Annotated in this window: 879 protein-coding genes, 6 tRNA genes, 3 pseudogenes and 1 riboswitch (1 of these 889 cut by a window edge); of the genes and pseudogenes, 495 read left to right on the top strand and 393 right to left on the bottom strand. The window is 64.5% G+C overall.

Features of this window, described 5'->3' with window-relative positions:
- Together QA645_RS26380 and QA645_RS26375 are read left to right on the top strand one after the other, a co-directional pair.
- Positions 1-705, top strand: the 3' end of a protein-coding gene (locus QA645_RS26380; protein WP_283053341.1) for an aldehyde dehydrogenase family protein. The gene continues 780 nt to the left of window position 1, outside the view; the window shows 705 of its 1,485 coding nt (coding positions 781-1,485); its start codon lies off the left edge, out of view; it ends in the stop codon at positions 703-705.
- A gap of 191 nt (positions 706-896) precedes the next feature.
- Entirely contained in the window at positions 897-1,160 is a 264-nt protein-coding gene (locus QA645_RS26375; protein ID WP_254130684.1) for a hypothetical protein, read from the top strand.
- A 1-nt stretch (position 1,161) separates the two neighbouring features.
- Here QA645_RS26375 and QA645_RS26370 read toward each other — a convergent pair whose 3' ends face one another.
- The 3 genes from QA645_RS26370 to QA645_RS26360 form a co-directional block, all read right to left on the bottom strand.
- Complete coding sequence (locus QA645_RS26370) at positions 1,162-1,542, bottom strand: DUF779 domain-containing protein (RefSeq protein ID WP_283044455.1); 381 nt, start codon at positions 1,540-1,542, stop codon at positions 1,162-1,164.
- A 69-nt stretch (positions 1,543-1,611) separates the two neighbouring features.
- Positions 1,612-3,132, bottom strand: a complete 1,521-nt coding sequence (adh, locus tag QA645_RS26365; RefSeq protein WP_254193148.1) for an aldehyde dehydrogenase — start codon at positions 3,130-3,132, stop codon at positions 1,612-1,614.
- Positions 3,133-3,420: 288 nt separating this feature from the next.
- Positions 3,421-4,425 (bottom strand): hypothetical protein, encoded by a 1,005-nt coding sequence (locus QA645_RS26360; RefSeq protein ID WP_283044454.1) that lies wholly within the window; start codon positions 4,423-4,425, stop codon positions 3,421-3,423.
- 180 nt (positions 4,426-4,605) lie between these two features.
- On the opposite strand from QA645_RS26360, the gene QA645_RS26355 reads away from it, so the two are divergent.
- The 4 genes from QA645_RS26355 (at position 4,606) to QA645_RS26340 (ending at position 8,187) form a co-directional block, all read left to right on the top strand.
- Positions 4,606-4,839 carry a hypothetical protein gene (locus tag QA645_RS26355; RefSeq protein WP_254193150.1) on the top strand — a complete coding sequence of 78 codons (234 nt, stop codon included), beginning with the start codon at positions 4,606-4,608 and terminating at the stop codon, positions 4,837-4,839.
- 76 nt (positions 4,840-4,915) lie between these two features.
- Positions 4,916-5,569 (top strand): M24 family metallopeptidase, encoded by a 654-nt coding sequence (locus tag QA645_RS26350; protein ID WP_254193151.1) that lies wholly within the window; start codon positions 4,916-4,918, stop codon positions 5,567-5,569.
- Between the two features lie 40 nt (positions 5,570-5,609).
- Positions 5,610-6,416, top strand: a complete 807-nt coding sequence (locus tag QA645_RS26345) for a substrate-binding domain-containing protein (RefSeq protein WP_283044453.1) — start codon at positions 5,610-5,612, stop codon at positions 6,414-6,416.
- Between the two features lie 13 nt (positions 6,417-6,429).
- Complete coding sequence (locus tag QA645_RS26340) at positions 6,430-8,187, top strand: cytochrome c biogenesis protein DipZ (RefSeq protein ID WP_283044452.1); 1,758 nt, start codon at positions 6,430-6,432, stop codon at positions 8,185-8,187.
- Here QA645_RS26340 and QA645_RS26335 read toward each other — a convergent pair.
- From QA645_RS26335 to QA645_RS26325, 3 genes are all read right to left on the bottom strand, one after another.
- Complete coding sequence (locus QA645_RS26335) at positions 8,174-8,962, bottom strand: hypothetical protein (protein ID WP_254130693.1); 789 nt, start codon at positions 8,960-8,962, stop codon at positions 8,174-8,176. The genes QA645_RS26340 and QA645_RS26335 overlap by 14 nt on opposite strands.
- Positions 8,963-8,981: 19 nt before the next feature.
- Positions 8,982-9,320 carry a hypothetical protein gene (locus QA645_RS26330; protein ID WP_283053339.1) on the bottom strand — a complete coding sequence of 113 codons (339 nt, stop codon included), beginning with the start codon at positions 9,318-9,320 and terminating at the stop codon, positions 8,982-8,984.
- 118 nt (positions 9,321-9,438) lie between these two features.
- Positions 9,439-10,188 (bottom strand): hypothetical protein, encoded by a 750-nt coding sequence (locus QA645_RS26325; RefSeq protein WP_283053338.1) that lies wholly within the window; start codon positions 10,186-10,188, stop codon positions 9,439-9,441.
- Between the two features lie 227 nt (positions 10,189-10,415).
- Here QA645_RS26325 and QA645_RS26320 point away from each other — a divergent pair, with 227 nt between their 5' ends.
- Positions 10,416-11,078, top strand: coding sequence for a response regulator transcription factor (locus tag QA645_RS26320; protein ID WP_254130694.1), 663 nt, complete (start codon positions 10,416-10,418; stop codon positions 11,076-11,078).
- On the top strand, positions 11,075-12,385 hold the full coding sequence (locus tag QA645_RS26315; protein ID WP_283044451.1) for an ATP-binding protein: 1,311 nt from the start codon (positions 11,075-11,077) through the stop codon (positions 12,383-12,385). The genes QA645_RS26320 and QA645_RS26315 overlap by 4 nt, the downstream gene beginning before the upstream one ends.
- 3 nt (positions 12,386-12,388) lie before the next feature.
- On the opposite strand, the gene QA645_RS26310 is transcribed toward QA645_RS26315, so the two are convergent.
- The gene (locus QA645_RS26310; RefSeq protein ID WP_283044450.1) at positions 12,389-13,285 is read right to left on the bottom strand and encodes an alpha/beta fold hydrolase; all 897 of its coding nucleotides are present in this window, start codon (positions 13,283-13,285) and stop codon (positions 12,389-12,391) included.
- 182 nt (positions 13,286-13,467) lie between these two features.
- Between QA645_RS26310 and QA645_RS26305 the strand changes: the two genes are divergently transcribed.
- The 3 genes from QA645_RS26305 to QA645_RS26295 are packed head-to-tail and all read left to right on the top strand — an operon-like array spanning position 13,468 to position 16,987.
- Entirely contained in the window at positions 13,468-14,856 is a 1,389-nt protein-coding gene (locus tag QA645_RS26305; protein ID WP_254130697.1) for a 3-deoxy-7-phosphoheptulonate synthase class II, read from the top strand.
- A 4-nt stretch (positions 14,857-14,860) separates the two neighbouring features.
- Entirely contained in the window at positions 14,861-15,214 is a 354-nt protein-coding gene (locus tag QA645_RS26300) for a diacylglycerol kinase (RefSeq protein ID WP_254130698.1), read from the top strand.
- A 15-nt stretch (positions 15,215-15,229) separates the two neighbouring features.
- Positions 15,230-16,987: an NAD+ synthase gene (locus tag QA645_RS26295; RefSeq protein WP_254130699.1), complete on the top strand. Its 1,758-nt coding sequence runs from the start codon at positions 15,230-15,232 to the stop codon at positions 16,985-16,987.
- Between the two features lie 271 nt (positions 16,988-17,258).
- Here QA645_RS26295 and QA645_RS26290 read toward each other — a convergent pair whose 3' ends face one another.
- Positions 17,259-18,449 (bottom strand): DUF2865 domain-containing protein, encoded by a 1,191-nt coding sequence (locus QA645_RS26290; protein WP_283044449.1) that lies wholly within the window; start codon positions 18,447-18,449, stop codon positions 17,259-17,261.
- Positions 18,450-18,591: 142 nt separating this feature from the next.
- The gene (locus tag QA645_RS26285; protein WP_254130701.1) at positions 18,592-18,897 is read right to left on the bottom strand and encodes a hypothetical protein; all 306 of its coding nucleotides are present in this window, start codon (positions 18,895-18,897) and stop codon (positions 18,592-18,594) included.
- 292 nt (positions 18,898-19,189) lie between these two features.
- Between QA645_RS26285 and cysS the strand changes: the two genes are divergently transcribed.
- From cysS to QA645_RS26265, 4 genes are all read left to right on the top strand, one after another.
- Entirely contained in the window at positions 19,190-20,587 is a 1,398-nt protein-coding gene (gene cysS / locus QA645_RS26280) for a cysteine--tRNA ligase (protein ID WP_283044448.1), read from the top strand.
- Positions 20,587-21,078 (top strand): GNAT family N-acetyltransferase, encoded by a 492-nt coding sequence (locus QA645_RS26275; RefSeq protein WP_254130703.1) that lies wholly within the window; start codon positions 20,587-20,589, stop codon positions 21,076-21,078. The genes cysS and QA645_RS26275 overlap by 1 nt, the downstream gene beginning before the upstream one ends.
- Positions 21,075-22,673, top strand: coding sequence for a citramalate synthase (gene cimA, locus QA645_RS26270; RefSeq protein WP_254130704.1), 1,599 nt, complete (start codon positions 21,075-21,077; stop codon positions 22,671-22,673). Before QA645_RS26275 ends, cimA begins: the two co-directional genes overlap by 4 nt.
- Positions 22,674-22,814: 141 nt before the next feature.
- Positions 22,815-23,192 carry a VOC family protein gene (locus QA645_RS26265; protein WP_283044447.1) on the top strand — a complete coding sequence of 126 codons (378 nt, stop codon included), beginning with the start codon at positions 22,815-22,817 and terminating at the stop codon, positions 23,190-23,192.
- A 4-nt stretch (positions 23,193-23,196) separates the two neighbouring features.
- Here the strand turns inward: QA645_RS26265 and QA645_RS26260 are convergent, their stop codons facing one another.
- Positions 23,197-23,802: a TIGR00730 family Rossman fold protein gene (locus QA645_RS26260; protein WP_254130706.1), complete on the bottom strand. Its 606-nt coding sequence runs from the start codon at positions 23,800-23,802 to the stop codon at positions 23,197-23,199.
- 199 nt (positions 23,803-24,001) lie between these two features.
- On the opposite strand from QA645_RS26260, the gene QA645_RS26255 reads away from it, so the two are divergent.
- The 13 genes from QA645_RS26255 to folB all read left to right on the top strand — a co-directional run bounded on the left by QA645_RS26255 (position 24,002) and on the right by folB (position 38,860).
- Positions 24,002-25,954 (top strand): ABC transporter ATP-binding protein/permease, encoded by a 1,953-nt coding sequence (locus tag QA645_RS26255; RefSeq protein ID WP_283044446.1) that lies wholly within the window; start codon positions 24,002-24,004, stop codon positions 25,952-25,954.
- Positions 25,955-26,038: 84 nt separating this feature from the next.
- Entirely contained in the window at positions 26,039-26,737 is a 699-nt protein-coding gene (locus tag QA645_RS26250) for a phosphatidylserine decarboxylase (protein WP_254130708.1), read from the top strand.
- Between the two features lie 87 nt (positions 26,738-26,824).
- Positions 26,825-27,706, top strand: coding sequence for a CDP-diacylglycerol--serine O-phosphatidyltransferase (pssA, locus tag QA645_RS26245; RefSeq protein WP_254130709.1), 882 nt, complete (start codon positions 26,825-26,827; stop codon positions 27,704-27,706).
- A gap of 122 nt (positions 27,707-27,828) precedes the next feature.
- Positions 27,829-28,548, top strand: a complete 720-nt coding sequence (locus QA645_RS26240) for an RraA family protein (protein WP_254193161.1) — start codon at positions 27,829-27,831, stop codon at positions 28,546-28,548.
- Between the two features lie 15 nt (positions 28,549-28,563).
- Complete coding sequence (locus QA645_RS26235; RefSeq protein WP_283044445.1) at positions 28,564-29,418, top strand: SDR family NAD(P)-dependent oxidoreductase; 855 nt, start codon at positions 28,564-28,566, stop codon at positions 29,416-29,418.
- Positions 29,419-29,600: 182 nt separating this feature from the next.
- Positions 29,601-30,374 (top strand): MotA/TolQ/ExbB proton channel family protein, encoded by a 774-nt coding sequence (locus tag QA645_RS26230; RefSeq protein ID WP_254130711.1) that lies wholly within the window; start codon positions 29,601-29,603, stop codon positions 30,372-30,374.
- Positions 30,375-30,401: 27 nt separating this feature from the next.
- Positions 30,402-31,229: a flagellar motor protein MotB gene (locus QA645_RS26225; RefSeq protein ID WP_148771358.1), complete on the top strand. Its 828-nt coding sequence runs from the start codon at positions 30,402-30,404 to the stop codon at positions 31,227-31,229.
- Positions 31,230-31,402: 173 nt separating this feature from the next.
- The gene (locus QA645_RS26220; protein ID WP_283044444.1) at positions 31,403-33,301 is read left to right on the top strand and encodes a potassium transporter Kup; all 1,899 of its coding nucleotides are present in this window, start codon (positions 31,403-31,405) and stop codon (positions 33,299-33,301) included.
- 154 nt (positions 33,302-33,455) lie between these two features.
- Complete coding sequence (locus QA645_RS26215) at positions 33,456-35,384, top strand: potassium transporter Kup (RefSeq protein ID WP_283044443.1); 1,929 nt, start codon at positions 33,456-33,458, stop codon at positions 35,382-35,384.
- 158 nt (positions 35,385-35,542) lie between these two features.
- Positions 35,543-35,869, top strand: coding sequence for a rhodanese-like domain-containing protein (locus QA645_RS26210; RefSeq protein ID WP_283044442.1), 327 nt, complete (start codon positions 35,543-35,545; stop codon positions 35,867-35,869).
- 7 nt (positions 35,870-35,876) lie between these two features.
- Positions 35,877-37,058 (top strand): aminotransferase, encoded by a 1,182-nt coding sequence (locus tag QA645_RS26205; protein WP_283044441.1) that lies wholly within the window; start codon positions 35,877-35,879, stop codon positions 37,056-37,058.
- 69 nt (positions 37,059-37,127) lie between these two features.
- Positions 37,128-38,177: a polyamine ABC transporter substrate-binding protein gene (locus tag QA645_RS26200; RefSeq protein ID WP_283053336.1), complete on the top strand. Its 1,050-nt coding sequence runs from the start codon at positions 37,128-37,130 to the stop codon at positions 38,175-38,177.
- Positions 38,178-38,361: 184 nt separating this feature from the next.
- A riboswitch (ZMP/ZTP riboswitch) is annotated at positions 38,362-38,441 on the top strand.
- A gap of 38 nt (positions 38,442-38,479) precedes the next feature.
- The gene (gene folB / locus QA645_RS26195) at positions 38,480-38,860 is read left to right on the top strand and encodes a dihydroneopterin aldolase (protein ID WP_254193168.1); all 381 of its coding nucleotides are present in this window, start codon (positions 38,480-38,482) and stop codon (positions 38,858-38,860) included.
- 4 nt (positions 38,861-38,864) lie between these two features.
- On the opposite strand, the gene QA645_RS26190 is transcribed toward folB, so the two are convergent.
- Both QA645_RS26190 and QA645_RS26185 read right to left on the bottom strand, forming a co-directional pair.
- A complete protein-coding gene (locus QA645_RS26190) occupies positions 38,865-42,203 on the bottom strand; it encodes an autotransporter domain-containing protein (protein WP_283044440.1) in 3,339 nt (1,112 codons plus the stop codon).
- 31 nt (positions 42,204-42,234) lie between these two features.
- Positions 42,235-46,962, bottom strand: a complete 4,728-nt coding sequence (locus QA645_RS26185) for an autotransporter domain-containing protein (RefSeq protein WP_283044439.1) — start codon at positions 46,960-46,962, stop codon at positions 42,235-42,237.
- A 183-nt stretch (positions 46,963-47,145) separates the two neighbouring features.
- Here QA645_RS26185 and QA645_RS26180 point away from each other — a divergent pair, with 183 nt between their 5' ends.
- On the top strand, positions 47,146-48,879 hold the full coding sequence (locus tag QA645_RS26180; protein WP_283044438.1) for a winged helix-turn-helix domain-containing protein: 1,734 nt from the start codon (positions 47,146-47,148) through the stop codon (positions 48,877-48,879).
- A 202-nt stretch (positions 48,880-49,081) separates the two neighbouring features.
- Positions 49,082-50,869: a phosphatase PAP2 family protein gene (locus QA645_RS26175; protein WP_283044437.1), complete on the top strand. Its 1,788-nt coding sequence runs from the start codon at positions 49,082-49,084 to the stop codon at positions 50,867-50,869.
- A gap of 214 nt (positions 50,870-51,083) precedes the next feature.
- On the opposite strand, the gene QA645_RS26170 is transcribed toward QA645_RS26175, so the two are convergent.
- From QA645_RS26170 to QA645_RS26145, 6 genes are all read right to left on the bottom strand, one after another.
- Entirely contained in the window at positions 51,084-52,016 is a 933-nt protein-coding gene (locus QA645_RS26170) for a lipid A biosynthesis lauroyl acyltransferase (RefSeq protein WP_254130722.1), read from the bottom strand.
- A gap of 8 nt (positions 52,017-52,024) precedes the next feature.
- Positions 52,025-53,302 carry a beta-ketoacyl-ACP synthase gene (locus QA645_RS26165; RefSeq protein ID WP_254130723.1) on the bottom strand — a complete coding sequence of 426 codons (1,278 nt, stop codon included), beginning with the start codon at positions 53,300-53,302 and terminating at the stop codon, positions 52,025-52,027.
- Positions 53,303-53,323: 21 nt separating this feature from the next.
- Positions 53,324-54,529: a beta-ketoacyl-ACP synthase gene (locus QA645_RS26160; RefSeq protein ID WP_283044436.1), complete on the bottom strand. Its 1,206-nt coding sequence runs from the start codon at positions 54,527-54,529 to the stop codon at positions 53,324-53,326.
- On the bottom strand, positions 54,526-54,996 hold the full coding sequence (locus QA645_RS26155) for a 3-hydroxyacyl-ACP dehydratase FabZ family protein (RefSeq protein ID WP_254130725.1): 471 nt from the start codon (positions 54,994-54,996) through the stop codon (positions 54,526-54,528). The genes QA645_RS26160 and QA645_RS26155 overlap by 4 nt, the downstream gene beginning before the upstream one ends.
- Before the next feature lie 10 nt (positions 54,997-55,006).
- Entirely contained in the window at positions 55,007-55,294 is a 288-nt protein-coding gene (locus tag QA645_RS26150) for an acyl carrier protein (RefSeq protein ID WP_007592476.1), read from the bottom strand.
- Positions 55,295-55,525: 231 nt separating this feature from the next.
- A complete protein-coding gene (locus tag QA645_RS26145) occupies positions 55,526-55,873 on the bottom strand; it encodes a hypothetical protein (protein WP_283044435.1) in 348 nt (115 codons plus the stop codon).
- Positions 55,874-56,201: 328 nt separating this feature from the next.
- Between QA645_RS26145 and QA645_RS26140 the strand changes: the two genes are divergently transcribed.
- Complete coding sequence (locus tag QA645_RS26140) at positions 56,202-56,828, top strand: ParB-like protein (protein ID WP_254130727.1); 627 nt, start codon at positions 56,202-56,204, stop codon at positions 56,826-56,828.
- 16 nt (positions 56,829-56,844) lie between these two features.
- Here QA645_RS26140 and QA645_RS26135 read toward each other — a convergent pair whose 3' ends face one another.
- Complete coding sequence (locus QA645_RS26135) at positions 56,845-57,000, bottom strand: hypothetical protein (RefSeq protein WP_254130728.1); 156 nt, start codon at positions 56,998-57,000, stop codon at positions 56,845-56,847.
- Positions 57,001-57,268: 268 nt separating this feature from the next.
- Between QA645_RS26135 and QA645_RS26130 the strand changes: the two genes are divergently transcribed.
- Positions 57,269-57,412, top strand: coding sequence for a hypothetical protein (locus QA645_RS26130; protein WP_254130729.1), 144 nt, complete (start codon positions 57,269-57,271; stop codon positions 57,410-57,412).
- Positions 57,413-57,446: 34 nt separating this feature from the next.
- On the opposite strand, the gene QA645_RS26125 is transcribed toward QA645_RS26130, so the two are convergent.
- Entirely contained in the window at positions 57,447-57,650 is a 204-nt protein-coding gene (locus QA645_RS26125; protein WP_283044434.1) for a hypothetical protein, read from the bottom strand.
- Positions 57,651-57,763: 113 nt separating this feature from the next.
- Here QA645_RS26125 and QA645_RS26120 point away from each other — a divergent pair, with 113 nt between their 5' ends.
- Entirely contained in the window at positions 57,764-58,528 is a 765-nt protein-coding gene (locus QA645_RS26120; RefSeq protein WP_254193175.1) for a Crp/Fnr family transcriptional regulator, read from the top strand.
- A 7-nt stretch (positions 58,529-58,535) separates the two neighbouring features.
- Entirely contained in the window at positions 58,536-58,769 is a 234-nt protein-coding gene (locus QA645_RS26115; RefSeq protein ID WP_254130732.1) for a hypothetical protein, read from the top strand.
- Between the two features lie 7 nt (positions 58,770-58,776).
- Here the strand turns inward: QA645_RS26115 and QA645_RS26110 are convergent, their stop codons facing one another.
- The 4 genes from QA645_RS26110 to QA645_RS26095 form a co-directional block, all read right to left on the bottom strand.
- The gene (locus tag QA645_RS26110; protein WP_254135375.1) at positions 58,777-59,439 is read right to left on the bottom strand and encodes a flavin reductase family protein; all 663 of its coding nucleotides are present in this window, start codon (positions 59,437-59,439) and stop codon (positions 58,777-58,779) included.
- Positions 59,440-59,547: 108 nt separating this feature from the next.
- Positions 59,548-60,027 (bottom strand): MgtC/SapB family protein, encoded by a 480-nt coding sequence (locus tag QA645_RS26105; protein WP_283044433.1) that lies wholly within the window; start codon positions 60,025-60,027, stop codon positions 59,548-59,550.
- Positions 60,024-60,602, bottom strand: coding sequence for a peroxidase-related enzyme (locus QA645_RS26100; RefSeq protein WP_254130734.1), 579 nt, complete (start codon positions 60,600-60,602; stop codon positions 60,024-60,026). The genes QA645_RS26105 and QA645_RS26100 overlap by 4 nt, the downstream gene beginning before the upstream one ends.
- Before the next feature lie 227 nt (positions 60,603-60,829).
- On the bottom strand, positions 60,830-62,566 hold the full coding sequence (locus tag QA645_RS26095) for a DUF87 domain-containing protein (protein ID WP_254130735.1): 1,737 nt from the start codon (positions 62,564-62,566) through the stop codon (positions 60,830-60,832).
- Between the two features lie 437 nt (positions 62,567-63,003).
- Here QA645_RS26095 and QA645_RS26090 point away from each other — a divergent pair, with 437 nt between their 5' ends.
- Entirely contained in the window at positions 63,004-63,972 is a 969-nt protein-coding gene (locus QA645_RS26090) for a catechol 2,3-dioxygenase (RefSeq protein WP_254130736.1), read from the top strand.
- 205 nt (positions 63,973-64,177) lie between these two features.
- Here the strand turns inward: QA645_RS26090 and QA645_RS26085 are convergent, their stop codons facing one another.
- Positions 64,178-67,693, bottom strand: a complete 3,516-nt coding sequence (locus QA645_RS26085) for a molybdopterin cofactor-binding domain-containing protein (RefSeq protein WP_283044432.1) — start codon at positions 67,691-67,693, stop codon at positions 64,178-64,180.
- Positions 67,693-68,175 (bottom strand): (2Fe-2S)-binding protein, encoded by a 483-nt coding sequence (locus QA645_RS26080; protein WP_254193179.1) that lies wholly within the window; start codon positions 68,173-68,175, stop codon positions 67,693-67,695. The genes QA645_RS26085 and QA645_RS26080 overlap by 1 nt, the downstream gene beginning before the upstream one ends.
- Before the next feature lie 260 nt (positions 68,176-68,435).
- Here QA645_RS26080 and QA645_RS26075 point away from each other — a divergent pair, with 260 nt between their 5' ends.
- From QA645_RS26075 to QA645_RS26040, 8 genes are all read left to right on the top strand, one after another.
- Positions 68,436-69,893 carry a 6-hydroxynicotinate reductase gene (locus tag QA645_RS26075; RefSeq protein WP_283053333.1) on the top strand — a complete coding sequence of 486 codons (1,458 nt, stop codon included), beginning with the start codon at positions 68,436-68,438 and terminating at the stop codon, positions 69,891-69,893.
- On the top strand, positions 69,890-70,786 hold the full coding sequence (locus tag QA645_RS26070; RefSeq protein ID WP_283044431.1) for a UPF0280 family protein: 897 nt from the start codon (positions 69,890-69,892) through the stop codon (positions 70,784-70,786). Before QA645_RS26075 ends, QA645_RS26070 begins: the two co-directional genes overlap by 4 nt.
- 15 nt (positions 70,787-70,801) lie before the next feature.
- Positions 70,802-71,386: an amino acid synthesis family protein gene (locus tag QA645_RS26065; protein ID WP_283044430.1), complete on the top strand. Its 585-nt coding sequence runs from the start codon at positions 70,802-70,804 to the stop codon at positions 71,384-71,386.
- A gap of 78 nt (positions 71,387-71,464) precedes the next feature.
- A complete protein-coding gene (locus QA645_RS26060) occupies positions 71,465-72,667 on the top strand; it encodes an ABC transporter substrate-binding protein (protein ID WP_254130741.1) in 1,203 nt (400 codons plus the stop codon).
- A 172-nt stretch (positions 72,668-72,839) separates the two neighbouring features.
- Positions 72,840-74,729 (top strand): ABC transporter permease, encoded by a 1,890-nt coding sequence (locus QA645_RS26055; RefSeq protein WP_254130742.1) that lies wholly within the window; start codon positions 72,840-72,842, stop codon positions 74,727-74,729.
- Positions 74,726-75,517, top strand: a complete 792-nt coding sequence (locus tag QA645_RS26050) for an ABC transporter ATP-binding protein (RefSeq protein ID WP_254130743.1) — start codon at positions 74,726-74,728, stop codon at positions 75,515-75,517. The genes QA645_RS26055 and QA645_RS26050 overlap by 4 nt, the downstream gene beginning before the upstream one ends.
- Entirely contained in the window at positions 75,514-76,218 is a 705-nt protein-coding gene (locus QA645_RS26045; protein WP_128952391.1) for an ABC transporter ATP-binding protein, read from the top strand. The genes QA645_RS26050 and QA645_RS26045 overlap by 4 nt, the downstream gene beginning before the upstream one ends.
- A gap of 24 nt (positions 76,219-76,242) precedes the next feature.
- Positions 76,243-76,698: a MarR family transcriptional regulator gene (locus QA645_RS26040; RefSeq protein ID WP_128952390.1), complete on the top strand. Its 456-nt coding sequence runs from the start codon at positions 76,243-76,245 to the stop codon at positions 76,696-76,698.
- 112 nt (positions 76,699-76,810) lie between these two features.
- On the opposite strand, the gene QA645_RS26035 is transcribed toward QA645_RS26040, so the two are convergent.
- A complete protein-coding gene (locus QA645_RS26035) occupies positions 76,811-78,007 on the bottom strand; it encodes an amidohydrolase family protein (protein ID WP_283044429.1) in 1,197 nt (398 codons plus the stop codon).
- Positions 78,008-78,164: 157 nt separating this feature from the next.
- Here QA645_RS26035 and QA645_RS26030 point away from each other — a divergent pair, with 157 nt between their 5' ends.
- The 3 genes from QA645_RS26030 (at position 78,165) to QA645_RS26020 (ending at position 80,780) form a co-directional block, all read left to right on the top strand.
- Positions 78,165-78,938 (top strand): ferredoxin--NADP reductase, encoded by a 774-nt coding sequence (locus QA645_RS26030; RefSeq protein WP_283044428.1) that lies wholly within the window; start codon positions 78,165-78,167, stop codon positions 78,936-78,938.
- 106 nt (positions 78,939-79,044) lie between these two features.
- Positions 79,045-79,371, top strand: a complete 327-nt coding sequence (locus QA645_RS26025; protein WP_254130747.1) for a hypothetical protein — start codon at positions 79,045-79,047, stop codon at positions 79,369-79,371.
- A gap of 92 nt (positions 79,372-79,463) precedes the next feature.
- Complete coding sequence (locus tag QA645_RS26020; RefSeq protein WP_283044427.1) at positions 79,464-80,780, top strand: cytochrome P450; 1,317 nt, start codon at positions 79,464-79,466, stop codon at positions 80,778-80,780.
- Here the strand turns inward: QA645_RS26020 and QA645_RS26015 are convergent.
- Both QA645_RS26015 and QA645_RS26010 read right to left on the bottom strand, forming a co-directional pair.
- Positions 80,681-81,931: a DUF763 domain-containing protein gene (locus QA645_RS26015; protein WP_283044426.1), complete on the bottom strand. Its 1,251-nt coding sequence runs from the start codon at positions 81,929-81,931 to the stop codon at positions 80,681-80,683. The genes QA645_RS26020 and QA645_RS26015 overlap by 100 nt on opposite strands.
- A gap of 36 nt (positions 81,932-81,967) precedes the next feature.
- Entirely contained in the window at positions 81,968-82,477 is a 510-nt protein-coding gene (locus QA645_RS26010) for a MarR family transcriptional regulator (RefSeq protein ID WP_254130750.1), read from the bottom strand.
- A 154-nt stretch (positions 82,478-82,631) separates the two neighbouring features.
- Here QA645_RS26010 and QA645_RS26005 point away from each other — a divergent pair, with 154 nt between their 5' ends.
- The gene (locus QA645_RS26005; RefSeq protein ID WP_283044425.1) at positions 82,632-82,856 is read left to right on the top strand and encodes a hypothetical protein; all 225 of its coding nucleotides are present in this window, start codon (positions 82,632-82,634) and stop codon (positions 82,854-82,856) included.
- 139 nt (positions 82,857-82,995) lie between these two features.
- A complete protein-coding gene (locus QA645_RS26000) occupies positions 82,996-83,295 on the top strand; it encodes a DUF2218 domain-containing protein (protein ID WP_283044424.1) in 300 nt (99 codons plus the stop codon).
- A 3-nt stretch (positions 83,296-83,298) separates the two neighbouring features.
- Here QA645_RS26000 and QA645_RS25995 read toward each other — a convergent pair whose 3' ends face one another.
- Together QA645_RS25995 and QA645_RS25990 are read right to left on the bottom strand one after the other, a co-directional pair.
- On the bottom strand, positions 83,299-84,099 hold the full coding sequence (locus QA645_RS25995) for an ABC transporter substrate-binding protein (RefSeq protein ID WP_283044423.1): 801 nt from the start codon (positions 84,097-84,099) through the stop codon (positions 83,299-83,301).
- Positions 84,100-84,109: 10 nt separating this feature from the next.
- Positions 84,110-85,090 (bottom strand): tripartite tricarboxylate transporter substrate binding protein, encoded by a 981-nt coding sequence (locus QA645_RS25990; protein ID WP_283044422.1) that lies wholly within the window; start codon positions 85,088-85,090, stop codon positions 84,110-84,112.
- 118 nt (positions 85,091-85,208) lie between these two features.
- On the opposite strand from QA645_RS25990, the gene QA645_RS25985 reads away from it, so the two are divergent.
- The 8 genes from QA645_RS25985 to QA645_RS25950 all read left to right on the top strand — a co-directional run bounded on the left by QA645_RS25985 (position 85,209) and on the right by QA645_RS25950 (position 92,410).
- A complete protein-coding gene (locus QA645_RS25985) occupies positions 85,209-85,919 on the top strand; it encodes a TetR family transcriptional regulator (RefSeq protein ID WP_254130755.1) in 711 nt (236 codons plus the stop codon).
- Between the two features lie 74 nt (positions 85,920-85,993).
- A complete protein-coding gene (locus tag QA645_RS25980) occupies positions 85,994-86,965 on the top strand; it encodes an amidohydrolase family protein (RefSeq protein ID WP_283044421.1) in 972 nt (323 codons plus the stop codon).
- A complete protein-coding gene (locus QA645_RS25975) occupies positions 86,965-87,849 on the top strand; it encodes an amidohydrolase family protein (protein ID WP_254193189.1) in 885 nt (294 codons plus the stop codon). Before QA645_RS25980 ends, QA645_RS25975 begins: the two co-directional genes overlap by 1 nt.
- Positions 87,846-89,147 (top strand): C4-dicarboxylate transporter DctA, encoded by a 1,302-nt coding sequence (gene dctA, locus QA645_RS25970; RefSeq protein WP_283044420.1) that lies wholly within the window; start codon positions 87,846-87,848, stop codon positions 89,145-89,147. Before QA645_RS25975 ends, dctA begins: the two co-directional genes overlap by 4 nt.
- A gap of 66 nt (positions 89,148-89,213) precedes the next feature.
- Positions 89,214-89,927 (top strand): PIG-L deacetylase family protein, encoded by a 714-nt coding sequence (locus QA645_RS25965; RefSeq protein WP_011086622.1) that lies wholly within the window; start codon positions 89,214-89,216, stop codon positions 89,925-89,927.
- Entirely contained in the window at positions 89,924-90,607 is a 684-nt protein-coding gene (locus QA645_RS25960) for a 4-carboxy-4-hydroxy-2-oxoadipate aldolase/oxaloacetate decarboxylase (RefSeq protein ID WP_283044419.1), read from the top strand. The genes QA645_RS25965 and QA645_RS25960 overlap by 4 nt, the downstream gene beginning before the upstream one ends.
- Positions 90,608-90,626: 19 nt before the next feature.
- Positions 90,627-91,496 (top strand): ABC transporter substrate-binding protein, encoded by an 870-nt coding sequence (locus tag QA645_RS25955; RefSeq protein WP_283044418.1) that lies wholly within the window; start codon positions 90,627-90,629, stop codon positions 91,494-91,496.
- A complete protein-coding gene (locus tag QA645_RS25950; RefSeq protein ID WP_283053331.1) occupies positions 91,493-92,410 on the top strand; it encodes a DUF1932 domain-containing protein in 918 nt (305 codons plus the stop codon). The genes QA645_RS25955 and QA645_RS25950 overlap by 4 nt, the downstream gene beginning before the upstream one ends.
- 42 nt (positions 92,411-92,452) lie before the next feature.
- On the opposite strand, the gene QA645_RS25945 is transcribed toward QA645_RS25950, so the two are convergent.
- The 3 genes from QA645_RS25945 to QA645_RS25935 all read right to left on the bottom strand — a co-directional run bounded on the left by QA645_RS25945 (position 92,453) and on the right by QA645_RS25935 (position 95,387).
- Positions 92,453-92,743, bottom strand: a complete 291-nt coding sequence (locus tag QA645_RS25945) for a hypothetical protein (RefSeq protein WP_254130761.1) — start codon at positions 92,741-92,743, stop codon at positions 92,453-92,455.
- Between the two features lie 157 nt (positions 92,744-92,900).
- Positions 92,901-94,106 carry an amidohydrolase family protein gene (locus tag QA645_RS25940; protein ID WP_283044417.1) on the bottom strand — a complete coding sequence of 402 codons (1,206 nt, stop codon included), beginning with the start codon at positions 94,104-94,106 and terminating at the stop codon, positions 92,901-92,903.
- Between the two features lie 39 nt (positions 94,107-94,145).
- Positions 94,146-95,387, bottom strand: coding sequence for an amidohydrolase family protein (locus QA645_RS25935; RefSeq protein WP_283044416.1), 1,242 nt, complete (start codon positions 95,385-95,387; stop codon positions 94,146-94,148).
- Between the two features lie 204 nt (positions 95,388-95,591).
- Between QA645_RS25935 and QA645_RS25930 the strand changes: the two genes are divergently transcribed.
- Positions 95,592-96,500, top strand: coding sequence for an amino acid ABC transporter substrate-binding protein (locus tag QA645_RS25930; protein ID WP_283044415.1), 909 nt, complete (start codon positions 95,592-95,594; stop codon positions 96,498-96,500).
- 10 nt (positions 96,501-96,510) lie between these two features.
- On the opposite strand, the gene QA645_RS25925 is transcribed toward QA645_RS25930, so the two are convergent.
- Entirely contained in the window at positions 96,511-97,737 is a 1,227-nt protein-coding gene (locus tag QA645_RS25925) for an MFS transporter (RefSeq protein WP_283044414.1), read from the bottom strand.
- 92 nt (positions 97,738-97,829) lie between these two features.
- Here QA645_RS25925 and QA645_RS25920 point away from each other — a divergent pair, with 92 nt between their 5' ends.
- Genes QA645_RS25920 through QA645_RS25905 form a run of 4 tightly spaced genes read left to right on the top strand, consistent with a single transcriptional unit; the run spans position 97,830 to position 101,420 of the window.
- Positions 97,830-98,300: a MarR family transcriptional regulator gene (locus QA645_RS25920; RefSeq protein ID WP_254135378.1), complete on the top strand. Its 471-nt coding sequence runs from the start codon at positions 97,830-97,832 to the stop codon at positions 98,298-98,300.
- A gap of 2 nt (positions 98,301-98,302) precedes the next feature.
- A complete protein-coding gene (locus tag QA645_RS25915; RefSeq protein ID WP_283044413.1) occupies positions 98,303-100,354 on the top strand; it encodes an FUSC family protein in 2,052 nt (683 codons plus the stop codon).
- Complete coding sequence (locus QA645_RS25910; protein ID WP_212027832.1) at positions 100,351-100,557, top strand: DUF1656 domain-containing protein; 207 nt, start codon at positions 100,351-100,353, stop codon at positions 100,555-100,557. The genes QA645_RS25915 and QA645_RS25910 overlap by 4 nt, the downstream gene beginning before the upstream one ends.
- Positions 100,554-101,420: an HlyD family secretion protein gene (locus QA645_RS25905; RefSeq protein WP_283044412.1), complete on the top strand. Its 867-nt coding sequence runs from the start codon at positions 100,554-100,556 to the stop codon at positions 101,418-101,420. Before QA645_RS25910 ends, QA645_RS25905 begins: the two co-directional genes overlap by 4 nt.
- Positions 101,421-102,062: 642 nt before the next feature.
- On the opposite strand, the gene QA645_RS25900 is transcribed toward QA645_RS25905, so the two are convergent.
- From QA645_RS25900 to QA645_RS25890, 3 genes are all read right to left on the bottom strand, one after another.
- Positions 102,063-103,274: an acyl-CoA dehydrogenase family protein gene (locus QA645_RS25900; protein ID WP_283044411.1), complete on the bottom strand. Its 1,212-nt coding sequence runs from the start codon at positions 103,272-103,274 to the stop codon at positions 102,063-102,065.
- A 23-nt stretch (positions 103,275-103,297) separates the two neighbouring features.
- The gene (locus tag QA645_RS25895) at positions 103,298-104,416 is read right to left on the bottom strand and encodes a glycoside hydrolase family 172 protein (protein ID WP_254193201.1); all 1,119 of its coding nucleotides are present in this window, start codon (positions 104,414-104,416) and stop codon (positions 103,298-103,300) included.
- 93 nt (positions 104,417-104,509) lie between these two features.
- A complete protein-coding gene (locus QA645_RS25890; protein WP_283044410.1) occupies positions 104,510-106,135 on the bottom strand; it encodes a long-chain fatty acid--CoA ligase in 1,626 nt (541 codons plus the stop codon).
- A gap of 195 nt (positions 106,136-106,330) precedes the next feature.
- Between QA645_RS25890 and QA645_RS25885 the strand changes: the two genes are divergently transcribed.
- The 14 genes from QA645_RS25885 to QA645_RS25820 all read left to right on the top strand — a co-directional run bounded on the left by QA645_RS25885 (position 106,331) and on the right by QA645_RS25820 (position 121,281).
- Complete coding sequence (locus tag QA645_RS25885) at positions 106,331-108,190, top strand: NAD(P)/FAD-dependent oxidoreductase (protein WP_283044409.1); 1,860 nt, start codon at positions 106,331-106,333, stop codon at positions 108,188-108,190.
- On the top strand, positions 108,187-108,990 hold the full coding sequence (locus QA645_RS25880; protein WP_283044408.1) for a shikimate dehydrogenase: 804 nt from the start codon (positions 108,187-108,189) through the stop codon (positions 108,988-108,990). Before QA645_RS25885 ends, QA645_RS25880 begins: the two co-directional genes overlap by 4 nt.
- Before the next feature lie 131 nt (positions 108,991-109,121).
- Entirely contained in the window at positions 109,122-109,940 is an 819-nt protein-coding gene (locus tag QA645_RS25875) for a lytic murein transglycosylase (RefSeq protein ID WP_283044407.1), read from the top strand.
- A gap of 112 nt (positions 109,941-110,052) precedes the next feature.
- Positions 110,053-110,274, top strand: coding sequence for a hypothetical protein (locus QA645_RS25870; protein ID WP_092230347.1), 222 nt, complete (start codon positions 110,053-110,055; stop codon positions 110,272-110,274).
- 12 nt (positions 110,275-110,286) lie between these two features.
- A complete protein-coding gene (locus QA645_RS25865; protein ID WP_254130773.1) occupies positions 110,287-110,709 on the top strand; it encodes a hypothetical protein in 423 nt (140 codons plus the stop codon).
- 310 nt (positions 110,710-111,019) lie between these two features.
- The gene (locus QA645_RS25860; RefSeq protein ID WP_254130774.1) at positions 111,020-111,466 is read left to right on the top strand and encodes a MaoC family dehydratase; all 447 of its coding nucleotides are present in this window, start codon (positions 111,020-111,022) and stop codon (positions 111,464-111,466) included.
- An 84-nt stretch (positions 111,467-111,550) separates the two neighbouring features.
- Positions 111,551-112,048 (top strand): hypothetical protein, encoded by a 498-nt coding sequence (locus QA645_RS25855; RefSeq protein ID WP_283044406.1) that lies wholly within the window; start codon positions 111,551-111,553, stop codon positions 112,046-112,048.
- Positions 112,049-112,300: 252 nt separating this feature from the next.
- Positions 112,301-113,455, top strand: a complete 1,155-nt coding sequence (locus tag QA645_RS25850) for a LuxR C-terminal-related transcriptional regulator (protein WP_283044405.1) — start codon at positions 112,301-112,303, stop codon at positions 113,453-113,455.
- A 226-nt stretch (positions 113,456-113,681) separates the two neighbouring features.
- Positions 113,682-114,659 (top strand): AraC family transcriptional regulator, encoded by a 978-nt coding sequence (locus tag QA645_RS25845; RefSeq protein ID WP_254130777.1) that lies wholly within the window; start codon positions 113,682-113,684, stop codon positions 114,657-114,659.
- A gap of 61 nt (positions 114,660-114,720) precedes the next feature.
- Complete coding sequence (locus QA645_RS25840; protein WP_254130778.1) at positions 114,721-115,275, top strand: DUF3455 domain-containing protein; 555 nt, start codon at positions 114,721-114,723, stop codon at positions 115,273-115,275.
- Between the two features lie 2 nt (positions 115,276-115,277).
- On the top strand, positions 115,278-115,526 hold the full coding sequence (locus tag QA645_RS25835) for a hypothetical protein (protein WP_283044404.1): 249 nt from the start codon (positions 115,278-115,280) through the stop codon (positions 115,524-115,526).
- Between the two features lie 222 nt (positions 115,527-115,748).
- Entirely contained in the window at positions 115,749-118,787 is a 3,039-nt protein-coding gene (locus tag QA645_RS25830; RefSeq protein WP_283044403.1) for an autotransporter domain-containing protein, read from the top strand.
- Positions 118,788-118,934: 147 nt separating this feature from the next.
- The gene (locus tag QA645_RS25825; RefSeq protein WP_283044402.1) at positions 118,935-120,053 is read left to right on the top strand and encodes a helix-turn-helix transcriptional regulator; all 1,119 of its coding nucleotides are present in this window, start codon (positions 118,935-118,937) and stop codon (positions 120,051-120,053) included.
- A 106-nt stretch (positions 120,054-120,159) separates the two neighbouring features.
- The gene (locus QA645_RS25820; RefSeq protein WP_283044401.1) at positions 120,160-121,281 is read left to right on the top strand and encodes a helix-turn-helix transcriptional regulator; all 1,122 of its coding nucleotides are present in this window, start codon (positions 120,160-120,162) and stop codon (positions 121,279-121,281) included.
- 199 nt (positions 121,282-121,480) lie between these two features.
- Here QA645_RS25820 and QA645_RS25815 read toward each other — a convergent pair whose 3' ends face one another.
- Positions 121,481-121,639 (bottom strand): hypothetical protein, encoded by a 159-nt coding sequence (locus QA645_RS25815; RefSeq protein ID WP_254130783.1) that lies wholly within the window; start codon positions 121,637-121,639, stop codon positions 121,481-121,483.
- 16 nt (positions 121,640-121,655) lie between these two features.
- Here QA645_RS25815 and QA645_RS25810 point away from each other — a divergent pair, with 16 nt between their 5' ends.
- Entirely contained in the window at positions 121,656-121,931 is a 276-nt protein-coding gene (locus QA645_RS25810; RefSeq protein WP_283044400.1) for a hypothetical protein, read from the top strand.
- Positions 121,932-121,945: 14 nt separating this feature from the next.
- The gene (locus tag QA645_RS25805) at positions 121,946-122,674 is read left to right on the top strand and encodes a sulfite exporter TauE/SafE family protein (RefSeq protein ID WP_254130785.1); all 729 of its coding nucleotides are present in this window, start codon (positions 121,946-121,948) and stop codon (positions 122,672-122,674) included.
- Here the strand turns inward: QA645_RS25805 and QA645_RS25800 are convergent.
- Positions 122,671-125,874: an efflux RND transporter permease subunit gene (locus tag QA645_RS25800; protein ID WP_283044399.1), complete on the bottom strand. Its 3,204-nt coding sequence runs from the start codon at positions 125,872-125,874 to the stop codon at positions 122,671-122,673. The two genes, QA645_RS25805 and QA645_RS25800, sit on opposite strands and share 4 nt — an antisense overlap.
- 133 nt (positions 125,875-126,007) lie before the next feature.
- Positions 126,008-127,249, bottom strand: coding sequence for an efflux RND transporter periplasmic adaptor subunit (locus QA645_RS25795; RefSeq protein WP_283044398.1), 1,242 nt, complete (start codon positions 127,247-127,249; stop codon positions 126,008-126,010).
- Between the two features lie 200 nt (positions 127,250-127,449).
- On the opposite strand from QA645_RS25795, the gene QA645_RS25790 reads away from it, so the two are divergent.
- Positions 127,450-128,058, top strand: a complete 609-nt coding sequence (locus QA645_RS25790; protein WP_283044397.1) for a TetR/AcrR family transcriptional regulator — start codon at positions 127,450-127,452, stop codon at positions 128,056-128,058.
- Between the two features lie 15 nt (positions 128,059-128,073).
- Here the strand turns inward: QA645_RS25790 and QA645_RS25785 are convergent, their stop codons facing one another.
- From QA645_RS25785 to QA645_RS25770, 4 genes are all read right to left on the bottom strand, one after another.
- Positions 128,074-129,558, bottom strand: a complete 1,485-nt coding sequence (locus tag QA645_RS25785; protein ID WP_283044396.1) for an amidase — start codon at positions 129,556-129,558, stop codon at positions 128,074-128,076.
- Positions 129,559-129,746: 188 nt separating this feature from the next.
- Positions 129,747-131,114: an MFS transporter gene (locus QA645_RS25780; protein ID WP_283044395.1), complete on the bottom strand. Its 1,368-nt coding sequence runs from the start codon at positions 131,112-131,114 to the stop codon at positions 129,747-129,749.
- A 75-nt stretch (positions 131,115-131,189) separates the two neighbouring features.
- Positions 131,190-132,719: an aldehyde dehydrogenase gene (locus QA645_RS25775; RefSeq protein WP_283044394.1), complete on the bottom strand. Its 1,530-nt coding sequence runs from the start codon at positions 132,717-132,719 to the stop codon at positions 131,190-131,192.
- Complete coding sequence (locus tag QA645_RS25770; protein ID WP_254130792.1) at positions 132,716-133,366, bottom strand: GntR family transcriptional regulator; 651 nt, start codon at positions 133,364-133,366, stop codon at positions 132,716-132,718. Before QA645_RS25770 ends, QA645_RS25775 begins: the two co-directional genes overlap by 4 nt.
- 153 nt (positions 133,367-133,519) lie before the next feature.
- Here QA645_RS25770 and QA645_RS25765 point away from each other — a divergent pair, with 153 nt between their 5' ends.
- The 3 genes from QA645_RS25765 (at position 133,520) to QA645_RS25755 (ending at position 135,576) form a co-directional block, all read left to right on the top strand.
- Positions 133,520-134,293: an alpha/beta fold hydrolase gene (locus QA645_RS25765; protein ID WP_283044393.1), complete on the top strand. Its 774-nt coding sequence runs from the start codon at positions 133,520-133,522 to the stop codon at positions 134,291-134,293.
- 55 nt (positions 134,294-134,348) lie between these two features.
- A complete protein-coding gene (gene rnz, locus QA645_RS25760; RefSeq protein ID WP_283044392.1) occupies positions 134,349-135,254 on the top strand; it encodes a ribonuclease Z in 906 nt (301 codons plus the stop codon).
- Positions 135,255-135,372: 118 nt separating this feature from the next.
- Positions 135,373-135,576, top strand: a complete 204-nt coding sequence (locus QA645_RS25755) for a hypothetical protein (RefSeq protein ID WP_254130795.1) — start codon at positions 135,373-135,375, stop codon at positions 135,574-135,576.
- Between the two features lie 36 nt (positions 135,577-135,612).
- Here the strand turns inward: QA645_RS25755 and QA645_RS25750 are convergent, their stop codons facing one another.
- Positions 135,613-136,476, bottom strand: a complete 864-nt coding sequence (locus QA645_RS25750; protein ID WP_283044391.1) for an IclR family transcriptional regulator — start codon at positions 136,474-136,476, stop codon at positions 135,613-135,615.
- A 124-nt stretch (positions 136,477-136,600) separates the two neighbouring features.
- Between QA645_RS25750 and QA645_RS25745 the strand changes: the two genes are divergently transcribed.
- The 8 genes from QA645_RS25745 (at position 136,601) to QA645_RS25710 (ending at position 144,061) form a co-directional block, all read left to right on the top strand.
- On the top strand, positions 136,601-137,536 hold the full coding sequence (locus tag QA645_RS25745; RefSeq protein ID WP_254130797.1) for a dihydrodipicolinate synthase family protein: 936 nt from the start codon (positions 136,601-136,603) through the stop codon (positions 137,534-137,536).
- A 27-nt stretch (positions 137,537-137,563) separates the two neighbouring features.
- On the top strand, positions 137,564-139,003 hold the full coding sequence (locus tag QA645_RS25740; protein ID WP_283044390.1) for an FAD-binding oxidoreductase: 1,440 nt from the start codon (positions 137,564-137,566) through the stop codon (positions 139,001-139,003).
- Positions 139,004-139,005: 2 nt separating this feature from the next.
- Complete coding sequence (locus QA645_RS25735; protein WP_283053328.1) at positions 139,006-140,106, top strand: four-carbon acid sugar kinase family protein; 1,101 nt, start codon at positions 139,006-139,008, stop codon at positions 140,104-140,106.
- Positions 140,103-141,140 carry a 4-hydroxythreonine-4-phosphate dehydrogenase PdxA gene (pdxA, locus tag QA645_RS25730; protein WP_283044389.1) on the top strand — a complete coding sequence of 346 codons (1,038 nt, stop codon included), beginning with the start codon at positions 140,103-140,105 and terminating at the stop codon, positions 141,138-141,140. The genes QA645_RS25735 and pdxA (QA645_RS25730) overlap by 4 nt, the downstream gene beginning before the upstream one ends.
- A 13-nt stretch (positions 141,141-141,153) precedes the next feature.
- A complete protein-coding gene (locus tag QA645_RS25725) occupies positions 141,154-142,284 on the top strand; it encodes an iron-containing alcohol dehydrogenase (protein WP_283044388.1) in 1,131 nt (376 codons plus the stop codon).
- A 59-nt stretch (positions 142,285-142,343) separates the two neighbouring features.
- Positions 142,344-143,315: a tripartite tricarboxylate transporter substrate binding protein gene (locus QA645_RS25720; protein WP_283044387.1), complete on the top strand. Its 972-nt coding sequence runs from the start codon at positions 142,344-142,346 to the stop codon at positions 143,313-143,315.
- 144 nt (positions 143,316-143,459) lie between these two features.
- Positions 143,460-143,533: transfer RNA gene (locus QA645_RS25715), tRNA-Gln, on the top strand.
- A gap of 153 nt (positions 143,534-143,686) precedes the next feature.
- Entirely contained in the window at positions 143,687-144,061 is a 375-nt protein-coding gene (locus QA645_RS25710) for a DUF1428 family protein (protein ID WP_283044386.1), read from the top strand.
- A gap of 12 nt (positions 144,062-144,073) precedes the next feature.
- Here QA645_RS25710 and QA645_RS25705 read toward each other — a convergent pair whose 3' ends face one another.
- Together QA645_RS25705 and iolG are read right to left on the bottom strand one after the other, a co-directional pair.
- On the bottom strand, positions 144,074-144,856 hold the full coding sequence (locus QA645_RS25705; RefSeq protein ID WP_254193227.1) for an inositol monophosphatase family protein: 783 nt from the start codon (positions 144,854-144,856) through the stop codon (positions 144,074-144,076).
- 2 nt (positions 144,857-144,858) lie between these two features.
- Complete coding sequence (gene iolG, locus QA645_RS25700; protein WP_283044385.1) at positions 144,859-145,851, bottom strand: inositol 2-dehydrogenase; 993 nt, start codon at positions 145,849-145,851, stop codon at positions 144,859-144,861.
- A 255-nt stretch (positions 145,852-146,106) separates the two neighbouring features.
- On the opposite strand from iolG, the gene iolD reads away from it, so the two are divergent.
- From iolD to QA645_RS25665, 7 genes are all read left to right on the top strand, one after another.
- Entirely contained in the window at positions 146,107-147,948 is a 1,842-nt protein-coding gene (gene iolD, locus QA645_RS25695) for a 3D-(3,5/4)-trihydroxycyclohexane-1,2-dione acylhydrolase (decyclizing) (protein ID WP_283044384.1), read from the top strand.
- A gap of 15 nt (positions 147,949-147,963) precedes the next feature.
- Complete coding sequence (gene iolE, locus QA645_RS25690; RefSeq protein WP_283044383.1) at positions 147,964-148,863, top strand: myo-inosose-2 dehydratase; 900 nt, start codon at positions 147,964-147,966, stop codon at positions 148,861-148,863.
- A 240-nt stretch (positions 148,864-149,103) separates the two neighbouring features.
- Positions 149,104-150,357: an ABC transporter substrate-binding protein gene (locus tag QA645_RS25685; protein WP_283044382.1), complete on the top strand. Its 1,254-nt coding sequence runs from the start codon at positions 149,104-149,106 to the stop codon at positions 150,355-150,357.
- A gap of 66 nt (positions 150,358-150,423) precedes the next feature.
- Positions 150,424-151,287 (top strand): branched-chain amino acid ABC transporter permease, encoded by an 864-nt coding sequence (locus QA645_RS25680; protein WP_283044381.1) that lies wholly within the window; start codon positions 150,424-150,426, stop codon positions 151,285-151,287.
- Positions 151,287-152,258: a branched-chain amino acid ABC transporter permease gene (locus QA645_RS25675; protein WP_283044380.1), complete on the top strand. Its 972-nt coding sequence runs from the start codon at positions 151,287-151,289 to the stop codon at positions 152,256-152,258. Before QA645_RS25680 ends, QA645_RS25675 begins: the two co-directional genes overlap by 1 nt.
- Entirely contained in the window at positions 152,248-153,015 is a 768-nt protein-coding gene (locus tag QA645_RS25670; RefSeq protein WP_283044379.1) for an ABC transporter ATP-binding protein, read from the top strand. Before QA645_RS25675 ends, QA645_RS25670 begins: the two co-directional genes overlap by 11 nt.
- Positions 153,012-153,731: an ABC transporter ATP-binding protein gene (locus tag QA645_RS25665; protein WP_283044378.1), complete on the top strand. Its 720-nt coding sequence runs from the start codon at positions 153,012-153,014 to the stop codon at positions 153,729-153,731. Before QA645_RS25670 ends, QA645_RS25665 begins: the two co-directional genes overlap by 4 nt.
- Here QA645_RS25665 and QA645_RS25660 read toward each other — a convergent pair.
- Positions 153,713-154,399 carry a TetR/AcrR family transcriptional regulator gene (locus tag QA645_RS25660; protein ID WP_283044377.1) on the bottom strand — a complete coding sequence of 229 codons (687 nt, stop codon included), beginning with the start codon at positions 154,397-154,399 and terminating at the stop codon, positions 153,713-153,715. The two genes, QA645_RS25665 and QA645_RS25660, sit on opposite strands and share 19 nt — an antisense overlap.
- 89 nt (positions 154,400-154,488) lie before the next feature.
- On the opposite strand from QA645_RS25660, the gene QA645_RS25655 reads away from it, so the two are divergent.
- Positions 154,489-156,777 (top strand): arylsulfatase, encoded by a 2,289-nt coding sequence (locus tag QA645_RS25655; protein WP_283044376.1) that lies wholly within the window; start codon positions 154,489-154,491, stop codon positions 156,775-156,777.
- Positions 156,778-156,799: 22 nt separating this feature from the next.
- On the opposite strand, the gene QA645_RS25650 is transcribed toward QA645_RS25655, so the two are convergent.
- From QA645_RS25650 to QA645_RS25635, 4 genes are all read right to left on the bottom strand, one after another.
- The gene (locus QA645_RS25650; RefSeq protein WP_283044375.1) at positions 156,800-157,105 is read right to left on the bottom strand and encodes a hypothetical protein; all 306 of its coding nucleotides are present in this window, start codon (positions 157,103-157,105) and stop codon (positions 156,800-156,802) included.
- Between the two features lie 100 nt (positions 157,106-157,205).
- Positions 157,206-157,784 (bottom strand): invasion associated locus B family protein, encoded by a 579-nt coding sequence (locus tag QA645_RS25645; protein WP_283044374.1) that lies wholly within the window; start codon positions 157,782-157,784, stop codon positions 157,206-157,208.
- 64 nt (positions 157,785-157,848) lie between these two features.
- Complete coding sequence (locus QA645_RS25640) at positions 157,849-160,986, bottom strand: efflux RND transporter permease subunit (protein ID WP_254130816.1); 3,138 nt, start codon at positions 160,984-160,986, stop codon at positions 157,849-157,851.
- A complete protein-coding gene (locus QA645_RS25635; RefSeq protein ID WP_283044373.1) occupies positions 160,983-162,158 on the bottom strand; it encodes an efflux RND transporter periplasmic adaptor subunit in 1,176 nt (391 codons plus the stop codon). The genes QA645_RS25640 and QA645_RS25635 overlap by 4 nt, the downstream gene beginning before the upstream one ends.
- A 400-nt stretch (positions 162,159-162,558) precedes the next feature.
- Between QA645_RS25635 and QA645_RS25630 the strand changes: the two genes are divergently transcribed.
- The 7 genes from QA645_RS25630 (at position 162,559) to QA645_RS25600 (ending at position 171,276) form a co-directional block, all read left to right on the top strand.
- Positions 162,559-162,798, top strand: coding sequence for a hypothetical protein (locus QA645_RS25630; protein WP_283044372.1), 240 nt, complete (start codon positions 162,559-162,561; stop codon positions 162,796-162,798).
- Between the two features lie 233 nt (positions 162,799-163,031).
- A complete protein-coding gene (locus QA645_RS25625; protein WP_283044371.1) occupies positions 163,032-165,440 on the top strand; it encodes a TonB-dependent receptor in 2,409 nt (802 codons plus the stop codon).
- Between the two features lie 305 nt (positions 165,441-165,745).
- Complete coding sequence (locus QA645_RS25620) at positions 165,746-168,298, top strand: TonB-dependent receptor (RefSeq protein WP_283044370.1); 2,553 nt, start codon at positions 165,746-165,748, stop codon at positions 168,296-168,298.
- Between the two features lie 20 nt (positions 168,299-168,318).
- The gene (locus QA645_RS25615) at positions 168,319-169,008 is read left to right on the top strand and encodes a Fe2+-dependent dioxygenase (protein ID WP_254130820.1); all 690 of its coding nucleotides are present in this window, start codon (positions 168,319-168,321) and stop codon (positions 169,006-169,008) included.
- A complete protein-coding gene (gene exbB / locus QA645_RS25610) occupies positions 169,005-170,009 on the top strand; it encodes a tonB-system energizer ExbB (protein ID WP_283044369.1) in 1,005 nt (334 codons plus the stop codon). The genes QA645_RS25615 and exbB overlap by 4 nt, the downstream gene beginning before the upstream one ends.
- Positions 170,010-170,012: 3 nt before the next feature.
- A complete protein-coding gene (gene exbD / locus QA645_RS25605; RefSeq protein WP_254130822.1) occupies positions 170,013-170,474 on the top strand; it encodes a TonB system transport protein ExbD in 462 nt (153 codons plus the stop codon).
- 10 nt (positions 170,475-170,484) lie between these two features.
- Positions 170,485-171,276 carry a TonB family protein gene (locus QA645_RS25600; RefSeq protein WP_254130823.1) on the top strand — a complete coding sequence of 264 codons (792 nt, stop codon included), beginning with the start codon at positions 170,485-170,487 and terminating at the stop codon, positions 171,274-171,276.
- Between the two features lie 4 nt (positions 171,277-171,280).
- Here QA645_RS25600 and QA645_RS25595 read toward each other — a convergent pair whose 3' ends face one another.
- The 3 genes from QA645_RS25595 to QA645_RS25585 form a co-directional block, all read right to left on the bottom strand.
- A complete protein-coding gene (locus QA645_RS25595) occupies positions 171,281-171,703 on the bottom strand; it encodes a hypothetical protein (RefSeq protein ID WP_283053326.1) in 423 nt (140 codons plus the stop codon).
- A gap of 109 nt (positions 171,704-171,812) precedes the next feature.
- Positions 171,813-172,493 (bottom strand): site-2 protease family protein, encoded by a 681-nt coding sequence (locus tag QA645_RS25590; protein WP_254130824.1) that lies wholly within the window; start codon positions 172,491-172,493, stop codon positions 171,813-171,815.
- Between the two features lie 74 nt (positions 172,494-172,567).
- Positions 172,568-173,434, bottom strand: coding sequence for a LysR family transcriptional regulator (locus QA645_RS25585; RefSeq protein ID WP_283044368.1), 867 nt, complete (start codon positions 173,432-173,434; stop codon positions 172,568-172,570).
- Positions 173,435-173,525: 91 nt separating this feature from the next.
- Here QA645_RS25585 and QA645_RS25580 point away from each other — a divergent pair, with 91 nt between their 5' ends.
- The gene (locus QA645_RS25580) at positions 173,526-174,437 is read left to right on the top strand and encodes a DMT family transporter (protein WP_283044367.1); all 912 of its coding nucleotides are present in this window, start codon (positions 173,526-173,528) and stop codon (positions 174,435-174,437) included.
- A gap of 2 nt (positions 174,438-174,439) precedes the next feature.
- On the opposite strand, the gene QA645_RS25575 is transcribed toward QA645_RS25580, so the two are convergent.
- The 6 genes from QA645_RS25575 to QA645_RS25550 form a co-directional block, all read right to left on the bottom strand.
- Positions 174,440-174,832, bottom strand: a complete 393-nt coding sequence (locus tag QA645_RS25575; RefSeq protein ID WP_254130827.1) for a GFA family protein — start codon at positions 174,830-174,832, stop codon at positions 174,440-174,442.
- On the bottom strand, positions 174,829-175,986 hold the full coding sequence (locus tag QA645_RS25570) for a serine hydrolase domain-containing protein (protein ID WP_283044366.1): 1,158 nt from the start codon (positions 175,984-175,986) through the stop codon (positions 174,829-174,831). Before QA645_RS25570 ends, QA645_RS25575 begins: the two co-directional genes overlap by 4 nt.
- 31 nt (positions 175,987-176,017) lie before the next feature.
- Positions 176,018-176,764: an SDR family NAD(P)-dependent oxidoreductase gene (locus tag QA645_RS25565; RefSeq protein ID WP_283044365.1), complete on the bottom strand. Its 747-nt coding sequence runs from the start codon at positions 176,762-176,764 to the stop codon at positions 176,018-176,020.
- 21 nt (positions 176,765-176,785) lie between these two features.
- The gene (locus QA645_RS25560; RefSeq protein ID WP_254193248.1) at positions 176,786-177,517 is read right to left on the bottom strand and encodes an SDR family oxidoreductase; all 732 of its coding nucleotides are present in this window, start codon (positions 177,515-177,517) and stop codon (positions 176,786-176,788) included.
- Between the two features lie 137 nt (positions 177,518-177,654).
- Positions 177,655-179,484 carry an IlvD/Edd family dehydratase gene (locus QA645_RS25555; RefSeq protein ID WP_254130831.1) on the bottom strand — a complete coding sequence of 610 codons (1,830 nt, stop codon included), beginning with the start codon at positions 179,482-179,484 and terminating at the stop codon, positions 177,655-177,657.
- Between the two features lie 127 nt (positions 179,485-179,611).
- Positions 179,612-180,709, bottom strand: a complete 1,098-nt coding sequence (locus QA645_RS25550; RefSeq protein WP_254130832.1) for a LacI family DNA-binding transcriptional regulator — start codon at positions 180,707-180,709, stop codon at positions 179,612-179,614.
- A 206-nt stretch (positions 180,710-180,915) separates the two neighbouring features.
- On the opposite strand from QA645_RS25550, the gene ugpC reads away from it, so the two are divergent.
- From ugpC to QA645_RS25490, 12 genes are all read left to right on the top strand, one after another.
- A complete protein-coding gene (gene ugpC / locus QA645_RS25545; RefSeq protein WP_254130833.1) occupies positions 180,916-181,977 on the top strand; it encodes a sn-glycerol-3-phosphate ABC transporter ATP-binding protein UgpC in 1,062 nt (353 codons plus the stop codon).
- A 57-nt stretch (positions 181,978-182,034) separates the two neighbouring features.
- The gene (locus QA645_RS25540; protein WP_254130834.1) at positions 182,035-183,348 is read left to right on the top strand and encodes an ABC transporter substrate-binding protein; all 1,314 of its coding nucleotides are present in this window, start codon (positions 182,035-182,037) and stop codon (positions 183,346-183,348) included.
- A 67-nt stretch (positions 183,349-183,415) separates the two neighbouring features.
- Positions 183,416-184,363: a sugar ABC transporter permease gene (locus QA645_RS25535; protein WP_283044364.1), complete on the top strand. Its 948-nt coding sequence runs from the start codon at positions 183,416-183,418 to the stop codon at positions 184,361-184,363.
- 2 nt (positions 184,364-184,365) lie between these two features.
- A complete protein-coding gene (locus QA645_RS25530) occupies positions 184,366-185,241 on the top strand; it encodes a carbohydrate ABC transporter permease (RefSeq protein ID WP_254130836.1) in 876 nt (291 codons plus the stop codon).
- 73 nt (positions 185,242-185,314) lie between these two features.
- Complete coding sequence (gene denD, locus QA645_RS25525) at positions 185,315-186,301, top strand: D-erythronate dehydrogenase (protein ID WP_254130837.1); 987 nt, start codon at positions 185,315-185,317, stop codon at positions 186,299-186,301.
- Positions 186,302-186,331: 30 nt separating this feature from the next.
- The gene (locus tag QA645_RS25520) at positions 186,332-187,312 is read left to right on the top strand and encodes a sugar kinase (protein WP_254193250.1); all 981 of its coding nucleotides are present in this window, start codon (positions 186,332-186,334) and stop codon (positions 187,310-187,312) included.
- A gap of 18 nt (positions 187,313-187,330) precedes the next feature.
- The gene (gene eda, locus QA645_RS25515) at positions 187,331-187,981 is read left to right on the top strand and encodes a bifunctional 4-hydroxy-2-oxoglutarate aldolase/2-dehydro-3-deoxy-phosphogluconate aldolase (protein ID WP_254130839.1); all 651 of its coding nucleotides are present in this window, start codon (positions 187,331-187,333) and stop codon (positions 187,979-187,981) included.
- A gap of 77 nt (positions 187,982-188,058) precedes the next feature.
- A complete protein-coding gene (locus QA645_RS25510; RefSeq protein WP_283044363.1) occupies positions 188,059-189,228 on the top strand; it encodes an acetyl-CoA acetyltransferase in 1,170 nt (389 codons plus the stop codon).
- A 125-nt stretch (positions 189,229-189,353) separates the two neighbouring features.
- Positions 189,354-189,560 carry a hypothetical protein gene (locus tag QA645_RS25505; RefSeq protein ID WP_254130841.1) on the top strand — a complete coding sequence of 69 codons (207 nt, stop codon included), beginning with the start codon at positions 189,354-189,356 and terminating at the stop codon, positions 189,558-189,560.
- 181 nt (positions 189,561-189,741) lie between these two features.
- The gene (locus QA645_RS25500) at positions 189,742-190,941 is read left to right on the top strand and encodes a CoA transferase (protein WP_283044362.1); all 1,200 of its coding nucleotides are present in this window, start codon (positions 189,742-189,744) and stop codon (positions 190,939-190,941) included.
- Between the two features lie 9 nt (positions 190,942-190,950).
- Complete coding sequence (locus QA645_RS25495; protein ID WP_283044361.1) at positions 190,951-192,087, top strand: thiolase family protein; 1,137 nt, start codon at positions 190,951-190,953, stop codon at positions 192,085-192,087.
- Positions 192,084-192,443: an OB-fold domain-containing protein gene (locus tag QA645_RS25490; RefSeq protein WP_283044360.1), complete on the top strand. Its 360-nt coding sequence runs from the start codon at positions 192,084-192,086 to the stop codon at positions 192,441-192,443. Before QA645_RS25495 ends, QA645_RS25490 begins: the two co-directional genes overlap by 4 nt.
- A 470-nt stretch (positions 192,444-192,913) precedes the next feature.
- On the opposite strand, the gene QA645_RS25485 is transcribed toward QA645_RS25490, so the two are convergent.
- Positions 192,914-193,672: a FadR/GntR family transcriptional regulator gene (locus tag QA645_RS25485; RefSeq protein ID WP_283044359.1), complete on the bottom strand. Its 759-nt coding sequence runs from the start codon at positions 193,670-193,672 to the stop codon at positions 192,914-192,916.
- A gap of 128 nt (positions 193,673-193,800) precedes the next feature.
- Here QA645_RS25485 and QA645_RS25480 point away from each other — a divergent pair, with 128 nt between their 5' ends.
- The 5 genes from QA645_RS25480 to QA645_RS25460 all read left to right on the top strand — a co-directional run bounded on the left by QA645_RS25480 (position 193,801) and on the right by QA645_RS25460 (position 199,987).
- Positions 193,801-195,192, top strand: a complete 1,392-nt coding sequence (locus QA645_RS25480; protein ID WP_283044358.1) for an aspartate aminotransferase family protein — start codon at positions 193,801-193,803, stop codon at positions 195,190-195,192.
- A 19-nt stretch (positions 195,193-195,211) separates the two neighbouring features.
- On the top strand, positions 195,212-196,816 hold the full coding sequence (locus tag QA645_RS25475; protein ID WP_283044356.1) for an ABC transporter substrate-binding protein: 1,605 nt from the start codon (positions 195,212-195,214) through the stop codon (positions 196,814-196,816).
- A gap of 13 nt (positions 196,817-196,829) precedes the next feature.
- Positions 196,830-199,058: a N,N-dimethylformamidase beta subunit family domain-containing protein gene (locus QA645_RS25470; protein ID WP_283044355.1), complete on the top strand. Its 2,229-nt coding sequence runs from the start codon at positions 196,830-196,832 to the stop codon at positions 199,056-199,058.
- 70 nt (positions 199,059-199,128) lie between these two features.
- Positions 199,129-199,656, top strand: coding sequence for a carboxymuconolactone decarboxylase family protein (locus tag QA645_RS25465; protein ID WP_283044354.1), 528 nt, complete (start codon positions 199,129-199,131; stop codon positions 199,654-199,656).
- 28 nt (positions 199,657-199,684) lie between these two features.
- On the top strand, positions 199,685-199,987 hold the full coding sequence (locus tag QA645_RS25460) for a nucleoside triphosphate pyrophosphohydrolase family protein (RefSeq protein ID WP_254130850.1): 303 nt from the start codon (positions 199,685-199,687) through the stop codon (positions 199,985-199,987).
- Between the two features lie 8 nt (positions 199,988-199,995).
- Here the strand turns inward: QA645_RS25460 and glsA are convergent, their stop codons facing one another.
- Positions 199,996-201,843 (bottom strand): glutaminase A, encoded by a 1,848-nt coding sequence (gene glsA / locus QA645_RS25455; RefSeq protein ID WP_283044353.1) that lies wholly within the window; start codon positions 201,841-201,843, stop codon positions 199,996-199,998.
- 149 nt (positions 201,844-201,992) lie between these two features.
- Positions 201,993-202,214: an acetyl-CoA carboxylase biotin carboxyl carrier protein subunit gene (locus QA645_RS25450; RefSeq protein WP_254135382.1), complete on the bottom strand. Its 222-nt coding sequence runs from the start codon at positions 202,212-202,214 to the stop codon at positions 201,993-201,995.
- A 94-nt stretch (positions 202,215-202,308) separates the two neighbouring features.
- Here QA645_RS25450 and QA645_RS25445 point away from each other — a divergent pair, with 94 nt between their 5' ends.
- The 3 genes from QA645_RS25445 to QA645_RS25435 all read left to right on the top strand — a co-directional run bounded on the left by QA645_RS25445 (position 202,309) and on the right by QA645_RS25435 (position 205,556).
- Positions 202,309-203,283: a helix-turn-helix domain-containing protein gene (locus QA645_RS25445; protein ID WP_283044352.1), complete on the top strand. Its 975-nt coding sequence runs from the start codon at positions 202,309-202,311 to the stop codon at positions 203,281-203,283.
- Positions 203,213-204,772, top strand: a complete 1,560-nt coding sequence (locus tag QA645_RS25440) for a carboxyl transferase domain-containing protein (RefSeq protein ID WP_254130853.1) — start codon at positions 203,213-203,215, stop codon at positions 204,770-204,772. The genes QA645_RS25445 and QA645_RS25440 overlap by 71 nt, the downstream gene beginning before the upstream one ends.
- Positions 204,773-205,016: 244 nt before the next feature.
- Positions 205,017-205,556, top strand: a complete 540-nt coding sequence (locus QA645_RS25435; RefSeq protein WP_283044351.1) for a hypothetical protein — start codon at positions 205,017-205,019, stop codon at positions 205,554-205,556.
- A gap of 27 nt (positions 205,557-205,583) precedes the next feature.
- On the opposite strand, the gene QA645_RS25430 is transcribed toward QA645_RS25435, so the two are convergent.
- Positions 205,584-207,059, bottom strand: a complete 1,476-nt coding sequence (locus QA645_RS25430; RefSeq protein ID WP_283044350.1) for an FAD-binding oxidoreductase — start codon at positions 207,057-207,059, stop codon at positions 205,584-205,586.
- A gap of 199 nt (positions 207,060-207,258) precedes the next feature.
- Here QA645_RS25430 and QA645_RS25425 point away from each other — a divergent pair, with 199 nt between their 5' ends.
- From QA645_RS25425 to QA645_RS25415, 3 genes are all read left to right on the top strand, one after another.
- Positions 207,259-207,753: a hypothetical protein gene (locus tag QA645_RS25425; RefSeq protein WP_254193263.1), complete on the top strand. Its 495-nt coding sequence runs from the start codon at positions 207,259-207,261 to the stop codon at positions 207,751-207,753.
- 191 nt (positions 207,754-207,944) lie between these two features.
- Entirely contained in the window at positions 207,945-208,268 is a 324-nt protein-coding gene (locus QA645_RS25420; protein WP_254130857.1) for an EF-hand domain-containing protein, read from the top strand.
- Between the two features lie 34 nt (positions 208,269-208,302).
- Positions 208,303-209,544, top strand: a complete 1,242-nt coding sequence (locus QA645_RS25415) for an alpha/beta fold hydrolase (protein WP_283044349.1) — start codon at positions 208,303-208,305, stop codon at positions 209,542-209,544.
- 70 nt (positions 209,545-209,614) lie between these two features.
- Here the strand turns inward: QA645_RS25415 and QA645_RS25410 are convergent, their stop codons facing one another.
- Both QA645_RS25410 and QA645_RS25405 read right to left on the bottom strand, forming a co-directional pair.
- On the bottom strand, positions 209,615-210,988 hold the full coding sequence (locus QA645_RS25410) for an aldehyde dehydrogenase family protein (RefSeq protein WP_283044347.1): 1,374 nt from the start codon (positions 210,986-210,988) through the stop codon (positions 209,615-209,617).
- A 324-nt stretch (positions 210,989-211,312) separates the two neighbouring features.
- Positions 211,313-212,455, bottom strand: coding sequence for a patatin-like phospholipase family protein (locus QA645_RS25405; protein ID WP_283053324.1), 1,143 nt, complete (start codon positions 212,453-212,455; stop codon positions 211,313-211,315).
- A gap of 238 nt (positions 212,456-212,693) precedes the next feature.
- On the opposite strand from QA645_RS25405, the gene QA645_RS25400 reads away from it, so the two are divergent.
- The 3 genes from QA645_RS25400 to QA645_RS25390 all read left to right on the top strand — a co-directional run bounded on the left by QA645_RS25400 (position 212,694) and on the right by QA645_RS25390 (position 216,026).
- The gene (locus tag QA645_RS25400; protein WP_254130861.1) at positions 212,694-213,470 is read left to right on the top strand and encodes an acetoacetate decarboxylase; all 777 of its coding nucleotides are present in this window, start codon (positions 212,694-212,696) and stop codon (positions 213,468-213,470) included.
- A 110-nt stretch (positions 213,471-213,580) separates the two neighbouring features.
- The gene (locus tag QA645_RS25395) at positions 213,581-214,600 is read left to right on the top strand and encodes a transporter (protein ID WP_254193267.1); all 1,020 of its coding nucleotides are present in this window, start codon (positions 213,581-213,583) and stop codon (positions 214,598-214,600) included.
- Between the two features lie 31 nt (positions 214,601-214,631).
- Positions 214,632-216,026: a carbohydrate porin gene (locus QA645_RS25390; protein ID WP_283053322.1), complete on the top strand. Its 1,395-nt coding sequence runs from the start codon at positions 214,632-214,634 to the stop codon at positions 216,024-216,026.
- Here QA645_RS25390 and QA645_RS25385 read toward each other — a convergent pair.
- The 3 genes from QA645_RS25385 to QA645_RS25375 form a co-directional block, all read right to left on the bottom strand.
- A complete protein-coding gene (locus tag QA645_RS25385) occupies positions 216,023-217,318 on the bottom strand; it encodes an MFS transporter (protein ID WP_254130863.1) in 1,296 nt (431 codons plus the stop codon). The two genes, QA645_RS25390 and QA645_RS25385, sit on opposite strands and share 4 nt — an antisense overlap.
- A 114-nt stretch (positions 217,319-217,432) precedes the next feature.
- Complete coding sequence (locus tag QA645_RS25380) at positions 217,433-218,629, bottom strand: acetyl-CoA C-acyltransferase (RefSeq protein ID WP_283044345.1); 1,197 nt, start codon at positions 218,627-218,629, stop codon at positions 217,433-217,435.
- A gap of 248 nt (positions 218,630-218,877) precedes the next feature.
- Complete coding sequence (locus tag QA645_RS25375; protein ID WP_283044344.1) at positions 218,878-219,648, bottom strand: enoyl-CoA hydratase; 771 nt, start codon at positions 219,646-219,648, stop codon at positions 218,878-218,880.
- A 153-nt stretch (positions 219,649-219,801) separates the two neighbouring features.
- Here QA645_RS25375 and QA645_RS25370 point away from each other — a divergent pair, with 153 nt between their 5' ends.
- Both QA645_RS25370 and QA645_RS25365 read left to right on the top strand, forming a co-directional pair.
- Positions 219,802-220,341, top strand: a complete 540-nt coding sequence (locus tag QA645_RS25370) for a PaaI family thioesterase (protein WP_283044343.1) — start codon at positions 219,802-219,804, stop codon at positions 220,339-220,341.
- A 59-nt stretch (positions 220,342-220,400) separates the two neighbouring features.
- Positions 220,401-221,021, top strand: coding sequence for a TetR/AcrR family transcriptional regulator (locus QA645_RS25365; protein WP_283044342.1), 621 nt, complete (start codon positions 220,401-220,403; stop codon positions 221,019-221,021).
- 112 nt (positions 221,022-221,133) lie between these two features.
- On the opposite strand, the gene QA645_RS25360 is transcribed toward QA645_RS25365, so the two are convergent.
- A complete protein-coding gene (locus QA645_RS25360; protein ID WP_283044341.1) occupies positions 221,134-222,042 on the bottom strand; it encodes a LysR family transcriptional regulator in 909 nt (302 codons plus the stop codon).
- Positions 222,043-222,143: 101 nt separating this feature from the next.
- Here QA645_RS25360 and QA645_RS25355 point away from each other — a divergent pair, with 101 nt between their 5' ends.
- From QA645_RS25355 to QA645_RS25320, 8 genes are all read left to right on the top strand, one after another.
- Positions 222,144-223,640: a CoA-acylating methylmalonate-semialdehyde dehydrogenase gene (locus QA645_RS25355; protein ID WP_254130869.1), complete on the top strand. Its 1,497-nt coding sequence runs from the start codon at positions 222,144-222,146 to the stop codon at positions 223,638-223,640.
- Between the two features lie 21 nt (positions 223,641-223,661).
- On the top strand, positions 223,662-224,807 hold the full coding sequence (locus QA645_RS25350; protein ID WP_283044340.1) for an isobutyryl-CoA dehydrogenase: 1,146 nt from the start codon (positions 223,662-223,664) through the stop codon (positions 224,805-224,807).
- Positions 224,804-225,871: an enoyl-CoA hydratase/isomerase family protein gene (locus tag QA645_RS25345; protein WP_283044339.1), complete on the top strand. Its 1,068-nt coding sequence runs from the start codon at positions 224,804-224,806 to the stop codon at positions 225,869-225,871. The genes QA645_RS25350 and QA645_RS25345 overlap by 4 nt, the downstream gene beginning before the upstream one ends.
- A gap of 26 nt (positions 225,872-225,897) precedes the next feature.
- Positions 225,898-226,788, top strand: coding sequence for a 3-hydroxyisobutyrate dehydrogenase (gene mmsB, locus QA645_RS25340; protein WP_283044338.1), 891 nt, complete (start codon positions 225,898-225,900; stop codon positions 226,786-226,788).
- Positions 226,788-228,503, top strand: coding sequence for an AMP-binding protein (locus QA645_RS25335; protein WP_283044337.1), 1,716 nt, complete (start codon positions 226,788-226,790; stop codon positions 228,501-228,503). The genes mmsB and QA645_RS25335 overlap by 1 nt, the downstream gene beginning before the upstream one ends.
- Positions 228,504-228,509: 6 nt before the next feature.
- On the top strand, positions 228,510-228,989 hold the full coding sequence (locus QA645_RS25330) for a MaoC family dehydratase (protein WP_254193278.1): 480 nt from the start codon (positions 228,510-228,512) through the stop codon (positions 228,987-228,989).
- A gap of 226 nt (positions 228,990-229,215) precedes the next feature.
- The gene (locus QA645_RS25325) at positions 229,216-230,133 is read left to right on the top strand and encodes an SDR family NAD(P)-dependent oxidoreductase (protein ID WP_283044336.1); all 918 of its coding nucleotides are present in this window, start codon (positions 229,216-229,218) and stop codon (positions 230,131-230,133) included.
- Positions 230,134-230,279: 146 nt separating this feature from the next.
- On the top strand, positions 230,280-231,512 hold the full coding sequence (locus tag QA645_RS25320; protein ID WP_283044335.1) for a TIGR03862 family flavoprotein: 1,233 nt from the start codon (positions 230,280-230,282) through the stop codon (positions 231,510-231,512).
- Here QA645_RS25320 and QA645_RS25315 read toward each other — a convergent pair whose 3' ends face one another.
- The gene (locus tag QA645_RS25315) at positions 231,513-232,730 is read right to left on the bottom strand and encodes an MFS transporter (RefSeq protein WP_283044334.1); all 1,218 of its coding nucleotides are present in this window, start codon (positions 232,728-232,730) and stop codon (positions 231,513-231,515) included.
- Between the two features lie 92 nt (positions 232,731-232,822).
- Here QA645_RS25315 and QA645_RS25310 point away from each other — a divergent pair, with 92 nt between their 5' ends.
- Positions 232,823-233,725: a LysR family transcriptional regulator gene (locus QA645_RS25310; protein ID WP_254193282.1), complete on the top strand. Its 903-nt coding sequence runs from the start codon at positions 232,823-232,825 to the stop codon at positions 233,723-233,725.
- Here the strand turns inward: QA645_RS25310 and QA645_RS25305 are convergent.
- The 3 genes from QA645_RS25305 to QA645_RS25295 all read right to left on the bottom strand — a co-directional run bounded on the left by QA645_RS25305 (position 233,722) and on the right by QA645_RS25295 (position 237,223).
- The gene (locus QA645_RS25305) at positions 233,722-234,801 is read right to left on the bottom strand and encodes a D-TA family PLP-dependent enzyme (RefSeq protein WP_283044333.1); all 1,080 of its coding nucleotides are present in this window, start codon (positions 234,799-234,801) and stop codon (positions 233,722-233,724) included. The two genes, QA645_RS25310 and QA645_RS25305, sit on opposite strands and share 4 nt — an antisense overlap.
- A gap of 116 nt (positions 234,802-234,917) precedes the next feature.
- A complete protein-coding gene (locus QA645_RS25300) occupies positions 234,918-236,729 on the bottom strand; it encodes an ATP-binding cassette domain-containing protein (protein WP_283044332.1) in 1,812 nt (603 codons plus the stop codon).
- Between the two features lie 2 nt (positions 236,730-236,731).
- Entirely contained in the window at positions 236,732-237,223 is a 492-nt protein-coding gene (locus QA645_RS25295) for a YaiI/YqxD family protein (RefSeq protein ID WP_283044331.1), read from the bottom strand.
- Between the two features lie 107 nt (positions 237,224-237,330).
- On the opposite strand from QA645_RS25295, the gene QA645_RS25290 reads away from it, so the two are divergent.
- On the top strand, positions 237,331-238,131 hold the full coding sequence (locus QA645_RS25290; protein WP_254193285.1) for a hypothetical protein: 801 nt from the start codon (positions 237,331-237,333) through the stop codon (positions 238,129-238,131).
- A gap of 168 nt (positions 238,132-238,299) precedes the next feature.
- Here QA645_RS25290 and QA645_RS25285 read toward each other — a convergent pair whose 3' ends face one another.
- The gene (locus QA645_RS25285) at positions 238,300-240,669 is read right to left on the bottom strand and encodes a xanthine dehydrogenase family protein molybdopterin-binding subunit (protein ID WP_283044330.1); all 2,370 of its coding nucleotides are present in this window, start codon (positions 240,667-240,669) and stop codon (positions 238,300-238,302) included.
- Between the two features lie 211 nt (positions 240,670-240,880).
- Between QA645_RS25285 and QA645_RS25280 the strand changes: the two genes are divergently transcribed.
- Positions 240,881-241,951 carry a Ppx/GppA phosphatase family protein gene (locus QA645_RS25280; protein WP_254193287.1) on the top strand — a complete coding sequence of 357 codons (1,071 nt, stop codon included), beginning with the start codon at positions 240,881-240,883 and terminating at the stop codon, positions 241,949-241,951.
- Between the two features lies 1 nt (position 241,952).
- Positions 241,953-242,639 (top strand): RlmE family RNA methyltransferase, encoded by a 687-nt coding sequence (locus QA645_RS25275; protein ID WP_283044329.1) that lies wholly within the window; start codon positions 241,953-241,955, stop codon positions 242,637-242,639.
- Between the two features lie 107 nt (positions 242,640-242,746).
- Here QA645_RS25275 and QA645_RS25270 read toward each other — a convergent pair whose 3' ends face one another.
- Positions 242,747-244,237, bottom strand: coding sequence for an MFS transporter (locus tag QA645_RS25270; RefSeq protein WP_254130886.1), 1,491 nt, complete (start codon positions 244,235-244,237; stop codon positions 242,747-242,749).
- A 378-nt stretch (positions 244,238-244,615) separates the two neighbouring features.
- On the opposite strand from QA645_RS25270, the gene guaB reads away from it, so the two are divergent.
- Positions 244,616-246,106, top strand: coding sequence for an IMP dehydrogenase (gene guaB / locus QA645_RS25265; RefSeq protein ID WP_283044328.1), 1,491 nt, complete (start codon positions 244,616-244,618; stop codon positions 246,104-246,106).
- A gap of 139 nt (positions 246,107-246,245) precedes the next feature.
- Here guaB and QA645_RS25260 read toward each other — a convergent pair whose 3' ends face one another.
- On the bottom strand, positions 246,246-246,710 hold the full coding sequence (locus tag QA645_RS25260) for a hypothetical protein (protein ID WP_283044327.1): 465 nt from the start codon (positions 246,708-246,710) through the stop codon (positions 246,246-246,248).
- Positions 246,711-247,118: 408 nt separating this feature from the next.
- Here QA645_RS25260 and QA645_RS25255 point away from each other — a divergent pair, with 408 nt between their 5' ends.
- On the top strand, positions 247,119-248,141 hold the full coding sequence (locus QA645_RS25255) for an NADP-dependent oxidoreductase (RefSeq protein ID WP_283044326.1): 1,023 nt from the start codon (positions 247,119-247,121) through the stop codon (positions 248,139-248,141).
- Between the two features lie 195 nt (positions 248,142-248,336).
- Positions 248,337-248,645 (top strand): hypothetical protein, encoded by a 309-nt coding sequence (locus QA645_RS25250; protein WP_283044325.1) that lies wholly within the window; start codon positions 248,337-248,339, stop codon positions 248,643-248,645.
- A 1-nt stretch (position 248,646) separates the two neighbouring features.
- Here QA645_RS25250 and QA645_RS25245 read toward each other — a convergent pair whose 3' ends face one another.
- The 10 genes from QA645_RS25245 to QA645_RS25200 all read right to left on the bottom strand — a co-directional run bounded on the left by QA645_RS25245 (position 248,647) and on the right by QA645_RS25200 (position 257,076).
- Complete coding sequence (locus QA645_RS25245; RefSeq protein ID WP_283044324.1) at positions 248,647-249,711, bottom strand: LacI family DNA-binding transcriptional regulator; 1,065 nt, start codon at positions 249,709-249,711, stop codon at positions 248,647-248,649.
- A 40-nt stretch (positions 249,712-249,751) separates the two neighbouring features.
- Positions 249,752-250,777, bottom strand: coding sequence for a succinylglutamate desuccinylase/aspartoacylase family protein (locus QA645_RS25240; RefSeq protein WP_283044323.1), 1,026 nt, complete (start codon positions 250,775-250,777; stop codon positions 249,752-249,754).
- Between the two features lie 58 nt (positions 250,778-250,835).
- Complete coding sequence (locus tag QA645_RS25235; protein WP_254130893.1) at positions 250,836-251,180, bottom strand: RidA family protein; 345 nt, start codon at positions 251,178-251,180, stop codon at positions 250,836-250,838.
- A 56-nt stretch (positions 251,181-251,236) separates the two neighbouring features.
- Positions 251,237-252,034, bottom strand: coding sequence for a transporter substrate-binding domain-containing protein (locus QA645_RS25230; protein WP_254130894.1), 798 nt, complete (start codon positions 252,032-252,034; stop codon positions 251,237-251,239).
- 31 nt (positions 252,035-252,065) lie between these two features.
- Complete coding sequence (locus tag QA645_RS25225) at positions 252,066-252,794, bottom strand: amino acid ABC transporter ATP-binding protein (protein WP_283044322.1); 729 nt, start codon at positions 252,792-252,794, stop codon at positions 252,066-252,068.
- Positions 252,781-253,431: an amino acid ABC transporter permease gene (locus QA645_RS25220; RefSeq protein WP_254130896.1), complete on the bottom strand. Its 651-nt coding sequence runs from the start codon at positions 253,429-253,431 to the stop codon at positions 252,781-252,783. The genes QA645_RS25225 and QA645_RS25220 overlap by 14 nt, the downstream gene beginning before the upstream one ends.
- A gap of 10 nt (positions 253,432-253,441) precedes the next feature.
- Positions 253,442-254,101: an amino acid ABC transporter permease gene (locus QA645_RS25215; RefSeq protein WP_254130897.1), complete on the bottom strand. Its 660-nt coding sequence runs from the start codon at positions 254,099-254,101 to the stop codon at positions 253,442-253,444.
- A gap of 7 nt (positions 254,102-254,108) precedes the next feature.
- Complete coding sequence (locus QA645_RS25210; RefSeq protein ID WP_283044321.1) at positions 254,109-255,404, bottom strand: amino acid deaminase; 1,296 nt, start codon at positions 255,402-255,404, stop codon at positions 254,109-254,111.
- A gap of 143 nt (positions 255,405-255,547) precedes the next feature.
- Complete coding sequence (locus QA645_RS25205) at positions 255,548-256,390, bottom strand: metallophosphoesterase (RefSeq protein WP_283044320.1); 843 nt, start codon at positions 256,388-256,390, stop codon at positions 255,548-255,550.
- A gap of 68 nt (positions 256,391-256,458) precedes the next feature.
- Complete coding sequence (locus QA645_RS25200) at positions 256,459-257,076, bottom strand: acriflavin resistance protein (protein WP_283044319.1); 618 nt, start codon at positions 257,074-257,076, stop codon at positions 256,459-256,461.
- Between the two features lie 165 nt (positions 257,077-257,241).
- Between QA645_RS25200 and QA645_RS25195 the strand changes: the two genes are divergently transcribed.
- Together QA645_RS25195 and QA645_RS25190 are read left to right on the top strand one after the other, a co-directional pair.
- A complete protein-coding gene (locus tag QA645_RS25195; RefSeq protein WP_254130901.1) occupies positions 257,242-257,664 on the top strand; it encodes an MAPEG family protein in 423 nt (140 codons plus the stop codon).
- Between the two features lie 115 nt (positions 257,665-257,779).
- The gene (locus QA645_RS25190) at positions 257,780-259,081 is read left to right on the top strand and encodes an RsmB/NOP family class I SAM-dependent RNA methyltransferase (RefSeq protein ID WP_283044318.1); all 1,302 of its coding nucleotides are present in this window, start codon (positions 257,780-257,782) and stop codon (positions 259,079-259,081) included.
- Positions 259,082-259,296: 215 nt separating this feature from the next.
- On the opposite strand, the gene QA645_RS25185 is transcribed toward QA645_RS25190, so the two are convergent.
- The 3 genes from QA645_RS25185 to QA645_RS25175 form a co-directional block, all read right to left on the bottom strand.
- The gene (locus QA645_RS25185; RefSeq protein ID WP_027532363.1) at positions 259,297-259,506 is read right to left on the bottom strand and encodes a cold-shock protein; all 210 of its coding nucleotides are present in this window, start codon (positions 259,504-259,506) and stop codon (positions 259,297-259,299) included.
- Between the two features lie 253 nt (positions 259,507-259,759).
- Complete coding sequence (locus QA645_RS25180; RefSeq protein WP_254193299.1) at positions 259,760-260,092, bottom strand: DHCW motif cupin fold protein; 333 nt, start codon at positions 260,090-260,092, stop codon at positions 259,760-259,762.
- A 167-nt stretch (positions 260,093-260,259) separates the two neighbouring features.
- Complete coding sequence (locus QA645_RS25175; protein WP_283044317.1) at positions 260,260-260,631, bottom strand: nuclear transport factor 2 family protein; 372 nt, start codon at positions 260,629-260,631, stop codon at positions 260,260-260,262.
- Positions 260,632-260,781: 150 nt separating this feature from the next.
- Here QA645_RS25175 and guaA point away from each other — a divergent pair, with 150 nt between their 5' ends.
- From guaA to QA645_RS25155, 4 genes are all read left to right on the top strand, one after another.
- Entirely contained in the window at positions 260,782-262,380 is a 1,599-nt protein-coding gene (gene guaA, locus QA645_RS25170) for a glutamine-hydrolyzing GMP synthase (protein ID WP_283053320.1), read from the top strand.
- A 52-nt stretch (positions 262,381-262,432) separates the two neighbouring features.
- The gene (locus QA645_RS25165; RefSeq protein ID WP_283044316.1) at positions 262,433-263,332 is read left to right on the top strand and encodes an HNH endonuclease; all 900 of its coding nucleotides are present in this window, start codon (positions 262,433-262,435) and stop codon (positions 263,330-263,332) included.
- 115 nt (positions 263,333-263,447) lie between these two features.
- The gene (locus QA645_RS25160) at positions 263,448-264,692 is read left to right on the top strand and encodes a serine hydrolase (RefSeq protein WP_283044315.1); all 1,245 of its coding nucleotides are present in this window, start codon (positions 263,448-263,450) and stop codon (positions 264,690-264,692) included.
- Positions 264,693-264,861: 169 nt separating this feature from the next.
- The gene (locus QA645_RS25155) at positions 264,862-265,743 is read left to right on the top strand and encodes a GyrI-like domain-containing protein (RefSeq protein WP_283044314.1); all 882 of its coding nucleotides are present in this window, start codon (positions 264,862-264,864) and stop codon (positions 265,741-265,743) included.
- Positions 265,744-265,859: 116 nt separating this feature from the next.
- On the opposite strand, the gene QA645_RS25150 is transcribed toward QA645_RS25155, so the two are convergent.
- Positions 265,860-266,369 carry a peptide deformylase gene (locus QA645_RS25150; RefSeq protein WP_283044313.1) on the bottom strand — a complete coding sequence of 170 codons (510 nt, stop codon included), beginning with the start codon at positions 266,367-266,369 and terminating at the stop codon, positions 265,860-265,862.
- Between the two features lie 77 nt (positions 266,370-266,446).
- Between QA645_RS25150 and QA645_RS25145 the strand changes: the two genes are divergently transcribed.
- Together QA645_RS25145 and QA645_RS25140 are read left to right on the top strand one after the other, a co-directional pair.
- Positions 266,447-267,031, top strand: a complete 585-nt coding sequence (locus QA645_RS25145) for a TetR/AcrR family transcriptional regulator (RefSeq protein WP_283044312.1) — start codon at positions 266,447-266,449, stop codon at positions 267,029-267,031.
- A gap of 97 nt (positions 267,032-267,128) precedes the next feature.
- Complete coding sequence (locus tag QA645_RS25140) at positions 267,129-267,719, top strand: DUF308 domain-containing protein (protein WP_283044311.1); 591 nt, start codon at positions 267,129-267,131, stop codon at positions 267,717-267,719.
- A gap of 25 nt (positions 267,720-267,744) precedes the next feature.
- Here the strand turns inward: QA645_RS25140 and QA645_RS25135 are convergent, their stop codons facing one another.
- Entirely contained in the window at positions 267,745-268,221 is a 477-nt protein-coding gene (locus QA645_RS25135) for an Lrp/AsnC family transcriptional regulator (protein ID WP_283044310.1), read from the bottom strand.
- Positions 268,222-268,331: 110 nt separating this feature from the next.
- Here QA645_RS25135 and QA645_RS25130 point away from each other — a divergent pair, with 110 nt between their 5' ends.
- Both QA645_RS25130 and QA645_RS25125 read left to right on the top strand, forming a co-directional pair.
- Positions 268,332-268,865, top strand: coding sequence for an alpha/beta fold hydrolase (locus QA645_RS25130; RefSeq protein ID WP_283053319.1), 534 nt, complete (start codon positions 268,332-268,334; stop codon positions 268,863-268,865).
- A 19-nt stretch (positions 268,866-268,884) separates the two neighbouring features.
- Positions 268,885-269,370 carry an SRPBCC domain-containing protein gene (locus tag QA645_RS25125; RefSeq protein WP_283044309.1) on the top strand — a complete coding sequence of 162 codons (486 nt, stop codon included), beginning with the start codon at positions 268,885-268,887 and terminating at the stop codon, positions 269,368-269,370.
- Between the two features lie 72 nt (positions 269,371-269,442).
- Here QA645_RS25125 and QA645_RS25120 read toward each other — a convergent pair whose 3' ends face one another.
- Positions 269,443-269,904, bottom strand: coding sequence for a cupin domain-containing protein (locus QA645_RS25120; protein ID WP_283044308.1), 462 nt, complete (start codon positions 269,902-269,904; stop codon positions 269,443-269,445).
- A 184-nt stretch (positions 269,905-270,088) separates the two neighbouring features.
- On the opposite strand from QA645_RS25120, the gene QA645_RS25115 reads away from it, so the two are divergent.
- Positions 270,089-271,315 carry an MFS transporter gene (locus tag QA645_RS25115; protein WP_283044307.1) on the top strand — a complete coding sequence of 409 codons (1,227 nt, stop codon included), beginning with the start codon at positions 270,089-270,091 and terminating at the stop codon, positions 271,313-271,315.
- 18 nt (positions 271,316-271,333) lie between these two features.
- Here QA645_RS25115 and QA645_RS25110 read toward each other — a convergent pair whose 3' ends face one another.
- From QA645_RS25110 to QA645_RS25095, 4 genes are all read right to left on the bottom strand, one after another.
- A complete protein-coding gene (locus QA645_RS25110; protein ID WP_283044306.1) occupies positions 271,334-271,720 on the bottom strand; it encodes an ester cyclase in 387 nt (128 codons plus the stop codon).
- A 56-nt stretch (positions 271,721-271,776) separates the two neighbouring features.
- Complete coding sequence (locus QA645_RS25105; protein WP_283044305.1) at positions 271,777-272,649, bottom strand: bifunctional helix-turn-helix transcriptional regulator/GNAT family N-acetyltransferase; 873 nt, start codon at positions 272,647-272,649, stop codon at positions 271,777-271,779.
- Between the two features lie 41 nt (positions 272,650-272,690).
- Positions 272,691-273,107 (bottom strand): cupin domain-containing protein, encoded by a 417-nt coding sequence (locus QA645_RS25100; RefSeq protein ID WP_254130920.1) that lies wholly within the window; start codon positions 273,105-273,107, stop codon positions 272,691-272,693.
- 70 nt (positions 273,108-273,177) lie between these two features.
- Positions 273,178-273,579, bottom strand: coding sequence for an Ohr family peroxiredoxin (locus QA645_RS25095; RefSeq protein WP_283044304.1), 402 nt, complete (start codon positions 273,577-273,579; stop codon positions 273,178-273,180).
- Between the two features lie 143 nt (positions 273,580-273,722).
- On the opposite strand from QA645_RS25095, the gene QA645_RS25090 reads away from it, so the two are divergent.
- Positions 273,723-274,193, top strand: a complete 471-nt coding sequence (locus QA645_RS25090) for a MarR family transcriptional regulator (RefSeq protein ID WP_283044303.1) — start codon at positions 273,723-273,725, stop codon at positions 274,191-274,193.
- A gap of 84 nt (positions 274,194-274,277) precedes the next feature.
- Here the strand turns inward: QA645_RS25090 and QA645_RS25085 are convergent, their stop codons facing one another.
- Entirely contained in the window at positions 274,278-274,430 is a 153-nt protein-coding gene (locus tag QA645_RS25085; RefSeq protein ID WP_254193306.1) for a hypothetical protein, read from the bottom strand.
- A 204-nt stretch (positions 274,431-274,634) separates the two neighbouring features.
- On the opposite strand from QA645_RS25085, the gene QA645_RS25080 reads away from it, so the two are divergent.
- Positions 274,635-275,528, top strand: a complete 894-nt coding sequence (locus QA645_RS25080; protein WP_283044302.1) for a LysR family transcriptional regulator — start codon at positions 274,635-274,637, stop codon at positions 275,526-275,528.
- Here QA645_RS25080 and QA645_RS25075 read toward each other — a convergent pair.
- Positions 275,525-275,869, bottom strand: a complete 345-nt coding sequence (locus QA645_RS25075) for an MmcQ/YjbR family DNA-binding protein (RefSeq protein WP_283053317.1) — start codon at positions 275,867-275,869, stop codon at positions 275,525-275,527. The two genes, QA645_RS25080 and QA645_RS25075, sit on opposite strands and share 4 nt — an antisense overlap.
- 69 nt (positions 275,870-275,938) lie before the next feature.
- Here QA645_RS25075 and QA645_RS25070 point away from each other — a divergent pair, with 69 nt between their 5' ends.
- The 7 genes from QA645_RS25070 (at position 275,939) to QA645_RS25040 (ending at position 282,782) form a co-directional block, all read left to right on the top strand.
- Positions 275,939-276,490 carry a carboxymuconolactone decarboxylase family protein gene (locus QA645_RS25070; RefSeq protein ID WP_283044301.1) on the top strand — a complete coding sequence of 184 codons (552 nt, stop codon included), beginning with the start codon at positions 275,939-275,941 and terminating at the stop codon, positions 276,488-276,490.
- A gap of 110 nt (positions 276,491-276,600) precedes the next feature.
- Positions 276,601-277,227 (top strand): PadR family transcriptional regulator, encoded by a 627-nt coding sequence (locus tag QA645_RS25065; RefSeq protein WP_283044300.1) that lies wholly within the window; start codon positions 276,601-276,603, stop codon positions 277,225-277,227.
- Positions 277,228-277,242: 15 nt separating this feature from the next.
- A complete protein-coding gene (locus tag QA645_RS25060) occupies positions 277,243-277,887 on the top strand; it encodes a class I SAM-dependent methyltransferase (protein ID WP_283044299.1) in 645 nt (214 codons plus the stop codon).
- 235 nt (positions 277,888-278,122) lie between these two features.
- Positions 278,123-279,778 carry an acetolactate synthase large subunit gene (locus QA645_RS25055; protein WP_254130928.1) on the top strand — a complete coding sequence of 552 codons (1,656 nt, stop codon included), beginning with the start codon at positions 278,123-278,125 and terminating at the stop codon, positions 279,776-279,778.
- Between the two features lie 108 nt (positions 279,779-279,886).
- Positions 279,887-281,713, top strand: a complete 1,827-nt coding sequence (locus QA645_RS25050; protein WP_283044298.1) for a chloride channel protein — start codon at positions 279,887-279,889, stop codon at positions 281,711-281,713.
- Positions 281,714-281,737: 24 nt separating this feature from the next.
- Positions 281,738-282,085 (top strand): Lin0512 family protein, encoded by a 348-nt coding sequence (locus QA645_RS25045; RefSeq protein WP_254130930.1) that lies wholly within the window; start codon positions 281,738-281,740, stop codon positions 282,083-282,085.
- A 4-nt stretch (positions 282,086-282,089) separates the two neighbouring features.
- Positions 282,090-282,782 (top strand): GNAT family N-acetyltransferase, encoded by a 693-nt coding sequence (locus QA645_RS25040; RefSeq protein WP_254130931.1) that lies wholly within the window; start codon positions 282,090-282,092, stop codon positions 282,780-282,782.
- Positions 282,783-282,813: 31 nt separating this feature from the next.
- Here the strand turns inward: QA645_RS25040 and QA645_RS25035 are convergent, their stop codons facing one another.
- Positions 282,814-283,383: a hypothetical protein gene (locus QA645_RS25035; protein ID WP_254130932.1), complete on the bottom strand. Its 570-nt coding sequence runs from the start codon at positions 283,381-283,383 to the stop codon at positions 282,814-282,816.
- A 246-nt stretch (positions 283,384-283,629) separates the two neighbouring features.
- On the opposite strand from QA645_RS25035, the gene QA645_RS25030 reads away from it, so the two are divergent.
- From QA645_RS25030 to QA645_RS25000, 7 genes are all read left to right on the top strand, one after another.
- Entirely contained in the window at positions 283,630-284,814 is a 1,185-nt protein-coding gene (locus QA645_RS25030) for a serine hydrolase domain-containing protein (protein ID WP_283044297.1), read from the top strand.
- A gap of 96 nt (positions 284,815-284,910) precedes the next feature.
- Positions 284,911-285,120: a DUF2892 domain-containing protein gene (locus QA645_RS25025; RefSeq protein WP_283044296.1), complete on the top strand. Its 210-nt coding sequence runs from the start codon at positions 284,911-284,913 to the stop codon at positions 285,118-285,120.
- Positions 285,117-285,638: a sigma-70 family RNA polymerase sigma factor gene (locus QA645_RS25020; protein ID WP_283053316.1), complete on the top strand. Its 522-nt coding sequence runs from the start codon at positions 285,117-285,119 to the stop codon at positions 285,636-285,638. The genes QA645_RS25025 and QA645_RS25020 overlap by 4 nt, the downstream gene beginning before the upstream one ends.
- A gap of 3 nt (positions 285,639-285,641) precedes the next feature.
- Positions 285,642-285,983: a carboxymuconolactone decarboxylase family protein gene (locus tag QA645_RS25015; RefSeq protein ID WP_283044295.1), complete on the top strand. Its 342-nt coding sequence runs from the start codon at positions 285,642-285,644 to the stop codon at positions 285,981-285,983.
- Positions 285,984-286,014: 31 nt separating this feature from the next.
- A complete protein-coding gene (locus QA645_RS25010) occupies positions 286,015-286,680 on the top strand; it encodes a DUF429 domain-containing protein (protein WP_283044294.1) in 666 nt (221 codons plus the stop codon).
- A gap of 117 nt (positions 286,681-286,797) precedes the next feature.
- Positions 286,798-286,941, top strand: a complete 144-nt coding sequence (locus QA645_RS25005; RefSeq protein ID WP_254130938.1) for a hypothetical protein — start codon at positions 286,798-286,800, stop codon at positions 286,939-286,941.
- Between the two features lie 81 nt (positions 286,942-287,022).
- Complete coding sequence (locus tag QA645_RS25000; RefSeq protein WP_283044293.1) at positions 287,023-287,727, top strand: glutathione S-transferase N-terminal domain-containing protein; 705 nt, start codon at positions 287,023-287,025, stop codon at positions 287,725-287,727.
- A 2-nt stretch (positions 287,728-287,729) separates the two neighbouring features.
- On the opposite strand, the gene QA645_RS24995 is transcribed toward QA645_RS25000, so the two are convergent.
- The 3 genes from QA645_RS24995 to QA645_RS24985 all read right to left on the bottom strand — a co-directional run bounded on the left by QA645_RS24995 (position 287,730) and on the right by QA645_RS24985 (position 289,710).
- Complete coding sequence (locus tag QA645_RS24995) at positions 287,730-288,512, bottom strand: sulfite exporter TauE/SafE family protein (RefSeq protein ID WP_283044292.1); 783 nt, start codon at positions 288,510-288,512, stop codon at positions 287,730-287,732.
- Between the two features lie 3 nt (positions 288,513-288,515).
- Positions 288,516-289,148, bottom strand: coding sequence for a TetR/AcrR family transcriptional regulator (locus QA645_RS24990; protein WP_254130941.1), 633 nt, complete (start codon positions 289,146-289,148; stop codon positions 288,516-288,518).
- Positions 289,149-289,338: 190 nt separating this feature from the next.
- A complete protein-coding gene (locus QA645_RS24985) occupies positions 289,339-289,710 on the bottom strand; it encodes a tRNA-binding protein (protein WP_128961888.1) in 372 nt (123 codons plus the stop codon).
- A gap of 107 nt (positions 289,711-289,817) precedes the next feature.
- On the opposite strand from QA645_RS24985, the gene QA645_RS24980 reads away from it, so the two are divergent.
- Entirely contained in the window at positions 289,818-290,183 is a 366-nt protein-coding gene (locus QA645_RS24980) for an ArsC family reductase (RefSeq protein WP_254130942.1), read from the top strand.
- On the opposite strand, the gene QA645_RS24975 is transcribed toward QA645_RS24980, so the two are convergent.
- Entirely contained in the window at positions 290,180-290,830 is a 651-nt protein-coding gene (locus QA645_RS24975; protein ID WP_283044290.1) for a PAS domain-containing protein, read from the bottom strand. The two genes, QA645_RS24980 and QA645_RS24975, sit on opposite strands and share 4 nt — an antisense overlap.
- 340 nt (positions 290,831-291,170) lie before the next feature.
- Here QA645_RS24975 and QA645_RS24970 point away from each other — a divergent pair, with 340 nt between their 5' ends.
- The 7 genes from QA645_RS24970 to QA645_RS24940 all read left to right on the top strand — a co-directional run bounded on the left by QA645_RS24970 (position 291,171) and on the right by QA645_RS24940 (position 297,663).
- On the top strand, positions 291,171-291,926 hold the full coding sequence (locus tag QA645_RS24970) for an ABC transporter ATP-binding protein (protein ID WP_254130944.1): 756 nt from the start codon (positions 291,171-291,173) through the stop codon (positions 291,924-291,926).
- Positions 291,919-292,665 (top strand): ABC transporter ATP-binding protein, encoded by a 747-nt coding sequence (locus QA645_RS24965; RefSeq protein ID WP_254130945.1) that lies wholly within the window; start codon positions 291,919-291,921, stop codon positions 292,663-292,665. Before QA645_RS24970 ends, QA645_RS24965 begins: the two co-directional genes overlap by 8 nt.
- A gap of 48 nt (positions 292,666-292,713) precedes the next feature.
- Positions 292,714-293,934, top strand: coding sequence for an ABC transporter substrate-binding protein (locus tag QA645_RS24960; RefSeq protein ID WP_283044289.1), 1,221 nt, complete (start codon positions 292,714-292,716; stop codon positions 293,932-293,934).
- Positions 293,935-294,005: 71 nt separating this feature from the next.
- Positions 294,006-294,869 carry a branched-chain amino acid ABC transporter permease gene (locus tag QA645_RS24955; RefSeq protein WP_283044288.1) on the top strand — a complete coding sequence of 288 codons (864 nt, stop codon included), beginning with the start codon at positions 294,006-294,008 and terminating at the stop codon, positions 294,867-294,869.
- 1 nt (position 294,870) lies between these two features.
- Entirely contained in the window at positions 294,871-295,839 is a 969-nt protein-coding gene (locus tag QA645_RS24950) for a branched-chain amino acid ABC transporter permease (protein WP_283044287.1), read from the top strand.
- Between the two features lie 156 nt (positions 295,840-295,995).
- Entirely contained in the window at positions 295,996-296,640 is a 645-nt protein-coding gene (locus tag QA645_RS24945; protein WP_234680631.1) for a DUF47 domain-containing protein, read from the top strand.
- Positions 296,641-296,655: 15 nt separating this feature from the next.
- Complete coding sequence (locus tag QA645_RS24940; RefSeq protein ID WP_283044286.1) at positions 296,656-297,663, top strand: inorganic phosphate transporter; 1,008 nt, start codon at positions 296,656-296,658, stop codon at positions 297,661-297,663.
- On the opposite strand, the gene sugE is transcribed toward QA645_RS24940, so the two are convergent.
- Complete coding sequence (sugE, locus tag QA645_RS24935; protein ID WP_283044285.1) at positions 297,656-297,970, bottom strand: quaternary ammonium compound efflux SMR transporter SugE; 315 nt, start codon at positions 297,968-297,970, stop codon at positions 297,656-297,658. The genes QA645_RS24940 and sugE overlap by 8 nt on opposite strands.
- Positions 297,971-298,128: 158 nt before the next feature.
- Between sugE and QA645_RS24930 the strand changes: the two genes are divergently transcribed.
- The 8 genes from QA645_RS24930 (at position 298,129) to QA645_RS24895 (ending at position 306,862) form a co-directional block, all read left to right on the top strand.
- The gene (locus tag QA645_RS24930) at positions 298,129-299,748 is read left to right on the top strand and encodes a peptide chain release factor 3 (RefSeq protein WP_254130950.1); all 1,620 of its coding nucleotides are present in this window, start codon (positions 298,129-298,131) and stop codon (positions 299,746-299,748) included.
- 102 nt (positions 299,749-299,850) lie between these two features.
- Positions 299,851-300,429 (top strand): hypothetical protein, encoded by a 579-nt coding sequence (locus QA645_RS24925; protein ID WP_283044284.1) that lies wholly within the window; start codon positions 299,851-299,853, stop codon positions 300,427-300,429.
- Positions 300,430-300,500: 71 nt separating this feature from the next.
- Positions 300,501-301,085 carry an NnrU family protein gene (locus tag QA645_RS24920; RefSeq protein WP_254193324.1) on the top strand — a complete coding sequence of 195 codons (585 nt, stop codon included), beginning with the start codon at positions 300,501-300,503 and terminating at the stop codon, positions 301,083-301,085.
- Between the two features lie 73 nt (positions 301,086-301,158).
- Entirely contained in the window at positions 301,159-302,754 is a 1,596-nt protein-coding gene (locus tag QA645_RS24915) for a class I adenylate-forming enzyme family protein (RefSeq protein WP_283044283.1), read from the top strand.
- A gap of 172 nt (positions 302,755-302,926) precedes the next feature.
- Positions 302,927-303,580 (top strand): tetratricopeptide repeat protein, encoded by a 654-nt coding sequence (locus QA645_RS24910; RefSeq protein ID WP_254193326.1) that lies wholly within the window; start codon positions 302,927-302,929, stop codon positions 303,578-303,580.
- Between the two features lie 35 nt (positions 303,581-303,615).
- A complete protein-coding gene (locus QA645_RS24905) occupies positions 303,616-304,176 on the top strand; it encodes a hypothetical protein (protein ID WP_254130955.1) in 561 nt (186 codons plus the stop codon).
- A gap of 50 nt (positions 304,177-304,226) precedes the next feature.
- On the top strand, positions 304,227-305,609 hold the full coding sequence (gene der, locus QA645_RS24900) for a ribosome biogenesis GTPase Der (RefSeq protein WP_254130956.1): 1,383 nt from the start codon (positions 304,227-304,229) through the stop codon (positions 305,607-305,609).
- On the top strand, positions 305,606-306,862 hold the full coding sequence (locus tag QA645_RS24895) for a TCR/Tet family MFS transporter (protein WP_283044282.1): 1,257 nt from the start codon (positions 305,606-305,608) through the stop codon (positions 306,860-306,862). Before der ends, QA645_RS24895 begins: the two co-directional genes overlap by 4 nt.
- Positions 306,863-307,062: 200 nt before the next feature.
- Here the strand turns inward: QA645_RS24895 and QA645_RS24890 are convergent, their stop codons facing one another.
- From QA645_RS24890 to radA, 7 genes are all read right to left on the bottom strand, one after another.
- On the bottom strand, positions 307,063-308,289 hold the full coding sequence (locus QA645_RS24890) for an ABC transporter substrate-binding protein (RefSeq protein WP_283044281.1): 1,227 nt from the start codon (positions 308,287-308,289) through the stop codon (positions 307,063-307,065).
- Positions 308,290-308,455: 166 nt separating this feature from the next.
- Positions 308,456-309,601 carry a hypothetical protein gene (locus tag QA645_RS24885; protein ID WP_283044280.1) on the bottom strand — a complete coding sequence of 382 codons (1,146 nt, stop codon included), beginning with the start codon at positions 309,599-309,601 and terminating at the stop codon, positions 308,456-308,458.
- Positions 309,602-309,679: 78 nt separating this feature from the next.
- Positions 309,680-310,423, bottom strand: coding sequence for an SDR family NAD(P)-dependent oxidoreductase (locus QA645_RS24880; RefSeq protein WP_283044279.1), 744 nt, complete (start codon positions 310,421-310,423; stop codon positions 309,680-309,682).
- Positions 310,424-310,492: 69 nt separating this feature from the next.
- Positions 310,493-310,846, bottom strand: a complete 354-nt coding sequence (locus QA645_RS24875; protein WP_254193332.1) for an immunity 8 family protein — start codon at positions 310,844-310,846, stop codon at positions 310,493-310,495.
- A gap of 10 nt (positions 310,847-310,856) precedes the next feature.
- A complete protein-coding gene (purF, locus tag QA645_RS24870) occupies positions 310,857-312,368 on the bottom strand; it encodes an amidophosphoribosyltransferase (RefSeq protein WP_254130962.1) in 1,512 nt (503 codons plus the stop codon).
- 28 nt (positions 312,369-312,396) lie between these two features.
- Positions 312,397-313,026, bottom strand: coding sequence for a CvpA family protein (locus tag QA645_RS24865; RefSeq protein WP_234680617.1), 630 nt, complete (start codon positions 313,024-313,026; stop codon positions 312,397-312,399).
- Between the two features lie 168 nt (positions 313,027-313,194).
- Positions 313,195-314,643, bottom strand: a complete 1,449-nt coding sequence (gene radA, locus QA645_RS24860; RefSeq protein WP_254193333.1) for a DNA repair protein RadA — start codon at positions 314,641-314,643, stop codon at positions 313,195-313,197.
- A 237-nt stretch (positions 314,644-314,880) separates the two neighbouring features.
- Here radA and QA645_RS24855 point away from each other — a divergent pair, with 237 nt between their 5' ends.
- Positions 314,881-316,002, top strand: coding sequence for an ABC transporter substrate-binding protein (locus QA645_RS24855; protein WP_283053315.1), 1,122 nt, complete (start codon positions 314,881-314,883; stop codon positions 316,000-316,002).
- A gap of 17 nt (positions 316,003-316,019) precedes the next feature.
- On the top strand, positions 316,020-318,056 hold the full coding sequence (locus tag QA645_RS24850; RefSeq protein ID WP_283044278.1) for an EAL domain-containing protein: 2,037 nt from the start codon (positions 316,020-316,022) through the stop codon (positions 318,054-318,056).
- 9 nt (positions 318,057-318,065) lie between these two features.
- Here the strand turns inward: QA645_RS24850 and QA645_RS24845 are convergent, their stop codons facing one another.
- The gene (locus tag QA645_RS24845; RefSeq protein WP_283044277.1) at positions 318,066-318,791 is read right to left on the bottom strand and encodes a sulfite exporter TauE/SafE family protein; all 726 of its coding nucleotides are present in this window, start codon (positions 318,789-318,791) and stop codon (positions 318,066-318,068) included.
- Positions 318,792-318,975: 184 nt separating this feature from the next.
- On the opposite strand from QA645_RS24845, the gene QA645_RS24840 reads away from it, so the two are divergent.
- From QA645_RS24840 to QA645_RS24825, 4 genes are all read left to right on the top strand, one after another.
- On the top strand, positions 318,976-319,284 hold the full coding sequence (locus QA645_RS24840) for a hypothetical protein (RefSeq protein ID WP_283044276.1): 309 nt from the start codon (positions 318,976-318,978) through the stop codon (positions 319,282-319,284).
- Positions 319,285-319,355: 71 nt separating this feature from the next.
- A complete protein-coding gene (locus QA645_RS24835; RefSeq protein ID WP_283044275.1) occupies positions 319,356-320,012 on the top strand; it encodes a hypothetical protein in 657 nt (218 codons plus the stop codon).
- Between the two features lie 84 nt (positions 320,013-320,096).
- Entirely contained in the window at positions 320,097-320,465 is a 369-nt protein-coding gene (locus QA645_RS24830) for a GFA family protein (RefSeq protein ID WP_254193337.1), read from the top strand.
- Positions 320,466-320,562: 97 nt separating this feature from the next.
- Positions 320,563-321,378 (top strand): DUF4886 domain-containing protein, encoded by an 816-nt coding sequence (locus QA645_RS24825; protein WP_283044274.1) that lies wholly within the window; start codon positions 320,563-320,565, stop codon positions 321,376-321,378.
- 114 nt (positions 321,379-321,492) lie between these two features.
- Here the strand turns inward: QA645_RS24825 and QA645_RS24820 are convergent, their stop codons facing one another.
- Positions 321,493-322,263 carry an exodeoxyribonuclease III gene (locus tag QA645_RS24820; RefSeq protein ID WP_283044273.1) on the bottom strand — a complete coding sequence of 257 codons (771 nt, stop codon included), beginning with the start codon at positions 322,261-322,263 and terminating at the stop codon, positions 321,493-321,495.
- Positions 322,264-322,304: 41 nt separating this feature from the next.
- On the opposite strand from QA645_RS24820, the gene QA645_RS24815 reads away from it, so the two are divergent.
- Entirely contained in the window at positions 322,305-322,523 is a 219-nt protein-coding gene (locus tag QA645_RS24815) for a cysteine rich repeat-containing protein (protein ID WP_254130970.1), read from the top strand.
- Positions 322,524-322,531: 8 nt separating this feature from the next.
- Here the strand turns inward: QA645_RS24815 and alr are convergent, their stop codons facing one another.
- From alr to QA645_RS24800, 3 genes and pseudogenes are all read right to left on the bottom strand, one after another.
- Complete coding sequence (gene alr / locus QA645_RS24810) at positions 322,532-323,815, bottom strand: alanine racemase (RefSeq protein ID WP_254135388.1); 1,284 nt, start codon at positions 323,813-323,815, stop codon at positions 322,532-322,534.
- 46 nt (positions 323,816-323,861) lie between these two features.
- Positions 323,862-325,373: a replicative DNA helicase gene (locus QA645_RS24805; protein ID WP_254130971.1), complete on the bottom strand. Its 1,512-nt coding sequence runs from the start codon at positions 325,371-325,373 to the stop codon at positions 323,862-323,864.
- A gap of 762 nt (positions 325,374-326,135) precedes the next feature.
- Positions 326,136-326,402, bottom strand: a pseudogene (locus QA645_RS24800) (class I SAM-dependent methyltransferase); the annotation flags it as partial.
- Between the two features lie 416 nt (positions 326,403-326,818).
- On the opposite strand from QA645_RS24800, the gene QA645_RS24795 reads away from it, so the two are divergent.
- The 3 genes from QA645_RS24795 (at position 326,819) to QA645_RS24785 (ending at position 329,033) form a co-directional block, all read left to right on the top strand.
- Positions 326,819-327,853: a hypothetical protein gene (locus QA645_RS24795; protein ID WP_254130972.1), complete on the top strand. Its 1,035-nt coding sequence runs from the start codon at positions 326,819-326,821 to the stop codon at positions 327,851-327,853.
- A 104-nt stretch (positions 327,854-327,957) separates the two neighbouring features.
- Positions 327,958-328,569 carry a TetR/AcrR family transcriptional regulator gene (locus tag QA645_RS24790; RefSeq protein WP_254130973.1) on the top strand — a complete coding sequence of 204 codons (612 nt, stop codon included), beginning with the start codon at positions 327,958-327,960 and terminating at the stop codon, positions 328,567-328,569.
- Positions 328,566-329,033, top strand: a complete 468-nt coding sequence (locus QA645_RS24785) for a PaaI family thioesterase (RefSeq protein WP_283044272.1) — start codon at positions 328,566-328,568, stop codon at positions 329,031-329,033. The genes QA645_RS24790 and QA645_RS24785 overlap by 4 nt, the downstream gene beginning before the upstream one ends.
- A 50-nt stretch (positions 329,034-329,083) precedes the next feature.
- On the opposite strand, the gene rplI is transcribed toward QA645_RS24785, so the two are convergent.
- The 4 genes from rplI to rpsF all read right to left on the bottom strand — a co-directional run bounded on the left by rplI (position 329,084) and on the right by rpsF (position 331,582).
- A complete protein-coding gene (gene rplI, locus QA645_RS24780; protein WP_254130975.1) occupies positions 329,084-329,689 on the bottom strand; it encodes a 50S ribosomal protein L9 in 606 nt (201 codons plus the stop codon).
- A 47-nt stretch (positions 329,690-329,736) separates the two neighbouring features.
- The gene (locus QA645_RS24775) at positions 329,737-330,705 is read right to left on the bottom strand and encodes a DUF2232 domain-containing protein (RefSeq protein WP_254130976.1); all 969 of its coding nucleotides are present in this window, start codon (positions 330,703-330,705) and stop codon (positions 329,737-329,739) included.
- Between the two features lie 128 nt (positions 330,706-330,833).
- Positions 330,834-331,073, bottom strand: a complete 240-nt coding sequence (rpsR, locus tag QA645_RS24770) for a 30S ribosomal protein S18 (protein WP_007592020.1) — start codon at positions 331,071-331,073, stop codon at positions 330,834-330,836.
- Between the two features lie 5 nt (positions 331,074-331,078).
- Positions 331,079-331,582: a 30S ribosomal protein S6 gene (rpsF, locus tag QA645_RS24765; protein ID WP_254130977.1), complete on the bottom strand. Its 504-nt coding sequence runs from the start codon at positions 331,580-331,582 to the stop codon at positions 331,079-331,081.
- A gap of 345 nt (positions 331,583-331,927) precedes the next feature.
- Between rpsF and QA645_RS24760 the strand changes: the two genes are divergently transcribed.
- The 9 genes from QA645_RS24760 (at position 331,928) to gmk (ending at position 340,619) form a co-directional block, all read left to right on the top strand.
- The gene (locus tag QA645_RS24760; protein ID WP_283044271.1) at positions 331,928-332,644 is read left to right on the top strand and encodes a TetR/AcrR family transcriptional regulator C-terminal domain-containing protein; all 717 of its coding nucleotides are present in this window, start codon (positions 331,928-331,930) and stop codon (positions 332,642-332,644) included.
- A gap of 3 nt (positions 332,645-332,647) precedes the next feature.
- On the top strand, positions 332,648-333,673 hold the full coding sequence (locus QA645_RS24755; RefSeq protein ID WP_283044270.1) for a fatty acid desaturase family protein: 1,026 nt from the start codon (positions 332,648-332,650) through the stop codon (positions 333,671-333,673).
- 173 nt (positions 333,674-333,846) lie between these two features.
- Positions 333,847-334,806 carry an ACP S-malonyltransferase gene (gene fabD, locus QA645_RS24750; RefSeq protein ID WP_283044269.1) on the top strand — a complete coding sequence of 320 codons (960 nt, stop codon included), beginning with the start codon at positions 333,847-333,849 and terminating at the stop codon, positions 334,804-334,806.
- Positions 334,807-334,873: 67 nt separating this feature from the next.
- Positions 334,874-335,611, top strand: a complete 738-nt coding sequence (gene fabG / locus QA645_RS24745; protein ID WP_254130981.1) for a 3-oxoacyl-[acyl-carrier-protein] reductase — start codon at positions 334,874-334,876, stop codon at positions 335,609-335,611.
- A 310-nt stretch (positions 335,612-335,921) separates the two neighbouring features.
- Positions 335,922-336,161, top strand: a complete 240-nt coding sequence (locus QA645_RS24740) for an acyl carrier protein (RefSeq protein ID WP_008130699.1) — start codon at positions 335,922-335,924, stop codon at positions 336,159-336,161.
- A gap of 107 nt (positions 336,162-336,268) precedes the next feature.
- Positions 336,269-337,534 (top strand): beta-ketoacyl-ACP synthase II, encoded by a 1,266-nt coding sequence (gene fabF / locus QA645_RS24735; protein ID WP_254130982.1) that lies wholly within the window; start codon positions 336,269-336,271, stop codon positions 337,532-337,534.
- Positions 337,535-337,659: 125 nt separating this feature from the next.
- Complete coding sequence (mltG, locus tag QA645_RS24730) at positions 337,660-338,934, top strand: endolytic transglycosylase MltG (protein WP_254130983.1); 1,275 nt, start codon at positions 337,660-337,662, stop codon at positions 338,932-338,934.
- Positions 338,935-339,068: 134 nt separating this feature from the next.
- Positions 339,069-339,956 carry a YicC/YloC family endoribonuclease gene (locus tag QA645_RS24725; RefSeq protein ID WP_254196233.1) on the top strand — a complete coding sequence of 296 codons (888 nt, stop codon included), beginning with the start codon at positions 339,069-339,071 and terminating at the stop codon, positions 339,954-339,956.
- A gap of 3 nt (positions 339,957-339,959) precedes the next feature.
- Positions 339,960-340,619: a guanylate kinase gene (gene gmk, locus QA645_RS24720; protein WP_254130984.1), complete on the top strand. Its 660-nt coding sequence runs from the start codon at positions 339,960-339,962 to the stop codon at positions 340,617-340,619.
- Here gmk and QA645_RS24715 read toward each other — a convergent pair.
- From QA645_RS24715 to lptF, 18 genes are all read right to left on the bottom strand, one after another.
- A complete protein-coding gene (locus QA645_RS24715) occupies positions 340,552-341,829 on the bottom strand; it encodes a hypothetical protein (RefSeq protein ID WP_283044268.1) in 1,278 nt (425 codons plus the stop codon). The genes gmk and QA645_RS24715 overlap by 68 nt on opposite strands.
- A 152-nt stretch (positions 341,830-341,981) precedes the next feature.
- Positions 341,982-342,497: a hypothetical protein gene (locus QA645_RS24710; RefSeq protein WP_283044267.1), complete on the bottom strand. Its 516-nt coding sequence runs from the start codon at positions 342,495-342,497 to the stop codon at positions 341,982-341,984.
- Between the two features lie 39 nt (positions 342,498-342,536).
- Positions 342,537-343,883, bottom strand: a complete 1,347-nt coding sequence (locus QA645_RS24705) for a caspase family protein (protein WP_283044266.1) — start codon at positions 343,881-343,883, stop codon at positions 342,537-342,539.
- Between the two features lie 283 nt (positions 343,884-344,166).
- A complete protein-coding gene (locus QA645_RS24700) occupies positions 344,167-346,695 on the bottom strand; it encodes an arylsulfatase (protein WP_283044265.1) in 2,529 nt (842 codons plus the stop codon).
- Positions 346,696-346,991: 296 nt separating this feature from the next.
- On the bottom strand, positions 346,992-347,225 hold the full coding sequence (locus QA645_RS24695; protein WP_283044264.1) for a hypothetical protein: 234 nt from the start codon (positions 347,223-347,225) through the stop codon (positions 346,992-346,994).
- A 34-nt stretch (positions 347,226-347,259) separates the two neighbouring features.
- Positions 347,260-347,436, bottom strand: coding sequence for a hypothetical protein (locus QA645_RS24690; RefSeq protein WP_283044263.1), 177 nt, complete (start codon positions 347,434-347,436; stop codon positions 347,260-347,262).
- A 118-nt stretch (positions 347,437-347,554) separates the two neighbouring features.
- Positions 347,555-347,971, bottom strand: coding sequence for a phosphonate metabolism protein PhnM (locus tag QA645_RS24685; protein ID WP_283044262.1), 417 nt, complete (start codon positions 347,969-347,971; stop codon positions 347,555-347,557).
- A 195-nt stretch (positions 347,972-348,166) separates the two neighbouring features.
- A complete protein-coding gene (locus QA645_RS24680) occupies positions 348,167-348,382 on the bottom strand; it encodes a tRNA 5-methylaminomethyl-2-thiouridine synthase (RefSeq protein ID WP_283044261.1) in 216 nt (71 codons plus the stop codon).
- 57 nt (positions 348,383-348,439) lie between these two features.
- Positions 348,440-349,144, bottom strand: coding sequence for a Crp/Fnr family transcriptional regulator (locus tag QA645_RS24675; RefSeq protein ID WP_283044260.1), 705 nt, complete (start codon positions 349,142-349,144; stop codon positions 348,440-348,442).
- Between the two features lie 280 nt (positions 349,145-349,424).
- The gene (locus tag QA645_RS24670) at positions 349,425-349,652 is read right to left on the bottom strand and encodes a hypothetical protein (protein ID WP_254135390.1); all 228 of its coding nucleotides are present in this window, start codon (positions 349,650-349,652) and stop codon (positions 349,425-349,427) included.
- Positions 349,653-349,727: 75 nt separating this feature from the next.
- Positions 349,728-349,889 (bottom strand): Flp family type IVb pilin, encoded by a 162-nt coding sequence (locus QA645_RS24665; protein WP_045000328.1) that lies wholly within the window; start codon positions 349,887-349,889, stop codon positions 349,728-349,730.
- A 149-nt stretch (positions 349,890-350,038) separates the two neighbouring features.
- On the bottom strand, positions 350,039-351,097 hold the full coding sequence (locus QA645_RS24660; RefSeq protein WP_254193352.1) for an alcohol dehydrogenase: 1,059 nt from the start codon (positions 351,095-351,097) through the stop codon (positions 350,039-350,041).
- Positions 351,098-351,122: 25 nt separating this feature from the next.
- Positions 351,123-351,977, bottom strand: coding sequence for a 16S rRNA (adenine(1518)-N(6)/adenine(1519)-N(6))-dimethyltransferase RsmA (rsmA, locus tag QA645_RS24655; RefSeq protein ID WP_283044259.1), 855 nt, complete (start codon positions 351,975-351,977; stop codon positions 351,123-351,125).
- Positions 351,977-352,987, bottom strand: a complete 1,011-nt coding sequence (gene pdxA / locus QA645_RS24650; protein WP_283044258.1) for a 4-hydroxythreonine-4-phosphate dehydrogenase PdxA — start codon at positions 352,985-352,987, stop codon at positions 351,977-351,979. Before pdxA (QA645_RS24650) ends, rsmA begins: the two co-directional genes overlap by 1 nt.
- Positions 352,987-353,931 carry a SurA N-terminal domain-containing protein gene (locus tag QA645_RS24645; RefSeq protein WP_283044257.1) on the bottom strand — a complete coding sequence of 315 codons (945 nt, stop codon included), beginning with the start codon at positions 353,929-353,931 and terminating at the stop codon, positions 352,987-352,989. The genes pdxA (QA645_RS24650) and QA645_RS24645 overlap by 1 nt, the downstream gene beginning before the upstream one ends.
- Positions 353,932-354,000: 69 nt before the next feature.
- The gene (locus tag QA645_RS24640) at positions 354,001-356,487 is read right to left on the bottom strand and encodes an LPS-assembly protein LptD (protein WP_254130998.1); all 2,487 of its coding nucleotides are present in this window, start codon (positions 356,485-356,487) and stop codon (positions 354,001-354,003) included.
- A complete protein-coding gene (gene lptG, locus QA645_RS24635) occupies positions 356,487-357,584 on the bottom strand; it encodes an LPS export ABC transporter permease LptG (RefSeq protein ID WP_254130999.1) in 1,098 nt (365 codons plus the stop codon). Before lptG ends, QA645_RS24640 begins: the two co-directional genes overlap by 1 nt.
- Positions 357,581-358,750 (bottom strand): LPS export ABC transporter permease LptF, encoded by a 1,170-nt coding sequence (gene lptF / locus QA645_RS24630; protein WP_254131000.1) that lies wholly within the window; start codon positions 358,748-358,750, stop codon positions 357,581-357,583. The genes lptG and lptF overlap by 4 nt, the downstream gene beginning before the upstream one ends.
- A 341-nt stretch (positions 358,751-359,091) precedes the next feature.
- Between lptF and QA645_RS24625 the strand changes: the two genes are divergently transcribed.
- The 3 genes from QA645_RS24625 (at position 359,092) to QA645_RS24615 (ending at position 361,717) form a co-directional block, all read left to right on the top strand.
- A complete protein-coding gene (locus tag QA645_RS24625; RefSeq protein ID WP_283044256.1) occupies positions 359,092-360,591 on the top strand; it encodes a leucyl aminopeptidase in 1,500 nt (499 codons plus the stop codon).
- Between the two features lie 6 nt (positions 360,592-360,597).
- Positions 360,598-361,050 carry a DNA polymerase III subunit chi gene (locus QA645_RS24620; RefSeq protein ID WP_283044255.1) on the top strand — a complete coding sequence of 151 codons (453 nt, stop codon included), beginning with the start codon at positions 360,598-360,600 and terminating at the stop codon, positions 361,048-361,050.
- 166 nt (positions 361,051-361,216) lie between these two features.
- On the top strand, positions 361,217-361,717 hold the full coding sequence (locus QA645_RS24615) for a hypothetical protein (protein WP_254131003.1): 501 nt from the start codon (positions 361,217-361,219) through the stop codon (positions 361,715-361,717).
- A 74-nt stretch (positions 361,718-361,791) separates the two neighbouring features.
- Here QA645_RS24615 and QA645_RS24610 read toward each other — a convergent pair whose 3' ends face one another.
- Entirely contained in the window at positions 361,792-362,580 is a 789-nt protein-coding gene (locus QA645_RS24610; protein ID WP_283044254.1) for a class I SAM-dependent methyltransferase, read from the bottom strand.
- Between the two features lie 207 nt (positions 362,581-362,787).
- Here QA645_RS24610 and QA645_RS24605 point away from each other — a divergent pair, with 207 nt between their 5' ends.
- The 6 genes from QA645_RS24605 to QA645_RS24580 all read left to right on the top strand — a co-directional run bounded on the left by QA645_RS24605 (position 362,788) and on the right by QA645_RS24580 (position 371,230).
- A complete protein-coding gene (locus tag QA645_RS24605; protein ID WP_283044253.1) occupies positions 362,788-362,913 on the top strand; it encodes a hypothetical protein in 126 nt (41 codons plus the stop codon).
- Between the two features lie 147 nt (positions 362,914-363,060).
- Positions 363,061-364,224, top strand: a complete 1,164-nt coding sequence (locus QA645_RS24600) for a YncE family protein (protein WP_283044252.1) — start codon at positions 363,061-363,063, stop codon at positions 364,222-364,224.
- 77 nt (positions 364,225-364,301) lie between these two features.
- A complete protein-coding gene (locus QA645_RS24595) occupies positions 364,302-364,547 on the top strand; it encodes a hypothetical protein (protein ID WP_283044251.1) in 246 nt (81 codons plus the stop codon).
- 240 nt (positions 364,548-364,787) lie between these two features.
- A complete protein-coding gene (locus tag QA645_RS24590) occupies positions 364,788-367,637 on the top strand; it encodes a calcium-binding protein (RefSeq protein WP_283044250.1) in 2,850 nt (949 codons plus the stop codon).
- Between the two features lie 22 nt (positions 367,638-367,659).
- Positions 367,660-369,792, top strand: coding sequence for a type I secretion system permease/ATPase (locus QA645_RS24585; RefSeq protein WP_283044249.1), 2,133 nt, complete (start codon positions 367,660-367,662; stop codon positions 369,790-369,792).
- Entirely contained in the window at positions 369,779-371,230 is a 1,452-nt protein-coding gene (locus QA645_RS24580; RefSeq protein WP_283044248.1) for an HlyD family type I secretion periplasmic adaptor subunit, read from the top strand. Before QA645_RS24585 ends, QA645_RS24580 begins: the two co-directional genes overlap by 14 nt.
- A gap of 8 nt (positions 371,231-371,238) precedes the next feature.
- On the opposite strand, the gene QA645_RS24575 is transcribed toward QA645_RS24580, so the two are convergent.
- From QA645_RS24575 to QA645_RS24560, 4 genes are all read right to left on the bottom strand, one after another.
- The gene (locus QA645_RS24575) at positions 371,239-373,383 is read right to left on the bottom strand and encodes an adenylate/guanylate cyclase domain-containing protein (RefSeq protein ID WP_283044247.1); all 2,145 of its coding nucleotides are present in this window, start codon (positions 373,381-373,383) and stop codon (positions 371,239-371,241) included.
- Between the two features lie 24 nt (positions 373,384-373,407).
- Entirely contained in the window at positions 373,408-373,797 is a 390-nt protein-coding gene (locus QA645_RS24570) for a cyclic nucleotide-binding domain-containing protein (protein ID WP_283044246.1), read from the bottom strand.
- A 192-nt stretch (positions 373,798-373,989) separates the two neighbouring features.
- A complete protein-coding gene (locus QA645_RS24565; RefSeq protein WP_283044245.1) occupies positions 373,990-375,852 on the bottom strand; it encodes an ABC-F family ATP-binding cassette domain-containing protein in 1,863 nt (620 codons plus the stop codon).
- A 436-nt stretch (positions 375,853-376,288) separates the two neighbouring features.
- On the bottom strand, positions 376,289-376,549 hold the full coding sequence (locus QA645_RS24560; RefSeq protein ID WP_148752965.1) for a sulfur globule protein precursor: 261 nt from the start codon (positions 376,547-376,549) through the stop codon (positions 376,289-376,291).
- Positions 376,550-376,870: 321 nt separating this feature from the next.
- On the opposite strand from QA645_RS24560, the gene ndk reads away from it, so the two are divergent.
- Positions 376,871-377,293, top strand: a complete 423-nt coding sequence (gene ndk / locus QA645_RS24555) for a nucleoside-diphosphate kinase (protein ID WP_027535388.1) — start codon at positions 376,871-376,873, stop codon at positions 377,291-377,293.
- 44 nt (positions 377,294-377,337) lie between these two features.
- Positions 377,338-378,198, top strand: coding sequence for a TerC family protein (locus tag QA645_RS24550; RefSeq protein WP_283044244.1), 861 nt, complete (start codon positions 377,338-377,340; stop codon positions 378,196-378,198).
- 3 nt (positions 378,199-378,201) lie between these two features.
- Here the strand turns inward: QA645_RS24550 and ppx are convergent, their stop codons facing one another.
- The 4 genes from ppx to QA645_RS24530 all read right to left on the bottom strand — a co-directional run bounded on the left by ppx (position 378,202) and on the right by QA645_RS24530 (position 383,383).
- Positions 378,202-379,704, bottom strand: coding sequence for an exopolyphosphatase (ppx, locus tag QA645_RS24545; RefSeq protein WP_254131020.1), 1,503 nt, complete (start codon positions 379,702-379,704; stop codon positions 378,202-378,204).
- Between the two features lie 15 nt (positions 379,705-379,719).
- Positions 379,720-381,921: an RNA degradosome polyphosphate kinase gene (locus QA645_RS24540; protein WP_283053311.1), complete on the bottom strand. Its 2,202-nt coding sequence runs from the start codon at positions 381,919-381,921 to the stop codon at positions 379,720-379,722.
- Positions 381,922-382,066: 145 nt separating this feature from the next.
- Complete coding sequence (locus QA645_RS24535) at positions 382,067-382,744, bottom strand: DnaA/Hda family protein (protein ID WP_283044243.1); 678 nt, start codon at positions 382,742-382,744, stop codon at positions 382,067-382,069.
- A gap of 96 nt (positions 382,745-382,840) precedes the next feature.
- Entirely contained in the window at positions 382,841-383,383 is a 543-nt protein-coding gene (locus QA645_RS24530) for a CDP-alcohol phosphatidyltransferase family protein (protein WP_254131022.1), read from the bottom strand.
- A 156-nt stretch (positions 383,384-383,539) separates the two neighbouring features.
- On the opposite strand from QA645_RS24530, the gene purM reads away from it, so the two are divergent.
- Positions 383,540-384,613 (top strand): phosphoribosylformylglycinamidine cyclo-ligase, encoded by a 1,074-nt coding sequence (gene purM / locus QA645_RS24525; protein ID WP_283044242.1) that lies wholly within the window; start codon positions 383,540-383,542, stop codon positions 384,611-384,613.
- Positions 384,613-385,266 carry a phosphoribosylglycinamide formyltransferase gene (purN, locus tag QA645_RS24520; protein WP_283044241.1) on the top strand — a complete coding sequence of 218 codons (654 nt, stop codon included), beginning with the start codon at positions 384,613-384,615 and terminating at the stop codon, positions 385,264-385,266. The genes purM and purN overlap by 1 nt, the downstream gene beginning before the upstream one ends.
- Positions 385,267-385,357: 91 nt before the next feature.
- Here purN and QA645_RS24515 read toward each other — a convergent pair whose 3' ends face one another.
- The gene (locus tag QA645_RS24515; protein WP_008129967.1) at positions 385,358-385,564 is read right to left on the bottom strand and encodes a cold-shock protein; all 207 of its coding nucleotides are present in this window, start codon (positions 385,562-385,564) and stop codon (positions 385,358-385,360) included.
- Between the two features lie 373 nt (positions 385,565-385,937).
- Here QA645_RS24515 and QA645_RS24510 point away from each other — a divergent pair, with 373 nt between their 5' ends.
- Entirely contained in the window at positions 385,938-387,095 is a 1,158-nt protein-coding gene (locus QA645_RS24510) for an autotransporter outer membrane beta-barrel domain-containing protein (RefSeq protein ID WP_283044240.1), read from the top strand.
- Between the two features lie 22 nt (positions 387,096-387,117).
- On the opposite strand, the gene QA645_RS24505 is transcribed toward QA645_RS24510, so the two are convergent.
- The gene (locus QA645_RS24505) at positions 387,118-388,158 is read right to left on the bottom strand and encodes a LysR family transcriptional regulator (protein WP_254131026.1); all 1,041 of its coding nucleotides are present in this window, start codon (positions 388,156-388,158) and stop codon (positions 387,118-387,120) included.
- Between the two features lie 71 nt (positions 388,159-388,229).
- Between QA645_RS24505 and QA645_RS24500 the strand changes: the two genes are divergently transcribed.
- The 5 genes from QA645_RS24500 to QA645_RS24480 all read left to right on the top strand — a co-directional run bounded on the left by QA645_RS24500 (position 388,230) and on the right by QA645_RS24480 (position 391,786).
- Positions 388,230-388,847 carry a hypothetical protein gene (locus QA645_RS24500; protein ID WP_254131027.1) on the top strand — a complete coding sequence of 206 codons (618 nt, stop codon included), beginning with the start codon at positions 388,230-388,232 and terminating at the stop codon, positions 388,845-388,847.
- Positions 388,834-389,454 (top strand): GNAT family N-acetyltransferase, encoded by a 621-nt coding sequence (locus QA645_RS24495; RefSeq protein WP_254131028.1) that lies wholly within the window; start codon positions 388,834-388,836, stop codon positions 389,452-389,454. Before QA645_RS24500 ends, QA645_RS24495 begins: the two co-directional genes overlap by 14 nt.
- 25 nt (positions 389,455-389,479) lie before the next feature.
- Positions 389,480-390,043: an isochorismatase family protein gene (locus tag QA645_RS24490; RefSeq protein WP_283044239.1), complete on the top strand. Its 564-nt coding sequence runs from the start codon at positions 389,480-389,482 to the stop codon at positions 390,041-390,043.
- Positions 390,044-390,077: 34 nt separating this feature from the next.
- Entirely contained in the window at positions 390,078-390,245 is a 168-nt protein-coding gene (locus tag QA645_RS24485) for a hypothetical protein (RefSeq protein ID WP_283044238.1), read from the top strand.
- Between the two features lie 158 nt (positions 390,246-390,403).
- Positions 390,404-391,786, top strand: coding sequence for an aspartate aminotransferase family protein (locus tag QA645_RS24480; protein ID WP_254193376.1), 1,383 nt, complete (start codon positions 390,404-390,406; stop codon positions 391,784-391,786).
- 154 nt (positions 391,787-391,940) lie between these two features.
- Here QA645_RS24480 and rnd read toward each other — a convergent pair whose 3' ends face one another.
- Positions 391,941-393,089 carry a ribonuclease D gene (gene rnd / locus QA645_RS24475; RefSeq protein WP_254193377.1) on the bottom strand — a complete coding sequence of 383 codons (1,149 nt, stop codon included), beginning with the start codon at positions 393,087-393,089 and terminating at the stop codon, positions 391,941-391,943.
- A gap of 354 nt (positions 393,090-393,443) precedes the next feature.
- Complete coding sequence (locus tag QA645_RS24470) at positions 393,444-394,343, bottom strand: LysR family transcriptional regulator (protein ID WP_283044237.1); 900 nt, start codon at positions 394,341-394,343, stop codon at positions 393,444-393,446.
- 104 nt (positions 394,344-394,447) lie between these two features.
- Here QA645_RS24470 and QA645_RS24465 point away from each other — a divergent pair, with 104 nt between their 5' ends.
- Positions 394,448-395,437 carry a zinc-dependent alcohol dehydrogenase family protein gene (locus QA645_RS24465; RefSeq protein WP_283044236.1) on the top strand — a complete coding sequence of 330 codons (990 nt, stop codon included), beginning with the start codon at positions 394,448-394,450 and terminating at the stop codon, positions 395,435-395,437.
- 78 nt (positions 395,438-395,515) lie between these two features.
- Here the strand turns inward: QA645_RS24465 and QA645_RS24460 are convergent, their stop codons facing one another.
- From QA645_RS24460 to QA645_RS24440, 5 genes are all read right to left on the bottom strand, one after another.
- The gene (locus QA645_RS24460) at positions 395,516-396,850 is read right to left on the bottom strand and encodes an ABC transporter substrate-binding protein (RefSeq protein WP_283044235.1); all 1,335 of its coding nucleotides are present in this window, start codon (positions 396,848-396,850) and stop codon (positions 395,516-395,518) included.
- 11 nt (positions 396,851-396,861) lie between these two features.
- Positions 396,862-397,731, bottom strand: coding sequence for a carbohydrate ABC transporter permease (locus QA645_RS24455; RefSeq protein ID WP_283044234.1), 870 nt, complete (start codon positions 397,729-397,731; stop codon positions 396,862-396,864).
- A complete protein-coding gene (locus QA645_RS24450; protein WP_283044233.1) occupies positions 397,728-398,678 on the bottom strand; it encodes a sugar ABC transporter permease in 951 nt (316 codons plus the stop codon). The genes QA645_RS24455 and QA645_RS24450 overlap by 4 nt, the downstream gene beginning before the upstream one ends.
- Before the next feature lies 1 nt (position 398,679).
- The gene (locus QA645_RS24445; RefSeq protein WP_283044232.1) at positions 398,680-399,531 is read right to left on the bottom strand and encodes a phosphodiesterase; all 852 of its coding nucleotides are present in this window, start codon (positions 399,529-399,531) and stop codon (positions 398,680-398,682) included.
- A gap of 202 nt (positions 399,532-399,733) precedes the next feature.
- Positions 399,734-401,206, bottom strand: a complete 1,473-nt coding sequence (locus QA645_RS24440) for a protein adenylyltransferase SelO (protein ID WP_283044231.1) — start codon at positions 401,204-401,206, stop codon at positions 399,734-399,736.
- Between the two features lie 197 nt (positions 401,207-401,403).
- Between QA645_RS24440 and aspS the strand changes: the two genes are divergently transcribed.
- Positions 401,404-403,239: an aspartate--tRNA ligase gene (gene aspS / locus QA645_RS24435; RefSeq protein ID WP_283044230.1), complete on the top strand. Its 1,836-nt coding sequence runs from the start codon at positions 401,404-401,406 to the stop codon at positions 403,237-403,239.
- A 166-nt stretch (positions 403,240-403,405) separates the two neighbouring features.
- Here aspS and QA645_RS24430 read toward each other — a convergent pair whose 3' ends face one another.
- Positions 403,406-405,382, bottom strand: a complete 1,977-nt coding sequence (locus tag QA645_RS24430) for a hypothetical protein (protein ID WP_283044229.1) — start codon at positions 405,380-405,382, stop codon at positions 403,406-403,408.
- Between the two features lie 252 nt (positions 405,383-405,634).
- Here QA645_RS24430 and QA645_RS24425 point away from each other — a divergent pair, with 252 nt between their 5' ends.
- Both QA645_RS24425 and QA645_RS24420 read left to right on the top strand, forming a co-directional pair.
- Positions 405,635-407,944 (top strand): NADP-dependent malic enzyme, encoded by a 2,310-nt coding sequence (locus tag QA645_RS24425; RefSeq protein WP_254131042.1) that lies wholly within the window; start codon positions 405,635-405,637, stop codon positions 407,942-407,944.
- Between the two features lie 303 nt (positions 407,945-408,247).
- Positions 408,248-408,700: a DoxX family membrane protein gene (locus QA645_RS24420; protein ID WP_283044228.1), complete on the top strand. Its 453-nt coding sequence runs from the start codon at positions 408,248-408,250 to the stop codon at positions 408,698-408,700.
- Between the two features lie 253 nt (positions 408,701-408,953).
- Here the strand turns inward: QA645_RS24420 and QA645_RS24415 are convergent, their stop codons facing one another.
- Positions 408,954-410,012 carry a hypothetical protein gene (locus tag QA645_RS24415; protein ID WP_283044227.1) on the bottom strand — a complete coding sequence of 353 codons (1,059 nt, stop codon included), beginning with the start codon at positions 410,010-410,012 and terminating at the stop codon, positions 408,954-408,956.
- A gap of 21 nt (positions 410,013-410,033) precedes the next feature.
- Here QA645_RS24415 and QA645_RS24410 point away from each other — a divergent pair, with 21 nt between their 5' ends.
- The gene (locus QA645_RS24410) at positions 410,034-410,945 is read left to right on the top strand and encodes a glycosyltransferase family 9 protein (RefSeq protein WP_283044226.1); all 912 of its coding nucleotides are present in this window, start codon (positions 410,034-410,036) and stop codon (positions 410,943-410,945) included.
- Between the two features lie 85 nt (positions 410,946-411,030).
- Here QA645_RS24410 and QA645_RS24405 read toward each other — a convergent pair whose 3' ends face one another.
- The 4 genes from QA645_RS24405 to QA645_RS24390 form a co-directional block, all read right to left on the bottom strand.
- A complete protein-coding gene (locus QA645_RS24405; RefSeq protein ID WP_283044225.1) occupies positions 411,031-411,594 on the bottom strand; it encodes a dihydrofolate reductase in 564 nt (187 codons plus the stop codon).
- A gap of 7 nt (positions 411,595-411,601) precedes the next feature.
- Positions 411,602-412,618, bottom strand: a complete 1,017-nt coding sequence (locus tag QA645_RS24400; RefSeq protein ID WP_283044224.1) for a polysaccharide deacetylase family protein — start codon at positions 412,616-412,618, stop codon at positions 411,602-411,604.
- 179 nt (positions 412,619-412,797) lie between these two features.
- Positions 412,798-413,367, bottom strand: a complete 570-nt coding sequence (locus QA645_RS24395) for a glutathione peroxidase (protein WP_283044223.1) — start codon at positions 413,365-413,367, stop codon at positions 412,798-412,800.
- Between the two features lie 149 nt (positions 413,368-413,516).
- Positions 413,517-415,229 (bottom strand): L,D-transpeptidase family protein, encoded by a 1,713-nt coding sequence (locus QA645_RS24390; protein WP_283044222.1) that lies wholly within the window; start codon positions 415,227-415,229, stop codon positions 413,517-413,519.
- Between the two features lie 208 nt (positions 415,230-415,437).
- Between QA645_RS24390 and QA645_RS24385 the strand changes: the two genes are divergently transcribed.
- Complete coding sequence (locus QA645_RS24385) at positions 415,438-415,986, top strand: CreA family protein (RefSeq protein ID WP_254131051.1); 549 nt, start codon at positions 415,438-415,440, stop codon at positions 415,984-415,986.
- A gap of 30 nt (positions 415,987-416,016) precedes the next feature.
- Here the strand turns inward: QA645_RS24385 and QA645_RS24380 are convergent, their stop codons facing one another.
- Positions 416,017-416,208 (bottom strand): hypothetical protein, encoded by a 192-nt coding sequence (locus QA645_RS24380; RefSeq protein ID WP_283044221.1) that lies wholly within the window; start codon positions 416,206-416,208, stop codon positions 416,017-416,019.
- Positions 416,209-416,440: 232 nt separating this feature from the next.
- Here QA645_RS24380 and QA645_RS24375 point away from each other — a divergent pair, with 232 nt between their 5' ends.
- Positions 416,441-416,776, top strand: a complete 336-nt coding sequence (locus tag QA645_RS24375; RefSeq protein ID WP_254131053.1) for a hypothetical protein — start codon at positions 416,441-416,443, stop codon at positions 416,774-416,776.
- Positions 416,777-416,810: 34 nt separating this feature from the next.
- Positions 416,811-417,176: a hypothetical protein gene (locus QA645_RS24370; protein ID WP_283044220.1), complete on the top strand. Its 366-nt coding sequence runs from the start codon at positions 416,811-416,813 to the stop codon at positions 417,174-417,176.
- Positions 417,177-417,178: 2 nt separating this feature from the next.
- Here QA645_RS24370 and QA645_RS24365 read toward each other — a convergent pair whose 3' ends face one another.
- Positions 417,179-417,424, bottom strand: a complete 246-nt coding sequence (locus QA645_RS24365) for a DUF6719 family protein (protein WP_283044219.1) — start codon at positions 417,422-417,424, stop codon at positions 417,179-417,181.
- 67 nt (positions 417,425-417,491) lie between these two features.
- Positions 417,492-418,961, bottom strand: a complete 1,470-nt coding sequence (locus tag QA645_RS24360) for a PLP-dependent aminotransferase family protein (RefSeq protein ID WP_283044218.1) — start codon at positions 418,959-418,961, stop codon at positions 417,492-417,494.
- A 76-nt stretch (positions 418,962-419,037) separates the two neighbouring features.
- Between QA645_RS24360 and QA645_RS24355 the strand changes: the two genes are divergently transcribed.
- From QA645_RS24355 to kynU, 5 genes are all read left to right on the top strand, one after another.
- Positions 419,038-419,763: a pyridoxamine 5'-phosphate oxidase family protein gene (locus QA645_RS24355; protein WP_283044217.1), complete on the top strand. Its 726-nt coding sequence runs from the start codon at positions 419,038-419,040 to the stop codon at positions 419,761-419,763.
- Between the two features lie 52 nt (positions 419,764-419,815).
- Positions 419,816-421,093 (top strand): ArgE/DapE family deacylase, encoded by a 1,278-nt coding sequence (locus QA645_RS24350; protein WP_283044216.1) that lies wholly within the window; start codon positions 419,816-419,818, stop codon positions 421,091-421,093.
- Positions 421,094-421,344: 251 nt separating this feature from the next.
- The gene (locus QA645_RS24345; RefSeq protein WP_254193399.1) at positions 421,345-422,154 is read left to right on the top strand and encodes an alpha/beta hydrolase; all 810 of its coding nucleotides are present in this window, start codon (positions 421,345-421,347) and stop codon (positions 422,152-422,154) included.
- Positions 422,155-422,188: 34 nt separating this feature from the next.
- Positions 422,189-423,028, top strand: coding sequence for a tryptophan 2,3-dioxygenase (gene kynA / locus QA645_RS24340; RefSeq protein ID WP_254131060.1), 840 nt, complete (start codon positions 422,189-422,191; stop codon positions 423,026-423,028).
- 8 nt (positions 423,029-423,036) lie between these two features.
- On the top strand, positions 423,037-424,239 hold the full coding sequence (gene kynU, locus QA645_RS24335) for a kynureninase (RefSeq protein WP_283044214.1): 1,203 nt from the start codon (positions 423,037-423,039) through the stop codon (positions 424,237-424,239).
- Positions 424,240-424,241: 2 nt separating this feature from the next.
- Here kynU and QA645_RS24330 read toward each other — a convergent pair whose 3' ends face one another.
- Entirely contained in the window at positions 424,242-425,021 is a 780-nt protein-coding gene (locus QA645_RS24330) for a cobalamin-binding protein (protein ID WP_283044213.1), read from the bottom strand.
- Between the two features lie 119 nt (positions 425,022-425,140).
- Here QA645_RS24330 and QA645_RS24325 point away from each other — a divergent pair, with 119 nt between their 5' ends.
- Entirely contained in the window at positions 425,141-425,539 is a 399-nt protein-coding gene (locus tag QA645_RS24325; RefSeq protein ID WP_254131063.1) for a PaaI family thioesterase, read from the top strand.
- A gap of 152 nt (positions 425,540-425,691) precedes the next feature.
- Positions 425,692-426,297, top strand: coding sequence for a GNAT family N-acetyltransferase (locus QA645_RS24320; protein ID WP_254193403.1), 606 nt, complete (start codon positions 425,692-425,694; stop codon positions 426,295-426,297).
- Positions 426,298-426,385: 88 nt separating this feature from the next.
- Here the strand turns inward: QA645_RS24320 and QA645_RS24315 are convergent, their stop codons facing one another.
- From QA645_RS24315 to QA645_RS24305, 3 genes are all read right to left on the bottom strand, one after another.
- Positions 426,386-426,691, bottom strand: a complete 306-nt coding sequence (locus QA645_RS24315; RefSeq protein WP_148779049.1) for a hypothetical protein — start codon at positions 426,689-426,691, stop codon at positions 426,386-426,388.
- An 85-nt stretch (positions 426,692-426,776) separates the two neighbouring features.
- Entirely contained in the window at positions 426,777-427,076 is a 300-nt protein-coding gene (locus QA645_RS24310) for a putative quinol monooxygenase (RefSeq protein WP_283044212.1), read from the bottom strand.
- Between the two features lie 23 nt (positions 427,077-427,099).
- Entirely contained in the window at positions 427,100-427,786 is a 687-nt protein-coding gene (locus tag QA645_RS24305) for a DUF2161 family putative PD-(D/E)XK-type phosphodiesterase (RefSeq protein WP_283044211.1), read from the bottom strand.
- Positions 427,787-427,912: 126 nt separating this feature from the next.
- On the opposite strand from QA645_RS24305, the gene QA645_RS24300 reads away from it, so the two are divergent.
- Complete coding sequence (locus QA645_RS24300) at positions 427,913-428,260, top strand: GrlR family regulatory protein (RefSeq protein ID WP_254131067.1); 348 nt, start codon at positions 427,913-427,915, stop codon at positions 428,258-428,260.
- Here QA645_RS24300 and QA645_RS24295 read toward each other — a convergent pair whose 3' ends face one another.
- Complete coding sequence (locus QA645_RS24295) at positions 428,261-428,941, bottom strand: SDR family oxidoreductase (protein WP_283044210.1); 681 nt, start codon at positions 428,939-428,941, stop codon at positions 428,261-428,263.
- Positions 428,942-428,994: 53 nt separating this feature from the next.
- On the opposite strand from QA645_RS24295, the gene QA645_RS24290 reads away from it, so the two are divergent.
- Entirely contained in the window at positions 428,995-429,783 is a 789-nt protein-coding gene (locus QA645_RS24290) for an SGNH/GDSL hydrolase family protein (protein ID WP_283044209.1), read from the top strand.
- Between the two features lie 15 nt (positions 429,784-429,798).
- Here QA645_RS24290 and QA645_RS24285 read toward each other — a convergent pair whose 3' ends face one another.
- Entirely contained in the window at positions 429,799-430,542 is a 744-nt protein-coding gene (locus tag QA645_RS24285) for a tyrosine-protein phosphatase (protein WP_254131070.1), read from the bottom strand.
- A gap of 48 nt (positions 430,543-430,590) precedes the next feature.
- Between QA645_RS24285 and QA645_RS24280 the strand changes: the two genes are divergently transcribed.
- Positions 430,591-430,902, top strand: coding sequence for an MliC family protein (locus tag QA645_RS24280; RefSeq protein WP_283044208.1), 312 nt, complete (start codon positions 430,591-430,593; stop codon positions 430,900-430,902).
- A gap of 110 nt (positions 430,903-431,012) precedes the next feature.
- Here the strand turns inward: QA645_RS24280 and QA645_RS24275 are convergent, their stop codons facing one another.
- The gene (locus QA645_RS24275) at positions 431,013-431,216 is read right to left on the bottom strand and encodes a DUF2735 domain-containing protein (protein ID WP_254131072.1); all 204 of its coding nucleotides are present in this window, start codon (positions 431,214-431,216) and stop codon (positions 431,013-431,015) included.
- A gap of 534 nt (positions 431,217-431,750) precedes the next feature.
- Here QA645_RS24275 and QA645_RS24270 point away from each other — a divergent pair.
- The 4 genes from QA645_RS24270 (at position 431,751) to QA645_RS24255 (ending at position 435,262) form a co-directional block, all read left to right on the top strand.
- On the top strand, positions 431,751-432,785 hold the full coding sequence (locus QA645_RS24270) for a glutamine synthetase beta-grasp domain-containing protein (RefSeq protein WP_008129886.1): 1,035 nt from the start codon (positions 431,751-431,753) through the stop codon (positions 432,783-432,785).
- Positions 432,786-433,003: 218 nt separating this feature from the next.
- Complete coding sequence (locus tag QA645_RS24265; protein WP_283044207.1) at positions 433,004-433,705, top strand: GrlR family regulatory protein; 702 nt, start codon at positions 433,004-433,006, stop codon at positions 433,703-433,705.
- Positions 433,706-433,724: 19 nt separating this feature from the next.
- Positions 433,725-434,408, top strand: coding sequence for a substrate-binding domain-containing protein (locus QA645_RS24260; protein WP_283044206.1), 684 nt, complete (start codon positions 433,725-433,727; stop codon positions 434,406-434,408).
- A gap of 32 nt (positions 434,409-434,440) precedes the next feature.
- Complete coding sequence (locus QA645_RS24255; RefSeq protein ID WP_283044205.1) at positions 434,441-435,262, top strand: tetratricopeptide repeat protein; 822 nt, start codon at positions 434,441-434,443, stop codon at positions 435,260-435,262.
- Between the two features lie 43 nt (positions 435,263-435,305).
- Here QA645_RS24255 and QA645_RS24250 read toward each other — a convergent pair whose 3' ends face one another.
- Positions 435,306-435,764, bottom strand: a complete 459-nt coding sequence (locus tag QA645_RS24250; protein WP_283044204.1) for a hypothetical protein — start codon at positions 435,762-435,764, stop codon at positions 435,306-435,308.
- A gap of 276 nt (positions 435,765-436,040) precedes the next feature.
- Here QA645_RS24250 and QA645_RS24245 point away from each other — a divergent pair, with 276 nt between their 5' ends.
- Positions 436,041-436,748 carry a hypothetical protein gene (locus QA645_RS24245; protein ID WP_283053308.1) on the top strand — a complete coding sequence of 236 codons (708 nt, stop codon included), beginning with the start codon at positions 436,041-436,043 and terminating at the stop codon, positions 436,746-436,748.
- A gap of 947 nt (positions 436,749-437,695) precedes the next feature.
- On the opposite strand, the gene QA645_RS24240 is transcribed toward QA645_RS24245, so the two are convergent.
- On the bottom strand, positions 437,696-438,220 hold the full coding sequence (locus QA645_RS24240; RefSeq protein ID WP_283044203.1) for an HD domain-containing protein: 525 nt from the start codon (positions 438,218-438,220) through the stop codon (positions 437,696-437,698).
- Positions 438,221-438,699: 479 nt separating this feature from the next.
- On the opposite strand from QA645_RS24240, the gene QA645_RS24235 reads away from it, so the two are divergent.
- Positions 438,700-439,539 (top strand): cyclic nucleotide-binding domain-containing protein, encoded by an 840-nt coding sequence (locus QA645_RS24235; RefSeq protein ID WP_283044202.1) that lies wholly within the window; start codon positions 438,700-438,702, stop codon positions 439,537-439,539.
- Positions 439,540-439,750: 211 nt separating this feature from the next.
- On the opposite strand, the gene QA645_RS24230 is transcribed toward QA645_RS24235, so the two are convergent.
- The gene (locus QA645_RS24230; RefSeq protein WP_283044201.1) at positions 439,751-441,325 is read right to left on the bottom strand and encodes a winged helix-turn-helix domain-containing tetratricopeptide repeat protein; all 1,575 of its coding nucleotides are present in this window, start codon (positions 441,323-441,325) and stop codon (positions 439,751-439,753) included.
- 158 nt (positions 441,326-441,483) lie between these two features.
- Between QA645_RS24230 and QA645_RS43365 the strand changes: the two genes are divergently transcribed.
- The gene (locus QA645_RS43365; RefSeq protein ID WP_349253136.1) at positions 441,484-441,723 is read left to right on the top strand and encodes a DUF1127 domain-containing protein; all 240 of its coding nucleotides are present in this window, start codon (positions 441,484-441,486) and stop codon (positions 441,721-441,723) included.
- Between the two features lie 335 nt (positions 441,724-442,058).
- Here QA645_RS43365 and QA645_RS24225 read toward each other — a convergent pair whose 3' ends face one another.
- On the bottom strand, positions 442,059-443,324 hold the full coding sequence (locus QA645_RS24225; RefSeq protein ID WP_283044200.1) for a lipoprotein-releasing ABC transporter permease subunit: 1,266 nt from the start codon (positions 443,322-443,324) through the stop codon (positions 442,059-442,061).
- 518 nt (positions 443,325-443,842) lie between these two features.
- Here QA645_RS24225 and QA645_RS24220 point away from each other — a divergent pair.
- Positions 443,843-444,016, top strand: coding sequence for a hypothetical protein (locus QA645_RS24220; RefSeq protein WP_283044199.1), 174 nt, complete (start codon positions 443,843-443,845; stop codon positions 444,014-444,016).
- A gap of 276 nt (positions 444,017-444,292) precedes the next feature.
- Here the strand turns inward: QA645_RS24220 and QA645_RS24215 are convergent, their stop codons facing one another.
- The 5 genes from QA645_RS24215 to QA645_RS24195 all read right to left on the bottom strand — a co-directional run bounded on the left by QA645_RS24215 (position 444,293) and on the right by QA645_RS24195 (position 450,115).
- Positions 444,293-444,793: a GrpB family protein gene (locus QA645_RS24215; RefSeq protein ID WP_283044198.1), complete on the bottom strand. Its 501-nt coding sequence runs from the start codon at positions 444,791-444,793 to the stop codon at positions 444,293-444,295.
- Between the two features lie 125 nt (positions 444,794-444,918).
- Entirely contained in the window at positions 444,919-445,533 is a 615-nt protein-coding gene (locus QA645_RS24210) for an Isoquinoline 1-oxidoreductase subunit (RefSeq protein WP_283044197.1), read from the bottom strand.
- 11 nt (positions 445,534-445,544) lie between these two features.
- A complete protein-coding gene (locus tag QA645_RS24205; protein WP_254131082.1) occupies positions 445,545-446,069 on the bottom strand; it encodes a (2Fe-2S)-binding protein in 525 nt (174 codons plus the stop codon).
- Positions 446,066-448,837: a molybdopterin cofactor-binding domain-containing protein gene (locus tag QA645_RS24200; protein WP_283044196.1), complete on the bottom strand. Its 2,772-nt coding sequence runs from the start codon at positions 448,835-448,837 to the stop codon at positions 446,066-446,068. The genes QA645_RS24205 and QA645_RS24200 overlap by 4 nt, the downstream gene beginning before the upstream one ends.
- A 189-nt stretch (positions 448,838-449,026) precedes the next feature.
- The gene (locus QA645_RS24195; RefSeq protein ID WP_283044195.1) at positions 449,027-450,115 is read right to left on the bottom strand and encodes a hypothetical protein; all 1,089 of its coding nucleotides are present in this window, start codon (positions 450,113-450,115) and stop codon (positions 449,027-449,029) included.
- Between the two features lie 191 nt (positions 450,116-450,306).
- On the opposite strand from QA645_RS24195, the gene QA645_RS24190 reads away from it, so the two are divergent.
- Positions 450,307-451,929: an ABC-F family ATP-binding cassette domain-containing protein gene (locus tag QA645_RS24190; protein ID WP_254193419.1), complete on the top strand. Its 1,623-nt coding sequence runs from the start codon at positions 450,307-450,309 to the stop codon at positions 451,927-451,929.
- 45 nt (positions 451,930-451,974) lie between these two features.
- Here QA645_RS24190 and QA645_RS24185 read toward each other — a convergent pair whose 3' ends face one another.
- A complete protein-coding gene (locus QA645_RS24185; RefSeq protein WP_283044193.1) occupies positions 451,975-454,188 on the bottom strand; it encodes an alkaline phosphatase family protein in 2,214 nt (737 codons plus the stop codon).
- Between the two features lie 254 nt (positions 454,189-454,442).
- On the opposite strand from QA645_RS24185, the gene QA645_RS24180 reads away from it, so the two are divergent.
- A complete protein-coding gene (locus tag QA645_RS24180; protein ID WP_283044191.1) occupies positions 454,443-455,318 on the top strand; it encodes an MBL fold metallo-hydrolase in 876 nt (291 codons plus the stop codon).
- Between the two features lie 95 nt (positions 455,319-455,413).
- Here QA645_RS24180 and QA645_RS24175 read toward each other — a convergent pair whose 3' ends face one another.
- From QA645_RS24175 to QA645_RS24160, 4 genes are all read right to left on the bottom strand, one after another.
- On the bottom strand, positions 455,414-456,505 hold the full coding sequence (locus QA645_RS24175; RefSeq protein WP_283044190.1) for a type II asparaginase: 1,092 nt from the start codon (positions 456,503-456,505) through the stop codon (positions 455,414-455,416).
- A gap of 247 nt (positions 456,506-456,752) precedes the next feature.
- Entirely contained in the window at positions 456,753-457,001 is a 249-nt protein-coding gene (locus QA645_RS24170) for a hypothetical protein (protein ID WP_148777798.1), read from the bottom strand.
- Between the two features lie 95 nt (positions 457,002-457,096).
- Positions 457,097-457,981: a dienelactone hydrolase family protein gene (locus QA645_RS24165; protein WP_283044188.1), complete on the bottom strand. Its 885-nt coding sequence runs from the start codon at positions 457,979-457,981 to the stop codon at positions 457,097-457,099.
- 26 nt (positions 457,982-458,007) lie between these two features.
- Positions 458,008-458,970: an alpha/beta hydrolase gene (locus tag QA645_RS24160; protein WP_283044187.1), complete on the bottom strand. Its 963-nt coding sequence runs from the start codon at positions 458,968-458,970 to the stop codon at positions 458,008-458,010.
- Positions 458,971-459,095: 125 nt separating this feature from the next.
- On the opposite strand from QA645_RS24160, the pseudogene QA645_RS24155 reads away from it, so the two are divergent.
- Positions 459,096-459,774, top strand: a pseudogene (locus tag QA645_RS24155) (nitroreductase).
- 134 nt (positions 459,775-459,908) lie between these two features.
- Entirely contained in the window at positions 459,909-460,112 is a 204-nt protein-coding gene (locus tag QA645_RS24150; protein ID WP_254131091.1) for a hypothetical protein, read from the top strand.
- Between the two features lie 55 nt (positions 460,113-460,167).
- On the opposite strand, the gene QA645_RS24145 is transcribed toward QA645_RS24150, so the two are convergent.
- From QA645_RS24145 to QA645_RS24135, 3 genes are all read right to left on the bottom strand, one after another.
- Positions 460,168-461,289 (bottom strand): HD domain-containing phosphohydrolase, encoded by a 1,122-nt coding sequence (locus QA645_RS24145; protein WP_283053307.1) that lies wholly within the window; start codon positions 461,287-461,289, stop codon positions 460,168-460,170.
- A 66-nt stretch (positions 461,290-461,355) separates the two neighbouring features.
- Positions 461,356-461,676 carry a PilZ domain-containing protein gene (locus tag QA645_RS24140; RefSeq protein ID WP_254131092.1) on the bottom strand — a complete coding sequence of 107 codons (321 nt, stop codon included), beginning with the start codon at positions 461,674-461,676 and terminating at the stop codon, positions 461,356-461,358.
- On the bottom strand, positions 461,673-462,791 hold the full coding sequence (locus QA645_RS24135; RefSeq protein WP_254193424.1) for a DUF2336 domain-containing protein: 1,119 nt from the start codon (positions 462,789-462,791) through the stop codon (positions 461,673-461,675). Before QA645_RS24135 ends, QA645_RS24140 begins: the two co-directional genes overlap by 4 nt.
- Before the next feature lie 300 nt (positions 462,792-463,091).
- On the opposite strand from QA645_RS24135, the gene QA645_RS24130 reads away from it, so the two are divergent.
- On the top strand, positions 463,092-464,039 hold the full coding sequence (locus QA645_RS24130; RefSeq protein WP_254131094.1) for an AraC family transcriptional regulator: 948 nt from the start codon (positions 463,092-463,094) through the stop codon (positions 464,037-464,039).
- A 42-nt stretch (positions 464,040-464,081) separates the two neighbouring features.
- Positions 464,082-464,672, top strand: a complete 591-nt coding sequence (locus QA645_RS24125; protein WP_283044186.1) for an NAD(P)H-dependent oxidoreductase — start codon at positions 464,082-464,084, stop codon at positions 464,670-464,672.
- Positions 464,673-464,685: 13 nt separating this feature from the next.
- Here QA645_RS24125 and QA645_RS24120 read toward each other — a convergent pair whose 3' ends face one another.
- The 3 genes from QA645_RS24120 to QA645_RS24110 all read right to left on the bottom strand — a co-directional run bounded on the left by QA645_RS24120 (position 464,686) and on the right by QA645_RS24110 (position 468,295).
- Positions 464,686-466,767, bottom strand: coding sequence for a HAMP domain-containing methyl-accepting chemotaxis protein (locus tag QA645_RS24120; RefSeq protein ID WP_283044185.1), 2,082 nt, complete (start codon positions 466,765-466,767; stop codon positions 464,686-464,688).
- Between the two features lie 118 nt (positions 466,768-466,885).
- Entirely contained in the window at positions 466,886-467,671 is a 786-nt protein-coding gene (locus QA645_RS24115; protein WP_283044184.1) for a fumarylacetoacetate hydrolase family protein, read from the bottom strand.
- A gap of 15 nt (positions 467,672-467,686) precedes the next feature.
- Complete coding sequence (locus tag QA645_RS24110) at positions 467,687-468,295, bottom strand: helix-turn-helix domain-containing protein (RefSeq protein WP_283044183.1); 609 nt, start codon at positions 468,293-468,295, stop codon at positions 467,687-467,689.
- A gap of 110 nt (positions 468,296-468,405) precedes the next feature.
- Here QA645_RS24110 and QA645_RS24105 point away from each other — a divergent pair, with 110 nt between their 5' ends.
- On the top strand, positions 468,406-469,191 hold the full coding sequence (locus QA645_RS24105; RefSeq protein ID WP_283044182.1) for a crotonase/enoyl-CoA hydratase family protein: 786 nt from the start codon (positions 468,406-468,408) through the stop codon (positions 469,189-469,191).
- Positions 469,192-469,201: 10 nt separating this feature from the next.
- On the opposite strand, the gene QA645_RS24100 is transcribed toward QA645_RS24105, so the two are convergent.
- Entirely contained in the window at positions 469,202-469,639 is a 438-nt protein-coding gene (locus QA645_RS24100) for a DUF1810 domain-containing protein (RefSeq protein ID WP_254131100.1), read from the bottom strand.
- A gap of 189 nt (positions 469,640-469,828) precedes the next feature.
- On the opposite strand from QA645_RS24100, the gene QA645_RS24095 reads away from it, so the two are divergent.
- The 3 genes from QA645_RS24095 to QA645_RS24085 all read left to right on the top strand — a co-directional run bounded on the left by QA645_RS24095 (position 469,829) and on the right by QA645_RS24085 (position 471,691).
- Positions 469,829-470,785 (top strand): DUF2778 domain-containing protein, encoded by a 957-nt coding sequence (locus QA645_RS24095; protein ID WP_254196239.1) that lies wholly within the window; start codon positions 469,829-469,831, stop codon positions 470,783-470,785.
- A gap of 64 nt (positions 470,786-470,849) precedes the next feature.
- Positions 470,850-471,107 carry a hypothetical protein gene (locus tag QA645_RS24090; protein ID WP_254131101.1) on the top strand — a complete coding sequence of 86 codons (258 nt, stop codon included), beginning with the start codon at positions 470,850-470,852 and terminating at the stop codon, positions 471,105-471,107.
- 80 nt (positions 471,108-471,187) lie between these two features.
- Positions 471,188-471,691, top strand: a complete 504-nt coding sequence (locus tag QA645_RS24085) for an SMI1/KNR4 family protein (protein WP_283044181.1) — start codon at positions 471,188-471,190, stop codon at positions 471,689-471,691.
- A gap of 172 nt (positions 471,692-471,863) precedes the next feature.
- Here QA645_RS24085 and QA645_RS24080 read toward each other — a convergent pair whose 3' ends face one another.
- Positions 471,864-473,720, bottom strand: coding sequence for a tannase/feruloyl esterase family alpha/beta hydrolase (locus QA645_RS24080; protein ID WP_283044180.1), 1,857 nt, complete (start codon positions 473,718-473,720; stop codon positions 471,864-471,866).
- 235 nt (positions 473,721-473,955) lie between these two features.
- Here QA645_RS24080 and QA645_RS24075 point away from each other — a divergent pair, with 235 nt between their 5' ends.
- The 3 genes from QA645_RS24075 to QA645_RS24065 all read left to right on the top strand — a co-directional run bounded on the left by QA645_RS24075 (position 473,956) and on the right by QA645_RS24065 (position 477,583).
- Positions 473,956-474,738 carry a MarR family transcriptional regulator gene (locus tag QA645_RS24075; RefSeq protein WP_283044178.1) on the top strand — a complete coding sequence of 261 codons (783 nt, stop codon included), beginning with the start codon at positions 473,956-473,958 and terminating at the stop codon, positions 474,736-474,738.
- 150 nt (positions 474,739-474,888) lie between these two features.
- A complete protein-coding gene (locus tag QA645_RS24070; protein ID WP_283044177.1) occupies positions 474,889-475,977 on the top strand; it encodes a substrate-binding domain-containing protein in 1,089 nt (362 codons plus the stop codon).
- A gap of 277 nt (positions 475,978-476,254) precedes the next feature.
- The gene (locus QA645_RS24065) at positions 476,255-477,583 is read left to right on the top strand and encodes an adhesin (protein ID WP_283044176.1); all 1,329 of its coding nucleotides are present in this window, start codon (positions 476,255-476,257) and stop codon (positions 477,581-477,583) included.
- Positions 477,584-477,592: 9 nt separating this feature from the next.
- Here the strand turns inward: QA645_RS24065 and QA645_RS24060 are convergent, their stop codons facing one another.
- The 6 genes from QA645_RS24060 to QA645_RS24035 all read right to left on the bottom strand — a co-directional run bounded on the left by QA645_RS24060 (position 477,593) and on the right by QA645_RS24035 (position 482,817).
- Positions 477,593-478,366 carry an ABC transporter ATP-binding protein gene (locus QA645_RS24060; RefSeq protein ID WP_283044175.1) on the bottom strand — a complete coding sequence of 258 codons (774 nt, stop codon included), beginning with the start codon at positions 478,364-478,366 and terminating at the stop codon, positions 477,593-477,595.
- Positions 478,363-479,418 (bottom strand): dihydrodipicolinate synthase family protein, encoded by a 1,056-nt coding sequence (locus tag QA645_RS24055; RefSeq protein ID WP_283044174.1) that lies wholly within the window; start codon positions 479,416-479,418, stop codon positions 478,363-478,365. Before QA645_RS24055 ends, QA645_RS24060 begins: the two co-directional genes overlap by 4 nt.
- A gap of 6 nt (positions 479,419-479,424) precedes the next feature.
- Positions 479,425-480,246, bottom strand: coding sequence for a GNAT family N-acetyltransferase (locus tag QA645_RS24050; RefSeq protein WP_283044173.1), 822 nt, complete (start codon positions 480,244-480,246; stop codon positions 479,425-479,427).
- Positions 480,233-481,270 carry an NAD(P)-dependent oxidoreductase gene (locus QA645_RS24045; protein ID WP_283044172.1) on the bottom strand — a complete coding sequence of 346 codons (1,038 nt, stop codon included), beginning with the start codon at positions 481,268-481,270 and terminating at the stop codon, positions 480,233-480,235. Before QA645_RS24045 ends, QA645_RS24050 begins: the two co-directional genes overlap by 14 nt.
- 43 nt (positions 481,271-481,313) lie before the next feature.
- A complete protein-coding gene (locus QA645_RS24040; RefSeq protein WP_254193441.1) occupies positions 481,314-482,087 on the bottom strand; it encodes an ABC transporter permease in 774 nt (257 codons plus the stop codon).
- An 82-nt stretch (positions 482,088-482,169) separates the two neighbouring features.
- Positions 482,170-482,817 carry a TetR/AcrR family transcriptional regulator gene (locus QA645_RS24035; protein ID WP_254131112.1) on the bottom strand — a complete coding sequence of 216 codons (648 nt, stop codon included), beginning with the start codon at positions 482,815-482,817 and terminating at the stop codon, positions 482,170-482,172.
- A gap of 100 nt (positions 482,818-482,917) precedes the next feature.
- Here QA645_RS24035 and QA645_RS24030 point away from each other — a divergent pair, with 100 nt between their 5' ends.
- Positions 482,918-483,922, top strand: coding sequence for an ABC transporter substrate-binding protein (locus tag QA645_RS24030; RefSeq protein WP_283044171.1), 1,005 nt, complete (start codon positions 482,918-482,920; stop codon positions 483,920-483,922).
- A gap of 2 nt (positions 483,923-483,924) precedes the next feature.
- Here the strand turns inward: QA645_RS24030 and QA645_RS24025 are convergent, their stop codons facing one another.
- Positions 483,925-485,409 (bottom strand): lytic transglycosylase F, encoded by a 1,485-nt coding sequence (locus QA645_RS24025; protein WP_283044170.1) that lies wholly within the window; start codon positions 485,407-485,409, stop codon positions 483,925-483,927.
- A gap of 282 nt (positions 485,410-485,691) precedes the next feature.
- On the opposite strand from QA645_RS24025, the gene minC reads away from it, so the two are divergent.
- From minC to QA645_RS24000, 5 genes are all read left to right on the top strand, one after another.
- Positions 485,692-486,390 carry a septum site-determining protein MinC gene (gene minC, locus QA645_RS24020; RefSeq protein ID WP_283044169.1) on the top strand — a complete coding sequence of 233 codons (699 nt, stop codon included), beginning with the start codon at positions 485,692-485,694 and terminating at the stop codon, positions 486,388-486,390.
- Positions 486,391-486,411: 21 nt separating this feature from the next.
- Complete coding sequence (gene minD, locus QA645_RS24015) at positions 486,412-487,227, top strand: septum site-determining protein MinD (RefSeq protein WP_254131116.1); 816 nt, start codon at positions 486,412-486,414, stop codon at positions 487,225-487,227.
- Complete coding sequence (minE, locus tag QA645_RS24010; protein ID WP_254131117.1) at positions 487,224-487,505, top strand: cell division topological specificity factor MinE; 282 nt, start codon at positions 487,224-487,226, stop codon at positions 487,503-487,505. Before minD ends, minE begins: the two co-directional genes overlap by 4 nt.
- 204 nt (positions 487,506-487,709) lie before the next feature.
- Positions 487,710-488,750, top strand: a complete 1,041-nt coding sequence (locus QA645_RS24005) for a linear amide C-N hydrolase (protein ID WP_283053305.1) — start codon at positions 487,710-487,712, stop codon at positions 488,748-488,750.
- A gap of 99 nt (positions 488,751-488,849) precedes the next feature.
- The gene (locus QA645_RS24000) at positions 488,850-489,035 is read left to right on the top strand and encodes a hypothetical protein (RefSeq protein ID WP_283044168.1); all 186 of its coding nucleotides are present in this window, start codon (positions 488,850-488,852) and stop codon (positions 489,033-489,035) included.
- A 19-nt stretch (positions 489,036-489,054) separates the two neighbouring features.
- On the opposite strand, the gene QA645_RS23995 is transcribed toward QA645_RS24000, so the two are convergent.
- From QA645_RS23995 to QA645_RS23985, 3 genes are all read right to left on the bottom strand, one after another.
- Entirely contained in the window at positions 489,055-491,166 is a 2,112-nt protein-coding gene (locus tag QA645_RS23995; protein WP_283044164.1) for a PAS domain-containing protein, read from the bottom strand.
- A gap of 130 nt (positions 491,167-491,296) precedes the next feature.
- The gene (locus QA645_RS23990; RefSeq protein ID WP_283044163.1) at positions 491,297-491,545 is read right to left on the bottom strand and encodes a hypothetical protein; all 249 of its coding nucleotides are present in this window, start codon (positions 491,543-491,545) and stop codon (positions 491,297-491,299) included.
- 107 nt (positions 491,546-491,652) lie between these two features.
- Complete coding sequence (locus QA645_RS23985) at positions 491,653-492,045, bottom strand: hypothetical protein (RefSeq protein ID WP_254131121.1); 393 nt, start codon at positions 492,043-492,045, stop codon at positions 491,653-491,655.
- A gap of 129 nt (positions 492,046-492,174) precedes the next feature.
- Between QA645_RS23985 and QA645_RS23980 the strand changes: the two genes are divergently transcribed.
- Entirely contained in the window at positions 492,175-492,960 is a 786-nt protein-coding gene (locus QA645_RS23980; protein ID WP_283044161.1) for an SDR family oxidoreductase, read from the top strand.
- Here QA645_RS23980 and QA645_RS23975 read toward each other — a convergent pair whose 3' ends face one another.
- Both QA645_RS23975 and QA645_RS23970 read right to left on the bottom strand, forming a co-directional pair.
- Entirely contained in the window at positions 492,961-493,191 is a 231-nt protein-coding gene (locus QA645_RS23975) for a hypothetical protein (protein WP_254131123.1), read from the bottom strand.
- 369 nt (positions 493,192-493,560) lie between these two features.
- The gene (locus tag QA645_RS23970) at positions 493,561-494,574 is read right to left on the bottom strand and encodes a hypothetical protein (protein WP_283044160.1); all 1,014 of its coding nucleotides are present in this window, start codon (positions 494,572-494,574) and stop codon (positions 493,561-493,563) included.
- Positions 494,575-494,913: 339 nt separating this feature from the next.
- Between QA645_RS23970 and QA645_RS23965 the strand changes: the two genes are divergently transcribed.
- Positions 494,914-495,510, top strand: a complete 597-nt coding sequence (locus QA645_RS23965; RefSeq protein ID WP_254135397.1) for a L,D-transpeptidase — start codon at positions 494,914-494,916, stop codon at positions 495,508-495,510.
- Positions 495,511-495,667: 157 nt separating this feature from the next.
- The gene (locus QA645_RS23960; protein WP_254131125.1) at positions 495,668-495,889 is read left to right on the top strand and encodes a hypothetical protein; all 222 of its coding nucleotides are present in this window, start codon (positions 495,668-495,670) and stop codon (positions 495,887-495,889) included.
- On the opposite strand, the gene QA645_RS23955 is transcribed toward QA645_RS23960, so the two are convergent.
- Entirely contained in the window at positions 495,886-496,326 is a 441-nt protein-coding gene (locus QA645_RS23955) for a hypothetical protein (protein WP_254193447.1), read from the bottom strand. The genes QA645_RS23960 and QA645_RS23955 overlap by 4 nt on opposite strands.
- A 121-nt stretch (positions 496,327-496,447) precedes the next feature.
- Positions 496,448-496,912, bottom strand: a complete 465-nt coding sequence (locus QA645_RS23950) for a MarR family winged helix-turn-helix transcriptional regulator (protein WP_283044159.1) — start codon at positions 496,910-496,912, stop codon at positions 496,448-496,450.
- A 109-nt stretch (positions 496,913-497,021) separates the two neighbouring features.
- Here QA645_RS23950 and QA645_RS23945 point away from each other — a divergent pair, with 109 nt between their 5' ends.
- The 5 genes from QA645_RS23945 to QA645_RS23925 all read left to right on the top strand — a co-directional run bounded on the left by QA645_RS23945 (position 497,022) and on the right by QA645_RS23925 (position 501,412).
- Positions 497,022-498,944 carry an FAD-binding monooxygenase gene (locus QA645_RS23945; protein ID WP_283044157.1) on the top strand — a complete coding sequence of 641 codons (1,923 nt, stop codon included), beginning with the start codon at positions 497,022-497,024 and terminating at the stop codon, positions 498,942-498,944.
- A gap of 140 nt (positions 498,945-499,084) precedes the next feature.
- Positions 499,085-500,056 (top strand): SH3 domain-containing protein, encoded by a 972-nt coding sequence (locus QA645_RS23940; RefSeq protein WP_283044156.1) that lies wholly within the window; start codon positions 499,085-499,087, stop codon positions 500,054-500,056.
- A 220-nt stretch (positions 500,057-500,276) separates the two neighbouring features.
- Positions 500,277-500,504 (top strand): hypothetical protein, encoded by a 228-nt coding sequence (locus QA645_RS23935; RefSeq protein WP_283044155.1) that lies wholly within the window; start codon positions 500,277-500,279, stop codon positions 500,502-500,504.
- A 335-nt stretch (positions 500,505-500,839) separates the two neighbouring features.
- Positions 500,840-501,007 (top strand): hypothetical protein, encoded by a 168-nt coding sequence (locus tag QA645_RS23930; RefSeq protein WP_245305985.1) that lies wholly within the window; start codon positions 500,840-500,842, stop codon positions 501,005-501,007.
- An 87-nt stretch (positions 501,008-501,094) separates the two neighbouring features.
- On the top strand, positions 501,095-501,412 hold the full coding sequence (locus QA645_RS23925; RefSeq protein WP_254131131.1) for a hypothetical protein: 318 nt from the start codon (positions 501,095-501,097) through the stop codon (positions 501,410-501,412).
- Between the two features lie 9 nt (positions 501,413-501,421).
- Here the strand turns inward: QA645_RS23925 and QA645_RS23920 are convergent, their stop codons facing one another.
- The 3 genes from QA645_RS23920 to QA645_RS23910 form a co-directional block, all read right to left on the bottom strand.
- Entirely contained in the window at positions 501,422-501,991 is a 570-nt protein-coding gene (locus QA645_RS23920; RefSeq protein ID WP_254193452.1) for a TetR family transcriptional regulator, read from the bottom strand.
- A complete protein-coding gene (locus QA645_RS23915; RefSeq protein WP_254131133.1) occupies positions 501,991-502,335 on the bottom strand; it encodes a multidrug efflux SMR transporter in 345 nt (114 codons plus the stop codon). Before QA645_RS23915 ends, QA645_RS23920 begins: the two co-directional genes overlap by 1 nt.
- A 201-nt stretch (positions 502,336-502,536) precedes the next feature.
- Positions 502,537-503,202, bottom strand: coding sequence for an O-methyltransferase (locus QA645_RS23910; RefSeq protein WP_283044154.1), 666 nt, complete (start codon positions 503,200-503,202; stop codon positions 502,537-502,539).
- Between the two features lie 98 nt (positions 503,203-503,300).
- On the opposite strand from QA645_RS23910, the gene QA645_RS23905 reads away from it, so the two are divergent.
- From QA645_RS23905 to pdxY, 3 genes are all read left to right on the top strand, one after another.
- Positions 503,301-503,945: a TetR family transcriptional regulator gene (locus tag QA645_RS23905; RefSeq protein ID WP_283044153.1), complete on the top strand. Its 645-nt coding sequence runs from the start codon at positions 503,301-503,303 to the stop codon at positions 503,943-503,945.
- 91 nt (positions 503,946-504,036) lie between these two features.
- Positions 504,037-504,678, top strand: coding sequence for an FMN-binding negative transcriptional regulator (locus tag QA645_RS23900; protein WP_283044152.1), 642 nt, complete (start codon positions 504,037-504,039; stop codon positions 504,676-504,678).
- 48 nt (positions 504,679-504,726) lie between these two features.
- Entirely contained in the window at positions 504,727-505,539 is an 813-nt protein-coding gene (gene pdxY, locus QA645_RS23895; protein WP_283044151.1) for a pyridoxal kinase, read from the top strand.
- An 8-nt stretch (positions 505,540-505,547) separates the two neighbouring features.
- Here the strand turns inward: pdxY and QA645_RS23890 are convergent, their stop codons facing one another.
- Positions 505,548-506,969, bottom strand: coding sequence for a hypothetical protein (locus QA645_RS23890; protein ID WP_283044150.1), 1,422 nt, complete (start codon positions 506,967-506,969; stop codon positions 505,548-505,550).
- Positions 506,970-507,058: 89 nt separating this feature from the next.
- Here QA645_RS23890 and QA645_RS23885 point away from each other — a divergent pair, with 89 nt between their 5' ends.
- The 3 genes from QA645_RS23885 (at position 507,059) to QA645_RS23875 (ending at position 507,902) form a co-directional block, all read left to right on the top strand.
- A complete protein-coding gene (locus QA645_RS23885) occupies positions 507,059-507,301 on the top strand; it encodes a hypothetical protein (RefSeq protein ID WP_283053664.1) in 243 nt (80 codons plus the stop codon).
- The gene (locus QA645_RS23880; RefSeq protein ID WP_254135398.1) at positions 507,282-507,446 is read left to right on the top strand and encodes a Flp family type IVb pilin; all 165 of its coding nucleotides are present in this window, start codon (positions 507,282-507,284) and stop codon (positions 507,444-507,446) included. The genes QA645_RS23885 and QA645_RS23880 overlap by 20 nt, the downstream gene beginning before the upstream one ends.
- A gap of 207 nt (positions 507,447-507,653) precedes the next feature.
- Complete coding sequence (locus QA645_RS23875) at positions 507,654-507,902, top strand: hypothetical protein (protein WP_254131139.1); 249 nt, start codon at positions 507,654-507,656, stop codon at positions 507,900-507,902.
- Between the two features lie 60 nt (positions 507,903-507,962).
- Here QA645_RS23875 and QA645_RS23870 read toward each other — a convergent pair whose 3' ends face one another.
- Positions 507,963-508,127: a hypothetical protein gene (locus tag QA645_RS23870; protein WP_283044149.1), complete on the bottom strand. Its 165-nt coding sequence runs from the start codon at positions 508,125-508,127 to the stop codon at positions 507,963-507,965.
- A gap of 101 nt (positions 508,128-508,228) precedes the next feature.
- On the opposite strand from QA645_RS23870, the gene QA645_RS23865 reads away from it, so the two are divergent.
- A complete protein-coding gene (locus QA645_RS23865) occupies positions 508,229-508,375 on the top strand; it encodes a hypothetical protein (protein ID WP_187437598.1) in 147 nt (48 codons plus the stop codon).
- A 4-nt stretch (positions 508,376-508,379) separates the two neighbouring features.
- Here QA645_RS23865 and QA645_RS23860 read toward each other — a convergent pair whose 3' ends face one another.
- A complete protein-coding gene (locus tag QA645_RS23860; RefSeq protein ID WP_283044148.1) occupies positions 508,380-508,961 on the bottom strand; it encodes an Ada metal-binding domain-containing protein in 582 nt (193 codons plus the stop codon).
- A gap of 113 nt (positions 508,962-509,074) precedes the next feature.
- On the opposite strand from QA645_RS23860, the gene QA645_RS23855 reads away from it, so the two are divergent.
- Together QA645_RS23855 and QA645_RS23850 are read left to right on the top strand one after the other, a co-directional pair.
- Complete coding sequence (locus QA645_RS23855) at positions 509,075-509,494, top strand: nuclear transport factor 2 family protein (protein ID WP_283044147.1); 420 nt, start codon at positions 509,075-509,077, stop codon at positions 509,492-509,494.
- A 73-nt stretch (positions 509,495-509,567) separates the two neighbouring features.
- Positions 509,568-510,488, top strand: coding sequence for a DMT family transporter (locus QA645_RS23850; RefSeq protein ID WP_254131142.1), 921 nt, complete (start codon positions 509,568-509,570; stop codon positions 510,486-510,488).
- Between the two features lie 12 nt (positions 510,489-510,500).
- On the opposite strand, the gene QA645_RS23845 is transcribed toward QA645_RS23850, so the two are convergent.
- From QA645_RS23845 to QA645_RS23825, 5 genes are all read right to left on the bottom strand, one after another.
- Positions 510,501-511,349: a porin family protein gene (locus tag QA645_RS23845; protein ID WP_283044146.1), complete on the bottom strand. Its 849-nt coding sequence runs from the start codon at positions 511,347-511,349 to the stop codon at positions 510,501-510,503.
- A 177-nt stretch (positions 511,350-511,526) separates the two neighbouring features.
- On the bottom strand, positions 511,527-511,814 hold the full coding sequence (locus QA645_RS23840; RefSeq protein ID WP_254193462.1) for a hypothetical protein: 288 nt from the start codon (positions 511,812-511,814) through the stop codon (positions 511,527-511,529).
- A gap of 97 nt (positions 511,815-511,911) precedes the next feature.
- Positions 511,912-512,154: a hypothetical protein gene (locus QA645_RS23835; protein ID WP_254131145.1), complete on the bottom strand. Its 243-nt coding sequence runs from the start codon at positions 512,152-512,154 to the stop codon at positions 511,912-511,914.
- Between the two features lie 133 nt (positions 512,155-512,287).
- On the bottom strand, positions 512,288-512,638 hold the full coding sequence (locus tag QA645_RS23830; RefSeq protein ID WP_283044145.1) for a zinc ribbon domain-containing protein YjdM: 351 nt from the start codon (positions 512,636-512,638) through the stop codon (positions 512,288-512,290).
- 199 nt (positions 512,639-512,837) lie between these two features.
- Positions 512,838-513,674, bottom strand: coding sequence for a PhzF family phenazine biosynthesis protein (locus QA645_RS23825; RefSeq protein ID WP_283044144.1), 837 nt, complete (start codon positions 513,672-513,674; stop codon positions 512,838-512,840).
- Between the two features lie 215 nt (positions 513,675-513,889).
- Between QA645_RS23825 and QA645_RS23820 the strand changes: the two genes are divergently transcribed.
- From QA645_RS23820 to QA645_RS23795, 6 genes are all read left to right on the top strand, one after another.
- Entirely contained in the window at positions 513,890-514,696 is an 807-nt protein-coding gene (locus QA645_RS23820) for an FkbM family methyltransferase (protein WP_254193466.1), read from the top strand.
- 305 nt (positions 514,697-515,001) lie between these two features.
- A complete protein-coding gene (locus QA645_RS23815; protein ID WP_254131151.1) occupies positions 515,002-515,283 on the top strand; it encodes a hypothetical protein in 282 nt (93 codons plus the stop codon).
- Between the two features lie 262 nt (positions 515,284-515,545).
- Positions 515,546-516,544, top strand: coding sequence for an acyl-CoA desaturase (locus QA645_RS23810; RefSeq protein WP_283044143.1), 999 nt, complete (start codon positions 515,546-515,548; stop codon positions 516,542-516,544).
- A 237-nt stretch (positions 516,545-516,781) separates the two neighbouring features.
- On the top strand, positions 516,782-517,291 hold the full coding sequence (locus QA645_RS23805; protein ID WP_283044142.1) for a GDSL-type esterase/lipase family protein: 510 nt from the start codon (positions 516,782-516,784) through the stop codon (positions 517,289-517,291).
- A gap of 175 nt (positions 517,292-517,466) precedes the next feature.
- Positions 517,467-517,895 (top strand): MerR family transcriptional regulator, encoded by a 429-nt coding sequence (locus QA645_RS23800; protein ID WP_254193470.1) that lies wholly within the window; start codon positions 517,467-517,469, stop codon positions 517,893-517,895.
- Positions 517,831-518,241: a carboxymuconolactone decarboxylase family protein gene (locus tag QA645_RS23795; RefSeq protein ID WP_254193471.1), complete on the top strand. Its 411-nt coding sequence runs from the start codon at positions 517,831-517,833 to the stop codon at positions 518,239-518,241. The genes QA645_RS23800 and QA645_RS23795 overlap by 65 nt, the downstream gene beginning before the upstream one ends.
- 170 nt (positions 518,242-518,411) lie before the next feature.
- Here QA645_RS23795 and QA645_RS23790 read toward each other — a convergent pair whose 3' ends face one another.
- The 3 genes from QA645_RS23790 to QA645_RS23780 all read right to left on the bottom strand — a co-directional run bounded on the left by QA645_RS23790 (position 518,412) and on the right by QA645_RS23780 (position 521,012).
- Positions 518,412-519,206 carry a transglycosylase SLT domain-containing protein gene (locus QA645_RS23790; protein ID WP_283044141.1) on the bottom strand — a complete coding sequence of 265 codons (795 nt, stop codon included), beginning with the start codon at positions 519,204-519,206 and terminating at the stop codon, positions 518,412-518,414.
- 47 nt (positions 519,207-519,253) lie between these two features.
- Positions 519,254-520,015, bottom strand: a complete 762-nt coding sequence (locus QA645_RS23785) for a hypothetical protein (protein ID WP_283044140.1) — start codon at positions 520,013-520,015, stop codon at positions 519,254-519,256.
- A 481-nt stretch (positions 520,016-520,496) separates the two neighbouring features.
- Positions 520,497-521,012: a ParB N-terminal domain-containing protein gene (locus QA645_RS23780; RefSeq protein WP_283044139.1), complete on the bottom strand. Its 516-nt coding sequence runs from the start codon at positions 521,010-521,012 to the stop codon at positions 520,497-520,499.
- 356 nt (positions 521,013-521,368) lie between these two features.
- On the opposite strand from QA645_RS23780, the gene QA645_RS23775 reads away from it, so the two are divergent.
- Complete coding sequence (locus QA645_RS23775; RefSeq protein ID WP_254135399.1) at positions 521,369-521,875, top strand: hypothetical protein; 507 nt, start codon at positions 521,369-521,371, stop codon at positions 521,873-521,875.
- Between the two features lie 858 nt (positions 521,876-522,733).
- Here QA645_RS23775 and QA645_RS23770 read toward each other — a convergent pair.
- On the bottom strand, positions 522,734-526,501 hold the full coding sequence (locus QA645_RS23770) for a vitamin B12-dependent ribonucleotide reductase (RefSeq protein WP_283044138.1): 3,768 nt from the start codon (positions 526,499-526,501) through the stop codon (positions 522,734-522,736).
- Positions 526,502-527,266: 765 nt separating this feature from the next.
- On the opposite strand from QA645_RS23770, the gene QA645_RS23765 reads away from it, so the two are divergent.
- The 4 genes from QA645_RS23765 to QA645_RS23750 all read left to right on the top strand — a co-directional run bounded on the left by QA645_RS23765 (position 527,267) and on the right by QA645_RS23750 (position 530,858).
- Entirely contained in the window at positions 527,267-528,163 is an 897-nt protein-coding gene (locus QA645_RS23765; protein ID WP_283044137.1) for a DMT family transporter, read from the top strand.
- 93 nt (positions 528,164-528,256) lie between these two features.
- Positions 528,257-529,003 (top strand): response regulator transcription factor, encoded by a 747-nt coding sequence (locus tag QA645_RS23760; protein ID WP_283053302.1) that lies wholly within the window; start codon positions 528,257-528,259, stop codon positions 529,001-529,003.
- Between the two features lie 301 nt (positions 529,004-529,304).
- Positions 529,305-530,375, top strand: coding sequence for a hypothetical protein (locus QA645_RS23755; RefSeq protein WP_283044136.1), 1,071 nt, complete (start codon positions 529,305-529,307; stop codon positions 530,373-530,375).
- A gap of 84 nt (positions 530,376-530,459) precedes the next feature.
- Complete coding sequence (locus QA645_RS23750; protein WP_283044135.1) at positions 530,460-530,858, top strand: hypothetical protein; 399 nt, start codon at positions 530,460-530,462, stop codon at positions 530,856-530,858.
- 98 nt (positions 530,859-530,956) lie between these two features.
- Here QA645_RS23750 and QA645_RS23745 read toward each other — a convergent pair whose 3' ends face one another.
- Entirely contained in the window at positions 530,957-532,756 is a 1,800-nt protein-coding gene (locus QA645_RS23745) for an adenylate/guanylate cyclase domain-containing protein (protein ID WP_283044134.1), read from the bottom strand.
- A gap of 8 nt (positions 532,757-532,764) precedes the next feature.
- Positions 532,765-533,736 carry an ABC transporter substrate-binding protein gene (locus QA645_RS23740; RefSeq protein WP_283044133.1) on the bottom strand — a complete coding sequence of 324 codons (972 nt, stop codon included), beginning with the start codon at positions 533,734-533,736 and terminating at the stop codon, positions 532,765-532,767.
- A gap of 439 nt (positions 533,737-534,175) precedes the next feature.
- On the opposite strand from QA645_RS23740, the pseudogene QA645_RS23735 reads away from it, so the two are divergent.
- A pseudogene (locus QA645_RS23735) lies at positions 534,176-534,378 on the top strand (EamA family transporter); the annotation flags it as partial.
- A gap of 461 nt (positions 534,379-534,839) precedes the next feature.
- Here QA645_RS23735 and QA645_RS23730 read toward each other — a convergent pair.
- From QA645_RS23730 to QA645_RS23720, 3 genes are all read right to left on the bottom strand, one after another.
- Positions 534,840-537,098 carry a CHASE3 domain-containing protein gene (locus tag QA645_RS23730; protein ID WP_283044132.1) on the bottom strand — a complete coding sequence of 753 codons (2,259 nt, stop codon included), beginning with the start codon at positions 537,096-537,098 and terminating at the stop codon, positions 534,840-534,842.
- The gene (locus QA645_RS23725; RefSeq protein WP_027530880.1) at positions 537,095-537,508 is read right to left on the bottom strand and encodes a response regulator; all 414 of its coding nucleotides are present in this window, start codon (positions 537,506-537,508) and stop codon (positions 537,095-537,097) included. The genes QA645_RS23730 and QA645_RS23725 overlap by 4 nt, the downstream gene beginning before the upstream one ends.
- A gap of 583 nt (positions 537,509-538,091) precedes the next feature.
- Positions 538,092-538,697 carry a BA14K family protein gene (locus QA645_RS23720; protein ID WP_283044131.1) on the bottom strand — a complete coding sequence of 202 codons (606 nt, stop codon included), beginning with the start codon at positions 538,695-538,697 and terminating at the stop codon, positions 538,092-538,094.
- A 248-nt stretch (positions 538,698-538,945) separates the two neighbouring features.
- On the opposite strand from QA645_RS23720, the gene QA645_RS23715 reads away from it, so the two are divergent.
- Positions 538,946-539,353, top strand: a complete 408-nt coding sequence (locus QA645_RS23715) for an NADH:ubiquinone oxidoreductase subunit NDUFA12 (RefSeq protein WP_254131167.1) — start codon at positions 538,946-538,948, stop codon at positions 539,351-539,353.
- Positions 539,354-539,771: 418 nt separating this feature from the next.
- Here the strand turns inward: QA645_RS23715 and QA645_RS23710 are convergent, their stop codons facing one another.
- On the bottom strand, positions 539,772-540,458 hold the full coding sequence (locus QA645_RS23710; RefSeq protein ID WP_283044130.1) for a DJ-1/PfpI family protein: 687 nt from the start codon (positions 540,456-540,458) through the stop codon (positions 539,772-539,774).
- 91 nt (positions 540,459-540,549) lie between these two features.
- Between QA645_RS23710 and QA645_RS23705 the strand changes: the two genes are divergently transcribed.
- The gene (locus QA645_RS23705; protein WP_283044129.1) at positions 540,550-541,488 is read left to right on the top strand and encodes a GlxA family transcriptional regulator; all 939 of its coding nucleotides are present in this window, start codon (positions 540,550-540,552) and stop codon (positions 541,486-541,488) included.
- 35 nt (positions 541,489-541,523) lie between these two features.
- Entirely contained in the window at positions 541,524-542,318 is a 795-nt protein-coding gene (locus QA645_RS23700; RefSeq protein ID WP_283044128.1) for a methyltransferase domain-containing protein, read from the top strand.
- A 7-nt stretch (positions 542,319-542,325) separates the two neighbouring features.
- On the opposite strand, the gene QA645_RS23695 is transcribed toward QA645_RS23700, so the two are convergent.
- Positions 542,326-543,327: a Na+-dependent transporter gene (locus QA645_RS23695; RefSeq protein WP_283044127.1), complete on the bottom strand. Its 1,002-nt coding sequence runs from the start codon at positions 543,325-543,327 to the stop codon at positions 542,326-542,328.
- A gap of 16 nt (positions 543,328-543,343) precedes the next feature.
- The gene (locus tag QA645_RS23690) at positions 543,344-544,291 is read right to left on the bottom strand and encodes an alpha/beta hydrolase (RefSeq protein WP_283044126.1); all 948 of its coding nucleotides are present in this window, start codon (positions 544,289-544,291) and stop codon (positions 543,344-543,346) included.
- Between the two features lie 207 nt (positions 544,292-544,498).
- On the opposite strand from QA645_RS23690, the gene QA645_RS23685 reads away from it, so the two are divergent.
- Positions 544,499-545,557: a DUF2155 domain-containing protein gene (locus QA645_RS23685; RefSeq protein WP_283044125.1), complete on the top strand. Its 1,059-nt coding sequence runs from the start codon at positions 544,499-544,501 to the stop codon at positions 545,555-545,557.
- Positions 545,558-545,564: 7 nt separating this feature from the next.
- Here the strand turns inward: QA645_RS23685 and aat are convergent, their stop codons facing one another.
- The 10 genes from aat to QA645_RS23635 all read right to left on the bottom strand — a co-directional run bounded on the left by aat (position 545,565) and on the right by QA645_RS23635 (position 555,415).
- Positions 545,565-546,245, bottom strand: coding sequence for a leucyl/phenylalanyl-tRNA--protein transferase (gene aat, locus QA645_RS23680; protein ID WP_254193515.1), 681 nt, complete (start codon positions 546,243-546,245; stop codon positions 545,565-545,567).
- 62 nt (positions 546,246-546,307) lie between these two features.
- Positions 546,308-547,414, bottom strand: a complete 1,107-nt coding sequence (locus QA645_RS23675; protein ID WP_283044124.1) for a histidine kinase dimerization/phosphoacceptor domain -containing protein — start codon at positions 547,412-547,414, stop codon at positions 546,308-546,310.
- Positions 547,411-547,851 (bottom strand): response regulator, encoded by a 441-nt coding sequence (locus QA645_RS23670; RefSeq protein WP_254131176.1) that lies wholly within the window; start codon positions 547,849-547,851, stop codon positions 547,411-547,413. Before QA645_RS23670 ends, QA645_RS23675 begins: the two co-directional genes overlap by 4 nt.
- Positions 547,848-549,365, bottom strand: a complete 1,518-nt coding sequence (locus QA645_RS23665) for a CHASE3 domain-containing protein (RefSeq protein WP_254131177.1) — start codon at positions 549,363-549,365, stop codon at positions 547,848-547,850. The genes QA645_RS23670 and QA645_RS23665 overlap by 4 nt, the downstream gene beginning before the upstream one ends.
- 106 nt (positions 549,366-549,471) lie before the next feature.
- Complete coding sequence (accC, locus tag QA645_RS23660) at positions 549,472-550,830, bottom strand: acetyl-CoA carboxylase biotin carboxylase subunit (protein WP_254193516.1); 1,359 nt, start codon at positions 550,828-550,830, stop codon at positions 549,472-549,474.
- 31 nt (positions 550,831-550,861) lie between these two features.
- A complete protein-coding gene (accB, locus tag QA645_RS23655; protein WP_283044123.1) occupies positions 550,862-551,353 on the bottom strand; it encodes an acetyl-CoA carboxylase biotin carboxyl carrier protein in 492 nt (163 codons plus the stop codon).
- Positions 551,354-551,390: 37 nt separating this feature from the next.
- Complete coding sequence (aroQ, locus tag QA645_RS23650) at positions 551,391-551,858, bottom strand: type II 3-dehydroquinate dehydratase (protein ID WP_212427781.1); 468 nt, start codon at positions 551,856-551,858, stop codon at positions 551,391-551,393.
- Positions 551,859-552,115: 257 nt separating this feature from the next.
- Entirely contained in the window at positions 552,116-552,925 is an 810-nt protein-coding gene (locus QA645_RS23645) for a DUF1236 domain-containing protein (RefSeq protein ID WP_254131180.1), read from the bottom strand.
- Positions 552,926-553,146: 221 nt separating this feature from the next.
- Positions 553,147-553,914 carry a DsbA family protein gene (locus tag QA645_RS23640; RefSeq protein WP_254131181.1) on the bottom strand — a complete coding sequence of 256 codons (768 nt, stop codon included), beginning with the start codon at positions 553,912-553,914 and terminating at the stop codon, positions 553,147-553,149.
- 97 nt (positions 553,915-554,011) lie between these two features.
- Complete coding sequence (locus tag QA645_RS23635; RefSeq protein WP_254131182.1) at positions 554,012-555,415, bottom strand: M48 family metalloprotease; 1,404 nt, start codon at positions 555,413-555,415, stop codon at positions 554,012-554,014.
- Between the two features lie 229 nt (positions 555,416-555,644).
- Here QA645_RS23635 and QA645_RS23630 point away from each other — a divergent pair, with 229 nt between their 5' ends.
- The 3 genes from QA645_RS23630 (at position 555,645) to QA645_RS23620 (ending at position 558,898) form a co-directional block, all read left to right on the top strand.
- Complete coding sequence (locus QA645_RS23630; RefSeq protein WP_283044122.1) at positions 555,645-556,832, top strand: aminotransferase class I/II-fold pyridoxal phosphate-dependent enzyme; 1,188 nt, start codon at positions 555,645-555,647, stop codon at positions 556,830-556,832.
- Positions 556,833-556,919: 87 nt separating this feature from the next.
- Positions 556,920-557,477: a biotin transporter BioY gene (locus QA645_RS23625; RefSeq protein ID WP_283053301.1), complete on the top strand. Its 558-nt coding sequence runs from the start codon at positions 556,920-556,922 to the stop codon at positions 557,475-557,477.
- Between the two features lie 86 nt (positions 557,478-557,563).
- Complete coding sequence (locus tag QA645_RS23620) at positions 557,564-558,898, top strand: dicarboxylate/amino acid:cation symporter (RefSeq protein WP_254131184.1); 1,335 nt, start codon at positions 557,564-557,566, stop codon at positions 558,896-558,898.
- 31 nt (positions 558,899-558,929) lie between these two features.
- Here QA645_RS23620 and QA645_RS23615 read toward each other — a convergent pair whose 3' ends face one another.
- Positions 558,930-559,808 (bottom strand): SDR family oxidoreductase, encoded by an 879-nt coding sequence (locus QA645_RS23615; protein WP_283044121.1) that lies wholly within the window; start codon positions 559,806-559,808, stop codon positions 558,930-558,932.
- 92 nt (positions 559,809-559,900) lie between these two features.
- Here QA645_RS23615 and QA645_RS23610 point away from each other — a divergent pair, with 92 nt between their 5' ends.
- On the top strand, positions 559,901-560,734 hold the full coding sequence (locus QA645_RS23610; protein ID WP_254193520.1) for a helix-turn-helix transcriptional regulator: 834 nt from the start codon (positions 559,901-559,903) through the stop codon (positions 560,732-560,734).
- Positions 560,735-560,793: 59 nt separating this feature from the next.
- A complete protein-coding gene (locus tag QA645_RS23605; protein ID WP_283044120.1) occupies positions 560,794-562,878 on the top strand; it encodes a tetratricopeptide repeat protein in 2,085 nt (694 codons plus the stop codon).
- On the opposite strand, the gene QA645_RS23600 is transcribed toward QA645_RS23605, so the two are convergent.
- The 3 genes from QA645_RS23600 to QA645_RS23590 form a co-directional block, all read right to left on the bottom strand.
- Positions 562,875-564,107, bottom strand: a complete 1,233-nt coding sequence (locus tag QA645_RS23600; RefSeq protein WP_254131187.1) for an FAD-dependent oxidoreductase — start codon at positions 564,105-564,107, stop codon at positions 562,875-562,877. The genes QA645_RS23605 and QA645_RS23600 overlap by 4 nt on opposite strands.
- 16 nt (positions 564,108-564,123) lie before the next feature.
- Positions 564,124-565,338 carry an MFS transporter gene (locus QA645_RS23595; protein ID WP_283044119.1) on the bottom strand — a complete coding sequence of 405 codons (1,215 nt, stop codon included), beginning with the start codon at positions 565,336-565,338 and terminating at the stop codon, positions 564,124-564,126.
- A gap of 62 nt (positions 565,339-565,400) precedes the next feature.
- Positions 565,401-566,897 (bottom strand): amidase family protein, encoded by a 1,497-nt coding sequence (locus QA645_RS23590; protein ID WP_283044118.1) that lies wholly within the window; start codon positions 566,895-566,897, stop codon positions 565,401-565,403.
- A 209-nt stretch (positions 566,898-567,106) separates the two neighbouring features.
- On the opposite strand from QA645_RS23590, the gene QA645_RS23585 reads away from it, so the two are divergent.
- Positions 567,107-567,787 (top strand): XRE family transcriptional regulator, encoded by a 681-nt coding sequence (locus QA645_RS23585; RefSeq protein WP_283044117.1) that lies wholly within the window; start codon positions 567,107-567,109, stop codon positions 567,785-567,787.
- Positions 567,788-567,857: 70 nt separating this feature from the next.
- On the opposite strand, the gene QA645_RS23580 is transcribed toward QA645_RS23585, so the two are convergent.
- Positions 567,858-570,224 carry a ribonuclease E/G gene (locus QA645_RS23580; protein WP_283044116.1) on the bottom strand — a complete coding sequence of 789 codons (2,367 nt, stop codon included), beginning with the start codon at positions 570,222-570,224 and terminating at the stop codon, positions 567,858-567,860.
- On the opposite strand from QA645_RS23580, the gene QA645_RS23575 reads away from it, so the two are divergent.
- From QA645_RS23575 to QA645_RS23545, 7 genes are all read left to right on the top strand, one after another.
- On the top strand, positions 570,168-571,043 hold the full coding sequence (locus QA645_RS23575; RefSeq protein ID WP_283044115.1) for a hypothetical protein: 876 nt from the start codon (positions 570,168-570,170) through the stop codon (positions 571,041-571,043). The genes QA645_RS23580 and QA645_RS23575 overlap by 57 nt on opposite strands.
- 615 nt (positions 571,044-571,658) lie before the next feature.
- Positions 571,659-572,948, top strand: a complete 1,290-nt coding sequence (locus tag QA645_RS23570) for an N-acetylmuramoyl-L-alanine amidase (RefSeq protein WP_283044114.1) — start codon at positions 571,659-571,661, stop codon at positions 572,946-572,948.
- Positions 572,949-573,180: 232 nt separating this feature from the next.
- A complete protein-coding gene (locus tag QA645_RS23565) occupies positions 573,181-575,688 on the top strand; it encodes a penicillin-binding protein 1A (RefSeq protein ID WP_254131193.1) in 2,508 nt (835 codons plus the stop codon).
- Between the two features lie 109 nt (positions 575,689-575,797).
- Positions 575,798-576,929 (top strand): peptide chain release factor 2 gene (prfB, locus tag QA645_RS23560; protein WP_283044113.1). Its coding sequence is split into 2 segments (ribosomal slippage): positions 575,798-575,866 and positions 575,868-576,929, totalling 1,131 coding nucleotides; the frame shifts between segments, so codons are not numbered across the junction.
- A 2-nt stretch (positions 576,930-576,931) separates the two neighbouring features.
- Complete coding sequence (locus QA645_RS23555) at positions 576,932-577,813, top strand: NAD(P)-dependent oxidoreductase (protein WP_283044112.1); 882 nt, start codon at positions 576,932-576,934, stop codon at positions 577,811-577,813.
- 14 nt (positions 577,814-577,827) lie between these two features.
- Positions 577,828-578,691 carry a DMT family transporter gene (locus QA645_RS23550; protein ID WP_283044111.1) on the top strand — a complete coding sequence of 288 codons (864 nt, stop codon included), beginning with the start codon at positions 577,828-577,830 and terminating at the stop codon, positions 578,689-578,691.
- 71 nt (positions 578,692-578,762) lie between these two features.
- Positions 578,763-579,674, top strand: coding sequence for a DMT family transporter (locus QA645_RS23545; protein ID WP_283044110.1), 912 nt, complete (start codon positions 578,763-578,765; stop codon positions 579,672-579,674).
- A 43-nt stretch (positions 579,675-579,717) separates the two neighbouring features.
- Here the strand turns inward: QA645_RS23545 and QA645_RS23540 are convergent, their stop codons facing one another.
- Positions 579,718-580,074, bottom strand: a complete 357-nt coding sequence (locus QA645_RS23540; RefSeq protein ID WP_283044109.1) for a helix-turn-helix domain-containing protein — start codon at positions 580,072-580,074, stop codon at positions 579,718-579,720.
- Positions 580,075-580,188: 114 nt separating this feature from the next.
- Here QA645_RS23540 and QA645_RS23535 point away from each other — a divergent pair, with 114 nt between their 5' ends.
- Positions 580,189-581,172 (top strand): NADPH:quinone reductase, encoded by a 984-nt coding sequence (locus tag QA645_RS23535; protein ID WP_283044108.1) that lies wholly within the window; start codon positions 580,189-580,191, stop codon positions 581,170-581,172.
- Between the two features lie 218 nt (positions 581,173-581,390).
- The gene (locus tag QA645_RS23530; RefSeq protein ID WP_283044107.1) at positions 581,391-582,626 is read left to right on the top strand and encodes an ABC transporter substrate-binding protein; all 1,236 of its coding nucleotides are present in this window, start codon (positions 581,391-581,393) and stop codon (positions 582,624-582,626) included.
- A 71-nt stretch (positions 582,627-582,697) separates the two neighbouring features.
- On the opposite strand, the gene QA645_RS23525 is transcribed toward QA645_RS23530, so the two are convergent.
- The 5 genes from QA645_RS23525 to QA645_RS23505 are packed head-to-tail and all read right to left on the bottom strand — an operon-like array spanning position 582,698 to position 588,204.
- Positions 582,698-583,981 (bottom strand): O-antigen ligase family protein, encoded by a 1,284-nt coding sequence (locus QA645_RS23525; RefSeq protein WP_283044106.1) that lies wholly within the window; start codon positions 583,979-583,981, stop codon positions 582,698-582,700.
- Entirely contained in the window at positions 583,978-585,363 is a 1,386-nt protein-coding gene (locus QA645_RS23520; protein WP_283044105.1) for a glycosyltransferase family 1 protein, read from the bottom strand. Before QA645_RS23520 ends, QA645_RS23525 begins: the two co-directional genes overlap by 4 nt.
- Positions 585,360-586,100, bottom strand: coding sequence for an ABC transporter ATP-binding protein (locus QA645_RS23515; protein WP_283044104.1), 741 nt, complete (start codon positions 586,098-586,100; stop codon positions 585,360-585,362). Before QA645_RS23515 ends, QA645_RS23520 begins: the two co-directional genes overlap by 4 nt.
- Positions 586,101-586,103: 3 nt before the next feature.
- Positions 586,104-588,032, bottom strand: coding sequence for a glycosyltransferase (locus QA645_RS23510; RefSeq protein WP_283044103.1), 1,929 nt, complete (start codon positions 588,030-588,032; stop codon positions 586,104-586,106).
- A gap of 7 nt (positions 588,033-588,039) precedes the next feature.
- Positions 588,040-588,204, bottom strand: coding sequence for a hypothetical protein (locus QA645_RS23505; RefSeq protein ID WP_254131203.1), 165 nt, complete (start codon positions 588,202-588,204; stop codon positions 588,040-588,042).
- 126 nt (positions 588,205-588,330) lie between these two features.
- Between QA645_RS23505 and QA645_RS23500 the strand changes: the two genes are divergently transcribed.
- Complete coding sequence (locus tag QA645_RS23500) at positions 588,331-589,230, top strand: DUF6502 family protein (protein WP_283044102.1); 900 nt, start codon at positions 588,331-588,333, stop codon at positions 589,228-589,230.
- The gene (locus tag QA645_RS23495) at positions 589,230-590,420 is read left to right on the top strand and encodes a DUF5666 domain-containing protein (protein ID WP_283044101.1); all 1,191 of its coding nucleotides are present in this window, start codon (positions 589,230-589,232) and stop codon (positions 590,418-590,420) included. The genes QA645_RS23500 and QA645_RS23495 overlap by 1 nt, the downstream gene beginning before the upstream one ends.
- A gap of 11 nt (positions 590,421-590,431) precedes the next feature.
- Here the strand turns inward: QA645_RS23495 and QA645_RS23490 are convergent, their stop codons facing one another.
- The 6 genes from QA645_RS23490 to QA645_RS23465 all read right to left on the bottom strand — a co-directional run bounded on the left by QA645_RS23490 (position 590,432) and on the right by QA645_RS23465 (position 595,346).
- A complete protein-coding gene (locus tag QA645_RS23490) occupies positions 590,432-591,154 on the bottom strand; it encodes an amino acid ABC transporter ATP-binding protein (RefSeq protein ID WP_283044100.1) in 723 nt (240 codons plus the stop codon).
- An 8-nt stretch (positions 591,155-591,162) separates the two neighbouring features.
- Positions 591,163-591,867: an amino acid ABC transporter permease gene (locus tag QA645_RS23485; RefSeq protein ID WP_254131207.1), complete on the bottom strand. Its 705-nt coding sequence runs from the start codon at positions 591,865-591,867 to the stop codon at positions 591,163-591,165.
- Positions 591,867-592,565: an amino acid ABC transporter permease gene (locus tag QA645_RS23480; protein WP_148748853.1), complete on the bottom strand. Its 699-nt coding sequence runs from the start codon at positions 592,563-592,565 to the stop codon at positions 591,867-591,869. Before QA645_RS23480 ends, QA645_RS23485 begins: the two co-directional genes overlap by 1 nt.
- 49 nt (positions 592,566-592,614) lie before the next feature.
- On the bottom strand, positions 592,615-593,196 hold the full coding sequence (locus QA645_RS23475; protein WP_349253135.1) for a transporter substrate-binding domain-containing protein: 582 nt from the start codon (positions 593,194-593,196) through the stop codon (positions 592,615-592,617).
- Positions 593,197-593,457: 261 nt separating this feature from the next.
- Positions 593,458-594,675 carry an aspartate transaminase gene (locus QA645_RS23470; RefSeq protein WP_283044099.1) on the bottom strand — a complete coding sequence of 406 codons (1,218 nt, stop codon included), beginning with the start codon at positions 594,673-594,675 and terminating at the stop codon, positions 593,458-593,460.
- On the bottom strand, positions 594,672-595,346 hold the full coding sequence (locus QA645_RS23465) for an RraA family protein (RefSeq protein WP_283044098.1): 675 nt from the start codon (positions 595,344-595,346) through the stop codon (positions 594,672-594,674). Before QA645_RS23465 ends, QA645_RS23470 begins: the two co-directional genes overlap by 4 nt.
- 129 nt (positions 595,347-595,475) lie before the next feature.
- Between QA645_RS23465 and QA645_RS23460 the strand changes: the two genes are divergently transcribed.
- Positions 595,476-596,414 carry a LysR family transcriptional regulator gene (locus tag QA645_RS23460; protein WP_283044097.1) on the top strand — a complete coding sequence of 313 codons (939 nt, stop codon included), beginning with the start codon at positions 595,476-595,478 and terminating at the stop codon, positions 596,412-596,414.
- Here QA645_RS23460 and QA645_RS23455 read toward each other — a convergent pair.
- Entirely contained in the window at positions 596,401-597,765 is a 1,365-nt protein-coding gene (locus QA645_RS23455; protein ID WP_254131213.1) for a peptidoglycan DD-metalloendopeptidase family protein, read from the bottom strand. The genes QA645_RS23460 and QA645_RS23455 overlap by 14 nt on opposite strands.
- Before the next feature lie 111 nt (positions 597,766-597,876).
- Entirely contained in the window at positions 597,877-598,596 is a 720-nt protein-coding gene (locus QA645_RS23450) for a peroxiredoxin (RefSeq protein WP_283044096.1), read from the bottom strand.
- 204 nt (positions 598,597-598,800) lie between these two features.
- Between QA645_RS23450 and QA645_RS23445 the strand changes: the two genes are divergently transcribed.
- Entirely contained in the window at positions 598,801-602,607 is a 3,807-nt protein-coding gene (locus QA645_RS23445; RefSeq protein WP_283044095.1) for a DUF3971 domain-containing protein, read from the top strand.
- A 104-nt stretch (positions 602,608-602,711) separates the two neighbouring features.
- Here the strand turns inward: QA645_RS23445 and QA645_RS23440 are convergent, their stop codons facing one another.
- From QA645_RS23440 to tyrS, 4 genes are all read right to left on the bottom strand, one after another.
- Positions 602,712-604,406 (bottom strand): methyl-accepting chemotaxis protein, encoded by a 1,695-nt coding sequence (locus QA645_RS23440; RefSeq protein WP_283044094.1) that lies wholly within the window; start codon positions 604,404-604,406, stop codon positions 602,712-602,714.
- Positions 604,407-604,763: 357 nt separating this feature from the next.
- Positions 604,764-605,201: a DoxX family protein gene (locus QA645_RS23435; RefSeq protein ID WP_283044093.1), complete on the bottom strand. Its 438-nt coding sequence runs from the start codon at positions 605,199-605,201 to the stop codon at positions 604,764-604,766.
- A 220-nt stretch (positions 605,202-605,421) separates the two neighbouring features.
- Positions 605,422-606,666: an MFS transporter gene (locus QA645_RS23430; protein WP_283044092.1), complete on the bottom strand. Its 1,245-nt coding sequence runs from the start codon at positions 606,664-606,666 to the stop codon at positions 605,422-605,424.
- A gap of 55 nt (positions 606,667-606,721) precedes the next feature.
- Positions 606,722-607,975 carry a tyrosine--tRNA ligase gene (gene tyrS / locus QA645_RS23425; protein ID WP_283044091.1) on the bottom strand — a complete coding sequence of 418 codons (1,254 nt, stop codon included), beginning with the start codon at positions 607,973-607,975 and terminating at the stop codon, positions 606,722-606,724.
- A gap of 167 nt (positions 607,976-608,142) precedes the next feature.
- Between tyrS and QA645_RS23420 the strand changes: the two genes are divergently transcribed.
- The 3 genes from QA645_RS23420 to QA645_RS23410 all read left to right on the top strand — a co-directional run bounded on the left by QA645_RS23420 (position 608,143) and on the right by QA645_RS23410 (position 610,367).
- A complete protein-coding gene (locus QA645_RS23420) occupies positions 608,143-609,246 on the top strand; it encodes an anhydro-N-acetylmuramic acid kinase (RefSeq protein ID WP_283044090.1) in 1,104 nt (367 codons plus the stop codon).
- 109 nt (positions 609,247-609,355) lie between these two features.
- Positions 609,356-610,033: a glutathione S-transferase family protein gene (locus tag QA645_RS23415; protein WP_283044089.1), complete on the top strand. Its 678-nt coding sequence runs from the start codon at positions 609,356-609,358 to the stop codon at positions 610,031-610,033.
- Between the two features lie 10 nt (positions 610,034-610,043).
- Positions 610,044-610,367: a multidrug efflux SMR transporter gene (locus QA645_RS23410; protein ID WP_283044088.1), complete on the top strand. Its 324-nt coding sequence runs from the start codon at positions 610,044-610,046 to the stop codon at positions 610,365-610,367.
- On the opposite strand, the gene QA645_RS23405 is transcribed toward QA645_RS23410, so the two are convergent.
- The 3 genes from QA645_RS23405 to QA645_RS23395 form a co-directional block, all read right to left on the bottom strand.
- Positions 610,364-610,876 carry a DUF1697 domain-containing protein gene (locus QA645_RS23405; protein WP_283044087.1) on the bottom strand — a complete coding sequence of 171 codons (513 nt, stop codon included), beginning with the start codon at positions 610,874-610,876 and terminating at the stop codon, positions 610,364-610,366. The genes QA645_RS23410 and QA645_RS23405 overlap by 4 nt on opposite strands.
- Positions 610,877-610,883: 7 nt before the next feature.
- Positions 610,884-611,531: an alpha/beta hydrolase gene (locus QA645_RS23400; RefSeq protein ID WP_014495555.1), complete on the bottom strand. Its 648-nt coding sequence runs from the start codon at positions 611,529-611,531 to the stop codon at positions 610,884-610,886.
- 354 nt (positions 611,532-611,885) lie between these two features.
- On the bottom strand, positions 611,886-612,839 hold the full coding sequence (locus QA645_RS23395; protein WP_283044086.1) for a LytTR family DNA-binding domain-containing protein: 954 nt from the start codon (positions 612,837-612,839) through the stop codon (positions 611,886-611,888).
- A 44-nt stretch (positions 612,840-612,883) separates the two neighbouring features.
- Here QA645_RS23395 and QA645_RS23390 point away from each other — a divergent pair, with 44 nt between their 5' ends.
- From QA645_RS23390 to QA645_RS23350, 9 genes are all read left to right on the top strand, one after another.
- Positions 612,884-614,092 carry an acyltransferase gene (locus QA645_RS23390; RefSeq protein ID WP_283044085.1) on the top strand — a complete coding sequence of 403 codons (1,209 nt, stop codon included), beginning with the start codon at positions 612,884-612,886 and terminating at the stop codon, positions 614,090-614,092.
- Positions 614,093-614,143: 51 nt separating this feature from the next.
- Complete coding sequence (locus QA645_RS23385) at positions 614,144-615,283, top strand: cysteine desulfurase family protein (RefSeq protein ID WP_254131226.1); 1,140 nt, start codon at positions 614,144-614,146, stop codon at positions 615,281-615,283.
- A 113-nt stretch (positions 615,284-615,396) separates the two neighbouring features.
- Positions 615,397-616,893 carry a Fe-S cluster assembly protein SufB gene (sufB, locus tag QA645_RS23380; protein WP_254131227.1) on the top strand — a complete coding sequence of 499 codons (1,497 nt, stop codon included), beginning with the start codon at positions 615,397-615,399 and terminating at the stop codon, positions 616,891-616,893.
- Between the two features lie 131 nt (positions 616,894-617,024).
- The gene (sufC, locus tag QA645_RS23375) at positions 617,025-617,777 is read left to right on the top strand and encodes a Fe-S cluster assembly ATPase SufC (RefSeq protein ID WP_254131228.1); all 753 of its coding nucleotides are present in this window, start codon (positions 617,025-617,027) and stop codon (positions 617,775-617,777) included.
- An 11-nt stretch (positions 617,778-617,788) separates the two neighbouring features.
- Positions 617,789-619,093, top strand: coding sequence for a Fe-S cluster assembly protein SufD (gene sufD / locus QA645_RS23370; protein WP_283044084.1), 1,305 nt, complete (start codon positions 617,789-617,791; stop codon positions 619,091-619,093).
- Positions 619,090-620,337 carry a cysteine desulfurase gene (locus QA645_RS23365; protein ID WP_283044083.1) on the top strand — a complete coding sequence of 416 codons (1,248 nt, stop codon included), beginning with the start codon at positions 619,090-619,092 and terminating at the stop codon, positions 620,335-620,337. Before sufD ends, QA645_RS23365 begins: the two co-directional genes overlap by 4 nt.
- Positions 620,334-620,705, top strand: a complete 372-nt coding sequence (locus tag QA645_RS23360) for an SUF system Fe-S cluster assembly protein (RefSeq protein ID WP_148748806.1) — start codon at positions 620,334-620,336, stop codon at positions 620,703-620,705. The genes QA645_RS23365 and QA645_RS23360 overlap by 4 nt, the downstream gene beginning before the upstream one ends.
- Before the next feature lie 49 nt (positions 620,706-620,754).
- Positions 620,755-621,165 (top strand): iron-sulfur cluster assembly accessory protein, encoded by a 411-nt coding sequence (locus tag QA645_RS23355; protein WP_254131231.1) that lies wholly within the window; start codon positions 620,755-620,757, stop codon positions 621,163-621,165.
- Between the two features lie 200 nt (positions 621,166-621,365).
- On the top strand, positions 621,366-621,797 hold the full coding sequence (locus QA645_RS23350) for a TfoX/Sxy family protein (RefSeq protein WP_283044082.1): 432 nt from the start codon (positions 621,366-621,368) through the stop codon (positions 621,795-621,797).
- 102 nt (positions 621,798-621,899) lie between these two features.
- Here the strand turns inward: QA645_RS23350 and fabA are convergent, their stop codons facing one another.
- The 4 genes from fabA to QA645_RS23330 form a co-directional block, all read right to left on the bottom strand.
- Positions 621,900-622,430, bottom strand: a complete 531-nt coding sequence (gene fabA / locus QA645_RS23345; protein WP_283044081.1) for a bifunctional 3-hydroxydecanoyl-ACP dehydratase/trans-2-decenoyl-ACP isomerase — start codon at positions 622,428-622,430, stop codon at positions 621,900-621,902.
- 96 nt (positions 622,431-622,526) lie between these two features.
- Positions 622,527-623,594, bottom strand: a complete 1,068-nt coding sequence (locus QA645_RS23340) for a GGDEF domain-containing protein (RefSeq protein WP_283044080.1) — start codon at positions 623,592-623,594, stop codon at positions 622,527-622,529.
- 128 nt (positions 623,595-623,722) lie between these two features.
- On the bottom strand, positions 623,723-625,267 hold the full coding sequence (locus tag QA645_RS23335) for a DEAD/DEAH box helicase (protein WP_283044079.1): 1,545 nt from the start codon (positions 625,265-625,267) through the stop codon (positions 623,723-623,725).
- A 282-nt stretch (positions 625,268-625,549) separates the two neighbouring features.
- Entirely contained in the window at positions 625,550-626,512 is a 963-nt protein-coding gene (locus QA645_RS23330; protein ID WP_283044078.1) for a helix-turn-helix transcriptional regulator, read from the bottom strand.
- Between the two features lie 192 nt (positions 626,513-626,704).
- Between QA645_RS23330 and QA645_RS23325 the strand changes: the two genes are divergently transcribed.
- The 4 genes from QA645_RS23325 to QA645_RS23310 all read left to right on the top strand — a co-directional run bounded on the left by QA645_RS23325 (position 626,705) and on the right by QA645_RS23310 (position 631,661).
- The gene (locus tag QA645_RS23325) at positions 626,705-628,219 is read left to right on the top strand and encodes a caspase family protein (protein ID WP_283044077.1); all 1,515 of its coding nucleotides are present in this window, start codon (positions 626,705-626,707) and stop codon (positions 628,217-628,219) included.
- A gap of 79 nt (positions 628,220-628,298) precedes the next feature.
- Complete coding sequence (locus QA645_RS23320) at positions 628,299-629,552, top strand: FAD-dependent oxidoreductase (protein ID WP_283044076.1); 1,254 nt, start codon at positions 628,299-628,301, stop codon at positions 629,550-629,552.
- 179 nt (positions 629,553-629,731) lie between these two features.
- Positions 629,732-630,502, top strand: a complete 771-nt coding sequence (locus QA645_RS23315) for an outer membrane beta-barrel protein (protein ID WP_254131239.1) — start codon at positions 629,732-629,734, stop codon at positions 630,500-630,502.
- A gap of 343 nt (positions 630,503-630,845) precedes the next feature.
- On the top strand, positions 630,846-631,661 hold the full coding sequence (locus tag QA645_RS23310) for an outer membrane beta-barrel protein (protein ID WP_283044075.1): 816 nt from the start codon (positions 630,846-630,848) through the stop codon (positions 631,659-631,661).
- A 72-nt stretch (positions 631,662-631,733) separates the two neighbouring features.
- Here QA645_RS23310 and QA645_RS23305 read toward each other — a convergent pair whose 3' ends face one another.
- Both QA645_RS23305 and QA645_RS23300 read right to left on the bottom strand, forming a co-directional pair.
- Positions 631,734-632,504, bottom strand: a complete 771-nt coding sequence (locus QA645_RS23305; protein WP_254131241.1) for a glucose 1-dehydrogenase — start codon at positions 632,502-632,504, stop codon at positions 631,734-631,736.
- Positions 632,505-632,525: 21 nt separating this feature from the next.
- Entirely contained in the window at positions 632,526-632,711 is a 186-nt protein-coding gene (locus QA645_RS23300) for a hypothetical protein (RefSeq protein ID WP_007609848.1), read from the bottom strand.
- 139 nt (positions 632,712-632,850) lie between these two features.
- Between QA645_RS23300 and QA645_RS23295 the strand changes: the two genes are divergently transcribed.
- Entirely contained in the window at positions 632,851-633,489 is a 639-nt protein-coding gene (locus tag QA645_RS23295; RefSeq protein WP_283044074.1) for a hypothetical protein, read from the top strand.
- A gap of 76 nt (positions 633,490-633,565) precedes the next feature.
- Here QA645_RS23295 and QA645_RS23290 read toward each other — a convergent pair whose 3' ends face one another.
- Both QA645_RS23290 and parE read right to left on the bottom strand, forming a co-directional pair.
- Entirely contained in the window at positions 633,566-634,351 is a 786-nt protein-coding gene (locus QA645_RS23290; protein WP_254131243.1) for a porin family protein, read from the bottom strand.
- Between the two features lie 428 nt (positions 634,352-634,779).
- The gene (gene parE / locus QA645_RS23285) at positions 634,780-636,828 is read right to left on the bottom strand and encodes a DNA topoisomerase IV subunit B (RefSeq protein WP_254131244.1); all 2,049 of its coding nucleotides are present in this window, start codon (positions 636,826-636,828) and stop codon (positions 634,780-634,782) included.
- Positions 636,829-637,102: 274 nt separating this feature from the next.
- Here parE and QA645_RS23280 point away from each other — a divergent pair, with 274 nt between their 5' ends.
- The 4 genes from QA645_RS23280 (at position 637,103) to argC (QA645_RS23265) (ending at position 640,627) form a co-directional block, all read left to right on the top strand.
- A complete protein-coding gene (locus tag QA645_RS23280) occupies positions 637,103-637,633 on the top strand; it encodes a DedA family protein (RefSeq protein ID WP_254193559.1) in 531 nt (176 codons plus the stop codon).
- A 225-nt stretch (positions 637,634-637,858) separates the two neighbouring features.
- Entirely contained in the window at positions 637,859-638,542 is a 684-nt protein-coding gene (locus QA645_RS23275) for an FMN-binding negative transcriptional regulator (protein ID WP_283044073.1), read from the top strand.
- A complete protein-coding gene (argC, locus tag QA645_RS23270) occupies positions 638,542-639,591 on the top strand; it encodes an N-acetyl-gamma-glutamyl-phosphate reductase (protein ID WP_283044072.1) in 1,050 nt (349 codons plus the stop codon). Before QA645_RS23275 ends, argC (QA645_RS23270) begins: the two co-directional genes overlap by 1 nt.
- Positions 639,592-639,637: 46 nt before the next feature.
- A complete protein-coding gene (argC, locus tag QA645_RS23265; protein WP_283044071.1) occupies positions 639,638-640,627 on the top strand; it encodes an N-acetyl-gamma-glutamyl-phosphate reductase in 990 nt (329 codons plus the stop codon).
- A 65-nt stretch (positions 640,628-640,692) separates the two neighbouring features.
- Here argC (QA645_RS23265) and QA645_RS23260 read toward each other — a convergent pair whose 3' ends face one another.
- The 3 genes from QA645_RS23260 to phaC form a co-directional block, all read right to left on the bottom strand.
- Positions 640,693-641,460 carry an outer membrane beta-barrel protein gene (locus tag QA645_RS23260; RefSeq protein ID WP_283044070.1) on the bottom strand — a complete coding sequence of 256 codons (768 nt, stop codon included), beginning with the start codon at positions 641,458-641,460 and terminating at the stop codon, positions 640,693-640,695.
- A gap of 199 nt (positions 641,461-641,659) precedes the next feature.
- On the bottom strand, positions 641,660-642,058 hold the full coding sequence (locus QA645_RS23255) for an MAPEG family protein (protein ID WP_254131250.1): 399 nt from the start codon (positions 642,056-642,058) through the stop codon (positions 641,660-641,662).
- A gap of 57 nt (positions 642,059-642,115) precedes the next feature.
- On the bottom strand, positions 642,116-643,936 hold the full coding sequence (gene phaC, locus QA645_RS23250; RefSeq protein ID WP_283044069.1) for a class I poly(R)-hydroxyalkanoic acid synthase: 1,821 nt from the start codon (positions 643,934-643,936) through the stop codon (positions 642,116-642,118).
- A gap of 253 nt (positions 643,937-644,189) precedes the next feature.
- Here phaC and QA645_RS23245 point away from each other — a divergent pair, with 253 nt between their 5' ends.
- From QA645_RS23245 to QA645_RS23220, 6 genes are all read left to right on the top strand, one after another.
- Positions 644,190-644,465, top strand: coding sequence for a hypothetical protein (locus QA645_RS23245; protein WP_254131252.1), 276 nt, complete (start codon positions 644,190-644,192; stop codon positions 644,463-644,465).
- Positions 644,466-644,713: 248 nt separating this feature from the next.
- Positions 644,714-645,934: an LL-diaminopimelate aminotransferase gene (locus QA645_RS23240; RefSeq protein ID WP_254131253.1), complete on the top strand. Its 1,221-nt coding sequence runs from the start codon at positions 644,714-644,716 to the stop codon at positions 645,932-645,934.
- A gap of 39 nt (positions 645,935-645,973) precedes the next feature.
- A complete protein-coding gene (locus tag QA645_RS23235) occupies positions 645,974-647,290 on the top strand; it encodes a homoserine dehydrogenase (RefSeq protein WP_283044068.1) in 1,317 nt (438 codons plus the stop codon).
- 80 nt (positions 647,291-647,370) lie between these two features.
- On the top strand, positions 647,371-648,372 hold the full coding sequence (glpX, locus tag QA645_RS23230) for a class II fructose-bisphosphatase (RefSeq protein ID WP_283044067.1): 1,002 nt from the start codon (positions 647,371-647,373) through the stop codon (positions 648,370-648,372).
- 88 nt (positions 648,373-648,460) lie between these two features.
- Complete coding sequence (locus QA645_RS23225) at positions 648,461-649,180, top strand: haloacid dehalogenase type II (protein ID WP_254131256.1); 720 nt, start codon at positions 648,461-648,463, stop codon at positions 649,178-649,180.
- A 197-nt stretch (positions 649,181-649,377) separates the two neighbouring features.
- A complete protein-coding gene (locus QA645_RS23220; RefSeq protein ID WP_283044066.1) occupies positions 649,378-651,114 on the top strand; it encodes a hypothetical protein in 1,737 nt (578 codons plus the stop codon).
- Positions 651,115-651,142: 28 nt separating this feature from the next.
- Here QA645_RS23220 and QA645_RS23215 read toward each other — a convergent pair whose 3' ends face one another.
- Positions 651,143-651,808: a GntR family transcriptional regulator gene (locus tag QA645_RS23215; RefSeq protein ID WP_283044065.1), complete on the bottom strand. Its 666-nt coding sequence runs from the start codon at positions 651,806-651,808 to the stop codon at positions 651,143-651,145.
- Positions 651,809-651,924: 116 nt separating this feature from the next.
- Here QA645_RS23215 and QA645_RS23210 point away from each other — a divergent pair, with 116 nt between their 5' ends.
- From QA645_RS23210 to QA645_RS23185, 6 genes are all read left to right on the top strand, one after another.
- Entirely contained in the window at positions 651,925-652,719 is a 795-nt protein-coding gene (locus QA645_RS23210; protein ID WP_283044064.1) for an enoyl-CoA hydratase/isomerase family protein, read from the top strand.
- 9 nt (positions 652,720-652,728) lie between these two features.
- Positions 652,729-653,988: a CoA transferase gene (locus QA645_RS23205; RefSeq protein WP_283044063.1), complete on the top strand. Its 1,260-nt coding sequence runs from the start codon at positions 652,729-652,731 to the stop codon at positions 653,986-653,988.
- Positions 653,989-654,043: 55 nt separating this feature from the next.
- A complete protein-coding gene (locus QA645_RS23200) occupies positions 654,044-655,036 on the top strand; it encodes a tripartite tricarboxylate transporter substrate-binding protein (protein ID WP_254193573.1) in 993 nt (330 codons plus the stop codon).
- 259 nt (positions 655,037-655,295) lie between these two features.
- Positions 655,296-655,778, top strand: coding sequence for a tripartite tricarboxylate transporter TctB family protein (locus tag QA645_RS23195; RefSeq protein ID WP_283044062.1), 483 nt, complete (start codon positions 655,296-655,298; stop codon positions 655,776-655,778).
- A gap of 10 nt (positions 655,779-655,788) precedes the next feature.
- On the top strand, positions 655,789-657,327 hold the full coding sequence (locus tag QA645_RS23190) for a tripartite tricarboxylate transporter permease (protein WP_283044061.1): 1,539 nt from the start codon (positions 655,789-655,791) through the stop codon (positions 657,325-657,327).
- Positions 657,324-658,334 (top strand): 4-hydroxythreonine-4-phosphate dehydrogenase PdxA, encoded by a 1,011-nt coding sequence (locus tag QA645_RS23185; protein WP_254131264.1) that lies wholly within the window; start codon positions 657,324-657,326, stop codon positions 658,332-658,334. Before QA645_RS23190 ends, QA645_RS23185 begins: the two co-directional genes overlap by 4 nt.
- Before the next feature lie 27 nt (positions 658,335-658,361).
- On the opposite strand, the gene QA645_RS23180 is transcribed toward QA645_RS23185, so the two are convergent.
- Both QA645_RS23180 and cax read right to left on the bottom strand, forming a co-directional pair.
- Positions 658,362-658,892 (bottom strand): hypothetical protein, encoded by a 531-nt coding sequence (locus tag QA645_RS23180; RefSeq protein ID WP_256561542.1) that lies wholly within the window; start codon positions 658,890-658,892, stop codon positions 658,362-658,364.
- Between the two features lie 153 nt (positions 658,893-659,045).
- The gene (gene cax / locus QA645_RS23175; protein WP_283044060.1) at positions 659,046-660,149 is read right to left on the bottom strand and encodes a calcium/proton exchanger; all 1,104 of its coding nucleotides are present in this window, start codon (positions 660,147-660,149) and stop codon (positions 659,046-659,048) included.
- A 155-nt stretch (positions 660,150-660,304) separates the two neighbouring features.
- On the opposite strand from cax, the gene QA645_RS23170 reads away from it, so the two are divergent.
- Positions 660,305-661,312 carry a L,D-transpeptidase family protein gene (locus QA645_RS23170; protein WP_283044059.1) on the top strand — a complete coding sequence of 336 codons (1,008 nt, stop codon included), beginning with the start codon at positions 660,305-660,307 and terminating at the stop codon, positions 661,310-661,312.
- 16 nt (positions 661,313-661,328) lie between these two features.
- On the opposite strand, the gene QA645_RS23165 is transcribed toward QA645_RS23170, so the two are convergent.
- The 19 genes from QA645_RS23165 to QA645_RS23075 form a co-directional block, all read right to left on the bottom strand.
- Positions 661,329-662,072: an SDR family oxidoreductase gene (locus QA645_RS23165; RefSeq protein ID WP_283044058.1), complete on the bottom strand. Its 744-nt coding sequence runs from the start codon at positions 662,070-662,072 to the stop codon at positions 661,329-661,331.
- A 195-nt stretch (positions 662,073-662,267) separates the two neighbouring features.
- Complete coding sequence (locus QA645_RS23160; protein WP_283044057.1) at positions 662,268-663,272, bottom strand: ABC transporter substrate-binding protein; 1,005 nt, start codon at positions 663,270-663,272, stop codon at positions 662,268-662,270.
- Positions 663,269-665,374 carry an adenylate/guanylate cyclase domain-containing protein gene (locus tag QA645_RS23155; protein ID WP_283044055.1) on the bottom strand — a complete coding sequence of 702 codons (2,106 nt, stop codon included), beginning with the start codon at positions 665,372-665,374 and terminating at the stop codon, positions 663,269-663,271. The genes QA645_RS23160 and QA645_RS23155 overlap by 4 nt, the downstream gene beginning before the upstream one ends.
- A gap of 21 nt (positions 665,375-665,395) precedes the next feature.
- Positions 665,396-666,412, bottom strand: a complete 1,017-nt coding sequence (locus QA645_RS23150) for a transporter (RefSeq protein ID WP_283044054.1) — start codon at positions 666,410-666,412, stop codon at positions 665,396-665,398.
- 77 nt (positions 666,413-666,489) lie between these two features.
- A complete protein-coding gene (locus QA645_RS23145; protein ID WP_283044053.1) occupies positions 666,490-667,917 on the bottom strand; it encodes a DUF1254 domain-containing protein in 1,428 nt (475 codons plus the stop codon).
- Positions 667,918-667,933: 16 nt separating this feature from the next.
- Entirely contained in the window at positions 667,934-668,956 is a 1,023-nt protein-coding gene (locus tag QA645_RS23140) for a DUF1254 domain-containing protein (protein WP_283044052.1), read from the bottom strand.
- A gap of 13 nt (positions 668,957-668,969) precedes the next feature.
- Positions 668,970-669,911: an efflux RND transporter periplasmic adaptor subunit gene (locus tag QA645_RS23135; protein WP_283044051.1), complete on the bottom strand. Its 942-nt coding sequence runs from the start codon at positions 669,909-669,911 to the stop codon at positions 668,970-668,972.
- Positions 669,911-670,150, bottom strand: a complete 240-nt coding sequence (locus tag QA645_RS23130; protein WP_254131274.1) for a DUF3302 domain-containing protein — start codon at positions 670,148-670,150, stop codon at positions 669,911-669,913. Before QA645_RS23130 ends, QA645_RS23135 begins: the two co-directional genes overlap by 1 nt.
- A 33-nt stretch (positions 670,151-670,183) precedes the next feature.
- Positions 670,184-670,693, bottom strand: a complete 510-nt coding sequence (locus tag QA645_RS23125) for a hypothetical protein (RefSeq protein ID WP_283044050.1) — start codon at positions 670,691-670,693, stop codon at positions 670,184-670,186.
- Between the two features lie 58 nt (positions 670,694-670,751).
- On the bottom strand, positions 670,752-671,765 hold the full coding sequence (locus QA645_RS23120) for an HAD family hydrolase (RefSeq protein ID WP_283044049.1): 1,014 nt from the start codon (positions 671,763-671,765) through the stop codon (positions 670,752-670,754).
- A 29-nt stretch (positions 671,766-671,794) separates the two neighbouring features.
- Complete coding sequence (locus tag QA645_RS23115) at positions 671,795-673,480, bottom strand: arylsulfatase (protein WP_283044048.1); 1,686 nt, start codon at positions 673,478-673,480, stop codon at positions 671,795-671,797.
- A gap of 86 nt (positions 673,481-673,566) precedes the next feature.
- The gene (locus tag QA645_RS23110) at positions 673,567-674,967 is read right to left on the bottom strand and encodes a BatD family protein (protein ID WP_283044047.1); all 1,401 of its coding nucleotides are present in this window, start codon (positions 674,965-674,967) and stop codon (positions 673,567-673,569) included.
- Positions 674,964-676,487, bottom strand: coding sequence for a VWA domain-containing protein (locus QA645_RS23105; protein ID WP_283044046.1), 1,524 nt, complete (start codon positions 676,485-676,487; stop codon positions 674,964-674,966). Before QA645_RS23105 ends, QA645_RS23110 begins: the two co-directional genes overlap by 4 nt.
- The gene (locus tag QA645_RS23100; protein WP_283044045.1) at positions 676,480-677,478 is read right to left on the bottom strand and encodes a VWA domain-containing protein; all 999 of its coding nucleotides are present in this window, start codon (positions 677,476-677,478) and stop codon (positions 676,480-676,482) included. Before QA645_RS23100 ends, QA645_RS23105 begins: the two co-directional genes overlap by 8 nt.
- Positions 677,471-677,962, bottom strand: a complete 492-nt coding sequence (locus QA645_RS23095; RefSeq protein WP_283044044.1) for a DUF4381 domain-containing protein — start codon at positions 677,960-677,962, stop codon at positions 677,471-677,473. Before QA645_RS23095 ends, QA645_RS23100 begins: the two co-directional genes overlap by 8 nt.
- Entirely contained in the window at positions 677,955-678,956 is a 1,002-nt protein-coding gene (locus QA645_RS23090; protein ID WP_283044043.1) for a DUF58 domain-containing protein, read from the bottom strand. The genes QA645_RS23095 and QA645_RS23090 overlap by 8 nt, the downstream gene beginning before the upstream one ends.
- Before the next feature lie 7 nt (positions 678,957-678,963).
- Positions 678,964-679,989 (bottom strand): AAA family ATPase, encoded by a 1,026-nt coding sequence (locus QA645_RS23085; protein ID WP_283044042.1) that lies wholly within the window; start codon positions 679,987-679,989, stop codon positions 678,964-678,966.
- A gap of 57 nt (positions 679,990-680,046) precedes the next feature.
- The gene (locus QA645_RS23080) at positions 680,047-681,681 is read right to left on the bottom strand and encodes an arylsulfatase (RefSeq protein ID WP_283044041.1); all 1,635 of its coding nucleotides are present in this window, start codon (positions 681,679-681,681) and stop codon (positions 680,047-680,049) included.
- A gap of 10 nt (positions 681,682-681,691) precedes the next feature.
- A complete protein-coding gene (locus QA645_RS23075) occupies positions 681,692-682,705 on the bottom strand; it encodes a formylglycine-generating enzyme family protein (protein WP_283044040.1) in 1,014 nt (337 codons plus the stop codon).
- A gap of 494 nt (positions 682,706-683,199) precedes the next feature.
- Here QA645_RS23075 and QA645_RS23070 point away from each other — a divergent pair, with 494 nt between their 5' ends.
- On the top strand, positions 683,200-684,186 hold the full coding sequence (locus QA645_RS23070) for a helix-turn-helix domain-containing protein (protein WP_283044039.1): 987 nt from the start codon (positions 683,200-683,202) through the stop codon (positions 684,184-684,186).
- A gap of 11 nt (positions 684,187-684,197) precedes the next feature.
- Here the strand turns inward: QA645_RS23070 and QA645_RS23065 are convergent, their stop codons facing one another.
- Together QA645_RS23065 and QA645_RS23060 are read right to left on the bottom strand one after the other, a co-directional pair.
- A complete protein-coding gene (locus QA645_RS23065) occupies positions 684,198-684,680 on the bottom strand; it encodes a VOC family protein (RefSeq protein WP_283044038.1) in 483 nt (160 codons plus the stop codon).
- Positions 684,681-684,870: 190 nt separating this feature from the next.
- Positions 684,871-685,947 (bottom strand): methyl-accepting chemotaxis protein, encoded by a 1,077-nt coding sequence (locus tag QA645_RS23060; RefSeq protein WP_254131288.1) that lies wholly within the window; start codon positions 685,945-685,947, stop codon positions 684,871-684,873.
- A 285-nt stretch (positions 685,948-686,232) separates the two neighbouring features.
- Here QA645_RS23060 and recJ point away from each other — a divergent pair, with 285 nt between their 5' ends.
- From recJ to QA645_RS23045, 3 genes are all read left to right on the top strand, one after another.
- A complete protein-coding gene (gene recJ / locus QA645_RS23055) occupies positions 686,233-688,074 on the top strand; it encodes a single-stranded-DNA-specific exonuclease RecJ (RefSeq protein ID WP_283044037.1) in 1,842 nt (613 codons plus the stop codon).
- Positions 688,075-688,164: 90 nt separating this feature from the next.
- Positions 688,165-688,974 (top strand): glucose 1-dehydrogenase, encoded by an 810-nt coding sequence (locus QA645_RS23050; protein ID WP_283044036.1) that lies wholly within the window; start codon positions 688,165-688,167, stop codon positions 688,972-688,974.
- Between the two features lie 96 nt (positions 688,975-689,070).
- A complete protein-coding gene (locus tag QA645_RS23045) occupies positions 689,071-689,862 on the top strand; it encodes an aldolase (RefSeq protein ID WP_283044035.1) in 792 nt (263 codons plus the stop codon).
- A gap of 6 nt (positions 689,863-689,868) precedes the next feature.
- Here the strand turns inward: QA645_RS23045 and QA645_RS23040 are convergent, their stop codons facing one another.
- Positions 689,869-691,095: a lytic murein transglycosylase gene (locus QA645_RS23040; protein WP_283044034.1), complete on the bottom strand. Its 1,227-nt coding sequence runs from the start codon at positions 691,093-691,095 to the stop codon at positions 689,869-689,871.
- 136 nt (positions 691,096-691,231) lie between these two features.
- Between QA645_RS23040 and QA645_RS23035 the strand changes: the two genes are divergently transcribed.
- The 3 genes from QA645_RS23035 to QA645_RS23025 all read left to right on the top strand — a co-directional run bounded on the left by QA645_RS23035 (position 691,232) and on the right by QA645_RS23025 (position 692,050).
- Entirely contained in the window at positions 691,232-691,492 is a 261-nt protein-coding gene (locus tag QA645_RS23035; protein ID WP_283044033.1) for a hypothetical protein, read from the top strand.
- A 57-nt stretch (positions 691,493-691,549) separates the two neighbouring features.
- Positions 691,550-691,801: a hypothetical protein gene (locus QA645_RS23030; protein ID WP_283044032.1), complete on the top strand. Its 252-nt coding sequence runs from the start codon at positions 691,550-691,552 to the stop codon at positions 691,799-691,801.
- Positions 691,802-691,876: 75 nt separating this feature from the next.
- Positions 691,877-692,050: a hypothetical protein gene (locus tag QA645_RS23025; protein WP_254131294.1), complete on the top strand. Its 174-nt coding sequence runs from the start codon at positions 691,877-691,879 to the stop codon at positions 692,048-692,050.
- On the opposite strand, the gene QA645_RS23020 is transcribed toward QA645_RS23025, so the two are convergent.
- Complete coding sequence (locus tag QA645_RS23020; protein ID WP_283044031.1) at positions 692,047-692,568, bottom strand: MarR family transcriptional regulator; 522 nt, start codon at positions 692,566-692,568, stop codon at positions 692,047-692,049. The genes QA645_RS23025 and QA645_RS23020 overlap by 4 nt on opposite strands.
- A 57-nt stretch (positions 692,569-692,625) precedes the next feature.
- On the opposite strand from QA645_RS23020, the gene QA645_RS23015 reads away from it, so the two are divergent.
- Positions 692,626-693,105, top strand: coding sequence for a carboxymuconolactone decarboxylase family protein (locus QA645_RS23015; protein WP_283044030.1), 480 nt, complete (start codon positions 692,626-692,628; stop codon positions 693,103-693,105).
- Positions 693,106-693,126: 21 nt separating this feature from the next.
- Positions 693,127-693,630 (top strand): cupin domain-containing protein, encoded by a 504-nt coding sequence (locus tag QA645_RS23010; protein WP_283044029.1) that lies wholly within the window; start codon positions 693,127-693,129, stop codon positions 693,628-693,630.
- Between the two features lie 48 nt (positions 693,631-693,678).
- Here the strand turns inward: QA645_RS23010 and QA645_RS23005 are convergent, their stop codons facing one another.
- From QA645_RS23005 to efp, 3 genes are all read right to left on the bottom strand, one after another.
- Positions 693,679-694,587, bottom strand: coding sequence for an amino acid ABC transporter substrate-binding protein (locus QA645_RS23005; protein ID WP_254131297.1), 909 nt, complete (start codon positions 694,585-694,587; stop codon positions 693,679-693,681).
- A 168-nt stretch (positions 694,588-694,755) separates the two neighbouring features.
- Positions 694,756-696,369, bottom strand: coding sequence for a M23 family peptidase (locus tag QA645_RS23000; protein ID WP_283044028.1), 1,614 nt, complete (start codon positions 696,367-696,369; stop codon positions 694,756-694,758).
- A gap of 23 nt (positions 696,370-696,392) precedes the next feature.
- Positions 696,393-696,959: an elongation factor P gene (efp, locus tag QA645_RS22995; RefSeq protein WP_234682817.1), complete on the bottom strand. Its 567-nt coding sequence runs from the start codon at positions 696,957-696,959 to the stop codon at positions 696,393-696,395.
- A 162-nt stretch (positions 696,960-697,121) separates the two neighbouring features.
- Here efp and epmA point away from each other — a divergent pair, with 162 nt between their 5' ends.
- From epmA to QA645_RS22980, 3 genes are read left to right on the top strand one after another with little or no spacing between them, the layout of a single operon-like run.
- On the top strand, positions 697,122-698,186 hold the full coding sequence (epmA, locus tag QA645_RS22990) for an EF-P lysine aminoacylase EpmA (protein ID WP_283044027.1): 1,065 nt from the start codon (positions 697,122-697,124) through the stop codon (positions 698,184-698,186).
- Positions 698,183-699,277, top strand: coding sequence for a lysine-2,3-aminomutase-like protein (locus QA645_RS22985; protein ID WP_283044026.1), 1,095 nt, complete (start codon positions 698,183-698,185; stop codon positions 699,275-699,277). Before epmA ends, QA645_RS22985 begins: the two co-directional genes overlap by 4 nt.
- A 40-nt stretch (positions 699,278-699,317) precedes the next feature.
- Positions 699,318-699,572, top strand: a complete 255-nt coding sequence (locus QA645_RS22980) for a hypothetical protein (protein ID WP_254131301.1) — start codon at positions 699,318-699,320, stop codon at positions 699,570-699,572.
- Positions 699,573-699,635: 63 nt separating this feature from the next.
- Here the strand turns inward: QA645_RS22980 and QA645_RS22975 are convergent, their stop codons facing one another.
- The 7 genes from QA645_RS22975 to QA645_RS22945 form a co-directional block, all read right to left on the bottom strand.
- Entirely contained in the window at positions 699,636-700,721 is a 1,086-nt protein-coding gene (locus QA645_RS22975) for a 3-deoxy-7-phosphoheptulonate synthase (protein WP_283044025.1), read from the bottom strand.
- Between the two features lie 234 nt (positions 700,722-700,955).
- Entirely contained in the window at positions 700,956-701,534 is a 579-nt protein-coding gene (locus QA645_RS22970) for an HdeD family acid-resistance protein (protein ID WP_283044024.1), read from the bottom strand.
- A 69-nt stretch (positions 701,535-701,603) separates the two neighbouring features.
- On the bottom strand, positions 701,604-702,644 hold the full coding sequence (locus tag QA645_RS22965; protein ID WP_254131303.1) for a PrsW family glutamic-type intramembrane protease: 1,041 nt from the start codon (positions 702,642-702,644) through the stop codon (positions 701,604-701,606).
- A 620-nt stretch (positions 702,645-703,264) separates the two neighbouring features.
- Positions 703,265-703,522, bottom strand: coding sequence for a hypothetical protein (locus tag QA645_RS22960; RefSeq protein WP_283044023.1), 258 nt, complete (start codon positions 703,520-703,522; stop codon positions 703,265-703,267).
- A 114-nt stretch (positions 703,523-703,636) separates the two neighbouring features.
- Entirely contained in the window at positions 703,637-704,263 is a 627-nt protein-coding gene (locus tag QA645_RS22955; RefSeq protein WP_254131305.1) for a PilZ domain-containing protein, read from the bottom strand.
- 254 nt (positions 704,264-704,517) lie between these two features.
- Positions 704,518-704,724, bottom strand: coding sequence for a hypothetical protein (locus QA645_RS22950; RefSeq protein ID WP_148778603.1), 207 nt, complete (start codon positions 704,722-704,724; stop codon positions 704,518-704,520).
- Positions 704,725-704,847: 123 nt separating this feature from the next.
- A complete protein-coding gene (locus tag QA645_RS22945) occupies positions 704,848-705,444 on the bottom strand; it encodes a hypothetical protein (protein ID WP_283044022.1) in 597 nt (198 codons plus the stop codon).
- Positions 705,445-705,716: 272 nt separating this feature from the next.
- On the opposite strand from QA645_RS22945, the gene QA645_RS22940 reads away from it, so the two are divergent.
- The 3 genes from QA645_RS22940 (at position 705,717) to QA645_RS22930 (ending at position 710,176) form a co-directional block, all read left to right on the top strand.
- A complete protein-coding gene (locus tag QA645_RS22940; RefSeq protein ID WP_283044021.1) occupies positions 705,717-706,793 on the top strand; it encodes an acyltransferase in 1,077 nt (358 codons plus the stop codon).
- A 261-nt stretch (positions 706,794-707,054) separates the two neighbouring features.
- Positions 707,055-708,506: a glycosyltransferase gene (locus tag QA645_RS22935; protein WP_254193612.1), complete on the top strand. Its 1,452-nt coding sequence runs from the start codon at positions 707,055-707,057 to the stop codon at positions 708,504-708,506.
- A 62-nt stretch (positions 708,507-708,568) separates the two neighbouring features.
- Positions 708,569-710,176, top strand: a complete 1,608-nt coding sequence (locus QA645_RS22930) for a hypothetical protein (protein WP_283044020.1) — start codon at positions 708,569-708,571, stop codon at positions 710,174-710,176.
- An 18-nt stretch (positions 710,177-710,194) separates the two neighbouring features.
- Here QA645_RS22930 and QA645_RS22925 read toward each other — a convergent pair.
- Positions 710,195-710,269 (bottom strand) — tRNA-Glu (locus tag QA645_RS22925).
- Positions 710,270-710,498: 229 nt separating this feature from the next.
- Between QA645_RS22925 and QA645_RS22920 the strand changes: the two genes are divergently transcribed.
- From QA645_RS22920 to QA645_RS22910, 3 genes are read left to right on the top strand one after another with little or no spacing between them, the layout of a single operon-like run.
- Positions 710,499-710,753, top strand: a complete 255-nt coding sequence (locus tag QA645_RS22920) for a PilZ domain-containing protein (RefSeq protein ID WP_283044019.1) — start codon at positions 710,499-710,501, stop codon at positions 710,751-710,753.
- A gap of 46 nt (positions 710,754-710,799) precedes the next feature.
- The gene (locus tag QA645_RS22915) at positions 710,800-711,042 is read left to right on the top strand and encodes a porin (protein ID WP_283044018.1); all 243 of its coding nucleotides are present in this window, start codon (positions 710,800-710,802) and stop codon (positions 711,040-711,042) included.
- A 7-nt stretch (positions 711,043-711,049) separates the two neighbouring features.
- Positions 711,050-711,217 (top strand): hypothetical protein, encoded by a 168-nt coding sequence (locus QA645_RS22910; RefSeq protein WP_254193615.1) that lies wholly within the window; start codon positions 711,050-711,052, stop codon positions 711,215-711,217.
- A 130-nt stretch (positions 711,218-711,347) separates the two neighbouring features.
- On the opposite strand, the gene QA645_RS22905 is transcribed toward QA645_RS22910, so the two are convergent.
- Complete coding sequence (locus tag QA645_RS22905) at positions 711,348-711,986, bottom strand: glutathione S-transferase (protein WP_283044017.1); 639 nt, start codon at positions 711,984-711,986, stop codon at positions 711,348-711,350.
- A 324-nt stretch (positions 711,987-712,310) separates the two neighbouring features.
- Positions 712,311-712,763 carry a VOC family protein gene (locus QA645_RS22900; RefSeq protein ID WP_254131314.1) on the bottom strand — a complete coding sequence of 151 codons (453 nt, stop codon included), beginning with the start codon at positions 712,761-712,763 and terminating at the stop codon, positions 712,311-712,313.
- A gap of 183 nt (positions 712,764-712,946) precedes the next feature.
- Between QA645_RS22900 and QA645_RS22895 the strand changes: the two genes are divergently transcribed.
- Together QA645_RS22895 and QA645_RS22890 are read left to right on the top strand one after the other, a co-directional pair.
- On the top strand, positions 712,947-713,384 hold the full coding sequence (locus QA645_RS22895) for a hypothetical protein (RefSeq protein WP_283044016.1): 438 nt from the start codon (positions 712,947-712,949) through the stop codon (positions 713,382-713,384).
- Between the two features lie 558 nt (positions 713,385-713,942).
- Positions 713,943-714,524: a hypothetical protein gene (locus QA645_RS22890; protein WP_283044015.1), complete on the top strand. Its 582-nt coding sequence runs from the start codon at positions 713,943-713,945 to the stop codon at positions 714,522-714,524.
- A gap of 190 nt (positions 714,525-714,714) precedes the next feature.
- On the opposite strand, the gene QA645_RS22885 is transcribed toward QA645_RS22890, so the two are convergent.
- The gene (locus tag QA645_RS22885) at positions 714,715-715,440 is read right to left on the bottom strand and encodes a hypothetical protein (protein WP_283044014.1); all 726 of its coding nucleotides are present in this window, start codon (positions 715,438-715,440) and stop codon (positions 714,715-714,717) included.
- 30 nt (positions 715,441-715,470) lie between these two features.
- On the bottom strand, positions 715,471-716,412 hold the full coding sequence (locus QA645_RS22880; protein WP_283044013.1) for an ATP-binding protein: 942 nt from the start codon (positions 716,410-716,412) through the stop codon (positions 715,471-715,473).
- Between the two features lie 582 nt (positions 716,413-716,994).
- Between QA645_RS22880 and QA645_RS22875 the strand changes: the two genes are divergently transcribed.
- The 3 genes from QA645_RS22875 to QA645_RS22865 all read left to right on the top strand — a co-directional run bounded on the left by QA645_RS22875 (position 716,995) and on the right by QA645_RS22865 (position 719,247).
- On the top strand, positions 716,995-717,645 hold the full coding sequence (locus QA645_RS22875; protein WP_283044012.1) for an alpha/beta hydrolase: 651 nt from the start codon (positions 716,995-716,997) through the stop codon (positions 717,643-717,645).
- A gap of 110 nt (positions 717,646-717,755) precedes the next feature.
- Positions 717,756-718,448, top strand: a complete 693-nt coding sequence (locus QA645_RS22870; protein WP_283044011.1) for a hypothetical protein — start codon at positions 717,756-717,758, stop codon at positions 718,446-718,448.
- A gap of 163 nt (positions 718,449-718,611) precedes the next feature.
- Entirely contained in the window at positions 718,612-719,247 is a 636-nt protein-coding gene (locus QA645_RS22865) for a LysE family translocator (RefSeq protein ID WP_283044010.1), read from the top strand.
- A 16-nt stretch (positions 719,248-719,263) separates the two neighbouring features.
- Here the strand turns inward: QA645_RS22865 and QA645_RS22860 are convergent, their stop codons facing one another.
- Entirely contained in the window at positions 719,264-720,895 is a 1,632-nt protein-coding gene (locus QA645_RS22860) for a tannase/feruloyl esterase family alpha/beta hydrolase (RefSeq protein ID WP_283044009.1), read from the bottom strand.
- Between the two features lie 373 nt (positions 720,896-721,268).
- On the bottom strand, positions 721,269-722,564 hold the full coding sequence (locus QA645_RS22855; RefSeq protein ID WP_283044008.1) for a hypothetical protein: 1,296 nt from the start codon (positions 722,562-722,564) through the stop codon (positions 721,269-721,271).
- 259 nt (positions 722,565-722,823) lie between these two features.
- Here QA645_RS22855 and QA645_RS22850 point away from each other — a divergent pair, with 259 nt between their 5' ends.
- Positions 722,824-723,759: an alpha/beta hydrolase gene (locus tag QA645_RS22850; protein WP_283044007.1), complete on the top strand. Its 936-nt coding sequence runs from the start codon at positions 722,824-722,826 to the stop codon at positions 723,757-723,759.
- A gap of 52 nt (positions 723,760-723,811) precedes the next feature.
- Here QA645_RS22850 and QA645_RS22845 read toward each other — a convergent pair whose 3' ends face one another.
- The gene (locus QA645_RS22845) at positions 723,812-724,279 is read right to left on the bottom strand and encodes a cupin domain-containing protein (protein WP_283044006.1); all 468 of its coding nucleotides are present in this window, start codon (positions 724,277-724,279) and stop codon (positions 723,812-723,814) included.
- 213 nt (positions 724,280-724,492) lie between these two features.
- Between QA645_RS22845 and QA645_RS22840 the strand changes: the two genes are divergently transcribed.
- Both QA645_RS22840 and QA645_RS22835 read left to right on the top strand, forming a co-directional pair.
- Positions 724,493-724,699, top strand: coding sequence for a hypothetical protein (locus QA645_RS22840; RefSeq protein ID WP_283044005.1), 207 nt, complete (start codon positions 724,493-724,495; stop codon positions 724,697-724,699).
- A gap of 6 nt (positions 724,700-724,705) precedes the next feature.
- Entirely contained in the window at positions 724,706-724,870 is a 165-nt protein-coding gene (locus tag QA645_RS22835) for a hypothetical protein (protein WP_283044004.1), read from the top strand.
- 89 nt (positions 724,871-724,959) lie between these two features.
- Here QA645_RS22835 and QA645_RS22830 read toward each other — a convergent pair whose 3' ends face one another.
- On the bottom strand, positions 724,960-725,133 hold the full coding sequence (locus QA645_RS22830; protein WP_283044002.1) for a hypothetical protein: 174 nt from the start codon (positions 725,131-725,133) through the stop codon (positions 724,960-724,962).
- 170 nt (positions 725,134-725,303) lie between these two features.
- Here QA645_RS22830 and QA645_RS22825 point away from each other — a divergent pair, with 170 nt between their 5' ends.
- Both QA645_RS22825 and QA645_RS22820 read left to right on the top strand, forming a co-directional pair.
- Positions 725,304-725,438, top strand: a complete 135-nt coding sequence (locus QA645_RS22825; protein ID WP_256561560.1) for a hypothetical protein — start codon at positions 725,304-725,306, stop codon at positions 725,436-725,438.
- Complete coding sequence (locus QA645_RS22820) at positions 725,438-725,563, top strand: hypothetical protein (protein WP_256568290.1); 126 nt, start codon at positions 725,438-725,440, stop codon at positions 725,561-725,563. The genes QA645_RS22825 and QA645_RS22820 overlap by 1 nt, the downstream gene beginning before the upstream one ends.
- Positions 725,564-725,674: 111 nt before the next feature.
- On the opposite strand, the gene QA645_RS22815 is transcribed toward QA645_RS22820, so the two are convergent.
- Both QA645_RS22815 and QA645_RS22810 read right to left on the bottom strand, forming a co-directional pair.
- Positions 725,675-725,983 (bottom strand): hypothetical protein, encoded by a 309-nt coding sequence (locus QA645_RS22815; RefSeq protein ID WP_283044001.1) that lies wholly within the window; start codon positions 725,981-725,983, stop codon positions 725,675-725,677.
- 156 nt (positions 725,984-726,139) lie between these two features.
- On the bottom strand, positions 726,140-727,672 hold the full coding sequence (locus QA645_RS22810; RefSeq protein ID WP_283044000.1) for a carboxylesterase family protein: 1,533 nt from the start codon (positions 727,670-727,672) through the stop codon (positions 726,140-726,142).
- Between the two features lie 107 nt (positions 727,673-727,779).
- Here QA645_RS22810 and QA645_RS22805 point away from each other — a divergent pair, with 107 nt between their 5' ends.
- The 5 genes from QA645_RS22805 (at position 727,780) to QA645_RS22785 (ending at position 730,769) form a co-directional block, all read left to right on the top strand.
- Positions 727,780-728,586, top strand: coding sequence for a helix-turn-helix transcriptional regulator (locus tag QA645_RS22805; protein ID WP_283043999.1), 807 nt, complete (start codon positions 727,780-727,782; stop codon positions 728,584-728,586).
- A gap of 287 nt (positions 728,587-728,873) precedes the next feature.
- Positions 728,874-729,170: an HU family DNA-binding protein gene (locus QA645_RS22800; RefSeq protein WP_027531020.1), complete on the top strand. Its 297-nt coding sequence runs from the start codon at positions 728,874-728,876 to the stop codon at positions 729,168-729,170.
- A 519-nt stretch (positions 729,171-729,689) separates the two neighbouring features.
- A complete protein-coding gene (locus tag QA645_RS22795) occupies positions 729,690-729,842 on the top strand; it encodes a hypothetical protein (protein WP_254131333.1) in 153 nt (50 codons plus the stop codon).
- Positions 729,843-730,070: 228 nt separating this feature from the next.
- A complete protein-coding gene (locus QA645_RS22790; protein WP_283043998.1) occupies positions 730,071-730,421 on the top strand; it encodes a GrlR family regulatory protein in 351 nt (116 codons plus the stop codon).
- Positions 730,422-730,571: 150 nt separating this feature from the next.
- Positions 730,572-730,769 carry a hypothetical protein gene (locus QA645_RS22785; protein ID WP_283053299.1) on the top strand — a complete coding sequence of 66 codons (198 nt, stop codon included), beginning with the start codon at positions 730,572-730,574 and terminating at the stop codon, positions 730,767-730,769.
- 32 nt (positions 730,770-730,801) lie between these two features.
- On the opposite strand, the gene QA645_RS22780 is transcribed toward QA645_RS22785, so the two are convergent.
- A complete protein-coding gene (locus QA645_RS22780) occupies positions 730,802-730,927 on the bottom strand; it encodes a hypothetical protein (RefSeq protein WP_283043997.1) in 126 nt (41 codons plus the stop codon).
- Positions 730,928-731,018: 91 nt separating this feature from the next.
- Complete coding sequence (locus QA645_RS22775) at positions 731,019-731,249, bottom strand: hypothetical protein (RefSeq protein WP_254131336.1); 231 nt, start codon at positions 731,247-731,249, stop codon at positions 731,019-731,021.
- 282 nt (positions 731,250-731,531) lie between these two features.
- On the opposite strand from QA645_RS22775, the gene QA645_RS22770 reads away from it, so the two are divergent.
- Positions 731,532-731,807 (top strand): hypothetical protein, encoded by a 276-nt coding sequence (locus QA645_RS22770; protein WP_254131337.1) that lies wholly within the window; start codon positions 731,532-731,534, stop codon positions 731,805-731,807.
- A gap of 81 nt (positions 731,808-731,888) precedes the next feature.
- On the opposite strand, the gene QA645_RS22765 is transcribed toward QA645_RS22770, so the two are convergent.
- Positions 731,889-732,053: a hypothetical protein gene (locus QA645_RS22765; protein ID WP_164933808.1), complete on the bottom strand. Its 165-nt coding sequence runs from the start codon at positions 732,051-732,053 to the stop codon at positions 731,889-731,891.
- 265 nt (positions 732,054-732,318) lie between these two features.
- Between QA645_RS22765 and QA645_RS22760 the strand changes: the two genes are divergently transcribed.
- The 7 genes from QA645_RS22760 (at position 732,319) to QA645_RS22730 (ending at position 736,670) form a co-directional block, all read left to right on the top strand.
- Positions 732,319-733,080 carry an NAD-dependent protein deacetylase gene (locus QA645_RS22760; RefSeq protein WP_283043996.1) on the top strand — a complete coding sequence of 254 codons (762 nt, stop codon included), beginning with the start codon at positions 732,319-732,321 and terminating at the stop codon, positions 733,078-733,080.
- 208 nt (positions 733,081-733,288) lie between these two features.
- A complete protein-coding gene (locus tag QA645_RS22755) occupies positions 733,289-733,921 on the top strand; it encodes a cold-shock protein (RefSeq protein WP_283043995.1) in 633 nt (210 codons plus the stop codon).
- Positions 733,922-734,050: 129 nt separating this feature from the next.
- A complete protein-coding gene (locus QA645_RS22750; protein ID WP_254131340.1) occupies positions 734,051-734,536 on the top strand; it encodes a DUF192 domain-containing protein in 486 nt (161 codons plus the stop codon).
- Between the two features lie 129 nt (positions 734,537-734,665).
- Positions 734,666-734,742 (top strand) — tRNA-Pro (locus tag QA645_RS22745).
- An 87-nt stretch (positions 734,743-734,829) separates the two neighbouring features.
- Positions 734,830-735,186, top strand: coding sequence for a hypothetical protein (locus QA645_RS22740; RefSeq protein ID WP_283043994.1), 357 nt, complete (start codon positions 734,830-734,832; stop codon positions 735,184-735,186).
- Between the two features lie 111 nt (positions 735,187-735,297).
- Complete coding sequence (locus QA645_RS22735) at positions 735,298-735,588, top strand: hypothetical protein (RefSeq protein ID WP_254193636.1); 291 nt, start codon at positions 735,298-735,300, stop codon at positions 735,586-735,588.
- A 353-nt stretch (positions 735,589-735,941) separates the two neighbouring features.
- Positions 735,942-736,670, top strand: coding sequence for an outer membrane beta-barrel protein (locus QA645_RS22730; protein WP_254131344.1), 729 nt, complete (start codon positions 735,942-735,944; stop codon positions 736,668-736,670).
- 48 nt (positions 736,671-736,718) lie between these two features.
- Here the strand turns inward: QA645_RS22730 and QA645_RS22725 are convergent, their stop codons facing one another.
- Both QA645_RS22725 and QA645_RS22720 read right to left on the bottom strand, forming a co-directional pair.
- Complete coding sequence (locus QA645_RS22725; protein ID WP_283043993.1) at positions 736,719-736,940, bottom strand: RNA-binding protein; 222 nt, start codon at positions 736,938-736,940, stop codon at positions 736,719-736,721.
- A 47-nt stretch (positions 736,941-736,987) separates the two neighbouring features.
- A complete protein-coding gene (locus QA645_RS22720; RefSeq protein WP_283043992.1) occupies positions 736,988-737,494 on the bottom strand; it encodes a hypothetical protein in 507 nt (168 codons plus the stop codon).
- Between QA645_RS22720 and QA645_RS22715 the strand changes: the two genes are divergently transcribed.
- Both QA645_RS22715 and QA645_RS22710 read left to right on the top strand, forming a co-directional pair.
- On the top strand, positions 737,475-737,639 hold the full coding sequence (locus QA645_RS22715) for a hypothetical protein (protein ID WP_254131347.1): 165 nt from the start codon (positions 737,475-737,477) through the stop codon (positions 737,637-737,639). The two genes, QA645_RS22720 and QA645_RS22715, sit on opposite strands and share 20 nt — an antisense overlap.
- A 728-nt stretch (positions 737,640-738,367) precedes the next feature.
- Positions 738,368-738,562: a hypothetical protein gene (locus QA645_RS22710; RefSeq protein ID WP_283043991.1), complete on the top strand. Its 195-nt coding sequence runs from the start codon at positions 738,368-738,370 to the stop codon at positions 738,560-738,562.
- 49 nt (positions 738,563-738,611) lie between these two features.
- Here the strand turns inward: QA645_RS22710 and QA645_RS22705 are convergent, their stop codons facing one another.
- Positions 738,612-739,790 carry an OpgC domain-containing protein gene (locus tag QA645_RS22705; RefSeq protein ID WP_283043990.1) on the bottom strand — a complete coding sequence of 393 codons (1,179 nt, stop codon included), beginning with the start codon at positions 739,788-739,790 and terminating at the stop codon, positions 738,612-738,614.
- Between the two features lie 269 nt (positions 739,791-740,059).
- Here QA645_RS22705 and QA645_RS22700 point away from each other — a divergent pair, with 269 nt between their 5' ends.
- The gene (locus QA645_RS22700; RefSeq protein ID WP_057754809.1) at positions 740,060-740,365 is read left to right on the top strand and encodes an ETC complex I subunit; all 306 of its coding nucleotides are present in this window, start codon (positions 740,060-740,062) and stop codon (positions 740,363-740,365) included.
- A 107-nt stretch (positions 740,366-740,472) separates the two neighbouring features.
- Positions 740,473-740,967, top strand: coding sequence for an Lrp/AsnC family transcriptional regulator (locus QA645_RS22695; RefSeq protein WP_283043989.1), 495 nt, complete (start codon positions 740,473-740,475; stop codon positions 740,965-740,967).
- 10 nt (positions 740,968-740,977) lie between these two features.
- Here QA645_RS22695 and QA645_RS22690 read toward each other — a convergent pair whose 3' ends face one another.
- Positions 740,978-742,015 carry an AraC family transcriptional regulator gene (locus tag QA645_RS22690; protein ID WP_283043988.1) on the bottom strand — a complete coding sequence of 346 codons (1,038 nt, stop codon included), beginning with the start codon at positions 742,013-742,015 and terminating at the stop codon, positions 740,978-740,980.
- Positions 742,016-742,130: 115 nt separating this feature from the next.
- Between QA645_RS22690 and QA645_RS22685 the strand changes: the two genes are divergently transcribed.
- The 4 genes from QA645_RS22685 to QA645_RS22670 are packed head-to-tail and all read left to right on the top strand — an operon-like array spanning position 742,131 to position 747,866.
- On the top strand, positions 742,131-743,303 hold the full coding sequence (locus tag QA645_RS22685) for an isovaleryl-CoA dehydrogenase (protein WP_349253134.1): 1,173 nt from the start codon (positions 742,131-742,133) through the stop codon (positions 743,301-743,303).
- A 37-nt stretch (positions 743,304-743,340) separates the two neighbouring features.
- Complete coding sequence (locus tag QA645_RS22680) at positions 743,341-744,945, top strand: carboxyl transferase domain-containing protein (RefSeq protein WP_283043987.1); 1,605 nt, start codon at positions 743,341-743,343, stop codon at positions 744,943-744,945.
- Positions 744,946-744,949: 4 nt separating this feature from the next.
- On the top strand, positions 744,950-746,953 hold the full coding sequence (locus QA645_RS22675; RefSeq protein ID WP_283043986.1) for an acetyl/propionyl/methylcrotonyl-CoA carboxylase subunit alpha: 2,004 nt from the start codon (positions 744,950-744,952) through the stop codon (positions 746,951-746,953).
- Position 746,954: 1 nt separating this feature from the next.
- On the top strand, positions 746,955-747,866 hold the full coding sequence (locus QA645_RS22670; protein ID WP_283043985.1) for a hydroxymethylglutaryl-CoA lyase: 912 nt from the start codon (positions 746,955-746,957) through the stop codon (positions 747,864-747,866).
- Positions 747,867-747,976: 110 nt separating this feature from the next.
- Here QA645_RS22670 and QA645_RS22665 read toward each other — a convergent pair whose 3' ends face one another.
- Genes QA645_RS22665 through dctP form a run of 3 tightly spaced genes read right to left on the bottom strand, consistent with a single transcriptional unit; the run spans position 747,977 to position 750,905 of the window.
- Positions 747,977-749,335, bottom strand: coding sequence for a TRAP transporter large permease (locus QA645_RS22665; protein ID WP_254131356.1), 1,359 nt, complete (start codon positions 749,333-749,335; stop codon positions 747,977-747,979).
- The gene (locus QA645_RS22660; protein WP_254131357.1) at positions 749,332-749,886 is read right to left on the bottom strand and encodes a TRAP transporter small permease; all 555 of its coding nucleotides are present in this window, start codon (positions 749,884-749,886) and stop codon (positions 749,332-749,334) included. Before QA645_RS22660 ends, QA645_RS22665 begins: the two co-directional genes overlap by 4 nt.
- Entirely contained in the window at positions 749,883-750,905 is a 1,023-nt protein-coding gene (gene dctP / locus QA645_RS22655; RefSeq protein ID WP_254131358.1) for a TRAP transporter substrate-binding protein DctP, read from the bottom strand. Before dctP ends, QA645_RS22660 begins: the two co-directional genes overlap by 4 nt.
- A 332-nt stretch (positions 750,906-751,237) precedes the next feature.
- Here dctP and QA645_RS22650 point away from each other — a divergent pair, with 332 nt between their 5' ends.
- Positions 751,238-751,480 carry a pentapeptide MXKDX repeat protein gene (locus QA645_RS22650; RefSeq protein WP_254193646.1) on the top strand — a complete coding sequence of 81 codons (243 nt, stop codon included), beginning with the start codon at positions 751,238-751,240 and terminating at the stop codon, positions 751,478-751,480.
- A 167-nt stretch (positions 751,481-751,647) separates the two neighbouring features.
- On the opposite strand, the gene QA645_RS22645 is transcribed toward QA645_RS22650, so the two are convergent.
- Positions 751,648-751,995 carry a DUF6481 family protein gene (locus QA645_RS22645; protein WP_254131360.1) on the bottom strand — a complete coding sequence of 116 codons (348 nt, stop codon included), beginning with the start codon at positions 751,993-751,995 and terminating at the stop codon, positions 751,648-751,650.
- A gap of 261 nt (positions 751,996-752,256) precedes the next feature.
- Here QA645_RS22645 and QA645_RS22640 point away from each other — a divergent pair, with 261 nt between their 5' ends.
- The 3 genes from QA645_RS22640 to QA645_RS22630 all read left to right on the top strand — a co-directional run bounded on the left by QA645_RS22640 (position 752,257) and on the right by QA645_RS22630 (position 753,804).
- Positions 752,257-752,499: a hypothetical protein gene (locus QA645_RS22640; RefSeq protein WP_283043984.1), complete on the top strand. Its 243-nt coding sequence runs from the start codon at positions 752,257-752,259 to the stop codon at positions 752,497-752,499.
- A 76-nt stretch (positions 752,500-752,575) separates the two neighbouring features.
- Positions 752,576-752,800, top strand: coding sequence for a hypothetical protein (locus QA645_RS22635; protein WP_283043983.1), 225 nt, complete (start codon positions 752,576-752,578; stop codon positions 752,798-752,800).
- Between the two features lie 185 nt (positions 752,801-752,985).
- Positions 752,986-753,804, top strand: coding sequence for a hypothetical protein (locus tag QA645_RS22630; RefSeq protein ID WP_283043982.1), 819 nt, complete (start codon positions 752,986-752,988; stop codon positions 753,802-753,804).
- Positions 753,805-753,935: 131 nt separating this feature from the next.
- Here the strand turns inward: QA645_RS22630 and QA645_RS22625 are convergent, their stop codons facing one another.
- From QA645_RS22625 to QA645_RS22610, 4 genes are all read right to left on the bottom strand, one after another.
- Positions 753,936-754,097, bottom strand: a complete 162-nt coding sequence (locus tag QA645_RS22625) for a hypothetical protein (RefSeq protein ID WP_283043981.1) — start codon at positions 754,095-754,097, stop codon at positions 753,936-753,938.
- Positions 754,098-754,215: 118 nt separating this feature from the next.
- Positions 754,216-754,788 carry a hypothetical protein gene (locus tag QA645_RS22620; RefSeq protein WP_283043980.1) on the bottom strand — a complete coding sequence of 191 codons (573 nt, stop codon included), beginning with the start codon at positions 754,786-754,788 and terminating at the stop codon, positions 754,216-754,218.
- Between the two features lie 309 nt (positions 754,789-755,097).
- A complete protein-coding gene (locus tag QA645_RS22615) occupies positions 755,098-755,331 on the bottom strand; it encodes a hypothetical protein (RefSeq protein ID WP_254131365.1) in 234 nt (77 codons plus the stop codon).
- A 172-nt stretch (positions 755,332-755,503) separates the two neighbouring features.
- Positions 755,504-755,580, bottom strand: a tRNA-Arg gene (locus tag QA645_RS22610).
- Positions 755,581-755,982: 402 nt separating this feature from the next.
- Here QA645_RS22610 and QA645_RS22605 point away from each other — a divergent pair.
- From QA645_RS22605 to QA645_RS22570, 8 genes are all read left to right on the top strand, one after another.
- The gene (locus QA645_RS22605) at positions 755,983-761,187 is read left to right on the top strand and encodes an alpha-2-macroglobulin (RefSeq protein ID WP_283043979.1); all 5,205 of its coding nucleotides are present in this window, start codon (positions 755,983-755,985) and stop codon (positions 761,185-761,187) included.
- Between the two features lie 8 nt (positions 761,188-761,195).
- On the top strand, positions 761,196-763,328 hold the full coding sequence (pbpC, locus tag QA645_RS22600) for a penicillin-binding protein 1C (protein ID WP_283043978.1): 2,133 nt from the start codon (positions 761,196-761,198) through the stop codon (positions 763,326-763,328).
- 50 nt (positions 763,329-763,378) lie between these two features.
- Positions 763,379-765,121: a glycosyltransferase family 39 protein gene (locus tag QA645_RS22595; protein ID WP_254193652.1), complete on the top strand. Its 1,743-nt coding sequence runs from the start codon at positions 763,379-763,381 to the stop codon at positions 765,119-765,121.
- A gap of 1 nt (position 765,122) precedes the next feature.
- Complete coding sequence (locus QA645_RS22590; protein WP_283043977.1) at positions 765,123-765,968, top strand: phosphatase PAP2 family protein; 846 nt, start codon at positions 765,123-765,125, stop codon at positions 765,966-765,968.
- Positions 765,969-766,034: 66 nt separating this feature from the next.
- A complete protein-coding gene (locus tag QA645_RS22585) occupies positions 766,035-766,769 on the top strand; it encodes a glycosyltransferase family 2 protein (RefSeq protein WP_283043976.1) in 735 nt (244 codons plus the stop codon).
- Positions 766,766-767,104: a lipid-A-disaccharide synthase N-terminal domain-containing protein gene (locus tag QA645_RS22580; protein WP_254193654.1), complete on the top strand. Its 339-nt coding sequence runs from the start codon at positions 766,766-766,768 to the stop codon at positions 767,102-767,104. The genes QA645_RS22585 and QA645_RS22580 overlap by 4 nt, the downstream gene beginning before the upstream one ends.
- Before the next feature lie 173 nt (positions 767,105-767,277).
- Entirely contained in the window at positions 767,278-767,814 is a 537-nt protein-coding gene (locus tag QA645_RS22575; RefSeq protein ID WP_283043975.1) for a TetR/AcrR family transcriptional regulator, read from the top strand.
- 70 nt (positions 767,815-767,884) lie between these two features.
- Positions 767,885-768,742 (top strand): EamA family transporter, encoded by an 858-nt coding sequence (locus QA645_RS22570; protein WP_283043974.1) that lies wholly within the window; start codon positions 767,885-767,887, stop codon positions 768,740-768,742.
- Here QA645_RS22570 and QA645_RS22565 read toward each other — a convergent pair.
- Positions 768,739-770,433, bottom strand: coding sequence for a Na/Pi cotransporter family protein (locus QA645_RS22565; protein ID WP_283043973.1), 1,695 nt, complete (start codon positions 770,431-770,433; stop codon positions 768,739-768,741). The genes QA645_RS22570 and QA645_RS22565 overlap by 4 nt on opposite strands.
- 160 nt (positions 770,434-770,593) lie before the next feature.
- Complete coding sequence (gene metC / locus QA645_RS22560; protein ID WP_254131375.1) at positions 770,594-771,778, bottom strand: cystathionine beta-lyase; 1,185 nt, start codon at positions 771,776-771,778, stop codon at positions 770,594-770,596.
- 387 nt (positions 771,779-772,165) lie between these two features.
- Here metC and QA645_RS22555 point away from each other — a divergent pair, with 387 nt between their 5' ends.
- The 5 genes from QA645_RS22555 to QA645_RS22535 all read left to right on the top strand — a co-directional run bounded on the left by QA645_RS22555 (position 772,166) and on the right by QA645_RS22535 (position 777,297).
- A complete protein-coding gene (locus QA645_RS22555) occupies positions 772,166-773,182 on the top strand; it encodes an amino acid ABC transporter substrate-binding protein (RefSeq protein ID WP_254131376.1) in 1,017 nt (338 codons plus the stop codon).
- 27 nt (positions 773,183-773,209) lie between these two features.
- Positions 773,210-774,415 (top strand): ABC transporter permease subunit, encoded by a 1,206-nt coding sequence (locus QA645_RS22550; protein WP_283043972.1) that lies wholly within the window; start codon positions 773,210-773,212, stop codon positions 774,413-774,415.
- Positions 774,412-775,932, top strand: a complete 1,521-nt coding sequence (locus tag QA645_RS22545; protein WP_283043971.1) for an amino acid ABC transporter permease — start codon at positions 774,412-774,414, stop codon at positions 775,930-775,932. The genes QA645_RS22550 and QA645_RS22545 overlap by 4 nt, the downstream gene beginning before the upstream one ends.
- Positions 775,933-775,943: 11 nt before the next feature.
- On the top strand, positions 775,944-776,684 hold the full coding sequence (locus QA645_RS22540; protein WP_254131379.1) for an amino acid ABC transporter ATP-binding protein: 741 nt from the start codon (positions 775,944-775,946) through the stop codon (positions 776,682-776,684).
- A gap of 184 nt (positions 776,685-776,868) precedes the next feature.
- Positions 776,869-777,297: a hypothetical protein gene (locus tag QA645_RS22535; RefSeq protein WP_283043970.1), complete on the top strand. Its 429-nt coding sequence runs from the start codon at positions 776,869-776,871 to the stop codon at positions 777,295-777,297.
- 26 nt (positions 777,298-777,323) lie between these two features.
- Here QA645_RS22535 and QA645_RS22530 read toward each other — a convergent pair whose 3' ends face one another.
- The 4 genes from QA645_RS22530 to QA645_RS22515 all read right to left on the bottom strand — a co-directional run bounded on the left by QA645_RS22530 (position 777,324) and on the right by QA645_RS22515 (position 781,935).
- Entirely contained in the window at positions 777,324-778,358 is a 1,035-nt protein-coding gene (locus QA645_RS22530; protein WP_283043969.1) for a cysteine synthase A, read from the bottom strand.
- A 97-nt stretch (positions 778,359-778,455) separates the two neighbouring features.
- Positions 778,456-779,685 carry a cyclopropane-fatty-acyl-phospholipid synthase family protein gene (locus QA645_RS22525; protein ID WP_283043968.1) on the bottom strand — a complete coding sequence of 410 codons (1,230 nt, stop codon included), beginning with the start codon at positions 779,683-779,685 and terminating at the stop codon, positions 778,456-778,458.
- A gap of 95 nt (positions 779,686-779,780) precedes the next feature.
- Positions 779,781-780,617, bottom strand: a complete 837-nt coding sequence (locus QA645_RS22520) for a DUF1365 domain-containing protein (RefSeq protein ID WP_283043967.1) — start codon at positions 780,615-780,617, stop codon at positions 779,781-779,783.
- A 4-nt stretch (positions 780,618-780,621) separates the two neighbouring features.
- A complete protein-coding gene (locus QA645_RS22515; RefSeq protein ID WP_283043966.1) occupies positions 780,622-781,935 on the bottom strand; it encodes an FAD-dependent oxidoreductase in 1,314 nt (437 codons plus the stop codon).
- A gap of 397 nt (positions 781,936-782,332) precedes the next feature.
- Between QA645_RS22515 and QA645_RS22510 the strand changes: the two genes are divergently transcribed.
- The 9 genes from QA645_RS22510 to QA645_RS22470 all read left to right on the top strand — a co-directional run bounded on the left by QA645_RS22510 (position 782,333) and on the right by QA645_RS22470 (position 794,409).
- Positions 782,333-783,808 (top strand): efflux transporter outer membrane subunit, encoded by a 1,476-nt coding sequence (locus QA645_RS22510; protein WP_254131385.1) that lies wholly within the window; start codon positions 782,333-782,335, stop codon positions 783,806-783,808.
- Positions 783,798-785,234 (top strand): efflux RND transporter periplasmic adaptor subunit, encoded by a 1,437-nt coding sequence (locus QA645_RS22505; protein WP_283043965.1) that lies wholly within the window; start codon positions 783,798-783,800, stop codon positions 785,232-785,234. The genes QA645_RS22510 and QA645_RS22505 overlap by 11 nt, the downstream gene beginning before the upstream one ends.
- A gap of 36 nt (positions 785,235-785,270) precedes the next feature.
- Positions 785,271-788,423: an efflux RND transporter permease subunit gene (locus QA645_RS22500; protein WP_283043964.1), complete on the top strand. Its 3,153-nt coding sequence runs from the start codon at positions 785,271-785,273 to the stop codon at positions 788,421-788,423.
- Complete coding sequence (locus tag QA645_RS22495; RefSeq protein ID WP_283043963.1) at positions 788,423-791,530, top strand: efflux RND transporter permease subunit; 3,108 nt, start codon at positions 788,423-788,425, stop codon at positions 791,528-791,530. The genes QA645_RS22500 and QA645_RS22495 overlap by 1 nt, the downstream gene beginning before the upstream one ends.
- 36 nt (positions 791,531-791,566) lie before the next feature.
- Positions 791,567-792,307, top strand: coding sequence for a tRNA-uridine aminocarboxypropyltransferase (locus QA645_RS22490; protein WP_283043962.1), 741 nt, complete (start codon positions 791,567-791,569; stop codon positions 792,305-792,307).
- A 157-nt stretch (positions 792,308-792,464) separates the two neighbouring features.
- Positions 792,465-793,181, top strand: coding sequence for an ABC transporter permease (locus tag QA645_RS22485; protein ID WP_283043961.1), 717 nt, complete (start codon positions 792,465-792,467; stop codon positions 793,179-793,181).
- An 8-nt stretch (positions 793,182-793,189) separates the two neighbouring features.
- Positions 793,190-793,942: an ABC transporter ATP-binding protein gene (locus tag QA645_RS22480; protein ID WP_283043960.1), complete on the top strand. Its 753-nt coding sequence runs from the start codon at positions 793,190-793,192 to the stop codon at positions 793,940-793,942.
- 56 nt (positions 793,943-793,998) lie between these two features.
- A tRNA-Cys gene (locus tag QA645_RS22475) sits at positions 793,999-794,072 on the top strand.
- Between the two features lie 190 nt (positions 794,073-794,262).
- On the top strand, positions 794,263-794,409 hold the full coding sequence (locus tag QA645_RS22470; protein WP_283043959.1) for a hypothetical protein: 147 nt from the start codon (positions 794,263-794,265) through the stop codon (positions 794,407-794,409).
- A 45-nt stretch (positions 794,410-794,454) separates the two neighbouring features.
- Here QA645_RS22470 and QA645_RS22465 read toward each other — a convergent pair whose 3' ends face one another.
- A complete protein-coding gene (locus QA645_RS22465; RefSeq protein ID WP_254131393.1) occupies positions 794,455-794,649 on the bottom strand; it encodes a hypothetical protein in 195 nt (64 codons plus the stop codon).
- A gap of 270 nt (positions 794,650-794,919) precedes the next feature.
- Here QA645_RS22465 and QA645_RS22460 point away from each other — a divergent pair, with 270 nt between their 5' ends.
- Positions 794,920-795,183 (top strand): hypothetical protein, encoded by a 264-nt coding sequence (locus QA645_RS22460; protein ID WP_283043958.1) that lies wholly within the window; start codon positions 794,920-794,922, stop codon positions 795,181-795,183.
- A gap of 238 nt (positions 795,184-795,421) precedes the next feature.
- Here QA645_RS22460 and QA645_RS22455 read toward each other — a convergent pair whose 3' ends face one another.
- Positions 795,422-796,564: a transporter substrate-binding domain-containing protein gene (locus tag QA645_RS22455; RefSeq protein WP_283043957.1), complete on the bottom strand. Its 1,143-nt coding sequence runs from the start codon at positions 796,562-796,564 to the stop codon at positions 795,422-795,424.
- A 449-nt stretch (positions 796,565-797,013) separates the two neighbouring features.
- On the opposite strand from QA645_RS22455, the gene QA645_RS22450 reads away from it, so the two are divergent.
- From QA645_RS22450 to QA645_RS22405, 10 genes are all read left to right on the top strand, one after another.
- Complete coding sequence (locus tag QA645_RS22450; RefSeq protein ID WP_283043956.1) at positions 797,014-798,177, top strand: PspA/IM30 family protein; 1,164 nt, start codon at positions 797,014-797,016, stop codon at positions 798,175-798,177.
- A 10-nt stretch (positions 798,178-798,187) separates the two neighbouring features.
- Complete coding sequence (locus QA645_RS22445; RefSeq protein ID WP_283043955.1) at positions 798,188-798,856, top strand: OB-fold-containig protein; 669 nt, start codon at positions 798,188-798,190, stop codon at positions 798,854-798,856.
- A gap of 11 nt (positions 798,857-798,867) precedes the next feature.
- Positions 798,868-800,574, top strand: a complete 1,707-nt coding sequence (locus QA645_RS22440) for a flotillin domain-containing protein (RefSeq protein WP_283043954.1) — start codon at positions 798,868-798,870, stop codon at positions 800,572-800,574.
- Positions 800,575-800,787: 213 nt separating this feature from the next.
- Positions 800,788-801,159, top strand: coding sequence for a hypothetical protein (locus tag QA645_RS22435; RefSeq protein WP_254193674.1), 372 nt, complete (start codon positions 800,788-800,790; stop codon positions 801,157-801,159).
- Positions 801,160-801,294: 135 nt separating this feature from the next.
- Positions 801,295-801,369, top strand: a tRNA-Asn gene (locus tag QA645_RS22430).
- Between the two features lie 213 nt (positions 801,370-801,582).
- A complete protein-coding gene (locus QA645_RS22425; protein ID WP_254131400.1) occupies positions 801,583-801,762 on the top strand; it encodes a hypothetical protein in 180 nt (59 codons plus the stop codon).
- Between the two features lie 136 nt (positions 801,763-801,898).
- A complete protein-coding gene (locus QA645_RS22420; RefSeq protein ID WP_254193676.1) occupies positions 801,899-802,561 on the top strand; it encodes a protein-L-isoaspartate O-methyltransferase in 663 nt (220 codons plus the stop codon).
- A 205-nt stretch (positions 802,562-802,766) separates the two neighbouring features.
- The gene (locus tag QA645_RS22415; RefSeq protein ID WP_283043953.1) at positions 802,767-804,152 is read left to right on the top strand and encodes a TolC family outer membrane protein; all 1,386 of its coding nucleotides are present in this window, start codon (positions 802,767-802,769) and stop codon (positions 804,150-804,152) included.
- 302 nt (positions 804,153-804,454) lie between these two features.
- Positions 804,455-805,237 (top strand): DUF2497 domain-containing protein, encoded by a 783-nt coding sequence (locus QA645_RS22410; RefSeq protein WP_254131402.1) that lies wholly within the window; start codon positions 804,455-804,457, stop codon positions 805,235-805,237.
- A gap of 128 nt (positions 805,238-805,365) precedes the next feature.
- Positions 805,366-808,242 carry a valine--tRNA ligase gene (locus QA645_RS22405; protein WP_283043952.1) on the top strand — a complete coding sequence of 959 codons (2,877 nt, stop codon included), beginning with the start codon at positions 805,366-805,368 and terminating at the stop codon, positions 808,240-808,242.
- Here QA645_RS22405 and QA645_RS22400 read toward each other — a convergent pair.
- Entirely contained in the window at positions 808,239-808,847 is a 609-nt protein-coding gene (locus QA645_RS22400) for a DNA-3-methyladenine glycosylase (protein WP_254131404.1), read from the bottom strand. The genes QA645_RS22405 and QA645_RS22400 overlap by 4 nt on opposite strands.
- Before the next feature lie 130 nt (positions 808,848-808,977).
- Between QA645_RS22400 and lipA the strand changes: the two genes are divergently transcribed.
- Together lipA and QA645_RS22390 are read left to right on the top strand one after the other, a co-directional pair.
- Positions 808,978-809,934 carry a lipoyl synthase gene (lipA, locus tag QA645_RS22395; protein WP_283043951.1) on the top strand — a complete coding sequence of 319 codons (957 nt, stop codon included), beginning with the start codon at positions 808,978-808,980 and terminating at the stop codon, positions 809,932-809,934.
- Between the two features lie 6 nt (positions 809,935-809,940).
- Positions 809,941-810,411, top strand: a complete 471-nt coding sequence (locus tag QA645_RS22390; protein ID WP_254131406.1) for a type II toxin-antitoxin system RatA family toxin — start codon at positions 809,941-809,943, stop codon at positions 810,409-810,411.
- Here the strand turns inward: QA645_RS22390 and QA645_RS22385 are convergent, their stop codons facing one another.
- The 6 genes from QA645_RS22385 to QA645_RS22360 are packed head-to-tail and all read right to left on the bottom strand — an operon-like array spanning position 810,412 to position 815,538.
- Complete coding sequence (locus tag QA645_RS22385) at positions 810,412-811,227, bottom strand: c-type cytochrome (protein ID WP_283043950.1); 816 nt, start codon at positions 811,225-811,227, stop codon at positions 810,412-810,414.
- Positions 811,227-812,849, bottom strand: coding sequence for a b(o/a)3-type cytochrome-c oxidase subunit 1 (locus tag QA645_RS22380; RefSeq protein ID WP_283043949.1), 1,623 nt, complete (start codon positions 812,847-812,849; stop codon positions 811,227-811,229). The genes QA645_RS22385 and QA645_RS22380 overlap by 1 nt, the downstream gene beginning before the upstream one ends.
- Positions 812,836-813,399 (bottom strand): cytochrome C oxidase subunit II, encoded by a 564-nt coding sequence (locus tag QA645_RS22375; protein WP_283043948.1) that lies wholly within the window; start codon positions 813,397-813,399, stop codon positions 812,836-812,838. Before QA645_RS22375 ends, QA645_RS22380 begins: the two co-directional genes overlap by 14 nt.
- Positions 813,396-813,572 carry a hypothetical protein gene (locus QA645_RS22370; RefSeq protein ID WP_188103317.1) on the bottom strand — a complete coding sequence of 59 codons (177 nt, stop codon included), beginning with the start codon at positions 813,570-813,572 and terminating at the stop codon, positions 813,396-813,398. The genes QA645_RS22375 and QA645_RS22370 overlap by 4 nt, the downstream gene beginning before the upstream one ends.
- Positions 813,573-813,580: 8 nt before the next feature.
- Positions 813,581-814,819, bottom strand: coding sequence for a cytochrome c (locus QA645_RS22365; RefSeq protein WP_283043947.1), 1,239 nt, complete (start codon positions 814,817-814,819; stop codon positions 813,581-813,583).
- Between the two features lie 11 nt (positions 814,820-814,830).
- Complete coding sequence (locus QA645_RS22360; protein WP_283043946.1) at positions 814,831-815,538, bottom strand: c-type cytochrome; 708 nt, start codon at positions 815,536-815,538, stop codon at positions 814,831-814,833.
- A 700-nt stretch (positions 815,539-816,238) separates the two neighbouring features.
- Here QA645_RS22360 and QA645_RS22355 point away from each other — a divergent pair.
- Positions 816,239-816,433 carry a hypothetical protein gene (locus QA645_RS22355; RefSeq protein ID WP_254131411.1) on the top strand — a complete coding sequence of 65 codons (195 nt, stop codon included), beginning with the start codon at positions 816,239-816,241 and terminating at the stop codon, positions 816,431-816,433.
- A gap of 206 nt (positions 816,434-816,639) precedes the next feature.
- On the opposite strand, the gene QA645_RS22350 is transcribed toward QA645_RS22355, so the two are convergent.
- The 3 genes from QA645_RS22350 to QA645_RS22340 all read right to left on the bottom strand — a co-directional run bounded on the left by QA645_RS22350 (position 816,640) and on the right by QA645_RS22340 (position 818,761).
- Positions 816,640-817,251: a CinA family protein gene (locus QA645_RS22350; RefSeq protein WP_254193684.1), complete on the bottom strand. Its 612-nt coding sequence runs from the start codon at positions 817,249-817,251 to the stop codon at positions 816,640-816,642.
- A gap of 3 nt (positions 817,252-817,254) precedes the next feature.
- The gene (locus QA645_RS22345; protein WP_283043945.1) at positions 817,255-818,451 is read right to left on the bottom strand and encodes a bifunctional 2-C-methyl-D-erythritol 4-phosphate cytidylyltransferase/2-C-methyl-D-erythritol 2,4-cyclodiphosphate synthase; all 1,197 of its coding nucleotides are present in this window, start codon (positions 818,449-818,451) and stop codon (positions 817,255-817,257) included.
- A gap of 61 nt (positions 818,452-818,512) precedes the next feature.
- Positions 818,513-818,761 (bottom strand): hypothetical protein, encoded by a 249-nt coding sequence (locus QA645_RS22340; protein ID WP_283053663.1) that lies wholly within the window; start codon positions 818,759-818,761, stop codon positions 818,513-818,515.
- On the opposite strand from QA645_RS22340, the gene dusB reads away from it, so the two are divergent.
- The 3 genes from dusB to ntrC are packed head-to-tail and all read left to right on the top strand — an operon-like array spanning position 818,733 to position 822,358.
- Positions 818,733-819,734: a tRNA dihydrouridine synthase DusB gene (dusB, locus tag QA645_RS22335; RefSeq protein WP_283043944.1), complete on the top strand. Its 1,002-nt coding sequence runs from the start codon at positions 818,733-818,735 to the stop codon at positions 819,732-819,734. The genes QA645_RS22340 and dusB overlap by 29 nt on opposite strands.
- Positions 819,731-820,906, top strand: coding sequence for a nitrogen regulation protein NR(II) (locus tag QA645_RS22330; protein WP_254131415.1), 1,176 nt, complete (start codon positions 819,731-819,733; stop codon positions 820,904-820,906). Before dusB ends, QA645_RS22330 begins: the two co-directional genes overlap by 4 nt.
- A gap of 9 nt (positions 820,907-820,915) precedes the next feature.
- Positions 820,916-822,358, top strand: coding sequence for a nitrogen regulation protein NR(I) (gene ntrC, locus QA645_RS22325; protein WP_254131416.1), 1,443 nt, complete (start codon positions 820,916-820,918; stop codon positions 822,356-822,358).
- Between the two features lie 182 nt (positions 822,359-822,540).
- Here the strand turns inward: ntrC and QA645_RS22320 are convergent, their stop codons facing one another.
- On the bottom strand, positions 822,541-822,687 hold the full coding sequence (locus QA645_RS22320; RefSeq protein WP_254131417.1) for a hypothetical protein: 147 nt from the start codon (positions 822,685-822,687) through the stop codon (positions 822,541-822,543).
- Positions 822,688-822,866: 179 nt separating this feature from the next.
- Here QA645_RS22320 and QA645_RS22315 point away from each other — a divergent pair, with 179 nt between their 5' ends.
- The 4 genes from QA645_RS22315 to hflX all read left to right on the top strand — a co-directional run bounded on the left by QA645_RS22315 (position 822,867) and on the right by hflX (position 828,581).
- Positions 822,867-825,311 (top strand): ATP-binding protein, encoded by a 2,445-nt coding sequence (locus tag QA645_RS22315; protein ID WP_283043943.1) that lies wholly within the window; start codon positions 822,867-822,869, stop codon positions 825,309-825,311.
- A gap of 17 nt (positions 825,312-825,328) precedes the next feature.
- Positions 825,329-826,699, top strand: coding sequence for a sigma-54 dependent transcriptional regulator (locus QA645_RS22310; RefSeq protein WP_194475938.1), 1,371 nt, complete (start codon positions 825,329-825,331; stop codon positions 826,697-826,699).
- 236 nt (positions 826,700-826,935) lie between these two features.
- Positions 826,936-827,184, top strand: coding sequence for an RNA chaperone Hfq (gene hfq, locus QA645_RS22305; RefSeq protein ID WP_007591126.1), 249 nt, complete (start codon positions 826,936-826,938; stop codon positions 827,182-827,184).
- Positions 827,185-827,195: 11 nt separating this feature from the next.
- Entirely contained in the window at positions 827,196-828,581 is a 1,386-nt protein-coding gene (hflX, locus tag QA645_RS22300; protein ID WP_283043942.1) for a GTPase HflX, read from the top strand.
- 154 nt (positions 828,582-828,735) lie between these two features.
- Here hflX and QA645_RS22295 read toward each other — a convergent pair whose 3' ends face one another.
- From QA645_RS22295 to QA645_RS22280, 4 genes are all read right to left on the bottom strand, one after another.
- Complete coding sequence (locus QA645_RS22295) at positions 828,736-829,194, bottom strand: GNAT family N-acetyltransferase (RefSeq protein ID WP_283043941.1); 459 nt, start codon at positions 829,192-829,194, stop codon at positions 828,736-828,738.
- Positions 829,195-829,305: 111 nt separating this feature from the next.
- A complete protein-coding gene (locus QA645_RS22290; protein WP_283043940.1) occupies positions 829,306-830,334 on the bottom strand; it encodes a DUF2278 family protein in 1,029 nt (342 codons plus the stop codon).
- Between the two features lie 242 nt (positions 830,335-830,576).
- A complete protein-coding gene (mazG, locus tag QA645_RS22285) occupies positions 830,577-831,407 on the bottom strand; it encodes a nucleoside triphosphate pyrophosphohydrolase (RefSeq protein WP_283043939.1) in 831 nt (276 codons plus the stop codon).
- 101 nt (positions 831,408-831,508) lie between these two features.
- On the bottom strand, positions 831,509-832,036 hold the full coding sequence (locus QA645_RS22280; RefSeq protein WP_283043938.1) for a hypothetical protein: 528 nt from the start codon (positions 832,034-832,036) through the stop codon (positions 831,509-831,511).
- Positions 832,037-832,167: 131 nt separating this feature from the next.
- Between QA645_RS22280 and queC the strand changes: the two genes are divergently transcribed.
- Positions 832,168-832,881, top strand: coding sequence for a 7-cyano-7-deazaguanine synthase QueC (gene queC / locus QA645_RS22275; protein WP_283043937.1), 714 nt, complete (start codon positions 832,168-832,170; stop codon positions 832,879-832,881).
- Between the two features lie 173 nt (positions 832,882-833,054).
- Here queC and QA645_RS22270 read toward each other — a convergent pair whose 3' ends face one another.
- From QA645_RS22270 to nthA, 3 genes are read right to left on the bottom strand one after another with little or no spacing between them, the layout of a single operon-like run.
- A complete protein-coding gene (locus QA645_RS22270; protein WP_283043936.1) occupies positions 833,055-833,432 on the bottom strand; it encodes a nitrile hydratase accessory protein in 378 nt (125 codons plus the stop codon).
- A complete protein-coding gene (gene nthB / locus QA645_RS22265; RefSeq protein ID WP_283043935.1) occupies positions 833,432-834,091 on the bottom strand; it encodes a nitrile hydratase subunit beta in 660 nt (219 codons plus the stop codon). Before nthB ends, QA645_RS22270 begins: the two co-directional genes overlap by 1 nt.
- Complete coding sequence (nthA, locus tag QA645_RS22260) at positions 834,088-834,723, bottom strand: nitrile hydratase subunit alpha (RefSeq protein ID WP_283053294.1); 636 nt, start codon at positions 834,721-834,723, stop codon at positions 834,088-834,090. Before nthA ends, nthB begins: the two co-directional genes overlap by 4 nt.
- A gap of 121 nt (positions 834,724-834,844) precedes the next feature.
- Here nthA and QA645_RS22255 point away from each other — a divergent pair, with 121 nt between their 5' ends.
- The 6 genes from QA645_RS22255 (at position 834,845) to QA645_RS22230 (ending at position 841,375) form a co-directional block, all read left to right on the top strand.
- Positions 834,845-835,651, top strand: coding sequence for an enoyl-CoA hydratase/isomerase family protein (locus QA645_RS22255; protein ID WP_283043934.1), 807 nt, complete (start codon positions 834,845-834,847; stop codon positions 835,649-835,651).
- Positions 835,652-835,775: 124 nt separating this feature from the next.
- On the top strand, positions 835,776-837,014 hold the full coding sequence (locus QA645_RS22250) for a sensor domain-containing diguanylate cyclase (RefSeq protein ID WP_283043933.1): 1,239 nt from the start codon (positions 835,776-835,778) through the stop codon (positions 837,012-837,014).
- A 105-nt stretch (positions 837,015-837,119) separates the two neighbouring features.
- The gene (locus QA645_RS22245; RefSeq protein ID WP_283043932.1) at positions 837,120-838,562 is read left to right on the top strand and encodes a DASS family sodium-coupled anion symporter; all 1,443 of its coding nucleotides are present in this window, start codon (positions 837,120-837,122) and stop codon (positions 838,560-838,562) included.
- A 233-nt stretch (positions 838,563-838,795) separates the two neighbouring features.
- A complete protein-coding gene (locus tag QA645_RS22240; RefSeq protein ID WP_283043931.1) occupies positions 838,796-839,917 on the top strand; it encodes a methionine ABC transporter ATP-binding protein in 1,122 nt (373 codons plus the stop codon).
- Positions 839,907-840,572, top strand: a complete 666-nt coding sequence (locus QA645_RS22235) for a methionine ABC transporter permease (protein WP_283043930.1) — start codon at positions 839,907-839,909, stop codon at positions 840,570-840,572. Before QA645_RS22240 ends, QA645_RS22235 begins: the two co-directional genes overlap by 11 nt.
- Before the next feature lie 29 nt (positions 840,573-840,601).
- The gene (locus tag QA645_RS22230) at positions 840,602-841,375 is read left to right on the top strand and encodes a MetQ/NlpA family ABC transporter substrate-binding protein (protein ID WP_283043929.1); all 774 of its coding nucleotides are present in this window, start codon (positions 840,602-840,604) and stop codon (positions 841,373-841,375) included.
- A 15-nt stretch (positions 841,376-841,390) separates the two neighbouring features.
- On the opposite strand, the gene QA645_RS22225 is transcribed toward QA645_RS22230, so the two are convergent.
- A complete protein-coding gene (locus QA645_RS22225; RefSeq protein WP_283043928.1) occupies positions 841,391-842,374 on the bottom strand; it encodes a helix-turn-helix domain-containing protein in 984 nt (327 codons plus the stop codon).
- Positions 842,375-842,559: 185 nt separating this feature from the next.
- Between QA645_RS22225 and QA645_RS22220 the strand changes: the two genes are divergently transcribed.
- The 3 genes from QA645_RS22220 to QA645_RS22210 all read left to right on the top strand — a co-directional run bounded on the left by QA645_RS22220 (position 842,560) and on the right by QA645_RS22210 (position 847,166).
- Complete coding sequence (locus QA645_RS22220; RefSeq protein WP_283043927.1) at positions 842,560-843,756, top strand: serine hydrolase; 1,197 nt, start codon at positions 842,560-842,562, stop codon at positions 843,754-843,756.
- A gap of 15 nt (positions 843,757-843,771) precedes the next feature.
- On the top strand, positions 843,772-845,766 hold the full coding sequence (locus tag QA645_RS22215) for a primary-amine oxidase (RefSeq protein ID WP_283043926.1): 1,995 nt from the start codon (positions 843,772-843,774) through the stop codon (positions 845,764-845,766).
- Positions 845,767-845,843: 77 nt separating this feature from the next.
- Complete coding sequence (locus QA645_RS22210) at positions 845,844-847,166, top strand: alpha/beta fold hydrolase (protein WP_283043925.1); 1,323 nt, start codon at positions 845,844-845,846, stop codon at positions 847,164-847,166.
- Positions 847,167-847,233: 67 nt separating this feature from the next.
- On the opposite strand, the gene QA645_RS22205 is transcribed toward QA645_RS22210, so the two are convergent.
- Both QA645_RS22205 and QA645_RS22200 read right to left on the bottom strand, forming a co-directional pair.
- The gene (locus tag QA645_RS22205) at positions 847,234-847,626 is read right to left on the bottom strand and encodes a cupin domain-containing protein (protein ID WP_283043924.1); all 393 of its coding nucleotides are present in this window, start codon (positions 847,624-847,626) and stop codon (positions 847,234-847,236) included.
- Between the two features lie 107 nt (positions 847,627-847,733).
- Positions 847,734-848,273 (bottom strand): helix-turn-helix domain-containing protein, encoded by a 540-nt coding sequence (locus QA645_RS22200; RefSeq protein ID WP_283043923.1) that lies wholly within the window; start codon positions 848,271-848,273, stop codon positions 847,734-847,736.
- A gap of 200 nt (positions 848,274-848,473) precedes the next feature.
- On the opposite strand from QA645_RS22200, the gene QA645_RS22195 reads away from it, so the two are divergent.
- Positions 848,474-849,289: a hypothetical protein gene (locus tag QA645_RS22195; protein WP_283043922.1), complete on the top strand. Its 816-nt coding sequence runs from the start codon at positions 848,474-848,476 to the stop codon at positions 849,287-849,289.
- On the opposite strand, the gene QA645_RS22190 is transcribed toward QA645_RS22195, so the two are convergent.
- The 3 genes from QA645_RS22190 to QA645_RS22180 are packed head-to-tail and all read right to left on the bottom strand — an operon-like array spanning position 849,286 to position 852,034.
- A complete protein-coding gene (locus QA645_RS22190) occupies positions 849,286-850,155 on the bottom strand; it encodes an SMP-30/gluconolactonase/LRE family protein (protein ID WP_283043921.1) in 870 nt (289 codons plus the stop codon). The two genes, QA645_RS22195 and QA645_RS22190, sit on opposite strands and share 4 nt — an antisense overlap.
- Complete coding sequence (locus QA645_RS22185) at positions 850,152-851,324, bottom strand: Xaa-Pro peptidase family protein (protein ID WP_283043920.1); 1,173 nt, start codon at positions 851,322-851,324, stop codon at positions 850,152-850,154. The genes QA645_RS22190 and QA645_RS22185 overlap by 4 nt, the downstream gene beginning before the upstream one ends.
- A 50-nt stretch (positions 851,325-851,374) precedes the next feature.
- Positions 851,375-852,034: an FCD domain-containing protein gene (locus QA645_RS22180; protein ID WP_283043919.1), complete on the bottom strand. Its 660-nt coding sequence runs from the start codon at positions 852,032-852,034 to the stop codon at positions 851,375-851,377.
- 228 nt (positions 852,035-852,262) lie between these two features.
- Between QA645_RS22180 and QA645_RS22175 the strand changes: the two genes are divergently transcribed.
- From QA645_RS22175 to QA645_RS22140, 8 genes are all read left to right on the top strand, one after another.
- Positions 852,263-853,282, top strand: a complete 1,020-nt coding sequence (locus QA645_RS22175; protein ID WP_283043918.1) for a TRAP transporter substrate-binding protein — start codon at positions 852,263-852,265, stop codon at positions 853,280-853,282.
- A 76-nt stretch (positions 853,283-853,358) separates the two neighbouring features.
- Complete coding sequence (locus tag QA645_RS22170; protein WP_283043917.1) at positions 853,359-853,868, top strand: TRAP transporter small permease; 510 nt, start codon at positions 853,359-853,361, stop codon at positions 853,866-853,868.
- Position 853,869: 1 nt separating this feature from the next.
- Positions 853,870-855,150: a TRAP transporter large permease subunit gene (locus QA645_RS22165; RefSeq protein WP_254131468.1), complete on the top strand. Its 1,281-nt coding sequence runs from the start codon at positions 853,870-853,872 to the stop codon at positions 855,148-855,150.
- Between the two features lie 32 nt (positions 855,151-855,182).
- Positions 855,183-855,677, top strand: coding sequence for a type II 3-dehydroquinate dehydratase (locus QA645_RS22160; RefSeq protein WP_283043916.1), 495 nt, complete (start codon positions 855,183-855,185; stop codon positions 855,675-855,677).
- A 15-nt stretch (positions 855,678-855,692) separates the two neighbouring features.
- Positions 855,693-856,349, top strand: a complete 657-nt coding sequence (locus QA645_RS22155; RefSeq protein ID WP_283043915.1) for a hypothetical protein — start codon at positions 855,693-855,695, stop codon at positions 856,347-856,349.
- On the top strand, positions 856,349-857,167 hold the full coding sequence (locus QA645_RS22150; RefSeq protein WP_283043914.1) for a sugar phosphate isomerase/epimerase: 819 nt from the start codon (positions 856,349-856,351) through the stop codon (positions 857,165-857,167). The genes QA645_RS22155 and QA645_RS22150 overlap by 1 nt, the downstream gene beginning before the upstream one ends.
- A gap of 16 nt (positions 857,168-857,183) precedes the next feature.
- Positions 857,184-858,914, top strand: a complete 1,731-nt coding sequence (locus tag QA645_RS22145) for an FAD-dependent oxidoreductase (RefSeq protein ID WP_283043913.1) — start codon at positions 857,184-857,186, stop codon at positions 858,912-858,914.
- A 148-nt stretch (positions 858,915-859,062) separates the two neighbouring features.
- On the top strand, positions 859,063-860,721 hold the full coding sequence (locus QA645_RS22140; RefSeq protein ID WP_283043912.1) for a carboxylesterase family protein: 1,659 nt from the start codon (positions 859,063-859,065) through the stop codon (positions 860,719-860,721).
- Here the strand turns inward: QA645_RS22140 and QA645_RS22135 are convergent.
- Positions 860,711-861,745: a LysR family transcriptional regulator gene (locus tag QA645_RS22135; protein ID WP_283043911.1), complete on the bottom strand. Its 1,035-nt coding sequence runs from the start codon at positions 861,743-861,745 to the stop codon at positions 860,711-860,713. The genes QA645_RS22140 and QA645_RS22135 overlap by 11 nt on opposite strands.
- 219 nt (positions 861,746-861,964) lie before the next feature.
- Here QA645_RS22135 and QA645_RS22130 point away from each other — a divergent pair, with 219 nt between their 5' ends.
- The 8 genes from QA645_RS22130 to QA645_RS22095 all read left to right on the top strand — a co-directional run bounded on the left by QA645_RS22130 (position 861,965) and on the right by QA645_RS22095 (position 872,922).
- Positions 861,965-863,173 carry an ABC transporter substrate-binding protein gene (locus tag QA645_RS22130; RefSeq protein ID WP_283043910.1) on the top strand — a complete coding sequence of 403 codons (1,209 nt, stop codon included), beginning with the start codon at positions 861,965-861,967 and terminating at the stop codon, positions 863,171-863,173.
- On the top strand, positions 863,149-863,934 hold the full coding sequence (locus QA645_RS22125; protein ID WP_283053080.1) for a nitroreductase: 786 nt from the start codon (positions 863,149-863,151) through the stop codon (positions 863,932-863,934). The genes QA645_RS22130 and QA645_RS22125 overlap by 25 nt, the downstream gene beginning before the upstream one ends.
- Complete coding sequence (locus QA645_RS22120) at positions 863,913-864,458, top strand: DUF4863 family protein (protein WP_283053078.1); 546 nt, start codon at positions 863,913-863,915, stop codon at positions 864,456-864,458. The genes QA645_RS22125 and QA645_RS22120 overlap by 22 nt, the downstream gene beginning before the upstream one ends.
- A gap of 518 nt (positions 864,459-864,976) precedes the next feature.
- Complete coding sequence (locus QA645_RS22115) at positions 864,977-866,008, top strand: TRAP transporter substrate-binding protein (RefSeq protein ID WP_283053075.1); 1,032 nt, start codon at positions 864,977-864,979, stop codon at positions 866,006-866,008.
- Positions 866,009-866,033: 25 nt separating this feature from the next.
- Positions 866,034-867,917 (top strand): TRAP transporter large permease subunit, encoded by a 1,884-nt coding sequence (locus QA645_RS22110; protein WP_283053073.1) that lies wholly within the window; start codon positions 866,034-866,036, stop codon positions 867,915-867,917.
- Between the two features lie 26 nt (positions 867,918-867,943).
- On the top strand, positions 867,944-869,593 hold the full coding sequence (locus QA645_RS22105; protein WP_283053071.1) for an acyl-CoA synthetase: 1,650 nt from the start codon (positions 867,944-867,946) through the stop codon (positions 869,591-869,593).
- Between the two features lie 159 nt (positions 869,594-869,752).
- The gene (locus QA645_RS22100) at positions 869,753-871,210 is read left to right on the top strand and encodes an autotransporter domain-containing protein (RefSeq protein WP_283053069.1); all 1,458 of its coding nucleotides are present in this window, start codon (positions 869,753-869,755) and stop codon (positions 871,208-871,210) included.
- 278 nt (positions 871,211-871,488) lie between these two features.
- A complete protein-coding gene (locus tag QA645_RS22095) occupies positions 871,489-872,922 on the top strand; it encodes an autotransporter outer membrane beta-barrel domain-containing protein (protein WP_283053067.1) in 1,434 nt (477 codons plus the stop codon).
- A gap of 2 nt (positions 872,923-872,924) precedes the next feature.
- Here the strand turns inward: QA645_RS22095 and QA645_RS22090 are convergent, their stop codons facing one another.
- The 6 genes from QA645_RS22090 to QA645_RS22065 form a co-directional block, all read right to left on the bottom strand.
- Positions 872,925-873,722, bottom strand: a complete 798-nt coding sequence (locus QA645_RS22090; protein ID WP_283053066.1) for an MBL fold metallo-hydrolase — start codon at positions 873,720-873,722, stop codon at positions 872,925-872,927.
- Positions 873,723-873,736: 14 nt separating this feature from the next.
- Complete coding sequence (locus QA645_RS22085) at positions 873,737-874,513, bottom strand: TatD family hydrolase (RefSeq protein WP_283053064.1); 777 nt, start codon at positions 874,511-874,513, stop codon at positions 873,737-873,739.
- A gap of 12 nt (positions 874,514-874,525) precedes the next feature.
- Entirely contained in the window at positions 874,526-876,517 is a 1,992-nt protein-coding gene (metG, locus tag QA645_RS22080; RefSeq protein ID WP_283053062.1) for a methionine--tRNA ligase, read from the bottom strand.
- Positions 876,518-876,624: 107 nt separating this feature from the next.
- Positions 876,625-877,671 carry a DNA polymerase III subunit delta' gene (locus QA645_RS22075; RefSeq protein WP_283053060.1) on the bottom strand — a complete coding sequence of 349 codons (1,047 nt, stop codon included), beginning with the start codon at positions 877,669-877,671 and terminating at the stop codon, positions 876,625-876,627.
- Complete coding sequence (gene tmk / locus QA645_RS22070) at positions 877,668-878,354, bottom strand: dTMP kinase (RefSeq protein WP_283053058.1); 687 nt, start codon at positions 878,352-878,354, stop codon at positions 877,668-877,670. Before tmk ends, QA645_RS22075 begins: the two co-directional genes overlap by 4 nt.
- 2 nt (positions 878,355-878,356) lie before the next feature.
- Positions 878,357-879,619, bottom strand: a complete 1,263-nt coding sequence (locus tag QA645_RS22065; protein WP_254131487.1) for a D-alanyl-D-alanine carboxypeptidase family protein — start codon at positions 879,617-879,619, stop codon at positions 878,357-878,359.
- Positions 879,620-879,771: 152 nt separating this feature from the next.
- Between QA645_RS22065 and QA645_RS22060 the strand changes: the two genes are divergently transcribed.
- Complete coding sequence (locus QA645_RS22060) at positions 879,772-880,728, top strand: alpha/beta hydrolase (protein ID WP_283053056.1); 957 nt, start codon at positions 879,772-879,774, stop codon at positions 880,726-880,728.
- A 10-nt stretch (positions 880,729-880,738) separates the two neighbouring features.
- Here QA645_RS22060 and QA645_RS22055 read toward each other — a convergent pair whose 3' ends face one another.
- Positions 880,739-881,665 (bottom strand): septal ring lytic transglycosylase RlpA family protein, encoded by a 927-nt coding sequence (locus QA645_RS22055; protein ID WP_283053055.1) that lies wholly within the window; start codon positions 881,663-881,665, stop codon positions 880,739-880,741.
- Between the two features lie 814 nt (positions 881,666-882,479).
- Here QA645_RS22055 and QA645_RS22050 point away from each other — a divergent pair.
- Complete coding sequence (locus tag QA645_RS22050) at positions 882,480-882,608, top strand: hypothetical protein (protein ID WP_256561590.1); 129 nt, start codon at positions 882,480-882,482, stop codon at positions 882,606-882,608.
- Between the two features lie 16 nt (positions 882,609-882,624).
- On the opposite strand, the gene QA645_RS22045 is transcribed toward QA645_RS22050, so the two are convergent.
- Positions 882,625-882,912, bottom strand: coding sequence for a hypothetical protein (locus tag QA645_RS22045; RefSeq protein ID WP_283053054.1), 288 nt, complete (start codon positions 882,910-882,912; stop codon positions 882,625-882,627).
- A 109-nt stretch (positions 882,913-883,021) separates the two neighbouring features.
- On the opposite strand from QA645_RS22045, the gene QA645_RS22040 reads away from it, so the two are divergent.
- The gene (locus QA645_RS22040) at positions 883,022-883,600 is read left to right on the top strand and encodes a TIGR00645 family protein (protein ID WP_254131491.1); all 579 of its coding nucleotides are present in this window, start codon (positions 883,022-883,024) and stop codon (positions 883,598-883,600) included.
- Between the two features lie 5 nt (positions 883,601-883,605).
- Here QA645_RS22040 and QA645_RS22035 read toward each other — a convergent pair whose 3' ends face one another.
- Entirely contained in the window at positions 883,606-883,938 is a 333-nt protein-coding gene (locus QA645_RS22035; RefSeq protein WP_283053052.1) for a DUF1476 domain-containing protein, read from the bottom strand.
- Positions 883,939-884,191: 253 nt separating this feature from the next.
- Positions 884,192-884,383, bottom strand: coding sequence for a hypothetical protein (locus QA645_RS22030; protein ID WP_254135408.1), 192 nt, complete (start codon positions 884,381-884,383; stop codon positions 884,192-884,194).
- A 394-nt stretch (positions 884,384-884,777) separates the two neighbouring features.
- Between QA645_RS22030 and QA645_RS22025 the strand changes: the two genes are divergently transcribed.
- The gene (locus tag QA645_RS22025) at positions 884,778-885,026 is read left to right on the top strand and encodes a DUF3551 domain-containing protein (protein ID WP_254131493.1); all 249 of its coding nucleotides are present in this window, start codon (positions 884,778-884,780) and stop codon (positions 885,024-885,026) included.
- Between the two features lie 881 nt (positions 885,027-885,907).
- Positions 885,908-886,108: a hypothetical protein gene (locus tag QA645_RS22020; RefSeq protein ID WP_283053050.1), complete on the top strand. Its 201-nt coding sequence runs from the start codon at positions 885,908-885,910 to the stop codon at positions 886,106-886,108.
- 449 nt (positions 886,109-886,557) lie between these two features.
- Here the strand turns inward: QA645_RS22020 and QA645_RS22015 are convergent, their stop codons facing one another.
- The 3 genes from QA645_RS22015 to QA645_RS22005 are packed head-to-tail and all read right to left on the bottom strand — an operon-like array spanning position 886,558 to position 890,315.
- Positions 886,558-886,908, bottom strand: a complete 351-nt coding sequence (locus QA645_RS22015) for a phasin (RefSeq protein ID WP_254131494.1) — start codon at positions 886,906-886,908, stop codon at positions 886,558-886,560.
- A 27-nt stretch (positions 886,909-886,935) separates the two neighbouring features.
- Complete coding sequence (locus QA645_RS22010) at positions 886,936-887,799, bottom strand: alpha/beta hydrolase (RefSeq protein WP_283053048.1); 864 nt, start codon at positions 887,797-887,799, stop codon at positions 886,936-886,938.
- Positions 887,800-887,807: 8 nt separating this feature from the next.
- A complete protein-coding gene (locus QA645_RS22005) occupies positions 887,808-890,315 on the bottom strand; it encodes an alpha/beta hydrolase (protein WP_283053046.1) in 2,508 nt (835 codons plus the stop codon).
- Between the two features lie 128 nt (positions 890,316-890,443).
- Here QA645_RS22005 and QA645_RS22000 point away from each other — a divergent pair, with 128 nt between their 5' ends.
- From QA645_RS22000 to QA645_RS21980, 5 genes are all read left to right on the top strand, one after another.
- Complete coding sequence (locus QA645_RS22000; RefSeq protein ID WP_283053044.1) at positions 890,444-891,370, top strand: alpha/beta hydrolase; 927 nt, start codon at positions 890,444-890,446, stop codon at positions 891,368-891,370.
- A complete protein-coding gene (locus QA645_RS21995; protein WP_283053042.1) occupies positions 891,367-891,960 on the top strand; it encodes a hypothetical protein in 594 nt (197 codons plus the stop codon). Before QA645_RS22000 ends, QA645_RS21995 begins: the two co-directional genes overlap by 4 nt.
- Positions 891,961-892,047: 87 nt before the next feature.
- Complete coding sequence (locus tag QA645_RS21990) at positions 892,048-892,695, top strand: CoA transferase subunit A (protein ID WP_283053040.1); 648 nt, start codon at positions 892,048-892,050, stop codon at positions 892,693-892,695.
- Between the two features lie 4 nt (positions 892,696-892,699).
- Positions 892,700-893,350 (top strand): 3-oxoacid CoA-transferase subunit B, encoded by a 651-nt coding sequence (locus QA645_RS21985; protein WP_283053038.1) that lies wholly within the window; start codon positions 892,700-892,702, stop codon positions 893,348-893,350.
- A 13-nt stretch (positions 893,351-893,363) separates the two neighbouring features.
- Complete coding sequence (locus tag QA645_RS21980) at positions 893,364-893,822, top strand: MaoC family dehydratase (protein WP_283053036.1); 459 nt, start codon at positions 893,364-893,366, stop codon at positions 893,820-893,822.
- A 12-nt stretch (positions 893,823-893,834) separates the two neighbouring features.
- Here QA645_RS21980 and fabI read toward each other — a convergent pair whose 3' ends face one another.
- From fabI to QA645_RS21960, 4 genes are read right to left on the bottom strand one after another with little or no spacing between them, the layout of a single operon-like run.
- Complete coding sequence (gene fabI, locus QA645_RS21975; RefSeq protein ID WP_283053034.1) at positions 893,835-894,623, bottom strand: enoyl-ACP reductase FabI; 789 nt, start codon at positions 894,621-894,623, stop codon at positions 893,835-893,837.
- The gene (locus QA645_RS21970) at positions 894,620-895,834 is read right to left on the bottom strand and encodes an acetate kinase (RefSeq protein WP_283053033.1); all 1,215 of its coding nucleotides are present in this window, start codon (positions 895,832-895,834) and stop codon (positions 894,620-894,622) included. Before QA645_RS21970 ends, fabI begins: the two co-directional genes overlap by 4 nt.
- A gap of 5 nt (positions 895,835-895,839) precedes the next feature.
- Complete coding sequence (locus QA645_RS21965) at positions 895,840-896,802, bottom strand: phosphate acetyltransferase (protein WP_283053032.1); 963 nt, start codon at positions 896,800-896,802, stop codon at positions 895,840-895,842.
- Positions 896,803-896,831: 29 nt separating this feature from the next.
- A complete protein-coding gene (locus QA645_RS21960) occupies positions 896,832-899,054 on the bottom strand; it encodes a DUF3141 domain-containing protein (RefSeq protein ID WP_283053030.1) in 2,223 nt (740 codons plus the stop codon).
- A gap of 81 nt (positions 899,055-899,135) precedes the next feature.
- Between QA645_RS21960 and QA645_RS21955 the strand changes: the two genes are divergently transcribed.
- Together QA645_RS21955 and QA645_RS21950 are read left to right on the top strand one after the other, a co-directional pair.
- Entirely contained in the window at positions 899,136-899,735 is a 600-nt protein-coding gene (locus QA645_RS21955) for a GNAT family N-acetyltransferase (protein WP_349253187.1), read from the top strand.
- Between the two features lie 185 nt (positions 899,736-899,920).
- Positions 899,921-900,268, top strand: a complete 348-nt coding sequence (locus QA645_RS21950) for a hypothetical protein (protein ID WP_283053029.1) — start codon at positions 899,921-899,923, stop codon at positions 900,266-900,268.
- Positions 900,269-900,950 lie beyond the last annotated feature (682 nt).

Below are 900,950 nucleotides of genomic sequence, written 5' to 3'. Positions count from 1 at the left end.
CGCGTCTCGCTCGAGCTCGGCGGCAAGTCGGCCAACGTGATTTTCGACGATGCCGATCTCGAAGCGGCGTCGAAGGCTGCGGCCTCCGGCATCTTCTTCAATGCCGGCCAGGTCTGCTCGGCCGGCTCCCGCGTGCTGGTGCAGGAGAAGGCGTATGACGAAGTCGTCGAACGCCTCGCCGCGCGTGCGAAGTCGATCAAAATGGGCGACCCGCTCGACCGCAAGACGGCGCTCGGGCCGGTCATCTCCGAGAAGCAGATGAAGTCGATCCTCGACTATGTCGATATCGGCCAGAGGGAAGGCGCGAGGCTCGTCACCGGCGGTGAGAAGGTCGGCGAGCGCGGCTATTTCATCAGCCCCGCGGTGTTCGCCGATGTCGCGCACGAGATGCGGATCTCGCAAGAGGAAATCTTCGGCCCCGTCGTCAGCGTCATCAAGTTCAAGGACGAGGCTGATGCTTTACGGATCGCTAACGGCACGGCCTACAGCCTCGCCGCGGGCGTCTGGAGCCGCGATGTCGGCAAGCTGCAGCGTTTTGCCAAGCGGGCACGCGCCGGCACGGTCTGGATGAATACCTATGGCTACACCGACGTGCGCTTGCCCTGGGGCGGCGAGCGCGACTCCGGCCTCGGCCGCGAGCACGGCACCGCAGCGCTCGACAATTTCACCGAGCCCAAGGCCGTCTGGATGAATTTGGCCGTCTGATACCTCCCGAGCGGCCAATCCTGGAGCCCGCCTGATCCCCCCGATCAGGCGGGCTCTCTTTTTTGGAGATCGATAAAATTGTCTGCAACCCGATCACGGGCGGCAAACCCTGCGGACAAGAAGGCCGTGGTCTTAAACCTCGGCTTTGGAACCGGCATGCATCCTCACCGCAAAAGGTTGGGGCATTTCGCATGTCAATTTTCAAGGAGATCGTCGCGGCGATTGCGGGAGTCTACGCACTCCTGTTCGTCTGCGACGCATTGTTCGGCGTCGGCGAGACGCGCTTCGACGATTCCTATTACAGCGCCAGCTTCTACGCGCCGAAGCCGAAGGAGTTCCGCTTCGCCAGCGATACGCCGCCGGCGACCCGCGTCAGCGAAGCCTTCGCGCAGTTCTCGGCGGCCGAGGCCAAGCCGAACAAGCGCTACTCGTCGCTGACGACAATCATTCGATAGTTCACGCCGCCCGCGCCGGTGGCCCAGCGGCTGCCAACTCCGCCACTTCCTCGTCAGTGAAGACGCGGCTGCGGGTGAGAAACCGCACGCCCTCCGGCGCCTCGGCCGAAAAGCCGGAGCCGCGGCCGGGCACGACGTCGATGATGAGCTGGGTGTGCTGCCAATATTCGAACTGGGCGGCACCGATATAGAACTCGCAATCGGCGATCTTGCCGAGCAGCACGTCCTGGGGGCCGACGCGGAAATCCCCGACAGGATAGCACATCGGGGCCGAGCCGTCGCAGCAGCCGCCGGACTGGTGAAACATCAATGCGCCGTGCTGGGTCTTGAGGCGCGCGACGATCTCGGCCGCCTTCGGCGTGATCTCGACCCGATTGACCATGGTGCGAATCCTATCGACGAAAAAGTGGCTCAGGTGCGATGAACCGCACCTGAGCCAGGCGGCGAACAATCAGAAGAAGCCGAGGGCCTTGGTCGAGTAGCTGACCAGGACGTTCTTGGTCTGCTGGTAGTGGTCCAGCATCATCTTGTGGGTCTCACGCCCGATGCCTGACTGCTTGTAACCGCCGAACGCCGCATGCGCGGGGTAGGCGTGGTAGCAATTGGTCCAGACGCGGCCGGCCTGGATGGCGCGGCCGAACCGATAGGCGCGGTTGCCATTGCGGGTCCATACGCCGGCGCCGAGGCCATAGAGTGTGTCGTTGGCGATCGCGAGCGCGTCCTCCTCGTTCTTGAACTTCGTGACCGACACGACCGGTCCGAAGATCTCCTCCTGGAAGATGCGCATCTTGTTGTTGCCCTCGAAAATCGTGGGCTCGACGTAATAGCCTTCGGCGAGCTCACCCTCCATTTTGGCCCGCTTGCCGCCGGTCAATACTTTTGCGCCTTCCTGCTTGCCAATATCGAGATAGGACAGGATCTTCTCGAGCTGGTCGTTCGAGGCTTGCGCGCCGATCATGGTCGAAGCGTCGAGCGGGTGGCCCTGCTTGATCTTCTTGGTCCGCGCGACCGCCTTCTCCATGAACTTGTCGTAGATCGATTCCTGCACCAGCACGCGGCTCGGACAGGTGCAGACCTCGCCCTGGTTGAGGGCGAACATCGCAAAGCCCTCCAGCGCCTTGTCGAGGAAATCGTCGTCGGTCTCGGCGACGTCGGCGAAGAAGATGTTCGGCGACTTGCCGCCGAGCTCCAGCGTCACCGGAATCAGATTGTCGGACGCGTATTGCATGATCATGCGGCCCGTCGTGGTCTCGCCGGTGAAGGCGATCTTGGCGATCCGCTTGTTCTGCGCCAGCGGCTTGCCGGCCTCGATGCCGAACCCGTTGACGACGTTGATGACGCCGGGCGGCAGGATGTCCGCGATCAGCTCCATCACGGCGAGGATGCCGAGCGGGGTCTGTTCGGCGGGCTTCAGCACCACGCAATTGCCGGCGGCAAGGGCAGGGGCGAGCTTCCAGGTCGCCATCAGGATCGGGAAGTTCCAGGGAATGATCTGGCCGACGACGCCGAGCGGCTCGTGATAGTGATAGGCGACGGTGTCGTGGTCGATCTCGGAGATGCCGCCTTCCTGCGCGCGCACGACGCTGGCGAAATAGCGCCAGTGGTCGACGACCAGCGGCATGTCGGCATGGGTGGTCTCGCGGATCGGCTTGCCGTTGTCGAACGTCTCGATCAGCGCCAGCAGGTCGAGATTTGACTCCAGCTTGTCGGCGATCTTGTTCAGGATGCGCGAACGCTCCTGCACCGAGGTCTTGCCCCAGGATTCCTTCGCCTTGTGCGCGGCGTCGAGTGCCAGCTCGATGTCGGCGGCGGTGGAGCGGGGCACCGAGCAGAGCTTCTTGCCGGTGATCGGGCTCGGATTGTCAAAGTACTTGCCTTCCACCGGAGCGACCCATTTGCCGCCGATGAAATTGTCGTAGCGTTCGCGGATGAGGAGCGTTTTCGAAACCTGGTCGAGCGCTTGCTGGAACATGGCATTTCCTCCGTGGATTGATCGGCGTCTTTGCGCCTTGGATCTTGCGGTCTCGCGCGTCGTCGAACAGGCGCTCCGATTGCGGCGGAGCACGCAGCGCAAAACAAGCCAATCCGGAGCGTTCGCCGCTCCGGCAACGAGGGGAGATGTCAGATCATCCCGGCGAAACCACGCGAAGTCTGCGCCGGACCGAATGGTTCGTCAACGCTATATCCGATCAAATATGGCGTGCTGTCGCGCGGTATGAACGCGCAGCGCGATTTGCTGCGCTGCGCGTTCGGTAATGCGCTACTTCGGCAATGCGATCGGCTTGAGCGTGAACGGGCCGGGATCCTTGCTCTTGTTCTCGCCGATGACGTAGGACAGCTTGCCCTCCGCGACCCATCCGGTGTCACCGACCTGGGTGACCGAAACCGGCTCGGCGAGGCCGTCCTTGATCACCTCCACCTGTGCCGCGTCGCCGCTCACCGTGATCTTGTCGAGCCGGCCGGCGCCCTCGATCAGCAGGAAGCCATTGCCGAATGCGCGCAGCGCATCGGCATGGTCGAGCGTGCTTGATGGCTTCAGCTCGGTGATGGCGCCGGCCTTGCCGTCCTTGACCGCGATCCGGAACAATTTTCCAGGGATGAAGGTCGTCACATAGAGATTGCCGTCGGAACCGACGGCAATGCCGTCGAGGCCGACGCCGTCCTTGGCCGGCGCCAGCGCCGGATCCGTTGCCCAGACCTCGAGCGCAGTCGCGCCGGACTTGAGGCTATAGACGTAAGGCGCGAAGGAGTCGCTGATGTAGGCCGTTCCGTCGCTGCCGATCGCGATGTCGTTGCAGAAGGATTTGTTGTCCTTGAGCGCGAAGCTGCCCTTGGGCGCGCCGGTACGCAGGTCGAACGTCTTGAGGAACGCGCCTTTGCCGCTGCCGGGACTCGGAACGCCCATGCCGGAGAGGTCGTTCGAGCAGACGTAAAGTGTGCCGCTCTTCTCGTCGGCAAGCACTCCGAGGGTGGAGCGGCTGCCGCTGGCGCCGGGCGAGATGAAGGCGTCGACCTTGCCGGTCGGGGTCACCCGCGTCACGCCGCCATGATTGAAGCTGCCGACATAGAGCGCGCCGTCGCTGGTCGATGACACGCTTTCCGGAAAGCTCTTTTCGGGCAGGGTGACTGCCGCGCTTTGTGCCTGGGCAAGGCCTGCGCGGAATACGCTGGATGCGAGGATAGCGACGGCCGCACCGAGCGTGCGACCGGTCGTGAGCGTTTCTCCCTGCCTGCGCGAACGCAAGGCATTGTCGTATTTTTTCATGATTGCGATTCCTGACGAATAAGAAGGGACTATTCTTCAGAGGCGAGCTTTGTCGGCCGTTTTGTCGCGTGCAGCTGGCGGATCCTTTTGCTCCTCCCCGGTCCGCCTTGCCGCAATCGATATATACCAGTAAATATAGCGAGACGAAGGCCGAAGACCGGAAGAGCAGAGGATCCCACGATGTCTCGTCACGTTGTGCCGATGGGCGAAGACAGCCGCAGCGTCGATGCGCCCCGCAGGTGCTTGAGTTGTAACGGGATCATCGCAGGCCTCGCGGATCAGGATCTCGGGATTGGCCTCGACATCAAGCTCGGTCTGGTCTCGGACGAATGCGCGTTGATCTGCAACGCGTGCACCGCAAAATTGATCGAGGCAGGGCCTCCGGCCGGAAGGCCCGTCACGCGGCGGAGGTAAGCTCGTGGTCGAAGCGGCTCGATAGAACAAAGGACAAAGCGTGAAGCAAGGACAGGCAACGCCTTCGGAGCGGCGCATGGCGCTGGTCGAGGCGGAGAAACGCGCGGAGACGCTCTTTGACGAGATCGAAGGGCGCAACCTGATCCGGCCGGGCCGGACCGAACGCGAGATCGAGCAGGAGATTTATCAAATCGCCCTGGACCGGTTCGGCGTCGAGAAGCATTGGCACAAGCGCATCGTGAGGGCCGGAGAGAACACCTTGACCCTGGCCGCGGACAATCCGCCGGTCCGGGAGATCGAGGCCGACGACATCGTCTATGTCGACCTGGGCCCGGTGTTCGAGGATTGGGAAGCGGACCTCGGACGTACGTATGTGTTGGGCAATCATCCCGGCGGGCCGCTGGTCGCCGCGCTCCCGGTCGTGTTCGACCGGATCCAGGCCCACTATCACGCCTCCCCGGATATGACGGGCGAGGGTCTCTACGCGTTTGCGCAGAAGGCGGCCGAGGAGGCGGGATGGCGGTTTGGCGGTGTCATCGCCGGCCATCTCGTCAGTGAGTTCGCGCATGCGCACATCCCCGGCGACAAGAACCTCAATCGTATCATGCCCGGAAATGATAAGCGGATGCGCGATCCCGATGAGCTCGGTAGGGAGCGGCACTGGATTCTGGAGGTCCATCTGGTCGAGCCGAACGGCTCCTATGGTGGATTTTACGAGCGGCTGCTCTAGAACGGTGGCGCGCCGGTCAGTCCAAGAAGAAGGTCAATCCATGCGAGCCTCACGCTCCGTCGTCTCTGCGTTCCTCGTCGCGATCAGTGTCTCCTCGGCCAGCGCCGAGCCAGCTCGCGTTTATGCGGCCGGCAGCCTGGTTGCTCCCTTGAAGCAGACGATCAAGGCGGCCGGCCTCGACGCCTCGCAAATCGCCGATCCCGTCTTCGGCCCCTCGGGCGGCCTGCGCGAGCGGATCGAGAAGGGCGAGGCCGCGGATCTTTTTCTGTCGGCCGATACGGCGCATCCGCGCACGCTGGCAGCCGAGCGGCCTCAGGCATTGATTATCCCGTTCGCGCGCAACAATCTCTGCCTGTTCGGCCGCGAGGCGGTGGGGCTGACTGAGGCCAATGCACTCGAGACGATGCTGGACCCCAAGATGCGTCTGGCAACCTCGACGCCGCTCGTCGATCCCGGTGGCGACTATGCTTTTGCGGTGTTCAAGCGGGCGGAGACAGTCCGCGCCGGGGCTGAGGCTGTGCTCAGCCAGAAGGCCCTGAAGCTGATCGGAGGCCCGGGCGCCATGAAGCCGCTCGAGGGGCACTCACCGGCCGCCAGCATCTTCCTTGCCGATAAGGCCGATCTCCTGCTGGTCTATTGCAGCGGTCAGCAGCAGACCTTGCGCGAGGTTCCCGGCTTGAAGGTGTCGCGGCTGCCGCCGGAGATCGATGTTGTCGCGACCTATGGACTGGTGCTGCTCACGGACAATCCGGCCGCTGCGCGGCTTGCGCTGTTCCTGCTGTCGGACAAGGGGCAGGGCATTATTGCCGAAAACGGTCTTGTGAAGATCGCTCCTTCCGAGCGGTGATAAGAGCAGACTCATGATCCTCTATCTGCTGGCCTATCTCGGTGGCGTCCTGACCATCGTGAGCCCCTGCATCCTCCCGGTCATCCCCTTCGTGCTGGCGCGCGCCGATCGTCCGTTCCTGCGGAACGGCCTGCCGATGCTGATCGGCATGTCGCTCGCGTTTGCCGTCGTCGCGACGTTGGCGTCGGTCGCGGGAGGCTGGGTCGTCTCCGCCAACCAATATGGACGTGGCGCCGCGCTGGTCCTGCTCGCCTTGTTCGGTCTGACGCTGGTGTTTCCGGAGCTGGCCGACCGCCTGATGCGGCCGCTGGTGGCCATTGGTGCGCGGATGTCGCAATCGGCGAGTGAGCCGGGCGAGGACAGCCTTGTCGCGCCGTTCGTGCTCGGAATTGCCACCGGCTTTCTCTGGGCGCCCTGTGCGGGTCCGGTGCTCGGCCTGATCCTGACCGGCGCCGCGCTTCAGGGCGCCAACGCCGGAACCGCGCTGCTGCTCCTGGTCTATGCGGCGGGCGCCGCAACCTCGCTGGCGCTGGCTTTGCTGGTCGGCGGCCGCGTCTTCGCCGCGATGAAGCGCTCGATCGGCGCCGGCGAATGGATCAGGCGGGGCGTCGGCGTGGCCGTGCTCGCGGCTGTTATTGCCATCTCGCTCGGCCTCGACACCGGCTTCCTCACCAACCTCTCGGTCGGCAGCACGACGTCGCTGGAGCAGGCGCTGCTCGACAGACTGCATCCGAACACGAAGACCGCGATGACTGATACGTCGATGCAGGCGAAGCCGGGCGGCGAGAACGCGTCGGATATGCTCATGGTCGAGGATCTCGATCCCAAGCTCGCCGGTGCGCAGGAGTGGCTGAACTCGCCGCCGCTGACCTTCGAGGCGCTGAAAGGCAAGGTCGTCCTCGTCGACTTCTGGACCTATTCCTGCATCAACTGCCTGCGCTCGATCCCCTATGTCCGCGCCTGGGCGGAGAAATATCGCGACCGCGGCCTCGTGGTGATCGGCGTGCACGCGCCCGAATTCGCCTTCGAGCGCAATGTCGCCAACGTCAAGAATGCGGTGTCGACGTTGAAGATCAGCTATCCCGTCGCGATCGACAATGACTACAAGATCTGGCGCTCGTTCGAGAACCAGTACTGGCCGGCGCATTACTTCATCGATGCCAACGGCAAAGTCCGTCACCATCATTATGGTGAAGGCGAATACGCGGAGTCCGAGCGCGTCATCCAGACGCTGCTTGCTGAGGCCGGGAACAAGAACGTCCCGTCCGACATCGTCGCGGTCAAGGCATCGGGCGCGGAGGCGGCGGTCTCCGACGGCGCCGAAGTCAAATCGCCCGAGACCTATGTCGGCTATGATCGCAGCGAGAATTTCGTCTCACCCGGCGGTGTGGCGAAGGACGAGAGCCACGTCTATGCTGCGGGCGAGCCGCAGCTCAACGACTGGTCGCTGACCGGCAATTGGACGGTCGGCCCGGAGCGCGCGCAGCTGAACGCGCCTGATGGCGGCATCGTCTATCGCTTCCATGCCCGCGACCTGCACCTGGTGCTCGGTCCCGCCACCGAAGGCGCCAGCATCCGCTTCCGCATCACCATCGATGGCAAGCCACCCGGCGCCGCGCATGGCATAGACGCGGATGCCGAGGGCAATGGCATGGTGACGACGCAGCGGCTCTATCAGCTCGTCCGGGCGCCGGACACGGTCGCCGACCACACCTTCGAGATCCGCTTCCTCGATCCTGGCGTCCAGGCCTACGCGTTTACGTTCGGCTGAGCGAGTGGTCGCCGGGATGCTGTCCCGCGCGTTGCGGAATCAGCAGCAGACAAACCACCATGAACACTGCGATCACGGCCGAGGCCAGTGGCCGGCTCAGGGCAAGTCCGCCGTGATCGAGCGGCTTGTCGAGGAAGTCGCCGACGGTCGCGCCCAGCGGTCGCGTCAGGATGAACGCGGCCCAGAACAGCGTGACGCGTGAGACGCGAGTCCAGAAGTAAAGTGCTGCGATGACGGCCAGGCCGCTCGCGAAGATCAGTGCGCCGCCGCGATAGCCCATGTCGCCGGTGTCGGCGATCCAGTCGCCGAGCGCGGTGCCGAGCGTCTGCGAGAAGGTGATGGCGCCCCAATAGAAGGCCTCGACCCGTGGTGTGCTGACGCTGTTGACCGAGATCGTTCCTTCGGTGCGATACCAGAGGCCGAGCACCAGCACAAGGCAGGCGAGAAGGAGCGTAGAGCCGCCGGTGTATCCAATGCCAAGTGAACGGTCGGCGAAATCGGCCATCGTGGTGCCGAAGGTGGTCGAGGCCACGATGGTCGCCCAATACAGCGCCGGATTGAATTTGCGCGCACGGATTTGTGCGGCGACCAGGACGATCATCGCCGCCAGGAACAGGCCTGTGCCGGCGAGGTAGCCCCAGTTCAGCGTCATCGTGACGGTGTCGCCGCCAGTCTCGCCCAGCGTCGTGGCGGCGATCTTGATGATCCAGAAGCCGAGCGTGACCTCGGGGACCTTGCTTTCGCTGAGGAGGCTGCTCTTTGCGTAATCTTGCATGGTGTTCCTCGTTGTCGCCTCACGCCTTGGCGACGCTATCCATGATCGCGAGCAGATCGGTGATCGCCTGCTTGCATTTTGCGGCATCCGGCGTGCTTGCGCGCAGCGCCTCGAGTGCGCGATCGATCGCCTTGTCGACCGTGTGCCAGTCGGCCGCCGCGCGCGGCTTCAATCCGGCCTCGGCCTCGTCCCATCTGGTCTCGAGGTCCTTGATCCTTGTCTTGGCACCGGGCAGGTCGCCCTTGTCGACCAGGGCGGCGACATCGACGACGATGCTGCGGAATGGGGTGAGGTCGCCGAGCTTTGCGGTCGCGGCTTCCGCGAGCGGGACGAAGGTGAAGTGCTGGCTCGCATTCATGTTTGGTTCGCCGGAGAAGGTCGTCACGAGGCAAACGGCAAGCACGGGGATGAGTTTCATCGGTCTCTCCTGGTGTAGCTCCTGCGTCGTGCAGGAGCGTTCAAATGCTGTGATTGGGTTACTGCGCCGGGCCGGCGCGGCGCGCGCCTTCGCCCTCGAACGTCACCCAGGCAACGAGGCCGACGATCACGGTGAGGAAGACGATGCTGGTCTGGATCGTGCCGAGGCCCATGCCGCCATACTCGTGCGACTGCGACAGAAGATCGCCGAGCGATGCGCCGAGCGGACGGGTGAGGATGTAGGCGAGCCAGAACGTGAGGACGGGATTGCCGCCGATAGCGTAAGCCAATGCGACCGCGACGATCAGCGCGCCGAAGGCGACGACGCCGAGCTGGAAACCAAGGCCGAGTGCTTCGGTCGCGAGATCGCCGGCGGCAGTGCCGAGTGCGAAGGTGAAGAGGATCGCAAGCCAGTAGAATAATTCGCGCCGTGTCGAGACGATGCTGTGGATCGACAGCGTACGCTCGATGCCGTACCAGACCGCGAATGTTGCGGCGAGCGCGGCGGCGAACGCGGCGGTGCTGACATAGAGGCTGATCTCGAGCTTGTCGGTCAGGAGGTCGGTGAGCTGGGTGCCGACGATGCTGACGAGGACGACGGTGAGCCAGTAGATCCACGGCACGTAGGCGCGGCGATTGAGTTGCGCGAGGAGTGCGGCAGTCAGCAGGCCCGTCATGCAGATCGCGGTCACGCTCGCGCCGAGGCCGACATGCACCGCAAGATAGTCGGCGCCGGTCTCGCCGACCGTGGTCGAGAGGATCTTGATGATCCAGAAGATCGCGGTGACCTCCGGAACCTTGTTCAGCATCTGCCTTGCGCCAAAGCCTGAATATTGCGACACGCCCAAATCTCCCGAAGCCGAAGCGATGCCCGACCGTCGCGCAGGCGACTTAGGCCCGGCTTAGGGGCGGGAATTTTCCGAGCAGGGTGATCTTCGCCGCAATTTGGGCCCGCTGGAGCGTCCTAACTCTGCCCTAAGTCGGAATGGGCATGATTTTGACGGCCGGATGGCCTGGCGATTTTGAGGATCGAATCTTGCGGGTTTTGCTGATCGAGGACGACAGGATGGTCGGAGCTGCCGTCGAACAGGCGCTGAGAGACGCCGCCTACGCCGTCGACTGGGTCAGGGATGGCGAGACCGCGTTGCTCGCCGCGGCAAGCGAGTCCTACGAGGTGCTGCTGCTCGATCTCGGTCTGCCGAATGCCGATGGTCGCGATATCTTGCGGCGACTGCGTGCGGATGGCCGCAAGCTTCCCGTCATCATCGTGACGGCGCGCGATGCACTCGACGACCGGATCGAGGGGCTCGATCTCGGCGCGGACGATTACCTGGTCAAGCCGTTCGAGATCCGCGAGTTGCTGGCGCGGATGCGCGCGGTGACGCGCCGCGAAGGCAGTGGCGCGCCTGCAGTGCTTGGCAACGGCAAGCTCAGTCTCGATCCCGCGACCCGCGAGGCTTCGCTGTACGGCCAGACGTCCGTTCTGACCGCGCGCGAGTTCGCTCTGCTCCAGGCCTTGTTGGCGCGGCCCGGTACGATCCTGTCGCGGAGCGAGCTCGAGCGGCAGCTCTACGGCTGGAACGAGGAAGTCGAAAGCAATGCGGTCGAATTTCTGATCCACACCATCCGCAAGAAGCTCGGGACGGAGGCGATCCGTAACGTGCGCGGCATGGGATGGATGGTGGATCGCGCGCCATGATCAAGTCGCTGCGCGGCCGGCTGTTCATCAGCTTGACGGCGATTGTCCTGCTGACCGGTCTGGTCGGCGGCGTATTTGCACACCGGTGGGCATTCGACGAGGCCATCGAGACGCAGGACTCCGTCCTGATCCAGATCGCGGGTCTGGTTCAAGGCGGCGGTCTCACGGGAACCCAGGACCTCCATGGGGTCGATAAGGACTCCGAAGTCTGGTTGATGGAATTGGGCAAGACGCCGCAAGGCACGCAAGAGGAGCGGCAGTTGTGGCGGCTTCAGGACGGGATGCGCGACGCGACGCGAAAGGGAAAGCCGGTCCGCGTGGTGCTGCGGACGCGGTCCGACGGCAGCCGCTTTGCGGTGGCGCAGAGCACGGGCGTTCGTGATGAGATCGCGGGCGACATGGCGTTCCGTACCGTACTGCCGATTGCGGCGCTCATCCCCTGCCTGATGCTGATGATCGCCTTCGTCATCGCGCGATCGTTGCGCCCGATGGTGCGTCTGGCAGGCGATCTCGATGCCAGGCCCGCGGATGACATGACGGCGCTCCCGCTTCACGACCTCCCGAGCGAACTCAACCCGTTCGTATCCTCGATCAACGGCTTGCTGCGCCGCGTGCACGACATGATGGAGCAGCAGCGCAGGTTCATCGCCGATGCTGCGCATGAGCTGCGGACACCGCTGACGGCACTGAGCCTGCAAGCCGAGAATCTCGATCAGGTCGAACTGCCGCCTGTGGCGCGCGAACGGCTTGCGGCGCTCCGGCAGGGCATGCGCCGCAGCAAGCATCTCCTGGAGCAATTGCTGGCGCTGGCACGGCACGATGCAACGCCTTCCGATCGCGCCCAAAGCGAGGTCGTGGAACTCGATCGCGCGGCGAGAGGGGTGATTGCCGATCTGTTGCGGGACGCGATCAGCCGTGGCGTCGATCTCGGCTTCGCACGAGCCGAGCCTGTACCGGTGCGGGGCGAGCCCGTCATGCTCACCGCCATGATCCGAAATCTCATCGACAACGCGCTCCGGTTCGCGCCGGAAGGTGGCAGGATCGATGTGGCGATCTACCAGGACGGTGCGACGGGTGTGCTTCAAATCGAGGACACCGGGCCCGGCGTTTCAGCCGACGAGATCGATCGGATCTTCGAGCCGTTTTTCCGGGGGCATCGTCCGGAGGGCGAGGGCGCGGGCCTGGGCCTCGCGATCGTGAAGCGGATCGTCGATCGGCTCGGTGGGTCGATTGAAGCCGTGAACATGACGGAGGCCGGGCGAACCGGATTGCGTGTCGTCGTCAAATTGCCGGCGGCAACCGTCTGACGCTCACTCGCCCTGGATCCATTCCGCCACGCCGCGCCACAGCGTGTCGCGGTGCTCGGGGCGGAAGAAACCGAAATGGCCGATCGCCTTGGCGCCGACGTCGGACGGCTTCACCGTCAGCACCTCCGGCTTGATCGCGCTGAAGCCGGACGTGAGCAGCTCGACCGCCGGCCGCGTTGCCCAGGGATCGTCGGAGAAGCAGAGCGCGCGCAGCTCGCCCTTGAACTTTGTAAAATTCTCCAGCGCCGGCAGCTTGGAATCGAACAGATAGCGCGGGCTTGAGACCCAATCGGCCCATTGCAGGAAGACGCCCTTGGGCAAATCCTCGCCGATGCCGACCCAGCCCGGCGCATAGCCGAGCGCGTGGACCAGCGGCACGCCGACGCAATTCATGAAGGCGAAGACGCGGTATTTCTCCGGCGACGTCATCAGCCGCCAGGTCGCGGCCTGCGAGGCCACGAACGCCGCGCGCGAAATCTCGCTGTTGTTGTCGATCAGCCCGAGCGCCTGGCCGCCGAAGGAGTGACCGACATAGGCAAGCGGCAGGCCATGATAGCGCTCGCGCATCCAGCGTACCGCGGCGGTGACGTCCTGCGCGGCCCAGTCGGACATCGAGGCCTTGAAGCCGACCAGCGATTTCGGCTGGTTGTAGCCGACCATCGCCGGCTGCCGGGAGTCGCCGATGCCGCGATAGTCGTAAGTGAGTACCGCGCAGCCGCGATGGGCGAGATAGGAGGCAAAGCTGCGATAGATCTTTCGCGGGACGGCGGTCGCCGAGTTGATCAGGACGGCATGGCGCTTGGCGCCACGCGGCAGGAACAGGGTGCCGGTCAGCGCATACCCGTCGGTCGCCGGGAAGCTGATCTCGTCGATGAAAACGTCGTCCAGTGGCGCGTCCATGGGTGGAAGCTGTCTTGCCGGTTTCCTCTGCCACCCCCAGCAAATGCGAATTCAGCTTTTCCCGCAAGGGTTTGCGTCACAAAATGGATTTACAACTGGCGGTGTCGCTTTAGCCTGTGTATAAGGCGGCCCTCGCAACCCACAGATCAGGTTGCACTTTTTTGCTTCACGGAGAGATTGCGATGTCCGAGCGGTGGACGCCCGAGTCCTGGCGCAGCAAGCCGGTGCTACAGGTGCCCGATTATCCCGACGCCAAGGCCCTGGCCGACGTCGAGGCGCAGCTTGCAACCTTTCCGCCGCTGGTGTTTGCCGGCGAGGCGCGCAATCTGAAGAAGGCGCTGGCCCGTGTCGCGGCCGGCGACGCCTTCCTGTTGCAGGGCGGCGATTGTGCCGAGAGCTTTGCCGAGCACGGCGCCAACAACATCCGCGATTTCTTCCGCGTGCTGCTGCAGATGGCGGTGGTGCTGACCTATGCCGGCGCGGTGCCGGTGGTGAAGGTCGGCCGCATCGCCGGCCAGTTTGCAAAGCCGCGCTCGTCGCCGACCGAGAAGCTCAACGGCGTCGAGCTGCCGAGCTATCGCGGCGACATCGTCAACGACATCGCCTTCACCAAGGAAGCGCGCGTGCCGGATCCGCAGCGCCAGCTGATGGCCTATCGCCAGTCTGCCGCGACGCTGAACCTGCTCCGCGCGTTTGCGACCGGCGGCTTCGCCAATCTCGGCAGCGTGCATCAGTGGATGCTCGGCTTCCTCAAGGATAGTCCGCAGTCCCGTCGCTACAAGGAATTGGCCGACCGCATCTCGGACGCGCTCAACTTCATGCGCGCCTGCGGCCTCGATCTCGAGAGCCATCCGGAGCTGCGCGCCACCGATTTCTACACCAGCCATGAAGCGCTGCTGCTCGGCTACGAGCAGGCGATGACCCGCGTCGATTCCACGACCGGCGACTGGTACGCGACCTCGGGCCACATGATCTGGATCGGCGACCGCACCCGCCAGCTCGATCACGGCCATGTCGAATATTTCCGCGGCATCAAGAACCCGATCGGCCTGAAGTGCGGTCCGTCGCTGAAGCCGGACGAGCTGTTGAAGCTGATCGACGTGCTCAACCCCGACAACGAGCCGGGCCGGCTGACGCTGATCAACCGCTTCGGCTCCGACAAGGTCGCCGACCATCTGCCGGGCCTGATCCGCGCCGTGAAGCGCGAGGGCAAGGTGGTGGTCTGGTCGTGCGATCCCATGCACGGCAACACCATTACCTCGACCACGGGCTACAAGACGCGGCCGTTCGATCGCGTGCTGTCGGAAGTGAAGTCGTTCTTCACCATCCACGCCGCGGAAGGGACGCATGCCGGCGGCGTGCATCTGGAGATGACCGGCCAGGACGTCACCGAATGTATCGGCGGCGCCCGCGCCATCACGGACGAGGATCTCAACGACCGCTACCACACGGTCTGCGATCCCCGCCTCAATGCCGAGCAATCCATCGACATGGCCTTCCTGGTCGCCGAACTGCTGAAGCAGGAACGCGCCGGCAAGGTCAGGCCGATGCCGGCCGCGGCGGGGCTCTAAGACCTTGCTGCGGATCTGGAAGGCCACGATCAATTCCCGCAACGGTCTGGCCTTTGCGTTCCGCTCGGAACAGGCCGTCCGCGAGGAGATTTTTGCGCTGATCCTGTCGCTGCCGGTGGCGTGGTTCGTCGCCGCCAGCGCGACGCGCGCGGTCGAGCTGGTTTGCTCGGTCGCCTTCGTGCTGGTGGTCGAGTTGCTCAACACCGCGATCGAGAAGCTCGCCGACCGCCTGACCATGGATCACGACAAGCAGATCGGGCGGGTCAAGGACATGGGCTCGGCCGCGGTTGGCGTTGCGCTGCTGATGGCCGGCGCGTTCTGGATCATCGCGATCATCGAACGTCTGGGGTTCCTCTAGCTGGACGAGGCGGCCATGACCGAACGTCTCAACGCATTCGCGGTCACGCTCGCCCAGCTCAATCCGACCATGGGCGATATCGAGGGCAATGCCGCGAAGGTTCGCTCGGCACGCGCGCGAGCCATCGCCGATGGCGCCGATCTCGTACTGTTCCCGGAATTGTTCATCGCCGGCTATCCGCCGGAAGATCTGGTGCAGAAGCCCGCGTTCCAGGCCGCCTGCCGCTCGGCTATTGAAGCGCTCGCACGCGAGACCGCCGACGGCGGCCCGGCATTGCTGGTTGGCACGCCCTGGGTCGAGGATGGCAGGCTCTACAATGCCTGTGCGCTGCTCGACGGCGGCCGCATCGCCGGCTTGCGCTTCAAATGCAATCTGCCGAACTACGGCGTGTTCGACGAGAAGCGGTTGTTTGCGCGCGGGCCGGCGGCAGGCCCCGTCACCGTGCGCGGCGTGCGGATCGGCGTGCCGATCTGCGAGGACATCTGGCTGGAAGAGTCCGAGGACTACGAGAACGTGGTCGAGACACTGGCCGAGACCGGCGCCGAGATCATTCTGGTGCCGAACGGCTCGCCCTATGCCCGCGACAAGAACGATGTGCGTCTGTCGGTGGCGGTCGCGCGGGTCACCGAGAGCGGCTTGCCGCTGGTCTATCTCAACCAGGTCTGCGGTCAGGACGAACTCGTGTTCGACGGCGCGTCGTTCGCGCTCAACGGCGATCTTTCGCTCGCCGCGCAACTGCCGGCGTTCGAGGAGAACGTCACGACGTTGCGCTTCATCAGAAACGGCGGCGATTGGCGTTGCACGGGTCCGATCGTGGAGCAGCCCGAGGGCGACAAGGCCGACTATGCGGCCTGCGTCCTCGGCTTGCGCGACTACGTCAGCAAGAACGGTTTTCCCGGCGTGCTGCTCGGCATCTCCGGCGGCATCGATTCCGCACTCTGCGCGGCGATCGCGGTCGATGCGCTCGGCGCCGACCAGGTACACGGCGTGATGCTGCCTTATCGCTACACGGCGGCACACTCGATCGCCGACGCGGGCGAGCTCGCCGGCCATCTCGGCATCCGCTACGAGGTGTTGCCGATCGCGGAAGCGGTGGGTGGGTTCGAGACCATCCTGTCCGGCATCTTCAAGAACCTGCCGCCCGATATCACCGAGGAAAACCTCCAGGCCCGCACCCGCGGCACGCTGTTGATGGCGATCTCCAACAAGACCGGGCTGATGGTGGTGACGACAGGCAACAAGTCGGAAATGTCGGTCGGCTACGCCACGCTCTATGGCGACATGAACGGCGGCTTCAACCCGATCAAGGATATCTACAAGACGCAGGTGTTCCGGCTGGCGACCCTGCGCAATGCATGGAAGCCCGACGGCGCGCTGGGACCCGCGGGCGAGGTGATCCCGCCCGATATCATCACGCGCCCGCCGACGGCGGAGCTGCGTGAGAACCAGACCGATCAGGACTCACTGCCGGCCTACGAGGTGCTCGATGCGATCCTCGAGCGTCTGGTCGAACGCGAGGAGCCGCTCGACCAGATCATCGCCGCGGGCTTCGACCGCGAGACGGTGACCCGCATCGACCATCTCCTCAACGTCGCCGAATACAAGCGCCGCCAGGCCGCGCCCGGCGTGAAGGTGACGCGGAAGAATTTCGGCCGCGACCGCCGCTATCCCATCACCAACCGCTTCCGCGACCGGGGCGAGACATTGCCCGCGCCCGACGAGACCCTGGTCTCGCGCGGCAGCAAGGCATCGATCGACGCGTTCGAGGGGTAGGGTAGGCTGACCTTTGCGGTACCTCTCGTACCGCGGGCGAGATGGGCGCCATTGCGCCCTCGCCCCTTGCGGGAGAGGGCAGCACGGTCGTCGAAACGAATTCAGTCGGGTGAGGGGTTCTATCCGCGTACTCTTATGTACACATGCGAGCGCGGATAGAACCCCTCATCCGGCGCCATAGCCGATGCGTAGCATCGGCGTTCTCAAGAACGGCGGCCGAAGGCCGCCTTTGCCACCTTCTCCCGCAAGGGGAGAAGGGAAGTAAGAAACCTTACTTCTGCTGCTGCGGCAGGAAGCTGGGTCCGACCGAGCGGATCGGCTTGTTCTCCGACGCGGCGGTGGTGCTCGTCTCCGCAGGCGGCGTCGCGGCCGGAGCCGTCGCCGTTGTCGGCGCAGGAGCTGCGCCCTTCTTGGCGTTCGCCGGCGCGCCCTTGGTGAGCTGCCGCTGCTGCATCTTCTTGGCGCTCTCCTCGGTGACGATGATGTCGCCCTGCTGCTCGACGGCCGCCTTGTCATCGGCCGATTTCAGCGCGTCGGCCCAGGTCTGGCCCGCCGCTTTGCAAGAGCAGGACGGGTTGAACTCGCTGCGGAATTTGAAGGCGGTCGGCAGCGCCGTGTAGGGCTGGCCGCTGATGGACACCGCCGAGCTCATGTCCTCGCCGGGATTGCGGTGGGCATAGAGCACGGCTTCGGCCGCCGGGCACAGCGCCTTGCAGGTCTTCTCGTCGTCGGGGAAGCGCGCCGGCACGGTCGCAAACGAGATCGGGAAATAGGCACCGTCGCACGTGCGCACGCACACGGTGCGATAGGTGCCGGACTGCGGGCCGCCGAGATCGGCGGGTGGCGCGCCCGGCGGATTGTTGGGGTTGTTGCCGCCGTTGAACAGATTGCTCAGGAAGTTGCCGCCCTGCGACTGCGCGGCGTTGGCGTATTGCGGGCCGCAATTGTTCTGGGCAAGCGCAATCAGCACCGAGCGGCGCTGGCTGTCGCGTTCGGGGCTGCCGCCGCCGGGACCGCCACCGCGCAGGCGTTCGAGATTGCCGGTGATCTGGTCCAGATTGGCGCGCATCTGCTGGATCTGGGTGTTGACCGGGCCGCATTGCGCCGACTGGCCGTTGAACAGCGAGAAGAAGCCGGAGGAATCGCAGCCCATGCGCTTGGCTTGCATGGTGACACGATCGAGCTCGGCTTGCTGGCGGGTCTGGGAATCCTGGTAGCGGCGGATCTGGTCGTCGCGCGCAGGATCGCTGCTGCCGCCGCGGTCGAGCGCGGCGAGCTGTCCTTCCAGCCGCACGCACATCGGGTTCGGTCCGAGACCGCCTTGGGCGGGCGGAGGCGGCGGTGCGCCGGGCGGGCCGGCCTGAGCAAAGGCGTTAGTGGCGAGCACGACGCTGAGAAGCACGGTGCAGGCAAGCAGGGAGCGGGGACGGGACAGAGACAAAAATTCAGGCATATCCGCCATTCTAGCGATGTCATGGCCCCAAGTGACTTCCAATGTGATTTGGGGGGCCGAAGCGCGCCCTCCAATAGCCGCTTCCTGCGGCATCGTCACGTCGTTTCAGGGGCCGCAAACGGGTCCTAAAGTCCGCCAGTTCCGAGCGAATTCAGCGCTGGCAGGTGATTGCGACATATTCGTCGCAATGGCCATGGGAGCAGTTTGCGCCGGATTTGGGGACAGACCCGGTAATTTCATCGGGATCGACCCGGCGGTAGGCCGATGCCTGCGCAAAGTCCCGTGACTGACAATAGGTGCGGGCGACCTGCGCACCGCATTTCTCGCCCTTGGCCAGGCATTGGTCGACGCCGTAGCCGTCGGCCTGGTTGGCGATGATGAAGACGCGGGTCTCGGCGAAGGCGCTGGATGCCGCAAGGATGGAGGCGCAGGAAATGAGCGCGAGCAGGGACCGCATGAAAACACCTTGGGGCAAAAGGAGGAGCTGCCGGTTCCAGAATGGGCTCAAATGGTTAAGGATCATGAACCATCAGGGCGGGCGGCCGCGCATTGCGGAGATAAACCGGCATTTTCGCGGCTCTCTTGACGAAAGGGCGCCTCATAGCCCATATGTCGCCGCATGAACGGTCTCCTCGCCATCTGCATTATTTGCCGCGAGATTACGAGCTAGCGATTCGCTGGCTGGAGCCGTCTTTTCTCAACCACATTGAGAGCACTGGACGCCCGGCCAACAGCCGACGGGTGTCCATATGGAATTGCGTCTTTACGATACGCTGAGCCGGGAAAAGCGCACCTTCGTGCCGCTCGATGCGAAGAACGTCCGCATGTATGTCTGCGGACCGACCGTCTATGACTTCGCCCATATCGGCAATGCGCGGCCGGTGATCGTGTTCGACGTGCTGTTTCGGCTGCTCCGCCATCTCTACGGCGAGGCGCATGTCAAATACGTCCGCAACATCACCGACGTCGACGACAAGATCAACGACCGCGCCGCGCGGGATTTTCCGGGGCTGCCGCTGAACGAGGCGATCCGCAAGGTCACCGAACAGACCGGCAAGCAGTTTCACGCTGACGTCGACGCGCTCGGCGCGCTGCGGCCGAGCGTCGAGCCGCGCGCGACCGAGCACATCGGCGAGATGCGCGAGATCATCGAACGGCTGATCAAGGGCGGGTTCGCCTACGCCGCCGAGGACCACGTATTGTTCTCGCCGCAGGCGATGAACGCGGCCAACTCCACGCTGCCGCGCTATGGCGCGCTGTCGAAGCGGTCGCTCGACGAAATGATCGCCGGCGCGCGCGTCGACGTCGCGCCCTACAAAAAGGATTCGACCGACTTCGTGCTGTGGAAGCCGTCGAAGCCTGGCGAGCCGTCCTGGCCGTCGCCGGCCGGGATCAAGGCCGAGGGACGCCCGGGCTGGCACATCGAGTGCTCGGCCATGGCCTGGAAGCATCTCGGCGAACAGTTCGACATCCATGGCGGCGGTATCGATCTCGTGTTTCCGCATCACGAGAACGAGGTCGCCCAGACCTGCTGCGCCTTCCACCAGCAGCGCATGGCGAACTACTGGATGCACAACGGCTTCCTGCAGGTCGAGAGCGAGAAGATGTCGAAGAGCCTCGGCAACTTCATCACCATCCACGAGCTGCTCGCGGACTGGCCGGGTGAGGTGCTGCGCCTCAACATGCTGAAGACGCATTACACGTCGCCGATCGACTGGACCATGAAGTCGCTGGAGGAGAGCGCCAAGACGCTCAACGACTGGTATCGCTTTGCGGCCGATGTCGCGCCGTCAAAGCCGGCGGCGTCCGTGGTCGAAGCCCTGCTCGACGACCTCAACACGCCGCAGGCGATCGCGGCGCTGCATGGTCTGCGCAATTCGTCCGATGCGGCCGGTCTTTCGGCGTCGCTGCGTCTGCTCGGCTTCCTGTCCGAGAGCGTCGCGCAGTGGGAAGGCCGCAAGCAGCAGGCGAGCGGCGTCGACGCCGGCGAGATCGATCGCCTGATTGCGGAGCGTACGGCAGCGCGTGCGCGCAAGGACTTCAAGGAATCCGATCGTATCCGTGATGAGCTCGCAGCCAAGGGCGTCGTGATCAAGGATGGCAAGGATGCCGACGGCAAGCCGGTGACGACCTGGGAGCTCGCGTGATGGCACAAGCGCATCCCAAGCCCGGCTTGCGGCCGTTTTTGCCAGCCGACGTGCCGATGCTGGCCGCGATCTACGTCGCCAGCATCCAGGAGCTGACCGGCGACGACTACAGCGAGGCGCAGCAGGAAGCCTGGATGGAGGCGGCCGAAACCGAGGAGTTCGGCAAGCGGCTCACCTCCGACCTGACGCTGATCGCCACGCTGGACGGCTCGCCCGTCGGCTTCGCCTCGCTGCGCGGCGCCGATCACATCCGCATGCTCTACGTGCATCCGGCGGTCAGCCGGCAGGGCATCGCGACCATGCTGATCGATGCACTGGAAAAGCTCGCCGGCGGCCGTGGCGCTGCAGCCCTCACGGTCGACGCCAGCGACACCGCGCAGAATTTCTTCGCCAAGCGCGGCTACACGGCCCAGCAGCGCAACAGCGTCACCATCAATGACGAATGGCTCGCCAACACCACCATGAAGAAGACGCTCGGAGCGCAACAATGAGCAAGGAGCGCCTTTATCTGTTCGACACCACGCTGCGCGACGGCGCGCAGACCAACGGTGTCGATTTCACGCTGACCGACAAGCAGGTCATCGCGGCGATGCTCGACGAGCTCGGCATCGACTATGTCGAGGGCGGCTATCCCGGCGCCAATCCGCTCGACACCGAATTCTTTGGCGCTAAGCCGAAGCTGAACCACGCGCGTTTCACCGCCTTCGGCATGACCCGGCGGGCAGGGCGCTCGGTCTCCAACGATCCCGGCGTCGCCGGGCTTCTGGAAGCGAAGGCCGACGCGATCTGCTTCGTCGCAAAGTCCTCCGCCTATCAGGTGCGCGTCGCACTGGAGACGACGAAAGAGGAGAACCTCGCCTCGATCCGCGACAGCGTCGCGGCCGCAAAGGCAGCCGGCCGCGAGGTCATGCTCGACTGCGAGCATTTCTTCGACGGCTACAAGGAAGATGCGAGCTTTGCGCTCGCCTGTGCCAAGGCCGCCTATGAGGCCGGCGCACGCTGGGTGGTGTTGTGCGACACCAATGGCGGCACCATGCCCAACGAGGTCGAGGCCATCGTCACCGAGGTCACGAAGCACATCCCCGGCGATCACGTCGGCATCCACGCTCATAACGACACCGAGCAGGCGGTGGCGAATTCGCTCGCCGCGGTTCGCGCCGGGGCGCGGCAGATCCAGGGTACGCTAAACGGCCTCGGCGAGCGCTGCGGCAACGCCAATTTGTGTTCGCTGATCCCGACGCTGAAATTGAAGAAGGAGTTTTCGGACGCCTTCGAGATCAGCGTCACGCCGGAGAAGCTGGCGACACTGGTCAAGGTCTCGCGCACGCTCGACGACATGCTCAACCGCGTGCCGAACCGGCACGCGGCTTACGTCGGAGAGAGCGCTTTCGTCACCAAGACAGGCATTCACGCCTCCGCGGTGATGAAGGATCCGCAGACCTATGAGCACGTCTTGCCGGAGACCGTCGGCAATCACCGCAAGGTGCTGGTCTCGGACCAGGCCGGCCGCTCCAACGTCATCGCCGAGCTCGACCGCGCCGGCATCGCCTATGAGAAGAGCGATCCGAAGCTGACCCGGCTGGTCGAGGAATTGAAGGAGCGGGAGGCGCAGGGCTACGCTTATGAATCGGCCAACGCCTCGTTCGATCTCCTGGCGCGCCGCACGCTCGGCAAGGTGCCGCATTATTTCGAGGTCGAGCAGTTCGACGTCAATGTCGAGCAGCGCTACAACGCCCTTGGCGAGCGCGTCACCGTCGCGTTGGCCGTGGTGAAGGTCGACGTCGCCGGCGAGCATCTGATCTCGGCAGCCGAGGGTAACGGCCCGGTCAACGCGCTCGACGTCGCGCTGCGCAAGGACCTCGGCAAGTATCAGAAGTACATCGAGGGCCTGACGCTGATCGACTACCGCGTCCGTATCCTCAACGGCGGCACCGGCGCGGTCACGCGCGTCCTGATCGAGAGCGAGGACGAGAACGGCGATCGCTGGACCACGGTCGGCGTGTCCCCGAACATCATCGATGCCTCGTTCCAGGCGCTGATGGATTCGGTGATCTACAAGCTCGTGAAGTCGGGCGCGCCGGCGTAGGATCCACGAGGACTGTCATACCCCGCGAAAGCGGGGTATCCAGTACGCCGTGGCTTCTCGGTCGCTCTCGGGCGTCTCGGAATACTGGATCGCACGGTCGAGCCGGGCGATGACAGTGGAGGGTGAGGAGGGAGTAGGGCGATGATCGACCACATCTCCGTCGGCGTCAGCGAGCTCGAACGCTCCGCAAAGTTCTACGAGGCCACGCTCGCCACCCTCGGGCTCACGCGCCTCGTCACGCGGCCGCGGACGGTCGGCTTCGGCAAGTCCTATCCGGAGTTCTGGATCAATCTGCGCGAGGCGATGCCGCATGTAGCTCCGGAGAGCGGCGTGCATATCTGCCTGCGGGCGAAGACAACGGCCGAGGTCGATGCTTTTCACGCCGCCGCGCTTGCGACCGGCGGCGCCTCGGACGGCGCACCGGGTATTCGCCCGCACGACCGCGTTCGCTATTACGCAGCCTTCGTCACCGATCCCGATGGCAACCGGATCGAAGCGGTGACGTTTCCGAGCGAATAGGGCGTTACAGCTTGCGCGCCACGTCGGGTGCGAGCTGCTTTTCCGTCTCGGCGATCTGGGCCACGGCGGATTTCAGCTTCGGCAAGATGTCCTCGACGCGATCGGCCTTGAGGATATCGACCGAAAGGCCGGCGCGGATGAACTCGGTCTGGCGCATATGCGACAGCAGCGAGAACAGCGGCTCCCAGAAATTGTCGATGTTGGCGAGCAGCACCGGCTTGGCGTGACGGCCAAGCTGCTTCCAGGTCAATTGCTCGACCAGCTCCTCCAGCGTGCCGACGCCGCCCGGCAGCGCCACGAAGGCATCGGAGCGCTCGAACATCAGCCGCTTGCGCTCGTGCATGTCGGGGGTGACGATCATTTCCTGCACGCGGGTCAGCGCGTTCTCGCGCTTCCGCAGGAACTCGGGAATGATGCCGGTGACGGTGCCGCCGTGATCGAGCACGGAGGTCGCGACCGAGCCCATCAGGCCGAGCGAGCCGCCGCCATAGACGAGGCGGATGTTGTTCTCGGCGAGCGCCTTGCCGAACGCCTTGGCGCCTTCGGTGAAGTGGGGATTGGTTCCGGGACCGGAGCCGCAATAGACACAGACGGTTTTGATCGTGCTCATTGGTACCATGATGCATTGCAGCGAAGGGGCGTCAAGTCCAATCGGTGATTCGGGACACCCGGAAATCTACCGGTAAATGGCGACAAACAATCGAGGATTCGCCATCTGGCGGGGTGCGCTGGCCCCCGGAAGCTTCTATATGACGAGCGAAAACAGTTAATCGCAACGCGCCCGCATCCGGCGGCCTCCAGGTTTCTTGATGAGCCCACCTCTGCCAGACGTCCCCGATGTACCCGAGCCTGCCGGCGGACCGCTGGAGCGGGCCACCCTGATGGGCACGCTGGCGCATCTGTGGCCCTATATCTGGCCGGGCGACCGTTACGACCTGAAGATGCGCGTAGTCTGGTCGATGGTGCTGCTGCTCGCCGCCAAGCTGATCACGCTGACGGTGCCGTTCAGCTTCAAATGGGCAACCGACGCGCTCACCGGCGCCAACACCGCACCGGTGCAGGCTGCCAACTGGCATCTCTGGGTGGTCGCGTCGCCGCTGCTCCTGACCGCGAGCTACGGCGTCATGCGCATCGTGATGGCAGTGCTGACGCAATGGCGCGACGGCATCTTCGCGCGCGTTGCCATGCACGCGGTGCGCAAGCTCGCGACCATCACCTTCGTCCACATGCACGAGCTGTCGCTGCGCTTTCATCTCGAGCGCAAGACCGGCGGCCTGACGCGCGTGCTCGAGCGCGGCCGCGAGGGCATCGAGGTCATCGTGCGCATGGTGATCCTGCAGCTGATCCCGACCATCGTCGAGGTCACGCTCTTGATGGCCGTGCTGCTCTGGCAGTTCGACTGGCGCTACGTGGCCGCGACGCTGATCACCGTCACGGTCTACATGTACTATACCTACATCGCGACCGAGTGGCGGATCGGCATCCGCCGCAAGATGAACGATTCCGACACCGAGGCGAACACCAAGGCGATCGACTCGCTGCTCAACTACGAGACGGTCAAATATTTCAGCGCCGAGGCCCGCGAAGCGCAGCGCTACGACAAGTCGGTCGCGCGCTACGAGGAAGCGAGCATCCACACCTACACCTCACTCGCGGTGCTCAACACCGGGCAGGCCGTGATCTTCACGCTGGGCCTGACCGCAACCATGCTGATGTGCGCGATCGGCGTACGCAACGGCACCAACACGGTCGGCGATTTCGTGCTGGTCAACGCAATGATGATCCAGCTCTACCAGCCCCTGAATTTCATGGGCATGGTCTATCGCGAGATCAAGCAGGCGATCATCGACATCGAGAAGATGTTCGGCGTGATCGGCCGCGAGGCCGAGATCAAGGATGAACCCGGCGCGCAGCCGCTGACCGTCTCCGCCGGTACCGTGCGTTTCGAGGACGTCCGCTTTGCCTATGAGCCGACGCGGCCGATCCTGAAAGGCATCAGCTTCGAGGTGCCGGCCGGCAAGACGGTGGCGATCGTCGGCCCGTCAGGTGCCGGCAAGTCGACCATCTCGCGGCTGCTGTTCCGCCTCTACGACGTCTCCGGCGGCAAGATCCTGATCGATGGCCAGGACATCCGCGAGGTCACGCAGGCGAGCTTGCGCGCCTCGATCGGCATGGTGCCGCAGGACACGGTGCTGTTCAACGACACCATCCGCTACAACATCCGCTACGGCCGCTGGGACGCCAGCGACGAGGAGGTCGAGGAGGCGGCGCGGCTGGCGCAGATCGACCATTTCATCCGCCTGGCACCGATGGGCTACGAGACCCAGGTCGGCGAGCGCGGCCTGAAACTGTCCGGCGGCGAAAAGCAGCGCGTCGCAATCGCGCGCACGGTGCTGAAGGCGCCGCCGATCCTGGTTCTGGACGAGGCGACCTCGGCGCTCGACACCCATACCGAGCACGAGATCCAGGGCGCGCTCGACCGCGTGGCGAAGAACCGCACCTCGCTGGTGATCGCCCATCGGCTTTCGACCATTGTCAATGCCGACGAGATCATCGTGCTGGACCAGGGCCGCATCGCCGAGCGCGGCACCCATGCCAGCCTGCTCGCACAGGGCGGTCTTTACGCCAGCATGTGGAACAGGCAGCGCGAGGCCGAGGCCGCACGCGAGAAACTGGCCCGGATGGCCGACAGCAGCGAGGCGCCCAACCGGGAGCCGCCGCCGGTCGAGGACGCCCTGACGGCGCAAGCGGCCGCTGAGTGAGCTTGTCTCCGGTCCCAACTCTGGCCTAAACAGGCCCACCGCGCGAGACGACCCGCGCCATCAACCCCTGAGCGGCAGATAGCGATGTCCATTCTCGATTCGATCCAGCGTCAGATCCCGCCGATCCACAAGGAGGGCTATCCCTTCATCGGCGGCTTTGCGCTGGCAAGCCTCGTCCTGTTCTGGCTGTGGTCGCCGCTGGGGTGGATCGGCACCATCATCACCGTGTGGTGCGCGCTGTTCTTCCGTGATCCCGTGCGCGTGACGCCGGTGCGCGACGGGCTCGTGGTGTCGCCCGCCGACGGCCGCGTCTCGATGATCACCATGGCGCTGCCACCGGCCGAGCTCGGGCTCGGCGACCGGCCGCTGCCGCGCATTTCGGTGTTCATGAGCGTGTTCAACTGCCATGTGAACCGCGCGCCCGTAGCGGGCAGGGTGGATCGCATCGCCTATCGGCCCGGCCTGTTCATCAATGCCGAGCTCGACAAGGCGAGCGAGGACAATGAGCGTAATTCGCTTGTCATCTCGACGCCGCAGGGCCGCATTGGCGTGATCCAGATCGCGGGCCTGGTCGCAAAGCGCATCGTCTGCTTCGTCAAGGAAGGGCAGGCGATCGGCGCTGGTGAGCGGTTCGGCCTGATCCGGTTCGGCTCGCGGCTCGACGTCTACCTGCCGGTCGGCACCAAGGCGCTGGTCTCGGAAGGGCAGACCGCGATCGCCGGCGAGACCATCCTGGCCGATCTGACCGGTGACGACCCCGGTCGCGCCTATCGCGCCAATTAACCATCGGGCCGCTGTCGGGGGCCTTCCGCCGCAATGGCGGAAGGGAGCACGGCTTGCTATATCTCGCCTGCAGGTGAGGACGCGCCAATGACGCCCTACGACTACAGAGATCCCGATGTTCGTCGCCGGCGGTTCCGCCCGATCCCGGTGCGGATGCTGGTGCCCAACGTCATCACGTTGCTGGCGATCTGCGCCGGCCTGACCTCGATCCGGCTCTCGATCGAGGGGCGGATATCGCTCGCCGTCTACGCCATCGTGTTCGCGGCCGCGCTCGACGGCATCGACGGCCGTGTCGCGCGCCTGATCAAGGGCCAGTCGAAGTTCGGCGCCGAGCTGGACAGCCTCGCCGATTTCGTCAATTTCGGTGTCGCGCCCGGCCTGATGCTGTACTTCTGGCAGCTGCACGAGCTCGGCAATGCCGGCTGGATCGCCGCCATGGTGTTTGCGATCTCCGGCGGCCTGCGGCTCGCGCGCTTCAACGCCACCATGGACGATCCGAACAAGCCGGCTTTCGCCGCCAATTTCTTCACCGGCGTGCCCGCGCCGGCCGGCGCGATCACGGTGCTGCTGCCGATCTACGTGGCCTTCCTCGAGCTTGGCCGCGCGCCCGCGGCATTGACCGCCGCCTATACGCTGCTGATCGCCTTCCTGATGGTCTCGCGACTGCCGGTGTTCTCCGGCAAGACCAAGCGGATGCGCGTGCCGCCTGAGCTCGTGCTGCCGGCATTCGTCGCGGTGATCGTCTTCATCGCGATCTTGATTGCCTATCCCTGGCACGTGCTCACGGCGGGCACGGTGCTCTATCTGCTCGGCCTGCCGCTCGGCTACAAATCCTACCGCGATCAGGCCCGCGCGACGGAAGCCGTGGCGCCTGCGGGCGGCGAGGTCTCGTCGCCGCCGTCGGCGCCGACAATGGCCAGCCTGTCCGAACCGCCGCATGACGACGACCGGCCCGGACGGCTGCACTGAGCGAACGCACGCGGATATCTGCCATGAGAGCCCCTGAGTTGGGTTGAGGCCCGATCTCGGCTATATCGCCCTGTGCCGGCGGCACCGCGCCAACAGCGGCCGCCAATCTGGGAGATAACGCCGTGACGAATTCTGCGACCGGGCCGCTGCCTGCTTCCGTCCTCGAAGCGCTGGGCCGCTATGACACGCCGACGATCTGCAACGCCATGGAGATCGTGGCGCCCGAGCGCCGCTTGATCGGCTATACCACCAAGCAGCTGGTCTGCCCGTTCCCGGATTTGCCGCCGATCGTCGGCTACGCCCGCACCGTCGCGATCCGCTCGGTGTTGAAATCGTCGCTGCCGGCCGAAGAACAGTCGAAGCGCCGTATCGAATATTACGAATATGTCGGCACCGGCCACGGTCCGCGCATCTCGGTGATCCAGGACATCGACGGTCCCGACGTCGGCTACGGTGCGTTCTGGGGCGAGGTGCAGAGCAACGTGCACAAGGCGCTCGGTTGCCTCGGCGTCATCACCGACGGCTCGATCCGCGACATCCCGCAATGGGCCCCGGGCTTCCAGGCGCTGGCCGGCTCGATCGGCCCGTCGCATGCATGGGTGCATGCCGAGAGCTTTGGCGGCGAGGTACGCGTCGCCGGCATGACCGTGAAGTCGGACGATCTTATCCACGCCGACCAGCATGGTGCCATCGTGATCCCGTTCGACATCGCCGCGAAGCTCCCCGAGGCCGCCGAGCTCTGCGGCCGCCGCGAGACGCCGATCCTCGAGATCGCGCGCAGCCCGGACTTCTCGCTGGAGAAGCTCAAGGCCGCGCTGAAGCGCTCGGCGGAGATCCACTAATCTCGGGCTAGCACCATGGACATGCGCGGCAAGACGGTTCTGATCACGGGCTCGACCGATGGTGTCGGGCGCTATGTCGCGAACCGCCTTGCCGCCGAGGGTGCGCATGTTCTGATCCATGGCCGCGACGCGGTGCGGGCAAAAGCGCTGATCGACGAGATCGTGAGGGCCGGCCATACGGCGCCGACTTTCTATCAGGCAGATCTGTCGTCGATGGCTGGCACGCGCGAGCTCGCCGCGGCCGTGACGCGGGATCATCAACGCCTCGATGTTTTCGTCAGCAATGCCGGCATCGGCTCGCAGAGCGACGGGCCGCAGCGCCAGGAGAGCCGCGACGGTCATGAGCTGCGCTTTGCCGTGAACTATCTCTCGGGCTTTCTGCTGGTCCATCTGCTGCTGCCGTTGCTGAAGGCCGCCGCGCCGTCGCGCATCGTCAATGTCGCCTCGCTCGGCCAGAATCCGATCGACTTCGACGACGTCATGATCACGAAAGGCTACAGCGGCTCGCGCGCCTATGCGCAGAGCAAGCTGTCGCAGATCATGTTCACGATCGATCTCGCGGCCGAGCTCAGGGATGCCGGCATCACCGCGAATTCGTTGCATCCGGCGACCTACATGAACACGACGATGGTGCGAGCCGGCGGCATCACGCCGATGTCGACGGTGGAGCAGGGTGGTGCTGCGATCCTGCATCTCGTCCAGGGCGACGATGTCGCGGGCAAGAGCGGCCTGTTCTTCAACGGCATGAGCGAGGCGCGCGCCAATCCGCAGGCCTATGATGCCGATGCGCGCAAGCGCCTGCGCGCGCTCAGCCGGGAGCTGACGGGACTGTCACCTGACCCGCCTCATTTATGGTTAGCAAAGCGTTGAGATTGATGTCGCGGAACGGCAAAGCCGCCGTTTGTTCAGCGCGTCGCGCCGCTCCGTCGCATCGGCTGAACTTAACCTTTACGCGGCTTTAAGGGCGGCGCTCTAGGGTTTTCGATGCGGTTCGGGGTTGGACCGCGCCACCGGCCAGGATGGCCGTTGTTGCGTTCGCTTTGGAGTCTCCCATGGATATCATGACGGGCGCCGGTCTTGTGGCCGGTTTGGTCGTTATCGCCACGATGGTGTTTCTGGGCGGCGACCTCGGCATGTTCATGAGCGACCATGCTGCGATCATCATCTTCGGCGGCTCGGCCGCAGCGACCATGATCCGCTTTCCGCTCTCGGCGCTGGCGCACGGCTTGCCGCTCGGCATGAAGTTCGCGTTCACGATGAGCCGGCTGTCGGCGCACGACCTGGTCGACGAGCTTGCCCGCATCGCCGAGATCGCCCGCAAGCAGGGTCCGGTCGGCCTGGAAAAGGTCGAGACCGACGAGCCCTTCCTCGCCAAAGGCATCCGCTACGTCGCCGACGGCTACGACCTCGATTTCATCAGGGACAATCTGGAACGCGACCGCGACAATTTCCTTTTGCACCTCAACGAAGGCAGCAAGATCTACCGCGCCGTCGGCGATTGCGCCCCCGCGTTCGGCATGATCGGAACGCTGATCGGTATGGTGCAGATGTTCTCGAACATGTCGGATCCCTCGAAGCTCGGCCCGTTCATGGCGACCGCTCTGCTCGCAACTCTCTACGGTGCGTTGGTCGCGAACCTGCTCTGCCTGCCGATCGCCGACAAGCTGCACGGCAAGCTGATCGACGAGGAAACCAATCGCACGCTGATCATCGACGGCATCCTCATGATCCGCGACTCCAAGAGCCCGACTTTGGTGCGCGAAATGCTGCTGGCCTATCTGCCCGAGAAGCACCGCCACGCCGAAGGCGAGCCGGTTCCGGCGTAACGCCGCCGGACGCCGGGGATCTGACCGATGGCAAAGAAAAAGCGCGAGGAAGCACACGGCGGCCATGGCTGGTTCGTGACGTTCGCGGACCTGATGGCCTTGCTGCTGGCGTTCTTCGTGATGCTGGTCGCGTTCTCCACACAGGACGCCAATAAGCTGAAGATCGTCGCAGGCTCCATGCGCGAGGCCTTCGGCGTCCAGAGCGAAGCGCGCTACGCCGGTATCATCGAATCCGACGGCCTGCCGACCCGCGCGCGGCTGAAGAACGTCGACCACATCCAGCCCGAGGAGTCCTCCAACACGCCGACGCCGGACCAGGAGGATCGCGACAAGACGTCCGGCGCCAAGATCAAGGTCGACCGCAACTTCGCGCTCGCCGCCGCCTCGCTGCGCCAGGCGTTGCAGGACATGCCCGAACTGACCGAGATGTCCAAGCACATCATGTTCGAGGAGACCAAGCAGGGCCTCAATCTCGAGATCGTCGACCAGGACGGCCGCTCGATGTTCGCGGACGGCTCCAAGGTGCCCTACGACCGCACCCGCCGCCTGATCGAGAAGCTCGCGATCCCGCTGAAGGCAACCCCGCTGCGCGTCTCCATCGCCGGCCACACCGCGGCCGGCTTCGTCCCGACCCGCAGCGATTACGGCGCCTTCGACCTCTCGGCCGACCGCGCCAATGCCGTGCGCCAGATCCTCGAGCGCGAGGGCTTGCCGCCGTCCCATATCTTCGCCGTCTCCGGCAAGGCGGACACGCAGCCGCTATTCCCGGATGATCCGTCGCTCGCCGCGAACCGCCGCGTCACCATCACCCTGATGCGTGAAGATCCGCCGCTGCCGCCGAACTTGAAGCCCTAAATTCCTTGCGCTACCATTTTACCTGAGGCTATTCGTCGCGAAGGCGACGAACGTGGCCGCGCCGTCACAGCATCTCGCGCAGCGCCTGCTATGGTGGTGGGCCGATTGACAGGCGCGCCGGAAGCGTCAAAAGGCGCCGGATCAATTCCAGGGACGAAGCGTTTTCCACCTTCATGACGGCGAGCATCACATCGACTGAGACCCAGGATGGGCCGGTCACCTCCGGTTTTTGGTCCCTCACGCTCGGGAGCATCGGTGTCGTTTTCGGCGACATCGGCACCTCGCCGCTTTACGCGTTCCACGAGGCGGTCAGGGGCGCGGCCCATGGCGAGCCGGTGACGCGGATCATGGTGCTCGGCGTGCTCTCGCTGATCCTGTGGGCGCTGCTGATCGTCGTCACCGCCAAATACGTGCTGCTGCTGCTGCGCGCCGACAACAACGGCGAGGGCGGCACGCTCTCGCTGATGGCGCTCGGCCAGCGCGCGTTGGGGCGGCGGAGCTGGTTTCTGCTCGCGCTCGGTGTGGTCGGCGCGTCGATGTTCATCGGCGATTCCATGATCACGCCGGCGATCTCGGTGCTGTCGGCGGTCGACGGCCTCAAGCTCGCGACGCCGGCATTCGAGCATTATGTCGTGCCGCTGACGGTGCTGATCCTGGTGCTGCTGTTCGCGGTCCAGAGCAAGGGGACCGCGCTGGTGGCCTCGGCCTTCGGGCCGGTGATGGTGGTCTGGTTCACGGTTCTGGCGGTGCTGGGCGTCATTCACATCGCCGACGATCCGTCGGTGCTGGCCGCGATCAATCCCTACTATGCGTTCCAATTCCTGCTCTCGCACGGCACGATCGGCCTGGTGACGCTCGGCGCGGTCTTCCTCGCCGTGACCGGTGGCGAGGCGCTGTATGCCGACCTCGGCCATTTCGGCCGTAAGCCGATCCAGTCGGCCTGGATGTTCTTCGTGCTGCCGGCGCTGCTGATCAATTATTTCGGGCAGGGGGCGCTGGTGCTGTCCGATCCAAGCGCGATCGAGCACTCCTTCTATCGCATGGTGCCCGAGCACTTCGTGCTGCCGCTGGTCGGTCTTGCAACGGCCGCGACCGTCATTGCCAGCCAGGCGGTGATCACCGGCGCCTATTCGCTGGTCTATCAGGCGGTGCAGCTCGGCCTCTTGCCGCGCTTCGAGGTGCGCTACACCTCCGAGACTCATGCGGGCCAGATTTATCTGCCGCGCGTCAACCGGCTGCTGCTGATCGGCGTGATGCTGCTGGTGCTGTTGTTCCACACGCCCAGCAATCTGGCCTCGGCCTACGGCATTGCGGTCTCCACCACCATGGTCGCCGACGGCATCATGGGCTTCGTGGTGATCTGGAAATTGTGGAACTGGAAGGCTGCGACCGCGGCGGTCGTGATCCTGCCCTTCGTCATGGTCGACATGACCTTCTTCAGTGCCAATTTGCTGAAGCTGCTCGAAGGCGCCTGGGTGCCGCTGCTGTTCGGCGCGGCGATGGCGGGGACGATCTGGACCTGGAGGCGGGGCTCGGGGATCCTGATCCAGAAGACGCGCCGGATCGAGGTGCCGCTCGACGATCTGATCCGCAGCCTGGAGAAGCGGCCGCCGCACATCGTCAAGGGCACGGCGGTGTTCTTGACCAGCGATCCCGCCTTCGTGCCGACCGCCCTGTTGCACAATCTCAAGCACAACAAGGTGCTGCACGAGCACAACGTGATCCTGACCATCGAGACCGCGCACACGCCGCGGGTCGATCTCTCCGAGCGCTTCAAGATGGAGAAGATCAGCGAGAAGTTCTCCAAGGTCCGCTTGCGCTTTGGCTACATGGAGCAGCCGAACGTGCCCAAGGCGCTCGCGATCGCGCGCAAGCAGGGCTGGCAGTTCGACATCATGTCGACGTCGTTCTTCGTGTCGCGGCGCTCGCTGAAGGCGTCGGCGCAGTCGGGCATGCCGCTCTGGCAAGACCACCTGTTCATCGCGCTCAGCCGCTCGGCCAATGACGCCACCGACTATTTCCAGATTCCGACGGGGCGGGTGGTTGAAGTCGGAACCCAAGTCACCATCTGAAACCTCCATCGGGACGCAATTGACGGACCTATGCGGATTTTGCATGCCAAGGGCCCAGAATCGGGCTAGGCTATGCCGGCAGCGCAGGACTATAAGCCGCGCGCTCTCTTCCGCCGTTGTGCAGTGAAGCATTTTGAGGCCACTAGGCTCTCCCATGACAAGTGACGTAGCAGTTCCCGCCCCGGAAACGGCGGCGGCCAATGGGCATGGCGATGCCCACACCACCGCCGGCTTCGGCGCGCTGACGCTCGGCAGTATCGGCGTGGTCTATGGCGACATCGGCACCAGCCCGCTCTACGCGTTCCGCGAGGCGGTGATGGCGGCCTCAGGCGCGGAAGGCGCGCCGACGCCGGCGGCCGTTCTCGGCGTGGTGTCGCTGATCCTGTGGGCGCTGATCGTCGTGGTGACGCTCAAATACGTCGTGATCCTGCTCCGCGCCGACAACAACGGCGAGGGCGGCACGCTGGCCCTGATGGCGCTGGCCCAGCGCGCGGTCGGCACCGGCGGGGCGACCATCGTCTTGCTCGGCATCATCTCCGGCGCCCTGTTCTACGGCGACGCCGTGATCACGCCGGCGGTCTCGGTGCTGTCGGCCCTGGAAGGCATGAAGGACGTCACGCTGCGGTTCGAGCCCTATATCGTTCCGCTGACGGTGGTGATCCTGGTGTTCCTGTTTGCCGTGCAGTCGCGCGGCACCGCCCGCGTTGCGGCGTTCTTCGGACCCGTGATGTGCGTCTGGTTTGCGGTGATTGCGATCGCCGCGATCCATCCGATCATCGCGCAGCCGCAGGTGCTGCTGGCGCTGAACCCGTTCTACGCCGTGTCCTTCATGTTCCATCACGGCATCATCGGCTTCGTGACGCTGGGTGCCGTGTTCCTGGCCGTGACCGGCGCCGAGGCGCTCTATGCCGACCTCGGCCATTTCGGCAAGCGGCCGATCCAGACCGCTTGGCTGTTCATCGTGCTGCCGTCGCTGGCGCTGAACTATCTGGGGCAGGGCGCTCTCGTGCTCGGCGACCCCGGAGCGATCGAGAGCCCGTTCTTCCAGCTGTTCCCGCAAGGCATCTTCCGCGGCTGCATGGTCGTGCTGGCCACGGCCGCCACCGTGATCGCGAGCCAGGCCGTCATCACCGGCGCCTATTCGCTGACGCGCCAGGCGATCCAACTCGGGCTGCTGCCCCGATTCGAAATTCGCCATACCTCTGAAGCCCATTCCGGCCAGATCTTCATCCCGCGCATCAACCAGCTGCTGCTGGTCGCGGTGATCATGATGGTGCTGCTGTTCCGCTCGTCCAGCGCGCTCGCCTCGGCCTACGGCATCTCTGTGACCGGCACGATGGTCGTCACCGGGATGATGGGCTTTGTCGTGATCTGGAAGGCCTGGAAGTGGTCGCCGCTGTGGGCCGCCGCGCTGATCGCGCCGTTCCTGTTCCTCGACCTGACCTTCCTCGCCGCCAATTTGCTCAAGGTGTTCGAGGGCGGTTGGGTGCCGCTGGCGCTCGGCTCGCTCATGATCATCATGATGTACACATGGCGGCGCGGCAGCCGGCTGCTGTTCGAGAAGTCGCGCAAGCTGGAATTCCCGCTGGCCGACCTCGTGGCGATGCTGGAGAAGCGACCGCCGCAGCGGGTGCCCGGCACGGCCGTGTTCCTGACCAGCGATCCCCTGAGCGCGCCGACGGCGCTGATGCATAGTCTGAAACACTACAAAGTGCTTCACGAGAAGAATGTCATTCTCACCATCGAGACCGCGCAGACCCCGCGGATCGATCCGGCCGAGCGGGTGAAGCTGGAGCAGATCTCACCGACCTTCTCCAAGGTGACGCTGAAGTTCGGCTTCATGGAATCGCCCAACGTGCCGAAGGCGCTGGCGATCGCCCGCAAGCTCGGCTGGCAGTTCGACATCATGTCGACCTCGTTCTTCCTGTCGCGGAGGGCGCTCAAGCCCGCCGCCCATTCGGGCATGCCGCGCTGGCAGGATAGGCTGTTCATCTCGCTCAGCCGCTCCGCCAACGACGCCACCGACTATTTCCAGATCCCCTCTGGCCGCGTGGTCGAGGTCGGTACGCAGGTGACGATCTAGCCCCGGATTCAAAGCGCACTTCAAGTCGCTGCGATTTAGCTTTAACTTGCGCAAGGCAGCTCAAGCCTTTGTAGCGCTTGATTTTCGCATGCCGAGAGGCGAGGTTGCCGCCGGCCGGGATCGCCCCGGCGGGCGGCGCTGCGACGTTGGAGGATGATGTGGCAAATCAAGTACAGGATCTGACCCCCGAGGAAGTGTCCAAGGGTGTCGCGGAGGGCCGCTATCTGCTCGTCGACGTCCGTGAGCCGAACGAGGTCGAGGCCGAGGCCTACCCTTACGGCGTGGTCGTGCCGCTCTCGACCTTCGATCCCAAGGCGATCCCGGATCCGCAAGGCAAGGAGGTCGTGTTCGCCTGCCGTTCGGGCAAGCGCTCGGTGACCGCCTCGCTCGCGGCGCAAGAGGCGGGCCTGCCTTACAACAAGCATCTGGCCGGCGGCATGCTCGGCTGGAAGGCGGCGGGTCTTCCCAGCAAGGTCGGTGGCTAGCCCGGCGATGACGACCAAGAGCTCCTCGCTGAACAAGGTCTTCGCCGACCTTCCCGTCACCATCTTCGAGGCGATGTCGCAGGCCGCGCGCGACAACAACGCCATCAATCTCGGCCAGGGCTTCCCTGACGATCCCGGCCCCGAGGACATCCGCCGCGCCGCCGCCGACGCCTCGCTCAACGGCTACAACCAGTATCCGTCGATGATGGGCATCCCGGAGCTGCGCCAGGCGATCGCGACCCATTACGGCCACTGGCACGGCCTCAAGCTCGATCCGATGAGCGAGGTGATGGTGACCTCCGGCGGCACCGAGGCGCTGACCTCGGCGATCCTGTCGGTGGTGCAGCCCGGCGACGAGGTGGTCTGCTTCCAGCCGGTCTATGATTCCTACCTGCCGATCATCCGCCAGGCCGGCGGCATTCCGCGGCTCGTACGTCTTGAGCCTCCGCATTGGCGGCTGAATGAGGACATGCTGAAAAGCGTCTTCAATTCAAAGACCAAGGCGGTGCTGTTCAACAATCCTCTGAATCCGTCCGCGGTGGTCTATCCGCGCGAGGACCTTGAGCTGCTGGCGCGCTACTGCCAGGAGTTCGACGTCATCGCGATCTGCGACGAGGTCTGGGAGCACGTCACCTTCGACGAGCACAAGCACATCCCGCTGATCACCATCCCCGGCATGCGCGACCGCACCATCAAGGTCGGTTCGGCCGGCAAGATCTTCTCGCTGACCGGTTGGAAGATCGGCTTCGTCTGCGCCGCGCCGCCGCTGTTGCGCGTCGCGGCCAAGGTGCACCAGTTCCTGACCTTCACCACCGCGCCGAACCTGCAGGCCGCCGTTGCCTACGGCCTCGGCAAGCCGGACGAGTACTTCCTGTCGATGCGGAAGGATCTGACCCGGAGCAGGGACCGCCTGACCAAGGGGCTGGAGAGCCTCGGCTTCCCCGTGCTGAAGTCGCAGGGCACCTACTTCCTCACCGTCGACCTGTCGCCGCTCGGGCTCAACGAGAGCGATGCCGAGTTCTGCTGGCGCATCGTCAAGGACTACAAGGTCGCGGCGATCCCAGTCTCGGCGTTCTACGAGCAGGACCCGGTGACCTCGGTGGTGCGCTTCTGCTTCGCCAAGAAGGACCAGACGCTCGACACCGCGCTGGAGCGGCTGTCGGACGCGATCCGCGGACGCAAGAGGTAGACCGAGATGATGAACGTCAGCCGCTCCAGCCTTTGCCTTGGTTTTGCAATCGCCGCAGCGCTGACGTTGATGTCGCCTCCCGCAGGGGCCGAGGAGCGCGTCGTCAACTTCTACAACTGGTCGAACTACATGGCGCCCGACGTCCTCGAGGCCTTCACCAAGGAGACCGGCATCAAGGTGGTCTACGACACCTTCGACGCCAACGAGACGCTGGAGACGCGCCTGATGGCCGGCAAGTCCGGCTATGACGTCGTGGTGCCCACGGCGTACTTCCTGCAGCGCCAGATCAAGGCGAACATCTTCCAGAAGCTCGACAAGTCGAAGCTGCCGAACCTTAGCCATGCCTGGCCGATGGTGACCAAGAATCTTTCGACCTACGATCCCGGCAACGACTTTGCCGCGAACTACATGTGGGGCACGACGGGCATCGGCTACAACGTCGCCAAGCTGAAGCAGATCCTCGGACCCGACGCGAAGATCGACAGCTGGGACATCGTCTTCAAGCCGGAGAACCTGGCAAAATTCAAAGACTGCGGCGTGCACATGCTCGACTCCGCCGACGACATCTTTCCGGCGGCGCTGAACTATCTCGGGCTCGATCCGAACTCGACCAAGCAGGCCGACCTCGAAAAGGCCGCCGATGTCGTCGCAAAGGTCCGACCGTTCGTACGAAAATTTCACTCCTCCGAATATCTGAGCGCGCTCGCGACCGGCGAGATCTGCTTCGTGGTCGGCTGGTCCGGCGACATCATGCAGGCCCGCGCGCGCGCGGCGGAAGCCAAAAGCGGCGTCGAGATCGGCTACGCGATCCCGAAGGAGGGCGCGCAGATGTTCTTCGACAATCTCGCGATCCCCGCGGATGCCAAGAACGTCAAGGAAGCCTACGAGCTGATCAACTATCTCTACCGCCCCGACGTCGCCGCCAAGAACTCGGACTTCCTGTCCTACGCCAACGGCAACCTCGCCAGCCAGAAGCTGGTCGATCCGAAGATCCTGGGTGACAAGAACATCTATCCGGACGACGCCACGCTCGCAAAACTGTTCGTCATCACCGCCCGCGATCCCGCCACCCAGCGGATCATCAACCGGCTCTGGACCAAGGTGAAGACCGGGCGCTAGTCGTTGCGGCGACCGCTCCGCAACGCGATTCCGCAAAACAACCCCATGCACAGTAGAACCGCGGCGTGCGAGTTGCCGGTCATTTGACACGTCGGGCAAAACAGGAGCAGAACAATATCCTGCCGCCTGCCGAGCCCAGCACGATGATGTTCATTGTCGGGATTGCGGAAAGCTGATATCGCTGACGGCCTCGCGTGACTGGCGACATCGGATGGAGCACCATCGGGAAGCGCGGGGTATCTGCCGCTCGCCTGGGCGATTGGGGGACAAACCCGATCAAAATGCTTCATCTGGAGCTGCCCATGCTGACGTCGATCAAAATCACCGGACTTCAGACTTACGGCTATCACGGTCTGTTCGAGGAAGAGCGAAAGCTCGGACAAAAATTCAGTTTTGATATTTTTGCCGATCTGCAGGAGGTCCGGACCCACCTTAGCGACGATCTGGATTCGTCGGTGCGGTATGACGCCGTCGTCGACGAGGCCGTGCAGATTGCAGGGTCCGGCAAATTCCAGACCCTCGAAGCGCTCGGCGAGACGATCGCTGCAGGACTGCTGCGACGCTTCGACATGATGGACAGTGTGACGGTCGCCGTTGCGAAATCGTCGCCGCCGATTGCTCATGCGATCAACCAGGTCGGCGTCCAGGTCAGTCTTCGCCGCGCCGAGCTCGCCGGCGCCTGACGCTCTACCACGCGTAACGCACCACGCCCTTGCCGGCGTACGACCGCGTCACGCTGGAGAATTCGCCTTCGAAGCTTGTCGACGCCGACCAGCCGTTGAGCCATTTCATCTCCGCAGAGGCGGTGGTGAGGGCGGAATCTGCGGCCAGTCGTGCACCGCCGACGACGAAGCTCGCGCCGGGCAACGTCTGGAACGTCGCGGCGACGCTGCGATCGGGATTGAAATCGTGCGCCCAGGCAGCGCGGCCGCGCAGCGTGAGGATGCCGTCCGGCAGGGCAAAGGATTTGTCGGTGCGCAAGCCAAGCTCACTGCGCGTGTCGGTCACGCTCTTGGCCGCGTAGGCGAGGGCGAACGTGTTGTTTCCGGAGACGACGGATTCTGCATACGCGGGCAGGTCGAACCTCGTGACCTGGCCGGCGGCATAGGGCGTGAGGCCAACGCCACTGGTCCAGGGGGCGATGAAGCGATAACCGCCCTCGATGCGGCCGCTCCACGCATTGGCGTTGAACTCGGCGCGCAGGCGATCGATGCCAGCGGCCGTCACGGTGCGATCGGTGGTGACGTCCTGCCAGCCATAGGCCAGCACGGCGGTGATGTAGGCCGCGCCCACATTGTGGCGCAGGAAGGCGCCGGCCTGGAACAGATCCGAGCGGCCCCCGCCGAGCCCGCTCACGTTGAAGCTGGTGCCGCCGCCAGCGAGCGCGAAGCCGGCGATGGTGTTCGGCGAGAAGCGATAGTCGGCGCCGACAGCGGTGCCGTAGAGGCTGCTCGTTGTGCTGTTCGAGCCCAGCACGGCATTGCCGCTGGTGCTCTGCGAGCCGCCAAAGGCCGCAGCCCAGACGTTCCAGCGCTGATCGAAGGCAGGCTCCCCGGGAGCCTTGCGCGGCATGCTGGCCAAGGCATCACGCGCATCGCCGCTGCGCGCTGCGTCTGCGAGCGAGGCGCTTTCCTCGGCGAACGGCACCGCGCTGGCGCCGCCGGTGCCGCCATCGCGCCCGGCTGTGTACGGATCGGTCAGCAATCCCATGAACTGGCTCATGGCGCCGAACGTGGTCTGCTGCGATCCCGTCGCGCCCTGGCCCGAGAGTTGGGTCAGGCTGCCTGTGGAGCGCGCGACAAAGGCGGCGTTGATGCCGCCATTGGCGTCGAAGAAGTTTTGCAGCGTGGTCGCGATCGTCTTCTGGTTGGTGTTGAGGTCGGTCCGGATGCCATAGTCGAGCGCGAAATTCAGATAGGCATGGGTGGCATCATAGCTGAGGCTCGCAGCCCAACCGGCCGGTACGCCTGTTGCCGCGAGGCTGGTGAATGTCCCGGTTCGGCCGCCGCTCGCCGATACGATGGTATATTGCTTTTGAACCGTGCTGCCGGGCGCCACACTCACACCGACGCCGCCGTTGAGCGATGCCGTGCCGGAGACGTTGACCGACGTCGCCGCGTTCGTGTTGACCGTCACGAGATACAACGCGCCCGACTGGAAGGCGAGATTGCCCGCGACTGTCAACCGTGAGCCCGGCGTGCCGTTGCCGGCGACCAGGATGCCGCCGCTGGCGATCAACGTATTGCCGACGGTGCCTGTGCCGGAGAGTGCACCGCCGGCGTTCACCGTGGTCTGGCTCGAGGATGCGATCGAGCCGTCGACCTGGAGCATGCCACCGTTCACGACGGTGGTGCCGGTATAGGTGTTGGCGCCGGACAGCGTCAGCGTGCCGCTGCCAGTCTTCTCCAGATTGGCCGGACCCGCCGCGCCGCAGCCGCACGATGGGTCGGGATTGAGATTGGCGATCACGCCGCTGACCGTCGTCGAGAGGCTGTTGCTGCCGACCACTAGCGTGTTGCCGCCCCCGATGTAGTAGAAGCCGGAGCCGGCGATCGAGCCGGCCGTGATCCGGCCGTCGCCGTTCGTGCCGCTGCTCTGGCTGAAGTCGACATAGCCGGTGCCGTCGGCGATGAATTGCGCGTTGCCGCCGGTTGCATTGTTGTAGAAGCTTGTCGAGCCGCCGGAAGTGTTGGTGATGACGGCGTTGCCTGCAGTCGAAGAGAACTGAAACCAGGTCGTGCCATAATCACTGTTCGTGATCGTCGCTCCGGCCGCCGACGACTGATCATTAAACACGGTGTTGCCACTGAAGGTGTTGATGATGGTGGCAGTCCCGGCATTGGTCGCCGCGTTAAACGCGGTGTATCCATGGATGTTGTTGATCTTGGCGTTGCCGGCGCTGCTGGTATCGGTGCCCCCGAACGTGCCGAAGGTCACGCTGCCAGTATAATTATCGTTGGTCGCGTTGCTGAAATAGTTGTTGATCGTGGCGTTCCCGGCGCTGCTCGCGTTAAGGAAGGAGACACCACCCTTGTTGGTGATGGTCATCGTGCCCGCGGTCGTCGTGCCGGAGAACTCCGTGTCGCCGTTATTGGCCAGAGCCGTGATCGCCGAGGTATCGGCGTTGCGGATATAGAAGTAGGCGTTGTTGGTGACCTGGCCGGTGATGGACGCGGTGTGGGTGGCATCGCCAAGCACCAGGTTCCCGAGGCTGATTGTGGTGCCACCTGTGTAGGTGTTGGCACCGAGGAACACCACTTGGCTGAAATTGAACGAAGTATCCGCGATTATCAGCTTGCCGGCGCCGGTGCCGTCGGTGATGTTGCCGGAGATCGTCAACGTCTTGCCTTTGGCGTCGAGGAGGCTGCCGCTGGTGGACTGATCGATTTTGAAATTGTTGGCGAAGGTCACGTCGCTTGTGCCGCTGGTCTGGATCCAGACGTTTTGCAAGGTGACCGTACCGGTGCCGAACGCGCTGCCGTTGGCCACCACCACCTTGCCGCTGGCAAAGTTGATGACGCCGACTATTGTGGTGCCGCCGGAATAGGTGTTGGTGCCGGACAGGATCACGTTCCCGTTGGTGGTCTTGAGCAGCAGGCTGCCCGATTGTCCTGCCGCGTCGGCGATGTTGCCGGAATAGGTGAGGGTGTATCCGTTGGAATCGATCGTGGCGCCGGTCGCGTTGATCTGCGTGGCATTGGCGATGGTGTAGTTGCCGCCGGCCTGCAGCGTGCCGCCGTCGAAGGTCAGCGTGCCCGTGCCGATCGCCGACGAGGTGATTGCGCCAGGCGTACCCACCGTATCGACGCCGATTTGCAGCACGCTGCTGCCGCCGGCGACCCCGCAGGTGGTGCCACAGATTATAGTGCCGCCGGTGTAGGTATTGGCGCCGGACAGCACCAGCGTGCCGCCGCCATTGAGCACGATATCGCCGGCGCCGCTGATCGGCCCGGACATCGTGTTGGTGTTGCCGGCCGGAACGGTGATGCTTTGAGCGAGGGCCGGCGTGGCCAGCAATGCAGCCATCAATACGATCGCGGCGAAGCCGATGTGCCGTCTACCACTCATAACGCACCATGCCCTTGCCGGTGTAGGTCTGCGTGCTCTGCGAGAACTCGCCCTCGACCATGCCTGCGAGCGACAGGCCATTGCGCCATTTCATCTCGGCGCGACCGCCGACCAATGCGGAGTCCGCAGCCGGCTGCGCGCCGCTGACCGTGAAGGCGGCGCCGGGCAGCGTCTGGAAGACGGCGCTGACGAGGCGGTTGGTGTTGGTGTCGTGCGCCCAGGCGAGCCGGCCGCGCAGCGTGAGCACGCCGTCGTTGACCAGGATACGCTGGTCGGTGCGGGCGCCGAGTTCGGTGCGGACATTGGTGGTGTCCTGCGAGGTGTAGGACAGTGCGAACTGGTTGCTGCCGACGAGCGCGGTCTCGCCGTAGCCGGGGAGATGGAAGGTTGTCGCCTGCACCGCCGCGTAGGGCGTGACGCCAAAGCTGGAGGCGGGGATCGGTGCGAAGCGCCTGCCGGTTTCGAGGCGGCCTGAGAAGGTGCTCGCCTTGAAGTTCGCGGTGAGCTTGTCCGTGCCTGACACCGTCACGGTGCGATCGGTGGTGACGTCCTGCCAGCCATAGGCGAAGGCCGCGGAAATGTAGGCCGGGCCGAAACTGTGGCGGGCATAGAGGCCGGCCTGGAACAGATCGGCGCGGCCGCTGCCGAGGTTGTCGGACAGCGAAAAATTGTAGCCGGCGCCGCCGAGCGCGAGGCCGAGCAGCGTGTTTGGAGAGACGCGATAATCGGCGCCGACCACGGTGCCGTAGATGCGGCTGGTGGTGGTGCTCGACCCTGATGCCGCGTTGCCGTTCAGCGTGCTGGCGCCGCCATAGCCGGAGGCCCACACGCCCCAGCGGCGGTCGATGACATCTGCGCTCGCCTCGCGCGGCGTCACCGCGGCATAGGCCTCGCGCACCCTGGCGTCGCGCGGGCTGGTGGCGGCGTAGCCCAGCGTCCCGCCGTCACCGGCCGCGCCGCGCTCGCCGTCGGTGCCGCCGCCAAGCGGATCGAGCATGTTGACGAACTGCTGCGCCGCGCTGAACGCGCCCTGCGTGCTGGCCGCGCCGGGCTGGCCGGAGACCTGGCCGAGCGCGTGGTTGAGCTGCGGGTTGCCCATGTTGAGCAGCGCGTCGAAGCCGGCCGGCGGCGTTGCGCCGCCCTCGACCGCCTTGTTGATGGCGCCAGCGACGCTGCTCTGGTTGGCGCCCGTGCCCGCCGGCAGCACGATCGTGCCGGGATCGAGCACGAGATAGACGTTGTTGGCGTCGTAAGTCAGGTGCGGGTTGCGCGCGCCGGGGGAGAAGCTGCTGCTGGTGATCCCGGCGAACTGCGTGCCGCCGAACCCGCCGGTCGCGTTCAGGATGGTGTAGGTCTGCGCGCGGAAGCTGCCGGCCAAGGCGATCGCCTGCACGATGGCGCCCGTGAGTGTCGCCGTCCCCGTGACATTGGTGCGATCGGCGGCTGTCGGCGAGGCCTCTATTTGGTAGAAGCTGCCCGCCGTGAACGTCAGATTGCCGCTCACCGTCAGCGTGCCGATGGAGTTGCCGGGCGCAAGCGCGCCGCCGCTTGCAATCATGGTGTTGCCGACGATGCCGGTGCCGCCGAGCGCGCCGCCGCTGTTCACGGTGACGCCGCTCGACGCCGTGATATCGCCGTTCACCGCCAGCGTGCCGCCATCGATCGTTGTCGCGCCGGTGTAGGTGTTGACGCCCGACAGGGTCTGCCGCCCCGTACCGACCTTCACCAGTGAGGCGCCGGTGCCGCCGCCCGATCCGCCGTCAGCGAGCACGCCGGTGACATTGGCCGACAGATTGTCGCTGCCAATCGTCAACTGCTTGCCGCCAAGCTCGAACGTACCGCTTCCGGCGAGCGAGCCGGCGGTGAGCTTGTTGTCGCCATTGGGGCCGGTGCTCATCGAGAGGTCGAAAACGGCGCTGGATGTGGCGTTGGAGAGCTGCGCGTTGCCGGGCGTCGAATTGCCGTCGAACAGCACATTGCCGCTGTTGGTGATGACGGCGTTGCCGGCCGTGGCATTGCCGCTGAACACCAGCGTGCCTGCGGAAACCGTGGCGCCGGAAAAAGTTTCCGCGCCGGTCAGGGTCAGCGTGCCGGCGCCGGACTTGGTCAGCCTGCCGCCGCTGAGATCCTGGCTGAGCACGAAATTGTTGGTTGCGTCCGCAATGTCGAATGTGCCGCCGCCGGCGCCCAGATTGATGCTGCGTGCGGTGGTGTTGAATGTCGTGCCTGATATTTGGAGGGTGCCGCCGTTGAAGGTCAGGCCGCCCGCGAGGTCGCCGAGATTGGCGTCCGAGGCGACGCTGACCGTTCCGCCGGCAAAGGTGGTGCCACCGGTATAGGTGTTGGCGCCCGTTAGCGTCAGCGTGCCGGTGCCGATCTTCACCAGCGAGCCGCCGACGCCGCCGAAGTTGCCACCGTCCACGATCACGCCGCTGACGGTGGTCGACAGATTGTTTCCGCCGACTGTCAGCGCATTGGCGCCGAGGTAGAAGGTGCCGTTGCCGGCGATCGAGCCGGCGCTGAGCTTGTTGTCGCCGTTCGGGCCGGAGCTGCCGGAAAAATCGAACACGGCGTTCGGGTCGTTGTTGATGAGCTGCGCATTGCCCGCGGTCGCGTTGCCCGCGAAATAAGTGTTTCCGACGGAACCGAAGAGCCCGTTGCCGTTGTTGGTGATGACGGCATTGCCGGCCGTGCTGGTGCCATCGAAGGATAGATTATAGGCGTTGTTGATGGTCGCGCTGCTCGCCGTGCTGGCGCCATAAAAAAACATCGCGAAATTATTGGTGATGGTTGCGCTTGCTGCGGTACTCGAGGCGCTGAAGGTCAACACGCCGTTGTTGGCAATGGCTGCGTTTCCCGCCGTGCTGGTTTGGTTGAAATCGATTGAGTTGGTGTTGGTGATGCCAGCATGACCGGCCGTGCTCGAACCGTAGAAGTAGAACTGCCCGCCGTTGTTGATCGTCGCGCTGCCAGCGGTGCTGGTGTCGTAGAATAACGCGCTGTTGGTGCTTGCAAGGGTGATGGTGGCGCTGCCGGCCGTGCTGGTGCCGTGGAAACTCAACGAGCCGGCATAGCCGTTGAGGCTGATGGTGGCGCTGCCAGCCGTGCTCGAATTGTAGAAGCCGATGATGGTGCGGTCGCCGCCGGTGATGCTGGCGTTTCCGGCCGTGCTCGAGTCGTAGAAGCCGATCTGGCCATAGGTGTTGTTGGTGATGGCGGCACTGCCCGCCGTGCTCGTGCCGTAGAATATCAAGCTGCCGCTGTTGGTGATGGTGGCGCTGCCGGCCGTGCCGGTGTCGCGGAAAGTCGTAAGGCCGTTGTTGGTGATGCCAGCGCTGCCCGCCGTGCTCGAGTTGTTGAAGGCCAGGATGTTGTTGTTGGTGATGCTGGCACTGTCAGCCGTGCTGCGGTCGTAGAAGTTGACGGTGCCGGTGTTCGCGATGCTGGCCGAGCCAGCGCTGTTTGCGTTTTGGAAGATCGTGGTTCCGTCGTTGGAGATGCCAGTGATGCCGCTGGTGTCTGCGTTGACGACGCTAAACCTGCCGCTGGCGCCAACGTTGACGGTCCCCACAATGGCGCCGACGCCGCTGGCACTGCCGAGCTGTAACGTGCCGCCATTGATCGTGGTGCCGCCGGTATAGGTGTTCGCTCCCGACAGCGTCAGCGTGCCGGTGCCGGTCTTCACCAGTGAACCGCCGGTCGCGCCCGCCGCGGAGCAGGTCGGGCTCGTGCCGCAGTCGCTGATCACGCCGCTCACTTCGGTGCTCTGATTGTTGCCGCCGACAGTGAGCTCGCGTGCGCCCAGAAAGAAATTGCCCGCGCCCGCAATCGAGCCGGCGCTGAGCTTGCCGTCCCCGGCAGGGCCCGTGGATGCGGAAAAATCGACGGTGCCGGCAGTGTTGATGATGGCAGCGTTGCCGGCCGTGCTGGTGCCGGAGAAACTCAGATGGCTGTTCGTATTGTTGATGATGGTCGCGTCACCAGCCGTGCTGGCGCCGGAAAAATTCATGCCACCGTTGTTGGTGATGGTCGCGCTGCCCGCTGTACTGCTGTCCTTGAAGGACAGGTGCATGTTGTTGGTGATGGTGGCGCTGCCCGCCGAGCTCGTGTTGTTGAAGAACAGCCACCCTCCATCATCGCCATTGTAATTGACGGTGATGTGGGCGTTGCCAGCCGTGCTGGCGTCGTAGAAATTCACGCTGCCGTAGGTCGTGATGGTCGAGGTGCCCGCCGTGCTGGTGTTATAGAAATTCACCGCGCTGGTGGCATTGTCGTTGTTGATGGTGGCGCCGCCGGCCGAGCTGGCGTTGAGGAAATTAATGCTTCCGTCGATGGCGTTGATGGTGGCGCTGCCGCCATTGATGACGATGCCGGCGCCGTTGAAATTCAGGATCTGGCCGTTGGCGAAGCTGTAGTTTCCCGCCCCGGCGTTGAACGTCCAGCCGCCGACGTCCGTCGTGTTGGCTCCGTCATTGGATGGAATCGAGAGGCCGGTGGTGCTCGACGCGCCGAAGAAGGCGGTGCCCGATGGCACCGTGCCGGAGCTCCAGTTGGTGCCGCGGTCATATTTGCTGGTGCCGGGCGAGGCGAGCCAGGTCGCATCCTGCGCGCGGGCAGGGGTGGCCGGCAGCGTCCACGCCAAGGCCAGCGCCGACGATGTCAGCAGCGCGGCCCGCAGGCGGCGGGTCGCTTTGAAACAATCTTTCCCCGTCCTCACCACGTCCCCCGGCACTCGCGAGTCCTCGACGGGATTCATCGCACTGGGGTGGGAGTGGTGTCCTGATAAGGGGTTGGCTCATTTCTGAAGCTTTCTGATATTTATGTTTCAGGGAGACTTTTCGGGCTTTTTCGACACAGTTGCCCTATATGAGCCGGCCAGAGAGAGGCTTGGGGGGATCAGTTGCTTCGTTTCGCCGGCTTCGAGCTGGATCAGCAGCGCGCGGAGCTGTGCTCAGCCGATGGCGTTGCAATCAAGCTCCGGCCCAAGACCTTCGAGATGCTGCGGTTGTTCGCGACCAGCGGCGGCCGGGTGCTGAGCAAGCAGGAGCTGATGGAGGCGGTCTGGCCGAACGTGCATGTCGGCGAGGACAGCCTGTTCCAGTGCATTCGCGAGCTTCGCACCGCGCTCGGCGACGAGCGGCGGCAGCTGATCAAGCTCGCCTCCGGCGGCGGCTACCTGCTGGCGGCGGAGGTCGTGGAGGTGCCGGATGGTACGCCACAGTCCGAGCTGCCCCGGCTGGCTCCGACGGGCGGGGTTGAGCCTGAGCCGCCGGCCGAGATGGTCGCGGCGCCTGTGCGGCCGCAGCGCGCCAATTTCGGCTTGAGCCGGCAGGCCATCGTCGCTGTGGTGGCCGGGCTCTGTGCGATCGTCATGGGGCTTGCGGTGGCGGCGCCCGTGCTGAAGCCGGACCTGCTGTTCGGACGAACGCCGCCGCGCATCGTCGTGATGCCGATCGTTGATGCCAGCAACGATTCCCGCGGCGCGGTGATGGCCGCCGAGGTCACCGGCCGCCTGACGGACGGTTTTGCCAAAATCCAGAACATCAGCGTGGTGGCGCCGCGATCGGCGGCGGTGCCGGGCGGTGAAAGCGTCGCCGCGCCAGCCACATCATCCGATTACGAACTGCGCGGCGAGTTGCAGCTCGCCGATCAATCCTGGACGCTGCGGGCGCGCATCATCAAGGCTGCGACCGGCGAGGTTCAATCGGCGGTCGCGGTGTCGGTCAACGCCGAGGCGATGGACGCACAGCTTGCTCAGACGCGGCTCGCCGCAGGCGTCGGCCATGTGCTCGCGCGCCGGCTGAATGAAATTCTGGAGCCGAGTGCGTCATCGGCGCGCCGCACATCGTCGGCGGGCGGCGACAAGGTGGCCGTCGAGCAGGCGCTCGCCTCGATCAACCAGACCACGCGCGAGCGTTTTGGCGCGGCACAAACGATGCTGCAGAAGGCGCTCACCGACGATCCCGACAATGTCGATCTCGCCGTGGCGCTGGCGTCGCTGCAGATGCGCGGCATCCAGATGGTCTGGTTCGGCCCGGAGGAGGCGGTTGCGGTCGAGGCGACGGCCAATGCCACGCTCGAGCGCGCCTTGCGATTGAAGCCGAATTCCATTCCCGTGCTCGAGGCCTCCTGCCGCTTCCTCAGCGCCACCAATCATTTCGTCGAAAGTCTCGTCACCTGCGCCAAGGCGTTGAGCTTCGATCCGTGGAACGGGTCTGCGCTCTATCTGATCGGCCTCGGGCAGGTCTATCTCGGCCGCTTCGACGATGCGCTCGCGATGTTCCAGCAGGCCGATCGTTACGACACGCCGCCGGCCTCGCGCTGGACCTGGCTGCTCGGTGCAGGCATGGCGTATGTCTTGATGGGGCGCGACGAGGACGCGCTGCCGTGGCTGCAGCGCTCGATCGCGATCACGCCGGGGACCGGCCGCTCGCACTTCCTGCTCGCCGCCGCCTATCAGCGAACGGGCCGGTTCGAGGAGGCGAGGGCGGCGATTGCGGAAGGACTGAAATTGCGGCCCGGCACGACGCGGCTCAGCGTCTGGCCGCCGATGAAGAATGCAAGTCCGATCTGTATCGCAGCCTGGGAGCGCGTCGTGCAGGCCGAGGTCGACGCAGGATTGCCGGACCAGTAGGGGCGCGACGCCCGTGCCTCCTCATGTCAGGGCCCCGCGATTTCGACGTCATGCGAATAATCATATGATATAATTGTTATCGTCCTGTAATGATCGATAAATACGTCAGGCGCGGGGATGGCATCAGATCGTCGAGCACGTCCTCACCCGTGTGCAGAAGCGCCGGGTGGATTCAGCACGCCAGGATCTGGAGCCTGCTCAGATGACGTCCTCGCCATCCTCAACCTTCTGGAAATACGCGGCCCTCAGCGCTGCCCTGTTGCCGGCCGCCGCGCGCGCTGATTCCATTCCGTCGACGCCGCCGGTGAATTTCACCAACAGCTCCACCGCGTCGGTCGGATCGACGATCGTCAACCTGCTGGATTCCTACGCCCGTCTCATGCTCACCGATCCCAAGCTGCGCAACGGTGTGGGTGTGATGGAGCAGAACTATCAGACCGTCATCAGGATGACGCAGGAGCGGACGCCGGCGCAGACGCTGGCCGCGGTTCACGACGACCGGACGTCGCAGCCCTACAGCGTACTCAACGGCCTCGGCCCGCTGACCTCGTACTTCATGACGGGCATTGGCTCGTCCACGACGGCGACGCCGCCCGCGAGCCTGACGCCGACCTCGTATCAGCTGACCACGCTGCAGGACTATGATGCCAGCGCACACGGCATCAATTATCTCAACAGCGCGACCATCGGCTTTGCGACCTTCGGCGACGGCAGCGCGACGCCGCTGGCCGATGCCGCAAACTTCCTCAACAACACCATCCGCGCCAACGCCTCGACCGAACCGCCGAAGCGCACGTTCGAGCGTTACATGGGCTCCACGACACCGGTCGTGAATCCCGCGTCCATCACCGCCGGTGTGATCAGCCCGCTCGACTCGCGTTACGGCAACTACAATGCCGTGAGCAACAAGGCAGGCCTGACGGATGCGGACACGGCGCAGTTCGTCGTTCCCACTTATTTCAGCAGCTTTGCCGTCCCGGTGGCCTATTACAACACCGTCAACTGGGTGCGTGGCTTCACCGCGACGCCGGCGCTCGTGGCCGCTCATGGTGGCACTTCGATCACGGTCCCCAATGTCGGAAGCTACGACGCCGCGGGCAATTTCACGCCGACGCAGTTCATGGCGGGCGACTACGTCCCGGGCATCGGCACGGCGCCCCGTCCGTTCCGGCTCTCCACCAAGGTCAACGTCCCGACGCTGCTCTGGCAGATCGCGAACGGCACCAACCCCTATGGCGACGGCGCCTTCGTCAGCGGCCACACCAACCTTGCCTACAACCAGGCGCTCGGGCTGGCCTTCCTGGTGCCGCAGCAATATGAGAGCCTCCTGGTCCGCGCTTCCGACCTCGGCAACAATCGCATCTTCGCAGGCATGCATTCGCCGCTCGATGTGATCGGCGGCCGCATCGAGGCGACCGCGATCGTCGCGACCAACATCTACGCCGCGCTCTATGGCCCGTATGGCAACCGGCTGGACTGGACCAATTCCGCCAACGCATCCGCCTATGCGATCTATCTGGCCCATACCAAGACCCAGAAATATCTGGCGCAGTCGTGCGGGACGAGCACGGTGGAAGATTGCCTCAAGCGGATCGGTGGTGGTCACGACGGCGATCACGACCATCACGACGGCGGCGACCGTCATGACGGGCGGGATCGCGACCGCGACGACCGCAACGGGCCCGACTGCAATCTCGATCCCGATGATGCGAGGGGCTACACCTATCGCATGACCTACGGGCTCGCTTTGGCGACGTCGATGAAGTTGCCGGAGGTCGTCCCCGTGCAGGCGCAGGTGCTGCTGCTGACCCGCTTCCCCTATGCCACCGATCAGCAGCGGACCGAGATCCTGCGGGCCACGGCGCTGCCGGCCGGCTTCGCACTGCTCGACGGCAACACCTGGGACGGCTGGGGCCGGCTCAACCTCTACGCCGCGGTCAAGGGCCAGGACTCGTTCTTCCGCGCCGTCCGCGCTGCAACGACGCGTTGAGATCCGAAGTCTGGGGCTCGGGATCGTGAGCGGTCCCGAGCTTCGTGGCATTGGGAAAGCCGGACCCTCACCCTGAGGAGCGCGCTGTTGCGCGCGTCTCGAAGGGCGAGGCCACCGGCCGGGCCTGCATCCTTCGAGGCGCCGCTACGCGGCTCCTCAGGATGAGGAACTTGCAGTCTGGATTACTTCGCTTCGCTCGCAATGACGGAGTAAGTCAGCGCCACCGCCGATGCAGCCAGAGCCATTGCTCGGGATGCTCGCGCACCCAGCCTTCCACCACATTGGTGATCGCCTGGGTCGTGCCCTGGATGTCGATCTTGCCGTCGGCGTCGCGCACCGGCGGAATCTCTTCCGTCAGTTCGGCGCGGAAGCGAAAGCCGGGCAGGCGGATGATGCGCACGCCGTGAATCGGGCACTCGACCTGGCGCAACAGGCGCGCCAGCATCGGGTTGGCGCGGGTCTTGCGGCCGAAGAAGGTGACCTCGACGCCTCCGGTGAGATACTGGTCGATCAGCATGGCGACGTGCTTGCCATCCTGCAGCGCCTGCGCGAGCCGCAGCGGCGCATCGCGCCCCGCCGGGATCAGCGTGCCCATGTTGACCTGGCGCATCTCCTGGATGATGCGGTCGGCGGAGGCGATGTTCGGCCGGCGGTAGAGGATCGCGGCATCGAGCCCATGCGCGGGGGCGGCGAGCGCGGGCAATTCCCAGTTGGCCAGATGCGAGGCGAAGATCAGCGCCGGCTTGCCGTCGTCCCTGATCTGGTCGTACAGCTCGATGGTGCGCGGCAGCAGCTCGATCCGGCTGTTTTCCGGATGGGCGCGATCGTAGTCCCAGACATGATCGATATGGGCGAACTCGGCGCCGACGCGGCCGAGATTGTCCCACACGCCCATCAGGATCTGCTCGATCTCCTCCGGCGACTTCTCCGGAAACGCCGCGGTGAGATTGGCGCGGCCGATGCGGTGTTCGCGCAGGCGCGGGCCGATCTTCTGAGTGACGCGCGCGAAAAAGTCCGAGGTCTTGACCGGATCGAAATAACGCGTGGTCTTGAGCATGCCGACGGTGGCGGCGCCGATGAGGCTGCCACCGATCGATTTGGCTGCATTCCGCGCGCGAATCTTCGTGCTGAGGGAAAGCAGCGCCATGCGTCCGGTCAGGCCGGTTCGCGGGTCAGGATCAGCGAGGCGTTCTGGCCGCCGAAGCCGAACGAGTTCGACATCACCGCAGTGACGCGGGCGTCGCGCGCCTTGTTGCCGACGACGTCGAACAGGATCGTGGGATCCGGATTGTCGTAGTTGATGGTCGGCGGAATGCGCTGATGCTCGAGCGTGAGCAGCGAGAAGATCGCCTCGACCGCGCCCGCGGCCGAGATGGTGTGGCCGACCATCGACTTGTTGGAGGTGACCGGGATCTTCTGCAGGAGATCGCCGAACACGGCCGATGTCGTGTTGTACTCCATCTTGTCGTTTTCAGGCGTCGCGGTGCCGTGCGCGTTGATGTGGTCGATCTGGTCCGGCGTCATGCCGGCATCGGCCAGCGTCTTGTTCATGCAGCCGATGATCGGCTTGCCGTCGGGCGACGAGCGGGTGCGATGAAAGGAATCGGTGAGCTCGCCGCAGCCGGCGATCACGCCGAGGATCTTTGCGCCACGCGCGGTCGCCGCTTCGTAGCTCTCCAGCACCAGGGCGCCAGCGCCTTCGGCCATGACAAAGCCGTCGCGGTTCTTGGAGAAGGGACGGGAGGCCGCCTGCGGCGGATCGTTCTGCGTCGACAGCGCCGACAGCAGCGAGAAGCGCACCAGCGCTTCCGGATTCACGGTGCCGTCGGTGGCGACGCACAGCGCGGCATCGGTCTCGCCGCGACGGATCGCTTCGACACCGAGCTGGATCGAGGTGGCTCCGGACGCGCACGCCGTCGACAGCGAGATCGGCGAACCCTTGGTGCCGAAGGTCTCGGCGAGGTGGGCTGCGACCGAGCCGAACATGAAGCGGTGATGATAGGCGTTGTACTTGCCGCCGCCGGAGATGCGCAGCAGATCGTCATAGTTGAAGTCGGGCGCGCCGACGGCGCGGCCGAGCTCGCGGCGCTGCGGCCATTCGACTTCGACCGGTGCGACCGCGAGGAAGAGCGGACCCGGGAAATCGCCCTTGGCGCCGATGCCGGCCTGCTCAAGGGCTTCCTGGGTGACGAGCTCAGCCATCCGCTCGGACAGGCCGGTGGAGGAGAACGGATCGACGCTGACGAAGTCGACCGTGCCGGCCATCGTGGTCTTCAGGCCGTCGATCGGAAAGCGCGTGATGGTGCGGATGCCGGATTCGCCGGCGACGAGCTTCGACCAATTGTCGGCCTTGCCGGCGCCGAGCGAGGTCGTGATGCCCATGCCGGTAACGACGACAACGGGACGCCCGAGTTTGTCGCGTGGTGCAGTCATGTCGATCGTCCCCCGATAGAGCTAGTCAATCGCCTCGACCAGCGCCATGCCTTCGCCGCGCCAGTGTCCGGCTCCCACCACAACGATCTGGGTGGGCGCACCCTGCATTTCAACCTCGGTCCCGGTCGAATCGTTCGGCGGGAACAGCGCGCCGCGCGAGATCGAGAGCGCCGCGAGCGCAATGCCGAGCGGGAATTGCGTTTCCATGGTGTGGCCGAACATCGTGCCGGTCGCGCGCACCGGGAAATCGCCGTGCTTCTTCAGGAAGCCGCGCTCCTCCGACGTCGCCGGCTCCGCGCCGGTCGCGCCCGAGATGATCGCGCCCTTGCCATCGCGCTTGGGCAGCTTGTCCCAAAGCTTCTCCAGCGTCGCTTCCATGTCGCCGGATTGCTTGCGGCGGGCGAGATCCGTCACCACGCTCGACAGTTTTGCGTACGGTTTGGCGCCGCGCGCTTCCGCGTGTGGCTTCGATTCCAGCACCAGGAAGGCGCCGGCCGAGCCGAGCGCGAAGCCGGCGTGGTCCTTGCGTGCCCACACCGGAGCGAACTTGTCCTTCAGATTGAAGTCACCGAATTCGTAGAGGACCATGAGGTCCTTGCGCTCGCCATTATGCGAGCCGCCGACCAGCGCGATGTCGCTCTCGCCCGAGGCGATGCGCGACAGCGCGATGCGGGCGGCATCGGCGCCCGCAACCTCTTCGCCCATGAAGGTGCGCGAGGTGCCGCCGAGACCGTTGACGATGGCAATGTTGCCGGCGAGCAGATTGGAGAGCTGCGCCAGGAACAGCGTCGGGCGGAGATCGCTCATCAGCCGCTCGTTGAGGAAGCCCGGCGCATTGGCGCCCTTGGCCTCGGCGGTGAGCACGCCGGTGTCGACGTTGAGGTCGCGCTCGCCGCCGCCGGCGGCGACCACCATGTCGATTTTCGACAGGATGTCCTTGTTGCCCTTGATGCCGGCCGAGTCGAGCGCCAGGCCCGCGGCGTAGACGCCGATGCGCTGCCAGGCTTCCATCTGGCGCTGGTCGCCCTTCTTGGGGATCTGGCTGTCGAAGGTAACAGGCAGCAGCGGGTGCACGATGAAGGGCGCAAAGCCCTTTTCGTCGACATTGATGCGCTTCTCGGACAGCGCGGCCCAGTTGGCGTCGAGACCTTCGCCGAGCGAGGTGGCAAGACCAATGCCGGTGATCCAGACTTCCGTCTGGCCGGGCTTCGAAGCGGTGTCAGTCATGGCGAGACGGCCTGTTGCGGAAAGCCGACGCGGGCTGCGACCGCGTCCATGTATCCGCGCATATCCGCATTGGGGAACGGAATCAGCGTGAAGGTGAGGGTCGAATTCGCACGCAGCTTGCCGCCGACCCTGATCTTGGCCTCGGTCATCGCATAGCCCGAGCCCTCATGGGCCACGCTCGCCTCGAGGGTCATCAGGTCGCCCGGAAACACCGAACCGCGCACCTTGGCTTCCTTCACCGCGGCGAGAATCGGCATGCGCTCGAACTTGAGCACGCCAAGCAGCAGAAAGCCCGAGGCCTGCGCCATCGATTCGATCAGCAGCACGCCGGGCATCAAGGGATAGCCCGGGAAGTGCCCCTCGAAGACAGTGCTCTCCTGGGGAACCTGGGCCTCGACGACGATCGTCTTCTCGTCGACCTTGAGGTCGACGATGCGATCGATCATGTGGAAGTATTCGAGTTGCATGACCGCCCGATTAGGCGCTCGCGCCCTTGGCGGCAACCAGTTCGTCGATGCGCGCGCACAGGTTCTTCAGCACGAAATACTGCTCGGTGGTCGCCTTGCCGTCGTTGACTTCCTGGGTCCACTTTTCCAGCGGCAGCTTGATGCCGAACTGCTTGTCGATCGCGAACGCGATGTCCAGGAAATCGAGGCTGTCGATACCGAGGTCGTCGATGGCATGGCTATCCGGCGTGATCGTGTCGCGCGGGATGTCGCAGGTTTCAGCGATGATCGTAGCGACCTGATCGAATGTGGAAGACATCACTAAGCCTTTGATATATTGCTGGTATTTGTCAGATATCCCAGAGTGGCACGGTGGGTGGGCGTCGCGCCCCGAATGACGCCCTCTAACCCCCCTCTGGACGGGTCGGAAGCCCGTATATCGGAGCGCCGCCCTGAGTTCAATGGAGCCGGACAGGGGTGGGGACAGGCCTGGGGATGCCGGTCCGGAGCCGTTTCCGCCGGGGACGGTGCTTCGGGGGCCGGGCCGGGCCTAGATGTGCGGGGTCGTGATCTTGACGCAGTCCCGGCGGCCCATCATCACGCAATCCTGGGTCCGGCGGAGGTCGGCGATGCTGACGGCGAGCCAGATCCCGATCGCGGTCAGCGCGATGGTGAAGGCGAGCGCGGCGATGTTGGCGAGCATGCGATGGCGGAAGTCATCCGGCTGCTCGCGCGGCTGCTCGTAGCGGGACAGGTCCAGCGGTTCGGGGGCCGCATGCACGTGCAGCGGCTGGACCACGCCACTGCCGCGGCGGACCACCGGGGAAGGCGTCGTGCGCGGCCTGAACTGGAGCACCCTGTGCTCATCGTCCGAGGTTATGGGCCGCTGGGATTTCATGGGGCGGGGATTACTCCGAAGCAGCGATTTTTAGATAGCATAGGCGACACAGGGGTTGCAGAAAATCTTCTCACCGCGCACGTGCATTGCGCATTCGCATTATCATCGTCTGAGCATTTTTCGCCCGCCGTCTTCCGCGCCGCGAACGAGCGTCGGAGCGGCTTGTCATCCCGGTGTCAGGGCCGCGGGTTGCGCTGCAACAATCGCTTGGACAATGGCGCCTGGCGCTGCGAACGCATGTTGCCGCCGCAGGGCCCATGGCATAATCGGGAACCCTGACCCGCCTTCGCAACCACAAGCTTTGGCAACCAACTGAGAGGCCTCGATCATGACCCCCAACGCACGCGAGCCGAGAGTGCACCCGGTGCCGATCCTGTCGCTTCGACCAACGCAGATGACGGTCGGCATGCGCGAGGTCAAGGAGAAGCGCAAGCGCTGGCGCGAGCACGACAAGAAGAAGCAGTCCGATCTGCTCGGCACCCACATGATCCCTGTCGTCTACGGACCTGACGGACGTTACTACGTGATCGACCATCACCATCTCGGCCGCGCGCTGCACGACGAGGGCATCAAGCAGGTGCTGGTGACGGTTGTCGGCGATCTCCGCATGGTCGAGCGCGAGGCGTTCTGGGGCGTGATGGACAACAAGCGCTGGGTCTATCCTTACGACAGCAAGGGCGAGCGTCGCCCCTTCCGCGATCTGCCGAAATCGGTCGTCGACCTCAAGGACGATCCGTTCCGCAGCCTTGCCGGCGAGCTCCGCCGCATGGGCGGCTTCGCCAAGGACACCACGCCGTTCTCCGAATTTCTGTGGGCCGATTTCCTGCGCCGCAAGCTGACGCGCAAGGCGGTCGATGCCAATTTCGACAAGGCGCTCGAGAAAGCTCTGGCCGCGGCCAAGAGCAAGGACGCAGTCTATCTGCCCGGCTGGTGCGGCCCGGCATCGGACGATTGAGGCGCGCCCGCTTGCATCAGTCGCGCTGGAAGATCTTGGCGCCGGGGTAGACACGCCGGGCGTAAGTGACGACCAGCGCGCGGTCCTGGGTTTCCAGGAAGGGCGTGCGGATCCGACTCGATCCGACGATGAGGTGCCACAGACCATTGAGCCTTTCGATGACGATTTTCATCTGACTATTCCTCGAACACTCTGCAATCGAGCAAATGCTGCTCGTCGCGGCCGTCTTGCGATTCATGATCGTGATCGCGGGCGTGAAATTCCCCGCTCGTGCTGGCCGCAAAACGACAGCGATACTTATGAGTTGGTTACGACTTGCGGTCCGGTAAGCCGAATCCGATCACAGCCGCTTGAGCGAAATCATTTTCCGCGCCGACGAAACCGTCCTGAAACAGAGCCATCCCACCAATAGGGGTATCGAGCTCACACAGGAGGCGAACATGCGCCGTATGGTTTTCGCAATTGCCTTGCTCGCGGTGGCTTCGGTCGGAATCTCGGCTTCGTTTGCCGCAGTCCACCAGGCCAGGACACTGACCTTCGCGGAGCGCTTCGCGCCGGCGCTTCCGCTGATGGACAAGCACTAGCATTGGCGTGCTTTGCGGCCTCGGGCCGCGCCGATTATTTCGGAGCCTCCGGAGCGGGTGAGGATAACGCGCGCTCCATCTCGGAGGCGGCTTCGCCGTCGCGGACCTTCTGCAACATCGCGTGACGCTCTGCGCCGGGCGGCAGTTTCTTTGCCGCGGCACGCGCGTCCTGTGTGAACTTGTCCAGGCGTTCCTGAAGGGACAGGGCGGGACGCGTTCGGTTGCGCTTTTTGGTCATGGTTTGCCCTTTCGAGCGCCAAGCCAACCATGTGCAGCCAATTCGCGTCCTTAACTTTTGTTGGAACCGGGCTGGTGGATTGCGGGTTTTTATCCCGACGGCGCTGCGGCGCCATGAGTTCCATCTCCACGACCGGAGCAAACGACGTGCCCAGCGACGCGATCCGCGCGGCGCTCATCAAGCGCCTGCGCATCTCGTCCGCGATCGCGGACGAGGACATCAGCGAGATCGAAGCCCTTCCGATTTCGGTGCGGCAGTACCCCGCCGAAACGGCGGTGGTGCGCGACGGCGAGCGCGCGACCGACTGCTGCCTGATCGCCGACGGATTCTGCGCGCGTTCCAAGACGATCGCAAACGGCAAGCGGCAGATCCTTTCGCTCCACATCCCCGGCGAGATTCCGGACCTGATGAGCCTGTTCCTGCACGTGATGGACCATGATTTGTCGACGCTGACGCCGGCGACGCTCGGCTTCATCAGCCACGAGACGCTGCAAAAGCTGCATCGCCGCAGGCCTGTCGTCGCCGAGCTGTTCTGGCGCGACACGCTGATCGATGCCGCGATGTTTCGCGAATGGATCGTCAATGTCGGCCAGCGTCCTGCGCCGGCGCGGCTCGCCCATGTCATGATCGAATTGCGCGAGCGCCTGAGGATCATCGGGCGCGTCGACGGGGCGAGTTTCGAGATGCCGCTGACCCAGGAGCAGATCGGCGAAGCGCTCGGGATTACCGCAGTTCACGCCAACCGCGTCATCAAGCAATTGCGCCAGGAAGGGATCGTCGAGTTCCATCGGGGCCACGCCACCGTGCTCGACGAACGGAAATTTTTGGAACTCGCCGATTTCGACGACCGTTATTTGCACCAGTCGCCAACCCTTTGAGGCGCCGATGCCCCGATTTCATTTCGACATCCACGAGAACGGCCGCTTCATTCGCGATGAGACTGGGCAGGACTTCGCCAACGCGGAAGGCGCGCGCAAGGAGGCGGTGCTCACCGGCGTGTCCATAGCTCGCGACGCGTTCGTTGCCGGCACGGCCCATCATGTCGTCGTGGATGTCCGGGAAAGCCAGCACGACCCGTGTCTCAAGGTGTCGATCACGCTCGAGGTCGAGGAGGCCTGAAGCAGTGCTACGCCTGCCGCTGGCTCCAGTAGTCGTCCAGCGTCGGCGTCTCCATGTCGAAACGATCGCGAATGGTCGCGCAGGTGCTGCCGCCGAGCCTGGCGATGGCATCGAGCCTGGCAGGGTCGATGTGCAGGCGTTCGGCGTCGACGACGTCTGAATGGTAATGCGCGAACAGAATCTCGCCCATGATGATCTGACGCGATTTGCCGAGTTCGAGCGTGATGTGGCGGCGGCATTCGAACGCGGCCGGCGCTTCCTTGATCCAGGGCGACGCCACGGTCTTGCCCGGCATGGCGGTTAGCCCAGCGGCCTTCAACTCGTCATGCTCCGGCGCGAACGGCACGGCGCAGACATGCATCGCCTCGGCAATCGCGTGCGAGACGATGTTGACGGTGAAGACCTCGGTCAGGCGGATGTTGAGACCGGTGTCCTTGAACCGCATGTCCGGATGGTTCTCGACGCCGAGCGCGAGGATCGGCGGATCGGCCGACAGGCAATTGAAGAAGCTGAATGGCGCTGCGTTGATCTTCCCTGCGGGATCAACCGTCGTCACCAGCGCGATCGGCCGCGGTACGACGGTGCCGATCAGCAGCTTGTACTTGTCGCGCGCCGATAGCTCGCGGAAGTCGAACGTGACGTCGTCGGGAGTGTGAGCACTGCTGTCCATCATGTCTCTCAGGTCGGAACGGTCGTCGAGCCAGCGACCACCGAATTCTTCGGGGCAATTATCAGCGCTTCTGACCAAGATGCGAGCGGAAGATTTGAGCAAGGGGCGCTACGTTTGCCTGTGATCCCCGTGCGACTCGTCCTTGCCGCCGAGCATTCGGTGCACCCAGTGCTCGATCCGGCGGCCGATCGTGAGCACAGCGAAGGCCAGCGCCAACGCGACCACAACGATCCTCCACTGTCCGGCGCCGCAGACGACGCCGAGGCATGCGGCAAGGAAGGTGCAGGCGGCACTGGTCAGACCGCGGACGCGAAATCGATCGCTCTCGTGGACGATCACGCCGGCGCCGAGGAAGCCAATGCCGATGAGGATGCCCTGGATGACTCGGCTCGTCGCATCGGCAACTCTGCTGGGCTCGGCGAGCTGCAACGCGAGCAGGACTATGGTCGCGGTGGAGAGGCCGACGATGCCGAGCGTCTTCAACCCGATCGGATTGCCATGCAGATCGCGGTTGAGCCCGATCGCGCTGCCGGCAAGCGTCGCGACACCGAGGCGCAGCAGGATTTCCGTCCAGTCGAGCTCCGTCATGTCTTGGGCAGTCGTCCCATCAGGTAGAATTCGTCATTCGGCCGCATGCCGGTGAAATTCGCCAGACGATTCGACAGCGCGAAGAAGGCCGCGATCGCCGCGATGTCCCAGATATCGTCGTCGCTGAAGCCGTGCGGGGCGAGGCTTGCGAAATCCTCCTCGGATATCCGTTGCGCGTCGGCCGAGATCTTCATCGCGAAATCGAGCATCGCCTTTTGCCGCGGCGTGATGTCGGCCTTGCGGTAATTGATCGCGACCTGGTCGGCGATCAGCGGATTCTTGGCGCGGATGCGCAGGATCGCGCCATGGGCGATCACGCAATATTGGCACTGGTTGGCCGCCGAAGTCGCCACCACGATCATCTCGCGCTCGGCCTTGGTGAGGCCGCTGTCCTTCTCCATCAGCGCGTCGTGATAGGCGAAGAAGGCGCGGAACTCATCGGGCCGGTAGGCCAGCGTCAGAAACACGTTGGGTACGAAGCCGCTCTTCTCCTGCACGGCGAGGAGACGGGTGCGGATGTCGTCAGGGAGCGTGTCGAGAGCGGGTGCGGGGAAGCGTTGCGCGGGCTTTGTCATGGGCATGGTTCCGGCTTGGGGCCGGCAACCATAGTCGATGCGGGAGGCCGCCTCAATGTGTCGCGACGTTTCGCGGGGCGCGTGCCACAAACTCGGTGTCATCGCCCGATTTAATCGGGCGATCCAGTAATCCGAGACGGTGCGTGATACGGAAGGGCCGCGGCGTACTGGATGCCCCGGTCAAGCCGGGGCATGACAGCGGCATTCGCGGAAGCGATGTCTACGCCTTACCTGAGCGGTTTCTTCAGCAGCGAGAAGCGGTCCGGATCGAGGCCCATCGAGGGCTGCAGCATCGGTGTCTCGGCCGGCGCCAGCGTCTTGGCCGTCGGCGCCTGGAACACCGGGTCGTTCGGGACGTCGCGCTGCGAGGTCGCGCCGCGCCAGCGCTCGAGCACCGCGCCGACGAAATGCATGTCGTGACCCGACGTGATCGACGGCACGCTCGCGATGGTGGCTTCGCCGCGCGGCAGTTGGTGCGGCGGCACCTCCTTGAAGCGCAACCGCGTCGGCAGTGCGACGCCTTCGCCGAACGCCAGCACCTCGCGGGTGCCGAGCGAGGGCACGAAGGACAGCAGGTTCGCGGCCGCGTCCGACACCGCGGCGCGCAGCAGTGCCTGGTCGCGGTCGTTGGCAAGACGCATCGTGAACAGCGTGTTGCACTGGGAGATGATGGTGGCGTCGAGCTCGGCGGGACGCTGCGTGATCAGGCCGAGATAGACGCCGTATTTACGGCCTTCCTTGGCAATGCGCGAGACGGCCTTGCGGGTCGGACCGAAGCCGATATTGCGGTCGGCGGAAGCGTAACGGTGCGCTTCCTCGCAGACGAACAGCATCGGCGAGACGCCGTCGCTCCACAGGCCGAAATCGAACGCCATGCGGCAAAGCACCGAGACGACGGAATCGATGACCTCCGCCGGGAATCCGGCGAGCTGCATCACCGTCATCGGCTTGCCGTTGGCAGGCAGGCGGAACAGATGGCTGATCACCTCGGCCATGGTGTCGCCGCCGACATTGGCGTTGTCGAACATGAAGGCGTAGCGCGGATCGTTCTTCACGGCTTCGATGCGCGAGATCAGCTTGTGATAGATGATGCGCGAAGAGCGGTTCTCCAGCTTGCCCATGCGCTCGTCGATCAGCGAGATCAGATCGACCAGACGATACGGCACCGGCGTGTCGACGGTGAAGCCGATCTGCTTGGGATCGACGCGCTTCAGGCCGAGCCGATCGGTGTTCTGGTATTGCGTGTAGATGCCCTTGGCCATCGGGATGACTTCGGCGAGGACGTCGAGCTCCTCCGGCACGCCGGCGCGGCCGCCGAACAGCACGTCGACGATTTCCTCGAAATTGAACAGCCAGAACGGCAGCTTCAGGTTTCGCGGGTTGAGCACCAGCGCGCGGTCGCCAAAGCAGCGGCCATATTCGTTGTGCACGTCGAGCAGGAAGATGCGCAGGTTGGGCCGCGCTTTCAGGATCTCGTTGAGCAGCAGCGACACGCCGGTCGATTTACCGACGCCGGTCGACCCCAGCACCGCAAAGTGCTTGGAGAGCATTTCCTCGATATCGACATAGGCGACGACGGAACGGTCCTGCTGGAGGAAGCCGACATTGATCTGGTCCGAGCCGGTCGGCGCGTAGATGGTGCGCAGCTCCTGGCTGGTGATCAGGTCGACCGCATCGCCGATGGTGGGATAGTTGGTGACGCCGCGCTGGAATTTGGCCTTGTCGGCGGCATTGAGGATCTCGCCGAGCAGGTCGACCGAGGCGATGGCGATGTAGTCGGGGCTCGACAAGTTCTCGCAGGACACCTCGGTGATCATGGCGACGATGACCGAGCTGGCGCAGCGGATGCTGACGAAGCGGCCGACGGTGGCCCGAACCTCCGAGACCGGCATCTGGCTTGCCGCCAGAAGCCCGACCCGGGCGAGCGATCCGCGTACCGAAATGACGCGTCCAAAGGAAGTCACGATGGATGAACCTGGAAAGTCCGAGGAGTTTGCCCCTGACTATGCGAGGTGGGGCTGCACAAACGGTTAAACGGCAGGCGCGGCAGCTTCGTTAAATGTGCCGAAATTCGGCAGGCTGGATTGTACCCAATGCATACTTGGGCACGGAATCGGCCGGAAAATGCTGCTTTGTTGGGCTCTTGCGACCAAATTCGATTAAGGAAGATTTTACCATTCGGGCAGTCCGTCGGCCGTTCGGGGGACCGCCGTTCATCGATGGGAACGAGGTCCAAGCCGCAGGGGCCATGCGTTGATTTGTTGACGGGACCTAATCATTTGTACATTAGTACAAATGAGCCCGTGGCCGAGTGCCGTCCGGGCGCACCCATCAAGATTGCGCCCTGCGCCCGATTGCGCGATGCCCGTGAACCGGATCGCCACGCTTCTGGAGGAAGCCCATGCAGCCCGAACCGATCCTCGATCTCGCCCATCTCGGCCACATGGAACTGCTGACGCCGAAGCCCGACGAGAGCCTGAAATTCTTCGTCGATGTCATGGGCATGACTGTCAGCGGGCAGAAGGGCGAGTCCGTCTACCTGCGCGGCTGGGACGATTACGAGCGCTATTCGCTCAAGCTGACGGCGTCGAAGACCTCGGGCATGGAGCACATGGCGTTGCGCGCGCGCAGCCAGCAGGCGCTGGAGCGCCGTGTCGCCGCGTTGAAGGGCTCGGGCTTCGACATCGGCTGGATCGACGGCGACATGGGGCAGGGGCCGACCTTCCGCTGCCGCGACCCCGATGGCCACATCGTCGAGCTCTATTACGAGACCGAATGGTATCAGGCACCGCCGGAGCTGAAGCCTGCGCTCAAGAACCAGGCACAGCGTTTTCCCGCGCGCGGCGTCAATGTTCGCCGTCTCGACCACCTCAACTGCCTCGCCGTCGACATCAAGGCCAACCGCGAATTCTTCGAGAATTATCTCGGTTGCCGCCTCACCGAGCAGATCGTGCTCAATGACGGCCGCGAAGCTGCGATGTGGCTGACGATGTCGAACAAGAGCTACGACTTCGCCTATTCGCTCGACCATTCCGGCACGCGAGGCCGTTTCCACCACGTCACCTACGCGCTCGACAGCCGCGAGGAGATTCTCCGCGCTGCAGACATCTTCCTGGAGAACGGGGTGCACATCGAGACCGGCCCGCACAAGCACGCGATCCAGCAGACCTTCTTCCTCTATGTCTACGAGCCCGGCGGCAACCGCGTCGAAGTCGCCAATGCCGGCGCCCGCCTCATCCTCGCGCCGGACTGGAAGCCGATCGTGTGGACGGAAGAAGAGCGCAAGAAGGGCCAGGCCTGGGGGTTGAAGACCATCGAATCCTTCCACACCCACGGCACGCCGCCGGTGGACGCGAAGAAGCACGGGTGAGCTAAAGCATGTGCGCCAGGCGGGCTCTGAGCAAGCGCCTCGTCCTTCGAGATGGCTGCTTCGCAGCCTCCTCAGGATGAGGCTAACGGGCAGCTTTGTCTTGTAGAACTGCCGCTACGCACTCCGCCCCTCATCCTGAGGGCCCGCCGCAGGCGGGCGTCTCGAAGGATGGCCACGGGCGAGCTTCCAGCCACCGCCTTCTGCTTTAATGCGCCGACGCCCGCACGCGTGCGATCGTCTCGCGGACGCCGGTCCAGGCCGGCTTGTCCGGCGCAAACTGCCCGCGCAGGAAGCCGACGAGCGCCTCGACCTGCGCGTCGCTCATGCTGTTCTTGAACGCGGGCATGTAGCCGAGATCGCTGGAGGCGGGCTCGGCGATGCCATGCAGGATCACCTGCACGAGATTGTCCGGCGTCGTGCCGTGCAGATTGCTGTTGAGCGCGAGCGAGGGACGGCTGCCGAACAGCGGCAGGCCGCCGACCTCGTGGCAGACCGCGCAGGCGCCCTGATAGAGCCGCGCGCCGGTCGAGGACGCGACGGTGACTTGCGTTGTGCTCTCCAGCTTCGCCGCAAGCGCGGGCGCGTCCGCCGCGATGTCGTTGAACGAGCCGAGATAGACCGCCATCGCGCGGATGTCGGGATCGGGCAGCGCTTTGAGATCCCTGACGATCGGCGCCATCGGGCCGGCAGCGACGCCGTGATAACGCGAATGTCCCGTGCGCAAATAGGCGAACAGCTCGTCCTCGCTCCAGGGGATTGGTGCCTGCGATAGCGATGTCAGCGGCGGCGCCTCCCAGCCCTCGGCAAAGCCGCCGGCGAGATAGGCCCGGCGCTGCTCGGCGCCAAGCGCATTGCGCGGCGAATGGCAGGCGCTGCAATGGCCGAGGCTCTCGACCAGATAGGCGCCGCGATTCCAGGCCTCCGACTTGGCGGGGTCGGGCTTGAACGCCTTGGTCTGGTGGAACAGCGCATTCCAGCCCGCGAGCAGCGGACGAAGGTTGAACGGGAAGGTGAGCGTGTTCGCAGGGGCCGTTGCGCGCACCGAGGGCTGCGCCATCAGATAGGCGTAGAGCGCCTGCATGTCGGCATCATCAGTCTTCGAAAAGTGCGTGTACGGGAAGGCGGGATAGAGTTGCCGTCCGTCGCGATGCAGCCCCTCGCGCATCGCGCGCTCGAAGGCGTGATAGGACCAGTCGCCGATGCCGGTCTCGACGTCGGGCGTGATGTTGGTGCTGTAGATGGTGCCGAACGGCGTCGGAAGCGCGCGGCCGCCGGCGTTGAGCACGCCGCCGAGGCTGGTGTGGCATTCCGCGCAATTGCCGAGCGCTGCGAGCTGCTGACCGCGGGCGATCGTCGCGGCGGAATAGACCGATGCATCGGGCCGCGCGATCGGCGCGATGGCCCGCCCTGGCAGCAGCGCCGTGCCGATGCCGATTGCGGCGGTGCAGACGGCCGCGATCGTCGCGAAAATTCCGGCGCGCTTGGCGAAGGGATTCTCCCGGATGCGCGACGGTTTTGGCGCCGTGGTGGGCGCGGGCAGGGCCTGAGGTGTGGGCGACGCCTCACCGTGCAACCCCTTCAGGATGCGCTCCGGCGTGAACGGCGGCTCGCGAAAGCGCACGCCGGTTGCATCGAAGATCGCGTTCGCGATCGCCGCCGCGCTCGGCACCGAGGCCGACTCGCCGACGCCGAGCGGTGGCTGGTCCTGTCGCGGCAGCATCAGCACGTCGATCTTCGGCACGTCGGGGAAGGGGATGATCGGATAGGCGCCCCATTCGCGCGCCGCCACTGCGCCGCGCTCGAACGAGACCTCCTCCATCAGCGCGCGGCTGGTGGACTGGATGACGTTGCCGTGGATCTGGTGGCGCACGCCGTCCGGATTGATCATCAGGCCGGAATCCTGTCCCGCGACGACGCGGGTGACGCTGACGTCGCCGGTGGACTTGTTCACCGCGACGTCGGCGACCCAGGCCGACCACGCCGCGCCATAGCCGGGAAACTTGCTGTGGACATAGAGCGCATAGGCAAAGCCGCGGCCGTGGACGATATCGCCGTCCTTCTCCTCGCGCACCGGACGCGGCGTCCAGCCGGCGCGTTCGGCCACCGCGTTGACGAGATCGACCGCGCGCTGGTCCTTCAGGTAACGCAGCCGATACTCGATGGGATCGACGCCGGCCTCGGTCGCGGCCTCGTCGATATAGGATTCATGCGCAAAGGTGTTCGGCAGCGCCGAGACACCGCGGAACCATGACGCGCGCACGATCGGCGCCATGTCGTGGGCGACGACGCGCATGTGGTCGTAGTCGTAAGGCGGGATCGCGGTGCGATCGCCCATCTGGAGCACGGTGGGCTCGGATGGAATTCGTCCCGTCAGCAGCAGCGCGAGCGTCGGTGCCGCGTTCGAGGGATAGCGCGTGGCGAGATCGTAACCGGCGATGCCGCCTTGAGCGTCGAGGCCGCCATTGACGTCGATGAGCTGTGCGGTGCCCTTCGGCTCCCAGGCGTGCTCCTGCTCGCGCGTCAGCTGCACGCGCACGGGGCGGCCGACGGCACGCGACAGCAGCAGTGCGTCGGCGGTGACGTCGTCCGCGCAGTTGCGGCCATAGCAGCCGGCGGCCTCGAGCCGGATCACCTCGACCTCGCTCTCGGGACGTTCGATCAGCAGCGCGAGATCGGCGCGCAGCACGTGCGGGTTCTGCGTGCCGGACCAGACCCGGACATTGCCGTCCTGGAAGTCGGCGACCGCGCAGGACGGACCGATCGAGGCGTGCATCTGATACGGCCAGACGTAAGTGCGCGGCATCGGCTTGGCAGCGCCGGCGATCGCCGCATCGACGTCGCCCTTGTCGATCAGCGTGCGCGGCGTCGACGGATGGGCGCGCAGCGCGGTCTCGACATCGGCGAGATCGGCGAGCTCAGGCGTCGGCTTCCAGCTCACCGCGAGCCGCTCGGCCGCGCGAATCGCGTTCTCCTCGCGCTCGGCGACGACGCCGACGAAATCGCCGATCCGCACGACGGCGACGAGACCGGGGATATCGCGCACCGAGGACTCGTCGACCGCGATCAGGCTGGTGCCGACGAAGGGGCCGGCATCGACGCCGGAATAGGGCGGCCGCACCACGCGGCCGTGCAGCATGCCTGGCAGGCGAATGTCGTGCACGAAGGTCAGCTCACCCGTCGCCTTGGCAGGAAGGTCGACGCGCGGCATCGATCGGCCGACGATGGCGTAATCGGCGACCGCCTTGACGGTGACATCATCGGCAAGCTCGAGGCGAACGGTTTCGCCGCCGATCAGTTCGCCGTAGCTGACGCTGCGATTATGGCCGCGGACGAGGCCGTCCTCGATCGTCAGCTCTTCGACCGGCAGCTCCAGCCGTTCGGCCGCGCGCGCGATCAAGAAGTGCCGCGCTTGTGCCGCGGCCTTGCGCAAGGGAACGGCCGTGATCTGGATGGTCTCGCTCGCAATCGTCGCGCCCTGGTTCGGCACCACAGCCGTGTCGCCGAGAACCACGACGACGCGCGCAAAGGACACGTCGAGCTCTTCGGCGACGATCTGCCCGAGCGCGGTGCGGATGCCGGTGCCGAGATCGACATGGCCATTATAGGCCGTGACCGATCCATCGGCGGTAATGCGGACGAAGGTTTCTGATGTGACCTCGTCCACCGTGCGGACGACGACGAGCGAGCCGCGCTCAGCTCCGTTCGGATGCGGGGAGGACATCAATCACGGGCCTCGGCGAGCTGGCCCGATGCGCGCATCACGGCGCGCAGGATTTCGACATGGGTGCCGCAGCGGCAGAGATTGTAGCGCAGCGCGGCGAGCGCTTCCTGCTCGGTCGGCTGCGGGTTGATCGCAAGCAGCGCCTTGGTGGTCATGATCATGCCGTTGAGGCAGTAGCCGCATTGCGCGGCCTGCTCGGCGATGAAGGCCTGCTGCACGACATCAGGCTTGTCGCGCGTGCCGAGTCCTTCGAGCGTCACGATGTCGCGTCCGGCGCAGCCGCTGATCGGAATCACGCAAGAGCGCGCGGCTGTGCCGTCGATCAGGACAGTACAGGTGCCGCATTCACCCAGGCCGCAACCGTATTTCGGGCCGTTGAGTCCGAGATCATTGCGCAGCACATAGAGCAGCGGCGTCTGGCGCTCCGCCGCGACGTCGTGGATCCTGCCGTTCACGGTGAGGCGGATCGGTGCCTGCGTCATCCTCGTTCCCAAACCCTGCGATCGCAAAAATTCCAGATCGCTTGAAATCTACGTCGCGACGATACCGTTTGTACACAAACGTGCAAGCGGCCATGCCGCAGTGCAGCGCAAGTGCCCGCTTTGTGGACAAAGCCGAGAGGCAAATGAGGTTTTATTCGGCAGGCGCGGCTTTTCGCGCGCGGCGCCGCTTGACAGCTATCAGGACCGCGCGCAACATCGTTCGTATACGAATGATAACCGCAATGTCTGCTGGCTTCGACATGGTGATGGAAACAACGAGCGCTGCCGTCGACAAGATCCGCTGCGATGCCTGTCCGGTGATGTGCTACATCAAGCCGGGCGCGGCGGGCGCCTGCGACCGCTATGCCAACCACGACGGCAAGCTTGTCCGCGTCGATCCGCACATCATTCTCGAACGCACGGTGTCGCAGGGCGGCAAGCTGGTGCCGTTCAGCCGCACCGAAGACTGGGACGGCAAGCTCGTCCATGAGCCCTCGACCTTCGTGACCGCGATCGGCGCGGGCACGACCTATCCGGATTACAAGCCGGCGCCCTTCATCGTCTCGTCCGAGGTCGACGGCGTCGACATGGTGACCGTCGTCACCGAGGGCATCTTCTCCTATTGCGGCATCAAGGTGAAGATCGACACCGACCGCTATCTCGGCCCGGAGACCGCGACCGTGCGGGCGCAGGGCGAGGCGGTCGGCCATGTCACCACCAGCGAATACGGCTCGCAGATGTTGTCGCTCGGCGGCGTCCATCATCTGACCGGCGGCTCCAAGAAGGAGGGCCGCGTCACCTGCGACACGTTGATGGATCTCGCCAATTGCAAGGCGGTGGAGCTCACCATCGACGGCGGCGCCAGCGTGGTGGTGCAGGCCGGCCAGCCGCCGATCGTCAACGGCGTCAAAGAAGAGCGCATGCGCGTCGGCTGCGGCTCGGCGACCATTGGCATGTTCGCCAAGCAATGGCACGGCAAGGTCGACGAAGTCGTGGTGGTCGACGACCATATCACCGGCGTGCTCAGCGAGCATCAGGCCGGCAAGCTGCTCGACATCGCCGACACCGGCATCAAGATGAAGGGGCGGCGCTCGACGCCCGGCCGCTATTTCCAGGTCGCCGATCCCGGCACGGGCTGGGGCGGCACCAACATCTCCGATCCGCTGGCGATCCTCGGGCCGTTCGACGTCAAGGAGGCCAAGCCCGGCCTCTCGATGCTGATGGTGTCCACGACCGGCGAGCACTCCTCCTACTATGTGCTCGACGAAGCCTTGAAGCCGGTCGAGACGGAGATGCCCGCCGACCTGAAATTCTCGGTCGAGCGCATTCAGGAAAATTGCGAGCCGGCGCTGTGCACGGTGCTGTTCATGGCCGGTGCCGGCGGTTCGTTGCGCGCCGGCGTCACCGACAATCCGGTGCGGTTGACGCGCTCGGTGAAGGACGCGCTGACGCGCGTCACCAGCGGCGGCGCCCCGGTCTATGTCTGGCCTGGCGGCGGCATCACCTACATGGTCGACGTGACCCAGATGCCTGCAGGCGCATTCGGTTATGTGCCGACGCCGGCGCTGGTTGCGCCGATCGAATTCACGATGAAATTGACCGACTATGCCGCGCTCGGCGGCCATATGGATTACGTGAAGCCACTGTCGGAGGTGAGGGACGGCGATGATGTCCGTCAGTTGCCCTGGCAGAACCCGATTCCGGGACGGCGGGCATGACACGGCTCCCGCAAATCGCATTGCTGTCTGATGGCCGGCGGCTGCATTTGCAGGATGGACCGATTGATCTGATCGTCGAGGCGAAGGGGCGCGAGCACGAGGTGCGCGCGGCTTACGAGGCTGCAGTGCGCCGCTTCACCGGTCTGCTCGACGAGCTCTGCGTGGAACTGCCGGAGCTACGGACGGCTGCCGAGAGGCGGACGTCGCTGAAGGGCGTGGTCGCGCGTCGCATGCACGCCGCTGTCGCGCCTTATGCCGCCGATGGCTTCATCACGCCGATGGCCGCGGTGGCGGGCAGCGTGGCCGAAGAGATTCTCGGCGCGATGCTGGACGCTGCGTCGCTCGACCGGGTCTATGTCAACAATGGCGGCGACATCGCCCTGCATCTCGGTCAGGGCGAGCATTTTTCGGTGGGGCTGATGGATCGGCCGGACCGCGACGGCGTGATGCGCGCCATGAGGGTCGATGCGGATGACCCGGTGCGCGGTATCGCGACCAGTGGACGCCACGGCCGCAGCTTCTCACTCGGCATCGCCGATGCCGTGACCGTGCTGGCGGCGACGGCCTCGCAGGCCGATGCAGCCGCGACTGTGATCGCCAACGCCGTCGATCTGCCCGGGCATCCCGCCATCATCCGCCAACCCGCAAACGAGCTTCAGCCCGACAGCGATCTCGGTGCGCGTCTCGTCACCCGCGATGTCGGTGAATTGTCGCAAGAAGAGATCGCCAAGGCGCTGGAATCTGGCGCGGAATGTGCACGGCAATTATTCGATCGCGGACTGATCGAGGGGGCCGTGCTGCGGCTTTGTGGTGATATGCTTGTCATCGGAACCAAGGATATAGAAGAGCAACGACCGCGCCCGCTTGTGCTGGAGAACGCGGTCTGTGCCTGAACAGGGAAGCGAAACATGAGCGCGATCATCCGCAAGATCGTCACCGTCGTCGAAGAGACGCAGATGGAGATGGGCCGCCAGGTCTCGCCGCCGACCCGGCGCGCGGCCGCGATCGCCGTGATCGAAAATCCCTTTGCCGGAAAATATGTCGAGGACCTTTCGCCGCTGATCGCGATCGGCGAGGAGCTTGGTGATCTCCTGGCGAAGCGCGCGGTCGCCGCACTCGGCATCGATGGTGCGAAGGCGCAGAGCTACGGCAAGGCCGCCGCCGTCGGCGAGAACGGCGAGCTGGAACATGCGGCCGCCATTCTCCACCCCAAGATGGGCGCACCGGTGCGCAAGATCCTGACCAAGGGGGCGGCGCTGATTCCGTCGTCGAAGAAGCGCAGCGGCCCCGGCACGACGCTGGACATTCCGCTCGGCCACAAGGACGCGGCCTTCGTGCGCAGTCATTTCGACGGCATGGAGGTGCAGATCAACGATGCGCCACGCGCCAACGAGATCATGGTCGCCGTCGCCGTCACCGACAGTGGCCGTCCGCTGCCGCGCGTCGGCGGGCTGACGGTCGCGGAGATCAAGGGCGAAGACGGTTTGAAATAAGGGACGGTTCGGAGGGGCGGGCACAGCTTCTCCCGCACGATCGTGGTCGAGAGATAAAGTTCAAAACTGGAGGTTGGGATGCGAGCAAGAAATTATTTTGTCGGCGCGGCCTTTGCGCTTCTGGCTGCCGGCATGGGTCATTCTGCCATGGCAGAGGACATCAAGATCGGCGAGATCAACAGCTACTCGCTGCTGCCGTCCTTCACCGAGCCCTACCGCAAGGGCTGGCAGCTCGCCGTCGAAGAGATCAACGCGGCCGGCGGCATCAACGGCAAGAAGCTCGTCGTCGTCTCCAAGGACGACGGCGGCAAGCCGGCGGATGCGCAGACCGCGGCCAATGAGCTCGTCTCCAGCGAAGGCGTCGCGATGCTGACGGGCACGTTCCTGTCCAACATCGGTCTCGCCGTCTCTGACTTCGCCAACCAGAAGAAGGTCTTCTTCCTCGCGGCCGAGCCGCTGACGGACGCCGTGACCTGGGCGAAGGGCAACAAGTACACCTTCCGCCTGCGTCCTTCCAACTACATGCAAGCCGCGATGCTGGTGGAAGCCGCCAGCAAGCTGCCCGCAAAGCGCTGGGCGACCATCGCGCCGAACTATGAATACGGCCAGTCGGCCGTCGCGGTGTTCAAGAAGTTGATGTCGGAGAAGCGCCCTGACATCCAGTGGGTCGACGAACAGTGGCCGCCGCAGGGCAAGATCGACGCGGGTCCGGTGGTGCAGGCCGTGGCGCAGGCCAATCCGGAAGCCATCCTCAACGTCACCTTCGGTCCCGATCTCGTCAAGCTCGTGCGCGAGGGTAACACCCGCGGTCTGTTCAAGGGACGCGAGGTCGTATCGTTCCTGACCGGCGAGCCGGAATATCTCGATCCGCTCAAGGACGAGACGCCGGATGGCTGGATCGTCACCGGCTATCCCTGGTACTCGATCAAGACGCCCGAGCACGACGCGTTCCTGAAGGCTTACCAGGCCAAGTACAACGACTATCCGCGTCTCGGCTCGATCGTCGGCTACCAGACCATCAAGGCGGCTGCCGCCATCCTGGCCAAGGCCGGCTCGACCGACACCGACAAGATGATCGCAGCCGCTGAAGGCCTGTCGATGCCGTCGCCGTTCGGCGAGATCACCTTCCGCAAGATCGACCACCAGTCGACGCTGGGCGCCTTCGTCGGCAAGACCGCGCAGAAGGACGGCAAGGGCGTGATGGTCGACTTCTCCTACAAGAAGGGCTCGGACTATCTTCCGAGCGATGCCGAAGTCGAGAAGCTGCGGCCGAAGGATTGATGCGTCTTCACTTCTCCCTCTCCCCGCCCTTCGCGGGGAGAGGGTAGGGGTGAGGGGCTCTCTCCACGCTCCGCGATGGTGGAGAGAGCCCCTCACCCGGATCGCAAGGGCGATCCGACCTCTCCCCGCAAGAGCGGGGAGAGGTGAAATTCAGACCTAACCCGGACCGCCGATGGCCTTTTACGTCGTACAGTTTCTGACCGGTCTCGCCAGCGCAGCGTCGCTGTTTCTGGTGGCCTCGGGCCTGTCGATCATCTTTGGCGTGACGCGGATCGTGAATTTCGCGCATGGCGCCTTCTACATGATCGGCGCCTACATCGCCTTCACGCTGACCGAGCGCTTCTCCGGTGCGTTCGGTTTCTGGGGCGGGGTGGTGTTGGCGGCGCTCGCGGTGGCGCTGATCGGCGTTCTCGTCGAAATGGTGCTGCTGCGGCGGATCTATCATGCCCCCGAACTGTTCCAGCTGCTCGGCACATTCGGCCTGACCCTGATGGTCGAAGATCTCGTGGTGCTGATCTGGGGTCCCGACGATCTCGTCGGCCGCCGTGCGCCCGGCTTCAAGGGTGCAGTCGATTTCTTCGGCCAGAACATCCCGAGCTACGATCTGTTCCTGATCGCGCTCGGGCCTGTCGTGCTCGGCATTCTCTGGCTGCTGTTCCAGCGCACGCGCTGGGGCGTGCTGGTGCGCGCCGCGACGCAGGACCGTGACATGGTCGCGGCGCTCGGCGTCAACCAGAAATGGCTGTTCACGAGCGTGTTCGCCGTCGGCGTCTTCCTGGCGGCGCTCGGCGGCGCACTCCAGATCCCGCGCGATGCCGTGCATCACGCCATGGATTTGCGCATCATCGTCGAGGTCTTCGTCGTGGTCGTCATCGGCGGCCTCGGCAGCATCGTCGGCGCGTTCGTCGCGGCCGTGCTGGTCTCCGAGCTGAACGCCTTCGGCATCCTCATCTTCCCGAAAATCTCCATCATCCTGGTCTTTCTGGTGATGGCCGTGGTGCTGATCGTCCGTCCCTGGGGCCTGTTCGGCAAGCCGGAGGCGGCCGCGCGCAAGACGCCGGGTCTCACCGTCAATCCCTGGCGGCCGCTGACATCGAACGAGCGGCTCGCCTCGCTGGCAGCACTGGTCGTCGCGGCCATGCTGCCGCTGTTCGCCGGCAATTATGCGCTGACCGTCGGCTCGGAGATCGCGATCTTCGTGATCTTCGCCGTCAGCCTGCACTTCCTGATGTCGGTCGGCGGCCTCGCGTCCTTTGGCCACGCGGCCTATTTCGGCCTCGGCGCCTATGGCGTCGCCTTCCTCGCCAAGATGGCGGGGCTGCCAATGATCGTCTGCCTCTTGCTTGGACCGCTGCTTGGTTGCATGGGGGCTGCCGTGTTCGGCTTCTTCGCCGTGCAGCTCTCCGGCGTCTATTTTGCGATGCTGACGCTGGCCTTCGCGCAGATCGTGTGGTCGATCGCGTTCCAGTGGGTCAGCGTGACCGGCGGTGACAACGGCATTCTCGGTGTCTGGCCTGCGAGCTGGGCGGCGAGCCCGTCGCATTTCTACTGGCTCGCGCTCGGCGTCGCCGCGCTCGTGACCGTTGCGCTGCGGATCGCGGTGTTTTCGCCATTCGGCTATGCGCTCCGCGCCACGCGTGACTCGCTGCTGCGCAGCGAGGCGGTCGGCATCAACGCCAAGCGAATCCAATGGACGGCGTTCGTCATCGCGGGCACCACCGCCGGCATCGGCGGCGCACTGTTCGCCTATCTCAAGGGCAGTGTCTTCCCCGACAATCTCGGCATCTCGCTCTCGGTCGATGCGCTGGTCATGGTGCTGCTCGGCGGCGTCGAGACGGTGTCGGGCGGGGTGATCGGCGCCATCGTCTACAAGGCGCTCAACATCTGGCTGGTGAGCCAGACCGATCTGTCAAAGCTCGTGCTCGGCGGCTTCATCGTGCTGATCGTGGTCGTCTTCCCCAAGGGCATCGTCGGCATGCTGGAGATGCTGGCGCAGCGCCGCAGGAAGTCATCGCCGCCGGGATCGTCCCTGTTGGCCAAGCCGATCGAGTCCGCCGAATGAGCGTCGCACCCCCACTTCTCGCGGTCGAAGGCCTGACCAAATCCTACGGCGGCATCCACGCCGTGCGCGGCGTCTCGTTCTCGCTGCGCGCCGGCGAGATTCTGGCGCTGATCGGCCCGAACGGTGCGGGCAAGAGCACGTGCTTCGACATGCTCAACGGCCAGAACCGGCCCGATACCGGCCATGTCCGCCTGCTGGGTGAAGAGACGACCGGCAAGAAGCCGCGCGAGATCTGGCGGCTCGGCGTTGGACGCACCTTCCAGATCACGGCGACTTTCGCCACCATGACCGTGCGCGAGAACGTCCAGGTCGCGCTGATCTCGCACGGCAAGCAGCTGTTCAATCTCTGGGGTTCGGCGCCGAATGTCGACCGCGGCGAGGCCGGCCGCCTGCTCGAGCTGGTCGGCATGGGCGGCTATGCCGATCGTCCCTGCGGCGAGCTTGCCTATGGCGACCTCAAGCGGCTCGAGCTCGCGGTGGCGCTTGCCAACGATCCAAAACTGCTCCTGATGGACGAGCCGACCGCCGGCATGGCGCCGCGCGAGCGTGTCGAGCTGATGCGGCTCACCGCGCAGATCGCGCGGGAAAAGTCGATCGGCGTGCTCTTCACCGAGCACGACATGGACGTGGTGTTCGAGCATGCCGACCGCATCATCGTGCTGAATCGGGGGACGCTGATTGCCGAAGGCTCGCCGGCCGAGGTGCGCGGCAATCCGCAGGTGCAGGCGATCTATCTCGGCGAGGGTCTGCTTTACGAGGGCGGCCATCGCGAAGGGGCCTCGGCATGAAGCTCACGGTGCAAGACCTCAACAGTCATTACGGCCCCGCGCATATCCTGTTCGACATCGGTTTCGAGGTCGGCGAGGGCGAGGTGGTGGCGCTGCTCGGGCGCAATGGCGCCGGCAAGTCGACGACCTTTCGTTCGATCGTCGGGCTCGTCGCGCAGCGAACCGGCCGGATCATGTTCGAAGGCAAGGATGTCTCGGCGAAGCCGACGCACGAGATCGTGCGTGAGGGGCTCGGCTATGTGCCGGAGGAGCGCCGCATCTTCACCGATCTGACGGTGGAGGAGAACCTCGAGGTCGGCCGCCAGCCCAAGCGACCGAATGCACCTCACTGGGATCGCGAAAAACTCTTCACGCTGTTTCCGAACCTCGGCGAGATGAAGAATCGCCCGGGCGGCCGCATGAGCGGCGGCGAGCAGCAGATGTTGACCATTGCGCGCACGCTGATGGGCAATCCGTCGCTGGTGCTGCTGGACGAGCCCTCGGAAGGCCTGTCGCCAAAAATCGTGGAGCAGATGGTCGATGCCATCCTGACCATGAAGAAGGAAGGCGTCAGCATCGTCGTCTCCGAGCAGAATTTGCACTTTGCGCGGTTGATCTCCGATCGCGCCTATATCATCGAGCGCGGCCGCATCTGCTTTGGCGGGACCATGGCCGAGCTCGACGCGCGTCCGGATATCCGCGACGCGCATCTGTCGTTGTAAGGGCAAGGGAAGGGCAGCGCAGGGATGGCGAGGAGCGTCACGGCGAAGAAGAGCGTCAAGCAGGGCAAGCCGCCTTACGTGCTCGACGAACAGGTCGGCTTCATCCTGCGCCAGGTCTGGCAGCGCCACAGCTCGATCTTCTCGCGCGACATCGGCACCAATCTGACGCCGACGCAGTGGGCCGCGCTGTCGAAGCTCGCCGAGACCGGGCCGTGCTCGCAGAACCAGCTCGGGCGGCTGACCGCGATGGACGTTGCCACCATCAAGGGCGTGATCGATCGCCTGACCGCGCGTGGCCTGACCGAGACCAGCCAGGATCCCGAGGACGGGCGGCGCCTGTTGGTGAGCCTGACGCGCGCCGGTCAGCAGCTTGCGGAAAAGCTCGCGCCGAACGCGATTGCGATCACCCGCGAGACGCTGGCCCCGCTCGATGCGAAAGAGCGCGAGCTGCTGATGGCGCTGCTGAACAAGCTGCGGTGACGGTCTCGTAGGGTGGGCAAAGGCGCAAAGCGCCGTGCCCACCATCTTTTACTTGCAAGTGCAGTGGTGGGCACGCTTCGCTTTGCCCACCCTACGGCACTGTTTTCCGTGTCTACTTCGCCACCACTTCCGGCACTCTCCCAGCTGGCGGTGTATTGCGGCTGCGCTGCGTGCGCACGATGCCATCGATGATGGTCATGCCGATGCCGGGGAGGTCGCCGAGCTGGACGCTCTCCAGGATGTTCTTGCCGGGCGAGTGCTGCGCCTTGTCCATGATGACGAAATCGGCGGAGCGGCCGACCTCGATCAGGCCGCAATCGAGCTGCCGCATCCGCGCGGTGTTGCCGGTGGCGAGGCAGAACGCGATCTCGGCCGGCAGATCGCCGAGCGAGGACAGCATCGAGACCATGCGCAGGATGCCGAGCGGCTGCACGCCGGAGCCGGCGGGCGCGTCGGTGCCGAGGATGACGCGATGCAGGTCGCCCATCTCGCGCGCGATGCGCAGCGTGAACAGCGCCGAGCGCTCATTGCCGTTGTGCACGAGCTCGAGGCCGCGCTTGCAGCCCTCGCAGATGCAGCGGATCTGGTCGTCGGGCAGCGCCGTGTGGCCGCCGTTGATATGGCCGACCACGTCGGTGTCGGCCTCCAGCACCACGTCCTTGTCGATCAGGCCGGAGCCGGGGATCGAGGGGCCGCCGGTGTGGATGGTGCTCTGGATGCCGTATTTGCGCGCCCAGCCAACCATTTTTCGCGCTGTGGGGCCGTCCTTGACGCCGCCGAGGCCGACTTCGCCGAGCAGCTTGACGCCGGCCGCGGCCAGCTCCTTGAAATCCTCCTCGACCATCTCGCATTCGATCACGGGTGCGCCGGCGTGAACCTTCACGCCGCCGGGCCGCAGATTCCAGAATGCGCGCTGGGCGAAGATCGCCATGGCCTTCAGCCCGACGACGTCGCGCGGCCGGCCGGGCATGTGCACCTCGCCGGCGGAAATCATCGTGGTGACGCCGCCGTGGAGGTTGCTGTCGATCCAGCCGATCTGGTTCTGGCGCGGCGTCCAGTCGCCCGCGACGGGGTGGACGTGGCTGTCGATCAGGCCCGGCGCGACGGTGGTGCCATTGGCCTCGACAATGGTGGTGGCGTCGTCGGTGTTGAGGTCCTTGAAGCGGCCGATTGCGGTGATCTTGCCGTTCTCGGCGACGATGGTGTCACCATTCAGGATCGGCTTTTCCATCGCGCCGGACAGGATCAGGCCGATATTGCGGATCACGAGCTTCGAGGGTCCGGTGGCCTGGGGTGCGTCATGCGCCATGGAAGGGGCTCCTTATTCCTAACTGCAACGCTTTCGATCTTGGGCAGCCTTGACCGCGGGATCAAGCAGGATTATTCATTAGTATACGAATGATCGTGTACAAACGACGCATAGCTGCCGGCCTCGGAACCGCAATTGACGCGACAGGGAAGCTGAGATGAGCAATTTCAATCAGGAAAGCGTTTTGAGCGTCCACCACTGGACCGACACGCTGTTCTCCTTCAAGACCACCCGCAGCCCGACCTTCCGTTTTCGCAACGGCGAGTTCACCATGATCGGGCTCAAGGTCGGCGAGAAGCCGTTGCTGCGGGCCTACAGCGTCGCCAGCGCCAATTACGAGGACACGCTCGAATTCTTCTCGATCAAGGTGCCGGACGGCCCGCTGACCTCGCGGCTCCAGCACCTGAAGCAAGGCGACGAGATCATCGTCAGCCGCAAGGCCACCGGCACGCTGGTCATCGACAATCTGGAAGCGGGCCGCAACCTCTACCTCATCGGCACCGGCACCGGCCTCGCGCCGTTCCTGAGCGTGATCAAGGACCCCGAGACCTATGAGCGGTTCGAGAAGGTCGTGCTGCTGCACGGCTGCCGGCATGTGAAGGAACTCGCCTATGGCGAGATGATCACCGAACATCTGCCGAAGGACGAGATGCTCGGCGAGTACATCCAGAACCAGCTGATCTACTACCCGACCGTGACCCGCGATCCCTTCCGCAACCGCGGCCGCATCACCGACCTCATCACCTCCGGCAAGCTGTTCGACGATATCGGCCTGCCGGCGATCGAGGCGGCCCATGACCGTGTCATGATCTGCGGCAGCCCGGCGCTGGTGGCGGACACCCGCGTGCTGCTCGGCGAGCGCGGTTTCATCGAGGGCAACCATGGCGAGCCCGCACAGTTCGTGGTCGAAAAGGCCTTTGCCGAGCGCTAAGCCGGGACTACCCGCACAATAACACCGTATTTTCGCCGCGGCGGGGGCGTTGCCCCGCCGATTCGGCGCTTGATACACTGTGGGAACGAATCAGCGGAGTTCCCACATGGTTGCGGACAGCGACAGCAACATCGCCTGGCACCGGGTTCAGTTGAAGAAGAACCGCGCCGAGTTGAAGGCGCTCGAGACCGCGCGCTTCACGATGGGCGAGATCGCGTCCTCGAAGCGCGACGGCCAGACCCAGAAGGCGATCGGAGATCTCAAGCGCAAGATCGCGCAGTCCGAGCGCGCGATTGCCGATCACGACAAGCGTACGCGCCGTCCGCTCGGCACCGACATGCAAAGCCTGAGCAATGGCAGCTGGAGCCATTGGGACGCCTACACCAACCAGCAGCAGCGCAAGGCCGGCCCGCGCACACCGGGGCGGGGCTAGATCCGCTGCGCAGGCAGGGCCGGTTCCAGCCCTTGCGCCTGCGGCGTCGCTCACCATCTGGTTGAGGCGCCACCAACCACTCCGGTGATCCCATGGCACCGCGCCTCGATTTCGCCAGCGAGGCTTTCTTTCGCGACCCGCCCAAGGCCATCGCGGCCTTGCGGGCGGCCGGCCCTGTCGTCGCGACGCGCTTTCCCCTTGTCGGCGACGTCTGGATCACCACCACCCACGATGCGACCGCAGAGGTGCTGAAGGACAGCACGATCTTCACGCTGCGCAAGGAAGACGGCGAAGTCGCCGGCCTGCGCTGGTGGATGCCGGGGCTGGTCAGGACCATCGCCAACAACATGCTGACGATGGACGAGCCGGATCACACCAGGCTGCGGAGCATTGTCGACGAAGCCTTTCGCCGCCGCGCCATCGTTGCGATGGAGCCGCGCATCCGTGCCATCGCCGATGGTCTGGCCGATGAGCTGTTTGCGAAGGGCAGTCCGGCCGATCTCGTTCAGGGCTACGCGCGCATCCTGCCGCTTTCGGTGATCTCGGAGCTGCTCGGCCTGCCCATGACCGATCGCCCGCGCTTCATCGCCTGGGCCAATGCGATGTCGTCACTGACGAACGTCGTCAGCTTCTTTCGCCTGCTGCTCGCGTTCCGCAAGATGCGCTTCTATCTCGAACAGCAGTTGCAGATCGCGCGCGAGCGGGGCGGCGAGGGCCTGATCGCCGAGCTGGTCCAGGTCGAGCGCGAAGGCGGCGAGATCACGCCGGACGAAATGGTCTCCATGGTGTTCCTGTTGCTCGCGGCGGGCTCGGAGACCACCACGCATCTCATCAGCGGATCGGTTTACGAGCTGCTCAGGAATCCGGATCTGCGCGACTGGCTGGAGGAGGATTGGAGCCGTGCCGGGCTGGCGGTGGAAGAATTCTTGCGTTTCGTCTCGCCGGTGCAGTTCTCGAAGCCGCGCTATCTGCGGCGGGATGTCGAGCTCGGCGGCGTGCGCCTGAAGAAAGGCGACCGCGTCATGGTGATGCTCGCCGCCGCCAACATGGACCCGGCGGTGCATGACCAGCCGGAGCGGCTCGATCTCGCGCGAAAGCCCAACCGGCACATCTCCTTCGGCACCGGAATCCATTTCTGCCTCGGCCATCAACTGGCGCGGATCGAAGGCGCGTGCGCGCTCCAGGCATTGTTCACGCGCTGGCCACGGCTTGGGCTGGCCGTCGATCCGTCACAGATCCATTGGCGCAAGCGGCCGGGGCTCCGCGCAATCGCAAAGCTGCCCGTTGTGGCCGACGGCGGTGAGCGGCGTCAGCCCGTCGATTTCCGTGATGCGAGCAGATCGCGCTCCCAGCCGAACACCGAGCGGCCGTCGAGATCGGGCGAGGCGGCGCGTTCGCCCTCGATGTAGGCCTCAACCGACGGCCCGGTTGCCGTCCGCTCCAGCCGTCGCGCCTGGTCGTCGAGGCGCCTGATCGCCTGCATCTCCTCGTCGCGTCCGAGCTTGGCGCCCTGGATCGCGCCCTTCAGCACGCGGATGGTCTCGTCATAGACCTTGATCGGGACGGGGTAGGGATGCCGGTCCTTGCCGCCATGGGCGAGCGAAAAGCGCGCCGGATCCTTGAAGCGATAGGGGGCGCCGTGCACGACTTCGGCGACCATCGCCAGCGACCGCACCGTGCGCGCGCCGACGCCCGGCGTCAGCAGCAGCTCGGGGAAGTCGACCGGGCCGCGCTCGGCGGCGGCTGCCAGCGTGCCATGCAGGCGGCGCGCGAACACGTCCTTCGGCCGGACGTCATGATGGGCGGGCATGATCAGATGCGGCAGCATCGCTTGCGCCGGTTCGGGCGCAGTGCCGGTGAGCCGCTCGAATTCGGTGAGGATGCGATCGGGGCCGAGATCGCTGAGCAGGTCGAGCTGCGCATTGCGCGAGACATCGGCGCGATGGTCGGTGAGATTGACGATCTCGCCTTGCTGCGGGCCGTCGATCGCGCTGTGGGGCGCGTCGACAAAACTCTTCAGCGCCTCGGAGTGCCAGTGATAGCGGCGCGCCTGCCGCTTGTCGCCGTTCATGCCCTGCTGCACCACCGTCCACTTGCCGTCGGCGGTGACGAAGAAGCCGTGGAGATAGAGATCAAAGCCGTCCTGCACGGCGGCGCTATCGACCTTCGCCACCAGGCGGCTGGCGCGGGTGAGGCTGACGCCGTCGAAGCCGACGCGGTCGCCGAGCTGCAACAGCTCATCCGGCGTCTTGCGCGAATGCTGGCCGCGGCCGCCGCAGACATAGATGCCCAGTTCGTCCTGGAGCGGGCCGAGCCCGCGCTTCAGCGCGCCGATCACGGAGGTCGTGATACCGGAGGAGTGCCAGTCCATCCCCATCACGGCGCCGAACGACTGGAACCAGAAGGGATGCGAGAGCCGCTGCATGAATGCATCGCGGCCGTAGTGATGCACGATCGCCTGCGTCACGATCGCTCCCAGCGAGGCCATACGGCTCGCCAGCCATGGCGGAACCCGCCCGGTGTGGAGAGGAAGATCGGCGCTGCCGGTTCGTCTGGTCATGGCTATCACTGATAGCCGAATTCGAAACCGCGCGCACTAGTCGCGCGCAGGCTCCAGCGTCGTCAGCAGCTTGTGCAGCAATCGCGTTGCGCGTTCGACGTCGGCTTCGGAAAGCCCGCCGAGAACCATTCTCTCGCCCGTTTGCAGAACCTCCGCCATGACGCGCTCGGCGAGCGTTCGCCCCTTGGCGGTCAGTCGCACCGGTTTGCTGCGCTTGTCCGCGGCGTCCTCCGCGCGGGTGATGAGGCCGCGCTGCTGCAGGGCGTTGAGCACCTTGGTCAGTCCGCCCGATGAGATCAGGATCGCCGGATAGAGCTCGGTCGGGATCATCTCATGGGGCGGAGCGGCGCCGCGCAGCGTGATCAGCACCTCGAACTCCATGAACGACAGATCATGCGCGGCGATCTGCTCGGCCACGCCGTCGCGCATCAGGCTGTTCAGGCGATAGACCCGCACCAACATCTCGCCGACCGGCGTGACGGATTCCGGCCAATGCTTCTTCTTGAGGGCGAGGAGCTTGTCCGCGGGATAGCGCGGTTCGGTCATGGGCCCGTGTCCTTACGTAAAGTTCATCCGTGGATGTCTTGCTAGAAAGATATTTGCGGAATATGTCTTTCTAGGAAGATAATTGGTCGAGAACGAGCCGCCGTGCTGGACGCCAGCGCGCGAGCGGGAGAGCTGTTGCCAAATGGAGACTGCGATGATGACGCGATACCTGATACTGGCCCTGACGACGGCGGCGATCGTCACGTCGCCGGCTGCCTGGGCCGCGAGCGGCCGGACCAAGACGGGCGTTGCTGCCCGGACCGCGACCAAGCAAGCCTCGGCACGGCAGGCCTTCGGCGCCGTGCCGGCGAGCACCGCGGCGAATTCCGCAGACGGGGCGGCCGTCGCTCGTCCGCCGGCCCAGCCGGGCGCCTGGTAGATTTTCCTGAGCGGATGGTGACATCGTCCGAGCGCCTCACGGCATCGTTAGCGGCAAATAGCTTGCTGGCAAGATACCTGCGGCCTACATCGCGATGCAAGATGCGCGTCGGACACCATTCGCCTGAAAGGGCATACCCATGAATCATTCCGTGGCTGAGATCACCACCGAGCGGGCGAGCATCTATCTGCAGCAGCTCTGCAAGCATTTCGCTCACAAGCTTGCGGTCGAGTTCACGCCGGAGCAGGGCACGATCCCGTTTTCGATGGGGACGTGCCGGCTGCAAGCTGCGGGCGACAAGCTCACGCTGAAGGCGGAGGCCGAGAACGCGGACCTCCTCGTCCAGGTCGAAGGCGTTGTCGAGCGGCATCTCGTCCGCTTCGCCTTCCGCGATCCGCCGGAAATCGCCTGGCGGACTGCGGAGAAGGCGGCGAATTGAGGTCTATTCGCGCGTCGCCCTGGTTGCGCCGCGCAAGCCCGCCTGCTGTTGAATCGCGTCGAGTGCGCCCGACGACTGCTCGTCTGCCACAAAGCGGTTGAGCAGGGGAAGGGCGGCCTCGCGTCCCTTGGGGACTGCGATGGCCATGTGCTCCGCACCCCAATTGCCGTCCAGGATTTTCGCGCCCGGCATCTGGTCGGACATTTCGAACAGCGTCGGCTTGTTGGTGGCGTAGAGATCGATCTCGCCGCGGCCGAACATGGCGATGGCGACCTTGACACTTTCGGCGGGAACGATGGTTGCGTTCCTGAACTTCGTCGGCAGGGTGCGCTCGGAGGTCGAGCCCTTGGTGACGCCGATCTTCACGCCCGGCTTGTCGATATCCTCGACCTTGCCGATCGGCGAATTCGCGGGAACGAGAAAGCCGAGCTCGATCGCCAGTACGGGCTGGCTGAAGCTGACCTCATTGGCGCGGGCCGGGGTGGCGTTGGTCACGGTGAAGTCGACCTGGCCGTCGTGGATCGCGGTGACGATATCGGCGACGCGCTGAAACCTGACGTAGTCGATTGAGACGCCGAGCCGCTTCGCCAGCTCGCCGCCGAGGTCGTAGGCGAGGCCGTGCGGCTTGCCGGCCGCGTCTGTCACCATCGAGGTCGGGCTGCCCGGATAGATGCCGACGCGCAAGGTGCCGCTCGGCGCCAGCAGTTTTGCTTCCCCGTCGGCGCGCGCGGGCGTGCCCACCAGGCTGACCAGTGCGAAGGCGAGCAGGGTGCCGTGCGTGATACGCTCAAATGTGGTCCTCATGTGCAGGACCTCACTGCGCGCGGATGTCGGCAGCCTTCAGCACCGGCTCCCATTTGGTCGCCTCGGCGTGCATGTAGGCATCGAAATCCTTGGCGGAGGAGCCGACGGGGGCTGCGCCGATCTTGCCGAGCGTAGAGAGCACGTTCGGATCCCTTAGCGCCGCCTTCAGATCGGTCTCGAGTTTTGCCACGATCTCCGGCGGCATTCTTGCGGGTCCAAGCACGCCCCACCAGACCGAGACGTCGTAGCCGGGCACGCCGGACTCGGCGACGGTCGGAACGTCCGGCAGTGCCTTGGAGCGCTCGGCGGAAGTCACTGCAAGTGCGCGCACCGGACCGCCTTCGAGCTGGCCGATGGCTTCCGCGAGCGGATTGATGCTGAGCGGGATCTCGCCCGCGATGACAGCGGTCAGCGCCGGCGCGCCGCCCTTATAGGGGATTGCGACGATCTTGGTCCCAGACATGTATTTCAGAAGTTCGCCGGCGAGATGCGCCGAGGTGCCGTTGCCGGACATGCCGTAGGACAGCTTGTCCGGATCCTTCTTTGCCGCGGCCAGGAGATCGCCGAGCGTCTTGTAGGGGCTGTCCTTGGCCACCACGATCGCAAGCGGCGAGGAGGCGACTTCGCTGATCGCAGTAAAGTCCTTGAACGTGTCGTAGGGCACGCTCGGATAGATGAACTGGTTCAGCGGATGGCCGCTGGCGACAAGGATCAACGTATAACCGTCGGGCGCGGCCTGCGTCAGCGCTTGCGAGGCGACGATGCCGCCCGCGCCGGGGCGGTTGTCGACCACGGGCTGCTGGCCCCAGGTCTTTGCGAGTGCCTGGCCGAGCGTGCGGGCCAGCACGTCGACCGCGCCGCCGGCGGCATAGGGCACGAGGATGTGGACCGGCTTGCTCGGATAATTATCGGCGGCCTGCGCGACGCCGCTCGCGAGCAGCAGACCGGCGCCGAGCATCAAAGCGCCGATCTTCGTGTTCAAACCCAGCATACTTCAGCACTCCCTAGGGGCATTCGCGTCCGTGCGGTGGATCTTCCGAGCCGCTGCCGGACGTTGCCCGTGGTTTTTGTTGACGAGACCTGATCTTTTGTACGATAGTACAAATCACATGGTACGCAAGCCCACCAGCAAGGAAACGGCCCGCAAGCCGAACATGCGCGAGGCGATCCTCGCCGCGGCCGAGGAGCTGTTCGCCACCAACGGCTTCAACGCCGTCTCGGTGCGCGACATCGCACAGGCCGCGGGGGCCAATCCCGGCAGCGTGACCTACCACTTCAAGACCAAGGACGGTCTGCTGCTGGAGATCTACCGGCGCCATTGCGGGCCGATGAACCTCCGCCGCTCGGAGCTGCTCGCCGCCGCCAAGCGAGTGCGCGATCTGCAGGACCGGCTCGAAGCGGTGGTGCGGGCCTATGTGGTGCCGGCCTTCACCTCCGGCAGCGATCTCGCCGGCGGCGGGGCGCGTTTCACGCGGCTGCGCGCCGTGATGTCGGCCGAGGGCAACGAGGTCGCGCGAAAAATCATCGCGCAGACGTTTGACGATACCAGCCACGCCTTCATCGACGCGATCCACGACAGCCTGCCGCACATTCCGCGCACCGACATCGTCTGGCGCAGTCACTTCCTGCTCGGCGCACTTTATTATTCGCTGGTGACGCCGGATCGTGTCTCGCGCCTGTCGCGCGGCGAGGCCGACGGCAGCGATCCCGCCAATGCCATCGAGCAATTGGTGCAGGCCACCGTTGCGGCGTTTCAGGCGCCGGCCCTGGATCAGGCCGCGCCGGCGCGGCGTCGGACTGTTGCAAGCAGCAAGACTTGAAAGAAATCGCCCGAGGGGAGGCGCGTAACGGCGCTTCCGCTCGCAAGCGGACATGTGATGGGGTGTTTTGGGAAATGAACAGGCGGGAGTGCTTGCATCTCTTGACCGGGCTGGCCGGTGCCGCGCTCGCGGGCGAAGCACGTGCGCAAGGCGCGGAGCCCAAAGCTGAACCCAAGGCGATGCCGACGATCACGCCGCCGGATCCAAATCCCAAGACACCCTCGTTCAAGCTGCCGCCGAAATCCTGCGACAGCCACACCCACATCTTCGGGCCGGCGTCCCGTTATCCCTTCTCTTCGAGCCGCCCCTACAACACCGCCGATGCCCCGCTGGAGACGTTCCGCAGTGTGCACGAGGCAATCGGCGTCGAGCGCTGTGTGATCGTGAATGCCACGGTGCACGGCACCGACAATCGCGTTGTCACCGATGCGATCGCCCAGAGCGAAGGTGCCTACAAGGGCATCGCCAACGTCAGCGACGAGATCAGCGAGAAGGAGCTGGCGGCGCTCGACAAGGGCGGCATCTGCGGCTGCCGCTTCGCCTTTCTCAAGCGCCTCGGCGGCGTCGGCGACATGAACAAGTTCCAGCGCATCGTGCATCGCGTCGCCGAGCTCGGCTGGCACATCGACGTCTATTTCGAGCCCGGTACGATCGCCGAATTCGCGCCGATCCTGACCGCGCTGCCGGCGCCTTACGTGATCGATCACATGGGCACGGTGCAGGCCGCGAAGGGGCTCGACGATCCCGGTTTCACGGCGCTGCTCGATCTCCAGAAGAAGGACGCGAAGTGCTGGGTCAAGATCACCGGCCTCGAACGTGCTTCTGCCGCCGGCAAGCCCTTCCACGACGCCGTGCCGTTCGCGAAGGCGCTGATCGACAACGCGCCCGACCGCGTCATCTGGGGCACCGACTGGCCGCATCCCAACGTCAAGATCATGCCCAATGACGGCGAGATCGTCGATTTGATTCCTCTCTTCGCGCCGGACAAGGCGATCCAGCAGAAGCTGCTGGTCGACAATCCCGCACGCCTGTTCAAGTTCAGCTGATGAATATGATGTACACGCCGACCATTCCACCGCCCGATCCGAACACCCGCACGCCGAAGTTCAAGCTGCCAAAGCTGTCCTGCGACGCGCATTGTCATATCTTCGGTCCCGGTGCGAAATATCCCTATTCGCCTGACCGCTCCTACACGCCGCCGGATGCGCCGCTTGAAGACTTCAAGGCGCTGCACGCCAAGCTTGGCGTGGAGCGCGCGGTCATCGTCAATGCCAGCGTGCACGGCGTCGACAACACGGTCGCGCTCGACGCCATTGCGCAGAGCAACGGTGCCTATCGTGCAGTCGCCAATATCGACGATACGATCACGGAGCAGGGGCTTCGCGTGCTGCACGAGGGCGGCTTCCGCGGCTGCCGCTTCAATTTCGTCCGGCATCTCGGCGGCGTCCCCGACAAGCGCGTGTTCAACCGCATCATCGCCATGGTCGCGCCGCTCGGCTGGCACATCGACCTGCATTTCGATGCGATCGACCTGCCCGAATATGCCGACATGCTGACAAGGCTGCCGCTAAGCTACACCATCGACCATATGGGACGGGTCAAGGCCTCCGACGGGCTCGACCAGCTGCCGTTCAGGATCCTGATCGAGCTGATGCAGCGTGACGAAAAATGCTGGGTCAAGATCTGTGGCTCGGAGCGGGTCTCGACCGCCGGCCCGCCCTTCACCGATGCAGTGCCTTTCGCGCGAAAGATCGTCGAGACCGCGCCCGGTCGCATCATTTGGGGCACCGACTGGCCGCATCCCAACGTCAAGGTGATGCCGAATGATGGCGATCTCGTCGACTTGATCCCGCTGTTCGCGCCGGAGCCGGAACTCCAGCAGAAGATTTTGGTCGATAATCCCGCGCGTCTGTTTGGATTCGACGAATGACCGCGATGGCGATCGACAAGCCGCGCGGGCGCGCCTGGTGGAAGGAGCTCTGGATCCAGGTGCTCATCGCCATGGCGGCCGGCATCGCGCTTGGCATCGTCAATCCGGAAGCCGGCGCGAAGATGCAGCCGCTCGGGGACGCCTTCATCAAGGCGATCCGGATGCTGATCGCGCCGATCATCTTCTGCACCGTCGTTCATGGCATCGCCCATATGGCCGACATGGCGCGGGTGGGCCGCGTCGCCGTCAAGGCCATCATCTATTTCGAAATCATGACCACGATCGCGCTGATCATCGGTCTCATCGCGGTCAATGTGCTCAAGCCCGGCGCCGGCATGAACATCGATCCCGCCGGCATCAATGCGAGCACGGTCGAGCCTTACGTCAAGCAGACCGCCGTGATCGGCTTCGTGCCGTTCCTGATGAACATCGTGCCCGCGACTTTCATCGGCGCCTTTGCCGAGGGCAATATCCTCCAGGTGCTGTTCATTTCGGTGCTCTGCGGCTTTGCGCTGGTGCAACTCGGCGAACGCGCCGCGCCGCTGGTTCACTTGATCGACATCGCCGCCAAGATGGTGTTCGCCGTGGTCGGCTTCGTGATGTGGGCGGCGCCGATCGGCGCGTTTGGCGCGATCGCCTTTACTGTCGGCAAATTCGGCGTGGGATCGCTGGCTTCGCTCGGCAAGCTGTTGGGTGGGTTCTACCTTACTTACGTTATTTTCATCATCGTGGCGCTCGGTCCCGTCGCGCGGCTCTGCGGTTTCTCGCTGCTCAAGCTGATCCGCTACATCTGGGAGGAGCTGCTGATCTGCATCGCGACCACCTCGTCCGAGACGGTGCTGCCGCGGATGCTGACCAAGCTGGAGAAAGCGGGCTGCGAGAGGAGCGTGGTCGGGCTCGTGATCCCGACCGGCTATTCCTTCAATCTCGACGGCACTTGTCTCTACCTTGCCGCCGCTTCGGTGTTCCTGGCGCAGGCGACCAACACGCCGTTCGGGCTCGCCGAGCAGATCGAGCTGCTGCTGATCCTGCTCGTGACCTCCAAGGGCGCGGCGGGCATCGCGGGCGCGGCCTTCGTCGTGCTGGCGGCGACGCTGTCGGCGACAGGCTCCATTCCCGTGACCAGCGTCGCGCTGGTGCTCGGCATCCATCGCCTGATGTCGCAGGGGCTGACGCCGACCAATCTGATCGGGAACGCGGTCGCGACCATCGCGATTGCCAAATGGGAAGGTGCGCTCGACGGCGAGCGCTTGAAGCGTGTGCTCGACGGCGAGGAACCCGCGGCTGCCGCGGCCTGATGAAATTGCTGCCGGCATGACGCCGGCAGCCTATGATGTTGACGAACGAAAGAGGGGAGTTCTCCCATGAAAACAGGTCTCGTGGTTACCGCCCATCCCGGCGATTTCGTCTGGCGCGCCGGTGGCGCCATCGCGCTGCATGCGAAGAAGGGCTATCGCATGAAGATCGTCTGCATGTCTTTCGGCGAGCGCGGTGAGAGCCAGTTCGCATGGAAGGAGAAGGGCGCGACGCTGGAATCGGTCAAGGCCGGCCGCAAGGACGAGGCGGAGCGGGCGGCGAAGCTGCTGGGCGCCGAAATCGAGTTCTTCGACTGCGGCGACTATCCGCTGAAGCTGACCGAGGCGCATTTCGACCGCATGGTCGACATCTACCGCGAGCTCAATCCGAGCTTCGTGCTGACCCACGCGCTGGAAGATCCCTACAATTTCGACCATCCGAACGCGGCGCATTTCGCACAGGAGACCCGCGTCGTCGCGCAGGCCATGGGGCACAAGCCCGGTGCGCAGTACAAATATTCCGCGCCGCCGGTGTTCCTGTTCGAGCCGCACCAGCCCGAGCAGTGCAACTACAAGCCGGACCTGCTGCTCAAGATCGACGAAGTCTGGAAGGAGAAGTACGAGGCGTTCCAGATCCTCGCCGCGCAAAAGCACCTCTGGGGCTATTACGAGCGCGTCGCGCTCAATCGCGGTATCCAGGGCAGCCGTAACACCGGCGTGCCCATGACTTATGGCGAGGCCTACCAGCGCCTGTTCCCGACGGTTGCGGAGGAGCTGGCATGAAGCCCGTCGTCGTTCGCAACATCAAGCGTGCCGATCCCGCCGGCATGGCGGAGTACGGCGTCTCGACCGTGCACGAGGCTTATGGCCGCGTCGGCCTGATGAAGCCTTATCTGCGGCCCGTCTGGGCGGGCGCGTCGATCGCAGGGCCCGCCGTCACCGTACTGGCGCAGCCAGGCGACAACTGGATGATCCATGTCGCGGTCGAACAGTGCAAGACGGGCGATATCCTCGTCGTCGGCTGCACCACCGACAATACCGATGGCATGTTCGGCGAGCTGCTGGCGACCTCGTTGCAGGCGCGGGGCGTGCAGGGGCTGATCATCGATGCCGGCTGCCGCGACGTCAAAGCGCTGCACGAGATGAATTTTCCGGTGTGGTCGCGCGCAGTCTCAGCCAAGGGCACGGTCAAGGCCACGCTCGGCTCGGTCAACGTCCCCGTCGTCTGCGCCGGCGTCAATGTCGATCCCGGCGACATCATCGTCGCGGATGACGACGGCGTCGTCGTGGTACCGAAGCGATATGCCGCCGAGGTCGCGGAGAAGGCGAAGAAACGCAACGCCGACGAGGGCGGCAAGCGCAAGCGCCTCGGCTCGGGCGAACTCGGCCTCGACATGTACAGCATGCGCGAGGCGCTGGCGAAGGCGGGGCTGGTCTACGTCGACAACCCCGAAGACGTCTGAAGCGAAGGGAAACCTGCGGATGGATCGTCTCAAGCTGAAGGCCGTGCTCGGCAGTCACCCTCACGTCAAGGCGGTCAAGAGCGGCGAACTCCGCTCCGACCTGTTTGACCTCGACTTCATCGAGTACACACCGACCAACGCGGCGTTCAAGTCGATGGTGCGCGAGCAGGCGTTTGACGTCTGCGAGATGGCGATCGTCACCTATCTGATGGCGAAGGCGCACGGCAAGCCGCTGGTGCTGCTGCCGGCGACCATGATGGGCCGTTTCCAGCATACCCATGCGCTGTACAATCCCGCGAAGGGGACGCTCGGACCGTCCGATCTCGAGGGCAAGCGCGTCGGCATCCGCTCGTTCACGACGACGACCGGTGCCTGGATCAGGGGCATCCTCGCCAACGACTATGGCGTCAATCTCGACAAGATCCGCTGGGTGACGTTCGAGGATCCGCACGTCGCCGAATATGTCGACACCACCGAGCGCGCGCCAAAGGACAAGAAGGTCCTGCAGATGCTGCTCGACGGCGAGGTCGACGCCGTTCTCGGCGAGACCTCCGATAATCCCAAGCTGAAGTCGCTCTTCCCCGATCCCGCCGCAGAGGCCGCGACATGGTATGCGCGTCGCGGCGTGGTGCCGGTCAATCATCTCGTGGTCGTGACCGAGAGCCTCGCGAAATCGCGCCCCGATGTGGTCACAGGCGTCTATGATCTGCTCAAGCGGAACAAGGAACAGATGGGGCCTGCGGCGACGCCGGACTTCGTGCCGTTCGGGATCGAGGCGAACCGAAAATCGCTGGAGCTGATCGTCGACTACGCATTCCAGCAGGCGCTGATCCCGCGCCGCTATGCAGTCGAAGAGCTGTTCGACCCGACGACACGAGGACTGATCTGATGGCAGATCCGAAGCGGTGGCAGATCGGGCTGGTTGGCTACGGCGAGGTCGGCCGGATCCTGGCCGAGGATCTGCGCCAGCAGGACATCAGGGTCGCTGCTTACGACATCAAGCTTGGCGGCGAGCAGGGCGCTACGCTGAAGGAGCACGCGGCAAAATGCGGTGTGACGCTCGCGGCATCCCACGCCGAGCTCACGGCGAAGTCCGATTTCATCATCTCGGCCGTCACCGCGAGCCAGGCTGTCCCGGTCGCAAAGGCTTGCGCGGCGGCGATCAACCAGGGCACCTGGTTTCTCGACTTCAACTCGGCCTCGCCGGGCGCCAAGCAGCGCGCGGCGGCGTTGATCGATGGCGCGGCCGGGCGCTACGTCGAGGGCGCCGTGATGACCTCGGTGCCGCCTTATCGGATCAAGGTGCCGCTGCTGCTCGGCGGTCCCGGCGCGAAGGAGCTCGAGCCGTTGCTGAACGCGATTGGTTTCGCAGCGAAGGTTGCGAGCGACAAGCTCGGTGTGTCCTCGGCCGTGAAGATGTGCCGCAGCATCATGATCAAGGGCCTCGAGGCCATGGTCATCGAAAGCTTCACCACCGCGCGCGCCTATGGTGTCGAGGATGCGGTGCTGGCGTCGCTCACGGAAACCTTTCCCGCGATCAATTGGGAGAAGCAGGGCGCCTATTTCTTCCAGCGCGTGATCGAGCACGGCCGCCGGCGCGCCGAAGAGGTACGCGAGGTCGCGGAGACCGTGCGCGAGGCGGGGCTGACGCCGTGGTCGGCGCAGGGGACGGCCGAGCGTCAGGCCTGGGTCGCCGATCTCGCCGACGAGGGCCTGTTCGGAGTGAAGGGAACGAAGGAATTTGCGCGGAGCGCGGATTGGCGCACCGAGGCGGATCGAATTCTGGCGAAGATCAAACGTTAGAGCCGAGTACGGCGCTCAGCTCAGAACTTTGCCGCCATCGCGCTAGCCAGAGATCTCGTCGCGAGCGGCCTCGATCAAGTCGATCAGGCTCGTAGCTTCGCGGACGACGTCCTTGGGGCGCTCGGTCCTGAACTCGGTCAGGATCATGCGAATGCACTTGTCGGCGGTGTCGAGCGTCCACAGCGCGCGGGCCATGTCGTTCTGCGAATGGATGGCCGAGATGTCGAGACCCGACAGGACTTCACCGATGCCATTGAGCCGCTTGACCGCGGTTTCGGCGGGCGTATTGGCCCGAATAGACTGATAATCAATGCTGCTGAATGCGCTGAACATATCCATAACTTCCCCAGAGAACGCAGACGGTCAGTGCGCACGTCCCAGTATGGTTAGTGCCGCCTTTCCCGCAATGCGTTGGGCTACGGTCCGGGATTCTACCGGGTTCGGATTCGGCGGAAACCGGCGGTAAAATCGGATCGGAAAGGTACGATGATCAGCGATTTTTCGCGACAACCACACCGTTAGACGCCACGAGCATACCTGCCTTGTAAACAGCGCGGCCCTGCGGCACTGCGACGACAGCCTCCGGAACGTGTTCCGCATTCAGCGTCACGAAGTCCGCCTTGGCGCCGACGCGCAGGCCGTAGCCCTCGAGCCGCAACGCCTTGGCACCGGCCGCGGTGACGACATCGAAAGCGACGCGCAATTCCTCGTCGATGTTGAAGCCCGAGCGATAGCCGAGCGTGGTCGCCCGGCGCAGCATGTCGCCGTCGCCATAGGGCCACCAGGAATCGCGGATGTTGTCGTTGCCGCTGAACACGGTGATGCCGGCGTTGCGCAGCGCCAGGATCGGCGGGAAGGCGCGGGCGCCCGGTGCATTCGTCATGATCGCGACGCCGGAACGGGCGAGGATGTCGGCGACGGTCTTGAGCTGATCTGCGGAGATATCGCCGAGCCCATAGGCGTGGCTGATGGCGACATGCCCCGCCATGCCGAGCGCACGCGTGCGCTCGGCGATCTGCTCGATCTCGAAGGCGCCGAGCGTGCCCATGTCGTGCAGGTGAATGTCGACGTCCACGCCGTGCTTGCTGGCGACGCCGAACACCACGTCGAGATGCTTCTCGACATCGCGATCGAAACTCGCGGGATCGAGCCCGCCCACGAGGTTCGCGCCGAGGCCGATGGCTTCGTCCAGCAGTTGCGGTGTGCCCGGGCTCGCCAGGATGCCGCTTTGAGGGAACGCGACGAGCTGGATATCGATCAGGTCGCGATATTCCTCGCGCACGCGCAAGATCGTCTCCAGCGACTTCAGGCCGACCGAGCCGTCGACCATGACGTGGCTGCGCATCTGCGTTGAGCCATGGGCGATGCAAAGATCGAGCTGGTTGCGCGCCCGCACGTCCATCGGCGCGGCCGCCGCCATGTTCTGGGCCTGGAAGGCGACGCGTTCGTGCACGTTGAAGCCATTGGTGCATGGCTTGTGCGGGCGCCAGGCGTCGCCATAGAAGCTGGTGTCGAGATGTATGTGGCCTTCGACGAAGCCGGGAACGACGAGGGCGTTGCCGAGATCGATCGTCTCGCCATCGCCCGTGGGCGCGTCAGGAGGCATGATCGCGGCGATGCGCCCGTCCTTGACCGCGATGTGATGGCGAGCCCCGCCGTCGAAGCGGGCGTTCAGAAAGATCTTGTCGAAGGCCATCCGGTTGCTCCGTTGGTCGATTGGAGTTGTACGAGCGGTTCAGTTTGTCGGATTAAACAGTGTCGCTCGCTTCCGCTCAAAGGTCTGCCGCCCGTTCTTGAACCCCATCAGGATATCCGGCAGCTCGGCGATGGCGAAGCGGCTGTCCTGCGTGTCGAGCACGACGAGATCGGCGGGCTTGCCCACCGCGATCCCGTAATCCCCGAGGTTCATCAGCCGCGCCGGCAGTTCAGTGACGAGATCGAGGCAGGTGTCGAAGTCGCCGACGGCGGCGTGGGCGACATTGGCGTAAAAGTTCGCCATCCGCAGCAGTGATGCATCGCCGAACGGCGTGAAGGGATTGAGCACGTTGTTGGTCGCGACCGAGCAGACGATACCGTCGCCGGCGAGCTTGTGCGCGAGCGTCAGCCCGCGCGGCGCGTTGTGGGTGGCATCGCGTCCCATCAAATAGAGATCGGTCGCGGGCAGCACGGTGACGGCAACACCGGCCTTTGCCAGTTGCGCGATGGCCGCCTTCAGCCGTTCCGGCGGCAAGGCCGAGAGTTTCGTGGCATGCCCGATCGCAACGCGACCACCATAGTTGCGCTGTTCGGTCTGTCGGCAGACCTCATCGAGATGCGACCATGAGGGATCGAGATCGAAGTCGAGATGGAGATCGACGTCGAGGTCGAATTGCTGGGCGAGGTCGAAGATGCGTGCGAGATGCGCGTTCGGATCGGTGTCCGGATAGGGGCAGCCGCCGATCGCATCGGCACCCTCGCGCAAGGCCTGAACCAGCAGCTCTTCAGCTCCGGGATCGTTGGTCAGGCCTTCCTGCGGGAAGACGCAAAGCGACAGATCGATCGCCCAGGCATAGTCGCGCTTGAGCCTCTTGATCGCTTCGAAGCTGCGCAGACCGACGCGCGGGTCGATCTCGACATGGGTACGCATCCGCGTCGTGCCGTGGACGATGGCGCGCTCGAGCACCTTTGCGCCGCGTGCATAGACATCGTCGACGCCGAAATCCCGCTTCATCGCCGAAACGGCACGGATGGCATCATTGAGCGTGCCGTGGATGTGCCCGCAGCGTTCGAGCAGGCAGGCCTTGTCGAGATGGATGTGGGTGTCGACGAAGCCGGGCAGGGCCAGCCGCCCCCCGACATCGACCTCGACCGCCTCGCAGGCCAACCTGGGTTCGATTGCGGCAATACGTCCGCTCTTCACGCCGATATCGACGGGCGCAGGGGATGATCGCAACAGGGCGTTGCGGAAGATCATGTCGAAGGCGGTCTGCACGGTCATGGCGAGGAATCTGGCTGGAGAACCTATGGTAGTCGGTGAGGTCGCGCGTCTGCAGCAATGTAGCGGAGACCAAGGGCCAGCCGCCATATCGAAAGCTGTGATAGCTGATAGACGCAGGCTGGTCTGGCGGCAGGCCTGCGCCTGGGCTATCAACTTCTCGATTGCGCCCGGCATGGAGGCGCAACCCGCTTTCAGGAGCCCCCGATGCGTCTACCCGCCGTTCTCTTGGCTTTCACTTGTCTTGCCGGTGCAGCGTCCGCCGAAGATCTGTCGGGCACGCTCCAGAAGATCAAGGAGACCAAGAAGATCACGCTGGGCTATCAGGAAGCCTCCGTGCCCTTCAGCTATCTCGATGGCAACCAGAAGCCGGTGGGCTTCGCCATGGATATCTGCCTCAAGATCGTCGACGCCGTGAAGAAGCAGCTTGGCATGCCCGACATTGCCGTCGACACTGTCGCCGTGACGTCGTCGAACCGCATCCCGTTGATGGTGAACGGGACGCTCGACCTGCACTGCTCGGCGACCACCAACAATGCCGACCGCCAGAAGCAGGTCGCCTTCACCAACACGCATTTCCTCAGCGCGACGCGCTTTGCGGCCAAGAAGGCCGCCAAGATCAACACCATCGACGATCTCAAGGGCAAAGCCGTGACCGCGGTCGCAGGCTCGGTCAATCTGAACCAGCTCGCCAAGGTCAATACCGAACGCAATCTCGGCATTAGAATCATGCCGGCCGTGGATCAGGCCGAGGCGTTCCTGCTGCTCGAGACCGACCGCGCGCAGGCCTACGCGCTCGACGACGTCCAGCTCGCCGTCGCCATTGCGCGCTCGAAGGAGCCGGCCCTGTTCATGATCAGCGAAGAGACGTTTGCGAAAGCTGAGCCCTTCGGGATCATGCTGCGGCGGGAGGACGCCCCGTTCAAAGCGCTGGCCGATCGCGCCACCGCCGAGCTCTATGCAAGCCCCGAGATCGAGGTGCTCTACAGGAAGTGGCTGGAATCCCCGACGCCGCCGAACGGCATCAACTACAACGTTCCGATGTCGACCGCCTTGCGCAATGCCTTCAAGAACCCGAGCTCGAGCGCCGATTCAGACGTGTATCTCGTGAAGTGAGGCGAGGGCGCTAGCGCGTTCGCGGCGTGTCGAGCAGCTGGCCGGCGAGCGCCGCACCGACCACCGCGATCGCGGCCATCGCAAGCGCCCACGAGACGAACAACCGGTGACCAATCAGCGCGCCGCTCAGAAGCGGGGCGCTGATATTTGCACCCGACATCAGCGACTGGTTGAGGCCCATGATCATGCCTTGCCGGTTGATCGCGGTCGACCGCGACAATTCCGCCGTCAGCGTGCTGCGGGCGAACATGGTGCCGACGATGATCAGCGTCAGATAGAGTGCGAGCAGGCTGATGTTGCTGCCGGCGGCGAGGCCGGCAAATCCGAGGCCCATGCAGGCGAACGCCGCCATCACGATGCTGCGGTCGGAGGCGACGAGGTTCGCCCGCGTGATCAGCAGGCCCTGGACCACCATGTTGATGAAGCCGGCATAGGCGAACATCCAGCCGAGCTCGCGTGCGCCGAAGGGATGGCCGTCCCAGGAGAACCGCGCCGACAGGAACAGGCCGATCTGCGACAGGAACATCGAGTTGACGAAGAAGAACACGATCAACAGGCCGAGCAGGCGCCAGGCGTAGCGCATGCCGAACAGGCTGCGGGTCAGCGTCGGCTCGGGCACGCGATGCTGGTAGAGCGGTTCGGACGCCGGATGGTCGGGCGGAAGCAGGGCGATCGTTGCGAGAATGCTGATGAGCGAGAGCGCCGCCGCAGCCCACACCGGTGCAGTCTGGCCGTAATGGACGAGGAAGCTCGAAAGCGCAGGTCCCAGCAGCAGCCCGGTTCCAATCGCGCCGCTGGTCATGCCGAGCGCCTGCTTGCGCGTCGCCGGTGCGCTGTGCTCGGCAGCATAGGCATGCGCGACCGAGATGTTGCCTGATGTCAGGCCATCGATGATGCGCGCCAGGAACACCAGCGTCAGGTTGCCGGCCAGCGCGAGCAGGACAAATCCGATCAGGGTCCCGATCTGGCTGACGACGAGAACCTTCCGCCGTCCGTAGCGGTCCGAGAGAATGCCGACCACGGGACCGGCGATCAGCTGGCAAACGGCATAGACCGAGATCAGTGCGCCGATCAGGAACGGCGTGGCGCCGAGCCGCTGCGAATAGAACGGCAGCAGCGGCAGGATGATGCCCATCCCCGTGGCATCCACGGCCACGACGACGAAGGTCGGGACCAGCGACAGCGCGCTCTCGCCCGCGATCGCCTGCCGTGCCTCTGCCGTGGAACCCGGGCCCATATCGCGTTGTCCTCGTTCGCGTTTGCGTGATCGATCCCGATACACAGGATTATATAGTTGCAGGCTAATAGTTCGTGTCCTATCTAATTTGCATGGCACCCTCGCAAGGCTATATCCACGGCGAAATCGGCCGGCTCATCACGCGCCTTGCCCGCATCTGGCGGCGCGAATCGGATCAGGCGCTGTCCGATCACGGCCTGTCCTATGCGACGGCGATCCCGCTGCTGGTGCTGTCGCGGCAGGGCGAGACCGTCCGTCAGGGCGTCCTGGCCGACGAGCTCGGCATCGAGGGGCCGTCGCTGGTGCGGCTGATCGATCTGCTCCAGGCCGAGGGCCTGGTGGAGCGCCGCGAGGACCCGACCGACCGGCGTGCCAAAACGCTCCATCTGACGAAAGCGGGCGAGGCCAAGGTCGAGGAGACCAACCGGATCTTGCGGCGCGTACGGGCGAGCCTGCTGAAAGATATCCCGCCGGAGGAACTTGCGATAACCTTCGAGACGCTCCAGCGCATCGAGCGGCGGGCCAGCCTGCTTGAGGCAAAGGCGCTTCCAGAGGCGAAATAGTCATGCGCGCGGAAGAGCCGTTCCTGGTCCGCCATGCGGACCTCATTTTTGCATTGAAGACGTTTGCCGCGTCGATGCTGGCGCTGGTCATTGCGCTCGCGATGGACCTGCCGCGGCCGTATTGGGCGATGGCCACCGTCTACATCACCTCGCAGCCGCTTGCCGGCGCGACCAGCTCGAAGGCCTTCTTCCGCGTGATGGGTACGCTGGTCGGCGCGACCATGACGGTTGCGCTGGTGCCGAACCTCATCAACGCGCCCGAGCTGTTGTGCCTCGCCATCGCGCTATGGGTCGGGCTCTGCCTGTATCTCTCGCTGCTCGACGGCACGCCGCGCAGCTACGTCTTCATGCTGGCCGGATACACCGTCGCGCTGATCGGCTTTCCCTCGGTGTCCGAGCCCGGTGCAATCTTCGACACTGCGGTGGCAAGGCTCGAGGAAATCTCGCTGGGTATCATCTGCGCCAGCCTGGTCTCGACCATCGTGTTTCCCCGCAGCGTCGCGCCCGCGGTCGCCGCACGTGTCGATACCTGGCTCCTGGATGCACGTCGCCTCAGTCAGGTCGTCCTGCTGCGCGAGGGCACCAACGAAACCCGCCGCGGCAAGCGTCTCAAGCTTGCGACCGATATCGTCGAGATCGACACGCTCTCCACCCATCTCGCCTATGACCGGCTGACCGATCGCAACGCGGTGACCGGCCTCGGCGAAATCCGGCTGCGCATGCTGATGCTGCTGCCCGTGATCGCCTCGCTGGAGGATCGGCTGGCGGCGCTCGGGGAGGAGGCCCTGCGCCGGCAACCCGAACTGAAGCGATTGCTGGAGGATCTGGCGCAATGGATCGTCAGCGACGTCGGCGCACGGCAGCCGGCCGAGGGGAGTCGCGCCATGATCGCCGAGCGGCAGGCCGTGCTCGATGACAGCGCGTCCTGGGAGCGGATCATCATCACGAGCCTGCTGTCGCGACTGCGCGAGCTCGTCGATCTCTCGCGCGACTGCCGCGAGCTGAGCAAGGCGATCGCCGAGAATCGCAACGTCTCGACGCTCGATCTGGCCTTCCATTCCGAAGCCGGCGCCGCGCCGGTACGTCACCGGGATCGTGGCCTAGCGCTATGGTCCGCGGCCGGCGCGGCCGTGGCGATCCTGATCTGCTGCGCGTTCTGGATCGGCACGGGCTGGCCCGACGGCGCCTCGGCACCGATGATGGCGGCGGTGGCCTGTTCGTTCTTCGCAGCCCAGGACGAGCCGGCGCGCTTCATCCGCAGCTTCGGCCTGTGGTCTCTGGTCGCCATCGTGGTGGTTGCGATCTATCTGTTCGCGCTGGTGCCTGCGATCTCCCATATCGAGGTTCTGGTCGTCGCGCTGGCGCCGACCTTCCTGCTCTATGGTTTCCTGATCGCGCGGCCGGCAACGGCGGGCACCGGCATGGCGCTCGCGGCCAACACCGCAACGCTGCTTGCGCTGCAATCGACCTACATCGCGGATTTCGCCTCCTACGCCAATTCCGCCGTCGCCTTCTTCGTCGGCGTCCTCATCGCCGAGATCGTGACGCGGATCGCGCGCGGGGTGGGCGCAGAGTGGATCGCCAATCGTCTGGTGCTGTCGAGCTGGATCACGATCGCGGTCGCCGCCGAGCGGCGCGGAAAACGCGACCGCGCGGAGTTCGCGGGTCTCATGCTGCACCGGCTCGGGCTGCTGGTGCAGCGCATCGCCTTCCTGTCGGAGAGCGATCGGCGCGACGCCGACAGCCTCGTGCAACTCCGCATCGGCATCAACATCATCGATTTGCGCCGTGCGCGCTATGGGCTTGCGGTATCGACCATCTCGGTGATCGACGACATGCTCGATCAGCTTGCCATCGCCTGCCGCAGCTATGCGGGCGGAGGAATGCCGCGCGAACTCCTGGCCAGCGTCGACCGGGCGCTGGCCCAGGCGGTGAAGGATCCCAATGACAGCGCGCGGGAAGATGCGCTGATCGGCCTCGTCGGCATCCGCCGTGGCCTGTTCCCGGACGCGCCGGCCTATCGGCCGCGCGCAGATGCGAGTGTGGCGGCATGAGATACGTGATCGACATCTATGGCGTGCTCGTGCCGGCGCTCCTGCTCTGGATCATCGTCGCCTATGTGCTGAGTGCGATTCTGCGCCGGCTGATGCAGCGCTTCGACCTCTACCGGCTGGTCTGGCACCGCGCACTATTCGATTTCGCGATTTTCGTCTGCCTTCTCGGCGGCGTCGTCTATCTCTCGGAGTATCTCTCATGAAGGGGAATTTTGCCTGGATCGGCCGGCTTGCGGTCACGGTCATCGTGGTCGTCGTGGCGCTCGGCGTGGGTCGCGAGCTCTGGGTCTATTACATGGAGTCGCCGTGGACGCGTGACGGCCGTGTGCGCGCCGACGTCGTGCAGGTCGCGCCTGACGTCTCCGGCTTCGTCACCGACGTGCTTGTCAAGGACAACCAGAAGGTCCATCGCGGCGACGTGCTGTTCAAGATTGATCGCGACCGGTTCGCGTTGGCGCTGCGGCAGGCAGACGCGTCGGTGGCCGGTCATCAGGCGACGCTCGATCAGGCCAATGCCGATCTGAAGCGCTACAGCACGCTGACGACCGATGCCGTCTCGCAGCAGAAGCAGGAGCAGGTGCTGGCGACCCAGCTCCAGGCCAAGGCGGCCTTCGATGCGGCGGTTGCCGACCGCGCGGTCGCCCAGCTCAATCTCGATCGCAGCGAGGTCCGGGCGTCCGTGAACGGCGTGATCACCAACATGGATCTGCGGCCCGGCGCTTACGTCACCGCCGGGAAGGGCGTGATGGCGCTGGTCGACAGCGACACGCTGCACGTGGAAGGCTATTTCGAGGAGACGAAGCTCGCGCGCATCCGCGTGGGCGACAAGGTGCAGGTTCGCCTGATGGGCGAGAAGGGCACGCTCTCAGGTCATGTCGAGAGCATCGCCGCCGGCATCGAGGATCGCGACCGCGCCGAGGGCGCAAGCCTGCTCGCCAACGTCAACCCGACCTTCAGCTGGGTGCGGCTCGCCCAGCGCGTGCCGGTGCGCATCGCGCTGGATTCGGTGCCTGATGGGATGTCGCTGGTCGCCGGACGTTCGGCCACCGTGGAGGTATTGGACTAACGCAGCGAGCAGATGATCACGCTTGGCTTGGGGAAAACCGGCAACAAGCGTTTCAATGCCTGATCGTAAGGCTGATCCTGACGCGCGTGTGTGAGTCGGGGATCTGTATGGGCGTTTGGTTTTTAGTCCTAGCAGCCTGCGTCGTCGGCGCGTTGCTCGTTCTGGCGTTCTGCCGATAGTGCCGACAGCGGATGCATTTGTTGCTGCGAAGCATCAGCGAGCCGCGGAATGGCGGTTCCAGATCGATGGTTTTTGACTGTGCATGGATGAGCGCGTTCACTTCCGGGATTGGAGGCGGACGTGAGCTGGTTGTTTGTGTTTTTCATTGCCGCGAGTGCAGTCGTTCTGATCGCCCATGCGATTGACGCGATGCGTTCTTGAATTTGCCTGTGTCTCGGTGTCGTCGGTAGCTCGGTAAGCGCCGAAAAGAGCCGAGGGGGCGAGCGTCACTTTGAGGAACCTGGCCCTGCGGGCCAAGTTTGTCACAGCAGGAGGAATACGATCATGCTTGCGTTCTATCTGCCGATCATCATTTTCGGAGCGATGCTCGAAGCGATTTCGGGCCGGAAAGTATCGCCGCCAAGCGACGACTAGTCGCCGATCCTGTTGCACGGACTCCAGTGCTGACGCGGCAACATCCGGCTAGATATTCGAATACTTCTTCAGCTCGAACCGCGCGATCTGGTTCCGGTGCACCTCGTCCGGCCCATCCGCGAGGCGCAGCAGGCGCGCGGTGGCGTAGGCCTGGGCCAAGCCAAAATCGTTCGAGGTGCCGCCGCCGCCGTGAGCCTGGATCGCCCAGTCGATGATCTGGCAGGCCATGTTGGGCACGGCGACCTTGATCATCGCGATCTCGGCCTTCGCGACCTTGTTGCCGACGGTGTCCATCGCGTAAGCCGCGTTCAGCGTCAGCAGCCGGGCCTGCTCGATCATGATGCGGGCTTCGGCAATGCGCTCCTGGGTTACCGTCTGCTCCGAGACCGGCTTGCCGAAGGCGACGCGGCTGCGCACGCGCCGGCACATCTTTTCCAGCGTGCGTTCGGCAAGTCCGATCAGCCGCATGCAATGATGGATGCGGCCGGGTCCGAGGCGGCCCTGCGCGATCTCGAAACCGCGGCCTTCGCCGAGCAGCATGTTCTCCTTGGGGACCCGCACATTGGTGAAGATCACCTCCGAGGCGCGGTCGGGTACGCCGTAGAAGCCGAACACGGGCAGGGGCCGCTTGACCTCGACGCCGGGCGTGTCCATCGGCACCAGGATCATCGATTGCTGCTTGTGGCGATCGGCATTGTCAGGATCGGTCTTGCCCATGAAGATGCAGATCTTGCAGCGCGGGTCGGTCGCGTTGGTCGTGTACCATTTGCGCCCGTTGATGACGTAATGGTCGCCGTCGCGCACGATCGAGCTCTCGATGTTGGTCGCGTCGGATGAGGCGACCGCAGGCTCGGTCATGGCGAAGCAGGAGCGGATTTCGCCTGCGAGCAATGGCTTCAGCCAGCGCTCCTTGTCCTTCTCCGTACCGTAGCGCTCCAGCACTTCCATGTTGCCGGTGTCCGGCGCCGAGCAGTTGAACACCTCCGGCGCCAGATGCGAGCGGCCCATGACCTCGCATAGCGGGGCGTATTCGAGATTGGTGAGGCCCGCGCCGCGGCTCGACTCCGGCAGGAACAGGTTCCAGAGGCCCTCGGCGCGCGCGAGCGGCTTCAGCTCCTCGACGATTGGATAGACCTTCCACGGCCCAAGCTCTTCCGCCTCGCGATAAAATCGCTCCTCGTTCGGGTAGATGTGCCGGTCCATGAAACTCTCGAGCTTGCGCTTGAGCTCGACGACTTTTGGCGACATCGGGTAGAGCATGCTGGACCTCCTCAGGCGTCGGGCTAGTCGATCTCGAGATATTCCGGGTCGGCGAGTTTCGGGAACGGCGCGGCCGGCAGCGTCTGGTACCAGAACGCCACGGAGGCGATGTCGTCCTGCAGCGGGAGGTATTTCGCCTCCTTGAGGCCCGTTCGCCAGCCCAGCGCCTGGATGGTGACGCGAAGGTCGCTCTGGAAGCGGATGGGATCGGGGATGTGCCAGCGATACATGCCAAAGCGCTGCTGCGATTTGTAGACGCCGTCGGGACGGATCACCTGCGGCAGGCCGGCATAGGGCGTGGTGAATTCCTGGTAGCGCGACTGCTGCACGGCGCCGCGACCGGAATGAGCCACATAGGGATCGAAATTATACGCACCGCAGAAATAATCCTCGGTGCCGGTGCCGCAAATGGTCGGGAATTCACCGTCGCCGTCGATGAAGAACTTGATCTCGCCTTCGCCCCACCAGCCGTTGTTGTTGACGCCCCAGGCCATGTAGGTGCCGATATACTGGCCGCGCCCGCTGACGCCGTCGAGGATGGTGTAGACCTCCTTGTAGGGCAGCGGATTGGTGCGGCGGAATTGCGCGTGGAAATAGGCGCAGTCCTCGGGCACTTCGGTCAGCGTGTAGTTGATCTGGTAGTAGACGGTCAGCGCTTCCTCGCTGCGGTTCTCCATCGTGAACCGTGCGCGCTTCCGGAAGGGCATTTCCCAATAGCAGTTGAAGGCGCGGCCTGGATTGACGCAGACGGCGAGCGACGTCACCTGCGCAAACTCCTCCCATCCGCAGGCGAAGAAGTCGCCGGCCGGGCATTCGACGCTCGGATGCTCCTGGCCGTCCCAGTAGACCCGCAGGATCGAATGGCGCAGCCGTCCGCGTGCCAGTGTCATCCAGATCTGCTGGATGGCGCCCTGGCCCTCGATATCGGCAAGTGTGAACGTCGCGCCGGGCTCGATCACGACAAAGGGCGAAACCTTCCAACCCTGCCCAAGGTCTCGGGCCTGAGGCGCCGCGGGCCCGTCGACGGACATGCCGCCCTTGCCCTTTTCGCCGGTGAAATTCTCGGGGCTGATCGAACGCGTCTGCGCGTTCGACAGGCGGGACAGATTGCCGAGATGCAGGCCCAATCCGGAAAACGCCATGATGTCCTCAATCAGGGGTTAGCGATGCCTCGGATATATCGCCGGCGAATCTACCAAAAGATGAAGATGATCGCGCAATGAGAGGGGCCAAACCTATCCGACGCGGTACGCCTTGAATTTCTCGCGCAGCGCAGATTTGAGCACCTTGCCGGTGCCGGTCATCGGGAATTCGTCGAGGAATTCGACCGCATCCGGCATCCACCAGCTCGCGATCCTGGGACGCATATGGTCGAGCAGGGTCTTGCCGTCGACGGTCGCGCCCTTCTTGCGGACGACCAGAAGCAGGGGGCGCTCCTGCCATTTCTCGTGCGCGATGGCGACCACGGCGGCCTGCAGCACATCGGGATGGGACAGGGCGATGTCCTCGAGCTGGATCGAGGAGATCCATTCGCCGCCGGACTTGATCACGTCCTTGGAGCGGTCGGTCAGCGTGACGTGGCCCTGCGGATCGATCACGGCCATGTCGCCGGTGATCAGCCAGCCGTCGCGATCGAGGCCTTCCTCCAGCTTCATGTAGCCGGAGGCGACCCAGGGGCCGCGGGCGCGCAGATGGCCGACCGTCTTGCCGTCGCGCGGCAGCTCAACACCGCCATCATCGACGATACGCAAGGCGGTGCCGAAGCAGGCGCGGCCAGAGACCTGGCGTCGATCGAATTTCTCGGTGTCGCTGAGATGCTCCGACCCAGGCCGCAAGCCCGGCATCGAACAACCCAGGGCCTCAGTCATGCCCCACGCCTGGATATAGTCGACGGCGTAGTCACGTTTGAGCTTCTCGACCATCGCGCGCGGTGGTGCCGAGCCCGACGACAGCGTTGCACGTAGCGTCGAAAACCTGTTGCCGGTGCGGCCGAGCCAGTCGAGCAGGATCAGCCAGAAACTCGGCACGCCCGCGGACAGCGTCACTTTCTCGCCTTCGAGCAGCTCGTAGAGTTTTTCGGGCTCGTAATTGCGGCCGGGCAACACCAGCTTCGAACCGGTATAGGGCGCCGTGAACGGCATGTTCCAGCCATTGCCGTGAAACAGCGGCGCCATCGGCATCATCACCTCGCGCACGCCTTCGACATGCCCGGTGAGGAAGTCGAAGCTGCAACACGTCATGGTCTGCAGGATCGCGGCGCGGTGCGAATAGATCACGCCCTTGGGATTGCCCGTCGTGCCCGAGGTGTAGCAGATGGTGGAGGCGGATTTCTCGTCGAACAGCGGCCAGGCGAAACCTGTATCGCTCTCCTTGTCGAGAAGCTCCTCGTAGCAATGCACGTTCGCAAGCTTCGTCTCGGGCATGCGCTCGCGCGACGACATGACCACGTAGGCTTCGATCGCCGTCAGCTGCGGCGCGATCGCCTCGACAATCGGCAGCGTGGCGCGATCGACGAAGAGGATGCGATCTTCGGCGTGATTGATGATGTAGACGAGCTGTTCGGGAAACAGCCGCGGATTGACGGTGTGCAGCACGTAGCCCATGCCGGGCGCGGCGTAGAACATCTCGAAATGGCGATGGGTATTCCAGGCCAGCGTCCCGACGCGATCGCCTTGCTTCATGCCGAGCCGCTTGAGCGCCAGCGCCATGCGCTTGATGCGCGGATGGGCGTCTGCATAGGTATAGCGATGGATATCGCCCTCGATTTCGCGCGCGACGATCTCGGCCTCGCCGTGATAGTCGGCGGCATACTGGATCAGGCCACTGATCAGCAGCGGCATGTCCATCATCAATCCCTGCATTGTCCCCTCCGGATCGCCAGTGACGTTCTGAAATGACGTCGTTGCGTGGCATAGGCTTGTGATTTGCACGGAAGGTTAGCGGAACGTCCCGCGGCGTTCACGCAAAAAGCGAGGGATGAGATTGCATGCGTCACTTTTTCGGGGCTAACGTGCGATGAGCTGTCGGCGAAGCTGCGTTCGCCGTGGAGGAAATCGATGTCAGCGGAAAGACACAAGACCGGTACAGCCGGCGAATCTACGGTCGACATTGCCGCACTCCGCGCGCGCTATCGCGATGAGCGCGACCTGCGTCTGCGCAGCGAAGGCAAGGCACAATATGTCGAGGTGACCGGCGATTTCGGTCGCTACCTCGACGATCCCTGGGCCGATCCCGGATTTGCGCGCGAGCCCGTCAGCGAAGAGACTGAGGTCGTCATCGTGGGCGGCGGCTTCGGCGGCTTGCTGTGTGGTGCGCGTCTGCGTGCGGCTGGCATCACTGATTTCCGCATCGTGGAAAAGGCGGCCGATTTCGGCGGCACCTGGTACTGGAATCGCTATCCGGGTGCGGCCTGCGATACCGAGAGCTACATCTATCTGCCGCTGCTGGAAGAGACCGGCTACATGCCGGTACGCAAATATGCGCGCGCGCCGGAGATCTACGAACACTCCCGTCGCATCGGCCGTCACTTCGGCTTCTACGAGCGCGCGCTGTTCCAGACGGTCATCTCGCGAATGGAATGGAAGGAGGGCGAGGCACGCTGGCTGGTCGAGACGGATCGCGGCGATCGCATCCACGCACGCTTCGTCATCCTTGCCGGCGGTCCGCTCAGCCGGCCGAAGCTGCCCGGCATTCCCGGCATCGAAAGCTTCAAGGGCCACAGCTTTCACACCAGCCGCTGGGACTATTCCTACACCGGCGGCACCGCGGAGGGCGGTCTCGATGGTCTCGCCGGCAAGCGCGTCGGCATCATCGGCACCGGCGCCACCGCCGTGCAGTGCGTGCCGCATCTCGGCCGCTCGGCAAAGGAGCTTTTCGTGTTCCAGCGCACGCCATCGGCGATCGGCGTGCGCGACGACCGGCCGACGGATCAATCCTGGGCTGAAGGGCTGAAACCCGGCTGGCAGCGCGAGCGGATGGACAATTTCACCGCCGTGATTTCGGGCGAGCCGTTCGAGCAGGATCTGGTGCAGGACGGCTGGACCGGCCTGCTCGGCGAGATCTTGCTGGCGCCGCGTCGTCAGCCACAACCGGTGACCTCGATGGAGGAGGCGCTGAAGGTGATCGAGCAGGCCGACTATCGCAAGATGGAGGAGATCCGGGCCCGCGTCGACGCCGTGGTCAAGGACGAGGCAGCCGCGGCGGCGCTAAAACCCTGGTACAAGGCGTTCTGCAAGCGGCCGTGTTTTCACGACGAATATCTCGACACGTTCAATCGCGCCAACGTGCATCTCGTCGACACCGGGGGCAGGGGCGTCGATCGCATCACCGAGAATGCGGTCGTCGTCGACGGCAAGGCCTACGAGCTCGACTGCCTGATCTATGCCAGCGGTTTCGAGGTCGGCACCGACTATGCGCGGCGCATGGGCTTCGAGGTCTATGGCCGCGACGGCGTCAGCCTGTCCGAGCGCTGGCGCGATGGCGTCAAGACGATGCACGGCTTCTACAGCCGAGGCTTTCCGAACTGCTTCCTGATCGTGACGGTGCAGGCCGGCCAGAGCGCCAATTTTCCGCACATCATCGACGAGCAATCGCAGCACATCGCCTATGTCATCGATCAGGCGCGCAAGCGCGGTGCGAGGACGCTGGAGCCGACGCTCGCCGCCGAGAATGCCTGGGTCGACGAAGTGGTGAAGGCCGCGGTCGGCCGCCAGACCTACCTCGCCGAATGCACGCCGGGCTATTACAACAATGAAGGGGTGTTCGATCCGATCGCGGCGCGCAACAGCCAGTATTGGCGCGGGCCGATGGCCTTCCTCCGGCTGCTCGCCAAATGGCGGAAGGAAGGCAGCCTGGACGGATTGGAATTGATCTATGGAGCGGACGCGAAGACCGACGGCACCCAGGTCCCGGCATGATCCCGGCGCCATCAGGTGCGACGCGGCTTTACGTCATCGTCGGCGATCCCATCGCCCAGGTGCGTTCACCTGCGGGAGTCTCGGCCGAGTTCGCGGCGCGCGGCCATGACGGGATTCTCGTTCCTGTTCAGGTTGCGACCGCCGATCTGCCGGAGCTTCTCTCGGTGGCGGGCCGATTGATGAACCTCGACGGCATCGTCGTGACCATTCCGCACAAATTCGCCTGCTACCAGGCCTGCGCCAGTACGACGGAACGTGCGCACTTCCTGCGCACCGTCAATTTGATGCGCCGGCGTGCCGACGGTTCATGGCACGGCGACATGGTGGACGGTCTCGGCTTCGTCGGCGCCGCGCGGGCGAAGGGGATCGATCCCCGCGGCATGCGGGCGCTGCTGGTCGGCGCGGGTGGTGCCGGCTCGGCTATCGCGCTCGCCTTGGTCGAGGCCGGCGTCAGCGAGCTCGCGATTCACGACAGCGCGGCCGAGCGCCGTGACGCGCTGGTCGGACGGCTCAACGGGCTCGGCAAAGCGCCCGTGCGGGCAGGCACTGTCGATCCCGCAGGTTTCGACTTCGTCGCCAATGCCACACCCGCCGGGATGAAGCAGGGCGACCCGCTGCCGGTCGATGTCACGCGGCTGGCGCCGTCGGCCTATTGCGGCTGCGTGATCACCAAGCCCGAAATCTCACCCTTCATTGCAGCGGCACGGGCGCTCGGCTGCGTGACCGCGACCGGCACCGACATGTACCGGCAGCACCAAGGCATCATGGTGGATTTCCTGCTCGGGATCGATGGCGATTGATAAGCCTTTGATTCATGTCAAGCGCATTGCTTGCATTGATTGCATCGGTCGGGGCTTGAGCGGGCGCGGCTGGCGTAGGATCATGCCCGCGCGCGAGCCGGTCGCGTAAAGTCGAAGGAAGGGACCACGGAATGATCAAGGGCAGGGCCGTTGCGACGGCGACGATTGGCGCGGCCGCGCTGCTGTTGTCCCTGGCCTCCGCGGCCCATGCCGCGCAATGCGGCAACGGACCCGGCGGCTTCGAGGCCTGGAAGCGGGAGTTCAGCGCGGAGGCGCAGGGCAAGGGCATCGGCCAGACCGCGATCTCGGCGCTGATGCAGACCAATTACGCCAGCGCGACCATCGGCGCCGATCGCAGCCAGCACAGTTTTTCACTGTCCCTCGACCAGTTTCTGGCCAAGCGCGGTGCCACCACGATCGTCGCGCGCGGCCGGTCGCTGAAGCAGTCGCAGGCGGCGATGTTCGCCTCGATCGAGCAGCGCTACGGCGTGCCACCGGGGCCGTTGATCGCGATCTGGGGCATGGAGACCGGTTTCGGCAGCCAGCGCGGCAACCAGAACATGCTCTCGTCGATCGCGACGCTCGCCTATGACTGTCGCCGTCCCGAATTCTTCACAGAACAGCTCTATGCTGCGCTGAAGCTGATCGATCGCGGCGTGCTGTCGGGATCCACCCGCGGCTCCATGCATGGCGAGGTCGGCCAGACCCAGTTCATGCCCAAGAACATCCTGGCCTACGGCACCGGCAATCTCGAGGTCGCCGCCAACGCGCTGAGCTCGACCGCGAACTTCCTCAAGGCCAATGGCTGGCGTGCGGGAGCCGGCTACCAGCCGGGTGAGCCGAATTTTGCCGCCATCCAGGCCTGGAACGCGGCAGGCGTCTATCAGAAGGCCATCGCACTGATGGGACGCCAGATCGACGGGGGAGGCGGGGCGGCAGCAGCGCGTTGAGGGTACTCCGCAAGGCGTGACCTGCTTAAGAGAGAAAGTTGTTGCTTTCAGGAACCGACGGCATGAGGTTTGCTTAGATCAAGTTCAGGGCTGGGCATGAGGAGAACTCAACATGGCTACCCAGATCGTGATGGACCAGACCGGCGATACACGCCACGAGTTTGATCCTGAAAATGCCGAAGCGTTGGCGCGGGCCGAACAACGCTTTCGGGAGCTGACGGGTGCGGGCTTTACCGCCGCGTACCGGACCGGGCCCGGCGAAGTCACGCGTATCAAATCGTTCGACCCGACCGCGCAGGAAACGCTGTTCTATCCCCGCCTGGTCGGCGGTTGATCTGAACGGCCGATGATCGCGGTCTTCAGGCTTCGCGCGCCCGCGCGAGCGCGTTTGCACGCGCTCCGCGAGCTCTACCGGCGCTTCTTCGGCGAGAATACGCCCGAGGCGCGCGGGCGGCGGCTGCTGGCCGAATGGCTGTCTGAAGAGCAGCGCGCACAGTTCGAGCAGCACCGGCATTTCGATGTCATCGGTTGCGACAGCGGCAAGCGCTATCGCATCCACTACGGCACCGCCGCCAACGTCCACGAGGTCGACAATGCCGGAAATGCGACGATGGGGTGGTGCTTCGTCCCGTCAGGCTTCCTGGTGCCGGGCGACGTGATGCTGGCGCAGAAGATCGCGCTCGAGACGGACGAGAAAGGCGCGCTGGCGCTGGCGAACCGGTTTCCGCCGACAACGCATTCAGAGCATTTTTACCGGCGGCCGTTCTAGCTTTCAAAACCGGCGCGACGCCCTAGTAGTGCGAGGTGCGGTAGGCATCCAACGCATGTGCAGCGAACACGCCGATTGCGCAGAGGGCAAGCAAGGCTGAGATCAGCTCGATCATGACGCACGTCCCTGTATGATTTTGATAACCAGTAAAGCGGCCATCTGTTTCAGGCGTGTTTCGTCGATTTGGGAAAGGGGTTTCGCGGGGAACCCGGGGCTGGCCTGCGAGCGGTCAAACCGCTACATGCGACACGCGTCTATTCCCCCCGGTCGCGTACATCGCGCGCGGTCGCCAATACTTCGAGGCAAAATCATGGCACAGGTCGCCTGGTTCGACGATCTCACCGTCGGCATGCGTTTCAAATCCCCCGAGGTCGAGGTCACCGAGGCCGACATCAAGCGGTTTGCCGCCGAGTTCGATCCGCAGCCGATGCACCTGGACCACGAGGCCGCCAAGCAGACCCTGTTCAACGGCCTGGCTGCGTCGGGATGGCACACTGCGGCGATCGCCATGAACCTCGCGATCCAGACCCGTCCGTTCGGCCCGCATCCGCTGATCGGCGCCGGCGTCGACGGACTGCGCTGGACCATCCCGGTGCGGCCGAATGACCGCCTGCATCTGGTCGGCGAGGTCATGAGCCTGACGCCGTCGAAGTCGAAGCCGCAGGGCATCGCGCTGGTCAAATGGACCATGTTCAACCAGAACGGCGAGGAGGTTTACACCTTCACACCGATCGCGATCGTGCCGCGGCGCGCCTAGCGCGGCCGGATCGAGCCGGTTGAAACTCTTGCGGCTTGCGGAGAGAGATGGTCAGCTTGAGCAGGGGAATTGCTGGAGGCTGACATGAAACGATCTCTTCTTGCCGCCGCAGTGCTGGCCGGCGCCTTGAGCGCCGGGCCTGCCGCCGCGCAACAGTCCAAGGTCGGCGACTGGACCATCGAGAAGCGCACCCAGGACACCCATTGCAACGCGAGCCGCGGCTACAAGGACAAGGACGACGAGAACCGCGATTACGTCATCGTCATCACCTATTCCGACAAGGCCATCGTGATCGTAATGATCTATGACGGCTGGGAGTGGGACAAGGTTGGCGAGATCCTGAAGGCCGACGTCGGCACCGACGACGCCGACATCATGTCGAAGGCGAAGTGGGAGGTCATGGACAGGACCACCGTGCGCGGCATCTTCGAGTATGATCAATCGATCATGGATCGCCTGTCGAAAGCCAAGCGCCTCACGCTCGATTTCGAGGACGATGACGACGACAGCATCGAGATGCAGATTCCGCGCGCCGGCGAGGCGCTCGCCGCGCTGAAATTCTGCGAGGAGAACCGGAAATAAAGTGCCGCGCGCCCTGGGCGCGGCTGATTGAGCAAGCGGTGAGCGGGCACGTGATGCCCGGCACACAGCCCGCCGGCTGTTCGCATTTATCCTAGTCTTTGGCGAAAACGTCCAAGCCGCACCCTGCGGTTGACGTTACGCAAGGACGATGTTCGAGATTCCAGCATTTTTTTCTGACGTTTTCTCGTCGTCGACCACGGCGATCGGCCGGTCCGTCTTCATCGTCAGCCTCCAGACCGCATTGCTCCGCCGATGACGATCCTCGAGGCCAGCAGTTTCTCCTCGCTCGTCGGCGAGATCTACGATGCGGCGGTCGATCCTGCACAGCGAAGCGCCGCCCTGGAACAGGTTGCCGGCTTTGTCGGCGGCTCGGCCGTGACCATTCTGTCGCGGGACGCCGCCAGGCTCTCGATCGAAATCCACCAGCACTATGGAACTGAGTCCCGCTTCCGCGAACTCTATCGGGACCGCTATGTCGAGCTCGATCCCTTGCTCGATCGCCATCTCGAACTGCCCGTCGAACGGACCATCGGCGTGGCCGACGTCATGCCCTATTCGGACTTCGTGGCCACGAGCTTCTATCGCGAGTGGGTGGAACCGCAGGGCGCCGTCGACCTCGCGACCGTCACGCTGGAGCGATCGCATGCGCGCACCACGATCCTGCAGGTCATGCGCGGCCGGTCACGCGGAACCGTCGATGACGCCATGCGCGAGCGCATGCGGCTGCTCGCGCCGCACATCCAGCGCTCGCGCGTCATGGGTCGGCAGATCAGGGCGCGCTCCCACACCGTGGCCGACCTCGCGGAGGTCCTCGACGCCTTGAGCACGGCGATCTGCCTGTTCGATGCGGACGGGCGTGTCGTTCATGCCAACGCGTCGTGTCGGCAAATGCTCGCCGACGGAAATCTGCTCGCGATCGTCGGCGATCGCATCGTCGCGCGTAACACCCAGGCCGACAAAATATTCCGCGGTCTCTTTGATGCCGTCGCCGGTGGCGGAACCGGGTCTGCCGATCGCCGCAGGATCGAGCTGATGACGTCGGCCGACGGTCAGCACTATCTGGCCTACGCGTTTTCGCTGACGCCCCAGCGTAGCCTGCATCGCGATGCTGCAGCCACGGTGCTGTTCCTGCAAAAAGCCTCGATGGTGCCCCAGCTTGCAACGGATGCGATCGCTGCAGTATTCCGGCTGACACCGTCTGAAATGCGCGTGCTGATGGCCATCGTCGAGCTGGGCGGAGTTCCCGACATCGCGGCAAAGCTCGGAATTGCCGAGACGACGGTGAAGACGCATCTCGGCCGCCTGTTCGAGAAGACCGGCGCCGGCAGGCAGGCCGACCTCGTGAAGATCGCGGCGGGCTTCGCTGCTCCATTCGTGCAGCCGATCGGCCCGGACGACACCGTGTGATCCAATTCACATCGCGGCCTGCGAAATTGCGCGATCTCAATCCAATGTGAAGACCAGGCGACACTCGTCCTCCGAACGTATGACGCTTGTCATCTGACATTTTCGTATAGCCATTTTCTGACATGCGAGAGGCAATGCGCGCCATCACAACAATGCGCGGCACCGGATACGAGTGCAGGAAACAACAGCGCGTGGCCGAGCCTGCTCGTCGATTGGAGGGATTGCAGTGAGCAGCAATAATGATGTTTCCGTTCTCAAGGTCTCCTCGAGCGACATTCCAGAAAGCGAACGCGTCACCACGCTGCGCGATTTCTACTGCCGCGGCACAGCGAAGGCAGAGCTCGAAATTCGCGATGGCGAACCGATCATCGCAAATCTCACGGCGCATTCACTGCCCGACGCGCACTTGCTCCTCGGTACGCTGTTTGGTGCCAAGCTCGTTCGTTCCCGGCAGCTCGTCGTCGACGACGGCGACGACAGTCTTGCGTTCGTGTTCAATCGCTCGGGAACCATCGGGGTCACGGGGCGGGGACGGGATCTGCTGCTCGGTCCCGGAGACGCGGTGCTGGCCAGCGCCGAGGACGCCACGACTTTCGAACGATTCGTGGAAGGAGACTGCTTCTCGCTGCGGGTACCGCGGCGGGTGCTCGCGCCGATCATCATGGACGTCGATGACGCTGTGATGCGCGTTATCAGGGACCGGCAGGCGGAGATCAGGGTGCTGGTCGACTACGCCGCCTCGCTGGTGCGGGAGCACGCATTGGCGACGCCTGCATTGCGCGAGCTCGGCGCCGGGCATTTGCACGATCTGCTGGCGCTCGTACTCGGTCCAACCGACGACATCAGGGAAAGCGCCGGCCGGCGCGGCGCGAAGGCCGCCCGCCTGCGCAAGGCCAAATTCCTGATCGTCAACAATTGCTGGCGGCAGGACATCTCGGTCGCGGGCGTCGCGCAGGAGCTCGGCGTCACGCCGCGCTACCTGCAGCGCCTGTTCGAGGCCGACGGCAGGACGTTTTCCTCGTTCCTGATCGAGCAACGCCTGAAACGTGCCCATCGCATGTTGCGGGAACCGGAATTCGCGGAGCGTCCGGTCTCCTCGATCGCATACGACGTCGGCTTCGGCGATCTCTCCTACTTCAACCGATCTTTCCGGCGGGCCTACGGGGCCACGCCGAGCGATGTCAGGAGCGGCGCGGCGGAGTGATCGTATCCGCGGGGCATTTGAGCGGCCCGCCGAGTTTTAGGCCGGGCCGGGAATTTTTCACATGATCCTTGATCGTGAAATCATGGCTATCGCGCGATTATTGAAACGTAGTGCCGTTGTCGCGAGCGTGCTCTGTGGAGCGTCGGCTTTGGCGGGGACGCCGGACGAGATCAGGGTTCCCGGAGAGATTCCGGGCACGGTCCTTCATGCCGAGGGCGCGCAGATTTACGAGTGCCGGCGCGATCCCACAAATCAGCTGGTCTGGCAGGTGCGGGAGCCGACCGCGACGCTGATCGATCGCGGCAAGTCGGTCGGGCGCCACTCGGCCGCGCAGCATTGGGACACCGTCGATGCCAGCACACTGATGTGGGAGCACAAGGACGGCAGCTTTGTGATGGCGAAGATTGTCGCCCAGGCGGCAGGCCGCAGCGCCGACGATCTGCCGTGGCTCAAATTCGGAGTGATCACACAGAGCGGTGACGGCCTGTTTTTCGGCGCCAGCCACGTGCAGCGCATCAACACGCAAGGTGGCGTGCTCCGGGGCACGTGCCAGCAGGCGGGGACCTATCGCAGCGTGCCGTATTCCGCCGATTACGTGTTCTGGCGCGTGGAGTAGAGATGCGCCGCTTCTTCTTCGACCTTCTGGTCGGCAATGTCGTCAAGATCGATCCGGGTGGCATGGTGTTCGAGCATGCGAGAGCGACCTTCGCGGTCGCCGACGAGATGGCAAATCACCTCTTCGTCTGGCGCGATGATCTGCGCGATCGCGATGCCTGGATCCGCGTCAGGGACGATGGCGGCCGCGAGATCTATCGCGCCGCGGTCTGGGCCGAGAATGCCGAGAAGGCAGGCTGGGACCAGGCGTGAGCCTGTGGGCAGTGTCACAAGTCTGCATCAGTGCTTGCGAAAGAGCGTCAGTTCGCTCTGAGCCGAACCTCGGTCGCGTCCGTCCAAGTCGGATGTTGACTGTCCTCCTACCTTAGCGATCAGCGATTCACGTTCGCTGCGCCGGCCTCCTTCGAAGGGAGGAGGCTGGTTGCAATAGGTCTGCACGCCCATTGGGCGGAAGGCCTCGCTTGGGGAATGAAGATGAAACGAAGGCTTCTCGCAACCGTCAACCGCCGCCTGCTGCGGGTCCCGGCATCAGCACTTCTGCTGGCGCCGTGGATCATGACCGGGCGCGCCGAAGCTGCGTGCACGCCGCCGTCGCCGGTCAACAACACGACTATTACCTGTTCCGGCACGACGACCAACGCCAACGGTACGATCGGCTATGGATCGGCCACCGACACCGGCAACACCATCAACGTGACGTCCGGCTCGTTCCTGAACGGCACGACCTCCGGCATCACGCTCAACCAGGGCTCGATCAACAATGCTGGCGCCATCCTGGGCGGGACCGCAGCGTCGAATGGCGCCACCGGAATTGCTGCCTTGGGCGACCTCGATCTGAAGAACACCGGAGATCGCGTTCAGGCATTCGGGACCAACGCTGTTGGGGTCAATAGCCTCGGTACGGTGAATGTGAAAACTGAGAATTCAGGAAGCATCTACGCGATCGCCGCAGGCGGCATCGCGATCCAGGCAAACGTCGTCAACCTGTCCACCAGTCAAAATGGCCAGGTTCAGGGCGACCGGTTTGGAATCACCGCAACGACGGCTACGACGGTCGACAACAATGGTACGATCTCCGCAGGGGCAATCAACGGCATCGCGATCAATACATCCGGTACCGCTGTCGTCAACAACACCAACGGCATCACCGGAGCTATCGCAATTCGCGCGGAAACAGTGACTCTCGGTAACACCGGCACCATCCGAGCCGGTGCGGCCGGCATCTCCTTCACGAGCATGGCGACGATCACCAACAATAGCGCCGGCGAGATCGAAGCGGACGGCGTCGCAATATCTGGCCCAGGCACTGCGACAGTCGTCAACTCCGGCGAGATTTCTGGGCTCTTGGGCGGAAGCCAGGCCATCGCGGCGAATATCGTTGTTGTGTCCTCGAACACCGGCCGTATAGAGGCCGGAGCGCAGGGCGTTCTTGCCAACACTGCAACCGTCAGGAACGACAGCGCCGGAATCATACAGGCAGACGACGTCAATGGGGCCGCGATCAATGCGATCGTCGCGACCGTCTCCAATGCGGGACAGATCCTCGCATTGAGCGCGGGCGGCGTCGGTATTTTGGCCGGAACAGTGAATGTGACTGACAACACCGGCACGATCACGGGTGAGGCCAACGCGATCCGATCGCCGTCGGGTTCGGTCACCGTCAACAACAACGGCGGCAAGATTCAGTCCACGAATATCAATTCCATCGCGGTGTTTGCAGGAGCGGACGCAACCGTCAGCAATAGCGGCACGATCAAGGGGGGCTCGAACGGTGGAAAGGCGATCCGCGCTACTAACAATGCGACGGTCGAGAATCTGTCGGGAGGACTCATCTCCGGAGGGCAATTCGGCATCAGCGCGCACAACATCGTGCTGAGCAATGCCGGTGTGGTCGAAGGATCGGGCGGTAACGCCGTCGACGCCACCACGGCGGATGTCCGAAATTCAGGCATTCTGCGGACGTCGACCTTTTACGCCATTTCGGCGACGAGCACTCTGACCGTTGTCAATTCGGGGGCGATCACTGGAGGATCGGCTGGTATCAGCGCTGGCGGGCAGGCGGATATCGCCAATTCGGGGCTCATCACCGGAAGGTCAGGGATCGTCGCCTCGAGCACGCTCAGCCTGACGAACATGGCCGGTGGCAGCATCGCGGGCACAGACCAGGCTGTGCTCGCGCGTGACGCCGCCACGATCGTCAACGCCGGCACGATAACCGCAACGTCCGGCGTGGCGATCCGGCTGTCGAACGCGGCCGATACGCTGACGCTGCTGCCGGGTTCGAAGATCAACGGTGTGGTCGATTTCGGCTTCGGCAATGACGTCGTCAACGTCAACCTCGCGCCGAGCAGCAAAGTGTCGTCCTTGGCGAGCGTCGAGTTGCCGACCTTCAACCGCTTTGCCGGCACCATCAACATCATCACGTCAGGCGGCGGCTTCAATGGCCCCTCGGTCGTCTCCGGCACGACGCTCGCAACCCTCGATCCAACCGCGCTGGCGCAGACCGACCGTACGCTGATGGATTTTACAGGCGGCGTGTCCTCGCTGGTGCAGGGCCGCATCAATGGCGGCACCGCGCCGGCAGGCAGCAACATGATGGCAATGGCCTACTCGCCCGAAACCGCGCAGGCGGGACCCTTCACCAAGGCGCCGAAGAGTCTGTGGACCGATCCGGCGCCGATCACGGTGTGGGCCAACAGCTTTGGTGGCCAGCGCATCCAGGACGAGACCGCCGCAACGCTGCGCGCGACCTCGACGGCCTGGGGTGGCGCTATCGGCATCGATCGCAAAGTGCAGCCGAACTGGCTGGTCGGCGCGTTCCTCGGCGGCGGGCAAGGCGGCCTCTCGGTCGATCTCAACTCGCAGTCGGTGGACACCAACTATGTGTTCGCGGGCGCCTACAGCCGCTTCGAATGGGCCGCGCAATTCTTCGATTTCACCATCCAGGGCGGCAATGCCGACAACAAATCGCGGCGGCTGGTGCTCAACAATGCCGTGGCCAACGGCATGGAGACGGCAACCGCCAGCTATCGCGGCTGGTACATCAGCCCCGAGCTCGCCTATGGCTACAAGCTCGGTATCGGCAATGGCTACCTTCTGACGCCGACGGCGCGGCTGCGCTACGTCGCCGGCCGGTTCGACGGCTATAGCGAGGCCGGCTCTGCGCAAGGGCTATCGGTCGGCAGCCGCACGCTCCAGGATATCGAAGAACGCGGAGAGGTCGATCTCTCCCGGGTGACGCGCTTCGACAGCGGCGAGCTCAAGGCCAACATCCACGGCGGCGTGATCGCGCTCCAGCGCGTGGGCGACACCGGCATCAACACGGTGCTGCTCGGCCAAAATCTGTCCTTCGTGACGCCGGGCAGAAGCAGCACCGTCGGCGCGGTGGCAGGCTTCGGCCTCGACTATCGCACCACGACCAACGTCTCCGTGTTCGGCGCGGTCGAGGGCATGGTGATGTCCGACCAGAGCCGCACTGGAACCGCAAGAGGGGGCCTCCGCGTCGCGTTCTGAGCCGGCATCAGCCCTGGCGGCCTGAACGCGATGCCCGCCGGCCGGGCTCCATCCGCCCGGCCGGCACCATCCTCCGATCGGAGGATGAGGGGGTGCCCCGATCGTGATATTGTGCCCGGCATTGTTCATCCAAAGCCATTCAACGCCATGCCGAGAGCTCGGAAGCTGCCCGATCTGGTCGAGTCCATCTACGATGCCGGTCTCGACCCCTCGCTCTGGAACGACGTCGTCGTGGGTATCCGCGATTTCGTCGGTGGCCAGGCCTGTGGGCTGTTTTCGAAGGATTCGATCAGCAAGTTCGGTGTCACGCACTATTATTGCGGAGCCGATCCGCACTACATCCAGCTGTATTCCGAGACCCACTCCAAGTTCGATCCGCTGGCGATCCTGCCGCCACACGGCCAGATCGTCAGCATCCCCGATCTCGTTAATTTCGACGAATATCGCCGCGGGCGTTTCTATCAGGAATGGATGCAGCCGCAGGGCTCTCACGATGCCGCCAATGTCGTGCTCGAGAGATCGAACGCGCACTGCCCGGTGATGATGACGGTGCTCTCGGGCCGGCGCATGGTCGACGCCGGAATGAAGCACCGGATGTCGCTGATCGTGCCGCATGCCAGCCGCGCGCTGCTCGTCAACCGGGCGATCAGCTCGAAGCTGACGCTGGCCACGGCGCTCGCGGATGTCCTGGACAATCTCTCATCCGGTATTTTCCTGCTCGATTCCTGCTGCCATCTGGTGCACGCCAATGCGAGCGGCTACGCGCTGCTCGAAGCCGGCGACGCGGTCCGCATCGTTGCCGGCCAGCTCGTGACTGGCGGCACCGAGGCCAATCAGACGTTGCGGGACGCTTTTGCGGCCCGCGGCGATGCCGCCTCGCTTCTCGCAGGAGGGCATGCGATTCCGTTGCTTTCGCCGAAGGGCGAGCGCTACGTCGCGCATATCCTGCCGTTGTCCTCGGTGCTGCGGAACGGCAGCGAGCGCTCGTCCGATGCCGTCGGCGCGGTGCTGCTGCGCAAGGTCACGCTTGGCGGGCACGCCTACGGCGAGCTGATCGCGCGGACCTTCGATCTGACGCCGGCGGAACTGCGCGTGTTCCTGTCGATTGTCGAGGTCGGCGGCGTTCCGGAGACGTCCATCGCGCTCGGTATAGCCGAGACGACGGTGAAGACGCATCTGCATCGCGTGTTCGCCAAGACAGGCGTCGCGCGTCAGGCGGATCTCGTCAAGCTCGCGGCCGGATTCTCCAATCCACTTGTCAACTAGCCGGTTATTTGGCGCGAAACCGTTGAACCTATCGGTGTCTCGGCCGACTCCATAGAAAAGCCGCAGGGCATCAACGTCTCAAATCCGCGCTGGACTATTGGCTTCAATGCAGCTGACCGCAGAACATTCCGAGTTGATCGAGAGCATCTATGACGCCGGACTCAATCCTGAGTTGTGGTCCGATGTCGTCGTCATGCTCAACGGATTTTTCGGCAGCCGGGCCTGCGGCCTGATTTCAAAGGACAAGGTCAGCAAATCCGGATCGACGCATTATTATTGCGGAGTCGATCCGCACTTCATCCAGCTCTATGCCGACGAATACGCGCAGCATGACCCGCTCGCCAGGCTGCCGCGCTATGGCGACGTACGCAACATCCCCGACCTCGTGAATTTCGACGAATATCGGCGCGGGCGCTTTTATCAGGAATGGTTGCGCCCCCAAGGCTGTGCCGACGTCGCGAATGTGGTGCTGGAACAGGCGAGTTCGCCGTGTCCGATGCTGATGACGGTGATCCCGGGCAGGGAGATGCTGGACGCGAAGATGCGTGCGCGCATGCAGCTCATTGTTCCACATGCCAGCCGCGCCTTGATGATCAACCGCGCGGTCGAGCGGAAGCAGCAGAAGGCCATCGCGCTTGCCGATGTCGTGGATCAATTGAGTGCCGGCGTGATCCTGCTCGATGCCGCCTGCAACATCGTCTACAGCAATCCAGCGGCCGCCGCGATCCTGGACGAGGACGACGTCTTGCGGTCGGTCAATGGCCGCCTGCTGGCGAGATCGCCCGACGCGAACGCGGCGCTGCGCAACGTCTTTCGTGACGAGGCGGAGGTCGCCGCAGCTGCGGCGGCGGACCGCAATATTCTGCTGACATCGAGCGACGGATCGCATCATGTCGCCCATGTGGTCGCGCTGCCCTCGCTTCTGCGCGAGGGGAATGTGGGGCGTGCCGGTGGTGCCATCGGCGCCCTGTTCGTCTGGAAGGCGAAGCTCGATGCGCGCTCCTGCACCGGGCTGCTCGACCGTACGTTCGAGCTGACGCCTGCGGAGCTCAGGGTTCTGCAGTCCATCGTCGACGTCGGCGGCGTGCCGGAGACGGCCGAAGCGCTCGGTATAGCCGAGACGACGGTGAAGACGCATCTGCATCGCGTGTTCGCCAAGACCGGTACGAGCCGCCAGGCCGACCTCGTCAAGCTCGCGGCAGGTTTTGCCAACCCCCTGGTGCACTGACGCATCGTCAGCGCTGAACAAAGCATCAGCACCGCGCCCGCAATTTCATCATCAGATTGTTATCGCGCGTCATTCGTTTGGGTGACGCGATTTGCTGCGTTCTCTCCTACGAGAGCACACACGCGTTCTTGTTCGTCGCGTGCGATTCGTGTGTGAAGCAACTCACAGTGGTTCAGGGTGAATTCCATCAATCTCGCTTTCAGGTTGAGAGGAGATCGTCATGCGAACAACGGCACGGAGCCTTGTCGGGAAGTTCCACGACGCCGTCGATCGCATGGTCGCAGCGCTGCATCAGCAGCGTGCCATCGAAGCCCGGCGCGTATTGCAGCGCTACCGCCACCTGCTGGAAACGCAGCACGAAACATTGCCTTTGAATGACGCCGATTTTGTCTGCAGCAAAGAGGAATTTTCAGAAAATGCCGATCAATCTGATGCGCGCGAGCGCGGAGTCAGCCACGCCAGTCTCGCGCGCGCGTAACGGCAACATCGTTGCAGTGGCACTCACCGCCGCGCTCATCGTCCTTCAACTGGCAGGGCTCATCATGCTGGAACGATCGCATGCGCATGCGATGCAGGTGTCGTTTCCGCGCGAGCCTGCAAGCTGCGGAGAAAGCGCCGCCGCACCGGTCTCGCAGATCCCCTATGATTGAGTGGAGGGCAGACCGTGCCTGACATTACGACACTGCTGCTCCTCAGCACCGCCGTATTCGCCGGAGCGTTCGTCTCAGGGCTCTCGGGATTCGCATTCTCGGCCGTGGCGGGCGCGATCCTGTTGCGGGTCTTCCAGCCGCTGGAGGCCGTGCCGCTGATGATGGCCTGCAGCATCGGCGTGCAGGCGACCAATCTGTGGGCGCTCCGGCGCAGCATCCGCTGGGAGGGGAGCCTGTTCCTGATCATCGGTGGGCTGATCGGCGTTCCCATTGCGGTATCGCTGTTGCAGTCGACCGACACGCATCTGCTTCGGCGCGGCTTTGGTGTGGTCGTTGCGCTCTATGCCGCCTACATGCTGCTGCGGCCGACGCTGGTGACGGCCGGTGAGGCGGTCGGCCGGCACTGGGTTGCGTTGATCGGCTTCGGAGGAGGGCTCGTCGGCGGGCTCACCGCGATGCCCGGCGCGATCCCGACGATCTGGTGCGACATGCGTGGTATGCCCAAGAGCGAGCAGCGCGGCCTGGTGCAGCCGTTCATCGCCGCGATGCAGGTCTTTGCGATCATCCTGCTGGTCGGGCATCAGGATCTGTCGTCAAAGGTCTTCGTCGACCTCGCGGTCAGCCTGCCGGCGCTGTTCGCGGGATCCGCGCTCGGTGTGATTGCCTTTCACCGGGTGAACGAGACGGTCTTTCGCAAGACCGTGCTCGTTCTGTTGCTGATATCGGGGATTTCCCTGATCTAGTGGCCAGGGACTTCTTGGTTAAGGCCCTGAACCGGAGCCGCGCTGATGTCGCTGCCGTGATGCACCAGCGGCTTCATGCCGGTGACGGTCCGCAGCAGCACATAAAACACGGGCGTCAGGAACAGGCCGAACACGGTGACGCCGATCATGCCGGAGAACACGGCAACGCCCATGGCGCGTCGCATCTCCGAGCCGGCGCCGGTCGAGAGCACCAGCGGCAGCACACCCATGATGAAGGCCATCGACGTCATCAGGATCGGACGCAACCGCAGCCGGCTCGCCTCGATCGCGGCCCGGATCGGCGTGCGACCTGCGAATTCGAGCTCGCGCGCGAATTCGACGATCAGGATCGCGTTCTTGGCTGAGAGACCCACGAGAACGATAAGTCCGATCTGGGTGAATACGTTGTTGTCGCCCTTCGAGAGCCAGACGCCGAACATCGCGGCCAGCAGACCCATTGGCACGATCATGATGATCGAGAGCGGCAGGGTCAGGCTCTCGTAGAGCGCCGCCAGCACCAGGAACACCAGCAGGATCGCCAGCGGGAACACCCAGAGCCCGGAATTGCCGGCGATGAACTCCTGATAAGTCAGGTCGGTCCATTCGAAGGCAAAACCCGGCGGCAGCGTCTCCGCCGCGATCCGCGTCGCAGCCTCCTGCGCCTGGCCGGAGGAGAAGCCGGGGGCAGCAGCCGCGTTGATGTCGGACGACAGGAAGCCGTTGTAGCGGATCGCGCGCTCAGGGCCCGCGCTCTGGCGGATCGTGAGCAGCGCCGATAGCGGCACCATGTCGCCCGAGGATGAGCGCACCTTCAGCTGCCTGATGTCGTCGGCGCGTGCGCGGAACGGCGCATCGGCTTGGACATAGACGGAGTAGGTACGGCCAAATTTGTTGAAGTCGTTGACGTAGTAGGACCCGAGGTAAATCTGCAGCGTGTTGAACACCTCGGTCACGGGGACGCCGAGCTGCAGCGCCTTGGTGCGGTCGATGTCGGCGAACAACTGGGGCACGTTGACCTGGAAGCTCGAGAACACGCCGGCGATCTCCGGCGCTTTCTGCATCGCCGCCATGAACGCCTTGGTCGCCTCGTTCAGCGCCTCATAACCGAGACCGGCGCGATCCTCGATCTGGAGCTTGAAGCCACCGATGGTGCCGAGGCCGTTGACCGGCGGCGGCGGGAACATGGCGATGAAGGCTTCCTGGATGCCGGAGTATTTCTTGTTCAGATCGGCGGCGATGGCATTGCCGCTCAGTGCCGGGCCCTTGCGCTCGTCGAACGGTTTCAGCGTCGAGAACACGATGCCGGCGTTGGACGAATTGGTGAAACCGGAGATCGACAGGCCCGGGAAGGCCACAGAACTCTCGACACCGGGCTGGGTCAGCGCGATGTCGCTCATCTTGCGGATCACCTCTTCGGTGCGGTCGAGCGTTGCTCCGTCGGGCAGCCGCGAGAAGCCGACCAGATATTGCTTGTCCTGGCCCGGCACAAAGCCGCTCGGCACCTGCTGGAACAGGAAGGCGGTCAGACCGACCAGGACCACATAGAGCCCCATCACCGCAGCCTTGCCGGAGATCACCTTGGTGACGGTGCCGCTGTAGCTCTCGGAGGAGTAGGTGAAGGCGCGGTTGAAGCGGCGGAAGAACCAGCCGAGGCCCTTTTCCATGATGATCGTCAGGCGGTCCTTGGGCTCGTTACGACCTTTGAGCAGCAGGGCCGACAGGGCAGGCGACAGCGTCAATGAGTTGACGGCCGAGATCACCGTCGAGATCGCGATCGTCAGCGCGAACTGCTTGTAGAACTGCCCGGTGAGGCCGGAAATGAAGGCCAGCGGCACGAACACCGCGATCAGCACCATCGCGATGGCGATGATCGGCCCGGACACCTCGCGCATCGCCTGATAGGTGGCGTCGCGCGGCGACAGCCCGCCCTCGATGTTGCGCTCGACATTCTCGACCACGACGATGGCGTCGTCGACGACGATGCCGATGGCGAGCACGAGGCCGAACAGGCTGAGCGCGTTGATGGAGAAGCCGAACACATGCATCACGGCAAACGTGCCGACGATCGAGACCGGCACGGCGAGCAGCGGGATGATCGAGGCGCGCCAGGTCTGCAGGAACAGGATCACGACCAGCACCACCAGCGCGATCGCCTCGAGCAGCGTGTGGATCACGGCCTCGATCGACGAGCGCACGAACTGGGTGGGATCGTAGACGATCTGGTAGGACACGCCCTCCGGCATGTTCTTCTTGATCTCGGCCATGGTGGCGCGGACGTGGTCGGAAATCTCCAGCGCGTTGGAGCCGGGCGCCTGGAAGATCGGGATCGCAACCGCCTGCTTGTTGTCGAGCAGCGAGCGCAGGCCGTATTCGGATGCGCCGAGCTCGACCCGCGCGACGTCGCGCAAGCGAACGACTTCGCCGCGGGTGCCGGTCTTGACCACGATGTCGCCGAACTGCTCTTCGTTGGCCAGACGTCCCTCGGCGTTGACCGATAGCTGCAGGTCGATGCCCTTGACGTTGGGAGAGGAGCCGACCACGCCGGCGGCCGCCTCGACGTTCTGCGCCTGGATCGCCTTGACGATGTCGCTGGCGGTCAGCCCATGCTCGGCCGCCTTCTGCGGATCGACCCAGACCCGCATCGAATAGTCGCCGGCACCGTAAAGCTGGACGTCACCGACGCCGTCGATCCTCGCCAGGCGGTCCTTGACGTTGAGCACCGCATAGTTGCGCAGATACGTCATGTCGTAGCGGTTGTTCGGCGACAACAGATGCACGACCATGGTGAGGTCTGGCGACGACTTCTTGGTGATGATGCCGAGCTGGCGCACCACCGCGGGCAGGCGCGGCTCGGCCTGTTGCACGCGGTTCTGCACCAGCTGTGTTGCCTTGTCGGGATCGGTGCCGAGGCGGAACGTCACCGTCAGCGTCATCGCGCCGTCGGTGGTCGCCTGGCTCGACATGTACAGCATGCCTTCGACGCCGTTGATCTGCTCCTCGATGGGCGTGGCCACCGTTTCCGCGATCACCTTGGGATTGGCGCCGGGATAGGTCGCGCGCACCAAGACGGAGGGCGGCACCACATCCGGATATTCGGAGATCGGCATCGCGAACAGCGAGATCAGGCCCGCGAGGAAAATCAGCACCGACAGTACGCCGGCGAAAATCGGACGATCAATGAAGAACTTCGAGAGATTCATGGCTTTGCCCCTGCAAGAGAGACAGCTCTCCCGTATTCCGGGACGCGGGCTGTGCCGCGCTCCCGGAATTGGGATGCGATGTCTTGGTCGTTAAGTCGTCATCATTCCGGGCGCGTGGCCCGGAACGAGGTAACTAGCGTTGCACCACGTCCTGGTTGCTGTGGTTAGAGGCCTGCTGGCCGCGCGCACCCATCGCCGCGACCTCGGTCTTGAGGAGAGCGCCCGGCCGTACGCGCTGCAGGCCGTTGACGACGATGCGATCGCCGGTTTTGAGGCCCGCTGTCACGATGCGCAGTCCGTCGACCGAGCCGCCAAGCGTGATCGGCCGGTAGACCGCACGACTGTCATCGCCGACCGCCATCACGAACTTCTTGTCCTGGTCGGTACCGATCGCACGCTCGTCGATCATCACCAGCGACTGCTGTTTCGGCTGCCCCATCCGTACGCGGGCGAACTGGCCGGGAATGAGACGCCCGTCCTCGTTCTGGAATACCGCACGGACACGGATCGTGCCGCTCTGGCCGTTGACCTGGTTGTCGATGAGCTGGATATGGCCTTTGGCCGAGAGGCCGCCGGAGGTCGCCATCTCGACCGGGATCTGGTCGAGATTGCCGCGCTTGCCGGTGCTATCTGCGATCGAGTTCAGTGCGCGCAGCACGACCTCTTCATCCGCATCGAAGGAGGCATAGATCGGATTGACCGAGACCAGCGAGGTCAGCACCGGGGAGGCGGTGCCGGCGGCGACGAGATTTCCGACGGTGATCTCGAACTTGCCGACGCGGCCGTCCACGGGCGCGCGCACCTCGGTGTAGTCGAGATTGAGCTTTGCGGTCTGGAGCGTCGCTTCGGCCGCCTTCACGTTGGCGATGGCCTCGCGATTGGCGTTGTCGCGCTGGTCGTAGTCACGCCGCGTGACGACGGCATTGCCAACCAGCTGTGCGCCGCGCTCGAGTTCGCTCTGGGTGAACACCACGCGGGCCTTCGCGGCCTCGAGCTGTGCGTTGGCCTTATCGACCTCGGCCTCGTAAGGCGCGGGGTCGATCTTGAACAGGACGTCACCGGCCTTCACCAGCGCGCCCTCGGTAAAGTTGGTCGACAGGATCGCGCCGGCCACGCGCGGTCGAAGTTCGACCCGATTGATGGCCTCTAATCGGCCGGAGAAATCGTCCCACAGCACGGTCTGCTTTGGTTCGATCATCGCGACCGTCACGGAGACGGCCTGCTCAGCGGCGGCCACCGTTGCGGTCGCTTGCGCGGCACGGAAATAGTGGCCGGTCGCGATCGAACCGGCTACCGCGAGGGCGCCCACGATCGCGACACCGCCGAGAAGACGGCGGACACGGCCAGGGCGAGAGGCGTTTTGGGAGGGGGGCATTTGCGCGCTCCAGAAATGTAGTGTTCACTACAGATGTGGAGCTGGATATCGCAGCGCAAGATACTTATGTACCGTTCGCTAAGAAAATTGTAGCCGCTTACCGCAAGAATGTGAAGTCGGCAGAAATATAAAGGTAGAACAAATAGATAGGATTTGACGTTAAGCCTCCGGCGGAACGTTAATTCCAAGGAGACAGGCAGATGGGCATGGGACGCCCCCGCGAATTCGACGCTGAAGTGGCGTTGGATCAGGCGATGGAAGTGTTTTGGCGCCATGGCTATGAGGGCGCCACGATTGCCCAACTGACGGAGGCAATGGGTATCAACCCGCCGAGCCTCTACGCGTGCTTTGGTAATAAGGAAGGCCTGCTGAAGGCCGCGCTGGACCGCTACACCAAATTGCGGGGCGCCTGGATGGACGAGGTGGTCGCCGCACCGACCGCCCGCGATGTCGCCGAGCGGATGCTGATGGGCATCGCCGAAAAGCAGACCGATCCCGCCAATCCGCCCGGCTGCCTGCTCGTGCAAGGTGGCATCGCCACCGGCTCCGGCTCCGAAAACGTCCCCTTCGAGCTCGCCGCGCGCCGCGCTCAGAACGAGGACCAACTGCGCGATCGTTTTGTGCGCGCCAAGGCGGAAGGCGATCTCAAGCCGACGTCCGATCCCGCCGCGCTTGCGCGCTATGTGTCGGCCGTATCGGTCGGCATGGGCGTGATGGCGTCTTCGGGCTCCGACCGTGAAGCACTGCGGCAAGTCGCGACCGTCGCGGTGCAGGCGGTCGAGGCGCAGTCAGCCGACAGAGGCTCATAACACCGTCGATCTCGGCTAGCTCACAGCCAGCGCCGGCGGCGGCACGAAGCCGCCGAACTCACGTTCGATCAGCCCCGCCAGCGCGATGGTCGTGCGGTCCTCAAGGTAAGGCCCGATGATCTGGACGCCGACCGGCAGGCCCGAAGCCGTGCGCTCGATCGGAACGGCGGTTGCAGGCAGTCCGCAAGTGGAAGCGGGGTCGGCCCAGATGAAGCACGCATCAGAGTAGTCATAGAGCTTGCCATCGATATCCAGCTGCCGCGCGTCGAACGGCTCCGAATGGTCGTGCGGAAAGGCCGGCACGGCGGCGGCGGGGTAGATCACCGCGTCGAACTCGCGGAACAGCTCATGCCACTTTTGTTGCAGTTGCAGGCGCGCCACATCGGCCGCCAGCCACTCACGATGGATCATGCCCCAGCCGCGTGCGCGCTCGGCCTGCAGGCTGCGGTCGTCGGGCGCAAGTGCTGCGGCCAATCCTTGCGCTTCTGCGAGGGCGGCCGGCGTGAGGCGCGGACTTCTCGCTGCGTTCAACAGCTTCATGTAGAGCCGTGCGGAATCCGCGAGGTCAGGCAGCGCCGCGCTGGCGCGCGCGACCCGCGCGCCCGACTTGCCGAGCCGGTCCGCCAACCGTCCAATCGTTGAACGTACGGCGTCTCCCGTCGGCATCAACGGATGCGTGTCAATCACGAGGATTCTGAAATCCTTGAGCTGGTCATGCCGCGGAGCAGGCAGCGCGAGGCGATAGCCGACGCCATCGCGCATTTCATCGGGGCCGGCGATCACGTCGAGCGACAACGAGAGGTCCGAGGCCGTGCGCGCCATCGGCCCGACGACCGCCAGATCGCCCTGGCCCGGGACGGGCGTGGCCGGCGGTAAACTATATCCGCGCAGCGGCACCAGGCCGAGGCTCGGCTTGTGTCCGAACACACCGCAGAAATGCGCCGGCACCCGGATCGAGCCGCCGATGTCCGAGCCGATCGAGAGCGGACCGAAGCCCGCGGCCAGTGCTGCGCCGCATCCGCCCGAGGAGCCGCCGGGGGACCGGCCGAGGTCCCACGGGTTGTGCGTCGCCCCGTAGATCTCGTTGTAGCTCTGGAAATCCCGCAAACCGATCGGGATGTTGGTCTTGCCGATGATGATGGCGCCGGCCGCTTTCAAGCGCGCGACCAGAAGAGCATCTTCGGCCGGTTGAAAATCCCTGAAATGCGGAAAGCCCCATGTCGTCGGCAGTCCGGCGACGTTGAACGGCTCCTTCAACGTCACGGGGATGCCGAGCAGCGGCTTCCGCTCGCCGCGGCCAAGCGCAGCATCGGCGGCGCGCGCGGCGTCTCTGGCGCGATCGAAATCCCGAACGATGATCGCGTTGATCGGCCCGTCCAGCGCCTCGATGCGCGCAATCGTATGTTCGAGCAGTTCCGACGCGGAGATCTTGCGCGCGTGCAGGGCGCCGAGGAGTGCGCCGATCGAGCCGTAGTTCAAGTCAGCGGCATCTGCGGTCATCACGAACTCCCTTGCATCTTATCGTGTCGGCGAGCCGATCCGGGTATCAAGCATGCAATGCCGCAAGAGAGATGAGGAGGCGATGTAACGGGAACCAGATCTGCCCGCCGATCGGGGCAGGAGACGTTCGAATCTGAAATTTTGCGTGGATGGCCGGGACAAGCCCGGCCATGACGCCGTGGAGTGAGTCAGGAGGCTTCCTTGAGCACCGGCGCAGCGGAGTCCTCGGCCTTCAGCTCCTCGAGACTGCGATGCCGCGGCTCGATGCCGAGCCCCCAGACCGTGATGATCTGGACCACCAGGAGGCCGATCATCAGCACCATCACCCCGGCAACGCCACGCGTCTCGAACAGCGAGACGACGAGGAACGGCGTGACGATCGTGGCGCCGCGTCCCAGCGTGTTGACAATGCCCGACGCGCGCAGGCGGACCTCGGTCGGAAACAGTTCGGGGATGTAGATGCCGAACAGAAGCGCGACCAGGACGTAGATCGGCACCGTCAGCGCGAAGCCCACGGCCGGCAGCAGGATCGGATCCGAGATCATGGGGTAGAGGATGCCGAGCGCCACCGTGATCAGCGATGCGCCGATGATGGTCGGCTTGCGGCCCCAGCGGTCCGCGGTCAACGCGCCGATCGCCGAGCCGATCGGGGCGCCGAGCGCCATCAGCAGCGAATAACCGAACGACGTCGCGATCGAGAGGCCCTGCTTGACGAAGAACACGGGCAGCCAGGTCACGAAACCGTAGAGCAGGGTGTTGATCGTGATCAGGCAGACCGAGCCGACGATCATCCGAGACAGCAAGGGCGCGGTGAACAGCGTGCCGAGATCGGCCGCGACCGGAGCGGATGTGATGGGCGCGGGAGCAGGCAAGGGCTGGCCCTGCGCCGCTTCCTTCTCGATCGCCTGCATCAGCGCTTCCGCTTCCGCCGTGCGCCCGACAGCTTCGAGCCAGCGCGGCGATTCCGGCAGCGACTTGCGCATGTACCAGACGACGAGCGCGCCGATGCCGCCGAGCACGAACATCGAGCGCCAGCCGTATTGCGGCACCAGCACGGAGGCGACCAGCAGTGCCACTGGCAATCCGGTGACGACGCATACAGTGGTGAAGCCGAGCCATTTGCCGCGGGTGCGGGCAGGCACGAACTCCGTCATCGTCGAATAGCCGACGACGTTCTCCGCCCCCAAGCCGACGCCCATCACGAAGCGGCAGGCAATCAGGAAGGCCATGTTCGGCGAGAACGCGGCGGCCAATGAGGCAACGCCGAAAAGCAGCAAATTGAATTGATAGGTAAAGCGGCGTCCGTAGCGATCGCCGAGAAAGCCGGTGCCGAACGACCCCAGCATCATGCCGACGAAGGTCGCGGAGATGAAGGCCGCGTTCTGGGAGAGTGTCGAAAAGCCTGATTTCAGCGTTACGCTGAGCACGGTGCCGGCGATGTAGATGTCGAAACCGTCGAAGAACATGCCGATGCCGATCAGCAGCATGATGCGGCGGTGGAATGGCCCGATCGGCAGCCGGTCGAGACGGCTGCCTGCGTTCACCGATGTCGACATATACGCTCTCCCTTGACTGTCATTCTGGTTGATGCGGCCCGCCTTCTTTGGGCGGTCAGCCGCTTCTGGTCTCTGCTAGTTCAATCGTTTCTGGTTGGCCGTGTCGCGATACCAGTCGAACGGCTGCTCATGCGTCGCGACCATCACGCTCTTGGTGTTGAAATGGTCGTCAAAGCTCTCGGTGCCGCATTCGCGGCCGATGCCGGAATCGTCGACGCCGCCCCAGGGCGAGGCCGGATCGAGCCGGTGGTGATCGTTGACCCAGACGATGCCGGCCTTGACCGACGCGGCGACGCGGTGCGCGCGGGCGACATCCCGGGTGCGGATCGCCGCGGCGAGACCGAATGGGGAGTCGTTCGCGAGCCGCAACGCGTCGGCCTCGTCCTTGAACGGCGTTACCGACGTGAACGGACCGAACACTTCCTCCTGGAAGATGCGCATGTCGGAGGTGACGTCGGCGAACACCGTCGGCTCGACGAAATAGCCGTTGTCATGGCCCGGCACCTTTGCGGCAACACCGCCGGTGACGAGACGTGCGCCGTCGGCGTGGCCATAGTCCGCATAGGCGAGAACGCGATCGCGCTGCCGCGCCGAAATCACGGGGCCGAGCTGCGTGCTGGCATCGAAGGGATCGCCGATACGGATCGTGCGGGTCTTGGCCTGCAGCTTCTCGACGAACTCATCGTAGATCGAGGCCTGAACGATATGGCGCGAGGCGCAGACGCAGGTCTGGCCGGCGCCGATGAAGGCGCCGAATGCGGCATAGTTGACGGCGCGATCGACGTCGAAATCGTCGAACACCATCACCGGCGTCTTGCCGCCGAGCTCCATGGTCTGATGCGCGAACACCTTCGCCGCCGCGCTGCCGGCGATGCGGCCGGCCTCGGTCCCGCCGGTGAGCACCAGCTTGTTGATGTCGCCATGTTCGGCCAGCATCTTGCCGGCGCTCTGGCCCAGCCCAAGCACGATGTTGAAGACGCCGGGCGGCAGGCCCGCTTCGGTGAAGATCTGCGCCAGCTTCAACGTCGTCAGGGGCGTGTATTCGGACGGCTTGACCACGGTGACGCATCCGGTCGCCAGCACCACGGCGAGCGACTTGCACAGGATCATCAGCGGGTGATTGAACGGCGTGCAATTCGCGACGACGCCGATCGGCGTGCGGAGCGTATAGTTCAGGTATGCGCCTTCGACCGGGATCACGGAGTCGCGGCGGGACAACGCAAGGCCGGCGAAATAACGGAAGAAGTCGGGTAGGCGGGAGAGCTGCGTGCGGGTCTCGTTGATCGGGCGGCCGTTGTTGAGGGTCTCGAGCCGGTACAGGCTGTCGAGATTGGCCTCGAACGCATCGGCGAGCTTGTTGACCAGCCTGGCCCGCGCGCGCGTGTCCATGCTGCCCCAGGCCTTGCCTTCGAACGCGGCGCGCGCGCGCTTCATGGCGCGGTCGATGTCCTCGGCGGTGGAGTTGGGAATGCGGGCGATCACGTCGCCGGTTGCGGGGTTGCGAACATCGAGCATCGCGCCGTTGCCGGCTTCGACTTCACGTCCATCAATGAAATTGCCGTGGATTTCGACGTCGATCGACGCGGGTTTCGACGGAACGTTCATGATGACCTCTCCTCGACGATGACGGCGTTACGCTTGAGCGCCGGCAGGACGCGTTTTTCGGTGGCCCCGATGTGGGCCTTGATGATGCGGGCCGCGGTTCGCGTTTCGCGGCTCTGCATGGCGTCGATCAGGGCGACGTGCTCGGCGACAAGCTTCGTCGGGTCGTGGCCCTTCAGGTTGGAAATGCTGACGCGGACCAGCCGATCGGCCTGACCGATCAGATCGCACAGCGCGGTTGCCATGCGGCGATTGCCGGACGCATGCGCCAGCGCGGTGTGGAAGCCGCGATTGTAGGCGATGAAGTCTTCGTGGTTGCCGGCGAAGCGGCGGAATTCGTCGAGCGATTTCAGCACGCTGTCGGGGGCGCTCTCGATCGCCTCGGCAACACAGGCCGGCTCCAGCGCAAGACGGAAGCGCAAGAGATCGCGGGCGTCCGACAGCGAGATCGGCGTGACCCGATAGCCCTGGCGCGGCTGCACGGTGACGAGGTGCTCGCGCTGCAGCCGCAGAAGCGCGTCCCGCACAGGCTGGCGGCTCACCTCGTAGCGTTCGGCCAGGTCCTGTTCGCGCATTTCATCGCCTGGAGCAAGGCGACAAGCTAAAATATCAGCTCGCAGAAGATCATAGATATTTTCGCGCAAAAGCATGGAATCTGGATTCTCCTTGGCCATAATCTCTCAGTCCTGATATTTCACGTCAAGGTCTAAATGCTTGAAATCCCGCCGAATTGATTTATCAATCGGACCGATGAGGCGCGCGGTCACGCGTGTTCCGAGCGACGCAGCCGAGGAAAGACCGACATGGACAGGCTTTTTGCCAACGGGACCGTCAACGTCGCGCAATCGGGCGAGGGGCCGCCGCTGTTTCTCTTTCACTCGTTGTTGTCGGATCGCGCGAGCTTCGACGCGATTGTGCCTGAGCTCGCGCCGTCGTTCCGGACCATCGTGCCGGAGCTCCCGGGGTTCGGCCGGTCACGCGCCGTGGAAGGCGGTCTTGCTGCGGTCGCCGACCGGATGGCCGAGGCCGTGCGGGATGCTGCGGGCGGCGCGCCGGCGATCGTGCTCGGCAATGGTTATGGCGGGTTCGTCGCCTTGCAGATGGCGATCCGGCATCCCGAGATCGCGAGCAGGCTCATCCTCGCCGACAGCGGTGCGGCGTTCTCCGAGCCCGGCCGCGAGGCGTTTCGCAACATGGCGAGGGTGTCGCGGGAGAAGGGACTGGAGGCCATCACCGACGTCGCGATGCGGCGCCTGTTTGCGCCCGAGTTTCAGGAGCAGCAGCCCGACCTGATGAAGGACCGTCGTGCAGCTTTTCTGCGAACGGATCCCGATGTGTTTCGCGCGGCCTGCGATGCCCTGGCGAGCCTCGATCTCCGCGCCGAGCTTGCCGGCGTGAAAGTTCCGGTTCTTGTGATGGTCGGCGAGCATGACGAGGCAACGCCTCCGCCGATGTCGCATGAGTTGGCCGCGGGACTTCCGCGCGCCGAACTCAAGATCCTCGCGGGTTGCGCCCACGTACCGCAGCTGCAATCGCCGCGACAGTTTCTCGACGCCATGAAGGAATTTCTGCTCTGAGCTCGCAGGCCGTATAAGGGTGGATCGGCCCAGCGACTTCGCACCAGAGTAGGCAATGTTCGCCCTGACATTTCTCGGGACTTCGGCAAGCGTGCCTTCCGCGGAGCGCAACCATCCGGCGCTTCTGCTCGAGGCCGCGGGCAATCGCATCCTGATCGATTGCGGCGAAGGCACGCAGCGCCAGCTGCTGCGAAGCGGCGCGGGCTTTCGACGGCTCGATCGCATTCTGCTGACACACGGCCACCTCGATCATGTGCTCGGCATCCCCGGCCTGTTCTCGACATTGGGGCTGCGGCAGACCTCCGATGTCATGACCATCCATGGCGGGCCGGGCACGCTCGATCTCGTCATCCGCATGCTTGCAGGGCTGTGGGGTGAGGGGCGGGCGCCGATCTCCGTGCAGTTCGCGCCGCTGTCGGAAGGCCCCGTCGTCGACGCCGGCGACTTCAACATCGGCTGCTTTCCGGTCCGTCATCGCAACACTGACAGTTTCGGCTTCGTTTTTGAAAGCCCTGCGCGGCGTCATCTCTTGTCAGATCGCCTCTTGGCGCTCGGTGTGCCCGATGGTCCCGTGCGCGGCGAGCTTGCCGCAGGTCGCCCGGTCACGATTGAAGGAGGCCGGACGATCCATCCGGAGGATGTTCTGGGTCCGCCGGGTGGGGCCAGGAAGCTGGTCGTGATCGGCGACACCGAGACCACCGAGGGGCTTTCGACACATGCCGCGGAGGCGGACCTGCTGGTGATCGAGGCGACGTTCCTGGATCGGGATGCACCGACGGCGCGAGATTACGGCCATCTCACCGCAGCGGAGGCGGCTCGGTTCGCGGCCACGAATAACGTCCGGCAGCTCGTGCTGACCCATCTGTCGGGCCGCTATGAAGACGGAGAGATCCTGGCCGAGGCGGCAAAGATCTTCCCGAACGTCCGGATCGCTGCAGATTTCGATCGTATCGCTGTTTAGGCGGTGCGTTGCACGGCCATTAATCTTACCTGTCAAGGTTGACGCGACTTCATCCCCGCAGCCGCGCGCCAGAGCGGTATTTTCGCGAGATCAGAAATCAGTTTGTATTGAGAGTATCATGTCTCGTTCCGTTGAATTGATCGTTGAGGGCTATGTGCGGCTGAACGATCGCCATGCGCTGGAGGATATTTTGGCGCATCGCCAGGATCTGCTGCGTCAGCTGGTAGCTGTGACTGGCGTCGACCCGCAGCACTCCATCGCGCAGGTGAACGAGGAAATCACCATCATCGAAGCCGGACTTGCCACGCTCGTCCCGGAATAGCCATCTTCAGAGACCGCGCTTCGGCCGACAGCGCACTCAGCTCAACAGGCCCGACTTGATCGCGAGGCCCTGCACCTTGCCCGTCAGCAGCGTCAGCTTCGGCAGCGCCTGGTCGCGAAAGGTCGGCATGTCCATGCGCATCGCATCCACGGTGACGCTCAATCCCGCGATCACAAAACCCTGGGCGTCGAGGATCGGCGTCGCCAGCGTGCGCAGGCCATAGGCGTTCTCGCCGTCGGAGACGGCATGGCCTTTCTTCTTCACCTGGTCCAGCCGTGCGAGCAGGGCATCGAGATCGGTCAGCGTTCGCTCCGACAGCTTGACGCGGGGGCGTGACTCCAGCCGCGCGATCTGCTCGTCGCGCTGAAGATGCGCCAGCATGGCATGGCCGAGCGCGGCGCTGTAGGCGGGGATGCGCGAGCCGGGCCGGCGATCCATCTTGTAGCGGTCGAGGCCCGCACTGGCGCGCGCAAGATAAATCACGTCGCCGCCGTCGAGGATGCCAAGCGAGGCCGCATCGCCGACCTCGGGCACGAGATCGTGCAGCAGCGGCTCGACGAGGGCACGCAACGATCCGTGCGACAGCACGGTGTAGCCGAGGTCGAGACAGGCGACGCCGAGACGGAACCGGCGGCTCTGCGGCACGGCCTGGAGATAGCCGAGTTCGATCAGGGTCTGGATCAGCCGAAATGCCGTGCCGCGATCGAGATCGGCGCGTGCGGCAACCTCACTCAGCGTCAGTTCGAAGGCCTCGCTGGTGAAACTCTTGAGCACGGCAAAGGCCTTGCCGACCGAGGCAACGTAGTTCTTGGGATTTTTATCCTTGGGATTCTGATCCCTGGGGTTTTTCGGTGTAGCTTCCGGTGCGCGCTTCGCCGGCTTCTTTTCGACCTTGGCCATACCTGTATGCCCTGCCATGACAGCCACAGCCCTTGACGCGGCGGCAGCCTGATCTTACCAACAGGTCAGATTATAACAAATGTTCGCATTCCGAACAACATCGATCTGACGATCGGAGGAAGCTTTGTCGACATCATCGCTGCACCCCCAGCCCTTGCACCCACATGGCGTGTTCTCCGCCGCGTTGACGCCGCTCGATGCCGAGCTCGCGCCCGATCACGCGCGCTTCATCGCGCATTGCCGTTACCTGCTGGACGAAGGCTGCGATGCCATCGCGATGCTTGGCACCACGGGGGAGGCGAACTCCTTCTCGGTCTCCGAGCGCACCGCGCTGCTGGAGGCCGTGATCGCCGGCGGCATCAAGCCGAACCAGCTGCTGCCGGGAACCGGGGTTGCCGCGTTCACCGAGACCATCGCGCTGACGCGCCATGCGCTGTCGGTTGGAGTCGATACCGTGGTGATGCTGCCGCCGTTCTACTACAAGAACGTCAGCGATGACGGCGTCTATGCCGCCTACAACGAGATCATCCAGCGCATCGGCGATAAGCGCCTCAGGATCGTGCTCTATCACATCCCGCAGATGTCGATGCAGCCGATCTCGCACGCGCTGATCGAGCGGCTGCGCACGGCCTATCCGTCGACCATCGTCGGCATCAAGGATTCCTCGGGCGACTTCGCCAACATGACCGCGATGGTTGAGCGGTTCCCCGGCTTTTCGGTGCTGACCGGCGCCGACCCGTTGCTGCTGCCGCTGCTGCGCAAGGGTGGCGCAGGCTGCATTACGGCGACCTCGAACCTCATCGCGCGCGATCTCGCCTATGTCTTCAAGCATTTCCGGGACAGCGACGACGACGCCAAGCTGGCGGCTGCGCAGGCGCGCATCGTGAAGGCGCGCGAGCTGGTCTCGCGCTTCGCGCAGATGCCGTCCCTGAAGGCCCTGATGGCCGAGCGCACCGGTCACGCCGGCTGGCAGCGCCTGCGGCCGCCGCTGGAGACCTTGCCGGCAGCTCAAGTGAAAGAGCTGCTCGCGAATGCCGCGGCATTCGCGACGGCCGCCTGAGGCGGACGCGGACGGCGAGGCGATCCGATGTCCGACTCTTTCCAGGACGCGCTGACCGGGCTCGCCGCCATCGTCGGCGACAAGCACGTCATTGCGTCCGGGTCTGACCAGGAGCCCTATGTGGTGGACTGGCGCGGGCGTTATCGCGGCCGCGCGGTTGCGGTGGTGAAGCCCGGGTCGACCGCCGAGGTCGCGTCCGTGGTCAGATATTGCGCCGAGAAGCAGCTCGCGATCGTGCCGCAAGGCGGCAACACCGGGATGTGCGGGGCTGCGACGCCGGATGATGCTGCCGGCAACGTCGTGATCCGGCTGGATCGCATGCGCACCGTGCGCGATGTCAGCCCGCTCGCCAACACCATCACGGTGGAGGCCGGCTGCATCCTCGCCGAGGTGCAGAGTGCGGCCCGCGACGTCGATCGCTATTTTCCCTTGAGCCTGGGTGCCGAGGGCTCCTGCCAGATCGGCGGCAACATCTCGACCAATGCCGGCGGCACCGCCGTGCTGCGCTACGGGCCGACGCGCGATCTCGTGCTCGGCCTGGAGGTCGTGCTGCCCGACGGGCGCGTCTTCAACGGCCTGCGAGCGCTGCGCAAGGACAACACCGGCTATGCGCTCAAGCAGCTCTTCATCGGCGCGGAAGGCACGCTCGGCATCGTCACCGCGGCCGTGCTGAAACTGTTCGCGCCGCCGCGCAGCTCGGCGCTGGCGCTGTTGAAACTGCAAGGCGTCGAGCAGGCGCTCGAGATCATGGCGCGCCTGCGCGGGGCCGTCGGCGACCGGCTCGGCAGCCTCGAGATCATGTCGCGGTCCCAGATCGAGGCGATCGCCGCGACCGTACCGCACGTCACCATTCCCTTCGCGCTGGCGACACCATGGTATCTGATCGTCGAGCTGACTGACACGCTCGCGGGCGTCGACCTCAACGAGCCTCTTGCGGCGGTGCTTGCCGATGCGATGGAAGCAGGGCTCGCGGAAGACGCGATCCTGGCCTCGAACCTCGCGCAGGCGAAGGCGATCTGGGCCGTCAGGCACAGCGTGTCGGAAGGCAACAAGCGCAGCGGCTATGTGGTGTCGCACGACAGCGTGGTTCCGCTGGAGCGCCAGGCGGCCTTCGTCGCCAATGTCGAGGCCCGGATCAAGGCGGCCGTGCCGCATGCGAACGTCGTGATGCATGGCCATATCGGCGACGGCAACATCCACGTCATCGCGCTGATCGACCGTGCGCGTTGCCAGGATCCGGCCGCGACCGCGGCGCTGGTGGCTGAGATCAACGAGATCGTCGATGACGAGACTGCGGCGCAGGGCGGGGCCATCAGCGCCGAGCACGGCATCGGCATCACCAATCGCGGCCGGCTTGCTCGCGTCGCCGATCCCCTGGACATCGAGCTGATGCGCGGCATCAAGCAATTGCTCGATCCGCAGGGCTTGATGAATCCCGGCAAGATCTTTGGCGCGGGAGCGGCATGACGATGACCAGCGTCCGCCTGCTTGCCGACGATTTGACCGGCGCGCTCGACACCGCGGCGGAGTTCGTTGGCCTGTGCGGACCGTTCGATGTCATCTGGAAGGATACGGCGTCGGGTTCCCCGAGCCTCGCCATCGACAGCGGCACGAGGGAACGTTCGAAAGCCGAAAGCGTCGCGATCGTCGGCCGGCTGGCACCGCTGCTTCAGGGCAGCACGATCGCCTACAAGAAAGTGGACAGCCTGCTGCGTGGCGCATGGGCAGCCGAGCTCGGTGCCTGCCTCGGCACCGGCCACTGGACGTCCTGCGTGGTGGCGCCTGCCTTCGACTATCAGGGACGCCGCACCGTCGGTGCCCAGCAATATGCGCGCACCGTGGATGGCGACTGGCATCGCGTCGGCGACAATCTACTGGATCAGCTGAGACAGGATGGCATCGCGGCGCAGCGCGGCAACGCCGACACGCTGGCGCAAGGCGGCGTTCAGGTCTTCGACGCCGAGAGCGACGTCGATCTCGATCGCGTCGTCGAGATGGCGCGGCGAATGCCCGGGCCGGTGCTGTGGTGCGGAAGTGGCGGGCTGGCCGGTGCCCTCGCGCGTGGCCAACGCGCAGATGCACTTTCGAAATTGAAGCGCCCGGTGCTGGGCCTGTTCGGCTCGGACCAGGCCGCCACCGCCTCCCAGCTGGATGCATGTGGCGACGCCACTGTTGCGCTTGGCGAAGGTGAGGGCAGTGCTATCGTTCAACGCAAGCTGGCCGATGCCGGCGTGGCGCTGGTGAAATTCTCGCTGGCCGAAGGACTGTCGCGCGCCGACGCCGCGCAACGGATCGCGCGCGAGCTGACGGCGTTGATCACGGCGCTCGATCCGCCGGGAACCCTGATCGTTGCTGGCGGAGAGACGCTGAAGGCCGTATGCCTTGCCCTCGGCGCGCACGCGCTGCAGGTGACAGGGCGGATCGTGCCGGGCTTGCCGCGCTCGACGCTGCAAGGCGGCCGCTGGGCCGGCGTCGATGTCGTCTCGAAATCCGGAGCCTTTGGCGCGCGCGATCTCTGGCGCGATCTGCTCCGGGACAATCATTTGCTCAATCAGGGGAGTCCGACATGACCTCTCGTCATCTTGCCATCACCATGGGCGATCCCGCCGGGATCGGACCGGAGATTATCGTCAAGGCCTGTGTGGGATTGAAGGAGCGGATCGCGCGCGGCGATCTGCGCCTGCTGATCATCGGCAGCGGCGCGGCGCTGGACGGTGCGAAGGCCGCGCTCGGCAGCGACGTTGCGATCCCGCAAGTGACCGCGGATGATCGTGACTGGCCGAACCTCTGCTATTTGCAGGCCGACGCCGAGGGCGACCCGATCAAGCCAGGCGTGCTCAGCGCCGATGGCGGCCGCTTTGCCTATAAGGCGATCGAGCAGGGCGTGCGCCTGACCCAGGCAGGCCGAACCGGAGCCATCGTAACCGCGCCGCTGAACAAGGAAGCCCTCAACAAGGCCGGCTATCATTTCCCCGGCCATACCGAGATGCTGGCGCATCTCACCGGCGTGCGCGGCTCGGTGATGCTGCTCGCTCACGGCAACATGCGTGTCAGCCACGTCTCGACCCATGTCGCGCTGGAAGACGTGCCAAAACGTCTGACGCCGGAGCGGCTGCGCATGGTGATTGATCTCACCAACGATGCACTGCTGCGGCTCGGCATTGCCAAGCCCAAGATCGCGATCGCCGCGCTCAATCCGCATGCCGGCGAGGGTGGCCTGTTCGGCCGTCAGGATATCGACGTCTCGGCGCCGACGATCGCGAAGGCGGTCGCCGACGGTCTCGACGTCGTCGGTCCCGTGCCCGGCGACACCATCTTCGTCAAGCTGCGCGCCGGCCAGTACGATGCGGCGGTCGCGATGTATCACGATCAGGGGCACATTCCGGTCAAGCTGCTCGGCTTCCAGGTCGATCCCGCGACGGGCCGCTGGCAGGAACTCTCCGGCGTCAACATCACGCTGGGTCTGCCGATCATCCGCACCTCCGTCGACCACGGCACCGCCTTCGACATCGCCGGCAAGGGTATCGCGAACGAGCACAGCCTGATCGAGGCCATCGATTATGCCGAGCGGCTGTCCGCAGGCAGCACCGCATCCAAGTCCTGAGATCGAGCCCACGATGACCAACGCCTTCACGCCCATCGAAATCCTTCGCCCCACCATCCTGGAGTTTGGCAACGGCACCATCACCGCTGCAGCGCGCTTCGCCGAGCGCATCGGTGCCAGGCGGCCGCTGGTGATCTCCGATCCCTTCAACGCGCGCCGCGTCGACACGCTGGCGCTGCCGGGCGCCGTCAAAGTGTTCGGCGAGGTCAAGCCGGAGCCGGACCTGCCCAATCTCGAGAAGGCGGTCGCGATGGCGAAAGAAGCCAAGCCCGATCTCGTCGTCGGCTTCGGCGGCGGCAGCGCGATGGATCTCGCCAAGCTGGTCGCGGTGATGTGCACGTCTGAGGTGCCCTTTGCCGACATCGTCGGGCCGGAGAAGGTCGCCGGCCGCAGCGTCGCGCTGATGCAGATCCCGACCACGTCCGGTACCGGCAGCGAGGCCGGCACCCGCGCGCTGGTCACCGATCCCGTCAGCCAGAACAAGCAGGCGGTGCAGAGCCGTTTCATGCTGGCCGATATCGCCATCGTCGATCCCGATCTGACGATGACCGTGCCGAAGGAGATCACGGCTGCCACCGGCGTCGATGCGCTGGCGCATTGCGTGGAGGCCTATACCAGCCGCAAGGCGCACCCGACGATCGACCTCTATGCGCTCGAAGGCGCGCGGCTGGTCGGGCGTTATCTCAAGCGCGCGGTGGCCGATGGCGGCGATCGCGAGGCCCGTGCCGGTCTGTCGCTGGCTTCGCTCTATGGCGGCTATTGCCTGGGGCCGGTGAACACCACTGCCGGCCACGCCGTGGCCTATCCGCTCGGCACGCGTCATCACATCGCGCACGGTCTCGCCTGCGCGATGATCTTCCCGCACACGCTGGCGTTCAACATGCCGGCGGTGGAGGCGAAGACGGTCGCGGTGCTCGGAGCGCTCGGTCTGCCGGAGCAGAACGATCCGAGGCTCGCATTCGATGCGACCTACGCCTTCTGCAAGAACCTCGGTGTGGAGATGCGGCTGTCGGCGCTCGGTGTGCCAAAGGACGATCTCGGCTTGATGGCCGACGAGGCGCACGCCATTCGCCGCCTGCTCGACAACAATCCGCGCGATTTGGGACGGGATGCGATCCTCAACATGTACGAGGTCGCGTTCTAGCCATCTCCGCCGTGCGCGGCGCTCAATCAATAACATTCAAAAAAGTAGAGGAAACTTCGATGAGATCGATGTGGCTTGGTCTTGCCTCGGCAATCCTGCTGGCGATGTCGCCGGCGAGTGCGCAGGATGGTTATCCGTCCAAGCAGGTGACGGTGATCGTGCCGTTCGCCGCCGGCGGCACCGCGGACATCTTTGCGCGCATGGTGTCGAACCATCTGCAGATGAAGCTCGGCAAGCCGTTCGTGGTCGAGAATGTCGGCGGCGCCGGCTCGATCCTCGGCGTGACGCGGCTGGCGAAGTCGGCCCCCGATGGCATCACGATCGGTCTTGCCAGCACCTCGGCGCTCGCGATCAATCCGTCGCTGTACGGGCCGAAGCTCAGCTACCAGCCGGACAGGGATCTCGCGCCGGTCGCCCAGATCAGCGTCGTGCCCAACGTGCTCGTCGTCAATCCCAACAAGATCAAGGCGCGGACCGTGCCCGAGCTGATCGCCTATCTGAAGGCGAACCCGGACAAGGTCTCGTTCGGCTCGGCCGGCGTCGGCACCTCGCAGCATCTCGCAGGCGAATTGTTTCAGCAGATGACCGGCACCAAGATGGTGCACGTGCCCTACAAGGGCTCGAGCCAGATGCTGACGGACCTGTTGAGCGGCCAGATCGATCTCGCCTTCGACAACGTGCCGCTGCTGCTGCCGCAGGTGAAGACCGGCCAGCTCGCGATGCTGGCAACCGCAACGCCGAAGCGCGCCGCCTTCGATCCGGAGGTGCCCGCCGTGGCCGAATTCCTCCCCGGCTTCGAGGCGGTCGCCTGGCACGGCTTCTTCGTTCCGGCCAGCACGCCGAAGCCGATCATCGAAAAGCTCTCGGCCGAGATCCGCGCCTACATGCAGCAGCCTGAGACGGTGCAGAAGATGGCCGAGCTCGGCGCCACCGCAGTCGCCGTCGATTCCGAGCCGTTCGCCGCTTACATCGCCTCCGAGACCGAGCGGTGGAAGAAGGTGATCGAGGCCGCGAATATCAAGATGGAGTAGGGGGCGATCCATCCACCGCAGCGCTTGCCAGTCCGGGGACGAGCAGGTAGAAGGCTGCACGCCTGAGCCGTGATTTGCGCAGACCGCGCTTCCGGCCACAGTCGGACAGATCAGTAAGATATTGAATTTGTTCGACTATTCCGTTGGGGAATGGTGTAACGGTAGCACAACAGACTCTGACTCTGTTTGTCTTGGTTCGAATCCAGGTTCCCCAGCCATTCAAGGCGCCTCCCACAGGCCTGAATTGCCTCTGACCCGGCCGTCTGCCGTGCCTGGCTCGCGACGGTTTGCCTCATCCGGCCGTTGCCGTCGCCAGTCGGATCGGCGTCCGTCCGATCGTCCTCGGGACATACAACCCAAGGAGATCCGAGATGCCCTATGTCGATGGTTTCGTGCTGGCGGTGCGCAAGGACAAGATCGAGGCCTACACGGCGCTGGCCCGCACGGCTTGCGAGGTGTGGATGGAGCACGGCGCGCTCGACTATGTCGAATGCATCGGCGATGACGTGCCTTATGGCGAGCTCACATCCTTTCCGCGCGCGGTGATGGCGACGGAGGATGAGGTCGTGGTGTTCTCGTGGATCGTCTACCGCGATCGCGCGAGCCGCGATGCCGTCAACGCCAAGGTGATGGCCGATCCGCGGCTGAAGGGCTCCGACATGCCGTTCGACGGCAAGCGCATGATCTATGGCGGCTTCACGACGCTGCTGCGGGCATGTGATGAGCGGGATTCAGCGACGCAATAGACTTTGCGCCGGCTAGGAAATCCCCGTGATGTCGCTGAGCTGCGACGCCAACGCCGGCGTACAGCCCAGGATCGGATTGCCCTTGCTGATGCCGTCTCCGGCGAAGAAGTCGTTGACCCAGCCACCGGCCTCGCCGACGATCACAATGCCGGCGGCGACGTCCCAGGCGTTGATGTGCAGCTCGGCATAGGCGTCGGTGCGCCCGTTCGCGACATGACAGAGACCCAGCGTGCCTGAACTCCCGCGCTTGATCGAGCAGCCGGCGGAATAACCGCGGCCGATCATGTCGAGATAGCGCTGCGAGGGTATGCGGGCGGACCAACCCAGTTCGACATAAGCGCGGCGGATGTCATCGGCGCCTGAGACGGCGATCGGCTGCCCGTTGAGCGTCGCACCCTGGCCACGTTGCGCGACATAGAGCTCGTCCAGCGCCGGTGCCGCGACGATGCCGATCGTCGGCTCGCGGTTCAGCAGGAAGCCCATGGAGATGCACCAGTTGCGGTCGCCGCGCGCAAAGTTCGAGGTGCCGTCGATCGGATCGAGGATCCAGACCGCATCGCTGGCCTCGCCGCCGCCTTCCTCGCCGATCACGGTGTCGCCAGGGAAAAGCTCTCTGAGCCGTGCGCGCAAAAAATCCTCGACGGCGCCGTCGGCGACGGTGAGCCAATCCTGCGCCCCCTTCATCGTGACGCCGAGGCTTTCCTTGCGGCCGAAATAGTCGAGCGCCATGCGTCCCGCCTCGGCGACGAGGCCCTGCGCCGCGTAGCGCCGCAGCATGAGCTCGGCGGGGGTCATGGTCAGACGGCCTCGATGGCGACAGGGCGACCAGTCCGGGCCGATTCGGTCGCTGCGTCAGCCAGCATCTGGGCGCGCAGTCCGTCGAGACCGGTCGGAGAGGGCGCTGCCTTGCCGGCGCAAGCTTCGATGAAGGCCGCGAGTTCGACGCGATACGCGGCGGCATAGCGTTCGAGGAAGAAGTTCTGCACCGGATCGGCGCGGAAGCCTGCGCCGGTGGCGATCTCGACGGTTGTCTCGTGGATGTTGCCGGCCCTCAGCATTCCCTTCGAGCCATGCACCTCCACGCGCTGGTCGTAGCCGTAAGTGGCGCGGCGCGAATTCGAGATCTGCGCGATGCGTCCGCTCGCCGTCTTCATCAGCACCGCGGCGGTATCGACGTCGCCGGCCTCACCGATGGCCTTGTCCACCAGCGCCGAGCCGAGCGCGAAGACCTCGACCGGCTCCTCCGCCAGCAGGAAGCGCGCCATGTCGAAATCATGGATCATCATGTCGCGGAAGAGACCGCCCGAGCGTTTCACATACTCGACCGGCGGCGGTCCGGGATCGCGCGAAATGATGTTGACGATCTCGATCTCTCCGGCCTCGCCCTGGCGCAGCCGTTTCTCCAAAGCCGCGAAGTTCGGATCGAAGCGGCGATTGAAGCCGATCATCAGCGGCTTGCCTGTCTTCTCGACCGTGGCGAGACAGCGGCGAATGCGTCCCGAATCGAGGTCGACCGGCTTCTCGCAGAACACAGCCTTGCCGGCCGAGACGGCGGCCTCGATGAGGTCGGCATGCGTGTCGGTCGGCGTGCAGATCAGGATAGCGTCGATGCCGGAATCGCTCAGGATCGCGTCGGTGTCGGCCGCTTTCGCGCCTGCAGCCTGCGCCAGCGAGGACGCGGCCTCGCGCGAGGCGTCGGCCACCGCGACGAGCTTTGCATCGCCGCGCGCGGCGACATTAAGGCCGTGAATGCGCCCGATCCTGCCGGCGCCAAGAAGTCCAAACCGCATTGTCATCATCATGTCCGTCTAAGACGGAAGCGCTCCCTCAGGTGGCATATTTTGTTTGTCTTGCTTGACTATTGGATTAAGCATTCCATTCTCTGCGCCGCCTAGTCAAGGTCGGAGCGTGCGCTTCTCGATGTCGTCAACCGCGTCACGGCATCGTGTCAGATCGGACGACGACGAAGGCGCGGTCGGCGCGATGATGGAACAATTTCCGCCAGCTTGCCCAAGCCGGGTGGCGCGGTTGAGTGGGAGCGAGTAATGGCGACGATCGGGCTGACCATGGCGCAGGCGCTCGTCGCCGCGATGGCTGCGCAGCGAACGGTGATCGACGGGCAGGATCAGCCGCTCTTCGCCGGCGTCTGGGCGATCTTCGGGCATGGCAATGTCGCTGGCCTCGGCGAGGCGCTGTATGCCGCGCGCGACCGTCTGCCGACCTTGCGTGCGCACAACGAGCAGGCGATGGCGCATGCCGCGATCGCGTTCGCCAAGGCGTCACGCCGCCGGCGCATGATGGCGGTCACGAGCTCGATCGGGCCAGGCGCGACCAACATGGTGACGGCCGCAGCGGTCGCTCACGTCAATCGCCTGCCGGTGCTGCTGCTGCCGGGCGATGTCTTCGCCGGCCGTCGCCCCGATCCCGTGCTGCAGCAGATCGAGGATTTTGGTGACGGGACTGTCTCCGCCAATGACTGCTTCCGGCCGGTCTCGCGCTATTTCGACCGCATCACCCGGCCCGAGCAGATCATGCCCGCCTTCGAGCGTGCGATGCAGGTCCTGACGGATCCTGCCGAATGTGGGCCCGTGACGCTCGCGCTCTGCCAGGACGTGCAGACGGAAGCCTTCGACTATCCCGACTGGTTCTTCGCCGAACGCGTCTGGCATCCCCGCCGGGCGCGGGCCGACGAGACGCAAATGGCGCAGGCCGCAGCGCTGCTCAAAGCCGCGAAACGCCCGCTCGTCGTCGCCGGCGGTGGCGTTCTCTACAGCGAGGCGGAAGGCGAACTCGCAGCCTTCTGCACAGCGCACGGCATCCCGGTGGCGGAAACGCAGGCCGGCAAGAGCGCGCTGCCTCACGACCATCCGCTCAATCTCGGCGCGATCGGCGTGACCGGCACGGGCGCGGCCAACGATGCGGCGCGGCAGGCCGATCTCGTCCTTGCGATCGGCACGCGCTTGCAGGATTTCACCACAGGCTCGCGCTCGCTCTTCGCCGATCCGGCCTGCCGGATTGTCGGTCTCAATACGCAGCCCTTTGATGCCGGCAAACACCGTGCGCAGCCACTCGTCGCCGATGCCAAGGTCGGCCTGGCGGAGCTTGGCGCCGCACTTCAGGGCTGGGCGGCGCCTGCCGGTTGGACCGGCCAGGCCAAAAGCGGCCGCACGGCTTGGCTCGAAACGGCAGCGCGCTACCTAGCTGCCGGCAACGAAGCCTTGCCGAGCGATGCGCAGGTCATCGGTGCCGTTCAGCGTCGGAGCCGGCCCAGCGATGTCGTGCTTTGCGCGGCCGGTGGCTTGCCTGGCGAGCTGCACAAGCTCTGGCAGGCGAGCGCGCCCGGCGGCTACCACATGGAATACGGCTATTCCTGCATGGGCTACGAGATCGCCGGCGGTCTTGGCGTCAAGCTCGCCGATCCCGCGCGCGACGTCATCGTGATGGTCGGCGACGGCTCTTATCTGATGATGAACTCCGAGATCGCGACGTCGGTGATGCTCGGTGTCAAGCTCATCATCGTCGTGCTCGACAACCGCGGCTTCGGCTGCATCAACCGGCTCCAGAACGCGACCGGCGGTGCCCCCTTCAACAACCTCCTGCGCGACGCCCGTCACGAGACGCTGCCCGCGATCGATTTCGCAGCCCACGCCGCCGCGATGGGGGCGAACGCGCGCAAGGTCGCGAGCATTGGTGAGTTGGAAGCGGCCTTCGACGAGGCGCGCCGCCATGATCGGACCAGCATCATCGTGATCGATACCGACCCGATGCCCTCGACCGATGCCGGCGGCCATTGGTGGGACGTGGCGGTGCCGGAGGTTTCGGGACGCACCGAGGTCGAAGCCGCAAGGCGCAACTATGTCGAGGCGCTCGTGCGCCGCAAATACTGATCAAGCGAGGACGACATGCCTATCCGTATCGGCGCCAACCCCATCGGCTGGTCGAACGACGATCTGCAGGAGATCGGCGGCGAGACGTCGCTCGAGACCTGCCTCGCCGAAGCGCGCGAGGCGGGCTTCGAGGGCATGGAGCTGGGCCACAAATTTCCGCGCGAGCCGGGAGCGCTAAAGGCCGCGCTCGCGCCGTTCGGCATGGCCTGCATATCCGGCTGGTATTCGGCCGAACTTTTGCGGCGCGATGCCGATGAGGAGATGCGGCACCTGCGTCCGCACCTCGATCTGCTGAAGGCGATGGGATCGACCGTGTTGGTCTTCGCCGAGACCTCGAATGCGATCCATGGCGATCGCAGCAAGCCGCTATCGCAGCGTCCGGTCATGAAGGCGGGCGACTGGGCGGAGTTCGGCCGCCGCATGACGGATGTCGCGGAGCGTACGCTCGCCGAGGGCGTCAGGCTGGTCTACCATCATCACATCGGCACCATCGTGGAAAGCGCCGATGATATCGACGCCTTCATGGCGGCGACTGGTGATGCTGCTCATCTCCTGCTCGACACCGGTCACGCCACGTGGGGCGGCGCCGACCCGGCCGCGCTGGCCCGGCGCTATCGCGCCCGCATCAGCCATGTCCACGCCAAGGACGTGCGCCGGGCGGTGATGGAGCAGGCGCGCCGCGAGGATTGGAGTTTTCTCGATGCGGTGCTGGGGCGGGGCGGCGATCTCGGCGTCTACACAGTCCCCGGCGACGGCATGATCGATTATCCCTCGGTCTTCCGCGAGCTGCTAGGCTATTCCGGTTGGGTTGTCGTTGAGGCGGAGCAGGATCCGCAGAAGGCGCACCCGCTGACCTATGCCAGGAAGGGGATCGCCCATCTGAAGACGAGCTTGAAGGAGGCCGGGCTCACCTAGGTAGCAGGCGCGCCGCAGCAGTTGTTTCGCGTGCAATAGACGACGCCAGATAGAGCGCGCGCCTTCCGGGCCCGCGTCATCGGTGCTTCCTTGTGCAACATCGTCGCAATCCGTTTCACCTTGCCGGTACTCCGCTGGCATGCCATCCTCTCGCCGCCAGGAATAATCAAACGGAAGCGGGCGCCCGCCACAGCTTCCAAAAAACCTTGGTTGGGGAAACCCTTTGGGAGGTCTGATTTCATGACATTGAAGCACGTCACGGGGCTGCTTTGCGCGGCCGCGATGTCCCTTGTGCTCGCGGCCGGCGTGCGCGCCGAGGACAAGGTGGTCAAGATCGGCGTCATCATGCCGATGTCCGGCGGCACCGCCTCGATCGGCGCGCATGCCAAGGCGGCCATCGAAGTCGCCATGGACATCATCAACAACGCACATCCCGAGCTCGGCAATCTGCCGCTGGCCAAGAACGCCGGCCTTGCCGGCCTCGGCGGCGCCAAGATCGAGGCGGTCTTCGCCGACAACCAGGGCAACCCGGCGACGGGACAGAACCAGGCGCTGCGCCTGATCACGGAAGACAAGGTCGCGGCCGTGTTCGGCTCGTATCAGTCCGGCGTGACGCTGACATCGAGCGCCATCGCCGAGAAATACGGCGTTCCCTTCCTCAATTCGGAATCGGTAGCCGCCAATCTCACCGAGCGCGGCTTCAAATGGTTTTTCCGGACTACGCCGATCGCGACGGATTTCGCCAAGATCTACGTTGATTTCCTCGCCGACCTGAAGGCGACCGGCGCCAAGACCGACGCGATCGCGCTGGTCCACGACAACACCGAATACGGCACCTCGGTCGCCAATACGATCAGCGCCGCCTTCAAGGAGAAGGGGCAGCCGGTCGCGCTCGACGTCGCCTATCCCGTCAATGCCACCGACGTACAGGGCCAGGTGCTCCAGCTCAAGGACAAGAAGCCCGACGTGATCATCATGATCAGCTACACGTCGGATGCGATCCTGTTCGCCAAGACCATGCAGTCGCTCGACTACAAGCCGGCGATCCTGCTCGCCGACGACGCCGGCTATTCCGACCCGTCCTTCATCAAGGCGGTCGGCAAGATCTCGCAGGGCGTCTTCAACCGCTCGTCCTGGGTCGTTGGGCCGCAGGGCTCGGCGTCGGCCGTCATCGCTGACATGTACAAGAAGAAGAGCGGCGAGGAGATGGACGACACGGTCGCTCGCCAGATGCAGGGCTTCTTCGTGCTCGCCGACGCCATCGACCGCGCCGGCTCGACCGATCCGGCAAAGGTCCAGGCTGCGTTGAAGGCGACGGAGCTGAAGGCCGATCAGCTCATGATCGGCTACAAGGGCGTGAAGTTCGACGACAAGGGCCAGAACATCCTGGCGTCCGGCGCCATCATCCAGCTTCAGGACGGCGAGAACTACGTCTCCGTGTGGCCTAAAGCCAATGCCGAGAAGCCGCCGGTGCTGCCGTACAAGGGCTGGTGAAATTGCTGAAGGCGGGGCCGAAAGCCCCGCCTGTCCCAAACTGATTTGATCAGAGCAACGCGGCTCATGTCCTTTGTCCTCGTGCAGGTGATTGTCGGCGGGCTGCTGCTCGGCGCCGTCTACGCCCTGTTTTCGTCAGGCCTCACGCTGGTATGGGGCATGATGAACATCGTCAATTTCGCGCATGGCGATTTCGTCATGCTCGGCATGTATGTCGCCTATGTCGTCTACACCCTGATGGGCGGCGGACCGATCCTGGGTGCGCCGCTCGCAACGCTGGTGCTCGCAACCGTCGGCGTCGTCGTCTACTTCGCCCTGATCCGCGACATCATGAAGGGGCCGATGCTGGCGCAGATCCTCGGCACCTTCGGCCTCGCGCTGCTGCTGCGCTATTCCGTGTTCTGGTGGTTCGGCGCCAACTTCCTGTCGATGCCGCCGAACATCGTCGGTGGTACCTATGCGTTTGCGGGTCTGCGCATCGAGGCCTCGCGGCTGCTGGCCGGTGTGGTCGCGCTGCTGGTGACGCTCGGTCTGCATCTGCTGCTGACCCGCACCTCGCTCGGCTCGAAGATGCTGGCGGTGGCGGAGGACCAGACCGCGGCGCAGCTGATGGGGATCAGGCCCGACACCATGCAGGCGATCGCCTGGGCGATCGCGGCCGGTGCCACCGGCCTTGCCGGCGCGCTGATCGCGAACTTCTTCTACATCGTACCGACAGTCGGCGAGACGCTCAGCATCGTTGCCTTCGTCACGGTCTCGCTTGGCGGCTTCGGCAGCGTGCCCGGCGCGCTGGTTGCGGGCCTGTTGATCGGCGTGATCGAGTCACTGTCGGGCTATCTGATCGGCGCGGTGTACAAGGACATTGTCGTCTATGTCCTGTTCCTGTTCTTCCTCTGGTTCCGGCCACAGGGCCTGATGGGGAAGATGTGATGCGGCGCCTGATCTGGCTCTCGGTCGTCGTCGCGGCTGCGATCAGCTATCCGCTGCTGTTGTCCTCGCCGTTCCAGCAGCGCCTTGGCGCGCTGGTGCTGCTCTACGCGATCGCGGCGTCGGCCTGGAATATCGTCGGCGGCTATGCCGGCCAGGTCTCGGTCGGCCATGTCGTGTTCTTCGGCTGCGGGGCCTATGCCGCGATGGGGTCCTACGCCAAGTTCGGATTGTCGCCGTTGCTTGGAATTCCGGGCGGCATTGTCATTGCGGTCGCGCTTGCCGCGATCGTCGGCGTGCCGACGCTACGGCTGTCGGGCCATTACTTCAGCATGGCGACAATCGCCGTCGCCGAGACCATGCGGTTGATCGTCACCAACACCGATTGGCTGGGAGCGGCGGTCGGCCTCTCGGGCCCGACCGTGCCGCGCAACATCTTCGATCTCTCGTTCCTGTCGTCGCTGCCGTACTACTATCTCTTCCTCGTCATCCTCGCGATCACGCTGTTCATCACCTGGTGGATGACCAACAGCCGGATGGGATTTTACCTGCGTGCGATCAAGGATTCCGAACGCGCCGCGCGCTCGCTCGGTGCACCCGCCAGCCGCACCAAGCTTTACGCCTACATGCTGAGTGCGGCATTCACCAGCGTCGCCGGCGCGCTCTATGCGATGATGTTCGGCTTTGTCGATCCCGAGTCAGGCCTCGGCATCCTGATCTCGGTGAAAATCCTGATCATGGCAGCACTCGGCGGGGCAGGGCTGCTGTTCGGGCCATTGGTGGGCGCGGCGATCCTGGTGCCGCTGGAGGAGATTTCCAATAGCTGGCTTGGCGGCAAGGGGGCGGGCCTCACCTTCGTGGTCTATGGCGCGATCATCGTGCTGATCGCGCGCTTCCAGCCCGGTGGCCTGCTCAGCCTGTTCACGCGGCGCAGGAAGCCAACATCCGACACGGGAGCAAGCCATGCTCCTTGAAGCACGCGGAATCACCAAAGCGTTCGGCAGCTTCAAGGCGGTGGACGACGCCTCCGTCACCTTGGAGCAGGGCGACATTCTCGGCCTGATCGGCCCGAACGGCGCAGGCAAGTCCACCTTCTTCAATTGCCTGACCGGCGATCTCAAGACCACTTCCGGCCGCGTCCTGTTCGAGGGGCGCGATATCACCGACGCCACGCCGGAGTTGCGTGCCGGGCTCGGGCTTGCCCGCACCTTCCAGGTGCCGCAGACCTTTGAAGGCATGACGGTGCTGGAAAACGTCATGATCGGTGCATTCCTGCGCACCGCGCAGCGCAAGGAAGCCGAGACCAAGGCGCGTGCCGTGCTGGAGCGCGTGGGCATGAGCCGGCTTGCGGATGCACCGGCGCGCTCGCTCGGCACGCCGGGCCGCAAGCGGCTGGAGATCGCCCGCGCTCTTGCGACCGAGCCAAAGGTGTTGCTGCTCGATGAGGCCATGGCCGGCCTCAACGCCCATGAGGTGAAGCTTGCGATCGATCTCGTCCGCGACATCCATCGGTCCGGCATCACGCTCGTCATCGTCGAGCACATCATGGAAGTGATCATGTCGCTCGCGAGCCGGGTGATGGTGTTTCACCAGGGCAAGGAGATTGCCCGCGGCTCGCCGCGCGAGGTCACCTCGAACCCGGCCGTGATCGAGGCCTATCTCGGCAAACGCGCGGCGAAGGCGGCCGCCGGCCACACGCCGGTCGAGCTGTTGGGCGGGCCGGACCTATGAGCGGACCGTTGCTCAGGATCGAGCACCTCGAGGTGCGCTATGGCGACCTCATCGGCGTCTCCGACGTCTCTCTGGAGGTGCCTGAGGGCAGCGTCGTCGCGCTACTCGGCTCCAATGGCGGCGGCAAGACCACGACACTGAACGCGATCGCCGGCCTCATCCCCGTGCATTCCGGCACGATCAGCTTTCGCGGCGAGGACATCGCCGGCGAGAGGGCCTTCGCGATCGTGCGCAAGGGGCTGGCGCTGTCGCCGGAGGGCTGGCGGCTGTTCGTGCAGCAGAGCGTCGAGAACAACCTCATGCTCGGCGCGACTCCGCTGCACGACAGATCGCGCCAGGCCGAACTGCTTGAACGCGTCTACGAGATCTTCCCGCGGCTGAAGGAACGCCGCAACCAGCGTGCCGGCACCATGTCCGGCGGCGAGCGGCAGATGCTGGCGGTCGGCCGGGCGCTGATGAGCGACCCGAAGCTGTTGATGCTGGACGAGCCATCGCTTGGCCTTGCGCCGGCGGTGGTCGAGTCCATGTACGAAACGTTTGGTCGCCTGCATCGCGAAGGCCTGACCATCCTGCTCGCCGAGCAATCGATCGAGCTCGCACTGGAAGTCTCCGACTTCGCCACCGTCCTCCAGGTCGGCAAGAGCGTGCTGTCCGGTACCGCCGCGGCATTGGCCGAGGACCCGCAGGTGCAGAAGGCTTATTTGGGCGTGGACTGATCGATCTCTGCCTGCAGCAGCAGCAACAGGCAGCCTGCAAGCCGCGTCTCGATCTCTTTTGACCGAAGCGACAGCGGTCCGGGATCGTTGAGGATCGCGTTCACCAGCGTGCCCAGCACCACCTGGAAGCCGAACGCGATGGCGCGGGTCTTGGCGGCCGCGCGGCCCTTGCCCATGGCCGGCAGCAGGAGAGGGGTGGCACGCGCGGTGGTGGCCTTGGCCAGTGCCTTGAATGGCGTCCATTTGTCCGGACGAGTGTCGTCATGCTGCAGCGCTGCACGCAGCACGCCCTCGTGGTGGCGCATCCAGCCGATGATGCCGCTGACGACGATATGGCAGAGCTTGTCGAGATTGGTCTCGGGCGACGGCCGCCTGATTTCGCCGAGCCGCTGCTCGCCGTCGCGTGCGGCGAGCGCCATCAGCGCGTTGAAATAGGCCTCCTTGCTCTCGAAGCGGCTGTAGAAGGCGCCGACCGTGGCGTCGACTTCAGTGCAGAGCGCCTCGATCGAGAGCTCGGCCAGGCTTCGCGTCCGCAGCATATCGGCGCCGGCCCGCAGCAGCGCCAGCGTCGTCTCGCGGCTGCGTCTCTGGCGTGACGGGGCGACGCCCGGCAGGTCGAAATCGCGGGAGCCAGGCGCCTCGGAAAATGGTCGCGTTCGTGCTTGCATCCGCCCCAGATCATAATCATAATTCTGATTATAATTTAGATTGAGACGAGCTGCGGGTCAACCGCGATGGCCGGGACAGGGAGCAACAGATGAGCGCAGGCAGTGGCGCGCCGTTTCGCGGCACCGTCGGCAAGACGGTTGCGGAGTCGAAACCCTGGTGGCCGGAGGCCGTGAAGCCGCCCGCGGGCGCGCCGAACATTCTCGTCGTGCTGTTCGACGATGTCGGCTTCTCCGACTTCGGCTGCTACGGCTCGAGCATCAAGACGCCGACCATCGATCGGCTCGCTGCGGAGGGGCTGCGCTACTCGGGCTTCCACACCACCGCGATGTGCTCGACGACGCGCGCCGCGCTGCTCACCGGGCGCAATCATCATTCGGTCGGCGTCGGGTGCCTCGCCAATTTCGACTCCGGTTATCCCGGCTATCGCGGCAAGATCGCGCGCGAGGCGGGGACGCTTGCCGAAATGCTGCGCGTGCACGGCTATCGCAATTACATGGTCGGAAAATGGCACGTCACGCCGCTGACCGAGAGCGGGGCGACCGGCCCATTCGACGGCTGGCCGCTGGGGCGCGGCTTCGACCGCTTCTACGGCTTTCTCGACGCCGAGACCGACCAATATGCGCCCGAGCTCGTCTCCGACAACACGCACATCGATCCTCCCGGCACCTACGCCGACGGCTATCATCTGACCGAGGACCTGATCGACCAGGCGATCCGCTTCATCGGCGATCACCATGCCGACCGGCCCGATATCCCCTGGCTGACCTGGGTCGCACTCGGCGCCTGTCATGCGCCGCATCAGGCGCCGGCCGACATCATCCGCAGCTACGATCCCGAATTCGTTCACGGCTGGGATGTCGAGCGCGAGCGGCGGCTGGCGCGCCAGAAGGCGATGGGACTGGTGCCGCAGGAGACGCGGATGCCTGATCGCAATGACGGCGTGAAGGCCTGGGAGGATCACTCCATCGACGAGCGTCGTGTGTTCACGCGGCTACAGGCGGCCTTCGCCGGCATGCTTGACCATTCCGACCGGCATCTCGCGCGCCTTGTTTCGTTCCTGGAGACGGCTGACATTCGCGACAACACGGTCATCATCGTGATGTCCGACAACGGCGCGAGCCAGGAGGGCGGCCCGCTCGGTTTCGTCAACGCGATGGGGCCGTTCAATTTCAAGCCGGAGCCGATTCCCGAGAAGCTCGCCCGCATCGACGAGATCGGCGGACTCGACACCCACAGCAATTTCCCGCATGGCTGGGCCATGGCCTCCAACACGCCGCTGCGCCGCTACAAGCAGAACACCCATGGCGGCGGCATCCGCGATCCCTTCGTCATCAACTGGCCGAAACGGATTGCAGCCAGAGGCGAGCTGCGGCACCAGTTCGTGCACGCCTGCGACCTGACGCCGACGCTGCTCGAGTTGATCGGGATCGGCGCGCCATCCGAGATCGCCGGCTGCCCGCAGATGCCGCTCGAAGGCGAGAGCTTTGCGCGCTCGATCACGGATGCGTCCGCGCCTTCAAAAAGCTCGCCGCAATATTTCGAGATGTTCGGCCATCGCGGGCTCTGGCAAGGCGGCTGGAAGGCGGTCGCCTACCATCCGCCCGGCACGCCGTTCGAGAAAGACAAATGGGAGCTGTTCCATCTCGACCGCGATTTCTCCGAGACCGACGATCTTGCGACGAAAGAGCCTGAGCGGCTGGCGCAGATGATCGCGACATGGTGGGGCGAGGCCGAGAAGCATAATGTGCTGCCGCTCGACGACCGTTTCGGGCCGCGCTTTGCCGAGAACGCCGCGCGCTTCCACGGCGCGCGCCACCACTTCGTCTTCCACCACGGCATGGGCCACGTGCCGACCGACGTCGCGCCCGATGTGCGCAGCCGCAGCTACACGATCGAGGCGCATGTCGAGATCGGCGACGTGGGCTCTGATGGCGTGCTGATCTCGCATGGCGATGCGACGTCGGGCTACAGCCTTTATGTCAAGGACGGCCATCTCGTGCACGACCTCAACATCGGCGGCAGCCATCAGATCGTGCGCTCCGACCGCCAGGTTCGCTCCGGTGCGCGTCGGCTGGGCGTTCATGTCGAGCGTCTCGTCCGCACGGAGCCGCCCGCCAAGGGCTCGCGCACCGGTGTCACCGACTACACGCTGTTGATCGATGGCGAGAAGGCCGGCTCGCTGCAGACCCAGCTCGGATTCCATACGCTGATCTCGTGGTCGGGCCTCGACATCGGCCGCGACCGCGGCAGCCCGGTGTCGCACTACGAGGCGCCGTTCGAGTTTGAGGGAAAGCTGCTGCGCGTCACCGTCACCATGCACAACGACCAGACGCTCGACGGCGAGGCCGTCGGCAATGCGCAGATGGCGCGGCAGTAAGCGCGACGCCGCAGACGGGTCGCTACGGCTTGGTTGGGGGCGGCTGCAGCGGTCCAATCGCGAAAGGGGCGTCCATGTTGCGTTCGCGCGTCGTGCGAATGCGCTTCACATCGGAGGTGGACGACGATTTGCCGGCATTGGGCGTCTGCGAGAAATTGCCGTCGGTCTGGTCGTTGCGTGGCCGCACCCTCGCATCATGGACGGTCGGCTCGGCCGTTGGCGTCGGCGGCGACTGCAATTGGGCCTGTGCGCATGTGGCGGCGCCGATCACCCCAATGATGGTGATCAAGAGAGCAAGCCGATCGAGGCCCGACTTTTCTCGCGTCATGCTCCACCGCCGTTGCCGGGACATCCGGCTGCGGCACCAGCGTAATCCAGCACGGGCGGCTCGGGAAGCCGCCCGGTGCAAGCCACCGACGTCGGCGGACCTACTTGATCTTGTCGTAAGCGGCCGCAAAGTCGTTCAGCGGCATCGGGATCGCGATCGTTTCCTTCGCCATGTTCTGGAAGGAGACCTTCAATTGCTTGCCCGACTTCAGGCTCGCAAGCAGGTCGGGCGCGATCGGCGTCGAGGCGTAGCAGCCGCGGTTCTCGCAGGTCTGGATCTGGAGATCGACCGTCTTGCCCTCGTCGACCTGAAGCTTGGCGCCGATCGGCAGGTTGAGGCCGAGCGGCAGCTGGAGCAGGGCGACCGGCGTGCGGGTATCGGGCGCGATGCGGATGTTGATCAGGACGATGGTCTGGCCGGTCTTGGTCAGGACCGCGTTCTGCTCGATCGCGCATTCGAGCGGCGCGTCGCGGCTCGCGCTGGTGCAGCGTGCGATCCAGCCGGGCTGCGCCGGAGCGCCTTCAGCGGCCTGCGGCTGGGTCGGTGCGGGCGAGGGCGCCGCCTGCGCGGCCGGGGTTGGGGACGCTGCGTTCTTCTTGGCGCCCTGCTGGGCATACGCGGCACCCGTGGACAACAGGGCAGCGGCGGCGAGAGCGACAAGTCTGGATTGCATGGGCATGGCGAGACCGCGTTGGCGTGAACCGAGGGCCTCGCTGTAGCGTCGCGGAAGCCGCGGCGCAAGCTTACTCGGCGGCTTCCTTGACGGTGCCGTGCCCGGTCGCCTCGTGCCCGTCGTCCTCGGCCGAGTGGCTCTTGAACAGGTTCGAGAACTTGTCGAGATAGAGATAGACGACCGGGGTGGTGAACAGCGTCAGCGCCTGGCTGACGATCAGGCCGCCGACCATGGCGTAGCCGAGCGGCTGGCGGATCTCGGCGCCGGTGCCGTGGCCGAGCATCAGCGGCACGCCGCCGAGCAGCGCTGCCATCGTGGTCATCATGATCGGGCGGAAGCGCAGCAGCGCGGCCTGGCGGATCGATTGCTCCGGCGTCTTGCCGTCGCGTTCGGCGGCGATGGCGAAGTCGACCATCATGATGCCGTTCTTCTTCACGATGCCGATCAGCAGGATGACGCCGATCAAGGCAATGAGGCTGAACTCGAAGCCGGCCGCCATCAGGATCGCGAGCGCACCGACGCCGGCCGAGGGCAGGGTCGACAGAATCGTGATCGGGTGGATGTAGCTCTCGTAGAGGATGCCGAGGATCAGATAGACCACGACCAGCGCCGCGAGGATCAGGAGCGGAACGGTGCCGAGCGATTGCTGGAACGCCTGCGCCGTGCCCTGGAAGCTCGAATTCAGCGTTGCCGGCGCGCCCATGTCGGCCATCGCCTTCTGGACGGCTTCGGTAGCCTGGCCGAGCGCAACGCCCTGCGCGAGGTTGAAGCTGATCGTGATCGCCGGGAACTGGCCCTGATGGCTGATCGAGAGCGACCGGACCGGATCGGTGGTCCAGGTCGCAAAGGTCGACAGCGGCACCTGGTCGCCGGTCAGCGGCGATTTCAGATAGAGCTTGTTCAGCGAATCCAGATTGCCCTGCATCTCCGGCAGGATTTCCAGGATCACGTGATAGCTGTTGAGCTGCGTGAAGTACTGCGCGACCTGGCGCTGGCCGAACGCATCATACAGCGTGTCGTCGATCAGCTGCGGCTGGATGCCGTAGCGCGAGGCGGTGTCGCGGTTGATCTTGAGCTGGACCGTGGTGCCCTGGGTCTGCTGGTCGGTCGCGACGTCGCGCAACTCCGGCAGCGTCTGCATCTTGGCGAGAATCTTCGGCGCCCACGAATTGAGCTCGCCGAGATCGGCGTCCTGCAGGGTGAACTCGAACTGCGTACGTGTCGGACGGCCACCGAGGCGGACATCCTGGGCGGCCTGCATATAAAGGCGGGCGCCGGACACCTTCTCGAGCTTGGGACGCAGCCGCGCGATGATCTGTTGCGCGGATGCGTCGCGCTCGTTGCGCGGCTTCAGCGTGATGAACATGTTGCCGTTATTGCCGGCGCGGCCGCTGCCGCCGATGTTCATTGCCACCGATGCGATATCGTGATCCTCCATCACGATCTTGCCGAGCTCGACCTGACGGCGCTGCATTTCGGCGAAGGAGATGTCCTGGGAGGCTTCCGAGGTCGCGGTGATCAGGCCGACGTCCTGTTGCGGGAAGAAGCCCTTCGGGATCAGGATGAAGAGATAGACCGACAGACCGAGCGTGGCGAAGAAGATGACGAGCGTGGTGCGCCGCCAGGCCATGGCGTGGTCGAGCACGTATTCATACCCGCGCAGCAGAGCGTCGAACGCGTTCTCGCTCCACTGGTAGAACTTGCCGTGGGTGACCTCGCTGTGGGAACGCAGGAAGCGCGAGGCCATCATCGGGGTCAGGGTCAGCGACACGAACATCGAGACGAAGATCGTCATCGCCAGCACGACCGCGAACTCGCGGAACAGGCGTCCGATGATGCCGCCCATCAGCAGCAGCGGGATCAGCACCGCGACCAGCGAGATCGAGATCGACACGATGGTGAAGCCGATTTCCTTGGAACCCCTGAAGGCGGCGGCGAGCGGCTTCTCGCCTTCCTCGATGTAGCGCGTGATGTTCTCGAGCATCACGATGGCGTCGTCGACGACGAAGCCGACCGCGATGGTGAGGGCCATCAGCGACAGATTGTCGAGCGAATAGCCGAACACCCACATCAGCGCACAGGCGCCTAACAGCGCCAGTGGAACCGTGATGGTCGGAATCACCGTGGCCCAGAAGCTGCGCAGGAAGACGAAGATGACCATGACCACAAGCGCAATGGTCAGGAGCAGCGTGAACTGCACGTCCTCGACCGCGGCGCGGATGGTGGTGGTGCGGTCGCTGATGACCTCGATCTTGACCGCGGGCGGGATCGCCGCGACGAGGCGGGGCAGGGTCGCCTTGATCCGGTCGACGGTCTCGATGACGTTGGCGCCCGGCTGCTTGAACACGACCAGGAACACGCCGCGTTTGCCGTTGGCCCAGGCCGCCTGCTTGGCGTCTTCAGGACCGGTCACCGCCTGACCGATGTCCTTGATTCGCAGGGGACCGCCGTTGCGATAGGCGATAATGACGTCGTTCCAGTCCTTGGACTGCAACAATTGGTCGTTGGCGTAGATCGTGTAGGCGCGCTTCTCACCGTCGATATTGCCCTTGGGGCTGTCGACAGTGGTGATGCCGATTGCGCTACGCACATCCTCGAGCGACAGGCCCTTGGCCACGAGTTTCGCCGGATCGATCTGGACGCGAACCGAAGGCTTCTGCTGGCCGCCGATGAACACCTGCGCCACGCCGGAGATCTGGCTGATCTGCTGGGCGAGCTGGGCGTCAATCGAATCGCTGACGGTGGTCAGCGGCAGCGTGTCCGACGTCGCCGACAGCAGCAGGATCGGCGAGTCCGCCGGGTTCACCTTGCGGTAGGTCGGCGGCGAGGGCAGGTTCTTCGGCAACTGGCCGCTGGCGGCGTTGATGGCGCCCTGCACGTCGTTGGCGGCGCCGTCGATGCTGCGGTTGAGGTCGAACTGGATGGTGATCGACGCCGTGCCCAGATAGCTCGTCGAGGTCATCTGCGCGATGCCGGGAATCTGGGCGAACTGGCGCTCCAGCGGCTGCGCGACCGACGAGGCCATCGTCTCCGGGCTGCCGCCCGGCAGATTGGCCGTGATCTGGATGGTCGGAAAGTCCACCTGCGGCAGCGGTGCGACCGGCAGCAGCGGATAGGCGACGAGACCGACAAAAAGAATGCCGGCCATCAGCAACGATGTGCCGATGGGATAACGGATGAAAGGTGCCGAAATCCCGCCTTCGGTCATTCCTGCTGAACCTTGCTTTTCTGAACCGGATCCGAACTCGCCACGGCCGTCGAAACGAGGCTGCCGGGCTGCACCTTATACTGACCGCCGGTGATGACTTGCTGACCGGGGCTCAAACCTTCCTCGACGACCGAACTTCCGTCGATGGAGTAGTTCACCTTGATCTTGCGTGCCTCGGCCTTGTTGTCCTGGCCGACGGTATAAGCGTAGAGGCCGTTGGTCGAATGCAGCACCGCGTCATCGGGGACGATGGTCGCATCCTTCAGGGTCCGCACCAACAGGCGTGTCGACACCGATTGCCCCGGCCACAGCGTGTGTTCCTTGTTGTCGAACACCGCCTTGAGCCGAATAGTCCCGCTGGTCGTATCAACCTGGTTGTTGATGACGGCGAGCTTGCCCTCGGCCAGCGTCTTCTTGCCGTCGGTGGTGAACGCGATCACCTTGAGCTCGCCGGACTTCTGGCCCTCGCTGATATAAGGCAGCTGGTCTTCCGGCGCGGTGAAGATCACCGTGATCGGCTCAACCTGGGCGATGGTGACGACGCCGGTCTGGCTCGAGGCGTTGACGATGTTGCCGAGGTCGACCTGGCGCAGGCCGGCGACGCCGGTGATCGGCGACTTGACCTGGGTGTAGTCGAGCTGGGTCTGGGCGTTGGCGATCGCGGCTTCGTCGGCGGCGATCTGGGCGGTGAGCTGGGCAACGGTGGAGCGTTGCGTATCGGTCTGTTGCCGCGTCGCGAATTCACCGAGCTTGGTGTAGCGCTGCAGATCGAGATTGGCGTTGGCGAGATTGGCCTCGTCCTGCGATTTTTTGGCCTTGGCCTGATCGAGGGCGGCCTGGAACGGGCGCGGATCGATCTCGACCAGGAGATCGCCTTGGTTGACCATTTGACCTTCGGTGAAGGCGATCTTGTCGATCTGGCCGTCCACCCGGGTCCGGACTTGTACGGTGTTGAAGCCCTGCACCGTGCCGAGGCCGGTCAGGTAGACCGGGAAGTCCGCCTTCTGGACCGGCGCAACGCTGACGGGGACGGCGGGCGCGCGCGGCGGGCCCTTCTGCGCGGTCTGGGCTTTCCCGGCCTCAGCCGCCGAGTAACGCTGCCAGCCGTAATAGCCGCCACCGGCCACAGCTGCGATGATGACAATCCACAGGATCGGCCGTGACTTTTTCATATCTATTTGTATCGGCTTGTATGCCCAAAGGAACGACTTCAGCGCCAGCAACAAGTTCCCGGCGCTGTTGTATAATACACGCCAAGTTCCAGTGTAAACAGCACTATCGGATGGGAATCCTAAACAATTGGAAAGCTTTGCACCCCGTAGGCAACCGGGTGGCGAAGCGGTGTGCAGTGCTGCATTTTCCCGATGCGAACCGACAAAGTGCAAAAGTTGGGCAGTGCTCGCGGACCGCGTGAGCGGCCAACCATGCGCGCGTGGCGTTGCGCGCGGCTGGCCGCATCGTCGATGTTTCGGATTGATCGCAGTTAGGATGGTTCTAAACCGGCGGCATGCCGTTGCGGTTGTCAGGAAAATCAGTGTCGTTCATATCGGCCCGCCACAACGGGAGCACATGATGGACGAGCTGAACGGCAAGCTGATCGCGTGTCAGATCTTGATCACGGGGTTGATCGCGCGCGTCGCCAACGAGCAGCGTGATCCCTTGCGCTTCCTCACCGACTTTCGCGACGAGATCAAAGCCGTCGTCAACGGCATCAACATCGCCGGCATGGACAACACCGATCGTGTGCGCGCGACCGCGCAGCGCACCATCGACGAATTGTTCTCGTTGATGAAGCCGCCGAGCAGTGACTGACGGCTGCGCAAAATGATGCGCGACGACAAGTGCTGCTGTTTCCGATTGCTTCAATATGTCGCGCGACATTTCATCGTTTCGGATTCGAAATTTTAGAATCGATTTGAACTAGAGCGATTCAAGTGGTCGCGCGCGTCTCCTCGCATTGACCTGATTTTTCGCGATCGATAGCACCGCCTCATCGTTCGTCGCGCATGTCGCGGATCGACGAATATAAATTGGGGTGCGTTGGAATGGGGCTGGCGGTGGCTCCGCGATCGTTGCGTGCGATCGCGGCAAGGAATTCGTTTGAACTCGATGGCAATTCCGGCAAGGCGGTGTCCGCCGTCGCCGGCCTGATTGCAGTGGCGTCGGTCTCGGGCGGCGCACAGGCGCAGCAGTCGAGCCTGCCGCCGGTGAATGTCGATGCGCCGGTCGAGCGTTCGCGTCCGGCAGCCTCCAAGCCGACGCCGGAGCAGGTCCGTGCACGCAACGCGCTTCGCCGCGCCGCGCAGCGCCAGCAGGCGCAGCAGCAGGCCGCCGCCGCGGCACCGGCCCCGGCCGGTGCAGTGGATCGCAATCCCTATGCCGATCCGGCTGCGCCCTACAAGGTCGACCACGTCCAGGCCTCCGGCAAGTTTCCCGAGCCGATGCTGAACACGCCGAAGACGATCACGGTGCTCAGCAAGGAAGTGCTCGAGGACAAGAACGCGACGACGCTGAAGGAGATCGGTCGCTCGACCGCCGGCGTGACGCTGGGGTCGGGCGAGGGCGGCAACGCCTTCGGCGACCGCTTCTTCATCCGCGGCTTCGACGCGCGCAACGACGTCTTCATCGACGGCATCCGCGATCCCGCCGTGTCGATCCGCGAGAACTTCTTCACCGAGCAGATCGAGATCCTGCGCGGACCGGCATCGTCCTATGCCGGCCGCGGCACCGCCGGCGGCGCCATCAATATCGTCACCAAGCAGGCCGGCGACGTCAACTTCAAGCGGATGGATACCGAGTTCGGCACCGACCGGACCAAGCGGGTCACGCTCGACGTCAACCAGGTCGTCGATCCGACCTTCTCGGTGCGCACCGGCGGCCTGTTCCAGGACGCCAATGTCGCCGGCCGCAACTACGTGACCGACGATCGCTGGGGCACGTTCCTGTCGACCAAGTATACCCCGACCAACGACATCAAGATCACGACGAACTACGTCCACACCGATCTCAGCGGTCTGCCCGATTTCGGCGTGCCTTATTACAAGCAGGGCAACGTGCCGGTGACGTCGGCCGGCATTCCGCGCGGGACCTGGTACGGCTTCCTCAACCGCGACTTCCAGACCGCGCGGCAGGATTTCGGCACCGGGACGGCGGAGTACAAGGTCAACGAAGCCATCACGCTGACCAGCAAGGTGCGCGGCGAGCATTCGCTGCTGAACTATATCGGCACGCTGCCGCAGAACCCGGTGACGACCAACATCAATCCGCTGCTCTGGACCACGACGGCGAGCGCGCAGAGCCGCTACCAGACGGTGGACGTGTGGGCCAACCAGAACGAGGCCACGTTCAAGCTCGACACCGGCGGGATCAAGCACACCGCGGTGTTCGGCGTCGAATACACCAACGAGAACATCTCGATCGATCGTTACTCGGGTCTTGCATCGGAGCTGGCCGGCTCCGGCTTCACGAGCAACGGGGCTCTCTCGGGGATCAATCTCTACAACCCTCAGTCCGCTTACGTCGGTGGCTTCGGCACACCGACGCTGACGGGCAATCCGACGCGCTATGGCGTCAACACCAGCAGTGTCTATGTCATGGACACCGCGAACTGGCAGGACACCGTCATCGTCAATGGCGGCATCCGCTACGACGGCTACAACATGAGCTCGTCGACCAATGCGGCCTATCTGAAAATGAACTCCGATCTGGTCAACTATAACGTCGGCCTGGTCTACAAGCCGATGTCGATCGGCAGCATCTATGCGGCCTACGCGACCTCGGCCAATCCGTTCGGCTCGGAGCTCGACGCGACCGGCACCGATTACGGTGGCGTTCCCGCCAACACGACCGTTCTGCTCGGGCCCGAACGCAACAAGGCGGCGGAGGTCGGCACCAAGTGGGAACTCGCCGATCGTCACCTGCTGGTCTCTGCGGCGCTGTTCCAGACCACGAAGGACAATGCGCGCGAGACCAACGCTGCGGGCCTCCTCACCTCGGGCGCGGCCTACAAGATCCAGGGCATCGACATCGAGGCCGAGGGCAAGATCACCGATCGATGGAGCATCTTCGGCGGCCTGGTGCTGATGCAGTCCAAGGTCACGCAGAGCAACATCGCCTCCAACCTCGGCCTGCAGCTTGCCAACGTCGCCCACCAGTCGTTCAGCATGCTGACCAAGTACAAGTTCGACGGCGATTGGGAAGTCGGCGGGCAGGCGGTGTATCGCTCCAAGGTCTATGGCGGCACGTTCGCGGCCAACACCGGCAACGAGCTGCCGAGCTACTGGCGCTTCGATGCGTTCGTCGAGAAGAAGATCGACAAGAACTGGACCATGAAGTTCTACGCCCAGAACCTCACCAACAAGCTCTACTACGACACGCTCTATCGCAGCGCCGTGCCGTTCGTCGCGGTCGCGCCGGGGCGGGCGTTCTACATCGTCACGACGGCCAAGTTCTGATGACGTTCTGATTGCGCCGTTCCAAAAACGGGATGCCTGCCACGGCAGGCGTCCCTGCGCTCCTGCAATCGACCACGATGCGCGCCATCCGCAACTTGGTACCAGTTTAGAACGCTTACAAACTTCAGTTTAGAACGGTTCAAACTGAAATGCGCAGACAAGTTTAGAATCGCTATGAAGTGGCTGGTTTGTTGCCCAGTGTTGCTGTGATCGCGTTGACCCCCCTGAACACGCTCGGTAGCACCAATGCGTCGCGTTGTCGCAACGCGACTATTGGAAGCAGAAGAAGCACAGTGGGGCGTGTGATGGGCGTTACAAGAACACCGCGGTCGTTGCGTTCGGTCGCGGTTCGGAAATCATTGGGCAGCAATCTCGATGGCGCGACCGGCAAGACCGTGTCTGCCGTCGCGAGCCTGATTGCGGCCGCGTCCGTCTCGACCGGCGCGCAGGCGCAACAGACCAATCTGCCTCCCGTGAACGTCGATGCGCCCAAGGAACGTCCGCGCTCCACCGCTGCAAAGCCGACACCCGACCAGGTCCGTGCCCGCAACGCGCTGCGTCGCGCCGCGCAGCGCCAGCAGGCGGCAACAGGCCCGGTCGTCGATGCGAACGGTCCGGCACCCGATCGCAATCCGTATGCAGACCCCGCTGCACCCTACAAGGTCGACCACGTCCAGGCGGGCGGCAAGTTTCCCGAGAAGCTGGTCGATACGCCGAAGTCGATCACCGTGCTCAGCAAGGAAGTGCTCGAGGACAAGAACGCCACGACGCTGAAGCAGGCGATTTTGAGCACCGCTGGCGTGACCCTGGGCACGGGCGAGGGCGGCAACGCCTTCGGCGACCGCTTCTTTATTCGCGGTTTCGACGCCCGCAACGACATCTTCATCGACGGCGTGCGCGATTCTGGCGTCAGCGTCCGTGAGAACTTCTTCACCGAGCAGGTCGAGATCTTGCGCGGCCCCGGCTCGACCTTTGCGGGCCGCGGTGTTGCCGGTGGTGCGATCAACATCGTCACCAAGCAGGCGGTGACGGAGAAGAGCTTCTACAACATGGACACCACGTTTGGCACCGACAGGACCAAGCGTGTTGTGCTCGACGTCAACCAGGTGGTCGATCCAACCTTTGCCATCCGTGCAGGTGGGTTGTTCCAGGATGCCGGTGTGGCTGGCCGCGACTACGTCACGGACAACCGTGATGGTGCCTTCGTCGCTACGACTTGGAAGCCGACCGACGCGATCAAGATTACGACCGACTACATTCATACCGAACTGACTGGCCGTCCGGATTTCGGCGTGCCGTATTACCGGCCCAGCGCGACGTCGACTGCCGGCGGTCCGTTCCCGGACTTCGGTGCGAACCGCAGAAACTGGTATGGCGAGATCAACCGCGACTTCTACCGGACCGGTCAGGACATCGGCACGATCAACGCGGAAGTGCAGATCACCCCCGATCTGATGGTCAGCAACAAGTTCCGCGCTTCCAGCTCGAGCCAAAACTACATCGGAACTCTGCCGGAATCGCCCGTGATCGGCACGCCCTTGTCGGCCTCCACGGTGACGTCCAACCCGCAGAGTCGTATTCAGGTTACCGACGTGCTCGCCAATCAGACGGAGGCGACTTACAAATTCCAGGATGGAGTCGGCTTCAAGCATACCGCGCTGGCGGGTATCGAAGTCGATCGTGAGAGATCATCGATCGACAAATATCTTGGACTCACCACCGAGACGGTCGGCACTCCCTTAAGCGCATCCGGATCGCCGACAAACACGAACGTGTTCTTTCCCCAAAACACGTTCTTGTCGTTCCCGACCCCGTCGGTCGCGGGCCTGCCGACCAAGATCGGCATCGACACCGTTAGCGGCTATGTCATGGATAGCGCGAACTATCGCGATCTCCTGATCCTCAATGGCGGCTTCCGCTACGACAATTACAGCATCAATACGTCGGGATACACAGCGGTCTCCGGCGTCAACAAGTTCGGCACGCAGTCCGCCGAATTCCTGATTCCAAACTTCAACCTGGGTCTTACACTTAAGCCGCTTCCGAACGGCAGCGTCTATGTAGCGTATGCGACCTCGGCAAACCCAGTTGGCGCGGAATTCGACGGAACCAGCACCGCCTATGGCGGTCTCTCACCGTTCCTCAACGGCAGCACGAACCAGATTTTCGGGCCGGAGAAGAACAAGGCGATCGAACTCGGAACGAAGTGGGAGCTGTTCGACCGTCATCTTTTGCTGACGGCAGCGCTGTTTCAGACCACCAAGGAAAATGCCCGCGAGGCGCAGAACATCACCGCGGCGACGGCAACCGCGACCTGTCCCTACCCGGTGACCGTCCCGGCCACGACCGGCACGGTGTCTTGTATCACGGCAGGCGCAGCTTACCGCATTCGCGGCATCGATCTCGGTGTCGGCGGCAAGCTCACCGACAGATGGAGCGTATTCGGCGGCCTCGTCCTGATGCAGTCGGAGATTACGAAGTCGCTGGCGCCGTCGCCCAACATCGCGCTTTATCCGACCAACGTCGGACTCAAGCTTGCCAACGTTGCGCACCAATCCTTCAGCTTGTTGACCAAATATCAGCTCACCGATGTCTGGGAACTCGGGGGGCAAGCAGTGTACCGCTCGGAGATCTACGGCGGCACGTTGCTCGCTGCAAACCAGGGCACGTCGATCCCGAGCTACTGGCGCTTCGACGCGTTCGCCGAAGCGAAGATCAACAAGAACTGGCAGGTCAAACTGTTCGTCAACAACATCTTCGACAAGCGCTACTACGACGCGTTGTACCAGAGCGCCGCGCCCTTCGTGCTGGAAGCACCGGGACGCGCGGCCTATGTGGTCCTTTCGGCGCGCTACTGATGGAGAGATAACGAGGTGCCATGCTGACATGCATAGACGGCGTCCTGAGCAAGGAAGATGTGGCGGATTTCCGCCGCATCATGGACGCCAGCGAATGGGAAGACGGCCGTTCCACCGCGGGCGCGCAGTCAGCAATGGTCAAGCGCAACGAGCAGTTGCCGCCGGATAGCGAGGTCGCGCGCAAGCTCGGCCATCGCATCATCTCGGCGTTGACGGCGAACCCGCGATTTCTGGCAGCCGCGATCCCGCTCCAGATCTTCCCGCCGCTGTTCAACCGCTATGCGGCGGACAGCGGCCATCATTTCGGCCTGCATGTCGACAACGCCATCCGCGGCGACCGGCTGACCGGCCTTCGCATCCGCACGGATCTGTCGGTCACGCTGTTCCTGAGCGAGCCCGAGGATTACGACGGTGGCGAACTTGTGATCGAGGACACCTACGGCTCGCACGAAGTCAAGTTGCCAGCCGGGGACTGCGTGCTCTATCCCTCGACCAGCCTGCATCTGGTCACGCCGGTGACCAGGGGGGCGCGGGTTGCGTCTTTCTTCTGGCTCCAGAGCATGATACGGGACGATCAAGCTCGCAGCATGATCTTTGATCTCGACACCGCCATTCAGGCGCTGGTGGCACGGCTCGGGCGTGACGATCCCGAAACGGTCAAATTGACGGGTATCTATCACAACCTCATTCGCTACTGGGCCGAAGTATGAAGATCACATCTTTCCAAGCAAGCTTCGCTGCAGCCGTGCTGCTGACGGCCACCTGGCTCGCAGCTCCTGTTTCTGCCCAGACACAAACCCAGCCGGCCGCGCCGGCACGGCCCGTTGCGGCGCCGGCACCCGTGGCGGCCCAGCCGGCTCCGGCTGCTCCCGCAGTTGCGGCACAGCCGAATGTTGCGGCGCCCGCGCCGTCGACGGCCGCCCCCGCGGTGGCTGCGCCCGCGGCCGCCGCGCCCAGCGCGACCGAGGCTACCATCGCCCCCGCATCCGAGGCGGCGCCGAAGGCCGGTATCGCGCCGGCCATGAAGGAATTGTCGCCCTGGGTGATGTTCATGTCGGCGGACATCATCGTGAAGGCGGTGATGATCGGGCTTGCCTTCGCCTCGCTCGTGACCTGGACCGTCTTCATCGCGAAGTCGATCGAGCTGTCGGTCGCGTCCGCCAAGCTCCGTTCGGCACTGAAGAAGATCGCCGAGGTGCGCTCGCTCGCGGAAGCCCAGATGGCGCTCGGCACCAAGCAGGGCATCCTGCCGTCCTTCCTGGCGGCAGCGCTGCGCGAGGCGCGGATGTCGGCGGGCCTCTCCAGCGACACCGGCATCAAGGAGCGCGCGGCCTCGAGCTTCGCCGAGATCGTGCGCGCCGAACAGCGCCGCATTCGCATCGGCATGGGCTTCCTCGCCACCATCGGCTCGACGTCGCCCTTCGTCGGCCTGTTCGGTACCGTCTGGGGCATCATGAACAGCTTCATCGGCATCTCGAAGTCGCAGACGACGAACCTCGCTGTCGTCGCTCCCGGTATCGCCGAGGCACTGCTCGCGACCGCCATCGGCCTCGTCGCGGCGATCCCGGCCGTCATCATCTACAATCACTTCTCGCGCGTGACGAAGGGCTATCTCGAGCTCGTCAGCCGCGCCTCGGGAGCGGCGGCGCGGCTGTTGTCGCGTGATCTCGATCGCAGCCACGGCAGCGCACATTCGCGCGCGGCGGAGTAGGCCATGGCTGTCTCGCTCACCGACAACGATGACGACGACGACTTCTCGGAAACGCATGACATCAACGTCACGCCGTTCATCGACGTCATCCTGGTGCTGCTGATCATCTTCATGGTCGCGGCTCCCTTGTCGACGGTCGATCTGCCGATCGACCTGCCGACCTCGAGCGCGACGCCGCAGAAGAAGCCGGACAAGCCGACCTATGTCAGCATCAAGCCCGATCTGACGCTCGCGATCGGCGAAAACGCGGTCAAGCGGACCGACCTTGTCAGCTCGCTCGACGCCATCGCCGACATGAGCAAGGACAAATACGTGTTCCTGCGCGCCGACAAGGCCGTGCCCTACGGCGAGTTGATGGGCGTCATGGAAATCCTGCGGTCCGGCGGCTATTCTCGGATCAAGCTGGTGGCGCTCGAAGCACCTCCTGCGGCGGCTGGGCCGGCGCAGGGGGCGGTCCAACCCTGACGGCAGCGCGATGTCCGACCCTGTAATCGACGCAAAACCATCCCGGCGGCTCTGGATTCTGGCCGCGATCGCCGCGATTGGCCTGCATCTCGGCGGGGCTGCGCTGGCGCTCGCCAACCTTCGTGCCGACGACGGCGACGATGGCCTCGGCGCCAACGGCGCGGAATACGCCGTCGAGATGACCTCGCCGAAGCTTCCCGAGACGGATCTGCCTCCCGGCCCGGATAGCGAAGCCTCGCAGTACCAGCCGCAGCAGATGCAGCAGCAGGCCGAGGTTCACGAGACCGATCTGCCGAAGGAAATACCTCAGGAGGCCGAAGACCCGGACCGCCTCGTCACCGAGAACGACTCCAAGAAGCCGGTCGAGGACACCACGAAAGTGGCCAAGGTCGAAACCCAGGCCGTCGAGGAGATGCCGAACGCCCAGGAATCGGCGAGGCAGGCGCTGAACGAAGACGCGCGCGAGGACGAGAAGGCGGCTGCCCCCAACCAGGGCATCGGCAAGGACCTTCGCAAGCTGACGGCCGAGTGGGGCAAGCGGATCAGCGCCTATTTCGAGCTGCACAAGCGCTATCCCAAGGACAAGAGCAAGACGACGACGGTCAAGCTCAGCCTGGTCCTGAACCGACGCGGCAATGTCGTGTCAGTCGACGTGGCCGAGTCCTCCGGCGATCCCGCCTTCGACAGCGAGGCCATCTCCATGGTGCGCCGTTCGGATCCCGTGCCGGTCCCGCCGGCCGACCTGACCGACGATCAGTTCGCCTTCAGCCTGCCGGTGAATTTCAAGAAGCCGTCAAAGTAGACCGTCAGCGCCAGAAGAACTTGATCGAGACGTAGACCACGACCAGGCAGGCGAAGATCAGCGCCACCGGGAGGGGGCGCTTCTCGGTTCCACCGAACATCGCCGATCCGAACATGGCGGCCTTCTTCGGCTTGGGGGCCGGGCGCCGGAAGGCGGTAACATTGTCCGCCACCGGCTCAGCCGCCCGGGTACGCACATCGGGCGGGTTCCCGGCGCCGCCCATCTCCAGATAGTAGGATTTGTAGACCTCGGCGATGGTGGCTTCGGCGGCCTCGCCCTCGCTCATCCGCTCCAGCAGCTTCTTATAGCCGTCGAGGAAGCCCTGTGCGTCCGCAGGCAGCGCCGACAACCCATTCAGCTTGGCCATCATCTTCCAGGTGGCGAAATCGGCGCGGGCACGGGTGTCGGCGCGTCGCGCGATCAGCATATCGGCAGCTTTGACCAAGTTGGCCTCTAGCCCTTCGGCTTTGTCTTCAAGTGCAGGATCTTCAAGTCCGGGATCTTCAAGTGCATGGTCTTGAAGGGAGTGTCTTCAACTACGCATTGCCGGTAGCGAAGAGAACAGCTTGAATCACATAACCGGTCAACGTTCGCAGTATTGCTGAAATAACATCAAGATTTAGACCGAACTGGGAACCCGCAAGCGGCAGCAGGATCAGAAGCGCGATCAGGATCATCATGCCGTACGGCTCGAGCCGTGACAGGGGCAGGGCAAGCGGCCGCGGCAACAGCCCGACCGCGACCCGTCCGCCGTCCAGCGGCGGGATCGGCATCATGTTGAAGACCGCCAGCACGGCGTTGATCAGCAGCGCATTCTTGAGGTTGTCGAAGATCCATTGCGCCGAACTGGCGGGCGCCAGGGGCAGGGCGTGCAGGGCGAGGCCCGCGACCAGCGCCAGCAGGATGTTGGTGACGGGGCCGGCCAGGGCGACCCAGACCATGTCCAGCTTCGGATTGTTGAGGTTGCGAAAGTTCACCGGCACCGGCTTGGCGTAGCCGAACAGGAACGGCGAATGCGCAAACAACAGCATCGCCGGCAGGATCAGCGTGCCGAACGGGTCGATATGGCGCAGCGGATTGAAGCTGACGCGGCCGAGCTGCCAGGCGGTGTTGTCGCCGAGGCGGTGCGCGACGAAGCCGTGCGCCGCCTCGTGGAAAGTGATGGCAAGCACCAGCGGCAGCACCCACACCGAGAGGTCATAGAGGGAAATGTTCAATTTGCATCTCGTCCGGTTTTGCTCGTCGCCTTGCAGACGACCTGGCCAGACCGGCGGTGCAGCAACGCTTCGGCTCAAGATAGGATGGCCGGTTCCGAAATGCCACGCTGCAAATGATCGGCAAGCCGGGCCGCCGGGCGCGGCAGGTTGCGCGCGCGGTGGAAGCGGATGTCGGCCGCGGGAAGCGGCGGCAGGCCGTCGCGTGCGCCGAGAGCGCGGAGCCGAGGCGGCAGGATGCCGGCCTTCACCACGGTAATCGCAAGGCCCTCCGCCGCGATCGATTCCACCGCCGCCAGCGTCCGGCTGACGAAGGCGAGCCGCCACCGCCGGCCGGCGCGATCGAGCGCGTCTGCGGCCCATTGGCGAAACAGGCAACCGGGCGGGTACAGCGCGACGGGCAGAGTGTCCTCCGCCGTGGCGCGGCAGGTGGCGGCCGCCGCCCAGACGGCCTGCTCGCGCCGCAACAACTCGCCGTCGCCACGCCCTTGCGGATGCATGGCGATGACGAGGTCATAGGCTTCGCCGAGCCGGGCCGGCATCGTCGCGGTCAGCCCGGTCTCGATCTCGACCCGCACCGCCGGATGCTCCCTGGCGAAGCCCGCCAGCAGGGGCGGAATGACGATCGTGCCATAATCGTCCATCACGCCGAGGCGGATGACGGCTTCCGGCTTGCGTGCGCGTAACGCGCCGATTGCTTCGGCATGGAGCGCAAGGATGCGCTGCGCATAGGCCCGCAACTCGTCGCCCGCGGCGGTCGGCACGATTCCGGCCCGATTGCGCTGAAACAGCTTTGCGCCGAGCCGCTCCTCGAGGCGCCTGACCTGCACGCTCACCGCCGACTGGGTGCGGTTGAGCTGATCGGCCGCGCGCGTGAACGAGCGATGCTCGGCGACGGCGAGAAAAGCCCTCAGCAGATCGGGATCGAGATCGGGCACGGTCATGACCAAAATTTATCCCAGCATGACGGAAATTCCATTCCCAGTTTGGGCACGGCCCGTATGCTCTTCGTCAAGGCGTTCGACGGGAGGGATGGTGGGCGAGATTCTTGGCGTTCTGGCTGCGGTGCTATCGAGTGCGCTCGGCGGCACCTCGATCGGTGCGACGCGCTATCTCGTTGGCAGCATCGATCCGCTGGCGATCGGCTCGTTCCGGTTCGGGATCGGCTTTCTCCTGCTGCTGCCGCTGACATGGCTGCGTGGCGATCGCTGGCCGTCGCGGGGCGACTGGGTTGTTGCTGTCGGGCTCGGTATCCTCTTCTTCGCGCTGTTTCCGATCCTGTTCAACGCATCGCTGATCTTCACGACAGCCGCGCGCGGCGCGCTCGCACTGTCGACATTGCCGCTGTTGACGCTCGTGATCGGCGCCGCGCTCGGCAGCGAGGCGCTGAGCTGGCGCAAATCGATCGGCATCGTGGTGGCAACATCAGGCGTTGCCGTCGCGCTGCTCACGGACCTCGGTTCGGCGCCGTCGGGCGCCTGGCGCGGCGATCTCCTGATGATGGCGGCTGCGCTGTGCATGGCGCTGTACGGCATCTGGTCGAGGCCGTTGATCCGGCGCTCCAGCCCGATCGCCTTCACCACCATGAGCATGGCAGCGGGCGCCGTCTGCCTTGTCCTGCTCTCGTGTTTCCGCGGCAGTTTTGCGCCCGTCGCAAATTTCGGCACGCCGCAATGGCTCGCCGCGCTTTACCTCGGCGCCTTCGGCGCGGCGCTGACCTTCTATCTCTGGGCCTTCGCGCTGGAGCGGACGACGCCAACGCGCGTGGCGATCTCGGTGACGGTCAATCCGATCACGGCGTCACTGGTTGGCGCCTTCCTGCTGAACGAGCCGCTGCGCTGGAATCTCGCCGCCGGCATCGTCGCGGTGTTTGCGGGAATCTGGCTGGCCACGACGACAGGACGGCGCGTTGAGACCGCCAGCTTGCCTGCTTCAAGCCGGCCCTGACCTTACGCCGGGATCGTCCTCTCATATTGTTTCAGGCCATCGTCGAGCTTCAGCCAGGCGAGCTTTTCCGAGACCCAGATGTGCTCGGTCGGTGCGAAGGCATTGCGGTCGTCGAAGGTCGCGAGCGCCACGCCGGCCAGTGTGCCGTTGCGCCGCCAGGAGAACAGCCGGGTGCCGCAGTTCTTGCAGAACACGCGCTCGATGGCCTCGGACGATGCGTAACGGCCGGTGTCGCCTTCAACGGTCAGCGCTTTCTGGTCGAACTGGGCGCGGACGAAATAAGGCGAGCCCATCGCTTTCTGGCACATGCGGCAATGGCAGATGCGCACATTCAACGGCTCGCCCTCCGCCTTGAACCGCACCGCGCCGCACAGGCATCCACCTTCTCTAATCATGCCACCCGCCATTCGCTGACTTGCCGCGCCATGTTCCAGTTGAGCTCATCGAGTTCGTCATCCATCTTGGTGTTCGGCCGGCTGACGTTGGTGAAGGCGGCCCAGCAGAAGCCGCCATGGGTTCTGACCGCAATCGTGCTGGTGCCGGGCAGGCTGCCATTGTGCCACCAATTGCCTGAACTGTTGATGCAGAATCCCTTGGCATAGTCCGGGCTGTAGCTCGGTGCCGTGGTCATGACCTGGATGGTGCGCGGCCGCAGGATGTTCGCCGGCCGGGCATAACCGTCGACATGCATCAGGAACTGCACGAGGTCAGTCGGCGTCGCGATCCAGCCGCCATGGGAATCCATGCGGCGGACGTTCATCTCGTAGGGACTTTCGACCTTGCAGTAATAGGCGACTTCGCCGGCCTGGCGCTGGTCGCTTGTGTTGCCGGCGATGGTCATATCGGTGACGCCGCAACGGTTGAGCACCTCGGTGCGGACATGTTCGGCATAGCGCTGGCCGGTGAGCTTCTCGATCACGCGGCCCAGCACGCAATAGCCGAAATTCGAGTAGGCGTAGTGCTGGCCCGGCGGACGGTCGAGCGGCCGATTGGCCAGCGTCCAGGTGATCAGCTGCGCGTGGTCCATGTGCGGATGCGTGAACATGGGATCGCGGTTGTCGTTGGTCCAGCCGCCGCCGGTATGTGTCAGGAGATGCTCGAGCGTGATCTGGTCGATGCCGGGCGAGTAGGGCGGCGCGCCGTAATCGGTGCCGAGCAGCGCGCCGGGGCCGAACACGCGGTCGGTGAGCTTGACGCGGTTCTCCTCGATCAGCCGAAACAGCGTGACCGAGGTGATCATCTTGCTGACGCTGGCGATGCGAAACAGATGTTGCGGCGTCGTTGCTTCATTCTGCTCGCGATCGGCGACGCCGAAGGCGGCCTGGTGGACGATCGCACCCGCATAGCCGATCGCAAAAGAGAGCCCCGGCACGTCGAACTTGCCCATGAAGCTCTGCGCCAGCCGGCCCATTGCCGTGCGTTCGGCCGGCGAGGGCGGGCGGATGCTCGGCGGGTTGGGCGCGAGCTGCGCCAGCGCGCGTTGCGACAGCAGCGGCAGCGCGCCCGCGCCGGCTGCGAACTTCACAAAATCCCGACGCCCAAGCTGCATGGTCCGCCTCCCTGGACGGACCATCACGCTCTCAATAGGTCGCCCGTCCCCCGGAAATATCAAAGACCGCGCCAGTGGAGAAGGCACAATCTTCGGATGCAAGCCACGCGGCCATCGCGGCGAGCTCTTCCACCAGGACGAAGCGGGCTTTGGGAATTTTCGACAGCATGAAATCGATATGCTGCTGCGTCATCTGGTCGAAGATCGCGGTCTTCGCCGCCGCCGGCGTCACGGCATTCACGAGAATGTCATGGGCGGCGAGCTCCTTGCCGAGTGACTTCGTCAGCGCGATCAGGCCGGCCTTCGACGCCGAATAGTGCGAGGCGTTTGGATTGCCTTCCTTGCCGGCGATCGAGGCGATGTTCACGATCCGCCCGTATTTCTGCTTGAGCATCACGGGCACGATCGCCTTGCAGACGATGAAGGGGCCGTCGAGGTTGATGCGCAGCACCTTGCGCCATTCCTCGAGATCGGTCTCCCACACCGGCTTGTTGACGCCGGCGATGCCGGCATTGTTGACGAGGATGTCGATCTTGCCGAAGGCGGCAAGCGTGGCATCGCGCGCCTGCTCGACGCCTGCGGTGTCGGTGACGTCGACCTTGACCGCGCGGACGCTGTCGCCGATTTCCTTCGCCGTCTTCTCGGCCAGCGCGGCATCGAAATCCCAGATAGCGACCTTGGCACCGGAGGCGACGAAGCGCTCGGTGATCGCGCGGCCAAAACCCTGCGCGCCGCCCGTGACGACGGCGACGCGGCCGTTGAGATCAATCTTGTTCATGAGATGTGATCCCTGCGGGCGTCAGAGCATGTAGCCGCCGTCGACGACGAGGTCGACGCCGGTGGTGAACGCGCTCTCGTCGCTGCCGAGATAGATCGCCATGTTGGCGATTTCGTCGGCGGTGCCGAGCCGGCCCATCTTCTGGCGGGAAATGAACATCTCCTTGCCCTGCGGCCCCTGGGCTGCGGCGCGGTCGAGCATCGAGGGGGTCTCGACCGTGCCGGGGCAGATCGAGTTGCAGCGGATGCCCTTGGTGATGAAGTCGAGCGCGACTGCGCGGGTCAGCAGCGACACGGCGGCCTTCGAGGAGCTGTAGACGTAGCGGTTCGCCGGCGGCCGCAGCGCCGCGCAGGACGAGATGTTGACGATGCTGCCGCCGCCGCCCGCGAGCATGTCGGGCAGGAACGCCCTGATGGTCCGGTGCATCGACTTGACGTTGAGGTCGAACGAGAAATCGAAATCCTCCTCCGAGCACTCCAGGATGGTGCCGTGATGCACGAAGCCGGCGGCGTTGAGCAGGATGTCGATCTTGCCGATGCGCTTGGCGAAGGCGTTGACGTCGGCGGTGTTGCGGACGTCGAGCTTTGCGACCTCGGCGATGCCTTCCTTGGTCAGGCCCGCGATGCCGGCCTCGTTGATGTCGGTGGCGATGACGGTTGCGCCTTCACGCGCGAATGCGAGGGCGCATGCGCGCCCGATGCCTGCCGCTGCAGCCGTGATGACGGCGCGCTTACCCTTGAGGCGGTCTGCCATGTTCTTGTTCTCCTCACCTTGAAAATTTGACTGTTCGTTTCTCGTCATTGCGAGCGAAGCGAAGCAATCCAGAATCTTGCCGCGGAGGCAGTCTGGATTGCTTCGTCGCTACGCTCCTCGCAATGACGGTGTCGCTGTTAGTGATTATCCCGCGGCACGCCAAACGCGGCGGCGACGTTCTGGTAGCGCGTGGCGAGCTCCATGCAGGCGCCGGTCGATTGCTGGCCGACGGTGTTGCGATAGATCTCCTGCCAAGGCGTCTGGTTCGCCGGGTGCTTGAAGCCGCCGCTGGCCTTCAATTCGGCGTGGCGCTTCTTCAACTCGTCGTCCGAGATCAGGATGTTGGCGCTGCCCTTGTTGAGGTCGATGCGCACCTTGTCGCCGGTCTTGAGGATCGCAAGGCCGCCATTGGCGGCGGCTTCCGGCGAGGCGTTCAGGATCGACGGCGAGCCCGACGTGCCGGACTGGCGACCGTCGCCGATGCAGGGCAGGGACAGGATCCCGCGTTTGATCAGGGCGGCCGGCGGCTGCATGTTCACGACCTCCGCGCCGCCGGGATAGCCGATCGGGCCGGTGCCGCGGATGAACAGCACGCAGTGCTCGTCGATGTCGAGCGAGGCGTCATCGATCCGCTCGTGATAGTCCTCCGGACCCTCGAACACGATCGCGCGGCCCTCGAAGGCATTCAGATCCTTCGGGTTGACGAGATAGCGGTCGCGGAATTCCTTGGAGATCACGGAGGTCTTCATGATCGCGGAATCGAACAGATTGCCCTTCAGCACCAGGAAGCCGGCGTCCTTCACCAGCGGCTTGTCATAAGCCCAGATCACGTCGTTGTCGGGCTTCGGCGCATCCTTGCAGTTCTCGCCGATGCCGCGGCCGTTCACCGTGACTGCGTCCTCATGGATGCGCTTGTGCTTCATCAATTCGCGCACGACGGCCGGCACGCCACCGGCGCGGTGGAATTCCTCGCCGAGATAGAAGCCGGCCGGCTGCATGTTGACCAGCAGCGGCACGTCATGGCCGAATTTCTGCCAGTCATCGATCGACAGCTCCACGCCGATATGCCGGGCGAGCGCATTGATGTGGATCGGTGCGTTGGTCGAGCCGCCGATCGCCGAATTGATCACGATGCAGTTCTCGAACGCCTTGCGGGTCAGGATGTCCGAGGGCTTGAGGTCTTCCCAGACCATCTCGACGGCGCGCTTGCCCGTCTCGTAGGCGATCTGGCCGCGTTCGCGGTAGGGGGCCGGAATCGCCGAGCAACCCGGCAGCGAGAAGCCGAGCGCTTCGGCAAGGCCGTTCATGGTCGAGGCCGTGCCCATGGTGTTGCAATGGCCGACCGAAGGCGCCGAGGACGCCACGATCTCCATGAACTCTTCGTAGTCGATCTCGCCTGCGGCGAGCCGCTCGCGCGACTTCCAGACGATGGTGCCGGAGCCGGTGCGCTCACCGGCATGCCAGCCGTTGAGCATCGGGCCGCCCGACAGCACGATCGCGGGCAGGTTCACGGTCGCCGCCGCCATCATCAAGGCGGGCGTGGTCTTGTCGCAGCCGGTGGTCAGCACCACGCCGTCGAGCGGATAGCCGTAGAGGATCTCGACCAGGCCGAGATAGGCGAGGTTGCGGTCGAGCGCCGCGGTCGGGCGCTTGCCGGTCTCCTGGATCGGGTGGGTCGGGAATTCCATCGCAATGCCGCCGGCCTCGCGGATGCCTTCGCGGACGCGATGCGCGAGCTCGATATGATGGCGGTTGCAGGGGGAGAGGTCGTTGCCGGTCTGGGCGATGCCGATGATCGGCTTGCCGGACTGCAACTCGGCGCGGGTGAGGCCGTAGTTCAGATAGCGCTCCATGTAGAGCGCGGTCATGCCCGGATTATGCGGGTTGTTGAACCAGTCCTGCGAGCGAAGGTGGCGGCGGGTGCCGTTACCGGCGGGCGCATGCCCATTGGTTGGCTTTTTTGTCATTGGATTCTCCTTCAATGCAAACGCACGGGCCGGCGTCCGGGATGCCGATCGGTGCGATGCCCGGCAGCGCGAGCATGTCGTGACGGCCCGCCTGCTGGCGAACGTTTCCTGATGGCAGCGATACTACTCATGGGTCGTTGGTAACGCTATCATTTTGTACGGCTGGCGCCCATTCCGGCGTGTGCGGGCCGGCCGCGAGCCGCTGCGTCTGCGAACTCTGCCGCTCGATCACGGTAAAGCCGAGATCGAGCACGGGCTCCTCGGGACGCTTGCCTTCGATCGCCTCGATCAGCATCGCGGCAGCAGCGCTGCCCATTTCGTAGCGGTTGGTCCGGACGCTCGTCAGCGTCGGCACCGAGGAGGCCATGAATTCGAGGTCGTTGAAGCCGACGATCGCGATCTGATCGGGGACTGCGATGTCCCGTCGGCGGCATTCGAACAGCACGCCGAGCGCGAGGTCGTCATTGGCGCAGAACACCGAGTCGATGCCGGGCTCGCGCGCGAGAAGATCGGCGAACAGCGCGCCGCCGAGCGTGACCGAGGTCGGCGTCGCCGTCGTCACGATCAGTCTTTGGTCGAACAGGCCGGCGTCCTTCATGGCCGCGACATAGCCGTCGAGCCGGCGCTGCACCCGCGGGTCCATGCGCGCGCCGACGAAGCCGATCCTGCGGTGGCCCTGCGCGAACAAATGTGCAATTGCCGCGCGCGCTGCATCATAATGGGAAAAGCCGATCATCATGTCGACCGGGTTGGGCCCGATCTCCATGATCTGAACGATCGGGCAGTCGGCCGCCTCCAGCATCGCGCGCGATTCCGTGGTCTGGTCGATGCCTGTGACGATCAGTCCCGCCGGCTTCTGCGCCAGAAACAGGCGCAACAGCTTCTCCTCCTGGAGGATGCTGTAACGCGTGTTGGACAGCTGGATCGAGTAACGGCTGCTTTCGGAGGCGTCATAGATGCCGCGCAGCACGTCGGAGAACACGTTGTTGGTCAGTGACGGAATCAAGACACCGATCACCTCGGTGCGCTGCGAGGCCAGCGCGCGTGCCGCAAGGTTGGGCACATAGCCGAGCTCCCGGGCCGCGCTTTCGACCCGCGTCCGCTTGGCGACCGACAGCGCCTCGGGATTGCGGAAGAAGCGGGAGGCGGTAATGGGGCTGACGCCGGCGAGCTCGGCGACTTCCGCCAACCGAATCTTGCCCGACTTGGTGCGCTTTCGTCCCATTTGTTGCTCTTAACACAGCCACTCCCGCAAACAAAGGATCGTTGACAGCGCTACCAGCAACGACTAACCAAAGACAAATTGCCAAAGCCGCACAAACTGCCGACAATGTCGCCTGTTAAGAGGGGCTTCGGGTCGGCGAAGTTCAGAAAAAACAAGACGGTGGCGGCGCCACAGTTGCGTCGTCTAAGTCGGAGGAGGGAGCCTAGATGTCGTCTGTGCAAATCCGCGACGTGCGGAAATCGTTCGGCAATTTTGAAGTCCTGCACGGCGTCTCGATTCCGATCGAGGACGGCCAGTTCGTCGTCCTGGTTGGCCCTTCCGGCTGCGGCAAGTCGACGCTTCTGCGCATGCTCGCAGGCCTCGAGAACATCACCTCCGGCACGATCTCGATCGGCGACCGCGTCGTCAACAATGTCCAGCCGAAGGAGCGGGACATTGCGATGGTGTTCCAGAACTACGCGCTCTACCCGCACATGACGGTCGGCGAAAACATGGGCTTCTCGCTGAAGCTGCGTAACGCCGGCTCCGACGAGATCAACAAGCGCGTCAAGCGCGCTGCCGAAATCCTCGCACTGACGCCGTTGCTCGAGCGCTATCCGCGCCAGCTCTCCGGCGGCCAGCGCCAGCGCGTCGCCATGGGCCGCGCCATCGTGCGCGATCCCCAGGTGTTCCTGTTTGACGAGCCCTTGTCGAACCTCGACGCCAAGCTGCGCGTCGCCATGCGCACCGAGATCAAGGAGCTGCACCAGCGGCTCAAGACCACGACCGTCTACGTCACCCACGACCAGATCGAGGCCATGACCATGGCCGACAAGATCGTCGTGATGCATGACGGCATCGTCGAGCAGATGGGCACGCCGCTCGAGCTCTACGACAAGCCGGAAAACCAGTTCGTCGCCGGTTTCATCGGCTCGCCCGCGATGAACTTCCTGAAGGGGCATGTCCGCGTCAACGGCGTTGCGACCTTCGAGGGACCGAACGGCGTCAGGCTGCCGCTCAAGAGCGCGCCGGCGGGCTCCGATGGCAAGCCTGTGGTCTATGGCGTCCGTCCCGAGCATTTCACCATCGCCGATGACGGTGCCGACGCCGAGATCGTCGTGGTCGAGCCGACCGGTTCGGAGACGCAGGTATTTGCGAAGGTCGGTGGCGAGCAGGTCGTCGCGGTTTTCCGCGAGCGTCACCAGTTCAACCCGGGCGACAAGGTCAAGCTGAAGCCCGATCCGGCGCTGGTGCATCTGTTCGACGAGGCGACCGGCAAGCGCATGTAGCGGCGTTTCGTGACGTAAGACGACTAAATACAAAATATAAAATTCAGGGAGAGAACGATGAGCCATTTCGACAGGCGTAGTGTGCTTAAAGCCAGCCTGGGCGGCGCAGCTTTGCTCGCTGGCCCAGGGATCGTCCCGGTGCGTGCTGCGGAGTGGACCAACACGCCGGAGCCGAACGCCTCCATTCGCGTGCTGCGCTGGAAGCAGTTCATCCAGGCCGAGTTCGACAAGTTCGCCGAGCAGACCAAGAAGTTCTCCGAAAAGACCGGCATCAAGGTCAAGCTCGAGGCCGAGAGCTGGGAAGACATCCGCCCGAAGGCCGCGGTCGCCGCCAATGTCGGCGCCGGTCCGGATCTCATCGTCGGCACGCTCGACGATCCCTTCAAATTCCCCGAGAAGCTGATCGACGTGACCGACGTCGCCGACTATCTCGGCAAGCAATATGGCGGCTGGTATCCGGTGGCCGAGCGCTACGGCAAGAAGGGCAACAACTGGATCGCCATCCCGCAGGGCGCGACCGGCGGGTGCCTCAACTACCGCATCAGCCACGTGAAGGCCGCGGGCTTCGAGGAATTCCCCAAGGACACCGACGGCTTCCTCAAGCTGTGCCAGGCGCTGAAGAAGAACAACACGCCGGCCGGCTTCGCGCTCGGCCACGCCACGGGCGACGCCAACGGCTGGTGCCAGTGGGCGCTGTGGGCGTTCGGCGGCAAGGTCGTCAACGACAAGAACGAGGTCGTGATCGACTCGCCGGAGACGATCGCCGCGATCGAATACGTCAAGCAGCTCTATGCGACGTTCATTCCGGGCGTGCTGTCGTGGAACGACTCGAACAACAACAAGGCGTTCCTGAACGGCGAGCTCAGCCTCACCCTGAACGGCATCTCGATCTGGACCGTCGGCAAGAACTCGACCGATCCGAAGCAGCAGGAGATCGCCAAGGATATGAACCACGCGCCGATGCCGATCGGCCCCGTGGGCGTGTCGACCGAGCAGCAGAACGTCCTGGTCTACTACGGCTACAAGCACTCGAAGTATCCGAAGGCGGTCAAGGAGTTCATCAAGTTCATGATGGACAAGGAGAACTACGACGCGTGGGAGGTGGCCTCCAACGGCTACGTCTCGCCGCCGCTCCCGGCCTATAACGACAACCCGGTCTGGACCTCCGATCCCAAGATCACGCCGTATCGCGACTGCCTGAAGCGCTGCCGCGACAACGGCTATGCCGGCGATCTCGGCTACGCCTCGGCTGCCGTCATGGGCGACTTCGTGGTGGTGGACATGTTCGCGGAAGCCGCATCCGGCTCGGCCACGCCGCAGGAAGCAGCCAAGCGCGCTGCCGAGCGTGCCAAGCGCTACTACCAGGTCTGATCAGCCACAGGCGGCGGCGTCCGGTTTGCTGGGCGCCGCCGTTGTCGTTCTTTGAGGGGAGTCCGACATGGCCGTTATCGCCGAGCCCGCCGCTGCGGAGGTCAAGCGCAGCAGCTTGTGGAGCAGGGCGTTCGAAAGCCGGCATTTTCTCGGCGCCATGTTCATGGTGCCGGCGATCGCGATCCTGATCCTGTTTCTGGCTTATCCGCTCGCGCTCGGATTCTGGCTCGGCATGACCGACACCAAGATCGGCGGCGTCGGTCGTTACATCGGCTTCCAGAACTTCGTCTCGCTGTCCAAGGACAGCGTGTTCTGGCTGTCGGTGTTCAACACCATTTTCTACACGGTGTTCGCGAGCATCGTGAAATTCGCGGTCGGACTTTACCTGGCCCTGCTGCTCAACGAGCGGCTGCCGTTCAAGTCGATGGTCCGCGCCATCGTGCTGTTGCCCTTCGTGGTGCCGACCGTGCTGTCGGCGATCGCGTTCTGGTGGATCTATGACAGCCAGTTCTCGATCATCTCCTGGCTGCTGATCAAGGCGGGCCTGTTGACCCACTACATCGACTTCCTCGGCGATCCCTGGAATGCGCGCTGGTCGGTGGTGCTCGCCAACATCTGGCGCGGCGTCCCCTTCGTGGCCATCACGCTGCTGGCGGGATTGCAGACGATCTCGCCGTCGCTTTACGAGGCCGCCAATCTCGATGGCGCTACCAACCTGCAGCGCTTCCGCCACATCACGCTGCCGATGCTGTCGCCGATCATCGCGGTGGTGATGACGTTCTCGGTGCTGATGACGTTCACCGACTTCCAGCTGATCTACACCATCACGCGCGGCGGCCCGATCAACGCGACCCATCTGATGGCGACGCTGTCGTTCCAGCGCGCCATCACCGGCGGCAATCTCGGCGAGGGCGCGGCGATCTCGAACGCGATGATCCCGTTCCTGGTCGCGGCAATCCTGTTGAGCTTCTTCGGGCTTCAGCGCTCCCGCTGGCAGCAGGGCGGGAGGGACTGACCATGACCACCGTGGACGACCAAAGCGTCGGAATGGACTATCTGGAAAGTTTTCCGCGGAAGTTCCTCCGCGTCTACCTTCCGCTCGGCCTCATCATCGTCTTCCTGCTGTTCCCGTTCTACTGGATGGCGGTGACGACGTTCAAGCCGGACGCGGAGATGTACGACTATGAGAAGTACAATCCGTTCCTGATTGCGCATCCGACGCTCGAGCACATCAAGAAGCTGTTCTTCGACACGGACTATCCGTTGTGGATGTGGAACACCGTCATCGTCTCGGTGTCCTCGACCTTCATCTCGTTGTTCGCCAGCGTCTGCGCGGCCTATGCGATCGAGCGCCTCCGCTACAAGGGCTCGCGCTATGTCGGCCTTGCGATCTTCCTCGGCTATCTCGTCCCGCCCTCGATCCTGTTCATTCCGCTGGCGGCGATCGTGTTCCAGCTCGGCCTGTTTGACGGCAATCTGGCGCTGATCCTGACCTATCCGACCTTCCTGATCCCGTTCTGCACCTGGCTGCTGATGGGCTATTTCCGCACCATCCCGTACGAGCTCGAGGAATGCGCGCTGATCGACGGGGCGACCCGGCTGCAGATCCTGACCAAGATCACGCTGCCGCTGTCGCTGCCGGGGGTGATCTCGGCGGGCATCTTCGCCTTCACGTTGTCCTGGAACGAGTTCATCTACGCGCTGACCTTCATCTCCTCGTCGGAAAACAAGACGATTCCGGTCGGCGCCATCACCGAGCTCGTGAATGGCGACGTCTACCATTGGGGCGCCCTGATGGCGGCGGCCCTGACCGGCTCGGTCCCCGTAGTTATCCTTTATTCCTTCTTCGTAGAGTACTATGTGTCGGCGATGACCGGCGCCGTGAAGGAATGATCGCGGGGCCTGCCTGGGAACGCGTCTGTAGATCAAGGGCGGCGCGTTCCGGCCAATAAGAAGGAGTAGGCTCTTGCACATTCTGGTTCTGGGTGCTGCCGGCATGGTCGGCCGCAAATTGTGTGAACGTCTCTTGCGCGACGGCCGGCTCGGCAAGAGCGACATCACCAAGCTGACCATGCACGACGTGGTCGAGCCCAAGAAGCCGGAGAAGGCCGGTTTCCCCGTCGAGACCGTCTCGGGCGATTTCGCCGTGCCAGGCGCCGCGGAGAAGCTGATCGCCGGCCGCCCCGACGTGATCTTCCATCTCGCCGCGATCGTCTCGGGCGAGGCCGAGCTCGATTTCGACAAGGGCTACCGCATCAATCTCGACGGCACGCGGATGCTGCTTGACGCTGTCAGGCTCGTCGGTGGCGGCTACAAGCCCCGCGTCGTGTTCACGTCCTCGATCGCGGTGTTCGGCGCGCCGTTCCCGGATGCGATCGGCGACGAGTTCTTCCACACGCCGCTGCTCAGCTACGGCACCCAGAAGGCGATCGGCGAGCTGCTGCTGGCAGATTATTCGCGCCGCGGCTTCCTCGACGGCATCGGCATTCGCCTGCCGACCATCTGCATCCGTCCCGGCCTGCCCAACAAAGCGGCATCGGGCTTCTTCTCCAACATCCTGCGCGAACCGCTCGCCGGCAAGGAAGCGGTTCTCCCGGTCTCCGAGGACGTCCGCCACTGGCACGCCACGCCGCGCTCGGCCGTCGGCTTCCTGCTTCATGCCGGCACCATGGACCTCGCCAAGGTCGGTCCGCGTCGCAACCTGACAATGCCGGGCTTCTCGGCCACGGTCGGCGAGCAGATCGCCGCGCTCAGGCGGGTCGCGGGCGACAAGGTCGCCGCGCGCATCAAGCATGAGCTCGATCCGTTCATCGTCGGCATCGTCGGCGGCTGGCCGCGCAATTTCGAGGCGAAGCGGGCGCGCGAGCTCGGCTTCACCACCGAAGAGAAGTCCTTCGACGATATCATCCGCATCCACATCGACGACGAACTCGGCGGCAATTTCGTCGCCTGATCGTTGGAGATGAACAGCGTGGACATGACGATGGCGAGCGTTGCTTGCATCGGTGAATGCATGGTCGAGCTCCGGCAGGCCCAAGGTGGACAGTCCACCGGCCAGTCTGCCGGGCAGGGCGGTGGCCTGTTCTCGCGCGGCTTCGGCGGCGACACCCTCAACACGGCGGTCTATCTGGCGCGGCTCGAGATCAAGGTCGACTATCTCACCGCGCTCGGCGACGACGGCATGAGCGAGGAGATGATCACGGCCTGGAATGCCGAGGGCGTCGGCACGCGGCGCGTGGTGCGGCTGCCGGGCAAGCTGCCCGGCCTCTACATGATCCAGCTCGATGCCAACGGCGAGCGCCAGTTCTTTCACTGGCGCGACAGTGCGGCGGCGCGGCAGCTGATGAGCCTGCCGGAGACCGACGAACTGCTCAACTCGCTGATGAGCTACGACATCGTCTATCTCTCGGCGATCACGCTCTCGATCTACGACGCCGCCGGACGCGACCGCCTGTTCGCGGCGATCAAGCGCGCCCGGCTGCTCGGCACCCGCTTCGTGTTCGACACGAATTTTCGCGCACGCGGCTGGCCCGACCGCGACGTCGCGCGCGAGGTGTTTGCCGCGGCGTTTGCCGCCGCCGACATCGTGCTGACCTCGACCGAGGATCTGCTCGCGCTCTATCCCGGCGAAAGCCGTGAACAGCTGATGGCGCGTATCCCGACGCCCGAGCTGGTGTTCCGCCTGGCCGAGCCCGTCAGCATGCTGCGCTTTCCCGGGGCGACCTATGAGGTCCACGCCGAACCAATGACCAAGCCGGTCGTTGACACCACGGCGGCCGGGGACAGCTTTGCCGCGGCCTATATCGCGGCCCGGCTCGGCGGTTCCGATCCGGTCGAGGCCGCCCAGGCCGGCCATCGCCTCGCCAGCCTCGTGATCTGCTATCCCGGCGCCATCATTCCGGGCTATGCCATGCCGCCGAAGAAGCGGCACCGGCCGGCGACCACGCGTCAAGCGACCAAGTAAAACGAAAAGATCCCAGAGATGCCCACGACCGCCCAACAGAACCACCTCGTCGCGCTGTTCAAGGCCGCGACCGTCATTCCCGTCCTGACCATCGACCGCATTCAGGATGCCGTGCCGTTGGCGCAAGCCCTCGTGGCCGGCGGCGTTCGCACGCTGGAGGTGACCCTGCGCACCCCCATCGCGATCGAGGCGGCGCGGGCGATCATGTCCGAAGTCCCCGACGCGGTCGTCGGCATCGGCACCATTCTCAATCCGGCCGACTTCACCCGTGTGGAGAAGATCGGCGTCGCCTTTGGCATCAGCCCGGGCCTGACCCCCGATCTCCTCAAGGCCGCCGCGCACAGCTCCTTGCCGTTTGCGCCCGGCATCGCCACGGCGTCCGAGCTGATGATGGCGCTGTCGCATGGATTCGACGTCGCAAAATTCTTTCCGGCGGAGCAGGCCGGCGGCATCAAGGGGCTGCGCTCGCTCGGTGGGCCGTTCCCGAACGTTCGGTTCTGCCCGACCGGCGGGGTCGGTGAGGCCAACGCGGCGACGTGGCTCGCCGAGCCCAATGTCGTTGCGGTCGGCGGTTCCTGGCTGTGCCCGACAGCCGAGATCAAGGCCGGGAACTGGGCCGGCATAACTGCCATCTGCCAGCGCACCCTCCAGGCCCTTAAACCTGCGTGAAGTCTTGCCATCCCTGGGCTAAGACTTAGGTCAGGATAAGACTTGGGTCAGCAAGAGACCGCCAGGGAGAAAAGACCATGACCGCCAGCATCGTCGGATGGGCGCATACGCCGTTCGGCAAGTTCGACACCGAAACCGTCGAAAGCCTCGTCACCCGCGTCGCCAACGAGGCGATGGCCGATGCCGGCATTTCGGCCTCCGATGTCGACGAGATCGTGCTCGGCCATTTCAACGCCGGCTTCTCGGCGCAGGATTTTACCGCCTCACTGGTGCTTCAGGCCGACCCGAAGCTGCGTTTCAAGCCGGCGACCCGCGTCGAGAACGCCTGCGCCACTGGCTCTGCCGCAGTGCACCAGGGCCTGCGCGCGATTGCCGCGGGCGTGGCCAAGATCGTGCTGGTTGTCGGCGTCGAGCAGATGACCCGCACCCCGGGTCCGGAGATCGGCAAGAACCTGCTCAAGGCGTCCTATCTGCCCGAGGACGGCGACACCGTCGGCGGCTTCGCCGGCGTGTTCGGCAAGATCGCCAGCTCCTATTTCCAGAAATACGGCGACCAGTCCGATGCGCTGGCGCTGATCGCGGCCAAGAACCACAAGAACGGCGTCGCCAATCCCTTCGCCCAGATGCGCAAGGACTTTGGCTTCGACTTCTGCCGCGCCGAGAGCGAGAAGAATCCGTATGTCGCCGGCCCCCTGAAGCGCACCGACTGCTCGCTGGTCTCCGACGGCGCGGCCGCGCTGGTGCTGGCCGATGCCGAGACTGCCAAGGGCATGGGCAAGTCGATCGGCTTCCGCGCCACCGCGCACGCCCAGGACTTCTTGCCGATGTCCAAGCGCGACATCCTCCAGTTCGAAGGCTGCACGGTCGCCTGGCAGCGGGCGCTGGAGCAGGCCGGCGTGACGCTCAACGATCTCTCCTTCGTCGAGACCCATGACTGCTTCACCGTCGCCGAGCTGATCGAGTACGAAGCAATGGGCCTGACGCCGAAGGGGCAGGGCGCCCGCGCCATCAAGGAAGGCTGGACCCTCAAGGACGGCAAGCTGCCGGTCAATCCGTCCGGTGGCCTCAAGGCCAAGGGCCATCCGATCGGCGCCACCGGCGTCTCCATGCACGTGATGACCGCGATGCAGCTCGCAGGCCAGGCGCCCGAGGGCATGCAGCTCAAGAACGCAAAACTCGGCGGCATCTTCAACATGGGCGGCGCCGCCGTCGCCAACTACGTCTCGGTCCTCGAACCTCTGAAGTAGCCAGTCCCGTAGGGTGGGCAATGGCGCGCAAGCCCCTTGCCCACCATTTCCTTGCGTTAGATCATGGTGGGCACGTTGCGCTTTGCCCACCCTACGGCTCCTGATTGATTTGAGAGAAAGCTATCATGAGCAATGCCTACGAAGATTCACTCTCTATTGAAGCCCTCAACGATCGCATCGCGATCCTCGAAGACAATATCCGCCAGCTGATCGAGCAGGCTGCGGCCGCCTCGGGCGAGCAGAACGAGTCGCGCATCGCCGACCGTATCAACCAGCAGAACGACGAGCTCGATCGCCTCATGAAAATCCGCGAATCCCGCCAGAAGAAATAGGGGTCGCACCGCGCATGCGGCCATACCCCGGCCGCCCTTGCGCGCGCTGCATCACTGCCTTTAGCTGGACCGAAATCGCGGGGCCGCGCCTGTAGCGTTTTCGAGCGAAGTGGATGCCGGTTCGCATAAAGAAAACGCGTCAAAACAGGAATCCATAGCCTGCGCAATCGGGAGCGAACGAATGGGGCCGCTGAAGGGCATCAAGGTCGTCGACATGACCACCGTGCTGATGGGGCCTTATGCGACCCAGATGCTCGGCGATTACGGTGCCGACGTGATCAAGGTGGAATCGCTCGACGGCGACGTCACCCGCCTGATCGGCCCGATGCGGCATACCGGCATGGGCCCGGTGTTTCTCAACACCAACCGCAGCAAGCGATCGATCTGCCTCGACCTGAAGAAGCCTGCGGGACGCGAGGCCGTGCTGCGGCTGCTGAAGGATGCCGACGTTCTCGTCTACAACGTCCGCCCGCAGGCGATGGCGCGGCTTCAGCTTGGTTATGATGTCGTCTCCGCGATCAACCCGCGCCTCGTCTATGCCGGCGTGTTCGGCTTCGGTCAGGACGGGCCCTATGCCGCAAAACCCGCCTATGACGATCTGATCCAGGGCGCCACCGCGCTCCCCGCCCTGATGGCGCAGACCGGCGACGGCGTGCCGCGCTACGTGCCGAACGCGCTGGTCGACCGCATCGTCGGCCTCACCGCCGTCGGCGCGATCTGCGCCAGCCTCGTGCATCGCGACCGCACCGGCCGCGGCCAGCGCGTCGACATCCCGATGTTCGAGACCATGGCCGGCTTCGTCATGGGCGATCACATGGGCGGGCTCACTTACGAGCCGCCGCTCGACAAGGGCGGCTATGCCCGCCACCTCTCGCGCGACCGCAGGCCCTACAAGACCTCCGACGGCTATCTCAGCGTCATCGTCTACAACGACAAGCAGTGGGAGAACTTCTTCAAGGCGACGGGGCGCGACGACCTGCGCGCCGATCCCAAATTCGCAACCTTCGCCGGCCGTGCCGCCAATATCGACGTCGTCTATGCCGAGCTCGCGCGCATCTTCGAGACGCGCACCACGGCCGAGTGGATCGAGCTGCTGACCAGGGCCGACGTGCCCGTGATGCCGATGCACGACCTCGCGTCGATCCTGCACGACCAGCATCTGGAGGCGACGGGCTTCTTCCCGGTCGTCAACCATCCGACCGAAGGCCCGATCCGCAGCATGAAGGTCACGGCCACCTGGTCGGAGACCGAGGCCGAGCCTGTCAGGCTCGCCCCACGCCTCAACGAGCATGGTGCGGAGATCCTGCGCGAGATCGGTTACTCCGCCGACGACATCGCCGCCATGGTTCGCGATGGCGTCACGCGCTCGGTGCCGGAGTAGGAGGGCATCATGAGCTTCATCACCGGCGTCGGCCTCACGCCCTACGGCAAGCACGAAGGTTCGTCCTCGCTCGACCTGATGAGCAAGGCTGCTTCAGCCGCGCTCGACGATGCCGGGCTGAAGCGGGCGGAGATCGATGGCATCCTCTGCGGTTACTCAACGGTGTCGCCGCACATCATGCTGGCGACGGTGTTCGCTGAACATTTTGGTATCCGGCCGTCCTATGCGCACGCCGTGCAGGTCGGCGGCGCCACCGGACTTGCGATGACGATGCTCGCCCATCATCTCGTTGACGCCGGCGTCTGCCGCAACGTGCTCGTCGTCGCCGGCGAGAACCGCCTGACCGGGCAGAGCCGTGATGCCTCGATCCAGGCGCTGGCGCAGGTCGGTCATCCCGACTACGAGGTGCCGCTGGGCCCGACCATTCCCGCCTATTACGGTCTGGTCGCCACCCGCTATATGCACGAATACGGCGTCACCGAACAGGACCTCGCCGAATTCGCCGTGCTGATGCGCGCGCATGCCTGCGCGCATCCCGGCGCTCAATTCCACGATCCCATCACGGTCGCCGACGTCATGGCCTCGAAGCCGGTGGCGATGCCGCTCAAGCTGCTCGACTGCTGCCCGGTGTCTGACGGCGGCGCAGCCTTCGTCATCAGCCGCGAGCGGACCGGCGAGGCGGGCGTGCGCATCCGCGGTTGCGCCCAGGCGCATACCCATCAGCACGTCACCGCTGCGCCCGGCTTGAGCGAGCTCGGCGCCGAAATCTCCATCGCGCGCGCCAGGGAGGCCACCGGCCTTGCGATCTCCGACGTGCGTTACGCCGCGATCTACGACAGTTTTACCATCACGCTCGCGATGCTGCTGGAAGACCTCGGCCTGGCCGGCCGCGGCGAGGCGGCGGCACGCGTGCGCTCAGGCCATTTTGGCCGTGACGGCGCGATGCCGCTCAACACCCATGGCGGCCTCCTGAGTTACGGCCATTGCGGTGTCGGCGGCGCCATGGCGCATCTGGTCGAGGCGCATCTGCAGATGACGGGACGGGCGGCGAATCGCCAGGTTCGCGATGCCTCGATTGCGCTGCTGCACGGCGACGGCGGCGTGCTGTCGTCCCATGTCAGCATGTTTCTGGAGCAGGTGCGATGAGCGAGCGAATCGCGGACTGGACCAAGGGCGAAGAGGCCATCACCTTTCAGACCTGCAGCGCATGCGGCCATGTGCAATATTTCCACCGCGCCTTTTGCGCGGCCTGCGGTGCGTCAGACCTGCACGAAGCGCGTGCCGGCGGCAAGGGCAGGGTCTACGCGACCTCGCTGGTCTGCCGCGCCGCGACGCCCGAGACGCGGGCGCACGTGCCCTACAACATCCTGCTGGTCGATTGCGCCGAGGGATTTCGCATGATGGCCCATGGCGAGAATGATCTTGCCATTGGCGACGAGGTGATCGCCGGCTTCAAGCCGTTTGCGGGTAAGCTCGTGCCGTTCTTTGCGAAGAAGGCGTAGTGGGCTTCGTCATTCGGGGGCGGTCCAAGGGACCGAGCCTGGAACGGGTATTCTGGGCCTGGCCTGTGCGAGGGCCACCCCGGAATGACGAAAACTGGAAAACGCGAACGCAACGCCCGTCAAAAGCTAACTCAACGCCCGTAGAATAATATGCTGGCGATGACGAGCATCGCCATCACCGCCAGCATATGCGCGAGCGCTTCCGAGGCCGCCCCCTTGGTGGCTTCCTTCATGCAGTTTTCTCCCTAGACTTGGGCGTGACTCATCGTTGCGCTACTCGCGCACCCGACGGCCAATTATTTTACTCGGAACACCCCACTTCGAGTACTCACCGCAATCAAGTCCCCACGCGGCGAATATCGACTGTGCCAAGGTCGATCAGCAATGCGGCGGCATTTTGACTCGATGATGTTGCTCCTGCGGTCTCGCTGCGCAGAGTTTGAGGAACCTTTCCTCGACCGCGACAAGTCTCATCGAATTTTCTTGGAAGAGTTCCCGGACGATTTCGGTGTGGCCATCGATTTGGCCTTCGAAGCCACCATCAGCGCATCCCTGATATTGTTGAGGTGACGTGTCATCGCCTGGCTCGCCTTGCGAGCGCTCCTCGCTTGAACGGCTTCGAAGATGGCTTCGTGATCCCTGAGCCACATGGGACGATAATCCTCCATCTGCATGTGGTTGTGAATCTCCTGCCAGATGCCGGACTCGGTTTGCGCACGCCACAAGGAGTCGCTGATCGACACCAGTGCTCCGTTTCCCGTCGCCTCGGCCAGCACCATGTGGAAGCGGTGGTCCGACGTGTCGGCCTCGCGTCCCTGCGCGTGTTCCCAGCGCATCATGGCGAGTGCTTCGGCAAGCTGCACGAAGGTGGCCTCCGAGGCGCGCTGCGCCGCGATCGCCGCGATCTGCGGCTCGATGAGCTGACGCGCTTCCAGATTCTCGAACGGCCCAAAGCCTTCGAGCACATGCACATCAGGCGCCTCCTGACGACTGATGACATAGACGCCGCTATTGCTGCGGACCTTCAGCATCCCGGCCATCGCCAGCGACAGGATGGCCTCGCGCACCGTCGGGCGCGACACGCCAAAAGTCTTCGCGAGATCGCGCTCGGCCGGCAGGCGCTGGCCGATGCGGTAACTCGTCTGGATCATTGCAGCAATGCGCCGCGCGACGATCTCGAAGCTGCGTTCAGGTTTGGTTGGAGGGTCGTGCAACATCTTCGTGCTCATCAGCTGTTTTTTTGAGTTTGACAAGCTGCCGCGCGAAAGCCAAGCTGGTCAGACCAATTTGGCCTGACCAATTTGGGTCGAACCGACGCCGGATCTGCATCACCGGCGGGAAGACGGAGCAACCGCGCGTGTCCGACCGAAGACTGAATTCAGCCGAGGCGCGCGACATCGCGTTCCATCTGCACTCGCAGACCAATCCTCTGCATCATGCAGAAATCGGACCGCTGATCATGACGCGCGGCGAGGGCGTCCATGTCTATGACGCAAGCGGCAAGCGTTATCTGGAAGCGATGGCCGGGCTCTGGTGCACCTCGCTCGGCTTTTCCGAGGCGCGGCTGAAGGCGGCCGCAGCCGCGGCCTACGACAAGTTTGGATTCTATCACAGCTTCAATCACAAGACGCCCGACAACACGATCGACCTCGCCGAGAAGCTGGTCGAGATCTCGCCGATCCCGGATGCGCAGGCCTATTTCGCCACGTCGGGCTCGGAAGCCACCGAGACGATGGTGAAGCTCGCCTGGGTCTATCACGCGGTCCATGGCAAGCCGGGGAAGCGCAAGATCATCGCTCGCGACCGCGGGTTCCATGGTTCGACGATCGTCGCGGCCTCGATGTGCGGTCTGCCCCGCATGCACCGCGAATTCGGCCTCCCGCTCGACGGCTTCCTGCATACACATTGCCCGGATGCCTATCGCGGCACGAGGCCTGGCGAGAGCGAGGCGGCGTTCGTCGCTCGCCTTGCGGCCGATCTCGAAGCGCTGATCATGGCCGAGGGACCCGATACGATCGCTGGCTTCATCGCCGAGCCGATCAACGCCGGCGGCGGCATCGTCGTGCCGCCGAGAGGATATTTCGCTGCGATCGAGGCGGTGCTGCGCCGTCACGACATCCTGGTGCTCGGCGACGAGGTGGTCTGCGGCTTCGGCCGCACCGGTAACTGGTTCGGCTGTGAGACGGTCGGCATGAAGCCGGACATGGTGGCGCTCGCCAAAGGCATCACCTCGTCCTACTTCCCGATGTCAGCCGTGCTGCTCGGACGTCCGATCCGGGATGCGCTTGCCGAAATGAACAAGGGGGGCGAGCTGTTCGGCCACGGCTTCACCAATTCCGGACATCCGGTCGGCGCGGCCATCGCGCTCGAGACGCTGAAGATCTATCACGAGATGGACGTCGTGCCGCATGTCCGCCGCATGGGCGGCAGGCTCCGTGCCGGGCTGGAGCAGATCGCGCGGGATTCGCGCATCGTCGGCCAGGTTCGCGGCGAAGGCTTGATGATCGGGGTCGAGCTGGTCGCTGATCCCGCGATGCGGCGGGCGTTCGATCCGGCGTTGAAGGTCGGCGCGATGTTCGATGCGCTTGCGATCGAGAATGGCCTGATCATCCGCGCAATGGGCGATACGATCGGGTTCTGTCCGCCGCTCATCATCGACGAAGCCGGGGTCGACGAAGCGCTCGACCTGTTCGCGCGGACCTTGTCCGGCGCCGAAGCCAAGCTTGCCGAGAACCGTCCATCTTCGTAATCCGTTGAGGAGACAAAACATGCGTCGTCGAGACCTGCTCCGATCCACACTGGGCGCCGGTCTCGGCGTCGCCCTGGGTTCGACCCTTCCGATGCCGCGGCTGGCCCGCGCGCAGGGCTCGCGCGTGCTGCGCTTCGTGCCGCAGGCCGATGCGGCCATTCTCGATCCGATGATCACCACCGGCCTGGTCAACCGGAATCATGGCTTCCTGATCTGGGATACCCTCTACGGCGTCGACGAGAAATTCCAGGTTCAGCCGCAGATGGTCGCCGGCCACACCGTCGAGAACGACGGCAAGCTCTGGACGATGACCTTGCGCGACGGCTTGAAATTCCACGACGGCGAGCCGGTGCGCGGGCGCGACGTGGTGGCGAGCCTGAAGCGCTGGGCCTCGCGCGATGCGTTCGGCAATTCGCTCTTCAATCTGGTCGATGAGGTCTCTGCGCCTGATGACAAGACCGTGCGCTGGCGGCTCAAGTCGCCGTTTCCGCTGCTGCCGGAGGCGCTCGGCAAGGTCGGTGCCATCATTGCCTTCATCATGCCGGAGCGTCTGGCGCAGACCGACAGCGTCACGCCGGTCAAGGAGCTGATCGGCTCCGGTCCGTTCAAATTCCAGGCCGATCAGCACGTGCCCGGCGCGCGTCTCGTTTACTCGCGTTTCGACGGCTATGTGCCGCGTCCCGAGGGGACGCCGAGCCTCCTTGCAGGTCCGAAGGTCGCTTATTTCGACCGGGTCGAGTGGCAGGTCATCCCGGATCCCGCGACGGCCGCGGCCGCGCTTCAGCAGGGCGAGATCGACTGGTGGGATCAGCCCATCGTCGACTTGTTGCCGAAGCTGAAGGCGAACAAGGCGCTGAATGTCGAACTGCTCGATCCCATCGGCAATGTCGGCGTGCTGCGCTTCAACCATACGCAGCCGCCCTTCGACAACCCGGCCATCCGCCGCGCCGTGCTCTCCGCCATCAGCCAGAAGGAGTTCATGTCCGCGGTTGCGGGAGACGATACCAGCCTCTGGCGCGACAAGGTCGGCTTCTTCGCGCCCGGTGGCGCCATGGCAAACGATGCCGGCATGGACGCGCTGAATGGTCCGCGGGACATCGCCGCCGCCGCCAAGGCGATCAAGGATGCCGGCTACAAGGGTGAGAAAGTCCTGTTGATGGCGCCGGGCGATTTCCCCGTCATCGGACAGATGAGCGAGGTCGCCGCCGATCTGTTCCGCAAGCTCGGCTTCAATCTCGATTACGCCATGATGGACTGGGGCTCGATGCTGCGCCGCATGGGCAACCGCGAGACGCCGGACAAGGGCGGATACAGCGCCTTCTGCACCTATTCCGCCGGCGTCACGCAACTGAATCCGTCGGCCCACAACTTCATCCGCGGCAGCGGTGACAAGGCGACCTTCGGCTGGGCCAGGAGCGAGAAGCTGGAGCAACTCCGGGATTCCTGGTTCGCAGCGCCCGATGCCGCCGCGCAGGCCAAGATCGGCATCGAGATGCAGAAGCAGTGCTTTGTCGATGTTCCCTATGTGCCGCTTGGTGTCTTCTATCAGCCGACCGCGTACAAGAAGAGCCTCACCGGCATGCTCAAGGGCCTGCCGTTGTTCTGGAACGTGCGCGGCGCCTGAAGAAGGATTTTCGATGCTTCCGATCACCGGCTATGCGGACCGCTGGAGCGTGCGCCCCGGCGACGACATCAAGTTCATGATCGCGGTCAAAGGCGGCGGGCGCTATTTGGCGCGGATCGCACAAATCATCTGCGGCGACCCGAACCCCAGGGGGCCCGGCTATCGCGAGATTCCGGTGAAGTGGGATCTCGAAGGCCAGCACGACGGGATCGAGCAGACCATCGCCAAGGGCTCATGGGTCGATGTATCCGCGCTGACTTTGCCGGCAGGTCCGGTCGCCTTCGCTGCGACCGTCTGGCCGACCTTGCTCGCCGCGGGCAAGCAGGCCGTGCTGAATTTTGCGGGCGCCGGCGGCTCGCTGACGCTCGGCGTCGGTGAAAGGGGGGCTTTCGCCCGGCATGTGACCGGTGAGGGCACCGTCGAGGTCGAGACCGATATCGCGCTCACCGAGCGTGCCTGGCACGATATCGCCTGCCTGTTCGATCCCGCGACCGGATCGCTGGCGATCGCGCAGGCGCCACGCCAGATCAGGCTCGACCACGACGAGCGCGCGACGAAAACGCTGAGCGCGCCAAAGGCCGCGTTGGCCGGCACGGGCGCGGCGGCAATCGCCGCGGAGCGCGGAAGCCGGAGCGCAGTCCATCACTTCAATGGCAAGATCGAGCGGCCGCGCATCACCGACGGCAGCACCGGTCTTGACGGCGTCATCGCCGCGCAAGCCTCCGGCGCGGCGCCCCCGGCCATCGCCGAATGGGATTTTTCGATCGGCATTCCGACCGACACGGCGACAGATATCGGCGCAGCCAAGGCGCACGGCACCTGCGTCAATTTGCCGACGCGCGCGATGACGGGCTCGCGCTGGACTGGCGGAGTGACGCATCGCTGGACGGAAGAGCCAAAACTCTGGGGCGCGATCCATTTCCACGATGATGATATCGGCGATTCCGGCTGGCAGCCGTCGCTGAGCTTCACCGTGCCGGAGGACTGGACGAGCGGCGTCTATGCGCTGCACCTCGAAAAGGACGGCGCGCGCGACAACATCGTCTTCTATGTCCGCGCCAAAATACCGGGATCGCAGGCCAAGGTGGCGTTCCTCGCGCCGACCTTCAGTTACACCGTCTACAGCCAGTATCAGAAGAAGGGCAGGCAGGCTCTGATCACGGAGCGCTCGCTGGCCTGGGGCGCGCTGGCACAGGCGCCGGATGGTCATCCGGAATACGGCGTCTCGCCCTACAATTTCCATTCGGACGGCAGCGGCGTGGTGATGTCGACCATGCGCCGGCCGCTGATCGACAAGCGCGTCAACCAGATCCACCTGGTCGATCCCAGCGATGACGGTTCCGGCCTCTACTGGATCGCCGCCGACAGCGCCATCACCGATCTCTTGACCTGCAAGGGCATCGACTTCGAAGTCATCACCGATCACGACGTCCATGCCGAAGGCGTCGATCTGCTGTCGAAATATTCGGTCGTCCTGACCGGGCAGCATCCGGAATATCATACGCACGAGACGCTCGATGCGCTCGGTGGCTATGTCGGCAATGGCGGCCGCTTCATGTATCTCGGCGGCAACGGCTTCTACTGGAAAGTGGTGCCGCACGCGACAGGCACCTGGGCTTTCGAGCTGCGGCGCGCCGAGGGCGGCATCCGACTCTGGGAAACGCTGCCCGGCGAGAGCTATCATGCGTTCGATGGGTCCTATGGTGGCCTCTGGCGGCGGCTTGGCCGGCCGCCGCAGGCGCTGGTCGGCGTCGGCTTCAGCACGCAAGGGGAATACAAGGGTTTCCCCTACACCTTCCTCGACGGCATTCTCGATCCCCGCGTCGCGTTCATGCGCGAGGGGATCGAGGATCTGGCGAGCCCCGGTGCCAGGCTTGGCGAGCGCGGCTTCATGGGCGGAGGCGCGGCCGGTCACGAGCTTGACCGCGCGGACACGCGCCTCGGCACGCCGCATCATGCGATCATTATCGGCCGCGCTGTGCTTGATGATCCGACCTATCAGCCCGTCAACGAAGAGCGCTACGACCATACCTGGCCGGCGTCGCGCGAGGACATCATTCGCTCCGACCTGACCTTTTTCGAAACGCCGAATGGCGGCGCGGTCTTTTCGGTCGGCTCGATGAATTTCATCGGCGCATTGCCGGTCGACGGCTACGCCAACGTGGCGGCCCTGCTGGTGACCAACATCGTCAGGCGCTTTGCCGATCCGACGGCATTTCCGGAGCCGAAGTCCTCCGCATGATGTTGCTCTTGCGTCGGGGCAAGAATAGTCTTGGGTCGTCCAAAAAACGATAACAAGACCCAAGGTGATCATGGCCCGCATCGACTACAGCGACCCGTCCAAGGCGTCCGACCGCACCCGCGAAATCCTCGACAAGAACCGCAATGCCAACATCTTCCGCATGATGTCGCATTCGCCGAGCTATTTTGAACAGTATTGCCGCCTCGGCGGCGCGATCCGCCACAAGGGCGAGCTCGATCCCATTGTGCGCGAGCTCGCGATCACGCGCACCGGCATTCTGTGCGAGGCGCCCTACGAGATCGTCGCGCACAAGCGCATCGGCAAGAACGTCGGCGTCACCGACGCGCAGAACGAGGCGTTGGAGAACTGGCAGGCTGCGACCTGTTTCGACGAGACGCAGCGCGCCGCGCTCGCCTTCACCGACGAGATCGTGAAGCTGAAGAAGCCGACGGATGCGACCTTCAAGGTGATTGCCGCAAAGCTGACGCCGGCAGCGCTCGTCGAGCTGCAGCTCTCGGTCGGCTTCTACATCATGACGTCGAAGTTCCTGGAGACGTTCGAGATCGATCTCCAGCCCGTCACCGAGGTGGTGGGCTGATCCACAGCGAGGCTTGCGAGGGATGGTCATGACGATCGATGAATATGCGGCCTGGGCTGCGACCGTTGCGAAAGTCGATGAGCATCCCTCGAACGAACGGCTGTCCTATCTCGGGCTCGGCCTCGCCGGTGAATCCGGCGAGGTCGCCGAGCACATCAAGAAGCTGCTGCGCGACGACTGGCTCGACAAGGCGGGGCTGATCGAAGAGCTCGGCGATGTCATCTACTACTGGGCCTGCCTGTGCGCCGCGACCGGCCAGCAGCCGTCCGAATTGCTGAAGGCCAGCGCGGCCAAGATCAAGCGACGTATCAGCGAGGCGGCAAGCCGATAGGCGATCGCTTACGTCGACGTCAGAATATCGACCTTGGTGTTGGCGACGATCAGGCGATCGGCCAGGAGCTGCGCCAGGTTACGCATGATGCGCTCGGAGGCGCGCGGGTGCTGCCGGCGAAAACGCTCGAAATCCCTGAGCGACACTTCGAAGGCGGTCGCCGCCATGTCCGCGAACACGTCGGCGGAGCGGGCGGTCTCGATCAGTGCCATCTCGCCGAAGGCCATGCCGGCGGTCAGCGTCGCAAGCCTGACGCCATCGGGCAGGGTGACATGCACGGCGCCGCTGCGCAGGAAGAACAGGGCGTCGGCAGGATCGCCTGCGGTGATGATCTTTGCACCGGAGTGATAGGTCTTGATCGTGCAGATCGAGGCGAGGTCCGTCAGCTCCTCGGCGCTGAGGCCGTCGAGCAGCGGCTGTTCGGACAGCTCGGTGGTCTCGTGGAAATCGATCGAACCGCCATAGCGGTAGACGATCTGGTCTTCGGCCCATTCGATCGCGGTATCGAGCAGGTAGAAATCGCGAACGTTCTTCAGCTCCGCGGTCCATTCCCGCAAGCTGTCCCATTCCTTGGAGGCGCGACGGACGCCGGAAATCACCACGGTGACGTTCAGCGCGGCGAGCTGCTCGAAGGCTTCGGCCACAAGGCGCGCGCCGGCCCGCGTGGTGGAGGTGACGCGGTGAAGATCGAAGATCACGAACTGCGGCCGCGGTCGATCGGCCAGCCGGCGCGAGACATAATCGACCGCCGAGAGCGACAGCGTGCCGACCAGCTCGATGACCCGCACGGCCTCTTCATGCGCGGCGAGGATGTCGCGCTCCTGCTGGCGGCGGACGCGGCGTGACGGGCTCTTGCCGATATCGTAGTCCGCGATGACGGCGTTGCGGGCGTCATCGCTGCGGTTGAGCATGTGCAAATCGTAGTGCGAGGACAGCGCCTCGCAGACCTTGATGCCGCGCACGCTGTTGCCGTGCTTGTCGAGCCTTGGCGAGTAGCTGCCAAGGCCGAGGCGGGCGGGGAGCGCGGCCAGGATGCCGCCGCCGACGCCGCTCTTGGCGGGGATGCCGATCCGGTAGATCCACTCGCCGGCGTAATCGTACATGCCTGACGAGGTCATCACCGACAACGTCCGCGAGATCGCGTACGGCGTCAGCACTTGATCGCCGGTGACCGGATTGACGCCGCGATTGGCGAGCGTCGCCGCCATGATCGCGATGTCGCGCGCGGTGACCAGCACCGCGCATTGGCGGAAATAGACGTCGAGCACGCCGGCGACGTTGTCCGAGATCACCGCATTGGTCTTGAGCAGATAGCCGATGGCGCGGTTGCGGTCGCCGGTCTGACTTTCGGACGTGTAGACCGCCTCATCAACTGCGAGGTCGCGCCCCGCAAAGCGGCTGAGGGCGAGCCGGATCTGCTCGAAAGCATCAGCGCCCTTGCTCGCATGGATCAGTCCGGTGCAGGCGATCGCGCCGGCATTGACCATCGGGTTGAACGGATGATTCTCCGCATTGAGCCGGATCGAGTTGAAGGGATCGCCCGAGGGCTCGACGCCGATCGCGCTTTCGACCTTGCCCGCACCCAGAAGATCCAGCGCCAGCGCGAACACGAACGGCTTTGACATCGACTGGATGGTGAAGGGCACCCTGGAGTCGCCCACTTCGTAGACATGGCCGTCGAGCGTGGCGAGGCTGATGCCGAAATAGGCAGGGTCGGCCTTGCTCAGCTCGGGAATATAATCCGCAACTGCGCCAGAGGTCTCCGCGGAGAACTCATTCAGGCATGTGTCGAGAAACCGCAGCAGCGGCGGCTTCGAGCGGGTCCAGGCGGCGGCGGGCGGCGGTTGCGCTATCATCGCCACCCTTGTGCAACGCAATCCTGACATGCGCAACCCGTTCGGCTTGCCAAGGCTTCACCGTAACGCCCGAACGCAAGACGCCGCGCACGATCGTCATATGATCTGTTTCAGATTGTCGCGGATGAGAAGCCGCCGGCGGCGCGTGCTCAGCTCGCGACGATAGCGATCGCTTGGCCTTCGGCGACAAGGTCATCGATCTTCACGAGCAGTGATTTGAGCGTGCCGGCCGCAGGCGAGGACACCGGGATCTCCATCTTCATGGCCTCGACGATCACAACGTCTTCGCCATCCGCGACGGTTCCTCCAACTTGCACGGGCGTTGCGCAGATACGTCCCGCAACTTCAGTGACGATCTTTATTTCTGGCATGCCATCGCCTTTTTGTTGTCGTCGCAAAATGCCTGAGGTAGCGTCTTTCACAAGTGGAATTTAATTCCGCAGAGCGGAACAAACGGTAGGGATCATGGGACGACGTTCGGAGCGGTTGAGTAGGCAAGGTGCACTCGCTGGCGATGCCGGTGAAGGTGATGTCATCCAGGTGGTGTCGCGCGCGTTCGACGTGTTGCGATGCTTCGAGGGCCACGATAGCAGGCTCGGCAATCTCGAGATTTCAAATCGCTGCGGCCTGCCGCGTTCCACCGTGTCGCGGCTCACGCACACGCTGACGCGCATGGGGCAGTTGGTTTACCTGCCGCGCGATCAGAAATATCGCATCGGGCCGAGCGCGGTGGCGATGAGCGCCTCGATGATGAAGGGCGCGCAGCTGCGCAGCATGATTCGCCAGCGGCTGCAGGAAGTCGCCGACCAATTGCCGGGCACCGTCGGCTTCGTCGTGCCCGATCGCTTCCATCTCGTTTATCTCCAGTTCGCGCGCTCGGCCTCTGCACTCGGTCTGCACGAGGGCACCGGCAGCCGCATCTCGATGGCCTCGACCGCTGCGGGTGCGGCCTACACCGCGGCCTTGTCGCCGGAAGTCGGCGATGCCTACATCGCCGAAATGGAGCGCGAAGCGCCCGAGGCGGCGAAGATCCTCAGGCCCCGCATCGAGGCCAACCGGCAGTCGCTGCGCGAGCGCGGCTATGTCACGGCCTGCGGCCTGTGGAGCCCGCACATCAATGGCCTGGCGGTGCCGATCTGGTCGCCGCAGTACCAGACCTTCGTGGTCGTCACGATCGGCCTTCTCTCGGCGATGTATGACGAGCAGCGTCTCCACGCCGAAGTCGCGCCGGTGATGGTCGCGCTCGGCCGTTCGCTCGGCAGCCTGATGGAGGGCGCGGAAGGCGACGCCTTCAACAACCGCATCTCGCGCAAACCGGTCGCAATGGCCGTGCACAACAATAACAAGCCGATCAATTCGGAGGGAGTGAATGAACTGGAAGCCGGAACTCGACGAGCTCGCCCGGCGCGAAGCCTTCGCGCGGGAGATGGGCGGCGTTGACAAGGTCAAGCGACAGCATGACCAGGGCCGGCTGACTGTTCGGGAACGCATCGACAAACTGATCGACAAGGGCAGCTTCCACGAGATCGGTGCCGTTTCCGGCATCGGTGAGTACGATCCCAAAGGCGAGCTGAAGACCGTGACGCCGGCGAACTGCGTGTTCGGCCGCGCGCGCGTCGACGGCCGCACCGTGGTTGTCGTCGGCGACGATTTCACGGTGCGCGGCGGCTCGGCGGATGCGTCGATCTCGGCAAAGCCCTTGATGGCGGAGGAGATGGCGCACGACCTCCGTCTGCCGATCGTGCGCATCATCGAGGGCTCCGGCGGCGGCGGCTCGGTCAAGACCATCGAGACCAAGGGTGCGGCGAACCTGCCGGGTGGCATCGGCGGCACGCGCTGGTATCGCTTCACGACGGAGAATTTGTCGCGCGTTCCGGTGGTCGCGCTGGGCCTCGGCTCGGTTGCGGGGCTCGGCGCTGCGCGTCTGGCCGCCAGCCATTATTCCATCATGACGCGGAAGTCCGCGATGTTCGTCGCCGGTCCGCCGGTGGTGAAGGCGCTTGGGCAGAACCTCTCGAAGGAAGAACTCGGCGGCGCGGATATCCAGACCCGCGCCGGCGCGGTCGATCATGCCGTCGACACCGAGGAGGAGGCCTTTGCCTGCGCGCGCCGCTTCCTCTCTTACCTGCCGTCATCGGTCTACGAGCTGCCGCCGACCTTGCCCTGCATCGATAATCCGGAGCGCAGCGAAGAGGCGCTGATGAATGCGGTGCCGCGCAACCGCAAGCAGGTCTACAAGATGCGGCCGATCATCGAGCAGGTCGTCGACAAGGGCTCGTTCTTCGAGGTCGCCTCCAATTTCGGCAAGCCGATCATCGTGGGCCTTGCGCGGCTCGAGGGCAGGGCGGTGATGCTGCTCGCCAGCGACAGCTTTCACTATGGCGGCTCCTGGACGGCGGATGCCTGCCAGAAGGTGGTGCGCTGGGTCGACTTCGCCGAGACCTTCCATCTGCCGATCGTCTATCTCATGGATTGCCCCGGCTTCATGATCGGTCTCGACGCCGAGAAGGCGGCGACCATCCGCCACGGCGTGCGCGCCATGGCCGCGGTTAACCAGACCACCGTGCCCTGGTGCACCGTGATCCTGCGCAACGCCTTCGGCGTCGCCGGTGTCGTGCATCAGCCGGCCGACCGCTTCTCGATCCGTTACGCCTGGCCGTCGGCCTATTGGGGCTCGCTGCCGCTCGAAGGCGGCATCGAGGCCGCCTACCGCGCCGACATCGACGCGGCCGAGGACAAGGAAGCCAAGCTCAACGAGATCCAGGAACGGCTCAACAAGCTGCGCTCGCCGTTCCGCTCGGCCGAAAAATTCTGGGTCGAGGAGATCATCGATCCGCGCAAGACCCGCTCGCTGTTGTGCGAGTTCGCGCGGCTGGCCGAGCCGTTGCGAAAAGCAGGGCCGCCGGAGAACATGACGATCCGGCCCTAACGTCCCGCCGTCATTGCCAGCGTCCTGTCCGCGCAAGCTCGGAGAGCGAAGGCGGAAGCGCCGCAATTGATCCTCTCACCGCGGACACGTCTGGATTGCGTCGCCGCAATCGGGGCGAGCGGGAACACATCCGAGGCGGCGGCGCCCAAATCCGGCCATCTTTCGCCGCGCTTCAGGCCCATTTCGGTCAAACCGATATCTGTAGCTCGTCGCCGGGGCAGGGCCCTCCAACCGGAGTCCTGCAATGATGAAGTTAGTAATTTCTGCGTGTTTTTTAATTGCAGTTAGTTCAGTTGCTTCGGAAGCGCGGCCCTCGCGCAATCTTCAAGCGCCCGGGTGCAACATCACCATGCCCTGCGACTTCTCGTATCCGCAGGCGCGACGCGAGCGGGCTCCCCGCCAGGCATTGCAAGCCTATCGGGCAACCCAAATGACGGTGACTGACGCGGGAAGCCGCGCCACGACAATCAGCGTGTCCGGTGGCGATCGCGTCATTGGCGGTCGTCCGGCCGGTTGTCCTTCGTCCTTCTGCGGCTGTGGCGCGGCGCTGCACGTGTTCGGCCGTATCGTGCCGGAATTGAACCTCGCGGCCAATTGGCTGCGTTTCCCGCGGACGGCGCCGGCGCCGGGAATGGTTGCGGCGCGCCGCGGGCACGTCTTCGTTCTGGAGCAGCACATCAGCGGCGACATGTGGATGGCCTATGACGCCAATTCGGGCGGTCACGCCACGCGCATGCATGCACGTTCATTGCGGGGCTACACCATCGTCAACCCGCGCGCTTGAGACGACGGGGAGGGTGCTCGGACGTCATCACACCCGCAGCACCTTCCCCGGATTCATGATGTTCTGCGGGTCGAGCGCGCGCTTGATGGTGCGCATGATGTCGAGCTCGGTCTTCGAGCGGTAATGGCTGAGCTCGTCGAGCTTCTCGATGCCGATGCCATGCTCCGCCGAGATCGAGCCGCCCATCGAGGTGATGATATCGTTGACGGCCCGCGTGATCGCGGCGGTGTATTGGTTCAGCGTCTGCTGATCCATGCCCTTCGGCCCCATGAACGAGAAGTGCAGATTGCCGTCGCCGATATGCCCCAGAGGATAGGGACGAATGCTCGGGAGAATGTCGAGCACGGCCTTGAGCCCCTTGTCGATGAACTCCGGAATTTTTGAGATCGCCACCGACATGTCGTAGCTGATCCCCGGTCCCTCGGCGCGGGAGGCCTCGGCCATGGCCTCACGGATGCGCCACATGTTGCGCGACTGGCTGACGGTCTGCGCGATCACCGCGTCGATCACGCGACCGGCCTCGAGCTGGTCGGCGAGAAACTGCTCGAGCTTCTCCGACATGCCGGTGGCCCCGTCCTGCCGGGGGCGCGAGGACGACCATTCGAGCAGCAGGTACCATTGTGTGTCCGCCTTGAGCGGGTCCTGGACGCCGGGAATGTGGCGCATCACGAGGTCGACGGCCGCGCGGCTCAAGAGCTCGCAGGACCCGACATTGTCCTCGGAGGCCGCATGCGCTTCGGAGAGGATCTCCAGCGCCGCGCGCGGATCGCGGACCGCCAGCCACGCCGTGGCGACGTCCTTCGGCGCCGGCCATAGCTTGAGGACGGCCTTGGTGATGATGCCGAGCGTGCCCTCGGCGCCCATGAAGAGGTGCTTGAGGTCGTAGCCGGTGTTGTCCTTCTTCAGCGCACGCAGTCCGTTCCAGACGTCGCCGTTGGGCAGGACGACCTCGAGACCGAACACGAGGTTGCGCGCGTTGCCGTAGCGCAGCACCTGCACGCCGCCGGCGTTGGTCGAGAGATTGCCGCCGATCATGCAGGAGCCCTCGGCGCCAAGGCTCAGCGGCAGAAACCTGTCGTGCCTGGCCGCGGTCTCCTGCAGCGTCTGCAAGACGCAGCCGGCCTCCACCGTCATCGCATAGCCGACGGGATCGACGTCCAGCACGCGGTTCATCCGGCCGAGCGACAGCACGATGCCGGTATGGGCGGGCCAGGGCGTGGCGGCGCCCATCAGCCCGGTGTTGCCGCCCTGTGGCACGATCGCGACGCCGTGGTCGTGGCATAGCCGGACCACTTTCGAGACCTCCTCGGTGCTGCCGGGACGTATGACGGCCCCGGCGCCGCCCACCAGCAGCCCCCGCCAGTCCGTGACGAACGGCTGCTTGGCGTGCTCGTCCTCGATAAATCCCTTATCGCCCACGATCGCGCGCAGGGCGTCGCGTAGCTCTGCGGTCACAGGTGCGGTCGGAATGGCGGGTACGGGTGACGGGAAGGCAGTCGGCATTTTGTTTCCCCTGGCGCATCTTGGTGTGCACTGCGCGCGCGAAGCGCTTTAAGGGCAGTGTCCACGTTTGGGCCGCGAAGTCTAACGGCAATATCGGTCACACCGGGACAATCTTGGCAACATCTCCAAACATGTTCGCCAACATCTTGCGGCTGTCTCGTCCTAGGAGGGGCCCCGACCCCGCAAGCAGGATTGGCAGATGCGATTGAAACCTTCGGCGACACGTCTTGGCGCAGGCGTGGCCTGCCTGATGCTCGCAAGCATCACATCGGTGCACGCAGAGCCGGTGTTCGACAGCCTGGGCGGCACATGGTCGGGCACCGGTTCGATGAAGCCATCGGACGGCCCGCGTGAGAAGGTGCGCTGCAAGGTGGCGTACGACATCACCAGGCCCGGACGTTCCGTGAGCCTCGACCTGCGCTGCGCGAGCGATGCGTACAAGATGGTCCTGTCCGCGAACATCGATCAGAACGGAACCGAGCTGTCCGGAAACTGGTTCGAGCACGAGTATCGGCAGGGCGGCAAGGTCACCGGCACCAACAAGGACGGCTTGATCGAGGCGCGCATCGAAGGAAACACCGTGGCTGCGCTGGTGACGATCCAGACCAAGGCCAATCATCAGTCGTTCCTGATGGAGGCGCCGGGGTCCTGGATGTCGGAAGTCGCGATCGAATTGAACAAGGACGTGAAGTGACGGTGCGCGCATCACGGGCCGTCAGGCATTTGCTCACCGCGATATTCTTTCTCGCTTCCATCGGTCAACCTCGCGCACAAATGCCCCCGGGAGGCGGGACGCCGCCGCGCGCGGATCCTCTTCCTGACGGGCCGCCGATCTGGGACTACGACCACGACGGCACCTACACCTGCGATGAATGGAAGCGATACATGGACCAGCTGTTCCGGCTGGCCGACAAGAACCGCGACGGCTTTCTGAGCGCGTCGGAATTCCCCGTCATCCGACGCGCCGAGCGGAGCTTCGCCCAGGCGGAGCTCGGCTATTTCGACGACAATGGCGACGGCAAGGTGAGCCGCTCCGAGCTCGTGGACAAGCCAAGCCGCTTCATCGGCCAATACGACGCGAACGCGGACTGCAAGGTCACGGCTGCCGAACTGAAAGGCGGCTCATCGCCGCCGTCTGACGGCGGCGGACGGCGCGGGCGCGGCGGTGGCGGGCCGGGCGGGGCGGGAGGCCTGGGGCCGAAGTTCTAGCGCATCGATTTGCGGCCGTTGACGACGGGCGCAAGTGAACATTGATCTGGATCAAGCGGAATTCCGCGCAGCCCATTTTGGTACAGGTTGCGCCTGCTGGCCACGTCGATGGTTGAGACCGACGAGAGGAACGTGCAAAACTGTTCCTGATCGTGGAAGGGGACGCCGGGAGGAGGGCGGGATGTATCTGCGGCGCCGTACAGTTGCGTCTTTGCATGTCGCTGCTGTCGCGTTGACGGTTCTGGCCTCCGCCTCCTGCACGTTGCGCCCCCTGCAAGGCGTGCTGATCCCGAGTAGCGAGGCCGTTGAAGCAACCTCCCGAGTCCCGATCCTGATCGGAACAACGCGCACGCGATCCGGCAGCGATCCCGGCGAGATGTTCAGCCGCGAGCAGTCCGGCGAGATGGCGTTCGCAGAAGTGACCGTGTCGATTCCGCCGGACGGATCGCGCACGGTGGGTGAAATCCAGTGGCCGCTCTCGCCCCCCGGCGATCCGCGCAAGGAGTTCGTCACGGCATCGGCGGGCTATCTGGATCGCGCCGGATTCAACGCTGCCATGACCAACGCGGTAAAGGCCAGGCATCTCAACAAGGCGATGGTCTTCGTTCACGGCTTCAACAACCGTTTTGACGACGCGGTGTACCGCTACGCCCAGTTCGTTCATGACGGCCGGATTCCCGTCATTCCCATCCTGTTTTCGTGGCCATCGCAGGGCGCCGGAAACCTCGGCTCCTACGAATACGACCGCAAGGTCGCGGGACAATCGGGTGCGGCGCTGGCAGCACTGGTCGACAGCGTGAACGCCAATCCGGCGATCAAGGAGATCACGTTCGTCTGCCACTCCATGGGCTGCCTGGTGACGCTCGCTGCGCTGCGGAACAGGGCACAGCACGGTGGACCGCCCTCGAAGCTGAAGAATGTCGCGCTTGTCGCGCCCGACATCGGCTTTGACGAGTTCATCAGCCAGATCAGTGCGGCGGGACCGCGGCGTCCCCGCATCGGGCTGTTCCTGTCTCAGGATGATGTCGCTCTGAAAATATCGAGGTCCCTTGCCGGAGGCACAGCCCGTCTCGGCGAATTCAATCCGCAGGACGAGCCGTACAGAAGCGCGCTTGCGCAGCAGAAGATCGCGGTGTTCGACCTGACGCACCTGGGCGGCGATGACGCGCACTCCAGAGCCTTCGAGGACGTGACCTCCGTCATGGGAATGATCAGGCAGAGGCTCGCCCAGGGCCAGCAGCTCGGCGAGGACGCGTCGCGAATGGCCTCGCGCTAGAGTTAGGTTTTTCCTGTTAGGTCGCTGCGCGAGCAGGTGCTGGCCTGCGCGTCTGACTGCGGGTTCACGTTCACTTGAACACGATCATCTTCTCCGCGGTCATCTCGTGCATCGTATAAGGGATGCCTCCAACGCCGTGGCCCGATACGCGACGACCCGCGAAGGGCATCCAGTCGGTGCGGAAGGCCGTGTGATCGTTGATCATCACTGCCGCCGCATCGAGGCGCTCCGCCGCATCGAGGGCCGTGGCGAGATCGCGCGTGAAGATCGCGGACTGGAACGAGACCGGAAGTGAATTGGCTTCTGCGATCGCATCGTCGATGCGATCGAACGGATAGACGCAGGTCACCGGCCCGAAGACTTCCAGGGTGGAGACTTTTGCGTCGCGCGGTGGCGAGACGAGAATCGATGGCTTGAGGGTCGTCTCGCTCAGCCGTCCGCCGCCGATCTGGCGCGTTCCGCGAGAGGTGGCCTCTGCGATCCAACCTTCGACACGCTCGACCTCCCGCGGTGTGATCAGCGGTCCGACCTCGGTCTCGGGACGCGTCGGATCTCCCACCTTCAGGGCCTCGACCCTTGCGGCCATCCTGTCGATGAATTCCCTCTGAAGCGATGAGTGCACATAGATCCGCTGGACCGATACGCAGACCTGGCCGGCGTGGTAATATCCGCCCTTGACGACCGGCTCGATGATCTTCTCGAGATCGGCGCTGCGGTCGATGATCAGGGGAGCGACGCCGCCGTGCTCCAGCGCGCAGCGCGCACCGGGTGTGATGACCGATCGCAGGTGCCAGCCGACACGCGCCGATCCGATAAAGCTAAGGAAGGCGACGCGCGGGTCGGTTGCAAATTTTTCCGGAAGGCTTTGATCTTCCGGGAGGAACGTCTGGACCCAGCCTTCGGGCATGCCGGCCTTGTGAACAAGCTTCACCAGTTCCACGCAGCACAGCGGCGTCGTGCCCGCAGGCTTCACGATCACCGGGCAACCGGTCGCAATCGCCGGCGCGACCTGGTGAACGATCAGGTTGAGGGGATGATTGAAGGCGGAGATTGCCGCGACGATGCCGATCGGCTCCTTGATGGTCCAGGCCCGGCGGCCGTCGCTTGCGGGCGTCAGGCCCATGGGGATCTCGACCCCGGCGCGGGTTCGCAGAAAATCCGCCGCAGAGCGGATGCCGTCGATCGCCCGGTCGGTCTCGATCAATGCGTCCGTGAGCGGCTTTCCGCCCTCCCGTGCGATCAGGATGCCGAAATCCTGCCGCTTCTCGGCAACGAGATCGGCGAGCTTGTGGAGGATGGCGATCCGCTGATGGGTTTTCAGCCAGGCCTTTCGGTCCGCGAGCAGCTTTCGCGCGGTCTCGAACTTCGCGTCCAATGCGGCAGCGTCGTCACTGGCGAGCTCGGTGATCTCTTTTCGGTCGAAGGCCTGTACGACTTGAATCATGATTGTCTCCCGCGCATCGACGAGGTCATTGCGAAGCTGGCGGCACATTGGATCGTGACTGTCTGCACCGCGCGGATTGACCTTGCCGTCTGACGCTCTCAACGCTCAATGTACGGCGCCGGGCGCAAGCTCGCCACGTCGCGCGTTGGCGCAGAGCGGATCAGTCGTGCGATTTTGCAATGATGGCATTGTGCAGGTGTTTTGCCCGACGTGTCAAACGACGAGTCAAACCGCGTGCCAGGGCGCTAGTGGTCGCGAATCTAAATTCTTGGACGATCTCTACTGTGCATGGGGTTGTTTTCGACGTTTTGTCGAGAGCGCCCGTCAGGCGCTCTCCGTCTCCCGGTGCACGTCGTGCACGACGAGCCCCATGCCTTCGTCGGGCATCTTGATCCAGTCGCGGCGCTTCAGCGTGCGCTTGGTGTCCTCGTAGCCGCTTGTCCAGTGCTCGCGCATCGAGGTGCCCGAGAATTCGTGGTCCTTGGCATCGCCCTCGTAGGCTTTCTGCTGGTAGATCAGGTGCAGGATCGCGATCTCCGGCATCCGGCGCAGGCTCGATTTCAGCTGGCGGTCCTCGTCGGAGAGCTGCTCGTCCGGGATCTTCGCCAAGGCCTTGTAGAGCAGCACCTTGAGATTATGCGTGCGCCGATAGACGTCGGTGTTATGGCGGGTGCGCGAGGAATACATGATGTCCTTGTGGCGGGCCATCACGTCCTGGATCGAGCGCGGCAGCACACCGCGCGCGCTGAACAGGTCGACCTGGAACACCAGCGAATTGATCGCGTCCTCCTGGTCGAGCAGGTGCTGCAGCGGCGTGTTGGAGACGATGCCGCCGTCCCAGAAATGATCGGTGCCGATCCGCACCATCGGCAGCGCCGGGGGCAGGGCGCCGGAGGCCATGATGTGCTCCGGCTCGATCTCGTCATGGGCGTTGTCGAAATAGATGAAGTTGCCGGAGAGCACGTTCACCGCGCCGACTGCGAAGCGGATCTTCTTTTCGTTGATGAGGTCGAAATCGACGAGCTCGAGCAAGGTCGCCTTCAACGCGGCCGTGTCGTAGTAGCTGGTCGCGGTCTTGGCGCCGACCGGGCTGAACCAGGGATTGACCTGGTGCGGCGTGAAGAAGCCGGGCTGGCCCATCGCCGATGTCATCCAGGAGCTGTAGAGGTTGCGCCACTGGCGGAAGATGTCGCCGTCCGGCGTGTAGTGCCAGATCTTGCGGTTGGTGATGCGCTCCCAGAAGATGCGCAGCGCTTCGAGCCGCTTCTCCGGTTTGTTGCCGGCGATGATGGACGAGTTGATCGCGCCGATCGAGACGCCGGTGACCCAGTCGGGCTCGATGCCGGCCTCGTGCAGCGCCTGGTAGACGCCGGCCTGGTAGGCGCCGAGCGCGCCGCCGCCCTGCAGGACCAGCGCGACGCGATCGCAGCGTTCGGGCCGCCAGCCCCGCGCGGGCGGCTGATGGATGTGTCGGTTGCGACGTGCGAGCGTCCATGGCGATACCTCCAGCCTTCGCCGGACGATTGCGGCCGGTGGTGACGGCGTGATGACAAAGCAGGCCGATGCCGCCTTTGCATGCAGGTCAACCGCGACGGGAATGGCCGGAGGTCGTGTCCCTGACGGAAATCGGTCACATCGCAGTCAATGACGGCAGCTAGCAATCTGCGTGAAGTCGGAACTTACCGGATCACCAGAGGAGACAGCGATGCGCAGGGAAGACGTGCTGAGGCTTCCGTCCATGCCGGCCGCCGGGCCGAGCTATCCGGCCGGCCCGTACCGCTTCGTCAACCGCGAATTCCTGGTGATCACCTACGAGACCGACCCGGACCTGATCCGTGCCGGCCTGCCTGAGCCGCTGGAGCCGATCGACCAGCCGATCGTACACTACGAATGGATCAAGATGCCGGACTCCTCCGGCTTCGGCAGCTACACCGAATCCGGCCTCGTGATCCCGGCGCGGCTGCACGGCGAGGAGGTCAACTTCGTCTCGCAGATGTATCTCGACGATGATCCGCCGATTGCGGCGGGCCGCGAGATCTGGGGCTTCCCGAAGAAGTACGCCCACCCGAAACTCGAGATCGTCAAGGATACACTGACGGGCACGCTTGAATATGCCGGCCAGCTCGTCGCCATGGGCACGATGGGCTACAAGCACGAGAGCATGGCCGGCAACGGCGATCTCACCCGCGCCACGCTGTCGAAGACGCAAATCAATTTGAAGATGATCCCCGGCGTCGACGGCCATCTCGAGGTCTGCCAGCTCGTCGCGATCAACCTGATCGACATCGTGCCGAAGGGGTCCTGGATGGGTCCCGGCCGGCTGCATCTGGTGCCGCACGTCAACGCGCCGGTTGCGGATTTCCCGGTCCGCCGCTGCATCGGCGCGCATCACTACATCGCCGACCTGACACTGCCGTTCGGCCGCGTCGTGCACGATTACATCAAGGAAGCCCAGGCCGCGACGGGGCTCGCCGCGGAATAGGGCGGCGCGCCATCATCAAACTGTAACACTGGCGTAATTGACTGCACGGAGGACCCGGAGGAGGCCAATAACGGCCCCCCGGGATTGGGCTGCAATGATGTGGGGTCAGCATGGCCGAGCCGGCAATGCTTGTCAGCGCGACATCGGATGTCGCGCCTGTCATTCCTGGACTGGTATGGGCGTTTCGTTTGCATGGCGACGGCAGCGCCGAGGCGCTGCCGATCGACCAGCCGATCGAGTTCAGCCATGATGGCCGGCTCTGGCTGCATTTCAATTTGACAGATGGTCGCGTGCGGCCGTGGATCGCAGCATCACAGCTGCCGCCGCTGGCGCGCGATCTCTTGCTGTCGAGCGACACGTTCCAGCAGCTTCACGTCATCGACCATTGCGTCTACGGCGTGTTCTCCGATCTGGTTCGCGACATCGATGCTGCAACGGAAGAGACCGCGTTCCTGCGCTTCGCCATGACCGAGCATCTCCTGGTCTCCGGCCGTCACCAGGCGCTTTGCTCGGCGGATGCGACGCGCCGCGTGCTCGAAGGCGGCTACCGCGTCGACAACGTCGCCCATCTCCTGGAAAAGATCGTCGACGAGGTCGCCGACACGCTCGATCGGATGGCCGACAAGCTCGGCCAGGAAATCGACGGCATCGAGGAACGCATCCTCGCCGATGAAGCCAAGCCGGAGATGCGCCGCACGCTCGGGCGCTTGCGCCGGACCTGCGTGCGGCTGCATCGTCAGCTCACCGGCCTGCGCGTACTGTTCCACCGGCTCGACCAGAAGAACACCGATCATCTGTCGCCGGGGCTTCGTATTCAGGCCGGCAAGCTCGCCCAGCGGCTCGACGGGCTCGACCACGACATCGTCGAGCTGCGCGAGCGCAGCCGCCTGCTCGAGGAGGAGCTGCGCTTCAAGAACGAGGAGGAGAGCAATCGCCACCTCCACACGCTCTCGATCGTGACGACGCTGCTGCTGCCGCCGACGCTGATCACCGGCATCTTCGGCATGAACACCAAGGGCCTGCCGCTCACCGACGTGGACGAGGGTTTTCTCTGGGCGGCGGCGCTGATGGTGAGCTCGATCGGCCTTGCCTATCTGTTCATGCGTCGCACGGGCATTTTCAAGAAGTAGCGCGGGCCAGACGGTGTCGGCCGTGAATGCGATTGCCCCAACATTGGCGTTGCGACGCTCGCTCGTGATCGCCGTGGTGCTGTTCGCGAGCACCAGCGCATTCGCCGGCGCCAAGGACGAGAGCGCCGCCGACTGGCTGTTCCCGAAATGGTTCAACGAATGGCATGACGGGCTCGCCAACAAGGGACTGAATTTCGGCGCGACCTATATTGCCGACAATATCGGCAATGTCTCGGGCGGGGTCTCGCGCGGCGCCATCCATTTCGGCCGGCTCGATCTGTCGGTCGATGCCGATCTCGACAAGCTCGTCGGCTGGACCGGCGGACGCTTCTACGCCAACGGCTACATCATCTACGGTCGCGGGCTCAGCCGGAACTACATCCAAAATCTCGCCACCATCAGCGAGATCGAGGCGCTGCCAGATCAGCGGCTCTACAACGCCTATTTCGAGCAGAGCTTCTTCAACGACCGCCTCAATATCAGGGCCGGCCAGCAGGCGGCCGACGTCGAGTTCTTCGACAGCCAGACCGACGACCTCTTCATCAACGGCACCTTCGGCTGGCCCGCCATCAAGGCGACCAATTTGCCGGCCGGCGGCCCGGCGCCGCCGATCGCGGTGCCTGGTATTCGGCTCAAGGCTCAGGTCGCGGACAACGTCACCGTCTTCGGCGCAGTGTTCAACGGCAATCCGGCCGCCCCCGGCGACGGTGATCCGCAGACGCGTGACAATCACGGCCTCGCACTTCGTGTCAATGATCCGCCGTGGGTCATCGGGCAGGTCCATTTCGACTATCACGTCGACATCGGCGGAAGCACGCTTGCCGGCAACGTCACGCCCGGCGGCTGGTATCATTTCGGCGACTTCGACAGCCAGCGCTTCACCGCCGACGGCTTCTCGCTCGCAGACCCGACTGGATCCGGTATTCCCGCGAAGCTTCGCGGCAATTACGGAATCTACGCGGTCGTCGAGCAGGCGCTTTGGCGGCCGCCGGGGACGGAAATCGAAAAGACCGTGTCGGCGTCGATACCGGGCGTTACCGCGTTCGGCCGCATCGCCTACAGCCCGCCGGATCGCAATTTGATCGATCTCTATGTTGACGGCGGCGTCGGCTTTGTCGGCTTTACGCCCGGTCGTCCGCTCGATCGGTTCGGGATCGGGCTTGCCTACATGCGGATCTCGGGGGCGGCCCGGAGCCTCGATGTCGACACGCAGATCTTCAGCGGGATCCAGAGCCCGGTGCGCAGCAGCGAGGGCCTGCTTGAAATTATCTATGAGGCGCACATCAAGCCGGGCTGGCTGATCGCGCCTTACTTCCAATATGTGCGCAGGCCGTCCGGCGGCATTCCGAACCCGAACGATCCGACCGGCGTGTCGCGGATCGGTGACGCCGCCGTGTTCGGCGTCACCACCACGCTCCGGTACTAGGCCATCGCCGGTTTTGCTTGCGGTTTTGGCTGTCGCGACAGTGCCAGCACGATCAGCGAGGCGAACACGCAGAGTGCGCCGGCCACGAAGAAGGCGGGCAGGTAGCTCTGCAGCAGCGTCCGCGACAGGCCCGCACCGAAGGCGGCGGTGCCGGCGCCGAGCTGGTGGCCGGCGAAGATCCAGCCGAACACCAGATTGGCGCGTTCGGGTCCGAATTTCTGCGCGGTCAGCCGCACCGTCGGCGGCACTGTGGCAATCCAGTCGAGACCGTAGAACATCGCGAAGATCGACAGGCCGTAGAAGGAGAAATCGCTGAACGGCAGGAAGATCAGCGAGAGCCCGCGCAGACCGTAGTACCAGAACAGCAGGTAGCGATTGTCATAGCGGTCCGACAGCCAGCCCGACATGATGGTGCCGAAAAAGTCGAAGATGCCCATCGCTGCCAGCAGGCTCGCCGCCTGCACCTGCGGGATGCCGAAGTCGAGGCACATCGGAATCAGATGCACCTGCACGAGGCCGTTGGTCGAGGCGCCGCAGACGAAGAAGGTCGCAAACAAGATCCAGAACGCGCTCGACTTCGAGGCGTCGCGCAGCGTGCCGAGCGCCACGCCCGTGATCGAGCCGTGGTTCACCGGTGGCGCGGGCAGGGGCTCGGTGCCTTCGTCGCCGAACGGACGCAGGCCCAGATCGCTCGGCCGGTCGCGCATGATGAGCAGGACCGCCGCTGCGGAAACGCCGAGCATGATACAGACGAAGCCGAGCGCCAGGCGCCAGCCGTAACGCTCGGTCATGCTTGCCAGCAGCGGCAGGAACACGAGTTGGCCGGTGGCGACGCTCGCGGTCATGATGCCGACAACGAGGCCACGCCGCGCCGCGAACCAGCGCGTCGCGATGGTGGCGCCGAGCACCAGTGCGGTCATGCCGGTGCCGATGCCGATCACCACGCCCCACAGCGCCACGAGCTGCCAGACCTGCGTCATGCCGAGCGAGGCCACCAGCGCCGAGACGACGATGAGCTGCGCGGTCAGCGTGACATTGCGCAGACCGTAGCGGTTGAGGAGGGCGGCTGCGAACGGTGCCATCAATCCAAACAGGATGAAGCGGATTGAAAGCGCAGATGAGATCTCCGCCGTGCTCCAGCCGAACTCCTTCTGCAAGGGAACGATGAACACGCCGGGCGCGCCGACCGTGCCGGCGCTGATCAGAGCGGCGAAGAAGGTCACGCCGACCATCACCCAACCGTAGTGGATGTTGCGACGGCCGAGCGCGGCCGAAAGCCAGTTCGAGATCATTGCCCCTCAATCCAGGTTGGCGGGCTCCGGGACGCCCGCGTCATTGTTGCAGTCTGGCACGGAAACGGGAAGTCTGAAATGACAGACTTCCCTCAATTCAGGACGTCGCGGCAGCTAGTGCGCGAGACGCTCCACCGCGATTGCAGTGGCTTCGCCGCCGCCGATACAGAGTGCCGCGACGCCGCGCTTGAGGTTGTTGGCCTCGAGCGCATGCAACAGCGTCACGATCAGTCGGGCGCCGGTGGCACCGATGGGATGACCGAGTGCGCAGGCGCCGCCATTGATGTTCAGCTTCTCGCGGGGAATGCCGAGATCGCGCTGCGCCGCCATCGCGACGACAGCGAAGGCTTCGTTGATCTCGAACAGGTCGACGTCACCGGCGCTCCAGCCGACCTTGTCGAGCAGCTTGCGGATCGCCGGGATCGGCGCCGTGGTGAACCATTGCGGCTCCTGGCTATGCGTGGCATGGCCCTTGATCTCGGCGAGTGCAGGCAGCCCGTTACGATCGGCAAGCGAGCGCTTGGTCAGGACCAGCGCGGCGGCGCCGTCGGCGTTTGCGGAGGAGGCTGCGGGCGTGATCGTGCCATTGGCGCGGAACGCCGGCTTCAGTCCGGGAATTTTAGCGGGATCCACCTTCAGCGGATGCTCGTCATTGGCGACGATGCGCGGCCCGGCCTTCTCGGTCAGTGTGATCGGCGCGATCTCCGCCTTGAACGCGCCGCCCTCGACCGCCTTGCGCGCGCGGCTCAGCGTTTCCATCGCGTAGGCGTCCTGGTCCTTGCGGGTGAACTGGTAGGCTTCGGCCGTGGCTTCGCCGAAATCGCCCATGGAGCGGCCGGTCTCGTACGCGTCCTCCAGACCGTCCATCATCATGTGGTCGATGATGCGGTCGTGGCCGGCGCGATAGCCGCCGCGTGCTTTGGCCAGCAGATACGGCGCGTTGCTCATGCTCTCCATGCCACCGGAGACGACGATCTCGGCCGAACCGGCGCGGATGATGTCGTGCGCCAGCATGGTTGCCTTCATGCCGGAGCCGCAGACCTTGTTGACGGTGGTCGCGCCGGTGGCATCGGGCAGGCCGGCGCCACGTGCCGCCTGGCGCGCGGGCGCCTGCCCCTGGCCGGCCGGCAGCACGCAGCCCATGAAGACTTCGTCGACCTTCTCGGGCGCGAGCTTGGCGCGTTCCAGCGCCGCATTGATCACGTGCGATCCGAGCTTATGCGCTGCGAGCGGCGACAATTCGCCCATGAAGCGGCCGAGCGGGGTGCGGGCGGCGGAGACGATGACGACGGGATCGGCTGCTTCGGCCATGACAAGACTCCCTGGCGATGACAAGTGATATTATGGCCATCATATGATGCGGCGCAAAAAATGCAACCGCGCCCGGCATGAGAAATTGTCGTGGTTCGAATGAGATTCCCTCAAGTCGTCCCGGCGGAGGCCGGGACCCATACTCCGCAGCGAGTGTTGATGAGGCGAGATGGTAACTCGGAGTCTTCGTCAAATTGAATTCGGTGGTTATGGGTCCCGGCCTTCGCCGGGACGACACCGATGACAGGTCACCGCTTCCGGTTCACGAACGCCTGCATCAGCCGCGTCGGCTCGTCGGTCAGGAATGACTCGCCGAAGACTTTGACGCTGAGGTTCACCGACTCCGTCAGCGGCAGTTCCTCCCACTGTCGCAGCAATGCCTTCTGCGATCGCAGCGCTTCGGGGCCGCATTCGAGCAGCGCGTGCACGAGGTGCTCGATCTCGGCATCCAGTCCGCCGGCCGGCGCGATCTTGTCGATCAGGCCCCAGGCCAGCGCCGTCGGCGCGTCGATGTTTTCCGCGGTCATCACCAGCCAGCGCGCGCGGGCCCAGCCGATCAGGCGCGGCAGCAGGGCAGCGTGGATGACCGAGGGTATGCCGACGCGAACCTCGGGCATGCCGAAATGCGCATCATGTGTGGCGATACGGAAGTCGCAGGCGGCAGCCACTTCGAGCCCGCCACCGAGGCACCAGCCGGGCATGCGTGCGATCACGGGGGCAGGGAATTGGCGTACGGCTTCGCAGAGGTCACGCAGGCGGCTGATGAACGCCTCGGCCGATTTCTGGTCGAGCTTCGCCATCTCCTTGATGTCGGCGCCCCCGATCATGCTCTTTTCGCTTTGGCCGCGCAGCACCAGGATTCGAATGCCGCGATCAGTGGCGAGTTGTTGCAGGCCTTCGCGCACCGCATCGGTCACGGGCGAGCCCAGAATGTTGAGCGATCCGGCATTGCAGATCGCGACATGGACGACGCCGCGCGCATCGCGCGTCACGCCGCAGTGATTGTTGAGCATTTCCATCGTGGCATCTCGAAGGTTTCGTGGACAGGCGCGAGGCGCACCGGTCGGAATTACTTCCGGGCCGAAATGCCTCCCTTGTCAAGCGGCGGGGACGGAGTTGCCAGCGGGAAGTCCGCAGCATAGTATGATGATGATCATACAAAGAGGCCTCCCATGACCGATTCCGCTCAACTCGACCTTTTTTCGCCGGCGCAGCGCCGCGAGCGCGTGGTGGACTGGCAGGTGCCTGCGCCCGTTGCAAAGGTGGCGATGGGCTTGTCTGGCATCGACGCCATGCTGGGCATCCGTGATGGCCGACTGCCCCCGCCGCCGTTCGCGAAGCTGATCGGCTTCGTCATGGCCGTGGTCGAGCCGGGCCGGATCGTGATGGAACTGGAGCCGCGCGAGGATCTCGAAAATACCATCGGCCTCCTGCATGGGGCGACCGCCGCGGCGCTCCTCGACACCGCCATGGGCTGCGCGATTTCGACGCGGCTGGAGGCAGGGCAGGGGTCGGTTACCCTCGACCTGAAGATGACCTTCCTGCGTCCGCTCTCGGTCCGTTCGGGACTGATCTCGGCCGAAGGCAAGATCATCAAGCTGGGGCGCCAGACCAGCTACACCGAAGGCTTTGTGCGCGACGGCAAGGGCGCCCTCGCAGTCCATGCAACTGCAACCTTTTCCATGATCGGCAACAATTTTACCGGGAATTAATGCGCCGCTGGACCGATATCCGTGTTATGAGATGACTTCCGACATCCAATGAGAGCCGCATGCGCTATTCTCGGGAACACAAGCAGGAAACCCACGACCGCATCGTGAAGAAGGCCTCGGTGCGACTGCGCGAAAAGGGGGCCCACGGCATCGGTGTTGCCGACCTCATGAAAGAGGCGGGCCTGACCCATGGCGGGTTCTACGCCCATTTCGATTCCCGCGAGGCGCTGGTGATCGAGGCGTTCGCCTACGCCATGGACCGCTCGATGGAGCACTGGCGCAAGCAGTCCGATCAGGTCGCGCCCGAGAAGCAGCTCGCCCAGATCGTCGAGACCTATCTCTCCGCACTTCACCGCGATAATCCCGGCCACGGCTGCTCGATCCCCGCGCTCGGCGCCGAGATCGCCCGCGAGAGCCCGAAGACGCGAAAAGCCTTTTCCGGCAAGCTCGACGAGATGGTCGAGATGATGACCGATTTCATCCCCAATTTGCCGCGCAAGGCCGCGCGCAAACAGGCGATCGCCACGCTGGCCACGATGGCCGGCACCATGCTGCTGGCGCGCATTGCGGGCTCCAGTGAGCTGTCGGATGAGGTGTTGAAGGCGGGTAAGGACAGCGCGCTGGAGGGCGCGCGCCGTGAGCCTGCGAAGTCTGCACCGGCGAGGAAGAAGCAGAACTAGGCGAGATACCGTAGGGTGGGCAAAGCGGAGCGTGCCCACCATCTGTCGCCGCTCGAGAAAGATCGTGGGCACGGCGCTGGCGCGCTTTTGCCCACCCTATGAGAGCGGTGTTTTATCGCCCCGCAAACAGCGCCCGCTCGCGCTCCACGATCTCGCCGATGTAATCCGCCACCGCCCGGATCCGCGCGAGATCCTTGCTGTCGGCGTGCATCAGCATCCAGAACGTCCGCGTGATCGAGATCTCTTCCGGCAGCACCGCGACAAGCTGCGGATAGTCGCTCGCCATGAAATGCGGCAGCACCGCTATGCCGAAGCCTGACAGCGTCGCATTGAGTTGCGCGATCAGATTGGCGCTGCGGAAGCGCGCGGAGATGCGCGGGGATACCTGCGGCAGATAGTCGAGCTCCGGCGTGAACAGGAGCTCCTCGATGTAGCCGACGAAACGATGCTGCGGCAGCACCTCGCGCGAGGCGATCTTCGGGAAGCGATCGAGATAGGTGGGGGCGGCATAGAGCCCGAGGCGATAATCCAGCAGCTTGCGGCCGACGATGCGGCCTTCCTTCGGCATGGTCAGGCTGATTGCGATATCAGCCTCGCGCTTGGAGAGACTGAACAGTCGCGCGGTGGCTACAAGTTGCAGATCGAGGTCAGGATAGCGGTCGGCAAAAGGCGCGAGCCGCGGTGCCAGGAAAGCGGTGCCGAACCCGTCGGGCGCACCGATCCGCACCGTGCCGGTCAGCCGCGCCACCGAGCCGCCAACCTGCTCCTGGTTGGCGACGATGGTCGATTCCATCGCCTCGGCGCTATCGGCGACGCGCTGGCCAGCCTCGGTGAGGAGATAGCCGGTCTTGCGGCGGTCAAATAGCTTGGCCGAGAGGTGCTTTTCCAACCGGTCGACGCGGCGGATCACCGTGGCGTGGTCCACGCCAAGCTGTTTTGCCGCAGCCGACACCGAGCCGCCCCGCACGATGGCCAGCACGAAGCGAAAGTCGTCCCAATCGATGTGACCTTGATCCAGCATTTTCGCACATCTATGGTGCATTATCTCAGACTTGAATCCTATAAAATGCAGGTCGATAGGATTTGTCAAAGCGATCAGACCGGGACCAAGGAGTTCATTCCATGCGCGCAGTCGGACATTTCATCGGTGGCAAGGAGGTCAAGGGCACCTCGGGCCGCACGGCTGACGTTTTCGAGCCGATGACGGGCGACGTCCAGGCCAAGGTCGCGCTGGCGTCAAAGGCTGAAGTCCGCGCCGCCGTGGAAAATGCCCGCGCAGCACAGCCGGAATGGGCCGCGACCAACCCGCAGCGCCGCGCGCGCGTCATGACGAAATTCGTCGAGCTGGTGCAGCGCGACTACGACAAGCTCGCCGAGTTGCTCGCGCGCGAGCACGGCAAGACCGTGCCCGACGCCAAGGGTGACATCCAGCGCGGCCTCGAAGTCGCCGAGTTCGCCTGCGGCATCCCTCATCTGATGAAGGGCGAGTACACCGAAGGCGCCGGTCCCGGCATCGACATCTATTCGCTGCGCCAGCCGCTAGGCGTCGTCGCCGGCATCACGCCGTTCAATTTTCCGGCGATGATCCCGATGTGGAAATTCGCGCCCGCGATCGCCTGCGGCAACGCATTCATCCTCAAGCCGTCCGAGCGTGATCCCGGCGTGCCGATGAAGCTTGCCGAGCTGATGATCGAGGCGGGCCTGCCGGCCGGCATCCTCAACGTCGTCAACGGCGACAAGGAAGCGGTCGACGCCATCCTCGACGATCCCGATATCAAGGCCGTGGGCTTCGTCGGCTCGACGCCGATCGCGCAGTACATCTATGAGCGCGCCGCCCAGACCGGCAAGCGCTGCCAATGCTTCGGCGGTGCCAAGAACCACGCCATCATCATGCCGGACGCCGACATGGATCAGGCGGTCGACGCGCTGATCGGCGCCGGCTACGGCTCGGCCGGCGAGCGCTGCATGGCGGTTTCGGTCGCCGTGCCCGTCGGCAAGACCACCGCGGACCGCCTCATGGAAAAGCTGATCCCGCGCGTCGAGTCGCTCAAGATCGGCACCTCGATCGATCCCTCCGCCGACTACGGTCCGCTGGTGACGCGCGAGGCGGTCGAGAAGGTCAAGGGCTACATCGATATCGGCCTCAAGGAGGGCGCGACGCTCGCCGTCGACGGCCGCGGCTTCAAGATGCAGGGCTACGAGAAGGGCTTTTATCTTGGTGGTTCGCTGTTCGACAACGTCACCAAGGACATGCGGATCTACAAGGAAGAGATCTTTGGCCCCGTGCTCTCGGTCGTGCGCGCGCACGACTACAAGGAAGCGCTGGCGCTGCCGTCCGACCATGACTACGGCAACGGCGTTGCCATTTTCACCCGCGACGGCGACGCTGCCCGCGACTTCGCAGCCAAGGTCAACGTCGGCATGGTCGGCATCAACGTGCCGATCCCGGTGCCGATCGCCTATTACACCTTCGGCGGCTGGAAGAAGTCCGGCTTCGGCGATCTCAACCAGCACGGCCCGGACTCGATCCGCTTCTACACCAAGACCAAGACGGTGACTTCGCGCTGGCCATCCGGCGTCAAGGAAGGTGCGGAGTTCTCGATCCCGACGATGAAGTAACTCAAGCAGCGCGAGCTCGACATGCAGTTCGCCCTGAATGAGGATCAAGTCGCGGTTCGCGATATGGCGTTGGCGTTTGCGGCGGAGAAGATCGCGCCGCACGCGCTGCGCTGGGACGAGGAGAAGCATTTCCCCGTCGACGTGATGCGCGAAGCCGCCACGCTCGGCATGGGCGGCATCTACATCCGCGAGGATGTGGGTGGCTCTGCCATGACGCGCTTCGACGCGGCGCTGATTTTTGAGGCGCTGGCGACGGGCTGTCCGACGACCTCGGCCTTCATCTCCATCCACAACATGGCGTCCTGGATGATCGATGCGTTCGGCAGCGACACCCAGCGCCACACATGGTTGCCGAAGCTGTGCACCATGGAGCTGATCGCGAGCTATTGCCTGACCGAGCCGGGCGCCGGCTCCGATGCAGCAGCGCTCCGCACCCGCGCGGTGCGCGAGGGCGATCACTATGTTCTCAACGGCCAGAAGCAGTTCATCTCCGGTGCCGGCGGCACCGATCTCCTGGTTGCAATGGTCCGCACTGGCGGCGACGGCCCCGGCGGCATCTCGACCCTCGTCATCGACGGCAAGACGCCGGGCGTGTCCTTCGGCGCCAATGAGCGCAAGATGGGCTGGAACGCGCAGCCGACCCGCGCGGTGATGTTCGAGAACGCCCGCGTGCCGGTCGCTAATCGCTTGAGCGAGGAGGGCGTCGGCTTCAAGATCGCGATGGCGGGCCTCGACGGCGGCCGCCTCAACATCACGGCGTGTTCTCTCGGCGGTGCCCAAACGGCGCTCGACAAGGCGCGGGCCTACATGAAGGAGCGCAAGGCGTTCGGAAAGCGGCTCGACGAATTCCAGGCCCTGCAATTCAAGCTCGCTGACATGGCGATCGAGCTCGAGGCCGCACGCACATTCCTGTGGCGTGCTGCGGCGGCGCTCGACCGCAAAGATCCCGACGCCACCATGCTGTGCGCGATGGCAAAGCGCTTCGGCACCGATGTCGGTTTCGAGGTCGCCAACCACGCGCTGCAGCTTCACGGCGGCTACGGCTACCTCAGCGAATACGGCATCGAGAAAATCGTGCGCGATCTGCGCGTGCACCAGATCCTCGAAGGCACCAACGAAATCATGCGGCTGATCGTGGCGCGCAAATTGATCGAGGGCGCGCGATGAGTTCGGTGGAAGAGGGCGATCTGATCGTTCGCCGCGAGGGCGCGGCGGGCGTAATCCGGCTCAATCGCCCGAAGGCGATCAACGCCATGACGCTGGAGATGTCCGAGGGCATCGACGCGGCGCTGGATCGCTTCGAGACCGATCCTGAAGTCGCATTGATCATTCTGGAAGGCTCTGGCGAACGCGGCCTCTGCGCCGGCGGCGACGTCCGCGGCCTCTGGGAGAGCTCGCGCGAGGGCGGCGACCTCGGCGCGCGGTTCTGGCGCCAGGAATACGTCATGAATGCGCGGATCGCGAAGTACCCAAAACCCTATGTCGCGTTCATGGACGGCCTCGTGATGGGCGGCGGCGTCGGGCTTTCGGGCCACGCCAGCCATCGTGTCGTCACTGATCGCACCAGGCTCGCGATGCCCGAGGTCGGGCTGGGCTTCTTCCCCGATGTCGGCGGCACCTGGCTGTTGTCGCGCTCGCCTGGCGAGATCGGCACTTATTTCGGCCTCACCGGCCAGACCATGAACGGTCCCGACGCGATCCACGCCAAGTTTGCGGATGCCGTGGTACCGGCGGCCAAATGGCCGGCGCTGCGCGAGGCGCTGACCAAGGTTCGCGCCGGCGTCACAGCGGCAGACGTCACCAAGCTCATCAACGGCTTTGCGACTGGTGAAACCGCTGGGCCGGTTGCGGCAAAGGAGCCGGTTATCGATGCCTTGTTCGGCTTCGACCGCATGGAAGACATCTTTGCGGCCCTGAAGCGCGACGGCTCCGAGTTCGCACTGGCGACGCTGAAGACGCTCAACGAGAAGTCGCCGCGCGGCATGGTGGTGACGCTGAAACTGCTGCGGCTGGCGCGCACCGCGTCGAGCCTGGAAGAGTGTCTGGTGCGCGAATATCGCGCCGCGCTGGAGGTGTTCCGCAGCGACGACTTTCGCGAAGGCGTGCGCGCGGCCGTGATCGACAAGGACCGCAATCCGACCTGGTCGCCGCCGCGGATCGAGGATGTGACGCCGCAGATGCTGGCACCGTATCTCGCCGAGATCGGCGTCGACGAGCTGAATTTCAACTGACAACGCTACAAGCGGAGGAAACGACAATGGCCACGATCGCATTCATCGGTCTCGGCAACATGGGCGGCCCGATGGCCGCCAATCTGGTCAAGGCCGGCCACAAGGTGGTGGCGTTCGATCTCGTCGAAGCCTCCCGCAATCAGGCCAAGGCCGATGGAGCCGGGATCGCCGACAGTGCGTCGGGCGCAGTGAAGGGCGCTGACATCGTCGTCACCATGCTCCCCGCAGGCAAGCACGTGCTCGGCGTCTGGAACGAGGTGGTGCCCGCCATGGCCAAGGGCGCGCTGATCATCGACTCGTCCACCATCGACGTCGAAAGCGCGCGCCAGGCGCATGCGCTTGCCGCCAAGCACGGCGTGCTCTCGGTCGACGCACCGGTCTCCGGCGGCACCGGCGGCGCCAAGGGCGCAACGCTCACTTTCATGTGCGGCGGCGAGGAGGGCGCCTTCGCGGCGGCAAAGCCCGTGCTGGAGAAGATGGGCAAGAAGATCGTGCATTGCGGCGGCGCCGGCGCGGGCCAAGCCGCAAAGATCTGCAACAACATGATCCTCGGCATTTCCATGATCGCGGTGAGCGAAGCCTTTGCGCTCGGAGAAAAGCTCGGGCTTTCACACCAGGCGCTGTTCGACGTCGCCTCGACCTCGTCGGGCCAGTGCTGGTCGCTCACGACCTATTGCCCGGTTCCGGGTCCGGTTCCGACCTCGCCGGCCAACAACGACTACAAGCCCGGTTTCGCCTCGGCGCTGATGGTGAAGGACCTGACCCTGGCGCAGGACGCCGCGAAGGCTGCAGGCGCCGCGACGCCGCTCGGCCAGCATGCGCAGGAGATTTACCAGGCCTTCGACAAGGCGGGGCAGGGCGGGGTGGATTTTTCCGGAATTATCAAGCACGTTAGGGGGCTAGCCGGGAAAACTTAATGACGACATTTCAGGACGCGCGCGCGTTTCTTCTTGCTCATCGCACTGATTACGAGACAGCGGTCAGAGATTTCCGCTGGCCCGATCCGGTTCCCTTCAACTGGGCACTCGACTGGTTCGATGAGCTGGCGAAAGATGCGGAAGCCAAGGACAGGCCTGCGCTCTGGATTGTCGATGCTGCACAGGACAAGCAGACAAAGCTGTCCTTCGCAGCGCTCTCACAGCGCTCGAACCAGGTCGCCAACTTCCTCCGCGCGCAGGGCCTGAAGCGCGGTGATCACCTCCTGCTGCTGCTCGGCAACGTGGTTCCGCTGTGGGAGACGATGCTAGCGGCGATCAAGCTCGGCGTCGTTGTGATTCCCGCGACCACGCTGCTCACGGCCGAGGAGCTGCGCGACCGGCTCGATCGCGGCAAGGCGAAGGCGGTGGTGGCCGCCGAAGATCAGGTCGCGAAATTCGCAAGCCTCGGTGCGGAGAACATCGTGCGCATCGTGGTCGGCGCCGCTTCCGAAGGCTGGCTTGCCTATGACGAGACGGCGAAAGCTTCTGAGGGTCTTGCGCCGGACGGCCCGACCCGCGCCGACGACCCGATGCTGCTCTATTTCACCTCAGGCACGACGGCAAAACCAAAGCTCGTGCTGCACAGCCAGCGCAGCTATCCGGTCGGCCATCTCTCGACCATGTACTGGATCGGGCTGAAGCCCGGCGATATCCATCTCAATATTTCATCGCCCGGTTGGGCCAAGCACGCCTGGAGCTGCTTCTTCGCGCCGTGGAACGCGGGCGCGACCGTGTTCGTCGTCAACCAGCCGCGCTTCGATGCCAAGGGTCTGCTTGCCACCATCGGCCGCTGCGGCGTCACCACGCTGTGCGCGCCGCCGACCGTCTGGCGGCTGTTCATTCAGGAGAATCTTTCGGCCTTCAAGGTCGCCTTGCGCGAAGTCTGCGGCGCGGGCGAGCCGCTCAATCCCGAAGTGATCGATCAGGTACAGGCCGCCTGGGGTCTCACCATCCGCGACGGCTACGGCCAGACCGAGACCACGGCGCTTGCCGGCAACTCGCCGGGGCAAAGGATCAAGGTCGGCTCGATGGGCCGGCCGCTGCCGGGCTATCGTGTGCAGGTCAGCGACGCCGACGGCCATCCGGCCAAGGAAGGCGAGGTGGCACTGCTGCTCGGCGCCGACCGTCCGGCGGGTCTGATGCAAGGCTATCAGGGCGACGACGGCAAGCTCTCGGGCGCCGAAGGCGCGCTCTATCGCAGCGGCGACGTCGTTTTCGCCGACGAGGACGGCTATCTCACCTTCGTCGGTCGCTCCGACGACGTGTTCAAATCATCGGACTATCGCATCAGCCCGTTCGAGCTGGAGAGCGTGCTGCTCGAGCATGAACTCGTTGCGGAAGCCGCGGTGGTGCCGAGCCCGGATCCGATCCGGCTCGCGATCCCCAAGGCCTTCGTGCTGCTGACCTCGGGCGCGGAGCGGACGCCGGAGACGGCGCTCTCGATTTTCAAGCACCTGCACACGCGGCTTGCGCCGTTCAAGCGTATCCGTCGCCTCGAAATCGTCACCGAACTGCCGAAGACGATCTCTGGCAAAATCCGCCGCGTGCAGCTACGACGGCTCGAACGCGACGATGATCGCAACGATCCGCTGCGCGGCCGGGAATTCCGCGAGGAGGATTTTCCGGAGCTGCCGAAAACAAGAAGTGAGACCTGAAGCGACATGAACGAAATCTGGAAGAAGCCGCCGATCACGCTGGAGGCCTATCAGGCCATGGTCGGTAAGGAGATCGGCGTATCGTCCTGGCACCTGATCGACCAGCCCCGCATCGACACCTACGCCGACGTCACCGAGGATCACCAGTTCATCCATGTCGACCCCGAGAGGGCTAAGGCGGAGACGGCGTTCGGCACCACCATCGCACACGGCTTCCTGACGATGTCCATGCTGTCGGTGATGTCCTACGAAGTGATGCCGGCGATTGCGGGCACCACGATGGGCGTCAATTACGGCTTCGACAAGCTGCGCTTCATCTCGCCGGTGCGCTCGGACAAGCGCGTCCGCGGCCGCTTCGTGCTGGCGGAAGCCAAGCTGCGCAAGCCCAATGAGTTGCAGTCGCGCACCAACGTGACGGTCGAGATCGAAGGTGAGGACAAGCCCGCGCTGGTCGCGGAGTGGCTCGGCCTGATCTATTTCGCCTGAGCCGAGCCGCCATGGCCGGGCTTGACCCGGCCATGCATCGCTGCTCAAAAGCTGACCAGAGCGCGATCTCACCCTCTCCCCTTGTGGGAGAGGGTGCCTCGCGAAGCGAGGCGGGTGAGGGGTTTCTCTCCGCGAACTCGCTAGCTGACACAACCCCTCATCCGGCGCTGCGCGCCACCTTCTCCCGCAAGGAGAGAAGGGAAGAAAGAATAGGGAATCTTATCTCATGGCAATCAGGTTCGACGGACGCGTCGCTATCGTCACCGGCGCGGGCAATGGTCTCGGCAAGGCGCATGCGCTGGGCCTGGCCAGCCGCGGCGCGAAAGTCGTGGTCAACGATTTCGGCGGCGCGCGCGACGGCACCGGCGCCTCGCTCTCGCCGGCGGAAGCCGTCGTCGAGGAGATTCGCAAAGCTGGCGGCACCGCGATGGCCGACGGCGCCGACGTCTCCAATTTCGAGCAGGTCACCGCCATGGTCGAGCGCGCCACCAAGGAGTGGGGCAGCGTCGACATCATGTGCGCCAATGCCGGCATCCTGCGCGACAAGTCGTTCGGCAAGATGGAAGCCGCCGATTTCCAGAAGGTGCTCGACGTGCACCTCGTCGGCACCTTCTACTGCTGCAAGGCGGTCTGGGCCGGTATGCGCGATCGAAATTACGGTCGCATCGTGCTGACCACCTCGTCCTCCGGCCTCTACGGCAATTTCGGCCAGGCCAATTACGGCGCCGCGAAGTCGGGCATGGTCGGGCTGATGAACGTGCTCGCGGAAGAAGGCCGCAAGACCAACATCCGCGTCAACATCATCTCGCCGACCGCGGCGACCCGCATGACCGAAGAGCTGCTGCCGCCGCAGGCGCTGCAACTGATGAAGCCGAACGCGATCACGCCTGCGGTCGAGTACATGCTGAGCGAGGACGCGCCGACCCGCACCATCATGGGTGCCGGCGCCGGCTCCTTCGCGGTGATCAAGATTGTGGAGAGCGAAGGCATCAACCTTCCGGAGTCCGAATGGACCCCCGACGCCGTCGCCGCCCATTTCGCTGAGATCAGCGACATGTCGAAGGCCAAGGCGTTGACCGGCGCGTTCGAGCAGACGCAGAAGTATGTGGCGCAGGCCGCGGCACGGGCGGGCATCAAGCTCTAATTCTCTGTCATTCCGGGGCGCCCGAAGGGCGCGCCCGGAATGCATCGTGCCACTGACTCTGCCGCCCAATGGATTCCGGGCTCGCGCTGCGCGCGCCCCGGAATGACAGTGTTTGTGGGGCGATAATCTGGCCTTAAACTCCCGTCATGACCTCACCCGACACCCACATCGCTGTCATCGGCGCCGGTCCCGCTGGGCTGATGGCGGCGGAGGTGCTGGCGCAGGGCGGCGCCCGCGTCACGGTCTATGACGCCATGCCGTCGGCGGGCCGCAAATTTCTGATGGCCGGCCGCGGCGGCCTCAATCTCACCCACAGCGAGCCGCTCACGGATTTCCTCCCCCGCTACCGCGAGGCGATGCCGCACTTGCGCGCCGCGGTTGAAGCGTTTCCGCCCGATGCGCTGCGCGATTGGAGCGCAGCTCTGGGGCAACTGACCTTCGTCGGCAGCAGCGGCCGGGTGTTTCCAAAGACGTTCAAGGCCTCGCCCTTGCTGCGCGCCTGGCTGCGTCGGCTCGATGCGGCCGGCGTGCAATTTGCGTTTCGCCATCGCTGGACCGGGTGGGACGAGCAGGGTCGGGTCCAATTCCACGCACTCAACGGTCCGCTTGCCATCGCCCCGAGCGCAACCGTGCTCGCACTCGGTGGCGCGAGCTGGCCGAGGCTCGGCTCGGATGGCGCCTGGGCCGGATATCTCGCCGCGAAGGGCGTTGCCATCTCCAGGCTCAGGCCGGCCAATTCCGGCTTCACGGTTGCATGGTCCGATGTGTTTCGGGATCGATTCGAGGGCCAGCCTCTGAAGGGCGTGGCGCTGACGGTCGGCGCGCACACGGTTCGGGGCGAAGCCATGATCACGCGCAGCGGCATCGAGGGCGGCGCGATCTACGCGCTGTCGGCGGAGCTGCGCGAGGCGGTGTTGGGGATCGGGCAGGCGACGCTGACGATCGCCTTGCGGCCCGATCTCGACAAGGCGGCACTGACCACGCGCCTGTCGGGCACGCGCGGCAAGCAATCGCTGGCGAACTTTCTCCGCAAGGCGGCGCAAGTGTCGCCGGTCGGTATCGGCCTGATGCAGGAAGCGGCCATAGCGGCCGGCCGGCCGCTGGCGGCGTTGTCGCCGGCGGAGCTTGCGCATCTGGTGAACGCAATCCCGGTTCAGCTCACCGGCGTGGCGCCGATCGAGCGCGCGATCTCCACCGCGGGCGGGATCGCCTTCGACGAGCTCGACGGCCACTTCATGCTGCGTAAACTCCCGGGCGTATTCGCTGCCGGCGAGATGCTGGACTGGGAAGCGCCGACCGGCGGTTATCTGCTGCAGGCCTCGTTCGCGACCGGCGCTGCCGCGGGCAGCGGCGTGTTGCGATGGCTTGCGTCATCCTGATCACGACGTGCCGGTTCGGGTCAAAAGATCGGTGAGAAGGCCGAGCACGCCAAAGCTCGCCGCGACCACACAGACCGCGCTCCAGCCGCCAAAACTCCAGGCCAGCGAGGCCGCGGCGGAGCCGACCCCACCGCCGACAAAGAACAGCGCAACGAACAGGCCGTTGATGCGGCCGCGCGCCTCCGGCCGCAACAGATTGACGGCGCGGCGGCCCAGCGTCTGGTCGGCGGTGATACCGACATCGAGCAGGATGGTGCCGAGGCTCAACACCAGGAGAGCCGCGATACGGGACTCGATCGCGCCCGCCCAGGCGCAGAGCGCGAGCGAGCCGATGATGCACAGATGTGCGGCGAAGAACAGCGGGCGTGCCCAGCCCTTGTCGCCCCAGCGACCGGCGAGCGGTGTCGCCGCGGCGCCCGCGACGCCGATCAGTGCGAAAGCGGCAATGCCCTTGGCATCGAGCGTGAACGGGACCTCCGGCAGGCGCAGCGCGACCGCGGACCAGAACGCGGTGAAAGACGCCATGACCAGGGACGCGGTCCAGGCCCGCACCCGCAGCACGGGTTCTTCCCGCAACAGTTTCGGGAACGAGCGGAGCAGATCGCCGTAGCCGACGCGGGCCGCCGGTTGCAGCATCGGCAGATAGCGGCCGAGCGCACCGGCGAGCAGCGCCATCAGGATGGCCGAGGCGAGGTAATAGGCACGCCAGCTCCAGAGATCTGCGATCAGGCTCGCGGCAGGCCGCGACAACAGGATACCGATCATCAGCCCGCTCATGACTTCGCCAATGGCCTGACCGCGGCGCTCGGGCGCGACCATCGAGGCCACGAGCGGAACCATCATCTGGATCGCCGCGCAGGATGCGCCGAGGACGAAGGTTGCGAGCAGCAGCAGCACTGGCGTCGGCGCGAGTGCAGTTGCCAGCGCCGCGAGGATGGCGCAGCCGAGCGTGCGCAGGATCAGGCGGCGGTTCTCGACGAGATCGACCAGTGGCACCAGCAGCAGCAGGCCGAGCGCATAGCCGAGCAGGGTGAGCGTGCTGACGAGGCCGGCCTGCCAGGCGGTCATGGCCAGCGACCGGCCGATCAGTCCAACGAGAATCTGCGGCGCGAACAAATTGGTGACGACGACGCCGGTGGTGATGGCGCCGAGCCAGATCAGCGATCGCTCGGCGAGTTTCTTCGGGGATACGAGCTTGGTGGTTTCGGAGATGGTCATGGGACCTCGCGGGCTGAATGCGGGTCCCCTTTAAGCGGGACGATCAGTATGCTACAATTGAATTAAGTCTATAAAGAATATGCGAGTTGCTTATGAATACCCATGACCTCGTCGCGTTCGTTGCTGTGGTCGAGACCGGATCAATCGTTGCCGCCTCGACGCGCCTCAACCTCACTCAGCCTGGCGTGACCCGGCGCATCCAGAATCTCGAGGAGATGCTGGGCGCGCAGTTGTTGGACCGCCTGTCGAAACCGTTGAAGCCCACGGCCGCAGGCCACGAGGCCTATGAGCAGGGTCGGCGCCTGCTCAGGATGCTGGATGATCTCAAGGCCGGCGTCGCCAAGGACGGCGTGGTGCGCGGCGAGTTTCGGCTCGGCCTCACGCCGTTTCTCTCGGAGGCCGGACTCAGCGGGCCGCTCGATGCGGTGCGTGCCGAGTTTCCGGCGCTGAGCGTGCGCGTCGTCTCCGGCTGGTCGCCCAATCAGGTCGAGCGGGTCAGCCGCAACGAACTGGATGCGGCCGCGATCTGCCTGCCCGACGGGGCCGCGCCGCCCGCCGATCTCGTCGCCGACGATCTCGGTTCGCAGCCGGTCGTGTTCGTCGTTGCGCGCGAGATGAAGATCCCGCGCACCGTCGACCTCGAGCGCCTGTCGCAGCTCTCATGGGTGATCAACCAGGACGGCTGCGGATTTCGCGACACGCTCAAGCGTCGCTTCGATGCCGAGCATCTGCCGTTCACCGTCGCCGTGGAAGCGCTCGACAGCGAGCTTCGGCTCTCGCTGGTGTCACGTGGCCTTGGCGTCGGGCTGGTGACGCCGCTTGCGCTGAAGCGCAGCGCGTTTCGCGACAAGCTCAAGCCGGTCGCCGCGCGCGACTTCAATCCCGCGGTGCGCGCATGGCTCGTGCATCGTCCACCGGCGGGGCGGTTGACCCGCCCGATCAATCTGTTCCGCGAGGGGCTCGACCGAGAGCTTCAGGCTCTCATTCGCGCCTAGCGCAGCTTCCCGCGTGCCGCCACCGGCAGCGTGCCGATGATCTCGTCGCCGCGGACCATCACCACCTCGTCCATCATGTTGACGACGACGCAAACATGATTGGGCACGATGCGGACGACGTCGCCGACGTTCGGGCGGGTGTTGCTGCGGGAGAGGTCGAGGAAGCCGTGCTCCTCGGCGAATTTTGCGATCTTGGCTTCGGGGTGCTCCAGGATCAGACCGTGGCCGTCGAGGCCGCCGGTATCGGTCGTGAGCGTCTTCGAGCCGGCGTCGAGAATGCCGCGCTCGGGTGCGGCGCGGCTCACCACCGTCGAATAGATGTGCAGGGCGCAATCGTCCCAGGTGGCGGAGCCGGCGGCGACCTGCATGCGGTCGTTGTAGATGTAGGTACCGAAGCGATGCTCGGTGCCGCCCTTCAGCTTGCCGATGTTGACGAGATTTGGCGTGCCGCCGGTCGAGACGATCTTGGCATCGAGCCCGTGCGCCCGCACGCCGGCCAGCGCCTCGTCGAAGAATTTCTGTGCATCGCCCCAGCCGGTCTCGGTCGGGTAGAGCATGAAGCCGGCAAACTGCAGTCCCTTGGACGCGGCGATCTCGCGTGCGAGTGCAATCGCCTCCGCCGGCGTCTCGACACCCGCGCGCTTGCGGCCGGTATCGCATTCGACCACGACCGAAAGCGGACGGCCCGAGGCCGCGGCTGCCTTCGGCAGGCCCGCAACGACGGTCGAATTGTCGGCGGCGACCGTCATGTTGGTCTTGGCATTCAGCGCGCCGAGCCGCGCCATCTTTTCTTCGCCCAGAAGATTGTAGCTGATCAGGATGTCGTCGATGCCGGCATTGGCCATGATCTCGGCCTCGCCGATCTTCTGGCAGGTGATACCCTTGGCGCCGGCCGCGACCTGCATCTTCGCAATGGTCGGATTCTTGTGCGTCTTGATGTGCGGGCGGTTGGCGACGCCGGCGTCGTCGCAGGCTTTCTGGATCCGCGCGATGTTGCGCTCGACCTTGTCCATGTCGATGACCGCACAGGGCGTGCCATATTCGCGGGCGATTTTGGCGGCGAGGGGAGTGGTCATGTGATCTCTCTATTTCCGGCCCTGTGGGATGGGTAGAGCGAAGCGAAACCCATCAGAACCAATTCGCGTTAGGCGATGGGTTTCGCTGCGCTCTCCCCATCCTACGATATCCATGATCAGGCTTGCTCGATTTCTTCACGCAACATTTCGAGCTCCAGCCAGCGCTCTTCAGCGCTTGACAATTCGTCGTGCGCCTTGGCGATCGCGGCGGAGGTGTCGTCGAATTTCTTGCGATCCTTGGCATAGAGATTGGGATCGTCGAGCACACGCTGCAGCTTGGCAATATCGGCGTGCAACGTTTCCATCTTCTTCGGCAGCGTTTCCAGCGCGTGTTTTTCGTTGAAGCTCAGCTTCCGCTTCGACGTGGAGGCGGGAGCGGCAGTGCGCTCCTCTTTCCTCTCCGCAGGCGCCGACGTCTTCGCGGTGTCGCGCTTCAAATCCGCGCCGCGCTGCGCCAGCATGTCGCTATAGCCGCCGGCATATTCGATCCACTTGCCGTTGCCCTCGGGCGCGATCACGGAGGTGACGACGCGGTCGAGGAAGTCGCGGTCATGGCTGATCAGGATGACCGTGCCCTCGTAGTCGCCGAGCATGTCTTCGAGCACGTCGAGCGTCTCGAGGTCGAGATCGTTGGTCGGCTCGTCCAGCACCAGCAGGTTCGATGGTTTTGCCAGCGCGCGCGCCAGCATCAGCCGGCCGCGCTCGCCGCCTGACAACACCTCAACGGGCGTGCCGCGCTGCTCCTGCGCGAACAGGAAGTCCTTCATATAGCCGACGACGTGCTTGGGCTTGCCGCCGACCATGATCTGGTCGCCGCGACCACCGGTCAGCGCCTCGGCCAGCGTCGATTTCGGATCGAGGCTTTCGCGATGCTGATCAAGTGTGGCGGTCTCGAGGTTGGCGCCGAGCCTCACGATGCCGGTGTCAGGCTCGCCGCCGCCGGTCAGCAGATTGACCAGCGTGGTCTTGCCGGCGCCGTTCGGGCCGATGATGCCGAGCCGGTCGCCGCGCTGGATGCGGGTCGAGAAATTGTCGACGATCACGCGGTCGCCAAAGGCCTTGCTGATGCCCTTGGCCTCGATCACCAGCTTGCCGGATTGCTCCGCCTCGGCTGCGGCGAGACTGGCGGTGCCGGCCGTGCCGCGATAATTGCGACGCTGGTCGCGCAGTGTGTGCAGATTGGCGAGCCGCTTGACGTTGCGCTTGCGGCGGCCGGAAACGCCGTGCCGCAGCCAGTGCTCCTCGTCGACGATCTTGCGGTCGAGCTTGTGCTGGTCGCGCTCTTCTTCCGCCAGCACCTCGTCACGCCAGGTCTCGAACGAAGCGAAGCCGCGGTCGATCTGCTTGATCTTGCCGCGGTCGAGCCAGGCCGTCGAGCGGGAGAGATTGGTCAGGAAGCGGCGGTCGTGGCTGATGATGACGAGCGCGCTGCGGCGACCGTCGAGCTCCTTTTCCAGCCATTCGATGGTGGAGAGATCGAGATGGTTGGTCGGCTCGTCCAGCAGCAGGATATCCGGCGAGGGCGCCAGCACACGCGCCAGCGCCGCGCGGCGGGCCTCGCCGCCGGAGACGTTGGCCGGGTTCTCGTCGCCGGTCAGCCCGAGCTGCTCGACCAGATAGCGCGCCTGGTATGGATCGTCGCCGGGCGCGAGCCCGGCCTCGACATAGGCCAGCAGGGTCCTGTGCTCACCGAAGTCAGGCTCCTGCGGCAAATAGCGAACCGTTGCGCCGGGCTGCACGAATCGTGTGCCGCCGTCGGGCTCGACGATACCGGCCGCGATCTTCAGCAGTGTCGACTTGCCGGAGCCGTTGCGGCCGATCAGGCAGACACGTTCGGATGGCGCGACATTGAGCTCGACGCCCGACAGCAGCGGCGTGCCGCCAAAGGTCAGCTTGATGTCTTTGAGTTGGATCAGCGGCGGCGCCATGACTAACCTTGGCTCGTGGCGGCTTGGTCGGCACGACGGCGCTGGATCCGGCGCAGCGTTTGGTCGAGCGCCGAGAGGAAGGCGGAGCGGTCGCGCGGGGAGAACGAGCGCGGGCCGCCGGTGACTTCGCCGGCCGAGCGCAGATCCGTCATGAGATTGCGCACCGCCAGCGTCATGCCGATCGACTCCTCCGTGAACGGCTTGCCGTTCGGCGCGATCACGTCGGCGCCCGCCTTGACGCAGCGGCTCGCCAGCGGAATGTCGGAGGTGATGACGACGTCGCCGGGCCTGGCGCGCTCTGCGATCCAGTCGTCGGCCGCGTCCATCCCGGCGCCCGCGGCGATGCGCTCGATGAGGGGATCGTGCGGCACGCGAATAAAATTGCCGGCGACCACGCTCACGGGCACGCCGTGGCGAAGCGCCACGCGGTAGATTTCGTCTTTCACCGGGCAGGCGTCGGCGTCGACATAGATGCGGGTGGGGGTGTCGGTCATTCGCCGCGTGGTACCTCATTCGGGCCCCAAAGGCGAGGGGATTGACCCCGGTTCCTCAGGCCGTACGATCGGCCCTGAAAGAACAAAAATAGAGGGGAAAGCCCGCCATGCCGAACCGGCTCGAAACCTACCGCGTCGCGGCTTACAACACCGCCAAACAGTCCGAAAACAAGATGCACGACGACACGGTGGCGCGCCGCTTCGGCTTTTCCGGTGGCCTCGTCCCGGGCGTCGACGTCTTCGCCTACATGATGCACGTGCCGGTGGCGCGCTGGGGCCGCGATTTCCTCGCGCGCGGGTTGGTCGAGGCGCGCTTCATCAAGCCGGTCTATGATGGTGAGACCGCCGATGTCGACGCGACCGAGCACAACGGCCTGCTCACGATCGAGGTGTTCAGCCGTACCGAGCTTTGCGCCACCGGTACGGCGTCGCTACCTGCGGCCCCTCCCGCGGTGTCATTGAGCGACTACGTCGAGGTACCCGCGGTGGCCGAGCGCCGGCCGGTCAGCCCTGATATCTTCGAGGTCGGCAAATGGCTCGGCACAACGCCGCGCCGTTGGGCCGGGCAGGACGCGACGGATTACCTCGCCGATGTCAGGGAGGCCGATCCGATTTTCGCGCGCGAGGGGCTCGGTCACCCCGGCCTGATCCAGCGCGTCATGAACCGCGTGCTGGTGGACAATACGATCCTCGGCCCCTGGATCCATGTCGGCAGCCGCATGCAGCTCTTGTCGCCCGCGCGCACCGGCGACGAGATCGTCGCGCGGGCGAAGGTCACGGCGAATTACGAGAAGAAGGGCCACCGCTTCGTCGAGTTCGACGCGCTTGTCGTCGCCAACGGCACAACGCCGCTGGCGCACTGCCAGCACACCGCGATCTACCAGCCGCGGGAGCAGGCGGCGGCGTAGCGGGGAAAGAAGCGAGCCTGCTGCTCCAAAATCGCTGTCATGCCCCGGCTTGACCGGGGCATCCAGTACGCCGCGGCCCCTCGGCTCAAGCCGCGCCGTCTCTGGAATACTGGATCGCCCGGTCAAGCCGGGCGATGACAGCATTTGTTGTGAGGCGGAAGGGCAGCCTTACGCCGCGCCCTTCGCGTCCTGGATCGCGCGCCACACCCGCTCCGGCGTCAGCGGCATGTCGATGTGCTTGATGCCGTAGTCCGACAGCGCATCGACCACCGCGTTCACCACCGTCGACAGGCTGCCGGCACAGCCGGCTTCGCCGCAGCCCTTGGTACCGAGGGGATTGCTCTTGGCCGGCACCGGGTGATCGCCGACTTCCATGAACGGCACGTCCTCCGCGCGGGGCAGCGCGTAGTCCATCAGCGAGCCTGTGATTGGCTGGCCGCTCTCGTCGTAGCGGACGTGTTCCATCAGCGCCTGACCGATGCCCTGGACGACGCCGCCGTGGAGCTGGCCCGCGACCAGCATCGGGTTGATCACGGTGCCGAAGTCGTTCACGGCGCTGTAGCGCACGATCTGCACCACGCCCGTATCCGGATCGACCTCGACCTCGGCGACATGGCAGCCGTTCGGGAAAGCCGAGGCGACCGGATCGCTGGTGTGATCGACGTCGAGACTGTCAGGCACGCCATCCGGCACCTTGCCGTCATGCAGCTTCTTGGCAAGCTCCATGATGTCGATGCTGCGGTCGGTGCCGGCGATGGTGAAGGCGCCGTCGGCGAATTCGATGTCGGCTTCCGAGGCCTCCAGCATGTGCGCGGCGGCGCGCTTGCCCTTTTCGATGACGAGCCTTGCCGCGCCGACGATGGCCTGGCCGCTCGCCGTAATCGAGCGCGAGCCGCCGGTGCCGTTGCCGGTATGGACGATGTCGCTGTCGCCCTGCACGAGCTTCACGCTCTCGAAGGGCACACCGAGCTGCGCGCTCAGCACCTGCGCGAACGGCGTCGCGTGGCCCTGGCCGTAATCGAGCGTGCCGGTGATGAGCTGCACCGAGCCATCGGGATCGAACACGATCTTGCCGAGCTCGGGGCTCGGCGGCGCGGTGACCTCGAGATAGGAGCCGACGGCGATGCCGCGCAGCTTGCCGGCCTTTTTGCTCTCCTTCTTGCGCTTGGCGAAATTCTCGTGGTCGGAGATTTCGAGCGCCTTGGTGAACACGGCCTGGAAGTCGCCGCTGTCATAGGTGACGCCCGAGGAGGCGGAGAACGGCATCTGGTTCGGCTTGATGAAGTTGCGCTTGCGCATCGTCAGCCGGTTGATGCCCATCTCGTCGGCGGCGCGGTCGATCAGCCGCTCCATGTAGTAGTTGGCTTCGGGACGGCCGGCGCCGCGATAGGCGCCCATCAGCGTGGTGTTGGTCAGCACCGTCTTGATGTCGATGCCCATCAGCGGCGTGCGGTAGACGCTGGAAAAGTTCTTGCCGGTGTTCAGCGAGAGCGGACCGGGCGCAACGCCGGTGATGTAGGCGCCGAGATTGCCGTAGCCGGAGAGCTTTGCCGCGAGGAAGTGACCCTCGGCATCAAGCGCGAGCTCGGCATGGATGCGCTGCGCGCGGCCGTGGCTGTCGGAGAGGAAGCTGGTGGAGCGCTCGTCGAGCCACTTCACCGGACGTCCGAGCGCCTTCGCCGCGTACAGGATGCACATGTATTCGGGATAGTTGACGTTCTTCATGCCGAATGAGCCGCCGACATTGGCGGTGAGGATGCGCACCTTCTCGTTCGGCACCTTCAGGTTCTTGGCGAGGTTGGCGCGGTTGCCCGCGACGCCCTGCGTCGGCATCTGGATGGTGTAGCGCTCGGTCGCCTTGTCGTAGGAGGCAAGACCGACGCGCGGCTCCATCGAGACCACGGCAACGCGGGTGTTCTCGATATCGACCTTGGTCACATGGGCGGCGCTGGCGAACGCGGCGTTCACCTTCTCCATGTCGCCATAATGATAGTCGAGCGCGACGTTGTTCGGGATGTGGTCGTAAAGCTGCGGCGCGCCGGGCTTGGTGGCTTCCTCCGGATCGGTCACGGCCGGCAGCGGCTCGATATCGAGCTCGACGGCTTCAGCCGCGTCGCGCGCCTGCGCCAACGTCTCGGCCACCACGAAGGCGACGGGGTCGCCGACGAAGCGGACCTTGTCGGTTGCCAGCGGCTGTCGGTTGGTCTGGAGCAGGGGCGAGCCGTCGCGGTTCTTCAGCGGCAGGCCGCAGGTGAAGGGACCGTAGCCGGCCGCGTCGAGGTCCTTGCCGGTCCATACGCCCAGTACGCCCGGCATTGCCCTGGCGGCCTCGGTGCCGATGCCGCGGAGGATGCCGTGGGCATGGGTCGAGCGGACGACCACGCAATGGGCCTGGCCGGGCAGGTTGAAATCGTCGGTGTAGCGGCCCTTGCCGCGCACCAGCGTGTCGTCTTCCTTGCGGCGGACCGGCTGACCAACGCCGTATTTTTGCAGTGCAATAGCGTTTTCGAGCGTCGAGGATTTCGTGTGTTCTTGCATGGAAATGACCTGAAAAGCCGGCAATTGCGCGTTTTGTGGGCGCCTGGGGGGACCGGACCCCATTGAAATAACCCGCCACCGCGTTCACGACAACGCACGAATGGGCATGGTCCCATGTGATGCGTTGTTGCGCATACCCGCCGCGCTGCTAATGTTTCAGGCGAAAAATCAATTCCAGACCGGCCCGACCGGCCGCGGAAAGACAGTTTGTATGAATGACCACACGCGGCTCCGCGACGGCCATGGGCCGCACGGTGAGCTCGAGGGGTCGATGGCGGCGGTGGCGTTGGCCCCCGAACCGGCCGTCCCCGCGCAAGCGGGAACCGGCGTCTACGCGGCGCTGGACCTCGGCACCAACAATTGCAGGCTTCTGATCGCCTGTCCGACCCACGACGGCTTTCGCGTGGTCGATTCCTTCTCGCGCATCATTCGGCTCGGCGAGGGCGTCTCGGCGACCGGCTCGATCAGCGAGGCCGCGATCGATCGCGCCATCGCCGCGCTCAGCATCTGCCGGGACAAGATCAACCTGCGCAAGGCCAAGCGGCTGCGGCTGATCGCCACCGAAGCCTGCCGCGCGGCCTCGAACGCGGAGGGTTTCCGCAGCCGCGTCGCGGCCGAGACAGGCATCGAGCTCGAGGTCATCGACCGCGAGACCGAAGCCTCGCTCGCCATGCTCGGCTGCTCGCCACTGGTCGATCCGAAGGGACGCGGCGCCATCCTGTTCGACATCGGCGGCGGCTCGACCGAGCTGGTGCGGATCGAGCGCGACCCCGCCAATCCGGAGCCGCGCATCAAGGCCTGGATGTCGATCCCGTTGGGAGTCGTGACGCTGGCCGAGCAGTTCGGCGGCCGCGACGTGACGCCGGAGATTTATGCTGCGATGGAGCAGGAGGTCGCAAACCATGTCGCGCCGTTCGCGGAACAACATGGCCGCGATCTCGCCGACATGCATCTGCTCGGCACCTCAGGCACCGTGACCACGCTCGCCGGCATCCATCTCAATCTCGCGCGTTACGACCGCCGCCGCATCGACAGCATCTGGATGAATGATACCGACATCACCGCGACCATCAACAAGCTGCTCGGCATGAGCTACGAGGATCGCGCCAACAACAATTGCATCAGCGTCGAGCGCGCCGATCTCGTGCTGGCCGGCTGCGCCATCCTCGATGCGATCCGCCGTGCTTTCCCGCTGCCGCGCCTGCGCGTCGCCGACCGTGGCCTGCGCGAGGGCATGCTGGTCGAGATGATGCGCGAGGACGGCGCGCTCAGGAGCTGGTGAGATGGCGAAAGACACCACCGGCCGCTTGCACGTCCAGGTCAAGACCGGCGGCAAGCGCAAATTGTCGTCAAAGCTCTGGCTGGAGCGGCAGCTCAACGATCCCTATGTCGCCAAGGCCAAGGCGGCGGGCTATCGCTCGCGCGCCGCGTTCAAGCTGCTCGAGATCGACGACAAGTTTCGCCTGTTGAAGCCCGGCATGGCCGTGGTCGATCTCGGCGCGGCGCCCGGCGGCTGGAGCCAGATCGCGGCCAAGCGCGTCGGCTCGGTCGACGGCAAGGGCAAGGTCGTCGCGATCGACCTCCTGGAGATGCCGGAGATCCCCGGTGTCGACTTCGCGCAGCTCGATTTCATGGACAACGACGCACCCAACAAGCTGACCACGATGCTGGGTGGCGGCGCCGATATCGTGATGTCCGACATGGCCGCCAACACCACAGGCCACCGCAAGACCGACCAGCTCCGCATCGTCGGCCTGGTCGAGACGGCGGCGGCGTTTGCCTGCGACGTGCTCAAGCCCGGCGGCACGTTCCTGGCCAAGACGTTCCAGAGCGGCGCCGACGCCGATCTGCTCGCCCAGCTCAAGCGCGACTTTGCGACGGTACGTCACGTGAAGCCCGCCGCGAGCCGTCAGGATTCCTCGGAGCGCTACGTGCTCGCGACGGGGTTTCGGGGTGGGGCGACTGTGTAGCGACAGGCTCCGTCATTGCGAGGAGCCCCTGCGACGAAGCAATCCAGACTGCTTCCGCGGAACGATTCTGGATTGCTTCGCTTCACTCGCAATGACGAGTAGAGGGACTACCCCAGCCGCTGATCCCGCATGTCCTGCGTGTCTTCCGTGGCGACCTTGACGGCGGCGGTTGCCGCGCTCTTGGCTGCGCCCTTGCGGCTTGCGATCTCCACCGCCTTGCGGCCGGAGATCTCGTGGCCGGCATCGGCGGGCATCTGCCAGAAGAACCAGCTCGAGACCGCCGAGGTCAGCCCCACCACGATGAAGGCCGGCGCGAACACGGTGGCGTTGAGCTCGCTGACATGGCTGAGCCACATCGTGGTCTCGACCGAGGCGGCGCCGACCGCGACGCCGGCGGAGACCGCGAGCTGCTGGTTGACGCTGACCAGCGTCGTGGCGCGGCTCATCTGCGCGCTCTCGACGTCGGCATAGGCGACCGTGTTGATCGCGGTGAACTCGAGCGAACGGAAGAAGCCGCCGACCACCAGGATCACCAGGATGATCAGCAGCGGCGTCGTCACCGTGAACAACGCGCAGACGCCGAGGAAGAATGCGCTGATGATGGCGTTCACCGTCATCAGGTTGCGGAAACCGAAGGTGCGGATGATCCGCGCGGCCAGCGTCTTCATGCCCATCGCACCGAGCGAGGAGCCGAAGGTGACGAGGCCGGAATGGAATGGCGACAGCCCGAAGCCGATCTGCATCAACAGCGGCAGCAGGAAGGGCAGGGCGCCGATGCCGAGCCGGAACAGGAAACCGCCGAGCACGGCCGCGCGCAGCGTCGGCAGGTTCAGCAGCGAAAAGTCCAGCACCGGCGATCCCGTCCGCCGGGCATGGATGACGTAGAGCGTCATCGAGATCGCGCCGCCCGCGACCAGGGCCGCCACGATGCTCCAGGGCAGCAGGTTGAGGCCGGCCACCGACAGGCCGAACGCGATGCCGGCAAGCCCGATGCCCGCCAGGACCATGCCGTAGAGATCGAACGGCTCGCGATTCTCGCTCTTGATGGGATCGATGAACTTCAGCGCCATGAAGATGCCGAGCAACCCGATCGGAATGTTGATCAGGAAGATCCAGTGCCACGAGGCGTAGGTGGTGATGAAGCCGCCGAGCGGCGGGCCGATCACCGGACCTATCAAGGCAGGGACCGTCACCCAGGCCATCGCGTTGACCAGCGCGCTCTTGTCGACAGAGCGCAGCAGCACGAGACGCCCGACCGGCGTCATCATCGCGCCGCCCATGCCCTGGAGGATGCGCGCGAACACGAAGTCGGTGACCGAGGTCGAGAGCGCGCAGCCGACCGAGCCGACCATGAACACGCCGACCGCGATCGCGAACACCAGACGCGCGCCGAATCTGTCGGCGGTCCAGCCGCTCGCCGGGATGAACACCGCGAGCGACAGGAGGTAGGACGTGATCGCGAGCTTCAGCGTCAGCGGACTGGAGCCGATATCGGCCGCGATCGCAGGCAGCGAGGTGGCGATCACCGTGGAGTCCATGTTCTCCATGAAGAGCGCAGTGGCCACGATCAGCGGGATGATGCGTTGCTTGTCGACCATGACGGATTGTTAATGAAAATCAGAAGAATGGGTGGACTTGCGGCTTATCACCGCCGCGCGGCCGGGACCATTGCGGATCAACGCATAGCACCTAAATCCTGCGCTCCTTCCTCCGTCATTCCGGGGCTCGCGCCTTCGTCGTGCCCCCCGGGAATGACGGAGGGTGGGCCGCGGCCGGGCTATCCCCGCCGAATTTACGTAAAAAGCCTGTGCATGGCTGGCCAGCGGTCCGATTTACTTTGATTCGTCGCGCGGCCGTGCTATCGACCCGCGTCAACCCCACCGATGGGCTCCGATTCTCCGGCGATGCCGCAAGGCACGCCGAGGGCGGCGCTCATCCATACTTATTTGCGGCACGGCTGCGGAAGGAGTTGGCACATGGCCACGGTACAACAAGGCATTCGCGAAGCCTTTACGTTCGACGACGTGCTGTTGAAGCCGGGCCTGTCGGACGTCATGCCAGGCGAAGTCGACATCCGCTCCCGCGTCACCCGCGCCATTCCGCTCAACATCCCGATCATGGCCTCCGCCATGGACACCGTCACGGAGGCCCGCATGGCGATCGCCATGGCGCAGGCCGGCGGCCTCGGCGTCATCCACCGCAATTTCGATCCCGAAGGGCAGGCCGCCCAGGTGCGGCAGGTCAAGCGCTACGAGTCGGGCATGGTGGTGAACCCGCTCACCATCAGCCCCGAGGCCACGCTCGACGAAGCGCTCAAGCTGATGAGCGATCACGGCATCTCCGGCATTCCCGTCGTGACCGGTGCCGGCAAGTCGACGCCGGGCAAGCTGGTCGGCATCCTCACCAACCGCGACGTGCGCTTTGCCACCGACCGCCGGCAAAAAGTCTCCGAGCTGATGACGCATGAGAAGCTCGTCACGGTGCGCGAGAACGTCAGCCAGGACGAGGCGCGCCGGATGCTGCACCAGCATCGCATCGAGAAGCTGCTCGTGGTCGATGAGCAATATCGCTGCGTCGGCCTGATCACCGTGAAGGACATGGAGAAGGCGGTCGCCCATCCGCTCGCCTGCAAGGACGCGCAGGGGCGCCTGCGCGTTGCCGCGGCCACCACCGTCGGTGACACCGGCTTCGAGCGCACCGAGCGGCTGATCGATGCCGGTGTCGACCTCGTCGTCGTCGACACCGCGCACGGCCACTCCCGCCACGTGTTGCACGCCGTCAATCGCATCAAGCGTCTCTCCAACTCCGTGCAGGTCGTCGCCGGCAACGTCGCGACCGCAGAGGGGACGCAGGCGCTGATCGATGCGGGCGCGGATTGCATCAAGGTCGGCATCGGCCCGGGCTCGATCTGCACCACGCGCATCGTCGCCGGCGTCGGCGTGCCGCAGCTCACCGCGATCATGGATGCGGTGGAGGCTGCCAAAAAGTCGGACATCCCCGTCATCGCCGACGGCGGCATCAAGTTCTCCGGCGATCTCGCCAAGGCGCTCGCCGCTGGTGCCGACATCGCGATGGTCGGCTCGCTGCTCGCCGGCACCGACGAGACCCCCGGCGAAGTCTTCCTGTGGCAGGGCCGTTCCTACAAGGCCTATCGCGGCATGGGCTCGGTCGGCGCGATGGCGCGCGGCTCGGCGGATCGCTACTTCCAGCAGGATATCAAGGATGCGCTCAAGCTCGTGCCTGAGGGCATCGAGGGCCAGGTGCCCTACAAGGGCCCGGTCGGCAACGTCATGCACCAGCTCGCCGGTGGCCTCCGTGCCGCAATGGGCTATGTCGGCGCAAAGGACATGAAGGAGCTGCACGAGAAAGCGAACTTCGTCCGCATCACCGGCGCGGGCCTGCGCGAAAGCCACGTCCACGACGTGACGATTACCCGCGAAGCCCCGAACTATCCGGGTGGCGGTTAGTCGTCGCTCTCCGTTTTGTCCTTCTTTATGGCCGGGCTTGTCCCGGCCATCTACGTTTTGCCTTGTGTCCTGGCATCGTGGATGCCGGGGTCAAGCCCGGGCATGACGGCGGAGAATGCAGCGCCCCACCGACGCGAGGTCATGTGCCGATCGGCGTCAGTGTCGAGGCAGGCGAAGCGGAGCCATCGAGCTCCGGGGCAGCCGGTCGTTTGCGGTCGATGAACGACCAGATCAGCATGATCAGCCACTCCAGGAATGCTAACCAAAAGTAGTCGTCAGAGCCGGGCCAATTGAGGACGGACATGTCCGCCAGAAAGCAGAGCGCAGACACCAGGACGCTGAGGAAATTTACCATGAATATGTAGTGGACGCGGCGATGATTGATGAACAGTGCGATCCATGTCGGCAGGAAGATGAGCACCCAGGCGGCAAGTCCGCCGGCCGCCAAAAGAAAGTCAGGGGACGCGCCTACGAGCCACGCAATGAGCGTGGAGCCGACGGTGAGGAGTAACGGTAAGCTAGCCGGGACGAATGTGAGTTGCCACGCCGTGCTTTTCGGGGCTGCGAGTCCCATTCGCCCGAGGTGCTGCCTCAACAACGTCATTCCCATTCCAACCGTCATTTTGCTTGCTGCATCGCAGCCGCTTCCCGCCAATGACGCACGGCAGAGGCGGGGCGATCGTAGTGATGCAGATTAGACTGGTGGGCTCATCACGGCCTTAATCCGGCGCCTAAAATTCTAGGGAAGAATGACTGCTTCCTCGATTGCGCGATCGAGAAAGGGGGGCCGTTAGTTCTCCCGTGCGTCCCCAAATCACGTTGTCATGCCCCGGCTTGACCGGGGCATCCAGTACGCCGCGGCTTATCGACTCCCTCACTGCTGTCATGGAGTACTGGATCGCCCGATCAAGTCGGGCGATGACAGCGGGCGTGTGGCTCCACCGCTTTTGTATTGACGCGCCGCGCGGCCTCCGCTTCCGTCCACGCCGAAAGAAATATGGAGGAAGCCATCATGTCCCAAGCAAAACGCATTGTTCTCGCCGCGCGCCCCGTCGGCGAACCCAAATCGTCCGATTTTCGCCTGGAGGAATTCGCAGTGCCGACGCCGGGTGCGGGCGAGGTGCTGCTGCGCACGGTCTGGCTGTCGCTCGATCCCTATATGCGCGGCCGCATGAGCGAGGGGCCGTCCTATGCTGCGCCGGTGCCGGTCGGTGGCGTGATGGAGGGCGAGGCGGTCAGCGAGGTCGCTGCCTCCAACAATCCTGATTTCGCAAAAGGCGACATCGTGCGCATCCGCTCGGGCTGGCAGACGCACGCGATCTCGAACGGCAAAGGTCTCATCAAGGTCGATCCCAAGCTCGGTCCGATCTCGACCTCGATCGGTGTGCTCGGCATGCCCGGCATGACCGCCTATACGGGTCTGCTCGACATCGGCAAGCCGCAACAAGGCGAGACCGTCGTCGTCGCCGGCGCTTCCGGCGCCGTCGGCTCGGCCGTGGGTCAGATCGCGAAGATCAAGGGCGCACGCGCGGTCGGTATTGCCGGCGGCAAGGACAAGTGCGACTACGTGGTGAAGGAGCTCGGTTTCGATGCCTGCATCGATCACCGCGATCCTGATCTCGCCGCGAAGCTGAAGGACGCCTGCCCGAAGGGGATCGACGTCTATTTCGAGAATGTCGGCGGCGCGGTGTTCGAGGCGGTCTTCCCGCTGCTCAATCAATTCGCGCGCGTGCCGGTATGCGGCCTGATCGCCCATTACAATGATACGGAGTCGAAGCCGCCGAAATGGGCCGGCGCGATGATGCGCGCGACGCTGACCAAGCGGCTCACCTTCCGCGGCTTCATCGTCTCCGACTTCGCCTCGCGCCACGGCGACTTCCTGCGCGACATGTCCGGCTGGGTCCGCGACGGCAAGGTGAAGTACAAGGAGTTCGTCACCGAGGGTCTGGAGAGCGCCCCAGGCGCCTTCATCGGGCTGCTGAAGGGCGCCAATTTCGGCAAGCAGCTGGTCCGGGTCGGGCCGGATAAGGCCTAGCTCGAGGGGCCTGGAGCGCCTCCTGTCGGCCTGGAGCGTCTCATAGTTGCACCGGTGTCACACCCCCTGACACCGGTGGTTAACAAAGCGTTACCGATTGGCAACACTTGCCCGCAAAAACCCGCTTGTGTGACCGAGGGTTCATTGACGCCCGGGCGAAGGCATTGAATCATCGCGCATATTTAGGGTGTTGCGATGTTAGAGATCGGTATTTTCTGCGTAATCCTTTTGGCCGCCGGCTATTGGGCGACCATGTTCGTCATGGGCCGTCGCGACGACGTGATCCATGGCAAGTTCGTGCACAGCGAAGACGAGGGCGCGTTCACGCAACCCGCGATGCCGGCGCCGCCACCATTCCCGAAGCGTCCGGTCAAGGCGGCGCAGCCCGCTCATGTCCAGCCTGCCAAGGCTCAGCCCGAGATGGCTGAGGCGAGGCAGGTGAGCAGTGCCGCGCTGGAATCCCTGCTCGCTGCGATCCAACAGGACCTCAAGAGCGTCGCCTGAATCAGACGCTGCCGCGCTCGACCAGGAACAGGTCGACGGCGAGCCGCTGCGCAGCGAGCGGCGTGCCGGACAGGCGCGCCAGAAGCAGTTCTCCCGCAATACGCCCGACCGCCGCGGCATCGAACGAGATCGTCGTGAGGCCGGGCGTGATCTGGTCGGCAACGTCGTTGTCGCCGAAGCCGAGCACGGCGAGATCGCGTGGCACCGACAGGCCGCGGCCGCGAGCCTCGATCAGTGCGCCGGTCGCCAGCAGGTCATTGGCGCAGAACACGGCATCGATGCGGTCGCCGCGGTCGAGCAGGGTGGTGAAGGCAGCGCGGCCGTCGACGAGGCCCGTGATCTCGCCGACGCCGATCTCGTGGACGATCTCGAGCCCAAGCCCGGCTGCGGCCGCGCGAAATCCATCGCGGCGAAGCGCACCGCGGCCGATGGTGCGACCGATGAAGGCGACGCGGCGATGTCCGGCATCAGCCAGGCGACGCGCTGCCATCGCGCCGGCATCCGCATTCGGCAGGCCGACCAGCATGTCGATGGGATCGCGCGGATAGGCCCAGGTCTCGATCACGGGAATGCCGAGCTCGGCAAGCGCTGTGCGATTCTCCTCGAGCTCGATCACGCCCGTGAACATCACCGCCGCAGGCCGGATGCCGCGCAGCGACTGGATCATCGCGACCTCCTTGGCATAGGAGTAGGAGGTCTGGCCGACCAGCACCTCAAAGCCCTCCGGCTCGAGCGTGGCGGCGAGGCTGCGGACCGCGAGGCCGAACTGCTGGCTCAGAATGTTCGAGACAAAGGCCACGACCACGTTCGATCGGCCTGAGCGCAGCGCGCGCGCATGCGGGTTGGAGGCGTAGCCGGTCGCCTCGATCACTTCGAGGATGCGCTCGCGGGTGTCGCGATTGACCTTTTCGGGATGGCGCAGCACCCGCGACACCGTGATCGGCGACACGCCGGCGCGCTCCGCCACCTCCTCGATGCGCGGCGGCCGTCCGGTCGCATTGCTGCGGCCGGGCGGCGCCGGAATGCGCACCACATCGTCATAGGTCGGCTTTGCCGGATCGGTCATCGATTCCCGAAGTTAGTCGAAGTCGGTGGCTCTCCAAAGCTCAGCGCGCCACCTCGTCGCGCGACAGCGCGCGGCCGACCTGGACCAGGCAGTCGCCGCTCTGGCTGTCGGTGTGCAGGCGCTGCGAGATCACGATGCCGTCGGCAGGGAAGCGCAGCACCTCTTCCGCCAGCTCCGGTCGCTCGAAATCATGATACCAGCCGGCGATGTCACCTGCCTTGACCCGTGCGCCGACCGTGACCGCCGGCTCGAACCAGCCGCGGCGTGTCGCGAACACCGCCTGCGCGTGGCTTTGCAGCGCCAGCAATTCGGTGGCGCGTTCGACCGGCGCGTGAGGCCCCAATATCGGCGCCTGAACCAGGCCGAGCGCCAGCAGCAGGCGATCGACGGCGCGCGCAGTCAGCGCCATCGTCTGCGGCGTGACGGTGCCGCCGCCGCCGAATTCACCCGACAGCCCGATCGCACCCGCGCGCGCGGCGGCGGCCATCGAGGTCGGTGCGGCCGCGCCGTTCTCGGCGACGAAGGCGAAGGGCATGCCGAGCCCTTCCATCAGTCGCAGCGCGTGGGCGAACATCTCGGGCGGTCCCTGCCGCTCGATCAGCGCGCAAGGCACATGCGCCATCGAGGTGCCGCCGGAATGGATGTCGAAGACGACGTCATGGCGGGGAAACAACTCGTGCTCGAGGAAGTGGGCGAGCCGGAACGTCGGCGTGCCCGCGGCATCGCCCGGGAAGGCGCGGTTGAGATTGCCCTCGTCGAGCGGCGAGCGCCGTCGCGCCGCCATCACCGCAGGCCAATTGGCAAACGGAAGAATGGTGATCTCGCCCTTGATGGCTTTCGCATCGACCCGGCGATACAGCCGTGTCAGCGTGATCTCGCCCTCGTACTCGTCGCCGTGATTGCCGGCCATCAGCAGCAGCTTTGGCCCGGCGCCGTTCTTGATCCGGAAGATCGGGATCTTGAGCTGATAGTAGGGAGAGCGATCGATCGAGAAGGGAATGCCGAGATGGCCGGACCATTTCTGGTCCTTCTCGAAATCGATCTCGTGGAATAGTCCGGTATGCATGGGAGGCCTCGGGGCCGCGTCGTCGCCGACGACGGCCGAAGGTTGAGAGAAGTGCTGTTTAGAGCAGGGCGACCGCGGTCATCTCGACGCGCAGATCGGGATCGGCGAGGCGGGCCTCGACGCAGGCGCGCGCCGGAGGATTGGCCGGATCGATCCAGGAATCGTAGACCGAGTTCATGGAGTCGAAGTCGATGATGTGCGGCAGAAAGACGTTGACCGCGATCAGCCTGGAGCGGTCGGTGCCGGCTTCCTTCAGCAGCGCGTCGATCTTGGCGAGCACCTGCTGGGTCTGCGACACGATGCCTGCCTTGCGGTCATCCGCGACTTGACCTGCGATGTGCACCATGCCGCCGGCGGCGACAGCCTGGCTCATGCGCGAGCCGACGACATAACGTTTGATCATTTCGAATTCTCCTCGTGAAAGCGGCCCCCGCGCACACCGCGGGAGCCGTTGCGTTCTTACAGCGTCGGCAGCGTCTGTTCTTCCTTGAACCACTTCAGTTGCAGCGCGCCGAGCTTGCCGCTGAGCTTGTTGGTGAAGATGTCGGTGTTGATCCAGTTGAGCAGGTTCTGCTCGCCCTGACGGACGCCGACATGGGCTGGCGACTGACGGATCAGGAATTTCAGCTCGACCTCCTTGGTCGGGTTCTGCTCCTGCACCTTGATCGCGATGGCGCTGTTCTCGGCGAAGGTATCGGCTTGTCCCGCGAGGAACGCGGCGAGCGCGGCCGGCGTGTCCTCGAAGCGCACCAGCTTGACCTTGGGCGCGTTGTCGGTGAGCCAGACGTCGAGCGTCGTGCCCTTGGCGACCGCGACGGTGCGCCCCTCCAGATTGTCGGGCTTCTTGCCGGTGGCGGCCGGAATCGACTTGGCACCATAGACGCCGAGATTCACCACCGCATAGGGCTGCGAGAACATCACCTGCTGGGCGCGCTCGGGCGTGGCGCCGAGGCCCGCGATCAGGATGTCGATCTTGTCCGAGAGCAGGCTCGGGATGCGTGCCGCGCCCGTCACCGGGACCAGCTCGAGCTTCACGCCCATGTCGGCGGCAATCAGCCGCGCGAGGTCGGCGTCGAGGCCCGCGATCTCGCCCTTATCGTCCTTGAAGCCCCAGGGGGCGGCATCGGTGAGGATGCCGACGCGGAGCTTGCCGGAGCCGAGTACGTCCTGGAGCTTGTCGGCTTGCGCTAGGGTCGGTACCGCGAGAACGGCGAGAGCCGTGGCTGCGATCGCAAAGAGGGACTTCAGTGGTCTCATGACGGTCTCCTGGTGGCGGATGGGTTGATGTTCATTTCGACGAGGCGATGAAGCTTGCGAGCTCTGATGTCTCGGGGTTGGCGAACAGTTTTGCCGGCGGTCCCTGTTCCCAGACGCGGCCCTGGTGCATGAAGACGATGCGGTTGGCGACGTTGCGGGCAAAGCCCATCTCATGCGTGACCAGGATCATGGTCATGCCTTGCCTGGCCATCGCCTCCATCACCTTCAAGACTTCACCGACAAGCTCGGGGTCGAGCGCGGAGGTCACCTCGTCGAACAACATGAGGTGAGGGGCCATGGCGAGGCAGCGTGCGATCGCGACGCGCTGCTGCTGGCCGCCGGAGAGCTGCTCGGGCCAGGCGTCGATCTTGTCGGCGAGGCCGACGCGGGTCAGCACGTCCTGCGCCAGCGCACGTGCTTTCGCTTTGTCGGTGCGGCCGGTGAGCAGTGGGGCGAGCGTGATGTTGCGCTCGACCTTCAGATGCGGAAACAGGTTGAAGGCCTGGAACACAATGCCGACGCGCTGACGAAACTTCTTCAGGTCGGGCATTTTGGCGTGGACCCTCTCGCCCTCGACGCGGATCTCGCCGGAATCGACGCTCTCCAGCGCGTTGATGCAGCGGAGCAGCGTCGACTTGCCCGAGCCAGAGCGGCCGATGATCGTGACGATCTCGCCTTCCTCGACTTCGAGCGAGACGCCCTTGAGCACCTCGACCTTGCCGAATGTCTTGTGCACGTCGCGGATTTCAACGAGAGCCATCGAGGCGGGCCTCCAAGGAGCGGGACCAGAGCGTGAGCGGCAGGCACAGCGCAAAGTAGATCGCGGCGACGAGCGCGTAGGTGAGCAGCGGCTGGAACGTCGCCGCGCTCACCACTTGTCCGGCGCGGGCAAGCTCGACGAAGCCGACGATCGAGGCGAGCGAGGTGCCCTTGATCAGCTGCACCAGGAAGCCGACGGTCGGCGGCAGCGACAGCCGCAGCGCCTGCGGCGCGATGATGTGGCGGAACTGCTGCCAGGCGGAGAGGCCGAGGCAGGCACCGGCCTCCCATTGCGCCTGCTTCACCGCCTCGAGGCCGCCGCGCCAGATCTCGCCGAGGAAGGCGGCGGTGTAGAGCGTGTAGGCGACGGTGACCGCGACGATCGCGGGCACCTGGATGCCGAGGAAAACCGGCATGCCGAAATAGAAGAAGAACAACAGCCCGAGCAGCGGCACGCTCTGGATCACCTGGATCAGCGCCGCCATCGTCCAGCGCAGGCCGTTGAAGCGGCTGATGCGCCCGAGCGCGAGGCCGAGCGCCAACGGCGCACCGAACGTGAGCGCGAGTGCGACCAGCGCGACGGTCCAGCGCAGGGCCGAAAACAGCGAGACGAAATCGATGAGGGTGAAGGATCGCATCGCTTCGTCCCTACCTTCGCCGCGGCCAGCGGAAGGCGGCCGCCGCGATGATGGCGAACAGCGCCTTGAACGCCATCGCCATCGCGAAATAGACCACGCAGATCACCGCGTAGACCTCGAAGCTGCGATAGGTGCGGCTCTCGATGAAGCCGGCGACATGAAACAGCTCGTCGGCGGCGACCTGCGAGGCGAGCGAGGTGCCGAGCAGCAGCAGGACGAACTGGCTGGTCACGGCCGGATAGGCGTTGCGCAGGGCCGGCGGCAACACGATGTGGCGGAACACCTGCCAGCCGGACAGCCCGAGGCATTGCCCCGCTTCGACCTGGCTTCGCGGAATGGAGTCGAGCCCCGAGCGGATGATCTCGACAGAATAGGCACCGAAATAGAGCGAGAGGGCGACCGCGGCGGATTCGAAGGCCGGGAGCTTCAGGCCGAAGGTCGGCAGCACGAAAAAGATGATGAAGATCTGGATCAGCGACGGCGTGTTGCGGAATAGCTCGATGTAACCGCGCACCAGCCAGCGCAGCGCTGCGATGCGACCCTTCAGTGCAACCGCGCCGGCAATGCCGATCAGGAGCCCGGCGACCGCCGCGATCGTCGTCAGCTCGAGCGTGACGATGGCCCCGTCGATGAGCTGGTTCTGATAGCGCCAGAGCGGGAGGAAGTTCATGAGCCGCTCAACCGAACTGGGTGGGAAGTGCGCGCGTCACGGTGCCGGCGGCATCGACGCCAAAAATCACGCGCCAGCGATCGAGGCAGGTGCAGGGATGCGAGATGCCGAAGGCGATGACGTCTCCGACGTCGAGCGGGCAACCGGGCGCGATGGACAGGAACGCATGCTGGTCGTTGAGGCGCGTGACTGACACGCTTGCGACAAGTCCTTTCTGTTCGACGCCGTCGCGAAAGATGTGCAACGGCTGCGGCAGTCCCTGATCGAACGAGGCGTCGCGCATGCCGAAGCCGGCAATCGCAAGCCCGGCTTCGGGGCGCGACAGGACCTCGGCCCAGAGCGTCAGCGCGGGACGAAAGCTTTCCGCCGCGGAGTGGTGCGTGCCGTCGATGACGAGACCGCCACGCCGGTCGAGCTCTGCGAAGGCGCGGGCATAGATGCCGTGATCGGCGAAGAACAACGCACCGGAGCGCAGGACGACGGTCGCATGGCCATCAGCCTGCGCGGCTGGTGCGAGCGCGCGGGCCACGACATCGAAATAGGCGGACCCGCCGGCGCTGAGGAGCAGCGGCAGGCGCGGGGCGGCGGCGCGGACCATGGCGAACGCCGCGATGGTGCGCTCCATCAGCGCTGCAATCGCCTGCATGGTCTCGTCGGCATCGAGTGTCGCGACCGCGCCTTCGTAAGCAGCAACGCCGCCGAGCACGAGGCGATCGGTGGCGAGCACCGCGGCAATCGTTGCCTCGACCGCGATGCGATCGCGCGCGCCGGCGCGGCCTGCGCCGAGCTCGATCAGCACCGAGAGCTCGTGCCGGTCAGCGACGCGCGCCGCCTCGGCCAGCGCTGCGACTGCGGCCGGTGAATCGGCGAAAGCGTGAAGCTCGACATCGGGATAGGCGCTCAGCAGCGCGCCGAGCCGCCGGCCGGCCGCGAGCCCGCCGATTTCGTTGGCCAGCAGCAGCCGCCGCTCGCCATGACCAAGCAGCACGGCGGCCTGCTGGATATTGGCAACGGTCGTGCCCCAGGCGCCGGCCTCGCGCAGCGAGCGTGCGAGTTCCGGCGACATCGGCGTCTTGGCGTGGGGCGCAACGGCAACGCCGGCGCTCCGGCACCAACGCAGGAAGAGGTCGCGATTGGCGGCGAAGGCGGTCTCATCGAGCGTGAGGGCGGGCAGTGCGAGGTCGCCCCGTGCCGGCAGCCAGCCTTGGCTGCCAACGTCCTCGGCAGCGAGGCCATCGACCACGGGAATGCCCCGCGTTGTCGTGGACAGGCGCTGGTTATCCCACCGGGACAAAAGCTGCATCGTTACTCCCTCGCGCGGCTCTTGACCGCTGAAGGGAACGATATGTGTTGGTGACAACGTTGTCATTAGGCAAAATCAAGCATCCCAAGGCCAAATTTGAAGCAGAGAGGTAATTAGGTAGAGCTGGGTGCCCGCGCGTTGAGCTAGTGCTCGCCGCCCATCTGGGCGAACAGCTCTTCGATATCGACATCGACCTGGCCGGCGGCGCGGACGTGGCGGACTTCGAAGCTATCAGGGGCGAAGCGGTACTCGACGAGGCCGGTCTCCTTGATTGCGATCCGGTCCTGCCGGGCGTCGTTGATCTTGAAGCCCGCCGACGGGGCCCAGACGTGGCGCGTGTGGCGGAACGTGAAGTCGCGACGCTGGTGCACGTGACCGCTGGCGATCAGACGGAGATCAACATGCGCAAACATCTCGATCAGCCGCGCGCGCGCCGGCTGCGGTACGTAGCGGATCGAGGTCTCAGGAGTTTCCGGGTCGTCGGGCAGGTTGAGAAACAGCGGCTTGTGGATGAACAGCGCGACCGGTTTGCCGTTCACGCGCGAAATGTCTGAAGCGAGCCAGTCGAACTGCTCGGCCTCGAACGCGAGCCCTGAATTCATCGCGAGCGAGTTGAGACCGATGAAGCGCCAGCCCGCGGCCTCGAACGACCAATGATCCTCGCCGATGATGTCGCGGAACTGCTGGCGGTGTGCTTCCGCGACCGGCGGCTTGGGCGCAGGCCCGATCGCGGTGGGGTTGTCGCCGATGTCGTGATTGCCCGGAACATAGCGGCAGTCGACGGGCAGCGCGTCGTGCAGGCCCTTTGCAAACTGCATATCGTCGCGGCTTGTCGGACCGTCGAAGGACACATCGCCGGTGTTGATGACGAGATCAGGCCTGCCAGCGGTGATGTGCTCGCTGACGCGATGGAAGTTCGCGATCAGGCCGGGAAAGCGCCGGCCGAGATGGGTGTCGGAAATCTGGGTGAGGCGAAATTCGGACATGGGCGAAGTATCGCCGGCGCAAACGTCGGAACGATGACGCGCGCGCAAAACCTGCGATCGAACAAAGTTTAAAGCACGCGATAGCGGATCGTGTAGTCGTCCTGCGGCGCGACGGCGCCTGCAAGCGGCGAGGCGATGCGGTCGGCGAGATGCCAGGGGCCGAACTGCTCGGTGCGATGCGGCTCGGCGGGCAGGCGCAGGCGGAATTCGAACGTGCCCTTGCCGGGCAGGTTCACCACCAGCATCCGGTCGGCGGTGCGATGGTTGAGCGCGACCGCGCCGCGCAGCAACGCGCGTCCGTCGGTGAGATCGCTGACGCCGTTGACCAGAGCGAGGGTCTGGTTGCGGTCGGTGTGCAATTCGATCTGGGTGTCGGCGGTGACCGCCGCGAGCGTTTCGCGCGGCATGCGGATCTCGAACTCGACCGCGGGCTTGGACGGGTTGAGGCCGAGATAGGCGAGCGCGGCGTGGCGCATGTCGTAGGCGGCAAAGGCGAGCAGGGCGAGGGCGGCGAGCACGGCCAGGCCGTGCCTGACGACGTCGCGCCAGGTCCGGTATCCCAGCCGGAAATACACGGTCATTGCCAGCGCGACCGCGAGTGCTGCCGCGATGCCGGCCAGCGCCGACATCCAGATGCCGAGCTGGCCGTCGGCGGATTCGGTCCAAAGGCTGGGCAGGGTGTTCATGCTGCTCTCTTGGCGCTCTCTCGCCGGGCTCCAGGGGGCCAAAATCGCTTGAATGACCGGCAGTTGGTCGCAGATGCGGGAACGCCGGTTCAACTGGTTGATTGTCAGCGCCAGAAGTCGCGGCTAATGACGGGCTGCGGCACGCCGCCTCACGGGAAAGTTCCGATGTCTGTTCAAATGGTCCTGCTGCCGGTCTTCGTGCAGGTCGGCCTCACCTTCGCGCTCCTGCTCGGCATGGTGTTCGGGCGCCGGAATGCGCTGGTCTCGGGCGAGACCAAGATCCGCGACATTGCGCTCGGCGAGCCGAACTGGCCGAAGGGCGCCACCCAGGTCGCCAATTGCTACCGCAACCAGTTCGAACTGCCGGTGCTGTTCTATGCGCTGATCGCGCTGGCGCTGCCGCTCCGCCACGCCGATCTCTTCATCGTGCTGATGTCCTGGGTGTTCGTGGTGACGCGCTTTGCCCATGCCGGCGTGTTCGTGACCTCGAACGATCTCGGCCGGCGCTCGTCGGTCTGGCTCGCCGGCGTGCTGGTGCTGCTGGCGATGTGGATCTACTTCGCACTCAAAATTCTGTTGCTGATCTGACCCGCGCATGATCCGGAAAAGTGGCCACCGGTTTTCCGACAAGATCATGCGCAATAACAAACCCTTAGAGCGCGATCTTAAAATCGCGCCGTCGGACCTGATCTGAAAGCTTCAAATGACGCCCGCAGCCCGGCTGTCCGCAGCCATCGAACTGATCGACACCATCGAACGCGACCGCGTGCCCGCAGCGAAAGCGCTGAAGGAGTGGGGCACCGCGCACCGCTTTGCCGGCTCCGGCGACCGCGCTGCCATTGCCGGCCTGGTCTGGGACGTGCTGCGCCGGTTTTCCTCCAGCGCGTTCCTGATGGGCTCCGATTCGGCCCGCGCGCGGCTGATCGGCATGCTCCGCCTCGAGCGGAACATGGACACCGCCACCATGGCTGCCTTGTTCGACGGCAGCCGGTTTGCACCCGAGCCGCTGACGGCGGCCGAGGAGGCCGCACTTGCCTCGCGGTCCCTGAAAGATGCGCCCACCGCGATCGCCGGCGACTACCCCGAATGGCTGGATTCCCATCTCGCCAAGGTGTTCGGCGAGGACCGCGCGGCGGAGGCCGTGGCGATGGCGAGCCGGGCGCCGCTCGACCTGCGCGTCAACACGCTAAAATCCAATCGCGACAAGGTGCTGAAGGCGCTTGCTCATCTTCATGCGAAACCGACGCAATGGTCGCCAAATGGCCTGCGCATCGCGCTTTCGGCCGATGCGCGCAATCCCGGCATCCAGGCGGAAGAGGACTTCATCAAGGGCGGCGTTGAAGTGCAGGATGAAGGATCGCAGCTTGCGGCCCTTCTCACCGCGGCAAAACCGGGCGAGCAGGTGATCGATCTCTGCGCCGGCGCCGGCGGCAAGACGCTGGCGCTGGCGGCGATGATGCAGGGCAAGGGCCGGCTGATCGCGACCGACAGCGACAAGCGTCAGCTCGCACCGATCCACGAGCGGCTGTCGCGCGCCGGCGTCCACAATGCCGATGTCCGCACGCCCAAGGGCGAGGCCGATCCGCTCGCCGATATCCGCGCGACCGCCGACCTCGTCGTCATCGACGCGCCGTGTACGGGAACCGGAACCTGGCGTCGCAATCCCGATGCCAAATGGCGCATGCGCCCGGGCGCGCTGGAGATTCGCTTGAAGGACCAGGCCGAGGTGCTGGAGCGCGCCGTGCCGCTGGTGAAGGCCGGCGGCCGCATCGCCTACATCACCTGCTCGGTCTTGCCTGAGGAAAACGGCGAGCAGGTGAGGGCCTTCGTCGCGAAGCATCCGGAATTCGCGGTGGTGCCGCCGGAGCAGACCGCGAGCGTGCTCTGGGACAAGGCCGAGGCATTTGGGCAAGCCGCGCTGCAGTCGGACGAGGGCTGGCTGATGACGCCAAGGCGGACCGGGACGGACGGGTTCTTCGTGTCCGTTCTGAAAAAGGGCGGCTGATCTTGCTCGCCCGTCATTCCGGGGCGCCCGAAGGGCGAGCCCGGAATCCATCGGGCGGCTGATTCCGCGGATCAATGGATTCCGGGCTCTCGCTTCGCGAGCCCCGGAATGACAGCGCAAACAAAAACCCCGCGAACCGGAAGCCCGGTCGCGGGGTCTCTGAACTCAACGATCTGCCGGTACGTCCGTGGTCAGATCGCGAATGTCGCGGTCAACTAGCCGGCGCGGAGGTTGTCGGCCGAGGACTTGCCGCTGCGGCGGTCCGCAACGATGTCGAAGGAGACCTTCTGGCCCTCATTGAGGGTGCTCAGACCAGCGCGCTCGACGGCGCTGATGTGAACGAAGACGTCCTTTGCGCCGTCATCCGGCTGGATGAAGCCGAAGCCCTTTTGGTTGTTGAACCACTTCACGGTGCCCATTGCCATAGTCATTTCCTTTCAATTGACGATGCACTCAGGGGGACAAATGCACATTACTGCGCCCATCATCCCGGTTGGTCGATTTTGGAGAAATACCTGAAACGTGCTCGCCCATTGAAATGAGACGGAGCGGCCCAGTCGTTCGGCCAAGGATCGATGTTCACAATCTAGCGATTTTTTGGGGCAACTTCAAGGCGGCACGCGCCCACAGCGAGCGCCGCGCAGTTTGCTATTTTGCGCTGCACACCGAGCGGTTCCGTCAGTCCACGATGAAGAGAGTAGCTCCCGTCGCCGTCGATGAGCGATGCGCGGCGTCGCCGAAATCCGAGACCTGGTAGCTCATGCCCGGCGTCAGCTTGAACTTGCGCCCGTCGCGCAGCTCGCTGTCGAGTTCGCCCGCGAGCACGTACAGCACGTGGCCGCGGTCGCACCAATGATCGGCGAGATAGCCCGGCGAATACTCCACCATCCGCACCCGGAGATCGCCGATGTTGAGCGTGCGCCATAGCGCGTGCCCGGTCTCCCCGGGATGCGTGGTGGCCTCGACCTTGCTCCAGTCGGTGACGGTGAAGGGTGAGGTGGGGAGCTTCATGGTGGGGTCCTTGTGTAGCGGTGATCGTGCCTCACACGCGCTGTCATCGCCCGACTTGATCGGGCGATCCAGTATTCCAGAGGCCGCGATGTGATGCGGAGATGCTGCGGCGTACTGGATGCCCCGGTCAAGCCGGGGCATGACAGTTGTGGACGATGCGACAGCCCTCAATGCGGCAAATGATTAGCCGATCCCTGCACGATCAGCCCCGCATCATTCACCCGCAGATATTCGCAGATCCGCTTGCCCCGCTCGTTCTCGTAAAACACCACCACGCTATCCGGGCTCACGAACACGTCGATCAGCGAAAAGTGCAGCTCCGGCAGCAGCCCGAGCGCCTTGCTCCAATACGCCCGCAAGGCATCCTTGCCGCGCACGGTGCCACTGGCGTCAAATCCCATCACCGGGATCCGGTCCGAGGTCATCACGGCGGCGTCGTCGTAAAGCGTGAGCACGCGCTCGAGATCGCGGGCATTCCAGGCCTCGACCCAGGTCCGGCCGAGCGCGGCAAGCGTTGATGGCGGATGGTGCTGTGACATGGGCGGTCTCCCTGATCGGCCCGTCTGTGATGTGGAGGCACATATAGGTCAATAATACTTACCTATTTTGATTTGTCCATGCCCAAAGAAGAATGTGGGCGCGCGGCCCGCGCGGTTGCGGGCAGGGGCGTGGTCGCGTATCTGCTGGCCATGACAGCAGCACAGAACGACCGCTCCGCGTCGACGCCCTCCGTGGCCTCGGCGCACGACAAGATTCTCATCGTCGACTTCGGCAGCCAGGTGACGCAGCTGATTGCGCGTCGCGTGCGCGAGGACGGCGTTTATTGCGAGATCGTCCCGTTCAACAAGGCCGAAGAAGCCTTCAAGGAGATGAAGCCGAAAGCGGTGATTCTCTCCGGGGGCCCGGAGTCGGTGCATGAGGCAGGCTCCCCCCGCGCCCCGCAGCTGATCTTCGCCTCCGGCGTGCCCGTGATGGGCATCTGCTACGGCCAAATGACCATGGCGGCCCAGCTCGGCGGCGAGGTCGAGGGCGGCCATCACCGTGAATTCGGCCGCGCCGATGTCGAGGTCAAGGCCGACAGCCAGCTGTTCGAGGACGTCTGGTCGTCGGGCAGCAAGAACCAGGTCTGGATGAGCCATGGCGATCGCATCACCAAGATGCCGCCCGGCTTCAGCGTTGCCGGCACCTCGCCGAACGCGCCCTTCGCGATCATCCAGGACGAGAAGCGCAAGTACTATGGCCTGATGTTCCACCCCGAAGTGGTGCACACGCCCGACGGCGCAAAGCTGATCCGTAACTTCGTGCGCAAGATCGCCGGCCTCACCGGCGACTGGACCATGCGCGCCTTCCGCGAGGAAGAGATCGCAAAGATCCGCGCCCAGGTCGGCAAGGGCAAGGTGATCTGCGGCCTCTCCGGCGGCGTCGATTCAGCCGTCGCGGCCGTGCTGATTCATGAAGCCATTGGCGACCAGCTCATCTGCGTGTTCGTCGATCACGGCATGCTGCGCCTTGATGAGGCCAAGACTGTCGTCGACCTGTTCCGCCACCACTACAACATCCCGCTCGTGCACGTGGATGCCTCAAAACAGTTTTTGGGCGAGCTCGAAGGCGTCACCGATCCCGAGAAGAAGCGCAAGACCATCGGCCGGCTCTTCATCGAGGTGTTCGAGCAGGAAGCCAAGAGGCTCGGCGGCGCCGACTTCCTGGCGCAGGGCACGCTCTACCCCGACGTGATCGAGAGCGTCTCCTTCACCGGCGGCCCCTCGGTGACGATCAAGTCGCACCACAATGTCGGCGGTCTGCCCGAGCGCATGAACATGAAGCTCGTCGAGCCCTTGCGCGAGTTGTTCAAGGACGAGGTGCGCAAGCTCGGCTACGAGCTCGGCCTGCCCGAGATCTTCGTCGGCCGTCACCCGTTCCCGGGCCCGGGCCTCGCCATCCGCTGCCCCGGCGACATCACGAAGGACAAGCTCGACATCCTGCGCAAGGCCGATGCCGTCTACATCGACCAGATCCGCAAGCACGGCCTCTACGACGACATCTGGCAGGCTTTTGCGGTGCTGCTCCCGGTGAAGACGGTGGGCGTCATGGGCGACGGCCGCACCTACGACTACGTTGTGGGCCTCCGCGCCGTGACCTCAACCGACGGCATGACCGCGGACTTCTACCAGTTCGACATGAAGTTCCTGGGCGAGACCGCAACGCGCATCATCAACGAGGTGAAGGGCGTGAATAGGGTGGTGTATGACGTGACGAGCAAGCCGCCTGGGACGATTGAGTGGGAGTAGGGGTGTGCCGAATCGATCCCTAATGCTCAACACAGGCGGCTTCGCCTAGATCATGGGATTTGGGGTATTCATCCATCGATCAGATTCGATCTACGATGACAGCCCCGCTGAACGATACCAGTTTCCCAGTCAGTACTTGCGTCGTGTTGAAGCCTGCATCGGCGACTGGATCATCTATTATGAACCGAGCAAGGTCACCGAGACGCGCGGCTATTTTGCGATTGCTCGGGTTCAGCAAGTTATTCCCGACCCCGGGACTGCGGGCATGTATCTCGCTCTGATTGAGGCCGGAAGTTATCTCGATTTTGCCAATACGGTTTCTTTCAACGGGCCGAATGGTCCCGTTGAGCGCGGTGTCTTGAATGAGCACGGACGAATTTCGGGACGTGCTCAGTCGGCGGTCCGTCCGATCTCGCCTGACGATTTCAATAGAATTTGCGAACTCGGTCTTGCTGAGAATGCTCCGCTGCTGCCGCGGCGTGACGACGATATCCGACCGCTCGATCTCAATGAGACGCAGGCGCCGTTCCAATTCGAACAGGAGCGCGACCGCGTCAACTTAACTGTGTCGAGAGTTCTGCGCGATCGAGTTTTTCGCCGCATCGTGCTTCGCGCTTACGATGAGCGCTGCGCAGTTACCGGTTTGAAGCTCATCAATGGAATGGGGCGCGCGGAAGTCGCCGCTGCTCATATAAGACCTGTTGAAGCCAACGGGCCGGATGTCATCAGCAATGGCATCGCTCTTTCAGGTACAGCGCACTGGATGTTTGATCGCGGCCTCATCAGTCTCGCTGACGATCTGGAGATTCTGATCTCGCGCCATACCAACGATGTCGACGGGGTGCGATCGATGATCAACAAGACAGGCCGTGCTAGTGCGCCCCAGCGCCTATCGGATCGCCCGCACCCGCATTTTCTAAAGTGGCACCGCGAAAATTGCTTCAAGCAATAGGTGAAAGATTATCAGCACTGCGCTTCTTCCGCCGGTCCTCCCGTCGCAAACGTTGGATGTGCGCTGGTCGCGCACATGATACGAATTGGGGCTGCCATCTCTGGAGTCCGTGTTGATGTCCGTCCCGTCCACCAATCCCCCCGCAGAATCCGACCCCGAACCCCTCGGCTACATGCGCGGCTTCCCGCCGTCTCCCGACCGCCTCATCACCTTCCAGGACGGCTCCTTCCGCAATTTCCCCGAGCTGCGCTGGGCCTGGAGCAACATCCGCCAGCTGGTGCCGACGGTGAATGTCTGGCGCGGCGCGGGGCCTGCCTCCGTGCTGCCGTGTGCGGAGCAGGACATCGGTGCGGTCGCCTCGACCACGATGGACGGACGTCCCATGACCTTCGCGAAGATGCTGGAGGAGACGTATGCCGACGGCATCGCGGTGCTGCATCGGGGCAAGCTGATCTATGAGCGCTATTTCGGCGCGCTGAAGCCGCACAAGCCGCATATCGCGATGTCCGTGACGAAGTCGTTCACCGGCACGCTCGCCGGCATCTTGATCGCCGAGGGCAAGATCGATCCGCAGGCGCCTGTTACGGACTACGTGCCGGAGCTGAAGGCGAGCGCATTTGGTGATGCGCGCGTGCACGAGGCCATGGATATGACCACCGGGCTCGAATACACCGAAGTCTACACCGACAAGAATTCGCACGTCTGGGGCCTGCGGCGCGCCAACGGCATGGCGCCGATCCCGCCGGACTATGACGGCGCCACCAACATTTTCGATTTCCTCATTGCGCAGACGAAGCAGGGCGAGCACGGCAAGGCGTTTGCCTACAAGACCGTCAATTCCGACGTGCTGGCCTGGATCATCAGGCGCGCCAGCGGCATGACGCTGTCCGATCTGCTCTCCGAGCGGATCTGGCAGCCGATGGGTGCAGAGGAAGATGCGCATTATCACGTCGACCGCATCGGCACCGAGAGCGGCGGCGGCGGCCTCTCCACCACGCTGCGCGATCTCGCGCGCTTCGGCGAGACCATCCGGAACCATGGCGGCTTCAACGGCCGCCAGATCGTGCCGTCACAAGTCGTCGAGGACATCGCGCGCGGCGGCGATCCCGAAAAATTCAAGCCGGCCGGCTACACCACGTTGCCCGGCGCGTCCTACCGCAATCAATGGTGGGTCACGCACAACGCGCACGGCGCCTACATGGCGCGCGGCGTTCACGGTCAGGGCATCTACATCGATCCTAAGGCCGAGATGGTGATCGCGCGCTACGCCTCGCATCCCGTCGCGGGCAATGCGGCGAATGATCCCGTGACGCTGCCGGCGTATATGGCGCTGGCGAAGGAATTGATGGCGGGCGGGTAGGGGCTTGTAGGATGGGTAGAGCGAAGCGAAACCCATCATCGCTCACCCACATTAATCCGATGGGTTTCGCTGCGCTCTACCCATCCTACACGTTTCTGCCGAACCGCAAGATCGGTCGAGCACGTCACGTCGATCTTCGCCTAACTCAAGCCGCCACGGAGGAGGGACGATGACGGCGGCATTGCGAAATTATCAGGCCCGGATGCGGCGTGTGCTCGATCATATCGACCGGCACCTCGACACGGATCTGGACCTGGATACGTTGAGCGACGTCGCAGCCTTCTCGAAATTTCACTTCCACCGGCAGTTTTCGGCGACCTTCGGGTTGTCGGTGCATCGCTATGTCCAACTGGCCAGGCTGAAGCGCGCGTCGCATCAGCTGGCCTATGTCGACGGCCTCGATGTCACCGACATCGCGATGGATGCCGGCTACGACGCGCCTGACGCCTTCGCCCGCGCCTTTCGGCAACGGTTCGGGCAATCGCCGTCGTCGTTCCGGAAATCGCCGGACTGGGAGCCGTGGCTTGCGGCCTTCGGGCCTCTCGACAACGCGAGGAGCAAGCTCATGCAGAAGAATTTTACCACTGATGACGTGACGATCCGCGATGTGCACCCCACGCGGGTCGCGATCTTGGAGCATCGGGGAAGTCCTGAGACGCTTGGTGACACGATCCGGCGGTTCATCGCGTGGCGCAAGGCCGCCGGCCTGCACCCCAGGACCAGTCCGACCTTCAATGTCTGGAACTCCGAGGGGCGTCCGGTGCAGCAGGACGAATATAGCATCGACCTCTGCGTCGGGACCGACCAGCCGATCGAGCCGAATGGCGAAGAGATCAAGGCCGGCGAGATCCCCGGCGGACGCTGCGCGGTGCTGCGCGTCGTCGGCTTCACCGACAATCTGGAGCCCGCCGCGCCCTATCTCTATCGCGACTGGCTTCCGGCCAGCGGCGAGGAAGCGCGCGACTTCCCGATCTACTGCCAGCGGCTCAGCCTGTTCCCGGAGGTGCCGGAGCATGAGGCCATCGCGGACGTTTTCCTGCCACTGAAGTAATGCGCTCTGTAGGGCGGATTAGCCCGCGGCTGCGCGAAGCGCAGTCCGCTGGCGTAATCCGCCATCTCTCGTCACGTCGCGCTGATGGATGGCGGATTACGCCTCGCTAATCCGCCCTACGGGATCGGCGAAGTCCGCGCCATCTTCTCGAACTTCTTCACCAGCCGCTCGCGTTTGAGCCGCGACAGCCGCTGGATCCAGAACATCCCGTCGAGCTGGTCGATCTCGTGCTGATGGCAGACGGCGCGCAAGGCCTCGGACTCCTCGCTTTGCGCGTTGCCGTCGAGATCCCAGTAGCCGATCCGCACCCGGGCGTGGCGCTGCACCTCGTTATTGACGCCGGGCATCGAGACGCTGCCTTCCTTGTGCAGGATCATCTCGGGCGAGGCCCATTCGATCACGGGATTGACGTAGGTCTGCGGGCCCGCCTTGGCGTCGAGCTCGAGCACGACAACGCGCAAGGGCACGCCGATATGCGGCGCCGTGATGCCGATGCCGGGCGCGGCGCGCATCGTCTCCAGCAGATCGGCTGCGAGCTCGCGCAAGCCATCGTCGAAGGCGGTGACGGGCCGCGCGGGCATGGCGAGGCGGCGGTCGGGGTAGCGAACGATCGGACGAATAGTCATTTGAGGCTCCTACCACTCACGGGGGAGTGAAGCACCCGGTGCTTGACGCCCTACCAACTGGTAGGTAGTCATGGGTCATGACCAATGTTTCCTCGACCGCCGCCGACATCCTGGCTTGCGCCCGCACGTTGATCATCGCGGGCGGCTACAACGGCTTCAGCTATGCCGACGTCGCCGACATCGTCGGCATCCGCAAGCCGAGCATCCACCACCATTTCGCCAGCAAGGTCGATCTGGTCCGCACCCTGGTGTCGCGCTATCGCGAGGAGGCCGAAGCAGGGCTGGCGGCGCTCGAGCGCAATGTTCCGGACCCGCGCGAGCAGCTCAAAGGCTACGTGGCGTATTGGGAAGCGTGCATCGGCGATGCAACGGCGCCCTTCTGCGTCTGCGCGCTGCTCGCCAGCGAACTCCCGATCCTGCCGGAGGAGGTGGCGCTCGAAGTCCGCTCGCATTTCCGTTCGCTGGCGTCCTGGCTGACGTCGGTGATGGAGCGCGGCAAGCGGAAGGGGCAGCTGAAACTCTCCGGCGCGGCCCGGGTCGAGGCTGAAGGGTTCATGGCGACCATTCATGGCGCGATGCTATCGGCACGTGCCTATGGCGATCCCAGGATGTTCGGTGTGATCACCGCGCCGCTGCTGGAGCGGCTCTCCACGAAGCACTGAGGACATCGACGAGACGACAGCGGCGCCCGCAGGTATCGGGGCGGAGCGTCTTGCTGCGTAAAATAACTACCAACTAGTAGGTAAAGGAATGAAAGCAATGGCTCATCTTCAAACGGATCTCGTTCGTGACGATCGCGAGCAATGGCTCAAGCAATATTACTTCCTCCGCGCGGCCTTCTCCGTTGCCTGGGTCGTTGCCGCGATTGCCGTCGCATCGTCGTCTCCGGCGATCGCCGGCGCGTTGCTCGTGCTCTATCCGGCGTGGGACGCCGCGGCCAATTTCGTGGACGCTCTGCGCAGCGGCGGGCTCGCGCAAAATCGTACGCAGGCGCTGAACGTTGCGGTCAGCCTCGCGACATCAGTCGCGGTCATCGTGGCCCTGCAAACGAGCATGAACGGGGTGCTCGGCGTCTTCGGCGCCTGGGCGATCCTGTCCGGCTTGCTCCAGCTGGGGACCGCGGTCCGGCGCTGGAAAAGTTTTGGCGCGCAATGGGCGATGGTGCTCAGCGGCGGTCAGTCGGCGCTCGCCGGCGGCTTCTTCATCTTTCAGGCGACGACGCCGATGTCCCCGTCGATCGCAAACGTCGCGGGCTATGCCGGCGTCGGTGCGCTCTACTTCCTGGTCTCGGCCGTATGGCTCACCGTGAGCGACTGGCGGCGGCGCGCAAGGCGGATGCAGCAGGGGTGATGCGATCGGACTGTCAAATCCTGCGCTAGCTCCTTTGGATCAGCTCACGCCCGATACGCTTCGGCGGTTCGCTCCGCAGCACGATCGCCGTCGTGACCGAACCATATCGGGCAATCGCATCGACGATACTCTCGAGCTCCGCCGGCGAGGGCACCATCACCTTGAGGTGAAAGCAATCCTCTCCGGTCAACCTCAGGACCTCGATGATCTCAGGCATCTCCGCAAACTGCTTCAGGCAGGCCTTGATGTGCTCGTGCGTCGTCCGCAGCCGGATGATGGCCATCATGTGGAGGCCGACCGCGGCCGGATCGATGACGGCGCGATAGGCCTTGATGATCCCGCGCTCCTCCAGCCGCTTCAGCCGTTCCGAGGTGGCCGGCTGGGACAGGCCGACCTTTCTGCCCAATTCCGAGACGCTGATGCGGCCATCGTCCTGCAGCGTTTCGATGATCGCGATATCGGTCGGATCGAGAACGGGATGAAACTCTTGGCTTCGCGTCATGACCTCTAATCTATCGGAATTGTGCGTCGCTTTCCGATGAATGCCAATTCCGTCTGCGGTTGTAAATCGCCATGCTCCACGCCAGCGTGATGAAAGACGAGAGGTCAGGCGTGACGGAATTCATTCATTTGCCGGGCATTGGCAACTCCGGCGAAGCCCATTGGCAAAGCCGTTGGGAGCTGGCTGATCCTGCGATCCGCCGTTTCGCTCCGGCCAGTTGGGAGCAACCTGATCTGGTCGACTGGATCGCGGCCCTGGATCGGGCCGTCGGCGCGGCGACAACGCCGCCGGTGCTCGTGGCTCACAGCCTGGCCTGCCTACTCGTTGCGCATTGGCAAAAACAGATGTCCGCGCCGGTGAAGGGAGCGCTTCTGGTTGCCGTTCCCGATCCGCGGTCTCCGGCGTTTCCTGTCGAGGCCGCCGCGTTCGCATCCGTACCGGAAGAACGTCTTCGTTTTCCCTCGTTGATCGTGGCCAGCAGCAACGACCCTTACGCGTCGCTGCGGTATGTGGAAGCAAGAGCAGGGCAGTGGGGCAGCGATCTCGTCAACATCGGCGCGAGGGGCCACATCAATGGCGGGAGCAATCTCGGCGACTGGCCGGAAGGGCGTCAGATACTCATGGAATTTGATGCGCGGATCTAGATGAGGGGCAGGTCAATCTGTGTCGTTTCATACGGTGCTTCAGTCGATCAGCATTGCAGCCGAACCGCGGGATGTGTGGGCGGCCCTGACCGGTCGCGATGCCGGGGACCAATGGCGCAATGCCCACTTTAGGACCGGTTGGCAGACCGGCGACCTGATCGAGATCGAGGCGATCATCGGACCGAGACGTTATCGGGACAAAGGGCAGGTCGTTCAGGTCCAGCCGCACGCGCTGCTGCAATACACCTATTGGTCCAGCGTGTCCGGTCTGCCGGATCGTGCGGAATGCTATTCGACCGTCACCATGACGCTCGAGTCCAAGCAGGGTGACGAGGGCGCGGAGACGATCTTGACGGTGGAACAGAGCGTGCCACCATCACCGGTGCGGAAGGGCCCGGGCTGGGAAATCGGCGAGGAGTCCGGGGCGAAGCATGTCGCTTTCTATTGGCGAGCGACCCTTCCGGTCCTCAAGCGCGTCGTGGAGGAAGCGCGGGGGGCGCCGTGATCCGATGCTGCTGGATCGAATGGATCGCCGGGTGGTTCGCTTTCGAAAAGGCACTTCCTGTAAGCTCTCGGCTTACCTGTCCGGATAGGGCGTGCCGTCCTTGTGCACGAACCGTCCATCGGAATTGGCGCTCATCATGTCGATGTCGGAGCAGGTCGTGAGGTCCTCGGGCGCGCGTGAGCCCACCTCGAGATAGACGGCAATCGCGTCCGACCGGTTGATCATGTGATGGCCGTTGCCGCTGTCTTTCGGGAAGGCCGCGCAGTCGCCGGCGCGCAGCACCGTTTCGCATTCGTCTTCGACGAGGGTCACTTCGCCTTCGAGCACATAGACGAATTCGTCCTCATGCGAATGCCAATGCCGCTGGCTCGACCAGTTGCCAGGCGGCAGTCGCATCAGATTGACGCCGAAATCGGAAAGGCCCCCGGCATTGCCGAGCCGCTTGCGGATGCGCTCCGCACAAGGGGCGTCGAAGGGCGCGGGATAACCGGAGCCCTTGCGGGCCGGAACGGTGGCGACGTCGATTTTCGGCATGCATGACTTCCTGACATCTGCTGCCAGCACATAGGCAGCGTGCGCGGGGCGCACCAGAGGCATCCGCCGCGGAACCATGCGCTGTCGGCAGTCGTGATAGCTTGCGAAATAAAGTAGGGTCGCCCTGTCTGCTTTCCCCATTTCCATTCGTCTTCCACCCAGACAGACCTGACGGGAGACAAAAATGACTTCTTCCTCTTATCGCTGGGTGATCGTCGCCGCCGGCGGCCTGCTTGGCTGCGTCGCGATCGGCGGCATGTTTTCGCTGCCGGTGTTCCTGCAGCCGATCGCCAAGGACACCGGCTGGTCGGTGACCGGCATCTCCAGCGCGATGACGATCGGTTTTCTGGCGATGGCCTTCACGAGCATGGCCTGGGGCTCGTTGACGGATAAGTTTGGTCCGCTGCCGGTGGTGCTGACGGGATCGGTCGTGTTGGCGCTGAGCCTGTTCGCCGCGAGCCACGCGACCTCACTGATCGTGTTCCAGTTCGTGTTCGGCCTTTTGGTCGGCGCTTCCTGCGCCGCGATCTTCGCGCCGATGATGGCGACCGTCACCGGCTGGTTCGACACCCATCGCGGCCTTGCGGTCTCGCTGGTGTCGGCCGGCATGGGCGTGGCGCCGATGACGATGGCGCCGCTCGCGGCTTGGCTCGTGTCGCATCACGACTGGCGCACCGCGATGCAGATCGTGTCGCTGGTGGTCGCCGTCATCATGATCCCGGTCGCGCTTTTGGTCCGCCGTCCGCCGGCGCTTGCGCATCCGCCGGTCGGCGCAGCGGGGCCGGGTGGCCCGCAATCCGAGATGACGGTGGGCGAAGCGCTGCGCTCGCCGCAATTCCTGATCCTGATCGCGACCAATTTCTTCTGCTGCGCCACGCATTCCGGTCCGATCATTCACACCGTCAGCTATGCCGTCAGTTGCGGCATCCCGCTGATCTCGGCGGTGACGATCTACAGTGTCGAGGGACTGGCGGGTCTCGGCGGCCGTATCGCATTCGGCCTGATGGGCGATCGCCTGGGCGCCAAGCGCGTGCTGGTCGGCGGCCTGCTCGCGCAAGCTTTCGGCGCGCTTGCCTATGTCTTCGCCCATCAGCTCACGACCTTCTACATGGTGGCGACGGTGTTCGGCTTCATCTATGCCGGCACCATGCCGCTCTATGCGGTGATCATCCGCGAGAACTTTCCGCTCAAGATGATGGGTACCGTGATCGGCGGCACCGCGATGGCGGGTAGTCTCGGCATGGCAACGGGCCCGCTCGCCGGCGGCATGATCTACGACGCGTTTTCCAGCTACGCCTGGCTCTATATCGGCTCCTGGGCGATGGGTCTCGGCGCGTTCCTGATGGCGATGACGTTCCGGCCCTTTCCGAAGCCGCAAAGCGAGCCCGCGCCGGCACCAGTGGCGGCCTGAGCGGATCGAGGCGCAGCCTCAGAGCTGCGCCTCGATTGCTGCCTTGTCGACGAGCGACCACACCTGCCGGATCCTTCCGTCGTCGAATTCGTAGAACACGTTTTCGCAGAAGGAGACGCGCTTGCCGTTGACGGCCAGTCCGAGGAAGTTTCCGACCGGTTTGCAATCGAATTTCAATCGGCTGGCAATGCGCGGCGGTTCGGAGATCAGAAGCTTGATGTTGAAATGCAGATCCGGGATCTCGCGAAAATCCCGCTCCAGCATGGCACGATAACCCGCGAGCCCGAGGGGCCACGCATTGTGGGTGACCTCGTCATGTACAAATTGCCCGAGTGCAGGCCAATCCTGCCGGTTCAGGCAGGCGATGTAGTCGCGATAGATGTCGGCGAGTTCGGCTGGCGTCATGGCGATGCTCCTGCGGCTCCGGGCCTAACGCGGGAGCAGGGGAATCGGCGTGCCGCTCACAAGGGTTTTTCGAAGAACAGATCCGGATACGGGTCGTCGTTGAAGCGCGGGATTTCGCGCCAGCCGGTGGTGCGGTAGAGCTGGCCGGCCTCGGAGAGCGCGCTGTTGGTGTCGAGCCGCAGCAGCGCGATGCCGAGCGTGCGCGCGGCATCCTCGGCGGCATCCATCAGGCGCTTGCCGAGGCCCAATCCGCGCGCGGCGGGTGCGACCCACAGCCGCTTGATCTCGGCATAGCCATGATCGGTTCCCTTCAACCCGACGCAGCCGATCGGTAACGTATCCGACATGGCGACGATGAAGCTGCCGCGGGGCCGGCGCATGTCCTTGGCATCGGGGTCGCGCGACAGCGAGACGTCAAATCCCTGTTTGAAGCGGCGCCCGAGCTCGGCATAATATTCCCTGAGGCAATAGCGCGCCTCGTCGCTGCGCGGATCCATCTCGGCAAGCGCGATACGGTCGCGCGTCAGCGCAGACGCAATCAGATCCATCGCCGCGAGCAGTGCTTCGCGCTGCCCATTGCGGGCGAGAAAGCCTTCGGCCTGCGTGTTGGACAGCGCTTCATAGGCTGCGAATTCGCGCTTGCCGGCGCGGGTCAGGCTGGCCACGCGGCGCCGCGCATCGTCCTCGTGCGGATGTGTTTCGATCAGGCCTTCATCTTCCAGGCTGCGCAACAGCCGGCTCATCAGCCCGGAATCGAGGCCGAGATAGTCGCGGGCCTCGCCGACGTCGGAGCGTCCCTGTCCGATCGCATTGAGCACGCGCGCCGCGCCCAGCGGCCGGCCGCGCCCGAGGAATGAATTGTCGAGCGCGCCGACGGCGGAAGTCACGGCACGGTTGAAGCGGCGGACGCGGGAGACGGGATCGAGCATTATCTGACTTTAGTCAGATATCGTGCCCTGGTCAATCGTGTTCACTTCGCGATCGTCAGCAGGGGCTTGTCCTTTTCGACGATATAGGTCGCAAGCTCGCTCGCGGACACGTCGCCGGCGTTCTTCGCGGCATGAATCGTTCCGGCAGGGATGAAGAGGACATCGCCGGTCTTCAACGTCACCGGCGGTTTACCGTCGAGGTCGTATTCGATGGAGCCGGCCAGCACATAGATGATCTCTTCGCCCGGATGGCTGTGCCGGCCAAACGCGACGCCCGGGGCGAGATCGACACGCACCTGGACGGCCTCGCGGCCGGGCGCGCTGAGATCGTGACGCTGGAGGTCGGTGCGGGTAACGCCGGCCGGCTGGGCCGCCGCGGCAGGCAGCGTGACGAGGTTGGTCGCGAGTACGGCTGCACTCGCAAGCACGCGCACGGTTCGCAGGAAAGAGTTGGTCATGGTCGGCTCCCGGATTGATGATCCGCGCCGCGCGCCCGGCCGTTCTTCGGCCGGGCCGCGTCGGGGTGTGTCAGACGAGGGTGGTGGTCACTTCGATGTTGCCGTGGACGGCCTTGGAGTAAGGGCAGATGCCGTGCGCGGCCTCGATCAACTCCTGCGCAACTGCGCGATCGACGCCGGGGACGCGGACGTCGAGACGTGCGCGCAGGAAGAAGGCGCCGTTGGCGTTATTCAGATCGATCGCGGTGTCGACCGAGGGCTCTTCCGGCAGCTTGACCTTACGCTGGGCGGCGGCGAGGCCGATGGCGCCGAGATAGCAGGCCGACCATGCGGCGGCGAACAGGTTCTCCGCAGCCGGGTGCGGCTGCGGCAGCTTGATGTCGAGTTGGCCGTCCTGCGAGCGCGCAGCGCCCTGATGGCCTGCGGTGACGTGGGTCTTGCCGGTGAAGAGAACCTTTGCAGCGGTGGTCATGGCGATCGTCCTTTCCATTTTGATCGTGTCCGATCCAATCGGGTACGATGCGAAATAAACCTCGCGCGTCCGCCGGTCAAGCTCTTCCGATTTAATCGGATACGATTTATATGGATTGCGGATCACGAATTGCGGAGGTTCCAATGGCCCGTTCCCCCAAAACCGCCGACAAAGGCCGAAAACTCTCGAATTTCCTGTGCTTTGCCGTCTATTCGGCCAATCTGGCCTTCGGCCGTGCCTACAAGCCGCTGCTGGACAAGGTCGGCCTGACCTACACCCAGTACATCGCCATGGTGGCGCTATCGGACGAGGATGAGCTGACGGTCAGCGCGCTCGGCGAAAAACTGTTTCTGGAATCCAACACGCTGACGCCGATCCTGAAAAAGCTGGAGCAGGTGGGCTTCATCAAGCGCCACCGCGATCCCGCGGATGAGCGGCAAGTGCGGGTCAGCCTGACCCCGGCCGGAAGGAAGCTGATCGAGCAGGATCTCGGCGAATCCGTGGTCGATGCGACGGGCCTCGGCGACGAATTTCCGGTGGTGCAGAAGACCGTAAGCCGGCTGCGCGACAATCTGCTGCGCAACACGCAGGCGGGCAGCGCGAATAAGCGTTGATCGAAACCGCGACCCGGATCTGATGTCAAAGTCGGAGGCGATGTTCGCCTCCGACGCAAGTATCAAGGACGAGCGCGCCGCATTCTAGATGCAGGTCACCTGCGGAATCATCCACGTCGCAACGGTCTGCCAGAGGCCGTCGTCGCGGCGCCGTTGATAAGAGACGAAGTCGGTATCGTCGTCGTGTACGAATTCGTAGCGATGGTTTTTCGTGGATGCGGTGTTGGGCTTGGCCATGGAAATCTCCATCAGAAAGAACCTTTCATCTTAGCTAGGTGCGGTGCAGTAGCGCGCCAATAGGAGGACGATCGTCATATCATCACGTTGCGGAGAGTGGCGGCGCTTCGCGCGGGCCGCCTGTGCCGGGATCGGCCGATCGCTCCGCGTGCGATCATCCCGCGGCTCTTGCCATCACCTGGCGGCTATGTTGAACAATCGGCCATGGACCGCTTCGAGACCATGCGCCTGTTCGTCCGCCTCGTGGAAAGGCGAAGTTTCACCGCTGCTGCGGCCGATCTCGGCCTGCCGCGCTCCACCGCAAGCGAAGTCCTGCGCGGCCTCGAGGCGCATCTCGGCGTGCGCCTGCTCGAACGCACCACGCGACATGTCACGCCGACGCTCGACGGCGAGGAGTATTATCGCCGCTGCGTCGCGATCCTGGCGGAGGTCGAGGAGGCGGAGAGCGCGATGCGCGACGCCCAGCCGCGCGGCCTGTTGCGGTTCGATGCGCATCCGCTGCTGACGCGTACCTTCATTCTGCCGAACCTGCCTGAATTCTTGACGCGCCATCCGTTGATCGAGCTGCAGATCGGGCAGGGCGATCGTCTCGTCGACCTCGTGCGCGAGGGCGTCGACTGCGTCATCCGGTCCGGCCAGCCCGAAGACAGCGGCATGATCCAGCGCCGTCTCGGCTCGATCGCGGAGGTGACGGTGGCGAGCCCCGCCTATCTCGCCGCGCACGGCACGCCCGCGTCGCCGGATGCGCTCGACGGCCACCAGATGGTCGGCTTCATCTCGTCGCGAACCGGCGACGTGCTGCCGCTCGAGTTTTCCGTGGGCGGTGCCCTGCGCGAGATCGTGCTGCCGAGCCGGATCAGGGTGAACAATTCCGACACGATGGCGGATCTGGCTCGGCTCGGCTTCGGGCTGGCGCAGGCGCCGCGCTATCGTTTCGAAGATGATCTCGCCCGCGGCGCGCTGGTCGAAGTGCTGCCGAACCATCCACCATCACCGACGCCGCTGTCGGCGCTCTATCCGCAGAACCGCCAGCTCACGCTGCGCCTGCGCGTCTTCCTCGACTGGGTGGGACGCATTTTTGGCGAGGCCAAGCTCTAGTCCAGCCCCAGCGCCTTCCGCGATTTGCGTGTGAGCCTTGCCACGATCAGGGCGTGGGCCTGCGCGAGATAGGCCGTCAGTTCCGCATCCGCCAACGCGTTGTTGCTCACCAACTGCACCCATTTGGCCCGTGCCAGATAGGGCGCCGGCCGCGCGACACCGTGCTCGATCAGCATCGCATAGGCCATATCAGCGGTCTTGAACATGTAGCTTGCGGTAAAGCCGCCGCTCAGCGCGAACATCTTGCCGCCGACCTTGAACACGGAGGTGCCTTCCCACTGCACCACTTTGGTAGCAGCGGGCAGGCGCAGGCAACGGGCCTCGAAGGTCTTGGGAGTCATGCGATTGCAATAGCGGACATCGGCGCACCTTTGTGGCAGCATGCATGTTCCAACCGAGGATGGAATGCCATGTCGCGTGTTTCGATCAAGACCAGGGACGATCTGCCGGAAGCACTGCGCCCCCTGTGGGACAAGATGACGACCTATGGTGCGTTCGAGAACCAGGCCGGTGTGATGGCGCATCGCGCGCCGATCTTCAAGCACATGTGGTCGCTGCTGGTCGATCTCGCCAGCGAAGGCATGATCTCGAAGCGCCATCTCGAGCTGGCGCTGGTCACGGTGTCGCTGCTCAACAAGTGCGATTACTGCGTTTCCCACCACGCGCCAAAACTCGCGGTGCAGGGTGTGTCGGAGGAGGGGGCCGCGCGCCTCATCGACTACAAGGATCACCCCGAGCTCGATGAACGCGACAAGCTGGTCGTCGAATACGCCATCGCCGTCACCAACAACTGGAACAGGACGCGCGACGAGATCTTTGGCCGCCTGCGCATGCACTTCTCGGAAGCGCAGATCGTCGAACTGACCTGGCGCATCACGCTGTGCGGCGCCTTCAATCGCTTCAACGACATTCTCCAGCTCGAGGTCGAGCAGGGCGTTCCCCATAGCGAGGCTGCCGAGTAGCGGCCGGCGGTTGCGGCTTTCCGGCCAGCGATTGGTCACAGATCTGTGATTTGCGTCTCGACTATCGCAAACTATATCGTAAGATATGTTTTGAGAAGGAGACGTAAGATATGTTTGGCAAACACCGAGACCACAGAGACTTTCACTTCGGGCACTTCGCTCATTTCGCCGTGGGCCGGCACGGCGGGCGGCATCGCTTCGGCCGCGGCGGGCATGGCTTTTTCGGGCGCGGCGGCGACGAGTTTCCGGGCGCACGGCGGCTGTCCTCGCAGGACCTTCAGCTCGTGATCCTGGCGCTGCTCGCCGAAAAGCCCGCGCATGGCTACGAGCTGATCAAGATCATCGAGGAGCGTTCGGAGGGGTTTTATACGCCGAGCCCCGGCGTGATCTATCCGGCGCTGATCTATCTCGAGGAGGTCGGCCACACCAGCGTCGCCCAGGATGGCGGCAGAAAACTCTACAGCATCACGCCGCAGGGTGAGGCCTATCTCGCCGAGCAGCGTGGGACCGCTGATGCGATCCTCCAGGCGCTGTCACGGATCGGGCGCCGCATGGACGAGGTGCGCGAGGCCTTTGCCGGCGTCAGCGATCTCGATGCCGATGCCTCCGACGAGCTGCATCGGGCCCGCCACAACCTCAAGCGCGCGCTGCGTTCCAGGCACGGCAGCGACTCCGCCGAGGCGCGTCGCATCGCCGGCATCCTGGAGCGTGCAGCCGCGGAAATTCTCGGCAAGTGACGAGGAAAGCGGGACATGACTGATCAACCGCACAGCCCGATCCGGGATCCGCGCGTCAACGCCGTGATCGCGCGCCTGCAGGGCGCGCGGCAGCGGCCCTCCGGCGGCGGACCGCGCAGCTCTTTCAACAGCCGCGATCCCCACGCCTATGCCGAGCAGGGCTTTTCGATCCATCCCGAGCAAGGCGAGCTGATCTACCTGCTGTGCCGCGGCCTGCGCGCCACACGCGTGGCGGAGTTCGCGACCTCGGTCGGCATGTCGACGCTCTATTTCGCCGCCGCCTTGCGCGACAATGGCGGCGGGAAGGTGATCGGCTCGGAGATCGTGCCGGCCAAGGTCGAGGCCGCCAGGCGTAACCTCGCTGAGGCGGGGTTGGCCGACTATGCCGAGATCCGCGAAGGCGACGCCCGCACGACGCTGCGCGATCTCGGAGGCCCCGTCGATTTCGTCCTGATCGACGGATGGCCGGGCGAGGGTGGTCCCTCGCTCGCCCGTGAAGTGATCGAGATCGTTGCGCCGCAGCTGCTCGTCGGCGGCTATGTCATGAACGACAATGCCGAACCCGATTATCTCGCCTTCATCCGCGATCCCAAAAACGGCTTCGTGTCGATGACGCTGCCGCTCAAGGGCGGCACGGAGCTAAGCCTGAAGGTGAAGTGAGGTCCTCCGCCCACAATACCTTCCGTTGGTGTGCCATCGTTGAACGATGGTCTCGTGCCACGGGCGCAGCAACGCCAAGAGGCGTTGCTGCGCCATGAGAGCGATGGATACGAAGAAAATTCGTGCGCCCTGGCAAGCCAGCTGCATTGTGAGTTGTGCCTGAACGCCACGCCGTTACGATGCGTGCCGAGTTCCTGCGGTGTGCAGGAGCGGACATCGTCACTGGAGAGGCGACATGAGCGAGCAGGAACGCAAAGTCAAAGGATCGGACCTGTTCGTCGCGGCGCTCGAGAACGAAGGCGTCGACCGAATTTTTGGTGTGCCCGGCGAGGAAAACCTCGACCTCGTCGAATCGCTGCGCACCTCGAAGATCGAGCTGGTCCTGACCCGCCATGAGCAAGCGGCCGCCTTCATGGCAGCGACCCACGGCCGGTTGACCGGCAAGCCCGGCGTCTGCCTCTCCACGCTTGGCCCGGGCGCGCTCAACCTGTCGACCGGTGCCGCCTATGCGCATCTCGGCGGGATGCCGATGATCCTCATCACCGGGCAGAAGCCGATCATGAGCAGCCGGCAGGCACGCTTCCAGATCGTGGACGTGGTTGCGACCATGAAGCCGCTGACGAAACTGTCGCGGCAGATCGTCAGCGCCTCCTCGATCCCGACCGTGGTCCGCGATGCCTTCCGGGTGGCGATGGAGGAGCGGCCGGGTCCGGTGCATCTGGAATTGCCCGAGGACATCGCGGGTGATGAGGTGGCTGCTACCCCGGTGATTCCGATTCATCCGATCGAAATCCCCGTTGCGCACCGCGCTGCGCTCGACCGTGCCGCCGAGATGATCCTGGCCGCCAAGCGCCCGCTGGTGATGATGGGCGCTGCGACCAGCCGGCCGCACTCGACCCACGGCATCGCCAGCTTCGTGCGGCGGACCGGCATTCCCTTCTTCACGACGCAGATGGGGAAGGGCACCGTGCCCGGCGGCACCAATCTCTACATGGGCACCGCGGCGCTGTCAGAGCGCGACTATGTCCATGATGCGATCGACGCCGCCGACCTGATCGTGGCGATCGGCCATGATCCGATCGAGAAGCCGCCCTTCATCATGGGGCCGTCGGGCCCGAAGGTCATTCACGTCAGCTACACGTCGGCGAGCGTCGAGCTGGTCTATTTTCCCGACGCCGAGGTCATTGGCGACGTCGGCCCGAGCCTGGAGCTCCTGGCCGACCGGCTCGAGGGCAAGCTGCCCCAGGCAGCGGCGCTGCTGCCGTTGCGCGAGGAGATCCTCAACCACATCGCCGACCGCGCCACCGAGACGCGCTGGCCGCCGACGCCGCAGCGCATCGTGCACGACATCCGCCAGGTCATCCCCGAGAACGGCATCGTCGCGCTCGACAACGGCATGTACAAGATCTGGTTCGCGCGCAACTACCGAACCCGCGTCGCCAACACGCTGCTGCTCGACAACGCGCTGGCGACGATGGGGGCCGGCCTGCCGTCGGCGATGATGGCCGCGATGCTTTATCCCGATCGCCGCGTGCTCGCGGTCGCCGGCGACGGCGGCTTCATGATGAACAGCCAGGAGATGGAAACCGCCGTCCGCCTCAAGCTCAATCTGGTCGTGCTGGTGCTGGAGGACAACGCCTACGGCATGATCCGCTGGAAACAGGCCGTCGACCATTTCGCCGATTACGGCATGACCTTCGGCAATCCCGACTTTGCGCTTTACGCCAAGGCCTATGGCGCCAAGGGCCACCGCATCGCCAGTATCGACAGCTTCGGTCCGACGCTCGATGCCGCCTTCAAGGAGGGCGGCGTGCATTTGGTCGTGATTCCGATCGATTATTCGGAGAACGTGCGGGTGCTGGTCGACGAGCTGCGCGCGCGGCAGAAATAGGAGAAAATTCTCGAAAGTTGCCGGGAGGATCATACCAGCCATTCCTTGATATATATCGTTCTACGATATATTGGCAGGCGCGAAGCATCCTCCCGACAAGAGACATCCATGCGCCAGACCCCCGACATGACCGGCGGCCTCCCGCGGCCTCGCGGCAAGCCCGGAGATTTTACCGCCGACCGCCGCGTGCTGGTCCTGATCGGCATGGCGCTGCTGGTCGGCAGCATCAGTGCCGGGGCCGCCTGGGTGCTGCTGAAGCTGATCGCGCTGGTGACCAATCTGGTCTGGTTCGGCCATGTCAGCGCCGAGAATGTCTCGCTGGCCAATGCCCATCCGGGGATCTGGATGGTGCTGGCGCCGGCGCTGGGCGGTCTCGTGATCGGGTTGATGGCGCGGTTCGGCTCGGAGAAGATCCGCGGCCACGGTATTCCCGAGGCGATCGAGGCGATCCTGATCGGTGGCAGCCGCATGCAGCCGAAGGTCGCGATACTGAAGCCGTTGTCCTCCGCGGTGTCGATCGGCAGCGGCGGTCCGTTCGGCGCCGAGGGACCGATCATCATGACGGGCGGCGCGATCGGATCGATCTTCGCCCAGTGCTTTCATCTAACCGCCGCCGAGCGCAAGACGCTGCTGGTCGCGGGCGCGGCCGCCGGCATGACGGCGATCTTCGGCACGCCGATCGCGGCGGTGCTGCTCGCGGTCGAGCTGCTGCTGTTCGAATGGAAGCCGCGCAGCTTCCTGCCTGTGGTGACGGGGGCGGTGATCTCGGCGGCGTGGCGCCCGCTGCTGTTCGGGACCGGACCGCTGTTTCCGTTCGCGGAGCGGCCGGATCTGCCCTGGTGGGGCCTCGTGGCTGCGATCGGCGTCGGCATCGTCGCCGGCCTGCAATCCGGGCTGATGACGCGGCTGCTCTACGCGATCGAAGACCTGTTCGACCATCTGCCGGTGCACTGGATGTGGTGGCCGATGCTCGGCGGCCTCGTCGTCGGCCTTGGCGGGCTGATTGATCCCCGCGCGCTCGGCGTCGGCTACGACGTCATTGCCGATCTGTTGTCCGGTCACATGGTGCGCGACGAGGCGATCCGGCTGCTGCTGGTGAAGTCCGCGATCTGGGTGATCGCGCTCAGCTCGGGTACCTCGGGCGGCGTGCTGGCGCCGCTGCTGATCCTCGGCGGCACGGCCGGCTGGTTGGAGGGACTGGTGCTGCCCGGTGGCGCATCATTCTGGGCGCTGGTCGGCATGGCCGCGATGATGGGCGGTACGATGCGCTCGCCGCTCACCGGCGTGATGTTCGCGATCGAGCTGACCGGCAATATCGACATGCTGCTGCCGCTACTGGCGGCGACCGGCGCGGCGCACGCCGTCACCGTGCTGTTGCTCAAGCGCTCGATCCTGACCGAGAAGATCGCGCGCCGCGGCCAGCACATCACGCGCGAATACGCGATCGATCCGTTCGAGCTGATGCGCACGGCCGATGTCATGGTCACCAAGGTCGACACGCTGCCGGTCGACATGTCCATCGATGCGGCGGTTGCTTTCTTCACCTCGGATCAGCGCCGTCACAAATCCTATCCCGTCGTCGCCGCCGATGGACGGCTGAACGGCATGGTGACCCGCGCCGACGTGCTGCGCTGGCGCACCGAGGGTGATCATCAGGCGGCGACGCTCGACGACGTCGTGTCGGATACTTCGGTCGTGGTGGCGCATCCCGACGACGTGCTGGGGCGGGTCGCCGATCTCATGGTCGCCTCCGACCTCGGGCGCCTGCCGGTGGTCGATCGCGCCAGCCATCGCGTGGTCGGCCTGGTCGCTCGCAAGGATTTGCTGAGAATTCGCGCGGTCGTGAACGCGCAGGAGGAGGACCGCAACGCATATTTCCTGCGCGAAAAGGCGCTTGTGCCGGAGGCGCGGATCGCGGAAGGTCAGCCCCTCTGAACTCCAGCACCGGCAGGAATGAACATGACTCGCGTTCGCTGTATCACCGAGATGGGCATGGGCGTCGACGTTCACGGCAGGGACGCCACCAAGGCAGCGAAGCGGGCGGTGTCGGATGCGATCCGGCACTCGAGCCTCGGCTTCTTCCGGATGATCGACAAGACCGCGAACGACATGTTCGTCGACGTCACCATCGGCGTGCCCAATCCCGAGGCCGTCGACAAGGAGGCGGTCGCGAAGGAGCTTCCCTACGGCACCGTGACCGTCACCGCGGTCAAGGGCGGGCTGGAGATTCCCTCGGCCACGGAAGTGGCCAATGATCCCATCCTGATCGCCAACGCCGCCGTCATCGTCAGCTTCGACAAGGACTAGGCCGGTGTCCGACAGCGATGTGCGGCTCCTGGACCGTCCGATCTGGAGCGCACTGACGACGAGCCATCGGCATCTGGCCGAAGGCGGGCCGCGCGCGCTGCGCTATCCCCTGGACATGACGCCGTTCGCCGACATGGTCGACATGTCGGCGGCAAGCTTTGCCGCGCTCGGTGATCTCATGTCCGGCTCACAAGTTGCCGCGCTGTTCACGCCTGATACGGTCGATGTTCCCGCGGGCTTCAAGGTCGTGTTGGCCGAAACCGGCGAGCAGATGATCGGCTCGCCCGCGGATAGCCCGTTGCGCGATGCCGAGATCGTCACGCTTGGTGCGGCCGACGTTCCCGCGATGATGGCGCTGACGGCGCTGACCAAGCCCGGGCCGTTTGCATTGCGAACGCATGAGCTCGGTACGTTCCTCGGCATTCGCGTCGACGGCGAGCTGGTCGCGATGACGGGCGAGCGGATGAAGCCGGGGAAGTTCGTCGAGATGACCGCGGTCTGCGTTCATCCCGACTATCGCGGGCGCGGCTATGCGCAGGCGCTGCTCGCCGCGGTCGCGCGCCAGATCGAGGCGCGCGGCGAGATTCCGTTCCTGCACGTATTCTCCCACAACACGTCCGCCATCGCGCTCTATCAGCGCCAGGGCATGCACATCCGCCGTCGTCTGCACGTCACGGCGTTCATGAAGCAGGAATGACGGCCCGGCGGCCTGCGCCGGGCCGCGCATCCTAGGTCGTGTAGTCGACGAGCAGCGCGCTCGATGCGTTGGAGGACGCCGAGTTGCCGTTGGAGCCATAGGATGTCGACTGGCTGGTTGCGTTCTGGAGCAGCGAGATCAACTCCTTCATCAGCTCTGCGGTGGTGGCCGAAGACGAGCTGGACGAGGAATCGGACGACGAGGTCGAGTCGGTGCTGCCAGTGCTGCTCGTGCTCGACGAATCGCTGCTGCCATCGGGCGGTGGCGGCGGTCCGCCGGCGCCATTGGCACTGCCGGAGAAGGTGTTGGCGAACACGTTCTTCAGCTCACTGGCCTGGTCGCTGGTCAGCTTGCCGCTCGACACCTCGTTCTGGATGAGGTCGTCGATCTTGGACTGCATCTCGTCGGCCGAGGGCGGCGACGAGGAGCTGGCGCTGGATGCGCTGCTCTTCATCGCCGAGTCGATATCGTCGAGCGCGGACGACAGCGCGGATTCATCGCTCGACGAGATGGTGCCCGCCGAGACTTCCTTGGTGAGCTCGCTCTTAAGGCGGTCGAGTGGGGAGTAGGAATTGGTGGTCGTTGCGGAGATCGAGGTCATTGCCGGTCATCCTTGATGAAATTGAAGATACGCTGAACATGGGTGTGAGGCTAAAGGTCGCGCGCTTAATGAGATCTTGCCGTAGGGATTGCTGGCGTTTTCGTTGTGTTGCTCGCGCCGAGGCGAACATGCGGTGAAACAAAAATGCGGGTGTTGACGGCGCCGGCCGCGCCTTGCGCGAACAGGCTTCCCCGCAGCCGATTCGTTGCTATATCCATCGCCATCATCTCGGGAAGGGACCGGCTCATGGATGCCAGAACGACAGATTTTTCCGCCGCGCGGACAGCGATGCAGCGCTACGTCGATCAGGAGATCGTCCCCGGCGTGTCCTGGGCAGTGCTACGCGGGCGCGAGGTGGTCGATCAGCAATGCGTCGGCTTTGCCGATCGCGAGGCGAAGACGGCGCTCCGGCCGGACCATATCTTTCGCGCGTTCTCCAACACCAAGATCTTCGTCACCTCCGCGATCATGCTGCTGCTCGAAGAGGGCCGCATCGGGCTCGATGATCCAATCGAGAAATTCCTGCCGCAGCTTGGCAATCGCAAGGTGCTGAAGCAGGGGGCTTCGAGCCTCGCCGATGTCGAGCCGGCGAAGACCCCGATCACGATCCGGCACCTCCTGACCCACACCTCGGGCCTCAGCTACGGCATCTTCGATCCCGGCACCGTGCTGTTCAAAGGCTACAACGATGCGCGCGTGCTCAATCCGTTGACGCCTCTGACCGACATGATCGACAAGCTTGCCGATCTTCCGCTGTCCTACCATCCCGGTACCAGCTGGGAATATTCGGTGGCGACCGACGTGCTCGGTCGCGTCGTCGAGGTCGTCTCGGGAAAACCTCTCGACGCCTTCTTCAAGGCACGCATCTTCGATCCGCTCGGCATGACCGATACCGGCTTCTCGGTGCCCGAAGCGCAGCAGGGCAGACTGGTCGCGCACTACACCGGCGCGGACGTGCTCGATCCGACCAGGCCGGGCCTCACCCGCGCCGACGATCTGCCTTACCCGCAGGCCTATCGACGGCCGTTCCCGCGGCTGTCGGGCGGTGGTGGGCTGGTCTCGACGCTGCCGGACATGCTCGCGCTGGTGCGTGCGCTGGTGCCCGGACCGGAGGCGCTGCTGAAGCCTGAGACGCTGCGGCAGATGATGACCAACCAGTTGCCGGCGGGCCAGACCATCCGCTTTGCCAATCTTGGGCCGATGCCGGGCAAGGGCTTTGGCCTCGGCGGCGCCGTGACCTTCGCGCCGACGCAATTCGATCCTCCGAATTCCACGGGCGAATTCCAGTGGGGCGGGCTTGCCGGCACCCATTGGTGGATCTGCCCTGAGGCCAACACCGCCGGCGTCCTGATGGCGCAGCGCCACATGGGCTTCTGGAATCCGTTCTTCTTCGAGTTCAAGCGCCTGGCCTACCAAGCGGTCGGAGGCTGACCGCAAAAAAAATTGCAGGCAGCCGCGAATCCTTTTGCGCGATCGCGCCCTCTTCACGGTCGAGGCATTCCGTCTCGGCTCGTGTTGGAGGATGTGATGGCATTTTACAGGAGGAATATCGGCGGCCTGCACCAGGCGGTGCGGGTGGTCGCCGGAATCGCCGTAGCGATCGCGGCATTGGTTCATCTCACCGGTGCGCCGGCATGGCTGGTCGCGCTCGGCGGCGCCGGCTTCGCGCTGACCGGCCTCGTCGGCTATTGCCCGATGTGCGCGATGGCCGGCATCGGCAGGGGAGGCGTGTCGTGAGTGCTGCGGCGATCTCTTCAAACCTGTTCGAGGCGGCCCGGCTCGGCGATCCCCAGGCGATCGCGGTTCTGCTCGAGACGGCACAGCCGGATATCCGCCGTTACGCACGCGCGACCTGCCGCAATTCGGCGGACGCCGAGGACGCGGCGCAGGAAGCGTTGTGGATCCTGAGCCGGCATGTCGGCGCGATCCGTTCACTGCTCGCATTTTCGGCGTGGCTGTTCAGCGTGGTCCGGCGCGAATGCCTGCGCCTCGCGCGCAAGGCGGGTTTGGCCCGGTCGATCGACGAGAGCCAGGCGGAGGCCGCGCTGCTGTCGCGCCCAGAGGCCGATCTGCGGCTCGACGTGGCCGCGGCCTTCGAGGCGCTGCCGCTGCATTACCGCGATGTCGCGCTGATGCGCGATGTCAAGGAAATGACCATCGATGAAATCGCCGAGGCGCTCGGCGCAACGCGACAGACCGTGAAAGCGCGCCTGCATCGCGCCCGCGCCCTGATGCGCGAATATCTGACGAGGTGAGCCATGACCGATTATCAAACCCCTGACGATCTGAAGTCGATCCCGGCCTTCGTCGCGCTGGCGCCAATCGAGGCCAATGCGTTCCTCGCGTTCAACCACGCGGTCGAGCGCCACGACGGATTGATCCCGCCGAAATATCGCGAGCTGATCTCGCTCGCCGTCGCGCTCACCACGCAATGTGCCTATTGCCTCGATGTGCATACGGCGCAGGCCGCGAAAGCCGGTGCCTCGCGCGAAGAGGTGGCGGAAGCTGCGCTGATCGCAGCCGCCGTGCGCGCCGGCGGCACGCTCGGCCATGCGCTGCTGGCACAACGGCTGTTCGAGGGGCATCGGGGCGCTGGATGAGCGAGTATTGGTGGAAGGCGGGACCGGACGCGTGAACAACTATCTCGGTCTCGACGGATTTCGTTTCGGCTGGGTCGCCGCGTGGATCGATGATCGCGGCGATCACGGTTTCGATTATTCGCCGGGCCTTTCGCGCCTACTCTCGATGCCGCATGCGCGTACGATGATCGATATGCCGATCGGGTTGAAGCCGACCGGCTATCGAACATGCGATCTGCGTGCACGCGAAATGGTGGGCCCGGCGGTGTTTCTCGGGGCCCGCCGCGATCTCTGGTTATTTTCCGACATGGCGTCGGCCAATCGGCATTATTGGGAGCACGAAGGCAAGGGCAGGGGTGTCTCGGCGCAGCTCTGGAACATCAGGGACAAGATCAGGGACGTCGACGCGATCATGACGCCGTCGCGGCAAGCGACAATCGGCGAAGCGCATCCGGAGTTGATTTTCTGGAATCTCTCAGGGCGTATCCGGCTTGCGAGGAAGACATCGGCGCAAGGCCGCGAGCAACGCATCGCGCTGCTGGCGCAGCGCGGCTTCACGCGCTTGCCGAAATGGCTGACGCAGCGGCACGGCACCGGCATTGGCCGCGACGATCTCATCGATGCCTGCGCCTGCGCGGTCGCGGCGCGGGACAGCAGGCAGCGCGTCGGCGGGGATGAGATCGATCCGCGCGGGCTGCGCATGGAGATCAATTACTGAGGGCGTCGGGCTGCAGGCCGAACTCGGGAAAAACAGGCAAATTATTTGAACCATGGAGGAACTGGCGATGGCCGGCGCGCGTTCCCCGTGCGAACCGAATTGAGAGAAGCTCGTGCGATGAATGATGCCAGCCAGTTCGCGACAGCGATGCTCGCGCTCGTTTTCACCGGAGCATTGCTCGTCACCGGGCAACTCTTCATCGAGCAGCGCGCCCAGCGCGAAGCGCTCTACGCCACCAATCATTTGCTGCGGCCGTTGTAGTTTGACTGAATGACCCGGCCTTGCGCCGTTCGATGGCTCGCCTAGATTAAGCGCCATCTCACGCATGAAGCCGGGGTTCCGATGTCCGATTTGTCCGCATTTCCGATCACCAAGCGCTGGCCTGCCAAGCATCCGGAGTTGCTCCAGCTCTATTCGCTGCCGACGCCGAACGGCGTCAAGGTTTCGATCATGCTGGAGGAGATCGGGCTGCCTTACGAGGTTCATCTCGTCGACTTCGGCAAGGACGACCAGAAGACGGCGGAATTCCTCTCGCTCAATCCCAACGGCAAGATCCCGGCGATCCTCGATCCCAACGGTCCCGGCGGCAGGCCGCTGCCGCTGTTCGAGTCCGGTGCGATTCTGCAATATCTCGCGGAGAAGACCGGCAAGCTGCTGCCGCAGGACGCCGCCCGGCGCTACCAGGCGATCCAGTGGGTGCACTTCCAGATGGGCGGCATCGGGCCGATGTTCGGCCAGGTCGGCTTCTTCAACAAATTCGCCGGCAAGGATTTTGAGGACAAGCGCCCGCTGGAGCGTTACGTGGGCGAGTCCAAGCGCCTGCTCGGCGTGATGGAGACGCATCTCGCCGGACGGCAATGGTTCATGGATGACGACTACACCATCGCCGACATCTCCATGCTTGGCTGGGTACGCAACCTCATCGGCTTTTACGGTGCCGGCGATCTCGTCGCATTCAGCCAATTCAAGTCGGTCGCGGCCTGGCTTGAGCGCGGGCTAGCCCGTCCGGCCGTTGAGCGCGGATTGAATATTCCGAAGCGGCCTTGAAGCTAGCCCAGCGCCTTGTAGGTCATGTAGAGCGCCATCAGCACGACGAGGGCGATCATCGTCTGGCGCAGCACCGCCTTGCTGGCGCCGTTCGCCGCCCGTGCGCCGAGATCGGTGCCGACCCAGAGGCCGGCGATAATGCCGATGATGGCCGGCCAGCCGACCATCAGTCCCTTGCTCCAGTAGATCCAGGCGGCCGGAATGTTGGTCGGGATCACCGAGAAGATGAGGCTGATGAGTTGGGCCTGATGCTGCGGCACGCGCAGGCCCGCGGCGAGGCCGACCGTGATCGCAAGTCCGCCGCCGATGCCCATGAAACCGGAGGAGAAGCCGGCAAGCACGCCGATGAGCAGCAGGGGGAGCCAGGGCAGGTGGTCCTGATCAGTGGTGGGGCTGCTACCGTCCTTGCGGTCACGACGCAGGATCAGAAGCGCGATGAGAGCGACCAGGTAGGCGACGTAGGTCCATTGCAGCACCGCGTCGGAGACGGCGGCCGCGGCGTAGCCGCCGCCCGCGCCGCCGATCAGAAATCCGACGCCGATCCAGACAATCCACAGTAACGGGCTGTGATTGCCGCTTTGCCAGTAACGACGTACGCCGGCGAGACCTGTCGGCGGGACCTGCGTGATCAGCGAGGTTCCTTGGGCGACGTGCTGCTCGGCGCCGAGCAGCAGCACCGTGAAGATGACGAGGCCGCCGCCCGGGCTCGTGCCCATGAAGCCCGAGGTCAGTCCGCCGATGAGACCGACGCCGGCACCGGCGAGGAGGTCGTGGATTGCCGACATCGTTCACGTCCTCGTTCGTCGCTTGATGTCGGGCTTGGCCGTACGAAAGCCATCGATCACGCCGGTCACAGTCGCCATGCAGGCGGCGACGTCAAAATCCTCGCCCCAGCATTTTTGCAGCACAAAGCCCTGGAAGATCGCCACCAGCACGCGCGAGATCGCATCGGCGCCGAGATCGTGCTTGATCAGGCCGTCGTGCTGGCCGCGTTCGACCAGCGCCACGATCAGCGCGCGCGGCATGTCGATGCCTTCGACAACGCTGGTGCGGACGCGGCGGTTGCGCAGCGCCTCGGCCCAGCCATGGATGCCGACGCGGCGCCGCGCTTCGCCGGCGGGATCGGTCAGCCATTGCGCGTAGACGCGCACCAGCGCGTGCAATCCTTCGATCGGATCGCCCGAGCCTTGCGCGACCGAGTTGAGGACGGCCTCGCGGCGATGCCGGTCGTCGGCCAGCGCCTCGATCAGATCGTCCTTGCTCTGGAAGTAGAGATAGACCGCGCCGTGGCTCAGGCCGGACCGCTTGACGATATCGGCCATGCCGGTCTGGTGAAATCCGTCTTCGGAGAAGCAGGCGAGCGCGGCTTCGAGGATCTGCTGGCGCCGGTCTTCACGCTTCTTGTCGCTGATCTTGGGCATCCGTCCCGTCCGTAAATAACTGACCGAGCGATCGTTTTAGGAGGCAGCCAGAAATGGCTCCCACGAAGCTTACCTTAATAAAAAACGATCAGTCAGTCATTTTTAATGGCAAGGCGGTTTCCGGTCAAGTCCGGGCGATTGAGCCGAAGAAACCGGACGAGATCTGAGAGAGTCCGCGAAGGCGATTCCGCTAGAACAGTCGCCCGCCGTTCGGCACCGGCTTGCTCGGCTGCATCAGCACGACCTTGCCGTCGGCATCGGGGAAGCCGAGCGTCAGCACCTCCGAGACGACAGGCCCGATCTGGCGCGGCGGGAAATTGACGACGGCCGCGACCTGCTGTCCGACCAACGTCTCGAGCGGATGGTTCTCGGTGATCTGCGCCGAGCTCTTGCGCACGCCGATGGCCGGGCCGAAGTCGATCCAAAGCCGCCAGGCCGGCTTGCGCGCCTCGGGAAACGGCTTTGCGTCGACGATGGTGCCGACGCGGATATCGACCGCGAGGAATGTGTTGAAGTCGATGGTCGGCGAGGCGGATGCCGCGGGATCGTGGGTCACGTGCATGATGTGTCCGTTCGGAAGAGGTCGAAAGCGTCTTTGGCAATATTGTCGCGCGAACCGGAGTTTCGTACAACGCCACAGCACGTCACGACGCATGCGCGAGGATCGTCTTGCCCAACATCATCTACGGCATCAAGAACTGCGACACCATGAAGAAGGCGCGCGCCTGGCTTGACGGTCACGGCGTCGCCTACGAGTTCCACGACTACAAGGCCGCCGGCGTCGAGAAGGACAAGCTCAAGCAATGGAGCGACAAGGTCGGCTGGGAGACGTTGCTCAATCGCGCCGGCACCACCTTCAAGAAGTTGCCGGACGCCGACAAGGAAGGTCTGACCGAGAAGAAGGCCCTGGCCTTGATGCTAGCGCAACCATCGATGATCAAGCGGCCGGTGCTCGACATCGGCGGCAAGCTGCTGGTCGGCTTCAAGCCTGATATCTACGACAAGGAAGTCGGCGCCAAATCGCGCAAAAGCTAATTCAGCTCGATGATTTCGGCGGTGATATCAGGACCGCCGGGCTGATCGGCGAATTCGACGACGTCAGCGGCGGCGATGCGTCCGGGGGCGCGGTGAAACAGTTCGCGGTCGATCACCGTGCGCAGTTTCGGCCGCGGCAGCGCGTCATTTCCGCGCAGCAGATTCTTGATCTCGAAGCCGCCGTCCTCGCAGAAGGTCTTGAGCGAAGCGATGACGTGACTGACCTTGTCGTCGGTCAGGAAGGGCAGCAACAGCCGTTCATAGGCGACGACGCGGCCGTAGATGTCGTCGACCTCGGCAACGCTGTAGACCGGAAGGCCGCGGGCGACGCATTCGTGGTAGACCGGCATGACGAAGGGCGCGAGCCGCGGCCCGACATAATCCTCCAGCAGGATTCCCTTGCCGGTATGGCCATAAGCGCGCGAAATCCGTGTGCCCTCGCTCTGAATGGTCAGGCGAGGCGTCGCCGGCGAATTGTCCACCGTGTAGTAGATGAGATCGGACAGCTCTTCCTCGAGTCGCGCGGGCTGATACTCCCAGATCGCCGGCGCAGCCTGCTGGCGCGCATAAAGTCGCAGCCACGTGTTGAGCAGGTCACGCTGCTTGATCGATTTGACGACGGAGGGAGCGGCGCTGGCGAAATCCAAAACAATATTCCCGGCGAATGAAACCCGCACATGATCGCCACGGTGGGGAAATTTTTGATGAAGGCTGGCGCGCGGGACCAAAGACCGTTAACGACGGCTTGATGACCGGTGTCTTGCGAACCGGAAGGCCGGCAGGCGCAACATCACAAAACCTCCAACTAAGGGAGCATAAGACTCCCGGCCGGAGGCCTGACCTGCTCAGCTTTCCGCCTTGCCTAACCCCCGTCACCTCCGGCATATTCCGCGCCCGGAGGCGGCGTTCCGGGAAGGCTCCAAGGCCTCCGGAAAGCCGAAGTAACAAGGACAGCCACGCGTATTGCGCGGGCAGGGGGAAATCTGTTTGGCCGATGAGTTCATTCTCGAAACGGAAGGCTTGACCAAGGAGTTCGCGGGCTTCTTCGCCGTCCGCGACGTTGCGCTCAAGGTCCGCCGTGGGAGTATTCACGCGTTGATCGGCCCGAACGGCGCCGGCAAGACGACGTGCTTCAATCTTCTGACCAAGTTCCTCAAACCGTCTGCCGGAAAAATCCTGTACAAGGGACAGGACATCACCGCGATGGCACCCGCCGATGTTGCGCGCCTGGGGCTGGTGCGTTCGTTCCAGATCTCGGCGGTGTTTCCGCACCTGACCGCGCTGGAAAACGTCCGTGTTGCGCTCCAGCGTCAGCACGGCAGCTCGTTTGATTTCTGGCGTTCGAAATCGGTGCTCAACCGTTTCAACAACCGCGCGCTGGAATTGTTGAACGATGTCGGCCTCAGCGAATTTGCCAATACGCCGGCGGTCGAGATGCCCTACGGGCGCAAGCGCGCGCTCGAGATCGCGACCACGCTGGCGCTCGATCCGGAGATGATGCTGCTGGACGAGCCGATGGCCGGCATGGGCCACGAGGACATCGACAAGATCGCAGCGCTGATCAAGCGTATCTCGGCGAAGTACACCATCCTGATGGTCGAGCACAATTTGAGCGTCGTGGCCAATCTCTCCGACATCATCACCGTGCTGACGCGCGGGCAGGTGCTCGCCCAGGGCAATTACGCCGATCTCACCAAGGACGAGCGCGTCAAGGAAGCCTATCTGGGAGCTGGTCATGCCTGAGACTGCAATGGCCGAAGCTCCGGCGAAGGCCGCAACCGGCGGTAACATCCTCCAGGTCCGGAACTTGGAGGCCTGGTACGGCGAATCCCACATCCTGCACGGGATCAATTTCGACGTGAACGCGGGCGAGGTCGTCACGCTGCTGGGGCGCAACGGCGCCGGCAAGACCACCACGCTGAAGTCGATCATGGGCATCATCGGCAAGCGTGCCGGCTCGATCAAATTCAACAACCAGGACATCATCCGCGCGACCTCCGACAAGATCGCGCGGATGGGCATCGCGTTCTGCCCGGAAGAGCGGGGGATTTTCTCCAGTCTCGACGTGCGGGAGAATTTATTGCTGCCGCCGGTGGTGCGCCCGGGCGGACTGCCGCTCGAACAGATCTTCGATCTGTTTCCGAACCTGAAGGAGCGGCTCAACAGCCAGGGTACCAAGCTGTCCGGCGGCGAGCAGCAGATGCTCGCAATCGCGCGCATCCTGCGCACCGGCGCCAGCTTCCTGATGCTCGACGAGCCGACCGAAGGTCTTGCGCCTGTCATCATTCAGCAGATCGGTCACACCATTGCGCGGCTGAAGAAGGAAGGTTTCACGATCCTTCTGGTCGAGCAGAACTTCCGGTTCGCATCCACCGTTGCCGACCGCTATTACGTCGTCGAGCACGGCAAGATCATTGACGGATTTTCCAATGCGGAGCTTGCCGCCAACATGGACAAGCTCCACACCTATCTCGGCGTCTAGTCCGGCCAGAGGTCGGACGGTCACGAGAAGATTCACGAGGGAAGTAGCATGAAAAAGTCGATTGCATCGTTGTTGCTCGGCACGGCGTTGGCCGTTACCACCGCTGGCGCGGCTTTCGCGCAGGACAAGACGGTCAAGATCGGCGCGCTGTCCGATCAGTCCGGTCTCTATGCGGACCTCGGTGGGCCCGGCTCGACGCTCGCAGCCCAGATGGCGGTGGAAGATTCCGGCCTCGCCGCGAAGGGCTGGAAGATCGACATCATCTCGGGCGATCACCAGAACAAGCCGGATATCGGCACCGCCATCGCAAGGCAGTGGTTCGACGTCGACAAGGTCGACATCATCGTCGACGTGCCGAATTCCGGCGTGGCGCTCGCGGTCAACAACGTCGTGAAGGAAAAGAACGGCGTCTACATCAATTCGGGCGCGGCGACCTCCGATCTCACCAACGCGCAGTGCTCGCCCAACACCGTGCACTGGACCTACGACACCTACATGCTGGCCCACACCACGGGCCAGGCCCTGGTGAAGGCCGGCGGCGACACCTGGTTCTTCCTGACCGCGGACTACGCCTTCGGTGCGGCGCTTGAGCGCGACACCACCGCCGTCATCACCGCCAACGGCGGCAAGGTCGTCGGCGGCGTCAAGCATCCGCTCAACACGCCGGACTTCTCGTCCTTCCTGCTGCAGGCGCAGGCCTCCAAGGCCAAGATCATCGGCCTTGCCAATGCCGGCGGCGACACCACCAATACGATCAAGCAGGCGGCCGAGTTCGGCATCGTCAAGGGCGGTCAGAAGCTCGCGGCGCTGCTCTTGTTCCTCACCGACGTCAAGGCGATCGGCCTGGAGACCGCGCAGGGCCTGAACTTCACCGAGACCTTCTACTGGGACATGAACGACCAGACCCGGGCTTTCTCCAAGCGGTTCTCGGAGAAAATGAAGAACGGCGCGATGCCGACCATGGTGCAGGCGGGTGTCTATGCGGGCGTGCGCCACTATCTCAAGGCGCTGGACGGGCTCGGCGGCAATCCTCATGACGGTGTCAAGGTCGTCGAGAAGATGAAGTCGATGCCGACGGAAGACGATCTGTTCGGCAAGGGTGAGATCCAGCCCAACGGCCGCACCATCCACAACGCCTATCTGTTCGAGGTGAAGAAGCCCTCCGAGTCCAAGGGACCGTGGGACTTCTACAAGCTCGTCGGCACGGTGCCGGGCGATCAGGCCTTCACGCCGCTCTCCGAGAGCAAGTGCGCGCTGCTTAAGAAGTGAGACCAACAGCCCGCCGGCGATGACCGGCGGGCGCTACTTTGGGAACGCCGAAGGGACTGGGTGCTGGATCGATGCAGGCTCTCTACGCACAGCTACTGGTGGGACTGATCAACGGCTCGTTCTACGCGCTGCTCAGTCTCGGGCTCGCCGTCATCTTCGGCATGCTCAACATCATCAATTTCGCCCATGGTGCGCTCTACATGATGGGCGCCTTCGTCGCCTATTTCCTGCTGAACCTCGGCGGCATCAGCTACTGGTGGGCGCTGCTGCTGGCGCCGATCATCGTCGGCATCTTCGGCATGATTCTGGAACGGACCATGCTGAAATTCCTGACCGGGCTCGACCATCTCTATGGTCTGCTGCTGACCTTCGGCATCGCGCTGATCGTGCAGGGCGTGTTCCAGAATTTTTTCGGGTCCTCCGGCCTGCCTTATGCCATTCCGGATCAGCTCAAGGGCGGCATGAATCTCGGCTTCATGTTCCTGCCGATCTATCGCGGCTGGGTGGTCATCTTCTCGCTGGTGGTGTGTCTTGCGACCTGGTTCCTGATCGAGAAGACGCGGCTCGGCGCTTATCTGCGCGCGGCCACTGAAAACCCGACGCTCGTGCGCGCCTTCGGAATCAACGTGCCGCGCATGATCACGCTGACTTACGGATTGGGCGTCGGCCTGGCCGCGCTCGCCGGCGTGCTCTCGGCGCCGATCAACCAGGTGCGGCCGCTGATGGGCGCCGACCTGATCATCGTGGTCTTTGCGGTGGTGGTGATCGGCGGCATGGGATCGATCATGGGCTCCATCATCACCGGCTTCGCGCTCGGTGTGATCGAGGGCCTGACCAAATATTTCTACCCCGAGGCCTCCAACACCGTCGTGTTCGTGCTGATGGTGCTGGTGCTCTTGGTGAAGCCAACGGGATTGACGGGAAGGGCAGCCTGATATGACAGCCTTGACGGACGACACGCTGCCGGTAGCTCCGCGGGCGATGCGCGACGAGATGATCGTCTTCGTGGTGATGGCGCTGCTGCTGGCCTCGGTGCCTTTCAGCGGCATCTATCCGTTCTTCGTGATGCAGGCGCTGTGCTTTGCGCTGCTTGCCTGCGCCTTCAATCTCTTGATCGGCTATGGCGGTCTGTTGTCGTTTGGCCATGCGATGTTCATGGGCACCGCGGGCTATTGCAGCGCGCACGCGCTGAAAGTATGGGCGCTGCCGCCTGAACTCGGCATCCTCGTCGGCATAGCCGCCGCGTTCGGGCTGTCGCTCATCACCGGCTACATCTCGATCCGCCGCCAGGGCATCTATTTCTCGATGATCACGCTGGCGCTGTCGCAGCTTCTGTACTTCATCTATCTGCAGGCGCCGTTCACCCATGGCGAGGACGGCATCCAGGGCATTCCGCAGGGGCGGATGTTCGGTGTGCTCGACCTGTCGAAGCCGACCGTGCTCTATTACGTCGTGCTGGTTGGCTTCCTTGCGGGCTTCCTGCTGATCTATCGCATCATCAACTCGCCGTTCGGCGAGGTCCTGAAGTCGATCCGCGAGAACGAGCCGCGCGCCATCTCGCTCGGCTACAGGACCGATCAGTACAAGTTCCTGGCGTTTGTCCTGTCGGGGACGCTGGCGGGCTTTGCCGGCGCGCTGAAAGTGTTCGTGGCGCAGAATGCCTCGCTCACCGACGTGCACTGGTCGATGTCGGGCGAAGTCGTGCTGATGACGCTGGTTGGCGGTCTCGGTACCGTCTTCGGTCCCGTGGTCGGCGCCTTCGCGATCATCGCCATGCAGCAATATCTGGCCGGCTTCGGCCAGTGGGTGACGGTGATCCAGGGCTCGATCTTCGTGATCTGCGTGCTCACCTTCCGCCGTGGTGTCGTCGGCGAATTTGCCCATTACTTCCGGCGGTCGCTCTAAATCACTGATATCGCACCAATTCCGTTGGTGCGTAAATCCGGTGGATGATCCGGCTCCGCGGGCGTGAGATGACACGCGCGCGGAACGAAAATGGTCTATGACAGTTTTGTGACGATCCGTTCGGGTCGGGCCATGTCCAGCCGGTAGACTATTCCCATGATGCGATGGTTTCGTGCTTTCCTGCCCAAGGAAGAACGCTTCTTCGACCTGTTCGACCGTCATGCCCAGACCGTGATCCAGGGCGCGATCGCGCTTCAGGGCGTGCTGAACGGCGGCGAGGAGACGCCGGTCTACTGTCAGCGTGTCAACCAGTTCGAGAACGATGCCGACAACATCACCCGTGAGGTGCTGACGGCGGTGCGCCGCACGTTCATCACGCCGTTCGATCGCGGCGACATCAAGAACCTCATTACCTCGATGGACGATGCCATCGACCAGATGCAGCAGACTGCCAAAGCCGTGATGCTGTTCGAGGTCCGCACTTTCGAGCCGCCCATGCGCGAGATCGGCGCGCTCCTGATCGAGTGCGCTAATCTGGTCGGACGTGCGCTGCCGCTGATGCAGTCGATCGGGCCCAACGTCGCGATGCTGACCGCGATCACTGAAGAGCTGACCAAGCTCGAAGGCCGCGTCGACGACCTCCATGACATCGGGCTGAAGGAGCTGTTCCTCAAGCACCGCGACGGCAGTGCGATGGACTTCATCGTCGGCGTCGAAATCTACGACCACCTCGAAAAGGTGGCCGATCGCTTCGACGACGTCGCGAACGAGATCAACAGCATCGTCATCGAGCAAGTTTAGGGCAGGGGCCGCGCCGTGGATGCTGCGTTGGGTCTTCCCGTCCTGGTCGGATTGATTGCCGTCGCGCTGCTGTTCGATTTCCTGAACGGCCTGCACGATGCCGCCAATTCGATCGCGACCATCGTTTCGACCCGCGTTCTGCGGCCGCAATTCGCGGTGTTCTGGGCTGCGTTCTTCAATTTCGTCGCCTTCATGGTGTTCGGCCTGCATGTCGCGCAGACCATCGGCACCGGTATCATCGACCCCGCAATTGTCGATGCCCAGGTGATCTTTGCAGCGCTTGTCGGCGCCATCGTCTGGAATCTCGTGACCTGGGCGCTCGGCATCCCGTCTTCCTCGTCGCATGCGCTGATCGGCGGGCTCGTCGGCGGCGGCATGGCCAAGGCCGGAATTTCGGCGGCGGTCTGGAGCGGGCTGACCAAGGCGGTCCTGGCGATCGTGCTGTCGCCGCTGGTCGGCTTCCTGCTCGCGATGATGCTGGTTGCGGTCGTATCCTGGCTCTCGGTGCGCTCGACGCCGTTCGCGGTCGACCGCGCCTTCCGCATCCTGCAATTCGCCTCCGCCTCGCTCTATTCGCTCGGGCACGGCGGCAATGATGCGCAGAAGACGATGGGCATCATTGCCGTGCTGCTCTATTCGCAGGGCCATCTCGGCGGCGAATTCACGGTGCCGTTCTGGGTGGTGCTCTCCTGCCAGTCGGCGATGGCGCTGGGCACGTTGATGGGCGGCTGGCGTATCGTCCGCACCATGGGGCTGCGCATCACCAAGCTGACGCCGATGCAGGGTTTTTGCGCCGAGACCGGCGGGGCGGCGACCCTGTTCATAGCCACCTTCCTCGGCGTTCCCGTCTCGACCACTCACACCATCACCGGCGCCATTGTCGGCGTCGGCGCCGCGCGGCGCGTCTCGGCCGTACGCTGGAACGTGGCAAGCTCGATCGTCTATGCCTGGGTGATCACGATCCCGGCCTCGGCCATCGTCGCAGCACTCTCCTGGTGGGCGGTCCAGTTCTTCCTCAGGTAACGAATTTAAGCCCCGCGATGCCGGCGACGATCAGGGCAATGCTGGCGAGCCGGAAGGCCGTGGCGGGCTCGCCGAACAGGATGATGCCGAGCGTCGCGGTGCCGACTGCACCGATCCCGGTCCAGACCGCATAGGCGGTTCCGACCGGCAGCGACTTGAGCGCCAAACCGAGCAGGATCACGCTGCCGGCCATGGCCGCGAGCGTGATGATGGACGGAACCAGCCTGGTAAAGCCCTCGGTATATTTCAGGCCAATCGCCCAGGTGATCTCGAGAAGACCGGCGACGAACAGGATGCTCCAGGCCATGACGACCCTCCATTCAAGGCAGGGTCGTCCCCGCAGGCTGCTATGCTGATGAGCAGGAAGGTCGTCCTCCCGGAAGCCGATATGGGGCTGGCCGAAGGGCTCCGCAATCACCAAATGAGGCTTGATTGGGCCCATTTTCCCTGCCAAACGCTCCCGCCATGTCCGACATCGCCACCACAGCCGAATCGCCGGCCCGTTCCCCGCTTGCCGCAGAAGTGTCGCGGCGGCGTACGTTTGCGATCATTTCGCACCCGGACGCCGGCAAGACCACGCTGACCGAGAAGCTGCTGCTGTTCGGCGGCGCCATCAATCTGGCCGGGCAGGTCAAGGCCAAGGGCGAACGGCGCAACACCCGCTCGGACTGGATGAAGATCGAGCGCGAGCGCGGCATCTCGGTCGTGACTTCGGTCATGACCTTCGAGTTTGAAGGCCTGGTCTTCAACCTCCTGGACACGCCGGGCCACGAAGACTTTTCGGAAGACACCTATCGTACGCTCACGGCGGTCGATTCCGCCGTCATGGTGATCGACGCGGCCAAGGGCATCGAGGCGCGGACGCGCAAGCTGTTCGAGGTCTGTCGTCTGCGCGACATCCCGATCATCACCTTCATCAATAAAATGGATCGCGAGAGCCGCGACGTTTTCGAGCTGCTCGACGAGATCGAAAAGACACTGGCGCTCGACACCACGCCGATGACCTGGCCGGTCGGCCGCGGCCGCGACTTCCTCGGCACCTACGACGTCGTCAATGGCGGCGTACGCCTGCTCGAGGGTGGCGGCGCCAAGACGGGCGCTGCGCAGCAGATCGAGATCGCCGAGCTCGCCAAGCTCAATGCGAATCTCGACGTCTCCGGGGTGAAGGACGAGCTCGAGCTCGTGACCGAGGCCTCAAAGCCGTTCGAGCTCGACGCGTTTCGCGAGGGCCATCTGACGCCGGTTTATTTCGGCAGCGCGCTGCGCAATTTCGGCGTCGGCGATCTCCTGGAAGGCCTCGGCAAGTTCGCGCCCGAACCGCGTGCGCAGGACAGCGACCAGCGCAAGGTCGAAGCCACCGACCCGCGCATGAGCGCCTTCGTGTTCAAGATCCAGGCCAACATGGATCCGAACCACCGCGACCGCATCGCGTTTGCGCGGCTGTGCTCAGGCAAGCTCAGCCGCGGCATGAAGGCGAAGCTGGTGCGCACCGGCAAGAGCATGCCGCTGTCGAGCCCGCAATTCTTCTTTGCCCAGGACCGTTCGGTCGCGGACGAGGCCTTTGCAGGCGACGTCGTCGGCATTCCCAATCACGGCACGCTGCGCATCGGCGACACGCTGACCGAGGGCGAGGATTTCAACTTCGTTGGTGTGCCGAGCTTCGCGCCCGAAATCGTTCGCCGGGTGCGTCTCACCGACGCGATGAAGGCGAAGAAGCTGAAGGAAGCGCTTCAGCAGATGTCGGAAGAGGGCGTCGTGCAGGTGTTCCGTCCGCGCGACGGCGCACCGGCGCTGGTCGGCGTGGTCGGCGCGCTGCAGCTCGACGTGCTCAAGGCACGGCTCGAGGCGGAATACTCGCTGCCGGTCGAGTTCGAGGTCAGCGAGTTCCAGCTCGCGCGCTGGGTCTCCTCGGAGGACCGCAAGAAGCTCGACACCTTCATTGCTTCCAACACCTCCAGCATCGCCGACGACGTCGATGGCGATCCCGTGTATCTGGCACGGAACGAGTTCTATCTCGGCTACACCAGGGAACGCGCCGAGGGGATCGAGTTCACCAACGTCAAGGACGTCAAGAAGAAGGGGTAGGGCGCACCCCGGCGGCTTAAGCGCGAGCATGTGAACGCGCGCGGGCTTGACGCTTGCTGCGGCGGTGCCACGTTGGTCTACATGATATCGCGAGCGCGCATCATGTGGCGTGGCATCCTCGTCTTTCTCCTTCTGGCGATCTCAACCGTCGCGGCCGACGCGCAGCGCCGGCAGATCAATCCGATCCCGTTTGCGCACGAGCCGTGCAGTGTGCTCGACGGCCGTCCCTGCACGCCGTCCTATTGCAGCCCGCTCGATCACGGGCCCTGCATTCCCGAGATGGACTATCCCTACGGGCAGAACCTCCAGCTCACGATCGAGAGCGTCCCGTCAGAGGCTGATCGGGCCAAGTACCAGAGGCCGGATCACGATCTCGATACGATCGGCGACCTCTTTGCCGAGCTGCGCACCTGCTGGTCGCCGCCATCGGACAATGCCCGCGCGGGCATGCAGATGGCGGTGCGTTTCAGCTTTAACAAGACCGGGGGGCTGATCGGCCCGCCGCGCCTGACATATGCGACCGCAGGCGTTCCGGCGGACACAAGGACGGCCTATCTCAACGCGATCAATTCATCGCTGAACGCCTGCCTGCCGTTGAACTTCACCAGCGGCCTCGGCGGTGCCCTGGCCGGGCGTCCGATCGCGATCCGCTATGTCGATAATCGAGAGACTGGCAAGTAGCGCATCAGTTGCGACCGGCGGCCGATCGGTGATACGCCATGGCCGGGGGCGCTGGTTGAGGGGAGGATGTCGTGGGTCTGCTGGTCATGATCCTGGGGCTGGTGCTGTTTTTCGCCGCCCATGTTTTCACAACGAAACGAGAGGCACGCGCGCAGGCGATCGCGCGGCTGGGTGAGGGGACCTACAAGATCCTCTATTCGGTCGTCTCGCTCGCGGGGCTGGCGCTGATCGTCTGGGGCTTTGGCCATTATCGCGCGACCGGCTGGATCGATGTTTGGTATCCGCCGAAGGCGATGAAGCACATCACGGTCGCGCTGATGCTGCCTGCCGTCATCCTGGTGGTCGCGTCATATTTGCGGGGCCGCATCTACGCGACGCTGAAGCATCCGATGCTCGCCGGCATCAAGCTGTGGGCGGCGGCCCATCTGCTCGCCAATGGCGATCTCGGCTCCATCATCCTGTTCGGCTCGTTTCTGGGGTGGGGGGTCTATGATCGTATTTCGCTCAAGCATCGCAAGGATGCCGGTGGCCCGCCGATTCCAGTGGGCGGCGTCACCAACGATCTGATCGCTGTTGCGGTCGGTATCGTCGCCTATCTGGCGCTGGCGTTTGCGTTCCACCCTGTTGTGATCGGCGTTCCCGTCATGGGCGGCTAGCCGATCGGCGCAAGACATCATCTCCGTACTCATGTGCGGAAGGTGACAAAAGCAACAAGACGAGGACCCTCCGATGGACTGGTCGCAATCTCAGATTCCGCCGATGCGGTTCGAGGCGCGCTTTGGCGATCGGGTGGTCCCGGCCTTCACCGACCGGCCGGCTAGTCTCTGGGCGATGATCGCGGAGGCTGCCGCGCGCAACGGCGATGGCGAAGCGCTGGTCTGCGGTGACGTTCGCCTCAGCTGGCGACAGGCGGTGGAGCAGGCCGCGCGGATTGCATCGGGCTTTCGCAAGCTCGGCCTGCAGCGCGGCGACCGCGTCGCGATCCTGCTCGGCAACCGCATCGAATTTCCGCTGCTGCTGTTTGCCGCAGCGCATGAGGGGCTGGTCACCGTGCTGCTCAGCACGCGCCAGCAGAAGCCGGAGATTGCCTATGTTCTCACCGATTGCGGCGCCAAAATCCTGATCCACGAAGCCGGTCTCGCCGCGCGGTTGCCGGACGCACAGGATGTGCCTGATGTCGTTCATCGCGTCGCCGTCGACAATGATCCGCAATTGTCGCGCTTCGCGGTGCTCGCCGACAACGCACAGGCCATAGCACCGGTCGAAGTGAACGAGGAGGATACCGCGATGATCCTCTACACCTCGGGCACCACGGGCAAGCCGAAGGGCGCGATGCTCGCCCATTGCAACATCGTGCATTCCTCGATGGTGTTCGTGTCCTGCCTGCAATTGACGAAGGTCGACCGCTCGATCGCAGCCGTCCCGCTCGGCCATGTCACGGGCGTCGTCGCCAATATCACGACGATGATCTGCTGCGGCGGCGCGCTGATCATCATGCCGGAGTTCAAGGCTACCGATTATCTCAAGCTCGCGGCGCGCGAGCGCGTCACCTACACGGTGATGGTGCCGGCGATGTACAATCTCTGCCTGCTCCAGCCGGATTTCGACAGCTATGATCTCTCGAGCTGGCGCATCGGTGGTTTCGGCGGCGCGCCGATGCCGGTTGCGACGATCGAGAAGCTCAAGGCGACGATTCCGGGCCTGAAGCTCGCGAACTGCTACGGCGCGACCGAGACCACGTCGCCGTCCACCATCATGCCGGGCGAGCTGACGGAGAGCCATATCGACAGCGTCGGCCTGCCGTGTCCCGGCGCGCGGATCATCGCGATGGGGACCGAGGGACGCGAGCTGCCGCCCGGCGAGATCGGCGAGCTCTGGATCCAGAGCGCCTCCGTCATCAAGGGCTACTGGAACAACCCGAAGGCGACAGCGGAAAGTTTCACTGCCGGCTTTTGGCATTCGGGCGATCTCGGCTCGGTCGACGCCGAAGGGTTCGTCCGTGTCTTCGACCGGCAGAAGGACATGATCAATCGCGGCGGCCTCAAGATCTATTCGGCCGAGGTCGAATCCGTGCTCGCCGGCCACCCGGGCGTGGTCGAGAGTGCGATCATCGCCAGGCCATGCCCGGTGCTGGGCGAACGCGTCCACGCGGTCGTGGTCACCCGCGTCCAGGTCGGCACCGACGACTTGAAGGCCTGGTGCGCCGAGCGCCTGTCCGACTACAAGGTGCCGGAGACCATGACGGTCACCGCGGAGCCTCTGCCGCGCAACGCCAACGGCAAGGTGGTGAAACGCCAGCTGCGGGAGCTGCTGGTCGGGGCCTGAATGGAGGCGGGTGGGGTACCGGGATATCCCGGATCGCGTGTTAACGCCTTGATCGGCCTTGCTTTGCCTTGCCACCGCCATATCGATAGAGTATCGCCGCCGCCACGTGGGGACGGGCTTTAGACGCGCACGATCTGGCGCGCGCTCCCGGCCGGGCATGGGATTAGCATAAGTGTCTGAATTATTTGACGAAGTCGACGAGGAAGTACGTCGCGAGCAGCTCAAAAAGCTGTGGGACAAATATTCGCTCTACTTCATCGCCCTGATGGTGCTGGTCGTGGCGGCCGTGGGCGGCTGGCGCGGCTACCAGTATCTCGAGGCCAAGAAGGCCGCCGAGGCCGGCGCGACCTTCGAGAAGGCCGTGGAGCTATCGGAGCAGGGCAAGCACGCGGAGGCCGAGACGGCCTTTGCCGATCTCGCTGCCAAGGCTCCGTCCGGCTACCGCACCCTGGCGCGGCTCCGCGCCGCAGCCGAGGCCTCGGCCCGCGATCCCAAGGCTGCCGCCAAGATGTATGACGACATCGCCGCCGACAGCGGCGTCGGCAGCGAATGGCGGGATCTTGCCAAGATTCGCGCGGCCGGCCTGCTGGTGGACAGCGCGAGCTACGCCGACATCCAGCAGCGGCTGGAAACCTCTGCCGAGCCCAAATCGACCTTCCGCCACAGCGCCCGCGAATTGCTGGCGCTGTCGGCCTGGCGCAACAATGACATGACCGCGGCACGCAAATGGGTCGACGCGATCGCCGAGGACGGCGAATCGCCGCCGGGCCTGCGCTCGCGCGCCGAGGCGCTTCAGGCCTTGCTGCCGCCCGTCGCCAAGAGCTGAGCCGACGGTCCCGAGAGCCCAGACGAGATTCTGATATGCGCCGCACGCCACGTTTGATCGCAGCCGCCGTTCTGATCGCCTTCACGGGCGTCCTGGGCGGTTGCTCCAGCTTCGATCCGAGCGATCTCCTCGACTTCCTCGACACCAAGAAGAAGCTGCCGGGCGAGCGCAAGCCGGTGTTCCCCGAGGGCGTGCCAGGTCTGGAGCAGGGCGTGCCGAAGGACATGTACAAGGGCGCGCAGCAACAGCAGGATCCGAACGCGCCTGCCGTCGCGGCGTTGCCGGCCGAGCCGCCGCCGGCTGAGACCGCCAAATCGTCGAAATCCGCCAAGGGTAAGAAGACCAAGCAGCCGGCCGCGACTGCAGCCGCACCGGCTGAAGCGCCGGCCGGTGAGGTCGACGGCGAGGCTCAGCCCGAGGCAGCACCGGCGCCGGCCGCTCCGCCCCCCAAGCAGAAGATCGTCCGCAAGCGCACCACCGCGCCGCCGCCGGATCAATCCGCACAGCAGCCGGCGCAATCGGCGCAGACCACCCAGCAACAGCAGACGCAGGGAGCCTTCCCGGCGCCGATGCCCAGCGGCAGTTTCTCGCGCTGATATTTTCCACCGATTTGACAGGCGCTATCTCGACGGCGCACGAATGACTGATGTCCTTTACGATCGCCATCATCGGCCGGCCCAATGTCGGCAAGTCGACGCTGTTCAACCGCCTGGTGGGACAGAAGCTCGCGCTTGTCGATGATTTGCCAGGCGTCACCCGCGACCGCCGCGAGGGCGAGGCCAGGCTCGGCGATCTCGAATTCACCATCATCGACACCGCAGGCCTCGACGAAGGCGCCAAGGGCTCGCTGACGGCGAGGATGCAGGAGCAGACCGAGGCGGCGATCGCCCAGGCCGATGCACTGTTCTTCGTGATCGATGCCCGCATCGGCCTCACGCCGACAGATCGCGCCTTCGCCGATTTCGCCCGCAAGGCCAACAAGCCGGTGCTGCTGGTCGCCAACAAGAGCGAGGGCAAGCACGGCGATGCCGGCGCGATGGAGTCCTTTGCGCTTGGTCTCGGCGATCCCATCCAGATCTCGGCCGAACACGGCGAGGGCATGGGCGAGCTTTACGACGAACTCGCCAAGCTGATGCCGGAGCCCGTCGACGAGGATGAGGCCGAGGACGACGAGCCGCTGACCGAGGAAGAGGCCGCGACGCGCCCGATCCGGGTTGCCATCGTCGGTCGTCCCAATGCCGGCAAGTCGACGCTGATCAACCATCTGCTCGGCGAGGAGCGCCTGCTGACGAGCCCGGAGGCCGGCACCACGCGCGATTCCATCGCGGTCGAGATCAACTGGAAGGGCCGCGATTTTCGCGTGTTCGACACCGCGGGCCTTCGCCGGCGCTCGCGCATCGAGGAGAAGCTGGAGAAGCTCTCGGTGGCCGATGCGCTGCGCGCCGTGCGCTTCGCCGAAGTCGTCGTGATGATGATGGACTCGCAGAACCGCTTCGAGGAGCAGGATCTGCGCATCACCGATCTGATCGAGCGCGAGGGCCGCGCGGTCGTGCTCGCCGTCAACAAATGGGACCTGATGGAGACCAAGGGCGGCGGCGCGATTTCGGGTCTGCGCCGCGACGCCGATCATTGGCTGCCGCAGCTCAAGGGCGTGCCGATCGTCGCCGTCTCCGGCCTGATGGGCGAGGGCATCGATCGCCTGATGCAGGCGATCCAGGACGCCTACGCGCTCTGGAACAGGCGCGTGCCGACCTCGGCGCTCAATCGCTGGTTCGAGCAGGCGATCCAGGCCAATCCGCCGCCCGCGGTGTCCGGCCGCCGGCTGAAGCTGAACTACATCACCCAGACCAAGGCGCGCCCGCCGAGCTTCGTGCTGTTCTGCTCGCGCGCGGACGCCGTGCCGCAGTCTTACCTGCGCTACCTCGTCAACTCGATGCGTGAGGCCTTCGATCTGCCGGGCACGCCGGTGCGCATCACCCTGCGCGAGAAGGCCAATCCCTTCGCGCACAAGCGCAAGCGGCCGTCGTGAGCGGCGAAGCCGGCGAGGCGATAGCGCAAGGCGCTGCGCCGGTCCGGCGCGGGGCGGTCGCCTTCATCTTCGTCACCATCCTGCTCGACATGCTCGCGCTCGGCGTGATCATGCCGATCCTGCCCAAGCTGATCGAGAGTTTTGTCGGCAACGACACCGCGCATGCAGCCCGCATCTTCGGCCTGTTCGGCACGGCCTGGGCGCTGATGCAGTTCGTATTCTCTCCGCTGCTCGGCGCGCTGTCGGACCGCTTCGGGCGCCGGCCGGTGGTGCTGCTGTCGAATTTCGGGCTCGCCGCCGACTACGTGCTGATGGCGCTCGCGCCGTCGCTGACCTGGCTGTTCGTCGGCCGCGTGATCTCCGGCATCACCTCGGCCAGCATCTCGACCGCCTTCGCCTATATCGCCGACATCACGCCGGCGGAGCGGCGCGCGGCGGTGTTCGGTAAGATCGGTGCTGCGTTCGGTGCAGGATTCATCCTGGGGCCGGCAGTAGGCGGCCTGCTCGGTGATATCGATCCACGATTGCCGTTCTGGGCGGCGGCAGGCTTGAGCTTTGCCAATGCGCTCTATGGCCTGCTGATCCTGCCGGAATCGCTGGCGCCGGAGAAGCGCGCCTCGTTCCGCTGGAGGAGCGCCAATCCGGTCGGCGCGTTGCACCTCTTGAGTTCAAGCGCCGGGCTGGCGGCGCTGTCGGTCGTCAATTTCATCGCCCAGGTGGCGCATGTCGTGCTGCCATCGACCTTCGTGCTCTATGCGACCTATCGCTACGGGTGGGATTCAAAGACCGTCGGACTGACACTGGCGATGGTGGGCGTCTGCGCCATGGTGGTGCAGGGGCTCGCCATCGGTCCCATCGTGCGCCTGCTCGGCGAACGCAACGCGATGTTGATGGGCCTGTGCTGTGGCGCGATCGGCTTCGTGATCCTGGGTGCGGCTCCGACCGGACCGCTCTCCTGGCTTGGCATTCCCGTGCTGTCCCTCTGGGGTATCTCCGGCGCTGCGATGCAGTCGCTGATGACGCGGCTGGTCGCGCCGGATCAGCAGGGCCAGTTGCAGGGCGCGACCTCGAGCGTGCAGAGCGTGGCGCAGCTCGTCGGTCCCTTCCTGTTCACGCTGACGTTTTCGTATTTCATCGGCGGCAGCGCGCCGTTGCATCTGCCCGGCGCACCGTTCCTGCTCGCAGCCACGTTGATGGTGATTTGCGTAGCCATCGCGGTGCGGACGCTGGCAGCAACGAAGACGGTCTCGTAGGGAGGGCAAAGGCGCGTCAGCGCCGTGGCCACCGCCTGTTCATGATTTCCAGAAGCCGTGGGCACGCTTCCGCCTTCGCTCTTCGAGCTACGGCGGACAAGTCGCTTTGCCCACCCTGCGGCAGCGAATCCTGGTCTGAAACGAAAATGCCCGGGACGAGCCCGGGCACGACGTCGTAAAGCATTGCGACAGCTACGCGGTTACTTCTTCACCAGCGGACACTCGCTGTCCTTGAGCGGCTTGGCCGCGTCTTCCGCCGAGATGGTCGAGACCAGCTTGTAATAGTCCCACGGGCCCTTCGACTCCTCGGGCTTCTTCACCTCGAACAGGTAGGCCGGGATGATGCGGCGGCCGTCCTCGCGGAGCGGACCCTTGCCGAACAGCGGATCGTCGGTCGGGATTTCCTTCATCTTGGCGACGACCTTGGCGCCGTCATGTGGATTGCCGCCGAGCGCCTCGAGCGCCTTGAGGTAGTGTATCACGCCGGCATAGTTGCCGGCCTGGGTCATCGACGGCATCGCCTTGTTGGCGGTCTTTTCCTGGAAGCGCTTTGACCAGGTGCGCGTGGCATCGTTGAGGTCCCAGTAGAAGGACTCGGTGAAGGTCAGGCCGTGCGCGGTCTTCAGGCCGAGCGAGTGGACGTCGTTGATGAAGAGCAGCAGCGCTGCGAGCTTCTGGCCGCCCTCGACGATGCCGAATTCGGCCGCCTGCTTGATCGAGTTTGTGGTGTCGCCGCCGGCGTTGGCAAGCCCGACGATCTTCGCCTTCGAGTTCTGCGCCTGCAGCAGGAAGGACGAGAAGTCGGAGGTGTTGAGCGGATGCTTGACGCCGCCGAGCACCTTGCCGCCGTTCGCGGTCACGACCGCGCTGGTGTCGCGCTCGAGCGCGGCGCCGAAGGCGTAGTCGGCGGTCAGGAAGAACCAGGTATCGCCGCCGGCCTTGGTCAGCGCCTTGCCGGTGCCGGTGGCAAGCATGTAGGTGTCGTAGGTATAGGAGATGGTGTTGGCGTTGCAGGCCTTGCCGGTCAGGTCGGCGCTGGCGCCGCCATTGTTGAGCAGGACGACGTTCTTTTCCTTGGCGACGTTGCTGACCGCCAGCGCCACGCCGGAGTTCGGCGTGTCGGTGATCATGTCGACCTTCTGGGTGTCGATCCACTGCCGCGCGATGTTGACGCCGACGTCAGGCTTGTTCTGGTGGTCGCCGCTGACGACCTCGATTTTCCAACCCTTCGCGGCGAGGCCGGAATCCTCGACCGCCATCTTCACCGCCACGACGGAGCCGGGACCGCCGATATCGGCGTAGAGGCTGGACATGTCGTTGAGCACGCCGATCGTGACGGTCTTGTCCTGGGCGTAGGTTGATGATGAAAATCCGAAGGCGGCGCAGGCCAGAAGGACCGCGGTGCGGCGCGCGAACGTCGTCGTCATAAAAGGTTTCCTCCATTGTCAAATATTCGGACAGCCCTCTTGCGGAGCCTTGTTCCGGCAAATTCCGTAGCCTGTCCCAGGGACGGCGGCAATGCGCCTAAAGCCGGATGACACTGCGTCGTAGCGTCATCCGCCGGTTAACTTTTGGGCAAAATGCGTTGAGGCGCTATTCCAGCGCGTCCGAAATCAGCTTGAATTTCTGGATGCGCTTGCCCTCGACCTCGCCGGTATAAACGTTCCCCTTGGCGTCGACGGCCATGGCGTGGAGCAGTTCGAACTGACCGGCGTTGCGGCCGCTGTGGCCGAAGGTGCCGACCACGCTGCCGTCGTCACGCTGGATGACGCGGATCTCGTTGTTGGTGCCGTCGGCATTCAACAGGTAGGTCTGCTTTGGATCGGGCCACAGCGCCAGATCGAACACTGCGCCGTCACCACGGCTATCCTTCTCGTAGACCCACTCCTTCACGAAGGTGCCGTCCTTCTTGAAGACCTCGATACGGTTCTGGCTGCGGTCGCAGACATAGACGAGGCCGTCATTGGCGATCTTGATGCAGTGGACGGGATTGCCGAACTGCTCCTGTGCCGTGGCGCTCGGATCGTAAGGCGGTTGCTTGTCGTCGTTCGGGGCCTTGCCGTGGCCACCCCAATGCCGCTTGTAGGCGAGCGTGGTGGCGTCGAACACGATGACGCGGCGATTGCCGTAGCCGTCGGCGATGTAGAGTTCGTTGGCCTCCTTGTCGATCGCGATCTCCGCCGGACGACCGAGCTGCGTCGTGTCGTTGCTGTTGGTGCGCGGCGCGATCTTGCCGATCTGGCCGAGATATTTGCCGTCGAGCGTGAACTTCAGGATCGCGCTGTCATTGTCGGCATTGCCGCCGATCCAGACGAAGCCACGCTCGTCGACCTCGATGCCGTGCTCGCGGCCGACCCATTCATAGCCGTCGCCGGGCCCGCCCCAGGACCGCAGCAGATTGCCGTCGACGTCGAATTCCAGCACGGGCGGTGCGGGCACGCAGCATTTTGCCCGCGGCGGATTGAGGGTCGCGGCCTTCTCGCCGTCGATCAGCGAGCGCGGACGGTGGATCACCCAGATGTGCCCCTGCCAGTCCACCGTGATCCCGCCGATCTGGCCGATGATCCAGTTGTTCGGAAGCTGCTTCGGCCAGGACGCATCGACCGCGAAGGTCGGGACGTCGCCGGCCGCGGCGACGTTCGGAAGCGCGATGGCGATGGCTGCAATCAGGATGGAGACGGCGTGAGAGACGCGTGCGAGCGCACGGTTGAAGCCTGCGCGATCATGCCATGACGCCATGGCGACCTCCCTTTTTTGGCTTGCGGCTTGCTGCCGCTTGAGCGCGCGCAGTCAATCGCGGGGAGGTGCTTGAGTCAATCAGGCCGGCGCGCGGAAGCCCATCAGGTTGCGGGTCTTGTAGTCGTAGAACTTGCCGGTCTCGGTCCAGTCGGGCGCGCACATCGGGACGATGAACTCGGCGACCTGCTCGGGCGTGTCCAGCGTCGCCGGGTCTTCGCCCGGCATCAGGGTTGCGCGCATGCGGGTGCGGATCGGGCCCGGATTGAACAGGTTGACGCGCAGGGGCGTGTTCGCAGTCTCCTGCGCCCAGGCACGCGCCAGCGTCTCCAGCGCGGCCTTGGAGGCAGCGTAGGGGCTGACATAGGCGGTGGCCTTGTTGGCGGCGCCAGACGTGATGAACACGGCGCGGCCGGCGTCGGATTGTTTGAGCAGCGGCTCCATGCAGCGGATCAGCTGGAAGTTCGCGGAGACGTTGACGGCCATGACGTCGTTGAACGTCTTGAGCTCGATATGGCCGACCGGCGAGGAGGGGCCGAGCACGCCGGCATTGCCGACGAGGATGTCGAGCTTGCCATAGCGCTCGTGCAGGCCTGCCCCAAGCCGCGCGATACCGTCGAAATCGGTGAGGTTCAGCGGCACCAGCGTAGCGCCACTGCCGCCTACTTTGCGGATCTCGTCGTCGAGCTCCTCGAGCCCGCCCTGCGTGCGCGCGGTGGCAACAATGTGCGCGCCGGCCTTGGAAAGCGCGAGTGCCGTGGCAAAGCCGATGCCGCGCGAGGCGCCGGTGACGAGAGCGATGCGGTTAGCGAGGGGCTTGGTCATGGCGGGGTTTTACAGGCGTGGATGGCTGGGACAAGCCCGGCCGAGACAAAATCCGACCGCCTACCAGGCTCAAGGTTCGTAGTTTTCGAATTCCCAGGAGCCAAGGAGGCCAACCTTTTCGGCAACCTCTTTCCAACTGTTGCCCATGCACCTCTGGCAATAGCCACGCACATATTGTTCGAGCGCTGGGTAGTCGTATTCCTTGACGAAGAGGAAGTGTCTTCCCGGGACATGAGCGTCCTTCATGTTCTCCGCGAACCATTCCGGTGTGCAAAGAGTGAATCCGAAGGATTCTTCGCCCGGCCCGCCAGCCGGACCGACCATTGCAGAAATGTAGATTCCGAATGGCCCTTCAGGCCAAAATGCTTCCAGCGACGGCGTGTCGCTGCAAGATAGCCGCCTGAGGTTGGCTACAACGACCACGCCGGCATCGTCAGCTCGCCTCCGCCAGCAGCGACAGCTGCCGCGGTTGCGGCTCGGTCTGGGTCTGGTCGGTGAGGTGGGTCGGATAGACGCCTGTGAAGCAGTGATCCGCAAACTTCGGATTGGCGGGGTCGCGGCCGGGTTCGCCCATCGCGCGGTACATGCCGTCGATCGACAGGAAGGCGAGCGAGTCGGCGCCGATGAGCTCGCGCATCTCCTCGAGCGAATGCGTCGCGGCCAAGAGGCCGCCGCGGTCCGGCAGATCGATGCCGTAATAATCGGGATAGAGGATCGGCGGCGAGGCGAGGCGGAAGTGCACTTCCTTGGCGCCGGCATCGCGCATCATGCGCACGATCTTCTTCGACGTGGTGCCGCGCACCAGGGAGTCGTCGATCAGGATGATGCGCTTGCCTTCGATCGCGGCACGGTTGGCCGAGTGCTTCATGCGCACGCCGGATTCGCGGATCGCCTGCGTCGGCTGGATGAAGGTGCGGCCGACATAATGGTTGCGGATGATGCCGAGCTCGAACGGCACGCCCGAATGCTGGCTGTAGCCGACCGCGGCGGGCACGCCGGAATCCGGCACCGGCACCACGACGTCGACAGGCACATGGCTCTCGCGCGCGAGCTGAGCGCCGAAGGCCTTGCGCACCTCGTAGACCGAGCGCCCGTGGACGATGGAATCCGGACGCGAGAAATAGATGTATTCGAAGATGCAGGGGCGCGGCGCCATCGGCGGGAACGGCTTGTGGATGTCCTGGCCGTGCTCGTCGAACACGATGACTTCGCCGGGCTCGATGTCGCGGACGAAGCGCGCGCCGATGATGTCGAGCGCGCAGGTCTCCGACGTCAGGATCGGGCAGCCGTCGAGTTCGCCGAGCACCAGCGGGCGGATGCCGCGGGGATCGCGCGCGCCGACCAGCTTCTTGTTGGTGAGCGAGACCAGCGCATAGGCGCCTTCGATCTCGCGCAGCGCGTCGATATAGCGCTCGATGAAGCGGCTGCGCCGGGAGCGCGCCACCAGGTGCAGGATCACCTCGGTGTCGGAGGTCGACTGCATCATCGCGCCGTTCTTGACGAGCTCGCGGCGCAGCGTCAGGCCGTTGGAGAGGTTGCCGTTGTGGGCGACCGCGAGGCCGCCGGCATTGAGCTCGGCGAACAGCGGTTGCACGTTGCGCAGGATGGTGGCGCCGGTCGTGGCGTAGCGCACGTGGCCGACCGCCATGGTGCCGGGCAGGCGGTCGATCACCTCGCGGCGGGAGAAGGTGTCGCCGACGAGGCCGAGGCGGCGTTCACTGTGGAAGCGGCTGCCGTCGTAGGAGACGATGCCGGCGGCTTCCTGGCCGCGGTGTTGAAGTGCGTGGAGGCCGAGCGCCGTGATGGCGGCAGCTTCAGGATGTCCGTAGATGCCGAAGACGCCGCATTCCTCGCGGACCGTATCTCCGTCCAGGTCGTCCTGAAGCTCTAGCGCGGCGGAGCCGGGATCGAGTTCAGTGTGGGCGTCCTGGTCAGGGTGTCGCATCTCGTCCGCGCCTCTCTTTAGGGCTCAATCAACGCGCCGCAGGTTTCTCGATCAGCTTCTTGAGGCTGTCACGAGCAGGTTTACTGTAACCGTCTCCAGTGCCCGAAGGCTGCTGTTCGGTATCAGCTTGATCATCATCTGGTTTGTTTTTCTTGAATCTCTTCAAGATGGTGTTCTCGGGGTCATCCGGCAAGAGGGACATCAGCCAATCCCCGGTTCCCTGGAGCACCACACGGGATTTTGCCCCCGAGACCCAGTCCGGGCGCTGCTTGTCCGGCACCAGCCAGGTGAAGAACAGGAAGGCCACCACGACGATCAAGAGCCCGCGAGCGAGCCCGAACAGGAACCCGAGGGTGCGGTCCAGCGCGCCAATGCGCGAATCCAGGATCATGTCGGAGATCCGGACCGTGATCACGGAGACCACGACCAGGGTACCGACGAACACACCGGCGACCACGACCACGCTGGCGACGGTGTCGTTGTTGAAATAGGTCTTGGCGGTCGGCAGCAGCTTGGAGAACGAGTACAGCGTCACGATCGCCGCCGTGCCCCAGGCTGCGATCGACAGGATTTCGCGCATGAAGCCGCGGACCATCGCAAGCAGGCCCGAGATCAGCATCACACCGAGCAGGATCAGGTCGAGGAGTGTAACTGGCATCGGCTGGTCTGGTCCGCTCGTACTCTCAAAGGGTGCTCAGCGAATCGGTGTTTGGCCGCCGCCCTAACTGAAGGCCAGACGACGTTCCCGGCAAGGCCGTAACCACGCAATCCCATGCTGCTTTTGTGACGGCTGTATAGCGGCGGGGACGCTTGACGTCACCTCCGGCTACCCCTCTCCACGGCGGAATCTTGCCGGTGTGGCATTTTTCTCCGCAGGCGGGTTCTGATCGCCGCGGCGGGAGCCCTTGGCGGCGATTTCAGCGACCAGCGTGGTGAGGCTGTTGACCGCGTTCAGGGTCAGCCCGGCATCACCGCCGGCCTCACCGCCGCGGGCCGATTCGGGCAGCACGGCGCGCTTGAAGCCGAGCTTGACCGCTTCCTTGAGCCGGGCCGGGGTCTGCGCCACCGGGCGGATGACGCCGGAGAGCGAAATCTCGCCGAAATAGACCGCATCGGTGGGTAACTGCGCATTAACCAGGGAGGACACCAGCGCGGCCGCAGCCGCCATATCGGCCGCCGGCTCGTGGATGCGCAGGCCACCCGCGACGTTCAGATAGACGTCGTGGCCCGACAGCTTGACCCCGCAATGGGCTTCCAGCACCGCCAGCACCATCGAGAGCCGGCTCTGGTCCCAGCCGACCACGGCGCGGCGCGGGGTGCCGAGCGAGGTCGGCGCCACCAATGCCTGCAATTCGACCAGAACGGGCCGCGTGCCCTCGATGCCCGCGAAGACTGCGGTGCCGGGGGTGCCGAGGTCACGCTCGGACAGGAACAGCTCGGAAGGGTTGGTGACCTCGCGCAGGCCGAGGCCGGTCATCTCGAACACGCCGATCTCGTCGGTCGGACCGAAGCGGTTCTTGACGGCGCGCAGGATGCGGAATTGCTGCGAGCCTTCACCCTCGAACGACATCACGGCATCGACCATGTGCTCGACCACGCGAGGGCCCGCGATCTGGCCGTCCTTGGTGACGTGGCCGACCAGGATGATGGCCGCACCGGTCTTCTTGGCGAACCGAATGAGGGCCTGCGCCGAGGCGCGCACCTGGGTGACCGTGCCGGGCGCGGATTCCACCGTGTCGGTCCACATCGTCTGGATCGAGTCGATCACGATCAGCCGCGGGACGGCGCCCTCCGACAATGTCGAGACGATGTCCTCGACCGAGGTCTCGGCCGCGAGCTGCACGGGTGCATCCGACAACCCGAGCCGTTCGGCGCGCAGCCGCACCTGGGCGATGGCTTCTTCGCCGGAGATGTAGACGATGCGGTGGCCGGCGCGCGCCATCAGGCTGGTCGCCTGCGTCAGCAGCGTCGATTTGCCGATGCCGGGATCGCCGCCGACCAGCAGCACCGAGCCGCGCACGAAGCCGCCGCCGGTGACGCGGTCGAGCTCGGTCAGCCCCGAGGACAGGCGCGGCGCGTCAGGGCTTTTGCCCGCGAGGCTCTCCAGCGCAAACGTGCGGCCCTTGCGCTTGGAGCGGATCGAGACCGGGACGCTGCCGGTCGCGTCCTCCTCGGCCAGCGTATTCCATTCGCCGCAGGACTCGCACTTGCCCTGCCAGCGGTTATAGGCCGCGCCGCAGTTCTGGCAGACGAAGGAAAGCGTGTTCTTGGCCATGGGATGGTGAGTCGGAGGTTTCAGATTTGCTGATAGCACGGAACGGCGGGCTGCGCGGGCGCCCGTGAGCGCTCCAATTAGCCCAATTCCGTGCAGCCGATACACCCTTTGTTAGCTCTACGCCGCCGCGCCGCGCCGGACTTTGCCAAATGTTAGCGGACGCGGGTCCAGCTTCGGAACAAGACGGGGTGGCTAAAAAGAATGACGGCAGTCCTACGGATATTGCTCGCTGTGAGCATGGCCCTTGGCGTTCTCGCGCCAGCCGGCCACGCTGTTGCGGCTGATGCAAAACCCCTCAACATCGTTTTCGTGAGCCCGGGCAAGATCGGTGAGGTCTACTGGGACATGGTCGCGCAGACCATGCAGGCCGCCGGCCGCAAGCTCGACGCCAATGTCGAGGTGCTGAGCAGCGAGCGCAATTATCGCACCATGCAGGAGCTCGGCCTCGGCGTGGTCGCGCGTGCCGACAAGCCCGACTTCCTCATTCTCTCGAACGAGGAATCCGCCGCCGTTCCGATCCTGGAGGCGGCCGAGGCCGCGGGCGTGAAAACGCTGCTGCTGTCGAATACGCTGATCGGCGAGGATGCGGTGCGTTTCGGAGCGCCGCGCAGCAAGCTCAAGACCTGGCTCGGCGACATCACGACCGATCTGGCGACCGCGGGCGCGCGCATGGCGAATGCGTTGATCGACGCAGCGCGTCACGAAAAATGGCAAAGCCCCGATGGCAAAATCCATCTTCTCGGGATCGGCGGTGACGAGATCACGCCGGCCTCGATTGCCCGCAATGCCGGTCTCCAGCTCGCAGTCGCGGCTGCGCCCGACGTCGTCGTGGACCGGATGCTGTTTGCCAATTGGACCCAGTCGGAAGCGGAACAGGTCGCGGCCAACTATCTGAGCTGGGCTTCGCGCAAGGGCATCCGTCCCGCAGGAATCTGGGCCGGCAACGATCCGATGGCCCTTGGTGCGCTCAAGGCGGCTGCCGCCGCGGGACTTGAGCCCGGCCAGAATATCCAGGTCGTCGGCCTGAACTGGTCGGAGGACGCGCTGCGCGAAATCAAGGCCGGTCGTCTGCTGCTGACCGATGGCGGCCATTTCCTGCTCGGCGGCTGGTCGATCGTGCTGCTGCGCGACTATGCCGATGGTTGCGACTTCGCAGCCAGCTCGCCGCACATCGAGGTCAAGACGTCGGCGATCACGCGCGACAATCTCGCCTCCGTGGCCGCACTGATCAAGACCCGGGCCTTCGACCGGATCGACTTCGCGCGGTTCAAGGCAAGGCCGGGACGTTGCGGCCAATACGATTTCTCGCTGGATGCGCTGATTTCGTCGCTGTCGCCCCCAAGCGCCGCCGGTGAATGATGCAGGACGCTGACGGCATGAACGCTCCGACCAGGCCGGCTGCATCGCGCTCCGTCGTCCGCGCGATGATCTGGGCCACCGTGCCGGTGCTGCTGTTGGTGCAGCTGCTGGCGTCGGCCGGCGTCGAGGTCTCGAGCTTCTGGTCGCAGATCCGGCAGCTCGATGCCCGCATTGCCCGCGTCGCCGAGAGCCGCGCCGAGCTGATCGCCGAGCCGCTCTGGAAGATGCGCTACGACCAGGTCACCGGCGTGCTCAACGAGATCATGCACGACGAGACCATCGCGGCTGCCGCCGTCTACGACGACACCGGCGTCGTGATCGCCCGCGTGGTGGCGCGGCCCGCGGTCCAGGCGCTCACCGAGGTCTCGCGTCCGATTGCCTACCGCAACGGCAACATCGCCGTTCAGGCCGGCCGCATCGTGATCGCCTATTCCTATGCGACGCTCTATGTGGACACCGGCAGCAGGCTGGGACTGCTTCTCGTCGTCGGCCTCCTCGGAACGCTTGCGACCGTGATCGCGATGCGGATCTCTGCCAACATCTTCATCGGCAAGCCGCTGGCCGCGATGATGTCGGCGATCCAGCGCAGCAAGCAGGACGGTCGCGCCTATCCGGCCGACGTCAAATCGTCGAACGAATTCGGCCAGCTCGCGAGCGCCTTCAACGCGATGCAGCACACGACGTCGGGCGCGCTCGACCGGCTCGGCCACATGGCCGCGCACGATCCGCTCACGGGCCTGCCCAACCGCCGCTCACTGTCCGAGCGCCTCGTGACCTTGAGCAGGGATGCCGGCTCGCCGGACGCACTGATTGCCTTCTCCTTCATCGATCTCGACGATTTCAAGGGCATCAACGACACCTTCGGTCACGACGCCGGCGACAAGTTCCTGGTTCATATCTCCGAACGGCTTCGTGATACGGTCGAACCGGAAGATTGGGTCGCGCGGCTCGGCGGCGACGAGTTCGTGGTCATTCGTCCGGAAGTCAGCAATGAAGCGGCCGCGCAGGCCTTCGCGCGGCAAGTGCTGGACGCCATTTCTGAACCGATCCTGCTGCATGACAAGCAGGTCGTGCCGCGTGCCAGCATCGGCCTTGCCGTGCGCCGTGCCGGCGACCCTGAATTGTCCCACTTGCCGGCGCTCGCCGACATCGCGCTCTACCACGCCAAGAGCAAGGCGCCCGGCACCGTCGCGGTGCTCGACGAAGCGCTCCAGCGCGACTATCGCCGCCGCAGGGATCTCGAGCTTGCGATCCCCACAGGCTTTGCCGAGCAGCAATTCGAGGTCTGGTATCAAAGCCAGGTCGATCTGGTGACCCAGGAGGTCATCGGCCTGGAGGCGCTCATTCGCTGGCGTCATCCCGAGCATGGCGTGATCGGTCCCGGTGAATTCCTGCCGCTGATCGAGCGCAGCGGCAACAATGCGCGGTTGACACGCTACGTGCTGACCGACGCCTGCCGCGCGCTGCAACGCCTGGCAGCTGCAGCCAGGCCGCAGATCCGGATTGCGATCAATCTGCCCCCATCCGAATTGGCCGACCATTCGCTCGCCGCCGAACTGCGCGAGACGTGCGAGCGGCTCGGCGTCGCGGCGTCATCACTCGAGCTCGAGATCACCGAGGGATCGCTGATCAACAACATCGCCAGCGCATCCGAGACGCTGCGCCGGCTGCGGCGCCTCGGCGCCACCATTGCGCTCGACGATTTCGGCACGGGCTATAGCTCGCTCGCCCATCTGCGTCGGTTTCCGCTCGACAAGGTCAAGATCGACAAGGCATTCATCCGCGAAATCCCCGAGAGTGCCGAGGACAAGGCGATCGTCGGCGTGATTGCCTCACTCGCGGAGACGCTGGGGCTCACCTTGGTCGCGGAAGGCATCGAACGGGCCGAGCAGGCGCAGGCGATGCGCGAGATGGGCGTGAGGCTCGGCCAGGGTTTTCTGTACCACAAGCCGCAGCCGCTCGATGCCGTGCTGGGGGGCCTTGCGGAAACCGGCGGCGGCGAGGATCGTCTGTTCGCAGACAGTCCGCCAATCGCGCCGGAATTCGCCGCCTGAGCGGTACGGCTAGGGCTGCGTCGCATTCCACAGCATCGAGAGCCCGGCTGCGATCATGATCGCATCCATCACCATGCGGAACATCTCGGGTTTCAGGTGCATGACGAAGCGCTTGGCGACGAAAGCGCCGGCCATCAGCGAGGAGCCTGCGATCAGGCCCTTGATGAAGACGTCCTGTGTCAGCGCTCCGAAGCGTTCGAACGTCACGGATTTGGCGAAGTAGAGCCCAAGCGAGGCGGCGGCTTCGGTGGCGAGAAAGGCGCCTTTGGACAAGCCATAGAACAGGAACAGCGGCACGCTGAGCGGTCCGGTCGAGACCACGATGCCGGTGAGATAACCGATGACGGCGCCGCCGATCGCCAGATGCCAGAGATTGGCCTTGAGGTCGTGTCGCGCCAGCCAGTGCCGCACCGGCACCATTGCGATGAGGAAGATGCCGATGGCAAGATCGACGGCGTGCGAGGGCAGGGCGAGCAGCGTCCGCGCGCCCAGCGCCGCGGCCGGAATGCCGGTGACGGAATAGGCCAGGCAGGCCCGCCAGTCGACTTCTCGCCACCACGCCAGAATGCGCGAAAAGTTTGCCATGACGGAAGCCACCGCCATGATCGGCACGGCCTCCTTCGGCCCGTAGGCATAGACCAGCACGGGCATCAGCATGATCGACGAGCCCGTGCCGACGATGCCGGAAATGGTGCCTGCGATCAGGCCGACGCTGAGGACGAAGAGAAAAGCCAAGGGCGTGCTCCGGGAATCGACAGAGTTTAGCCGGAGGAAGGGGAGCGCGCGAATGGGGTTACCGGCCCGGCCGTAGTTAACCGCCGGTGTCGCGCCCGCCGCCAATCCGACCGGTTCCCGGGCCTGATCCTTAGAATTTGAAGCGTATTGATCGGAGCGTCGCTCAAAGAATTTGAGGTCCGTGATGCCTGACCACCATTCCTTCTCCGCGCTCGACCGCCATGCGGTGCTCGGCGGATCCGACAACGGCTTTCCCTGGTACGCGGGTGCGATGCTTGCGGTCGAGGCGAACGAAGTGGTGCGGCTCCGCTGCGAGAAGCTCAGCCATGGCGATGAGGCTGCCGGGCAGGAAGCCGTGCTGATGGTCAGCGAGAAGGTCGCGGCCGCCTTCGAAGCGTTCGCGTGCCTGCTCGCGGGCGCAACGCCTGCGGCGGTGGTTCAGCGCTATCGCGAGCATGTGGCCGCCAACGCCAAGCGCCTGTCTGCGAATTGAGACGTCGCGCGGCATCCGCGTGACCGCTCATCGGTCGCCATGAACCCGCCGCGCGGTGGGGGCGACAGACGGTGGATGATGCCGCGCCAGCTCCTGTAGCAATTCCAAGTTCGTTCGCCGACAGACGCGTGCGCCTGGCACCCAAACTGTCGGAGACCAATGTGAGTGACATCAAGCGGCGAGATTGGGCAGCCCGGACCATTGCATTGCTGGCGGTGGTCGTTGTCCTTGTGGGAGCCCTGCTGCTGTTCAATGCGCCGAACCGCGAACGCCGGACCGCGATCACGACGAGTTGCAGTCAATTCGAGGCCGATGCCCACAAACTGTTCGGCAAAGGTGATACTGCCGTCCTGAGCGCGTCGTTCGCGGCCGGCGACAACGTGCATCTGGCGATCGATTTCAAGGGCGTCGGTTATGTCTGGGAACTGACCGGCGTGTTGGCGACTGCCAGAAAGGATGTGACCGGCTCCGGCTCGTTCACCACGGTCACCAAGTCCAAATCGACGTCCGCCGCGGCCAATTCCGGCACATCGACCATTTCGCATGGCGAGATCAATGGCTTTGCCACCTTGGATGTGGCGAGCGACATCATTGCGGCCGGGGAAGGCGGGATCGTGATCGCCAACACCAACAGCTTGCCGCCGTTCGCGCTGCCGAGGGTCGCGAGCGCAAGCTGCGAGGCCTCGAAAGGGCCGGTCCAACTCTCGGTTCATGCGACGACAAAGTGAGACAGGCCAGTTCTCCCGCTGCTGACAGCATGTTGGCAGCAGGGGCGGCCTATGACCATCTCCTGACAAAACGGGGAGCGGATCATGCCGGTCGAGGCAAGCTGTCATTGCGGTGAGACGGTGTTCGAGGTGACAGAGGCGCCTTCGAGCGTGACGCGTTGCACCTGCTCGCTCTGCGCCAAGCGCGGCGCACTGTGGGCCTATTACACGCCGGCGCAGTTTCGCCTGCTGTCGCCCGCCGACAACGTCGCGACCTATCTCTGGGGCAGCCGCACCGTCAAACATCACTATTGCGCGAATTGCGGCTGTGGCACCTATTCGGAGTCGCCGGACTGGTCGAATGGCAAGCCCGATTTCGACAATCCCAAGGTCGCGGTGAATGCGCGCTTGTTCGACGATTTCGACCTGGAGGCCGTGCCGGTCAACATGATCGACGGCAAAAATCTATGGTGAGTAGGCGGCCTCCCGCATATCTGCCCGCACGCCCATCCTCTTGAGGCTCTTTTGAAAAGCTGATTTGGTTCCGGCCCAATAAAAAGGGGAGGAAGCCATGATGCGTCTTTTTGCGCGAGTGATGCTCGCAATGTGTCTGGCCGTTGCAGCCGGCTTCAATGCGCAAGCGCAAACCAAACCGAAGGTCACGACGCTCGGACCCGACTTTCCGAAGGCCGCATTGTTCGTCGGCAACAGCTTTTTCTACTACAACAACGGCATGCCCGGGCATCTCTCCTTCATGGAGCGGGCCGCGGATGAGGCCAACAAGGCGGCCTATCGCAACACCATGGCCACCATCGGCGGCTCCGGGCTCGACTGGCACGACATGGACAATCTGCTGCGTCCGGGCGGTCTCGGCGCCTATTCCTTCGACGACCAGAACGTCGTCGTCTTTAACAAGCCCGGCAAGCAGTTCGATGCCGTCGTGATGATGGATTGCAGCCAGTGCCCGATCCATCCGCAGCTGAAGGACGCCTTCACCACCTTCGCCAAGAAGGACAGCGAGATCGTTCGCGCTCACGACATGCGGCCGGTGCTGTTCATGTCCTGGGCCTATCTCGACAAGCCGGAAATGACCGAAGCGCTGGCCGAGGCCTATACGATCGCCGGCAATGCCAATGATGCGCTCGTGATTCCCGCAGGGCTCGCTTTTGCGCGCGTCCGCAAGCTGCAGCCGGAGCTCAATCTCTATGCGCCGGACAAGCGTCACCCGAGCCCCGCCGGCACCTATCTCGCGGCCTGTGTCACGCTGGCTGCGTTGATCGGCCGCTCGCCCATCGGCAATTCCTACACGATGGGGATCGATCCGGAGACGGTGCAACTGCTGCAGAAGGCGGCATGGGACACGGTGCAGGAGTATTACGGACGGTGATCTGGCACGGTCTCGTAGGGTGGGCAAAGGCGCACTTGCGCCGTGCCCACCATCTGCTTCCGTAGACGAATTTCGTGGGCACGCTTCGCTTTGCCCACCCTACGGGGCCATCGCTTACTTCAACACCACCCACGTCGGAGCATGATCGCTCGCACCATCCTCGCCGCGAACCGTCTTGTCGACGCCGGCCTTCGCCAGGCGCGAGACGAGGGCAGGGCTGAGCAGCAGATGGTCGAGCCGTAAGCCCGCATCGCGCGGCCAGCGGTTTCGCTTGTAGTCCCAGAAGGTGTAGATGCGTTTGTCTCCGTGCAGCTCGCGGATCGCATCGCACCAGCCTTGCTCGACCAGCGAGGCGAACGCCGCACGGCTTTTCGGCTGGATCAGCGCATCCTTGTCCCATGAGCGCGTCGGATAGATGTCGATCTCATCAGGCGCGACGTTGAAGTCGCCGGCGAGCACCACGGGCAGATCCTGCTTGAGGAAGGTTTTGGCGTGGCGCTTCAGCCGCGCGAACCAGTCGAGCTTGTAGTCGAATTTCGGCCCGGGCTGCGGATTGCCGTTCGGCAAGTAGATGCTGGTGACGATGACGCCGCGCACGGCAGCCTCGATGTAGCGCGCTTCGTGGTCGTCGGGCCGCCCCGGCAGCCGGTCGCGCGTGAGCACCGGTTCGGCGTTGCGGGCGAGGATGGCGACGCCGTTCCAGGTCTTCTGTCCGCGCCAGACTGCGCCGTAGCCGGCCTTTTCGATCGCGGCCGCCGGAAATTCGCCATCACTTGCCTTCAACTCTTGGAGTGCAACGACATCCGGCTTCACCGCGCGCATCCATGCGAGCAGGTTGGGCAGGCGGCGGTTGATGTTGTTGATGTTGAATGTCGCAATCTTCATGTAGAGCTGATCGCCTCGTACGTCCCGACACCGGAGATACAATGACCAAGTTGAGCTTTGCCGCTATTGCATTCGTCGTCGCGTTTTCCGGAGCCGCTTCGGCACAATCGGCCGATCCGCGCGGCGCCTGCAAGGCGGATTACGACAAATTCTGCGCCGGCATCGCGCCCGGTGGTGGCAAGATCGTCGCCTGCCTCAACGCCAAGCGCGACCAGCTCAGCGCGACCTGCAAGGCGGCGCTGGATAGCCGGAAGAAGTAAGAGGCGTCCTAGCTCGGCAGCGGCGGCGGAGCCGCTGGCTGCTCGAGTGGCGGCGGGGCGGGCGGCTGTTCCGTCGCCAGCGCAGGCTCCGGCTCCGGTTTTGCGAGCGGCTCCACGACATCGCCGCCCTTGTAGACTCGGGCGTAGCGGTGGCCGAGGCTGGTCAGCACCTCGTAACCGATCGTGCCGAAATGGTGGGCGAGCTCGTCGACGGTGATGCCCTCGCCGAGCAGCGTCACCATGTGGCCGCGCCGCGCCGCGTTCGGCGGCAGATCGGTGATGTCGATCGCGATCAGGTCCATCGAGACGCGGCCCGCCACCGGGCAGCGCTTGCCGGCAACGATCACCTCGGCGCCGCGGGTGCCGTCATTGGAGCTTGCAGCGCGGAAATAGCCGTCGGCGTAACCGACCGCGATGATCGCGAGCTTGGTCGGCCGACGCGCGGACCAGGTGCCACCGTAACCGACGGTCTCGCCGCGCTCGATGTTGCGGATCTGCACGATGCGCGCCTTGAGATCGACCACGGGCTGCATCGGATTGTCGGCCTCCGGGGTCGGATTGACGCCGTAGAGCGCTGCGCCCGGCCGGACCAGGTCGAACTGGAAGGGCGCGCCGAGAAAGATGCCCGAGGAGTTGGAGAGCGCCGCCGGCACGCCGGAGAATTCGCTGGCGATGCCGCGGAAGGCAGCGAGCTGCTTGGCGTTGACGGGGCTGTTGAGCTGCTCGGCCGAGACCAGATGGCTCATCACCAGCGTGATGCCGTGATCGCCGGCATTGATCCGGGGAATGATGGCCTGCGCTTCCGCGAGCGTCAGCCCGAGCCGGTTCATGCCGGTGTCGATGTGCACAGCGGCGCCCCCGGACCAGCCGGTGCGGCGGCAGAACACGTCCCATTCGGCGAGCTCGTTGAGGTCGCCGATCACGGGACGGCAGTTGATCTTGGCGTAGTGCTCGCCGGTGTTCTGGAAATAGCCGCCGAGCACGTAGATGGCCGCGTCCGGCACCGCCGCGCGGGCGGTGCGTGCCTCCTCGATGGTGGCGACGAAGAAGGTCTTGCAGCCGGCCTTGTTCAGCGCCTGCGCGACCTGCGCGGTGCCGCAGCCGTAAGCGTCGGCCTTGATCACCGCCGAGCACTCGGCCGGCACGGCGGTCTTCTCGAGCTTGCGCCAGTTGGCGATGATGGCGTCGAGATCGACGGTGAGCACGCCGCCGAAGGCAGCGAGCGCGGCAGCCTGATTGGCCTCCGCGGAGAGAAGGCCGGATTGCTGGATCATGTTCGGGTCGGACGCCATTGTCATGACGCCGTTTTACGCAAGAGGCTGGTCCGGTTCAAGGAACTCAGTAATCGTTGCTGCTGCGAGCCGGCAGTTGACTGTCCGGCGCGAGGTCGCCGAACCGCGTGACGGAAGCTTCGAACGCCAGATCGACGGTTCCTGTCGGGCCGTGGCGCTGCTTGCCGATGATGACTTCGGCCTTTCCGTGCGCCAGACTCATGTCAAGCTGCCACTTCTCGTGTTCAGGCGTGCCCGGGCGCGGCTCCTTCATGGCGAGGTAATATTCCTCGCGATAGACGAACAGCACGACGTCGGCGTCCTGCTCGATTGATCCGGATTCACGCAAGTCGGAGAGCTGCGGTCGCTTGTCGTCGCGGGATTCCACCTGACGCGAGAGCTGCGACAGCGCGATGACGGGGACGTTGAGCTCCTTCGCCAGTGCCTTCAGGCTCGTCGTGATCTCCGTGATTTCCTGCACGCGGCTGTCGCTGGCGCGCTTGCCCGAGCCGGAGAGCAGCTGGATGTAGTCGATCACGAGCAGGTCGAGGCCCTTCTGTCGCTTCAGCCGGCGTGCGCGCGCCATCAGCTGCGCGATCGACAAGCCGCCCGTCGCGTCGACATAGAAGGGCAGCGACTGCAGCTCGATCGAGACCTCCCGGATCTTGTCAAAATCGGCTTCCGAGATGCCGCCGCGGCGGATGTGGGAAGAGGGAATGCCGGTGCGCTCGGCCACGATACGCGTGGCGAGCTGGTCGGACGACATTTCGCAGGAGAAGAAGCCGATCACGCCGCCATTGGCAGCCTTCATGGTGCCGTCGGCCTGAAGCTCGCCGACATAGGCCTTGGCGACGTTGTAGGCGATGTTGGTCGCCAGCGACGTCTTGCCCATGCCCGGGCGTCCGGCCACGATGATGAGGTCGGAGTGCTGCAGGCCGCCCATCTTGGTGTCGAGGTCGCGCATGCCGGTCGAGATGCCGGACAGCTTTCCGTCGCGCTGGAATGCCTTTGCCGCGAGGTCGACCGCGATCGCCAACGCCTGCGAGAATTTCTGGAAGCCGCCGTCGTAACGGCCGGACTCGGCGAGCTCGTAGAGGCGGCGCTCGGCGTCCTCGATCTGCGCGCGCGGTGCGAAATCGACCGGCGCGTCATAGGCGACATTGACCATGTCTTCGCCGATGCCGATGAGGTCGCGACGCAGTGCAAGATCGTAGATCGTGCGCCCATAGTCCTGGGCGTTGATGATGGTGGTCGCCTCGGCCGCGAGCCGCGCCAGATATTGGCCGATGGTCATGCCGCCGACGTCGGTGTCGGCGGGCAGGAACGTCTTCAGCGTCACGGGCGTGGCGATCTTGCCCATCCGGATCAGGCTGCCGGCGGTCTCGAAGATGGTCTGGTGCAGCGGCTCGAAATAGTGCTTCGGCTCCAGGAAGTCGGAGACCCGATAGAAGGCGTCGTTGTTGACCAGAATCGCGCCCAGAAGGCTCTGTTCCGCCTCGATATTATGTGGCGCGCTCCGATAAGCGGGAGTTCCGGGCTCGGGCGCGAGTTTGAGGACGTTCGAATCAGTCAGGGCCATGGTCGAGCGATAGCAATTTTCTTGGGCGGATGCGGGGCCGGGATAAAGCGCCGACGCAGCCCGAAGCGGAAGCAAAAGCTCGTCGCTATCAACCGATCATTAAAAATGGTGGATGATTAGCAGTCGCAGCAAGCGCCGCGCTTGACGGATTTTCGCGGAACTCGCCCGGCGCTGGACGTGGCCGCGGCCGCATCACGGAAAAATCCGGATGCCGTGAACCTTATGGATTGAGGCGCAGACGTATCGAAGAGCGCGCGAAATGACGCACGCTGGCCGCTTTCGGCGCGGGTTTCAGACCAGCAGGAGGTAGACCAGCGCAACCAGGGCCGCGCCGACGCCGGTGGCGATCAGGGCGTAATCGGTGCGGAGGTCGTCCTGCACGTCGAATGAGGTTTGGGTCTCTTTGCTCATGGCGACGATCTAGGCCAGGACCAAACAGACTTATGTGAAGCAGATCACATCTCTCCGGATTCTTTCGGGGTACCTCGGGAACAGGACTGGCGGGTAGGGGATTGTCTCCCATAACCTGCCAATAGGGAGACGAGGCAAGCCATGCGGCCAGAACGGCAGCTACAGGTTTGGCGAAGCGAGGCTGGTAGTCGGCTTTGGCTGTCCGGGCTGATCGCGGCCATGGAGCACGCCGCGCGGCCCGAGCAGCGGCGACTGCCTGTCGCGCCCGAAACCCTCGCGGAATTGCGCGCCCAGCTAGCGTTACCGACTTCTTGCCGGATTCCTCCGATTTCGACCCTGTGTCATTAGAATTCATTCACCAGCAAGCTTCAGCTTGGACCTGGCGCCTCCTTCGCGGGCGCGCAGCTGGGCTTCCTCATGCGCGATATCGTCGCGCGTGATCGGGACCACGCCCTGACGCTTGGTGAGCTGAAGCTGGAAGTACATCATGCCCTGCTTCCGGAACGTCATCTCGCAGGCGGCGAGGTAAAACTCCCACATCAGCGCGAAGCGCTCGTCATAGAGCTGCACGGCCTCCTCGCGCCGGGCCGTGAAACCTTCCCGCCAGGCCTTCAGCGTGCCACCAGGGCTTTGCCCAGTGCGGCAACAGGTCGGCTTGATTGAGCAGGATCGCGAGAGCATCAGCTATGTTGCCGCGCTCGACGACAAACTCGCCGCTCATAGAGGCCTCGCCAAGAACCTGCGTAACAAGCGGTCCATGGGGCACCAACCTTTCGAGCGAACCCGAAAAGATGCGACGACCCGGCCGTCACACCGATGCTTGGACGACACGTTGGTTCCAATGCGTTCGCATGGACGTCCAGGCAGCCTATTCCCGCCCGGCTATTGCGTTGTGTTCAAACCCGATATTCGAAAATCGCGTGTTCACATGCTTGTTGAGTGCGCTTCCATTCGCAGCGCAATCGGCTAAAAGGTGACCCGCCGCCGCGCCGAATGCCGGCCGTATCTGTCGGATTTCAATGGAGATGATGGGAATGTCGAGCCGAGCGCTCAGCCTCGCCACGGTGCTGTTTCTGATCGGCTTCGGCGCCTCCGATGCCGTTCTGGCGCAGGCGACGAACCTCGAGGCCGGCAAGGCCCCATCCCAGCTTTTCGCGCAGACCTGCAACGCCTGCCATAAGAGCCCGCGAGGGCTGTTGAAGACGGTCGCGCCGGGCTCGCTGCCGGGCTTCCTGCGGCAGCACTACACCACCAGCCCCGACATGGCGGGCGTGCTCGCCTCCTACCTCATCTCCAATGGTGCCACCGATACTCGCTATCAGGCCAAGGACGGGAAGGACGGCAAGGAGAAGAAGGACGGCGCCAAGGAGAAGGACGCCAATACGGCTCCGGGGCAATCGCCTGAGCACCAGGGCCGACGCCAGCGCTCGCAGGAGGCCGCGAGGCCCGAGGGCGAGGGTGCCGCTGGGCCGGCGCCTGAAGGCCGCCAGAAGCGCGCGGCGCGGCCGAGCGAAGAGGGCGCCAAGGAAGGTGTCAAGGAAGGCGCAAAGCCCGAGGCCGCCACCGAACAGCCGCCCGAAGGCCGCAAGGGCAAGCGGATGAGCAAGCGCGGCAAGCCGGAAACGGAAGACGCAGCCGCGCCGAAGGTTGAGCCCAAGGTCGATTCCAAGACTGAGCCCAAAGCCGAACCCAAGGCCGAACCCAAGAGCGAGAGCGCCAAGGTCGATTCTGGTCGGGACGAGTCCAAGCCCGACAGCGGCAAGCCGGCCGAGAAGCCTGCAGAGGCCAAGCCGGAAAGCGCCAAGGTCGAGCCGAGCAGCAGCGAGACGCCGGCTCTGCGCCCCGATCCGGTGCCGCAGGTCACACCGGCCCCGCCGGCGGCTGCCAAGCCGGCTGAACCGGCCGCGCCCAAGCCGGCGGAAGCGGCCGTCTCCAAACCGGCCGAGCCCGCGCCCAGCGCCGAACCGGCCGCCAAGCCGTCAGAGCCGGCACCGTCTGCGCCCGCCGCGGCCGCGTCGCCCGCGCCCGCCGAGTCCTCCGGTCCGCCGGCGCCGCCGATCTCGCGCTAAGCCGACAATCCCGCCGAGCTACGAAGGCCGCGCCCAGCGCGGCCTTCGCGTCGTCTTGACCATCATTAGAGTTACGCTCTAGAGTAATACTCTAGGAGGCGGCGATGTCATCCGGCGTTCGCGACGATCTATTGGCTGCGGGGCTCGCGGTGTTCGACCGGTCGGGCTTCGAGGGCGCAACGGTGGCCGCGATCCGCGCCAAGGCCCGTGCCTCCAATGGCAGCTTCTTTCATGTGTTCGGCTCCAAGAAGGAGCTTGCCGGTGCGCTGTTCCTGGACGTGCTGCGGCACTATCACGCCGCGATGCTCGCCGCGCTCGATCAGGCGCTCGAAGCGGAGCAGGGCATCGATCGCCTGATCCGCGCCCATCTCGACTGGGTCGTGCTGAGCCGCCGCGAGGCGCGCTATCTTTTCGAGATCTCGCGCAGCGAATGGGGCGAGGACATCCGCGACGCCCAGCGCGCGCAGAATGCACGGCTCGCCGAAGGCATCGAGCGCTGGCGCGCGCCGCTGGTCGCAAGCGGCGAGCTTCTGCCGATGACATCCGTGATGTTCGTCAGTCAGCTGATCGGCCCCGCGCAGATCTTCTGCCGGGCCTTTCTCTCCGGGCGCGATCGCGCCGATCCGCGCGGCGAGGCCGACACGCTGATCGCCTGCGCCATCCGCGCGCTGGTGCCGCCCGGGCGCGTCAACACCAAGCAAGGAGTGGCGACATGAGCAACGAAGCCGATCCCGAGTTCGTGGCCGTAGCCGAGCGCATCCACGCCAATGTCGGCCGGCAGGGCTTCATGAACCTCGTCGGTGCCGAGCTGTCGGACTTGTCGCGGGGCAATTGCACGATTGCGGTCGAGCGTCGGCCGGAGCTGTTGCAGCAGCACGGCTTCTTCCACGGCGGTGTCACGGCCTTCCTGGTCGACAATGCCACGACCATTGCGGCGGCGACCTCGCGCGGACAGTCGGCGCTGACGGCGGAATACAAGCTCAATCTGTTGTCGCCCGCGGTCGGCGACAAGTTGATCTGCCGTGCAAGGGTGATCAAGCCGGGCCGTCAGGTCTCCGTGGTCGCGGCCGACGTGTTCTGCGTCAGCGACGGTGTCGAGAAGCACACGGCAACGGCACTCGCCTCGATCGCGATGCTGAACGAGGACGTCGCGTCCAAAACGAAAAGCCCGGCTGCCTGAGGCAGCCGGGCTTCGTAGCCCTGCTTCGTAGCCTTGCGCGAGCGCGAGGCTTACTTCTCGGTCTCTTCCGCAGCCGGGGCCGGCTCGGCGTCGTCGTGCTGGGCTTCCGGATCGAAGAACTCGCCGGCGGCGGCAATCGCCTCGGCGGCCGCGTCGCGGTCCTCGTTGCGGGTGGAGATGTCCTCGCCGCGGTTGATGCGCTCGGCCTCATCCTGGCTGCGCGCGACGGTGACGGTGACCTCGACCTCGACCTCGGGATGAACCGCGACGGTGATCGAGTGCTTGCCGATGGTCTTGATCGGTGCGTCGAGCTGCACCTGGGGACGCTCGAGGGCAACGCCGTCGGCCTCGAACGCCGTAACGACGTCACGCACCGTGACCGAGCCGAACAGCTGGCCGGCTTCGGACGCCTGACGGATCACGATGATGTTCTTGCCCTGGATCTTCTCGGCGACCTTGGACGCCTCGCCCTTCGAGGCAAGGTTGCGGGCTTCGAGGTCGGCCTTCATGCCGTCGTACTTGGCGCGGTTGTCGGCGGTGGCGCGCAGCGCCTTGCCGCGCTTGAGCAGGAAATTGCGGGCATAGCCGTCGCGAACCTTCACGACTTCGCCCATCTGGCCAAGCTTGCTCACGCGTTCCAGCAAAATGACTTCCATATTCGTTCTCCTTTGAGGTGCTCTGGTTTTCAGTTTTCGGGTTGGACTTAAGTTGTCGGCAATGGCGGCGGTTGCCGGTTGCGCAGGAAGCGCTCGCGGAAGCCGAACACGGCGTCCGCGAGCCCAAGGGCGGTCAGCAGGATGAGGCTCACGCTGAACATGAAAACGATGGCGTAGGCGGTGGCGAGCCAAATTCCGCGATTGGCGAGGTCGCGCGTGATGGTGTGCAGAACGGCAAAGCCGACCAGCGCATAGGCCATCATCAGGACGGTCGTGACGACGACGGCGAGAATGCCGGTCATTCCGCCGGAGAAGCTGAACGCGAGCGCGACACAGAGGGCCACCAGCGTCATTGGCGGCAAGCTCGTGCTGCTGAGGTCCGGCCACGGCCGATGCAGCCGACCTGAAACAGCCGCGACCTTGGCGGCAAGCCAGAGGTTCAAAGTCAGCGTCGCCATCTGCGACGCCGCGACCAGAACCGGAATGACCGCGACCATCAGGCCGACGCGCGGATCGCTCTCCGTAACGGTCGTCTCGCTCACCATTGAAAGAATCTTGGCGAAGCCGCGGCGCATCGCATCGCTGATGGCCGAGGCATCGCTTCCCAGCGAATACAGCGATCCCGCGGTCAGCAGCGTCGCCAGCGCCGCAATCCAGAGCAGGATGCGCCCAAGCGGGTACCATTCGACCTGGGGCGAAGCCGCATCCTGGCCCGCGATGCCGCCGGCGATCGGCCTGCCCAGCATGGCGAGATGGCCAAGCCACCAGGCCGGCAGCGCGAATGCGAGACCGTAACCGAGGGCGAGGGGCGGGCTGAGCGCGCCGGCAATGACGAGCGTCGCGATGAGGCCGCCGAGGGCGCCGCACAGCGGCCCCCAGGCGATTGCGGCGAGCATGAGCGGCAGCGGAGCGAGATAAACCAGGACGAGCGAGATCAGCGCGCCCGACACGATCGAGGCGAACATCAGGGCCGACGCAGCGCCGGCGATCAGGGCTATCAGTCCAAATACCATCATCAGCTGTCCCGCTCCCTTCGAGCGGTTAGAGGCGCTTTGCCCCAACCATCGGCGACCGGACGACCCGGAAGCCTTATGAGTTCAAAAAGTCGCGACCGGCGGCGTGATCGCCGCCGGTCGAATTCGTCTTAGCGAATGACGTAGGGCAGCAGGCCCAGGAACCGCGCGCGCTTGATGGCGCGGGCGAGCTCACGCTGCTTCTTCGCGGACACGGCGGTGATGCGGCTCGGCACGATCTTGCCGCGCTCGGAGACGTAACGCATCAGCAGCTTGGAGTCCTTGTAGTCGATCTTCGGAGCATTGGCGCCCGTGAACGGGCAGCTCTTGCGGCGACGGAAAAACGGACGGCGTGCACCAGCTTCAGCCATTGGTCTTACTCCCCATCCGTCGTGGTTTCAGCTTCGTCGCGCGGACGGCGCGGGCCGCGATCACCGCGGAAGCCACCACCGTCACGATCGCCGCCACGGAAACCGCCTTCACGGTCGCCACGGAAACCGCCGCCGCCTTCACGGTCGCGGAAGCCGCCGCCACGGTCGTCACGCTCGCGATCGCGGTCAGCCTTGCGCATCATCGCGGACGGGCCTTCCTCGAGCTCTTCGACGCGGACGCTGAGATAGCGGATCACGTCTTCGCTGATGCGCTCCTGGCGCTCGATCTCGGCGATCGCCGCGGAGGGCGCGTCGATGTTGAGCAGCACGAAGTGCGCCTTGCGGTTCTTGTTCATGCGGTAGGTGAGGGAGCGAACGCCCCAATTCTCGGTCTTGGTGACCTTGCCGCCGAGACCCTCGACGATACCGGTCATCTGCGCAGTCAGCTCTTCGACCTGCTGCGTGCTCGCGTCTTGGCGCGCGAGAAAAACATGCTCATAGAGAGCCATAGTCGTCCTTTCCTCGTGTTAGCGCATTGCCCGGCGTCAAGCCCTTAAGAGACCTTCGGAAAGGACTCTGGGATTAAGCTCAGAAGGCGGAAACACGGGACGACGGGCCGACTGGCCCTGCCACACCAAAATCACGAATGATTTGCTGAGACCGTCCGTTCAGCTCCCGGCCGGGGTCTGCGGATGCGCGCCTTATACGGATTTTGGCCGGCTTGGCAAGGTTGGCGACCGCATTTTCGGCCCGGAGCGTCCCGGTGCGGAGTGTTAGGGACCGGTCTTCTTATACCACATCAGCCTTGATTTCTTTGTTTGTATGTCATACAAATAAATCAGGGAGAGGATCCGATGGTGGAAAAGTCGGCCCAGGAGCCGTTCGGAGAGCCATTTGAGGCGGCTGGCGACCCCAAGCATGCGGCGCGGGCGACGCGCTCGGCCGGGCGCAAGATGCGGTCGCTGCTGCTGGACGCCGCAAGCCCGTTGTTCCGGGAGCGGGGGCTGTCGGGCACCGCAATCACCGATATCGCGGCAGCGGCGGACGCGTTCCCGAGCCAGATCACCTATTACTTCCGCACCAAGGAGGCGCTGTTCGTCGAATGCGCCTGCCGCGATCTCCTGTATCTGGCGCGCGCGACCGAACAGGCGGCCCTGAAGGCACGCACGCCCGGGGAGTACACCTACGCGCTGGCCGAGACCGTGACGGCGAGCGATTCGATCGCCTTCTTCGCGGAAGCGTTGACCCTGACGCGGCGGCGCCAGGACCTGGCGCCTTTGGTCGAGCGCACCATCGAACGCCTGCACAGCGAAGGCGCACGCGCTTACGCGGGGCAGGTGGCGCGTCATGGCTGGCGCTCGCTGCGCGCGCCCGACGAAAGCTCGCGGCGGTTCTGGGCGGTCGCGATCGGCGTCATTCTCGAAGGCTACGCCATGGGCCGCTCGCCCGAGGCACTCTGCGAAGAGATGCTGCGCGTGCTCGGCGAGCAGGCCAAATCCAGCGCTGACACCGCGCGCCTGCGTCTCGTCGACGAGCGCGGCGCATCAAGCAATTCGAACGAGGAGGGGTAGGTCATGACGGCGCTTCGCATGCGTGCCCGCGATTTCCTGACCGACGATCAACTGGCCGACGTGCGCCGGCGCGTGACCTGGAAGGGCGTCGCGATGATCGCGCATGCCTGGGCGCTGATCATTGGCGCAATCGCCCTGGTCGCCTGGTGGCCCAATCCGATCACCTACGTTCTCGCCGTCGCCATCATCGGTTCGCGTCAGCTCGGGCTCGCAATCCTGATGCATGACGGCGCGCATGGCTGCCTGTCCGCGGACGAGAAGACCAATCTCGCGCTGAGCCAGTGGTTTTGCGCCTATCCGCTCTTTGCCGAGACACGCAGTTATCGGCGCTATCACCTGCAGCATCATGCACGCACCCAGCAGGAGGATGATCCCGATCTGGTGCTGTCGGCGCCGTTTCCGATCACCAGGCTGAGCTATCGCCGCAAGTTCATTCGCGACATCACCGGGCAGACCGGCTACCAGCAGCGCAAGGCGCAATTGCTCAACGCGCTCGGTCCGAAGGACTGGCCGTGGCGGCAGCGCGCCGGGCATTTCTGGGAGAAGCTCGGCCCGCAATGCCTCGTCAATGCCGCGATGTTCGCAAGCCTCGCTGCGGCCGGCGTGTGGTGGGCCTATCCGCTGCTCTGGCTGGTGCCGCTACTGACCTGGATGATGGTCATCACGCGCATCCGCAACATCGCCGAGCACGCCGTCGTGCCCGACAGCAGCGATCCCTTGCGCAACACTCGCACCACGCATGCCAATGTCCTCGAGCGCCTGTTCATCGCGCCGTATTACGTGAACTACCACCTCGAGCATCACCTGCTGTTCTACGTGCCCTGCTACAATCTGCCGAAGGTGCATCGCCTGCTCAGCGAGAGCCGGCATGCCGAGCGGATGGAGGTGCAGCCGGGCTACGCAGCCGTGCTGCGGCTCGCCACGGCGAAGCCGAACCGGGATGACCGGCCGGGCCAACTGGTTAGCAATGCGCGCCGTGCGCAAGCCGGCGCCGAGGTCGGTGCGGACCAGAAGGCCGGCGGATTTTGACAGGCCGAATCCCCAGTCCAATGCAGGCCGAAGCTCCTATCTTGGCTTGACATTCCAGCCCCGGACAGTGTCTACGGCCCCTTTCGGAGCATGGTCGGGAACCAAGGCTCGGGCCGGACGTCATCGGCTGCGGGTTCTCGAACCACACGGCTCGAGCGATCCAGGGAGCGCCGATGACGGCAGCATTCACATTTCCGGGGCAGGGTTCCCAGGCAGTTGGTATGGGCAAGGCTTTGGCCGATGCCTTTCCGGCGGCGCGTGCCGTGTTCGACGAGGTCGATGCCGCGCTTGGAGAGAAGCTGACGGCCACGATCTGGGATGGCCCGGCCGAAACCCTTCAGCTCACAGAGAACGCCCAGCCGGCCCTGATGGCTGTGTCTGTGGCCACTCTGCGGGTGCTGGAGGCTGAAGCCGGGTTTTCCGTGGGGCGGGATGCGGCGTTCGTTGCCGGTCACTCGCTCGGCGAATATTCGGCGCTGGCGGCGGCCGGCAGCCTGACGATCTCGGACACAGCACGGCTGCTTCGCACCCGCGGTCTCGCAATGCAAAAAGCTGTGCCGGTCGGCGCCGGCGCGATGGCCGCGCTGCTCGGTCTCGACTACGACGCGGCCATGGAGGTCGCCAGGGAGGCGGCCCAGGGGCAGGTCTGTCAGGCGGCCAATGACAATGGTGGCGGCCAGGTGGTCGTCTCCGGCGACAAGGCCGCGGTCGACCGCGCCGTCGAGATCGCCAAGACCAAGGGCGCCAAGCGCGCCATGTTGCTGCCGGTGTCCGCACCGTTCCATTGCAAGCTCATGCAGCCCGCCGCCGACGCGATGGCTGAGGCGTTGTCCAAGGTCACGATCAAGGCGCCGGCTGCGCCGCTGGTGTCGAACGTGCTGGCAAGCGCCATCACCGATCCCGACGAGATCCGCCGCCGCCTGGTCGAGCAGGTTACCGGCACGGTGCGCTGGCGCGAGTCGGTTGCCTATATGGCAGGGCAGGGCGTCACCCGTTTCTTCGAGATCGGCGCGGGCAAGGTGCTGACGGGACTCGTCAAGCGCATCGCCGATGGCGCCGTCGGCGTTGCCGTGGGTGGTCCGAACGACATTGCCGCCGCCAAGGATGCATTGGCCGCTGCGAAGCAGGCTTGAGTTTACGCACGATCTTTCCGGAAAACCGCTGCACACTTTTCCGGATCGTGCTTTGGAGGATTTTTCGATGTTCGATCTGACTGGCAAGAAGGCGCTCGTCACCGGCGCGACCGGCGGCATCGGCGGCGCGATCGCGCAGGCGCTGCATGCGCAGGGCGCCACCGTTGCGATCTCGGGAACGCGCAAGGACGTGCTGGATGAGCTGGCCGGCAAGCTCGGCGAGCGCACCCATGTGCTGCCCTGCAATCTCTCCAAGGCCGACGAGGTCGAGGCGCTGGTGCCGGCTGCGGAAGCTGCGATGGGCCAGGTCGACATTCTCGTCGCCAACGCCGGCATCACGCGTGACAATCTGTTCGTTCAGCTTCGCGACGAGGATTGGGAGGAGGTCATCAACATCAATTTGACTTCGACCTTCCGCCTGGCGCGTGCCGCCACCAAATTGATGATGCGCAAGCGCTTCGGCCGCATCATCGCCATTACCTCGGTGGTCGGCGTCACCGGCAATCCCGGGCAGGGCAACTACACCGCGTCGAAGGCCGGCCTGATCGGCATGATCAAGACGCTGGGCGCCGAATACGCCAAGCGCGGCGTGACCGCGAATTGCATCGCACCCGGCTTCATCAAGACGCCGATGACGGATGCGCTCAACGACAAGCAGCGCGAGACGATTCTGACCAAGGTTCCGGCCAACCGCCTGGGGACGCCCGAGGACATTGCGGCGGCCGCGGTCTACCTGAGTTCGAACGAAGCGGCCTACGTCACCGGCCAGACCATCCACGTCAACGGCGGCATGGCCATGATCTGAGACGTCGTTCCGCACTGCCCACATGGGTGGGGCAGGATGCGGCAAACGGCCGTTTTCGGAGCGAATTGAGGCGTGTAGTCAAGGCAGTTGAAGTATGATAACCGGACCTTCAACGGATGGGCAAAGAACGCCATTGCAGGTTTTTGAAACCCTGTATATTGGCGATGCGGAGCCTTGGCCGTCATTCGCCGGGCCTCTACCGGTTAAGGTGGGGCCAAATCAAAGTTCGTAAGCGAAGGCAGTCAACGACCACGACGGCTCGTATCGTCCCGGGGGGTCGGGTCTACAGGGAACAACACGAGGTTATGCAATGAGTGACATTGGCGAGCGGGTTAAGAAGATCGTGGTCGAACACCTTGGTGTTGAACCCGAGAAGGTTGTCGACGCAGCGAGCTTCATCGATGACCTCGGCGCCGACAGTCTGGACACCGTCGAACTGGTGATGGCGTTCGAAGAAGAATTCGGGTGCGAGATTCCGGATGACGCCGCGGAGACGATTCTCACCGTCGGCGACGCCACGAAGTTTCTCGAGAAGAACGCGAAGAGCTAAGGCTCTTCATTTCGCGGGGACAACATTGAAACCGGACGGGCCGCTTTGCAGCGGTCAGCCGGTTTCTTGTTATTGGCCGTGAATCTTTCGATGCGGAGTTTTCGGATATGAGGCGGGTTGTCGTCACTGGTCTCGGCATGGTGTCGCCACTCGGTTGCGGCGTCGAGCCGACCTGGAAACGCATCCTCAACGGCGAAAGCGGTGCGCGCAGGATCGAGAGCTTCGATGTCTCCGATCTGCAGACCAAATACGCCTGCACGGTCGTGCGCGGCGACGGCAGCAACGACACCTTCAATCCCGACAAGTGGATGGAGCCGAAGGATCAGCGCAAGGTCGACGACTTCATCATCTTCGGCATGGCCGCGGCCGGCCAGGCGCTCGACGATGCGAACTGGCATCCCGAGACCGAAGAGGACAAGTGCGCGACCGGCACCATGATCGGCTCGGGCATCGGCGGCCTCAACGGCATCGCCGACACCGCGATCCTGCTGAAGGAGCGCGGGCCGCGCCGGGTGTCGCCGTTCTTCATTCCGGGCCGCCTGATCAATCTCGCATCCGGCTACGTTTCGATCGCGCATGGCCTGAAGGGACCGAACCATTCGGTGGTCACGGCCTGCTCGACCGGTGCCCATGCCGTTGGCGACGCCGCCCGCCTGATCGCGCTCGGCGATGCCGACGTGATGGTCGCCGGTGGCGCGGAGTCGCCGATCAGCCGCATCGGTATTGCCGGCTTCAACGCCGCACGCGCGCTGTCGACCGGCTTCAACGACACGCCCGAGAAGGCCTCGCGCCCCTACGACAAGGATCGCGACGGTTTCGTCATGGGCGAGGGCGCCGGCGTCCTCGTCCTGGAGGAGCTCGAGCACGCCCAGCGCCGCGGCGCCAGGATCTACGCCGAGGTGATCGGCTACGGTCTGTCGGGTGATGCCTATCACATTACGTCGCCGTCGCCCGATGGCGATGGCGGCTTCCGCAGCATGTCGGCAGCGCTCAAGCGCGCCGGCCTCACGGCATCCGATCTCGACTACATCAACGCCCACGGCACCTCGACGCCGCTCGGCGACGAGATCGAGCTCGGCGCGGTGGAGCGCCTGCTCGGCAATGCCGCCTCCAAGGTTGCGATGTCCTCGACCAAATCGTCGACCGGCCATCTGCTCGGCGCGGCCGGCGCGATCGAGGCGATCTTCGCGATCCTTGCGATTCGCGATAACATCGTCCCGCCGACCATCAACCTGGACCATCCGTCGGTGGAGACCGCAATCGATCTCGTGCCGCACAAGGCGAAGCAGCGCGAGGTGAATGTCGCGTTGTCGAATTCTTTTGGTTTCGGCGGTACCAATGCCTCGGTCATCGTCCGGCGCCTGACCCATTAGTTTGTGTTTGCGACGAATCCACCGTTTTGCCGTATTCGGCGATAGTCATGTCTGTGGGCGTGTGCATTTGGCTCGGCAAGCGATTGTCAGGCTGCGATTGAACCGGCAGGATTCAGGTTGCTTCGATGAGTGAAAGGCCGCCCATTTCGCCCCGGAGTCCGCGGGCAGCGCTCGAGCCCGAGCAGGTCCCGCCGCCGCCGAGGCGTTCGGAGCGGGCCCGCAATCCCTTTGTCGTGGTCGGCAACGCCATCATCACCCTGTTGCTGATCGCCATGCTCGGCGCGGGCGGCGCCTATTATTACGGCCGGCAGGTGCTCGAGGCGCCGGGGCCGCTGAAGGAAGACAAGATCGTCAACATCCCGCAGCGTGCGGGCAAGCGCGACATCGCCGAGACCCTAAACAAGGAAAGCGTGACCGACGTCAATCCGTGGGTGTTCATCGCGGCGGTGGCTGCGCTGAAGGCGAGCTCGGACCTGAAGCCGGGTGAATATTCGTTCCAGAAGAACGCATCCCTGCGCGACGTCATCGCCACCATCGTCGAGGGCAAGGTGGTGCAGCATTCCGTCACGATTCCGGAAGGCCTGACCTCCGAGCAGATCGTGGCACGGCTGTCCGACAACGACATCTTCACCGGCAGCGTGCGCGAATTGCCGCGTGAAGGCACGCTGCTGCCCGAGACCTACAAGTTCCCGCGCGGGACCCCGCGCGACCAGGTGATCCAGCGCATGCAGCAGGCGCACAAGCGCGTGCTCGCGGAGATCTGGGAGCGCCGCAGCCAGGACCTTCCGGTCAAGACGCCGGAGCAGCTCGAGACACTCGCCTCGATCGTCGAGAAGGAGACCGGCAAGCCGGACGAGCGCAGCCGGGTCGCGGCCGTGTTCGTCAATCGGCTGAAGCAGAAGATCAAGCTGCAGTCCGATCCGACCATCATCTACGGCCTCGTCGGTGGCAAGGGCACCCTGGGGCGCCCGATCAAGCGCAGCGAGATCACGCAGCCTTCGCCCTACAACACCTATGTGATCGAGGGCCTGCCGCCGGGCCCGATCGCCAACCCCGGCCGCGCCTCGCTGGAGGCGGCCGCCAACCCGGCCCGCACCCGCGATCTCTTCTTCGTCGCGGACGGCAGCGGCGGGCACGCCTTTACCGAGACCTACGACGCGCACCAGAAGAACGTCGCCAAGCTGCGCGCGATGGAGAAGCAGATCCAGAACGACACGGTCGAGCCTGCCGAGGACGCACCTGCGCCGGCCGCCGCGGCGCCTGCGGCTGCCGATACGGCGCCGACCGCGACCACGCCCAAGCCGACCCAGCAGAAGAAGCCGCCGGCGCGGCCCGCCACCACTCCCGCGCCTGCGCGGCAGGGCGCCGTGCAGCCGTCGCCGCCGGTCATCCAGCGCTAGGGCTGGTCCAGCCTCGGTCGTTGCGCAGACCTGCCTACGGGACTTTGCGGATTCCACTTTCCCGCAAAATAGTCTTAAGATTCGCGTGGCCTGATGGCCTCGCGAATCCCATGTTTGTCGGAGAATTTGACCTGATGGCGCTGTCGTCCATGACCGGCTTTGCCCGAAGCCACGGCGCAAGCGGGCCGTATACGTTCGAATGGGAATTGAAGTCGGTCAACGCCAAGGGCTTTGACTTGCGGGTGCGGCTGCCGCAGGGGTTCGACGAGCTCGAGGCCCACGCCAAGAAGCGCGCCGGCGAGCTGCTCTCGCGCGGCACCGTCTACGCCAACCTCAACGTCAAGCGCGCCAATGCCGCCGCCACCGTCCGCGTCAATGAGGACGTGCTCAACGCCGTGCTGAAGGCGGCCTCCGTCATCGCCGGCAAGGTCGACGCGGTCGCGCCTAGCGTCGACGGCTTGCTCGCCATCAAGGGCGTCGTCGAGGTCGCCGAGCCCGAGGGCGACGAGGAGGAGGACAAGGCCGCACGCGCTGCCGCGGCCGACGCCTTCGACAAGGCGCTCGACGAACTCGTCGCGATGCGCAAGCGCGAGGGCACCTCGCTCGGCCAGATCCTGACCCAGCGGGTCGATGAGGTCGAGCAGCTGGCGAAGAGGGCGGAAGCCGCACCGGGGCGCAAGCCCGAGGCGATCAAGGCGAAGCTCGCCGAGCAGATCGCCGCGCTGCTGGACACGTCCGACCGTTTCGATTCCGACCGCCTGATGCAGGAGGCCATCCTGATCGCGACCAAGGCCGACATCCGCGAGGAGCTCGACCGCATCGCCTCCCACATCGCACAGGCGCGCGAGCTGATCGGCAAGGGTGGTCCGATCGGGCGCAAGCTCGATTTCCTGGCGCAGGAGTTTCACCGCGAGGTCAACACCTGCTGCTCGAAGTCGAACGACATCGAGCTGACCAATACCGGGCTCGCCATGAAGAACGTGGTCGAGCAATTTCGCGAGCAGGTCCAGAATCTGGAGTGATCGATGACGACGGGCGGTCACGGAACTGACGGTGTCGAGCGGCGCGGGCTGATGTTCGTGCTGTCCTCGCCATCGGGCGCGGGCAAGACGACGCTGTCGCGTCTGCTGATCGACCGCATGCCCGGTCTGCGCATGTCGGTGTCGGCGACGACGCGGTCGATGCGGCCCGGCGAGGTCGACGGCCGCGACTATCTGTTCGTCGACAAGCCCAGGTTCGACGCCATGGTGAAGGGCGATGAGCTGCTGGAATGGGCCACCGTGTTCGACAACAGCTACGGCACGCCGCGCGCGCCCGTCGAGGCCGCGCTGTCGGCGGGGCAGGACGTGCTGTTCGACATCGACTGGCAGGGCACGCAGCAGTTGCGCGAGAAAGCACGCGCGGACGTCGTCAGCGTCTTCATCCTGCCGCCGTCAGCCGGCGATCTCGAGAAGCGGCTGCATTCGCGCGCGCAGGATTCGGACGAGGTGATCCGCAAGCGGATGAGCCGCGCCAGCCACGAGATGAGCCACTGGGCCGAGTACGATTACATCGTCATCAACCACAATGTTGATGACGCCTTCGCCGAGGTGCAGTCGATCCTGAAGGCCGAGCGCCTCAAGCGCGAGCGGCGGACTGGCCTCGTGAGCTTCGTGCGAGGGCTGCAAGGTCAGCTTCAAGGCTAGCAGGGAAGGCTTCAGGGCGAGGCTGCGTCAGCCGCGGCCCTTCGGTCGCCAGCCGCTCCAGCATCGCCGTGATGATATCGATGTCGGCGGCGCTGGCCGCTTCACGCGCATGTTCGTCATGCGCGTCCGCGTTCTGCTCTGCCGGCTCTTCGCGGTGGGCGGCGAGCTGCGGCGCCGGAGGCTCGATCTCGAACTCGCCGTCGAAATAGTCGATCCCGGTCTCGTCAGGCTTTGTCTCGTCAGGCTCTGCTGTCGCAACCTCAACGGAACGGCCCTGCGCAGCGATCCGGCCGATGGCGCTTGAGAATGCAGCGATCTGCGGGGCTTCCGCACGCATGGCGTCGAAGTCCACCGGGAGCGGCCGTACGACGCGCGGCGCCGGCTCGGCATGCCAGGGCGCACGGCTGTCGGCATCATCCTGCCGATGATCCCAGTTCACGCGGCGATCGGCCGCCCGGGCGCGCGCGCGTCGACCGGCGAAGCGATAAATCACGCTGGCGAGGAGGCCGGCGAGCATCAGCGCGCCGCCGATGACGAGCAGCAGCATCTGCACCGATCCGGTCGGCTTGTCGGCGGGGGCCTCTGCCGCGGCGAGCGTTACCGGGGAGGCGGCTGGCTTCGCACTCGGCTGTACGGGCGCTGCTGCAGGTGCGGCAGTGGTTGCAGCTGATGGCTGCGGTGCGGGCGAAGCGGGGGCGGCGTCGGGCCAACGCGTGGCGACGGAGGGCAGCGCCGCATTGGCATCACTGGCGCCGGGAGCCTGCGGCGTTGCCGCTGACGCGGGCGCGCTCGCGGCGGGGCTGGTCTGCTGTGCAATGTATTCAGCACGCGCATTTTGTACCGATGACGGCGCGGCTGGAGCTGCACTCGGCGTGTCGGTCGTCGCCTGCGCGCTCTGTATGGGCTTGGCACCTTCCTTGGCACCGTCCTTGGTGCCTTCGGCACGCAGATACCAGCATTGCCGCTTGGTTCCGCGCTCGACGCGATAGAACCAGTGCTGGCCCTGCGGCGCGACACCCTTTGGCGAGGCGACGCAATCGCTTGCGGCATTCGCCGTGCTTGCGCTCGCGGCATTCGCCGGGCTTGCGGCGCTGGGTGTGCTTGCGACGCTGGATGTGCTTGGCGCGTTCTGTGAAACGGCAGCCAGCGGCGCGCCGGCAATGATGCTGCCGATTAGCGCGGACATGAACTTTGCGGTGCGGTTGCCCATCCTGGTCTCCCGTTTACGCATGACGCAACTCGTTACCTTTCCTTTCTCAACAAAGAGTTAGGTGGCAATGAGCCGCAAATCCGGAGAGGATGTGGCTTGAATCGGGCCTGCGCGGTGTTCGTTCCGCCGCGAATTCAGGCTTTTTGCCGGCGCTATTGCTTGCTCGCGGTCCAGGTTCCCGAGCAGCCGTCGGAGCGGCGGAAAGTGCCGGAACCGCTGCGTCCCGACAGGTGGCCAGCGCCGGTATAGGTGATGCCGCCTTCACCTTGTCCGAACGTGTGCACCGATCCATTCGCGCTGACGGTTCCGCTGACGCCTTGGCCGATCACGCGGCCCGAGGTCACGACGGTCGCGCCGCTGGACGTGCCGCCACAGCCGACACTGGTGACAGCCCAGGCACCGTCGAAGCTGCCACCACCACCGCTGCTACCTCCGCCGCTGCGCCGAGACGACGAGCGTTGTTCGTCAGCGGCCGGCTTGCTTCGGCGTTCCGAGGGCGCGGGTTCGGCGGAACGGCCTGAAGAGCTATCCTGGCGCGAGCCGGACAGCGATTTTTCGTCGTTGCCGATCGAGCCGCCGGCGCTGCCGGATTGCGCAAATGCTGACGGAGCGGCGAGGGCGAGGAGAAATGTGGCGAGGGCAAAATGGCGGCGCGCGGTGTTCGACATGAGCCAGAAATCCATCGTCATGAAAAATCGGCGGTAAAATCAACGACCGGAGCCGTCGGCACAAACGCTTCCAATAATACGGCAAGCTTTGCCAGCCTTGCCGCATTCGTCAAGCGCGGCATCCTTCGCGCGCTGCACGCTGTCGCGCTGGACCAGCGACCACGACTTGTCCGAGATCGCGAAAGCGCCGCAGCTTTTGCCGTAGAAGGAGAGCTCGATCGGGCACTTCGCGCCGGCGCAATTGCCGCGCGCATCCGCCACCGCCGCGCGCCGTGAGGCATGGTTCCAGGAGATGCCCCATTTGTTGCCGTCAGGGCCGTAGACGATCGAACCCCATGGCTTGAGATCCTCCATCTTGCGCATCCGCAGCAGCAGGCCTTCGGTCGGCTCGCCCGTCGGCGGCATCGAAATCCGCTGCTGCAGCTTTGTGATGGCGCGCGTGAGCCCGTCGGGCGTGTCGGGATCGAAATTGAGCTCGTAGAGCCGTTCGTTCAATTCGCTGAGCAGCGCGGCGTCGCGCAACGGCACACGGTCGGGATCGGCGCGCAGCCGGTCCGCAGGCAGCGGATCGGGCTGCATCGCCGCGACCTGCGGCGGCGCTGTTTGCGTCGGGGGGACGAAGTAGAAGGTGCCGTCGATCGGCGAGGACGACACCCAGGGCTGCTGCGCGCCCGAGGTGGCGCGCTTCACGGCCAGCCCCACCTGGTTGAAGGTCTGGAACACGTCGAGGCCGGCGGTGCGGACCGTCGCGGCCAGCGCCTTGGTGTAGGGACTGTGGCCGTCGCTGCCATCCTGCGCGACATTGCCGGGCTGCGTCGCGTAGGAGATCAACGTGCCTTCAGGCGCGCGCATTTGCGCAAGACCGCCGTCCGAGGATCGAAGGCCGCGCGAGCCAAAGGGGTTGTTGCGGCAGGCATCGAGGATGACGAGATTGAGCCGCGTGCCGGAGCCCTGCATCTGCCGCAGCACCAGATTGACGTCGGTCATCTGGAAATCGACGTCGGCCTCGCGCGTCGGATTGGCGCCGACCGGCACGAGATAATTCGAGCCCGCGACCTGCACGCCGTGGCCGGCATAATAGAACAGCGCGACATCGGCGCCCTGGACCTGCCGGCCAAAGCTTTGCACGGCGATGTCCATCGCGCCCTTGTCGAGATCGAGCTGGGCGCGGCCGCCGACGAGGGTAAAGCCGAGCGTGCCGAGCGTCTCCGCCATCAGGCTCGCGTCCTTGGACGGATTGTCGAGCGGCGTAATGTTCTTGTAGGCGGAGTTGCCGACCACCAGCGCGATACGCTTCTCGGCCGATGCCGGTCGGAGCGCGACGGCGAGCGTCACCGCGACGAGTGCTGCGAGCACCAGGACGCGACTGAAATTCCGCGCGTGCATCAAAAAACCCCCAAAGCAATGGCGTCAATCTACCAGCCGGACGCGCCAGCGAAAAGCGGTGTGACATTCTGTGCAGGGACGTATGGCATGCAGCAGGGAAGGCCCGGGCGCCGGCGGCACCCGGCATCCGCACACCAATTCGGTAAAGTGGAATATTTGCGAGCGGTGGTTGGCGGCGAACCTTTGCCCGGACTTGCGCTGATACGACGAAGCAATCCAGACCGCCGCGGCGGAAAGATTCTGGATTGCTTCGCAACGCTCGCTATGACGGAAAGAGCCGCTCTTAATCCCGCGACATCGCCCGGGAGGCTTCCTTCTCCAAGTCATGATAGACTTCGGGACTGACGTCGACCCCGACGCCGAGGATGGTGCCGCCCTTGAACGTGCCCGGCGATTTGTACTCCTGGCTGACGGCATCGCCGCTGTCGTAGCCGACGCAAAGGCCGTCGCCGGCAAGGGTGAATTTCCCCGATTGTGTGCGCATGTCGCCTTGGGCGACGGACTGCCCGTTGACGTAGAGCGTCGTCTTGCCGACGGATTCACCCTTCGGGCCCGCCTTGTCGCGGACGAACTCCATGCCAAGCGTGTACTTGCCCGGCTTGAGCTCGCCGGAGACGAAGCGTTGCTCCGGCTTGATGCCGAGGAAATTGTACACGTAGTTCAGTTTGCGATCCTTGATGAATAGGCTGTGCCCGCCGAAGCGGGAGCCGTGCGCAAAGATCACCCCTGTTGCATCGGGATCGCTGATCTCGACGTCGGCGACGATCTTGTAGGAGCGGCCGCGTACATTGACGGCAACGCCTTCCGGGACCGGCGAGGTGCCGGGATAATAGACGTAACGCGTGCGGGGCTTTTCCTCGCTTGGCCGTTCGATGCCGAGCAACTCGGCCGGAGTCCGGTCGTCGAGTGGCAGCACGAAATTCTTGTCCGCCTCTTCGAACCAGGCCTTGATGAGGCTTTTCAGCTTGTCGGGATACTGCTTGGCGACGTTGACCGATTCCGATCGATCGACGTCGACATGATAGAGCTCCCAATCGTCCTGGTCGAAATGCCCCTTGCCGGTGAGGGGCGCGTGCAGGGCCGCGGCCTTCCAGCCGTCCTCCCAGATGCCGCGGGTGCCGAGCATGGCGTAATATTGCCGCTTCTTCTGCGTGGGAGCGTCCTTGGCGTCGAAGCTGTAGCGCATCGAAACCCCCGACATCGGATATTGCTCGACGCCGCGGAACACTTTCGGCATGTCGAGCCCGCAGACATCGAGAATGGTCGGAACGATATCGGTCGAGTGGTGATATTGGTCGCGGATCTCGCCCTTGGCCTTGATCCCCTTCGGCCAGGAGATCACGAGCGGGCAGCAGGTGCCGCCGGCATATTCGGAATAGCGCTTGAACATCTGGAACGGGGTCGAGAACGCCGTCGCCCATCCGGTCGGGTAGTGGTTGTAGGTCTCGACGCTGCCGAGCACATCGAGATATCTCATATTCTCGGCCATCTCGTCCGGATAGTTGTTGAAGAACTTGTTCTCGTTGACCGAGCCGTTCGGGCTGCCTTCACCGGATGCGCCGTTATCGGCGCAGTAGAACACCAGCGTATTGTCGAGTTGACCGCTCTTCTGGAGATAGTCGATCAGCCGCCCGATCTGCACGTCGGTGTATTCCGAGAAACCGGCATAGACCTCGGCCATGCGCGCGAACAGTTTCTTCTCGTCGGCGCTGAGCGAACTCCACGGGCGCACCGCGTCGAGCTGGTTCGCGACGTTCTGCGGCAGCGGATTGATCTGCGTGAGCTTGGTGTCCTTCGGCAGCAATCCTTTCGCGATCATGCGCGGCAACACCCAGTCGCGATAGGCTTCATAGCCGTCGTCGAACTTGCCCTTGTACTTGTCGACATACTCCTTGGGGGCATGATGCGGGGCGTGGTTGGCGCCAGGACAAAGCCACATGAACCACGGCTTCGACGGATTGCTGGCCTTCTGGTCGCGGATCATCTGGAGCGCGTTCTCGACCAGATCGCGGGAGAGGTGATAACCCTCTTCGGGTGAATAAGGTGCGTCGACGAATTTGTTGTCCTCGGTCAGATCGGGGAACCACTGGTTGGTCTCACCACCGAGAAAGCCATAGTAGCGATCGAACCCTTTCTGCAGCGGCCATTGCGAACGGGTCGCGCCGGCGGCGATGTCCTGCTCCGGCACGTTGTGATTCTTGCCGAGCCAGAACGTGCTCCAGCCGGCGCCCTGGAGCACCTGGCCGATGGTGGCGCATTCGTCCGGGATCCGTCCGCTCCAGCCCGGGAAACCCTGGGCGGCTTCCGTGATGCACGAATTGCCGTTGAGATGGTGGTTGCGGCCGGTCAGGAATGTCGAGCGGGTCGGCGAGCACAGCGCGGTGGTGTGCCATTGCGAATACATCAGGCCATTGTCGGCAAGCTTCTGCAGCGTCGGCATGTTGATGCCGCCGCCGAACGGAGACCATGCCGCCAGGCCGGTGTCGTCGTAGAGGATCACCAGAATGTTCGGCGAACCTTCGGGCGCGCGTGCCGGCGTGAAGGGACCCCAGTCCGGTGTCGAATCGCGCGAGTCCAGCTTGATGACGCCATTGAAGCCCTTCTTCGTCAGCGCGCCGGGCGTTGTGGATGGCGTGGCCGTCGCTCCCTGCGCCGAGGCCGGAGCGGTTGTCCCGGGCGCTGCGGACAATGCAGCGATGGCTCCGATCGCCGTCGATCCGAGCAGGACACTCCGCCGGTTGATGGCGGACGTTTCGTTCGTGGTCTTCTGATCGGGGGAGGAATTGATGTTTTTGGGAGCGCCGTTACTCATGGTGGTCTCCGTGTTGCTGAACGACCCCGGATGCGCCCGCTTGCACGCAAGCTGATCGCGAAGGTCAAGCCATGCAGGCGCGTGTTTGCGTCAACGCGATTGGTTGCGATGACGTCAAACTGACGAAGAGCAGCACCTTGCGAAAACTCGTGACCCGCAATCTGTCGCGAGAGGCTAGTCGCTGGAGCGAGGGGAGATTAGCTCAAGGCTGCGGGGATAACATGTGCACTTTGTGCCAATGGCGGCAGCTGTGAAAGCAAGCACCTCTGGCCTTGAGATGAGCTCGAGGCGGGAGCCTATTTCCACGCCCGCGCCAACATCAGCGCGAGACATCCCAGCGCTGCGCTGATGAGACACACCATCGCGTAGGATTGCGCGAACAGACCGGACTCGATGAAGACGCGGCACGCCAAGGCGAGGCAAATGGCTGCGAGCAACAGGCAGGCGGAGCCCACCGCGATCGACAGATATCGTATCGCGGTCGCGACCGGCCTTGCGGATGATCTTGCGGGTGATGCGGGATCGTTCATGGCGAATAACAGCAACGCCTCCGGCGCGGCAGCATCAGTTGCGTGCGCAGCAATCGACCACCGTGCGCCAGATGCGCTGGATCTCGACTGACCTCTGGAGTTCGAGCACGTGGTTCTCGCTCGCGTGGCGGGATGTCGGGACGGGGTGAAGTTCGCGCGGTGCGATCCAACGCTCCGAGATCGGATCGTACCATTTGCCGAGATTGACCAAGCTCGTGTCTCCTGTCGTCGCTTCTCCCCCTGTGGTTTCCTGTTCGCCAACGCGCTGGACGCGCCGCGTGTTCCAAAATCCGGGTCTGAAGTGATAGGGAACGGAGCCGCGAGGAGCGTCAGTGCTTCGAACTGTCTTGCTCGGGAGAAGACGATCCGCCGGTCGAACTCTGGCCTTCTCGCGCCCGGAGCTCTTTCGGGGTCGTCTCGAGGGATCGCTCGTCGCTCGCCGGTTCGGCGTACTGCCGCTGTTTGCGGTATTTGCCGATCATCCGCTTGATGTCGTCGACGGCCTCCAGCAGAGGCGGCGTCAGCGAGAACAGCGCACCCATCGCAACGGCGATGATGGTGTGCCGCAGCGAGACCTTTTCGTCCTCGTCGTAGGCGTAGGCATTTTGGCCGATCGGGACGGGCGCGAGCCCGCTCGACGCGCGAGGCTCACTCGATTTCCGTGGCTTGCGCGGCGGGACCATGATCACGACGAACAGGACGTTGATCAGGATCCAGATGCCCAGAATGATAAGAAAGGTCCGCATTCCACTCAAAACCAAAGGTGATGCAATGTGCTGCCGGCTTATGCGGGTATTGAACGGCTGTTCGCATCCTAATGCAAGTTGTGCTTTGGTGTGACGCAAGTTTCGGGGTGTAGCCGGCTATCGAAATTCGGCAAGTCGGGCCGGGTCCACCCCCGGAACCGGGGCGGCGGCGGACGTTAACTTTCTGCCGACGCGTTAACGAAACCGCCGGGTCACCATCGCCAGCACGAACACCGGGTCGGTGCCGTCGAACACGCTGAGCGTCCAGCTGTCGCCGGGACGCAGCGCGTGCTCGACGTCGCGGGAGAGGCGGACGGCTTCGCGCCAGGCGGCCTCGTCGTCGGTGAGCGCCTCGCCTGTGGTGTCGATGTGAGGTTGCTGGCCTTCGAAATGGAAAAAGTACCGCGGCATGTCCCGGCAATGCGGGCCAGTCGAATATGTTCCGACGCGCGCGGATCGGCCGCTCCGTCAGGAGTGACCCAGCACTTCGCGGAAATGCTTCTTCACCGTGACGTTGCAGGCGCAGGCGCTCGCCTGCAGCGCCGGTCCGTCGAGGATCAGGATGGCGCCGCGGCGCGTTGCGAGGATGCGCCTTGCCTTGAGCATCTGGATGACGCGGCTGGCATAGCTGCGCGAGACCCCGAGCATACCGGCGAGCTGCTCGTGGGTGAGGGGAATCTCGTCGCCGCCGAGGTGCTCCTGCGCCGCGAGGATCCATTTCGCCGCGCGCTGCTCGATCGAATGCGCGGCGTTGCAGGCCGCGGTCTGCAGCAGCTGCGCAAGCTGGCAGGCGGCGTAGCGCGCGAACAGATCGTGCAGGCTCGCCGATCTCTGCTGCGCCTGTTCGAACGCGCGCAGCGGCAGGCGGAGCACCGAGCCGCCCACCTTCACGACGATGCGGGCATAGGCCAGCGACGGGCCGCGTCCGGCGGGGAGACCGACCGCACCCTCGCGGCCGACCAGCAGGCTTTCGACCTCGCGGTCGTCCTCGACCGGCACCGCGAACGACACGAACGTGGGGCCGCACGGGAAGTGGACGGCGCCGATGCTGTCGCCGGCATGATGCAGGATGTGGCTCGAAGGCAGCTCGACCGATTGCAAATGAGGAGCAAGCAGCTCGAAATCGTGGGTGCTGAGCTTCTGGAGGAGCTCGTTATTGGGCCGGCCGGTCACACTGTTTCTCTTGCCTGCCGGGAATCGGCACCGGGGAGAACCCTACGTTTCCCGGCAGAAACCGACGGTTCCAAAGTGCACACAAGGGGTTACGGGAAATCGAAAAAGTGGCGCCGAACGCGGAAGAGCGTCCTGCGTTGCACAGGCGCCACGCCTCGAACTTTGTTCTTGGCCGGAGAACTACGGAATTTCGAAATGGAGCCGGCGCTCTGTTCAGGAGTGAACACAAGGTGCCGCCGCCGGGCCGGCGGGGGCCAAGGGCCAAGGGCATCACGTGCCGTCAGCCGAGGCGGGCCGCGCGCGCAGCCGACAGGCGGTTCTGATGCCTGTATGTGTCGATCGCCCTGTTGGCGAGCATCAGCGGCCGGCGCTCGCCGGTTTTCAGCTGCGCTTCAATCGCATCGAGAATGATGTTGGCGGAATTGTCGGGCGGGCCGAGTTCGCCGCTCTTCTCGAGGAAGCTCCAGGCGATGAAGAATGCGCTCTCGACGGTGCAGCGGATGGTCATGCGCTGCCAACGCAGTGCAGCCGCAGCCGTTCCGAGCGTCGGGCTTCGTACCAAGGCCTATTCTAAAGGTGCGCGCTACTTCAGCGACGAGCTGATCGAACCGAACTTCAGCTTCAGCGTCGAGCCGAGATTGTTGACCACCGCGATGATGGCCAGCGCGATGCCGGCGGCAATCAGACCGTACTCGATCGCAGTCGCGCCGGATTCGTCGGCCAGGAAACGGCGAATGGTCTGCATGCTCACACCAGAATTCCGAAATGGGATGGTGAGGATTATAGTCGTCAGCGTGCAGGTTCCCCTATTTGGAACCGGGCCTTTCGTGAATTCCGGGTTAATCGCGCAAACGAAAGCGGCGGCGAGACGCCTGTCCCGCCGCCGATCGAAACTCAGTTCTTCAGCACGATGCGGCCGACCACGTGGCCTGCGCGCAGCTCGTCGATCCATTTCTGGACATCGCCCATCGGCTCTTCGCGCATCGGCGTCTGCTTGATCTTGCCGGCGCGGGCGAGCGCCATCAGCTCATGCGCCTCTGCGAGCGTACCGACCATGAAACCTTCGACGGTGAGGCGTTTGTAGACCCATTGCACCATCGGCAGCGTGAACTGGCCGCCCATCAGGCCGGACACCACGACCTTGCCGCCGCGCGCGGCAACCGCGACCGCGAACGCCATCGACTTCTCGTTGCCGGCGAAATCGACGACCTCGTCGAAACCGCCGTCGGTCTCCTTCAGGATGCGCTTGATCACGTCGGGCTCGGACGGATCGTAGGCATTGGCTGCGCCGTTCTTCAGCGCGGTCTCGCGCGCGGCCGGCGAGAGATCGGCGACCGTGATCGGCTGCTTGAACATCGCTTGCGCGAACGACAGGCCCATCATGCCGACGCCGCCGAGACCGATCAGCAGCAGATTACGCTGACGCGGACGGTCGACCAGGCGCTTGAGCGCGCCGTATGCGGTGACGCCGGAGCACATCAGGGTGGCGGCCTGGTTGACGGGCAGGGGATCGTAGTCGAGCAGATATTTTGCGTCGGGCACCAGCACGTGGGTGGCGAACCCGCCGTCGATGGAGACGCCGAGGAAGCGCTGCTTGGCGCAGAGGTTCTCGTCGCCGTTCTTGCAGTCGCGGCACTGGCCGCAGCCGATCCAGGGAAACACCGCCTTCTTGGCTCCGACGAGACCCGCCGGCACGTCGGGGCCGACTTCGTCGACGACGCCGGCGATCTCGTGGCCGAGCGTGAAGGGCAGCGTCATGCCGCGCGTGGTGTCGAGCTTCTTGCCGCCGCCGAGATCGGCATAGCCGTCCTGGATGTGCAGATCGGAATGGCAGAGGCCGCAGCGTTCGATGCGCACCAGCACTTCGGCGCCTTGCGGCTTGGGCGTATCGACGATGGTCTCGCACAGGGGCGCATCGAACTTGACCAGCGACTGCCGACGCATCAACGCCATTTTCTTTCCTCCGGAATTTCCATTCTCACGTTTCGGCTCGTATATCGGCCAATTCACGCGCCATGGCAACAAAGCCGGAGATGGGAATGGTCTCGGCACGCCGCGTCGCATCGACGCCGGCGGCTGCCGCAAGTCGCGCGGGATCGACACCGAGCGATTTCAGGCTTTGGCGCAGCATTTTCCGGCGCTGGCCGAACGCCGCGGCCGCGACCTGTTCGAGCATCTTGCGATCGCAGGGCAGAGGCTCCGCGCGCGGCACCAGGCGCACGACGGAGGACGTGACCTTCGGCGGCGGCACGAAGGCGGACGGCGAAATGTCGAACAGGATTTTGGTCTCGCAGCGCCAGTTGGCGAGCACGCCGAGGCGGCCATACGCCTCCTCGTCCTCGCGCGCGACGATGCGCTCGCCGACCTCGCGCTGAAACATCAGCACCATCATGTCGAACCAGGGCGGCCAGGGCTCGGTGGTGAGCCAGTTGATCAGGAGCTGGGTCGCGATGTTGTAGGGCAGATTGGCGACGATCTTCGCGCGCTCGCCTGCCAGCAGCGGGCGCGGATCAAACGTCATGGCATCGCCATGCACGATCTCGAGCCGGCCGGGATAGCGCGCGGAAATATCGTTCAGCGCCGGGATCGCGCGCTCGTCGTGCTCGATCGCGATGACGCGTCTGGCGCCGAGCGCGAGCAACGCACGTGTCAGTCCGCCCGGGCCCGGGCCGATCTCGACGATGGTGCTGTCGTCCAGCGGCGCTGCTGCGCGCGCGATGCGCGCGGTGAGATTGAGGTCGAGCAGAAAGTTCTGGCCCAGCGACTTGCGGGCGGACAGCGCGTGCTGGCGAATGACCTCGCGAAGCGGCGGGAGGTCGTCGATCGCGCTCATCAGCTGTTTGCAGCCGCCATGCGGCTGGCAAGCTTGAGCGCGGCGACCAGGCTGGCCGGATTGGCCTTGCCGGTGCCGGCGATGTCGAAGGCGGTGCCGTGATCGGGCGAGGTGCGGATGAAGGGCAGGCCAAGCGTGACATTGACGGCGTCGTCGAACGCCACCGTCTTGATCGGGATCAGCGCCTGGTCGTGATACATGCAGACCGCGCAGTCATAGGTGTTGCGCGCGGCCTCGTGGAACATGGTGTCGGCGGGGAGCGGTCCCCTGGCGTCGACGCCGTCATTGCGCAGGAGCTTGAGCGCCGGCGCAATCACGGTCTGCTCTTCATGGCCGAGCGAGCCGTCCTCGCCGGCATGCGGATTGAGGCCGGAGACCGCGATGCGGGGACGGGCGATGCCGAAGCGGGATTTCAGCTCGGTCGCAACGATGCGCACGGTCGAGACGATGAGATCGCTGGTGAGCTGGGCGAGCGCGTCCCGCACGGACACGTGGATCGTTACCGGCACCACGGCGAGCCGCGGCGACCACAGCATCATCACCGGCTGCGGCACGCGGCCATCGAGGCTCGCGAGCTCCGCAAGGAATTCGGTGTGGCCGGGATGACGGAAGCCTGCGCGGTAAAGCACGCTCTTGGCGATCGGGTTGGTGACGACGGCGCTGGCGTGGCCGGCGCGGACGTCGTCGACCGCCTGGCGGATCGAGGCAAGCGCTGCCGGTGCGCTCGATGCGTCGGGCTTGCCGGGCGCAGCGGTCGCTCGCTCGCCGGTCGCGGCCACGGGCAGGGCGTCCGCAAAGGCAGTCTCGGCTTCGCCCGGCTTCACCGCGGCGATCCTGATATCGGCGCCGAGTGCCTTGGCGCGCTGCGCGATCAGCGCCTCGTCGCCAAGCAAATAGAAGGCGGGAAGGTCGAGCTCGCGGCGCCTGAGCCAGGCCGCGATGGTGATGTCGGGGCCGATGCCGGCGGGCTCTCCGAGCGTCAGTGCAAGGGGCTTTGCGGGAGCGGCCATCAGCGGTTGCGATATTCGATCATCGCCGCCTTGCGGAGCTCGTCGAGATAGGCCCTCTGGGTCTTCTCGTACTTCTCCGTATACATCTTCTCGCGGATCTCGCGCTTCTTCGGCGTATCGATCGTGGTCGGCTTGCGCGCGCAAAGCACGACCATCTCGATGCCGGCCTTGGTCACTTCAGGGGCCGTGAGGTGACCGATCGCGGTGTCGTCGAGAACCTTGCGCAGTGCCTCCGGCAGGTCAGCCGTGGTCTTGGTGACGGTGTCGCGGATGGTGGCGTTCGGCGTCGAACGGAACAGGGAATTGGCTTCCTCGCAGCTTCCGACACGCGAGCGATACTGCTCGGCTTCCTTCATCCGCGTCTCCTGGAAAGCGGCGGACGAGCCGCGCGGCACGATTAGCACGATCGGCTGCATCTTGTATTCGGTGCCCTCGATCTGCAGCTTCTCGTCGCCGCCTTCGCGCACCTTGTCGGCGACGTCCTTCTCGCCGACGATCAGCTTCTCCTTGAAGCGGCCGCGCACGAGGCTGGTCCAGACCATCTCGGCCTTCATGCGGTTCTTGAGCGCTTCGGGGCGCACGCCCTTGGTCTCGAGCGATTTGCTGAGCTGATCGATCGAGATGCGCATGCGCTGCGCCATGCCCTCGTAGGATCCGTTGACGTCGGATGCGGTGGGGTCGACGCCGTATTTCTTGCCTTCCTTCAGCTTGATCTTGTCGTCGATCAACGTGTTGATGATGTCCTGCCGGTTTTGCGGCTTCTGCGTCGTCAGCGTCTCGAGCTTGGAGCGCTGCTCGATGTCGAAATCGGTGATGGGATCGCCGTTGACCATGACGACGATGTTCTGCGCATGCGCAGGTGCGCCGGCGAGAACCAGTACGGAGGCCAGCACAGCGCCCAGCACGAAGAGGGGGAGACGGAAGACAGGCAATCGGGTGGTCATATTTGTCGCTCGCATGTCAGCCGCAATGATCCCGCGAGAGGGAACAAGCGGCCGGCAACTCAAACGGGTTCACTGGTAGCCGGCGGACGAGCTGGACCCGGTCGAGGTCGCCAGCGTGCGCAGGCCGATCTGGAACATGAACGCGTGGCTCAGCACGGGCGGCGTGGTGCCCGCGGAATAGCTATACGAAGTTACATAGTTCGCCGCCAGCACGAAGCAATCGTCGACATAGCCGGCGCCGAGCACATATTGGTTGATCTTGTTGGCCTCGAGGTCCCAGCGCGCCGAGCCCGTCACCACCCAATTGGTCGCGACCTTGATCGAGCCGGTCGTCAGGATGCCCTCGCGGCGGGTCAGGTAGCCGAGTTCCGGCTGCGGCGCGTAATTGCCGTACATCACGCTGACCGACCAGCGGTTGAAGTTGGCGCGGCCCTCCGCCTCGAAGCGCTGGATGTTCCAGGTCTGCTCGTCCATGCGGGAGCGGACGCTGAACGTATAGGTGCTGTTCGGCGAGTAGGCGGCGCTCGCCACGTAATCCGAACGCGGCTTGTCGAGGCCGGAATTGATGCCGGTGTTGATGGAGTCCTGCACCGCGAAGGAGTTCATGCCGAACAGCTGGTAGGACTGGCCGAACAGCACCTTGACGGCGCCGCCCTTGTCGAACTGCGTGGTCGCCTGCACGCCGACATTGGCGCGGCCGCCGCCTTCGACGCGGTCGTAGCCGGAGAACTTGTCGACGCTGAACAGGTTCGAGGCGTCGAACACCATGCTCTGCGCATCCTCGTTCGGGAGCTTGCCGGCATAGGTCTCGTTCGGGCGGATGATGATCTGCGCGATCGGCTCGATGGTGGTCGAGCCCCAGGGCTGAACGTTGATGAAGGGATAGCGATATTCGAGGCCGACGGTCGGCATCAGGCGGAACGCCTGGGTGTTGCCGACGGGCAGGTAGTTCGACACGCCCGGCTGGTTGGAGACGTCGGAATTGATCGCGTCGGCGCGCAGGATCGCGAACGGCGTCCAGATCTCGCCGAACGGATCGGTGAAGGACTTGCGCCACTGCGCCTCCGCCGTCAGGCGGGTGTAGGTGCCGGGGAAGCCGCGCAGCAGGCACTGCGACGGTGTGCGCGCGAGCGGATCGGCCGAGGTCGTCGTGCACAGGCCGTTGGTGTTGGCCGTCGTCGTGATCGGATCGAACGCCGCGTCGTTACGCGTCAGATTGACGAAGTTGGTCTTGTAGGAGACCTCGCCGCCGAAGATCGGATAGTTGAGCACGTTCGAGTAGTCGATCACGGGATAGACGACCGGGACCTGCTGCTGGTTACCCGAGAAGCTCGTCCAGTACATCGTGCGCGCGTCGAAGAAGCTGCGGTTGCCGACGCCGGTCAGATAGAGCTGCGACAGCGCATCCGTCGGCAGGTTCAGGAACGAACCGAGCGGATCGCGATAGGCCGACAGGCGGTAGTCCGACATGAAATAGTAGTCGGAGAGCAGGACGCCGTCCCAGCCCCAGACCCATTTGTCGTTCAGCGCGAACTGGCCCTTGGTCTCGATGCCGCCGCGGAACTGACGATCGCCCGGCTGGCCGGCGAAATTGCCGGGGTTGAGCTGGTCGATGCCGTAGACGCGAACCTGGTAGGCACCGTCCAGCAGGCGCTGGCGGAACTCGGCCTGGAACAGCACGCCCTGCTTGGAGGTGATGCGCGGGCTGAAGGTCGCATCCATGTCGGGCGCGATCGCCCAGTAGAACGGGACTTCGACGCCGTAGCCGAACGCCGTGTAGGAGGTGAAGCCCGGCATCAGGAAGCCGGTCTTGCGCTTCACGGTCGGATCGGGCGTCGAGAAATAGGGCATGTAGGCGAGCGGCACGCCGAAGAATTCGAGCTGCGCCGTCTCGAAATACAGCATCTTCTCCTGCTGGTCGTGGATGATGCGGGCACCCTTGACCTGCCAGAGCGGGGGCTTCTTCGGATCGTCCTTACACGGCGCGCAGGCCGTGTAGACGCCGTTCTCGAACACCGTGTAGTTGCCGCTGGAGCGGTCGGCGCGGGTCGCGGCCATGCGGGTCTGGTCGGCGGTGTCCACGCGCAGCGAATCGACGAAACCGTCGCGGTAGTCGTCGGAGAGATCCAGGATCTCGGCATAGGTGATCTTGCCGTCGGCATCCGTCATGCGGATGTTGCCTTCGGCATGGAGCCGCTTGGTCTTCTGGTCGTAGATGACCCGGTCGGCCTCGACGCTGGTGCCGTTGTAGAACAGCTGGACGTTGCCGACCGCCGAGACGCGCGAATTGTTGTAGTCGTAATCGACCTCGGTCGCCTGCACGAGCATCTGCCCGTCATTGGCGGCCTTCGGCGGCTTCGGACGCGGCGGCAGCGGATTGTAGGTGTAGCTCTGGGCGGCAGCCGGCGTCACGGCGGCAAGATCGATCATGCCGGCGAACGATGCGGTCGCGATCAGGGCGAGGACGAGCCTGCGGACAGCCAAGCCGTATCCGTTCGCGCGCACGGGGGTGCGCAACGTCGAATCAGACACGAGTCCTCTGCGGACGGCAGTCACTAACCGTCCTCCTGGTACAACAAGGCCAAAAAGCCGGTGAGGCCGCCCACCACTACGGGCAACCACGCCGCAGCGATCGGATGCATCAACTCAGCCTTGCTCAAGTCTTCAGTCACTTTCGACAAAACGTAGAGCAGAAAGCCTGCGCCCACGCCACTCAAAACCATCTTCTGTACGCCGCCCATCCGGAAGAAGCGCAGCGACACTGAAGCCGCGAGCATCACCATGGCGGCGAGCAAAAACGGCTGTGCCAGCAGCTTGTGATACTGGAGTCGATATCCGGCTGTCGCGAACCCCGAGCTCTCCGATGAGCGGATGTAGCTCGGTAGTTGCCAAAAGGACACAGTCTCGGGTGTGGAAAAGCTGTTTCGGACCTGCGCTTCGGTCAACGTCGTCGGAATCTCGAGGCTGGCCTGGTCGACCGGCGGGGCGTCGAGCGAGAAGCGGCGCACGCCCTTGAACAGCCAGTGGCCGGCCTCGAGCGTCGCCTCGCGCGCCTCGACCCGCTCCTTGAAGTGCTGCTCTGTGTCAAACCGGAACAGTGTGAGCCCGGTCAGCCGGACGCCCTGCTGTTCGCTGCGCGCGGCGTTGATGATGGTCTGGCCGTCGCTGGTCACCTGGTTGAGCCAGAAGCCCGAGGCGTCCTGAATGCCGCCGCCGGGCGCCGAGCCGAACAGCTCTGCTTCCATGCGCTTGGACAGCTCGCGCAGGTTCGCCGACATCGGATTGTAGGCGACGGTGGCGATCACGCCGATCAGAAGCGCGCTGCCGAGCGCGGGCGAGATGAACTGCCAGGCCGAGATGCCGGCGGCGCGCGCCACCACGAGCTCGAGCCGGCGGGAGAGGGCGAGATAGCAGGTCATGGCGCCGATCAGCATGCAGAACGGTGTCAGCTTCTCCAGCAATTGCGGCACCCGGAAAAGCGACGTCTCGGCCACCATGATCGCCGACGCCGACGCAAGCCCCGAGGTCTTGCGCACCATCTCGATGTAGTCGACCAGCACCAGCAGCAGGAAGATGCTCGCGAACACGCCGAGTGCGGCGACCACGAAGCGGCCGGCAAAATAGCGCCCGAGCGTGTTGGTGAGCATGCTCATGCGGCGGCCGGCCGTCCGAACAGCCGCGCGATCCGCGCGTTCGATTTGTTGATGGCTTCCATCAGGCCGGGCGGCGGCTCGACCACGATGCCGCCGATGACCATCCACAGCCCGACGGCGATCGCCCCGAGCACCATCACGTACTGGGCCAGCACCGGGCCCGACGATTTCACGGCCATGACCGAGCAGGCGAAGCCGGCCATGCGCAGGCCGAACACGGCGAGGATCGAGGAGCCGATCGAGAAGTTGCGGCTCTGGCGGGTGGTACGCGGCGCCCCCAGGAAGGCGAAGGTCAAGACGGCGAAGGCGAACGGATAGATCGGCGCGAGCAGGCTGTCATGCAGCGCCGAGCGGAACTGTCCGGGGATTTGCTTGTAGACCGGGTCGTCCTCGGACGGCGAGAACAGCTCCCACAGATAGCGCTCGCGGATGCCGAGGGTGACGTCGTGGCCCTGGTTGCCGAACTTCGACATGTCGAAGCCGTAGCGGCCGAAAGCCACCAGCGCAGGATCGCGCTTGCCCGCCTCGAAACGCTGCAGATTGCCGTCCTTGAGCACCAGGAACGATCCGTTCTCGTTCTTCACGACCTCGCCGTGCTCGGCCACGATCGAGACGCGCTCATTGGGATCGCGGCGGTCGTCGATGAAGATGCCGGCGAGGATGCCGCCGGGCAGCCGCTCGCGAATCCGGATCGTAAGGTTCTTGTCGAGCTGGGCGAAGCGACCGGGCTGCAGGATGTTGGTGAGCACGTCGGCGGTGATCTCGGCATCCCACTGCTTGATCCGCCGCATGCCGTCGGGCGCGAGATAGGCGGCGATGAAGGCGACCAGCAGCGCCACCACGCAGGTGGCGTAGAAGAACGGATAGAACAGCCGGAACGGCGAGAAGCCGGCGGCATTCATCACGATGATCTCGGAATCGGTGGCGAGCTTGTTCAGCGTGTGCGAGATCGCGATCATCAGCGCGATCGGCGAGATGATCAGCACCAGCGCCGGGATCACGAGGCTGGTGATGCCGAGGAAGGTCATGATGGTCTGACCCTGGCTCGTCATCAGGTCGATGCCGCGCAACGCCTGCGTAATCCAGATCACGCCGGTGAGGCTGACCAGGACGAGCGCAAACGACGCCAGCGTCGTGCGGAAAATATACCTGTCGATTGACCCCATGCGCTACCGCACGAATCCCACCAAAGCCCCAACGCGCGCGCCGGAATTCCTTCTGTCCAACCAATCCCCGCGAGGGGATCCCCAAGGTCGGACAGCCAGCTCTTCCGGAGCCTCACTTTCTCACTACCATCCCTTTGATCCGTCAACAAAATGGCTGACCCATGGCACCCTCAATATATGGTTAATATTTCCCTCATTGTGGCGTCCCGGCCACGGGCGGTGCTTGGCAGCGACCGCGCTTCTCGCCCATAGTGGGGCGAGACGAGTGAATCGCCGTTCAGGTCTGGCCTTCCGTTGGACCCGCTGATCGGCAAAAGTCCCATTCTTTCGAGGAGTTACCCATGTCCGATGCCATCAAGGTCGGCTTCGTCCCGTTGACCAGTGCCGCCCGGGGCATCCTGATCGTGTTCTGTGACGATGACCTGAAGGTCGGCCCGGCAACGGCCAAGGCGCTCGGCGGGGCTGCCGAGATCGTGAAGCGGGCGGCGGCTGCCGCCTCATTCAAGGGCAAAACCGGCTCCGCCCTGGACATCCTGGCGCCCGAGGGTCTGAAGGTTGAGCGCCTGATCGTGATCGGGACCGGCAAGACATCGAGCCTCAAGGGCAACGACTTCCTCAAATTCGGCGGCATCGCCGCCGGCAAGCTCAAGGCGGGAACGACCGCCATGACCATCATGGCGGAACTGGCAACCGGCGCCATGACCGGCGAGCAGGCGGTCGCGATCGCGTCGGGCCTGCGGCTGCGCGCCTACAAGTTCGACCGCTACAAGACCAAAAAGAAGGACGGCGAGGAGGGCGCGCTCCGCGCTGACGTCTCGCTGGCGGTCGGCGATGCCGCCGCGGCGAAGAAGGCCTTTGCCTCGGCCGGTGCGGTCGTCGACGGCGTCATCATCGCGCGCGATCTGGTCAACGAGCCGCCGAACGTGCTCTTCCCCGAGGAGTTCGCGCGCCGTGCCGGTCAGCTGCGCAAGCTCGGCGTCAAGATCGAGGTGCTCGACGTCAAGGCGATGCAGAAGCTCGGCATGGGCGCGCTGCTCGGCGTCGGCCAGGGCTCGGCGCGTCCGAGCCGCACCGTGATCATGCGCTGGGACGGCGGCAAGAAGGGCGAGGCGCCGGTCGCCTTCGTCGGCAAGGGCGTCTGCTTCGACACCGGCGGCATCTCGATCAAGCCGGCCGGCAGCATGGAGGACATGAAGGGCGATATGGGTGGGGCGGCCTGCGTCGTCGGCCTGATGCATGCGCTCGCGGCGCGCAAAGCCAAGGTCAACGTGGTCGGCGCCATCGGCCTCGTCGAGAACATGCCCGACGGCAACGCGCAGCGGCCGGGCGACATCGTGACCTCGATGTCGGGCCAGACCATCGAGATCATCAACACCGACGCGGAGGGCCGTCTCGTGCTGGCCGACGTGCTCTGGTACGTGGCCAAGAAGGCCAAGCCGAAATTCATGGTGGACCTGGCGACCCTGACCGGCGCGATCGTGGTCGCGCTCGGCACCGATCATGCCGGCATGTTCTCCAACAATGACGAGCTCGCCGAGCGCTTGCTCGCCGCGGGCATCGAGAGCGGCGAGAAGGTCTGGCGCCTGCCGCTCGGCCCCGAATACGACAAGCTGATCGATTCCCAGTTCGCCGACATGAAGAACACCGGCGGCCGTCACGGCGGCTCGATCACCGCGGCGCAGTTCCTGCAGCGCTTCGTCGACGGCACGCCCTGGGCGCATCTCGACATCGCCGGCACCGCAATGGGCGCGCCCAAGACCGACATCAACCAGAGCTGGGGGTCGGGCTACGGCGTCCGGTTGCTCGATCGCCTGGTGGCGGATCATTACGAGCGCAAATAACGCGAGATGACTGAAGTCCTGTTCTACCATCTGCAAAACATGACGGTTGAGAACGTGTTGCCGCCGCTTCTCGAGAAATCGCTCGAGCGCGGCTGGCGCGTCGTGGTGCAGTCGACCTCGCCGGAGCGCGCCGATGCGCTCGACGCGCATCTGTGGACCTATCGCGACGATTCCTTCCTGCCGCACGCGACATGGCGGGTGAACGATGTGGCCGAGCAGCCGATCGTGCTGGCGATCGAGGCGGATAACCCGAACGGCGCCAATGTCCGGTTCCTCGTGGATAATGCCGCGCTGCCCCAGGACGCGCAGGCCTATGAGCGCATGGTGCTGCTGTTCAACGGCGACGATCCGGACGCGCTCGCCGCGGCCCGCAGCACCTGGACGGATTGCAAGACGCGCGGATTTGAGGTCACCTATTGGCAGGCGGACGAACGGGGCCGGTGGCAGCGTCGGAATTAGCGACCCCGCGCAATTAATGATAATTTGGACTTTCTCGGGCAGACTGGCTTTGGCCACCTTCGTGCCGCAAAGTGATGTTGGTACAATCGCTTAGGGCCGCTCCTTGACGTGGGGAATTTAGTTTATCGTGCGACATCAAAAGCTTCCAAAGTCGCTCATAGTTGCGTTGGCCGCTGTCGCGCCGCTGATGGCGGGCTGCTCGGGCGCAACCGACATGCTGGCGTCCGCCAAGGACGCCGAGTGGTTCAACAAGCCGAGCCGCCTGTTCATCAAGAACATCTCGATCGAATCGCCGCCCCTGACCCCCGACAAGCCGGTTGGCGCCGAAGACCTCGTCAGCGCCGATGGCGGATGCCCCGGCATGACACCGCCGCCCGGACCTGCCGACGCCAATGCGTCGACGACGGCGCCTGCGCCGATGGGCGGCACGGTCGCGCTCGGCCACACCGAATGCGACGTGGTGCGCGGTATCGGCGCGCCCTCGACCGTCAATCTCTCCAGCGATGCGGCTGGTCGTCGCGTCGCGACGGTGACCTGGACCACGGGTCCGCGCGCCGGCATCTACACCTTCACGTCCGGACGCCTCTCCGCGATCGAGGGCTCGCCCGAACCGCAGGTCGTCCCGAAGGCGACCAAGCCGAAGGCGAAGAAGAAGGCGGCGACGTAATACGTCGTCGGTCTTTCGCACTGAAGTCGGCTGCGGCTGGCACCGCGATCAGCCGCGCATGGTCGTCCAGATGATCAAGCTGCCTTCCGTCCCTTGATCGCGGTGGCGAAGGCATGAACGGTGATCTCACGGGTCGCGCTCGCCGGTAGTCGCGCCTGCAATCGGCGTTGCAGTTCCGCTCTCTCTGTCTCCGACAGCCTTCCCAATACGCCGGCCGGGCTGCTGACGACCATCGATAGCCAGTAGTCATCGAAATTCGCAAACGTTCGTTCGACGACCAATTCGCGGGTTTCGACATCGCGCAGACCGAGCTCTGCCCAAAGCGCCTTCAGCGCTTCGAAACGTGATATGTCTGCACTCGGCGGGCGCATCGCCGGCTTGCCAAGTCCGTCCATTTCTTCCCACAGGGGCTGGGTGGGTGAGCCGCCGCGCACGATGTCCCAGGTGTAGGACGCGACCATCCCGCCGGGCTTGGTGACGCGGACCATTTCCGAGGCGCCCTTGCGGGCGTCGGGCACGAAGAACAGCGCCAGCGCCATCACCGCGACGTCGAAACGGTCGCGGACGTAGGGAAGCGCCATCGCATCGCCAATCGAAAACTCGACCAGCTTTGCCGATATCTTTTGGCGCGCAGTCGTGATTTGTCCGTCGGAGGGATCGATCGCGCAAACGGATGAGGGAGCAGACTTCGCAAGAAGGAGCTCAGTGAACGCGCCGTTGCCCGCACCGACATCCACCCAGGCCAGCCCGGAGCGTGGCGCCAGCCAGTCGAGGAACAGAGTCCCGGCCGATCGGCTCCACGGCGCCATGAAGCGCTCGTAAGCTGCGCCGTCGGTGAATTTGATCGGTTCGGGTGACGACATCTCGGCCTCCCCAAAAAAATAACTTGTTTGAAATTGCATTCGGCCGAAGAGGCCGCTCTATGCACCGTAGCATGGAGCCGAACCACGCGCGATGCGCCGCCGCAAACTCTGCTAGCCCGGATATGTCCGATGGAAATGCATCCGGCATCTATCAAACGTTACGCTTGAACAGTTACACTCCCTGCATTCAAGGGGCGAGGTTGGGGCATGCGGCGGCGCGAATTCATTGCAGCATTGCGCTACGAGCTCGTCGTCAATTTGAAGACGGCCAAGGCGCTTGGCGTTGAGATGCCGCCGGTGCTGCTCGCGCGCGCCGATCGCGTGATCGAATAGTCGGCTGCCTGATCGCACGGCCCACGCGGCTCGATGAATCGTCCCATTCGCGCGCGACGGCGCGGTTCTGGTTGCACGCCATGGAGGCCGCGAGGTAGGGTAGAAGAGGAGCTCGATCAAAACGAGCCGATGGGGAGAAAATGCATCATGGACTTACGCAATGTAATTTGCGCGACGTGCGTGGTTTGCTTTGCCGCAACTGGCTCGGCGATCGCCGGAACCAATGACATGCTGATCGGCCTTGACAGCAAGGTCACCTTTGGTGCCGACGGCCAAGTGAACGTCGCGCCGGCAACCGACGCTGTGCTGGTTGTCGACATTTCTGACCCGGCCAAACCCAGGATTCGCGCCAACCTGCCACTGACCAATTCGCTTTTGGGGCCACCGACCAATCTGCAGATCACGCCGGACGGCAAGCTCGGCCTTGTCGCGAATTCCGTGACTAACGTTCAGGACGGCAACGCCTGGAAAGCAGTCCCGGATAACAAATTGTACGTGATCGACCTCACCGCGGAGCCGCCGAAGTTGATCGATACGGTCACCGTCGGGCGACAGCCGTCCGGCCTGTCGATCTCGAAAAAGGGCGACCTCGCACTGATTGCCAATCGTGATGGCAAGAGTGTTTCTGTTGTCTCTATCCAGGGTTCGACGGTCAAGGCGATTGCCGAAGTGCCTGTAGAGCAGCAGGCCGCGGCGGTTGCTATCACACCGGACGGCAAGCGCGCCTTCGTTTGCCTGAATCTTGTGAACAAGATCGGTGTGCTGTCCATCGATGGCGACAAGGTCACCTACGACAAGTCGCTGGACATTCCGTCGGCAATCAACCCCTACAACATCGACATCACGCCGGATGGCAAATACGCCATCGCCTCAAATACCGGTGCAGGGAAGAACAACGTCGACGCAGAGGTGATCATCGAAGCGACAGGTCCGCATCCTCACGTGGTCGACGTCATGAGCCCCGGCATTGGACCAGAAGGCTTTGCCATCGCGCCAGATGGAAAGACAGCGGCGGCGCCGCTGCTGCTCGGCACCTCCGCCAAGGATAGCGACTGGTTCAAGACCAAGACCGGCGAGTTGGCTCTGATGTCGATCGGGGAGGGAGGCAAGCTGACGGTCATCTCTCGCGCGCCGCTTGGTGGCCTGCCGGAGGGCGTCGTCTATGGTCCGAGCAGCGATTATCTCTATGTGGGCAATTACATTGACCAGGATTTGCAGGTGTTCGCGCTCGCCGGAGGCAAGCTGACCGAAGTTGCGCCAAAGCTGAAATTGCCGGGGCAACCGGCCTCGATGCGCGGGCCTGTGCGGTAGTAGGGCGTTCTCCGGAATCGTCCGCGGACGCTAGCTCTTCTTGTCGAACTGTGCGGTCGCAGGACAGCGGCCCGCTCTTGATTCCCGAACTCTTCACCAACGGGCATCGCGATCACATCGTCGCCCAGTGCGCCCGCTTTCACGTGCCCGCCTTGAATTCGGTGCTGGGCGCCGTCGATGGCGGGGCGCTGATGTCCTACACATTCGTCTGGGATGAATTGGTCAGCGCATCCGTCGACTATATTGATCGCATTCTGAAAGGCGCTTCGCCGCACGATCTGCCGATCCAGGCGCCGCGCCGCTACGAACTGGTCATTATTTGAAGACGGCCAAGGCGCTTGGTTTCGATGTGCCGCCCGTGCTGCTCGCGCGCGCCGATGGAAAATCGCGCGGTTGTGAAACGTGATCGAGCCCCTCGCAATGTGCGAGCCGTCACATCCGCCGCAAATCTGGAGGAAATCTCCAGAATAATCACGCGCGTCTCAAGCAACGCTCCAAGATTGTCTTGATGGCGGCTGCTACGGATCGAGAGGAGGGGCTAGATCGATCGAAGGAATATTTGGATGTCTATTACCTCGGTTTTTTCCCCGGTTACGGGGCAGCTCACGATTTTCGGCGACAGCGCCAATAACGGCCTCGTGATAGGCCGCGACACGTCCGGCCACATCCTGATCAATAACGGGCACGTGAAGACGGTCGGTGGCGATCCCACCGTGGCCAACACCAACGCGATCGATGTCTTCGGTCAGGGTGGTGACGACACGATCACCGTCGACGAAAGCCACGGTGCGATGCCGGCGGTGAACATTTTCGGCGGCGACGGCAATGACAGGATCACCGGCGGCTCGGGAAACGATCTGCTGTTCGGGCAGGCCGGCAATGATGTGATCAAGGGCGGCGGCGGCAACGATCTGCTGTTCGGTGGCGCGGGCAACGACACGCTCGACGGCGGCAGCGGCAACAACCAGCTGTTCGGCGAGGCCGGCGACGACCTCATGATCTGGAATCCCGGCGGCGGCAGCAACGTCTTCGAAGGCGGCGACGGCAACGACACGGCGCAGATCAACGGAAGCAATGCGTCCGAGACATTCACGATCACCGCGAACGGCACCCGCGTGCGGTTCGACGGGACGGGCACCTCGCCATTTTCGCTCGATATCGGCACGACCGAGAATCTCGTGCTGCACGCCGGCGGCGGCGACGACGTCATCACGGCCGGAAACGGGCTCGCCAGCCTGATCTCGCTGACACTCGATGGCGGCGCCGGCAACGACACCATCACCGGCGGTGACGGCAACGATCTCCTGATCGGCGGTTCCGGCAATGACATCGTCAACGGCGGCCGCGGCAACGACGTCGCCCAACTCGGGAGCGGTGACGACACCTTCATCTGGAATCCCGGCGACGGCAGCGACGCCGTGGAAGGCGGGTCGGGCAACGACAAGCTCGTGTTCAACGGCGCCAACATCGCCGAGAACATCAACATCACGGCCAATGGCAGCAGGGTGCGCTTCACCCGCGATGTCGCCAACATCACGATGGACCTCAACAGCATCGAAGAGATCGAGTTCGATGCGCGCGGCGGCGCCGACAACGTCACCGTTGGCGATCTCACCGGGACCGGCGTGAAGCAGGTGCTGGTCGATCTCGGAGCCGTTCCCGGCGGCACGCAAGGCGACGGCGCGGCTGACACCGTGACCGTCAACGGCACCAACGGCAATCAGCACATCCAGGTCACGGCCGCCGGCACCACGGTCACGGTGACGGGCCTGCCGGAGATCGTGACCATCGCCAATGCGGAGGCTCCCAACGACCGGCTGGTGATCCAGGCGCTCGGCGGCAACGACGTCATCGATGCGTCGATGCTTGCTGCGGTGATCGGCCTGACCATTGACGGCGGTGCGGGGAACGACACCATCACCGGCAGCCAGGGCAACGACACGCTGATCGGCGGCGACGGCAACGACAAGGTCACCGGCGGCCGCGGCAACGATTTGGCTCTGCTCGGTGCGGGCGACGACATCTTCACGTGGAATCCCGGTGACGGCAGCGACGTCGTCGAAGGCGGCACGGGAACGGATACGCTGGTCTTCAACGGCTCCAACGTGGCCGAGAACATGTCGATCTCGGCGAATGGAAGCCGCGCGCTGCTCACCCGCGATGTCGGCAATGTCGTCATGGATATCAACGGCGTCGAGCACGTGCAGATCGCTGCTGCCGGCGGTGCCGACAACATCACGGTCAACGATCTCGCCGGCACCGACGTCACCCAGGTCGCGATCGACCTCAGCGCCAGCCCCGGCAGCCAGAGCGGCGACGGCGCGGCGGACCGCGTGACGGTGAACGGCAGCGCCGGCGACGACACCATCAAGGTCGTCGCCTCGGGCGGCTCGATCGACGTCAACGGCCTGGCCGCGCAGGTCACGATCGCGCATGCCGACGCGGGCGACGTGCTCGCCGTCAACGGCGGAGGTGGCAACGACGTCATCGACGCCTCCGCGATCAAGGCCGGACAGCTCCTCAGCCTCAACATCAACGGCGGCGACGGCAACGACACTATCACCGGCAGCGCCGGCAATGACGTCGTGAACGGCGGCCGCGGCAACGACGTCGCCAATCTCGGCGCCGGTGACGACACCTTCGTCTGGAATCCCGGCGACGGCAGCGACACCGTCGAAGGCGGCAAGGGCACCGATACGCTGTTGTTCAACGGCGCCAATGTCAGCGAGAACATCAACATCTCGGCCAATGGCGGCAGGGTGCTGTTCACCCGCGATGTCGCCAACATCGCGATGGACGTGAACAACATCGAGCATATCGACTTCAATGCGCTGGGCGGCGCCGACAACATCACGGTCAATGATCTCTCCGGCACCGGCGTGAACCAGGTCAATCTCGACCTCGGCGCCAATGACGGCGCCGCCGATACCGTGACCATCAACGGAACCAGTGGCGCCGACGTCATCACGGTGACCGAGCACGACGGCATCATCACGGTGTCCGGGCTTGGCCAGGACATCAACATCACCGATGCCGGTGCGGGCGACAGGCTCGTCATCAACGGCCTCGACGGCGACGATGTCATCACCGCCACCGGCCTGCACGGCGGCATCCAGCTCGTCGCCAATGGCGGCAACGGCGATGACGTCCTGATCGGCGGCTCCGGAAACGATACGCTGACCGGTGGCGCGGGTGACGATGTGCTGATCGGCGGTCCCGGCCAGGACGTCCTCGATGGCGGCACCGGCAACAACGTCCTGATCCAGGACGGCGGGGCGATGGCGGCCGCGATGCTGCTCAACCAGGCCATGGCGGCGAGCTTCGTTCCCGCAGGCGACGGCCATGGCGTGATGCCGCTGGCCGATCCGCACACCGCGCAGACCCAGACGCTGGCTCCGCCACAGCACGCCTGACGCTCCGGCCTGGAGAACGCCCATGACGACGCACGCGGTCTTGACCGATACGGGGCTGGACGCGCTCCTGACCTTGCTTCACCTGCAAGGCGTGGCGGCCGACCGCGATCAGCTCTGGCACCGGCAAGGTACGGCCCATTTTGGCGCAGCGGACATCATCCGCTGCGCCAAATCCCTCGGTTTGAAAGCGCGAACCCATCGAACGCAGTGGAGCCGCCTGCCGGACACTCCGCTCCCGGCGATCGCGATGTTGCGTGACGGCAGCTTCATGGTCATCGCAAAAGTCTCCGCCGACAAGCTGCTGGTGCAGTCGCCGGCGACGCAGCGGCCCGTGTTCATGGAGCGCGACGAGTTTGCTGTGATCTGGGACGGCGGATTGATCCTGATGACCCGGCGCGCCGGGTTATCCGACCTCGGACGCCGCTTCGACATCACCTGGTTCGTCGGCGCCATCGGCAAATACCGGCGGCTGCTGGGGGAGGTGGTGGCGGCCTCGTTCTTCCTCCAGCTGTTTGCGCTGGTGTCGCCGCTGTTCTTCCAGGTCGTGATCGACAAGGTGCTGGTGCACCGTTCGCTGTCGACGCTCGACGTGCTCGTCGTCGGGCTCGTGGTCGTCTCGCTGTTCGACACCATGCTCGGAATCCTGCGCAACTACCTGTTCTCGCACACGACCAACCGCATCGACGTCGAGCTGGGCGCGCGCCTGTTCAATCATCTGTTGGCGTTGCCGATGGCCTGGTTTCAGGCAAGGCGCGTCGGCGATTCCGTGGCGCGGGTCCGCGAGCTCGAGAACATCCGGAATTTCATCACCTCATCGTCGCTGACGCTGCTCATCGACCTGGTCTTCACCTCGGTGTTCCTGGCGGTGATGTTCGCCTATTCGCCGCTGATGACCTGCATCGTGCTCGGATCGTTCCCGTTCTACATCGCGATCTCGGCGGTCGCGACGCCGCTGTTTCGCCGCCGGCTGGAGGAGAAATTCCGCCGCGGCGCCGAGAACCAGGCGTTTCTGGTCGAGAGCGTCTCTGGCATCGAGACGCTGAAGGCGATGGCGGTCGAGCCGCAGATGCAGCGCCGCTGGGAAGAGCAGCTCGCCGGCTACGTCTCGGCGAGCTTTGGTGTCACCAGCCTCGGCAACACCGCAAGCCAGCTCGTGCAGTTCGTCAGCAAGGTCGTCACCGCCGCCATCCTCTATGTCGGCGCGCGGCTGGTGATCGGCGACGCCCTGACTGTCGGCGAGCTCGTGGCCTTCAACATCTTCGCGGGCCGCGTCTCGGCGCCGGTGTTGCGGCTGGCGCAGGTCTGGCAGGATTTCCATCAGGCGCGGCTCTCGATCGCCCGGCTCGGCGACATCCTCAACAGCGCCGCGGAGCCGGCTTACTCCGCGGGCCGCGCCGGGCTGCCGTCGCTTAGGGGCAACATTCGGTTCGAGCACGTCGCGTTTCGCTACCGGCTCGACGGGCCGGAAATCCTGCACGATGTCTCCTTCGATATTCCGGCCGGGCAGACCGTCGGCATCGTCGGCTCGTCGGGGTCCGGCAAGAGCACCTTCGCAAAGCTGGTGCAGCGGCTGTATTTGCCGCAGGGCGGCCGCGTCCTGATCGACGGCATGGACCTGGTGATGACCGACCCGGCCTGGCTGCGGCGACAGATCGGCGTGGTGCTGCAGGAGAACATGCTGTTCAACCGCTCGGTGCGCGACAACATCGCGCTCGCCGATCCGACTTTGCCGATGGACCGGATCATCGAGGCGGCAAGGCTCGCCGGCGCGCATGATTTCATTCTGGAACTGCCCGAAGGCTACGACACGGTGGTCGGCGAGCGCGGCTCGACACTCTCGGGCGGCCAGCGTCAGCGCATCGCGATCGCCCGCGCGCTGGTGACCAATCCGCGCATCCTGATCTTCGACGAAGCCACCAGCGCGCTGGACTACGAAAGCGAGCGGATCATCCACGACAACATGAAAGACATCGCGAAGGGCCGCACCGTCCTGATCATCGCGCATCGTCTCTCCACCGTCCGCGGCGCCGATCGCATCTTCACGCTGGAGCGCGGCCGTCTGGTCGAGGACGGCACGCATGATGCCTTGATCAGGAGTGGCGGCCGCTATGCCAACCTGCACCGGCTTCAGGGAGGACTCCATGAGGTCGGCTAGCACCGCACCGGCCCGAAAGCCGGAGCAGACTGTCGTTCCGTTCCGGACTACGAAGAACCGGAGCGCCGCGGAAACCGCGTTCCTGCCGGCGGCGCTGGAGATCACGGAAACCCCGCCGTCGCCGATCGGCCGCGCCATCGCGTTTGCGCTGATGGCCCTGGTTTGCGTGGTGCTGGCTTGGTCGGCCTGGGGCACGATCGACATCGTGGCGTCCGCCACCGGCAAGGTGGTGTCGAGCGGCCGCAGCAAGGTGGTGCAGCCGTTCGAGACCGGCGTGGTGCGCGCCATCCATGTGCAGGACGGGCAGGCGGTCAAATCCGGCGACGTGCTGATCGAGCTCGATCCGACCGTGAATGCCGCGGAGCGCGACCATCTGCACGACGACCTCATGGCCGAACGGCTCAACAGCGCGCGCCTGCGCGCGGCGCTGGCTGCCGGCGAAGATGGCCCCGCCAATCTGGTCCCGCCCGCGGATGCCGATCCCTTGCTGGTCGCGACGCAGCAGCAACTTCTCGCCAACCAGGTCGGCGAGCACCGCGCCAAGCTCGCGGCGCTTGCCGGCCAGGAGGCGCAGAAGAACGCCGAGCAGCAGACGATCGCGGCGACGATCCACAAGCTCGGTGCCTTGCTCCCGGTGACCGAGCAGCGCGTCGATATCCGCAGGACGCTGATGGAGAAGGAGATCGGCTCGAAGCTGACCTATTACGAGACGCTCCAGCTCCAGATCGAGCAGCAGGAGGAGCTCGGGGTCCAGCGCAGCCATCTGAAGGAAGCCGAGTCCGCCGTCGCCGCGATCAGGGAGACCCGCATCCAGGCGGTGGCCGAGTATCGCAAGAGCCTGTCCGACGAGCTCGCCAAGAGCGAGCAGAAAGCCAATGGCCTTGCGCGCGACCTGATCAAGGCGCAGCAGCGCACCCAGCTTCAGCGACTGACGTCACCGGTCGACGGCGTCGTGCAGCAGCTTGCTGTCCACACCGTCGGCGGTGTGGTCACGCCGGCGCAGTCGCTGCTCGTGATCGTGCCGTCGGACACCCGGCTCGAGATCGAGGCGATGATCTCCAACCGTGACATCGGCTTCGTCGAGCCCGGGCAGGGCGCCGCGATCAAGATCGACACCTTCAACTTCACCCGCTACGGCCTGCTGCAAGGCCGCGTCGAGAGCGTCTCGCAGGACGCCATCATTCGCGACCGTCCGCCGGAGCGTGGCGACCGCGCGCCGGGCGCGCAGCACGACAGCAGCGAGCCCAGCGGGCAGGAGCTCAGCTACAGTGCAACCATCGCGCTCGACCGCACGCAAATGCAGGTGGACGATCGCCTCGTCAGCCTGACCCCGGGCATGGCGGTCACGGTCGAGATCAGGACCGGCTCGCGCACCATTCTGAGCTACCTGTTGTCGCCGCTGCAGCGCTACCGGCACGACATCATGCGGGAGCGCTAGGGTCTGCCTCACTTCCTGGTAAATCGGATCGTTCCATCCCAATCGTCCGGTGGTGGTTCGAGCAGGAAGCCGACCACGCGGTCGAGGTAGATTCCGGCCAGCATATCGTCCGGACGGGCGCGGGCAAACGCCTCCAGGGCCTCGAACGCACGCATCCAATCCCGGCTGGCGTAAGCCTCGTAAACGCGGTGCCAATCGCGAACGATGTCCGTCATGTCAGTCGTTGCCCGGCAATCCTCCGGGCCCTCGAGGGCGCCAAGAAGTTCGAAGAGGTCGAGTGACGTCTTCGCGCCCTTCGGCTGGATCCTGTCGACGCGACGAAACAGAAACGCGTCCGAGCATAGGTCCGCGATCTCTGCGCTCGCCAGGATTTCGGTGCCGTAATATTTGTTGAGGCCTTCGATCCGGGAGGCGACATTCACGGTATCGCCGATGGCGGTGTAGTCGATCCGGTCGGTCGAGCCGACATTGCCCAGGATCGCTTCACCGCCATGGAGCCCGAAACGGGTGTGCCACGGCGCAAGGCCGTCTGCCTTCCAGCGTTCGCCGAGGCGGTGGGCCGCCGCCCGGCACTTGAGCGCCGTGCGACAGGCCACGTGCTCATGGTGGGCAACCGGCAGCGGCGCATTCCAGAAGGAGAAGATGGCGTCGCCAATGAACTTGTCGACGGTCCCTTGCTCGCTGACGACCACTGAGGCGAGTTCCTCGAAATATGTCGACAGGTTCACCATCAGATCCTTGGCGGGCGTGACACCGGCCATCGACGTGAAATCCTGGACATCCGTGAACATGATGCTGACGTTGCGGGTCTCGCCGCCGACCGCGACAACGGTCTCGCTTTGCAGGATGTCCCTCACGAGCGCCTTCGGGACGAACTTCGTCACTTCGCGGAGCGTGCTCTTCATCCCGGACATCGACCTGATCAGCACATCGAGTTCCCGGACACGCGAGCCGAAGCCGATCGGATCGTCCAGCTTGAATGCCCGGATCAGATCCGCCTCGCCGGCGAGCTTCATGACGGGCCGCGAAATCGAGTGCGCGAGATAGGCGATCGCCGGCAGCGACAGCAGGAAGATCAGAAGGGCAGGCGGGATGCTGCGCGCCGCGGCGTCGGCCAACGTGCCCATGAAATCCGAAAGCGGCGCCGCATAGAGCACGAAGAATACGCCGCCGTCCCTTGCGACCTGGCGAACGACCGTTGCGAGAAAGTCCGCGCCCGCGGCATGAAAGCGGACCAGGGGAAACGGACCGTTCCGCTCGAATAGTCGTACTGCTTCCTGAATGACGGGATCGGAAAGTTCGCCGACGGTGGCGACCTGCATCGCGTCGCCGCCATTGACGCCGGATGGCTTGAACATCTGGCTAGGATCGGAGTGGGCCAGAAGCCGATTCTGCTCGTCGAAGGCCACAAAGCGATGGCTGTCATTGAGGCGGACGGACCGCACATAGGCCATCAATCGGTCGATGGTGATGTCGACGCCGACGGCGCCGCCCTCGAAGGCCTTGGCGAGAGTCATTCCGGCTTGCGATGTGGTGGCGAAGATGTAGGGCACGTTCCGGACGGTATTCTGCGGCTGCGCCCTCGCATCGCGATACCATGGGCGAAGGCGCGGATCATAATCGGCGGCAATGTTGCGCGTGCCGACCTGACGCCGGCCGGCATCGAGAAACCGCCAGGTCTCGGTGCGCAGGCCGGCTTCATCGTGGCTGATCTCCTGTATCGCGAACCGGGTCGTCGGAGGTGCGCTCAAGGCCGTGACAAAGGAGCTTTCCGCCTCCGAGATGGACAGGACCTGAAAGTAGTCGCCATTTTCATAGCCGACATAGGCCGAGGAAATCTGGGGACTGAGCGCCAGGCTCGTCAGGATCAGCGGCTCGATTGAAGCTTTCAGCCCCGCGATCTGCCGGACCGCGGGCGCGTCGCTGAGCTGGGCCGCGATCAGGAACGCGGGAGCGAAGAAGCCCAGCCGCCGTTCGTTGATCCGATCGATTGTCGTCTTGAAGCTGTCCGAGGCTGCCCTGATCGCTGCTCTGCGGGTCTCGAGGTAGTTGGTGACCGTGAGCGCGGTTCCGAGCAGGAGCGCTGCGAGCACGAAAAGCGTGAGCACGGTCACGAATATCGGGATGCGTGGCGTACGATCTGCTGCATGCATGGCTGCGGACCCTCACGAGCCGCGTTATGTGGACAGGTCGATGATGCGCTTGGACAGATAGTCCACCCAATATCGAAGGAAGGGGTCGGCCTCATCGAGCTTCTGCTTGAGCCTGCTCTCGCTGACCGCCAGCAGGTCGCAACCATTTCTGGTATAGGCCGATGCGGCGCGTTGCGCGCCCGCCATCAAGGCGTGCACGCCAAACATCTGGCCGGGCTGGAGCTCGGTGACGAGGCGCTGCTGGTCGGTTCCGAACCGGAGATAGATCGTGACGTCGCCCCGAAGCAGGATGTAGGCGATCGTTCCGATTTCACCCTCGACGAAGATCGTCGCGCCCGCAGGACAGGTTCTTCGGCCGAGACCCTCCCGGATCGAAACAATCGGGGCATCCGTGCTTCCAGGTTCGATGATCATCGCGGACCAGGTATTTCTGTCAGGCTCTGACCTGACGTTGGCAGGCGGATGCGGCTTTCGTCGATCTGGGGAGGCTATCGTTTACCGATGGCGCTGAGATGTGCAGTTTGTGCCATAGTCGCGTGATCGGAAGGGGGCGCCGCCGGCAAAGGACCGGCTACTGTGCATGGGGTTGTTTTCAAGATTTCAAGTCTAGCCCGCCGCCTCGCCGAACTGCGCGCTTGCCTCGAGCCATTGCTCTTCCGCGCGCGCGAGCGCATCGGCCGCATTGGCGCGGGCCTTTGAGAGCTGCGCGGCCTGCTTGGGGTCGCGCGTGAAGATGTCTGGCAGCGCGAGCGCCGTATCGATCTTGGTGATGATCTCGGTGACCCGCGCGATCTCGCTCTCGGCCTCCGCGATGCGCTTCTTCAGCGAGCCGCGATTGTCCGATTTCGGGCGCTGCGGCTTCTCGCTGGGCGCGCTGCGCTCGCGCGGGGCAGGCTCGGCGTTGCGCGAGGACAGCACCAGGCGGCGATACTCGTCGAGGTCGCCGTCGTAATTGGTCACGGTGCGGTCGGCGACGATCCAGAGCTGGTCGGCGCAGGCCTCGATCAGATAGCGGTCGTGCGAGACCATGATGATCGCGCCGGGAAACTCGTTGATGGCTTCGGCGAGCGCAGCGCGGCTGTCGATGTCGAGATGGTTGGTCGGCTCGTCCAGGATGATCATGTTGGGGCCGTAGAACGTCGCGAGCCCCAGCAGCAGCCGCGCCTTCTCGCCGCCCGACAGTTTGCCGGCCTTGGTGTCGGCCGCCTTGCCGGAGAAGCCGATCGCGCCGGCGCGGGCGCGCACCTTCGCCTCGGGCGCGTCGCCCATCAGCTTGCGGACGTGATCGTAGGCGGAAGCGTCCTCGTTCAGCTCGTCGAGCTGATGCTGCGCGAAATAGGCGATCGAGAGCTTGTCGGCGCGCGTCACCTTGCCGGAGAAGGGGGCGAGACGCGCGGCGAGCAGCTTGACGAGCGTCGACTTGCCGTTGCCGTTGGCGCCGAGCAGCGCAATGCGGTCGTCGTTGTCGATGCGCAGCGTCACGCGGCTCAGCACCGGCGTGGCCGGATCGTAGCCGACCGAGGCGTTGTCGACGGCGATGATCGGCGGCGACAGGATTTTCTCCGGCGCCGGGAAGGTGATCTCGCGCACGTCCTCCGTCACCAGGGCCGTGATCGGCTTCAGCCGCTCCAGCATTTTGACGCGGGATTGGGCCTGGCGCGCTTTCGAGGCCTTGGCCTTGAAGCGATCGACGAAGGCCTGCAGGCGGGCACGCTCGGCCTCCTGGCGCTTGACCGCCTTGGCATCGAGCAACTCGCGCGCGGCGCGCTGCTCCTCGAAGGAGGAGTAGGTGCCCTTGTAGAGCGTGAGCTTGCCGCGCTCCAGATGCAGGATCTGGTCGACCGAGCTCTCCAGCAGGTCGCGGTCATGGCTGATCACGATCACCGTGCGCGGATAATGCGCGAGGTGATCCTCGAGCCACAGCGTGCCTTCGAGGTCGAGATAGTTGGTGGGCTCGTCGAGCAGCAGCAGGTCCGGGGCCGCGAACAGGGTCGCCGCCAGCGCCACGCGCATGCGCCAGCCGCCGGAGAATTCGGCGCAGGGACGCAGCTGGTCGGCGGCGGAAAAGCCGAGGCCGGACAGGATCGCAGCGGCGCGGCTCGGGGCCGAATGCGCGTCGATGTCGACGAGCCGGGTCTGGATCTCGGCGATCCGGTGCGGGTCGGTGGCGCTCTCGGCTTCGTGAAGCAGCGCGTCGCGCTCGAGGTCGGCCTTGAGCACGACCGAGATCAGGCTTTCGGGGCCGTTTGGCGCTTCCTGGGCCAGGCTGCCGACCCGCCAACGCGGCGGCAGGGTCACCGAGCCGTGCTCGGCGGCCAGCTCGCCGCGGATCACCTTGAAAAGCGTCGATTTGCCGGTGCCGTTGCGCCCGACCATGCCGACGCGCGAGCCGGGCGTGATCTGCACGGAGCTACTGTCGATCAGAAGGCGTCCGGCGAGGCGGATGGAGAGATCGGTGATGGAGAGCATGCGGCCTTGTCACCGCAGGCGGGATCAAACGCAACCCGATTTTTTCGTCAATGCGACTCGCGTTCGCGCTTCCTCAACTCGTCCATCAGCTGCTCGAGATGTGTCGGGAGCCGGGGGTCGGGACGAAGGCTTTGCTGAAGCCGCTCGCCTACGGCATCGCAAATCGAGCGGCTGGTGCGCCGATCGATCTGTTCGCTCTCATTGGCAAAAAGGCCCGCCATCTCGGGGTTCCGTGTGTTCGAAGTAACGACACGGTATCAAGTCATTGGCCCCCAAAATGGTTTCGCCGGTTGTTGGGGACGTCAGCCATTCTAGTAAAAATTGTATGAATTCGCCGTATCTGCCCAAAGACAAGGCCCCGGCGGGGGGAACGCCGGGGCCTCTCTTGGAAGGTACCGCAGGGGGGGAACGGCACCTCAGGAAGGTTCTGTCGGGCTCAGTAGCAGCGGTTGATCAGCCGCCAGCGGGGCCCCCAGGGGGTCGGGACCAGCCGGCGCACGTAGCAGCCGCCATAACCGTAGGAGACGGGGGCAGCGTAGAAGCGCGGTCCGCCCCAGCCCCAGCCGCCGTGATGCCAGCCGCCACCGCCGTGCCAGCCCCAGCCGCCGCCATGCCAGTGAGCGGAGGCGGAGGTGGGAGCCAGCGCGGCACCCAGCGCGACCGCGGCGACTGCAGCGAGCGAAAGTTTCCTCAACATGATGATCTCCTCAAAACTGCCGGCGCGGGGCTATCGCGTCGATGGAAAGGCCGCCGAAACGATCCGCCTCGGGAGGAGGCTTTGGTTTCGATGGACCTGACATTAGGCCAGCGAGGCTGAACCAAACCCTCATGGGGCCTTCAGATTGGGTTCATCTGCGTGAAATCGTTGTAATCCATGTTGGAATTCGGCTCAGCCTCTCGGCCTGGCCCTGCGGCGAAGCGCCCGTGGGCTGTTCCGGCGGTCGCTTGCCGGATCGCGAAGGCGCCGATATAAGCCCCGCAACTCCAAACCACCCTTTTTCTCTTCAAGGACAAGATCATGGCCATCGAACGCACTTTCTCGATCATCAAGCCCGACGCGACCGCGCGTAACCTGACCGGCGCCGTGAACGCCGTGATCGAGAAGGCGGGCCTGCGGATCGTCGCGCAGAAGCGCATCCGCATGACCAAGGAACAGGCCGAGACGTTCTACGCCGTCCACAAGGCCCGCCCGTTCTTCGGCGAGCTGGTCGAGTTCATGACCTCGGGCCCGGTCGTGGTCCAGGTGCTGGAAGCCGAGGGTGCGATCGCCAAGTACCGCGACGCCATGGGCGCGACCGACCCGTCCAAGGCGGCCGACGGCACCATCCGCAAGCTCTACGCAAAGTCGATCGGCGAGAACTCCGCCCACGGCTCGGACGCCCCGGAGACCGCCGCGATCGAGATCGCGCAGTTCTTCTCGGGCAACGAGATCGTCGGCTGAGCTTTCAGCCGATAAGTTAAGTCGACGGGGCGAAAGGACTTATTGTGAACTGGCTCTGGCAGATCTTCGATCCCGCCACGATCGGGGCATTCTTCACCCAGTTCCGCAATGAGATGGCCGAACCGACCTTCTGGATTGCGGTCGGCAAGATCATCTGGATCAACATCCTTTTGTCCGGCGACAACGCGCTGGTGATCGCGCTTGCCTGCCGCGGCCTGAAGCCGCGGCACCGGCTCTGGGGCATGGTGCTCGGTGCGGGTGCTGCGGTGCTGCTGCGGATCATCTTCACCGGCATCGTCGCCAGCCTGATGGAACTGCCGTACCTCAAGCTGGTCGGCGGCCTCGCACTGATCGTGATCGCGGCAAAGCTGCTGGTGCCGGAAAACGAGGACGAGGACGGCGTCGAGTCGGCCTCGCATCTGTGGCAGGCGGTGCAGATCGTCGTCGTCGCCGACATCGTCATGAGCCTCGACAATGTCATCGCGGTCGCGGCCGCCGCCAATGGCAGCGTGCCGCTTTTGGTGCTCGGCCTTGCCATCAGCGTGCCCCTGATCGTCGCGGGCGCGGCGCTGATCATGGCATTGCTGTCGAAGCTGCCGATCCTGGTCTGGGCCGGTGCGGCGCTGCTCGGCTGGATCGCGGGCGAGGTGATCGCCACCGATCCGGGCATCGCGCCGAAGCTGCATTCGCTGTCCGAGGGTCCGTTCGGCGCCTCGCTGGACCAGATGCTCGGCACTCTGCACATCCCGCCGCAATTCGCCCATGGCGGCGGTGGCGCCGAATATCTCTGCGCCTTGCTCGGCGTTGTCGTCGTGCTGCTGGTCGGCGCGATCTGGCGCCGGCGCCGGCTGAGCCATGCCGCGCTCGAAGCCTCCGAGCACCACGCCAAGGCGTCGGCGGAGTAGTTTCTAACGCCGGACGATCGACCCCGAACGTCCGATCAGCCGGGCGAGCTGCTTGAAGCGGCTGCCGACGCGGTCGGCGACGAGGTCGCCGAGCCTGTGCTCGAACACCAGCATCAGATTGCGCGCTTGGCTGCGGAAATGCGTGGCGGGCAGGACGCCCGGGCGCGCTGCTGAGATCAGATGCGCGACACGGAACGCTGCCCCAAGGAGCCGGGCGCGTTCGAGCTGCGCCGGTGTCAGCAATTCCTGCATGGTCAGCGGCGGCTGGTTCTCTTCGCTGAGGCCCGCATAGCGATAGAACACCGACAGGCCGACAAAGGCGCGCTCGCGGTGATCAATCGCGCCGAAATTGGCGTTGACCACGAGGCTCAACGTCTGCTCGCCCCGATGGTCGGGATGGACGCGCCAGCCGATGTCGGACAGAAGGCAGGCTGTGTGGCGCAGGCGGCGGTCTTCCTCGGTCTCGCGCAGCTTCACCACGCGTGCGAGGCGATCGGTCCAGGCAATCAGCTCGCGGGCGTGCTTGGCCGAGCGTGACAAGAGCTGGTTCAGCTCTTCGGCGGCACAGATCAGGCCGTCCTTGTTGCGCTCGGAGTCCGGCAGCTTCTCGTGCAGCAGGCCCTCGCGCACGCCGAAGGTCGAGAACACGATGGTCTTCGGCTTCGCGACCCGGATGATGTGCTCGAGCACCAGCGCAGCGTAGGTGAGGAGAGGGCGCCGCGCATCCGCGACGACCTCGATGTCGGCCAGCATGTTGGTGGCTGCAAGCCGCCGGAGGCGACGTGAGAAATCGAGCGCCTCAGCGGCGGGAATCGAATAGCCGTGCATCACCTGGAGCGGATAGCCGCTCTGGATGATGTGGATGCGCGCGAGCGCACGCCAGGTGCCGCCGACGGCATAGAAGGTGCGGCCACGACCCGCGGCGAGCTGCGGAACTTCGTCGATCGCCTCGCGCACGATGCGGTCGGCGCGCTTGAGCGATTTGTGGGCGAGGTCCTGCAGCGCGAGGCCGCCGAGCGGCAGTGTCACGCCGCTGCGTACGCTGTTCCCGCGTACGTCGATCAGTTCGAGCGAGCCGCCGCCGAGATCGCCGACGATGCCGTCGGGACGATGGATGCCCGAGATTACGCCGAGCGCCGACAGTTTTGCTTCGCGCGGTCCCGACAGGATCTCGATTTTAACGGCGCAGATGCGCTCGGCTTTCGCGATGAAGTCGGGGCCGTTGGAAGCGTCGCGGCAGGCCGCGGTCGCGATCGCGAACACGCGGCCGACCTGCATCACGCGGCACAACGCCCGAAAACGTTTCAGCGAGGTCAGCGCCTTGTCGACGGCATCCGGCGCGAGCAGACCCGTGCTCTGCACCTCACGCCCGAGGCCGCACAGCGTCTTCTCGTTGAAGATCGGAATCAGGCTGCGTGTCAGTCCCTCGTAGACGACGAGACGAACCGAGTTGGAGCCGATGTCGATGACCGCGACGCTAGCGCCACGCTTGCGCGGCCGTTTCACGGCAAAGATCTCCGGTCAGGACTGATGGCGTTCGTTTCGGCGCGTGAGACGGCGCGGCGAGGATTCCTTGAGCGACTTTCCACGGCCAGACAGACTCGGATTTGTCATGAAGTAGTTGTGCACGTTGAAGGGCTCCTCGCCCTTCGCGGCCTTCATACGCGTTGAGGACCCGTCCGGCAACAATTGCCAGCTCTGCTCATTGTCCTTCAGATTCGCGACCATGATCTGTTCGAGAACCTGCTGATGCACCGTGGGATTTTGCAGCGGACACAGCACCTCGACGCGGCGGTCGAGGTTGCGCGGCATCATATCGGCCGACGAGATATACACAGCCGCTTTCGCGCTCGGCAGGCCCTGGCCCATGCCGAAGCAGTAGATTCGACCATGTTCCAGGAACCGTCCGATGATCGACTTGACGCGGATGTTCTCCGAAAGGCCGGGAATGCCGGGCCGCAGGCAGCAGATCCCGCGCACCACGAGCTCGACCTGCACGCCGGCCTGTGAGGCCTCATAGAGCGCGTCGATGATATCGGGGTCGACCAGCGCATTCATCTTCATCCAGACCGCGCCGGGCTTGCCGTGACGTGCGTGCTCGGTCTCGCCCTGGATGTGCTCGATGATGCGCTTGCGCAGCGTCAGCGGCGACACCGCCATCTTCTCCAGATCGCTCGGCGCAGCGTAGCCCGTGATGAAGTTGAACACGCGCGCGGCGTCGCGGCCGATGGTCGGTTCCGACGTGAAGTAGGAGAGGTCCGTATAAATACGCGCGGTGACCGGGTGATAATTGCCGGTGCCGGTATGGACGTAAGTGGTGAGGCTGCCGCCCTCGCGGCGCACCACCATGGAAAGCTTTGCGTGCGTCTTCAATTCGAGGAAGCCGTAGACCACCTGCACGCCGGCGCGTTCCAGGTCGCGCGCCCAGCGGATGTTGGCCTCTTCGTCGAAGCGCGCCTTCAATTCGATCAGCGCGGTGACGGATTTGCCGGCCTCGGCCGCTTCGGCCAGCGCGCGCACGATCGGAGAGTTGTTGGAGGTGCGGTAGAGCGTCTGCTTGATCGCGACGACGTCGGGATCGCGCGCGGCCTGTTGCAGGAACTGCACCACCACGTCGAAGGATTCGTAGGGGTGATGGACCACGAGGTCCTTCTGCCGGATCGCGGCAAAGATGTCGCCGCCATGCTCACGCACGCGCTCGGGATGGCGCGGCACGTAAGGGGTGAATTCGAGGTCGGGCCGGTCGAGCCTTGTCAGTTGCGAAAGCTCGTTCATGGCGAGCACGCCGTCGACCAGGAACACCTCGTCGTCGGCCGCCGAGAGCGCGTGCTGCACGAAGCTGCGCAACTGCTCCGGCATCTTGGCGTCGATCTCGAGCCTGATCACCGATCCGCGGCGGCGGCGCTTCAGCGCGGTCTCGAACAGGCGGACGAGGTCTTCGGCCTCTTCCTCGATTTCGAGCTCGGAGTCGCGGATGATGCGGAAGGCGCCCTGGCCGTGGAGATTGTAGCCGGGGAACAGGCGATTGATGAAAAGGCCGGTCACCTGCTCCAGCGAGATCAGGCGTACGACCTTGCTCTCCTTGCCGTCGCCCGGCAGACGGATGAAGCGGTCGATCTTGCCGGGCATGCGGATCAGCGCGTTCATCTGCTTGCCGTCGATGGCGCGCGTGAGCTGCAGCGCGATGGTGAAGCCGAGGCTCGGGATGAACGGGAAGGGGTGGGCTGGGTCGATCGCCAGCGGCGTCAGCAGCGGGAACACGTTGTTGAGGAAATAGTCCTCGAGCCAGGTCCGCTCCGCCTTGCTGACGTCCTTGCCATCGACCAGCACGATGCCGACGCCGGCGAGCGTGCCGCGCAAATCGGCCCAGATCGCCTGCTGGTCGGAGGCGAGCTGCGAGACGGTTCGGTTGATCAGCGCAAGCTGCTCGGACGGCGTCAGGCCGTCGGGGGCGCGCTCGGCGATGCCCTCGCGCACCTGCGCCTTGATGCCGGCGACGCGGACCATGAAGAACTCGTCGAGGTTATTTGCGGAAATCGACAGGAATCGTACCCGCTCCAGCACGGGATGGCTGGCGTTGACCGATTCTTCCAGGACACGGCGGTTGAAATGCAGCCAGGAGAGTTCGCGGTTGATGAATCGCTCAGGGCTCGAGGCGATCGCCGGCAGGCCCTCGGCTTCCGTAGGTTTCTCTTTTATTTCAACAGTTTGCGCGGAATCCATGAGAAGTCGGTCCATCCAGTTCGCCCCAATTTGCGACTTATGCGCAAAACCGGCCGGAGCATGTGTTAGTGCGATGACGTTTCGATGACATTGATGTTCCGCGGCCGCGCCGCGTCAAGCGGGCCAAGGGGACAGGGGCTGGCCGTCAGGCGTCCCGGAGCAGCTCGGCGGCGAGCGCCCGGGTGACGGGGCGGCCGAGCCGCAGCGCCTCGCCGTCCAGCAATTCCACGGCGCGCCGGGCGGCGGCCGACGACCGCTCCAGCCGGGTCGCGAGGTAGCTCACCACGCTTTCGTCGACAGAGAGCTGACGGTCGGCGCAGAACTTGACGATCAGGCCGCGGAACAGCTGGTCGTCCGGCGGCGCCAGCGAAATCACCGGAATCGTCCGCAGCCGGGAGCGGAGGTCGCGGAGCTCGACCTCGATCGCCGCCGGCACCTCACGGCCGGTGAAGAGCACATAGGCGCCGTCCTCGCGAGCGAGGTTCATCAGATGGAAGAGGGCGCGTTCGTCGAGATCGCCGGCCTTGAGATCCTCGACCACCAGCGCGCCGGTCGCGAGCGCGCCGGGGACGCTGGCCGCGGTCAGCGCATTGGCCGTGGTCGAGCGCGCGCCGGCCTCCTCGGCCCAGATCGCGGCGAGGTGGCTCTTGCCCGAGCCTTCGGGGCCGGCGAGCCACATGATCCGGTTCGGCCATTCCGGCCAGCCGTCGATCAGCGCGAGACCGGCGGCGTTGGCAGGGCCCTCGAGAAAATTGTCCCGGCTGAGGCTCTCCGCATGGGGAAGCGAAAACGCCAATTGTCGGGGATGAACGCGGCCTGCCACGCTTGCTTTGCTCCGTGCCGGCGCGCCGGCTTTGTCTGAAGAGATTCGACCTATTCGATCGGGTTTTGGCCTTTTGCAGGGCGGCCGCGTCCCGGCTCATTTGGCCTCGATCGTGCTCATGTGCCGCAACCACTCGACGAGATAGAGCGACACGGAGGACAGCGTGAACACCGTAACGAAGCCCATCAGGACTATATCATACGGTGCCGGCCTGAAGCCGAAGGCGAGCGAGGCCAGCACCAGCGCCGCATAGGCCACCTGGGCCGCGGTGTTGAGCTTGGAGACCATCGACGGCTTCATCTCGACCGGCTTGTCGAACAGCCAGGACACGATCACGGCGGTGACGATCATGATGTCGCGCGACACCACCAGGATCACGATCCAGCGCGGAATGTCGCCCCAGATGCCGAGCGCGAGGTAGATCGACACCAGCAGCGCCTTGTCGGCCAGCGGGTCGAGCAGGGCGCCGAGCTCGCTGGTCATGTTGAAGCGCTTGGCCAGGAAGCCGTCCACGGCATCGCTGATGCCGGCGACCAGGAAGACGGCGAATGCCACCTCCATTTGGCTCGACACGATGGCCCAGACGATGATCGGGACCAGCATGATGCGGCCCAGGGTAATGATGTTCGGAATACTCACGCGGCGCTTCCCGGCACCCGGTCTGACCTCGAATCCGGCCTCCAAAGAGGCTGAACCGGTTGATATCTCTACATAGTATAGGGCGGGGCGCCACGCTTGCCATTGCGCGTCCCCGGAATTCGACGTAACCAGCCGCAAACCCACTGGAAATCGGGCATGACCGACCGCAAAAACGGCCTCACATACGCCGATTCAGGCGTCGATATCGACGCGGGCAACCGCCTGGTCGACCTGATCAAGCCGATGGTGCGCGCCACCGCACGGCCCGGCGCCGACGCCGAGATCGGCGGATTCGGCGGCCTGTTCGACCTCAAGGCGGCCGGTTTCAAGGATCCTGTCCTGGTCGCGGCCACCGACGGTGTCGGCACCAAGGTCAAGATCGCGATCGAGACCGGCCTGCATGGCGGGATCGGCATCGACCTCGTCGCCATGAGCGTCAACGACCTCGTGGTGCAGGGCGCCGAGCCGCTGTTCTTCCTGGACTATTTCGCCTGCGGCAAGCTCGACCCCGAGGCCACCGCCTCGATCGTCGCTGGCGTCGCCGAGGGCTGCCGCGAATCCGGCTGCGCTCTGATCGGCGGCGAGACCGCCGAAATGCCCGGGCTCTACAAGGACGGTGACTATGACCTCGGCGGCTTTGCCGTCGGCGCTGCCGAGCGGGGCACGCTGCTGCCGCGCAAGGACATTGCCGCGGGCGACGCCGTGATCGGTCTCGCTTCGTCGGGCGTGCACTCCAACGGCTTCTCGCTGGTACGCAAGATCGTGGAACAGTCCGGCCTCGGCTTCGAGGCGCAGGCGCCGTTCGCGCCGGTCATGACGCTCGGCGGCGCGCTGCTGACGCCGACGCGGCTCTACGTCAAATCCTGCCTGCGCGCGATCCGCGAGACTGGCGCGGTGAAGGGCCTCGCCCACATCACCGGTGGCGGCTTCACCGACAACATTCCGCGCGTGCTGCCCGCACATCTTGGCGTCGGCATCGATCTGGCGCGCCTGCCGGTGCTGCCGGTGTTCAAATGGCTGGCGGCGCAAGCCGGCATCGCCGAGCTCGAAATGCTCAGGACCTTCAACTGCGGCATCGGCATGATCGCGATCGTCGAGCCCGACAAGGTCGACGAGGTCGTGCGGGTCTTCACCGACGCGGGCGAGACCGTGGCGCAGCTCGGCACCGTGATCCCGGCCGAGGGCGAGCATCGCGTCGTCTATAACGGCCATCTCGATCTGGCGCTGTGATGAAGCGCCGCGTCGCCATCCTGATTTCCGGCCGCGGTTCCAACATGTCCGCGCTGATCAAGGCCGCTTCTGCTGCGGATTTCCCGGCGGAGATATCGCTCGTCATCTCGAACAAGGCCGGTGCGCTCGGGCTCGAACGGGCCAAGGCGGCCGGCGTGAAAACGCTGGTGATCGAGAGCAAGCCGTTCGGCAAGGACCGCGCCGGCTTCGAGGCGTTGCTGCAGGCCGCCCTCGACCAGCACGGGATCGAGCTGATTTGCCTCGGCGGCTTCATGCGCCTGTTCACCGCCGAATTCGCCAGAACCTGGTACGGACGGATGCTCAACATCCATCCCTCGCTGTTGCCGTCCTTCCCCGGCCTCGACCCGCATGGCCAGGCCTTGCGCGCCGGCGTCAAACTGTCCGGGGCGACGGTGCATTTCGTCATCCCCGAGACCGATGCGGGGCCGATCGTGATGCAGGGCGCGGTGCCCGTGAGCGATCACGACACGGCGGAGACGCTGTCGGAGCGCATCCTCGAAATCGAGCATCGCATCTATCCGGCTGCGCTGAGCCTGCTCGCGACCGGCAAGGTCAAGATCGAGGGCGATGTCTGCAGGACCGCGGGCAGTTCAGCGTCGGAGAATTTTCTGGTTGCGCCGGTGGCGCACTGAATCGCGGTCGCGTTTTCGACGTCCCCAAACAAAATCCCCCGGCAGAGCCGGGGGCATCGTCATGATCTCTCGCGCATCGCTTTGAGAGAAATCAGGAGACCTTGAGGTTCTCCGCGGACGACTTGCCGCGGTTCTCCACGAGGTCGTATTCAACCACCTGATTCTCATTCAGGGTCGAGAGTCCGGCGCGCTCGACGGCCGAGATGTGGACAAACACGTCCTTATCGCTGCCGTTCGGCTTGATGAACCCATAACCCTTGGTCGGGTTGAACCATTTGACGGTGCCCTTTTGTGGCATCGTTAGTCTCCTCCGCTAGATACTAAAAAGACGCGGCCGCTTTTCGCGTGCCACGTCACAAACGGGCTTCCGGAAGTCTGTTCGAGTCTCATTGTCGCGAAACGCACAGCCGAGCGGCCAATTCCGATTGTGTGCAGTATTCCAACACGAAATTCGCGCGCTAGCAAGTCGCGCGCGAATTTCAAGACCACACCGGAGATGTCCCGCTGCAATTTGCGACCTGTGGCGCCGGAACCACAATCGTGGGCAATCGCCCCTGCGATAGCGTGCCAACCGGTTGACCCCTCGTGGCAGTTCGGCACAAATCGCCGCACCCGCTCACGGTTCGTATTGTATTTTTGCGGGCCGCCACTTTGCTTTGGGATTCTTCGTCATGCGCTGCGCCTCGCAGCTTACCGGGACACGGCAGATGATTGGGCTGGACCGCGTCCGCCGGATCGTGACGGCAATCGCTATGGCGTTCGCGCTCGTCGTGATGCTGTCGGCTGTGACGCCCGTGCTGGCGCAAAGTCCGACGCCCACGCCGACCCCCACGCCCACGGCATCACCGACCCCGGTGCCGGTCCCGACCGCGACCAATTACGACCAGTCGGCCGGCAACAGTGCGCTCAATCTCGGCTCGAACTTCCTGGAGCGGCTCGGCAACCAGGCCTCCGGCGGCGTCAATCGCGCCTTCCGCACCAACCCCGGCGGCGGCGGAGCCTCGGCGAGCACGGAGGATCCGCGTTACCGCACCTGGTACGAGGGCTACGGCATTTCGCTTCGGACCGATCCGCAGGGCGATTTCGTCGGCGACAAGCGTAAGACGTTCGGCGGCGTCGCCGGTTTCGGTGCGCGGGTCGCACCGGGCGTCAATCTCGGCTTCTCCGTCGACCAGAGTCATACCGATATCGACGTGCCGCTGGCGCTGCAGTCGGCGACGCTCGACCTGACCCAGATCGGCTTCAACGGCTCTGTCGACAAGGGACCGTGGACCTGGGCCTTTGCGTTGGTGCACGGTTTCGGCAAGGTCCACTCCAACCGGGACACCGGCTTCGGCTTCGCCACGGCGGGCTATCGCGCCGCGGTCGACGGGGCACTGACCGAGATCAGCTATTACTGGACCAAGGACCAGATGCGCGTCGTTCCCAAGGGCGCGCTCGAATATGTGCGGGCCACCGGCGCGGCGTTCCAGGAGGCGGGCGGACTCGATCCGCTCAACGTCGGCTCGAGCGCGCTGGCGCGTGCGCGCGTCATGATCGGCGCCGAGATCGGGCGCTACTTCATCTTCGACCAGAAGATCCTGGACCTCTCGGCCTACGGCAAGTTCGTCGACAATTTCTACCAGGATCTGGGCTCGGTCCAGGTCAGCCTCGGTACCCAGAACATCGTCGTCCCCGGCATCGGCGAAAGCCGATACGGCATGGACGCCGGCGCCTCCGCGTCACTCAGCCTGACCAACACCGCGCGGCTCTACGTCAATTACGACGGCAAGTTCCGCAACGAGCTGACATCGCATCAGGGCACGGTCGGCTTCGAATATCGGTGGTGACGCGCAAAACGACGATCTGCGCTTACTTCGGCGTCGCGGCAACGTATCCGGACAATCCAAAGCCTTCGCGCGCGGCCGTCATCATCGGCACCAGCGCGTTCGGATGGATGAATTCGTCGCGGAAGCAGGGGTGGGTCTTGGGATCGAAGATCTTCTTCAGCCAGTCGACCACGATCTTGTGCCGCTCGGAGGCGCGGAACTCCTTGTGATAGGTCAGCCAGAGGTCGGCATGGTGGCTGACGCCGAGGTCGACGGCGACGAGCGGCGCACCGAGCGCGATCGACACCGTCGGCAGGAAGCCGATGCCGGCGCCGCGCTCGACCGCGTAGAGCGCGCCGACCGACGAGTTGGTCTTGATCCCGACGATTCCTTCCAGCGATTTCAACCCGAGCACGCGGGCATAGGCGCCGTCGTCGACCTGCGGCGCGCTCTGCTTGATGATGCGGTGGCTCGACAATTCGGCCAGCGTCGCCGGCACGCCGTAGAGGTCGGCATAGTCCCGCGAGACGAAGGGATAGATGTGCAGCCGGCCGAGCTTGGCGACGATCAGGTCGGGATTGGTTGGCGGCTCGAGCTGGATCGCGATGTCCGACTCCAGCCGCGCGACGTCGGCTTGTTCCATCGCACAACGCAGGTCGACGGTGATCTTGCGGTAGGTCTTCTGGAAATCGATCAGTCGCGGCAGGATCCAGAAATTGCCGGGGCCTTCCGTCACTGCGACGCGCACCGTGCCGGAGGTGTCGTTCGAGGACCGCGAGGCGCGGCGGAAGACGTTGAAGGCGTGACGCTCCATATGCGCGACGTCGGCGATCATCGAGGTGCCTTCGTCGCTGAGCGTGAGCCCGCTCTGGTCGCGCAGGAAGAGCTTGCAGCCGATGCTCTCTTCGAGCCGGTCGATGCGGCGCATCAATGTGGTGGAGGTCAGCCCGAGCTCTTCGGCTGCATTCCGGAAACTTTTAAATTTCGCGCAAGCTAAAAAGAGTTTCAAATCGTCCCAGGACGCATTTAGCGCTTCTTCATGGTGCTGCATCAATGCAGCGCCCCGGTGCAATTGTTGCTGCATACTCCTGATCTCCAGCCGCTAAGCTTCCCCCCATAGCGGCGTACAAAACCCCTGAACGATAGAGGGACGACATGAGTATGGAAAGGGGCTCGTTTGCCGCAAGGCATGATTTCGATGCCTTGCCGCTGAGCCCCGAGGTGGATGTCCGGTGCGCGCAATTCGGAGAAATCGCAGCGCTTTCGGAAATGGCGCACCGCCTGGTGCCCGGCGTGCAGATCGGGACGATGGAGCTTGAGACATATTTCGCCTGGGATCCCGAGAGCATCCTGACCTTCAGTCGGAACGGCCATCTGCTCGGCGGCATGGCCTTCCTGTTCCTCAATGACCGCGGGCATGATGCCTTGCTGCTCGACGATATCTGTCTGACCGCGCCCGAGACGCACTACCTCGCTTCCGCGAAAGAGGATGTTTCGGCGATCTACATCTGGGCGATCGCGGCCACCGGCCGCGGCATCGCCGGTCTCGGCAAGGCCTCGGCGCATCTTCGGCAGATAAGGTTTCGCGGCGCGGACTGCTATGCGCAGCCGTCAACCGTGGCCGGACGTGAAATCATGAAGGCTACGGGCTTTACGCCCATTTCGAGCTTCCAGCGCGACCTCTGGTGTTACGAGCGGCCCTGGCATCGGCAGCCGATGCTCATGCCGGGCGCGGTCATCCAATCAAGGAGTTTTTCAGATGCACGGCACTAGGATTCCCCTCGCCAAGCCTGACTCCCGCGCGATCACAGTTCGCCTTGCGCGCGATCCGAGCGACCTCATGCTGGTCACGGCCATTCGCTCCGCGGTCTATCTCGCCGAGCAGGATTGTCCGTTCGATGAGGAGTTCGACGGCAACGACATGGTTGCCGCTCATTTCATCGGCTACATCGGCAACGAGCCGGCGGGTTGTTTGCGGGTGCGCTTCTTCGGCGACTTCGCCAAGGTCGAGCGGCTTGCGGTGCGTCACCAATATCGGCGCTCGCGCATCTCGTTCAAGCTGGTGCAGGCCAGCGTCGACTATGTGAAGCGCAAGGGGTTCCGCAAGATCTACGGTCAGGCACAGGATCGGCTGGTCGATTTCTGGGCTCATTTCGGCGCCAAGCCGCTGGGCCACAATCGCAAGATCACCTTCTCGGATTTCTCCTACACGGAAATGCTGCTGGAGATCGAGCCGGGGCCGGACGCCATCACGCTGGACAGCGATCCCTACGTCATCATCCGCCCGGAGGGCGACTGGGACCGGCCGGGCGTGCTCGACGCATCGGCGGGGCGGGCAGTGACGTCGCCGCTGCGGGACCTCGCGCTCGCCGACCGCTGAAACTGGTGCAGCTCTGCGCAAAACCATGCCGGTCTCCGTCCACGACGATCCGTTGATCCTGGTTTGCGCGGATCTCCAGGTCGAATATCTGACCCCCGGGCGCCGCCACGTCATTCTCGACGGCGACGCCACAACGTTGCGCTGCCTGGAACTGCTGACGCTGTGGCGCAGCAACCTCTGGCCGGTGATGCATTTGAAGCGCATCGCGCAGGCGGCCTGGTTCAATCCGTCATCCAGACTGACCGATTGGATCGCGGAAACGAGGCCGCGTCCGGGCGAGATGACGTTCGAGCACCCCTTGCCGTCGGCCTACAGCTCGTCGCGTTTCGCCGATTACATGTCGAGCATCCGCAATGTCGGCTGCGTGGTAACGGGCTTTTCCCTCGACGAAACCATCCTGGCCACCGCCGTCGAGGGATTTCACCGCAGCCACCGCTACCAAGTGGTCGTCGATGCCGTCGCCTGCCGGCACCCGGGAACAACCGAGGCGGCCGCCTACAAGCAGTCGGTGGTGAATGTCATCGCCAACTTTGCTACACTCCAGTCCAGCGCCGAACTGATCAGAACCAGCGGCGCCGTCGCAGTCTGAGAGAGACGCGATCGGCGGATGGATGGGTGGGACATTGTCTCGGGAGGACGAACTCAAGGAGCTGGCGAGCGATCTGTCGCGTGCCGTCGAGGCGGCGCGCCGGATCGGCCTGTCCACGACCGTTTATCTGCTCTCGATGGCGCTGGTCGAGGTGAAGGAAGCCGCAGCCGACCAAGAGGGACATGACGACAGCGCGACCTGAGCGCTGTCTCGAGTGCGGCTTTGTGCATCGCTGCTGAGCGCTTGCTGCCGACGAATTGGCGTTGCAAGTTTTGCGTCGTCGCAATAGCCAAGTAATCTCACAATCGAGCGATGGCGTTGGCCGCAGCGGCGACGTCATGACTTAAGGGATCCCTGCAAATGTCCATCCTGCCCAATTCGCAAGAAGCCCGCGATGTGGCCTACCAGCTCCACGCCTACACCAACGCGCGGGCCCATCAGCAGGCAGGCCCGCTGGTGATCGAGCGCGGCGAGGGGCCGTACGTGTTCGATGCGTCGGGCAAGCGCTATTTCGAGGCGATGGCGGGCCTCTGGAGCGTCGGGCTCGGCTTCAACGAGAAGCGCCTGGTCGAGGCCGCGCACAAGCAGATGCAGGCGCTGCCGTTCTATCACACCTTCTCGGCCAAATCGCACGGGCCCTCGATCGACCTCGCCGAGAAGCTGGTCGCGCTCGCGCCGGTGCCGATGAGCAAGGTGTTCTTCACCAATTCCGGCTCGGAGGCGAACGACACCGTTCTCAAGCTGATCGCCTATCGTTCGAACGCGCTCGGCCAGCCCCAGCGCAAGAAGATCATCAGCCGCATGCGCGCCTATCACGGCGTCACCATTGCGTCGGCGAGCCTCACGGGCCTGCCCAACAACCACCGTTCGTTCGACCTGCCGCTGCCGAACATCCTGCATACGGGCTCGCCGCATTTCTACAAGGACGGCGCGCCCGGCGAGAGCGAGGAAGCCTTTGCGACGCGCCGGGCCGAGGAGCTCGACGCGCTGATCCAGAAGGAGGGACCCGACACGATCGCGGCCTTCTTCGGCGAGCCGGTGATGGGGGCGGGCGGCGTCGTCGTGCCGCCGGCGACCTATTGGGACAAGATCCAGGCGGTGCTGAAGAAGTACGACATCCTGCTGATCGCCGACGAAGTGATCTGCGGCTTCGGCCGCACCGGCAAGATGTTCGGCTGCGAGACCTACGGCATCAAGCCCGACGCGATGGTGGTTTCCAAGCAGATCACCTCCAGCTACTTCCCGCTGTCGGCGATCATCATGAACGACCGCATGTTCGAGCCGATCGCAGATGAGAGCAACAAGATCGGCGTGCTCGGCCACGGTTTCACCGCCGGCGGCCATCCGGTCGGCTCGGCGATCGCGCTGGAAAACCTCAAGATCATCGAGGAGCGCGGCCTGGTCGCGCACGCCGCCGAGCTCGGCGGTTACATGCAGGCCAAGCTGCGCGAGCTCACCAGCCATCCGCTGGTCGGCGAGGTCCGCGGCGTCGGCATGATCGCAGCGCTCGAGCTCGTGCTCGACAAGGGCCGCAAGACCGCAGCCGCGACGCCCGGCGCCGTCGGCGGCATGGCGAGCCGCATGCTCCAGGAGCGCGGCGTGATCTCGCGCAACATGCTCGACGCCATTGCCATCTGCCCGCCGCTGATCGTCACCAAGGCCCAGATCGACGAGCTGATCGCGGCGATCACTGGCGTGCTGGATGACATGAAGCCGGAAGTGGCCAAGCTGCCGCAGGCGTAGGGCTCGTCAGTCAGCCTGTCCCCGTCACCCTGAGGTGCTCGCCTCTTCGGCGAGCCTCGAAGGGCGACGGCCCGACTGGCCGCAGCGGGGCGTGCATCCTTCGAGGCTCGCCATGCTGCGCATGGCGCGCACCTCAGGATGACGGTTTAACCGCCTAAGCCCGCTGAACCCCGATCACGCGACCCTTCTCGATCGCAAGCGCCAGCTCGCCGCGCTTCAGCTTCAGCGCGTTGTCGCCGAACAGCTCGCGGCGCCAGCCGCGGAGCGCCGGCACGTCGGCCTCGTCGTCGGCTGCGATCTCCTCGAGATCGTCGACGGTCGCGATCACCTTGCTCGCGACCGCATGACGCTCCGCGGTCATGCGCAGCAGCACCTTCAACAGCTCGACGGTCGCCGCGCCATTATTGTTGTTGCGCGGCTTCTCCAGCTTCGGCAGCGTCGAGAAATCCCGCGCCAGCCCGCGCTCGACCGCGGCGACGATGTCCGCGCCCCATTTGGACTTCTCAAAGCCCTTCGGCACCGAGCGCAGATGGGCGAGCTTCTCCAGCGTGTTCGGCGCGTGGGTGGCGATGTCGCTGATGGCCTCGTCACGCAGCACGCGGCCGCGCGGCACGTCGCGGCTCTGGGCTTCCTGCTCGCGCCAGGCGGCGACCTCCATCAGCACGGCTAGGTCCTTCGGCTTGCGAACCCGCGTCTTCAGCCGTTCCCAGGCGCGCTCGGGGTGGAAGTCGTAGGTCTTGGGTGAGGTCAGGATCTCCATCTCGATGGAGACCCATTCGCTGCGGCGGCGCTTCTTCAGATCGGCGTCCAGTGCTGCGAACACATCGCGCAGATGCGTGACGTCGGAGACCGCGTAATGCATCTGCTCCTTGGTCAGCGGCCGGCGCGACCAGTCGGTGAAGCGGTGGGTCTTGTCCGGCCGGTGGCCGGTGACCTTCTCGACCAGGGCGTCATAGGCGATGCTGTCGCCATAGCCGAGCACCATGGCCGCGACCTGGGTGTCGAACACCGGATGCGGGATGATGTTGGCCTGGTGCCAGATGATCTCGATGTCCTGGCGCGCGGCGTGGAACACCTTCAGCACGCTCTCGTTGGCCATCAGCTCGAAGAACGGCTTGAGGTCGATGCCCTCGGCCAGGGTGTCGATGACGATCGCTTCCTCGGCGCTGGCCATCTGCACCACGCACAACAGCGGGTAGTAGGTGGTTTCGCGCAGGAACTCGGTATCGACGGTAATGACGGGGTGCTTGGCCAGCCGGCTGCAGGCAGCCGCGAGGTCAGCGGTGGTGGTAATCAAATCCATGAACGGCCCATGACACTTGCCATCAGCCGTTCTGCCGAAAGCGCTGTGATGTCAAGGGGCTCTAAGCGAATTCGAGCCTTGCATTCGGACCGAAAGCGCTCTTTTCCGTCAAAATTCCTACTCGTAGCGGATCCGGTGCGAGGATTTGCGGGCGCAGGGCAGCGCCACCACGATCAGGCACATGCCAACCAGCGCCAATCCCAGGAACTCGAAAACCAGCAGATCCACGGCGGAAATCTCCAGAAACACCGTTAGATTTGTCGGCGGTGCGTTGACGCCCTGTTAATTCAAATGGTTACCGGCGGCGGGGCGGGCCGGATGGTGGACGGGGGTTAATGGGGGCGGGCCCGTGGGTCACGTCATGAGCTTCGGCAGGGCTGCAGCCAGGATATCCACGGCGGCCCGGATCTTCGGCGGCATGCGGGGCGAGCGCGGCCACAGCGCGTGGCAGTCGTAGAGGAATTCGTCCTGTCCGTTGAAGAGGCCGATCAGCGTGCCGGTGTCGAGGCGCTCGCGGACCAGCCAGGAGGGCAGCCAGGCCAGGCCCATGCCCTGCGCGGCGGCGTCGGCGATGGCCTCGAGATCATCGAGACGCAGCCGGCCGGCCGGCATGATCTCGCGTGGCGGCTGGCCTGCTTGCGGAAATAGCCACGGCCGGACGCGTCCGGAGCGGCGATAGATGATCGCCTGATGTGCCGCGAGATCGTCGATCTTCTTCGGCTTGCCGTTGGCGCGCAAATACGACCTCGCGCCGCACACCACCATGCGCTGGCTTGCGATGCGCCGTGTGATCAGGCCGGACTGGTCGTCGAGATCGCCGGTCCGGATCGCGAGGTCATAACCGGCCTCGATGATGTCGGCGATCGGATCCCCGAACGAGAGGTCGAGCTCGAGCTGCGGATATTTTCGCGCGAGCTTCATCAGCAAGGGGGCGATGCAGTGCCGTCCCAGCAGGGCAGGCATGGTCACGCGCAGTTTTCCGCGCGGCTCCGATTGTTCGTCGGCGACGACGGCGTCGGCGGCCTCGGCCTCGATGAGGACGGCACGACAGCGCTCGTAATAGGCTTGCCCTGCGTCAGTCAGGCTCTGGCGGCGCGTGGTGCGGTTGAGGAGGCGGACGCTCAGGCGCTCTTCAAGGAAGCGCACATGCTTGCCGACCATCGGCCCGGACATCTCGAAGGCGTCGGCCGCGGCCGCGAACGAGCCGAGATCGACGGCCTTGACGAATACGGCCATGCTGGTCAGGCGATCCATGATTGAAAACTCCGGGTTTCGACTGTTCGCTTGTTTCTGCGATTTATCCGCTTCAGCGGGCGCGGCATAGCTCCATTCAGTTCAATTGTTTCGGAGTGAATCCAATGGTCCGCGTCGTTCGTTTCCACCGGCATGGCGGCCCCGAGGTGCTGCGCATCGAGTCCGTCGACGTCGCGCCGCCGGCACGGGGCGAGGTGCAGATCCGGGTCAAGGCGCTTGGCCTCAACCGCGCGGAAGCCCTGTTGCGGCGGGGGACCTATATCGAGCCTGCGACGTTCCCGTCCGGCCTTGGGCTGGAGGCGGCAGGCCTCGTCGAGGCTGTCGGCGAGGATGTTTCCGGCTTCGCGCCGGGCGATGCCGTCAGCATCGTGCCGCCGCTGTCGATGGTGCGATGGCCGGCGTATGCCGAGCTCGCGACGTTTCCAGCGCAACTCGTCGTGACGAATCCGCCAGGGCTGAGCTTCGAGACGGCGGCGGCGGTGTGGATGCAATATCTCACGGCTTACGGCGCGCTGGTCGATATCGCAGGCCTCGGGCGAGGGGACGTCGTCGCCATCACGGCGGCATCGAGCAGCGTTGGGCTCGCGGCCGTCCAGATCGCCAACCGGGTCGGTGCCGTTCCGGTCGCCCTGACGCGGACCTCAACCAAGCGGCAGGCCTTGCGCGACGCCGGCGCTGCCCACGTTATTGCGTCGGACGAAGAGGACATCGGCGCTCGGCTGGAGGACATCGCCGGACCAAACGGCGTCCGTGTGGTGCTCGATGCGGTCGGCGGGCGCGCGTTCGAGCCGCTGACCGCGGCGATGTCGCCGGGCGGCATTTTGATCGAATACGGCGGGTTGAGCCCGGAGCCGACGCCGTTCCCGCTCTTCAACGTGCTGACCAAGAGCCTGGTCCTGCGCGGCTACCTCGTGCATGAGATCACCCGCGATTCCGCGCGGCTTGCGCAGGCCAAGGCTTTCATCCTCGATGGGCTGGCGGACGGCACGTTGAATCCGATCATCGCCCGAACGTTCCCGCTCGAGGACATCGTCGCGGCGCATCGTTTCCTGGAGTCGAACGAGCAATTCGGCAAGATCGTCGTGACGATCTGAACAAGAGCACACCCGGGGAAACGAATTCGGCGCCCCGCATGACGGAGCGCCGATGTTCGTTTATCGTTGCAGGAGGCCTTACGGCAGCTTCAGCGACGTCTCGGCATTGTACGGCTTCAGCGTCTCGTCCGCGGCCTTCTGGGCGGCGACGAGCGCCTCCTTCGGCTGCTTCTTGCCGTTGAGGACCAGCATCACCTCGTCCTCGAGGTTCTTGCGCACCGGCACGGTCTTGTAGGTCGCAAACCAGGGCTTTGCGACGTCGAGCTGCTCGACGGCGGTCTTGGCGTCCGGGTTTTTGTTCAGGAACTCGACCATGTCAGGCGTCTTGTAGGCGGCCATGTTGGGGGCGAAATAGCCCGTCGCACGGCTCCACCAGGCGCTCTTCTCGGGCGAGGTCATCCACTTGATCAGCGTCCAGGCGGCCTTCTGCTTGTCGGCTTCGACGCCGGCCGGAATGATCAGCGAAGCGCCGCCGATCGGCACGGCGTTGCGCACGTTGCGCGGGATGAAGGCGACCTTGTAGTTGAACTTGGCGTTCTCGCGCACATAGGTCAGCGAGCCCGTCGACAGCATCATCATCGCGGCGTTGCCGGAGATGAAGGAGGTGCTGACGGCAGGGCCGGGCGTCGCGCCGGGCGGGTGGACCTTGTGCTTGCTGACGAGGTCGTTCCACCAGGTCAGTGCGCCGAGCATCGAGGGCGTATCGTAGTAGACCTCGCCGCCGAACTCCTCGTTGTAGTAGCGCCCGCCATTGGTCATGGTGAGCGTTTCCATCATCCAGCCGCAATAGTCGTAGGCGCAGGGGATCGCGATGCCCCATTGGGTCACCTTGTCGCCCTCGCGCTTGGTGAGCTTCTTGGCCCAGTCGGTGAGCTCGGCCCAGGTCTGCGGCGGCTTGCTCGGATCGAGGCCGGCTTCCTTCGCCTTGTCGGCATTGATGTAGAGCAGCGGCGTCGAATTGTGGAAGGGCACGCCGTAGACCGAGCGATCGATCACCGCATTGCCTTGCAGCGCCGGGAAGAATTGGCCCAGGAACTTGTCCTTGGTGCTGCCGTCGGCGGCGATCAGGCTGTCGAGATTGGTGAGTTCGTTCTCGATCTGCATGTCGAGCAGGAAGTTCGCCGACATGATCACGGCGGCCGGCGGCTTGCCGGCCTTGATCGAGGCGCGCGTCTTGATCAGCGTGTCGTCATAGGAGCCGGTGTAGACCGCGGTCGCCTTGACCTCGGGATGGGTCTCGTTGAACTCCTTGATCAGCGTGCCCATGTCGCGGGCGAGCTTGCCGTCGACGGGAACGGGGAAGAACAGATCGATCTCGGTCGGACCTTCACCGGCCAGCGCCGGGACGGCGAGGGCGCCTGCCATAGAGCCTGCCATGGCAAGGCCGAGCATGAGCCTGCGGGAGAACAGCATCGACAAATCTCCTATTTGATGCCTGAGGTGACGAAAGAGCTGATGAAACGCTTCTGGAAGATCAGGAAGGTGATGAGCAGCGGCGCGATCACCATCAGTGTGCCCGCGGCGATGGTGCCCCAGGCCTGCGTGCCTTCCGCGGTCGCGGTGAAGACGGAGAGGCCAACCGTGAGCGGCCGCTTGTCCGGCGAATTGATCACCATCAGCGGCCACAGGAAGTCGTTCCAGTGGCTGGTGACGGAGATGATCGCGAACGCCGAGAAGCTCGGGATCGACAGCGGGATGTAGATGTGACGGATGCGCTGGATCAGGCTGGCGCCGTCGATCAGGGCTGCGTCTTCCAGTTCGGTCGGAATCGCCTCGAACGCCTGGCGCATCAGGAAGGTGCCGAAGGCCGAGGCGAAGAACGGCATCATCACGCCCGCGAGCGTGTCGTAGAGGCCGAGCTGGGCGACGAGCCGCAAATTCGGCACGATCAGCAGCACCGGCACCAGCATCAGCTGCATCAGGAACAGGTAGAAGATCACCGTCTTGCCGGCGAAGTCGAGCCGCGCGAACGCGAAGCCCGCGAGCGTGATGGTGACGAACTGCACCAGCAGGATGCCGGTGCAGATGATCGTGGTGTTGAGGAAGTAGCGCGGGAAGTCGCCGATCTCCCAGGCATCCTTGATGTTGTCGAGCGTCGGCTTCAGGCTCGGCATCAGCTCGGCCATCAGGTTGATGCCGTCGGAGGCCGGACGCAGCGTCGCCACGCCCATCCAGAGGAACGGGATCAGCCAGGCGAGCGCGAGCAGGATCGTCAGCAGGAAGCCGAGTTTTGGCGTGATCTCGTTCCGCGTCGCGAGCGGGGCGTCCTTGTAGAGCTTGTCGATCAGCTTCATGCGCCGCCCTCGCGGTTCGCCATGGTGCGGAACGACAGCGCGGTGAGGACCATGAGGGCGGCAAGGGTCAGCAGCGTTGCCGCTGAAGCCATGCCGATGTCGTAGTGCTCGACCGCCTGCTGGTAGATGTAGAACAGCACGAGGTTGGTGGCGTTCGACGGTCCGCCCTTGGTCATGACGAAGACATGGTCGACCTGCGTCACCGCGTTGAGTGTGGCGATCACGGTGACGAACAGGAAGGTCGGCTTGAGCTCCGGCAGGATGATGTGGCGCAGCCTATGATACGGACCTGCGCCGTCGAGATACGCGGCTTCCATGACGTCTTCGGGCACGGCCTGGAGGCCGGCGAGGAAGAACAGCATGTAATAGCCGGCGTTCTTCCAGATCGTGATGATCATGATCGCATAAAGCGCGATGTCGGGATCGCCGAGCCAGTTCGGCAGCACCGGCAGCAGCCGTCCGATGTAGTAGTCGAGCAGGCCGACATTGGGCAGGAAGATGAAGAGAAACAGCGCCGAGGCCGCGACCATCGGGATCAGCACCGGCAGGAACAGCGCAGCCCGCAGCGCGCTGGTGACGGCGTTGGTGCGCGCCAGCGCCAGCGCGAACAGCAGCGCCAGCCCGATGCTCGGGACCGCGGTGCCGACGGCGTAGATGAGGTTGTTGACGACGGCGCCGGTGAAGGCGGGGTCCGCCAGCACCGCGGCGATGTTGTCGAGGCCGACGAAGCGCAGCGGCGCCTTCGGCGTGGCGCGCTGATAGAGCGCATCGATCAGCACGCGCCCCATCGCGCCGTAGGTGAACAGCGCGAGGAAGATCAGCGAGGGCAGCAGCAGCAGATAGGCCGGCAGCGAGGCTTTGAGGCGTGCTGAAAACCGCGTCGCGATATGCAGGCGCGGCGGCGCCGCAGCCGCGACCGGAAGAGCCGCGGGCTCAGCGAGGCTCATGTCACCGCGCCGGGAAATTGAGCGCATAGTCGCGGCCGTCCATTCCCGCAGGGGGCTCGAAGGGAAAGCGCAGACTGGTGTCGAGGAAGTCGTGGCTGTGCACGACGAGGTTTTGGTCGTCGATCAGCACGACGCCGTAGGCCGGTGGCTCGTGGCTCGCCAGATGGTCGGTGACGTTGGCGTCGAGCTCGAACCAGACCTGGTGGTTGGTGCCGCGCAGCGTCGAGAACGGGATCTTGCCGTAGCTGCCGAAGATCGGACGGTGCACATGGCCGAAGAAGAGGTGGCGGATCCGCGCGCGATAGGGCGAGATCACCTCGGCGAATTCGGCGCTCTGCTTCAGCGCGATCTCGTCCATCGCGTGCACGCCGACCGGGAAGGGCGGATGATGCATGAACACGACAAACTGCTGATCGGCGGGTGCTGCGCCCAGCGTCTTCGCCAGCCAATCGAAGCGCCTGGCGCACATCTCGCCGGCGTGGCTAGTCTCGTCCAGCGTATCCAGGAACACGAACAGCCCGTGCTCGGTGGTGCGCGTGCCCTGCACGAAACCGTTGGGGTCGCGCGGCGCGGCCTTCAGGGTGTCGAGGCAGGTGACGCGCTTGTCGTGATTGCCGACCATGGCGATGTACGGCATTTTCAGCGCCGCCATCGCATCGGCGAAATTGGCGTAGGATTCAGCCTCGCCCCAATGGGTGAGGTCGCCGGTCACGACCGCGAAGGCGGCGTCCGACTGGTGCGCGTTGATGTCGGCGATCGCCGCATCCAGCCGCGCGCGCGGGTCGAGGCCATAGAGCTTCAGCCCGGGGTTCGCGAGATGCGTGTCGGTGATGTGGATGAACTTGAAGGGCATGGCGCTTGTCAGGATCGTTGGAGGATGGGCGCCTCCGGCAAGACGGCCCTGACAGGCCGTTAGAGCGCGTGTGTTTCAGTTTGATGACAGCGGTTCCCGAGGTCGGGACGCGTCCACAGCATGAGCACGCGCGCGATGGATCAGCTGAAAGCGCAATCCACCGTTGAGCCAATTAGAGGTAGCGGCGCGCCGGCGGCCGTCGTCACGTCCCGCAGAACGTCTGCAGCACCCGCTGGTCCGGTAGCGGCGGATCGGCGTAGGCGGCAAATTCCGGCTGATCCTGATACGGCTTCGCCAGCACCTTCACCAGCTCCTCGAACGGCGCGTAATCGTCGTCATTCACTGCAGCCTGGATCACGGCCTCGACGCGATGGTTGCGCGGGATGAAGATTGGATTGACGGCGTGCATGGCGGCTTGCCGCTCGGCCGCGGTCTGCGGCTCCAGCGCGATGCGGGCGCGCCAGCGTCCGGCCCACTCGTCGAAGGCCGCGGGCTCCATGAACTGCGCGCGGACGTCGGTGCCGTCATCGCCGGCGGCGTCGCCGAGCTTGCGGAACGTCAGCGTGAAGTCGGCCTGGTTCTTGGCCATGGCGTCGAGCAGGTCCTGGATCAGCGCCTCGTCGCCGTCGTGCTCCCTAAACAGGCCGACCTTCTTGCGCAGGCCGGCCTGATAGGCGGCGCTGAACGTCTCCGAGAAGGCGCCGAGAATGTCCTGGGCTTCCGCGACCGCCTTCTCCTGGTCGTCGGAGAACAGCGGCAGCAGGCATTCGGCGAGCCGCGTCAGATTCCACAAGCCGATGCGCGGCTGGTTGGCATAGGCGTAGCGGCCCATCTCGTCGATCGACGAAAACACCTGCGCAGGATTGTAGGCGTCCATGAAGGCGCACGGGCCATAATCGATGGTCTCGCCGGAGATGGAGGAGTTGTCGGTGTTCATCACGCCGTGGATGAAGCCGACCAGCAGCCAGCGCGCGATGAGTTCGGCCTGGCGCGCCACGACGCCGGCGAGCAGGGCGTGATAGGGCCGCTCGGCTTGGAACAGATCCGGATAGTGCCTGACAATGACATGGTCGGCGAGCCGGCGGATCGCATCGGTGTCGCGGCGGACGGCGAAGAACTGGAAGGTGCCGACCCGGATGTGGCTCGAGGCCACGCGCGTCAGCACCGCGCCGGGCAGCACGGTCTCGCGGATCACGGGCTCGCCGGTGATGACGGCCGCCAGCGAACGCGTGGTCGGAATACCGAGCGCGTACATGGCCTCGCTGACGATGTATTCGCGCAGCACTGGTCCGAGCGCGGCGCGGCCATCGCCGCGGCGGGAAAACGGGGTGGGGCCCGAGCCCTTGAGTTGGATGTCGCGGCGGATGCCGTCCTTGTCGATGACCTCGCCGAGCAGGATCGCGCGGCCGTCGCCGAGCTGGGGCACGAAATGCCCGAACTGATGGCCGGCATAGGCCATGGCGATGGGGTCGGCCCCAGGGGGAACCGTCTTTCCGGCCAGGATTTCGGCGCCCTCGGGCGTCTCCAGCAGATCAGGATCGAGCCCGAGCTGGACCGCCAGGGGCCGGTTCAGCTTGATCAGCCGGGGCGCAGCCACGGGGGTCGGCGCGACGCGGGCAAAGAAGCTGTCCGGCAGCGCCGAATAGGAGTTCTGGAAGGGGAAATGGACTGTCATGGCCTCAAGATAGGCCTCGAACGCCGATCGGCAAAGGCTCGGGCCTGGATTGGCCAAAAATGGCCGCCTCCAGCCCCAAAACAGCCCGTTCCTTTGGTTGCCGCCCCCGGCCTCGTCGGGTAAACCCTGCCGCAACCTCGGACCGGTCGTTTCAGGCCGTCCGATTCGTATCCTCCGACATTGATTTTGGGACGACCATGCATCGCTACCGGTCACATACATGCGGCGCGCTCCGCGAGAGCAACATCGGCGAGACCATTCGCCTCTCGGGCTGGGTCCATCGCGTGCGCGACCATGGCGGCGTGCTGTTCATCGATTTGCGCGACCATTACGGACTGACCCAGTGCGTGGTCGACCCGGACTCGCCGGCGTTTGCGCAGGCCGAAAAGCTGCGCTCGGAATTCGTGGTCAAGATGGACGGCAAGGTCCGCCGCCGCCCCGAAGGCACCGACAATGACGACCTGCCGACCGGCAATGTCGAGGTCTATGTCAGCGAGATCGAGGTGCTCGGACCTGCCGGCGACCTGCCGCTGCCGGTGTTCGGCGATCAGGAATATCCCGAAGACATCCGCCTCAAGTACCGCTTCCTCGACCTGCGCCGCGAGAAGCTGCACCAGAACATCATGACGCGCGTCGAGATCATCAAGTCGATGCGCCGGCGCATGGAGGGGCAGGGCTTCTTCGAGTTCAATACGCCGATCCTGACCGCGTCCTCGCCGGAAGGCGCGCGCGACTTCCTGGTGCCGTCACGCATCCATCCCGGCAAGTTCTACGCGCTGCCGCAGGCGCCGCAGCAGTACAAGCAGCTGCTGATGATGTCGGGCTTCGATCGCTACTTCCAGATCGCGCCCTGCTTCCGCGACGAGGACCCGCGCGCCGATCGTCTGCCGGGCGAGTTCTACCAGCTCGACGTCGAGATGAGTTTTGTGACTCAGGAAGACGTGTTCGCGGCGATGGAGCCCGTCATCACCGGCGTGTTCGAGGAGTTCGCCAAGGGCAAGCCGGTCACCAAGGGCTGGCGGCGGATTCCGTTCGCCGAGGCGCTGCGCAAATATGGCAGCGACAAGCCGGACCTGCGCAACCCCATCGAGATGCAGGACGTCTCCGAGCATTTCCGCGGCTCCGGCTTCAAGGTGTTCGCGCGCATGCTCGAAGATCCGAAGAACCAGGTCTGGGCGATCCCGGCCCCGGGCGGCGGCAGCCGCGCCTTCTGCGATCGCATGAACTCCTGGGCGCAGGGCGAGGGCCAGCCCGGCCTCGGTTACATCATGTGGAGCTTACCGGACACGCTGATTCAAGTCGGAGCTGACGGCACTAATAAGCAGCTCCCCGTCGAGCAGGGATATCCTATTGGCCGTGGGCCGATCGCCAATAATGTCGGACCTCAGATCGCTGCTGCGCTCCGCGACCAACTTGGCTTGAAGGAAGGCGATGCCGCCTTCTTCGTCGCGGGCGATCCCGACAAGTTCTGGAAGTTTTCAGGTCTCGCCCGCAACAAGGTCGGCGAGGAATTGAACCTCACCGACAAGGAGCGGTTCGAGCTCGCCTGGATCGTCGACTTCCCGATGTACGAGTATAACGAGGACGACAAGAAGGTCGACTTCTCGCACAACCCGTTCTCGATGCCGCAGGGTGGTCTCGATGCGTTGAAGGGCCAGGACCCGCTGACCATCAAGGCGTTCCAGTACGACATCACCTGCAACGGCTACGAGATCGCCTCGGGCGGCATCCGCAACCACGTGCCGGAAGCGATGGTGAAGGCGTTCGAGATCGCAGGTTACGGCGAGCAGGAAGTGGTCGACCGCTTCGGCGGCATGTACCGCGCCTTCCAGTACGGCGCGCCGCCGCATGGCGGCATGGCCGCCGGCGTCGACCGTATCGTGATGCTGCTCTGTGGCACCAACAATCTGCGCGAGATCTCGCTGTTCCCGATGAACCAGCAGGCCATGGACCTCCTGATGGGCGCACCGTCGGACGCCACCACCAAGCAGCTCCGCGAGCTGCATGTGAAGGTGAACCTGCCGCAGAAGTGAGGCGGAGCTAGTTTCGGTCTCGTGCCCCGGACGCAGAGCAGCGCTACTTCAGCGGTGCGCTGCAGAGCCGGGGCCCACGTCTCCGCTAGTATGAAGCTTTCTGGGTCCCGGCTCTGCGCAGCGTCACTGCGTGCCGCAGCGCGTCCGGGACACGAGACCACTCGCCCTACAATCCCGTCGACGCCTCGATCCTGAATTGCGCCAGCGCGCTCTGCGGGTCGGTCTGCAAGAGCTGCATCAATTGCATCAGCGGCGCCTTGGCGCGCGGGGTGAGCTTGATGGACAACGTCTGGCCCGGCGTCTCGACGAAGCTTGCGATGGCGTCCACGGCCGCGCTCGCGTCCGGATTGGCGGAAACAACTTGCTCGCGGTTGGCCTTGATGCTCTCGACGAGCGCTTGACGCGCGGCGTCGCGGCTGACGTTCTGCATGCGCGCAAACTGCGTCACGACGAGATCGACGCCGCCATTGTCGCGCAGCGAGAGCTCGAGCGCGCCAGCCTCGATCCGGGCCGCCTGACCCATGAGCTGGGCGGGATCGGTCGAAAACACGTCGCGCGGCACGTTTCCGAGCGCGACGCGCAATTGCGCTTTTGCGATCCCTCCGATGTCGAGCGTCGCCGGCGTGACGGCGAAGCTGCTGGACGGCTCTGTCCACGCCGCGCCGAGATCGAGGTCGATCGCGAGCTTGTCGATTCCGGCGGCAATCAACGGAAGCTGCTTTGGCTCGGATGGATCGGTGGGTGTTACGAATTTGGCCACCACATGCGCCTTGCTCGGAATCGCGCCAACCAGCTGACCCCAGTCAAGGCTCAGCGTGTCGATCGTGACCAGCTTCTTGGTGGTCTTGAACGGCGCAGTCACGCCCTTGATCTCAGCGCCGGCGAGCACACGGAACACGTCGAGAAACTGGTCGGGCGTGGGCTTCCGCGCAATATTGGAAAACTGCGCCGTCCACCGCATGAGGTTGGCCATGCTGAAGGACTTCAGCGCAAAGCGCTCCATCCTGACCTGGCCCTGCGGCGAGGGCGCATCGAGGCCCTCTAGTGCAATCTCATCGTTTGCGTATCTGATCGCGTTGAGGTTCGCCGTTCCTTGCGGCATGCCGACCGACACTTTGCCGACGTCGATACCGGCGACACGCACGCCCTCGAACATCACGGCGAACGCCTCCAGCGCCCGCCGTGTCTCTGTCGGGCTCGGAGGCGTCGAATGGTCCCTCATAAATGCCTGGAGTTCGACCCGCTGGATTTTAGAGGGTTGCAGGGCGATGTCATTGATGCTGATCCTGTCGATCTGCGCGCGTATCCCTTGCGCGGATGTGATCGTATAGGGCCCCGCCGAGATCTGCCTGTAGATCCGATAATAGCTGTCATCATCGACCCTCTTGGGGTCCAGGGCGGCGGCCAATGCCGTTGCATCGAAATCGTCGGTGGTCGTGTTCAAGAGCTCGAGGGTAAGCTTATCGGGTTTGCCCGGCTGTTGCAGGTCCACGACGTGAACGGTGCGGTCAACCTTGGCGGCATCGACTTTCCCGCGGTTGATATTCAGCATCGTCACGCCGGAATAGGTGACCTCGGTGCCGCCGCTGCCCGGCCTGCCTGTTTCGGGGTTGACAGTGACGGCGATGGTCGGTGCCGCGATCGAAGATGCGGTGACGTTGACGAGCTGATCCAGAACAAATCGGTACAGATCGATCAACGAGTCCGACGCCGGCGAACCCTGAATACGAACCGCACTGGAAAAGTCGCGTGCCGTAAGCTGCGGGACCTTGTAGATAGCGTTCAGCTTCCTCTCGCCCATGACGCTGCTGTATCTGATCTCAGTGTCCGACAGCTCGATGCTGTCGGCCGCGGCCTTGCTGTCGTCGATCTGCCTGATGCCAACCGCCTTGATGCCCGCGATCTTGACGGTGGCCGGCGGTTGCGCGGTGTGCTCGACCGCGATGTCCTCGACGGTCAGCGTACGGGTCACGAGATCGAAGGCGACCTTGCCATGGCTCGCCTTGTTGCCGCCGGCCCGGATCAGCTCGAAGGCCGCCTCGATTTCGGCGGTGGCGCGATGTTTGGCGTAGAGGTTGAAGCCGAACCATCCGCCGGCGGCGAGCACCGCGATTGCGACCAGGCCGATCAGGATCCGCTTCATTCCCAGCTCCAGTTGCTCGTTGTGCGCTGCGCAACCTGCCATATTCGGGAAACGTCGCGAGGTCTAGGGAAAGCTAGCGCTGTCAAATATTTGAGCGTGTGATCTGCTAATGGGATTGCAATCGGATGTTGCCACCGAGGCGTCGGCCGTGCTTCATCGCGGTTTCCACGAGCCGGAAATTCCGTGTGCACTGCGGCGAACCGGCCGAGGTTGATGAATGATTGAGACCGGATAACGCGAGGCAGAGACCGCATGTCGTCCTATTCTGATGATCTCCACCAGGCGGCGCTGGCCTATCACCGTCTGCCGCGCCCCGGAAAGCTCGAGATCCAGGCGAGCAAGCCGCTCGCCAACCAGCGCGACCTGGCGCTTGCCTATTCTCCGGGCGTTGCGGCGGCCTGCACCGAGATCGCCAAGAACCCGGCGGAAGCCGCGACCCTGACGACCCGCGCCAATCTGGTCGCCGTGGTCTCCAACGGCACCGCCGTGCTCGGCCTTGGCAACATCGGCCCGCTGGCGTCCAAGCCGGTGATGGAAGGCAAGGCCGTCCTGTTCAAGAAATTCGCCGGCATCGACGTGTTCGACATCGAGATCGCGGCCGACACCATCGAGCGCGTGGTCGAGACCGTGGCGGCGCTCGAGCCGACCTTCGGCGGCATCAATCTGGAAGACATCCGCGGGCCGGAATGTTTCGAGATCGAGGCGCAGCTGAAGGAGCGCATGAAGATCCCGGTCTTCCATGACGACCAGCACGGCACCGCGATCATCGTCGCCGCCGCCATCACCAACGGCCTGCGCCTGAACGGCAAGAAGCTCTCGGAGGTCAAGATCGTGGCGTCGGGGGCAGGGGCGGCGGCCATCGCCACGCTCAACCTGCTGGTCTCGATGGGCGCGCAGCGCAAGAACATCTGGGTCTGCGATATCGACGGCCTCGTGCACGAGGGCCGCAACACCACGATGGATCGCTGGAAGGCGGTCTATGCACAGAAGACCGACAAGCGCACGCTGGGTGATGTCATCGGCGGCGCCGACATCTTCATCGGGCTATCGGCTCCGGGCGTGCTCAAGCCCGAGATGGCCAAGGCGATGGGCGAGAAGCCGCTGATCATGGCGCTCGCCAACCCGACGCCGGAGATCATGCCGGAGGAGGCGCGCAAGGTGCGCCCCGACGCGATGATCTGCACCGGCCGCTCCGACTACCCGAACCAGGTCAACAACGTCCTCTGCTTCCCCTTCATCTTCCGCGGCGCGCTCGATGTCGGTGCCAGCGCCATCAACGAGGAGATGAAGCACGCCGCCGTGGAGGCCATCGCGCAGCTCGCGCGTGAGGCGCCGTCGGATGCGGTGGCGCAGGGTTTTGACACCGGCGAGACGCAGGGCTTTGGTCCGGGCTCGCTGATCCCGAGCCCGTTTGATCCGCGGCTGATCCTGCGCATTGCGCCGGCCGTGGCGAAGGCGGCGATGGAATCGGGCGTCGCAACGCGGCCGATCACCAATTTCGACGAATACACCGCGCTGCTCGAGCGCTTCGCCTTCCGCTCCGGCCTCGTCATGAAGCCGATGTTCGCCAAGGCCAAGACCCAGCCGGTGCGCTTGATCTACGCCGAAGGCGAGGACGAGCGCGTGCTGCGTGCCACCCAGGTGGTGCTGGAAGAGAAGCTGGCGCGGCCGATCCTGGTCGGTCGTCCCTCGGTGGTGGAAGCCCGCATCAAGCGTTTCGGCCTCCAGATCCGCGCCGGCAAGGATTTTGACCTCGTCAATCCCGAGGACGATCCGCGCTACCGCTCCTACGTGCAGTCCTATGTCGAGGTCGCCGGCCGCCGCGGCGTGACGCCGGATGCCGCGCGCACGGTGGTGCGCACCAACAACACCGTGATCGCGGCGTTGGCGGTGACGCGCGGGGAGGCGGATGCCATGCTCTGCGGCGTCGAGGGCCGCTATATGAGCCATCTGCGGCATGTCCGCGAGATCATCGGTTTCGTGCCGGGGGTCAGCGACTATGCCGCGCTGGCGCTGCTGATCACCAGCAAGGGGGCCTTCTTCATCGCCGACACCCAGGTGCGGCCCAATCCGAGCGCCGAAGAGCTCGCCGAGATCGCCTCGCTCGCCGCCGTCCACGTCCAGCGCTTCAACATCAAGCCGAAGATCGCGTTCGTCTCGCACTCCGATTTCGGCAGCTACGACACCGACTCGTCGCGCAAGATGCGCCGCGCCACGCAGTTGCTGAAGGAAAAGCATCCGGAGATCGAGGCCGACGGCGAGATGCAGGGCGACACCGCGCTGTCGGCTGCAGCGCGAAAAATGGTGCTGCCGCACTCCAAGCTGGAGGGCGAGGCCAACATCCTGATCATGCCGACGCTGGACACCGCCAACGTGGCCTATCAGATGATCAAGTCGCTGGCGGATGCGCTGCCCGTCGGCCCGATCCTGATCGGCCCGGCGCGTCCCGCCCACATCCTCACGCCCTCGGTGACCGCGCGCGGCATCCTCAACATGACGGCGGTCGCCGTGGTCGAAGCGCAGGAGCGCGCGGCCCGGCAGCAGCCGACGTTGTTCACGTAAGGGGCGCGATCTTTCCCTCTCCCCTTGCGGGAGAGGGTGGCTCGCCGCGCAGCGGCGAGACGGGTGAGGGATATCTATCCGCGTGTCATCTCTCACGATTGAACTCGGGGATGGATACCCCTCATCCGGCGCTTCGCGCCACCTTCTCCCGCAAGGGGAGAAGGGGCACCGATCGTGCGGCCAGATTTGAATTGCTCGCAGTTTTCCATTTCCCCGTTTGTAAACCGGCCCACGACTCTCCATAATCGCGCGGTCCTTGCGTCCAAGTTCCGATTTCAAAAAGCCTGAGCCAAGAGGCCGACCATGCCAGCGTTCGTGACTTTCGGGCGAATCCTGTTCGCCGTGCTGTTCATCTACACGGGCGCGACCAAGCTCTTTGCCATCCAGGCCACCGCCGATTTCATCGCCACCAAGGTCGTGGTGCCTGACGTGATCGCGCCCTATGCCAAGCAGGTCGAGACGGCGACCGCGATGACCACCCCGCAGCTTCTGGCGATCGCGCTCGGCGGGCTCGAGATCATCGCAGGCCTGATGATCGCGCTGAACTTCGGCGCGCGCTTCTTTGCGATGCTGATGATCATCTACATGGTGGTGTCGACCGTCCTGTTCTACGATTTCTGGAATCAGGCGGCGCCGGACAACGCCAAGATGCTGGTCGACGCGCTGAAGAATCTCTCGATCATCGGCGCGCTCTTCATGATCATGGGCTATGGCCGCGCCACGCGCTCGGCCGAGACGGCCTACGGAGACGTGTAGGTCCGGTAATCTTGTAATCTCGTAGGGTGGGCAAAGGCGCGAAGCGCCGTGCCCACCATCATGACGTGGTGGGCACGCTCCGCTTTGCCCACCCTACGGCCGCGGTTTTTGGAGCGGCTAACCCACCCGACGGCAAGGCGTGGCGATGACGTCGTGTGGCTTCCAGCTTCACGCAAGGTCGTTGCCGCAAAATGATTGGGAACGAGTCATCGCGTCGATGATAGGGCCCATCGTAATGTATGCCGAAGCGTCGTCAGTTGCTGTCTCGCTCGAGGCCGGTCTCGCGCACCATCGCGCAGGGCGCTTGCCGCAGGCAGAGGCGGTTTATCGGCAGATCCTGGCATCCGCGCCGGATCACGCGGACGTAATTTTCCTCCTCGGCGTTGCTTCGCTCCAGACAGGTCACCCCGAGAGGGCGCTCGATCTCTTCAGTCGTGCCGTCAAGCTGCAGCCTCGCAACAGCGCCTATCACAGCAACATGGCTGTTGCTCTGCGCGCGCTCGGACGCAAGGGCGAGGCCGTCGCGAGCTACCGGGAAGCGCTGCTGCATCAGCCCGGCAATCTGGACACGCACATTCAGCTTGGCCTCCTGCTGGGTGAATGCGGGGATCTCGCAAGCGAGGAGGCGCAGTACCGGCTCGTGTTGCGACATCCCGTTGGCCTCGACCTCGCCGCGGTTCGTACTCAGGTCGATGCCCGTTTCCATCTCGCCAATCTGCTGGTGAGACGGAAGCAATTCGATGATGCGATCAGCGAGTTTCGGCAGGTGCTGCGGCAAAGGCCGGATTTTGCGGAGGCCCATTGCAATCTCGGGGCTGTGCTGTTCGATCTTGCCGCCTTCGAGGAATGCGAGCGTTGCTATCGCGAGGCGCTGCGCCTCAATCCGGCATTCGCGGAGGCCCATAACAATCTTGGTGGTCTTCTCCTCAAATTGAGGCGCCTCGACGAGGCCGAGCTCAATCTTCGCGAAGCCTGCAAGCTCCGGCCGAATTTCGCCGAGGCCTTGAACAATCGCGGTGACTTGCTGCGTCTGCGGGGGCGGCTGGAAGAGGCGGAAGCATGCTGCAGGGAAGCTGTGCGTCTGAAGCCGGACTATGCTCCGGCGCAATTGACCCTGGGCAACGCGCTTCGTGAGGCCGGTCGTTTCCGCGAAGCGGAGCCTTGCTACCGGACCGCGCTCGATCGCAATCCGAACTGGCCGGAGGCGCTCAACAATCTCGGCACGCTCCTTTACGATCTCGGGCGGACCGATGAAGCCATTCAGAGCTTGCGTGCGGCTGTGGCGCAAAGGCCGGACTATGCCGACGCCCATTTCAACCTCGGGATCACGCTGTTGTTGGCCGGCCAGTTCGACGAAGGCTGGCGGGAATATGAATGGCGATGGAAGCAGGAGACGAAGAAGCCGCATCTGCGCGGTTTCAGCCAGCCGCTCTGGGATGGAGGCGATATCGGTGATCGGGTCCTGCTGCTGCATGCGGAGCAGGGCCTGGGCGACACGCTCCAGTTCTGTCGCTTCGTGCCGGCCATTGCTGCGGGGCGGCGGGTCGTTCTCGAGGTTCAGCGGCCACTGATGACGCTCCTGACCGGGCTGTCGGGAATCGAGCGCATCGTCGCGAATGGCGATCCGCTGCCGCCATTCGATCTGCATTGTCCGCTGTTGAGCCTGCCGCGGGTCCTTGGCACCACGCTCGACACCATCCCGCGCGAGGCACCCTATCTCCGCGCCGAGCCGCAGCGCGTGGCGGCCTGGCGCGAGCGGGTCGGGCAGCTCGATGGGCTGCGGGTCGGCCTGGTCTGGGCCGGCAATCAGACCATGAGCGGCGACCGCCGACGCTCCGTTCCGCTCGAACGATTTTCGGAGCTTGCGGATCTGCCGGGGGTGAGTTTCGTCTCTCTGCAAAAGGGGCCAGGGGCCAGCCAGTCGCCGCCGCCGGGTCTGTCCATGCACGACTGGACGGACGATCTGCATGACTTCGGCGAGACCGCGGCGCTGATCGAGGCACTGGATCTGGTCATCGCTGTCGATACGGGCGTGGCGCATCTGGCCGGCGCGCTTGGTCGCCCGGTCTGGCTGCTCAATCGCTTCGATCGGTGCTGGCGGTGGCAACTCGACCGCGACGACAGCCCTTGGTATCCGAGCCTGCGGCAATTCCGGCAAAGTCAGCCCGGCGATTGGACCAGCGTCCTCCGGAACGTGCGCGCTGAGCTCGAGGCTTGCAGCCTGGCCAGGCCCGTTCGGCCGTGAGGGTTATGCGCGGCTAGCCCGTCCATTGGATGAAGGTATCAAAATACCGGATACCTGTACTGTGCATGGGGTTGTTTCGCGCGTTTTAGACGGAGCTTCGCGCCGGCCGCCATGGCGTGACCGTCACATCATGGGCGGCGTCGAGCAGATAAGGCGTGCCCGGCTTCATCCCATGCGACGACAGCACCTCATGCGGCGTCCGCTTGGGGACGTCGACGAAGCAACCTTCGCCGCCGGGCAACCGCACATGCGGGGCTTCCGACAGCCAGAACGTGTCGTAGCGCTCCATGAACATCTCGAACACGTCGGGGCCGCCGATGACCGCGATCCGTCCCGAGGCGACATCGGCGAACGCGCAAGCCTCCTCGAAGCTCGCATGATCCGGATTCCACAGCGTCGCGTTCGGCATCTCCGGATCGACGGTGAGGGCCTTGATCTTGCGGGTGGTGATCAGCCGCTTGCGCTGGGGCGAGTTCGGCTGCCCCTCATGTGAGTTGCGGCCGTGCACGATCAGCGCCGCGCCATCGAGCGCCTGCTCGAAGAACAGCTTGTCGCCTGCGAACTTCAGGCTGTCGGGCATGACGCCGCTGGCGTCGGCAAGCATGCCGTCCGCCGAGACGATGACGTAGCCTTCGAAATGGAACGACAAGCGACGTCTATTCGGAAACGGTCGTCACCACGGAATTGACCGGGCGCGTGCTCACCGTCGGCAGCTTGACGTCCTTCATCAGGTCCTGGTCGTATTCGGGGAGCGAGGCGACCGGCGCCTTGGCACGCATTGCCACTACCTTGTAGCCGCCGGCCTTGAGGCGGTTCAGCAACTCGGGCAGGGCTTCCGCCGTGTGCTTCTGGAAGTCGTGCATCAGGATGATGCCCTTGCCCTTCTTCTCGAGCCCCTTCATCACGGTCTCGATCACCTTCTCAGGCTTGGAGGCCTTGAAGTCGAAGGAGTCGATGTCGCAGGAGAAGATCGCGACGTTGCGGTTGCCGAGATAGGTGACCATCTCCGGCGGGTGTTGCAGCGCCGGGAAGCGGAAGAACGCCGCGGGCGAAATGCCGCCGAGCGCCCATTTCACGGCGCTGATGCCCTTCTCGATCTCTTCCTTGCGCTGCGCCTCGGTCAGCTTCTTGTTGTTGAGGTTGGCGTGCGACCAGGTGTGGGTGCCGACGGTGTGGCCGGCCGCATAGACCTGCTTCAGGATCTCAGGCTCGTAGGTGGCGTGCTTGCCGATCGAGAAGAAGATGCCGGTGGTGCACTGCTCGGCGAGCGCCTTCAGCACGGCGGGCGTGTTGTGCGGCCAGGGACCGTCGTCGAAGGTCAGGACGACCTCCTTGTCGCGCAGGAAGTCGAGCTCCTTGAAATGCTCGAAGCCGAAGCCGGGACCGCCTGTGGTGTCGATCTCCACGGTGCGGGCGACGCCCAGCGCATTCGGATTGTTGCAGGCCGCGCGCGCCGGCTGCGGCGCCTGTTGCGGCGGGGGCGGGAAGGCGGCGGTTTGCGGCGCGGGCGCTGCGGCAGGGGCTGCAGCGGGTGCCGGAGCAGCGGCCGGTGCTGCCGCGGGGGCGGCCTGAGTCGCGGCTGCGGGTTTCGCGGCCGGGGTCTGCGACCATGCCGCGCCTGTCAGCGCAACAGACATCGCGCTTGCCAAAATCAGTCCTGCCGCCACACGCATGGTGTTGTCCTCGAGATTGATCCCGTTGTTCCGCCGTGGCTTTTCGCCTCCGGCAAAACCCATCCTGCCCCTGATCATCCTAGCCTAGATGGTGCCCCGTCGCCATGGCAACGGCTGTTTGGCGCTTCGCCCCAATTGTGCCCAGACCAGTTCGAGAGGCCTGTTTGAGCGGGGATGACTCAACTGTCAGCCAGGGTTCTGGCGATCGCCGTCTTGATGCGCGTGTCGGCGGGCTCGACAGCCGACGGAAACACCTCGGCGATGTAGCCGTCGCGGCCGATCAGGTACTTGTGGAAGTTCCACTTCGGGACCTCCTTCGGCCGTGCCTCGGCCGCCCATCTGTAGAACGGATGCGCCTTCGCCCCGACCACGATGGCCTTGGCGGTGATGGGGAAGGTAACGCCGTATTGGTGGTGCGCGGTCTCCGAGATCTCGCTGGTGCCGCCGGGCTCCTGGCCGCCGAAATCGTTGGAGGGCACGCCGATCACGGTGAGCCCGCGCTCGCGAAACTCGCTCCAGAGCTCCTGCAGCCCGGCATATTGCGGGGTGTAGCCGCACAGCGAAGCGGTGTTCACCACCAGCACAGGCTTGCCGGTGAAGGCGGCGAGGCGAATGTCGTCGCCGGACAACGCGGGGAACGAGAATGCGTAAGCGGAGATACGGCTCATGCCGCCATCGGCCTGCACGCGCGTAGCCGATGTGGCTGCTGCGAGAAGCGCTGTGGTGAGAACGGCTCTGCGGTTCAACATGGCGGCGTCCCCCGGATGTGATCCGGCGCGCAGTCTACTCCGGCGAGACGGCGGGCCTGCTCAACACCGCGTTATCTGATGCGGTGTCCGGCTCTTATTTTGACGCGTTTTCTTTACGCGAACCGGCATCCGCTTCGCTTGAAAACGCTCTAGTACAGGCGGACGATGAAGTCGGTACCTTCGCCGGTCTCGCCCTGATTGATGCCCTGGTCGGAGACGATCACCGAGCCGCCGGTGGTGAGCATCTCGTTGATCTTCGCCATGGTGTCGGCGGGGATCGTGATGCGATCCAGTGCCTCGGCCGGGCTGTCCGGCGTGATCACCGGCTTTGCGGCGACGGGGATCACGGCGGCGCCACGCTGGCGGCGCGTAACGTGTCCATCGTCCTCGCGCGAAGCGGCGCGGACGGCGACGGGCAGCGACACCACGGACCAATGCAGCGCGTTGGAATCGGTCTTGTCGACGTCGGCGGTGAAGACATGCGTGCCGAGCGGGCGGTCGCTTGCCGCAATCGTCACGGGCACGTCGAACAGCGGCGCAAAGTTCTGCCGCACGTAGAGCTTGGAATCCTTGCGGCTGATGAACACCGCGATCTGGCCGGTCCGCTTCGGCAGGTCCGGCTTCACGGACGGCGCGGGATCGGCGACGCGGGTCTGATCTTTCTTTGCGTCCGGCGAGGCGGCTTGCGCCGGCGCCGTTGCGGTCACCGCCGCGTCGGGCTTCTTCTCGGTCGCTGCAGCGTCAGCCTTGCCCGGCTCGGGCTTGGTCGGCTCGGATTTGGTCGGTTCGGACTTTGCCGTTTCGGCAGGCGCAGTTTCCGCCTTCGGCGCGTCGGACTTCGCAGCCTCGACGGAGTCAGCCGGCTTCTCGTCCGATGTCGTCTTGGGAGCTTCTGCAGGCTTTGCGTCGGTGCTCGCCGCGTCGGGCTGCCTGGCCGGCTCGGAGGCCTCGGTGGACTTGGCGTCCGTCGTTGTCTCGGTCTTGGCGGCTTCCTCGCGGACCGGTGCATTGCCGGTGGTCACATCCGACATCACGGTATGGCCGACGCTGGAGCGCAGCTCGAGCACGCTGTCGGCGCTCGCGGTCTTCGTCTCAGGAGACTTCGTCCCGGCGGGCTTGGCGTCCGTGACCTTGGTCTCGGGCGCGCCCTTGTCCGCCTTGTCGCCGACGCTCGTTGTCGGTTCGAGGCTTGCGGCCGGCTGCGGCGGGACGCGCAGCGAGGCGAGCATCGGATGCGAGAAGTTCTGCGGCGTCATCTGGCCGGGCGCGACGATCACGCGCGCGCCCATCTTGGTCCAGTTCCACATCTTCACCGCGAACGCCATCGGCATGCGGATGCAGCCGTGCGAGGCCGGATAGCCCGGCAGCACGCCGGCATGCATGGCGACACCGGACCAGGTGATCCGCTGCATGTACGGCATCGGCGCGCCGCTATAGATGTTGGAGTGGTGGAATTTGTGCTTCTGGATGACGCTGAACACGCCCATCGGCGTCGAGTGGCCCTTCATGCCGGTCGACACCGGCGACTCCGCGAACACGCCCTTGGAGTCGTAAATCGTCACCTTCTGCCGGTCGATCGAGACGACGATCACGAGCGGACCCTGCGGCTTCGCGCCGGCCTCCTTCTCGGCGAGGGTTTCTTTCTTGCCCGCTCCCGCGCCGCGCTTCTGCGGCTTCTGTCGCGGTCCCTCGGTATGTCGCTCTGGCTGGGAGTAGTAGGACGTGCCCGAATAGTCCGGTGTGTAATAGAACGCGGCTTCTGCCTGGCTGGTCGTACCGATCGCCCCCGCGGCCGTCAGAATGGCAAACTGCCACAGCCGCACCGGCGCGGCAGCAAAACGGGACCCGTTCACGCTAGTCATTCCTCGAATCCATAATCCAAATCAGACATTAGTCTCGCAGAGGGGATATGCGTTCACCAGTACAGCAGTTCTGCCCTCGGCTACTTTTGTTCTGGACGTAGCAAAAAAGCCTCACAGAGCGGTAAACGACGGCCGCGGCCGGCTGCCATCATCTTCCTGAACGATCACCCCATACCTACATTGCCGGGACTTGTTACCGGAGAACTTCATGTCATCTCGTTTCCTCGGTCTTTCAGGCATCCGCTTGAAAGGCCTCGCTTTATTGCTTCTGGCTATGGCCGTGCCGGCAGCGTCCGCGCAAGCTGCCGACGAGCCGGATCTAATCTTCCGCCGCTCCACCGTGTTCAAATGGATGAGCCCGAATGACAAGCTCGCGACCTATGGCCTCGACGACCCCGAGGTCGAGGGTGTGGCCTGCCATTTCACAGTACCGGAAAAGGGCGGTTTCAAGGGCTGGCTCGGTCTTGCCGAGGAGGTTTCCGACGTCTCGCTCGCCTGCCGCCAGATCGGCCCGATCAAGTTCAAGGACAAGATGGAGCAGGGCGACGACATGTTCCGCAAGCGACGCTCGCTCTTCTTCAAGAAGATGCAGATCGTCCGTGGCTGCGACGCCAAGCGCAACGTCCTGGTCTACATGGTCTATTCGGACAAGCTGATCGAGGGATCGCCGAAGAACTCGACCTCGACGGTGCCGATCATGCCGTGGGGGCCGGCCGACGCGAACGTCCAGAAGTGCGGCGACTTCTTCACTCAGTGACGACTTGTTCACTCAGTGACGCGTTAGCGTTCACTCAATGATGTGATCGCGGCTCGCGCGCGGTTTCGCAAGGTGCGAGCCGCTCAGCCGTACGAACGCCTGTGGCGCGGCCTCGTAGCCGCGGCCCGATTGCAGGGCCATCGCTCCCGGCGAAGCGTTGCGTTGAGCGCGGTCGGTCCGTTCGGCCGCGTCGCGCGCCGTTGCGCGATCTTGCGCCATCATGATGGCAATTCCTTACATGCGCCCGGTTGACGGGCTTTCAGTTTTCGAAGGCTTCGGCCGCGCCCGGCGAACTGCGGGTTCATCGGTGGGACCGGCCTTCGTTTCGGTTCCTTTCAGCAGAGAACCGTAAAATGCATGTGAAGCGCTGACGTCGCGGATGTGACCACGTCACTTCAACCGACGTGGGTGGCGGCTCCCAGGCAGGTTCAAACCGTCGCGCGCTCCATCTGAAATGATTGATGTTTTTCGAGAATTGTTTCGTCCGTGCGCGGGCGACGAAACAATTCTCACCTGGAACGAAACCATTTTGGGCTTTGGGCGCATCACGGAAGAAACCGCGGATGGTTATCAGCGTCACAACGACGACGGCACACCGCCGGCCACGCGATTCGGGGACAGATCCATGCGCGCGCTCAGCTTCATCCTTGCTTTCGGCTTCGTGCTCGCCGGTTCCTCGTTCGCCGGTGCGCCGGACGGTAATCTGCCTGGTATCGGTACCTTCCAATACAGCGGCTCGCCGGTGACGACCACGGCGCCGCAGCCGATCGTTCTGGCCGCGCGTTTCTGATCAGCAACAAGAAAATAAACCGGCAAAAGCCATCATGCACCTTCGTCTCTGCGCTGCAGCAGTCCTCTCCCTACTGGCGGTCAGTTCCGTCCAGGCGCAGGTGCGCGCGCCGAACCGGTTGCCGGATCCGCGCACCGAATTCGTGCGGCAATGTGCCCCGCGCATGCTCGGACGCTGGGAGCATCCGGAAGAGGTTTGCGGCTGCCTGCACGACCATGCCGCGGCTGTCGTCGAAGATCGCGACCTGCGCGAGGCGCTGCTGCGCGGCATCAGCGAGACCGGTGTTCCCACGATCGAGACCGATTGGGTGCCGGCAGCCAAGCAAAGCGAAATCGGCGCGACCTTCACCAAGATCGCCAAGCCGACCCTGCAGTGCATGTTCGACCCGGCGAAGTCGTAGGGCTACTTCGATTTCGGACCGTACCGCGCCACGCAGGAACTGGTTCGCACGACGCCCTTGTCGCTCATCTTCGAACCGCGCACTTCCTTGACCTGTCCAGCCGGGCAGGTTCCGTCATCCACCATCACGCGCTGACCCAGCTTGAGATCCACGATGTCCTGCTCGCGGCCGACCGTGGCTGCGTGCGCCGTCGTCGCGAGCGCGGCTGAGATCAGGAGCGAAAGGCGGACTGGGTAGCGGAGTGACATGATCAGTGGTTCCGGCGTCGATGCCGCAATCTAGGGAGCGGCACACGATTCTCATAGTGAACCTTTGTCACGCGCGCCGGCCGACCTTGCCTTTGTTGCGCAAGGCGGCCCGCGCTTCCCGCGCGAGCCGCTCGGCAGAGGCGACGAGGTGTGGAACCGCGTGTCCCGAAAATCCGAGCACGAAACCGGGTAGCGGACGCGCCCGCGCGTAGGTGTCGGCGAGCAGCCAGCCCTCGGCGCCGGCCGCCTGCTTCGCTTCGGCCGCGACGGCTGGTGGGATCGACAGACCGAACTGCGCCACGAGGTGCAGGCCCTGCGACGGCACCGGGACCGACAGCGCGCCGTCCGATGCGGCCTCGAGCGTTTCGGCCAGTGCATCGCGGGCCTCGCGATAGAGTTTTCGTACACGCTTCAAGTTTGCGGCAAACGCGCCAGAATTGAGCATGTCGGCGACCGCGCCCTCCATCAGCGTTCCCGGAAAACGGTCGAGCGCGGCGCGTGCGGCGGTGACGTCGCCGATCAGGCGTTCGGGCAGCGCGCAATAGCCGATGCGCAGACCTGGAAACAGCGTCTTGGCGAACGTGCCCATGTAGATCACGCGCTGGAGGTGATCGATGCCGGCGAGCGACATCAGCGGCGCGCCGTCATAGCGAAACTCGCTGTCGTAATCGTCCTCGAACACGAACGCGCCGGCCTGCTTCGCCCAGTCGAGCAGCTCGAGCCGCCGCGGCATCGACATCTGCACGCCCAGCGGAAACTGATGCGACGGCGTCACATAGGCCGCGCGCGCGGCCGGGGCGGCGGCGCGGCCCCTGGCGACTTGCAGGCCGTGGGCGTCGACGGGAATGGGCACGGTGCGATAGCCGCATTGTGCGATGGTCCTGCGTGCGATGGGATAGCCGGGGTCCTCGCACCAGACCTGATCGTTTGTCTTCAGGATCGCGCCGAGAACGATGCGTAGCGTATGCAGCGTGCCCGATGTGAGCATGATCTGGTCGGGGTCGCAGCGTAGCCCCCGCGCCGAGAGCAGATGGTCCGCGATCGCGACGCGCAGCTCGCGGCTGCCACGCGGATCGCCGTAATGCAGGTGTTCGCTACCAAAGGCGCGCATGCGCCGGCCGACGAAGGCGCGAAAGCGTTGTACCGCGCGCTCGTCGATATGGGTGCAGCCGAGCGAGAGCGCGCCTTGCTTCGGCGCCTCCACGATCACCTTCGGCTTCTTCGATATTGCGGCGCGCGCCGGGATGCGCGCAGCGACGAACGTGCCGGAGCCGACGGTGGCTTGCGCAAACCCGTCGGCGATCAGGCGTTCGTAAGCCGCGACGACCGCATTGCGCCGAAATCCGGTCTGCGTGGCCAGCGTGCGCGACGGCGGTAGCGGCTCGCCGGGTTTGACGAGGCCCGAGACGATCATCTCGCACAGCGCCTGGTACAGCCGATGCGCCGAGGAGGCGCCGGCGGTGATGTGCGTCCCGGTGAGATCGAGCGGCAGCTCCGCTTTGGCCGGGGCGATAGAATTGGTCGGAATTTTTTGCATGGAATTGGCACTATCGCAGACCAAATGCGCCGCTACAACTAGCCTGGAATTCTTCCAGTTCTGATGAGGAGCGGCCGTGAGCCAGACCGAGAGCCAAAATTCCTATCCGACGTCAGCGCGCAACCAGGTGAAGCGCCGGCACGATCGCGGCTTCTACGATCACGAGACGGTTCACCGCATCCTGGATTCGTCGATGATGTGCCACGTCTCCTATGTCATCGACGGCCAGCCCTACTGCACGCCGACCTTCTTCTGGCGCGAGGGGACCAAGCTCTATTGGCACGGCTCGAGCGCGAGCCGCATGCTGCGCAACCAGACCAGGGGCGAGCGGGTGTGCCTGACGGTCGCCCATCTCGACAGCCTCGTGCTGGCGCGCTGCGGCTTCAATCACTCCGCCGATTACCGCGCGGTGATGGCGTTCGGCACAGCCTATCTTGTCACCGACGCGCAGGAGAAGGAGCGCGCCGTGGTCGCGATGGTCGACCGCTTCTTTCCGGATCGCACCGCGAGCCTGCGTGCCAGCAACACCCAGGAGATCAAGGCGACCTCCTTCATCGCGATGGAGATCGAGGAAGCCTCGGCAAAGGTCCGCGCCAAGGGTGTCGCGGACGACGACGAGGACTACGAATTGCCGATCTATGCCGAGCGCATTCCGGTTCGCACCGTTCTCGGCGCGCCGGAACCATGCCCGCGGCTGCTCGACGGCGTGAGCCGGCCGGCGACGCTGAACGGCTATTCCGAAGGCCGGCCGCTCGAAGATGCATTGCGGGATGCTTATTTTGTGGAGTACCCGAACGGCTGAAATCGGCTAGCTTGCGCGCACCCTTGACCAACTGGATGCCCGGAGTTGCCTGATGAATGCCGAGACGCAGCAGAGGATTCTTGACGCCGTCGATGCCGGCTTCGAAGCCCAGCTTGCGACCACCCGAGATTTCGTCGCGATCCCTTCGACCCGCGGGGCGGAGGGGCCGTGCCAGGACATGATCGGCGACCTCCTGCGTGCGCGCGGTTACGAGGTCGACGATTGGCACATCAATGTCGACGACCTCAAGGATCTGCGTGGCTTCGGCCCGATCGAGCATGATTTCTCCAAGGCGCGCACGGTGGTCGGCACCTATCGCCCGACGACCGAGGCCGGCAAATCGCTGATCCTCCAGGGGCACTGCGACGTCGTGCCCGCGGGGCCGCTGGAATTGTGGGACACACCGCCGTTCTCGCCCGTCATCAAGGACGGCAAAATGTTCGGTCGCGGCGCCTGCGACATGAAGTCGGGGACCATCGGCGCGCTCTATGCGCTGGATGCGATCAAGGCGGCCGGCCTCAAGCCGACCGCGCGGATTCACTTTCAGTCGGTGATCGAGGAGGAGAGCACCGGCGTCGGCGCACTGTCGACGCTTCAGCGCGGCTACCGGGCCGATGCCTGCTTCATCCCCGAGCCCACCGCCGGCAGAATGGTGCGTTCTCAGGTCGGCGTGATCTGGTTTCGCCTGCGGGTAAAGGGCCATCCGACCCATGTCGCCTTTGCCGGCTCCGGATCGAATGCGATCATGGCGGCTTATCACCTCGTCCACGCGCTGCAGAAGCTCGAGATCGAGTGGAACGAGCGCGCCAAGGCCGACCGCCACTTCAAGACGCTCAACCATCCCATCAACTTCAATCCCGGCATCATCAAGGGTGGTGACTGGGCCTCCAGCGTGCCGGCCTGGTGCGACGTCGATTGCCGCATCGCGATCCTGCCGGGCTGGTCGGTGGCCGATCACCAGAAGGAGATCATGGCCTGCGTTGCCGCCGCCTCGCGCAACCATCGCTTCCTCGCCAACAATCCGCCGGAGGTCGAATGGTCGGGCTTCCTGTCGGAAGGCTATGAGCTGACCGATTCCGCCGCGCCGGAAGCTGCATTCGGCAAGGCCTTCAACAAGGTCTATGGCGGCGCGGTCGAGGATCTCGTCTTCACCGCGCTCACCGACACGCGTTTCTATGGACTCAATTACGGCATCCCCAGCCTGTGCTTTGGCGCCAGCGGCGGCGAGATGCACGGCTTCAACGAATATGTCGATCTGGACTCGCTGAAGAAGACCACCAGGGCGATGGCGCTGTTCATCGCGGAATGGTGCGGAGTGGAGAAGGCCTAGCGAGAGCCTCAGTCACAGCTCTCGTAGGGTGGGCAAAGGCGCGTCAGCGCCGTGCCAACGCGTCGTCTCGGACATGACCAAGATCGTGGGCACGCTTCGCTTTGCCCACCCTACGGTGTCTCGGCCGGAGTAGCATCTGCCCGAAACAATGGCTCATCCAAATCCTTTAAGCTTAAAATAAAGACTAGGATGCCGCCCTCAGCGGTGGCAGACTGTCCGCAGGTTCGCTGGACGAGTCCCCGGGAGTCACAATGCGCGATTGGGATGATGCTTACGCCAATTCGGCCCATATCCCGGGCTCGGACAAGATGCCGGCGCAATGGGCGGAGCGGGCGGCGGCCTACCGCACCGGGCTGAAGGCCTTTCGTCCCGACATCGCCTACGGCTCAGGCGAACGCCAACGTTTTGACCTGATCCTGCCCGAGGGCGACAGCAAGGGCCTCGTCGTGTTCGTGCACGGCGGCTACTGGATGCGGTTCGACAAGTCGACCTGGACGGATCTGGCCGAAGGCGCGCGGCACCACGGCTGGACGGTCGCGCTACCGAGCTACACGCTGACGCCGGCAGCGCGCATCTCCGACATCACCGCGGAGATATCAGCCGCGATCGCGAAAGCGGCGTCGCTGGTCGCAGGGCCGATCCGGCTCGCCGGCCATTCCGCCGGCGGCCATCTCGTCACGCGCATGCTCTGCGACGACAGCCGGCTCGAGCCGGCCGTCTATAACCGCATTGCGGGCACGCTCTCGATCAGCGGCCTGCACGATCTGCGTCCGCTGCTCAAGACGAAGATGAACGAGACGCTGCGCATGACCATGGACGAGGCGACGCTCGAAAGCGCGGCGCTGCACCTGCCGCGCGGGCATTCGCCTGTCACCGCCTGGGTCGGCGGCAGCGAGCGCCCGGAATTCATTCGCCAGTCCGATCTGCTGGCCAATGTCTGGACCGGCTTCGACGTACCGACCCACCTCGTCGTCGATCCCGGGCTCAACCATTTTACCGTGATCGATGCGCTCAAGGATCCATCGTCGCCGATCACCGCGCGCCTGATCGGCCTCGACTGACGGAGGCAGGGATGATCGATCGAAAGGGCCTGTCATGACGTCCAGCGATTACGATCCCGCAAAAGAAGGCGCCGAGACGGATTTCGCCCGGCGCATGTCCTATGGCGATTATCTGTCGCTGGACGCGATCCTCGGCGCGCAGCATCCGCTGTCGGAAGCGCACGACGAGATGCTGTTCATCATCCAGCATCAGACCACGGAGCTCTGGATGCGCCTTGCCATCCATGAACTCAGTGCAGCGCGTCGCGCCATTGCCAAGGACGAGGTCGCTCCCGCCATGAAGATGCTGGCGCGGATGTCGCGTATCTTCGAGCAGCTCAACAACGCCTGGGACGTGCTGCGCACGATGACGCCCAGCGAATATACGCGCTTTCGGTCCCAGCTCGGCCAGTCCTCGGGCTTCCAGTCGCGCCAGTACCGGCTGATCGAATTCTTGCTCGGCAACCGCAACCACGCCATGCTGAAGCCGCACGCGCACGATGCTGAAACGACCAGGCTCCTCGAAGCCGAGCTCGCGACGCCGAGCCTCTATGACGAGGTGCTGCGGCTGGCGGACCGCAACGGGCTCAAGATGCCTGCGACTGTCTTGGCGCGCGACGTCCGCGAAACCCACAGCTTCAGCGAGGGCGTGCTGCAGGCGTGGCGTATCGTCTACGAGGCGCCGGAGACGCATTGGATGCTCTACGAACTCGCCGAGAAGCTGGTCGATTTCGAGGATTATTTCCGGCGCTGGCGCTTTAACCACGTCACGACGGTCGAGCGCGTCATCGGCTTCAAGCGCGGCACCGGCGGCACCGGTGGCGTCAGCTACCTTAAGCGCATGCTGGAGGTCGAGCTGTTTCCCGAGCTCTGGCGCGTCCGCACGATTCTGTAGAAATCCCCATGACCAAATATCGCGTCTATCACGACACCAAAGCGCTTTTCCATCTGCCCGACGGGGTGATCTATCTCGATGGCAATTCGCTCGGCGCATTGCCATTGGGCGTTGCCGAGCGCGTCAGCCGCGTGATCACGACCGAGTGGGGCAACGAGCTGATCCGCGCCTGGAACACCGCCGGCTGGTATGCCCAGCCGCGCCATGTCGGCGACCGCATCGCGCGGCTGATCGGCGCGGAGGCGGGGTCGGTGATGGTCGGTGACACGCTGTCGCTCAAGGTCTATCAGGCGCTCGCCGCCGCGCTCGACATGAACGCGTCGCGCAAGGTTGTCTTGTCGGACACCGGCAATTTCCCGACCGATCTCTACATGGCCGAGGGGCTGATCGCGACGCTCGGGCGCGGCCATCAATTGCGCCTGGTGGCGCCCGAGGAGGTCGAGGCTGCGCTGTCGGAAGAGATCGCGGTGCTTTACATCACCGAGGTCGACTACCGCACCGGTCGCCGCCACGACATGGCCGGGCTGACGGCAAAAGCGCAGGCGCTCGGCATTGTCACGGTCTGGGATCTCGCCCATTCGGCCGGCGCGCTCCCGGTCGATCTTGCCGGTTGCGGCGTCGATTTTGCGGCCGGCTGCACCTACAAATATATCAATGCCGGCCCGGGCGCGCCGGCGTTCCTTTACGTCGCGCCGCGCCATGCCGACGGCGCGCGCGCCGCGCTGTCGGGGTGGATGGGACACGCAAAGCCCTTCGCGTTCGAGCTCGGTTATGCGGCCGCCGGCGGCGTCGAGCGCATGCGCGTGGGTACACCGCCGGTGCTGGCGATGGCGGCGCTGGAGGCTTCGCTCGACATCTGGGATCGGGTTGATATCGCGGATGTCCGCGCGCGTTCGCTGGCGCTCGGCGATCTCCTGATTGCCGAAGTCGAACGCCGCTGTCCGTCTCTGAAGCTCGTGACCCCGCGCGCGCACGAGCGCCGTGGCTCGCAAGTCTCATTCGCCTTCGAGGGCGGCTACGCCGCGATGCAGGCCGTGATCGCCCGCGGCCTCATCGGTGATTTCCGCGCGCCTGACATCATGCGGTTCGGCATCACGCCGCTCTACATTGGTGAGAGCGAGATCATCCGCGCGGCCGAGATCATCGAAGAGGTGATTGTAGGCGAGGTGTGGCGGCGGCCGGAGTACCAGGTCGTCAATGCGGTGACGTGATATCAGCCCCACAGCGCCGTCACGATCGCATCCAGCCCATCCGTCAACGCTGCCGGCCCTGGCTGCAGGATGATTGGTGACTTGATCTCGACAATGCGATCGTCCCGGACAGCCGGAATCTCGCTCCAGGCGTCACGTTGCTTGATGCGGGCAGGCACGACCTTCTTGCCGCACCAGGACGCGAGGATCACGTCGGGCGCGGCCTGGCGCACTGCAGTCGCTGAGACGATGCGATCCTTCGCCGCCTGGCAGGCGCGCAGCTCCGGAAACACATCCTTGCCGCCAGCGATCTCGATCAGTTCGGAGACCCATCCGATTCCGGAAATCAGTGGATCGTCCCATTCCTCAAAATAGACTTTTGGCCGCGACGAGGGGCGGGGCGTTGCGGCGATCGCCGCGAGGCGGCGATCAAAACCTTGGGCGAGTTCGTCGGCGCGCGCCGCGGCACCCACCAATGCGCCAAGCGTCCGGATCATCGCCAGGATTCCGGCGACGTCGCGCTGATTGAAGACATGGACGTCGATGCCGGCACGGACGAGGTCGGCGACGATGTCGGCCTGGAGATCGGAGAAGGCCAGAACGAGCTCGGGTTCCAGCGCCAGCACCTTGGGCATGTCCGCAGAGACGAATGCGGAGACCCGCGGCTTCTCGCGTCGGACCTGCGGTGGGCGGACGGCATAGCCGGAGACGCCAACGATGCGGTCCTGCTCGCCGAGCAGATAGAGCGTTTCCACCGTCTCTTCGGTCAGGCAGACGATGCGGCGGGGCGGGAAGTGGCGCATGGGAGGAGCATATGCCCGAATGGCAGGTCCGATGTCACGGCAACCATGACCTCCGACGTCATTGCTTTGCCCCGCGAAGCCATTCACGCTGAGACAACAACGAATTGGGAGGAGATCTGATGACGCCGCTCGAGAAACTTAAAGCGATGAAGATGCCGTTCGCCGAGCTCAAGGGCGTCGAGTTCGTCGAGGCCGAGAAGGATCGCGTGGTGGCGCGAATGACGGTGCGGCCCGATCTCTGCACGCTGCATCACACCGTCCATGGCGGCGCGGTGATGGCGTTCGCCGATTCCGTCGGCGCGGCGGCGACCGTGATCAACCTGCCGGAGGACGCCAAGGGCACGACCACGCTGGAGAGCAAGACCAACTTCATCGGCGGTGCCAAGGAGGGAACCACCGTTATCGCCACCGCCACCCCGGTCCACCGGGGCCGACGGACCCAGGTCTGGACCACCCGGCTGGAGACCGAGGACGGCAAGCTGGTCGCCATCGTGACCCAGACACAGCTCGTCCTGTAAGACTACGGGGCTTTGATTTTGTTAACGAATTAGTCGCTTCCGCTGCCTCAAACTTGAGCAGGTTCCCGTCTTGAAAAGCTTGTTGCGACGCACAATATTGGAGGCCTAGGGATTCGAACGCCTCCTCGAGGGACACCAAGAGGAGTTTTGACGTGGTACTTGAAGACACCGTCCGCACCGCCCCGGGCTATGTGCGGACCCTGATCCAGCAGGAAGAATTGCCGCTGTTGCGCGATCACCTGCTGAGGCTTGATGCCGCAAGCCGGCATGACCGTTTCAACGGGTTTCTCGACGACAGCTTCATCGAGCGTTACGCCGCCCGCTGCGCCGAAGATGGCACCGTGATCGTCGCCTATATCGTCGATGGCGTGGTCCGTGGTGCAGCCGAGCTGCATCCGCCGGAGGGCGATTCGTTGCCCGAAGTCGCCTTCAGCGTGGAAGCCTCCGCTCGCCGCCAGAACGTCGGCACCGTGTTGTTCAGCCGCCTGATCGCGGAAGCGCGCTGGAAGGGCTACAAGAGCCTGCGCATCACCACCGGCGCGGAGAATCACGCCATGCGGGCGCTCGCCAAGAAATTCGGCGCGCATCTGCAGTTTCGCCACGGTGAATCCACCGGCACGATCGATCTTGGCAAGACGCCCGAGGCCGAGCTCGCTGATCTCGCAGCGGCGCCGTTCAAGGCCGGTCGCGCGATTCTCAACTTCAATTCGACCTGCTGGAAGCTGATCTCCAGCATGTACGGTAATCGCGCCGCCTGAGATCGAAAGGCCTGGAATTAAAGGTCTGAATCAAAAAGCGGACCGGCAAGGCCGGCCCGCTTTTCGATTGAAGCAAGGGAATGAGTGCTCAGGTGCCGGTGCGCTTGTCGTTGCCGAAGCGGCGGACGACGCGGCGTTCGACCACGACGGAGCGCTGCGCACCTTGTTCGCCGGCGATCACGCGGGTCGCGGTGATACGGCTGTTGGTGCGGGCCTGCTTCTTCACCTCGGCCTGAACGACGTCCAGCGGCATCCCCATCAGCGAGGCAGCGATCTCTGCCTGCTGCTCCTGATCGTCGGTGATGCCGACGGCGGCGAAGATCGCCTCGTCCAGGGTGGGCGGATCGTGGCGCACGCGCCGCGTGCCATATTTGGTATTCCAGTCTGCGCTCATAACGGCCTCGTTTTGATGCCGGGATACCTAGTGCGACCCATGTTGCATTGCAATATGAATTTGGTGTGGCATCTCAGCTATGCACTCAAAGCTTTTCGAGCTTGCTGGCGTCGTAAAGTTCGAGCGTCGTCGCCCAGGTGGCGAGTGAGCGCAGGGCCCGTACGAAATCGCCGGACGCAGGTACCGCAAAATGGGCCGCAAGCGCGGCCCGGTCAGCCCATTGCTCGAAGAACACCAGCCTGAGCGGGTTCTCGCAGTCGACATGCACCGCATGTGAGATGCAGCCGGGCTCCAGGCGCGAACGATGGACGTGTTCGAGGCTGAGGCGGCGCGCCTCCTCGAACGCCTCGGGCCGGACCGTCACACTGCCAGTCACCACGATCATGCCGTTCTCCACAGTGATGGCCGCTAGGGCAGGGATGCTTCGCGCGCGATGGTCTTGACCGGTGTCTGCGGCCAGCGCTTCAGCGCGGTGTGGCCGGCCTCGGTCAGCCGATAGATCCCGCGCTCGGCGCGTTCGAACCAGCCATAGACGTTGTGCAGGAGAATTTTGCCGGCATCGGGACAGCGTTCGCGCAATTCGCGCACGGCCCGCGGGCCTGCGGCGAGCTGCGATGCGCAGGCCAGCGCCTGTTGCCGGTAGGCCGTCATGATTGGCGCGCGCGTGCTGCCGCCGAGCACGGGATCGCCTTGGCGGCGCTGATGTTCGGCTACGAGCCGGGAGCGCGTCTTTGGTTCGCGGCGCGGGGCGGCTGTCGGCGGCTTCACCAGCACCTCGACCTGGCCATTGTCGGTCACCCCGAGCATACCGAAGCCGAGGCGCCGACATAGATTGCGATAGCGCGCGTCGCTCTCGCGACCCTTGCCGCGGATCGACATCTTTGCGGCGATCCAGACCTCGTCACCCGCCGGCGCGCGATCGACCGCCTGCAGGATAAGCTCGAGATTGAAGGCGAGCTTGAGCTCGCCGATCACCACCACCGGCGGATCGCCGGCGCTCAGCCCCACGAGATCGCAACCGCCGATCTCGCCCTTCACGGAGAAGCCGAGCTCTTCGAGGAAGCGTTTCACGGGGAGATAGAGCTCGGTTTCCAAGGCGAGTTTCCGATCGGAGAATCAGTTGCGGCCAGTTTAGCCCGGATCCAACTCGGGCTGCCGGCCATTTGCCCGGACGCTGTCAAGCCAGCTATACCCCTGCGCGGGGAACAGGCGGGCGCGACGATGACGATCAGGAACGGGCTCTATCATATCCGGATCGAGATGCTGGATGGCGTCCAGGGCGGCAATCAGGGTGTCATGGTGCTGCGTGACGGCACCATGCGTGGCGGCGATTCCTTTTTCTTTGCCTATGGCAGCTACACGTCCGCCGATGGCAGATGGAAGGGCGAGCTGACCAACGAGGAGCATTCGCCTTCGTTCGATGAGCGCCCGGTGTGGGGCCGCAGGGTCGTGACCATCGGCTTCAGTGGCACCTATACCGATGAGACCGCCTACGGCGAAGGCATGGCGCTCGCCGGCAAGCAGAGCATCCGTTTCAAGGGCAATCTGCGCCTGCTTGTGCCGGATTGATCAGACCCGTCCGCTCACCGGAATGAGCGCGCCGGTGACGCCGCTCGCGGCGTCGCTCACGAGGAACAGGATCACCTCGGCAAGCTCCTGCGGTGTCACCCATTTGGCGAAGTCGGCTTTCGGCATGTCGGCGCGGTTGGTCTTGGTGTCGATGATCGACGGCAGCACCGCGTTCACGGTGACCTTGCCCTTCCATTCGTTGGCGAGCGCTTCGGTGAGGCGGTGCACGCCGGCCTTCGACGCCGCGTAGGGACCCATGCCCGAGCCCGCCTGCAGCGCGCCCATGGCGCCGATATTGACGATGCGGCCTGCCTTCGAGGTGGCCAAATGCGGCAACGCCGCGTGCGAGGCGTTGAGCGCCGTCAGCACGTTCAGCGCATGCATGCGGTGCCAGGTCTTGATGTCGCCGTCACCCACGGTTTCAAAGGCAAAGCCGCCGGCGATGTTGACCAAGGCGTCCAGTCCGCCGAAGTGCTTCGCGGCAGCGTCCACCGCCGTCTTCGCCTGCGCCGCGTCGGAGAGGTCGACGCCGCCGATCTCGATGCGCTCGGTCGTCGCAGACATTTGAGAGGGCGCATGGTCGATGCCGGCGATCCGCGCGCCGCGTGATTGCGCGATGTCGGCGACCACCTTGCCAAGCGCGCCGAGCGCGCCGGTCACGACAATGATTTTTCCCTGCACGATACTCTCCGTCGTCTCGCTTCGCGCCGACTATTGCGTGAGGGGAATTGGACTTGCAATGGCGGCGGCATCAAGGCTGGGCTATAAATGCAACTTTAGGCGGCGACGGAGGGCGTTTCATGTCTGATGACTTGCCGACTCTCGATAATCCTCCAGAGATCGTTGAATTGAAGCGTCCGCTGGAGAATTTCCGGGCGGCGTTGGGTCGACGAGGCCCCGTGCGCGTGGTGGCGATGGGGTCGTCCTCGACTGCGGGACTTCGCAATGTCGTTCCCTATCCCGCGCGGCTCGAGCTGTATTTGAGAAAACACTACAAGGATGACGATCCCCATCCGAACATCCGGATCGACGTGTTCAACCGCGGCCAGGGTGGCCAGGAAGCGACATTGGAAGTGCCTCGGTTCGACGACGATATCTTCGCTGACAATCCATCTCTGGTGCTCTGGCAGGTCGGGACCAACGCGGTCTTTCGCCAGAAGGAGTTCAATTTCGACGAAGTGGTCGCGAGCATCACCAGGGGATTGGCCCTCCTGCGCAATCACCCGACCATGGATGTCATCCTGATCGACCCGCAATATGTGACGGCCATGCTGTACGACGACAACGCCGATCTCGCGGAGAAGATGGTTTCGGCGATCCGAACCGCAGCGGAGGACGCCGAGGTCAACCTGTTCCAGCGTTGGGCGCTCATGCGCCACTGGCACGTCTACAACAAGGTCTCGTTCGAGCAGCTGCTCGATCCGGAGGATGACCTGAAGCTGCATCAGAGCAATTGGAGTACCATGCAGGTATCGCTCGCGCTGACCAATTCCATCATCAAGGCCGCAACTCCGACAGCGTGAGGCGCTTGTCGTCGGTCACGGCTGAAGGTAGCGCTCCTTCAGCGCGGTCCGCTCCGCTGCCCCGAGCTTGATTCCGTCGCGCAGGTAAGTTTCGACATCGCCGTACTCGCCGCTGACGGCATCGAAGGCGGCGTCGAGATAGGAAGCGTTGACCGAGCCGATCGCGTCGAGGACGTCGGCGGGCAGATCGGAGACGCTCGACACGTCGCGCTTGTAGTGGCGATTGGTCAGCAGGTAATCCTCTGCAATGATCGCCTCGGGCACGCCGAGCGCATGCAGGATCAGTGCGCTGGCAAAGCCGGTGCGATCCTTGCCGGCGGTACAGTGGATCACGAGCGGAGCGCGGTCCTGCAGGAGATGGCCGAACAGCATGCGGAAGCTGTGCGTGTTGTGGCGGACATAGTTGCGATAGGACTCGCGCATCAGCTCGAGCGCGACGGGCGCAGTCAGCGTGCCCCTGGCGAGCTCGGTGCGCAGTGAGGCCACGACCGTCGGCTCGATCGGAAGCGAATGCACAGTGATCTCGTTGACGACGCAGACGCCGGCCGCACGCTCCTCGACGCCGCGGAAGTCGAACGCGCTTCTGACGCCGAGTGCGCGGACGATCGCGATGTCTTCAGCGGTGAGCTGGCCGAGATGATTGGAGCGGAAAATGTGGCGCCAGCGCGTGGTACGGCCGTCGCTGGTGGCGTAACCGCCGAGGTCGCGAAAATTGCTGGCGCCGTGCAAGGCGAGGTGACGGGCAGGGGAGTCTGACATCGGAGCTGCTTTTGTTATGTTGCCGACGGACCATTACAGGGGGCGATCATGGGCCGACACAAGGCCATTCTTTTGGGGATCAGCATGCTGACGGCCGCAATTTCCGGGGCGCGGCAGGCCGACGCGCAGACATTCCGGAACTACCGCTGCGCCGATGGTACGCAGTTCATTGTTGCGTTTTATGACGGCGACAAGCGCGCATTCCTCCAGATCGACGGCGAACCGGCGACGCTTGCCAAGCGGTTGGCTCTTTCGGGGGTGCGCTATTCGGGAGCGGGCATCACGTTGAGGATTGGCAAGACCGGGGCGACCACGGTCAAGCATCTGAAGCGGCCGGCGACGGCCTGCGCGGTGATCTGACGCTAATCAGGTCTGGAATCAAAAAGGGTCGAAACCTCGTTGTTTCGACCCTTTTCAAACTTCCGCTGCGCGCTTGGAGGAGCGCGTCGGTCTCAAACCAGATGCTGGCATTAGCGTTCCCATTTGGGCTTTGCTTCGTCGACCGCGTCCTGGTGGTACCAGCTGTCGCTGCAGATCGAGACGTTCGCGGGAAGCGAAGCGTGATCGGCGGGAAAGCGGGTCTCGCCATAGCGGCGTCCGGCGAGAGCCGCGCGGCCCCCAGCGGGGAATTGATAGATCTTCGCAGATCCCTGACTCAGTCCATTGTTCATCATGCGATTGCTCCTGGGTCGAAGCGCCTTGGCCTCCATGGTGCGCCCGACTCGTTCGATTGTGGTTACTGGAATCCCCATATCGGCCCGGCACTCCGAAATGCAAAGTGCTGAAAAGGAAATCAGTTTCCGCTCAATTTGTAGGCAGGTGATGGTCTGCACCCCCTAAGGCACCGTGTCGATGACTAACGCCTAGGCCATTCCAAAGGTTGCTGGGCAGGGGGTGGGGGCTTTACGAAAGTTGCCGGACGTTGATGCGCGTTTCATCGGCAACCTTCAGCTGGGGCCTGCCTGCTCCAGAATCAGGCGTTTTCCGCGGGATTTTTGCAGTGCAGCTTCACGCGAAGGTGCGCGCCTATGCCGCACGCTGCTGTGGACGGTTTGCCGCCGCCGGGCCGGTTCCGGTCGCGGTGGAAAACCTCCCGCGCTGCGGCCTTTTGGCACGCAAAATGCTTATAAGGCACCGGCCGATGATGGCCGGGTACAAACGTGCGGGGCTCTCAACCCCACCTTTCGCATCATCTACAGAGAGGCTCAATGACCAAGTATAAGCTCGAGTACATCTGGCTCGACGGATATACGCCGACTCCGAACTTGCGCGGCAAAACTCAGATCAAGGAATTCGCGTCGTTCCCGACGCTCGAGCAGCTTCCGCTCTGGGGCTTCGATGGCTCCTCCACCCAGCAGGCCGAAGGCCACAGCTCGGATTGCGTGCTGAAGCCGGTCGCGGTGTTCCCGGACGGCGCCCGCACCAACGGCGTGCTGGTGATGTGCGAAGTCATGATGCCCGATGGCAAGACCCCGCACGCCTCCAACAAGCGCGCCACCATCCTCGACGACGCCGGCGCCTGGTTCGGCTTCGAGCAGGAATACTTCTTCTACAAGGACGGCCGTCCGCTCGGCTTCCCGGCCTCCGGTTATCCGGCGCCGCAGGGCCCGTACTACACCGGCGTCGGCTTCTCCAACGTCGGCGACGTCGCCCGCAAGATCGTCGAAGAGCATCTCGACCTCTGCCTGGCTGCCGGCATCAACCATGAAGGCATCAACGCGGAAGTCGCGAAGGGCCAGTGGGAATTCCAGATCTTCGGCAAGGGCTCCAAGAAGGCCGCTGACGAAATGTGGATGGCCCGCTACCTGATGCTGCGCCTGACCGAAAAGTACGGCATCGACATCGAGTTCCACTGCAAGCCGCTCGGCGACACCGACTGGAACGGCTCCGGCATGCACGCCAACTTCTCGACCGAGTACATGCGTACGGTCGGCGGCAAGGAGTACTTCGAGGCGCTGATGGCCGCGTTCGACAAGAACCTGATGGACCACATCGCCGTCTACGGCCCGGACAACGACAAGCGTCTGACCGGCAAGCACGAGACCGCGCCGTGGAACAAGTTCAGCTACGGCGTGGCCGATCGTGGCGCGTCGATCCGCGTTCCGCACTCCTTCGTCAACAACGGTTACAAGGGCTATCTGGAAGACCGTCGTCCGAACTCGCAAGGCGACCCATACCAGATCGCTTCGCAGATCCTGAAGACGATCGCGTCCGTCCCGGCTGACAAGAAGGCCGCGGCTTAAGCATCCTCCAGGCCCGGGCTGGGGGGCTGGCCCGGGTTGGCTTTCAAATCCGCCGGAGCTCAAAAGGCTCCGGCGGATTTTTGCATTTCGATGACAGTGCTTGCCGATGACAGCGCTCGTTGTGGGTCTGGCGGCCATGCCGGCCTTGAGCCTGTCCATCGCAGCCCAAACCGGGCTAGAGTGGGCGCAGGATGCGCGCGGGGCCGGGGACACGGCTGGTGTTTGAAGGCTTCTATAAGGTGCGATTTCAGCTCGGCGACAGGGTCGGCCGGAGCGTGATGCATGCCGGCAACGGCAAGATGCTCGGTGGCAATTCGGCGTTCGCCCATATCGGCACCTACGAGAAGACCGCAGGTGGCGTCGACATCGTCATCAAGACCGTCCGCCACAACCCCGATCCGAACTACCGCGCCATGGCCGGCACCGACGATGCGACGCTGATCGCGAAGGGTTTTGCCGACGGCGATCTCTACCGCTTCAAGGGCGAGCTGAAGGAGCTGCCCGGCGTGCCCTTTCAGTCGCTGATGACGCCGATCACGGAGGACGAGGTGCCGATCGCCGGCGGCGTCGGCGAGGCCGGGATCGCCGATGGCCTCTACTCGATCCATCTGCGCATGCTCGACGGTGTCGACGGCGGACTGACCGGTGTGATGCTGCTCAACCGGGGCCGCATCCTCGGCGGCGATGCCTCGTTCTATTACCTCGGCAGCTACACTGCCGCGAACGGCCGCTGGAAGGGCCAGATCCTCAACCAGGAGCACACGCCCGCCAAGGACGATCCGATCTTCGGCGGCCACGAGGTCGGCATCGGCTTCTCCGGCAGCTATGACGGCGACGAGGCGGTGCTGGAAGCAACCGCGCTGGCCGGCAAGCGCAGCTTGCGCCTGACCGCGGCGCTGAAGCTGATGCATCGCGCCTGATCGCACCAGGAAAGTGCCCATGGAAAAAATTCGCATGCTCTCGACGCTCGGCCTGATGGGCGCGATGCGCAGCCTGTCCTCCGCCTTCGAGGCGGCGAGCGGCATTCACGTCGATGCCGACTTCGCGCCGACGCTGGCGCTGCTCAAGCGCTTGCGTGCCGGCGAGGCCGCCGACCTCGTGATCCTCACGCGCGAAGGGCTCGACGAAATGATCGGCGAGGGCCGGGTGATCGCGGACAGCGCAGCCGACCTCGCGCGCTCCTATGTCGGTCTCGCCGTGCGGACCGGCGCGCCGCATCCCGGCATCGCCGATGAAGCCGCGCTGCGCAAGACGCTGCTCGCGGCCCGGTCGGTCGCCTATTCACGGCTCGGCGCAAGCGGCGTCTACTTCGCCCAGCTGATCGTGCGGATGGGCATCGCCGCCGAGATCAACGCCAAGGCCACCATCGTCGAACAGGGCTTTACCGCGGAGCGGCTCGTCAGCGGCGAGGCGGATCTGGCCGTGCAGCAGATCAGCGAGCTGAAGCAGGTCGAGGGCATCGAGGTGATCGGCCCGGTCCCGCATGATTTGCAGACGCCGGCGGTGTTTTCCGCAGGCCGCATGGTGGATGCGAAGCAGGCCGAAGGCGCCGAGGCGTTGCTGCGCTATCTGGCATCGCCGCAGGTCGTGCCCGTCTTGCGCCAATCAGGACTCGAGCCTTGAAATCGCCGGGGCGTCAACGCAACGTGATGGCCATGCGGATCCATCTCTTTGCCGTCCTCGTCGCGCTCGTCGTGCCTGTCGCTGCCCATGCGCAATCGGCCGACCTCGTCCTGTGCGATCGCGTCGCCGCCGATCCAAGCGATCCCGACAAGCCGGCTGACGTCAAGGGCGTGTCTGAGATCGCGGCCTCCGACGTCGCAACCGCGATCAAATTCTGCAAGCAGGCGGCATCCTCGTCGCGCCGCGCGATGTTCGCGCTCGGCCGTGCCTATGCCGCCAACCGGCAGACGGCCGAGGCGATCGCGGCCTGGCGCAAGGCGGCCGACAAGGGCTCGAGCGCTGCGATGGTCGAGCTCGGCGTCGCCTACGGCACCGGCTCCGGCGTGGCCAGGGACGAGCCACAGGCGCGAAAGCTGTTCGAGAAGGCGGCGCAGGCCGGCAATCCCCGCGGCGTCTCCAATCTCGCGGCGCTCGGCAACGCCGGCGGTGGCGTGCCCGCCGATCCGGCGCAGGCACGCACGCTGCTCGGCAAGGCCGCCGAGACCAATGCGGAGGCGCAGTACCAGCTCGGCCTGATGCTTGCCAACGGCAATGGCGGCGAGAAGGACGACGTTGCGGCACGCGCGCTGTTCGAGAAGGCGGCCGCGCAAAACCATCCCGGCGCGCTGGAGCGGATGGGGGCCTTCGCCGAGGGCGGCCGCGGCGGTCCGAAGGACAAGGATGCCGCAAAGGCCTATTACGAGCGCGCGGCCGCGCTCGGCGACGAGGACGCCAAGAAGGCGCTGGAGCGGCTGCGCTGCCCTTACGCGATCAAGGACAAGCAAGGCAAGCTCGTCACCACGCTGTGCTTCTAGAGTCTTGCTTGACGCGTTTTCCTTCGCTCGAAAACGCTTTGGCTCACTTCATGTAGTAGGCGAGATTGTTGCGGGCGTCGCGATAGGTTGTCTCGAGGAAGCCGGGATATTGCGCAGCCGCCTGTGCCACCGCGCGCACGACGCAAGCCCAGAAATCGCCGTCCCACTTGAAATGCGCTTCGGCCGCGCCCTCGAACTTGACGGCGGTGATGATGGCCTGCCGGATCGCATCGTCGCCGGCATGCGGATGGGCGCGCTTGAGATAACCGAACATCGGCCCCTCATGGGCGCGGTCGCGATCGTGGCGATATTTCGCACCGATCTGCTCCGGTGAAAGCGTGCGATTGATGCGCACCTCTTCGGCGGTCGGGCGCCCCTTGATCGAATTCAATCGGTAGCGCCAGCGCCAGAGTTCGAATGCGGCATCGAGCAGCGGCTGCTTCGCAGCGCTGGCGATGAAGGCTGCGATCTGCTCGTCGGCTGAGGGTTCAATCGGGTCCATGCCGCTTGGTCGCGCGCAGGCACTTGCGGGTTCGAAAGGCGAAAACAACCCCATGCACAGTAGCCAGGGGGCTGACGAAACACCCGAATAGCCGAACCAAACGGTCGGATGCGGATTTTACGAAATTTGCTTGCTCCGTCGGGCAAAACAGGCGCATGATGGCATCATGGCACGACCGGCTCCGCGCGCAGCCTGCGCGGAAAAGCCGGATGGCTTCGGTGCGGCGACGGTGCTAGGTAGCCCGCGATTCCTTTTATTTTTTGCGGGTTCATGACTTTGCTCGACGGGCTCTACAAGGTTGAATACGGCATCCACGAGGCCTTCGGGCGCAGCATCATGTGCCTGCACGACGGCAAGATGTTAGGGGGCAATTCCGCCTTCGCGCATCTCGGCACCTATTCCGAGCGGGACGGCGAGATCGTTGCCGAGGTGATCACCGAGCGCCACAACGAGGACCCCCATTACAAGCCGCTGATGGGCGCCGACGTCGCAACGATCGGCGCGCGCGGCAAGCAGGTCGGCAACCAGATCCGCCTGGAGGGCAGCGCGGACACCATGCCGGGCGGTCATTTCTGGGCCAACCTGACCCGCCTCGATGAGGACGAGGCGCTGCCGCCCCGCGGCACGATCGGGCAGGGCGGCATCGCCAACGGCCTCTACGGAATGAGCCTGCGCGCGCTCGACGGCGTCGATGCCGGGCTCTCCGGCGTGATGCTGCTGATCGACGGCCGCATCCTCGGCGGCGATGCGTTCTTCTACTATCTCGGCGCCTATTCGTCGGCGGACGGCCGCTGGAAGGGCGAGATGCTCAACCAGGAGCACACGCCGGCGAAGGGCGACAATCCCGTGTTCGGCGGCTACGAGGTCGGGATCGGTTTTTCGGGCACCTGCACGCAAGACAGCGGCGAGCTCGAAGGCATCGCGCTCGCCGGCAAGCGCAGTCTGCGGCTGGCGGCATCGCTCAGGCTGATGCGGCGGGCGTAGGGCGTCTCATCGGCTGTCGCGTCTGCTCTGCTAGAGCAAGGCGACGTTCGAGCCGTGCGTTTGGATGTTGGCCTTGGGCCGGACGCCGACCCCGCAACGGTGCGGGCGACGTTCTGTAGCCCCATGTCGATGGCGCAGATCGTCCTGCACCCTCCGAAATTGCCGGTATCTGTATGCTGTGATACAACTCTTAGCTGTGGGGACGGCATTTCCGTCCCGAATTTGGGAGGTACCCTATGCGACCGTCATTTGGCTTCGCCGTGCCGTCCGTCATCGTTACCTTGTCGGCTGTCTTGCTGTGCAGCAGCACGGCAATGTCACAACCCACACCAAGCTCCTCGCTTCCCACCGTCTCGGTCGAAGCGCCGAAGGCAAGAACGACTGTTGTGCCGAGGCAAGGGCGAACGACCGTGACTTCCCACCACCACCGGGCGACCGGTTCATCGACCGCTCAAGGGCCGGTATTCGGGCCGAATACGGTCTTGGGGAAGATCGCCAGGCTGGAGCGATCTGCCAGCAGCTGTAACGGTGGCTGCGAAACCAGTTACAGGGTCGGCAACGCTCCCTGGGTTGGATGTAGCATGGCTGCCGGAGGCGGGACGGGCGGAGCGATTGACGGTAGCAATTTCTCGTCAACGTGCACGGACACGCTCAGCTACAACACTTACGCGCAGTGCGTAGAGACCAAGGCTCTTCTTGGCGCGCAACCCAGAGAATCCCGGTGGATTTGCACCAGCCTGCTGGCCGGAGGCAAGTTGCCCGGCGAAAAGCGCGTCGCCGAAAGCCGCCACTAATCCACGCCGCCCACTGGATGGCTCGAAACCTTCGAGCCATCCTCGTTGTCCGCGTCGAGTCACTTGCGGACTTCGCCAGAGTAAGTGCCGAAGGTCGGCTCTGGGCCCAACAGCAGACCTTGGAAGTTCTGCAATTGGAGTTTCCACCGAACCCTATTGCTCCGGTGCAAGGGCAACGATTTCGAGTAAGCGGTCAAAACTAATGCGGTGCTTTTCAGAGTGTCTCTCCAAGATGTCGCTCAAATAAGAGCGATCCCCAAGCTGGCGGCGCAGGGCCTCGTAAGGCTTTGAGCGATCCGTACTACAGAGCGTGCTCCGCCCCAATCTCTCGTCAATGATAGCAATAGCATCCGCCGCTTTCAGCATGTCGGCGAGCGTAGTGTCCGCCTGAATGCCAGCGCGATGATCGTGCGAAGCGATGGCATTCTGTGCCTCAGCAGGAAGGCTGTCGCCGAGCCAGCGGACTGTTAACAGACCGTGCTGGCTCCAATTCCCCGATGTATGAAAGTAATCCAGATCATGGCACAGGCCAACGACCTCCCAAAAGTCAGCTGAGGCGGAAAAGCTCGGCGCAAGCATGCGCAGAATGTGGGCCACAAAGCGCGAGTGATCAGCTCTTGGCGTGTCGCCCAAGTGCTGCTTGATCAAAAGTTCTGCGTCTAGAACTGTCAGCATCATGTATGGGGTGGCACCGAGGCACTTTTCCAATCTAGTTGCGCCATGGCTCTCAGCATCCGTCAAGAGGCTGGTAGGTCCGCCTTGGGTCAAAGGCCGCCCTCGTTGGCCAGCATGAACTTGGTCGGGTCACCTGTCGGAAGCGGACACGCTCGCGCTCTGGGCTGACGTCAGCGGCGGGCCCAAAATCTGACCTTGTCCTTTCATGCCCTTGTTCCGATCTACTTCAGCTAGCAGACATCGCGGCGCTCTGAGCCCAGTTCAGCCAGGGGAGGAGCGAGCTTATGTATCGCGGGTTGAGGGCAGCCGGAGCCGTGCACGGTCGGAGCGTTGACACGCTACTGGCCACGCGCCTGTGATCGCCGAAAACAATCGCGCCGGGTAATATGGAACGTGGATCAATACCGGTCGTGCTTGTCCGACTTAGACCGTCGGTATTCGCGAACTCCGACCCAACCGACTGTTTGCATAGGGGTGATCCGATGAATTCCAATGCAGATCTTTCGACAATTCTGGACCGCATTCTTGATACAGCGGCGGACAATCTCAGGCTCGCAAAGATTCTCGTTCAAATGGGACTTGATCCCAACAACCTTACCTACGACGCGCTGTTTGATCGGCTGATTGAAATTGTGTTGACCAATATCACGCTCGCCAACATGTTCGCCTTGGTTGGCGCCATCTTCTTTGTCGCTACTTTGCTCATGCAAAGAATGGTCCCGCTGCGGGTCGCGAATATGGTCGGCTGCACATTCTTCGCAATTTCTTGCGTGCTTTCTGGGAGCGTCGCCAGCTTGCTGCTCTATCTGCTGCTGTTGCCAGTCAATGCCGTTCGCCTCCGTCAACTGCTCAAGCTCGTCAAGAAGGCGCGTAACGCGACGCAGGGTGACAGGTCGATGGAATGGCTGAAGCCATTCATGACCGAACGTAGATATCGCCGAGGCGACATACTTTTCAGGAAGGGGGATGCCGCTACGGAAATGTTTCTGACCGTCACCGGGAAGTTTCTCGCCAAAGAAATCGGCGTCGAGCTTCCGCCAGGGCGTCTCATGGGAGAGCTTGGCTTTCTCATGCCCAATAACCGACGAACCGCGACGGTCGAGTGCATGGAAAACGGCGAAGTCCTGGCCATAACTTATGAAAGGCTGCTTGAAATCTATTTCCAGAATGATCAGCAATTCGGCTATTATATCCTCGTCCTGACCAGCCGGCGCCTCCTGGAAAACAACCACCGCCTTCAGGAAAACATCTCGCGGCTGGAAGCAGCTCTCGGACAAGAGAACGCGGCGCGACAGACGGCAGGCGCGCGTGGAACGGCTTGAATGGCATTGACTGCTGTACCATTGGTGGCATGACTGTCGCCGCGCAGCGCGACTCTCGCGACGCAACGATGTCCGCTTCGGATCACAAGCCGCCGACGACCACTAGACGCGGCGACTGCCGCTCTAGGCCCCGAAGCGGACGTTCGCGCGTACTTACCCTCGCGCCTCATCGGTGTGCGAGCAGGGGGCTCAAGTGACCGGGCGCACGCGTTCATGGGGGGAGGCCTGCGATGTGGCAAGCCCGATTGATCCGTTCGAGGTGTTCCGGGATGTAAAATTGGGCGAGCTTGGGAATGAGTGTGGAGATGCGCAGCGCCGGCCTCGCTTCGACTAGGCGTGCACTGATCATCCGGGCTTCCTCGACACGTCCGGACATTGCGTGGCATGCCGCTAGAATAAATTGTGCGTTTAGATAGTTAGGCCGGTGCAACACAGCCGACTTGGCCCATGATGTCCCGTCTTCGTATCGATCTGCCAAGAAATGCGCGAACGCTATTCCGGTCTGCATCAAAAAAATAAACGGATCCATGGGGCTTAAGCGCCCCCCGGCATGGAACTGCTTAAGTGCCGCCTCTACGTTGCCGCGGCGAATGTGGTCCCAGCCGATCGTATACTGTGCGAGAGCCAGGCTTGGGTTAAGTTCATGCGCTCGGAAGACGAGGGCAACGCCTTCGTCGATCTCATATAGTACGGCGGCAATTGCCTGCCCAACCCTTACGAGTACGGTTGGATCGTCCTTATCGAGTTCAATCGCGCGCCTTGCAAACAGTCGGGTATCATTTCGTTCCTGATCCGCATCAACCGTCCAGCCGAAGACCTTGCGTTGCAGGTAGCAATAAGCACCAAGCGCGTGTGCTACCGCCAATCCGGGATCGATCTTGACTGCAAGCCGGGTCAGTCTGAGGGCTTCAATGTTTTGCTCGCGGGTGAATTGATAGAAGCTCGAGAGTGAACGAAGATAGTAGTCGTAGGCCTGAAGATTTTCGGTTGGCTTGCGCTTTGCGCGTTCTATCTCGGCACGCTCCAAGTGCGGAAAGAGTGCGCTAATCACGCTGCTCGTCACTTGGTCCTGCAGATCGAAGATGTCATTGAGTTGGCTGTCGAAACGGTCTGCCCAAAGATGGGCACCCGTCGTGGCCTCGATCAGCTGCCCGATAATGCGAACTCGGTCGTTGGATTTGCGCACACTGCCTTCGAGTACATATCGAACTCCTAGCTCGCGTCCGACCTGCCTGACGTCGACAGTCTTGCCCTTGTAGGTAAAAGTGGATTGTCGCGCGATGACGAACAGCGATTTGGATCGTGAGAGGCCGGTAATGATGTCCTCGACCATGCCTTCGGCGAAATACTCCTGCTCTGGATCGGAACTCAGGTTAATAAACGGGAGAACGGCTAGCGACGGTATGTCGGGAAGCGTGAGGGCACCCTTGGCCGTTTCTCCTTGGATTTCGGTTACTACCCCTGTGGAAGCGTTGTGAGCTTCTTGCACAGTGCCGATAAAGCGATAGCCTTTCCTCGGCAGCGTCTTGATCAACCGCTGCTTCTCCCCGGAATCGCCAATCGCGGAGCGAGCGGCATTCAGCCGGGTCGTCAGCGCGGCATCCGACACGCATCGCCCCTTCCAAATGGCTGCGATAAGATCGTCCTTGCAGACGACGCGCTCGCGGTTGCGGATGAGGTAGTCAAGCAGGTCAAAGGCTTGTGGCGTCAGGGCGACGACTTTTGTATCGCGGTATAGCTCGCGGCGGCCGGAATCCAGTTCGTAGTCTTCGAAGAGATAGCGCACGACGCGAAATCCCTTAAGCCGTCCCCGGTTAGGCCCGGCAACATTTGGAGGACGGAGAATAAGCTGCCCGTAAGGAAAATGTAAGCGACAGATTAAGCGTGCCGGGTCGGATCCTGGCAACTTGCCTGGGTGGAAACAAGGCACCCGAGGATGCTGCAATGAACACGTTTTACCAGACAGCGGGCTTGGTCCAGACGACAGCACAGCAAGGCAATGTCAGCGCTCTCAAGAATTGTTGGGACGCTTTTCAAGAGTGGCGGAAATGGGAGCGGCTGCGGCACGATCTTTATAATCTAAGTGATCGAGAGCTTATGGATATCGGGATCTCGTATGGCGAGATCGACTACGTTGCCTCGAATCGAAATACTGACCCGCGAGGAATACGTTCCGGATCATAAGCCGTTGATGCTGCGATTTTCACGTGGCCTCTAGGAAGCCGACGCATGGTGACTCGCCGCCACGCCCCATCACGGCGCCGGGCACGCCGCTCCCGTCTTCACCCAGCTCGTAGGATGGGTTGAGCCCTTGCGAAACCCATCGCCAACCTGACGCCTCTCGCCATGGCGAAGACCGCCTTCAGGCTGATCGCCCGCCCAGTCCATCGGATCGTGACCAAGTTCGGCGCGACGGTGAAACGAAGAGTATGCTTGACCGGGGTGGTACGCGGTCATGACGGAATGCCATCACAAGACGATAGCGATGGGTTTCGCAAGGGCTCAACCCATCCTACGAACTATCCTCCCTGTCGCAGCGCCTCGACGGGGTCGAGCCGCGCAGCGCGCCACGATGGGTAGAGCGTCGCGAGAAACGACAGGGTCAGTGCCATGGTCACGACTGCTGCGGTCTCGACGAGATCGATTTCTGCCGGCAGCTTGGACAGAAAATAAAGCTTCGGCGGAAATAGGTCGGTGCGCGTCAGCCAAGACATGATCTGTCGGATCTGTTCGATATTGGCGCAGACGAGGAGTCCGACGGCGAAGCCGACCAGCGTTCCCGCCACCCCGATCGAAGCGCCTGTTATCATGAAGGTCCGCATGATCGCGCCTTGCGAGGCGCCCATGGTCCTGAGGATGGCGATGTCGCTGCCCTTGTCTTTCACCAGCATGATCAGGCCGGACACGATGTTCAGTGCGGCCACCAGAACGATCAGGCTCAGGATCAGAAACATCACGTTGCGCTCGACCTCGAGCGCGCCAAAGAAGGTTGCATTGCGCTGCCGCCAGTCGACCAGGAAGACCGGTCGACCAGCCGCTTCCGCGACCGTCTTGCGAAACAGGTCGATCCGATCGGGATTGGCCGTAAACACCTCGATCGCGGTGACATCCTGATTGCGATTGAAGAAAGCCTGCGCTTCGGTGATCGGCATGAAGATGACACCTGCGTCGTATTCGGACATCCCAACCTCGAATATCGCCGCCACTTGATATTTCTTGACGCGCGGCATCATGCCCATCGGGGTGACTGCGCCGCGCTGTGCAACGATCGTGATGCCGTCACCGACATGGGCGGAGAGTTGATCGGCAAGGCCCTGACCGATGGCGACGCCCTGGCCCTCGTCAAAATGCTCAAGCGACCCATGCTTGATGCCGCCGGCGATCGAGGGCAGCTCGTTGAGGTCAGCCGCCCGAATGCCGCGCACCAGGACGCCGGAGGCGTTGGACGACGATGCCAGCGCAGGGCCGTCGACGACCGGGACCGCCAACCGGACACCCTGCGCCTGGCCGATGCGCTCGGCGACATCCTTCCAGTCCGTCAACGGCGTTTCGAGCGGCTGCACCACAAGATGCCCGTTGAACCCGAGGATCTTGCCGAGAAGTTCTGTGCGAAAGCCGTTCATCACCGCCATGACGATGATCAGGGTGGCGACCCCGAGCATGATGCCGAGAAACGAAAACCCGGCGATGACGGAGACAAACCCTTCCTTGCGGCGGGCGCGCAGATAGCGTGCCGAGAGCATCCACTCGAATGGTGCAAAGGGGCCGGCTTGCGGGGAATCCATCAACGTCTCGTCCGTCATCCGCTCTGACGGTCATTCTCTCCCGTTGTGATTGGATTTGCTAGAGTGGCGTGTTGCTTCATGGCGGCTGTATCCTCCGGGGCATGCACGTCGGACAGCGGCGATGCTGGGGGCGTCGCTGACAGAGGAGCGCAGCTTGCGGCCGCCCGCCTCGCTCAAGCTGATGGCATCTGCTCACAAAGTCGTCGCGTCCGCTTTGTCGTCAAAAGACGACATTAAAGCCTAGCGTCTGGATGTCGGCCTTGGCCCAATAACAGACTTCGACATGTGATGTTCTTGTTCGGCGATAGCATTTGCCGGGGCCCCAAGCTCAAAGCGTAGGTTAAGAGCTGAGAGGCTGTAAAGGATCACGCAGAACGCTTTGCGTGATGAAGCAACCTTCACGAGAACTTGAGACGATATCTACCTTAAGGGTAATGCCGCTATATTGAACGAGACTGCACGCCCGAGTACCGCTGATGTGCCAGCGACTAATTCAACCATCAGGAGAGGATTTCAGAATGCCCGAATCCACCTTGTTGCGTGTCAAGACCACAGCTGGAAGCACCGACAAAACTTACGATATTGGCAATCTGCCAACTGTGGTTGCGATTGTCGGCATCATCGTTTCGTTAGGTAACTTAGCTGTCGCCCTGGATACCCATTTCCATTGGTTTAAATGGGCGGTGCTCTAAGTAGCCTAGAGACGACTAAGGGCCGAAAGCGGGCAACAAAATTGGTCGATCAAAGGAACCCCTCATCGGGTAACGCGGGGTTTCAACGGGGATGCCTTGCCCCGTGTCGGCTTTGGGTCAGAAACACGTCGGTGTGGCCGCGGGAGCGCGATGTCCGGTCTGGCCCCGATTACGGTCGTGCCGAACGTCACATCCATCTTCGTCCGCGGGCCAACAGGCGACATGGTGTTGGTGCGCTTCGCGGCTCCGAAATTCATACGGAGACGCCAAACTCACTCAATCGAGGCCAGTCAGAATTTTGCTGATGAACGGCTCTTTCGCGGCGAGATACTCTTGGATGCCTCCCGCATTTGCCAGTTCCAGTTCAAGCTTTAGTTCTTGGTATCTCATTCGATCCGCTGGGTGTCGTCGCAGGTGCTCTCGAAATCGCAACATTCTGTCGATTTGCGCGTGACCTTCCCGGCAGATATGCAGCTTGTGAGTTCGGACACCGGCGACATCGCGTTTGAAGAAATGATGGCCCCGAGAAAGATCGCCTCCGCGTCGATAGCCCAACTCTTCAAACGATCGGGTCCAATCTTCGACCGCTCCGTCGAGAGTGATCACCGCAAGTATGTCGATTTCGCCTTTCGCGGCTAGTTCGGGCACGGCGGTGCTTCCAACGTGATGGATTTCCACCAGAGTTGGCCCGAAGATAGGTCGCAGGCGCGCTTCCTCGTTCGCATATTCCAGCGGCCACCTTGGATCATAAGGCCGTATCGGGCTAGTGAGCGGCATGCGCGAAATCCTAGCCGAGATGCAGCCCGGCGAAAAGAACCGCCGCTGGCATTAGTCCTCGGTGCCGGCCAAGAGGGGCTTCCGCCTTAACCCGGAAGCCGACGTTCAAGAACGCCCACGCCCGATCACGGCGCCGGGCACGCCGCTCCCGTCTTCACCCAGGCCTCCACCAATGCGCCGGCCTGCTCCTGTGTGCCCGGTGCAGGCGCGCGGCCGAAGCCGGGCTTCCAGGCCCAGCCGACGAGGGTGTCCTTGCCGATGTGGTCGATCAGCGCTTCCACTTTGCGGCCGCCGTTGCGCAAGGGGTCTCTGATCTGCTCGCAGATCTCGCCGACCGTCTTGCCTTCCCAGGCCATCTCGCGCGGGGCGAGGTGCCATTCGGGATGGCCGGGAATGCGGCCGGGCTCGAAATTGGCCTTCTGGTGGCAGGTGTGACAGCGCATCGCCTCGAGGCCGTGCCCGTCGGCGCCGCGCGTCACCGGCGGCTGATGGAGGCGGGGATTGTCGCCCTGGCGCGGGCTGTCGCCGGCCGGATGGCAGTTGGTGCAGCGTGGATGCGTCAGCACCTTGCCGAGCTCGGTGAAGATCGCGGCCGAGCGTTTTTCTGTGTCTGCGATGTTCGCAAAGCTTTCGGGCGAGGCGAGGCCGTGGCTCGCCGTATCGGACGCGGCGTAGCCGGCGCACAGGCTGCTCGTCAGCGCCGCCATCGCGGCCATGATCTTGATGCGCGTGGTGATCATCCCTTGCGCACTCATTTGGTGGCGACGAGATAGCGACTGGAATCGGCGAGGATCACGTCGCGCACCGCCTCGTGATATTTGATGTAGCCGGTGCAACGGCAGAGATGCCCGTCGAGCGCATCCGCAATGGTCTGCTCCAGTGCCTCGCGGGCGACAGGCGCGCGCGACAGGCGTTCGAGCAGCACCTGGCCCTCATTGAGGAAGCCGGCGGTGCAATAGCCGCACTGGAAGGCGAAGTGATCGATGAAAGCCTGCTGCAGGGCCGAGAGCTGGCCGTCCCTGGCGTGACCTTCCACGGTGCGGATCGACTTGCCGTCGAAATTCACCGCCGGCGCGACGCAGGTCGGGCTGGTGTAGCTCGTGCCATCCGGCTCGTCGACGATGATGGCGCAGCTCAGGCATTGCGCGGCGCCGCAGCCGAACTTGGTGCCGGTCATGCCGAGCATCTCGCGCAGAAAATCGTTCATCGAGAGATCGTCGCGGACATCCATCGGGCCATGTTTCTGGCCATTGATGGTGAGGCTGAGGGTCGTCACGCGAGCACTCCCTTCAGGAGGTTTGCAGTCACCGGCAGCGCGCGGAAACGGTGGCCGGTGGCGTCGTGGATGGCGTTGATCAGCGCCGGCACGATCGGGATCATCACGACTTCGGCCATGCCTTTCGGCGCTTCGTCCGGGGTGAGCGGCTTCAGCATCTCGATCTCGAGGTCGCGCAAGGGCAGGTCGGAGCCGCGCGCGACGAGGTAGCGGCCGAGATTCCACTCGCCGTTGCCGGGGCCGCCTTCGAACGGCGGCAGCGTTTCCAACAGCGCGTAGCCGACACCCATGGCGAAGCCGCCATGCGACTGGCCCATCACCACCTCAGGCACCAGCGCCGTGCCGCATTCGAACACGCTATAGGCCTTGGCGATGCGAAGCGCGCCGGAGGCACGTTCGATCTCGACGCGGACGAGCGTGCCGCACATCGAGGTGTAGGCGGTGCCGATGCGGTTGTTGTCGGTCGGCGGAAATTTGACGCTGATGCGGTTGATCCGTTCGAATTTGTCATTGCCGCGGCGGATCGCGAGCGCGTCGATCTCGGCGCGGTATTGCTCGCCGAACAGGGGGAAGCGCGCCCGCGACCAGGCCCAGCGCGAAAAACTATGCGCGACCGCGCCGGTGACGAAGCCGCGCGCATGTGCGGTCGCGGCAAGCGCCGGCAGCGCCAGCGGTTCGAGGCCGGGCATGGTGAGCTGGCCGTTCTGCCAGCTCGCATTGGCCCATTGTTTGGCGCGCGGATCGGTCCTGGGAATGCGCCACAGCTCCAGCGCCGCGGGCCACAGGCCGAAGCGGAAGATCACGCGGGCAGCTTCCGCCGAGGAGTGCGTGCCGACATGGGCGCCGATCGAGGCCGATGTCGCCGAGGAGATCGAGGGCACCCAGCGCGGATTGCGTTCCGCCGCATCCTGGGTCTTCTGGTCCATCGTGTAGGGATCGCCCGAAGTGACGAGGCCGAGCACGTCGTAGCTGTCGACGCGGGCGACCGAGACCTCGTCGGCGATGGCGCCGAGATGGACGGCGACCCGGTTCGCCAGCGCCGTGCCGATGCCGTTGCCCATCTCGACATGGTCGCAGAAGATCGCGATCTTGCCGTCGGCGCCGAGCTCGACGCGGCCGAGCGAGCAGTCCGCGCCGGAGCCATAATCCTTGGTGACGCAGGCCACACCCGTGCCGACCAGCCGATCGCCCGAGGTTTGCCTGAGCTCGGCGCGCTGCTGCCAGATCGAGTGCTTCTCGAGCTTGTCGAGAATCTCGGGCGTGCGTACCGAGACGATGTAGGGATTGCCGGTCATGGTCCGGCCGTTCTGCTTCAGTGCATTGCGGCGGCGGAATTCGATCGGGTCGAGCTTGAGCTCGCTTGCCGCTTCGTCGATCAGCGCTTCGAGCGCGGTCATGGTCTGCAGCGTGCCGTAGCCGCGCATCGAGCCGGCGGTGACGCCGCGCGAATGCAGCGCGATCGTGGTGACGTCGACCTTGGGGATGTCGTAGATGCCGATCGCGCCGGTCGCGGCGACCACCGCGACGTTGGCGGAGAAATTCTGAAGGCCGCCGCCGTCGAGCACGTGATCGGCGGCGAAGGCCTTGATCAGGCCGGTCGGACGGTCGATGCCGATCCGCGAGCGCATCTTGATCGGGTGGCGTTTGATGCCGCCCTGGAATTGCTGGTAGCGATCATGCGCGAGCCGCACTGGCTTGCCCGGGAAGCAGATCGCGGCGAGCGCGACGTACAGGATGAACGGCGTATGGTCGCGGCCGCCAAAGCCGCCGCCGACATGGGCGAACTGCGCGTTGATATGCGAGGGCTTGTAAGGCGCGCGCGCTTTGCCGAGCAGATGCGCCAGCGACTCCGCGGCCTCATAAGGCGACTGCACGCCGAGCACCAGCTCGAGATTGCCGCCTTTGCCGGCGTACCAGGCGAGCCCGCACTCCGGCTCCAGGAACATCGGGTCGACCGACTGCGTCTCGAACTCGCGGTCGAGCACGAGGAGAGAGGCGTTGTCCGCGGCGAGCTCGCTGCGGATCTGGTCGCCGAGCCTGGCCGCCTTGACGTAGCCGGCCGGCATGTCCTTGGCGAGCGGCGACCACACCGGCAGTGCGGCGTTCTGCACCTTCTTGGGCGAGACCCAGCCGGCCTGGATCGGCGAATAGACGTCGGGCTTGTCGGGCGAGGGGCCGGCGACGCGGGTGAAACGATAGGAGCCGTAATCGGGCGCGATCACCGGGCCGGTTTCCTCGCCGAACTTGACGAAGGTGCCGTCACGCAGCACGAGGCGCGCCTGATCGTAGGCGTCGAACTTCTCGAAGATCAGCAGCGCGACCGGCTGGCCGAGATAAAGCGGCGTCTTGCCGAGCGGGCAGAACAGATCGCCGGCATAGAATTCCGGCACCTCTGTGCCGATGCGGTCGAGATCGCTGGCGGTGACGACGACGGACGGCTTCAGCGGTCCCGACAGGCGGGCGAGGTCCATGCCGGTATAAACATGGGTGGCGTCATTGGCGCGCACCAGAATCGCGTGCGAGGTGGTCTGCGGCCAGCCGGGCATATCGTTGGCGCGGAAATCAGAGGCGTAGAGCTTTGCGCCGGTGACTTTGGCGACGCCGTCGACGCGGCCTGCGCCTTTTGTTGCTGGATTGAAATGTCCGCGGCCAGGCAGCGTCTCGTGTGACGCAAAGGGCGCGTTCGCCGCCGTCGCAAGGTGCGACAGGCTGACCGAGATGCCGCCTGCCGATAACCACTTCACGAACTCGCGTCGCGAAGGCCGCATGATCTCATCCTTGTACAAGGTCTTTCGGGGCTCACGATGCTGACGGCATCGCGACCACAGCTACGCGCCAACGCTGGCGTGAGGCTGTCATGATTCGCCCATGGGCGAATAGAACAGGGCGGCCGTTTACGAGAGGTGAAGGCGGCTGCGGCGAACGCAGCCGCCTCTCATCCGGCGCAACATCAAGCCCTATTTGAGGTCGGCGATGGTCGCGGGCCCGGGGCCGGGCGTGACCAGGGTCGGCCATTGCTTGGAGCCGAACGGGACCAGCGGCGGCAGGAACGGCGTCATGCCGCGCTTTGCTGTTTCGGTGATGATCGCGGCGCGCGCGTCGCCTCCCATCAGCTCGTAGTCCATCAGATGATAGTTGCCGAAGAACAGTGCGCCGACCGAGCGATCGGCGATGATCCGCGTCAGCGATTCCAGCATGTCCGCCGGCGTCGTGGTGAACGAGACCGTCTCGATCAGCAGCAGGCGCGTGTTGATGGCGTCGGGGCCGAAGAACTGGGCGAGCACGCTGAAGATCACGTTGTTCTGCCGCGCGACGTAGATGGTGTTGCTGGCGGCATAGGTCTTCTCCCAGTCGGGGCCGAGCTGCGCCTTCCAGTCGGCCAGCACGCCCATCCAGTGCGCGACCTGGGTCTGGGCCGCCCATGCGACGTTCCTGGCGAGGAACGGGGCCTGCTGCTTGCCGAAAGCCTCCAGCCTGGCGAACGGAATGACGCCGCTCGCAAGGCACTCGTCCATGAAGGCGATGTTGTTCTTCAGGATGGTGCGGTTGTTGTCGCGCCAGTCGGCCTGCATCGGCGTGGCGTCGAGGCTGTCCAGCGCCGACTGCATCCGGCTGCGGAAGGCCAGCATCGCGCCGCGCCAGGATTTGTTGTCGGGATTGTCGACATAGGGGCCGACCACCTCGGCCAGCGCCATGGTGCTGTGGCCGACCGATTTCAGCAGCTGATAGACGATCGGCACCTGCGGTGCGTCGAGCGGCGGCTGGCCCGGCCTATAGAGGATCAGCCGTCCGCCGGCGCCGGAGAACAGGCCGAGGATGACAGGGTGCTTGTCGAGGATGTTCTTCTGGAACACCTTGGCAGCATCGCCATAGAGCTCGAACATCGCCGTGTTCAGCGCAAGCACGTCCCTGGTGGCGACGTCGCCCGGCGCGGCGTTGGTCTTGCCGGAGATCGGCGCCATGTAGTCGGGCAGGGTCTGGGCGGTTGCGGCGCTGCCGCCGAGCATCAGTACGGCGGCCATGGCCAGGCCAAAGCGAGTTCTCATCGGTCGTCCCCCGGGTCACATCTCAGCTCTACGGACGCCCGTCGGAATCGCTGGGCGTCGCCACCCGCGCTTTTGGCCGAAAATTGCTAAGGATTTGTCAGGAGGGAACAAAACCCGGGCCCGGCCGGGCTTCCTTTGGCGGCCCGCATGGCCTATTACGCCGCAACGCAATAATTCCCCCAAAAGACCTCATGATCCGCCTCGACAACGTCAGCAAGCAAGCCGGCCACCAGATCCTGTTCATCGAAGCCTCCGCCGCCCTTAATAAGGGCGAGAAGATCGGCCTCGTCGGCCCGAACGGGGCCGGAAAGACCACCCTGTTCCGGATGATCGCCGGCGAAGAGTTGCCCGACGAAGGGCAGGTCTCGACCGATCGCGGCATCACCATCGGCTATTTCAATCAGGACGTCGGCGAGATGTCCGGTCGCAGCGCCGTGGCCGAGGTGATGAATGGCGCCGGTCCCGTCAGCGAGGTCGCAGCCGAGCTGCGCCAGCTCGAAGCCGACATGGCCGACCCCGACAAGGCCGACCAGATGGACGAGATCATCGCCCGCTATGGCGAGGTGCAGCACGCCTTCGAGGAGCTCGACGGCTACGCGCTCGACGGCCGTGCGCGCGAAGCGCTGTCCGGCCTCGGCTTCAGCCAGGAGATGATGGACGGCGACGTCGGAAAACTCTCCGGCGGCTGGAAGATGCGCGTGGCGCTGGCCCGCATTCTGCTGATGCGTCCCGACGTCATGCTGCTCGACGAGCCGAGCAACCACCTTGATTTGGAAAGCCTGATCTGGCTGGAAAAATTTCTGCACGATTACGAAGGCACGCTGCTGATGACCTCGCATGACCGCGAGTTCATCAACCGCGTGATCTCGAAAGTGGTCGAGATCGATTCCGGCTCGCTGACGACCTATACCGGCAATTACGAGTTCTACGAGCAGCAGCGTGCGCTGAACGAGAAGCAGCAGCAGGCGCAGTTCGAGCGCCAGCAGGCGATGCTCGCCAAGGAGATCAAGTTCATCGAGCGCTTCAAGGCGCGCGCCTCGCACGCCGCCCAGGTCCAGAGCCGGGTCAAGAAGCTCGACAAGATCGAGCGGGTCGAGCCGCCGCGCCGCCGCCAGTCGATTGCGTTCGACTTCCTGCCGGCGCCGCGATCGGGCGAGGACGTCGTTGCGCTCAAGGGTGTCCACAAGGGCTATGGCAGCAAGCGCATCTATGACGGGCTGGATTTCATGATCCGGCGCAGGGAGCGCTGGTGCGTGATGGGCGTCAACGGCGCCGGCAAGTCGACGCTGCTCAAGCTGATTGCCGGCGCAAGCGAGCCGGACCAGGGTACGGTGGCGGTCGGCGGCAGCGTCAAGATGGGCTATTTCGCCCAGCACGCGATGGATCTGCTCGACGGCGAGCGCACCGTGTTCCAGTCGCTGGAAGACCAGTTTCCGACTGCGGGGCAGGGGTCCTTGCGCGCGCTCGCCGGCTGCTTCGGCTTCTCCGGCGACGACGTCGAGAAGCGTTGCCGCGTGCTGTCAGGCGGCGAGAAGGCGCGGCTGGTGATGGCGAAGATGCTGTTCGACCCGCCGAATTTTTTGGTGCTGGACGAGCCGACCAACCATCTCGATCTCGCCACCAAGGAAATGCTGATCACGGCGCTGGCCGATTTCGAAGGCACCATGCTGTTCGTCTCGCATGACCGCCACTTCCTGGCGACCTTGTCGAACCGCGTGCTGGAGCTGACGCCGGAAGGCATCCACCAGTACGGTGGCGGCTACACGGAATACGTCGCGCGGACCGGGCAGGAAGCGCCGGGGCTGCGGAGCTAGCCGGGATGGGCGCCGATCGGCGCCCATCCGTGTCGCTCTCAATCGCTACCGCAAGATCTCGTTCAGCACTTCGCCATCGACACCGTGCGGCCTGACGCCCAGGATCTGCATGATGGTCGGGGCGACGTCGAGATTGTGCATGCGGCGGATCGTGGTGTTGTCGCGGATGCCGGGGCCGGAGGCGATGAAGGTCGCGCTCATCACCGGCAGCTTGGGATCGTGGCCGTGGGCCCCGTAGAAATTGGGCATCGACAGCGCGGTGGTGGCCGCGCTGAATGCGGCATCGCCGAGGCGGGCGACGCCGGGGTTCTGGATGCCGTCGAAATTGTAGCCCGGCGCCATCAGCGCGAACACATCGCCAAAGTCCTGGCCGATGGTCTTGCTGGTGCACTGCCCGAGCCCGGCCTCGCATTGCGCGGGACGGGTCTCGACCACGGTGAAGATCTTCCCGTTGTCGAGCGAGCCGTTGAATTTCGGGTTGGGGTCGACCGCGTTCTGCACGGCCGCGGTGATCTGCGCCAGCAGCGCCTGGTAGGTGGCGGGATCGACGGTGCCGCCTTGCTCGCGCTGTTGCAGGTTGATGTAGATGTTGGCTGCGGGACCTGAGGTGCGGATCGCTACCTTGGAGGTGTCGATGCTGGCGTTCTTCAGGATGTTGGTCATGCTGACCGAGGTGTGGAACGGCGCAAAACCGTGGTCGGACACGACGATGACGTTGCTGTCGGGGCCGGCCGCATCGGCGATCCGCTTCACCGCCTTGTCGGCGGTCTGATAGGCGAAGCGGATATAGGAGGCGTAGCGCGCGACCTTGGCCGGATCCTGGTTGGCGCCGATCGAGTTCGGGTCCTTCGGGTTGGTACCCTGACGGGGATCGGTGAGCAGGAACTGGTGCTCGGAGCCGTCGGGCTGCTCGATATAGACCATCACGAGGTCGGCGTCGGGATGGTTCTGGATCGCGCGCTCGCCGATCTCGGCCTGGTAGCGCACGAAGGTTTTCACCATGTCCTCGAACATCGCCTCGATCTCGACATCGGGGAAGTTGGTGAAGCCCGGGCTCAGCCGCTCCGGAATGCGGAAATCGGCCTGCGGGCGCCAGAACCCGATGCTGTTGTTGATGTCGTCGACATCGGCCAGCACCGGCGCGTTGCGCGGAATGTAGTTGGCGCCGTAGCGGGCAAAGCGCACCACCGAGAGATCAGGCGCGAGCTGCGAGACGAAGTACGCAGCGCCAACCTTCGCCCCGCTGCCGTCGAAAAAGAAAGGCGCGTTCTCGCCGCCGAACTTGACATAGGCAGGTCCAGTCGCCGGCGGCGCGAACGGTCCTGCCGTGATGCCGCGCGTGGCGTCGAAGAACACCAGCGTGTCGTAGTTCGCGACGTTGTCGTTGGTGGTGTCGAGTGCGGCAACGCGGATCGCGTATTTGAGGTCGAGCGTCGCCGCGCTGGTGCAGGTTGCGGTCGAGGCCGACGCGCAGGAGAAGCTCTCGATCGGATTTGTCGTCGCCAGCACCGGGCTGAACGAGAAGCGGCCGGCCGCCTGCAGCGCCGTGGCCACCGCCGCATCAGGGGTGAAGTCGGTCCGGGCCAGCGAAAAGCCCTGGGCGCCGAGCCCGCCGAAGGCGCCGAACGGCACGGTGTAGTCGGTGACGCGGATCGGCTGGGCCGGTTGCACCACGGTGCCGTTGATCGAGATGTCGGCGCCGTCGCCCCCCGGCCAGGTCGCGGTGACGACTTTCTTGCCCTGTTGGCGCAACTGCACCCACAGCGGCGAGGCCGTCGGCCGTGACGTGGGGCCGAGCGGGCTCTCGCGATAGCCGCCGATCGGCGCGGCGAAACCGCTGAGGCTCGAGGTGGCTGGCCCGACGATCGCCTGGAAGGTGTTGGAGGGGATGTCGTTGTGAACGGCGGTCGAGCCGGTCGCGATCTCGATATGCGAGACCGCGGTGAGCGAGGGCGAGGCCGTGATGTTCTGCACGGCAATCGCGCCATGGCGGCTCAGTCGCGCCAGCCCGCCGTCGCGCGGCAGCACGCCTTCCGCGATGAATTGCTGAATGAAATCGGGCTTGGCCCCGTCGAGCGAGATCAGCACCACCGGCGGCGAGCGATGCCCGTGGTGCCTGCCGTGATCGTGGTCACGCGAATTGTCGGAACCGCGGTCGCGGCCGTTATCCTCGTCGGCATGGGCAGGCATCACAGTGCCGGCCAGCGATGCCGCGAGCGAGAGCGACGAAATCAGCGAGAAAACTTTCTTCTTGTCCACGTGCAGCCCCGTGTTTTGCTTCGCGCAATCTGTGCGCGTTTCACCTGGAATGACACGTGGAGTATCGAGTGCGGCCGACGACGCGCGTGTGACGCTTGAGCGACGCATGCGCGTCGGCGCGAGGATGTTGTCGCAAGAGTCCAACCCAACCTCAGTCGCGCGCGCGAGGGGAACTCGGCAACGCAGGCCTGCGCTTAGGCGCCTTGAACGCTGCGAACCCGTTCGTTACGCTTGAGAAAAATCAGGAGAGGCGCGTGAAGCAGTTGAGGATCGGCGACATCACCATCGATGCGGTGATCGAGCGGGAAGGGCCGTGGCGGCGGCCGCAAGATTTTTTCCCGGCTTATGACGACGGCGTGTTCAAGCACCATCTGCCGACGATGGAGCCGGAGGTGTTCGACCCCGCGCGCGGCATGATGGTCATCACCTATCAGACCTTCGTCGTGCGCACGCCACGCTACACCATCCTGGTCGACACCTGCACCGGCGAGGACAAGGGCCATCCGCCGCCGTTCGACTTTCCCGGCAAGGAGCGCTGGCGCAACGAATTGTTCGCGCTCGGCATTGGCTTCGAGCAGATCGACTACGTCTTCTGCACGCATCTGCACATCGATCACACCGGCTGGAACACCACCTTGCGCGACGGTCGCTGGGTGCCGACATTCCCGAACGCGAAATACGTCTTCCACAAGGGCGAGTACGCGGCCTGGGAGGCCGAGAATGCCAAAGGCAACAACCCTCCCGGCACGGTGTTTCGTGACAATTGTCTGCCAATCGTCGAGGCGGGGCAGGCGCTGCTGGTCGACGACGATTATGCGCTCGACGACACCGTGACGCTGACCCCGACGCCCGGGCATTCGCCCTGCCATTGCTGCGTGAATATCTTGTCGAAGGGCCAGCGCGCGGTGGTCGCCGGCGACCTCATGCATCACCAGATCCAGTGCCGCGAGCCGGACTGGTCGGCGAAACCCGATTGGGATGCAAAGCAGTCGGCGGTGTCGCGACGGAAATTTTTCGCCTCGGTCGCGGACACCGATACGCTGATCCTGCCGATCCACTTTCCGGCGCCGACGGTCGGCCTGATCAAGCCGCTCGGCGCCGCGTTCGACTACCGCTTCAAGCGGGAGTAGGGCCGTTTCTCCCCGTCATGTCCAGGACAAGCCCGGCCATGACGAAGTCGTGGAGCGTCCGTAAGTCGCGCTACGGCGACCGCGCTTCGGATGCTCTAATACGCGTAGAACATCCGCTGGATTTCCTTGGTGTCGGTCGTCTTGGTCAGCGCCAGCATCAGCAAGATGCGCGCCTTTTGCGGATTGAGCGTATCCGAGACGACGAAGTCGTGTTCGTCGTCCTTGGCCTCGCCATTACGCGCGACGATGCCGTTGCCGACGCGGCTGCTGCGAACGATCACGACACCCTTCTTGCGCGCCTCGTCGAGAGCCGGCTCGACCGCGGGCCGGGCGAGGCTGCCGTCGCCCACGCCGGCATGCACGATCCCCTTGGCCCCGGCGGCGACGAATGCGTCGACCGCGACCCGGTTCATGTTGGCATAACCGTAGACGATATCGACCTGCGGCAGCGTATCGAGGTTGGACACGTCAAATTCGGAATCGGCCGTATGCCGGCGCGTCGATTGACGATAGAAGTACGGCCTGTTTCCCTGCATGTAGCCGAGAAAGCCGAGCTCAGGCGTGCGGAAAGTGTCGGCCGTGGAGGTGTTGTTCTTGGTGACCTCGCGCGCCGCATTGATCTGATCGTTGAGAGCAACCAGCACGCCCTTGCCGACCGCCTCCTCACTGCCTGCGAGGATCACCGCATTGAACAGGTTGATCGGTCCGTCCGCGCTGATCGCGGTCGACGGCCGCATCGCGCCGACGATGACGACGGGCTTCTTGCTCTTGACCACGAGATCCAGGAAATAGCTGGTCTCCTCGATCGTATCGGTGCCGTGCGTGATGACGATCCCGTCGACGTCGTCCTGCGCGAGCAGCGTGTTGACGCGCTTGGCAAGCTTCAGCCAGTAGTCATTGTTCATGTTCTCGCTGGCGATCTGGAAAACCTGCTCGCCCTTGACGTTGGCCACCGTCTTCAGTTCGGGTACCGCGTTCAGCAGGGTCTCGATGCCCACCGTGGCCGCGGTGTAACCGACCACGGTCGTACTGCTTGCCCCGGTGCCGGCGATGGTGCCGCCGGTTGCCAGAACCATGACGTTGGGCAGACCGACGCCCCTCGCGTTCGCGACGTCAAAGTTGATGAGCAGCGCGAACAGCAAGCTCACTGTCGCCATGATCGGATGATGCACTCGAAGTTGCCACATCTTGACGTCCCTTTCCTGGAAAGCCTGGTCGATGCGCCCCATTTCGCTCAGCACGCCATGATCCGTCAGCCGACGGCGTCTGTCTAGGGTTGTAATGTCGAGGGATGATTTGATTGCGGTGCGCGGCTCGCGCGGGGAGGCGGCTTGTCGTCATGCCCGGGCAGAAGCGCGAAGACGCGCTTCTGCCCGGCCATGACGGAGTTCGTTTGCTGACTGCCCGCTAAAGCGGCAGCGAATTCGTAGCGCCTTACGCGCCCATCTCGCACTTCTTCATGAAGCTGTTCTTGGCGGCGCCGGCGAGCGCCTTGCCGTCGGAGCCGACGGCCTTGGGCGTGCAGGCGTCTTCCTTGCACTTCTTCATGAACGAGGTCTTGGCCGCTCCGGCGAGCGCCTTGCCGTCCTTGCCGACCGCCTTGCTCTCGCAGGTGTCGTCGGCAAGGGCCGAGCCTGCTGCAAAGGTGGCAACGATCGCAGCCAGGAAAATTCGCTTCATCATGGGTGTCTCCCTAAACCAAAAAGATGGCGCTGCGAATTGGAGCGCGGAATCGTGGCGCAATCAAGCAGGATCGCGGTGCGGTATCGGTCCTCGCTTCATTTTTTCCAGCGGTCGAGGATGCCGGCGGCCCTGACGAGGGCATCGTTCATGGCCGCCTGATTGCCCAGCGCGGATTGCCGCCGCGACGACGGCTCGTCGAAATCATGCGTGGCGCCGGGATAGAGGGTGACGTCGACGGGGCTGCCCGCCTGCCGTGAGCGCTCGGCGACGCGCTGGCAGATCGCGGGCGAGACCTCCTCGTCGTCGGCGCCCAGGAACATCGCGATCGGCGCCGTGGTCGAGATGGTCGATGCGAGCAGGGCGGTCTGTCCGCAGCCCGGATAAAACACCAGTGCGCCGCGATAGCCCGGCGGATTGCCCTGCTGGCTTGCTTGCCGGATCATCACGTTCAGCGCGGTGCTGCCGCCATTGGACCAGCCTTGCAGATAGATCCGGCCGGCGAGGACGTCGCTGCGGCCGCGCAGATAAGCGAGCGCGCCTTCGGCGTCGAGCGGGCGCACGTCGGTTTCGTTGACGTCGGCGCGGTCGGGGTCGCCATGGGTGAAGCGGCCAAAGCCATAGGCCTTGCCGCGCGGGCCAAAACTGTCCGGCAGCAAAGCGAGGTAGCCGCGCGCCGACCAATATTCACCCCACATCGCATGACGCTTCGACAAGGTGTTCGCATTGCAGGGTGAGGTGGTGCCGGCGCCAACGAAGGTGCAATCTTCATTGTCATTGCTGGAGTACGGTCCGCCGCGCCCGTGCAGCATGACGATGGCGGGCCAGGGGCCGGGCGTGCCCGGCTGGAACAGATAGGCGGTGAGCGCCGTGCGGTCGTCGGCGCTGCGGAAATAGACGGTCTGGGGCGCGGCCGCGACGGCGTGTATCGACAGCAGCAGGGCTGCGATCAGGCTGACGATACGGACCAGATGAGGTCGCAATTCGAATCCGCCGGGCCGCAACGCGATCAGACCCCGCGCGCGAGCAAGGCCTTGAAGTCGGCGCGTGCACGCTGTGCTTCGGCACGGGCGACATCGGAGGCGTCCCCGAGCCCGAAATAGCCATGGATCAGGCCGGCGCCCTCGTGATGCTTCACCCGTACGCCGGCCGTCTCCAGCGCCCGCGCATAGGCTGTGCCTTCGTCGCGGAGCGGGTCGTACCAGGCGGTGGTCACGATCGCGGGGGCGAGGCCTGCGAGCGAGGCGGCACGCAGCGGCGAGACCCGCCAGTCGGCGGCGTGACCGGCATCGGCGAGATAATGGCCGGCGAACCACTCCATGACGGCACGCGAGAGGAAGTAGCCATCTGCATTTTCGGCGCGCGACGGAAAGCGCGCGTTCTCGCGCGCGTCGGCATAGGAGCCCACGACATCGGTGACGGGATAGACCAGGAGCTGCGCGGCGAGCTTGATGCCGGAATCGCGGCAGGCGATCGCAGTGGCGGCCGCCAGATTGCCACCGGCACTGTCACCGGCAACGCCAAGACGCCTGGCATCCCCACCAAATTCCGCAACGCGGTTGAACACGTCGCTCGCAGCATTGAAGGCGTCGTCGAAGGCGCCGGGAAAGCGTGTCTCCGGCGGGCGACGATAGTCGACGGAGACCACGACCGCGCCGGTCTCGATCGCAAGATTGCGCGCCTGTCGGTCGTGGGTCTCGAGGTCACCCGCAACCCAGCCGCCGCCGTGGAAGAACACAACGGTGGGCGCGGGCGCACTGCCGACGCGATAAACGCGTGCATCGAGCGGGCCGGCGCCGCCCTTCACCTTGATATCCTGCACGGCGTCGACGGGCGGCGGCGGGACGGCGGCACGTGAGGCAGCCAGTGCACGCAAGGAATCGCGGGCGCTCTGTGGCGTCATCGTCGTGGGATCGCGCAGCGGCAGCAGCGGAATGATCTGGGCGATGACGGGATCGAGCGGCGCGGCCATGGTAGGGTCCTTACAGGGTTTTTGGTCTTGCTTGCGGGGTATCATAGATTTCGCGCGCCGCATCGGCAACCGGAGACGTGTTGCAGATGTCATGCAGATGAATGAACGGGCAGGGAGGTCCTGAGGTGGAATTCGAAACGCTGGTCCAGTCGCGCCGCAGCGTGCGCGGCTTCAAGCAGCGGCAGGTATCCCGCGCCGTGGTCGAAGCGATCATCGAGAGCGCCAAGCGCGCACCGTCGTCGATGAACACCCAGCCCTGGCATGTTCACGTGCTGACCGGCGCGCCGCTAGAAGAAAGTGCGCCGCCGCAACATGGAGGAGATGATCGGGGGCGCAAAGGTCAAGCGCGACATCATCAGCCATGGCGAGTATCAGGGCATCCATCGTAGCCGCCAGGTCGACATCGCCAAGAAGCTGTTCGGCGCGATGGGGATTGCGCGCGACGACAAACCGATGCGGCAGGATTGGGTGCTGCGCGGCTTCCGCCAGTTCGACGCGCCGGTCTCGCTGGTGCTCACCTATGACCGCGTGCTCGATCCCGGCGCCGTCTGTCATTTCGATCTCGGCGCACTCTGTTACGGCATCGTGCTGGCAGCCTGGGACCGCGGGCTCGGCTCTGTCATCAACGGGCAGGGCATCATGCGCTCCGACATCGTGCGCGAAGTCGCAAAGATCCCGGAAGACGAAGTCATCATGACCTGCGTTGCGATGGGCTATCCCGACGACAACTTTGCCGCGAATGCCGTTCGTTCGGATCGCGAGGGTAATGACGAGTTCGTCCGCTACGTCGGTTTCGCCGACTGACATCGAGAGGTCGGAGGCGATTATTCCGTCACGAAATTTTTCGTGCGGACTCGTTACGGCCTCTTGCAATCTCTTCCGTGCAGGAGGAACAATACGCGGACTCAAAGGTTTGTTGCTGGCGCGAGGGAATTGACATGCGGCGGCTGGCTAGCCTGGTTCGATGGTTCTTCGGCCCGCGGGTGCGTGGTCCGATCGATGATGATCCCAGCCTTCCCTTCACTCCTGAAGAGTTCAGCAGGCTGGTTCGCAGTGGCCGGCGCGAGGATATGAAGCTGCTTGCCGAAGGGTTGGCCTCTCGTTCAATTCCGCGCCGCATCAAATACCGCGCTACGCATTAAAGCGCGTTGAGATCGGGATGAATCGCCGTCGTCCTTCAGGTTGTTGGGCGCGCGCTCAGCGTGAGAGTGCGACCTCCTTGAAGGATGTGACCAGCGCCTTTTCCAGCTTTCCGGTCATGCCGCAGAGAATTTGATAGGCCTCGTTGCGCGGCATCGTCGGCTTGTAGTGCCGGTGCTCGATCAGCGCGGCGAAGATGTCCGAGATCGTGAGAATACGCACGATATCGTTGATGCTCTCGCCGGCTAGCGCATCCGGATAGCCGCTGCCATCGAGATATTCATGGTGATGCCGGACGGCATCGAGAATTTCCGGCGTGATCTGCTCGTGATCCTTCAGGAACTCGTAACCCGCCGTCGGGTGGGTTTCGATCATGGTGCGTTCCTCGGGATCGAGGCGGCCGGGTTTGTCGAGGATCGCAAGCGGGATCTGCGCCTTGCCGATGTCGTGGAACATGGCGGCCGTGTACATGCGCTCCAGATCCATTCGTCCGACGCCGAGACTGAGTCCGAAGTCGATGGCAACGCCGGTCACGAGCAAGCAGTGCTGATAGGTTCCCTCATGGTGGCGCCGTACCGTCGTGAGCCATTCCGTCAGGCCATGCTCGGTGATGCGGTCGGCAATCTGGCGTCCGGCTTCCTTGGTGCCGTTGACGTCAAGGGGCTGGCCAAGTGTCACGGCCGTGAACATCGATGCGATGGCGGTGGCAGCTGTCTCGACGGCGTTGTCCGGCCGGGGCGAACCGCCCGATGAGTCCGCGGCCGGCTCGACCGGATCGGCCAGTGCCGCCAGCAGCTTGGTCTTGTTGAGCGGACCGGGAAGCACGAGCGTCGCGCCGAGCGCATAGGCTTGCGAGATGCAGACATGCGAGGAGTGCTCGACGAGGAAGATGCGCTTGGCGGCCTTTGCCAGCCTGGCGGACCGTTTCTTGATCGCCGCGATATTGTCGACGTCGCGCAACTCCGCGCGGATGACGATGGCGAACGGCGCCTGAGACAGCTTGGCTTCCGCGTCGAGCCGTTCGCCCGCAACGGCGAATTGCTGTTCGAGAGCCGAACAGATGCCTGACAATTTGTCGGAGGAATCCGCCAGCACATGCACGAAGGGGCGTGCCGATTGCGCCGTTCGGATGCCGCCGTCGCCTTTGATGGGGCTGGTGATGGGTCGCGCGTTCTGCACGGGTGACATGGACTTTACTGAGGTACTGGAATTGAACGAGCGTGATGATCTCTTGAACCGGTTGGCCTACTTGGCCGGTGCGACGTCCGCCTTCGCACTCGTCAGCTTTTTCTTTGTATCGCCATTGATGAAGTGAACGCCGGCCATTGTGCCATCGATCCAGACCAGCTCGCAGCGCCGATACGCCAGCCCCGTCGACGACAGCACCAAGAAAAATTCCTTGGCTTGCAGTACGTCGAGTGTGCCCTCGACCTCGATCTTGGCGCCGGTGTTCGATACATCGAGCAGGACGCAACTGCGCCGCCAGGTGCCGTCCGAACCCATCAAATTGACGGGTTGCCGGTGGTCCATTTTCACACGAGAGTCCTTGCGGCCATCGAACTTCATCGGCTAACCCCCATTTTTGCGCCGCGATGTCCCGGATCGCCTGTGTTGGCGCTTGCTGCGATTTCCCCCCAGCGCACCGTCCATTGGCTGGTCGACAAGAGAAGCGTTTCGAACATCAGCTGCGCGCGTTCGCGCTGGGCAAAGGAGAGCCGGGGGCCGTTGCGATTGCTCAAGATCGCGAGCGTGGTCGCCCAGTTCAGGCGCGACGCCCGGCAGGCCATCACCAGGCCCTCGCAATCGTCATCGCTCATGACATGTTCGACGATCTCGATCGGCGCGCCCGACAGCACCGACAGGGCGGTGAAGAGATTGGCGGTCTCGCCGCGGATCGCGAAGCGATTCACGGTGGAATCGTTGAGCTTGCCGACGCGGCTTAACGCAACGATCTCGGGTCTGGCGCTTGCATAGTCGGCGGAGGAGGGCGGCTTTGGCGGGGCCGCGACGACTGCCTGCACGGGAGCGACGGCGGAGGCATTGGGCTTGGCGGGGGCTGCCCGGACGGGCGCCGGTTTGGCGGGTGCGGTCGAGAGCAGCTTCCGCACGATCAGGTCGGGGGTACCCGGCCGCAGCACCAGCGCTTTCGCAATCTCGCCGTCCTGGTCGGCCCCGGCGAGGGTGGCGTAAGCTGCCTCGGAGAATTTTGTTCCAGGGTTCTTAATCAGCGCATGAAAGAGATGCGCGCCGCGCTTGATCAGTGCCTCGGTCACATCAGGCTCGATGCAGTCACGCGCCGCGATGGCGCGTTGGTGCCGCTCGCCGCATGAGGCGGCGATCGCCGCCAGATCGGCCGTGGCAAGTGCCTGCGATCTCTGCAGCACGGGACATGCGACGTCCGCGTTGTCGTGGGAGGCAAGGCGCCGCAATGTCCGTGGCGGTGCGACCTTGAGGTCGGCAAGCGTCGTGGTGAGCTCAATCAGCACGCCGACCTCGACCCGTTCCGTCAGGCGCAGCAGAACGCCATCGACCACGCCGCAGAGCAGTTCCTGAGATCGGTCGCGGCTGCCAGTGAGCAACTGCAAAATGCCGGAAAGGATGCGAGCGCAACGGTCAAGCGGACACGTTGCGACAGCCGCTTCCAATTCGACCAAAATATCAGCAGGCGAATTTGCCATCATGGCAGGGGCCTGTACTCAAATAAACTTCGACGAACTAACGCCCCTCATTCCGCCAGAGATGCGTTAATTTGAAATTTAGCCCTCGCCCTCCCGGGGTATCTGCGCACCGCCTACTGCGCTGGAAACGCTATCGAAATTTGGCAGGAGGCGAACGCTCCGCTTGTCCTTTGCGCCGGACACTCGCCAACTGAGCGAGAGGGGCTCGGATGAGTCCTTCGCGCGAATGGGGGTTCACAGGAGGAATTCAGATCGGCGTATTGCCGGACACGCGCCGTTTCCTGGTGCGGTTTTTTATTTGTCATGAACAACAGTGATGCTGCGCCAGCGCTGGCGCCAAAGATATTTCGCTTCTCCGACGTCGACGAGTTTCGCAGTTCGATCCGCGGCCTGGATTACGAGTTCACGCCGTTCGTGCGAAGCATTGCGGCCGAGCAGATCATTCTGCAATTGCCCGGCTGCGACGTGAACATGACGCGGTCATTTCCGCGCGTCGTGGACGCGCAGCTCGTTGCCGATTGCACGGCGGTGGGCTTCGCGATGGACGAGCTCGAAATCCCGATCCGCTTCAACGGCGCGCAGCGCGACCGCGCCGTCATCGTCATCGGCAGCAGCGGGGCGGCCTACAACACGATCGAGGAAGTGCAGCGGCAGATCGCCTCGGTCGTGTTCCGGCCCGAGGTGAAGGATCGCGGCTGGCCCGTGACGAACTCCAGCTTCAAGATATTCGAGACCAGTCCGTCGGCGCTGAACTGGCTGCGGAAGGTGGTCGGGGAAGTGCTGGCGGCTGCGGCCGAGCCGATCGATCCAGCCGAGGTGCCGTTGAAGGCGGCGGCAATGAAGGAATCCCTGCTCGCTGCGGTCGATGCCGCGTTCGCCGACATCGTGCAGGCGCGCTGGACCCAGCGGCCGAATGACGAGCGGCAGTTCAAGCTGTTCCAGGACATCCGCGCGCTGTTGTCAGACGACCTCTCGCAGCCGATCTACAGCGAGGAGGTCGCGCGCAAGCTCGATCTCTCCGTCCGAACCTTGCACGATGTCGTGCGCCGCTATCGCGGCATGAGCCTGCATCGCTATCTGCGCCTGCGCCGCCTGTGGCTGGTGCGCCAGCGGCTGCTTGCCGGTGCCGACAGCGTCAAGGCCGTCGCGCTCGCGTTCGGCTTCTGGCACCTCAGCGATTTCTCCCGCAGTTATCGCGATCAGTTCGGCGAGACGCCGTCGGAAACGTTGGAGCGCGGCCGCAGGCGATAAGGGGTTGGGACCGGAGTCCGGTTTCGTGTTAGCCTGCCGGCCATGAGCAATCGCATCCTCGTCCTCTACGGTTCCTACCGGGCCGACCGCATGGGCATCCGCCTGGCGAATTTCGTCATCGATCGCCTGCGCAAGCGTGGCGAAGACGTCGAGTTCATCGACGCCAAGGCGATCGGCCTGCCGATGCTCGACCGCATGTACAAGGAGCACCCAAAGGGTACGGCGCCCGAGGCGCTGGAGAAGCTCGCCGGCCAGATCCGCGGCGCCGACGGTTTCGTCTTCGTCACCGGCGAATATAATTGGGGCATTCAGCCCGGCCTGAAGAATCTCACCGACCATTTCCTCGAAGAGTGGTTCTGGCGGCCGGCCGCGATCGTGAGCTATTCCGCCGGCAGGCTGTCCGGCGCGCGTGCTTCGACCGCGTGGCACGGCACGCTGTCGGAAATGGGCATGGTGGTGATCTCGAGCACCATCGGCGTCGGTCCGATCGCCCAGACACTGTCGGCCGAGAGCGAGCCGATCGGCGACGGCGGCAAGGCGCTGGAACGCTCGTTCCCGCGCTTCGCCGACGATCTCTTGTGGTGGATCGAAGCGGCCAAGGCCCAGCGCGCGCGCAAGGCGCCGCCGTATTGAACTGCGCGCGTCTCTAAGCCGCCCTGACTTCGCCGAGGAAGCGGTCGAACTGGCCGGCGAGATCGCGCGACTGCGTCGAGAGCTGTTCGGCGGCGCCAAGCACTTCCTGGGCGGCTGCACCGGTGTCGTCGGCGGCGCGCTGCACGCCCGTGATGTTGGTGTTGACCTCCTGAGTGCCGCGGGCGGCTTCCTGGACGCTGCGGGAGATCTCCCTGGTCGCCGACCCCTGTTGCTCGATCGCGGCCGCAATCGCGGTGCCGATCTGGTCGATCTCGGCGATGACGTCGGCGACGTTGCGGATCGCAGTGACGGTCTCGTCGCTGGCGGACTGGATCGCATTGATCTGTTCGGAGATCTCGGTGGTGGCCTTGGCGGTCTGGCCGGCCAGCGATTTCACCTCGGATGCCACGACGGCAAAGCCGCGGCCGGCGTCGCCGGCGCGGGCGGCCTCGATGGTGGCGTTGAGCGCCAGCAAATTGGTCTGTTCGGCGATGCTCTGGATTAGCGTGACGACGTCGCCGATCTTCTGCGCGCCCTCGGCGAGAGCGCGTGCGGTGTCGCCGGTACGGCGGGCGTTGTCGACGGCGCGGGCCGCGATCTCGGTCGATTGCGCGACCTGACGGCCGATCTCGGCGATCGAGGAGGTCAGCTCTTCCGTGGCGCTTGCGACCGTCTGCACGTTGGTCGAGGTCTGCTCGGAGGCGGCGGCCACGACCGCGGCCTGGCTGTTGGTCTGGGCGGCCGTCGAGGTCATCGACTGCGCCGTGGTCTCCATGGTGGAGGAGGCCTGCGACAGGCCGCCGACGAGCTCGGTGACCTTGGCCTCGAAGGCGCGGGTCAGCTCGTCGAGCGCCTGGGCGCGGCGCATCTTGCCGTCGTTCTCGGCCTGCTTCTCGGCCGCGAGCCGGTCGGCTCGGATCATGTTGTCCTTGAACACCTGGACGGCCGCGGCCATCGCCCCGATCTCGTCGGAGCGCTCGGCGCCGGGGATCTCCTGCGCGACCTCGCCGTCGGCGAGCCGCGACATCCGGGTCGTCAAGCTGACGATCGGCGCGCAGACGCGGCGGCGGACCATCACGATGAGGCCGGCGCTGGCGATCAGCACGGCGAGGAGACCGACGAGCGCGATCGTGAAGCTGGTGCGCGCGGCGGCGGAGGCGCCGGAGAGGATCTGCTCGGCGTTGTCGTAGAAGGCGTCGCGGACGCCGATGATCGAGCCGAGGCCTTTCTGGGAAGCCACGTAGAAGGTCTCGACATCGTGCTCGTACTTGCCGCTGAGCGCGCCGTCCTTGACGAGCTTCATCTCGCGGCCGAATTCCTCGACATAGCTCGCATTCATCGTCTCGAGCGCCGCGGCGACGTTGGATGGCGTTGCCGGATTGCCGCGCAGTTCCATCAGCGACATCACGATCTGGTCGTTGCGGCCCTGCATGCGGGCCATATCGGCTTTCTCGGAATCGTTGGCGACCTTCTTGGCGCCGACAAGGTTCTTGTGCACGCTGGAATTGAGGCCGCCGATGTCGCGCAGCGTCATGGCGATGTTGGCGTAGTTGGACTGGCGATAGGCATCGCCGTTGAGGATCGCCATGCGGCGGACCTGCTCGTTGAGCAGCGCGGTCACGCCCGCGTTGAGCACGGCATTGTCGGCGACGATCTTCTTGGCGGCGTCCTTGCGTACATCCGCCGGTCCTGCGATCGCCTTGTCGATGGCGTCGCGCAGTGCGGTGAATTTCGAATTGATGCCGTCGATGTTGCTGCCGATCGCGTTGCCGTCGTCGAAGGAGCCGGGCAGCTCCTTGCGCAGCGCGTTCATCTTGTCGCGCGCGCCGTCGGTCTGCTTGCGCAGCTTGTCATGCTCGGTGAGCTGCGCGGGGTCGACGGTCGCCGGTCCGTACATGATGTTGGTGGCGAAGCCGCGCTCGGGATTGAGATAGCGCGGGATGTCGCTGACGGCGCGGACGATCGCGAGCCGGCCCTGCGCCTCGGCGATCCTGTCCATCGTCTGGTATTTCGTGACCGCGACGTAGACGGCGAGGCCGCCGCCGACGGTCGAGAGCGAGACGATGGCGGTGGTCAGCAGCGTACCGATTTTCATGATTCGTCCGGCAATTGCGCAGGTGGAGAAAAAAATTCTGCGCGAACGATAGGGGCGCCGTCTTAATCGCCGGTTTACGCTGCCGCCCGGCATGCTTCACCTGCATGCGTCCATTCGGCTAGGTGTAGGCTGCACTCACGGTTCCGAACGGACCGAAATCGGCGACATAGGTCTCGCCCGCCTTCGGTCGCAGCATGCCCGTCAGCGTGCCGGTGCTGATCGTCTGCCCGGCCTTGAGACCGATGCCGGTCCGCGACAGTTCGTTGGCGAGCCAGGTCAGTGGCACCAGCGGATGGTCGATTGCCTCCGCTGCGCTGCCGCGGCGCCTCTCGACGCCGTTGCAAGTGAGCACGACCTCCTGGGCCGCGACGTCGCGGCTGCGCCAGTCGGCGATGGGGTCGCCAAGCACGATCGTTCCCGAGCCCGCGCCGTCAGCCAGGATCGCCGGCATCGGCGGAAACGCCGCGTCGTGGACGAACCGGCACTCGGCGAGTTCGATGCCCGGATGCAGGGACGCAACGGCATCGCCGACCTCGTCGATCGCATATGGCTGCGCGCGGGGCGGCAGATCGGCGCCGAGGCGCACCTGGTACTCCACTTCCGGAATCGGGCTGCATTGCCGGGCGTGCTCGACGCGCGCGGGCGAGGCCTTGATCAGCGGCGCGAACACGCGCCCATAGATCGGCGAGGAGGTGCGAAGCTGGCGTTGCAGCCCGGGCTTCATGCCGGCGATCTTCCAGCCGACGACGTCCCAGCCCAATTCCTCTTCGACCATGCGCGCAATGCGATACGCGGTGTCGGCATCCGGCGGCACAAGCCGCTCATCGAGGCCGCTTCGCTGCCGGGCGTTGCGACGCAAATCGGCGAGGTGGCGGGCGAGCTCGCGTTGCCGGGACACATCCATCGGTGCCTATCCAATCTATCTGGTGGTGCGGGCGAGGGCGGCGGACAGGACTGTCTCCAGCTCCTCCTGAACCTGATCGAGCGCGTCCGCGCTGCGGCTTGCGCGGCACAGCGCAACGGTGCCCTCGATCGAGGCGACGACGAGCGTTGCGAGCCGTTCCGCGCGGTCCGCGGCCAGCCCTTCGCGCAGCAAGGCCGCGTGCATGATCCGCCGCCAATCGGCGAACACGCCGTCGGCGAGGTCGAGCAGTTGCTGCTGCGCCGTCTCGTCGTCCTTGTCGGAGGCTTCGCCGACATAGCGGTCGACGGCGACGGCGAGCACCGGACAGCCGGCCTCGAAGCCGGTCGCTTCCAGCCGGCGACGCCAGGATGCGGCGAAAGCCCTCAAGCCGCCGATCACGCCGCGTTCGCTCATGGCCTTCTCCAGGGGAATCGACACTGCCTTGCCGGCGAAGGTCACGGCTTCGGTGATCAACTGCCGCTTTCCCTCCGGAAAATGATGGCTGATCGAGCCGCGCGGCGTCGCCGTGTAGTGGACGACGTCGCGCATGCTGGTGGCATTGACGCCGCGGCGGCTCATCAGGTCGGCCGCGCCGGCGATCATTTTGTCGCGTGTGGTGGTCATGCCGCGAATATGACAGTTGACATAGTCGAGGGCAAGCTCAAATATGACGTGCGTCATATTCGAGGGGTGCGGGCAGAGAAGCCGCGCCGGCAGCATCAGGGAGACCCGCCATGACATCCGAAGGTCAGATCCGCACCGAGGTGCACGACCACGTCTTCAAGATCATCATCGACAATGTCGCGAAGAAGAACGCGTTCACGCCGGCGATGATGGAGCAACTGTCCGATGCGCTCACCGAACTGCACGACAACGAGGCCTATCGTGTCGGCGTGATCTGCGCCGAGGGCAGGGATTTCACCGCAGGTCTCGACATGCCGAAATTCTTCGGTCCGACCGCGGAGAAGCGCAACATGAACATGAAGGAGGGCAATGTTGATCCGTTCGGTCTTGCCAAGCGCTGTCGCAAACCCGTTGTCACCGCCGTGCAGGGCATCGTCTTCACCATCGGCATCGAGCTGATGCTCGCCGGCGATATCGTGGTCGCGGCTTCTGATGCGCGCTTCTGCCAGATGGAGGCCAAGCGCGGAATTGCGCCCTTGGGTGGCGCGCATTTCCGCTTTCTCTCGCGCGCCGGCTGGGGCGATGCGATGTATCATCTGTTCCTGTGCGACGAGTTTTCCGCCGAGCGCGCTCAGGCGATCGGGCTGGTCCAGGAGGTCGTGGCCCCCGGCGAACAGGTCGCGCGGGCGATGGCACTTGCCGCCATCATCGCGCGCAACGCGCCGCTCGGCATCCAGGTGACCAAGGAGGCGGCGGCGAAATATATCGAAGGCGGCGAGGCGGCTGCGATCGCCTACATCCCGAAAATCCGCGATCGCGTGCTGTCCAGCGCCGACGCGAAGGAGGGCATCCAGTCCTTCATCGAGCGCCGCGCAGCCGTCTTCCAGGGGCGCTGATCTCGGACGCTTACTGTTGCCGGTCGCGTTTCGACAGGATCTCCAGCGTTGCATCGTCGCGCTCGCCGCCGAAATATTTGGCGAGCGCCTCGTCGAAAACGGGCTCTTCGGAGATCGCATCGAACAGCGTCATCGACGAGCGGAATTTGGCATCGTCAGGTGCGCCGAGGATCGCGTTGATGGTCCGCCCGTCGACGGCAAGCACGAGGCGGGTGCATTCGATCAGGCGCGGGCCGAGCACGGGGTGGGCGAGGTAGGCCGCTGCCTCGGCGCGCGAGCCGATGGCGTAGCGCTGCGACATGGCGCTGAAGCCGAGGCCGGCGACCTGCGGGAAGACGAACCACATCCAGTGAGTCCGCTTCCGGCCTTGGCCCAGCTCCCCCAGAACGTCGCGAAAAACCGGGTCCTGGGCCCTGAGGAAGCGCTCTAGATCGAAAGGATCGGTCATTGGATACCTTACGGGGTCCTGACGGCCGCGATTATGCCTAACTTTTGGCTCCCAATGTGGTAGCTGGTATAGAGTCTCCGGGTGGGGGTTGGGTCCCCCGGGGGTCGATTTGGGGATCTAATGGTTTCCGACCGCGCAAGCGCCGAGAGGCTGTTGCCGCGCCGCCGAATTGGGCGAGCCGAGGCAATACTGCTGTCTATGGCTGCCGTCGCGCTGGCGCTCGGCGCCGCCGCGTGGGTCGCGGATATCGGCGATTCGACCCCGCTGGTCACCGCCGCGCTGCCGCCGGCCAATTCTCCTTCGTTCGACGATCGTTTCGCCTCGCTGTCCGGCAATCCGCCCGCCCGTGAGCTCGGCCTGCGGACGATGGAGCGCTCCGCCCTGAGTGCGGTCCAGCTCAAGCTGCGCGATGCCAAGGCGATGCTCGCCCAGAAGCTCCAGGGCGATGACTGGCGTTCGACCCTGGCCGACAACGACCAGCAGCCTGCTGCCGAAGAGACGACAAAGCCCTCGCAGCGCGCCGACGCCGTTCCCATGCCGCGTTCGCGGCCGGTCCAGGCGGACTTCTCCGCGCAGATCGCCTCGAGCCAGTCCTATGCCGACACCAATCCCAGGGTCGACAACCGCAACTTCTTCGAAAAGTTCACCGACAAGATCAAGCTGGCTTCTCTGACGCCTGACAGCGGCCTGTTCGCCAAGGCGCCGGATCTGGCGGCGCTCGGCTACGATTCACGGACGGCGGTCTATGACATCTCGGCCAAGGCGCTCTATTTGCCGAGCGGCGTCGCGCTTGAGGCCCATTCGGGCATGGGCGCGCTGATGGATGACCCCCAGCATGTCGACCAGCGCATGGTCGGCGCGACCCCACCTGCGACCTACGATCTGAAGCCCCGCGAAAAACTGTTCCACGGCGTCCGCGCGTTGCGCTTGACGCCGACCGACGGCACCAGCGCACTCGGCCGCGTCGGCCTGCTCACCCACACCTACATGCTCGGACCGCGTGGTGATTCCAACGGCTGTGTCTCGATCAAGGACTACGATCGCTTCATGAAGGCCTATGACAATGGCGAGTTCAACCGCCTGGTCGTGGTGCCGCGCCTGGGCAGCCCGGCAACTGTCGCGCAGCGCGCCAGCACCGATTCCTGACATTCGTCAGACGGTGGGGCTGCCGTTTTCCCTTCGTTAAGCCGTTGTCGTCCAGAAGCAGCCCATGAGTGATCCAGCAAGCTCCGAGACCCCGCTGCGCACGACGTTCAAGATCAAGCTGAACGGTGACACGCTGGCGATCGCGACCGTCGGCCAGGCCTATCAATTCCTCACCAACTTCAAATCGGTCGAGTGGATGGAATTCCGCTCGCTGCACGACGATGCCGTCCAGGCGCTGGAGGGGGCCGCCGAAAATGCCATCCTCGTGGTGCAGGCGACCAACGCGGTGCGCGCGCTGTTCGTGAGCGCGAAGCTGCTCTAAGCGAACATTCTTCTCCTCGAACCGGCTTCTCCGCTGCTGCGACGAAGCCATGGCGCGCGCACGCGCCGAGGAGAGAATGCATGGACATCGCTAAATTCATCGCGGGCGTCGATAGCGCCGCAGGTGAGCCGCCGACCGAAGCCGCGCTCGCATCGTTCGAGACGGTGCTGGGGTGTCGCCTGCCGGATGACTATCGCCAGTTCCTGCTGGCCTGCGCCGGCGGTTATTTCCAGGGCTCGGCCGAGTTCAACTGGCCGCAAGGGCATTGGGCCGGCGCGATCCAGGAGGTGCTGGGATTGCGGAGCGATGAATGCTCGCTGGCGCGGACGCGTGAGACGCCGCAATGGCCGACCGTCGATGAACTCCTGTGGATCATGAGCGATCACGGCGGCAATCCGATCTGCATGACGATCGACCAGGCGCATTTCGGCAAGATCTGGTTCATCGATCACGAGGTCGCCGAATATGAGAAGCCGTGGACGCTCGCCGAGGCGATGTCCGACAATTGGGGCTACGTCCTGCCGCTTGCGCCGACATTCGGCGACTTCATCGCGGGCGTGTACGAGGAGGCCAAGGCCGCGTGAGGTCTGGTCGTGTCCCGGACGCGCCGCAGCGTGCAACGCTGCTGCGCAGAGCCGGGACCCAGAAATCACAGGGCCAGCGGAAGCGTGGGCCCCGGCTCTGCAGCGCACCGCTGAACTGGACGATGTTCGCATCGCCAGGGAAGCGCTGCGCTGCGTCCGGGGCACCAGAACGTCAGTGCCCGTCGCCGCCGTGGCCGTCGTCATCGTCGTGGAAGTCGTGGTCGCCGCCTCGGCCGAAGCCGGGATCGACGCACGCAAAGCTTGTCGCATCGCTGGTCAGGCCGCTGCCCTTGTACGCGGGAATCCTGGGATAGACGCAGAGCGGCCGCGTGCCTCCGGTCGGAAAGTTCTGGGCAATGCGCGGATCGAACACGCCGCCGGTCGGGTAGGGCGAGGTGGTGTTGGTATTGGCCGCGATGATCCGTTCCGGCGCGATGCCGTTCTCGACCCAGTCCGTGATCGCCTTGAGCTCGTTGGTGGCGAAGCTGGTGGTCGCCGCGCCGCCGCCGCAATGGGCCATGTTGGGCACCATGAACAGCCGCGCGAAATCAGTCGCGTGATTGTCCATGCGCTGGTTCATCTTGCGATACCAGCGGGCGATCGCGGCGCCGGAGAAGATGCCGTCATTGACCGAGGACGAGATGATCAGCTTGCCGCCGCGCGACCTGAACGGACGCAAATCGGTTGCGACCGCCGCCATGAAGTCCATCGAACTCTCAGGATAGGCCGCGGTCTTCGTGAAGATCTTCGGCGCATCCGTGTCGAAGTTGAATTTGAACACGAAGGCTTCCTGGCCGGTCGGTCCGTTGACGGGCGTGACGACGGGCGGCGTCTGGAAGATCATCGGGATCGCGCCGGCACCGAGCGTCAGATTGATCGCGGTGTTGACGCCAGGCACCGGAGCAGTGACGACATTCCAGAATTGCCAGCCCGCGCCCGGCGCGGTCGGCGGCGTCCAGATGCCGGCATCCCAGAACCAGTTCGAATAGAGCCGCTCGCCCTTTGAATTGACCGGTCCGGTGTAGATCTTCTTCAGCGCATCGACCTGCGCGCTGGTCAGGCAAGTGCCGCCGTGCGGCGTGCTGCCGTGCGAGCCGGTGCCGCAGGTGTAGCTCGCGAGTGCCGGATACACCTTCTTCGCCGTACATGCGTGGTAATTGTCGATGATGCCGTCAACGAGGCCGTCGAGTGCGTCGCAGGCGCTCAGGATCGCAGCCGATGCCACCTGAAGGTCCTGCTGCGGGAACGTGTCGGGAATATAGGGCTGGCCGTTGACGTCCTTGCTGGTCGACAGCGTGCCGAGCACCTGCTCGTTCCAGGCTTCGGCGAGGCCCGCCTGCGGCAGGTTGAAGCCCGGGTTTTGCGAGATCACGCCGTCGAACAGCCAGGGCGATCGTTGCGAGGCGACCATCGCGTCGCGGCCGCCGTTCGAGCAGCCCATGATGTAGGAATAGACGGTCTCGAGGCCGTAGAAATAGGAGATGATCTGCTTGGCGGTGGTCGCGGTCTTCTCGATGCCGTTATAGCCGTAGTCGCGGCGTGCCTGCGCATCGATCGCGAAATGCGCGGAGCCGCCGGCATTGGCGTCGTCGTCCTGATGGCCGCCGACCACGTTGGTCGCGCTGTCCTCGTGGCCGCCGTCGTCGGCCGCCACCGCCCAGCCCTGGCCGAGCTCGACGCCGGCCGCACCTTGCGGGTCGGCATTGAGGCTGCCGTCGGTGCCGCCGCCGCCCATCATCTCGAAGCGGCCATGCCAGGTGTTGGGCAGATTGAGCGCAAAGCCGATGCCGTAGGTGAAATGATCGGGGTCTTGCGTGGAGACGCGCTTGTTGATGATGCCGACCACGTTGCAATAGCCGGATTTCTGCGTCGCGCTCAGGATCTGCGTGTTCGGCAGAGTGAGCCCGGTGAGGGCGGTGCAGGACGAGCGCGGGGCCACGCCGCTCGGCGGCAGCCCGTGTGCCGTTGCCTGCGGGCCGAGCGACGCCCACGTGGCGACGATCGTCGAGGCGAGGAAAAATCGTTTCATGTCATGCCCTCCCATTTTCAACGTTGATGATTGAACGAATGCACGCGACGCATCGCGAACCGGCGAGGTGTCGGGTGGTCGGAGACGTTTTCTGAATCGTTGTGGGGAGAGATGCGCGTCCGCCGGCGATGCGCCGCGACGCAGTTTCATTCACGCGCAAAACCGCTCCGCCGCGATGCGCCATGGCATGCGGATCGGTGCCCACCCCTGATGACGGCACGGACGTTCGCTCCCCTTGAACCCGCTCGCGGTGCGGCAGGCTTTCACGATCCTTAGGCGAGCCATGTTGCCGTGTCAACATGACGCATTGCGCGATATTGCTGTGCAACCTGTCGTAGAAGCTGTACGCGCCGCCGCGATAGTCCGCGCGGCTTCTCGATCCGACCGCGTTGCGTTAGACTCGCTGTCCGAATCCTCGAGATGCAGCCGGATGCGCTTGCACCGGCTTTGCGAAAGATGCACGTCGATGCAGCCAGGCAAGGCACGGATCAGGAAGCGGATCGCGCGACCACAGCGGGCGGCGCGCGTGACAAAGCCGTCGCGACCGGCGCCGCGCGTCGTATCCGGCACGAAAACGGCCAAAGCGAAACCGCTTGCCCTCGGCGACCTCTCGCAACTGCTCGGCTATTCCATTCGCCGGGCGCAGCTCTGGATCTTCAAGGAATTCAGCCGTCAGTTGGCGGCCTTCGAGATCAGTCCCGCCCAATTTTCCGTGCTCTGCGTGATCGACGCCAATCCCGGCGTCAACCAGCTGGCGGTCGCGCAGCTTCTGTCGATCGAGCGGGCCGGGCTCGGCAGGCTGGTGGATCATCTGGAGGGCCGGGGCCTGGTCCGGCGCACGGCGTCGGCGATCAACCGCCGTTATTACGTGCTCTATTTGACCGAGGCCGGCACGGCGCTGCTGGGCCGGCTGAGGCCCGCGGCGGCCGAAAGCGACAAGGCGCTCGCGGCCAAGATCGGCCCGCGCGCCTACAAGGAATTGCGACAGGCTCTGTCGGTCTTTGTCGGGGACGCCTGACCGCGGCGGCACGCCGCGGCAGCGCTGATTGGGCAGGGCGCCCCTCCTTTATCATGGCTTGAACTGGGTGGCGGGAACGGGCAAACGGTCCGCGACGACCGTGGCTTACGCCACCCAATTCAAGCCTGACTGAGAGGGAGAGACCCCGACATGAAACGCCGTACATTTCTCACGGGCGGCGCGGTCGCCGGCGCGACGACGCTGGTTGCGGCCCCTGCGATCGCGCAAAGCGCGCCCGAGATCAAATGGCGCCTGACCTCGAGCTTCCCGAAGTCGCTCGACACCATCTACGGCACGGCGCAGACCTTCGCGAAATACGTCGCTGAAGCCACCGACAACAAATTCCAGATCCAGACCTTTGCCGCCGGCGAGCTCGTCCCCGGTCTGCAGGCGCTCGATGCCGTCAGCGTCAACACCGTCGAGATGGCGCAGACGCCGCTCTACTTCTACATCGGCAAGGAGCCGGCGCTGGCCTACGCCACCGGCGCGCCGTTCGGCATGAACCATCGCCACCAGGAGTCCTGGTGGTACTTTGGCGGCGGCGCCGAGCTGACCAACGAGGCGCTGAAGCCGTTCAAGACGCACGCCATTCTCTGCGGCAATTCCGGCACCCAGATGGGCGGCTGGTTTCGCAAGGAGATCAAGACCGTCGACGATCTCAAGGGCCTGAAATTCCGCATCGCCGGCATGGGTGGCCACGTGCTGGCGCGGCTCGGTGTCGTGCCGCAGCAGCTCGCGGGCGGCGACATCTATGCGGCGCTGGAGAAGGGCTCGCTCGACGCGGTCGAATTCGTCGGTCCCTATGACGACGAGAAGCTCGGCTTCCAGAAGGTCGCCAAGTACTACTATTTCCCCGGCTGGTGGGAAGGCGGCGCCATGCTGCACATGATCGTCAATGACGAGAAGTGGGCGAGCCTGCCGAAGCAGTATCAGGCCATCGTCAACCAGGCCGCGTCCGCGGCCGGCGCCTGGATGCTCGAGAAGTACGACAGCGTGAACCCGGCGGCGTTGAAGCGGCTGATCGCGAACGGCGCGGAGCTGAAGGCGTTCCCGCAGCCGGTGATGGAAGCCAGCTACAACGCGACCCAGGAGCATCTGAACGAGCTCGCCGCCAAGAGCGACCTGTTCAAGCGCACCAAGGAAAGCCACGACGCGTATCAGAAGGAACTGCTGTTCTACACGCAGATCGCGGAGAACTATTACGACAACTATCTGCTCAGCAAGATGCGCAAGGGCTGAGCCGAACCGGTTGGGCGCGGTGTTCATGCCGCGCCCCGCTCTGGAATGCGATGCATTGCTGCAACATCCTGCCGGAAAACGATAGGCAGGGACGCCGCCCGGCGTTTCTCAACCTTACGGTTGATGTGCGAATTTCGCCATTCCTCCAGACCTTGCGCAACAGGGAATGGAGTCGAAAATGGCCTCACGGAACAGCATTTTAGGGACCGCTAGGCGCCCGATCGTCTTTTGTTTGGCGATCCTTCTCGCGACCACATTCCTTCACACCGGATCCGCAATGGCTGCCGACTACGCGGCCGGCGGCGGCGTCAACAACGCGCCATCCGGCTTCGCCACGGCGGTCGGGCCGAGCGCGACGACACAGGGGATATTCGCCGCTGCCTATGGCTACTCGGCTAGTGCAAGCGGCAACACCGCGGTTGCCATCGGCGGCTTGTCCAACGCGACCGGCGATAACGCGACCGCGATCGGTATCGGCACCACGGCAACCGGACTATCGGCCAGCGCCTTTGGTGACAATTCCACCGCAACCGGCACAGGCGCCACGGCTGCCGGTACACACGCCTCCGCCATCGGCGCCGATTCCGCTGCGTTCGGTGGCTCCGCCATCGCGAGTGGTGCAACCGCCACGGCGACGGGCGCCCATAGCTCCGCGTTCGGGGCGGCGGCAACCGCAACCGGCGAGGGCAGCAGCGCCCTCGGCGACAGCGCCACCGCAACCGGCGCCGGCAGCCTCGCCAATGGCACCTTTGCGACCGCGACGGGCCAGAACAGCATCGCCACGGGCGAACGCGCAACGGCGACCGGCGCCAACAGCAAGGCCAATGGTGGCGCGGCCACGGCCTATGGAGAAAGCAGTAACGCGCTCGGCACCCGTGCCGTCGCCATCGGCGACAGCAGCAACGCGACCGGCACTTTCGCAGTCGCGCTCGGCGCCAACGCCGGCGCCACCGGCAACGCGGCGACCGCGGTCGGCACCTTCGCCTCTGCCACCGGTGAGGGCACGGTCTCGCTCGGCACGTCGGCCAACGCCAATGGAGCCGGCGCCACCGCGCTCGGCGCGTCGGCCATCGCGAACACCGGCGGCACGTCGCTCGGCAGCAACGCGCAGGCAAATGGCGTCAACGCGATGGCGCTCGGGATGAACGCCGTGGCACAGGCAGCCAATTCCGTCGCGATCGGCGCCGGCTCGGTCGCAACCGCCGCCAACACCGTGTCGTTCGGTACGGCCGGCAACGAGCGGCGCCTGACCAATGTCGCCGCCGGCATCAATCCGACCGATGCCGTCAACATGAGCCAACTCTCCGGCATCACCTCCGGATTTCAGTCGCAGATCGGCTCGCTCCAGGCGCAGATCGGCAATAATCTGACCGAAGCGCGGCGCGGTATCGCTGCCGCTGTTGCGGCCGCCAGCGCGCCGATGCCGTCCGCACCGGGCAAGACCATCTGGCAGGTCCGCGGCTCCACGTTTCACGGCGAGGGCGGCTTCGGTGTTGGTTTCGCCCATCGCCTCAACACCGCCATGCCGTTCACCGTCGTGGGTGGCTATGGCAATGGCGGCGGCACCGAGCACACGGCCTATCTCGGCGTCGGCGGAGAATTTTGAGCGTTCGTCTCAGGAGGAGCCCAGCCCGAGTTTCGCGTAGATCCGCCGCGCATAGGCGCCGAACGCATCAGTCGTCTTGAGCGGAAGATCGCGCGGGAAGGGCAGGTCGATCGGGAAGTAGTCGGCCATCTTGGCGGGACCCGCAGTCAGCACGGCGCAGTGGGAGGACAAGAACACGGCCTCCTGGATGGAGTGTGTGACGAAGATGATGGTCTTGCCGCTCTCCCGCCAGATCCGCAGCATCTCGAGATTCATCTGCTCGCGTGTCAGCGCGTCCAGCGCGCCGAACGGCTCGTCCATCAGGATCAGCTTCGGATCGTGGATGAAGGCGCGCGCGATCGCGGTGCGTTGCTGCATGCCGCCGGAGAGCTCTCGCGGATATTTCTGTTCATAGCCGGCAAGGCCGACGAGGTTGAGCAGGTCGCGCGCCCGCTCGCGCGCGGCCTTGATCGGCAGTCCGACGATCTCGGCCGGTAACAGCACATTGTCGAGGATGGTGCGCCATTTCAGCAGCAGAGCCTGCTGGAACACCATGCCGATGTCCCGGGTCGGATCGAACGGGCTCTCGGCATTGCCGATCGTCACCGTGCCGCCGTCGGCACCGTGCAGGCCGGCCAGGATCTTCATCACCGTGGTCTTGCCGCAGCCGGACGGACCGACCAGCGAAACCAGCTCACCTTCCTGCACGTCCATGGTCACGTCGGACACCGCGAGGAACTCGGTGCCGCCGCTGCGATAGACCTTTCGGACGCCTTGCAGGCTGATGAAGGGTTTTGAGCTCATGCCAGCCAATTGCTCAGATTGTCGGCCACAAAGGCATCGTCGCTCAGATCAGCGTGCTCGCGTGTGACGCGATCGATCTCGTCCTTCTGGCCGGAGCTCAGACCCTCGTTCGGATCGAGGCACCACAGGCCCTGCATCAGGCCCTGGCGCCGCAGCACCTCGTGACAGCCGGCGATGCAGCCGTGAAAATTGTTGGCGACGTCGAAGAAGGCGCTGTTGCAATCGGTGACGCGGGCATCGAGTGCGAGCAGGTCGGCCGGCACGCTGTCCTTGTGCCGCGCCTGCTTGCAGCGTTCGAACTGCTGTATTGCGCTCGCCGTCCAGACCGACCAGTGGCCCAGCAGGCCACCCTTGAAATAAGTGCGCGTGGTGACGCCCTTGTCGCGCAAGTCGAACGGCAGCATCAGGTCGAGCAGGATGTGATCGTCGTTACCCGTGTAGAGCGCGACGCGATCGAGCGCACCGGCGGCCGCGACGCCGCGCAGCACGTCGAGCGTGCGGTAGCGGTTGAACGGTGCGATCTTGATCGCGATCACGTTGTCGATCGAGGCAAAGCGCTGCCAGAACCGGCTCGACAGGATGACGCCGCCGACCGCCGGCTGAAGGTAGAAGCCGACGAGCGGGATCTCGGAAGCAACGGCGGTGCAGTGCGCGATGATCTCGTCCTCGGAGGCGCTCTTCATCGCGGCGAGGCTGAGCAGGCCCGCGTGATAGCCGATGCCGCGCGCGGTGCGGGCTTCGGTGACGGCCTGTGCGGTCGGGCCGGCGAGGCCCGCGACCATGGCCAGCGGACGCTTGGTCCAGGTCGCGGCGGTCTCTGCGGCGAGCTCGAGCACGGGGCGGTAGAGGCCGACGTCGCGGATCGCGAATTGGGTGGTGTGCACGCCGACGGCAAGGCCGCCGGAGCCGGCGTCGATGTAGTAGCGCGTCAAGGCGCGCTGATGTTTCTTGTCGAGCTGGCGCTCGGCGGTGAGCGCGAGCGGATGCGCCGGGAGCACGGTACCCTCGGCAATGAGCTTGCGGACGTCGGCGTTGATCTGGCTGTGGTGCATGATGTCCTATCCGAATTCGGGGCCGGCGACGGCGAATGGCATTTCTTCGCTCGCGGTGGTGGCGGGGCCGAACCGCATGCGCTGGAACGGGCGCTCGATGGTCCAGCCCGATGCGGTCAATCCTTCGAGGAACGCAGCCTGCGGCGCGACCGCGTCGAGCAGGAGTGGGCCGGTCTCGGAGCGTACGATCGCATGAACCAGCGCCAGCGCTGCCGCGGCATTGTCGGCGAATAACGGGCCGATGTGGCGGGCGGTCCGGCCGTCGCGCACCAGTGCGATGGCTCCGTTGGCCGAGACGATGCGCGAGCCGGAGCGCTGCGCGAAGGCTGACAGCAGCGCAGTGCGATCGAGCCCGGTGGCCCGCCGGTCGCGCGCGCGAAGCGCATCGATGCTCGCGGATGACAAGTGTGGCGCTGCGGCCCGCGCGGGTGTCGCGAGCTTCATCCGCCGCAATTGCAGCGTCGGCGTGAAGCCGAGCGGCCCGTAGACCGCAACCCCGTCTGGCGTGGCATCAAGCCAGCTGGTCAGGCCGTTCTTGCGCGCGGTTTCCAGGCAGGCATCGACGAGGCGCGTGGCGAGGCCGCGGCGGCGATGGCTTGCCGTCACCAGCACCATGCTGATCCAGGCGTTGTTGCCGGAATAGGGCAGCAGCGCGGCGGTCGCGACCAGCAGTATGCCGGTGCGGATGCCGAACACGACGCCGTCGCGCAGGAAAATGCGCCAGTCCTCCTCCGTCTGGTTCCAGTGCGCTTCCGTCGAGAGCACGAGCCCGGCCATGGCATCATCCAGGCCGAGCTTGATGACGGGAGGCCCGTCAGTAGCGGCCATCGCGCACCTCGTATTTGGTTGGCTTGCCGAGGCTCGGCATGGCGCGGGAGACCCAGTCGGCGGTCCAGGCGATCAGCTGCTCGGTGTCGACGACCGGCAGGCCGAGCAGCTCCACGGCTTTCGACGTGTCAGTCAGCCACGCCGTCGGTTCTTCCTTGCCTGTCAGCACCGGCGCGCGGCCGAAGCGGGCGCCGAATTTCTGTGCGAGATCGCGCACCGCCAGAATCTCGTGGCCGCTGACATTGATCGGCGTGGTCGGCGCCGTGCAATGCGCCAGGCACCGCAGCGCCTGCGCGGATGCATCGCCCTGCCAGATGAAATTGACGTGGCCGAGGCTGACGTCGATCGATGTGCCCGTCAGCACTTTTGTCGCGATGTCGTGCAGCACGCCGTAGCGCATGTCGATCGCGTAATTGAGCCGGAACAGCCGGCCCGGTGTTGCGAATTTGTGCGAAAAATACTCGAACATGCGCTCGCGACCGACGCAGGACTGGGCGTATTCGCCGGGCGGGTTCGGCGCCATGTCCTCGGTCGAGCCTTTGCCGTCGACGCCGACGAACGGATAGACGCAGCCGGTCGAGAACGCCACGATCCGCGACGACGGGAAGGCCTGCGCCACCAGCGCCGGCACATGCGCGTTCATCGCCCAGGTCAGCGACAGATCGCCCTCGGCGCCGAACTTGCGGCCGGCCATGAAGATGATGTTGGGCGCCTTCGGCAGCGCCTCGATCGCGGCGTCATCGAGCAGGTCGCAATTGATGGTCTCGACGCCGCGCGCCTGCAGCCAGTCCTTGACACTGGCGTCGCTGAAGCGGGCGACGCCGATGACGCGGCGGTCGGGGGCGGCGGCTTTCGCTAGCCCCGCCAGCGTCGGCCCCATCTTGCCGGCAACGCCGAGGATCATGATGTCGCCTTCGACCCTTTTGAGATCGTCGATCAACGCCTGCGTCGGACGGCAGAGGAGATCGTCGAGGGCCGCGATATCAGGGATCGTCTTCGGCAGCGTCTGGCGGGTGAGGAGCATATCGATTGGTCCTTCAAGTTTGCCGTTTTCAGGTTTGCCGTTTTCAAGTTTGTCTTGCATCGCCCACGACGAACATGCGTTCGAGCACGAGCACCAGGCCGTAGAGGGCGACGCCGAGCAGTGTCAGCAGCACGACGGCCATCACCATCGCGGGCGTGTCGAGCGACGACTGCACCTGGATCATGAGGTAGCCGAGCCCGCGCTCGGAGGCGATGAACTCGCCGACGATCGCACCGGCGACCGCGAGGATGGCGCCGACCTTCATGCCGGAGAACACATATGGCAGCGAGCCCGGCAACTGGATCTTGCGAAACAGCGTCCAGCGCGAGCCGCGCAGCGATTTGACGAGATCGAGCAGGTCCGGCTCGACCTCGCGCAGGCCGCGCGCGGTGGTGAGCAGAATCGGGAAGAAGCAGATGCTGAAGGCGATCAGGATGTTCGGCAGGATGCCGTAGGAGAACCAGACGATGAAGAGCGGACCGAGCGCGACCTTCGGGATCATGTTCAGCGTGACGAACAGCGGCAGCAGCGCGAGGCTGAGCAGCGGCGCCCAGCTGAAGATCACCGCAAGCGCGACGCCGACGAAAGCGCCGAGCGCGAAGCCGCCGAGGATCTCGACCGCCGTCACCAGCGTGTTGGCGCCCCAGGCATAGCTGGCAGTTCCCAGCGTCTGCACGGTTGCGAGCGGCGAGGGCAGGATGAATTTCGGCACGTGGAAGGCATCGACCGCGACCTGCCAGAGCACGAGCACGGCCAGATGCACGATCAGGACGATCGCAACGCTGCGCGCTGGACTGCTGGCTCCGCCACCTGCCACCGTCTGCTCCCTGTCGCCTCGGCCTCACTGCCGCAACGCCGAGCTTAACCGTCCCGGCGCCAAGTTTCAACCAGTTGGTTGATTACGGCCGGAGCGACTGCAGCACGAGATCGGCGACATGCCGGCGGCGGGCGCGGCGGGCGGTGCGGCTCGACAGGTCCTTGCCGAAGATCGCCGACAGCGTCGGCGTGTTGGAGAAGAAGAAATAGCTCAAGCCGGCGATGGAGATGTAGAGCTGGACCGGGTCGATCCCCTTGCGGAACAATCCGGCGCGCACGCCTTCGTGCAGGATGTGGGAGACGCTCTTCACCAGCGGCGAATGCATCGCCTCCAGCCGCGTCGAGCCGCGGACGTGGCGGGCGCCGCCGCGGTTCTCGTCGTTCAGAAGCACGATGAAATCGGGGTTTTCCGCCAAATGATCGAACGAGGCCTCGATCAGCCGGCGGATCGCCTTGTCCGGCGGCAGGCCCTCGAGATTGAGCTTGCGCTCCTGCTCGCGGATGTCCTCGTAGACCCATTCCAGCACGGCGAGGTAGAGCGCGTCCTTGTCGCCGAAATAGTGGTAGACCAGCTGCTTGTTGACGCCGGCGCGCTCCGCGATCTCGTCGACGCGGGCGCCCGCAAAACCGTGCCGGGCGAACTCCAGGCGCGCCGCGGTGAGCAGCTTCTTGCGGGTGGCGACGGGGTCGCGGCGCTGCGGCACGGTGTCGCCTGATCGTTTTGCGGGCATTTCCAACCAAACAGTTGACAAGTTGAGGGCGGGCTTGTTGCATTGGTAGCCTCACACGGGGAGAGCGACAAGCCGGGTCGCGGCAACGGGGAGACAGACGATGAAACGTTTGCAGGCGGCTTTTGTGGCTCTGGCGCTGGGGTTGCCGGCAATGCCGGCGAGCGCGGGCGAGGCGGTCAACCTGATCCTGAACTGGACGCCGACCGCCGACCATTCGCCGTTCTATTACGCCAAGGCGCAGGGCTGGTACGAGAAGGCCGGCATCAACCTGACCATCGAGGTCGGCAAGGGCTCCGGCGTATCCGCCGCCAAGGTCGGCTCCGGCGGCTCGCCGTTCGGCATCGCCGATCTCGCCACCATGCTGGTCGCCAAGAGCAAGGGCGCCGACGACGTCGCGCTGATGAGCATCTACGCCAACACCGGCCAGACGTTCTACTGGCTGAAGAGCTACGGCGTGAACGGCGTAAAGGATTTCGCCGGCCACAAGATCGGCAATCCGCCCGGCGACGCCTCGCGCGTGATGTGGCCGGCCTTCGCCAAGGCCGCAGGCCTCGCGCCCGACTCCGTCAGCTTCGTCAATATCGGGCCGACCGCGAAGATCGCCGCGCTGAAGAGCCACACCGTCGACATCATCAGCGATTTCTACAACGAGCACGATCTGAAGGTGATCGAGTTCGGGCAGGACCTCGGCTACGTCAACTGGAAGGACATCGGCCTCAACCCCTACGGCAATTCGCTGATCGTCAACGGCGCCTATCTCCAGAAGAATCCGAAGCTGGTCGAGGCGTTCGTGCGCATCTCGCAAAACGCCTTTGCGGCCTGCGTCGCCGACGTCGCGCCGTGCCTGAAGGCGCTGCTCGACCAGGTCTCCGGTCTCGACAAGGAGAACCAGGAGCGCCAGTGGGAGCGCATCAAATATCTGATGACCGACGAGTTCACGACCACCAAGGGTCTCGGCTGGATCGACGGCGAGCGGATGAAGAAGGATTACGAGCTGGTCCAAACGTATCTGGGCATGGAAAAGCCGTTCGACGTGACGACGGCGTTCTCGACCGGGATGCTGGATCCCGCGATCAAGATGGATGCGAGCAAGGTGAAGAAGTAGGGCTACGGCTTGGCCACGGCGTCGGTCTTCGCGGCCTTCTCGTTCGCTTTGATCTGGGCCGCGTAGACGACGTAGTATTTGTAGATATTGCCGATATAGCCGACCGTCTCCTGCCCGACGATCGCCGCCGCTCCGTTCTCGACGTTGCCGAACCAGCGGTTTCGGTCGAGGCCATGCTTACTGGCAAAATCGCGAAATTTCTTCAGATTGCCGGGGCCCGCGTTGTAGGCCGCGAGCGCCATCAACACCTGTTCGCGGGCCTCGACGGCGGGCTCGGCGATATAGGTGTCGGCAAGGAAGCGGAGATATTTTGCGCCAGCGTGGATGTTGTCCTCCGCACGTGAGGTGACATCGTTGATGGCAATCTGCTTCTCGTGCGCCGTGCTCGGCTTGATCTGCATGATGCCGACCGCGCCGGAGCTGTTTCGCATCTTCTGGTCGAAGCCAGACTCCTGGTAGCCTTGTGCGGCGAGCAGCATCGGATCGATAGCGTATCGACCGCCATACTCCGTGAATGCCGCGACCAGCGCCTGGAGCTTTCCGGCGTCGGCAATCGCATTCTTGATGGCCTTGGCGTTGGTCACGTAACGCGCTTTGAGGTTGTTGCCGAACTCCGTTCCGAGCCGGTGGCCGGCGACGAACTCGTTGAGCTCCTTGGTCAGGAGCGGGCTGTCCTTTCGTATGGCCCAGGCCAGCTCTCCGCCGTCGTTGATCGTGATGTCCTCCCGGACCTTGAGTCCCCTAAGCAGTCCCGACCAGGCAACCGCCTTGTGACGATCGACGACCACCCACGGCAGCAGGCCGCCACCCACCATTTCAAGCAAATCCTCGTCCTGAAGATTTTCGTCGGCGGCATCGAGCTTGATCGGCGCTTTTCCCGACTGCTTGCGCTGTTCGTTGATCGCCTTCAGATGCGTGAAATAGCTGCTGGAGAGCCTCGTTGCCACGCCGGTTGCGGCGAGATCGTCGAGCCCTGCGATGGCTGGTGCCGCGGGTCCCGTCACAAGGACTTCCTTGACGTTCGTCGCCCAAGGCGCTGCGAAATCGACGATGCTGGCGCGCTCCGCAGTGATGGTGAGATTGCCGGCGGCGATGTCACCCTTGCCCGCTCGTAGTTCGTCGAACAATCGATCGCGCGGCGTTGGTATGAAGACCACGTTGATGTGATAGGGCTTCTTCCCGTAGCGCTTGTTCAGCCAGGTCTCGAACTCCTGACCAAGCTCGGCTTCGAAGCCGAAGGCTTCGCCCTTGTCGAGAAAGAACGACGTCCTGCTGAAGGGCACCAGGATGCGGACGAGCTTGCGGTCCTTCATCCCGTCGAAATCGCCGGTCCAGACGGGGACCGCGGGAAGTCCGATGATCCTTGCCGGTTGGTCGGCAAGAGCCGGGGTGATGTGCGCGCCAATCAGGGCCGCGGCGAGAAGCGACAGCAATGGACGAATGACCCGTGCTCGCCGGGCTTCGCCCGGCCGATGCATCGTCGGCATGATGTTCTCTCCACGACAGCCGAATGTTGCGAGCCGCGGGGCGACGCGCTTGGCGAGAAGAGCTCGCGGGGAGAGTAGGTCGATGCCGGCGAACCAGCTATGCAGTTTGTGCCAATAGAGCGCGAACGGCGTGCGACACGATTGCCAGCAGAGGCGGGCCAGGGGCGAGGCCCATCGCTAGCCAAATCCGCCCACGTACCCCTTCCAAGGAGAAATTAACCGGCCGTTAACCATATCGGCGGCATCGTTAACCATTCAATAACTGGGAACGAGTCGGCCGCCATGGAGGCTGAAGCAAAAATCCAACGCCAAATGGTGCGCCTGCGCGGGCGCTCCTACGTGGCCTTCGTGTTCGTGCCGACGGTTCCGATCCAGGACTGGCTCCAGGAGATCGACACCACCATCGCGCGTTCGCCGGGCTTCTTCGCCGGTCGGCCCGTGGTGGTCGATCTGTCCTCGGTCGATCTCAGCCAGTCCGGCATCGGTCATCTCCTCACCAGCCTGCAGGACCGCAACATCCGCGTGCTCGGTATCGAGGGTGTGGAGGAGGCGCGGCTGACGCCGTCCATGCCGCCGCTGCTCTCGGGCGGGCGAAGCTGCGTGATCGAACCCAGCGCGCCCAAGAAGCCGGAGGCGAAGGTCGAGACCAAGCCGACCTCGCTGCTGCTCGAGGCCCCGGTGCGCTCCGGCCAGACCGTGATCTTTCCCGAGGGCGACGTCACCATTCTGGGCTCGGTCGGCTCGGGCGCCGAAGTCGTCGCCGGCGGTTCCATCCACATCTACGGCGCGCTCCGCGGCCGCGCCATGGCGGGCGTGAACGGTCACACCAGCGCGCGCATCTATTGCCAGAAGATCGAGGCTGAACTGCTTGCAATCGATGGATTTTACCAGACCGCCGACGATATCGACGCCGACTTGCGCGGCAAGCCGGCGCAGGCCTGGCTGCAGGGGAATACCATGCGAATTACAGCACTGAACTGACCAGCAAAGGAGACATTTCAGATGAGTAAGGTACTGGTCGTGACATCAGGCAAGGGCGGCGTCGGCAAGACGACCACGACCGCCGCGCTAGGGGCTGCGCTCGCGCAACGCGGCGACAAGGTCGTCGTCGTCGATTTCGACGTCGGCCTACGCAACCTCGACCTCGTGATGGGCGCCGAACGCCGCGTGGTGTTCGACCTCATCAACGTGGTGCAGGGCGTGGCCAAGCTGCCGCAGGCGCTGATCAAGGACAAGCGGCTGGAGAACCTCTGGCTGCTGCCGGCCTCGCAAACCCGCGACAAGGACGCGCTGACGGAAGAGGGCGTGGGCAAGGTCATCGCCGACCTGCGCAGCCGTTTCGACTGGGTGATCTGCGACAGCCCGGCCGGCATCGAGCGCGGCGCCTCCATGGCGATGCGCTTCGCCGACGAGGCCGTGATCGTCACCAATCCGGAAGTTTCCTCGGTGCGCGATTCCGACCGCATCATCGGCATGCTCGATTCCAAGACCGTGCGGGCCGAGAAGGGCGAGCGCGTCGAGAAGCACATCCTCATCACCCGCTACGATCCTTCGCGCGCGGCGCGCGGCGAGATGCTCACCATCGACGACATCCTGGAGATCCTCGCAACGCCTCTGCTCGGCATCATCCCCGAGAGCCAGGACGTGCTGAAGGCCTCCAACGTCGGCACGCCGGTGACGCTGTCGAACGCCCACGGCGCACCCGCACGGGCCTATATCGACGCGGCGCGGCGGCTGTGCGGCGACACTGTCGCCATGCATGTGCCGACCGAGCGCAAGGGCTTCATGGATCGTCTGCTGCGACGGAGGGCTGCATGAGCATGGGTCTGCTTCGGCTTCTCCGCGGCAACAAGGCGTCCGCACCCGTCGCTCGCGAACGGTTGCAGATCCTGCTTGCCCATGAACGCGGACTGCGTGGCCAGCCCGATCTGCTCGGCGTGCTGCGCGAGGAAATTCTCGCCGTCGTGTCCAAGCACGTGACGCTGGATCCGACCAAGGTCATCGTGCGGCTCGAGCGCGGCGACGAGGTCTCGACCCTCGAAGTCGACATCGAGGTGCCCAACGATATCGAGCGTAAGAAAGTGGCTGTCGCGTAGGGGACGCGACCGCAGACTTTGGGGTGGGTGAGAAGGCGGTCCGCCGGGCACGGCGGGCCGCCTTTGTCTTGCGTGCATGCCGGGAACCACGGTTTCGCCCGATTCCGTCTCGACGCTGGATTGTCATTGCAGGGCGTTGCGCGTCCTGCTGGTTCAGGAAGGGAATGCGCCATGCCGTCGGGACAGCCGATCCATCAACGCATCATGGCCGTGGCGCTCGCCGCAGCGATCGCGGCCGCGCCATCGGTCTCGCTGGCCTGCACGCGTTTCGTCTATCACGGCGCAAGCAATCAGGTGATCACGGCGCGCTCCATGGACTGGAAGAGCGATGTTGCCACCAATCTCTGGATCTTTCCGCGCGGCATGGCCCGAACCGGCGAAGTGGGGTCCAACTCGCTCAAATGGACCTCGAAATACGGCAGCGTGATCGCCTCGGGCTACGACATCTCGACCACCGATGGGCTCAACGAGGCCGGCCTGATGGCCAACGTGCTGTGGCTGGTGGAGTCGGAATACCCCAAGTTCGACCAGAGCAAGCCGGGCCTCACCATCGCGGCATGGGCGCAATATGTGCTCGACAATTTCGCCACCGTGCAAGAGGCGGTCGACGTGCTCGCGAAGGAGCCGTTCACGATCGTCACCGACAACGTGCCGGGCGAGAAGCGGCTCGCGACGCTGCACCTGTCGATCTCGGATGCGACCGGCGACAGCGCCATCGTCGAATATATCGCCGGCAAGCAAGTCATCCATCACGGCCGGCAATACCAGGTGATGACGAATTCGCCGACCTTCGACGAGCAACTCGCGCTCAACGCCTATTGGAAGCAGATCGGCGGCACGGTGTTCTTGCCCGGCACCAACCGCGCTTCCGACCGGTTCGCGCGCGCCTCGTTCTACGTCAACGCGATCCCGAAGGACGAGAATCCCGACCGCGCGCTCGCCAGCGTCTTCAGCGTGATCCGCAATACCTCCGTGCCTTTCGGCATCAACACGCCGGACGAACCGAACATCTCGTCGACGCGCTGGCGCACTGTCGCCGACCACCAGCGAAAACTCTATTTCTTCGAGTCGGTGCTGACGCCGAACACGTTCTGGGTCGATCTCAAGAAGGTCGATTTCTCGCCGCAGACCGGAAAGGTGAAGAAGCTCGATCTCGGCCCGGACCAGGATCACACATTTGCGGGCGATGCGACCGCCAGCTTCCGCGAGGCCGAGCCGTTCAAGTTCCTGGGCCTGCCGATGTGATCGGTAGCGTGCGGAACGGGACCCACGCCTTCATCGTTGTCAGAGGCCCGCTGGACGCGCGCGAGCGATGCGCCGCGGGCCAAACCGGGAGAAGCGCCCATGATGTCCGAGGTCCAGGTTCACACCGTCGCCCGGCAGATGCTGGAACGGCATGGTTTCGCTGCGATTGCGAAGGCTGCCGAACAGGCGCAGGCCTGCGAGGGCCGTGGCGAGGCCGACGAAGCCAAGGAATGGCGCCACATCGCCGATGCCATGAAGATCATGCGCGGTCCGGCCGTTAGTTGATGCGCCGGAACCGGATTCGTCAGCTTGGTCCGGTTCCGTCCTTGATTATATCGAGCACGCGGCCCGCCAGCGCCTCGACCACGAACGGCTTGGTCAGCACCTGCATGCCGGGCGTGAGCTGGCCGTTGCCGATGATCGCGTTCTCCGCATAGCCGGTGATGAACAGAACCTTCAACGCCGGCTTGGTCGCGCGCCCGGCATCCGCGAGCTGGCGACCGTTCATGCCGCCGGGCAGGCCGACATCGGTGATGAGCAGGTCGATGGTCGCATCTGATTGCAGAATCTTCAGTCCGGTTGGGCCGTCATGCGCTTCGATGACATCAAAGCCGATCTCTTCCAGCGCGTCCGTGAGCAGCATGCGGATCGAGGGTTCGTCGTCGACGATCAGGATGGTGTGGCTTGCCTGCGGGCGTACCGGGCTCTTGGTGGCGAGTGCTGACGGCTTGTCTGCCTCGTGGCCGTAATGGCGCGGCAGATAGAGGCACATCGTGGTGCCTTGTCCGACCTCGGAATAGATGCGGACCTGTCCGCCGGACTGCCGCACGAAACCATAGACCATGGAGAGACCGAGGCCTGTACCTTGGCCCATGGGCTTCGTGGTGAAGAACGGATCGAAGGCGCGCTCGATCACATCGGCGGCCATGCCCGTGCCGGTGTCGGTGACACAAAGCGAGACGTATTGCCCGGGTTCGAGATCGCGTTCGCCCGCGCCATGTTCATCGAGCCAGCGATTGGCGGTCTCGATGGTGATGCGGCCGCCCTCCGGCATCGCGTCACGCGCATTGATGCAGAGGTTGAGCAGCGCATTTTCGAGCTGCGAGGCATCGATCAGCGTCGCCCACAATCCGCCTGCGGTGACGACCTCCAGCGCGATTTCGGGACCGACGGTGCGGCGGATCAATTCCTCCATGCCCATCACCAGCCGGTTGAGGTCGGTGGGCCTCGGATCGAGCGTCTGCCGTCGCGAGAAGGCCAGCAAACGGTGGGTGAGGGCGGCTGCGCGCCGGGCCGCGCCTTGCGCCGCGGTCACATAGCGGTCGATCTCCTTGACGCGGCCCTGGCCGAGCCGCGTCTGCAACAGCTCCAGCGAGCCGGTGATGCCGGTGAGCAGATTGTTGAAGTCGTGCGCAATGCCGCCGGTGAGCTGGCCGACCGCTTCCATCTTCTGTGACTGGCGCAGCGCCTCCTCGGCATCGCGAAGCCGTTCCTGCTCCTTCAGGCGCTCGGTGACGTCGTAGGAATATTGGTAGGCGCCGAGCAGCTTGCCGTTGCCGTCGCGCAGGCAATTGAACCGCATCTCGTAGAAGCGTCGTGCGCGGCCGGGCTCGCCGAACTCGGCGATCTCGACGAAGGTCTCGCCGGCCAGCGCTCGCGACCAGACCGCGCGGACGACGTCGAGATGCTCCGGCTGGTCCTTAAGCACTTCAAGCATGTTGTCACCGACCTTGGGCAACACGCCGAAGATGCGGTGGAATTCGCGCGCGGATGCGCCGTTGATGGCGAGCCAGCGGAAATCGGGATCTACGACCTGGACGTAGGCGTCGGTGCCCTCGACGAGGTCGGCAAACACTTTGCGTTCGGCCAGCGCCGCGACCACGCGCGCCTCCAACGTCTCGTTGAGCTGCTGCAGATCCCGCTCGGCGCGCTTGCGCGGCGTGATGTCCTGGAACAGCACCGCAACCTGCTTGCGGCTGGCCGGCTCGACCCGGAAGGCGGCGAGCTCGAGGTGGCGCCCTGTGGCGACCAGCTCGCGCTCGAAGCGGATCGGTACACCGGTACGCAGGACACCGCCATAGAGCTCCACCCAGCCGCCGGCTTCGGCCGGGACCATCTCGCGGACCTTCTGGCCGACCACGTTCGGAATGCCCGCATGCTGGGTGTAGGCGGGATTGGCCTCGACATGGATGTAATCGCTGAGCGGGCCGTGTGGACCGTCGAAGAACTCGATGATGCAAAAGCCTTCGTCGATCGAGTTGAACAGCGTCCGGTAGCGCTCCTCGCTTTCAGCGAGCGCAGACTCCGCCCTTTTTCGCTCGCCGACAACGGCGATGCCCTGGGCCTTGAGGCGTGCGTTTTCCTCCTCAAGCGCCTTCAGGCGGCGTTGCAGGTCCTCAAACTCGATCGAATCCACAAGCGCTCGCGGGGTTGGCGTTTCCAGCGGCTGATCCTCAGCCCTGCCCACGGCACCTTAGCTGGACTATGCACCGCGGCAAGCCGACAACCCGGTCAAGGCCGCCCGGTTCCCGCTCTGTCGGGTTGGTCTAGCGTTCGTCTTGCTCGGCACCTTGCGTTGCCGGCTTGTGCTGAGTCTGCGGCTGCGCCCGCTCGCCGGTCTCCTTGCAGGGGAGCTGCTCCCAGGATCCGTCCGCCGCCTGCTGATAGGCGCTGCACGATGACGAGGTCGCCTTATCCTCGCCCTTCCGGGAATCGGAATTCTTCGCCAGCGCGGGCGCTGTCAGCACGGCGCTCGCCGCGAGCAGGCCGGCGAAGACGAGATGAGTGATCCGCATGGGGTTCTCCAGTTTGAAGACGCCTCGCATGCTGGCCAGGAATGTGACGATTATGGGCCGCGACGAGGGTTCCGTCGCGGCGTGCTTAACGGTGCGGGAAAAGCCGGTTAACCGCCCTTGTTTCGGATCAAGCCGGCAAGGTTGGTCTTCTGCTTTTCGCACCAGCTGGTCATGCCGAGCCGGCGCTGGTCGAGGTCCGTCGTCTGGGTTGCGACCGCGACCTCCGCCATGATGTCGTCGGACTGCTTCTCGCCCATCTTGCCGCCGGTGTGCATCCAGGCAATGGCCTTGCGCACCTGCTCGGTGGTGCCATCGGGAAGCTGCATCTGCTGCGCCTTCTGCACCAGATCCTGATAGGCGACGTCCGTGTTCGGGCATTCGACCTTGGCGGCGAAGGCCTGCAAGACCATCGTCACATAGTTCGAGCGCGTATGGTCGTCAGCTGCCTGGGCGGGCGCGGCGAGCAGCAACAGGCCTGCCATCAGGAACGGGTAGCGCATCCTTGGATCCTCCTCGTTTTTTGGGGAGGCTAGCGTCCGGCGGGCCGCTTCGCAATGGTCGCCGGGGCTGATTGTCGCCTGTTTGTGGGGCACGCTAGATTGGGCCCGACCTTGCCCCCGGAGAGCGACATGAGCCTGTTCAGCACACCGTTCGATCCCGCACGCGACAGGGCACTCGTCACCGGTGCGGGCAACGGTATCGGCCGCGCGATCGCGCAGGGCTTGGTCGGCGAGGGCGTGCGGACGCTCTTTGCCGATGTCAGCGCGGAGCGGGTCAAGGCCGCCATTGACGCGAGCGGGTCGCCTGATCTGGCGCGGCCCTGGGTCGGCGATCTCGCCCGGCTCGAGGCGTGCGACGAATTGCTTGCGGCCGCCGATGCGGCGCTTGGCGAGGTCACGCATTTCGTGCACAGCGCCTCGCCGCCGCGGCGCGAGGCCGATCATGCGCTCGCGGTCGATCGCCGGACCTGGCAGGAGATGCACGCCGTCAATCTCGATGCCGGCTTTCATCTGGCGCGCGAAATCGCAAAACGGCTGATCGCGGCGAAACGGCCCGGCTCGTTCCTGTTTCTCACCTCGCTGCACGCCGGCACGCCGCGCAACCTGCCGCACTACTCGACGGCAAAGGCGGGGATGGCGATGCTGGTGAAGGAGCTCGCAAAGACCTTCGGTCGTCACCACATCCGCGTCAACGCGCTGGTGCCGGGTGCGATCGCGGCCGGAGGGTTCGTTGCGGATGCTTCGCTGGCGCGACACATTCCGCTCGGGCGTCTCGGCGAGGCCGACGACCTCGTGCCGATGGCACTGACCGTGCTCTCGAACAAGCTATCAGGCTACGTCACCGGCGCGGCCTTCGTCGTCGACGGCGGCTTGTCGCTGACGAACTGGTTCGAAGCGCCGGTGCTGGACGACTAGCTAGCGACGCCAGGCCGGCACGGGATCGAGCGGCGTGCGATAGACCTCGTTGTGATCGCGATCGGTGACGCGCACCGAGCAACCTTTCCGCTGCAGCTCCGGCTTCACCTGCGACAGCTCGGTGGCGAGCTGAACGGCGCGATCGGAGGCAACCTCGATGTCTTCGAGGATGATTCCACCCTGGTTCTTGAACTCTTCACCAACCACGAGATCGAAGGAATAGTACGGCATCCGAATTCCCCGGTGTGACGATCCAAATTTCCAAAAGAAGCCTTCAAACGGACGGCTTCGAAACATGAGAGATCGTACCACTGAGTCGATATTTATCCGATGATCGGATCGCGCAATCTCTGCGCTTATGGCGCAGAAATGATGTGCAAGGCTCCAGCGCTTTAAGATTTTATTAAATATGTCGGCGTGATCATAAGGCATGGAATTGCAGCAGAACCGGGCTCCGGGAACCGGCAGCTGCAAGAGAAGGCCGGCGGCATAGATCCCGACGGCCTTTTCTCTTTCTGCGCGTTGGCGCATCACCGTAGTTGCACGGACTCACATCATCGCATCGAGTCAGCCAGCCTGCGTTGGTCGTTTGATGCGGCGCTAGTGCACCGGCATCGGCGGACGCACGACAGGTCCGTCATCATCGGCAACGGCTTGCGTCGTCGCGACCGGTGCTGCCACCGGCGGCGGGACCGCGGCAGCCTGTGACGGCGGCGGCGGGGGCGCGATCGGCGGCGGCGAATAAGCCGGCGCGTAGCTATGCGACACGATCGGCTTCGGCTTGCGAACCGGCGGCATCGGCGCCGAAGGGCGCGGCTGCAGCGCAGACACGCGCGCACGCGGATCGATCGGCGGTTTTGTCTCGGCGACCGGCTTTGGCGCCGATGACTTCGCCATCTCGCGGACCATCTGCTCCTGACTTGTTTTCAACTCGGCGATGTTGGCCTTGAGCTGCTCGATCTGCTGCGCCATCGCGGCGATGTCGCGCGTCATGGACTCCACTGTTTGCGAGGCATCGGCCTGTGTCGGGGCGGGCGCGGCGGCGGCGGCGACAACCGGTGCTGCGGGCGTCGCCGCAGGTTGGTCGGTGGCGGTGGCCTGATCCTGTGCGGCGGGCGGCGCGGCCTGCGCGGTTGCGACCGGCGCTGTCTTCGACGTCGAAGGCAGCAGCGACTGCAAGACCGGTGTCCATTCGGCAAGCATCTGCTTCGCAGTGTCGCCGTGCTTCTCCCAGCCGATGGTCGCGGCGGCGCTGCCGCCGGCCAACAGGGATGTGAGGAACGCGCCGCGCAACCACCTGCCGGCGGTCGATCGCTTCGGCCGGCCCCGACTATCGCTGGCCGTGACGCGCACGGCGGTGTCGACCGACGGCGTTGCCGCTTGCGGCTCCAGGACCGGGATGAATTTCGGCTCCGGATGAATTTTGGGCTCCGGCGCGAATTTTGGCTCCGGACGGGCGGTGAACTCGGGTGCCAGCGTGGGCGCTTCGCCGGTCACGCGCGAAGCCCGCACCACGTCATGTGAAATCTGGACGGCATCGTGCGGATCGTTGTTGCTGACCGTGTCCTTCACGATCTCGTCGACGATCTGCCGGCTGTTCAACGTTGCGAGCATCGCAGCTCCTTTGACCCCTTGGTCGTCCGCATTCGCGCGAGCCGATCTGTTGCGTGAGCTCAACCAAATCCTGGGGTTGGCCTGATGTCGCACGAGTCCAGCCGGGTTTGACCAAAGCAAGGCAAGGCGATGGAGACATCGCGACGGTCTTCTGTCGTTTGTGGTGATGGAACCAGCCGTGCCGAACACGGGCACGTGTTCCGCATTGCCTTGTTTTCAGCACGATTTGGGCAGCATTCTTACTGCGCTGGGGGCGCTGCTATCCGCTATCGGGGGCCGGCGGTGCCAAAATCTCTATTCGCTTTATTCGTTCTCGCCCTGCTGCCGCTCGGTGGCTGCATGCAGACGACGCTCTCGCCATCGACGGATGCGAGCATGACGCCGCGCGACCGTCAGTTGCTGGCGCACACGCCTTACGCCCAGGCGAACGTGCCTGAGCAATATCTCCGCCACATCGTGGATTATCCGCGCAAGGAGCAGCCGGGCACGATCCTGGTCGATACCGATGCGCGCTATCTCTATTACGTACTGCCCGACGGCAAGGCGATCCGCTACGGCGTCGCGGTCGGCGAAGAGGCGATGGCCTTCTCGGGCGTCGCGCGTGTCGGTCGTCTGGCGGAATGGCCAGACTGGGTGCCGACGGCAGAGATCCAGGCGCGACTCGGGCCGTATCCGTCGCGCGTGGCCGGTGGTCCCGCCAATCCGCTGGGCGCGCGGGGCATCTATCTCTACACCGGCAACAAGGACACGCTCTACCGCATCCACGGCACCAACCAGCCGGAGTATATCGGGCAGGCGATCTCGTCGGGCTGCATCCGGATGCGCAATGAGGACGTAATCGATCTGTTCGATCGGGTGAAGCTCAACGCAACCGTCGTGGTGCTACCGCCTGGACAAAGTGCGCAGATGAATGCAGGACCGAACTGGCGCGGGTGAGACAGCTGATCTGACCTGTCACGTCAGCCGCATCACCGAAGCTTGAAGGTCGGGACAGCGTCGAGCGACGACCAGGCGGTTGCAAAGGTGAACTGCTTCACAGGCGCCAGGCGCCGGTTGCGCTATGTCTCAATGGCTCGTTGCCATTGGAGGCATCATGCAAAAATTTCTTGATCAATTGAATGAGGGCGACCGTCGCATTGTCCGCAACTGGCGCTTGGTTGCCGTTGGCTTCTACGGATCAATCTTCGCCGGACTGGTCGCGTACTCGGTGCTGCACTGGAATCCGGAGGTGAACTACGCCTCGGCCGATTCCGCGGCCCATGCGAAGCTTGTGGGCACTTCAGGCACTGATGGACGTGCGCCGTTCGCGCCTTAATCCTCGGGCCGGGCGACGCGCCATTGCAACGTCGTGGCGGTGCCATTGGCTTCGCCCGGCGCCTTGTCGGCCACCGACGTGTAGAGCGGACGGTAGCGGAACGCCCACATCTTGCTGCCGTCATTGCGGGTGATCGGCGTGAAGTCGCCGGTCGCCTGCGCATTCGCGGGAGCAGCCAGCGGAATCCAGGCCTCCGCGCATTTGCCGTTACAGCTCGATGTCTTGCCGCTGGTGTCGCGCTCATAGAAGTAGAGCGTCATGCCCTTGAGGTCGACGAGCTTGGGGCCCTGCTTGGTCAGAACGTAGCGCGCAGGTGCGGGCACCGCCTCGACTTTCGGCGCGGCCGGGGCTTCGCCGCCGCCGCCGCCATGCCCATTCGCGAACGCATGCCCGGTGGACAGCGCGATGACCGTGGCGGCAATGACGACCCTGAACATCCGAAGCTCCAAACCGGCAAAGTTAATCGCGCGTTAAGCGCAGAATTGATGCCGACCGTAACAGCCGAAGGTTAGCTCCAGGTTTCGCGAGTCTGCGACAAATACGTACAAAACTACGGGGTCATGCTTGCGCATCACGCAGCGGAGCACGGCTGAGCTCATTGCCGGCGGCGATGGCCTTGCGTAGCAGCCGCATCAAGTCCTCGCCTTCCTTGGCGCTGAGGCCGCGCAGCATGATCTGTTGCGCAGATTCGACCGCGGGCGTGATCTTGCGCAGCGTGCGGCGGCCCTCGTCGGTGATCTCGAGCTCGCGGGCGCGGCGGTCGCGGCTGCTGGCGCGCCGCTCAGTGAGGCCTTTCTGCACGAGGCGATCGACCACGCCGGTGATGGTGGTGCGGTCATAGGCGATCAGTCCCGCGAGCGTGACCTGGTCGAGCCCCGGATTGGCCTTGATGGTCGCAAGCGCCGCGTATTGCACCGGGGTGAGGTCGAAGCCGGCTTCGCCGACCTCGGCGAGAAACACGGCGACCGCGATCTGCTGGAACCGGCGCGCCAGATGGCCGGGCATGTCGTTGTTGTCTTTCACCGAATTCTCCGTGCGGGCAGGGACAGGGACGGTGGATGATTATTGACAAGTATACTGATAGTCAGCATACTGAGCAATATCCAACAAGACGTCAACGGGAGAGGTGCTCATGCAATTCCATCTCAATGGATTCCAGCCGGGCGACCCCGAGATCGCCGATCCCGTCGAGCGCATCCAGGCCTCGGGCGCTGTCGGCGCCGTGCCTGATGAAGTCGATGTCCTCATCGTCGGCTGTGGCCCAGCGGGCCTGACGCTCGCGGCCCAGCTCGCACAATTCCCTGATATCAAGACCTGCATCGTCGAGCAGAAGCCGGGCCGGCTCGCGGTCGGCCAGGCCGACGGCATCGCCTGCCGCACCCTGGAGATGTTCCACGCCTACGGTTTCAGCGAGCGCGTGCTGAAGGAGGCCTATTGGGTCAACGAGACGACGTTCTGGAAGCCGGACGGGCAGGTGCCCGAGAAGATCGTCCGCAGCGGCCGGGTGCAGGACGTCGAGGACGGGCTGTCGGAATTCCCGCACGTGATCCTCAACCAGGCACGCATCCATGACGGTTTCCTCGACGTCATGCGAAAGTCGCCGGCCAAGCTCGAGCCCCATTACGGAAGGCGTCTGCTCGACCTCCAGGTCGATCCAGCCGCCGGGCCGGCCGACCATGCCGTGACGGTGCGCCTCGAACGCGTCGATGCCGCGAACGAGGGCAAGGTCGAGACGATCAAGGCGCGCTACGTTGTCGGTTGCGACGGCGCGCGCAGCACGGTGCGCAAGTCGATCGGCCGCGAGCTGCATGGCGATTCCGCCAACCATGCCTGGGGCGTGATGGACGTGCTGGCGGTGACCGATTTTCCCGACATCCGTTTCAAGGTGCTGATCCAGTCGTCGAAGGACGGCAGTCTTCTCATCATTCCGCGCGAGGGCGGCTACATGGTCCGCCTCTATGTCGAGCTGGCAAAGCTCGACATCGGCGAGCGCGTTGCCAACCGCAACATCACGGCCGAAGACGTGATTGCCAAAGCGCAGCGGATCCTGAAGCCGCATACGCTCGAGGTGAAGGAGATCGCCTGGTGGTCGGTCTACGAGATCGGCCAGCGCCTGACCGACAAGTTCGACGACGTGCCGGAAACCGAGATCGACACGCGGCTGCCGCGCATCTTCATCGCCGGCGATGCCTGTCATACCCACAGCCCGAAGGCCGGGCAGGGCATGAACGTCTCGATGCAGGACGCGTTCAACCTCGGCTGGAAGCTCGCCGCCGTGCTGCGGAAGCAGAGTGCGCCGAGCCTGCTTCATTCCTATTCGGCCGAGCGGCAGGCGGTCGCGAAGGAGCTGATCGATTTCGATCGTGAATGGTCCGGGATTCTCGCCTCCGCAGCGAAAGCCGGCGGTGGCGATGCGGCGAAGACGCAGGACTATTTCGTCAGGCACGGCCGCTACACCGCGGGCACGGCGACGCACTACACGCCGTCACTGCTCACCGGCGCACGCTCGCATCAGCATCTCGCGCGAGGCCTCGTCATCGGCAAACGCTTCCATTCGGCGCCGGTCATACGGCTTGGCGACGCCAAGCCCGTGCATCTCGGCCACGCGGCGCAGGCGGATGGTCGTTTCCGGATCTATGCGTTCTCCGGCGCCGAAGATCCGGCTGCGCCAGGCTCCGCCATTCGCGCGCTGTGCAGTTTCCTCACGGAAGCCAGGGAATCGCCGCTCAAGCGGTACACGCCGGCCGGTGCCGACATCGATGCCGTGATCGATCTGCGCGCGGTGTTTCAGCAGGATCATCGCGCACTCGCGATCGAGGCGATGCCGACGCTGCTGCTGCCGCGGAAAGGGCGCTACGGCTTGCTCGACTACGAAAAGATGTTTTGTCCGGACCTCAAGAGCGGACACGACGTGTTCGACATGCGCGGCATCGATCGGAAGGCCGGCTGCATGGTCGTGGTGCGGCCCGATCAATACGTCGCGCAGGTGCTGCCGCTCAATGATTTTGCGGCGCTCGCGGCGTATTTCGATGGCTTCATGTTGCAGGTGAACTGACACGTGCTGCGCCGATGAATGGCGGATGAATATTGAACCGCGGGCGCAGCGCGCCTCTCAATCTTTTGGCTGATACGGCGTCGGCGCACGGAACGCTTCATTCCGCTCGCGCGTTCCGCCTCTCAGAGGAGGACTTCGCCATGAGACTGAGAACCGCTTTAGTTGCTGCATTGCTGCTCGCGCCGACGGCCGCATTGGCCGCGCCGGGAATCGTCACCGTCTCGACCGGTCTGCGCGCCGGCCCGGGTGCGGGCTTTCCGCTTGTCGATCGCGTCCCCGAGGGCGCCCGCGTCAACATCCACGGTTGCCTGCGCGGCAATGCCTGGTGCGATGTGAGCTTCTCCGACGACCGCGGCTGGGTGTCGTCGCAATATCTCGAATATCTCTACCGCAATCACTACGTCTATCTGCCCGACTATGCCGACGAGGTTGACGTGCCCGTCGTCCCGTTCGTGCTGAGCTCGTACTGGTCGAGCTACTACGAGGGCCGCCCCTGGTATCGCCGCCACGCCTACTGGAATAACTACTGGACGTCGCATGAGCGCTTTGCGACGCGGATGGCGATCGATCCGCACGCCGCTCGGATCGGACGCGCCGCGACGCGTGACGCTGCGGTTGCGCTCGGCCGCGACGCGCATGGCAAGGGCAATGTTGCGGTCTCCGGCCGCGATGCCGCGACGGCGCGGCATGATGCGACGATCGCCAAGCGCGAGGCTGCAATCGGCGTCGATCGGAATCGCGCCGAACGGAGCCAGCGTTTCGTCAACGAGCGGACTGCGGTGCAAGGCCGCAATCCCCGTGATGCGCAGGCGCGGATGATGCACGAACAGGCGGCAAGCCGCGCTGCGATACGCGCGCAGCCGATGGCGCGTGCACATGAAGCGCCGCGTGTGTCGGCCGCACCGGCGCCCCGGCCCGCGATGCCGCACGTCGCTCAGCCGAATATCAGCCATGGCGCGCCGATGAACGCCCACGCGCAGATGCCGGCACCGCGTGCGGCTGCACCTGCGCCTGCGATGCCGCATCCCGGTGGCGGCGGCGGTGGCGCGCCGCGCGTCAACGCCGCGCCGCATGGCGGCGGGCCCGGTGGTGGTCCGCAGAAGCACCAGTGACATTGAAAAGAAAAGCCCGGCCTTCGCGCCGGGCTTTTTGCTTGGGTTGTTCGGGTTCCGTGCGCGTACAATTTAAGAAAGTTCTTCGCGGGCAGATTTCATCGATCGTAATATGTGTACTCAAAGGTGTAAGCATCCACTCGGGGCAGCGGGGCACGGGAGGATGTAGATGAGACAGAGCCAGGCGGACTCGCGCCGCCAAAATGTCGCGAAACGGTCGATGACCAAGGAGGCGAGGCAATTGGCCAGCTTGATTGCGGGCTTGCGCAAATCTCTCGATGGCATCCACAAGGAGCGGACGAGCACAAAGCTCTCCGGCGCCGAGATGGGGCTGCTCGACGAGCGCCGCAACAATCTGTTGCTCACCATAGCTGCCCTGGACGACCGTTTATCGGCTGTGCAGGGCCTGATCGATCTCGGCCGTCCACACGTGATCCGCGTTCACTGAGCGGATCGGCTCGGCATTATCGGTTCCGTCGCGGCGGCGATGGGCCGGCGCCGGCTGGCGGCTCTGCACCGCATAGGGGTTGTACAGCACTCGGCCGTCGCGGATCCAGGTCTGCGCGGTTGCGCGGCACGGCCGCGAACAAGCCCCCGGCAAGCAGAATCTCATTGATGATGCGGCGTATGGACCTCCGTCGCGCTGCTGGAACCGGTGCCGGCGCACAATGCTGCCGCGGACGGCACCAAATTGCCACGCTCCCGGCGAATTGCCGCCAAAGCCCGCTGCCACGACGGAACGGGTGCAGGGCAACCGCAAGGGGACAAGCATTGGCCTATAAAATGGTCGCAGAACGCGACAATGAGAAGTACAGTTTTGCCCGTGAAAGCCGGTTGCTCATCGTGGCGAAGGCGAAGGTTTGGGCGAGCGAAGGGTGGCGGGTCGTCATCACCGATCAGGACGGCAAGGCCTACGCGCCGCCGGAGTTCGATCAGTTGCTGGCGGCGTGATCGCAAGGCGCGGGCTAGGGGACGACATTGAGATCGCACATTCGACCGGGGCGCGAAGTCATTGCGCCTCTGGTGATTCTTGGGACCGTGGCCGCAGCTGCGATCGCGCTGACGGCGCCGTTTGCCTTCGCGCAAAATCTCGACGCCGGCAAATCGGCTGAAAAGCTGTTCGCCGACGGTTGCACGGCCTGCCACCGCAGTCCGCGGGGGCTGGCGAAAGGGCGCTACACCCTGACGCTGTCCTGGTTCCTGCAGGACCATTATTCGGCCGGTCCCGACTCGGCCAAGGCGCTCGCAGCCTATCTGGTGTCGGTCGACACGCCGCCTCCCGTTGCTCCGGCGAAGCCTGGCGCAAAGTCACCCCGATCCAAGCCGCATCCGCCCAAGCCGGCGCAGAGCCAGTAGTCGGCTGGGCTAGACGCGCCGATAGGTCTGCGCGATCAGGCGGTCGTGCACGGCGCGCAGATCGGCGTTCATGCGGGTCTGTCCCGTCGTGACAAAGGACAGCCAGGCGCCGTCTGCGGCCAGACGTACGATCTGCAGCTCAGGCGTCGCATCGGTGGCGCGGTGGCGTTTGAGGCGCGCCTTCATCCAGTCGTTCCAGAGCTTGCGCAGTGAGGGGTCGGTGACGACCACCATGCTCAACGCCGCCCAGGGCGTGGCGAAGCCGAACGCCTTGCCGGTGAACACCGCATTGACATAGGCGCGCGTAAAACTGCCGCGCGGCTTGGGATCCGCTTCGATGGCGGCGTCGATCTCGGCATCAACGCGGGCGAGCAGATCGGCGAACAGGCCCTCGATCAGCGCCTGCTTGCTTCCGAAATGGTGGAACAGCCCGCCTTTGGTGACGCCGGCCGCCGCTGCCACCGCTTGCACCGTGACACCGGAGACGCCGTGGTCCATGGCGATCGCTGCGGCGTGGTCCAGCAGGGCGCGCCGCACCTGCTCGGGCTGCTTGGCGCGGGTATAGGCGCTCGCCGGCATCAATGCGCTGTCGTCTGCGAGAACAGGTTGATCACCACGACCCCCGAGACGATCAGTCCGATGCCGACGAAGGCTGCGGCGTCCAGCATCTGGCGGAACAGCACGAAGGAGACGGTGGCAGTCAGGATGATGCCGATCCCGCCCCAGATCGCATAGGCGATGCTCAGGGGGATGACGCGGATCGCGACCGACAGCGCGTAGAACGAGGCCACGTAGAACAGCACCATCGCCAGCGTCGGCCAGGGCCGCGTGAACTGCGCGGACTGCTGCAGGAAGGCGGACGCCGTCACCTCGAACACGATGGCGAGGGCAAGCGCGGCATAGGAGGTGAAAGCGGACGTCATGACGATCTCGGGCCTGGCGCGCGAAAGATACCGCGCGGTAGGTATGTTTAGCACGCGTAATCTGGCTTTTGTCGGGAGCGGATATCACGTGTGAGTGACGAGCCTGCGACAGGGAGCGATGAGCCCGGGGCTACGACGGGAAGCCGCCGCGCGACAAATCGCGCAGCGGCTTCAAACCGTCGTGAGCCGTTCGATGCGGCGCTAGTTGACCCGCACGGTGAGTTCGACGTGCCCGGCGAAGGGCGTGGATATGTAGCCGCTGCCCGGATTGCGGACGCGCGCGAGATAGTCCGGGCTGAAATCGGCGTTGTCGGCGACGATGATCGCGCCGGGCTTCAGACGATCTTCGACCAGATCGAGGATCTCCGGGTAGAGCGCCTTGGCGCCATCGAGCAGCACGAGATCAATCTGATCGGGCAAATCCTTGCCGAGCGTCTTCAGCGCATCGCCTTCGCGGATTTCGACGAGATCGATCAGCCCGCCGTCTCTGAGATTTTCCCGCGCCCGCGCTACCTTGGACGGCTCGAATTCGCTGGTAATGAGCCTTCCCCCGCCATTGTCGCGCAACCCTGCGGCCAGATGCAGGGTCGATATACCGAACGAGGTGCCGAACTCGACGATCATCTTCGCGCGCGAGCTGCGCGCCAGCATGTAGAGCAGGCTGCCCGTCTCGCGCGAGACGGCGAGCGGCGCGTCCCTCAGGCGTGCGTAGAGGTCGCGGTAATCGGTCTTGCTCTGCATCATCCGCGCGCGGTCGGCGTCGGTCACGTCGGCGAAGGCGGCTCGTGTCGCGCCGCGTGCGGCTTCGTCCTGGTCGAATAGGCGATCCAGCAGCGGCGCAAGCGAGGTGATGGTCGGGGTGGTCATTCGGTGTCTCCAGAGTTCGCGGCAAGGCGTGGGCTTGCGTGCGGATTGAAATACGACTAATTCGTCGCATTTCCTATTCGCATTCCCCCGGGTGGACCGTGGCCGATCGTCGAAGTCGTTCAGTTTCCTCACGAAAACAGCCGCAGCAGACCCGCTCCAACGAGCTGGTCGCGGCCATCCTCGATGCCGCTGTTCAGGTTCTGGCGAAGGAAGGGGCGCAGCGTTTCACCACTGCGCGGGTGGCTGATAGGGCCGGGGTGAGCGTCGGATCGCTCTACCAATATTTTCCGAACAAGGCGGCGATCCTGTTCCGCCTGCAGAGCGACGAGTGGCGAAGCACGAGCGAGCTCCTGCGCGGCATTTTGGCGGACCAGACGAAGCCACCCTTCGTGCGTCTGCGCGCGCTGGTGCACGCCTTCATACGTTCCGAATGCGAGGAGGCGGCGATCCGCGGCGCGCTGAGTGATGCCGCGCCGCTCTATCGCGATGCGCCCGAGGCCGAGGCGGCGCGCGCGGCCGGCGAGGGCATCGTCGCAGTCTTCATGCGCGAGGCGCTGCCACAGGCCTCGGAGGCGACGCGCGAGCTTGCCGGGGAGCTGATCAAGACGACGCTGGCGGAAGTCGGCAAGCGGTTCTCGGAAGCGCCGCGCAGCGAGGCCGAGATCGCGCGCCACGCCGACGGTCTGGCCGACATGTTCTGCGCCTACCTCGATCAGCTTGCAGGCCGCGGAAGTCATTCCTGACATCTGCGTTTTGCGGCCCAATATCGTTTCGGATTTCGTGGGATCATGGGTTAGCTTTCCATCGCCCGTCGTCCAGCCCGAGTGCCGCGCCATGCATGTCCTTCGGCCCCAGTTCCGCATCGAGCAGCAGCGCGCTCTGGAATTTGCGTCAAGGCGCGGCTTCGGCGTGATCGTGGCGGCGGATGCGAACGGCCCGCGCGCCTCGCACGTGCCGTTCGTGCTGGTCGAGCGCGATGGGCGCGCGATCGTGCAGATCCATTTCACGGCAAAAAACCCGCTGGTCGAGCTGGCCGACGGCGTCAGGCGCTTCCTGCTGATCGTCGCCGGCGACGATGCCTACATCTCCAACGATTGGTACGCCTCGCCCGACAATGTCTCGACCTGGCTTTACGAGGCGGTGCATCTGTCGGGTGTGATGCATCTGCGCGGGCACGATGAGAACCGTGGTCATGGCGATGCGCTGCTGGCGGTTGCCGAGGCGCGGCTGCCGAAACAGCCCTGGGACCTCCAGCAGATGGATCCGGGCAAGCGCGAGAGCATGCTGGCTGCGATCCGCGTCGTCGATCTCGTGGTCGATCAGATCGAAGGGCAGGCCAAGCTCAACCAGCATAAAAGCGACGCGGACCATGTCGCGGTCGCCGATCATTTGGGGCGGTCGGAGGAGACCGGGCACCGGAGGCTGGCGCGGAAGATGCAAGCGCTACGGCCGGGGCTCGGGTACGAATTTTCGTGATCCGCGCGACGCTTGCCACATCGCGCTTTTGACCCTACGGACCTCTGCATGCTCGTCATCTCGATTCAAAGCCAGGTGGTCCACGGCCATGTCGGCAACAGCGCGGCGGTCCACGCGATGCAGGCGGAGGGCGTCAACGTCGCTGCGGTGCCGACGACGCTGCTGTCGAACCATCCGCGCTATCCGACCGTGCGAGGGCGGGTACTCGACGCCGAGCTGGTCGCCGATCTGTTGCGAGGTGTCGAGGAGCGGGACCTTGTCGACGAGGCGGCCGTGCTCGTCACCGGCTATCTCGGCTCGCCCGACAACGCCGTCGTCGTCGCCGATTTCGTCGAGCGAGCGCTGTCGCGCAATTCGAAGCTCGTCTATCTCTGCGATCCCGTGATCGGCGACGACGGCCGTGTGTATGTCGCCGACGGCATTTTGGACGTGGTGCGGCATCGCTTGTTGCCGGCCGCACATTTGATCACGCCGAACCAGTTCGAGCTCGAGCTGCTCTCCGGCGCCAAGATCGCAGACACGGATAGCCTGCGTGCTGCAGCGGCTGCCCTGGCGGGACAACGCCGGATCGACGTCGTTGCCACCGGCTGCACGCTCGCCGACACGCCCAAGGGGCAGGTCGAGACGATCCTGTGTGCTGATGGACAATTGTCGCGCTTTGCGACGCCGCGCCTCCCGATCCGCCCCTATGGCACCGGCGATCTCCTCACCGGCCTGATCGCGGCGCACCTGGCCAAGGGGACGCCAATCGAGGCGGCAGTGCGGCTTGCGGTCGAGACCATCTTCGCTGTGCTCGTTCGCACCGAGCAGGCAGGATCGGCCGAGATGCGTCTCGTCCCGTTGCCGGCCTCAGAGAACTGAGCGACCGCTCACGTCGTTCGCTTCGCGGCGGACTGTGCCGACTTCTGCGATCTTGCCGAGCTCTTCTGCTCCCGCGCGGCCTGGGACTTCGGCGGCCTCGCGCTGGCCACCGCGCGCGCTTTCTTCGATCGGGTGTTGGCGGCTTCCTTGCGGTCGGTCGAACCGCCGCGCTTCGAGATATATTCCTGACCGTCGATCGGGCCGACATGCGGCGGATCGCGACCGAGATAGGGCCGGCCGATGCCGAGCGCCTTGCCGTTGGCATCCACCCACTTCCACAACACTTCGGTCGAGACCCAGCGCTGCGCGCGGTTGTTGCCCGCGGTCGAGACGATGTCGGCCGCCATGCCGTGACCGTAGCCGCCGCGAAGACTGCCGCCGTGATAGGAGCGGTTGGAGGCTGCCTTCAGGCCGCTTGCAATCTCCTGACGATAATCGTCACGGAACGCGCTGGTGATCCCCGGCGAGAGGCCGGCGGCTTCGGCCGCGAGCAGCATGCGAAACAGCTTCTGCTTGAAGCTCTTGTCCATGCCGCCGATGACGTAATCCATCAGCGCCATCTTGGCGCGGTCGGCCGCCTTCGGATCCTTCCAGGCAAAATCCTCGTCGACGAGTTTCGTGAAGCTGCGCATCACCGTGACCATCTTGCCCCTGCGCTTGATGGTGACGGCGCGGCGGTCCTCGACCTTGATCGAGTCTTCCTTTGGCGTGCGCTGATAAAGCGCCCAGAGATAGCGGTCGATGCAGGCATCCATCGCGAAGCATTCATCGAGCACGGCCACCGTATCGGCCGGCGGCGACGACTTGCTTTCGGTGACGGGCCCGCTCGCGATCGCCGCGGGCGACAGCGTTTCCTGCGGCACGACATCACCGGGATCGGCGGATGCAAGCTTGATGTTGGGCGCGGGCGCGGGCTCAACTTCAGCCTTGTCCGCAGCCTTGGTCTCTTCAGCCTTGGCCTTGGCCTCAACTTCAGCCTTGGTATCAACTTCAGCTTTGGCCTCGCCGGCGACGGGAGCGGCTTCGCTGATGACAGCGGCAGCCTCGCTGGCGGCGGCCGCGGGCTCAGGTGCGACCTGAGGCGCGGGCGAAGCCGCAGGCACGATGTCGGTCGGATCGGCCGAGGCGAGCTGGACGGCGGGGGCGGGCGTCTCGGGCGGAGTTGCTTCGACCAGCGCCACGCTGGGTGTAGCAGCCGCGGCGGCGGCGATGTCGGCGGTCAGCGCGATGCCATCATCGATCGTCGCCGCGCGCGGGATGTCGGCAAGTTCGATACGGGTGAGATCTTTGGCGCGGGAGACGGCGGCTGCATTGGCGCCGCTGTTCTCGATCAAAGCAGGGGCATAGGCGGAGAGGGACAGCGCCAGCCAGCCGACCATCACGGCCGAGGGGCACGAGACCGCCACAAGAAGAGACCGCCGATCATTCATGATCCCTGCCTCCAAGGTTCGTGAGCGAACCAGATTGCACAGCCAAGCACGCGGCGCGTCAATTGTTCGAGGGACGATGTGGCGGTGCAATGGCGCAAAACCCCTGGAAAGGGCTTTTCGCGCGAGTGTTGCCCGATTGCAACTTTGGTTCCCGCGCGGTTCCAGCAGCTTTACAGTGGGAGGAACAGGCAAAATCGGCCCCGAATGCCGATCAAATTGAATTATCCAGATTTACTCAATCTTGGATTGTGATGCTGCATTGCTCGCGTGCCGGCAACGTCCGGCAGATCTGGGAAGGATATGCTTGTGAAATTGAAATGCTTGTTGGCTGAATTCGTGGCCGATGAATCAGGTGCCACAGCGATCGAATACGGCCTGATTGCAGCGGGCATTGCGCTCGCGATCATTGAAGTCATTTATGCGCTCGGCACCAATCTCGTCGCAAAATTGCAAGCATTGGCGACTGCCTTGAAATAAGGCGTTGTCGCCTCCCTTTTGCGGGCTAAGCGAAGCAATCCAGTATTACTTCCGTATAAGCCCTCGCAGCGAGGCGATTCGCCCAAGGCGTCCGGCGCGTTAAACATATCGCCATGCGCGACGCGCGATATTGCGTTGCAGCAATGCATGTCGCAATGCAGCAAATCAGCCTTACATGTGCTCCGAACTTCTCTTTGGAGCATCACCATGAACAAGAAGACTTTGTCGATCGCAGCCGCTGTCCTCGCTCTTGCGGGCACGACTGCCACCTTCGCCGCCGAGCTGCCGGCCTATGAGGCCAACGGCATTCCGGCCTCGCCCGTGCAGGTTCGCGTGCTCGGCGCCGCCCATGTCGAGCAGCAGGTGACGGCGCCCGCCACCAGCGTGACGGCGCTTCAGGCCGCGGTGCTGACGCCGCGCAAGCTGAAGACTGCGACCGTGGGTTCCGCCCGGTAAGACCGACATTGCACCCGGCCGAGAGGCTGGTGACAGAACCTTCACGACGTCATGGCCGGGCTAGTCCCGGCCATTTTTTTGTTCGCGGCTGTAATGCATGTCGTCGCGATGAAGTGATTGCTCACCGTAGGCGCGTTCCATCTCATGCAGTGCGTTGATGCGCTGACTGAGAATCTTTCGGCAGAAAAATTCCTCGCAACGCGCGACTTGTGTACCGGCGTTCAAAACGAGTGTGATCTCCTTAATACTTGTTTTGCAGATCGCGGCGCTTGATGCGGACGCCGCATATTGGCGGCCAAGAATCGTTTTTCATAATGGAGTCCGTCATGCCTGTTGCGCAGAAAGCCGTTGTTGTCGCCAATTCGCCGCGCGAATTCATCGTCCGGCACGTCGCGATGTTCGCAGCCGCCGCGCTGTTCGTGTTCGTGCTGAGCCTGACTTATGGCCTCGATCTCAGCCCCGGCTTCTTCTGAGCGATCACACTCTCCGTACTGCGCGCAAGCTTGATGGCGAACGGCCATAGAGCTCGGCGAAGGCGGCGTTGAAGCGCCGCAGGCTGCCGAAGCCGGACTGAAACGCGATGTCCGTCATGGTGTGCTCGCCCGCATCGAGCAGGCGCTTGGCGCGCTGGACGCGAAGCGTCTTGGCAAGCTGCTGTGGCGTCGCGCCGACGTGGCGCTCGAACAGCCGCGCCAGATGACGCGATGAGATGCCGAGCCGCGTCGCAAGCGTCACCACCGAGGCCGCGTCGAGCGCACCTTCGTCGATGAGCTTCATGGCGCGCGCGACCGTCGAACGCGTGCCGTTCCAGGCCGGACAGAACGGCGCGGTCTCGGGACGGCAACGCAGGCAGGGCCGAAAGCCGGCAGCCTCCGCCGCCGCTGCGGTCGGGTAGTAGGCCACGTTGCGCGTCAACGGATGCTTGGCGGGGCAGACCGGCCGGCAATAGATCCCCGTTGTCTTCACCGCCGTGAAGAACCGGCCGTCATAGCGGGGATCGCGGCGCAGCCGCGCGGCGTTGCAGGTCTCGAAGCTCAGCATCGATGGATGATAGCGCATGCCGGCGCTGACGAAAGTGCCGCGGGATGACCGAGTCCGATTGTGGCGAGCCGCGGACCTTCTCGCGGCCTAGAAGGCGCATCCTCACATCAACGCAAGCGAGGGAGCGCGCCGTGACCAGCCCGAAGGACATCGTGATCGCCGCCTGGAAAACCTTTTCGTCGCGCGACATCGAGCGCATCGCGGCGCTGTTCACGGAGGATGCCGAGTGGATCGCGCCAAAGGGCAACGCCACGGCCGTCGCGCTCGACCACACCGACCACATGGTCGGCGCCGAGCAGATCGCGCGCTTCATCGCGCAGGAGATGCACAAGATGTTCTCCGGGATCGATATCGCCTTTCGCGGCGTCTATGCCGACGGTGACACCGTCATCGTGGAGGAACGGATGCGTGCGACGCTCGCCGGTGGCAAGGCTTACGAGAACGACTACTGCTTCGTGTTCACGGTGGCCGGCAATCGCATCCGCGAGGTCAGGGAATACATGGATACGCGCAAGGGATGGCGCATGGTCTTCGGCGAGGAGGCACGATGATTGGATCACCGCGTGCCAGCCCTGCAGCCGCGTGGGTTGAGCCGATCGGCGCACTGACATAAGGCTTGGGCCCATGGATCAGCGAACGAGCGGCGCTGACGCTCTCACTCAAACGAACGATGCGACGCAAGCGCTAATCGGCGTCGTCTGCGGGCTGTCGGCTGCGCTGTTCTGGGCGCTCGGCTTTGCCGGCACGCGGCACGGGCTGAAGGTCGGCTTCACGCCGGTCGATCTCCTGGTGCATCGCTACGTCTGGTCGGGCATCGCCTTCCTGCCGCTGGTGCTGCGCGCCGGCGTCTCCGATCTCTGCGGCATCGGCTGGGCGAGGGGGCTTGCGCTGATGGTGCTCGGCGGCCCCGTGATGTCGCTGATCTCCTACACCGGGTTCCTGTTCGTGCCGCTCGGCCATGGCAGCGTGATCCAGCCGTCCTGCGCGACGCTCGGTGGCCTGTTGCTGGCTGCGCTGTTCCTGAAGGAGCGGATCTCCGCCTCGCGATTGGCCGGTGCGATCGTGATCGTCGGCGGGCTCGGCGTGATCGGCGCGGAATCGATCGGCCATATCGGCATCGACGGCGTGCAGGGCGATCTGATCTTCGTGCTGACCGGCCTGATGTTCGCCGGCTTCGGCGCGCTGCTGCGCCACTGGCGCGTTTCGGCGGTGTCGGCCGCGCTCGTCATCAACGTGCTGTCGCTGCTGCTGCTGCCGATCTACATCGCGACCGTCGGTCTCGCCCACGTCGCCGCGATCGGCATCACCGAGAATGCGATCCAGGCGCTGGCGCAGGGCGTGCTCGCCGGTCCTGCCGCGCTCTATCTGTTTGCGGTCTCGGTGCAGCGCCTCGGTGTCGCGCGCGCGGCGGTGTTTCCGGCCTGTGTGCCGGCGCTGACGCTGCTCACCGGATGGCTGCTGCTCGGCGAGCCGCCGACGGCGCTGCAGGCCGCCGGGCTCGTCACGGTGCTGTGCGGGTTCTATCTGGCGCAGCGACAGAGCTGAGGCGCGGCCAGCTCAGTATTTGGCGACGAGCGGCGTGCTGCCGAACTTGTAGTTGAGCGTCAGACGTGCCGTGTCGACGACAAAGCGCTGGCCTTGCGTGATCGTCGTCGTGGGCGCGAGGCCCGTCGTATCGACGGCCGTGACCGACGAGCGCCCGAGATCGACATGAAGGTACTCGAGCCCGACGTTCCAGTTTCCGAAGGCTTTCGAGACGCCCGCACCGGCGCTCCAGCCCACGCGGGTCTCGGCAGCGCTCCCGACGAAATTGATGCCGGCGCAAGCAACGCCGCCCGGGGTACACGCAAATCCAATGCTGCTTTCCGTCCGGCCGTAGGCAAGGCCGCCGGTGCCGTAGAACAGCCAATCATTGGCGGCGTAGCCGACCTTTCCGCGCAAGGTGCCGAACCAGTTGATCTTGGCCGACAGGCTTTCGTCGGCGTTCGCGGCCGTGGTCACCGCCGAAGTCGTCACCAGGCGACTGGCGCGAAAATCCGCGGCTTGAATGTCCGTGACGGCGCCGACCACCCATTGGCCGAACTGCTTGTCGTAACCGAACTGAAGCCCGCCAAACACGCCATTCGGGTTGAGGTTCGGGAATTGATTTCCGCTGACGAAGCCCGGAAAGCCGGTGGTCAGAAACGTCGTGATGTTTCCTGCGTTGCCGGGATTGACGAGGCTGAGACGGGGATCAGTATTTTCACCCCAGCCATAACCGACATTGCCGCCAACATAGAATCCGGTCCAGTCGTAGACCGCAGCGATCGGCGGAGCCTTGACATAGGGCCGGGCAGCCAGATCGGCCGCCTGGGCGCCGGTCAGTCCAATGATTGTCAGGCCCGCCGCGAGCGTCAGTCTTTTCATGAGGCAATTCCAACTTCCGGATCAAAACACCTGCGAAAATACCTCAAGTTGTCTCGGCCGAATGTAGTGAATTTGACACACCGGCAAGCAAACGGCATTCGCCGGCGCGGCTGCAGGGCTCGCGCCGGTGCTTGCGAATTCCATCTCGCGTCACGGGAGAGATAGAGGGCGCCGCGACTAGCCGCTCTTCGCCGGCGGGCTGCAGGTGACGGTGCAGCTGTTGAAATCGCAGACCAGCAGTTGGGATTTCGCCGGGCATGCCTTCAGGCTGCGGATCGGCTTGGGCTCGCCGCCGGGGACGACCATTTCGAGCGTGGTGCAGTTGCCATAGCGGGAGCAGGCGCCGCTCGGGAAGACGATGTCGGTGCAGCGACAGGTCTGTGCCGCGTTCGCCGGTGCGCTGCCGACGAACGCGATCGGGGCCACGACGAGCGACGCGGCCAGGATGAACTGACGGAAATGCATGACGACCTCCCTATGGTTGTAAAGTATGCGGCAAGTTACCACAGGGGAGGTGCGGCGCTTGTGAAGCGCCTCACAAGGCCGCGCGTGCGAAGCTACTCTAATCGCCGACCTGGACCAGCCGCGATCCCTTGACCGGGGATTTCGGCAGCTTGCCGGGCTTCTTCTTTGCTTTTTTGACGGTCGCCTTCGCCAGCGCCGGTGACTTCTCGAGCCGGTGCAGGATGTGCTTGATCAGCCCCTCGCGATCGGACTTCTTGTCCAGGGCGTAGTGCTTGATCGTGATCTCGAGCCGATCCTTTTTCGGATGATAGTCGTGGTCGAGTGACGGCTTCTTCGACATGGACGGAACCCCCTCATGATGCAGCCGGGCTGCGTGCCCTTGCGTGTCATCCTAGCTGCATCGGGTGGGTTCGCCTATCGCGGTGTGCGTTCAGCGCGCAGGGGTATGACGCGTTGCCGAGCGGTGGGGCGGGTTAGGCCTTCCTTACGAACTCCGACTTCAGGTTCATGGCGCCGATGCCGTCGATCTTGCAGGCGATGTTGTGGCCGTCGGTGGCGTCCTGGAGACGGATGTTGCGGACCTTGGTGCCGCCCTTGACGACCGAGGACGAGCCCTTGACCTTGAGGTCCTTCATCACGATGACGCTGTCGCCATCGCTGAGCGCATTGCCATGGGCGTCGCGCACGCCGCCTTCATCAGGTGCAGCCGCTTCCGCACCCGCCGCGGCGCTCCATTCATGACCGCACTCCGGGCAGATCCAGAGATCGCGATCCTGATAGGCGTGCTCCGACTGGCAGGTGGGACAATGTGTGGAATCATTCATGCTGGTCTCGATCCTGGAAGGGAAACGCCTCGGCGGTCTTGATGCAGATCAATTTTAACGAAAACAACCCCATGCACAGTAGAAATGCTCGCGGGTTTTGAATTTCGGCGAATCGGAATAACATTTGACCCGTCGGGCAAAACAGGTGCATCATGGCAGGGTGGGCAGCTGCGATGGTTGAGGGCTGCACCCCGACGCACTACCCCTCCATGAACCGCGCCGTGCCCGACACCCGGATCGAGCTGCCCTTGGCCGCGCCGATCTCCGCGCGGATCAGCGAGCGCGCGCCCATGTCTTCGCCCTGGACGATGTCGATGGCGCCGCCGTGCGGCCAGCCGATGTCGCGCAGATAACCTGCGAACGCTGCGGCGGCCGCACCCGTCGCGGGATCCTCGACCACGCCGCCGGCGGCAAAGGCATTGCGAACATGAAACAGCCGCGGCGTTTCCACCGTCACCAGGGCGATGGTGACCAGGCCCGCTTGCTCCATCAGCGCGCGGCCCCGTTCGAACTCATAATTCATGCGCGCGAGCGCCTCGCGCGATCGCAACGCCAGCAGGGCATGATCGGCGCCGCCGTGAATTTTCGCAGGGCTCAGTTTCTGGTCGAGATCGCCGCTGGCGTAACCGAACAGATCCAGCAACGCATCCCGCAGCGACGCATCGAGCGGCGTGCTGCGTGTCGGCGGCGACTGCAGCGCGGCTGCGATGGTGGTGCCGTCGCGCTGCCCCGAGACGGAAATGTCGGCATCGTTCAGATGCAGCCCAAAGCTGCGATCGCCGTAGCGATGCGCAAGCGCCGCACCGAGCGCGATGGTGGCGTGGCCGCAGAACGGCACCTCCATCGCCGGCGAAAAGTAGCGCACGCGCCATGCCTCGCCCTCGGGTGCGGCAAAGGCCGTCTCCGAAAAGCCGACCTCGGCTGCGATTGCCTGCATCGCCGCTGCATCCGGCAACACCTCGCCGATCCAGACACCGGCGGGATTGCCGCCAGTGTTGCCGTCGGAGAAGGCCGCGATACGGAGAACTTTGGTCATGAGGTGATCCTGTTGGCCGCAAGGCACCGGTGCGAGCGCCTGGCTCGCTGCGTAGGATGGGTAGAGCGACGCGAAACCCATCAAATAGCTGTTGTGGGATGATGGGTTTCGCAAGGGCTCTACCCATCCTACGTATCTGGATCCATGGAATTAGATAAGCTTCGCGTAAGCTGGCGTTGGGATAGAGGCGTCTATTCTGAGGGGGAGATTCTGCAATGCCGATCGCGGGGCAAAAGCTGGCCTTTGTCATGGCTTCGACCAGCCATGGGACGATGATCGTCAATCGATTCGACTATCGCATGGTCGCCCCTGACCGCGGCTACGGTGTCGGGTTTCAGCTCCTCGAGGGCGCCGCCTTCGATCCCGGCGAAGTCAAGGTCGCGCTCGAGTTGCTGGCCTTGCGGCGCAAGCACCACGGCGACGGCGTGATCGCGATCGACTGCGGCGCCAATATCGGCGTGCACACGATCGAATGGGCGTCCGCAATGACGGGCTGGGGCTCGGTGATCGCGATCGAGGCGCAGGAGCGGATCTACTATGCGCTCGCCGGCAACATCGCCATCAACAATTGCTTCAATGCGCTGGCCGTGCACGCGGCCGTATCGTCCGAAGCCGGTACGCTGCAAATCCCGAATCCGGACTATTTTACGCCGTCCAGCTTCGGCAGCCTGGAATTGCAGCAGCGTCCGAACAATGAGTTCATCGGCCAGCAGATCAATTATACCGACAACACCGTTCTGGTCCGGAAGATGACGCTGGACGAGCTCAATCTGCCGCGCGTCGATTTCATCAAGATCGATATCGAGGGCATGGAGATGGAGGCGCTGAGCGGCGCCCGGGAGACCATCAACAAATATCACCCGGTGCTGCTGATCGAGAAGATCAAGACGGACATCCCGCAACTCGAGCGATGGCTCGCCGACAACGGCTACAAGCCGTTCGGGCTCGGCATCAACATTCTCGCAGTCCATCAGGGCGATGCGAGCCTGAAGGATATCAACGCGCCGCAACGGGCGGGGTAGGCGGAGCGCGGCTTCACGGAAGCGAATGTCTCGTAGGGTGGGCAAAGCGAAAGCGTGCCCACGGACTTTTTGTGACGGAGAGAGGTGGTGGGCATGGCGCAAGTGCGCCTTTGCCCACCCTACGGCTTCGTGGCCGCGTAGGATGGGTAGAGCGTCAGCGAAACCCATCAAGTGTCGTCGTGGAATGATGGGTTTCGCTGACGCTCTACCCATCCTACGGGCTGCGCCGCTACCAAGTCGTGATCGAAATTCGCTTGCCTTGCTTTGCGTCCTTTTGCACTCTTGCCGGGCAAGGAGACCAACGCATGAAGATCAAGACTGTCGCGTGTGCGCTCGGAACGGCCGTAGTGCTGTGCAGCCTCGGGATGTCAGGTGCCGAGGCCAAGACGCGGAAGGCCGTCGTCGTTCGCGCACCGCAAGAGAGGCTCATCGTCACGGCGCCCGTGCTGCGGCCAACGCCGTGGGATTACAATGTCGTTCCGCGCTATCGTTATCGGCCCGAAGACGACCGCGTCGATCCCTATGGCCCGCCGATCGTGCCGTCATATGTTCGTTACGAGGGATGGCGCTGGCCGTATTGGTGGTAGTGCGCAGCAATTCTTGGCTTTCGTAGGGTGGGCAAAGCGGAGCGTGCCCACCTGTTCTATCCGCATCAATGAGATCGTGGGGACGGCGCTTTGCGCCTTTGCCCACCCTACGGCATCGACGCTGACGCGCCATCCCGGCCACACCTGCTAACCACGTCCGATTCGGGTTCCGGCTCCGCGCTCCCCCGGCCTTGCCTGACATTCCCCCCGTCTATACCTTGCGTTGCGAAAGCGACGATTTTCTAGGAATGGATCGGCTGGAATGACCGTTATTGAGCGCGTGGCATCGGAGCAATCCGCGGCCCCGAAAATGCCGCCCGGCGTGCTGGTCGATGGCCCGGTGGTCGACGCGAAATTTCGCGATTCCTACATCTCGTTCGCCCTGATGATCGGAGGCTCGATCGGCGCGCTGATCTGGGCCTTCACGTATGGGATCGGCCGGGTGGAGATTTCGGTCTTCGCCGGCATGTTCATGCTGACCACGATGGGTATCGGTTTCATGCACCGCTACTTCGTGCATCGAAGTTATCGGGCGGGTCCGGTGATGCGGGCGATCCTCGCTGCGATCGCCACGATGGCGGTGCAGGGCTCGATCCTCAAATGGGTGAGCAACCACCGGCGGCACCACCTTCACTCCGACAAGCCCGGCGACGTCCACAGCCCCTATTATGACGGCGACGGTTATCGCATCGCCTCCTTCGCCAAGGGGATGGGGCACGCGCAAGGCAATTGGGTGTGGGACCGCGCCACCACCGATGCCGAATACTATGCCCGGGATATTCTGGCCGACCCGATCGCGATGTTCTTCACGCGGACGCGCTGGTACTGGTACGCGCTGTCGGCGCTGATCATTCCCGGCGGCATCGGCTATGCCTTCGGCGGCGTGCACACGATGATCGGCTGCGTGCTGTTCTCCGGCCTGTTCCGCAGCTACCTCATGACCATGGCGACGTCGCTGGTCAACTCGGTCTGCCATAGCGATGGCCGCTGGGGCTATCGCCGCTATGAGCTCAACGACGGCACCACCAACGAGCTGGTGACGACGATCCTCACCTTCGGCGAAGGTCTGCACAACAACCATCATCGCTTTCCGCGCGATGCCTATCTCTCGCACGCCTGGTACGAGATCGACATCAACGGCCTGATCATTTTGGGACTCGGGAAGCTCGGTCTGGTGCACGACATCTTTATGGCCGGAAGCCGGCAGCGAGCCGCAGACGGCGGGAAGGGGTCCGTGCCGGATACGGAGGCGACGGTCTGATCGGCACCCGTAGAAGCCGTAGGATGGGCAGAGCGAAGCAAAACCCATCAACAGCCGTCGCGGAATGATGGGTTTCGCAAGACCTCTACCCATCCTACGGGCTACGCTCTCCAAGGCCGGATATCCGGAAGGAGAGTTGCCAAACGCGCGCGGACTGGCGAACATGGGTTGCTGATCTCGTCGGGGCATTCATTCGGCCCCGATCGACGCTATTTTGAAAAATCATTGGAGGGCGCCATGAATCGTTCGAGTTTGCGAATGTTCTTCCTTGCCGTTGCGGCCATCGTCGTTGCCACCGTCAATCCTGCGTCCGCGCAGATCGTGGCGCTCGGCCACAGCGCGGTCCACGGCAACGTCTCCGAATCCGAGATGTGGCCGGCCGTGCTGGAAGGCTTGCTGCGCGCCAAGGGATCTCAGGTTCATGTCGTCAATGCCGGCGTGTGGGGCGAGACCACCGATCAGACGCTTGCCCGTACGCCGAGCGCCGTTCCGGCAGGGACCAAGCTCGTCATCCTCTGCGACAACCCGGCCAATGACGTCAGGCACAATATGAGCCCGGTCAAAGCCATGGAGAACATCGCGGCCATCAAGAGCCAGTTGAAGGCCCGCGGCATCCGCGTCGTCGACGTCTGGGGAACCTACATGTCGGTCTGGCGGCAGCCGGGCAGCGTCGGTCCCGACGGCCGTCATCTCAGCGTCGAGGGCAACAGGAAGATGGCGGCGGCTGTGGTCGGCGTGGCGAGGTAGCCGACAGCAAAAGCGAAACCCATCAAGCGCCGCCGTGATTGATGGGTTTCGCACGTGCTCTACCCATCCTGCGACACTGGTTCTGGTGCCTCGCCGACCGGCGCATTTTCCCTATTGACTTAGAGTGCGCTCTAACCGGTAGCTTCCCGTGCGTCGTGACGAAAGAAGGGCGTTCATGAAGATTGGTGGACTGGCAAAACGTTCGGGACTGTCGACCCACACCATCCGATACTATGAGCGGATCGGGTTGCTTCCCCACGCTGAGCGGGACCAATCGGGCCAACGCGAGTACGACGCATCGATCCTGACCTGGATAGAATTTCTCGGCCGTCTCAAGACAACCGGAATGCCTATTCGGGACATGCTGCATTATGCAGCCTTGCGGGAGCGTGGCGTCGGCACGGAAGCGGAACGCTGCGCCTTGCTCGAACAGCATCGCGAAAAAGTTCGCGCCCAAGTGGCCGATCTGCAGGCCTGCCTTTTCGTCCTCGACACCAAAATCGCCGGATACACCGGCGAGGACAAGAGGATGAGAGAATATGAAGCATCAATCCCCGAGCGTCGGCGAAAGCCGGCTGGAACGCGGCAAGCGGGCGCTCGCTGACATCGACGGCGAAGCTGGCCACAACGTCATTGCTGCGCTGGCGGATATCGCTCCCGATTTCGCAAACTATATTTTCGAGTTTCCGTTTGGCGACATTTATTGCCGCCCCGGCCTCGACCTGCGCGCCCGCGAAGTCGCAACCATCGCAGCGCTGACGGCGATGGGTACCGCGACACCTCAACTGAAAGTCCATATCGCGGCGGGGCTGAATGTCGGGCTGACCAAGGACGAAATCACCGAGGTCATCATGCAGATGGCTGTCTATGCGGGCTTTCCTGCAGCGCTCAACGGCCTGTTCGCCGCCAAGGAGGTCTTTGCTGCTCGGCGTCCGGGCCAGAACGGGTAACAGGACGATGGTGGTAGGCGTGGCGAGGTAGGCGGGCGTGCAGGGTGGATAAGCACAGCGCACCTTTGTATCCGCGGAGGCTGTCCGTAGGATGGGTAGAGCGAAAGCGAAACCCATCAAGTGCCGTCGTGGAATGATGGGTTTCGCAAGAGCTCTACCCATCCTACGCGTCAATTGTCGTCATCCGCCGCAAGCCGCTGAAACTGCCGCTTCATTGTGTTGACCCGCGAGACATAGCTTGCAACGAGATGATCGCCGCAGCGCTCAGTGGCGATCATCTGAAAGTGGCGGCGCGCATAGGCGGTGGCGGGACCTCCGCCGCAAAGATGGATGAAGGCGGCGAGGTCCTGTTTTTGCTGCGCCGTGGCCTTCACATCGCCGGCGCGGGCGAGGACGTCAGCCACCTGGCGATCCAGATACACCGAGGCGAGCTCGATCGCGTGGCTCGGGATCGCGCGGGTGTAGAGGAAGGTCGAACCGCAGCCGTTGTCAGTCACCACATTGCCGCGCACACAGAACCGCGCGGCGTCGCTCAGTGCCGGATCGGTCATCTGGTAGAGGCCGACGGCGGAGGAGGCGGGCCGGTAGATCGCGAGCGGATTGATGCTCCATCGCCAGCGCCAATAGGTGCGCGCCACCGGATTGCCCGAACTCTCGACCTGCGCGAGGGCCGCCAGCAATTCGGGCGTGATCGTCGCGGTGGAGTAGGTGCGAAACAGCGCGCCGTATTGGCGCCAGTTTTCGGCCGGCTCCTTGTCGAGGGAATTGCCGATGAGGACGAACAGCTCTGTCGGCTTGCGGATGACGTGATAGGTGAGGTTCAGGAGCGCTGCGGCCGCAAGCAGGATCGCTGCCGTGCAGGCGATCCGAACCATTCGCGGCGCTCGCGCGAACGTCTTTCGCACCCACCGGGTACCCCGCCGGACGCTAAGGCGAGGGAGGAGGCGCTTGCTCTTGCTTGGCATGGGTCGTGTGTAGCATAGCACCAGGGCTGATGGCCGTGAACGCGAGCTCACCAATCCGCATCGCCGTAAGGATCCATCATATAGGGCGGGGGCATCCAGTGTCCTCGCGGCGAAGGCCTGGGCCGCCGGGGCGGTGCGGCCGCTTGCACGTGCGGCCGTGCGGGCGCAGCCGTGTCGTTGCTCACCACGCTCCGCACGACGGGTTTCGCGGATGCAGATGCGGGAGCAGACGCGGGTGCAGCCGGCAGTTGCGTCTGCAGCGCCTGGACCTGCGCGGCGAGGCGCGCATTGTCGGCTGCATCCTTCTCCTGCGCCGCCTTGAGCTGCTGAATGGTGTCGGCCTGCTCGCGCAGCGTCTGCTCGCTGCGGCTTTTCAGTTGCTCGAGCTTTCCGTTGATGCTCGCAAGCTCGCTGGTGATGGTCTTGAGCGATTGCGCAAGATCGGAAGATGATGTGTCGGGTGCCTGGGCGCCGGTTCTTGGCGCGTCCGTTTTTGGCGCGTCGGCTTTTGCAGCGTCAGGTCTTGAAGCGTCAGGTCTTGAAGCGTCAGCTTTTGGAGCGATTTCCGGTTCCTTGCCGGGCGGCGGCGCCGGCACGGGCGTTGGCCCATCCGCGGCAGCCAGTTGCACGGCCGGCGGTTGCGCCGGACTTTCGACCGCGGACGCGCGTGGCGGTTGACCGGCAGCGGGCGGCGCCCATCGCGCCATGATCGACTTGCTGAACGATTTGGCCTCATCGCGATATTGCGAAGCGAAGGCGGCACCGAGAAGGCCGATCGCGAGCACGAGGATAACCAAAGCACGCAGCATGGGCCGATCTCCCCTCAGGCCTTGATGGCGAACCGTGCTAGCTCGTGCCGGCACGATGTCCCTGCGAGGCTTGTCCTCGGGAGGCTTGTTCTCGGGAGTCTTGGCCTCGAGAGGTTTGGCCGCCTTCGTACCGCCGCTTGCCTGCGAGGCCCGCGAGCTTTCGCCGCCGCGTTCCATTCCGGAAACCAGCCGGTCCAGCCGCGCGAGGTCTTCCTCTGCGCTCTTGATCTGGTCAAGGGCTCGCGCCAACCCGCCATCGGCGCGCCCCTCGCTCGGCTTGGGGGCCTCAGGCTTTTGGGGATCGGGTTTGGGGTCGTCCGCTTCAGGCACCGATGCACGCTCCATCCAGTCGGGCGCTAATGGCAGTGCGGCAGTCCGATCTTAGGGAAGGATAGGCCTCACCGTCGTCCAACACAACGCGCGTGCGAAGGAGAAATTGTGGCGGGCTCGGTGCACTGTCACCGCAATTCGGAGCCCGCAATCAATAGCGGCCGCCGCTGCCCTTTTGCTGCGTGATCCAGGCCGACAATGATTTCGGTGGCGCTTTCGCAGTCCGGCCCGGTGATGCCTTCGGATTGTCGCGGGCGCCTTGCGTCGAACGGGTGCGCGGCGCTTCCGTTGCGTTGACACGCTTCGCGGCAGCCGTCGATGCCTCTGCGGCTTCCCTCTCGAGGCGCAACTGTTTCAATCGCGCCATCTTGAGGCGCTCCGCCTCGACTTCGGGTCCGTCGGACAGCAGGGCCTTGTGTTGAGCAAGCTCGGCCGGGACCAGGACACCGAGAATGGTTGTCTCGCCGAGCGCCTTGCAGGCTTCGAGCCGATGCAGTCCCTCGACCAGAACGAGGCGGTCTCCGTCGAGCCGAACGGAAATGGGGGCCTGTTGTCCGATGTCCAGAATGCTTTCCGCGATCTCCGCGACGCTCTCGAGCCTGATCGCTTTCTTCTGCTTCGTGGGAACGAAGATCTTCTCGATCGGGAAGCTTTCCGGTTTGGGCATAACTCGACTCCGCTTCTACCGGGCCCGTCGGAACCCATGCCGGTAAGGTTGGGAGTTTAGCTCGTAGGATGGGTAGAGCGAAGCGAAACCCATCAATGTCCGTCGTGGAATGATGGGTTTCGCAAGTGCTCTACCCATCCTACGGGCTGTCATCGCAATTCCCATCATCTTCGCGAACCGCAAATACGGGTGGTTGAACGCTTGTGACACCCATCATCCCCGCGTGCCGCGTTGGCAGGCGGAGAAAAATGGCAAAGTTGAGACTGTCAACGATAGATTGGGTTAGCAATGCCACTTATCCACGTCATACACTGAGTGCCGTTTGGGGTGCGGGGTGCGTATTGGGAGGGTCAATCATGGCAAGTGTCGGACAATTGCGCAGGCACGAAGGAGTGAACCTGGTTCAACTCGAGGCGGACATTTCATCGATCCGCCACGGAAGCTCGATCGCTTCAGTTGCTCTGCCTGATTACGTCGAGCACACCGAGGGCGTCACGCGCGTCGGCGCGCTCAGTGCAGAGGCGGTCATTCGCGACTATGAATCCGCTGCAAGAGAGATCGAGGCCATGGGCACCGAGTTGATCGACGCCGCGCAAAAATGCGAGGTGCTGACGGCCCAGGTCCATGATGCGATTGCCTTCATGCGCGAAACGGCCGCGGGCTATCGTGCAGAGGGACGCAAGATATTCAAGCGCATCGAAGAATGCGCGCTCTTCACGGAGGACGTCCGCAAGACATGTGAAGAGGTCAAACGCAGAATGACGGAAATCTCGGTCGGCGAGTCCCCCAATGAGGAGATTGCGGCGCCAGTGCGCGAGCTGAGCGGAATCGCGGCCAACGTGTCGATGTCCGAGATGCCGTGATGCGGGAGCGGTAGTAGCTCGTAGGATGGATAGAGCGAAGCGAAACCCATCAATGTTCGTCGTGGAATGATGGGTTTCGCAAGTGCTCTACCCATCCTACGGGCTGGCCGACTGTGCGAATGTCTGGCCGCCGCAGCGGTTGGGCCAAATCGCACAGCGCCCAAAAAAAGTCGTACCGCAATTGTGAATTGGTCCACAGACGGCGGCCGTCCTGTCTGTTTATCTGCGGCCAAACGGCCCCTCGTGCGCACGCTTGGTATTGCGCACTTGGCGCCTCCGCATTCCGCAACGACTGGGTCATCGCTATGGGCGTTTTTCATCGCACGGCCATGCTTTGCAACTGGATCATCGAGTCCACCATGAGCGGGTGTACCGAGAGATTTCGCGTGCGCTGAACAAGGCGTGCAGGAGTTGTCTTGAGGCCCCGCCGGTGAGGACGGGGCCTTTCTTATGTTCGCAATCTGCCCACTCCAGCCCGGCGGAGCCTTCGCAAGAAGGACGCAGGGTCATGTGGGAGTATTTTGGACCCGATTTCGCTTTCGACGTGGTCAAAGGGGTGGTCGCTGGGATCGCCTCATTGGCAGTTCAGGTCATCGCCCCGCGGACCTTTCGTGCCGCGACACAGTTTCGCGCGCGCTGGGTTGCGAGAAGGGCGGCGAGGCAAGCTGCACGACAAGCGCGTCGAAATGCGGTGGCGAACGATGAGCGGTGAACAGCGAACGGCCCGGGTGGAGCGTGAGCGACATCCGGGCTACAGGGCGTTCCCGCCGCCGTGCGCAAATAAAGAAGGGCGGCCTCTCGGCCGCCCTTCTTCCGGGATAAGCCCGGGTCTAACGATCGTCGTGAAGAGCTACCCCCTCACGAACACCCCGTCGTGCTGCCGCAAGTATCGCACTTCATGCAGGTGCCGTTCCGCACCAGCGTGAAGTTGCCGCACTCTGAGCACATCTCGCCTTCGTAGCCCTTGGCCTTGGCTTCCGCGCGGCGCTCGGCCTTGCTGGGGGCGGCCGTCGTGGCCGCGCTGCCGGCCTTGCTCCACTGCAGGGCCTCGAGCTTCTCCGTGGGGGAGAGGTCGTGGCTGACTTCCTGCTTCAGCGCGACCGCGCCTTCCAGGACATCGCCGACCCGTGCGCTCGCGCCGTGTCCGGCAAGAGCGGTGACCTTGCTGCCGCCGGCGGGCGCGTTGTCGCTGCCGGAGGCGACCGCGGCCGAGCCGCCGCGCATCACCACGAGATTGTCGGTGCGGGAGCGGGTGAGGCCGCGCGACACCAGCTTGGTGGCGTGATGGGTCTCGTCCGGCTCCTTGCCTTCCTCCACGCCCTTGCCGAGCGCGTCGAAATTCGACTCGGTCGGATCGACATGGGCGAGATCGAAGCGCGACATGTAGCTCACCGCGAGCTCGCGGAAGACGTAGTCGAGGATCGAGGTCGCGTACTTGATGCTGTCGTTGCCCTGCACGGGGCCCGCCGGCTCGAAGCGGGTGAAGGTGAAGGCGTCGACATATTCGTCGAGCGGCACGCCGTATTGCAGACCGAGCGACACGGCGATGGCGAAGTTGTTGATGAAGGAGCGGAGCGCCGCGCCTTCCTTATGCATGTCGATGAAGATCTCGCCGAGACGGCCGTCGTCATATTCGCCGGTGCGGAGATAGACCTTGTGGCCGCCGACGACCGCCTTCTGGGTGTAGCCCTTGCGGCGATCCGGCATCTTCTCGCGCTCGCGCATCACGATGATGCGCTCGACCAGCTTCTCGACGATCTTTTCCGAGACCTGGGTGGCACGTGCCGCCATCGGCTTCTCGTAGAGCGTCTCGACCGCATCGTCCTCGTCCTCATCATCGCTGATGAGCTGCGAGTTGAGCGGCTGGCTGAGCTTGGAGCCGTCGCGATAGAGCGCGTTGGCCTTCAGCGCGAGCTTCCACGACAGCATGTAGGCGGACTTGCAGTCCTCCACCGTGGCGTCGTTCGGCATGTTGATGGTCTTGGAGATCGCACCCGAGATGAAGGGCTGCGCCGCCGCCATCATGCGGATGTGGCTCTCGACCGACAGATAGCGCTTGCCGATCTTGCCGCAGGGATTGGCGCAGTCGAACACGGCGTAGTGCTCGGCCTTCAGGTGCGGCGCACCTTCCACCGTCATCGCGCCGCAGATGTGGACGTTGGCGGCCTCGATCTCGCGCTTGGTGAAGCCCACGGCCTGGAGCAGGTCGAAGCCCGGAGCCGCGATGGCTTCAGCGCCGATGCCGAGCTGGTCGCGGATGAAATCCTCGCCAAAGGTCCACTTGTTGAAGGCGAACTTGATGTCGAAGGCGGTCGGAAGCGCCTTTTCGACCTTGGCGATGGCTTCGTCCGTGAAGCCCTTGGCCTTCAGCGTCGAGGCGTTGATGCCGGGCGCGTTGGACAGCGAGCCATGGCCGACGGCGTAGGCCTCGATCTCCGCGATCTCGCTCTCGCGATAGCCGAGCGCGCGCAGCGCTGCGGGGACCGCGCGGTTGATGATCTTGAAGTAGCCGCCGCCGGCGAGCTTCTTGAACTTCACCAGGGCGAAGTCGGGCTCGATGCCGGTGGTGTCGCAATCCATCACCAGGCCGATCGTGCCGGTCGGCGCGATCACCGTGGTCTGGGCGTTGCGATAGCCGTGCTTCTCGCCGAGCTCGAGCGCCGCATCCCAGGCCGCCCTCGCGTGCGCGATGATGTCCTGTTGCGGGCACGAGGCGTGGTCGAGCGGCACCGGGTTGACGGAGAGGGCCTCGTAGCCGGAGGCCTCGCCATGCGCGGCGCGGCGGTGGTTGCGGATGACGCGCAGCATGTGCGCGGCGTTCTTCTTGTAACCGGGGAAGGTGCCGAGCTCGGCCGCGATTTCGGCCGAGGTCTTGTAGGTGATGCCGGTCATCACAGCGGTCAGCGCGCCGCAGAGCGCGCGGCCTTCCTTGGAGTCGTAAGAGAGGCCCATGGTCATCAGCAGGCCGCCGATGTTGGCATAGCCGAGGCCGAGCGTGCGGAACTCGTAGGAGAGTTCGGCGATCGCGCGCGACGGGAACTGCGCCATCATCACGGAGATTTCGAGCACGATGGTCCAGAGCTGGCAGAGATGCTCGTAGCCCTTGACGTCGAACTGCTTGGTCTCGGTGTTGTAGAAGGTGAGCAGGTTGGCGGACGCCAGGTTGCAGGCGGTGTCGTCCAGGAACATGTATTCCGAGCACGGGTTCGACGCGCGGATGTCGCCGGACGCCTTGCAGGTGTGCCAGTCGTTCATGGTGGTGTTGAAGTGCAGGCCCGGGTCGGCCGACGCCCAGGCGGCGTAGCCGATCTTCTCCCAGAGGTCGCGCGCCTTCAGCGTCTTCGTCACCTTCTTGGAGGTGCGGGCGTTCAGGTTCCAGTCGCCATCGGTTTCGACAGCGCGCAGGAAGTCGTCCTTCAGCGAGACCGAGTTGTTGGAGTTCTGGCCGGACACCGTGAGGTAGGCTTCCGAATCCCAGTCGGTGTCGTAGACGTCGAACTGGATGTCCTTGTAGCCCTGTTTTGCAAATTGGATGACGCGCTTGATGTAGTTATCGGGAACAAGCGAGCGACGAGCCAGCTTGATTTCCCGGCGGAGCGCTGGGTTCTTCTCGGGGTCGAAGCAATCGTCGCCCGAGCCTTCGCAGTTCACGCAGGCCTTCAGCACCAGCTTGAGGTGCTTCTGGTTGATCTTGGAGCCGGTGACGAGAGCGGCAACCTTCTGCTCCTCCTTCACCTTCCAGTCGATATAGGTCTCGATATCGGGGTGATCGACGTCGACGACGACCATCTTGGCGGCGCGACGCGTGGTGCCGCCCGACTTGATCGCGCCGGCAGCGCGGTCGCCGATCTTGAGGAAGCTCATCAGGCCGGACGAGCGGCCGCCACCCGACAGCTTCTCGCCTTCGCCGCGCAGGCGCGAGAAGTTGGAGCCGGTGCCGGAGCCGTATTTGAACAGGCGGGCTTCGCGGACCCAGAGGTCCATGATGCCGCCTTCGTTGACGAGGTCGTCACCGACGCCCTGGATAAAGCAGGCATGCGGCTGCGGATGCTCGTAGGCCGACTTGGACTTGGTCAGCTTGCCGGTGAAGGGGTCGACGTAATAGTGGCCCTGGCCGGGGCCGTCGATGCCATAGGCCCAATGCAGGCCGGTGTTGAACCATTGCGGCGAGTTCGGCGCGACCATCTGCATGGCGAGCATGTAGCGGAGCTCGTCGTAGAACGTCTGGGCGTCTTCGTCCGACGTGAAGTAGCCGCCCTTCCAGCCCCAATAGGTCCAGCAGCCGGCGAGACGATCGAACACCTGCTTGGACGAGAGCTCGCTGACATAGCGCTCCTTCTCGGGCAGAGCGGCAAGGGCCTCGGTGTCGGGCACGGAGCGCCACAGGAAGGAGGGGACGGACTCTTCCTCGACCTTCTTCAGGCGCGCGGCGACGCCGGCCTTGCGGAAATATTTTTGGGCGAGCACGTCGGAGGCGACCTGCGACCATTCGGTCGGGACCTCGACGCCGTCCATTTTGAACACGACCGAGCCGTCGGGATTCCTGATCTCCGACGTGGTCAGGCGGAATTCGATTCCCGCATAAGGTGACTGTCCCGAAGTGGTGTGGCGCCGCTCAATCCGCATGGTCTTGCCCCGTCCTTATCTTTGACCGGATCCGCCTCTCGTTGAAGGCGTCCGGGTCGCTATTTCGTTTCGCGTTTCCACCCAGGCCAGATCGGCCCTTGGGCACCGCAGTTCAGCCGGTGGATCCGGCCCAGTTTCTCCCGGGGATGTCGGGTGCATGCACCTCTCATCCGCCGGCATGTCCAGACACATCCGCCCCCAAGGGGATGAGCCCGACATGCGTTCAAACGCCCCACATCGTCACAACGTCTACTGATGCCTTCCGAGCCTGTTGCCGGCCCGTTCTGGCGCCCGAAAAGTCCGCTTATCGCGGGCAGACAAGCCCTTTCCCGCTGCCTTTGGCTGGCTGGCGGAGTGGCGATTTGCGAGACCCTTTGGGGGAGTGCCGGCGGGACGCAAACTCACTCGCGCCGAACGGACCGAAAGCTAGGACTCTCCGTTGCGCCCGTCAAGAACTAGTGCGAGTTCCTGAATCAAATACTAAATATGGTGGATTGCGGGGGATAACAGGGGGCAAGCCCTCACCTGTTGTTGAGCCAAGTATCAGTGAGTCCTCAGGGATTCCCAACCGAAAAAATTTGCATCCCGTGACGATACGGACCCTTCATCCCGCTGTTCACAGGGCAGGTATATTTTTGGGCAACGGGATTGCGTCAGCGGGACTCACGTAGTGGTACGGAAGGAGAGGGCAGGCATGCCCGCCGAGGCGGTGGTCGCGCCTGCGAATCCGCGCCAAGCTGACCTCGATTTTGCCGGACTGCCCACATGCTTGATTCGACTCGCCGGGATGCGCGACCGCGCATCGCCCCGGCCGGCCTGATGTTCCTCGCGATCACCTCGATCGGCTGGGGCTTCAACTGGCCGGTGACAAAGTTCCTGCTTGGCGAACTGCCGCCGCTCACCTTGCGCGGCGTCACCGGCGTGCTCGGCGCGGTGCTGCTGGCCGCGCTCGCCCTGGTTCGCGGCGACAGCCTGAAAGTCGCGCCCCAGATCTGGCCGCGGCTGGTCACCGCCGCCACCCTCAACGTCACCGGCTGGATGGTGCTGATGGGGCTGGCGCTGCTGTGGCTGCCGGCGAGCGAGGCGGCGCTGATCGCCTACACCATGCCGGTCTGGGCCTCGCTGATTGCCTGGCCCGTGCTGGGAGAGCGGCCGACCTTGCTGCGCACGCTCGGGCTGGTGATGGCCTTTGCCGGCCTCGCCTCGATCATGGGCGGCAACGGCATCGCCGCCAGCGCCGAGAAGGCGCCCGGCATCATCATGGCGCTGTGCGGCGCGATCGGCTTTGCCGTCGGCACGGTCTTCTCCAAGAAGTACCCGATCCACCTGCCGCCGATCACGGCCGCGGCCTGGCAGATCGGGATCGGCTGCCTGCCGATCTCGATCGTCGGCCTCCTGATCGAGACCACGCATCTGGACAAGGTGACACCAATCGGCTGGCTGCTGCTGGTCTATTCGACCGTGGTGCAGTTCTGCATCGCCTATGTGAGCTGGTTCGCAGCATTGGCACGGTTGCCGGCCTCGGTCGCGGCGATCGGGACGATGGCCGTGCCGGTCATCGGCGTGGTGGCGTCCGCGCTGGCGCTGCACGAGCCGCTCGGGGCAGGGCAGATCGCCGGGCTGATCTTTACGCTCGCCGCGGTGGTGCTGGCGACGCGGTAAGTGGTCTGCGAGGCCGCGAGCGCTGCAAATGGGCGCAATAAAAACCGACCGGTCGACTTGTTTTTAAAGCCGCAGTCTGATATTGGCCGGGCGATGGAAGCTACCACCGCGTCCGATTGCACCGACTGTTCGGTGCCGGCCAGGATCCTCCTCGTCGAGGACGACCGGGACATCGCGCGCATGCTGGCCGAGCTGCTCACCGAGGCGAACCTCGTTGCCTCCGTCGTCGGATCTGGCGCGGAGATGGATCACGTCCTGCGGCGCGGCGACTTCGATCTGATCGTCCTGGACGGGATGTTGCCGGGGGAAGACGGCTTCAGCATCTGCCGCCGGCTGCGCTCGACCGGAACGGTTCCAATCATGATGCTGACGGCACTCAGCGACGATGTCGATCGCATCGTCGGCCTGGAGCTCGGTGCCGATGACTACGTCACCAAGCCGTTCAGCTCGCGCGAGTTTCTGGCGCGCATCAGGAGTCTCCTGCGCCGGGCCTCCTACGCCAACCGCGTTGCCCGGCAGCCTGCCAGCATGACCTTCGCAGGCTGGAGGGTCGATCCGGTGCAGCGCAAGCTTCACGATCCCGACAGTGTCGAGATGCCCATGACCACGGCGGAGTTCGACATCCTGCTTGCCTTCTGCGCCAATCCGGGTCGGGTGCTGAAGCGCGAAGAACTCCTTTCGCTGACGCACGCCGGTTTGGCGGGGCCATTCCTGCGCAGCATCGACGTTCACGTCAGCCGCGTTCGTCAGAAGATCGAGCCGAACGTGCGAGAGCCGACGCTGATCAAGACCATTCGCCTCGGCGGCTATCTCTTCACGCCGACCGTTACAGCCGCCTGAGGTTGGAGCGGCTGTTTACGCCGCGGGAAGGTCGCAGGGCGGGGCGCTAATATCTCTACACATACCGCCACGGCGCGGACAAATTTCGACAGAAAAGACGCCGCAGCTTCGACCCCAAATGCTGCCGTTACGTTCAGCTCAGCGCGTCAGTCGAGGCGAGATTATGCACAATACGGAGTCAGTCATCCCAGAGGTCGCGCCGGGCCGGCGCTGGTGGCTTCCCATCTTCAGGGCGCTCGGGCACCTCCTTGGCTCAGGACGCGCCCGCTACCAGCGTCCGGTCGATGGGAGCGGCGTCATCGTGTCGAATGACGACGAGTTTCGCGATCCCAGTCGTGTGCATGCGCTTCTCGCGTCCATTGAATCCAAGCCTGGATCTGAGCCGCGCGAGCTGCTCGCTGCTCCCGCGGTCATGTCGGAAGTGACCGTGCCGGAAGTTGTCTTGCCGGATGCGTCTCGCACGCCGCCGGACGCCGAACTCGACATGCCTGTGGTGCAGGAGAACGCGAGCCGTTCGCTCGTTCGACCGGCCGCAGCCGGGCCGCGTGCGCGCGTGCCGGCCTTCAGGTACGTTCCGCGCAGGCTCGCCTTTGAGATGCCGAGGTTTCGCAGGTCTCGTTTTCGTTTCCTGGACGCATTGCTCCTGCTTGCGATCGTCGGCGGTTTGTCCATGTCGCGCGGAGAGCCGGCGGCATCCAGCCCCGATGTGGCAGCGGTCAGTCAGGACATTCGCCGTGATCCAGCCGATGGAGCCGAAGCAGATTCCACCGCGCAGCCGCGTGCGGCAGCCATATCCGCGGAACGCAATGAGCCGGTCGACGAAGCCACGTCCCCGCCCAGCACGCGTGCGGCCGAACCCGAGACTGGTGTCTCGGAAGCGCGCGATATCCTGACGACGACGACGGAGCCGAAGGCCGAGAAGGCATCTGCGGAGCCGGCACGTGAGAGCTCGAACCGCGACATCGATACCAACCGGGCGCCGGCGAAGGTCGCGGGCATCCCGGCTGAACAGAAAAAGGAAGCTAAGGCCAAGGTCGAATCCGCCGGGCGCCAGAGGTTGGTGCGCCTCGCTTCCACGGCGCCGGCCGAGAAGCCCAAATTGCTCGGCCAGCTACGGGGCGACGTCGACTATCGGAATTGGAGATCGAGTGCGGCTGACGTGACCCCTTCCTGGGGCGGACCCCCGCCGGTGATCTACGGCCCGGCGCCAGCTCCGAATGTTGCCGTCGCCGAGCCGGCCAACGCGACCAAGCGACAGGATAGGCTGTCTTATGCCAGGCCCGGGGTTCTGGAGCGCGTGATGGATGCACCTGGAGCGGTGCTGAGCGGAGGCCGGCAGGCCCTGTCCAACATCCTCGATGCGGTTTGGTGACCAGAATTATTGCCGAGCCGGGTGATCTGCCTCAGACGCCCGGCTCGCGATCGCGCCAGTCGCCCATTTCAACTCGACAGAGCCATGTTGTTGCGTAGCTACTCTCGACCTGCGACCGGCAACTGCACCTTGGTACGGGGGCAGGCCGGTCGTCTGCCGGCCGCGCTTGGCATGCGCGGTGTCATGCGGTTTGTTGTGCTGCCGGTCGTCATCGGATTGGGGCTTGGAGGTTGCGCGACGACCCCGGGTGGCGCCGCTGGCCTACGCAATCCGCTCGATGCACAGGCCTCCCTCGCCGAGGGCGGAAAAGCGACCGACAAGAGCGGTTATCTTGCAGTCCACGATTTGCCGCCGGCGCGCAAGGCGCCGCTCATGGACGTCGCCGAGCAGCAACGCATCAAGGCCGCACTGATCGCCGCTCGCGGGCGTCAGACAGTCGCGCCAACCAAGGCCTCCTCAGCGGACGCCAACGCATCACGATAGCAAATGACCTCGATCAGCGACGCGTCAGCCCGCCGCCATCCCGCCGACGTTCAACGCCTTCCGGATCATTTCGCGCTAGCCGTCCGGACGCCGGGGTATCAGTGGTCCTGAGGCTCTTTCTCTCGCCGGCGTTGTCCCGAGCCCGGCGGCTTCAACGGCAGGTCGGCAGGTGCGACGGCAAAGACTTCGAGGGCCTGGTCGTAGCCTTTGATGTGTCGCTGTCCGAGCGATGCCAACGGAACGCTATCCCTTACCCTTTCAGCGATCGTGGGATCAGCCAGGATCTGCGCGTCCTTCGCGAGATTGCAGAGCCGCGACGCCAAATTCACCACGGCTCCCATCGCCGTGTAGTCCAGCCGACCGTTATAACCAACCGTTCCTACCGTTGCCGGTCCCATCGCAACGCCCACGCCAAAGCCGATCGCGTGGCCGGCGTCGCACCATTTGCCGGCAAGGGACTGCACCGTCGTTTGCAGGTCGATCGCGAGTCGGACCGCTTGGGTTGCCGGCTGTTCGCATGCGACCGGGGCATTGACGAGGAGCATGACTCCGTCCCCATCAAAGCCGATGAGCGTTGCCTCGTGACGAGTCGTCACGGCACCAACGGCCTCGTAGTACTCGCGCATGACGGCCATGATGACATCAGGTTCATTGCGCGTGGAGAACGCCGTGAAGCCGCGCAAGTCGCCAAAAATGACGGCGACTTCACGTCGCTGTCCTTCGAGCAGTTCGTGAGAATGCTCGACCAATTCGGCGACCTGCGATGGCAGGAACTGCTTCAGCCGTTCGATCCGCGCAGATTTCTGTTGCGAGATCGCCAGTTCAGAAGCCATTTCATTGAAGCGCAGCGCCAGTTGCTGCAACTCGTCACCGCTGAAGATCCTGATGCGATGCTCGAATTGTCCGGTTCTGATCCGCTCCACGCCCTCTTCCAGTTGCTTGATCGGGCCGGACATTCTGTGCGCGCGCCAATAGGCGAGCGCCAGCGCGACAAGAACACCAAAGGCAATCAGAATTGACGAGCGCCACAACGCCGCGTGAATTGATGCAAAAGCTTCCGAGACCGGCTGCATCGCGATCACCGTCCATCCCACATCGGCGGCTAGAACGGACAGCGCCACCACCGGCTTGCCTTGGTCCCCGGTTATCACCGCGGCTCCGCTCGACGCGCCAACGAGATGCTTGATCCGGCCGAAACTGCCCGAGCTGGCGCGGCCGCGCAGAACCAGACTGATGTCGGGATGGGCGATCAGATGACCGGAGTCATCGACAACAATGGCGTAGCCGGTCTCGCCAATTCGAATGGCGGCGATGACATCCCAGATCAGCTTCAGATTGACTTCGGCGATCACGACCCCCGCAGCCGGCAGGCTCCCGGCAACCGCGATCCTCATATAGGGCTCTGAATCCCGCTGGTACTGAACCGGTCCGTACCAGACCTTGTTGGCGCGTGCGCCGAGAGCAGCGGGATCAGCGGACATATCAATGCCGCGCCCGGTCCTGTTCAGATGCAGCCTGGAAACAAAAATCCGTTCAGTGCCGGCCTCATCCAGAAGCGAAACCGAAACGATTGCAGGCACCTGCTGGAGAAGGCGCAAGGCGTCGATCTTATGTTGCGCATCGTCCCCGGCAGACCAGGGAAGCTGCACCATCCAACCCAGTTGATCCCGTATGCCGTCGGTGAACGCCTCGATCCTGTCGGACGCCGCGCGAGCATCGGCGTGCAGCACCGCGCTGATCTGGCGGCGCTGGTCTCGGTAACCGAACGACGCCTCGACGGCCGCGCCCAGTATCAAAGGCACGACGGCAGCGACAAACAACGTCGCGAAATACTTGCAGAACAGCGAGCGACGCGGGGGCATCGTACACGAAGAGGACTGCGCAGCACCGTCGGTCATCAATGCTCTCAGGAGATCACCTTGCTGGCCCGAAACAGGATCGACGACACGTCCAGGTCGATGCCCAGAAGCCTGGCTGTCTTCAGATTGACTGCCAGTTCGAACTTCTCGGGGCGCATCACCGGAAGATCTGACGGATTTTCACCGCGCAGGATGCGATCGGCATACGTGGCAAGCCGAAAGTAGGTCGTGCGCTGGTTTGCGCCGTAACTCAGGAGACCTCCAGCGTCACAATATTCAGACCAGCCAAACATCGAAGGCAGCCGGCGCGCGATTGCAAGCTCCGCAATCTTCGCACGATGCACCAGCGTCACAACATCGGGAAACACGAGGAGAGCATCCGCGTCCACGTTTCCGGCAGCGGTCAACCCATTCTCGATTTCGCGAGCGCCACAGAACGGAACGTAGGCTGCCTCGATGCCGAGATTCCGGCACGACTCCAAAGTCGCACGCCATTCCAGTGGCTCTCCCGGATGATCCGTGTTCGAGAAGACCGCCAGTTTTCGCAGCTTTGGATAAATGTCCTTGAGCAGCTCAATGCGCTTTCCTGCCAGCTCGAGCGACAGGAATGTGCTGCCGGTGAAATTGGTGCCGGGGTGAGCAAGGCTCTTCACCACACCCAAAGCGACGGGGTCACCGCTCAACGCAAACAGCACGGGCACGTCGGTGACCCCAGTCATGACGCGTGTCGCCGGACCGCTCGAGACCACTAGGTCGATATCCTTCCGCTGCAAATCGGAGACGATCTTGCGCAGTGCCTGCGGATTTCCAGGGGCATAGTGCGTCTCGAAGGTTACGGTCTTGCCCTCGACGTATCCCAGCGCGCGCATTCCATCGCGAAAGCCGTCCAGGAAGGGATCCGGTTCGGACTCGGTCGAGACCCAGAAGATGCGATGCAGCTTGGCTCCGTCCTGCGCCCGTGCGATCGCGGGCCAGACCAGTCCTCCACCAATCAACGAGATGAACTCGCGTCTTTTCATCCGAGCACCTGTGGAAAGCTGCGCCGTCAGTTCCGGCCGCAGACCAGGATCCTAGCTGTGTGCATCTGGTGACTGCGATCGGTATCGCGCTCCGCAAGCGGACTGTCGCGACGCCGGCTCCAACATTTGTCGCCGGGAGCATGCTCGGAGATGGGGGTGGTGAGACGATTTGTCCTTGAGATGCGCTTGATTTTTGCTTGAGACCGGCCCGATCGGAATCAAAACGGCCTTACTCGTTGCATTGCGCGGTTTCGGAACACCTCCGGCGCGGATCCGGGCGAGCCACGGCGGCTCAACAAGACAAGCGGAACTCGCATCCTGCGCTAGTGCGCGCGGTCCCACATTTGCGTAACTGCTGCGCGCCTCCGGGCAGTCCACGCGCTAGCCGGCCGCCATCCCCCCGCCGTTCAACGCCTTCCGGATCATTTCGGCGAGCTGGCAGTTTTGTATCGCCTACGTCAGCTTGTTCGCAGCGCTCGCCCGCCCGCCCGCCTGCCTGCCTCGGTCGCCGCGATCAGGACGATCGCGGTGTCAGTGATTGGCGTGGTCGCGTCGGAACTCGCGCTGCACGAGCCGCTCGGGGCAGGGCAGATCGCCGGGCTGATCTTTACGCTCGCCGCGGTGCTATTGGCGACGCGCTGATCGCTATTCAGCGTCAGCGAACGCAGCTAGAAGCGCAGGCCCAACTTCTGCAACCGTCGGAGCACTCGATCGCTCCCGTTCCGGGAGAGCAACGAAGCCATTCCTTGAACCAAGGTTTCTGGTGGGAATGTAAACAACACGGTTGGTCCCAAATTTAACGGCAACTTCCTTTGCGGATCGCACAAATGAACTCCAAGATCCCACCCCGGCGGCGCTTAGAATAGGCTCAAACAAATTGCCCCATTCCGCTCGTGAAGGGTGTGGAATCCCCTCGCGCGAATACTGCAACGCGTCCAGTAGTGCCTTGCCTGCGCCCACGACATCGCTCGCCTCCAGATTGAAGACCGGTGTGCAGGTCATGCCCACTCCGTCCGTGGTCTCCGAGACAGGGCAGATGATGATCTTGTTTCGCCTGAGATAAGCAGCAGCTCTCTTCAAGCAATCCTCCCGTTGGCGACGCGCTAGCTCGCCGCCATCCCGCCACCACTCAATGCCTTCCTGATCATCTCGGCGAGCTGGTTTCTCCGGTACGGCTTGGTCAGCAGCATCACGCCGTCGTCGAGCTTGCCGTGGTGGACGATAGCGTTGTCGGTGTAGCCGGAGGTGTAGAGCACTTTGACGCCCGGGCGTCGTTTCGCCACTTCGTCGGCGAGCTCGCGGCCGCTCATGCCGCCGGGGATGACGACGTCGGTGAAGAGCAGATCGAAGGCCTGGCCGGCCTCGATCAGTTGCAGCGCGGCGCGGCTGTCGCCGGCGGCCACCGTCCTGTAGCCGAGGCTCTGCAGCTGCGCAGTAACGAAGTTGCGCACCAGCACGTCGTCCTCGACCACAAAGATGGTCTCGGCGCCGCCTTCGGCCTGCGGGGCGATTGCTGCGGCCGCTTCCGTCGTGCCTTCGCCGGGCGGCAGATAGAGCTTGATCGTGGTGCCGTGACCTTGCTCGCTGTAGATCTTGATGTGGCCGCCGGACTGCTTGACGAAGCCGTAGACCATGGAGAGCCCGAGGCCCGATCCCTTGCCGACCTCCTTGGTGGTGAAGAACGGCTCGAACGCCATGTCCTGCACGCTCTGCGGCATGCCCGTGCCGGTATCGCTGACGGCGAGCATGACGTAGGGGCCGGGCCGCACGTCGGCGTTGGCCTGCGCGTAAGCCTCGTCCAGCACGACGCGGTGGGTCTCGAGCAGGAGCTTGCCGCCGTTCGGCATGGCGTCGCGGGCGTTGATCGCCATGTTGAGCACGGCATTGGTCAGGCGCGACGGATCGATGTGCGAGGTCATCGGTCCCTGTTCCAGCACGGTCTCGATCTGGATCTGCTCGCCGAGGGTGGGACGCAGCAGCTTTGCGATGTCGGTGATGGCGGCGTTGATCTCGACGTCGCGCGGCTGCAACGGCTGTTTTCGCGCGAAGGCCAGCAGATGCTGGATCAGCTCGGCGCAGCGCTCGGCGGCGTCGTCGATCAGGCGCGCGGTGCGCTGCAGCTCGGGCTGCTCCTTCAGGCTCGCCACCAGCGTCTCGGTATTGCCCGAGATCACGGTCAGCATGTTGTTGAAGTCGTGCGCGACGCCGCCGGTCAGCTTGCCGATCGAGTCGAGCTTTTGCGACTGGTGTAGCTGCCGCTCGGTTTCGCGCGAGGAGGTCGCATCGTGATAGACCAGCACGGCGCCGGAGATGTTGCCCTGTCCGTCCCGCATCGGCCGGCCGCTGACCATCAGATGGCGCGCGTTGTTGCCGCTGTGCGGGCGGACGATCATCTCCAGATTTTCGAACGCGTCGCCGCGCAGCACGCGCACGGACGGCAGTCCGTCGGACTCGAGCGGCGTGACGCCGTCGCCGTGGAACACATCGGATAGCGCGCGCAGATTGCGCAGGTTCGTGCCGGTGCGGTGCAGCAGTATGTGCTCCGCGGCCGGATTGGACAAAAGGACGTTGCCCTCGGTGTCGATCACCAGCACGGCCTCGGCCATGCTGCGGAACGTGCTCTGCAGCACGTTGACCGACAGGCGCAGCTCGTCATGGGCGGTGACGAGGTGCTCGGTGCGCTCCGCCACGGCGGCCTCGAGTTGCTGATTGGCCGCGGTGGTTTCCAGCAGTGAGCTCTGGAGCTGCACGGTGGTACGCCGGCTCTCGCGCAAGAGGATGGTGACGAGCAGCAGGATCACCAGCGCGCCAATGACGTCGATGCCGAGCAGCACGATGCCGGTCCGGCGCGAGGCCGCTTCGCGAGTGGCGCGTAGCTTCTCTTCGCTCGCGGCCAGCCGATCCAGATTTCCCGTGAGCGTCTCCATCAGGCCGCGTCCTTCGCCGCGGTCTCTCAGCGCGTTGGAGCCCTCAATGTCGCCATTGGTGCGCAGCCGAAGCGACTCGGCTGCGACCTCGATGCGCCGAAGGATGAGTGGCTCCGTAGCCTCCATCAGCGCCACCTGGTCGGCATTGTCGCGGATCGCGAGCTTGAGGTCGCCGAGCGCCGGTGCGATCTGGCCGCGGGCAGCCTGGAATTCGTCGATGAAGCCTGCCGTGCGGTAGATCTCATAGCCGCGTAGCGCGCTTTCCGCGCGGCGAACCAGCAGGTGCACGTCGGAGATCTTCTTCAGCACCTCGGCGGTGTGATTGACCCACGCAGCGTCCGACCGCGACTTGACGTCGAGCCCGATCGAGGCGGCGGTGATGAGCAGGAGGATGGCAAGTCCAGCACCGAGAATGACGCGCTGCGAAGGGATCAAGGTGCTTCTTTCTGGTCCTTCGGCGGCGCGCTCTCGCCAAGGCATTCCCGGATGGTCGTCAACAGCGTCTCGGGCGTGAACGGCTTGCGCAGGCAGCGCGATGCGCCGAGTTCGAGCGCCATGCGGAGGAAGTCCGGGGAGGGCGAGGCGGATGAGGCGAAGGCGTAGCCCGACATGGCGATCAACGGAATCGCCGGCGCACGCTCGTGAAAGATGCGGATCGATTCGAAGCCGCGCATATGCGGCATGAAGATATCAACCAGCATCACATCAAACGTCTGCGCTTCCAGCGCAGCAAGCCCCGTTTCGCCGCCGTCGGTGAGCGTGACGTCGAAGCCCTGGCGCAGGAGGAGGACCTCGATGGTCGCGCCGACCATCGGATCGTCATCGACCACGAGAATACGCGGCATGACCCTTCCTAGTAGATCGAAGTCCCCACAGTGATTGGTGATATAGGCGAATCGTGCGCTGGGTCAATTTTGGATTGGACCTACATAGGTATGCACGTCGCAATGCATAGCGCCTCTGCGGGTTCCGGGTGGCAGGCGAATTTCGTCGGATTTCAATGACAGGTTGAGGCAAATCCGCACGATCCGCGAAAGCTGCTCCGTCATTGAACCGTTCTGGAGACGTGTGGCGCATATGTCACCCGACGGGATGATGACGCGTGTGGGCAGGTCGAATTACTGCAGAACCATGATCTGCGGAGGTTCTGCGATGACCCGGCTCGGGCTTGATGGACTGCGTTCGCGACAAGACGTGCAAGATCTGAGCGCGGATGATCGCAGGACGTATCGGCGATGGGCGCGCTGCTCATGCGCGGGCTACGCAATCGTTCTCATCGTCCTGTTCGCCGGCTTCTGGTTTCACGACCGCAGCGTGATGGTCGCTCAATCCGTGTCAGAGACCGGAAATACGCCGAGGGGCGGCCAACACAAATGAGAGCGGCGCCGTTGGTCGGCGCCGCTCAGGGATGATGATCTTCAGGCCGCGTTACGGGCAGGGATGACGCAGGCCGTCATAGCCGAGATAGGTGCCGGACGCCGGGTCGTAGGACCGGTAGCGCTGGGCACAATAGGCCGACGAATCGCCGCCGCTGTCGGGCACCACGGCCACCGTCGCACCGTCGTCATAGTAGCTGTTGTCGTAATAGCCATCGCCGTAATACGGGCCGTCGCCGTAATAGGCGTAGGACGAGCCCAGCGCGCCGATCGCCGCACCGGCTGCGACTCCCGGCCAGAAGCCGCCGTGACGACGCCAGCCGCCACCGTGCCAGTTGCCGCCGCCGCCGTTCCATTGGCCTCCGGTCGCTGCGAAGTTGCGGCCGCCACCACCGCTAAAGGCGGGGCCCGCACTGGGGCGCACAGCCGCACCGGCCGCGAAATTGCCGCCGCCGCCACCGATCCGGGGGCCGCCACCGGCAAAGCCGCCGCCGCCCATGCGGGCGCCGCCGCCGCCACCGCCGAAATGAGCACCGCCGCCACCACCGCCGACATGTCCGCCACCGTGGCCGCCGGGGCCCTGGGCGAAGCTCGGGGTCGCCATCGGAAGAACCAGTGCCAGCGCCGCGGCCGCACTCAAAACTCTCAGACTGTTCATGTTCAAAACTCCTTTCCCGGAAGCAAATCCCTTGAACGGGCTACGGTTCCTGGGATCACGCCGGTTTGCGCATGAGCGGCAGGTTTTCACGGCGCCGCTGTACCCGGCATGAATGGATCGCGACCGATTTGCGGCAGGCAGGGCCGCCCCGTGTCACCGCGTTTGGGCTGGGCACGGCCGCACCGGGCGAACTGGACATTTGGCCGTCCGGATGGCATCAGGACCCCACGAAGCAGGGCCCTTGCCGCATGAAACAATTCTTCCTGAAGCTCTTCACCTGGTGGAACGGCCAGACCTTTGGCACCCAACTCTGGACCTCGCGGTTCGGGGAGCTGGTCGGTGAGGACGAGCAGGGCAACCGCTACTATCGGACGGCCGGTGGCAAGATCGACCCGACGCTCGGCTTCGAGCGGCGCTGGGTGATCTACAACGGCTATGCCGAAGCCAGCCGGATCCCGACGGGTTGGCATGGCTGGATGCATCACGTCGTCGACGTGCCGCCGACCGAAGAGAACTACCAGCCGCGCGAATGGCAGAAGCCGCACCAGCCGAATCCGACGGGGACGGCCAAGGCCTACCGTCCGTCCGGCTCGACGCTCGCCGGCGGCAAGCGCCCCAAGGCGACCGGCGACTACCAGCCCTGGACGCCTGGCTAGTCCCAGGCGCTCTCCATCATCGGTTTGGATGCACGCGCATCCGCATCACGCCGCTGTGGACAACGGGATCAGCGGGGATGCCAGCTGCGTGGCCGTTGCGCCTGCGCCAGCGATGCGGCTCAATGAACCCATCTTACGGAGATGGGAGACCATCGCGTTCGGTTCGGGCAACAGTTCGCGACTGTCCCGAGATGCAGCGGCCGCCGAGGAAGGACTCGATCGGGAGATAGGCCCCCGGTCTGGTAGTTCCGAAATCGCCCGATGAGAATGTGCGCCGCCGTGAGACAGGAAGGGCCGCTCGGGAAACCGGGCGGCCTCTTTCTGTTGGGCTAGGGTCCGCTTGCCGTGTCGCTGCTGGGTCCTGGCTCTGCGCAGCAGCGCAAGGGCGCTGCAGCGCGTCCGGGACACGAGAGCCGCGCTACATCATCCGCTCGGCTGCACGCTTGGCAGCCTCCAAGCGCCGCGCTTGGAATGGCGCGACCCGCTCTTTCATCAGCGCGAGCACGTCTGCCGGCGCAGTATCGGGCGAGCCGGCATTGAACGGCGGGGCGGGATTATACTCGAGGCGAAGTTGAATGGCTTCCGCGGTGGTGCGATCGACCAGCAGCGAGACCAGCGTTAAAGCGAAATCGATGCCTGCGGTGACACCGCCGCCGGTCACGCGATTTCGATCGACGCAGACGCGCGTCTTGGTCGGCGTCGCGCCGAACAGCGACAGCATCTCCATCGCACTCCAATGGGTGGCGGCATTGTAGCCCTTCAAGAGCCCGGCCGCGCCCAGCACCAGCGATCCCGTGCAGACCGACGTGACGAATTTGGCGCCCTCAGCCTGCTTGCGCACGAAGTCGAGGGTCTCCTCGTCATTGAGGAGAGCGTCGGTGCCGAAGCCGCCGGGAATGCAGATCACGTCGAGTTGCGGGCAATCGGCGAATGTCACCGTCGGCGTCAGCATCAGCACGGAATCGCTTGGCACGGGATCCAGCGTCTTCCAGATCAGGTGCACGGTCGCGCCGGGGACGGATGAAAACACCTGCAACGGGCCGGTGAAGTCGAGTTGGGTGACGCGCGGGAACACCAAAAGGCCGATCTGAAGCGGTGCCGTCATGAGAGCCTCCAATGAAGTGCTTGACGCCGGCAAATTGGCATGATGCCCTTCTGTCCAAAATGGCGTATTTCCCTCACTTTCGGACATGAGCATGATCGGCATCCTGATCTTCCCGGATTTTCAGCTGCTCGATGCGGCCGGCCCGATCTCGGTATTCGAGATCGCGGCACGCGCCGGCGACAAGCCGCTTGCGCTGCGCGTGCTGGCGATGACCGCGGGTCCGGTGCGCTCGTCCTCCGGCGTCGAGATGATGGCGCGCGATTTCAAATCGACGAATGCGATCACGACGTTGGTCGTGGCGGGCGGCGCGGGCGTGTCGGCGGCGGCGCGCTGTCCGACAACGCTCGCCTTCGTGCAGCGGCTGGCGAAGCGCGGCGTGCGGATCGCCAGCGTCTGCTCGGGCGCCTATGTGCTCGCGGAGGCCGGCCTGCTCGACGGCCGCCGCGCCACGACGCATTGGGGCCGCACGCGCGATTTCGTCGCGCGCTATCCCAAGATCAAGTTCGAGCCGGACCAGATCTTCACCCGCGACGGCCAGGTCTGGACGTCGGCGGGCATCAGCGCCGGCATCGACCTCGCGCTCGCGATGGTCACCGAAGACCATGGCGAGGAGATCGCGCAGGCGACCGCGCGCCAGCTCGTGCTGTACCATCGCCGCAGCGGCGGCCAGTCGCAATTCTCGTCGCTGCTGGAATTGAAGACGCCGAACGGCCGGTTCGGTGCGCTGCTGTCGTGGGCGCGGGAAAATCTCGACACACCGCTGACGGTCGAAAACCTCGCCGATCGCGCCGGCATGAGCGCGCGGCATTTCGCCCGCGCCTTTGCCGCCGAGACCGGCACAACGCCGTCGAAGGCGATCGAGCGGCTGCGGATCGAGGTTGCGCGCGAGCGCGTGCAGTCCTCGCGCGAGGCGATCGAGCTCGTGGCAGAGGCGACCGGCTTCGGCGATCCCGAGCGCATGCGCCGCGCCTTCATCCGCGCCTTCGGCCAGCCCCCTCAGGCGCTGCGGCGCGCGGCGCGGGCGGGGTAGCGACTCTCACTTGCCACGCGACCGAGGAGGCGACGATGAGCGGGATGGAGTACAGCAATGAGAACGCGAAACGGCTCCAGAGAATCTATCTCACCGACGATGTGAAGGCCCAGCGCGCGGACACAATCCGGCACCTCAATCTCTCTGCCGGCGAGCGCGTTCTCGATATCGGATGCGGTCCGGGCTATCTCTGCGAAACCATGGCGCAGATCGTTGGGCTTCATGGCGCTGTCGTCGGTATCGATGTGTCGACCGACCTGATCGCCGTCTGCAACCGGCAGAAGGCTTCGGACTGGATTTCATATGCCATCGGCAACGCGACGGAGTTGGGCCAGCCCGATGCATCATTTGACGCCGTCGTGTGCACTCAGGTCGCCGAGTACGTCCCTGATGTCGACCGCGTGCTCAGGGAAGCGTTTCGCGTCCTGAAGCCGGGCGGCCGAACGGTTTTTGTCGCAACGGATTGGGACGCCGTGGTGTGGCATTCTGACAACCGCGAGCGCATGGCCGCCGTCATGACATCATGGGAAGCACATTGTGCCCATCCGCGTCTCCCCAGATCGATGGCCTTCAGACTGATCAATGCCGGATTTCATCTGGACGGAGCATCCGTCTTTCCGATTTTGAATTTGCGGTACGATGACGATAGCTACAGCAAGGGACTGGCCCAGGGGATCCGGGATTTCGTCAGCCGCACGAACGACGTTTCAGCCGACGATCTCAATGCATGGCACGGCGAATTCGAGCGCCCGACCGGGACGGGACAATATTTCTTCAGCACCAACCGCTATATTTTCAGGGCATCAAAGCCTGCCGGCGCGCTGACATGAGAGCGCGCTAGCTGGTGCTGCCTGCGGCCGTCGCGCCGGTTCCTCGCGTCGCCAGCCGCCGCGCGATCGGCGTCAGCATGTACGGCGACAGATGGATCGGAAACTGCGTCATCGCGAAATAGAGCCAGGTCGTGGCCGGCAGCGCGCCGGCGGTCGCGGCGAGCATCAGGCCGAGATTGCGCTGTGACACCATCAGCCCGAGCGCCAGTGCGCGCTCATAGCCGATGCGGCGGAACAGCAAGGTCGTGACGGCGAGCAGGGTGAAATAGATCGCGAACGACAGGGCTGCGAGGCTGATCGTGAAGACCGGCCGCGCCATCAGGTCGCTCACGACATCGCCCATGATCGCGGACGCGAAGATCAGGAGGATGATGATGTTGAAGCCGTCGATCGGCTGCTTGTGGCGCTGGATCGCCTCGGCACCGAAGACCCATCGGATCATGGTGGCGCCCAGCAGCGATGCCGCGAGGATGCCGAGCAGCTTCAGCCCGAGTGTGAGCGGCGAGATGGCCAGCATGCCGCCGAGGAAAAGGCTCGCGAACAGCGACGCGGTGAAGGGCACGATCGCGGTTGCGGTCACCAGCGTGATCAGCACCAGCGTGGCGTCGAGGCCCATCAGCGCGGCCAACGCCGGAGAGGCCATCATCGGCGAGGCCATGCTCTGCAGCATCAGCGCCAGCGACAGGCCGGGCGCACGCTCGGTGAGCCCGCTCGCATGCGCGATCAGTCCGACGATCAGCGGCACGCCGATCGTCGTCCACGCGGTGGCGGTTGCCACCAGCGCGGGCCGGCGCAGGTGGCTGTAGAGCGCCGCGAGATCGACCCGCATGAAGGAGATGCAGAGCAGGACGAGGATCGCCTCGGTGACGTAGGGCCGCAGCAGCGCGCCGAGCGGCGGCACGGCGGCGGCAATGAACACGACGGCGGCCACCGCGCGCGTGCCCTGGCCGCCGAGCCAGGTCAGGCCGCGGAGGGGAAGGGCAAAGACGGTTTTGAGCGCAGACGACATTCGGATGACGACGTTCTCAACCCAATGCCTTCAGCCATGCGCCGATCTCGCTCACCGCGACATTGGCCTGTTGCAGCAATTTGCCCATGGTGAAGAAGCCGTGGAACTGGCCGGGGAAGTGCTTGTATGTGACGCCCACGCCGGCCTGCTTGAGGCGCGCGGCGTATTCGTCGCCCTCGTCGCGCAGGGGATCGGCGCCAGCCGTGAGCACATAGGCCGGCGGCAGTCCAGCCAAGGTCTCGGCGCGCGCGGGCGAGGCGCGCCAGTCGTGAATGCCGGCCGCGCCGTTGAGATAATGGTCGCGGAACCAGCGGATTACCGAATGCGTCAGCAGGACGCTGGTCTCGGGCTCGCTGTGCGAACCGTGCGTCATGGCGAAATCGACCGCCGGATAGATCAGCACCTGGCCGGTGAGCGCGGGGCCATCGCCGTCACGCGCGGCCAGCGCGACGACGGCTGCGAGATTGCCGCCGGCGCTGTCGCCGCCGATCGAGAGGCGCGAAGCATCGATGCCCAGCTCGCGCGCGTTCGCCGCAATCCATTTGGTCGCGGTGATCGCGTCGTCGGTGGCGGCGGGAAATTTGTGCTCGGGTGCGAGGCGGTAATCGACCGCGATCACCATCAGGGCGCCGGCGTCGGCGAGTTGCCGGCAGACGACGTCATGGCTGTCGAGATCGCCGATCACCCAGCCGCCGCCATGGAAGAACACCAGCGCGGGCGCCAGCCCGTCCTTGAGGCGCGGCTCTTTCGGCACGTAGATGCGGGCGGGGATGGTCCCGTGCGGCGCCGGGATCGACAGCGGCGCGACCCGCGCAAGCTCCGGCGGCTCGGGGTTGGTGGCAAAGCGAGCCTGCGCGTAGTAGGCGCGCGCCTCCGCGGCGGTCAGCGTCTCGTAGGCGGGGCGGCCGGCCTCCTGGAAAGCCTTGTAGACGGCGGCGGCATCGGGATCGAGCACGACGGGCATGGGCAGGTACCCCAGAGGTTCTGGTGATCGGTGGACGTCATTTTCGGGGGGCGATGCCCGCGTTCCGCCTCGGGGGGAGGCGGCCGACTATCCCATCCGGAGGCCGGGATGGCCAGCCGGCGGCGGGCAGGGCAGGGATGCCGCCCTTTCCCCGCCGTATTCGCCGTGTTAACCGGATGGCCTGCGAGCGGCGGTATCCCCTGTAGAATGTCGAATAAGCCCGATTCGCTGTTGAAGCCGCGCGAGATTATGTTTCGAACCATTACCCTGACAGGTCTTGCGGCGCTTTTGGCCGCTACCGCTTTGACGGTGGCGACGCCCGCGCAGGCGCAGATCGGCACGATCTTCTCCGATCCGCCACCATTGCGGCCGCCGGGGACCATCCCGCGCGGCGGACAGCCGCAACCGCAGCCGACCCCCGACGACGACGAAGAGGTGCCCGAGCTGCCGCCGCAGGGCCGCGTGCTGCCGTCGCGTCCGATGCCGCGCCAGGGCAATGCCATGCCGGGGCCGGTCGAGACCCAGCCGCTGGCGCCGCCGCCAGGCAGCCCCGTCGCCCCGCAGAACCAGCCGCCGGCCGTCGCTGTGGCGCCGCCGGGCGCGCCTGCTCAGCCGGGCGCCGCTGTTCCGGGAGCTCCCGGCCAGCGCCAGCCGCAGCAGAAGGGCGGGACCCAGCAGGGCGCCGTGCCTCAGGCGCCGGCAAGCCTCCAGCCGGGCGACGAGGTCGTCACCGAGCCGCCGGCGCAGAAGATCGTGAACAAGAAGGCGACGTTCTCCGGCCTCGACAAGATCACCGGGCGCATCATCAATTTCGACGAGGATATCGGCGAGACCGTGCAGTTCGGCGCGCTGCGGGTGAAGACCGACGCGTGCTACACGCGGCCCGCCACGGAAGCCGCCAACACCGACGCATTCGTCGAGGTCGACGAGATCACCTTGCAGGGCGAGGTGAAGCGGATCTTCTCCGGCTGGATGTATGCCGCAAGCCCCGGCCTGCACGGCGTCGAGCACCCGATCTACGACATCTGGCTCACCGACTGCAAAGAGCCGCAGCAGACCATTGCGACCGCAGCGCCCGATCCCGCGACCAAGCCTGCGCCGCCGCCACCGCCTCCGGCGCAGAAGAAGGCCGCGCCAAAACAGGCCGTGCAGCAGCGTCCGCCGCAGCCCCTGCCGCCGATCCAGCAGCAGCCGGCGCCGCCGCCACCTCCGCCGCCGGAGCAGCGGCCGGGCCTCTTTGGTATCCCCGGGTTCGGTAGCCGATAAACCTGATTTATTGCCGCGAGGCGACGATCTCGAGCGCGCGTGCGCCCGGGATCGCATCCCCCGCAGACAGTTTCAGGAAATCGCCGGGCTCACCGGCGAGCGCCTTGTCGAGCAGCGCGGTGTAGCGCCGCCGCGAGATCTCGGCCGCGCCAAAACTCTTGAGATGCTCGGTGACATATTGCGTGTCGAGCAGCTCGAAGCCGCCATGGATCAGACGCGCGACCAGATGCACCAGCGCGACCTTCGAGGCATCGCGCGCGGTGTGAAACATGCTCTCGCCGAAGAAGGCACGCCCCAGGCTCACGCCATAGAGGCCGCCGACGAGGTCGTCGCCCTGCCAGGCCTCGACGCTGTGGCAATGGCCGAGCTCGTAGAGGCCGCCATAGAGGTCGCGGATGCGCTTATTGATCCAGGTATCCTCGCGCCCGGCCTGCGGCGCGGCGCAGCCGGCAATGGTCGCCTTGAACGCGGTGTTGACGGTGACGCGAAACGCATCCGAGCGCACCGTGCGGGCCAGTCGCGACGAGACGCGAAAGCCGTCGAGCGGGATCACGCCGCGCATTTCCGGTTCGACCCAGAACAGGGTCGGGTCGTCGGCACTCTCGGCCATCGGAAAGATGCCGCAGGCATAGGCGCGCAGCAGCACGGCCGGCGTGATTTCAGACGAGGCGGAGTCGCGCGAAGTCATAGCGTCCGACCATAGCAGGATCGCGATGCGCGTGCGATGGGGGGCAATTCCGGATGTGCGGATCAGCCCGCCGCGGCGGTGTTCGCCTTGCCGGGGGGCGCGGGCGTGCGCTGGAACCGCAGGATGATGCGGGTTCCGGAATGGGCGGGATCGCGCTCGACGGTGGCATCGAGCTTGCTGGCCATCGCCGCGACGATGCGCTGGCCCATGCCGGTGGAGCGCGGATCGGCCTTGACGTTGTCGCCGACGCCGTCGTCGGTGATCGACAGCAGGAGATCGTCGCCTTGCGAGCTCAGCTCGACATGAATGGGCCCGGCGCCGTCGGGATAGGCGTATTTCACCGCGTTCATCACCAGCTCGTTGACGATGATGCCGACGGCGACGGCGCGGTCCGGGTCGATCTCGATGGCTTCCGCCTTCACCGTCAGGCGCGACATCCGGTTACCTTCGGCCGAGCGGCGGAGATCCTCGAGCAGGGAGTCCAGATACTGGTTGAGCACGACGCTCTTCAGGTCCTGCGAGGTGTAGAGGCGGCGGTGCACCTGGGCGACGGCGGCGACGCGACCCATCGCGTTGGTGAGCGCGGCCTTGACCTCGTCCTGCGCGGCGGAGCTCGCCTGCAGGTGCAACAGCGAGGCGATGATTTGGAGCGAATTGCCGACGCGGTGATTGACCTCGCGCAGCAACAACTCGCGTTCGGCGGCAAGTGCGGCGTAGCGGTCGCGCGAGGCGTGGATCTCGGCTTCAGCCTCCTCGCGGGCGCGCTGCAACTCGGCCTGGCGCAGCGCGCCTTCGGCCGCGACATGCAGGAGCGGGATGAAGTCGCCCTTGACGTCCTTGACCAGATAGTCGGCCGCACCGGCCTTGAGCGCGGTCACCGCGATGCTGGAATCCTGCGAGGCCGTGACGAACACCACCGGCGGGGCGTCCGGGATCGCCATGACCTGCTCGAGCGTCTCGAGCCCGTCGAGACCGGGCATGTACTGATCGAGCGCCACCACATCGATGCAGCCTTGACTGCTTGCGTTACGGATGCGCTCCAGGCCTTCCTCGCCGCTCGCGGCATGGATGACCTTGTAGCCGCGCCGCGTCAGGCCGCGATCGACCAGGCGCGCAAGCGCGTCGTCGTCATCGATGTAAAGCAGTGTAGGCGTGCGCTGTTGGTTCATGAGGCGGCGGGCGGGACCTGGATGACCGAGAAGAACAGGCCGAGCTGCCGGATGGCATTGGCGAAATTCTCGTAGTTGACGGGTTTGGTGATGTAGACGTTGCAGCCGAGCTCGTAGCAGCGCTTGATCTCATGGCTGTCGTCAGTCGTGGTCAGCACCACCACCGGCGAGGCCTTGAGATATTTGTTTTCCTTGATCTGCTTCAGGATGTCGATCCCGCTCATATCGGGCAGGTTGAGGTCGAGCAGGATCAGGAGCGCGTTGCCCTTCTGGACCAGCCCGCTGCCGTCGGCGCCGAACAGGTGCTTCATCGCCTCGGTGCCGTTGGCGAACGACACGATTTCATTGTTGACCCCGGAGCGGCGGATATTGCGCTCGATCAGCCGGGCGTGGCCCTCGTCGTCCTCGATCATGATGATGGTGACGGGCAGTGTCATTTGTCAGCGTTCCGGTTACTGGCGTTCCACGAGATGGGCAGCGTGATCGTAAAAGTGCTGCCCGCGTTCAGTTCCGACGATACCGACATCGTGCCGCCGAGGCGGCGCACAAGTGCACGCACATGGGCAAGACCGATACCCTGACCGGGCTTGTCCTGGGTTCCCGCACGGCGGAACAGGTCGAAAATCCGCTGATGATCCCTAGCGTCGATACCGCGGCCGTTATCGCTGATTTCGAAGATAGCGTAGCCGAGCTTGGTGCGCCCGCGAATTCTGATCTCGCCGGGCACCCCGTTCTTCAGATACTTAATCGCGTTGTCGATCAGATTGGAGAAGATCTGCTCCAGCGCAAGGCGGTCGCTGACGATATTCGGCAGCGGCTCGATATGGATCTCGGCCTGCGCCTCTGCCGCCTGATGTGCCACCGACGAGACGATGGCCTCGATGAAGTCGCGCGTATCGATCTTCTCCGGCTGGAACTCACGCCGGCCCTCGCGGGTGAGGTTGAGGATCGCCGAGATCAGCCGGTCCATCCGGGCGATCGAGGATTTGATGAAGCCGAGGGCTTCAGAAAAATCCGCCGACATCTGCTTGTCGGGGCCGTCCAGCGGAATCTCCGCGACATCGACGGGCGGGCCGCCGGCCGGCGTGCCCGTGAGACCTCCGATCCGTCGAAAGATGTCCTTGCCCAATTCCTCGAGCTCGCTGGTGAAGCCCATGATGTTGACCAGCGGCGAGCGCAGGTCATGGCTCACGATATAGGCAAAGCGCTGGATCTCGTCGTTGGCTTCGCGCAGGTCGGCCGTGCGCTCGTCGACAGTGGCCTCCAGATTGAGATTGGAGTCGCGAAGCCGTGTTTCCGCGTCGTCGCGGGCGCGGGCAGAGCGCCGCACCAGCCAGACCGAGATGATCGCTAGCAGCACGACGAGACCCGAGCCGATACCGGTCATCGATGCAGCGAGCGTCTGGCTGCGGTTGGCGTTCGCCGAACGGAGGCGGAACAGTCGCTCCTCCTCTGCGATCATGGCGGCCGCGACGCTGCCGATGGTGGCGGTCGTGTTGCCGTCGGCCGCCTCGCGAGCCAGCGCTGTGGCTTGGGCCTGCTGGCCCTGCCTGATGAAGTCGATCTCGCGTCCGAATTGGCCGAGACGGATCTCGATCGCCGCGCTCAGTTTCTCGATACTGTCGCGCTGCGCAGGATTGTCGCCAATGAGGCGGGTGACACGGTCAAGCGCAGGAATGATTGCTGCGACGGCCTTCTCGTGGTCGCCCTGGAATTCTGGTCCCAGCGTTAGGAGATAACCGCGCAGGGCGCTCTCCGCGCGCCGGACTTCGAGCAGCAGACCATTGATCTGGTTCTCCACCTCGAGGGTGTGAACCACCCATTTGCTGTCGTCTCGGGCTTCGTTGACGAGGTAGACGGAGCCGGCGCTGATCACGGTCAGCACCAGGAGTCCTGCCGCGAACAGCAGGATCTGCCAGAATGCGCGCCGCCGCTGTTCCCCAGCCGTCACGACGGTCTTGCCTTGTTAGCTGTCGCGGAGTTCAAAACGCCCCCTTGGAACTGTCCCCAACCGTCCATAATGCGATTGGGACCAAAGGGTTCCACGGCAGAGAAGATTATTTCGCGCTGGGTTCCGTCTTACCGGCCAGATACTGCTCCAGCCAGTGGATGTGGTAGTCGCCGTTGATGATGTCGTCCTGGCGCACCAGGTCGCGGAACAGCGGCAGCGTGGTCTCGATCCCGTCCACCACCATCTCGTCCAGTGCCCGGCGCAGCCGCATCAGACATTCGGCGCGGGTCTTGCCGTGGACGATCAGCTTGCCGACGAGGGAATCGTAATAGGGCGGGATCGTGTAGCCCTGATAGACCGCGGAATCGATGCGGACACCGAGCCCGCCCGGCGGGTGATATTGCGTGATGCGGCCCGGCGAAGGGCGGAAGGTCTGCGGGTTCTCGGCGTTGATGCGGCACTCGATGGCGTGGCCGATGATCTGGATCTCGCTCTGCTTGGCCGGCAGCTCGCCGCCGGCGGCGATGCGGATCTGCTCCAGCACGAGATCGATGTCGGTGATGCTCTCGGTGACGGGATGCTCGACCTGGATGCGCGTGTTCATCTCGATGAAGTAGAACTCGCCGTCCTCGAACAGGAACTCGATGGTGCCGACGCCGAGATATTTCATCTCGCGCATCGCCTTTGCACAGGTCTCGCCGATCTTGGCGCGCGCAGCGGCGGCCAACACGGGCGAGGGGCCTTCTTCCCAGACCTTCTGGTGGCGGCGCTGCAGCGAGCAGTCGCGCTCGCCGAGATGGATCGCGCCGCCGCGGCCGTCGCCGAGAATCTGGATCTCGATGTGGCGCGGCTTCTGCAGGTATTTCTCGAGATAGACGGAGGCGTCTCCGAAGGCGGACTTGGCCTCGTTGGCCGCGGTCGACAGCGCGATCTGGAGATCCGCCTCGGTCTGCGCGACCTTCATGCCGCGGCCACCGCCGCCGGCAGCCGCCTTCACCAGCACCGGAAAGCCGATCTTCCTGGCGATCGCCATCGCATCGTCGTTGGGACCAACCGCACCGTCCGAGCCGGGCACCACGGGGATGCCGAGCTTCTTGGCGGTCTTCTTGGCCTCGATCTTGTCGCCCATCAGGCGGATGTGCTCGGCTTTGGGGCCGATGAATTGCAGATTGTGCTCGCCGAGGATCTCGGCGAAGCGCGCATTCTCCGACAGGAAGCCGTAGCCGGGATGCACGGCGTCCGCGCCGGTGATCTCGCAGGCCGCGAGCAGCGCGGGCACGTTGAGGTAACTGTCCTTGGACGGCGGCGGCCCGATGCAGACGCTTTCGTCCGACAGGCGCACATGCATGGCGTCGGCGTCGGCGGTGGAGTGCACGGCGACGGTCGCGATCCCGAGCTCCTTGCAGGCCCGCAGGATGCGAAGGGCGATCTCGCCGCGATTGGCTATGAGGATCTTGTCGAACATGGTCCCTCAGCGGGCGAAATTCGCCACTCGCTTATTCAATGATAACCAGCGGCTCGCCGAATTCGACCGGCTGGCCGTCTTCGACCAGGATCTGCGTCACCGTACCGGCGCGCGTCGAGGGAATCTGGTTCATGGTCTTCATCGCTTCGATGATCAGCAGGGTCTGGCCGACCGAGACCTTCGAGCCGACCTCGACGAACGGCTTGGCGCCGGGCTCCGGCGCCCAATAGGCAGTGCCGACCATCGGCGAGGTCACGGCGCCCGGATGCTTCGACAGGTCGGACGCGGCAGCCGCAGGTGCGGCAGCCGCAAGAGCGACCGGCGCAGGGGCCGCATGCGCCACCGGAACGGGCATGGTCGCGGCGACGCTGATGTTGCGGGCGACGCGCAGGCGCAGGCCGGCGCGCTCGATCTCGATCTCGGTGAGGCTGGTCTCATCGAGCAGCAGAGCGAGCTCGCGGACGAGTGCGGAATCCTCGCTGGAAAACTTTGCGGCTGCTTTGTCGTCTGGCTGGCGCGCCATGTTCTTTGATCCGAATGTTCTGTGTGAGGAGGGAGCGTCAGGCTTTGGGCTTGATGCCGACTTTGGCGGCAAGGCCCTGGATGGCGAGGCGGTAGCCCTCGATGCCGAAACCGCACAGCGAGGCGAAGGCCGCGCGCGCGGTGTAGGAGTGGTGGCGGAAGCTCTCGCGGGCGTGGATGTTGGTCACATGCACTTCGACGGTCGGGATTTGCACCGCGAGCAGTGCGTCGTGCAGCGCGATCGAGGTGTGCGAATAACCGCCGGCGTTGATGATGATGCCCTTCATCTTGCGGGCATGCGCCTCGTGGATGAAGTCGATCAGCTCGCCTTCGCGGTTGGATTGACGGCAATCAGCCTTGAGGCCGAAGGTCGCGGCCGTCTCCCGGCACAGCGCCTCGACGTCGGCAAGCGTCGCGTGGCCATACTTCTCGGGCTCCCGCGTCCCCAACATGTTGAGGTTCGGTCCGTTGAGAACGAGGATCGTGTCGGTTGCTGGTTCGGCCATTCCTGTCCCGGCAAAGGTGTTTCGGCGTGGCGGGGTTATAGGTAACAAAGTGACCCAGGGGAAGCCTTGAAGGGCCTCCCGATCGACTTCAGGCCCCTCATCCAGTGTGCAAAAACCTGTGCGGAAACTACGGAAATTGCTTGTTAACCAGTCCAAAGGATGGCTTGCGGCAGGCCCCGGCGGGGCAGACCGCCCGATAGGCCAAAAGCCCCTGCCGATGGCTCGGCAGGGGCTCACTCTGGCTTCAGCGATCCGGCTTAGCCTTCGATGATGTAGACGATCTCACGCGTCTGCGGCCGGACAATGATGTACTCGCCGTGCACGAAGATCACCTCATAGCCGCGCCATTCCGGGTAGATCTCGACGATCCGGGCCGGGAGCGGGTGGAAACGAACGCCCGCCGGAATGGCGGTGCCGACCGAGATGTTGAAGTTGACGTTGGTGGTCTCTTCGATCTTGGTCGACTTGATCGCGGTGGAGATCTCGGTCCGCTTCTCCGCCGGCGGCGCAGCGGTCGCCGAGGTGGCGGCGTTGCCGGTCGTGGTCTGCGACTTGCTGTCGGTCGCAGCCGGACGGTTCTCGGCATTGTTGCTCTTGGCGGCGCCGCCGGCCTTGTTGTCCTCGGCCTTCATGTTCTTGCTGTCGGACTTGGTCGTCGAGTCAGAGCTCATGCTCTTCGACTTGTCCTGCGTCGCCTTGTCCTGCGCGCTCTGGGTGTGGTCACCCTTCGCCGCACCGGCCTTCTCGTCGGCCGCGTTCTTGTTCATCGCGCCGGACTTTTCCATGCCGCCGGATTTCTCCGCGGCGCCCGACTTCTCCATCGCGCCTGACTTCTCTTCACCAGGCTTCATGGAGCCACCGGCCTGACCGACCGTGCCCTTCTGCGGGCTTGCGGATTCCTTGCCCATCGTGCCGTGTTCGGCGGCGCCGCCGGACGGCTGCGACTGCTGCATCGGCTGCGCGCCGGCGCCGCCGTTGTCGTTCTTCATGGTGCCTTGTGCGTTCGCCAGACCGGTGCCGGCGACGAGTGCAAGCGCGGCGACCGAGATCATAAAGCGGTTCGACATCGAGTTTCTCCTCACGTGTTTATTCTGCGTCATTGCCCGCGCCGACAACGGGAGGAGGTGTCACTTGTTCCGGAACATCTGCTGTTCCAAGGTATTTGTTTCCTAAACGCGAGATGAACGCGCGTGCCGGATTCGCGCCGGGATTCATGCAGAGAAGCGGCCAACGAAAAAGGCCGGCTTTTCAGCCGGCCTTGTCGCGTCTGCGAATTGCAGGATGATTGTCAGCAGGTCGCCTTGCCGCAGCGTGCGACGCCGATCTTTTCCTTGAGACCGTCGAGCCCGACGGCGCCGACCACGATCTGCTTGCCGATCACGTAGCTTGGCGTGCCGTTCATGCCCATCGCCTCGGCGAGCTTGAAGTTCTCCTCGATGGTGGCGCGCACCTCGGGGCTCGCGATGTCCTTCTCGATCTTCGCGGTGTCGAGGCCGGCTTCCTTGGCCGCCTGGAGCGCGCGTGCCTTGTCGGCCGCGCCGCGACCGCCGAGCAGCTTCTGGTGGAAGTCGAGATATTTCTTGCCGGAGGGATCCTGCATGCGCACGGCGACCGCAACCTGCGCGGCCTCGACCGAGCCCTGGCTCAGCACCGGAAACTCCTTCAGGACGACCTTCAGCTTGGGATCGGCCTTCATCAGGTCGAGCATGTCGCTCATCGCGCGCTTGCAGTAGCCGCAATTGTAATCGAAGAATTCGACGAAGGTGACATCGCCGTCCTTGTTGCCGAGCACGACCTGCCGCGGCGAGTTGAAGATCGCATCCGAATTCTGCGTGATGCTGGCTTCGTGCTTCTTGGTTTCGGCATCAGCCTGGCGCTTGCTGAGCTCGGTCATGGCCTCTTCGAGCACTTCGGGATGGCTGACGAGGTAGTTCTTGATGATCGCCTCGATGTCGGTGCGCTGGGCATCCGAGAAGCTGTCGGCCGAAGCCGGTCCCGTTGCGCCGAAGATGGCGAGCGCAAACAGCGCGGGAGCAAGCAGGCGCAGCGAAGGCATTGGCAAATCCTCTTATCCAGAGCAGGTTTCGAAAAGAACGTCCCGGCGGACTTAATCGGAGTGTCGTGACGTCAACGTGGCGGATGTCGTGATCAGGCTAGTTGCGCGGCGGCTTCGACGCCACGATGTCGTCGGCCTTGACCCATCCGGGCGTGCCGACGGCGAAACGGGTTTTCGCGCGCGTGGCGAGCTCGCGAGCGGTCTTGTTGTCGCCGCGCAGATACGCGGCCTGGGCGGAGGCGAGATCCGCCTCGGCATAGTCTCCCTTCCGGCCATAGGCCATCGCGAGCTGGGTGTAGCCGATCGGCGCCTCGGGCTCGCGCGCCACCGCGGCACGGAGAATCTTGATGGCGTCGTCCGTGTAGGCCTTATTATCGGTTCCAACCAGAGCCTGCCCAAGTAACATCTCGATGAGGGCCCCATTGTTCGAGAGTGCGACAGCCTTGCGCAGGGGGGCGACCGCGTCGGCCGGCTTGCCGCTTTCCAGCAGGGCCTGGCCGCGGACCTCGTAGAAGTACGGGTTGTTCGGCTGCACCGCGATCAGCGCGTCGATCTGGGTCAGCGCGCTGCGCAGGTCGCCGTGCAGATAGGTGCTGATGGCGCGGGCATAACGCGCCGGCAAGCTGTCATTGGTCAGGGGATAGCGGCGGTAGACGGTCTCGGGGCGCTCCATGAAGGCGGAGATCTTGGCGCGCACCATGTCGTGGCGGAGCTGCAGCGCGGGATCGTCCTTCTTGTCCCAATACGGACTGCTGCTGGCAAACTCCTGGAGCGCTGCGACGCGCTCGGCGGGCATCGGGTGCGACTGCAGATAGGGATCGGCGCCGCGTGCCGCGAACAGGCTCTCGCTGGTGAAGCGCTTGAAGGTCTCGTACATGCCTTTCGGCGATTGCTGGGTCGCGGTCAGGAATTTCACGCCGGCGCGGTCGGCGTTCTCTTCCTGCTGGCGCTGGTAGGACAACAGCGAACGGCGGATCATCTCCTGCGGTCCGGCGATCGCAGCGGCACCGGCATTGGCGAGGCCGTTATTGCCGCTGCCGCCGCCGCGGCTGGCGCCAGCCGCAAGGGCACCTGCGCCAAGCAGCATGGCGATGATCATCTGGGTCTGGGCACTGGCGAGCTGCTCGCGCAGCTTGGACAGATGGCCGCCGGCCAGATGCCCGGTCTCGTGCGCGAGCACGCCGATCAGCTGGTTCGGCGTCTCGGACTGGAGGATCGCGCCGTAATTGACGAAGATGCGGCGGCCATCGGCAACGAACGCGTTGAACGTGCTGTCGTTGATGATCACCATCTGGATGTTCTGCTTCTCCAGACCGGCAACGCGCAGGATCGGGCGCGTGTATTCGCGCAGCAGCTGCTCGGTTTCGGTGTCGCGCAGGACCGGCGGTCCGCGGCCTTCCTGCGCCTGCGTTGCCGGCACCGGCAGCAGCGCGATCGCAGCTGCCGTGACGAGGGCGGTGAGGGCGGAGGCCTTCTTGCGCAATTCGATCTGGAGCAACATCAAACGGTCTGGGTCAAACGGGCTTTGCAAGCGGACTTGGCGATCGGACTTGGCGAGCGAACTTGGCGAGCGAACTTGGAATGCAGCTCTTGTGATTGGTTTTGTCGATTGGCGGCGGACCGGATACGCGATATGCCCTTATGAGCCGTATAATGCGGCTAGTCTGGGGCGCAAGTGCCCTGTTTTCCGGACCGAATGGCCCGGTTCGCCAGCGAAATAGCAGATATCGATGCACGATGCGATATTGAGGAACCGGGTGGGGCAGTGGCTCGAGCCCTCCCGCCGCAGTGATGTTCCCCCGTTCATGGTGATGGACGTGATGGCCGCGGCGGCCCGGATCGAGGCGGCCGGTGGTCATGTCATTCACATGGAGGTTGGCCAGCCCGCGGCCGGGGCGCCGAAGACCGCGATCGCGGCGGCGCAGGCTGCGCTTCAAACCGGGCGGATCGACTACACCTCGGCGCTCGGCATCCCGTCCTTGCGCGAGCGCATCGCGCGGCATTATCGCGATGCCCATGGCTGCACCGTCAGCCCGGAGCGAATCGTGGTGACCACGGGCTCCTCCGGCGGGTTCATCCTCGCCTTCCTGTCGATGTTCGAACCCGGCGATCGCGTCGCCGTCACGGTGCCGGGCTATCCGCCGTACCGTCACATCCTCACTGCGCTCGGCTGCGAGCCGGTGCTGATCGAGACCACCAACGAGACGCGTCACGCGCTGACCGGCGAGGCGCTGCTCGCCGCCCATCGCAAGGCGCCGCTCAAGGGCGTGCTGGTCGGCAGCCCCGCCAATCCGACGGGCACGATGATGTCGCGGGAGGCGCTCGCCGGGCTGATCGCGGCCTCCGAGGACGCCGGCATCCGCTTCATCTCCGACGAGATCTATCACGGGCTCGACTACGCGTTTCCGGCGGTGACGGCGGCCGAGCTGTCTCCGCACGCACTCGTGATCAACTCGTTCTCGAAGTATTTTTGCATGACAGGCTGGCGCGTCGGCTGGATGGTCGTGCCCGAGATCCTGGTGCGCCCGATCGAGCGGCTGCAGCAGAACCTCTCGATCTCGGTGCCGTCATTGTCGCAAATCGCGGCCGAAGCCGCCTTTGATGGCGCTGCCGAGATGGAGGAGATCAAGCACGGCTATCAGGAGAACCGGCGCATCCTGATCGAGGGATTGCCCAAGGCGGGGCTAGCCAAGTTTCTGCCCGCGGACGGCGCGTTCTATCTCTATGCCGACGTCTCGGACTTCACGTCCGACAGTTTCGACTTCGCCAAGCAGATGCTGGAGAAGGCCCACGTCGCCGCGACACCGGGGGTCGATTTCGATCCGATCCACGGACGCTCGTTCATCCGATTCTCCTATGCACGTTCGGCTGCGGAGATGCGGGAGGCAGTTGACCGGATCGCTCACTGGCTTAAATAGCCGCCAGTTTCGAACAGCCTTCCGGAGTGCATCTTGTCTGACCGAACCGTCCAGTCCGCCGCCACGCATTCTCCTCTTGCCGCAGTGATGTGGCCGACCCGACCGGGTGAGACCGTCGGCGCCTTGCGCGCCGTCGTCCTGGTCGCGCTCGGCTCCGCGCTGATGGCGTTGTCGGCCAAGGTGAATCTGCCGCTGCCTTACGTGCCCATGACGTTGCAGACCCTGGTCGTGCTGATGATCGGCGCGGCCTATGGCTGGCGCCTTGGCAGCGCAACCATGATCGCCTACCTCGCCGAGGGCGCGATGGGGTTACCGGTATTCGCCGGTCCGGTCGGTGGAATTGCACCGCTGGTCGGCCCGACCGCCGGTTATCTCTATGGCTTCGTGCTGGCTGCCGTCGTCATCGGCTGGTTCGCCGAACGGGGCTGGGATCGCAACGTCGTGCTGCTCTTTGCGGCAATGGCCGTCGGCCATGTCGTCATTTTCATCGCCGGTTTCGGCTGGTTGGCCTACGGCATCGGCCTTGGCGCGGACAAGGCTTGGGCCGTCGGCGTCGCGCCGTTCATTGCGGCCTCGGTGGTCAAGAACGCGCTGGGCGCTGCGCTGATGCCAGCAGTGCGCCGGATCGTCGACCGCCGCGGCTAGATTTCATCATACGGAATGTTCCAATTGACAGGGCCGGCCAAGTTGATCTTGGCTGGCTCTGAATTTTGAGGGGGGAGGAAAAAACAATGACAACGACAACAATGAGCGGCGCGCCGGCCGCACCGAGCGCAGCCAAGCCGTGGTATAAAGTTCTCTACGTCCAGGTGCTGATCGCCATCGTGCTCGGCGCCATCGTCGGCTGGCTCTGGCCGACGGTCGCCACCAACGACTGGATCAAAGCGCTCGGCGACGGCTTCATCAAGCTGATCAAGATGGTGATCGCGCCGATCATCTTCTGCACCGTGGTCTCCGGCATCGCCCACATCCAGGACGCCAAGAAGGTCGGACGCATCGGCGTCAAGGCGCTGGTCTATTTCGAGGTCGTCTCGACCTTCGCGCTCGTCATCGGCCTCATCATCGGCAACGTCGTGAAGCCGGGCGCAGGCTTCGGCAGTGCCGCCGCCAACGCGCAGGCCGTCGCCAATTACGCCAAGCAGGCCGAAGGCCAGAGGTCGGTCGACTTCATCCTGCACATCATTCCCGACACGGTCGTCGGCGCCTTCGCGCAAGGCGAGATCCTCCAGGTGCTGCTGTTCTCGGTGCTGTTCGGCTTCGCCATCATGGGGCTCGGCGAGCGCGGCCATGTCATCCGCAGCTTCATCGACGATGCCGCGCATGCGGTGTTCGGCGTCATCTCGATCGTGATGCGCGCAGCGCCGGTCGGCGCCTTCGGCGCGATGGCCTACACCATCGGCAAGTTCGGCACGGGCGCGATCCTCAATCTGATGGGCCTGATCGCGACGTTCTACCTCACTGCCGCATTGTTCGTGTTCGTCGTGCTCGGCATCATCGCGCGGATCGCCGGGTTCTCGATCTTCAGGTTCCTCGCCTACATCAAGGACGAGCTGCTGATCGTGCTCGGCACCTCGTCGTCCGAGAGCGCGCTGCCGTCCTTGATGGAGAAGCTCGAACGGCTCGGCTGCTCGAAGTCGGTGGTCGGCCTCGTGGTGCCCACGGGTTATTCGTTCAACCTCGACGGCACCAACATCTACATGACGCTGGCGACGCTGTTCATCGCGCAGGCGCTCGGCTTCGATCTGACCTTCGGTCAGCAGCTCACCATCCTGGTGGTGGCGATGCTGACCTCGAAGGGCGCCTCCGGCATCACCGGCGCGGGCTTCATCACGCTGGCGGCGACGCTCGCGGTGGTCGATCCGCGGCTCGTGCCGGGCATGGCGATCGTGCTCGGCATCGACAAGTTCATGAGCGAGTGCCGCGCGCTGACCAATCTCTGCGGCAACGGCGTGGCCTGCGTGATCGTCGCCTGGTGGGAGGGCGAGCTCGATCGCGACAAGCTCAATGCGCGGCTGAGCCAGCAGATCGATCCGACCGACCTCGAGACCGCGGTCACGACGGACTGATCCACTGACTACATCTGGCGGCGTGGCGCCGTCAGACCTTGAAGTAATAGGGCTGGTCGAGATCCTCGATCAGCCCGATTTCTTTTGGCGCCCAGCCAAGCAATGCGCGCGTCTTCGCACTCGATGACGGAACGTCGACGGCGGCAAACCGCGCGAACCAGCCGAAATGCGCTTCCGCTTCGTCGGGCGATTTCGAGACCACGGGCACGCCGAGCCTTTTGCCGATCACCTCCGCAATCGTCCTGAACGGGATGCCTTCCTCCGCGATCGCGTGATAGCGCGGCGCGGTTGCGCCTTGCTCGAGCGCGAGCCTGTAGACGCGCGCGGCATCGAAGCGATGCCCGGCCGGCCAGCGATTCATGCCGTCGCCGATATAGGCCGCGACGCCCTTCTGGCGCGCGAGGTTGATCAGGATCGGGACAAAGCCGTGGTCACCTTCGCCATGGGTCGTCGGTGGCAGCCGAACCACGGCGGCACGAACGCCGTCCAGCGACAGCGCGGTCGCTTCCGAGACACGTGGGAAGCCGCGTGCCGACTCGTCATCCTCCGTGGCGAGCCGTCCGGGCGCGAGCAGCGCCACGCCGGAGGTGACGATCAGCGGGCGCGCGGAGCCCTTGAGCTCCGCGCCGAGCGCCAGGATGGCGCGGCGGTCGAGCTCGCAATTGTCTTGGAATTTCGAGAAGTCGTGGTTGAAGCCGAGGTGCAGCACGCCGTCGGAGCCGGCCGCGCCGCTGCGCAAGGAGGCGTGGTCCTCCAGCGAGCCGCGGTGGACTGTCGCCCCCATCGCGGCGAGCGATGCGGCACCCGCATCGGAGCGGGCAAGGCCGGTGACGTTATGGCCGGCGGCGATCAGGTCGGCGACGACGGCAGAGCCGACGAAGCCGGTGGCGCCAGTGACGAATACACGCATGAGCAGTTTCTCCAGGGTTGGTGGAGGGCAGCATCTGCGCTACAATTATCCGGGTAAAGTAGTGACGTTATCAGGGTATAATAGCTAACAGGATGAGCGAGACCACCAGCGAGAACCTGCTCGGGACCTATTTGAAAGACCGCCGTACCCGGCTCGACGCGGCGGCCTTCGGCTTTGGCGGCAGCCGCCGGCGGACGCCGGGGCTGCGGCGCGAGGAGGTGGCGCAGCGGGCCAATATCAGCCCGACCTGGTACACCTGGCTGGAGCAGGGCCGCGGCGGCGCGCCGTCAGCCGACGTGCTCGACCGGATCTCGGCCGCGCTGATGCTGACCGACGTCGAGCGCGAGCATCTGTTTTTGATCGGGCTCGGCCGTCCGCCCGAAGTCCGCTACCAGGCGCGTGAGGGCGTGTCGCCGCGGCTTCAGCGCGTGCTCGACGCGCTCGAGACCAGCCCCGCCATCATCAGGACCGCGATCTGGGATGTCGTTGCCTGGAATCGCGCGGCGAGGCTGGTGCTGACCGACTATTCAAAACTCCCGCCCGAACGGCGCAACATCCTGCGGCTGATCTTCAGCGAGCCCAACATCCGGGCTGCGCAATATGATTGGGACAGCGTGGCGCGCTTCGTGGTCGCGGCGTTCCGGGCCGATGCGGCGCGCGCCGGCGCGGTCTCGCATGTCGCCGAATTCGTCGACGAGATGTGCCGTCTCAGCCCCGAATTCGCGAAGCTGTGGGCCGACAATGACGTCCGCAGCTATGGCGAGGGCGTCAAGCATCTGCGCCATCCCGTGCTCGGCCCGGTCGCGTTCGAATATTCGGCCTTCTCGGTCGACGGCCGGCCCGATCTCGGCATGGTCGTCTACAACCCGGCGACGCCGGAGGACGCCGAGCGCATCAGAAAAGTTCTCGCCACGCATATCGACTGACGGAATCCGCGGCCTCGCGCGTTTAACTGGCATCTCTGATCTCGGGGGGCGGTGGTATCGTGGGCGAGGCGGCGGTTAATCGGATCGTGCTGGCGGCGGCGGAGCATTTTGCGGCCGGTCGGCCGGATCAGGCGGAGGCGCTCTGCACCGAGGTCCTGAAGGCGGAGCCGGACCATGTGCCGGCGCTGCATCTGGCGGCCGTCGCGGCCTTCGTCACCGACCGTGCCGCCGACGGCGCCGCACTGCTCAACCGGGTCTTCAATATCGATCCCGACCACGCGCCGGCGCTGGTCACGCTCGGCGATGCGCTGGCCGTGAAGGGCGAGCACGAGGGCGCCGTGGCCGCATTCCAGCGCGCGCTGCGCGGGCGGCCCGATGACGCCGGCCTGCACAACAAGCTCGGCGTGGCACTGGGCGAACTGTCGCGCTTCGGCGAGGCCGAGACCGCCTATCGCCGCGCAATCGCGCTCGATGCGCATCTGACGCGCGCGTGCTTCAACCTCGCCGTCGCGCTCGCCGGGCAGGGGCGGCTGATCGAGGCGGAGGACGCCTACCGCGCCGTGATCGCGCGCGAGCCCGCCTTCCGCGGCGTCTGGCTCAATCTCGGCAACGTGCTTGCGGACCAGAACAGGTTGGGCGATGCCGTGGCCGCCTATCGCCGCGCGCTCCAACTCGATCCCGACGATGCCGGCCTGATCTGCAATCTCGGCGCGGCGCTCTATCGGCAAGGATTGCTCGAAGAGGCCATCGTCCAGTATCGCCGCGCCGTCGAACGCGCGCCCGACAATGTCGCGGCGCTGCGCCTGCTTGGTCTCGTGCTGCATGAAGCCCGTCATTTGCAGGAGGCCGCCGGGATCTACCGGCAAGCATTCGCGCGCGATCCCACGGATCATATGATCGCCACCAATCTCGGCGCCTGCCTCTCCGATCTCGGCGAACTCGACGACGCCGTTGCGGCCTGCGAGCACGCGCTGCGGCTCAAGCACGATCACGCGCCGGCCTACACCAATCTCGGCATCATCTTCGAGAAGCAGCAGCGCGTCATCGATGCCGTCGCCGCGCATCGCTGCGCGATCGCGACCGATCCGTCCTATGCCAAGGGCCACGCCAATCTCGCCGTCGCACTGCGCAACGCCGGCGAGATCGACGAGGCGCTCACGGTCTCGGCCCGCGCGGTTGCGCTCGATCCGGAGCAGCCGCTCGCGCAATACAACCACGCGCATTTCCTGCTGATGAACGGCCATTTCACCGAGGGGTTCGATGCCTATCGGTGGCGCCGCAAGTGCAAGACGCTGTCGGATGGCGATCCGACTTTCAGTGAGCCGGAATGGCAGGGCGAGCCGCTCGAGGGGCGCACCTTGCTGGTCTTCGCCGAATACGGCCTCGGCGATGCCCTGCATTTCGTGCGCTATCTGCCGATGGTGACAGGGAAGGGCGGCAGGATCATCCTGCAGGTGCAGCCCGCGCTCGCCTCGCTGCTGCGGCAATTGCCCGATGTCACCGTGATCCCACGCGGCGAGGCGCTGCCGCCGTTCGATCTGCAAGTGCCGCTGATGAGCCTGCCACGCCTGTTCGGCACCACGCTCGATAATCTGCCTGCCGACGTCCCGTACCTGCATCCGGATCCCGAGAAGCTTTCGCGCTGGCGAACTGCACTCGGTCAGGAGACGCGAGTGAAGGTCGGCGTGGTCTGGGCCGGCAATCCCAAGCACAAAGGCGATGCGCAGCGCTCCCTGTCGGCCCGGGCGGTCCTGCCGCGGCTCGTGATGCCGGGCGTGCAGCTCTACAGCCTGCAAAAGGAGCCGCGCGCGGAAGACGGTGCGGTGCTGGCGGGGCTCGGCGACGACATCATCGATCTCGCGCCCGCGCTCGGCGATTTCGCCGACACGGCCGCGGCCGTGGCCGCGCTCGATCTCGTCGTCGCCGTCGACACGTCGGTTGCGCATCTGGCCGGTGCGCTCGGACGTCCGGTGTGGATGCTGACGCCTTACGCGCTCGACTGGCGCTGGCTGCGCGATCGCGAGGACAGCCCGTGGTATCCGACCATGCGCCTGTTTCGCCAACGCCGCCCCCGCGAATGGGACGATCCGCTGATGCGCCTGACGGCTGCGCTCTCGGTGCTCGCCGCGAAAGCGGAGAGCTAGAACCGCTCCGGCCGGTACGGCGTCGGATCGATTGACGGCGTCTCGCCGTTCATCATCTCCGCGAGCAGGCGTCCGGTGGCGGGGCCGAGCGTAAAGCCCTGGTGGCCGTGGCCGAAATTCATCCAGAGGCCGGGGTGGCGCGGGGCACGACCGAGCACGGGTACCATGTCGGGCGTGCACGGGCGGGTGCCGAACCATGGCTCCGGCTCGGCGCGCTTGCCAAGGTCGATCAGTTCGCGGGCGGAAGCTTCGGCACTGGCGAGTTGCACCGGGGTTGCCAGCGCATCCGGGCCCGTGAGCTCCGCGCCGGTGGTGATGCGGATGCCCTTGGCCATCGGCCCCATGGCGTAGCCCTGGCCCTTGTCGACCAGCGGCAGATCGAGCGAGGCGCCGCCAGTGTAGTGCATGTGGTAGCCGCGCTTGCGCACCAGCGGGATCCGGTAGCCGAACTTGTGCAACAGGTCGGGCGACCACGGCCCGAGCGTCACGACGGCGTTGGCGGCATCGATGCGGCCGTTGTCGGTGTTGACCGACCATCCGGTCGCGGTCTGCTGCAGCGACTGCGCATCACCGAGCACGATGGTGCCGCCGAGCCGCTCGAACAGATTGGCGTAGGCCGTCACCAGCGCGCCGGGATCGGACACGGTCCAGGTATCGAGCCAATGGATCGCGCCGGGAAGGTCATCGCGCAGGATCGGCTCGGCCTTGGTCAACTCGCTGCCCGAAAGCACGCGAAAATTCACGCCGAACTCGCGGCGGTCTTCTTCCGCGGCCTTGATCGACTGGTCGAGCGCGGCAGCATCGCGAAACAGCGCGCGATAACCGGCGCGGCGGATCAGATTGTCGGCATGGGCCTCGCGGATGAGGATGTCGTGCTCGGGGGTCGCATAGGCGATCAGCTGCGCCCAGGCGGCGATCGCCTCGCGATGCCGCTTCGGTGCCGAATGCCACCAATAGCGGAGCAGGGGCTCGACGTGGCGATGCAGCGAGGACAAGCTGTAGCGCACGTCGTTGGTGCGGCCGGTCGCGATCTTCACGAGCGAGGCGAGATCGCGCGGCATCGGATAGGGCCGCACCGCCTCCGCCTGGATCATCCCGGCGTTGCCGTAGCTGGTCTCGCGGCCGGGCTCCCTGCGGTCGACCAGGGTGACGGTCCAGCCGCGTTGCCTCAAATGCAAGGCGGCGCCGACGCCCACCATGCCGCCGCCGAGAATGATTGCGCTTTGCATTGGCGGAATACTCCTGTCAGGCCGGCTTCGGCGTGAGCCTGGGCTGCGCCGTGTTGATGGTGGCGGCGACGATCACGGACAGCGCGGTCATTGCCACCAGGAAGCCGAAGGCCGCGTCAAACGATCCGGTCCCGGTCACGATGAAGCCAATCGCCGCCGGTGCGACAAAGCCTGCGCTTTGGCCGCCGAGATTGACCATGCCGACGCCCGATCCGATCTGGTCGTCGCGGAGCAGCTTGGTCGGAAGCGCAACCACCGCGGCCAGCACGAAGGATTTGAAGAAGTAGACCAGCGACTGATAGACGATCAGCACCGTGATCGTCTCCGCCTTGTACATGGCGTAGAGGAAGATGCCGGTCAACGCGGAGCTGCCGATCAGCAGATATTTCTCGCGCTCGGAAAAGAACGTGGTCATCACCCAGCCACCGATCGCAGTCGCGATCGTCGCCATCACAAACGGGATCGGCGCCACCACGCCGACGGTCTTGAGATCGAGGCCGCGCTGCTGGAGCAGATAGAGCGGCATCCAGGAATCCAGGCCCTTGTTGACGCAGCTCAGGCCGAACCACACCACCATCAGCTGCCACAGCAGCGGATTCTTCATCAGCTCGCGCATCGGCGCCCGCGGCTTCGCCGTCACCGGCCCCACGCCGATACGCGCGAGATGCGGAACGAAGACGAAATAGATCACCGCGAACAGGACGCCGGCGATGCCGATGGTATTGAAGGCGTGACGCCAGCCGAGCCAGAGGATCAGCGGCGCCATGATCAGCGGCGCGATCATGCTGCCGGCATAGTTCGACGACAGCAGCAGCGCGGACATTTTCGGCCGACTATCCTTCTTGAACAGCTCCGCGATGGCACGGATGCTCGCCGGCGGAAATCCGCCCTCGGCGATGCCGAAGATGAAGCGGATGGCGATCAGCGAGGTCAGCGACCAGGCGATGCTGGTGAAGGCCGTGAACAGCGACCACATCACGATGGTGACGATCACCACATATTTCGAGCCGAAGCGATCGGAGAGCCATCCGCCCGGCACCTGCATCGCGGCATAACCCAGGAAGAACGCGCTGATGACGATGCCGAGATCGGCAGCCTGGAGATTGAAGTCCTTGCCGATCTGCGCCAGCGCCAGCGAGATCGCCGCGCGGTCGATGTAGGAGATGCAGTAGGCGACATAGAGCAGGACGAAGGCGACGATGCCGGTCTTGCGGTTCGACAATTCGGCCATGCTGCTCTCCGCTTTGCCGGCGACCCGGCGGTCATGCCTGCTTGTTGATCTATTCCCGGGCTCTATTCCCAGGTGAGGAAACCGGGCGTCGACGACAGCGGCGGCGCTGCGGCAAGCCGTGCGAGGTCGGGAACAGGCCGGCACAGTTGTGGATCGCCCGCGAACGCAGCCTCGATGCTCGCGGCGACCGACAGCACGATGGCATCGCCACCGCGCGGGCCGACGATCTGCAGGCCGAAGGGCAGCCCGGCTTCATCGACGCCGAGCGGAACGCTGATCGCGGGATGGCCGGGAAGCGTGACGGCATAGGCGAGCGCGAGCCAGTGGAAGTAGGATTTCGTCGGCACGCCGTCGATCTCGGCGGGATAGAGCTCCGACCACGGCCGCGGGCTGAGCGTGATCGTCGGGCTGATCAGCACGTCGCAGGTTTCGAAGAAGCTTTGACAGGCGCGATAGATCCGCGTCTGCGTCGTCGCGGCGCGGCCGTGATCTTCCAGCGTGTAGCTCAGGCCTTCCTCGACATTGGCGCGAACATTGGGGCCGAGCATCTCCGGCCGCTCCTTGTAGTTCTTGCCGTGCATCGCCAGGAACAGGCCGGCGCGCAGCACGGCGAAGGCATCGTCGGCGCCGGTGCAGTCAGGCGTCGCCTCGCGGCTCTCGGCGAACAGCGGGGCAAGCTTGTTGACGCGATCGCGGAAGACGCGGCGGATGGCCTGCTCGGTCGGCGCAAAACCAAAATCTTCGGTGAAGGCGAGGCGTAGCCTGCCAAGTTCCGCGGGACGCGGCGCGGCCCAGCGCTCGGCGCGTCCGCGCAGGGGCTCGTCGGGAAGCGTGTAGGCGAGCGGATCGCGGGCATCGTCGCTCGCCATCACCGAGAGCATCAGCGCGGTATCGGCGACATTGCGGGCCATCGGTCCGTCGGTCGACAGGTTGGACCAGCCGAAGGCGCGCTTTTCGCTCGCCACCAGGCCGTAGGAGGGGCGCATCCCGACGATGCCGGCATAGCCCGCGGGATTGCGCAGGGATCCGCCGGTGTCGGAGCCCGAGGCGAGCGGTGCCATGCCGCACGCAAGCGCAACCGCCGATCCGCCGGAGGAGCCCGCCGCCGAGCGCGAGGGATCGAAGGGATTGCCGGTCGCACCGAAAACAGGATTGCGGGTGTTGCCGCCCGCCGCCCATTCCGGCGTGTTGGTCTTGCCGAAGATGATGGCGCCCGCCGCACGCAGCCGCGCCACCGAGCCCTGGTCGGCGGCCGGGACATTGTCGCGCAACAGGGGACTGCCGTAGGTCGAGCGCATGCCGGCGGTGTCTTGCGTATCCTTGATCAGGACGGGAAGCCCGTGCAGCGCGCCATGGTCCTCGCCGCGCAGGATCGCGGCCTCAGCCTTCTTTGCGGCGGCGCGTGCACCCGGCTCGTCGAGCGTCACGATCGCATTGACGGCGGCGTTGGTGGTGGCGATGCGGGACAGGCAGGCGTCGAGCAGCTCGACGGGCGATATCGCCCGTGCGGCCAGCAGGCGGCGCAGCTCGACGGCACTTTTGTCGCAAAGTTCGGACAACGCCAGGCCCTTTCAAAATATGAAAACGATTTAGCATATCGGAAAGTATGTACAACGCACCAATATTCGCCAACCGAGGCATTTCATGCACAAATCGTGGCTTGCGTGCCCGAGAGGTAGCTCGGAGAGGTATTATGTGGCGGATTGAGTCGAAAAGATTAGACGGATCGGCCAATACCTTTTTCCCGGCGGCGTGATAGAGATGCTGCATGAGCGAGATCACCACGCCCGAAAGTGCCAACTCCCAGCTCGGCCAGTGTCTCAAGGCTGCGCGTCAGGCGCGCGGCCTGACGCTCAAGCAGGTGGCGGAGCGGACGGGCATGGCGCTGTCGACCCTGTCGAAGGTCGAGAACGGCCTGATGTCGCTGACCTACGACAAGCTGCTGCAGCTCACTTCCGGCTTGAAGATGGAGATCGCGGAGCTGTTCAATCCGGCGGTCGCAGCGCCCGCGCAGGGGCGGCCGGTCACCGCGCGGCGTAGCATCAGCCGGGCCGGGCAGGGGCAGCTGATCAACACGAAATTCTACACCTACACCTATCAATGCACCGACCTGATCGGCAAACGCATGGTGCCGATCGTGGCCGAGGTCCGCGCACGCTCGCTGGACGAATTCGGTCCGCTGCTGCGCCATGCCGGCGAAGAGTATTTTCTGGTGACGAGCGGACGCGTCGCTGTTCACACCGAGTTCTATGCGCCGGAGATCCTTGGCGCGGGCGACGGTATCTATCTCGACAGCACCATGGGCCACGCCTACCTCAACGCCAGCGAGGCACCGTCCGCCACGGGCGTCTGTCTCTGCACCAGCGAGGCGCCGGACCTCTACGACCAGCTTCGCCAGATCGCGTCGCGCGAGGTGGCGCCGCTCGGTGATGACGAACTGCCATCGTAATCGTCAGCCCCAGGCATAAAATGAAAAACGCCCGGCCAGGCCGGGCGTTTTTTTATTCGGGTGTTTCGCTCTATTCGCCGCCGCCGAAACGGCGCGACCACCAGCCGGCGCGACGCGGCGCCGCCGGCGTCTCGCTTGCCGGTTCGGGCGCAGGCGGAGCCACCGGCTCCGGCGCGGCCGCAACCGGGGTCGCGGGCTCGCTCGGGCTGCTCGACAGGAAGCTCACCTTCTCGCGAACGGTGGAGCGGCGTCGTGCGGCCTTGTCGTCGACTGCGGGCTCTTCCTCCACAACGGCGGCAGGAGGTTCGTGCTGCACCGGTGTTTCAACCGGGGCCTGCAACTGAAACTCGGGCTGAGACGTCTCAACCGGCGCGATGTGCTCCGAATGCGTAATCGACGGAGCTGTCTCGCTGCCGGAGCTGTCGAAATCGGCGACCGCGTCGGTCGCTTCCGACGGCGGATTGCCGCCGAGCTCGTCGCCGATGGAGCCGGCGAGACCTTCCTCGCCGTTACCGCGCCGACGACGTCCGCCCCTGCGACCACGCCGGCGCCGGCGCTCGCCGCTGCCCTGCTGCTCGCCACGGGCGGCCTGCTCCTCGCCTTCCTCGCCGTCCTGCTCGGTGTCGGCATCCTCTTCGCCTTCGCCGGCCGCTACGGCCCCCTCGGGAGAAGCGGGAGCACCATCCTCGCGTGCCTCACCGTCGCGCTGACCGCCGCGGCCACGCCGACGGCGGCGACGCTTGCGGCGCTGGCCGTCCTGCTCAGGCGTGGCATCGCCTGTGGCCTGCTCTTCGGAGAGACCTTCGGTTTCCTCGCTCTCGACCTCGGATTCCAGCTCCGCGTCGAATTCCTCGTCGTCAAAGGCCTCTTCGACCAACGGCGGCGGGCTTGCGGCCGCCTGCGCAGCGAGCAGCGCCTTGGCGGCTTCGAGCGTATGCACCTGCTCGCCGCGGTCGATGACATAGGCTTGCGGTCCCGAGACGCTGGGGTCGGCGATAACAGACAGCGAGACCTTGAAGCCGTTTTCGAGATCGCGCAGATGACCGCGCTTGTGGTTCAGCACATAGAGCGCGACGTCGGTGCGGGTGCGGACCACGAGGTTGTGGGTCGCGCCCTTCATCAGGATCTCTTCGAGGCCGCGCAGCAGCTGCAGCGCCACCGAGGACACCGAGCGGACATGGCCGGTGCCGCCGCAATGCGGGCAGGGATCGGTCGAGGATTCAAGCACGCTGGCGCGGATGCGCTGGCGCGACATCTCGAGCAGGCCGAAATGCGAGATGCGTCCGACCTGGATGCGCGCGCGATCCTGTCGCAGGCAGTCGGACAGCTTGCGCTCGACCGCACGGTTGTTGCGCTTCTCGTCCATGTCGATGAAGTCGATGACGATCAGGCCGGCGAGGTCGCGCAGGCGGAGCTGGCGGGCGACCTCTTCGGCCGCTTCCAGATTGGTCTTGAGCGCGGTGTCCTCGATATGATGCTCGCGCGTCGATCGTCCGGAGTTGACGTCGATCGAGACCAGCGCCTCGGTCTGGTTGATCACGATGTAACCGCCGGAGCGCAATTGCACGGTCGGCGAGAACATCGCATCCAGCTGGCTCTCGACGCCCATGCGCGAGAACAACGGCTGGCCGTCGCGATACTGCCTGACCGCGCTGACATTGGCGGGCATCAGCATCTTCATGAAGTCGCGGGCTTCGCGGTAGCCGGAGTCACCGGCGACCGAGATCTCGTCGATCTCCTTGTTGTAGAGGTCGCGCAGCGAGCGCTTGATCAGCGAGCCTTCCTCGTAGACCAGCGTCGGGGCCTGCGACTTCAGCGTCAGGTCGCGCACCGTCTCCCACATCCGGATCAGGTACTCGAAGTCGCGCTTGATCTCGGGCTTGGTGCGGGCGGCACCCGCGGTGCGCAGGATGATGCCCATGCCCTCGGGCACGTCGAGATCCTGCACCACTTCCTTCAGGCGGGAACGGTCCTGGGCGCTGGTGATCTTGCGGCTGATGCCGCCGCCACGGGCGGTGTTCGGCATCAGAACGGCATAGCGGCCGGCGAGCGACAGGTAGGTCGTCAGCGCCGCGCCCTTGTTGCCGCGCTCTTCCTTGACCACCTGCACCAGCATCACCTGGCGGCGCTTGATGACTTCCTGGATCTTGTACTGGCGGCGCGGACGGAAGGTGCGCTCCGGCACCTCCTCGAGAACGTCGTCACCGCCGACGGATTCGACGTGCTCCTCTTCGGCTTCCTCGCCGTCTTCATCGTCCTCGTCGTCTTCGTCGGCCCTGGCTTCCGCGTCCTGATGCGGAGCTTCGGTGGGCTCGCCGGCGGCGTAGACGGCATCGGCGGGCTCGGTGACGGAGATCACGGCTTCGGCGAGAGCCTCGGCATGCGTTTCGGAGGCGGCGGCCTCCTGCGGCTCGGCGACGGTCTCGGCCGCAACCACGGGCTCGGCGCCGACCGCTGCGACAGGCGCGGGCGTCTCGTCGGCATGATCATGGTCGTGATGATCGTGCGCGTGGTCATGACCATGGTCGTCATGATCGTGAGCGTGGTGCTCGTCATCATGGGCGTGATGATGATCATCGTGCTCATGATCGTCATGCCCGTGATCGTCGTGATCATGGTCATGATGATCGTGGTCGTGACCTTCGTGCTCGCCGTGATGCTCGGCATCGGCGTGCAGGTGCTCGCCCTCATGCGGCGCGCCCTCGGCGTGCAGGGCCTGGCCCTCGACCGGCTGGGCCGCGGGATCGGCGCCGGCGTCGAGAACCTCGACGATGTCGCTGCGGACGCGCTCGCCATGACCGCGGCGGCGGGCGTTGCGGTGGCGCGAGCGGCGGCGGCCGTGGGAACGGTTCTCGCTCTCTTCCTCGGCTTCGCGATGGGCCTGCTCTTCGGCCTCGATCAGCGCCTGCCGGTCGGCGACCGGGATCTGGTAATAGTCGGGATGGATTTCGCTGAAGGCAAGGAAGCCGTGGCGGTTGCCGCCATATTCAACGAAAGCGGCCTGGAGCGAGGGTTCGACCCTTGTGACCTTGGCGAGGTAGATATTCCCGCGCAGTTGCTTGCGTTGCGCGGTCTCGAAGTCAAACTCTTCGACGCGATTGCCGCGGACCACGACGACCCGGGTCTCTTCCGGGTGGGTGGCATCGATCAACATCTTGTTGGGCATGTCTTAACTCTTGGCGGCGGCGGGCGCGATCGACCGTGGGCGCGAAGAGCGCTGCCGGGTGACGCGACGGTCCACCTGATTCGGGGGTGAGGGGAAGGCCGAAACGCCGTCTCTCGCGCCTCGCCGAATCGGAAGCTTCAGGGCCGAAGCGGCGCGCGGGAGTGTCACTCCGCAGCGTCGCGAAAGGTCCTTCAGAATTCGTCGGCACAGTCTGGCGCATCAAGCGTCGGCCCGTATGAAACATTGGGCGGCGGGGCCGCCCCTAATCAGTTGCTGCTGGCCAGGCATGGCGCGTGCGCGCTCGCCCTGGGATCACGAACCGCCCCCTTGGGATTAAGGGACCGGGTAACTGGCCGCGTCGCTGTCAAAACTGTCCCGGAAACAGTGTGGTAACCGGAAACCGTCCGCCGCCGGGGCTTGCCCTGTTCCACCTCGCTGCCGCGCACCGCGCTGGTCTTAGAGGAGAACAGAAAAACACTGGAATTCCCAAACCTTGGGAGTTCCGGCGCTGCACCGGGAGGCTGAATGCGACACAACCGGAAATTATTGGCCGTCAGCAATCCGTACATACGAGGAATGGGTCATCCGTGCAAGGGAGCGTCGCACGCCGGTCACAGTCGAAGAGTTTCGCGTTTTCGTCATTAAGGATCGATTAACCCTGTGGTTCTATTGCGTTAAAGAGGGCTGCTCGGAGGCACGGATTCGGTGGCGAGCCGCACAAATCAACGGGTTTTGCTGGGTTTCGCGCTGCTGTGCGCCGCAGCATTGCCATGCGCCGATTCCTCGCGGTTGAGCGCGGCCGAGAGCCCATCGCAACCCGCTGTTGCGACGGCGAATTTTCCGATTGCCACGGCTGCACGCCTGGCCGGCGACGGCAAGCAGACCCGCTTCATTCTCGACCTCGACCAGACCGTCAGCTTCCGCGTCACGACGCTCGCCGACCCTTACCGCGTCGTGGTCGACGTTCCCCAGGTGAATTTTCAGCTGGCTCCGGGCTCGGGGGCCGGGCGAGGGCTGGTCAAGGCCTTCCGCTACGGGCTCGTGATGCCCGGCGGCTCCCGAATCGTGTTCGACCTGACCGGGCCCGCCAAGATCACCAATTCCTACGTGCTCGAGGCGGCCAACGGCCAGCCGGCCCGGCTGGTGCTCGAGCTGGAGGAGGTCGACCGCGCGGCTTTCGTGCAGACGCCCGCCCCGGAGAATCGCCCCGAGCTGCGACCGACTATCGCCACCGCGCCGCCGGCAACGGTTCCTGCCGCGCCCGACGCGGCGCCGCAAAAGCCCTCCGACGGCCGGCCGGTCGTCGTGATCGATCCCGGCCACGGCGGTATCGACAACGGCACCCAGTCGAGCGGTGAGAGCGAGAAGAACCTCGTGCTCGCCTTTGGCCTGGCGCTGCGCGATCGGCTGGAAAAAGCAGGCAAATACCGTGTGGTCATGACGCGGGACGACGACACCTTCATTCCGCTCAATGACCGGTCCAAAATCGCCCGCAACCTGAATGCCGCGCTGTTCGTCTCGATCCACGCCGACGCGCTGCCGAAGGCCGAGGGCGATGCGCAGGGCGCCACGATCTACACGCTCTCGGACAAGGCCTCCGACGCCGAGGCTCAGCGGCTGGCGGACGCCGAAAACCGTGCGGACGCGATCGCCGGCTTCAATCTCGCGGAAGAGCCGACCGATGTCGCCGACATCCTGATCGACCTGACCCAGCGGGAAACCCGCACCTTTTCAAACCGTTTTGCCCATTTGCTGATGGGCGAAATGAAGTCGACCGTGCGGATGCACAAGCATCCCCTGAAGTCGGCCGGCTTCAGGGTGCTGAAAGCTCCCGACGTGCCCTCGGTGCTGGTCGAGATCGGCTACGTCTCCAACAAGGGCGACCTCGAGCACCTCGTGTCCGAGGGCTGGCGGTCCAAGGCTGTCGGCTCGATGGCCCAGGCGATCGACACGTTCCTGGCCAAGCGGATGGCGACGGCGGGGGCCAGCAATTAATCAGGGAATGCCGGTTCCGACGTTAAGCCCTAGTTTGGCCACAGCGGACGCTTTATAAAAACGATGCAGGGGGTTCCGGAATCGATCAGAATCCCGTTCGGCAAGCGTCTTTCGGTCCGGCATCGATGGTATTGAATAGGCCGGTGAATTCGCGACGTGAGGATGGCGTCCGTTTGGGGCGCCTTATTTGGGCGCCTTGGGCTGATCCCGAGATTGAACGGATAAACACATAATGCGCTTGCTTGTGCGGTTCATGGGCTTCCTGTTCGCCGCGGGAACGGTGATGTTCCTTGTTGGCGTCGGTGCCGTGGCAGGCCTGATCTGGCATTTCTCCAAGGACTTGCCCGACTACTCTCAGCTTCAGGATTACGAGCCGCCGGTGATGACCCGCGTGCACGCGGTCGACGGTTCGCTGCTCGGCGAATACGCCAAGGAGCGGCGGCTTTATCTGCCGATCCAGGCGGTGCCGAAGCTTGTGATCAACGCGTTCCTCGCCGCCGAAGACAAGAATTTCTACGAGCATGGCGGCATCGACTACACCGGCATGGCGCGCGCTGGCGTGCTCTATCTCCAGAACTTCGGCTCCAACCGCCGTCCGCAGGGTGCGTCCACGATCACCCAGCAGGTCGCCAAGAACTTCCTTCTCACCAACGAGGTCTCGTTCTCGCGCAAGATCAAGGAAGCCTTGCTCGCGATGCGCATCGAGAAGACCTATTCGAAGGACAAGATCCTCGAGCTGTATCTGAACGAAATCTATCTCGGTCTCGGCGCCTACGGCATTGCCGCCGCTTCGCTGGTCTATTTCGACAAGTCGGTGAACGAGCTCACCGTGGCGGAAGCCTCCTACCTCGCCGCGCTGCCGAAGATGCCGGCGACGCTGCATCCGGTGCGTAACCGCGATCGCGCCATCGAGCGCCGCAACTATGTGATCGACCGCCTCCAGGAGAACGGCTGGATCAAACAGGCCGACGCCGAGAAGGCGCGCAAGGAGCCGCTGGCCGTCACCAACCGCTCCAACGGTGCCCACACCTTCGCCGGCGAGTATTTCGCCGAGGAAGTCCGCCGCGACATCTTCGAGCGCTACGGCGAGAAGAAGTTGTATGAGGGCGGCCTGTCGGTCCGCACCACGCTCGATCCGAAGATCCAGGTCATGGCGCGCAAAACCATGGTCGCCGGCCTCGTGAACTATGACGAGCAGCAGGGCTATCGCGGCGCCATCAGCAAGCTCGATATTTCGGGCGACTGGGGCGTGAAGCTCGCCGAGATCAAGTCGCTCTCCGACATCTCGCCGTGGCGCATGGCGGTGGTGCTGGAGACCAGCGACCAGTCGGCGCGGATCGGTTTCCAGCCCAACCGCGAGCTCGGCGGCGCCGTCAGCAAGCAGCGCGAGACCGGCCTGGTCACGCTCGACGGCGTCAAATGGGCGAAGGCGGCCTCAGGAGCTGCGAAGGGCAGGGCGGCGACGTCGGTGGCGCAGGTGCTGCAGCCCGGTGACGTCATCTATGCCGACCCGCTCTACAGCAAGGAAGGCCAACCCGTCGAAGGGCAATACCGTCTGCGCCAGATCCCCGAAGTGTCGGGCGCGATGGTGGTGATGGACCCCTGGACCGGCCGCGTGCTCGCGATGGTCGGCGGCTTCTCGTTTGACCAGAGCCAGTTCAACCGTGCCACGCAGGCCTACCGGCAGCCGGGTTCGTCGTTCAAGCCGATCGTCTATTCGGCCGCGCTCGACAACGGCTACACGCCGTCGACCGTCGTGCTCGACGCGCCGATCGAAATCGACCAGGGCCAGGGCGCCGGTGTGTGGCGGCCCGAAAACTTCTCGTCGAACAAATATCAGGGGCCGGTGACGCTGCGGAACGCGCTGCGGCAATCGCTCAACACGGTGACGGTGCGCCTCGCGCAGGACATCGGCATGCCCCTGATCGGCGAATATGCCCGCCGGTTCGGCGTCTATGACGAGCTGCCGAATTATCTCTCCTACGCGCTCGGCGCCGGCGAGACCACGGCGATGCGCATGGTCACGGCCTACTCGATGCTCGCCAATGGCGGCCGCCGCGTGAAGCCGACCTTGATCGATCGTATCCAGGATCGCTACGGCCACACCATCTTCAAGCACGACCAGCGCGAATGCCGCGGCTGCGACGCGCCCGGCGGCTGGAAGAACCAGAACGAGCCGCAGCTGATCGACCGCCGCGAGCAGGTGCTGGATTCGATGACCGCCTATCAGATCACCGAGCTGATGGAAGGCGTGGTCCAGGCCGGTACGGCGACCGTCGTGAAGGAAGTCGGCAAGCCGATCGCCGGCAAGACCGGTACCACCAACGAGGCCAAGGACGCCTGGTTCGTCGGCTTCTCGCCTGACGTCGCGGTGGCGATCTACATGGGCTATGACAAGCCGCGTCCGCTCGGCAAAGGCAACGCTGCGACCGGCGGCCATCTGGCGGCTCCGATCGCGCGCGATTTCCTCAAGCTTGCGCTCGCCGACAAGCCCGCGGTTCCGTTCAAGGTGCCGGCCGGCATCAAGCTGATCCGCGTCGTCTCCAAGACCGGCATGCGCGCCGGCCCCGGCGAAACCGGCGGAACCATCCTCGAAGCCTTCAAGCCGGGCACGGCGCCGCCGGACAATTACTCGGTCATCGGGGTCGCCGACGCAGACGGGCGCGGCGGCATGCCGTCGTCGCAGCAGCAGCCGGATTCCGGCTTCCTGATCCGGCCGGGCACCGGTGGGCTGTGGTAGCCGTTAACGCCTGATCCGGGCGAGGCGGGCGGTTGCGCTTTGGCGCCGCCGCCGTTACATCCCCGTTGCAAATCAAACGCGGACCAGCTCCGCGAGACCAGAGAACGACATGCGCGCCGAAATCGAACGGTTGGTAGAAGAGATCAAGCAGTCAGTCGGGCTGCTGAGGAGGCATCTTTGACGTCGAGAAATCGACGGCGCGCCTCGCTGAGCTGAACAAGCTCGCAGAAGATCCCAACCTCTGGAACGATCCCCAGAAAGCCCAGAAGCTGATGCAGGAGCGGACCTCGCTTGAGGACTCGCTCTCGGGCATCGGCAAGGTCGAGCAGCAGCTCGAAGACGACATCGGCATGATCGAGCTCGGCGAGGCCGAGGGCGATGCCGGCGTCGTGGCCGAGGCCGAAGCCGCACTGAAGAACCTGAAGAAGGAAGTGGCGCGGCGCGAGCTCGAGGCGCTGCTGTCGGGCGAAGCCGACCGCTTCGATTCCTATCTCGAAGTCCATGCCGGTGCCGGTGGCACCGAGAGCCAGGACTGGGCGCAGATGCTCTTGCGCATGTACACGCGCTGGGCCGAAACGCACGGCTTCAAGGTCGAGTACCTCGAAGAGTCCGAGGGCGAAGAGGCCGGCATCAAGTCGGCGACCATCCAGGTCTCCGGCCACAACGCCTATGGCTGGCTGAAGACCGAGGCGGGCGTGCATCGTCTTGTCCGCATCTCGCCGTTCGATTCCAACGCGCGCCGGCACACCTCGTTCTCGAGCGTGCAGGTGTTTCCGGTCATCGACGACAGCATCAAGATCGACATCAAGGAATCCGACGTCCGCACCGACACGATGCGGTCGGGCGGCGCCGGCGGCCAGCACGTCAACAAGACCGAATCCGCGGTGCGCCTGACGCACATCCCGACCGGCGTTGCCGTGGTCTGCCAGGCCGGCCGCTCCCAGCACAAGAACCGGGCGCAGGCCTGGGACATGCTGCGCGCGCGCCTTTACGAGATCGAACTGAAGAAGCGCGAGCAGAAGGCCGCCGCCGACCAGGCCGCCAAGACCGACATCGGCTGGGGTCACCAGATCCGCTCCTACGTGCTGCAGCCCTATCAGATGGTGAAGGACCTGCGCACGGGCGTGCAGACCTCCGACACCTCGGGCGTCCTCAACGGCGAGCTCGACGACTTCATGGCCGCGACGCTTGCGCAGCGCGCGTTCGGGACCACCGGCGCTGACATCGAGGACGTGGATTGATCATGCCCCGTGTTGCCTTCATCGGGTTGGGGCGGATGGGCCATGGCATGGCCGGCCGCTATCTCGATGCCGGCTTTACGGTGGCGCTGTGGAATCGCAGCAAGGCAAAAGCGGAAGACCTGATCGCGCGTGGTGCGCATTGGGCGACCTCGCCCGAGGATGCCGCGATCGACGCCGATGCCGTGGTGACCATGGTCGCCGACGACGAAGCCTCGCGCGCGGTCTGGCTCGGACCGAACGGGGCAGCCAAGACGGCAAAGGCCGGCACCATAGCGATCGAGTGCTCCACCGTTTCCTATGACCATGCGCGCGAGATGGGCCGCGAGCTCAATGCGCGCGGGCTGATCTATATCGACTGCCCCGTGACGGGATTGCCGGATGCGGCAGCAAGCGGAAAGCTGACGCTGCTGGCCGGCGCCGATGCGGCCGACCTCGAGCGCGCGCGCCCGTTCCTCGAACCGATCGGCTCGACCATCCGGCATTTCGGTGCTGTCGGCTCCGGCACGGTCTACAAGCTCATCAACAATCTCATGGGCGCGATCCAGATCGCTGGCCTTGCCGAGGGCCTCGCGATCGCCGAGCAGGCCGGGCTCGAGATGAATCTGGTGCTGGAGTCGATCCAGGCCGGCGTCGCCGCCAGTCCGCAGGTGCAGCGCCACTCCAAGCGCATGGTCGCCCGCGATTTCAGCGGCGCGACCTTCACGGCCGCGCTGCGGCACAAGGATGCCGCCTACGCCGTGAAACTCGCCGAGAGCCTGCTGGCCGACAAGCCGCTGGTCTCGCGTGCCGCGGTCGATGCATACGCGCTAGCCAAGGCCGCGATGCCCAATGACGACGAAGGCAAGATGATCGAGCTGGTGTCGCGGCCGAAGAAGCCGTCCTAACTGGGAATTTCGACATGGGGCAGCCTCGATCGGAGCGCGGTCTCGGCATTGCCCTTGTCGCCGCAGCGGCAATTGCCTGGAGCACGGCGCCGTTCTTCACGCGACTGCTGCCGTTTGATCCCTGGACCATCCTGTTCTGGCGCGGCCTGTTTGGCGGCAGCCTGATCACGGTCCTTCTCGTCCTGATGCAGGGGCCGGGCGCGCTACGGCAATTGGTGGTGCCCGGACGCGGGGGCTTGCTCGTCGCCTCGCTGTCCGCTGTCGGCATGATCTCGTTCATCCCCGCGCTGCAGATGACTGATGTCATGAATGTCGCGGTGCTGATCGCGACCCAGCCGTTCGTTGCGGCTGCACTGGCATGGCTGTGGCTTGGCGAATCCGCGACGTGGCGCACCCTGATCGCGAGCCTCGTCGCCTTTTCCGGCGTCGTCATCACGGTCGGCGGCATCAGGGCGGGCGCCGATATCGGCGGCGTGGCCCTGAGCTGCCTGATGGTGCTTGCGATCTCGGCCATGACGGTCGTCGTCCGGCGCCATCGCGAGACGTCGATGGTCGCGGCGGCAGCACTGTCGAACTTCATCGGCAGCATCGTCAGCCTGCCATTCGCGCACGATATCGCCCATGTCGGCGGCCTCGCGATCCTCGCGATGTTCGGCTGCCTCCAGGTCGCGCTCGGCCTGACCTTCTACATGCTCGGCTCGCGCCTGCTGCCGTCAGGGCAGGCCTCCCTGATCGCCACGCTGGAGACGCCATTGATGGCGTTCTGGATCTGGGTGGGGTTTGGCGAGGTCCCCGCCGTGCATGCGCTGATTGGCGGTGCGCTGGTGATCGGGGCGGTGGTTGCAGATATCGCGGGCGACGCTCGTTCGCGCTTGTGAGCCGCGTCTTGTCGGAAATCGGGTGGCATTATCCGTTGGCTTGAACTAGGTCGACCGCCGAGATGAAACCCATGCCGCCGAACGATATCAGGATCGATGCGCGAGACTGGTCGCTGCTCGCCGTCCTCTCGATCCTCTGGGGCGGGTCATTCTTCTTCAATGGTGCGGCGTTGCGGGAATTGCCGCCGCTGACACTCGTGCTGCTCCGCGTCGCGCTTGGCGCAGCCATGCTGCTCCCGCTGCTTCGCATGCAGGGGATCAGCTTCCCGAAGGGCGTCAGGGGCTGGAAGCCGTTCTTTGCGATCGGCTTGCTCAACAACGTCATTCCGTTCTCGCTGATCGTGATCGGCCAAACCTTCATTCCGAGCGGGCTCGCCTCCATCCTCAATGCCACCACGCCGCTGTTCACGGTACTGGTGATGGCCGCCGCGGGTGAAGAGGCATTGCAGGCGCGGCGGGTCGCCGGCGTGGCGCTTGGGCTCGCCGGCGTGGTCATCCTGCGCGGATGGGGCATCGAGACGCGCACGGCGCAGGGGTTTGGCATCCTCCTCTGTCTCGGCGGCGCGCTCAGCTATGGCTTTGCGGCGCTCGCCGCGCGGCGGCTCCTGAAGGACTCGCCACCACTGGGAACGGCCACGTTTCAGCTGATGGCGTCGACGGTGATGATGGCTGTCGTCGCCGGCGCGGCGGAGCAGCCGTGGCGGCTGCCGATACCGGGCGTGTTGACCTGGCTTGCGGTCCTCGGTCTCGCCGCGCTCTCGACAGCGCTCGCCTACATCGTATTCTTTCAGATCATACGACGCTCGGGCGCGAGCAACGTCATGCTGGTGACGCTGCTCATTCCCGTCACCGCGATCCTGCTGGGATGGCTGGTGCTGGGTGAGCCGATTTCCGCGCGCGAGATCGCCGGCGCCGTCGTCATCGGCAGCGCGCTGCTCGTGATCGACGGACGCGTACGCTTCATGCCGATATCGGCCAGATGAACATGATGTCGCGGCGAGGAAATCACAGCCAAGCCTGCGTCGATCATTCACCAGTTGCCAAAGTGCTTTTCCGTTTTGATGAGTTCTTCGCTTTGGCCATGAAGGTGTCGCCCCATTCCTTCATGGCTTTGAGAACGGGAGCGAGGGTCTTCCCGAACTCGGTCAGCGAATATTCGACGCGAGGCGGGACCTCCGCAAAGACCTTGCGTTCGATGATTCCATCCTGCTCGAGCTGTCTAAGCTGAAGAGTGATCGAGCGCTGAGCGGGATTGCCTACCATCCGCCTGAGTTCGCCAAAGCGCTGCGGGCCGTTCAGAAGGTGATAAATGACGATCGGCTTCCACTTGCCGCCTGCGACATCGACGGTGACTTCGACCGAACAATTATAGGCGCTTTTCACAGCGAAAACTCCAATAGGCTACTTTTTACCCTTATAGGCAGAATTATTGCCTACTTGCAATAATGCGTCTGTAGTTCATAGTTTTCCGAAATGAACTCATGAGGCGAGATTGCAATGAAAGCTGCGTTTTTTGATCGTCAGGGGCCTGCCCGAAGCGTCTTGCACGTCGATGCTCTTCCCGATCCGGAACCGCAGCCGGGAGAGGTGCGGGTGAAGGTCGCTGTATCGGGACTCAATCCTTCCGATATCAAGACCCGTATGGGCTTTGCCGGAATGCCGATGCCGTTTCCCCGTATCGTGCCGCATCAGGATGGCGCAGGTACGATCGACAAGGTTGGATTTGGCGTTTCCGAGAAGCGCATCGGCGAGAGGGTGTGGCTCTACAAGGCGCAAACCGGAAAGGCATTCGGGTCGTCCGCTGACTACGTTGTCGTACCTTCCGCACACGCAGTGCCCCTGCCGGTCAACGTGCCTTTTGAAACGGGCGCGTGCCTGGGAATTCCGGCGGTTACGGCGCACCGCTGCTTGTTTGCGGACGGCGACTTGCGTGGCAAGCGTGTGCTGGTTCAAGGTGGGGCTGGAGCAGTCGGAACGGCGGCGATCCTGCTCGCCAAGTGGGCCGGAGCTTGGGTTAGCGCAACGGTCAGCCGCGAAGAGCAGGCAAAGGTCGCTGCAGCGGCTGGGGCCGATCTCATCATCAACCGGCACGAAGAGAATGTGTCCGAAGCCGTCAAACGCAGCACGGGCAGCGGCGTTGACCGCATCGTCGATGTCGATCTTGCATCGAATATCGAAATCGACATCGCCTGTCTGGCGCCGAGCGGCGTGGTCACGGCCTACGCTACCGAGAACCCGCAAGCCAAGCTGTCCCTGCCGTTCCTTGCGACGATGTTCGGCGGCTACGCGTTTCGGTTTGTGTTCTTCTATTCGATCCCACAATCGGCATTCCAACAGGCGATTGACGAGGTCTCGGCCTGCGTGGCGTCGGGAGCCTACAATCCCGGGATTGCGATGAAACTGCCGCTCGAACGGATTTCCGAGGCTCACGAAGCCCAGGAGAGCGGAAGGACGGTCGGAAAAATTCTGATCGAAATCTAACGAGCCTTGCTCGTGAGGCGAGGGCTTTCCATCGGCACTCACGCCCTCACGACGGGCTTGTCGATGCGTTCGGTGCGCTGCCGCACTCGATCGGTTGCAGTTCCGCATCTGCAGTATTGGCATCGTTTCATCGCACGGAAAATCCGCCGCTTGCCAGCGGCAAGGCTGCTTGCGACACTCCCTCACAATAAGAACGACAAAACATAGGGGAGAGAACGATGCCGGGTCGTCGCGAAAACCTTGCTGCCCTCGCCATGCTTGCTGCCGGAGTGCTCGTCACGACGCCGGCCTCGGCGCAGAAGAAATACGATCCCGGCGCCAGCGACACCGAAATCAAGATCGGCAACATCATGCCTTACAGTGGACCGGCGTCGTCCTATGGCGTGATCGGCAAGACCGAGGCCGCGTTCTTTCGGATGATCAACGATCAGGGCGGCATCAACGGCCGCAAGATCAACTTCATCAGCTATGACGATGCTTATTCGCCGCCGAAGGCGATCGAGCAGGCGCGCAAGCTGGTCGAGAGCGATGAGGTGCTGCTGATCTTCCAGGCGCTCGGCACGCCCTCGAACTCGGCCATCATGAAATACATGAACGCCAAGAAGGTGCCGCAGCTGTTCGTCGCCTCCGGCGGCACCAAGTTCGGCGATCCCAAGAACTTTCCGTGGACCATGGGCTTTCAGCCGAATTACCAGAGCGAGGGGCGGATCTACGCAAAGTACATCCGCGACAATTTCCCGAACGGCAAGATCGCCGTGTTCTGGCAGAACGACGACGCCGGCAAGGACCAGTTCAAGGGCCTGAAGGACGGGCTCGGCGACAAGGCCAACATGATCATCGCCGACAAATCCTACGAGGTCAGCGATCCCTCGATCGACTCGCAGATCGTCGCCTTGCATGATTCCGGTGCCGACATCTTCTTCTCATGGGCCGCGCCGAAGGGGTCGGCGCAGGCGATCCGGAAGGTCGGCGAACTCGGCTGGAAACCAAAATTCTTCCTAGCCAACACCGCGACCTCGGTCGCCTCGGTCTTGAAACCGGCCGGCCTCGACTATTCCAAGGACATCATCTCGACCATCTATCTGAAGGAGCCGACAGATCCGACCTGGGACAAGGATCCCGCGGTCGTGAAATGGCGCGAATTCATGGACAAGTACTATCCGGACGGCGACAAGGCCAATGCCAACAACGTCTACGGCTACGTGCAGGCCGAGGCGATGCTACAGGTCCTGAAGCAGTGCGGCGACAATCTCACGCGCGACAACGTCATGAAGCAGGCCGCAAGCCTGAAGAATTTCCACACCGACCTGATGCTGCCCGGCATCATGGTCAACACGTCGGCCGACGACTATTTCCCGATCGAGCAGATGCAGCTGATGCGCTTCAACGGGCAGGCCTGGGAGATGTTCGGCGATGTCATCACCGGCGAGGTCGGCCACGAGCGCAGCCAGTAGTCGGGGCTGGCTAATGGAGCGTTTTCCAGCGAAGTGGGCACCGGTTCGCGTCAAGAAACGCGTCAAGGAGTCTAGAACTTCCGTTCCGATTCGAACGGAATGGAAGTTCTGGCTTTCGCCTTCAGGACCATTCCGCCGGTGACGCCGACGCCGAGCACATAGATCCAGCCCTCGTGAAAATCGGCGAGATGCGAGTTGAGAAGCGAGCTCGTGATGTTTTGCACGACGATAACGAGGCCGATCCAGGCGGCAAGACCTTCGCCCGTGAACAGGCGCAGATGGGCGATCCACAGGGCGTAGAGCAGGATGACGCCCAGCAGTCCCCACTGCACCGCGACGTGCAGGGTCTGGTTGTGCGGGTTGCTGACGACCTCGGAATCAAGGCTGCTCTCGCCTGAGGCTGCGCGCTCGAACTGGCGCTTGATCGACCCGGTGCCGTGGCCAAACAGCGGCGCCTCGGCGTAGGAGGCGACCGATTTGCGCCAATAGGTCAGGCGCTGCGCGGTCGAGGCGTGGCTGATGTCCTCGTGCCCGTGCTGATATTCCAAGGCAATGTCGGAAATGCGCTGGCGCAGATAGGGCGATGCTGCCCAGGCTAGCGCGCTTGCGGCCACTGCGCCCGTGAGCAGCCACAATGCCGCGCGCCGGCTCAGATGCCGCCAGGCGAACAGCACCAGCAGGACCGCGACACAAAGCAGTGCCGTGCGGGCGGAGGCGACGAACACCATGTTGGTCAGAAACAGCAGGATCAGCGCAAGGCACGCGGCCGTCGCCAGTATGCTTCCGCTGCGCCAGAAGCTCAGCGCCGGCAGCGCGAGCGCGAAGGCGCACAACGTGAACTCCTGGCTCTGGTCGATGTAGTTCTTGACGGGAACACCGGCCGACGCCGTCGCGGTCAGCTTCAAGGCGGGATCGAGCAACACGACCCAGGAGAACATCGCAAGCAGTGCGCAGGAGGCGAGAAAGGCTGCGCAAACATGGAAGCCGCGCTCCGATCGGCTGAAATGATAGAGCAGCGGCGGAATCAGCACGAGCTTTGCAACCGGCTTGAACGCGTGCAGCCGGTCGGTCCAGGCGCCGTCCGACCACAGCATCCCCAGAAGCGCGAGCAGCAGGATGATGAAGGGCAGGGCGTAGGCAGGCTGCGCAAGCCTGCGGGCATAGTCCCGCCAGTCGATGGTGGGCGTCACCGCGAGCAGCCACAGACCGACGAAGATTGAAGGCGCCGTGGTCGACCACGGCAGCGACGCCGCGATCAATGCAGCGAGCCCATCGGCGGCCTGGGTCCATGCAGCCGAGCCGCGCGCGGTGCGGGCGGTGGCGTGACCCCCGTACGCCACCGATTGGGCGGTCATGCCCGTTGCGCCGCGACGGGGCGTTCCGGGGCCAGATATTGCCCGAGGAAATCGCGGGCCTGGGTCTGGTAGCCGAAGCGTTCGGCAAGCTCGGAGCGGCGCGCCCGGATTCGGCCACGACATTCCTCCTGCCGCGCCAGCACGCGGGTGACGGAGGCCACGATCGACTCGGTCGCGAACGGATCGAAATAGTCGGCGAGCTCGCCCGCGACTTCGCGGAACACGGCGATGTCGGAGCAGAGCACGGGCGTATTGGCAGCGAGCGACTCGATGATCGGGACGCCAAAACCTTCGGCGAAACTCGGCATGATCAGGCCGTGCGCCTCCGCGATCAGGGCAGCCTTCTCCTGCTCGTCGACATAGCCGGCGAAACGAATGTTTGGCGGAAGATTGCGCATCTTGCTGATCTGGCCGGCCAGGCCGATCACCACCAGGTCGGCCTGGGGGATGCTGCGGAACGCGCGAATGACGGTCGCGACGTTCTTGCGCGGCTCGTTCGAGACGATGACGACAAAGCTCGGCCGCCCCGGACGCCCCGACGGGGCTGGGAGGTGCAGGACATCCGGGGCGTCGAACCGGGTGCGGGGATACACGACCCGCGCCGGCAGGTGCGCAAATTGCGGTAACAGCTCCCTGAACCGCATCATGCTATAGTTTGAAACGAAGGCGAGCTCGTCGGCCTGACGCAGGCTGGTGAGCAGCCGCGACAGGAAAAGCCGCGTCGCGACGTCGCTGAGCTTGAGATCGGTGAGCGGCAGCAGATCGTGCACGACGCAGATCACCTTGGCATCCGGTCTGCGCTTCACCGAGACCCGTGTCGGCGTGTCGATGACGATGACGTCATAGTCGCGCGCGTCGATCCGCGGCGGCGGCAGCAACAAGAAGGCCGAGGAGTCCTGATAGCTGTAGAATCCGGGCTCGAGATGGAAGTCGCGGAACAGTTCGAGGTGACGCAGATCCGGCGGGATATATTCGAGAGCCGAGGTCTTGTTCTCGATCAGCCGCGCGTGCAGGCCGCGCAGGCCGATCGCGCGCAGGAAGCAGAGAGTATAGTCCCATGACACCGACATGGTGACCTTGTGGCGCAGCCAGTCGAGCGTGCGCCGCAGGCCGTTGCGCGCCAGCGGCTCGGCCATGTTGACCTCGTCGAGGAAGCGATAGAGCGAGAGCAACTCGATGTTGCGCGACTGCGTGGGGAACAATCTCGTGCGCCGCTCGCGCCGGCGCAGCTTGCGGTAACGCCGGGTGGTCTCGACCAGCAGGGTGAGCTCGTGGCCCTCGGCGGCCAGCGAGCGCATCAATTCGCGGGTGAAATGAAAGATGCCGCGCTTGTGGTTGGGTTCGCCGAGCGCCTCGGAGACGACAAGGATATTCTGCTTCATGCGCGTTTCTCGCGGAGCTCGAAAGACAGGGGCGACGGCGGCTCGACCGTGATGGTCGAGGCGATACGGCCGTGGTCGAGGTTGATGATGCTGGTGCAGGTGCGCCGCAGCAGCGGCTGGTCGTGCGAGGCGATGATCACGATCGCGGCCTGCGAGACCAAATTCTGCAGCCGCTGCTCGGCCTTCTCGGCAAAGTGCTCGTCGACCACGCTCAGCCATTCGTCGAGCAGGAGGATGTCGGCCGGAAAGGCGGTCGCGGTCGCGAACAGGACGCGCATCAGCATGCCCGAGGAGAACATCCGCAACGGCAGCCGCTGCATGCGCTCTTCGAGCTCGGTGAAGGCCCAGATCTCGTCGATCACGGCGCGGGTCGGCTTGCGGCCGCTGATCCGCAGCAACAGCGCGATGTTGTCCTCGGCGACGAAGTCGAGGTTCACACCGGCATTGAGGCCGAGCAAGGGCACGACATTACCTTTGACCGCGACGCGCCCGCTGCTCGGCGGATAGACCCCGGCGATCAACCGCAGCAGCGTCGACTTGCCCGAGCCGTTGGGACCGGCAAGCCCGATGCGCGCGCCGGCCTCGGCCTCGATCGTGACATTGTCGACGGCACGGATGATCCGCATCTCGCCCTTCTCGCGGATGAGGTGACCGAGCAGACGCCGCTTCAGTGAGAAGTCGTAGGCGCCGTAGAGGGGATAATCGAGACAGACATCGTGCAGGCTGATCGAGGCCATCGGTCAGATCCAGAAGGCGGCTTTGCGCAAATGGACCAGCGTCAGCACGCTGGCAGAGAGCAGCAGCGCCAACGCGACCAGGACATAGATGATGCTGGTCGCATCGACATGGCCGCCCACAAGCGGCTCGCGCCACACCGCGAACAGATGGGTCAGCGGATTGAGCCGCATCACGGTCGAACGGTGATTGATGATGTCCGAAGACCAGATCACGGGCGAAGCGAGGAAGGCGAGCATCAGCGTCGATTCGATGATCGGCTTGAGGTCGCGATACCGCGTCGCCAGCGCGCCGAGCACGAGGCTCAGGCCGAAGGTGCAGATCACGAACAGCGACAGGCCCGGGAGCGCCGCGAGCGCGCCGGAGAGATCGTGCGGCGTGAGCAGCAGCCAGAGCAGGAGCGGGACGCAGGCATTATGCAGGGCGAACAGGCCCTGGCGGAACGTGCATTGCAGAAGGAAGATCACCGGCGGCAGCGCCCGGTCGCGGATCAGGCTCGCGGAGTTCTGCAGCGCCGTGGTCGAATCGAGCACCACGCTGTTGAGGAAGGTCCAGGCCGTCATCGACAGGGCCAGCATCGGCAGCCGCGCCAGCATGTCGGCGTTCGACATCTGGCCGATCACCGAGCCGAGCACCGCGACCACGATCGCCATCTGTAGCGACATCCAGAACGGACCGAGCAGCGAGCGTACATAGCGGTGGCGCATGTCGGACCAGGCCAGCGCTGCTGCAATTCGCAGGCTATCAAGCCAGCCCGTTGGCTGCGGCGCCTCGGCGACGGGGACGATCTCATTGGAGGGAGCGGTGACGGCGTTGCGGTAGACGGATTCCATGCCTTCCTTGAAGGCGGTGGCGGAATAGCGGCTGACGGCGCGGGCCCGGGCCGAAAGCCCCAGGCGGCGGCGGCGCTCGGGATCGCTGATCAGAGCGTCGATGGCTTCACCGAGTTTCTCGGCGTCGCCCGGCGGCACCGTGATTCCCTCCATGCCGTGACGGGCGACGCGCGGCACCGCGGTGTCGAGCGCCGTGTTCACCACGGGGCGGCCGGCGGCCATGGCTTCGAGCTGGGAGAGGCCGAAGGTCTCGGCATTGGTCACGGACGGCATCACGAAGACGTCGGCAAGGCACATCAGCTTGATGCGCTCGGAATCAGTGACAGAGCCGAGCAGGCGAACGCGGTCGCCGACACCAAGCTCGCTGATCAGCTGCTCGAGCCGGGGCCGCTCGGCACCTTCGCCGATGATCCAGGCCTCGAACTTGCGATTGACGGCGGCGCGGATCAGCACGTCGTAGCCCTTGTAGGGCACGAGACGGCCGCAGGCGAGCACGAGGCGGCCGCGATCGTTGACATGGTGTGGCTCGATCTTCGGCCAGTCATAGACGCTGGTGTCGATGCCGAACGGCACGACATGGCACTTGTCCTCGAATTCCCGCAGCAGCGGCGTCTCTTCGATCAGAACGCCGTCGGAGACGATGATTGCCTTGGCGCGGCGCAGCGTCCGTCGCATCAGCGGCTCGATGAGCCAGCGCAGGCCCGAATGGGTGACGATGTCGGCGTGCCAGTGCACCACCAGCGGCCGGTTGCGGCCGAAGCCGAGGGCGAAGACGAGGTCGGCGAGCGGGAAGGGCGCATGCAGCGCCAGCAGATCGTGCTCCGCGATCTTCTGCCACAGCCGCCAGGGATAGGCGGGCGCGGCCGGCAGCGACATCACATTGCCGAACGAGCGGACGCGCTCGACCGGAACGTCGTTGACGACGATCTCGCGCCGGTCGGCCGATTGCGAGCAGGTCAGCACGGCGGAGGCGAAGGTGTCCTTCAGGCTGGCGCAGATGTCACGGATCACCGTGAGCGTGCCGCCGAACAGGTCGGGATAGTAGATCTTGAAGATGTGCAGCACCGACGGACGGCGCGGGGGAGAGCTGGTGTGATGCATGGTGGTGTCAGCCGGCGAGCAGTGCTGCGACGAACGGTGCGGATAGCACCAAGATGAAGATCACGCCGCGCAGCAGCGCCGGCAGGATCGGCTCGATTGCAGCCGTACGGCTCCGCTCGGGAAACGGCACGGCACGCAGTGAACTGGAATTGCAGACCAAGCGGTCAGCCATGGGTGTCTGTCCCTTTACGTCGCGCCCTCAGTGGCGTTTCGTATATGTGGGAAAATTTACCACGTCAATCGCAAAATGGGAAAATGTGGGATTGTGTCCCACGTATGTCACGGGTACAATTCAGACATGAATGCCAAGTCCGGGCCCAAAGCGGCGGCGCCAGAGCCGAATGCCGCCGCAAAGCTGCACGCGCCGCTGGCGCGGCTGCTGCGCCCGCTCGTGCGGCTCTGTATCCGCAGCGGCATGACCTTTCCGGCCCTGGCGCAGCTGCTCCGCGAGCTCTTCGTCAACGTTGCCGAGCATGATTTCGCGCTCGAGGGCAAAGAGCAGACCGACAGCCGCGTTAGCCTGCTCACCGGCATCCACCGCAAGGAGGTGGCGCGGCTGCGCGGCGCCGGCGCACCGGTGCATGAGACGCCGGCGGCGCTGTCTCTGACGAGCGCGGTGATCGCGCGCTGGCTCGCCGCGCCTGAATTCACCGATGCGCGCGGCGAGCCGCTGGCATTGCCGCGCACGGCCGAGGGCGACGCGCCGTCCTTCGAGCAGCTCGTCGCCTCCGTCACCAAGGATGTGCGCCCGCGCGCGGTGCTCGACGAATGGGTCGACCGTCAGCTCGTCACCATCAACGCGGCCGACGAGATCGAGCTGGTGGAGGCGGCTTTCGTCCCGAGTGGCGCGGACGACAGCAAATGGCACTATCTCGGCCGCAATCTGCACGACCATATCGCAGCCGCCGCCGAGAACGTGTCGGGGCCGGCGCCGCGCTTCCTCGAACGCGCGGTGCATTACAACAACATCTCGCCGAAGCTTGCGAGGCGTCTCGAGGCGCGCTCGCGCGAGCTTGCGATGGATGCGCTGAAGACCGCCAATCGCGAGGCCAATCGCGCGCTTGCCAAGGACAAGGGCGGCGACGCGCGCTGGAATTTCGGCATCTACATCTACAGCGAAGACGCCGATGAGGAGGGCGAAACCAAGGACGCCAACAAGGACGGTGGCAAGGAGAACGGCAAGGAGGGCAGCTCCTGATGAGCCGGCCGCCGCTGATCTCCCGCCGACTGCTGCTGACCGGATTCTGGCTCGCCGGAACGGCTATCGCGCGCGCGCAGGTCAAGCGCGGCACGGACCAGGGCATCGGCGGCACCGGAATCACGCGCGGTGACGATCACGGCATCGGCGGCACCGGTATCGTCGGCGTGATCCAGCGTTTCGGCAGCATCTACGTCAATGGCGAGCGCGTCACCTATGCGAGCGACGTGCCGGTGCGTATCGATGGCGAGGCGGCGAGCCCGAGCAGCTTGCGCATCGGCCAGCTTGCCCGCGTGGTCGCGACGCGGCAGGCCGACGGTACGCTCGTCACCCGCAACATCGCGATCGCGAGCGAGGTCTCCGGGCCGATCGAGCAGGTCAAGGGCAATGAGCTGACGGTGTTGGGTCAGAAGATCGTCGCCGGCAGCAAGGAGAGCAAGCTTCGCGCCGGCACCCAGGTCGCCGTCTACGGCCTGCGCCGGACCGACGGCGTGATCGTTGCAAGCCTGGTCGAGCCGCGGAAGGACGCAACTGAGCGCGTCACGGGGCTGGTCGAGCGCGGACCCAACGGATTGCATATTGGCGGGCTGAAGCTCGCCGGCGTCGATCCCTTGCTGGTCGGCCAGCGCGTCCAGATCGAGGGCAGCGCGCGCCAGGGCGCGATGCAGGCCGCGCGCACGCGCATCGACGATTTCTCGGATCTCGTCGGCGCGAGCCGGCTCTCGATCGAGGCCTATGTGCAGCGCGCAGGCTCCAGCCTGCAACTCGGCTCCGGCTTGGTGGCCCGCGACAGCTCACGCTTCGGGCCGGCGGCGGGCGAAGCGCGCATGGTGGTCAATGGCGTGTTCGATCGCTCGCGCGGGCTTCAGGTGGAGTCGACGCAAGCGATCGGCCCGGGACCCGGCGCGCCTCAGCCCGGCGGCAACAATCCCGGCCGGTCGCCCGGCGGTTCGATCATGCATCCGGATCGCGGCGCCCCGAGCCCGGGTAACAGCCCGCCCGGTGGGTCGACTGCGCCTGGATCCGGTCCCGCTGGCAATCCTGGCTCGGCGCCGTCGGGAGCAGGCGGCCCCTCAGGCCCCGGTGGTTTTGGCACGCCCGGTGGAGGCCCGATGGGCCCCGGCGGCGGAATGGGTGGTGGCGGCTTCGGAAGTCCCGGAGGCGGGATGGGCGGCGGCGGTCGGCGCTAGGGAGGAGCGCCTTAACGCGCTCTGGAGAGGAACGCGCGCAGCCGGTCGTGACGGGGAGCATCGAGGACATCGGCCGGTGGACCGCTTTCGACGATCTGGCCCTTGTCCAGAAACCAGACGGTGTCCGCGACTTCGCGCGCAAAGCCGATCTCGTGCGTGACGACGACCATCGTCATGCCATTCTGCGCCAGCGTCCTCATCACCCGCAGCACCTCGTTGACCATTTCCGGATCGAGCGCGCTGGTGGGCTCGTCGAACAGCATGACGTCCGGATCCATCGCGAGTGCGCGTGCGATCGCGACGCGTTGCCGCTGCCCGCCGGACAGGCGCGAGGGCAAGGCGTCAGCCTTGTCGACCAGCCCGACGCGGTCGAGCTCAGTCATGGCGCGTTCTCTGGCCGCCGCCTTGCGCATGTTTCGGAGACGCTCCAGCCCCAGCGTGATGTTGCCGAGCACAGTGAGATGTGGAAACAGGTTGAACGCCTGGAATACGAAGCCGACGCGCTGGCGCAAACGGTTGATATCGACGCCACGCCCGGCGACGTCCACACCCTCGAATAGCACTTGTCCACCTTGAATGGCTTCCAGGCGCGTCACCGCGCGGATGAGCGTCGATTTGCCGGAGCCCGATGACCCAAGCAGCGTGACGACCTCGCCGCGTTTCACCTCGCCCGTCACGCCGGCTAGCACCTGGTGCCGGCCAAACCATTTTTCGACGGCCTCGAAGCGGATCATGACAGCCCTCACGCCGGCTGAACGCCGAGCCCACCGCGCTCGGCGGCCAGCCGGCGTTCTAGCCAGCGCGCTGCCGATGTCAGGGTGAAGCACAGTGTGAAATAGGTCAGCGCCAGCAAGCCATATACCTCGAACGGTTGGGTCATGAGCTGATTGTTCACCTGGCTCGCCGCAAAGGTCACCTCGTTGGCGCTGATGACATAGCCGAGCGAGGTCTCCTTGATCGTGGAGACGAACTGGCTGACGAGGCTTGGCATCATGTTGTGCAGGACTTGCGGCAGGATGACCTTGAAGGTGGTCGGAAAGTAGCCGAGGCCAAGCGCCTTTGCCGCCTCAGCCTGGCCTTTCGGCAGGCCTTCAATCCCGGCCCGGATGATCTCCGACAGGTAGCTCGCCTCGTAGACGACAAGCGCGAAGAGCAGCGTCTCGACGCCTCCGACCGTATGTCCGGTCAACAGCGGCAGCGCGAAATAGGTCCAGAAGATGAACATGATCAGCGGCAGGCCGCGCACGACGTAAACCACGGCGGTGGCCGGTCCGCGAAGCCAACGACGCGTACTGAGACGCGCCAGCGCGAGCGCAATTGCGACGGGAAAGCTGAGAGATAGACCAGCCATCGCGAGGAATAGCGTCATGGCGAGGCCACCGACGGGGCCGTGCGGATATTGCCCGATCAGAAATAGAAGCCAGTTGTCCTCGAGGATCTTCAGCATCAGCGGATCTCGAGTTTCAGGCGCCGGTCGGCGAAGCTGCCGAGCGCCATGATGGCGAAGGAAATCGCAAGATAAAGAATGGTCGCGACCGCAAACGCTTCGAACGTCTTGAACGTGTAGCTGTCGACCTCACGCGTGCGATAGGTCAGTTCGCCGACGCCGATCGCCATGGCGAGGCTGGTGTTCTTGAACAGAAGCAGGGTCTGGTTGATCAGAGGCGGGATCACAATGCGCAGCGCCTGCGGCAGGATCACGTAGCTCATCGCCTGGAGGTAGTTGAACCCGATCGAGCGTGCCGCTTCGTACTGTGTCTTCGGGATCGAGCGAATACCGCTGCGCAAATCCTCAGTGATATAGGCAGCGCTGGCGAGGCCCAGGGCCACCATCGCGAGGAGGAACTCGCTGTGGTGGCTATTGACCCACATGCGGATGGCGCGAGGCAACAGTTGCGGGACGCCGAAATACCAGACCAGGATCTGAACCAGCAGCGGAACGTTGCGATGATATTCGACGTAACCAGCGACCAGCCATTCGAGCGGCCTGAACGGAAGCATGCGGACCAGCGTCAGGATGATCCCGATCGTCATTCCGAGCAGCCAGGCAGCCACGGTCAGCGCGATCGTCGTCGCCAGTCCCCAGATGAACCAGTCCAGATATTGGCCGGTCAGGACCGCGGCCGGGTCGAAGACATAGCCCATCGTTAAATCATGCACTCCCGATGTTCGGTTTCGCGCGGTGGCGAGGGGGTCAGCCCTTGATCTCCTCGATCTTGAAATCGAGCTTCATTCCATAGACGGTATCCGGGCCGAACCATTTTGCAAAAATCTTGCCGGCCTCTCCGGACGCATCCAGCTCGGTCAGCACCTTGTTGACCTGGTCCTTGAAGGCGGCCTCACCCTTGCGGACGCCGAGTCCCCACGGTTCGACGAAGACCGACTTTTCGACGATCGACATCGGGGCGGATGCCTGCGCCTGTTTACGGAGCTTCACCAGGATCAACTCGGAAGCGCAAAAGCCGTCGACCTTTCCCTGAACGACCGCGAGGAACGCCGAGGATGAATCCTGAAAGGTCACGGTCTCTGCCGTCGGTATGACACGCCTGACGCCCTGTTCCGAAGACGATCCCTTGAGCGCGCTGACCCGCTTGCCCGATAATTGCTCGAGGGTGGCGATGCCGGAATCGGCGGACACGAGAACCTTCTGCTCGCTGACGAAGTACGAATAGCTGTAGTCGATCTGTTGCGCGCGTTCCTTGGTCCAGCCGAGATTGGCGGCGAGGATGTCGACCCGACCCTGCAACAGCTCGGGGATGCGGGCCTCGACGGCCATCGGCTTGAGCTCGAGCGCGACACGAGCGACTCTGCGACCTTGCGGCACATGTCGACGTCGTATCCGACGATCTCCCGCGTCTTCGGGTCCTGGAAGCTGAACGGCTCGGCCGTGCCGAGCGTCCCACAGACCAGCTTGCCGCGGCTCTTCACGTCCGCGAGCTCGTCTGCCTTTGCCGCGCTGACAACGCCTGTGAGGATCAGGAGTCCGGCGGCGGCGACCTTTGATAATCTCATGGCTCTCTCCTTCGTCCTTCGGCGGTTAGCGCAAGGCCGCACAGGTTCGCGCGAGCCGCGTGCAGGCTTCCTCGATCTTGGGCAACGAGGTCGCGATCGACATTCGCAGGTAGGATGGCATGCCGTAGGCCGTTCCATCGATCACGGCGACGCCGGCGGCATCGAGGAAGTGCATCACGACATCCAGATCCGTCTTCAGGACCTTGCCCTCGGGCGTGGTTTTCCCGATCAGGCCGGCGCAAGATGGAAACACGTAGAAGGCGCCGTCGGGCGGAAGGCAAGAGAGGCCGGGAATGTCGTTGAGCATGGCGACCGCACGATCGCGGCGACGGCGATACATCTCGCGAGCCTCCGCGACGAAGCCTTGATCGCCGTCCAGTGCGGCGGTCGCCGCTGCCTGGCTGATCGCCGACGTGCAGGACGTCGACTGCGACTGGATCGTGTTCATGGCCGAGATGAGCTCTGCGGGTCCCGCGCCGTAGCCGAGCCGGAAGCCAGTCATGGCATAGGTCTTGGAGACGCCGTTGACCAACAGGGACCGTGTCCTTAGCCGAGGCTCAGCGGCAACGATGCATGGAGTTGCCCCGCCATCGAAGCGGATGTGCTCGTAAATGTCGTCGGTCATGACCGCGACTTGAGGGTGGCGCAGCAGCACTTCGGTCAGCGCGGTCAACTCGGCGGCGGAATAGAACGCACCGGTGGGATTGCACGGGGAATTCAGGATGAGCCAGCGCGTCCGTGGCGTGATTGCTTTCTCGAGAGCCTCGGCCGACAGCTTGAAGCGTGCGTTCTCGCCGCAGCTCACGATCACCGGTGTGCCGTCGCAAGCCTCGACCATGTCGGGGTACGAGACCCAATAGGGGGCGGGGATAATCACTTCATCGCCGGCTCCGAGCGTGGCGGCGAGTGCGTTGTAGATGACCTGCTTGGCGCCGCCGCCAACGGAGATCTCGTTCATGGCATAGTGGACGCCGTTTTCGCGGGCGAGCTTTGCGATGATCGCCTTGCGCAGTGCCGGCGTTCCGTTGACCGGTGTGTAGCGCGTCTCTCCCGCTTCGAGCGCGGCTGTAGCCGCGTCACGGATATGCTTCGGCGTATCCAGATCAGGCTCGCCGGCGGTGAGATCGATGACGTCACGGCCCTCCGCGTGGAGCTGCCGGACTCGTTCCCGCGCGACCATGCTCGGTGACGGCTTGATGCGTTGAACCCTCGGGGCGAGGGCGATGGCGCTAGTGCTGCTCATGACGTTGCCCCTTGGGCAGGAGAGTTTCCGGTGCCGATGTAGGAATTGTCGAGACGGCCCTCGCGGATGGCGGCCAACGCGCCGGCCTCGCGCACTTCCTGCTGTCTGACCCGGTCGAGCAGCTCCGGGGCAACGGATCGCTCGAAGGCCACGACACCATCCTCATCGCCGAGAATGACGTCGCCCGGCATCACCACCATGCCGTCGATCGAGACCGGCACGTTGATCTCTCCGGGGCCCGATTTGTACGGACCGCGATGCGTGACACCGCGCGCGAAGCAGGGAAAGCCAGACTCGGCGAACGCGGCGACATCGCGGATGGCGCCGTCGATGACGAAGCCGGCGACTCCCATCGCCTTGGCGCGCGTCATCATGATCTCGCCGACCAGGGCCTGGTTGAGATCGCCACCACCATCGACCACGAGCACGTCGCCCGGCCGGAGCAGCTCATACGCCTTGTGCAGCATGAAATTGTCGCCGGCCCGCGTCTTGACGGTGATCGCCGTACCGATCAGCCGGGCGTTGCCATGGAACGGGCGGAGCGCGCGCGTGCCGTACAGCCGGTTCATGTTGTCGGACACGATCGCGACCTGTGCCGTGGCAAAGTCGGCGATGATTGCAGGCGGGACCGAGGGCGGCGAGGGAAGCAGTCGATGGCCGGGCAGGAGCATGGGGCAAAACCGATGGGCTGTGCGCCGGAGCGCAGATTTCGCGTGAAGCCTGCCCTGCGGTTGACTTGAAGAAAAGTGAATATTTTTCTACGTATTTGATCACTTTTTTCGATTGATGGGGGCGAAGCCATGGTGAGCCTGACACTGAAGCAGGTCGAAGCCTTCTACTGGATTGCCGAATTGGGCGGGGTGGTTGACGCCGCGGAGCGGCTCAACCTGGCGCAATCGACCATTTCCAAGCGCATCGCCGAGTTGGAAGCTGCGATCGGGAGCACGCTGTTCGATCGCAACAGTCGAACGATCAGCCTGACGCGCAGCGGCGAAAATCTGATCGAGCTCGCGGCTGAGCTGTTGCAGCTCGAGGCGCGAATGCGCCAGGTCGCAGCAGGGCCGCTGGCTTTCAGCGGTGCCTTCCGGTTCGGTGTCACCGAGCTCGTGGCGCTGACCTGGCTCCCGAAACTGATCGTGGCCATGAAGGAGGCCTATCCGGCGGTCATTCCGGAGCCCGAAGTCGAATCCAGTGTCGTGCTTCTCGACAAGCTCGCCGATCGCCGCCTGGATCTTGTCATTGGTCTTGATCCGCCGGCCAGCGCCGATTTCAACGCACTGCCGCTCGACAGCGTCACGTTGCAATGGATGTCGGCACCTGGCGTCGGGCCGAAGTCCAACGAGGCCGCGCTCGAGGAGATCGCGCAATATCCGATCCTCACCCAGGGAGAAGGATCAGGCTTGCAGAAGCTCGTCCTGGATTGGCTGGGCGCGAGCGGCATCAAGCTCAATCGCGTCGTCAAGTGCAACAGTCTCAGCGTGCTCTCGGCGCTGGCCGTGGCCGGGCTCGGCATCACCTTTCTGACCGAGCAGTATTTCCGGCATGAGATCGAGATCGGTCTATTGCGTACGATCAGAACGTCGCCGCCCATCCCGCAGATCAGGTATTTTGCCGTGACGCGTACGGACATCGTCGATCCGTTGGCCGGGCAGATCGCACGGATTGCTCGTGAATGCTGTGATTTCTCGGTTCGAGGCCTATCGGCGCGGCGGGGGGCCGACAGACTTAGCCCGCGCTGAGCCGTACGCCGGCGCGCAAAAACTTCTGCGGGTCGACGGCTTCGCCATCGATGCGGGTTTCGTAGTGCAGATGCGGCCCCGTTGAACGTCCCGTCGAGCCGACCAGGCCGATGACCTGGCCGATCTTCACGATCTCGCCGACCTTGACGTTGATCTCGGAGAGATGGCCGTAGCGGGTCGAGAGCCCGTTGCCGTGATCGACCTCGACCATGCGGCCATAACCACCGGACCAGCCGGCCGAGACCACCTTGCCGTTGGCGGTGACGCGCGCGGGATCGCCGGTCGCGGCACGGAAATCGAGTCCGGTATGCATCGCGGGCCGGCCGAGGAAGGGATCGCTGCGCACGCCGAAGCCGGAGGTGAATTCGACCTCGCCGACGACAGGCTTGCGATAGGGCACCTGCGCCAGCGTGCGGTTGAGCCGGTCCATCTCGGCGCGGGTGGTGCTGATGCGATAGAGCTGCTTCTCGAACGGGCCCGCATTGGCCGTGAGCTTGACCGGCACGAACGGGCCGCCCATCGCGGCGCGCGGCACCGCCGCCTCGAGAGTGGCCATGTTCAGGCCGAGATCGCTGACCACGCCGCGCAACCGCCGCATCCGCGAATCCATGCCTTCCTCGACGGCGCTGAGCGCGGCAACCTGGCGGCGCTCGACCTGATCGAGCGAGGTCGTCAGCCGGACCAGGACGTTGTCAAAGCCCTGGTTCTTGGCGAATTGATTGACCGGCGGGGCGATCGCGGCCGGCGCACGCGATTCGAGCCGCGCTTCGCGGTCGGGCGGCGCCACGAAGATCACGGTGTCGCTGATCGGCGACGGCTTTGGCGTGCCTTGCGTCGTCTGGTTCGCGTCACCACGCTGCGGCGTCGAACGGGGAATCGATCCGGTGACGTCGGGCATGGCCCCCAGCGCCGTCGCCCGGGACTCCAGCGCCGTCTGGCGCTTCATGATCTGGTCGAGCTTCTGGTCGAACTGCTCCTGGTCGAGCAATTGCCGGCTGGTGGTGCGGTCGACCTTGGCGCGCAACTCGGCGATGCGATCCTCATAGGCGTATTGCATCTCGGCCTGGCGGGCGATCAGCCGGGTCAGAACGTCGTCGCGGAAAGCGAAATAGGTGGCGGTCGCCGCCGACCACAGGCCGAGCAGCACGACGGTGCCGACCACGATCCAGAACACGACAGGCCCGAGGCGAACCTGCTTGCCGTGATGCACGATGGTGTAGGCGTCATCGGCATCGGGCAGGGGAATCGCGGCGGCTGCCGCAGCGGCGGCAGGACGGCGATGGAAGGCACGTCCGTGGTCGTGGGGATGATGCTGGGGGTACTGCGAGAATTGGGCAGAACTTTTCGACATCGGCACTCCCGCGCCGGTCGGAACGGTTCCTTACGGCCTAATTGCCGCAGCAATCTGGGCCGGTCATGGTTAATTTTCCGGAAACGGGAACGCTCGATTTTAACGGGCTGGTTAAAGACTTCTTGCCGCGAGCAGCACCTCGTCGGCGTGGCCATCGACCCGCACGTTGCGCCAGATCTTGGCCACCTTGCCGTCGGATCCGATCAGCACCGTGGTGCGAAGAATCCCGAGGAAGCTCCTGCCATACATGGATTTTTCGCCCCAGGCGCCATACGCCTCCAGCATCTCGTGCTGTTCGTCCGAGATCAGGGGGACGCCGAGGCTGTGCTTGTCGCGGAACTTCTCCTGGGCCTTTAACGGATCGGCCGAAATACCCAGCACGGCGGTGCCGGCAGCCGCGAAGTCGTCCTTCAGTCGGGTGAAGTCGATCGCCTCGCGGGTGCAGCCCGGCGTGTCGGCGCGGGGGTAGAAGAACAGGACGAGCTTCTGGCCGGCATAGTCCTGGAGGGTCACGACGTTGCCGCCGTCGCGAGGGAGGCGGAAGGCGGGCGCCTTCTGGCCCTCGGCCAGAGACTTTGCCGACGCGGGTTTTGCCGAAGCGGCCGACGCCGACGCGGAAGGCTTAGAGGCCTTTTCAGAAGATTTTAACCGTTTCGATGCGGCCTTATGCGATGCTGCCTTGGCGGTTGCTTTGCCTGATTTGCTTGCCGATGCCGGCTGTGTTTTCGCGCCACTTGCTTGAGTCGATGCCCGTGTTTTCAGGGGCTTCTTTTTAGCGGTCGAACTGCCGGAGGGCGTTTTGGACGATTTCTTTCGGGATTTCTTGGACATACGCCTTCCTTTCGTCGCTTTCGGCGGGTCAACCAAAGCGGTATTGCAGCTCTCGTCCGGTGTGCCGGATTCGCGCCCTCGGCTGGGCAATTTTGGCGGCGACGGAGTATGGTTACAAGGAATTCCACGCACCACCCCACTGCTCGTTGAACGCGCTCCCGGGGCGAAATGACGAACAGCAGGAACATTCGAGGTATGGCGGCAATGCCGGGGCGGGGAGCGTCGATTCCCGTCGACGGCTGCGGTCCCGGCGGCGCTCAATCCTACGACGGGCGCCTGTATCGAGAGGCAATGGCTAGGAATACGTCGCCCCAGGATCACAATCGGGAGTTCGATCGGCACGGCGGCCATCACGAGCAGCCGGAATGGCACGAGGACGACTGGGATCAAGACCAGGAAGAGGAAGCGGGACATCGCGCGCGCCGCCTGTTGTCGCGTTCCAACTCGCGCTTTCGCGTCGGTGACGGTTTCTCTTTGTTTCGGCGGGCGCTGCCGAGCGGACGCTGGCTGCGCCGGATGTCCGTCGTCCTCGGCGCATTGATCGTCATCTTCGTCGGTTGTTTTGGCGCGCTGTGGTGGCGGCTGGGCGCCGGTCCCATCAACCTCGATATGGCGACGCCCTGGCTCGCCGCTGCCATCGAGGACAATATCGGCCACGGCAATACCGTGGAGGTCGGCGGCACCCAGATCGAGCGCGCCGGGCGGGTCCGGATTGCCGTGCGCATCCGCGACATCATCGTCCGCGATCACGACCATGCCATCGTCGCCAGCGCACCGAAGGCCGAGGTGCGGCTGTCGGGGGCAGCACTTCTCACCGGGCACCTGCGCGCCGAAAGCCTCAACCTCGTCGATGCCGAGCTCGCGATCCGGATCGCACCTGACGGGACGGTCACGGTGTCCGCCGGCGACACGGCGAAGCCGCTCGCAACCGGCGTCGCGTCCAAGAAAGAAGCGGGCCTGCCGCCGACATTCCCGCGCAACGGCGTTCCGCCGCCGCCGTTCGGGATGGCGCCTGCAACTCCGGACGCGTCCCAGGCCGCAGCTCAACCTGCCGCGCAGAGTGGAATTCTTCAGGGCCTCGACTGGCTCGACAGCTTGAGCTTGACCGGCCTCGACGGCCAGAACCTCAACGAGATCGGTCTCAAGAACGGCAATCTGATCGTCGACGATCAGCAGCGCGGCAGCAAATGGACGTTTGAGAACATCACGCTCAGCCTGCGCCGGCCGAGCCATGGCGGCGTCGCGCTCAGCTTCGGCGAAGAGGGCGCGCGCCCGTGGTCGCTGCGCACCACGATCGGACCAAGCGAGAATGGCGTGCGCTCGATCGATATCCGCGCGGACAAGGTGTCGACCGCCAACATCCTGCTGGCGCTGCGCGTCAAGGACTTCACCTATACGGCCGACCTGCCTCTGACCGGCGAGCTCAAGGGTGAGCTCGGCCGCGACGGCGTGCCGACGTTCTTCCGCGGCAAGGTCACGATCGGTGCGGGCAACATCATCGACACCGACACGCCCGACTATCCCATGGCGATCGACTCGGCCGAGATCAACGTCGAATGGGATGCGGGACGGCGGGTGCTGGTCGCACCGTTCAAGATCCTCTCCGGCGCCAATCGCCTGACACTGCTCGCCCATCTCGAGCCGCCGAACGGCACCACCAATGACTGGCAGCTCGGCTTCAGCGGCGGCTCGATCCTGCTCGGCGGCATCGACAACGAGCCGCCGCTCGTCTTCAACCGCATCGCGATCGGATTCCGCTTCGACACCGATCACAAGCGCATGCTGCTGACGCAGGCCGACATCTCCAACGGCGAGATCGGTGTCGCCGGCACCGGCGCGATCGACTATTCCGGCGAGCCGCGCCTGACGCTCGGCTTTGCGGGAACGCCGATGTCGGCCTCGGCCATGAAGCGGATGTGGCCGACGCTGGTGGTGCCCGAGTTGCGCCAATGGGTGATCGAGCGGATCGAGCGCGGCACGCTTCAGCGCATCGAGATCGGCATCAACTCGCCGACGCGCAACCTTCCGCGCAAGGGGCCGCCGATTCCCGACGACGGCCTGTCGGTCAACATCGTGGCGAGCGGCGTCGCGGTCCGCCCCGTGGACGGCATGCCGGTGGTACACGACGCTGATCTGAAGGCGCATGTCACCGGACGCACCGCCACCGTGAATATCGGCCAGGGCGTTGCCGACACGCCCGCAGGTCGCAAGGTCACGATCTCCGACTTCACGTTCGAGGTGCCGGACATGGCGCCGAAGCCGTCGCCCTCGCGAACGCGCTTCCGCGTCGATGGTCCGGTGCCGGCCGCTGCCGAAATGCTGTCCAACGACCGGTTGAGCGATCTGTCATCGACCGTCGTCGATCCCAACACCAGCAAGGGCACGTTCACGGCGAACATCCAACTCGGCTTGCCGGTCAAGGGCGAGCTGACCAAGGCGGACACCGTCTACGCCGTCACCGCCGACCTCAACGGCTTTGCCGCCGACAAGCTGGTGATGAACCAGAAGCTCGAGGCCAACAATCTCAAGATCGTCGCCAACAACCAGGGCTACCAGGTCAAGGGCGACGTCAAGATCAACGGGCAGGCGGCCTCGCTCGACTACCGCAAGGCGACCGATGGCGATGCCGACGTCAAGCTGCAGACGACGCTGGACGATGCCAGCCGTGCGCGGCTTGGCTTCGATCTCAGTCCGGCCGTCAGCGGGTCGGTGCCGGTCAAGGTGTCGGGCAAGATTGCCGGCGGGCCCGAGCAGACGACGAAGCTCGGCATCGAGGCGGACCTGACTTCGGTCAAGCTCGACAACATCCTTCCCGGTTGGGTCAAGCTGCCGGGCAAAGCGAGCAAGGCGACGTTCAAGGTGGTGCCGACGGCACAATCGACGCGGCTCGAGGACATCGTCATCGATGGTGGCGGCGCCTCGATCAAGGGCTCGCTGGAAGTCGACCCGAACGGCGACCTCATGAATGCGAACTTCCCGGTCTATTCGCCGTCCGACGGCGACAAGACGTCGCTGAAGGTGGAGCGCGGTCAGGACGGCGTGGTCCGTGGCACGATGCGCGGCGACGTGTTCGACGGTCGCGGCTTCCTGAAGTCGGCGATCTCAGGCAATTCCAAGGACGACAGCAAGAGCAAGCTCAAGAACGTCGATTTCGATATCGATGTGAAGCTCGGCACGGTCGCCGGATTCAACGGCGAAACGATGCGCAGCGTCGACGCCAAGATGTCGAAGCGCAGCGGGGCCATCAAGGCGTTCTCGCTGAGCGGCAGGATCGGTCAGAACACACCGGTGGCGGCTGATCTGCGCGGCGGGCGTGCGCAGGGCAGCCGCGAGGTGATCTATCTCCAGACCAACGACGCGGGCTCGCTGCTGAAATTCACCGACACCTATACCAAGGCCGTCGGCGGCCAGATGGTGGTGGCGATGGAGCCGCCGACATCGGACGCGACCACGGCGCGCGAGGGCCTCATCAACGTGCGCGACTTCACGGTGAAGGGCGAGGCGCAGCTCGAACGCGTCGCCGCAGGTGCGCCGAACGGCACTCCGGGCGGCGGTGGCGTTTCCTTCAGCGCCTTGCGCGCAGAGTTCACCCGGCAGAACGGCGCGCTCACGGTCCGCGACGGCCTGGTCAAGGGGCCGATGATCGGCGCCACCATCGAGGGCTCGATCGACTATCCCGGCAACCAGGTCTGCATGAGCGGCACCTTCGTGCCGATGTATGGCGTGAACAACATTTTCGGCCAGATCCCGTTGTTCGGGCTGTTCCTGGGCGGTGGCGATAAGGAAGGGCTGATCGGTGTCACCTACGAGGTCGTCGGCACGCCTGCGGCTCCCGTGATGCGGGTCAATCCGATCTCCGCGATGGTGCCAGGCGTGTTCCGCAAGATCTTCGAGTTCAACACCGGCAAGCAGAACATGCCGATCGACGAACTGCCGTCGTCGCAGTCCGGCGACAGTTCGACGGGATCGGCAAGGCCGCTGTCGAGCGGTTGCAGCGTCGCGCGGCGTTAGCCGCAAAGCCTCTCGTCTCAATTGACTTCCGCGCGATCATAGAACGGAAATGCCCGGGACGAGCCCGGGCATGACGATCTCTTTCGCGGGGTTTTCCATACAACTTACGCCGCGCGCACGCCCGCCAGGAAGGTGCCGACTTCGCCCGAAAGCTGCTCGGCCTGCTTGGAGAGGTTCGACGCGGCCGCGAGCACCATGCCGGCGGCATTGCCGGTCTCGTTGGCCGCCGAGCTGACGCCGCCGATATTGGTGGTGACTTCCTTGGTCGCCTCGGCGGTCTGCGAGACGCTGCGGGCGATCTCGGCGGTGGCCGCACCTTGCTCCTCGATCGCTGCCCCGATCGAGGTGGCAATGCGGCTGACCTCCTCGATGGTGGCGGTGATGCCGCCGATGGCATCGACGGCTTCCTTGGTTGCGCCCTGGATCTGGGCGATCTTGTCACCGATCTCGCGGGTGGCCTCTGCAGTCTGGCTCGCCAGCGATTTCACTTCGGAGGCGACGACGGCGAAGCCGCGACCGGCTTCACCGGCGCGTGCGGCCTCGATGGTGGCATTGAGTGCCAGCAGATTGGTCTGCGCGGCGATGCTGGAGATCAGTTCGGCGACGTGCTCGATCTGTTGGGCGCCGTCGGAGAGCGCGCGCACGATGGTGTCGGTGTGGCGTGCGCTCTCGACCGCGCGGCCGGTGACTTCGGCCGATTGCGCGACCTGACGGCTGATTTCGGTGATGGAGGAGGAGAGCTCTTCGGCGGCGGCGGCGACCGTCTGAACGCGTTGGCTGGCTTCGGTCGCAGCCGAGCCGACCACGGCGGCGCGGCGGTTGGTGCCCTCGGCGGTCGACGACATCGACTTGGCCGTGGTTTCCAGCTCGCCGGAGCCCGAGGCCATCAGACCCACGAGCTGACCGACGGACGCATCGAAGCGATCGGCGAGGGAGATCAAGGCGTCGCGCTTTTCCTGCTCGCCGCGGGCCTTGGCCGCGACCTGTTCGGCTTCCAGCGTACGCGCCGTCAGGGCGGTCTGGCGCAACACTTCGAGCGTCTCGGCCATGCGGCCGATCTCGTCGCCGCGATCGGTCTCCTCGACCGGCTTGTCGATGGCACCGTCGGCGATGTCCTGCATCCGGGTCTTCTGGCGGTCGAGCGCGCTGAGCACGTCGCGGGCGATCAGCCAGGACAGCGTCGCCATCAGCAGCATCAGGCCGGCGCCGATCGCGGCGAGCTCGAGCGTCAGCGCGCGCACGTCGGCGTCGATATCGTCGACGTAGAGGCCGTAGCTGATCGTGGCGTTCCAGGGCGTGAACTGGCGGACGAACACGGTCTTGCGGACGGGCTCGGTCTGACCGGGGCGAGGGTAGAGATAGGATGTCACGCCGCCCTGCGGCGCCTGCCTGGCGGCGTTGAGCTGAGCATCGGCAATCAGGACGCCATTGGAATCCGTCGCGCCTGTGATCTTGCCTTCGAGCTGCGGATTGGCGCCGTTGACCAGGATCGAGGTGTCGGAATTGTAGACGACAGGATAGCCTTGGCCGCCGCCGAACTTCATGTTGCGGGCACGCTGGCGAAACTGCAGCTTGGCGTCGTCCACCGTCATCTTGCCGGCGGCCGCGTCATCCTGGAAAGTCTGTGCGAGGCCGTGGAGCAGATCGACCGCGGCCTTCATCTGCTGGACCCGGTCGTCCATCATGCGGCTCTTGCTGAGGACGGTCGATACCGCGATGATGGCCGTAACTGTCAGAGCTGCGAGGCAGACCATGCTGGCAAGCTTGGTCCGGATCTTCAGATGGCTCAGCAGCTTCATCACAGCCCCTACGGAATGGTTGTTATTGTCATCATCCGTAACATCAAGTTCTTACCAATCATGAAGTTGGGCGCGCCGCGGCCTGCCGCGCGAGGGACTCTTCGCAGACCCATGCGCAACGGTGCAGGCAAATGGACACGCTCTGTTGCGCGTCCGTATTTTTGCGGGAGGATGTCGATCTCAGATTTTGGTGGTCATCGCACCTGGCCGGACCTGCAATGAACCGATTCGTTCACCGCCTCATCATGTCCGTGCTGCTTGTCGCGGCCCTCGTTCTGATCTGGAACGTCCTGGGCTCTCGCTGAGACGGCGCCGGCCATGGCCGGCGCCGTCCTCGTTTTGCGAATTGAACGCGCGTCAGCGCCGCGCGAAGGCGCCGCCTGGTGCGTCGCTCTCCTTGCCGATCAGCGCATCGACGCTGACCGAGCCGCCGCCGGCCGCCGAGATGTAGAGACAGGCGAAGCAGAACAGGATCGCGGCGGTGCCGCCATTGAGCAGCGGCAGGAGCACTGGCGTTCCGGTCTTCATCACATGGCCCATGAAGTAGGCGAAGGCCATTTCACCCGACAGGATGAAAGCCGTGAGGCGGGTGAACAGGCCGAGCATCAGCGTCGCGCCGAGCACCAGCTCGAGCGTGCCGGCCACATAGATCAGCGGCGGGATGTCGGCGAAGTAGGGGAGCACCGGGAACTTGAACAGCTTGGCGACACCGTACTGGAACAGCAGCAGTCCAGTGATGAAACGAAACAGGCTCAAGAGAACCGGCTGAAAGCGAGAGAGATAGGGAAAGTTCATTGGTTTGTGCCCTCCATCCAATGCTGCGACTAGGACCGCATTCGGTTCCACCCTGCAAGCTGCGCCAGGTCAATTTGCGCTGACATTTTTGTCATGTCGGACAAAACACCGCAGGCGGTGATTCCAGCCGCGTGCCGTCCGCCTTTTTTAAGCGTCTACGCGTCGTGCCTATCCGTAGTTCCCCGGTGATGCGTATGAATCCAGGTTACCTCTGGGAGACCTAGCGCCGCAAGGCGGGCACGATCAGGAACGGGATCATCCCGAGGACCACGTTTGCAAGTGCGAAGACGAGCAGCGCGTTGTAGCCGTGGGTGGCATCGTGGATCAGGCCGCCGCTCCAGGAGCCGAAGGCCGAGCCGAGTCCACTGCCGATCGAGATCGTGCCGAAGATGGTGCCGACCCGCTTGCCTCTGAAGATCTTCATCGCCGTTGCCGTGATCAGCGGCCCGCGCGAGCCCATCATGCTGCCGAAGCAGACGACGAAGCCGGTGAGCAGGATGACATTCGGATAATACTGAAGCAGCCAGAGCAGGACGATGCCGAGGATCGAGATCGCGTAGCTCAGCAGCACCGAGGGACGGCGTCCGATCAGCCCGTCGAGCGCGGAGACGCCGATCATGCCGAACACCAGCACGACACCCGAAAAGCCCCAGGCGGTCGCGGCCTGCAGCGGCGGGAAGCCGGCATCGATCAGATAGGCGACGATCTGGGCTGCGATGCAGTACATGCCGACCGCGGTGAAGAAGAAGGTCGAGAACAGCGCCCAGAACGCGTGGTGACGCATCGCGCTCACGAGCGTCCAGCCGTGGTCGACGAAATCGGGATCGGTCTTCTTCGCAACATGCGGCGAGCCCGAAGCGAACAGCCGCCACGGCAGCAGCATGAGCGGTAGCAGCAGGCCGAGTGTGATGAAGCCATAGACCTGATAGGTCTCGCGCCAGCCGAGATGATCGATCAAGAGCTGCGAGGCCGGCAGCAGCGCCAGCACGCCGCCGCCCATTGCCGAATACACCACCGCCATCGCGGTCGGCAGCTTTGGCCCGAACCAGCGGCCGAGCAGGATCGAGTTCGGCACGTTGCCGATGAAGGCAACGCCGATACCGACGCACAATCCGATCGAGAGCTGGAATTGCCAGAGCGCCTGCGCATGGCCTGCGATCAGGAACGCGGAGCCGAGCAGCAACAGGCCGAGCGCATAGACGATGCGCGGTCCGGAATGATCGAACAGGCGGCCGACCAGCGGCGCCGTCAGTCCGCTGATGAGCCAGGTCAGCGAATAGATCGAAACCACCTGCGCGCGGTCCCAACCAAAATTTTCGGAGATCGGCTTGAGGAAGACAGTGAAGCTTTCGCTCAAGCCACGGCCGAGCACGGCCAGCGTGAAGCACAACGCGAGCACGACGAGCGCGGTTCGGACCGCGTCCTGCTGCATGTTCCCCTGTTCGCCGGGCGTCTTCTGATCCATTGCCGTCAGGGAGCGCGCTTCGGCGCGCCCTGACAAGCATCAAAAGCTCATACGCCTATGCAGGCTTGAGCAGGACGTGCTTCTTCTTGCCGAAGGACAGCTTGATCACGCCTTCCGGCGTCAGACTGGCCGCTGACAGCGCCATCTTCTCGTCGGTGACGGATTCGTCGTTGACGCGCAGGCCGCCACCTTTGATCTGACGCCGTGCCTCGCCATTGGAGGCGACGAGGCCCGCCTTGACGAAGGCGTTGAGCACGCCGAGGCCGGCCTCCAGCTCGCCGCGCGGAATTTCAACTGTCGGCAAGCTCTCGGCGAGTGCGCCTTCCTCAAAAGTACGGCGTGCGGTTTCGGCCGCTTCGTTTGCTGCGTCGCGGCCATGCAGCAGCGCGGTCGCCTCCGTCGCGAGCACCTTCTTGGCCTCGTTGATCTCCGAGCCGCCGAGCGCCTCGAGCTTCTTGATCTCGTTCATCGGCAGCGTCGTGAACAGTTTCAGGAATTTGGCGACGTCGGCGTCCTCGGTGTTGCGCCAGTATTGCCAGAAATCGTAAGCGCTGAACTGGTCGGCGTTGAGCCACACCGCGCCTTGCGCGGTCTTGCCCATCTTGGCGCCCGATGCCGTCGTCAGCAGCGGCGTGGTCAGCGCGAACAGCTGATGCGTGCCCATCCGGCGGCCGAGATCGACGCCCATGATGATGTTGCCCCATTGGTCCGAGCCGCCCATCTGCAAATGGCAGCCGGTCCGCTTGGCCAATTCGACGAAGTCGTAGGCCTGGCAGATCATGTAGTTGAACTCGATGAAGCTCATCTCCTGCTCGCGCTCGAGGCGCAGGCGCACGGAGTCCATCGTCAGCATGCGGTTGACCGAGAAATGCCGGCCGACGTCGCGCAGCATCTCGATCCAGTTGAGCTTGGTCAGCCACTCCGCATTGTCGAGCATGACGGCGTCGCTCTTGCCGTCGCCGTAGCGCAGCACCTTTGCGAACACGCCGCGGATCGAGGCCTTGTTGGCCTCGATCTCGGCGACGGTGCGGATCGCGCGCGTCTCGTCCTTGCCGGAGGGATCGCCCACCATGGTGGTACCGCCACCCATCAGCGTGATCGGCTTGTTGCCGGACTGCTGAAACCAGTGCAGCAGCATCATGGTCAGGTAGTTGCCGATGTGCAGCGAAGGAGCGGTGCAATCGTAGCCGACATAGGCGATCGCCTCGCCCTTGGCGGCGAGCGCGTCCAGCCCCTCGAAATCGGAGCACTGGTGGATAAAACCACGTTCCTGCAGGGTATTGAGGAAATCCGATTTAAATGCAGTCATCTGTCGGCGTGCCTGACAATTCTTGGTTTACTGTTTCGGGCGCAATTTAAGCGTCTTTCTATGGGAACTCGATTGCCGCCCGCCACTTGGCGCTGTGGCATTATAAGATGTGTCCCTCTGGCACAAGATCGGCATGCCGGAGGGGGTGTTTTGAGGACGCTGATCCCATGATGTTGACGGCACTCGGTTTGATGAGCGGCACCTCGCTGGACGGGGTGGACGTCGCTCTGATCGAAACCGACGGAAAACAGGTGAAAGCGTTCGGACCGTCCGGCTACCGGCCCTATAGCCCGGCCGAGCGCAATCTGCTGCGCCAGGCGCTGTCCGAGGCAGTACACTTGCCGCAACGCGATGCCCGGCCGGGAATCCTGGCCGAGGCCGAGCGCGCCGTCACGCTGGCGCATGCCGAGGCGGTTGCCGCGTTCGTCGCCCAGAACCGGATGAAGCCGGAGGATATCGACATCGTCGGCTTCCACGGTCAGACCGTGCTGCACCGGCCCGAGCGGCGCCTGACGGTGCAGATCGGCGATGCGCCGGCGCTGGCGAAGGTCATCCATATTCCCGTGATGTACGACTTCCGCGCTGCCGACGTCGAGGCCGGCGGGCAGGGCGCGCCGCTCGTGCCGGTCTACCACCGGGCGCTAGCCAATTCGCTGGCGCGCGAAGGGCCGATCGTCGTGGTCAATATCGGCGGTGTCTCCAACATCACCTATATCGACGGCAACGACACGCTGATTGCTTGCGACACCGGCCCCGGCAACGCGCTGCTCGACGATTTCATGTACCGCACCATGAACCAGGCCTTCGATGCCGAGGGCAAGTTCGCAGCCCTGGGCAAGGCCGACGAGGCCTGGATCGCGCGGGCGCTGGAGCTGCCGTTCTTCGCAGTCACGCCGCCGAAATCGCTCGACCGCAACGACTTCGCCGCGCTCAAGCTCGGCGATGTCCAGCCGGCCGATGGGGCTGCGACGCTCACCGCCTTCACCGCGGCCGCGATCGCCCGGATCATCCCGCTGCTGCCGCGGCGGCCGCGGAGCTGGATCATTTGCGGCGGCGGCGCCCGCAACCTCACCATGCTGCGGATGCTGCGGGAGCGGGTCGGCGCGGCAACCGTCGAAGCCGCCGAGACGCTGGGCTGGGCCTCCGACGCGATCGAGGCGCAGGCCTTTGGTTTCCTTGCCGCGCGCGGCCTCAAGGGCCTGCCGCTGTCCTACCCGGCCACGACGGGCGTGCCGATGCCGATGACGGGCGGGGTGATCGTGCGGCCCTAAAGGCGACTGCCCGAGGTCACAGTAGGTTGATGCAGATGCATTGATCTTGACGGTTGCATGCAAGTGCATCTATCTTGGGTGCAGTTGAATCCAACCGCCGGGATTAGCCATGACCGCTTCGCTCAAACTGATCAGCCACAAGCTTTGTCCGTACGTGCAGCGCGCGGTGATCGCGCTCAAGGAGAAGGGCGTGCCGTTCGAGCGGGTCGACATCGACCTCGCCAACAAGCCCGACTGGTTCCTGAAACTGTCGCCGCTCGGCAAGGTGCCGGTGCTGGTGGTTACGACGGACAAGGGCGAGGTCGCGCTGTTCGAGAGCAACGTGATCTGCGAGTACATCGAGGAGACGCAAGCCGGCGCGAAGCTGCATCCGATCGATGCGCTGAAGCGGGCCGAGCACCGGGCCTGGATGGAGTTCGGCTCGGCGATCCTCGGTGATCTCTGGGGGCTGGAGACAACGACGGATCCCGCAACGTTCGAAAGCAAGCGCCAGGCGCTGGCGACGAAATTCGCACGCGTCGAAGCCGCACTTGGCGCGGGACCTTATTTCGCCGGCGAGGCATTCAGTCTGGTCGATGCGGTGTTCGCGCCGGTGTTCCGCTATTTCGACCTGTTCGACGAGCTGACCGAGCACGGTATCTTCAGCGATGTGCCGAAAGTGCGCGCGTGGCGGAGCGAGCTCGCGAAACGTCCGAGCGTGCGCACTGCGGTCGGAGCAGACTATCCGCAATTGCTGCGCGCCTTCCTCGTGCGCCACGACGCGCATCTGCTCAAGCTCGCGGCCTGAGCCCACGCCGATGTCGCAATCTCTGGCCTGGTTGATGCTGGTGATCGCCGGCGCGCTCGATGTGGGCTGGGCGATCTCGATGAAATATGCCGAAGGCTACACGCGCGTCGGTTGGAGCATCGTGTCGCTGGTGCTGCTCGCCGCCTTCGTCTTCCTGCTCGGGCGTGCCTTGAAGGTGCTCGAGGTCGGCGTCGCATATTCGGTGTGGACCGGCATAGGCGCCGCGGGCACCTTCATGATGGGCGTGGTGCTGTTCGGCGAAACGCTGAGCGCGATGAAGCTTGCGGGCATCGCGCTCGTCTTGATGGGGATCGCCGCGCTCAAGCTGGCCTAGAGCTCTGCCGCCATCTTCGCTAGCGTCGCGATGGTGTTCATGTTGCGTGCGGTACCGGTCTTGGCGGCGGGGATCGCGAGCTTTGACGTTCCCATACCGTCGCCATAGTGCACGTAGATCTCGCGGCGGCCGAGCTTGATCTCTTCGTTCTTCTGACCGCGAATGCCAGCAAGCGCGTCTGCCGGCGGCGGCTTGTCGAGGAAAATCGCAACCGTGCGGTTCGGTGCCATCTTTGGAAACGGATTGTCGGCCGCGACTTGCGCCATCTCGGCCGCGCTGCGCACGAGCACGCCGACCGGCGCGCCCGCATAGGCGTGCAGGCGCTTTTCCAGCGCAGACTTGATCGCGGTTTCAGATTTGCGGCTGGTGAAGACCACATTGCCGCTGGCGATGTAGGTGCGCACGGCACCGAAACCGAGCTCTTCGCACATCGCCTTGAGCTCGGTCATCGGCAGCTTGCCGGTGCCTCCGACATTGACCGCGCGCAGCAGGGCTACAAACGCGGCCATGTCATGCTTACCGCACGTTGGCGAGGCGCATGTCGAGATAGGCCGTGATGGTTTCCATCAGCGGCTCGAGCTTGGCGTCGAAGAAGTGGTTGGCGCCGGGGATGACCTGCTGGTCGATCACGATGCCCTTCTGCGTCTTCAGCTTCTCGACCAGCGTGTTGACGTCCTTCGGCGGCACCACGGCATCCTTCTCGCCATGCACGATCAGGCCCGACGACGGGCAGGGCGCAAGGAACGAGAAGTCGTAAAGGTTCGCGGGCGGCGCGATCGAGATGAAGCCTTCGACCTCGGGGCGGCGCATCAGAAGCTGCATGCCGATCCACGCGCCGAAGGAGAAGCCGGCGACCCAGCAAGCGCGCGCCTCGGGATTGATGGTCTGCGCCCAGTCGAGAGCCGCCGCCGCATCCGACAATTCGCCGGTGCCGTGGTCGAACGAGCCCTGGCTGCGGCCGACGCCGCGGAAGTTGAAGCGCAGCACCGAGAAGCCGCGATGCGCGAAGGCGTAGTAGCACTGGTACACGATCTGATGGTTCATCGTGCCGTGAAACTGCGGATGCGGATGCAGGATCATCGCGATCGGCGCGTTCTTCTGCTTGGCCGGGTGATAGCGGCCTTCGAGACGGCCGGCGGGGCCAGTGAAAATGACTTCAGGCATGGATGATCTCTTGATTGATGTCCTGGAGAGACGGTTCTCCGCAATCAACCGATTGTGGCCTCATCGGCAGCGACGCCGGCGAGAGCGCGAATGGAAGGACGAGAAGGCGTGCGCCTCGCGGTGATGCGCAAATGGCGCGCGGTGACTTGACGGTGCGCGTTCTAACATAGGCGGCGGGGCTAAAAGCAAGCATCTTCGACATCTGCCAATATGCTCAAGAACTTAGCCGGCCATCGCGGTGTCATGCCCAAGGCGGCCGGGATGAATCGGGCCAATGGCCCGTCCCGCATCCGTGGCGGCAACTGATTGGAATCACGACCGTTTATCGATCGTTCGGGCGATTTGGCGAGCGATTCACACGGGCGCCGTGCGCCCTCCGAGCGCGGCGACCGCGGGCCGGTAACGACGGCTGCCCCCAAGCGTTTGCCCGTTGTCGAATGTGAGCTCGAAATCCCCTGATGGCTTGAACTCCACGCCGCTTACGCGGTCGAGGTTGGCGAGCCGGGTCCGGTGCACGCGCACGATGGCGAAGCGGGCGAGCTCGCTTTCGGTCGCAGCCAGCGTACCGCGGATCAGGTGCTGGGTGCCGTTGGCGAGGATGTATTCGATGTAATTGCCGGCGGAGGCGACCCAGAGGATGTCACGCGGCGCGACGCGGATGCGGCTGGTGCCGTCCCGGAGCCAGATCAGATCGGATGAGGGGTGCTCCTGCGGAGCGGCCGGCATGGTTGCGGCCGCGTGCGCGGCCTTCCTCAGCTCACGCCGGCTTTCGATCAGCCACAGCGTTGCGCTCAGCAGGAGCGCGGTGACGGCATCCTTGCGGAACTCGTACAGGACCGTCGCCAGCGAGAAGTGGAAGTCGTAGGTGCCTCCAGCGAGCCAAAGCAGGAGTTTCCGCAAGCCCACCATGCCGGTGATGTGGAGGGCCGAGAAGCCGAGCAGGGCGGCCGCAGCGATTCCGATCCGCGCCACCAAGACCTTCGTCTCGCGCATGCGCCGAACGGCCAGCGCCAGGATCGGCACCAGCAGCAGGATGACGCTGATGCTCGACAGCTCCCAAAACAACCGCTGGCCGACATCGGAGCTGTCGCCACGCCAGGCGGCGTCCTGTGCGCCTGACAGTGCATTGACGATACCGATGGCAAGCGCGACGGGTGCGATGGTCGCGAACGTCGTCCACTCGCCGCCGCTGATCCCACCGCGCCAACCGTTCGTCCCGGCCGGGGACGATTCGTCCCCTCGCGCCCGGTTCTGATCCCAAACCGTCTCGACGCGCTCCGTTTCGGGGGCATTTTGGCCGTCAGCCATGGCCCGAAAACCGCGTTTGTCTTGCCGTCAAGGAGCAGAACACCATGTCAACACCGCAGCAATCAGCAAACTCGGAACGACGCATCGATCTGGATTGGGTGCGGATTTTAGCCTTTGGGTCGCTGATCTTCTACCACGTCGGCATGCTCTACGTGTCCTGGGGATTTCACATCAAGAGCGAGCACCGGCTGACCTGGCTGGAGCCAGCGATGCTGGTGCTCAATCCCTGGCGGCTGTCGCTGCTGTTCCTGGTTTCCGGGGTCGCCAGCCGCTTCATGCTGGGGAAAGTTCGCTTGGCCGCCTTCGCCCGTGCTCGATCGGCGCGGCTTCTGATCCCGCTGATCTTCGGCATGCTCGTGATCGTGCCGCCGCAATCCTATCTCCAGATCGTCGAGAGCCTCGGCTATCCCCAAGCCTCTTATCTCCAAGGTTTCGCTGATTATTACGTCCACCATTATCTGGCGTTCGGGGCGCAGTTCTGTCCGAACCCCTGCATTGCGCAGCCGACCTGGAACCATCTCTGGTTCGTGGTCTATCTCTGGGTCTACACCATGGCGCTGGCTGGCGTGCTGTGGGTGTGGCCGAAGGCTGCCGACTGGATGGGTGAGAGGATGGCGGCCGTCCTCGCCGGACCATGGCTGCTGGTGCTGCCCTGCCTGCTGTTTGCAGCCTGGCGGCTGTTTCTCTCGCCGATCTTCCCGTCGACTCATGCGCTGTTCGGTGACTGGTACAATCACGCGGACTACGCGAGTGCGTTCCTTATCGGCTTCCTGCTCGCCCGCCAGGATGGCATCTGGCGCGACAACGAGCGGCAACGATGGCTAGCGCTCACCGTGGCGGCTGGCTGCTTCACCATCTTCGTCGTTGTCTATGCCGGCTTGTTGGCGCCTTCGTCGGTGCCGAAATGGTTCGCGAGCTCCGTCTATGGCTGCTACCAATGGCTGGCGATGGCGGCGGTGCTCGGCTTTGCGCGGCGACATCTGAAGGCTAATGGCCCTGCGCGGCGCTATCTCACCGATGCGATCTTTCCCTATTACATCGTGCATCAGACTGCGATCATCATGATCGCACATGCGCTACGAGGCAGCGGGCTGTCTGCGGGAAGTGAGGCTGCGATCGTGATTGTCGGCACCGCGCTCGCCTGTCTCGTCACCTACGAGGTCGCGCGCCGGATCGCCTGGCTGCGGCCGCTGTTCGGACTGCGGATGGAGCCCCGTTCCGTTGGTCGAATTGCGCAGCAACAGCCGGCCTGATGCGCGATGGCTGCCGATTGGCGCCGGGGCAAAAGGTGCTAAGAGGGCGCCATGCCGAGCCGCGTCTATCTCGACTGGAATGCGACCACACCGCTGCGCGCCGAGGCGCGCGCAGCGATGCTGGCCGCTTACGAGCTGATCGGCAATCCGTCCTCGGTCCATGCCGAGGGACGCGAGGCGCGGCGGCTGATCGAGGACGCCCGTGGTACGCTAGCGGCGGCCGTCGGCGCGCTGCCGCGAAACGTGGTTTTCACCTCCGCCGGAACCGAGGCTAACGCGCTGGCGCTGTCGCCCGGCTTGCGCAGCCGATCGGGCGAACCGGTGCGGCGACTTCTGGTTTCCGCGGTCGAGCATGCCTCGGTGCTGGCGGGCGGCCGGTTTCCGGCCGACGACATTGGCCAGATCCGGGTCACGCGCTCAGGCGTCGTCGACCTCGACCATCTCCGGGCTCTGCTCGCTGATGGTCCGCCCGCACTGGTCTCGATCATGGCGGCCAACAACGAGACGGGGGCGCTCCAGCCTGTCGCCGAGGCGGCGCCGATTGTCCATGAGGCCGGCGGCCTCCTGCATGTCGATGCGATCCAGGCCCTTGGCAAAATTGCTTTCAATATTAACGCGCTAGGCGCGGACCTTGCGACCTTTTCTGGCCACAAGATCGGCGGTCCCAAGGGCGTCGGCGCGCTGGTCGTGGCCGAGGGACTGGCCGGGTTGGAACCGGTGCTGCGGGGCGGCGGACAGGAGCTCGGCCGGCGGGCGGGAACCGAGAATGTCGCCGGGATCTCCGGTTTCGGGGCTGCGGTGAAGGCCGCCCTTCAGGCTCTGCCGGAAGATGCGGAGCGGATGACAAGCCTAAGAGATCGCTTGGGAAATGGCCTTCGGGCTATTGCTGGGGCGACCATCTTCGCGGAAGATGGCAAGAGGTTGCCGAATACCGTCTTGTTCACGGCGCCGGGGCTCAAGGCCGAGACGGCCGTGATCGGCTTCGACCTCGAAGGCATCGCCGTATCCTCCGGTTCGGCGTGTTCCTCGGGCAAGGTCCAGCCGTCCCACGTGCTCTCGGCGATGGGGTATGATGCCACCGTCGCCCAGGGAGCGGTGCGCCTCAGTCTGGGCTGGTCCACGCAACCTGATGACATCAATAGGGCGTTAGAGGCTTGGCGAAAGCTCGGTAATACCCTACTTAGAGGCTAAGCGATGAAACACGGCTTGAACGGTTCTAAGCCCGTGCTTTCCGCACAGAAACATCGTAATACTCGTCCGAGTTTGATCCACCGCGGTCCTTGAAACCGCGAGCGGAGGATAGAATGCCAGCCGTCCAAGAGACGGTCGAGCGCGTCAAGCGCATCGACGTCGACCAGTATCGTTATGGGTTTGAGACCCAGATCGAGTCCGACAAGGCCCCCAAGGGGCTGTCCGAAGACACCATCAGGTTCATCTCCGAGAAGAAGAACGAGCCCGCCTGGATGCTCCAGTGGCGGCTCGAAGCCTATCGGCGTTGGCTGACCATGACGGAGCCGACCTGGGCGCGCGTCGACTATCCCAAGATCGACTTCCAGGATCTTTATTACTACGCGGCGCCGAAGCCGAAGAAGACGGTCACCTCGCTCGATGAGATCGATCCGGAGATTCTCAAGACCTACGAGAAGCTCGGCATTCCCCTGCGGGAAGTCGCCATGCTCGAAGGCGTCGAGCCCAAGCCTGGCGAGGAAGATCCGGCGCGCCGCAAGATTGCGGTCGATGCGGTCTTCGATTCGGTTTCGGTCGCGACCACCTTCAAGGCGGAGCTGAAGAAGGCCGGCGTGATCTTCATGCCGATCTCGGAGGCCATCCGCGAACATCCCGAGTTGGTGCAGAAGTATCTGGGCTCGGTGGTTCCGACGTCCGACAATTTCTATGCGACGCTGAACTCGGCGGTGTTCTCCGACGGCTCGTTCGTCTACGTGCCGCCGGGCGTGCGCTGCCCGATGGAGCTGTCGACCTATTTCCGCATCAACGAGCGCAACACCGGTCAGTTCGAGCGCACGCTGATCATCGCCGACAAGGGCGCCTACGTCAGCTATCTCGAAGGCTGCACCGCGCCGCAGCGCGACGAGAACCAGCTGCATGCCGCCGTGGTCGAGCTCGTCGCGCATGACGACGCCGAGATCAAATACTCGACGGTGCAGAACTGGTACCCGGGCAATTCGGAAGGCAAGGGCGGCATCTACAACTTCGTCACCAAGCGTGGTGACTGCCGCGGCAACAACTCCAAGATCTCCTGGACCCAGGTCGAGACCGGTTCGGCGATCACCTGGAAGTATCCGAGCTGCATTCTCCGCGGCGACAATTCCCGCGGCGAGTTCTACTCGATCGCGATCTCGAACGGCTTCCAGCAGGTCGATTCGGGCACCAAGATGATCCACCTCGGCAAGAACACGTCGAGCCGCATCATCTCCAAGGGCATCGCCGCCGGCAAGTCGCAGAACACCTATCGCGGTCTCGTCACTGCGCATCGGAAAGCGACCGGCGCGCGCAACTTCACCGCCTGCGATTCCCTGTTGATCGGCGACAAATGCGGCGCGCACACCGTGCCGTACATCGAAGCCAAGAACTCGTCGGCGACGTTCGAGCACGAGGCGACGACGTCGAAGATCTCCGAGGACGTGTTGTTCTACTGCGTCCAGCGTGGCCTCAGCCAGGAAGAAGCCGTCGGCCTCGTCGTCAACGGCTTCGTCAAGGACGTGCTGCAGCAACTGCCGATGGAGTTCGCGGTGGAAGCGCAGAAGCTGATCTCGATCTCGCTTGAAGGCAGCGTCGGCTAGCTCCGACCTCATCCTGAGGAGGCCGCGCAAGCGGCCGTCTCGAAGGATGGATACGGAAAGATTGTTGGCCTCAATCCTTCGAGACGCGCCTTCGGCGCTCCTCAGGATGAGGGGATAGATGGAAAAACATAATGGCTTTGCTTGAAGTGAAAGACCTGAAGGTTCGTGTCGAGGAGCGTGAGATCCTGCACGGGCTGACGCTGACCGTGAACGAGGGCGAGATCCACGCGATCATGGGGCCGAACGGCTCCGGGAAGTCGACGCTCTCCCACGTCATCGCCGGCAAGCCCGGCTATGAGGTCACCGACGGCCAGATCCTGTTCAAGGGCGAGGACCTGCTGGAGATGTCGCCGGACGAGCGCGCCGCCAAGGGCGTGTTCCTGGCGTTCCAGTATCCGGTCGAGATCCCCGGCGTCGCCACCATGACCTTCCTGCGCACCGCGCTGAACGCACAGCGCAAAGCGCGCGGCGAGAGCGAATATTCGACGCCTGACTTCCTGAAGAAGGTCCGCGAGGTCTCGAAGTCGCTGAACATCCCGCAGGACATGCTCAAGCGCGGCGTCAATGTCGGCTTCTCCGGCGGCGAGAAGAAGCGCAACGAGGTGCTGCAGATGGCGCTGTTCGAGCCGAGCCTCTGCATCCTCGACGAGATGGATTCCGGCCTCGACATCGACGCGCTGCGCATCGCGGCCGATGGCGTCAACGCGCTGCATTCGCCCAAGCGCGCGATGGTCGTCATCACCCACTATCAGCGCCTCCTCAACTACATCGTGCCCGACATCGTGCACGTGATGTCGAAGGGCCGCGTCGTGAAGAGCGGCGGCAAGGAATTGGCGCTCGAGCTGGAAGCGTCCGGCTACACCCAATTCGAGGATGCCGCGTAAGGAATGTTGCAATGAACGTTGCTGTGGCAAAGACCGGAAAGGGCCGCGCGGTGAGCGATCTCTTCACCAGCGCCGAAGGCCGTTTGCCGGGTGCGCCGACCGTGATCGCAGCGCGCCGCGAGGCGTTCGAGACCTATGAGCGTCTCGGCCTGCCGCACCGCCGGATCGAGGAATGGAAATACACCGACCTGCGCGCGCTGGTCGGCGAGGTGCTGCCGCTCGCAGCCGCGCCGGATGCGGCCGCTCTGAAGCGTGCTGCGGACGCCGTGAAGGCGCATGCGATCGGCGGCGCCCGCAAGCTGGTGCTGGTCGACGGCGTGTTCGCGGCCGATCTGTCCGACGTCAAGGCGCTCGCCACTGAAGCGGGCTTCAAGACGTCGCGGGAGACGCTGGAGAAGGATGCGGGCCTGCTGAAGACCGCGTCCACCGACGCCGTGATCGCGCTGAACGCGGCGATGGCGACCGATGGCGTGGTGCTGTCGATTGCCGACGGTACGCAACTGTCCGCACCGATCCAGATCATCCACATCGCGACGGCCGCTTCCGCATCCAGCTTCACCCGTTCGCAGGTCGCGATCGGGAAGGGCGCCCGCGCCACCATCGTCGAGACCTTCGTTGCCGCTGGCGCCAATGCCTACCAGATCAATGACGCCGTGCTCGTCACGGTCGGCGACGATGCGGATGTCGCGCATATCCGCCTGATGGACGATGCGCCCGACGCGCTGAACGTCTCGTCGCATTTCGTCACCGTCGGCGCCAATGTGAAGTTCAACTTCTTCAACATGACGACCGGCGCGGCGGTCAGCCGCCTGCAGGGATTCATCACGCTGGCAGGCGAGGGCAGTGAGCTCTCCGCCAACGGCGTGAACTTGTTGCAGAAGACCGAGCATGGCGACACCACGCTGGTCGTCGACCACGCCGTGCCGAACTGTGTCAGCCGTGAAGTCTTCCGTGCGGTGATCGACGATCGCGCCCATTCGGTGTTCCAGGGCCGCATCATCGTTCGTCCCGATGCGCAGAAGACCGACGGCAAGATGATGACCCGCGCGCTGCTGCTCTCGGACGAAGCCGAGGCCGACAACAAGCCGGAGCTGGAAATCTTTGCCGACGACGTCTCCTGCGGCCACGGCGCCACTGCCGGCGCGCTGGACGACAGCCTGCTGTTCTATTTGAAGGCGCGCGGCCTGCCCGAGAAGCAGGCCCAGGCGCTGCTGATCCAGGCCTTTGTCGGCGAAGCAGTCGAGCAGATCGCCGACGATGATTTGCGCGAGCATGTGATCGGCATTGCCGAGCGCTGGCTGGAGCGCCGCCAATGAGCACGCATCCCGCGGTCAAGAACGGTGCCTATGACGTCGCGCGGGTGCGCCAGGACTTTCCTGCGCTCGCCATGCAGGTCTACGGCAAGCCGCTGGTCTATCTCGACAACGCGGCATCCGCGCAGAAGCCGAGCGCTGTGCTGGAGCGCATGACGCAGGCCTATCAGTCCGAATACGCCAACGTCCACCGCGGCCTGCATTACCTCGCCAATGCCGCGACCGAAGCCTATGAGGGCGGTCGCACCAAGGCCGCGCAGTTCATCAACGCTGCCCGCACCGAGGAAGTGATCTTCACCCGCAATGCGACTGAGGCGATCAATCTGGTCGCCTCGTCCTGGGGCGGGCCGAACATCAAGGAAGGCGACGAGATCGTCATCTCGATCATGGAGCACCACTCCAACATCGTGCCTTGGCATTTCCTCAGGGAACGTCAGGGCGCGGTGATCAAGTGGGCGCCGGTCGATGATGAGGGCAACTTCCTGATCGACGAGTTCGAGAAGCTGCTGACGTCGAAGACCAAGCTGGTCGCGATCACGCAGATGTCGAATGCGCTCGGCACCATCGTGCCGGTCAAGGACGTCGTGAAGATTGCGCATGCCCGCGGCATTCCCGTGCTGGTCGACGGCAGCCAGGGCGCTGTGCATTTGCCGGTCGACGTTCAGGACATCGGCTGCGACTTCTACGTCTTCACCGGCCACAAGGTGTACGGGCCGACCGGCATCGGCGTGCTCTGGGCCAAGTACGACCACCTCGTCGCGATGCGCCCCTTCAATGGCGGCGGCGAGATGATCCGCGAGGTCTCGCGCGAGATCGTCACCTATGGCGATCCCCCGCACAAGTTCGAGGCGGGCACGCCGGCGATCGTCGAGGCCGTCGGCCTTGGCGCGGCCATCGATTACGTCAATTCGATCGGCAAGGAGCGCATCGCCGCACACGAGGCCGATCTCACCGCTTACGCCCAGGAGAAGCTGCGCGAGATCAACTCGCTTAGGCTGATCGGTACGGCACGCGGCAAGGGCCCTGTGATCTCCTTCGAGCTGAAGGGTGCGCACGCCCACGACGTCGCCACCGTGATCGACCGTCAGGGCATCGCGGTCCGCGCCGGCACCCATTGCGTGATGCCGCTTTTAGAGCGGTTCAACGTGACCGCCACCTGCCGCGCCTCGTTCGGCATGTATAATACGCGGGAAGAAGTCGATCATCTGGCACAGGCGCTGTTGAAGGCGCGGGATTTGTTCGCATGAGTGACACGGCCGAAATCAAAGCCAATCCGATGGAGACTCATTCGGCGCTGCCGCCGGAGGAGACCGAACGCCTGACCACCGAGATCATCGCGGGCCTCAAGACCGTGTTCGATCCGGAAATCCCGGCCGACATCTACGAGCTTGGCCTGATCTACAAGGTCGAGATCAAGGACGATCGTTCCGTCGACGTGCAGATGACGCTGACGACGCCGAACTGCCCGGCCGCCGGTGAGCTGCCGACCATGGTCGAGAACGCGGTCGCCAGCGTTCCCGGCGTCGGCGTGGTCGACGTCAAGGTGGTCTGGGAGCCGGCCTGGTCGCCGGAACGCATGAGCGACGAGGCCCGCCTCGTCCTCAACATGTGGTGACGCGTAACTCTGGCATTGAATTCGTTCAGCAACGGACCACATCACTGACATGACACAGATTTCGTCCGGCTCGACACCAGCATCCACTCCGAAGCCGCGGCGGCCCCGCCCGCAGGTGATGCGGTTGACGGATGCCGCTGCCCAGCGCATCTCCGAACTCACCCAGCGCGCCGATTCCGAGATCGTCGGCCTGCGCGTCGGCGTCAAGAACGGCGGCTGCGCCGGCCAGTCCTACACGGTCGAATACGCCCACGAGATCCGCGCGACCGATGAGGTCGTCGAGGACAAGGGCGTCAAGATCCTGGTCGACCCCAAGGCCGTGCTGTTCCTGCTCGGCACCGAGATGGACTACAAGGCCGACAAGATGCAGGCCCAGTTCGTCTTCAACAACCCCAACCAGATCTCCGCCTGCGGCTGCGGCGAATCGGTCGAGCTGCGTCCGGCCAAGATCGACGGGTAAACCCGGCTCGCGCCAATAACTCCGCTGTCGTCCCTGCGAACGCAGGGACCCATACGGCGTGATCCGTGAGATATCCGTACCAGAGCTGGCACGACTGACAGTCTTCGCTAAACTCCTCCCTGAGGTTATGGCGACGAGCGCAAAGCGCTCGCGCTGGGGTCCCCGCGTTCGCGGGGACGACGCTGGGGAGAGAGTTGGCCATGGACCGCGAATTCCTGATCGACCTGTTTTCCAGTTTCGGTCCCGTCACCGTGCGAAAAATGTTCTCCGGCCACGGCATTTCCGTCGACGGGATCAACTTCGCGCTGTCCTTGCGCGCCGGCCTGTTCTTCCGGGCCGACGAGATCACAATCCCGGACTTCGAAGCCGAAGGCTCAAAACCGTTCCAGTATTCCACCCGTGCCAAGACGGTGCTGGTGAACTCCTATTGGGAGCTGCCGGCGCGCCTGTTCGATGATTCCGAGGATTTTGTGCAGTGGGCGAGGGCGGCGCTTGCCGCCGCCCAGCGTGCCAAGGTCAGGAAGCGGCCGAAGAAGGCGGCAGCGAAGAAGGTCGCGCCGAAGAAGAGGCCGGCCAAGAAGGCAGCCAAGAAGACGATCCGTAGGGTGGGCAAAGCGACTCGTCCGCCGTAGCTCGCAGAGCGAAGGCGGAAGCGTGCCCACGGTTCGAAATAGTCATGCCGAGTTCGTGGGCACGGCGCGGTGCGCCTTTGCCCACCCTACGGCACCTGAGGCTCAGTCCACTGCTTTCGTCAAACCAACCCTCATATCCTTCGCGGTGAAGACGCACACGCCGTCCGCAACCACACGCCCGTCGGCAATCCCGAGCACCAGCTTGCCGCGGCGGACCATGCGCATGGCGACCTCGTAGCGTACGGATCGCGTCTGTGGCGTGATGGCGCCCGTGACCTCGACCTCGCCGACGCCGATGGCGCGGCCCTTGCCTGGTGACCCCGACCAGCCGAGCCAGTAGCCGACCATCTGCCACATCGCATCCAGGCCGAGACTTCCCGGCATCATCGCGTCACCGCGATAGTGACAATCGAAGAACCAGTGCTCCGGCGCAATGTCGAGCTCGCCGACGATATGGCCCTTGCGGAATTCGCCGCCGTCCAGGCTGATCTCGGTAATGCGGTCCATCATCAGCATCGGCGGAGCCGGCAATTGCGCATTGCCCGGGCCGAAATAGCCGCCCTCGCTCGATCTCAGCAGCTCGTCCTTGGTGTAGGACGGTTGCGGCTTGTGAAAATCATGAGGATTGGGCACGACGAGAAGACCTCGATGCTCAGGCGACGAGGAAGATGTCGTTCGTCAGGTTGGAATGTCAAGCGCAGCCGGCTCTCTCGGCGGACGCCTCCCGCGTCAGGCCACCCGGTTGTGCGTCTCGACCGCGTATTCGGGATCGACTTCGCAGATCACACGGTTGCGGCCGTTGCGCTTGGCCGCGTAGAGGCAGGCGTCGGCACGATCGATCAGCGTCTCGGTGTCGTCACCCTGCTTCAGCATGGAGACGCCGACGGAGATGGTGACGCGGCCGAGGATCTCGCCGGTCGACTTCTTCTTCAATTCCTTCGCCATCACGGCGCGGCGGATATGGTCGGCGACGGTGAGAGCCTGGCGCAGCGCGGTGTTGGGCAGCACGACTGCGAACTCCTCGCCGCCGTAGCGCGCGGTGATGTCCTGGCCCTTGATGGTCTGCTTCAGGGACAGGCCGACGAGCCGGAGCACCTGGTCGCCGGTGAGGTGGCCGTAGGAATCGTTGAACGATTTGAAGTGGTCGATGTCGAACAGCAGCAGCGACAGCGGCTCGCCGCTCGCGAGCGCGCTCTGCACGGCCATGCCGATCATGCGGTCGAAATATTTGCGGTTGCCGAGACCCGTCAACGGATCCGTCAGGCTCTCAGCGCGGATCGCCTCCAGGCTCTGCTGGAGATTGCTGATCTCGTTCTTTGCCAGGATGAGCCGATCTTCAAGCGTCTTGTTGCTCTCGCGCATGTCGCTTGTTGAACGGAGCAGGGATTCGATGATCGATTGGAGCTGGTCGGCCTTTTTGGCCAATGACAGATCCTTCGCCGCGCCCGACAGGCTCGCGTCGTAAGAGCTGGTCACTCCGAGTGCTTCGCTCAGCACCTCCACGACGTCGTCGATCTCGCCGATGACGCGTGCTCCGACCTTGTCGATGCGGTCGGTCGTTTTGATGTGGGAGAGATAGGTGTCGTAGATCTGCTCGAGATCGGCTTCGGTCAGCTTGCCGTTGCGCGCCAGCGTCTCGTTGATGATCTTGTTGAGCGGGGCATTGTAGCCGGTCGCGTAGACGTACCAGATCTCGTAATTGCGGGGGATTGCGGTCTGCTTCAGCGACCGGATCTGACCGAGCGCCACCTCGGCGAACGCCATCGTGCGTTCGTGTTCATCGAGAACCTTGACCACAGAACATACCCCACAGCGGTCGGTGCGCTAGCGACCGCAGCAATGCTTAAATTATGTTCGTAGGCTAACGGACGATCATGAACGGTCGGTAAACGGGCGACCGTTCAACTTACGCGTGTATCGCGGTGTCAGGCCCCGGCGGGGGAGCGGACCGGTCGGAGCAGGAAGGCCGGAAGATGCGAGTGATCGCCAGGCTCGGTATCGGCTTCGCGCTGGCGGCGCGGCTCGGGGCGGCCGATCGACGGCACATGCGAATTGTTGGCCTGCTGGCGCGCGCCATGACGCGGCTCAGAGGATTGCCTGGCTTCGCGCGGAGGCCTTGCCTCGCGAGCAGGCCGCGCTTCGCGCGCGGGCCGTGCTTCGGCAGCAGGTCTTGCATCCGACGAAGGCGTTGCTTCGGAGGCGTGTCGCGCCTCGCGCGGCTCGTGGCTGCGCTCACGGTCGCGACCGCGCTGCGGCTTGCCGCGTCCGCCGCGGGAACGTTCACGATCGCGGCCGCGCGATTCGCGCGGACGGTCGCTCTGCTCGCCCGACCCTGCATGCACCTCGTAATCGTCTTCGGCGCGGGGAATGCTCTGGCCGATCAGCTTTTCGATCGCCACCATCGACTTCTGGTCGAGCGGCGTCACGATCGAGATCGCGGTGCCGGTGCGACCGGCGCGGCCGGTGCGGCCGATGCGGTGAACGTAGTCATCGGCGTGGTGGGGAACGTCGAAATTGAAGACGTGGCTGACCTCGGGAATGTCGAGGCCGCGGGCGGCGACGTCGGAGGCGACCAGGAGCGGAAGCTCACCCTTGCGGAACTGGTCGAGCGCGGCCATGCGGGCCGGCTGGTCCATGTCGCCATGCAGCGCGCCGACGCTGAAACCGTGCTTCTGAAGCGACTTGTGAACGATCGCGACTTCGCGCTTGCGATTGCAGAAGATGATCGCGTTCTTGAGATCCTTGGCCTCGCGCAGCAGGCGGCGCAGCAGCTCGCGCTTCTCGTGCGCCTCGCGCCCGGCAGGCACTTGCGACTGCGTGACGGTGACGGCGGTGGTGGCGGGCTTGGAGACTTCCACCTTCTGCGGGTTGTGCAGGAAGGCTTCGGTGATGCGCCGGATTTCCGGCGGCATGGTCGCGGTGAAGAACAGGGTCTGCCGCGTGAACGGGACGAGCTTGCAGATGCGCTCGATGTCGGGGATGAAGCCCATGTCCAGCATGCGGTCGGCTTCGTCGATGACGAGCAACTCGACGCCGGTGAGCAGCAGGCCGCCGCGTTCGGTATGGTCGAGCAGCCGGCCCGGGGTGGCGATCAGCACGTCGACGCCGCGCATCAGCTTGGCATCCTGGTCGCCGAAGGAGACGCCGCCGATCAGCAGGGCGACGTTGAGTTTCTGGCCGGCGCCGTAGCGGTCGAAGTTTTCCTTCACCTGGGCTGCGAGCTCGCGGGTCGGCTCCAGGATCAGCGTGCGCGGCATGCGTGCGCGGGCGCGACCCTTTTCAAGGATGGTGAGCATCGGCAGCACGAAGGCTGCGGTCTTGCCGGTGCCGGTCTGGGCGATGCCGAGCACGTCCTTGCGTGCGAGGACGTGGGGGATCGCCTGTTCCTGAATGGGGGTGGGGGTGGTGTAACCGGTGGCCGCCACTGCGGCGAGGACTTTTTCGGAGAGTCCGAGATTGGAAAAGGACATTGAGCCTCTGGTCGAAACCGCCGTTCGGAATCGAGGGTAAAAAGGCTGTCGCGTTCCACCCCGAAACGGCGCGCTCTCAAAGAAGCTGGGGGTGCTGACTCACGCGAACAAAGCGCCAAGCTCAGGAATCGCTCTTCGATACCGAGCCGCGTCGACCCGGAACATAGGGCGGAATCGGCCAAAGTCAATGGAGCAGGCGCGGGAAGGCCCTAAAAACCCTCAGGTTTTTGCCCAAATACCGGGCGCGGCAGGGCTTTTCGATGCGGGTAGCCGGCCCGGTGGTTAACGCGCCCCTGCGGCCTGGGCCCGGAAATCGCCCGGCGCCATGCCGTAGGCGGCGTTGAAGACCCGGTAATAGGTCGCCAGGCTCTCGAAACCGCAGGCGCTGGCGATGTCGGCGATCAGCCGCTCCGGCGCTTCGCGCATCAAGCGGCGGCTCTGTTTCAGGCGCTCTTCCGTCACCGTTTGGGAGAAGCTGCGATCGGCGACTTCGAACAGCATGTGCAGATGCCGCACAGAGACGCCGAGCAGGTCGGCCACCCGCGTCGGCGCCAGATCGGGGTCTTGCAGATGACGCGCGATCAGGCGCCGCGCCAGCGAGAGGCGGGCGGTCCGGAGCGCGGCCTGTCCGCGCCGGCTGCCCGGTCTGACGATGCCGCGCTCGATCAGCGCCAGATGCCCCAAGGCCTGCACGAGCGGGACGGCGCTGGACGAACCATCGTTGGCGGCCGCCTCGCCGAGGTCGGCAAAGCAGGCATCGAGCAGAGGTGCGAGCGCGGGATCGTTGAAAACCTTGGGCGCAAGCTCGCGCGTGCGCTTGTCCTGTGTCGCAAGGCCGCTGACGGGGATTTTCAGGATCCGCAGGTGGAAACCGGAATCGCCCAGCGGCCTCGTGCGGTAGGGCAGGTCGGTATGGCTGGTGGCAAAGGCACCATTGGCGATCGCGAAATCGCTGGAGCGCATGCCGCCGAACCAACCGCCGCCACCGAGCTGCTGGTAGACGCAGATGGCGTCACCCGGCGCGTAGCCGATGTCGGCCTGGCTGCGCTCGACCGCGTAGGACGAGGCCTTCAGCTCCACAAGGGCGCCATTGCCGACCTGGCTCAGCGAGAACTCCCCGTAAAAGCCTGCGCGCTGTTCGCGCTCGAGCTCAGCCGTGACCCCGAACAGCCCCTTGGAGCGCACCTCGCGCCAAAAATCGAACCGGTCGTGAGGCTCGACCTCGTCAGTGCACCAGCGATACACGGCAGCCCCTCGTCTCAAACGGAATTCCGCCTAAGAAAGAGCAGATTCCGCGGGAATCTGCCATAGGCGAGATGATGGAACTGCAGGGACGAACGGGTTGAACCGCCGTTACGGCTGGGCCGACTATCACATCAACGGCGTAAGGCTCCGCATGGAGCCAACGGGGAGCCGTTCTGCAACGGGATTATCACGATGACGCGTCGGGTTTTCAGGATTTTGGCAGCGCTTGGCCTGGCCGCGAGCCTTGGCGGTTTCGCGAGTGCCGCGCACGCCGAAAAGCGTGTCGCGCTCGTCGTCGGCAACAACGACTACAAGAACGTTCCCAAACTCCTGAAGGCCGTCAACGATGCCCGCACCATGGGCGATACGCTGAAGCAGCTCGGCTTCCAGGTGATGGTTGCCGAAAACCAGAACCGCCAGCAATTCTCCGAGACGCTGCTTGCCTTCGACCGGGCGATCGAGCCCGGCGACACCGCGTTCTTCTTCTACGCCGGCCACGGTTTCGAGATCGCGGGCCAGAACTATCTGCTGCCGACCGATGTGCCGGCGGCGACTGAAGGCCAGGAAGAGCTGGTGCGCGACGCTTCCATTCTCGCCGATCGTGTCGTCGAGCGGCTCCAGAACAAGAAGGCGCGCACCTCGATCCTGGTGTTCGACGCCTGCCGCAACAATCCGTTCGAGCGTTCAGGCACGCGCGCAGTCGCCGGCGGTGGCGGGTTGGCGCCGATGGTGCAACTGCCCGAAGGCGTATTCTCGGTGTTCTCGGCCGGTCCCCGCCAGACCGCGCTCGATCGTCTGTCCAATGACGACGCCAATCCCAATTCGGTGTTCACGCGCACCTTCGCCAAGGAGTTGCTGCAGCCCGGCGAGAACCTGGTGCAGGTGGCGCAGCGCACCCGCCGTCTCGTCAGCGAGATGGCCGATACCGTGAAGCACAGGCAGGTGCCGGTCTATTTCGATCAGATGGTCGATGACGTCTTCCTCAGCGGCACCGCGAAGGATGCTGCCGCCCGGCCGGCCGATCCACCGCCGCAGAAAGTCGCGGCGCTGCCGCCGGTCTCGGTGCCGCGCGTGCCGAAGGAGGAGACCACCAACGCGCCGATCGCAAGCTTCTCCCGGCACAATGGCGGCTGGAGCGTGACGTTCTCCTTCGCCGATCCCACCCTCGGTGTGTCCTGGCGCATGGCCGGCAACGGTGATTTCCGCGAGACCGGCTTCATGGATACGCTCGATCCGCGCACGCGCAAGCGGATGCCCAACCCGTCGATCGAGCTGCCCCCGGACGCGCAGGCCGGCACCATCGAGGTCCGTTATGTCGATGCTTCCGGCGACATGCAGGGCCCGTTCCCGATCAAGTTCGATCCCGAAGCGGCGCTGGTCCGCGATCAACGCAAGATCCTCGACATGACCGCGACGAGCTGGCTGTCGTTCCGCCAGTTCAACGGGCTGCTGGTCTATTACACGCATCTCGTCTCATACCGTTGTGCGATCCGCGAAGTGCGGATCGGCATCGACACGGCGGTGCCGGACAAGGTGCTGAAGATGCCGCCTTGCGATCTCAGAGACCCCTCCGCAATCACCGCCGGCATGCTGCTCTATGAAAAGCTGCCACCCGCGACGCAGTTCATGTCCGTCGAATTGACCTACCGCGACGGCAGCGTGTCCGAGGTCAAAAGCTTCCGCACGGCCAACCGCAGCAACAATTGAGCGGTTGCAGATTGAACATGCTCCCGACGCCCGCTGGCGCTACAATCGATTGAGCGATTGCAGCAGCGAGAGTCGGGTCATGGAAGCAGTCACACAGGATCAACCTGCGCGTGTCCGAAAAGTCCGCTGCTGCATCGTCGGCGGCGGACCGGCCGGCATGATGCTCGGCTATCTCCTCGGTCGTGCCGGCGTCGATGTCGTCGTGCTGGAGAAGCACGCCGATTTCTTCCGCGACTTTCGCGGCGACACTGTGCATCCCTCGACGCTTCAGGTGATGGACGAGCTCGGCCTGATTGACGGTTTCCTCAAGCTGCCGCATCAACGCTTGCAGACCATGGACGGCCTGTTCGGCGGCACCAAGGTGCGGATCGCCGATCTCCGCCGGCTGAACACGAAGTACCCGTTCATCGCCTTCATGCCGCAGTGGGATTTTCTCAATTTCCTGCGCGAGGCGGGCAAGCGCTTCACCTCGCTCGAGGTGCTGATGAACACCGAGGCGGTTGACTTGATCCGCCACGGCGATGCCATCGCCGGCGTGCGCGCCAGGACGCCCGACGGCATCGTCGACATCGAGGCCGATCTCACCATCGCCTGCGACGGCCGGCATTCGACGGTGCGCGAGCGCGCGGGCCTCAGCGTCGCGGAGATCGGCGCGCCGATGGACGTGCTCTGGTTCCGCGCCGGCCGCAAGCCGGACGAGACCGAGAACCTCTTTGCGCGGATCGAGCCCGGCAAGATGATGGTCACGTTCGATCGCGGCGATTACTGGCAATGCGCCTATGTCATCGCCAAGGGGCAATACGATGCGGTGAAGGCGAGGGGATTGCAGGCGCTGCTCGACGACGTCGTTCGCATGGCACCGGTCCTCAGACAGGGCGTCGCCGACGTGAAGAGTTTTGACGACGTCAAGCTTCTCACCGTCGCGATCAATCGCTTGAGCCGCTGGACGCGGCCTGGCCTGCTCTGCATCGGCGACGCCGCGCATGCGATGTCGCCGGTGGGCGGCGTCGGCGTCAATCTTGCCGTGCAGGATGCGGTCGCGACCGCCAATTTGCTCGCCGACGACCTGACGCGCGGCTGCCCATCGGAAGATGCGCTCGATGCTGTGCGGCGTCGCCGCGCGTTCCCCGTGAAGATGACGCAGGCGATGCAGGTGATCGTGCAGAACCACATCATCAGCGGCGCGCTTCAGGGCGGCGATCGTCCGCTGACGGTGCCGTTGCCGCTGCGCCTGATCTCCGCTTGGCCATGGCTTCAGGGGATTCCGGCGCGCTTCCTTGCGATCGGCGTGCGGCCCGAGCATGTGCGATCGAAGGCCGCGCCAGCGTCGTAACGCAGGAATTTGGTAGGGATAATGCCGCGTTAAATCGCGCACTTTGCGTTGCGTGCCTGCAACAGCGCATCCGGATTCAAAGAGGGCGGAGTGCCAATCCGGCGTCTTAACTTTCTTGATTCAAATTTGAGTAAGAACTGCGTGTGAGCGTGCATCCGTCAAAGGACACGGGATGTACCATGCGTAACAAATTGATTGCCGCCTTCGCCTGCACGACCGCTCTGGTTTCGACCGGCGCCGCTTCCGCCGCCGATCTCGCCGCGCGTCCTTACACCAAGGCGCCCGCCTATATCGAACCTCTGTTCAACTGGACCGGCTTCTATGTCGGCGGCCACATCGGTGGCGCCTGGACCAATGAGCAGTTCATCAACAATGGCGTCGGCGCGCCGTTCGGCGATCTGACGCCGGGCCAGGGCTATCGTCAGCGCGGTACCGGCATCATGGGCGGCGCCCAGATCGGCTACAACTGGCAGGCCAACAACTACGTGTTCGGCATGGAAGGCACGATCTCCGGGCTCGACAACAAGGGCACCGTCGTGAACACCGCGTTCGGCGCGGGCGACGACGTCTTCACCTGGCGTGCGAACGTGCTTGCGACCGTCGTCGGTCGCGCCGGCTTCGCGGTTCAGAACAACCTGTTCTACATCAAGGGCGGCTATGCCGGCGTCAACAACCGCCTGTCGGTGAGCGACACGGTCGGCCCGGCGACGGGTTCGGGCGGTCAGACCCACTGGGCCAACGGCTGGACCGTGGGCGCCGGCTGGGAATACGGCATCACCCGCAACTGGATCGTCGGCCTCGAGTACAACTACGCGGCCTTCGGCAGCCAGACCTATCAGCTCGGCGGCACCTCGGGGAACTACACCTTCGATGCCAAGCCGCGTGACATTCAGTGGGCCGTCGTCCGCGCCAGCTACAAGTTCGACGCCCCCGTCATCGCCCGCTACTGAGCAACGAAGTTCGACGCAACGAACGATTAGGAAGACAAGAAACGATCACTGCCAAAAATTCAAAGCCCCGGCTTCGGCCGGGGCTTTTTTTGTGTCGACTTGAATGCGAGTCGCACCCAACGGGAGTGCGGGCATGGGGCGGCGCTGCCTGCGGAATATGGCCGTTTGGCTGTGCACAAACCCGCAGTAGGGAAGGATCGCTTCCATATTTATGTAGCAGGAGGGCAACGCCCCGAAGCGAAATGGCCGAGAAACCAGGCGGGTACGACATTTGGGCTGGGTTTGAGTGAACAGCTGTCCATAAATGTTGATCTGATTATTTTTGCGCATTGGGGATTTGGTTATGAAGAGATATTTCGGATGGGCGTTCGCCACTGCTTCGCTGCTCTCAATTGCCACCATGGGCGCTGCTTCCGCAGCCGATATGGCCGTGAAGGCTCTGCCACCGCCTGCACCGATCTACAGCTGGACCGGCTGGTATGCCGGCGTAAACGGTGGCTGGGCATTTGACACCACGTCCACAGGAAGCTTGGTCGCGTTCACGCCGCCCTTTACGGGAGCGGTGACTGCGGGGGGCACCCCGAGCTTCCTCGGTGCCAAGCACGAAGGTGGTTTTGGTGGCGGGCAGGTCGGCTACAACTGGCAGATGGCCAACTGGCTGGTTGGCGTGGAAACCGACATCCAAGGCGCGGATATCGGTCGCACCTCGACGGTGATTTTCCCGGGGGGCGGAGGCATCGTTCCGAGCGTTTCAACCGGCCGCGACCATATCGATTGGTTCGGAACTCTGCGTGGTCGCGTTGGTGTCACGACTGGTCCGGTTCTCTTCTACGCAACGGGTGGTCTTGCCTACGGTGGCGTCAGGACCAGTGTCACCAATCTCTTCACGCCTGCGACTTCCGGCAATTTCGCAGGCAGCGACAGCAGCACCCGGGTCGGGTGGGCTGCTGGCGCCGGTGTGGAGTGGGGCTTCGCGCCCAATTGGACGGTTAGGGGAGAATATCTGCACGTGGATCTCGGTCGATCGAACGTGACGATGTTCGATCCGGTCAACTTCCCCACCGACTCGGCGACCTATCGTTTCAATCATGTGGTTGATGCGGTGCGCGTCGGCGTGAACTACCGCTTCGGTTCCACGGCTGTCGTCGCGAAATACTGAGTTTCTCCCGCGTATGACTTGATGCAAAGCCCCGGCGCGAGCCGGGGCTTTTTTCATGATCGGAGAGTTGGCTTACGCCATCACGGAGAAGCCGCCATCGACGGGAATCGCGGTGCCCGTGACGAAGTTCGAGGCTGATGAGGCGAGGAACACCGCGATGCCGGCGAAGTCGTCGATATCGCCCCAGCGCCCCGCAGGCGTACGCGCCAGCACGCGCTCGTGCAGGCCCGACACCTGCTTCCGCGCGCCGCGGGTGAGATCGGTGTCGATCCAGCCCGGCAGGATGGCATTGACCTGAATGTTGTCCGGCGCCCAGGCATTGGCGCAGGCGCGCGTGTATTGCACGATGCCGCCCTTGCTCGCCGCATAGGCGGTCGCGAAGCTCGCACCGAAGATCGACATCATCGAGCCGATGTTGATCACCTTGCCGTTGCCTGACGCCTTCAGCGCCGGATAGGCCAGCTTCGAGCAAACGAAGGCGCTGGTGAGGTTGGTGTCGATCACCTTGTTCCACTCGTCGAGCTCGAGCTCATGCGGCGGCTTGCGGATGCTCATGCCGGCGTTGTTGATCAGGATGTCGATGCGGCCGAGATCCTTGACGACGCGGTCGATCATCGCGGCGACCGCGGCTTTGTCGGTCACGTCGGTGGTAACGGAAATCGCCTTGACGCCGCGCGCCTTGAGATCGGCAACGGCCGCAGCCGACTTGGTCTCATTGCGTCCGACCACGGCAATATCGGCGCCGGCGTCCGCAAGCCCGTGCGCGAGGCCGAGCCCGATGCCGCCATTGCCCCCTGTGACGATCGCGACCTTGCCGCGGAGATCGAACCGGTTGGATGTCATGATTTCACTTCCTGGTTTCTTCTATTGGTTGCTTTGCCAGATCAGCACCAGCCCGAAGCCCGCCATGGCGGCGCCATAGCCGGCCCATTGCAGCTGGTTGACCATGAAGCTCGATCGGGGCCAGGCGACCGTGCCGGTGCCTTGTCCGATCCAGAGCAGCCCGACGGCGAGGGCAAACAGGCCTGCGATCAGCAGAAATCTGCGCATGCATTCCTCCCCATTCGACTGCTTCTGTCGCAACCCCCGGCAAAAACGATCGCCGGAGGTCGCGAAAACTTCCCGCGAGACTAGCCGTAGCTTCGGTTGGGATACAATGGCCGCGGACGCAGGGCCGCGGGAAGGATGCATGTCCGTGCGCAAGACCATTCTGGGCGTCGCTGCTGCAGCCGTCCTTGTCGCGGCCTATGCCGCCATTCCGCGGGACGCGGATCTGCGGGCGTTCGATCCAGCCGAAATGGCGCGTCTCGAGACGGCGATGTGGCGCGACTATTACGACAAGCGCTATGTCGCGCTGTCCTACCATCTCTATGAGTCCACGCGGACGCAGTTCGGCTTCTCGCCGTTCAAGAGCCTGCATGTCGCGCTGAGCGCTGCCGAGGCGGCCCGGGCGTTCCAGCCGACCCGGTCACGCCGGGAAGCCGATGCGGCCCTGCCGGCGCTCGTGGCGTACTACCGCGATGTCGCAACGGCCGCGCCCGTGACGTTCGAGGTGGAGGCGGCCGCGCGCCTGGAGCTCGACTGGTGGCAGGCGCGCCGCGAGGCGGTTGGTCCGCAGGACTATGGCCTGACCATTGCGCGCGTGACGGCGCTGACATACGGCGGCAGCGCAGAGGATGCCGGGATCAGGCGGTTCGGCGTCGCGCGGGCCGAAGCGATGGCATACCGCGATGCGCGCGGTGAGGGGATCACGGAGTCCGACTGGGCCGCCATCGAAGCCCGGCTGGTCGACGCTTACCGGTCGCTGAAGGCGAGCGTCGCGCGCTAGGGCCTCAAAACGAAAAAGCCCCGGCGATGCCGGGGCTTTGACGTCTGAAGTGAAGTTCAGCTCAGTACTTTTCGGCTCAGTACTTGGCGACGACCGGGCCGGTCCAATTGAAGCGGTAGACCAGCGAGGTCGAGATCGTCTGGTTCCAGCTGTTGGCGCGGATGCTGTTGACGCCGGTCGGCAGGTTGGTGACGTTCGAGATCTCGTCCTGGGTCTTGGCGTTGTAGAAGGCCGAACGGTACTCGGTCTTCATGAACCAACCGGGGGAGGAGATGCCGAAGATGTTCAGGCTGTTCTCGACGCCGCCGCCGACGAAGAAGCCGTTGCGGTTGTAGCCGTTCAGGTGGACAGCGGTCGGGCCGCCAGCCAGGGTCGTGAAGTTGGTGCTGCCGAAGTGAGCGCCGGAGTAACCGCCGTTGACGTAGGAGAGAACGTTCGGAGCGACCAGCCAGCCGAGGCGCACACCAGCGGCCCAGGAGTCTTCCAGCTTCTGGCTGCCAGTGAGGCCGAGGAGCGGATCCTGCACGGTGGAGCGGATGCTGCCGAACTGACCGTCAGCGAACACGCCGGCGACCCAGGTGCCGCTGAACTGCCAGTCGTAGCCGGCGCCGACGGTGCCGAACCAACCCGAACCACCCTGACGCTGGGTGATGGTCAGCGGAACAGCGCCGACGGTCGACTGGACGGACTGGTCGGAGTTCGAGAGACCGCCGCCGCCACCGCCGAACACGTAGAAGCCGGTCCAGCTGGCAACCGGGGCAACCACCGGAGCCTTGACGTAGGGACGGGCAGCAAGGTCGGCCGCCGAGGCCGAACCGGTCATCGCCGCGACCGCGGTCAGTGCGAGTGCAATCTTCTTCATGATAAAATCCCCAACCTTGGTCCGTAGCAGGCGCGAGCGCTCTGAAGTCCGTGTGATCTGATGCCCGGACTATAGACGGTTCTCTCCGAAATGCTGTTGCAGGGCAGGCACAGTTGCCGGAAAACGCCCGCCAGCCGGGTTTAAGGGCGGTCTTGCTCGGTTTCAGAAAAACCATGTAATTTCAATTCATTACGCGAATTCCGGCGCCTCCCGTTTCGGTAGGTTTTCGTTAGGAATTCGCCTTTGTCCGAAACGGAGGCAATCCTGCCTCAGCCCTTGGCTTGCCGTCTGGCCACCGTGAGTCGCTGGCCGAGTCGCGCATTCGGGGATGCGAATCTCGCGGATCGATCGTCGGCAAGGGGCTGCACCGTCTCCGCAAATGAAAAAGCCCCGGCGTCGGCCGGGGCTTTTCAGCGGGAACCGCCGTCTCAGACGTCGAGCAGCTCGTCGCTGGCGAACTCGGCCTTGTCGGAGATGAAGGCGAAACGTGCCTCGGCCTTGGTGCCCATCAGGCGCTCGACCGAGTCGGCCGTGGTGTCGCGGTCGTCGGGCAGCAGGACCACCTTGAGCAGCGTCCGCTTGACCGGATCCATGGTGGTTTCCTTGAGCTGCGCCGGCATCATCTCGCCGAGGCCTTTGAAGCGATTCACCTCGACCTTGGCGTTGGCGTTGAACGCGCTCTTGATCAGCTCTTCCTTGTGCTTGTCGTCGCGCGCGTAGACCGACTTCTGGCCGTGGGTCAGCTTGTAGAGCGGTGGCACGGCGAGGAAGAGATGTCCTTCGTCGATCAGTTTCGGCATCTGCCGGTAGAAGAAGGTGATCAGCAGCGAAGCGATGTGCGCGCCGTCGACGTCGGCGTCGGTCATGATGATGATGCGCTGATAGCGCAGATCCTCTTCGCGATACTGCAGGAGCTGGCCGCAGCCGATCGCCTGCACGAGGTCGGAGAGCTGGGCGTTCGCCGTCAGCTTGTCCTTGCCTGCGGAGGCGACGTTGAGGATTTTTCCGCGCAACGGCAGCACGGCTTGCGTCTTGCGATCGCGCGCCTGCTTGGCGCTGCCGCCTGCCGAGTCACCCTCGACGATGAAAAGCTCTGAGCCTTCGGTGCCGGCGTCCGTGCAGTCGGCGAGCTTGCCGGGCAGGCGCAGCTTCTTGCCGGCCGTCTTGCGCGCCGTCTCCTTTTCCTGACGACGGCGCAGCCGCTCTTCAGCGCGGTCGATCACGAAGTCGAGCAGCCGGTTGGCCATGTTCGGATTGCCCGACAGCCAATGGTCGAACGGATCCTTCATCGCCTGTTCGACGATCCGCTGCGCCTCGGCAGTGGCGAGACGATCCTTGGTCTGGCCCTGGAATTCAGGCTCGCGCACGAACACCGACAGCATCACGGCGGCGCCCACCATCACGTCTTCCGAGGTGATGGACGAGGCACGCTTGCCCTGGCCGACGCGCTCGGCGTGATCCTTCAGGCCGCGCAACAGCGCGCTGCGCAGGCCGGATTCGTGCGTGCCGCCATCGGGCGTCGGCACGGTGTTGGTGTAGGAGGACAGGAAGCCGTCCGCATCCGCAGTCCAGGCCACGGCCCATTCGCAGGCGCCATGTGCGCCGTTGCGGCCCGACTTGCCGGAGAAGATGTCGGGATGCACCAGCGTGTCGGCGTGGATCGCCGCGGCCAGATAATCCTTGAGGCCGCCGGGGAAGTGGAAGGTCGCTTCCGCCGGCACGTCCTCGACGCCCTTGAGCAGCTCGGGCGCGCAATTCCAGCGGATTTCGACGCCGCCGAACAGATACGCCTTCGAGCGCGTCATCTTGAACAGGCGCTGCGGCTTGAACGCGGCCTTGGCGCCGAAGATGTCGGTGTCGGGCTTGAACCGCACGCGCGTGCCGCGGCGGTTGTTGACCTTGCCGAGATCCTCGAGCTTGCCCTTGGGGTGGCCGCGCTCGAAATTCATGCGGTAGAGCTTCTGGCTGCGCGCGACCTCGACCTCGAGCCGCGAGGAGAGGGCGTTCACGACGGAGATGCCGACGCCGTGCAGACCGCCCGAGGTCTCGTAGACCTTGCTGTCGAACTTGCCGCCCGAATGCAGCGTGCACATGATGACTTCAAGCGCCGACTTCTTCGGGAACTTCGGATGCGGATCGATCGGGATGCCGCGACCATTGTCGGTGACGGTGAGGAAGCCGTCTGCCGAAAGCTCGACGCCGATGAAGGTCGCGTGCCCGGCCAGTGCTTCGTCCATCGAGTTGTCGATGACTTCGGCGAACAGGTGATGCAGCGCCTTCTCATCGGTGCCGCCGATATACATGCCGGGCCGGCGCCGGACCGGTTCCAGGCCCTCGAGCACCTCGATGTCGGCGGCCGTGTAATCGGCCTCGCCACCGCTCGCGCGTGGCGCTGCCTTCGCGGCGGTCGCGCGCCCCTTCGGCTCATTGCCGTCGAACAAATCGTCTTTGCTTTTTGTTTTCAACTGCTTGGACATATATCTTGATGCGTTTTGAGGGCCGCGCAAGCGGCGAATCGATTAGGCCGACTATGCCACTTCTGGCCCCGAAAGGTTACCGCAGCGCCGGCCGGACGCTGTGGGTGGGAGCTAATGCCGGCGATTTTACGCCGCAAGCCAACCAAGTCCCGGCAATTTGACGCTGCTGTCCGGCCATAGCCGGTTTTTGTGACTTGATGTCACACAACCCCTTGGCTTACCAGTCTTTTCCATCTGACAGGACCTCGAGGCGGGGCGGGAAGGCTATTCTGGAATGGAGCAGTACGCGCACGCACTGGCCGATTTCGTGCGCCATCACCAGGCTTGGGCTGCTCCGATCGTGTTCCTGCTGGCGTTCGGGGAATCGCTGGCCTTCATCTCGCTGCTGATCCCGGCCTGGGGCGCGCTGGTCGCCATCGGCGCCCTGATCGGGGTGAGCGGCATCAGCTTTTATCCGGTCTGGATCGCCGGAGGCATTGGTGCCGCGCTGGGCGACTGGGTCTCCTACTGGTTCGGTTTTCGTTACAAGGAGCGGGTCGCACAGATGTGGCCGCTCTCGCGCTATCCGGAACTTCTGCCCAAGGGCGAGGCCTTCGTACGCACCTGGGGCGTGCCCAGCATCTTCATCGGCCGCTTCTTCGGCCCCTTGCGCGCCTCCGTGCCGCTTGCCGCCGGCATTTTCGAAATGCCGTACTGGAGCTTCCAGGCCGCCAATTTCGTCTCGGCGCTGGTCTGGTCGGCGGCACTCCTGCTGTTCGGCGACGTGATCGCGAAGATCATGGAATGGCTCTGGCGGGTGATCTGACGCCGCGAACCTTGACGGAAACCGCATCTCGCCCTATAGCCGCGCGCCATGATCAACGCCGCGACCATCCTGTTCGCCCGTCGCCGCCGCCGCTCTTTAGCGGTTTGGGCGGTCGATCGCGTTTGAGATCATCGTCTTTGCCGCTGGATCCGATCCGCGGCATTCTCTCTCCTGTCAGCGCGATCTGATCCGGCGGCCCGCAAGGAGGCCCAGCAGGAGACCACGATGTACACGCCACCCTTTTTCAAGCCGGACCGCGCCGCGAGCCTGAAATTCGCAGGCGAGCGCGGTTTCGGCACCATCTGCGCCTTCGATGGCCATAAGCCGATCGCGTCGCCGCTGCCGTTCTATCTGACCTATTCCGCCGACGGCACGCCGCAGGCCGCCTTTCATGTCGCCCGTCACAATCCGCTGGTAAAGCTTGCGGATGGGGCGACGTCCTGGCTGCTCGCGGTCAACGGCCCCGATGCCTACGTATCGCCCGACTGGTACGTCTCGCCGGATCAGGTGCCGACCTGGCTCTACCAGTCGGTGCATTTGAGCGGAGCTGTCAGGCTGTTGTCGGACGATGAGTTGGCGCTGCAGATCGACACGCTCAGCGACATCTTCGAGAACTGGCTGCTGCCAAAGAAGCCGTGGACGTCGGCCAAGATGACGGCGGGCCGGCTCGAGACGATGAAGAAGGGGATCGTGGGTCTGGTGATGACGGTCGAAGAGGTCGAAGGCAGCTTCAAGCTCAACCAGCACAAGTCCGATGCCGACTATATGGCGATCGCCGATGCGCTGGGCTCGCAGGCGGATGCGGACTCGCGCGCGATCGCAAGCCTGATGCGCGAAGCGAGACCGTTGGCCTTCGCAACAGATGCGATACAAGCACAACAAGCGCTTGCGCCTGAAGGGGGCGTGTGATGAGCACGAAGAAGAAGATCGGCATTCTCGGCGCGTCCGGCTACACCGGAGCCGACGCGGTGCGCCTGCTGGCGCGGCACCCGAATGCCGAGATCACCGCGCTCACCGCCAACACCCATGCCGGCAAGGCCATGAGTGAAGTGTTTCCGCACTTCTTCATGCTCGACCTGCCAAGGCTCGTGGAGTGGGAGAAGGTCGACTGGACCAAGCTCGACGCAGTGCTCTGCGGGCTGCCGCACGGCACCACGCAAGAGATCATCGCGGCCGTGCTCAAGGCCAATCCGAAGATCAAGATCCTCGATATGTCCGCGGATTTTCGCCTGCGCAACAAGGACACCTACGCGCAGTGGTACGGCCATGAGCACCGCGCGCTCGAACTGCAAGGTGAAGCGGTCTATGGGTTGACCGAATTCTACCGGGAGAAGATCGCTTCGGCGCGGCTGGTCGCCTGTCCCGGCTGTTATCCGACCGCGGCGTTGCTGGCGTTGGTTCCGCTGGCGAAGGCCAGGCTGATCGACGTTGATGACATCATCATTGACGCGAAATCGGGCCTCACCGGAGCCGGTCGCGGGCTGAAGCAGAACACGCTGTTCAGCGAAGCGGGCGAGGGGCTGTCGCCCTATTCGGTCGGCACTCACCGGCATGCGCCTGAAATCGAGCAGGAGATCAGCCTCGCTGCGGGCTCTGCGGTGACGGTGAATTTCACGCCGCATCTGATTCCGATGGCGCGGGGCGAATTCTGTACCTCCTACGTCAAGCTCAACGGTGCAACGCCCGACGATTTGCGGGCGGCACTGCAGAATGCGTACGCGAACGAGCCGTTCGTGCATGTCGCCCCAAAGGGCGTGCTGCCACAGACGCAGAACGTGCGCGGCTCCAACTATGTCCAGATCGGCGTCGTTGCCGACCGCATCAAGGATCGGGCGATCGTGCTTTCGACGCTCGACAATCTGGTGAAGGGTTCGGCCGGTCAGGCGATCCAGAACATGAACCTGATGTTCGGATTTCCTGAGACCGCGGGGCTGGAGCAGATCGCGCTGTTTCCATAAGGCGAGGCGCCGACGGTGATACGAACAAGCTCGAAAGGAGCGTGCCATGAGTCTTTCTGAAGTCGACGCCAAACAGGCCTCGAGCAGCGCTGCAACGACAAAGCCTGCCACCGTCTTCGTCGACGGCGGCTCCGGCACGACCGGGCTCGGCATCAATGAGCGGCTCAAGCTGCAGAACGACGTCGTGGTGAAGACCATCGCCGACGACAAGCGCAAGGATCCCGCGGCCAAGAAGGCGCTGATGGAGGAGGTGGATCTCGTCATCCTCTGCCTGCCCGATGATGCCGCCAGGGAAACGGTCGCGCTGATCGACAGCATGGGCGCCTCGGGCCCGAAGGTGCTCGACGCCTCGACCGCCTACCGGGTTGCGCCGGACTGGGCCTACGGCTTTCCGGAGCTCGCCCCGGACCAGGCCAGCAGGATCAAGGCCGCGAAGAAAGTTTCCAATCCCGGCTGCTATCCGACCGGCGGCATCGCGCTGCTGCGGCCGATCGTCGATGCCGGCCTGTTGCCACCTGACTATCCCATCAGCGTCAACGCGGTGAGCGGCTATTCCGGCGGCGGCAAGTCGATGATCGCGAGCTTTGAAGACGGCAGCGCACCGTCCTTCGAGCTCTATGGCCTTGGCTTCGAGCACAAGCATCTGCCGGAGCTGCAGCTCTATTCGAACCTGACGCGGCGGCCGATCTTCATTCCCTCGGTCGGCAATTATCGGCAGGGCATGCTGGTCTCGGTCCCGCTCCAGCTCGACACGCTGCCGGGCAAGCCCAGCGGCGCCGACCTGCAGGCCGCGCTCGCCAAGCGCTACGCGGGTTCGAAATACGTCTCGGCGATGCCGCTCCAGAATGAAGCGAGCAAGGGCGGCCGGCTCGAACCGGAAGCGCTCAACGAGACCAACATGCTCGAGCTCTACGTCTTCGCCAGCGACAAGTATCACCAGGCGGTGCTGGTCGCGCGGCTGGACAATCTCGGCAAGGGCGCCTCGGGCGCAGCCGTGCAGAACATGCGGCTGATGCTGGGGCTGCCGGAGGAGTAGGGCGTTGTTCGCCGCACGCAGAGCAGGACTTCTTGAGTGATGCGCTGCGTGCGGGACTCCAGACCTCAGTACTTGGCGATGACCGGGCCGCCGAACTTGTAGTTGATGCGGGCCGTGATCAGGTCGACATCCTGACGAATGCTATCGGTGCGCGAGAACGAGCCGACCGGCGCGAGCGCGCCGTTGGCCGTGAGCGTGACGTCGTGGCGGCCCATGAACAGGTGATCGTATTCGAGGCCGACCGACCAGTTCGGGGCAAAACCGTACTCGAAGCCGACGCCGACCGTGCCGCCCCAGCGGGTCTCGTTGGCACCATCGAACTCGGCCCCGGCAAGACCGCCTGTGCCGATGCCGCGGTACTGATTGCTGGTGACCGCGGCGCCGCCCTTTACATAGAGCAGCGCATTGTTCCAGGCGTAGCCGACCTGGCCGGTGAACAGCCCGAAGGCGTCGATATGGGTGCGGTTCGCGACGCCGAGCACGGCGCTGGTATTCCGGCCCGAGAGATCGGCCCAGTCACCCTGCGCTTCGAGGCCAAACACGAAGGCACTGCTCTGCCAGCGATAGCCGATCTGGCCGCCGGCGACGGCGCCCGTCGCATCATGACAGCCTTCGGCGATGCCGACCGGGAAGCCGGCGGTTCCGTTCCAGCAATTGTGCGAGGAGCCATAGCCGCCGTTGGCGCCGATGTAGAAGCCGCTCCAGTCATAGACGGTGGCGATCATCGGCGGCGCCTTGGTGTAGGGGCGGGCAGCGAGGTCGGCAGCGTTGGCTTGCGTCGCGATGGCGGCGAGCGAAACCGCGCCGAGTGCGAAAATCATTTTCCGGTTCATGTCTGTTCCGAATCAATCAATTGCGATGCGTGAATTTTGCTGTGGATGGGTGACAACCTGTACGGGCAATCTGTCGCGCCAGTCGGTTTTTGCCGCACTGTCATCTTTCGGCAACAGCTGCGGTTGATGGCGGACAGCCGTCAGGGTGCGGCAGGCCTGAAGCCTTCGCCAGGCATCGCCCCGCATGCGGGGTGCGCAGTCAGAAGATCTTGAAGATCGCCAGCGCCAGCACGGCCTGCGCGAGGAAGCCGACGGTGAAGGCCAGCGTGCGGAACACGGGGACGCCGAGGGCATAGACGATCAGATGCGCGACGCGCGACCAGAAATAGACCACGCAGGCGAGCACCGTCCATTTCGAGGAATAGTCGATCGCGTTCAGGATCAGCACCAGCGGGGCGAACAGCACGAGGTTCTCGACTGCATTGTCATGCGCGAACATCAGGCGGTTCGCCCACTCCGACTGCGGCTTGTCGCCGCGCGAGGGATTGGCCATCGCGCCGCCGAGGCCCCGAATCTGGCAGCGGTTGATGGTGTAGGGAATCCAGAGGATCCCGGTCAGGATCACCGTGCACGTCAGCCAGAACAATTCGCGCGTCATAACCCGGTCCCCTCCAAATCGATGTCGTGAGCTTATACGAAAGCGCGCGGCATTGCGCTATGCGCGAACCCTGACATAGCTGCCCGGAGCGTCCTCGATCGGCGGCTGCGCCTCGGTACCGACGCTGCGCGCTGGCACTTCCTCCGGATCGAGCCCGCCGAGCCATTCGCGCCAATCCGGCCACCAGGAGCCCTTGTGCTCCACCGCGCCCTTCATCCACTGGGCGACGTTGACGTCCTTGATGTTGTCGTTGGTCCAGTACTGATACTTGTTCGAGACCGGCGGATTGACGACGCCGGCGATATGGCCGGAGCCGGACAGCACGTATTTCACGGGACCGCCGAAGAATTGCGAGCCGTACAGCACCGATTCCGCCGGCGCGATGTGATCCTCGCGCGTGGCGAGGTTGTAGACGGGCACCATGACCTTGGAGAGATCGAGCAGGGTGTTGTCGAGCACCATCGTGCCGGTCGACAGCCGGTTCTCCAGATAGCAGTTGCGCAAGTAATAGGAATGGTTCGCCTGGGTCATCCGCGTGGCGTCGGAATTCCAGTGCAGCAGGTCGAACGCGCTCGGCTGCTGGCCCTTGAGATAGTTGCTGACCACGTAGGACCAGATCAGGTCGTTGGAGCGCAGCATGTTGAAGGCCATCGCCATCTTGGAGCCTTCGAGCACGCCGGACGCCTTCATGTCCTGCTCGAGCGCCGTGATCTGGCCCTCGTCGACGAACACCAGGAGATCGCCGGCATGGGTGAAGTCGACCTGGGCGGCAAAGAACGTCGCCGAGGTCACGCGCTGGCGCCGCTTCTCGGCGAGCCATGCCAGCGTGGTCGCGAGCATGGTGCCGCCGACGCAATAGCCGGCGGTGTGCACCTTCATCTCGCCGGTGATGCGCTCGATCACGTCCATCGCCGTGAGCGGGCCTTCCTTCATGTAGTCTTCCCAGCTCTTGGCGCCGAGCTTCTTGTCGGGATTGACCCACGAGATCACGAACACGGTGATGCCCTGGTCGACGCACCACTTGATGTAGGATTTCTCCGGCTTGAGATCGAGGATGTAGAACTTGTTGATCCAGGGCGGCACGATCAGCAGCGGCGTGCGCAGCACTTTCTCCGTGGTCGGAGAATACTGGATCAGCTGCATCATCTCGTTCTGGTAGATCACCTTGCCCGGCGTCGTCGCCATGTTGACGCCGACGACGAGGTTGTCCGGATTGGACTGGCGGATCTTCAGCATGCCCTTGCCGGCGGCGATGTCCTCCGCCAGCATCGTCAGGCCGCGCGCGAGGTTCTCGCCGCTGCTGGCGACCGTCTCGCGCAGCACTTCCGGATTGGTCAGCACGAAGTTCGACGGCGAGATCGCGTTGGTGACCTGCTGCATGTAGAACTCGGCCTTGCGCCGCGTCTGCGGATCGAGCCCCTCGGCATCGTGCACCAGCTCTTGTGCCCATTTGGTCGTGAGCAGATAGAGCTGCATCATGAAATCGAAGAACTGGTTCGACTTCCATTCCGGATCGGCAAAGCGCTTGTCGCGCGGCGAGGGCGCGATCGCGGGCTCGGCCTCCTGGCCGGCCATCCGCCGTGCGGCCGAGCCCCAGAGATCGAGATAGTCCTTGGCGAGCTTGGTCTGGAGGTCGGACGACCGCGACTGGTCCGACAGCCAGTATTCGGCGACCGACGTGAAGGTCTTCACGACCTCGGTGAGCTCGGCCGGCGGACGGTCCTGCACCTCGCCGGTTTCGCGCGGCTTCAGATACGCGGCGAGCGCCTTGCCGCCGCTCTCCATGGCCCGCGCGACATTCATCGCGAAGGCTTCCGCATCGAACTTCGTTTCGGAGTTGGTCCCGGATTTGGGCGTGTCGGTCGTGGCGCTACTCATGAAGGCGACAGTAACGATTCATTCCCTATTCGTCACCGCGAAGCTCGCTGGTTTTGCGTTAAACACGCGCGGAAGATGTGCTGCACTGCGACAAGGCTTCTTGCTTTTGTCACAATCGCAGTGCACCTCTCCTGGTGTGGGCCTTGGATGATTTCTCGCTCGTACCATTTGTGGGCAGCAATGGTTTGAGCTTGGGCAGGTTGTTGGGATAAGCTCCCACAGCCTCGCATGGGACGAGTAGGGGAATTCCCAGGTGTTTGCGTTGTGGGACCTGCAAAAGTCGCGGCTTGCCGGCTGCGTGCTGCTGATGGCGGCGCTCGCGCTGGGCGGCTGTTCGAGTCAGCTCGCGGACATGTCGGCCGCCGACACGCCGGCTCATCCCAAGGAGCCCGGGGCCTATCTGCCGGTGCACGATCTGCCGCCGGATCGTGATCAGGCGATCATCCCGCCAGAGCAGCGCGCCAAGATCGAGGCCGAGCTTGCGGCCGCCCGCGACCGCCAGGCCGTCGCCGCCAAGGACGCCAAGTAAGCTCCGCCGATTCGGCGCGGGACGGCCATCGCAGGGCGCGCAAGGTAATCGCTGGCGCCCCCGCCACTCCGTGCTAAAAAGACTTCAATTCAGCCGAGAGTCAGGGCGAAGGAGTTCAGTCCTTGTCGCCGAAAATTGCTCCAAGTATTTGATTTTGAGCAATTTTTGTGTGCATGGCGAGATCTCCTCGAAGGGTGGTCATCGCCCATCGATTCTATCCTGACCGGTTGCCCGGAGCCCAGAGAGCCATGGACGATTTTTACCGCATCCGCCGCCTTCCGCCTTACGTGTTCGAGCAGGTCAATCGGGCCAAGGCGGCCGCGCGGAATGCCGGTGCCGATATCATCGATCTCGGCATGGGCAACCCGGATCTGCCGGCGCCGCCGCATGTGCTGGAGAAGCTCAAGGAGACGCTCGGCAAGCCGCGCACCGACCGCTACTCGGCCTCCCGCGGCATCCCCGGCCTGCGCCGGGCCCAGGCCGCTTATTACGAGCGCCGCTTCGGCGTGAAGCTCAACCCCGACACCCAGGTCGTGGCGACGCTGGGATCGAAGGAGGGGTTTGCCAATGTGGCCCAGGCGATCACCGCGCCGGGCGACGTCATCCTCTGCCCGAACCCGAGCTACCCGATTCACGCCTTCGGCTTTTTGATGGCGGGCGGCGTGATCCGCTCGGTGCCGTCGGAGCCGACGCCGCAATTCTTCGAGGCGGTGGAGCGGGCGATCGTGCATTCGATCCCGAAGCCGCTCGCGCTCGTGGTCTGCTATCCCTCGAACCCGACCGCCTATGTCGCGAGCCTCGATTTCTACAAGGACCTCGTCGCCTTCGCGAAGAAGCATGAGATCCTGATCCTGTCCGACCTCGCTTATGCCGAGGTCTATTTCGACGAGAGCAACCCGCCGCCCTCGGTGCTCCAGGTGCCCGGCGCGATCGACGTCACCGTCGAGTTCACCTCGATGTCGAAGACCTATTCGATGGCCGGCTGGCGCATGGGCTTTGCGGTCGGCAATGACCGCGTGATCGCGGCACTCGCCCGCGTCAAATCCTACCTCGACTATGGCGCATTCACGCCGGTGCAGGTCGCTGCGACCGCGGCGCTGAACGGCCCTGACGACTGCATCAAGGAGATGCGCGACACCTATCGCAAGCGCCGCGATGCGCTGGTGGAATCGTTCGGCCGCGCCGGCTGGGAGATTCCGCCGCCGGAGGCCTCGATGTTCGCCTGGGTGCCGCTGCCCGAAGCCTTCCGCAGCGTCGGCAGCATGCAGTTCGCGACCCTGATGGTGGAGAAATCCGGCGTCGCGGTCTCGCCCGGCGTCGGCTTCGGCGAGCATGGCGAAGGATATGTCCGCATCGCCATGGTGGAAAACGAGCAACGGATCAGGCAGGCGGCGCGCGGCGTGCGCCGCTTCCTTGAAAGCGGCATCGAAACGTTGCACAACGTCGTTCCGCTCGCCAATCGGCGCTAATTCTCTTCAAGTTCTCTTCGACAGGTTTTCCTAGGCATCATGGTTGCACCCCTGAAAGTGGGCATAGCGGGGCTCGGCACCGTGGGCGCCGAAGTTGTCCGTTTGATTGAAACGCAGGCGCGCGTGCTCGCGGGCCGCAGCGGTCGCGGCATCCGCGTCGTCGCCGTCACCGCGCGCTCGAAGGCCAAGAAGCGCAGCATCGATCTGCGCGGCGTCGAATGGGCCAAGGATCCGTTGGCGCTCGCCACGCATCCCGGCATCGACTGTTTCGTCGAGCTGATGGGCGGCGCCGGCGATCCCGCGCTGTCCGCGGTCGAAGCCGCGCTGACGGCCGGCAAATCCGTCGTCACCGCGAACAAGGCACTCCTGGCCAAGCACGGGATCAAACTGGCAAAAGCCGCCGAAAAGCATGGCGGTGCGCTGAATTTCGAGGCAGCGGTCGGCGCCGCGATTCCTGTCATCAAGACGTTACGTGAAGGTCTTGCGGGAACCGGCATCAACCGCGTCTATGGCATCCTCAACGGCACCTGCAATTACATCCTGACCCGGATGGAGCAGGAGGGCCTGTCGTTTGCCGAGTGCCTCAAGGATGCGCAGCGGCTCGGCTATGCCGAGGCGAACCCGTCCTTCGACGTCGACGGCCACGATACCGCGCAAAAGCTTGCCATTCTCGCCAGCCTCGCTTTCGGCACGAAAGTTGCTCAAAGCGCGGTGTATGTCGAAGGTATCTCCTCCATCGCGCCGGAAGATCTGCGCGCCGCTGACGATCTCGGTTACCGGCTCAAGCTGCTCGGTGTTGCCGTTCGCACCGCCAAGGGCATCGAGCAGCGCGTGCATCCGACCATGGTTCCAAAAACCTCTTCGATCGCGCAGGTGATGGGTGTCACCAATGCGGTCACCGTCGATGGCGAGGGCATTCCGCCGATTACGCTGGTTGGCCCCGGTGCGGGCGGTGCTGCGACCGCGTCCGCCGTGGTCGCGGATATCGCCGACGTCGCACGCGGCATCCGCGCCAATCCGTTCGGCCGGCCGATCGCGCAGCTGCGCGACACCAAGAAGGCGCCGATGGAGCGGCACGAGGGCGGCTATTACATCCGCCTCCTGGCGCGCGATTTCCCGGGCACCGCGGCTGCGATTGCGACCCGGCTCGCGGAGCAGAAGATATCGATCGAGTCGATCGTGCAGCGTCATCCCAATGGCGGCGCTGCTCCGGCCGACGGCAAGGCGGTCCCCGTGCCCGTCATCCTGATCACCTATGCCACGCACGAGGACGCGGTGCGCCGCGCGCTCGCGGCCGTGCAGAAGGACAAGGTGATCAGCGGACGGCCGCAGGTCATTAGAATCGAGAAGAACTGACACGGTTCGAACGAACTGTGGGTGTTACGAGTTGATGCGGACGGAGATTTCCGTCCCAAACGTTTCGAAGGAGTTAGCCGATGTCGACCCATATTTCAGTGCCGCCGCAAGCATTGCTCGAGCGCATTCTCACGCTGGAGATCGTGCGCGTCACGGAGCGGGCCGCGGTGTCGTCGGCGCGGCTGCGCGGGCACGGGCAGGAGAAGGCCGCCGACCAGGCCGCCGTCGATGCGATGCGCCGCGAGCTCAACAAGCTGCCGATCCAGGGCACCATCGTGATCGGCGAGGGCGAGCGCGACGAGGCGCCGATGCTCTTCATCGGCGAGAAGGTTGGCGTGAACGCTGGTCCGGAAGTCGATATCGCGGTCGACCCGCTCGAAGGCACCACGCTGTGCGCCAAGAACATGCCGGGCTCGATCGCCACCATGGCGATGGCCGACGGCGGCACGCTGCTGCACGCCCCCGACGTCTACATGCAGAAGCTCGCGGTCGGCCCCGGCTACGCCAAGGGCGTCGTCGAACTCGATGCGACGCCGGCCGAGAACGTCCGCCGTCTCGCCAAGGCCAAGGGCGTCCAGCCTGACGGCATCACCGTCCTCGTGCTCGATCGTCCGCGTCATGCCAGCATCATCGAGAGCGTGCGCTCGACTGGTGCTGCCGTGCGCCTCATCACCGACGGCGACGTCGCCGGCGTGATCCACTGCGCCGATCCCGACAACACCGGCGTCGACATGTATCTCGGCACCGGCGGCGCGCCGGAAGGCGTGCTCGCGGCGGTGGCGCTGCGTTGCATCGGCGGCCAGATGCAGTGCCGCCTGATCCTCGATTCCGGCGAGAAGATCGAGCGCGCCGCCAAGATGGGCGTCAACGATCCCAAGATGATCTACGGCATCGAGGACATGGCGCGCGGCGACTGCCTGTTCGCCGCGACCGGCGTCACGACCGGTTCTCTGCTGTCGGGCGTGAAATTCCGCAAGGACGGCGTGATCGAGACCGAGACGGTGGTGATGCGCTCCGTCACCGGCACCGTGCGCTACATCAAGGCCGAGCACCGCGAGCTCGCCAAGTTCCACCTCGACTAGGCTGACGACACGCGACCCTCATTCCGGGCCTGCGCCGCGCGGCGCATCCCGGAATGACCAAGAACAAGCAACATACAGGGAAGCGCCCATGTCCGATCTCTCCGCCGTCAAAGCTCTCGTCTTCGACGTGTTCGGCACCGTCGTCGACTGGCGCACCAGCCTGATCACGGACTTCATGTGGTGGGGGAAGGGCCGCGGCATCAGCACCGACTGGACCGCTCTGGTCGACGGCTGGCGCGCCGTGTACTCGGCCTCGATGGACGACGTGCGCAAGCATCCCGAGCGCGGCTATGTCATGCTCGACGATCTGCACCGCCGCTCGCTGGAGAAGCTGGTCGAGCAGTTCGCGATCAAGGGCCTCACCGAGGCCGATCTGGATTATCTCACCAAGGGCTGGCATCGCCTGCACCCCTGGCCGGACAGCGTCGCCGGCCTGACGCGGCTCAAGACCAGGTTCGTGATCTCGCCGCTGTCCAACGGCAATGTCGCGCTGCTCACCAACATGGCGAAGTTTGCGAAGCTGCCGTGGGACCTCGTGATGTCGGCCGAGCTGTTCGAGCACTACAAGCCCGATCCCGAGACCTATCTCGGCGCGGCCAAGCTGCTCTGCCTCAAGCCGGAAGAGGTCATGATGGTCGCTGCCCACAATTACGATCTCAAGGCGGCCCAGAGCTACGGCTTGAAGACCGCCTTCGTGGCGCGTCCGACCGAGTACGGCCCGTTGCAGAAGATCGATTTTGAAGCCACCGGCCAATGGGACATCGTGGCCAGGGATTTCGGCGGCGTCGCCGACCAGCTCGGCTGCTAGGCCGGGCGCCCCGCATAATCCACAAGCCCCTTCTTCACGCTCAGCCTCTTACCGTTCGCGCGCCGCGAGCGGAAGCCGAGGAGCGTCGCATCTCATTCGCATTCCTGTAACAGTCCGCTCGCAGACTGCGCGCGGAATGAAGCGCGACGTGGGCGTGCTGCCCGTCTTGCAAAAATCACAAATTTGGGAAAACGCCGATGGCTGTCAAAGGATTGCGCGTGTTCGCGGTGATTCCGCGGACTGTGTTTGTGGCTGGCTTGCTCGCGTCGACTGCGCTCGCCAGTGTGCCGGCGCGCGCCGACCAGGACGATTTCCATTTCCGGCCGGGCCATCTGCTCCTCAGCCGAGCGGTCTATGACAACAAGGCTTCGAACATCACGGCCGGCGTCACCCAATTGCCGCCGAACTGCGTGGCGCCGAATTGCGCCACGGCGACCGCGGACGGCATTTATCCGATGGTGTTCAGCAACGATCTCGTCGATGCCTCCTTCGGTATCACGGCCAAGATCGTGCTCGACGAGCTGCGCCTGAACGGCCATCGCATCCATTCGCTCGAAGTGCCGAACAGCGGCCAGCACGGCGTCACCGCGAACAGGGACCAGATGGTGACGAGCTTCTCGTCGAAGTCCGAGATCGGGCTGAACCTCTCGATCGATCGCCACAGCGTATCGTTTATGGGTTACCTCGCACCAGTCGACGCGATCGACGTGTCGAACTCCAACACGCCCGATGTCGTCGATTCGACCAATCCGGTGACATCAGCGTATTCACGCGTGATCGCGACGGTCGACGAGCATGGCCGCTTCCGTTTCACCAAGACCAACGCCTATAGCGGCAACAACGGCCGCGCTGCGATCCTGAACGACCGGGCCGGTGCCAATGTGTTCTACACCACCGGCAATGCCGGCAACGGCGGCAATCCTCAGCCGAACGGCGTGATCATCGGTGCGGGCGCGCAGATCATGACATCTGCGAAGACCCCGCTCGTCGATCAACCCGATCCGGGCCTGCCGACGCCGGTCGGGAGCTTCAATGTCACACAGTTGAGCCTGAAGGCTGACAAGGTTGGCAAGGACACCAACTTCCGCGGCCTGACCGTGTTCAACGACGTGATCTACGTGACCAAGGGGAGCGGCGGCAACGGCATCAACACGGTGTACTTCATCGACACATCGGGCTTCGACGCCAATGGCAAGCCGCTGGCGTGCCCCAATGGCGTCGGTCTGCCGAGCCCATCGGCGAAGCTGCCGACGACTCCGATCTACTACGATGCAACGAAGCTCCAGACGCTTGGCGTCACGCCTTACAATATGTGCGTGCTCAAGGGTTTCCCGACCAATCTCGCGAAGACCGCGACCTCGTTCCCGTTCGGGATCTGGTTCGCGGATGCCAAGACTCTCTATGTCGCCGACGAAGGCGACGGCACCAATACGTACAGCGCCGTGACCAACACCTACACCGTCGCTGCGGCCCAGACCGGAGCGGGCTTGCAGAAATGGGTGTTCGACGACGCGGCCAAGACCTGGAAGCTGAGCTACACGCTGCAGGCGGGTCTTGGCCTCGGCGTTCCCTATACCGTTCGCGACTATCCGACCGGCAACAACGCTGCGACCGGGCTGCCGTGGTCGCCGGCGACTGACGGGCTGCGCAACATCACCGGACGCGTCAATACCGACGGCACGGCATCGATCTGGGCGATCACCTCCACTGTGAGTGGTGGCGGCGATCAGGGCGCCGATCCGAACAAGCTTGTCATGATCAAGGACAAGCTCGCCGCGACCGCGCTGCCGGCAAACGAAACGTTCAGCACGGTGCGCACCGCGCGCTTCGCCGAAGCGCTCCGCGGCGTGTCGTTTACACCGGAGACTGGCCTGGGCCGTGATGCGGACGACCGTGACGGTGCCTGCGACCGCGACGACGACGATTGCCGCTGATCGGAATGAGCCGGAAGGCGGCGCCGCCTTACGCGATCTTCAGCGTGGGCTCGCTCACCTCCGTCTCCGCATAGCCCGCCTGCAACACTTCTTCCCGCTTGTGCCGCAGATGCGCGCGCAAGATATGGGAGAGCCCGGCGCCGTCGCGGCGCTGGAGCGCGTTCAGGATGGCTTCGTGCTCGCTGACGGCGAACGCCCAGCGTTGCGGCGTCATCGGCGTCACATAGCGTGCGCGGCGGATGCGTGCGGTGACGGATGCGTAGAGCCCGGTCAGCACGGGATTGCCGGCCGCATTGACGATCCCCTCGTGGATGGCGCGGTTACCGCGGTAATACTGGATCAGATCGCCTTCGCGATAATGCTGCACCATCGCTGCGTGCGCAGCCGCGATCTCCGCGATCTCGCGATCGCTGATGCGTTCGCAGGCAAGCTCGCCGGCCAATGCTTCGAGGCCCTGGCAGACCTCGAAGAGGTCGCGCATGTCCTTGTCGGTCAGTTTTGCCGCGCGCGAGCCGCGATGGGGCAGGAGCTGCACGAGGCCCTCGGCAGCGAGCACCTTGAGCGCCTCGCGCAACGGCGTGCGCGAGATGTCGAGCCGCTCGCACAGTTCGCGCTCGGGAATTCGCGCGCCCGGCGGGATCTCGCCGTCGAGCAGAATGTCGCGGATACGGCCGACGACCTCCTCATGCAGCATGGAATAATCCCCAATTTGAATGCAAAAATGAGCCAGTAGACCAAAGTCTGGCAATTATATCTTGAAATTCTCAATTTTTGCATTCAAAAATACAAAAAACAGCAGGGATCGAGGAAATGGACCAGGCCGTAGCGGCGGACGACCTCGTTTTTGAATGCAACGACGGCATCGGGCGGATCACCTTCAACCGCCCGCAGGCGCGCAACGCCTTCACCTTCGCCATGTACGAGCGGCTCGCCGCCATTTGCGAGCAGGCCAACGACGATCGCTCCATCAAGGTGCTGGTGCTGCGCGGGGCCGGCGACAAGGCCTTCGCCTCGGGCACCGACATCAACCAGTTCCGCGAATTCAAGACGCCACAGGACTCCATCGACTACGAGAACCGGATCGACCGGGTGCTGACCACGCTCGAGCAATGCCGGGTGCCGACGATCGCGGCGATCAACGGTTTCTGCACCGGCGGCGGGGCGGGCATCGCCGCGGCGTGCGATCTGCGCATCGGCACACGCAGCACGAAAATCGGCTTTCCGATCGCCCGCACGCTCGGCAATTGCCTGTCGATGTCCAATGTCAGCCGTCTCACGGCCCTGATCGGGGCTGCGCGGGTCAAGGATTTGATCTTCACCGCGCGCCTTGTCGATGCGGCGGAGGCAGCCCAGGTCGGGCTGCTCGGCGAGGTCGTCGAGGATCTTCCGGCGCTCGACAGGCGTGCCGACGAGCTCGCGCGCCTCGTCGCCAGCCATGCACCGCTGACGCTGAATGCGACCAAGCAGGCGGTGGCCCGCCTGCAAAAGCGCCTGACGCGGGACGAGGGCGAAGACCTCATCCTGATGTGCTACACGAGCCAGGATTTTCGCGAAGGGCTCGATGCTTTCCTCAACAAGCGCTCCCCGCAGTGGCGCGGTCAATAGGACGCCCCGATGCCAAGCGATCGATCGCAATCCGCCTCACGTCGTTCCGGCCCGCTCGCCGGCCTCAAGGTCATCGATCTCACCCACGTCATGGCGGGGCCGACCTGCACCCTGATGCTCGCCGACATGGGCGCCGACGTCATCAAGATCGAGAAATGGCCGAACGGCGACGACACCCGCCATTCGGTGCCGCCCAGGATCGGCGACGAGGCGGCCTCGTTCCTGATGATGAACCGCAACAAGCGCGGCATCGTGCTGGATCTGAAAACCGACGGCGGCAAGGAGGTGCTGCGTCGCCTGATCGCGGACGCCGATGTGCTGGTCGAGAATTTTGCGCCGGGCGCGATGGAGCGTCTTGGGTTCGGCTATGAAGAGCTGCACGAAAAATTTCCGGCGCTGATCTATTGCTCGCTGTCAGGCTTCGGTCGCACCGGTCCCTACAAACACCGTCGTGGGTTTGACCTGGTCGCACAAGCAATGAGCGGCATCATGAGCTTTACTGGCGAACGCCCCGATGGCCCGCCGGTGAAATGCGGCCCGCCGCTCTCGGACATCACCGCCGGCCTGCTCGCGAGCATGGGGATCCTTGCCGCCTACACCCACCGTCTCAAGACCGGCGAGGGGCAGTGGGTCGAGACCTCGCTCTACGAGGCGGCGCTGGTGCAGACCTATTGGCAATCGACCATCGCGCTCGCCGCCGGCACCGCGCCGCGCGCGATGGGTTCGGCCCATCCGCTGAACGCGCCTTACCAGGCGTTCGAAGCCGCCGACGGCTGGCTGGTGGTCGGCGGGGCCAACAAGAAGCACTGGCTGTTGATGCTGGAGGCGCTCGGCGCGAGCGAGCTGGCCTCCGATCCGCGCTTCGTCAACGGCGCCGACCGTATGGCGAATTTGAAGGAGCTCGAAGCCGTCCTGAGCGAGCGCTTCCGCACGCAAACGCGGGCGCACTGGCTCGCGGCGCTGGACGAGAAGGGCGTGCCCTGCGGCCCCGTGCACGACATGCTGGAGGCGCTCGGCGATCCGCAGACGCTGGCGCGCGAGATGGTTGTCGAGGTCGAGCATTCCACGCTCGGCCCGGTCAAGACGATCGGGTTGCCGGTCAAGTTCTCGGAAACGCCGGGCAAGGTTGTGTCCGGCGCGCCCATCTATGGCGAACATACGCGCGAGGTGCTCGCCGAGCACGGGTTCGATCAAAAGCAAATCGAAGCGCTCGAACAAGAAGGCGCAATCGTTTCGGCTTCAGGGGACCGCAGGGAGCGCGTCGCCTGAGCGGACGTCGAGACGGCTGATCAAACAAAACAGAAAAAATCAGTTGGAGGAAATCATGCGTGGGACGTCTCTCTTCATGTTGTCCGTCAGTGCAGCCGTGTTCGCAGGCATTGCGCCGGCGTTTGCTGCCTGGCAGCCGCAGAAGCCGATCGAGTTCGTGGCGACCGCAGGTCCTGGCGGCGGCACCGACAACATCGCCCGTGCGGTGCAGAACATCATCACCAAGTACAAGCTGACGGACCAGCCGATCGTCGTCGTCAACAAGGCCGGCGGCAGCGGCGCCGAAGGCTATGTCTACGGCAAGGCTTCTGCCGGCGATCCCTACAAGGTGATCTTCGGGACCTCGAACGCCTGGCAGCAGCCGCTCGTCTCCAAGGTCGCCTTCAACTACACCGACCTCACCCCGATCGCGGCGATGGCGCAGGACGAATTCCTGCTCTGGGTCAAGCAGGACGCGCCCTACAAGACGGCGGGCGATTACCTGAAGGCTGCGGCAACCGGCGACTTCAAGATGGGCGGTGCGCAGTCCAAGGACACCGACGAGGTCCTGACCCGCATGATCGAGAAGGCCGGCCATGTGAAGCTGACCTACATCCCCTTCAAGAGCGGTGCCGAAACCGCCGTGCAGCTTGCCGGCGGACATCTGGATTCCCACGTCAACAATCCCAGCGAAAGCATTGGGCAGTGGCGCGGTGGCACGCAGCGCCCGCTGTGTGTCTTCAGTCCGAAGCGGCTGCCGCAAGGCGCCAAGGTCACGGCCACCGAAGGCTGGGGCGACGTGCCGACCTGTGCCGAACAGGGTCTCGACATCAAGCAATATGAGCAGCCGCGGACGGTCTGGTTGCCCGGCAAGGTCACGCCGGAGCAGGCCGCCTATTATGTCGATCTCATGAAAAAGGTGCAGGCGACGCCGGAGTGGAAGGACTACATCGACAAGAGCTCGCAGATCGACACGTTCCTCACCGGGGCGGACTTCGACAAATTCATCAAGGAGGATCTCGAGCACCTCAGGCAGGTTGCAAGCGAGCAGGGCTGGCTGGTCAAGTGAGGCGGGGCTGTTGCATCAGCTTTGATGGAAGCAGGGCTTACCCACCAGCTCCGCTGTCGTCCCTGCGAACGCAGGGACCCATACCGCGTGATCCGTCGAGGAGTGTTGGTCGTCGTACCCGGGTGGATGTGACGTCAAGTCCGCGTCAAACTACTCCCTGGGGTTATGGGTCCCTGCGTTCGCAGGGACGACAGCGAATGCTGGGCAAAGACGTGGGCGTCTTAGCCGGCCGCTGTCCGATGCCACAAGGGAGCCTTCGATGATCTCGCGCCGCGCCCTCGAACTCGCGACCGCGATCCTCACCGGCAGTTTTGGCGTTGCGGTGGTGGTCCAGAGTCTGGACAACGGTATCGGCTGGTCGAGCGCGGGCGTGGATTCCGGCACGTTCCCGTTTCTGACCGGCATCATCATCGTCGCCGGCAGCCTCTACAATCTGGCGCGCGGCGTCGTGCCGGCCGCGACGCTTGCCAGCGTTCCCATCGCGATCACGTCCGTTGAGCTGCGGCGGCTGGCGGGACTGTTCGTGCCGGCCGCGATCTTCGTTGCCGCCATCCCGCTGCTCGGGATGTATCTGGCGTCGGCGGCTTACGTGTTCGCGGTGCTCGCGATCCCTCGGCACCAATCCGTGGTGCGTTCGGCGGTGACGGCGGCGGCAACGGCGCTCGCGCTCTACGTCGTGTTCGAGCGCATGTTCCAGGTGAGCCTGCCGCACGGTGCGCTCGCTGCGGCCCTCGGTTTCTAAGGGGAGGGCGATGGACAATCTCTCAGAGCTCTTCCACGGCTTCACCATCGCGGTCACCGTGCCGCATCTGGCGCTGATGGTGGTCGGCGTTCTGCTCGGCATTCTCGTCGGCGTGCTGCCGGGGCTGGGTGCGCCGAACGGGGTGTCGCTGCTGCTGCCGCTGACCTTCGGCATGCAGCCGGTGTCGGCGATCATCCTGCTCTCCAGCATGTATTGGGGCGCGCTGTTCGGGGGATCCGTGACCTCGATCCTCTTCAACATCCCGGGCGAGCCGTCCTCGGTCGCGACCACTTTCGACGGCTATCCGATGGCGCGGGATGGCCGGCCGACCACCGCGCTCGCCACCGCCTTCGGCTCGGCGGCGTTTGGCGCGCTCGTTGGCGTCATCCTGATCACCTTCCTGGCGTCATGGGTGGCGCAGGTCGCGCTTGCCTTCGGACCGCCGGAATATTTTGCGGTCTATTTCCTGGCTTTCGCGAGCTTCGTCGGCATGGGCGGCGCGGCGCCGATCAAGACCGTGGTGGCGCTCGCCATCGGCTTTGCCATCGCCGCCATCGGCATCGACACCGTGTCCGGAAGCGTCCGCCTCACCATGGGCGTGGACGAGCTGGTCAAGGGCGTGAACTTCGTCGTCGCGGTGATGGGCCTGTTCGGCATCGGCGAGCTGCTGGTCGCGGTCGAGGAGGAATTTCATGCGCGCGCGGTCTCCTCCAGGATCGACTGGCGCGAGGTGTTTCGCGCCGTCAGCCGCCTGCCGCGGCACGGCGTTGCGCTGCTGCGGAGCGCCGCGATCGGCTGCTGGATGGGGATCACGCCGGGTGGCCCGACCGCGGCATCCTTCATGAGTTACGGCATCGCCCGCCGCTTCTCGCGTCGCGGCCGCTATTTCGGCACGGGCGAGGTCGAAGGCATCATCTCGCCGGAGACCGCCGACCACGCCGCCGGCACCAGCGCACTGCTGCCGATGCTATCGCTCGGCATTCCCGGCTCGGCCACCGCGGCCGTGATGATGGGCGGGCTGATGATCTGGGGCCTCAATCCCGGGCCTATGCTGTTTGTCGACCAGAAGGACTTCGTCTGGGGCCTGATCGCCTCGATGTATGTCGGCAACATCGTCGCGGTCGCGCTGGTGCTGCTGACCGTGCCGGTGTTTGCCGCGTTGATGCGAATTCCCTTCGTGATCATCGCGCCGCTGATCGTGATCATCTGCGTCGTCGGCGCCTATTCGGTGTCGAACTCCTATCTCGACGTCGTCATGATGCTCGGCTTCGGCGTGGTCGGCTATCTCTTCAAGAAACTGTTCTATCCACTGGCACCGCTGGTGCTCGCCATCGTCATCGGCGACAAGGCGGAGGATGCGTTCCGGCAGTCGATGCTGATGTCCAAGGGATCCCTCGGCATCTTCTTTGCCAACAAGCTGGTGACCTGCCTGGTCATGGGCGGCATCGCGCTGCTGCTGCTTCCGCTCGTGCTGCAGCTGGCGCGGCCCTTCCGCAAACCCAATTCGCCCACTGCCGAGACGCCCGCCCAAGAAAAGGTGATCATATGACCGCAAAGCCGCTCATTGCGCTGGCAATGGGAGATCCCGCCGGCATCAGCCCGGAGCTGACGGCAAAGCTCGTGGCGCTGGACGAGATCCGCAGCCGCTGCCGCCTGGTCGTGATCGGCGATCGTCGCATCTTCGACGCGGGCGCACGCGTCGCCGGCGCCACGCCGGAGCTGACGAAGGTGGAGCAGGGGGCCGACTTTCGCGCGGCGAAAGGCGAGGCGCTGTTCGTCGATCTCGGCCATCTCGACCCCAAGGAGGTTGAACCGAAAACCGCGACCCTTGCCGGCGGCAGGTTCGCGCTTGCCAACTACCGCCACGCGCTCGAGCTTGCCCGGGATGGCCGCGTCGACGCCGTCTGCTTCACGCCCTTCAACAAGCAGGCGATGCGGTATGCCCGCGCCGACTACGACGACGAGATTGCATTTTCCGCGGAGGTCGCCGGGCTCAAGACGCCGGCCAGCGAATTCAACGTGCTGGGCGAACTCTGGAATGCGCGGGTCACCTCGCACATTCCGCTCAAGGATGTGGCTGCAAAGCTCTCCGGCGATCGCATCCAGCGCGCGTTGAAACTCACTGATGCCTGCATGCGCAATGCCGGCTTTGCGCGGCCGCGGATTGCCGTGGCAGGCCTCAACCCGCACGCCGGCGACGGCGGCAATTTCGGCCGTGAGGAGATCGATGTCATCGCGCCGGTGGTGGAAGCGGGCCAGCGCGACGGCATTGCCGTGGAGGGACCGTTTCCGGCCGACACCGTGTTCCTGCGCGCCAAGGCCGGCGCCTTCGATGCGGTGCTGACGATGTATCACGACCAGGGCCAGATCGCGATGAAGCTGATGGGGTTCGATCGCGGCGTCACCTTGCTCGGCGGCTTTCCGTTTCCGATCTGCACGCCCGCGCACGGCACCGCTTACGACATCGCTGGCCAAGGCGTCGCATCGACCGGCGCCAGCCGTGCGGCGGTGCTGCTTGCGGCCGAGATGGCGGCGCGGCGTAGGGGCGACGCTTGAGCCGCCCCTTGCCGCAGCGCTGAGACGCTACTGACAGACGTGCATCAGGCCGTCACCACCTTTGAACGTGGTGCCGGGATCGCAGACGATGCCATTGCGCGCCTTGTAGTCAGTCCACCCGTTGTGGCCATACCACGGAGCGCTTCCGGAGTAGGCGCGCTGCAGGTAGAACGGGCTGGTCTCAGCCGGCCCGGCATAATAGGCATTGGCGGCAAGGGCATTATTGCCGACATACGGCCCGTTGCCGTAATAGCCGTTGTTGTAGGGATCGCCGAAGGGTGAGGTGGCCGCGGCGACGGCGGCCGTCGTGCCCACGACCGCTGCGCCGGCGAGGCCGGCTCCAACGGCAGCGGCGCCGTAGCCATAGTTGCCCCGCCGATACTGACGCCGTGCCACGCCGGCGACGCTGACGGGTGTCAGCGGACGGCCGACACGCGCCTGAGCGCTGTCGATCGACAATACGGGGCCGCCTTGTCCGGACCAGCTAAAGGACAGCAGTGCGGCACACACAAAGGTTGAGGCCCCGATCGCAATATTTCTTGGACGCAAACAAGTCATGGATTGGCTCCACGGTTTCCTGCCCGCGGATGGCGTTGCGCCTGCCTGCGGCTCGCGCATTGCGCTAGATCAAGGTCGCCGGGAGGATTTCCGAACAACGCCAGCCATGCTGACGTGCCGCGTCCCGGATCGCGCCGTTAAGCCGGCCACGATCTAGACCGGGCCGTGCGAGCCGGGCGGTATCATGTAGAGCGTCATGGCGAAGATGGCATAGATGAACAGCAGGAGCGCGCCGATGAACCATGCCGATCGTCCGCTGTTGGTGACGAAGCATGTCACCACGGTCGCAATCATCACCATGGTCACCGCGCCGCGCCAGAATTGGAGATCCATCGGGTGCGGTCCGACGATATAGCTCAACAACACGAGGACCGGAGCAACGAACAGGGCGATCTGGGACGCGCTTCCAAGCGCGATGCTGACGCTGAGGTCGAGCCGGTTGTGACGGGCCGCCGAGAACGCCACCGCCATCTCGGCCGCTGCTCCCACTAGAGCGACGACAACAAAGCCGACGAAGGCCGGGCTCATGCCGAGCGTTTCGGCCGCCTTCTGCACGGATTCCACGAAGATCTCGCTGACGATCGCGACGAGCACGGTTACGACCAGCAGGGTCGGGACGGCAATTCCGATCGGCAGCGCGGGTCCGGCCGCTTCGCCGTGATCCTCGCTGGCAAACAGCTCCTTGTGCGTTTTCATCGAGAACACCAGGCTGAGGCCATAGGCCGCAATCAGCAGGATTGCCAAGGCGGTGCTCAACCGCTGCACCGCGCTTTCCTCTCCGGCGAAGTCGAGATCGGCGATGGCCGAGGGCGAGAGCAGGGCGATGGTCGCCATCAGCAGCAATGCGGAATAGAGCCTGCCGCCGGCGCGGTTGTACTCCTGCGTCGGATATTTTAGTCCTCCCAGCAGCAGGGAGGCGCCGAGCATGAACAGCGAGTTGGTGACAATCGCGCCCGCGATGGAGGCTTTCACCAGCATGTATTCACCGGCCTGCAACGCAGCGATCGCGATGATGAGTTCGGTCAGATTGCCAAGCGTGGCATTCAACAGCCCGCCGATCGCGTCGCCGGTCTTCTCGGCAACCGCTTCAGTGGCATGGCTGAGCAGGCTCGCGAGCGGGATGATGGCAATGACGGCCAGCACGAACAGCAGGGTATGAGCATCCGGCCTGACCTGCGCGAGGACGGTCACCACGGGCACGAAGACCAGAAGCCAGAGCAGTGGGTTGTGCCGGATTTCCTTGAGCAGCAGGTTCATGCGCCGTCCTCAACGGGAATGCATCGAGCCTGCCGTCAGGTCGGACGTGAGACTTGATCTAGCTCAACGGTCGCGTTCGGCCGGGAATAACTGGAAACTTCTGCCGTCGAGCCGAGTTGCCGATCCGACAAACCTCGCCACGTCGGAGTTGGACCATGGCCGAGCAGGTACCGCACGCGGCAGTGAGAATTGCCTTCGCCGTCGCACTCCTTGTCCTAGCGGCCGCGCCAGCGCTCGCCGCCGGGATGGACGCGGCCGCGATCGGTTCGGCTGAACCATCGAAGAAGACCCTGTCGAACGATAAGCCGACCCCGGCGGGCGTGCGTCTGCAGGTGCTGCTGGACAGGGCCCATTTCTCGCCCGGCGAGATCGATGGCAGGTTCGGCGAGAATGCCAGGAAGGCGCTGCGCGCCTATGCAGAAGCACGGCAATTGCCGAACTCGGATGAATTGACGGATGACGTCTGGAAGGCGCTGCAGGCGGACACGCGGCCACCTATGGCGACCTACACCATCACCGACAAGGACATCGCAGGCCCGTTCCTACGCAAGCTTCCAGCAAAGATGGAGGCGATGAAGGACATTCCGACGCTCGGCTACACCAGTCCGCGCGAAGGATTGGCCGAGAAATTTCACATGAGCGAACAGTTGCTCGCCGCGCTCAACCCCGGGCGGCACTTCGACCGTGCCGGCGAGACCATCGCCGTCGTCGACACCAGCGACGGTGGGAGCGCTGCACCTGCCAAGGCCGACAGGGTCGAGATCGACAAGAAGCGGCAGACCGTCAAACTGCTCGACAAGTCGAACGCGCTGATCGGTTTTTATCCCGCCAGCGTCGGAAGCGAGGAGAAGCCGTCGCCATCAGGTACGCTGAAGGTCACCGAGATCGATCCAAATCCGACCTACCGCTACAATCCCGCCTATCATTTCAAGGGCGTTCATGCGCGAAGACCCTTCAAGATCAGGCCCGGCCCGAACAATCCGGTCGGCACGATGTGGATCAACCTGTCCGCCGACGGCTACGGCATCCACGGCACGCCGTCGCCGCAAAATATCTCGAAGGGGCAATCGCACGGCTGCGTTCGTCTCACCAATTGGGACGCCGAACGCGTCGCGGCCGGCGTCGCGAAAGGGACGCCGGTGGCGTTCGTGGAGGGCGGATGATGCCGGCGCCAGATCTCTAGATGCCCGTCAACCAGGTTGCGAGCGGCGTCTTTCCGAGCCGCGCCTCGCCGAGCGGGACGAGCGTCGTGTCGTCGATGGCGACGCCATAATACTGCGCCTTTCGGTCCCCCACCACTTGGCGGCCGTCACCGGCTGCCTTCAGGCGCCGCGCGACGAATTCATTGAAGGGCGCCTTCTCGGGACCTGCGATGTCGATCGTGCCGTTCAAGGGCCGTCCCGTTGCGACCTCGGCAAGGCTATCTGCGACGTCGACCGATGCGATCGGCTGGAACAGCGCCGAGGGAACGACGATCTTGCCGTCGATCACACCTGCTTCGCCGATGGCGCCGAGGAATTCGAAGAACTGGGTGGCGCGGACGATCGAGTAGGGGATCGGCGAGGCCTTGATGACGGTCTCCTGCGCGAGCTTGGCACGGAAATAGGCGATGTCGGGCGAACGGTCGGTCCCCACGATCGACAGCGCGACATGATGCTTGACGCCAGCTTTGGCTTCGGCAGCGACCAGGTTCTGGCTCGAACGTTGGAAGAATTCGAGCACGGCGGCAGGCTCCCAGGATGGTGAATTGGCGACGTCGACGACGACATCTGCGCCGGCCAGCACTGTGCTGAGACCTTCCCCTGTAACGGCATTCACGCCGGATTTCGGTGAGGCCGCGATGACCTCGTGGCCTTGCTGCTTGAGCTTCGCAACGAGCTGGGATCCGATCAGCCCGGTTCCGCCGATCACGACGAACTTCATGGCGTGCCTCCTCGACATTGGGGAACGTGAGTTGACCAAATCCAGCGGATGCTCACGCTCTCGCGTTGGCGAGATCCATCTTAACAGAGTTGCTGGGCACGCTCTCGCCCGTCACGGACAAAACTTACCGGATATGCGCGAGAGACGTGCGTTCCAGGAAAAATGCGGTGAGGGATCTTTTGCGGCTGCTGGTCTCTATCCAGTTGCCGCCAGATAGAGCTGCGTATCAAAATAATCCGACGCGCGCTGTGCGCCGGTGACACCGGCGTCCGCCATGAAGAAGTCGCTGGCCTGCTGCAACCATTTCAGCACGGTGCCATCGGCATAGAGCCGCCGCCATTCGCGCGCGGAATAGAGCTTTTGCGCCTTGAAGGCTTCAGCGATGTCCTGGGGGCGTGATGACTTGTAGTGGACCTGGAGCGCCTCCGTGGCAGCGGCCGGATTGCGCACCATGTGGTCGTTCGCGTCGATCCAGGCGCGGATGATCCTGCTCAGGACCTCTTTGTTGTCGGCATAATAATCCAGCCGCGCCGCCCAGCCGCCGAGCACGGCGGATTGCGGATAGAAGGCGGAGGCGTCCACCAGTTTCACGGCGTCAGGCAGCGCCTCACGCACGGCGACATTGAACGGCACCCACAGCGCCACGGCCGGTACCTGGCCGGCGATGAACGCCTTGACGGCATCGGGCATGCTGGCGTTGACGATCTCCACCTCGGATGGGGCGATGTTGTTGGCCTTCAGCGCGCGGTCGAGAAAGATGTGCGCCGTGGTCTTCATGGTCGTCGCGATCCGCTTGCCCCTGAGATCGGCGAACTTGTTGATCCCGAGCGACGGCCGGACCCAGAGCTGCGCGGTCGCAACCTCGATGTCGTTGATGAGAAAGCCCCGGCCGCGGCCGAGCGCGAGATAATTGGAGATGACACCGCCCGCCGAAGCGACATCGGTCTTTCCGCGCATCATCGCTTCGAACACTTCAGGCCCGGTGTTGAACTCGTGCAGCTCGAAATCGATGCCCTCCCGATCGAACGAGCCGCGATCCAGGCCAGTCCAGATATGCCCGTCCACGGCGACCACATGGAGATAGCCGAGCCGGACTTTTCTGCGCGCCTGTGCGATGGCGGGCACCCCAAGTGCCGAGGCGCCGGCTGCAGCCGCGCCGCTCAGCAGCAATCGCCGGCGGTTGATGGGGCGGGCGCTCATGCCGCTGCTCCCGAATTGCGGGCGGTGCCGCGAAAACGCTGGGCGTGAAACTGCGCGATGCCGTCCTTGGGGTAGTCGTGCAGGAAGCCGGAGAGCCGGACCAGGGTGGTGTCGGCCGCGCCGTCCTGCGCAATCGCGGCAAACACCTCGTCCCAGCGCTGGCACATGATGATCTCGGCTTCGCTCGCCTGCGCCAGCTCGCCGCGCAGCTCGCTGACCTCGATCGGCTCGGCAAATCCCTTCGGCGTGATGCTGTCGACGCTGCGCAACAGGAACGCATGGCCGACGCGCGCACGGACCGCTGCGCTGACCAGCACGCGCGTGCCGTAGTTCTTGTTGAGGCCTTCCAGCCGCGAGGCCAGGTTCACGGTGGCGCCGAGCGCGGTGTAGTTCATCCGGTCGCTGGAGCCGACATTGCCGATCACGGCATCTCCGACATGCAGGCCGTAACGCGTGTCGTAGGGCGGCCAGCCCTCGCGCCTGAACTCCTTGTTGAGGGCCTCGTTTGCCGTAAGGCATGCCAGCACGGCGCGGCAGGCGTTGGCGGTGTGATCAGGGTCATCCGCGGGCGCGTTCCAGAACGCCATCACGGCGTCGCCAATGTATTTGTCGATCGTACCCCGGTGCCGCATGATCTCGTCCGAGAGTGCTGCGAAATAGCGCGAGGTGAAGATCATCACCTGCGACGGGTCGGCCCGCTCGGTCTTGGCGGTGAAGTCGGCGACATCCGTGAACAGCACCGTGACCTCGCGCCTGCTGCCGCCGAGGCGGAGCGACGAGCCGGTCTCGATGAGCTGCCGCACGATCGGGCGCGGGATGAAGCTAGCAAAGCTACTGACCACGCTGCGCATGGTGAAGACCGAGCGCCCGAGCTCCTCGATCTCGGCAATCGCGGAATGGATGCGCGGCCGCTCCGCGATGTCGAAGCGCTGGATGGCGTCGGTTTCCTCGACCAGCTTGCGCAGCGGCTGCGCCATCCGCGATCCCAGCCAGAACGCGAACGGCAGCGTGGCGCCGACGAAGGCCAGCGCCAGCGCGAACAGCGCGCGGCGCTCGCCGATGATCTGGGCGTAGAATTCGTCGAGCGGCGCGATCATCGCGAGTCGGACATTGGCCGAGCCGGCCGTCTCCAGCCGGTGCACCGCCGCGACATAGGTCCGGCCCGACGCATCGGCGAAGAATTGCTGCGCTGGCCCGCCGTTGCGCCAGGACCGGATGATCGGGACCAATGCGGGCAGCTTGAGCGCGCCAATTTGCGGCAGATCGTCCTGCCGCTCCGGGATCTCCGCCATCAGCCGGCTCATCTCGGGATGGCCGACGATGCGCTCGGCATCGTTGAACAGGAACGCGAGCCCGGATTGGCCGAGCTTCTGTTCCCCCAGCATAGCCTCGAACCGGTTCAGCAGCACGTCGCCGGCGACGACGCCGCGGCGTCCTTCCTTCAGGGGCGTTCGCAGTGTGTAGCCGGGCTCGCCCGTGGCATAGAACACGTAGGGCCCGGTCAGCAGCGTCTTGTCGTTCTTGAACGCCTCGACATACCAGGGCCGCTGCCGGGGATCGTAGCCGGTGGGGCCGGGGACCTCGGCGACCTGGATCAGGTTCTCCGACAGATATTGCGTGACCGGCGCGGCGCCGGCCGTGCGCGAGATCACGACCAGCCGGAACGCCGCGTCCTGATCGACCCTCAGGCTGGCGCGGAACGCCGGCTTGGCGCGGTCGATCACATCCATCTCGATGAACGAGCCGTCCTCATAGCCGACATAGAGGTTGAACAGCTGCGGGTTGTTGCGCAGCATCGCCGCCATCAAGCTATAGAGCCGCGTATTGTCCGCGATGTCGGCTTCCTGGATCGGCGTCAGGCCGGACAGGATGTCGAGATTGTCGCGAACATTTTTGAACTGTTCGTCGACATGGTCGGACCCGAGTTGCGCGACCTTCTCGATGAAGCCGCTCGCCGCCGTGCGCGTGATCGAGGTCACGCGCTCGAAGCTGAGATAGACCAGGGTCAGGCCGACAAGCAGCACGACGGCCACGAACACCGTGATGATCGATGTTTGAAAGCCGATGCTGAATGGGCGCTTTCTGGTCTGATCTCCGGGCATTGCGGCTGCGTGACGCCTCCGTCAATACTTTCGAACAATGGGCTTGGTCGCGGCTGGCGGCGAAGCGGCCTGGGAGAGCGAGAAGGTCACCCAGGTCGACCAGCTGCTCGGCCGGTTCTGGACCTCGAGATCCTTGTAGCCGCGGACGTTGAGATAGCCCTGATAGCCATCGGACATCGGGATCATGAAGCCGATTTGTGGTCCGATGCCGACCGCCTGTCCGCGGAAGCCGCCGAGCTTGGCGCCGGGGCCGCTGTCGTCGGTGAGCTGCTGGAAGAAATAGCCGGCGATGCCGACATGGACGGTCTTGCTGACGAACTGCGAGGCGGCCCAGTCGACATGGAAATCGATGCCGTTCTGGTACTGCAGCGCGCCGTTCATGAAATTATAGGTGAGCCCGCCGACGACCGAAAACTCATGGCCGCTTTTGGGGTCGAGATAGGTGTAGCCGGCGCCGGCGTCGACCGCGGGGAAGCCGAAGCTCAAATTGGCGAGCCGCGTGGAGTCGTAAGTCCCACTCGGGATGTTGCCGGTGATGTAGACCATCTCATTGTGGACGCCCTGGTTCCATTTCAGCGTGCCCTGGTAGAACACGTCGGTCAGCGTGGTGCGGTTGTCCGAGACGCCGCCCGAAATGGCGTTGCCACGCGGGCCGGTCAGCGTCGCATCGATGCCGACACCGATGTTGCCGGGGGCGGTGAGCAGCGTGAAGGCGGCCTGGCCGCCGAGCACTGGCATCGCCGAGGTGTAGGTGATGCCCTGGACCAGCACATCGGCATGCGCGTTCAGGCCGGCGGTGACGGAGCCGGGAATGCCGCCGCTGGTGACAAAATTCTGCCCGCCGCCGGCTTTTTCGTTGAGATGGATGTAGATGGTCGAATAGGCCCACCCCGGCGACGCCGGCACGGCGGCGAGGCTGCCGAAGATGCCCGGCAGCCAGAAGCTGACGCCGCCGGAATCGGCGAGGGCAGGTTGGGCAGCTAAGCTCGTCATCGCCAACGTCGCCGCAAGCGTGGTCTTCCGAAAATGTCCCGTCATGTTGCGTCTCCTTGGTCCCATCAAGTCATCCACCCGAACAAGTCCGATCGTCCCTCAAAGCCGTCGTCATGGCTCATCTATTTCGTGGCGCCTCCGATCGTGGTCGCGACCCGCTCGACATCGGGCAGCTTCCAGCTGTGATCGAACAGCGGCTTTTCCGGCCCGTAGAGCCGGAACAGCAGCTCAAACTTGCGGGCAGGGTCGGTCGGCACCCAATTGGCTTCCTTGCCGTCGGGCGCCTTCGGGCCGAAATAGACATCGACCGAGCCGTCGGCGTTTTTCGGGAGGCCGGGGCTGATCGAGGCGCGGCTGGCGCTCGGCATGTTGCGCACCAGGGCGTGGGTTTCACGGTCGTAGACGGTGGCGGACCAGTAATTCCGGACCGGCGCATTCGCCGGGACGGTCAAACGATAGATGGCACTGCCTTCGAACGGCTGACCGTCCCTGTCCTTGTTCGCCATCAAATAGAATTGCGCCGTCCCGAGCCGCTTGATACCCGTGTAGCCGAGCGTGTAGGTCACGCCGCGCATGTCGATCGGATAGGCATTCGGATCGCCGTAGCCACCACTGGCCGCCTTCACCATCTCCGGCACGGCCGCCGGAAACCAGCGAATGCCGGGGTTAAGGACAGGAAAGCCTGCGTCGTAGATCTGAGCCAGAAATGCGTGCGCTTCGCGCGCCGCCTGATCGAGCAGCGCGACGGTCTTCTGGTCCGGATTGAACGGCTTGCCCTTGACGATGCCGATGGTCGCGAGCTGGTCGATCATGGCGCGGTCGCGATCCAGCCATGGCTCGTTCTGCACCACGTGGTCGAGGCTGCGATAGAAGCTCGCATCGTAGGCGATCGTCGAGTCGTACATGACGTCGTAGGCATCGGTGGAATTGGTGGGCGGTGGCTCCTGCGCGTTCGTGAGCGGATACACCTTGATGCGCTTGCCATAGGCAACCGACTTGGCGATATCGGCATCGCCATGGCCGGCGAGATTGGAGCGCAGCAGTGCAAACCCGCTGTAGACATCGGACTGCAGCGCGATGAACCCCTGGGGCACCTCGCCCTTGTAGCCGGGTGGCAGGATCAGGTATTTGCCGCCTTGACCCTTGTCGGCGCCTTCGGGGCCGGTGTCTTCCAGCGGCATCTGCCAGAGTGTCACGATATTGCCGGCGATCGAGCCGCCGTCCGCCGGCGGGATTTCGACGACGATGGGTCCGTCCTTCACGTTCCAGAACGACATGAAATAGATCGAATCCGGATTGGGCGTCAGCGTCTGGTTCTTCCAGTTCACGGGCTTCGACCAATAGACGATTTCGTTCGACTTCGCCTTGGTCGATTTGAGCATGGCCTGGAGCATGAGGTCGGTATTTACCGCCGGCATGCTCCAGATCATCGCCTCGACCGCGCGGCGCTGGATATTCCGCGCGGTGAGGTCGTCAGGCGAGATGCTCTGCGCGTGCGCATTCAATGCAGACAGCATGATGGCGACCGCGCCAAGGATCGCTCGTCCCATCACAACCTCCATTGCGTCATGTCCCGCTCACCGGCTGTGGCTCCGGAAACTTCCACTTTCCGTTCAGAATCTCCTCGCGCGGCCGATAGAGTCGGACGGTGTAATTCCAGCCCTTGGTGATCGGCAGGCAGTTCGGGATCTTGCCGTCACAGCCGCCGAACTGGATCGCGACCGAGCCGTCGGACTCCTTCTTCGCGGTGATGTTGTTCAGTGTGTAGGCGTTCTGTGCGTTCTTCTCGAAGAAGCCTTCGGCGTTGTAGACGCTGACCGACCAGAAGCCGTCGACGGGCACGTTGTTCTTCACATCGAGCTTGTAGATCGTAGTGCCGTCGTTCTTGGCCGGCGTATTGCCGAGATAGGTCGCATCCTTGTCGGGATTGCCGCCCCAGCCGGTCGCCGTGCCGATCAGGCGGTTGACGGGGTCGAGCTGTCCTTTCGCTCCGAAGGCGCCCTTGAAATCCTTCATGGTCGAGCCCATCAGTGCCAGGCCGTCGTGAACCTTCTTTTGGCTGGCCTCATCCCAGCTCGGGACCTCGAACTTGCCGGGACTGTCCTGCTTGACGCGGATCTGGTCCTGAAGCGCATGGACCTGATTGATGTCGTTGGCGTCGTTGGGATCGATCAGCGTGCGGACCAGCAACAGTACATAGCGGGTGCCGATGCCCTTTCGGGTGAACGTGTGACTGCCCGGCTTGTAGAAGACGTCATGCGTATAATGATCCTCGTCGATGACCTGGAGCGACATGAAGCGCTTCCCGGAATCCGGCATCGTCACGGTGACGGGAGCTGCATCGAGATCGAACACGCCTTGAGAGTAGACGGTGTCGCGGTTGATCCGGATCACGGCTTGCTTGTCGATCGGCGCCGGCTCGCGCGTATGGACAAACTTCCCAAACGAGCCGTCCTTGACGAACCTGCTGAAGTACATGTCGCTTTCGGCGCGAGCAAAATTATGCGGTGTCACCGGTACCGGCGATTGCGCGGAGGCGAGGGGGGCGGTCAGGAGCAGGATCGATGCGATTAACGTGGCTCTTCTCATGGAGTCCTCTCGTTCAGAACGGATTGACGTAATTCAGGATCGCAAGCTGGCGCAGCACCACGCGGCGAACGATATGCGCCGGCTTGACGTGATCGGTGTAGATCGCGGCCGTGCCGGCGCTGCCGGCGGGCAGGCGCTTGGCAAACTCGGCATCGTCGAGCCTGACGCGGACGACGAACGGCGCCGCCTCGATCGTCTGCGGCAGCACGGCCGTTCCAGAGGTCTGCGCCTGGCCGGTCGCAATCGCCTGGAGCACGCTCTCGACCTTGCCGCTAAAGATTTGCCCGGGTGCGAATTTGAACGTGGCCTCGACCTCCTGGCCGGGCGCGACGTAACGCGCATCGATCTGGTTGATCTCGACGCCGATGATGGTCGAGGAGGTGTCGATGAACGCCATCACCGGCGACAGCGGCAAATTAGCCACCCGCGCGCCCTTGCGCAGCGCGAGGTTGGTGACGTAGCCGTCGGCTGGCGCGCGCACGACCGTCTTGTCGAGATTCCACTGCGCCGCCTCGAGTTGGCCGGAGAGCTGGTCGGCCTCGGACTGGCGCTGCTCCACGTCGAAGCCGCGGCCGGAATCCTTCTCGTAGAGCTCGGTCATCTGGCCGAGCCGTGTCTTCGCGAGCTTGAACTGGGCGTTGATCGCCTTCACTTGTGCCGCGTAAGGTGTCGGGTCGATCTTGAACAGCACGTCGCCGGACCGCAGCGGCACGTTGGCGACGACGGGGACGTCGGTCACTTCGCCCGCGACGTCAGGCACGATCGAGACCGCGTTGCGCACCACCAGCGCTGCGCCTTGCGGCGCGCCCCAGCCCATCGGGATCAGCAAGCCCAGCAGCACCAGCACCATCACGATCGCCGGTGATACTTTCCAGAACAGGTTGAAGCGCACGACTCCGAAATGCACCAGCAGGAACAGCAGCACGAGGTAGATGTTGAGGATCGCGATGGCCATCACGCATCTCCTGCCTTGCGCGATGGCACGTCGACATAGGCCCAGATGAAGGCGAGGGGCCATAGCGCGAAGCCGAAGAACAGCGTGATCCAGCCCGCGACCGCCACTGCCTGTGCGTAGGGATGGTTGCGCGATTTGGCGATATGACCGGGCAGCCATCCGGCGATGCAGATCACGGCGACGCCGCTAGCGAGCAGGATCACCAGCACGATCCAGGCAAAGATGTCGTAGCCGCTCATGATGGCCGCCCCGGTGTCATTGGCGCGCCGCCGTCACTGGCAATAGTCCCAAAAGCCCTGGGTGCGGGACGGATCGGTGTAGTACCAGCACATGCCGGGCGCGGGAGCTGCGCCGGCCCATGCGGCGGCCGTTGCTGCTGTCACGACGCCGATCGCCGCACCCGCGGCAATTGCGCCGCCGCGCGGCCAGCCATACCAGCCCGGCCGTGCCCAGCCGCCACGTCCGGCGACCGCCGTCGTGCTGCGAGCTGCGACGTTGCCCCGAGGTCCTCTGACGACGGTGGTACCGCGATAGGCCGCGCCACGCGGACCGACGGCAGCCCCGCCGCGATGAACGACCGCACCGCCACGAGGGCCAACCGCTGCACCACCGCGGCGACCGGCCGCGCGGACCTCGATGAGGTCAGGCGACGCCGTGGCGTCGTGCTGGATCGCGGTCGGTTGAAGCGGGGCGGCCGATAGCGTCGCCGGCGCTATCGTTATGCCGCCGGCGAGGACCAGAATGCAGCCTGCCAGTCGTGCCACGTCGGTATGCTCAGACATTTTGTACCTCTTCTTGCTCTTCTGCCTATTGCCCGTCAGATCCATCGCCAGTTTCCCGTCATTGCGACGCTCCCGTGCTGCCGCGCTCGAACGCGAACACCGTCTTCCAATCCTTGGCCATGTCGACGACGGTCCAGCCGCGCTGCACTGCCTCGTCCCAGGCCTTGTCGAGCTTTCCGACCTTCGACTGGCGGTCGTAGGCGTATTCGCGTGCGGCGTCGGTGTGGTGGACGATGCCGAGGAAGCGCGCACCGGAGCCGGCCGCGGTCCATTGCAGCATCTGCTGGTCGCCGTCCGAATTGCCGAAGGCAAGGATCGGGCGGCGGCCGATGAAGCGGTTGATGCCCGACGGCTTGCCGGGGCCGTCGTCGATGAACTCGACCTTCGGCAGCTTCATCAGGACCGGCAGGCCGTCGGCGCCGATCTTGAACTGCGTGACGCCGGACGAGCCCACGACCTGCTCCGGCGGAATGCCGTAGGCCTTCTCGGCCCACACCCGCATGAACTCGACGCCGCCGCCGGAGACGATGAAGGTCTTGAAACCGTTCGCGCGCAGATAGGCGAGCAGCTCCACCATCGGCTGGTAGATCAGCTCATCGTAGGTCCGGTTGAACCGCGGATGCCGGGCCTGCGCCAGCCAGTCGCCGACCGATCGGGCGTAAGCGTCCGTCGTCATGCCGCTGTGCGCCACCGCGAGCAGGGTGAGCATTCCCTTTTGGCCCTGAGCGGCGAGGGCGTCCTTGTCGCCTGTGAGGAACGCCTTGAACGGCTGCTGCTGCTTCCATTCCGGATGCTGCGGCGCCATCGCCTTGATTTGGTCGAGCCCGAACGCGAACTGGAAATAGATCGGCTGCTCGCACCACAGCGTGCCGTCATTGTCGAATACGGCGATGCGCTCGGCGGGCGGCACGAAGTCCGGGCCGCCGTCGCGCGTGACGCGCGCGACGAAATCGGCAATCGCCGATTTCGCCGCGCCGTCGTTCCAGGAGGGCAGGGAATCAGCCGGCTGCGCCATCGCAGCGGCGATGCCGGCCAAGCATGCAAGCAGCAAAGCAGCGAGCCGTGCCATCATTGCATCTCCCCTTCCATCCCTCGCTCCGGCTATTGCGGCTTCATGCGTTCGAGCTCATTGAGCCGCTTCAAGGCCGCCTGCTGCCGAAGCAGGCCGTAATTGATGCCGCTCGCGTTCAGCGAGCTGCCTTCCTGATAGGGGAACTGGTCGAAGTCGGAGAAGAACTCCTTGATCTTCCCCTGCACCGGCACGATCAGCCACATGTTCCTGGCGAGAAAGTCGATCGCTCCACCGCCGTCCTCCATGCCGCGCTCATAGGGGTCCATGCGCAGGTTCGCGATCAGCGACCATGCGGGAATTTCGCGGGTCGCGGTCGCGATATTTCCCTTGGAGGCTGTCGCGAAGCTCAGCTTCCAGTCGTTCCACCTGATGGCGTTGAGATTGCCGCCCTGGTCGAAATAGTAGAGTGCGTCCCGCGGCGGCGTGGTGGTCTCTCCCTTGAAGAACGGCATGAAGTTGTAGCCGTCGAGATGAACCCGGAAGCTTTTGCCGCCGGCGCCGGCGAAGCCGGTCTTCATCTTCTCCTTGATGTCCGGGATCCCGGCAGCGGCGCAGAGGGTCGGGAACCAGTCGATCAGCGAGATGATCTCGTTGTATTGCGTGCCGGGCTTCACGACGCCGGGCCACCTGACCATCATGGGAATGCGCATGCCGCCTTCCCAGGTCGTGCCTTTCTCGCCATGGAACGGCGTCTGCGCGCCGTCGGGCCACAGCGCGAGCTCGGCGCCGTTGTCCGTGGTGTAGAGGACGATCGTGTTGTCGGCGATGCCGAGATCGTCGAGTTGCTGCAGCAGTTCGCCGACCATGCCGTCATGCTCGACCATGCCGTCGGCATGCATACCCTTGCCGGTCTTGCCGAGCGACGACGCCTTCAGATGCGTGAAGACATGCATCCGCGTTGAATTGAACCAGACGAAGAACGGACGGTTGGCCCGTGCCTGACGTCCGATGAAATCCTTGGCGCCGCCGAGAAACTCCTCGTCCACCGTCGGCATCCGCGCGGTATTCAGAGGGCCGGTGTCCTCGATCTTGCCGTCGGCCGATGTCTTGAGCACGCCGCGCGGGCCGTACTGTTTCCGGAAATTCGGATCCTTTGGGTAGAAATAGCCCTCCGGCTCTTCCTCCGCATTGAGGTGATAGAGATTGCCGAAGAATTCGTCGAAGCCGTGCTTGGTCGGCAGATGCTCGTCGCGATCGCCGAGATGGTTCTTGCCGAACTGGCCGGTGGCATAGCCTTGCGTCTTCAGCACGTCCGCGATCGTCGGCATCCAGTCCTGGATGCCATGGGGATCGCCGGGCATGCCGATCGTGAGCAGGCCGGTCCGGAACGGCTCCTGGCCGAGGATGAAGGAGGCGCGGCCGGCCGTGCAGCTCTGCTGGCCGTAGGAGTCCGTGAAGATCGCGCCTTCGCGCGCGATCCGGTCGATGTTGGGCGTGCGGTAGCCCATCATGCCCATGGTGTAGGCGCTGATCTGGGGAATGCCGATGTCGTCGCCGAAGATGACGAGGATATTGGGCTTGCGTCCGCTCGGCGGCGCCGCGGCGGGTGTTGGCGACGGCGCAGCCTTCTGCGCCTGGGCAACGGCCTGTGAGGTCAGCGCGGCCGTCGCGACGATCGACGATGTGCCGAGCAGAACCGCCCGGCGATGAATGGCTCGCGCGGTATCGGAGGCGGAATCCGTGCTGGTGTCGTGCCTGGTCGTTTTACTGCTCATTTGACGCTCCTCGGTTACTCAAGGGTTGTTTGTGCTGGTGACGACGAGTTCCGTTCTGGTGCTTGTCTGGTCTCAACGTGCTTCGCTCATCTGGCGGGCCTCCTGCGGTCATGCGCAGGCGTGGACGAAGGCCCGGCCGGATTGATGGATAAGGGGAGGCCTCTGCTGCGGCCGTGCCTCTCGCGCGGTCGCAGATTGCGGCGCGCCGTGGTCAGATGGCGCATCATCTCGTTGGGCGACCAGGGAGCGGCGTTGCGTCCCTTGCAAAAGAGTGTGCGCTCGAGCGCCTCGATCTGCGCGTCGAGCGCCGGATCGGCTGCAGCCGCGCGAAAGGCCGCGGCGGTGTTGTCCGGGGCGGCCTTGAGGTGCGGCAACCAATCGAGCAATGCGAAATAGGCCCGGCTTGCGTCCCGGCGGCCGATCGCGCGGCGAAGCTGGTGGAATGCAAAGGCCTCCGACCGGCGATAGGCGTCTCGGCGTCGTCGATGATCGGCGCTCGCTCGCCGGATCGCGCGCGGCGCTATCAGGCCGAGGCCCACAGCGATGATGGCTGCGAGCAGGACGATCAACCAATGGTCTGCGAGGACGTCGCGAATGCCGGCCCAGCTCCAAGTGCCGCCCGATTGGCCGACAGGCCGCTCGCCTGTCATCCCGGGAGTTGCGGCAACGGTGAAAGCCACACCGTCGAGATGGACCCGCTCGACCTTGCCGCCGGTGACGTTCCACCAGCCGATCTCGATCGCGGGCAGCGCATAGGTGCCGGGTCGTTCCACCATATAGGTCGCGGACTCGATCCGGGTCGCGGTCATGACGTCGGTACGCGCCTGCGTCTTGTCCTCGAGCTGAGGCTGCGCCGGATAGAGCCGCAGGCCGTCGACCGCCGAAAATTGCAGCGGGGGCAGCAGCATCGCCGGTGTCCCCTCGGCGGTGATCGTGACCGTCAGGGTGATGGCGTCGCCGGCCCTGAGCGGGTCGGACGAACGTTTGATCTGCTGTTCTGCAACCAGCTTTTGGGCTGACACAAACGGACGAAGCGCGGCGGCCGCATCCGGAATGAAGGCCTCGAACGACACACGCGGCAGCGCGACGCTCAGCTCACGCGTGGCGGGAGGGGCGGCGGCGTATTTGATGCTGACGCTCTGGTCCGCAATCGCATAGGTGCCGGGCTCTTGCGGCGAGATGGCATATTCGTACTGCACGCCGGCATAGGACACGCCGTCGCGCTGCTCGGTGGTATTGACGCTCTGCAGTTGCCTGGTCACGGCATTGCGGACCTGGAAGTCGGGCAGTTCGGGCGGCGACGTCATGTAGTTGGGCGCGAGCACGACGATCCGCAGCGTCACGGGCTGCCCTACCACGACGCGCGGCGGATCGGCCGTCACCTGCACGATCGGCTCCGCGGCGACCGGCTCCTGCGCGAAGGCGTGCGATTGCAGCAGCAGCACGGCGGTGGTCCAGACCATGGCTGATCCGATCCATCGTTTCATGGCGCGGCCTTTCGCTGCGCAGGCGCTGCGTCCTGGATCGCGAATTTCAGCTTGAGGAAATCGGCCGGCGAGGTCTGGACCTGACGCATCCAGGCTTCGGCCGCGCCTGCGGTGGTGACGTCCTGCGGCGTGACGGTGATCCTCTTGCCGCCTTTCTGGTTGGGATCGATGCGCGTCTCGTCGGCCTTCTCGTCCGGCGGCGCGGAATCGTCCTGCTCCTGCTTTCGGCGCTTCGCCTCCGCCGCGTCCAGCGCCGCCTGAACGATGGCGCGGTTGGTCTTTGCTGCGGCGTTGGCGGGCTGCGCCTTCAACACCTCGTCGTAGGTCTTCAGGGCCTTCTCATAGGCGTGGTTTTGCGCCTGGGCATTGCCAAGCGCGAATTTGCCCTCGAGCGTATCGACGCGCGCGAATTCCTCGGCGGCTGCGATGAAGTCATAGCTGCGGTAGGCCGAGATGCCGCGCCAGATCGGATCGGCGAACAGATTTTGCGCAGCCCGATACTCGCTGCGGTCGAACGCCAGCCGTCCCTGCTGGTCGGGCGTCAGCCACAGGCCGGTGAACCCCGAGGATCCCCCGGCGCGCGACGGCGCCGCGTGCGAGACGATGCAGAGAGCCAAAATCCAGGCCACGGTCGTGCCGCGCCGGAACCAGAGCAGGCTCAGCAGCGCCAGCAGCGGCAGCAGCCAATAGCCTTCGTCGCGCCATTGGGTACCGAACGCATCACCCTGCGCGGCCTGAAAGCGTGTCTCGATCCGTCGCTCCAGCCGCGCAATGTCGGAGCCGTCGATGCTGACCTTGACGGCATCGATGCCGGCCGGCAGCGCAGAATCGTCAGCGCTGACCGCAAGGACGACGAGGCTGTTGCGCCCGGCGGCTTGCCGCATGGCGGCCGCATCGGCAGTGCCGAGATCGTCGGCGACAAGGAGGATGGTTCCGGCGACAGGTTCGGTCGCCAGCGCTTCGGCAGAAAGAGCGGTTGCGGCAGCAACGTTCTTGCCGTCCGTGGGCATCAGGCCCGGAGACAGCGCGGCCAGGAATGGCGCGATCACGGCGCGGTCATCGGTCGGTGGCATCACAAGATGCGCGGTGCCGGCATAGGCGACAAGGCCGGTCCGGGCACCGGCGCGGGCCGCCAGCAGATCGCTGACTTTCTGCTTGGCGCGTTCGAGGCGCGACGGCGCGATATCGGTCCCGCCCATCGAGGAGCCGACGGCGAGTGCGACCATCAGAGGCGCCTTGTCCTCGACAAAGGGCGGCAGCTCCCGCCGCCAGGTCGGTCCGGACAGCGCGACGATCCCGAGCGTCATGGCGGCGGCCACCAGATAGAGCGGATTGACGTGGCGTCCCTGCTGCGGCCGCACGATCAGGTGCGTGAGGAGATGGGGGGCGATCACGCCGCCCCATTGCGCGCTCGCGCTTTGACGGCGCAGCAGGACGACCAACACCACAGCGAGCGGGATCAGCGCGAGCAACCAGAGCGGCCGCAACAGATGGAAGGACATCATGGTTGCGTCATGCATGGCTGACGCTCCTCATCCGGCGCCACTCGCTGCCGAGCAGGAGTGCGAGCCACAGCAGCAGGCCAAGCATGACGGCCGCGCCGAGCGGCCACTGGAACAGCGGTAGCTTCGGCCGCCACGACAGGGTCTGAAGTTTCGCCGGCGCCAGCCGGTCGATGTCGGCGTAGATCGCCTGCAGCTCGGCGCCATCCTCGGCTCTGAAGAAGTGCCCGCCCGTGGTGGTCGCGACGCGCTGAAGGACCCCGAGATCGACGCGGTTTTCGCCGGAAGCGGCGGGGTCGCCGACACCGATCGTGTAGACGGCGACGTCGTTCTGATGGGCGATGTCGGCGGCGTGTTCGGGCGGCACGCGGCTCGCGGTGTCGTTGCCGTCGGTCAGGAGAACCAGCAGCTTTTGTTTTGCCGTGCTGGCCGCGAATGTCTTGATGGCAAGGCCGATCGTGTCACCGATCGCGGTCTGCTGGCCGGCCATGCCGACTGCGGCCTGATCGAGCAATTGCTGCGCCGTTTGCAGGTCCTGGGTGAACGGCACCTGCACATAGGCCTTGGTGCCGAACAGGAGGAGGGCGACCCGGTCGCCCTTGCGGCGGGCAATGAAATCACTGACCACGCGCTTCACGCCGTCGAGACGGGTCAGCAGCTTGCCGTCGGAGGCCTTGAAATCGTTCTGGTCCATCGAGCCCGAGATATCGATCGCCAGGATCAGGTCGCGCGCGGACACGTCCCGCGTCACGGCATCGCCGACCCATTGCGGGCGCGCGAGCGCAATCACCAGCAATGTCCAGATCGCCACGGCGGCGATCATCTGCACGGCCCGGCGTTCCAGGATGACCGCGCCCTGCTGCGGCGTCTGTCCCGTTGCGGCCGCCAGCCTGTCGAAGAACGGCACCTGGATCGAGGCCTGTCGCGCCCGGTAGGGCGGCAACAGCCACCACGCCAGGATTGGCAGCGGCAACAACAGAAGCAGCCATGGCCAGGCGAATTCAAGCATGGTGCCCCCTGATCCAGAGGCGGACGAGCCGAAGCAGCGATTGCAGCTCGGCCGGTTCGGGCGGCATCTGCTGGTACGGACCGCTCACGAGCAGGCGGCCCACGCCACGAGAGAACTCCTCGCCGCCATAGCTGCGATCGAGGAAAGAGAGCCATGCCGGCCCGATCAGGGGCGCGACCTGAGCGCGCGGGAAGGCGGCCAGCGACGTGCGCCGCACCAGCACGGTGAGCCTCGACAGCAGTTCCGAAGGCCCCGAATTGCCGGCATGCTCGATCCGCGAAAGCTCCGCGAGCGCTTCGCGGCGATAGCGGTCAACGCGGCGTCGATGCACATAGCGCCACACCGCCGCAACCATCGCCAGCAGCAGCAGGCCAATCGCGAGCCGCGCCTCCCAGGTTTGTGGCCAGAGGCTCACCTCACGCGGCAGCGGGACGTCGATCAGGCCGGCGACAGGATCTGCCGTTGCGGATGGAGCTTCAGCCAAGGGCCGCCTCCGTCCGGTTGTGGCGGGTACCACCACCATGGCGCGCCGAGAGGCCGCCGAGCAGGCGGCGAAGTTGTGCGGCGGTGTCCTCCGCGGCGCTGAGCGGCAGCACCGGGATTCCGAGTTCATGCGACCAGTCGAAGATACCCTTGAGGCGATCCTGAGTGGCTCGCGATAGATTTTCGCGAACGCTGTCACGGCCGACGTCGAGCCTGATCTGCAATTCGCCGTCGGTCACGGTCATGGTGGCCGACGACGGCAGATCGCTTTGCAGGGGATCATGGACCAGCACGGCGATCACATCGTTGTGCCGCGCCATGTCGGCGACCATGCCCCGCGTCGTCTCGTCGGCGCCATCGAAATCGCTGATGATGATCACGGCCGCATCATGTGGCGCGCGACGCCGCGCACGATCAAGCGCGGCATTGAGCATCGCCGGCGCGGAGACGAGACCGCGCCCGACACCGAGCGCCTGGTTCTGCGCGACGACGGCGGCGAGGATCTGGAGCACGGTCGCCCGGCTGCGACGCGCCGTCACCTCCGTGATGCCCTGGTCGCCGAACACCACGCCGCCGATGCGGTCGCCGACGCCAAGCACCCGCCAGGCGCCGATCGCGGCTGCCTCCGCGGCCGTCACCGATTTCATCGCGCGTCGGCTGCCGAAGAACATCGACAGGCGCTGGTCGACCACGAGGATCGTTTGCCGGTCACGCTCTTCGTTGAAGACACGGATATGCGGCTTGCGCAGGCGCGCCGTCACTTTCCAGTCGATCGAGCGGACGTCGTCGCCGGCGCGATAGTCCCTGATTTCCTCGAAGTTCAGGCCACGGCCGCGCATGCGTGAGGCAAAGCGTCCCGAAAGCAGGCTGTGGACCGGCTGACGCGGCAGGAACGAGACCTTGCGTCCGCGATATTCGAGCGCGATCAGGTCGTCGAGATCGACATAGACACCTGGCAGTTTGGCTCCCGGCAGTTTGGCTGATGTCTCGGGCATGTCGGCCTCAGGCTGCCGCGACGAGCTCGGTGATCTTGTCGATCACCTGGTCGGGGCTGACGCCCTGGGACACGGCCTCGTAGCTGAGGATGATCCGGTGCCTCAGGCAGTCGTGGACGACGGCGCGAACATGGTCGGGTGTCACGAAGTCGTACTCGTCGAGCCATGCGCGGGTACGGGCACAACGGTCGAGCGCGAGGCTGCCGCGAGGGCTTGCGCCGACCTGGATCCATTTGCTCAGGGGCTCGCCATAACGGTTGGGGAAGCGCGTCGCGGAGATGACGTCGACCATGTACTTCTCGGCGAGATCAGAGACGAAGATGCCGTCGATCTCGCCGCGCGCATTGAGAATTTCCTGCTGCGGGATCGGTGGCGGCGCGGCGGCGTGATCCTTCGGTGCCTGTGCGTTCTCCGCGCGGTTGAGGCGGATGATTTCGGCTTCCGTCGCCTCGTCGGGATAGGTGATGACGACATGCATCAGGAAGCGGTCGAGCTGGGCTTCGGGGAGGGGGTAGGTGCCTTCCTGCTCGATCGGATTCTCGGTCGCGAGCACCATGAACAGATCGGGCATCTTGTAGGTCTTGCCGGCGACCGTGACCTGGCGCTCTTCCATGGCTTCGAGCAGCGCGGATTGCACTTTGGCCGGGGCACGGTTGATCTCGTCGGCCAGCACCAGATTGGCGAAGATCGGGCCCTTCTGAAACTCGAACTGGCCGCCCTTGTCGGTCTGAACGTAGATTTCCGCGCCGGTCACGTCCGATGGCAGCAGATCGGGGGTGAACTGCACGCGTGACAAGTCCGCGGCCAGATGTTTTGCCAGCGTCTTGACTGCGCGGGTCTTGGCGAGACCTGGCAGGCTCTCGATCAGCATATTGCCGTTGGCGAGCAGCCCAATCAGCATGCTCTCCACGAGACGATCCTGACCAAGCACGGACTTGCCAATGCGTGACTTGAGATCGAGCACCGCGTCTCGCGCCGATGAACGAGCGCTAACCCTTGCTTCTACGGGCTGAACCGAGCTGAAATCTGCCATGCTTCCTCGCTGGACTTCGGCCGCAGCAAGCCGCGGCCGGTCCATTCAAAGCCGCCATCACCTGTTCGATGCCGCGTAGATCTTCTCCATGGCGTCGCTGACCGTGAAGCTCGCGGCCTTTGCGCGTGGCGGAAATTCCTTGAAGCTCTCGAGGTATTTCCCGACGATGGCTTGGGCCGGTACGAGAAGGAACGCCCGATGCGCATGCCAGTCCGCGTAGTAGATGCTGGTCGGACCGCGCTCGAACGGATCGGTCCGCAAATTATAGAGGGTGGGGGCGCGGAGCCTGTTGAATTGCCCCATCCATGGACCAAGCGGCTCCTTCGGATTGATCTCGACGTTCTGCTCCATGAACGTGATCTTCCAGTCCCGCACGCGAATGGCCATCAGGTCGCCGTCGTCACTCCAGTACAAGAACTCTTCGCGTGGTGACCTCGGGACGTCACCTTTGAGGAACGGCATCAGATTCATGCCATCGAGCTGGACCTTGAAGGTCTTGCCGTTGAGCGTGTACCCCTTCTTGACCTTCTCAACGAGGTCGGTCTCGCCGTTGGCGGCAGCAAATGTCGGGATGAAGTCCTCATGCGAGCAGACGTCGTTGATGACCTTGCCCGGCTGGATGACACCCGGCCAACGGATCAGGCATGGCACCCGGAAGCCGCCTTCCCAGTTGGTGGCCTTCTCGCCCTTGAACGGCGTCGTACCACCGTCAGGCCAGGTGAAGGCTTCGGCGCCGTTATCGGTGGTGTAGACGACGATGGTGTTGTTGGCGACGCCGAGATCATCCACGAGCTTCAACAGCTCTCCGACCATGCCGTCGTGCTCCACCATGCCGTCGGGATAGGTGCCGAGGCCGGTCTTGCCCTGCGACTCCTTCTTCAGATGCGTGAAGATGTGCATCCGGGTCGAGTTGAAGTAGCAGAACCACGGCTTGTTGGCCCGGTGCTGGCGGTTGATGAAATCCTTCGCCGCTTCGAGAAATTCCTCGTCCACGGTTTCCATGCGCTTGGTATTGAGCGGTCCGGTGTTCTCGATCTTGCCGTCGCTGGTGGCCTTGAGCACGCCGCGCGGCCCGAACTTCTTGCGGAACTCGGGATCCTTCGGATAGTCGGGGTTCTCCGGCTCCTCCTCGGCGTTGAGATGGTAGAGGTTGCCGAAGAATTCATCGAAGCCGTGCGCGGTCGGCAGATGCTCGTCGCGGTCGCCGAGATGGTTCTTGCCGAACTGACCGGTGGCATAACCGTAAGTCTTGAGGACGTCGGCGACGCTTGGATCCAGCGGTCCGAGCCCGAGTTCTGCGCCGGGCAGACCGACCTTGGTCAGGCCGGTGCGTATCGGTGATTGCCCGGTGATGAAGGCCGCGCGGCCCGCCGTGCAGCTTTGCTGGCCGTACCAGTCGGTGAAGATAGCGCCTTCTTTTCCGATGCGGTCGATATTGGGCGTGCGATAGCCCATGATTCCCAAATTGTAGGCGCTGACATTGAACCAGCCGATGTCGTCACCCATGATGAAGAGAATATTCGGCTTACTGCCCGAATTGGACGATGACGCAGCGGGAGCCGCCTGCGCGAATGCATCGGAGGTCAGCGCCGCGGCCGCGACGAGCGAGGATGTTCCCAAAAGAAGGTTTCTGCGATCGATCGACTTGTCAGCCCGCGACTGGTTTTTGTTGTTCTCCAATTCGCCACTCATTCCTGGCTCCCTATGTTGCCGGACGTCCTTCTTGTTCGCGTTGATTGGCAAGCGGCGCTCGCACCACGCATCTGAAACCGACGTGGCTGGTCGAGGTATCGATGGGCTCAGCGTGCCGCGCGGCAGGGCGATAGCGGCGGCAATAATTCGGCGCGCAAAGATGCGAGCCGCCCTTCAAGACTTTGCGCGGGATGCGGATGTCTGGTTGACATGGATCAAAGCTCGCCTCCTCACGGCCGCCGCGGGGATTGCTCGGGATGCAGCAGGGCTTTGCGGCGTCGGCCGTGTGCTTGGCCGACCACCAGTCGGAGGTCCACTCCCAGACATTACCGATCATGTCGTGAAGGCCGTAGCCATTCGGCGGGAAGGCCATGACCGGCGAGGTACGCTCGAACCCATCCTCGCCGAGATTCTGGACAGGGAAGTTACCCTGCCAGATGTTGGCCATATGCTTGCCGCCGGGCATAAGTGCATCGCCCCAGGCGAACTCCTCGCCCTCGAGGCCGCCGCGCGCCGCGAATTCCCACTCGGCCTCCGTCGGCAGCTCCTTGCCGGCCCAGCGCGCATAGGCCGACGCATCGCTGTAGGAGACGTGCACGACCGGATGGTCGTCGAGACCCTTGATGTTGCTGCCGGGGCCGTAGGGATGGCGCCAGTTGGCGCCGCGCATGAACGACCACCACTGGCTCCAGTCCTTGAGGTCGGTGATGCGGGGCAGGGGCGAGAACACCAGCGAGCCCGCGTAGAGCATCTCCTTCAGCGCGCCGGGATAATCCTTCGGGTCGGGAACGATCTGCGCCTCAGTGACATGGCCGGTGGTATTGACGAACTGCTTGAACTGCCGGTTGGTGACCGGCGTGCGATCGATCCAGAACCCATCGACGGAGACGCGATGGCTCGGCGCCTCCTCGGGATAATGATGGTCGGATCCCATGCGAAACGTCCCGCCGGGAATGAAGACCATCTCGCCGGTCTTCACGTCATCCGGCAACCACTCGCAGTGATCCAGATCCGCCCGCAGCATGGTGGACACTCCGATACGCGTATCCCACCTGACGCTAAGGCGTAGACATTGGCAGACGACGGCACGTTCCCCGGCTCATTGGACGCATTATCTGGTCCCCTCTTTTTTGGCGCTCGGGGAGAGGAAGACGCCTCATTGCGTCAACATCTCTTTCCTTGCGCGCACGTAGTCCAGCACGCGGCAAATACCGGCCACGTGCGCTCCGCCATCTGCGGAGCGCGTTCTGTCGAAATCGCTAAGGTTGCAAACGGTATCCGAAGATTTGGCAGCTGTGATGTGCAGTTTGTGCCAGTACGTGTGAGCGACAGGTGAGACTTAATGACCCATGTCGCGAATCGCTCAATCCGCAGCGCGATCTGGTACTTAGCTCGCATCAAATACAGTATTGATTTAGATCAAAGCACCAGATCACTTTGTCGCATGGACTCGCGCTAGGGTGGTACTTCACTTTCGCCTGCCCCAGAATAGCCGCCCTTCAGCAACAGGGTTCAGCCATGGGGCAATTTCTTCTGGTTGATTCGAAAAAGCTGGACGGTTTCGAAGGACTTCAGCAGGCCGTCCACGGTTCGCATGTCGATGTGATGCAACTCGGCCGCGGGCGATTACGCGGAACGTTGTCCCATATCGGCATCGGCGATTTCTCGCTCAGCATCGGAACGTTCAATGTAGGTATGCGCACACAGCGTGTCTCCAGCGACGACAAGCTGATCATCGGAATGCTGCTGGCGGCCGAAGACCGCGTCGCGCACTGGTCGTTCGACATGCAGCTCAATGACGTGCTTGTGATCCCGCCGTTGCTCGAGCATGACGGGGTCTTTCACGGCGGGTCCGCTTATGCCGCGATGCGCCTCGACCTCAACGAAGTCGCATCCTTGTTCGGCGGCGAGACGAGGCTGAGCGATCCCGACACCTGGCGCAGCCGTGGCCATTTCCGGGCGGACCTCGAGACTGGCGCGATCGCATCGCGCCGCCTGGTTCGGATCATGTCGCATCTGGGCACCAACAAGCTTGGCCTGACGCCGTCGACGGCGGATTTCTGGAAGCGATCGATCGTCGAATGCATGGCGGCCAACGTCATGTCGTCGCTGCCGCCCGACGACGGCGGCTGGTTGCCTTCGGCGCGACGGCTGATCCGCAGGGTTGAGGACTACCTCGATGAGGCCGGCTCCCGCCCGGTGCATGTGTCGGAGATCTGTGCGGCGCTAACCGTGTCGCGCCGCACCTTGCACCGCGCCTTCCAGGAGGTGTTCGGTCTCGGTCCGGTCAGCTTCCTTCGGCACAAGCGTCTCTGCGCCGTTCACTCGATCCTGCACCAGAGCGCGCCCGGCTCGACCACCGTAGCGGCCGTCGCGATGGAGCAAGGCTTTTACGAGCTCGGCCGGTTCGCGCAATATTACCTTGCGATGTTCGGCGAGCGCCCGTCGCAGACGCTCGGAGGTGCAGCATTGCACACGGTCGGAGAGCGCGTCGCCAGGGCCTAGCGCGGTCGGGGCTACGACGGCGCGCGTATCCCCAGGCGTTCGACCAGGCGGATCAAATAGCCATCGGGATCCTGCACGAGAAACTCACGCTGCCCGACTTCGCGATCGCCGACCCGATACCAGGCCTCGTTCGGCCGCTCGTAGAGCGGCCATTTCGCGCCTTCGAGCGTGCGCAGGATCGGATCGACGCGATCGACGACCATCTGAAAATTGATGCCGCGCCCGAACGGCGGCTTCATCTCCGCCGTCTCCCATCGTCCGTTCAGCTCGCACAGCATCACCTGCAAACGGCCCCTGACCAGATAGGCAAATCGGGCGTCAGGGCGGTCATAGGCGATGTCGAAGCCGAGCAGGTCTCGCCAGAACGCCAGGCTGGTTTGGATGTTCGAGACGCTGAGCTCAGGCACGAGATCGGCAAAGCCGTCACGCGGGGCGCTTCCCGTGCTGTCGGAGGTGGCGCGGGCGACGGGGTCGGAAAGCGGAGGTTTGGACATTGCGGGGCGCGCCAGTCGTCAGCCTCGCTCGCGAACGACGCCATCGTCGCAGAATGCCGGTGTTTTGCCCGACGTGTCAAACGGCATCACGCGAAAAATCGCGGGCCGCTTTCGTCACGCCAGATCGAAAACAGAAACCGCTAAGAAAACAACCCGCCCGCTACTGTGCATGGGGTTGTTTTCGTCGGCCTCACGTCGCGCAGACGATCACGCCGTACCAGCCAAGCCCGCGATAGGTCTCGTAACCCGGCGTCGCATGGAAGGCGATCATCGCGCCGGAGCGGTCCTGGTAGAAGCCGGAGCGCTGGCCGTTGAGCGAGATCGAGATGCGTTCGCTCAGGATGCCTTGGCCGTCGGAGGCGGCGATGACGCGGAAATGCGAGTCGACCAGCAGCACGCGGGCCTTGTCGGCATCGCCGACGCGCACGCCTTGCACGATCGCGCGCGCCTGCGGCTCCCAGTCGAAATGGATGGCGAGCACGCCGATCGGCGCGCCGTTGGCCTGGCCGCCGGCGCGGACGCTGGCGCAGTAGGTCGCGACCTGCGCGTTGCCGAGCAGCGGCTGGTTCTCGATGTCGCCGGCGACATAGTCGTCGCCGGAGCGCAAGGTCTTTGCCTCGCGAAACCATTTGGTGTGGGCGACGTTCTGGCCGACCACACGAAAGCGATCCGCGCGGCCGTTGGCGATGACGTTGCCGTCGAGGTCGCAGAGCCAGAGGTCGAGATAGACGGTGTAGGCGCCGAGGATGACGCCGAGGCGCTGCGAGGCGTAGCTGACTGCGGCCGGCGCAGGCGAGGCCGCGCAATCGACCACGGCGGAATCGGTGGCCCACCAGCGCACGTCGCAGGTACGCTCATAGAGGTTGCGGTCGATCAGCTCGACCGCATTGAGGGAGAGATCCATCATCCGCTCGCCGCGCGACCGCTGGCTCATGCGGTCGATCGAGGCGACGAGATCGCCGGTGCGTTTGGTCAGCTGCGTCTCGAGCTCGCGCGCGATGGTCTCGACCTGCTGGCCGACACCGCGGACCTCCTGCGCCACCACCGCGAAGCCCGCGCCCTGCGCGCCGGCCCGCGAGCTCTCGATCAGCGCGTTCAGCGCCAGCATCTTCATCTGGTTGGTGATCTGCTGGATCGACTTGGTCTTGTCGACCGCGATCTGGTTGACCTCCGCGGTCAGGCGGTTGATCAGCGCGGAGATGTCGGAATCGTCGTCGGCGGGTTCGGTGGTGGTCGGCTTGGTTTTCAGACCCAGCGCAGCAGACATCGGGCACTTCCCTTGGCAATGAGGCCTGATCTGCAATGAACCCGGAACAATCGCTTACAGATCGAATAAGATTCCTTTTCGAAGATTCCGCCTAACGCCCGCTTAATTTGCTGTTTTGCGGAATGCCTAAATGGTAGTCAGTCAGCGCAGCAAAGCGGCAATCCACCGCTTTGTGCGGTCCGGCCGTTGCAAATTCCGAGGGATTGCCGGCCAATCCTTTCCAGCCCAGTGACCGGACATCCGCGCTTGTCCGGGTCCCGAGCTCCCAACAGCCGACTTCCCCTTATGACGCCGCCCGCCACCGCCTTGCCCGTTGAAATGCCCCAGGCCTTCCTGGGCGTGGCGCGCTCGCTCACCGACAAGCTCTGGCGCGACCGGCTCGATCCGCGCGGGGCGGCCAAGGCGCTTGCCATCGTGCAGCAGCACCAACTGCCCGAACTGCTGGCCCGGGTGCTGGCCGGCCGCGGTGTCGACATCGACGCGGTCGCCGACTTCCTCGATCCGACCATCCGAAAGCTCATGCCGGACCCGTTCACGGTGACGGAGATGGAAGCCGCCGCGAAGCGGATTGCTGATGCCGTGGCGAAGGGCGAGAAGGTCGCGATCTTCGGCGATTACGACGTCGACGGCGCGACCTCGGCGGCGCTGCTGGCCTGGCACCTGCGCCATTGCGGGCTCGATCCGCTGATCCACATTCCCGACCGCATCTTTGAGGGCTACGGCCCAAACGTCGACGCGGTTCGCGGCCTTGCGGCCAAGGGCGCAACCCTGCTGGTCACCGTCGATTGCGGCACCACCAGCATCGAGCCGCTCGCCGAAGCCAAACGCCTCGGCATGTCCGTCGTCGTGATCGACCACCACCAGGCCGGGACGGAGCTGCCGGAGGTCGACGCCCTGGTCAATCCGAACCGTCTCGACGATCTCTCCGGCCTCGGCCATCTCGCCGCCGTCGGTCTCGTGCTGGTCACGCTGGTCGCCGTCAATCGCGAGCTTCGCCAGCGCGGCTTCTGGAATGCGGAGATGCCCGAGCCCGATCTGCTCGGCATGCTGCACCACGTCGCGCTCGGCACCGTCGCTGACGTGGCGCCACTGATCGGCCTGAACCGCGCCTTCGTCGCCAAGGGACTGATCGCGATGCGGCGGCGCGACCATGTCGGCCATACCGCGCTGATGGACGTGGCGCGGCTGAATGGCCCGCCGGAAGCCTGGCATCTCGGCTTCATGCTGGGCCCACGCGTCAATGCCGGCGGCCGCATCGGCCGCGCTGATCTCGGCGTGCGGCTGTTGCTCGAGGCCGACAGCGTCGAAGCCGCGCGTATCGCGGCCGAACTCGACCGTCTCAACAGCGAGCGCCGCGTCATCGAGCAGGCGGCCGAAGCGCAGGCCGAAGCCGAAGCGCTCGCATCGATCGGGCTCGAGGACAAGCTCGGCGTGATCGTCACCGCGTCCGAAGGCTGGCATCCCGGCGTGGTCGGCCTTGTCGCATCGCGCCTGAAAGAGAAGTTTTCGCGGCCCGCCTTCGCGATTGCCCTCGAACCCGGCGGTATCGGCACCGGCTCGGGCCGCTCGATCGCCGGTGTCGATCTCGGCAAGGTGGTGCGGCAAGCGGTCACTGACGGCATCCTGCTGAAGGGCGGCGGTCACGCGATGGCCGCGGGCGTGACGCTGCGGAAAGAGAAGCTCGCCGAATTCCGCGCCTATCTCGAAAACGCGCTGGCGCAGGACGTCGCCGAGGCGCGCCATGTCAACGAGCTCTATATCGACGGCGCGATCTCGGCGCGCGCAGTGACGACGGAGCTTGCGACCACGCTCAATCGCGCAGGGCCGTTCGGCAGCGGCAATCCGGAAGCCGTGCTGGCGCTGCCGGCGCATCAGCTCGTCTTTGCCGACGAGGTCGGGCAGGCGCATCTGCGTTTACGCTTCAAGTCGGGCGACGGCGCCATCGTCAATGGCATCGCGTTCCGCTCGGTCGGGCAAAAGCTCGGCAACGCACTGCTCGCCAATCGCGGCCAGCAATTGCATGTCGCGGGCTCCTTGTCGGTCGATCGCTATCAGGGCGCCGAGCGCGTGCAGTTTCGCGTCATCGACGTCGCACTACCGGACCAGGGGCCATCCGTGATTAGGTAGCGCCTGATCCGGAAAAGTGCGAAGCGGTTTTCCGACAAGATCATGCGCAAGACAAAACGGCCTCAAACAACAAAAAGAAAGGGAGTGAACATGGCAGGACAGGTTGAGGGCAAGGTCGCACTGGTCACGGGCGGTGCATCCGGCATTGGCGAGGCGATTGTCGAGCTGTTCGCGCGCGAAGGCGCGACTGTTGTCATCACCGACATCGATGAGCTCCGCGGGCCCGAGTTCGCCACGCGAGTGACAAAAGCCGGCGGCAAGGCGATCTTCCTGGAGCAGGATGTCACCAGCGAGGAGCGCTGGATCGAGATCGTCGCCGAGGTCGCGAAGCGCTATGGCCGGCTCGACATCATGGTCTCCAATGCCGGTATCGGCATTGCCGTGCCCTCGATCACCGACATGACGCTCTCGGACTGGCGCAAGCAGAATGCGATCAATCTCGACGGCGTGTTTCTCTCGGTGAAGCATTGTCTGCCCTTGATGCGCAAGACCGGCGGCGGCTCGATTGTCATGATGTCGTCGCTGGCGGGCCTACGCGGCGCGCCGGGCCTCTCGGCCTATTCACTGACCAAGGGCGGCGTACGGCTGTTCGCCAAATCGATCGCGATGGAATGCGCGGCGGCCGGCGATGGCATCCGCGTCAACTCGGTGCATCCCGGCATCATCGACACGCCGATCTGGGGTAAGATTCCGACCGGGGCCTCCGGCGCCGGCCAGAATGCACCGATTGATCCGGAGGAGCGCGCCAAGGTCGCAACCCCGCTTGCCCGTGCAGGCCAGGCCGCGGAGATCGCCTCCGGCGTGCTCTATCTGGCCTCGGATGCCTCGCGTTACGTCACCGGCAGCGAGCTCGTGATCGACGGCGGCATGAACGCCGGCGGCGTGCCACGGCGGGCGTGAGAGGCGCAGGGCAGGGTGGCGGCCGCAGGGGCTGACGCGCAGGCGCAGGCCCTGTAAAACGCGGCCGTCTCATGCCTGATAGAGGTCTCCTTCGCCATGGCGCATAGCCTTCATGCCTCCTCACCCGCGGCCGTTCGCTCGAACCGGCCGGACCTCGCGACCGATGCGATCCGCACAGCGCGCGAGGATCTCGCCGCCTGCTTCCGAATGGCCGCGCGCAACGGTTTCGAGGAGGGCATCTGCAACCATTTCTCGGCCGTGGTGCCCGGCCATGACGATCTCTTCCTGGTCAATCCGTACGGTTACGCCTTCCGCGAGCTGACGGCGTCGAAGCTTCTGATCTGCGATTTCCACGGCCACGTGCTCGATGGCGAAGGCGAGCCCGAGGCGACCGCGTTCTACATCCACGCCGAGATGCACAAGCGCTTGCCGCGCGCCAAGGTCGCGTTCCACACCCACATGCCCTACGCCACAGCGTTGTCGATGACCGAGGGCGATCCCTTGATCTGGGCGGGGCAAACCGCGCTGAAGTTCTACGGCCGCACGGCGGTCGACCGCGATTACAACGGCCTCGCGCTCGACAACCGCGAAGGCGCGCGCATTGCGTCGGCCGTCGGCGATGCCGACATCGTCTTCATGAAGCATCACGGCGTGATGGTGCTGGCGCCGACGATCGCAGAAGCCTGGGACGATCTCTACTACCTCGAGCGTGCCGCCGAGGTGCAGGTGCTGGCGATGTCGACGGGACGGAAAGTTCTGCCGGTCGATCCCGCGATTGCGGCCGCGACCTACAACCAGATGCGCGAAGGCGATTCCGAATCCGCGCAGCTGCACCTCGCTGCAATCCGGCGCCAGCTCGATGCGGAAGAGCCGCAGTACCGGCACTGAGGCCGTCTACGATCCCTGCCGCAGCTTCGCCAGCACCTTCAGCCCGCCGTAGCCATCGGCGGGCGCGATCCCGGCGCGCTGCTGGAAATCCTTGATCGCCTTCATGGTGTCGTTGCCGACGCGGCCGTCGGTGCCGCCGGTATCAAAGCCGGCCTTGGTCAGCCGCGTCTGCATCTCCTGCACCTCGGCGAGCGTGAGCACGCGCTCGGAGCCGGGGAAGGGCTGAATGAAGGGCGGCGCACCCAGGCAGCGGTCGCCGAGATGGCAGATCGCGAGCGCATAGTTCATCGAGGGATTGTAGCTCTTCACCGAATAGAAATTCGGCCCCAGCAGGAACGTCGGCCCGCCCGCGACCGGTGTCCACATCTGCGCTGATGCGTTCGGCTGCGGGAATGGCTGGCCGTCGGCGCGGGTGACGCCCGCCGCCTGCCACGCCGCATAGGTACGGCTGCCGCTCATCTCGCCGGAGGTGCGCACCTCGTAGCCCCAATGCTCGCCGCGATGCCATTTGCCGCGATTGACGAGGTACTTTGCCGTCGACCCCAGCGCGTCGTCAGGCTTGCCGAACGGGGAGACCTTGCCGTCGCCGTCATAGTCGATGCCGACATTGAGCCAGACCTCCGGCATCCATTGCGAATGGCCCATCGCGCCGGCCCAGGATCCCTGCATCTCCTCGGGCGTGCTCCAGCCCTTGTCGACGATGCGCAGCGCATTGATCAGCTCGGTCTCCCAATAGGCCTTGCGGCGCGGCTCGTTCCAGGCGAGCGCGGCGAGCGAGGGAAACACCGGCGTCATGTGGTTCTGCTGCACCAGCGGATCGCCGTAGGCGGACTCCACGCCCCACAGCGCCAGCAGCGTGCCGCGCTCGACGCCGAAATCGCGTTCGATCCGCGCAAGCAATGCCTCGTTGTTCTTGAGTGCGATCTTGCCGTTGATGATGCGCCAGTCCGAGACGCGGCGGTTAATGTATTGCCAGACCTGCTCATGGAATTCGGGCTGGTTGCGCATCTGCTTGAAGACGCTCATGTCGGGCTCGACCCGCGCCATCGCACGCTGCCAGGTCGCGGCTGAAATGCCTTTGGCCATCGCGCGAGCGCGAAAACCCTCGCGCCAATCATCGAAGCCCGGCGGCGACGCGAAGACGCTCGTCGGGACTGCAAGCAGAGCGGCTGTGCTCAGCGTGGATTGGAGCACGGCGCGGCGGGTGATGGCCGAGGAATCAGCATGTTTCATACGGCCATTGTAGCTGGAAACGTGGCGCCTGTGAGCCGGTTCCCGGAACAGGAGGAACAGGCTTTCGGCGTCACGTGCTCAGGAACAAAGTGTCGCAGTCCAGCATTCCCTCCGCACGACATTGGAGGAGGATGAGATGAGGAAGTATCTGTTCGCCGCTGCGATGGTTACGGCTATCGCGGCCCCTGCGCTCGCGGATGAAGTCGGTGTTCATGTCGGCCCGGTCGGCGCCGGCGTGACGGTCGGCGAGTCCCACGAATATCGCGACCGCGATCGTGATCGTGATCGCACCACCGTCATCAAGGAGCGCGCGCCCGCCGACCGCACCACGGTGATCAAGAAGGAAGATGAATTCGGCAACCGCAGCAAGACCGTGATTCATCACGACAACGATTGACGGAGCCGGGCCCTGGCCGAACGCCAGGGCCTACCTCCAACAAGATTTCGGGGTGGAATGAAGATACGCGCGCACGCGGAAAGCCATGTTGTCGAGCTCGACGACGGATCGTGCTGGCAAATTTTTCCAGGCGATCTCGCGGCGACGCTGAGCTGGAAACCCGAAACGGATTTGCATCTGGAGCCGAGCACCGACCGGATCAGTTCGCACGTGCTGGTCAATGCTGCGGACCGAAGTCGCGTCCGGGTCATTCGGGCAGGCGGGACCTGGCCCGACGGCGAGGTTAAGAAAGTGTTGAAGGGTGGGTAGGCCGGCTTCCCAAATCCCCAACTTTAAGCCTGTCCTTTTACGGTCGGTTCGTTTCCATCTGCGTATCATGCGCGCATGCGGGAGCTGTTCGACATCATCCGTTCCAATCCCTGGCCGTTCGGCGCGGGGCTGTTGGTCGTGGTCATGATGATCATCGCGGAGAATTTCGGCCGCGGCATTCAGGGGGACGGCGACTTCGGCTTCGGCGATTTCGGGGATGGCGACGGCGGCGACGGAGGAGGCGACTAGGCCTCGTCCTGCAGATCGGCCGCGACGCCCGCAAGCCAACGGCGGACGGTGACTTCAGCCTTGGCGTCGAGCCCTGTCACCAGGCGCTTCTCCAGTTCGAGCACACGGTCCCGGCATGCCTTGAGCAGCGTCGCGCCACGCGGCGTCAGCGTCCATTGCTGAATGCGGCCGTGGACGGGATGCGGCGTCATCAGGATCGCGCCGTCGCGCTCGAGGTTGCGGGTGATGACGCCGACGGTCTGCGGCGTCAGGAAGGTGAGGCGGGCGACGTCGGCGCCCGAGAGTCCGGGATAGGCGTTCAGCATGGTCAGCACGGCGAATTGCGGCGAGGTCACGCCGAGATCAGCCAGCGTGCGTTCCATCTTCAGCCGGACCGCGGCGTGGGCCTGACGCAAGAGATAGCCGAGATAGCCTTGCTCGCCGCGCTTGCCTTCGCCGGGGGCGGGCACGTGCACCGCAGCCTCCTGCCTGGATCCCTTCGCCGGTTTCGATTTCGTGATGGTCGCCGACTTGCGCATAATATAAGAGCTCTTATAAGATGTAAGCAGTCTTATAATAGCACGAGGTGAACGGCAATGTCACACGCCCGCAGCGAGTACGAGGATTTCAAGAGGATTGCTCCGGACGCATATGATCTGGTGCTGGCGCTGGGCAAGGTTGCGGCCAAGGCCGGCCTCGACAAGCAGCTGCTCGAGCTCGCCAAGCTGCGCGCCTCGCAGATCAATGGTTGCGCGTTCTGTGTGCAGCATCATATCCTACTCTCGGAGCGGCTTGGCATACCCGCGGACAAGCTCCATCTGATCGCGGTCTGGCGCGAGGCACCGATCTACTCGGCGCGAGAGCGTGCGGCATTAGCCTGGGCCGAGGCGTTGACCTTGCTTCCCGACGGCTTCGGCGACGAGGTTTACGTAGAGGTACAGCGTGAATTCTCGGAGACCGAGCTGATGTACCTGACGTCGGCAATCGCCTCGATCAACGTCTGGAACCGATTTGGTGCGGCCTATCGCTGGACGCCAACGAAGCGGCCGGTCGCGGCGAATGCTGCGGCGTCCTGATTGCAACGAGGGGAGGTTGTCATGACTGCAATGAATTTGGTCACCATGCCGCGCCCTGTGCCATTGCGCTCGATGGCGCTGGCCGTCGTCGGCGGCCTCGTCTGCGCGCTTGCGATCGGCAAGGTGCTGCCGGTGACGATGGACAAGGTATCAGGCGCACTGGCGCCGCTCTGCGCCACCGCCGCGGAAAGCTCGCCGCTCGACAAGATCGAGCCGATCGGCTCATACGCATTGCCCAACGTACCGGGTAAGCGCGTCACCATCGTGCGCGTGTTCTACGGTCCGGGCGGGTTTTCGCGGCCGCACCGGCATGCCGGCTCGGTGACGGCCTATATCACCAAGGGCGAGATCCGCTCCCAGCTCGGCGGCGGCCCGGTCGAGACGTTCGGTGTCGGCCAATCCTTCTTCGAGCCGCCGGGCGCGACGCATCTGGTCTCTGCCAACGCCAGCACCACCGAGCCGGCTGAACTGATCGCCGTATTCGTGGCTGACGAGGGCGCGCAGCTGACGACGTTTCTGGAGTAAAGCCGGTAACCCGGATGACCCTTCGTCATCCGGGTCCTCAAGCCGTCCTCAGCCCCCGTAAGACGCAGGATCGGGATTGTCCGACGGGCTCTCGAACGATTTCTTCAGCGAGGCCGGCATCGGGACATGGAAGTTGAGGCCGCGCGGGGGCACCGACTCCATGAACCACCTGTTGTAGATCTTCTCGATCTCGGGGCTTTTGTAGAGCTTGGCCGTGGCCCGATCGACCACTGCCTTGAACGGCACGTCGTCCTTGCGGAGCATGATGCCATAGGGCTCCGGATCGGAAAATGCGCCGGTGCTGATGGCATAGAGCGACGGATCCTTTGACGAGGCGATCATGGCCGCAAGCTGGATGTCGTCCATGACGAAGGCCACGGCGCGGTCGGTCTCGACCATCAGGAAGGCCTCTGGGACGTCCTTGGCGCTCATCACGGTGATGCCGAGCGAGCGGGCGGCGTTGGCCTTGTTGAGCTGGGTGATGTTGGTCGTGCCGGAGACCGAGACGACCGCCTTTCCTTTGAGATCATCGACCTGGTCGAGCTTCAGCGCCTTCTTGGACACGAAACGGCTCGCCGTGAGAAAATGGGTATTGGTGAACCACACCTGCTTTTGGCGGTCGGCGTTGTTGGTCGTCGAGCCGCACTCGAGATCGACCGTGCCGTTCGCCATCAGTGGAATGCGGGTGGATGAGGTGACGATGGTCTCGTTGACCTCGAGCTTGTCCAGCTTGAGCTCGGTCTTGATCTCGTCGACGATCTTCATGCAGATGTCGACGGCGTAGCCGACGATCTTCTGCTTGTCGTCGATGTAGCTGAAGGGCACCGCGCTGTCGCGTATCCCGAGGGTGATCGCGCCGGTGTCCTTGATCTTCTTCAGCGTGCCGCTCAATTCTTCCGCTTGAACCGGTATGGCGAAAGCGACGGCGAGAATAGCCGCCGTGGTGAGATAACGCATGAGCTTCCCCTTCATCCTGTTTGGCTGCGGACGCCAAGCAAGTCTGGGGCCAGAGAAGATCAGGTCATGGGGGAGCCGGCGGGATCAGGCTTGGCCAAGCCTGCAGGGCTGTCATTGGCGTGTCATCAACACACGCGTCCGAGCCACATGGCCGGCGCGAGCAGCGCGTCAATTCTCTTCGCTGCTCGATCCCTCGCGCTGATCGGGTTTGATCACATCCTCGGGCAGCGCGTGTGCGACCGGCTGCGGCGAGCTTGCGATCTCCGGCCCGACCTCGCGGCCGCGGGCGCGGATCAGGCGTTCATAGGCCGAAACCAGCGTGACGTAGGGGCTGACCCAGATCCAGCCGTCGCGGGTGAACACCTGGACGTCGAAATGCAGGTGCATCGACGTGCCGGCGGGGTGGTCAAGGTAGTTGGAGATCACGCCGATCTTCTCGCCCTCGGTGACGATGCGGCCGTTGAGAATGCCGTCGGCGTTCAACGCCTGCGGATTCATGTGCATGTAGCGGAAGCGGATGTGCTCGGTGCGGCTGTTGACCTCGAGCGTCGCGGCCTGATCCTTGGAGGCACGGATCACCGTGGCGTCGCGAACGGCAACGACGCCGCGCTGTTTGGGATCGCAGGGGTCGCGGCCGTCACCCGGCGAGGGGCAGTCGGCCGCGCGGATGTCCTCGCCCTGGTGGCCATAGCCGCCGCCGCACTGCCAGACTTCGAAGCTGCGTGACTCGCAGAAATTGTCGCGCCACGGATAGGCGGTCGGGCGGTCGTCCTTGTCGCGCTTGGCGTAGGACTGCGAATGCACAAAGGCAGGCGCCTTCTCGAGCGGAAAGCGGATCTGCGCATAGGCCATCGGATCGGGATGGCCGCCCTGCTTGCGGTAGCCGGTGTTCGGGATGATGTCGCCGCTCGGCCGATAGCTGAAATCCGCCGAACGTGCGACCGGGCGATCGATCAGATCGGAAGCAACGTCCATCAGTGGCCGCGTGCGCTGCCCGCCGGCGACGTGCAATGCCTTCAGGAAGCGCTCGGCAACGGGATAGGCCTCCTTGCAGGCGAGCCGCCGCGGCTTCGCGACGCTGTCCAGGCACTGGATCGACACCACATAAGCGGCGCCGAAGCGCGTGAAGGCGTAGCGCACATAGCCTTCGCGGATGAATTTGCGCAGGTCCGGATAAATTGCCGCCAGCGGCTTGACCGGCTCGCCCTTGCCGCCGGCAGGATCGGCGATGTCATAGACGAGCGCCGATCCGGTGATCTGCACCTCGACGGGCTTTGCGAAGGTGCGCGGCGGCATGCCGTCGCCGGCGCCGGGCTCGAGCGAGAACGTCGCGCTGTAGCCGGCGGGACCGGCGTCGAACATGTCGGCGGGGCTGAAGTCGGCCTGGTAGCGCGGCAGCGCCTGTGCGCCGGTGCGTTGCGCCTCGAGGTAGGCGGCGGCATCGAACGGGAGCAGCACGGGGACGGAGCTGCGGGCAATGCCGGTGAAGAACAGCGAGGAGACCGCGTTGAGCTGCACCAGCGCCGGCGTGGCGCGCGGATCGTAGCGCGGCACCGAGCGGCGCGGCACGAAGATGAAATCACCTGCGACCTGTGGGCGGCTGTTGATCTCGGTGCGGAGCTGGTCGAGCGCTGCGCGCCAATCGACGCGCAGGGCTGTGAGTGAGGGGCTGCGGAATTCGTCCGCGGCGAGCGGCGTTGCCAAGGAGAGCGAAAGCGACGCCAGAAAAAGCGAGACGAAGCAGAAAGCCTTCCTACCCACTGTCTCGCCCCCCGGCGGCACCTGTCCGATCCTCGATCCCTTGCCTAGTCCTTGGCGCGCTCGGAGTAGGAGCCGTCTTCGGTCATCACCACGATGCGGGTGCCGACGGCGATGTGCGGCGGCACGGTGGTGCGGATGCCGTTGGAGAGCACCGCGGGCTTGTAGGAGGACGAGGCGGTCTGGCCCTTGGTCACGGGCTCGGTCTCGACCACTTCCAGCGTCACGCGCTGCGGCAACGCGAGCGAGACCACGTTGACGTCGTGGGTCGACAGCTTGACCATCATCTCTGGCTGAAGATAGGCGGCCGCGTCGCCGACCACGTCCTTAGAGACCTGGACCTGGTCGTAGGTCTCGGGGTTCATGAAGTGGAAGCCGTCGCCGTCTTCGTAAAGGAAGGTGAAGTTGCGCTCTTCGATCGTGGCCTTTTCGACCTGATCGGTGGTCTTGTAGCGCTCGGAGATCTTTACCCCGTCCGAGATTCGGCGCATTTCGATCTGGCTGACCGGCGTGCCCTTGCCGGGATGGATGTTCTCGGCGCTCACGACGACATAGAGCTTGCCGTCTTGCTCGATCACGTTGCCCTTGCGAATAGAACTGGCGATGACTCTCAAAGCTATATTTCCTGCTTGCTTGGCCCGGCTCAGGCCAGGACGTGGTCAAATCGATGGGGGACTTGGGGCCTCAAATCAGACCTCGGCGCCCGTTTCGGGCCGCAACATACTGATTTTGCCGTTGGATGCCAGCACTTTGCTGGCTCAGGGGGTGGTCGGTTAATGGTTGGGGACAAGCCGATTTCGCCGTTCTGGGCGCCCAGCCGGCACCTCGACCGGCGGCCGTTCCTCCAGGCCAGGGGGGCCATTACCGGGTCTCTCAGGGGCTTTTTCGCCGAGCAGGGCTTCGTCGAGGTCGAAACCTCGGTGCTCCAGGTCTCGCCGGGCAATGAGACCCATCTGCATGCCCCCCGGACCGAGATCATCCGGCCCGATGGCAGCCGGATCAGCCGATACCTGCGAACATCGCCCGAATTCGCCTGCAAGAAGCTGCTGGCGGCCGGCGAGGCGCGGATTTTCGAGTTCGCACGGGTGTTCCGCGACCGCGAACGCGGCGACCTGCATCTGCCCGAATTCACCATGCTGGAATGGTACCGGGCGGGCGCCCCCTATGATGCCATCATGGCCGACACGGTGGTGGTGATCGCCCACGCTGCGCAAGCGACCGGGATCCGGACCTTCGCGTTCCGGGGCCGGACCGCGGACCCCTTCGCCGAGCCGGAGCTGCTGACGGTCGCGGGCGCCTTCGAACGCTTCGCCGGCCTCGACCTGCTGTCGACAATTTCAGGCAACGAGGGTAACCGTGCGGCGCTCGCCCAGGCGGCCGCCGGCAAGGTCCGCGTCGCCGAGGACGACACCTGGTCTGACATCTTCAGCAAGGTCCTGGTCGAGCATGTCGAGCCGCATCTGGGGCAGGGGCGTTTGACCATTCTGTTCGAATACCCATCTCCAGAGGCGGCGCTGGCGCGGGTCAAGGCGGACGATCCGAGGGTCGCGGAACGGTTCGAGATCTATGCCTGCGGCGTCGAGCTCGCCAATGGCTTCGGTGAATTGACCGACGCCGAGGAACAGCGCAAGCGCTTCACGGAATCCATGGCGGAGAAGCAGCGCCGCTACGGCGAGGCCTATCCGCTGGACGAAGACTTCTTGGCTGCGGTCGCCCAAATGCCGGAGGCGAGCGGTGTCGCGCTCGGCTTCGACCGACTGGTGATGCTGGCGAGCGGTGCAACACGGATTGATCAGGTGGTGTGGACACCGCCTGCAAATGAAACGTTAAGTGGAAAATGACGAAGACCAATCTTGCACGCACCTTGCGTGAGCCGGCCGAGCTCGTGGCTGCAGATCTCGCGCCTGCGACGGCGCTGCCCGCGCTCGAGCGCGTCGCTGCGCGCTATGCGGTGGCGATCACGCCGGCGCTGGTCGAGCTGATCGACACATCGGATCCCGAAGACCCGATCGCGCGGCAGTTCGTTCCGACCGCCGCCGAGCTGGAGACGCAACCGGGCGAGAACGCCGATCCGATCGGCGATCACCCGCACTCGCCGGTCCAGGGCATCGTACATCGCTATCCCGATCGCGTGCTGTTCAAGCTCGTTCACGTCTGCGCGGTCTATTGCCGCTTCTGCTTCCGCCGCGAGATGGTCGGACCCGGCAAGGAGAACGCTCTGTCGGACGGTGCCTACCGCGCCGCGATCGATTATATCCGCGCGCATAGCGAGATCTGGGAGGTGATCCTGACCGGCGGCGATCCGCTGATGTTGTCGCCGCGCCGGATGAGCGAGATCATGGCCGATCTTGCCGGCATCGATCACGTCAAGATCATCCGTCTGCACACCCGCGTGCCCGTCGCCGATCCCGCGCGGATCAGCGACGAGATGGTTGCGGCGCTGAAGGTCGAGGGCGCGACCACCTGGATTGCCGTACATGCCAACCATGCGCGCGAATTGACTGGGCCGGCACGGGCCGCCTGCGCGCGGCTCGTCGATTCCGGAATTCCCCTGGTGAGCCAGTCCGTGCTTTTGCGCGGCGTCAATGACACCGTCGCGGCCTTGTCGGATTTGATGCGAGCTTTCGTCGAATGCCGGATCAAGCCCTATTATCTGCATCACGGCGATCTCGCGCCGGGCACCGTGCATTTGCGAACGACGCTCGCGCAGGGGCAGGATTTAATGCGGCAGTTGCGAGGGCGGGTGTCAGGGCTGTGTCAGCCGGACTATGTCATCGACATTCCCGGCGGCGCCGGCAAGTCGCCGGTCGGGCCGAATTATGTGTTGGCGGAGCAAAATACCGCAGCCGATGCACGTGATGCGGCCTCGGAAACGCGCTATCGTATCATCGACTATTGCGGCGACGTCCATCTCTATCCGCCCGAGACCTGAGCGGTCAGAGAACGCCGGTTTGAGGAATGGAGGATCGGACATGAAGAAGATCATGGTGGCTGCATCGCTCGTGGTCTTGCTCGGCGGTGCGGCGATGGCGCAGACCGGCACAAAGGGGTCATCGACGTCAAGCGGCGCAACGTCCGGAACGTTGCCGCAGGCGCCTATCGGACATCGTCAGCCGCGCGCCGGCGACGTGCCGAACGAGAAGAATCTGAGCGATCCGAACAATCCCGTGAACAAGGAAGACGCTCTGCTCGACAAGAAGATCAAGAGCATCTGCCGCGGCTGCTAGGCCGCAGGCGCGGCGCGGTGGGCAGGACGCGAACAGCATCGCCCCGCCCACCTGTGGCCCCGCTTAGGCGGAGCGCTCGTGCAGTCCGGCGCGCGCGGTGTTGCGCCGGATCTCGACCGCATCGGCGAGCTGCTCGAGCACATTTGCCGTCGTCGCCCAATCAATGCATCCGTCGGTGATGCTCTGGCCGTAGGTCAGGGGCTTACCCGGCACCACGTCCTGGCGGCCGGCGACGAGATTGCTCTCGATCATCACGCCCATGATGCGGTTCTCGCCGCCCGAGATCTGGCCGGCGATATCGGCCGTGACCAGCGGCTGATTTTCCGGCTTCTTGCTCGAATTGGCGTGGCTCGCATCCACCATCACCAGCGGCGCGACGCCGGATTTCGCCAGGTCGTTGCAGGCCGCGGCGACGCTTGCGGCATCGTAGTTCGGCTTGGCTCCGCCGCGCAGGATGATGTGGCAGTCCTCGTTGCCCGCGGTCGAGGCGATCGCCGAACGGCCGAGCTTGGTAACCGCCATGAAATGATGCGGATGCGAGGCCGACTTCACGGCGTCGGCTGCGATGCGCACATTGCCGTCGGTACCGTTCTTGAACCCGACCGGGCAGGACAGTCCCGAGGCCAGCTCGCGATGGATCTGGCTTTCGGTCGTGCGCGCACCGATCGCGGCCCAGGAGACGAGGTCGGCGATGTATTGCGGCGTCGTCATGTCGAGGAATTCAGTGCCGGCGGGCAGGCCGAGATTGTTGATGGCCGAGAGCACGTTGCGTGCGAGCCGCAGGCCCTTGTTGATGTCGAAGCTGCCGTCCAGATCGGGGTCGTTGATCAGGCCCTTCCAGCCGACGGTGGTGCGCGGCTTCTCGAAATAGACCCGCATCACGATCTCGAGCTGGTCGGCCAGATCCTCGCGCAGGGCGGCGAGGCGCTCGGCATATTCGAGTGCGGCTTTGGGATCATGCACCGAGCAGGGGCCGACGACGACCAGAAGCCGGTCGTCCTGGCCGCTGAGGATGGCATGGATCGCGTTGCGCGCCGCCATCACCACACGGGTGGCCGTGAGGGTGCGCGGGACCTCCCGCATCACGTCCTCAGGCGTGCTCAGCTCTTTCAGTTCGCGGATACGAAGATCGTCGGTCGTGCTCAGCACGGCGGGCTCCTGTCATGTTGAGAACCTGCCGGCCAATAAAAAAGCCGCCAGGTCTGGCGGCTGTTCGGACGTTTGCTTCAATATTTCAGATTGAGCGCGATCCTCCTGCCGCCAGCGAGCTGTCGTAGCTAAAGTACCAATAAAAGCTGGTGGCGACGGTGATCATGGTCGCTCATATAGCTTGCCGTTGGCGGGTTGTCACCCCCCCAATCGGCGCCGGTGCGACGAGGCGGCTCAGGTGTTGCTTTTGCGTGCCGCCAGGGCCACGCCGATCAGGGTGGCGCCGCCGAACAACAGGTTGATGCCGACCAGCACGCCGATGGCCCATTCCGCCGAACTCGGCAGTCCCGCGATCACCATGAACGCGATCGCGATGTCGACGAGGCCTGAGATCAGCAGCCACGACCAGCGGCCGCTCAACTCGCGGCGGTGCTCCAGCGCGTACATGATGGTGGTGACACCCTCGGCGAGGAAATAGGCGCCGAGCACGATGGTCAGCGTCAGCACGGCCTGCATCGGGCGGGCCAACAGCAGCATGCCGGCGAGCACCGCCAGCGCCGCCGAGATCAGCGACCACCAGAAGCCCGGCGTGGCGCGCGCCCAATAGGTCACGATCAATCCGCCGATGCCGCTGACCAGGAACATCCAGCCGAGAAGGATCGTGATGGCGAGACTGGCGAGCGGCGGCAGGATCAGCGCGGCGATGCCGAGAACGGCGAGCAGAATGCCTTCGAACAGAAAGGCCCTCCAATGCGCCTTTACCGCCTGGCTCATTGCCGATTGCAGCCGCGAAAATTCCTCAGGCGAAGTCATCGGCTAGCTCCGGATCGAACGACGTGCGCCCAATCTAGTACGCACATTCCACGCTTGCCATCCCGCGGATCAACCGCCGCCGTGCGCTGACGAAAAACCCTCGCCAGTGGTGCGGATGCGGTTGCGGCCGAGGACGTAGATCGCGGTCGTGACCACCAGCAGCGCAAGGCCGAGCAGGATCGAGACGAAGCCGATCGGGATCAGGGCCAGCGTCAGATTGCGCTCGGGGTTGATGAGCCAGTGATGGATCGAGGTCAGCACGAAAGCGAGGCCGAGGAAGCCGACGCCGCCGCCGGCGAGCCAGAGCGCCCACATCCGGCGCAGCTGGCTGAGCCGCTCCCGCGCGATATCGGTGCGGGGCGCGTGGTGGCGCGCGACGCGACGCACCAGGCGCATGGCAAAAGCGATCGAGCTGAAGCCGATCAGAAGGCTTGCCCCGCCCAGCCACATCCGGATTGTCGGATCGAGATCGGGCATGCGCTGGAGCGTGAGCAGCGGGAAGTCGAACGCCGCGTGCAGTGCGAGCGGGCCCGCGAAAATCAGCAGCCGGCTGGAGAGACGGGCCCAGTCGCGGTGATGGCGGTTTGCGCCCAGCGCCGTGCCGGCCCGGGCGATCGTGAGATAGGCGCCCGCGATGATGCCGAGCGCGCCGTGGAACGGCACGGTGAGAACGCTGCGCAGCGCCGCCAGCGACCGCCACATCTCGGCATGCTGCACCAGGTAGGCGAGGTTCTCGTAAGCCGCGAAGCCGAGGCCGACGGCGGCGCCGTAGACCACGGTGTCCATGGGGTTGGCGAAGGTCCGCCGCTTGGTCGAGGAGATCAGCACGATGGCGATCACCTTCACGGCCTCCTCGGGCAGCGCGACGCCGAAGACCGAATGCATGACAAGCGCCGTCCAGGGATTGTCGGGCGCCGCAACCATCTTGGCGAAGGGGGCCCGGGCGAGACCCAGCAGCGAGATGCTGGCCGCGCCAAGCAGGAACGCGGTCCAGACCTGGGCCGGCGGCCCGGGGCGTTCCTCGGCGGCAATGACAAGCCACAGCATCAGCAGCGCCGGGGCGATGGCGGCTGTCCCGATGACGGTGGGTAAAGCTTCAATCAGATACATCGGCGCCGAAATTAGGTTCCCTTGGTCCGCTTATCTACGTTTCCCGATGCGACCATCTGTCATGCGCCGGCTGTCCCGTAGCTTAACAGGCACGACAGCCGGCGTTCATCAGGGCCGCAAAGTGTAGAATACGAGCGCAATCAATTGCATGACAGAACCACCTCGTCGTCGACTATAACGGCTGCGCGCCGGTCAGCGGATCGCGATTGATAAGTCAGATCAAGGCAGTGTGCAGGTTTCTTCGATTCACGATGCACGTGCGCGCGCGGCGAGTCCAGAGGCGGGATGGGCCTCGTTCGGACAACGTGCGGCCAATGAGACCGCCTAATCACGCTTCGTGGTGCGTCGGCGAGGCGATGATGCGATCCGGCGGGCTCGCAGCTGCTCGAGCTCCCAGATGGCGCGTATGAGGCACGTGCCAAGACAGGAGACGATGAGCAGCAGCAGGAAGGCCTGGTCGGCGGGAGGAATATGGATCATGGCGTTGATTAAGCAACGCGCATGCCATGCGTTCCCGAGAAGGCCTGCGCATGGTGCAACGGCGGCTCACACCGGGCACGGCTTGCTCCGGTTCGAATCGCCGGTTCCCGAAAGGCGGCCCTAGCCTGCGCTTTCCGCCCTCAATGGGTGGTGAACGGCGCTGGAGCGTCGGGCGTGATGTCGAAGGCCCCGAGGTGGAATTCCTCGCCGACGGCCTCATCTGGCTCGGAATAGTGGGCGAGTAGCGTGAAGGCGGCTTGTGGATACCGTTTCCAGATATCGAGGTCACCGGCCGTAATCGTGAGCCATCCAAACGTGTACATGTAGCGCCCGGGCTCGGTGACCCGGCCGACCCTGTCCCAAGTGATCTTATCAACTGTGATCTTGTCGACTGCCATCCGGTCCCCCGATCGCAAGCCTGCAATGATGCCCGGCACGCGGCACGGACCCCTCAGAGGCTGATCCCGCAATGGGGCCGCGGTAGGGCAGCAATCTGGTTCGTTTGTCCGGCGTTAGCCCGGCTGCGGCACGGCCTGGCGTACGACCAGGCGGACGAGGTCGTCCCGCTGCTGCTTCTCGGTGAACTTCACCGCAAAGCCATTGTCGAACTTACGGATGACGCGGCCAACGCAGGCGCCGACCGCAAGCGGGGTCCCGATCGGCGGGTCGTATTCGCAGGAGATCGCGACGCCGGCCGTTGAGACGTCGATGATGAAGCAGGGATGGGTGCTGCCGTCGGCAACCGTCAGGAATGTGTGTGAGGCCTGCGGGACAAAGCGCGCGTCACGGCGCAGATCCTGGATGCTGTCGTCCTTCTGCTTCTTTTCGAGCCAGGTCAGCTTTTCCGACATCCAGGCGCGGCGTGCGCGGGTCATGTCGAGCTCCATCAGGAAGCCCGATTTCAGCGTCGCGCTGATGGTGCACTGGAACTCGCCGAAATCCTGGAAGTAGGAGGTGACGCGCTCGCCGATCTTGCCGACGACCGGCACGTCCACGATCATGCGGAAGGGTGAAACGCGCTTGGTGCGGCAGGCGAAGTTTCGCAGCTTGCCATCGCAATCGTACCAGCGATGCAGCGAATAGCTGCCGCTCACGTTCACTTCCACGGCACGCTGCCTGAGGAACTCTGCGACGGACATGGGTGCCAGTTCGTGTTTCTGATTGTTTCCGTAATTCCACGGTAGCGGTCAAATTCTAAGCAAATGATACCGGCGCTCAGGAGCAGGGGTAAATTTCCGGTAAATGAGCAGGTCGGTAATGTGCCGGGATAAGCGGCAAAACGTCCCGGTTATCGGGCGCGCGCATTCACAACCACGTCATTGCGGCCGCCTTGTCCGCAATCGCGCGAAGCGCGACGACGGAAGCGGAGCAATCGAGGCTCACGCGTTTGCTGTCAGCCGTTCCTGCATTTGGCGATGATGCCGTCGGCGAGGCGGATGTCATCGAGGGTCCAGTTGCCGAGCAGCGTGATGATCGCCTCCCGCCGGTACTGATGCCGCTCGTCCCTCGAGGTTTGCCGATAGTCGATGCCGTCCTGTCGTGCCAACGCGCGCGACACGATCGCGATCTGTCGCAGCTTCGCCTGCTCCAAGGAGCTCATGTCTCACCGCGTGGCAATGCCACCTGCCGTTTGGCGGGGTCTGTGAATCGGACGCCTTGAAACTAGCTGCACCGGCTTACGGAGACCTGACGCGGGTTTTTCGCCCGAACTGAATGGCGCCGTTCAGGCAGGGCCGTGCAGCGCGAGCAACGCCAGCACGCCAAGCGCAAGGGCGAGCTTCATCACCGCCCAGGTCAGGCCGTTGGAGTTGATCTCCAGCCCGAACCACGGCAACACGCGCCGCATTGCGCGCGTCGCGAGCGCTTCGACGACGGTGAAAGCAAAGGCAATGCCGGCGATGAGAGACCAGGACGGTTCGGCCGGAGGCATCCAGGCCGCAAGCCAGCCGGGGACGAAATCCCGCAACGACACGAGCAGTGCGAACCATCCGAACAGGGAGACGAAGCCCTTGACGATGTCAGGCCCGATCGCTTCCGGCTCGAACCGGATCCCCATCGTCGCGAGGGCGCCTTCGACGCGCTCGCCGTCAGTCAGGAAGATGAACGCCCCGAGATAAAACGGCACGCGCGATTGCAAAAAGAACGCGATGATCGCCGACAGGACGGCGCAGCCATAGGCGTCGCGGAGAAGGTCCCAACCGCTCATGCGCGACGGCTCCGTCGCCCTCGCAGCTTGGGGCGACGGCACCGATCTGGCGCGCGCCATGTGCTCCAGCATTTTGGCACGCCGGTCGGGCGAGTAGGGCAACGTGCGTTGCATCCAGGCCGGCGCCGGTGGGGCGCCTGACGGGCCGTTCGCTGTGGATTTGCGTTGCTCCATGGGCCGAGCCCGGTCCTTCAAGATGTGACGCCATCGCGGTCGGAAAGGCGGTTCCTTCGGACATTGGTAGGAGTTGAGGGCCGGGGAGGTTCATGCCGGAGGACAGATTCTGCCGGCGCATCATTCGGGTGCCCGATTTCCCGAGCGATCAAGGCCGGTCCGCGGACGGACCCATTTCGATAGATTGCCATGGCGTGCCGTATTGTGCCTAAGTGCGAACCGATGCGGCCAGATCAGAAGCCGTCGAAATCCAGACCCTGGATGTCGGGACGAGCGTGATTCAAAAACTCGAATTCCTGCCGAGACTTGAGTCGCTGCGCGGCCTGGCCGCGGTTTCTGTCGTTGGCTACCATGCATTCGGACGCCTCACCGACACCTATGTCACAGGCATGGCGCCGGTGGTGCTCTTCTTCGTGCTGAGCGGCTTCGTACTGTCGCGCTCGCTGGCTCGGAACGACGACATCGCGGTATTCGTGCGTCGCAGGATTCTCCGGCTATTTCCGGCGGCGATTGCGGTCGTGCTGCTGCTGGCCGCGCTTCACGAGGCGTTCGGGTTCTATCTGGGCTTGGGACCCGATTTTTCGCCGTTCAACGTGATGCTGAATGCGCTGATGATCCGGCACGACATCAATGGGCCGATGTGGTCGATGACGGTGGAGTGTTTCGCAACTCCGGTCATCGTTCTGGCTTTCCAGGGCGGACGGCGATTTGGCTCGCGGGTCCTGATCGCGGCGATCGCAGTGCTGTTCGCTTTGTCGTTCATCGGGCCATATGCGCACCTGCTCGGCGGCTACACGAACATCGCGCCCTTGTATGCTTTCGTGCTTGGCGCGGCGCTGCACTTCTCGGGACGCCGCCTCGAGGAACGTATCGGCGATCGGCAGATGGTGGTGGCTGTCGTGGCGGGTGGCCTGTTCCTTTATTGCGGTCTGCAGAAGCAAACCGCGCCGATCATCTTGCTCGAAGCCTGTTCATCCGGGCTGCTGGTTGCGTTGATCGCGTTTGGGGATCGGCAGCGCGGCTTTCGTTGGCTGGATCATCCGGCGCTAGGCTTCTACGGCCGGATATCCTACAGCTTCTATCTCTTCCACATCATCGGCTTGACCGTTGCGGTTCGCATCAGCACCATCGATGGCTGGCCCTTGCTGTCGATCCTGTTGAGCATTGTCATCGGCGTGATCTTGACCACGCCGATGGCGTGGATATCCCAGCGGTTCATCGAAGAGCCGTTCATCGCGATAAGCCGAAAATGGCGCGACCGGCGACGTGAGGTTTTCACGACGACCTGAGGAATCCGCAGCGCGCTCGTTGACCTTCGCGCCGATGTGGCGCGGCTCGGCAGCATTCGATCGTCGCCGGATTGGGGGCTTAAATTCTGGCCCGCCGAATGACGTTCCTGTTGAAGTCCCGCTGCAGTTGCGCTTGAGTAGCAGCAGGTTCGGGGGAACTGTTTTTATGTGTTTTTTTGTGTCTGTGGCGCCTCGCGCTGCGTTGTTTGATGTCGCGATAGATTATCGTTCGAGCAGGCGTGACGAGGCCTGTGTCCTGTCATGGACATGACCCTCACGTCGGACTGCCTGTCTCCGCGAAAAGCAGGCATCCTCGATCACGCCGACAGCGTCGCCACGGACCGCGTGGCCTGGCGCGAGAAGAACAGCTTCTTTCATGACGAGGATGAACGCTATCTCCGGTTCTTGATCCCGGCGGGAAGTCGCGTCCTGGAGATCGGATGCGGTGTTGGCGACACGCTCGCGAGCCTCGCGCCATCGCATGGCGTCGGAATAGATTTCTGCCGCAAGCAGATCGAGATCGCGCGGGAGCGCCACTCCGATCTCACCTTCGTCGTCGGCGATGCCGAAGACCCCGCGACGCTGGAAGCGCTGCAAGGTCCGTTCGACTATATCCTCGTCCTCGATACGATCGGTTCGCTGGAGGATTGTCAGAAGTTCATCGCCCAGCTGCATCCACTGTGCACGCGGGATACACGGCTGGTGATCGGCTACTTCTCGCATCTCTGGTACCCCGTGCTGAAATTGGCCGAGCTTGTCGGCCTGCGAATGCCGCAGCCGGATCAGAACGTGCTGTCGCCATCCGACTTGCGCAGCCTCGCGAGACTTGGGGACTTCGATCCGGTGAAGTCCGAGCAGCGCGTGCTGTCGCCGGTCCGGATGTTCGGGCTCGGGCGCTTCCTCAATCGTTTCGTCAGCGTGCTGCCGGGGATCCGCCAGGCGGCGCTGCGGCACTATATGGTCGCGCGCTCGAGCCGCAGGGCGAGGGAGGAGTTTTGCTCCGCCACCGTCGTGGTGCCCGCGCGCAACGAGCGCGGTAATATCGAGCCGGCCGTCCTGCGGATGCCCGACTTCTGCCGCGACATCGAGATCATCTTCATCGAAGGCCACAGCCAGGACGGCACCTTCGAGGAGATGGAGCGGGTCAAGCAGGCGTATCCCTCCAGGGACATCAAGGTGATGCGCCAGCCGGGCAAGGGCAAGGCCGACGCCGTCTTCACCGCGTTCGACGCGGCACGCGGCGACGTGCTGATCATTCTGGATGCCGATCTGACCATGCCGCCGGAACAGATTCCGAAATTCGTCGAGGCGTTGCTGTCGGGCAAGGGTGAGTTCGTCAACGGATCGCGCTTGGTCTATCCCATGGACGAGGGCGCGATGCGCTTCCTCAACCTGATCGCCAACAAGATCTTTTCCTATCTGTTCTCCTGGCTGCTCAACCAGCGCTATACGGACACGCTGTGCGGCACCAAGGTGCTGCGCCGGAGCGACTATCAGCGTCTGAAGGCCGGCAAGGCCTATTTCGGCGATTTCGATCCATTCGGCGATTTCGACCTGATCTTCGGCGCCTCGAAGCTCAATCTGAAATCGGTGGATCTTCCGATCCGCTATGCCGCACGCACTTATGGCGAAACACAGATCTCGAGGTTTCGTCACGGCTGGATGCTGCTGAAGATGGTGGCTTTCGCCTTTCTCAAGATCAAGGCGATCTAGGCCGTGGAAGCCACGGTTCGATGCCGATGATGTCAGCCGATCGCGCTTTTCCCGACACGCACGTGAGCGGGAGGGTCAGAACAGCGCTGATCCTGATCGTGCCGATATTGTATCTGGCGGCGACGTTGCTCTATTCGGCCTGGCAGGCGGTCTGGGGTGTCCAGGTTGATCCGGAATCGGCCTACACCATGAACGGCCTGGTGGCGGCGGCCGGATATGGCTCGCTGAAATTCGATCATCCGGGAACGACGACGACGCTGCTCGTCGAGTTGGTCATCAGGGGCTGGGCCCTGGTCGCCCGGCCTGACGATATCGTTGCGTTCGGGCTCAAGCACTACGATGCGATCACCTTCGCGGCGCGGACTTGCGAGGCGCTGGTGCTCTCGGGTGCGTTGCTGGCAGGCGGGCTCATCGTCGGCCGGTCCACGCGCAGTGCCATTGCCGCGATGCTGTTTCAGGCGGGCGCGTTCGTTCATCCCGATGCGTTTCATTTTCAGACGGTACTCGCCCCGGAAAGCCTCATGGTCGCGATCGCGCTGTTCGGCATGGCGATCGTGCTCAAGGCTGCGCTCGACGCGCGACCGCCGGCGACCAGCCTCGGCGTCGTGTCCGGATTGATTTTCGCGCTCGGCTTCGCGACCAAATATCTCTACCTGCCGCAGGCGCTGTTCGCGGTATGCCTGCTCAGAAACCGGCGAGCGTTCGTCGCCGCCTTGCTCACCGGGGCGATCGGCTTCGTTGCCTTCAGTCTCGTCTTTAATCCCGGAACGATCACGCGCGGGTTCGGATGGCTGGTGCAAATCGCGACCCACAAGGGACATTACGGCGAGGGCGAGACCGGATTCATCGACTTCGCGACGTTCTGGTCGAACATGCGCGAGATCATCACGGCCGGACCGCTCGCGGCGGGTGCCTACATCGCAGCCGCTGCTGCGGCGCTGGCCTGGTGCATCAGGACGCGCGACTGGCGCGATCCGGTCAGCCTCACGCTCAGCGCTGCCGCCCTGGTCTTTGCGGCCTACCTCGTGGCGACGTCGAAGCATTTCGCGCTGCATTACATGATGGCGTCGTGGGCCCTGACGGGCGTTGTCCTCGTCCTGGTCGTGGTGCAGATCAGGCGCCTGGCCCCCGCGATCCCGTCGGCGGCGCTGAGCCTGCTTGCGGGCGGCCTATGTGCCGTGACGGCCGCGGTGACGCTGATCGACGCGAGGACAGTCGCGCTGCAGGCCTCTGCCTCGAATGCGATCGGGGCCAGGCTCTCGAAAGCCGTGGTCGCGGCGGGGCCGGCCTGCGCCAACGTCTCCGGCATGTTCGTGGGAGCGCCGGAGAACGACATGAACCATGGCTGGGACATGACCTTGCAGCTCTGGGGCGACCAGGCGATGCGGGAGAGGTTCTCGGTCGCCTATGAGCACGCCTTCGCGGTCGCCCTGCTGGACCACAACACCTACACGCACGTCCTGAAGACCAATTTTCGCGCCACCAGCTACGCCAAGCTCGCCGCGGACTATCCCTGCGTCATCGTCCGCTCACCGTGGGAACTGAACGAGGACAATTCGATCGGGCTGCTGGCGCTCCATCCGGACCATTGCGTGATCGAGGGGATCCACGTCTATACCGTCGGGCTCGCCTGCACGAAGTTGCGCGAGAGCTTCCTGGGCGAGCGGTGAGGGATGGGGGCTGCTGCTTGGCGCTCCCTAGCGGAATCGAACCGCTCTCTCCACCGTGAAAGGGTGGCGTCCTAACCGATAGACGAAGGGAGCAAACGCAAGGCCGGGCCGCATGTGGCGACAGGCCCGCTGGCCGGTCCGAGTCGTGCCCGGCGGCTTGCAGCGGGCGAACGTATAGTGGCCTTTCGGCCCGTGGGCAAGCCGTTCCGGAACGCTCTTTTGGGCCCGGTGGATAGCCCGCCCCGGGATCATGCGGGCGGCGATTTCAACCGTTTCTTAGGGTTCCCTGGGCTAGCGCTGGGGCGGGAGATATCTTTCGCCGATGCCACAGCCCAAGAAGCGCGCAGCCCGCAAAATGCTGTCGCAGCACGCCTGGATCACGCTCGAGGGCGGATTCGCGGCGCGGCACTGCCTGGTCCAGGACATCTCGGCCTCCGGCGCCAAGATCACGCTGGACGAGGATGCGAGCCAGCTGCCGGGCGTGATCCGGATGGCGTTTGCGCGCGATGCCCGGACCGGACGGAACTGCCAGGTGGTCTGGCGCCGCGGCAAGTCGGCCGGCATCAAGTTCCTCTGACGGCCGCCCGATAGCGCCAGGCCCGGGTCCGGGTTACAAGGCGGGCATGCGCCTTTCCGTCCTCGTCCTGATCGCTCTCGCGACGACCTCCGCAGCCGGAGCCGAGACCCTGCGCCTGCCGCCGACCGAGCAGCCCCAGTCGGGCAAGACCCTGCCGCTGAGGAGCGCCACGGGGGCTGCCAGCAAGGCCAATGCCTGCGCCGCCTATGGCCGGGGCTTCATGATGGTCGAGGGCACCTGCGTGAAGATCGGCGGCTCGGTCAGGGTCGACACCGTGACCGGGCGCTGAGGGACAGATGTCTCAGGACCTGCTGCGGCTCGATCTGCTCGTCCCCGCGCTGATGTATTGCGCGCTGTTGTGGTGGGTCGGACGCGGGCTCTCATGGACCGCCAAGCTCGCCACCGCGGTGGTCACGCTGGTGCTGATCGTGGTCGTCGTGATGGTCGAGCGCGGCTGGCGCTGACGCGCCCTCAACAAAAACGCGAAAACAACCCCATGCACAGTAGCCGTCAAGAGAGACGTCGGATGCGGGCTGTTTGCGCGGCCCGCGCGATTCAACGTGCTCTCACCACGGCTTAAGCCGCGTCAGCGGCTCACGACATCGGCGGCGCTACGTGCTGCGCAAATCCGGGCCGCTTGGCGAGCGCGGCGAGCCACCGCGTCAGGTTCGGCTGCGCCGGACGGGTGATCCCCTCGACGCCGAGCCAGCGCCGTGCGTAGCAACCGATCGCGATATCGGCGATCGTGAACTGGTCGCCTTCGATGAAGGTCCGCGAGGCCAGATGGTGGTCCGCGATGGCCCAGACCTCGGCGGCCGCATCGGCATCCCTCTGGATCTTGATCATGTCGCGCTCGGCGGGCGGCGTGCGCACGATGCCCCAGAACACCGGACGATCGACCGGCTGCACCATCGACAGCGTCCAGTCGAGCCAGCGGTCGACGCCGGCGCGCTTCTTCGGCGGCTCCGGATAGATCGGCGTGCCGCGCCCATGCGCCATGCAGAGATAGCGCATGATCGAATTGGATTCCCACAGCGCATAATCGCCCTCGACCAGCGTCGGCACGCGCGCATTGGGGTTCATCGCGAGATAGCCGGCCTCGCGGGTCTTGCCGTAGGCCATGCCGGCGTCGATGCGCTCGTAGGGCAGGGAGAGCTCGGTCAGGCACCACAGCACCTTCTGCACGTTGACCGAATTGGCGCGGCCCCAGATCGTCAGTTTTTGGTCCGACATGAAATCCTCCCGCAGCGTTTTTTGACGTCGCGCGGGTGATAGCGGAATTCGCAGCCTGGAGCGATGCGCATTGCCGTGAGCCCCTCATGCAAAAAGCTCCGCCGGGGGCGGAGCTTTCCGTAGCACTGAGGCTGCACGCGCGCGACAAACGCAAATTGCGTTTGCGCTGACATCAATGACCGAAGAACAGCCACAACAGAATGATCACCGGGATAGGCACACCCAGCAGCCACAGCAATATTCCTCGTCCCATTGCGTCCTCCTCCAATCGCTTTGTTGAAGGGAGAACGCGCCGGGTGGGCGCTGGTTCCTACGGTAAAAGCCTTACCAGTGGCCGGTATTCGGCATCGACGCCCACGGCTCGGCCGGCGCCTTCGGCTCGCCCTTCTGCAGGATCTCGATCGAGTGCAGGTCGGGCGAGCGGACGAAGGCCATGTTGCCGTCGCGCGGCGGCCGGTTGATGGTGACGCCGGCCTTTTGCAGCTTCGCGCAGGTGGCGTAGATGTCGTCGACCTCATAGGCGAGATGGCCGAAGAACCGGTCCTCGCCATACGTCTCCTCGTCCCAGTTATAGGTGAGTTCGACCAACGGCGCGCCGCGCGTCTGCGGCTGCGTCTTCAGCGCCTCGAGATCGTCGGCCGAGCACAGGAACACGAGCGTGAAGCGCCCCTTGTCGTTCTCGATCCGCCGCACCTCCTTCAGCCCCAGCGCATCCTGGTAAAACTTCAGCGCGACATCGAGATTGCGCACGCGCAGCATGGTGTGGAGATAACGCATGGTTGTTGCTCCCTTGGATGGATGGGGTTTTGCTTTGGGCCGGGATGGCGAGGGAGGAGATAGCAGGAAATGGGGGCGAGGGGCAGGGGGCGGGGGAGGGGGAGAATGTGCGTGAGGGGAGCCCGGGCGTAGTCTAGTTTTGAAAGCGACGCATCGGGCTAAGCCTAGAACGGGAGGAACATCATGAAGCCTGGAATGCGTGTGCAACTGCCGAGCGCGATTGCGCAAATCTACGAAGCGGTCGCAGAGTTGGAGGAGCGATATCCGGGACGTCCGTTTACACCGGATGGGCATTTAGTCGGATCGCTTGGCGAAGTCGTCGCACAAGAGATATTCAAGTTTGATCTCTATCCCCCATCCAACAAAGGTCATGATGCAAGGTGCGAAACTCGTGGTGATGTCGAGATTAAGATTACAGCCGGTCGCAGCGTCGCATTCCGTGGGGACTGCAATCATTTGATCGTCCTGCAAATCGTCTCGCCACATGAGGCTGAGATTATTTACGATGGTCCGGGTGCTCCCGTTCTTGCGATTGCTGGTAAGATTGCCAGCAACGGTCAAAGGCGAGCTTCGATCTCTCGCATAAAAGCGCAAGCGCGTAGCCAATTCGGAAACTGTTAGGACACGGTGGGCATAAGCTCGGGTGGCGATGTTGAAGGACCTTGAGGCCCTGTCCCGCGCGCTTCTATGGATGTCACGGATCTAGTCACGTTACCCTTCGAAACGAGACACAAAAAACGAATAGATTCAAAAGCTTTATCGACATAGCGGTGACAAGCGTTTGGAAAATTGCCGACTGCTCGATTCCTCTAATGACGTAAGTACTTGAAGTTATTTGTGTATTTATTTTAGCTCTGACGGTGCGTTGCTCAAATTTGGAATCTGTGCCTCCTTACTTAAGCCCCCTGACAAGAACGATTCGCTCTTCAGAATTTTCTGAAAGGAGAGCTGTGTCGTGGATAAACTTGAAGTCACGCTGGGGTTCTTGAGCCTGAGTGCGCAAGGAACGACGGGAATTGTTGCTGCGTTTTTGATCGTAGTTCTGTTTGTGGGATTGCGCTTACGGAAGTGAGTGGTCATGTGACCACCCCCACTGTTCACTGCAATTACCGTGTCTCACCCAAGGGGGGCAGTCCAGCACTGTCACCGTAATCCAGCCGTCCAGATAGGAAGCCGGTGATGCCGTTAATGCCATGTTTCGAGCCTGGTCAGGCCGAAGAGCAGGGGAAGATCATCGGGAAGATATTAGTGGGATACGGTGAGCTTGAAGTTGGCCTGTTGTCCTGTCTCGTCGCAGTCGAACGACACATCGACCTTCCAGTTAAACGCCTGTTCGAACGGATGCCCGCAGAGAAGCGCATCAAGCTAGCCCGCCAGACTCTGCTGCCGGCGTTCGCTGATGCCGGGCTGGAAGCTGATATGAAAGAATGTCTGGCCGATTTGGATTGGTGCCGTGATCTGCGAAACCAATATGCCCATTGCCAATGGGGCTGGACAAGTAACGATGGCCTATTTTTCGTGAACCTAGAGCAATTGGCCGCAAACCATGTTGGTCCAATCACACGGGTTATGAACCATCCACGATATCTCGGTGTTTCGCTGCTTAAAGAGCAGGAGGCATATGGCGATTATGTCCGCGAATGCTTCATCTACCTGGAAACAGCGTATCAAGCATGGGATCGACGGCGGCGAGATATAGCGATGACCGCTTTCGTATTTTCAAAGCCGCCAAAGATCACGCGGCCGTGCCTGCACAACTAGGGAGGTGCCAGTGCACCTATCCCCAGTGGCAGCGCGAGTGAGTTGAGTGCACTTTCACCGTAACTCTCAGGGGAATGCTTTGGGAGACCGGTAGGAATTACGGTGACAGTGCACTTAATTCGCAATGTCTTGTTGGGCGGCCGTGCGGTGATGATGCGTGGAGTTTAGTGCACTGTCACCGTAATTTTAGTCACTTGAGCAGAGGCGGCGGCTCTCGCATCTTCGACCACGCGACATTGTCGGACAGCTTTGGGGTATAATCTCTCACGACACGAACGACGGCATCCATCAAGGTACTGTCGGCTTCCGGGTGCACGGCTATTGAGCTTATTAACAACTCGGGATCAAAGTCGCATGTGCAGCCGAACTCGTGCCACGTAACGGGTGTACCGATCATTCCATCTGTGATGATGGCCCGAACTTCGCGCTCATATTGGAACATAAGCCGCTTTCTTGTAGCGAGTCCCGTTGGGCTGGGCGTTCTTATCTCGGTGCCCGGGGCATCGTAAGTGACGGGATACCAACTGACACCCTGGAAGGCGCGGGTGAGGTTGTAACTTGGTGCGCAGATGGCCACACCGTCAGTTGAGCCGCAGAAGATCCGCCAGAGAGCGTAAGACTCGTGGTCAGAGCTCGACCAGCAACTGATGTAGGTCGTCTCCCGCCATAGCTTATTGATGCGGCGGGCGCGATCTAGGATTGGCTCTTCAATAACATCACTTTGGAGCGACCGAATAGGCCTACGTAGGATGACGTGTTCGAGCTGATCGCCGGCGAGGGCAAGCTCCCATGGGTCGTTAAGCTTGTCTGCGCGCGAGAACCACAGTTTCCGGTTCTGGATGAGCCACAGAAACTTGGTAAAGCTCATGTAGCGCCATAAGTTGCGGTCCAATTGGGTGCTTACTGCTTCGTCCATAGGAACTCCGCTAGAGTCAGCGTTCGTCAGCTAGCGCGATAACAGGTGGCCGGGCCGCTGTATTCGGAGATGCTGACCTTCCTGGTGCAATGTCCATTCAACTTCACTCAAAAAGCCTGGGCTCATGATCTTGACGGTGACCGGGAAGCGATTGGCCCCACCTAAGACGCGAGCCTGAAGTCTAAACATGATAGAAGATAGCCGTTGATCGACCTCCTTGAATATTGGCAACGAAGGTGGCGAGGAAATTGATCGCGTTAGCCATCTGCGCGCTGCGATCCCTTCGCCTTCAATTCCAGTCTGATTCCAAGGGTCGGCGGGCAGCAATGCCAAACTGGTGTGAACTCCAATCTGTAAAACAGAGTAAAAAGCTGGTTGAGCACTTTTGTTGGCGAGAACGACACCGATAGAAATGGGTTGGGTGTACTCTTCCTGAAAGTTATAGGCTATTTCGGTGTTGTCGCCGCGAGATAAGGACAGTTCTGCAAATAGATCCGGTGTCGTGGTCCGATAGAACATCTGCTTTACTTCGTAGTGCTCCATCGGGAGTCTGTTGAAGTTGTGGCGCCGATAGTACCGACCATCAGTTTGGTGAGGCTCTCCGCTCGATGCCTGTATGTCGATCACCACAGCAACGCGGCCGCTCGATAAGGGGACATGGTAAGGACGTGCTTTGAGCGGGGGCATCACGTGCTGTTGAAGGATTTGCTCGAACCAACTTTCTGGGTATTCCCGTGGGTCAAGGCCGGCGTCGAGACCGTCAGGCTCCTGGTCTTTGTTCTCTTTCATGCCATAGATGATCTGTCCGCCATCAGCGTTGGCGAAGGCCGAAACATCGCGGGCTATTTCCTTCTTCTTTCGGTCGTCCCGCTTATCAACAGCATCTGAGGCCTTGTATTCGATGTGAAGGCTCTCCTTCACCACATCGTCGACAAGGGCTTTGAGTTGTTCTTCCGTTGAAAGGTTTAGCATGATCAAATATCGCGGTTGAAACGTTGCCAATAGCAGCTTTCCCGTGCGTAAAATAGATGCCTGTAGCCTCAGGGGGTGAGCATGGGCGTGAGGGAAGTATGGAAGGCACTTGGCGACGCTGAAGCGAGCATCCGTGTATTGATCGCGATCGGGGGACTCCTTGTCGGCGCGGTGGTAGCTGGATTTGCGCTGAACGCACAGTATGAAAAGGCAAGTGCTTCCTATCGGGCGATTCTGGCTCTCCAGGAGAATAAGTGGGGCAGCACTGTCACAAACCCTCCGGCTATCGCTGCGCGAAATGGAGGTGAGGCAGATTGCCCAGACGGGTCTTACATGGTGGGAGTGAAAGTGCTGTATGCGGCTGACGCACTCACCACCATCCAACCCATTTGCCGGCAGCTGGGCTTAAAGTAATAGGCTCTTGCCCAGAATCCTTGTGGGCCGTGGAAATTTCGGGGACAGTGCACTAAATTGACACCGGAATTACGGTGACAGTGCACTCAATTCACACCGTCGGTTCGGCGGCCGCGTGGCGATGATGCGTGCACTACCGCCGTAACTCGGATCACTCATACTGGCCGCATGAGCGAGATATTTCACCTCTTTGCCCCAGGAGCCGATCCCATCGACGCACCACTTCTGCTGCTCCACGGCACCGGCGGCACCGAACTTGACCTGCTGCCGTTGGCCCGAGACCTGGCTCCCGGGATGTCGACCCTCAGTGTCCGGGGAACCGTAGACATCGAGGGCGGCTTCGCATTCTTCCATCGACATCCGGACCGCTCGATCGATGGAGCTGATCTAGCCGAGCGCGCTTCAAAGCTGGCCAATTTCCTTGATGCGTGTCGCGCGCATCACGGGTTCACGGCACCGATCGCAGTGGGTTTTTCGAACGGCGCGATCATGGCCGCCGCGCTGCTTCTGACCAGGCCCGGGCTGCTCGGTGGAGCCATTCTGTTTCGACCGCTGTCGCCATTGTCGCGTGAACTGCCGGCGATGATGCAGGGAACGCCCGTCCTGATCATCGATGGACGGGATGATGCGCGCCGATCGCGCGGTGACGGTTTGAGGTTGGCCGAGAGATTGACGCGTGCGGGTGCTGTCGTGACACATCACGTGCTCTCGACAGGACATGCGATCACATCGGAGGATAGGCAAATCGCACGGGAGTGGCTGCTCAGGACGAGACGTGGACCGAGGCCGCAAGCCGAGGAGGGCGACCGTCGGGATTGAGCCCACTGTCACCGTCTTCTCCACGACGACTGCGGTATCAGAGCTGCGGCTGTTAGCTTCTCGACCAGCAGTTTTAGTGTATGCTAACCTCAGGTAGCGAGGTGGCTGGCGTGGCAACCGTTCTAATCGTTTCGGGTGTCCTGACGGGGGCTCTCGGACTTCTCGACATTTTTCTTAGCGAAGCGCAAAAATCGAAGCTTGATAATTGGACGCTCCGTGTCTGGGATTGGCTCTCTGACGCAAAAAAATTTTCTCTCATCGGCTGGCTGTTGCGGCCAAGCTTTCGGATCTGGTTTTCCGGCATATCGATCGCGAGCGCATTCGCTCTGTTTTTACGAGGTACTGTCGATCCTTCGGACTTCGACTGGGTGTCTGAAGCGTTGCGCTCAATTGGCCAACTAGCGGTTGGCGCGCTCTCCGGCTGCATGACTGGATGGTTGATGCAGCGCCATATTCTCAGTAGATCTTCACGAACAGCGCCCATTTGGGCGATCGGCTATTTTGCTATTGCGATCACTCTCTTCCTGTATGCAACTTATCTCGCTCTTGGCGGTGTGATGAGCAACCCGCCATTGAGTACGGGATTTAGTATTTTCCTTGATTGGGCGTTTCCATTCACTATGACGCTATTCACGTTTTCAGCGATTACGACACTTCCGCTGTTGGTGATCACAATCATGGAATGTGTTGTGTTCTGCGCAGAGCTAATCGTGCGGAGAATTGCGGAATCGCCCAAAGGCGTTGTCTTGGGGTGCAGTAGTATTGCTACTGCGATAGGTGCATTTCTCAAAGCCTCGCCGTGAAAAAGACCCCCGCACAACTGGGGGCCAGTCGTTAATATGGTATCTCGTCGTCACCTTGAGGGCTTCGACGCGGGAGCTACGAGTGCACTGCCGTCGTAATTCCGGAGCATCAGAACCGCGGCAGAGCGTATTATACGACGGCAACTTGGAGGAGCGGCGCGGCATGTTATCGTTTCTTGCATTCATCGGGACGTCGATCATCGTCATTGTCACGCCGGGGCCCGACACGGCCACGACAATCCGCAGCACTCTCTTAGCAGGGCAGACTGGCGGGATTTGCACTGCGGCTGGCATCGCAGTGGGGCAGATGGTCTGGGCGCTGGCGACCAGCGTCGGGCTTGCTGCTCTCCTGGTGGCCTCGGCGCCACTGTTTCTTGCGATCAAGTATCTGGGGGCCGCTTATCTCATCTATCTGGGCATCATCGCGTTGTACGAAGCCCTTTGGCCACCGGAGCAAGGTTCCGACAGCGCGATGGAGAACCACGCGCATGGCCGCGTAAGCCCCTGGATCGCCTTCAGGCAGGGGCTCATCAGTGATCTCGGCAATCCCAAGATGGCTGTTTTCTTCACAAGCCTGCTTCCGCAGTTCGCGCCGACAGGTGGTTCGACCTTTGCGACACTGCTCGTTCTTGGAATTGTGTTTGCAGGGATGACCTTCGTCTGGCTCGCATTTTATGCCGCAGCGATCCACAAGGTGCGGCATGCGCTTCAGCGGCCGACCGTACGTCGCCTCGTGGAGGGCGTGACTGGAACTGTCCTGATTGCTTTGGGTTTGCGCATCGCCACCGAGCAGCGGTGAATAGCCCGCCATCTGCCTACTTGCACTCAAAACTCTCCGCGCTCTCCGGATCGCCTTGCCCCTTGTACTGTGCGTGTTGCGGATAGGCGCAAAGCGGCCGACTGCGGCCGGGGAAGGCTGGTCCCGTCGCCACCGCCGCATCGGGCGCCTTGCCGTCTTCCACCCAGTTCACGACCGCGCTGAGGAGATCGAAACGATCGAGCGTTGCGCCGCTCGAGCAGTGACCCATGCCGGGCACCAGGAAGGCGCGGCTCGATGTCTCCCGCACCATCTCCATGCCGCCGGAATCCGCCGCCATGCGCTCGTAGTAATTCACGGTGTCTTCAGCCGAGAACCAGGGATCGCTCACACCGTGGTAAAACAGCAGCTTGCCGCCATGGCCGAAATAGCTCGACAGGTTGGTCCAGTAGGCGGTGTTGGTGAGGCGATCGAGCCCGCTCGCGTTGACCCGGTCTTCGAGTTGATCGACGTCGATGCGGTCCCAAACAGGCGGTCCGACCGGACTGAGCGCGCCTGATGTCAGGATGCCGGGAATGGAAACGCCTTCGGCTGCGACGCCGCTGTCCCACGGGAACGGCGGGTAGACCTGCGCGCCGCGTGAATTCTTCGGTCCGGCAAAAGCTTTCCGGAGGGCATCGACCTGCGGCGGCGCCAGGCAAGAATCTGTCTTGCCATCCGTCTTGTCGCCCGTGCAGGTGAGGACCGCGGGATCGAATTGACAGGCCTTGCGGTCGAAGATCAGGCCATCCTTGACGCCGTCTCTGGCGTCGCAGGCCTCGAGGATCGCGTTCGTGATCAGCTTTCGCTCGCCCGCGGAAAAAGTCTTGGCGGGCTCCGGCTTGCCGGACGCATCTTTCGGCGCGACCTGGCTGAAGGCAGCGTTGGCCCAGGCGAGACCGATATTGGAGTTACCGGTGCGCATCGCAGGCGCGCCAGCGACGATGCCGTCGAACTGTTCGGGATAGCGCGCCGATGCCAGCATGCCCTCGCGGCCCCCGGTCGAGCACCCCGTAAAATAGGAACGTTTGGCGGGCTGGCCATAGTAATGCGCGACGATCGCCTTGGCGGCAATCGTCACCTTGCCGACGGATGAATTGGCGAAGTTGAGCGCGGCTTCCTGGTCCTTCAGGAAAGAGGCATCGAACACCGCGCCCTGATGACCGCTATCGGTCGAGACCACGGCAAAGCCGCGCGCCAGCGCCGGCACCTCGCCGGCCGCCTGGTAACCCAGCGGCGGCCGGATCGAGCCGTTCAAACCGCCGCCGCCCTGAAACAAGAACCGGCCGTTCCAGCGATCGGGCAGGGCGATGGCAAAGCCGATCGCGTAGGACTTGCCCTCGACCCCCACGCGCTGATCGATCACGCCATCCGCGCGGCAGTTCGGCGGCAGCGCCACCGATACGGTGGCCGGCGCGGGCGGCGACGGCTGCACGGTCCCCGGCGGCGCCTCCGGCACCATTTCGGCCTTGGTGATCAATGTCGTCGATCCCGGCATCTTCCAGCCGGTCAGGTCGGCGCATTTGAGTGCAGGTGATAGGTTGGCTGAATCGTCGGCGCTTGCCGGCGAGATCGCAACGACCATGATGGCCGCGACCAGAGCCAGGCAAGCCATCGCACCATCAAGCGCCACATTGCTTTTTCGCTGCATTGTTCTTCCCTGCCGTTTTCTGATTTTTATTGCGGTGCATTGAACTCACGCTGACCGCCGGACGATGTGGTGCACCGACACTGAACTATCTTGTGTCATTCGGCAGGTGCAGTCCAGCGGCGCAGCGCGCTCGCCGTTCGCCCCTTGCGGCGGCATGAGTGAGTTGAGTGCATTGTCACCGAAACGCGTGGAGCCTTAGCGCACGGTCGGCGTAATCTAGGGGCCAAGCCCGGATTGCTTCGCTTCCGCCGTCGCTCTTCGAGCTATGGCGGACAAGCCGCTCGCAATGACGTGTTGAGCGAGCGTGCCCCTCTATCACCGTCATTGCCGAGGGGCCCGGCCTAAGCTGGCGCCCGCAAAGGACCGGCCTGCCTCAGATCGCCTTCGCTTTCTTCAGCGCGTCGAGATCGCGCCGCACGCCGGTCAGGCCGTCGTGGTTGTAGCGGATCAGAATCCGCTCGGCGCTGAGGTACGACAGCGCCGGGTTGCGGAAGCCGTTGTTGAACTTCGCGGCATCCGCGGGGTCGAAGCCGTAGTCGGGCGCGAGCTTGGTGAGGATCGCCACTGACGCCGTCACCGCCGGGCCTGTGAAGATGTAGTCCGCATCCGACAGATTGTGGATCACGGTCTCGGCCGAGAGGTTGCCGATTTTGGCGGCGAGGAAGTCGATGTTGTCGGTGGTGCGTGCCGGTGGCAGGCGGAAATGGCCGTCGGCATCCTTCACCAGATAGCCGCGTGCGATCGGGTCGACATGGGCAATGATCGCCGCAGCGCGCAGCCAGTTCACCGCCATGTATTCCTTGCCGAGCGTCGGCGCGGTGTGGGCTGAGGCCTGGATCACGATGAACGGCGCGGGCAGGTCGCGCGCCATGGATTCAGCGACGCCGAGAATGTGATGGGCGCCGGTGCGGCTGTCGCCCTTGGCGCCATCCGCGTCGGTCTCGCCATTGCCGCCGAAGTTGAACTCGGCGAACTCGCTGCCGTCGGCATTCCACTGGAACACGATCGGCTTGGCCCAGTCGTGCAACATCGGGGCGGCGATGATGGCGTCGTTGTTCATGACGAGATCGGAGCGGTTGACCGCGTCGCGCGAACCCGGCAGCGGCGCCACCCGCGGCAGACCGTCCTCGCCGGTCAGGCCAACGGTGAGGCGATAGTTCTCGCTGAGGCTGATGGCACTCGCCAGGTTGAACGATTCATGCACCGGCAGGCCGCCGGGATAGGAGTGGTGGCCGGCGAATGCGCCGCCGGGTGCAGCTCCCCAGGCCATCGGCAAATGCGGGCAGGCGGTGCCGTCGTCGCGCAGCGGCGGAAACACGCCGGTCACCGCGCCGCCCGGGAATGCCTTGCCGTTGGCCTCGTTGATCAGCCCTTGGCTGGTCAGCTCGGCGATAATCTTGTCCTTGTCGGAGGCAGTGAGGTTAGCGCGATGGGTGACGCAGGTGTTCGGGTTGAACAGGGCGTCGCGGGTCGCGGCCTTCAGCTTGGCGTCGTCGATGGTGGCGATGACCTGCTCGATGCGCGCCAGAGCTGATGTCACCAGCGGCGAACGGGCGGCGAGCTCTCCTGCCGCCGCGTTGCCCGCGCCAAGCACGGTCTGGTCAACGGCCAAAGCCGGGGCGGAAATTGCCAGCACGGCAGCGGCGACGACGGGAAGCATGAGGCGCATCAGCTGGTTCCTTCTGAAAAGACGCGCAGCGCTAGCATCGGACAATGACAGTCCGGTAACAGAAGGTGCCGCCGCTGTGGTTTCCCGAATTGCGGTGACGGTGCGCTTGACTCCGATGGCAGCACGAGTGTGAGTTGAGCGCACTGTCACCGTAAATCTATGGATGGCAACGTCAAATAGATTCAACGCTCATACCAACGAACCTGTGGTGGGCTACGACATGTTCAAGAACAGTTTGACGGCAGGGGTGGCGGCCTTGATGGCAGCGAGCATGATGGCGGCAGGCTCGGTTTGTGCGGCGCCGTTGAAAACGCGCGACGTCATCGAGATATGGCCGGGCGGCGTGGGGCCGGGGTCGGAGAAATCGCCGGCACAACTCACGGTCACCGAGCGCAGCAAGGTGGCTTACTGGCCTGATCGTATCGTCACCGGCATCACCAGGCCCAATCTCACCGCCTTCGTGCCGGACAAGCCCAGCGGCACCGCGGTCATCGTGGCTCCCGGAGGTGCCTATTCGCGCATCGTGCTCGACAAGGAAGCCGCGGAGATGGCGCGCTGGCTCAATCCCTACGGCGTGACGGTGCTGCTGATGCAATACCGCTTGCCGGCGGAAGGCCATGTCGACGGCAAGGATGTTCCCTTGCAGGACGCGCAGCGTGCGATCCGCGTGGTGCGGCAGAATGCCGGGGAGTGGGGCCTTCAGCCCGACAGGATCGGCTTCCTCGGTGCATCCGCGGCGGGCCACATGGCGGCAAGCCTCGGCGCCCAGTTCGCCAAGAAGGTGTACGAACCCGTGGATGCGGCCGACAGCCTGTCCGCTCGTCCGGATTTCCTGCTGCTGCTCTATCCGGTGGTGTCGATGGACGACAAGCTGACCCATCTGGAATCGCGCACCAATTTGCTCGGCAAGGATCCGTCGCCGGACCTGATCAGGGACTATTCGGCGGACCTGCACGTCACCAAAGAGGCGCCTCCGACATTCATCGTGGTCGCGAAGGACGATCCCGTGGTGCCGCCTGAGAACAGCATGCACTATCACGACGCGCTGCAGAAGGCGGGTGTGTCCAGCGAGCTCCACACCTTCGCGGAAGGCGGCCACGGCTTCGGTATCCGCGACGCGCGCCAACTGCCGGTCTCCGACTGGCCCAATTTGGCGGCCGCCTGGATGAAGGCCAAGGGCTATATCAAGCAATAGGCTTGAAATTATCGGATGTCCTCTCCGTGTGCGTGATGAAGCACGTCGGGATCTACTTCTCCTCCGCCGCGGTCGCTGTCGCCGGGCCTTCGCCCATGATCAGCAGCACGGCGTCCTCGTCCTTGGCGCCGTCCCAATGCACCTGCTTGCCGGTGTGGGTGACGAAGCTGCCTGCGGGCATCGGCACGGTGCCGTTGTCAGGGTCGAATTTCGGGCCTGAGCCGACCCACCAGGTGCCTTGCAGGACCACGATGTAGCGGTCGTTCGGATGGAAGTGCGGGCGGCTGAAATGGTTGCCCTTGGTCCACTTGTTGTAGACCATGTAGAAGCCGGGCTTGTCGGGATTGCCGACCACCACGGCCGATTGCGCGCCGCGCGCGTCAACCGGGCCCCAGGGGATCTGGTCCGGCAATTTAAAGGTGACGGCGGCGGGATTGAGCTCGGCGGCGGAGCCGACGCTCAGCGTGCCCGCGAAAGCGAGCGGCAGCAGCAGAAAGCGCAGGGCGCGGCGCGTCGTCATGATGACCTCCCTTTTTTCAGTGCCGGTTGGTGCGGCACCCCTGGGTTGCAGGAGATGCTAGCCCGTCTCGTCGCCCCGGCAAAGCCACGGCGAGGCAAGGCCACGCATGCGTGGTCTGCTGCAAGAACCGGCCGGCGAGGGGGCCGACAGTCGGCCTGATGAACCGGGATGGCGCTCAGGGCGACGAATGCCTGGAAACGAGGGCATTTCGCCGTGTCATGGTTCAAACGATATCTGATCAGCTTCCTGATCGCGGTGGTCTTTTTCGCCGGCTTCGATGCCTACAAGCGTCCGGGCGAGGATGCGCGTTTGGCGACGATCCTGGTCGCGTCTGCAGGCTGGCCTCTCTTCGCTGCGCTGGTCGTGGGCGGCGCCGTCGGTGACGCGGTGCACGCCATGAAGTACGGCAAGACGGGATAAGCGGCCATGCTCGACGCCTTGCTCGGCTTGATCTTCGACATCGTCCTGAGTGCGATCGGGACCGTCATCGCCAAATTGTTCGGCGTGGCTGATGCCGCCGAGTTCGCGCCTGTCATCATCGGTCTCGGTTTTATCGGGATCGGCGTCGCTGCTGCCGTGTGGGGGCATTGAAATTTGGGGACGTCGCGAAGACGATCACGCTGCTCGCGGCTCAATCGGCTCCGCTGAGCGGCGCGGCAGTCGTCTTGCTCTCGCAGCCGTCAGCTGTAAGCCTGGGACAGGACGATCCAGATCCCGTAGGAGGCGCCAAGCAGGCCGAGCAGCCCGCTCACCATCACATAGAGATCGATCCCGAAGGTGCGGCGCATGATGGCCCTGTGCGCTGACCTATGGTTTGTCCACTCTTTCCTGGCGCGATGTGATCTGGCTGACATGCTCGAGCACTCCGGACTCCCCTCGTGATGCAGCCTGAGCCTAACGCAAATTACCCGTTCCGCGTGTGAAGCGCCTCACGCATGTTCGTGGCATCTGTTGCCCACAAGCGTGACGCCGGTTACGGAGCGGGCGCGCCGATATCGGCACGCTCCGACGAAAGGAGTGTGTCATGCGATATGCCACGATCATCTTGTTTGTTCTCGCCGGCCTTCAGGCTGCGCGCGGCGGGTATCTCAGCGCTCCGCTTTTCATTATCCTGGCCTTGGGCGGCTGCGTTGGGGCGATCATGCTGAGGAAGGCGTGATGGATTTTTACGTCACCGCCATGTTCGAGCTCGCCGTCGAGTTGTTCTTCCACTTGCGGGCCAGACTCAGGAAAAAACCTGCCGTGGTGGGGCGGCCGAGCGTGCCGCAGGTCACGCCGCGCTAGTTGCGCGAAAGCCGCCCATGGCATCGCCATGGACGGCTTGGCCTTGCCTTCAACGCTCATGACGATCTCCTGGTCTGGAGATGAGTCACTCCGCGCGACAGCCGAGTGTTCCTAAGCTGCGATCCGTTGCGCAACCTGGGCCGGCATCGTCAGCAGTTTCAGCACTTCGGCGTGCTCGAGATCGGGAACCGCGATGGCCGTGTGGCTGTAGGTCGCGTGCGCGCGCGACTTGGCGATTTTGTCCAGGATCTCTTTGCCCTTGATGACGTGGAGACCCATGCCGTCTCCGGACGGGAAGATCGCCAGCACCACGTCGTAGGCCCTGATAACGGTTCTGAGCGCCTCGGCCTTGTCTTCGGCGACATCGACAAAGACGCGAACATCGGCTGCGAGTTCACGCAGCTCGTCAAAATTCAGCACTGTGGGGGTACTCCAACGCAACAAGACTGATTTGGAGAGTGGCGGCGTTGGGTTACCAGAGTCTGAACAACACCCATCGAGATGAAAGTTTCACGATGAGGTGACGCCTCGTGTGGAAAACTCCGCGACGGGAACGCGGAGCCTTCTTGCGCGACTTCAATGGCGCCAGCGCATCGGGAGCACGCCTTCATCTCGAAAACGGCCAAGGAAGCGGAAGCGATCGGCGTGCGGATTGCGGCGGGCTTCGATGGTGTTGCCGAGGATCTGCACGACATCGCCCGCGTCGTAGGCCGGCCAGGAGGGCAGGCCGGGTCCGTTGGGATCGCCTGAGGTCGCGAAGTTCACCCAATAGTCCATCATCGTCTCCGAGAGTGCGCGGTCGGCTTTCGCCGGCGGTGTGGTGCTGCCGATCACCCGTTGCGGCGTCAGCGTGCCGAACACGAAGGGGATTTCGGTGACGTGCGAGGCGATCGGCGTGTAGGGCGAGGTGTAGTTGAAGTGGTAGCCGTAGACGGGGGCGCGGGTGCTTGCCCGATGTAGCCGCAGCCACTGCCAGCATTGCTCGCCGATCACCATGTCGCCCGTGAGCGCGGCGGCGGATGCTTTTGCGCGTGCGTCGGTGTCGGCGGGATAGAGTGTCAGGAAATCCGCCAGCCGCTCCGTGCCGAACATCTCTTCGGCGGCAGCGCGGAAGGCTTGCGCGGAATGATGGGGCAGGGATTGCGACATGAAGGGGAATTCCTCCGCGCTGTTCCAGCCGGCCAGCAGGGGAATGTGCATCTGTTCGCCGCGCAGAAAACGTCGCGCGGGCACGTCAGGCACGACGTAACGATCAATACTCGCCGAGAACGCCTGGCTGACGTGGTCGCGTTCAAAGTTCCAGGGCGCGGCTGCAATCAACTGTTCGGCCGGCATTGCGCGCAACGCCGCGATTGAGGCATCGCCTTGCCTACGCGCGAAGGCGAGGCCGCGGGCGCGAGCCTCATTGAAAGTTTGCAGCGGCCCGCGCCGGCCATCCCAGAAGGCGCCGCTCTCGCCGATGGCCTTGTGGAACAGCCCGCGTGCCAGCGGCGACGCCATCAGAATCCCGACGGCCATGGCGCCGGCGGATTCGCCGAACAGGGTGACGTTGCCGGGGTCACCGCCGAACGCGGCGATGTTGGCTTTGACCCAGCGCAATGCGGCGAGTTGATCCTGCAGGCCGAAATTGCCTGAAGGTGCCTGGGCATCGAGATCGGGATGGGCCAGAAAGCCGAAGACGCCGAGGCGATAGTTGAAGCTGACGACGACGACCCCCTTGGCAGCCAGGCGGCTTCCGTCGGTGGCGGGATTTGCCGAGGAGCCGAACTGAAAGCCGCCGCCGTGGATCCACACCATCACGGGGCGCTTCTCGTCAGCCTCTTGCGCCGCGGTCCAGACATTGAGGGTGAGGCAATCTTCATCGCGCGGTCCTGGGCGCGGATCATTCTCGAGCGACGAGAGCGATGCCGGGCCAAAGGCCAGCGCATCGCGCACGCCACTCCACGGCGCCGGCGGCTGCGGCGCGCGCCAGCGCAACGGCCCGACCGGAGCTGCTGCGTAGGGGATGCCTCTGAACGCGAGCACGCCTTCGGCGTCGCGTGGCTCGCCGCGCACGAGGCCTGCTTGCGTGCGAATGGTTCGGCCCGACTGGGCTGCTTTGGAGATCATCGAGCCATGCACGGTCGCAACTCCTTAGTTGGGGGCGAGCCGAGATCTAGCGGCTTTCCGGATGGATGAATCTGTGTATAATTTCAATTGATCGCTAAAAAACGTCAATGATCCGACAGAAGCTCCAATACCCGCTCCAGTATCCCTGGCTCGACCTCGACGTGGACGACCGTGCCGCGCCGGTCATTGCCGTGCGCGTCGATGCCGGCGGGACCAAAGGCGAGGTGCCCGACCACAGCCATCGCAAAGGACAGCTCGTGGTGTCGCTCGGCGGCGGCGTGACCTGCCGCGTTCCGAGCGGGCTGTGGATGGTGCCGCCGCATTGCGCGGTCTGGATTCCCGGCGACATGCCGCACAGCAATCGCGCGACGGCGAATGCGCGTCTGTTCTTCGTCTATATCGAGGCGGAACTGGTCGGTCTGCCCGATCGCTGCTGCACCATTTCGATCTCGCCATTGCTGCGCGAGTTGATCGTCGCGCTGTCCGACGGCGCGCAGCATGACGAGGCGAGGCGGGAGCGCCTGATCGGCGTGCTGCTCGGCGAGTTGCCGCGCATGCCCGTGCAGCAATTGCATCTGCCGCTCTCGCGCGAGCCGCGGTTGAAACGCATCGCGACTGCCCTGGCGGACAATCCGGCGGACCGTCGCACGCTTTCGGAATGGGCCGATCATGTCGCGCTCAGCGAGAGCAGTCTTGCGCGGCTCGTCGCCAAGGAGACGGGGCTGACGTTTGGACGCTGGCGTCAGCAACTGCATCTGATCGTCGCGATCAGGGAGCTTGCTGCAGGCGCGAGCGTGCAGCAGGTCTCCGCCGATCTCGGCTATGAATCGGTCACGGCGTTCATCACGATGTTCAGGAAGGCGCTCGGCAAGCCGCCGGCCAAATATCTCAGCAGTGTGTCTCAGGAGACCTAGTCGCGCGCGAGCGCGGATGCGTCCGCACGGTTCGCGAAAAGCTTGGCGAACTCTCTAGGGATGCTGCGGAATTCGATTTGTCGTCGCCGCACGCGGGGAATGTCCCGGCGGAAACATTACGGAACTCGGTCTGAACTGCGGCTTGCGTTTTCGGCCTCAATGGGTTCTAAGCCCGGCTGCTTCGTGGCCGACAGGCATGAACAGACGCGTGGCCCGCGTGGTTTTACCGCTTCCCGGATAAAGCCACGACGCAGCTCGTGCGCACCCAATTCAGAGGAAGTCCAGACATGGCAAAGATGACCAAGACCCAATTGATCGATGCAATTGCGGAAGGCACGCAGCTTGCGAAGAACGACGTGAAGTCGGTCATCGAGTACATGGCGACCGTCGGCTACAAGGAGCTCAACGAGTCCGGTGAGTTCGTTATTCCCGGTTTCGTGAAGATGTCGGTCGTCAACAAGCCTGCGACCGAAGCCCGCATGGGCGTCAATCCCTTCACCAAGGAGCCGATGCAGTTCGCTGCGAAGCCGGCGAGCAAGTCGGTCAAGGCTTCGCCGCTGAAGGTGGCCAAGGACTCGGTCTGATCCGGCGCCAGCGCGTCGTCTGCGTGCCGGCGGGCGACGTGATGCCGACCAAAAAGGGGAAAACCCCGCCTGGGGGAAGCGGGGTTTTCTGATGGGGGGTGAAGCTTGGGGGAAGCTTCATTGATTAGACGCGCCAGCGCTGAAAAAGTTCATCGCGCAAAGACGTGATCGTGCGCGTCGATCCCTCCAACTTCCCCGCAGGTCACCACCCGATTTTCAAAAGAAAAACCCCGCGCTTGCGCACGGGGCTCTCTTGCTGACGGCGTTGGGATTTCAGCGCCTGGCCGTCAGCAGTGTGTCTAACTTAAGGTTGAAAATCCAAAAAGCAACAGCGCCGCGGTGACGGAGTATGATCGTCCATCGCGGCGCCGGCATCTGACTGGGCGCTGAAATCCCCAGCATCCATAGGTCCGTGGCGCGCCGAAAAGGTTCAACGCGACATCACAGGAAATTTCGCGCGAGGACTGGACTTTTTGTTCTCATTTTGTTCTAGTGAATCACCTGCTTTGGAGGTGACTCATGACCGTCGAGAAACAGCGCGAAGTGATCCGGCTCTGGAACCAGCTCAGGAAGGTCGAGGGCCCGGCCGCGGAAGAACTCCGCATCCAGATCCTGGAATGTTTCTCGGAGAAGGGCAGTTCGGAGAGGGGCGAGGCGAAACGCGCGGCCTGAGTGGTCTCGGCGTGAAGCGACGACAATCCGATGTGACTGCGCGTCTGATCGCGCGTCCGTCGTGATGTCGAGCTCGTTTGCATGCAAACGGATCGTTAAGAGTTGGCCGGGGACGATTTCGTCGATTCCGATTCGTTCTTCGAGAACGAAATGGCGGCGAAGCCGGAACAAAGCCGGTCGACGCCTCCCATGCGCCGCGCTATCGTCCGGTGGACGGAGGGCGCATCGATGAAGAACGGGCTCTACTCCATCCATATCCACATGCTCGATGGCGTGAAGGGCCGCGACAGCGGCGTGCTGATCTTGCGCGATGGCGTGCTGCTCGGCGGCGGACCTTACTTCTGGTCGCACGGCTCCTACACCGTCGGCAACGGCACCTGGAAGGGCGAGCTCGCCACCAACCAGCATTCGCCGTTCGCCGATCCGCTGGTGAGGCCGCTCTTCGCCGGTGCGGAGGCAACCAGTGGTTTTTCGGGAACGTTCACCGAGGAGGGGGCCGAGGTATATGGCACCGTGCTGGTCGCCGGCCATCGCAGCCTCGGCTTTCGCGCCTCGCTGAAGTGGCTGGCGGAGGCGTGAGGCGCTCCGCCATCTCCTAACGAAAGCTTGCAGCGATCGCGATAACCCTATTCGGTTAGGTTAAAAGCCCAATCGCGTTGCGCTTGCCGCGCGTTGGGATAGGTGTCTGGCAACGACAACAAGAAAACCGATTTTGCCAAGAACCAATTCATGACACCGTTTTTAGAACCGTCATTTTATCAGGGCGACCGCCAGACCTATCGCCGCGTCGCCGTCGTCGGCACGCTGTTCTGTCTCGCCTTCGTGGTGATCAGCTTTTCGCTGCGGCCGCAGGACGAAGACATTCGCGTCGCGGTCAAGGCCGACCGGTTGGTGCGCACCGCGGGCCAAGCGCCGCAGGCACATTAAGCGCCGCAGGCACATTAGGCGCCGCACGCGAACTAACGCTTGCCGTTATAGGCCTCACCGTCGGCGGAATCGCGCGGGCATGCGGCGCCGCGTGTCGCAAGCGCCACGAAGCCGGCATAGCCGGACAGGTTGAGCAGGACTTCGAGCCAGGCAGGCATGACGAGCCTCTTCTTCTCTTGCGGGAAGACTACCTCAACGTGTGCGGGACGTCCTTGTTCCCGATTGGCCCAGAGGCTTGCTTCAAGGAAATCAGAGCGGCGAGGTCGGATCGAGCCGCCGCCCGAGCGCCGCAACCGATTCCGCCGAGGGCGATGCCTTGAGGAACTCGGCAATGGCGCGCGCGAGCTCGCCGTCGCTCATCGGCGTCGGCGGCGGGCGCAGCGCGCCGACGCCGAAGTTGCGCACGATCTCGTCGTAATGCTGCGCGTTGGATTTGGGAACAAGCCTGCGGATGCGGGCCAGCAAAGCGGATATCGGCAATCTCTCCTCCTCGACCTCCGCCCCGCCGGCAGCGCTTGATCTCTGCTGCCATTTTTGTCGTTCGAAACGGAAAACCCCGCCAGCACCGCGGAGATGCTGACGGGGTCTTTCGTGCTGTCGCCTCGACCCGGATGGCGGAGGCTTCCGCACTTGCATGTCCAATCCGCAACTCCCGATATCGTTCCTTCGGTGGCCAACTTTTTTTCGTGGCGTGCGGTTCCACGAAGGCCGAACCATCGCGTGTGGTCCGCGTTGTCCCTGCGAGATGCGAAGGAGGAGATCATGAAGAAGACACTCGCAGTCCTTGCCACCGTCGCGGCCGTCGGCGCGACCGCGGTTGCAGCACCTGCGCAGGCGCGCGGCATCGGCCCGGGTCTGGCGTTCGGTCTGGCCGCCGGTGCGATCACCGCCGGCGCGATCGCGGCATCCCATCCGTATGGCTACTATGGCCCGGGCTACGGCTATTATGGCGGCCCGGCCTATTATAGCCCCGGTCCGTACGGCTACTACGGCGATGGGCCGTACTATCGGCACCGCCATTATTACCGTCACTGGTAACGGCTGAGGAATCGAAAAAGCCCGGAGCGATGCTCCGGGCTTTTTTTCGTGTGCGCAGGTCTCGCGCGAAATTGCGCGATATTACGGCCAGAGCGAGGGGCGTTCCACCTTGCGGGCGTTCTCGAGCGTCGAGACAAAATACTCCTCGCGCTCGCGTTTGAATTTTTCCTGGGTGGCACGGAACGCGGCGACACGAGCGGCAATTTCTTCGCGTTCGCGGATCTTGCGTTGTTCGTCTTCGGTCATGTCAAATCCCCACGACTTGAGTATGTGCACTTCTGAACTCAAGCACTGCCGCCGCAATCACATTGAGTCGCGTCAACACATGCATTGGCGCTTCTGATTGGGGCGTCAATGGGGAGGAGGCATTGCAGGATTGTGATATGCGATGGTCGGAAAAAATTGCCGCCCTATCGCCGTTCACGGCTTGCGCGGCGGTGGATAACAGCGTCAACAATCTTGTCGCTTGCAGATGTTGCAGCTAGCGCGACGGCAAATCAGGAGGCGGCGAGTGATTGCATCGGACCTTCAGAGCGGTGTCGAACGACTCGGCGACATGATCGCAAGCGCCAAGATCATCGTGCCGTTCACCGGCGCCGGCATCTCGACCGAATGCGGCATCCCCGACTTCCGATCGCCGGGTGGAATTTGGACCCGCAACCGTCCGATCCCGTTCGATGAGTTCGTTGCGAGCCAAGAGGCGCGCGATGAATCCTGGCGGCGGCGTTTTGCGATGGAGGAGGTGTTCGCCGCAGCGAAACCCGGCCGCGGCCATCGCGCGCTCGCCTCGCTGCATCGCGCCGGCAAGATCCCCGCGGTCATCACCCAGAACATCGACAATCTGCACCAGGCCTCGGGCTTCGCCGCCGATCGCGTGATTGAACTGCACGGCAATACCACTTACGCGCGCTGCATCGGATGTGGGCAGGACTATTCGCTCGACTGGGTGAAGCGCCGCTTCGACGAGGACGGCGGCGCACCCAACTGCACCGCATGCGACGAGCCGGTGAAAACCGCAACGATCTCATTCGGTCAGGCGATGCCCGAGGATGAAATGCAGCGCGCGACCGAGTTGTCGCAGGCCTGCGATCTCTTCATCGCGATCGGTTCCTCGCTCGTGGTGTGGCCGGCGGCGGGCTTTCCGATGATGGCGAAGAACGCCGGTGCACGTTTGGTGATCATCAATCGCGAGCCGACCGAGCAGGACGACATCGCCGACCTCGTCATCCGTCACGACATCGGCGAAGCACTCGGGCCCTTTGTCGCAAATTGAGGCATCAATTTGATTCGCGGCTGTGCAAGCTGTTCATAGGTTCCGGCGAATCTCTTTTTTATCTATGCCTCGCAACCGGGAGTGTTATCTTTTGATTCGAAAGATTCGCGTCGCGTCGATTGAGAAGATTCTCTGAAGGTTCTCTAAAGACGCGTGATTCGACGCCGCCATTGAGGCGGGTTGCATGGCATGTGTGGGGTCCGGGGTTATGGGGTCGTCGGACGGATTTGAGTCCAAGAAGCTGGGAGTTCCAGTGCCGGGCGAGCACGGCGCTGGTCGCGATAGCGCGCTCAGTCCCTTCACCGGGCTAGGTGAGGGCAGCGCCAACCTCGTCGAGGTTCATGGCGTCATCAAATGGTTCGACGCCTCAAAGGGCTACGGCTTCATCGTTCCCGACAATGGATGGCCCGACGTGCTGCTGCACGTCACCGTGCTCAGGCGCGACGGCTTCCAGACCGCGTACGAGGGGGCCCGGATCGTCGTCGAGTGCATCCAGCGCGCCAAGGGCTATCAGGCCTTCCGCGTCGTTTCGATGGACGAGTCGACCGCGATCCATCCGGCGCAGATGCTGCCGCCGCGCACCCACGTCACGGTGACCGCGACCAGCGGGCTCGAGCGGGCCCAGGTCAAATGGTTCAACCGGCTGCGCGGGTTCGGCTTCCTGACCTGCGGTGAGGGCACCCCCGACATCTTCGTCCACATGGAGACGCTGCGCCGCTTCGGCATGACCGAGCTGCGGCCGGGCCAGTATGTGCTGGTCCGCTTTGGGCCGGGCTCCAAGGGCATGATGGCTGCCGAGATCCATCCGGAGACCGGCTCGCCGGGGCTCCAGTCGCACTAGCGGCGTCCCATTTCGTATTCGTGAGCAGAAGCGCGCGGCCCCGGGGTCGCGCGCTTCTGGCTTTTGTCACGATCGCCGCGTAAGGATGTCGCAGTCCCACGCCCCAGCGCCCGTCCCGAGTGCCATCCCATGAAGCTTGATCGAACCACTGTCTGGTCCCTCGCCAGGGGCTGGCTTGCCGCCGTTCTCGTCGTTGCCGGCTTTGCCGTCGCAAGCGCGCCCGCCGGCGCCGCCAGCTTCCAGCCGCTCGAGATCGTCACCAAGAACGGCGTGCAGGTGTTCTCGGTGGAGATGGCGACCACCGACGAGGAGAAGCAGACCGGTCTGATGTACCGCAAGGAATTGGCCGACGGCAAAGGCATGCTGTTCGACTTCAATCCCGAGCAGGAAGTCTCGATGTGGATGAAGAACACCTATGTCTCGCTCGACATGATCTTCATTCGTGCCGACGGGCGCATCCTGCGCATCGCCGAGAATACCGAGCCGCTCTCGACCAAGATCATTTCGTCGAAAGGTCCCGCCCGGGCCGTCCTCGAGGTGGTGGCGGGAACAGCGCAGAAATACGGCATCCGTCCCGGCGATCGCGTCGGCCATCCCCTGTTCGGCAGCAAATAGGTCCGATGAGTCCGGCGATGGCCGTCTTGGGGGCAGGTTGGACGCTTGGTGCCGCTTAGCGAGCTTGCTGGCATTAGTAAGCTTGCTGGCGCTTGGGGAAGCGTGTATCGACGGGGCTCGCCAGACATTCGGGGTATAGCGCAGCCTGGTAGCGCGGCAGTTTTGGGTACTGCAGGTCGTTGGTTCGAATCCAGCTGCCCCGACCAGCGATTTCAATGACTTAGACGTGACTTCCTGGCCTCTATCTTCCCAGAAAATCGAATTGGGAAGAGCCGGGCAGGGGGTGAGTCAATTTGGCTCAGGTTCAGCGCGCAAAACTTCTGGCCGAATGCGAGGCCGGCCGCGTCGCTGGAGATCTGTCGCGGATGCAGGCCGCGCTGCAAGGCCTTACCAATCTCTACCGAGCGATGTACGGGCAAATCGCCCAAGATCGATCGGCCGCCACAATGCCGAATGAAACTCCCGTCTTTCATGCCTTCGCAGTTGATCCAGCCACCGGCGCCTGGAAAATCTGGATGGGTACCGGCGCCCGTGAAGCAATTGCAGCTGCGGGTTATCGCACGCCGCCGAAACCGTTTGGATACTGCTCGAAGAGCTCGCTGAAGGACGGCTGGGGATTCCGCTTTTTGCACACCCACGACGCGCAGTAGTAGATCTAGCGCGCGCATCGTACGATCAACGTCATACCCAACTCACGCTCGGCTGCATTGCTACCGCAATCGGCGTGGTGCTATTCTCGTCGCAGAACGGGGAGTTTCTCGATGCACAAAATCGCCGTCACCGTCTTGCTTGCCCTGATGATCGCCCCCGCGCTGGCGGAGGAGCATGTTCTAGGGCCTGGCGAAGAGCCCAAGGCGAAGACGGCGACGCAGAAGGAAGATGATGCTCGGGCTGTGCGCGCCTATCAACGCTCCCTCAACAGTGTTCCGGACCAGAAGCCGGTCGACCCGTGGGGAACTGCCCGTGGCGATGATGCGTCGAAGAAGTCGGCAGCGCCGGCCAAGCCGGCTGTGAAGCAGTCGTCCAAGGCTGCCAAGAGCGGCGCCAATTAGCAAAGATGCGGGCGCTAAATCGGCATTACGTCCCGCCGCTCACCCCGAAAGGCAAAGAGCAGGACTAGGGCCGGCGCAGGCTGAAGAAAGATCATCAACCGTCTTCGTCGGCGTGAGCCGGGGGGCGTCATTGGCCGCTGCCGGTCGCGCTTCCTGTGCAGTTCTGCGCCGGCGCTTCATTGATCGCGCTCCGCCAAGATGCTGTAGATCTCGGCCGTCGCGATCGCCTGGTGTTCGCGCGCGAGTTGCGCGTAGTTGATCCGGCAAAATTGCCGCGACAACTTGTCCGCGACACAACCTCCGCGTCAGCCTCACGTGCTTTACCTCTGCGCGTGCAATTGGGATGACGGGACATGTTTAGAACTCTCTGTGGTGCGGTGCTTCTCGCTCTGTCTGCGACGACGGCATCCGCGGCTGACTATGCGTCGCAAGCGCCTGCACTGGCGGCGCTCACCTTCAACTGGACCGGTTGCTATATCGGCGGTCATCTCGGCGGCGGTGCGAGCGAGGATCGCACGATCAACAGCGCCGGTGGGACGGTGGATTTCGGCGCGGGTGGTTTTGTCGGCGGCGGCCAGGCTGGCTGCGACCATCAATTCGCATCCAACTGGGTTGTCGGCGCAGAAGGCCGGGCCGCATGGTCGAGCCTGTCGAGCCAGCACGCCAGCAATGTCAGATTTCCTGCGCTTGGAAACCTCGTCGCGCCGTCGCAGTTCGGTCTCAAGAACGATTTTCTCGCCTCGATCACTGCACGGTTCGGCTACGCTTATGGCTCAGGCTGGCTGTTCTACGGGCGCGGCGGCGTCGCCTGGACTCACGAGAAGATCGATGATGCCTATGTCAGTCCGGCCACCGGTCTTGCAGTCGATCCGAGCGCGTCCGTCATGCGGACTGGCTGGACATTGGGTGCGGGCGTGGAATGGGCGTTTGCGCCGTGCTGGTCCGCCAATGTCGAATACAACTACCACGACTTCGGCACGAAGGGCCCGATCCAGCTCATGAGTCCGACCGAAGGCATCACCGTGGCCCATCTCAAGGACACGATCCATGCCGCGACCATCGGCGTGAATTATCACTACTGACGGAATGGGGAGAGAGCGGCCGCCGCGATCGCGGTGGTCCGTTCGGGCCTAGGACAGGAGCCAGTCGGCCAGGCGCCAGGCCAGCCAGCCCAGCGTGCAGATCCAGCCCACCATCACGATCCCAGCGATCCCGAGCCCGCACAACGCAAACAGCGATGCCCGGGGCTCTTCTGCCTCGGGCAGTTTTTCGGTCGTATCAATCTGGCTCACAGCATCCCCTTGGCCGACGGCCTGCTGTTCATTGGTCTCCGTTTGCTCGCGAAAATTCACCAGCCGCGCTCCAACTCACACGGACGTGAGACGGGATGACTGTCCATTCATGGCGAGCGGGAGCCGACAGCGGGCTGGTCGCGAGCCATCCGGACAGGAGGGAAGCACCTGCAACTCGTGGCGCGGCGATTGGTTGCTGTCTGAGGCGCGGAGATGCAGAAGCGTCGGCGCTTTTTTCGCGCTTGGTGCGCCTGCTTCGCGCCTTCCCCGCGTTGAAGGGGAGAACAGGGCCCGCAATCGATGCTGCGCCCGCAGGTCCCTTCAGGCGAGGTCTTCATGTCGATCAGTGCAATCGCTTCTTCCGCCGCCGCAGTGACGGCAACCCCCTCGAGCGCCGCAACGTCGTCCTCGTCGAAATCGTCGACGTCGTCGACGTCGTCCACCTCGGCAACATCATCCACGTCGTCGACGTCATCGACCTCAGCGACTTCGTCGACCTCGTCCTCGCAGTCGGCCGGCGGCAGCTCCGGATCGGGCGGCAGCGGCAGCTCGTCCAAGACGGTCGTCAGCGAGGTCTCGACCACCGCGAACGGGATGACGACGACGACGATCACTTATTCCGATGGCACGACCGAGGTGGAGACAACGCCCGCCAGCTCGCAGGCCGGCCAGGGCAACCAGCCGGGACAGACCTACAATTCGCAGGGTGCCCTGAGCTCCGGCGCCAACACCGCCGCGGCTGCGAGCAGCGGGGTGTGAGTCGCGATCGACCGCGGGGCCAAAGGCACGGTCGGGCGCGACGTTGAACGCTTGGCGTTCGTTATTCGCAGGCCGCCATCTCTGCGCGATTTTTTCCGGAATCAAAACGGCTTAACCGGCGCAAAATTACCAAAGCTTCGTCGAACCTTTGGCCGTCGCCACAGACATATCAGTGTTGGGGATTTCAGCGCCCAATGCCTAAACGGACGCCGCCAAGCGATAATATTCCGCTTGCGCGGCGTTGCGCTTTTTGGGCTCAGCCCGAGGCGTACCAGCCCGCCGGAAACGGGATCAGCGGCCAGACCGGATAATTGTCGTTGGCAGCTCGCGTCGGTCTGTCGTGGGGGGGCCGGGCAACCGGTGTCGGGGGCGATGAAACCATCGCCAGAAGCAAATGCGCGAATTGCAAATTCATGATCATCGACCTGCAGTCAGTCGTTTGAAAAATTCAGTCCGAGTTTTGAAATCAACCAGATGAGCGTTTCGGAAACGGCGCACTCATTCTCAAATCGCGCATGCATCTTAGGAAAGATAGGCACCTGTTTCAACCGGCAACGCGGGCTGTCCCCGGCAAGTAAGGGTTAATCGGTTAGGTTAAGCACGGGCCGTCGTTGCGGCCGTTGTGACGACTGGTATCAAACGCGTCCCGGCACGCGACGGCGCCGCCATCAGCGGCTCACACGAGGTCACATTCGTCGCGGCGTTTCGTTTCGCACGAGTTGTCTGCCATGGCTTTCGATCTCACCTCCAAAACACCCCGCCAACGGTCGAACTGGACCGAGATCTGGCACCTCTGGACCGTGATCGTGCCGCGCCGCTCGATCAACGGGCAGCTCGTCTACGGCAAGGTCTGGCGTCGTCACGACGGGCGCGACTGGATCTACAAGAAGTTCACCGAATATGATGGCGAGGCGGCAGCCTGAGCTTCCGCCGCCAAAGCTTCAACAGCCAGGGCTTCAACAGCCAAGCGTCTCAGGCGGCCTTTGCGGTCGGGGCGGCCGCGGGCTTCGCCGGCGGCGGTTTCAGCGGCTTGTCCTGCCGTTTCGACCACGAGATGTAATAGGCGACCGTCGTCATGATCGCGATGCCCGCGATGGAGACGAAGAGCTGCGCGAACAGCGAACCCGAGCTCATCGACAGCTCGAAATGGCCGACGAAGGACAGGAAGACGCCGACGCAGAACACGGCGAGCGATTGCTGGCCGCAGACGATCACCGGATCGAAGATCTTCCACTCCAGGCCCGGCCAGTCCTTCGGCACGAAGCGGATCACCAGGATCACGATCACGGCGAAGTGGATGAAGCGGTAGGGCGCGAGGTTGGTCTTGTCGTTCGGATTGAACGTCGAGAACAGCCATTCCGGGAACATGCCGCCGAAGGTGGGGAAGCGGCCGGCCATGGTCATCACCAGCGCAAACGCGAGATAGCCGAGACAGAGCCACAGCGTGATCGGCGAGTTGATCAGCCAGCCCGAGCGGCGCGCGCCGCCCATCGCACACCAGGCGCCGAACACGAACAGCACCTGCCAGCAATAGGGGTTGAAGTACCACTGGCCGGCCGGATAGGCGCTCAGGTTCAGGCTGAAGTGACGCGCGGTCAGCCACAAGACGATGGAGAGCACCATCGTCAGGTCGGGCTTGCGCAGCATGAACCACAGCACCGGCGGAAACAGGCCCATCAGCACGATGTAGAGCGGCAGCACGTCGAGATTGAGCGGCTTGAAGCGCAGGAACAGGCCCTGGCGCAGCGTCTCGGTGGCGTTGTCGACGAGGCCGGCGACGTTGAACTCGTTGATCATCTCGGAATCGCCAAAGCGCAGCGCCAGATAGCTGATCGAGGCGATATAGATCACGAACAGGATGATGTGGGCCACGTAGAGCTGCCAGACCCGCTTGGTGAGGCGGGTGGCGCCGACGATGAAGCCGCGCTCCAGCATCATGCGGGCATAGACGAACGAGGCCGTATAGCCGGAGATGAAGACGAACAGGTCGGCCGCGTCCGAAAAGCCGTAGTTGCGCGTCGTGATCCAGTTCACGACGTTGTCGGGGATGTGGTCGAGGAAGATCGCCCAGTTGGCGATGCCGCGAAACAGGTCGAGCCTGAGGTCGCGGCCCTTCTCGGGCAGCGTGGCGTTGATGTTCAGAAAGGCCATGCGACGGGAGCTTTCGAAGGGGACGGATACGCTGATGTCGGCGCGGCAGATGTTGTCAAGGCTTGGCCGCCGGGCGGGATTCCCGGGCGGTCGGCGGGTACGCAATTGTCACAGTGCAGCATAATGACTATACCCGTCGGTGAGGGACCCGGGGCCCGGAATCACCGATCAGTTCCCGAAAGGTGTCTCTATACTATGCCCGCGGTTTCCACCAATCGCTACCGTGACGCATTAAAATCGAACGAAAAGACGAAGAGGCCGGACCGCCAATGACCGCACGCATTTTCAAGCCCGCCAAGAACGCGATGCAATCCGGCCGGTCCAAGACCAAGGAATGGCAGCTCGATTACGAGCCGGAGCAGCCGCGCGCGGTCGAGCCGCTGATGGGCTGGACCTCGTCCGGCGACATGAAGCAGCAGATCACGCTGCGTTTCCACACCAAGGACGAGGCGGTGGCCTATTGCGAGCGCAAAGGCATTGCCTACCAGGTGATCGAGCCGAAGGAATCGCTGCACCGCCAGGTCGCCTACGCCGACAATTTCTCCTTCCGCCGCGGCGAGCCCTGGACGCACTGAGGCGCGGCGGCTTCGGCCGCCTCCGCGGGGAGCCCTTGGGAGCCCTTGGCACCCATTCCGCCGCGTGCTTCGCTGGTCCGCATGACGGGACCATGACGGGGTGGGGGATGGCGGGGCGTGACCAGCTCGACGGCGTCGATCTGAAGATCTTATCCGAGCTGCAGCAGGACGGGCGGGTTCGCAACAACGAGCTGGCGCTGCGCGTCGGCGTGTCCGCGCCGAACTGCCTGCGGCGGCTCAAATCGCTGTTCAGCCGCGGCGTGATCCGCGCGGTGCGTGCCGTCATCGACGAGCGACTACTCGGCTATGAGGTGGTGTCGTTCATCTCGATCCAGCTCGGCAGCCAGGCCCAGCCGGTGCTGGAGGCGTTCGAGGGATCGATATCAGCGATCCCGCGCATCCAGCAGTGCTGGCGCATTTCGGGTGACACCGACTATCTCCTCAAATGCGTGGCGCCGAGCGTCGAGAGCATGCGCCAGCAGCTGCTGCATTTCGCCGCCATGCCGAACGTGAGGAACGTACGCAGCTTTCCGGTGCTGGGTGTCGCCAAGGACGTGCCGCTGCCGGTGGAGGAGATCGCGGCTGCGGCGCCGGCGGGATAGCTGCCGCGCGTCAGCGATACCGGCCGCGAAACTCGCGCGGGCTGGCACCGGTCCAGGTGCGGAAAGCCCGCGAAAAGCTCTTTTCGTTGCGGAAGCCGGCGATCTCCGCGATCCGCTTGATCGGGGTGCGGCCGCGCATCAGCTCCTGCTTGGCGAGTTCGAGCTTTGCTTCCTCCTTGAGGTCGCGCAGCGAGGTGGCTTCTTCGCGCAGGCGACGATGCATGGTGCGGGTGGAGAGCGCGAGCTCGCTTGCGACGTCTTCCGCGCCCAGAATGCGGCCGCGCGCCTCGCGCAGCACGCGCCGGACACGCTCGACCAGGAGCCGGTCGCGGCGATAGGGCCGATAGGGCAGCACGGTCAGCCGCAACGCACCCTTGAGCATGCTGTCGAGATCGGCCGCATTGCGGGTCAGCGGCAGCGAGAGATAATGCCTGTCGAAGACGATGCTGGCGCGGTCCGCGCCGAAGCGGACGGTCTTGCAGAAGATGGTCGGATAGACCGAGACATGGTCGGGCTCGGCGTAGGGGAATTCCGCCGCGCGCAGCGCGATCGTGGAATCGATCGCCCAGCAGGAGAAGCCGAGCACGTAGCGGAGCAGGGTGACGAGGCAGAACTCACGCAATGCGCCGAGCTCGTGCTGCTCGCGGATCGAGACGGTCGCCGTCTCTTCGGCGACCGAGAGCTCGAACAGCACGTCCTCGGTCAGCAGGCGATGATGCCGGCACCAGCGCTTGAGCGCGACCTCGAGATTGGGCGCGGTGATCGAGGCACGGCACAGCATGCCGTAAGTGCCGAAAGGGAGCCGGCGTGAGAACCAGCCGAGTGCCTCGTCGTCGAGCTCACGCATGGCATGGCCAGCCAACGCCTCGAACTGGGCGGCCGTCACCCGCCCATCCCCGGATTTGACGAGGTCGGGGAGAACCTGCCCCTTGCTCAACGCCTCGGCCGGGTCCCGCCCATAGCGGGCATAGGCCGCAACCACACCGCGCACGAAGGCGGCGGGGGTCATGGCGCGGCGGGGCGTGGCGGTTGCGGGCTGAAAGGGCATGGACGATCCTTTGGAAAATCCTCGCCAAACTTGGCGGAAAATGCAACCTTTTCGACCGCCACGGCGCCCGGGCGGGGGTAGGTTCGGGGCCGATAAGAATCTTGGAGGACTCGCCTTGAACATCCCGAGCATCGACTTCGATCTGGGCGAAGACATCAGCATGCTGCGCGACACCGTGCGCGCCTTTGTGGAAGCAGAGGTGGCGCCGCGCGCGGCTGAGGTCGAGAAAGCAAACCTGTTCCCGGCCGACCTCTGGAAGCGGTTTGGCGACCTCGGGCTGCTCGGCATGACCGCGCCGGAGCAATATGGCGGCTCCAACATGGGCTATCTCGCTCATGTCGTCGCCATGGAGGAGATTTCGCGCGGTTCGGCGGCCGTTGGCTTGTCTTACGGCGCGCACTCCAATCTCTGCGTCAACCAGATCCGCCGCAACGGCAATGATGCGCAGCGCGAGCGCTATCTGCCGAAACTGATCTCCGGCGAGTTCGTCGGCGCGCTCGCGATGTCCGAGCCCGGCGCCGGCTCCGACGTCGTCTCGATGAAGCTGCGCGCCGACAAGCGCGGCGACCGCTATGTGCTCAACGGCTCGAAGATGTGGATCACCAATGGCGGCGATGCCGACGTGCTGGTGGTCTACGCCAAGACCGATCCGGAGGCCGGCCCGCGCGGCATGACCGCCTTCCTGATCGAGAAAGGCTTCAAGGGTTTCACCCATGGCCAGCATCTCGACAAGCTCGGCATGCGCGGCTCCAACACCTATCCGCTGTTCTTCGACGATTGCGAGGTGCCGGCGGAGAACGTGCTCGGCAATGTGGGCGAGGGCGTCAAGGTTCTGATGTCCGGCCTCGATTACGAGCGCGCGGTGCTCTCCGGCGGCCCGCTCGGGATCATGGCGGCCTGCATGGACGCGGTGGTGCCCTACATGCACGAACGAAAGCAGTTCGGCCAGCCGATCGGCGATTTCCAGCTGATGCAGGGCAAGCTCGCCGACATGTATTCGACCTGGCAGGCGACGCGCGCCTATGTCTACGCCGTGGGCAAGGCCTGTGACCGCGCCAACCACGCGCGTACGCTGCGCAAGGACGCTGCGGCCGCGATCCTGTATTCGGCCGAGAAGGCGACGTGGATGGCGGGCGAAGCGATCCAGGCGCTCGGCGGCGTCGGCTATACGTCCGAGTTTCCGGTCGGCCGGCTCTGGCGCGACGCCAAGCTCTACGAGATCGGCGCGGGCACCTCCGAAGTGCGCCGCATGCTGATCGGCCGTGAGCTGATGGCGGAAACCACCTAAACCCTTCGTAATTACGTCACCAGAAACGCGGGACCTCATGCCGCTCCATTCCAGCATCGATCCATCCTCATCCGATTTTGCGCGCAATGCGGAGGCCATGCGCGGCCTCGTCGCGGACTTGCGCGAAAAACTCAGCCAGGTCGCCGGTGGCGGCGGCGAGGCCTCGCGCAACCGCCACACGTCGCGCGGCAAGATGCTGGCGCGCGAGCGCGTCGATCTGCTGGTCGATCCCGGGACCTCGTTCCTGGAGCTGTCGCCGCTCGCGGCCCACGGCCTCTATGGCGGCGACGTGCATTCGGCGAGCATCGTCACCGGCGTGGGGCGTATCTCGGGACGCGAATGCGTGATCGTCGCCAACGACGCCACCATCAAGGGCGGCACCTATTATCCCATGACCGTGAAGAAGCATCTGCGCGCGCAGGACATCGCGCGGCAGAACAATCTGCCCTGCGTCTACATGGTCGATTCCGGCGGCGCCTTCCTGCCGCTGCAGGACGAGATCTTTCCGGACGAACGCCACTTCGGCCGCATCTTCTACAACCAGGCGCAGATGTCGTCCCAGGGTATTCCGCAGATCGCGATCGTGATGGGCTCCTGCACGGCCGGCGGCGCCTACGTGCCGGCGATGTCGGACGAGAGCATCATCGTGCGCAACCAAGGCACCATCTTCCTCGGCGGCCCGCCGCTGGTGAAGGCCGCGACCGGCGAGGTCGTGAGCGCCGAGGAACTCGGCGGCGCCGACGTGCATTCGCGGCAGTCTGGCGTGACCGATCATTACGCCCAGAACGATGCACACGCGATCGGCATTGCCCGACGCATCGTCGGCACGTTGAAGCCATCCGCGCGGCCGAACCTGAACATGCATCCGCCGCGCGATCCGCTGTTCGCGGCCGAGGAGATCTACGGCGTGGTGCCCGTGGACGGCCGCAAGCCGTTTGACGTGCGCGACATCATTGCGCGCGTGGTCGACGGTTCCGAGTTCGACGAGTTCAAGAAGCTCTACGGCACCACGCTGGTATGCGGTTTCGCCCACATCTGGGGCTATCCGGTCGGTATCATCGCCAACAACGGCATTCTCTTCAGCGAAAGCTCGCTGAAGGGCGCGCATTTCATCGAGCTGTGCTGCCAGCGCGGCATTCCCCTGGTGTTCTTGCAGAACATCACCGGCTTCATGGTCGGCAAGAAATACGAGGCCGGCGGCATCGCGCGCGACGGCGCCAAGCTCGTCACGGCGGTTGCGACCGCCTCGGTGCCGAAATTCACCGTGGTGATCGGCGGCTCTTACGGCGCCGGCAATTACGGCATGTGCGGCCGCGCCTACGCGCCGCGTTTCCTCTGGATGTGGCCGAACGCGCGCATCTCGGTGATGGGTGGCGAGCAGGCCTCGATGGTGCTGAGCCAGGTCCGCCGCGACAACATCGAGGCCAAGGGCGATAGCTGGTCGAAGCAGGAGGAAGACAAGTTCCGCGAGCCGATCCGCGCGCAATATGAGAGCCAGGGGCACCCTTATTACGCGACCGCGCGTCTGTGGGACGACGGCGTGCTTGATCCAGCCGACACGCGGCTCGTGCTCGGCCTCGGCCTCTCGGCGGCGTCGAACGCGCCGATCGAACCGACGAAATTCGGCCTGTTCAGGATGTGATGCGATGGACCGCTCAAAGCTCTACCGCCGTTTTCGCACGCTCCTGATCGCCAACCGCGGCGAGATCGCCTGCCGCGTCATCCGCACCGCGCGTGCCATGGGCCTGCGCACGGTCGCGGTCTATTCCGAGGCCGACCGCGACGCGATGCATGTCGCGCTTGCGGATGAGGCCGTCCTGCTTGGTCCCGCGCGGGCCCGCGACAGCTATCTCAATGTCGAGCGGCTGATCGAGGCCGCGCGCAAGACCGGCGCCGAGGCCGTGCATCCCGGCTACGGCTTCCTGTCGGAGAATGCCGAGTTCGCGCAGGCCTGCCTCGATGCAGGGCTCGTTTTCGTCGGGCCCACGGCCGAGATGATGACGGCGATGGGCTCGAAGTCCGGCTCCAAGGCGCTGATGGAGAAGGCCGGCGTGCCGCTGGTGCCCGGCTATCACGGCGACGCGCAGGACGATGCGACGCTGGCGAAGGCGGCCGAGAAGGTCGGTTTCCCGATCCTGGTGAAGGCGTCGGCCGGCGGCGGCGGCCGCGGCATGCGAATCGTGCGCTCGGCGGCGGAGCTTGGGCCGGCGATCGTCAGCGCCAAGCGCGAGGCCAAGGCCGCGTTCGGCGACGACCGCATGCTGATCGAAAAATATGTCGACAATCCCAGGCATATCGAGGTGCAGATCATCGGCGACAGCCACGGCAATCTGCTGTCGCTGTTCGAGCGCGAATGCACCTTGCAGCGCCGGCACCAGAAGGTGATCGAGGAAGCGCCGTCGCCGACACTCAATCCTGCGCAGCGCGAAACGGTCTGTGCCGCCGCGCGAAAGGCGGCGGGCGCGGTGAACTACGTGGGCGCCGGGACCATCGAGTTCGTCTCCGACGGCAAGGACGTGTTCTTCATCGAGATGAACACGCGTCTCCAGGTCGAGCACCCCGTGACCGAGCTGATATCAGGGGTCGACCTCGTCGAATGGCAGCTGCGCGTCGCTTTCGGCGAGGCGCTGCCGCTGAAGCAGGACGAGATCAAGCTCAACGGCCACGCCGTCGAAGCGCGTGTTTATGCCGAGAACCCGACCAAGAACTTCATGCCGTCGGTTGGTAGGATCTCGACCTGGCGGTTGCCCGCGGAGACCGGCGGCTTGCGCATCGACGCCGGCTATCGCGAGGGCGATACGGTGTCGCCGTATTACGACGCCATGCTCGCAAAGATGATCGCGTGGGCGCCGACGCGCGATGTTGCGATCGACCGGCTCAACCGTGGTCTGGAAGAGTCGGACGTCCGCGGGATCGTCACCAACATCCCGTTCCTGTCGGCGCTGATCACGCACCCAAAGGTGCGGGCCAACGCGATCGACACCGGATTCATCGAGCGCGAGCTGGCGGCCCTGACCTCGGCTGCGCCGGCGCCCGGCGAGCTCGAGCTGTGTGCCGCGGTCGCCGCGATCGTCAACGAGGAACGGCAAGTAGCGCAGGGTGGGGCAAACTCGCCCTGGCAGACCTTCGGCTGGATGCCGGTCGGCCGGCGCCAGCGCAGCTTTGCCTTCCGTGTCGGCCATGGGACCGAGCAGAAGATCAATCTGAACTACGGCAGCGGACCATCGACGCTGGTGATCGGCGAGCGCGAGCTGGCGTTCACGGTTGCGCCGAAGGATGGCGGATTCGACCTGACGCTCGACGGCGTGAAATCCTCCGTCGCGGCCGTGATCGACGGCCATGAGCTGTACCTGCGTACGCGCAACGGCCGCTTCGACCTGCACTGGGTTGACCCGTTCGGCGGCGAGAGCGAGGAGCAGACCGGTGCGGACAAGATCGCGGCCCCGTTGCCGGGCACGGTCGTCGCCGTGCTGGCCGAGGAGGGTGCGAAGCTCGAGAAGGGCGCGCCGATCCTGACACTGGAAGTCATGAAAATGGAGCAGACGCTGCGCGCGCCCTATGCCGGCGTGCTGAAGTTGATCAAGTGCAAGGTCGGCGATATCGTCCAGGAAGGCGTCGAGCTCGCCGTGGTCGAGGCTTCAGAGGAGTGACATGAGCGATCCTGTCCGCATCATCGAAATGGGGCCGCGCGACGGCCTCCAGAACGAGAAGACGCCCGTCAGTGTCGAGGCTCGCATCGCCTTCATCGAGGCGTTGGTCGCGGCCGGGCTCGATACGGTCGAGGTCGGCGCCTTCGTCTCGCCCAAGGCGATCCCGCAGATGGCGAGCTCCGACGCCGTGCTGCGCGGCGTTGCCCATGTGAAGAACGCCGAATTCCACGTGCTGGTGCCGAACGAGAAGGGCTATGACGCGGCGCGCGCCGCCGGCGCGAAGGTGGTCTCCGTGTTCGCCGCAGCCTCCGAAGGTTTTTCGCGCGCCAACATCAACTGCTCGGTTGCGGAGTCCATCGAGCGGTTCAAACCGGTGCTGGTCCGCGCCAAGGCGGACGGCATCCCGGTGCGCGGCTATATCTCCTGCGTGCTTGGCTGTCCCTTCGACGGCGAGATCAAGCCGAAGGCGGTTGCCGATCTCGCCAGCACGCTCTGGGATCTCGGCTGCTACGAGATCTCGCTCGGCGACACCATCGGCGTCGGCACGCCTGACAAGGCCAGGGAGATGCTGCGCGCGGTCGGCGCCAACATACCCGCGTCAAAACTCGCGATGCATTTCCACGACACCTATGGCCAGGCGCTCGCCAATCTCTACGCCGGCCTGGAGGAGGGGGTCCGCGTCATCGACGCGGCCGCCGGAGGGCTGGGCGGCTGTCCCTATGCGCCGGGCGCCACGGGCAATGTCGCGACCGAGGACGTCGTCTACATGCTCGAGGGCATGGGCGTGAGAACGGGCGTCGACATGGAGAGGCTGCTGGCGGCGACCAACGCGATGAGCGTCGTGCTGGGCAAGCCGCCGGTGAGCCGGGTGGCGACGGCGCTGAATGCGAAGAAGAAGCGGGCCAGTTCGTAGGTGCCGTAGGGTGGGCAAAGCGTAGCGTGCCCATCACCTGTTTCGATCATGACGAGATCGTGGGCACGGCGCTGTGCGCCTTTGCCCACCCTACGGCACCTGTTCTGCTTCTACCGGCTTCCGTCCGGCCCCATCACCAGGTCCGGCAACCAGGTCGAGATCTCCGGCACGAGGCACAGCAGCAGTACGGCGCCCATCATCAGCAGCACGAAGGGCAGCGTGCCCCAGATCACCTCGCTGAGTGAAATGTCCGGCGCGACGTTGCGGATGACGAAGATGTTGAGGCCGACGGGCGGATGGATCAGCCCCATCTCCATCACGATGGTCATGACCACGCCGAACCAGATGATGTCGAAATTCGCGGCGCGCAGGGGCGGCAGGATGATCGGCGCGGTCATCAGAATGATCGAGACCGGCGGCAGGAAGAAGCCGAGGACGACGACCATGACGAGGATCGCAAACAGCAGCCCCCAGCGCGGCAGATGCATCGCGACGACGGATTCGGCGACCGATTGCGAGATGTGCAGATAGCTCATCACGTAAGAATAAAGCAGCGACATGCCGATGATCATCATCAGCATGGTCGATTCCCGGATGGTCGATTTCATGATCGGGCCGAGGTCGTCCGGCCGCCACACGCCATAGATCGCCGCGATCAGGCCCAGCGCCAGAAGGCCGCCGAGGCCTGCCGTCTCCGACGGCGTGGCAAAGCCGCCATAAAGTGCCGCCATGACACCGGTCAGCAGCAGCACGAACGGGATCACGCGTGGCAACACGCTGAAGCGTTCGGCGAGCGTGTATTCGTCGCGGGCCAGGATCGCAGCTTCGGGACCGCCATTCTTGTAGGCCGCCTCCGCTGCCGCATATTCCTGACGGAAGCGGATCACGGCATAGGCGCCGAACAGCGAGACCAGCAGCAGCCCGGGGCCAATGCCGGCCAGGAACAGACGCCCCAGCGATTTTTCCGCGGCGACCGCAAACAGGATCATGGTGATCGACGGCGGCAGCAGGATGCCGAGCGTGCCGCCGGCGGCGATGATGCCGGCAGCAAAACCGCCGGAATAGCCACGCTTGCGCATCTCGGGGATGCCGGCCGAGCCGATCGCCGAACAGGTCGCTGGGCTCGAGCCCGCCATCGCCGCGAACAGCGCGCAGGCGAAGACGTTGGCAACGCCGAGGCCGCCGGGCACGCGATGCAGCCAGGCATGCAGCGCCGAATAGAGATCCTGGCCGGCGCGCGATTTGCCGATCGCCGCACCCTTCAGGATGAAAAGCGGGATCGACAGCAGCGTGATCGAGGCCATCTCCTCGTAGACATTCTGCGTCACGGTATCGAGCGACGCGGCAGGCATGTAGATGCCCATGAACACGACCGCGACCGCGCCGAGCGCGAACGCGATCGGCATGCCCGAAAACATCACGAGCAGCGTCGCGATCCCGTAAGCGATACCGATACCGAAAACGCTCATGGACGCTTGGCTCCCGCGAACGGCAGCGCCAGCTGCACGAGGATCTGAATGCACAGCAGGCTCATGCCGAGCGCCATCAGTGAATAGGGAATGGCGAGCGGCGGCGACCACATCGAGTTCGAGACCTGGCCATCGACGTAGGCCTCATGGGCCAGCGTCCACGACTTCCAGGTGAAGAAACCACAGAACAGCAGCGTGGCGACATCAACCAGCCAGAGCCTGACTCGGTTCGCCAGCGGCGACAGCAGGCCAACGAAGGCCTCGATGCCGATATGGCCGCGGTTCTGCTGCACATAGGCCGCCGTCATGAAGGTGGCGCCGACCAGCAGGAATACGGCGGCCTCGTCCTGCCAGTAATTCGCGGCCTTGAACAGCGCGCGGCTCAGCACGCTGTAGCTCAGGATGGCGCACGCGGCGATCAGCGCGACCGCGGCGAACGCGACGATGATGCGGTTGAGGATGGCGAGGCCGCGATCGAGCGCCGCCGCAAGGCCGGTCCTTGCGGCAGCATTCGCCGTGTCGTCACGATCCGTCAGCGGACCGTGGCTCATGCAGCGACGTCGGAGGCGAGCTTGAGCAGGTTCGCAGCGGTCGCGGTCTTGGCGCCGTAATCCTTCCACGCGGTGTCGCGGGCGATGTCGCGCCACTTGCCGACCGTCGCGGCATCGAGCGCCGAGACCTTGGCGCCGGCCTTTTCGTAGACCTTGGCGACCTCGACGTCGTCATCCTGCGCGCCCTTGCGGCCGAAGGTTTCGAGCTCTGCGCCCACAGTGACCAGAATGTCCTGCTGGTTCTTCGGCAGCTTGTCGAAGATCGCCTTCGACATCATCAGCGGCTCGAGCATGAACCAGTAGGATGCGCCCGCACCCGAGGTCAGCGACTTCGCGACCTCTTCGAGACGGAACGAGATCAGGCTGGTGGAGGAGGTGATACCGGCGTCGCAGGCGCCGGTCTGCATCGCGGCGTAGATTTCGTTCGAGGGCACCGACAGCACCGAGGCGCCGGCGGTCTGCAGCACCATGTCCATCTCGCGCGAACCGCCGCGCACCTTCATGCCCTTGGCATCCTCCGGGGCCACGATCGGCTTGGAGCGGCTGGCGACGCCGCCGGCCTGCCACACCCAGCTCAGGAGGATGATGCCCTTGTCGGCGAGGAAGTCGGTCAGCGCCTTGCCGACCGGCTCCTTCTTCCAGCGCATGCCCTGGTCGTAGGTGGTGACGAGGCCGGGCATCAGGCCGATATTTGTCTCCGGCAATTCACCGCCGGCGTAGGGCATCGGATACAGCGAGATGTCGAGCGCGCCCTTGCGCATCGCGGAGAACTGCGCGTTGGTCTTGATCAGCGAGGAGTTCGGATAGATCTCGGCCGCGATGTCGCCGTTGCTGCGCTTACTGACTTCGGCGGCGAACATGCGGCAGAGCCGGTCGCGGAAATCGCCCTTGTCGATGGTGCCACCGGGGAATTGATGCGAGATCTTCAGCGTGGTCGCGGCATGCGCGGTGCCGATGCCGAAGCGGAGAATGGCGGGTGCTGCGACAGCGGTCGCGAGCAGGTGACGACGCGTGAACATGGAGTATCCCCTTGACGGTTCTTTGAACGGCTCTTGTTTGACGTGATTTGGGCGGTCATGAGACCGGCGCGAAGGCCCATCTTAGCCGGTCTTTGCCCTGAACTTCTCTCATCTGATAGTTCGAGACCGAATGCCGCGGCAAGTGTTGACCTTGCTGCGCTGCACACGCCGGGTCCCGCTATTCCCGTTGTTGACAGACGACGTTCGCGCAGGTCCGCCGGACGGTGTGAGAAAAAATCGCAACGTCGCGTAACAAGCAGGCGCGTCGAACCGTCGAGATTGTGTCGCGGCACAAGTCGCTGACGAACACCATCTCGAAGGGATTATGTCTCATGACCATTCGCACCCGCATTGCGCTCGGCGTCTCGGCTGCCGTTCTCTCGCTGGGCCTCGCGCTGTCGCCCGCCGCTTTCGCCCAGGACAAGATGGGCAAGGACGACGGCATGATGAAAAAGGACACGATGTCCAAGGACGGCATGAAGAAGGACACCATGTCCAAGGACGACGGCATGAAGAAGGATACGATGTCGAAGGATGGGATGAAGAAAGACGACGGGATGATGAAGAAGAACTGATCTCATGCCGTCATGCCGGGCACCCTCGCGAGGCGAGCCCGGCATGCGCTGATCCAGGCTCGGTCGATGGCCTGCCATCGTGCGCACGCGTTCGCGCGGACGGAGCTGGTAGCGCCGTCAGGATTCGACCTGAAGCACATCCGCTTCAGGTCAAATCTTGTTGAGAGTTACTTCCGCTTGGCCTTGCGGGCCGCGTAACGGGCGTCGCGCTTGGCCTTTTGCTCGGCTTCGAGTTCGGCCTGTCTGGCGACCGCCTCTTCGGCTTCGCGGGCGATGCGCGCCGCTTCGGCGGCAGCAGCCTCTTCCGCGACGCGCTTCTGCTCGGCCTTTTCAGCCTCGCGAGCGGCCTTCACCTCGGCGCGCTTGGCTGCGAGTGCCTCGCGCTCGGCACGCTTCGCCGCGACCGCGGGATCGTCGTGCCCCGGCTGCGACTTGAATTTGTTTAAAAGATTTTTGCGTGCGTCCTGCGCCGCCTTTTGCCGGTCTGCAAACCCGGGTTCCCTGAATCCACTCATCGACGAGCCTTGTCTTCCTCGCTTTCGATCCTACATCACTGCCTGTTGGTACGTCGGCTGGGCACAAGCAGGCACCACACGACGCAGAAGCGTGTACATCGCCGTGCGCCGTGAAGCCACCCATAATCGCAGCCGATCAGGTCAACGAAAATCGCTTACCCAGCCGATCCTTCGTAGCCCGGAAAAACTGCCGAATTGTGATGCCCTTCATAAGGGCACCCAGCGGCGGCGCCTAGCGTCCGCCCCAATACGAGACGGAGCATGGGCATGATCTATTTCCGGCTAAGCCTGAAAGCCCTTGCAGTCACGGTCGCCACAGCGGCAGTTGTGGGTACGGTGCTGTTGCTTGCCCGCCCGCACCCCATCGAGAGCACCGTTCTGGGGGGCGCATGGGAGTGCACCCAGACCGCGTTCATCCTGACGAGCTGTGCGCCGCGCGCGCAGCAGGCCATCCCGGCGGTCGAGACCTTGCGCAAGGAGGCGCGGAGGGCAACGCGGGGCTGAGTGGCGATGCGGAGCGCAGGATGTGACGCGACGTCGCAGAGGTGATAAAGGGCCTCACCGAGCGCGATAGGTCCCCATGTCCGAGCCTGACTCCAAGCCTGACACCACCAAGAAGCCCAGTGCGCCGGCAAATCCCCAATCCGGTGACAACCGTCGTGGTGCCATCGCCGGGCTGATCATCGCCGCTGTGATCCTCGGTGTCGGGCTGTGGCTTGCCCGCGACCTCACGGCTGCCAGCAAGCTGCAGGATTGCCTGATGTCGGGGCGGAGCAATTGCAATGTGATCGAGCCGGCCCGCTAGGCCGGTCTTGCTGGACGCGTCCGGACGAAAAATTGCCGTGATCTTAAACATTTGTAACGGGACATAGCCGGCCTGTCAGGTCAGTTTGACAGGTCAGTCATGTCCGTCGGCATCACCCAGGCGCGACCCGAATCGTCTATCGCGCGTGGACCACGGCAATTGCGAAAGTTGAGGGGTAAGCACGCATGAGTGCGTCCAGCCGCATGAAGATCATCATTCCCATGGTTTCGGCCATGTCGTTGCTGGCACTGTCCGCGCAAGCGCAGGACGCCGCGCCGAGGGGCCCCGGCCAGCCGCCAGGGCAGGGCGCAGGTGGTCCACCCCCGGCCAATCAGAACATGCGCAAGGGTCCTCCGCCGCAGCAGGCCGTGCACCCCGGGCCTCAGCCCGGCGGTCAGGCCCACATGGCTCCGGCCCCAGGAGCAGGGCCAGCAGCCGCTCCCGGCCCGCATGGTCCCGGACCGCGCAATGCCGGTGGCCCGCCGCCGGGACCCGGCCGCTACATGGCACGCGGCCCCGCGCCGGCGCGTGATTGGGGCGGACATGCCTATCGCGGCAACCTTGCCTGGGACGGTGGACGCTGGCGCCACGAGGTCCACAACGGCCGCTCCGGCTGGTGGTGGGATGTCGGCGGCGTCTGGTACTATTATCCCCAGCGGATGGACGGCCCGCCCGCCTACATTTCCGAGGACTATATCGACGATGTGCCGGTGGCCTACGCGCCGCCCGGTCCGCCGGTCGCCTATGAACCGCCGCCTCCACCGCCGCCGGCAGATCCCGGCGCGAGCGCGCTCGGCGGAGCCATCGTCGGCGGCGTGCTTGGCGGCCTGATTTCCGGCAACGCCACGGGTGCGGCCGCAGGCGCCGTGATCGGCGGCGCAACCGGGGCGATCGCCGGCGCCACCGCCGCATCGCGCCCCGGTTACTATCTCGCTCAGGGCAATTGCTATTACCGCTATCCGAGCGGCCAGTATGTGCAGACCGATCCGCGCGCCTGCTACTGAACCTCTCAAAGCGTAATCCAACACGAATGAGGCGGGCCCGGTGCCCGCCTCATTTGCGTTTGCTTCCATCGGGAGACGAGGTCTGACAACGTTGCTGGGACGCACAACCAAGGCGTGCGACCGCGTTGCGCTCAGGAGACCAGCCAGGTCAGGAACGCCATCGCGGCCCAGACCAGGCCGCCGATCCAGATTGTCATCACCAGGACGATGGCGGCGAGGAGGGAGAGACCGAACAGGTCGGTCTTGCGCGATGATGCGTGAGCCCGTGCTGCGGCTTCGGCCTTGTGTGTCATGAGGCGAACAGCCATCCTTCCTGTGTCGCGTTCTTGCGGCGCTTAAGACGCTGTTTAGCGAACGCGCCGGAACTCGGCTGTGATGCACTTCACAGATCGCCGGAATGAAAGCCGGGCCTCACCGGTTTGTGCGCGCGGCGCCGTGAGGCAACACGCTGTTGCCGAGCGGACAATATCCGTCGCAACCGACTCCGAACGTGAACCCGTCGACGGGGCCGGCTGTTTGCAGAATGAGGAAAATACGAAGATCAGCGCAATCGGGTTTCGCGCCCGTCTTCGCGCTTTTGACGTGACATCGTCTGCGAGAAGCGAGCCCGCGCAGCTCCCGGTCGCAACGACAGATTCGTCGCGGTACCATCGTGCGGAAACGCGCACGCCGGTGCGACTTTCGTCCTCCGCAATCATACGGACGAAATTGCCACGCACTTGTCCAGATCGGACGGTTAAACTTGGCCGCATGTGTACCAAGTACGACCCCCAGCATGAAGCCGAGGCGGCGATGAAGCGCGCCGCGGCGTCCGAAGGGCCCGATCGGCAACGACTGATCGAACTGGCCCTGGCCTGGCATCAGCTCGCTCGCGATCGGCGCGACGACGAGCGACAAAGCTGATTTTCGTCTAACGGACAGCTGCGCCCGATTCGGGATATTGGCATTCGAGTCTTGCCATTCGAGTCTCTTGGCACCCGTCATGAGAAAGCCCCGTGCTCGGGGGGACAAGCACGGGGCCCTTCAAAGCCGACCGGGGCTGGCAGGTCGGCACCACTCTGTTTCGTCGCATCAACGTGCCGATCGCGATCTCGTTCCCGCGCAGCGGTTGCATTTTGTCGAAAGAACGACCCGATCGATGCGTGTTGGTCGTGGCTTGCGAAACGTGTCGTTAAGACATGCGTCGTGCCGCATTCTGTGGTGATGATTCGTATTTTGGGAACGGAGCGGAGTCGAACCGTGAACAATCGGAGCGCTCGACCGTGCGGAGCCGAGTTCAGGCCGAAGTTGGAATCACTCCACCGCCGACGGCTCTTTCTGGTGGCCTCGACGCGTCCAGGCGTGAACGGCGGAGGCGAGCTGATGCTGGCTCATGGCGGCATCCGCAATGGACGCCTGCGCCATCTCGATCCGCTTTGCGATCGCGCCGGAGTTGACGTCCACGACTGCGTCGAGCACGAGAAACGACATCGCGACGATCGCCACAGCACAGGCAATCCCCATTCTCGTCAATTCGGCTCGCGGCATCGATCGTCCTAACCGGGCGCAGGTCGCCCGCCGCGCATAGATAGGGCGCACCTGCGCGGTTCAAAGGCCGAGGCGAGGGTGCCCACGCGTTCGTGAAAGATGACGGATGTGTTATGGCGCGTCGACGCGCGCGTTAATGATGAACGCCGGCGCGCGCCAGCAAAACTGAGGCTGGCGATCCCAGCAGGACTCGAACCTGCAACCCGCGGAGTAGAAATCCGCTACTCTATCCAGTTGAGCTATGGGACCGTCCTGGGCCACCCGGTCTAGGGGGGCTGGCTGTCATATAGCATGCCAATATGAAAAATCTGGTGTTTCGCCAAGCCTGAACCGAACCGTTTTCCTCGATGGCGCGACAAAGCGGAACGGCGGAGTGTCAGGGTGCCGGGTTGAGCGGCAGCGTACTGGACGATGGATCACATCGCCGGGGGCGCTGATGAGCTTCCGGGACACGGCTGCCGGACGACTGGTCCGATATTGCTGCGCCACAGGACGGCGTGCGCGGCGATAGCGCGATCGGTCTCCTCTGGGCGTGCCTTGCCATGGCGAATGCGACGTTTTGCACCTCTGGTTCCATCGCCATGAGTCTGTCACCTTTCCGCGCATTTTATGCGCCCGCGGCGTTCGTCCGCGATTTCCGGGAGTCCCTACATGATCGGTCTGGTTCGCGCCGTCACAATCTGCGCCGCGCTGGCGCTTGGCCTGAGCGCCGCACACGCGGCGGATAAGGCGTTCAAGCGCGACGATCTCGCTGATTCCGCCATCAAGCTGGAGGCGCAGATCAAGAGCGAGGCGGGGCCGGTCGCCAAAACCGGGGCGACCTTGCGCACCGACGCGGATGCCGCCTTCAAGCGCAACGACTACCGCACCGGGCTCTCGGTCCTCGGCCAGATCGCCGCGGTCACACCTGACGACGCCGGCAACTGGCTGCGGCTCGCAAAGGTGATCTTCCAGATCACGCCGAAGAGCTCGAGCGAGCAGACCTTCCTGCTGGAGCGCGCCTCGACCGCCGCCTACATCGCCTACCAGCGCGCCGGCAATCCGGGCGAGGAGGCCGATGCGCTCGCCGTGCTCGGCAAATCGCTGTCCGAGCGCAAGCTGTGGCGGCCGGCACTGGATGCCCTGCGGCTGTCGCTGGACATGCGCGAGGTCGCGGACGTTCGCGGCAGCTACGAGAAACTGCGCGACGAGCACGGCTTCCGGCTGCTCGACTATACCGTGGACTCGGATTCGGCGAGCCCGCGCGCCTGCTTCCAGTTCTCGGAAGAGCTGGCCAAGCGCACCGATTTCGCGCCGTTCCTGGCGCTTGCCGGCCAGGACAAGCCGGCGCTGTCGGCCGAAGGCAAGCAGCTTTGCGTCGATGGGCTGAAGCACGGCGAACGTTACAATATCAATCTCCGCGCCGGCCTGCCGTCGACCGTGAAGGAGGGCCTGCCGAAATCGGCCGAGTTCAACATCTATGTGCGCGACCGCAAGCCGTTCGTGCGCTTCACCAGCCGCGCCTACGTGTTGCCGCGCACCGGCCAGCGCGGCATTCCCGTGGTCAGCGTCAACACGCCCGCGGTGAACATCAACGTGTTCCGGATCGGCGATCGCAACCTGATCAACACCGTGGTCGACAGCGACTTCCAGAAGACGCTGTCGAAGTACCAGCTTGGCGATCTCGGCGACGAGCGCGGCGTAAAAGTCTGGTCCGGCGAGCTTGCGACCGCGATGACACTGAACCAGGACGTCATCACCGCGTTTCCGGTCGACCAGGCGCTGGGTGAGCTCCAGCCCGGCGTCTATGTGATGACGGCGGCGGCCAAGGGCCCGGGCAGCGACGACGACAACCAGCTCGCCACCCAATGGTTCATCGTTTCGGATCTCGGCGTCACGGCCTATTCCGGTAATGACGGCATCCATGTGTTCGTCAATTCGCTGGCCTCGACCGATCCGGTCGGCAAAGCCGAGGTGCGGCTGGTCGCACGCAACAACGAAATTTTGGCGACGCGCAAGACCGACGAGTCCGGCCATGTGTTGTTCGAGGCGGGGCTCGCGCGCGGCGAGGGCGGCCTGTCGCCGGCGATGCTGACCGTCACCGGCGAGAAGGCCGATTACGCGTTCCTCAGCCTCAAGACCTCGGCCTTTGATCTGTCCGACCGCGGTGTCGCGGGTCGCGTGGTGCCATCGGGCGCCGACGCCTTCGTCTATGCCGAGCGCGGCGTCTACCGCTCCAGCGAGACGGTCTATCTGACTGCGCTGCTGCGCGACGGGCAGGGCAATGCCGTCAATGGCGGGCCGCTGACCCTGGTGATCGAGCGTCCCGACGGTGTCGAATACCGTCGCGCCGTGCTGGCTGACCAAGGTGCCGGCGGCCGGACGCTATCCGTGCCGCTGAACTCGGCCGTTCCGACAGGCACCTGGCGGGTGCGCGCCTTCACCGATCCGAAGGGATCTTCGGTTGGCGAGACCACCTTCATGGTCGAGGACTACGTCCCCGATCGGATCGAATTTGATTTGTCCGCCAAGGACAAGCTGATCAAAGCTAACGCTCCTGTGGAGCTCAAGGCGGACGGTCATTTCCTCTATGGCGCGCCGGCGTCGGGCCTTCAGCTCGAAGGCGACATGCTGATTGCGCCGGCTTCGGAGCGGCCGGGCTTTGCCGGCTACCAGTTCGGCGTCGATGACGAGCAGACCACCTCGAACGAGCGCACACCGCTGGAGAACCTGCCCGAGGCCGACGCCAATGGCGTGGCGACCTTCCCGGTGACGCTGGAGAAGCAGCCGGCCTCGACCCGTCCGCAGGAGGCGCAGATCTTCGTCCGCATGGTCGAGACGGGCGGGCGCGCCGTCGAGCGCAAGCTGGTGCTGCCGGTCGCACCCGCGACCGCGCTGATCGGCATCAAGCCGCTGTTCGGCGACAAGAACGTGGCGGAGGGCGACAAGGCCGAGTTCGACATCGTGTTCGTTTCTCCCGAGGGCAAGACGCTTCCCCGCGACGGGCTGCGCTACGAGCTCCTGAGGATGGAGTCGCGCTACCAATGGTACCGCCAGAACAATTATTGGGAGTACGAGCCGGTCAAGTCGACCTCGCGCGTGGCCGATGGTGACGTCACCATCGCCGCCGACAAGCCGTCCCGGATTTCGCTCGCGCCCCAGCCCGGCCGCTACCGGCTCGATGTGAAGTCGAACGATGCCGACGGCCCCGTCACCTCGGTGCAGTTCGACGTCGGCTGGTATTCCGACGGCAGCGCCGATACGCCGGATCTGCTGGAGACCTCGATCGACAAGCCGCAATATGCGTCCGGCGACACCATGACCGTGTCGGTCAATGTCCGTTCCGCCGGCAAGCTCACCGTCAACGTGCTCGGCGATCGCCTGCTGACGACGCAGACCATCGACGTCAAGGAAGGCACCGCGCAGGTCAAACTCCCGGTCGGCAAGGACTGGGGCACCGGCGCTTACGTGGTGGCGACGCTGCGCCGTCCGCTCGACGCGGCGGCCCAGCGCATGCCGGGCCGCGCGATCGGCCTGAAATGGTTCGGCATCGACAAGCAGAGCCGCACGCTCCAGGTCAAGCTGACGCCGCCGGCGCTGATCCGGCCCAACGCGAAGCTGAAGATCCCGGTCAGGCTCGACGGACTCAATCCGGGCGAGGACGCGAAAATCGTCATCGCTGCGGTCGATGTCGGTATCCTCAACCTCACCAACTACAAGCCGCCGGCGCCGGATGATTATTATCTCGGCCAGCGCCGCCTGAGCGCGGAGATCCGCGATCTCTATGGGCAGCTGATTGACGGCATGTCGGGTACGCGCGGCCAGATCAAATCCGGCGGTGACGCCGGCGCGGCCGAACTGCAGGGTTCGCCGCCTGCGCAGAAGCCGCTGGCTCTCTACTCGGGCATCGTCACCGTCGGTGCCGACGGCACCGCCGAAGTGAGCTTCGACATTCCGGAGTTCGCCGGCACGGCGCGCGTGATGGCAGTGGCGTGGACCGCGACCAAGCTCGGCCGCGCCAACACCGACGTCGTGATCCGCGATCCCGTGGTGCTGACCACGACCCTGCCGCGCTTCCTGCTCAACGGCGACCATGGCACGGTTAATCTCGAGATCGACAACGTCGAGGGCCAGGCCGGCGACTACGTCATCAACGTCAAGACGGGCGGTCCGGTGAAGATGACCGGCAATCCCGCCACCACCGTCAAGCTCGCCGCCAAGCAGCGCAACTCGTTCGCGCTCGCGATCGACGCGACCGCGGCGGGATCGGCGACGCTCGACGTCGACATCAAGGGGCCGAATGGCCCGACGCTGGCGCGCCACTATGCGCTCGACGTCAAGGCGGCAACGCAGGTGCTGGCGCGGCGCTCGATCCGGACGTTGGCGAAGGGCGAGAGCCTGACGCTGACCTCGGACATGTTCTCCGACCTCGTGCCGGGCACCGGCAGCGTCTCGGTTTCGGCGAGCCTGTCGACGGCGCTCGATGCGGCGACGATCCTCAAGGCGCTCGACCGCTATCCCTATGGCTGCTCGGAGCAGATCACGAGCCGCGCCATGCCGCTGCTCTACGTCAACGATCTTGCGGCCGGCGCGCATCTGGCCATGGACACCGAGGTCGACCAGCGCATCCGCGACGCCATCGAGCGGTTATTGGCCCGTCAGGGATCCAATGGCTCGTTCGGTCTGTGGTCGGCCGGAGGTGACGACGCGTGGCTCGATGCATACGTGACGGACTTCCTGACCCGCGCCCGCGAAAAGGGCTTTGTGGTGCCGGACGTGCTGTTCAAGAACGCGCTGGATCGTATCCGCAACTCCGTCGTCAACGGCAATGAGCCGGAGAAGGATGGCGGGCGCGATCTCGCCTACGGCCTCTATGTGCTGGCCCGCAACGGCGCTGCTCCCATCGGCGATCTCCGTTATCTCGCCGACACCAAACTGAGTAACCTCGCAACCCCGATTGCGAAGTCTCAGCTCGCGGCAGCGCTGGCGCTGGTCGGCGATCGCAACCGCGCGGAGCGGGTCTATGGCGCAGCCCTCGACAGCCTCGCGCCAAAGCCGGTGCTGGAATTCGGCCGCACCGATTACGGCTCGCAGCTGCGCGATGCTGCGGCTCTCGTCTCGCTCGCGAGCGAAGGCAACGCGCCCAAGGCAACGCTGACGCAGGCGGTGGCACGGGTCGAGACCGCGCGCGGGCTCACGCCCTACACCTCGACGCAGGAGAATGCGTGGCTGGTGCTGGCGGCCCGCGCCTTGGCCAAGGAGAACCTCTCGCTCGAGGTCGACGGCCAGAGCGTCAAGACCGCGCTCTATCGCAGCTACAAGGCGGATACGCTGACCGGCAAGCCGCTGAAGATCACCAACACCGGCGATGCGCCCGTGCAGGCGGTGATCTCGGTGTCGGGCTCGCCGATCACGCCAGAGCCGGCCGCGTCGAACGGCTTCAAGATCGAGCGCAACTACTTCACGCTCGACGGCAAGCCCGCCGATATCAGCAAGGTCAAGCAGAACGATCGCTTCGCCGTGGTGTTGAAGATTACGGAAGCGAAGCCCGAGTACGGCCACATCATGGTGTCGGACTATCTGCCGGCAGGCCTGGAGATCGACAATCCAAAACTGGTGTCGTCGGGTGACAGCGGCACGCTGGACTGGATCGAGGACGGCCAGGAGCCGGAGGATACCGAGTTCCGCGATGACCGCTTCACGGCGGCCGTGGATCGCGCCTCGGACTCCAAGGCGGTCTTCACCGTCGCCTACGTCGTGCGCGTCGTTTCGCCCGGCAAATACGTGCTGCCGCAGGCCTATGTCGAGGACATGTACAATCCCTCGCGCTATGGCCGCACGGGTACCGGCACGGTCGAGGTGCGGGCGGCGAAGTGAGGCGTGAGATGAGCGAGGCGCTGAGCAAGAACGTGGATGGCCGGGACAAGCCCGGCCATGACGGCGTGCGGGGCAGGGGACATCGTGTCCTCTCTATCGCCGCGCTCGCGTTCATCCTCGCCATCATCGGCTTCGTCGGCTGGGTCTATTCCCTCGGTCCTCTCCCGTTCGACGAAGCGCGCCGTGTCTCCACCACCGTCGTCGACCGCAACGGCAAACTGCTGCGCGCCTATGCCATGACCGACGGGCGATGGCGGCTGCCGGTCGATGCCAAAGCCAATGTCGATCCGACCTATCTGAAGCTGCTGTTCGCCTATGAGGACCAGCGCTTCTACAGCCATGATGGGATCGATCCGCTAGCGCTGGGCCGCGCCGCGCTGCAGCTCTCGACGCGCGGGCACATCGTGTCCGGCGGCTCGACCATCTCGATGCAGCTGGCGCGGCTGATGGAGCCAAGGCGGCAGCGTTCGCTCTACGCCAAACTGCACCAGATCGTGCGCGCGATCGAGCTGGAGCGGACACTGAGCAAGGACGAGATCCTCAACCTCTATCTCGCGCTGGCGCCCTATGGCGGCAATCTCGAGGGCATTCGCGCTGCGTCCATTGCCTATCTCGGCAAGGAGCCGAAGCGGCTGTCGCTGGCGGAAGCAGCGCTGCTGGTCGCGCTGCCCCAATCGCCGGAGACGCGGCGGCTCGACCGCTATCCCGAAGCGGCGCGTATCGCCCGCGATCGCGTGCTCGACCGCATGGTCGAGGAGCATGTGGTCAGTGTGGACGATGCAAAGCAGGCCAAGTCCGCGCCTGTGCCGAAGCTGCGCAAGCCAATGCCGATCCTGGCGCCGCATGCCTCCGACAGCGCGCTCGCAACGGTCAAGGACGCGCCGGTCATCAAGCTGACGCTGGATTGTAATCTCCAGAGGGTGCTGGAGCCCTTGGCGCGCGATCGTGCCATTGCGCTGGGACCGAACATCTCGGTCGGCATCATCGTGGTCGACAATGAGAGCGGCGACGTGCTCGCGCGCGTCGGCTCGGCCGATTATTTCGATGAGAGCCGGGCAGGGCAGGTCGACATGACCCGCGCCATTCGCTCGCCGGGCTCGACGCTGAAACCGTTCATCTATGGGCTCGCCTTCGAGGACGGTTTTGTTCACCCCGACAGTCTGATCGACGACCGCCCGGTCCGCTTCGGCTCCTACGCACCGGAAAATTTCGACATGACGTTCCAGGGCACGGTGCCGGTGAAGAAGGCGCTGCAGCTGTCGCTGAACGTGCCGGCGATCGTGCTGCTGGACCGCGTCGGCTCGAGCCGACTGGCCTCGCGGCTGCGCCAGGCCGGCGGCAATCTCGTGCTGCCCAAGGACGAGGCACCGGGGCTCGCCATGGGGCTCGGTGGCGTCGGCGTGACGCTGCAGGATCTTGTTCAGCTCTATGCGGGCTTCGCCCGGCTCGGCACCACCAGGCCGTTGCGCGAGGTCATGACGGCCGCCGATGACCGCGAGCCGCTGCGGCTGCTGGACCCCGTCGCGGCCTGGCAGGTCGGCAACGTGCTCCTGGGAACCCCACCGCCGGAAAACGCCGCCCACAACCGCATCGCCTTCAAGACCGGAACCTCCTACGGCTATCGCGATGCCTGGTCGGTCGGGTTCGACGGCCGCATGACCATCGGCGTCTGGGTGGGCCGGCCCGATGGCGCCCCGGTTCCCGGCCTGATCGGCCGCATCGCGGCGGCGCCCATCCTGTTCGACGCCTTCGCCCGCACCGGCAAGACGCTGACCCCGCTGCCCAAGCCGCCCAAGGGAACCCTGGTCGCCAGCAACGCGAAGTTGCCGTTGCCACTGAAGCGGTTCCGCCCCGTCGGGGAACTCGTGCGGACCGGGGGCGAGCAGGCGCTCCATATCCAGTTCCCGCTCAATGGCTCCCGGATCGACGTGGATCGCTCGGCCGGAGCCGAGGCTGCCGCCATGCCCGTGAAGGTCGCCGGCGGGGTATTGCCGATGACTGTCATGGTCAACGGTACGGCGCTCGGCGAGATCGACGGGCGCCGCCAGCGCCTGATTGATCCACCCGGCCCGGGCTTTGCACGGCTGACCGTGATCGACGCCACTGGCGCCGCGGACACAGTTGTCATTCGAATTCAATGACCTTGCCTTAAGCGGTTGTGGCGATGGCGGTTTCAGCGTAAGCGGAACCAATGGCCGAGACCTATCCCACGCCCCGTTTTGGAGCGCCCCGAGAGCCGAAAACGCCCGTAAATCCGGGCAGTCGGCTCGTGCTGATGCTCGACTTTGTCACCGCCAGCCACGCCCGCGCTGTGGCCTTCCTCGCGGTGTGCGCGCTGCTGCTGTTCCTGCCCGGCTTCTTCACCATTCCGCCGGTCGATCGCGACGAGGCACGCTTTGCCCAGGCCACCAAGCAGATGGTCGAGAGCGGCGACTATGTCGACATCCGCTTCCAGGAGGACGTGCGCTACAAGAAACCCGTCGGCATCTACTGGTTGCAATCCGCCGCTGTCGAAGTCGCCACCGCGTTGAAGCTGCCGAAGGCCGAACTCCGGATCTGGGTCTATCGGCTGCCGTCGCTGCTGGGGGCGATCGGCGCCGTGCTGATGACCTATTGGGCGGCGCTCGGCTTCGTCACGCGGCGCGCCGCGGTTCTTGCCGGCCTTCTGGTGTGCTCCTCCGTGCTGCTCGGCGTCGAGGCGCGGCTCGCCAAGACCGACGCGATGCTGCTGTTCTGCGTAGTTGCCGCAATGGGCGCGATGTCGCGCGCCTATCTGTCCTGGCAGCGCGCCGAGGACGAAACCCATCCGCCCTGGAGCTGGCCCGCGATCTTCTGGACCGCGCTGGCCGTGGGTATCCTGATCAAGGGGCCGCTGATCCTGATGTTCGCGGGCCTGACGATCATCGCGCTCGCGATCCAGGACCGCGATTCCTCCTGGCTGTGGAAGCTGCGCCCGGTCTGGGGCCTGATGTGGATGCTGGTGCTGGTGCTGCCCTGGTTCGTCGCGATCTTCTGGCGCGCGGGCGATGCCTTCTTCGCCGATTCCGTCGGTGGCGACATGCTGAGCAAGATCGGCGCGCAGGAATCCCATGGCGCGCCGCCCGGACTGTACCTGGCGCTGTTCTGGATCACCTTCTGGCCGGGCGCGCCGCTGGCAGCGATGGCGGCGCCTGCGGTGTGGCGGGCGCGGCGCGAACCCGGCGCGCAGTTCCTGCTGGCCTGGCTGATCCCGTCCTGGATCGTGTTCGAGGCGGTGCTGACCAAGCTGCCGCATTACGTGCTGCCGCTCTATCCCGCGATTGCGATCCTGACCGTCGGTGCGCTGGAGCGGAATGTGCTGTCGCGCTCCTGGCTGGCGCGCGGCTCGGCCTGGTGGTTCGCGATCCCCGCGGGCGGCTCGATCATCGCGGTGGTCGGGGCTGTCATGCTGACGCGGCAGCCGGCCTTCGTGGCCTGGCCGTTCATCGCGGCCTCGCTGATCTTCGGCCTGTTCGCCTGGTGGCTGTACGACAACAACCGTGCCGAACGCTCGGTGCTCAACGCGCTGGTCGCGGCGCTGATGCTGGCGGTCGTGGTCTACGGCATCGTGCTGCCGTCGCTCACGCCGCTGTTTCCGAGCATCGAGGTCGCGCGGGCGCTGCGCAACGTCACCTGCGTCGGGCCGAAGGCGGCGTCGGCCGGCTATCACGAGCCGAGCCTCGTGTTCCTGACGGGCACCCAGACGCTGCTGACCGACGGATCGGGAGCCGCCGATTTCCTCAGGCAGGGAAGCTGCCGGTTTGCATTGATCGAGCAGAAGTCAGAGCGCAGCTTCGTGCAACGCGCCGAGGCGATCGGGCTGCGCTACAAGGTCGGCACGCGCATCGACGGCTATAATTTCTCGCAGGGACGCGCGATCTCGATTTCGATCTTCCGCTCCGAGGGCACCGAATAAGATGCCTGTAACGACCACCGTCGCGCCGCGCGCAAGCTACCCTGTGCAGCTGTTCGGGGTGGCGGGACACGCGCTGGCGCAGCTCGTGCGCACGCCGTCGCATTCGCGCCGCGCCGCGGCTGCACGAAAACTGGCGCGGCATTCGCTGTGGCTCAGTGCGGCGGGGGCCGCCTTGATCGTCGTGCTGATGGTCGCGTTCGATCGGACCGAGATCCAGCTGATGCCGGCACGCGGTACGCCGGCGCTCTGGCCGATCCGCATCCTCACCGATTTCGGCAAGGACGAGAATGTGCTCTCCGTGCTGGGGGTCGCGCTCATCGTATTGGCGCTCGTTGCCGCCGCGATGCACGGCACACGCCGCGCGCTAATGCTCGGCTTCGGCACCCGGCTGCAATATCTGTTTCTGTCCGTTGCCCTGTCCACGTTCGTCACCGATGGCCTGAAATATCTCATTGGCCGCGGCCGTCCGTTCGTCGGCGGCAAGGCCGATCCGTTCAACTTCATCCCGTTCGAGGGGACGGGGGCTTATGCCAGCCTGCCGTCGGGGCATGCGGCGACGGCGTTCGCACTGGCCTTTGCGGTTTCGGCGCTCTGGCCGCGCCTGCGCGTGTTCATGTTCACTTACGCAATCGTGATCATACTGACGCGCCTGGTGCTGCTGGCGCATCACCCGAGTGACGTCACGGCCGGTGCGCTGGTCGGCATGGTCAGCACCATGGCCGTCCGCTACTGGTTTGCGGCGCGCCGGCTCGCTTTTGCCATCCGCGCCGACGGCACCATCGTGCCGCTTCCGGGACCGCTTCCCGGGCGCCTCAAAAGGGTTGCCCGCGGGGCATCTGCCCCATAAAAGCGGCTGCTTCCCGGGGCTGCCGGTTCCCCAGGTCGCAGGCCAATTCCAACCACGAGCTTCGATTTGTCGTCGTCCCAGCCTTCGGTTTCCATCGTCGTCCCCGTGCGCAACGAAGTCGACAACATTGCGCCCCTGATCGAGGAGATCACGGCCGCGCTCGATGGCCGCTGGGCCTATGAAATCATTTATGTCAACGACGGCTCGACCGATGCGACCGGCGAGCGGCTCGCGTCGATCATGACTCAGCGGGACAATCTGCGGCAGTTGCGTCATGCCAGGTCGGGCGGCCAGTCGGCGGCGGTGCGCAGCGGCGTGCGCGCGGCCCGTGGCACGATCGTGGCGACGCTCGATGGCGACGGCCAGAACAATCCAGCCTTCCTGCCGGACCTGATCGCGGCGGTCGAGAGGAGCGCGAATGTCGGGCTTGCCGCGGGACAACGCGTTGGCCGCAAGGACACCGGTTTCAAGAAATTCCAATCGCGCGTAGCAAACGGCATCCGCAATGGCATCCTGAAGGACGGCACGCGCGACACCGGTTGCGGGTTGAAAGCATTCCGGCGCGACGTCTTCCTGACCATGCCCTATTTCGACGGGCTGCATCGTTTCCTGCCGGCATTGGTTCGCCGCGAAGGTTTTGACATCGCCTATGTCGACGTGATCGACCGGCCGCGCCATTCCGGCGTGTCCAATTACGGCTTCTTCGACCGGCTGTGGATCGGGATCATGGATCTCGCCGGCGTGTGGTGGCTGATCCGCCGCAAGAAGCCGACGCCAGAGGTGACTGAGGTGAACGCATGATCATCCAATATGGCCAGGCGCTGAGCAACTATCTCTACGACGTCTTCGTCGCCAAGTTCGATTTCTGGCTCGCCTTCGGCCTGGTCGCGCAATTGTTCTTCACCGCCCGCTTCCTGGTGCAATGGATCGCGAGCGAGCGCGCCGGCAACAGCGTGGTGCCGATGGCGTTCTGGTTCTGCTCGATGGGCGGCGGGTTGATGACGCTGGTCTACGGCGTCGTGAAGCGCGAGCCCGTCATCATCCTCGGGCAGGCGCTGGCGACGATCATCTACATCCGCAACATCATGTTGATCATCAAGAACCGCGGCCGCACGTCGAGGACGCTGGAGCGCTGATCCAGCACCAGGTTCCGGACTTCTCCCGAAATCGTGTGAGATGTGATCCCAATCGGCTCTTGCGATTTCAAGACCGATCGGTTCATATTCCGGCCATGCGCCGCCCAACCCCAGTCCAACTGCCCCGTGGCCGTCCCCGGAGTTTCGACACGGAAGCCGCTGTCGAACGCGCGATGGGTGTGTTCTGGTCGCGCGGCTATCACGCCACGGCGCTGCCGGACCTTCTTCGTGCGACGAAGCTCTCGCGTGGCAGTCTTTACGCCGCTTTCGGTGACAAGCACTCGCTCTTCCTGCGTGCGCTTGATCGCTACATTGCCGATGCAATGACACGGATGGATATCGAGTTCGATCCTTGCGGAGACCCTGTCGACGGCTTGAGGGCCTACCTTGCCGGCTACGTTGACCGCAACAGCGGTGCCAATGGTCGGCGCGGATGCTTGCTGGTAGCCACAGCCATGGAACTGGCTGGCCGTGATGTCGACGTTGATCGTCGCATCGGGAGCTTTTTCAAGGCCATGGAGGCTCGGGTGGCTGGTGCACTTTCCCGTGCGAAGGCAGCGGGCCAACTGGCCGATGGAGTCGAGCCGTCGAGTGCCGCCCGAATTCTCGTCTGTTTCGTCGAGGGCCTGCGGGTGGTCGGTAAGACGGCACCGACACGGATCATTTCGCAAGCCACCGTTGACGCTTTTCTCGACCGTTTCATCAGGTAGATCAACCATGGACGCTTCCGCTGTTCGCACGCCGATATCTAGACCGAACGGTCTTGAAAACAACGATGCCATGTCCGCCATTCAGATCATCTGCGCGGTCGCCGTCCCGTTGCTCTGGGGCTACCAGTTTGTAGCCATCAAGGTCGGCGTCAGGGAGTTTCCGCCGCTCTTCTTCCTCGCACTGCGCTTCCTGGCCATCGCGCTGCTGCTTGTTCCGTTCGTCAAGAGGCCGACGCGCCAACAGTTCGGTCCTGTCGCCGCCATTTCGGTTTTCCTTGGCGGGCTGAACTTCGGGCTGTTCTATGTTGGCCTTGGGCTCGGTTCGGGAAGCTTGTCGGCCGTCGCCTATCAACTCGCCCCGCCGTTCACCGTCCTGTTGGCCTGGCCGCTGCTCGCGGAAAGGCCGTCGCTCATCGCCTCCGCCGGCGTGGTGCTGGCGTTCGTCGGCGTGGTTGTGTTGGCAGCCGGGCCTGGGTTTTCGGGAAACGCTCTGCCGCTGCTGCTCGTCGTTGGTGCCGCTTTTGCGTTCGCGGTGTCCAACGTCCTGACCAAACGCTACGGCCCGTTCGATCCCCTGATGCTGATGGGCTGGTCGTCGCTGCTGACGGTGCCGCAGGTCTTGGTGATGTCGCTGCTGCTCGAATATGGGCAAATGGCGAGCCTCGCCACCGCCGACGGACGCGGCTGGCTGGCGCTCGCCTACACGATCTTCATCGGCGGCATTGTCGGCTTCGGCCTCTGGTTCTGGCTGATCGGGCGTTGCTCGATGGGGCGCGTCGCGCCCTTCGGCCTGCTGCTTCCGGTGTTTGCGCTGATGTCGAGCGTGTTGTTCCTGGGCGAGCGCATGACGCCAAAGCTGATCATCGGCGGGCTGCTCGCGATCTCCGGCGTCGCCATCACGCAAGTCAAACCGCGCGCCGCGTCTTAGCCCTGGCGCGGCAGCGCCGTGGCGCCTGAGGCGGGCAGGGCGGCCGTCTCCGCCTCGGTCCGGCGATAGGGCTGGCCCGCAGCATCCAACACGGGATAGGCGACCGAGCAGATATGCGAATGGATGCGGCGCAGATCGCGCAGCACGTCCAGGTGCAGCGACGTGGTCTCGATGGTCTCGGGGCGGCCCTCGCGCAGGCGATCGAGATGGCGCTCCACGGCCGCGAGCTCGGTGTTCTTCAGCGCGGTCTTTTCCACCAACAGCTTGCGGGCCTCATTGGCGTCGCCCGACATGAACACGCCGAAGGCGATCCGCAGCGAATCCATCGTACGCTTGTGGAACGCGGCGAGTTCCTCGGCGCCTTCAGCCGAGAACTGGAAGCGCCGCTTGATCTTCTTGGTGGCGAGCTCGCTCAAATTCTTGTCGATGATGTCGCCGATATGCTCGAGGTTGATGGCGAAGGAGATGATCTCCATCGCACGCCGGCCTTCGCTTTCATCGAGGCTGCCGCGGGTCAGCTTGGTGACGTAGAGCTTGATGGCCTCGTCGAGACTGTCGACGACATTGTCCGTCTTCGAGACCTGGTCGACCAGCGAGCGGTCGCCGGTCATCATCGCGGCCATGACCTTGCGCAGCATGGTTTCGACCAGATCGCCCATGCGCAACGTCTCGCGGGCGGCGTCCGCAAGCGCGAGCGAGGGGCTCTCGAGTGCGGTCTCGTCGAGATAGCGCGGCCGCGCGGGATCGGTTTCCTGCACGCGATCGGGCAGGAGCCGGGTCAGCAGGCGCGACATTGGGTCGAGCAGGCCGATGAAGATGACGGCCGTGCCGACGTTGAAGGCGATGTGGAACGCGGCGATCATCTTGGCGAGATCGGGCTGCCAGGCATGCATGTGACCCGCGATCGTGCCCAGGAACGGCAGCACCAGCGCAATGCCGATGACGCGGTTGACGAGATTGCCGACCGGCAGGCGATAGCTCGCGGGATCGTCGCGCTTTGCGCCTTCGAACACGGGGTTGACGGCGCTGCCGAGATTGGCCCCGAGCACCAGCGCCAGCGCCGCATCGGGCGTGATGAATTGCGAGTAGGCCAGCGACATGATCAGCAGCACGCTGGCGACGCTCGAATGCACGGCCCAGGTCAGAAGCCCGGCGACGATGATGCACAGAACGGGGTCGCCTGTGATCGCCGACATCACGACGCGCACACCGGGTGCGTTCTCCGCCGGCGCCAGCGTGTCGAGCAGGATGTGCAGCGACAGCAGCATCAATCCGAGGCCGATTGCGATTCGGCCGATGTCCTTGATCCGCGAGCGCGGGCCGGAGCGGAAGGCGACGAGGCCGAGCACGAACAGCACGGGCGCGACCGCTGCAATGTTGAACGACAATGCCTGCACGATCAGCGTCGTGCCGACATTGGCCCCCAGCATGATGGCGAGCGCGGCGACGAGGCTGAGCAGGCCCTCCGCGGCAAAGGAGCTGGTGAGGAGCGCGGTCGCCGTGCTGCTCTGAAGCAGTGCGGTGAGTCCCAGCCCGGCTGCAAACGCGCTGAAGCGATTGCCGAGCGCCTTGCCGAGCAGGCGTCGCAGATCGGGGCCAAAGGCGCGCAGGATGCCGCTCTGGACCATGTGCAGGCCCCACAGCAGCAACGCCACGCCGCCCATCAGATCGAGCAGAACCAACGTTCCCATGCTCCGTGTCCGGATGAGAGTCGAAGGGATTCAGGCTAGCGCCAAACGCCAGCGGATCAAACCCTTTGTTGGCGCGTCGGCGTTAACGCCTGCGGTCCTTGCTCGTTCCCGCCGCGGCGCGCTCTGGCGCGTCCGCAGGCGAGATGCCTCGTGAGCAGGCTCACATTGCCGCTTTGAGGGCAGCGAAGCCGCGATCGAGATCGGCCTTGAGATCGTCGGTGCTCTCCAGCCCGATATGCAGGCGCAGTGTCGGGCCACCGGGCGCCCATTTCGTCGCCGTACGATAGTCGTTGCAGTCGAAGGGAATCGCGAGGCTCTCGAAGCCGCCCCAGGAAAAGCCCATGCCGAACAGTTTGAGTGTGTTGAGCATGGTGTCGACGGCCGTCTGCGGCGCCGGCTTCAGCACGATGCTGAACAGGCCGGAGGCGCCGGTGAAGTCGCGCTTCCAGATGGCATGGCCCGGATCGGTCTCGAGCCCCGGATGCAGGACGCGAGCGACCTCAGGGCGGCCAGCGAGCCAGCGCGCCATGTCGAGGCCCGAGCGATGATGCTGCGCGAGCCGCACCGACAGCGTGCGCAGGCCGCGCAGCGCAAGGAAGACGTCGTCGGGACCGGCGCAGACGCCGAGCAGGCGGATGCCTTCGGTAATCTGCGGCCAGGTCCTGGCGTTGGCCGAGATCGTGCCGAACATGATGTCGGAATGGCCGCCGATATATTTCGTGGCGGCCTGCATGCTGATGTCGACGCCCTGCTCGAGCGAGCGGTGATAGAGCGGCGTGGCCCAGGTGTTGTCGTCGATGACGAGCGCATCGCGCGCATGGGCGACGTGAGCGATGGCGCGGATATCCGGCATCTCGAACGATTGCGAGCCGGGCGCCTCGACCAGCACAGCGCGGGTGTTGGGCTTGAACAGCTTCTCGATGCCGGCGCCGATCAGCGAATCGAAATAGGTGGTCTCGATGCCGAGGCGGGCCAGCATGCCGTTGCAGAAATTGCGCGTGGGACGATAGACATTGTCACAGACCAGGATGTGGTCGCCGGTCTTCAAGACCGCGAGCAGGGTGGTCGAGATCGCCGACAGGCCTGACGGGACGATGCCGACGCCGGCGCATTGCGGCCCCTCCAGCGCCATCAGCGTGTCCTGGAACGCCCGGGTGGTCGGGCTGCCGTGCCGGCCATAAGTAAACTCGCCGCGATGGGCGTGCAGGTCCTCGGCGGTCGGATAGAGCACGGTCGAGCCGTGGAACACAGGTGGATTGACGAACCCCTTCTGCGCCTTGGTGTCGCGGCCGGAGGTGACCAGCCGGGTTTCGGCGTGCTGCTGTGCGGGGTGCGAGGAATCCATGCGACTGCTTTCAAAAAAGCGTTTCCGCCGGCGCGGATCGCGCGGTCGGGGCGGCCTGGAGGCCGCTGACGTTAATAACAGAACACAGAAGAGTCCCGTCAACCCCTTGACCCGGCTCGCCAGTCGTTCTGTGATGCGCAGGTGCTATTCAGTCGCCGCATGTTGAGGGGCCTGCCGCGACCTTCGATCCATCGTCTGACCGGACCTTGCGCCACAGCCACAACGGCGGGCGCCCGCGGCGAGGATTTAAGGTATGGCCTCCCAGCATCGGCGAGTGTTCGGCAAGGTATTCCAGCATGACTCTTGCAAGGCTGCCCTTTGTGCAGGGAAAGTCTTGGCAGAGACACCGTTCCTGACGTTGAGATGACTTTGAAAGGCTTGAAGCCCATGAAACGCGTAACCCTGGCTCTCTCTCTTGCTCTCGCCGCCGGCCTCTCTGCCCAGGCCGCCGACGCGCAAACGCTCAAGACCGTCAAGGATCGGGGCACACTGTCCTGCGGCGTCAGCCAGGGCCTGCCCGGCTTCTCCTCGCCCGACGACAAGGGCAACTGGACCGGCCTCGACGTCGATGTCTGCCGCGCCATTGCGGCTGCGATCTTCAACGATCCGACCAAAGTCAAATACGTGCCGACCTCGGCCAAGGACCGCTTTACCGCGCTGCAGTCCGGCGAGATCGACGTGCTCTCGCGCAACACCACCTGGACCATCTCGCGCGACACCTCGCTCGGCGCCAACTTCACCGGCGTGACCTATTATGACGGGCAGGGCTTCATGGTGAAGAAGTCGCTCAAGGTGAATTCCGCACTGGAACTGAACAGTGCCTCGGTCTGCGTGCAGACCGGCACCACCACCGAGCAGAACCTCGCCGACTACTTCAAGGCCAACAACATGAAGTACGAGGTGATCGCGTTCGGCACCAACGACGAAACCGTCAAGGCCTACGAGGCCGGCCGCTGCGACGTCTTCACCACCGACCAGTCGGGCCTCTACGCCAACCGTCTGAAGCTCGCCAATCCCAACGACCATATGGTTCTGCCGGAGATCATCTCGAAGGAGCCGCTCGGACCGATGGTGCGCCATGGCGATGACCAGTGGTTCGACATCGTGAAATGGACGCTGTTCGCCATGATCACCGCCGAAGAGCTCGGCGTGACCTCGAAGAACGTCGACGAGAAAGCCAAAATGGAAAATCCGGAGCTGAAGCGCGTGCTCGGCACCGACGGCAATTTCGGCGAACAGCTCGGCCTGACCAAGGACTGGGTGATCCGCATCGTCAAGGCCGTCGGCAATTACGGCGAAGTGTTCGATCGCAACGTCGGCGCCGGCTCGCCGCTCGCCATCAACCGCGGTCTGAACAATCTCTGGAACAAGGGTGGTCTTCAGTACGCGCCGCCGATCCGCTGATTCCGCCCGATCGGTCGGCACACGGCAATGAGCACCGAGGCTCGTAAACCGCCGCTCCAGATCGCCCTGAAGATCAGGCGCCTTCTGGGTGGCAAGGCAGGCTGGAACGGCGTCGCCGTCCAGTTTGCCTTCGCGGCGGTGCTGGGCTGGATCGCCTACGAGATCATCTCGAACGCGCGCACCAACGTCGAGAACCAGCACATTGCCACCGGCTTCGGTTTCCTTTCGAACAACGCCGGCTTCGACGTCAACCAGACCCTGATCTCCTATACCGGCTCCGACACGTTCCTGCGGGTGTTCGTGGTCGGCCTATTAAACACGTTCGTCGTCTCTGTGGTCGGCATCGTGTTCTCCACGGTGATCGGCTTCATCGTCGCGCTGTGCCGGCTGTCGCCGAACTGGCTGGTGTCGCGCGTCGGCGAGATCTATGTCGAGATCATCCGCAACCTGCCGCTGCTGTTCCAGATCCTGTTCTGGTACCTGGCGGTGTTGGCGGCGCTGCCCAATCCGCGACAGAGCATCTCGTTTCTCGGCATCGCCTTCATCAGCAATCGCGGTCTCGTCATTCCGCAGCCGATCGGCCAGGCCGGTCTGGAGCCGTTCCTGGCGGCGCTGGCCTTGGGCATCTTGGCGGCGCTGGCCTTGCGCGTCTACGCGCGACGAGCGCTGTTCCAGCGCGGGCAGATGATCCGCATCTGGCCTTACGCGCTGGGCCTCGTCATTGGGCTGCCGCTTGTGACGATGCTGGTGTTCGGTCTGCCGTTTACGGTCGAGCTGCCGCAACTCAAGGGATTCAATTTCGCCGGCGGCGCGCGCATCATCCCGGAATTCGTAGCGCTGACTCTGGCGCTGTCGACTTACACTGCGGCTTTTATCGCCGAGATCGTGCGCGCCGGTATCCTGTCCGTCCACGCCGGCCAGATGGAGGCGGGGGCCTCGCTCGGCCTCAGCCGTGGCACCACACTGCGGCTGATCGTGGTGCCACAGGCGATGCGCGTGATCGTGCCGCCGCTGACCAACCAGTACCTCAACCTCACCAAGAATTCCTCGCTGGCGGTCGCGATCGGCTATCCGGATCTCTTCTCGGTGTGGGCCGGCACGTCGCTCAGCCAGACCGGCCAAGCGATCGAGATCATCACCACGACGATGGGCGTCTACCTCCTGATCTCGCTCATCACCAGCGCCGTCATGAGCGTCTACAGTTGGCGCCTCAGCCGGAGTCTCGGCGCATGACCGACATCACCGCGTCATCCTTCGTCCGCGATGACCTGGTCGCCGAGCGGCCCGCGCCGGTGAAGACCACCGGTTTTGTCGGCCTGCTGCGCACCCGCCTGTTCAATTCGCCGACCAACATTCTCCTGACGATCCTGGGCGCGCTGCTGCTCTGGTTCACCATCATTCCATCCGTCAGGTTCCTGATCGTCGATGCGGTCTGGAGCGGCCAGGATCGGACGGCTTGCCTCGCTGAGAACGCCGGATTCACCGTCGGCGCCTGCTGGCCCTACATCCAGGCCAAGCTGCCGCAGCTGATCTACGGCTTCTATCCGGAAGCCGAGCGCTGGCGGGTCAATCTCACGCTGATCCTGGCGGCCGCGCTGCTGCTGCCGCTGCTGATCCCGCGCCTGCCGGCCAAAGGCCTCAACGCCAGCCTGTTCTTCTTCGCCTTTCCGGTCGTCGCGTTCTTCCTGTTGCATGGCGGCGGCATCAGCGGCTTCGGCCTGAGCTGGACTGCCGGCCTGCTGGAACTGTTCGACGACAGCATCGTCAGCGCCGGGCAGGTGCTGCTCAGCCTGAGCAAGACATCGGCGATCGCGCCGCTGCTGTGGGTTGTCGGCAATCTCATCGTGCTGGCTGGCACCGCGATTCATTGGCTGATCTTCCCGTTGACCTGGCTGCGCGACCAGATCCAGGCGTCAGGGCAGTCGGTCTGGCTCGATTTTGCCATCACGACGGCGTTCGTCTCGTTGATCGCCTTTGTCCTCAGTGGCGGCATGCGCACGGGATGGCGCGCGCTCGCCTCGAGCATCGCCACCTTCGTCACCATCGCAATCGTTATCAAGCTGATGGGGCTCGACCGCGGCGGTCTGCCGATCGTCGCGACCAATCTCTGGGGCGGTCTCCTGGTGACGCTGGTGGTCTCCGTGACCGGCATCGTCACCTCGCTGCCGATCGGCATCGCGCTGGCCCTCGGTCGGCGCGCCTCCATCCCGCTGATCCGGATCTTCTCGATCGCGTTCATCGAGTTCTGGCGTGGCGTGCCACTGGTCACGGTGCTGTTCTTCGCCACCTACATGCTGCCGCTGTTCCTGCCGGGCAATTTCACCGTCGACGGCCTGGTGCGCGCGCTGATCGGCATCGCGCTGTTCACGGGCGCCTACCAGGCCGAGAACGTCCGCGGCGGCCTTGCTGCGATCCCGCGCGGGCAGGGGGAGGCAGCGGCGGCGCTCGGGCTGTCCTGGTGGAAGACCACGTCGCTGATCGTGCTGCCGCAGGCGCTGCGGCACGTCATCCCGAACCTCGTCAACAGCTTCATCTCGCTGTTCAAGGATACCTCGCTGGTGTCGATCGTCGCGCTGTTCGATCTGCTGGGTTCGCTGCGTGCCTCGTTCGCCGACCCCAAATGGTCGACGCCCTCGACCTTGTTCACCGGCTTTGCCTTCGCCGGGATCATCTACTTCATCTTCTGCTTTGGAATGTCCCGCTACTCGCTCTTCGTCGAGCGCCGCCTCAACGCCCACCGCCGCAACTGATCGAGCTCACCATGACCGCAGATCCCATCGTCAACATTTCCGGCCTCAACAAATGGTACGGCGAATTTCACGTGCTGCGCGACATCGACCTCGAGGTCAACAAGGGCGAGCGCATCGTGATCTGCGGCCCCTCGGGGTCCGGCAAATCGACACTGATCCGCTGCATCAATGCGCTCGAGGAATTCCAGGAGGGCGAGATCGTCGTCGACGGCATCGAACTCGGGCCGAACCTCAAGCATGTCGATGCGGTGCGCCGCGAAGTCGGCATGGTGTTCCAGAGCTTCAATCTGTTCCCGCACCTCACCGTGCTGGACAATTGCACGCTGGCGCCGATCTGGGTCCGCAACATCCCCAAGAAGGACGCCGAGGAGACCGCGATGAAATTCCTGGAGCGGGTCAAGATCCCGCACCAGGCCAACAAGTTTCCGGGGCAGATGTCCGGCGGGCAGCAGCAGCGCGTCGCGATCGCGCGCGCGCTCACCATGAACCCGAAGGTGATGCTGTTCGACGAGCCGACCTCGGCGCTCGACCCCGAGATGGTCAAGGAGGTCCTCGACACCATGGTCGACCTGGCCGATGAGGGCATGACCATGCTGGTCGTCACCCACGAGATGGGCTTTGCCAAGGAGGTCGCCAACCGCGTGGTGTTCATGGATGCCGGCCAGATCATCGAGGCCAACACGCCGAACGAATTCTTCGCCACGCCCCAGCACGCCCGAACGAAACTGTTCCTGAGCCAGATCCTGCGCTGATCTCGTAGGATGGGCAAAGGCGCCCTTGCGCCATGCCCACCCTCCGTCCTCAACCTTGGCAAACCTGGGCTCGACCTCGTCGGAGCTTCGTAATCTCTCCTCAACCATATCCACGGTTGCGCGTCCGCCGCTTCACGCGTCCGAAAGTTCTTTCTGCACCTATGGCCTGAAAACGGAGGCGCTCGTGCTGGACCTCGTATTCGGCCTCAATACCCGCCTGGGGCGTTTGCAGTTCTTCCTCGCCACGCTCGTGCTCGCGGTGGTGATGACTGCGATCTGCTTCGTGGTCGCGATGTCGGTGCTGCGCAACGTCAATTCGGCCAATATCCGCCCCGATGATCTCCTAAAGAACGGGGGAATCATCGCGGCGATGGCGTTCTTCGCAATTGCGACGATCGAACTGTACTCGATGCGCTTCCGCGACATCGGCTGGGACCCGGTCTGCGTCGTCCCGGCCTGGATCGCGTTGATGATCGTCGACTACGTCGTTGCGATGAAGTTTCCGGCCTATGCGCTTGGCCAGGAGCACACCGGCACGGTCGTCGGCAGCATTGCCAATCTCGTGCTGACGCTGGCGCTGTTGTTCTGGCCGAGCCGCGACCGCTACACCTGAAGCGAGCGGTCGCCGCCATCCCGACCCTAGACGAACGGCAGCTTGATGTTGCTGCGCTTCTCCAGCCATTCCGGCACCGGCAGGTTCTTGGCCCGCATGAAGTCGGCGTTGAACAGCTTCGACTGATAGCGGCTGCCGGAATCGCAGAGAATGGTGACGATGGTTTTGCCGGGGCCAAGCTGCTTGGCTAGCCGCATTGCACCGACGATGTTGATGCCGGTGGACCCGCCGAGGCAAAGGCCTTCGTGCTGCAGCAGCTCGTAGATCATCGTGACGGCTTCCGCATCGGGAATGAGATAGGCGTCGTCGACCTTGGCGCTCTCGACGATCGCGGTTTTCCGGCCGAGCCCGATGCCTTCCGTGATGGAGTCGCCGGGCGTTGCCTTGGCCTCGCCGGTCCTGAAGTATTCAAACATGCCAGCGCCGTGCGGATCGGCGCAGGCGATCCGGATATCCTTGTTCTTCTCTTTCAGAAAACGGCTGATGCCGGCGAGCGTGCCGCCGCTGCCGACCGAGCAGACGAAGCCGTCGATCTTGCCGCCGGTCTGCTGCCAGATTTCGGGACCGGTCGAGTCGTAATGTGCCTTGGCGTTGTCGAGATTGTTCCACTGGTCGGCGAACAGCACGCCGTTCGGCTCGGTCTTGCGCAGCTCGTCGGCAAGACGACGGCCGACATGCTGGTAGTTGTTCGGATTTGAGTAGGGCAATGCCGGCGATTCCAGCAGCTCGGCGCCGCACAGCTTCAGAAAATCCTTCTTCTCCTGGCTCTGCGTCTCCGGGATCACGATCAGCGTGCGATAGCCCCGCGCGCTCGCCACCACCGCAAGACCGATGCCGGTGTTGCCGGCGGTCGCTTCCACCACGAGACCGCCCGGCTTCAGTTCGCCGCGCTTCTCGGCTTCCTGGATCATCCATTTGCCGGCGCGGTCCTTGACCGACTGGCCGGGATTCATGAACTCGGCCTTGCCGAGAATGGTGCAGCCGGTCAGTTCGGACGCGCGCTTGAGCTTGATGAGCGGGGTGTTGCCGATGGCGTCGACAACGTCGTTTTTGATGGTCATGTCAGGCAATTACCGGCTGGATGCGAGAAGTCACCAGACCCTAAAGTAGGGTTGCCGGGCTTACAAGCGACCCCTTGCAAGGCGAGGGCGCAAACTCTTATTGCTGCTTTGCGAAGATGACCTGCCGGACGTCGATATTGCCGGACAGGAATCCGGCCTCGCAATAGGCGAGATAGTACTCCCACAGCCGCCGGAACCGGTCGTCGAAGCCCAGCGGGACCAAGCCCGGCCAGGCCGCGCGAAAGTTATTTCGCCAGGTGGCAAGCGTCTTGGCATAATCTTGCCCGAAGATGCGCTCGCCGATGACGGGGACGTTGAACCGGTCCCCGAGCGACTTCAGCACCGCGGGCGAGGGCAACATGCCGCCGGGAAACACATAGCGCTGGATGAAGTCCACCTCGCGCCGGTAGCCCTGGAAAAGCTTGTCCTGGATCGTGATGGCCTGGATGCCGGCCAGCCCGCCCGGCAGCAGCCGGTCGCGCAGCTGGGCGAAATAGCGCGGCCAGAACTGCTCGCCGACCGCCTCGATCATCTCGATCGAGGCGATCCGGTCGTAGCGATCCCGCTCGTCGCGATAATCCTGCAGCCGGATCTCGACCTTCTCCGCGAGGCCCGCTTCGTGGATGCGCTTGCGCGCGAAGTCGCGCTGCTCGGTCGAGATCGTGAGGCCGACGACGCGCGCGCCAAACGTCTTGGCGGCGAACTCGGCGAAGCCGCCCCAACCGCAGCCGATCTCGAGCAGCTTCTGGCCGGGCTTCAAGTCGAGCGCTTCGGCGAGGCGCCGATATTTGTTGGTCTGCGCGGCCGTGAGGTCCGTGGTGGTCTCGTCGTACAGGGCCGAGGAATAGGTCATGCTCGGATCGAGCCATGCCGAGTAGAACGCATTGCCGATGTCGTAATGGGCGTGGATGTTGCGCCTCGCCTGGCGGCGGGTGTTGCGGTTGAACCAGTGCTGCACCATCTGGACGAACCGCATCAGCGGCTTGTCACGCAGCATCGCCTGGATCAGATCGTGGTTGACGCAGAACAGGTAGAGAAACTGCGTCAGGTCCGGCGTATCCCAATCGCCGGCCAGATAGGCTTCCGCGATGCCGATATCGCCGCTATTGATCAGCCGCGCGGCGACGCTGTAATTGTGGAGGCGCATCGCAGCCTTCGGGCCCGGCTCGTTTCCGCCCAGCCGGATCAGGCGCCCGTCGGGCAGCGTGACGTCGAGCGTACCGCGCCGCAGTCGCGCCCCGAAGGCCAGCGCAAGGCGGACGATGCGCGGCAGGTCGGCAAACACTGTTTCGACGTCGTCGGGCGTCACCGAGATGGCATTCGACATCGGAAAATCCATCAACTGAACGGATACTGTCCGACCGCGAGCCGAGCGCGCCTATCCCGCTTCTATCGCTGGACCCGCGCGCGCCCCGCAACCGGTCAGCTATCAGCAATATAGGGATGCACTTTGTCGTGCGCCAAGGTGGTTTCGCCGTTACGCTGCTCTGCGGCATTCGGCCGTGGCACCAGCCGGACACCCTTCAGCCAAAGCCGCAGCGCCTCCCAGTGGATCGCCGCCATCACCTTGAGGCTGACGAGCGGCAACGCAACGAACGACCGCAGCAGGGCGGCGGACGTCAGGGCGCGGCGGCGACCGCTGAAGGTCGCCGCGAGCAGCGGGCCGTCGCGGTCGGTCTCCAGAATGCGCAGCTTGACCGTGTCGGACGGTGGCAACACACGAAAATGGTAGCGCATTGCCATCGGCATGAAGGGTGAGACGTAGAACAGTTTGTCCTGCTGCTGCCGCAGGCCCGCATCGGTCCATTCACCCGGCTGCACCGGCAGGATGTATGGATGAATCTCACCAAACGTGTTGCGCACCTCGTAGATCATCAGCGCCAGTTGGCCATCTGCGCGATAGCAGAAGTAGACCGAGAGCGGGCTGAAGCCGTAGCCGAGCAGGCGGGGATAACAGAGCAGCTCGACCCGGCCGCCACCGAGGTCGATGCCGTGTGCGGCCGCGCGGCCCTCCGCATAGGTGCGCAGCGAGGAGCCGTCGCGCGGGCCGTGGTCTTTCTCGTGAAAACTGTAGAGCGCAGCGCGGTTGACGCCGAACAGCGCCGTCTGCCGGTCGGCCTCGCCAAGCCGGTCGAGATCAATCAGCAGGCTCATAACGCGGTAGCTGAAGCGATGGCCCATCGGCTTCAGCCGCGCATGCATGACGTCGCCGAAATAGAGCGCAGCGGCATCGGTGGCGGGAAGGGCTCTCGTCTCCATCGCGCTACTCCGCGGCCTCCGCGAGCTCGACTGGTGCCGCGCGCCAGGACGCAGTCGCCCCGAGAGCCTCGGCGACGCCAAGGCCCGAGCGCAGGCCATCCTCGTGAAAGCCATAGCCGGTCCAGGCGCCGCAGAACCAGGTGTGCTGCGTCCCCTGGATTTCGCCAAGCCGCTTCTGCGCGGCGAAGGCCGCCGCATTGTACTGCGGATGCTCGCAGAGGTAATGGCCGAAGGTGAGCTCGGGCGCGGGCTCGAACGGCGGGTTGAGGCTGACGAACAGCGGCATGTCGGGATCGATGCCCTGGAGGTTGTTCATCCAGTAGGTCACCGCGACGTCGTTCGTCGCATCTCCCTCGCGCTGCCAGCGCAGGAAATTCCACGACGCCCAGGCATGCCGGCGCTTCGGCATCAGCCTGACGTCACGATGGAGATAGACCCTGTTCGGGGAATAGCGGATGGCACCGAGGATGTCGCGCTCGCGCGGGTCTGCGTCGGACAACATCGCGAGCGCCTGGTCGCTGTGGGTGGCGATCACCACGTGATCGAATGTCTCGCACCCACCATGGCTGTCATGGACGACGACGCCATGAGGGCTTCGCTCGACCGACGTGACCGCGCAGCCGAGCCGGACGCGATCCTTGAACCCGGCCTGCAGCCGCTCGACATAGCGCCGGCTGCCGCCCTTGACCGTGCGCCAGACCGGGCGGTCGTAGTGCAGCAGGCGATGATTGTCGAAAAAGGTGACAAAGTTCTCGGCCGGAAAGTCGAGCATCTCGTTCGCAGGCGCGGACCAGATCGCGGCGCCCATCGGTGCGAGATAGTCGGTCAGCAGCCGTTTGGAGAAACGCCGTTGCTGGACGTAGTCGCCGAGTGTCAGCCCGCTCAGGCGGCCGTTGCGCAAATCGTCGATACTTTGCCGACCGAATGTCGGGATCTCCGTGAGCATCCGCAGGTAGGACGGAGAGAGCAGGTTGCCAGCCTGCGCAAACAGGCCTGCCGCCGTCTCCCGCCAGTCATTGCCGCCGCCGCGCCATTCGAACCGGCCGCGGTCGGCTGAGACGGCAAAGCTCATGCAGCTCGCCACCGTCTCGACGCCGAGATGGGCGAACATTGCGGTCAGGTCGGGATAGTTGAGCTCGTTGTAGACGATGAAGCCGATGTCGACCGCGACCGGCGTGCCCTTGTAGTCGATGGTGACGGTGTGGCTGTGGCCGCCTGGGCGTAGCTCGCGGTCATAGACGGTCACTGGATAGCGCTGCGAAAGCGTCCAGGCCGCCGCGTTGCCGGCGATGCCCGTTCCGATGACCGCGATGCGCATGTGTGAAAGTGTCCCTGCCTCGTGTGAAGCAAGCTACGGTGCGTTGCGGTGCAGGTTTCAGTGGAGCAAAGGCGGCGTTCGCTGGTCTCGCGGCCAGTGTGGCCGCAATATCACATGAAATCTTGGTAAGCTTGAACGCGCTTCGGAGTGGCACGGCAAATCAAAAAGTCCCTGCGGGACAGTAGCTTTTTGTATTTTCGTTGTCTCGAACCGGCTGTGATCGGGCGTGCTTTTCGCAGGTGCGGGACTGTCCCGCAGTTCCGCACCCGGCTAGGATGAAATTCAGGTTCCGCAGAAAGCATCACGCTGTGATCGAGCTACAGAAAGGCCTCCAGCCGCCCGCCCGCGAATCGGCTAATCCGGCCGCGCGGTGGCGGCGTGATCTGCCTGGCAGGGGGTGGATGTGACACAGCGGGTTCCGGCCGTCGCGAAGCGGCAATTCCTCGGGTCTGCGTCGCGAACGCTGCGTGCGGTCGCCGTGGTGTGCCTGGCTTCGAGCTCGGGCGCCTGCGTCCTCACCCAGGACCTTCCCGATCCCGCGCTCGATGTCCCCACGCAGTACAAATACGCCGGGAAGGCGGATGCGCCGCCGACGCTGGATTGGTGGCGCGGCTTCCGCTCGACCGAACTGACGCAGCTGATGGAGGAGGCGCAGACCGTCAACCTCGACATCGCGGCCGCGGTCTCGCGGATCGTGGAGGCCGACGCCCAGGCGCGCCAGGCGGGTGCGGCATTGCTGCCCAGCCTGTCGGGAAGCGGTTCGGAGACGTATTCGCGCACGTCCGGCTCGAGCGCGTCGGGCCTTACCAATGGCGGCCGTGAAGTCGTCAACTATTCCGCGTCGCTGAGTGCCAGCTACCAGCTCGATTTCTGGGGCCAGAACCGCGACGCGTTGCAGACGGCGGAGGAGACCGCCAATGCCAGCCGGTTCGACCGCGACACCGTCGCGCTGACGACGCTCGCAGCCGTCGCCAATGCCTATTTCCAGGTGCTGTCCTCGCAGGACCGCCTGCGCACCGCCCAGCGCAACATCGCCAGCGCCCAGCGCATCCTCGATGCCATCCGGGAACGCCGCAAAGCCGGCACCGGCACCGATCTCGACGTCGCCCAGCAGGAGAGCGTGCTGGCCAACCAGAAGGCGCTGGTGCCACCGCTGCGCCAGACCCTCGACCAGAACACCAATGCGCTGGCGGTGCTGGTGTCGCGTCCGCCGGAGAGCGTGCGCCTCGCGGGCGGCTCGCTGGACCGGATCGCGATCCCGCGGGTCACGCCCGGCCTGCCGTCCGAGCTCCTGACCCAGCGGCCGGACATCCGCCGGCAGGAGGCGCAGCTCGCCTCGGCCACCGCCAATATCGGCAATGCGCGTGCGCAGTTCTTCCCGACCATCCAGCTCACCGGCAATGGCGGCTATCAGAGCTCGGCGCTCGTCTCGCTGTTCCAGCCGCACGCAGCGTTCTTCCAGCTGGTCGGCAGCGCGACCCAGCCGATCTTCGACGGCGGCAAGATCCTTGGCAATTTCGAGTACGCGAAAGCGCGGCAGGAAGAGCTGCTGCAGACTTACCGCAAGACCATCGTTCAGGCCTTCACCGACGTCGACAATGCGCTGTTCTCGATCAAGCAGACCACGATCAAGCTGCAATTGCAGCGCGATGTCGTCAACGCCTCGCGGCGCGCCTTCGACCTTGCGGAGCAGCAACTGCGCGCCGGCACGGCCGATATCGTCACCGTGCTCAACACCCAACTGACGCTGTTCCAGGCCGAAGACACCCTGGCGCAGGCGCAGCTCGCACGCCTTCTTGCCATTGTCAGCCTGTATCAGGCGCTTGGCGGCGGCTGGGAGCCGCGAATGGAGAAACCGGTCAATGCTCTTTAAGCCGGAAACGAAGGACAACGCGAAACAGGGGACGGCGAAAAAGTCGCGCGGCCGCGGCTTCGTCATGACCCTGATCACGCTCGCGATCCTCGGCGGCCTCGGCTATCTCGGCTGGACCGTGATGCAGCAGAAGCCGCAACAGGCGGCCGGCGGTCGAGGCCAACAGCGGCCCGATCTGCCGGTGCCCGTGCTGGCGGCGACACCCATGGTCCAGGACGTGCCGGTCTATCTCGACGGGGTCGGCGCGATCCGCGCGCTCAACACCGTCACCGTTCGCTCGCAGGTCGACGGCAAGCTGATTGCCGTGAAGTTCACCGAAGGCCAGGACGTCAAGAAGGGCGACGTGCTCGGCGAGATCGACCCGGCGCTCTACCAGGCGACCTATGACCAGGCCGTCGCCAAGAAGGCGCAGGACGAAGCCCAGCTCGCCAACCAGCGCATCGACCTGACGCGCTACGAGCAGCTCGCGGCCTCCAATGCCGGCTCGAAGCAGCAGGCCGACACCCAGCGCGCCGCGGTCGCCCAGACCGAGGCGCTGGTCAAGGCTGACCAGGCCGCGATCGACAACGCGGCGGCGACGCTGAGCTACACCAAGATCGTGGCGCCGCTGTCGGGCCGGGCCGGCCTGCGCCAGGTCGACCAGGGCAACATCATCCACGCCGCCGACACCACCGGCCTCGTCGTCATCACGCAATTGCAGCCGATCGCGGTGTGGTTCAGCCTGCCGCAGCAGCAGATCATGCGCGTCAATGCGGCCGCAGCGAAGGGCTCGCTTGCAGTCGACGTGTTCGGCAATGACGGCGTCACCGTGATCGACACCGGCAAGCTCACCGGCATCGACAACCAGGTCGACCAGACCACCGGCACGCTCAAGCTCAAGGCGGAATTCCCCAACGCCAATTACCAGCTCTGGCCCGGCCAGTTCGTCAATGTCCGCCTCAAGGTCGAGACATTGTCGCAGGCGCTGGTGGTGCCGACATCGGCGGTGCAGCGCGGACCGATCGGCACGTTCAGCTATGTCATCGGCGAGGGCGACATCGTCTCGGCCAAGCCGGTGACGGTGACGCAGCAGAATGAGCATGACGCGGTCATTGCGAGCGGCCTTTCGCCGAACGACCGGGTCGTGACCACGGGCTTTGCCAATCTGTCCGACGGCTCCAAGGTGATCGTCGGCCGCGATGAGCAGACGCCCTCGGCCGATCTCGCCCCGCGCAAGCGCACGCGCGCGCCTCAGGGGGACGGGAAGGGCGGTCAGGCCAAGGACGGGCCGAAGGACGGATCGGGCAAGGACGGCGAATTCCGCGCCAAGCGGAAAAGCAGCGAAGGCGACCAGAAGGGGCAGACCGGACCGGCACCGGGGCCAGGAGCAAGTCCAAGTCCAAGTGCAAGTCCGAGTGCATCGGGGGCTGGAGCAAAGCAGCCATGACCCGGACAAAGTCGGACTGACGACGAGGCGCATCTCATGGGTGTCTCAGAACCCTTCATCCGCCGGCCGATCGCAACCTCGTTGCTCGGTATTGCGCTGCTGATTGGCGGCGCGCTCGGCTATTTCGCGCTGCCGGTCTCCGCGTTGCCGCAGGTCGATTTCCCGACCGTGCAGGTGTCGACGCAGCTGCCGGGCGCGAGTCCCGACGTGATCGCTTCGCTGATCACCGCGCCGCTGGAGCGGCAGCTCGGGCAGATCCCGTCGCTGACGGCGATGAATTCGACGAGTTCGTTCGGCGTCAGCCAGATCTCGCTGCAGTTCGATCTCAACCGCGACATCGACGGCGCGACGCAGGACGTGCAGGCCGCGATCAACGCCGCCGCAGGCGTCTTGCCCAAGACGCTGCCTTACCCGCCGACCTACGCCAAGGTGAACCCGGCGGATGCGCCCGTGATGACGCTGGCGCTGCGCTCGGATACGATCTCGCTGCGCGCGATGAGCGATATCGCCGACACGCTGCTGGCGCAGCGGCTCAGCCAGATTTCCGGCGTGGGTCGTGTTTCCGTGCTCGGCGGGCTGAAGCCGGCCGTGCGCATCCAGGCGGATCTGGCGCGGCTGGCTGCCTACGGCATCGCCATGGAGGATCTGCGCAACGCGATTGCCAACGCCAACGTCTCGGGGCCGAAGGGCTCCCTCGACGGCGCCCAGCAATCCTACATCATCGCGGCCAACGACCAGATCGCCGCCGCCGACGCCTACAGGCCGATCATCATCGCCTATCGCAACGGTTCGCCGGTCACGATCGGCGACGTCGCGCAGATCGTCGACGGGCTCGAGAATGATCGCACCGGCGGCTGGTACCAGGGCACGCCGGCCGTCATCATCGACATCCAGCGCCAGCCTGGCGCCAATGTCATCGACGTCGTCAGCCAGATCCGCGCCGAGATCCCGAAGGTCCAGCGCGCCATACCGGCCGGCGTGCACCTGACCATCGTCTCCGACCGCACCGTCACCATTCGCGCCTCCGTCCACGACGTGCAGTTCACGCTGATCCTCAGCGTGGTGCTGGTGACGCTGGTGGTGCTCTTGTTCCTGCGCTCGCTGCGCGCCACGTTGATCGCGGGCGTAGCGCTGCCGCTGTCGCTGATCACGAGCTTCGGCATCATGTATTTTGCCGGCTTCAGCCTCGACAATCTGTCGCTGATGGCGCTCACGATCGGCACCGGCTTCGTGGTCGACGACGCCATCGTCATGATCGAGAACATCGTTCGCCATATGGAGAATGGCGACAGCGCAATGACCGCCTCGCTCAAGGGCGCGAGCGAGATCGGCTTCACCGTGACCTCGCTGACGGTGTCGCTGATCGCGGTGTTCATCCCGCTGCTGTTCATGTCGGGCCTGGTCGGCCGCATGTTCCGCGAATTCGCGCTGACCTTGACGATCGCGGTCGTGACCTCGGCGGTGGTGTCGCTGACGCTGACGCCGATGATGTGCTCGCGCCTGCTCAAGCACGCCCATGAGGAGCTGGCGGTGCCGGGGCTGGCTGCCATCAGTCGCTTCATCGACCGCACCGTCGACTTCTACCACCGCACGCTGCTCGTGGTGTTGCGGCACCAGCGCACCACGCTGGTCGTGACCTTTGCCACGCTGGTCGCGACGCTGGTGCTCTATGTCGTCGCACCGAAGGGCTTTTTGCCGCTCCAGGACACCGCCTCGATCACGGCTGTGACGGAGGCGGGGCCCGATGTCTCGTTCGGAGAGATGCAGAAGCGGCAGGCCGAGATCGCCGACGCCATCAAGGCCGACCCCGACGTGACCGGCGTGGTCTCGGTGATCGGCGCGGGCTCGGTCAACCCGACCACCAATGTCGGACGCCTGGTCATGAGCCTGACGCCTCGCGGCGAGCGGCGTGACGATGTCAGCGTCGTCATTGCCCGGCTGAAGGAGAAGGTCGCCGGCATCCCCGGCATGACCGTCTACTTCCAGCCTGTGCAGGACGTGCAGATCTCGACCCAGTCGAGCCGGTCGCAATACCAGTACACGCTGACCGGTACCGATGCGACGCTGGTGTCGGAATGGGCGAAGAAGCTCGTCGACGAGATGCGGCACGATCCCCTGTTCCGTGACGTCTCCTCGGAGGCCCAGGAGGGCGGCCTGCGCGCGCAGCTCGACGTCGACCGCACCCGGGCCGGGCAGCTCGGCGTCAGCCTGCAGGCCATCACCGACACGCTCAACGATGCCTTTGCGCAGCGGCAGATATCGACCATCTACGGCCAGGCAAACCAGTACCGCGTGGTGCTGGAAGCGCTGCCGATGTACCAGCGCGATCCCTCGATCCTGTCGAAGCTATATCTGCCGGGCGGGGCCAGCAGCTCGGTGGTCGGCGCGCCCAACGCGCAGGTCCCGCTCGACGCGGTGGCGACGCTGAAGCGCACCACGGCGCCACTGGCGATCTCGCACCAGGCGCAATTCCCGGCGATCTCGCTCTCCTTCAACCTCGCGCCGGGCGCCGCGCTCGGCGATGCCGTCGAGGCGGTGAAGGCGATCGAGACCCGGATTGAAATGCCCAACAGCATCGTCGGCGTCTATGCCGGCGACGCCGCCGAATTCGCCAAGGCGCTCGCAGGCCAGCCCTGGCTGCTGCTTGCTGCCGTGATCACGATCTACATCGTGCTCGGCGTGCTCTACGAGAGCTACATCCACCCGATCACGATTCTCTCGACGCTGCCCTCGGCCGGCGTCGGCGCCATCCTGGCGCTGATCCTGTGCGGGCAGGATCTCTCGGTCATCGGCCTGATCGGCATCATCCTGCTGATGGGCATCGTCAAGAAGAACGCGATCATGATGATCGACTTCGCGCTGGAGGCCGAGCGCGGGCAGGGCATGCCGGCGCATGAGGCGATCGTGCAGGCATGTCTGTTGCGCTTCCGCCCGATCATGATGACGACGCTGGCCGCGCTGTTCGGCGCGCTGCCGCTGGCGATCGAGAGCGGCACCGGTGCAGAGCTGCGCTTCCCGCTCGGCATCTCCATCATCGGCGGCCTGCTGCTGAGCCAGCTGCTGACGCTCTACACCACGCCGGTGATCTATCTCGCGCTCGACCGCATCAACCGCCGCCTCGAACAGGCGCTGCCGCCGCCGGAGCCCGACGCGCCGCCGACGGCGGGCGCGACCGAGGGGATGCAGTGATGGCGTCGATCTCGGAGCCCTTCATCCGCCGCCCCGTCGCAACCACGCTGCTGTCGATCGGGCTGTTTCTGCTGGGGGGCGTCGCCTACGAGTTCCTGCCGGTTGCTTCGGTCCCGAATGTCGACTTCCCCGCCATCTTCGTCTCGGCGAGCCGTCCCGGTGCCGACCCTTCCGTGATGGCCGCGACCGTGGCTGCGCCGCTAGAACGGCGGCTCGGCGAAATCGCAGGCATCAACCAGATCACGTCGACGAGCTCTCTCGGCACGGCCAACATCCAGCTCCAGTTCGATATCGGCCGCAACATCGACAAGGCGGCGCGCGACGTGCAGGCCGCCATCAACGCCGCGCTGGTCGACCTTCCCAGCGACCTGCCGGCGCTGCCGCGCTTCCGCAAGGCGAATACGGCAGGCGCCCCCGTCTTCGTGCTGGCGCTGACCTCCAAGACGCTGTCCGCCAGCGCCATCTACGACGTCGCCGATACCGTGCTGGCGCAGCGCATCTCGCAGGTGCCGGGCGTGGGCGATGTGACCGTGTCGGGCGCGGACCAGCCGGCGGTGCGGATCCAGCTCAATCCGGTGGCGCTGTCGAATGCGGGGATCGCGACCGACGACGTCCGGACCGCCATCATCAACGCCAACCCGCTCGGTCCCGTCGGCATCTTCAACGGCGAGCGCCAGAGCGAGACGCTGTCGCTGAACAGGCAGATGCGCACGGCCAAGGAATTCCGTGACATCGTCATCAAGAGTTCGAACGGCAATTTCGTCCGGCTCTCCGACGTCGCCGACATCGAGGACAGCGTCCGCAACGCGCGCTCCATCGCCTGGTTCAACAAGCAGCCGGCGGTGCTGATCCAGATCACCAAGCAGGGCGACGCCAACGTCATCGACACCGTCGACCGGGTGAAGGCGCTGGTCCCCGAGTTGAAGCAATGGATCCCGGCCGGCGTCGACGTGTCCACGCTGGTCGACCGCACCACCACGATCCGCGCCAGCGTGATGGACATGCAGTGGACGCTGCTCGCGACCGCGGTCCTGGTGATGGTCGTCGTGTTCGTGTTCCTGCGCCGGGTGACGCCGACGGTCGCGGCCGGCATTTCGGTGCCGCTGGCGCTGGCCGGTACCTGTGCCGGGATGTGGGTCGCGGGCTTCTCGATCGACAATCTGTCGCTGATGGCGCTCGCGATCTCGGTCGGTTTCGTGGTCGACGACGCCATCGTCATGATCGAGAACATGTTCCGCAATCTCGAGCACGGCATGCGGCCGATGCAGGCGGCGCTGGAGGGTGCCAAGCAGATCGGATTCACGGTCGTTTCGATCAGCCTGTCGCTGATCGCGGCGTTCACGCCGCTCCTTTTCATGAACGGGATTCAGGGACGCCTGCTGCGTGAATTTTCATTGACGCTGACCTTCGCTATCGTCGTCTCGACGCTGGTATCGCTGACCGTGACGCCGATGATCTGCGCCCATTACATCCGGCAGACAACATCGGGGACCGCGACGCTGTTCGATCGCATCATCGAAGGTCTGCTATCGCGTGTCGTCGCCTTTTATACCCACACTTTACGCGCTGTGCTCGAATTTCCGTTGTTAACGCTTCTGGTCTTCTTTGCCACCATTGGTCTAACTGTAACGCTCTACATCAAGATTCCCAAATCCGATTTCCCGGTCGACGATTCCGGCTTCGTCATTGGTGCCACGCGCGCCTCGGCTGATATCTCATTCCAGTCGATGCTGACCTTGCAGCAACGCCTCGCCGACATCGTGATGCAGGATCCAGCCGTGGCCGGCATCGGCTCCACGGTCGGCAGCGGAGTGGGGGGACCAGGTGGAGCGACCTCGAACCGAGGTACCATGTTCATCAGCCTGAAGCCGCCCGAGGAGCGCGATCATATCTCGACCCAGATCGTGATCGACCGGTTGCGGAAGGCACTTTTCCCCGTACCCGGCATCCGTCTCTTCATGTTCGCCGCCCAGGACGTCCGCGCCGGCGGTCGGCAGAGCGATTCCAACTACCAGTACACGCTTTCGAGCACCGACCTCGACCTCTTGCAGAAGTGGGCACCGATCGTGGCCAAGCGCATGGAGACGGTCGAGGGCATCACCGACATTTCCAGCGACCGCGATCCCGGCGGACTCCAGCTGACACTGAACATCGACCGCCAGAAGGCTGCAGCGCTCGGTGTCAGGGTTCAGGACATCGACAACGCCCTGAACAACGCCTTCTCGCAGCGCCAGATCGCGATCATCTACACCCAGCGCAACCAGTACATGACCGTGCTGGAGATCGACCCGAAATTCCAGGTCGATCCGTCCAATCTCGATCGCATCTATGTCGCCGGCTCGGGCGACGTGCAGGTGCCCCTGTCGGCCGTGGTCCACGCGAAGCGCGGGCTGGCTGCGCTCGCGGTCTATCATTCGCAGTCGGTGCCTTCGACGACGGTGTCGTTCAACACGTTGCCTGACGTCGACCTTCAGGCCGCGACGCAAAACATCCAGCGCGCGGTCGACGAGTTGCACATGCCTGAAGGCATCCGCGGCAGCTTTGACGGCAACGCCGGCGATTTCGCCAAGACCAGCGGCCGGCAGCCGCTGCTCATCCTCGGTGCGCTGGTCGCGATGTATATCGTGCTCGGCGTGCTCTATGAGAGCTTGGCCCATCCGCTCACGATCATCTCGACGCTGCCTTCTGCCGGCCTCGGCGCGCTGCTCGCGCTCCAGATCACCAACACGCCGCTGACGGTGATCGCCTTCGTCGGCATCATCCTGTTGATCGGCATCGTCAAGAAGAACGGCATCATGATGGTCGACTTCGCGCTCGATGCCGAACGCCAGCGTGGCCTGTCGTCTGCCGAAGCGATCTTCGAGGCCTGCCAGGCACGCTTCCGCCCGATCCTGATGACGACCATGGCGGCGCTGTTCGCCGGCATTCCGCTGGTCGTCGCGACCGGGCCGGGCACGGAGCTGCGCCGCCCGCTCGGCATCACCATCATCGGCGGCTTGTTCGTCTCGCAGATCCTGACGCTCTACACCACGCCCGTGATCTACCTCCTGATCGACCGTCTGCGCCGGCGGTCCGAGCCGCAAGCGCTCGCGGCGCCGGCGGAATAGGTTGTTGCAGCGCGGCTTCGAGCGTATAGCGGCGACATGTCGAACCCAGCTGAAACCGCGGCCGCAGCGCCGGAGCCGATTCCCGAATGCCCGCATTGCCAAAAGCCGATGCCGCTCTGCATCTGCGACAGTGTCACACCGATCGAGAACGAGCTGTCGCTCCTGATCCTCCAGCATCCGCAGGAGCAGGACAGGGCGCTCGGGACCGCGCGGCTGCTGGCCAAGCACTTCGAGAATGCCACGGTTCGCGTCGGCCTGTCCTGGCCGAGCCTGTCCAAGGCACTCGGGTACCCCATCGAGAACGCCTCGCATTGGGCCGTGCTCTATCTCGGCTCGTCCCGCGCCGCCGATCTCGATGTGGACAGCGAGATCGTGGCGCTCAACCGCAAGGGCGAGGTCGCCGACAACCAGCGCGCCATCTTCAATAAGCTCGAAGGCGTGGTGCTGCTCGACGGGACCTGGAGCCAGGCCAAGGCGTTGTGGTGGCGCAATCCCTGGATGCTGAAATGCCAACGCGTGATCCTCAACCCGAAGCGCCCGTCACGCTACGGGCGGTTGCGCAAGGAGCCGCGCAAGGACGGACTGTCGACCATCGAGGCAGCCGCAACGCTGCTGGCGGGCCTCGAGCGGCGTCCCGACATCGCCGAGACGCTGAACGCCAGTTTTGAACGGCTGTTGACGCGCTACCGCGAAGTTCAGGCCGAGATGCCGGAACTGGCGCCAAAGCCGGCGCCGAAAGGCCGGCGACGCGATTTCCGGCGCGGCAAACGGTCCTGATGTGAGCCGATCTCGTCCGTACGGTTGATTGCCCTGTCAGGAGCGGGCAGATACAGACCGTCCGAGCCGGAGCAGAAGGGGCAGCCGAATTCAGAGCGCAGCGAAGGAGATCCTGGCCCAGGCAGCGCAGTTCGATCGTTGGGGCACGCTCGCCCTAATGGACATTTCGCTGCGCTACCGGCGTACCGTGATCGGGCCGCTCTGGATCACGCTGACGCTTGCGGCGACGATCGTCAGTGTCGGCACGGTCTACGCCGCGCTGTTCAAGCAGGATATCACCGCCTTCCTGCCGTCCTTCGCGGTTGGCCTGATCGTCTGGACGCTGATCGCCACGACGCTGCAGGAAGGTTCCAACATCTTCGTGGCCTCCGGCCATCTGATCAAGGCGGTGCCGGCACCGCTGATCGTGCACGTGCTGCAGATGATCGCGCGCAACGTGCTGATCTTCGCCCATCATCTCCTCATCGTCGTCCTGCTCTACATCGTGATGCCCTGGCCGCTGCACGCGAGCATGCTGCTCGTCGTGCCGGGCTTTGCGATCCTGCTCGTCGTGCTGCTCGGCGGCTCGGTTGCGCTTGGCATGCTCTGCGCGCGCTTTCGCGACATCGGATCCGCGATCGTGAGCGGCCTGCAATTCATCTTCTTCCTCACGCCAGTGATCTGGACCGAGGACAGCGTGCGCGGCACCGCGTTCCATTGGCTGACGCGAGTCAATCCGTTCGCGACGCTGCTCGATCTCGTGCGCAGGCCGCTGTTGTCGCAGCCGATGGATGCGGAGCAATGGCTGCTCGGCCTGGCTTACGCAATCGCCGTCACCGCCGTCGGGCTGGGGTGCTACGCAAAATTCCGCCACCGCGTGGCCTATTGGCTGTGAGGGGCGGGATGAGCACCACGGCCCATATCGTGCTGCGCAACGTCTCGGTCACGTTTCCGGTGCTGTCGTTCCGCGACCGTTCGCTGCGCAGCCGCTTCGTTCGCGCCGTGACCTTGCGCCGCGAGGCAGCCCGTCCGCACATCGTCACTGCGCTCGATGGCATCGACCTCGACATCCGTGCCGGGGATCGTGTCGCCATCGTCGGCGCCAACGGCGCCGGCAAGACAACGCTGCTGCGGGTCCTTGCCGGCATCTACCATCCGACCTCAGGCAGCATCGACGTGCTCGGCCGCTGCCTGTCGCTGTTCGACCTGTCGGCCGGCTTCGACGAAGAGGCGACCGGCTACGAGAACATCATGCGCCGCGGCCTGGTGATCGGTGCCCGGCGGACCGAGATCGATGCGCGGCGCGCGGAGATCGCTGAATTCACCGAGCTCGGCGACCGGCTCGACCTGCCGCTACGGACCTATTCCAGCGGCATGATGCTGCGCCTGATTTTTGCGGTCGCCACCGCCGTCGAGGGCGAGATCGTGCTGCTCGACGAATGGATCGGCGTCGGCGACCAGCATTTCCGGAAAAAAGCGCGGCAGCGCCTCGACGAGATCGTGGCCCGCGCCGGCATCCTGGTGCTGGCCTCGCACGACGTCGACCTGATCAAGAGCAGCTGCAACCGCGCCATCCTGCTGGAGGAGGGGCGGATCACCGCGGCGGGCACGACTGAGGAGATTCTTGCCAGATACCTCGGGGCTGCCAAGGTGTAACCGGCCGGTCGGGGTTGCCTAAGCCGTTGATCCCCTATATTGCTCCGCCCTTACGGGGCCACGTGGCGGAGTGGTTACGCAACGGTCTGCAAAACCGTGTACACCAGTTCAATTCTGGTCGTGGCCTCCATCACAAGCTTCTGATATTTCAGCATAAATTTTGGTTTTGCCGCGTTCCGCCGATGGTGCGGACGGAACTGGCCGAGCCATGCCCACCGGGTTTGCCCGGGGCTTGCTGGAAACCCTCGATTCAGGCCGGATGGCACAACCTTCGCATCTGCGAAGGGATGCAGTCCCGACAATCGAGCGCTGGAGAGCACGTGGGCGAGATCGTCCGATTTATCCCGAAATCCGAGCTGGAGCGGGCCCGCCTCATTGCCGAGGCGCGCGCGATCTATGACAGCATCTTCCCGCCGGCTGCACCCGACCGGGCGCAGCGGGACGACGAGGATAGCGTCAAGAATTGATCGCAGCAGGCCCCGAGGCCCGCAATCAGGTCGGGCCGGAAGGTCTCAGCAGGCGGCGTACCAGCCGTCCGGAAAGGGCACGAGGGGCCAGGCACCCTCATTGTCATTCGCGGCCTTGGGCGTCGCGAAAAAGCTCCACGAGCGGGGCACGAATTCCTCCTCCGGCGCGGGCGCGAAATCTTCATTGATCATGGCGTCGCGGACGGCTTCCAGCATCAAGTTGAATTCGGCTTCGCTCATCACACCCTCCGGAACGCGGATGGCGCACTGTCGCAAAGCCGGTTTGTTTCCCGATTGACCCGATCGTTCGCATTTTAACGATCGGCCGATCGAGATCCGTTTGGTTAGCGATTCCTGAAAAATCCCCAGAGATCCCCGGATGGAACTTTAGGCGTCTCCAGGCAGCGGCCAGTGTGAAAGAGATCACATCCGGCGCGATTTATTCCTCCTACCCATACGCCCACACCGGCCAACGCAGGCCGGGCGAGCAGGGCAGACAGGAGACTGGTCATGAAGGCGAGGTTCTTGCGGTTTGCGGGTGTGAGAAGCCGGGCGCGTCGCGCCTCAACGGTCGGGCTGTTCCTGACGCTGTTCGCCACCGCCGCGAGTGCGCAGCAGGGCACGCCGGAGCAGCGCCGGGCCTGCACCCCCGACGTCTACCGGCTCTGCGCCGGTGAAATCCCCAACGTCCGCGCCATCACGGCCTGCCTGCGCCGTAACCGCTCAAGCTTGAGCGAGGCTTGCCGCACCGTGTTCGACCAGGCGGGCGGCTGACGGCCCCCCTGTGGATTTGTGCGCAGCAAGTACTTTGTGCGGTCAGCGCAAATCCGTCAGGCCCGGCCTGTTGATATGCTGCGGAGAAGCTGTTGAATGGCGGATATCCGGCGCAATTCCGATAGGTCGTCGAATCATATCTGTCAGATTTATGAAACAGTTTCGTCTGGCAGCAAAATCATCTGATTTGTCGGAGCCTCGTGGCCCGCACGACTGGATCTCGTTTCGGCAGGCCGATCTAGCGCTTGCCGAACCATTCCTCATAGATCCTCTGGTACCTGTCGCTCTCGCGTAGCCCCAACAGGGCTTCGTTGACCTGCTTGCGCAACGGGCTGCCGGTCGGAAAGACGATGCCGTAATCTTCCTTGTGGAACACCTCGCCGACGGTCCGCGCCGATCCCCGGCCATCGTGGGTCGTGTAGTAGAGCAGCGCGGGTGCATCGAACACGACCGCGTCGATCTCGTGGTTCAACAGGGCATTGTAGAGGTCGTCGACCTTCTCAAACTCGACCATCTGAGCCTTGACCTCGTTCAGATAGGCGGTCGCGGTGCTTCCTCGCGTCGTACCGACGGTCTTGCCGACGAGATCCTGCGGGCCGTTAATCGGTCCCTTGATCTGTTGCACGGTCAGTGAAGCCGTCAGCTGCGCCGTGTAGAAGGCAACGAACACGACGCCCGTGAACATCCACAGCACGGCGACGATCCGCGCCATCCAGTGCCGTGGCATTTGATCCGCCTGGGTGGCCAGCGTGCCTGCCGCCCAGAACATCGCATGGAAGATTCCCGGGAAATAGTTCCTGGTTGGAATGATCCCGCTGTGATGCGTGCGCTCGACCAGGAACATCAGATGCGCCGGCACGAGGATCAGGAGAAGCGCGATGCCGAGCCAGACCAGCAGGGTGCGCGAGAAGAACAGTTGCGCCAGCTCGCGCAGCGGATTGGCCTCGACATTCACGGCCGTGCCGCGAACAAGAATCTGCAGGCCGGAGTTCATGATCGGCTGAGAGAAGTCGAATCTGTCTTCCCGCTCCGACGTGATCGAGATGGCTGCGATGGCGAGATCGGCCTGTCCATGTCCCACGGCATCGAGCAATTCGCGCACATCGGGCAACACGACGTATTCGGTCTCGCGGTTCAGTTGTCTGCCAATGCTGTTCCAGAGCTCGATACTGAAGCCGGTCAGCGTGCCGTTCTTCTCGACGACCATGGGCGGCACGATGCGGGTCGCCACCCGGAGCTTGGCGGTCTCGGCCTGAGCCGGCGACCAGGTCATGCAGACGAGCAGTGCCCATACCAGCCCGCGCACGACATTGGCTACGACCGACCAGGGCAGCCGATCGCTTCGAGCGCGAGAGCTGGTCGCCGGTTGCGGACGAGGCATCGATGGGTTTCCCGGTCTCGAACCGCGCTGTCGGCGGACGCTTGAGGACAGTCCCGTTCCGGATTGATGGCGCAGTCCCGTACAAAACACCATCCCTCGTGTTGGCCGTCGGGCAAAGCACACCGCGCCCCCGTCAATCCACGCCCGGCAACATATTCGCCTTTACGGAAATTCTGATTTGACGCATTCCTCCTTCACCTCACCCCCGGTCAGAGGGGGCGTGACGGTTGGGAGACGGCCGCGCCCACACCGCATCCTGTTCCGGGTCCGCAGGGACTTTCCGTAAAATTGCAACCCGCGCGTGCAAGAAGTCTTGATCCGCGGTGATTTAGAGGTGATGGCGCGCCTTGAACGCAGCCCCGGGCGACAGCGACTAACCCTCCGAGTGCATCAGGATCAGTGGAACGTGATTGAGCTCCCCCCTTGTAAAGCACCAAAATGGTGCTTTAGTGCTTTCCATGAGCCCGTCGCCCCGACATGCGCCATCGGCGCTGCGTTACAGGCTAGCCCCTGACCCGGCCGCCAAGGCCGCGATGGAGGCGACGTTCCAGGCCTATGACCGCATGATGGAGATTCTCGACGAGGTCGCGCGGACCCATAATGTGGGCTCCAACGTCGTGCTGCTGCATGCCCATGCCTATGAGCCGATCCGCAAGGAGACCGCGCTGCCGTCGCGGCTGGTGACGCTGGGCCTGCGCGACCGCGCCGACTATCGCGCGGCACAAGGCCGCCGCCTGCCGCTCGACGACAAGCTCGCCAAGATCAAAGGCCCGGCCACGATTTCGATATCGACCGTACAGGGACGCTTCAGCGTGCCCTTCGACTACGCCGGCTACGCGGAGGGCTGGGGCCAGAGCGTGCCCGCGCACCTGATCCGCACCGACGACGGTTTCGAGGTTCACTACGGCGTCACGCCGAACAGTCTGCCAGAGGAGGAGAACGCTATGGATACCATCGCTGCCGCTCCCGAAAATTTCCTGTCCCGGGTCGGACGTCTGATCGCCGGCATCGCCTATGACGCGATCGAGCAGGCGGAAGGCAACAACAAGCTGAAAGTGGTCGGCCAGGCCATCCGCGAGATCGAGCGTGCCGAGAGCGAGGCGCGCGATGCGCTCGCGGCCGCGCGCGCCGAGGAATATCGCCTCAATGCGCGCCGCACCGAGATCGAACGCGAGATGACCGATCTCGCCGCCAAGATTGAGGGTGCGATCGCAGATGGCCGCGACGATCTTGCCCGCGCCGGCATCGCGCGGCAGATGGACCTGGAAGCGCAGTTCGAGGTGCTCTCCCGCGCCATCGACGAGAACAACGAGAAGATCGAGCAATGCGTGACGTCGCTGCGTGCGGTGCTCTCGGCGCTCCAGGATGCCGAGCAGCGGCGCGTCGATCTGGAGAAGAGCGAGGCGGCGGCCAGCCACCAGGCCTCGACCTCGCCCCGCAAACGTGGCGGCACGTCCGCGGCGGGCAAGGCGTTGCGCGCGGGCAGGGCAGTGGCCCGCGTCACCGGCGTGCCGCCGGGCATTCCTTATTCCAGCGACATCGACGAGCTCAGCGCGTTGCATCGCAACAAGGAGATTGCGGCGAGGCTCGCGCGGTTGAAGTCGCGCTCCTGAGGTTCGTGTCATGAGCGCATTGCTCGAACACGTCATGTCGCCCGAGGTCAGGCCGTTCGCGATCGCCGCGGCCATGATCCTCATCGTCGGCACGCTCGAAGTGGTCACGATGCTGGTCGGAGCCTCGCTCAGCGAGATGCTCGGCACCAGCGTCGATTTCAGCCATCCCAGCGACAACGGCGTGATCAACGCCATCTCCTGGATGAATGTCGGCGGCGTGCCGCTGCTGATCTTCCTGCTGCTGGCGCTCGGCGCCTTTTCCATCACCGGTTTCCTGATCCAGGATGTCGCGCGGATGGTGGCCGGTCCCTTGCCGGCCTCGATCGCTTCACTCGCGGCGGTCGTCGTCTCGGTCCCACTGGTCCGCGCCGCCAGCAGCGGCATCGCGCGCATCATCCCCAAGGACGAAAGCTATGCGGTCGGCCTCGGCGATCTCGTCGGCCGCGTCGGTGAGGTCGTGGTTGGTCCCCTCGACCAGGGACCGCCCGGTCGCGTCAGCGTCGCCGACGTGCACGGCAACAGGCATTTTGTACTGGCGGTCGCCGCACCCGACTCGGCGCCATTGCCGCAGGGGACCCTCGTCCTCCTGGTTGATCGCGTCGACACCCGTTTCGTCGCGGTGAAGGCCGACGATGAACTCAAACCGACCAAACCCACTCTAAGCCAGCAAGTCCATTAGCGGAGAAAGTCATGTTCGACATCGCAGTCCCGGCCATGATCGGCGTCGCGCTGATCGTTGTCCTCGGGATCATCTTCACCATCCTCTATAAGCGCGCCACGCGCGACGAGGCGTTCGTGCGCACTGGCCTCGGCGGCAAGAAGGTCGTGCTCGACGGTGGCGCCATGATCCTGCCGATCTTTCACTCCTATGGCAGCATCAACCTGAAGACGCTGCGGCTGACCGTCGAGCGCAAGGAGCGGGAATCGCTCATCACCAAGGACCGTTTGCGCGTCGACATCGTCGCTGAGTTCTACGTCCGCGTCCGGCCCGACGAGGAGAGCATCGCGCTGGCGAGCCAGACGCTGGGTGCGCTGACCAACGATGCCGAAGCGTTGCGCAACCAGGTCGAGGCCAAATTCGTCGACGGCCTGCGCTCGGTCGCGGCGACCATGACCATTCTGGAACTTCAGGAAAAGCGTTCGGACTTCGTCAAGCACGTGCAATCGACCGTGGAGTCCGACGTCAAGTCGAACGGCCTCGAACTGGAGTCGGTGTCCCTGACTAAGCTGGACCAGACCGACGTCAAGTTCTTCAATCCGGAAAACTTCTTCGACGCCGAAGGTTTGACCCAACTGAAGACCATTACCGAAACCCGCCGGCGCGACCGTAACGCCATCGTGCGCGACAACGAGGTCGCGATCGCCCAGAAAGACCTCGAGGCACGGCAGCAGACCCTGACCATCGAGCGGACCAAGAAGGAGGCCGAGCTGTCGCAGGAGCGCGACATCGCCAACAAGACCGCGAGCACCCGCGCGGAAGTCGCGACCGCCACGCAGACCGCGCGCCTGACCGAGGAGAATGCCCGCATCGACACCGATCGGGCCGTCGCGGAAAAGGAGGCGGGAGCCAAGCAGGTCAAGGAAACCGCGGTCATCGAGTCGGACCTCGCCATCAACAAGCGCAAGACCGACGCCCAGCGCGAGATCCAGATCGCCACCCAGGAGAACGAGATCCAGATCGCGTCCAAGAGCAAGCAGACTTCGGAGGCCGTGGCCGAAGCCAAGACTGCGGAAGCGCTGGCCGTCTCCGCAGAGGAAAAGGTCGTCACCGCACGCGCGGTCGAGGTCGCCGATCGCGCCCGCCTGACCCAGGTGCTCGCCGCGCGCACGGAAGCCGAGCGCAAATCGACCGAGCTGATCGTCGCCGCCGAAGCCGAGAAGAAGGCATCGCTCGACCGCGCCGAGGCCGTCAAGACGCTGGCCACGGCCGAAGCCGAGTCCAACAAGATCAAGGCGGTCGGCGTCCGCAACATCGGTGAGGCCGAGGCTGCCGTCATCACCATGAAGAACGAGGCGCAGAACAAGCTCGGCGCCAACGTCATCGATTTCGAGATCGCCAAGAAGCGGATCGAGACGATGCCGTCGGCGCTGGCCGAGATGGTCAGACCGATCGCCAACCTCAAGGACGTCCGCATCCTGCACACCGGCGGCGCTTTCGGCGGCAATGGTAATGGCGCTGCGGGCGGCGTCGGCTTCGGTGAGGGGCTCGCCGGCGAGCTTCTCAAGGTTCACGCGCTGCGTCCGATGATCGACGAGATCCTGCGCCAGAGCGGTTTTGCACCGGGCGATGATCCGGTGAAGGCGCTGGTCGGCGCCGTGACCTGCAAGGCCAATGGTGCTGCGGTCGCGCCTGCGACCGTGCCTGCGCCGGAGAAAGCAAACACCGCCGATCTATGAATGCCGGTTCATTGCTGCTGAGAATTCGAATCGATAAGAACTGGCTCGTTGCGCGTCTCGCGTCGCGCAACGAGCCGGAGCGTGGATTGAGGGCGTATCGAACCTCTCGATCTCGCTCCGGACGAACCCTCCCAGGCAACGCCATCGGTTGCCGCGGCGCCTGCGCCGATCGACGTCAGGCGCCGGAGCCTGTTTCGATCCGGAGAATTTCACATGAAGTTTTTTCTGTCTGGACTGGTCGCGATCGGACTTGCGATCGTAGCTACTCCGTCGTCGTTCGCCGCCGATGCCCGCAACGTCACCGTCGTCAACGAGACCGGCTATGCCATCAAATTCCTCGGCTTCAACGCGCCGGACGATGGCTTGGACGAATGGGACAACGAGCTGGACAAGGTTTTGCAGAACCAGGCCTCGACCTATGTCGAGTTCGAGGAGGACGACGAGGGCTGCGTCTGGAACATCCGCGTCGACTGGCAGAACTATGACGAGTCTGTGCTCTGGAAAAATGTCAACCTCTGCAAGATGACCGCGCTTCGGCTGCGCTACGACCCCGGCACCAAGACCACGTCCTTCATCGCCGAGTAATATCGGCCCGGATGGCCAAGGGGAGGGGCCGGAGAGGCCCTTCCTCGATGCTTTGCGAGGGATGGCGAATTCGTCCTTTGCAAGCGCAAGCGGCTTTGTTATACGCAGCCGCGCGCGAACGACTGGTTCGCCTTTTCCTCGGTAGCTCAGCGGTAGAGCATCCGACTGTTAATCGGATGGTCGCTGGTTCGAATCCAGCCCGGGGAGCCAAATTCCGCTTCATTTTCAATTGTTTGCCGACGCTCGCTGATGCGACGTACGATGCTGCTCGCTCAATTTCTCAGTGGTGTTCCGCCTTGGCCCCCGCAGAATCGCGATCAACTGGATGTGTATGGCGGCGGCACCGCAGCCACGCCGACGGCGCCAAATCGACTTAATTCAAATCGAGCGTGATCGGGCCGGACTCTTACGGAGCTGATTCCCATGCCCGACATCCAGATCGACCGCGCCCGCCTGGCCCCCTCGATTCTGCCGGCCGACATTCCCGAATTGAGCGACGATGAGTGCCTGGCCTGTCTCGCCCGTGCGGTCGAGACCCCCGATTCGGCGCGGCTGGACGAAGTCGCGGCCCTGATCGGCCGGCTCGCCGTCGCGATCGAATAGGGCATCTCGCCTCCGATACCTGCGTTGCATCGCCGTTGCTTCACCGGCCAACGGACGTGTTGCGTTTTCGCGGAGCCTGCTCCAAATATGCCGCCAACTTTCGTCCGCGGCATCGTCCGCCTTGCAGGGTCCGCAAATGTCCGGTTTCTCGACCGCGCGCCAAAAAATGGTCGATGGCCAGGTGCGCACCAATGACGTCACCGATCGCCGCATTCTCGATGCCATGCTCACGGTTCCGCGCGAGGCGTTCGTGCCGGCGAGCCGGCAGGCGCTGGCCTATCTCGACCTCGATCTCGATGTGAGCGAGGGTGGCGCCAAGCGCTTCCTGATCAAGCCGCAGCTGATCGGCAAGCTGCTCCAGGCCGCCGAGATCGGCGAAGGCGACAACGTGCTGGTCGTTGGCTGTGCCACCGGCTACCTCGCCGCGCTTGCCGCGAAGCTTGCGCACCAGGTCACGGCCACGGAGAGCGATTCGGCTTTGGCCGCGAAAGCCAAGGATGCCTTCGCCGCAATCGGGCTCAGCAACGTCACCTGCAAGGCCGCCGCCAGCGCCGAGGGCGACCCGGCTGCCGCGCCCTATGATGTGATCATCCTCAACGGCGCGACCGAAGTGACGCCGGACGGGCTGTTCGGCCAGCTCCGGGAAGGGGGGCGCCTGGTGGGCGTCTCGGCCGAATCCCGGCCGTCGCGGGCCATGATCGTGACCCGTACCCACGGCGAATTCGGCCATCGGCCGCTGTTCGACGCCGCCGCCCCGGTGCTTCCGGGCCTGGAACGGGCCGCCGCCTTCGTCTTCTGACCGCCGAAACCCCGTTAAAATCCCGTTCTGAATCAGAAGTGTGGCCGGGATGCTGCACGTGAAGAGTTTCCGCTGAGAACTCCCCTCAGGTAGTTCCGTTGCGCGCGGCCGCGTCCTATGTTGCTACGGGGCAACGACTCCACTTGGATACGGTAACCAGGCTCGCGGGCACGAGCCTGACGTGAGAATGAACGGATTTTCAAGGATGCATGGGGTGAAGTTCTTCACCGGAGCAGCGGTTTCGGTTCTCCTGGCGGCGCTTGCCGGGCCGGTGCCTGCATTGGCGGATACGATCGAGGCCGCGCTGGTTCGCGCCTATCAGAACAATCCGCAGCTCAACGCACAGCGCGCCCAGGTGCGCTCGACCGACGAGAACGTGCCGCAGGCGCTGTCGGGATATCGTCCCAAGGTCAATGTGACCCTCGGCACCGGTTATCAGTATCAGGATATCCAGGCGTTGCAGAAGGGCACCACGATCAATGGCATCCCTCAGTCCAACAGCGCCAGCCTGACCGTCAACCAGACGCTCTATAACGGCAATCAGACCGCCAACAAGACGCGCGCGGCGGAAAGCCAGGTCTCGGGTGCCCGCGAAGCGTTGCGTGTGCTCGAGCAGACGGTCCTGCTGCAGGCTGCCACGAGCTACATGGACTACCTGCGGGACGCGGCCACCCTCGAAGTCCAGCGCAGCAACGTGCGCGTGCTCGAACAGACCCTCAAGCAAACCCGCGACCGCTTCAATGTCGGCGAGGTCACGCGCACGGACGTGGCGCAATCCGAAGCCCAGCTGGCCGCCGGCAAGACCCAAGCCCTCACCGCCGAATCGAATCTGACGACGACGCGCGCGAACTTCCGCCGGATCATCGGCAACGAGCCGACGAACCTTGCCCCGGGCTCGCCGGTCGATCGCTTCCTGCCCGGGACGATCGCGACCGCCGTCAGCCTGAGCCTGGTGGAAAACCCCAGCGTGACCGCTGCGATGTACGGCATCGACGTCAACTATCTTCAGGTCAAGGTCAACGAAGGCGCGCTGCTGCCGACAGTCTCGGTCCAGGCTGGTGTCAGTACGGGTTATCAGCAGACCCTGACGGTTTTCCGAACCAATACGGCGTCCGCTATCGCGACTGCTTCTATCCCGATCTTTCAAGGCGGCGCCGAATACTCGCTGATCCGCCAATCGAAAGAGAACCTGGCGCAGCAGCGCCTGAATCTCGAAACGACGCGTGACCAGACCCGCGCCAACGTCGTGCAGGCCTGGGGCCAGCTGGAAGCCGGCAAGGCGCAGGTGCAATCGGCGCAGGCTCAGGTCACGGCGTCCGAGATTGCGCTGAACGGCGTGCGCGAAGAGGCCAAGGCCGGTCAGCGCACCACGCTCGACGTCCTCAATGCCCAGCAGGCTTTGGTGAACGCGCGCGTCGCGCTCGTCACCGCGCAGCACGACCGCGTGGTCGCGTCCTACTCCGTGCTCAGCGCGGTCGGCCGCCTTGCACCGCAGGTGCTTGGCCTCAGCACCACCGTCTACGATCCGAGCGTGCATTACCAGCAGGTCCGCGACAGCTGGGTCGGCGTGCGCACGCCTGACGGACGCTAAGTCCCGTAGTCCTCCGGTCGGCCTCGCAAACAGACGAGTCCGACCGGTGCTTTGCTTGCAATCATCAAAAGCCCTGACATAGCCTTGCCAAGAAGCTGCGGGTCGATTCGTCCCGCATCCAATGTTGCATGCGTAATGCTTGAGTGACGGGGCAGGGCGCGCCGCCTCACGTTGAGCCGTGATCTGGGGACAAGTCTGGCTGTCGCGACGAAAATGTCGGGGCACACATCCGGAACCGGCCAATCCTGTCGTGCTTGGTGTAAAACAACGCATGCGAGGGCGTTGATGATGTGGAGTCGGAGATGACGCAGCCTGCAAAGGTCACAGAACCCTCCATGGAGGAGATTCTGGCCTCGATCCGGCGCATCATTGCCGACGATGAGGCGAAGCCGCCGCCGGCAGAGGCTGCCAAGCCCGCGCCGGCGCCCGCCGCTCCCGCACCGAAGCCGCAGGCGATGGCCGACATTCCGCCGTCCAAGGTCGCGCCGGCAAAACCGGCTGCCGAGAAGCCCGTACCACCTCCGGCTGCGAAGCCTGCTCCGGCGCCGCCACCGCCTCCCGCGCCCGCAGCGGATGCTGGCCCCAATAGCCAGGACGACATCGACGCGCTGCTGGCAGGGCTCGATACGGCCACGGCTGCGCCCGAGATTCGTGCTCCGGAACCTGAACCCGAGCCCGAACCCGACGTGCTCGAATTGACCGACGAGATGGCGATGGATCCGGAGCCGACACCGGCGCCGCCGCCGCCGAACTTCCGCAGGGTCGAGCCGCGCGACGATCTCGAATTCGCCGAAGCGCCGCCGCCTCGTTCGACACCCGCGCCGTCCTATGCGCCGGTGGATTTCGACGCGCCGCCGCTGCCGCCGCAGCAGCCGATCCTCGCCCAGTCGACCGTCTCGGCAGTCGAATCCGCTTTCAACTCACTGGCCCACACGGTGCTCAGCAGCAATGCGCGGACGCTGGAGGATCTGGTCAAGGAGATGCTGCGGCCGATGCTGAAATCCTGGCTCGACGACAACCTGCCGGGCCTTGTCGAACGCATCGTGAAGGCCGAAATCGAGCGGGTCTCGCGCGGCGGCCGCTAAACGGGGCCGCCCGGCCCCGATAAAGCCCTGCTCCTGCGTCATAGTCGACCTGCCGGTCGGGCCGGAAAGCCCTTTTGCCGCTGAGCTTTCCGTTGACTTGAACCCCGCGCACGGCTTTCTAGCGCCCCATGATCGAGAAAAACTACCAGCCCGCCGATATCGAAGCCCGCATGTCCGTCGTGTGGGAGGACAGCCTTGCGTTCAAGGCGGGTCGTCCCGACCGCCGCGACGCCGTGCCCTTTACCATCGTGATCCCGCCGCCGAACGTGACGGGCTCGCTGCACATGGGCCACGCCCTCAACAACACGCTCCAGGACATCCTGTGCCGCTTTGAGCGCATGCGGGGCCGCGACGTGCTGTGGCAACCCGGGACCGACCATGCCGGTATCGCCACCCAGATGGTGGTCGAGCGGCAGCTGATGGAGCGCCAGCAGCCCGGCCGTCGCGAGATGGGCCGCGAGAAGTTTCTCGAGCGGGTCTGGCAGTGGAAGGCCGAGAGCGGCGACACCATCATCAACCAGCTCAAGCGTCTCGGCGCCTCCTGCGACTGGTCGCGCGAACGCTTCACCATGGACGAGGGCCTTTCCAAGGCCGTCATCAAGGTGTTCGTCGAGCTGCACCGCGACGGCCTGATCTACAAGGACAAGCGGCTGGTGAACTGGGACACCAAGCTCTTGACCGCGATCTCCGATCTCGAAGTGCAGCAGACCGAGGTGAAGGGCCACCTCTGGTATCTGCGCTATCCGATCGAAGGCAAGACGTTCAATCCCGAGGATCCCACGACCTTCATCGTGGTCGCCACGACGCGGCCCGAGACCATGCTCGGCGATACCGGCGTGGCGGTGCATCCGGAGGATGAGCGCTACCAGAAGCTGGTCGGCAAGAACGTCGTCCTGCCGCTGGTCGGCCGCAAGATCAAGATCGTCGCCGACGACTATTCCGATCCGGAAAAGGGCTCGGGCGCGGTGAAGGTGACGCCGGCGCACGACTTCAACGATTTCGAGGTCGGCAACCGCCACGGCCTGCGTCGCATCAGCGTGCTCGACAAGGAAGGCTGCCTCGATCTCGTCGACAACGAGGACTATCTGAAGGGCCTGCCGGAAGGCGCCTCGCAGTTCGCCGAGGAGTTCAACAAGGTCGACCGCTTTGCTGCGCGCAAGCGCATCGTCGAGCGGCTGGAGAGCTTCGGCTTCGTCGAGCGCATCGAGCCGCACACCCACATGGTGCCGCATGGCGACCGCTCCAACAGCGTGATCGAACCGTACCTGACCGATCAGTGGTACGTCGACGCCAAGACGCTCGCGAAGCCCGCGATCGCGGCGGTGCGTTCGGGCGAGACCTCGTTCGTCCCGAAGAACTGGGAAAAGACCTATTTCGAGTGGATGGAGAACATCCAGCCCTGGTGCATCTCGCGCCAGCTCTGGTGGGGCCATCAGATCCCGGCCTGGTACGGTCCCGACGGCAAGGTGTTCGTCGCGGAGACCGAGGAGGAGGCGATCAGCCACGCGCTTGGCTATTATGTCGAGCAGGAAGTCATCACGGCCGAGCAGGGCCGCGAGATGGCGCTCGACCGCAACAAGCGTGAAGGCTTCATCACCCGGGACGAGGACGTGCTCGACACCTGGTTCTCCTCGGCGCTGTGGCCGTTCTCGACGCTCGGCTGGCCCGAAGACGCGCCCGAGGTGAAGCGCTACTACCCGACCAACGCGCTGGTGACCGGCTTCGACATCATCTTCTTCTGGGTTGCCCGGATGATGATGATGGGCCTGCACTTCATGAAGGAGGTGCCGTTCTCGACCATCTACATCCACGCCCTCGTCCGTGACGAGAAGGGCGCCAAGATGTCGAAGTCGAAGGGCAACGTCATCGATCCGCTCAACCTGATCGACGAATACGGCGCGGACGCGCTGCGCTTCACGCTGGCCGCGATGGCGGCACAGGGCCGCGACATCAAGCTCGCCACCAGCCGCGTCGAGGGCTATCGCAATTTCGCAACCAAGCTTTGGAACGCGTCCCGGTTCGCCGAGATGAACCATTGCGCCGTGCCCGAAGGTTTCGAGCCGGCGAAGGCCAAGGAGACGCTGAACCGCTGGATCGCGCATGAGAGCGCGCACACCACGCGCGAGGTGACCGAGGCGATCGAAGCCTATCGCTTCAACGATGCCGCCGGCGCGATCTACCGCTTCGTCTGGAACGTCTATTGTGACTGGTATGTCGAGCTCGCCAAGCCCGTGCTGCTTGGTCCGGACAGCCCTGCGAAGGACGAAACCCGGGCCATGGTCGCCTGGGCGCGGGACGAGATCCTGAAGCTGCTGCACCCCTTCATGCCCTTCATCACCGAAGAGCTGTGGGAGGTGACGGCCAAGCGCGATAGCCTGCTCGCGCTGGCGCCATGGCCGCTGAAGCCGTCCGGTCCGACGCCGGAGCAGCTTGCGATGCTCGCGGCTGCGGCCGGACCGACCGATCCGCTGATCTCGCCTGCCTTTGTCATGCCGATCTTCGACCATGCCGACTTCAGCGATCCCAAGGCGGAAGCCGAGATCGGCTGGGTGATCGACCTCATCACGCAGATCCGCTCGGTGCGTGCCGAGATGAACATTGCGCCGGCGACCTTGACGGCGCTTGTGCTCGCCGGCGCCTCGGCCGAGACCAGGGAGCGTGCGCCGCGCTGGACCGACGTCATCAAGCGCATGGCCCGGCTGTCGGACATCTCCTTCGCCGATCGAGCCCCTGACGGCGCCGTGCAGCTCCTTGTGCGTGGCGAGGTGGCAGCGCTGCCGTTGAAGGGCGTGGTCGATTTCGCCGCCGAGCGCACGCGTCTCGACAAGGAGATCGCGAAGGCCGACGCCGACATCAAGCGCGCCGAGTCGAAGCTGGCGAATGAGAAATTCGTCGCCAACGCGGCCGAAGAGGTCGTCGAGGAGGAGCGCGAAAAGCGCGAGGCGGCGCTGGCCCGCAAGGCCAAGCTGCTCGAGGCGCTGGAGCGGCTGAAGCAGGCGTCCTAAACCGATTTCGGGAACGGCTTGCTGAGGAATTTCGAGCCCTTGACGCCATAGCGCCAGGGCAGCTCGACGGCCTTGGTGATGCCGATCCGGATGCCGGTTGCGACCGCGACATCCTCTGTCCGCGCATGCAGCGCGATCGGCGGACGGTCCAGCGGCAGGGTGTTGTGCGCGATGGTGATCCCGAGCGCCTCGGTCAGCTTACCCGGGCCCGAGCACAGCGCGTGCACATCGACCGCGTGGCGGCGGCGGCGCATTGCGGCGAGGCCATGCGTCGGTTCCAGCGCACGGATCAGCACGGCGGCGGCCGAGCCTTCCTCCTCGCAGACGAAGTTGACGCACCAATGGATGCCGTAGGAACGGTAGACATAGGCAAAGCCGGGCGGGCCGAACATGATCTGGTTCCGCGGCGTCGGGCCGTTGTAGGAGTGTGCCGCAGGCTCGGTATGATGATAGGCCTCGACCTCGACGATGATCCCGCCGACGCCGTCGACCAGCATGGTGGCCCCGATCAGATCGGGGGCGACCTCGCGGACGCTGCGCGCGAAAAAGGCACGCTTCAGCGCCTTGCCAAGCCGCGGTGTGGAAGTCTTCGAGGTTGGAGCCATTCGAGGTGAGAATCGCCTGAGAACAGAGCAGGATATTGCCCATATCTGCCATGTTCCCTGAAGAGGCGCGAGCCGGGTTGCGGCAGGCAACCAGACCGACTAGGTAGGACCTGAACAGACCGGACAGATCATGGTCGTTATTGTCGATACCATCACGAACCCGTTGCGCCCGCGCCACCCCGAAAAGGTGAACCGCCCCGATTCCGCTTCGCCGCCGAAGCCGGACTGGATCCGCGTGCGCGCCCCCAATACCCGCGGCTATGCCGACACCCGCAACATCGTGCGCGCCAACGGCCTGCACACGGTATGCGAGGAGGCGGGCTGCCCGAATATCGGCGAGTGCTGGGACAAGAAGCACGCGACCTTCATGATCATGGGGGACACCTGCACTCGGGCCTGCGCCTTCTGCAACGTCAAGACCGGCTTGCCCAACGCGCTGGATGCGGCTGAGCCGCAGAACGTCGCCGAGGCCGTCGCCAAGCTGGGCCTCGCCCACGTCGTCATCACCTCGGTCGACCGTGACGATCTCGCCGACGGCGGCGCCGAGCATTTTGCCCAGACCATCCGCGCGATCCGCGCCGCCTGTCCCTCTACCACGATCGAGATCCTGACGCCGGACTTCCTGCGCAAGGAAGGCGCGCTGGAGGTCGTCGCGGCCGCGCGGCCCGACGTCTTCAACCACAATCTCGAGACCGTGCCGTCGCGGTACCTGACGGTGCGGCCGGGCGCGCGCTACTTCCACTCGATCCGGTTGTTGCAGCGGGTCAAGGAGCTCGATCCCACCATCTTCACCAAGTCCGGCATCATGGTCGGCCTCGGCGAGGAGCGCCACGAGGTGCAGCAGGTGATGGACGATCTGCGCTCGGCCGACGTCGACTTCCTGACCATCGGGCAATATCTCCAGCCGACCCGCAAGCATCATGCCGTGATGCGCTACGTGCCGCCGGACGAGTTCTCGTCCTACGAGAAAGTTGCCTACACCAAGGGCTTCCTGATGGTGTCGGCGAGCCCGCTCACCCGTTCGTCGCATCATGCCGGTGAGGACTTTGCGAGACTGAAGGCCGCGCGGGCAGCTCACGCCCGCTGAACCGCTATGCCCAAATTTTCGAGCAAGCGCCGTGTCAATCACAGCGCGCCCAAGATGTTTGATCTGGTCGCCGACGTCGAGCGCTACCCGGAATTCGTGCCGCTGTGCAGCGCGTTGAAGATCCGTCAGCGCATGGCAAAACCCGACGGCACCGAAGTGCTCGTCGCCGACATGACGGTGTCGTTCAAGCTGGTCAAGGAATCCTTCACGAGCCGCGTGACACTCGATCGCGCCAATCTGAAAATCCTGGTCGAATATCTGCAAGGTCCGTTCAGCAATCTCGAAAACCGCTGGACGTTCGAGCCCAAAGGCGACGATGTCTGCGACGTCGGCTTCTTCCTCGCCTATGAATTCAAGAGCCGCATGCTGGCGATGCTGATGGGCTCGATGTTCGATGCCGCGTTTGCGCGATTCTCCACCGCGTTCGAAAAGCGGGCCGATGCGGTCTACGGCCGGCCGAAGCTGGCGTCGTCCTGATCAATCCACCGCCTTCACCACATCCGGCGGCTGCGAGGCGTAATACGCCGCGGCCGCTTCGATCTCCTGCGGCGTCATCGCGCGGGCGATGTTGCGCATCTGCTGGCTGATGTCGTTACGACGCTCGCCTGAGGCAAACGCCTGGAGCTGCGCTTTCAAATAGGCCTCGGATTGTCCCTCCAGCCAGGGGCTGCCGGTCTTGTTGTCGAGGCTGCCATGGCAGGCGCCGCAGGGCGCGATGCCGCGCAGCGGTGCGCCGTAGATGACGATGTTGGGCTTGGGCAATTGCGGTGTCGGGTGATAGGCCGGAAGCCGCGGCAGATAGGCGTAATAGTTCGAAAGGTCGGCGATTTCATCGTCCGTCAGATTGACGGCGAAGGGTGACATCACGGCGTTGCTGCGCGCGCCGGCGCGGAAATCGTGCAGCTCCTTGTAGATCACGGCGGCATATTGGCCGGCGAGGTTCGGCGAATCCGCGCGGCTGATGCCGGTCGGGCCGTGACAGATCGCGCAACGCTGCGCCAGCGTGGCGCCGCGGCCGATCGCCTCCTGGCTCGGGCGTGACAGCGTGTGCGAGGTCAGCACGACCTCCGACAGGCCTTTTGCCTGCTCCGGGGCCGTGACGCTCGCCGCGCGCTGCGGCACCCCGGCGGCGCTGCAGATCGCGTCCCAGACGTTTGCAAACTGAACCCAGGGCTGGGCGAGGGGCAGCACGATGAAGCCGGCGATCGCGGTCACGATCAGGATCGCGGCGGTGATGCCGACGCCCCGCTTGAAATGAGGATTGTTGAAGGTGAAGAGATCGCGGGTGCTCATCACTGCGCTCCCACATAGACGGCCGGCACAGAGGTGCCCGCCGTGGTCGCGAGGTTGAGGATCGGGTAGCCGTAATTGGTGATGGTGAGCGCGATCATCAGCGCCACCCACAGCGCGTGCGTGTTGAGAGCGACCGGCACGGTCGTCGGTTGGTGCACCGCGACCGCAAAGCGATAGGCGCCCGCGTCAGCCTGCGGGGCACGCATGCCTCGCGCGAGGATCACGATGAACATGATGCCGGAGGTCAGGAGGATGAAGCCGCCGATCGCCGAGAAGGTCACCGAGAGCGCTTGCGGCGCGATGGCCGGATCGCCGAAGTCGAAATAGGCCATGCGGCGCGGCATGCCGAGAATGCCGACCCAATGCCACGGGAAGGTCGTGACGATCATGCCGACGAACCAAAACCAGAGCTGAGTGCGGATCAGGCGGAGGTCGATCAGCTCGCGGCCGGTGAGATGCGGCCACAGATCATAGGCGATCGCAAAATACATGATCACGATGGCACCGCCGAAGATCAGGTGGAAATGGCCGGTGATCCACTGCGTGTTGTGGATCGACGCATCGAGCTGATAGCTCATGTTGATGAGCCCGCCGGCGCCGCCGAAACCGAGCATGACGAACGAGAACGCCAGCGCCAGCATCATCGGATTGTCCCAGGGCAGGGCCCTGATCCAGCCGAACATGCCGCGGCCACCGCGCAGGCGTGCTGCGATCTCGACCGAGGCGCAGATCGTGAAGACGGTCAGCAGCGTCGGCAGCGCCACCAGCGCCGTGAAGGCCGAATGGATGAACTTGAAGCCGGCGCCGACCTGCGGATCAGCAAAAGTGTGGTGTATGCCGATCGGCATCGCCACCACCAGGAACAGGATGAACGCGATCCGCGCCATGGTGTCGGAATAGACCCGGCCGCCGATCGCGCGCGGCACGATGGTGTAATAGGCGATGTAGGTCGGCACCAGCCAGAAATAGACGATGGCGTGCAGCGTCCAGGAGAAGAAGATACGGGCGAGGCCGGCATCGATCGTGTTCTTCAGCCCTGCGGCGACGGGGATGATCTGGAGCAGCAATTCAAGCGCGGCGCCGACGGCGGTCCAGGCCCACAGATATGAGCCCGCGACGTTCGCATACATCGCGAGCGGCACCGTCGCCCCGGGATGGGCCTTGCGCCAGACGCGCAGGTTGATCGACATCAGTGCGACCCAGATCCATGAGCCGACGACGACCAGCACGACGCCGAGATAGTAGAAGAGATTGCCGATCAGCGGCGGATAAAACGTGTAGAGCACGGAGGCGCGCCCCAACGCGATCGGGATCATCGCCATGACGCTGCCGAGGACGATCAGCCAGAAACCGGTCCAGGCCCAGCGCACGCCGACCAGGCGCTGCTCCAGCGCGGACTCGCTGATGGCATAGCCAAACCCCATCGCGACCAGTGTCGGGAACACATAGCCCATCACCGTGCCGTGCGCGGTCAGCGAGCGGTAATAGAGCTCGGGGTTGGAAAGCCAGGTGCCGATCGGGCTGCGGATGAACATCTGCCAGGCGCCGAGCGTCAGCGCCACGCCGAACACGGCGAAAGCAAACCAGAAATGGGCGAGAATGAGCTTCCTATTGACCAACACAGCTCAGCCTCCCGCCGGATTTCGCGCGATTGGCGAAGTCGGTCTTGTCGATCACCTTGACCTTGCCCCACATGCCCTCATGGCCGAAGGAGCAGAACTCCTGGCAGGGCATCAGATAATCGCCGGTCCTCGTAAAGCGCATCAGCTGCTCGGAGACGTAGCCCGGCACCAGCATGGTGTTGACGTTGGTGCCCTGGATCAGGATGCCGTGCACGACGTCGGCGCTGGTGGCGCGCAGCGTGATCGGCGTATCCACGGGCACCACGATGCAGGCCGGCGTGAAGGAATATTGCTGGCCGATCGCGCGCACGGTGACATTGCCGTTGGTCTCCAGCACACTGCCGAGATTGCTCTCGACGAACTCGCCGGACAGATGAATCCGCGACGGATCGGTGGTCTCGACGCGCGGCTGCGGCATCGTCGCCTGATGGATGCCGGCGAACGCCGCCAGCAGCGCCATGCCCACGATGATGATCACGGCAATGGCGGCCCAGCGCCGCTCGACGCGGGCCGCGACCTCGACGCTGCGATGCGTGTCCTCCGCGCTCATTGCAGCGGTCCCCGCGGCAGGAAGACGAACAGATAGAAGGCAAGCCACATCGCGACCACGCAGGCCGTGGCGATGCCGGCCAGCACGATGGCACCTGACGGGCCTTGCGCGACCACTTCCTCGACGGCCTGGTCGGCGGCGGCTGGGCTGGTCGGCGGATCGGAGTTGAACATGACGCCTCTCAGTTCAGCGGTGCGGAGCGCAGCTCGTTGGCCTCGCGCGCCGAGACCGGCGTTCCGCGATTGCCCCAGGCGGTGCGGATGTAGGAGACGACGGCGGCGACCTCGTTGTCGGAGAGGAGGCCCGCGAAGGGCGGCATGCCGTAGGGCATCGGATTACCCTTGGTGCCGGGCGGATAGCCGCCATTGAGCACCATGCGGATCGGATTGACCGCCGACTGCATCTCGATCGACTGGTTGTTGGCAAGCGGCGGCCAGTGTGGCGGCTTGCCTTCGCCCTGCGCGCCGTGACAGCTCGCGCAGTTCTTGTCGTACACGGTCTTGCCGAGGCTGATCAGCAGGCTGCTCTCGGTATTCGGCAAGGCCGTGCTTGTCGGCGGCGGCGACGAGCCTTCCGCGATGCCCTTAAGATACACCGCCATCGCCTTGGTGTCGGCGTCGTTGAGGTATTGCAGGCTGTTGTGCACGACCTCGGCCATCGGGCCGTAGACCACGCCGCGCGCGGAGACGCCGGTCTGGAGCAGATCGGTGATGTCCTTGATGCTCCAGTCGCCGAGACCTGCCTCGCGGTTCGAGGTGAGCGAGGGTGCGTACCAGTTCTGCATCGGGATCAGGCCACCCTTGAAGGCGTCCGACTGCGAGGTGCCGCCGAGCGCGTTGATCGGCGAATGGCACATGCCGCAATGGCCGAGGCCTTCGACCAGATAGGCGCCGCGATTCCATTCGGCCGATTTGGTCGGATCGGGCTTGAACTCGCCTTCGCTGAAGAACAGCGTGCGCCATCCCAGGATGAGCTGGCGGTTGTCATAGGGGAAGCGCAGCTCGTGCGGCTTGTTCTTCTGGTTCACCGGCGCAATCGAGCGCAGATAGGCGAAGATCGCGTCGCTGTCGGCGCGCGTGACTTTGGTGTAGGAGGCAAACGGCATCGCCGGATAGATCAGCCCGCCATCCGGGAAGCGGCCGCTGTGCATGGTCCGGTAAAAATCGTCCGCACTCCACTTGCCGATGCCGGTCTCCGGATCGGGCGTGATGTTGGAAGTGTAGATCGTTCCGAACGGGGTCGGCATCGGGCGCCCGCCGGCGAACAGGCGGCCCTCAGCCGCGGTGTGGCAGGCGGTGCAATCGCCGGCACGGGCGAGATATTCGCCGCGCGCGATGATGTCGCTTGTTTTATCCTGGGCCCACGCCGGCGTGGTGAACGCGGCGAGAGCGAGGATTGCGATCGACAGTTTCGAGCCCATCATCCGCCTCGTCAGTTGGGCTGGCTGCCGCAGCCGAACGGCAACGCGTAGGTGCCTTTCGCAACGGGTGCAGGATTTGCGGGGGCAGGGCGCGTCGCAAGCCAGGCCGCGACCGCGGTGACGTCGGCCTCGGTCAGGTGGCCGGCAACGAGCTGCATGCAGTCGGGCGATTTCGCCGTGCGGGTGCCGTAGCGCCATGCGCCGAGCTGGGCGCTGACATAGGCGGCGCGCAAGCCGAGCAGGCCGGGGATGCCGGGCTGCATGCCCGTGAGTCCCGGACCATGGCAGCTCACACACGCCGGTATATTACGACCGGCATCGCCGCTGGTCGCGAGCAATTCGCCCTGCGCGAGGACTTCCTTGCTGACCTCGCTCGGCACGGGCTGCGGTAATGGCGGGTGCTCGCTGGCAAAATATTCCGCCATCGCCTCCAGATAGGGATCGGGCAGAAACTCCAGCAGATAGTTCATCGGCGGGTATTTGCGCCGGCCACTGCGGAAGGCGAGGAGCTGGTTGTAGAGATAGCCGGCCGGCTTGCCGCCAAGTCGCGGGAAATAGACGTCGCTGGTGCCTTCGCCCTTGTTGCCATGACAGGGCGTGCAGGCCTCCACCCGCGCCGCCATGGTATCAGGAGGCTGGTTGGCCGTTTGCGCGGCCGCACCATCAAAGACGGCCAAAGTGAAAAGTGCAGCGGCCAGAGCCGCGTCGCGAGCGAACACGGTGTCGCCCTCCAGTGTGCTGGACCGGTTGATTCCGGATCGCAACGTAGAGCGGCATTATTGCGCCAATATTTTTCAACGCAAGATCACTTAGGGACGACGACGTTTGGTCGCGCCGCTGCATCGCACATGATGATCGATTTGGACAAATTTGCGTGCAATTTGAAAAGCAAACATGATGCTGCAGCCTCGCAGCCGCTCGTGCCCGAGCTTAGCCTCGTTGTATCACCCTCTTTGTCAGAGGGCGCAGGGAAGACCGGGTGCGGTCGTGCGCGCGACGCTCTCGCTCACGATTATCCGCCCTGCGATGCCCTTCGCGCCGATGCGACCTGCGTCCACCACGGCTCACCCCAAATTCGTGACGATCGCGATCCGCCCCTCTGACCGGGATGAGGTGGCGGATCTCCACTGCAAATCCGAAATTCGGTAAAGCGGAATCTTTTCGCGTGCGCGGATTGACCCGTTTGTGGGGTGTTTTGCCGACGGGCAACGCGAGGGCTGTGAAGTGCCCGCTAGCTGGCACCCAACCGTCGATTCACGCCTCGATGAGGATCGGTGACAAGTGCAGTTTGTGCCAAAATGCAGAGGAGTGACGGAACACCCCTTGTCGTGGATGGCACATCAGGACGGGCTGCATTTCGCGAGGGGGACAATTAGACTCCGAGTCGGGCGCAGGGCTTGTGTAGCGGAACCAGGAGACATGGCGCGCTGGAAGCAGTCGTGGAGCGACGACGACCTCAATCGACTCAGGAAGCTTGCAGGGACCAAGCCAATCACGATGATCGCGAAGGAGCTCGGCCGGACCACCGGAACTGTGCTCGCGAAGGCGATCGAGCAGAAGCTTCCCGTCATCCATCGGATCGCGCGAACCTCGCAAGGATCGGACCTGACCTAGACGCGGAAGTCCTGCCGATCGATTCCCGGGAGTCAGAGGCAAAGATGCGCAGGGGCGCACCAGCTGCAGGAGCAATCCGACCAGATCCTGCAGGAGCTGCGCGATGACCCGCGCGTCAGCGAGCAATTGACCGTGAGTGCAAAGGTGAAGCCGTCGGATGCCGATGCGGTCAAGCAACGCGTGCTCTCGCGGCTGCGTAGGGCGCGTCACCCGCGCGGCGACCGCGGCGTCCTGCGCTTCACGACGTGCCGGCGCGGTGAGCGGGTCACGCGCGGACGAAGTCTCGTCGCGGCGGTGGCACGGCGGGGCTTGGCAGCGGCTTGCGGGCCGCGGGCGAGCTCCATCAGCATGCGCAGCGCCTCGACCACCGAGCGCTGGCGCACGGCGGTGCGGCCGATCGCGCCGAAGCGCTGCTCGCGATGGATGATGCGGCCGTCGCGCGCGGCGGCGGCAAAATGGACGAGGCCGACCGGCTTGCCCGGGGTAGCGCCGCCGGGACCGGCGATGCCAGTGATGGCAACCGCGAGGTCGACGCCGGCACGCTCCAGCGCGCCGACTGCCATTGCGGTCGCGGTCTCCTTGCTGACGGCGCCGAAATTGGTGAGCGTGCCGGCCTCGACGCCGAGCATCGCGCGCTTGGCGTCGTTGGAATAGGTGACGAAGCCGCGGTCGATGACGTCAGAGGAGCCGGGGATGTCGGTCAGCGCGCCGGCAACGAGGCCGCCGGTACAGGACTCGGCGGTCGCGATGGTCAGCTTGCGCATCCGGCAGAGGTCGAGCAGCGAGCGGGAGAGGGCGCGTGCGTCGCTGCCGGCCATGACCTAGACGCTCCAAGTCTTTTCGTTAAATGGCAGGCGGATGGTGGCGCTCGCGGTCGCCGCGATGCCTTCCTCGCGGCCGGTGAAGCCGAGCCGCTCGCTGGTCGTCGCCTTCACCGCGACGCGGGAGACATCGACGCCGGAGATCTCGGCGATGCGCGCGCGCATGACGTCACGCAACGGGCCGATCTTCGGCCGCTCGCAGATCATGGTGACCTCGAGATTGGCGATGCGGCCGCCGCGTGCCGTGACGCGCTCGATGGCGTATTTCAGGAACTGGTCGGAGGAGGCGCCCTTCCACTTCGCATCGCTCGGCGGGAAGTGCGAGCCGATGTCGCCGTCGGCGAGCGCGCCGAGGATCGCGTCGACCAGCGCATGCAGGCCGACGTCACCGTCGGAATGGGCCAGGAAGCCCTTCGTGTGCGGCACGCGCACGCCGCAGAGCATGAGGTGGTCGCCTTCGCCGAAGGCATGCACGTCATAGCCCGTGCCGGTCCTGATGTCGCCGAGCAGGCTGGCCAGGCGCGCTTCCTCGCGCACGAAATCTTCGGGAGTGGTGAGCTTCATATTGGCAACATCGCCTTCAAAGGTCGCAACCGTCAATCCCGCCCATTCGGCGATCGCGGCATCATCGGTGAAATCGCTTCGTCCATCCTTTGCCGCGCGACGATGCGCTTCGAGGATGACGTCGAAACGAAAGGATTGCGGCGTCTGCGCGATTCGCAAGGAAGCCCGGTCGGGCGTGTCCTCGACATTGCCGTCCGCGCCCGTGACCTTGATCGTGTCGGTGACGGGGACGACGGGGATCGCCGCACCCGTGCGGCTTGCCGCCTCGATCGCCCGCGAGATCACGCCAGCCGAGACGAAGGGGCGCGCGGCGTCGTGAATCAGGACGATGTCGGGCTCGTGCTTTGCCAGCGCTTCGAGGCCGGCGAGCACCGAGGCCTGGCGCGTCGTGCCGCCATTGGTGGGTGCCTCGTGCTTCAGACCTGCGACCGCTGCCGTGAACATGGCGCTGTCATCCGGGTTCACCACCGGCTGCACCGCGAATACGTCGGCATGGGTGCTGAAGGCTTCCATGGCGCGGTAGATCACCGGCACGCCGCCGATCTCACGATATTGCTTCGGCCCGCCGGCGCCTGCGCGCAGGCCACGACCGGCCGCGACAAGAACAACTGCGGTGCGCTGTGATTTCGCCATAGGACTCAAATATTCAGCTGTTAGGGGATGCGTCGGGCGTGGGGTGATTGCCGGCATGCCTCTAGCACGGCAGGCCCGCAAAAAAAGGGGGTTTCCCCGGATTGTGGGATTCAGCATTTTGCTGCACTGCACTTGAAAGATTTGCAGAACTGTCTAAACTGTAGGCATGACGCTTGACTGCACAAGAATTGTGCGCAAGATAGGCCATGGCAGGCGCGATGAGGCCCTGTCCACTCAACGAGACCCCTGTGACCGGCTCGGCAAGATCAGGCTCTAAGCCGTTGAAAATAGGCGAAATTGAAATCGCCACCCCGGTCTTCCTGGCACCGATGTCGGGAGTGACGGACTCACCCGTCCGGCGGTTGGCCGCTGAGCTTGGGGCGGGTCTGGTCGTCTCCGAAATGACCGCCAGCGATGAGCTCGCCAATGGGCACCGGATGTCGCGGTTGCGCTGCGAAGCAACCGGGGTCGGGCCGCATGTGGTCCAGCTCGCCGGTTGCGAGGCGCATTGGATGGCGGAGGGCGCCCGGATCGCCGAAGCCGAGGGCGCCGACATCATCGATATCAACATGGGCTGCCCGGCCCGCCACGTCACCGGCGGCCAGTCCGGCTCGGCCCTGATGCGCGATCTCGATCACGCCGTCAGCCTGATCGAGGCGACGATATCAGCCGTGAAAGTCCCGGTGACGCTGAAGATGCGGCTCGGCTGGGACGACCGCACCCGCAACGCGCCGGAGCTCGCTCGTCGCGCGGAGGCTGCCGGCATCAAGCTCGTCACCGTGCATGGCCGCACGCGCTGCCAGTTCTACAAGGGCGAGGCCGATTGGGATGCGATCCGCGCGGTGCGCGAGGCCATCTCCATTCCGCTCGTCGTCAACGGCGACATCACCACTTACGAGAAGGCGCTCGCGGCGCTTCAGGCCTCCGGCGCCGATGCCGTGATGATCGGCCGCGGCGCGCAGGGCCAGCCCTGGCTGCCCGGCGAGATCGGCCGGCGCCTGAACGGCGGCGCAGCTGAAGCAACGCCGTCGCTCGCAACGCAGCTGCATTATGTCCGTACGCTCTATGAGGGCGTCTGCGCGCTCTATGGCCTGCGTGTTGGCCTCAAGCATGCGCGCAAGCATCTCGGCTGGGCGCTCGATGTCGCGGCAGACGCGAGCGGCGCGCCGATCGAGACGCTGAAGGCCTGGCGCCAGAAGATCCTCACATCCGAAGATCCGGGCCTCGTCCACCAGTCGCTGCAGGATGCCTTCGACGATTTCGCATGGAGCGCCGCTGCATGAGCTCAGCCGCTGACTATCGCCGGCCGCTTCCGTCCGAGAGCGACGCGATCCTGGACGCCTTGCCCAACCCCGTGCTGATGATCGGGCCGGACGGCAAGATCGTCGCCGCCAATATCGCGACCGAAGCCTTCTTCGATATCTCGACGCAGTTCCTGAAGCGGCAGGCTCTGAAAGAGCTGGTGCCGTTCGGCAGCCCCTTGCTCGCGCTGATCGATCAGGTGCGCTCGTCGAATTCGCCGGTCAACGAATACAAGGTCGATCTCGGCACGCCGCGCATGGGCGGCGACCGCCAGGTCGATCTGCATGTCGCGCCGCTGACCGAGCGGCCCGGCCACATCGTGGTGATGCTCCAGGAGCGCTCCATCGCCGACAAGATGGACCGGCAGCTCACGCATCGCAGCGCCGCCCGTTCGGTGATCGCGCTGGCCGCGATGCTGGCGCACGAGATCAAAAATCCGCTCTCCGGCATCCGCGGCGCGGCGCAACTGCTGGAGCAGCAGGCGTCCTCCGAAGACCGCATGCTGACGCGCCTGATCTGCGACGAGGCCGACCGCATCGTGACGCTGGTCGACCGCATGGAGGTGTTCGGCGACGAGCGGCCGGTGGTGCGCGGTCCTGTCAACATTCATTCGGTGCTCGACCACGTGAAGCGGCTGGCGCAGTCGGGCTTTGCCCGCAACATCCGCTTCATCGAGGACTACGATCCCTCGCTGCCGCCCGTGCTTGCGAACCAGGACCAGCTGATCCAGGTGTTCCTCAATCTGGTGAAGAATGCCGCCGAAGCGCTGATCGACGTCCCCGACGCCGAGATCCAGCTCACCACCGCGTTCCGCCCCGGCGTGCGCCTGTCAGTCCCCGGTCAAAAATCCCGGGTATCCCTGCCGCTGGAATTCTGCGTGAGGGACAATGGACCAGGCGTGCCGGACGACCTTCTGCCCAATCTGTTCGACCCCTTCGTGACCACCAAGCAGACCGGCTCTGGCCTCGGTCTCGCGCTGGTCGCGAAGATCGTGGGCGATCACGGGGGCATCATCGAATGCGAGTCTCAGCCGCGCAAGACCACCTTCCGCGTGCTGATGCCGATGTATTCCACATCGGTCAAACACGCTGATCACAGCAGTCGCGACGGCTCTGCCGGGAAGTCGTCGTCTGCATCACAGGGGGCAAAATGAGGATTAACGATGCCCGCAGGTAGCATTCTCGTAGCTGATGACGACACCGCCATCCGCACGGTTCTCAACCAGGCACTTTCCCGGGCCGGGTATGAAGTCAGGCTGACCGGCAATGCCGCGACGCTGTGGCGCTGGGTCAGCCAGGGGGAGGGCGATCTCGTCATCACCGACGTGGTGATGCCGGACGAAAACGCCTTCGACCTGTTGCCGCGGATCAAGAAGATGCGGCCGAATTTGCCGGTCATCGTCATGAGCGCGCAAAACACCTTCATGACGGCGATCCGCGCCTCCGAGCGCGGCGCCTATGAGTATCTGCCGAAGCCCTTCGACCTGAAGGAGCTGATCGCGATCGTCGGCCGCGCACTCGCCGAGCCCAAGGAGCGGGTCGCGACGCCGGACGAGGATGCCGAGATGGAGGCGATCCCGCTGGTCGGCCGTTCGCCGGCGATGCAGGAAATCTACCGCGTGCTCGCGCGGCTGATGCAGACCGACCTCACCGTCATGATCACGGGCGAATCCGGCACCGGCAAGGAGCTGGTGGCGCGCGCGCTGCACGATTACGGCAAGCGCCGCAACGGCCCGTTCGTCGCGGTCAACATGGCGGCGATCCCGCGCGACCTGATTGAATCCGAGCTGTTCGGCCATGAGCGCGGCGCCTTCACCGGCGCCAACACGCGTGCATCAGGCCGGTTCGAGCAGGCCGAGGGCGGCACGCTGTTCCTCGACGAAATCGGCGACATGCCGATGGAGGCGCAGACCCGCCTGCTGCGCGTGCTGCAGCAGGGCGAATACACCACGGTCGGCGGCCGCACGCCGATCAAGACCGACGTGCGCATCGTCGCGGCCTCCAACAAGGATCTGCGCGTGCTGATCCAGCAGGGGCTGTTCCGCGAGGATCTGTTCTTCCGCCTCAACGTCGTGCCGCTGCGCCTGCCGCCGCTGCGCGAGCGTATCGAGGATCTGCCCGATCTCGTGCGTCACTTCTTCTCGCTCGCCGAGAAGGACGGATTGCCGCCAAAGAAGCTCGACGCGCTGGCGCTGGAGCGGATGAAGCAGCACCGCTGGCCCGGCAACGTACGCGAGCTGGAAAACCTCGCCCGGCGCCTCGCCGCGCTCTATCCGCAGGACGTGATCACCGGCTCCGTCATCGACGGCGAGCTGGCGCCGCCCACGGTCAGCCCGGGCGCGGCGGTCCAGCAGGGCGTCGACAATCTCGGCGGCGCGGTGGAGGCCTATCTGTCATCGCACTTCCAGGGCTTCCCGAACGGCGTGCCGCCGCCGGGCCTCTATCACCGCATCCTCAAGGAGATCGAGGTGCCGCTGCTGACGGCCGCGCTCGCCGCCACCCGCGGCAACCAGATCCGGGCCGCAGACCTGCTCGGTCTCAACCGCAACACGCTGCGGAAGAAGATCCGGGATCTCGATATCCAGGTGTATCGGAGCGGGGGTTAGTCCTCGCGGCCAACGCTCAATTCGCGCGGAGTGGCTCAGCTCCCCCTACCAAAGGTGAGCTGAGCCTGTCCGGATCGCGCTGGCCTGTGTGGCTGACGCGGTGAGCAGAAGTCCGAATCGGGCCGAAATGTTCCGCTGGAACGTTCGAATTTGTCATTCGGCCGCAGGGCGCGGCGTCGCACCTATCGGATCAGGCGCGCGACGACCGGCTGCATGTTGGCCATCTCCGCTGTCTGGTCCTGCCTGCTGGGGCCATTGACCAGCAGGTCCGACGCCACGATCAGCAGCAGCACGGCCGACACCATTATCGCGAGAAATATCCTGTCCATGCCGGGTCAAGCCGGAACGGCCCGATTCTGTTCCGGGGGAATTGACCAGCATCCGCCTGTGGATGCGCCCGTCCGCCGCGGGTGAGACGCCGCGGAATTGTCGCAATTCGGCAACAATGTGGTACGAATACATCAGTAGCCGCTCGTAGCGGACCCGTTTTCAGCACCCCATTGCCGGAATGACCAGCGCAGATACCTCGGCCGCATCCTTTGACACGGCCCCAGCGGAAGAGCCCCGGCGTTGGTCGGTGCGACGCTGGCTGGTGCCGTTTGCGGTGGCGCTGGCGCTGTTGTCGGGCCTCCTGACCTTCCTCGTCCTGACCGGCCTTACCAGGATCGATCCGACGCCGGAGGTGGTCCGGTCGTTCTACCTGATCAATGCGGGCACGATCCTGCTGCTGGTCGGCATCATCGTGCGCGAGCTTTGGCAGCTGATCCTGGCGCGGCGGCGGGGCCGGGCGGCGGCGCGCCTGCATGTCCAGATCGTCAGCCTGTTCTCGATCGTCGCCGTCCTGCCGGCGGTGCTCGTTTCCGTCGTCGCCAACGTCACCCTCGAACGCGGCCTCGACCGGCTGTTCTCGGGGCCGACCAAGGAAGTCATCCAGAACTCGCTGGATATCGCGCGGGCCTACATGCAGGACCATGCGCAATTGATCCGCGGCGACATTCTCGGCATGGCCAATGACATCGCCCATGCAAGGCCGCTCTACGACCAGGATCGGCGGTCGTTCCGCGAGCTGCTGACCGCCAGCGCCGGCTCCCGCAACCTGCCGGGCGCGATGATCATCGACAAGAACACCAATATCCTGGAGTCCGCCGACACCGGCATGCGGCTGGCCTATTCGCCGCCGGCGCCGGACTTCCTCAGTAACGTCAACGAGAATGAGCCCGAGATCGCGGTGCTGCCGGATGCGAGCTATGTCGCCGCGGTGATCCGCCTGCGCGCCTTCAGCGACACGTTCCTGTACGTCGCCCGCCCGCTCGATCCGAAGGTCGTCAGTCAGCTCAAGCAGACCGAGATCAGCGTCGCCGAGTACGCCCAGATCGAGTCGCGCCGGCTCGGCATCCAGGTGGCGTTCGCGCTGATGTTCGCGGTGATCGCGTTGACCATTCTGATGGCCTCGGTGCTGATCGGCCTCAACTTCGCCAACTCGCTGGTGGCGCCGATCCGGCGGCTGATGAACGCGGCCCACACGGTTTCGACCGGCGATCTCCATGTGAAGGTGCCCGTGCATCAATCGGAGGGCGATCTCGCCCAGCTCGGCGAGACCTTCAACAAGATGACGCAGGAACTGCGCAGCCAGCGCGACGAGCTCGTCAATGCCAGCGACCTCATCGACAGCCGCCGCCGCTTCATCGAAGCCGTGCTGTCTTCGGCGAGTGCCGGCATCATCGGCGTCGACACCTCGGGCAGCGTCGGCATTCTCAACCGCTCAGCCGAGAAGCTGATCGGTCATTCCGAGGCCGAAACACTCGGCCATCCGCTCTCCGACGTGCTGCCCGAGCTCGACGAGATGATGAAGACGTCGCGGGAAGGGACCCAGCGCCTGGTACAGGGCCAGATCACCATCACGCGCGATGGCACCGAGCGAAACCTTTCGGTGCGGGTCAGCGCCGAGAAGAACCAGCCGCACGACAGCTACATCATCACGCTCGACGACATCACCGAGCTGGTCTCGGCGCAGCGCACCTCGGCCTGGGGCGATGTCGCGCGCCGCATCGCCCACGAGATCAAGAACCCGCTGACGCCGATCCAGCTCTCCGCGGAGCGCATCCGCCGCAAGTTCGGCAAGGACATCACCGAGGCCAAGGACAAGCAGATCTTCGACCAGTGCACCGACACCATCGTGCGCCAGGTCGACGACATCCGCCGCATGGTCGACGAGTTCTCGCGCTTTGCGCGGATGCCGAAGCCCGTGATGGAAGGCGAGGACGTCGCCGACACCGTGCGGCAGGCGGTCTTCCTGATGAAGGTCGCCCATCCCGAGCTCGATATCGAGGCCGAGTTCAAGGACGATCCGCTGCGCGCCCAGTTCGACCGGCGGCTGATCTCGCAGGCGGTCACCAACATCGTCAAGAATGCGACCGAGGCGATCGAGCAGGTCCCGCCGGAAGAGCTCGGCAAGGACGGCGGCAAGGGCCGCATCGACGTCGTGGTGTCGCGCGAGGGCGAGGACGTGCTGATCGACGTGATCGACAACGGCATCGGACTGCCCAAGGTCGCGCGCTCGCGGTTGCTCGAGCCCTATGTGACGACGCGCGCCAAGGGCACCGGCCTTGGCCTTGCCATCGTCGGCCGCGTGCTGGAAGACCATGGCGGCCGCATCGAGCTGAAGGACGCCTCCGACTTCCGCGAAGGCCAGCGCGGTGCCTGGATGCGGATGCGCTTTGCGATCTCCGGCGAGGCCAAGAAGGCCGAGGGAGCCGTGCAGGCGCCGGCCGTCAAAGAACCGGCGAAGGACCCGGCCGAGACAGCGGCTAGGGCCGGAGCCACGGCGGATATCAAGGAAACGGCTGCGGCTTCCGTCGCGGCGCACGAAACAAAAGAGCCGGCGGCCGAAACCAAAGAGCCCGCTGAAAAGACCAATGATTCAACGAAAATCGAAGCCTCAACAGGCAGCTGACAAGACAGGCGCGACCCATGGCAAGTGAAATTCTGATTGTCGATGATGAGGCCGATATTCGGGATCTCGTTGCGGGCATCCTCGAGGACGAGGGATTCGTCACCCGCACCGCGCGCGACAGCGACTCGGCTTTGGCCGAAATCGCCAATCGCCGGCCGCACCTCGTATTCCTCGACATCTGGCTGCAGGGCTCCAAGCTCGACGGCCTGCAACTGCTCGAGCAGGTCAAGAAGGACAATGCCGATCTGCCTGTGGTGATGATCTCGGGCCACGGCAACATCGAGACCGCGGTCGCGGCGATCAAGCGCGGCGCCTATGATTTCATCGAGAAGCCGTTCAAGGCCGATCGCCTGATCCTGGTCGCCAACCGCGCACTGGAGAACTCGCGGCTCAAGCGCGAGGTCAAGGAGCTGAAGCAGCTCGCACCGAGCGCCAGCCAGCTCGTCGGCCGCTCGCCGAGCATGAACCAGTTGCGCCAGACCATCGAGCGCGCCGCGAAGGCCAACAGCCGCATCCTGATCGTCGGCCCCGCCGGCGCCGGCAAGGAGCTGACCGCGCGCACGCTGCATACGGCCTCAGGCCGCGCCGATGGCCCCTTCGTCGTCATCAACGCCGCCGCGATCACGCCCGAGCGCATGGAGCACGAGCTGTTCGGCGTCGAGCAGTCCAACGGCGAGCAGCCGCGCAAGCCGGGCGCGCTCGAAGAGGCCCATGGCGGCACGCTGTTCATCGACGAGATCGCGGACATGCCGCGCGAGACCCAGAACAAGATCTTGCGCGTGCTGGTCGAGCAGTCGTTCCAGCGCGTCGGCGGCACCGCCAAGGTGCAGGTCGACGTCCGCATCATCTCCTCGACCGCGCGCAATCTCGAAGAGGAGATCGCCGCCGGCCATTTCCGCGAGGACCTCTATCATCGGCTCTCGGTGGTGCCGATCCGCGTGCCCGCGCTCTCGGAGCGGCGCGAGGACATTCCGGAGCTGATCGACTATTTCATGGAGCAGATCTCGGCCGGCAGCGGCCTGCCCAAACGGCAGATCGGGCAGGATGCGATGGCCGTGCTGCAATCGCATGTCTGGCCGGGCAATGTGCGCCAGCTCCGCAACAATGTTGAAAGAGTCATGATTCTGGCCGCAGGCGGACCGGAGGTGATCATCACCGCCGATATGCTCCCGCAGGACGTCGGCTCGATGGTGCCGGCGATGCCGACCAGCAACAATGGCGAGCACATCATGGGCCTGCCGCTCCGCGAGGCCCGCGAAGTATTCGAGCGCGACTATTTGATTGCCCAGATCAGTCGTTTTTCAGGAAATATTTCTCGTACGGCCGAGTTTGTTGGCATGGAACGTTCGGCGTTGCACCGGAAGTTGAAGGCGCTCGGCGTGGGCTGACGCCGGACGCCCCGGGGATAAGCGAGAAAAATCATCTATTTCCGTAGTTTTTCGGAGAAAATGGACGGGCCCTGCCGCGTCAAGCGGCTTGCCTAATAAGCCGACCTGTCCTCTAATCAAGGGGCTGTTCCTCCGAGGGGGATCTCATGAGGAACGGCAACCGGAAGAAGGCCCAAATTTTGAAAACAGGGTCGCAACCGGCGCAATAAAAAGAAACTCAAAGCGAGAAAAAAACAATGGCGGCAGACCGCGCACAAAACCTGCAGGACACCTTCCTCAATCACGTTCGCAAAACCAAAACGCCACTGACGATCTTTCTGGTCAACGGAGTGAAGCTCCAGGGCATCGTGACCTGGTTCGACAATTTCTGTTTGCTGCTTCGGCGCGACGGTCATTCGCAGCTCGTCTACAAGCATGCGATCTCGACCATCATGCCGGGCGCTCCGATCCAGCTGTTCGAAGGCGGCGAGGATCAGCCGGCTTGAGAGTGCTCTGATTGGAACCCCGGAATTTCGACGGGGATGCCGATCGTCCGCGGTCGGCAGGGGCTAAGCAGACGGGGCGGGTGCTTGTCATCGGCCCCTATTTGCGGGTGCGCGCAGGCGGTGCCGACGCGCAATCGGAGAGTCATATCCAGCGCGATGCCGAGGCGCGGCTCGACGAAGCCGCCGGCCTCGCGCGCGCCATCGATCTCGTCATTGCGGATGCGATCATCGCGCCGATCAGCCAGATCCGGCCCGCGACCTATATCGGCAAGGGCAAGGTCGAGGAGATCGCAGCGCTGGCCAAGAGCCTCGAGGCCGAGCTCGTGGTGATGGATTGCGCGCTCGCGCCCATCCAGCAGCGCAATCTCGAGAAGGAGTTGCACGCCAAGGTGCTCGACCGCACCGGACTCATTCTCGAAATCTTCGGCCGCCGCGCCAAGACCAAGGAAGGCTCGCTTCAGGTCGAACTCGCCCATCTCAACTACCAGCGCTCGCGCCTGGTGCGCTCCTGGACCCATCTCGAACGCCAGCGCGGCGGTTTCGGCTTCATGGGCGGTCCGGGCGAGACGCAGATCGAGGCCGACCGCCGCCTGATCCAGGAACGCATCTCCAAACTCGAGGGCGAGCTGAAGAAGGTGCAGGCGACGCGGCGGCTGCATCGCGCCGGCCGCCAGCGCGTGCCGTATCGCGTGGTTGCGCTGGTCGGCTACACCAATGCCGGCAAATCGACGCTGTTCAACCGCCTGACCCGCGCCGACGTGCAGGCCGCCGACATGCTGTTCGCAACGCTCGATCCCACCTTGCGCGCGCTGACGCTGCCGCATGGCGGCAAGGCGATGTTGTCGGACACCGTTGGCTTCATCTCCAATCTGCCGACGCAGCTCGTCGCCGCCTTCCGCGCCACGCTCGAGGAGGTGCTGGAAGCCGACGTCATCCTGCATGTCCGCGACATCTCTCATGAAGACGCTGAGGCGCAGCAGAGCGACGTCGACGCCGTGCTGCGCCAGCTCGGTATCAATCCGGATGACTCCGGCCGCATCATCGAGGTCTGGAACAAGATCGACCGCTACGATTCCGAACAGCGCGAAGAGCTGTTGAATATCGCGGCGCGCCGGCCTGAGGATCACCCGGCCATGCTGGTCTCCGCCGTGTCAGGCGAGGGGATCGATGCGCTGCTGAGCGCCATCGAGGAACGCCTCGCCGCCAAGCGCACAACGCTCGATCTCTCGATCGACGCCGCCGACGGCGCCGGCATCTCCTGGCTGCACCGCAATTCCGAGGTGCTGGCCAAGGAGCTGCATGACGGCCGCTTCGACATGACCGTGCGCGTGGACGAGACCAAGCGGGATATCGTGGTGAACAGGTTCGATGCCGTGCCGCGTCTGTCGGCCCCGTAGTCGTCCTGGCGAAAGCCAGGACCCATACCGCGTGATCTATCGAGGTAGAGCGGTCTGAGTACCAATCTACGTGTAACTACGAGCCTTCGCCAAACCACTCGCTGGGGTAATGGGTCCTGGCTTTCGCCAGGACGACAGCGGAGTGTGAAGTGAACTATTTGGACAGATCGAGGCTCATGAACTGGTTGTGCGGGCTCGCCTGATAGTCGGCGAACGGTGCACATGAGACGAAGCCGGCGCTGCGGTAGAGCGCGATCGCAGGTTCATGCAGCAGCGCGGTGCCAGTCTCCAGGCTGAGACGCGCATATCCGCGCTTACGCCCCTCGGCAATGATGTGGTTCAAAATCATGCGCCCGGCACCGGTCCGCCGCGCGGTCGGCGCGGCGCGCATCGACTTCACTTCGCCATGTGTCGCATCGAACTGCTTCAGGGCACCGAAGCCGGCCAGCGTGCCGTCCTGCCAGGCGGTCCAGAACGTCACTGACGCAGCCGAAAGACCGCTCGCGTCGAGTGCCTGCGCGTGTTCACCCATGACGCTCTGCAGCTCTCTCAGATGATGCGCCAACAAATCGGCGACATGTGCCGCCTTCGGATCGTCTTGCCTGATGTCCACAATGCCCTCGAACTTGAGACTAGTCCTCGTCCTCGCCCCATAAGTAACCGCTTCCGGGCGATCCGACGACCAAAATGCCAAGTCGAACGTCGAGACCTGTGACTGCGAGCCCTAGAACGGAATGGTCAGCCCCGGGGTTTTCGCTTGCGCCTTGGTATAGGCGACGCCGTGGATCTTGACACCATTCGCGTCCAGCAACGAAATGATGCCACCCTGGTTCGACAATTGCATCGGCGCCTGCACGACGACGGCGAGCGTGCCCCCGGCCGCGATTGTCCCTGACAGGACCATCTTGTTCTTCTGCTTGTCGGCCAGCATCCAGCCGGTGAGATCGATGTCGCGATCGGCCGTATTGAGCAGCGTGACGACCTCCCGCTCGGGCGTCTTCACGGCGTTGACGAGTGCCGCGATGACGCGCACGAGACCATCCGGCAGTTGCCCGGTCGGAGGTGTCGTCGGATCTGGCGGCGGCGTCGGCGTGCCTCCACCGAGATCGATTGGATCACCGGTCTTGTCGTCGGTGTGCCAGGCCTGCGTCTGGAATTTGAGGAAGACCGCGGTCCAAAGCTTTTGATTGGGGAATTCGAATACGAGTCCGCCGTCCTGCCACGGGCCGTTGTCGGCCGAGAAGCTTCCGATCGGGTTTCCCTGGTTCATATGGATGTCGTGAATGCCGCGGCCCGGACGGAAGCCGAAATAATTGTCCGCCTTCGTCTCCGGTCCCCATGTGTCGCCGAATGCGTACATTATCGCGCTCTCGTCCGAGAGTGCGCGCTGGACGAACTGGTTGAGCTTCTCGTTGAGGTCGTTATCCGGTCCAGGCGCAGACAGCGGCAGCGGAGTCATTTCCTGCGGCTGCATCAGATTGCCGCGAATGAAGTCGAGCGCGACCCCGCCCGGTTTCGGCGGTTGCGCATGCAGCCCTTGCGGCAGCGCCGCGAGTTGATCGGTGATCGGATGGACAAAGGGCGACCGCACCAGGAATTCGACTTCGCTTCCGTCGGCTGACTGCACATTGACGGCGATGCGGAAGTCCGCGTTGTCGGCCACGATATGGACCTGGTAGTGCGGCGACTGGCCGGTGCCGAAACGCATCGCGATCGGGCGTCCCTTGAGGACCGAATAGCTCTTCAGTGGCATCGCACTCACCTGCCATGGGTTACGGCTGCGCTGGCTTCGCCGTTCAACTCTAGACTGTCGGTCGTGACGATTTGATGGCTTGAAAGACGGGTGATCCACCAAGCCCCGAGCCGGACTTTACGCTCTGGCAGGGCGGCATCGCTGCATTCAGGAAAGGGGACTGACCTTTGTCTGTATCAAATCGCGCCGGTTGGGCGGAGCTGCATGCGGTGAATGCCGCAAGGCTAGCGGCGGACCGCCTTTTATCCCTCCGATGCCGCTTCACCCTTTGCCTCGTTCCACAGCGCGTCCATCTCCGCCAGCGAGGCCTGCTCCAGCGTGCGCCCCTGCGCCTCCAGTGCGCGTTCGATATAGGCAAAGCGCTTTTCGAATTTTGCGTTGGTCGCACGCAATGCGGCTTCCGGATCGGCATCGACATGGCGGGCGAGGTTGACGAGGGCGAACATGAGGTCGCCGGTTTCCTCCGCGATCTCCTGCTTGTCGTTCCGATCCAGCGCGGCCTCGATCTCGTCCGCTTCCTCACGGATCTTTTGCAGCACCGCGCGCGGATCGTTCCAGTCGAAGCCGACGGTGGAGGCCTTGCGCTGCAGCTCCATGGCGCGGGTCAGCGCGGGCTGGCCGGCCTTGACGCCCGACAGCAGAGATTTGTGCGGCGGCGTTGCCTCCGGCGGACGGCGCGCAGCGCGTTCGGCCTTCTCTTCGGCCTTGATGCGATCCCAGACTTCCTTGACATGGGAGGAGGCGAGATTGCCCTCCTTGTCGGCGAAGACATGGGGATGACGCCGGATCATTTTTCGCGTGATCGCCTCGACGACATCACCGAAGGCAAAGGCGTTCTGCTCGGAGGCCATCTGGGCGTGGAACACGACCTGCAACAGGAGGTCGCCGAGCTCCTCTCTGAGGTCGTCGAGATCGTTGCGGTCGATCGCGTCGACCACCTCATAGGCCTCCTCGATCGTGTAGGGCGCGATCGTCGAAAAATCCTGCTCGAGGTCCCAGGGGCAGCCGGTCACCGGCGTGCGCAGCGCGGCCATGATCTCGATCAGGCGGGAAATGTCGCGGGAAGGGGTCATTGGGCACCGGAGTTGCGTGTTTCCGGCTTTATGCCAAAACCGTCCGCCCGATCACAGCGGGACGGGCAGGAATCGGCTCGATTTCCACCGACGAGCTGCAACTAGGCGTCGGCCGTCCGACTTCTAAGAATGAGCATGAAAACGAAAGCCACTGCGCAAAGGCCGAAGAAAGCAGTGGCGGCGGACCCAAGCAGCTTCTCGTGCTTCGTGATCAGCAGGAATAACCCACCGAGCGCGAGTAGCAGCGAGCCGACTGCCATTAGCCAGAGCACCGCGGCGCCGTGAGCGCGGGCCTGGGATGTCATGCTTTCCTGGAAGGACAGTCGCTCGTCAGCAACCTCTAATCGGCGCAGCAACAGCCACATCCATACCCCGTAGAATCCAATCGGGACAATCGTCAACGTTGCGGCAAGGACATAGGCGCGAAGCAAGTTGGGCACGAGGATGAGCGCGAACGAAACCACCATGAAGGCCTTCACTTGGGCGAGGAGGCGCCGATAATCCTCCTCCGAGCGAAGAACGTATCCCCGGCCCAGCGTCCCCCATGGAAAGAACAGCCGGCGACCATCCTCCGTGATCTTGAAACTGCTACTAGTCACCCCCTCAAAATAGCCCATACGGTCTTCCATCCATTGGATCGTGTGGCAATGTTAGCACACTACCAGAGCGAGCATAAGGCGGCAATGGATGGGCTCTTTGGTGCGAGGCTCCTGCGTGTTCCTGCATTGCTGGCGTCGGCGATGTGGATTAATTGAAGCCCATGAGCGACGCATTTTCATCACAAACCGCGCTGGTGCTGTTTTCCGGCGGCCAGGATTCCACCACCAGCCTTGCCTGGGCGCTCAGCCGCTTCGCGCGCGTGGAAACGCTGGGGTTCGACTACGGGCAACGCCACGCCGTCGAGCTCGATTGCCGCGACCGGCTGTTCGACGGCATCAAGGGCTTGCGTGCCGATTGGGCCGCCAAGCTCGGCGAGAGCCATACGCTGTCGATCCCGACGCTGGCCGCCGTGTCTGAGACCGCGCTGACGCGCGACGTCGCAATCGCGATGGGCGCTGACGGCCTGCCGAATACCTTCGTGCCCGGCCGCAATCTGGTGTTTTTGACGTTCGCCGCAGCGCTGGCGTATCGCCGGGGCATCACCCACATCGTCGGCGGCATGTGCGAGACCGACTATTCCGGCTATCCCGATTGCCGCGACGACACCATCCGCGCGATGCAGGCCGCGCTCTCGCTCGGCATGGCCCGCAAGTTCGAGTTGCATACGCCGCTGATGTGGATCGACAAGGCGGCGACGTGGAAGCTGGCGCATGACCTCGGCGGCGCGGGGCTCGTCGATCTCATCCGCGAGCAGTCGCACACCTGCTATCTCGGCGAACGCGGCGCGCAGCACGATTGGGGCTATGGCTGCGGCGAGTGCCCGGCGTGCAGCCTGCGCGCGAAGGGATGGCGTGAGTTTGTGGCGGGGAGGTAGTTGCCTCGCCAGACTCCTCTCGTGCCCCGGACGCGGCGCAGCGCTACTTCAGCGGTGCGCTGCAGAGCCGGGGCCCATGTCTGTGTAGGATGCTCTGTGGCTTTCTGGGTCCCGGCTCTGCGCCGCAGCGTTGCACGCTGCAGCGCGTCCGGGACATGAGAGCGAGGCACTAGCTAGCCAAAATCCTCGTCCCGCAGCTCGATCGGCTTGCCATGCGGGGTGCGATCGGCGGCGTGATCCCAGGCATTGCGATAGCGATGCATCGTGTCGATCGACGCCACGCCCTTGCGGGCGACGAGCCCCTCCAGGGTGGCGAGCCAGTGCAGATAATAGGTCTCGCCCGTATCGGGATCTCCGGCGGCCTGCGCGCGCTTGATCTCATCGGCCAAGGCTGCGGCCCATTCCGGCCAGGTGAACACGCCGCGGTCGTGCAGCGTCAGCGCCATCGCGAAGGCGTGTGCTTCCCAGGGCGCGCGGAACACCGGGCCGTCGTCATCGCGCGGAATGCTCGGAATGGCTGCCGTCGCAGCGGCAGCGGCCTTGCTGCTCATTACGCCGGATCCAGATAAGGCTCGAACGCGTCGATCGAGACTTTCAGCGTCGGATCACCATCCGCGCCCCAGAGGTCGCGGCCGTCGAATACGACGGTGTAGAGCCACTGCGGATTCTCACCAAGCTCCATCGCCGCGGAATCCGGAAACACGTGGCAGCCATGGTTCAGCTCGACCACACCCACATGCCCGCGCACATAGCGCGGCAGCCGCGTGTGCGTGGTCGGGTGGATGTTCTTCGCACGGACGCGATCGCCGATGTTGAATTTGGCGGCCGCGGGGGCAGGGCGGGCGAACTTGCCGCGCACCATGATGCGCTCGACATTGGCGAGGTCGAACTTGCCATGCTTGAGCGCCTTGCCGGGCTGCATCGCATGACCGGCGGCGACCTCTTCGCGGGTGAGGTAGCCCTTCTCGATCAGCATCTCCTCGAGCCCGAGGAACCACTTCTTGTAGTAGGAGCTCGAGAGGTAGACATGCGGCGGCAGCGTCTCGCGATAGAAGCGCGAGGTGTCGATGTTGAAGGCGCCGGCCGCGCCCATCGCGCGCACCATCGCCAGCACGCGGGACTCCCACTCCTCGTGGAAAACAGGCTCGTTCGGCTCGGGCTCGACCTTGCCGAACCCGTCCATGCCGCCCATGTCGTGGACGCCGTTCACGACGGCGCTCCGGGCGTCTTGGGGAAGCCCGTGCCGATCATGGAGTCGCGGGTGACGAGGTCGGCGAGCTGTTCCTCGCTCCAGCCCTCGGTGCCTGCGGGCCGCATCGGCAGCACCAGGAAGCGCGTCTCCGCGGTGGAATCCCAGACCCGGATTTCGATGTCCTTCGGCAGCGTCACGTCGAAATCGGCGAGCACGCCGCGCGGATCTTTCACCGCGCGCGAGCGATAGGGCGAGGCCTTGTACCAGACCGGCGGCAGCCCGAGCATTTCCCAGGGGTAGCAGGAGCACAGCGTGCACACGACCATGTTGTGCCGCTGCGGCGTGTTCTCGACCACGACGAGATGGTCCCCGACGCGGCTGACATGGCCGAGCGTGCCGATCGCCTTGCTGCCGTCCTCCAGCAGTGCCTTCTTGAATGCCGGATCGGTCCAGGCCTTGGCGACGACGCGCGCACCGTTGTGCGGGCCGATCTTGGTCTCATAGGCCTGGATGATGGCATCGAGCGCGGCCGGCTCGACGTAACCCTTTTCGGTCAGAATCGTCTCGAGCGCGCGCACGCGCAGCTCGGTCTCCGACAATTCCGAGTGGTCGTGATCGTGGTGATGATGGTGGTCGTGATCGTGGCTCATGGCGCGAAAGATTAAGCGCATGGTCCCTGCCTGTCGAGCCTTCGTTGCAGCGCGATCGGTCCCATATTCGTGACGTCGTTTGTGGGCTAACATCATCGAAAATCAGCTTTGGAGGCGCCCCATGAAAGACTTCGTCAAGATCGAGAGGGGCCTCGGCCCCGACGGGCGGATCGCGGTTGTGCGGTTCGACCGTCATGACGGCATCAATGCGCTGTCGCCGGAGGCGCTGCGCCAGCTCACCGCAGCGGCGCGCTCCTTCGAGGATGACGCGGCGACGTCCGTCGTGGTGCTGACCGGCAATTCGGGGGCGTTCAGCGCCGGCTTCGATTTGAAGGACGCCGAAGGGCGCTCGCGCAAGGAGATGGATCTCGGCGCGCTGCGACGGCATCTCAAGCTCGGACCGCGCCTGACGCACGCATGGCAGGAGATGGAGCAGATCACGATCGCGGCGATCGAAGGCTTTTGCGTCGGCGGCGGCGTGGCGCTTGCGGTCGCACTCGACTTCCGCGTGATGGGCGGCGATGCGCATCTGCGCGTGCCCGAGATCGGGCTCGGCATGAACATGAGCTGGCAGAGCATCCCGCGCATGCTGCATCTGATTGGACCGGCCCGTACCAAGCAGGCGGTGATCCTCGCCGGCGAGCGCATCTCCGCCGACGAGGCCTATCAGTGGGGCCTGGTCGAGCAGGTCGTCGATCCCGGCCATGCCTTCGATGCCGCCATGGAGCTGGCGCGCAAGGTGGCCGCCCAGCCGCCGCTCTCGGTCGCCATGACAAAACTGACCGTCAACCGGCTCGCGCACGCGCTGGACGATCTCGCCAGCCACATGGATCTCGACCAGTTCGCGCTGGCGAGCCTCAGCGAGGACCACCAGGAGGGCGTCGAGGCGTTCCTGACGCGGCGCAAGCCTAAGTTTAAGGGAAGGTAGCCAACGCTTTCTTTACCGCTTTGCACAGGAGGGATGCGCCGCAAACCCATTCTCAATGGCCTCACGATATCCACCCCGCATGTTCCGCCCGGAGGTGGGCGCTCGTGGTTAAGGAATTGCGGACATGCTCGCCGCCGATACGCAAATCGCGCCTGATTTGGTTCTCGCCAGCGGCATTGTGATCGCGCTGCTGATTGCGCTGGTCGCCGGCATCTGGCTGCGCTCCCGCCGCCTGTTCGGCAAGCTCATCGCGCTCGAAGCCGAACGCGCCGATCACGCGAGACAACTCCAGGACACCAACGCCCGGCTGACCTCATCGCTCAAGGCGGCCGAGATCCGTACCAAGGAAATCGCGCTGCTGACCGAGCTTTCCGGCCTGCTGCAGTCCTGCCAGAAGCCGGACGAGGTTTTTGCCGCGGTCGAAACCTATGCCGGCTTCCTGTTTCCGGAGGAGGCGGGCGCGCTGTACCTGATGAACGACGCCCGTGACGGCGTCACACGCGGGCCGCGCTGGGGCGAGGTGGCCGCGACATCGCAGGCGTTTGCGCTGGAAGATTGCTGGGCACTGCGCCGCGGCACCAAATTCCCGGTCTCCGAGGCGAGCCAGGGGCTCGTCTGCGGTCATGCCTGCTGCGAGGCCGGCGTCGGCACTTATGTTTGCGAGCCCCTGGTTGCACAGAACACGCTGCTCGGCGTGCTCTATCGTGAAGCCGGCAATGCTTGCTTTGCCGCCGGCACGGACCAGCTTGCGACGATGCTTGCCGAGCAGATTTCGCTGGCGCTCGCCAACCTCCAGCTCCGCGAGCAGTTGCGCAGCCAGGCCATCCGCGACCAGCTCACCGGCCTCTACAACCGCCGCTTCCTCGAGGACGCGCTGGCGCGAGAATCCGGCCGGGCGATGCGCACCGGCGAGACGATGGCGCTCTTGATCATCGACGTCGACCATTTCAAGAAGATCAACGACACCTTCGGCCACGAGTCCGGCGATGCGGTGCTGCGCGAGCTCGGCGCGGTGCTCGAGAAGACCATCCGCAAGACCGACATCGTCGGCCGCTTCGGCGGCGAGGAATTCCTGGTGCTGATGCCGGGCGCCGATATCGACGCGGCCATGTCACGCGCCAATGCCGTGCTCGATGCGGTCCGTGCAATGCATGTCGACATCCCCAACGGCGCGCCATTGCGCAACATCACGGCGTCGATCGGCCTTGCCGTGACGCCGCTGCACGTGCCGAAGGGCGACATGCTGGTGGCAGCGGCCGACACGGCGCTGTACCAGGCCAAGGGGCAGGGCCGTAACCGGGTCGTGGAGTCCGACCGCCGCTCCCTGATGGCGCCGCTCGCCAAGACGGGGACAGACGGCTAGCCGGCTTCGCGCAGGCATTGAATCGCCCGCCGATCTGTGCCGTAACAGGCTTTGGCGGCAGCGGCTCGGTCAACGATCCCGCGCACGCCGCGGGAGGGACCGAGAATGCATCGCTGGAAGCTGATTGCGCCGCTGGTGGTATGGCTCGCGATCTATCTGTGGCCGGTTCCGGCGGGCCTCAACGTCAATCAGTGGCACTATTTTGCAGTGTTCGCGGCCGTCATCACCGGGCTGATCCTGGAATCGATGCCGGTCGGCGCGGTCGGCCTGATCGGGCTGACGGTCGCAGGCGTCGGCGGCTATGTCGATCCCGATCCCGGCAAATCGCTGCGCTGGATGCTGGCAGGATTCGCCGAGAGCACGGTGTGGCTGATCGTCGGCGCCTTCGTGTTCTCGATCGGCTATCGCAAGAGCCAGCTCGGCCGGCGCATCGCACTGGTGCTCGTGCGGCGCCTGGGACGCAACACGCTCGGCCTCGGCTACGCGGTCGCGATGTCCGACTTCCTGCTTGCCCCCGCGACGCCGTCCAACACCGCGCGCAGCGGCGGCATCGTCTATCCCATCATCAGCAACATCCCGCGCATCTACGGCTCCGAGCCGGGGCCGACCGCCGGCAAGATCGGCACCTACGTGATGTGGACCGCGTTCGCGGCGACCGCGATCACCAGCTCGCTGTTCTTCACCGCACTGGCGCCGAACGCGGCGGCGCTCGCCATCGCCAAGAAGACGGTCGGTGTCGAAGTGAGCTGGGGCCAGTGGTTCATCGGCTTCGCGCCGCTCGGCATTCTGCTGATGATCCTCGTGCCGCTGCTCAGCTACGCGATCTGCCGGCCGGAGGTGAAGCACAGCCCCGAGATCTCCGATTGGGCCGCGAACGAGCTCGCGGAGATGGGCCCGATGTCGCGCAACGAGTGGATCATGCTGGCGCTGATCATCCTCGCGATGTTCCTGTGGATCGCGGGCTCGAGCCCGGACATCCATGTGCCCGTGCTCGGCTCGAACTTCGTCAATGCCACGACCGTCGTGTTCATCGTGATCTCGCTGATGCTGGTGACCGGCGTGATCGAGTTCGCCGACATCGTCAGCGAGAAGAGCGCGTGGGAGGTGTTCTTCTATTTCACCTCGCTGCTCACGCTGGCCTCGGGCCTCAACGAGATCGGCTTCATCAAATGGTTTGCGAACGAATTCGCCAAACCGCTCGCAGGCCTCACGCCGTCGACCGCGATGATCCTGCTGGTCGCGCTGTTCTTCTGGATCCACTATTTCTTCTCGAGCATCACCTCGCATGCCGCTGCCGTGCTGCCCGTCGTGCTCGCGGTCGGTTCCGGTATCGCCGATCTGCCGGTGACGACGCTGGCGATGCTCTGCATGTACTCGCTCGGCCTGATGGGCGTGATCTCGCCTTACGCCACGGGTCCGGCGCCGATGTATTACGGCAGCGGCTATATCGGGAAGGGGCAGTTCTGGGGCTTTGGCCTGATCTTCGGAGTGCTCTATTTCGCCGGGCTGCTGCTGATCGTGCTGCCCTGGCTGCAAATGGTCCGGTGAGCCCGGCCGCAGGCTGATACCCCCGGCAGACGAATTTTCTTCCCAGTCGGGGGATTGGGAAAACTTCGCCCAATCGCCAGCAAATATCTGAAATTGCAAGAAAGACTGGAAAAGGCGATGGTGTGCTGCAGTGCAGCGTCGCCGTTCGGCACCTGCCACTGTTCCACCCTCCGTCGCTTGGATGGCGACCTGGTTCTCGTGCGCCTCTCGGGCGGGCGAGCTAAATATCGTGCATGAAAGTCGCTTCCATGAATGCGCACCCATCGCTGGTGATCGGAGAGCCGGTCGAGATCAAGGACACCGCGGCTGAACCGGAAGCCATGGTCCGTTTCGCCGACATCTCGAAGACCTATCCGGCCTATCGCGGCAAGCCCGGCGTCAATGCGCTGGAAGGCATCGATTTCGCGATCGCGCGTGGTTCCATCACCGGCGTGATCGGCCGCTCCGGCGCCGGCAAGTCGAGCCTGGTTCGGCTGATCAACGGGCTGGAGAAGCCGACCACGGGCCGCGTCGTCGTCGATGGCAAGGACATCTCGGCGCTCACCGGGCGGGACTTGCGGCTCGCGCAGCGCTCGATCGGCATGATCTTCCAGCACTTCAACCTGCTGTCGTCGCGCACCGCGGCCGATAACATCGCGCTGCCGCTGGAGATCGCCGGCTGGTCCAAGGCCGACATCAAGGCTCGTGTGGCCGAGCTGCTCGACCTCGTCGGGATCGCCGACAAGCACGACCGTTACCCCTCGGAACTTTCCGGTGGCCAGAAGCAGCGCGTCGGCATTGCCCGCGCGCTGGCGACGCGGCCGAGCGTGCTGCTGTCGGACGAGGCGACCTCCGCGCTCGATCCGCAGACCACGCGCGCGATCCTCGATCTGCTTGCGAACATCAACCGCGAGCTCGGCGTGACCATCGTGCTGATCACCCATGAAATGTCCGTCGTGCGCCAGCTCGCCAAGGAAGTCGTCGTGCTCGATGCCGGCCACGTCGTCGAGAGCGGCCACGTCGCGGATATCTTCACCCATCCCAAACATCCGATCACCCAGTCCTTCCTGGCCGAGGTGACCGGCGACAGCCTGCCGGTCTCTCTGGCCAGCCGGATCGTGCAGGAGCCGGGCAGCCACGCCGTGATCCGCGTCCAGGTGCGCGGGGCAGGGGCGGGAGACACGCTGATCGCGCGGCTTGCCCGCGAGCTCGGCCTCGACGTCTCGCTGCTCTCGGCGCGCATCGACGAGATCGGCGGCCAGCATGTGGGATCGCTGGTGCTCGGCATTCCCGGCGGAGACAGCGCTGCGGCGCGCACGCTGGCCTGGCTGTCTCAATATCAATTCTCGGCGGAGCGTCTCGGCTATGTCGCCTGAACTCATCAACCTGATTATCCAGGCCACGGGCGAGAGCCTCTACATGGTCGGCATTGCGGCGCTGCTCGGCACCGCCTTCGGCCTGCCGCTCGGCGTCTTCCTTGCGACCAGCCGGAAGGGCGAGCTGTTCGCGGCTCCCGCCGTCAATCGCGTGCTCGGCATCGTCGTCAATGCGACGCGCTCGACGCCCTTCATCATCCTCGTCGTTGCCATCATCCCGTTCACGCGGCTGATTGCCGGCACCTCGATCGGCTCGACCGCGGCGATCGTCCCGCTGGTGATTGCATCGACGCCGTTCATCGCGCGCCTCGTCGAGGCCGCGATCCGCGAGGTCGATGGCGGCCTGATCGAGACCGCGTCCTCGTTCGGGGCCTCGCCGATCCAGATCGTGTTCAAGGTCTTGATCCCCGAGGCGCTGCCCGGCCTGCTGCTGGCGCTGACGCTCGCGGTGGTCAGCCTGCTCGGCTACTCCGCCATGGTCGGCGCCGTCGGCGGCGGCGGACTTGGCGATCTCGGCATCCGCTACGGCTATCAGCGCTTCATGCCGGAGATGATGCTGGCCGTCGTGGTCGTGCTGATCGCGCTGGTGCAGCTGGTCCAGAGCGCAGGCGATTATCTGGCGCGCCGGGTCAACCGCCGGCTGCGGCATCGCTGATCCAAACGTTTTCGAAACTGGAGACACCAATGCGTTTTCTCGCAACCCTTGCGGCTGCAGCCTTGCTTGCGACCACGGCGAGAGCCGAAACCATTCGCGTCGGCGTGACCGCCGGTCCCCACGCCGAGATCATGGACGTCGTGAAGAAGGTCGGCGCCGAGCGCGGCCTCGACATCAAGGTCGTCGAGTTCACCGACTATGTGATCCCGAACCAGGCGCTGGCACTGAAGGACCTCGAGGCCAACTCGTTTCAGCACGAGCCTTACCTGAAGAACCAGATTTCGAAGACCGGCTGGAAGATCGTCAAGGTCGCGACCACGATCGGCTCGCCGCAGGGCGTCTACTCGCAAAAATACAAGAAGCTCGCTGAGCTGCCCGAAGGCGCCCGCGTCGCCATCGCCAACGATCCCTCCAACGGCGCCCGCGGCCTGATGATCCTGGCGCTGCACGGCCTGATCAAGCTGAAGAACCCGAACGACGTCAGCTCCACGATTGCGGATATCACCGACAACCCGAAGAAGCTCCGCTTCGTCGAGCTCGACGCGGCCCAGCTTCCGCGCGCGCTCCAGGACGTCGATCTGGTCTCGATCAACAACAATTACGCCGTGCAGGCCGGCCTCAATCCGTCAAAGGATGCGGTTGCGCAGGAGAATCCGGACGGTCCCAGGGTCAACATCCTCGCCGTCCGCGAAGAAGACAAGGACAAGCCCTGGGTGAAGCAGTTGATCGAGGCCTATCACTCCGATCAGGTGAAGGCGTTCCTGGAGACGCGCTTCAAGGGCACCTACCTTCCGACCTGGTAGGCTCGCGCAGGCGCGTCAGGCCGCGAGCCTGGCGCGCCGCAGCGTCTCCGAGGGCAGCTCTGCGAAGTGGCGCTTGTAGTCGAGCGAGAACTGGCTGAAGTGCCAGAAGCCGTGCTGCACGGCGACGTCGTAGATTGACGCATCAGTACCGCGCTTGAGGTCGCGCCGCACGCGGTTCAGCCGCATCGCGCGCCAATAGTGCATCGGGCTGGTGCCCACCACCTCCTGGAAGCAATAGCCGAGCTTGCGCGGGCTGGCGCCGACCGCCTTGCAGACCTCCAGCAGCGACAGCGCGCGCTCACCGCTGCCATGCATCAGCTCGCGGGCACGATCCACGGTCCGCTTCCGTGCCGCCGAACTGCGGCCGGGATCGCTCGGGCGTGCAGTCGGCAGCATGTCCATGATCTCGACGAGGAGGGCGTCTTCCAGCGCCTGCCGGGCGGCCGGATCGTCAAGGCGCTCGGGCGCGATCGTAATGGTCTCCTGAATGGCGGCGAGATGGGCGCGCAGCCGCGCGACAGGCGCTTCGGCCGTCTCGATCACCCGCAGCTGGTGCCAGACGGCGCGCGGCAACTCGATATCGAGCCGGGCTGCAAGCTCCGCGATCAGCACCGTGCTGGCAACGACGCCGCGCAGCTCGAAGGCCCTCGGCGTGCACATGTCGATCTCGGCATCGATGCTGGCGAGCACGCGGGCGCCTCTCGCGCTGGTTCCGTTACAGCTGAGTTCGCCGTCGCCGTCCCAAGGCAGGCCGATGCCAAAACTGTCGGCACCTAACTGGCCGTATTGGCGCACTTGCTGGCTGGTGATCTCGCGAAACACCTCAAGCCGGGGCAGGGTCAGTTGCGTAAAGCTGCCCCGGAACGCCCCGGCGCTGATCTGGTCGTAGCTCAGCCTCCAGCGGCCGAGCTTGGCGCAATGCTCGTCGACGTCGGTGCTATCAGCCTGAAGCAGGCTGGCAGCCGAGTCCTGAATCGGAAGAGTTGCGCTTAAGGCCATGATCGGACGTCAGATTTTGTCAGACGAAAACCAGCAAGAACTGCGCCAAGACTGGCACGCCCTGCGTCCGAGTCCAGCAAAATATTGCGGGATTTCGATAACGCCCCGCGCGGCCTTCCGTGCAGTCTTCCTCCCCAGCCGTTCCCGACACCGGGGTTGGGATCGCGCCTTGCGGAGGGATCGAGATGCGACCGACCGAGATCATGCGCGGCAGCCCGCCCGCACCGGAGGCCCAGGTGACCCGCGCCAACTGGCGCAGTTTTCCAGCGATCCGCTGGGGCTTCACGCACGTTCGCGAAGTGCTGCCGACCGCCGACATCCGTCGCTCCGCGCATCCGACGCCAATTCCCAGCGCACCACGCGAGTTGGCAAAGCTCGGCTTCACCGCGCCCGACGGCAAGGCGACCACGATCGAGGCGACGCTGCGCGAGACCCAGTCCGACACGCTGCTCGTGATGCATCGAGGCACGTTGATCCACGAATGGTATGGCGACGGCATGGGCGTGACCACGCCGCACCTGATCTGCTCGATCAGCAAGGCGATCGCCGGGACGCTCGGCGGCGTGCTGGCGGCGCGCGGCCTGGTCGATCCGGAGGCGAGGGTGGTGCGCTACGTGCCGGAGCTCGAGACTTCGGTTTACGGCACCTGCACCGTGCGCAACCTGCTCGACATGGCCGTCGCGATCCAATTCGAGGAAGACTACGAGGACCCCGCCGGCGACGTCGCGCGGTACCGCTTCTCATCGGGCTGGGATGTGCCACCGCCGGGTATCGAGCCCGGCCATCAGCGCGCCTATCTCGCGACGCTCCGCGGCACCGGCAAGCCGCACGGCAAGGTGTTCCACTACGTCTCGACCAACACCGAGGTGCTCGGCTGGGTCTATGAGCGCGCCTGCGGCATGCCCTACCATCGCATCCTCTCGGAATATCTCTGGCAGCCCCTGGGCGCCGAGGAGGACGGCTCGCTCACGCTCGACAGCCACGGCATGGGCCGCATCGCCGGCGGTATCTCCGTCACCGCGCGCGACCTGCTGCGCTTTGGCGAGATGATGCGCAACCGCGGCGTGGTCGAGGGACGGCAGGTCGTGCCGGGCTGGTGGGTCGACGATATCCGCGAGAACGGCGATCCCAAAGCCTGGGCTGACGGTGACCTCGCGGAATTCTTCCCGGGCGCGCGCTACCGCAGCAAATGGTTCACGATCGATCCGGCGCGCAACGCGCTCACCGCGATCGGCATCCACGGCCAGCACCTTTATGTCGATCTCGAAACGGACACCGTCATCGTCAAGCTCGCGACGCAGCCCAAGGCGATGGACGTCCCGATCGACCAACGCTGGTTCGCGGCCTACCGCGCCATCACCACACATCTCGCTCCGCGCTGATCTCTGGACATCACCATGCTCGATACAGTCAAAGCCAAATCGCAGGCGCAGAGCGCGACGCCGCATCCGCTCGACCCGCTGACCGCCGAGGAGATCACCGCGGCCTGCACCCTGGTGCGTTCGGCCTCAGCCTCGCCGGAGAATTGTCGCTTCCCAACGGTGCGGCTGGAAGAGCCGACCAAGCAGGAGCTGGCCGCGGGTGGCGTGCCGCGTCGTGCGTTCGCGCTGACACTCGATGTCGCGACAGGAGAGGCGATCGAACACATCGTCGATCTCGCCCGCAACGAGATCGTCGCCCGAAAAGTCATTCCGAACCGGGAGGCGCCCTATGGGCAGCCGTCGGTGATGCTCGAGGAAATCATCAAGTGCGAGGCCATGGTCAAGGCCGATCCCGGCTGGCGAAATGCGATGTACCGGCGTGGCCTCACCGACAAGGACATCGAGCTGGTTCAGGTCGATCCGTTCTCCTCGGGCTTCTTCGACTTTGAGTATGAGCGCGGCGCGCGCATCGTCCGCGCTGTCAGCTTCTTTCGCGAACATCTCCAGGACAACGGCTATGCTCATCCGATCGAGGGCGTGGTCGCGGTCGTCGACCTCATCAGCGGCAAAGTGCTCGACCTCACTGACGGGGACCCGATCGTGCCGATCCCGCGCAAGAAGCGGAATTACGGCGCGCATGAAGTCACCAATACGCGAACCGACATCAAGCCGCTGCATATCGAGCAGCCCGAGGGCGCGAGCTTTGAGGTCGATGGCTGGAAGGTCGACTGGCAGAAATGGAGTTTTCGCGTCGGCTTCACGCCGCGCGAAGGGCTGGTGCTGCATCAGCTCGCCTACCAGGACGGCGCGCGCAAGCGGTCGCTGATCCATCGCGCCAGCGTCACCGAGATGGTGGTGCCTTACGCCGATCCCAGCGCGAACCATTTCTGGAAGTCGGCGTTCGATGCCGGCGAATACGGCCTCGGCATGCTCGCCAATGCGCTCGAGCTCGGCTGCGACTGCCTCGGCAACATCCACTATTTCAACGTGCCGGCCGCCGACAACAATGGAAAACCCTTCGTCATGCAGAACGCTATCTGCATGCATGAAGAAGACTACGGAATTGCTTGGAAGCACTACGAATTCCGCAACGGCCTGTTCGAGGTGCGGCGCTCGCGGCGGCTCGTGATTTCGTTCTTCGCCACCGTCGGAAATTACGACTACGGCTTCTACTGGTATCTCTACCAGGACGGCACGATCCAGTTAGAGACAAAACTCACCGGCATCATCCAGACCGCCGCCGTACCGTCTGGCGAAAAGTACAAATGGGGCGGGATGGTCGACGACAATCTCGGCGGCCCGACGCACCAGCACTTCTTCAACGTGCGCATGCACATGGATCTCGACGGCGGCGGCAACACCGTCAGCGAGCACGAGTTCGTGCCGCGGCCCTGGGGGGCGGACAATCCGCACGGCAATGCGTTCGACGCCACCACGCGCGTGCTGTCACGTGAGCGCGATGCCGCCGCCATTGCCAATGGCGAGACCGGTCGGTTCTGGAAGATCAGCAATCCCAACGAGACCAATTCGGTCGGCAACGCGCCGGCCTACAAGCTCGTGGTTAATCCAAGCCCTCTGATGCTGGCCCAGGAGGGCAGCTACGTCCGAAGGCGCGGCGGCTTCGCGACCAAGCATGTTTGGGTGACGGCCTTCGACGCGGCGGAAAAGTACGCCAGCGGCGATTATCCCAACAACCATGCCGGCGGCGATGGGTTGCCGCGCTATGCCGCGCAGAACCGCAACATCGAGAATACCGATATCGTGCTGTGGCACTCTTTCGGCCACACCCACATCTGCAAGCCCGAGGATTTTCCGATCATGCCGGTCGAATATGCCGGCTTCACGCTGAAGCCGACCGGCTTCTTCGCGGCCAATGCCGCCGGCGACATCCCGCCGGACCGCAACAGCCGCAGCGTGCTTGCAGGTGAGCAGAAGGACGCCGGCAGCGGGTCATGCTGTCACAAGGGCTAGGTCTGCAGACCGCGTGGTAGGGGCTTGCTCAGGCATTGGCGGGAGCGCAACATCCACGACGGTCGTGGAGGCGCCCGATGAGCGATTTCGAATTGCCTGTGACCCGCTACGCGCTAAGCGGGGAGCTCAACATCGCATATCAAACAATCGGTGAAGGACCGATCGATCTCATCATCGTCCCCGGCATGGTGTCCCATGTCGAGTTCATGCATGAAGGCCCGGGATACACGACCTCGTTGCGGCGCCTGGCTCATTTCGCCCGGGTCGTCACCTTTGACAAGCGAGGCCAGGGCCTCTCCGACAGAATGCCGGATGCTCCCTCGCTTGAACAGCGCATGGACGACGTTCGAGCCATCATGGATGAAATCGGTTCGCCCCGCGCGGCCCTGATGGGTATCTCCGAAGGTTCGGCAATGAGCATCTTGTTTGCCGCGACATACCCCGATCGCGTCTCTCATCTCATTCTGTACGCCGGCTTTGCGAGCTCACCGGCCCAAAAGGTCGCGAACTACGCAGCGCTCGTGTCCGAACGTGCAAAGGCGTGGGGAACGGGGGGATTGATCAATCTTATCAATCCGAGTGAGGCTCATAACCCTGAGGCGGTCAAACATTTCGCCAAGTTTGAAAGGCTGTCTGCCAGCCCAGGGGCGTTCAAGTCCTTTTCCTTGCTGAACGCCGCTATCGACGTCGAGTCCATATTGTCGGTGGTGCGAGTACCAACATTGATCCTTCACCGCGAGACGGACGCTCTCATTCCGGTGCAAGCCGGACGAAATCTCGCAAGGAAGATTCCCGACGCCAAATATATCGAGTACCCGGATGGTGATCACATACTGGGCTCCGGTGACGCCGACACCCTGTTAGGAGACGTCGAAGAGTTCATCACGGGCAGCCGCGAAAGCTCATCGCGCGACAGGGAGCGGGTTTTGGCGACCGTGCTTTTCACCGATATCGTCGATTCCACGCGCAACGCTGCCAATATGGGAGACCTGAAATGGCGACAGGTTCTGGACCGGCATGATCAGTTGGCAAAAGACGTCATCCAGCAGCATCGCGGCACGTTCATAAAAAGCACAGGTGATGGCATCCTGGCGACATTCGACGGTCCCGGCCGCGCGGTTCGTTGCGCGCTAGCTTTCAGTCATTCCTCGAAGCAACTGGGTCTGGCGGTGCGAGCGGGTCTTCACACAGGTGAGATTGAGATCAGGGGCGGCGACATCGGCGGGATTGCGGTACACGCGGCAGCGCGCGTCATGGGGCATTCGAACGCTGACGAGGTTTTGGTCTCAAGGGTCGTAACTGATCTGGTTGCCGGCGCGGGTTTGAGCTTCGCCGCGCGTGGTTCGCACGAATTCAAGGGCCTGCCGGGCCGATGGGATATCTTCGCCGCCAGCCTGTAACGGTGATTGGCAGAGCCTTCGGCTCGCCCGGGAGAGCCAGCCGAAAAACAGACGTTCGCGGAAACCGCTAGTCCGCCGGCGGATAGTAGAGAAATTCGATCATGAGGCAGCCATCGCGGGTGAAGGACGGTCCATGCTCGACATGGGCCGGCCTCACGGCATAGGTGCCGGCCGCCAGCAACTGCGTTTCATGTGACGCGGTGCCGATCGACAGCGTACCCGAAACCAGAAAGACCTCCTCGCACCAATCGTGCGAGACTGGCTGGCCCACAGAGGCACCGGCGGCCCAGCGCGACAGGCGGGTGACCGCACCCGTCCGTGCCGCGTGATCGAAGCGACCGGACAGGATCTTTTCCTCGACCCCGACATAGCCAGGGACCGAGCGCCATCCCTCATCGGCCAGCGCGTTGAAAAACTCCCGGTGGTCCTTCATGAACCGACCGAAACCCGGCTCCGCCATACGATCATCTCCCGCGTCGACACTGACGCGGGTGCGAGCTTACAGCAGGCAAAAGGCGTTTCCCACATGGACCGGCAGAGCAGGGCTGTCCCGCAGGGGCAGTGCGCTCACTCCGCCATCAGCTCGACGTCGCTGGACGCCGGGCCTGCCACGAGACTGTCGAGATCGACCAGCAGCAAATCGGCCATGTGGGTGAGCTGGTGGAGCGGGATGCTGATCTCGCCATTCTCGGCCCGCGAGACGAACTCGGGCGAGACGCCGACGAGGTTGGCGATCTGGGCCTCGGTATAGCCACGCGCCTCGCGCGCGCCTTTGAGCTGCGCGCCAATATGGCGGCGGTGCAGGGCCTGCTCTTTCTCGGTCATCATGAGCGCCTGTTCGTCCGCGCTCGCGACGCCATCGGCGAAGGCGACGCCGATCAGCCGCCGCTGCTGCCAGGCGACGCGGCAGGTTTTTCGCAAGCCGTCGGCAAAGACCAGCGTGGCTTCTTTCGGAAACGACAGCGACCAGTCGAGCTTCAGCCGCGCGCCGGTGCCTGATACGTCCGCGATGGTGCAGGGGATGCTCACCGTGCCCCTGGCGCCATCGAATTCGATGATCCCGGTCCTGGCCGTGGATTGCCTGGTCGCAGCGCGCAATTCGCTCATGGACGTCGCCCCCGGGATGTCCAGCACCTGCTGAAAATCTGCAGCCGATTTTACCTCCCGGGTTCCCTGCGCTCAATCGAACCCGCAAGCCATGGTGAAGGATTGGTTCTCGACCGGGCAGGACACCGCGTCGGGATGAACCTTCCGGCCCGGCGACGCCACCAAGACTGGAGATCGCCCTTAGCCTTCCGGACATCGCAATGAGATCGTTCGCCTTGCTCTGCCTGCTCGCCTTCGCCGCATCAGCACACGCGGCGTCTCCCGAGCAGCACTATCTCGATCTGCGCGACCGCTACATCGCGAAATTCTCGAAGGCCAAGGAGAGCGACGAGACCTTCAAGCAGCACGACGCGGCGCTTAACGAGCTGACCGGGGCACTGCGCGGCCTGGTCGGTCCCGTCACGATCAAGGGGCTGCCGGCCGAGGGCAAGTCGAACGTCGACACGCTGTTCAGGGAAGACATCGGCTTCGGCCATCTCGACGGGCTCGGCTTCGCCACCGAAGGCGACAAGCAGCAGGCCGTGGTGACCACGACCGCGCTGCTCAAGCACTGGCTGCGCGAGCACGGCAAGGACGGCATGCCGCAGGAGATCGATGCCGCGTTCAGGTCGGACCGCTTCTACTATCAGGCGATCCAGGACGCCGCCTTCGCCAAATACGCGGAGCTACCGATCACCAAGCCCGCATCCGCGGGCGCTGCGGTCGCCGTCCTCGGCGTCCGTGGCAATGGCGATTTGAAGGGGCCGCCGCGCGAGATCGACGTGGTCGCGATCCAGGGCGATAAGGTCTTCTTCCTGGCAGCGACCGACGCGGTGAAGACGGCCGAGATCCCGGCTTGCGAGAAGGTCTGGAAGCAGATGATGGCCAAAAAGGTCCCGCAGGATTCCATGGCCAAGGAAGATCAGGCGATGGACGCCTACACAAAGTGCTTCGCTAAGGAGGCACCGAGCCAGAGCTGGTTTGCGGCGGCCGTGAAGAAGGCGCAGAGCCAGTTGGAGCTGTTGCCGCTGCGCTAGCCGAAACGGTGTTCCGGCAGACCCTGCGCAACGCCGTGGATGGCGAGAAGATGACCGGCCCGAGGCTCGACGCTGAGCTGCTGCCGGTCCAGGAATTTCCGGGCCGTGGTCACGTACAGCGTTTTGAGGTCGCTGCCGCCAAAACACAGGCATGTCGGATTGGTCACAGGCAGCGGGATGACGGTGTCGATCGTTCCGTCCGGCCGATAGCGCACCACCCGGCCGCCCGAGAAGAATGCCGTCCATAGCCCGCCGGTCACATCAACGCAGGCGCCGTCAGGTCGCTCCTGCGAGGCGCTGTAATCGGCAAACAGGCGCCTGTTTCGGATCACGCCGTCGTCGAGATCGAAGTCGAACGCAAAGGTGCGATACCGCCGCGTGTCGGTGAAATAGAGCGTGCGATGGTCGGGCGAGAACGCAATCCCGTTGGTGACGATGACGCCGTCGAAGATGCGTGCGACCTGGCCGTCGCCGGTCACGCGATAAAGCGCGCCGTTCGGGCGATGCAGCTGGTTGTCCATGGTGCCGATCCACAGGCGGCCACGGGCGTCGACGCGGCCGTCGTTGAGACGGTTGTCGAGGCCGCGTTCGACCTCGATCGCGGTCTGGCGATGGTGGAGGGTCAAATCCTGCGCGAGCAGATGCGCACCGTCCGCCGTCAGGGCCTGGCTGCCGAGGAATTGGCATTCGTAGGAGGTGACATGATGCGCGCCCGTCGCCGGGTCGAAGGATTGATGCAGCCTGCCGTCGATGTCGATCCACCACAGCTTGCGGGAGCGGTCGCACCACAAGGGCGTCTCGCCCAGGATATCCGCGCTGGCGACGGCGGTCTCGACCTTGTGCGGGGAGATCGAATTCGCGCTCATGCCGGGATCCGGTTCCAGCCGCGCGAACCGTCGCCAAAGGCCTGATAGCCATCCGGGGTCACGGCGATCGTATCCTCGAGCTTGATGAAGCCCCGTCGGGGGTGGGGCAGCGTGGTTTCGATCGAGATGACCATGCCGGCTTGCAGTGGCGCGTTCGCGTCGTCGGCGGGATAGGGAATGGGGCCGCTCGCTGTCAGGCGCGGCGCTTCGTGGCTGACGATGCCCATACCGTGGGCGACGAAATGCATCTGCTTGCCGTGAGGCGATCGCGCCAGCGCCTCGGTGGCGGCGGCGTAGATCTCGCAGCCGTCAAGACCCGCGCGGATCGGCGCGCGGGCTGCCTGCTGGATCAAATCGATCTCGTCGAGCAGATCGACCAGCTCGCCGTCCGGCGTCCCGTGCACGGCCATCCGGCAGAGATCGCCGATATAGCCTTTGTAATTTCCGCCTGAATCCAGCGAGACGATATCGCCGGGCGCGAGGCGCTGCTCGGACGGCGCCCGGTTGAAGCTCGTGCCCATCGTCACCAACGCGTATTCGAAGATCATGTCGCGCGACAGCTCCGCGCGGCGCAGATGATCGATGATTTCGCGCTTGCTCTGTCCGGCGCGGGTAAGGCTCGCCGCGTCCATCATCGACGCGACCACGCGCTCGGACGCCTCGCGGAGAATTTCCAGCTCGGCCGCGGTCTTGATCGAGCGCAGCTTCTCCAGCGGCCGCATCGCCTCGACAAGCGGGCAATCGGGAAGCTCCCGGCGCAGCACATCCGCGGCATCGGCCGGCAGGAACGACAGCTCCGCGCCGACGCGAAGCGTGCGCGTCGCGATGGCCTTGATATGCCCAAGCGCGAGCGTCATCGCCTCGACCGAGGTCGACGACCCGAACACGACCGGCGGCATCCAGTATCCGGCGCTGGTTCTGTTGTGGATGCTGTCCCGCTCGTTGCGGTTGGCGATGTAAGCCGACTTGTCCAGGTCGCCCTTCACGTAGACGAAGACGGGCAGATACCGGCTGATGCCGATCGCTTCCATGTAGTCGAACTGGAAATGATAGTACCCGCCGAGAAGGTACTGGATGTTGTGCTTCGACGTCACGATCAGGACGTCGATGCCGGCATCGTCGAGCAGGCCGTCGAGCCTGGCCGTGGAGAATGGAATGTTGGCGTGCATCGATCGTTCTTCTGCGTCGACGATTTGATCTTGCGGGCAGGCGAGGGCGGTCAGGCGTCCTTCCAGGACGACAGGGCATGCGCGACGCAGCCATTGATGTGCTCGCTCAGCACGGTCCTCGCGCTCTTGATGTCGCGCTTCAGCGCGCATTCCAGCAGCGCCTTGTGCTGGTTGATCGTCTCGGTGCCGCGATAGCGCAGCGCGTAGCGGAAGTATTTGTCGAATACGATCGCGTGCGTGTGCATCAGCTCGCGCGAGCCGCAGCTCGAAATCAGCGCCTGGTGGAATTCGCCGTCGTAGCGCTTGCGCAGCTCAGGATCGTCGCCCTCCTTGAGGACGGTGCGCTCGGTCGCGGCCAGCTTGTGATGCGCCGACACCACGCGTCCCTCCCACTCGACGTCACCGGCCCGAAACGACTCGGCCATCGCGTGATGCTCCAGCAGGATGCGCAGATCCGCGAGCTCGCGCAGGTTCTGGATCGAGATCGGCGCCACCTCGAAGCCGCGCTGGCCTTCGGCCACCACGAAACCTTCCGACGTCAGGCGATTGAGGATCTCACGCAGCGTCGAGATGCTGACGCCGTAATCCTCCTTCATGGCATCGAGCTTGAGACGCCCGGAGGGCGTCAGCACGCCGAAAATGATGTCGGAGCGGATGCGCTGATAGCCGCTGTCGCCCGCCGACAAAGACCGTTCCTCGAGTGCCGTCATGCCTTCTGATCCCGCTTGTCCGGACCGCCCGCTGCGCAAGAGCAGGCGAACCATCAACGTTGCCAGCACTATAGCAGATCGTCGATATCTGACGTCTACAATAATATCATATGAAATCAATAATGTCGTTTGACATGGAAATATATGTATGATGTGTAAATAATCTGAGGGCACGAGAAAATGAGCGCTTAAGCCGCCGTTCGTGCCCGTGGGACCAGGGAGGTAACGATGAGCTTGTGGGTACGGGCGCTGTCTGCGACGGCGATCTGCGTGGCGCTGACAGTCGGCGCATCCGCCGCCGATGACATTCAGGAGCGGACGATCAGGTGGGGGCACCTGAACAACACCGATCACCCCGTCAGCTTTGGCGTGCAGAAATTCGCCGAGATCCTGCTAGCGAAGAGCGGGGGCAAGATGAAGGTCCGCGAGTTCGCGGCCTCACAACTCGGCAACGAATTGCAGCAGCAATCCGCGCTACGCGGCGGCACCCAGGAAATGCTGTCGGCCTCCACGACCTCACTCGCAACCGTCATTCCGGAGTTCGGCCTCGTCGATTTCCCGTTCCTGTTCAACACGACCGAGCAGGCCGATGCGCTCGCGACCGGAAAATTCGGCACGGCGATGCTCGATACCTTGCCGTCGAAGGGCCTGATCGGTCTCGGCTATTGGGGCCTCGGCTTCCGCAACGTCACCAACAGCACACGGCCCATCACCAAGCTCGAGGATTTCAGCGGCCTCAAGCTGCGCGTCATTCCGAACCCGGTCTATCTCGAGACCTTCGGCGCCTTCAAAGCCAATCCGGTCCCGATGGCCTTCGGCGAGCTGTATTCGGCGCTGGAGACCCGCACCGTCGACGGCGAGGAGAATCCCTACACGGTCATCCTCTCCAACAAATTCTACGAAGTGCAGAAATACGTCTCCGCCACCAACCACACCTTCACGCTGAACATCATCCTGGTGAGCAAGGCGTTCTGGGACAAGCTGTCGCCGACCGAGCAGCGCCTGATGCGCGAAGCCTATGCAGAGAGCCGCGGCTACCAGAAGGAGCAGACCCGCGCTCAGACCGAAAAGGCGCTCGCGGAATTGCAGGCCAAGGGCATGCAGTACAACGCGATCGCGCCCGAGGAGACCGAGCGCATGCGCAAGACGTCGCAGCCGGTCGCGGACAAGATCTCTGCCGGCTTTCGCCCCGAGACGGTGAAGCTCTTCAACGACGAAGTCGAGCGCATCCGCAAGGACGTGAAGTAGTCCACCTCTTCGTTAACGCAGGCGGCCGAGCCGGCCCATGGCCGGCTCACGCTCCTCCTTTGCCCGGACGTCACGCATGGCGCGCGCTCTCGATCTCTATTGCACCTTCCTGAAGGCCGTCATTGCCGCATGTCTTGCGGTCATGGTGGTCCTGGTCTTCGGCAACGTGGTGCTGCGTTACGGCTTCAACTCCGGCATCACGATCTCCGAGGAACTGTCGCGCTGGCTGCTGGTCTGGCTGACCTTCCTCGGGGCCATCGTCGCGATGCGCGAGCACGCCCATCTCGGCGTCGACACCCTGATCCGGAAGCTGCCGGCCTCCGGCAAGCGCATCTGCTTCGTGCTCAATTACTGCCTGATGTTGTTTGCCGACTGGCTTCTGCTCTCCGGCAGCTGGCGGCAGACCATCATCAACCTCGACGATCGCGCGCCGGCGACCGGTCTGTCGATGGGCATCTTCTACGCGGTCGGCGTGATCTTCGGCGCATCGACCGCAATCATCCTTCTCTACGATCTGTACCGCGTGATCAGCGGGCAGGCGAGCGAGGAGGACATGGTGGCCGTCCGGGAATCGGAGGAGCAGTGACATGACGATCGCCGTCTTCACCTTCTCGCTGCTCGGCGCCATGGCGCTGGGCATGCCGATCGCCTTCGCGCTCCTCATCTGCGGCGTCGCGCTGATGAGCACGATCGACATGTTCGACTCCCAGATCGTGGCGCAGAACGTCATCAACGGCGCCGACAGCTTTCCGCTGATGGCGATTCCCTTCTTCATGCTCGCCGGCGAGATCATGAACAAGGGCGGGCTGGCCAAACGCATCGTCAATGTCGCCCTTGTTGCGGTCGGTCATTTCCGCGGCGGGCTTGGTTACGTCACGATCATGGCGGCCTGCATCCTGTCGTCGCTGTCGGGGTCGGCGGCCGCCGACGCCGCCGCGCTGGCGGCGCTGCTGGTGCCGATGATGGTGGCGGCGGGGCACAAGAAGACCTACGCGGCGGGCCTCGTCGCCGCCGGCGGCGTCATCGGCCCGGTCATCCCGCCCAGCATCGGCTTCGTGATCTTCGGCGTCGCCGCCAACGTCTCGATCTCCAAGCTGTTTCTGGCCGGCATCGTGCCGGGACTGCTGCTCGGATTGGGCCTCTGCGCCGCCTGGTACTGGGTCGTGCGCAAGGAGAACCTGACGCCGCCGCCGCGGGCCTCGCTGCGCGAGATCCTGCACGCCGTCATCGACGGTTTCTGGGCGTTGATGCTGCCCGGGATCATCATCGTGGGCCTGCGCTTCGGCATCTTCACGCCGACCGAGGCCGGCGTCGTCGTCGCCGTCTATTCGCTGTTCGTCGCGACCTGCATCTATCGCGAGCTGAAATGGTCGGAAGTTTACGCGGTGATGGTGTCGTCGGCCGTGACGACGAGCGTCGTCATGTTCCTGGTCGCCGCCGCGCTGGTGTCGTCCTGGCTGATCACGGTGTCCGAGATCTCCGCCCAGGTGGTCGATCTCTTAAAACCCTTCATGGGCAACAACACCATCCTGATGCTCGCGATCATGGTCGTGGTCGTGATCGTGGGCACGGCGCTCGACATGACGCCGACCATCCTGATCCTGACGCCGATCCTGATGCCGATCATCAAGGCGGCCCATATCGACCCGGTTTATTTCGGCGTGCTCTTCATCATCAACAATTCCATCGGCCTGATCACGCCACCGGTCGGAATCGTGCTCAACGTCGTCTGCGGCGTCTCCAGGATCAGCATGGAGGACATCATCAAGGGCGTCTGGCCCTTCATGATCGCGCAACTGATCGTCCTGTTCGCAATGGTATTGTTCCCGGGGCTGGTCACGATCCCGGCAAGATGGTTCGGCGGCTAGTCGCATCGGATACAATGGAACGGAGCAGGGCAATGGCCGCTAACATCATGATCCTCAACGGGCCCAATCTCAATTTCCTCGGCATCAGGGAGCCGCATATCTACGGCCGGACGACGCTGCAGGAAATCGAGGCGAGCTGCCGGGCGCTGGCCGACCAGCTCGGCGTCTCGATCGCGTTCCATCAGTCCAACATGGAAGGCGAGCTCGTCAGCCTGATCCAGTCCGCTCATGGCAACGCGGATGCGATCATCATCAACCCGGCCGGCTATTCCTTCACCTCGATCGCCCTGATCGATGCGCTCAAGATTTTTGAAGGCGTGAAGATCGAGCTGCATATCTCCAACATCCACGCGCGCGACGAGCTGCACCGCCACTCGATCACGTCGAGTGCCTGCACGGCCGTGATCTGCGGCCTGGGTCCGTACGGCTATCTCGCCGCGATGCTGGCGGCCGTCCAAAAGCTCGGACAATTGCCTGCCACGATCCCGCCGGCCCTTCATGGGCTAGCGGTCGCGGGTCGGGCATAGCCTCAGGAGAGCGGGATGCGCGGATCGGGATTTCTCGCCATCTGGAGCGATGTCGCAGCGCAGGACCTGACCGATTACCGGCACTGGCTGACGCGCGAGCACACCACGGAGCGCGTGACCACGAAGGGGTTTCTCGCATCGCGCGTGTTCTGCACCACGCGGGACGCTATCAATCGCTTCTTCATCCTGTACGAGCTGGAAACACCCGAGGTGCTCGACGGCGAAGCCTATCTGGCACGCCTCAACGCGCCGACGCCGTGGTCACAGCGCATCATGCCAAGGCTTGGCAATTTCTTGCGGGGCGGCGGCGCCATGCTGGCGCGGGCAGGGCGGGGCGAGGGGGCCACAATTCTGGCGCTCCGGATCGAGAAGCTGCCTGGTAACCCCATGACATTGGCCGAGGCGCTGGTCGCGTGCGACGGGGTCGCCGCCGTGCAGATCGGAGCAACCGACGAGGCGAGGACATCGGTGCCGACGACGGAAAAGGGCATGCGCAAGGAGGAGGGCTTCTTCTCGGGCCTTCTGTTGATCGAGGCGCTCGATGAAGCCTCGCTACAGGCCGCCTTGCAGCGGGCGCGCACGATTGCGCCTGACATTCTTGGGCGAGCGAGCGAGCCGGAAGTCTATCAAACCATGTTTACGCTCGACGCCCGCATCGCGGATTTCGGCTGATGGCAAGTTTCTCGCTCGCCGCCCTGACCGTGCTCGAGCTTGCGCCGCCCGAGATGATCGCGCTGGCGGCGCGCTGCGGCTACGAGAAAGTCGGGCTAAGGCTGCTGCCGGCAACGCCGGGCGGAATTGCCTACCGCCTGATGGACGATGCACCGCTCTTGCGGGAGACGCTGGCGCGATTGCAGGCGACGGGCGTGAGCGTTGCCGATCTCGAGGTCGTCGCGTTCAGGCCGGAAACCGATGTCGCGTCCTTCACGCCCTTCTTCGAAACGGGCGCGCGTCTTGGCGCGCGGCACATCCTCGTCGCCGCCTACGATCCGGATCTGACGCGGTTTTCGGACCGCTACCATCGGTTTTGCGAGGCGGCTGCCGCGTTCGGACTGACGTCCGACCTGGAATTCATGCCCTGGACCAGCGTTCCGGACCTCAAGACCGCGATGCGGATCGTCGCCGATGTCGACCATCCCTCTGCCGGCATTCTGGTCGATGCGCTGCATTTCGATCGATCGCAGAGCTCGCTTGCCGATCTCCGCACCATCCCGGCACATCGGCTGCACTATTGGCAGCTCTGCGACGGTCCGACTGAGCGTCCGACGACGACGGAGCAGCTCATCCATGCCGCGCGCGAGGAGCGGATGTTTCCGGGCGAGGGCGGCATCGACCTTGTTGAACTGACGAGGGCGATACCGGACGACCTCACCATCAGCATCGAGGTTCCGACCGTCCAGCTCGCGAAGACCGTCGATGCCGAAACCCGGGCGCGCCGGGCACTCGCGGCGGGCAAGGCCGTGGTCGAGAGGGCGCGCGCGAAGTCCTGAGGGAAGGGTGCTCCGAATGCCGCAAGGCGATCGCTCCTTCGACGTGGAGACCGATCTGCTGGTCGTCGGCGCCGGTGCGGCCGGCATGACCGCCGCGTTGGTCAGCGCCCTCGAGGGACTCGATGTCATCCTTTGCGAAAAGTCGGACATGGTGGGCGGCACGACCGCAACCTCCGCCGGGACCGTCTGGATTCCGGGCAACCGGCAGGGACAGCGCGCGGGCACGCCAGATACGGTCGAGGCCGCGCGCACCTATCTCGCCGCGATGCTCGGCGCGCACGCGACGGACGAACGACTGGACATGTTCCTGAAGGCAGGCCCGATCGTGCTCGATTATCTCGAGCAGAAGACGAGCGTGCAATTCGTGGCGCCCCCGGTCCACCCCGACTACAAGAACCTGCCGGGCGCGGCGATCGGCGGGCGGGCCCTTGGGGCACTTCCGTTCGACGGCCGCCGGCTGGGCCGAGACTTTGCCCGGGTCAGGCCGCCGCGCCGGGAGTTCATGGTTCTCGGCGGCCTGATGGTCGGAAAGGCAGACATTCCGCCCTTGCTGGCGCCCTTCCGCAACTGGACACACTTCAAGCACGTCGTCAGCCTCCTCACGCGCCATGCCCTGGATCGGCTGAGCTACAAGCGCGGGACGCGCCTGATCATGGGCAATGCGCTTGTCGCGAGACTGTTCGACAGTGTCCGTCGCACCGGCGTCGACTTGCGGTTTGGGACAGCACTTCGCGAGATCATCTGTGAAGGCGACGACATCGTCGGTGCCGTGCTGTCGTCTCCGACCGGAGAGATGGCCATACGTGCGCGCAAGGGCGTGGTGCTGGCGACAGGCGGCATCGGCTGGAGCCGCGAGCTTCGGGAGCGGCTGTTTCCGGAGGCGGCGCAGCGCTTTTCGCTTGTGTCCTCATCAAACACCGGAGACGGCATTTTGGCGGCCGAGCGTGCCAACGCCGTGATCGAGCGCGACCTCGAAAGCCCGGCCTTGTGGATGCCGAGCTCGGTGATGGCGCAGGCCGACGGCCATGTCTCGGTCTTCCCGCACATCATGCTCGATCGGGCCAAGCCGGGACTGCTGGCCGTGAACAAATCGGGGCGCCGCTTCGTGAATGAAGCGGACTCCTACCACGACTTCGTCGCAGCGATGCTGCGCTCGAACGCGTCGGCAGCGTCAACGACACCAGCTTTCATGATCTGCGACCGTGCCTTCATCAGGGATTTTGGCCTCGGGTTGGTTCACCCCGGGACCAGGAATTTGAGCGGCTTCCTGGGGGCCGGATATCTGATGGAAGGCGACACCGTCGCGGCCCTGGCCCGCAAGATCGGCGTGGACCCCGACCAGCTCGCGCAGACAGTCGAGCGGTACAACGGCTTTGCAGAAACCGGGATCGACGAAGACTTCGGCCGGGGCGCCAGCGAACTGAATCGGTTCAATGGCGATCCCAAGGCCAAGCCAAACCCATGCCTGCGACGGATCGGGCCAGGGCCATATTATGCGGTGGCCGTCTGGCCGTCGGACCTCGCCAGCAGCGCCGGCTTGCGCACGGATTCATGCGGCCGGGTGTTGTCTCGCGACGGGAAGAGATTATCCGGGCTGTACGCGGTCGGCACCGATGCATCCTCGATCTTTCGCGGAACGTACCCGGGTCCTGGCACGATGATCGGCCCGGCGCTCGTATTCGGCTGGTGCGCCGCGATGGATGCTGCGGGAACGTTGCGCAGATTTATCGATCCGCCACCGCGCTAAAGCACGTCGTTGCAGTCTCTCGGACATGCCGTTTTGTTCTCAAATCATTCCGATACGGCATTAGTGCTCGGGCCTGCACTCGTCCAATGTAGTCCGCAAATCAACAAGAGAGCCATCGGCCACGACCGATGGCCGCGCGGAGGAAACCATGAAGCTCAGCAGGATGCTTTCCGTCGTGGCTGTGGCGGGACTGACCGTTTCGCCCGCCATGGCGCAGACACCCGATGCCGCCATCGCCGTGGAGGGCGGGCAAATCCGCGGTGTCGCATCCGATGTCGCCGGAGTTTCCATCTACAAAGCGGTGCCGTTCGCAGCACCTCCGGTGGGCGGCAACCGCTGGAAGTCACCTCAGCCCGTGGTGCCCTGGTCGGGCGTCAAGGACAGCGGCGCGTGGCCAAACCGGTGCACCCAACTCGCCAGCGCCAATCCGCCGGGCACGTTCTACTTCAATGAATATTATTGGGACCCGGCGAAGGATCCCAAAGACAGCGAAGACTGCCTCTATCTGAACATCTGGGTGCCGGCAAAACCTGCCGGCGCGGCGCTTCCGGTGATGGTGTACTACCACGGCGGCGGCAACCGCCACGGCAACAATTCCGAGGTCGAGTTCAACGCGGCCAAGCTCGCCGCCAAGGGTATCATCGTCGTCTCGGCCGCCTATCGCCTGAACATCATGGGCTTCCTCGCTTTGCCCGGAATGAAGGAGGAGGGCGCCGGAAACTTTGCGATCCTCGACGCCGTGGAGGCGCTGAAATGGGTGCACAAGAACATCGGCGCGTTCGGCGGTGACCCCGGCAAGGTGACCATTGCCGGGCAATCGGCGGGATCGCGCAATGTCAGAAGCGTCATGTCCACGCCGCTCTCCAAGGGCCTGTTCCAGCGCGCGATCATGCACTCGAGCCCCACCGTGATGGCGCAGCCGGGAAAGCCGAACTACGTCACGCTCGCGGACAAGACGGCTGCGGCCGGGCCGGTGTTCGAGAAGGCCTTTCCCGGCAAGACGCTTGACGATCTCAGGAAACTGCCGGCCGAGGACTTCTACAAAGATCCGGCCAAGGTCGACGCCATGTACGCCGTCACCAGCAACATGTACGCGGTCATCGACGGTCACGTCCTGACGACGGACTCGGTAGACCTCACGAAGGAGGGTGCCCTCAATGGCGTCGACGTCATCGTCGGCACCGTCGCCGACGAGCGGACCGCGCTCGACGGTGCGCCTGACAAGGTCATGGAGATCCCGGCCTTCCATGCCTACTGGAAAAAGCTGCTCGGCGAACAGCTCTACGCCAAATATGCGTTCGAGAAGCTGTACCCGGCGTCCACCGAACGCGACGCCTACCGCCAGCACCTCAAGGCCCAGGCCGACCTGCTGCTCGAGCAGAACCGGATCGCGGGCTCACTTCTCACGGCCCGAAACCCGTCCAGCAAGGTCTACGTCTTCTACTTCAACCACCCGACGCCCGGACGCGATCGCGAATACTACGGCGCGTGGCATTCGTCCGACCTCTGGTACACCTTCAACTCGCTTCGCAACGAGCCCGGCCAACGCCCGTGGGCGCCCTATGATTTCGAGCTGGCCGAGCAGGCCTCCTCGATGTGGGCCAATTTCGTCAAGACGGGCGATCCCAACGGAGAGGGCTTGCCGGCCTGGCCCAAGGCCAGCCGTTCCAACAACGGCACCTACATGTCATTCAACGAGACATCGACCGGCGCGACCAGCGCCTCGCCGTATGCAGGCACGACCGCCGAACGTCGCAACGCGCTGTTCCACGATTACCAGATGACGTTCTACGGCGTCAGCGAGTGACCCGCCCCTTACGCCGGGGACTCCGTTGCTCGAGAGGCGGCCGCTCGCTCCTGAGGTCCTCGGTCGCGCGCCTGAGGATGTCGTGAAGCCAGTCGTGCGATGGCTCGCCCGCGATGCGTTCGTGCCATAGCAGCCGGACCTCGACCGGGGTCGTGGCGTAGGGCAGCTCGTACGTTGTGATCGCATGCGCGCGTGCGAACGCCCGCGCCAATGGCCGCGGAACGATGGCCGCCAATTCCGAGTCCGCGAGCAGGGCAGGCAGGGCCAGGAAATGCGGCAACGAAACTGCTATTCGCGGCGGCCGATCGCTTTCGGACAAAGCCCGTTCGAGCGCCGCGCGGTCGTACATTTCCGATCGCCTGGCGAGGCCGCGCTCGGAGATGAAGCCTCCGATCGCTCCTTCCTGCTCGCCGCCGAAGGAGACAACGACGAGCGGCATGCGCGCCAGAGCCGCGTTGTCGATCCGGCCGAGCTTGCGCTTTCCGCCCACGATCAGCACGTCATCATATTCGAATAACAGCGACGTCCGGAATCGGCTCGGCGGGTCCGAGAAGACGCCGATCGCAACGTCGATGCGACCAAGGTCGATCTGTTCGGCGAGGTCGATCCGCGTCACCGGCTTGATCATCAGGTCGATCGCCGGCGCCTCGTGCCTGAGTATCTTCAGGAGCGGTGAGGCCAGCACCATCGTGGTAAAGTCGTTGGCGGCCAGGGTGAACTGCCTGGTGGAGGCGGCCGGAACGAAGCTCGGCAGTTCGACCGCCACCTCGAGCGATCGCAGGGCCTCGCGAACCTGCGGCGCCATCGTCAATGCGCGCGCGGTCGGCTGCATGCCGGTCGCGGTGCGCACGAACAAATCGTCTTCCAACATCTCGCGGAGCCGGGCGAGCGAATGGCTCACGGCGGATTGACTGAGAGCCACCCGCTGACTCGCCCGCAGCACGCTGCGCTCCTCCATGACGGCATCGAAGACCTTGAGCAGGTTCAGGTCCAGGGTCTTGAAGGAAACAGCCACGAGCAGCACACCATCGCAGGCGGATCGCGCGCCCGTTGCGTACCTGCGATCTTGTCCAGTTAAGGCCAGACGGCCAGCCGACGCAACCGAGCAGGGCGCCGGGACCGCGACGCCGGGCCGCGCGTGGCGCCAAACTGAAGGTGGTTCAGGATCACTCTGCAAGAGTTTCACTTCCGCAATTGCGCGATCCCGTCATGATCCCGGCACCGGATTTGGAGGAGACGGACCATGACATCCTGCGGGATATCGATCGGAGTTGTCGGAGTAGCGCTGGCGCTGTTGACGGCGCCGGCCATTGCGCAGGACGGTCCCGTGAAGCTCGGCGTCCTGACCGACATGTCCTCGCTCTACGCCGACAATGGCGGTCAGGGCTCGGTGGTTGCGGCGCAGATGGCCGTCGACGATTTCAACGGTCAGGTGCTCGGGCGCCCCATCCAGATCGTCGCGGGAGATCACCAGAACAAGGCCGATGTGGGAGCGACCATCGCCCGGCGCTGGCTCGAGAATGAAAATGTCGAGGTCATTCTCGACGTGCCGAACTCTGCCGTCGCACTGGCCGTGCAGGGCATCACCCGCGACAAGAAGAAGCTGTTCCTCGCCACCGGCGCCGCCACGTCCCGCCTCACCGGCGACGAATGCTCGCCGACCGGGATCCACTGGACCTACGACACCTACGCATTGTCGCAGGGAACGACGAAGGCGATGTCGCGTCTCGGCGCAAACTCCTGGTACTTCATTTCGGTCGACTACTCCCTCGGAGCCCAGCTCGAAGCCGACAGCCGCAAGGTCATCGACGCCATGGGCGGCAAGGTGGCTGGAGCAGCCAAACATCCGATCAACACGCCCGACTTCTCGTCCTTCCTGCTGCAGGCGCAGTCGTCAAAGGCGGACGTGATCGCGCTCGCCGATTCCGGCGGCGACTTCATCAACGCCGTCAAGCAGGCCGGCGAATTCGGCATTACGGAGCGGCAGAAGCTTGTCGGGTTGCTCGTCTTCATCGCCGACATTCACAGTCTCGGACTCCAGAGCGCCCAGGGCCTGATGCTGAGCTCGGCGTTCTACTGGGACCTCAACGACGACACGCGCGCGTGGTCCAGGCGTTTCATCGCGAAGACCCAGAAGGTCCCGACCATGATCCATGCCGGCACGTATGGCGCGGTCATGCACTACCTGAAAGCCGTCCAGGCGGCGGGCACGCTGGATGGGCCAACCGTCGCCGCCACGATGCGCGCAATGCCCGTGAACGATTTCATGACCCGCAACGGCCGGATCCGCGACGACGGCCGGCTGGTTCGCGACATGTATCTGTTTCGCGTCAAGACGCCCGAGCAGTCCAAATACAAGTTCGACTATTACGAGCTGCTGGCGACGATCCCGGGAGACGAAGCTTTCCGGCCGATGGAGCAGGGCGGATGTCCATTCCCCAAGAAGTCATGATCGGCCAAGGCGTCGTCGGCAAAGGCTTGGCGGCCCAGAGCCGCATCGACGAGATCATCGCAAGCCGTTTTGCATGCCGCGACTTCTCGGGCGCGCCGGTCGGGCGAGGGATCATCGAAGAGATTCTACGCGTGGCGCGGTTCGCGCCGAGCGGCGCCAACATCCAGCCCTGGCGCGTCTACGTCCTGGCGGGCGACGCCAAGGAGCGCGTGTCGGCGGCGCTCCACGAAGCCCACGAAACCGCTCGCGACGCGCACGTGTCGGAATACCGCTACTATGCCAGCGACCTGCCCGAACCCTACCTGCAGCGACGGAAGGAGTTCGGCCGATTGTTCTACGGCTCGCTCGGCATAGCCCAAACCGATAGCGAGGCCAGAAGCGCGCAGACGGCCAGGAATTACGCGTTCTTCGGCGCGCCCGTCGGACTGATCGTCACAATCGACCGGCGCCTGCAGGTCGGGAGCTGGCTCGACCTCGGCATGTTCGTCCAGAACGTGCTGCTGGCGGCGGCGGGCCACGGGCTGCAGTCCTGTCCGCAGGAGACGTTCTCGAAATATCACCGGATCCTGCGCCCGCTGCTGCAGATCCCGGCGGAGCAAATGGTGGTGTGCGGCATCTCGATCGGCCGTGCCAGGGACGGGTCGCGGGGCAGGCTGATGCCGCGCGCGGACATCGCCGACTTCGCCGCGTTCGCGGGGTTCGAAGACCAGTGTGCAACCGAAACAGAAAGGACACGGCCATGGGAAGCCGAGAGGACCTGATTCAGAGCAGCATTCCGTTCCTGCGCGAGGTCAAGGACATGACGCCCGGCGCGGAGATGGAGCGGTGGCTCAACGAGAGATACGGCGAGGACAGCCAGCTCTACCAGGACCTGGCCCGCCTGATAAAGCGCGGCGTCGAGGAAGGCTGGGCAGCGAACCAGGAGGTCGATGGTCCGAACTACCGGCGCAGCCGCATCCTGGAGCCCATGCCCGACACGTTCCAGTTCAGCATCACGGCCGTCTACATGAACAGCGCCGATCCACGCCGCTTCAAGGACGAGGACGACCATGACCATGACGTGCTGCGCGGGCAGTATCACGGCCATCCCTATGGGGAACTGAACCTGGTCGTGCCCCTGGACAAGGGCGCCGAGCTGAGGGGGCTGCAGGGCTGGCAAGGGCCCGGCTGGACGGCGCCCGATCCCGGCAGCCGGCACTATCCCGAGGTCCGCGGCGGCGCCGTCATCGCGCTGTTCTATCTGCCCGCCGGACGCATCTCCTACGACTTCACCGCGCCGTCCTGATTGCCGGCCGGACGATCCCGGATGACGCCGTTCGCCGGCGCCATCCATTTCGAAGCAAGCCCATCAAAGCAAGGACAGCCAACGCCCGCGCGGCGACGATGCGTCGCGCTGGCCACGGCCTGCGAGGCAGGCTGTGACCGGAGAGAGGAGCGTTTCGGCGGCCAGACGCCAGGTCGTACCCGAACCGGGACAGCCATATCCGTAATTCGCATAAGGTATATTATGGAATATATCTATATCCAATTGGATCAATTATTTAGGCGAAGTTCCTGACACCACGCCTTCGCTGCAGCCGATTTTCGAGCCGACCCATCGGTCGTCGCCGCAGCTCCTGACGGCTACTGTGCATGGGGTTGTTTTCGCCTTTTCGAATCCGACCCATCTGCCGAAAGCCGATATTGCCGCGACCTTGTCCGGCTGCAATAAGCGAGCTTCGCGAGATCGCAGATGACTGCTGACCAGACGTCCGTATAGGTTTGCATCTCACAACAAGAACAAACTTCCGAGGAAGCAGACCCATGGTCTTTTCGACGCGTTTTTCCCGCCGCACGCTTCTCAAGGCCTCCGCCGCGACCGCCGTCTTTGGCGGCGTGAGCGCGCCCTATGTGGCCCGTGCCCAGGCCGCCGAGTTCTCCTACAAGTTCGCCAACAACCTGCCTGAGTCGCATCCGTTCGTGGCGCGCGCCCGTGAGATGGCGGCGGCCATCAAGACCGAGACCAACGGCCGGTTCGACCTCCAGGTCTTTCCGAACAGCCAGCTCGGCTCCGACACCGACATGCTGAGCCAGGTGCGCTCCGGCGGCGTCGAGTTCTTCACGCTGTCCGGCCTGATCCTGGCGACCCTGGTGCCGGCGGCCTCGATCAACGGCATCGGCTTTGCGTTCCCGGATTACCCCACGGTCTGGAAGGCCATGGACGGCGATCTCGGCGCCTATGTCCGCGGCGAGATCAACAAGGCGGGCCTCGAGGTCATGGACAAGATCTGGGACAACGGCTTCCGCCAGACCACGTCCTCGACCAAGCCGATCAACGGCCCGGACGATTTCAAGGGCTTCAAGATCCGCGTGCCGGTGTCGCCGCTGTGGACCTCGATGTTCAAGGCGTTCGATGCCTCGCCCGCCTCGATCAATTTCGCCGAAGTCTATTCGGCCCTGCAGACCAAGATCGTCGAAGGCCAGGAGAACCCGCTGGCCCTGATCTCGACGGCGAAGCTCTACGAGGTCCAGAAATACTGCTCGCTGACCAACCACATGTGGGACGGCTTCTGGTTCCTGATGAACCGCCGCGCCTGGGCGGCGCTGCCGGACGACATCAAGACCATCGTCGCCAAGAACGTCAACGCGGCCGCCGTCAAGGAGCGCGAAGACACCGAGAAGCTCAATATCAGCGTCAGGCAGGAGCTCGCGGGCAAGGGCCTCACGTTCAACCAGCCCGAGGTCGGGCCGTTCCGTGACAAGCTGCGCGCCGCCGGATTCTACGCCGAGTGGAAGGGCAAGTACGGCGACAAGGCCTGGGATCTGCTCGAAAAGTCCGTCGGCAAGCTGTCGTAACGTACCAAGCAATAGGGGCCTCGCCATGGCTCATGTCGACATGACGCCAGCCGTGGCCGGCGAGGTGGCAACACCCCCTCGCCGCCGGCCTGTGCTCGGCGCGATCGAGCATGCATTGAAATGGCTGGTCGAGATCCCGGCGGCGATCCTGGTCGTCGCCGAGGTCGTGATCCTGTTTGCCGGCGTGGTCTCGCGCTACGTGCTGCATGCGCCGCTGGTGTGGTCGGACGAGCTGGCCTCGATGCTGTTCCTGTGGCTGGCGATGCTGGGCTCCGCGGTCGCATTCCGCCGCAGCGAGCACATGCGGATGACGGCGCTGGTCGCGAGCGCCGGCCCCAGGCTCTGGGCTTATCTCGACGTGGTCGCGACCTGCGCGGCGCTGGCATTCCTGCTGCTGATCGTGCACCCGGCCTATGAATACGCCTACGAAGAGAGTTTCATCACGACGCCGGCGCTGCAGATCTCCAATACCTGGCGCGCTGCGGCGCTGCCGGTCGGCATCTGCCTGATGGTGCTGTTCGCGCTGCTGCGGCTGCTCCGCGTCGGCGACATCAGGACGCTGCTGGCGGCCGCCGCCACGGTCGTCGTGCTCTGCGCCGCGTTCTGGTACGCGCAGCCGCTGCTCAAGCCGCTCGGCAATCTCAATCTCATCATCTTCTTCGTCGGCGTGGTCGGCCTCTGCGTGTTCGCGGGCGTGCCGATCGCGTTTGCTTTCGGGCTGGCGATCTTCGGCTATCTGGCGCTGACCACGCGGACGCCGCTGATGGTGCTGGTCGGGCGGATGGACGAGGGCATGAGCCACCTCATCCTGCTCTCGGTGCCGCTGTTCGTGTTCCTGGGGCTCCTGATCGAGATGACCGGCATGGCGCGGGCCATGGTGGCGTTTCTGGCGAGCCTGCTCGGCCATGTCCGCGGCGGCCTGCATTATGTGCTGGTCGGCGCGATGTACCTGGTCTCAGGCATTTCGGGCGCCAAGGCGGCTGACATGGCGGCCGTTGCGCCCGTGCTGTTTCCGGAAATGAAGCAGCGCGGCGCCAAACCGGGCGATCTCGTCGCCCTGCTCGCGGCAACCGGCGCCCAGACCGAAACCATTCCGCCGAGCCTGGTGCTGATCACCATCGGCTCGGTCACGGGCGTATCGATCTCCGCGCTGTTCACCGGCGGCCTGCTGCCGGGCGTCGTGCTGGCGCTGACGCTGTCGGGACTGGTGTGGTGGCGCTACCGCGGCGAGGATCTGAGCCACGTCACCCGTGCAACGTCCGGCGAGATCGCCCGTGCATTCGTGGTCTCCATCCCTGCCCTGGCCCTGCCCTTTGTCATCCGCTACGCCGTGGTCGAAGGCATCGCGACCGCCACCGAAGTCTCGACCATCGGCATCGTCTACGCGCTGGTGATTGGGCTCCTGATCTATCGGCAATTCGACTGGCGGCGGCTATTGCCGATGCTGATCGAGACCGCATGCCTGTCCGGCGCCATCCTGCTGATCATTGGGACTGCGACCGGCATGGCCTGGGGCCTGACCCAGTCCGGCTTCTCGCGCGCGCTGGCGGCGTCCATGACCGGCCTGCCCGGCGGCTCCGCCACCTTCATCGCCGTCTCGATCCTGGCCTTCGTGATCCTCGGCAGCGTGCTGGAAGGCATCCCGGCCATCGTGCTGTTCGGACCGCTGATGTTTCCGATCGCCCGGCTCGTCGGCGTGCACGAGGTGCACTACGCCATGATCATCATCCTGGCGATGGGCATCGGGCTATTCGCCCCGCCGTTCGGCGTCGGCTATTATGCCGCCTGCGCCATCGGACGGGTCGATCCGGCCGAAGGCATCAGACCGATCTGGGGCTATCTGCTGGCGCTGCTGGTGGGATTGATCATCGTCGCGGTCTTCCCCTGGATCTCGATCGGATTCCTGTAAACCGCGCGGCGTCATGGAGGGTGTCGATGAGCGATCAGCAGAACCAGTACAATATCGGCCTCGACAAGACCCCCGCCAACTACGTGCCGCTGTCGCCGCTGAGCTTCCTCGCGCGCAGCGCCGCGGTGTATCCGGATCACGTCAGCACGGTCTATGAGAGCCGCAGCTTCACCTGGGCTCAGACGCATGAGCGCTGCAAGCGGTTTGCATCCTGGCTCGCCGGCAAGGGCATCGGCGTCGGCGACACCGTCGCGGCGATGCTGCCGAACATTCCGGCGATGAACGAGGCCCACTTCGCGGTGCCCATGACGGGCGCCGTGCTCAATGCGCTCAACATCCGCCTCGATGCGCCCTCGATCGCGTTCCAGCTCGATCATGGCGGCGCCAAGATCATCCTTGTCGACCCCGAGTTTTCCGGCGTGATCACCGATGCGTTGGCGCAAATGAGCGGGCCAAAGCCGTTCGTAATCGACGTCGATGATGCCTCGTTTAAGGGCGGCAAGCGCATCGGCGAGTTCGAATATGAAGCCGCCGTCGCGCAAGGCGATCCGAATTTTGCGGCGATCCTGCCAAAGGACGAGTGGGATGCGATCGCGCTGAGCTACACCTCTGGCACCACGGGCAATCCCAAAGGCGTCGTCACCCATCATCGCGGCGCCTATCTGAATGCCGTCAGCAACATCCTTGCCGGCAATCTCGGTCAGCATCCGGTCTATCTCTGGACGCTGCCGATGTTCCACTGCAACGGCTGGTGCTTTCCCTGGACCTTGGCGGCGGCCGCCGGCATCAATGTCTGCCTCCGCAAGGTCGAGCCGACCAAGATCTTCGAGCTGATCAAGCAGCACGGTGTCACCCACATGTGCGGCGCGCCGATCGTCTACAACACGCTGATCAATGCGCCGGACGCGCCGAAGGGCGGTGCCGCCCGCCGCGTGGTCGGCCTGATCGCCGGCGCTGCCCCGCCGGTCGCCGTGCTCGAAGGCGCCGAAAGCATCGGTATCAAGCTCACGCACGTCTATGGCCTGACCGAGGTCTACGGCCCCGCCTCCGTCTGCGCCGAGCAGCCCGGCTGGGACGAGCTTCCCGCTCCCGAACGCGCGAAAATGAAACGCCGGCAGGGCGTGCCCTACCCGCTCGAGGAAGGCGTTACGGTCATCAATCCGCAGACCATGCAGGAGGTGCCGCGCGACGGCGAAACCATCGGCGAGGTCATGTTCCGCGGCAACATCGTGATGAAGGGCTACCTCAAGAACGAGAAGGCGACGAAGGAAGCCTTCGAGGGCGGCTGGTTTCACACCGGCGATCTCGGCGTGCTCGACGAGCACGGCTACGTCACCATCAAGGATCGCTCCAAGGACATCATCATCTCCGGCGGCGAGAACATTTCGTCGGTGGAGGTCGAGGACATCCTCTACAAGCACCCGGCCGTGCTGTTCGCTGCCGTGGTCGCGAAGCCCGATCCGAAATGGGGCGAGGTGCCCTGCGCCTTCGTCGAGCTCAAGGACGGCGCGAGCGCGAGCGAGGCCGACATCATCGCCTTCTGCCGCACGCATATGAGCGGCTTCAAGACCCCGAAGGCGGTCGTGTTCGGGCCGATCCCGAAGACGTCGACGGGCAAGATCCAGAAATTCCTGCTGCGCAACGAGGTCGGCTCGGCCAAGGCGATTACGGTCTGATTGATCTGCGACGACCGGGTCGGATTCCCGTGAAACCCCGGACATAACGGGAAAAGATTTGAAAAAGGCGGCGCCGCCCTTACGGTTCCATCGCGCCGGGTTCGTCGATTCCTGAACGATGCGCCGCGCGGTTGGCGACCGGTACGGTTGGGGCGGTTGATGCGATTGATCTCGCGCGACGGCGCATTTTTGCGTCTCGCGCCGCTATTGATGATCGGACTGCTACCCGGTAGCGCCAACGCGCAAGCCCCGGCGAAGGTGCCTGCCAGCGCGTCTCCGCCGACCCAGAGCGCCATTCCTTCGGTTCCGTCGCAAACAACGCAGGCGAGTGTGACGGCCGCTAGTCCGGCGCCATCGTCGCAGCCGTTGACGGCAACAACCTTGAGTACCGCGCTCGCCAGTCCGGCTTCTGTTGCTTCGGCCGCGTCCAGCAACAGCGTGACGGCCAGCAGTGGCACGAGCTCGCCTGCTCCTGCCAGCAATACCGTGACCAGTCAGCCGAGCGTCGCAACTGTTGCCGGCGCGCCGTCCGCTACGGCGAACGTTGGCGCCGTCGCTGCGTTGTCGCCTTCGAGCCCTGCGGTGCTGTCGCAGGCCGAAACCGCACAGGCCACGTTCCTGGCGATGACGCAGTTCACGCAGACTCTGCTCGACCCCGCGATCGACGGCCGCGGAGCCGGTGCAGGGCCCGTCGATCAGGCGCTTGAGGCCTATGCGGCGGCACCGTCTGAGTCTGATCGAACGCGCGGCGGTGTCGGGCGCGATGTCTATGCGGCCTTTTACGGTAAGCTGCCCTTCCCCGGCTCGTCTTACGCGCCGCATTGGAACGTCTGGGCCTCGGGGTTGGGCTCGCAGGTCTCGAGCAGCAACGCTACGTCTGGCTCCAGTTCATCGAGCCGCATCTTTGCAACTGTGGTCGGCGCCGATTACTCGCTCTCGCAGCAAACGCAGCTGGGCTTCGCAATGGCTGGCGGCGGCACCAATTTCACCGGCAGTGCCGGAAGCGGCCGCTCCGACCTGTTCCAGACCGGCGCGTTCGTCCGCCACACAATCGGGCGGGCCTATGTCGCCACGGCCCTCGCCTATGGCTGGCAGGCGATGACCAGCGATCACCCGGGCATCGATCAGCTCAACGCTGCGTTCAATGCCGATGCCTATTCCGGCCGCATTGAGAGCGGCTATCGCTTCGCCACGCCAGGGCCCGGCGTGACCGCCTATGCCGCCGGGCAGTTCATGACCTTCAACCTACCAGCCTATGTTGCGAACGCCGTTGCGACTGCTTTCGGCAGTGATCGCATCAACGATAGAAGGAGCGAACTGGGCTTGCGTACCAGTACATCCTTCGCGCTTGACGACGGCATCGCGAATGTTCGGGCGCGCGTGGCCTGGGCGCATGATTTCACTGCTGCCGGTACTCTGCCCGCTGCTTTCCAGGCTCTGCCGGGGCTCGGCTACGTCACAAGCGGCGCGGCGCTGGCACCGAATTCGACGCTCGCGGGCGGCACCATCGAAGTGAAATGGCTGAACGGCTGGGCCGCGGCCGCAACCCTCGATGGCGAACTCTCAAGCCAAGTGAGGTCGTACACCGGCAAGGCCATCATGCGCTATGCCTGGTGAGGCCGCAGCGGGTACTTGGCCCCAAGCCGGCATCACGGCGACCATTGCCAGTCTGACATGCCCGTAGAAGCGCGGAGTTGCGTTTGCGGCGATCGGAATTCGCCCTGAAATGAATCGTGCATGTTTGACGACATCGAGACACGACAGGAAAAGATTGGAAAACGTTAGAGACGCATTTACGTTTCCTTCCCGTCGGATTCGCTGATTCCACCTGATTCGCCGTGCAGGCTGCGCGGCTGGCGACCGGCGCGGTTGGGGCGCTTCATGCGGTTGCTGTCGTGAGCACAGACGTGCGTGCGCGTCTGGCGCTGCTGTTATTGACGGCTGGATTGTTTCTGCCGCGCGCGGCGGACGCGCAGGCCATGCGTGAGTACGGCGGCTTCGCCGCTTCCGAGAATTTTGGCATGCCCAGTCCGAATGCACCCGGCAGCTTCGGCAATTTTGGTGGTGGCAACAATTTTGCTGGCACGGGCGGCGCGATGTTCGGCGCCCCACCGCCGATGTCTGGCTTTGGCGGCGCGCCGTACGGCAGTGGCCACAACGGCGCCTCGGGGATGCAGCCGAACTACGGCTGGAACGGAGAGCCACCAGGGCTCGCCGGCGCAGGCCGGTTCGGCACGCGGCAGGCGTTTGGCGGCGGCTCCGCTGCTACGTCACAGACCGATGCGGCGCAAGCCACGTTCCTGGCGATGACGCAATTCACGCAGACCCTTCTTGATCCAGCCATCGACGGACGCGGCATCGGGCGGCCCGAGTTCGACTCGGAGCTCTCTGCCTACGCCGATCTCGGCAATGACCGCACGCACGGCGGCATCGGGCGCGATGCGTATGAGGCGATCTACGGCAAGCCGTCACTCGCGGCTCCACACTGGAGCATCTGGGCCGCAGGCTTCGGCGGATCGCAGACCGCAACCGATGGCAACGGCTCGTCGGCCCGCAGCTTCGCCACCGCCGTGGGCGCGGATTATTCGCTCTCACCACAGACACGGATGGGCTTTGCGCTTGCCGGCGGCGGCACCGGCTTTGCCAATAATTTCTCAAGCGGCCGCTCTGACCTGTTCCAGGCCGGCACTTTCATCAGGCACTCCATCGGCGCGGCCTATGTCGCGACCGCGCTGGCCTATGGCTGGCAGGCCATCACCAGTGATCATCAGGTCACGCCGGCCGGCAGCGATCAGCTCTCCCCGGCCGTCAACGCCAACGCCTATTCGGGCCGCATCGAGAGCGGCTACCGGATTGCGATGCCATGGTTCGGCATCACGCCTTACGCAGCCGGCCAGGTCACCATGTTCCGCCTCGCTGCCAGCGCCGGTCAGCTGGCTGACGCTGCCGATCCGTCCAGGGCGCCCTCCAGCAACAGCAACAGCTTTACCGACAGCCGCAGCGAGCTCGGCCTGCGCACGAGCACGTCGTTCGTGCTCGCTGGCAGCCTCTTCGATCTGCGAGGACGTCTGGCCTGGGCGCATGATTTCAGCGCAACGCAGTCTTTGCCAGCGGTGTATCAGGCGTTCTCCGGCCAGGGATCCGGCCAGGGGGCCGGCCAAGGCTTCGTGATCGGAACCACGGCGCTTGCACCTAACTCGGCACTGACTGGCGTAGCCCTCGAGCTGCGCGGCTTGAACGGCTGGTCGGCGAGCGCGAACTTCGACAGCGAGCTGTCGAGCCTGGTGCGCGCCTATACCGGCAAGGCCGTAGTCCGCTACACTTGGTAAGGCTAGTTCGTCTCCAGCCGCAGTCCGTCATAGGCCGGCACCACGCCGGAAGGCAGCTTCTGCCGGATCACCTCGTAATCGACGTCGGCCGTCATGTTGGTGATGACGGCACGCTTCGGCTTGAAGCGCTCGATCCAGGACAGCGCGTCGTCGATGCTGAAATGGCTGACATGCGGGGTGTAGCGCAGGCCGTCGACGATCCAGAGATCGAGGTTTTCCAGCGCGCCCCAACTTTCGCGCGGGATGTCGTTGAGATCGGGCGTGTAGGCCGCGTTGCCGATGCGATAGCCCAGCGCGGGAATGTTGCCATGCTGGACCAGGAAGGCGGTCATGGTCACGTCCCCGCCCTTGCCGATGACGATTTGGCTCCCTCCTGCCTCGATCGAATGCCGTGTCAGGATCGGCGGATAGTCGCTGCCCTCCGGGGAAATGAAGCAGTAGGAGAACCGCGCCATGATGTCCTTCGCGGTCGACTGGTTGAAATAGGTCGGAATGCGCTTGCGCATGTGGAGAACGACGGAGCGCAGATCGTCCATGCCATGAGTCTGGTCGGCATGCTCATGGGTCAGGAACACCGCGTCGATGTGGTCAACATTCGTGTCGATGAGCTGCTCGCGCAGATCCGGCGAGGTGTCGATCACGATGCGCGTGGTGCCGTGGCTTGACGTCCTCTCGACCAGCAGCGAGCAGCGGCGGCGGCGGTTCTTGGGGTTGTTGGGATCGCAGGCCCCCCAGCCGAGCGCCGGGCGCGGCACGCCGGCGGAGGAGCCGCACCCCAGGATCGTCAGCGTCAGAGTCATGCGGCTCCTAGTCTTTAAGCTTTCACCTTGGAGAACAGGCGGAAGAAGTTTTCGCTGGTCTGGTGTGAAATCTCTTCGAGCGACACGCCGCGCGTCTCGGCCAGCACCTTGGCGACCTCGACCACATAGGCAGGCTCGTTGCGCTTGCCCCGGAACTTGCCCGGCGCAAGGTAGGGCGAGTCTGTTTCAACCAGAATACGGTCGGACGGCAGTTCGGCCGCAAGCGCACGCAAGGCATCCGACTTCTTGAAGGTCAGGATACCCGTGAACCCGATATAGAGCCCGAGCGACACCGCCTTCAGCGCCAGCTCGCGCCCGCCGGTGTAACAATGCAGCACCGCGCGAAACGCCCCCTTCGCCGCCTCCTCTTCCAGGATGCGGGCGCAATCCTCGTCGGCTTCGCGGGTGTGGATCACCAGCGGCAGGCCGGTGACGCGCGCCGCCGCGATGTGGGCACGAAAACCCCTCGCCTGCGCCTCCGGCGAGCCGTCGTCATAGAAGTAATCGAGCCCGGCTTCGCCGAGTGCGACGACCTTCGGATGCTGCGTCAGCGCGATCAGCTCGTCCGGCGAAATGCCGTCCTCCTCGTCCGCATTGTGCGGATGGGTACCGACCGAGCAATAGACGTCGTCGTAGCGCCCGGCGATGGCGAGAAGCTGATCGAGCTTTCGCACCCGCGTCGAGATCGTGACCATGCGGCCGATCCCGGCCGCGCGGGCACGAGACACGATCCCGTCGAGATCCTCCGCAAAGTCCGGAAAATCCAGATGGCAGTGACTATCGACCAGCATCGTGCGAACGCCTCAGGCCGCCGGCTCGATGTAGCGCGGGAACGCCGGCGTCGGCGCCGGCAGTGTCGAACCGGGCGCGATCCGCCTGGCACCGCCAAGCATCGCAAAGTCGCGCTCGCCTGCGGGAATGCCAAGGCTGTCGAGCAGCAAGCTCGATGCGGTCGGCATAGCCGGCTGGGCCAGGATCGCGATCTGGCGCACCACTTCGGCGGTGACGTACAGCACCGTCTTCTGCCGCGCCGGGTCGGTCTTGGCCAGCGCCCACGGCGCCTCGCCCGCAAAATAGCGGTTGGCTTCCGCGACCACCGCCCACACAGCGTTGAGCCATTGATGGATCTGCTGCGTCGACATCGCTTCGCGGCCGGCCGCGATCATGCCGTCGGCCATCGCCAGGATCGCCTTGTCGTTGTCGCTGAACTCGCCGGGCTCGGGCAGCACGCCGCCGAGCTGTTTGGCGATCATCGACAGCGAGCGCTGCGCGAGATTGCCGAGATCGTTGGCGAGATCGGCATTGATGCGCGCGACGATGGCTTCATGGTTGTAGTTGCCATCCTGGCCGAACGGGACCTCGCGCAGGAAGAAATAGCGCATCTGGTCGACGCCATACTGGTCGGCGAGGTTGAAGGGATCGACGACGTTGCCGACCGACTTCGACATCTTCTCGCCCCTGTTGAACAGGAAGCCGTGAGCATAGACCCGCTTCTGCACGGGAATACCGGCCGACATCAGGAATGCGGGCCAGTACACAGCGTGGAAGCGGATGATGTCCTTGCCGATGATGTGCACGTCGGCCGGCCAGTAGCGCCAGTTCTGGTCGCTCTCGTCGGGGAAGCCGACGCCCGTGATGTAGTTGGTCAGCGCATCGACCCAGACATACATCACGTGCTCTTCGTCGCCAGGCACCTTGACGCCCCAGTCGAACGTCGTGCGCGAGATCGAGAGATCGCGCAGGCCACCCTTGACGAAGCTCACCACCTCGTTCTTGCGGGAGTCCGGTCCGATGAAATCAGGGCGATCCGTGTAGAGCCTGAGCAGCTTGTCCTGATAGGCCGAGAGGCGGAAGAAATAGCTCTTCTCCTCGACCCATTCGACCGGCGTGCCCTGCGGTCCCAGCCGCACGCCGTCGTCGTTCAGGCGCGTCTCGTCCTCGGCGTAATAGGCTTCGTCGCGCACGGAGTACCAGCCGGAATAGGTATCGGCATAGATGTCGCCGTTCGCCTCCATGCGACGCCAGATCTCCTGGGTCGAGCGATGGTGCTGCTCTTCGGTGGTACGGATGAAACGGTCGAACGACACGTTGAGCCGCTCGTCCATCTCCTTGAAGCGGGCGGCGTTGCGGGTCGCGAGCGCGGCGGGCGTCAGGCCCTCGTTCTGTGCGGTCTGGACCATCTTGAGACCGTGCTCGTCGGTGCCGGTCAGGAAGAACACGTCCTTGCCGTCGAGCCGCGCAAAGCGCGCCAGCACGTCGGTGGCGATCGCCTCATAGGCGTGACCGATATGCGGAACGCCGTTGGGATAGGCGATGGCGGTGGTGATGTAGAAAACGTTGTCGCGCGCGGGCGCCGCTACGGGCGCGGCCGCCTTCGGCGCAGCCAACGGCTTCGGCGCAGGCGGCGCCTTCGGTTTCGACACTTTGGGCTTCACAGTCTTCGGCGGTGTGCCGACAGGCGCCGGCGCGGCGACCGGAGCGGACATCACGGCGGGCGCGCTCACCCTCGCCTTCTTGGCCACCTTCTTCGCCGGAGCCTTGGCGGGCTTCTTGGCAGCCTTCTTTGTCACGGCTTTCTTGGCGACGACCTGCTTCTTCGAAGCCTTCTTGCCGACCTTCTTTGCCGTCTTCGTCGCGCCCTTCTTCACGCCCTTCTTGGCGGCCGCCTTCTTGGTCTTCTTGACCTTCTTGGCAGCTTTGCGCGCGAGCGCCTTCACAGCCTTCTTCGCGGCCTTCTTGGAAGCCTTCTTCTTGCTGCTCTTGCCCTTGGCGGTTTTCTTAGCTCGTGTTGCCACGACGAATTCCTTTACCGGCTTCTCGAAATTTGGAAACGAATTTGGGTTCGGTTATTGTTCTGAGCATGGTCTTCTCGGAAAACCTGCACACTTTTCCGGATCATGCTCTAGCGCGTTGCGTCCGCCAGCCAGCCGAACACCGAGAAAACCAAGGGCTTTCGCTCCAGATTATAGGTTTCGGTGTCGCGCGCGGCGCGGACGATCTTTTCCCATACCTCAGCTAGGCGCGCAAGGCGCGGCAGGTTCTGGTTGGCATTGGCCTCGTCGGAATGGAGGCGTTCGGCGATCCAGCGATCGATGCCGTCGATGAAGGCCGCAAGCGCGACGCGGTCGCTGGTGCCAAGGGATTCGCCGAGCGTATGCAATTCGCGCGGATCCACTTGCGGCAGACGTGAAAGCAGTGCCGCCGTGCGCTGCTGGAGCTTCAGCGCATCACCGCCGAGCAGGGTCAGTGCCCGTGCGACGCTGCCTTCGGAGGCCTCCGCGGCCTCGCGCAAAGCCAGATCGGTCGGAGCGAGATCGGCGGCCGTGGCGGCTGCGCGAATGACCTCGTCGGTCGTCAGCGACCGCAAACGCAGCTTGCGGCAACGCGACTGGATCGTGGCGAGCACGCGCGCGGGCGCGTGGCTGACAAGCAGGAACAGCGATCGCTGCGGCGGTTCCTCGAGGATTTTCAGCAGCGCGTTCGCCGCGTTGGGATTGAGCTCGTCGACCGTATCGACGATGCAGACGCGCCAGCCTTCTGCCGCCGCCGTCGAGCCGAAGAACGAGATCGTCTCACGTGTCTCGTCCACGGTAATGACAGTGCGCATCACGCCGCGGTCATTCGCGGTCCGCTCCAGCGTCAGCAAGCCGCCATGCGAGCTTGCCGCCACCTGCCGCGCCACAGTGTCATCTGCATCGATCGCGAGGTCCTCGGCGCTATGCACGGCAGGCGACAGCGGCTGGCCGTGGGCGAGCACGAAGCGCGCCATGCGATAGGCCAGCGTTGCCTTGCCGATTCCTTGCGGTCCGCCGATCAACCAGGCATGCGGGATCCGCCCGCTGCGGTAGGCGGTCAGCAGCGCGATCTCGGCCTCGCGATGGCCGAACAGAAGGCTTGTCTCGCGCGGATGCGGAATGGCGGATTCACGCTCGACCTGACGCGGGCTCATGCTGAGACCACCGATGCAGGCGTCGGCAGGAGACGGTCGCGTAGCGCGGTCCAGACCCGTCCGGCTACCGTGTCAGGATCGGAATTGGCGTCGATCAGCACGCAGCGCGCAGGCTCGTCCGCGGCGATCTTGCGATAGGCCTCGCGCAGACCCTGGTGGAAGGCGAGCTTCTCGCCCTCGAACCTGTCGGGCGTGCCGCTGCCGCGCCGCGCCGCCGCGCGGGCCAAACCGATCTCGACCGGCAAGTCGAGGATGATGGTGAGATCCGGCTTGAGATCGCCAATCGTGACCCGCTGCATGGCATTGATCAACCCGGCGGGCACGCTGCCGAGGCTGCCCTGATAGGCCCGTGTCGAGTCGGCGAAGCGGTCGCAGAGGACCCAAACGCCCTGCTTGAGCGCGGGTTCGATCACGGTACGGACATGGTCGTCGCGAGCGGCCGCGAATAGCAGCGTCTCGGCTTCGGGGCCAAGCAGCTTGCCCATGCCTGACAGCACCAGATGGCGCATGATCTCGGCACCCGGCGAGCCACCAGGCTCCCGCGTGACGATGGTCCGGAGCCTCGCCGCACCGAGGCGGTCGGCGAGCTTCTTGATCTGGGTCGACTTGCCGGTCCCCTCGCCGCCTTCAAAGGTGATGAAGCGTCCGCGTCCGGACGGACGCTGTCCCGTGCTCTCACTCATGATCAGAGCTTCTCGGCGCCCGCGCGGAACATGCCGATCACGAGCTCGCTGGCACCATCGATCGCGCGCCGCATGGTCGAGCCGGTACCGATCGCCTCGGCCGCATAGACCGGCGTCTCCACCGCGATATTGCCGCTGCGCCAGACCTTGACCACGCCAACCTGCTGGCCGGCCTGGACCGGCGCGCGCACCGGGCCGTTATAGACCACGCGCGCGATCAGCTTGTCGCCGCCGCTCTTGTGCACCATCACCTTCACCGGCTCTTTCGCGACCAGCTTCACCGAGCGGCTCTCGCCACCGAACACCTTGGCGTAGCCGACCTGCTGGTCGGCCGCGATCAGCGTGCGGGTCTCGAAATTACGAAAGCCCCATTCCAGCATCTTCTTGGCTTCGGTGGCGCGATCTTCGATGTCCTCGAGCCCGTTGACGACGACGATCAGCCGCGTGCCGTTCTGCACGGCCGAGCCGACCATGCCGTAACCGCCTTCCTTGGTGTAGCCGGTCTTCAGGCCGTCGGCGCCCTCCATCGAATTGAGCAGCGGATTGCGGTTGGGTTGGCGGATCTTGTTCCAGGTGAACTCCTTCTCGCCGAACAGTTTGTAGAACTCGGGGAAGTCCAGAATGATGTGCCGGGCGAGCATGCCGAGCTCGCGCACCGTCATCTTGTTGCCGGGGTCGGGCAAACCGTTGGAGTTGGCGAAGGTCGACTTGGTCATGCCGAGCTCGCGGGCGCGCTTGGTCATGAAATCGGAGGCGAAGATCCGCTCGTTGCCCGCGATGCCTTCGGCGAGGGCGATGCAGGCGTCGTTGCCACTCTGGATGATCGCGCCATGCAGGAGGTCGTCGACCGAGACCTTGCTGTTGATGGCCGCGAACATGGTCGAGCCGCCTGATGGCGCGCCGCCCCTGCGCCAGGCGTTCTCGCTGATCCGGTATTCGTCGGTCAGCTTGACGTCGCCCTTCTTGATCGCGTTGAAGACGACTTCCGCGGTCACGAGCTTCATCATGCTGGAGGGGGCACGGAGCTCATCGGCGTTCTTCTCGAACAGCACGCTGCCGCTGGAGGCCTCGATCAGGATCGCGGTGGGGGCATCACCATCGAAGCCGGTATCTTCGGTCTTCTTGGCGCCCTGGACGCTCTGGTTGGCGGCGTAGATCACGCCGCCCCAGCTGAGGCTCACCGCAATAGTCGCCGCGACCAGCCCGCGCGCCAGTGCTCCGGCCGTGAATCCGGTATGACGGAGCGAGATGAGACGAAATGCCATGGCGAAGCCCTGAGAGCGGCGTTCTAACAGCTGGAACCGGTGCGAACAACACGAGGATCGGCGCGTGCCCCGAGATTGCACGATTCTCGTCGCATCCCTATCGTGGCACCTGATATTTCCTGACCAAACCCCTGAAACAAGGCGGAAAAGCGATGTCCACCACCCGGGTGATCAAGGCCAACGGGATCGACCTCTTCATCCGTGAGGCCGGCCAGGGGCCGCTGGTCGTGCTGTGCCATGGCTGGCCGGAATTATCCTATTCCTGGCGACACCAGATCCCGGCGCTCGCCGATGCCGGCTTCCACGTCGTGGCCCCCGACATGCGTGGTTACGGCGAGAGCGCGGCGCCGCCTGATGTGACCGCCTATTCGATCTTCGAGCTCGTCGGCGATGTGGTCGGCCTGGTCCAGGCGCTTGGTGCCACCAAGGCGATGGTGGTCGGCCATGACTGGGGCGCGCCGGTCGCCTGGCACGCGGCTCTGTTTCGTCCGGATATCTTCACGGCCGTCGCAGGCCTGAGCGTGCCACCGCCGTTCCGCGGACGCGGCAAGCCGCTGGAGCTCTTGCGTCAGGGCGGCATTACCAATTTCTATTGGCAGTACTTCCAGGCGCCTGGTGTCGCGGAGGCCGAGTTCGAGCATGACGTCGCCCGCACCATGCGCATCGTGCTCGGCGGCCGCGGGCTTGCCGATCCGAACGCCGCGATGTTCGTGCAGGAGGGCGAGGGCTTTCTCGGTCGTGCCAGCGCCGAGGAGCCACTGCCGGCGTGGCTGAGCGAGGACGATCTCGCCCAGTTCACGGAGAGCTTCCGCAAGTCGGGATTCCGCGGCGGGCTGAACTGGTATCGCAATCTCGACCGCAATTGGGAGCTGACCGCGCCCTGGCAGAACGCGCAGATCCACCAGCCCTCCCTCTTCATCGCCGGCGCGCAGGACGCCGTGATCACCGGCCTGATCGGCGCCAAGCGCGTCAACGAACTGGAGCGCGTGCTGCCCAATCTCACGCGAAAGCTGATCATCGACGGTGCCGGCCACTGGGTGCAGCAGGAGCGGCCGGACGACGTCAACGCCGCGCTGATCAGATTCCTGCGTGAGGCGACTTCGCGCTAATGCGCGGCCGTCAGTAAAGGCCGCGGCCGGTCAGGATGCTGCGGGCTTCGGATGCCCCGTCATCGGCGGCGGCCGGACCGCTCCCGGCGGCATAGCGGCCGTCCTCGTCGTAGGACACCTGCCGCGCATTCTGTAGCGCCCGGCCCCGGCTGCGGCTCGAGGCCGACATCTCCGAAGTCGCGTTGATCGAGGCGACGTCGGCCGAGGTGTTGCCGAGGCTATAGGGCCGCCCCTCCGGCATCGGGACGTCGCCACGGATGGCGCCGCGGCTCGACGTCAGCTCCGGAACGAACGGCCGGGCCGAGGCGACCCGGACCATCGAGGGCGACGGCGCCGGAACGCCGGTGCGCAAGGTCGCCATCAGCTGGCGGTCGTCGGAGCCTTCGAGCGGCGCCCGGCCGACATATTCGACGCGAACCCTGGCGACGCCATTACCTTTGAATTCAAGCAGTTCGGCAGCCTTGTTCGAAACGTCGATGAGGCGGTTGCCGTGATAGGGCCCGCGGTCATTGACGCGGACGATCAGCGACTTGCCGTTCGAGAGATTGGTCACCCGCGCATAGGACGGCATCGGCAGGGTCGGATGCGCCGCCGTCAGCGAGCCCATGTCGAACACTTCGCCATTGGCGGTCTGGCGGCCATGGAAATCGTCGCCGTACCAGGACGCCATGCCCTCGGCGCGGTAGTTGACGTCCTCCTCCGGCACGTAGGTCCGGCCCGCGACCACATAGGGTTTGCCGACGCGATAGGTGCCGCCGCCCTTGGGGACGGGATCGCCCCAGGCCACGACTCGCGGGCTCGAGGACACGCCGTATTTGGGATCGACCCGGCTGGCGAACTTGTTGGACGAGGCGCAATTGGCGAGCGCTAGGCAGCTGGCAACCACCGCAACACTGCGCGCGGCCCGCACCACCGAATCTGACCGTCGGATCCCCATTCGCCCCAAATACCATTTCGCCGGAGGCGGACCCAACCCGCTTGCCTGCGGGGGCGCCTTCCGGACCCTAAGCTCCGAGGCGGCCCACCACCGTCTCCGAGACGGTAACGATAACGCAACCCGAACACGGCGGAAATGGGGAGCCCACAGCGTTCGCGTCGGGATGGTAAACAGGACGTTCGGCATTCTCCGTTGATCTACGGTGCACGCGGCCCTCGGCGCCACCTCTGATGTGCCAGTCCTGCACAAGCTGTTGCGCCAAAAGCTCACTCCACCCCCATTGTCGCCGGCTTCACCGGAATTCTTTTGACTGTGCAAGGCCGCCCGCGTTTTCTCGGCTGCAGGGGCGGGATTGGAATTTAACGATGATCGAGACGGTTTCGGCACTGATGGGTCTGGTAAGCGCAGGTATCTTCCTGGCCCACGCGTTTGAAGGCTACCGCACGAGGGCCTGACGGCACTCGCGCGGTCGACATTGCATCACTTCTTCACAGCGGCTCGTTCGGACAATTTTAATCAATCCGATTGAGCATCGAGGATGAGAGCAGCAGGTGTCCCATGCGCAAACATGACCTCGTATCCGATGGCTTTCTGGCACTGACCGCAGGCGGTCTGGTCCTGCTCTGCTCGAGCCTCGTCGCCCTGGCCTTCGGCTAATCCTCAACCAGCGTTTTCGAATTTTCCGACCGCTGCACCATTGCGACGCAGCATGCGTATTGATCCGGGATTGCGACGCTCCCGTTTAGTTGATTGAATTTTCGCGTCGGCGCCTCGACTCATTTTCACGAGGCCATCACCAATGAGGGTGACGCACATGCTAGCCGAGAAATTTTTCCTGGTCCTGGAATCGCTGATCCGCGGCGGCCGGACCTATCCCGACGGAAGCCCCCGGGTCATCAGCACCTCCCCGCACGTCCCGGTGAAGCTGCCGAGCCAGAACTAGCTCACGCCCGCAACCGTCAGCGCAAGCCCAGCGGCGATCTGCGATAGAGGCCGCCGCGCGCTTCGGTCAGACAGACAAAGCTGCCGTCGAACCCCTGGCCATAGAGCTTCTGGCCCTTGCGGTAGTAGACGCCCTTCCTGAAATCCAGCCACACCACCTTGTCGTCGGGGCAATGGCGCTGGGCCTGATCCTCGAAGCGAAATGGCGTCAGCGGTGTCGCCGATACCGGGGCCGCGCCGGCGTCCAGCATCAGTGCGGCCGCGATCAATATCTTCCCGAGCGCCCAGCCAAAGCTGCGAGACATCTGCCAGCCTCCCGATCCAGACCGCATGATAGCACGGCCGCGTCTTCCGCCGGCCATCTGGGCGGGTTACAGGTGAGCGAGACAATCTCGATGCGTGGATGCGACCTGCATGTCAACTGAACCAGACACCACGACCCGGCCCCGCCCGCCCTCGCCGCGGCTCGGCCTGTTGCCGATGATCATCTTCGGTTCGCGCTGGCTGCAGCTGCCGCTCTATCTCGGGCTGATCGTCGCACAATGCGTCTATATCGTGCTGTTCCTGAAGGAGCTCTGGCACCTCTCCTCGCATGCCTTCGAGCTCACCGAGCAGGAGATCGTGATGAGCGTGCTGGCGCTGATCGACGTCGTGATGATCTCCAACCTGCTGGTGATGATCATCGTCGGCGGCTACGAGACCTTTGTGTCGCGGCTCGACCTGCAGGGCCATCCCGACGAGCCGGAATGGCTCGGCCATGTCAACGCCAGCGTGCTCAAGATCAAGCTGGCGATGGCGATCATCGGCATCTCCTCGATCGCGCTGCTGCGCACCTTCATCGAGGCTGGCAATCTCGGCTCCAACCGCGCCAGTCTCACCGAGAACGGTGTGATGTGGCAGGTCCTGATCCACATCACCTTCGTGGTCTCGGCGATCGGCATCGCCTTCGTCGACAGGTTCAGCAACACGGCCGCGCGCAAGGACGCCGAGTGAATTGACTATCCGCCAGCCTGGCGCGATGCGGCCTCGAGCTGCGCCAAGGCCTGGTGCAGGCATTCCTGGCACTTCTGCGCAACCTGCTCCCGCGAAATCCCCTTTGCCGCGAGATCGCTCGACACCTTGCGCAGGGTCTCGTTGATGGTCTGGTTGCCCAGATTGTCCGTGACCAGCGCCGTCGCGTAGGCGGCTGCGGCATCGCCGCTGAGCCCGAGCTCGCCCGCGGCCCAGAGCCCGAGCAGCTTGTTGGACCGGGCCGCGGCCTTGAACATGAGCTCCTCGTCGTGGGCGAATTTCGCCTCGAAGCCCTGCTCGCGCTTGTCGAACGTGGTCATGGTCAGCTCCATTGCGTTGCGCTGATGGGATCTGGACTGGGAGCGGATGTCTCCGTCGTTCTCGTCAATTGAGGATGATTTGAATCATCCGACCGAAGGCGCACGCCGTCAAGCCACTGGTCGGCCCAGGCGCAAGCGGCCGCGCGCCCCCGGGTCCTGAACCGGAGGCGCACGGCGAACAGATTTGTGATTTGTGAGATGCCTGACCGATGCGGCCTTGCTTGCCGTCAGGCCTTGTCGTCAGGCCTTGTCGTTAGGCCTTGGCGGCGGCCGCCTCACGAGCCAGCCGCTCGGCTTTCAGCCGTTCGCGATTCTCATAGAATGCCTTCTGCGCGGCCTCATGGTCGCGCATGGCCTTCTCCGCTTCGACGCGGCGCGCCGCATCGCGCGCCTGGCGCTGTTCAGGGGTCAAGGGTTTGCGTCGGAAGGAAAGATCTTCTGTCATGGCGAGGTAACGCGGCGGTGAGGAAAAGGTTCCGCGAGAGGTTCCCGTCCCATCCGGCGCCCCGGCTACCGACCTCTGCCAAAAACATCGAAAACAACCCCATGCACAGTAGCCCGCGCATCGCGAATCGACGATGTCCGCGCCCACCTTGCGCATCCCCGCAAAAGCCGTTTGACGCGTCGGGCAAAACAGTGAGATAATACTATTATTCCGAAATCCGATCGTGGACCCCAGCCCGCTTTAGCGATTCGAAATGAGCAGCGACAGCGCGTGATCTGACGTGCCACGCCGCCCGGGTGAGCTATGGCCTCCACAGCAACCAAGACGCAGACTGCCATTGGCTTCGGCCCGCTCAAAGCTCTCTCGTCGAGGGCGTCATACCTGGAGAACCGAGATGCGCACCACAGTCCTGGCCCTGTTGATCCTTCTGGGATCCCTTCCTGCTGCGCACGCAGAGCGTGATTATCCCTGGTGTGTCGTTGGCGACGATCTCGGCTGGCCCGGCGAGTGCATGTACGAGACCCGGGAGCAATGCATGGCTTCAGCATCCGGCCGATGGGACACGACTTGCGACATCAATCCGCGCGTGAGGTTCAAGCAGCAGGCCCAGCCCGGGACAAAGAAGTTGCAGGAGCGGCGCTGATCGTCGCGACTGCTCGGGCGGTACGGCGTCAACACGCCGAACCTGGCCGCAGGCGAATGCTCGCGGAAGTCCCGAGGGCCGCGCGCTCTAATCCCTCTTGCCCCCGGATACTCGTTTTTCCCGACACTTCGTCTGCTGCGCCCCCGGCCGTCGAGCGGGATCACGACGTGGCAAAAGCCAGCTCGTGGCTGCGAGAGATAGGGACGAGCTCAGCACATCAGGATTTCGAGCAAGCGAGAAGCTCGCTGTCGTTGTCTCAGCCGCGCCCTGATAGACGCAGCTGCTCCAATCCCTCCTCGATCACGCGAAGGTCCTCGAGTATGGACTCGCGAGACTTCGCCGCGTTGATGCTGGATGTCGTCTGGAGCGGTTCGAGCAACTGGCGCCGAAGCTCTCGCATATTCTCGAGAGCTTGCCGGTTATTCGAGCGCACGTAAGCAGAAACGATCATTTTTAGACTTGCGGCCAACGGGTAGCTCCAAATCAAAATTCTAAAATGAGTTGTATCCTAATCCGTCCGAGGCACCCCTAAAGGTCCGGAATTCTCATGGAATTCAATGAGCAATTGGGCTCAAGGTTCCCTCGGGCCGGGCCGCGGGGATGTATGCGGCTTGCGCTTGGGGTCGAGGGCCCGCCCGATAGCCAGCCAAAGGGCGGAGCTCTCCCTCATGACCTCCCACAAAGGTTAAGCAATTCAGAGATTCTCTCGCGGCCCGGCGGAATTAATTTGAAGATTGCCTAATTTTCCCGGTAGAATTTTTGGTACCGGGGCTGGCAGCATATTTCACTTGGATCTTTTCACCCGGCATTTTTCACACGGCGTGGGCCGCGGCGGATCATCGCTGCGGCCTTCGTCTTGAGCCCCCGAGGATAACGGCTCGGTGAACGAAGCCATTTATCGCTCCCCTCGAAGCAGCCTGGAAACAATCAGGGCTCAGCCTGTCCGCATTAGAACGAGGGGAATTCAGATGATTGCTCTCAAAGTTATTGCTCTGGCGCTTGGGCTCGGGATTGCTTTGTCGATCTATTCGGGTGACCTCGGCTCGGATGTCGTTCTCGCCATCGTCGCTTGCCTCTCGTAGGGAGCGCGAACCGGTCGCGAACGAACCCGGGATCGTCCGAACTGTCGATGCTGGTCCTTTCGTAGGGGGTATGGAGCCGCCTCGTTGCCGCCGGTGCGGCAATGTTCCCGGTCGGCTCGGCGTCGATCGACCAGCGTCGGATCGGCAACAGGCGGCCTCCAATAAAGGTCACACATGCTGTCCCTGTCAGATGCACTGCCAGCGAATCTGCAACAGTTCTCCCGGTTCCCCAAGTGAAACCAACGATTTACGTTGCGTCGAAAGCACGGGCGATTAGCATAGCGGATGCCGGGGCTGGCATTTCAATTCCGAACAATCATTGCAACCGGCAGGGGGGCCGCCATTGCGCGGCCCCCTTCTTTTGGGCCTCCGCAGGCCCAGTCCCGCCTGCCCGGGACTTATCCGGACCTGGGCCTTTTGCTTGACCTCGCCCAGCCGTACCCGCTGCTTCAGCCCTTCGGACCGAACAGACCGCCGGCGGCCTTCATCGCCGACTCGCCCATGGTCCGGGTCTGCTCGGTGAGCGCGCGCATCTGGTCCTGGAAGAAGTCGGCCTGGAGCTTGAGCGCGTCCGGCACATCCTTGGCATGGATCAGCTTGTCGCCGAGATCGAAGGTCGCGTTGACGTTGCGTTGCATGACGCTGCAAAACTCCTTCGCCTGGCTCGCAATCGGCAGCGGTGAAGAGCTCAGGGCTTTCTCCAGCAGCTCGAAATAATTCGAGTTGGCCTTGCGCACGCGATCGAGTGCGTCGGTCATTGTCGCACGCACGCCTTCTACGGATACGTTGATCTCAGCCATGACGCCTCTCCTCTCAGGAGTTCGTGGTTACGCGGCAAGTCCTCCGAACCATGCGCCGAAATAGCCGGCGTAAAGCGCCGGCATTTCCAGGTTCATCGAGTGTCCGATGCGGGGCACGACGACGAGGCGGCAATCCGGCATCGCCTCGGCCATGGCGCGGAGATCGGTCGGCGGGATCCAGCCATCCCATTCGCCCCACAGCACCAGATGCGGATGCCGGAGCTCCTTCATACGGCGCTCCAGCTCGCGGCTCTCTCTTTCCCGCGTCAGATTGACTGGCGTCCCAATCCAGATTCCCTCCGAGACGCCGAAGGTCTGATCGATGATGCGGTCGAACAGGGCCTGGATATCCCCCAGCCCGTCGCGAAACCGCGGAACGGCGTTCGGCGCCATGCTCTCCGGCACGAACAACGAGGATGCGGCCGTCGCCATGATCGTCCGCGTCAGCTCCTTGCTCGCCATCATCGCTCGGAACAGGCCGATCTGGTCGGCATTGAAGGCCATGCCGAGCGGCGTCACCGGGTCGAGCGCGAGGACCCGGCCGAAGCGCTGCGGCTGTGCCAGCAGCATGCGCGCGGCGATGATGCCGCCGGTCGAATGCGTGGCGAGGTGGCAGTAGCCGATGCCGAGCGTATCGAGCGCCGCGAGCATGTCGTCGGCATGCTGCTGCATGGAGTAGTTTGCATAGTCCGCGGTGGGCTTCGGCCGCTCGCTGTCGCCGCAGCCGCGCCAGTCGATGCCGATGACGCGGAGGCCCGACGGAAACAAGGGCGCTGCGAGTTCGATCCAATCCTTGCTGGCAAGATTGCCGTGGATGAAGACGATGGTGACATCGCCCTCGCCCCAACTCCGCCAGCCCAGCTGGACCTCACCCGCCTGCACCCTGGCCATGAGCAGCCCTATTTGTTGAGGCCGGCCGTGGGGGCTGCCCCCGGCGGAGTCGGCGCCACCGGCAGAGCCGAGACCACAGCTCCCCTGATCATGCGGTCGATCCCTAGCGGCGACGACGTATCGACCGTGCCCTTGGTCACGAAATCCACGACGTCGGCGGAATACTCGACCGGGTTGTCCGTGTGGATGAAGTGCCCGGTCTCCAGATAGATCTTGAGCATCGGCCGGTTGCCGGCATTGGTCATGCGCGACATGAAGGGCGTGATGACGTCGCGACCGAGATCCGTCAGCCCGTTGAACGCGGGCGTCGGAATGAACGGCTCCTTGTCGCCGAACGCGAGGAAGATCGGCGCCTTGATCTGCGTGACCCGCTCAAAGAGGTTCTTCGGGTCATCCTGCTGAAGCTCGGCTCCGATCGTATAGATGTCGTAGATGAAGACGTTGCACCATTGTTCTAGCTCTTTCGGATTGCCCCTGATCAATCCGACACGCTGCTCGGTATGGAAGCGGGCATATTCGCTGTCGCTGAAGAAGTAACCGCTCTTCGATGCCGAGACGGCTCCTGTGACGGGATCACGCTTCTTGAAGAAGAAGAAATCGCGGACGCTCTGCTCATCGCGCGCTTTCTCGGCGGCGAGGATTCCGGTCTGGTCCCAAGTCGCCCTCCACTTGTCGAAGTCATGGTCGAAGGCCGGGTCGAACAGTTTTGCCTTCTTGTCCTTGGCGATCGTGATCTCGCGAGGATATTCTTCGAGGCCTGAAGGTGCCTCCAGCGCAAGTCCCTGCACCGCATCCGGCCAGGTCAGCGCATAGCCCATCACGAACTGGCCGCCGAGCGAATGGCCGAGATAATAGGCCTTCTTCACGCCGAGCTGGTTGACGACGAGATCGTAGATCACCTCGCGCATGTCCTGCATGGTGCGCGCGGGGCTCTTGTCGAGATTGCCGGGGCCGGACATGCCGTAATGCGGTAGGTCCGGCACGATCACGCGTATGCCGCTGCGCAGCGCTTGCTGCATGATATTGCCGTAATGCCCTCCGAACGCACCCTTGCCGTGGATGATGACGAGCACCTTCGGATCCTTGTCGGTGCCGTTATATTCATCCATGTAGCCTATCTGCCAGGTGTTGCCGCTCTTGTCCTTGGCGTTGGCGAACTTGACCGGATAGGGATAGGTCACAAAGTCTTTCCAGAAGGACTTCTTGGGATCGATATCCTCGGCGACGCCAGGCACGCGGAAGTTCTTGTCGACGAATTTGTTCGCGCGATCAAGCGCAGCGACGTCGTCCATGAAAGCGACGAATTTCGGATCGTTCTTACGCTGGTTGATGATTGGGAACACGCCGTAGTGGGCGACCGGGCTTTCCTGCGCAATGAGATCCGCACCGGGCACGCGATCGACGGCCTGTTGGGCCAGCTTGAAGTTGAGCCAGAGGTCGTTGGTGATGTGCATCACCAGCGTGCGCGCCCGGATGCGGCCGAGATAAGGATTGATATTGTGGGTCTCGCCGACCCGGTTACGCCAGACGAGGTCGACCGCGTCATAAAGCTTGGCGCGGTTGATGACGTTCAAGGCCGCCTTCTCGTTCGGCGGATCCCAATAGAAGATTTCGGGCTGGACGGCTTTCCAGTTCTGGGTCGTGCGGAAGGCGAAGTCATAGCCGGTCATGCCAAGGATCGACCAGCCAAATGCCACGCCGGGCATCGGATGCTTTTCCTTGGGCAACTTGTAATAATCACCTTCGGTTGCCTGCCAGACCGGATCGGATTCGATCGCAGCTGTCATCATCTGGAAGGTCCAATTGCCGACGGGATCTTCACCATCGGACTGCGTCGTGCCGCCGATCGGCATCAGCGCGTTGATATATTCCGGATGCATCACGCCCCAGACATAGGTCTGCGTGCCGCCCATGGAGACGCCCGAAACCAGCGCGACGCGCGCGACCTTCAGCTCGTCGCGCAGCAGGCGGTAATTCGCCTGCACCATGTCGTAGTAGCTGTACTGCGGAAACTTGATGCCGAGACCGTCCGACGGCTTGCTGGCGCCCCAGGTCCCGAGCGGATCGACCATGATGACGTAGTAGCGGTCGGTGTCGATCGGCCGGCCCGGGCCGATGATGGGCACGCCGCCCGACAGGGCGGCGCCTTTGACCCACTGCTCATACATGTCGGTGGAGTCGCCGGAATAATAGGAATTGATCACGATCGCATTGGTGATCTCGCCGGCGGCGTTGCGCCGGGCATTGCCGATCGCAATGTAGGCGGTCCGTAGCTTGCCTCCGCCCAGCGACTCCAGCGTCACGCCGCCCTCGCCGCCATTCTCCCATTTCGAAGGATCGGTCAGGTCGTACTTGCCGCCGAGGCGGAAGTTCGCGATCTCATAGGACTTCTTGAGACCGTCATGCTGCATCTGGGACGAGCGCCGCGTGAACGGCTGCGCCACCGCAAGCGCGGTGCCGACCAGCAACACAACCAGGCTGACGAAGCAACGCTTGAGTGCACTACTCCCGGTCATGACGAACTCCCTCCTGAGCGGTGTTTTGCGCGAACGCTAGGCGGGGCATCAAGGCGGGGTTTGATTTAGCTCAATGGATTGCTCACGCCGACGTAGAGGATTGCGGCCATCATCACGCGGGTCTCGCGATGCCTTTCCTCAGTCATGGCTCATACCGGATCCGCTATGAGCTCGACGGGCCGGCGGATGCGCCGGCTTATGTGCTGGTTAACGGGCTCACGCAATATTCGGAGCTATGGGGGGCCTATCGCGACGCGCTCATCGCGCGGCACTTCCGGGTCGCGACCTTCGACCTGCTCGGCCAGGGCGTCTCCGACAAGCCCGCGCTGTTCATCAGCCAGGACGACCACGTCGCCGTGCTGCATCGCCTGATCGGCGAGCTCGGTGACGGCCCGATCTTTCTCAGCGGCATCAGCTTCGGCGGCCTGATCGCGCTACGCTATGCCATCGAGCACGGCGAGCGGCTGTCGGGGCTCGTGCCGATGAGCTGCTTCGCCGAGCTGTCGCCGCAACTGCTGCTGATCGGCAATGCCTTGCGCACCGGGCTGATCCTCGGCGGCACCGGTTATCTCCAGGACCTGCTGCTGCCGATGAACCTGTCCGACCAGTGGCTGCAACCGCTGCTGGACAAGCTCGACAGCGTCAAGCGGCAGGGCTGGCTGGTCAACGACGTCTATGCGCTCCAGAACCTGATGGAGTCCTTCCTCGACTTCAAGCCGCTGACACCGCTTCTCTCCTCCATCGCTCTGCCGACCATGATCCTGAACGGCGAGTTCGACTTCCTCACGCCGCGGGCGCTGCACGAGACCCTGCGTGTCGAGATTCCCGACAGCGCCCTCGTCATCATCCCCCGGGCCTATCACGCCTTCACGCTCGAGAAGGCCGCGCTGACGGCCGACCTGCTGGCGCGCTTTGCCGAGGACGTGATGGCCGGCCGCTGGCACGGCGACAAGCAGGTCCTGATCGCGCCGGAAGATCCCGGCGGCGCGTTTGCGCCCTTTCCCGACGGTTACGACCATCTGCGCGCGATCCCGGTGCGGAGGACGGCGCCATGAGCGCGTTCTTCGGACCGCTGGAGGATGGCCGCGTGCCGCCGCGCCAGCAGACGCGGGTGGCCGCGTTCCTGATCTCCGCCCACGGCGCGCTGGCGCGGCAATTCGCCCTCGCCCTCCCCGCGAAATTCGAAGCTGCCTGGCAGACCGAGCTGAACGCGCAGTTCTATCGCGAAAGCGAGATCGTCTCCCTGCTCATGCGCGCGACGACGTGGGTCCCCGATTTCGCGCTAGCCCCTATGGCTGCGTCCTGGGAAATGGCCTGGCTGCCCGCCCCGATCGACGGCATTGCCGATCACGCCCGCGCGCAGGCCATCCACCTTGCGACGCTCGCCCACGCCGTTCACGCCGGCATCCGCCCGGCGGCCCTCCTGCCGACGGAAGCAAACGCGGACGATCCATTCGTGACGGCGCTGCGCCGGATCGAGTTCGAAAGCAGCCGGCTGCTGCAGGCGCAGATCCTGTACCTGAAAGGACCCGATCTCGTTCCTGTCAGGGACGTGATCAGCGCGGCGCTCGAACGGCGGCACGCCGATGTGCGCCGGCTCTGGAACGAAACGCTACAAGGCATCGGCGTGGTGCCGCGCGAATGAGCGTGCAGCCTTGACGCAGATCAAGGCTGCGCATTCCCCCATCGCCAACATCCCATCCTCTCACCTCCGCCGACCGGAGTTCCGACCATGAAGGCCGTGTCCGTCGAAGAAGCCGTCGCGATGATCCCGGCCGGCGCGAGCGTCATGGTCGGCGGCTTCATGGGCGTCGGCACGCCGGAGCGGCTGCTCAACGAGCTCGTGCGGCAGAACAAGACCGACTTGTCGCTGATCTGCAACGACGCCGCCACGCCGGGCAAGGGCGTCGGCAAGCTGTTCGACGCCGGGCAGGTCTCGAAGCTGACGGCCACCCATATCGGGCTCAATCCAAAGGCGCAGCAGCAGATGCTGGGAAACCAGATCGCCGTGGAGCTCGTGCCGCAAGGCACCTTCGTCGAGCGCATCCGGGCCGGCGGCTGCGGCCTCGGCGGCGTCCTCACGCCGACCGGCGTCGGTACGCTCGTTGCGGAAGGCAAGCGCCAGATCGAGGTCGACGGCAAGCCGTTCCTGCTGGAGACCGCCATCCGCGCCCAGTACGCGCTGGTCCACGCCTTCCTCGCCGACTATCTCGGCAACCTCACCTACGTGCTGACGGCGCGCAATTTCAATCCGATCATGGCGATGGCGGCAGACACCGTGATCGTCACGGCCGAGCATATCGTCCCGGTCGGCGTGATCGCGCCTGATCACGTCGTCACGCCGGCGCCGCTCGTCGACTACCTCATTACGAACGGGTGAGATCATGGATCCGCAGATCATCATCGCCCGTCGCGTCGCCCGGGAGCTGAAGAGCGGCAATCTCGTCAATCTCGGCATCGGCATTCCGACCCTTGTCGCCAACTACGTCCCGGCCGATCTCAAGGTGTTCTTCCAGTCGGAGAACGGGCTGATCGGCACCGGCCCCATTCCGGAGCAGGGCATGGCCCACCCCCTGCTCACCGACGCCGGCGGCCGTCCGATCAGCGCACTGCCCGGTGCGGCGACCTTCGACAGCGCGATGTCGTTCGGACTGATCCGCGGCGGTCATGTCGACGTCACCGTACTTGGCGGTCTCCAGGTCGATGCACACGGCCTGCTCGCCAACTGGATGATCCCCGGCAAGATGGTCCCGGGTATGGGCGGCGCGATGGACCTCGTCAGCGGCGCCAAGCGCGTCATCGTCGCCATGCAGCACGCCGCCAAGGGCAAGTCGAAGATCGTCGCCAAATGCACCCTGCCCCTGACCTCGGCGCGGCCGGTGAGCCTGGTCGTCACCGACATGGCCGTGATCGGCTTCCCCGATGGAAAGGCGACGCTGCTGGAAACCGCACCCGGTGTCAGCGTCGGCGAGGTCATGGCGGTCACGGAGGCCGAGCTCACCGTGCCAGACAACGTCCCGGAAATGAAACTCTGACAAGGGGACAGTCATGCGGATATTCAGCGACCTCAACGAGATCAAATCCGCGGTCGGTACGGAGATCGGTGTCAGCGACTGGGTCGAGGTATCACAGGATCGCATCAACCAGTTTGCCGAGGCGACCTGCGACGAGCAATGGATCCATGTCGACCAGGCGCGCGCAGCTGCGGAGATGCCAGGCGGCAAGACGATCGCCCATGGCTTGCTCTCACTCGCGCTCGCCCCGCTCTTCATCCGCTCCGTGATCGGCTTGAAGGGTCTGCGCAACACGCTCAACTATGGCGCTGACCGGATCAGGTATCTCGCACCCGTGCCGTCGGGCTCCAGGCTGCGCGGCCGCGTCACCGTCGCGGAAGCCGAGGACGTGCCGCCGGACGGCCTGCGCGTGAACTACCATCTCGTGATCGAGATCGAAGGCGGCAAGAAGCCCGCCTGCGTCGCCGAGCTGATCGCCCTGCACTATCGCTGAGGGACGCGACGCTCAATCGATGATGTGATATCCGCCGTCGATATAGAGCACGCTGCCGGTGATCAGCTTGGCGCCATCGAGCGCCAGGAACGCGGTCGCATTGCCGACATCGTCGATACTGACGAGGCTGCGCGCCGGCGCCTTCGATTGCGCCTTGTCCATGAGCTCGTCGAACTCCGGAATGCCTGACGCCGCGCGCGTCGCCAGCGGCCCCGGCGAAATCGCGTGCACGCGGATCCCCTTCGGTCCAAGCTCGGCGGCGGCATAGCGGACGGCCGCCTCGAGCGCCGCCTTTGCGACGCCCATGATGTTGTAATTGTCCACCACCATCTGGCTGCCGTAATAGGTCATGGTGAACATCGTGCCGCCGTTCTTCATCAAGGGCTCGGCCAGATGAGCCATCCGCAGGAACGACCAGCACGACACGTCCATGGTCTTGAGGAAGCCGTCGCGGCCGACGTCCACGACACGGCCGTGCAGCGCCTCCTTGGGCGAGAACGCGATCGAGTGCAGCAGGAAATCGAGCTGCCCCCATTCCTTCGCGATGCGCTCGAAGACCGCCTCGGTCTGGCCTTCGACCATCACGTCCAGCGGCATGAAGATCGGCGCCTCCAGCGCCTGCGCCAGCGGCTCGACGTGCTTCCTGGCGCGGTCGTTCAGATAGGTCACCGCGAGATCGGCACCGAGCGCGCGAAACGCGCGCGCGCAACCCCAGGCGATCGACTGATCGTTGGCGATGCCGACAACCAGGCCCTTCTTGCCCTTGAGGGCCACCTTGCTGTCCGGAAATACGGGGATCATGACACCCTCTCAGGTCGTGTGTTGTGGGATCGACCGTTCATCAGCATCGACAATGTGTGCTGCGCGATCATCAACTCCTCGTCGGTCGGAACGACATAGACGGGAATCAGGCTGTTGGCCCGCGAGATCCGCCGGGAATGGCGGGCGTTCTCGCCCGCATCGAGCGTGACACCGAGCCATCCGAGCTGTTCGGCGATGCGCGCGCGGATCGATGCGGAATTCTCGCCAATCCCGGCGGTGAAGACGAAGGCGTCGAGCCCCTGCAGGGCCGCCGCCAGCATGCCGGCGTTGAGGCCGATCCGATAGACGAAATAGTCGATCGCCAACCTCGCCTGCGGATTTGCGCTGGCTTCCAGCTCCCGCATGTCGTTGCTGACGCCGGACAGGCCTTTCAAGCCGCATTCGCGATAGAGGAAATCCTGGGCCTTCGCGGGCGTCATGCCCTTCTCGGACATCAGATAGAGCACCACGCCCGGATCGATTTGTCCGGGACGGGTGCCCATCGGCAGGCCGTCGAGCGCGGTAAAGCCCATCGTGCTCTCGATGCTGCGCCCATCCTTGATCGCGCACATCGAGGCGCCGCTGCCGAGATGGGCAACGATCACGCGTCGCCTGGCGATATCGGGGGCGACGGTCGGCAGGGTCCGTGCGATGTATTCGTACGACAGCCCGTGAAAACCGTAGCGCCGCACCCCCTCGGCATGAAGCTGATACGGGATGGCATAGTGATCGGCGACCACATCATGCGTGCGGTGAAAGGCGGTATCGAAACATGCCACCTGCGGCAGCGCCGGGAAGTTCGCCAGCAGCGAGCGGATCGGCGCGAGATTGTGCGGCTGATGCAGTGGCGCCAGCGTCGCGAAACGTTCGAGGCGGGACACGACGCCGTGGTCGATCAGGACCGGCCGCGAAAAGTCCGGGCCACCATGGACGACACGATGGCCGACTGCGATCGGTGTGACATGGAGCTCGTCCCGCAGCCAGTTGCCGGCGACGGCCATTGCGGTCGGGACATCGGGCACAGCCTCGATGGGATAGGCGCGATCGGCCAGCGGATCACCGCTCGCGCCGCTGGCCCGCAGGCGCGGCCGGCTGCCGATGCCGTCCATCTGTCCCTTGATCTGGCGGCGAAGCGCACCGTCGCCTTCGACCGAATAGACCTGGAACTTGACACTGGACGAGCCGGCATTGACGACCAGGATCGTATCCATGGCGGTCACGCCGCGACTGTCGGCGCCTGCTGGCGCCGGGCGTGAGCGTAGAGCGCGGCGACCGCGCATGAGGCCATCCGCGCCCGCGGCGAATCCGCCCGCGAGGTCAGAACGACGGGTACCCGGGCGCCGAGCACGATGCCGGCGCCGTCGGCCTTGGCAAAATAGGCGAGGTTCTTGGCCAGCATGTTGCCGGACTCGAGATCCGGAACCATCAGGATCTGGGCGCGCCCGGCGACCTCGGATGTGATGCCCTTGATCCGCGCCGCTTCGGGATCAATGGCGTTGTCGAAGGCCAGCGGACCGTCGAGCACGCCGCCGGTGATCTGGCCGCGGTCGGCCATCTTGCAGAGAGCGGCCGCTTCGATGGTGGAGGGAATCTTCGAGGTGACCGTTTCGACCGCCGACAGGATCGCCACCCGCGGCTTCGTGCCGAAGCCAGCCTGGTTGTAGAGATCGATCGCGTTCTGGATGATGTCGCGCTTGGCGTCGAGATCGGGAAAGATGTTGATCGCGGCATCCGTCACGAAGATGGTCTCGGCATAGGCCGGCACGTCCATCACGAAGACATGGCTGATGCGGCGGTCGGTGCGCAGGCCGCCGGTCTTGGCCGTGACGGCCCGCATCAGTTCGTCGGTGTGGAGGCTGCCCTTCATCAACAGCTCGCCCCTGGCGGAATGAATCAGCTCGACGCCCTTGGCGGCAGCGTCGTCGCTATGCGCGGCATCGACGATCTCGAATCCGGACACGTCCAGATCGAATTTCGCCGCGGTGTCCCTGATCCTCTTTGCGGGGCCGACCAGGATCGGCCGGATGATGCCCGCGCTCGCGCTGTCGACGGCCCCGCGCAGCGAGGTCTCGTCGCAGGGGTGGACGACGACGGTCGGCGTGGGTGGCGCGGCCCGGGCCGCGGCGATCAGGCGGTCATATTTGCTGCCGGACTGGGCTTGCGTCGTATCGGCCGACATCCTGTCACTCCCGCTTGCGCCAATGCGCGTTACGACGCTTTTGCTTTGGGGTCGAAAGGGGCGACGTTCGACGTCCACTCTCCTTCCCCGTCCAGTCCGAACAGCCCGGCGACCCGCCGCAGACGGTTCGCACGCTCGCCGCTGATGTCCTCGCTCGCCGACAGCACCTCGCGCATCGCAGCGAAAGCCGCGCGCTTCTGATTGAGATCGTTCGGCAGCATATTGGGAATAGCGCCAAGCGCCGCGTCCCGGTCCAGCAGCAGCATGAAGAATTGCTCACGCACCAGCGTCTTGAACGCCTGCAGCGTCATCCGTTCGCCGGGATGATCGCGCCGGATCTGGCGCAGCGCCTCGATGCTGCGTTCGTCCACCATGCCGCGAGCCGAGCCGACATAGAGCAGTGCGCGGATGGCCGCCTCGCGAAGGCCGCCCTCTCCCATCCGGGACTTCAACTCGGCGATCCGCTTGTCGAGCATGGCGCGGTGCTCCGCCGACATCTCGCGCAGGCGCGACGGCGCGGAATTCGGATCCACGCCGACCGCGGCCTGCAGCGCCGGCGATCCGTAGACGTTGAGGAAGATCGTCTCGCTCAGCGCTTCCTGCGCATCACGCCAGCTATCCAGCGCATGGACGATCTGCTTCGAGAACTGCTCCTGGAATGCCAGGAACGGATTGTCCTTCGAGACCGGCCTGCGATTGTCCTCGACGCGATCAGCCGCCGACTTGATGGCGGCCATCCAGGGGTTCTTGGTGCTGAAGGCTTCGTATTGCATCCGGAGCGGATGCATGTTGCGCGCCCAGTCCGCCACCTGGGGCGTGACCATCTTCTTGAGCCATGGCTGCACGAACTTTTGATAGGCCGCGAGATTGAGCTCCGAGACGCGCTTCGCCGCCGCGAACCGCCGCTCGTCTTCGGGCGAATTTCCTCCCATCGCGCGAATATCATCCAGCGTCCGCGCCTCGCAACGCATCACCCACTGCCCGGCAGCCAGATCGGCATTGCGGGTGTCGGAGCCCCTCGCCTGGAATGTGGCTTCGTACAGCCCGGGCGGCAGCACGTCGATCAGGTCGATATTGCTGGAAAACTCCGCATGCTCCTTCTTCGCTACGCCCCCGGAGACGAAGATGCCGAGATGGCCGATGCTCTCGTGAACGGTGTAGACGATGGTCTGGCCATAGGCCCTGATCTCGTCGACATCGGCGTAACAATCGAGGATCCAGTCCAGCGCCTGCTGCGGCGGGGTGACGTTGTCGCCCTTGGAGCAGAACACCACGATCGGCGAGCGGATGTTGCGAAGGTCGACTTTTTGACCGTCGGACATCTCGATCCGGCCGGCGGCGAGGTTGTTGCCGATGAACAACTCGTCGACGATGAACTGGATTTCTTCGGCATTGAGATTGACGTGTCCGCCCCACCAGCGCTCGAAATCGAGATAGCGCTCAGCCTCGGTGTCGACCTTGGAATAGACGTTGTACTGCTTGGTCCAGAGCGTGTTCGACGGATTCTGGTTCTCGAAGTTCTGCACCAGCCAGGCGCCGTCGAACTTGCCGGCGCCGAGATCGCTCGTCATCGCCGTGAGCCAGCTGCCGCCCAGCAGACCGCCGGAATAGCGCATCGGATTTTTGCCGTGCACGCCGGCCCAATAGGCAAGCGGTGCGCCGGCGATGATCAAAGGCCCGAACAGTTCCGGCCGCAGCGACGCCAGGATCATGACGGCCCATCCGGCCTGGCAGTTGCCGATCACGCAGGGCTTGCCGTCGGCGTCAGGATGGCGGCTGATGACCGTCTCGATGAATTTCGCCTCCGCGCGCGCGATGCGCTCGATGGTCTGGCCCGGTACCGGCTCGGGCAGGAACCCGATGAAATAGCAGGGATGGCCAGCCTTCATCGCGACGCCGATCTCGCTGTCCGCCTTGAAGCCGCCGATGCCCGGACCATGACCGGCCCGCGGGTCGACCACGACAAACGGCCGTCGGCTCATGTCGATCTCGACATCCTTCGGCGGAATGATGCGCACCAGCGCGTAGTTGACCGGTTCCTCCAGCGAGCGGCCATCCGTGATCAATTCGGCAGCATATTGCAGCACATGCGGTGCAGTCTGCGCGACGTGCTCGCGATACTGGTCGCCGCGCTGGCGCATGATGTCGAGAAACAGGACGCTGCGCTGTCCCGCATCGACCATGTATTCAACGGCCGAGGCGACCAGCCCCGACATCGGACCATCAGGCAGCTTTGGAATTTCCGTCGCCATGTTCGACCTCGTCGTCTCGCGAGGTCATTCAAGAGGGCCGGCTGTTGCCGTCGTTGATATAGGTCAACGGTCGGCGACGGCGTGCGCGTCAATCGAGATCAACATCGCCCGATTCCTCGACCGCGCAAGAGAGCGACAAGAGAGCGACGCGAGAGCCAAATGTCCGATGCCGCAAATTTCATCCGGCGCGAGACGCTGCGCGACGGACGATTGATCGAAATCAGGGCACTTCGCCCCGACGACGAGCTCGACATGCTCGCTGCGCTCGAAGAAACCAGCGCACAATCGCTCCAGCGCCGCTTCTTTGTGACGAAACGCCATTTTTCCGAACGGGAGCGCGCTTTCTTCATGGAACCCGACTTCAGGAGCCACGTGGCACTCGTCGCGTGCACGGACGACGCGGGCCGCAGCACGATCATCGGCGGTGGCCGCTATGTCATGTCCGAGCCTGGACGGGCCGAGACGGCTTTCGTCGTGATCGATGCCTGGCAAGGGTGCGGTATTGGCGGGCTGCTGACGGGCCACCTGATCGCAATCGCCCGCGAGGCTGGATTGACGGAGTTGACCGCGGAGGTGCTGTCAGACAACGCGGCGATGCTCCGCGTCTTCAAAAAATTTGGATTCACGCCAGCAACGACCTGCGAGCCCGGCGTCATTCACATGACATTGAAGCTGACCTAGTGTGTCGGCGAGAAACGAGCTGGTGGCCGACGGGGTGTCCTGTGATTCATTCGCTGGTGGCTGGAACCAGGACGCTACCGATCCAGTTGTGAGGTGTTGTCTTATTGTTGCGTTGTCCAGCCATGCCGTCGTTATCCAACCATCAGTCTTGGACATTCTCACAGGCTTCCAAGACGGTCTTGGTCTTGCTCGCGATCTATTTCCCGGTCGCGGTATATCTGCACTACAGCTACGTCCCGAAACCCGACCCGCCGAAGGCCGCGACGCTGGCCGGCCCGTTCCGCAAGCTCGATAACAAAGCTTATCAAGCCCTGATCCCGGGACTCGACGGGCTCGCAGATTTTGATAGCGCGCCGACCCGGTCGACAGTCACGGTATTCGAAAACGGACGGCAGCTCGGTCCGGCGCATAGTCTCAAGACAATCGCCGACGGCAGCTATTCGCATCGGCGCGGCAGCGGCATCATCTTCTCGACCAGCGACAACAGCGACCCCAACACCAACGGGCGAACCTATTCGCTGACATGGCAATGAGCGCTTATCGCGGTTGTCTGGCAGAGCTGCGGCGGTCGCGGCGCCGATGTTCGGCCTGCCTTTAGAAAGGGAAAGGCCGCAGAGTGGTTCCAGCCCCTCCTGCGGCCATCCCGGGCAACTCGAAATTGCTTAGTACTCAAATCTCGCCGGTGTTCTCACAGTAGAACACCCCGTTCCGAAAATGGATTCCGTAAAACTACCGGAGTCCGCCATTCCCAGGATTGCACCTCAAGCGCGAACATGGCACGGCTCGTTTGCCAGCCCCCAAGCTCCCGGCAGCCGATCCAATTGCGGATTTGAGCGCCGGGAGTGCCAGCGCTCCCCGATCCATCGCCGCGAGACAACGAGGCCCACGAGGTCGCCAAGGAGTATGCGGACGATCAGCGGGCCGTGGGCGGACTCCTGAGCTTTGACCTGTCAGCACGAAAGGCAGTGGCCTCCAACGCAGCATCGATTGTCGTGAAGCTCGTTCGAGGAAGCGGTGCCGCCTTGGGCGCGAACAATTTCGATGCTCTTGTGATTAACCACAAGCGACTAGCACAGCTGGCGCATTCGTAGAGTTTTAGCTCGAAGCCTTCAGCCACCGGAAAAAGTGCCTTGAGCACTCTGGGTTGGCAGCAAACTATGCATCCAGCTTCGCCGTGCACGCTAGTCCCCATAGAAGCAATTCCGGCTTCAACGA

The sequence above is a fragment of the Bradyrhizobium sp. CIAT3101 genome (genome assembly GCF_029714945.1).
Classification (GTDB): Bacteria; Pseudomonadota; Alphaproteobacteria; order Rhizobiales; family Xanthobacteraceae; genus Bradyrhizobium.
The sequence above is the reverse complement of the archived record's forward strand: the minus strand, read 5'-3'. Positions and strand labels throughout refer to the sequence as shown.

Coding starts and splice junctions, on each gene's coding strand:
- QA645_RS26375 (WP_254130684.1), top strand. CDS start 897: ATGTCAATTTTCAAGGAGATCGTCGCGGCGATTGCGGGAGTCTACGCA.
- QA645_RS26370 (WP_283044455.1), bottom strand. CDS start 1,542: ATGGTCAATCGGGTCGAGATCACGCCGAAGGCGGCCGAGATCGTCGCG.
- adh (WP_254193148.1), bottom strand. CDS start 3,132: ATGTTCCAGCAAGCGCTCGACCAGGTTTCGAAAACGCTCCTCATCCGC.
- QA645_RS26360 (WP_283044454.1), bottom strand. CDS start 4,425: ATGAAAAAATACGACAATGCCTTGCGTTCGCGCAGGCAGGGAGAAACG.
- QA645_RS26355 (WP_254193150.1), top strand. CDS start 4,606: ATGTCTCGTCACGTTGTGCCGATGGGCGAAGACAGCCGCAGCGTCGAT.
- QA645_RS26350 (WP_254193151.1), top strand. CDS start 4,916: ATGGCGCTGGTCGAGGCGGAGAAACGCGCGGAGACGCTCTTTGACGAG.
- QA645_RS26345 (WP_283044453.1), top strand. CDS start 5,610: ATGCGAGCCTCACGCTCCGTCGTCTCTGCGTTCCTCGTCGCGATCAGT.
- QA645_RS26340 (WP_283044452.1), top strand. CDS start 6,430: ATGATCCTCTATCTGCTGGCCTATCTCGGTGGCGTCCTGACCATCGTG.
- QA645_RS26335 (WP_254130693.1), bottom strand. CDS start 8,962: ATGCAAGATTACGCAAAGAGCAGCCTCCTCAGCGAAAGCAAGGTCCCC.
- QA645_RS26330 (WP_283053339.1), bottom strand. CDS start 9,320: ATGAATGCGAGCCAGCACTTCACCTTCGTCCCGCTCGCGGAAGCCGCG.
- QA645_RS26325 (WP_283053338.1), bottom strand. CDS start 10,188: ATGCTGAACAAGGTTCCGGAGGTCACCGCGATCTTCTGGATCATCAAG.
- QA645_RS26315 (WP_283044451.1), top strand. CDS start 11,075: ATGATCAAGTCGCTGCGCGGCCGGCTGTTCATCAGCTTGACGGCGATT.
- QA645_RS26310 (WP_283044450.1), bottom strand. CDS start 13,285: ATGGACGCGCCACTGGACGACGTTTTCATCGACGAGATCAGCTTCCCG.
- QA645_RS26305 (WP_254130697.1), top strand. CDS start 13,468: ATGTCCGAGCGGTGGACGCCCGAGTCCTGGCGCAGCAAGCCGGTGCTA.
- QA645_RS26295 (WP_254130699.1), top strand. CDS start 15,230: ATGACCGAACGTCTCAACGCATTCGCGGTCACGCTCGCCCAGCTCAAT.
- QA645_RS26290 (WP_283044449.1), bottom strand. CDS start 18,449: ATGGCGGATATGCCTGAATTTTTGTCTCTGTCCCGTCCCCGCTCCCTG.
- QA645_RS26285 (WP_254130701.1), bottom strand. CDS start 18,897: ATGCGGTCCCTGCTCGCGCTCATTTCCTGCGCCTCCATCCTTGCGGCA.
- cysS (WP_283044448.1), top strand. CDS start 19,190: ATGGAATTGCGTCTTTACGATACGCTGAGCCGGGAAAAGCGCACCTTC.
- QA645_RS26275 (WP_254130703.1), top strand. CDS start 20,587: ATGGCACAAGCGCATCCCAAGCCCGGCTTGCGGCCGTTTTTGCCAGCC.
- cimA (WP_254130704.1), top strand. CDS start 21,075: ATGAGCAAGGAGCGCCTTTATCTGTTCGACACCACGCTGCGCGACGGC.
- QA645_RS26265 (WP_283044447.1), top strand. CDS start 22,815: ATGATCGACCACATCTCCGTCGGCGTCAGCGAGCTCGAACGCTCCGCA.
- QA645_RS26260 (WP_254130706.1), bottom strand. CDS start 23,802: ATGAGCACGATCAAAACCGTCTGTGTCTATTGCGGCTCCGGTCCCGGA.
- QA645_RS26255 (WP_283044446.1), top strand. CDS start 24,002: ATGAGCCCACCTCTGCCAGACGTCCCCGATGTACCCGAGCCTGCCGGC.
- QA645_RS26250 (WP_254130708.1), top strand. CDS start 26,039: ATGTCCATTCTCGATTCGATCCAGCGTCAGATCCCGCCGATCCACAAG.
- pssA (WP_254130709.1), top strand. CDS start 26,825: ATGACGCCCTACGACTACAGAGATCCCGATGTTCGTCGCCGGCGGTTC.
- QA645_RS26235 (WP_283044445.1), top strand. CDS start 28,564: ATGGACATGCGCGGCAAGACGGTTCTGATCACGGGCTCGACCGATGGT.
- QA645_RS26230 (WP_254130711.1), top strand. CDS start 29,601: ATGGATATCATGACGGGCGCCGGTCTTGTGGCCGGTTTGGTCGTTATC.
- QA645_RS26225 (WP_148771358.1), top strand. CDS start 30,402: ATGGCAAAGAAAAAGCGCGAGGAAGCACACGGCGGCCATGGCTGGTTC.
- QA645_RS26220 (WP_283044444.1), top strand. CDS start 31,403: ATGACGGCGAGCATCACATCGACTGAGACCCAGGATGGGCCGGTCACC.
- QA645_RS26215 (WP_283044443.1), top strand. CDS start 33,456: ATGACAAGTGACGTAGCAGTTCCCGCCCCGGAAACGGCGGCGGCCAAT.
- QA645_RS26205 (WP_283044441.1), top strand. CDS start 35,877: ATGACGACCAAGAGCTCCTCGCTGAACAAGGTCTTCGCCGACCTTCCC.
- QA645_RS26200 (WP_283053336.1), top strand. CDS start 37,128: ATGTCGCCTCCCGCAGGGGCCGAGGAGCGCGTCGTCAACTTCTACAAC.
- folB (WP_254193168.1), top strand. CDS start 38,480: ATGCTGACGTCGATCAAAATCACCGGACTTCAGACTTACGGCTATCAC.
- QA645_RS26190 (WP_283044440.1), bottom strand. CDS start 42,203: ATGGCTGCATTGCTGGCCACGCCGGCCCTCGCTCAAAGCATCACCGTT.
- QA645_RS26175 (WP_283044437.1), top strand. CDS start 49,082: ATGACGTCCTCGCCATCCTCAACCTTCTGGAAATACGCGGCCCTCAGC.
- QA645_RS26170 (WP_254130722.1), bottom strand. CDS start 52,016: ATGGCGCTGCTTTCCCTCAGCACGAAGATTCGCGCGCGGAATGCAGCC.
- QA645_RS26165 (WP_254130723.1), bottom strand. CDS start 53,302: ATGACTGCACCACGCGACAAACTCGGGCGTCCCGTTGTCGTCGTTACC.
- QA645_RS26160 (WP_283044436.1), bottom strand. CDS start 54,529: ATGACTGACACCGCTTCGAAGCCCGGCCAGACGGAAGTCTGGATCACC.
- QA645_RS26155 (WP_254130725.1), bottom strand. CDS start 54,996: ATGCAACTCGAATACTTCCACATGATCGATCGCATCGTCGACCTCAAG.
- QA645_RS26150 (WP_007592476.1), bottom strand. CDS start 55,294: ATGTCTTCCACATTCGATCAGGTCGCTACGATCATCGCTGAAACCTGC.
- QA645_RS26145 (WP_283044435.1), bottom strand. CDS start 55,873: ATGAAATCCCAGCGGCCCATAACCTCGGACGATGAGCACAGGGTGCTC.
- QA645_RS26140 (WP_254130727.1), top strand. CDS start 56,202: ATGACCCCCAACGCACGCGAGCCGAGAGTGCACCCGGTGCCGATCCTG.
- QA645_RS26135 (WP_254130728.1), bottom strand. CDS start 57,000: ATGAAAATCGTCATCGAAAGGCTCAATGGTCTGTGGCACCTCATCGTC.
- QA645_RS26130 (WP_254130729.1), top strand. CDS start 57,269: ATGCGCCGTATGGTTTTCGCAATTGCCTTGCTCGCGGTGGCTTCGGTC.
- QA645_RS26125 (WP_283044434.1), bottom strand. CDS start 57,650: ATGACCAAAAAGCGCAACCGAACGCGTCCCGCCCTGTCCCTTCAGGAA.
- QA645_RS26120 (WP_254193175.1), top strand. CDS start 57,764: ATGAGTTCCATCTCCACGACCGGAGCAAACGACGTGCCCAGCGACGCG.
- QA645_RS26115 (WP_254130732.1), top strand. CDS start 58,536: ATGCCCCGATTTCATTTCGACATCCACGAGAACGGCCGCTTCATTCGC.
- QA645_RS26110 (WP_254135375.1), bottom strand. CDS start 59,439: ATGGACAGCAGTGCTCACACTCCCGACGACGTCACGTTCGACTTCCGC.
- QA645_RS26105 (WP_283044433.1), bottom strand. CDS start 60,027: ATGACGGAGCTCGACTGGACGGAAATCCTGCTGCGCCTCGGTGTCGCG.
- QA645_RS26100 (WP_254130734.1), bottom strand. CDS start 60,602: ATGACAAAGCCCGCGCAACGCTTCCCCGCACCCGCTCTCGACACGCTC.
- QA645_RS26090 (WP_254130736.1), top strand. CDS start 63,004: ATGCAGCCCGAACCGATCCTCGATCTCGCCCATCTCGGCCACATGGAA.
- QA645_RS26085 (WP_283044432.1), bottom strand. CDS start 67,693: ATGTCCTCCCCGCATCCGAACGGAGCTGAGCGCGGCTCGCTCGTCGTC.
- QA645_RS26080 (WP_254193179.1), bottom strand. CDS start 68,175: ATGACGCAGGCACCGATCCGCCTCACCGTGAACGGCAGGATCCACGAC.
- QA645_RS26075 (WP_283053333.1), top strand. CDS start 68,436: ATGGTGATGGAAACAACGAGCGCTGCCGTCGACAAGATCCGCTGCGAT.
- QA645_RS26070 (WP_283044431.1), top strand. CDS start 69,890: ATGACACGGCTCCCGCAAATCGCATTGCTGTCTGATGGCCGGCGGCTG.
- QA645_RS26065 (WP_283044430.1), top strand. CDS start 70,802: ATGAGCGCGATCATCCGCAAGATCGTCACCGTCGTCGAAGAGACGCAG.
- QA645_RS26060 (WP_254130741.1), top strand. CDS start 71,465: ATGCGAGCAAGAAATTATTTTGTCGGCGCGGCCTTTGCGCTTCTGGCT.
- QA645_RS26055 (WP_254130742.1), top strand. CDS start 72,840: ATGGCCTTTTACGTCGTACAGTTTCTGACCGGTCTCGCCAGCGCAGCG.
- QA645_RS26050 (WP_254130743.1), top strand. CDS start 74,726: ATGAGCGTCGCACCCCCACTTCTCGCGGTCGAAGGCCTGACCAAATCC.
- QA645_RS26045 (WP_128952391.1), top strand. CDS start 75,514: ATGAAGCTCACGGTGCAAGACCTCAACAGTCATTACGGCCCCGCGCAT.
- QA645_RS26040 (WP_128952390.1), top strand. CDS start 76,243: ATGGCGAGGAGCGTCACGGCGAAGAAGAGCGTCAAGCAGGGCAAGCCG.
- QA645_RS26035 (WP_283044429.1), bottom strand. CDS start 78,007: ATGGCGCATGACGCACCCCAGGCCACCGGACCCTCGAAGCTCGTGATC.
- QA645_RS26030 (WP_283044428.1), top strand. CDS start 78,165: ATGAGCAATTTCAATCAGGAAAGCGTTTTGAGCGTCCACCACTGGACC.
- QA645_RS26025 (WP_254130747.1), top strand. CDS start 79,045: ATGGTTGCGGACAGCGACAGCAACATCGCCTGGCACCGGGTTCAGTTG.
- QA645_RS26020 (WP_283044427.1), top strand. CDS start 79,464: ATGGCACCGCGCCTCGATTTCGCCAGCGAGGCTTTCTTTCGCGACCCG.
- QA645_RS26015 (WP_283044426.1), bottom strand. CDS start 81,931: ATGACCAGACGAACCGGCAGCGCCGATCTTCCTCTCCACACCGGGCGG.
- QA645_RS26010 (WP_254130750.1), bottom strand. CDS start 82,477: ATGACCGAACCGCGCTATCCCGCGGACAAGCTCCTCGCCCTCAAGAAG.
- QA645_RS26005 (WP_283044425.1), top strand. CDS start 82,632: ATGATGACGCGATACCTGATACTGGCCCTGACGACGGCGGCGATCGTC.
- QA645_RS26000 (WP_283044424.1), top strand. CDS start 82,996: ATGAATCATTCCGTGGCTGAGATCACCACCGAGCGGGCGAGCATCTAT.
- QA645_RS25995 (WP_283044423.1), bottom strand. CDS start 84,099: ATGAGGACCACATTTGAGCGTATCACGCACGGCACCCTGCTCGCCTTC.
- QA645_RS25990 (WP_283044422.1), bottom strand. CDS start 85,090: ATGCTGGGTTTGAACACGAAGATCGGCGCTTTGATGCTCGGCGCCGGT.
- QA645_RS25985 (WP_254130755.1), top strand. CDS start 85,209: ATGGTACGCAAGCCCACCAGCAAGGAAACGGCCCGCAAGCCGAACATG.
- QA645_RS25980 (WP_283044421.1), top strand. CDS start 85,994: ATGAACAGGCGGGAGTGCTTGCATCTCTTGACCGGGCTGGCCGGTGCC.
- QA645_RS25975 (WP_254193189.1), top strand. CDS start 86,965: ATGAATATGATGTACACGCCGACCATTCCACCGCCCGATCCGAACACC.
- dctA (WP_283044420.1), top strand. CDS start 87,846: ATGACCGCGATGGCGATCGACAAGCCGCGCGGGCGCGCCTGGTGGAAG.
- QA645_RS25965 (WP_011086622.1), top strand. CDS start 89,214: ATGAAAACAGGTCTCGTGGTTACCGCCCATCCCGGCGATTTCGTCTGG.
- QA645_RS25960 (WP_283044419.1), top strand. CDS start 89,924: ATGAAGCCCGTCGTCGTTCGCAACATCAAGCGTGCCGATCCCGCCGGC.
- QA645_RS25955 (WP_283044418.1), top strand. CDS start 90,627: ATGGATCGTCTCAAGCTGAAGGCCGTGCTCGGCAGTCACCCTCACGTC.
- QA645_RS25945 (WP_254130761.1), bottom strand. CDS start 92,743: ATGTTCAGCGCATTCAGCAGCATTGATTATCAGTCTATTCGGGCCAAT.
- QA645_RS25940 (WP_283044417.1), bottom strand. CDS start 94,106: ATGGCCTTCGACAAGATCTTTCTGAACGCCCGCTTCGACGGCGGGGCT.
- QA645_RS25935 (WP_283044416.1), bottom strand. CDS start 95,387: ATGACCGTGCAGACCGCCTTCGACATGATCTTCCGCAACGCCCTGTTG.
- QA645_RS25930 (WP_283044415.1), top strand. CDS start 95,592: ATGCGTCTACCCGCCGTTCTCTTGGCTTTCACTTGTCTTGCCGGTGCA.
- QA645_RS25925 (WP_283044414.1), bottom strand. CDS start 97,737: ATGGGCCCGGGTTCCACGGCAGAGGCACGGCAGGCGATCGCGGGCGAG.
- QA645_RS25920 (WP_254135378.1), top strand. CDS start 97,830: ATGGCACCCTCGCAAGGCTATATCCACGGCGAAATCGGCCGGCTCATC.
- QA645_RS25915 (WP_283044413.1), top strand. CDS start 98,303: ATGCGCGCGGAAGAGCCGTTCCTGGTCCGCCATGCGGACCTCATTTTT.
- QA645_RS25910 (WP_212027832.1), top strand. CDS start 100,351: ATGAGATACGTGATCGACATCTATGGCGTGCTCGTGCCGGCGCTCCTG.
- QA645_RS25905 (WP_283044412.1), top strand. CDS start 100,554: ATGAAGGGGAATTTTGCCTGGATCGGCCGGCTTGCGGTCACGGTCATC.
- QA645_RS25900 (WP_283044411.1), bottom strand. CDS start 103,274: ATGCTCTACCCGATGTCGCCAAAAGTCGTCGAGCTCAAGCGCAAGCTC.
- QA645_RS25895 (WP_254193201.1), bottom strand. CDS start 104,416: ATGGCGTTTTCCGGATTGGGCCTGCATCTCGGCAATCTGTCCCGCCTG.
- QA645_RS25890 (WP_283044410.1), bottom strand. CDS start 106,135: ATGCAGGGATTGATGATGGACATGCCGCTGCTGATCAGTGGCCTGATC.
- QA645_RS25885 (WP_283044409.1), top strand. CDS start 106,331: ATGTCAGCGGAAAGACACAAGACCGGTACAGCCGGCGAATCTACGGTC.
- QA645_RS25880 (WP_283044408.1), top strand. CDS start 108,187: ATGATCCCGGCGCCATCAGGTGCGACGCGGCTTTACGTCATCGTCGGC.
- QA645_RS25875 (WP_283044407.1), top strand. CDS start 109,122: ATGATCAAGGGCAGGGCCGTTGCGACGGCGACGATTGGCGCGGCCGCG.
- QA645_RS25870 (WP_092230347.1), top strand. CDS start 110,053: ATGGCTACCCAGATCGTGATGGACCAGACCGGCGATACACGCCACGAG.
- QA645_RS25865 (WP_254130773.1), top strand. CDS start 110,287: ATGATCGCGGTCTTCAGGCTTCGCGCGCCCGCGCGAGCGCGTTTGCAC.
- QA645_RS25860 (WP_254130774.1), top strand. CDS start 111,020: ATGGCACAGGTCGCCTGGTTCGACGATCTCACCGTCGGCATGCGTTTC.
- QA645_RS25855 (WP_283044406.1), top strand. CDS start 111,551: ATGAAACGATCTCTTCTTGCCGCCGCAGTGCTGGCCGGCGCCTTGAGC.
- QA645_RS25850 (WP_283044405.1), top strand. CDS start 112,301: ATGACGATCCTCGAGGCCAGCAGTTTCTCCTCGCTCGTCGGCGAGATC.
- QA645_RS25840 (WP_254130778.1), top strand. CDS start 114,721: ATGATCCTTGATCGTGAAATCATGGCTATCGCGCGATTATTGAAACGT.
- QA645_RS25835 (WP_283044404.1), top strand. CDS start 115,278: ATGCGCCGCTTCTTCTTCGACCTTCTGGTCGGCAATGTCGTCAAGATC.
- QA645_RS25830 (WP_283044403.1), top strand. CDS start 115,749: ATGAAACGAAGGCTTCTCGCAACCGTCAACCGCCGCCTGCTGCGGGTC.
- QA645_RS25825 (WP_283044402.1), top strand. CDS start 118,935: ATGCCGAGAGCTCGGAAGCTGCCCGATCTGGTCGAGTCCATCTACGAT.
- QA645_RS25820 (WP_283044401.1), top strand. CDS start 120,160: ATGCAGCTGACCGCAGAACATTCCGAGTTGATCGAGAGCATCTATGAC.
- QA645_RS25810 (WP_283044400.1), top strand. CDS start 121,656: ATGACGCCGATTTTGTCTGCAGCAAAGAGGAATTTTCAGAAAATGCCG.
- QA645_RS25800 (WP_283044399.1), bottom strand. CDS start 125,874: ATGAATCTCTCGAAGTTCTTCATTGATCGTCCGATTTTCGCCGGCGTA.
- QA645_RS25795 (WP_283044398.1), bottom strand. CDS start 127,249: ATGCCCCCCTCCCAAAACGCCTCTCGCCCTGGCCGTGTCCGCCGTCTT.
- QA645_RS25790 (WP_283044397.1), top strand. CDS start 127,450: ATGGGCATGGGACGCCCCCGCGAATTCGACGCTGAAGTGGCGTTGGAT.
- QA645_RS25785 (WP_283044396.1), bottom strand. CDS start 129,558: ATGACCGCAGATGCCGCTGACTTGAACTACGGCTCGATCGGCGCACTC.
- QA645_RS25780 (WP_283044395.1), bottom strand. CDS start 131,114: ATGTCGACATCGGTGAACGCAGGCAGCCGTCTCGACCGGCTGCCGATC.
- QA645_RS25775 (WP_283044394.1), bottom strand. CDS start 132,719: ATGAACGTTCCGTCGAAACCCGCGTCGATCGACGTCGAAATCCACGGC.
- QA645_RS25770 (WP_254130792.1), bottom strand. CDS start 133,366: ATGCTTTTGCGCGAAAATATCTATGATCTTCTGCGAGCTGATATTTTA.
- QA645_RS25765 (WP_283044393.1), top strand. CDS start 133,520: ATGGACAGGCTTTTTGCCAACGGGACCGTCAACGTCGCGCAATCGGGC.
- rnz (WP_283044392.1), top strand. CDS start 134,349: ATGTTCGCCCTGACATTTCTCGGGACTTCGGCAAGCGTGCCTTCCGCG.
- QA645_RS25755 (WP_254130795.1), top strand. CDS start 135,373: ATGTCTCGTTCCGTTGAATTGATCGTTGAGGGCTATGTGCGGCTGAAC.
- QA645_RS25750 (WP_283044391.1), bottom strand. CDS start 136,476: ATGGCCAAGGTCGAAAAGAAGCCGGCGAAGCGCGCACCGGAAGCTACA.
- QA645_RS25740 (WP_283044390.1), top strand. CDS start 137,564: ATGTCCGACTCTTTCCAGGACGCGCTGACCGGGCTCGCCGCCATCGTC.
- QA645_RS25735 (WP_283053328.1), top strand. CDS start 139,006: ATGACCAGCGTCCGCCTGCTTGCCGACGATTTGACCGGCGCGCTCGAC.
- pdxA (WP_283044389.1), top strand. CDS start 140,103: ATGACCTCTCGTCATCTTGCCATCACCATGGGCGATCCCGCCGGGATC.
- QA645_RS25725 (WP_283044388.1), top strand. CDS start 141,154: ATGACCAACGCCTTCACGCCCATCGAAATCCTTCGCCCCACCATCCTG.
- QA645_RS25720 (WP_283044387.1), top strand. CDS start 142,344: ATGAGATCGATGTGGCTTGGTCTTGCCTCGGCAATCCTGCTGGCGATG.
- QA645_RS25710 (WP_283044386.1), top strand. CDS start 143,687: ATGCCCTATGTCGATGGTTTCGTGCTGGCGGTGCGCAAGGACAAGATC.
- QA645_RS25705 (WP_254193227.1), bottom strand. CDS start 144,856: ATGACCCCCGCCGAGCTCATGCTGCGGCGCTACGCGGCGCAGGGCCTC.
- iolG (WP_283044385.1), bottom strand. CDS start 145,851: ATGCGGTTTGGACTTCTTGGCGCCGGCAGGATCGGGCGCATTCACGGC.
- iolD (WP_283044384.1), top strand. CDS start 146,107: ATGGCGACGATCGGGCTGACCATGGCGCAGGCGCTCGTCGCCGCGATG.
- iolE (WP_283044383.1), top strand. CDS start 147,964: ATGCCTATCCGTATCGGCGCCAACCCCATCGGCTGGTCGAACGACGAT.
- QA645_RS25685 (WP_283044382.1), top strand. CDS start 149,104: ATGACATTGAAGCACGTCACGGGGCTGCTTTGCGCGGCCGCGATGTCC.
- QA645_RS25680 (WP_283044381.1), top strand. CDS start 150,424: ATGTCCTTTGTCCTCGTGCAGGTGATTGTCGGCGGGCTGCTGCTCGGC.
- QA645_RS25675 (WP_283044380.1), top strand. CDS start 151,287: ATGCGGCGCCTGATCTGGCTCTCGGTCGTCGTCGCGGCTGCGATCAGC.
- QA645_RS25670 (WP_283044379.1), top strand. CDS start 152,248: ATGCTCCTTGAAGCACGCGGAATCACCAAAGCGTTCGGCAGCTTCAAG.
- QA645_RS25665 (WP_283044378.1), top strand. CDS start 153,012: ATGAGCGGACCGTTGCTCAGGATCGAGCACCTCGAGGTGCGCTATGGC.
- QA645_RS25660 (WP_283044377.1), bottom strand. CDS start 154,399: ATGCAAGCACGAACGCGACCATTTTCCGAGGCGCCTGGCTCCCGCGAT.
- QA645_RS25655 (WP_283044376.1), top strand. CDS start 154,489: ATGAGCGCAGGCAGTGGCGCGCCGTTTCGCGGCACCGTCGGCAAGACG.
- QA645_RS25650 (WP_283044375.1), bottom strand. CDS start 157,105: ATGACGCGAGAAAAGTCGGGCCTCGATCGGCTTGCTCTCTTGATCACC.
- QA645_RS25645 (WP_283044374.1), bottom strand. CDS start 157,784: ATGCCCATGCAATCCAGACTTGTCGCTCTCGCCGCCGCTGCCCTGTTG.
- QA645_RS25640 (WP_254130816.1), bottom strand. CDS start 160,986: ATGACCGAAGGCGGGATTTCGGCACCTTTCATCCGTTATCCCATCGGC.
- QA645_RS25635 (WP_283044373.1), bottom strand. CDS start 162,158: ATGAAAAAGTCACGGCCGATCCTGTGGATTGTCATCATCGCAGCTGTG.
- QA645_RS25630 (WP_283044372.1), top strand. CDS start 162,559: ATGGACGAGCTGAACGGCAAGCTGATCGCGTGTCAGATCTTGATCACG.
- QA645_RS25625 (WP_283044371.1), top strand. CDS start 163,032: ATGGGGCTGGCGGTGGCTCCGCGATCGTTGCGTGCGATCGCGGCAAGG.
- QA645_RS25620 (WP_283044370.1), top strand. CDS start 165,746: ATGGGCGTTACAAGAACACCGCGGTCGTTGCGTTCGGTCGCGGTTCGG.
- QA645_RS25615 (WP_254130820.1), top strand. CDS start 168,319: ATGCTGACATGCATAGACGGCGTCCTGAGCAAGGAAGATGTGGCGGAT.
- exbB (WP_283044369.1), top strand. CDS start 169,005: ATGAAGATCACATCTTTCCAAGCAAGCTTCGCTGCAGCCGTGCTGCTG.
- exbD (WP_254130822.1), top strand. CDS start 170,013: ATGGCTGTCTCGCTCACCGACAACGATGACGACGACGACTTCTCGGAA.
- QA645_RS25600 (WP_254130823.1), top strand. CDS start 170,485: ATGTCCGACCCTGTAATCGACGCAAAACCATCCCGGCGGCTCTGGATT.
- QA645_RS25595 (WP_283053326.1), bottom strand. CDS start 171,703: ATGCTGATCGCGCGACGCGCCGACACCCGTGCCCGCGCCGATTTCGCC.
- QA645_RS25585 (WP_283044368.1), bottom strand. CDS start 173,434: ATGACCGTGCCCGATCTCGATCCCGATCTGCTGAGGGCTTTTCTCGCC.
- QA645_RS25575 (WP_254130827.1), bottom strand. CDS start 174,832: ATGATTAGAGAAGGTGGATGCCTGTGCGGCGCGGTGCGGTTCAAGGCG.
- QA645_RS25570 (WP_283044366.1), bottom strand. CDS start 175,986: ATGCAGCTTGGGCGTCGGGATTTTGTGAAGTTCGCAGCCGGCGCGGGC.
- QA645_RS25565 (WP_283044365.1), bottom strand. CDS start 176,764: ATGAACAAGATTGATCTCAACGGCCGCGTCGCCGTCGTCACGGGCGGC.
- QA645_RS25560 (WP_254193248.1), bottom strand. CDS start 177,517: ATGGCAGACCGCCTCAAGGGTAAGCGCGCCGTCATCACGGCTGCAGCG.
- QA645_RS25555 (WP_254130831.1), bottom strand. CDS start 179,484: ATGACAAAAAAGCCAACCAATGGGCATGCGCCCGCCGGTAACGGCACC.
- QA645_RS25550 (WP_254130832.1), bottom strand. CDS start 180,709: ATGGGACGAAAGCGCACCAAGTCGGGCAAGATTCGGTTGGCGGAAGTC.
- ugpC (WP_254130833.1), top strand. CDS start 180,916: ATGTCGTCTGTGCAAATCCGCGACGTGCGGAAATCGTTCGGCAATTTT.
- QA645_RS25540 (WP_254130834.1), top strand. CDS start 182,035: ATGAGCCATTTCGACAGGCGTAGTGTGCTTAAAGCCAGCCTGGGCGGC.
- QA645_RS25535 (WP_283044364.1), top strand. CDS start 183,416: ATGGCCGTTATCGCCGAGCCCGCCGCTGCGGAGGTCAAGCGCAGCAGC.
- QA645_RS25530 (WP_254130836.1), top strand. CDS start 184,366: ATGACCACCGTGGACGACCAAAGCGTCGGAATGGACTATCTGGAAAGT.
- QA645_RS25520 (WP_254193250.1), top strand. CDS start 186,332: ATGGCGAGCGTTGCTTGCATCGGTGAATGCATGGTCGAGCTCCGGCAG.
- eda (WP_254130839.1), top strand. CDS start 187,331: ATGCCCACGACCGCCCAACAGAACCACCTCGTCGCGCTGTTCAAGGCC.
- QA645_RS25510 (WP_283044363.1), top strand. CDS start 188,059: ATGACCGCCAGCATCGTCGGATGGGCGCATACGCCGTTCGGCAAGTTC.
- QA645_RS25505 (WP_254130841.1), top strand. CDS start 189,354: ATGAGCAATGCCTACGAAGATTCACTCTCTATTGAAGCCCTCAACGAT.
- QA645_RS25500 (WP_283044362.1), top strand. CDS start 189,742: ATGGGGCCGCTGAAGGGCATCAAGGTCGTCGACATGACCACCGTGCTG.
- QA645_RS25495 (WP_283044361.1), top strand. CDS start 190,951: ATGAGCTTCATCACCGGCGTCGGCCTCACGCCCTACGGCAAGCACGAA.
- QA645_RS25490 (WP_283044360.1), top strand. CDS start 192,084: ATGAGCGAGCGAATCGCGGACTGGACCAAGGGCGAAGAGGCCATCACC.
- QA645_RS25485 (WP_283044359.1), bottom strand. CDS start 193,672: ATGAGCACGAAGATGTTGCACGACCCTCCAACCAAACCTGAACGCAGC.
- QA645_RS25475 (WP_283044356.1), top strand. CDS start 195,212: ATGCGTCGTCGAGACCTGCTCCGATCCACACTGGGCGCCGGTCTCGGC.
- QA645_RS25470 (WP_283044355.1), top strand. CDS start 196,830: ATGCTTCCGATCACCGGCTATGCGGACCGCTGGAGCGTGCGCCCCGGC.
- QA645_RS25465 (WP_283044354.1), top strand. CDS start 199,129: ATGGCCCGCATCGACTACAGCGACCCGTCCAAGGCGTCCGACCGCACC.
- QA645_RS25460 (WP_254130850.1), top strand. CDS start 199,685: ATGACGATCGATGAATATGCGGCCTGGGCTGCGACCGTTGCGAAAGTC.
- glsA (WP_283044353.1), bottom strand. CDS start 201,843: ATGATAGCGCAACCGCCGCCCGCCGCCGCCTGGACCCGCTCGAAGCCG.
- QA645_RS25450 (WP_254135382.1), bottom strand. CDS start 202,214: ATGCCAGAAATAAAGATCGTCACTGAAGTTGCGGGACGTATCTGCGCA.
- QA645_RS25445 (WP_283044352.1), top strand. CDS start 202,309: ATGGGACGACGTTCGGAGCGGTTGAGTAGGCAAGGTGCACTCGCTGGC.
- QA645_RS25440 (WP_254130853.1), top strand. CDS start 203,213: ATGAACTGGAAGCCGGAACTCGACGAGCTCGCCCGGCGCGAAGCCTTC.
- QA645_RS25435 (WP_283044351.1), top strand. CDS start 205,017: ATGATGAAGTTAGTAATTTCTGCGTGTTTTTTAATTGCAGTTAGTTCA.
- QA645_RS25430 (WP_283044350.1), bottom strand. CDS start 207,059: ATGCCGACTGCCTTCCCGTCACCCGTACCCGCCATTCCGACCGCACCT.
- QA645_RS25425 (WP_254193263.1), top strand. CDS start 207,259: ATGCGATTGAAACCTTCGGCGACACGTCTTGGCGCAGGCGTGGCCTGC.
- QA645_RS25420 (WP_254130857.1), top strand. CDS start 207,945: ATGGACCAGCTGTTCCGGCTGGCCGACAAGAACCGCGACGGCTTTCTG.
- QA645_RS25410 (WP_283044347.1), bottom strand. CDS start 210,988: ATGATTCAAGTCGTACAGGCCTTCGACCGAAAAGAGATCACCGAGCTC.
- QA645_RS25400 (WP_254130861.1), top strand. CDS start 212,694: ATGCGCAGGGAAGACGTGCTGAGGCTTCCGTCCATGCCGGCCGCCGGG.
- QA645_RS25395 (WP_254193267.1), top strand. CDS start 213,581: ATGGCCGAGCCGGCAATGCTTGTCAGCGCGACATCGGATGTCGCGCCT.
- QA645_RS25385 (WP_254130863.1), bottom strand. CDS start 217,318: ATGATCTCGAACTGGCTTTCGGCCGCGCTCGGCCGTCGCAACATCCAC.
- QA645_RS25380 (WP_283044345.1), bottom strand. CDS start 218,629: ATGGCCGAAGCAGCCGATCCCGTCGTCATCGTCTCCGCCGCCCGCACC.
- QA645_RS25375 (WP_283044344.1), bottom strand. CDS start 219,648: ATGGAAATGCTCAACAATCACTGCGGCGTGACGCGCGATGCGCGCGGC.
- QA645_RS25370 (WP_283044343.1), top strand. CDS start 219,802: ATGACCGATTCCGCTCAACTCGACCTTTTTTCGCCGGCGCAGCGCCGC.
- QA645_RS25365 (WP_283044342.1), top strand. CDS start 220,401: ATGCGCTATTCTCGGGAACACAAGCAGGAAACCCACGACCGCATCGTG.
- QA645_RS25360 (WP_283044341.1), bottom strand. CDS start 222,042: ATGCTGGATCAAGGTCACATCGATTGGGACGACTTTCGCTTCGTGCTG.
- QA645_RS25355 (WP_254130869.1), top strand. CDS start 222,144: ATGCGCGCAGTCGGACATTTCATCGGTGGCAAGGAGGTCAAGGGCACC.
- QA645_RS25350 (WP_283044340.1), top strand. CDS start 223,662: ATGCAGTTCGCCCTGAATGAGGATCAAGTCGCGGTTCGCGATATGGCG.
- QA645_RS25345 (WP_283044339.1), top strand. CDS start 224,804: ATGAGTTCGGTGGAAGAGGGCGATCTGATCGTTCGCCGCGAGGGCGCG.
- mmsB (WP_283044338.1), top strand. CDS start 225,898: ATGGCCACGATCGCATTCATCGGTCTCGGCAACATGGGCGGCCCGATG.
- QA645_RS25335 (WP_283044337.1), top strand. CDS start 226,788: ATGACGACATTTCAGGACGCGCGCGCGTTTCTTCTTGCTCATCGCACT.
- QA645_RS25330 (WP_254193278.1), top strand. CDS start 228,510: ATGAACGAAATCTGGAAGAAGCCGCCGATCACGCTGGAGGCCTATCAG.
- QA645_RS25325 (WP_283044336.1), top strand. CDS start 229,216: ATGGCAATCAGGTTCGACGGACGCGTCGCTATCGTCACCGGCGCGGGC.
- QA645_RS25320 (WP_283044335.1), top strand. CDS start 230,280: ATGACCTCACCCGACACCCACATCGCTGTCATCGGCGCCGGTCCCGCT.
- QA645_RS25315 (WP_283044334.1), bottom strand. CDS start 232,730: ATGACCATCTCCGAAACCACCAAGCTCGTATCCCCGAAGAAACTCGCC.
- QA645_RS25310 (WP_254193282.1), top strand. CDS start 232,823: ATGAATACCCATGACCTCGTCGCGTTCGTTGCTGTGGTCGAGACCGGA.
- QA645_RS25305 (WP_283044333.1), bottom strand. CDS start 234,801: ATGACCACTCCCCTCGCCGCCAAAATCGCCCGCGAATATGGCACGCCC.
- QA645_RS25300 (WP_283044332.1), bottom strand. CDS start 236,729: ATGGCGCCGCCGCTGATCCAACTCAAAGACATCAAGCTGACCTTTGGC.
- QA645_RS25295 (WP_283044331.1), bottom strand. CDS start 237,223: ATGACCGACACCCCCACCCGCATCTATGTCGACGCCGACGCCTGCCCG.
- QA645_RS25290 (WP_254193285.1), top strand. CDS start 237,331: ATGCCGAACCGGCTCGAAACCTACCGCGTCGCGGCTTACAACACCGCC.
- QA645_RS25285 (WP_283044330.1), bottom strand. CDS start 240,669: ATGCAAGAACACACGAAATCCTCGACGCTCGAAAACGCTATTGCACTG.
- QA645_RS25280 (WP_254193287.1), top strand. CDS start 240,881: ATGAATGACCACACGCGGCTCCGCGACGGCCATGGGCCGCACGGTGAG.
- QA645_RS25275 (WP_283044329.1), top strand. CDS start 241,953: ATGGCGAAAGACACCACCGGCCGCTTGCACGTCCAGGTCAAGACCGGC.
- QA645_RS25270 (WP_254130886.1), bottom strand. CDS start 244,237: ATGGTCGACAAGCAACGCATCATCCCGCTGATCGTGGCCACTGCGCTC.
- guaB (WP_283044328.1), top strand. CDS start 244,616: ATGGCCACGGTACAACAAGGCATTCGCGAAGCCTTTACGTTCGACGAC.
- QA645_RS25260 (WP_283044327.1), bottom strand. CDS start 246,710: ATGACGTTGTTGAGGCAGCACCTCGGGCGAATGGGACTCGCAGCCCCG.
- QA645_RS25255 (WP_283044326.1), top strand. CDS start 247,119: ATGTCCCAAGCAAAACGCATTGTTCTCGCCGCGCGCCCCGTCGGCGAA.
- QA645_RS25250 (WP_283044325.1), top strand. CDS start 248,337: ATGTTAGAGATCGGTATTTTCTGCGTAATCCTTTTGGCCGCCGGCTAT.
- QA645_RS25245 (WP_283044324.1), bottom strand. CDS start 249,711: ATGACCGATCCGGCAAAGCCGACCTATGACGATGTGGTGCGCATTCCG.
- QA645_RS25240 (WP_283044323.1), bottom strand. CDS start 250,777: ATGCATACCGGACTATTCCACGAGATCGATTTCGAGAAGGACCAGAAA.
- QA645_RS25235 (WP_254130893.1), bottom strand. CDS start 251,180: ATGATCAAACGTTATGTCGTCGGCTCGCGCATGAGCCAGGCTGTCGCC.
- QA645_RS25230 (WP_254130894.1), bottom strand. CDS start 252,034: ATGAGACCACTGAAGTCCCTCTTTGCGATCGCAGCCACGGCTCTCGCC.
- QA645_RS25225 (WP_283044322.1), bottom strand. CDS start 252,794: ATGGCTCTCGTTGAAATCCGCGACGTGCACAAGACATTCGGCAAGGTC.
- QA645_RS25220 (WP_254130896.1), bottom strand. CDS start 253,431: ATGCGATCCTTCACCCTCATCGATTTCGTCTCGCTGTTTTCGGCCCTG.
- QA645_RS25215 (WP_254130897.1), bottom strand. CDS start 254,101: ATGAACTTCCTCCCGCTCTGGCGCTATCAGAACCAGCTCATCGACGGG.
- QA645_RS25210 (WP_283044321.1), bottom strand. CDS start 255,404: ATGCAGCTTTTGTCCCGGTGGGATAACCAGCGCCTGTCCACGACAACG.
- QA645_RS25205 (WP_283044320.1), bottom strand. CDS start 256,390: ATGTCCGAATTTCGCCTCACCCAGATTTCCGACACCCATCTCGGCCGG.
- QA645_RS25200 (WP_283044319.1), bottom strand. CDS start 257,076: ATGAACACCCTGCCCAGCCTTTGGACCGAATCCGCCGACGGCCAGCTC.
- QA645_RS25195 (WP_254130901.1), top strand. CDS start 257,242: ATGTCTGTTCAAATGGTCCTGCTGCCGGTCTTCGTGCAGGTCGGCCTC.
- QA645_RS25190 (WP_283044318.1), top strand. CDS start 257,780: ATGACGCCCGCAGCCCGGCTGTCCGCAGCCATCGAACTGATCGACACC.
- QA645_RS25185 (WP_027532363.1), bottom strand. CDS start 259,506: ATGGCAATGGGCACCGTGAAGTGGTTCAACAACCAAAAGGGCTTCGGC.
- QA645_RS25180 (WP_254193299.1), bottom strand. CDS start 260,092: ATGAAGCTCCCCACCTCACCCTTCACCGTCACCGACTGGAGCAAGGTC.
- QA645_RS25175 (WP_283044317.1), bottom strand. CDS start 260,631: ATGTCACAGCACCATCCGCCATCAACGCTTGCCGCGCTCGGCCGGACC.
- guaA (WP_283053320.1), top strand. CDS start 260,782: ATGACAGCAGCACAGAACGACCGCTCCGCGTCGACGCCCTCCGTGGCC.
- QA645_RS25165 (WP_283044316.1), top strand. CDS start 262,433: ATGGGATTTGGGGTATTCATCCATCGATCAGATTCGATCTACGATGAC.
- QA645_RS25160 (WP_283044315.1), top strand. CDS start 263,448: ATGTCCGTCCCGTCCACCAATCCCCCCGCAGAATCCGACCCCGAACCC.
- QA645_RS25155 (WP_283044314.1), top strand. CDS start 264,862: ATGACGGCGGCATTGCGAAATTATCAGGCCCGGATGCGGCGTGTGCTC.
- QA645_RS25150 (WP_283044313.1), bottom strand. CDS start 266,369: ATGACTATTCGTCCGATCGTTCGCTACCCCGACCGCCGCCTCGCCATG.
- QA645_RS25145 (WP_283044312.1), top strand. CDS start 266,447: ATGACCAATGTTTCCTCGACCGCCGCCGACATCCTGGCTTGCGCCCGC.
- QA645_RS25140 (WP_283044311.1), top strand. CDS start 267,129: ATGGCTCATCTTCAAACGGATCTCGTTCGTGACGATCGCGAGCAATGG.
- QA645_RS25135 (WP_283044310.1), bottom strand. CDS start 268,221: ATGACGCGAAGCCAAGAGTTTCATCCCGTTCTCGATCCGACCGATATC.
- QA645_RS25120 (WP_283044308.1), bottom strand. CDS start 269,904: ATGCCGAAAATCGACGTCGCCACCGTTCCGGCCCGCAAGGGCTCCGGT.
- QA645_RS25115 (WP_283044307.1), top strand. CDS start 270,089: ATGACTTCTTCCTCTTATCGCTGGGTGATCGTCGCCGCCGGCGGCCTG.
- QA645_RS25110 (WP_283044306.1), bottom strand. CDS start 271,720: ATGACGCCAGCCGAACTCGCCGACATCTATCGCGACTACATCGCCTGC.
- QA645_RS25105 (WP_283044305.1), bottom strand. CDS start 272,649: ATGCTCGATCCCGTCTCCCGCGTCCGCCGCTTCAACCGTGCCGTGACT.
- QA645_RS25100 (WP_254130920.1), bottom strand. CDS start 273,107: ATGACCAACTCTTTCCTGCGAACCGTGCGCGTGCTTGCGAGTGCAGCC.
- QA645_RS25095 (WP_283044304.1), bottom strand. CDS start 273,579: ATGACCACCGCTGCAAAGGTTCTCTTCACCGGCAAGACCCACGTCACC.
- QA645_RS25090 (WP_283044303.1), top strand. CDS start 273,723: ATGGCCCGTTCCCCCAAAACCGCCGACAAAGGCCGAAAACTCTCGAAT.
- QA645_RS25085 (WP_254193306.1), bottom strand. CDS start 274,430: ATGGCCAAGCCCAACACCGCATCCACGAAAAACCATCGCTACGAATTC.
- QA645_RS25080 (WP_283044302.1), top strand. CDS start 274,635: ATGGACCGCTTCGAGACCATGCGCCTGTTCGTCCGCCTCGTGGAAAGG.
- QA645_RS25075 (WP_283053317.1), bottom strand. CDS start 275,869: ATGACTCCCAAGACCTTCGAGGCCCGTTGCCTGCGCCTGCCCGCTGCT.
- QA645_RS25070 (WP_283044301.1), top strand. CDS start 275,939: ATGTCGCGTGTTTCGATCAAGACCAGGGACGATCTGCCGGAAGCACTG.
- QA645_RS25065 (WP_283044300.1), top strand. CDS start 276,601: ATGTTTGGCAAACACCGAGACCACAGAGACTTTCACTTCGGGCACTTC.
- QA645_RS25060 (WP_283044299.1), top strand. CDS start 277,243: ATGACTGATCAACCGCACAGCCCGATCCGGGATCCGCGCGTCAACGCC.
- QA645_RS25055 (WP_254130928.1), top strand. CDS start 278,123: ATGAGCGAGCAGGAACGCAAAGTCAAAGGATCGGACCTGTTCGTCGCG.
- QA645_RS25050 (WP_283044298.1), top strand. CDS start 279,887: ATGCGCCAGACCCCCGACATGACCGGCGGCCTCCCGCGGCCTCGCGGC.
- QA645_RS25045 (WP_254130930.1), top strand. CDS start 281,738: ATGACTCGCGTTCGCTGTATCACCGAGATGGGCATGGGCGTCGACGTT.
- QA645_RS25035 (WP_254130932.1), bottom strand. CDS start 283,383: ATGACCTCGATCTCCGCAACGACCACCAATTCCTACTCCCCACTCGAC.
- QA645_RS25030 (WP_283044297.1), top strand. CDS start 283,630: ATGGATGCCAGAACGACAGATTTTTCCGCCGCGCGGACAGCGATGCAG.
- QA645_RS25025 (WP_283044296.1), top strand. CDS start 284,911: ATGGCATTTTACAGGAGGAATATCGGCGGCCTGCACCAGGCGGTGCGG.
- QA645_RS25015 (WP_283044295.1), top strand. CDS start 285,642: ATGACCGATTATCAAACCCCTGACGATCTGAAGTCGATCCCGGCCTTC.
- QA645_RS25005 (WP_254130938.1), top strand. CDS start 286,798: ATGAATGATGCCAGCCAGTTCGCGACAGCGATGCTCGCGCTCGTTTTC.
- QA645_RS25000 (WP_283044293.1), top strand. CDS start 287,023: ATGTCCGATTTGTCCGCATTTCCGATCACCAAGCGCTGGCCTGCCAAG.
- QA645_RS24995 (WP_283044292.1), bottom strand. CDS start 288,512: ATGTCGGCAATCCACGACCTCCTCGCCGGTGCCGGCGTCGGTCTCATC.
- QA645_RS24990 (WP_254130941.1), bottom strand. CDS start 289,148: ATGCCCAAGATCAGCGACAAGAAGCGTGAAGACCGGCGCCAGCAGATC.
- QA645_RS24985 (WP_128961888.1), bottom strand. CDS start 289,710: ATGCACGTGACCCACGATCCCGCGGCATCCGCCTCGCCGACCATCGAC.
- QA645_RS24965 (WP_254130945.1), top strand. CDS start 291,919: ATGCCTGAGACTGCAATGGCCGAAGCTCCGGCGAAGGCCGCAACCGGC.
- QA645_RS24960 (WP_283044289.1), top strand. CDS start 292,714: ATGAAAAAGTCGATTGCATCGTTGTTGCTCGGCACGGCGTTGGCCGTT.
- QA645_RS24955 (WP_283044288.1), top strand. CDS start 294,006: ATGCAGGCTCTCTACGCACAGCTACTGGTGGGACTGATCAACGGCTCG.
- QA645_RS24950 (WP_283044287.1), top strand. CDS start 294,871: ATGACAGCCTTGACGGACGACACGCTGCCGGTAGCTCCGCGGGCGATG.
- QA645_RS24945 (WP_234680631.1), top strand. CDS start 295,996: ATGATGCGATGGTTTCGTGCTTTCCTGCCCAAGGAAGAACGCTTCTTC.
- sugE (WP_283044285.1), bottom strand. CDS start 297,970: ATGGCCTGGAGCATCCTGTTCGTCGCCGGTCTTCTCGAGATCACCTGG.
- QA645_RS24930 (WP_254130950.1), top strand. CDS start 298,129: ATGTCCGACATCGCCACCACAGCCGAATCGCCGGCCCGTTCCCCGCTT.
- QA645_RS24925 (WP_283044284.1), top strand. CDS start 299,851: ATGTGGCGTGGCATCCTCGTCTTTCTCCTTCTGGCGATCTCAACCGTC.
- QA645_RS24915 (WP_283044283.1), top strand. CDS start 301,159: ATGGACTGGTCGCAATCTCAGATTCCGCCGATGCGGTTCGAGGCGCGC.
- QA645_RS24905 (WP_254130955.1), top strand. CDS start 303,616: ATGCGCCGCACGCCACGTTTGATCGCAGCCGCCGTTCTGATCGCCTTC.
- der (WP_254130956.1), top strand. CDS start 304,227: ATGTCCTTTACGATCGCCATCATCGGCCGGCCCAATGTCGGCAAGTCG.
- QA645_RS24890 (WP_283044281.1), bottom strand. CDS start 308,289: ATGACGACGACGTTCGCGCGCCGCACCGCGGTCCTTCTGGCCTGCGCC.
- QA645_RS24885 (WP_283044280.1), bottom strand. CDS start 309,601: ATGGCGTCATGGCATGATCGCGCAGGCTTCAACCGTGCGCTCGCACGC.
- QA645_RS24880 (WP_283044279.1), bottom strand. CDS start 310,423: ATGACCAAGCCCCTCGCTAACCGCATCGCTCTCGTCACCGGCGCCTCG.
- purF (WP_254130962.1), bottom strand. CDS start 312,368: ATGCGACACCCTGACCAGGACGCCCACACTGAACTCGATCCCGGCTCC.
- QA645_RS24865 (WP_234680617.1), bottom strand. CDS start 313,026: ATGCCAGTTACACTCCTCGACCTGATCCTGCTCGGTGTGATGCTGATC.
- radA (WP_254193333.1), bottom strand. CDS start 314,643: ATGGCCAAGAACACGCTTTCCTTCGTCTGCCAGAACTGCGGCGCGGCC.
- QA645_RS24855 (WP_283053315.1), top strand. CDS start 314,881: ATGGCCCTTGGCGTTCTCGCGCCAGCCGGCCACGCTGTTGCGGCTGAT.
- QA645_RS24850 (WP_283044278.1), top strand. CDS start 316,020: ATGAACGCTCCGACCAGGCCGGCTGCATCGCGCTCCGTCGTCCGCGCG.
- QA645_RS24840 (WP_283044276.1), top strand. CDS start 318,976: ATGCCTGACCACCATTCCTTCTCCGCGCTCGACCGCCATGCGGTGCTC.
- QA645_RS24830 (WP_254193337.1), top strand. CDS start 320,097: ATGCCGGTCGAGGCAAGCTGTCATTGCGGTGAGACGGTGTTCGAGGTG.
- QA645_RS24825 (WP_283044274.1), top strand. CDS start 320,563: ATGATGCGTCTTTTTGCGCGAGTGATGCTCGCAATGTGTCTGGCCGTT.
- QA645_RS24820 (WP_283044273.1), bottom strand. CDS start 322,263: ATGAAGATTGCGACATTCAACATCAACAACATCAACCGCCGCCTGCCC.
- QA645_RS24815 (WP_254130970.1), top strand. CDS start 322,305: ATGACCAAGTTGAGCTTTGCCGCTATTGCATTCGTCGTCGCGTTTTCC.
- alr (WP_254135388.1), bottom strand. CDS start 323,815: ATGGCGTCCGACCCGAACATGATCCAGCAATCCGGCCTTCTCTCCGCG.
- QA645_RS24805 (WP_254130971.1), bottom strand. CDS start 325,373: ATGGCCCTGACTGATTCGAACGTCCTCAAACTCGCGCCCGAGCCCGGA.
- QA645_RS24795 (WP_254130972.1), top strand. CDS start 326,819: ATGTCGAGCCGAGCGCTCAGCCTCGCCACGGTGCTGTTTCTGATCGGC.
- QA645_RS24790 (WP_254130973.1), top strand. CDS start 327,958: ATGTCATCCGGCGTTCGCGACGATCTATTGGCTGCGGGGCTCGCGGTG.
- QA645_RS24785 (WP_283044272.1), top strand. CDS start 328,566: ATGAGCAACGAAGCCGATCCCGAGTTCGTGGCCGTAGCCGAGCGCATC.
- rplI (WP_254130975.1), bottom strand. CDS start 329,689: ATGGAAGTCATTTTGCTGGAACGCGTGAGCAAGCTTGGCCAGATGGGC.
- QA645_RS24775 (WP_254130976.1), bottom strand. CDS start 330,705: ATGATGGTATTTGGACTGATAGCCCTGATCGCCGGCGCTGCGTCGGCC.
- rpsR (WP_007592020.1), bottom strand. CDS start 331,073: ATGGCTGAAGCTGGTGCACGCCGTCCGTTTTTCCGTCGCCGCAAGAGC.
- rpsF (WP_254130977.1), bottom strand. CDS start 331,582: ATGGCTCTCTATGAGCATGTTTTTCTCGCGCGCCAAGACGCGAGCACG.
- QA645_RS24760 (WP_283044271.1), top strand. CDS start 331,928: ATGGTGGAAAAGTCGGCCCAGGAGCCGTTCGGAGAGCCATTTGAGGCG.
- QA645_RS24755 (WP_283044270.1), top strand. CDS start 332,648: ATGACGGCGCTTCGCATGCGTGCCCGCGATTTCCTGACCGACGATCAA.
- fabD (WP_283044269.1), top strand. CDS start 333,847: ATGACGGCAGCATTCACATTTCCGGGGCAGGGTTCCCAGGCAGTTGGT.
- fabG (WP_254130981.1), top strand. CDS start 334,874: ATGTTCGATCTGACTGGCAAGAAGGCGCTCGTCACCGGCGCGACCGGC.
- QA645_RS24740 (WP_008130699.1), top strand. CDS start 335,922: ATGAGTGACATTGGCGAGCGGGTTAAGAAGATCGTGGTCGAACACCTT.
- fabF (WP_254130982.1), top strand. CDS start 336,269: ATGAGGCGGGTTGTCGTCACTGGTCTCGGCATGGTGTCGCCACTCGGT.
- mltG (WP_254130983.1), top strand. CDS start 337,660: ATGAGTGAAAGGCCGCCCATTTCGCCCCGGAGTCCGCGGGCAGCGCTC.
- QA645_RS24725 (WP_254196233.1), top strand. CDS start 339,069: ATGGCGCTGTCGTCCATGACCGGCTTTGCCCGAAGCCACGGCGCAAGC.
- gmk (WP_254130984.1), top strand. CDS start 339,960: ATGACGACGGGCGGTCACGGAACTGACGGTGTCGAGCGGCGCGGGCTG.
- QA645_RS24715 (WP_283044268.1), bottom strand. CDS start 341,829: ATGGGCAACCGCACCGCAAAGTTCATGTCCGCGCTAATCGGCAGCATC.
- QA645_RS24710 (WP_283044267.1), bottom strand. CDS start 342,497: ATGTCGAACACCGCGCGCCGCCATTTTGCCCTCGCCACATTTCTCCTC.
- QA645_RS24705 (WP_283044266.1), bottom strand. CDS start 343,883: ATGCACGCGCGGAATTTCAGTCGCGTCCTGGTGCTCGCAGCACTCGTC.
- QA645_RS24700 (WP_283044265.1), bottom strand. CDS start 346,695: ATGAGTAACGGCGCTCCCAAAAACATCAATTCCTCCCCCGATCAGAAG.
- QA645_RS24695 (WP_283044264.1), bottom strand. CDS start 347,225: ATGAACGATCCCGCATCACCCGCAAGATCATCCGCAAGGCCGGTCGCG.
- QA645_RS24685 (WP_283044262.1), bottom strand. CDS start 347,971: ATGCGGACCTTTCTTATCATTCTGGGCATCTGGATCCTGATCAACGTC.
- QA645_RS24680 (WP_283044261.1), bottom strand. CDS start 348,382: ATGCCGCGGTACTTTTTCCATTTCGAAGGCCAGCAACCTCACATCGAC.
- QA645_RS24670 (WP_254135390.1), bottom strand. CDS start 349,652: ATGACCATCCGCTGCACCGTCGAGAGCGCATTCTTCATCGCCTGGAGC.
- QA645_RS24665 (WP_045000328.1), bottom strand. CDS start 349,889: ATGCAGACCATTCGCCGTTTCCTGGCCGACGAATCCGGCGCGACTGCG.
- QA645_RS24660 (WP_254193352.1), bottom strand. CDS start 351,097: ATGGCGTTGATGCGTCGGCAGTCGCTGGTCAAGTTCGATGCGCCCCTG.
- rsmA (WP_283044259.1), bottom strand. CDS start 351,977: ATGAGCGCGATCGACGACCTCCCGCCGCTTCGCGAGGTCATTCGCCAG.
- pdxA (WP_283044258.1), bottom strand. CDS start 352,987: ATGGCCGCTCCCGCAAAGCCCCTTGCACTGACGCTCGGAGAGCCCGCC.
- QA645_RS24645 (WP_283044257.1), bottom strand. CDS start 353,931: ATGACCACCCGATTGCCTGTCTTCCGTCTCCCCCTCTTCGTGCTGGGC.
- lptG (WP_254130999.1), bottom strand. CDS start 357,584: ATGAGCATGCTCACCAACACGCTCGGGCGCTATTTTGCCGGCCGCTTC.
- lptF (WP_254131000.1), bottom strand. CDS start 358,750: ATGGGGTCAATCGACAGGTATATTTTCCGCACGACGCTGGCGTCGTTT.
- QA645_RS24625 (WP_283044256.1), top strand. CDS start 359,092: ATGTCCGATGCCATCAAGGTCGGCTTCGTCCCGTTGACCAGTGCCGCC.
- QA645_RS24620 (WP_283044255.1), top strand. CDS start 360,598: ATGACTGAAGTCCTGTTCTACCATCTGCAAAACATGACGGTTGAGAAC.
- QA645_RS24610 (WP_283044254.1), bottom strand. CDS start 362,580: ATGTCGTCACCCGAACCGATCAAATTCACCGACGGCGCAGCTTACGAG.
- QA645_RS24605 (WP_283044253.1), top strand. CDS start 362,788: ATGCGGCGGCGCGAATTCATTGCAGCATTGCGCTACGAGCTCGTCGTC.
- QA645_RS24600 (WP_283044252.1), top strand. CDS start 363,061: ATGGACTTACGCAATGTAATTTGCGCGACGTGCGTGGTTTGCTTTGCC.
- QA645_RS24590 (WP_283044250.1), top strand. CDS start 364,788: ATGTCTATTACCTCGGTTTTTTCCCCGGTTACGGGGCAGCTCACGATT.
- QA645_RS24585 (WP_283044249.1), top strand. CDS start 367,660: ATGACGACGCACGCGGTCTTGACCGATACGGGGCTGGACGCGCTCCTG.
- QA645_RS24580 (WP_283044248.1), top strand. CDS start 369,779: ATGAGGTCGGCTAGCACCGCACCGGCCCGAAAGCCGGAGCAGACTGTC.
- QA645_RS24575 (WP_283044247.1), bottom strand. CDS start 373,383: ATGCATGCAGCAGATCGTACGCCACGCATCCCGATATTCGTGACCGTG.
- QA645_RS24570 (WP_283044246.1), bottom strand. CDS start 373,797: ATGATCATCGAACCTGGAAGCACGGATGCCCCGATTGTTTCGATCCGG.
- QA645_RS24565 (WP_283044245.1), bottom strand. CDS start 375,852: ATGCTCTCCATCACCGATCTCTCCATCCGCCTCGCCGGACGCCTTCTG.
- QA645_RS24560 (WP_148752965.1), bottom strand. CDS start 376,549: ATGTTGAGGAAACTTTCGCTCGCTGCAGTCGCCGCGGTCGCGCTGGGT.
- ndk (WP_027535388.1), top strand. CDS start 376,871: ATGGCCATCGAACGCACTTTCTCGATCATCAAGCCCGACGCGACCGCG.
- QA645_RS24540 (WP_283053311.1), bottom strand. CDS start 381,921: ATGGATTCCGCGCAAACTGTTGAAATAAAAGAGAAACCTACGGAAGCC.
- purM (WP_283044242.1), top strand. CDS start 383,540: ATGACCGACCGCAAAAACGGCCTCACATACGCCGATTCAGGCGTCGAT.
- purN (WP_283044241.1), top strand. CDS start 384,613: ATGAAGCGCCGCGTCGCCATCCTGATTTCCGGCCGCGGTTCCAACATG.
- QA645_RS24515 (WP_008129967.1), bottom strand. CDS start 385,564: ATGCCACAAAAGGGCACCGTCAAATGGTTCAACCCGACCAAGGGTTAT.
- QA645_RS24510 (WP_283044240.1), top strand. CDS start 385,938: ATGCGCTGCGCCTCGCAGCTTACCGGGACACGGCAGATGATTGGGCTG.
- QA645_RS24505 (WP_254131026.1), bottom strand. CDS start 388,158: ATGCAGCAACAATTGCACCGGGGCGCTGCATTGATGCAGCACCATGAA.
- QA645_RS24500 (WP_254131027.1), top strand. CDS start 388,230: ATGAGTATGGAAAGGGGCTCGTTTGCCGCAAGGCATGATTTCGATGCC.
- QA645_RS24495 (WP_254131028.1), top strand. CDS start 388,834: ATGCACGGCACTAGGATTCCCCTCGCCAAGCCTGACTCCCGCGCGATC.
- QA645_RS24490 (WP_283044239.1), top strand. CDS start 389,480: ATGCCGGTCTCCGTCCACGACGATCCGTTGATCCTGGTTTGCGCGGAT.
- QA645_RS24480 (WP_254193376.1), top strand. CDS start 390,404: ATGTCCATCCTGCCCAATTCGCAAGAAGCCCGCGATGTGGCCTACCAG.
- rnd (WP_254193377.1), bottom strand. CDS start 393,089: ATGGATTTGATTACCACCACCGCTGACCTCGCGGCTGCCTGCAGCCGG.
- QA645_RS24470 (WP_283044237.1), bottom strand. CDS start 394,343: ATGGATCGCCTGACCAGCATGGCCGTATTCGTCAAGGCCGTCGATCTC.
- QA645_RS24465 (WP_283044236.1), top strand. CDS start 394,448: ATGGTCCGCGTCGTTCGTTTCCACCGGCATGGCGGCCCCGAGGTGCTG.
- QA645_RS24460 (WP_283044235.1), bottom strand. CDS start 396,850: ATGCTGTTCTCCCGCAGGCTCATGCTCGGCCTTGCCATGGCAGGCTCT.
- QA645_RS24455 (WP_283044234.1), bottom strand. CDS start 397,731: ATGAAGCTGATCGACAAGCTCTACAAGGACGCCCCGCTCGCGACGCGG.
- QA645_RS24450 (WP_283044233.1), bottom strand. CDS start 398,678: ATGAGCCTCGCTGAGCCCGCGGCTCTTCCGGTCGCGGCTGCGGCGCCG.
- QA645_RS24445 (WP_283044232.1), bottom strand. CDS start 399,531: ATGCCCTTCAAGTTCATCCACATCACCGACACGCATCTCGCGAACCCC.
- QA645_RS24440 (WP_283044231.1), bottom strand. CDS start 401,206: ATGACAGTCCATTTCCCCTTCCAGAACTCCTATTCGGCGCTGCCGGAC.
- aspS (WP_283044230.1), top strand. CDS start 401,404: ATGCATCGCTACCGGTCACATACATGCGGCGCGCTCCGCGAGAGCAAC.
- QA645_RS24430 (WP_283044229.1), bottom strand. CDS start 405,382: ATGAAGCGGATCCTGATCGGCCTGGTCGCAATCGCGGTGCTCGCCGCC.
- QA645_RS24425 (WP_254131042.1), top strand. CDS start 405,635: ATGTCGTCCTATTCTGATGATCTCCACCAGGCGGCGCTGGCCTATCAC.
- QA645_RS24420 (WP_283044228.1), top strand. CDS start 408,248: ATGCCAGCGTTCGTGACTTTCGGGCGAATCCTGTTCGCCGTGCTGTTC.
- QA645_RS24415 (WP_283044227.1), bottom strand. CDS start 410,012: ATGGGCGTCGGCATAGTCCGGCCTTTGCGCCACAGCCGCACGCAAGCT.
- QA645_RS24400 (WP_283044224.1), bottom strand. CDS start 412,618: ATGCGTGTGGCGGCAGGACTGATTTTGGCAAGCGCGATGTCTGTTGCG.
- QA645_RS24395 (WP_283044223.1), bottom strand. CDS start 413,367: ATGTTGAACCGCAGAGCCGTTCTCACCACAGCGCTTCTCGCAGCAGCC.
- QA645_RS24390 (WP_283044222.1), bottom strand. CDS start 415,229: ATGACTAGCGTGAACGGGTCCCGTTTTGCTGCCGCGCCGGTGCGGCTG.
- QA645_RS24385 (WP_254131051.1), top strand. CDS start 415,438: ATGTCATCTCGTTTCCTCGGTCTTTCAGGCATCCGCTTGAAAGGCCTC.
- QA645_RS24380 (WP_283044221.1), bottom strand. CDS start 416,208: ATGATGGCGCAAGATCGCGCAACGGCGCGCGACGCGGCCGAACGGACC.
- QA645_RS24375 (WP_254131053.1), top strand. CDS start 416,441: ATGATTGATGTTTTTCGAGAATTGTTTCGTCCGTGCGCGGGCGACGAA.
- QA645_RS24370 (WP_283044220.1), top strand. CDS start 416,811: ATGCACCTTCGTCTCTGCGCTGCAGCAGTCCTCTCCCTACTGGCGGTC.
- QA645_RS24365 (WP_283044219.1), bottom strand. CDS start 417,424: ATGTCACTCCGCTACCCAGTCCGCCTTTCGCTCCTGATCTCAGCCGCG.
- QA645_RS24360 (WP_283044218.1), bottom strand. CDS start 418,961: ATGCAAAAAATTCCGACCAATTCTATCGCCCCGGCCAAAGCGGAGCTG.
- QA645_RS24350 (WP_283044216.1), top strand. CDS start 419,816: ATGAATGCCGAGACGCAGCAGAGGATTCTTGACGCCGTCGATGCCGGC.
- QA645_RS24345 (WP_254193399.1), top strand. CDS start 421,345: ATGCGCGATTGGGATGATGCTTACGCCAATTCGGCCCATATCCCGGGC.
- kynA (WP_254131060.1), top strand. CDS start 422,189: ATGACGTCCAGCGATTACGATCCCGCAAAAGAAGGCGCCGAGACGGAT.
- kynU (WP_283044214.1), top strand. CDS start 423,037: ATGACCAAATATCGCGTCTATCACGACACCAAAGCGCTTTTCCATCTG.
- QA645_RS24330 (WP_283044213.1), bottom strand. CDS start 425,021: ATGCGCCACTTCCCGCCCCGCCGCATCGTCTGCCTGACCGAAGAGACG.
- QA645_RS24325 (WP_254131063.1), top strand. CDS start 425,141: ATGACGCCGCTCGAGAAACTTAAAGCGATGAAGATGCCGTTCGCCGAG.
- QA645_RS24315 (WP_148779049.1), bottom strand. CDS start 426,691: ATGAGCGCAGACTGGAATACCAAATATGGCACGCGGCGCGTGCGCCAC.
- QA645_RS24310 (WP_283044212.1), bottom strand. CDS start 427,076: ATGATCGTGGTGACTGGCAGTGTGACGGTCCGGCCCGAGGCGTTCGAG.
- QA645_RS24300 (WP_254131067.1), top strand. CDS start 427,913: ATGACGATCAGGAACGGGCTCTATCATATCCGGATCGAGATGCTGGAT.
- QA645_RS24285 (WP_254131070.1), bottom strand. CDS start 430,542: ATGTCAGACTCCCCTGCCCGTCACCTCGCCTTGCACGGCGCCAGCAAT.
- QA645_RS24280 (WP_283044208.1), top strand. CDS start 430,591: ATGGGCCGACACAAGGCCATTCTTTTGGGGATCAGCATGCTGACGGCC.
- QA645_RS24275 (WP_254131072.1), bottom strand. CDS start 431,216: ATGATGAACAATGGACTGAGTCAGGGATCTGCGAAGATCTATCAATTC.
- QA645_RS24270 (WP_008129886.1), top strand. CDS start 431,751: ATGACCAAGTATAAGCTCGAGTACATCTGGCTCGACGGATATACGCCG.
- QA645_RS24260 (WP_283044206.1), top strand. CDS start 433,725: ATGGAAAAAATTCGCATGCTCTCGACGCTCGGCCTGATGGGCGCGATG.
- QA645_RS24255 (WP_283044205.1), top strand. CDS start 434,441: ATGCGGATCCATCTCTTTGCCGTCCTCGTCGCGCTCGTCGTGCCTGTC.
- QA645_RS24250 (WP_283044204.1), bottom strand. CDS start 435,764: ATGGACCCGATTGAACCCTCAGCCGACGAGCAGATCGCAGCCTTCATC.
- QA645_RS24240 (WP_283044203.1), bottom strand. CDS start 438,220: ATGATGCTGACAGTTCTAGACGCAGAACTTTTGATCAAGCAGCACTTG.
- QA645_RS24235 (WP_283044202.1), top strand. CDS start 438,700: ATGAATTCCAATGCAGATCTTTCGACAATTCTGGACCGCATTCTTGAT.
- QA645_RS43365 (WP_349253136.1), top strand. CDS start 441,484: ATGAACACGTTTTACCAGACAGCGGGCTTGGTCCAGACGACAGCACAG.
- QA645_RS24225 (WP_283044200.1), bottom strand. CDS start 443,324: ATGGATTCCCCGCAAGCCGGCCCCTTTGCACCATTCGAGTGGATGCTC.
- QA645_RS24220 (WP_283044199.1), top strand. CDS start 443,843: ATGCCCGAATCCACCTTGTTGCGTGTCAAGACCACAGCTGGAAGCACC.
- QA645_RS24215 (WP_283044198.1), bottom strand. CDS start 444,793: ATGCCGCTCACTAGCCCGATACGGCCTTATGATCCAAGGTGGCCGCTG.
- QA645_RS24210 (WP_283044197.1), bottom strand. CDS start 445,533: ATGATCACCACGCGCATCAAGATCATGGCCGCGATGGCGGCGCTGACG.
- QA645_RS24200 (WP_283044196.1), bottom strand. CDS start 448,837: ATGCGGCCTTCGCGACGCGAGTTCGTGAAGTGGTTATCGGCAGGCGGC.
- QA645_RS24195 (WP_283044195.1), bottom strand. CDS start 450,115: ATGAGAACTCGCTTTGGCCTGGCCATGGCCGCCGTACTGATGCTCGGC.
- QA645_RS24190 (WP_254193419.1), top strand. CDS start 450,307: ATGATCCGCCTCGACAACGTCAGCAAGCAAGCCGGCCACCAGATCCTG.
- QA645_RS24175 (WP_283044190.1), bottom strand. CDS start 456,505: ATGTGGCAACTTCGAGTGCATCATCCGATCATGGCGACAGTGAGCTTG.
- QA645_RS24170 (WP_148777798.1), bottom strand. CDS start 457,001: ATGATGAAGCGAATTTTCCTGGCTGCGATCGTTGCCACCTTTGCAGCA.
- QA645_RS24160 (WP_283044187.1), bottom strand. CDS start 458,970: ATGGCCGCGCCGCTCGATCCCGTCATCGCCCAGATCATTCCGCTGCTG.
- QA645_RS24150 (WP_254131091.1), top strand. CDS start 459,909: ATGCGGCGGCTGGCTAGCCTGGTTCGATGGTTCTTCGGCCCGCGGGTG.
- QA645_RS24140 (WP_254131092.1), bottom strand. CDS start 461,676: ATGAAGTTCGATGGCCGCAAGGACTCTCGTGTGAAAATGGACCACCGG.
- QA645_RS24135 (WP_254193424.1), bottom strand. CDS start 462,791: ATGATGGCAAATTCGCCTGCTGATATTTTGGTCGAATTGGAAGCGGCT.
- QA645_RS24130 (WP_254131094.1), top strand. CDS start 463,092: ATGAACAACAGTGATGCTGCGCCAGCGCTGGCGCCAAAGATATTTCGC.
- QA645_RS24125 (WP_283044186.1), top strand. CDS start 464,082: ATGAGCAATCGCATCCTCGTCCTCTACGGTTCCTACCGGGCCGACCGC.
- QA645_RS24120 (WP_283044185.1), bottom strand. CDS start 466,767: ATGAAAATCGGTACGCTGCTGACCACCGCCATCGTCTCGCTCTCGACC.
- QA645_RS24115 (WP_283044184.1), bottom strand. CDS start 467,671: ATGGATGTGTCCCGGCAACGCGAGCTCGCCCGCCACCTCGCCGATTTG.
- QA645_RS24110 (WP_283044183.1), bottom strand. CDS start 468,295: ATGACCACCACACGCGACAAAATGATCGCCGGCGCGGCCGACCTGATG.
- QA645_RS24105 (WP_283044182.1), top strand. CDS start 468,406: ATGACATCCGAAGGTCAGATCCGCACCGAGGTGCACGACCACGTCTTC.
- QA645_RS24100 (WP_254131100.1), bottom strand. CDS start 469,639: ATGACCGATCCTTTCGATCTAGAGCGCTTCCTCAGGGCCCAGGACCCG.
- QA645_RS24090 (WP_254131101.1), top strand. CDS start 470,850: ATGAGTGATCCAGCAAGCTCCGAGACCCCGCTGCGCACGACGTTCAAG.
- QA645_RS24085 (WP_283044181.1), top strand. CDS start 471,188: ATGGACATCGCTAAATTCATCGCGGGCGTCGATAGCGCCGCAGGTGAG.
- QA645_RS24080 (WP_283044180.1), bottom strand. CDS start 473,720: ATGAAACGATTTTTCCTCGCCTCGACGATCGTCGCCACGTGGGCGTCG.
- QA645_RS24070 (WP_283044177.1), top strand. CDS start 474,889: ATGAAACGCCGTACATTTCTCACGGGCGGCGCGGTCGCCGGCGCGACG.
- QA645_RS24065 (WP_283044176.1), top strand. CDS start 476,255: ATGGCTGCCGACTACGCGGCCGGCGGCGGCGTCAACAACGCGCCATCC.
- QA645_RS24060 (WP_283044175.1), bottom strand. CDS start 478,366: ATGAGCTCAAAACCCTTCATCAGCCTGCAAGGCGTCCGAAAGGTCTAT.
- QA645_RS24055 (WP_283044174.1), bottom strand. CDS start 479,418: ATGCACCACAGCCAGATCAACGCCGACGTCCGCAAGCTCATTGCCGAG.
- QA645_RS24050 (WP_283044173.1), bottom strand. CDS start 480,246: ATGGCCGCTACTGACGGGCCTCCCGTCATCAAGCTCGGCCTGGATGAT.
- QA645_RS24045 (WP_283044172.1), bottom strand. CDS start 481,270: ATGCTCCTCACCCGCCAGACGCTGCCGAAGACGATCCCTGATATCGCG.
- QA645_RS24035 (WP_254131112.1), bottom strand. CDS start 482,817: ATGCCCGCAAAACGATCAGGCGACACCGTGCCGCAGCGCCGCGACCCC.
- QA645_RS24030 (WP_283044171.1), top strand. CDS start 482,918: ATGAAACGTTTGCAGGCGGCTTTTGTGGCTCTGGCGCTGGGGTTGCCG.
- QA645_RS24025 (WP_283044170.1), bottom strand. CDS start 485,409: ATGCCGACGATGCATCGGCCGGGCGAAGCCCGGCGAGCACGGGTCATT.
- minC (WP_283044169.1), top strand. CDS start 485,692: ATGGAGGCTGAAGCAAAAATCCAACGCCAAATGGTGCGCCTGCGCGGG.
- minD (WP_254131116.1), top strand. CDS start 486,412: ATGAGTAAGGTACTGGTCGTGACATCAGGCAAGGGCGGCGTCGGCAAG.
- minE (WP_254131117.1), top strand. CDS start 487,224: ATGAGCATGGGTCTGCTTCGGCTTCTCCGCGGCAACAAGGCGTCCGCA.
- QA645_RS24005 (WP_283053305.1), top strand. CDS start 487,710: ATGGCCGTGGCGCTCGCCGCAGCGATCGCGGCCGCGCCATCGGTCTCG.
- QA645_RS24000 (WP_283044168.1), top strand. CDS start 488,850: ATGATGTCCGAGGTCCAGGTTCACACCGTCGCCCGGCAGATGCTGGAA.
- QA645_RS23990 (WP_283044163.1), bottom strand. CDS start 491,545: ATGCGGATCACTCATCTCGTCTTCGCCGGCCTGCTCGCGGCGAGCGCC.
- QA645_RS23985 (WP_254131121.1), bottom strand. CDS start 492,045: ATGCGCTACCCGTTCCTGATGGCAGGCCTGTTGCTGCTCGCCGCGCCC.
- QA645_RS23980 (WP_283044161.1), top strand. CDS start 492,175: ATGAGCCTGTTCAGCACACCGTTCGATCCCGCACGCGACAGGGCACTC.
- QA645_RS23975 (WP_254131123.1), bottom strand. CDS start 493,191: ATGCCGTACTATTCCTTCGATCTCGTGGTTGGTGAAGAGTTCAAGAAC.
- QA645_RS23970 (WP_283044160.1), bottom strand. CDS start 494,574: ATGCTCGCAACGTTGAACAGCCGGCAGATCGTCGACGAGATCGTGAAG.
- QA645_RS23965 (WP_254135397.1), top strand. CDS start 494,914: ATGCAGACGACGCTCTCGCCATCGACGGATGCGAGCATGACGCCGCGC.
- QA645_RS23960 (WP_254131125.1), top strand. CDS start 495,668: ATGCAAAAATTTCTTGATCAATTGAATGAGGGCGACCGTCGCATTGTC.
- QA645_RS23955 (WP_254193447.1), bottom strand. CDS start 496,326: ATGTTCAGGGTCGTCATTGCCGCCACGGTCATCGCGCTGTCCACCGGG.
- QA645_RS23945 (WP_283044157.1), top strand. CDS start 497,022: ATGCAATTCCATCTCAATGGATTCCAGCCGGGCGACCCCGAGATCGCC.
- QA645_RS23940 (WP_283044156.1), top strand. CDS start 499,085: ATGAGACTGAGAACCGCTTTAGTTGCTGCATTGCTGCTCGCGCCGACG.
- QA645_RS23935 (WP_283044155.1), top strand. CDS start 500,277: ATGACCAAGGAGGCGAGGCAATTGGCCAGCTTGATTGCGGGCTTGCGC.
- QA645_RS23930 (WP_245305985.1), top strand. CDS start 500,840: ATGGTCGCAGAACGCGACAATGAGAAGTACAGTTTTGCCCGTGAAAGC.
- QA645_RS23920 (WP_254193452.1), bottom strand. CDS start 501,991: ATGCCGGCGAGCGCCTATACCCGCGCCAAGCAGCCCGAGCAGGTGCGG.
- QA645_RS23915 (WP_254131133.1), bottom strand. CDS start 502,335: ATGACGTCCGCTTTCACCTCCTATGCCGCGCTTGCCCTCGCCATCGTG.
- QA645_RS23910 (WP_283044154.1), bottom strand. CDS start 503,202: ATGACCACCCCGACCATCACCTCGCTTGCGCCGCTGCTGGATCGCCTA.
- QA645_RS23900 (WP_283044152.1), top strand. CDS start 504,037: ATGCATGTCCTTCGGCCCCAGTTCCGCATCGAGCAGCAGCGCGCTCTG.
- pdxY (WP_283044151.1), top strand. CDS start 504,727: ATGCTCGTCATCTCGATTCAAAGCCAGGTGGTCCACGGCCATGTCGGC.
- QA645_RS23890 (WP_283044150.1), bottom strand. CDS start 506,969: ATGAATGATCGGCGGTCTCTTCTTGTGGCGGTCTCGTGCCCCTCGGCC.
- QA645_RS23885 (WP_283053664.1), top strand. CDS start 507,059: ATGGCGCAAAACCCCTGGAAAGGGCTTTTCGCGCGAGTGTTGCCCGAT.
- QA645_RS23875 (WP_254131139.1), top strand. CDS start 507,654: ATGAACAAGAAGACTTTGTCGATCGCAGCCGCTGTCCTCGCTCTTGCG.
- QA645_RS23865 (WP_187437598.1), top strand. CDS start 508,229: ATGCCTGTTGCGCAGAAAGCCGTTGTTGTCGCCAATTCGCCGCGCGAA.
- QA645_RS23860 (WP_283044148.1), bottom strand. CDS start 508,961: ATGCGCTATCATCCATCGATGCTGAGCTTCGAGACCTGCAACGCCGCG.
- QA645_RS23850 (WP_254131142.1), top strand. CDS start 509,568: ATGGATCAGCGAACGAGCGGCGCTGACGCTCTCACTCAAACGAACGAT.
- QA645_RS23845 (WP_283044146.1), bottom strand. CDS start 511,349: ATGAAAAGACTGACGCTCGCGGCGGGCCTGACAATCATTGGACTGACC.
- QA645_RS23840 (WP_254193462.1), bottom strand. CDS start 511,814: ATGCATTTCCGTCAGTTCATCCTGGCCGCGTCGCTCGTCGTGGCCCCG.
- QA645_RS23835 (WP_254131145.1), bottom strand. CDS start 512,154: ATGTCGAAGAAGCCGTCACTCGACCACGACTATCATCCGAAAAAGGAT.
- QA645_RS23830 (WP_283044145.1), bottom strand. CDS start 512,638: ATGAATGATTCCACACATTGTCCCACCTGCCAGTCGGAGCACGCCTAT.
- QA645_RS23825 (WP_283044144.1), bottom strand. CDS start 513,674: ATGACCAAAGTTCTCCGTATCGCGGCCTTCTCCGACGGCAACACTGGC.
- QA645_RS23820 (WP_254193466.1), top strand. CDS start 513,890: ATGCCGATCGCGGGGCAAAAGCTGGCCTTTGTCATGGCTTCGACCAGC.
- QA645_RS23815 (WP_254131151.1), top strand. CDS start 515,002: ATGAAGATCAAGACTGTCGCGTGTGCGCTCGGAACGGCCGTAGTGCTG.
- QA645_RS23810 (WP_283044143.1), top strand. CDS start 515,546: ATGACCGTTATTGAGCGCGTGGCATCGGAGCAATCCGCGGCCCCGAAA.
- QA645_RS23805 (WP_283044142.1), top strand. CDS start 516,782: ATGAATCGTTCGAGTTTGCGAATGTTCTTCCTTGCCGTTGCGGCCATC.
- QA645_RS23800 (WP_254193470.1), top strand. CDS start 517,467: ATGAAGATTGGTGGACTGGCAAAACGTTCGGGACTGTCGACCCACACC.
- QA645_RS23795 (WP_254193471.1), top strand. CDS start 517,831: ATGAAGCATCAATCCCCGAGCGTCGGCGAAAGCCGGCTGGAACGCGGC.
- QA645_RS23790 (WP_283044141.1), bottom strand. CDS start 519,206: ATGCCAAGCAAGAGCAAGCGCCTCCTCCCTCGCCTTAGCGTCCGGCGG.
- QA645_RS23785 (WP_283044140.1), bottom strand. CDS start 520,015: ATGCTGCGTGCTTTGGTTATCCTCGTGCTCGCGATCGGCCTTCTCGGT.
- QA645_RS23780 (WP_283044139.1), bottom strand. CDS start 521,012: ATGCCCAAACCGGAAAGCTTCCCGATCGAGAAGATCTTCGTTCCCACG.
- QA645_RS23775 (WP_254135399.1), top strand. CDS start 521,369: ATGGCAAGTGTCGGACAATTGCGCAGGCACGAAGGAGTGAACCTGGTT.
- QA645_RS23770 (WP_283044138.1), bottom strand. CDS start 526,501: ATGCGGATTGAGCGGCGCCACACCACTTCGGGACAGTCACCTTATGCG.
- QA645_RS23765 (WP_283044137.1), top strand. CDS start 527,267: ATGCTTGATTCGACTCGCCGGGATGCGCGACCGCGCATCGCCCCGGCC.
- QA645_RS23760 (WP_283053302.1), top strand. CDS start 528,257: ATGGAAGCTACCACCGCGTCCGATTGCACCGACTGTTCGGTGCCGGCC.
- QA645_RS23750 (WP_283044135.1), top strand. CDS start 530,460: ATGTTGTTGCGTAGCTACTCTCGACCTGCGACCGGCAACTGCACCTTG.
- QA645_RS23745 (WP_283044134.1), bottom strand. CDS start 532,756: ATGACCGACGGTGCTGCGCAGTCCTCTTCGTGTACGATGCCCCCGCGT.
- QA645_RS23740 (WP_283044133.1), bottom strand. CDS start 533,736: ATGAAAAGACGCGAGTTCATCTCGTTGATTGGTGGAGGACTGGTCTGG.
- QA645_RS23725 (WP_027530880.1), bottom strand. CDS start 537,508: ATGCCGCGTATTCTCGTGGTCGATGACGATCCGATGGTCGGCGCGACC.
- QA645_RS23720 (WP_283044131.1), bottom strand. CDS start 538,697: ATGAACAGTCTGAGAGTTTTGAGTGCGGCCGCGGCGCTGGCACTGGTT.
- QA645_RS23715 (WP_254131167.1), top strand. CDS start 538,946: ATGAAACAATTCTTCCTGAAGCTCTTCACCTGGTGGAACGGCCAGACC.
- QA645_RS23710 (WP_283044130.1), bottom strand. CDS start 540,458: ATGACGGCACCGCTTCAGATCGGCCTTTTGGTGTTCCCGCGCGTCACC.
- QA645_RS23705 (WP_283044129.1), top strand. CDS start 540,550: ATGATCGGCATCCTGATCTTCCCGGATTTTCAGCTGCTCGATGCGGCC.
- QA645_RS23700 (WP_283044128.1), top strand. CDS start 541,524: ATGAGCGGGATGGAGTACAGCAATGAGAACGCGAAACGGCTCCAGAGA.
- QA645_RS23695 (WP_283044127.1), bottom strand. CDS start 543,327: ATGTCGTCTGCGCTCAAAACCGTCTTTGCCCTTCCCCTCCGCGGCCTG.
- QA645_RS23690 (WP_283044126.1), bottom strand. CDS start 544,291: ATGCCCGTCGTGCTCGATCCCGATGCCGCCGCCGTCTACAAGGCTTTC.
- QA645_RS23685 (WP_283044125.1), top strand. CDS start 544,499: ATGTCGAATAAGCCCGATTCGCTGTTGAAGCCGCGCGAGATTATGTTT.
- aat (WP_254193515.1), bottom strand. CDS start 546,245: ATGACTTCGCGCGACTCCGCCTCGTCTGAAATCACGCCGGCCGTGCTG.
- QA645_RS23675 (WP_283044124.1), bottom strand. CDS start 547,414: ATGAACCAACAGCGCACGCCTACACTGCTTTACATCGATGACGACGAC.
- QA645_RS23670 (WP_254131176.1), bottom strand. CDS start 547,851: ATGACACTGCCCGTCACCATCATCATGATCGAGGACGACGAGGGCCAC.
- accC (WP_254193516.1), bottom strand. CDS start 550,830: ATGTTCGACAAGATCCTCATAGCCAATCGCGGCGAGATCGCCCTTCGC.
- accB (WP_283044123.1), bottom strand. CDS start 551,353: ATGGCGCGCCAGCCAGACGACAAAGCAGCCGCAAAGTTTTCCAGCGAG.
- aroQ (WP_212427781.1), bottom strand. CDS start 551,858: ATGGCCGAACCAGCAACCGACACGATCCTCGTTCTCAACGGACCGAAC.
- QA645_RS23645 (WP_254131180.1), bottom strand. CDS start 552,925: ATGTCGAACCGCTTTATGATCTCGGTCGCCGCGCTTGCACTCGTCGCC.
- QA645_RS23640 (WP_254131181.1), bottom strand. CDS start 553,914: ATGCCTTCGCTGCGCCTGCTTGCTCCCGCGCTGTTTGCGCTCGCCATC.
- QA645_RS23635 (WP_254131182.1), bottom strand. CDS start 555,415: ATGTTGCTCCAGATCGAATTGCGCAAGAAGGCCTCCGCCCTCACCGCC.
- QA645_RS23630 (WP_283044122.1), top strand. CDS start 555,645: ATGCACGATGCGATATTGAGGAACCGGGTGGGGCAGTGGCTCGAGCCC.
- QA645_RS23625 (WP_283053301.1), top strand. CDS start 556,920: ATGTGGCCGACCCGACCGGGTGAGACCGTCGGCGCCTTGCGCGCCGTC.
- QA645_RS23620 (WP_254131184.1), top strand. CDS start 557,564: ATGACAACGACAACAATGAGCGGCGCGCCGGCCGCACCGAGCGCAGCC.
- QA645_RS23615 (WP_283044121.1), bottom strand. CDS start 559,808: ATGCGTGTATTCGTCACTGGCGCCACCGGCTTCGTCGGCTCTGCCGTC.
- QA645_RS23610 (WP_254193520.1), top strand. CDS start 559,901: ATGAGCGAGACCACCAGCGAGAACCTGCTCGGGACCTATTTGAAAGAC.
- QA645_RS23600 (WP_254131187.1), bottom strand. CDS start 564,107: ATGCAAAGCGCAATCATTCTCGGCGGCGGCATGGTGGGCGTCGGCGCC.
- QA645_RS23595 (WP_283044119.1), bottom strand. CDS start 565,338: ATGGCCGAATTGTCGAACCGCAAGACCGGCATCGTCGCCTTCGTCCTG.
- QA645_RS23585 (WP_283044117.1), top strand. CDS start 567,107: ATGAGCGAGATCACCACGCCCGAAAGTGCCAACTCCCAGCTCGGCCAG.
- QA645_RS23575 (WP_283044115.1), top strand. CDS start 570,168: ATGCGTTTCGGAGGCGGCGGCCTCCTGCGGCTCGGCGACGGTCTCGGC.
- QA645_RS23565 (WP_254131193.1), top strand. CDS start 573,181: ATGCGCTTGCTTGTGCGGTTCATGGGCTTCCTGTTCGCCGCGGGAACG.
- QA645_RS23555 (WP_283044112.1), top strand. CDS start 576,932: ATGCCCCGTGTTGCCTTCATCGGGTTGGGGCGGATGGGCCATGGCATG.
- QA645_RS23550 (WP_283044111.1), top strand. CDS start 577,828: ATGGGGCAGCCTCGATCGGAGCGCGGTCTCGGCATTGCCCTTGTCGCC.
- QA645_RS23545 (WP_283044110.1), top strand. CDS start 578,763: ATGCCGCCGAACGATATCAGGATCGATGCGCGAGACTGGTCGCTGCTC.
- QA645_RS23535 (WP_283044108.1), top strand. CDS start 580,189: ATGAAAGCTGCGTTTTTTGATCGTCAGGGGCCTGCCCGAAGCGTCTTG.
- QA645_RS23530 (WP_283044107.1), top strand. CDS start 581,391: ATGCCGGGTCGTCGCGAAAACCTTGCTGCCCTCGCCATGCTTGCTGCC.
- QA645_RS23525 (WP_283044106.1), bottom strand. CDS start 583,981: ATGACCGCCCAATCGGTGGCGTACGGGGGTCACGCCACCGCCCGCACC.
- QA645_RS23520 (WP_283044105.1), bottom strand. CDS start 585,363: ATGAAGCAGAATATCCTTGTCGTCTCCGAGGCGCTCGGCGAACCCAAC.
- QA645_RS23515 (WP_283044104.1), bottom strand. CDS start 586,100: ATGGCCTCGATCAGCCTGCACGATGTCTGTCTCGATTATCCCCTCTAC.
- QA645_RS23510 (WP_283044103.1), bottom strand. CDS start 588,032: ATGCATCACACCAGCTCTCCCCCGCGCCGTCCGTCGGTGCTGCACATC.
- QA645_RS23505 (WP_254131203.1), bottom strand. CDS start 588,204: ATGGCTGACCGCTTGGTCTGCAATTCCAGTTCACTGCGTGCCGTGCCG.
- QA645_RS23500 (WP_283044102.1), top strand. CDS start 588,331: ATGAATGCCAAGTCCGGGCCCAAAGCGGCGGCGCCAGAGCCGAATGCC.
- QA645_RS23495 (WP_283044101.1), top strand. CDS start 589,230: ATGAGCCGGCCGCCGCTGATCTCCCGCCGACTGCTGCTGACCGGATTC.
- QA645_RS23490 (WP_283044100.1), bottom strand. CDS start 591,154: ATGATCCGCTTCGAGGCCGTCGAAAAATGGTTTGGCCGGCACCAGGTG.
- QA645_RS23485 (WP_254131207.1), bottom strand. CDS start 591,867: ATGCTGAAGATCCTCGAGGACAACTGGCTTCTATTTCTGATCGGGCAA.
- QA645_RS23480 (WP_148748853.1), bottom strand. CDS start 592,565: ATGGGCTATGTCTTCGACCCGGCCGCGGTCCTGACCGGCCAATATCTG.
- QA645_RS23475 (WP_349253135.1), bottom strand. CDS start 593,196: ATGGCCGTCGAGGCCCGCATCCCCGAGCTGTTGCAGGGTCGGGTCGAC.
- QA645_RS23470 (WP_283044099.1), bottom strand. CDS start 594,675: ATGAGCAGCACTAGCGCCATCGCCCTCGCCCCGAGGGTTCAACGCATC.
- QA645_RS23465 (WP_283044098.1), bottom strand. CDS start 595,346: ATGCTCCTGCCCGGCCATCGACTGCTTCCCTCGCCGCCCTCGGTCCCG.
- QA645_RS23460 (WP_283044097.1), top strand. CDS start 595,476: ATGGTGAGCCTGACACTGAAGCAGGTCGAAGCCTTCTACTGGATTGCC.
- QA645_RS23455 (WP_254131213.1), bottom strand. CDS start 597,765: ATGTCGAAAAGTTCTGCCCAATTCTCGCAGTACCCCCAGCATCATCCC.
- QA645_RS23450 (WP_283044096.1), bottom strand. CDS start 598,596: ATGTCCAAGAAATCCCGAAAGAAATCGTCCAAAACGCCCTCCGGCAGT.
- QA645_RS23445 (WP_283044095.1), top strand. CDS start 598,801: ATGCCGGGGCGGGGAGCGTCGATTCCCGTCGACGGCTGCGGTCCCGGC.
- QA645_RS23440 (WP_283044094.1), bottom strand. CDS start 604,406: ATGAAGCTGCTGAGCCATCTGAAGATCCGGACCAAGCTTGCCAGCATG.
- QA645_RS23435 (WP_283044093.1), bottom strand. CDS start 605,201: ATGAACTTTCCCTATCTCTCTCGCTTTCAGCCGGTTCTCTTGAGCCTG.
- QA645_RS23430 (WP_283044092.1), bottom strand. CDS start 606,666: ATGGATCAGAAGACGCCCGGCGAACAGGGGAACATGCAGCAGGACGCG.
- tyrS (WP_283044091.1), bottom strand. CDS start 607,975: ATGACTGCATTTAAATCGGATTTCCTCAATACCCTGCAGGAACGTGGT.
- QA645_RS23420 (WP_283044090.1), top strand. CDS start 608,143: ATGATGTTGACGGCACTCGGTTTGATGAGCGGCACCTCGCTGGACGGG.
- QA645_RS23415 (WP_283044089.1), top strand. CDS start 609,356: ATGACCGCTTCGCTCAAACTGATCAGCCACAAGCTTTGTCCGTACGTG.
- QA645_RS23410 (WP_283044088.1), top strand. CDS start 610,044: ATGTCGCAATCTCTGGCCTGGTTGATGCTGGTGATCGCCGGCGCGCTC.
- QA645_RS23405 (WP_283044087.1), bottom strand. CDS start 610,876: ATGGCCGCGTTTGTAGCCCTGCTGCGCGCGGTCAATGTCGGAGGCACC.
- QA645_RS23400 (WP_014495555.1), bottom strand. CDS start 611,531: ATGCCTGAAGTCATTTTCACTGGCCCCGCCGGCCGTCTCGAAGGCCGC.
- QA645_RS23395 (WP_283044086.1), bottom strand. CDS start 612,839: ATGGCTGACGGCCAAAATGCCCCCGAAACGGAGCGCGTCGAGACGGTT.
- QA645_RS23390 (WP_283044085.1), top strand. CDS start 612,884: ATGTCAACACCGCAGCAATCAGCAAACTCGGAACGACGCATCGATCTG.
- QA645_RS23385 (WP_254131226.1), top strand. CDS start 614,144: ATGCCGAGCCGCGTCTATCTCGACTGGAATGCGACCACACCGCTGCGC.
- sufB (WP_254131227.1), top strand. CDS start 615,397: ATGCCAGCCGTCCAAGAGACGGTCGAGCGCGTCAAGCGCATCGACGTC.
- sufC (WP_254131228.1), top strand. CDS start 617,025: ATGGCTTTGCTTGAAGTGAAAGACCTGAAGGTTCGTGTCGAGGAGCGT.
- sufD (WP_283044084.1), top strand. CDS start 617,789: ATGAACGTTGCTGTGGCAAAGACCGGAAAGGGCCGCGCGGTGAGCGAT.
- QA645_RS23365 (WP_283044083.1), top strand. CDS start 619,090: ATGAGCACGCATCCCGCGGTCAAGAACGGTGCCTATGACGTCGCGCGG.
- QA645_RS23360 (WP_148748806.1), top strand. CDS start 620,334: ATGAGTGACACGGCCGAAATCAAAGCCAATCCGATGGAGACTCATTCG.
- QA645_RS23355 (WP_254131231.1), top strand. CDS start 620,755: ATGACACAGATTTCGTCCGGCTCGACACCAGCATCCACTCCGAAGCCG.
- QA645_RS23350 (WP_283044082.1), top strand. CDS start 621,366: ATGGACCGCGAATTCCTGATCGACCTGTTTTCCAGTTTCGGTCCCGTC.
- QA645_RS23335 (WP_283044079.1), bottom strand. CDS start 625,267: ATGTCCTTTTCCAATCTCGGACTCTCCGAAAAAGTCCTCGCCGCAGTG.
- QA645_RS23325 (WP_283044077.1), top strand. CDS start 626,705: ATGACGCGTCGGGTTTTCAGGATTTTGGCAGCGCTTGGCCTGGCCGCG.
- QA645_RS23320 (WP_283044076.1), top strand. CDS start 628,299: ATGGAAGCAGTCACACAGGATCAACCTGCGCGTGTCCGAAAAGTCCGC.
- QA645_RS23315 (WP_254131239.1), top strand. CDS start 629,732: ATGCGTAACAAATTGATTGCCGCCTTCGCCTGCACGACCGCTCTGGTT.
- QA645_RS23310 (WP_283044075.1), top strand. CDS start 630,846: ATGAAGAGATATTTCGGATGGGCGTTCGCCACTGCTTCGCTGCTCTCA.
- QA645_RS23305 (WP_254131241.1), bottom strand. CDS start 632,504: ATGACATCCAACCGGTTCGATCTCCGCGGCAAGGTCGCGATCGTCACA.
- QA645_RS23300 (WP_007609848.1), bottom strand. CDS start 632,711: ATGCGCAGATTTCTGCTGATCGCAGGCCTGTTTGCCCTCGCCGTCGGG.
- QA645_RS23295 (WP_283044074.1), top strand. CDS start 632,851: ATGTCCGTGCGCAAGACCATTCTGGGCGTCGCTGCTGCAGCCGTCCTT.
- QA645_RS23290 (WP_254131243.1), bottom strand. CDS start 634,351: ATGAAGAAGATTGCACTCGCACTGACCGCGGTCGCGGCGATGACCGGT.
- parE (WP_254131244.1), bottom strand. CDS start 636,828: ATGTCCAAGCAGTTGAAAACAAAAAGCAAAGACGATTTGTTCGACGGC.
- QA645_RS23280 (WP_254193559.1), top strand. CDS start 637,103: ATGGAGCAGTACGCGCACGCACTGGCCGATTTCGTGCGCCATCACCAG.
- QA645_RS23275 (WP_283044073.1), top strand. CDS start 637,859: ATGTACACGCCACCCTTTTTCAAGCCGGACCGCGCCGCGAGCCTGAAA.
- argC (WP_283044072.1), top strand. CDS start 638,542: ATGAGCACGAAGAAGAAGATCGGCATTCTCGGCGCGTCCGGCTACACC.
- argC (WP_283044071.1), top strand. CDS start 639,638: ATGAGTCTTTCTGAAGTCGACGCCAAACAGGCCTCGAGCAGCGCTGCA.
- QA645_RS23260 (WP_283044070.1), bottom strand. CDS start 641,460: ATGAACCGGAAAATGATTTTCGCACTCGGCGCGGTTTCGCTCGCCGCC.
- QA645_RS23255 (WP_254131250.1), bottom strand. CDS start 642,058: ATGACGCGCGAATTGTTCTGGCTGACGTGCACGGTGATCCTGACCGGG.
- phaC (WP_283044069.1), bottom strand. CDS start 643,936: ATGAGTAGCGCCACGACCGACACGCCCAAATCCGGGACCAACTCCGAA.
- QA645_RS23240 (WP_254131253.1), top strand. CDS start 644,714: ATGGACGATTTTTACCGCATCCGCCGCCTTCCGCCTTACGTGTTCGAG.
- QA645_RS23235 (WP_283044068.1), top strand. CDS start 645,974: ATGGTTGCACCCCTGAAAGTGGGCATAGCGGGGCTCGGCACCGTGGGC.
- glpX (WP_283044067.1), top strand. CDS start 647,371: ATGTCGACCCATATTTCAGTGCCGCCGCAAGCATTGCTCGAGCGCATT.
- QA645_RS23225 (WP_254131256.1), top strand. CDS start 648,461: ATGTCCGATCTCTCCGCCGTCAAAGCTCTCGTCTTCGACGTGTTCGGC.
- QA645_RS23220 (WP_283044066.1), top strand. CDS start 649,378: ATGGCTGTCAAAGGATTGCGCGTGTTCGCGGTGATTCCGCGGACTGTG.
- QA645_RS23215 (WP_283044065.1), bottom strand. CDS start 651,808: ATGCTGCATGAGGAGGTCGTCGGCCGTATCCGCGACATTCTGCTCGAC.
- QA645_RS23210 (WP_283044064.1), top strand. CDS start 651,925: ATGGACCAGGCCGTAGCGGCGGACGACCTCGTTTTTGAATGCAACGAC.
- QA645_RS23205 (WP_283044063.1), top strand. CDS start 652,729: ATGCCAAGCGATCGATCGCAATCCGCCTCACGTCGTTCCGGCCCGCTC.
- QA645_RS23200 (WP_254193573.1), top strand. CDS start 654,044: ATGCGTGGGACGTCTCTCTTCATGTTGTCCGTCAGTGCAGCCGTGTTC.
- QA645_RS23195 (WP_283044062.1), top strand. CDS start 655,296: ATGATCTCGCGCCGCGCCCTCGAACTCGCGACCGCGATCCTCACCGGC.
- QA645_RS23190 (WP_283044061.1), top strand. CDS start 655,789: ATGGACAATCTCTCAGAGCTCTTCCACGGCTTCACCATCGCGGTCACC.
- QA645_RS23185 (WP_254131264.1), top strand. CDS start 657,324: ATGACCGCAAAGCCGCTCATTGCGCTGGCAATGGGAGATCCCGCCGGC.
- QA645_RS23180 (WP_256561542.1), bottom strand. CDS start 658,892: ATGACTTGTTTGCGTCCAAGAAATATTGCGATCGGGGCCTCAACCTTT.
- cax (WP_283044060.1), bottom strand. CDS start 660,149: ATGAACCTGCTGCTCAAGGAAATCCGGCACAACCCACTGCTCTGGCTT.
- QA645_RS23170 (WP_283044059.1), top strand. CDS start 660,305: ATGGCCGAGCAGGTACCGCACGCGGCAGTGAGAATTGCCTTCGCCGTC.
- QA645_RS23165 (WP_283044058.1), bottom strand. CDS start 662,072: ATGAAGTTCGTCGTGATCGGCGGAACCGGGCTGATCGGATCCCAGCTC.
- QA645_RS23160 (WP_283044057.1), bottom strand. CDS start 663,272: ATGAGCGCCCGCCCCATCAACCGCCGGCGATTGCTGCTGAGCGGCGCG.
- QA645_RS23155 (WP_283044055.1), bottom strand. CDS start 665,374: ATGCCCGGAGATCAGACCAGAAAGCGCCCATTCAGCATCGGCTTTCAA.
- QA645_RS23150 (WP_283044054.1), bottom strand. CDS start 666,412: ATGACGGGACATTTTCGGAAGACCACGCTTGCGGCGACGTTGGCGATG.
- QA645_RS23145 (WP_283044053.1), bottom strand. CDS start 667,917: ATGGGACGAGCGATCCTTGGCGCGGTCGCCATCATGCTGTCTGCATTG.
- QA645_RS23140 (WP_283044052.1), bottom strand. CDS start 668,956: ATGAGAAGAGCCACGTTAATCGCATCGATCCTGCTCCTGACCGCCCCC.
- QA645_RS23135 (WP_283044051.1), bottom strand. CDS start 669,911: ATGGCCATCGCGATCCTCAACATCTACCTCGTGCTGCTGTTCCTGCTG.
- QA645_RS23130 (WP_254131274.1), bottom strand. CDS start 670,150: ATGAGCGGCTACGACATCTTTGCCTGGATCGTGCTGGTGATCCTGCTC.
- QA645_RS23125 (WP_283044050.1), bottom strand. CDS start 670,693: ATGTCTGAGCATACCGACGTGGCACGACTGGCAGGCTGCATTCTGGTC.
- QA645_RS23120 (WP_283044049.1), bottom strand. CDS start 671,765: ATGATGGCACGGCTCGCTGCTTTGCTGCTTGCATGCTTGGCCGGCATC.
- QA645_RS23115 (WP_283044048.1), bottom strand. CDS start 673,480: ATGAGCAGTAAAACGACCAGGCACGACACCAGCACGGATTCCGCCTCC.
- QA645_RS23110 (WP_283044047.1), bottom strand. CDS start 674,967: ATGAAACGATGGATCGGATCAGCCATGGTCTGGACCACCGCCGTGCTG.
- QA645_RS23105 (WP_283044046.1), bottom strand. CDS start 676,487: ATGCATGACGCAACCATGATGTCCTTCCATCTGTTGCGGCCGCTCTGG.
- QA645_RS23100 (WP_283044045.1), bottom strand. CDS start 677,478: ATGCTTGAATTCGCCTGGCCATGGCTGCTTCTGTTGTTGCCGCTGCCA.
- QA645_RS23090 (WP_283044043.1), bottom strand. CDS start 678,956: ATGCCCGAGACATCAGCCAAACTGCCGGGAGCCAAACTGCCAGGTGTC.
- QA645_RS23085 (WP_283044042.1), bottom strand. CDS start 679,989: ATGGCAGATTTCAGCTCGGTTCAGCCCGTAGAAGCAAGGGTTAGCGCT.
- QA645_RS23080 (WP_283044041.1), bottom strand. CDS start 681,681: ATGAGTGGCGAATTGGAGAACAACAAAAACCAGTCGCGGGCTGACAAG.
- QA645_RS23075 (WP_283044040.1), bottom strand. CDS start 682,705: ATGCTGCGGGCGGATCTGGATCACTGCGAGTGGTTGCCGGATGACGTG.
- QA645_RS23070 (WP_283044039.1), top strand. CDS start 683,200: ATGGGGCAATTTCTTCTGGTTGATTCGAAAAAGCTGGACGGTTTCGAA.
- QA645_RS23065 (WP_283044038.1), bottom strand. CDS start 684,680: ATGTCCAAACCTCCGCTTTCCGACCCCGTCGCCCGCGCCACCTCCGAC.
- QA645_RS23060 (WP_254131288.1), bottom strand. CDS start 685,947: ATGTCTGCTGCGCTGGGTCTGAAAACCAAGCCGACCACCACCGAACCC.
- recJ (WP_283044037.1), top strand. CDS start 686,233: ATGACGCCGCCCGCCACCGCCTTGCCCGTTGAAATGCCCCAGGCCTTC.
- QA645_RS23050 (WP_283044036.1), top strand. CDS start 688,165: ATGGCAGGACAGGTTGAGGGCAAGGTCGCACTGGTCACGGGCGGTGCA.
- QA645_RS23045 (WP_283044035.1), top strand. CDS start 689,071: ATGGCGCATAGCCTTCATGCCTCCTCACCCGCGGCCGTTCGCTCGAAC.
- QA645_RS23040 (WP_283044034.1), bottom strand. CDS start 691,095: ATGAAACATGCTGATTCCTCGGCCATCACCCGCCGCGCCGTGCTCCAA.
- QA645_RS23035 (WP_283044033.1), top strand. CDS start 691,232: ATGAGGAAGTATCTGTTCGCCGCTGCGATGGTTACGGCTATCGCGGCC.
- QA645_RS23030 (WP_283044032.1), top strand. CDS start 691,550: ATGAAGATACGCGCGCACGCGGAAAGCCATGTTGTCGAGCTCGACGAC.
- QA645_RS23025 (WP_254131294.1), top strand. CDS start 691,877: ATGCGGGAGCTGTTCGACATCATCCGTTCCAATCCCTGGCCGTTCGGC.
- QA645_RS23020 (WP_283044031.1), bottom strand. CDS start 692,568: ATGCGCAAGTCGGCGACCATCACGAAATCGAAACCGGCGAAGGGATCC.
- QA645_RS23015 (WP_283044030.1), top strand. CDS start 692,626: ATGTCACACGCCCGCAGCGAGTACGAGGATTTCAAGAGGATTGCTCCG.
- QA645_RS23010 (WP_283044029.1), top strand. CDS start 693,127: ATGACTGCAATGAATTTGGTCACCATGCCGCGCCCTGTGCCATTGCGC.
- QA645_RS23005 (WP_254131297.1), bottom strand. CDS start 694,587: ATGCGTTATCTCACCACGGCGGCTATTCTCGCCGTCGCTTTCGCCATA.
- epmA (WP_283044027.1), top strand. CDS start 697,122: ATGGTTGGGGACAAGCCGATTTCGCCGTTCTGGGCGCCCAGCCGGCAC.
- QA645_RS22985 (WP_283044026.1), top strand. CDS start 698,183: ATGACGAAGACCAATCTTGCACGCACCTTGCGTGAGCCGGCCGAGCTC.
- QA645_RS22980 (WP_254131301.1), top strand. CDS start 699,318: ATGAAGAAGATCATGGTGGCTGCATCGCTCGTGGTCTTGCTCGGCGGT.
- QA645_RS22970 (WP_283044024.1), bottom strand. CDS start 701,534: ATGACTTCGCCTGAGGAATTTTCGCGGCTGCAATCGGCAATGAGCCAG.
- QA645_RS22965 (WP_254131303.1), bottom strand. CDS start 702,644: ATGTATCTGATTGAAGCTTTACCCACCGTCATCGGGACAGCCGCCATC.
- QA645_RS22960 (WP_283044023.1), bottom strand. CDS start 703,522: ATGGCAGTCGACAAGATCACAGTTGATAAGATCACTTGGGACAGGGTC.
- QA645_RS22955 (WP_254131305.1), bottom strand. CDS start 704,263: ATGTCCGTCGCAGAGTTCCTCAGGCAGCGTGCCGTGGAAGTGAACGTG.
- QA645_RS22950 (WP_148778603.1), bottom strand. CDS start 704,724: ATGAGCTCCTTGGAGCAGGCGAAGCTGCGACAGATCGCGATCGTGTCG.
- QA645_RS22945 (WP_283044022.1), bottom strand. CDS start 705,444: ATGCAACGCACGTTGCCCTACTCGCCCGACCGGCGTGCCAAAATGCTG.
- QA645_RS22935 (WP_254193612.1), top strand. CDS start 707,055: ATGGACATGACCCTCACGTCGGACTGCCTGTCTCCGCGAAAAGCAGGC.
- QA645_RS22920 (WP_283044019.1), top strand. CDS start 710,499: ATGCCACAGCCCAAGAAGCGCGCAGCCCGCAAAATGCTGTCGCAGCAC.
- QA645_RS22915 (WP_283044018.1), top strand. CDS start 710,800: ATGCGCCTTTCCGTCCTCGTCCTGATCGCTCTCGCGACGACCTCCGCA.
- QA645_RS22910 (WP_254193615.1), top strand. CDS start 711,050: ATGTCTCAGGACCTGCTGCGGCTCGATCTGCTCGTCCCCGCGCTGATG.
- QA645_RS22905 (WP_283044017.1), bottom strand. CDS start 711,986: ATGTCGGACCAAAAACTGACGATCTGGGGCCGCGCCAATTCGGTCAAC.
- QA645_RS22900 (WP_254131314.1), bottom strand. CDS start 712,763: ATGCGTTATCTCCACACCATGCTGCGCGTGCGCAATCTCGATGTCGCG.
- QA645_RS22895 (WP_283044016.1), top strand. CDS start 712,947: ATGAAGCCTGGAATGCGTGTGCAACTGCCGAGCGCGATTGCGCAAATC.
- QA645_RS22890 (WP_283044015.1), top strand. CDS start 713,943: ATGCCGTTAATGCCATGTTTCGAGCCTGGTCAGGCCGAAGAGCAGGGG.
- QA645_RS22885 (WP_283044014.1), bottom strand. CDS start 715,440: ATGGACGAAGCAGTAAGCACCCAATTGGACCGCAACTTATGGCGCTAC.
- QA645_RS22880 (WP_283044013.1), bottom strand. CDS start 716,412: ATGCTAAACCTTTCAACGGAAGAACAACTCAAAGCCCTTGTCGACGAT.
- QA645_RS22875 (WP_283044012.1), top strand. CDS start 716,995: ATGAGCGAGATATTTCACCTCTTTGCCCCAGGAGCCGATCCCATCGAC.
- QA645_RS22865 (WP_283044010.1), top strand. CDS start 718,612: ATGTTATCGTTTCTTGCATTCATCGGGACGTCGATCATCGTCATTGTC.
- QA645_RS22860 (WP_283044009.1), bottom strand. CDS start 720,895: ATGCAGCGAAAAAGCAATGTGGCGCTTGATGGTGCGATGGCTTGCCTG.
- QA645_RS22855 (WP_283044008.1), bottom strand. CDS start 722,564: ATGCGCCTCATGCTTCCCGTCGTCGCCGCTGCCGTGCTGGCAATTTCC.
- QA645_RS22850 (WP_283044007.1), top strand. CDS start 722,824: ATGGCAGCGAGCATGATGGCGGCAGGCTCGGTTTGTGCGGCGCCGTTG.
- QA645_RS22845 (WP_283044006.1), bottom strand. CDS start 724,279: ATGACGACGCGCCGCGCCCTGCGCTTTCTGCTGCTGCCGCTCGCTTTC.
- QA645_RS22835 (WP_283044004.1), top strand. CDS start 724,706: ATGCTCGACGCCTTGCTCGGCTTGATCTTCGACATCGTCCTGAGTGCG.
- QA645_RS22830 (WP_283044002.1), bottom strand. CDS start 725,133: ATGTCAGCCAGATCACATCGCGCCAGGAAAGAGTGGACAAACCATAGG.
- QA645_RS22825 (WP_256561560.1), top strand. CDS start 725,304: ATGCGATATGCCACGATCATCTTGTTTGTTCTCGCCGGCCTTCAGGCT.
- QA645_RS22820 (WP_256568290.1), top strand. CDS start 725,438: ATGGATTTTTACGTCACCGCCATGTTCGAGCTCGCCGTCGAGTTGTTC.
- QA645_RS22810 (WP_283044000.1), bottom strand. CDS start 727,672: ATGATCTCCAAAGCAGCCCAGTCGGGCCGAACCATTCGCACGCAAGCA.
- QA645_RS22805 (WP_283043999.1), top strand. CDS start 727,780: ATGATCCGACAGAAGCTCCAATACCCGCTCCAGTATCCCTGGCTCGAC.
- QA645_RS22800 (WP_027531020.1), top strand. CDS start 728,874: ATGGCAAAGATGACCAAGACCCAATTGATCGATGCAATTGCGGAAGGC.
- QA645_RS22795 (WP_254131333.1), top strand. CDS start 729,690: ATGACCGTCGAGAAACAGCGCGAAGTGATCCGGCTCTGGAACCAGCTC.
- QA645_RS22790 (WP_283043998.1), top strand. CDS start 730,071: ATGAAGAACGGGCTCTACTCCATCCATATCCACATGCTCGATGGCGTG.
- QA645_RS22785 (WP_283053299.1), top strand. CDS start 730,572: ATGACACCGTTTTTAGAACCGTCATTTTATCAGGGCGACCGCCAGACC.
- QA645_RS22780 (WP_283043997.1), bottom strand. CDS start 730,927: ATGCCTGCCTGGCTCGAAGTCCTGCTCAACCTGTCCGGCTATGCCGGC.
- QA645_RS22770 (WP_254131337.1), top strand. CDS start 731,532: ATGAAGAAGACACTCGCAGTCCTTGCCACCGTCGCGGCCGTCGGCGCG.
- QA645_RS22765 (WP_164933808.1), bottom strand. CDS start 732,053: ATGACCGAAGACGAACAACGCAAGATCCGCGAACGCGAAGAAATTGCC.
- QA645_RS22755 (WP_283043995.1), top strand. CDS start 733,289: ATGGGGTCGTCGGACGGATTTGAGTCCAAGAAGCTGGGAGTTCCAGTG.
- QA645_RS22750 (WP_254131340.1), top strand. CDS start 734,051: ATGAAGCTTGATCGAACCACTGTCTGGTCCCTCGCCAGGGGCTGGCTT.
- QA645_RS22735 (WP_254193636.1), top strand. CDS start 735,298: ATGCACAAAATCGCCGTCACCGTCTTGCTTGCCCTGATGATCGCCCCC.
- QA645_RS22730 (WP_254131344.1), top strand. CDS start 735,942: ATGTTTAGAACTCTCTGTGGTGCGGTGCTTCTCGCTCTGTCTGCGACG.
- QA645_RS22715 (WP_254131347.1), top strand. CDS start 737,475: ATGACGACGACGACGATCACTTATTCCGATGGCACGACCGAGGTGGAG.
- QA645_RS22710 (WP_283043991.1), top strand. CDS start 738,368: ATGGCTTTCGATCTCACCTCCAAAACACCCCGCCAACGGTCGAACTGG.
- QA645_RS22705 (WP_283043990.1), bottom strand. CDS start 739,790: ATGGCCTTTCTGAACATCAACGCCACGCTGCCCGAGAAGGGCCGCGAC.
- QA645_RS22700 (WP_057754809.1), top strand. CDS start 740,060: ATGACCGCACGCATTTTCAAGCCCGCCAAGAACGCGATGCAATCCGGC.
- QA645_RS22695 (WP_283043989.1), top strand. CDS start 740,473: ATGGCGGGGCGTGACCAGCTCGACGGCGTCGATCTGAAGATCTTATCC.
- QA645_RS22690 (WP_283043988.1), bottom strand. CDS start 742,015: ATGCCCTTTCAGCCCGCAACCGCCACGCCCCGCCGCGCCATGACCCCC.
- QA645_RS22680 (WP_283043987.1), top strand. CDS start 743,341: ATGCCGCTCCATTCCAGCATCGATCCATCCTCATCCGATTTTGCGCGC.
- QA645_RS22675 (WP_283043986.1), top strand. CDS start 744,950: ATGGACCGCTCAAAGCTCTACCGCCGTTTTCGCACGCTCCTGATCGCC.
- QA645_RS22670 (WP_283043985.1), top strand. CDS start 746,955: ATGAGCGATCCTGTCCGCATCATCGAAATGGGGCCGCGCGACGGCCTC.
- QA645_RS22665 (WP_254131356.1), bottom strand. CDS start 749,335: ATGAGCGTTTTCGGTATCGGTATCGCTTACGGGATCGCGACGCTGCTC.
- QA645_RS22660 (WP_254131357.1), bottom strand. CDS start 749,886: ATGAGCCACGGTCCGCTGACGGATCGTGACGACACGGCGAATGCTGCC.
- dctP (WP_254131358.1), bottom strand. CDS start 750,905: ATGTTCACGCGTCGTCACCTGCTCGCGACCGCTGTCGCAGCACCCGCC.
- QA645_RS22650 (WP_254193646.1), top strand. CDS start 751,238: ATGACCATTCGCACCCGCATTGCGCTCGGCGTCTCGGCTGCCGTTCTC.
- QA645_RS22645 (WP_254131360.1), bottom strand. CDS start 751,995: ATGAGTGGATTCAGGGAACCCGGGTTTGCAGACCGGCAAAAGGCGGCG.
- QA645_RS22640 (WP_283043984.1), top strand. CDS start 752,257: ATGGGCATGATCTATTTCCGGCTAAGCCTGAAAGCCCTTGCAGTCACG.
- QA645_RS22635 (WP_283043983.1), top strand. CDS start 752,576: ATGTCCGAGCCTGACTCCAAGCCTGACACCACCAAGAAGCCCAGTGCG.
- QA645_RS22630 (WP_283043982.1), top strand. CDS start 752,986: ATGAGTGCGTCCAGCCGCATGAAGATCATCATTCCCATGGTTTCGGCC.
- QA645_RS22625 (WP_283043981.1), bottom strand. CDS start 754,097: ATGACACACAAGGCCGAAGCCGCAGCACGGGCTCACGCATCATCGCGC.
- QA645_RS22620 (WP_283043980.1), bottom strand. CDS start 754,788: ATGACGGGTGCCAAGAGACTCGAATGGCAAGACTCGAATGCCAATATC.
- QA645_RS22615 (WP_254131365.1), bottom strand. CDS start 755,331: ATGCCGCGAGCCGAATTGACGAGAATGGGGATTGCCTGTGCTGTGGCG.
- QA645_RS22605 (WP_283043979.1), top strand. CDS start 755,983: ATGATCGGTCTGGTTCGCGCCGTCACAATCTGCGCCGCGCTGGCGCTT.
- pbpC (WP_283043978.1), top strand. CDS start 761,196: ATGAGCGAGGCGCTGAGCAAGAACGTGGATGGCCGGGACAAGCCCGGC.
- QA645_RS22595 (WP_254193652.1), top strand. CDS start 763,379: ATGGCCGAGACCTATCCCACGCCCCGTTTTGGAGCGCCCCGAGAGCCG.
- QA645_RS22590 (WP_283043977.1), top strand. CDS start 765,123: ATGCCTGTAACGACCACCGTCGCGCCGCGCGCAAGCTACCCTGTGCAG.
- QA645_RS22580 (WP_254193654.1), top strand. CDS start 766,766: ATGATCATCCAATATGGCCAGGCGCTGAGCAACTATCTCTACGACGTC.
- QA645_RS22575 (WP_283043975.1), top strand. CDS start 767,278: ATGGGTGTGTTCTGGTCGCGCGGCTATCACGCCACGGCGCTGCCGGAC.
- QA645_RS22570 (WP_283043974.1), top strand. CDS start 767,885: ATGTCCGCCATTCAGATCATCTGCGCGGTCGCCGTCCCGTTGCTCTGG.
- QA645_RS22565 (WP_283043973.1), bottom strand. CDS start 770,433: ATGGGAACGTTGGTTCTGCTCGATCTGATGGGCGGCGTGGCGTTGCTG.
- metC (WP_254131375.1), bottom strand. CDS start 771,778: ATGGATTCCTCGCACCCCGCACAGCAGCACGCCGAAACCCGGCTGGTC.
- QA645_RS22555 (WP_254131376.1), top strand. CDS start 772,166: ATGAAACGCGTAACCCTGGCTCTCTCTCTTGCTCTCGCCGCCGGCCTC.
- QA645_RS22550 (WP_283043972.1), top strand. CDS start 773,210: ATGAGCACCGAGGCTCGTAAACCGCCGCTCCAGATCGCCCTGAAGATC.
- QA645_RS22545 (WP_283043971.1), top strand. CDS start 774,412: ATGACCGACATCACCGCGTCATCCTTCGTCCGCGATGACCTGGTCGCC.
- QA645_RS22540 (WP_254131379.1), top strand. CDS start 775,944: ATGACCGCAGATCCCATCGTCAACATTTCCGGCCTCAACAAATGGTAC.
- QA645_RS22530 (WP_283043969.1), bottom strand. CDS start 778,358: ATGACCATCAAAAACGACGTTGTCGACGCCATCGGCAACACCCCGCTC.
- QA645_RS22525 (WP_283043968.1), bottom strand. CDS start 779,685: ATGTCGAATGCCATCTCGGTGACGCCCGACGACGTCGAAACAGTGTTT.
- QA645_RS22520 (WP_283043967.1), bottom strand. CDS start 780,617: ATGGAGACGAGAGCCCTTCCCGCCACCGATGCCGCTGCGCTCTATTTC.
- QA645_RS22515 (WP_283043966.1), bottom strand. CDS start 781,935: ATGCGCATCGCGGTCATCGGAACGGGCATCGCCGGCAACGCGGCGGCC.
- QA645_RS22505 (WP_283043965.1), top strand. CDS start 783,798: ATGCTCTTTAAGCCGGAAACGAAGGACAACGCGAAACAGGGGACGGCG.
- QA645_RS22500 (WP_283043964.1), top strand. CDS start 785,271: ATGGGTGTCTCAGAACCCTTCATCCGCCGGCCGATCGCAACCTCGTTG.
- QA645_RS22495 (WP_283043963.1), top strand. CDS start 788,423: ATGGCGTCGATCTCGGAGCCCTTCATCCGCCGCCCCGTCGCAACCACG.
- QA645_RS22490 (WP_283043962.1), top strand. CDS start 791,567: ATGTCGAACCCAGCTGAAACCGCGGCCGCAGCGCCGGAGCCGATTCCC.
- QA645_RS22485 (WP_283043961.1), top strand. CDS start 792,465: ATGGACATTTCGCTGCGCTACCGGCGTACCGTGATCGGGCCGCTCTGG.
- QA645_RS22480 (WP_283043960.1), top strand. CDS start 793,190: ATGAGCACCACGGCCCATATCGTGCTGCGCAACGTCTCGGTCACGTTT.
- QA645_RS22465 (WP_254131393.1), bottom strand. CDS start 794,649: ATGAGCGAAGCCGAATTCAACTTGATGCTGGAAGCCGTCCGCGACGCC.
- QA645_RS22460 (WP_283043958.1), top strand. CDS start 794,920: ATGAAGGCGAGGTTCTTGCGGTTTGCGGGTGTGAGAAGCCGGGCGCGT.
- QA645_RS22455 (WP_283043957.1), bottom strand. CDS start 796,564: ATGCCTCGTCCGCAACCGGCGACCAGCTCTCGCGCTCGAAGCGATCGG.
- QA645_RS22445 (WP_283043955.1), top strand. CDS start 798,188: ATGAGCGCATTGCTCGAACACGTCATGTCGCCCGAGGTCAGGCCGTTC.
- QA645_RS22440 (WP_283043954.1), top strand. CDS start 798,868: ATGTTCGACATCGCAGTCCCGGCCATGATCGGCGTCGCGCTGATCGTT.
- QA645_RS22435 (WP_254193674.1), top strand. CDS start 800,788: ATGAAGTTTTTTCTGTCTGGACTGGTCGCGATCGGACTTGCGATCGTA.
- QA645_RS22425 (WP_254131400.1), top strand. CDS start 801,583: ATGCCCGACATCCAGATCGACCGCGCCCGCCTGGCCCCCTCGATTCTG.
- QA645_RS22420 (WP_254193676.1), top strand. CDS start 801,899: ATGTCCGGTTTCTCGACCGCGCGCCAAAAAATGGTCGATGGCCAGGTG.
- QA645_RS22415 (WP_283043953.1), top strand. CDS start 802,767: ATGCATGGGGTGAAGTTCTTCACCGGAGCAGCGGTTTCGGTTCTCCTG.
- QA645_RS22410 (WP_254131402.1), top strand. CDS start 804,455: ATGACGCAGCCTGCAAAGGTCACAGAACCCTCCATGGAGGAGATTCTG.
- QA645_RS22405 (WP_283043952.1), top strand. CDS start 805,366: ATGATCGAGAAAAACTACCAGCCCGCCGATATCGAAGCCCGCATGTCC.
- QA645_RS22400 (WP_254131404.1), bottom strand. CDS start 808,847: ATGGCTCCAACCTCGAAGACTTCCACACCGCGGCTTGGCAAGGCGCTG.
- lipA (WP_283043951.1), top strand. CDS start 808,978: ATGGTCGTTATTGTCGATACCATCACGAACCCGTTGCGCCCGCGCCAC.
- QA645_RS22390 (WP_254131406.1), top strand. CDS start 809,941: ATGCCCAAATTTTCGAGCAAGCGCCGTGTCAATCACAGCGCGCCCAAG.
- QA645_RS22385 (WP_283043950.1), bottom strand. CDS start 811,227: ATGAGCACCCGCGATCTCTTCACCTTCAACAATCCTCATTTCAAGCGG.
- QA645_RS22375 (WP_283043948.1), bottom strand. CDS start 813,399: ATGAGCGCGGAGGACACGCATCGCAGCGTCGAGGTCGCGGCCCGCGTC.
- QA645_RS22370 (WP_188103317.1), bottom strand. CDS start 813,572: ATGTTCAACTCCGATCCGCCGACCAGCCCAGCCGCCGCCGACCAGGCC.
- QA645_RS22365 (WP_283043947.1), bottom strand. CDS start 814,819: ATGGGCTCGAAACTGTCGATCGCAATCCTCGCTCTCGCCGCGTTCACC.
- QA645_RS22355 (WP_254131411.1), top strand. CDS start 816,239: ATGGCGCGCTGGAAGCAGTCGTGGAGCGACGACGACCTCAATCGACTC.
- QA645_RS22350 (WP_254193684.1), bottom strand. CDS start 817,251: ATGGCCGGCAGCGACGCACGCGCCCTCTCCCGCTCGCTGCTCGACCTC.
- QA645_RS22345 (WP_283043945.1), bottom strand. CDS start 818,451: ATGGCGAAATCACAGCGCACCGCAGTTGTTCTTGTCGCGGCCGGTCGT.
- QA645_RS22330 (WP_254131415.1), top strand. CDS start 819,731: ATGAGCTCAGCCGCTGACTATCGCCGGCCGCTTCCGTCCGAGAGCGAC.
- ntrC (WP_254131416.1), top strand. CDS start 820,916: ATGCCCGCAGGTAGCATTCTCGTAGCTGATGACGACACCGCCATCCGC.
- QA645_RS22320 (WP_254131417.1), bottom strand. CDS start 822,687: ATGGACAGGATATTTCTCGCGATAATGGTGTCGGCCGTGCTGCTGCTG.
- QA645_RS22315 (WP_283043943.1), top strand. CDS start 822,867: ATGACCAGCGCAGATACCTCGGCCGCATCCTTTGACACGGCCCCAGCG.
- QA645_RS22310 (WP_194475938.1), top strand. CDS start 825,329: ATGGCAAGTGAAATTCTGATTGTCGATGATGAGGCCGATATTCGGGAT.
- hfq (WP_007591126.1), top strand. CDS start 826,936: ATGGCGGCAGACCGCGCACAAAACCTGCAGGACACCTTCCTCAATCAC.
- QA645_RS22290 (WP_283043940.1), bottom strand. CDS start 830,334: ATGCCACTGAAGAGCTATTCGGTCCTCAAGGGACGCCCGATCGCGATG.
- mazG (WP_283043939.1), bottom strand. CDS start 831,407: ATGACCCCTTCCCGCGACATTTCCCGCCTGATCGAGATCATGGCCGCG.
- QA645_RS22280 (WP_283043938.1), bottom strand. CDS start 832,036: ATGGAAGACCGTATGGGCTATTTTGAGGGGGTGACTAGTAGCAGTTTC.
- queC (WP_283043937.1), top strand. CDS start 832,168: ATGAGCGACGCATTTTCATCACAAACCGCGCTGGTGCTGTTTTCCGGC.
- QA645_RS22270 (WP_283043936.1), bottom strand. CDS start 833,432: ATGAGCAGCAAGGCCGCTGCCGCTGCGACGGCAGCCATTCCGAGCATT.
- nthA (WP_283053294.1), bottom strand. CDS start 834,723: ATGAGCCACGATCACGACCACCATCATCACCACGATCACGACCACTCG.
- QA645_RS22255 (WP_283043934.1), top strand. CDS start 834,845: ATGAAAGACTTCGTCAAGATCGAGAGGGGCCTCGGCCCCGACGGGCGG.
- QA645_RS22250 (WP_283043933.1), top strand. CDS start 835,776: ATGCTCGCCGCCGATACGCAAATCGCGCCTGATTTGGTTCTCGCCAGC.
- QA645_RS22245 (WP_283043932.1), top strand. CDS start 837,120: ATGCATCGCTGGAAGCTGATTGCGCCGCTGGTGGTATGGCTCGCGATC.
- QA645_RS22240 (WP_283043931.1), top strand. CDS start 838,796: ATGAAAGTCGCTTCCATGAATGCGCACCCATCGCTGGTGATCGGAGAG.
- QA645_RS22235 (WP_283043930.1), top strand. CDS start 839,907: ATGTCGCCTGAACTCATCAACCTGATTATCCAGGCCACGGGCGAGAGC.
- QA645_RS22230 (WP_283043929.1), top strand. CDS start 840,602: ATGCGTTTTCTCGCAACCCTTGCGGCTGCAGCCTTGCTTGCGACCACG.
- QA645_RS22225 (WP_283043928.1), bottom strand. CDS start 842,374: ATGGCCTTAAGCGCAACTCTTCCGATTCAGGACTCGGCTGCCAGCCTG.
- QA645_RS22220 (WP_283043927.1), top strand. CDS start 842,560: ATGCGACCGACCGAGATCATGCGCGGCAGCCCGCCCGCACCGGAGGCC.
- QA645_RS22215 (WP_283043926.1), top strand. CDS start 843,772: ATGCTCGATACAGTCAAAGCCAAATCGCAGGCGCAGAGCGCGACGCCG.
- QA645_RS22210 (WP_283043925.1), top strand. CDS start 845,844: ATGAGCGATTTCGAATTGCCTGTGACCCGCTACGCGCTAAGCGGGGAG.
- QA645_RS22205 (WP_283043924.1), bottom strand. CDS start 847,626: ATGGCGGAGCCGGGTTTCGGTCGGTTCATGAAGGACCACCGGGAGTTT.
- QA645_RS22200 (WP_283043923.1), bottom strand. CDS start 848,273: ATGAGCGAATTGCGCGCTGCGACCAGGCAATCCACGGCCAGGACCGGG.
- QA645_RS22195 (WP_283043922.1), top strand. CDS start 848,474: ATGAGATCGTTCGCCTTGCTCTGCCTGCTCGCCTTCGCCGCATCAGCA.
- QA645_RS22190 (WP_283043921.1), bottom strand. CDS start 850,155: ATGAGCGCGAATTCGATCTCCCCGCACAAGGTCGAGACCGCCGTCGCC.
- QA645_RS22185 (WP_283043920.1), bottom strand. CDS start 851,324: ATGCACGCCAACATTCCATTCTCCACGGCCAGGCTCGACGGCCTGCTC.
- QA645_RS22180 (WP_283043919.1), bottom strand. CDS start 852,034: ATGACGGCACTCGAGGAACGGTCTTTGTCGGCGGGCGACAGCGGCTAT.
- QA645_RS22175 (WP_283043918.1), top strand. CDS start 852,263: ATGAGCTTGTGGGTACGGGCGCTGTCTGCGACGGCGATCTGCGTGGCG.
- QA645_RS22170 (WP_283043917.1), top strand. CDS start 853,359: ATGGCGCGCGCTCTCGATCTCTATTGCACCTTCCTGAAGGCCGTCATT.
- QA645_RS22165 (WP_254131468.1), top strand. CDS start 853,870: ATGACGATCGCCGTCTTCACCTTCTCGCTGCTCGGCGCCATGGCGCTG.
- QA645_RS22160 (WP_283043916.1), top strand. CDS start 855,183: ATGGCCGCTAACATCATGATCCTCAACGGGCCCAATCTCAATTTCCTC.
- QA645_RS22155 (WP_283043915.1), top strand. CDS start 855,693: ATGCGCGGATCGGGATTTCTCGCCATCTGGAGCGATGTCGCAGCGCAG.
- QA645_RS22150 (WP_283043914.1), top strand. CDS start 856,349: ATGGCAAGTTTCTCGCTCGCCGCCCTGACCGTGCTCGAGCTTGCGCCG.
- QA645_RS22145 (WP_283043913.1), top strand. CDS start 857,184: ATGCCGCAAGGCGATCGCTCCTTCGACGTGGAGACCGATCTGCTGGTC.
- QA645_RS22140 (WP_283043912.1), top strand. CDS start 859,063: ATGAAGCTCAGCAGGATGCTTTCCGTCGTGGCTGTGGCGGGACTGACC.
- QA645_RS22130 (WP_283043910.1), top strand. CDS start 861,965: ATGACATCCTGCGGGATATCGATCGGAGTTGTCGGAGTAGCGCTGGCG.
- QA645_RS22125 (WP_283053080.1), top strand. CDS start 863,149: ATGTCCATTCCCCAAGAAGTCATGATCGGCCAAGGCGTCGTCGGCAAA.
- QA645_RS22120 (WP_283053078.1), top strand. CDS start 863,913: ATGGGAAGCCGAGAGGACCTGATTCAGAGCAGCATTCCGTTCCTGCGC.
- QA645_RS22115 (WP_283053075.1), top strand. CDS start 864,977: ATGGTCTTTTCGACGCGTTTTTCCCGCCGCACGCTTCTCAAGGCCTCC.
- QA645_RS22110 (WP_283053073.1), top strand. CDS start 866,034: ATGGCTCATGTCGACATGACGCCAGCCGTGGCCGGCGAGGTGGCAACA.
- QA645_RS22105 (WP_283053071.1), top strand. CDS start 867,944: ATGAGCGATCAGCAGAACCAGTACAATATCGGCCTCGACAAGACCCCC.
- QA645_RS22100 (WP_283053069.1), top strand. CDS start 869,753: ATGCGATTGATCTCGCGCGACGGCGCATTTTTGCGTCTCGCGCCGCTA.
- QA645_RS22090 (WP_283053066.1), bottom strand. CDS start 873,722: ATGACTCTGACGCTGACGATCCTGGGGTGCGGCTCCTCCGCCGGCGTG.
- QA645_RS22085 (WP_283053064.1), bottom strand. CDS start 874,513: ATGCTGGTCGATAGTCACTGCCATCTGGATTTTCCGGACTTTGCGGAG.
- QA645_RS22075 (WP_283053060.1), bottom strand. CDS start 877,671: ATGAGCCCGCGTCAGGTCGAGCGTGAATCCGCCATTCCGCATCCGCGC.
- tmk (WP_283053058.1), bottom strand. CDS start 878,354: ATGAGTGAGAGCACGGGACAGCGTCCGTCCGGACGCGGACGCTTCATC.
- QA645_RS22065 (WP_254131487.1), bottom strand. CDS start 879,619: ATGGCATTTCGTCTCATCTCGCTCCGTCATACCGGATTCACGGCCGGA.
- QA645_RS22060 (WP_283053056.1), top strand. CDS start 879,772: ATGTCCACCACCCGGGTGATCAAGGCCAACGGGATCGACCTCTTCATC.
- QA645_RS22055 (WP_283053055.1), bottom strand. CDS start 881,665: ATGGGGATCCGACGGTCAGATTCGGTGGTGCGGGCCGCGCGCAGTGTT.
- QA645_RS22050 (WP_256561590.1), top strand. CDS start 882,480: ATGCTAGCCGAGAAATTTTTCCTGGTCCTGGAATCGCTGATCCGCGGC.
- QA645_RS22045 (WP_283053054.1), bottom strand. CDS start 882,912: ATGTCTCGCAGCTTTGGCTGGGCGCTCGGGAAGATATTGATCGCGGCC.
- QA645_RS22040 (WP_254131491.1), top strand. CDS start 883,022: ATGTCAACTGAACCAGACACCACGACCCGGCCCCGCCCGCCCTCGCCG.
- QA645_RS22035 (WP_283053052.1), bottom strand. CDS start 883,938: ATGACCACGTTCGACAAGCGCGAGCAGGGCTTCGAGGCGAAATTCGCC.
- QA645_RS22030 (WP_254135408.1), bottom strand. CDS start 884,383: ATGACAGAAGATCTTTCCTTCCGACGCAAACCCTTGACCCCTGAACAG.
- QA645_RS22025 (WP_254131493.1), top strand. CDS start 884,778: ATGCGCACCACAGTCCTGGCCCTGTTGATCCTTCTGGGATCCCTTCCT.
- QA645_RS22015 (WP_254131494.1), bottom strand. CDS start 886,908: ATGGCTGAGATCAACGTATCCGTAGAAGGCGTGCGTGCGACAATGACC.
- QA645_RS22010 (WP_283053048.1), bottom strand. CDS start 887,799: ATGGCCAGGGTGCAGGCGGGTGAGGTCCAGCTGGGCTGGCGGAGTTGG.
- QA645_RS22005 (WP_283053046.1), bottom strand. CDS start 890,315: ATGACCGGGAGTAGTGCACTCAAGCGTTGCTTCGTCAGCCTGGTTGTG.
- QA645_RS22000 (WP_283053044.1), top strand. CDS start 890,444: ATGCCTTTCCTCAGTCATGGCTCATACCGGATCCGCTATGAGCTCGAC.
- QA645_RS21995 (WP_283053042.1), top strand. CDS start 891,367: ATGAGCGCGTTCTTCGGACCGCTGGAGGATGGCCGCGTGCCGCCGCGC.
- QA645_RS21990 (WP_283053040.1), top strand. CDS start 892,048: ATGAAGGCCGTGTCCGTCGAAGAAGCCGTCGCGATGATCCCGGCCGGC.
- QA645_RS21985 (WP_283053038.1), top strand. CDS start 892,700: ATGGATCCGCAGATCATCATCGCCCGTCGCGTCGCCCGGGAGCTGAAG.
- QA645_RS21980 (WP_283053036.1), top strand. CDS start 893,364: ATGCGGATATTCAGCGACCTCAACGAGATCAAATCCGCGGTCGGTACG.
- fabI (WP_283053034.1), bottom strand. CDS start 894,623: ATGATCCCCGTATTTCCGGACAGCAAGGTGGCCCTCAAGGGCAAGAAG.
- QA645_RS21970 (WP_283053033.1), bottom strand. CDS start 895,834: ATGGATACGATCCTGGTCGTCAATGCCGGCTCGTCCAGTGTCAAGTTC.
- QA645_RS21965 (WP_283053032.1), bottom strand. CDS start 896,802: ATGTCGGCCGATACGACGCAAGCCCAGTCCGGCAGCAAATATGACCGC.
- QA645_RS21960 (WP_283053030.1), bottom strand. CDS start 899,054: ATGGCGACGGAAATTCCAAAGCTGCCTGATGGTCCGATGTCGGGGCTG.